This window comes from Pseudonocardia sp. 2-7, assembly GCF_056341085.1.
In genome coordinates this window covers 4,607,096-5,510,066 of record NZ_CP094507.1, presented here as the reverse complement: position 1 = coordinate 5,510,066, position 902,971 = coordinate 4,607,096, and the positions used below count along the sequence as shown (strand labels likewise).

At 74.3% G+C, this 902,971-nt stretch carries 887 protein-coding genes, 7 tRNA genes, 14 pseudogenes and 3 riboswitches (1 of these 911 only partly in view); of the genes and pseudogenes, 526 read left to right on the top strand and 382 right to left on the bottom strand.

Going from position 1 to position 902,971, the window contains the following annotated elements; all coding sequences use genetic code 11:
* Positions 1-95 precede the first annotated feature (95 nt).
* The 4 genes from MTO91_RS26660 (at position 96) to MTO91_RS26645 (ending at position 5,499) form a co-directional block, all read left to right on the top strand.
* Entirely contained in the window at positions 96-2,570 is a 2,475-nt protein-coding gene (locus MTO91_RS26660) for a transglycosylase domain-containing protein (protein ID WP_476653194.1), read from the top strand.
* A gap of 131 nt (positions 2,571-2,701) precedes the next feature.
* On the top strand, positions 2,702-4,303 hold the full coding sequence (locus MTO91_RS26655) for a glycosyltransferase family 87 protein (RefSeq protein ID WP_476653192.1): 1,602 nt from the start codon (positions 2,702-2,704) through the stop codon (positions 4,301-4,303).
* Positions 4,304-4,437: 134 nt separating this feature from the next.
* Positions 4,438-5,115, top strand: a complete 678-nt coding sequence (locus tag MTO91_RS26650) for an NUDIX hydrolase (protein WP_073576122.1) — start codon at positions 4,438-4,440, stop codon at positions 5,113-5,115.
* A 120-nt stretch (positions 5,116-5,235) separates the two neighbouring features.
* Positions 5,236-5,499: a hypothetical protein gene (locus tag MTO91_RS26645; protein ID WP_476653191.1), complete on the top strand. Its 264-nt coding sequence runs from the start codon at positions 5,236-5,238 to the stop codon at positions 5,497-5,499.
* A gap of 7 nt (positions 5,500-5,506) precedes the next feature.
* Here MTO91_RS26645 and MTO91_RS26640 read toward each other — a convergent pair whose 3' ends face one another.
* Positions 5,507-6,274 (bottom strand): deoxyribonuclease IV, encoded by a 768-nt coding sequence (locus MTO91_RS26640; RefSeq protein WP_179761498.1) that lies wholly within the window; start codon positions 6,272-6,274, stop codon positions 5,507-5,509.
* 332 nt (positions 6,275-6,606) lie between these two features.
* Here MTO91_RS26640 and rpsF point away from each other — a divergent pair, with 332 nt between their 5' ends.
* From rpsF to dnaB, 5 genes are all read left to right on the top strand, one after another.
* Positions 6,607-6,921 (top strand): 30S ribosomal protein S6, encoded by a 315-nt coding sequence (rpsF, locus tag MTO91_RS26635; RefSeq protein WP_062398960.1) that lies wholly within the window; start codon positions 6,607-6,609, stop codon positions 6,919-6,921.
* Between the two features lie 11 nt (positions 6,922-6,932).
* Positions 6,933-7,478 (top strand): single-stranded DNA-binding protein, encoded by a 546-nt coding sequence (locus MTO91_RS26630; protein WP_251783330.1) that lies wholly within the window; start codon positions 6,933-6,935, stop codon positions 7,476-7,478.
* 54 nt (positions 7,479-7,532) lie between these two features.
* Complete coding sequence (rpsR, locus tag MTO91_RS26625; RefSeq protein WP_020623471.1) at positions 7,533-7,769, top strand: 30S ribosomal protein S18; 237 nt, start codon at positions 7,533-7,535, stop codon at positions 7,767-7,769.
* Positions 7,770-7,783: 14 nt separating this feature from the next.
* Complete coding sequence (gene rplI / locus MTO91_RS26620) at positions 7,784-8,230, top strand: 50S ribosomal protein L9 (protein WP_208822723.1); 447 nt, start codon at positions 7,784-7,786, stop codon at positions 8,228-8,230.
* 638 nt (positions 8,231-8,868) lie between these two features.
* On the top strand, positions 8,869-10,278 hold the full coding sequence (gene dnaB / locus MTO91_RS26615; protein ID WP_062403954.1) for a replicative DNA helicase: 1,410 nt from the start codon (positions 8,869-8,871) through the stop codon (positions 10,276-10,278).
* A 101-nt stretch (positions 10,279-10,379) separates the two neighbouring features.
* On the opposite strand, the gene MTO91_RS26610 is transcribed toward dnaB, so the two are convergent.
* Entirely contained in the window at positions 10,380-10,718 is a 339-nt protein-coding gene (locus tag MTO91_RS26610) for a DUF3040 domain-containing protein (RefSeq protein ID WP_476653189.1), read from the bottom strand.
* A gap of 170 nt (positions 10,719-10,888) precedes the next feature.
* Positions 10,889-11,407, bottom strand: a complete 519-nt coding sequence (locus MTO91_RS26605) for a dTDP-4-dehydrorhamnose 3,5-epimerase family protein (protein WP_476653187.1) — start codon at positions 11,405-11,407, stop codon at positions 10,889-10,891.
* Between the two features lie 195 nt (positions 11,408-11,602).
* On the opposite strand from MTO91_RS26605, the gene MTO91_RS26600 reads away from it, so the two are divergent.
* Positions 11,603-12,763, top strand: coding sequence for a methyltransferase domain-containing protein (locus tag MTO91_RS26600; protein WP_476653185.1), 1,161 nt, complete (start codon positions 11,603-11,605; stop codon positions 12,761-12,763).
* A gap of 64 nt (positions 12,764-12,827) precedes the next feature.
* A complete protein-coding gene (locus tag MTO91_RS26595) occupies positions 12,828-13,190 on the top strand; it encodes a BlaI/MecI/CopY family transcriptional regulator (RefSeq protein ID WP_251783333.1) in 363 nt (120 codons plus the stop codon).
* Between the two features lie 49 nt (positions 13,191-13,239).
* Here MTO91_RS26595 and MTO91_RS26590 read toward each other — a convergent pair whose 3' ends face one another.
* The gene (locus MTO91_RS26590; protein ID WP_476653183.1) at positions 13,240-14,859 is read right to left on the bottom strand and encodes an SDR family oxidoreductase; all 1,620 of its coding nucleotides are present in this window, start codon (positions 14,857-14,859) and stop codon (positions 13,240-13,242) included.
* 44 nt (positions 14,860-14,903) lie between these two features.
* Positions 14,904-16,349, bottom strand: a complete 1,446-nt coding sequence (locus MTO91_RS26585) for an AI-2E family transporter (protein ID WP_476653181.1) — start codon at positions 16,347-16,349, stop codon at positions 14,904-14,906.
* Positions 16,350-16,863: 514 nt separating this feature from the next.
* Here MTO91_RS26585 and MTO91_RS26580 point away from each other — a divergent pair.
* Positions 16,864-17,367, top strand: coding sequence for a hypothetical protein (locus MTO91_RS26580; RefSeq protein WP_100879083.1), 504 nt, complete (start codon positions 16,864-16,866; stop codon positions 17,365-17,367).
* A 669-nt stretch (positions 17,368-18,036) separates the two neighbouring features.
* A complete protein-coding gene (locus tag MTO91_RS26575; protein ID WP_179761502.1) occupies positions 18,037-19,272 on the top strand; it encodes a D-arabinono-1,4-lactone oxidase in 1,236 nt (411 codons plus the stop codon).
* A 15-nt stretch (positions 19,273-19,287) separates the two neighbouring features.
* On the opposite strand, the gene MTO91_RS26570 is transcribed toward MTO91_RS26575, so the two are convergent.
* Entirely contained in the window at positions 19,288-20,613 is a 1,326-nt protein-coding gene (locus tag MTO91_RS26570) for an amidohydrolase family protein (protein ID WP_476653179.1), read from the bottom strand.
* A gap of 1 nt (position 20,614) precedes the next feature.
* Positions 20,615-21,259: an NYN domain-containing protein gene (locus tag MTO91_RS26565; RefSeq protein ID WP_073576110.1), complete on the bottom strand. Its 645-nt coding sequence runs from the start codon at positions 21,257-21,259 to the stop codon at positions 20,615-20,617.
* A 67-nt stretch (positions 21,260-21,326) separates the two neighbouring features.
* Between MTO91_RS26565 and paaI the strand changes: the two genes are divergently transcribed.
* On the top strand, positions 21,327-21,776 hold the full coding sequence (paaI, locus tag MTO91_RS26560) for a hydroxyphenylacetyl-CoA thioesterase PaaI (RefSeq protein WP_100879080.1): 450 nt from the start codon (positions 21,327-21,329) through the stop codon (positions 21,774-21,776).
* Positions 21,777-21,783: 7 nt separating this feature from the next.
* Here the strand turns inward: paaI and MTO91_RS26555 are convergent, their stop codons facing one another.
* From MTO91_RS26555 to MTO91_RS26540, 4 genes are all read right to left on the bottom strand, one after another.
* Positions 21,784-22,875, bottom strand: coding sequence for a nitric oxide synthase oxygenase (locus tag MTO91_RS26555; RefSeq protein WP_476654975.1), 1,092 nt, complete (start codon positions 22,873-22,875; stop codon positions 21,784-21,786).
* An 805-nt stretch (positions 22,876-23,680) separates the two neighbouring features.
* Positions 23,681-24,493, bottom strand: a complete 813-nt coding sequence (gene trmB / locus MTO91_RS26550) for a tRNA (guanosine(46)-N7)-methyltransferase TrmB (RefSeq protein WP_476653177.1) — start codon at positions 24,491-24,493, stop codon at positions 23,681-23,683.
* Positions 24,486-25,484: a glycosyltransferase family 2 protein gene (locus MTO91_RS26545; RefSeq protein ID WP_202417942.1), complete on the bottom strand. Its 999-nt coding sequence runs from the start codon at positions 25,482-25,484 to the stop codon at positions 24,486-24,488. The genes trmB and MTO91_RS26545 overlap by 8 nt, the downstream gene beginning before the upstream one ends.
* A gap of 56 nt (positions 25,485-25,540) precedes the next feature.
* Positions 25,541-26,506, bottom strand: a complete 966-nt coding sequence (locus tag MTO91_RS26540) for a glycosyltransferase family 2 protein (protein WP_226369584.1) — start codon at positions 26,504-26,506, stop codon at positions 25,541-25,543.
* Between the two features lie 252 nt (positions 26,507-26,758).
* On the opposite strand from MTO91_RS26540, the gene MTO91_RS26535 reads away from it, so the two are divergent.
* The gene (locus MTO91_RS26535) at positions 26,759-27,421 is read left to right on the top strand and encodes a hypothetical protein (protein ID WP_476653175.1); all 663 of its coding nucleotides are present in this window, start codon (positions 26,759-26,761) and stop codon (positions 27,419-27,421) included.
* Complete coding sequence (locus tag MTO91_RS26530; protein WP_476653173.1) at positions 27,411-27,689, top strand: DUF6802 family protein; 279 nt, start codon at positions 27,411-27,413, stop codon at positions 27,687-27,689. Before MTO91_RS26535 ends, MTO91_RS26530 begins: the two co-directional genes overlap by 11 nt.
* 8 nt (positions 27,690-27,697) lie before the next feature.
* On the opposite strand, the gene MTO91_RS26525 is transcribed toward MTO91_RS26530, so the two are convergent.
* Both MTO91_RS26525 and MTO91_RS26520 read right to left on the bottom strand, forming a co-directional pair.
* The gene (locus tag MTO91_RS26525) at positions 27,698-28,150 is read right to left on the bottom strand and encodes a hypothetical protein (RefSeq protein ID WP_345647716.1); all 453 of its coding nucleotides are present in this window, start codon (positions 28,148-28,150) and stop codon (positions 27,698-27,700) included.
* A gap of 88 nt (positions 28,151-28,238) precedes the next feature.
* Positions 28,239-28,823 carry a TetR/AcrR family transcriptional regulator gene (locus MTO91_RS26520; protein WP_476653171.1) on the bottom strand — a complete coding sequence of 195 codons (585 nt, stop codon included), beginning with the start codon at positions 28,821-28,823 and terminating at the stop codon, positions 28,239-28,241.
* Between the two features lie 148 nt (positions 28,824-28,971).
* On the opposite strand from MTO91_RS26520, the gene MTO91_RS26515 reads away from it, so the two are divergent.
* From MTO91_RS26515 to MTO91_RS26490, 6 genes are all read left to right on the top strand, one after another.
* A complete protein-coding gene (locus tag MTO91_RS26515; RefSeq protein ID WP_476653169.1) occupies positions 28,972-30,591 on the top strand; it encodes an MFS transporter in 1,620 nt (539 codons plus the stop codon).
* 204 nt (positions 30,592-30,795) lie between these two features.
* The gene (locus tag MTO91_RS26510; protein ID WP_073576155.1) at positions 30,796-31,146 is read left to right on the top strand and encodes a hypothetical protein; all 351 of its coding nucleotides are present in this window, start codon (positions 30,796-30,798) and stop codon (positions 31,144-31,146) included.
* A gap of 387 nt (positions 31,147-31,533) precedes the next feature.
* Positions 31,534-33,360 (top strand): phosphoenolpyruvate carboxykinase (GTP), encoded by a 1,827-nt coding sequence (locus tag MTO91_RS26505; protein ID WP_476653168.1) that lies wholly within the window; start codon positions 31,534-31,536, stop codon positions 33,358-33,360.
* A 250-nt stretch (positions 33,361-33,610) separates the two neighbouring features.
* Positions 33,611-35,794, top strand: a complete 2,184-nt coding sequence (locus MTO91_RS26500; RefSeq protein ID WP_476653166.1) for a carbon starvation CstA family protein — start codon at positions 33,611-33,613, stop codon at positions 35,792-35,794.
* Entirely contained in the window at positions 35,791-35,970 is a 180-nt protein-coding gene (locus MTO91_RS26495) for a YbdD/YjiX family protein (RefSeq protein WP_476653164.1), read from the top strand. The genes MTO91_RS26500 and MTO91_RS26495 overlap by 4 nt, the downstream gene beginning before the upstream one ends.
* 348 nt (positions 35,971-36,318) lie before the next feature.
* Positions 36,319-38,403, top strand: a complete 2,085-nt coding sequence (locus MTO91_RS26490) for a hypothetical protein (RefSeq protein WP_476653162.1) — start codon at positions 36,319-36,321, stop codon at positions 38,401-38,403.
* Positions 38,404-38,406: 3 nt separating this feature from the next.
* Here MTO91_RS26490 and MTO91_RS26485 read toward each other — a convergent pair whose 3' ends face one another.
* Positions 38,407-38,745 (bottom strand): DUF3024 domain-containing protein, encoded by a 339-nt coding sequence (locus tag MTO91_RS26485; protein WP_405420820.1) that lies wholly within the window; start codon positions 38,743-38,745, stop codon positions 38,407-38,409.
* A 122-nt stretch (positions 38,746-38,867) separates the two neighbouring features.
* Between MTO91_RS26485 and MTO91_RS26480 the strand changes: the two genes are divergently transcribed.
* From MTO91_RS26480 to MTO91_RS26465, 4 genes and pseudogenes are all read left to right on the top strand, one after another.
* Positions 38,868-40,847, top strand: coding sequence for a serine hydrolase domain-containing protein (locus MTO91_RS26480; protein ID WP_476653161.1), 1,980 nt, complete (start codon positions 38,868-38,870; stop codon positions 40,845-40,847).
* Between the two features lie 35 nt (positions 40,848-40,882).
* Entirely contained in the window at positions 40,883-42,196 is a 1,314-nt protein-coding gene (locus MTO91_RS26475) for a sensor histidine kinase (protein WP_476653159.1), read from the top strand.
* A complete protein-coding gene (locus MTO91_RS26470; protein ID WP_073576097.1) occupies positions 42,193-42,852 on the top strand; it encodes a response regulator transcription factor in 660 nt (219 codons plus the stop codon). The genes MTO91_RS26475 and MTO91_RS26470 overlap by 4 nt, the downstream gene beginning before the upstream one ends.
* Positions 42,853-42,878: 26 nt before the next feature.
* Positions 42,879-43,459, top strand: a pseudogene (locus MTO91_RS26465) (peroxidase-related enzyme).
* On the opposite strand, the gene MTO91_RS26460 reads toward MTO91_RS26465, so the two are convergent.
* The 3 genes from MTO91_RS26460 to MTO91_RS26450 are packed head-to-tail and all read right to left on the bottom strand — an operon-like array spanning position 43,456 to position 46,110.
* Positions 43,456-44,217, bottom strand: a complete 762-nt coding sequence (locus tag MTO91_RS26460; protein WP_405420828.1) for an amino acid ABC transporter ATP-binding protein — start codon at positions 44,215-44,217, stop codon at positions 43,456-43,458. The pseudogene MTO91_RS26465 and the gene MTO91_RS26460 overlap by 4 nt on opposite strands.
* Positions 44,214-45,134 carry an amino acid ABC transporter permease gene (locus MTO91_RS26455; RefSeq protein WP_405420829.1) on the bottom strand — a complete coding sequence of 307 codons (921 nt, stop codon included), beginning with the start codon at positions 45,132-45,134 and terminating at the stop codon, positions 44,214-44,216. The genes MTO91_RS26460 and MTO91_RS26455 overlap by 4 nt, the downstream gene beginning before the upstream one ends.
* Entirely contained in the window at positions 45,127-46,110 is a 984-nt protein-coding gene (locus MTO91_RS26450; RefSeq protein WP_476653157.1) for an ABC transporter substrate-binding protein, read from the bottom strand. Before MTO91_RS26450 ends, MTO91_RS26455 begins: the two co-directional genes overlap by 8 nt.
* 160 nt (positions 46,111-46,270) lie before the next feature.
* On the opposite strand from MTO91_RS26450, the gene MTO91_RS26445 reads away from it, so the two are divergent.
* The 5 genes from MTO91_RS26445 to MTO91_RS26425 all read left to right on the top strand — a co-directional run bounded on the left by MTO91_RS26445 (position 46,271) and on the right by MTO91_RS26425 (position 51,418).
* Positions 46,271-46,636, top strand: coding sequence for an antitoxin (locus MTO91_RS26445; protein WP_073576094.1), 366 nt, complete (start codon positions 46,271-46,273; stop codon positions 46,634-46,636).
* 227 nt (positions 46,637-46,863) lie between these two features.
* Positions 46,864-48,078 carry a pyruvate dehydrogenase (acetyl-transferring) E1 component subunit alpha gene (gene pdhA / locus MTO91_RS26440; RefSeq protein WP_476653156.1) on the top strand — a complete coding sequence of 405 codons (1,215 nt, stop codon included), beginning with the start codon at positions 46,864-46,866 and terminating at the stop codon, positions 48,076-48,078.
* Positions 48,079-48,093: 15 nt separating this feature from the next.
* Positions 48,094-49,059: an alpha-ketoacid dehydrogenase subunit beta gene (locus MTO91_RS26435; RefSeq protein ID WP_405421646.1), complete on the top strand. Its 966-nt coding sequence runs from the start codon at positions 48,094-48,096 to the stop codon at positions 49,057-49,059.
* A 10-nt stretch (positions 49,060-49,069) separates the two neighbouring features.
* Positions 49,070-50,818 (top strand): dihydrolipoamide acetyltransferase family protein, encoded by a 1,749-nt coding sequence (locus MTO91_RS26430; protein WP_476653154.1) that lies wholly within the window; start codon positions 49,070-49,072, stop codon positions 50,816-50,818.
* Between the two features lie 69 nt (positions 50,819-50,887).
* Positions 50,888-51,418: an FxsA family protein gene (locus tag MTO91_RS26425; RefSeq protein ID WP_476653152.1), complete on the top strand. Its 531-nt coding sequence runs from the start codon at positions 50,888-50,890 to the stop codon at positions 51,416-51,418.
* A 171-nt stretch (positions 51,419-51,589) separates the two neighbouring features.
* Here MTO91_RS26425 and MTO91_RS26420 read toward each other — a convergent pair whose 3' ends face one another.
* Positions 51,590-51,724, bottom strand: coding sequence for a hypothetical protein (locus MTO91_RS26420; RefSeq protein WP_255497807.1), 135 nt, complete (start codon positions 51,722-51,724; stop codon positions 51,590-51,592).
* A gap of 308 nt (positions 51,725-52,032) precedes the next feature.
* On the opposite strand from MTO91_RS26420, the gene MTO91_RS26415 reads away from it, so the two are divergent.
* The 4 genes from MTO91_RS26415 (at position 52,033) to MTO91_RS26400 (ending at position 56,879) form a co-directional block, all read left to right on the top strand.
* A complete protein-coding gene (locus MTO91_RS26415; protein WP_476653150.1) occupies positions 52,033-53,223 on the top strand; it encodes an ATP-binding protein in 1,191 nt (396 codons plus the stop codon).
* Between the two features lie 196 nt (positions 53,224-53,419).
* Positions 53,420-53,740 carry a GroES family chaperonin gene (locus tag MTO91_RS26410; RefSeq protein ID WP_043276256.1) on the top strand — a complete coding sequence of 107 codons (321 nt, stop codon included), beginning with the start codon at positions 53,420-53,422 and terminating at the stop codon, positions 53,738-53,740.
* A gap of 125 nt (positions 53,741-53,865) precedes the next feature.
* Positions 53,866-56,358: a VanW family protein gene (locus MTO91_RS26405; RefSeq protein WP_476653148.1), complete on the top strand. Its 2,493-nt coding sequence runs from the start codon at positions 53,866-53,868 to the stop codon at positions 56,356-56,358.
* A 95-nt stretch (positions 56,359-56,453) separates the two neighbouring features.
* Entirely contained in the window at positions 56,454-56,879 is a 426-nt protein-coding gene (locus MTO91_RS26400; protein ID WP_251783360.1) for a CBS domain-containing protein, read from the top strand.
* Positions 56,880-56,945: 66 nt separating this feature from the next.
* Here MTO91_RS26400 and MTO91_RS26395 read toward each other — a convergent pair whose 3' ends face one another.
* Positions 56,946-58,784, bottom strand: coding sequence for an acyl-CoA dehydrogenase (locus MTO91_RS26395; protein ID WP_476653147.1), 1,839 nt, complete (start codon positions 58,782-58,784; stop codon positions 56,946-56,948).
* 252 nt (positions 58,785-59,036) lie between these two features.
* Here MTO91_RS26395 and MTO91_RS26390 point away from each other — a divergent pair, with 252 nt between their 5' ends.
* Both MTO91_RS26390 and MTO91_RS26385 read left to right on the top strand, forming a co-directional pair.
* Positions 59,037-60,218 carry a peptidoglycan recognition protein family protein gene (locus tag MTO91_RS26390; protein WP_476653146.1) on the top strand — a complete coding sequence of 394 codons (1,182 nt, stop codon included), beginning with the start codon at positions 59,037-59,039 and terminating at the stop codon, positions 60,216-60,218.
* Between the two features lie 62 nt (positions 60,219-60,280).
* A complete protein-coding gene (locus tag MTO91_RS26385; RefSeq protein ID WP_476653145.1) occupies positions 60,281-61,468 on the top strand; it encodes a methyltransferase domain-containing protein in 1,188 nt (395 codons plus the stop codon).
* On the opposite strand, the gene MTO91_RS26380 is transcribed toward MTO91_RS26385, so the two are convergent.
* Positions 61,440-62,093 carry a 2-C-methyl-D-erythritol 4-phosphate cytidylyltransferase gene (locus MTO91_RS26380; RefSeq protein WP_476653144.1) on the bottom strand — a complete coding sequence of 218 codons (654 nt, stop codon included), beginning with the start codon at positions 62,091-62,093 and terminating at the stop codon, positions 61,440-61,442. The two genes, MTO91_RS26385 and MTO91_RS26380, sit on opposite strands and share 29 nt — an antisense overlap.
* Positions 62,094-62,199: 106 nt before the next feature.
* Between MTO91_RS26380 and MTO91_RS26375 the strand changes: the two genes are divergently transcribed.
* Positions 62,200-64,794: a helix-turn-helix transcriptional regulator gene (locus MTO91_RS26375; protein WP_476653143.1), complete on the top strand. Its 2,595-nt coding sequence runs from the start codon at positions 62,200-62,202 to the stop codon at positions 64,792-64,794.
* A 9-nt stretch (positions 64,795-64,803) separates the two neighbouring features.
* Here MTO91_RS26375 and MTO91_RS26370 read toward each other — a convergent pair.
* Positions 64,804-65,594, bottom strand: a pseudogene (locus MTO91_RS26370) (SDR family NAD(P)-dependent oxidoreductase).
* 148 nt (positions 65,595-65,742) lie between these two features.
* On the opposite strand from MTO91_RS26370, the gene MTO91_RS26365 reads away from it, so the two are divergent.
* Positions 65,743-66,192, top strand: coding sequence for a MarR family winged helix-turn-helix transcriptional regulator (locus MTO91_RS26365; protein ID WP_062398878.1), 450 nt, complete (start codon positions 65,743-65,745; stop codon positions 66,190-66,192).
* Positions 66,193-66,210: 18 nt separating this feature from the next.
* Here the strand turns inward: MTO91_RS26365 and MTO91_RS26360 are convergent, their stop codons facing one another.
* From MTO91_RS26360 to MTO91_RS26345, 4 genes are all read right to left on the bottom strand, one after another.
* Positions 66,211-67,689 carry a dynamin family protein gene (locus MTO91_RS26360; protein ID WP_476653141.1) on the bottom strand — a complete coding sequence of 493 codons (1,479 nt, stop codon included), beginning with the start codon at positions 67,687-67,689 and terminating at the stop codon, positions 66,211-66,213.
* Positions 67,686-69,515, bottom strand: coding sequence for a dynamin family protein (locus MTO91_RS26355; protein ID WP_083658704.1), 1,830 nt, complete (start codon positions 69,513-69,515; stop codon positions 67,686-67,688). The genes MTO91_RS26360 and MTO91_RS26355 overlap by 4 nt, the downstream gene beginning before the upstream one ends.
* Before the next feature lie 183 nt (positions 69,516-69,698).
* Complete coding sequence (locus MTO91_RS26350; RefSeq protein ID WP_073576079.1) at positions 69,699-70,508, bottom strand: IniB N-terminal domain-containing protein; 810 nt, start codon at positions 70,506-70,508, stop codon at positions 69,699-69,701.
* 114 nt (positions 70,509-70,622) lie between these two features.
* Positions 70,623-71,471, bottom strand: coding sequence for a hypothetical protein (locus tag MTO91_RS26345; protein WP_476653140.1), 849 nt, complete (start codon positions 71,469-71,471; stop codon positions 70,623-70,625).
* Positions 71,472-71,712: 241 nt separating this feature from the next.
* Here MTO91_RS26345 and MTO91_RS26340 point away from each other — a divergent pair, with 241 nt between their 5' ends.
* The 7 genes from MTO91_RS26340 (at position 71,713) to MTO91_RS26310 (ending at position 77,970) form a co-directional block, all read left to right on the top strand.
* A complete protein-coding gene (locus tag MTO91_RS26340) occupies positions 71,713-73,737 on the top strand; it encodes an Hsp70 family protein (protein WP_476653138.1) in 2,025 nt (674 codons plus the stop codon).
* Between the two features lie 284 nt (positions 73,738-74,021).
* Complete coding sequence (locus MTO91_RS26335; protein WP_139282844.1) at positions 74,022-74,354, top strand: hypothetical protein; 333 nt, start codon at positions 74,022-74,024, stop codon at positions 74,352-74,354.
* A gap of 79 nt (positions 74,355-74,433) precedes the next feature.
* Complete coding sequence (locus tag MTO91_RS26330) at positions 74,434-75,246, top strand: DMT family transporter (RefSeq protein ID WP_139282843.1); 813 nt, start codon at positions 74,434-74,436, stop codon at positions 75,244-75,246.
* 9 nt (positions 75,247-75,255) lie between these two features.
* A complete protein-coding gene (locus MTO91_RS26325; RefSeq protein WP_350589078.1) occupies positions 75,256-75,978 on the top strand; it encodes an alpha/beta fold hydrolase in 723 nt (240 codons plus the stop codon).
* 43 nt (positions 75,979-76,021) lie between these two features.
* The gene (locus MTO91_RS26320; protein ID WP_073576074.1) at positions 76,022-76,360 is read left to right on the top strand and encodes an MmcQ/YjbR family DNA-binding protein; all 339 of its coding nucleotides are present in this window, start codon (positions 76,022-76,024) and stop codon (positions 76,358-76,360) included.
* Between the two features lie 15 nt (positions 76,361-76,375).
* Complete coding sequence (locus MTO91_RS26315) at positions 76,376-77,329, top strand: ketopantoate reductase family protein (protein WP_476653137.1); 954 nt, start codon at positions 76,376-76,378, stop codon at positions 77,327-77,329.
* Complete coding sequence (locus MTO91_RS26310) at positions 77,326-77,970, top strand: maleylpyruvate isomerase N-terminal domain-containing protein (protein ID WP_073576072.1); 645 nt, start codon at positions 77,326-77,328, stop codon at positions 77,968-77,970. Before MTO91_RS26315 ends, MTO91_RS26310 begins: the two co-directional genes overlap by 4 nt.
* Here the strand turns inward: MTO91_RS26310 and MTO91_RS26305 are convergent.
* The gene (locus MTO91_RS26305; protein WP_476653135.1) at positions 77,967-78,533 is read right to left on the bottom strand and encodes a hypothetical protein; all 567 of its coding nucleotides are present in this window, start codon (positions 78,531-78,533) and stop codon (positions 77,967-77,969) included. The two genes, MTO91_RS26310 and MTO91_RS26305, sit on opposite strands and share 4 nt — an antisense overlap.
* A 205-nt stretch (positions 78,534-78,738) precedes the next feature.
* On the opposite strand from MTO91_RS26305, the gene MTO91_RS26300 reads away from it, so the two are divergent.
* The 4 genes from MTO91_RS26300 to MTO91_RS26285 are packed head-to-tail and all read left to right on the top strand — an operon-like array spanning position 78,739 to position 81,804.
* A complete protein-coding gene (locus MTO91_RS26300; RefSeq protein WP_476653134.1) occupies positions 78,739-79,629 on the top strand; it encodes a hypothetical protein in 891 nt (296 codons plus the stop codon).
* Positions 79,626-80,696: a PrsW family glutamic-type intramembrane protease gene (locus MTO91_RS26295; protein ID WP_476653133.1), complete on the top strand. Its 1,071-nt coding sequence runs from the start codon at positions 79,626-79,628 to the stop codon at positions 80,694-80,696. Before MTO91_RS26300 ends, MTO91_RS26295 begins: the two co-directional genes overlap by 4 nt.
* Positions 80,697-80,742: 46 nt before the next feature.
* Complete coding sequence (locus MTO91_RS26290; RefSeq protein ID WP_062398847.1) at positions 80,743-81,375, top strand: pyridoxamine 5'-phosphate oxidase family protein; 633 nt, start codon at positions 80,743-80,745, stop codon at positions 81,373-81,375.
* Positions 81,376-81,429: 54 nt separating this feature from the next.
* The gene (locus tag MTO91_RS26285) at positions 81,430-81,804 is read left to right on the top strand and encodes a hypothetical protein (protein ID WP_476653131.1); all 375 of its coding nucleotides are present in this window, start codon (positions 81,430-81,432) and stop codon (positions 81,802-81,804) included.
* 209 nt (positions 81,805-82,013) lie between these two features.
* On the opposite strand, the gene MTO91_RS26280 is transcribed toward MTO91_RS26285, so the two are convergent.
* Positions 82,014-82,084: transfer RNA gene (locus tag MTO91_RS26280), tRNA-Gly, on the bottom strand.
* Between the two features lie 163 nt (positions 82,085-82,247).
* On the opposite strand from MTO91_RS26280, the gene MTO91_RS26275 reads away from it, so the two are divergent.
* The gene (locus tag MTO91_RS26275) at positions 82,248-83,429 is read left to right on the top strand and encodes a UDP-N-acetylglucosamine 2-epimerase (RefSeq protein WP_476653130.1); all 1,182 of its coding nucleotides are present in this window, start codon (positions 82,248-82,250) and stop codon (positions 83,427-83,429) included.
* A gap of 26 nt (positions 83,430-83,455) precedes the next feature.
* Complete coding sequence (gene dcd / locus MTO91_RS26270; RefSeq protein ID WP_405420891.1) at positions 83,456-84,040, top strand: dCTP deaminase; 585 nt, start codon at positions 83,456-83,458, stop codon at positions 84,038-84,040.
* A gap of 2 nt (positions 84,041-84,042) precedes the next feature.
* On the opposite strand, the gene MTO91_RS26265 is transcribed toward dcd, so the two are convergent.
* Positions 84,043-84,348 carry an ArsR/SmtB family transcription factor gene (locus MTO91_RS26265; RefSeq protein ID WP_062398839.1) on the bottom strand — a complete coding sequence of 102 codons (306 nt, stop codon included), beginning with the start codon at positions 84,346-84,348 and terminating at the stop codon, positions 84,043-84,045.
* Positions 84,349-84,452: 104 nt separating this feature from the next.
* On the opposite strand from MTO91_RS26265, the gene MTO91_RS26260 reads away from it, so the two are divergent.
* Together MTO91_RS26260 and MTO91_RS26255 are read left to right on the top strand one after the other, a co-directional pair.
* Positions 84,453-84,833 (top strand): nuclear transport factor 2 family protein, encoded by a 381-nt coding sequence (locus MTO91_RS26260; RefSeq protein ID WP_405420894.1) that lies wholly within the window; start codon positions 84,453-84,455, stop codon positions 84,831-84,833.
* A gap of 42 nt (positions 84,834-84,875) precedes the next feature.
* On the top strand, positions 84,876-86,033 hold the full coding sequence (locus MTO91_RS26255; RefSeq protein WP_405420896.1) for a hypothetical protein: 1,158 nt from the start codon (positions 84,876-84,878) through the stop codon (positions 86,031-86,033).
* A 60-nt stretch (positions 86,034-86,093) separates the two neighbouring features.
* Here the strand turns inward: MTO91_RS26255 and MTO91_RS26250 are convergent, their stop codons facing one another.
* On the bottom strand, positions 86,094-88,568 hold the full coding sequence (locus tag MTO91_RS26250; protein WP_405420898.1) for a heterodisulfide reductase-related iron-sulfur binding cluster: 2,475 nt from the start codon (positions 88,566-88,568) through the stop codon (positions 86,094-86,096).
* Between the two features lie 512 nt (positions 88,569-89,080).
* Between MTO91_RS26250 and MTO91_RS26245 the strand changes: the two genes are divergently transcribed.
* The 7 genes from MTO91_RS26245 to MTO91_RS26215 are packed head-to-tail and all read left to right on the top strand — an operon-like array spanning position 89,081 to position 97,271.
* Positions 89,081-89,359 (top strand): hypothetical protein, encoded by a 279-nt coding sequence (locus tag MTO91_RS26245; RefSeq protein WP_020622502.1) that lies wholly within the window; start codon positions 89,081-89,083, stop codon positions 89,357-89,359.
* Positions 89,360-89,362: 3 nt separating this feature from the next.
* Positions 89,363-90,052 carry a hypothetical protein gene (locus MTO91_RS26240; protein ID WP_405420901.1) on the top strand — a complete coding sequence of 230 codons (690 nt, stop codon included), beginning with the start codon at positions 89,363-89,365 and terminating at the stop codon, positions 90,050-90,052.
* Positions 90,039-93,167 carry an ATP-binding protein gene (locus tag MTO91_RS26235; RefSeq protein WP_405420904.1) on the top strand — a complete coding sequence of 1,043 codons (3,129 nt, stop codon included), beginning with the start codon at positions 90,039-90,041 and terminating at the stop codon, positions 93,165-93,167. Before MTO91_RS26240 ends, MTO91_RS26235 begins: the two co-directional genes overlap by 14 nt.
* Positions 93,164-95,071 carry a hypothetical protein gene (locus MTO91_RS26230; protein ID WP_476653127.1) on the top strand — a complete coding sequence of 636 codons (1,908 nt, stop codon included), beginning with the start codon at positions 93,164-93,166 and terminating at the stop codon, positions 95,069-95,071. Before MTO91_RS26235 ends, MTO91_RS26230 begins: the two co-directional genes overlap by 4 nt.
* Positions 95,061-95,657: a hypothetical protein gene (locus MTO91_RS26225; RefSeq protein WP_062398831.1), complete on the top strand. Its 597-nt coding sequence runs from the start codon at positions 95,061-95,063 to the stop codon at positions 95,655-95,657. Before MTO91_RS26230 ends, MTO91_RS26225 begins: the two co-directional genes overlap by 11 nt.
* On the top strand, positions 95,654-96,679 hold the full coding sequence (locus tag MTO91_RS26220; RefSeq protein WP_062398829.1) for a C40 family peptidase: 1,026 nt from the start codon (positions 95,654-95,656) through the stop codon (positions 96,677-96,679). The genes MTO91_RS26225 and MTO91_RS26220 overlap by 4 nt, the downstream gene beginning before the upstream one ends.
* Before the next feature lie 28 nt (positions 96,680-96,707).
* Positions 96,708-97,271 carry a hypothetical protein gene (locus MTO91_RS26215; RefSeq protein ID WP_476653126.1) on the top strand — a complete coding sequence of 188 codons (564 nt, stop codon included), beginning with the start codon at positions 96,708-96,710 and terminating at the stop codon, positions 97,269-97,271.
* Positions 97,272-97,288: 17 nt separating this feature from the next.
* Here MTO91_RS26215 and MTO91_RS26210 read toward each other — a convergent pair whose 3' ends face one another.
* From MTO91_RS26210 to MTO91_RS26195, 4 genes are all read right to left on the bottom strand, one after another.
* Positions 97,289-98,110: an ESX secretion-associated protein EspG gene (locus MTO91_RS26210; protein ID WP_476653124.1), complete on the bottom strand. Its 822-nt coding sequence runs from the start codon at positions 98,108-98,110 to the stop codon at positions 97,289-97,291.
* Entirely contained in the window at positions 98,107-99,468 is a 1,362-nt protein-coding gene (locus tag MTO91_RS26205) for a PPE domain-containing protein (protein ID WP_476653123.1), read from the bottom strand. The genes MTO91_RS26210 and MTO91_RS26205 overlap by 4 nt, the downstream gene beginning before the upstream one ends.
* Positions 99,468-99,821: a PE domain-containing protein gene (locus tag MTO91_RS26200; protein WP_476653121.1), complete on the bottom strand. Its 354-nt coding sequence runs from the start codon at positions 99,819-99,821 to the stop codon at positions 99,468-99,470. The genes MTO91_RS26205 and MTO91_RS26200 overlap by 1 nt, the downstream gene beginning before the upstream one ends.
* 86 nt (positions 99,822-99,907) lie before the next feature.
* A complete protein-coding gene (locus MTO91_RS26195) occupies positions 99,908-100,438 on the bottom strand; it encodes a DUF3558 family protein (protein WP_476653120.1) in 531 nt (176 codons plus the stop codon).
* 292 nt (positions 100,439-100,730) lie between these two features.
* Between MTO91_RS26195 and dnaK the strand changes: the two genes are divergently transcribed.
* The 4 genes from dnaK to MTO91_RS26175 all read left to right on the top strand — a co-directional run bounded on the left by dnaK (position 100,731) and on the right by MTO91_RS26175 (position 105,079).
* A complete protein-coding gene (dnaK, locus tag MTO91_RS26190; protein WP_476653119.1) occupies positions 100,731-102,602 on the top strand; it encodes a molecular chaperone DnaK in 1,872 nt (623 codons plus the stop codon).
* Between the two features lie 38 nt (positions 102,603-102,640).
* The gene (gene grpE / locus MTO91_RS26185) at positions 102,641-103,303 is read left to right on the top strand and encodes a nucleotide exchange factor GrpE (RefSeq protein WP_476653117.1); all 663 of its coding nucleotides are present in this window, start codon (positions 102,641-102,643) and stop codon (positions 103,301-103,303) included.
* A gap of 88 nt (positions 103,304-103,391) precedes the next feature.
* The gene (gene dnaJ / locus MTO91_RS26180) at positions 103,392-104,618 is read left to right on the top strand and encodes a molecular chaperone DnaJ (RefSeq protein ID WP_476653116.1); all 1,227 of its coding nucleotides are present in this window, start codon (positions 103,392-103,394) and stop codon (positions 104,616-104,618) included.
* A 5-nt stretch (positions 104,619-104,623) separates the two neighbouring features.
* Positions 104,624-105,079, top strand: coding sequence for a heat shock protein transcriptional repressor HspR (locus tag MTO91_RS26175; protein WP_301549047.1), 456 nt, complete (start codon positions 104,624-104,626; stop codon positions 105,077-105,079).
* 29 nt (positions 105,080-105,108) lie between these two features.
* Here MTO91_RS26175 and MTO91_RS26170 read toward each other — a convergent pair whose 3' ends face one another.
* Positions 105,109-106,407 (bottom strand): MDR family MFS transporter, encoded by a 1,299-nt coding sequence (locus tag MTO91_RS26170; RefSeq protein WP_476653114.1) that lies wholly within the window; start codon positions 106,405-106,407, stop codon positions 105,109-105,111.
* A gap of 158 nt (positions 106,408-106,565) precedes the next feature.
* Here MTO91_RS26170 and MTO91_RS26165 point away from each other — a divergent pair, with 158 nt between their 5' ends.
* From MTO91_RS26165 to MTO91_RS26150, 4 genes are all read left to right on the top strand, one after another.
* Entirely contained in the window at positions 106,566-108,113 is a 1,548-nt protein-coding gene (locus MTO91_RS26165; RefSeq protein WP_476653113.1) for an ABC transporter substrate-binding protein, read from the top strand.
* Positions 108,110-109,051 carry an ABC transporter permease gene (locus MTO91_RS26160; protein ID WP_476653111.1) on the top strand — a complete coding sequence of 314 codons (942 nt, stop codon included), beginning with the start codon at positions 108,110-108,112 and terminating at the stop codon, positions 109,049-109,051. Before MTO91_RS26165 ends, MTO91_RS26160 begins: the two co-directional genes overlap by 4 nt.
* Positions 109,048-109,905, top strand: a complete 858-nt coding sequence (locus MTO91_RS26155; protein WP_346103223.1) for an ABC transporter permease — start codon at positions 109,048-109,050, stop codon at positions 109,903-109,905. The genes MTO91_RS26160 and MTO91_RS26155 overlap by 4 nt, the downstream gene beginning before the upstream one ends.
* A gap of 63 nt (positions 109,906-109,968) precedes the next feature.
* Positions 109,969-110,772 (top strand): TauD/TfdA family dioxygenase, encoded by an 804-nt coding sequence (locus MTO91_RS26150; protein WP_476653109.1) that lies wholly within the window; start codon positions 109,969-109,971, stop codon positions 110,770-110,772.
* Between the two features lie 69 nt (positions 110,773-110,841).
* Here the strand turns inward: MTO91_RS26150 and MTO91_RS26145 are convergent, their stop codons facing one another.
* On the bottom strand, positions 110,842-112,014 hold the full coding sequence (locus MTO91_RS26145) for a globin domain-containing protein (protein ID WP_208822279.1): 1,173 nt from the start codon (positions 112,012-112,014) through the stop codon (positions 110,842-110,844).
* Between the two features lie 315 nt (positions 112,015-112,329).
* Here MTO91_RS26145 and MTO91_RS26140 point away from each other — a divergent pair, with 315 nt between their 5' ends.
* From MTO91_RS26140 to MTO91_RS26100, 9 genes are all read left to right on the top strand, one after another.
* Positions 112,330-113,139, top strand: a complete 810-nt coding sequence (locus tag MTO91_RS26140) for a pyridoxamine 5'-phosphate oxidase family protein (RefSeq protein ID WP_476653108.1) — start codon at positions 112,330-112,332, stop codon at positions 113,137-113,139.
* A 211-nt stretch (positions 113,140-113,350) separates the two neighbouring features.
* Positions 113,351-113,695, top strand: coding sequence for a hypothetical protein (locus tag MTO91_RS26135; RefSeq protein WP_208822275.1), 345 nt, complete (start codon positions 113,351-113,353; stop codon positions 113,693-113,695).
* A gap of 217 nt (positions 113,696-113,912) precedes the next feature.
* Entirely contained in the window at positions 113,913-116,546 is a 2,634-nt protein-coding gene (gene clpB, locus MTO91_RS26130; protein WP_405420936.1) for an ATP-dependent chaperone ClpB, read from the top strand.
* A gap of 50 nt (positions 116,547-116,596) precedes the next feature.
* Positions 116,597-116,926 carry a YbaB/EbfC family nucleoid-associated protein gene (locus tag MTO91_RS26125; RefSeq protein ID WP_062398799.1) on the top strand — a complete coding sequence of 110 codons (330 nt, stop codon included), beginning with the start codon at positions 116,597-116,599 and terminating at the stop codon, positions 116,924-116,926.
* Positions 116,923-117,258, top strand: a complete 336-nt coding sequence (locus MTO91_RS26120) for a hypothetical protein (protein WP_405420939.1) — start codon at positions 116,923-116,925, stop codon at positions 117,256-117,258. Before MTO91_RS26125 ends, MTO91_RS26120 begins: the two co-directional genes overlap by 4 nt.
* Positions 117,255-118,163 (top strand): PPE domain-containing protein, encoded by a 909-nt coding sequence (locus MTO91_RS26115; RefSeq protein WP_405420942.1) that lies wholly within the window; start codon positions 117,255-117,257, stop codon positions 118,161-118,163. Before MTO91_RS26120 ends, MTO91_RS26115 begins: the two co-directional genes overlap by 4 nt.
* Positions 118,164-118,237: 74 nt before the next feature.
* Positions 118,238-118,885 (top strand): type III secretion system chaperone family protein, encoded by a 648-nt coding sequence (locus MTO91_RS26110; protein ID WP_062403935.1) that lies wholly within the window; start codon positions 118,238-118,240, stop codon positions 118,883-118,885.
* Between the two features lie 96 nt (positions 118,886-118,981).
* Positions 118,982-119,950 (top strand): SDR family NAD(P)-dependent oxidoreductase, encoded by a 969-nt coding sequence (locus MTO91_RS26105; protein WP_476653105.1) that lies wholly within the window; start codon positions 118,982-118,984, stop codon positions 119,948-119,950.
* A gap of 30 nt (positions 119,951-119,980) precedes the next feature.
* Positions 119,981-120,988, top strand: coding sequence for an adenosine deaminase (locus MTO91_RS26100; RefSeq protein ID WP_476653103.1), 1,008 nt, complete (start codon positions 119,981-119,983; stop codon positions 120,986-120,988).
* 1 nt (position 120,989) lies between these two features.
* Here the strand turns inward: MTO91_RS26100 and MTO91_RS26095 are convergent, their stop codons facing one another.
* Positions 120,990-122,588, bottom strand: a complete 1,599-nt coding sequence (locus MTO91_RS26095) for a flavin-containing monooxygenase (RefSeq protein WP_405420946.1) — start codon at positions 122,586-122,588, stop codon at positions 120,990-120,992.
* A gap of 152 nt (positions 122,589-122,740) precedes the next feature.
* Here MTO91_RS26095 and MTO91_RS26090 point away from each other — a divergent pair, with 152 nt between their 5' ends.
* Genes MTO91_RS26090 through MTO91_RS26080 form a run of 3 tightly spaced genes read left to right on the top strand, consistent with a single transcriptional unit; the run spans position 122,741 to position 124,715 of the window.
* The gene (locus MTO91_RS26090; protein WP_062398787.1) at positions 122,741-123,514 is read left to right on the top strand and encodes an SDR family NAD(P)-dependent oxidoreductase; all 774 of its coding nucleotides are present in this window, start codon (positions 122,741-122,743) and stop codon (positions 123,512-123,514) included.
* Positions 123,511-124,071, top strand: a complete 561-nt coding sequence (pyrE, locus tag MTO91_RS26085; protein ID WP_405420949.1) for an orotate phosphoribosyltransferase — start codon at positions 123,511-123,513, stop codon at positions 124,069-124,071. The genes MTO91_RS26090 and pyrE overlap by 4 nt, the downstream gene beginning before the upstream one ends.
* Positions 124,068-124,715: a TrmH family RNA methyltransferase gene (locus MTO91_RS26080; RefSeq protein WP_405420952.1), complete on the top strand. Its 648-nt coding sequence runs from the start codon at positions 124,068-124,070 to the stop codon at positions 124,713-124,715. Before pyrE ends, MTO91_RS26080 begins: the two co-directional genes overlap by 4 nt.
* 47 nt (positions 124,716-124,762) lie before the next feature.
* Here MTO91_RS26080 and MTO91_RS26075 read toward each other — a convergent pair whose 3' ends face one another.
* The 3 genes from MTO91_RS26075 to MTO91_RS26065 all read right to left on the bottom strand — a co-directional run bounded on the left by MTO91_RS26075 (position 124,763) and on the right by MTO91_RS26065 (position 126,897).
* Complete coding sequence (locus tag MTO91_RS26075; RefSeq protein WP_405420955.1) at positions 124,763-125,755, bottom strand: DedA family protein; 993 nt, start codon at positions 125,753-125,755, stop codon at positions 124,763-124,765.
* Between the two features lie 69 nt (positions 125,756-125,824).
* Complete coding sequence (locus tag MTO91_RS26070; protein ID WP_208822261.1) at positions 125,825-126,169, bottom strand: hypothetical protein; 345 nt, start codon at positions 126,167-126,169, stop codon at positions 125,825-125,827.
* Positions 126,166-126,897, bottom strand: a complete 732-nt coding sequence (locus MTO91_RS26065) for an RNA polymerase sigma factor (protein ID WP_083474417.1) — start codon at positions 126,895-126,897, stop codon at positions 126,166-126,168. The genes MTO91_RS26070 and MTO91_RS26065 overlap by 4 nt, the downstream gene beginning before the upstream one ends.
* Before the next feature lie 151 nt (positions 126,898-127,048).
* Between MTO91_RS26065 and fbaA the strand changes: the two genes are divergently transcribed.
* The 7 genes from fbaA to MTO91_RS26030 all read left to right on the top strand — a co-directional run bounded on the left by fbaA (position 127,049) and on the right by MTO91_RS26030 (position 133,027).
* Positions 127,049-128,077 carry a class II fructose-bisphosphate aldolase gene (gene fbaA / locus MTO91_RS26060; RefSeq protein WP_062398779.1) on the top strand — a complete coding sequence of 343 codons (1,029 nt, stop codon included), beginning with the start codon at positions 127,049-127,051 and terminating at the stop codon, positions 128,075-128,077.
* A 71-nt stretch (positions 128,078-128,148) separates the two neighbouring features.
* A complete protein-coding gene (locus MTO91_RS26055; protein ID WP_405420963.1) occupies positions 128,149-128,562 on the top strand; it encodes a DUF3151 domain-containing protein in 414 nt (137 codons plus the stop codon).
* Positions 128,563-128,567: 5 nt separating this feature from the next.
* The gene (locus MTO91_RS26050) at positions 128,568-129,713 is read left to right on the top strand and encodes an FUSC family protein (RefSeq protein ID WP_251783411.1); all 1,146 of its coding nucleotides are present in this window, start codon (positions 128,568-128,570) and stop codon (positions 129,711-129,713) included.
* A gap of 120 nt (positions 129,714-129,833) precedes the next feature.
* Positions 129,834-130,511, top strand: coding sequence for a lysophospholipid acyltransferase family protein (locus MTO91_RS26045; protein WP_405420965.1), 678 nt, complete (start codon positions 129,834-129,836; stop codon positions 130,509-130,511).
* A gap of 74 nt (positions 130,512-130,585) precedes the next feature.
* Positions 130,586-131,113, top strand: coding sequence for a DUF3558 family protein (locus MTO91_RS26040; protein ID WP_476653101.1), 528 nt, complete (start codon positions 130,586-130,588; stop codon positions 131,111-131,113).
* A gap of 83 nt (positions 131,114-131,196) precedes the next feature.
* The gene (locus MTO91_RS26035; RefSeq protein ID WP_346102022.1) at positions 131,197-131,574 is read left to right on the top strand and encodes a hypothetical protein; all 378 of its coding nucleotides are present in this window, start codon (positions 131,197-131,199) and stop codon (positions 131,572-131,574) included.
* Between the two features lie 10 nt (positions 131,575-131,584).
* Complete coding sequence (locus tag MTO91_RS26030; protein WP_476653099.1) at positions 131,585-133,027, top strand: WXG100 family type VII secretion target; 1,443 nt, start codon at positions 131,585-131,587, stop codon at positions 133,025-133,027.
* Here MTO91_RS26030 and MTO91_RS26025 read toward each other — a convergent pair whose 3' ends face one another.
* Positions 133,028-133,609 carry a hypothetical protein gene (locus MTO91_RS26025; RefSeq protein ID WP_476653098.1) on the bottom strand — a complete coding sequence of 194 codons (582 nt, stop codon included), beginning with the start codon at positions 133,607-133,609 and terminating at the stop codon, positions 133,028-133,030. It lies immediately after the preceding gene.
* Positions 133,610-133,813: 204 nt separating this feature from the next.
* On the opposite strand from MTO91_RS26025, the gene MTO91_RS26020 reads away from it, so the two are divergent.
* Positions 133,814-135,088: an adenylosuccinate synthase gene (locus MTO91_RS26020; protein WP_476653097.1), complete on the top strand. Its 1,275-nt coding sequence runs from the start codon at positions 133,814-133,816 to the stop codon at positions 135,086-135,088.
* 18 nt (positions 135,089-135,106) lie between these two features.
* Here MTO91_RS26020 and MTO91_RS26015 read toward each other — a convergent pair whose 3' ends face one another.
* The 5 genes from MTO91_RS26015 to nth all read right to left on the bottom strand — a co-directional run bounded on the left by MTO91_RS26015 (position 135,107) and on the right by nth (position 139,718).
* Entirely contained in the window at positions 135,107-136,303 is a 1,197-nt protein-coding gene (locus tag MTO91_RS26015) for an MFS transporter (protein ID WP_357438381.1), read from the bottom strand.
* Between the two features lie 70 nt (positions 136,304-136,373).
* Positions 136,374-137,573, bottom strand: a complete 1,200-nt coding sequence (locus tag MTO91_RS26010) for a MarP family serine protease (RefSeq protein WP_476654974.1) — start codon at positions 137,571-137,573, stop codon at positions 136,374-136,376.
* A gap of 2 nt (positions 137,574-137,575) precedes the next feature.
* Positions 137,576-138,322, bottom strand: coding sequence for an NUDIX hydrolase (locus tag MTO91_RS26005; RefSeq protein WP_476653095.1), 747 nt, complete (start codon positions 138,320-138,322; stop codon positions 137,576-137,578).
* Positions 138,319-138,990, bottom strand: a complete 672-nt coding sequence (locus MTO91_RS26000) for a TlpA family protein disulfide reductase (RefSeq protein ID WP_476653094.1) — start codon at positions 138,988-138,990, stop codon at positions 138,319-138,321. Before MTO91_RS26000 ends, MTO91_RS26005 begins: the two co-directional genes overlap by 4 nt.
* On the bottom strand, positions 138,987-139,718 hold the full coding sequence (nth, locus tag MTO91_RS25995; RefSeq protein ID WP_304580140.1) for an endonuclease III: 732 nt from the start codon (positions 139,716-139,718) through the stop codon (positions 138,987-138,989). Before nth ends, MTO91_RS26000 begins: the two co-directional genes overlap by 4 nt.
* A 352-nt stretch (positions 139,719-140,070) precedes the next feature.
* On the opposite strand from nth, the gene MTO91_RS25990 reads away from it, so the two are divergent.
* From MTO91_RS25990 to MTO91_RS25975, 4 genes are all read left to right on the top strand, one after another.
* Positions 140,071-140,319: a hypothetical protein gene (locus MTO91_RS25990; RefSeq protein ID WP_043282623.1), complete on the top strand. Its 249-nt coding sequence runs from the start codon at positions 140,071-140,073 to the stop codon at positions 140,317-140,319.
* Positions 140,320-140,481: 162 nt separating this feature from the next.
* Positions 140,482-141,156: a Crp/Fnr family transcriptional regulator gene (locus MTO91_RS25985; protein WP_020628211.1), complete on the top strand. Its 675-nt coding sequence runs from the start codon at positions 140,482-140,484 to the stop codon at positions 141,154-141,156.
* Between the two features lie 41 nt (positions 141,157-141,197).
* Positions 141,198-142,460 (top strand): MFS transporter, encoded by a 1,263-nt coding sequence (locus MTO91_RS25980; RefSeq protein ID WP_476653092.1) that lies wholly within the window; start codon positions 141,198-141,200, stop codon positions 142,458-142,460.
* Positions 142,457-143,149: an HD domain-containing protein gene (locus MTO91_RS25975; protein ID WP_251783423.1), complete on the top strand. Its 693-nt coding sequence runs from the start codon at positions 142,457-142,459 to the stop codon at positions 143,147-143,149. The genes MTO91_RS25980 and MTO91_RS25975 overlap by 4 nt, the downstream gene beginning before the upstream one ends.
* On the opposite strand, the gene MTO91_RS25970 is transcribed toward MTO91_RS25975, so the two are convergent.
* The 5 genes from MTO91_RS25970 to MTO91_RS25950 form a co-directional block, all read right to left on the bottom strand.
* A complete protein-coding gene (locus MTO91_RS25970; protein ID WP_476653091.1) occupies positions 143,146-143,898 on the bottom strand; it encodes an amino acid ABC transporter ATP-binding protein in 753 nt (250 codons plus the stop codon). The genes MTO91_RS25975 and MTO91_RS25970 overlap by 4 nt on opposite strands.
* Positions 143,895-144,563: an amino acid ABC transporter permease gene (locus MTO91_RS25965; RefSeq protein ID WP_357438386.1), complete on the bottom strand. Its 669-nt coding sequence runs from the start codon at positions 144,561-144,563 to the stop codon at positions 143,895-143,897. Before MTO91_RS25965 ends, MTO91_RS25970 begins: the two co-directional genes overlap by 4 nt.
* The gene (locus tag MTO91_RS25960) at positions 144,564-145,316 is read right to left on the bottom strand and encodes an amino acid ABC transporter substrate-binding protein (RefSeq protein WP_346102040.1); all 753 of its coding nucleotides are present in this window, start codon (positions 145,314-145,316) and stop codon (positions 144,564-144,566) included.
* Positions 145,317-145,423: 107 nt separating this feature from the next.
* Positions 145,424-146,212, bottom strand: a complete 789-nt coding sequence (locus MTO91_RS25955) for an MBL fold metallo-hydrolase (protein WP_405420994.1) — start codon at positions 146,210-146,212, stop codon at positions 145,424-145,426.
* Positions 146,209-147,015, bottom strand: coding sequence for an NUDIX hydrolase (locus MTO91_RS25950; protein WP_346102044.1), 807 nt, complete (start codon positions 147,013-147,015; stop codon positions 146,209-146,211). The genes MTO91_RS25955 and MTO91_RS25950 overlap by 4 nt, the downstream gene beginning before the upstream one ends.
* Positions 147,016-147,067: 52 nt before the next feature.
* Here MTO91_RS25950 and MTO91_RS25945 point away from each other — a divergent pair, with 52 nt between their 5' ends.
* Positions 147,068-147,961: a Gfo/Idh/MocA family protein gene (locus tag MTO91_RS25945; protein WP_476653090.1), complete on the top strand. Its 894-nt coding sequence runs from the start codon at positions 147,068-147,070 to the stop codon at positions 147,959-147,961.
* Positions 147,962-147,992: 31 nt separating this feature from the next.
* Here MTO91_RS25945 and MTO91_RS25940 read toward each other — a convergent pair whose 3' ends face one another.
* From MTO91_RS25940 to MTO91_RS25925, 4 genes are read right to left on the bottom strand one after another with little or no spacing between them, the layout of a single operon-like run.
* Positions 147,993-150,968: a hypothetical protein gene (locus MTO91_RS25940; protein WP_476653088.1), complete on the bottom strand. Its 2,976-nt coding sequence runs from the start codon at positions 150,966-150,968 to the stop codon at positions 147,993-147,995.
* Between the two features lie 23 nt (positions 150,969-150,991).
* Complete coding sequence (locus MTO91_RS25935) at positions 150,992-151,555, bottom strand: hypothetical protein (RefSeq protein ID WP_073576023.1); 564 nt, start codon at positions 151,553-151,555, stop codon at positions 150,992-150,994.
* Position 151,556: 1 nt separating this feature from the next.
* Positions 151,557-152,015 carry a RidA family protein gene (locus tag MTO91_RS25930; RefSeq protein WP_357438396.1) on the bottom strand — a complete coding sequence of 153 codons (459 nt, stop codon included), beginning with the start codon at positions 152,013-152,015 and terminating at the stop codon, positions 151,557-151,559.
* Positions 152,012-152,182, bottom strand: a complete 171-nt coding sequence (locus MTO91_RS25925) for a DUF4177 domain-containing protein (RefSeq protein WP_139282840.1) — start codon at positions 152,180-152,182, stop codon at positions 152,012-152,014. The genes MTO91_RS25930 and MTO91_RS25925 overlap by 4 nt, the downstream gene beginning before the upstream one ends.
* Positions 152,183-152,347: 165 nt before the next feature.
* On the opposite strand from MTO91_RS25925, the gene bagA reads away from it, so the two are divergent.
* The gene (gene bagA / locus MTO91_RS25920; RefSeq protein ID WP_208826818.1) at positions 152,348-153,400 is read left to right on the top strand and encodes an ATPase BagA; all 1,053 of its coding nucleotides are present in this window, start codon (positions 152,348-152,350) and stop codon (positions 153,398-153,400) included.
* Positions 153,397-154,536, top strand: a complete 1,140-nt coding sequence (gene bagB / locus MTO91_RS25915; RefSeq protein WP_476653087.1) for an ATPase BagB — start codon at positions 153,397-153,399, stop codon at positions 154,534-154,536. The genes bagA and bagB overlap by 4 nt, the downstream gene beginning before the upstream one ends.
* 3 nt (positions 154,537-154,539) lie before the next feature.
* On the opposite strand, the gene MTO91_RS25910 is transcribed toward bagB, so the two are convergent.
* The gene (locus MTO91_RS25910) at positions 154,540-154,803 is read right to left on the bottom strand and encodes a hypothetical protein (RefSeq protein ID WP_346102055.1); all 264 of its coding nucleotides are present in this window, start codon (positions 154,801-154,803) and stop codon (positions 154,540-154,542) included.
* Positions 154,804-154,894: 91 nt separating this feature from the next.
* Here MTO91_RS25910 and MTO91_RS25905 point away from each other — a divergent pair, with 91 nt between their 5' ends.
* Positions 154,895-155,338 carry a MarR family winged helix-turn-helix transcriptional regulator gene (locus MTO91_RS25905; RefSeq protein ID WP_476653086.1) on the top strand — a complete coding sequence of 148 codons (444 nt, stop codon included), beginning with the start codon at positions 154,895-154,897 and terminating at the stop codon, positions 155,336-155,338.
* Between the two features lie 2 nt (positions 155,339-155,340).
* Here MTO91_RS25905 and MTO91_RS25900 read toward each other — a convergent pair whose 3' ends face one another.
* Entirely contained in the window at positions 155,341-156,018 is a 678-nt protein-coding gene (locus tag MTO91_RS25900) for a class I SAM-dependent methyltransferase (protein WP_253069165.1), read from the bottom strand.
* 18 nt (positions 156,019-156,036) lie between these two features.
* Positions 156,037-156,399 carry a WhiB family transcriptional regulator gene (locus MTO91_RS25895; RefSeq protein ID WP_083658695.1) on the bottom strand — a complete coding sequence of 121 codons (363 nt, stop codon included), beginning with the start codon at positions 156,397-156,399 and terminating at the stop codon, positions 156,037-156,039.
* Between the two features lie 155 nt (positions 156,400-156,554).
* Here MTO91_RS25895 and MTO91_RS25890 point away from each other — a divergent pair, with 155 nt between their 5' ends.
* The 9 genes from MTO91_RS25890 (at position 156,555) to MTO91_RS25850 (ending at position 167,136) form a co-directional block, all read left to right on the top strand.
* Entirely contained in the window at positions 156,555-158,948 is a 2,394-nt protein-coding gene (locus tag MTO91_RS25890; protein ID WP_476653085.1) for a penicillin-binding protein, read from the top strand.
* 95 nt (positions 158,949-159,043) lie between these two features.
* Complete coding sequence (locus tag MTO91_RS25885) at positions 159,044-159,769, top strand: hypothetical protein (RefSeq protein WP_476653084.1); 726 nt, start codon at positions 159,044-159,046, stop codon at positions 159,767-159,769.
* A 79-nt stretch (positions 159,770-159,848) separates the two neighbouring features.
* Complete coding sequence (locus MTO91_RS25880) at positions 159,849-161,171, top strand: MFS transporter (RefSeq protein WP_476654972.1); 1,323 nt, start codon at positions 159,849-159,851, stop codon at positions 161,169-161,171.
* A complete protein-coding gene (locus MTO91_RS25875) occupies positions 161,168-162,319 on the top strand; it encodes a DNA polymerase III subunit delta' (RefSeq protein ID WP_208822794.1) in 1,152 nt (383 codons plus the stop codon). The genes MTO91_RS25880 and MTO91_RS25875 overlap by 4 nt, the downstream gene beginning before the upstream one ends.
* Positions 162,312-162,818, top strand: a complete 507-nt coding sequence (locus MTO91_RS25870) for a 2'-5' RNA ligase family protein (RefSeq protein ID WP_405421016.1) — start codon at positions 162,312-162,314, stop codon at positions 162,816-162,818. Before MTO91_RS25875 ends, MTO91_RS25870 begins: the two co-directional genes overlap by 8 nt.
* A gap of 56 nt (positions 162,819-162,874) precedes the next feature.
* Positions 162,875-162,951 (top strand) — tRNA-Thr (locus MTO91_RS25865).
* 309 nt (positions 162,952-163,260) lie between these two features.
* On the top strand, positions 163,261-163,581 hold the full coding sequence (locus MTO91_RS25860) for a hypothetical protein (RefSeq protein ID WP_331141193.1): 321 nt from the start codon (positions 163,261-163,263) through the stop codon (positions 163,579-163,581).
* A complete protein-coding gene (locus MTO91_RS25855) occupies positions 163,578-164,756 on the top strand; it encodes a hypothetical protein (protein WP_357438415.1) in 1,179 nt (392 codons plus the stop codon). Before MTO91_RS25860 ends, MTO91_RS25855 begins: the two co-directional genes overlap by 4 nt.
* Positions 164,757-164,793: 37 nt before the next feature.
* Complete coding sequence (locus tag MTO91_RS25850; protein WP_357438418.1) at positions 164,794-167,136, top strand: TOTE conflict system archaeo-eukaryotic primase domain-containing protein; 2,343 nt, start codon at positions 164,794-164,796, stop codon at positions 167,134-167,136.
* Positions 167,137-167,142: 6 nt separating this feature from the next.
* Here the strand turns inward: MTO91_RS25850 and MTO91_RS25845 are convergent, their stop codons facing one another.
* Both MTO91_RS25845 and MTO91_RS25840 read right to left on the bottom strand, forming a co-directional pair.
* The gene (locus tag MTO91_RS25845; protein ID WP_405421027.1) at positions 167,143-167,553 is read right to left on the bottom strand and encodes a PIN-like domain-containing protein; all 411 of its coding nucleotides are present in this window, start codon (positions 167,551-167,553) and stop codon (positions 167,143-167,145) included.
* Between the two features lie 3 nt (positions 167,554-167,556).
* The gene (locus tag MTO91_RS25840) at positions 167,557-168,261 is read right to left on the bottom strand and encodes a DUF433 domain-containing protein (RefSeq protein ID WP_331141189.1); all 705 of its coding nucleotides are present in this window, start codon (positions 168,259-168,261) and stop codon (positions 167,557-167,559) included.
* A 565-nt stretch (positions 168,262-168,826) separates the two neighbouring features.
* On the opposite strand from MTO91_RS25840, the gene MTO91_RS25835 reads away from it, so the two are divergent.
* Positions 168,827-170,140: an ISL3 family transposase gene (locus MTO91_RS25835; protein ID WP_476654971.1), complete on the top strand. Its 1,314-nt coding sequence runs from the start codon at positions 168,827-168,829 to the stop codon at positions 170,138-170,140.
* Positions 170,141-170,209: 69 nt separating this feature from the next.
* On the opposite strand, the gene MTO91_RS25830 is transcribed toward MTO91_RS25835, so the two are convergent.
* From MTO91_RS25830 to MTO91_RS25815, 4 genes are all read right to left on the bottom strand, one after another.
* Positions 170,210-171,283 (bottom strand): helix-turn-helix domain-containing protein, encoded by a 1,074-nt coding sequence (locus MTO91_RS25830; RefSeq protein ID WP_251783439.1) that lies wholly within the window; start codon positions 171,281-171,283, stop codon positions 170,210-170,212.
* A 51-nt stretch (positions 171,284-171,334) separates the two neighbouring features.
* Entirely contained in the window at positions 171,335-172,297 is a 963-nt protein-coding gene (locus MTO91_RS25825) for an alpha/beta hydrolase (protein WP_405421033.1), read from the bottom strand.
* Positions 172,298-172,382: 85 nt separating this feature from the next.
* Positions 172,383-173,558 (bottom strand): serine hydrolase domain-containing protein, encoded by a 1,176-nt coding sequence (locus MTO91_RS25820; RefSeq protein WP_476653080.1) that lies wholly within the window; start codon positions 173,556-173,558, stop codon positions 172,383-172,385.
* 597 nt (positions 173,559-174,155) lie between these two features.
* Complete coding sequence (locus MTO91_RS25815; protein ID WP_476654970.1) at positions 174,156-174,590, bottom strand: amidohydrolase family protein; 435 nt, start codon at positions 174,588-174,590, stop codon at positions 174,156-174,158.
* A 30-nt stretch (positions 174,591-174,620) separates the two neighbouring features.
* Between MTO91_RS25815 and MTO91_RS25810 the strand changes: the two genes are divergently transcribed.
* Positions 174,621-174,986, top strand: a complete 366-nt coding sequence (locus tag MTO91_RS25810; RefSeq protein ID WP_476654996.1) for a hypothetical protein — start codon at positions 174,621-174,623, stop codon at positions 174,984-174,986.
* A gap of 175 nt (positions 174,987-175,161) precedes the next feature.
* On the opposite strand, the gene MTO91_RS25805 is transcribed toward MTO91_RS25810, so the two are convergent.
* Positions 175,162-175,932: an SDR family NAD(P)-dependent oxidoreductase gene (locus MTO91_RS25805; RefSeq protein WP_476653079.1), complete on the bottom strand. Its 771-nt coding sequence runs from the start codon at positions 175,930-175,932 to the stop codon at positions 175,162-175,164.
* Between the two features lie 226 nt (positions 175,933-176,158).
* Between MTO91_RS25805 and MTO91_RS25800 the strand changes: the two genes are divergently transcribed.
* On the top strand, positions 176,159-177,247 hold the full coding sequence (locus MTO91_RS25800) for an AraC-like ligand-binding domain-containing protein (protein ID WP_476653078.1): 1,089 nt from the start codon (positions 176,159-176,161) through the stop codon (positions 177,245-177,247).
* On the opposite strand, the gene MTO91_RS25795 is transcribed toward MTO91_RS25800, so the two are convergent.
* The gene (locus MTO91_RS25795; RefSeq protein WP_357437193.1) at positions 177,187-177,612 is read right to left on the bottom strand and encodes a nuclear transport factor 2 family protein; all 426 of its coding nucleotides are present in this window, start codon (positions 177,610-177,612) and stop codon (positions 177,187-177,189) included. The two genes, MTO91_RS25800 and MTO91_RS25795, sit on opposite strands and share 61 nt — an antisense overlap.
* Positions 177,613-177,830: 218 nt before the next feature.
* Here MTO91_RS25795 and MTO91_RS25790 point away from each other — a divergent pair, with 218 nt between their 5' ends.
* The 10 genes from MTO91_RS25790 (at position 177,831) to MTO91_RS25745 (ending at position 186,288) form a co-directional block, all read left to right on the top strand.
* Complete coding sequence (locus MTO91_RS25790; protein WP_357437190.1) at positions 177,831-178,205, top strand: ArsR/SmtB family transcription factor; 375 nt, start codon at positions 177,831-177,833, stop codon at positions 178,203-178,205.
* A 31-nt stretch (positions 178,206-178,236) separates the two neighbouring features.
* A complete protein-coding gene (locus MTO91_RS25785) occupies positions 178,237-179,670 on the top strand; it encodes an ABC transporter substrate-binding protein (protein WP_476653077.1) in 1,434 nt (477 codons plus the stop codon).
* 125 nt (positions 179,671-179,795) lie between these two features.
* Positions 179,796-181,340: an amidase gene (locus MTO91_RS25780; protein ID WP_476653076.1), complete on the top strand. Its 1,545-nt coding sequence runs from the start codon at positions 179,796-179,798 to the stop codon at positions 181,338-181,340.
* A complete protein-coding gene (gene nthB, locus MTO91_RS25775) occupies positions 181,337-182,041 on the top strand; it encodes a nitrile hydratase subunit beta (RefSeq protein ID WP_405421042.1) in 705 nt (234 codons plus the stop codon). The genes MTO91_RS25780 and nthB overlap by 4 nt, the downstream gene beginning before the upstream one ends.
* A 3-nt stretch (positions 182,042-182,044) precedes the next feature.
* Complete coding sequence (nthA, locus tag MTO91_RS25770; RefSeq protein WP_208822819.1) at positions 182,045-182,677, top strand: nitrile hydratase subunit alpha; 633 nt, start codon at positions 182,045-182,047, stop codon at positions 182,675-182,677.
* Entirely contained in the window at positions 182,674-183,081 is a 408-nt protein-coding gene (locus MTO91_RS25765; protein ID WP_476653074.1) for a nitrile hydratase accessory protein, read from the top strand. The genes nthA and MTO91_RS25765 overlap by 4 nt, the downstream gene beginning before the upstream one ends.
* 81 nt (positions 183,082-183,162) lie before the next feature.
* Positions 183,163-183,927: a nitrile hydratase subunit alpha gene (locus MTO91_RS25760; protein WP_251783453.1), complete on the top strand. Its 765-nt coding sequence runs from the start codon at positions 183,163-183,165 to the stop codon at positions 183,925-183,927.
* A gap of 83 nt (positions 183,928-184,010) precedes the next feature.
* On the top strand, positions 184,011-184,958 hold the full coding sequence (locus tag MTO91_RS25755; protein WP_251783454.1) for a manganese catalase family protein: 948 nt from the start codon (positions 184,011-184,013) through the stop codon (positions 184,956-184,958).
* Between the two features lie 259 nt (positions 184,959-185,217).
* Positions 185,218-185,565 carry a hypothetical protein gene (locus MTO91_RS25750; protein ID WP_208822832.1) on the top strand — a complete coding sequence of 116 codons (348 nt, stop codon included), beginning with the start codon at positions 185,218-185,220 and terminating at the stop codon, positions 185,563-185,565.
* A 327-nt stretch (positions 185,566-185,892) separates the two neighbouring features.
* Complete coding sequence (locus MTO91_RS25745; RefSeq protein ID WP_476653071.1) at positions 185,893-186,288, top strand: hypothetical protein; 396 nt, start codon at positions 185,893-185,895, stop codon at positions 186,286-186,288.
* A gap of 61 nt (positions 186,289-186,349) precedes the next feature.
* On the opposite strand, the gene MTO91_RS25740 is transcribed toward MTO91_RS25745, so the two are convergent.
* Genes MTO91_RS25740 through MTO91_RS25725 form a run of 4 tightly spaced genes read right to left on the bottom strand, consistent with a single transcriptional unit; the run spans position 186,350 to position 190,652 of the window.
* Complete coding sequence (locus tag MTO91_RS25740) at positions 186,350-186,814, bottom strand: acyl-CoA thioesterase (protein ID WP_217266902.1); 465 nt, start codon at positions 186,812-186,814, stop codon at positions 186,350-186,352.
* On the bottom strand, positions 186,811-187,524 hold the full coding sequence (locus MTO91_RS25735) for an alpha/beta hydrolase family protein (RefSeq protein WP_405421049.1): 714 nt from the start codon (positions 187,522-187,524) through the stop codon (positions 186,811-186,813). The genes MTO91_RS25740 and MTO91_RS25735 overlap by 4 nt, the downstream gene beginning before the upstream one ends.
* 20 nt (positions 187,525-187,544) lie before the next feature.
* Positions 187,545-190,070, bottom strand: coding sequence for a cation-translocating P-type ATPase (locus MTO91_RS25730; RefSeq protein ID WP_476653069.1), 2,526 nt, complete (start codon positions 190,068-190,070; stop codon positions 187,545-187,547).
* A gap of 15 nt (positions 190,071-190,085) precedes the next feature.
* The gene (locus tag MTO91_RS25725) at positions 190,086-190,652 is read right to left on the bottom strand and encodes a Chromate resistance protein ChrB (RefSeq protein WP_476653067.1); all 567 of its coding nucleotides are present in this window, start codon (positions 190,650-190,652) and stop codon (positions 190,086-190,088) included.
* A gap of 85 nt (positions 190,653-190,737) precedes the next feature.
* Between MTO91_RS25725 and MTO91_RS25720 the strand changes: the two genes are divergently transcribed.
* Together MTO91_RS25720 and MTO91_RS25715 are read left to right on the top strand one after the other, a co-directional pair.
* Positions 190,738-191,712 (top strand): aldo/keto reductase, encoded by a 975-nt coding sequence (locus MTO91_RS25720; RefSeq protein ID WP_476653065.1) that lies wholly within the window; start codon positions 190,738-190,740, stop codon positions 191,710-191,712.
* Between the two features lie 107 nt (positions 191,713-191,819).
* A complete protein-coding gene (locus tag MTO91_RS25715) occupies positions 191,820-192,710 on the top strand; it encodes a hypothetical protein (RefSeq protein WP_476653063.1) in 891 nt (296 codons plus the stop codon).
* Positions 192,711-192,776: 66 nt separating this feature from the next.
* Here MTO91_RS25715 and MTO91_RS25710 read toward each other — a convergent pair whose 3' ends face one another.
* The 11 genes and pseudogenes from MTO91_RS25710 to MTO91_RS25660 form a co-directional block, all read right to left on the bottom strand.
* Positions 192,777-193,376, bottom strand: coding sequence for an Asp23/Gls24 family envelope stress response protein (locus MTO91_RS25710; protein WP_179761582.1), 600 nt, complete (start codon positions 193,374-193,376; stop codon positions 192,777-192,779).
* Positions 193,376-193,921 carry a DUF6286 domain-containing protein gene (locus MTO91_RS25705; protein WP_346102112.1) on the bottom strand — a complete coding sequence of 182 codons (546 nt, stop codon included), beginning with the start codon at positions 193,919-193,921 and terminating at the stop codon, positions 193,376-193,378. Before MTO91_RS25705 ends, MTO91_RS25710 begins: the two co-directional genes overlap by 1 nt.
* Positions 193,918-194,433, bottom strand: a complete 516-nt coding sequence (locus tag MTO91_RS25700) for an Asp23/Gls24 family envelope stress response protein (protein WP_476653062.1) — start codon at positions 194,431-194,433, stop codon at positions 193,918-193,920. Before MTO91_RS25700 ends, MTO91_RS25705 begins: the two co-directional genes overlap by 4 nt.
* A 5-nt stretch (positions 194,434-194,438) precedes the next feature.
* Positions 194,439-194,651: a hypothetical protein gene (locus MTO91_RS25695; protein ID WP_062398628.1), complete on the bottom strand. Its 213-nt coding sequence runs from the start codon at positions 194,649-194,651 to the stop codon at positions 194,439-194,441.
* 67 nt (positions 194,652-194,718) lie between these two features.
* Positions 194,719-195,120 carry a hypothetical protein gene (locus MTO91_RS25690; protein WP_073575989.1) on the bottom strand — a complete coding sequence of 134 codons (402 nt, stop codon included), beginning with the start codon at positions 195,118-195,120 and terminating at the stop codon, positions 194,719-194,721.
* Complete coding sequence (locus MTO91_RS25685; RefSeq protein WP_073575988.1) at positions 195,117-195,581, bottom strand: Asp23/Gls24 family envelope stress response protein; 465 nt, start codon at positions 195,579-195,581, stop codon at positions 195,117-195,119. Before MTO91_RS25685 ends, MTO91_RS25690 begins: the two co-directional genes overlap by 4 nt.
* Positions 195,582-195,861: 280 nt before the next feature.
* Positions 195,862-196,335: a hypothetical protein gene (locus MTO91_RS25680; RefSeq protein ID WP_405421068.1), complete on the bottom strand. Its 474-nt coding sequence runs from the start codon at positions 196,333-196,335 to the stop codon at positions 195,862-195,864.
* Between the two features lie 109 nt (positions 196,336-196,444).
* A complete protein-coding gene (locus MTO91_RS25675; protein ID WP_476653060.1) occupies positions 196,445-197,260 on the bottom strand; it encodes a class I SAM-dependent methyltransferase in 816 nt (271 codons plus the stop codon).
* Between the two features lie 106 nt (positions 197,261-197,366).
* Positions 197,367-197,912: a L,D-transpeptidase gene (locus MTO91_RS25670; RefSeq protein ID WP_062398619.1), complete on the bottom strand. Its 546-nt coding sequence runs from the start codon at positions 197,910-197,912 to the stop codon at positions 197,367-197,369.
* A gap of 317 nt (positions 197,913-198,229) precedes the next feature.
* Complete coding sequence (locus tag MTO91_RS25665; protein WP_346102120.1) at positions 198,230-198,556, bottom strand: putative quinol monooxygenase; 327 nt, start codon at positions 198,554-198,556, stop codon at positions 198,230-198,232.
* A gap of 105 nt (positions 198,557-198,661) precedes the next feature.
* A pseudogene (locus tag MTO91_RS25660) lies at positions 198,662-199,686 on the bottom strand (NAD(P)-dependent alcohol dehydrogenase).
* Between the two features lie 250 nt (positions 199,687-199,936).
* On the opposite strand from MTO91_RS25660, the gene MTO91_RS25655 reads away from it, so the two are divergent.
* The 7 genes from MTO91_RS25655 to MTO91_RS25625 all read left to right on the top strand — a co-directional run bounded on the left by MTO91_RS25655 (position 199,937) and on the right by MTO91_RS25625 (position 204,314).
* Entirely contained in the window at positions 199,937-201,025 is a 1,089-nt protein-coding gene (locus tag MTO91_RS25655) for a hypothetical protein (protein WP_476653059.1), read from the top strand.
* 17 nt (positions 201,026-201,042) lie between these two features.
* On the top strand, positions 201,043-201,570 hold the full coding sequence (locus tag MTO91_RS25650; RefSeq protein WP_073575981.1) for a PadR family transcriptional regulator: 528 nt from the start codon (positions 201,043-201,045) through the stop codon (positions 201,568-201,570).
* A 56-nt stretch (positions 201,571-201,626) separates the two neighbouring features.
* Positions 201,627-202,076, top strand: a complete 450-nt coding sequence (locus MTO91_RS25645; RefSeq protein ID WP_357437152.1) for a DUF1707 SHOCT-like domain-containing protein — start codon at positions 201,627-201,629, stop codon at positions 202,074-202,076.
* A complete protein-coding gene (locus MTO91_RS25640; protein WP_253068037.1) occupies positions 202,063-202,470 on the top strand; it encodes a hypothetical protein in 408 nt (135 codons plus the stop codon). The genes MTO91_RS25645 and MTO91_RS25640 overlap by 14 nt, the downstream gene beginning before the upstream one ends.
* 31 nt (positions 202,471-202,501) lie before the next feature.
* Positions 202,502-203,134: a class I SAM-dependent DNA methyltransferase gene (locus tag MTO91_RS25635; RefSeq protein WP_357437150.1), complete on the top strand. Its 633-nt coding sequence runs from the start codon at positions 202,502-202,504 to the stop codon at positions 203,132-203,134.
* Positions 203,135-203,148: 14 nt separating this feature from the next.
* The gene (locus MTO91_RS25630; RefSeq protein WP_476653056.1) at positions 203,149-203,532 is read left to right on the top strand and encodes a hypothetical protein; all 384 of its coding nucleotides are present in this window, start codon (positions 203,149-203,151) and stop codon (positions 203,530-203,532) included.
* Between the two features lie 377 nt (positions 203,533-203,909).
* Positions 203,910-204,314 (top strand): transglycosylase family protein, encoded by a 405-nt coding sequence (locus tag MTO91_RS25625; RefSeq protein WP_476653055.1) that lies wholly within the window; start codon positions 203,910-203,912, stop codon positions 204,312-204,314.
* Positions 204,315-204,370: 56 nt separating this feature from the next.
* Here the strand turns inward: MTO91_RS25625 and MTO91_RS25620 are convergent, their stop codons facing one another.
* The 4 genes from MTO91_RS25620 to MTO91_RS25605 form a co-directional block, all read right to left on the bottom strand.
* Positions 204,371-205,522: an acyl-CoA dehydrogenase family protein gene (locus MTO91_RS25620; RefSeq protein WP_405421078.1), complete on the bottom strand. Its 1,152-nt coding sequence runs from the start codon at positions 205,520-205,522 to the stop codon at positions 204,371-204,373.
* A complete protein-coding gene (locus MTO91_RS25615) occupies positions 205,519-206,529 on the bottom strand; it encodes a TIGR03617 family F420-dependent LLM class oxidoreductase (protein WP_476653054.1) in 1,011 nt (336 codons plus the stop codon). The genes MTO91_RS25620 and MTO91_RS25615 overlap by 4 nt, the downstream gene beginning before the upstream one ends.
* Position 206,530: 1 nt before the next feature.
* Positions 206,531-207,418 (bottom strand): alpha/beta hydrolase, encoded by an 888-nt coding sequence (locus MTO91_RS25610; RefSeq protein WP_357437141.1) that lies wholly within the window; start codon positions 207,416-207,418, stop codon positions 206,531-206,533.
* Positions 207,419-207,483: 65 nt separating this feature from the next.
* Positions 207,484-207,954 (bottom strand): MarR family winged helix-turn-helix transcriptional regulator, encoded by a 471-nt coding sequence (locus MTO91_RS25605; RefSeq protein WP_357437139.1) that lies wholly within the window; start codon positions 207,952-207,954, stop codon positions 207,484-207,486.
* Positions 207,955-208,011: 57 nt separating this feature from the next.
* On the opposite strand from MTO91_RS25605, the gene MTO91_RS25600 reads away from it, so the two are divergent.
* The gene (locus MTO91_RS25600) at positions 208,012-208,863 is read left to right on the top strand and encodes an alpha/beta fold hydrolase (protein WP_476653052.1); all 852 of its coding nucleotides are present in this window, start codon (positions 208,012-208,014) and stop codon (positions 208,861-208,863) included.
* Here MTO91_RS25600 and MTO91_RS25595 read toward each other — a convergent pair.
* Positions 208,853-209,461: a class I SAM-dependent methyltransferase gene (locus MTO91_RS25595; protein WP_357437135.1), complete on the bottom strand. Its 609-nt coding sequence runs from the start codon at positions 209,459-209,461 to the stop codon at positions 208,853-208,855. The genes MTO91_RS25600 and MTO91_RS25595 overlap by 11 nt on opposite strands.
* 20 nt (positions 209,462-209,481) lie before the next feature.
* On the opposite strand from MTO91_RS25595, the gene MTO91_RS25590 reads away from it, so the two are divergent.
* Positions 209,482-210,195 carry an alpha/beta fold hydrolase gene (locus MTO91_RS25590; RefSeq protein ID WP_357437133.1) on the top strand — a complete coding sequence of 238 codons (714 nt, stop codon included), beginning with the start codon at positions 209,482-209,484 and terminating at the stop codon, positions 210,193-210,195.
* On the opposite strand, the gene MTO91_RS25585 is transcribed toward MTO91_RS25590, so the two are convergent.
* The 3 genes from MTO91_RS25585 to MTO91_RS25575 form a co-directional block, all read right to left on the bottom strand.
* Positions 210,196-211,113, bottom strand: a complete 918-nt coding sequence (locus MTO91_RS25585) for an alpha/beta hydrolase (protein WP_405421083.1) — start codon at positions 211,111-211,113, stop codon at positions 210,196-210,198.
* A gap of 211 nt (positions 211,114-211,324) precedes the next feature.
* Positions 211,325-213,421, bottom strand: a complete 2,097-nt coding sequence (locus MTO91_RS25580) for a chorismate-binding protein (protein WP_405421086.1) — start codon at positions 213,419-213,421, stop codon at positions 211,325-211,327.
* Positions 213,422-213,479: 58 nt separating this feature from the next.
* Positions 213,480-214,136 (bottom strand): nuclease-related domain-containing protein, encoded by a 657-nt coding sequence (locus MTO91_RS25575; protein ID WP_476653050.1) that lies wholly within the window; start codon positions 214,134-214,136, stop codon positions 213,480-213,482.
* A gap of 73 nt (positions 214,137-214,209) precedes the next feature.
* Between MTO91_RS25575 and MTO91_RS25570 the strand changes: the two genes are divergently transcribed.
* Positions 214,210-214,710: a DnaJ family domain-containing protein gene (locus MTO91_RS25570; protein ID WP_251783481.1), complete on the top strand. Its 501-nt coding sequence runs from the start codon at positions 214,210-214,212 to the stop codon at positions 214,708-214,710.
* Positions 214,711-214,766: 56 nt separating this feature from the next.
* On the opposite strand, the gene MTO91_RS25565 is transcribed toward MTO91_RS25570, so the two are convergent.
* Genes MTO91_RS25565 through MTO91_RS25550 form a run of 4 tightly spaced genes read right to left on the bottom strand, consistent with a single transcriptional unit; the run spans position 214,767 to position 216,664 of the window.
* Complete coding sequence (locus MTO91_RS25565) at positions 214,767-215,255, bottom strand: SRPBCC family protein (protein WP_476653049.1); 489 nt, start codon at positions 215,253-215,255, stop codon at positions 214,767-214,769.
* Positions 215,245-215,571, bottom strand: coding sequence for an ArsR/SmtB family transcription factor (locus MTO91_RS25560; RefSeq protein WP_062398577.1), 327 nt, complete (start codon positions 215,569-215,571; stop codon positions 215,245-215,247). Before MTO91_RS25560 ends, MTO91_RS25565 begins: the two co-directional genes overlap by 11 nt.
* 8 nt (positions 215,572-215,579) lie before the next feature.
* The gene (locus tag MTO91_RS25555) at positions 215,580-216,101 is read right to left on the bottom strand and encodes a hypothetical protein (protein ID WP_476653048.1); all 522 of its coding nucleotides are present in this window, start codon (positions 216,099-216,101) and stop codon (positions 215,580-215,582) included.
* Positions 216,098-216,664 (bottom strand): DUF1707 SHOCT-like domain-containing protein, encoded by a 567-nt coding sequence (locus MTO91_RS25550; RefSeq protein ID WP_251783485.1) that lies wholly within the window; start codon positions 216,662-216,664, stop codon positions 216,098-216,100. The genes MTO91_RS25555 and MTO91_RS25550 overlap by 4 nt, the downstream gene beginning before the upstream one ends.
* 168 nt (positions 216,665-216,832) lie before the next feature.
* Between MTO91_RS25550 and MTO91_RS25545 the strand changes: the two genes are divergently transcribed.
* Genes MTO91_RS25545 through aroQ form a run of 3 tightly spaced genes read left to right on the top strand, consistent with a single transcriptional unit; the run spans position 216,833 to position 219,409 of the window.
* On the top strand, positions 216,833-218,266 hold the full coding sequence (locus MTO91_RS25545) for a sensor histidine kinase (protein ID WP_476653047.1): 1,434 nt from the start codon (positions 216,833-216,835) through the stop codon (positions 218,264-218,266).
* On the top strand, positions 218,263-218,931 hold the full coding sequence (locus tag MTO91_RS25540; protein WP_405421101.1) for a response regulator transcription factor: 669 nt from the start codon (positions 218,263-218,265) through the stop codon (positions 218,929-218,931). Before MTO91_RS25545 ends, MTO91_RS25540 begins: the two co-directional genes overlap by 4 nt.
* A 4-nt stretch (positions 218,932-218,935) precedes the next feature.
* On the top strand, positions 218,936-219,409 hold the full coding sequence (gene aroQ / locus MTO91_RS25535; protein ID WP_405421652.1) for a type II 3-dehydroquinate dehydratase: 474 nt from the start codon (positions 218,936-218,938) through the stop codon (positions 219,407-219,409).
* Positions 219,410-219,542: 133 nt separating this feature from the next.
* Here the strand turns inward: aroQ and MTO91_RS25530 are convergent, their stop codons facing one another.
* Positions 219,543-219,953 carry a VOC family protein gene (locus MTO91_RS25530; RefSeq protein ID WP_350590704.1) on the bottom strand — a complete coding sequence of 137 codons (411 nt, stop codon included), beginning with the start codon at positions 219,951-219,953 and terminating at the stop codon, positions 219,543-219,545.
* Positions 219,954-220,078: 125 nt separating this feature from the next.
* On the opposite strand from MTO91_RS25530, the gene MTO91_RS25525 reads away from it, so the two are divergent.
* From MTO91_RS25525 to MTO91_RS25510, 4 genes are all read left to right on the top strand, one after another.
* A complete protein-coding gene (locus MTO91_RS25525) occupies positions 220,079-221,071 on the top strand; it encodes a Gfo/Idh/MocA family protein (RefSeq protein ID WP_350590703.1) in 993 nt (330 codons plus the stop codon).
* Positions 221,072-221,247: 176 nt separating this feature from the next.
* Positions 221,248-222,180 carry a hypothetical protein gene (locus MTO91_RS25520; RefSeq protein WP_405421103.1) on the top strand — a complete coding sequence of 311 codons (933 nt, stop codon included), beginning with the start codon at positions 221,248-221,250 and terminating at the stop codon, positions 222,178-222,180.
* 227 nt (positions 222,181-222,407) lie between these two features.
* Complete coding sequence (locus tag MTO91_RS25515) at positions 222,408-222,632, top strand: hypothetical protein (RefSeq protein ID WP_455752476.1); 225 nt, start codon at positions 222,408-222,410, stop codon at positions 222,630-222,632.
* A 9-nt stretch (positions 222,633-222,641) separates the two neighbouring features.
* On the top strand, positions 222,642-223,877 hold the full coding sequence (locus MTO91_RS25510) for a peptide MFS transporter (protein ID WP_476654968.1): 1,236 nt from the start codon (positions 222,642-222,644) through the stop codon (positions 223,875-223,877).
* 66 nt (positions 223,878-223,943) lie between these two features.
* Here MTO91_RS25510 and MTO91_RS25505 read toward each other — a convergent pair whose 3' ends face one another.
* From MTO91_RS25505 to MTO91_RS25495, 3 genes are all read right to left on the bottom strand, one after another.
* Positions 223,944-224,222, bottom strand: coding sequence for a hypothetical protein (locus MTO91_RS25505; RefSeq protein ID WP_062398562.1), 279 nt, complete (start codon positions 224,220-224,222; stop codon positions 223,944-223,946).
* 138 nt (positions 224,223-224,360) lie between these two features.
* On the bottom strand, positions 224,361-224,780 hold the full coding sequence (locus tag MTO91_RS25500) for an anthrone oxygenase family protein (RefSeq protein WP_346104610.1): 420 nt from the start codon (positions 224,778-224,780) through the stop codon (positions 224,361-224,363).
* On the bottom strand, positions 224,777-225,712 hold the full coding sequence (locus MTO91_RS25495) for an NmrA family NAD(P)-binding protein (protein WP_476653044.1): 936 nt from the start codon (positions 225,710-225,712) through the stop codon (positions 224,777-224,779). Before MTO91_RS25495 ends, MTO91_RS25500 begins: the two co-directional genes overlap by 4 nt.
* Before the next feature lie 62 nt (positions 225,713-225,774).
* Here MTO91_RS25495 and MTO91_RS25490 point away from each other — a divergent pair, with 62 nt between their 5' ends.
* Positions 225,775-226,770, top strand: a complete 996-nt coding sequence (locus MTO91_RS25490) for an AraC family transcriptional regulator (protein ID WP_476653042.1) — start codon at positions 225,775-225,777, stop codon at positions 226,768-226,770.
* A 303-nt stretch (positions 226,771-227,073) separates the two neighbouring features.
* Here MTO91_RS25490 and sigJ read toward each other — a convergent pair whose 3' ends face one another.
* Together sigJ and MTO91_RS25480 are read right to left on the bottom strand one after the other, a co-directional pair.
* Complete coding sequence (gene sigJ / locus MTO91_RS25485) at positions 227,074-228,009, bottom strand: RNA polymerase sigma factor SigJ (protein WP_476653040.1); 936 nt, start codon at positions 228,007-228,009, stop codon at positions 227,074-227,076.
* Position 228,010: 1 nt separating this feature from the next.
* A complete protein-coding gene (locus tag MTO91_RS25480) occupies positions 228,011-229,057 on the bottom strand; it encodes an FAD-dependent oxidoreductase (RefSeq protein WP_476653039.1) in 1,047 nt (348 codons plus the stop codon).
* Positions 229,058-229,164: 107 nt separating this feature from the next.
* On the opposite strand from MTO91_RS25480, the gene MTO91_RS25475 reads away from it, so the two are divergent.
* Entirely contained in the window at positions 229,165-229,902 is a 738-nt protein-coding gene (locus tag MTO91_RS25475) for an SDR family oxidoreductase (protein ID WP_062403896.1), read from the top strand.
* Between the two features lie 68 nt (positions 229,903-229,970).
* Entirely contained in the window at positions 229,971-230,498 is a 528-nt protein-coding gene (locus MTO91_RS25470; RefSeq protein ID WP_224401208.1) for a bifunctional nuclease family protein, read from the top strand.
* On the opposite strand, the gene MTO91_RS25465 is transcribed toward MTO91_RS25470, so the two are convergent.
* The 5 genes from MTO91_RS25465 to MTO91_RS25445 form a co-directional block, all read right to left on the bottom strand.
* A complete protein-coding gene (locus MTO91_RS25465) occupies positions 230,495-232,351 on the bottom strand; it encodes an ABC transporter ATP-binding protein (protein ID WP_476653037.1) in 1,857 nt (618 codons plus the stop codon). The two genes, MTO91_RS25470 and MTO91_RS25465, sit on opposite strands and share 4 nt — an antisense overlap.
* A gap of 49 nt (positions 232,352-232,400) precedes the next feature.
* Positions 232,401-233,636: a multidrug effflux MFS transporter gene (locus MTO91_RS25460; RefSeq protein WP_405421128.1), complete on the bottom strand. Its 1,236-nt coding sequence runs from the start codon at positions 233,634-233,636 to the stop codon at positions 232,401-232,403.
* Positions 233,637-233,736: 100 nt separating this feature from the next.
* Positions 233,737-236,058: an FdhF/YdeP family oxidoreductase gene (locus tag MTO91_RS25455; RefSeq protein WP_405421131.1), complete on the bottom strand. Its 2,322-nt coding sequence runs from the start codon at positions 236,056-236,058 to the stop codon at positions 233,737-233,739.
* Between the two features lie 126 nt (positions 236,059-236,184).
* Positions 236,185-236,667: a carboxymuconolactone decarboxylase family protein gene (locus MTO91_RS25450; RefSeq protein WP_405421654.1), complete on the bottom strand. Its 483-nt coding sequence runs from the start codon at positions 236,665-236,667 to the stop codon at positions 236,185-236,187.
* 53 nt (positions 236,668-236,720) lie between these two features.
* Positions 236,721-237,191: an RrF2 family transcriptional regulator gene (locus MTO91_RS25445; RefSeq protein ID WP_073576818.1), complete on the bottom strand. Its 471-nt coding sequence runs from the start codon at positions 237,189-237,191 to the stop codon at positions 236,721-236,723.
* Positions 237,192-237,390: 199 nt separating this feature from the next.
* On the opposite strand from MTO91_RS25445, the gene MTO91_RS25440 reads away from it, so the two are divergent.
* Positions 237,391-237,576, top strand: a complete 186-nt coding sequence (locus MTO91_RS25440; RefSeq protein ID WP_073576817.1) for a hypothetical protein — start codon at positions 237,391-237,393, stop codon at positions 237,574-237,576.
* Between the two features lie 77 nt (positions 237,577-237,653).
* Here MTO91_RS25440 and MTO91_RS25435 read toward each other — a convergent pair whose 3' ends face one another.
* Both MTO91_RS25435 and MTO91_RS25430 read right to left on the bottom strand, forming a co-directional pair.
* Positions 237,654-239,639 (bottom strand): acyl-CoA dehydrogenase family protein, encoded by a 1,986-nt coding sequence (locus MTO91_RS25435; RefSeq protein ID WP_476653034.1) that lies wholly within the window; start codon positions 239,637-239,639, stop codon positions 237,654-237,656.
* The gene (locus tag MTO91_RS25430; RefSeq protein ID WP_224401212.1) at positions 239,636-240,355 is read right to left on the bottom strand and encodes a TetR family transcriptional regulator; all 720 of its coding nucleotides are present in this window, start codon (positions 240,353-240,355) and stop codon (positions 239,636-239,638) included. Before MTO91_RS25430 ends, MTO91_RS25435 begins: the two co-directional genes overlap by 4 nt.
* A gap of 136 nt (positions 240,356-240,491) precedes the next feature.
* On the opposite strand from MTO91_RS25430, the gene MTO91_RS25425 reads away from it, so the two are divergent.
* The 4 genes from MTO91_RS25425 (at position 240,492) to MTO91_RS25410 (ending at position 245,565) form a co-directional block, all read left to right on the top strand.
* Positions 240,492-241,796, top strand: a complete 1,305-nt coding sequence (locus MTO91_RS25425) for an acetyl-CoA C-acetyltransferase (RefSeq protein WP_476653032.1) — start codon at positions 240,492-240,494, stop codon at positions 241,794-241,796.
* Positions 241,793-243,145 carry a 3-oxoacyl-ACP reductase gene (locus tag MTO91_RS25420; RefSeq protein ID WP_476653031.1) on the top strand — a complete coding sequence of 451 codons (1,353 nt, stop codon included), beginning with the start codon at positions 241,793-241,795 and terminating at the stop codon, positions 243,143-243,145. The genes MTO91_RS25425 and MTO91_RS25420 overlap by 4 nt, the downstream gene beginning before the upstream one ends.
* The gene (locus MTO91_RS25415) at positions 243,145-244,041 is read left to right on the top strand and encodes a MaoC family dehydratase (RefSeq protein WP_476653030.1); all 897 of its coding nucleotides are present in this window, start codon (positions 243,145-243,147) and stop codon (positions 244,039-244,041) included. Before MTO91_RS25420 ends, MTO91_RS25415 begins: the two co-directional genes overlap by 1 nt.
* A 363-nt stretch (positions 244,042-244,404) precedes the next feature.
* Positions 244,405-245,565: a pyridoxal phosphate-dependent aminotransferase gene (locus tag MTO91_RS25410; protein WP_476653029.1), complete on the top strand. Its 1,161-nt coding sequence runs from the start codon at positions 244,405-244,407 to the stop codon at positions 245,563-245,565.
* A gap of 81 nt (positions 245,566-245,646) precedes the next feature.
* Here MTO91_RS25410 and MTO91_RS25405 read toward each other — a convergent pair whose 3' ends face one another.
* On the bottom strand, positions 245,647-246,321 hold the full coding sequence (locus tag MTO91_RS25405) for a VC0807 family protein (protein ID WP_476653027.1): 675 nt from the start codon (positions 246,319-246,321) through the stop codon (positions 245,647-245,649).
* 161 nt (positions 246,322-246,482) lie between these two features.
* Between MTO91_RS25405 and MTO91_RS25400 the strand changes: the two genes are divergently transcribed.
* Together MTO91_RS25400 and MTO91_RS25395 are read left to right on the top strand one after the other, a co-directional pair.
* Complete coding sequence (locus MTO91_RS25400; protein ID WP_476653026.1) at positions 246,483-248,045, top strand: adenylate/guanylate cyclase domain-containing protein; 1,563 nt, start codon at positions 246,483-246,485, stop codon at positions 248,043-248,045.
* A gap of 31 nt (positions 248,046-248,076) precedes the next feature.
* On the top strand, positions 248,077-249,693 hold the full coding sequence (locus tag MTO91_RS25395; RefSeq protein WP_476653025.1) for an acyl-CoA synthetase: 1,617 nt from the start codon (positions 248,077-248,079) through the stop codon (positions 249,691-249,693).
* A 14-nt stretch (positions 249,694-249,707) separates the two neighbouring features.
* Here MTO91_RS25395 and MTO91_RS25390 read toward each other — a convergent pair whose 3' ends face one another.
* The 6 genes from MTO91_RS25390 to ppc form a co-directional block, all read right to left on the bottom strand.
* Positions 249,708-250,388, bottom strand: a complete 681-nt coding sequence (locus MTO91_RS25390) for an SIMPL domain-containing protein (protein ID WP_476653024.1) — start codon at positions 250,386-250,388, stop codon at positions 249,708-249,710.
* Positions 250,385-252,388 (bottom strand): prolyl oligopeptidase family serine peptidase, encoded by a 2,004-nt coding sequence (locus MTO91_RS25385; protein WP_405421157.1) that lies wholly within the window; start codon positions 252,386-252,388, stop codon positions 250,385-250,387. Before MTO91_RS25385 ends, MTO91_RS25390 begins: the two co-directional genes overlap by 4 nt.
* Positions 252,389-252,402: 14 nt before the next feature.
* The gene (locus tag MTO91_RS25380; protein ID WP_208821575.1) at positions 252,403-253,161 is read right to left on the bottom strand and encodes a LamB/YcsF family protein; all 759 of its coding nucleotides are present in this window, start codon (positions 253,159-253,161) and stop codon (positions 252,403-252,405) included.
* A 398-nt stretch (positions 253,162-253,559) separates the two neighbouring features.
* A complete protein-coding gene (locus MTO91_RS25375) occupies positions 253,560-254,360 on the bottom strand; it encodes an rRNA methyltransferase (RefSeq protein WP_476653022.1) in 801 nt (266 codons plus the stop codon).
* A 49-nt stretch (positions 254,361-254,409) separates the two neighbouring features.
* Positions 254,410-254,610 (bottom strand): hypothetical protein, encoded by a 201-nt coding sequence (locus tag MTO91_RS25370; RefSeq protein ID WP_062398523.1) that lies wholly within the window; start codon positions 254,608-254,610, stop codon positions 254,410-254,412.
* 80 nt (positions 254,611-254,690) lie between these two features.
* Complete coding sequence (gene ppc / locus MTO91_RS25365) at positions 254,691-257,459, bottom strand: phosphoenolpyruvate carboxylase (RefSeq protein ID WP_476653021.1); 2,769 nt, start codon at positions 257,457-257,459, stop codon at positions 254,691-254,693.
* Between the two features lie 207 nt (positions 257,460-257,666).
* Between ppc and MTO91_RS25360 the strand changes: the two genes are divergently transcribed.
* Positions 257,667-259,685, top strand: a complete 2,019-nt coding sequence (locus tag MTO91_RS25360) for a beta-galactosidase (protein WP_476653020.1) — start codon at positions 257,667-257,669, stop codon at positions 259,683-259,685.
* Positions 259,686-259,833: 148 nt separating this feature from the next.
* Here MTO91_RS25360 and MTO91_RS25355 read toward each other — a convergent pair whose 3' ends face one another.
* From MTO91_RS25355 to MTO91_RS25335, 5 genes are read right to left on the bottom strand one after another with little or no spacing between them, the layout of a single operon-like run.
* Positions 259,834-260,112, bottom strand: coding sequence for an HPr family phosphocarrier protein (locus MTO91_RS25355; RefSeq protein WP_062398519.1), 279 nt, complete (start codon positions 260,110-260,112; stop codon positions 259,834-259,836).
* 26 nt (positions 260,113-260,138) lie between these two features.
* Complete coding sequence (locus tag MTO91_RS25350; protein WP_476653019.1) at positions 260,139-261,653, bottom strand: PTS fructose transporter subunit IIC; 1,515 nt, start codon at positions 261,651-261,653, stop codon at positions 260,139-260,141.
* Entirely contained in the window at positions 261,650-262,099 is a 450-nt protein-coding gene (locus MTO91_RS25345; protein WP_062398515.1) for a PTS sugar transporter subunit IIA, read from the bottom strand. Before MTO91_RS25345 ends, MTO91_RS25350 begins: the two co-directional genes overlap by 4 nt.
* Positions 262,096-263,043 carry a 1-phosphofructokinase gene (pfkB, locus tag MTO91_RS25340; RefSeq protein WP_476654967.1) on the bottom strand — a complete coding sequence of 316 codons (948 nt, stop codon included), beginning with the start codon at positions 263,041-263,043 and terminating at the stop codon, positions 262,096-262,098. Before pfkB ends, MTO91_RS25345 begins: the two co-directional genes overlap by 4 nt.
* Before the next feature lie 26 nt (positions 263,044-263,069).
* A complete protein-coding gene (locus tag MTO91_RS25335) occupies positions 263,070-263,831 on the bottom strand; it encodes a DeoR/GlpR family DNA-binding transcription regulator (protein WP_476653017.1) in 762 nt (253 codons plus the stop codon).
* A gap of 98 nt (positions 263,832-263,929) precedes the next feature.
* Between MTO91_RS25335 and ptsP the strand changes: the two genes are divergently transcribed.
* From ptsP to MTO91_RS25315, 4 genes are all read left to right on the top strand, one after another.
* A complete protein-coding gene (gene ptsP, locus MTO91_RS25330; protein WP_476653015.1) occupies positions 263,930-265,591 on the top strand; it encodes a phosphoenolpyruvate--protein phosphotransferase in 1,662 nt (553 codons plus the stop codon).
* A gap of 201 nt (positions 265,592-265,792) precedes the next feature.
* On the top strand, positions 265,793-267,427 hold the full coding sequence (locus tag MTO91_RS25325) for a DICT sensory domain-containing protein (RefSeq protein WP_379673960.1): 1,635 nt from the start codon (positions 265,793-265,795) through the stop codon (positions 267,425-267,427).
* 79 nt (positions 267,428-267,506) lie between these two features.
* Positions 267,507-268,124, top strand: a complete 618-nt coding sequence (locus MTO91_RS25320; RefSeq protein WP_476653014.1) for a ClpP family protease — start codon at positions 267,507-267,509, stop codon at positions 268,122-268,124.
* 5 nt (positions 268,125-268,129) lie between these two features.
* Entirely contained in the window at positions 268,130-268,741 is a 612-nt protein-coding gene (locus MTO91_RS25315; RefSeq protein WP_073576933.1) for a ClpP family protease, read from the top strand.
* A gap of 11 nt (positions 268,742-268,752) precedes the next feature.
* Here MTO91_RS25315 and MTO91_RS25310 read toward each other — a convergent pair whose 3' ends face one another.
* The 3 genes from MTO91_RS25310 to MTO91_RS25300 all read right to left on the bottom strand — a co-directional run bounded on the left by MTO91_RS25310 (position 268,753) and on the right by MTO91_RS25300 (position 270,337).
* A complete protein-coding gene (locus MTO91_RS25310; RefSeq protein WP_073576796.1) occupies positions 268,753-269,034 on the bottom strand; it encodes a helix-turn-helix domain-containing protein in 282 nt (93 codons plus the stop codon).
* Between the two features lie 71 nt (positions 269,035-269,105).
* Positions 269,106-269,951, bottom strand: a complete 846-nt coding sequence (locus tag MTO91_RS25305; protein ID WP_476653013.1) for an alpha/beta fold hydrolase — start codon at positions 269,949-269,951, stop codon at positions 269,106-269,108.
* 65 nt (positions 269,952-270,016) lie between these two features.
* Positions 270,017-270,337, bottom strand: a complete 321-nt coding sequence (locus tag MTO91_RS25300; RefSeq protein WP_062398503.1) for an ArsR/SmtB family transcription factor — start codon at positions 270,335-270,337, stop codon at positions 270,017-270,019.
* Positions 270,338-270,437: 100 nt separating this feature from the next.
* On the opposite strand from MTO91_RS25300, the gene MTO91_RS25295 reads away from it, so the two are divergent.
* A complete protein-coding gene (locus tag MTO91_RS25295) occupies positions 270,438-272,369 on the top strand; it encodes a heavy metal translocating P-type ATPase (protein ID WP_476653012.1) in 1,932 nt (643 codons plus the stop codon).
* Between the two features lie 24 nt (positions 272,370-272,393).
* Here the strand turns inward: MTO91_RS25295 and MTO91_RS25290 are convergent, their stop codons facing one another.
* Positions 272,394-273,017, bottom strand: coding sequence for an SACE_7040 family transcriptional regulator (locus MTO91_RS25290; RefSeq protein ID WP_073576794.1), 624 nt, complete (start codon positions 273,015-273,017; stop codon positions 272,394-272,396).
* Between the two features lie 96 nt (positions 273,018-273,113).
* Between MTO91_RS25290 and MTO91_RS25285 the strand changes: the two genes are divergently transcribed.
* Positions 273,114-275,402 (top strand): sensor histidine kinase, encoded by a 2,289-nt coding sequence (locus MTO91_RS25285; RefSeq protein ID WP_476654965.1) that lies wholly within the window; start codon positions 273,114-273,116, stop codon positions 275,400-275,402.
* A gap of 15 nt (positions 275,403-275,417) precedes the next feature.
* Here the strand turns inward: MTO91_RS25285 and MTO91_RS25280 are convergent, their stop codons facing one another.
* Positions 275,418-276,107: a response regulator transcription factor gene (locus MTO91_RS25280; protein ID WP_073576792.1), complete on the bottom strand. Its 690-nt coding sequence runs from the start codon at positions 276,105-276,107 to the stop codon at positions 275,418-275,420.
* Between the two features lie 101 nt (positions 276,108-276,208).
* On the opposite strand from MTO91_RS25280, the gene MTO91_RS25275 reads away from it, so the two are divergent.
* The 8 genes from MTO91_RS25275 (at position 276,209) to MTO91_RS25240 (ending at position 285,538) form a co-directional block, all read left to right on the top strand.
* Entirely contained in the window at positions 276,209-277,807 is a 1,599-nt protein-coding gene (locus tag MTO91_RS25275; protein WP_073576791.1) for a carboxyl transferase domain-containing protein, read from the top strand.
* 8 nt (positions 277,808-277,815) lie between these two features.
* A complete protein-coding gene (locus MTO91_RS25270) occupies positions 277,816-279,879 on the top strand; it encodes an ATP-binding protein (RefSeq protein WP_379673956.1) in 2,064 nt (687 codons plus the stop codon).
* Positions 279,876-281,036: an acyl-CoA dehydrogenase family protein gene (locus tag MTO91_RS25265; protein WP_179761627.1), complete on the top strand. Its 1,161-nt coding sequence runs from the start codon at positions 279,876-279,878 to the stop codon at positions 281,034-281,036. Before MTO91_RS25270 ends, MTO91_RS25265 begins: the two co-directional genes overlap by 4 nt.
* Positions 281,037-281,128: 92 nt before the next feature.
* The gene (locus MTO91_RS25260; RefSeq protein WP_100878928.1) at positions 281,129-282,148 is read left to right on the top strand and encodes an NADP-dependent oxidoreductase; all 1,020 of its coding nucleotides are present in this window, start codon (positions 281,129-281,131) and stop codon (positions 282,146-282,148) included.
* A gap of 22 nt (positions 282,149-282,170) precedes the next feature.
* Positions 282,171-283,634 carry a fused MFS/spermidine synthase gene (locus MTO91_RS25255; RefSeq protein WP_476653009.1) on the top strand — a complete coding sequence of 488 codons (1,464 nt, stop codon included), beginning with the start codon at positions 282,171-282,173 and terminating at the stop codon, positions 283,632-283,634.
* 260 nt (positions 283,635-283,894) lie between these two features.
* Positions 283,895-284,335, top strand: a complete 441-nt coding sequence (locus MTO91_RS25250; protein ID WP_020627019.1) for a hypothetical protein — start codon at positions 283,895-283,897, stop codon at positions 284,333-284,335.
* Between the two features lie 64 nt (positions 284,336-284,399).
* A complete protein-coding gene (locus MTO91_RS25245; RefSeq protein WP_476653007.1) occupies positions 284,400-284,999 on the top strand; it encodes a superoxide dismutase in 600 nt (199 codons plus the stop codon).
* A complete protein-coding gene (locus MTO91_RS25240; RefSeq protein ID WP_253067872.1) occupies positions 284,996-285,538 on the top strand; it encodes a flavin reductase family protein in 543 nt (180 codons plus the stop codon). The genes MTO91_RS25245 and MTO91_RS25240 overlap by 4 nt, the downstream gene beginning before the upstream one ends.
* Here the strand turns inward: MTO91_RS25240 and MTO91_RS25235 are convergent.
* Positions 285,498-285,674 (bottom strand): hypothetical protein, encoded by a 177-nt coding sequence (locus MTO91_RS25235; protein ID WP_157818365.1) that lies wholly within the window; start codon positions 285,672-285,674, stop codon positions 285,498-285,500. The two genes, MTO91_RS25240 and MTO91_RS25235, sit on opposite strands and share 41 nt — an antisense overlap.
* A gap of 301 nt (positions 285,675-285,975) precedes the next feature.
* On the opposite strand from MTO91_RS25235, the gene MTO91_RS25230 reads away from it, so the two are divergent.
* Complete coding sequence (locus MTO91_RS25230; protein WP_224401228.1) at positions 285,976-287,352, top strand: ATP-dependent 6-phosphofructokinase; 1,377 nt, start codon at positions 285,976-285,978, stop codon at positions 287,350-287,352.
* A gap of 8 nt (positions 287,353-287,360) precedes the next feature.
* On the opposite strand, the gene MTO91_RS25225 is transcribed toward MTO91_RS25230, so the two are convergent.
* A complete protein-coding gene (locus MTO91_RS25225; RefSeq protein WP_476653005.1) occupies positions 287,361-288,188 on the bottom strand; it encodes a SirB1 family protein in 828 nt (275 codons plus the stop codon).
* Positions 288,189-288,207: 19 nt separating this feature from the next.
* Entirely contained in the window at positions 288,208-289,173 is a 966-nt protein-coding gene (locus MTO91_RS25220; RefSeq protein ID WP_476653004.1) for an ATP-binding protein, read from the bottom strand.
* Between the two features lie 221 nt (positions 289,174-289,394).
* Between MTO91_RS25220 and MTO91_RS25215 the strand changes: the two genes are divergently transcribed.
* Together MTO91_RS25215 and MTO91_RS25210 are read left to right on the top strand one after the other, a co-directional pair.
* Complete coding sequence (locus MTO91_RS25215; RefSeq protein WP_346106331.1) at positions 289,395-289,847, top strand: MaoC family dehydratase; 453 nt, start codon at positions 289,395-289,397, stop codon at positions 289,845-289,847.
* Between the two features lie 13 nt (positions 289,848-289,860).
* A complete protein-coding gene (locus tag MTO91_RS25210; protein WP_179761631.1) occupies positions 289,861-291,069 on the top strand; it encodes an acetyl-CoA C-acetyltransferase in 1,209 nt (402 codons plus the stop codon).
* A 44-nt stretch (positions 291,070-291,113) separates the two neighbouring features.
* Here the strand turns inward: MTO91_RS25210 and MTO91_RS25205 are convergent, their stop codons facing one another.
* The gene (locus MTO91_RS25205) at positions 291,114-291,602 is read right to left on the bottom strand and encodes an inorganic diphosphatase (protein WP_073576771.1); all 489 of its coding nucleotides are present in this window, start codon (positions 291,600-291,602) and stop codon (positions 291,114-291,116) included.
* A gap of 226 nt (positions 291,603-291,828) precedes the next feature.
* Between MTO91_RS25205 and dacB the strand changes: the two genes are divergently transcribed.
* The 4 genes from dacB to hpt all read left to right on the top strand — a co-directional run bounded on the left by dacB (position 291,829) and on the right by hpt (position 296,094).
* Entirely contained in the window at positions 291,829-293,238 is a 1,410-nt protein-coding gene (dacB, locus tag MTO91_RS25200; protein ID WP_062398478.1) for a D-alanyl-D-alanine carboxypeptidase/D-alanyl-D-alanine endopeptidase, read from the top strand.
* 149 nt (positions 293,239-293,387) lie between these two features.
* Positions 293,388-294,365 (top strand): zinc-dependent metalloprotease, encoded by a 978-nt coding sequence (locus tag MTO91_RS25195; RefSeq protein WP_405421661.1) that lies wholly within the window; start codon positions 293,388-293,390, stop codon positions 294,363-294,365.
* Positions 294,362-295,474: a tRNA lysidine(34) synthetase TilS gene (gene tilS, locus MTO91_RS25190; protein ID WP_476654963.1), complete on the top strand. Its 1,113-nt coding sequence runs from the start codon at positions 294,362-294,364 to the stop codon at positions 295,472-295,474. The genes MTO91_RS25195 and tilS overlap by 4 nt, the downstream gene beginning before the upstream one ends.
* A 59-nt stretch (positions 295,475-295,533) precedes the next feature.
* Positions 295,534-296,094, top strand: a complete 561-nt coding sequence (gene hpt / locus MTO91_RS25185) for a hypoxanthine phosphoribosyltransferase (RefSeq protein WP_020623080.1) — start codon at positions 295,534-295,536, stop codon at positions 296,092-296,094.
* Between the two features lie 7 nt (positions 296,095-296,101).
* Here hpt and MTO91_RS25180 read toward each other — a convergent pair whose 3' ends face one another.
* Complete coding sequence (locus MTO91_RS25180) at positions 296,102-297,112, bottom strand: serine protease (RefSeq protein WP_476653001.1); 1,011 nt, start codon at positions 297,110-297,112, stop codon at positions 296,102-296,104.
* A 345-nt stretch (positions 297,113-297,457) separates the two neighbouring features.
* Between MTO91_RS25180 and ftsH the strand changes: the two genes are divergently transcribed.
* From ftsH to MTO91_RS25125, 11 genes are all read left to right on the top strand, one after another.
* Positions 297,458-299,956, top strand: coding sequence for an ATP-dependent zinc metalloprotease FtsH (gene ftsH / locus MTO91_RS25175; protein WP_476653000.1), 2,499 nt, complete (start codon positions 297,458-297,460; stop codon positions 299,954-299,956).
* A 32-nt stretch (positions 299,957-299,988) separates the two neighbouring features.
* Entirely contained in the window at positions 299,989-300,603 is a 615-nt protein-coding gene (gene folE / locus MTO91_RS25170; RefSeq protein WP_373324043.1) for a GTP cyclohydrolase I FolE, read from the top strand.
* A gap of 49 nt (positions 300,604-300,652) precedes the next feature.
* A complete protein-coding gene (folP, locus tag MTO91_RS25165) occupies positions 300,653-301,483 on the top strand; it encodes a dihydropteroate synthase (protein ID WP_208826391.1) in 831 nt (276 codons plus the stop codon).
* Positions 301,480-301,845, top strand: a complete 366-nt coding sequence (gene folB / locus MTO91_RS25160; RefSeq protein WP_405421195.1) for a dihydroneopterin aldolase — start codon at positions 301,480-301,482, stop codon at positions 301,843-301,845. Before folP ends, folB begins: the two co-directional genes overlap by 4 nt.
* Complete coding sequence (gene folK / locus MTO91_RS25155) at positions 301,842-302,357, top strand: 2-amino-4-hydroxy-6-hydroxymethyldihydropteridine diphosphokinase (protein WP_357437070.1); 516 nt, start codon at positions 301,842-301,844, stop codon at positions 302,355-302,357. Before folB ends, folK begins: the two co-directional genes overlap by 4 nt.
* Positions 302,354-302,890 carry a DUF3180 domain-containing protein gene (locus MTO91_RS25150; protein WP_357437068.1) on the top strand — a complete coding sequence of 179 codons (537 nt, stop codon included), beginning with the start codon at positions 302,354-302,356 and terminating at the stop codon, positions 302,888-302,890. Before folK ends, MTO91_RS25150 begins: the two co-directional genes overlap by 4 nt.
* Positions 302,891-302,938: 48 nt before the next feature.
* The gene (locus tag MTO91_RS25145; protein ID WP_476652999.1) at positions 302,939-304,801 is read left to right on the top strand and encodes a PrsW family intramembrane metalloprotease; all 1,863 of its coding nucleotides are present in this window, start codon (positions 302,939-302,941) and stop codon (positions 304,799-304,801) included.
* Positions 304,802-305,073: 272 nt separating this feature from the next.
* Entirely contained in the window at positions 305,074-305,997 is a 924-nt protein-coding gene (locus tag MTO91_RS25140) for a Rossmann-like and DUF2520 domain-containing protein (protein ID WP_476652997.1), read from the top strand.
* On the top strand, positions 305,994-306,881 hold the full coding sequence (panC, locus tag MTO91_RS25135) for a pantoate--beta-alanine ligase (RefSeq protein ID WP_208826237.1): 888 nt from the start codon (positions 305,994-305,996) through the stop codon (positions 306,879-306,881). Before MTO91_RS25140 ends, panC begins: the two co-directional genes overlap by 4 nt.
* A gap of 22 nt (positions 306,882-306,903) precedes the next feature.
* The gene (gene panD, locus MTO91_RS25130) at positions 306,904-307,314 is read left to right on the top strand and encodes an aspartate 1-decarboxylase (RefSeq protein ID WP_405421199.1); all 411 of its coding nucleotides are present in this window, start codon (positions 306,904-306,906) and stop codon (positions 307,312-307,314) included.
* Positions 307,315-307,324: 10 nt separating this feature from the next.
* Positions 307,325-308,128, top strand: a complete 804-nt coding sequence (locus MTO91_RS25125) for a type III pantothenate kinase (protein WP_062398459.1) — start codon at positions 307,325-307,327, stop codon at positions 308,126-308,128.
* A gap of 45 nt (positions 308,129-308,173) precedes the next feature.
* Here the strand turns inward: MTO91_RS25125 and MTO91_RS25120 are convergent, their stop codons facing one another.
* On the bottom strand, positions 308,174-308,932 hold the full coding sequence (locus tag MTO91_RS25120; protein WP_405421201.1) for a class I SAM-dependent methyltransferase: 759 nt from the start codon (positions 308,930-308,932) through the stop codon (positions 308,174-308,176).
* Positions 308,933-309,092: 160 nt separating this feature from the next.
* On the opposite strand from MTO91_RS25120, the gene lysS reads away from it, so the two are divergent.
* The 4 genes from lysS (at position 309,093) to MTO91_RS25100 (ending at position 314,856) form a co-directional block, all read left to right on the top strand.
* On the top strand, positions 309,093-310,550 hold the full coding sequence (gene lysS / locus MTO91_RS25115) for a lysine--tRNA ligase (RefSeq protein ID WP_208826244.1): 1,458 nt from the start codon (positions 309,093-309,095) through the stop codon (positions 310,548-310,550).
* Positions 310,551-310,827: 277 nt separating this feature from the next.
* Positions 310,828-311,175: a histone-like nucleoid-structuring protein Lsr2 gene (locus tag MTO91_RS25110; RefSeq protein ID WP_073576759.1), complete on the top strand. Its 348-nt coding sequence runs from the start codon at positions 310,828-310,830 to the stop codon at positions 311,173-311,175.
* A gap of 79 nt (positions 311,176-311,254) precedes the next feature.
* Positions 311,255-312,082 carry a siderophore-interacting protein gene (locus tag MTO91_RS25105; protein WP_405421203.1) on the top strand — a complete coding sequence of 276 codons (828 nt, stop codon included), beginning with the start codon at positions 311,255-311,257 and terminating at the stop codon, positions 312,080-312,082.
* A 230-nt stretch (positions 312,083-312,312) separates the two neighbouring features.
* The gene (locus MTO91_RS25100) at positions 312,313-314,856 is read left to right on the top strand and encodes an ATP-dependent Clp protease ATP-binding subunit (RefSeq protein ID WP_062398450.1); all 2,544 of its coding nucleotides are present in this window, start codon (positions 312,313-312,315) and stop codon (positions 314,854-314,856) included.
* Between the two features lie 127 nt (positions 314,857-314,983).
* Here the strand turns inward: MTO91_RS25100 and MTO91_RS25095 are convergent, their stop codons facing one another.
* Positions 314,984-315,700 carry a nucleoside/nucleotide kinase family protein gene (locus MTO91_RS25095; RefSeq protein ID WP_476652995.1) on the bottom strand — a complete coding sequence of 239 codons (717 nt, stop codon included), beginning with the start codon at positions 315,698-315,700 and terminating at the stop codon, positions 314,984-314,986.
* Positions 315,701-315,845: 145 nt separating this feature from the next.
* On the opposite strand from MTO91_RS25095, the gene MTO91_RS25090 reads away from it, so the two are divergent.
* Positions 315,846-316,817 carry an IS481 family transposase gene (locus tag MTO91_RS25090; RefSeq protein WP_476651756.1) on the top strand — a complete coding sequence of 324 codons (972 nt, stop codon included), beginning with the start codon at positions 315,846-315,848 and terminating at the stop codon, positions 316,815-316,817.
* A gap of 23 nt (positions 316,818-316,840) precedes the next feature.
* Complete coding sequence (locus MTO91_RS25085) at positions 316,841-317,875, top strand: YihY/virulence factor BrkB family protein (RefSeq protein ID WP_073576755.1); 1,035 nt, start codon at positions 316,841-316,843, stop codon at positions 317,873-317,875.
* Positions 317,876-317,879: 4 nt separating this feature from the next.
* Here MTO91_RS25085 and MTO91_RS25080 read toward each other — a convergent pair whose 3' ends face one another.
* Positions 317,880-319,352 carry a helix-turn-helix domain-containing protein gene (locus MTO91_RS25080; protein WP_405421207.1) on the bottom strand — a complete coding sequence of 491 codons (1,473 nt, stop codon included), beginning with the start codon at positions 319,350-319,352 and terminating at the stop codon, positions 317,880-317,882.
* Positions 319,353-319,543: 191 nt separating this feature from the next.
* On the opposite strand from MTO91_RS25080, the gene exaC reads away from it, so the two are divergent.
* The 3 genes from exaC to MTO91_RS25065 all read left to right on the top strand — a co-directional run bounded on the left by exaC (position 319,544) and on the right by MTO91_RS25065 (position 322,117).
* Positions 319,544-321,067 carry an acetaldehyde dehydrogenase ExaC gene (exaC, locus tag MTO91_RS25075; RefSeq protein WP_405421209.1) on the top strand — a complete coding sequence of 508 codons (1,524 nt, stop codon included), beginning with the start codon at positions 319,544-319,546 and terminating at the stop codon, positions 321,065-321,067.
* Positions 321,067-321,468, top strand: a complete 402-nt coding sequence (locus MTO91_RS25070) for a DUF779 domain-containing protein (protein ID WP_179761640.1) — start codon at positions 321,067-321,069, stop codon at positions 321,466-321,468. The genes exaC and MTO91_RS25070 overlap by 1 nt, the downstream gene beginning before the upstream one ends.
* Positions 321,469-321,532: 64 nt before the next feature.
* Positions 321,533-322,117, top strand: coding sequence for a cysteine hydrolase family protein (locus tag MTO91_RS25065; RefSeq protein ID WP_405421211.1), 585 nt, complete (start codon positions 321,533-321,535; stop codon positions 322,115-322,117).
* 45 nt (positions 322,118-322,162) lie between these two features.
* Here MTO91_RS25065 and MTO91_RS25060 read toward each other — a convergent pair whose 3' ends face one another.
* The 3 genes from MTO91_RS25060 to MTO91_RS25050 all read right to left on the bottom strand — a co-directional run bounded on the left by MTO91_RS25060 (position 322,163) and on the right by MTO91_RS25050 (position 323,686).
* Positions 322,163-322,903 carry an SIR2 family NAD-dependent protein deacylase gene (locus MTO91_RS25060; protein ID WP_179761642.1) on the bottom strand — a complete coding sequence of 247 codons (741 nt, stop codon included), beginning with the start codon at positions 322,901-322,903 and terminating at the stop codon, positions 322,163-322,165.
* Positions 322,904-323,004: 101 nt separating this feature from the next.
* Positions 323,005-323,322 (bottom strand): antibiotic biosynthesis monooxygenase family protein, encoded by a 318-nt coding sequence (locus tag MTO91_RS25055; protein WP_073576923.1) that lies wholly within the window; start codon positions 323,320-323,322, stop codon positions 323,005-323,007.
* A 10-nt stretch (positions 323,323-323,332) separates the two neighbouring features.
* Entirely contained in the window at positions 323,333-323,686 is a 354-nt protein-coding gene (locus tag MTO91_RS25050) for an MmcQ/YjbR family DNA-binding protein (protein ID WP_208826218.1), read from the bottom strand.
* Positions 323,687-323,875: 189 nt separating this feature from the next.
* Between MTO91_RS25050 and MTO91_RS25045 the strand changes: the two genes are divergently transcribed.
* On the top strand, positions 323,876-324,070 hold the full coding sequence (locus tag MTO91_RS25045; RefSeq protein WP_405421218.1) for a hypothetical protein: 195 nt from the start codon (positions 323,876-323,878) through the stop codon (positions 324,068-324,070).
* On the opposite strand, the gene MTO91_RS25040 is transcribed toward MTO91_RS25045, so the two are convergent.
* A complete protein-coding gene (locus MTO91_RS25040) occupies positions 324,057-324,557 on the bottom strand; it encodes a 2'-5' RNA ligase family protein (protein ID WP_251783608.1) in 501 nt (166 codons plus the stop codon). The genes MTO91_RS25045 and MTO91_RS25040 overlap by 14 nt on opposite strands.
* Positions 324,558-324,568: 11 nt before the next feature.
* A complete protein-coding gene (locus MTO91_RS25035) occupies positions 324,569-325,432 on the bottom strand; it encodes an HhH-GPD family protein (protein WP_476652990.1) in 864 nt (287 codons plus the stop codon).
* A gap of 425 nt (positions 325,433-325,857) precedes the next feature.
* Here MTO91_RS25035 and MTO91_RS25030 point away from each other — a divergent pair, with 425 nt between their 5' ends.
* Positions 325,858-326,694 (top strand): hypothetical protein, encoded by an 837-nt coding sequence (locus MTO91_RS25030; RefSeq protein ID WP_476652989.1) that lies wholly within the window; start codon positions 325,858-325,860, stop codon positions 326,692-326,694.
* A gap of 3 nt (positions 326,695-326,697) precedes the next feature.
* Here MTO91_RS25030 and radA read toward each other — a convergent pair whose 3' ends face one another.
* Positions 326,698-328,077 carry a DNA repair protein RadA gene (gene radA, locus MTO91_RS25025; protein ID WP_476654960.1) on the bottom strand — a complete coding sequence of 460 codons (1,380 nt, stop codon included), beginning with the start codon at positions 328,075-328,077 and terminating at the stop codon, positions 326,698-326,700.
* On the bottom strand, positions 328,074-328,811 hold the full coding sequence (locus tag MTO91_RS25020) for a copper chaperone PCu(A)C (protein WP_405421222.1): 738 nt from the start codon (positions 328,809-328,811) through the stop codon (positions 328,074-328,076). The genes radA and MTO91_RS25020 overlap by 4 nt, the downstream gene beginning before the upstream one ends.
* A gap of 343 nt (positions 328,812-329,154) precedes the next feature.
* Between MTO91_RS25020 and MTO91_RS25015 the strand changes: the two genes are divergently transcribed.
* The 3 genes from MTO91_RS25015 to ispF are packed head-to-tail and all read left to right on the top strand — an operon-like array spanning position 329,155 to position 330,832.
* Complete coding sequence (locus MTO91_RS25015) at positions 329,155-329,646, top strand: CarD family transcriptional regulator (RefSeq protein ID WP_020625956.1); 492 nt, start codon at positions 329,155-329,157, stop codon at positions 329,644-329,646.
* 5 nt (positions 329,647-329,651) lie between these two features.
* Positions 329,652-330,368, top strand: coding sequence for a 2-C-methyl-D-erythritol 4-phosphate cytidylyltransferase (gene ispD / locus MTO91_RS25010; protein ID WP_251783618.1), 717 nt, complete (start codon positions 329,652-329,654; stop codon positions 330,366-330,368).
* Positions 330,365-330,832, top strand: a complete 468-nt coding sequence (gene ispF / locus MTO91_RS25005) for a 2-C-methyl-D-erythritol 2,4-cyclodiphosphate synthase (protein ID WP_251783619.1) — start codon at positions 330,365-330,367, stop codon at positions 330,830-330,832. The genes ispD and ispF overlap by 4 nt, the downstream gene beginning before the upstream one ends.
* Here the strand turns inward: ispF and MTO91_RS25000 are convergent.
* On the bottom strand, positions 330,829-331,248 hold the full coding sequence (locus tag MTO91_RS25000) for a VOC family protein (protein ID WP_476652987.1): 420 nt from the start codon (positions 331,246-331,248) through the stop codon (positions 330,829-330,831). The genes ispF and MTO91_RS25000 overlap by 4 nt on opposite strands.
* A gap of 67 nt (positions 331,249-331,315) precedes the next feature.
* On the opposite strand from MTO91_RS25000, the gene cysS reads away from it, so the two are divergent.
* Both cysS and rlmB read left to right on the top strand, forming a co-directional pair.
* Complete coding sequence (gene cysS, locus MTO91_RS24995) at positions 331,316-332,707, top strand: cysteine--tRNA ligase (RefSeq protein WP_208826657.1); 1,392 nt, start codon at positions 331,316-331,318, stop codon at positions 332,705-332,707.
* A gap of 14 nt (positions 332,708-332,721) precedes the next feature.
* Complete coding sequence (gene rlmB, locus MTO91_RS24990) at positions 332,722-333,696, top strand: 23S rRNA (guanosine(2251)-2'-O)-methyltransferase RlmB (RefSeq protein ID WP_062398410.1); 975 nt, start codon at positions 332,722-332,724, stop codon at positions 333,694-333,696.
* Between the two features lie 81 nt (positions 333,697-333,777).
* Here rlmB and MTO91_RS24985 read toward each other — a convergent pair whose 3' ends face one another.
* The 3 genes from MTO91_RS24985 to MTO91_RS24975 are packed head-to-tail and all read right to left on the bottom strand — an operon-like array spanning position 333,778 to position 336,483.
* The gene (locus MTO91_RS24985) at positions 333,778-334,623 is read right to left on the bottom strand and encodes a metal ABC transporter permease (RefSeq protein WP_405421664.1); all 846 of its coding nucleotides are present in this window, start codon (positions 334,621-334,623) and stop codon (positions 333,778-333,780) included.
* A gap of 8 nt (positions 334,624-334,631) precedes the next feature.
* A complete protein-coding gene (locus tag MTO91_RS24980; protein ID WP_208826658.1) occupies positions 334,632-335,468 on the bottom strand; it encodes a metal ABC transporter ATP-binding protein in 837 nt (278 codons plus the stop codon).
* A 1-nt stretch (position 335,469) separates the two neighbouring features.
* A complete protein-coding gene (locus MTO91_RS24975) occupies positions 335,470-336,483 on the bottom strand; it encodes a metal ABC transporter solute-binding protein, Zn/Mn family (protein ID WP_405421232.1) in 1,014 nt (337 codons plus the stop codon).
* A 163-nt stretch (positions 336,484-336,646) separates the two neighbouring features.
* On the opposite strand from MTO91_RS24975, the gene MTO91_RS24970 reads away from it, so the two are divergent.
* The 3 genes from MTO91_RS24970 to MTO91_RS24960 all read left to right on the top strand — a co-directional run bounded on the left by MTO91_RS24970 (position 336,647) and on the right by MTO91_RS24960 (position 340,025).
* Positions 336,647-337,750 (top strand): LacI family DNA-binding transcriptional regulator, encoded by a 1,104-nt coding sequence (locus MTO91_RS24970; RefSeq protein WP_208826660.1) that lies wholly within the window; start codon positions 336,647-336,649, stop codon positions 337,748-337,750.
* Positions 337,744-338,586: an MOSC domain-containing protein gene (locus MTO91_RS24965; protein WP_405421235.1), complete on the top strand. Its 843-nt coding sequence runs from the start codon at positions 337,744-337,746 to the stop codon at positions 338,584-338,586. Before MTO91_RS24970 ends, MTO91_RS24965 begins: the two co-directional genes overlap by 7 nt.
* Positions 338,587-339,074: 488 nt before the next feature.
* A complete protein-coding gene (locus MTO91_RS24960) occupies positions 339,075-340,025 on the top strand; it encodes a transglycosylase domain-containing protein (RefSeq protein WP_476652985.1) in 951 nt (316 codons plus the stop codon).
* A 15-nt stretch (positions 340,026-340,040) separates the two neighbouring features.
* Here the strand turns inward: MTO91_RS24960 and otsB are convergent, their stop codons facing one another.
* Genes otsB through MTO91_RS24945 form a run of 3 tightly spaced genes read right to left on the bottom strand, consistent with a single transcriptional unit; the run spans position 340,041 to position 343,725 of the window.
* Positions 340,041-340,805 carry a trehalose-phosphatase gene (gene otsB / locus MTO91_RS24955; RefSeq protein WP_405421239.1) on the bottom strand — a complete coding sequence of 255 codons (765 nt, stop codon included), beginning with the start codon at positions 340,803-340,805 and terminating at the stop codon, positions 340,041-340,043.
* On the bottom strand, positions 340,802-342,220 hold the full coding sequence (locus MTO91_RS24950) for an alpha,alpha-trehalose-phosphate synthase (UDP-forming) (RefSeq protein ID WP_100878896.1): 1,419 nt from the start codon (positions 342,218-342,220) through the stop codon (positions 340,802-340,804). Before MTO91_RS24950 ends, otsB begins: the two co-directional genes overlap by 4 nt.
* Before the next feature lie 32 nt (positions 342,221-342,252).
* Positions 342,253-343,725 (bottom strand): threonine/serine exporter family protein, encoded by a 1,473-nt coding sequence (locus MTO91_RS24945; protein WP_476652983.1) that lies wholly within the window; start codon positions 343,723-343,725, stop codon positions 342,253-342,255.
* A gap of 154 nt (positions 343,726-343,879) precedes the next feature.
* Between MTO91_RS24945 and MTO91_RS24940 the strand changes: the two genes are divergently transcribed.
* From MTO91_RS24940 to MTO91_RS24880, 13 genes and pseudogenes are all read left to right on the top strand, one after another.
* Positions 343,880-343,954, top strand: a tRNA-Thr gene (locus MTO91_RS24940).
* Between the two features lie 355 nt (positions 343,955-344,309).
* Positions 344,310-344,489, top strand: a complete 180-nt coding sequence (locus MTO91_RS24935) for an Asp23/Gls24 family envelope stress response protein (RefSeq protein WP_405421346.1) — start codon at positions 344,310-344,312, stop codon at positions 344,487-344,489.
* A gap of 129 nt (positions 344,490-344,618) precedes the next feature.
* Positions 344,619-345,191: pseudogene (locus MTO91_RS24930) on the top strand (STAS domain-containing protein); the annotation flags it as partial.
* Between the two features lie 242 nt (positions 345,192-345,433).
* Positions 345,434-345,631, top strand: coding sequence for a hypothetical protein (locus tag MTO91_RS24925; protein WP_405421917.1), 198 nt, complete (start codon positions 345,434-345,436; stop codon positions 345,629-345,631).
* A 185-nt stretch (positions 345,632-345,816) separates the two neighbouring features.
* Positions 345,817-346,413 carry an RNA polymerase sigma factor gene (locus MTO91_RS24920; RefSeq protein ID WP_405421348.1) on the top strand — a complete coding sequence of 199 codons (597 nt, stop codon included), beginning with the start codon at positions 345,817-345,819 and terminating at the stop codon, positions 346,411-346,413.
* A complete protein-coding gene (locus tag MTO91_RS24915; RefSeq protein ID WP_476652981.1) occupies positions 346,410-347,021 on the top strand; it encodes an Asp23/Gls24 family envelope stress response protein in 612 nt (203 codons plus the stop codon). The genes MTO91_RS24920 and MTO91_RS24915 overlap by 4 nt, the downstream gene beginning before the upstream one ends.
* A 222-nt stretch (positions 347,022-347,243) precedes the next feature.
* Complete coding sequence (locus MTO91_RS24910; RefSeq protein ID WP_405421352.1) at positions 347,244-348,191, top strand: acyl-CoA desaturase; 948 nt, start codon at positions 347,244-347,246, stop codon at positions 348,189-348,191.
* 59 nt (positions 348,192-348,250) lie between these two features.
* The gene (locus tag MTO91_RS24905; protein ID WP_251787381.1) at positions 348,251-348,559 is read left to right on the top strand and encodes a YciI family protein; all 309 of its coding nucleotides are present in this window, start codon (positions 348,251-348,253) and stop codon (positions 348,557-348,559) included.
* Positions 348,560-348,718: 159 nt separating this feature from the next.
* Complete coding sequence (locus MTO91_RS24900; RefSeq protein WP_476652980.1) at positions 348,719-350,254, top strand: acyl-CoA synthetase; 1,536 nt, start codon at positions 348,719-348,721, stop codon at positions 350,252-350,254.
* Positions 350,255-350,287: 33 nt separating this feature from the next.
* Complete coding sequence (locus MTO91_RS24895; protein WP_476652979.1) at positions 350,288-351,028, top strand: LLM class flavin-dependent oxidoreductase; 741 nt, start codon at positions 350,288-350,290, stop codon at positions 351,026-351,028.
* Positions 350,926-351,435 (top strand): annotated as a pseudogene (locus MTO91_RS24890) (LLM class flavin-dependent oxidoreductase); the annotation flags it as partial. The gene MTO91_RS24895 and the pseudogene MTO91_RS24890, both read left to right, overlap by 103 nt.
* A gap of 134 nt (positions 351,436-351,569) precedes the next feature.
* Complete coding sequence (locus tag MTO91_RS24885) at positions 351,570-353,522, top strand: acetoacetate--CoA ligase (RefSeq protein ID WP_476652978.1); 1,953 nt, start codon at positions 351,570-351,572, stop codon at positions 353,520-353,522.
* Between the two features lie 2 nt (positions 353,523-353,524).
* Positions 353,525-354,277 carry an LLM class flavin-dependent oxidoreductase gene (locus MTO91_RS24880; RefSeq protein ID WP_405421358.1) on the top strand — a complete coding sequence of 251 codons (753 nt, stop codon included), beginning with the start codon at positions 353,525-353,527 and terminating at the stop codon, positions 354,275-354,277.
* 7 nt (positions 354,278-354,284) lie between these two features.
* Here the strand turns inward: MTO91_RS24880 and MTO91_RS24875 are convergent, their stop codons facing one another.
* The 6 genes from MTO91_RS24875 to MTO91_RS24850 form a co-directional block, all read right to left on the bottom strand.
* Positions 354,285-354,596: a hypothetical protein gene (locus MTO91_RS24875; RefSeq protein ID WP_476652976.1), complete on the bottom strand. Its 312-nt coding sequence runs from the start codon at positions 354,594-354,596 to the stop codon at positions 354,285-354,287.
* A gap of 58 nt (positions 354,597-354,654) precedes the next feature.
* A complete protein-coding gene (locus tag MTO91_RS24870; RefSeq protein ID WP_476652974.1) occupies positions 354,655-355,260 on the bottom strand; it encodes an NAD(P)H-dependent oxidoreductase in 606 nt (201 codons plus the stop codon).
* Between the two features lie 127 nt (positions 355,261-355,387).
* Positions 355,388-355,591 carry a CsbD family protein gene (locus MTO91_RS24865; RefSeq protein WP_476652973.1) on the bottom strand — a complete coding sequence of 68 codons (204 nt, stop codon included), beginning with the start codon at positions 355,589-355,591 and terminating at the stop codon, positions 355,388-355,390.
* Positions 355,592-355,665: 74 nt separating this feature from the next.
* Complete coding sequence (locus tag MTO91_RS24860) at positions 355,666-356,508, bottom strand: aldo/keto reductase (protein WP_405421364.1); 843 nt, start codon at positions 356,506-356,508, stop codon at positions 355,666-355,668.
* A 100-nt stretch (positions 356,509-356,608) separates the two neighbouring features.
* Positions 356,609-357,049, bottom strand: a complete 441-nt coding sequence (locus MTO91_RS24855; RefSeq protein ID WP_073576711.1) for a CBS domain-containing protein — start codon at positions 357,047-357,049, stop codon at positions 356,609-356,611.
* Between the two features lie 35 nt (positions 357,050-357,084).
* The gene (locus MTO91_RS24850) at positions 357,085-357,699 is read right to left on the bottom strand and encodes a carboxymuconolactone decarboxylase family protein (protein WP_476652972.1); all 615 of its coding nucleotides are present in this window, start codon (positions 357,697-357,699) and stop codon (positions 357,085-357,087) included.
* A 189-nt stretch (positions 357,700-357,888) separates the two neighbouring features.
* Between MTO91_RS24850 and MTO91_RS24845 the strand changes: the two genes are divergently transcribed.
* Positions 357,889-358,935 carry a Glu/Leu/Phe/Val dehydrogenase family protein gene (locus MTO91_RS24845; RefSeq protein WP_476652971.1) on the top strand — a complete coding sequence of 349 codons (1,047 nt, stop codon included), beginning with the start codon at positions 357,889-357,891 and terminating at the stop codon, positions 358,933-358,935.
* Positions 358,935-360,131, top strand: coding sequence for a 4-hydroxyphenylpyruvate dioxygenase (gene hppD / locus MTO91_RS24840; RefSeq protein ID WP_476652970.1), 1,197 nt, complete (start codon positions 358,935-358,937; stop codon positions 360,129-360,131). The genes MTO91_RS24845 and hppD overlap by 1 nt, the downstream gene beginning before the upstream one ends.
* Before the next feature lie 21 nt (positions 360,132-360,152).
* Here hppD and MTO91_RS24835 read toward each other — a convergent pair whose 3' ends face one another.
* A complete protein-coding gene (locus tag MTO91_RS24835; RefSeq protein WP_346105778.1) occupies positions 360,153-361,550 on the bottom strand; it encodes an amidase in 1,398 nt (465 codons plus the stop codon).
* 100 nt (positions 361,551-361,650) lie between these two features.
* Here MTO91_RS24835 and MTO91_RS24830 point away from each other — a divergent pair, with 100 nt between their 5' ends.
* The 4 genes from MTO91_RS24830 to MTO91_RS24815 all read left to right on the top strand — a co-directional run bounded on the left by MTO91_RS24830 (position 361,651) and on the right by MTO91_RS24815 (position 366,399).
* A complete protein-coding gene (locus MTO91_RS24830; protein ID WP_346105776.1) occupies positions 361,651-363,291 on the top strand; it encodes a sigma-54-dependent Fis family transcriptional regulator in 1,641 nt (546 codons plus the stop codon).
* Between the two features lie 113 nt (positions 363,292-363,404).
* Positions 363,405-364,517 carry an NDMA-dependent alcohol dehydrogenase gene (locus MTO91_RS24825; protein ID WP_346105774.1) on the top strand — a complete coding sequence of 371 codons (1,113 nt, stop codon included), beginning with the start codon at positions 363,405-363,407 and terminating at the stop codon, positions 364,515-364,517.
* Positions 364,517-365,449 carry an AAA family ATPase gene (locus MTO91_RS24820; protein WP_476652967.1) on the top strand — a complete coding sequence of 311 codons (933 nt, stop codon included), beginning with the start codon at positions 364,517-364,519 and terminating at the stop codon, positions 365,447-365,449. The genes MTO91_RS24825 and MTO91_RS24820 overlap by 1 nt, the downstream gene beginning before the upstream one ends.
* 83 nt (positions 365,450-365,532) lie before the next feature.
* On the top strand, positions 365,533-366,399 hold the full coding sequence (locus tag MTO91_RS24815) for a vWA domain-containing protein (RefSeq protein ID WP_251787395.1): 867 nt from the start codon (positions 365,533-365,535) through the stop codon (positions 366,397-366,399).
* Positions 366,400-366,413: 14 nt separating this feature from the next.
* Here MTO91_RS24815 and MTO91_RS24810 read toward each other — a convergent pair whose 3' ends face one another.
* The 3 genes from MTO91_RS24810 to MTO91_RS24800 all read right to left on the bottom strand — a co-directional run bounded on the left by MTO91_RS24810 (position 366,414) and on the right by MTO91_RS24800 (position 369,335).
* The gene (locus tag MTO91_RS24810) at positions 366,414-366,698 is read right to left on the bottom strand and encodes a hypothetical protein (RefSeq protein ID WP_476652965.1); all 285 of its coding nucleotides are present in this window, start codon (positions 366,696-366,698) and stop codon (positions 366,414-366,416) included.
* Between the two features lie 177 nt (positions 366,699-366,875).
* Entirely contained in the window at positions 366,876-367,499 is a 624-nt protein-coding gene (locus MTO91_RS24805) for a DedA family protein (protein WP_476652963.1), read from the bottom strand.
* Positions 367,500-367,913: 414 nt separating this feature from the next.
* Positions 367,914-369,335, bottom strand: coding sequence for an AAA-type ATPase lid domain-containing protein (locus tag MTO91_RS24800; protein WP_476652961.1), 1,422 nt, complete (start codon positions 369,333-369,335; stop codon positions 367,914-367,916).
* Between the two features lie 173 nt (positions 369,336-369,508).
* On the opposite strand from MTO91_RS24800, the gene MTO91_RS24795 reads away from it, so the two are divergent.
* Genes MTO91_RS24795 through MTO91_RS24785 form a run of 3 tightly spaced genes read left to right on the top strand, consistent with a single transcriptional unit; the run spans position 369,509 to position 372,263 of the window.
* Entirely contained in the window at positions 369,509-370,525 is a 1,017-nt protein-coding gene (locus tag MTO91_RS24795; protein ID WP_073576701.1) for an amidohydrolase family protein, read from the top strand.
* A complete protein-coding gene (locus MTO91_RS24790) occupies positions 370,522-371,241 on the top strand; it encodes an iron-sulfur cluster assembly protein (RefSeq protein ID WP_476652960.1) in 720 nt (239 codons plus the stop codon). The genes MTO91_RS24795 and MTO91_RS24790 overlap by 4 nt, the downstream gene beginning before the upstream one ends.
* Positions 371,238-372,263, top strand: a complete 1,026-nt coding sequence (locus tag MTO91_RS24785) for an NAD(P)-dependent alcohol dehydrogenase (protein ID WP_476652959.1) — start codon at positions 371,238-371,240, stop codon at positions 372,261-372,263. The genes MTO91_RS24790 and MTO91_RS24785 overlap by 4 nt, the downstream gene beginning before the upstream one ends.
* A gap of 85 nt (positions 372,264-372,348) precedes the next feature.
* On the opposite strand, the gene MTO91_RS24780 is transcribed toward MTO91_RS24785, so the two are convergent.
* Complete coding sequence (locus MTO91_RS24780) at positions 372,349-372,810, bottom strand: MarR family winged helix-turn-helix transcriptional regulator (protein ID WP_251787407.1); 462 nt, start codon at positions 372,808-372,810, stop codon at positions 372,349-372,351.
* A 99-nt stretch (positions 372,811-372,909) separates the two neighbouring features.
* Here MTO91_RS24780 and MTO91_RS24775 point away from each other — a divergent pair, with 99 nt between their 5' ends.
* The 3 genes from MTO91_RS24775 to MTO91_RS24765 are packed head-to-tail and all read left to right on the top strand — an operon-like array spanning position 372,910 to position 375,163.
* The gene (locus MTO91_RS24775; RefSeq protein ID WP_476652958.1) at positions 372,910-374,037 is read left to right on the top strand and encodes an LLM class flavin-dependent oxidoreductase; all 1,128 of its coding nucleotides are present in this window, start codon (positions 372,910-372,912) and stop codon (positions 374,035-374,037) included.
* Complete coding sequence (locus MTO91_RS24770) at positions 374,037-374,648, top strand: CE1759 family FMN reductase (protein ID WP_476652956.1); 612 nt, start codon at positions 374,037-374,039, stop codon at positions 374,646-374,648. Before MTO91_RS24775 ends, MTO91_RS24770 begins: the two co-directional genes overlap by 1 nt.
* Positions 374,649-374,653: 5 nt before the next feature.
* Positions 374,654-375,163 (top strand): VOC family protein, encoded by a 510-nt coding sequence (locus MTO91_RS24765; RefSeq protein ID WP_178372930.1) that lies wholly within the window; start codon positions 374,654-374,656, stop codon positions 375,161-375,163.
* Between the two features lie 9 nt (positions 375,164-375,172).
* On the opposite strand, the gene MTO91_RS24760 is transcribed toward MTO91_RS24765, so the two are convergent.
* Entirely contained in the window at positions 375,173-375,757 is a 585-nt protein-coding gene (locus MTO91_RS24760) for a VldE C-terminal domain-containing protein (RefSeq protein ID WP_251787411.1), read from the bottom strand.
* Positions 375,758-375,858: 101 nt separating this feature from the next.
* Here MTO91_RS24760 and MTO91_RS24755 point away from each other — a divergent pair, with 101 nt between their 5' ends.
* A complete protein-coding gene (locus MTO91_RS24755) occupies positions 375,859-376,143 on the top strand; it encodes an alpha/beta fold hydrolase (RefSeq protein ID WP_476652955.1) in 285 nt (94 codons plus the stop codon).
* 29 nt (positions 376,144-376,172) lie between these two features.
* Entirely contained in the window at positions 376,173-378,176 is a 2,004-nt protein-coding gene (locus tag MTO91_RS24750; protein WP_476652953.1) for an alpha-amylase family protein, read from the top strand.
* Between the two features lie 16 nt (positions 378,177-378,192).
* On the opposite strand, the gene MTO91_RS24745 is transcribed toward MTO91_RS24750, so the two are convergent.
* The 4 genes from MTO91_RS24745 to MTO91_RS24730 all read right to left on the bottom strand — a co-directional run bounded on the left by MTO91_RS24745 (position 378,193) and on the right by MTO91_RS24730 (position 383,071).
* Positions 378,193-379,299, bottom strand: a complete 1,107-nt coding sequence (locus tag MTO91_RS24745) for a hypothetical protein (protein WP_073576693.1) — start codon at positions 379,297-379,299, stop codon at positions 378,193-378,195.
* A gap of 120 nt (positions 379,300-379,419) precedes the next feature.
* The gene (locus MTO91_RS24740; RefSeq protein WP_073576692.1) at positions 379,420-380,394 is read right to left on the bottom strand and encodes an NAD-dependent epimerase/dehydratase family protein; all 975 of its coding nucleotides are present in this window, start codon (positions 380,392-380,394) and stop codon (positions 379,420-379,422) included.
* Positions 380,395-380,411: 17 nt separating this feature from the next.
* Positions 380,412-382,196, bottom strand: a complete 1,785-nt coding sequence (locus MTO91_RS24735) for a choline/carnitine O-acyltransferase (protein WP_073576691.1) — start codon at positions 382,194-382,196, stop codon at positions 380,412-380,414.
* Between the two features lie 5 nt (positions 382,197-382,201).
* Positions 382,202-383,071, bottom strand: a complete 870-nt coding sequence (locus tag MTO91_RS24730; RefSeq protein ID WP_073576690.1) for a HalD/BesD family halogenase — start codon at positions 383,069-383,071, stop codon at positions 382,202-382,204.
* 204 nt (positions 383,072-383,275) lie between these two features.
* On the opposite strand from MTO91_RS24730, the gene tatA reads away from it, so the two are divergent.
* Positions 383,276-383,542: a Sec-independent protein translocase subunit TatA gene (gene tatA / locus MTO91_RS24725; protein ID WP_253068826.1), complete on the top strand. Its 267-nt coding sequence runs from the start codon at positions 383,276-383,278 to the stop codon at positions 383,540-383,542.
* A 53-nt stretch (positions 383,543-383,595) separates the two neighbouring features.
* Positions 383,596-384,336, top strand: coding sequence for an SDR family oxidoreductase (locus tag MTO91_RS24720; protein ID WP_073576688.1), 741 nt, complete (start codon positions 383,596-383,598; stop codon positions 384,334-384,336).
* A 114-nt stretch (positions 384,337-384,450) separates the two neighbouring features.
* Here the strand turns inward: MTO91_RS24720 and MTO91_RS24715 are convergent, their stop codons facing one another.
* A complete protein-coding gene (locus MTO91_RS24715) occupies positions 384,451-384,759 on the bottom strand; it encodes a hypothetical protein (RefSeq protein ID WP_139282894.1) in 309 nt (102 codons plus the stop codon).
* A gap of 326 nt (positions 384,760-385,085) precedes the next feature.
* Between MTO91_RS24715 and ectA the strand changes: the two genes are divergently transcribed.
* The 4 genes from ectA to thpD all read left to right on the top strand — a co-directional run bounded on the left by ectA (position 385,086) and on the right by thpD (position 388,387).
* Complete coding sequence (gene ectA / locus MTO91_RS24710; protein WP_083658816.1) at positions 385,086-385,676, top strand: diaminobutyrate acetyltransferase; 591 nt, start codon at positions 385,086-385,088, stop codon at positions 385,674-385,676.
* On the top strand, positions 385,673-386,926 hold the full coding sequence (gene ectB, locus MTO91_RS24705; protein ID WP_073576686.1) for a diaminobutyrate--2-oxoglutarate transaminase: 1,254 nt from the start codon (positions 385,673-385,675) through the stop codon (positions 386,924-386,926). Before ectA ends, ectB begins: the two co-directional genes overlap by 4 nt.
* A 9-nt stretch (positions 386,927-386,935) precedes the next feature.
* Positions 386,936-387,331 carry an ectoine synthase gene (locus MTO91_RS24700; protein WP_062398314.1) on the top strand — a complete coding sequence of 132 codons (396 nt, stop codon included), beginning with the start codon at positions 386,936-386,938 and terminating at the stop codon, positions 387,329-387,331.
* A gap of 129 nt (positions 387,332-387,460) precedes the next feature.
* Positions 387,461-388,387 (top strand): ectoine hydroxylase, encoded by a 927-nt coding sequence (gene thpD, locus MTO91_RS24695; protein ID WP_073576685.1) that lies wholly within the window; start codon positions 387,461-387,463, stop codon positions 388,385-388,387.
* 10 nt (positions 388,388-388,397) lie between these two features.
* On the opposite strand, the gene MTO91_RS24690 is transcribed toward thpD, so the two are convergent.
* Complete coding sequence (locus tag MTO91_RS24690) at positions 388,398-389,186, bottom strand: SGNH/GDSL hydrolase family protein (RefSeq protein ID WP_179761687.1); 789 nt, start codon at positions 389,184-389,186, stop codon at positions 388,398-388,400.
* Between the two features lie 154 nt (positions 389,187-389,340).
* Here MTO91_RS24690 and MTO91_RS24685 point away from each other — a divergent pair, with 154 nt between their 5' ends.
* The gene (locus tag MTO91_RS24685) at positions 389,341-390,009 is read left to right on the top strand and encodes a DUF3159 domain-containing protein (RefSeq protein WP_073576684.1); all 669 of its coding nucleotides are present in this window, start codon (positions 389,341-389,343) and stop codon (positions 390,007-390,009) included.
* Between the two features lie 272 nt (positions 390,010-390,281).
* Positions 390,282-391,475 carry a hypothetical protein gene (locus MTO91_RS24680; RefSeq protein WP_179761688.1) on the top strand — a complete coding sequence of 398 codons (1,194 nt, stop codon included), beginning with the start codon at positions 390,282-390,284 and terminating at the stop codon, positions 391,473-391,475.
* An 89-nt stretch (positions 391,476-391,564) separates the two neighbouring features.
* Here MTO91_RS24680 and thiE read toward each other — a convergent pair whose 3' ends face one another.
* The gene (gene thiE, locus MTO91_RS24675; RefSeq protein WP_373324182.1) at positions 391,565-392,266 is read right to left on the bottom strand and encodes a thiamine phosphate synthase; all 702 of its coding nucleotides are present in this window, start codon (positions 392,264-392,266) and stop codon (positions 391,565-391,567) included.
* Between the two features lie 30 nt (positions 392,267-392,296).
* A riboswitch (TPP riboswitch) is annotated at positions 392,297-392,405 on the top strand.
* Here thiE and thiO point away from each other — a divergent pair.
* The 3 genes from thiO to thiG all read left to right on the top strand — a co-directional run bounded on the left by thiO (position 392,403) and on the right by thiG (position 394,548).
* On the top strand, positions 392,403-393,575 hold the full coding sequence (thiO, locus tag MTO91_RS24670) for a glycine oxidase ThiO (protein ID WP_476652950.1): 1,173 nt from the start codon (positions 392,403-392,405) through the stop codon (positions 393,573-393,575). Its footprint overlaps the riboswitch before it by 3 nt.
* Positions 393,575-393,775: a sulfur carrier protein ThiS gene (gene thiS, locus MTO91_RS24665; protein ID WP_062398305.1), complete on the top strand. Its 201-nt coding sequence runs from the start codon at positions 393,575-393,577 to the stop codon at positions 393,773-393,775. Before thiO ends, thiS begins: the two co-directional genes overlap by 1 nt.
* A gap of 2 nt (positions 393,776-393,777) precedes the next feature.
* The gene (gene thiG / locus MTO91_RS24660) at positions 393,778-394,548 is read left to right on the top strand and encodes a thiazole synthase (protein WP_476652948.1); all 771 of its coding nucleotides are present in this window, start codon (positions 393,778-393,780) and stop codon (positions 394,546-394,548) included.
* A gap of 53 nt (positions 394,549-394,601) precedes the next feature.
* Here the strand turns inward: thiG and MTO91_RS24655 are convergent.
* Together MTO91_RS24655 and MTO91_RS24650 are read right to left on the bottom strand one after the other, a co-directional pair.
* A pseudogene (locus MTO91_RS24655) lies at positions 394,602-395,121 on the bottom strand (gamma carbonic anhydrase family protein).
* 85 nt (positions 395,122-395,206) lie between these two features.
* Positions 395,207-395,812 (bottom strand): hypothetical protein, encoded by a 606-nt coding sequence (locus MTO91_RS24650; protein ID WP_476652947.1) that lies wholly within the window; start codon positions 395,810-395,812, stop codon positions 395,207-395,209.
* A gap of 192 nt (positions 395,813-396,004) precedes the next feature.
* On the opposite strand from MTO91_RS24650, the gene MTO91_RS24645 reads away from it, so the two are divergent.
* Positions 396,005-396,178: a hypothetical protein gene (locus MTO91_RS24645; protein WP_405421435.1), complete on the top strand. Its 174-nt coding sequence runs from the start codon at positions 396,005-396,007 to the stop codon at positions 396,176-396,178.
* 205 nt (positions 396,179-396,383) lie between these two features.
* On the opposite strand, the gene MTO91_RS24640 is transcribed toward MTO91_RS24645, so the two are convergent.
* The 7 genes from MTO91_RS24640 to MTO91_RS24610 all read right to left on the bottom strand — a co-directional run bounded on the left by MTO91_RS24640 (position 396,384) and on the right by MTO91_RS24610 (position 405,450).
* A complete protein-coding gene (locus MTO91_RS24640; protein WP_405421437.1) occupies positions 396,384-398,177 on the bottom strand; it encodes an HNH endonuclease signature motif containing protein in 1,794 nt (597 codons plus the stop codon).
* A gap of 243 nt (positions 398,178-398,420) precedes the next feature.
* Entirely contained in the window at positions 398,421-399,347 is a 927-nt protein-coding gene (locus MTO91_RS24635; RefSeq protein ID WP_476652946.1) for a MadR family response regulator transcription factor, read from the bottom strand.
* A complete protein-coding gene (locus MTO91_RS24630; protein ID WP_307799856.1) occupies positions 399,344-400,726 on the bottom strand; it encodes a MadS family sensor histidine kinase in 1,383 nt (460 codons plus the stop codon). The genes MTO91_RS24635 and MTO91_RS24630 overlap by 4 nt, the downstream gene beginning before the upstream one ends.
* Positions 400,727-400,748: 22 nt before the next feature.
* Positions 400,749-402,008: an iron-containing alcohol dehydrogenase gene (locus MTO91_RS24625; protein ID WP_224401297.1), complete on the bottom strand. Its 1,260-nt coding sequence runs from the start codon at positions 402,006-402,008 to the stop codon at positions 400,749-400,751.
* 248 nt (positions 402,009-402,256) lie between these two features.
* On the bottom strand, positions 402,257-403,372 hold the full coding sequence (locus MTO91_RS24620; RefSeq protein WP_178375819.1) for an XdhC family protein: 1,116 nt from the start codon (positions 403,370-403,372) through the stop codon (positions 402,257-402,259).
* Positions 403,365-404,546, bottom strand: a complete 1,182-nt coding sequence (locus MTO91_RS24615) for a vWA domain-containing protein (RefSeq protein WP_083658813.1) — start codon at positions 404,544-404,546, stop codon at positions 403,365-403,367. The genes MTO91_RS24620 and MTO91_RS24615 overlap by 8 nt, the downstream gene beginning before the upstream one ends.
* A 10-nt stretch (positions 404,547-404,556) precedes the next feature.
* The gene (locus MTO91_RS24610) at positions 404,557-405,450 is read right to left on the bottom strand and encodes an AAA family ATPase (protein ID WP_073576676.1); all 894 of its coding nucleotides are present in this window, start codon (positions 405,448-405,450) and stop codon (positions 404,557-404,559) included.
* 542 nt (positions 405,451-405,992) lie between these two features.
* On the opposite strand from MTO91_RS24610, the gene MTO91_RS24605 reads away from it, so the two are divergent.
* Complete coding sequence (locus tag MTO91_RS24605) at positions 405,993-406,559, top strand: transglycosylase family protein (protein WP_476652944.1); 567 nt, start codon at positions 405,993-405,995, stop codon at positions 406,557-406,559.
* 156 nt (positions 406,560-406,715) lie between these two features.
* On the opposite strand, the gene MTO91_RS24600 is transcribed toward MTO91_RS24605, so the two are convergent.
* From MTO91_RS24600 to moaC, 3 genes are read right to left on the bottom strand one after another with little or no spacing between them, the layout of a single operon-like run.
* Positions 406,716-407,165, bottom strand: coding sequence for a molybdenum cofactor biosynthesis protein MoaE (locus MTO91_RS24600; protein WP_224387119.1), 450 nt, complete (start codon positions 407,163-407,165; stop codon positions 406,716-406,718).
* Positions 407,162-407,644: a MogA/MoaB family molybdenum cofactor biosynthesis protein gene (locus tag MTO91_RS24595; RefSeq protein WP_073576673.1), complete on the bottom strand. Its 483-nt coding sequence runs from the start codon at positions 407,642-407,644 to the stop codon at positions 407,162-407,164. Before MTO91_RS24595 ends, MTO91_RS24600 begins: the two co-directional genes overlap by 4 nt.
* Positions 407,641-408,150, bottom strand: a complete 510-nt coding sequence (gene moaC / locus MTO91_RS24590; protein WP_073576672.1) for a cyclic pyranopterin monophosphate synthase MoaC — start codon at positions 408,148-408,150, stop codon at positions 407,641-407,643. The genes MTO91_RS24595 and moaC overlap by 4 nt, the downstream gene beginning before the upstream one ends.
* Before the next feature lie 458 nt (positions 408,151-408,608).
* On the opposite strand from moaC, the gene MTO91_RS24585 reads away from it, so the two are divergent.
* Complete coding sequence (locus MTO91_RS24585; protein WP_073576671.1) at positions 408,609-409,214, top strand: LysM peptidoglycan-binding domain-containing protein; 606 nt, start codon at positions 408,609-408,611, stop codon at positions 409,212-409,214.
* Between the two features lie 72 nt (positions 409,215-409,286).
* Here MTO91_RS24585 and MTO91_RS24580 read toward each other — a convergent pair whose 3' ends face one another.
* Complete coding sequence (locus tag MTO91_RS24580) at positions 409,287-409,889, bottom strand: nucleotidyltransferase family protein (protein ID WP_073576670.1); 603 nt, start codon at positions 409,887-409,889, stop codon at positions 409,287-409,289.
* 2 nt (positions 409,890-409,891) lie between these two features.
* Positions 409,892-410,074, bottom strand: coding sequence for a hypothetical protein (locus MTO91_RS24575; RefSeq protein WP_073576669.1), 183 nt, complete (start codon positions 410,072-410,074; stop codon positions 409,892-409,894).
* Between the two features lie 123 nt (positions 410,075-410,197).
* On the opposite strand from MTO91_RS24575, the gene MTO91_RS24570 reads away from it, so the two are divergent.
* The gene (locus tag MTO91_RS24570) at positions 410,198-412,519 is read left to right on the top strand and encodes a helicase-associated domain-containing protein (RefSeq protein ID WP_179761694.1); all 2,322 of its coding nucleotides are present in this window, start codon (positions 410,198-410,200) and stop codon (positions 412,517-412,519) included.
* 78 nt (positions 412,520-412,597) lie between these two features.
* Here MTO91_RS24570 and MTO91_RS24565 read toward each other — a convergent pair whose 3' ends face one another.
* The 4 genes from MTO91_RS24565 to MTO91_RS24550 all read right to left on the bottom strand — a co-directional run bounded on the left by MTO91_RS24565 (position 412,598) and on the right by MTO91_RS24550 (position 418,794).
* Complete coding sequence (locus MTO91_RS24565; RefSeq protein ID WP_100878854.1) at positions 412,598-413,167, bottom strand: GTP-binding protein; 570 nt, start codon at positions 413,165-413,167, stop codon at positions 412,598-412,600.
* 28 nt (positions 413,168-413,195) lie between these two features.
* On the bottom strand, positions 413,196-413,900 hold the full coding sequence (locus tag MTO91_RS24560) for a DUF742 domain-containing protein (RefSeq protein ID WP_246352700.1): 705 nt from the start codon (positions 413,898-413,900) through the stop codon (positions 413,196-413,198).
* Positions 413,901-413,977: 77 nt separating this feature from the next.
* Positions 413,978-414,406: a roadblock/LC7 domain-containing protein gene (locus tag MTO91_RS24555; RefSeq protein ID WP_020623626.1), complete on the bottom strand. Its 429-nt coding sequence runs from the start codon at positions 414,404-414,406 to the stop codon at positions 413,978-413,980.
* Complete coding sequence (locus MTO91_RS24550; protein ID WP_476652942.1) at positions 414,403-418,794, bottom strand: nitrate- and nitrite sensing domain-containing protein; 4,392 nt, start codon at positions 418,792-418,794, stop codon at positions 414,403-414,405. Before MTO91_RS24550 ends, MTO91_RS24555 begins: the two co-directional genes overlap by 4 nt.
* Before the next feature lie 363 nt (positions 418,795-419,157).
* Here MTO91_RS24550 and MTO91_RS24545 point away from each other — a divergent pair, with 363 nt between their 5' ends.
* The 3 genes from MTO91_RS24545 (at position 419,158) to MTO91_RS24535 (ending at position 421,835) form a co-directional block, all read left to right on the top strand.
* Positions 419,158-420,819, top strand: a complete 1,662-nt coding sequence (locus MTO91_RS24545) for a DNA repair helicase XPB (protein WP_253069366.1) — start codon at positions 419,158-419,160, stop codon at positions 420,817-420,819.
* Between the two features lie 81 nt (positions 420,820-420,900).
* Positions 420,901-421,119, top strand: a complete 219-nt coding sequence (locus MTO91_RS24540; protein WP_476652941.1) for a hypothetical protein — start codon at positions 420,901-420,903, stop codon at positions 421,117-421,119.
* Positions 421,120-421,238: 119 nt separating this feature from the next.
* On the top strand, positions 421,239-421,835 hold the full coding sequence (locus MTO91_RS24535; protein ID WP_476652940.1) for a PspC domain-containing protein: 597 nt from the start codon (positions 421,239-421,241) through the stop codon (positions 421,833-421,835).
* Between the two features lie 93 nt (positions 421,836-421,928).
* Here the strand turns inward: MTO91_RS24535 and MTO91_RS24530 are convergent, their stop codons facing one another.
* Positions 421,929-422,537 (bottom strand): TIGR03086 family metal-binding protein, encoded by a 609-nt coding sequence (locus tag MTO91_RS24530; protein ID WP_476652938.1) that lies wholly within the window; start codon positions 422,535-422,537, stop codon positions 421,929-421,931.
* 63 nt (positions 422,538-422,600) lie between these two features.
* Here MTO91_RS24530 and MTO91_RS24525 point away from each other — a divergent pair, with 63 nt between their 5' ends.
* Positions 422,601-423,566, top strand: coding sequence for a helix-turn-helix transcriptional regulator (locus MTO91_RS24525; RefSeq protein ID WP_405421459.1), 966 nt, complete (start codon positions 422,601-422,603; stop codon positions 423,564-423,566).
* A gap of 91 nt (positions 423,567-423,657) precedes the next feature.
* On the opposite strand, the gene groL (MTO91_RS24520) is transcribed toward MTO91_RS24525, so the two are convergent.
* Entirely contained in the window at positions 423,658-425,286 is a 1,629-nt protein-coding gene (gene groL, locus MTO91_RS24520; RefSeq protein ID WP_020622657.1) for a chaperonin GroEL, read from the bottom strand.
* 218 nt (positions 425,287-425,504) lie between these two features.
* On the opposite strand from groL (MTO91_RS24520), the gene moeA reads away from it, so the two are divergent.
* The 4 genes from moeA to MTO91_RS24500 all read left to right on the top strand — a co-directional run bounded on the left by moeA (position 425,505) and on the right by MTO91_RS24500 (position 431,474).
* Positions 425,505-426,758 carry a molybdopterin molybdotransferase MoeA gene (gene moeA / locus MTO91_RS24515; RefSeq protein ID WP_346109298.1) on the top strand — a complete coding sequence of 418 codons (1,254 nt, stop codon included), beginning with the start codon at positions 425,505-425,507 and terminating at the stop codon, positions 426,756-426,758.
* Between the two features lie 603 nt (positions 426,759-427,361).
* A complete protein-coding gene (locus MTO91_RS24510) occupies positions 427,362-428,072 on the top strand; it encodes a phosphatidylserine decarboxylase (protein WP_226354032.1) in 711 nt (236 codons plus the stop codon).
* Positions 428,073-428,082: 10 nt separating this feature from the next.
* Positions 428,083-429,090 carry a CDP-diacylglycerol--serine O-phosphatidyltransferase gene (gene pssA, locus MTO91_RS24505; RefSeq protein WP_476652936.1) on the top strand — a complete coding sequence of 336 codons (1,008 nt, stop codon included), beginning with the start codon at positions 428,083-428,085 and terminating at the stop codon, positions 429,088-429,090.
* A gap of 23 nt (positions 429,091-429,113) precedes the next feature.
* A complete protein-coding gene (locus MTO91_RS24500; protein ID WP_476652935.1) occupies positions 429,114-431,474 on the top strand; it encodes an AAA family ATPase in 2,361 nt (786 codons plus the stop codon).
* A gap of 77 nt (positions 431,475-431,551) precedes the next feature.
* Here the strand turns inward: MTO91_RS24500 and MTO91_RS24495 are convergent, their stop codons facing one another.
* Positions 431,552-432,241, bottom strand: a complete 690-nt coding sequence (locus MTO91_RS24495; protein ID WP_405421464.1) for a LytR C-terminal domain-containing protein — start codon at positions 432,239-432,241, stop codon at positions 431,552-431,554.
* A 16-nt stretch (positions 432,242-432,257) separates the two neighbouring features.
* Positions 432,258-432,575, bottom strand: a complete 318-nt coding sequence (locus tag MTO91_RS24490) for a DUF3263 domain-containing protein (RefSeq protein WP_100878847.1) — start codon at positions 432,573-432,575, stop codon at positions 432,258-432,260.
* A 204-nt stretch (positions 432,576-432,779) separates the two neighbouring features.
* Here MTO91_RS24490 and MTO91_RS24485 point away from each other — a divergent pair, with 204 nt between their 5' ends.
* Together MTO91_RS24485 and MTO91_RS24480 are read left to right on the top strand one after the other, a co-directional pair.
* Complete coding sequence (locus tag MTO91_RS24485) at positions 432,780-433,361, top strand: peptide deformylase (RefSeq protein ID WP_100878846.1); 582 nt, start codon at positions 432,780-432,782, stop codon at positions 433,359-433,361.
* Between the two features lie 106 nt (positions 433,362-433,467).
* Positions 433,468-433,734, top strand: a complete 267-nt coding sequence (locus MTO91_RS24480) for a hypothetical protein (protein WP_405421467.1) — start codon at positions 433,468-433,470, stop codon at positions 433,732-433,734.
* Between the two features lie 11 nt (positions 433,735-433,745).
* Here the strand turns inward: MTO91_RS24480 and MTO91_RS24475 are convergent, their stop codons facing one another.
* Together MTO91_RS24475 and MTO91_RS24470 are read right to left on the bottom strand one after the other, a co-directional pair.
* Entirely contained in the window at positions 433,746-434,390 is a 645-nt protein-coding gene (locus MTO91_RS24475; protein ID WP_476652933.1) for a response regulator, read from the bottom strand.
* Positions 434,387-435,541, bottom strand: a complete 1,155-nt coding sequence (locus tag MTO91_RS24470) for a sensor histidine kinase (protein ID WP_476652931.1) — start codon at positions 435,539-435,541, stop codon at positions 434,387-434,389. Before MTO91_RS24470 ends, MTO91_RS24475 begins: the two co-directional genes overlap by 4 nt.
* A gap of 122 nt (positions 435,542-435,663) precedes the next feature.
* Between MTO91_RS24470 and MTO91_RS24465 the strand changes: the two genes are divergently transcribed.
* Together MTO91_RS24465 and MTO91_RS24460 are read left to right on the top strand one after the other, a co-directional pair.
* On the top strand, positions 435,664-436,476 hold the full coding sequence (locus tag MTO91_RS24465; protein WP_226367756.1) for an ABC transporter ATP-binding protein: 813 nt from the start codon (positions 435,664-435,666) through the stop codon (positions 436,474-436,476).
* Entirely contained in the window at positions 436,473-438,506 is a 2,034-nt protein-coding gene (locus tag MTO91_RS24460; protein ID WP_476652929.1) for an FtsX-like permease family protein, read from the top strand. Before MTO91_RS24465 ends, MTO91_RS24460 begins: the two co-directional genes overlap by 4 nt.
* A gap of 47 nt (positions 438,507-438,553) precedes the next feature.
* Here the strand turns inward: MTO91_RS24460 and MTO91_RS24455 are convergent, their stop codons facing one another.
* Positions 438,554-438,985 carry a nitroreductase family deazaflavin-dependent oxidoreductase gene (locus MTO91_RS24455; RefSeq protein ID WP_405421475.1) on the bottom strand — a complete coding sequence of 144 codons (432 nt, stop codon included), beginning with the start codon at positions 438,983-438,985 and terminating at the stop codon, positions 438,554-438,556.
* Between the two features lie 199 nt (positions 438,986-439,184).
* Here MTO91_RS24455 and thiC point away from each other — a divergent pair, with 199 nt between their 5' ends.
* From thiC to MTO91_RS24430, 5 genes are all read left to right on the top strand, one after another.
* Positions 439,185-440,822, top strand: coding sequence for a phosphomethylpyrimidine synthase ThiC (gene thiC / locus MTO91_RS24450; RefSeq protein ID WP_251782920.1), 1,638 nt, complete (start codon positions 439,185-439,187; stop codon positions 440,820-440,822).
* Positions 440,823-441,017: 195 nt separating this feature from the next.
* Positions 441,018-441,869 (top strand): bifunctional hydroxymethylpyrimidine kinase/phosphomethylpyrimidine kinase, encoded by an 852-nt coding sequence (gene thiD / locus MTO91_RS24445; RefSeq protein ID WP_174525526.1) that lies wholly within the window; start codon positions 441,018-441,020, stop codon positions 441,867-441,869.
* Between the two features lie 190 nt (positions 441,870-442,059).
* On the top strand, positions 442,060-444,330 hold the full coding sequence (locus MTO91_RS24440; RefSeq protein WP_476652926.1) for a xanthine dehydrogenase family protein molybdopterin-binding subunit: 2,271 nt from the start codon (positions 442,060-442,062) through the stop codon (positions 444,328-444,330).
* Positions 444,327-444,875, top strand: coding sequence for a (2Fe-2S)-binding protein (locus MTO91_RS24435; RefSeq protein ID WP_073576649.1), 549 nt, complete (start codon positions 444,327-444,329; stop codon positions 444,873-444,875). Before MTO91_RS24440 ends, MTO91_RS24435 begins: the two co-directional genes overlap by 4 nt.
* Positions 444,872-445,690 carry an FAD binding domain-containing protein gene (locus MTO91_RS24430; protein ID WP_208818860.1) on the top strand — a complete coding sequence of 273 codons (819 nt, stop codon included), beginning with the start codon at positions 444,872-444,874 and terminating at the stop codon, positions 445,688-445,690. The genes MTO91_RS24435 and MTO91_RS24430 overlap by 4 nt, the downstream gene beginning before the upstream one ends.
* Before the next feature lie 51 nt (positions 445,691-445,741).
* Here MTO91_RS24430 and MTO91_RS24425 read toward each other — a convergent pair whose 3' ends face one another.
* Positions 445,742-446,425 carry a response regulator gene (locus MTO91_RS24425; protein ID WP_251782919.1) on the bottom strand — a complete coding sequence of 228 codons (684 nt, stop codon included), beginning with the start codon at positions 446,423-446,425 and terminating at the stop codon, positions 445,742-445,744.
* Complete coding sequence (locus tag MTO91_RS24420; protein ID WP_476652923.1) at positions 446,422-447,762, bottom strand: sensor histidine kinase; 1,341 nt, start codon at positions 447,760-447,762, stop codon at positions 446,422-446,424. The genes MTO91_RS24425 and MTO91_RS24420 overlap by 4 nt, the downstream gene beginning before the upstream one ends.
* A 110-nt stretch (positions 447,763-447,872) precedes the next feature.
* On the opposite strand from MTO91_RS24420, the gene MTO91_RS24415 reads away from it, so the two are divergent.
* Both MTO91_RS24415 and MTO91_RS24410 read left to right on the top strand, forming a co-directional pair.
* Positions 447,873-448,472, top strand: a complete 600-nt coding sequence (locus tag MTO91_RS24415) for a hypothetical protein (RefSeq protein ID WP_476652921.1) — start codon at positions 447,873-447,875, stop codon at positions 448,470-448,472.
* On the top strand, positions 448,462-449,598 hold the full coding sequence (locus MTO91_RS24410; protein ID WP_161152659.1) for a DUF418 domain-containing protein: 1,137 nt from the start codon (positions 448,462-448,464) through the stop codon (positions 449,596-449,598). Before MTO91_RS24415 ends, MTO91_RS24410 begins: the two co-directional genes overlap by 11 nt.
* Here MTO91_RS24410 and mftM read toward each other — a convergent pair.
* A complete protein-coding gene (gene mftM, locus MTO91_RS24405) occupies positions 449,552-450,262 on the bottom strand; it encodes a mycofactocin oligosaccharide methyltransferase MftM (RefSeq protein ID WP_073576643.1) in 711 nt (236 codons plus the stop codon). The two genes, MTO91_RS24410 and mftM, sit on opposite strands and share 47 nt — an antisense overlap.
* A gap of 128 nt (positions 450,263-450,390) precedes the next feature.
* The gene (locus MTO91_RS24400) at positions 450,391-450,993 is read right to left on the bottom strand and encodes a hypothetical protein (RefSeq protein WP_476652919.1); all 603 of its coding nucleotides are present in this window, start codon (positions 450,991-450,993) and stop codon (positions 450,391-450,393) included.
* A gap of 135 nt (positions 450,994-451,128) precedes the next feature.
* Here MTO91_RS24400 and MTO91_RS24395 point away from each other — a divergent pair, with 135 nt between their 5' ends.
* A complete protein-coding gene (locus tag MTO91_RS24395; protein ID WP_251782914.1) occupies positions 451,129-452,124 on the top strand; it encodes a zinc-binding alcohol dehydrogenase family protein in 996 nt (331 codons plus the stop codon).
* Between the two features lie 54 nt (positions 452,125-452,178).
* Here MTO91_RS24395 and MTO91_RS24390 read toward each other — a convergent pair whose 3' ends face one another.
* From MTO91_RS24390 to mdo (MTO91_RS24380), 3 genes are all read right to left on the bottom strand, one after another.
* On the bottom strand, positions 452,179-453,720 hold the full coding sequence (locus tag MTO91_RS24390) for a VWA domain-containing protein (RefSeq protein WP_476652917.1): 1,542 nt from the start codon (positions 453,718-453,720) through the stop codon (positions 452,179-452,181).
* A gap of 13 nt (positions 453,721-453,733) precedes the next feature.
* The gene (locus MTO91_RS24385; protein WP_350663360.1) at positions 453,734-455,005 is read right to left on the bottom strand and encodes an AAA family ATPase; all 1,272 of its coding nucleotides are present in this window, start codon (positions 455,003-455,005) and stop codon (positions 453,734-453,736) included.
* 136 nt (positions 455,006-455,141) lie between these two features.
* The gene (mdo, locus tag MTO91_RS24380) at positions 455,142-456,434 is read right to left on the bottom strand and encodes an NDMA-dependent methanol dehydrogenase (RefSeq protein ID WP_073576638.1); all 1,293 of its coding nucleotides are present in this window, start codon (positions 456,432-456,434) and stop codon (positions 455,142-455,144) included.
* Between the two features lie 233 nt (positions 456,435-456,667).
* A riboswitch (cobalamin riboswitch) is annotated at positions 456,668-456,876 on the top strand.
* Between the two features lie 127 nt (positions 456,877-457,003).
* Between mdo (MTO91_RS24380) and metE the strand changes: the two genes are divergently transcribed.
* The 4 genes from metE (at position 457,004) to MTO91_RS24360 (ending at position 462,690) form a co-directional block, all read left to right on the top strand.
* A complete protein-coding gene (gene metE / locus MTO91_RS24375; RefSeq protein WP_476652915.1) occupies positions 457,004-459,313 on the top strand; it encodes a 5-methyltetrahydropteroyltriglutamate--homocysteine S-methyltransferase in 2,310 nt (769 codons plus the stop codon).
* 91 nt (positions 459,314-459,404) lie between these two features.
* A complete protein-coding gene (locus MTO91_RS24370; protein WP_476652914.1) occupies positions 459,405-460,934 on the top strand; it encodes an ABC transporter substrate-binding protein in 1,530 nt (509 codons plus the stop codon).
* Positions 460,931-461,875, top strand: coding sequence for an ABC transporter permease (locus tag MTO91_RS24365; protein ID WP_476652913.1), 945 nt, complete (start codon positions 460,931-460,933; stop codon positions 461,873-461,875). The genes MTO91_RS24370 and MTO91_RS24365 overlap by 4 nt, the downstream gene beginning before the upstream one ends.
* Positions 461,876-461,883: 8 nt before the next feature.
* Positions 461,884-462,690 (top strand): ABC transporter permease, encoded by an 807-nt coding sequence (locus tag MTO91_RS24360; RefSeq protein ID WP_476652912.1) that lies wholly within the window; start codon positions 461,884-461,886, stop codon positions 462,688-462,690.
* A gap of 2 nt (positions 462,691-462,692) precedes the next feature.
* Here the strand turns inward: MTO91_RS24360 and MTO91_RS24355 are convergent, their stop codons facing one another.
* Positions 462,693-462,824, bottom strand: a complete 132-nt coding sequence (locus tag MTO91_RS24355; protein ID WP_476652911.1) for a hypothetical protein — start codon at positions 462,822-462,824, stop codon at positions 462,693-462,695.
* Positions 462,825-462,910: 86 nt separating this feature from the next.
* Here MTO91_RS24355 and MTO91_RS24350 point away from each other — a divergent pair, with 86 nt between their 5' ends.
* Positions 462,911-463,912, top strand: a complete 1,002-nt coding sequence (locus tag MTO91_RS24350) for a DUF6925 family protein (protein ID WP_476652909.1) — start codon at positions 462,911-462,913, stop codon at positions 463,910-463,912.
* A 118-nt stretch (positions 463,913-464,030) separates the two neighbouring features.
* Here the strand turns inward: MTO91_RS24350 and MTO91_RS24345 are convergent, their stop codons facing one another.
* A complete protein-coding gene (locus MTO91_RS24345; RefSeq protein WP_476654958.1) occupies positions 464,031-465,107 on the bottom strand; it encodes a ribonucleotide-diphosphate reductase subunit beta in 1,077 nt (358 codons plus the stop codon).
* A 5-nt stretch (positions 465,108-465,112) separates the two neighbouring features.
* Positions 465,113-468,001 carry a ribonucleoside-diphosphate reductase subunit alpha gene (locus MTO91_RS24340; protein ID WP_476652908.1) on the bottom strand — a complete coding sequence of 963 codons (2,889 nt, stop codon included), beginning with the start codon at positions 467,999-468,001 and terminating at the stop codon, positions 465,113-465,115.
* A gap of 131 nt (positions 468,002-468,132) precedes the next feature.
* A riboswitch (cobalamin riboswitch) is annotated at positions 468,133-468,335 on the bottom strand.
* A 169-nt stretch (positions 468,336-468,504) separates the two neighbouring features.
* Between MTO91_RS24340 and MTO91_RS24335 the strand changes: the two genes are divergently transcribed.
* The gene (locus MTO91_RS24335) at positions 468,505-469,254 is read left to right on the top strand and encodes a class I SAM-dependent methyltransferase (protein ID WP_476652907.1); all 750 of its coding nucleotides are present in this window, start codon (positions 468,505-468,507) and stop codon (positions 469,252-469,254) included.
* Here the strand turns inward: MTO91_RS24335 and MTO91_RS24330 are convergent.
* Together MTO91_RS24330 and MTO91_RS24325 are read right to left on the bottom strand one after the other, a co-directional pair.
* Positions 469,255-470,546 (bottom strand): annotated as a pseudogene (locus MTO91_RS24330) (ABC transporter substrate-binding protein).
* 224 nt (positions 470,547-470,770) lie between these two features.
* Positions 470,771-471,157 carry a hypothetical protein gene (locus tag MTO91_RS24325; protein ID WP_476652906.1) on the bottom strand — a complete coding sequence of 129 codons (387 nt, stop codon included), beginning with the start codon at positions 471,155-471,157 and terminating at the stop codon, positions 470,771-470,773.
* Between the two features lie 119 nt (positions 471,158-471,276).
* On the opposite strand from MTO91_RS24325, the gene MTO91_RS24320 reads away from it, so the two are divergent.
* The gene (locus MTO91_RS24320) at positions 471,277-471,639 is read left to right on the top strand and encodes a four-helix bundle copper-binding protein (protein ID WP_476652904.1); all 363 of its coding nucleotides are present in this window, start codon (positions 471,277-471,279) and stop codon (positions 471,637-471,639) included.
* Between the two features lie 10 nt (positions 471,640-471,649).
* Here MTO91_RS24320 and MTO91_RS24315 read toward each other — a convergent pair whose 3' ends face one another.
* The 6 genes from MTO91_RS24315 to MTO91_RS24290 all read right to left on the bottom strand — a co-directional run bounded on the left by MTO91_RS24315 (position 471,650) and on the right by MTO91_RS24290 (position 479,331).
* Positions 471,650-473,095, bottom strand: coding sequence for an ABC transporter ATP-binding protein (locus MTO91_RS24315; RefSeq protein WP_476652903.1), 1,446 nt, complete (start codon positions 473,093-473,095; stop codon positions 471,650-471,652).
* A complete protein-coding gene (locus tag MTO91_RS24310) occupies positions 473,092-473,898 on the bottom strand; it encodes an ABC transporter permease subunit (RefSeq protein ID WP_251782896.1) in 807 nt (268 codons plus the stop codon). Before MTO91_RS24310 ends, MTO91_RS24315 begins: the two co-directional genes overlap by 4 nt.
* Positions 473,895-474,869 carry an ABC transporter permease gene (locus MTO91_RS24305; RefSeq protein WP_476652902.1) on the bottom strand — a complete coding sequence of 325 codons (975 nt, stop codon included), beginning with the start codon at positions 474,867-474,869 and terminating at the stop codon, positions 473,895-473,897. The genes MTO91_RS24310 and MTO91_RS24305 overlap by 4 nt, the downstream gene beginning before the upstream one ends.
* Positions 474,866-476,389, bottom strand: coding sequence for an ABC transporter substrate-binding protein (locus MTO91_RS24300; protein ID WP_476652901.1), 1,524 nt, complete (start codon positions 476,387-476,389; stop codon positions 474,866-474,868). Before MTO91_RS24300 ends, MTO91_RS24305 begins: the two co-directional genes overlap by 4 nt.
* A gap of 9 nt (positions 476,390-476,398) precedes the next feature.
* Positions 476,399-477,664, bottom strand: coding sequence for an MFS transporter (locus tag MTO91_RS24295; RefSeq protein WP_251782893.1), 1,266 nt, complete (start codon positions 477,662-477,664; stop codon positions 476,399-476,401).
* A 98-nt stretch (positions 477,665-477,762) separates the two neighbouring features.
* The gene (locus tag MTO91_RS24290; RefSeq protein ID WP_476652899.1) at positions 477,763-479,331 is read right to left on the bottom strand and encodes an ABC transporter substrate-binding protein; all 1,569 of its coding nucleotides are present in this window, start codon (positions 479,329-479,331) and stop codon (positions 477,763-477,765) included.
* Positions 479,332-479,373: 42 nt separating this feature from the next.
* Between MTO91_RS24290 and MTO91_RS24285 the strand changes: the two genes are divergently transcribed.
* Positions 479,374-479,961, top strand: coding sequence for an NADPH-dependent FMN reductase (locus MTO91_RS24285; protein WP_476652897.1), 588 nt, complete (start codon positions 479,374-479,376; stop codon positions 479,959-479,961).
* A gap of 7 nt (positions 479,962-479,968) precedes the next feature.
* Here MTO91_RS24285 and madC read toward each other — a convergent pair whose 3' ends face one another.
* From madC to MTO91_RS24265, 4 genes are all read right to left on the bottom strand, one after another.
* A complete protein-coding gene (gene madC / locus MTO91_RS24280) occupies positions 479,969-481,501 on the bottom strand; it encodes a MadC family VWA domain-containing protein (RefSeq protein WP_476652896.1) in 1,533 nt (510 codons plus the stop codon).
* Positions 481,498-482,616: a MadB family AAA-type ATPase gene (locus MTO91_RS24275; RefSeq protein WP_476652895.1), complete on the bottom strand. Its 1,119-nt coding sequence runs from the start codon at positions 482,614-482,616 to the stop codon at positions 481,498-481,500. Before MTO91_RS24275 ends, madC begins: the two co-directional genes overlap by 4 nt.
* Positions 482,617-482,720: 104 nt before the next feature.
* On the bottom strand, positions 482,721-483,992 hold the full coding sequence (gene mdo, locus MTO91_RS24270) for an NDMA-dependent methanol dehydrogenase (protein WP_251786785.1): 1,272 nt from the start codon (positions 483,990-483,992) through the stop codon (positions 482,721-482,723).
* A gap of 134 nt (positions 483,993-484,126) precedes the next feature.
* Positions 484,127-485,263: a GNAT family N-acetyltransferase gene (locus MTO91_RS24265; protein WP_476652894.1), complete on the bottom strand. Its 1,137-nt coding sequence runs from the start codon at positions 485,261-485,263 to the stop codon at positions 484,127-484,129.
* A gap of 158 nt (positions 485,264-485,421) precedes the next feature.
* Here MTO91_RS24265 and mftA point away from each other — a divergent pair, with 158 nt between their 5' ends.
* From mftA to mftE, 5 genes are read left to right on the top strand one after another with little or no spacing between them, the layout of a single operon-like run.
* A complete protein-coding gene (gene mftA / locus MTO91_RS24260) occupies positions 485,422-485,508 on the top strand; it encodes a mycofactocin precursor MftA (RefSeq protein WP_060710386.1) in 87 nt (28 codons plus the stop codon).
* Entirely contained in the window at positions 485,498-485,809 is a 312-nt protein-coding gene (gene mftB / locus MTO91_RS24255) for a mycofactocin biosynthesis chaperone MftB (RefSeq protein ID WP_405414622.1), read from the top strand. Before mftA ends, mftB begins: the two co-directional genes overlap by 11 nt.
* Before the next feature lie 37 nt (positions 485,810-485,846).
* Entirely contained in the window at positions 485,847-487,082 is a 1,236-nt protein-coding gene (mftC, locus tag MTO91_RS24250) for a mycofactocin radical SAM maturase (RefSeq protein ID WP_100878817.1), read from the top strand.
* An 11-nt stretch (positions 487,083-487,093) separates the two neighbouring features.
* Complete coding sequence (locus MTO91_RS24245; protein WP_476652892.1) at positions 487,094-491,641, top strand: mycofactocin system FadH/OYE family oxidoreductase 2; 4,548 nt, start codon at positions 487,094-487,096, stop codon at positions 491,639-491,641.
* A complete protein-coding gene (gene mftE / locus MTO91_RS24240) occupies positions 491,623-492,345 on the top strand; it encodes a mycofactocin biosynthesis peptidyl-dipeptidase MftE (protein WP_476652890.1) in 723 nt (240 codons plus the stop codon). The genes MTO91_RS24245 and mftE overlap by 19 nt, the downstream gene beginning before the upstream one ends.
* 7 nt (positions 492,346-492,352) lie before the next feature.
* Here the strand turns inward: mftE and MTO91_RS24235 are convergent, their stop codons facing one another.
* The gene (locus MTO91_RS24235; RefSeq protein WP_350591611.1) at positions 492,353-493,486 is read right to left on the bottom strand and encodes an alkaline phosphatase family protein; all 1,134 of its coding nucleotides are present in this window, start codon (positions 493,484-493,486) and stop codon (positions 492,353-492,355) included.
* A gap of 96 nt (positions 493,487-493,582) precedes the next feature.
* On the opposite strand from MTO91_RS24235, the gene mftF reads away from it, so the two are divergent.
* The 7 genes from mftF to MTO91_RS24200 all read left to right on the top strand — a co-directional run bounded on the left by mftF (position 493,583) and on the right by MTO91_RS24200 (position 501,512).
* Positions 493,583-495,076, top strand: coding sequence for a mycofactocin biosynthesis glycosyltransferase MftF (gene mftF / locus MTO91_RS24230; protein WP_476652889.1), 1,494 nt, complete (start codon positions 493,583-493,585; stop codon positions 495,074-495,076).
* 383 nt (positions 495,077-495,459) lie between these two features.
* The gene (locus MTO91_RS24225; protein WP_100878813.1) at positions 495,460-495,975 is read left to right on the top strand and encodes a (2Fe-2S)-binding protein; all 516 of its coding nucleotides are present in this window, start codon (positions 495,460-495,462) and stop codon (positions 495,973-495,975) included.
* A 1-nt stretch (position 495,976) separates the two neighbouring features.
* Positions 495,977-498,460, top strand: a complete 2,484-nt coding sequence (locus MTO91_RS24220; RefSeq protein WP_350591019.1) for a xanthine dehydrogenase family protein molybdopterin-binding subunit — start codon at positions 495,977-495,979, stop codon at positions 498,458-498,460.
* Positions 498,457-499,308 (top strand): FAD binding domain-containing protein, encoded by an 852-nt coding sequence (locus tag MTO91_RS24215; protein WP_350591020.1) that lies wholly within the window; start codon positions 498,457-498,459, stop codon positions 499,306-499,308. Before MTO91_RS24220 ends, MTO91_RS24215 begins: the two co-directional genes overlap by 4 nt.
* Before the next feature lie 89 nt (positions 499,309-499,397).
* A complete protein-coding gene (locus MTO91_RS24210) occupies positions 499,398-500,114 on the top strand; it encodes an SRPBCC family protein (RefSeq protein ID WP_350591021.1) in 717 nt (238 codons plus the stop codon).
* Between the two features lie 76 nt (positions 500,115-500,190).
* On the top strand, positions 500,191-501,207 hold the full coding sequence (locus MTO91_RS24205; RefSeq protein WP_350591022.1) for a P1 family peptidase: 1,017 nt from the start codon (positions 500,191-500,193) through the stop codon (positions 501,205-501,207).
* The gene (locus MTO91_RS24200) at positions 501,204-501,512 is read left to right on the top strand and encodes a hypothetical protein (protein ID WP_062398168.1); all 309 of its coding nucleotides are present in this window, start codon (positions 501,204-501,206) and stop codon (positions 501,510-501,512) included. The genes MTO91_RS24205 and MTO91_RS24200 overlap by 4 nt, the downstream gene beginning before the upstream one ends.
* 59 nt (positions 501,513-501,571) lie before the next feature.
* Here the strand turns inward: MTO91_RS24200 and MTO91_RS24195 are convergent, their stop codons facing one another.
* Positions 501,572-502,093: a PepSY domain-containing protein gene (locus MTO91_RS24195; protein ID WP_476652887.1), complete on the bottom strand. Its 522-nt coding sequence runs from the start codon at positions 502,091-502,093 to the stop codon at positions 501,572-501,574.
* A 148-nt stretch (positions 502,094-502,241) separates the two neighbouring features.
* Between MTO91_RS24195 and MTO91_RS24190 the strand changes: the two genes are divergently transcribed.
* The 4 genes and pseudogenes from MTO91_RS24190 (at position 502,242) to MTO91_RS24175 (ending at position 510,424) form a co-directional block, all read left to right on the top strand.
* The gene (locus MTO91_RS24190; RefSeq protein ID WP_476652885.1) at positions 502,242-503,702 is read left to right on the top strand and encodes a hypothetical protein; all 1,461 of its coding nucleotides are present in this window, start codon (positions 502,242-502,244) and stop codon (positions 503,700-503,702) included.
* Positions 503,699-504,436, top strand: a pseudogene (locus tag MTO91_RS24185) (hypothetical protein); the annotation flags it as partial. The gene MTO91_RS24190 and the pseudogene MTO91_RS24185, both read left to right, overlap by 4 nt.
* Before the next feature lie 517 nt (positions 504,437-504,953).
* Positions 504,954-509,435: a hypothetical protein gene (locus MTO91_RS24180; RefSeq protein WP_476652884.1), complete on the top strand. Its 4,482-nt coding sequence runs from the start codon at positions 504,954-504,956 to the stop codon at positions 509,433-509,435.
* Positions 509,432-510,424, top strand: coding sequence for a hypothetical protein (locus MTO91_RS24175; RefSeq protein WP_405414641.1), 993 nt, complete (start codon positions 509,432-509,434; stop codon positions 510,422-510,424). The genes MTO91_RS24180 and MTO91_RS24175 overlap by 4 nt, the downstream gene beginning before the upstream one ends.
* 18 nt (positions 510,425-510,442) lie before the next feature.
* Here MTO91_RS24175 and MTO91_RS24170 read toward each other — a convergent pair whose 3' ends face one another.
* The 3 genes from MTO91_RS24170 to MTO91_RS24160 form a co-directional block, all read right to left on the bottom strand.
* On the bottom strand, positions 510,443-510,859 hold the full coding sequence (locus MTO91_RS24170) for a PepSY domain-containing protein (RefSeq protein WP_476652883.1): 417 nt from the start codon (positions 510,857-510,859) through the stop codon (positions 510,443-510,445).
* Positions 510,860-510,966: 107 nt separating this feature from the next.
* Positions 510,967-512,244: a HAMP domain-containing sensor histidine kinase gene (locus MTO91_RS24165; RefSeq protein ID WP_476652881.1), complete on the bottom strand. Its 1,278-nt coding sequence runs from the start codon at positions 512,242-512,244 to the stop codon at positions 510,967-510,969.
* Positions 512,244-512,954, bottom strand: coding sequence for a response regulator transcription factor (locus tag MTO91_RS24160; protein ID WP_476652879.1), 711 nt, complete (start codon positions 512,952-512,954; stop codon positions 512,244-512,246). The genes MTO91_RS24165 and MTO91_RS24160 overlap by 1 nt, the downstream gene beginning before the upstream one ends.
* A gap of 103 nt (positions 512,955-513,057) precedes the next feature.
* Between MTO91_RS24160 and MTO91_RS24155 the strand changes: the two genes are divergently transcribed.
* On the top strand, positions 513,058-513,519 hold the full coding sequence (locus MTO91_RS24155) for a hypothetical protein (RefSeq protein WP_476652878.1): 462 nt from the start codon (positions 513,058-513,060) through the stop codon (positions 513,517-513,519).
* Between the two features lie 84 nt (positions 513,520-513,603).
* Here the strand turns inward: MTO91_RS24155 and MTO91_RS24150 are convergent, their stop codons facing one another.
* On the bottom strand, positions 513,604-513,888 hold the full coding sequence (locus tag MTO91_RS24150; protein ID WP_251786767.1) for a MoaD/ThiS family protein: 285 nt from the start codon (positions 513,886-513,888) through the stop codon (positions 513,604-513,606).
* A gap of 2 nt (positions 513,889-513,890) precedes the next feature.
* On the bottom strand, positions 513,891-514,949 hold the full coding sequence (gene moaA / locus MTO91_RS24145; protein WP_251786766.1) for a GTP 3',8-cyclase MoaA: 1,059 nt from the start codon (positions 514,947-514,949) through the stop codon (positions 513,891-513,893).
* A gap of 270 nt (positions 514,950-515,219) precedes the next feature.
* Between moaA and MTO91_RS24140 the strand changes: the two genes are divergently transcribed.
* Positions 515,220-515,498, top strand: a complete 279-nt coding sequence (locus tag MTO91_RS24140; protein WP_251786765.1) for a hypothetical protein — start codon at positions 515,220-515,222, stop codon at positions 515,496-515,498.
* A 27-nt stretch (positions 515,499-515,525) separates the two neighbouring features.
* On the opposite strand, the gene MTO91_RS24135 is transcribed toward MTO91_RS24140, so the two are convergent.
* Positions 515,526-516,746 (bottom strand): acyl-CoA dehydrogenase family protein, encoded by a 1,221-nt coding sequence (locus tag MTO91_RS24135; protein WP_062398139.1) that lies wholly within the window; start codon positions 516,744-516,746, stop codon positions 515,526-515,528.
* A gap of 107 nt (positions 516,747-516,853) precedes the next feature.
* Here MTO91_RS24135 and MTO91_RS24130 point away from each other — a divergent pair, with 107 nt between their 5' ends.
* From MTO91_RS24130 to MTO91_RS24110, 5 genes and pseudogenes are all read left to right on the top strand, one after another.
* A complete protein-coding gene (locus tag MTO91_RS24130) occupies positions 516,854-517,258 on the top strand; it encodes a TOBE domain-containing protein (protein WP_062398137.1) in 405 nt (134 codons plus the stop codon).
* 95 nt (positions 517,259-517,353) lie between these two features.
* Positions 517,354-518,127 carry an ABC transporter permease gene (locus tag MTO91_RS24125; protein ID WP_476654956.1) on the top strand — a complete coding sequence of 258 codons (774 nt, stop codon included), beginning with the start codon at positions 517,354-517,356 and terminating at the stop codon, positions 518,125-518,127.
* Positions 518,124-518,630 (top strand): annotated as a pseudogene (locus MTO91_RS24120) (ATP-binding cassette domain-containing protein); the annotation flags it as partial. The gene MTO91_RS24125 and the pseudogene MTO91_RS24120, both read left to right, overlap by 4 nt.
* A 39-nt stretch (positions 518,631-518,669) precedes the next feature.
* Positions 518,670-519,239, top strand: coding sequence for a TOBE domain-containing protein (locus MTO91_RS24115; RefSeq protein ID WP_405414652.1), 570 nt, complete (start codon positions 518,670-518,672; stop codon positions 519,237-519,239).
* A 184-nt stretch (positions 519,240-519,423) separates the two neighbouring features.
* Positions 519,424-520,605, top strand: a complete 1,182-nt coding sequence (locus MTO91_RS24110; RefSeq protein WP_346103308.1) for a S8 family peptidase — start codon at positions 519,424-519,426, stop codon at positions 520,603-520,605.
* Here MTO91_RS24110 and MTO91_RS24105 read toward each other — a convergent pair.
* Positions 520,602-521,465: a hypothetical protein gene (locus MTO91_RS24105; protein WP_346103288.1), complete on the bottom strand. Its 864-nt coding sequence runs from the start codon at positions 521,463-521,465 to the stop codon at positions 520,602-520,604. The two genes, MTO91_RS24110 and MTO91_RS24105, sit on opposite strands and share 4 nt — an antisense overlap.
* Before the next feature lie 47 nt (positions 521,466-521,512).
* Here MTO91_RS24105 and MTO91_RS24100 point away from each other — a divergent pair, with 47 nt between their 5' ends.
* The 4 genes from MTO91_RS24100 (at position 521,513) to MTO91_RS24085 (ending at position 526,372) form a co-directional block, all read left to right on the top strand.
* Positions 521,513-523,144 carry a phospholipase D-like domain-containing protein gene (locus MTO91_RS24100; RefSeq protein ID WP_476652875.1) on the top strand — a complete coding sequence of 544 codons (1,632 nt, stop codon included), beginning with the start codon at positions 521,513-521,515 and terminating at the stop codon, positions 523,142-523,144.
* 78 nt (positions 523,145-523,222) lie between these two features.
* A complete protein-coding gene (locus MTO91_RS24095) occupies positions 523,223-524,887 on the top strand; it encodes an AMP-binding protein (RefSeq protein WP_476652874.1) in 1,665 nt (554 codons plus the stop codon).
* A gap of 104 nt (positions 524,888-524,991) precedes the next feature.
* Entirely contained in the window at positions 524,992-525,378 is a 387-nt protein-coding gene (locus MTO91_RS24090) for a cold-shock protein (RefSeq protein ID WP_062398128.1), read from the top strand.
* A gap of 70 nt (positions 525,379-525,448) precedes the next feature.
* On the top strand, positions 525,449-526,372 hold the full coding sequence (locus MTO91_RS24085) for an MsnO8 family LLM class oxidoreductase (protein ID WP_476652872.1): 924 nt from the start codon (positions 525,449-525,451) through the stop codon (positions 526,370-526,372).
* A gap of 18 nt (positions 526,373-526,390) precedes the next feature.
* On the opposite strand, the gene MTO91_RS24080 is transcribed toward MTO91_RS24085, so the two are convergent.
* From MTO91_RS24080 to MTO91_RS24070, 3 genes are all read right to left on the bottom strand, one after another.
* The gene (locus tag MTO91_RS24080) at positions 526,391-526,900 is read right to left on the bottom strand and encodes a DUF2771 family protein (protein ID WP_178375886.1); all 510 of its coding nucleotides are present in this window, start codon (positions 526,898-526,900) and stop codon (positions 526,391-526,393) included.
* 43 nt (positions 526,901-526,943) lie between these two features.
* On the bottom strand, positions 526,944-528,470 hold the full coding sequence (locus MTO91_RS24075) for an MFS transporter (RefSeq protein WP_251786760.1): 1,527 nt from the start codon (positions 528,468-528,470) through the stop codon (positions 526,944-526,946).
* Positions 528,471-528,569: 99 nt separating this feature from the next.
* Positions 528,570-529,382 (bottom strand): glutaminyl-peptide cyclotransferase, encoded by an 813-nt coding sequence (locus MTO91_RS24070; RefSeq protein ID WP_405414667.1) that lies wholly within the window; start codon positions 529,380-529,382, stop codon positions 528,570-528,572.
* 39 nt (positions 529,383-529,421) lie between these two features.
* On the opposite strand from MTO91_RS24070, the gene MTO91_RS24065 reads away from it, so the two are divergent.
* The 5 genes from MTO91_RS24065 to MTO91_RS24045 all read left to right on the top strand — a co-directional run bounded on the left by MTO91_RS24065 (position 529,422) and on the right by MTO91_RS24045 (position 536,513).
* Positions 529,422-530,255, top strand: coding sequence for a DUF3027 domain-containing protein (locus tag MTO91_RS24065; RefSeq protein ID WP_405414669.1), 834 nt, complete (start codon positions 529,422-529,424; stop codon positions 530,253-530,255).
* Positions 530,252-533,062 carry a sacsin N-terminal ATP-binding-like domain-containing protein gene (locus tag MTO91_RS24060; protein WP_476654954.1) on the top strand — a complete coding sequence of 937 codons (2,811 nt, stop codon included), beginning with the start codon at positions 530,252-530,254 and terminating at the stop codon, positions 533,060-533,062. The genes MTO91_RS24065 and MTO91_RS24060 overlap by 4 nt, the downstream gene beginning before the upstream one ends.
* Positions 533,059-534,336: a D-inositol-3-phosphate glycosyltransferase gene (gene mshA / locus MTO91_RS24055; RefSeq protein WP_476652871.1), complete on the top strand. Its 1,278-nt coding sequence runs from the start codon at positions 533,059-533,061 to the stop codon at positions 534,334-534,336. Before MTO91_RS24060 ends, mshA begins: the two co-directional genes overlap by 4 nt.
* Positions 534,333-534,812: a type III secretion system chaperone family protein gene (locus MTO91_RS24050; RefSeq protein WP_073576590.1), complete on the top strand. Its 480-nt coding sequence runs from the start codon at positions 534,333-534,335 to the stop codon at positions 534,810-534,812. The genes mshA and MTO91_RS24050 overlap by 4 nt, the downstream gene beginning before the upstream one ends.
* Positions 534,813-534,935: 123 nt before the next feature.
* Positions 534,936-536,513: an AMP-binding protein gene (locus MTO91_RS24045; protein WP_405414681.1), complete on the top strand. Its 1,578-nt coding sequence runs from the start codon at positions 534,936-534,938 to the stop codon at positions 536,511-536,513.
* Positions 536,514-536,604: 91 nt separating this feature from the next.
* Here the strand turns inward: MTO91_RS24045 and MTO91_RS24040 are convergent, their stop codons facing one another.
* Positions 536,605-537,171 (bottom strand): LEA/WHy family protein, encoded by a 567-nt coding sequence (locus MTO91_RS24040; protein ID WP_476652869.1) that lies wholly within the window; start codon positions 537,169-537,171, stop codon positions 536,605-536,607.
* A 189-nt stretch (positions 537,172-537,360) separates the two neighbouring features.
* Between MTO91_RS24040 and MTO91_RS24035 the strand changes: the two genes are divergently transcribed.
* The gene (locus tag MTO91_RS24035) at positions 537,361-538,680 is read left to right on the top strand and encodes a heparan-alpha-glucosaminide N-acetyltransferase domain-containing protein (protein ID WP_476652868.1); all 1,320 of its coding nucleotides are present in this window, start codon (positions 537,361-537,363) and stop codon (positions 538,678-538,680) included.
* A 119-nt stretch (positions 538,681-538,799) separates the two neighbouring features.
* On the opposite strand, the gene MTO91_RS24030 is transcribed toward MTO91_RS24035, so the two are convergent.
* The gene (locus MTO91_RS24030) at positions 538,800-539,738 is read right to left on the bottom strand and encodes a helix-turn-helix domain-containing protein (RefSeq protein WP_476652866.1); all 939 of its coding nucleotides are present in this window, start codon (positions 539,736-539,738) and stop codon (positions 538,800-538,802) included.
* 161 nt (positions 539,739-539,899) lie between these two features.
* Here MTO91_RS24030 and MTO91_RS24025 point away from each other — a divergent pair, with 161 nt between their 5' ends.
* Positions 539,900-540,343, top strand: a complete 444-nt coding sequence (locus tag MTO91_RS24025) for a VOC family protein (protein WP_208818912.1) — start codon at positions 539,900-539,902, stop codon at positions 540,341-540,343.
* A 24-nt stretch (positions 540,344-540,367) separates the two neighbouring features.
* The gene (gene budC / locus MTO91_RS24020; protein ID WP_226367706.1) at positions 540,368-541,141 is read left to right on the top strand and encodes a meso-2,3-butanediol dehydrogenase; all 774 of its coding nucleotides are present in this window, start codon (positions 540,368-540,370) and stop codon (positions 541,139-541,141) included.
* A 5-nt stretch (positions 541,142-541,146) separates the two neighbouring features.
* On the opposite strand, the gene MTO91_RS24015 is transcribed toward budC, so the two are convergent.
* Positions 541,147-542,106 carry an FAD-dependent oxidoreductase gene (locus tag MTO91_RS24015; RefSeq protein ID WP_062398091.1) on the bottom strand — a complete coding sequence of 320 codons (960 nt, stop codon included), beginning with the start codon at positions 542,104-542,106 and terminating at the stop codon, positions 541,147-541,149.
* An 83-nt stretch (positions 542,107-542,189) separates the two neighbouring features.
* On the opposite strand from MTO91_RS24015, the gene MTO91_RS24010 reads away from it, so the two are divergent.
* A complete protein-coding gene (locus tag MTO91_RS24010) occupies positions 542,190-542,624 on the top strand; it encodes a thioesterase, FlK family (RefSeq protein WP_208818914.1) in 435 nt (144 codons plus the stop codon).
* Here MTO91_RS24010 and MTO91_RS24005 read toward each other — a convergent pair.
* Positions 542,612-543,244, bottom strand: coding sequence for a TenA family protein (locus MTO91_RS24005; protein ID WP_476652864.1), 633 nt, complete (start codon positions 543,242-543,244; stop codon positions 542,612-542,614). The genes MTO91_RS24010 and MTO91_RS24005 overlap by 13 nt on opposite strands.
* 121 nt (positions 543,245-543,365) lie before the next feature.
* Between MTO91_RS24005 and gabP the strand changes: the two genes are divergently transcribed.
* Together gabP and MTO91_RS23995 are read left to right on the top strand one after the other, a co-directional pair.
* On the top strand, positions 543,366-544,769 hold the full coding sequence (gabP, locus tag MTO91_RS24000; protein WP_062398084.1) for a GABA permease: 1,404 nt from the start codon (positions 543,366-543,368) through the stop codon (positions 544,767-544,769).
* Positions 544,770-544,815: 46 nt separating this feature from the next.
* Positions 544,816-545,580, top strand: coding sequence for a GntR family transcriptional regulator (locus MTO91_RS23995; protein ID WP_218622827.1), 765 nt, complete (start codon positions 544,816-544,818; stop codon positions 545,578-545,580).
* 7 nt (positions 545,581-545,587) lie between these two features.
* Here the strand turns inward: MTO91_RS23995 and MTO91_RS23990 are convergent, their stop codons facing one another.
* Both MTO91_RS23990 and MTO91_RS23985 read right to left on the bottom strand, forming a co-directional pair.
* Entirely contained in the window at positions 545,588-546,097 is a 510-nt protein-coding gene (locus tag MTO91_RS23990; protein WP_100878790.1) for a VOC family protein, read from the bottom strand.
* 57 nt (positions 546,098-546,154) lie between these two features.
* Entirely contained in the window at positions 546,155-546,586 is a 432-nt protein-coding gene (locus MTO91_RS23985) for an Lrp/AsnC family transcriptional regulator (RefSeq protein ID WP_345640492.1), read from the bottom strand.
* Between the two features lie 17 nt (positions 546,587-546,603).
* Here MTO91_RS23985 and ddaH point away from each other — a divergent pair, with 17 nt between their 5' ends.
* The 7 genes from ddaH to MTO91_RS23950 all read left to right on the top strand — a co-directional run bounded on the left by ddaH (position 546,604) and on the right by MTO91_RS23950 (position 553,095).
* Positions 546,604-547,509 (top strand): dimethylargininase, encoded by a 906-nt coding sequence (ddaH, locus tag MTO91_RS23980; protein ID WP_476652863.1) that lies wholly within the window; start codon positions 546,604-546,606, stop codon positions 547,507-547,509.
* Positions 547,506-548,726, top strand: a complete 1,221-nt coding sequence (gene rocD, locus MTO91_RS23975) for an ornithine--oxo-acid transaminase (protein ID WP_476652861.1) — start codon at positions 547,506-547,508, stop codon at positions 548,724-548,726. Before ddaH ends, rocD begins: the two co-directional genes overlap by 4 nt.
* Positions 548,727-548,743: 17 nt before the next feature.
* Positions 548,744-549,478: a phosphoglyceromutase gene (locus tag MTO91_RS23970; RefSeq protein WP_167409998.1), complete on the top strand. Its 735-nt coding sequence runs from the start codon at positions 548,744-548,746 to the stop codon at positions 549,476-549,478.
* Positions 549,479-549,705: 227 nt separating this feature from the next.
* Positions 549,706-550,968 (top strand): sensor histidine kinase, encoded by a 1,263-nt coding sequence (locus tag MTO91_RS23965; protein WP_405414710.1) that lies wholly within the window; start codon positions 549,706-549,708, stop codon positions 550,966-550,968.
* A 1-nt stretch (position 550,969) separates the two neighbouring features.
* On the top strand, positions 550,970-551,659 hold the full coding sequence (locus tag MTO91_RS23960; protein ID WP_062398072.1) for a response regulator transcription factor: 690 nt from the start codon (positions 550,970-550,972) through the stop codon (positions 551,657-551,659).
* A 263-nt stretch (positions 551,660-551,922) separates the two neighbouring features.
* On the top strand, positions 551,923-552,816 hold the full coding sequence (locus MTO91_RS23955) for a tyrosine-type recombinase/integrase (protein WP_476652859.1): 894 nt from the start codon (positions 551,923-551,925) through the stop codon (positions 552,814-552,816).
* 66 nt (positions 552,817-552,882) lie between these two features.
* Positions 552,883-553,095, top strand: coding sequence for a hypothetical protein (locus tag MTO91_RS23950; protein WP_476652858.1), 213 nt, complete (start codon positions 552,883-552,885; stop codon positions 553,093-553,095).
* 1 nt (position 553,096) lies between these two features.
* Here MTO91_RS23950 and MTO91_RS23945 read toward each other — a convergent pair whose 3' ends face one another.
* On the bottom strand, positions 553,097-553,270 hold the full coding sequence (locus MTO91_RS23945; RefSeq protein WP_476652856.1) for a hypothetical protein: 174 nt from the start codon (positions 553,268-553,270) through the stop codon (positions 553,097-553,099).
* Between the two features lie 132 nt (positions 553,271-553,402).
* On the opposite strand from MTO91_RS23945, the gene MTO91_RS23940 reads away from it, so the two are divergent.
* From MTO91_RS23940 to MTO91_RS23925, 4 genes are all read left to right on the top strand, one after another.
* The gene (locus tag MTO91_RS23940) at positions 553,403-553,588 is read left to right on the top strand and encodes a DUF4236 domain-containing protein (protein ID WP_465880186.1); all 186 of its coding nucleotides are present in this window, start codon (positions 553,403-553,405) and stop codon (positions 553,586-553,588) included.
* A complete protein-coding gene (locus MTO91_RS23935) occupies positions 553,585-553,752 on the top strand; it encodes a hypothetical protein (protein WP_476652855.1) in 168 nt (55 codons plus the stop codon). Before MTO91_RS23940 ends, MTO91_RS23935 begins: the two co-directional genes overlap by 4 nt.
* Positions 553,749-554,375 (top strand): DUF2637 domain-containing protein, encoded by a 627-nt coding sequence (locus MTO91_RS23930; RefSeq protein WP_476652854.1) that lies wholly within the window; start codon positions 553,749-553,751, stop codon positions 554,373-554,375. The genes MTO91_RS23935 and MTO91_RS23930 overlap by 4 nt, the downstream gene beginning before the upstream one ends.
* Before the next feature lie 450 nt (positions 554,376-554,825).
* The gene (locus tag MTO91_RS23925; RefSeq protein ID WP_476652853.1) at positions 554,826-556,952 is read left to right on the top strand and encodes a hypothetical protein; all 2,127 of its coding nucleotides are present in this window, start codon (positions 554,826-554,828) and stop codon (positions 556,950-556,952) included.
* 149 nt (positions 556,953-557,101) lie between these two features.
* Here MTO91_RS23925 and MTO91_RS23920 read toward each other — a convergent pair whose 3' ends face one another.
* The 13 genes from MTO91_RS23920 to MTO91_RS23860 form a co-directional block, all read right to left on the bottom strand.
* The gene (locus MTO91_RS23920) at positions 557,102-557,467 is read right to left on the bottom strand and encodes a DUF732 domain-containing protein (RefSeq protein ID WP_476652851.1); all 366 of its coding nucleotides are present in this window, start codon (positions 557,465-557,467) and stop codon (positions 557,102-557,104) included.
* A gap of 158 nt (positions 557,468-557,625) precedes the next feature.
* Positions 557,626-557,985, bottom strand: coding sequence for a hypothetical protein (locus MTO91_RS23915; RefSeq protein WP_476652850.1), 360 nt, complete (start codon positions 557,983-557,985; stop codon positions 557,626-557,628).
* Between the two features lie 25 nt (positions 557,986-558,010).
* Complete coding sequence (locus tag MTO91_RS23910; RefSeq protein WP_476652849.1) at positions 558,011-558,202, bottom strand: hypothetical protein; 192 nt, start codon at positions 558,200-558,202, stop codon at positions 558,011-558,013.
* Complete coding sequence (locus MTO91_RS23905; protein ID WP_476652847.1) at positions 558,202-558,879, bottom strand: peptidoglycan-binding protein; 678 nt, start codon at positions 558,877-558,879, stop codon at positions 558,202-558,204. The genes MTO91_RS23910 and MTO91_RS23905 overlap by 1 nt, the downstream gene beginning before the upstream one ends.
* A complete protein-coding gene (locus MTO91_RS23900; RefSeq protein ID WP_476652846.1) occupies positions 558,879-559,166 on the bottom strand; it encodes a hypothetical protein in 288 nt (95 codons plus the stop codon). Before MTO91_RS23900 ends, MTO91_RS23905 begins: the two co-directional genes overlap by 1 nt.
* Positions 559,163-559,456, bottom strand: coding sequence for a hypothetical protein (locus MTO91_RS23895; RefSeq protein WP_476652844.1), 294 nt, complete (start codon positions 559,454-559,456; stop codon positions 559,163-559,165). Before MTO91_RS23895 ends, MTO91_RS23900 begins: the two co-directional genes overlap by 4 nt.
* Positions 559,453-559,701 carry a hypothetical protein gene (locus MTO91_RS23890; protein ID WP_476652843.1) on the bottom strand — a complete coding sequence of 83 codons (249 nt, stop codon included), beginning with the start codon at positions 559,699-559,701 and terminating at the stop codon, positions 559,453-559,455. Before MTO91_RS23890 ends, MTO91_RS23895 begins: the two co-directional genes overlap by 4 nt.
* Positions 559,698-560,330, bottom strand: coding sequence for a sortase domain-containing protein (locus MTO91_RS23885; RefSeq protein ID WP_476652841.1), 633 nt, complete (start codon positions 560,328-560,330; stop codon positions 559,698-559,700). The genes MTO91_RS23890 and MTO91_RS23885 overlap by 4 nt, the downstream gene beginning before the upstream one ends.
* On the bottom strand, positions 560,327-560,815 hold the full coding sequence (locus MTO91_RS23880) for a hypothetical protein (protein ID WP_476652840.1): 489 nt from the start codon (positions 560,813-560,815) through the stop codon (positions 560,327-560,329). The genes MTO91_RS23885 and MTO91_RS23880 overlap by 4 nt, the downstream gene beginning before the upstream one ends.
* 12 nt (positions 560,816-560,827) lie before the next feature.
* On the bottom strand, positions 560,828-561,283 hold the full coding sequence (locus MTO91_RS23875; RefSeq protein ID WP_476652839.1) for a hypothetical protein: 456 nt from the start codon (positions 561,281-561,283) through the stop codon (positions 560,828-560,830).
* A complete protein-coding gene (locus MTO91_RS23870) occupies positions 561,276-561,722 on the bottom strand; it encodes a hypothetical protein (protein ID WP_476652838.1) in 447 nt (148 codons plus the stop codon). The genes MTO91_RS23875 and MTO91_RS23870 overlap by 8 nt, the downstream gene beginning before the upstream one ends.
* Entirely contained in the window at positions 561,719-562,201 is a 483-nt protein-coding gene (locus MTO91_RS23865; RefSeq protein WP_476652837.1) for a hypothetical protein, read from the bottom strand. Before MTO91_RS23865 ends, MTO91_RS23870 begins: the two co-directional genes overlap by 4 nt.
* A complete protein-coding gene (locus MTO91_RS23860) occupies positions 562,198-562,629 on the bottom strand; it encodes a hypothetical protein (protein ID WP_476652836.1) in 432 nt (143 codons plus the stop codon). Before MTO91_RS23860 ends, MTO91_RS23865 begins: the two co-directional genes overlap by 4 nt.
* Before the next feature lie 153 nt (positions 562,630-562,782).
* Between MTO91_RS23860 and MTO91_RS23855 the strand changes: the two genes are divergently transcribed.
* A complete protein-coding gene (locus tag MTO91_RS23855; protein ID WP_476652834.1) occupies positions 562,783-564,024 on the top strand; it encodes a hypothetical protein in 1,242 nt (413 codons plus the stop codon).
* On the opposite strand, the gene MTO91_RS23850 is transcribed toward MTO91_RS23855, so the two are convergent.
* The 50 genes from MTO91_RS23850 to MTO91_RS23605 all read right to left on the bottom strand — a co-directional run bounded on the left by MTO91_RS23850 (position 563,969) and on the right by MTO91_RS23605 (position 602,452).
* Entirely contained in the window at positions 563,969-565,582 is a 1,614-nt protein-coding gene (locus MTO91_RS23850; RefSeq protein WP_476652833.1) for a cellulase family glycosylhydrolase, read from the bottom strand. The genes MTO91_RS23855 and MTO91_RS23850 overlap by 56 nt on opposite strands.
* A complete protein-coding gene (locus MTO91_RS23845) occupies positions 565,579-566,913 on the bottom strand; it encodes a hypothetical protein (protein WP_476652832.1) in 1,335 nt (444 codons plus the stop codon). Before MTO91_RS23845 ends, MTO91_RS23850 begins: the two co-directional genes overlap by 4 nt.
* A gap of 158 nt (positions 566,914-567,071) precedes the next feature.
* Positions 567,072-567,404, bottom strand: a complete 333-nt coding sequence (locus tag MTO91_RS23840) for a hypothetical protein (protein ID WP_476652831.1) — start codon at positions 567,402-567,404, stop codon at positions 567,072-567,074.
* On the bottom strand, positions 567,401-567,655 hold the full coding sequence (locus MTO91_RS23835) for a hypothetical protein (RefSeq protein ID WP_476652830.1): 255 nt from the start codon (positions 567,653-567,655) through the stop codon (positions 567,401-567,403). The genes MTO91_RS23840 and MTO91_RS23835 overlap by 4 nt, the downstream gene beginning before the upstream one ends.
* A complete protein-coding gene (locus MTO91_RS23830) occupies positions 567,652-568,251 on the bottom strand; it encodes a hypothetical protein (protein ID WP_476652828.1) in 600 nt (199 codons plus the stop codon). Before MTO91_RS23830 ends, MTO91_RS23835 begins: the two co-directional genes overlap by 4 nt.
* Positions 568,248-571,757, bottom strand: coding sequence for a phage tail protein (locus tag MTO91_RS23825; RefSeq protein ID WP_476652826.1), 3,510 nt, complete (start codon positions 571,755-571,757; stop codon positions 568,248-568,250). Before MTO91_RS23825 ends, MTO91_RS23830 begins: the two co-directional genes overlap by 4 nt.
* The gene (locus MTO91_RS23820; protein WP_476652825.1) at positions 571,754-572,599 is read right to left on the bottom strand and encodes a hypothetical protein; all 846 of its coding nucleotides are present in this window, start codon (positions 572,597-572,599) and stop codon (positions 571,754-571,756) included. Before MTO91_RS23820 ends, MTO91_RS23825 begins: the two co-directional genes overlap by 4 nt.
* Positions 572,596-578,550: a hypothetical protein gene (locus MTO91_RS23815; protein WP_476652823.1), complete on the bottom strand. Its 5,955-nt coding sequence runs from the start codon at positions 578,548-578,550 to the stop codon at positions 572,596-572,598. The genes MTO91_RS23820 and MTO91_RS23815 overlap by 4 nt, the downstream gene beginning before the upstream one ends.
* A 12-nt stretch (positions 578,551-578,562) precedes the next feature.
* A complete protein-coding gene (locus MTO91_RS23810) occupies positions 578,563-579,057 on the bottom strand; it encodes a hypothetical protein (RefSeq protein ID WP_476652822.1) in 495 nt (164 codons plus the stop codon).
* Positions 579,058-579,069: 12 nt separating this feature from the next.
* Complete coding sequence (locus tag MTO91_RS23805; RefSeq protein WP_476652820.1) at positions 579,070-579,507, bottom strand: hypothetical protein; 438 nt, start codon at positions 579,505-579,507, stop codon at positions 579,070-579,072.
* Positions 579,504-579,824: a hypothetical protein gene (locus MTO91_RS23800; protein WP_476652819.1), complete on the bottom strand. Its 321-nt coding sequence runs from the start codon at positions 579,822-579,824 to the stop codon at positions 579,504-579,506. The genes MTO91_RS23805 and MTO91_RS23800 overlap by 4 nt, the downstream gene beginning before the upstream one ends.
* An 8-nt stretch (positions 579,825-579,832) precedes the next feature.
* Positions 579,833-580,354, bottom strand: coding sequence for a NinB/YbcN family protein (locus MTO91_RS23795; RefSeq protein WP_476652818.1), 522 nt, complete (start codon positions 580,352-580,354; stop codon positions 579,833-579,835).
* Complete coding sequence (locus MTO91_RS23790; protein WP_476652817.1) at positions 580,351-580,842, bottom strand: phage tail tube protein; 492 nt, start codon at positions 580,840-580,842, stop codon at positions 580,351-580,353. Before MTO91_RS23790 ends, MTO91_RS23795 begins: the two co-directional genes overlap by 4 nt.
* A complete protein-coding gene (locus MTO91_RS23785; RefSeq protein ID WP_476652816.1) occupies positions 580,842-581,165 on the bottom strand; it encodes a hypothetical protein in 324 nt (107 codons plus the stop codon). The genes MTO91_RS23790 and MTO91_RS23785 overlap by 1 nt, the downstream gene beginning before the upstream one ends.
* Before the next feature lie 12 nt (positions 581,166-581,177).
* The gene (locus MTO91_RS23780; RefSeq protein ID WP_476652815.1) at positions 581,178-581,690 is read right to left on the bottom strand and encodes a hypothetical protein; all 513 of its coding nucleotides are present in this window, start codon (positions 581,688-581,690) and stop codon (positions 581,178-581,180) included.
* Complete coding sequence (locus tag MTO91_RS23775) at positions 581,690-582,106, bottom strand: head-tail connector protein (protein ID WP_476652814.1); 417 nt, start codon at positions 582,104-582,106, stop codon at positions 581,690-581,692. The genes MTO91_RS23780 and MTO91_RS23775 overlap by 1 nt, the downstream gene beginning before the upstream one ends.
* Positions 582,107-582,109: 3 nt before the next feature.
* Entirely contained in the window at positions 582,110-582,514 is a 405-nt protein-coding gene (locus MTO91_RS23770) for a hypothetical protein (RefSeq protein WP_476652812.1), read from the bottom strand.
* Positions 582,514-583,449, bottom strand: coding sequence for a phage major capsid protein (locus MTO91_RS23765; RefSeq protein ID WP_476652811.1), 936 nt, complete (start codon positions 583,447-583,449; stop codon positions 582,514-582,516). Before MTO91_RS23765 ends, MTO91_RS23770 begins: the two co-directional genes overlap by 1 nt.
* 12 nt (positions 583,450-583,461) lie before the next feature.
* Complete coding sequence (locus tag MTO91_RS23760) at positions 583,462-583,833, bottom strand: DUF2190 family protein (RefSeq protein ID WP_476652809.1); 372 nt, start codon at positions 583,831-583,833, stop codon at positions 583,462-583,464.
* Between the two features lies 1 nt (position 583,834).
* A complete protein-coding gene (locus MTO91_RS23755; protein WP_476652808.1) occupies positions 583,835-585,127 on the bottom strand; it encodes a head maturation protease, ClpP-related in 1,293 nt (430 codons plus the stop codon).
* A gap of 26 nt (positions 585,128-585,153) precedes the next feature.
* Entirely contained in the window at positions 585,154-586,530 is a 1,377-nt protein-coding gene (locus MTO91_RS23750) for a phage portal protein family protein (protein ID WP_476652807.1), read from the bottom strand.
* A 12-nt stretch (positions 586,531-586,542) separates the two neighbouring features.
* A complete protein-coding gene (locus tag MTO91_RS23745; RefSeq protein ID WP_476652805.1) occupies positions 586,543-588,060 on the bottom strand; it encodes a hypothetical protein in 1,518 nt (505 codons plus the stop codon).
* Positions 588,061-588,103: 43 nt separating this feature from the next.
* Positions 588,104-588,652, bottom strand: coding sequence for a hypothetical protein (locus MTO91_RS23740; RefSeq protein ID WP_476652804.1), 549 nt, complete (start codon positions 588,650-588,652; stop codon positions 588,104-588,106).
* Complete coding sequence (locus MTO91_RS23735) at positions 588,652-589,206, bottom strand: HNH endonuclease (RefSeq protein WP_476652802.1); 555 nt, start codon at positions 589,204-589,206, stop codon at positions 588,652-588,654. The genes MTO91_RS23740 and MTO91_RS23735 overlap by 1 nt, the downstream gene beginning before the upstream one ends.
* Before the next feature lie 262 nt (positions 589,207-589,468).
* Complete coding sequence (locus tag MTO91_RS23730) at positions 589,469-589,789, bottom strand: hypothetical protein (protein ID WP_476652801.1); 321 nt, start codon at positions 589,787-589,789, stop codon at positions 589,469-589,471.
* Complete coding sequence (locus tag MTO91_RS23725; protein WP_476652800.1) at positions 589,789-589,917, bottom strand: hypothetical protein; 129 nt, start codon at positions 589,915-589,917, stop codon at positions 589,789-589,791. The genes MTO91_RS23730 and MTO91_RS23725 overlap by 1 nt, the downstream gene beginning before the upstream one ends.
* Positions 589,914-590,369 carry an HNH endonuclease gene (locus MTO91_RS23720; protein ID WP_476652798.1) on the bottom strand — a complete coding sequence of 152 codons (456 nt, stop codon included), beginning with the start codon at positions 590,367-590,369 and terminating at the stop codon, positions 589,914-589,916. The genes MTO91_RS23725 and MTO91_RS23720 overlap by 4 nt, the downstream gene beginning before the upstream one ends.
* Positions 590,370-590,512: 143 nt before the next feature.
* Entirely contained in the window at positions 590,513-591,508 is a 996-nt protein-coding gene (locus MTO91_RS23715) for a DUF7341 domain-containing protein (RefSeq protein WP_476652797.1), read from the bottom strand.
* A 50-nt stretch (positions 591,509-591,558) separates the two neighbouring features.
* On the bottom strand, positions 591,559-591,780 hold the full coding sequence (locus MTO91_RS23710) for a hypothetical protein (protein WP_476652795.1): 222 nt from the start codon (positions 591,778-591,780) through the stop codon (positions 591,559-591,561).
* Entirely contained in the window at positions 591,777-592,085 is a 309-nt protein-coding gene (locus tag MTO91_RS23705) for a hypothetical protein (protein WP_476652793.1), read from the bottom strand. The genes MTO91_RS23710 and MTO91_RS23705 overlap by 4 nt, the downstream gene beginning before the upstream one ends.
* Complete coding sequence (locus tag MTO91_RS23700) at positions 592,082-592,483, bottom strand: hypothetical protein (protein WP_476652792.1); 402 nt, start codon at positions 592,481-592,483, stop codon at positions 592,082-592,084. The genes MTO91_RS23705 and MTO91_RS23700 overlap by 4 nt, the downstream gene beginning before the upstream one ends.
* Positions 592,480-592,839, bottom strand: coding sequence for a hypothetical protein (locus MTO91_RS23695; RefSeq protein WP_476652791.1), 360 nt, complete (start codon positions 592,837-592,839; stop codon positions 592,480-592,482). The genes MTO91_RS23700 and MTO91_RS23695 overlap by 4 nt, the downstream gene beginning before the upstream one ends.
* Before the next feature lie 121 nt (positions 592,840-592,960).
* Positions 592,961-593,617, bottom strand: coding sequence for a PolC-type DNA polymerase III domain-containing protein (locus tag MTO91_RS23690; protein WP_476652790.1), 657 nt, complete (start codon positions 593,615-593,617; stop codon positions 592,961-592,963).
* Complete coding sequence (locus tag MTO91_RS23685) at positions 593,614-593,940, bottom strand: hypothetical protein (RefSeq protein ID WP_476652789.1); 327 nt, start codon at positions 593,938-593,940, stop codon at positions 593,614-593,616. Before MTO91_RS23685 ends, MTO91_RS23690 begins: the two co-directional genes overlap by 4 nt.
* Complete coding sequence (locus MTO91_RS23680; RefSeq protein WP_476652788.1) at positions 593,924-594,400, bottom strand: hypothetical protein; 477 nt, start codon at positions 594,398-594,400, stop codon at positions 593,924-593,926. Before MTO91_RS23680 ends, MTO91_RS23685 begins: the two co-directional genes overlap by 17 nt.
* Positions 594,393-595,175: a hypothetical protein gene (locus MTO91_RS23675; RefSeq protein ID WP_476652787.1), complete on the bottom strand. Its 783-nt coding sequence runs from the start codon at positions 595,173-595,175 to the stop codon at positions 594,393-594,395. The genes MTO91_RS23680 and MTO91_RS23675 overlap by 8 nt, the downstream gene beginning before the upstream one ends.
* A complete protein-coding gene (locus MTO91_RS23670; RefSeq protein WP_476652785.1) occupies positions 595,172-595,480 on the bottom strand; it encodes a hypothetical protein in 309 nt (102 codons plus the stop codon). The genes MTO91_RS23675 and MTO91_RS23670 overlap by 4 nt, the downstream gene beginning before the upstream one ends.
* Entirely contained in the window at positions 595,477-595,923 is a 447-nt protein-coding gene (locus MTO91_RS23665; RefSeq protein ID WP_476652784.1) for a hypothetical protein, read from the bottom strand. The genes MTO91_RS23670 and MTO91_RS23665 overlap by 4 nt, the downstream gene beginning before the upstream one ends.
* On the bottom strand, positions 595,916-596,323 hold the full coding sequence (locus MTO91_RS23660) for a hypothetical protein (protein ID WP_476652783.1): 408 nt from the start codon (positions 596,321-596,323) through the stop codon (positions 595,916-595,918). Before MTO91_RS23660 ends, MTO91_RS23665 begins: the two co-directional genes overlap by 8 nt.
* A gap of 374 nt (positions 596,324-596,697) precedes the next feature.
* The gene (locus tag MTO91_RS23655) at positions 596,698-597,390 is read right to left on the bottom strand and encodes a zinc finger domain-containing protein (protein ID WP_476652782.1); all 693 of its coding nucleotides are present in this window, start codon (positions 597,388-597,390) and stop codon (positions 596,698-596,700) included.
* 2 nt (positions 597,391-597,392) lie between these two features.
* Positions 597,393-598,307, bottom strand: a complete 915-nt coding sequence (locus MTO91_RS23650; RefSeq protein ID WP_476652780.1) for a helix-turn-helix domain-containing protein — start codon at positions 598,305-598,307, stop codon at positions 597,393-597,395.
* Positions 598,304-598,600 carry a response regulator transcription factor gene (locus MTO91_RS23645; RefSeq protein ID WP_465880021.1) on the bottom strand — a complete coding sequence of 99 codons (297 nt, stop codon included), beginning with the start codon at positions 598,598-598,600 and terminating at the stop codon, positions 598,304-598,306. Before MTO91_RS23645 ends, MTO91_RS23650 begins: the two co-directional genes overlap by 4 nt.
* A complete protein-coding gene (locus MTO91_RS23640) occupies positions 598,600-599,106 on the bottom strand; it encodes a hypothetical protein (RefSeq protein WP_476652778.1) in 507 nt (168 codons plus the stop codon). The genes MTO91_RS23645 and MTO91_RS23640 overlap by 1 nt, the downstream gene beginning before the upstream one ends.
* Complete coding sequence (locus tag MTO91_RS23635) at positions 599,103-599,549, bottom strand: hypothetical protein (RefSeq protein ID WP_476652776.1); 447 nt, start codon at positions 599,547-599,549, stop codon at positions 599,103-599,105. Before MTO91_RS23635 ends, MTO91_RS23640 begins: the two co-directional genes overlap by 4 nt.
* Positions 599,546-600,097, bottom strand: a complete 552-nt coding sequence (locus tag MTO91_RS23630; protein WP_476652774.1) for an Lsr2 dimerization domain-containing protein — start codon at positions 600,095-600,097, stop codon at positions 599,546-599,548. Before MTO91_RS23630 ends, MTO91_RS23635 begins: the two co-directional genes overlap by 4 nt.
* On the bottom strand, positions 600,097-600,960 hold the full coding sequence (locus MTO91_RS23625) for a hypothetical protein (RefSeq protein WP_476652773.1): 864 nt from the start codon (positions 600,958-600,960) through the stop codon (positions 600,097-600,099). Before MTO91_RS23625 ends, MTO91_RS23630 begins: the two co-directional genes overlap by 1 nt.
* A complete protein-coding gene (locus tag MTO91_RS23620; RefSeq protein WP_476652771.1) occupies positions 600,957-601,247 on the bottom strand; it encodes a hypothetical protein in 291 nt (96 codons plus the stop codon). Before MTO91_RS23620 ends, MTO91_RS23625 begins: the two co-directional genes overlap by 4 nt.
* Entirely contained in the window at positions 601,244-601,648 is a 405-nt protein-coding gene (locus MTO91_RS23615; RefSeq protein ID WP_465880003.1) for a hypothetical protein, read from the bottom strand. Before MTO91_RS23615 ends, MTO91_RS23620 begins: the two co-directional genes overlap by 4 nt.
* Positions 601,649-601,700: 52 nt before the next feature.
* Complete coding sequence (locus tag MTO91_RS23610) at positions 601,701-602,114, bottom strand: hypothetical protein (protein ID WP_476652769.1); 414 nt, start codon at positions 602,112-602,114, stop codon at positions 601,701-601,703.
* A 152-nt stretch (positions 602,115-602,266) separates the two neighbouring features.
* Positions 602,267-602,452 (bottom strand): helix-turn-helix domain-containing protein, encoded by a 186-nt coding sequence (locus MTO91_RS23605; protein WP_476652768.1) that lies wholly within the window; start codon positions 602,450-602,452, stop codon positions 602,267-602,269.
* 185 nt (positions 602,453-602,637) lie between these two features.
* Between MTO91_RS23605 and MTO91_RS23600 the strand changes: the two genes are divergently transcribed.
* The 11 genes from MTO91_RS23600 (at position 602,638) to MTO91_RS23550 (ending at position 611,356) form a co-directional block, all read left to right on the top strand.
* Entirely contained in the window at positions 602,638-602,925 is a 288-nt protein-coding gene (locus MTO91_RS23600) for a helix-turn-helix domain-containing protein (RefSeq protein WP_476652767.1), read from the top strand.
* Positions 602,926-602,934: 9 nt separating this feature from the next.
* Complete coding sequence (locus MTO91_RS23595; protein ID WP_073576577.1) at positions 602,935-603,942, top strand: Ppx/GppA family phosphatase; 1,008 nt, start codon at positions 602,935-602,937, stop codon at positions 603,940-603,942.
* Positions 603,942-605,420, top strand: a complete 1,479-nt coding sequence (locus MTO91_RS23590) for a hypothetical protein (RefSeq protein ID WP_476652764.1) — start codon at positions 603,942-603,944, stop codon at positions 605,418-605,420. The genes MTO91_RS23595 and MTO91_RS23590 overlap by 1 nt, the downstream gene beginning before the upstream one ends.
* A gap of 62 nt (positions 605,421-605,482) precedes the next feature.
* Positions 605,483-606,307: a sugar phosphate isomerase/epimerase family protein gene (locus tag MTO91_RS23585; protein ID WP_350590870.1), complete on the top strand. Its 825-nt coding sequence runs from the start codon at positions 605,483-605,485 to the stop codon at positions 606,305-606,307.
* Positions 606,308-606,316: 9 nt separating this feature from the next.
* Entirely contained in the window at positions 606,317-607,162 is an 846-nt protein-coding gene (locus tag MTO91_RS23580) for a thioesterase family protein (protein WP_251786748.1), read from the top strand.
* Between the two features lie 20 nt (positions 607,163-607,182).
* Positions 607,183-607,983: a pyrroline-5-carboxylate reductase gene (gene proC / locus MTO91_RS23575; RefSeq protein WP_208818935.1), complete on the top strand. Its 801-nt coding sequence runs from the start codon at positions 607,183-607,185 to the stop codon at positions 607,981-607,983.
* Between the two features lie 186 nt (positions 607,984-608,169).
* Positions 608,170-608,382: a helix-turn-helix domain-containing protein gene (locus MTO91_RS23570; protein WP_062398062.1), complete on the top strand. Its 213-nt coding sequence runs from the start codon at positions 608,170-608,172 to the stop codon at positions 608,380-608,382.
* Positions 608,383-608,593: 211 nt separating this feature from the next.
* Entirely contained in the window at positions 608,594-608,695 is a 102-nt protein-coding gene (locus MTO91_RS23565) for a 30S ribosomal protein bS22 (RefSeq protein ID WP_010241351.1), read from the top strand.
* 176 nt (positions 608,696-608,871) lie between these two features.
* Positions 608,872-609,918: an NAD-dependent epimerase/dehydratase family protein gene (locus tag MTO91_RS23560; protein WP_062398059.1), complete on the top strand. Its 1,047-nt coding sequence runs from the start codon at positions 608,872-608,874 to the stop codon at positions 609,916-609,918.
* Positions 609,919-609,995: 77 nt separating this feature from the next.
* Positions 609,996-610,961 (top strand): lysophospholipid acyltransferase family protein, encoded by a 966-nt coding sequence (locus tag MTO91_RS23555; protein ID WP_062403815.1) that lies wholly within the window; start codon positions 609,996-609,998, stop codon positions 610,959-610,961.
* Positions 610,958-611,356, top strand: coding sequence for a DUF5313 family protein (locus tag MTO91_RS23550; RefSeq protein ID WP_476652761.1), 399 nt, complete (start codon positions 610,958-610,960; stop codon positions 611,354-611,356). Before MTO91_RS23555 ends, MTO91_RS23550 begins: the two co-directional genes overlap by 4 nt.
* 13 nt (positions 611,357-611,369) lie before the next feature.
* On the opposite strand, the gene MTO91_RS23545 is transcribed toward MTO91_RS23550, so the two are convergent.
* The 3 genes from MTO91_RS23545 to MTO91_RS23535 all read right to left on the bottom strand — a co-directional run bounded on the left by MTO91_RS23545 (position 611,370) and on the right by MTO91_RS23535 (position 614,765).
* Complete coding sequence (locus MTO91_RS23545; RefSeq protein ID WP_062398055.1) at positions 611,370-612,260, bottom strand: HAD family hydrolase; 891 nt, start codon at positions 612,258-612,260, stop codon at positions 611,370-611,372.
* 251 nt (positions 612,261-612,511) lie between these two features.
* A complete protein-coding gene (locus tag MTO91_RS23540) occupies positions 612,512-613,936 on the bottom strand; it encodes a DUF5667 domain-containing protein (RefSeq protein WP_476652760.1) in 1,425 nt (474 codons plus the stop codon).
* Between the two features lie 190 nt (positions 613,937-614,126).
* Positions 614,127-614,765, bottom strand: a complete 639-nt coding sequence (locus MTO91_RS23535; protein WP_062398051.1) for a sigma-70 family RNA polymerase sigma factor — start codon at positions 614,763-614,765, stop codon at positions 614,127-614,129.
* A gap of 727 nt (positions 614,766-615,492) precedes the next feature.
* Between MTO91_RS23535 and MTO91_RS23530 the strand changes: the two genes are divergently transcribed.
* The 16 genes from MTO91_RS23530 (at position 615,493) to MTO91_RS23455 (ending at position 635,117) form a co-directional block, all read left to right on the top strand.
* The gene (locus MTO91_RS23530) at positions 615,493-617,097 is read left to right on the top strand and encodes an AMP-binding protein (protein ID WP_350591221.1); all 1,605 of its coding nucleotides are present in this window, start codon (positions 615,493-615,495) and stop codon (positions 617,095-617,097) included.
* A 1-nt stretch (position 617,098) separates the two neighbouring features.
* Positions 617,099-617,335, top strand: a complete 237-nt coding sequence (locus MTO91_RS23525) for a glutaredoxin family protein (protein WP_073576570.1) — start codon at positions 617,099-617,101, stop codon at positions 617,333-617,335.
* Positions 617,332-619,017: a molybdopterin-dependent oxidoreductase gene (locus MTO91_RS23520; protein WP_405414815.1), complete on the top strand. Its 1,686-nt coding sequence runs from the start codon at positions 617,332-617,334 to the stop codon at positions 619,015-619,017. Before MTO91_RS23525 ends, MTO91_RS23520 begins: the two co-directional genes overlap by 4 nt.
* A gap of 481 nt (positions 619,018-619,498) precedes the next feature.
* A complete protein-coding gene (locus MTO91_RS23515; protein WP_405414817.1) occupies positions 619,499-620,227 on the top strand; it encodes a redox-sensing transcriptional repressor Rex in 729 nt (242 codons plus the stop codon).
* Positions 620,228-620,231: 4 nt separating this feature from the next.
* Positions 620,232-621,653, top strand: a complete 1,422-nt coding sequence (locus tag MTO91_RS23510; RefSeq protein WP_476652757.1) for a glutamyl-tRNA reductase — start codon at positions 620,232-620,234, stop codon at positions 621,651-621,653.
* Entirely contained in the window at positions 621,650-622,606 is a 957-nt protein-coding gene (gene hemC / locus MTO91_RS23505) for a hydroxymethylbilane synthase (protein ID WP_476652755.1), read from the top strand. Before MTO91_RS23510 ends, hemC begins: the two co-directional genes overlap by 4 nt.
* Before the next feature lie 16 nt (positions 622,607-622,622).
* Positions 622,623-624,164, top strand: coding sequence for a bifunctional uroporphyrinogen-III C-methyltransferase/uroporphyrinogen-III synthase (locus MTO91_RS23500; protein ID WP_062398038.1), 1,542 nt, complete (start codon positions 622,623-622,625; stop codon positions 624,162-624,164).
* 160 nt (positions 624,165-624,324) lie between these two features.
* A complete protein-coding gene (hemB, locus tag MTO91_RS23495; RefSeq protein WP_476652753.1) occupies positions 624,325-625,305 on the top strand; it encodes a porphobilinogen synthase in 981 nt (326 codons plus the stop codon).
* A gap of 457 nt (positions 625,306-625,762) precedes the next feature.
* Positions 625,763-626,569: a hypothetical protein gene (locus tag MTO91_RS23490; RefSeq protein WP_476652752.1), complete on the top strand. Its 807-nt coding sequence runs from the start codon at positions 625,763-625,765 to the stop codon at positions 626,567-626,569.
* A 22-nt stretch (positions 626,570-626,591) separates the two neighbouring features.
* Positions 626,592-627,932 carry a glutamate-1-semialdehyde 2,1-aminomutase gene (gene hemL / locus MTO91_RS23485; protein WP_405414829.1) on the top strand — a complete coding sequence of 447 codons (1,341 nt, stop codon included), beginning with the start codon at positions 626,592-626,594 and terminating at the stop codon, positions 627,930-627,932.
* A 2-nt stretch (positions 627,933-627,934) separates the two neighbouring features.
* Entirely contained in the window at positions 627,935-628,594 is a 660-nt protein-coding gene (locus tag MTO91_RS23480) for a histidine phosphatase family protein (protein ID WP_178375916.1), read from the top strand.
* Entirely contained in the window at positions 628,591-629,190 is a 600-nt protein-coding gene (locus MTO91_RS23475) for a TlpA family protein disulfide reductase (RefSeq protein ID WP_062398027.1), read from the top strand. The genes MTO91_RS23480 and MTO91_RS23475 overlap by 4 nt, the downstream gene beginning before the upstream one ends.
* A gap of 95 nt (positions 629,191-629,285) precedes the next feature.
* Positions 629,286-630,158, top strand: coding sequence for a cytochrome c biogenesis CcdA family protein (locus tag MTO91_RS23470; RefSeq protein ID WP_476652750.1), 873 nt, complete (start codon positions 629,286-629,288; stop codon positions 630,156-630,158).
* A complete protein-coding gene (gene resB / locus MTO91_RS23465; protein WP_405414834.1) occupies positions 630,158-631,804 on the top strand; it encodes a cytochrome c biogenesis protein ResB in 1,647 nt (548 codons plus the stop codon). The genes MTO91_RS23470 and resB overlap by 1 nt, the downstream gene beginning before the upstream one ends.
* A 6-nt stretch (positions 631,805-631,810) precedes the next feature.
* On the top strand, positions 631,811-632,767 hold the full coding sequence (ccsB, locus tag MTO91_RS23460) for a c-type cytochrome biogenesis protein CcsB (RefSeq protein WP_100878773.1): 957 nt from the start codon (positions 631,811-631,813) through the stop codon (positions 632,765-632,767).
* Positions 632,768-632,810: 43 nt separating this feature from the next.
* Positions 632,811-635,117 (top strand): nucleotide-binding protein, encoded by a 2,307-nt coding sequence (locus tag MTO91_RS23455; protein WP_476652748.1) that lies wholly within the window; start codon positions 632,811-632,813, stop codon positions 635,115-635,117.
* Positions 635,118-635,245: 128 nt separating this feature from the next.
* Here MTO91_RS23455 and MTO91_RS23450 read toward each other — a convergent pair whose 3' ends face one another.
* Positions 635,246-635,479 (bottom strand): hypothetical protein, encoded by a 234-nt coding sequence (locus tag MTO91_RS23450; RefSeq protein WP_062398018.1) that lies wholly within the window; start codon positions 635,477-635,479, stop codon positions 635,246-635,248.
* An 85-nt stretch (positions 635,480-635,564) separates the two neighbouring features.
* Positions 635,565-635,777 carry a BldC family transcriptional regulator gene (locus MTO91_RS23445; protein WP_073576557.1) on the bottom strand — a complete coding sequence of 71 codons (213 nt, stop codon included), beginning with the start codon at positions 635,775-635,777 and terminating at the stop codon, positions 635,565-635,567.
* A 300-nt stretch (positions 635,778-636,077) separates the two neighbouring features.
* Here MTO91_RS23445 and MTO91_RS23440 point away from each other — a divergent pair, with 300 nt between their 5' ends.
* Positions 636,078-636,554, top strand: a complete 477-nt coding sequence (locus MTO91_RS23440; protein WP_476652746.1) for a DUF4229 domain-containing protein — start codon at positions 636,078-636,080, stop codon at positions 636,552-636,554.
* A gap of 86 nt (positions 636,555-636,640) precedes the next feature.
* On the opposite strand, the gene MTO91_RS23435 is transcribed toward MTO91_RS23440, so the two are convergent.
* From MTO91_RS23435 to menE, 3 genes are all read right to left on the bottom strand, one after another.
* Positions 636,641-637,513, bottom strand: a complete 873-nt coding sequence (locus MTO91_RS23435) for a 1,4-dihydroxy-2-naphthoate polyprenyltransferase (protein WP_476652744.1) — start codon at positions 637,511-637,513, stop codon at positions 636,641-636,643.
* Between the two features lie 134 nt (positions 637,514-637,647).
* Positions 637,648-639,315 carry a hypothetical protein gene (locus MTO91_RS23430; RefSeq protein ID WP_476652742.1) on the bottom strand — a complete coding sequence of 556 codons (1,668 nt, stop codon included), beginning with the start codon at positions 639,313-639,315 and terminating at the stop codon, positions 637,648-637,650.
* 226 nt (positions 639,316-639,541) lie between these two features.
* Positions 639,542-640,780: an o-succinylbenzoate--CoA ligase gene (menE, locus tag MTO91_RS23425; RefSeq protein WP_476652740.1), complete on the bottom strand. Its 1,239-nt coding sequence runs from the start codon at positions 640,778-640,780 to the stop codon at positions 639,542-639,544.
* Positions 640,781-640,956: 176 nt separating this feature from the next.
* Here menE and MTO91_RS23420 point away from each other — a divergent pair, with 176 nt between their 5' ends.
* Entirely contained in the window at positions 640,957-641,214 is a 258-nt protein-coding gene (locus tag MTO91_RS23420) for a hypothetical protein (RefSeq protein ID WP_251786733.1), read from the top strand.
* Positions 641,215-641,218: 4 nt separating this feature from the next.
* On the opposite strand, the gene MTO91_RS23415 is transcribed toward MTO91_RS23420, so the two are convergent.
* Complete coding sequence (locus tag MTO91_RS23415) at positions 641,219-642,121, bottom strand: 1,4-dihydroxy-2-naphthoyl-CoA synthase (RefSeq protein ID WP_073576551.1); 903 nt, start codon at positions 642,119-642,121, stop codon at positions 641,219-641,221.
* 17 nt (positions 642,122-642,138) lie between these two features.
* Entirely contained in the window at positions 642,139-642,348 is a 210-nt protein-coding gene (locus tag MTO91_RS23410) for a hypothetical protein (RefSeq protein WP_476652738.1), read from the bottom strand.
* A 137-nt stretch (positions 642,349-642,485) separates the two neighbouring features.
* Between MTO91_RS23410 and MTO91_RS23405 the strand changes: the two genes are divergently transcribed.
* The 4 genes from MTO91_RS23405 (at position 642,486) to MTO91_RS23390 (ending at position 647,754) form a co-directional block, all read left to right on the top strand.
* Positions 642,486-645,416: an FAD-binding and (Fe-S)-binding domain-containing protein gene (locus MTO91_RS23405; RefSeq protein ID WP_476652736.1), complete on the top strand. Its 2,931-nt coding sequence runs from the start codon at positions 642,486-642,488 to the stop codon at positions 645,414-645,416.
* 86 nt (positions 645,417-645,502) lie between these two features.
* Entirely contained in the window at positions 645,503-646,348 is an 846-nt protein-coding gene (locus tag MTO91_RS23400) for a patatin-like phospholipase family protein (protein WP_476652734.1), read from the top strand.
* Positions 646,349-646,424: 76 nt separating this feature from the next.
* Positions 646,425-647,249, top strand: a complete 825-nt coding sequence (locus MTO91_RS23395) for an aldo/keto reductase (protein ID WP_208818954.1) — start codon at positions 646,425-646,427, stop codon at positions 647,247-647,249.
* Positions 647,250-647,436: 187 nt separating this feature from the next.
* Complete coding sequence (locus tag MTO91_RS23390) at positions 647,437-647,754, top strand: adhesin (RefSeq protein ID WP_073576881.1); 318 nt, start codon at positions 647,437-647,439, stop codon at positions 647,752-647,754.
* A 54-nt stretch (positions 647,755-647,808) separates the two neighbouring features.
* On the opposite strand, the gene MTO91_RS23385 is transcribed toward MTO91_RS23390, so the two are convergent.
* The 3 genes from MTO91_RS23385 to MTO91_RS23375 all read right to left on the bottom strand — a co-directional run bounded on the left by MTO91_RS23385 (position 647,809) and on the right by MTO91_RS23375 (position 651,588).
* A complete protein-coding gene (locus tag MTO91_RS23385) occupies positions 647,809-649,455 on the bottom strand; it encodes an ABC-F family ATP-binding cassette domain-containing protein (RefSeq protein ID WP_208818955.1) in 1,647 nt (548 codons plus the stop codon).
* A 20-nt stretch (positions 649,456-649,475) separates the two neighbouring features.
* A complete protein-coding gene (locus MTO91_RS23380) occupies positions 649,476-650,210 on the bottom strand; it encodes a dienelactone hydrolase family protein (RefSeq protein WP_208818956.1) in 735 nt (244 codons plus the stop codon).
* A gap of 100 nt (positions 650,211-650,310) precedes the next feature.
* Positions 650,311-651,588, bottom strand: a complete 1,278-nt coding sequence (locus tag MTO91_RS23375; RefSeq protein ID WP_251786793.1) for an MFS transporter — start codon at positions 651,586-651,588, stop codon at positions 650,311-650,313.
* A 243-nt stretch (positions 651,589-651,831) separates the two neighbouring features.
* On the opposite strand from MTO91_RS23375, the gene MTO91_RS23370 reads away from it, so the two are divergent.
* Together MTO91_RS23370 and menD are read left to right on the top strand one after the other, a co-directional pair.
* Positions 651,832-652,551, top strand: coding sequence for a PIG-L deacetylase family protein (locus MTO91_RS23370; RefSeq protein WP_251786729.1), 720 nt, complete (start codon positions 651,832-651,834; stop codon positions 652,549-652,551).
* 95 nt (positions 652,552-652,646) lie between these two features.
* Positions 652,647-654,335 (top strand): 2-succinyl-5-enolpyruvyl-6-hydroxy-3-cyclohexene-1-carboxylic-acid synthase, encoded by a 1,689-nt coding sequence (gene menD / locus MTO91_RS23365; RefSeq protein WP_476652732.1) that lies wholly within the window; start codon positions 652,647-652,649, stop codon positions 654,333-654,335.
* A gap of 80 nt (positions 654,336-654,415) precedes the next feature.
* Here menD and MTO91_RS23360 read toward each other — a convergent pair whose 3' ends face one another.
* Positions 654,416-655,672, bottom strand: a complete 1,257-nt coding sequence (locus tag MTO91_RS23360) for an isochorismate synthase (protein ID WP_405414871.1) — start codon at positions 655,670-655,672, stop codon at positions 654,416-654,418.
* Positions 655,673-655,768: 96 nt separating this feature from the next.
* Here MTO91_RS23360 and MTO91_RS23355 point away from each other — a divergent pair, with 96 nt between their 5' ends.
* Positions 655,769-656,263 (top strand): DUF3592 domain-containing protein, encoded by a 495-nt coding sequence (locus MTO91_RS23355; protein WP_139282884.1) that lies wholly within the window; start codon positions 655,769-655,771, stop codon positions 656,261-656,263.
* A 52-nt stretch (positions 656,264-656,315) separates the two neighbouring features.
* Here MTO91_RS23355 and MTO91_RS23350 read toward each other — a convergent pair whose 3' ends face one another.
* Positions 656,316-657,158, bottom strand: a complete 843-nt coding sequence (locus MTO91_RS23350) for an inositol monophosphatase family protein (RefSeq protein ID WP_476652730.1) — start codon at positions 657,156-657,158, stop codon at positions 656,316-656,318.
* Between the two features lie 167 nt (positions 657,159-657,325).
* Here MTO91_RS23350 and MTO91_RS23345 point away from each other — a divergent pair, with 167 nt between their 5' ends.
* The 18 genes from MTO91_RS23345 (at position 657,326) to MTO91_RS23260 (ending at position 677,925) form a co-directional block, all read left to right on the top strand.
* Complete coding sequence (locus MTO91_RS23345; RefSeq protein WP_476652728.1) at positions 657,326-658,486, top strand: glycosyltransferase family 4 protein; 1,161 nt, start codon at positions 657,326-657,328, stop codon at positions 658,484-658,486.
* Positions 658,487-658,630: 144 nt separating this feature from the next.
* Positions 658,631-659,230, top strand: a complete 600-nt coding sequence (locus MTO91_RS23340) for a hypothetical protein (protein ID WP_251786725.1) — start codon at positions 658,631-658,633, stop codon at positions 659,228-659,230.
* 30 nt (positions 659,231-659,260) lie between these two features.
* Complete coding sequence (locus MTO91_RS23335) at positions 659,261-659,953, top strand: demethylmenaquinone methyltransferase (protein WP_476652726.1); 693 nt, start codon at positions 659,261-659,263, stop codon at positions 659,951-659,953.
* A gap of 902 nt (positions 659,954-660,855) precedes the next feature.
* Complete coding sequence (locus MTO91_RS23330; RefSeq protein WP_062397987.1) at positions 660,856-661,221, top strand: NADH-quinone oxidoreductase subunit A; 366 nt, start codon at positions 660,856-660,858, stop codon at positions 661,219-661,221.
* A gap of 7 nt (positions 661,222-661,228) precedes the next feature.
* Positions 661,229-661,936 (top strand): NuoB/complex I 20 kDa subunit family protein, encoded by a 708-nt coding sequence (locus tag MTO91_RS23325; protein ID WP_062397985.1) that lies wholly within the window; start codon positions 661,229-661,231, stop codon positions 661,934-661,936.
* Between the two features lie 95 nt (positions 661,937-662,031).
* Positions 662,032-662,805: an NADH-quinone oxidoreductase subunit C gene (locus tag MTO91_RS23320; RefSeq protein WP_405421681.1), complete on the top strand. Its 774-nt coding sequence runs from the start codon at positions 662,032-662,034 to the stop codon at positions 662,803-662,805.
* Entirely contained in the window at positions 662,802-664,157 is a 1,356-nt protein-coding gene (locus tag MTO91_RS23315) for an NADH-quinone oxidoreductase subunit D (RefSeq protein WP_208818963.1), read from the top strand. Before MTO91_RS23320 ends, MTO91_RS23315 begins: the two co-directional genes overlap by 4 nt.
* On the top strand, positions 664,154-664,921 hold the full coding sequence (gene nuoE, locus MTO91_RS23310; RefSeq protein WP_208818964.1) for an NADH-quinone oxidoreductase subunit NuoE: 768 nt from the start codon (positions 664,154-664,156) through the stop codon (positions 664,919-664,921). Before MTO91_RS23315 ends, nuoE begins: the two co-directional genes overlap by 4 nt.
* A 4-nt stretch (positions 664,922-664,925) precedes the next feature.
* Entirely contained in the window at positions 664,926-666,275 is a 1,350-nt protein-coding gene (gene nuoF / locus MTO91_RS23305) for an NADH-quinone oxidoreductase subunit NuoF (RefSeq protein ID WP_208818965.1), read from the top strand.
* A complete protein-coding gene (locus MTO91_RS23300) occupies positions 666,272-668,713 on the top strand; it encodes an NADH-quinone oxidoreductase subunit G (RefSeq protein WP_208818966.1) in 2,442 nt (813 codons plus the stop codon). The genes nuoF and MTO91_RS23300 overlap by 4 nt, the downstream gene beginning before the upstream one ends.
* A gap of 35 nt (positions 668,714-668,748) precedes the next feature.
* Positions 668,749-669,993 carry an NADH-quinone oxidoreductase subunit NuoH gene (gene nuoH, locus MTO91_RS23295; protein ID WP_062403806.1) on the top strand — a complete coding sequence of 415 codons (1,245 nt, stop codon included), beginning with the start codon at positions 668,749-668,751 and terminating at the stop codon, positions 669,991-669,993.
* Positions 669,994-670,533, top strand: coding sequence for an NADH-quinone oxidoreductase subunit NuoI (gene nuoI / locus MTO91_RS23290; RefSeq protein ID WP_060710481.1), 540 nt, complete (start codon positions 669,994-669,996; stop codon positions 670,531-670,533). It begins immediately after the preceding gene.
* On the top strand, positions 670,530-671,381 hold the full coding sequence (locus tag MTO91_RS23285) for an NADH-quinone oxidoreductase subunit J (protein ID WP_405414884.1): 852 nt from the start codon (positions 670,530-670,532) through the stop codon (positions 671,379-671,381). The genes nuoI and MTO91_RS23285 overlap by 4 nt, the downstream gene beginning before the upstream one ends.
* Positions 671,378-671,677, top strand: coding sequence for an NADH-quinone oxidoreductase subunit NuoK (gene nuoK, locus MTO91_RS23280; protein ID WP_060710483.1), 300 nt, complete (start codon positions 671,378-671,380; stop codon positions 671,675-671,677). The genes MTO91_RS23285 and nuoK overlap by 4 nt, the downstream gene beginning before the upstream one ends.
* A 7-nt stretch (positions 671,678-671,684) precedes the next feature.
* The gene (gene nuoL / locus MTO91_RS23275; protein WP_476654951.1) at positions 671,685-673,637 is read left to right on the top strand and encodes an NADH-quinone oxidoreductase subunit L; all 1,953 of its coding nucleotides are present in this window, start codon (positions 671,685-671,687) and stop codon (positions 673,635-673,637) included.
* Positions 673,634-675,289, top strand: coding sequence for an NADH-quinone oxidoreductase subunit M (locus tag MTO91_RS23270; protein ID WP_476652723.1), 1,656 nt, complete (start codon positions 673,634-673,636; stop codon positions 675,287-675,289). The genes nuoL and MTO91_RS23270 overlap by 4 nt, the downstream gene beginning before the upstream one ends.
* Positions 675,286-676,899, top strand: coding sequence for an NADH-quinone oxidoreductase subunit NuoN (nuoN, locus tag MTO91_RS23265; RefSeq protein WP_476652721.1), 1,614 nt, complete (start codon positions 675,286-675,288; stop codon positions 676,897-676,899). The genes MTO91_RS23270 and nuoN overlap by 4 nt, the downstream gene beginning before the upstream one ends.
* A gap of 48 nt (positions 676,900-676,947) precedes the next feature.
* The gene (locus MTO91_RS23260) at positions 676,948-677,925 is read left to right on the top strand and encodes a polyprenyl synthetase family protein (protein ID WP_062403804.1); all 978 of its coding nucleotides are present in this window, start codon (positions 676,948-676,950) and stop codon (positions 677,923-677,925) included.
* On the opposite strand, the gene rarD is transcribed toward MTO91_RS23260, so the two are convergent.
* Positions 677,901-678,842, bottom strand: a complete 942-nt coding sequence (gene rarD, locus MTO91_RS23255) for an EamA family transporter RarD (protein WP_346106170.1) — start codon at positions 678,840-678,842, stop codon at positions 677,901-677,903. The two genes, MTO91_RS23260 and rarD, sit on opposite strands and share 25 nt — an antisense overlap.
* Positions 678,843-678,985: 143 nt before the next feature.
* Here rarD and MTO91_RS23250 point away from each other — a divergent pair, with 143 nt between their 5' ends.
* The gene (locus MTO91_RS23250; protein ID WP_476652719.1) at positions 678,986-680,290 is read left to right on the top strand and encodes a sunset domain-containing protein; all 1,305 of its coding nucleotides are present in this window, start codon (positions 678,986-678,988) and stop codon (positions 680,288-680,290) included.
* A 77-nt stretch (positions 680,291-680,367) separates the two neighbouring features.
* Here the strand turns inward: MTO91_RS23250 and MTO91_RS23245 are convergent, their stop codons facing one another.
* From MTO91_RS23245 to MTO91_RS23235, 3 genes are all read right to left on the bottom strand, one after another.
* Positions 680,368-681,423 (bottom strand): 2-oxoacid:ferredoxin oxidoreductase subunit beta, encoded by a 1,056-nt coding sequence (locus MTO91_RS23245; protein ID WP_476652717.1) that lies wholly within the window; start codon positions 681,421-681,423, stop codon positions 680,368-680,370.
* Positions 681,420-683,351 (bottom strand): 2-oxoacid:acceptor oxidoreductase subunit alpha, encoded by a 1,932-nt coding sequence (locus MTO91_RS23240; RefSeq protein ID WP_062397963.1) that lies wholly within the window; start codon positions 683,349-683,351, stop codon positions 681,420-681,422. Before MTO91_RS23240 ends, MTO91_RS23245 begins: the two co-directional genes overlap by 4 nt.
* A 125-nt stretch (positions 683,352-683,476) precedes the next feature.
* The gene (locus MTO91_RS23235; protein ID WP_476652715.1) at positions 683,477-684,250 is read right to left on the bottom strand and encodes an enoyl-CoA hydratase; all 774 of its coding nucleotides are present in this window, start codon (positions 684,248-684,250) and stop codon (positions 683,477-683,479) included.
* A gap of 37 nt (positions 684,251-684,287) precedes the next feature.
* On the opposite strand from MTO91_RS23235, the gene MTO91_RS23230 reads away from it, so the two are divergent.
* The 4 genes from MTO91_RS23230 to MTO91_RS23215 all read left to right on the top strand — a co-directional run bounded on the left by MTO91_RS23230 (position 684,288) and on the right by MTO91_RS23215 (position 688,193).
* A complete protein-coding gene (locus tag MTO91_RS23230; RefSeq protein ID WP_476652713.1) occupies positions 684,288-684,791 on the top strand; it encodes a PaaI family thioesterase in 504 nt (167 codons plus the stop codon).
* A 97-nt stretch (positions 684,792-684,888) separates the two neighbouring features.
* Positions 684,889-685,749 carry a zinc metalloprotease HtpX gene (gene htpX, locus MTO91_RS23225; protein WP_073576528.1) on the top strand — a complete coding sequence of 287 codons (861 nt, stop codon included), beginning with the start codon at positions 684,889-684,891 and terminating at the stop codon, positions 685,747-685,749.
* Between the two features lie 112 nt (positions 685,750-685,861).
* Positions 685,862-686,686 (top strand): hypothetical protein, encoded by an 825-nt coding sequence (locus tag MTO91_RS23220; RefSeq protein WP_476652711.1) that lies wholly within the window; start codon positions 685,862-685,864, stop codon positions 686,684-686,686.
* Between the two features lie 28 nt (positions 686,687-686,714).
* Complete coding sequence (locus MTO91_RS23215; RefSeq protein WP_251786791.1) at positions 686,715-688,193, top strand: amidase; 1,479 nt, start codon at positions 686,715-686,717, stop codon at positions 688,191-688,193.
* Positions 688,194-688,236: 43 nt separating this feature from the next.
* On the opposite strand, the pseudogene MTO91_RS23210 reads toward MTO91_RS23215, so the two are convergent.
* Together MTO91_RS23210 and MTO91_RS23205 are read right to left on the bottom strand one after the other, a co-directional pair.
* A pseudogene (locus MTO91_RS23210) lies at positions 688,237-688,692 on the bottom strand (TetR/AcrR family transcriptional regulator); the annotation flags it as partial.
* A gap of 133 nt (positions 688,693-688,825) precedes the next feature.
* Positions 688,826-689,317 (bottom strand): YajQ family cyclic di-GMP-binding protein, encoded by a 492-nt coding sequence (locus MTO91_RS23205; protein ID WP_062397949.1) that lies wholly within the window; start codon positions 689,315-689,317, stop codon positions 688,826-688,828.
* A 96-nt stretch (positions 689,318-689,413) separates the two neighbouring features.
* Between MTO91_RS23205 and MTO91_RS23200 the strand changes: the two genes are divergently transcribed.
* A tRNA-Tyr gene (locus MTO91_RS23200) sits at positions 689,414-689,498 on the top strand.
* Positions 689,499-689,617: 119 nt separating this feature from the next.
* Here MTO91_RS23200 and MTO91_RS23195 read toward each other — a convergent pair.
* The 10 genes and pseudogenes from MTO91_RS23195 to MTO91_RS23150 form a co-directional block, all read right to left on the bottom strand.
* A complete protein-coding gene (locus MTO91_RS23195) occupies positions 689,618-690,460 on the bottom strand; it encodes a tyrosine-type recombinase/integrase (protein ID WP_345650888.1) in 843 nt (280 codons plus the stop codon).
* A 60-nt stretch (positions 690,461-690,520) separates the two neighbouring features.
* Positions 690,521-691,777 carry an IS256 family transposase gene (locus tag MTO91_RS23190; protein WP_476652710.1) on the bottom strand — a complete coding sequence of 419 codons (1,257 nt, stop codon included), beginning with the start codon at positions 691,775-691,777 and terminating at the stop codon, positions 690,521-690,523.
* 231 nt (positions 691,778-692,008) lie between these two features.
* Entirely contained in the window at positions 692,009-692,422 is a 414-nt protein-coding gene (locus tag MTO91_RS23185) for a GlcG/HbpS family heme-binding protein (protein WP_345650883.1), read from the bottom strand.
* A gap of 51 nt (positions 692,423-692,473) precedes the next feature.
* Complete coding sequence (locus tag MTO91_RS23180; protein ID WP_345650880.1) at positions 692,474-693,622, bottom strand: glutathione-independent formaldehyde dehydrogenase; 1,149 nt, start codon at positions 693,620-693,622, stop codon at positions 692,474-692,476.
* 46 nt (positions 693,623-693,668) lie between these two features.
* Positions 693,669-694,226, bottom strand: a complete 558-nt coding sequence (locus MTO91_RS23175) for a type 1 glutamine amidotransferase domain-containing protein (protein WP_476652708.1) — start codon at positions 694,224-694,226, stop codon at positions 693,669-693,671.
* A 166-nt stretch (positions 694,227-694,392) separates the two neighbouring features.
* Positions 694,393-694,635 (bottom strand): annotated as a pseudogene (locus MTO91_RS23170) (STAS domain-containing protein); the annotation flags it as partial.
* Between the two features lie 121 nt (positions 694,636-694,756).
* Positions 694,757-695,089, bottom strand: coding sequence for a hypothetical protein (locus MTO91_RS23165; RefSeq protein WP_476652706.1), 333 nt, complete (start codon positions 695,087-695,089; stop codon positions 694,757-694,759).
* Positions 695,090-695,366: 277 nt separating this feature from the next.
* Positions 695,367-696,035: a cation efflux transmembrane domain-containing protein gene (locus tag MTO91_RS23160; RefSeq protein WP_345654656.1), complete on the bottom strand. Its 669-nt coding sequence runs from the start codon at positions 696,033-696,035 to the stop codon at positions 695,367-695,369.
* On the bottom strand, positions 696,032-696,388 hold the full coding sequence (locus MTO91_RS23155) for an ArsR/SmtB family transcription factor (RefSeq protein WP_405414912.1): 357 nt from the start codon (positions 696,386-696,388) through the stop codon (positions 696,032-696,034). The genes MTO91_RS23160 and MTO91_RS23155 overlap by 4 nt, the downstream gene beginning before the upstream one ends.
* A gap of 92 nt (positions 696,389-696,480) precedes the next feature.
* On the bottom strand, positions 696,481-696,654 hold the full coding sequence (locus tag MTO91_RS23150; RefSeq protein ID WP_476652704.1) for a hypothetical protein: 174 nt from the start codon (positions 696,652-696,654) through the stop codon (positions 696,481-696,483).
* Between the two features lie 598 nt (positions 696,655-697,252).
* On the opposite strand from MTO91_RS23150, the gene MTO91_RS23145 reads away from it, so the two are divergent.
* Positions 697,253-697,618, top strand: coding sequence for a hypothetical protein (locus MTO91_RS23145; protein ID WP_476652702.1), 366 nt, complete (start codon positions 697,253-697,255; stop codon positions 697,616-697,618).
* Between the two features lie 148 nt (positions 697,619-697,766).
* Here the strand turns inward: MTO91_RS23145 and MTO91_RS23140 are convergent, their stop codons facing one another.
* On the bottom strand, positions 697,767-699,404 hold the full coding sequence (locus MTO91_RS23140) for a CocE/NonD family hydrolase (RefSeq protein WP_476652701.1): 1,638 nt from the start codon (positions 699,402-699,404) through the stop codon (positions 697,767-697,769).
* Positions 699,405-699,495: 91 nt separating this feature from the next.
* On the opposite strand from MTO91_RS23140, the gene MTO91_RS23135 reads away from it, so the two are divergent.
* Both MTO91_RS23135 and MTO91_RS23130 read left to right on the top strand, forming a co-directional pair.
* A complete protein-coding gene (locus tag MTO91_RS23135; RefSeq protein WP_476652700.1) occupies positions 699,496-700,662 on the top strand; it encodes a GNAT family N-acetyltransferase in 1,167 nt (388 codons plus the stop codon).
* Positions 700,663-700,681: 19 nt separating this feature from the next.
* Positions 700,682-700,891 (top strand): FDXHR family putative zinc-binding protein, encoded by a 210-nt coding sequence (locus tag MTO91_RS23130; RefSeq protein WP_202417011.1) that lies wholly within the window; start codon positions 700,682-700,684, stop codon positions 700,889-700,891.
* 63 nt (positions 700,892-700,954) lie between these two features.
* On the opposite strand, the gene MTO91_RS23125 is transcribed toward MTO91_RS23130, so the two are convergent.
* Positions 700,955-701,218: a hypothetical protein gene (locus MTO91_RS23125; protein WP_179761782.1), complete on the bottom strand. Its 264-nt coding sequence runs from the start codon at positions 701,216-701,218 to the stop codon at positions 700,955-700,957.
* 95 nt (positions 701,219-701,313) lie between these two features.
* A complete protein-coding gene (locus MTO91_RS23120) occupies positions 701,314-702,300 on the bottom strand; it encodes a patatin-like phospholipase family protein (protein WP_405414922.1) in 987 nt (328 codons plus the stop codon).
* Positions 702,301-702,491: 191 nt separating this feature from the next.
* Here MTO91_RS23120 and MTO91_RS23115 point away from each other — a divergent pair, with 191 nt between their 5' ends.
* From MTO91_RS23115 to MTO91_RS23105, 3 genes are all read left to right on the top strand, one after another.
* Positions 702,492-703,292 carry a class I SAM-dependent methyltransferase gene (locus tag MTO91_RS23115; protein WP_405414924.1) on the top strand — a complete coding sequence of 267 codons (801 nt, stop codon included), beginning with the start codon at positions 702,492-702,494 and terminating at the stop codon, positions 703,290-703,292.
* Between the two features lie 217 nt (positions 703,293-703,509).
* Entirely contained in the window at positions 703,510-704,760 is a 1,251-nt protein-coding gene (locus MTO91_RS23110; RefSeq protein ID WP_073576872.1) for a serine hydrolase domain-containing protein, read from the top strand.
* A complete protein-coding gene (locus MTO91_RS23105) occupies positions 704,757-705,161 on the top strand; it encodes a phage holin family protein (RefSeq protein WP_073576508.1) in 405 nt (134 codons plus the stop codon). The genes MTO91_RS23110 and MTO91_RS23105 overlap by 4 nt, the downstream gene beginning before the upstream one ends.
* A 15-nt stretch (positions 705,162-705,176) precedes the next feature.
* Here MTO91_RS23105 and tenA read toward each other — a convergent pair whose 3' ends face one another.
* On the bottom strand, positions 705,177-705,845 hold the full coding sequence (gene tenA, locus MTO91_RS23100; RefSeq protein ID WP_179761785.1) for a thiaminase II: 669 nt from the start codon (positions 705,843-705,845) through the stop codon (positions 705,177-705,179).
* 211 nt (positions 705,846-706,056) lie between these two features.
* On the opposite strand from tenA, the gene MTO91_RS23095 reads away from it, so the two are divergent.
* The gene (locus MTO91_RS23095; protein WP_224401401.1) at positions 706,057-706,287 is read left to right on the top strand and encodes a hypothetical protein; all 231 of its coding nucleotides are present in this window, start codon (positions 706,057-706,059) and stop codon (positions 706,285-706,287) included.
* A gap of 6 nt (positions 706,288-706,293) precedes the next feature.
* On the opposite strand, the gene MTO91_RS23090 is transcribed toward MTO91_RS23095, so the two are convergent.
* From MTO91_RS23090 to mrf, 6 genes are all read right to left on the bottom strand, one after another.
* On the bottom strand, positions 706,294-706,863 hold the full coding sequence (locus MTO91_RS23090; protein ID WP_179761786.1) for a hypothetical protein: 570 nt from the start codon (positions 706,861-706,863) through the stop codon (positions 706,294-706,296).
* Between the two features lie 210 nt (positions 706,864-707,073).
* Entirely contained in the window at positions 707,074-708,774 is a 1,701-nt protein-coding gene (locus tag MTO91_RS23085) for a class I adenylate-forming enzyme family protein (RefSeq protein ID WP_405414928.1), read from the bottom strand.
* Between the two features lie 183 nt (positions 708,775-708,957).
* On the bottom strand, positions 708,958-712,002 hold the full coding sequence (locus MTO91_RS23080) for a helix-turn-helix transcriptional regulator (RefSeq protein WP_476652697.1): 3,045 nt from the start codon (positions 712,000-712,002) through the stop codon (positions 708,958-708,960).
* 70 nt (positions 712,003-712,072) lie between these two features.
* Positions 712,073-712,351 (bottom strand): hypothetical protein, encoded by a 279-nt coding sequence (locus tag MTO91_RS23075; protein WP_100878747.1) that lies wholly within the window; start codon positions 712,349-712,351, stop codon positions 712,073-712,075.
* Between the two features lie 91 nt (positions 712,352-712,442).
* Positions 712,443-712,622 carry a 50S ribosomal protein L32 gene (rpmF, locus tag MTO91_RS23070; protein ID WP_073576503.1) on the bottom strand — a complete coding sequence of 60 codons (180 nt, stop codon included), beginning with the start codon at positions 712,620-712,622 and terminating at the stop codon, positions 712,443-712,445.
* The gene (mrf, locus tag MTO91_RS23065) at positions 712,622-713,875 is read right to left on the bottom strand and encodes a ribosome hibernation factor-recruiting GTPase MRF (protein ID WP_179761790.1); all 1,254 of its coding nucleotides are present in this window, start codon (positions 713,873-713,875) and stop codon (positions 712,622-712,624) included. Before mrf ends, rpmF begins: the two co-directional genes overlap by 1 nt.
* An 81-nt stretch (positions 713,876-713,956) precedes the next feature.
* On the opposite strand from mrf, the gene rpmG (MTO91_RS23060) reads away from it, so the two are divergent.
* The 14 genes from rpmG (MTO91_RS23060) to rplA all read left to right on the top strand — a co-directional run bounded on the left by rpmG (MTO91_RS23060) (position 713,957) and on the right by rplA (position 719,352).
* Positions 713,957-714,124 (top strand): 50S ribosomal protein L33, encoded by a 168-nt coding sequence (gene rpmG, locus MTO91_RS23060; protein WP_020623297.1) that lies wholly within the window; start codon positions 713,957-713,959, stop codon positions 714,122-714,124.
* Entirely contained in the window at positions 714,124-714,366 is a 243-nt protein-coding gene (gene rpsR / locus MTO91_RS23055) for a 30S ribosomal protein S18 (protein ID WP_179761791.1), read from the top strand. The genes rpmG (MTO91_RS23060) and rpsR (MTO91_RS23055) overlap by 1 nt, the downstream gene beginning before the upstream one ends.
* Before the next feature lie 3 nt (positions 714,367-714,369).
* Positions 714,370-714,606, top strand: coding sequence for a 50S ribosomal protein L28 (gene rpmB / locus MTO91_RS23050; protein WP_476652694.1), 237 nt, complete (start codon positions 714,370-714,372; stop codon positions 714,604-714,606).
* Positions 714,606-714,911, top strand: a complete 306-nt coding sequence (gene rpsN / locus MTO91_RS23045; protein WP_073576499.1) for a 30S ribosomal protein S14 — start codon at positions 714,606-714,608, stop codon at positions 714,909-714,911. Before rpmB ends, rpsN begins: the two co-directional genes overlap by 1 nt.
* A 126-nt stretch (positions 714,912-715,037) precedes the next feature.
* Positions 715,038-715,110: transfer RNA gene (locus MTO91_RS23040), tRNA-Thr, on the top strand.
* A 40-nt stretch (positions 715,111-715,150) separates the two neighbouring features.
* A tRNA-Met gene (locus tag MTO91_RS23035) sits at positions 715,151-715,226 on the top strand.
* A 42-nt stretch (positions 715,227-715,268) separates the two neighbouring features.
* Positions 715,269-715,436, top strand: a complete 168-nt coding sequence (gene rpmG, locus MTO91_RS23030; RefSeq protein ID WP_020623293.1) for a 50S ribosomal protein L33 — start codon at positions 715,269-715,271, stop codon at positions 715,434-715,436.
* Positions 715,437-715,462: 26 nt separating this feature from the next.
* Positions 715,463-715,930 (top strand): FAS1-like dehydratase domain-containing protein, encoded by a 468-nt coding sequence (locus tag MTO91_RS23025; RefSeq protein WP_476652692.1) that lies wholly within the window; start codon positions 715,463-715,465, stop codon positions 715,928-715,930.
* Complete coding sequence (locus MTO91_RS23020; protein ID WP_139282878.1) at positions 715,927-716,376, top strand: MaoC family dehydratase; 450 nt, start codon at positions 715,927-715,929, stop codon at positions 716,374-716,376. Before MTO91_RS23025 ends, MTO91_RS23020 begins: the two co-directional genes overlap by 4 nt.
* Before the next feature lie 109 nt (positions 716,377-716,485).
* Positions 716,486-716,561 (top strand) — tRNA-Trp (locus MTO91_RS23015).
* A gap of 132 nt (positions 716,562-716,693) precedes the next feature.
* The gene (gene secE, locus MTO91_RS23010; protein WP_062397901.1) at positions 716,694-717,041 is read left to right on the top strand and encodes a preprotein translocase subunit SecE; all 348 of its coding nucleotides are present in this window, start codon (positions 716,694-716,696) and stop codon (positions 717,039-717,041) included.
* 58 nt (positions 717,042-717,099) lie between these two features.
* On the top strand, positions 717,100-718,038 hold the full coding sequence (gene nusG, locus MTO91_RS23005) for a transcription termination/antitermination protein NusG (RefSeq protein ID WP_476652690.1): 939 nt from the start codon (positions 717,100-717,102) through the stop codon (positions 718,036-718,038).
* A gap of 71 nt (positions 718,039-718,109) precedes the next feature.
* Entirely contained in the window at positions 718,110-718,544 is a 435-nt protein-coding gene (gene rplK, locus MTO91_RS23000; protein ID WP_073576496.1) for a 50S ribosomal protein L11, read from the top strand.
* 85 nt (positions 718,545-718,629) lie between these two features.
* Positions 718,630-719,352, top strand: a complete 723-nt coding sequence (gene rplA / locus MTO91_RS22995; protein WP_149665504.1) for a 50S ribosomal protein L1 — start codon at positions 718,630-718,632, stop codon at positions 719,350-719,352.
* 72 nt (positions 719,353-719,424) lie between these two features.
* Here rplA and MTO91_RS22990 read toward each other — a convergent pair whose 3' ends face one another.
* From MTO91_RS22990 to MTO91_RS22975, 4 genes are all read right to left on the bottom strand, one after another.
* Entirely contained in the window at positions 719,425-720,525 is a 1,101-nt protein-coding gene (locus tag MTO91_RS22990; RefSeq protein WP_208818994.1) for a CaiB/BaiF CoA transferase family protein, read from the bottom strand.
* 59 nt (positions 720,526-720,584) lie between these two features.
* Positions 720,585-720,869 carry a hypothetical protein gene (locus MTO91_RS22985; RefSeq protein ID WP_208818995.1) on the bottom strand — a complete coding sequence of 95 codons (285 nt, stop codon included), beginning with the start codon at positions 720,867-720,869 and terminating at the stop codon, positions 720,585-720,587.
* Between the two features lie 92 nt (positions 720,870-720,961).
* Positions 720,962-721,372 (bottom strand): sterol carrier protein, encoded by a 411-nt coding sequence (locus tag MTO91_RS22980; RefSeq protein WP_062397890.1) that lies wholly within the window; start codon positions 721,370-721,372, stop codon positions 720,962-720,964.
* Between the two features lie 141 nt (positions 721,373-721,513).
* Positions 721,514-722,179, bottom strand: a complete 666-nt coding sequence (locus tag MTO91_RS22975) for a response regulator (RefSeq protein ID WP_238590147.1) — start codon at positions 722,177-722,179, stop codon at positions 721,514-721,516.
* A 25-nt stretch (positions 722,180-722,204) separates the two neighbouring features.
* Here MTO91_RS22975 and MTO91_RS22970 point away from each other — a divergent pair, with 25 nt between their 5' ends.
* Positions 722,205-723,527: a sensor histidine kinase gene (locus MTO91_RS22970; protein ID WP_476652688.1), complete on the top strand. Its 1,323-nt coding sequence runs from the start codon at positions 722,205-722,207 to the stop codon at positions 723,525-723,527.
* Positions 723,528-723,610: 83 nt separating this feature from the next.
* Positions 723,611-724,717, top strand: a complete 1,107-nt coding sequence (locus MTO91_RS22965; protein WP_073576491.1) for an NDMA-dependent alcohol dehydrogenase — start codon at positions 723,611-723,613, stop codon at positions 724,715-724,717.
* Between the two features lie 70 nt (positions 724,718-724,787).
* Here the strand turns inward: MTO91_RS22965 and MTO91_RS22960 are convergent, their stop codons facing one another.
* The 4 genes and pseudogenes from MTO91_RS22960 to MTO91_RS22945 form a co-directional block, all read right to left on the bottom strand.
* Positions 724,788-725,807 carry an LLM class F420-dependent oxidoreductase gene (locus MTO91_RS22960; protein WP_346108288.1) on the bottom strand — a complete coding sequence of 340 codons (1,020 nt, stop codon included), beginning with the start codon at positions 725,805-725,807 and terminating at the stop codon, positions 724,788-724,790.
* A complete protein-coding gene (locus MTO91_RS22955) occupies positions 725,804-727,078 on the bottom strand; it encodes a cytochrome P450 (protein WP_405414948.1) in 1,275 nt (424 codons plus the stop codon). Before MTO91_RS22955 ends, MTO91_RS22960 begins: the two co-directional genes overlap by 4 nt.
* 37 nt (positions 727,079-727,115) lie before the next feature.
* Positions 727,116-727,690 (bottom strand): annotated as a pseudogene (locus tag MTO91_RS22950) (SDR family oxidoreductase).
* A 14-nt stretch (positions 727,691-727,704) separates the two neighbouring features.
* Positions 727,705-728,121 carry an SCP2 sterol-binding domain-containing protein gene (locus MTO91_RS22945; RefSeq protein ID WP_179761799.1) on the bottom strand — a complete coding sequence of 139 codons (417 nt, stop codon included), beginning with the start codon at positions 728,119-728,121 and terminating at the stop codon, positions 727,705-727,707.
* A gap of 103 nt (positions 728,122-728,224) precedes the next feature.
* On the opposite strand from MTO91_RS22945, the gene MTO91_RS22940 reads away from it, so the two are divergent.
* From MTO91_RS22940 to rplL, 15 genes and pseudogenes are all read left to right on the top strand, one after another.
* Entirely contained in the window at positions 728,225-729,646 is a 1,422-nt protein-coding gene (locus tag MTO91_RS22940; protein WP_476652686.1) for an aldehyde dehydrogenase family protein, read from the top strand.
* Positions 729,647-729,710: 64 nt separating this feature from the next.
* The gene (locus MTO91_RS22935) at positions 729,711-730,271 is read left to right on the top strand and encodes a TetR/AcrR family transcriptional regulator (RefSeq protein ID WP_476652684.1); all 561 of its coding nucleotides are present in this window, start codon (positions 729,711-729,713) and stop codon (positions 730,269-730,271) included.
* A 325-nt stretch (positions 730,272-730,596) separates the two neighbouring features.
* Positions 730,597-731,721, top strand: a complete 1,125-nt coding sequence (locus MTO91_RS22930) for an ABC transporter ATP-binding protein (RefSeq protein ID WP_476652683.1) — start codon at positions 730,597-730,599, stop codon at positions 731,719-731,721.
* The gene (locus MTO91_RS22925) at positions 731,718-732,497 is read left to right on the top strand and encodes an MlaE family ABC transporter permease (protein WP_208826765.1); all 780 of its coding nucleotides are present in this window, start codon (positions 731,718-731,720) and stop codon (positions 732,495-732,497) included. The genes MTO91_RS22930 and MTO91_RS22925 overlap by 4 nt, the downstream gene beginning before the upstream one ends.
* Positions 732,498-732,500: 3 nt before the next feature.
* Positions 732,501-733,343 carry an MlaE family ABC transporter permease gene (locus MTO91_RS22920; protein WP_208826768.1) on the top strand — a complete coding sequence of 281 codons (843 nt, stop codon included), beginning with the start codon at positions 732,501-732,503 and terminating at the stop codon, positions 733,341-733,343.
* Complete coding sequence (locus MTO91_RS22915; RefSeq protein WP_208826770.1) at positions 733,340-734,791, top strand: MCE family protein; 1,452 nt, start codon at positions 733,340-733,342, stop codon at positions 734,789-734,791. The genes MTO91_RS22920 and MTO91_RS22915 overlap by 4 nt, the downstream gene beginning before the upstream one ends.
* Before the next feature lie 11 nt (positions 734,792-734,802).
* A pseudogene (locus MTO91_RS22910) lies at positions 734,803-735,780 on the top strand (MCE family protein); the annotation flags it as partial.
* Between the two features lie 257 nt (positions 735,781-736,037).
* Positions 736,038-737,003 carry an MCE family protein gene (locus MTO91_RS22905; protein WP_465877598.1) on the top strand — a complete coding sequence of 322 codons (966 nt, stop codon included), beginning with the start codon at positions 736,038-736,040 and terminating at the stop codon, positions 737,001-737,003.
* Entirely contained in the window at positions 737,003-738,397 is a 1,395-nt protein-coding gene (locus tag MTO91_RS22900; RefSeq protein WP_476652681.1) for an MCE family protein, read from the top strand. The genes MTO91_RS22905 and MTO91_RS22900 overlap by 1 nt, the downstream gene beginning before the upstream one ends.
* Positions 738,394-739,707, top strand: coding sequence for an MCE family protein (locus MTO91_RS22895; RefSeq protein ID WP_179761806.1), 1,314 nt, complete (start codon positions 738,394-738,396; stop codon positions 739,705-739,707). Before MTO91_RS22900 ends, MTO91_RS22895 begins: the two co-directional genes overlap by 4 nt.
* Positions 739,704-740,996, top strand: coding sequence for an MCE family protein (locus MTO91_RS22890; protein ID WP_253066725.1), 1,293 nt, complete (start codon positions 739,704-739,706; stop codon positions 740,994-740,996). The genes MTO91_RS22895 and MTO91_RS22890 overlap by 4 nt, the downstream gene beginning before the upstream one ends.
* A gap of 190 nt (positions 740,997-741,186) precedes the next feature.
* Entirely contained in the window at positions 741,187-741,810 is a 624-nt protein-coding gene (locus tag MTO91_RS22885) for a hypothetical protein (RefSeq protein ID WP_476652680.1), read from the top strand.
* An 80-nt stretch (positions 741,811-741,890) separates the two neighbouring features.
* Positions 741,891-742,682 carry a nuclear transport factor 2 family protein gene (locus MTO91_RS22880; protein ID WP_179761809.1) on the top strand — a complete coding sequence of 264 codons (792 nt, stop codon included), beginning with the start codon at positions 741,891-741,893 and terminating at the stop codon, positions 742,680-742,682.
* 309 nt (positions 742,683-742,991) lie between these two features.
* Positions 742,992-743,558: a 50S ribosomal protein L10 gene (gene rplJ / locus MTO91_RS22875; RefSeq protein ID WP_020622230.1), complete on the top strand. Its 567-nt coding sequence runs from the start codon at positions 742,992-742,994 to the stop codon at positions 743,556-743,558.
* A gap of 42 nt (positions 743,559-743,600) precedes the next feature.
* Positions 743,601-743,990 (top strand): 50S ribosomal protein L7/L12, encoded by a 390-nt coding sequence (gene rplL / locus MTO91_RS22870; RefSeq protein WP_062397856.1) that lies wholly within the window; start codon positions 743,601-743,603, stop codon positions 743,988-743,990.
* A 67-nt stretch (positions 743,991-744,057) separates the two neighbouring features.
* Here rplL and MTO91_RS22865 read toward each other — a convergent pair whose 3' ends face one another.
* Complete coding sequence (locus MTO91_RS22865; protein WP_253066727.1) at positions 744,058-745,740, bottom strand: AMP-binding protein; 1,683 nt, start codon at positions 745,738-745,740, stop codon at positions 744,058-744,060.
* Complete coding sequence (locus MTO91_RS22860) at positions 745,740-746,711, bottom strand: cyclase family protein (protein WP_179761811.1); 972 nt, start codon at positions 746,709-746,711, stop codon at positions 745,740-745,742. Before MTO91_RS22860 ends, MTO91_RS22865 begins: the two co-directional genes overlap by 1 nt.
* Positions 746,712-747,226: 515 nt before the next feature.
* Here MTO91_RS22860 and rpoB point away from each other — a divergent pair.
* Both rpoB and MTO91_RS22850 read left to right on the top strand, forming a co-directional pair.
* Entirely contained in the window at positions 747,227-750,736 is a 3,510-nt protein-coding gene (gene rpoB, locus MTO91_RS22855; protein ID WP_208825139.1) for a DNA-directed RNA polymerase subunit beta, read from the top strand.
* 47 nt (positions 750,737-750,783) lie between these two features.
* Positions 750,784-754,695, top strand: coding sequence for a DNA-directed RNA polymerase subunit beta' (locus tag MTO91_RS22850; protein ID WP_179761813.1), 3,912 nt, complete (start codon positions 750,784-750,786; stop codon positions 754,693-754,695).
* Positions 754,696-754,834: 139 nt separating this feature from the next.
* Here MTO91_RS22850 and MTO91_RS22845 read toward each other — a convergent pair whose 3' ends face one another.
* On the bottom strand, positions 754,835-755,731 hold the full coding sequence (locus tag MTO91_RS22845; RefSeq protein WP_157818345.1) for an alpha/beta hydrolase: 897 nt from the start codon (positions 755,729-755,731) through the stop codon (positions 754,835-754,837).
* Between the two features lie 662 nt (positions 755,732-756,393).
* Here MTO91_RS22845 and rpsL point away from each other — a divergent pair.
* From rpsL to truA, 36 genes are all read left to right on the top strand, one after another.
* Positions 756,394-756,768: a 30S ribosomal protein S12 gene (gene rpsL, locus MTO91_RS22840; RefSeq protein ID WP_020622943.1), complete on the top strand. Its 375-nt coding sequence runs from the start codon at positions 756,394-756,396 to the stop codon at positions 756,766-756,768.
* A complete protein-coding gene (rpsG, locus tag MTO91_RS22835; RefSeq protein ID WP_020622942.1) occupies positions 756,768-757,238 on the top strand; it encodes a 30S ribosomal protein S7 in 471 nt (156 codons plus the stop codon). The genes rpsL and rpsG overlap by 1 nt, the downstream gene beginning before the upstream one ends.
* Positions 757,239-757,285: 47 nt before the next feature.
* Entirely contained in the window at positions 757,286-759,388 is a 2,103-nt protein-coding gene (gene fusA / locus MTO91_RS22830; protein WP_100878740.1) for an elongation factor G, read from the top strand.
* A gap of 146 nt (positions 759,389-759,534) precedes the next feature.
* On the top strand, positions 759,535-760,728 hold the full coding sequence (tuf, locus tag MTO91_RS22825; protein ID WP_073576471.1) for an elongation factor Tu: 1,194 nt from the start codon (positions 759,535-759,537) through the stop codon (positions 760,726-760,728).
* A 487-nt stretch (positions 760,729-761,215) separates the two neighbouring features.
* Positions 761,216-761,521: a 30S ribosomal protein S10 gene (rpsJ, locus tag MTO91_RS22820; protein ID WP_003938093.1), complete on the top strand. Its 306-nt coding sequence runs from the start codon at positions 761,216-761,218 to the stop codon at positions 761,519-761,521.
* Between the two features lie 16 nt (positions 761,522-761,537).
* Positions 761,538-762,224: a 50S ribosomal protein L3 gene (gene rplC / locus MTO91_RS22815; RefSeq protein WP_073576866.1), complete on the top strand. Its 687-nt coding sequence runs from the start codon at positions 761,538-761,540 to the stop codon at positions 762,222-762,224.
* Positions 762,221-762,895: a 50S ribosomal protein L4 gene (gene rplD / locus MTO91_RS22810; RefSeq protein ID WP_073576470.1), complete on the top strand. Its 675-nt coding sequence runs from the start codon at positions 762,221-762,223 to the stop codon at positions 762,893-762,895. Before rplC ends, rplD begins: the two co-directional genes overlap by 4 nt.
* The gene (rplW, locus tag MTO91_RS22805; protein WP_062397845.1) at positions 762,892-763,191 is read left to right on the top strand and encodes a 50S ribosomal protein L23; all 300 of its coding nucleotides are present in this window, start codon (positions 762,892-762,894) and stop codon (positions 763,189-763,191) included. Before rplD ends, rplW begins: the two co-directional genes overlap by 4 nt.
* 16 nt (positions 763,192-763,207) lie before the next feature.
* Entirely contained in the window at positions 763,208-764,041 is an 834-nt protein-coding gene (gene rplB, locus MTO91_RS22800; RefSeq protein WP_062397843.1) for a 50S ribosomal protein L2, read from the top strand.
* Between the two features lie 15 nt (positions 764,042-764,056).
* The gene (gene rpsS, locus MTO91_RS22795; protein WP_062397841.1) at positions 764,057-764,338 is read left to right on the top strand and encodes a 30S ribosomal protein S19; all 282 of its coding nucleotides are present in this window, start codon (positions 764,057-764,059) and stop codon (positions 764,336-764,338) included.
* A 37-nt stretch (positions 764,339-764,375) separates the two neighbouring features.
* Positions 764,376-764,795, top strand: coding sequence for a 50S ribosomal protein L22 (rplV, locus tag MTO91_RS22790; protein ID WP_062397838.1), 420 nt, complete (start codon positions 764,376-764,378; stop codon positions 764,793-764,795).
* Complete coding sequence (gene rpsC / locus MTO91_RS22785; protein WP_020622933.1) at positions 764,795-765,640, top strand: 30S ribosomal protein S3; 846 nt, start codon at positions 764,795-764,797, stop codon at positions 765,638-765,640. Before rplV ends, rpsC begins: the two co-directional genes overlap by 1 nt.
* A gap of 3 nt (positions 765,641-765,643) precedes the next feature.
* Positions 765,644-766,063, top strand: a complete 420-nt coding sequence (rplP, locus tag MTO91_RS22780; RefSeq protein ID WP_020622932.1) for a 50S ribosomal protein L16 — start codon at positions 765,644-765,646, stop codon at positions 766,061-766,063.
* Positions 766,063-766,308, top strand: coding sequence for a 50S ribosomal protein L29 (rpmC, locus tag MTO91_RS22775; protein ID WP_020622931.1), 246 nt, complete (start codon positions 766,063-766,065; stop codon positions 766,306-766,308). The genes rplP and rpmC overlap by 1 nt, the downstream gene beginning before the upstream one ends.
* Complete coding sequence (gene rpsQ, locus MTO91_RS22770; RefSeq protein WP_062397834.1) at positions 766,305-766,580, top strand: 30S ribosomal protein S17; 276 nt, start codon at positions 766,305-766,307, stop codon at positions 766,578-766,580. Before rpmC ends, rpsQ begins: the two co-directional genes overlap by 4 nt.
* Positions 766,581-766,588: 8 nt before the next feature.
* The gene (gene rplN / locus MTO91_RS22765) at positions 766,589-766,957 is read left to right on the top strand and encodes a 50S ribosomal protein L14 (protein ID WP_010228481.1); all 369 of its coding nucleotides are present in this window, start codon (positions 766,589-766,591) and stop codon (positions 766,955-766,957) included.
* A 13-nt stretch (positions 766,958-766,970) separates the two neighbouring features.
* The gene (gene rplX, locus MTO91_RS22760) at positions 766,971-767,297 is read left to right on the top strand and encodes a 50S ribosomal protein L24 (protein WP_062403788.1); all 327 of its coding nucleotides are present in this window, start codon (positions 766,971-766,973) and stop codon (positions 767,295-767,297) included.
* A gap of 1 nt (position 767,298) precedes the next feature.
* A complete protein-coding gene (gene rplE, locus MTO91_RS22755; protein ID WP_062397831.1) occupies positions 767,299-767,862 on the top strand; it encodes a 50S ribosomal protein L5 in 564 nt (187 codons plus the stop codon).
* A 4-nt stretch (positions 767,863-767,866) separates the two neighbouring features.
* The gene (locus MTO91_RS22750; protein WP_020622927.1) at positions 767,867-768,052 is read left to right on the top strand and encodes a type Z 30S ribosomal protein S14; all 186 of its coding nucleotides are present in this window, start codon (positions 767,867-767,869) and stop codon (positions 768,050-768,052) included.
* Between the two features lie 121 nt (positions 768,053-768,173).
* Positions 768,174-768,572 (top strand): 30S ribosomal protein S8, encoded by a 399-nt coding sequence (rpsH, locus tag MTO91_RS22745; protein WP_062397829.1) that lies wholly within the window; start codon positions 768,174-768,176, stop codon positions 768,570-768,572.
* Between the two features lie 17 nt (positions 768,573-768,589).
* On the top strand, positions 768,590-769,129 hold the full coding sequence (rplF, locus tag MTO91_RS22740; protein WP_062397827.1) for a 50S ribosomal protein L6: 540 nt from the start codon (positions 768,590-768,592) through the stop codon (positions 769,127-769,129).
* A complete protein-coding gene (gene rplR, locus MTO91_RS22735) occupies positions 769,129-769,542 on the top strand; it encodes a 50S ribosomal protein L18 (protein ID WP_476652672.1) in 414 nt (137 codons plus the stop codon). Before rplF ends, rplR begins: the two co-directional genes overlap by 1 nt.
* 34 nt (positions 769,543-769,576) lie before the next feature.
* Positions 769,577-770,212 carry a 30S ribosomal protein S5 gene (gene rpsE / locus MTO91_RS22730; RefSeq protein ID WP_062397823.1) on the top strand — a complete coding sequence of 212 codons (636 nt, stop codon included), beginning with the start codon at positions 769,577-769,579 and terminating at the stop codon, positions 770,210-770,212.
* Between the two features lie 5 nt (positions 770,213-770,217).
* On the top strand, positions 770,218-770,403 hold the full coding sequence (rpmD, locus tag MTO91_RS22725; protein WP_062403786.1) for a 50S ribosomal protein L30: 186 nt from the start codon (positions 770,218-770,220) through the stop codon (positions 770,401-770,403).
* The gene (rplO, locus tag MTO91_RS22720; protein ID WP_208622979.1) at positions 770,400-770,861 is read left to right on the top strand and encodes a 50S ribosomal protein L15; all 462 of its coding nucleotides are present in this window, start codon (positions 770,400-770,402) and stop codon (positions 770,859-770,861) included. Before rpmD ends, rplO begins: the two co-directional genes overlap by 4 nt.
* A 280-nt stretch (positions 770,862-771,141) precedes the next feature.
* A complete protein-coding gene (secY, locus tag MTO91_RS22715) occupies positions 771,142-772,452 on the top strand; it encodes a preprotein translocase subunit SecY (protein ID WP_073576464.1) in 1,311 nt (436 codons plus the stop codon).
* Positions 772,453-772,579: 127 nt separating this feature from the next.
* The gene (locus MTO91_RS22710; RefSeq protein WP_476652670.1) at positions 772,580-773,134 is read left to right on the top strand and encodes an adenylate kinase; all 555 of its coding nucleotides are present in this window, start codon (positions 772,580-772,582) and stop codon (positions 773,132-773,134) included.
* A 56-nt stretch (positions 773,135-773,190) separates the two neighbouring features.
* Positions 773,191-774,036: a type I methionyl aminopeptidase gene (map, locus tag MTO91_RS22705; RefSeq protein WP_062397816.1), complete on the top strand. Its 846-nt coding sequence runs from the start codon at positions 773,191-773,193 to the stop codon at positions 774,034-774,036.
* 286 nt (positions 774,037-774,322) lie between these two features.
* The gene (gene infA, locus MTO91_RS22700; RefSeq protein ID WP_010228514.1) at positions 774,323-774,544 is read left to right on the top strand and encodes a translation initiation factor IF-1; all 222 of its coding nucleotides are present in this window, start codon (positions 774,323-774,325) and stop codon (positions 774,542-774,544) included.
* Between the two features lie 61 nt (positions 774,545-774,605).
* Positions 774,606-774,719: a 50S ribosomal protein L36 gene (gene rpmJ, locus MTO91_RS22695; RefSeq protein WP_020622917.1), complete on the top strand. Its 114-nt coding sequence runs from the start codon at positions 774,606-774,608 to the stop codon at positions 774,717-774,719.
* Between the two features lie 174 nt (positions 774,720-774,893).
* Positions 774,894-775,274 (top strand): 30S ribosomal protein S13, encoded by a 381-nt coding sequence (gene rpsM, locus MTO91_RS22690; RefSeq protein ID WP_020622916.1) that lies wholly within the window; start codon positions 774,894-774,896, stop codon positions 775,272-775,274.
* Complete coding sequence (gene rpsK, locus MTO91_RS22685) at positions 775,274-775,681, top strand: 30S ribosomal protein S11 (protein WP_020622915.1); 408 nt, start codon at positions 775,274-775,276, stop codon at positions 775,679-775,681. Before rpsM ends, rpsK begins: the two co-directional genes overlap by 1 nt.
* 17 nt (positions 775,682-775,698) lie before the next feature.
* Positions 775,699-776,304 carry a 30S ribosomal protein S4 gene (rpsD, locus tag MTO91_RS22680; RefSeq protein WP_060710555.1) on the top strand — a complete coding sequence of 202 codons (606 nt, stop codon included), beginning with the start codon at positions 775,699-775,701 and terminating at the stop codon, positions 776,302-776,304.
* A gap of 91 nt (positions 776,305-776,395) precedes the next feature.
* Positions 776,396-777,448, top strand: coding sequence for a DNA-directed RNA polymerase subunit alpha (locus MTO91_RS22675; protein ID WP_062397812.1), 1,053 nt, complete (start codon positions 776,396-776,398; stop codon positions 777,446-777,448).
* A gap of 2 nt (positions 777,449-777,450) precedes the next feature.
* Positions 777,451-778,095, top strand: coding sequence for a 50S ribosomal protein L17 (gene rplQ, locus MTO91_RS22670; protein WP_476652667.1), 645 nt, complete (start codon positions 777,451-777,453; stop codon positions 778,093-778,095).
* A gap of 92 nt (positions 778,096-778,187) precedes the next feature.
* Positions 778,188-778,994 carry a tRNA pseudouridine(38-40) synthase TruA gene (gene truA, locus MTO91_RS22665; RefSeq protein WP_476654949.1) on the top strand — a complete coding sequence of 269 codons (807 nt, stop codon included), beginning with the start codon at positions 778,188-778,190 and terminating at the stop codon, positions 778,992-778,994.
* 113 nt (positions 778,995-779,107) lie between these two features.
* Here the strand turns inward: truA and MTO91_RS22660 are convergent, their stop codons facing one another.
* Positions 779,108-779,578 (bottom strand): hypothetical protein, encoded by a 471-nt coding sequence (locus MTO91_RS22660; protein ID WP_062397808.1) that lies wholly within the window; start codon positions 779,576-779,578, stop codon positions 779,108-779,110.
* A gap of 127 nt (positions 779,579-779,705) precedes the next feature.
* On the opposite strand from MTO91_RS22660, the gene MTO91_RS22655 reads away from it, so the two are divergent.
* The 3 genes from MTO91_RS22655 to MTO91_RS22645 are packed head-to-tail and all read left to right on the top strand — an operon-like array spanning position 779,706 to position 782,495.
* On the top strand, positions 779,706-781,115 hold the full coding sequence (locus MTO91_RS22655) for a purine-cytosine permease family protein (RefSeq protein ID WP_357546920.1): 1,410 nt from the start codon (positions 779,706-779,708) through the stop codon (positions 781,113-781,115).
* Positions 781,112-782,041: an isopenicillin N synthase family dioxygenase gene (locus tag MTO91_RS22650; RefSeq protein WP_062397804.1), complete on the top strand. Its 930-nt coding sequence runs from the start codon at positions 781,112-781,114 to the stop codon at positions 782,039-782,041. Before MTO91_RS22655 ends, MTO91_RS22650 begins: the two co-directional genes overlap by 4 nt.
* A gap of 10 nt (positions 782,042-782,051) precedes the next feature.
* On the top strand, positions 782,052-782,495 hold the full coding sequence (locus MTO91_RS22645; protein ID WP_060710562.1) for a nucleoside deaminase: 444 nt from the start codon (positions 782,052-782,054) through the stop codon (positions 782,493-782,495).
* 3 nt (positions 782,496-782,498) lie between these two features.
* On the opposite strand, the gene MTO91_RS22640 is transcribed toward MTO91_RS22645, so the two are convergent.
* Positions 782,499-783,152 (bottom strand): TetR/AcrR family transcriptional regulator, encoded by a 654-nt coding sequence (locus MTO91_RS22640; protein ID WP_476652665.1) that lies wholly within the window; start codon positions 783,150-783,152, stop codon positions 782,499-782,501.
* A 134-nt stretch (positions 783,153-783,286) separates the two neighbouring features.
* Between MTO91_RS22640 and MTO91_RS22635 the strand changes: the two genes are divergently transcribed.
* Complete coding sequence (locus MTO91_RS22635) at positions 783,287-784,189, top strand: metal-dependent hydrolase (RefSeq protein WP_405414998.1); 903 nt, start codon at positions 783,287-783,289, stop codon at positions 784,187-784,189.
* Position 784,190: 1 nt separating this feature from the next.
* Here the strand turns inward: MTO91_RS22635 and MTO91_RS22630 are convergent, their stop codons facing one another.
* The 5 genes from MTO91_RS22630 to MTO91_RS22610 are packed head-to-tail and all read right to left on the bottom strand — an operon-like array spanning position 784,191 to position 789,330.
* Complete coding sequence (locus MTO91_RS22630) at positions 784,191-784,838, bottom strand: ABC transporter ATP-binding protein (protein WP_251784403.1); 648 nt, start codon at positions 784,836-784,838, stop codon at positions 784,191-784,193.
* Positions 784,835-785,845 carry an oligopeptide/dipeptide ABC transporter ATP-binding protein gene (locus tag MTO91_RS22625; RefSeq protein ID WP_405415000.1) on the bottom strand — a complete coding sequence of 337 codons (1,011 nt, stop codon included), beginning with the start codon at positions 785,843-785,845 and terminating at the stop codon, positions 784,835-784,837. The genes MTO91_RS22630 and MTO91_RS22625 overlap by 4 nt, the downstream gene beginning before the upstream one ends.
* A complete protein-coding gene (locus MTO91_RS22620) occupies positions 785,842-786,744 on the bottom strand; it encodes an ABC transporter permease (RefSeq protein ID WP_251784401.1) in 903 nt (300 codons plus the stop codon). The genes MTO91_RS22625 and MTO91_RS22620 overlap by 4 nt, the downstream gene beginning before the upstream one ends.
* On the bottom strand, positions 786,737-787,738 hold the full coding sequence (locus tag MTO91_RS22615; protein WP_476652663.1) for an ABC transporter permease: 1,002 nt from the start codon (positions 787,736-787,738) through the stop codon (positions 786,737-786,739). Before MTO91_RS22615 ends, MTO91_RS22620 begins: the two co-directional genes overlap by 8 nt.
* Complete coding sequence (locus tag MTO91_RS22610) at positions 787,735-789,330, bottom strand: ABC transporter substrate-binding protein (protein ID WP_405415007.1); 1,596 nt, start codon at positions 789,328-789,330, stop codon at positions 787,735-787,737. The genes MTO91_RS22615 and MTO91_RS22610 overlap by 4 nt, the downstream gene beginning before the upstream one ends.
* A gap of 128 nt (positions 789,331-789,458) precedes the next feature.
* Between MTO91_RS22610 and eccB the strand changes: the two genes are divergently transcribed.
* The gene (gene eccB / locus MTO91_RS22605) at positions 789,459-790,880 is read left to right on the top strand and encodes a type VII secretion protein EccB (protein ID WP_476652661.1); all 1,422 of its coding nucleotides are present in this window, start codon (positions 789,459-789,461) and stop codon (positions 790,878-790,880) included.
* An 8-nt stretch (positions 790,881-790,888) separates the two neighbouring features.
* Here the strand turns inward: eccB and mycP are convergent, their stop codons facing one another.
* Positions 790,889-792,085, bottom strand: coding sequence for a type VII secretion-associated serine protease mycosin (mycP, locus tag MTO91_RS22600; protein ID WP_476652660.1), 1,197 nt, complete (start codon positions 792,083-792,085; stop codon positions 790,889-790,891).
* Between the two features lie 152 nt (positions 792,086-792,237).
* Positions 792,238-793,632 carry a type VII secretion integral membrane protein EccD gene (eccD, locus tag MTO91_RS22595; RefSeq protein ID WP_476652658.1) on the bottom strand — a complete coding sequence of 465 codons (1,395 nt, stop codon included), beginning with the start codon at positions 793,630-793,632 and terminating at the stop codon, positions 792,238-792,240.
* A 140-nt stretch (positions 793,633-793,772) separates the two neighbouring features.
* On the opposite strand from eccD, the gene eccCa reads away from it, so the two are divergent.
* The 9 genes from eccCa to MTO91_RS22550 all read left to right on the top strand — a co-directional run bounded on the left by eccCa (position 793,773) and on the right by MTO91_RS22550 (position 803,175).
* Positions 793,773-797,621 carry a type VII secretion protein EccCa gene (eccCa, locus tag MTO91_RS22590; RefSeq protein ID WP_405415020.1) on the top strand — a complete coding sequence of 1,283 codons (3,849 nt, stop codon included), beginning with the start codon at positions 793,773-793,775 and terminating at the stop codon, positions 797,619-797,621.
* Positions 797,618-798,883: a type VII secretion-associated protein gene (locus tag MTO91_RS22585; protein WP_476652657.1), complete on the top strand. Its 1,266-nt coding sequence runs from the start codon at positions 797,618-797,620 to the stop codon at positions 798,881-798,883. Before eccCa ends, MTO91_RS22585 begins: the two co-directional genes overlap by 4 nt.
* Positions 798,884-799,039: 156 nt before the next feature.
* Entirely contained in the window at positions 799,040-799,342 is a 303-nt protein-coding gene (locus MTO91_RS22580) for a WXG100 family type VII secretion target (RefSeq protein WP_073576448.1), read from the top strand.
* 14 nt (positions 799,343-799,356) lie between these two features.
* Positions 799,357-799,647, top strand: a complete 291-nt coding sequence (locus tag MTO91_RS22575; protein ID WP_062397784.1) for a WXG100 family type VII secretion target — start codon at positions 799,357-799,359, stop codon at positions 799,645-799,647.
* A gap of 234 nt (positions 799,648-799,881) precedes the next feature.
* Complete coding sequence (rplM, locus tag MTO91_RS22570; RefSeq protein WP_062397782.1) at positions 799,882-800,325, top strand: 50S ribosomal protein L13; 444 nt, start codon at positions 799,882-799,884, stop codon at positions 800,323-800,325.
* A gap of 29 nt (positions 800,326-800,354) precedes the next feature.
* Positions 800,355-800,921 (top strand): 30S ribosomal protein S9, encoded by a 567-nt coding sequence (gene rpsI / locus MTO91_RS22565; protein WP_083474823.1) that lies wholly within the window; start codon positions 800,355-800,357, stop codon positions 800,919-800,921.
* 11 nt (positions 800,922-800,932) lie between these two features.
* A complete protein-coding gene (gene glmM, locus MTO91_RS22560; protein WP_476652655.1) occupies positions 800,933-802,270 on the top strand; it encodes a phosphoglucosamine mutase in 1,338 nt (445 codons plus the stop codon).
* 180 nt (positions 802,271-802,450) lie between these two features.
* Positions 802,451-802,735 (top strand): hypothetical protein, encoded by a 285-nt coding sequence (locus tag MTO91_RS22555; protein WP_405415033.1) that lies wholly within the window; start codon positions 802,451-802,453, stop codon positions 802,733-802,735.
* The gene (locus MTO91_RS22550; RefSeq protein WP_253069462.1) at positions 802,729-803,175 is read left to right on the top strand and encodes a hypothetical protein; all 447 of its coding nucleotides are present in this window, start codon (positions 802,729-802,731) and stop codon (positions 803,173-803,175) included. Before MTO91_RS22555 ends, MTO91_RS22550 begins: the two co-directional genes overlap by 7 nt.
* A 269-nt stretch (positions 803,176-803,444) precedes the next feature.
* Here the strand turns inward: MTO91_RS22550 and MTO91_RS22545 are convergent, their stop codons facing one another.
* Positions 803,445-804,338: a dienelactone hydrolase family protein gene (locus MTO91_RS22545; protein WP_405415034.1), complete on the bottom strand. Its 894-nt coding sequence runs from the start codon at positions 804,336-804,338 to the stop codon at positions 803,445-803,447.
* Between the two features lie 118 nt (positions 804,339-804,456).
* On the opposite strand from MTO91_RS22545, the gene glmS reads away from it, so the two are divergent.
* The 8 genes from glmS to rimI all read left to right on the top strand — a co-directional run bounded on the left by glmS (position 804,457) and on the right by rimI (position 813,630).
* The gene (gene glmS, locus MTO91_RS22540; RefSeq protein ID WP_179761830.1) at positions 804,457-806,316 is read left to right on the top strand and encodes a glutamine--fructose-6-phosphate transaminase (isomerizing); all 1,860 of its coding nucleotides are present in this window, start codon (positions 804,457-804,459) and stop codon (positions 806,314-806,316) included.
* Between the two features lie 87 nt (positions 806,317-806,403).
* Positions 806,404-807,990, top strand: coding sequence for an NAD(P)H-hydrate dehydratase (locus tag MTO91_RS22535; protein ID WP_179761831.1), 1,587 nt, complete (start codon positions 806,404-806,406; stop codon positions 807,988-807,990).
* Between the two features lie 51 nt (positions 807,991-808,041).
* The gene (argG, locus tag MTO91_RS22530; protein ID WP_062397765.1) at positions 808,042-809,466 is read left to right on the top strand and encodes an argininosuccinate synthase; all 1,425 of its coding nucleotides are present in this window, start codon (positions 808,042-808,044) and stop codon (positions 809,464-809,466) included.
* Between the two features lie 50 nt (positions 809,467-809,516).
* Positions 809,517-810,713, top strand: a complete 1,197-nt coding sequence (gene alr, locus MTO91_RS22525) for an alanine racemase (RefSeq protein WP_346104640.1) — start codon at positions 809,517-809,519, stop codon at positions 810,711-810,713.
* Entirely contained in the window at positions 810,710-811,960 is a 1,251-nt protein-coding gene (locus MTO91_RS22520; protein WP_476652652.1) for an alpha/beta fold hydrolase, read from the top strand. Before alr ends, MTO91_RS22520 begins: the two co-directional genes overlap by 4 nt.
* Positions 811,957-812,442 carry a tRNA (adenosine(37)-N6)-threonylcarbamoyltransferase complex ATPase subunit type 1 TsaE gene (gene tsaE, locus MTO91_RS22515; RefSeq protein ID WP_346104637.1) on the top strand — a complete coding sequence of 162 codons (486 nt, stop codon included), beginning with the start codon at positions 811,957-811,959 and terminating at the stop codon, positions 812,440-812,442. The genes MTO91_RS22520 and tsaE overlap by 4 nt, the downstream gene beginning before the upstream one ends.
* A 10-nt stretch (positions 812,443-812,452) precedes the next feature.
* Positions 812,453-813,142, top strand: a complete 690-nt coding sequence (gene tsaB, locus MTO91_RS22510) for a tRNA (adenosine(37)-N6)-threonylcarbamoyltransferase complex dimerization subunit type 1 TsaB (protein WP_251784382.1) — start codon at positions 812,453-812,455, stop codon at positions 813,140-813,142.
* Positions 813,139-813,630 carry a ribosomal protein S18-alanine N-acetyltransferase gene (rimI, locus tag MTO91_RS22505; RefSeq protein WP_251784381.1) on the top strand — a complete coding sequence of 164 codons (492 nt, stop codon included), beginning with the start codon at positions 813,139-813,141 and terminating at the stop codon, positions 813,628-813,630. The genes tsaB and rimI overlap by 4 nt, the downstream gene beginning before the upstream one ends.
* Here the strand turns inward: rimI and MTO91_RS22500 are convergent.
* Both MTO91_RS22500 and MTO91_RS22495 read right to left on the bottom strand, forming a co-directional pair.
* A complete protein-coding gene (locus MTO91_RS22500) occupies positions 813,609-814,520 on the bottom strand; it encodes an aldo/keto reductase (protein WP_476652651.1) in 912 nt (303 codons plus the stop codon). The two genes, rimI and MTO91_RS22500, sit on opposite strands and share 22 nt — an antisense overlap.
* An 18-nt stretch (positions 814,521-814,538) precedes the next feature.
* Positions 814,539-816,131 (bottom strand): alkaline phosphatase D family protein, encoded by a 1,593-nt coding sequence (locus MTO91_RS22495; RefSeq protein ID WP_476652650.1) that lies wholly within the window; start codon positions 816,129-816,131, stop codon positions 814,539-814,541.
* A gap of 279 nt (positions 816,132-816,410) precedes the next feature.
* Here MTO91_RS22495 and groES point away from each other — a divergent pair, with 279 nt between their 5' ends.
* Together groES and groL (MTO91_RS22485) are read left to right on the top strand one after the other, a co-directional pair.
* Complete coding sequence (gene groES, locus MTO91_RS22490; protein WP_020623960.1) at positions 816,411-816,701, top strand: co-chaperone GroES; 291 nt, start codon at positions 816,411-816,413, stop codon at positions 816,699-816,701.
* A gap of 119 nt (positions 816,702-816,820) precedes the next feature.
* The gene (gene groL, locus MTO91_RS22485) at positions 816,821-818,443 is read left to right on the top strand and encodes a chaperonin GroEL (protein ID WP_178376004.1); all 1,623 of its coding nucleotides are present in this window, start codon (positions 816,821-816,823) and stop codon (positions 818,441-818,443) included.
* A 116-nt stretch (positions 818,444-818,559) separates the two neighbouring features.
* Here groL (MTO91_RS22485) and MTO91_RS22480 read toward each other — a convergent pair whose 3' ends face one another.
* The gene (locus MTO91_RS22480; RefSeq protein WP_062403765.1) at positions 818,560-818,895 is read right to left on the bottom strand and encodes a WhiB family transcriptional regulator; all 336 of its coding nucleotides are present in this window, start codon (positions 818,893-818,895) and stop codon (positions 818,560-818,562) included.
* Positions 818,896-818,979: 84 nt separating this feature from the next.
* Between MTO91_RS22480 and MTO91_RS22475 the strand changes: the two genes are divergently transcribed.
* From MTO91_RS22475 to MTO91_RS22460, 4 genes are all read left to right on the top strand, one after another.
* Entirely contained in the window at positions 818,980-820,035 is a 1,056-nt protein-coding gene (locus MTO91_RS22475) for a hypothetical protein (protein ID WP_476652647.1), read from the top strand.
* 202 nt (positions 820,036-820,237) lie between these two features.
* Entirely contained in the window at positions 820,238-820,834 is a 597-nt protein-coding gene (locus MTO91_RS22470) for a response regulator transcription factor (protein ID WP_010225624.1), read from the top strand.
* A gap of 799 nt (positions 820,835-821,633) precedes the next feature.
* The gene (locus MTO91_RS22465; protein WP_062397752.1) at positions 821,634-822,209 is read left to right on the top strand and encodes a sigma-70 family RNA polymerase sigma factor; all 576 of its coding nucleotides are present in this window, start codon (positions 821,634-821,636) and stop codon (positions 822,207-822,209) included.
* Positions 822,202-823,395 carry an anti-sigma-D factor RsdA gene (locus tag MTO91_RS22460; RefSeq protein ID WP_476652645.1) on the top strand — a complete coding sequence of 398 codons (1,194 nt, stop codon included), beginning with the start codon at positions 822,202-822,204 and terminating at the stop codon, positions 823,393-823,395. The genes MTO91_RS22465 and MTO91_RS22460 overlap by 8 nt, the downstream gene beginning before the upstream one ends.
* 79 nt (positions 823,396-823,474) lie before the next feature.
* On the opposite strand, the gene MTO91_RS22455 is transcribed toward MTO91_RS22460, so the two are convergent.
* Positions 823,475-823,867, bottom strand: a complete 393-nt coding sequence (locus MTO91_RS22455; protein WP_218622931.1) for a DUF5319 domain-containing protein — start codon at positions 823,865-823,867, stop codon at positions 823,475-823,477.
* A 164-nt stretch (positions 823,868-824,031) separates the two neighbouring features.
* Between MTO91_RS22455 and guaB the strand changes: the two genes are divergently transcribed.
* The gene (gene guaB, locus MTO91_RS22450) at positions 824,032-825,543 is read left to right on the top strand and encodes an IMP dehydrogenase (protein ID WP_073576430.1); all 1,512 of its coding nucleotides are present in this window, start codon (positions 824,032-824,034) and stop codon (positions 825,541-825,543) included.
* Positions 825,544-825,593: 50 nt separating this feature from the next.
* Complete coding sequence (locus MTO91_RS22445; RefSeq protein ID WP_405415057.1) at positions 825,594-826,718, top strand: GuaB3 family IMP dehydrogenase-related protein; 1,125 nt, start codon at positions 825,594-825,596, stop codon at positions 826,716-826,718.
* A gap of 1 nt (position 826,719) precedes the next feature.
* Here the strand turns inward: MTO91_RS22445 and MTO91_RS22440 are convergent, their stop codons facing one another.
* On the bottom strand, positions 826,720-827,214 hold the full coding sequence (locus MTO91_RS22440; protein WP_405415060.1) for an FBP domain-containing protein: 495 nt from the start codon (positions 827,212-827,214) through the stop codon (positions 826,720-826,722).
* A 97-nt stretch (positions 827,215-827,311) separates the two neighbouring features.
* Between MTO91_RS22440 and MTO91_RS22435 the strand changes: the two genes are divergently transcribed.
* Positions 827,312-827,746, top strand: a complete 435-nt coding sequence (locus MTO91_RS22435) for a TroA family protein (RefSeq protein WP_226353744.1) — start codon at positions 827,312-827,314, stop codon at positions 827,744-827,746.
* A gap of 3 nt (positions 827,747-827,749) precedes the next feature.
* Here the strand turns inward: MTO91_RS22435 and MTO91_RS22430 are convergent, their stop codons facing one another.
* Entirely contained in the window at positions 827,750-828,691 is a 942-nt protein-coding gene (locus MTO91_RS22430; RefSeq protein ID WP_476652643.1) for a hypothetical protein, read from the bottom strand.
* Positions 828,692-828,846: 155 nt separating this feature from the next.
* Here MTO91_RS22430 and guaA point away from each other — a divergent pair, with 155 nt between their 5' ends.
* Positions 828,847-830,397, top strand: a complete 1,551-nt coding sequence (gene guaA / locus MTO91_RS22425) for a glutamine-hydrolyzing GMP synthase (protein ID WP_062397738.1) — start codon at positions 828,847-828,849, stop codon at positions 830,395-830,397.
* A 155-nt stretch (positions 830,398-830,552) separates the two neighbouring features.
* Here guaA and MTO91_RS22420 read toward each other — a convergent pair whose 3' ends face one another.
* Both MTO91_RS22420 and MTO91_RS22415 read right to left on the bottom strand, forming a co-directional pair.
* A complete protein-coding gene (locus MTO91_RS22420) occupies positions 830,553-830,759 on the bottom strand; it encodes a hypothetical protein (RefSeq protein WP_073576424.1) in 207 nt (68 codons plus the stop codon).
* A complete protein-coding gene (locus tag MTO91_RS22415; RefSeq protein ID WP_476652641.1) occupies positions 830,752-831,993 on the bottom strand; it encodes a PspC domain-containing protein in 1,242 nt (413 codons plus the stop codon). The genes MTO91_RS22420 and MTO91_RS22415 overlap by 8 nt, the downstream gene beginning before the upstream one ends.
* Positions 831,994-832,318: 325 nt before the next feature.
* Here MTO91_RS22415 and MTO91_RS22410 point away from each other — a divergent pair, with 325 nt between their 5' ends.
* Complete coding sequence (locus MTO91_RS22410; RefSeq protein ID WP_476654947.1) at positions 832,319-833,632, top strand: ATP-binding protein; 1,314 nt, start codon at positions 832,319-832,321, stop codon at positions 833,630-833,632.
* Entirely contained in the window at positions 833,629-834,333 is a 705-nt protein-coding gene (locus MTO91_RS22405) for a LuxR C-terminal-related transcriptional regulator (RefSeq protein WP_073576423.1), read from the top strand. Before MTO91_RS22410 ends, MTO91_RS22405 begins: the two co-directional genes overlap by 4 nt.
* 23 nt (positions 834,334-834,356) lie before the next feature.
* Here the strand turns inward: MTO91_RS22405 and MTO91_RS22400 are convergent, their stop codons facing one another.
* On the bottom strand, positions 834,357-835,769 hold the full coding sequence (locus MTO91_RS22400) for a hypothetical protein (protein WP_476652639.1): 1,413 nt from the start codon (positions 835,767-835,769) through the stop codon (positions 834,357-834,359).
* 302 nt (positions 835,770-836,071) lie between these two features.
* Positions 836,072-836,332: a chorismate mutase gene (locus tag MTO91_RS22395; RefSeq protein ID WP_149663792.1), complete on the bottom strand. Its 261-nt coding sequence runs from the start codon at positions 836,330-836,332 to the stop codon at positions 836,072-836,074.
* A gap of 315 nt (positions 836,333-836,647) precedes the next feature.
* Between MTO91_RS22395 and MTO91_RS22390 the strand changes: the two genes are divergently transcribed.
* Complete coding sequence (locus MTO91_RS22390) at positions 836,648-839,098, top strand: UvrD-helicase domain-containing protein (protein WP_476652637.1); 2,451 nt, start codon at positions 836,648-836,650, stop codon at positions 839,096-839,098.
* A 3-nt stretch (positions 839,099-839,101) separates the two neighbouring features.
* Here MTO91_RS22390 and MTO91_RS22385 read toward each other — a convergent pair whose 3' ends face one another.
* The 3 genes from MTO91_RS22385 to MTO91_RS22375 form a co-directional block, all read right to left on the bottom strand.
* Complete coding sequence (locus MTO91_RS22385; protein WP_476652636.1) at positions 839,102-839,719, bottom strand: DUF1707 SHOCT-like domain-containing protein; 618 nt, start codon at positions 839,717-839,719, stop codon at positions 839,102-839,104.
* 48 nt (positions 839,720-839,767) lie between these two features.
* A complete protein-coding gene (locus MTO91_RS22380; protein WP_476652635.1) occupies positions 839,768-840,556 on the bottom strand; it encodes a M23 family metallopeptidase in 789 nt (262 codons plus the stop codon).
* 402 nt (positions 840,557-840,958) lie between these two features.
* A complete protein-coding gene (locus tag MTO91_RS22375; RefSeq protein ID WP_208823105.1) occupies positions 840,959-841,933 on the bottom strand; it encodes an esterase/lipase family protein in 975 nt (324 codons plus the stop codon).
* A 261-nt stretch (positions 841,934-842,194) separates the two neighbouring features.
* On the opposite strand from MTO91_RS22375, the gene sucC reads away from it, so the two are divergent.
* From sucC to MTO91_RS22335, 8 genes are all read left to right on the top strand, one after another.
* Positions 842,195-843,385, top strand: a complete 1,191-nt coding sequence (gene sucC, locus MTO91_RS22370; protein WP_301549002.1) for an ADP-forming succinate--CoA ligase subunit beta — start codon at positions 842,195-842,197, stop codon at positions 843,383-843,385.
* Between the two features lie 3 nt (positions 843,386-843,388).
* Complete coding sequence (gene sucD / locus MTO91_RS22365; RefSeq protein ID WP_346108463.1) at positions 843,389-844,273, top strand: succinate--CoA ligase subunit alpha; 885 nt, start codon at positions 843,389-843,391, stop codon at positions 844,271-844,273.
* 161 nt (positions 844,274-844,434) lie between these two features.
* On the top strand, positions 844,435-845,700 hold the full coding sequence (locus tag MTO91_RS22360; protein WP_476652633.1) for a DUF5336 domain-containing protein: 1,266 nt from the start codon (positions 844,435-844,437) through the stop codon (positions 845,698-845,700).
* Positions 845,701-845,777: 77 nt separating this feature from the next.
* Positions 845,778-847,532 (top strand): cell division protein PerM, encoded by a 1,755-nt coding sequence (locus tag MTO91_RS22355; RefSeq protein ID WP_476652632.1) that lies wholly within the window; start codon positions 845,778-845,780, stop codon positions 847,530-847,532.
* A gap of 117 nt (positions 847,533-847,649) precedes the next feature.
* Positions 847,650-848,258 carry a phosphoribosylglycinamide formyltransferase gene (gene purN / locus MTO91_RS22350; RefSeq protein ID WP_208827067.1) on the top strand — a complete coding sequence of 203 codons (609 nt, stop codon included), beginning with the start codon at positions 847,650-847,652 and terminating at the stop codon, positions 848,256-848,258.
* The gene (gene purH / locus MTO91_RS22345; RefSeq protein WP_308816965.1) at positions 848,251-849,810 is read left to right on the top strand and encodes a bifunctional phosphoribosylaminoimidazolecarboxamide formyltransferase/IMP cyclohydrolase; all 1,560 of its coding nucleotides are present in this window, start codon (positions 848,251-848,253) and stop codon (positions 849,808-849,810) included. Before purN ends, purH begins: the two co-directional genes overlap by 8 nt.
* Before the next feature lie 272 nt (positions 849,811-850,082).
* Complete coding sequence (locus MTO91_RS22340) at positions 850,083-851,147, top strand: hypothetical protein (RefSeq protein WP_476652630.1); 1,065 nt, start codon at positions 850,083-850,085, stop codon at positions 851,145-851,147.
* Positions 851,144-852,862, top strand: coding sequence for a DNA polymerase Y family protein (locus MTO91_RS22335; RefSeq protein ID WP_476652629.1), 1,719 nt, complete (start codon positions 851,144-851,146; stop codon positions 852,860-852,862). Before MTO91_RS22340 ends, MTO91_RS22335 begins: the two co-directional genes overlap by 4 nt.
* 22 nt (positions 852,863-852,884) lie before the next feature.
* Here MTO91_RS22335 and MTO91_RS22330 read toward each other — a convergent pair whose 3' ends face one another.
* Positions 852,885-854,396: a M28 family metallopeptidase gene (locus MTO91_RS22330; protein WP_476652628.1), complete on the bottom strand. Its 1,512-nt coding sequence runs from the start codon at positions 854,394-854,396 to the stop codon at positions 852,885-852,887.
* 486 nt (positions 854,397-854,882) lie between these two features.
* On the opposite strand from MTO91_RS22330, the gene MTO91_RS22325 reads away from it, so the two are divergent.
* Positions 854,883-858,224 carry an error-prone DNA polymerase gene (locus MTO91_RS22325; protein ID WP_476652627.1) on the top strand — a complete coding sequence of 1,114 codons (3,342 nt, stop codon included), beginning with the start codon at positions 854,883-854,885 and terminating at the stop codon, positions 858,222-858,224.
* A 205-nt stretch (positions 858,225-858,429) separates the two neighbouring features.
* Here MTO91_RS22325 and MTO91_RS22320 read toward each other — a convergent pair whose 3' ends face one another.
* A complete protein-coding gene (locus MTO91_RS22320; RefSeq protein WP_073576412.1) occupies positions 858,430-859,098 on the bottom strand; it encodes a GPR1/FUN34/YaaH family transporter in 669 nt (222 codons plus the stop codon).
* A gap of 229 nt (positions 859,099-859,327) precedes the next feature.
* Here MTO91_RS22320 and MTO91_RS22315 point away from each other — a divergent pair, with 229 nt between their 5' ends.
* The 3 genes from MTO91_RS22315 to MTO91_RS22305 all read left to right on the top strand — a co-directional run bounded on the left by MTO91_RS22315 (position 859,328) and on the right by MTO91_RS22305 (position 862,267).
* Positions 859,328-860,182 (top strand): bifunctional methylenetetrahydrofolate dehydrogenase/methenyltetrahydrofolate cyclohydrolase, encoded by an 855-nt coding sequence (locus MTO91_RS22315; protein WP_405415099.1) that lies wholly within the window; start codon positions 859,328-859,330, stop codon positions 860,180-860,182.
* Between the two features lie 83 nt (positions 860,183-860,265).
* The gene (locus tag MTO91_RS22310; protein ID WP_062397707.1) at positions 860,266-860,574 is read left to right on the top strand and encodes a DUF3017 domain-containing protein; all 309 of its coding nucleotides are present in this window, start codon (positions 860,266-860,268) and stop codon (positions 860,572-860,574) included.
* Positions 860,575-860,965: 391 nt separating this feature from the next.
* Entirely contained in the window at positions 860,966-862,267 is a 1,302-nt protein-coding gene (locus tag MTO91_RS22305) for a DUF2252 domain-containing protein (RefSeq protein ID WP_476652624.1), read from the top strand.
* Positions 862,268-862,320: 53 nt separating this feature from the next.
* Here the strand turns inward: MTO91_RS22305 and MTO91_RS22300 are convergent, their stop codons facing one another.
* On the bottom strand, positions 862,321-864,549 hold the full coding sequence (locus tag MTO91_RS22300) for an NADP-dependent isocitrate dehydrogenase (protein ID WP_405415103.1): 2,229 nt from the start codon (positions 864,547-864,549) through the stop codon (positions 862,321-862,323).
* Between the two features lie 257 nt (positions 864,550-864,806).
* On the opposite strand from MTO91_RS22300, the gene MTO91_RS22295 reads away from it, so the two are divergent.
* The 9 genes from MTO91_RS22295 (at position 864,807) to yhjD (ending at position 873,614) form a co-directional block, all read left to right on the top strand.
* On the top strand, positions 864,807-865,136 hold the full coding sequence (locus MTO91_RS22295) for a hypothetical protein (RefSeq protein ID WP_405415106.1): 330 nt from the start codon (positions 864,807-864,809) through the stop codon (positions 865,134-865,136).
* Positions 865,137-865,179: 43 nt separating this feature from the next.
* Complete coding sequence (locus MTO91_RS22290; protein ID WP_073576407.1) at positions 865,180-866,022, top strand: exodeoxyribonuclease III; 843 nt, start codon at positions 865,180-865,182, stop codon at positions 866,020-866,022.
* Positions 866,019-866,831 (top strand): protein kinase domain-containing protein, encoded by an 813-nt coding sequence (locus tag MTO91_RS22285; RefSeq protein ID WP_476652622.1) that lies wholly within the window; start codon positions 866,019-866,021, stop codon positions 866,829-866,831. The genes MTO91_RS22290 and MTO91_RS22285 overlap by 4 nt, the downstream gene beginning before the upstream one ends.
* Positions 866,832-866,892: 61 nt before the next feature.
* On the top strand, positions 866,893-867,396 hold the full coding sequence (locus tag MTO91_RS22280) for a YbaK/EbsC family protein (protein ID WP_373324028.1): 504 nt from the start codon (positions 866,893-866,895) through the stop codon (positions 867,394-867,396).
* An 82-nt stretch (positions 867,397-867,478) separates the two neighbouring features.
* On the top strand, positions 867,479-870,118 hold the full coding sequence (locus MTO91_RS22275; RefSeq protein WP_476652620.1) for a bifunctional FO biosynthesis protein CofGH: 2,640 nt from the start codon (positions 867,479-867,481) through the stop codon (positions 870,116-870,118).
* 72 nt (positions 870,119-870,190) lie between these two features.
* The gene (locus MTO91_RS22270) at positions 870,191-870,367 is read left to right on the top strand and encodes a hypothetical protein (RefSeq protein WP_251784346.1); all 177 of its coding nucleotides are present in this window, start codon (positions 870,191-870,193) and stop codon (positions 870,365-870,367) included.
* Between the two features lie 197 nt (positions 870,368-870,564).
* On the top strand, positions 870,565-871,467 hold the full coding sequence (locus tag MTO91_RS22265; RefSeq protein WP_476652619.1) for a winged helix-turn-helix transcriptional regulator: 903 nt from the start codon (positions 870,565-870,567) through the stop codon (positions 871,465-871,467).
* Between the two features lie 25 nt (positions 871,468-871,492).
* Positions 871,493-872,506, top strand: a complete 1,014-nt coding sequence (gene trpS, locus MTO91_RS22260) for a tryptophan--tRNA ligase (RefSeq protein ID WP_476652617.1) — start codon at positions 871,493-871,495, stop codon at positions 872,504-872,506.
* A 43-nt stretch (positions 872,507-872,549) separates the two neighbouring features.
* Positions 872,550-873,614: an inner membrane protein YhjD gene (gene yhjD, locus MTO91_RS22255; RefSeq protein ID WP_251784343.1), complete on the top strand. Its 1,065-nt coding sequence runs from the start codon at positions 872,550-872,552 to the stop codon at positions 873,612-873,614.
* A gap of 317 nt (positions 873,615-873,931) precedes the next feature.
* Here yhjD and MTO91_RS22250 read toward each other — a convergent pair whose 3' ends face one another.
* The gene (locus MTO91_RS22250; RefSeq protein WP_476652615.1) at positions 873,932-875,224 is read right to left on the bottom strand and encodes a D-alanyl-D-alanine carboxypeptidase family protein; all 1,293 of its coding nucleotides are present in this window, start codon (positions 875,222-875,224) and stop codon (positions 873,932-873,934) included.
* Positions 875,225-875,304: 80 nt separating this feature from the next.
* Positions 875,305-875,754 carry an SRPBCC family protein gene (locus tag MTO91_RS22245; RefSeq protein WP_476652614.1) on the bottom strand — a complete coding sequence of 150 codons (450 nt, stop codon included), beginning with the start codon at positions 875,752-875,754 and terminating at the stop codon, positions 875,305-875,307.
* A 193-nt stretch (positions 875,755-875,947) separates the two neighbouring features.
* On the opposite strand from MTO91_RS22245, the gene MTO91_RS22240 reads away from it, so the two are divergent.
* From MTO91_RS22240 to murJ, 9 genes and pseudogenes are all read left to right on the top strand, one after another.
* Positions 875,948-877,096 carry a BMP family lipoprotein gene (locus tag MTO91_RS22240; protein WP_476652613.1) on the top strand — a complete coding sequence of 383 codons (1,149 nt, stop codon included), beginning with the start codon at positions 875,948-875,950 and terminating at the stop codon, positions 877,094-877,096.
* A complete protein-coding gene (locus MTO91_RS22235; protein WP_476652611.1) occupies positions 877,093-878,604 on the top strand; it encodes an ABC transporter ATP-binding protein in 1,512 nt (503 codons plus the stop codon). The genes MTO91_RS22240 and MTO91_RS22235 overlap by 4 nt, the downstream gene beginning before the upstream one ends.
* Entirely contained in the window at positions 878,601-879,680 is a 1,080-nt protein-coding gene (locus MTO91_RS22230; protein ID WP_346108417.1) for an ABC transporter permease, read from the top strand. The genes MTO91_RS22235 and MTO91_RS22230 overlap by 4 nt, the downstream gene beginning before the upstream one ends.
* Positions 879,677-880,912, top strand: a complete 1,236-nt coding sequence (locus tag MTO91_RS22225) for an ABC transporter permease (RefSeq protein ID WP_062397667.1) — start codon at positions 879,677-879,679, stop codon at positions 880,910-880,912. Before MTO91_RS22230 ends, MTO91_RS22225 begins: the two co-directional genes overlap by 4 nt.
* Before the next feature lie 36 nt (positions 880,913-880,948).
* Positions 880,949-881,353: a cytidine deaminase gene (locus MTO91_RS22220; RefSeq protein WP_224401470.1), complete on the top strand. Its 405-nt coding sequence runs from the start codon at positions 880,949-880,951 to the stop codon at positions 881,351-881,353.
* Positions 881,350-882,636 carry a thymidine phosphorylase gene (locus tag MTO91_RS22215; protein WP_476652609.1) on the top strand — a complete coding sequence of 429 codons (1,287 nt, stop codon included), beginning with the start codon at positions 881,350-881,352 and terminating at the stop codon, positions 882,634-882,636. The genes MTO91_RS22220 and MTO91_RS22215 overlap by 4 nt, the downstream gene beginning before the upstream one ends.
* A 155-nt stretch (positions 882,637-882,791) precedes the next feature.
* Entirely contained in the window at positions 882,792-883,157 is a 366-nt protein-coding gene (locus tag MTO91_RS22210; RefSeq protein ID WP_083658832.1) for a DUF485 domain-containing protein, read from the top strand.
* A pseudogene (locus tag MTO91_RS22205) lies at positions 883,154-884,758 on the top strand (solute symporter family protein); the annotation flags it as partial. The gene MTO91_RS22210 and the pseudogene MTO91_RS22205, both read left to right, overlap by 4 nt.
* A gap of 608 nt (positions 884,759-885,366) precedes the next feature.
* Complete coding sequence (gene murJ / locus MTO91_RS22200) at positions 885,367-887,343, top strand: murein biosynthesis integral membrane protein MurJ (RefSeq protein ID WP_405415125.1); 1,977 nt, start codon at positions 885,367-885,369, stop codon at positions 887,341-887,343.
* A gap of 293 nt (positions 887,344-887,636) precedes the next feature.
* On the opposite strand, the gene MTO91_RS22195 is transcribed toward murJ, so the two are convergent.
* A complete protein-coding gene (locus MTO91_RS22195; RefSeq protein ID WP_405415128.1) occupies positions 887,637-888,962 on the bottom strand; it encodes a PA containing protein in 1,326 nt (441 codons plus the stop codon).
* A gap of 184 nt (positions 888,963-889,146) precedes the next feature.
* Between MTO91_RS22195 and MTO91_RS22190 the strand changes: the two genes are divergently transcribed.
* Positions 889,147-890,247, top strand: a complete 1,101-nt coding sequence (locus MTO91_RS22190) for an adenosine deaminase (protein WP_251784334.1) — start codon at positions 889,147-889,149, stop codon at positions 890,245-890,247.
* Here the strand turns inward: MTO91_RS22190 and MTO91_RS22185 are convergent.
* Complete coding sequence (locus tag MTO91_RS22185; RefSeq protein WP_350590562.1) at positions 890,244-891,506, bottom strand: primosomal protein; 1,263 nt, start codon at positions 891,504-891,506, stop codon at positions 890,244-890,246. The genes MTO91_RS22190 and MTO91_RS22185 overlap by 4 nt on opposite strands.
* Before the next feature lie 85 nt (positions 891,507-891,591).
* Positions 891,592-891,828, bottom strand: coding sequence for a hypothetical protein (locus MTO91_RS22180; RefSeq protein WP_073576391.1), 237 nt, complete (start codon positions 891,826-891,828; stop codon positions 891,592-891,594).
* 524 nt (positions 891,829-892,352) lie between these two features.
* Here MTO91_RS22180 and upp point away from each other — a divergent pair.
* The gene (gene upp, locus MTO91_RS22175) at positions 892,353-892,976 is read left to right on the top strand and encodes a uracil phosphoribosyltransferase (RefSeq protein ID WP_073576390.1); all 624 of its coding nucleotides are present in this window, start codon (positions 892,353-892,355) and stop codon (positions 892,974-892,976) included.
* Between the two features lie 7 nt (positions 892,977-892,983).
* Entirely contained in the window at positions 892,984-893,733 is a 750-nt protein-coding gene (locus MTO91_RS22170) for a GDSL-type esterase/lipase family protein (protein WP_476652608.1), read from the top strand.
* Position 893,734: 1 nt separating this feature from the next.
* Here MTO91_RS22170 and MTO91_RS22165 read toward each other — a convergent pair whose 3' ends face one another.
* Genes MTO91_RS22165 through MTO91_RS22150 form a run of 4 tightly spaced genes read right to left on the bottom strand, consistent with a single transcriptional unit; the run spans position 893,735 to position 898,341 of the window.
* Complete coding sequence (locus MTO91_RS22165) at positions 893,735-894,196, bottom strand: flavodoxin family protein (protein WP_062397648.1); 462 nt, start codon at positions 894,194-894,196, stop codon at positions 893,735-893,737.
* Positions 894,193-895,812, bottom strand: coding sequence for a phospho-sugar mutase (locus tag MTO91_RS22160; protein ID WP_476652606.1), 1,620 nt, complete (start codon positions 895,810-895,812; stop codon positions 894,193-894,195). The genes MTO91_RS22165 and MTO91_RS22160 overlap by 4 nt, the downstream gene beginning before the upstream one ends.
* A complete protein-coding gene (locus MTO91_RS22155; RefSeq protein WP_208826263.1) occupies positions 895,812-896,615 on the bottom strand; it encodes a purine-nucleoside phosphorylase in 804 nt (267 codons plus the stop codon). The genes MTO91_RS22160 and MTO91_RS22155 overlap by 1 nt, the downstream gene beginning before the upstream one ends.
* 37 nt (positions 896,616-896,652) lie before the next feature.
* Positions 896,653-898,341, bottom strand: coding sequence for a serine/threonine-protein kinase (locus MTO91_RS22150; protein ID WP_476652604.1), 1,689 nt, complete (start codon positions 898,339-898,341; stop codon positions 896,653-896,655).
* 440 nt (positions 898,342-898,781) lie between these two features.
* Here MTO91_RS22150 and MTO91_RS22145 point away from each other — a divergent pair, with 440 nt between their 5' ends.
* On the top strand, positions 898,782-900,071 hold the full coding sequence (locus tag MTO91_RS22145) for an amidohydrolase (RefSeq protein WP_251784442.1): 1,290 nt from the start codon (positions 898,782-898,784) through the stop codon (positions 900,069-900,071).
* Between the two features lie 80 nt (positions 900,072-900,151).
* On the opposite strand, the gene MTO91_RS22140 is transcribed toward MTO91_RS22145, so the two are convergent.
* The gene (locus MTO91_RS22140; RefSeq protein ID WP_208826265.1) at positions 900,152-900,616 is read right to left on the bottom strand and encodes a gamma-glutamylcyclotransferase family protein; all 465 of its coding nucleotides are present in this window, start codon (positions 900,614-900,616) and stop codon (positions 900,152-900,154) included.
* Between the two features lie 143 nt (positions 900,617-900,759).
* On the opposite strand from MTO91_RS22140, the gene MTO91_RS22135 reads away from it, so the two are divergent.
* Complete coding sequence (locus MTO91_RS22135) at positions 900,760-902,163, top strand: NAD(P)H-quinone dehydrogenase (protein ID WP_476652602.1); 1,404 nt, start codon at positions 900,760-900,762, stop codon at positions 902,161-902,163.
* Here MTO91_RS22135 and MTO91_RS22130 read toward each other — a convergent pair.
* Both MTO91_RS22130 and MTO91_RS22125 read right to left on the bottom strand, forming a co-directional pair.
* Positions 902,138-902,917: an ESX secretion-associated protein EspG gene (locus MTO91_RS22130; RefSeq protein ID WP_476652600.1), complete on the bottom strand. Its 780-nt coding sequence runs from the start codon at positions 902,915-902,917 to the stop codon at positions 902,138-902,140. The two genes, MTO91_RS22135 and MTO91_RS22130, sit on opposite strands and share 26 nt — an antisense overlap.
* Positions 902,910-902,971: the 3' portion of a hypothetical protein gene (locus MTO91_RS22125; RefSeq protein ID WP_476652599.1), read on the bottom strand. It continues 1,642 nt past the right edge of the window; the window shows 62 of its 1,704 coding nt (coding positions 1,643-1,704); the start codon falls outside the window, past its right edge; the stop codon is at positions 902,910-902,912. The genes MTO91_RS22130 and MTO91_RS22125 overlap by 8 nt, the downstream gene beginning before the upstream one ends.

Here is a 902,971-nt window from a genome sequence, read left to right as displayed (position 1 = left end):
GCACCCCGCCGCCGTCCCCGCCCCCCGGTCCTCCGCGGTCCCGTCCCCCGATGCCCCCGCCGGCACCCCGACCGGGCGTGGGCCCCCGTCCCCCGATGCCCCCGCCCCCCGGTCGTCCACCGGTGGGCGGCCGTCCCGCACCCGCGGGGCCGCCGCCGCGCCCGGTCCCCCAGTCCCCTCCGCCGCTGCTGACCCACGACGACTCCGGGGTCGGCCACTTCGACCCCGTCGTCCGGCCCGCCCAGGCCGGTCCGCGCACGGCCGCCCCGCAGCGCACCGGCCCTCCGCCGGCCCGCGGTGCCGCGGCGGCCGCGGCGGCACCGGCCACGGCCGCCCGTCGGGGCGGCGGTGGCGGCCGCCCGCCCGGCCCGCCCGGTCGTCCCGACGGTCGCGGTCCCGGGGACGGCGGTGACGGGCGGAAGAAGCCCGGCCGTCGTCGCCGGCTCCGGCGCTGGGTGATCGGGCTCGCCGCGTTCGCGGTGATCGGCCCGCTCGTCGCGTTCGCGATCGGCTGGCTGGTGTTCCCGGTCCCCAACGCCGACGACATCGCCGTCACCCAGGTAGCGACCTTCACCTACACCGACGGCGCCCCGCTGGCGACGGTCCGGCCGGACAACGTCAACCGGATCAGCGTCGACCTGTCCCAGGTGCCGGTGCCGGTCCAGCAGGCCGTGCTGTCCGCGGAGGACCGCACGTTCTTCTCCAACCCCGGCTTCGACATCACCGGCATCGCGCGGGCGGTGATCAACCAGCTCTCCGGCGGGATCGGCGGCGGCTCGACGATCACCCAGCAGTACATCAAGGTGACCACCGGCAACGACCAGTACTCGCTGTTCCGCAAGTTCCGCGAGGTCGTGCTGGCCGCGAAGATGTCCAAGGAGATGACCAAGGAGCAGATCCTCGGCAACTACCTGAACGCGATCTACCTGGGTCGCGGCGCCTACGGCGTCCAGGCCGCCAGCCAGGCGTACTTCGGGAAGAACGTCCAGGACCTGAACGCCTCCGAGGGCGCGATGATCGCCGGGCTGATCCAGTCGCCGTCGCGCTGGGACCCGGCGAAGAACCTCGAGATGTCCCAGCAGCGGTGGAACTTCGTGCTCGACGGCATGGTCGCCCAGGGCTGGATGACGCAGGCCGACCGGGCGCAGCAGAGGTTCCCGCAGTGGCGCGAGGCCTCCGCGGCCGAGGGCGGTGGCATCCCCGGCGACGACAAGGGCCACATCTACAACGCGGCCCGCGCCGAGCTGGAGAAGCTCGGGATCTCCGAGACCGAGATCAACACCCAGGGTCTGACGGTCACCACGACGATCGACCCGAAGGCCCAGGAGGACGCGGCGACGGCCGTCAAGAAGGTCATGGACGGCCAGCCCGGCAACCTGCGGTCCTCGCTGGTGTCGGTGAACCCGAAGACCGGGGCGGTCATCGCCTACTTCGGCGGGGAGAACGGTGTCGGCCTCGACTACGCCTCGGTGCTCAAGCAGCCCGGCTCGTCGTTCAAGCCGTTCGTGCTCGCGGCGGCGCTGCAGGCGAACCCGCCGGTCGGTCTCGGCACGATCTACGACGGTTCCTCCCCCCAGGAGCTCGCCGGCACCACGGTCACCAACTCCGAGGGCGTCAGCTGCGGCCGGTGCTCGGTGAAGGAGGCCATGACCAAGTCGATCAACACGGTCTTCTACCGGATGGGCCTCGACGTCGGCCCGCAGCGGGTCGCCGACGCCGCGCACCAGGCCGGCATCCCCGCCGACCTGCTGCCGAACCCCACCGGCGGCATCTCGCTGGGTGACCGAGAGGTCCACCCCGAGGACATGGCCGCCGCCTACGGCACGTTCGCGGCCGACGGCATGAAGCGCGACCCGTTCCTGATCGCGAAGGTCACCGCCAGCGACGGGCGGGTCATCTACGACCGCGGCAGCACCGACAACGGCCAGCAGGTCATGCCGGCCGAGGTCGCCCGCAACGTCACCGAGTCCATGACCGACGTCGCGAGCTCGTCGCGGATCGGGCTGGACGGGCGTCCGGTCGCCGCGAAGACCGGCACCGTGCAGAGCAGCGTCCAGGGCCAGAACAACGACGCCTGGACCGTCGGCTACACACCGTCGGTGTCCACCGCGGTGTGGGTCGGCACCGACGACAACACCCCGATCAAGAACTCCGCGGGCCGCCCGGTCTACGGGCGGATGCTGCCCGGCTCGATCTGGCAGTCGTTCATGAACGACGTGCTGCAGGGGACGCCGGTGGAGCAGTTCTCCGACTTCGAGCCGATCGGCCAGGCTCCGGCCCGGGCCGTCTCGAACGACTCCGGGCAGGGCGACGACCAGCAGACGACCACCACCCAGGAGCCCGGCGACAGCCGCGACAACGGCGACCGCGGCGACCGCGGGGACCGGGGTGACCGCGGGGACCGGGGTGACCGCGGGAACCGCAGCGACCGGGGTGACTCCTCGGGCGACGGCTCCGGGGACGGGGCCGGCGACGACAGCAGCGGCGACCCCGGCAGCGACGGCAACAGCGACGGTCCGCCCGGCTCCGACGCGGGCCGGGACCGTCCGGGCCGCGGGGGCGACAACTGACCGCAGGCGGCCGGCCCGGAGCCGCACCGCCCGCCCCCCACGACGCGCCGGGGGCGGGCGTCCGGGACCGGGAGGTCCCGACCTGGACCGAGCCGCTGGCGCGCGCCGCCAGCCGGGTCGTCGGAGGCCCGATGGGTCGGCACGCACTCGTCGGACGGTCGCGCTGGTGGACCCCGCTGCGGGTGGTGCTGCTGCTCGCCGTCGTCGTGCTGGCGCTGGGCTGGCTGGGCAAGGCGGCCTGTCTGCAGCAGTACCGCACCCCCGACGGTGCGCTCGCGCTGGACTGGCGCAACGACCGTCAGTACGTCGCGATGTGCTACTCCGACACCGTCCCGCTCTACGGGCTGGAAGGTCTCGCCGACGACGCAGTCCCCTACCGCGACGCCTGGTTCGAGACCGCCGCCGACGGCTCCCGCACCGCCCGGTACATGGAGTACCCGGTCGTCACCGGGATGTTCCAGTACCTCAATGCGCAGCTGACCGACGGCTGGCAGTGGCTGGCCGAGCGGCTGCCGTTGCCGACCGCGCTCGACGTCGTCGTCTACTTCGACGTCACCGCGATCTGGCTGGCCATGGCATGGCTGGTGGTGGTGTGGGCGGTGCTGATGCTCCGCCCGGAACGTCCGTGGGACGCCGCGTTGGTCGCGCTGTCCCCGCTGGTGGCGGTGCACGCGTTCACCAACTTCGACACGCTCACCGTCGCGCTCGCGACCGGGGCACTGCTCGCGCTGCGCCGGGACCGGCCGGTCTGGGCCGGGGTGCTGCTCGGGATCGGCGGCGCGGCCAAGCTCTACCCGCTGCTGCTCCTGCTACCGGTGCTGCTCGTCGGCTGGCGACGCCGCGCCGACGGAGGCCTCCCGCGTGCCGCGTGGACGATCGGTGCCGCGGCCCTCGCCTGGGTGGCGGTGAACCTCCCGGTCGCGCTGGCCTGGCCGCGCGGCTGGGTCGAGTTCTTCCTGCTCAACCGCACGCGACCGGCCGACCCGGACTCGGTCTGGTACTCGCTGTACTGGTTCACCGGCTGGTCCGGCTTCGACGGCCCGCTCGGCGACGGGCAGTCCCCCACCGTGCTCAACACCGTCACCGCGGTGCTCATGGTGCTGGCGTTCGCCGCGATCGCCTGGCTCGCGCTGCGCGCGCCGCGCCCGCCCGCGGTCGCCGAGCTGGCCTTCCTGACGGTCTCGGCGTTCCTGCTGGTCAACAAGGTGTGGAGCCCGCAGTACTCGCTGTGGCTGGTCCCGCTCGCGGTGCTCGCCCTGCCCCGCTGGCGGCTGCTGCTGGCGTGGATGGTCGTCGACGCGCTGGTCTGGGTGCCGCGGATGTTCCAGTACCTCGGCGTCGCGAACAAGGGGCTGCCGCCGGAGCCGTTCCTGGTGACCGTGCTGGTCCGCGACGCCGTGGTGGTCGCGCTGTGCGTGCTCGTCGTCCGGCAGATCCTGCGGCCCGGCACCGACCCCGGCCGGGACCCGGAGCCCGTGTGGCCGGTCGGCCCGCGGGTCTCCCGGTCCGGCGTGCCCGCCGTGACGGCCTCCGCGTCGGCCGTGCCCGCACGGGGCGGGCGACGGCGGAGGGACGGCGGCGGCCCCGGCCCCACCGGTTCCGTCGGCACGCCCCGGTCCGGCGACGCGGCCGGTTCCGCGGGCTCCGGCCGCGCCGGTCGCTCCGATCGCGCGGCCGCACCCGAACCGTGGCCGTCCCGGGCGGCCCGCCCCCGGCGCGACCCCGCGGACTGAACTGCGGCTGCCCCTCGCGCCGCCGCATGTGTCCCGCCGGTCGCCGCACAGGGTGTGGTGGCGCCGCAGCGGGTGTGACGAGTGCGGCGGCGACGGAACCTGTGCGGCACCCGGGCGGGTGCGACGATCGGGGCATGGCCGACGACGTGGTGGTCCCGGAACCGGTGCAGCGCCAGCTGCGGGAGCGTGTCGAGGCGGCGCTGGCGACGCTCCCCCCGGCCGAGCGCCGGGCCGCGTCGGAGGCGGACCGGGCGGGGAAGCGGGCCGCCGCCGTCACCCTGACGCTGCTGCCGGTCCCCGGTGCCACCGGCGACGGCCGTCTCGCCGACGAGGTCGCGTTCGTCCTGACCCGGCGCGCCCGGTCGCTGCGGGCGCACTCCGGCCAGTGGGCCCTTCCGGGCGGACGGCTCGACCCGGGTGAGACCGCCGAGCAGGCGGGGCGCCGCGAGGTGTCCGAGGAGATCGGGCTCGAGCTCGGCCCGGACCGCGTGCTCGGTCTGCTCGACGACTACCCGACCCGTTCCGGCTACGTCATCACCCCGGTCGTGCTGTGGGGCGGCGGCGCGGGCGAGCCGACGCCCAACCCGGACGAGGTCGCCGAGCTGCACCGCCCGCCGCTGGCCGAGATCGACCACGAGCCCCGGTTCCTCACGATCCCCGAGTCCGACGCCCCGGTGATCCAGGTGCCGCTGTTCGACCGCTACGTCCACGCCCCCACCGGGGCGGTGCTCCACCAGTTCCGCGAGGTCGTCCTGCACGGGCGCGCGACCCGGGTCGCGCACCTGGAGCAGCCGGTCTTCGCCTGGCGCTGAGGACTCCCGGAACCGGGGTCTCAGGTGCGGACGGGCCCGCCGAACACGCCCTCCGGGTCGACGCGGCGCTTCAGCGTGGCCGGCCGGCGCCGGGTGTCGTCGTCCCGGTACGGGCACCTGGTGCAGCTGCCGCGGACCCGGCTGCGGACGCGCTCCGGGCACTGGGTGGTGGCGCACGCGTCGCCGCTGGCCGGGCCGGACGGGGGCCTCGGGGAAGGTCGTCGTGACGATCGAGGAGGCCCGCCCGCCGGAGATCGTCCCGCTGGCCACCGCGTCCGCAGCAGGCGCGAGCTCACCGCCCGGGTCTACGTCGACCAGTACGCCCCGCGGCTGCAGATCGGGGCGGGGCTCACGCCGTCCGGCTGGCTCACCGGTACCGCCTGAGGCCTCCTCAGGTGTGCTCCCGCAGGAACGCGATGTCGCGGGCCTGTCCCTCGGCCGGGGTCTCCACCACGACCGGTGCCCCCGCCGCCGCGACGACGGCGGCCAGCTCGTCCGGCGGGATCGTCCCGTCGTCGATGTTGGCGTGCCGGTCGCGGGCGGAGTCGAACGCGTCGCGCGAGTTGTTCAGGTGGATCAGGTCGATCCGCCCGGTGATCCCCCGGACCCGCTCGACGATCCCGGCCAGCTCCTCGCCACCGGCGAAGGCGTGACAGGTGTCCAGGCAGAACCCGACGCCGAACTCGCCCACCGCGTCCCACAGCCGGCCCAGCGCGTCGAACCGGCGGGCCATGGCGTTGTCCCCGCCCGCGGTGTTCTCGATCAGGACGGGCACGTCGAAGCCGTGCTCCCCGGCCTGGCGCTCGACGAACTTGCGCCAGTTGTCGATCCCGGCGGCCGGGTCGTCGTCCTTCGTGACGTGGCCGCCGTGCACGACCAGGCCGAACGCGCCGACCTCGGCCGCCCCGGCCAGGTGCTGCTGCACGATCTTGCGGCTCGGGATGCGGATCCGGTTGTTCGTGGACGCGACGTTCGCGGTGTAAGGCGCGTGCACCACCACCGCGACGTCCGACGCGGCCAGCTCCGCCGCCCGTGGGTGCGGCGGCGGCTTCTTCCAGCCCTGCGGGTCGGACAGGAACAGCTGGATCACCTCGGCGCCGACCTCGGCGGCCGCGGCCAGGGGGTCCTCGGCGTCGCGGACGTGTGCTCCGATCTGCATACGGGCACGGTAGCGAGGACCCCCGACAGCCGTGGGCTGCCGGGCAGGCGTCGGTGACGGCACCGAGCGGCTCGTCGAGGACGGGGCCGGTGCCGGCGACGAAGGACAGCCGTCCGTCGGTCGGCGTCTCCGCGGGCACGGCCCGGACCCGTCCCGGCGATCCGGGGAACCGCGTACCCGCAGGTCGGGGCCGGAACGGCCGTTGCTAGCCTGTACCGGCATCCCCGCAGCTCCCGCGCATCCGCCGGAAACTGTCGGGGTGCACTGAGAACCTCCTGTCACGGCCGTCCGGGCCGTGACCGTTTCGAGTCCATAGGAGGTGAGTGGTTCTCATGCGTCATTACGAGGTCATGGTCATCCTCGACGGCGGCCTGGACGAGCGCACTGTGCAGCCGTCCCTGGAGCAGTTCCTCACCGTCGTGAAGAACGACGGCGGATCGGTCGAGAAGATCGAGGTCTGGGGCAAGCGCCGCCTGGCCTACGAGATCAAGAAGCAGGGCGAGGCCATCTACGCGGTTCTCGACATCACCGCCGAGCCGGCCACCGTCACCGAGCTGGACCGCCAGCTGGGTCTGAACGAGTCCGTGCTGCGCACCAAGGTCCTGCGCAAGGACGTCACCCGCACGCCGGCGCCCGCCGCCGGCTGATTGGAGCCGTCATGGCCGGCGAGACCGTCATCACCGTCGTGGGCAACCTGACGGCGGATCCCGAGCTGCGGTTCACCCCGTCCGGCGCCGCGGTCGCCAACTTCACCGTGGCGTCCACCCCGCGCACCTTCGACCGCCAGTCCGGCGAGTGGAAGGACGGCGAGGCGCTCTTCCTGCGCTGCAACATCTGGCGCCAGGCGGCGGAGAACGTCGCCGAGTCCCTGACCCGCGGCGCGCGCGTCGTGGTCCAGGGTCGCCTGCGCCAGCGGTCGTTCGAGACCAAGGAAGGCGAGAAGCGCACCGTCGTGGAGATGGAGGTCGACGAGGTCGGCCCGTCCCTGCGCTACGCGACCGCCAAGGTCAACAAGGTCAACCGGGGCGGAGGTTCCGGTGGCTTCGGTGGCGGCGGTGGCTACGACGGCGGCGGTGGCGGTGGCGCCCGACAGGGCGGCGGTTCCGGCGGTGGAGGCAACTCCGGCGGCGGCTATGACGACCCCTGGGGTTCGGCCCCGCCCGCGGGCAGTGGCGCCGCGTCCGACGACGAGCCCCCCTTCTGATCCACGTACCTCTCCGCCCGTGACGGGCGGAGGACGATCTCCAGGAGCACCACCATGGCCAAGGCCATCGTGCGCAAGCCGAAGAAGAAGGTCTGCGCTTTCTGCAAGGATAAGGCCCAGCTGATCGACTACAAGGACACCGGTCTGCTGCGGAAGTTCATCTCCGACCGCGGCAAGATCCGTGCCCGTCGGGTCTCCGGCAACTGCCGGCAGCACCAGCGGGACGTCGCCGTCGCGGTGAAGAACTCCCGTGAGGTCGCCCTGCTGCCGTACACCTCGACCGCTCGCTGAGGAAGGGGAGACACATGAAGCTCATCCTCAACGCCGACGTCCCGAACCTGGGTGCCCCGGGTGACATCGTCGAGGTCAAGGACGGCTACGGCCGCAACTACCTGCTGCCGCGCAAGCTCGCGGTCGTCGCCACCCGTGGCGCCGAGAAGCAGGTCGAGCAGATCCGCCGGGCCCAGAAGTCCCGCGAGATCCGCGACCTGGGCCACGCCCAGCAGGTCGACTCGCAGCTGCGCAACATCAACGTGACCGTCCCGGCCAAGGCCGGCGACACCGGCCGTCTGTTCGGCTCGATCACGCCGGCCCAGGTCGTCGACGCCGTCAAGGCGGCCGGCGGCCCGCTGCTGGACAAGCGCAGCATCGACGTCCCGGGTCACCTCAAGACCCTGGGCAAGCACCAGGTGCAGGTCCGCCTGCACCCGGAGGTCACCACCGAGCTGCCGATCGCGGTCGTCGCGAGCTGAGCGGTCCGGTGGTCGTTCGACCACCGAGCGTGAACAGGGCGGTGTCCGGAGCCATGTGCTCCGGGCACCGCCCTTTCGCGTGTCCGGGCCGGCCGGACGGGCGTCGTGCACACGGTGCGCAGTCCCGGATGGACGATCGACACCGATCGGACGACCCCACACCGGATGTCTTGTCACGCAGCCGACACGCCGTGCGGTGACGATCCACTCGTCGGGCGGGCCTGTGGACGCGCCGGGCGGCGAGCGGTCCGCCGGGCGCTCCGACACGCCCGTACGCGGCGTGCGGCGACACGCCAGAGCAAAGTTGTCCACAGCTGTGGGTATGCCTCTGACCTGCGCAGACGGCCCGTTCCGCTCCCCTGTCCCCAGGTTGTCCCCAGCACGGTCCCGGGACGGGCGGCATCCGTGCACAGTTCATCCCCAGTTCGATCACCAGGCCGGTTCGCCACGGGCCCGCGGCCGACCTAGTGTCGGCCGTACCGGTACGCGAGCGCCTTGCTCCCCGGACCGCGCCCGCCGCGGTCCGTCGGGCACCGCGCCGGCCGGCAGATCACCGACGACGGTCGCGGGTGGCAGCACGTACCACTCGCGCGTCGAACGTGCGTTCGGTACTGTGTCCACCGGGGGTGACGCTGCGTATGGCTCTGACGGACGATCGTCCCGGCAACAAGCCCCGTGCGGTCCGTGACGGCGAGAAGGCCTCCGGACCCGGCGAGGGCGCCACGTTCGACCGTCAGCCCCCGCAGGACCTCACGGCCGAGCAGTCGGTGCTCGGCGGCATGCTGCTGAGCAAGGACGCGATCGCCGACGTCGTGGAGGTCCTGCAGCCGGAGGACTTCTACCGGCCCGCCCACCAGACCGTCTACGAGACGATCCTGGACCTCTACAGCCGTGGCGAGCCCGCGGACGCGGTGACGGTCTCGGCGGAGCTGCAGCGGCGCGGTGAGCTCGTCCGCCTCGGCGGCGCGCCCTACCTGCACACCCTCATCGCGACCGTGCCCACCGCGGCGAACGCGGCGTACTACGCCGAGATCGTCGGCGAGAAGGCGGTCCTGCGGCGGCTGGTCGAGGCCGGCACCCGGATCGTGCAGCTCGGCTACCACGGTGCCGACGGCGGCGACGTCGACGACGCGGTGGACCGGGCCCAGGCCGCGGTCTACGAGGTCACCGAGCGCACCACCACCGAGGACTACACGGTGCTGGAGGAGCTCCTCCAGCCCACGATGGACGAGATCGACGCGATCGCCTCCCGGGGCGGCCAGTCCACGGGGGTGCCGACCGGCTTCGCCGACCTCGACCAGGTCACCAACGGTCTGCACCCGGGCCAGATGGTCGTCGTCGCGGCCCGGCCGGGTCTGGGCAAGTCGACCCTGGGTCTGGACTTCGCCCGCTCCTGCTCCATCAAGAACGGCATGACCAGCGCGTTCTTCTCGCTGGAGATGAGCAAGTCCGAGATCGTCATGCGTCTGCTGTCCGCGGAGGCCCGGATCCGGCTGGCCGACATGCGCGCCGGCCGGATGTCGGACGAGGACTGGACGCGGATGGCGCGGCGGATGTCGGAGATCTCCGAGGCGCCGCTCTACATCGACGACTCGCCGAACCTGACGCTGATGGAGATCCGGGCCAAGGCGCGCCGTATGAAGCAGCGCTACGACCTGAAGCTGATCATCCTGGACTACCTGCAGCTGATGACCTCGGGCCGCAAGGTCGAGTCCCGTCAGCAGGAGGTCTCGGAGTTCTCCCGGCAGATCAAGCTGCTGGCCAAGGAGCTCGAGGTCCCGGTGGTGGCGATGAGCCAGCTGAACCGTGGTCCCGAGCAGCGCACCGACAAGCGGCCGATGCTGTCCGACCTGCGTGAGTCCGGCTCGATCGAGCAGGACGCGGACATGGTGGTGCTGCTGCACCGCCCCGACGCGTTCGAGCAGGACGACCCGCGCGCCGGTGAGGCCGACCTGATCCTGGCCAAGCACCGTAACGGCCCGACCACGACGATCACCGTCGCCCACCAGCTGCACTACAGCCGGTTCTCCGACCTCGCCCACGGCTGAGGCCCCCGGTCGCGCGCCACGGCCACGCCGTCCCTCCGGGGCGGCATCGGTCGCTGTGCGGCGCCGGTCCGGGGCGGCACCGCGCGGTGCGGGGTGCCGGGTCAGGCGGTTCCGGGGTGCGCCTGCGGTCCGGTGGTGGCCGCGACGGCCAGGGCGAGGCCGGCGATGAGGATCCCCGCGACGACGACCGGCACGCTCACCAGTACGGCACCGAGCAGCAGCACGACCAGTGCGGCCCCCAGCAGTACCGTCGGGAACGGGCCGGAGCCGTGCACGGTGCGCCGGTCGCGGGCGAACCCGGCGAGCAGCCGTCCGCCGTGGCGGACCGGGGCGTGCAGTGCGGCGTTCAGTGCGGAGAACCGGCGGACCAGTCGCGGGTCGGTCAGCCGCAGCTGCACCTCGATCTCGTGCAGTCGACGGTTCTCGCGCTCGCTCAGCACCTCGGCACCCCCTCGTGTCCACGTCCCGGCGGACACGGTCGTGCCGCCGTCCGGCGCGGGGCGTCGTCGATCCGGCCTGGTACCGACGTTACGTGACCGATTCGTGATCTGGCCGACCGGGCCGACGGGCTCACATGCGCCCGTCCTCACACCGGGGACGGCGCCCGGGGTCACCAGAGGGAGACGCGGTCCCGGCGGGGGCCCGCGGGGGCCCCGAGGCGGGCGGTCAGCGCGGCCCAGGAGCGTGCGGTGCCCGGTGTCCGGGCCGGCCGGGGGCGGAGCCAGCGGACCGCGAGGTCCGGGTCGTCCGGGTGGACGTCGAAGCGTTCCCGGCGCGGGAGCCGGGTGGCGCTGCGCAGCTCGGCGACGGTCCCGCTCGCGACGGACTGGACGCCGTAGAGGCAGCCCGGCGGGACGAGCAGTCGCTGCGGGCCCTCGAGCAGCGCGACGGCGAGCCGGCCGAAGGTGTCGGCGTCCGGCCGGGCGTCGATGACGACGGCGTAGCCGCTGCCGCGGGGGACGCCGAGCAGCACCGCGTCGTCGGGATGGCCGAACAGGCCGAGCACGGCGTCGCGGGCCGGGCGGCGCCGTCGTCGCACGGTGAAGGCGGTGAGGTCCGGGCCGGACATGTCGGCCACGGTCGGGTCGAGCAGCAGCGCGCCGGGCACCACGGTCCGTACGACGTCCACTCGACCTCCCTCGGTCCGGTCACCGCGTGCGACGGGCGCGCGGTGGGCTGCGGTTGGGGTACCGGAGACGACAACGAGCGGCCCCGGTCCTGGTGACGCTGCGCAAGTCCACGTTGCTCCGATCGGGCTCACAGCGGGCTTTCAGCCCCCGTATCTACTATCGAACCTAGTACTGATGCGACGAAGGGGTGGCGCATGACCGACGACCCGAGGCCGGGTACCCGGTGCCGTGCCTGTGGCGGTGCCACGGGCACGGTCGTGCTCGACCTCGGTGAGCAGCCGCCGTGGGACCGGATGCCCGCCCGGGACGCCCCGCTGCCCGACCCGGCGGCCCCGCTGCGCATGTGGCTGTGCGCCGGCTGCGGTCTCGCCCAGCTGCAGACCGATGCCGTGGTGGCCGAGGAGCTGCACGGCGTCGAACCGCAGGCGATGGCCGACCAGAGCGACCGCTCGGTCGGCCGGCTCGCCCGCGCCGGGCTGGTCCGCCCGGGCGGCCGGGTCGCGGAGTTCGGCAGCCCGCACGGCGGCTCGTGGCTCCCGCGGCTGACCGGGCGCGGCATGATCGCGCTCGACACGGACGCGGTGTCCGCGACCGGGCGGGCCGACCTCGTCGTCGACTTCTACGGGCTGCTGCACGAGCCCGACCAGGCCGATGCGCTCGCCCGGCGGGTCGCGCTGCTCGCACCCGGCGGCACGCTCGCGCTCCAGCTGCTGTCGCTGGGCACCGTGCTGCGTGACGGCCAGTGGTTCGACCTGCGCCACGGCCACTACGGCTACTGGTCGCTGCCCGCCCTGGACACCGCACTGCGCCGGCACGGCCTGGGCGTGCACCGGGCGTGGTGGTACCCGCTGTCCGGCGGGACCGTGCTGGTCACCGCCCGGGCCGGCGCCGAGCCCGACGCCGGGACCCGCCGCCTCGTCGACGAGGAACGCGCCCTCGCCGTCACCGAGCCGTCCGGGTTCGCCCGGCTCCAGGCGGCCGCCGACGACACCCACCTGCTGCGCGACTGGCTGGTCGCCGAGCGGGCGGCGGGACGCACCGTCGCCGCCTACGGCGCGGCGTCCCGCGCGGTGCCCCTGGTGTGCCGCGCCGGGCTGGACGCGTCGCTGCTGGCCGCCGTCGGGGACGCCTCGCCGGCCAAGCAGGGCCACCGCATGCCGGGCAGCGACGTGCCCGTCGTGTCCCCCGACGAGCTCGCCGGCCTGCGCCCGGACCGTGTCCTGCTGTTCCTGCCCGAGCTCCTCGACGAGGTCCGCGCCGCGCTGCCCCGGGTGGAGGCCGCAGGTGGGCGCTGGGTGGTGCTCGGCCCGGGACCGCGTGCGGTGGAGCCCGTGCACGCACTGTCCGGCTGCTGATCCGACGGCCCACCGACCGGGGGAGCATGGGGGGTTGCGGTTACCCTCGGGTCCGGGAGGCAACATGCGTGGTCGACTCGGTGAGCTCGAGGCCGCCGTGATGGACGTGCTGTGGGGGGACGCGGGTCCGTGCCGGGTGCGCGACGTCCGCGCCCGCCTGGCCCCGGCCCGTCCGCTGGCGTACACGACCGTCATGACGGTGCTCGACAACCTGCACCGCAAGGGCTGGGTGCAGCGCGAGCTGGACGGTCGCGCCTACCTCTACACGCCGGCCGCGAGCCGCGAGGAGGAGACCGCGCGCGCCCTGCGCGACCTGCTCGACGGCCCCGGCGACACCGAGGCCGTGCTCCTGCACTTCGCGCGCTCGGTGTCCGAGCGCGAGTCCGCCGTGCTGATCGCCGCCCTCTCGGGCCCCGACCGCGGCTGACGCCGCCGCCCGGGCCACCGTGGTCGGGGGAGCGCCGACCCGGAGGCGGTCAGGCCGCCCGGTCGCGGTGCGACCGGGACCGCAGCCATGCCGGACGGCGGCTCGCCGGGGCGGGGACGTCACCGTCGCGCTCGGCGGTGCGGGTGATGTTGCGGACCATCCCGCCGAAGACGATCCCGTGGAACGGCGCGACCGACCACCAGTACAGGTAGCCGGGGAGGCCGTGCGGGATGAACACCGCCCGCTGGTGGTAGATCGACCCGCCCGGACGCGGGCGCACCGACATCTCCAGCCAGGCCCGGCCGGGCACCTTCATCTCCGCGCGCAGCCGCAGCAGCCCCTCCTCCGGGTCGCGGTCGCTGCCGGCCGGGCGGGCCCCGCCGGGCTCGACCATCCGCTCCACCCGCCACCAGTCCAGCGCGTCGCCGGTGCGCAGGTCGTGCGGGTCGCGACGGCCGCGGGACAGCCCGACGCCGCCGACCGCGCGGTCCATCCAGCCGCGCACCGACCAGGCCAGCGGGAACGAGTACCAGCCACGCTCCCCGCCGATGCCCTCGACGACCGTCCACAGCCGTTCCGGGGTGGCGGCGCAGTCCTGCTCGCGCTCGTCGAGGTAGACGTCGCCGCCGGCCCACTCCGGATCACTGGGCAGCGGGTCGGACGGCACGTTCGCCACGGTCGCGCCCGACCAGCGGGTCTCGACCTCGCCGTCGGTGATGCGGGACAGGGCCAGCTCGACGGCGCGGTCGTAGCCGATCAGCCCGCCCGGCGGGTCGGGGATGCGGTCCTTGATGTCGTCCTCGGAGCAGACGACCTCGTGCACCAGGGACTCGATCAGCGGCTTCGCGATCGACTTCGGGACGGGCGTGACGACGTTGATCCAGTGCGCGGACAGCGACGGCGACAGCACCGGCACCGGCAGCACCCGGCGCCGGGACAGGCCGGCGACGCGGGCGTAGCGCTGCATCATCTCGTAGTAGGTGAGGACCTCGGGGCCGCCGATGTCGAAGGTCCGGTTCAGCTCGGCGGCCGGCGCGTCGATCTCCGCGACCCGGATCAGGTAGCGCAGCACGTCGCGCACCGCGATCGGCTGGATCCGGTTGTGCACCCAGCGCGGGGTGACCATCAGCGGGAGCCGCTGGGTCAGGTAGCGCAGCATCTCGAAGCTGGCCGAGCCGGAGCCGAGGATCACCGCGGCCTGCAGCACGACCGTCGGCACCCCGGAGCGCAGCAGGGTCTCCCCCACCTCCACCCGCGACGCCAGGTGGGCCGAGAGCTTCCCCGCTCCGGTGTCCGGGTGCAGACCACCCAGGTAGACGATCCGCTTCACCCCGGCCGCGCGCGCCGCCTCCCCGAGGATCAGCGCGGCCCGCCGGTCGGTGGCGGCGAAGTCGGAGTCCGACAGCGAGTGCACGAGGAAGTAGACGACGTCGACGTCCTCGCAGGCCGCGCGGACGCTGTCCGGGTCCAGCAGGTCGCCCTGCACGATCTCGGCGTCGGCGGCCCACGGCACGTCGGCGAGCTTGTCCGGGTTGCGGACCAGGCAGCGCACGTGGACCGGGCCCGCGGACGGGTCCGGGACGAGGTCGGGCTCGGGACCCTGGCCCAGCAGCCGGGGCGCGAGCCGCCCACCGATGTAGCCGGTCGCACCCGTCACGAGATAACGCACGGCGCGATCGTCCCACCGCAGGCACTGCGCGGCAGGGCGTGCGCTCAGCCCGGCAGGGCGGGCGGCGGGTTCGCCTCGCGCGGGCGCAGCGGGTCCACCGCCCGCGGCGCGACCTCGCGCGACGCGACCAGGGACCGCACCGCGGCGGTCAGTACGGCCAGCAGCGGGACGGCGAGCAGCGCGCCGGCGATCCCGGCGACGACCACCCCGACCGCGACGCCGAGCGCGACCGCCAGCGGGTGCAGCCGGACGGCCCGGCCCATCAGCACCGGCTGGAGCACGTGGCTCTCCAGCTGCTGCACCGCCAGCACGACACCGAGCACGATCAGCGCGGTCACCGGTCCCTCGGTGGCCAGCGCGACCAGCACCGCGACGGCGCCGGTCAGCACCGCCCCGATGATCGGCACGAACGCACCGAGGAACACCAGCGCGGCCAGCGGCAGCACGAACGGCACACCCGTCGCCCACAGGCCCAGGCCGATCCCGATGGCGTCGACGATCGCGACCAGCACCGTCGCCCGTACGTAGCCGACGAGCGAGGCGAACGCCCGGCGGGCGGCGACGTCGACCCGCGAGCGCCGGGCCCGCGGGGCGAGCAGCCGGACGAACCCCCAGATGCGGCGGCCGTCGTGGAGCATGAAGATCAACGCGAAGAGGCAGAGCGCGAACCCGGCGAGGATCTCCCCGACGGTCGCGGCGGTCGTCACCGCGCCGGAGGTCAGCGTCTGCTGGTTGTCGCGCACCGCCTGCAGCACCTGGTCGCCGAGCACGCCGACGTCGATCCGGAACGGCGTCGCGTCGGCGAGCCCCTGCAGCGAGCCGACGTTGTCGGTGACCTCCGCGACCACCTGGGACGTGCCGTCGACCAGGGTGCTGACGACGGCGGTCAGCAGCCCCCCGAGCGCGGCCAGACCGCCGACCATCACCAGCGCCGTCGCGATGCCGCGGGGCACCCGCCGCTCGTGCAGCCACCGGACCAGCGGGGCGAGCAGCGCGGACAGCAGCACCGCGATCGCCACCGGGACGACCACGACCCGCAGCTCGATCACGAGGAAGACGAGCAGCGCGAACCCGGCGGCGAGGACGAGCATCCGGGCGCACGCCTCGGAGGCGATCCGCAGCGGGCGCGGGATCTCCGCCCGCGGCGACGGGCGGGGACGCGCCCCGGCGGCCCGCGCCACGGGGTCCGCGACGTGCGGCCCGGTCCGCCCGCCGGCGGCGCGATGGTGGTCGGTGGTGTCGTCGAGGAGGGGCTCGGTGTCGTCGTGCGGGGCGGGGGTGGCCCGGTGGGCGCCGGCCCCGGGATCGGCGGGCCGCGGGGCGACCACACGTGCGTGCCCGGCGCCGGAGTCCTCGTCCGCGGCGTGCGCCGGTTCCGCGTGGTGCCCGTCCGCGGACGCGCGCCCGCGAAGGGCAGGGTCGTCGTCGTGCCGTGGGCGCGGGATGCCGCTCCCGGCAGGAGCGGCGGGCCGCCCGGTCCGCTCCGTCATGGGACGACGGTACGGCGGATCGGCCGGGGTGGCGCGGTGCACGCAACGGTGACGGCCCGGCCCCCGAGCACTGCACCCCGGACGGACCAGCGCCGGAACGGACGGAGCAGTGCTGACAGCCATTCGTGACTTTCCGTCGAACTACACCCGTGTAGTCGACACTCCGTGGGCCGCGCCGGCACGAAGGAGTGGCGATGTGGTGACGCACCGCCGCATGGTGGTCGCGACGTGCCGGATCGTGGTCACCTGGGCCGAGGCGAGGACCTGTCGCCGAGGGCTTCCGACGGGCCGGACTCCGAACCGACGTCACCGACTGCTCCAGGAGGAGGCCGAGTGAACACGCTCCGTAGACAACACGGAGAGTCCTGGACCGGTCACGCCACTCGTACGAGGGGACCTCGCAACCAGAACTGTCACCCCCGTTTCCCCTCTCGTGTGTCACCCGTTGACCGGGTGAGTGGGCCGAACGGCGGTATCGGGTGTACGCGATACGGACCAGGCCGTGGGTCCCCACATGTCAGGCGAGCAGGAGGTACGGCGGGTGTACGAGTTCGACAGCGCTGCGGGTGGCCTCGAGTCGTCGATCCGGGCGCGACGCGCCGCGCAGGAGAGCTGGCCGTTCCCCGGCCGGCACGAGTCGCACGACGAGATCCAGGAGGAGACCCCGATCTTCCACGCCCTCACCGTCGGGGGCTGGCGGGACGGCCGGCGGAGCGGGAGCGCCGGCAACGCCGTGCGCCGCGTCCACCGCGGCACCGTCCGCACGACCCGCCGCGGTGGCGCGGTCCGGCCGACCGGGGACACGGTCGCCGCGTTCCACGCCGAGGTCGCACCGGTCCCGGCGCAGCCGCTCGGCCACGCGCCGCAGGAGCAGGACGACGGCGCCTGGAACACACCGGGCGACGCCGCCATGGTGATGCTGCGCCGTCGTCGCGACGCCGAGCGCGCCGCGGACCGGGCCGCGATCGCCGATCTGCTGGGCGGTGCCGGGCGGCACCGGCTGACCCGCACGGCCTGAGCGGCGTCCGAGCGACCGGACGGGTATCCGGCCCGGTCGCTCCGCCGGCACGGGCGGCGCGGTACGGCCGTTCGGCACCCTTTCGCGACCGGATCGGTACGCGAGGCAACCACGACACCCCCGGAGCGTCCCGGGGAGTGGCCGCACGCCACAGGCGTACGGCCGCACGGCAGGACCGGTGGGGACCGGGAGCGCCGAGGATGCACCAGAACATCCCGCGGACACACCTTGGGACCGCGGGATGAGGTGACGACCGGCTGGGGAGCTGGGTCGTCAGCACGCAAGGCGAGGGCCGGGGCGATGGTCGGAGGGAGCCGACCACCGCACCCGGCCCTCGCGCGTGCGGAGGCCACCGGCGTGGCGCGCGCGACACCGGTGACGCCGTCGGCGCCGACCGGAGCCGTGGGGAGCGCGGTTCCGGGCAGGGCGACGGGGCCGAGTGCGGGACATCCTCGTCCCGGACTCGCGTGGCGACATGATCGCCACGGAGTGTGACCGTATCGGGCGGCCGTCCGGGTCACAAGAGGGCATTCGCTGCATGTTTCGCCGTCCCGTCCGGCACACCCGCCACCACGTTCACCGCCGTCCCACCGGACGGCCGTACGACGCGCCGCGACGCGTGCTCGAATCGTTCCGCACGGTGACCCTCGGCGTTCTACCCTGCGAGGGATGAGCACCGATCCCGCCGCGACCGGCCCCCGGCGCACCGACCGCCCGCTCGACGAGGCCGGCGTCGTGACGGCCGTGCGACGGGCCGCGGAAAGGGGCGCCACCGTCCGCCCCACCGGTGCCGGCGGCCGCGCCCCGGGACCCCTCGTCCGGACCGATGACGTACTACTCGACGTGTCCGCGCTGACCGGCGTCGTCGAGATCGGCGAGGACACCGTGCGGGTGCGGGCCGGGGAGACCGTCGCGGACCTCTGCGTCGCCCTCGCCGCCGCCGGCCGGGCGCTGGCCACCGTGCCCGACGCGCCCCGCGCCACCATCGGCGGCGCCACCGGGCTGGGCATGTACGGCGGCGCCCCCGCGGAGGGCTCGCTGTCCGGCCAGGTCCGGGCCGTCCGGTTGGTCGACGGCCGCGGCACCGTCCGCGACGTCACCGGACCCGACCTCGACGCCGCCCGCTGCGGGCTCGGCGCACTGGGCATCGCGACCGCGCTGGAGCTCCGCACCGTCCCGCTCACGCGGCTGCAGGTGCACGAGCGCGCCGTCGGCATCGACGAGGTGCTCGGCGAGGACCTGCTCGGCGAGCACGCCTGGACCGAGTGCGACATCGCGGTCAGCCCGTCGGCGCACGCCGGGTCCGCGGTGCTGCGCTGGGCCGAGCCGGAGCCCGAGGCGACCGGTCCGGTCGAGCGCGCCGGCTGGGGGCAGGCGGTGTCGCGGCTGGCGTCGTCGTGGTGGTCCTCCGGGGTGGGGCTGCGGTCCGGGTGGCCGCCGCCGCAGCGCTGGGCGCCCGGCACGGCCGGGCCGCCGCACGAGGTCCTGCCGGACCCGCAGCCGTGGGACCCGGACCTGTCCGAGTGGGCCGTGCCGCGTGCCGCGCTCGGGACGGTCCTGCGCGAGCTGGGGGCCGCCGTCGCCGCGCGGGGGCGGGAGCTGCGTCCCGTGCGGGTGCGCACCGGACGGGCCGAGACCGGTCTGCTGCACCCGGCGTCCGGCCGCGACACCGCCTACCTGCGGCTGCGGACCCGCGGACCGGCGGAGGAGCCGGTCCGCCGGCTCGCGGGCGCGGTCTGCGAGGACGCCGACGGGCGGCCCTGCTGGACCACCCGGCACGCCTGGGGGCCGGACGAGCTCGCCGTCGCCTACCCGGGGTGGGAGGCGTTCCGCGCCGTCCGCGACCGGTTCGATCCCGACCGCCGCTTCACCGACCCGCACCTCGCGGCCGTACTCGGCCGCTGACGGGCGCGGGAGCGCTCAGACCTGCCCGCGCAGCCGCGCGGAGATCGACCGCACCGCGGCGAGCGACGCCCGGCGGTCGGCCCGGGTCGGCTCACCGGCGTCGATGACCTGCTCGCCGCCCACCCACACGTCGTGGACCAGGCGGGAGCCGCCCGCCCACACCAGGTTCGACACGAGCTGCGCGTCGTTCGACGGCGCGACGAACGCGGAGTCGTCGGTGTCGACGTGCACCACGTCCGCCCGCCGCCCGGCCTCCAGCGCGCCGAGGTCGTCGCGGCCGATCGCGTGCGCGGCGTCCGCGGTGCCCATGAGCAGCACGTCGGCGGCGGTGAGGGCGGCGGCGTCGTCGGCCCCGACCCGCGCCATCAGCCCGGCGAGCCGCGCCTGGTGCCAGAGGTCCAGGTCGTCGCAGGAGGCGGGACCGTCGGTGCCCAGCCCCACCCGGACCCCGGCCCGGCGCAGGTCCAGCAGCCGGGCGGTGCCCGCCGCGAGCTTCGCGTTCGAGCCGGGACAGTGCGCGACGGCGACGCCGTGCCGGGCGTAGACGGCGATGTCGTCGTCGGACAGGTGCACCGAGTGCGCGGCCAGCACCCGCCCGCCGAGCGCGCCGCCGGCGTCGAGCATCGCCGGGACGGAGCCGTGGGTCTCGCGCACGTGGGCGTCCTCGCCGCGGGACTCCGCGACGTGGGTGTGCACCAGTGCGCCGCGCTCGCGGGCGGCCGCGGCGACCGACTCCAGGGCGCCGGGCGGCAGCGTGTAGGCCGAGTGCGGGCCGTAGCCGAGCTCGATCCGGCCGTCGTCGTCGGGGATCACGCCGCGGGCGTCGATCCGGGCGGAGACGTCGTCGCGCATCTGCTCCCAGGTCCCGAGCCGGTCCCAGCCGGGCGCGGCGATGATCCCCGGGGTGAGCACGGCCCGCGAGCCCGCGGTGCGGACGGCGTCGGCCAGGGCGTCGGTGAAGAAGTACATCTCGACGCTGGTGGTGCAGCCGGTCCGCAGCAGGTCCAGGCAGCCCGCGAGCATCCCGGCGTGCACGTCCTGTTCGGTCAGCAGGCCCTCCGCGGGCCACATGACCTCGGTCAGCCACGGCATCAGCGGCAGGTCGCCACCCATCCCGCGCAGCAGCGACATGGGGGTGTGGCAGTGCGTGTTGACCATGCCGGGCATGAGCAGCCCGGGCAGCGGCCGCACCACGGCGTCCGTCGCCGGCGCGTCGGAGGCCGTGCCGAAGAACGCGATCCGGCCGGTGTCGTCGACGTCGAGGACCGCGTCGCGCACGACCGGGAAGCCGGGCGTGCAGGGCAGCGCGACCGGGGCGGTGAGCCGCTGGAGGACCGCCATGTCAGCGGCGGTCGAGCAGCGAGCGCAGCGACCGGAACGGCGGCAGCCAGGCGCCCTCGTCGGGCAGGGTCTCCAGCGAGACGCGCGGCAGCGGCTCGCGGAACACGCCGTCGATGTCCTCGAGGTCGAGGAACGACAGCGTCTCCGAGGCCAGCGCGAACCCGGCGTACTCGCGGAAGCCGATCACCGTGACGTCGGTGCCGACCTCGATGAGCTTCTCCAGCGGCTCCCGGAACGCCCGCCCGTCCCCCGAGGCGACGACGACGTGGCGCAGCCTGCCCTCGGCCGAGCGCATGCCGATGTGGGCGAGCATGTCGTCGTCGACGTCGGAGTCCTCGCTGGTCTTCGGCTTGGCGAAGACGGCGAAACCCACGTTGCGCAGGGCCTCGACCCAGGGCCGGACGATGTCGATGCTGCCCGGGGCGACGTTGGTGAACACACACGCCTCGGCCTCGGCCTCGGGGCCGGCGAGGTCGAGCAGCCAGCGGCCGACGGCGTCGAACCGCGGACGGTAGGCCGAGGTGGGGCGGGCGCCGAGCAGCGAACCGAGGCTCATGTCCATGTTGGGCGCGTCCCACACCAGCAGCACGCGCTCCTGCGGGCCCGTCGGAACGCCGCGTCCGTGTTGCCCCGTCCCGCTGCTCATGCCGGGGAGCCTAGCCGCCGTCGCCCCGCCCGCCCGGCCCGGCGCCCACGCGGGTGAGACTGTCCCCATGGAGAACCCACCGACCGGGCCGGAGCAGCTCGCCACCCGGACCGCCGAGATCATGCGCGACGGCGACCGGGCGAGCCGTGCGGCGGGGGTCGACGTCGTCGCGGTCACCCCCGGACGGGCGACGGCGACCATGACCGTCCGCCCCGAGCAGGTCAACGGGCACGGGGTCTGCCACGGCGGCTACCTGTTCCTGTTCGCCGACACCGCGATGGCCTACGCCAGCAACTCCCACGGCGTCTCCGCCCTGGCCAGCGGCGCGGACATCGCGTTCCTGCGCCCGGCGCACGAGGGCGACGTCCTCACCGCCGAGGCGGTCGAGCGGGCCGCGAGCGGCCGGTCCGGGCTCTACGACGTCACCGTCCGCGCCGACGACGGGACGGTCGTCGCCGAGTTCCGGGGCCGCACCCGGCAGGTGCCGGGCCTGAGCCCGGTCACCGCCCGGCCCTGACCGGCCCTCAGCCCTGGTCGTCGCGGGGCCGCAGCCCGTGCGGCTCCAGGAACGCCGGCCGCAGATCCGGGTCGGGCTCGTCGTAGTAGCGGTGGAAGACCGGGGTCTGCGAGCCCGACATCGGCGGCACGATCCAGCTCCAGTCGGCCGGGCAGCGCCGTCCCGCAGCCTCCTCCTTCGCCAGGAAGGTCATGAACCGCTCGGCCTCGCTGTGGTGGTCGGCCATGGTGACGCCGTCGGCGTCGAAGGAGTAGGTGACCGCGCGGACCAGCTCGACCATCGCCCGGTCCCGCCACATCGTGCGCACCGACCGGGTGTCGAGCCCGAGCCGTTTCGCGATCTCGGGCAGCAGGTCGTAGCGGTCGGTGTCGGCGAGGTTGCGGGCGCCGACCTCGGTGTCGAGGTACCAGCCGTTGAACGGGGCGGCCGGGTACACGACCCCGCCGATCTCCAGCGGCATGTTGCTGATGGCGGGCACCGAGTGCCAGCGCAGCCCGAGCCGGGCGAACCAGGGGTGCTCGGGGTGGCGCAGCGGGACCTCGTGCACGGCGTCCGGCGGGACGTCGAACAGCCGGGACCGCCCGTCCGGGCCGGTGATCAGCAGCGGCAGCACGTCGAACCGGCCCGCCGGCTGCGGTCGCGGCCACCCCATCCCGACGACGTGGTCGGTGAAGTCGGCCTGCCCCGGGTCCCCGGTGACGGTGCCGTCGGGGTTGCGGTGCCCGGCGTAGCGGACGAGCTGGTCGTTGCGGATCCGCGGGCCGGGCCGCCCCGGGGCGTCCGGCGCGAACACCGTCATCGTCGAACGGATCTTCCCGCCGCGGGTGGCGGCGCGCAGGTGCCCGACGCTCTCCTGCGCGACGTCGGCCGGGTCGTGCAGGTGGCGCAGGTCGCGGACCTGCAGCGACTGCCAGTACAGGCGCCCGATGCAGCGCGCGGAGTTCCGCCAGGCCACCCGGGTGCCGAAGACCAGCTCGTGCGTGGTGTGGGTGTAGGTGCCGACCCGGTCGATCTCGGCGCGGACCTGGCGCAGCCGCTCCGGCAGCGGGACGCCCGGCTCGGTCTCGGCGTACACCTGGCGCAGGAACTCCTCGGCCACGGCCGGGTCGACCGGGGCGGGGTCCCGCTCGTCGGCGACGCCGGGGGGCGGCGGGTGTCCGCCGGAACGCCCGTGCCCGGTGACCGGGCAGCCACCGGTGGCCTCGGCCGGGGGCGCGACACGGCTCCCGACCGACGGCGCGCCACGGCCCTCCACCGGCGGTGCGGTGCGGTTCTCCACCGGTGGTGCGGTGCGGTTCTCCGCCGGGGGTGCGACGCGGACGACCGCGGTCGCGGCGCCCGGGCCGTCGACCCGGTTGAGGACGTGCTCGCGGCTGCCCGCGGCCGGGCGCTGCGATCCCGGGGCCGGGGTGGTGCCGGAGCCGGGGGTGCTCCCGGGGGCCTGGGCCGTTCCCGGGACCGGGGTCGCGACGGTCGCGCGCTCCGGCAGCGGCGTCGCGACCGTGGCCCGCTCGGCCGGGGCCTGCTGGTCCCGCAGCGGCCCGGACCCGCCCGGTCCCTGCTCCCGTGGCGGAGCCTGCCGCACCCGCGACCGGTCGACGACGGTCGTGGTCTCCACCCCGGGCCGCGCCACGGCGGTGGTGGCCTGCACGGGGCCCTCGACCGGACCGACCAGCGGGACCATCGACACCGACCGGCCGGACCGCTCCGCGCCGGACTCGCCGGACACCGGGCCGGGCCCCTGACCCGGACCCGACGGGGCGCCCGGCGGCGGGCCCGTCATCGGGCGGGGCGTCGGGCTCGGCCGGAAGCCGGGCGGTCGGTCGACCGGCCGCTTCGGTGCCGCGGGAGCGGGGTGCGAGTTCTTGCCGTGCTCCACCGTCGTCACGGGCGTCCTTCGGGGGTCACTCGGGTGGGGATCCGGGTCGGGGGTACTCCCGACCGTAGTCGTTCACTCTCCGTGTGTCACCGGTGCCGGGTGCGTGGTCGGCGACGTACAGCAGGTCACGAACCGGTCGTCCCTCGAGCCGGGCCCGGTCCTCGAACTTGGTGACCGGACGCCACGACGGGCGGTCCTGCCAGCCGTCCGGACGGAGCGGGAAGCGGTCGTCCGGGCGCAGCGACGGCTCCGCGGAGACCACCCGGCGCATCTGCTCGGCGTAGTGCGGCCAGTCGGTGGCCAGGTGCAGCAGCCCGCCCGGGCGCAGCCGTGACGCCGCCAGCGCGGCGAACTCCGGCTGGATCAACCGGCGCTTGTGGTGGCGCCGCTTGGGCCACGGGTCGGGGAAGAAGATCCGCAGCCCGTCCAGCGACGCCGGCGGGACGACCCGGGTCAGGAGCTCCACGGCGTCGCCGCGCAGCAGCCGCTGGTTGGTCAGGCCGCCCTGCTCGATCCGCATGAGCAGCTGGGCCAGTCCGGGCTCGAAGACCTCCACGGCCACGTGGTCGATCCCCGGCTCGGCCGTCGCGAGCGCCGCCGTCGTCTCGCCCATGCCGGAGCCGATCTCCAGCACGAGCGGCGCGGTCCGGCCGAACGTCGCGGCCGGGTCCCACACCCCGGACGCCACGACGTCGTCGACCTCGGAACCCCACGTCGACCACAACCGGTCCCAGGCGGAGTGCTGGCCCTCGGAGAGCCGGACGCGCTGGTGGACGTAGGAGCGGATCCGGGTGTCGTGCGGGTGCGGGGCCTCCGGGGCGGTGGCCCGGTCAGGCACCGGTGTTCCGGCCCGCGGGCAGCCGCACGTGGGCGGTCGCGCCGGGCAGCCGGCCGCGGACGTAGCCGGCAGCGGTGACGCCGAAGCAGGCGACGATCGCGGCGGCGGAGGCGGCGTTGCGCTCCTTCGCCTCGCGGATCACGCCCGCGGGCAGCACCTTCATCGTGTAGCTGCTCTCGGTGGACAGCGAGTCCCCGGTCCCGACGACCTTGGACACGGCGGCCTTGGAGATGCCCTCGGCCCAGCCGCGGCGCAGCAGGTAGCGCCAGGAGACGCGGTCGTCGGACACCCGGTGGTCGACGGCGGCGCGCGGCTCGAACAGGATGCGCGGGTTCCGGCCGTCGGCGACGTAGGCCTGCCGGGCCCGGATGCAGAGCTCGGTCTCCTCGCAGCCCAGCGGGTTCTTGCCGATCCGGCCCATGTCCTCGGCGAACCCGCCGACGCGGGTGAACACCTCGGCGCGCAGGGACATGTTGCAGCCCATGAGGTTGCGCATCTCGGCGCGCTCGGTGGGCTGGCCGGTGTAGGTGCAGCCGACGACCCAGTCGAGCTCACCGGTGGCGTTCGGGTCCCCGGGGGCGGCACCGGGCAGCGTCCGCGGACGCCCGTCGGGCCACTTCGGGTGCGCGACCCCGCCGACGCCGATGACGTCCGGGTCCTCGTACGGGGCGAGGAGCGCGTGCAGCCAGCCGGGGCGGGCCGCGGCGTCGTCGTCGAGGAAGACGACGACCTCACCGGAGGCCAGCTCGACCGCGGTGTTGCGGGCGCCCGACAGGCCCTGCTTCTTGTCGTTCGCGACGACGACCACCCCGAGCGGCCCGAACTCGCGTTCGGCCCGCTCGCGCAGGCGCTCGTTGTGGTCGACGACGACGATCGTCTCCAGCGGGGTCACGTCCTGGTCGAGGACCGAGTCGACGGCGGCCTTGATGTCGAACCAGCGCTTCTCGGTGTAGACGCAGACGACCACGGTGGCGGTCGGCAGGGCGCTCACGTGCAATCGCTCCTCATGGGGCTGCGGACCGGCGGGGGCGGCCGGTGCGAGCAGCGTCAGCGGGCGTAGCCGGACGCCTTGCGGCGCTGCTCCATGCGACGGTGCTCGGCCATCAGGGTACGCAGCACGCGCGTGCCGTCGGCGAAGGTCCGCAGGTTGGTCTCGCCGAACATGCGCTCGCGCTCGACCGACGGCACCTCGGTGATCGTCAGGTCGGCGGCCGCGACGCGGCAGTTGAGCACGGTCTCGATCTCGAAACCGTCGCCCCAGAGCATCGAGCCGTCCTCGGGCTGCGGCGCGGCCGGGTCCGGGAGCTCGAGCTGCGGGAGCAGGTCGGCCCAGAAGGCGTTGTAGCCGTAGCAGAGGTCGGAGTACCGCGTGCCGAACAGCCGGTTCGCGACGGTGTTCAGGCCGGCGTTGCCGGACTTGCGCAGCAGCGTGATGTCGTCCGAGCCGCCGCCCTTGCAGAACCGGCTGCCCTTCGCGAAGTCGGCGCCCTTGACCAGCGCGTTCACGAAGGCCGGGATCTCGTTCGGGTCGGCCGAGCCGTCGGCGTCGAACATGACGATGACGTCGCCGGTCGCGGCGGTGAAGCCGCAGGCCATCGCGTTGCCCTTGCCCTTGCGGGTCTGGGTGATGACGCGCGCCCAGGGCAGCGTGCGCCGCGCGACGGCGACCGTGTTGTCGGTCGAGTTGCCGTCGACGACGATGACCTCGTGCACGGCCGGGCGCACCGCGGCGATGGCCGGCAGCACGATCTCCAGGTTCCGGGCCTCGTTGCGGGTCGGCACGATCACCGACACCGCCGGGTTCGCGCTGCGGCGCGGAGCCGGGCGGGGCCGCGGGCGACGGAAGCCCTCGGGTCCCTCCGGCTGCGGCGCCAGCGGAGCGCGCCCGCCGGGTCGGGCAGGGTTCGCCGGGAACGGCGACTGTCCGGCACCGGCACCGTTCTGACGCCCGGGGCGCGCGGGGGCGCTCGCATCGGGCGTGACGGTCGGGCGGGCGGGCGTAACGGCGCTCACACTTCCTCCATACAGGTCCGCTTACTCGTCCAACGACGCGATCACGGTCCGGTTGCGGTTCTGGTGTCGGGCGTCTTCGGTATTGCCCGATCAGTGGACGTCCCTGGAGCCCGTGGGGTTGCCCCGGTCGGCTGATTCGTCCGTGTCCACGCTGCGGTTCAGCCTTGCCCATGAGAGGGGACGACGATCACCCGGGGCCGCTGCGCAGTCCTACGGATCCACCCGGGAACGGTCCCTCCGACACTGTCCGGCATGGACCGGGAACCGCTGTCGGGCAGCATCGGACCGCCGCTGCGCACCGCGCTCGACCAGGCCCGCGCCGATCTTCTCGCGACGTTGTCGGTGCAGGTCGACGGCCTGGCGGCGGACGCGGCCCGGCGCGCGGGGCGGGCCGGCGACGTCCGGTGGTGGACGGCCGCGCTCGACGGTCCCGCCCGCACCCTCGACGACGCCTGGGGGCGCCGCAGCGGGCCGGTCCTGCGCCGCCGTGCGGCCGCAGCCGCACTGCGGCATCAGGGCGTCCACGTGACACATGTCACTCACGTTCCGTCACCGTCGTGTGGCGGGGCTCTCGTCGCCGCGGCGGGCCGGGTGCTCGCCGTCGCACCGGGCCGGGAACGCGGGGCGTGGTCCGGGGCGGTCCTGTCCGGATCGGCGGTGTGGGTGGCGTCGCTCCTCGCGGCCGGCGCGCGGGTGCTCCCGGCCGGGGGTCCCGGGGTGCTGCCCGCCCTCGCGGGGCTCGTCCTGCTGGTGGGTGCGCTCGTCGCGGCCCGGGTGCGGGCGGTCCGCTCCGCCCGGGACCGTGCGCTGGCCCGGCGGGTGCGCGACGCGGTGCTGCTCGCCGCGGACCACGAGCTGCTGCGCCGGATCTCCGACGCCGACCGCGGGCTGCCGGAGGCGTCCCGTGCGTGCTGAGCCGCCGGTACCGGCCGGGAGCACGGTCCTGGCGGGTGCGGTGGTCGCGGCGGCGCTGCCCGTCCCCTGGTGGGTGCGGGTGCCGCGGGCCCGCTCCGGCGTCGTGGGGTCGGTCCCGGTGTCCGGGCCCGCCGCCCGCGACGCCGACGGCGACGGCGTGGCGGAGACGCTCGTCGTCGACTCCGGACGGGGTCCGGAGTTCTGGACCGACCTCGACGGCGACGGTCTCGCCGACGCGGTGACCGGCCTGCCCGGAGACCCCGGCTGAGCCCGGGGTCAGTCCTCCGGCTGGTCGGCGGGGGTGCGGCCCTCGCTGTCGGTGTTCGCGCCGCGCCGGAACCGGCCGACGCCGCGGCGCTGCTCGGCGATGGAGCGGTCGATGTCCGCGGACACCTTCTGCTGGCGGCGCCGCTCGCGGATGCGCAGCAGCACGAGCATCGAGACGCCGTAGGCGATCCCGACGATCAGCAGCACGGCGCCGATCTTGAACACGATCTGCTGCACGCCGGTGATGCTGTCGATGTCGATCACCGAGATCATGCCGAGGACGCCGAGGGTCAGCAGGTGGAACAGCACCACCAGCAGTCGGTTGATGGAGTGCGACGTCTCCGTGTTCTGGAAGACGTCCTCCAGGAACGGCTGTCCGGTGCGCAGCAGGATCTGGCCCACGACGACCGTGATCGCCACTCCGACCACGACCAGTGCGAGATAGCCGCCGGTTCCCTCCACAGTGGGCCCCTCCCCGTGCGTGTGCAGGGTTGGAGACTACCCCGCGCGACCGGTTCGACGCGCTCTGCGCGCGAGGTGTTCATCCGTTTCAGGAACGGGCGGCGAGCAGCTCCCGCAGTGTGTCGAGCAGCTCGTCGGTCGACACCCCGCCGGTGAGCGGCGCGCCGGTCAGGGTGCGCAGGTAGAGGCCGTCCCCGACGAGCTGCACCAGCCAGGCCACGACCGGGTCGTGGATCTCCTCGCCGAGCGCGGCGAGCCCGTCGGCGTCGACGTCGGCCAGCGCGCTCCGTGCGGCCTCCCCGGAGGTGGTGCCGTCGGCGATGCGCAGGGTGGCGAGGTAGGTGCGGGTCAGCCCGACCGGTGAGGTGTTGCCCGGCATCGAGGTGCGCAGGTAGTAGGCCACGGTGCCCGCCGTGTCCGAGCGCATCAGCTCGACGTCCCGGGCGCTGCGTTCGCGCAGCCGCTCCAGCAGGCCGCCGACCAGCGACTCCTTGGAGTTGAAGTGGTAGAGCAGCCCGCCCTTGGACACCTCGGCGGCCGCCGCCACCGCGTCGAGGGTGGCGCCGCCGGGCCCCTGCTCGATCAGCAGCGTCTCGTACGCGTCGAGGACCCGGTCGCGGGCCGAGCCCGGTCCCCGTGTCCCCGCGTTCCGTCGTTCGGAGTGGGACGCCATGGGCGAAGCCTAGTGCCCGTGCCCCGCCTCACAGTCCCGGCCGGGAATGGACTGTACCGTCTGGACGGTATAAAGATGTACCGTCCGGACGGTAAAGCTGCGTCCGGATCCGGGCACCACGGGACGACGAGCACGAGGGAGAACGGCGATGTCACGGCCGGAGGTCGGCGTAGGGGGCGCGGCGATGGACAGGGGCGGGCCGGACGTGGCGCCGCGGCCCGGGCCGCGCGCCTGGCTCGCGCTCGCGGTGCTCGCCATCCCCACGCTGCTGGTGTCGATCGACAACACGGTGCTCGGCGTGGCGCTGCCGGAGCTCTCGGCCGCGCTCCGCCCGGACGCGGCGACGCTGCTGTGGGTCGTCGACATCTACCCGCTGGTGCTCGCCGGGCTGCTGGTCACCATGGGCACCCTCGGCGACCGGATCGGCCGCCGCAGGCTGCTGATGATCGGTGTCGCCGGCTTCGGTGCGGTCTCGCTGCTCGCCGCGTTCGCCACCTCGGCCGCCCAGCTCGTCGCGGCGCGCGCCCTGCTCGGTGTGTTCGGCGCGATGCTGATGCCCTCCACGCTGGCCCTGCTGCGGTCGGTGTTCCTCGACCGGACCCACCGCAGGCTCGCGCTGGCGATCTGGGCGACCGGGTTCGCCGCGGGTGCGGCGCTCGGCCCGATCGTCGGCGGGCTGCTGCTCGAGCACTTCTGGTGGGGCTCGATCTTCGTGATGAGCGTGCCGCCGATGGCGCTGCTGCTCGTCGTCGCGCCGCTGGTGGTGCCCGAGTCGCGGGAGACCGAGCCGGGCCGGCTCGACCTGGTCGGCGTGGTGCTGTCGCTGCTGACGATGGGACCGCTGGTCCTGGCCCTCAAGCTGGCCGGGTCCGCGGGCGGGGTGACCCCCGCCGTCGTCGCGTCGGTGCTGGTGGGTGTCGGCTCCGGGGCCGCGTTCGTCACCCACTACCGGCGACGCGTGCGGCGCGGCCTGGACCCGCTGATCGACCTGGAGCTGTTCGCCCGCCCCGTGCTCCGGCACAGCGCGCTGGCCAACGCCACCACCATGTTCGGGCTCACCGGGCTGCTGTTCTTCTCCGCCCAGTACCTCCAGCTGGTCGTCGGGTACTCGCCGCTGCAGGCGGGCCTGCTCCTGCTGCCGGGCTTCGTGGTGACGGTCGTGGCCGGGCTCGCCGCCGCGCGGCTGGCCCGCCGGTTCGCGCTGCACCAGCTCGTCGCGACCGGGCTCGCGCTCGTCCTGACCGGCTACGTGGTCTGCCTGTTCCTGCAGGTGGACTCGGCCGTCGTGCTGCTGATGACGACCGCGGTGCTGATCGGCGCGGGGATCGGGCTGTCCGAGACCGTCACCAACGACGCGATCCTCGCCGCCGCCCCGCCGGAGAAGGCCGGCGCCGCGGCCGCGGTCTCCGAGACCGCCTACGAGGTCGGTGCGGTGCTCGGCACCGCGCTGGTCGGCGGGGTGCTGTCCGCGGTGTACCGGGCGGGTGTCGTGCTCCCCTACGGGACGCCGTCCTCGGCCGGAGAGACCCTCGGCGGGGCTGCGGACGTCGCGACGACGATGCCCGCCGACACCGCGGCGGCCCTGCTGGCCTCCGCGCGGGAGGCGTTCGTGCACGGGGTGGACGTCGCGTCCGGGGTGGCGGCGGTCGCCGTCGCGGTGGTGCTGGTGACGGCCGGGCTCGGCCTGCGCCGCGCGCACCGGGACGTCCTGGCGGCCGGTGCCTCCGCGGTGGACGCCGACGCCGGACACGCGGTCGCCCGCCGCTGACCGCTTGTCGCGGGGTGTGAGCGCCGGGTGACCACCCGTGACGGTCACGGGTGACCGTCCGGCCGCCCGGACGGGTGGTTCCGGCGACGCGCGGCCCCGTCGGACGCTCGTTCGGCGGATCCGGTGTGCCCCGGCTGGTTCACTACGGCTCGTCCGCGGCGACCGGTGCCGGTCGCCGGTGCCGACTCCACACGGGAGACAGCCGTGCCGTACGAGGTGGTCAGCGCCTACACCCTGGTGCTCGGGGAGCACCCCGGTGATTCCGTGGACGGCGCCGGGAATCCCGGCGCCGAGGACCACGACGTCGTCCCGGGCCGCCCGGAGGTCTCGGTCCACACCACCGCCGAGGACGCCTGGCGCGCGCTCGACGCCGGCGTCCGTGAGCGCTGCGGGATGCGACCCCGGCCGCGCCGGCGGATCGACCCGGACGCCGTCGTCCGGCTCGCCGACGCCTGGCGGGCCGGTGACCCCGGCACGCGCTACTGGCAGGTGACCGCGCACCGGCTGCCGATCATGGTTCCGGAGCTGGCGCGCGCCGTCGCCGCCGTGCGCTGACCGCTTCCGTTCCTGAAAGCCCTAAGTGGGCTCCGAGAATGCGTTGAAACGGTCGCTTCCGGCCTACGGGTGAATTTCCGCGACGCTTCTCCCGGAATGTGCGTGCCGATGTCACGGATCGTCGCCGAATCGGTCACCGGGAACAGGTTGCGTTGGTGTGACATGCCTGTCACCTGGGCGGACATCGCCGTCGTCCGTCGGCTACTGGATCGATTTACATGATCGGTGCTGTGCCTGACCTCTCAACTCCACCCATGGGTGGCGCACTATTTCGCAGGTAGCCTCGGAAACCACCTTTTCCCGTCTGGGCCCGTCACCGACTCCGGTCGCGGGCCCGTCGTAGTTCCCCCGGTGACGGGCCGGGGCCGGCGAGGAGAACAGGACGACATGACTGCAGCGACCGTTCCGGGCACCGACAAGGCACCGACCACCAACCAGGGCGTCGCGGCCTGGGTCCAGGAGATCGCCGAGCTGACCGCCCCGGACCGCGTCGTGTGGTGCGACGGTTCGGACGAGGAGTGGACCCGGCTCACCGACCAGCTGGTCGAGCAGGGCACCATCGTGCGGCTCGACCCGGAGAAGAAGCCGAACTCCTTCTACGCCGCGTCCGACGCCGGCGACGTCGCCCGCGTCGAGGAGCGGACCTTCATCTGTACCGAGACCGAGCGCGGTGCCGGGCCGACCAACAACTGGGTCGCGCCCGCCGAGATGAAGCGGACGATGACCGAGCTGTACCGCGGCAGCATGAAGGGCCGGACCCTCTACGTGGTCCCGTTCTGCATGGGCCCGACCGACGCCGAGGACCCGAAGCTGGGCGTCGAGATCACCGACTCCGAGTACGTCGTGATCTCCATGAAGATCATGACCCGGATGGGCGCGCACATCCTGCCGCTGCTCGACGAGGCCGGTGACCGCTGGGTCAAGGCCCTGCACTCGATCGGCGCCCCCCTGGCCGAGGGGCAGGCGGACGTCCCGTGGCCGCACAACGAGGACAAGTACATCAGCCACTTCCCGGAGACCCGGGAGATCTGGAGCTACGGCTCCGGCTACGGCGGCAACGCCCTGCTGGGCAAGAAGTGCTACGCGCTGCGCATCGCCTCGGCCATGGCGCACGACGAGGGCTGGCTCGCCGAGCACATGCTGATCCTCAAGCTGATCAGCCCGGAGGAGAAGGCCTACTACGTCGCCGCCGCCTTCCCGAGCGCCTGCGGCAAGACCAACCTCGCGATGCTGCAGCCGACCGTGCCCGGCTGGCGCGCCGAGACCGTCGGCGACGACATCGCCTGGATGAAGTTCGGCGAGGACGGCCGGCTCTACGCCACCAACCCCGAGTTCGGGTTCTTCGGCGTCGCGCCGGGCACCAACTGGAAGACCAACCCGAACGCCATGCGCACCATCGAGGCCGGGAACGCGCTGTTCACCAACGTCGCGCTGACCGACGACGGCGACGTGTGGTGGGAGGACCTCGAGGGCGACCCCCAGCACCTGACGGACTGGAAGGGCAACGACTGGACGCCCGACTCGGGCGTCAAGGCCGCACACCCCAACTCCCGCTACACCGTGCCGATCGACCAGTGCCCGGTCGTCGCGCCGGAGTGGAACGACCCCCAGGGCGTGCCGATCTCGGCGATCCTGTTCGGTGGCCGTCGCAAGACCACCGTCCCGCTGGTCACCGAGGCCCGCAGCTGGCAGCACGGCACCTTCATGGGCGCGACCATGTCCTCGGAGAAGACCGCGGCCGCGGCCGGCACGGTCGGTGAGGTCCGCCGCGACCCGATGGCGATGCTGCCGTTCCTCGGTTACAACGTCGGCGACTACTTCGCCCACTGGGTCGACACCGGCAAGGGCGCGGACGCGGACAAGCTGCCGAAGATCTTCTACGTCAACTGGTTCCGCCGCGGCGAGGACGGCCGCTTCCTGTGGCCCGGTTTCGGTGAGAACAGCCGCGTCCTGAAGTGGTGCATCGAGCGCCTGGAGGGCAAGGCCGCCGCCGTCGACACCCCCATCGGGTTCGTGCCGACCGCCGACCAGCTCGACCTCGACGGCGTCGACGCCGAGCGCTCCGACGTCGAGGCCTCGCTGGCCGTCGACGTCGAGGAGTGGAAGGCCGAGATCCCGCTGATCGAGGAGTGGTTCGCCACGATCGGCGAGGACAACCTCCCGACCTCGATCCGCGACGAGTTCGAGGCCCTGAAGCAGCGCCTCGGCGCCTGACCCACCGCGGCCCCGGCCGCGCGGGACCCACGGAGCCCCCGCACACCGCCCGGTGTGCGGGGGCTCCGTGCTGCGTGCCGACCACACCGGAGTCGCCCCGTCCGCCGCCCCCGCGGACGGGACCCCGGGTCGAGACTCGGTAACGGCGGTCCCACGACCGGTGACAGCGAACGTTGCTCGACGTAACGTGCCCGACCGGGTCGACTCCACGACGGCGTCGGTCACGCACGGTGCACGAGCAGGGGGCGGCATGGTCACGACGGAGCGACCGGGAGAGCCAGGGGCCGGGGGGACGGGCACGGCCCGTCGTCGCGACCCGAGGCAGATCGCGATCTGGGTCGCGGTGGCGGTGGTGGGGGCGATCGCCTGGTCGATCGTCGCGTTCACCCGCGGCGAGGAGATCTCCGCGGCCTGGCTGGTGTTCGCCGCGGTCGCTTCCTACGCGATCGCCTACCGCTTCTACTCCCGCTTCATCGCCCACCGCGCGCTGCGCGTGGACGACACCCGTGCCACCCCGGCCGAGCGCCTCGACGACGGGCAGGACTTCCAGCCCACCGACCGCCGGGTGCTGTTCGGCCACCACTTCGCGGCCATCGCCGGTGCGGGCCCGCTGGTCGGTCCGGTGCTCGCGGCGCAGATGGGCTACCTGCCCGGCACGATCTGGATCATCGTCGGCGTCGTGTTCGCGGGCGCGGTCCAGGACATGGTCACGCTGTTCTTCTCCACCCGTCGCAGCGGGCGCAGCCTCGGCCAGATGGCCCGCGAGGAGATCGGGCCGGTCGGCGGTACGGCGGCCATCGTCGCCGTCCTCGCGATCATGGTGATCCTGCTGGCGGTGCTGGCGCTGGTCGTCGTGCAGGCCCTGGCCGACTCGCCGTGGGGCACGTTCTCGCTCGCGATGACGATCCCGATCGCCCTGTTCATGGGCTTCTACCTGCGCTACCTGCGACCGGGGAAGATCATCGAGGTCTCGGTGGTCGGCGTCGCGCTGATGCTGCTGGCCATCGTCGGCGGCGGCTGGGTGCAGAACTCGTCCTGGGGCGAGGTCTTCCACCTGACCGCGAACCAGCTGACCCTCGCGCTGGTGGTCTACGGCTTCGCCGCCTCGGTGCTGCCGGTCTGGATGCTGCTCGCGTCGCGCGACTACCTGTCGTCGTTCATGAAGGTCGGCGTGGTCGTGCTGCTCGCGGCCTCGATCCTGCTGGCCTGGCCGTCGCTGCAGATGGACGCGCTGACCCGGTTCGCCTCCGACGGGCAGGGCCCGGTCGCGGCGGGCTCGCTGTTCCCGTTCGTCTTCATCACCATCGCCTGCGGTGCGCTGTCCGGGTTCCACGCCCTGGTCGCCTCGGGCACGACGCCGAAGCTGATCCAGAAGGAGTCCCAGATCCGGGTCATCGGCTACGGCGCGATGCTCACCGAGTCCTTCGTCGCGATCATGGCGCTGGCCGCGGCCTGCATCCTCGACCCCGGCCTCTACTTCGCGATGAACATGCCCGCGACGGTGCTCGGGCCGACGGTCGAGTCCGCCTCCGCCGCGGTGCAGCAGATCGGGTTCACGATCTCCCCCGCCGACCTGACCGCGGCCGCGCAGGCCGTGGAGGAGCAGACCCTGGTCGGGCGCTCCGGCGGGGCGCCGACGCTGGCCGTCGGACTGTCGACGGTGTTCTCCCAGGTCTTCGGCGGCGACGCGATGCGGGCCTTCTGGTACCACTTCGCGATCATGTTCGAGGCGCTGTTCATCCTCACCACGGTGGACGCCGGCACCCGCGTCGGGCGCTTCATCCTGCAGGACACGGTCGGCAACGTCTGGCCGCGCTTCCGCGACACGGGCTGGCGCCCGGGTGCCTGGATCTGCAGCGCGGTCATCGTCGGGGCCTGGGGCTACCTGCTCTACGCCGGCGTCAACGACCCGCTGGGCGGGATCTACCAGCTCTTCCCGCTCTTCGGCATCGCGAACCAGCTGCTCGCGGCGGTCGCGCTGGCCGTCTGCACGACGCTGCTGATCCGCACCGGCCGGGCCCGCTACGCACCGATCACGCTCGTGCCGCTGGTGTTCGACGCCGTCGTCACGCTGACCGCGAGCTACCAGAAGATCTTCTCCGACAACCCCAAGCTCGGGTTCTGGGCCCAGCGCGACCAGTACCAGGCCGCGCTCGACGCCGGCAAGACCAGCCTGGGCACCGCCACGACCGTCGAGGCGATGGAGAAGGTCGTCGTGAACACGACCGTCGACACCGTGCTCACCGCGCTGTTCGCGGTGCTCATCGTCATCGTGCTGGCCGACTCGGTCCGGGTGTGGGTCGCCGCGCTGCGCGGACGCCCGCTGCCCGGCGGCTCCGAGGACCCGTACGTCGAGTCCCGGATCCAGGCGCCGGCCGGACTCGTCGCCACCCGCGAGGAGCGCGAGCTCGCGCGGGCCGGGGGCTCCGGATGAGCCGGGTCCGGGCGTTCTGGACGTTCCTGCGCGAGCTCGCCGGGGAGCGCGACTACGAGCGGTACCTCGCCCATCGGGCGGCCCACCATCCGGGTGCCCCGGTGCTGGGCGAGCGCGAGTTCTGGCGGAAGCGGACCGACCGTCAGGACCGCGTCCCGTCCGCCCGCTGCTGCTGACTCGGGCATTTCACTCCGATGGAGTAGTGCCCGGACGAACTCGGCAACCCACTGTGGACGGCGGAGGGTGCTGGAGGGGGCGTCGTGGCACGGTGTCGACGAGATCGGCCCAGCGTGGCGCCCCAGCAGGTAGCCTGTCGCGGGGAACCGGGGACGTCCGAGTGGATGAACCCGCACCCGCCGTGTGCCCCGAAAGGGACCCGGCTCCGTCGCTCCTCGTGACGGTGGCCGACCGGTCCCGGCCGGAAAGTCGCGGCGGAGGCGGAACACCGGGCCGTCCACGGCGATACACACCGTGAACGTCGTCCCCGGGGCGACGACACAGGTACGGCGGAGGTGTGAGGCGAGATGCTGGACGTCCGGGTGTCCGAGGACACGGACATCGACGCGCTCGTCGCGTTCGTCGAACGGCTGGCGTCGGCCGGCCGCGGCGGAGCGGCACCGCGGACGGCGGCGGCGCGGATCACGGGCGACGTACGCGCCGGCCGGGTGCCCGCCGGTCTGCGGACCCTGTCGACCGCGCTGGGGGCCGCGGCCCCGCCGCGCCCCGAGGAGGACCCCGCCCACCCGTCGACGTTGCTCGGCGTGGTGGCCGAGGAGCCGCTCGTCGTGCTCTCCGACACCAGCCCCGGCGAGCTCGCCAGGGCGCTGGCCGAGCTGACCGGCTACGGCATGCGCGTCCTGCTGACCGGTGCGCCCGCCGAGCGCGTCGCCGCGGTGCACGACGCGCTGCCGGCGAGCGTCGCGGGCCGCGTCGCCACGTCGTTCCCGGAGCTGCCGGTCCCCGAGCTGCAGCGGCTGCGCCGCCTGCTCGCCCGGGTCGGCGCCGACCGCACCGCCCGGCGCGGCCAGCAGCTCCCCGACGTCGACGGCATGCCCGACCCGGCCGACGTCGCGGGCTGCTGCGAGCGGGCCGGACGGGTCGTGGCCGGGGCCGAGACCGGTGAGGCCCGGATCGTCCCCGGCCTGCTGCGCGACCTCGACGCCGACCGGCGCGGCGCCGTCACCCAGGTCGCCCGCTGCGTGCTGCGCTCGCTGGAGACCATCACCGCGGCCCCGGACGCCGACCGGCTGCGCGAGGTCGTCGGCCGCCTGGTCCACCAGGGCCTGCGCGCCGAGTTCGAGGCGCTCCAGGGGCACTCCGCCCGCCAGCGCGACGACCGCGCCCGCTACGCCGCAGGCCCCGCGATCGAGATCGTGGAGCCGCTGCCCCAGGGCGGCGCCGACGTGATCCGCCGCTACCTGGACTTCCTCGACTCCGGCGGCCGGACCCGGTCCTACCTCCGCCCGCAGGAGCAGAAGGACGCCGAGCCGCACCTGCGCCGCTTCCGCGTCGCCGGTGAGACCCCGCAGAACCACGACCACGTGGTCGCGATCGTCCACCACCTCGACCTGACCCGCCGCGACGACGAGATCGCGCGGCTGTGCTCGATGCTGGGGCTGCCGATCCCGCGGGACCCCTCCGAGCTGCCCGCGCTCACCGACACCCTGGACCGGGTGGCGGCGACCGCACGGTCGGTCGGCGCGCTCCGCCACGACGTGCTGTTCCTGCAGCAGGACTCCCCGGTCTCGGTGCCGGACCTGGCCGCCGCGGAGCGGGTCGCCCGCGCGATCGTCGACTACGACGAGCACGGCGACCCCGCCGAGGCCGCCGACGAGCTGGAGCGCCTGGCCGCCACCTGCGCCGACCGGGTGCCCGACGGGGCACGGGCCCCGGAGCACGAGGCCGTCGTCGCGGCGCTGCGGGCGCACGACCCGCAGGCCTACACCGACGCGTGCGAGGAGCTCGACCGCGCCCGGCGCGAGGTCGCCGACCGGGACGAGCTGGACCGGCTGCTCGGCGAGCTCGCCGGGACCCACCCACAGCTCGCCGAGACCTGGGCGGCCGACGCCGGCCGCGGCGTCCCGGGCTTCGGCCTGGTCGTCTCCGAGCCCGTCGACTACGTCCTCGGCACGCTGCCCCCGGCGGACACCGCCGACCTGGTGGTCGTGCTGGGTGCGGGTGCGATGCAGGCCGACGGGCTGCTGCTGACCGCGGCGGCGCCGCGGATGCTCGCCGTCGTCGGGGACGAGCCGCGGGCCGCCTCGTCCGGGACGACCCTGCTCGAGGTGCTGAACCAGGCCTCGGCGCGGTTCCTGCGCGGCACCGGGGACCGCACCGCCGCCGTGCGGCCGGACCCCGCGGTCCCGGTCGTCCCGCCGCTGTCGTCGGTGCCCGCCGCCCGTACGGCCCCGGAGGTCCCGGTCGCCGTCCCGGCGCAGGCCGGACCGGTCACCGCCCACGAGGCGGTCGAGACGCCGGTGCCCGCACCGCGCCCGGCCCCGCGCGGGTCGGACCCGGCACCGCGCGACGACGAGCCGTCCCGCCCGTCGACGCCGTCGGCGATGGCCCCGGGCCCGCGCCCGGCCGTCACGGGCGGCCGGGAGGACTGAGCGTCAGCTGCTCGCGCGGATCCCGTCGGCGACCTGCGCGAGCAGCACGAACGGGTCGGTGTCCGGCGGCCCCGCCGGCTGCCAGCGCTGCCCCGAGGCGGGGTCGGCGACGCGGTACAGCGTCCAGCTGCCCGGCCCGGGGTCGTCGGCCCGCAGCTGCGCCAGCGCCGTCGACGACCACGCCGCACCCAGTTCCGGGAACGCGGGCGGCCGCCGGTCGAGGATCGTGACGGTGCTGCCGGCCGTGGTGTAGGCGATCCGGCGCCGGTCGCTCTCACCGTCGGGTACCTGCTCGGTGCACCAGGTCGCGAGCTGCGTGCGGACCTGCTCCGGGACTCCCATGGCGCGACATGGTCCCGGATCGGGCCTCGCGCGGGGAAGGGCGGTCTCCGTCGGAGGTCGTAGGCCGCGGTGCCGACCTGCGCCCGATGTGCCGGGGACCCGTTCCCGCGAGGCTCGACGGCATGATCACCGCACGCCGGACCGGCGGCCCGCCCCGCCGTCGCCCCGCCGCCGTCGCCCTGCTCGTCGTGCTGGTCGCGGCCCTGGTCGGCGGCTGCGCGGCCCCGTCCGCGCCGGCCCCCGACCCGGCTCCGCGGGCGGCCGTCCCGACCGCCCCGCTCGGCCCCGCCGACGTCGGCGCCTGGCTGGACGGCCTCGTCCCCGCCGCGCTCGACCGGACCGGCATCGCCGGGGCCGCGGTCACCGTCGTCCGCGACGGGCAGGTCCTCGCCACCCGCGGCTACGGCTCGGCCGGGCCGGGCAGGCCGGTCGACCCCGACCGGACGCTGTTCCGGGTCGGGTCGGTGTCGAAGGTGGCCACCGCGGTCGCCGTGCTGCAGCTCGCCGACCGCGGCCTGGTCGACCTCGACGCCGACGTCCGCCGCTACCTCGACATCGACGTGCCGATGCCCCGGGGCCCGGTGACCCTGCGGAACCTGCTGAGCCACACCGCGGGCTTCGAGGAGCAGATCCGCGGCCTCATCCGCACCGCGCCGGGCGGCCCGTCGCTGCGGGAGTTCCTCGCCACCGACCCGCCCGAGCAGGTCGGCACCCCCGGCACCGTGCCGTCGTACTCCAACTACGGCTACGGCCTGGCCGGGTACGTCGTCGAGCGGGTCACCGGGGAGCCCTTCGAGCGCTACGTGCAGCGCGAGGTGCTCGACCGTGCCGGCATGACGACCGCGACCTTCGACCAGCCGCTGCCCGCGGCCGCCGCCGGGGCGATGTCGGAGGGCTACACCAGCGTCGACGCCCCGCCGGCACCGTTCGAGTTCGTCAGCCCGGCCCCGGCCGGGTCGCTCAGCGCGTCGGCCACCGACATGGGCCGGTTCGCCTCGGCCCTGCTCGGCGCGCCCGGTTCGACCCCACTGCTCTCCCCCGCCGCGTGGGCGCTGATGCAGCGTCCGGCGCTGGGCCCGGACACCCTCGGCGCGCTCGCCGACGGGCCGCGGATGGCACCCGGCCTGTTCGACGAGAGCCGCAACGGCCACCTCGTCCTCGGCCACGGCGGCGACACCCAGTGGTTCCACTCGCACCTGCAGTTGTATCCGGCCGAGCGGATCGGCGTGTTCGTCACGACGAACAGCAGCGGGCGTGGCGGCGCGGACACGCTGGAGCTGCGGCGCGCGGTGACCGAGGGGTTCACCGACCGCTACCTGCCCGGCACGGCGGGCCCGGCGCCCGCCCCGGACGCCGGCACCCCGGCCCGGGCCGCCGCGATCGCGGGCACCTACGAGTCGGCGCGCCGGTCGGCGAGCACCTTCATGGGCGCGATGAACCTGATGGGGCAGATGCGGGTCGCGGCCCGTCCGGACGGCACGCTGCTGGTCTCCCCCGCCCCGAACGACGTCCGTCCGGCCGCCTACGCCGAGGTCCGGCCCGGGCTGTGGCGGGAGGTCGGCGGCCAGCGGCTGCTGACCGTGCGCACCGACGCCGACGGCCGGGTCACCGCGCTGGGCCACGACGCGGCGTTCACCGAGCTGCCGGTCGGCCCGCTGCGCGACGCGGGGCTCCTCGGCACGGTGCTGGCCGGTTCGGTCGTGGTGCTGCTCGGCGCACTGGTCGCCCGGCCCGCGGGGGCGCTGTGGCGGCGCCGGTACGGCGTCGTCGTCGCGGGCCGGCCGCGGACCGACCGGGTCCTGCACGGCCTCACCCGGGCGGCGGCGGTGGCCGCGCTCGTCGCGCTCGCGGGCTGGGTGGTCTCGGTGCTCGCGATCGCGTCGCTGGGCGACGTGCCGCTCCCGGTCCTGCGCGGGCTCCAGGTGCTCCAGTGGATCGGGCTGGCGGGCGTGCCCGTCGCGGCGGCCGGGGTGGTCACCGCGCTGCGCGCCCGGGCCGGCGGGTGGCCGGTGACCGGCCGGGTGCTGCTGCTGGTCGCGCTGACCGGCGTCGCGGTGGTGGCGGTCGTGGCGGGCCTGCTGCTGCCGAGCCTCACCTACTGAGCCCTACGATCACCCCACCCGAGGCCGGAGACCCCATGCACCCGCACCCCGAACCGCCGCCCCGCACGGGCGCGGACCGGCTCGACGCCCGGCTCACCGCGCTCGGCCTGGCCGGACCGCGACGCCGCGACGCCGCGCTGGCCGTGCTCGTCGCGGCCGGGACGCTCGCGGTGGTCACCCCGGTGGTACTGGCACCGGGCCCGGCCGCGGAGCTGGGCCTGGCGCCGGGCACGGCGGCGCTGGCCCTGGGGGTGGTGACCGCGGCGAACCTGCTGCTGGCGCTGCGCCGCACCGCCCCGGCGGTCTGCCTGGCGCTGACGGTCGGCCTGGAGCTGGTGAACGTCGTCCTGCTGCCGGTGGGTGCGGCCCTGCGGGGCCCGGCGACGGCGGTCGCGGCCGGCACCTGCGGGTCCCGGCTCCCGACGCGACGGGCCGGTGCCCTGGTCGGCGCGGCGGCGGTCGTCGAGACCACCGTGGTGCTCACCGGGATCGCGGTGCGACCGGCCGACGGTGCACTGCTCGGCGCGGCCGGGCTGGTCGTCGCCCAGGTGCTGTCGGCGGTCCTGGTCTACGGCGGCCCGCTGCTGCTGGGCGTGTACCTGCGGACCCGGCGTCGCTACGCCGAGCTCGACCGGGTGCACACGGCCGGTGTCGTCGCGGCGTACCGGGAGCGGGCGGACGCCGCCGTCGCCCGGGAGCGGGCGCGGATGGCCCGCGAGCTGCACGACGTCGCCGCGCACCACCTGTCGGCGATGGTCGTGCAGGCCGCGGTGGTCGAGCGGCTGGTGGACCGGGACCCGGACGAGGCGCGCCGGACGGCGTCCCGGCTGCGGGAACAGGGTCGCCGGACCCTGCACGACCTGCGTCTGGTCGTCGGGGCGCTGCGGGAGCCGGGCGCGGGCGGCGCCGAGGCCGACGCCCCGGTCCCCGGCCTCGCCGAGCTCGACGGGCTCGTGGAACAGGCCCGGGAGCTGGGCGGGCCGGTGGAGCTGGTCCGGCGCGGGGACCCGGGCGAGCCGTCCCCGGTCGCCGACGTCACCTGCTACCGGGTGGTGCAGGAGGCACTGGCCAACGCCCGTGAGCACGCCGCCGGCGCCCCGGTCCGGGTGACCGTGACCCACGCCGACGGCCGGGTCGCCGTCGAGGTGGTGAACGGGCCCGCGCGCGGCACCCCGCCGGAGTCCGGCAGCGCGCCGGGCACCCGTGGGTTCGGGCTGGCCGGGATGCGTGAGCGGGCGCAGCTGGTCGGGGGTGAGTTCGAGGCGGGCCGGACCGGCGACGACGGCTGGCGGGTCCGCCTGGTCGTCCCGCACGATCCCGGCCCGGAGACCGGAGGGGGACGCGCGTGATCAGGGTGGTGCTGGCCGACGACCAGGCGGTGGTCCGGGCCGGGTTCCGGATGTTCCTGGAGCTGGCCGGTGACGTCGAGGTCGTCGGCGAGGCGTCGAGCGGGCCGGAGGCCGTCGCGCTGGTGCGCGCACACCGGCCCGACGTCGTCTGCATGGACGTCCGGATGCCCGGCGGCAACGGGCTCGTCGCGACCCGGGAGATCACCGGCCTCGACGACCCGGTCCCGGCGGTCCTCGTCGTCACCACCTTCGACCTCGACGACTACGTGTTCGGCGCGCTGGAGGCGGGCGCGAGCGGGTTCGTCCTGAAGGACACCCACCCCGACGACCTCGTCGACGCCGTCCGCCGCCTCGCCCGCGGCGACGGGCTGATCGACCAGACCGTCACCCGCCGGGTGATCGCCGAGTTCGCGCGTCGCCGCCCGGCCCCGGACGCCGCGCCCGACGGCGGGGTCGCGCCGCTGACCCCGCGCGAGACCGAGATCGTGCGGATGCTGGCCCGCGGGCTGTCCAACGCCGAGATCGCCGACGAGCTGGTCGTCGAGACGTCCACGGTCAAGTCGCACCTGGGCCGGGCGATGGCGAAGATCGGGACCCGGGACCGGCTGCAGACCGTGGTGTGGGCCTACCGGACCGGCGTCGCCGCTCCCGGTTGACGGCCCGGACGGCTAGCGTCCGCGGCATGGCACAGCACGAGGTGAGCAGGTTCGGGCACGTCGACCCCGACGGGCTCCCGCCGGACCTGGCGGAGCGGATCGGCGCGATCGCGGAGCGGTCGGGGTCGTCCCGAACGTGTTCCGCGCACTGGGGCGGCGCCCACGGGAGCTGCGGGCGTTCCTGGACTACCACGACGCGCTGATGGACTCCGACGACGGACTGTCCAAGGCCGAGCGCGAGCTGGTCGTCGTCGCCACCTCGGGGGCGAACAACTGCACCTACTGCGTCGTCGCGCACGGCGCGATCCTCCGGGTCCGCTACAAGGACCCGGAGATCGCCGACCGCGTCGCGACCAACCCCTACGCCGTCGAGCTGTCGGAGCGCGAGCGCGCGATCGTCGACCTGGCCCTGCTGGTCGCCCGGAACTCCGAGGCGCTCACCGAGGCCGACCTCGACGACGCCCGCGCCGCGGGGCTGTCCGAGGACGAGATCTGGGACGTCGGCGCGATCACCGCGCTGTTCGCGATGTCGAACCGGCTCGCGCACCTGACCGCGCTGCGCCCCAACCCGGAGTTCTTCCTGATGGGGCGCATCCCCCGCGGTTAGAGCACCTTCGACAGGAACGCGCGGGTGCGCTCCTCCTGCGGGGCGGAGAGCACCGCGCGCGGGTCGCCCGACTCGACGATCCGGCCGTCGTCCATGAATACCAGCGCGTCGCCGACCTCGCGGGCGAAACCCATCTCGTGGGTCACGACGATCATCGTCATGCCCTCGCGGGCCAGCTCGCGCATCACGTCGAGCACCTCGCCGACCAGCTCCGGGTCGAGCGCCGAGGTCGGCTCGTCGAACAGCATCAGCTTCGGCTGCATGGCCAGCGCCCTGGCGATCGCCACGCGCTGCTGCTGCCCGCCGGACAGCTGCGCGGGGTAGGCGTCGGCCCGGTCGGCCAGCCCGACCCGGCCGAGCAGCTCCACGGCCCGCTTCCGTGCGGTCGCGCGGGACTCCCGGCGGACGACGACCGGTGCCTCCATCACGTTCTCCGCCGCGGTGCGGTGCGGGAACAGGTTGAAGCGCTGGAACACCATGCCGATCTCGCGGCGCTGCCTGCCGAGCGCGGAGTCGCGCAGCCGGTACAGCCTCCCGTTCTCCTCGCGCAGACCCATGAGCTCGCCGCCCACCCAGAGCCGCCCGGTGTCGATCGTCTCGAGGTGGTTGATGCAGCGCAGCAGCGTGGACTTGCCCGAGCCGGACGGCCCGATCACGCAGCAGACCTGCCCGGGCTCGACGACGAGGTCGACGCCGCGGAGCACCTCGACGTCGCCGAAGCTCTTGCCGACCGTCTCGGCGCGGACCATCGGGGTCACGAGGTCTTCCCTCCCGTCCGGAACGAGAACAGCCGCACCAGCGGGGTCGCCTCGGTGACGGCACCGGCGACTCCGCGGCCGTAGCGGCGTTCGATGACCCGCTGACCGGCGGTGAGCAGCGAGGTCAGCAGCAGGTACCAGGCCGCGGCCACGATCAGCAGCGGGATGGTCTGGAAGTTCGTCGAGTAGATCCGCTGCACCGAGGTGAGCAGCTCGGTGTAGCCGATGACGACGACCAGCGACGTCGTCTTCAGCATGCCGATGGTCTCGTTGCCGGTCGGCGGGATGATCACCCGCATCGCCTGCGGGAGCACCACCCGGCGCAGCGTCTGGGCGCGGGTCATGCCGAGCGCCCCGGCGGCCTCGCTCTGGCCCTGGTCGACCGACTGGATGCCGCCGCGCACGATCTCGGCCATGTAGGCGGCCTCGTTCAGCCCGAGGCCCAGCAGGCACGCCAGGAACGGCGTGATCAGTGAGTTCGTGTCGAACACGACGAACTCCGGGCCGAACGGGATGCCCAGCGACAGGTTCGGGTAGAGCGCCGACAGGAAGCTCCAGAACAGCAGCTGGGCGATCAGCGGGGTACCGCGGAACAGCCACAGGTACACCCCGGCCACCCCGGACAGCACCGGGTTCGGCGAGAGCCGCATGACGGCCAGCCCGACGCCGCCGACGATGCCGATCAGCATCGACATCACGGTGAGCACGAGGGTGTTCGCCAAGCCGTTCAGCACCGGCGCGGAGAACAGGTACTGGGCGACGATCGGCCACCCGAAGTTCTCATTGGTCAGCAGGGTGTTGACCAGCATCGCGCCCAGGACCGCGAGCACCGCGATCGCGACCCACCGTCCGGGGTGCCGGACGGCGACCGCGTCGCGGGGCTCGGGGCGGGCGCCGGTGGTCGCCGGCTCAGCCACCGTTGATCGAGGACGTGGCGATGGCGCCGTTGGCGACGTTCCACTTGTCGAGGATCTTCGTGTAGGTGCCGTCGTCGATCAGCGACTGGACGGCGCCCTGCACTGCCTGGGCGTACTGGCCGTCGTTCTTCTTCAGCGCGACGCCGTACGGGGCGGTGTCGTAGGGCTGCCCGACGACCTCGACGGCGCCGTTCGTGGTGGTCTGCGCGTAGGCCGCGACCGGGGAGTCGGCGAGCATCGCGACGATCCGGTTCGAGTTCAGCGCGAGCGTCACGTCGGTCTGGGCCTGCAGCTCGGTCACCTGGATGGCCGGCTTGCCCTCGTCGGTGCACTTCGTGGTGCGGGCCTGCACGTCCTCGACCTGCACGGTGCCCTGCTGGACGCCGACGGCCTTGCCGCAGAGGTCGTTCGGGTCGATCCCGTCCGGGTTGCCCTTGCGGGTGGCGAGGCTGGTGCCCGCGGAGAAGTAGCCGACCATGTCGAGCACCTTGGTGCGCTCGTCGTTGATGGTGAACGACGAGATGCCGGCCTCGTAGCGGCCGCCGGTGATGCCCGGGATGATCCCGGAGAACTGGCTCTGCTCGAACTTCGCGGTCAGCCCCAGCTTCTGGGCGATGGCGTTGCCGAGGTCGACCTCCATCCCGATGATCGTGGTGCCGTCGGGTGCGGTGAACTCGTTCGGCGGGTAGGTCGGGTCGGTGCCGACGACCCACGTGCCGTCCTGCCGCACCTCGGCCGGCACCATCGCGGCGAGCCGGTCGTCCTTGGCGACGGCCGGGATCGGAGCATCGGTGCCGGTGTCCTCGGCGGAGCCGCCTCCCCCGCTGCCGTCGCCGCCGGCGCCACAGCCGGTCAGGACCAGTGCGGTCAGTGCGGACAGTGCGATCCGGTCAGGGAGCGGACGCTGCGGGTCCTCGCGGTCGTCATGCGGTTGCCTTCCAGGTGAGGCGGGGTCGAACGGCGGGGATCCTGCCACTTGCCGACGGGTCACCGCCGCCCGCACGGTCGATCCGTTACGTGCTCGTCGCACGCCGGTGGAACGCCGCGCCGGTCCGTGCCCGTTCGCCTACTGTTGGTGCGACGACCCAGCGCCGCGGTCCGACGCGGTGCCGCATTCGTCACGGAGGTCCTCGACGATGTCGCTGTTCCGCAGACTCACCGTTCTGGCAGGAGCGGTCGAGGCCGCCCGCCGCTACGCCCGGTCCAACCCGGACAAGGCGGGCAAGGCCCTCGACTCCGCCGCCCAGTTCGTCGACAAGCAGACCAAGGGCAAGTACACGAACCAGATCGCCGGGGCCGCGCGCAAGGCGAAGGACGCGGCGGGCATCCCGCAGCCCGGCTACGGCTACGGCGCGCCGGGCACCACCCCGCCCGCCCCGGGCCGCCCGGCCGCCGGGAACCCGCCGTACCCGGCGGGCGGTGCGGACGCGCCGACGCAGCGCACCCCGCAGCAGCCCCCGGCGTTCCCGCCGCCGGACCCGGAGCGTCCGCACGGCGCCTGACAGGCTCCCGCGGCGGTCCCGGCCGGGTGCCGGGACCGTCGTCTGTGGACGTCCGACGGTCCGTCGTCCACCCGTCGACCTGCGGGGCACCGGTTCTCCTCGGGGCCGGTGACGTGCCAGGATCGGCGGCGACGCGCCTGCGCGTCCCGGGGCCCGCACCACCCGCACGGGCCCGGAGCCGACGCTCCCGGGCGTGACCCCGCCCGGTGCGACCGAGGAGGTCTGCCGTGGACGTACCCCAGGCGTGGATACCGACCGATCCGCGATCCCGGCCCAGCCACGACCAGGTCGTCGCCGGGCTGAAGGGCGTCGACGAGGGCGGGCCGGAGCTCGTCCAGCTGCTCACCCCCGAGGGCGAGCGGGTGCCCGACGAGCGCTTCGACCGCTACGCCGCCGACATCACCGCCGAGGACCTGCAGTCGCTCTACCGCGACCTCGTCCTGGTCCGGCGGGCCGACCGCGAGGGGAACTCCCTGCAGCGCCAGGGCGAGCTCGGCCTCTGGGTGCCGCTGCTCGGCCAGGAGGCCGCGCAGGTCGGCTCCGGCCGCGCGCTCGCACCCGAGGACATGTGTTTCCCCAGCTACCGCGAGCACGGCGTCGCCTGGTGCCGCGGGGTCGACCCGACCGAGCTGCTCGGCATCTTCCGCGGCACCGACCACGGCACCTGGGACCCGGTCGCGACCCGGTTCCACCCGTACACGATCGTCATCGGCAACCAGTGCCTCAACGCCGCCGGGTACGCGATGGGCCAGCGCTTCGAGTCGAAGGTCGGCGGCGGTGCCGCTGGGGTCGGCTCCGCCGACGGTGACACCGGAGAGGCCACCATCTGCTACTTCGGCGACGGCGCCACGAGCCAGGGCGACGTCCACGAGGGCTTCGTCTGGGCCGCCGCCTACGACGCGCCGCTGGTCTTCTTCTGCCAGAACAACCAGTGGGCGATCTCGGTGCCGGCCGAGCGCCAGACCCGGGTGCCGCTCTACCAGCGCGCCCGCGGTTACGGCTTCCCCGGCGTCCGGGTGGACGGCAACGACGTCCTCGCCAGCCTCGCCGTCACCCGCTGGGCGCTCGACGAGTGCCGCACCGGCAACGGCCCGGTGCTGATCGAGGCGTTCACCTACCGGATGGACTCCCACACCACCTCCGACGACGCGACCCGCTACCGGCTCGCCGACGAGGTCGAGCTGTGGAAGCTCAAGGACCCGATCGAGCGGGTCCGGGTGCACCTGGCCCGCCGGCACGGCGTCGGCGCCGACTTCTTCGACGCCGTCGAGGCCGAGGCCGACGAGCTCGGCGAGCGGATGCGGGCGTTCTGCCGGGCGATGCCCCAGCCCGGTCCGGAGCGGATGTTCTCCCAGGTCTACGCCGAGGCGTCGCCGACGGTGGAGCGCCAGCGCGAGGAGTTCCTGGCCTACCACGCGTCGTTCGCGGACCAGGAGGACTGAGCCGTGCCGACCACGATGGCGAAGGCGCTCAACGACGGCCTGCGTGCCGCGATGGAGCGCGACCCCAAGGTGCTGGTCATGGGTGAGGACGTCGGCCGGCTCGGCGGCGTCTTCCGTATCACCGACGGGCTGCAGAAGGACTTCGGCGAGCAGCGCGTGCTCGACACCCCGCTGTCGGAGTCCGGGATCATCGGCGCCGCGATCGGGCTCGCGGTGCGCGGCTTCCGGCCGGTCTGCGAGATCCAGTTCGACGGGTTCGTCTTCCCCGGCTACGACCAGATCGTGTCCCAGCTGGCGAAGCTGCGGTACCGGACCCAGGGCCGGGTGCCGGTGCCGGTTGTCGTCCGGATCCCCTACGGCGGCGGGATCGGTGCCGTCGAGCACCACTCCGAGTCGCCCGAGTCGCTGTTCGCGCACGTCGCGGGCCTGAAGGTGGTCACCTGCTCGACCCCGTCGGACGCGCACTGGATGATCCAGCAGGCCATCCTCTCCGACGACCCGGTGATCTTCTTCGAGCCGAAGCGCCGGTACTGGGAGAAGGGCGAGCTCGACGGCGCCGACCTGGCGTCGGCGTACCCGCTGCACGCGTCGCGGGTGGTGCGGCCGGGCTCGACGCTGACCGTCGCCACCTACGGGCCGATGGTGAAGACCTGCCTCGACGCGGCCGCCGCGGCCGCCGAGGAGGGCCGCGAGCTCGAGGTGGTCGACCTGCGGTCGCTGTCCCCGCTCGACCTCGGCCCGGTCGCGGACTCGGTGCGCCGCACCGGTCGGCTGGTCGTGGTGTCCGAGGCGCCCGCGGAGTCGTCGGTGACCTCCGAGGTCGCCGCCCGGATCCAGCAGGAGTGCTTCTTCTCGCTGGAGGCGCCGGTGCTCCGCGTGACCGGTTTCGACACGCCCTACCCGCCGTCGCGGCTGGAGGAGGAGTACCTGCCGGACCTGGACCGGGTGCTCGACGCCGTCGACCGTTCCCTGGCCTGGTGAGGACGAGCACATGCGTGAGCACTTCAAGTTGCCCGACGTCGGCGAGGGGCTGACCGAGGCCGAGATCGTCACCTGGCGGGTGGCGCCCGGGGACACGGTCGCGGTGAACGACGTGATCGTGGAGATCGAGACGGCGAAGGCGGCCGTGGAGCTGCCCTCACCGTGGGCCGGGACGGTCGGCGAGCTGCTGGCCGAGCCGGGTGCGACCGTCGCGGTGGGGACGCCGATCATCGCGATCGACACCGGTGGGTCCGCGCCCGACGCCGGCGCCGACACCGGAGCGAAGATCGGTGAGGCGGGCAGGGACGGACGGATCGCGACGCTCGTCGGGTACGGGCCGCGGCAGGGCTCCGCCCGGCGACGGCCCCGGCGCGAGCCCACCGCCTCCGCTGCGCCGGCCGGGTCCGTCGCCGCGGGGGACCCCGTCGCCGGGGGCCCGGACGCCCCGGGGCCGGGCGCGGCCCCCGTCCCGTCGCCCCAGCAGTCGCTCGGGTCGCCGGAGCAGGCCGCTACCGGGACGTCCACCGGAGCCGACCCGGGAGCCGGGGGCTCCGACGGGCAGACCGGGGGCTCCGACGGGCAGACCGGGGGCTCGGACGGCCGGGCCGGGGGCTCCGACGGCCGGGCCGGGGGCGACGCGGTCGGACCGCGTGCCGCCCAGGTCCCGCTCGCTCCGCCGCCGGTCCGGCTGCTCGCACGGGAGCTCGGCGTCGACCTGCGGGCGGTGACGGGGACCGGGCGGGACGGCCGGATCACCCGGGAGGACGTGCACGCCGCCGCGTCGGGGGCCGGGCTCACGGGTGCCGGGAACGGCGCTGCGGCCGACGGCCGGGGCGCCGGAGCGGGCACTGCCGGCACGTCCGCCGGGTCGCCGGTCGCCGGGGGTCCCGCCGCGGCGGGTGCCGCTGCCGGTGGTCTCGCCGCGGGGGGTGCCGCTGCCGGGGATCTCGCCGGCGCCGCGACCTCGGGTGCCGCGCCGGACGGCTCGGGCCCCGGCGACCCGGGGCTCGCCGCCGGGCCGGGTACCGCCGCCGGACCGGGCACGACCACCGCCCGGCCCACCGAGGACCGGCGTGAGCCCATCCGCGGTGTCCGCAAGGCCACCGCCGCGGCGATGGTCGCGAGTGCGTTCACCGCGCCGCACGTCACCGAGTTCCTCGACGTCGACGTCACCGAGATGATGGCCCTGCGCGACCGGCTGCGGGCCTCGCGCGAGTTCGCCGGGGTCAAGCTGACCCCGCTGGCGTTCGTCGCGAAGGCCGCCTGCCTCGCCGCCGCCCGGACCCCGGCGGTCAACGCCAGCTGGGACGAGCGCGCCGGCGAGATCGTCTACTACGCCCGCGTCCAGCTCGGCATCGCCGCCGCGACGCCGCGTGGTCTCGTCGTCCCCAAGATCCGCGACGCGGACACGCTCACCCTGCGCGGCATGGCCGACGCGCTCACGACGCTCACCGACACCGCCCGGGCGGGCCGGACCGCCCCGGCCGACCTGGTCGGGGGCACGTTCACGATCACCAACGTCGGCGTGCTCGGCGTCGACACCGGGACGCCGATCATCAACCCCGGCGAGGCCGCGATCCTCGCGGTGGGGTCGATCAAGCCCGCCCCCTGGGTCGTCGACGGCGAGCTGGCCGTGCGCACCGTGTGCCGGCTGGCGCTGTCGTTCGACCACCGCCTCGTCGACGGGGCCGAGGGCTCGCGGTTCCTCGCCGACGTCGGCGCGCTGCTGCACGACCCCGGGGTCGCCTTCACCTGGTGACCTGGGGAGATCATCCGAGGGCCCGGGGGGTCGATCCGGGGAATTCGGGCGATCCGGGAGCAGAACGGCATGCCCGTGCGTTGTACGGGCATGCCGTTCGTGCTGCTCTACGTCGTGCTCGAGATCGTCGCGCTCGCCGGGCTGATCGCGTGGATCGGACTGGGCTGGACCCTGCTGGTCCTGCTCGCCGGGTCCGTGGTCGGACTCCTGCTCGCCCGCCGGGAGGGCGTCCGCGCCGCCCGCGCGCTCGCCACCGCCGTGCAGCGCGGGAAGCTGGCGCACGAGGAGGCGACCGACGGGCTGCTCGTCGCCGCCGGTGGCATCCTCATCTTCCTGCCGGGCCTGATCACCGATGTGCTCGGTCTCGCCCTGGTGTTCCCCCCGACGCGGGCCCTGGTCCGGCGTCGCATGGTGAACGCCGCCGAGCGGGCCGCACCGAGCCTGCGCACCGCGCGGATCCGCTACGGCGCTACCGTGGTCGAGGGGGAGACCGTCACCGAGCCGCGCCCGGCGACCGCGTACCCGCGCATCACCGGTCCCGCCGCGGGCACCGGCCCGGTCGTCGACGGCGAGGTCGTGGACGGCCCCGACCGCACCTGACCCGTCACCGGGCCTCGCGGTGCGTGGTCTCCCGGCGCACCCCGCACGCGGTCTCCGCACCCCGTGCGGAGGGTGCGACGGCGGCACCGGGGGTGCGACGGCCGGGCGCGGCAGGTCCGGGTCGGGGTGGTGGACGGCGGGGGCGTTCGGGGGTCGCCCCCGCCGTCCTTCTCACCAGCCGGGGCGCGCTCCTGCGAGCAGGCTGCGCAGGCTCTCCAGCCGTCGGCGACGCAGCGTGATCGGCTTCATCCGCAGCGTCGAGTGATGCATCCGGTCGGCGCGGTGCCGTCCGCGGTGTCGGCCCACAGCGCTCTCCTCCCGGGCGTAGTCACGTGCGACAGGGTGGTGCACGCCTCGAAGTGTTGCTGGTCAACCGCGGTCGCGGAAGGTCGCCGGGCGCGGGCCACCGGATCGTGACGACAACGCAGGCGTTCACCGGCCCCGCTCGCACGGTGCGTTCGCGGCGGACCGCACGGGCGACGCCGGAGCCGGCCCGGACGGGCATCGCGACCACGCTGGGTGACCGACGTCGTCGCTGGGCCGCACGGGTGGCGGGGCCGCGACACGCCGCCGTCGTCTACGGAATTCCGAAGAGCGGCGGATACCGTCCTCGCATGGACCCGGTGCGCAACCCGTTCGCCCCCGGTGCCGGGCAGCGCCCGCCGGAGCTGGCCGGCCGGGACCGCGAGGTGGACGCCTTCGAGATCGTCCTGGAGCGGGTCGCCCGCGGTCGCCCGGAGCGGAGCCTGGTGCTCACCGGGCTGCGCGGCGTCGGCAAGACGGTGCTGCTCGGCGAGCTGCGCTCGATGGCGATGCACGCCGGCTGGGGCGCCGGGAAGATCGAGGCCCGCCCGGACGCCGACCTGCGCCGTCCGCTGTCCGCTGCGTTGCACCGCGCGATCCGCGACCTCGCCGTCCGGCACCGGGCCCCCGAGCGCATCGACGAGGTGCTGGGCGTGCTCAAGGCGTTCGCGCTGCGGTCGTCCCCCGAGGGCACGAAGCTGCGGGAGCGCTGGCAGCCCGGCATCGACGTCCCGGTGAAGAACGGGCGCGCGGACTCCGGCGACATCGAGATCGACCTCGTCGAGCTGTTCACCGAGGTCGCGGAGCTGGCCCAGGACGTCGGCTCCGGCATCGCGCTGCTGATCGACGAGATGCAGGACCTGCGGCCCGAGGACGTCTCCGCGCTCTGCGCCGCCTGCCACGAGCTGTCCCAGGCCCGGGTGCCGCTCGTCGTCGTCGGGGCGGGGCTGCCGCACCTGCCCGCCGTGCTGTCGGCGTCGAAGTCCTACTCGGAACGGTTGTTCAAGTACTCGCGGATCGACCGGCTGGACCGCAAGGACGCCGACTTCGCGCTGATCGCCCCGGCCGAGCGCGAGGAGGCGGCCTTCGACCAGGAGGCCCTCGACGACCTCTACGTCCGCTCGGGCGGCTACCCCTACTTCGTGCAGGCCTACGGCAAGGCCGCCTGGGACGCCGCACCGACCAGTCCGATCGGCGTGAAGGACGTCGAGATGGCCGCCCCCGAGGCCGAGGCAGAGCTCGCGGTCGGCTTCTTCGGCTCGCGCTTCGAGCGGGCGACGCCCGCGGAGCGCGAGTACCTGCGGGCGATGGCCGAGCTGACCGACGGGGAGGACCACCCCGTCGAGACGTCGCTGGTGGCCAAGCACCTGGACCGGCGCGCGTCGTCGCTGTCCCCGGCGCGCGACAGCCTGCTCAAGAAGGGCCTGGTGTTCTCCGCCCAGCGCGGCCAGATCGCCTTCACCGTGCCGCACTTCGGGCGGTACCTGCTCGCCAACACCTGAGTCCCGCTGCTCCGGACGAGTGAAAACTGTTTGCGGTGTAACAGGTCGTCGTACCGGTGCGAAACCCCTGCTGAGCCCCGCGGCGCCACCCGACCCCCGACTCGGTAGCGCCGCGGGGCGTTCCACGTTCGGGGCATGCTGTCGCCTGTGCCGGGCGCCGCCGGGGGCGTCAGGGCCCACCCGTAGCATCGGCCCGGTGGCCGAGCCCAAACTCGAGATCCAGATGCTCCACGACCGGGTCATGATCAAGAGGGTCGAGGGTTCCGGCGAGCGACGGAGCTCGGCCGGAATCGTGATCCCGGCAACCGCACAGGTCGCCAAGCGTCTGGTCTGGGGAGAGGTGGTCGGGGTGGGACAGCACGTGCGCACGGTGAAGGCCGGCGACCGCGTCCTGCTCGCCCCGGAGGACCAGTACGAGGTCGAGATCGCCGGCGTCGGGCACCTGGTCATGCGTGAGCGGGACCTGCACGCGGTGGCCTCCGAGGCCACCCAGCACGGGACCGGTCTCTACCTCTGACCCCCCGGGTCGCGCCGGTCCGCACGGACCCGCGGCCCACCCGGTTCGACAGCGGTGTCGACGCAGTCGACGACGCCGGTCGCGATCACAGAGTCGATGGCAGTGCGGAAAGGAAGTCCCACGTCATGCCCGAGCGTCCTCCCTCGTCCGACGACGCGGACGAGCAGCCGGTGACGTCCGCGCCGGAGCCGGGAGACCCGCAGAACGGCGACGCCGCCGGTGCCGGTCGCCCCGTGATGCCCGCCCGCCGTCCCTCGCCCGGCCCCGCCGCCCCCGCCGCGCCGCAGGGAACTCCCGCGCCGCAGGGCGCCACCGAGGTCTCCGCCGCCGAGTCCGGTCCCGCCGACCCGGCCGAGGCCGCCGAGCAGGCGCCGCCGGAGTCCCCCGCGGCCCGCACCGTCGTCGGGCAGGCGACCACCGCGGACGGTCCGGCCGCGCCTGCGCCCGCCCCGCACCAGCAGCCCCCCGCGCCGCAGCGGCCGGACGCCGGTGCCCCGCAGCAGCCCGGGACCCCGCCCCGCCCGGAGTCCGGCACGGCCGCCCCGCAGCCGTCCGGCGGCGCCCCGGCCCCCGCGGGCCCCGCCGCGCCGCAGCCCGGCCCCCGGCCGGCCGGTGCGCCGGACGCGACCCGCCCGGTCCCCGCCACCCCCGAGGGGCAGGACCAGGACACCGTCCGCGTCGCCCCGCTCAGCGAGCAGCGCACCCAGGTCCTGCCCCGGGTCACCCCGGCCGCGGCCGCGACGCCGCCCGCGGGCGGCGCCGCCGAGCAGACCGCCCGCATCCACACCGGCGGCCCGGGCGCGGGCACCGCGGTCCTCGGTGCCGGCGCGACCGGCCCCGCGGGCGCGACCGGTCCGGATGGGCCGGGAGGCCCCGGTGGGCCCGGCGGCCCCGGTGGTGGGGACGGCGACGGGCACGGCGACGGCGAGGGCGGTGACGGCCCGCAGCGCAAGCGCCCGGTCGGACTGATCGTCGCGGCCGCCGCGCTCGGTGTGCTCGTCCTCGGCTACGTCGGCGACCTCGCGCTGAGCTCCGGCAGCGTGCCGCGCGGCGTCGTCGTCGCCGGTCAGCAGATCGGCGGCATGTCGCGCGCCCAGGCCACCGAGACGCTGCAGGCCGCGATCGAGCCCCGCTCCTCCGCGCCGGTGCCGGTCCAGGCCGGTGAGGTCAGCTCCGAGATCGACCCGAAGGCCGCGGGCCTGCAGGTCGACTACGCGCGCACTCTCGACGAGGCGGGCGAGCAGCCGCTGAACCCGATCACCCGGATCTCCTCGTTCTTCACCACCCGCGAGGTCGGGGTGGTCAACTCCGCCGACGACCGCGCCGTGCGCACCGCGCTGGAGCAGATGGCCCCGCTGGTCATGAAGGAGCCCAAGGAGGGCTCGGTCGAGTGGCAGGGAGTCACCCCGACCCCGGTCGCGCCGGAGCCCGGCCAGCAGCTCGACGTCGACGCGGCCGTCGGCGTCGTCGAGGAGCAGTGGGCCTCCGGCGAGCCGGTGCAGCTCCCGCTGATCGTCGAGCAGGCCGTCACGACCCCGGCCGACGTGCAGAAGGCCATCGACGAGGTCGCCAAGCCCGCCGTCGCCGGCCCGCTGACGATCACCGGTGAGGGTGCGAACGCGACCATCACCCCGGAGGACATCACGACTGCGCTCAGCTTCACCGCGGACCCGGAGGGGCCCGTGAAGCTGAAGCCGGTGATCGCGAACAAGACCCTCGAGGACATCGCGCAGCCGCAGCTGGCGGGCACCGAGAAGCCCGGCGTCGACGCCCAGCTCGACTTCGCCGCGACGCCGCCGCGGGTCGTCCCGTCGCAGGACGGGCGCGGCATCGACTACGACGCCACCTTCGCGAACGTGCTGCCCATCCTCACCGGCCAGGGCGAGCGCACGGTCGCGGCGGTCTACGCGAACAAGCCGGCCGAGATCACCACGGCCGACCTGGAGTCGCTGGGCAACGCCACCGAGATCTCGACGTTCACCACCGGCGGGTTCGCCGCCGACTCGGGGCAGAACATCAAGCGCGCCGCCGAGGCCATCAACGGCCAGATCGTGCAGCCCGGCGAGACGTTCAGCCTCAACGGCGTCAGCAACCCCCGCAACGCCGCCAACGGCTACGTCGAGGCCGGCATCATCGAGGACGGCCACCCGGCGCGCGGCGTCGGCGGCGGTGTCTCCCAGCTCGCGACGACGCTGTACAACGCGTCGTACTTCGCCGGCATGACCGACATCGAGCACAAGGAGCACAGCTACTACATCAGCCGCTACCCGGTGGCCCGCGAGGCGACGGTCTTCAACGACCTCATCGACGTCAAGTTCCGCAACGACGGCCCGACCCCGGTGCTGATCCGCACGGCGTGGACGCCCAGCAACGTCACCGTCTCGTTCATCGGGCAGAAGATGTACGAGGTCACCTCGGCGACCGGGCCGCGGACGAACCCGACCCAGCCGCAGGTCGTCAACATCCCGGCCGGCCAGCCGTGCAGCGCCAGCAAGGGCTCTCCCGGCTTCACCGCGACCGACACCCGGACCATGCGCAACGTGCAGACCGGGGAGACGACCAGCAAGACGCGGACGGTCAAGTACAACCCTCAGCCGATCGTGCAGTGCGGCGGCTGATCCGGTGATCGTCCCCGTCAGGGGATGACGAGAGCCAGGTCACATTCGTACCCTGATCCCTCCAGCCGTCGGACAGCGAGGGATCGGGGTACCCCATGCGCATCGCGGACGTTCTGAGGAACAAGGGCAGCGCGGTCAGCACCGTGGCGCCGGAGGACTCGATGGGCGAGGTGCTGCGCGCGATCGCCGAGCGGAACCTCGGCGCACTGCCCGTCGTCGACGGGGACCGGCTGGTCGGCATCGTCTCCGAGCGGGACGTGGTGCGCCGGCTGCACAGCCACGGTGCCGCGCTGCTCGACGCGCGGGTGGCCGAGGTGATGACCACCGAGGTGGTCACCTGCTCGCCCGACGACGGCGTCGGCGACCTCGCCCGGGTCATGACCGACCGCCGGGTGCGGCACCTGCCGGTGATCGTCGACGGGGCGCTGGCCGGGATCGTGTCCATCGGCGACCTGGTCAAGGCCCGGATGGACATGCTGGAGCAGGAGCGCGAGCAGCTGGAGAGCTACATCGCGCAGTAGGGGCGCGACGAGGAAGGGCCCCGGGCGGGGAGTCCGCGCCCGGGGCCCTTCGTCATCGGGGCCGGATCAGAACGAGGCCTCGTCGAGCTCCATGAGCTCGTTGTCGGCGTTCGCGATGATCGCCTTGTCCGAGGTCAGGCGGGGCAGCACGGACTTCGCGAAGAAGGTCGCGACGCCGACCTTGCCCTCGTAGAAGGCCCGGTCCTTCGCGGAGACGCCGTCGGTGCCCAGCGCGGCGAGCGCGACGGTGGCCTGGCGCAGCAGCAGCCAGCCGACGAGCAGGTCGCCGACCGCCATCAGTAGCCGCACGGTGTGCTGGCCGACCTTGTACAGCTCGGTGACGTCCTTGGTGGAGCCGTAGAGGTAGCCGGTCAGCGTGCCGAGCATCCCCTGCACGTCGGTCAGCGCGGTGCGCAGGAGTTCGCGCTCCTCCTTGAGCCGGCCGTTGCCCGCGTCGGAGTCGATGAACGCCTGGACCTCGCCCGCGACGTGCGCGAGCGCCTGGCCGTTGTCCCGGACGATCTTGCGGAACAGGAAGTCCTGGGACTGGATCGCGGTGGTGCCCTCGTAGAGGGAGTCGATCTTGGCGTCCCGGATGTACTGCTCGATCGGGTAGTCCTGCAGGAAGCCCGACCCGCCCAGGGTCTGCAGCGACTGCACGAGCTGCTCGGTGGCGCGCTCGGAGCCGACGCCCTTCACGATCGGCAGCAGCAGGTCGTTGACCTTCTCCGCGAGCTCGGTGCTGATCCCGCTGCCCTCGTCGCCGAGGCGCACCCGGTCCTGGAAGGTCGCGGTGTAGATGTAGACGGCGCGCATGCCCTCGGCGTACGCCTTCTGCAGCATCAGGCTGCGGCGCACATCCGGGTGGTGGGTGATCGTGACGCGCGGCGCGGTCTTGTCGGTCATCTTCGTCAGGTCCGCGCCCTGGACGCGCTCCTTGGCGAACTCGAGCGCGTTCAGGTAGCCGGTCGACAGGGTGCCGATGGCCTTGGTGCCGACCATCATCCGGGCGTACTCGATGACCTGGAACATCTGGGCGATGCCGTCGTGCACGTCGCCGAGCAGCCAGCCGACGGCCGGGGTGCCGTGCGCCCCGAAGGTCAGCTCGCAGGTCGTGGAGGCCTTGAGGCCCATCTTGTGCTCGACGTTGGTCACGAAGGCGCCGTTGCGCTCGCCCGGCTCGCCGGTCCCGCTGTCGAAGTGGAACTTCGGCACCAGGAACAGCGACAGGCCCTTGGTGCCCGGCTTTCCGCCCTCGGGGCGGGCCAGCACCAGGTGCATGATGTTCTCGGTGAAGTCCTGCTCCGCCGAGGTGATGAAGCGCTTCACGCCCTCGATGTGCCAGGTGCCGTCGTCCTGCTGGATCGCCTTGGTGCGGCCGGCGCCGACGTCGGAGCCCGCGTCCGGCTCGGTCAGCACCATGGTGGCGCCCCAGCCGCGGTCGATCATCAGCTGGGCCCAGCGCTTCTGCTCCTCGTTGCCGTTCGCGTGGAGGATCGAGGCGAAGTTCGGGCCGGCCATGTACATGAAGATGGCCGGGTTGGAGCCGCACATCAGCTCGGCGGCGGCCCACTGCACGGACGGCGGGATGCCCATGCCGCCCAGCTCGTTCGGCAGGCCGAGGCGCCACCATTCGCCGTCCCAGAGGACCTTGTAGGCGTCCTTGAGCTCCTGCGGGGTGGTGACCGTGTGGTCCTCGGGGTGGAAGACCGGCGGGTTGCGGTCGATCGTGGCGTAGTGCTCGGCGAGCGGGCCGGTGCAGACGGTCGACAGCTCCGACAGCACGCCCTTGGCGGTGTCGACGTCGACGTCCTCGAAGGGTCCCGTTCCGAGGTGGTCCTGTACCTCGAACACCTCGAAGAGGTTGAACTCGAGGTCGCGCACGTTGCTCTTGTAGTGGCCCATCCGTCCTTCACCGCCGTTCGTGCCAGGGCCGATCGACTTACCGGCCGGTAACTGACTCCAGAGTATTACCGACCGGTAACAAGAGCAAGGTGCAGCTGCGTTGTCAGGGACCGCCCACCCGTGTGACGCGCTCGACCGGCGCGCCCGCACCGTCCTCTTCCCGTGAACCGAGAGAATGCGGAGTCGCACGGGACGGATGTGGCGTGTGTGACGGAGGCGGTGCCGGCGGTGCCGCCGAAGGGGGCAGCAGCGATGGGCGAGCCGGGACAGAGCTGGAGCCGCCGCGGGCTGCTGGTCGGGGGTGCGGTCGCCGGCGCGGGCCTGGTCCTGCCCGGCCGGGCGTTCGCCGGGCCGCCGCCGACCACCGACCCCGCTCCGCCCGCCACGGATCCGGTGCCCGGCCCGTCGGCCGTCCCGGGGCCGGACGGCATGCCCGGCCCGGCCGGTGCCGGTCCGCTGGCCGAGGGCGTGCCGGTCCCCTACATCGCGCGCTGCTTCGAGTGGGGCGCGCGCAAGCCGAAGTTCCCGCCGAAGATCTGGGACCGGCGCCCGATCCGGATCCTGGTGCACCACACGGCCGGGGCGAACACGAACGACTACAGCGTCGGCGCCGCGCACCGGATGGCCAGGGCGATCCAGAACTACCACATGGACCGCAACGGCTGGCTCGACTCGGGGCAGCACTTCACGATCTCGCGCGGCGGGCACGTCATGGAGGGCAGGCTCTGGAGCCTCGGCGAGCTCAACGGGGGCCGCCGCGTCGTCGAGGGGGCGCACTCGCCCGGCCAGAACGTCATCGCGATCGGCATCGAGAACGAGGGCACCTACACGGGGGTCGACCCGACCCCGGCGCTGTGGAACTCGCTGCGCGTCACCTGCGCCTACATCTGCCTGCGCTACGGCATCGCCCCGACCGAGCTCTACGGCCACCGCGACTACCGCAACACCCTCTGCCCGGGTGACCGTCTCTACGCCGCGCTGCCCCGGCTGCGCCGCGAGGTGGCGGGGCTGCTGGGCAGGCGGCTCTCGCGCACCGAGTCGACCAAGGCGAGCTGGCCGCTGCTGCGCACCGGCGATCGCGGCCCGATGGTCGAGGCGGCCCAGTACCTGCTGCGCGACGCCGGGTCGCTGACCGGGAAGCCCGACGGCCGGTTCGACGACCGCACCGCGGCCGCGGTGAGCGAGTTCCAGCGCGCGCACCGCGCCGACGACGTCAACGGCCTGCTCGGCGGGGAGACCTGGCCGGAGCTGGCCCGCACGGTGCGCGCGGGGACCGAGGACGACGCCGCCCGTGCCGTCGAGGTGCTCGCGGCGGCACGACGGGTGGAGAGCGTGCCCGACGTCGTCGACCACCCGCAGTGGCAGAAGCTGCTCGGGACCTCCGGCAGCGCCGTCCCGGACGCGCAGGACCCGCAGGGCGTGCTGAACCGCTGAGGGCCCGGTCCCGGGCGGAGCGCGCGCACGGACGGGTGACGGCCTGCCGCTAGTCTCGCCCGGTGCTGAACCGCTGCCCCGCGTGCGACGCGCCCGCGAGCGACCCGTTCTTCTCCGCGACCGGGCTGCCGGTGCACGGCACCGCGGTGCTCCCCGACCCGGTCTCGGCGCGTTCCGTGGCCACCGGTGACCAGGTGCTCGTGCTGTGCGAGCGCTGCGGGCTGGTGTTCAACCGCGACTTCGACCCGGGGCTGCTCGACTACACCGGCGACCACGAGGAGTCCCAGCACCACTCCCCCCGTTTCGCCGCCTACGCCGCGGAGGTCACCGCGGACTGGGTGGCGCGGTTCGGGCTGGCCGGGCGGCACGTCGTCGAGGTGGGGTGCGGGTCCGGTGACTTCGCCGCCGAGCTGCTCGGCGCCGGCGTCGGCCGGGTGACCGGGATCGACCCGCACTTCGTGCCGCAGCGGGTCCGCCCGGAGCTGGCGGGCCGGCTCACCGCCGTCCCCGCGGAGTTCGTCCGTGACCAGGTCGAGCCGGACACCGCCGCCCTGGTCTGCCGGCACACCCTGGAGCACATCCCCGACCTCGCCGTCTTCGGCGCGGAGCTGTACGCCGGGCTGCGTCGCGGCGGCGGCCGGGCGCTGCTCGCCGAGGTACCCGACCTGGGCCGGATCCTCGACGAGGGCGCCTTCTGGGACCTGCAGTACGAGCACTGCTCCTACTTCACCCCGGCGACCATGGGGACGTTCCTGACCGGGGTCGGCTTCTCCGACCCGCAGGTGCGGCTGACCTACGCCGACCAGTACGTCGTCGCCGAGGCGGGTCCGGACGGGACGCCGGGCGCGCCCGAGCTGGAGCCGCACCTGCGCGAGGCGCTGCGCAGCGCCTGCCGGGACTTCGCGACCCGGGTGTCGGACCAGGTCGGACGCTGGCGGGAGTGGCTCGGCGGCCGGGCCGCGACCGGCGACGAGGTGGTCGTCTGGGGCGGCGGGGCGAAGGGGCTGACCTTCCTCAACGTCGTCGAGGGCGGTGCGGAGGGGACCGGCGCGGTCGGCGCGGTCGTCGACATCAACCCCGGCCTGCAGAGGCGTTTCATGGGCGGGCTCGGGCTGCCGATCCGCGCCCCGAAGGACCTGCTGGACTCGCCCCCGCGGTCGGTGCTGCTGATGAACCCGGTCTACACCGGCGAGGTCCGCGCCACGCTCGACGAGCTGGGGCTCACCTCCACCGAGTTGCTGGCGGTGTAGCCAGGCGCCGGACGACGGCCAGGTCCTCCGGGCTCGCGACGTGCAGGTTCGCCGGGTCCCCCGGCACCGTCACCACGCGGTGGCCGAGCGCGGCGAGCATCCCGGAGTTCTCCACCGGCCGGGGCGCGTCGGCGTGCGCGGCACGCAGGACGTCCGCGCGGAACGCCTGCGGCGACTGCGTGAGGACCGCGTCCTGCTTGGGGAGGGTGTCGACGACGACGCCGTCGCGCACTCGCTGCACCACCTCCAGCAGCGGGACCACCGGCACCGCCCCGTCGGCGCCCGCCCGCACGGCCTCGACCACCTCGGTGAAGATCCGGTCGGCGGCGAGCGGGTGCGCCGGGTCGGCGAGAACCAGGACCCCCGCCTCGGCGGGCACGACGGCCAGCCCGGCCCGCAGGGACTCCGACTGGTGGTCCCCGCCGACGGCGAGCGCGTCGACCGGCTCGCCGTCCCAGTCCACCCCGGGCGGCAGCACCAGTGCGACCCGGTCACAGGTGCGCCGGGCGGCGGCGACGGTGTGGTCGACCAGCCGGGACCCGGCCAGCTCGTCGAGCTGCTTCAGCCGGCCGTAACGGAGCCCCCGGCCGCCCGCCAGCACGATCGCCCACACGTGGTCACGCACTCCGGTGATCCTGCCGGGTCCGGCGCGGGAACCGGACACCGCACCCGATAGCCTCGGCCGTCCCCGATCGGGCGACCCGATCGGGCGACGGGAGGGGCGGACGAGGATGGCGGCACCGACGACGTCCCCCACGCCCGCCGCGTCGACCGGCCCGCTCGCCGGGGCCCCCGCCGCGGTCGCGCTGGTCCGGGCCGTCGCCGAGGACCCGGACGCACCGCGCCTGGTGGCCGTCACCGGTCCCGCCGGTGCGGGCAAGTCGACCGTGCTGCGCGAGCTGGTCCGGGTGTGGACCGAGGCCGGCGCCGGGCAGGACGTCACGGTCGTCGACGACGCCCACGAGCTCGGCGACGACGAGCTCGCCGACCTGCGCGGGCGCGCGGGCCGTCCGGGCGCCCGGCTGGTCGTCGCGTTCCGTCCGTGGCCGCGCAGCCGCGCGCTGGCCCGGCTCGGCGCGACGCTGGCCGCCGCCGCGCCGCCGCTGGTCCTGGGCGCGCTCGACGCCGCCGGGATCGCCGCCCGGGCCGCCCGCGTCGCCGGGGTCCGGATCTCCGACGAGGCCGTCCGGGTCGTCGCCGAGCGCACCGCCGGGGCCCCGGTGCTGGTCGACCGGCTGCTCGCCCACGGACGGGTCGGCGGTCCGGTGCCGCCGCAGCTCGCCGAGCAGATCGGCTACGCCGTCGACGCCGAGGACCCGCGGGTGGTCGAGCTGGTCACCGCGCTCGCGCTCGGCGCCCCCGTCGACGGCGAGGTGCTCGTCCCGCTGCTCGGGATCTCCGACGCGGCCGGCATCGGCGTCGGCGCCGAGATCGCCGAGCTCGACGAGCTGTCCGGCCGGGCCGTCGCCGCCGGGCTCTGCACCCCCGACGGGCGGGTCGTGCCGCTGGTCGCCGAGGCCACCCGCACCCGGGTCGCGCCGGCCCGGCGGGCCGAGCTGCGCCGCCACCTCGCCGAGATCGAGCTCGACCGTGGCGGGAGCGTGCTCGCCGTCGCCCGCACCCTGCGCGGGTCCGGGGCCACCGGGGAGCGCGCCGCCGCGGTGTTCCGGGCCGCCGCGGCCGAGGCGGCCCGCGCGGAGAGCCCGGACGCGGTCCGGTTCTACGCCGAGGCCGTCGCCGCGGGGGCGCCCCCGCTGACCGTCGCCGCGCACCGCGCGCAGGCCCACCTGGTCGCCGGGGACCTCGACGGCGCGCTCGGGCACGCGGACTCGGTGCTGTCCGCGACCGACGCCGTCGAGGCCACCGACGCCGTCCGCGCCGGGTCGGTCGCGGCCGCCGTCCTCGCCCGGCGGGGGCTGCTGGCACGCAGCGCGGAGCTGTACCGGTGGACCGCGGCGGTGTCCGGGGAGCGCCCGCCCGCGGCGGCCGTGCCCGTGCTGATCGGGACCGGGGCGCTGGAGGAGGCCCGCGCCGTCGTCGGGGTCGACGGCTCCGGGTTCGTCGCCGGCCGCGCGCCCACCCTCGTCGACGGCGCCGACGACCTCACCGCCCGCGGCATGCTCGACTCGGTCGAGGGCTCCCCGACCGCCGCGCTGTCCGGCCTGGCCCGCGCCGCCGGTCTGCTGGAGACCGCGCACGGCGCCGCGCTGCTGCCCGACACCCCGGCCGCGCTGGCCGCGCTGGTGGCCGTGCACACCGGGGAGTTCGACGTCGCCGCGTCCGTGCTGGACCGCGCCCTGCGGACCGGGCTCGGCGGGGCGCCCGCCCGGGCCCGGCACCGGCTGCTGCTCGGCTGGATCGCGCTGCTGCGCGGCGCGACCGGCCCGGCGTCGGAGCGGCTCGCCGCCGTCGACGCGGGCGACGACCCCCTCGAACCGCGTGACGAGTTCCTCGCCGCCGCGCTGCAGGTCGCGATCGCCCGCCGCCAGTCCGACCTCGGTGCGCTGATGCGGTCCTGGACGCGGGCCCGGCAGGCGATCGTCCGGCACCCGGTCGACCTCTACGTGCTGCAGCCGCTCGGGGAGCTGGTGACCGCGGCGTCGCGGCTGCGGGAGGAGAGCTGGGTGGCCCCGCACCTCGCCGAGGCCGACGCGCTGCTCGACCGGCTCGGCCGCCCCGCGCTGTGGGTCGCCCCGCTGCACTGGGCGCGGCTGCAGGCCGCGGTGCTCACCGACGACGTCGAGGCCGCCCGCGCCCGCTCCGACGAGCTGCAGAGCGCCGCCTGCGGCAGCCGCTTCGCCCACGCCATGGCGACGGCGGCCCCGCACTGGGTGGGCGTGCTGGAGGACCGGGTCGACGCGGCCGAGGTCGAGGCCGCCGCCCGCGGGCTGCACGCCGTCGGCCTGTCCTTCGACGGCGGCCGCCTCGCCGGGCAGGCGGCACTGCGGACCGGGGACCGGCGCGCGGTGTCGGCCCTGCTGGCCTGCGCGCGGGCGCTGCAGGCGGCGGGGACGGACCTGCGCCAGGGGACCGTCCCGCCCCCCGCGGAGGAGCCCGGCCCGGTCGCGGAGGAGCCCGCCGTCGCGGCCCCGGCGCCCGTCGAGGCCGCCCCGGAACCGTCCGGGTCGGGTCTGCTGTCCGAGCGCGAGCTGGAGGTCGCCGAGCTCGTCGTGCAGGGGCGCACCCAGCGCGAGATCGGTGAGGCGCTGTTCATCTCGGCGAAGACCGTCGAGCACCACGTGGCCCGGATGCGCCAGCGTCTCGGCGTGGGCGGCCGCAGCGAGCTGCTCGACGAGCTCCGCCGGATCCTGGGCGACCGCGGCTGACCCGCCCGGTCAGGGCAGGATCGAGTCGACGTAGCCGCCGTCCACGCGGACCGCGGCCCCGGTCGTGGCCGAGACCAGCGGCGACGCCAGGTAGGTCACCATGTGGGCGATCTCCTCGGGCTCGATCAGCCGCTGGATCAGCGACTGGGGCCGGTGGGCGCGCATGAACTCGCGCTGCGCCTCGTCCCAGGGCAGGGCCGGGTCCACCAGCTGGTACACGAGGTCCTCGACGCCCGCGGTGTGCGTCGGCCCGGCGATCACCGAGTTGACGGTGACGCCGCTGTCGGCCGCCTCCTTGGCGAACCCGCGGGACAGCGCGAGCAGCGCCGTCTTGGACACGCCGTAGTGGATCATCTCGGCCGGGATGACGACCGCAGAGTCGCTGGCGATGTTCTGGATGCGGCCCCGGCCGCGGTCGCGCATGCCGGGCAGGTAGGTCCGGATCAGGCGGGCCGCGGTCAGGACGTTGACCTCGAAGTAGCGGCGCCAGTCCTCGTCGGTGATGGTGAGGGCTTCCTGGGCACCGAAGACGCCCAGATTGTTGACCAGGACGTCGACCTCGGGCAGCTCCGTCGCCAGGGTCGCGGTGCCGTCGTCGGTGGTGACGTCGGTGCCACGCCGACGACCTCTCCGCCGGACTCGTCGCGCACCCGGGCGACGGCCGCGTCGACCCGTTCCGCGGTCCGGCCGTTGACCGCGACCCGGGCGCCCGCGCGGGCGAGGTCGACGGCGATGGCGAGTCCGATGCCCTGGGTGGAGCCGGTGACGAGGGCGGTCCGGCCGGTGAGGTCGAGGTGCATGGCTGTCTCTTTCCAGGAGTCGGGGTGGCCGTCTCGTATCGTGGTGTCGGCACGTGCAACAGTCGGCGCACGCCGGTAGTTGCACACGCTGGTTATTGCCGACGCCGACTACGTAGCACCGTGACCCGGGCCGAAGGGGAGGCACACCATGTCGCTCGACGACGACGCGGTCGAGACGCGGGCGCGGGGGTGGCGCACCCTGGCCGCCCTGCACGCCCGGCTGGAGGACGACCTGGAGCGGGCGTTGCAGCGCTCCTACGGGCTGTCGGTGGTGGAGTACACCGTGCTCGACGCGCTGGCCCGCCAGGACGGCTTCCACCTGCGGATGGCCCAGCTCTCGTCGGTGGTCGTGCTCAGCCAGTCGGCGACGACCCGGCTGGTCGGCAGGCTGGAGGACCGGGGGCTGCTGCAGCGGTACCTGTGCCCCACCGACCGCCGCGGGATCTACACCGAGCTCACCGAGCAGGGACGCCGGCTCCTGGAGAGCGCCCGTCCGGGCCACGACCGGGCGTTGGAGCAGGCGCTGGCCGACGCGGCGACGCGCCCCGAGCTGGCCCCGCTGGTCGCGGCGCTGCACGCCCTCGACGCGACGCCCTGATCCCTCGGCCCTGATCCCTCAGTGGTGCGCGTGCGTGCGGGACGCCTCGGCGAGCAGCCCCTCGCAGGACCGCACCACGATCCGCGCGGCCTCCGCCGACGCCCGCCCGGTCAGCGGGCTCTCCGCCCGCCGCCTCCAGCGGCGCAGCGCCTCGGAGGCGGCGTCGTGGACCTCGCGCGGACCCGCGGCGCCGTCGAGCCCGAGCCGGGCCGCAGCCGAGCCGCCCTCGCCGCCGAGCAGCCGTTCGGCGTCGGCGAGCGCCTCGGGCGGGAACACGATCTTGCCGGCGCGCAGGTCGGCCAGCGCCCGCAGCTCGACGAACTCGTGCGCTCCGGCCAGGATCCGCTCCACCTCGGTACGCAGGGCGGCCGTCGCCGGCCGGGGCTCGCGGGTCAGCACGAGGTCGACCGCGAGCAGCGCGGAGCGGGCCTTGAGCAGGTCGCGGCGCTCGGAGAACTGGGTGTCGAGCACCGAGCGCAGCTCGTCGAGCCCGGAGCGGCGCACCAGGTCGTCGGCCAGCGCGGTCGGGTCCGTCACGCCCTGCCGGATCAGCGTCGTCCCCAGCCGGACCCCGAAGAGGCCGAACCGCTCCAGCAGCGCGATCCGGGTGGCGGCGTCGGGCCGGTCGAGCTCGGTGCGCCCGAACCGGTCGGCCGACAGCAGCAGCGCCTCGACATCGGCCCGCGGCAGCGCCGCCAGCTCGGTCAGCGCGACGTACTCGTCCTGGCGCATCGTGCGGGCGGTCTCGGCGAGCAGCCCGGCGACGGCGACGACGGTCTGGCACAGCCCGCGCAGCTTGTCGTCGCCGCGGTAGCGCCGCGCGATCCGGCGGGCCGACACGAGCGCGTCGAGCCGGCCGACGCCGATCTCGTCGGCGCGGGAGAGCACCGCGATGGTGTTCACCGGGGTCGCGCGGGCGACGCCGCGGTCGTGGAAGGCCTCCAGGAACCGCACGTCGCCGGCGTGCAGGTGACGCATCAGGTAGACGACGGCGTCGGCGGGCGACGGCGTGTCCTCCGGCGTCAGGAACTCCCCGGCCCGGCCGGCCGCATCGGCGGTCAGCGACCCGATGCCGGGGGTGTCGATGAGATTGGTGCGCCGCAGGTGCTGTGACGGCCAGTCGACGTGCAGCCGGTCGACGTCCTCCACCCGGGCGCCCTGCAGGTCGATCTGCAGCGCGCCGTCGCGCCGGGCCAGGGTGAGGGCGCGGTCCGCACCGGAGCGCAGGTGCATCCGCACGCCCGGGGCGGGCGCGTCGGCGTACCAGGTGACGATGCGGGTGCACTCGCCTGCGTCGGTGGGGGCGATCCGCTCGCCGACCAGGGCGTTGAGCAGCGTGGACTTGCCGGCCTTGACCTTGCCGGCGATCGCGACGCGCAGCGGCTCGTCGAACCGCTCCAGATGGTGGCGCAGCCACCCGGCGGCCTGCGGCGAGTCCCCGTAGGCGTCCAGGGTGCGGCGCAGCAGCGCACGGGTCTGGTCGGTCAGCGCGCTCACGCGGACGCCTCCGCCCCGGCCGCCGCGGCCAGCGCGCGGGCCCGCTCGGCGAGGCCGGACACCCGCTTCAGCTCGGCCTCCAGGTCCGCGACGCGCTTCTGCCGCGACGCGTCGTCCTTCAGCGCGGTCTGGGCGGCCGAGACCGACTCCTTCAACGCGTCGGACAGCTCGTCGGCGACGGTGGTGAAGTGGTCGCGCAGGTCGCGCTGGATCCGGCGCAGGTTGTCCCGCGAGTCCTTGCCGACCTGGAAGGTGACCTCGTCGATGTGGCGGCGCACCGCGTTCTTCGACTCGGCCTGGCGACGCTGCTTCATGCGCTTCTTCTCGTCGCGCACGGTCTTGGCACCGAACAGCAGTCCCGCGCCGACCGAGACCGGATTGAGCAGAGCGAACCCGGCGACGGTCGAGGCCAGGCCGAGCATCAGCATGCCGCCGTAGCCACCGCGGGCGCCGACGAAGAGCTTCTGGCCGACGCCGAACTTCTCGTCCGCGGGCATGTCCAGCGGGTCCACCAGGCCGGCCACCGACCCGCCGGCCACGCGGAGTTCGGGCAGCGTGACGTCGACGGCCTCCGCGAAGTGGTCGGCGACCTGCTCGGCCAGCCAGCGGGCCCGCTCGGTGGTCCACACGAAGTTCTGCGCGACGGCGTGGGCGACCTGCTTGTGGAACCACTCGGCGAACTGTTCCCAGATGTCGGCCGGGTCGGCGTCCTCGAGCAGCTGCTCGGCGTCGCGCGAGACCGCCCGCAGCCGGTCGCGCAGGTCGTAGTCGATGTCGGCGATGAGGTCGGCGACGCCGTCGTTCAGCGTGGTCTGCCAGCGTGCGGACCGCTGACGCAGCCCGTCGACGCGTGACCGGGCCGACTCCAGCTCACGGGCGAGCTGCCCGGCCTTCTCGGGGTCGTTCTGCGACATGAGCTCGGCACGCATCGTCGACTCCAGCGCCTGGCAGGTGACCAGTACGTCCTGGCTGGTCGAGCGGCGGTCCAGGTCGTCGGCGGCGGAGACGACCTTGCGCAGCAGGAAGCTGGTGAGCGCCTGGAAGCCGGACTCCGCGATGAGGTCGAGGTCCTGGGTACGGGCCGCGTGCAGCCGCAGTGCGGAGGAGACCGGCAGCAGCCGGGCGTCGATCCCGGCGGTCCGCAGGTGACCCTCGTCCAGCTCCACGATGCGGCGCCAGTGCGGGTAGAGGTCGGTCTTGGTGACGACGCAGGCGACATTGGGGCACAGCTTGCGCGCCGCCTGCAGGAACTCCAGCTCCGGAGCTGTGTACTCCTGGCTGGCGTCGGAGACCAGCAGCACGGCGTCCGCCGTGGGCAGGGCCGACATCGTGGCCGCACCGTGGGCCGACCCCAGGCCACCGACCCCGGGGGTGTCCACGAGTGCGAGCCCGCTCTGCAGGAGCTTGCGGGGCAGCGTCACCTCGGCGCGGGTCAGGCCGGCGCGGTTGCCCGGGTTGCCGCCCTCGGACACGTGGTCCGCGAGCTCGTCCAACCCGACGACCGTCCGCTCGGCCTTCTCGGCCACGGCCCCGTCGGTACCGGCGATCTCACGGACCAGCGTCACCGACGTCTCCTCGCCGAAGCGGACGAGGGTCGGCACGGCGGTGGCGATGTCGTCGTCGACGGGACAGACGGCGGCGTTCACCAGGGCGTTCACGAGCTGGCTCTTGCCCTGCTTGAACTCGCCCACCACGAGGACCCGGACCACCGGGTCCGACAGCCTGGTCCTGGTCTGGCGCAGCCGGGGAGCGAGGTCGGGACGGTCGTAGGCCGTGACCGCCTTGAGGGCGAGGTCGACCAGCGCGACCGCCTCCGGTACCGCCACGTGCGTTGCGCCCCCCATCGCTCCGGAGCGGTGCGGTCACCGCTCGTCGCGTCGCTGTCATGGATACACCAACGTCATCGGCCCCGGTCACCCACGTGAGGGTGGCCGGGGCCGATGGGCCGTGCAGCCGATCCTACTGCTCGCGGACGGAGCAGGGACGATTTCTCGTCAGGGTGTCGAGGATCAGAGCAGCGAGGCGTTGACGTCGAGGTCGGCGTCGTTGAGCACGTTGACGTTGCCGCTGTCCTCGGTGACGGTCGAGGTCGAGCTGTCGACGTCGGTGTTGAACGAGTCCTCGAACGACGTGGTGGTCTCGTCGGTGGTGGTGGTCTCCGACGAGTTGTAGGAGTCGTTCACCGAGTCGTCACCGTCGGCGTCGCCGCCGCCGATGGCGACGGCGCCACCGTCGTCGGCGGTGATGTCGCCGTAGGAGTCGGCCGAGGAGCCGTCGCCGAAGGCGACCTGGTTGTCGTCGCCGTTGACCACGGCGTTGCCGTCGCCCACCGCGTTGCCGTCACCGGTGGTGATGGTCGAGTCGCGGATGTCGTCGCCGGCGGCCACCGCACCGTCGCCGGACGCGACGACGGAGTTGGTGTCGATGTCCTGGCGGAAGTCGCCGCCGCCGGTGTCGATGTTCTGGTTGATCGAGTTGTCGACGATGGTGTCGCGGTCGTCGACGTTGTAGGTGTAGTGGTTGTTGGTCACGTACTTGTCGATGTACTTGACCGGGTCCTCGCCGTGGTGCACGGGCGGCGGCGGCGGGGTGTGGTGGTGGCCGCCGCCGTGGCCGCCGCCGGTGTTGTAGTCGCGGTCGAAGGAGACCTCGTCGTTGTCCTGGGCCAGGACGATCGCGTCGCGGACGTCCTCGGCGGAGACGTCGGACAGGCCGCACTGGGCGAGCAGGCCCTGGGGGTCGTCCTTGAACTCGGCCAGGAGCTTCGGGTCCTTCAGCAGGTCCAGGATGAACTGGATCAGGGTCTTCTCGGCGGACATGGCGTTCTCCTCAGGGGGTGCCGTCGCGCTCGGGCGGGCGACGGAAGACGGTGGTGGCGGGGTGAGCGGGCCGGAGCCGGTGTCCGGCCCGCTCGGTTGACGACGGGAGTCGGATCAGGCGATGTCGAGGTCGACGTTCGCCTCGAGGCCGTTGCCGATGTTCGTGTTGCCGCTGTCGGTGGTGGTGTTCTCCACCGAGTCGTCGATGGTGGTGTTGAACGAGTCCTCGAAGCTGGTCTCGTTCGTCGTCGTGGTCGTGGTGGTCTCCTCGTTGAAGGAGTCGTTCACCGAGTTGTCGCCGTTGGCGTTGCCGCCGCCGATGGCGACGGCGCCGCCGTCGTCGGCGGTGATGTCGCCGTAGGAGTCGGCCGAGGAGCCGTCGCCGAAGGCGACCTGGTTGTCGTCGCCGTTGACCACGGCGTTGCCGTTGCCGACCGCGTTGCCGTTGCCGGTGGTGATGGTCGAATCCTCGATGTCGCGGCCGGCGGCCACGGCGCCGTCGCCGGAGGCGGTCACCGAGTTGGTCTCGATCGTCTGGCGGAAGTCGCCGCCGTCGGTGTCGACGTTCTGGTTGATCGAGTTGTCGACGACGGTGTCCCGGTCGTTGACGTGGTACTCGTAGAAGTTGTCCTTGACGTGGACCTTCTCGTGCTCCGCGCCGTGCTTGTGGCCGCCCTCGTGGTGGCCCTCGGAGCCGGCCTTCCAGGCCCAGCCGGCGTTGCCGTGGTCCCAGTCGAAGCCGGTGTCGTAGCTGCGGTCGAACGACACGGTGTCGTTGTCCTGGAGCAGGACGGCGGCGTCGCGGACGTCCTCGGCGGTCAGGTGTCCGAGACCGTGGTACTCGAGCGCGGCGTCGGGGTCCTTCAGGAACCAGTCGCGCAGCTCGATGTTCTCGTCCTTGTCCGGGCCGAGCCCGAGGATGATCTTGACGAACTCGACGAGAGAGAGGTCGCGGCCGGCCATGGTTGCCTCCGGGGCAGTGAGGTGGGTACCGGTCGTGGTGTCGGCCGGTGATGACGAGAAAGCTAGGGGCGCCGCCGGGTCCGGCCATCGGGGATCGCTCCGGGTCCGTGGGGGGGCCGTTAGGGGATCGGTCCCCAACCTCGAACTGCTGCGCCGCACGGGCTAACACCGGGGCGGCCCCCGTCGATGGTCTGGCGAGAGGACCACGCCGGCGTGCCGGTTCGACGAGGGGGGAGCAGTGATGTCGTACCTGCTCGGGATCGATCTGGGGGCCACCTCGGTGACCGCTGCCGTGCTGCGCACGGGCGGGGCCGCGGAGCCCGTGCGGCTGGGGGGCCGCGACGGGAGCGACGTGCTCCCGGCCGTGCTCGTCGCGACGCCCGGGGGTGACCTGCTGTGCGGTGAGCCCGCCCGTCGCCGGGCCCCGGCCGAGCCGGACCGCGTCGCACGCGGCTTCCTCGACCGGGTCGGGGACCCGACCCCGCTGTCGCTGGGCGGCTACGCCTACGCGGCCGAGGACCTGTGCGCCCGGCTGGTGCGTGTCCTGGTCGACGAGGTGTCCACCCGGCACGGCGGCCCGCCGTCGCGGATCGGGGTCACCTGCCCGGTGGGCTGGGGCCGCCACAAGCGCGACCTGCTGGCCGCCGCCCTGCGCCGCCGCGGGCTGACCGTCTCCCTGGTGACCGCGCCGCAGGCCGTCGCGCTCGCCCACCGCGCCGTCGTGCCGGCCGGGGGGCCGCTCGCCGTCGTCGACCTGGGGGGCAACGGGACCACCGCGACCGTGCTGGCCGCGGCCGCACCCGGGGTGCTGCCCGACGCCGTCGGCCGCACGCTGGGCTGCCGGACCGGTGGCGCCGACGTCGACGACGCGGTGTTCGCCTTCGTCCGGTCCTCCTCCCCGGCCACGGCCGCCGCGTTCGACGCGCTCGACCCCGACGACCCGCGGACCGTCGCCGCCCTGACCGCCCTGCGCGACGAGTGCCGCGCCGCCAAGCAGCTGCTGTCCCGGGACACCGTCGCGACCGTCCGGGTGGAGATGCCCGGCCTGCGGACCGCGGTGCGGATCCACCGCTCCGACCTCGACGAGCTCACCCGCCCGCTGCTCGAGCCGGTCGCCGACCTGGTGCAGGACGTCGCCGCCGCCGCCCCCGACGCCGAGGTGCTGCTCGCCGGCGGTGCCGCGCGGATGCCGGTCGTGGTGCAGGCGGTCTCGGCGGCACTGGGCCGCCCGGTCGCCGTCGTCGCGGACCCGGTGGCCGACGCCGCCCGCGGTGCCGCACTGGCCGTCGCACCGGGGGCCGGGACCTCCTGGCCCGGTGTGCGGATGGCACCGCTGACCGGTGTCCCCGCGCCCCGCGAGCCCGTCGACCCGGCCGGGCGCAGCCCGTGGGGTCGGCCCGGGCCGGAGGCCACCGAGCGCACCGACCGCACCGGCACGACCGACCGCAACGCGCCGGCGTGGCCGACCCGCGGCGAGCGGGAGCGGACCCCGCGGACCGAGCAGCCGGCCGCCACGGCCGTCGCGCTGCTCGACCCTGAGCCGCAGACCGGCCCGCTGACCGCGGTCCCCCGCCCCCGTACGGCGCCGCCCCCCGCCCCCGCACGGACCTCGGTCCTCGGGGCCGGACAGCTGCCCGCGCCGTCCGCCGTCCGCCCGGAGCGGCCCGCCCTGGTCACCCGGGACGCCCCGGCCACCGCCCGTCGCGCCACGATCACCCGGCAGCGCCTGGTGGTCGGTGCCGGTGGTCTCGCCGGTGCCGCCGCCATCGCGGGTGCGCTGCTGTTCTGGCCCACGACGAGCCCCGGGATCGGTGAGCTGAGCGCGGCCCCCGTGCTGAGCTCACCGGCCGTCGCGCCGGCCCCGGTCGCCCCGGGCGCCGCCCCGGCCGCCGGCGTCGCCGCCGGTCCGGCCGCGGGCGCCCCCGTGGGCGGGAGGCACGCCGCCGCCGGTGGCGCCGGTGCCTCGGGTGGCGCGGCCACCGGGGGTACGGCGGCCCGCCCCGCCGCCGGTGCCGCCGCTCCGGTCGCGGCCGTCCCCCCGGCTCCCGCTCCGGTGGCTCCGGTTCCGGCGCCGACGACCCCGGTGAAGCCGACCACCCCGGCGCCGACGACCCCGGCGAAGGAGGGCTCGACCAGCACCCCGCCGGTCACGACGCCTCCGGTCACCACCCCGCCCGCCACCGACCCGACCACCCCGGTCCCGGATCCGACGACCACGGCCCCCGCGCCGACGTCGACCACCCCGGCCGCGGGTGCGGCTGCGTGATCATCCTGTCGGACAGGGAATCCACCGCCGATCACCCTCTGCGCTGCGACGACAGCGCCGAGTGACCCCCACCCCGTCCCGTCCGGACCCCGGGGCGGGATGATTCGGACCGCCGGGCCGGCGTGGACACGGGAGCCCCCACGCCGGCTCGGCCCCATGCACCTTGCGATACGGCCATGCCCGAAGGTGTGACCACCACCGCGTCGCGTCGCCCCTGTCCACCCCCTCCGACGTGGTAAAACACTGGTCGTCCCGGTTCGGGCACGGTGTGAGAGGGGCGCGTGGTGACGCGGTTGGCGGGGGCGGTCATCGGCATGGCGGCGGGTGCATTGGTGCTCGCCTATGTCGTGGTGGGCTGGCCCATCCTGGTGGTCGGAGGGCCGCTGCTGGTGGGGGTGGCCCTCACGGTCGGCATCCTTGCCCTCACCGAGCGCCCGCGGGCCCTGCTGGCGCAGCGCCGTGCGACCCAGGGCGGCACGTCCCCCTGGCAGGCCGCCGCCGGTACACGTGACGAGCAGCCCGGCAGCGGGCTGATGAGCGGCTTCTTCGAGATGCCTGCGGCGCTGCCCGAGCAGCGGCCCGCTCCGTCGGACGCCCGCCCGGCCGGCACCCGGTAGCGGTACGTCACAATCGGCCGGTGTCGATCACCCCGCATGCCGCCCGTGCCCTGACCCGGGCCCGCCTGTGCTGATCGGCATGCTCTTCGCGGTGTTCGCGATGCTCTGCAGCACCGTCGCCGCCATCCTCCAGGCCGACGCGGCCGACCAGGGCGGGCGCACCAGCGCCGTCCTGGCCCGCCCCCGGTTCCTCGGCGGGATCGCGATGGACATCGTCACCTGGCTCTGCATGGTCGTCGCGCTGCAGTTCATCCCCATCTTCGCGGTGCAGGCGACGCTCGCCGGGGCCATCGCGATGACCGCCCTGTACGCCCGCTACTTCCGCGGCGAGTGGCTGCGGCCGGTGCACCGGCTCGCCATCGGCGCCAGCATGCTCGGGCTCGCGTTCGTCGCCGGCAGCGCGGGGACCGAGCGCAAGCAGGCCCTGACCGGCCACGGCACGACCGTCGCCGTCCTGATCGCGGCGCTCGTCGCGATCATGGGGGTGACGCTGGCGATCGCGAACTCGACCAAGCCGTGGCCGTCGGCGGTGCTCGCCGGGCTCGGGCTGGGCGGCGGCTCGGTCTGCATCCGCGCGATGCACGTCTCCGACGGTGTGGACCTGGGGAGCCTGCTGCGCGAGCCGCTCGTTTACATCCTGGTCGGGATGGCCCTGACCGGCCTGTACAACTACGCCCGCGCGCTGCAGCTCGGCGACGTCTCCACGGTCACCGCGCTGTACATGGTCACCCAGGTCGTCGTGCCCGGTCTGGTCGGCATCACCCTGCTCGACGACACCGTCCGCCCCGGTCTGTGGTGGCTGCTGCTGCTCGGGCTGGCACTCGTCGTGTACGGCACCTCGATCCTGGCGCGGCGCCGTCCGGAGAAGCGGACTCCCCCGCGAGTGGCCTAGTTTCGGGCCATGCCCTCCTTCGAGCGCCCCGGTGTGACCCTGCACTACGAGGAGCACGGCACGGGGTTCCCGGTCCTGCTGCTGGCGCCGGGCGGCATGAACTCGACGATCGCGGCCTGGGGCAACGCCCCCTGGGACCCGGTCACCCACCTCGCGCAGCGGTACCGCGTCATCGCGATGGACCAGCGCAACGCCGGGTCCTCGGTCGCCGAGGTCCACGGCAGCGACGGCTGGGACACCTACACCGCCGACCAGCTCGCCCTGCTCGACCACCTCGGCGTCGACGAGTGCGCGGTGCTCGGCATGTGCATCGGCGGCGCCTTCATCGCGAACCTGCTGGCCACCGCGCCGCAACGCGTCCGGGCCGCGGTCGCGCTGCAGCCCATCGGCCGCGCCGACAACCAGCACCTGTTCGAGGGGAAGTTCGACGAGTGGCGCGCCGGGATCGAGGCCGACCACCCCGGGGTCCCCGACGACGACTGGGCCGCGTTCCGCACGAACATGTGGGGCGGCGGCGGGATGCTGTACTCCGTCCCCGACGAGGCGCTCGCCCACGTCGCGACGCCGTGGCTGGTGCTGATGGGGATCGACGACTTCCACCCGGAGCCCGTGTCGCGCCGTCTCGCCGGGCTCGCGCCGGGCGCGGAGCTGGTCGAGCAGTGGAAGGTCGAGCCGCACGTCGCCGACGGCCGGGCCGCCGTCGACCGGTTCCTCGCGGCCCACCTGGTCTGATTCCTCCACGACGGGCAGCGCCCGCCGCGGGCACCATGGCCCCGTGCCGAGCTGGGACGACGTGGTGCGGATCGGGTCCGGGCTGCCGGAGGTCGAGGAGTCGACCTGGTACCGGACGCCGTCGTTGAAGGTCCGTGGCACGGGCTTCGCCCGGCTGCGCACCGAGGCCGAGGGCGGGCTGGTGCTGATGTGCTCGCTCGAGGAGAAGGAGGCGCTGCTCGCGTCGGGCGACCCGGCGTACTTCACGACCCCGCACTACGACGGTCACGGCTCGATCCTCGTCGACCTCGACCGGGTCGACGCGGGGCAGCTCGCTGAGCTCGTCGAGGAGGCGTGGCGGCGGAAGGCCCCGCCGTCGGTCGTGCGCCGGCGTGACGGCTGAGCCACCATCGTCGTCGTGCGCTATGTGGTGATCGGGGCAGGGGCCGTCGGCGGGACGATCGCGGCGCGACTCCACGCGGCCGGGCGGGAGGTCGTGGTCGTCGCCCGGGGCGCGCACCTCGACGCGATCCGCGAGCGCGGGCTGCGCCTCGACACCCCGGACGGGTCGACCACCCATCCGGTGGAGGCCGTGGGCACGGTCGGCGAGGCCCGGCCCACCCCCGACGATGTCGCGATCCTCGCCGTGAAGTCGCAGGACACCCCGCCGCCGTTGGCCGCGCTGCTCGAAGCGGCCCCCGGCATCACCGTGGTGTGCGCGCAGAACGGCGTCGCCAACGAGCGGCTCGCCGCCCGCCGCACGGACCGGGTGCAGGCGATGCTGGTGATCCTGCCCGCCGAGCACTACGAGCCGGGGGTGGTCGTCGCGTCGTCGTCGCCGGTCCCCGGCGTGCTCGACGTCGGCCGGTTCCCCTCCGGTGTCGACGCCACCACGGAGGCGATCGTCGCCGACCTCACCGCGGCCGGGTTCTCCTCCCGCGCCGACCCGGACGTGATGGCCGCGAAGTACGGCAAGCTGCTCACCAACCTGGCCAACGCCGTCGACGCGGTCTGCGGGCTCGACGACCCCGACGCGCCCCGCCTCGTCGAGGCCGTGACCGCGGAGGGCCGCGCCGTCCTGGACGCGGCCGGGATCACCGCCCGGACCGGCGACGACGACCGCGTCCGCCGGGAGGGCACCATCAGCGAGCGGCCGGTCGCAGGGGCGACGCGACGGGGCTCGTCGTCGTGGCAGAGCCTGCAGCGCGGGACCGGCTCCATCGAGGCCCGCTACCTCAACGGCGAGATCGTGGCCCTGGGCGCGGCGCACCGGATCGCGACCCCGGTCAACACCGAGCTGATGCGGGTGGCCGAGGAGATGGCCGCGGCCGGGGAGCAGCCGGCGTCGCGGTCCGGTGCGGACCTGCTGTGACGGCCTACCCGCTCGACGTGGCGCGCCCGGCGTTCCTCGCCGCGCTCGACGGGCTGTCCGCGTTGCTCGACCACGTCGACGACACCGACCTGCACGCCCGCAGCCGCTGTCACGGCTGGCTCGCCGCGGACGTCCTCGCGCACCTGCACCTGGGCCTGGTCGAGATGCTCGCCGGGTTCCCCGCCCGCACCGACCGGCCCGCCGACGCCGACCTCGCGACCTACTGGACCGCGTTTCCCGGGCCCGAGCTGCCGGGCTGGGCGCACGAGCGCTTCGCCCGCGCCGTCGCCGCGGCCTACGCCCGCCCGACCGGGCAGATCGTCCACGTCGCGATGACGCTGCGCGGCCTGCGCCGGCTCGTCGCGGACCTGGACGGGCCGTACCGGCTGGAGTTCCAGGGGCACGTCCTCGACGTCGGGGACTTCGTCGGCACCTGGGTCGTCGAGGTCGTGGTGCACCACCTGGACATGACCGTCGCGTTGCCGGACGCACCGGCCCCGCCCGCGTCGGGGCTCGCGGTGGTGCGGGAGACGGTGACCCGGCTGGCCGGTCCCGACGTCGTCGCGGGGTGGGGGGACGACACCGCCCTCGCGCTCGCCGCCACCGGGCGGGAGCCGGGGATGACGCCCGTCCTGGGCTAGTAGGTGATGTGCGCGCCGGAGGCTTGGAGCTCGGACCGGCTGAACAGCGTCTCGCTGGTGTCCGACCCCACGGTGACCCTGTAGTACTCGCTGCCGGCGGGGACGCCGTCGCCGGAGAACGCGAACGTGCAGCTGTCCGACCAGCCGGACCAGCCGGCGGGCCCGGACACCCCCGGTCCGAGGGACCCGGTCCCGACGACCGCTCCCTCTCCGTCCCGGATGCTCACCGGGGTGCCGCTGTCGAGCCAGCCGAGGTAGCCGGCCCCACCGCAAGCGGAGAAGGGTGCGACGGTCCCGGCGGCCCCGGTGATCGACACGGTCCCCGTGACGTCCATCGTCCGCTGCGCCGCGACCGCCGACCCCAGCAGCGCGACCAGTAGGACTGCTCCGACGACGGCCAGGACGACCCATCCCCGTCGCGGTGCCGGACGCGGAGGCAGGGTCCAGGAGGTGACGGGCACCGGCCCGAACCCGGCCGGGACGGTCGCCCACGGCGGGGGCTGCGGCGGCGTCCACGGGCCGCGGCCCGACCACGGAACCGGTCGATCGACGGTGTTGGTCATGTCCCCACGTCCCCACGACGGCGGGCACCCGGTGCGCCCGCGACGCCCTCCTGTCGGGCCGGTGAGCTGCTCCGTTTCGCCCCGTCATCACAAGAGATGAAGTGCGCCGTCCGGAGCAGGGCCACCGATAACGACAGGGTGGTGCGTGCGATGGGCAGGCAACACGGCCGGACTGGTCCGGCCGCCGTCGTCGGGGAGGGTCGTCATGGTGGAGCGGTGCCGGTGCGGGGCGGAGCTGCTGGGCTCGCTGCACTTCTGCGTGGGGTGCGGACGGCCGCGGGCGCAGGCCGTCGTCCCCCGGCCGCGGACCGGGGCGGTGCCGGTCGGCGCCGGGACCCCGGCGCCGCAGGGACGGACCGCCGTGCAGCACCCGTCGACGGCGCAGTACCGCCCCGCCGACCGGTGCCGCCCCGCCGCGTCGGCGCCGGCCCCGTCGGCCTGGGCCGGCCCGCAGCCGACCGGCTACGCGCCGGGCTGGGACGCCCCGGCCGGGTGGGGTCCGGTGGTGCCCGCCCCGTCGCGGACGCCGTGGGTGGTCGCCTCGCTGGTGCTGGTGACGCTGCTGCTGGCGGGGGCGGCGCTGCTCGTCCTGCGCCCCGACCTGCTCCCCGGCACCGCGCCCACCGTGACCCCGGCGGCCGCGCCGGTACCGGTGGTGGTCGCCCCTGCCGCGGCGCCGGTCGTGATCCCGCCGACCACCTACGTGCCGGGCTACACCCCGTCGCCGACGACGTCGCTCACCGAGCAGGCCGCCGCCGACAGCCCGCGCGTCGCCGCGACGGCCGGCTACTGGGTCCCGCAGCTGTCCTCCAAGCGCGCCGGCACCAGCGACGGCGGCATCACCTACGACGAGCAGGGCATCCTCGACCACTACCGCGGCCTCGCCGCGCAGTACCCGGGCGCCGCGCTGGTCTGGTCCGGCGACTGGCCGGTCTTCCGCAACAGCGACTACTGGGTCGTGGTCGTCGCCCAGCCCTTCACCACAGCGGCCGGCGCGAACGCCTGGTGCGACGCCCAGGGCTTCGGCTCCGACGACTGCTTCGCCAAGAAGATCTCCTGGAGCGACGGCCCGCAGGGATCGACGGTGCACCGGTGAGCGCGCCGTACGGGCCGCGTCCGCGGACGCCGCTGCCGGACGTGTCCGTGCTGTTCCCGTGGCGGGCGTGGACCCGGCACCCGTGGTTCCGGTCGTGGACGACGTGGGTGTTCGTGGCGCTGATCGCGGTGCCGCCGCTGGCGACGACGCTGCCGACGTCCGGCTCCGACGACATCCTGCTGCCGTCGATCGTCTTCGCGTTCTACTTCGCCGCGGCCTGGTTCCTGGTGCTGTGGAAGGTCGTGGCGCCGGGCGGGGTGACAGGCCCGGTGCTCACGCTCGTCGCCGGGATCGCGCTGGTCGTCGAGGCACCTGTCGCGGTGACCCTCGAACGCGCCCTGGCAGCCGACACCGACACCCTGCTCGCCGGGATCGTGACCGTGGGCGTGCCGGAGGAGCTCGCGAAGCTGCTGCCGGTCGCGGCGCTCGCCCTCGTCCACCGACGGGCGTGGCACTCGCTCTCGCCGCGGGACTTCCTGTTCCTGGGCGCGACCTGCGGCCTGGTGTTCGGCGCCGTCGAGGCCGTCAAGTACGCGAACGACTACATGGTCATCGACGACGCGCGGTCGGGGCTGACGCTCGCGTGGCGCCTGCTGACCGGCCCGATCGTCCACGCCTGCTGGGCGGGGCTGTCCGCCTACTTCCTCGGGCTCGCGTCGCGCTACCGCGACGCCGGACCGTGGCTCGCCCTGGCGGGTCTCGGGATCGGGCTCCCCGCGCTGCTGCACGGGCTGAACAACCGGGTCGCCGGTGAGTACGGCGTCGCCTGGGCGGCGGTCGAGGGGTTCAGCGCGCTGCTGTTCCTCGGGTACGCCCGGATCGGGCTGGTCGCGGCCATACCGCCGCGGGTCACGACCGCGGTCCCGTGGGCCGTCGGGCACCCGCCGGCCCCGGTCGCGGCTCCGTGGCCCGCGGGGCACCCGTCGGCCCCGGTCGTCGATCCGGCCCGTCCGGCCCCCGCAGCGTGGCCGCCGCCGCTCCGACCCGGCACCCCGCCGCCGTCGACCACGTCCGGCCGGGTCCCCGACCTCCCGACGACCCGGCTGCCCGTCGTCGGGCGCCCGTGACCGGAATTCACTCGGCCCCGCCCGCGTCCGCGCCTACCGTCGGCGCATGACCTCCGACGCGCACGGCACCGAGATCCGTACCCTCGCCGAGCTGCAGGGGATCACCGGGCAGCCCATCGCGCCCGCGCTGGCGAAGGAGCGCGACCACCTCGTGGACGTGCACCGCGCCTGGCTGGCGGCGTCCCGGTTCCTGCTGCTGGCGACGTCGGGCCGCGACGGCACCTGCGACGTCTCGCCGAAGGGCGACCCGGCCGGTTTCGTGCACGTCGTCGACGACCGCACGGTCGCGATCCCCGAGCGTCCCGGCAACGGCCGCGTCGACGGCTGGCGCAACGTCCTGGAGAACCCGCACGTCGGCGTGATCCTGCTGGTGCCGGGCCGCAACGACACGCTGCGCATCAACGGCCGGGCCCGGCTCGTCCGGGACGCGCCGTACTTCGACGAGCTCGCCGTGAAGGGCCGCCGGCCGCTGCTCGCCTGCGAGGTCGCGATCGACCAGATCTACTTCCACTGCCCCAAGGCGTTCCTGCGCTCCGAGCTGTGGGCGACGACGAGCTGGCCCGCGCCGGACGCGCTGCCCTCCACCGCGCAGCTCGCCAAGCGGCTCGCCCGTCCCGACGAGCCACTGGAGAGGATCGAGGAGTACTACGGTGCCGGCTACGCGGCCCGGCTCTACTGAGGGTCGCGCAGGTTACATCGAAACCGCAGGTCAGACCCTGCACAATGGGGAGACGTGACACCCCCCGTCCCGCCGCTGCGGCGCTCCCTGCGTGCCCTGCTGTCCGCCGTCCTCACCGCGCTCGCGATCCCGGTCGTGCTCGCGGCGGGTGCCGCGCTGCCGCCGGCCGCGGTGGTCGTGGGGATCGTGCTGGCGGTGGTCGTCGCCGGGGTGGCCCGCACCCTGTCCTGGGTGGCCGGGGAACCGGTCGGCGAGCGGGCGACGGCGCTGGCCGTGGCCAGCGGCCTCGGCGCGGGGACCGCGGCGATCGCGCTGGGCGTGGTCGCAGTGTTCGCCGGCCCCGCGGTGCTGGTGCTCGTCCCGTTGCTCACCGGGGCCGGGGTCGCGACCTGGTGGGTCACCCTCCGGGACGTACCGCCCGCGCTCTGACTCCATGATCACCGGTTGTGGAGTCCGGAGTGCACTCCACGGCCGTCTGCGCTCCACAACCGGTAATCGTGAGGCCGCACGGCGAGCGCCACACGCCACTGGTCGCGGACCCTCGTCGCACGGGAATGGCGCGAGGGACCGTTCCCCGGAGACGACGAAGGCCCAGGCTCGGCGGGAGACCTGCCGCTGACCTGGGCCTTCGTGTTCTGAGCGGATGACGGGAATCGAACCCGCGTATTCAGCTTGGGAAGCTGATGTTCTACCATTGAACTACATCCGCATGGCGTGAGATCACCCTAGCACCACGATCCGCGTACCTGTCACGGACCTCCCCTGCCCGGTCGTCGCACGATCCGACCACCGGGCGCGCGTGTCTCGACCCGGCCGCCCGCTCCGCGCACACTCGTCACCGTCGGTCAGACCTCGGCCGGAAGGCGACTGCGATGACGGTGTTCGACCCGACGTCGGGCGACGTGTCCGGGTTCCCCCCCGACCACGAGCACGACGTCCTGCTCATCGCCGGCAGCCGTCCCGAGGTCGCCCGGCTCGCCCCGGTCGCCGGTGCCGTCGCGGCGGCGGACCGCATCCGTGGGATCACCGTCGCCACCGGGCCGGACCCGATGTCCGTCCACGAGGCGTTCGAGGCACTCGGTGTCCCCACCGACATCACGATCCTGCTGCCGCTGGAGACCGGGCCCGGCATGGCCGACGTCGCCGCGGCGCTGTTCACCCGGCTCGACCAGCTGCTCGTCGACCAGGACCCGTCCGCGGTGCTGGTGCACGGTGGTGGGCTGGCGGCCGAGGTCGCGGCGACGGTCGCGTTCTGGCGGCGGATCCCGATCGTGCACATGCAGGCCGGCATGGGTACCGACGACCTGTTGTGCCCGTTCCCGCAGGAGGCGCACCGGCGGGTCATCGGCCAGCTCGCGTCGCTGTTCCTCACCACCAGCGGCTCCGCGCTGGGCAGCCCGCTCGGCCCGAACGTGCTGACGATCGGCGACACGATCAACTCGCTGCCCGGCCCCCGGCACCAGGGCTGTGTCGACGCGCTGGAGCGGGTGCACGACCAGCACCGCAGGCTGATCGTCGTCGACCTGGCGAGGGCCTCGTCGTCGCCGGTGCTGCGCGGGATCGCGGACCTGCTGGAGCGGTACCCGCGGATCGAGATCGTGCTGTTCGGTGCGGTCGCCGCCGGGGAGACGGCGCAGTCGCTCGGGAGCCACCCGCGGGTGACGGTCGTGGCCGAGCCGGCGCTGCCCGACCAGCTGGCCGTGCTCACCGCGGCGACCGTCCTGGTCAGCGACGACCACGAGCTCGTCGTCGACGCACCCGGTCTCGGCACCCTCGCGGTCCTGGTCGACGGGCCGAACGTGCCGCAGCCCGGCGACTCGATCCGCAGCATCGCCGCGCACGACGCGGCCGCCGCCGTCGCGCAGGTGCTCGACGGCGACCACGGGCGCCGCGCCGCCGCGTCGGACGGCTTCGAGGCCGCCCGCGCCGAGCAGGCCGTCGCCTGGATGTTCGGGCTGACCCGCTCGCCGCAGCTGCCCGACGACCTCGGCGGCGGCGGCCGGCACAGCCCCGGCGGGGTGGAGTCGGACTCCGAGGAGTCCTCCGAGGCGTGACCGCGGGCCCTGGATAGGGTGTCGGAGTGCTGCTCTCCGACGGTGACCTGCGCAAGGACATCGAGTCCGGCCGGCTCGTGCTCGACCCGTGGGACGTCGAGATGCTCCAGCCGTCCAGCGTCGACGTCCGGCTGGACCGGTACTTCCGCGTCTTCCAGAACTCGCGCTACACCCACATCGACCCCTCCCGGCAGCAGGACGAGCTGACGACCCCGGTGGAGACGCCGGACGGCGAGTCGTTCGTGCTGCACCCCGGCGAGTTCGTGCTGGGCTCCACGTTCGAGAGGGTCGGGCTGCCCGACGACCTGGCCGGTCGCCTGGAGGGCAAGAGCTCGCTCGGCCGTCTGGGTCTGCTGACCCACTCCACGGCCGGGTTCATCGACCCGGGCTTCACCGGGCACATCACGCTCGAGCTGTCCAACGTGGCGAACCTGCCGATCACGCTGTGGCCGGGGATGAAGATCGGGCAGCTGTGCCTGTTCCGGCTGTCCAGCCCGGCCGAACGGCCCTACGGCACCGAGGGCGTCGGGTCGCGCTACCAGGGGCAGCGGGGCCCGACGCCGTCGCGCGCGTTCCGCAACTTCCACCGCACCGACACCCGGCGGGCCTGAACTCACCCGGCGACCACGGCCGCCACGAGCCCGGGGAACCTCGCGTCGAGGTCGACGCGCCGCAGCCGGGTGCGCAGCACCCTTCCGTCGCGGCGCTGCTCGATCACGCCCGATTCCCGCAGCGTCCGCCAGTGGTGACTCGCGCTGCTCTTGGTCATGTCCGGCAGGATCTCCTGGCAGGTGAGCGTCTCGTCCTCGCCGAGTGCGGCGAGTGTGCGGACGACGCGCATCCGCACGGGGTGGTCGAGTGCTGCGATCACGGTCTCGATGCGCAGCTCGTCGGCGGCCGGGGGCGGGTTCTCCTGCACGCCCCCATAGTACGACTACAGTCGAACTGATGTGGCGGCCGTCATCTGGTGGAGACCGATCGACCCTCTTATAGTTCGAATAGAGTCGAACTATTGGAGGAGTCATGGACATCCGTCGGCACATCGCGACCGAGTTCCACACCGCCCTCACCACCGGGGACCACGACCGGCTGCGGGCGATCCTCGATCCGGAGGTCTCCTGGACCCTGCCGGGCGACAACGCGGTCTCGGGTCGGGTCGACGGCGCCGACGCGGTGCTCGAACGTGCGGCGCTGATCGCGTCCTACGGGGTGGACTTCGCGCTCGAGCACATCCTGGTGAGCGCCGAACACGTCGCGCTCGGGCTGCACAACACGGCCCGCCGCGGGGACCGGGTGCTCGACGAGCACCTCGCCACCGTGTGCCGGATCGGGGGCGACCGGATCGTCGGGATCGAGACCTTCCTGTCCGACGAGCCGGGGATGAACGCGTTCTTCGCCGCCTGAGCGCGCCCGCGGGGGCGTGCACCGCCGCTACGCTGGGCGGTGATGGACGCCGACCGCAGCTCCCCGGACCCGTGGGCCACCGGCCGCCGTCGGAGTGGTCGCCCCGACCGCGGCGTCCGCCGCGCCACCCCACCCCGGTACGACGACGCCGCTCCCGACCCGACCGGGCGTGGCGTCCCCACCCCCGGCACACCCGCGCCCGGCGCCGCTGGCGAGACCGCGGCCGGTGAGGGCGCGGGCCGTTCCGAGCCCGCCACCCCGCCGGACCCCGGTACCGAGCTCGTCGTGTCCCCCGTGGCCCCCCCGGAACCCGACCCCGGCTCACGCGCCCTCACCCGCCGGACCGCACCCGCACCCGCGGACCCGCCACAGGCGGACCGCGGGACGGCGGACCGGGACCCCTGGGCCCCGTGGCGCCGCCTGCGCCCCCGCACCGTCCGCGGTGCCACCGCGCTCGGTCTCGCGGGTGCCGCGATCCTGCTCCTGCCCTTCCTCGACGACCCGGGCCGCTGGTGGGTCCCGGTCGGCCTCGGGTTCGGCACCCTGGTCCTGCTGGCCCTGCTGCGGCTGGACCGGCTGCTTCAGGGGTGGGCACCGCACGTCGCCGGGGTCGTGCTCGTCGCGGCCCTGGTGAACGGCACCCGGGAGAACCCGTGGGCGTGGGCGCTGGCCCTGTCGGTGGGGGTGATCGTCGCCGGGGCGCTGCTGCTGCCGCGCTGGACGGTGCTCGCCGCCGGCGTGGTGCTCCTGGTGGTGTCCGGGGTCGGGTACTCGTTCCGCTCGGCCGAGATCCGGCAGGACCAGGCCCGCGTCGACGCGCAGGCCGGCGCACAGTTCCGCAGCGACCTCGGCGTCGCCCGCCCGCAGCTCGCGCTCGTCTCGCTGGACACCGGGGTCGCCTCGCCGAACCCGGCCCGGGTCTGCCGGCTCGTCCAACCCGCCGCGCTCGACCAGCTCCGCGCCGCGACCGGTGCGGCGGCCTGCGAGGACGCCGTCGCCGTCCTGCACGGGCGGATGCCCGCCGGGGCACAGGTCACCGTCCCGGACCGGCGTCCGGACCCGGACGTGGCGGTCGGCGCCACCACCGCCGTCGACGCCTGCGGCTCGGCGTGGGGCGCGGCCGCACCGCAGCTCGGCCGCGTCGTCCTCACCCGCACCACCCCGGCGACGTTCCAGGTCAGCTCCTTCACCCCCTGCTGAGCCGCACACGACGACGGCCGGGCACCCCCTGCGGGGTACCCGGCCGTCGTCGGTGGTGGGTCAGTTCTCGTTCGAGCGCTCCGGTGTCGCCTCCTCCGGCGACGACCCGTTGCTCGACCCGATCGCCGTGCCGTTCCCCGACGACGCCGGGGTGCCGGTGCTCGACGCGCCGTCCGAGCCGGCCGGGGTCGGGTCCTGCTTCGCGGCCTCGTCGGCCACCTCGGCGGCCGGGGTGGCGGTCCCCGGGGCGTCGGTGGTCGGCGCGCTCTGGCCCTCGGTCTCGGGCTGCGGCTCCGGCGCGGTGTCGGCAGGGGCGTCGCCCCGCTTCACCGCGGTGAGCAGCATCTGCGAGACGTCCTGGACCTGCACGGCCTCACCGGCGGTCTGGTTCACGCCGTCGGTCATCATCGTGCGGCAGAACGGGCAGCCGACCGCCAGCGTGCCGGACGGCTCCGAGCCGCCACCGGCCTCGGTGAGGGTCTCGGCGGCCTCCTCGGCGCGGGTGAAGTTGATGCGCTTGCCGATGCGCTCCTCCATCCACATCCGGGCGCCACCGGCACCGCAGCACATCGACCGGTCGCCGTGCCGCGGCATCTCGGTGAGCGTGGTCGTCCCGGCCGCTCCGGTCGCGTTGATCAGCGCGCGGGGCTCCTCGTAGACCTCGTTGTGCCGCCCGAGGTAGCAGGGGTCGTGGTAGGTGACCGGGCCGGTCTCCTCGCCCGCCGGGGCCGACACCGGGACCAGCTTCTTGTCCCGCACCAGCTTGTTGAGCAGCTGGGTGTGGTGCACGACCTCGTAGTGCCCGTCGAGCTGGGGGTACTCCCGGCCCAGGGTGTTGAGGCAGTGCGGGCAGGTCGTGACGATCTTGCGGGTGCCGGCCTCGCGGCCCTCGAACACGGTGTTGAGGGTCTCGACGTTCTGCTGGGCGAGCATCTGGAACACGAACTCGTTGCCCGCGCGGCGCGCGGGGTCACCGGTGCAGGTCTCCCCCGAGCCGAGGACGGCGAAGTTCACCCCGGCGCGGTGCAGCAGCTCCGCGGTGGCCCGGACGGTCTTCTTCTGGCCGTCGTCGAACGCGCCGGCGCAGCCGATCCAGAACAGGTACTCGGTCTCGGCGTCCAGCTCGCTCTCGACGACCGGGACCTCGAAGTCGAGGCCCTTGGTCCACTCGAGGCGGTCCTTGGCGTTCTGGCCCCAGGGGTTGCCCTTGTTCTCCAGGTTCTTGAACAGCGAGTTGAGCTCGGTGGGGAACTCGGTCTCGATGAGGACCTGGTAGCGGCGCATGTCGATGATGTGGTCGACGTGCTCGATGTCGACCGGGCACTGCTCGACGCACGCGCCGCAGGTGGTGCAGGACCACAGGATGTCGGGGTCGATGACTCCGAGGACGTCCTCACCGCCGACCAGCGGCCGGCCCGCGGCCTCCAGGGCGTCGACCGGGATGGCCTTGAGCCGCTCCTCGGCGCCCTCGCCGGTGATGCCGACCTCGTCGCCCGCCATGTCGCGGCTGCCGCCGGCGAGCAGGTAGGGGGCCTTCTCGTAGGCGTGGTCGCGCAGGGCGTTGACCAGCAGCTTCGGCGACAGCGGCTTCTCGGTGTTCCACGCGGGGCACTGCGACTGGCAGCGGCCGCACTCGGTGCAGGTGGTGAAGTCGAGCAGGCCCTTCCAGGTGAAGTCCTCGACCTTGCCGACGCCGAAGGTGTCGGTGTCGGGGTCGGCCTCCTCCAGGTCCAGCGGCTTGCCGTTCGACATCATCGGCCGGGTCGCGCCGAGGGCCTTGTAGCCGTCGTCGTTGCGCTTGAAGTAGATGTTCGGGAACGCGGTGAACCGGTGCCAGGCCACACCCATCGTCGGGGTGAGCGCGATGACGATCAGCCAGACCGTCGCGGACAGCACCTTCACCGCGGCGAAGACGGTGACCAGCGTGGTCGAGGCGGGCAGGACCGCGGACAGCGCGTAGGAGACCGGGGCGGACCAGACCGGCACGTCGAACGCGCCCAGGGAGATCTTCGCGCCGCGCACCACCAGGATGCCCAGGCCCTCGAGGAACACGATCGCCTCGACGAAGTAGGCGCGGCCCATGTTCGAGCCGTAGAACCGCGACATCCGGCCCTGCCGGTTCGGGTTGTTCGCCTGGCGGATGACGATCAGCGCGGCGATGCCGACGACCGTGCCGACGCCGAGGATCTCGACGAACAGCGAGTACACCGACCACTGCCCGATCAGCGGCAGGTGGAAGGTCGGGTTCCAGACCTCGACGAAGGCCTCGACCAGCGCCAGGAACAGGCCGCCGAATCCGACCATGACCAGCCAGTGGACGATGCCCACCTTGGTCCACTTGAGCATCCTGGTGTGACCCAGGGTCTCCTTGAGCATCGTCGCGAACCGCGGCCCGAACGGGCCGGTGCGCGTCGGGTCGGACTCACCGAGCCGGATGATCTTCACCATCCGGGTCACGGTCATCGCGACGAGGGCCACGGCGACGATCGCCGACAGCACGGTGACGATGCCGAGCGTGTACTGCACCCAGGTCATCTGGAGGAACCTCCCTGTTGAACACCCAGCGGTCCCTGCCGGAGCGTGGTGCTGCCGTGACGGATCGGGACGGGAAACGATGAACCGGTCCGGTGGCGCGCGTCGGCGAGGGCGCGGTCGGGGGCGCACGGAGTACCGTGCCGCCGGGACCGGGCGGGCCTCTCCATCGCAGTGCCTCCTCGGACCTCGTCGCCGCACTGGTGTGGTGGGGTGCGACGACGGTCGGGCGAAGGGTAGTGCGCCCGGCCTGGGGTCGCCCGACCCCGTCATGGTCGGGTCGTGCTTGTTACCGAACAGTAGCCAAGGACGACCATGACATCTCGGACCGGGGCCGGTCCCGCGGGGAGACACGAGTCACGCCCGATCGGCGCTGGTCCGACCGTGTCGACCCGATCGCGCAGCGTGGCGCACCGGTGGGCCGGGTGGCTCAGCCCCTAGGATCCCGTACGGGTCTCGTGGTCTACTCGCCTGCGGGAGCGACCGGGACAAGCGGACTGCCGCAAGGAGGAGCTGTGAAGACCTCGTACGAGGCGATCCAGCTGGTACTCGCCCAGGGCGGACAGCTGACCACGGTCAACCTCCGTGACTGGATCACGAACAACATCGTGCCGCTGATCCTGCTCGCGATCGCCGTCATCCTGCTGTGGATCGGTGGTCGTGGTGACAACGCCGGCGTGGCCCGGCGCAGCATCGGACTGCTGGTGGGTCTGATCGCACTGGGCATCGCCGTGACCGGCAGCGGTCCGGCCATCGGACAGGCGCTGGCCAACCTGCTCGTGACCCCGGGCTGATCCGTGCTCGTTCGCACGGACGACGAGGTCTACCGCGTCGACGCCGTCTGGCTCGGGCCGCCACGGGCCACCTTCCCCTGGCGCGCCCGCTACGTCAGCTACGGCGTCGGACTCCTCGTCATGATGCTGATCATGTTCGTCCAGCGCCGGCTCGGTATCGGCCTGGACTTCTTCTCCGTGGCCTGGGCGCTCGTCGGCACCGTCGCGATCACCCGCCTGCTCGGCAAGAAGATCGACTACGAGCGGCCGCTGGGCCAGGTCCTCGGCCAGTTCTGGGCCGAGGTGACGGGGCCGCGGGCCGGCCGGAAGGCCGCGGGCGGCTCGGTCCGCGCGGGGCACGTCCGCGTCCACACCACCCGTGCCCACCCCGGCGTCCCGTCGGCCGGTGGCCGGACCCCCGCGCTGTCCACCGTGCAGCGCACCCGGATCGACGCCGCGGGGACGCAGCCGCCGGTCACCGTGGACGCCGTCGTGGACACGCCCGCCACCACCGCTCCGGTGGTCCCGGGGCTCGAGGCGCCGGTCGCCGCACCCGCGCGCGTGGTCCCGCCACTGCCGGAGCCGGGCAGCGCGCCGCGCCGGAGCCGTTTCCGCCGGGCCCGCGGCGGTGGCAGCGGTCGCGGCGCGAGCGTGCCCGCGCGCACCCCCCGTCCCGACCCGTGGCGCCGGAGTGGCCACCGTGGCCGCACCTGAGCGGACCCCCCGGCCGAAGGCCCGGCGCGGCCGGGCCCGTGCCGGCGAGGGCGGTTCGGACTACACCCCGTCGATCGCGCTGCGCTCGATCGACGGGCACATCACGCGTACCAACGGGCAGGTCATGGCCTGGTACCGGCTCGCGGCGCAGGCGTGGAGCTTCCGCAGCGACAACCAGCGCGAGGTCCTGATCCGCCAGATCGCCGCGCAGCTCGGCGAGCTGCAGGGGCGCTGGCTGCACCTGCGCGTCACGACCCGGCCCTACCCGGTGCACATGTGGGCGGAGTCGTTCGACCAGAACGCGATCGGCCGTATGCCCGACGTGCCCGGCGCCCTGGGCTGGGACGGGTTCCTGGAGGGCGAGCAGCGCCACCTGATGGGGCTGTCGATGGCGGACAAGGAGGTCTTCCTCGGCATCGAGGTCTCCGGCCGCGGGCTGATCGACCGCTGGGTGGAGCGCGCCGCGCCCGTCCTGGACCGCCTCGTGCCCTCCGCGGTCAAGGCCGAGCTCGCCGCGCTGGAGACCGAGATCAACCACCTGGACGTGCTCGTCGCCGGGTCCGGTCTCGACGCCGTCCCCGCGAGCGCGGAGGACATGGCCTGGCTGATGCACCGCTCGGTCGCCCTCGGGCTGCCCGCCCCGCGCGGGCTCTCCTCGGTGCCGCGCGGGGTGTCGACCTGGGAGCCGGAGGACCTCGCCGCGTTCACCGAGGGCGTCGACCTGCACCAGGAGCCCTACGCGCCGACGGTGCAGGTCGTCGGGCGGATGCGCAGCCAGACCGTCACCCGCAACGTCGCGGTGCTGAGCGTCGGGCTGATGGAGGGTCTGCGGATCCCCGAGATCGACGACCCGTGGATGCAGCACTCCGACCGGCTGCCGTTCCCGGTGGAGTGGTCCGCGCGGATCTACGTGCGCCGACCGGAGGACGTCACCGGCGAGCTGCAGCGCCAGATGGGCAAGGTGCGCAGCCAGATCCGGCACTACACCCACGACCACGACCTCGACCCGCCGATGTCGCTCGCGCGGCAGGCCGACCGGGTCCTGGAGGTCGAGGACGAGCTCACCACCGGGCTCACCCAGCTCAACACCCGTCTCTACGGCTGGTGGCGGATCGCCGTCTCGGGCCGCGACGAGGCCGAGGCCACCACCCGCGCCCAGCAGGTCGTCGACCTGTACCGGCCCAAGGTGCAGATCGAGCACCCCGAGGCGCAGTACCGCTACGCCCGCGAGTTCATCCCCGGCGAGCCGCTGGCCGCGACGGCCTACCGGCGACGCGGGTCGGTCACCTGGGCGGCCGCCGCGGTCCCGGCCGCGACGGCCAGCGTCGGCGACCGGCGCGGAATCATGCTCGGCGAGACCTGCACCGCGACCCGGCGTCCGGTGGCCTGGGACCCGTGGCTCGCCCAGGAGGTGCGACGCGCGTCCGGGCTCACCGCGATCGTCGGCGGGCTGGGCTCGGGCAAGTCGTTCCTGACCGGGCTGGTCGTCTACAAGACGTTGCGCGCCGGGGCCCGCTGGACGGTGCTCGACCCGTCCGGGCCGCTGGCCGAGCTGACCCGGCTGCCGGAGCTGGCGCCGTTCTCCCGGCACATCAACCTGCTCCGCGCCGACCCCGGCATCCTCAACCCGTACCGGGTGGTCGCCGAGCCGCGGCCGGACCACTTCCTCGACGACGAGGACCCCGAGCGCGCCTGGAAGCGGGAGCGCTCGCTGGCCGCGGCCACCCGCCGTCGGCTGGTGCTCGACGTGCTGTCCGGGCTGCTGCCCTACGAGATCGCCCGCCAGCCCCACACCCGGATCGTGCTGCTTCGCGCGGTCCGCGAGGTCGGCGGCTCGCCCGACCGGCACCCGGGCATGGTCATCGACGCGCTGCGCCGGCACGCCGGTGAGGGCGAGGACCACGCCGGTGTCGTCGCGGACTTCCTCGACGAGCGGCGCGAGCTGCCGCAGGCCGCGCTGCTGTTCCCCGACGAGACCCGGGCCGACCCCTGGCAGGCCGACCGGGACTACCGGCTCACCGTGCTGACGATGCAGGGACTGTCGCTGCCGCGCCCGGGCAGTCCGCGCGAGGAGTGGACCGACAACGAGTCGCTCGGCGTCGAGCTGCTGAACCTGGCGTCCTGGCTGACCCAGCGCACGATCTACGACGCCGACCGCAACCTGCGCAAGGGCGTCGCGCTCGACGAGACGCACTTCCTGTCCCAGGTGCCCACCGGCAAGGTGCTCATCGACCGCCTCGCCCGCGACTCCCGCAAGTTCAACGTCCGCGCCCTGTTCGCCTCCCAGCTGGCCGGTGACCTGCTGCGGGTCTCGGGCTTCGCGTCGCTGGTCAACGCCGTGTTCGTCGGCCGCACCGACGACGAGGAGGCCCAGTCCGAGGCGCTGCGGCTGCTGCGCGTGCCCACCGACGTCGGCTACGAGGAGATGCTCGGGACCCTGTCCCCGCGCCCCCGCCACGACGACCGGCCCGACGACGCGCCCCGCCAGTTCGTCTTCGCCGACGGCCACGGCGGCGTGGAGAAGGTCCGCATCGACCTGGAGGCACCGCACCTGGAGCACGTCCGCGAGGCGCTCGACACCAACCCCGACGCCGCCCGCGTCGTCGCCCCGCGCCCGCCGGGTGGCCCGGCGATCACCGCGCCCGGGCATCCCGAGATGACCGCACCCGACGAGCCGAGCCCGCTGCCCGCCCGGCGCGCCCCCGCCCCCGTGGTGCTGCCCGACCTCGACGGCGACGAGATCGACCTGCGTACCGACACCCGGATCGGCCCCGGCGACGACGACCCGGTCCTGGCCGGCGGGATCCGTGCCGGTGGGGTGCAGGTCGTGTCGGTCGCCGCGACCGACGCCGCCGTCGGCCGCGCGGAGCTCTACGACGACGAGCAGCTCGACCTGCTCGACGAGCTCGACGACGACTGGGTGGTCGACGAGCCCGCCCCCGTGGACGGCACCGCCTCCGCGAACGGCACCGCCTCCGGCAACGGCACCGCCTCCGCGAACGGCACCGCCTCCACGGACGGCGCCGCCCCCACGAACGGCACCGGCCCGTCGAAGGGGACGGCGGCCACGAACGGCCACCCCGCGGCCGCTCCCCCCGACGGGGACGGACGGTGACGGCGGGCCTCGACCCGTCCGGCGGCGCAGGCGTCTGGGTCGTCCTGGGCGTGCTGCTCGCGGCCGTCGTCGTGTCGGTGCGGAGGACCCGCCGCCGTACGCCGCAGACGCCCGGGGTGACCCGCCGCCGTCGTCGTCGGACGGCGGTCCTGGTGGTCACCGCGATCGCCGGCGGCACGCTGCTGCTCGGCTCGCCGGCCATGGCGCAGGCGCTGGACTGCAAGTCCCCGCCGGAACCGGACCGCCCCGGCACCGGGCTGGTCGGCTCGCTGGACCGGCCCTCGGCGCTGCACGGGGAGGCCGGCAGCGTCTACGAGGAGGTCGGCTACGCCGGGCTCGTCTGGCACAACTACGACCTGGGCTGCGCCACGTCGGGAGTGCTGAACCCGTCGGTCACCACCGACACCTGGTTGGGCAACCAGGTCTTCAACCTGGCGAAGCTGACCGTCGGTGGGGTGAACTGGGCGCACTACCTCATCGCCGACGGCGGGTCGTTGTTCGCGCCGCTCGACCAGGTCATCACCACCGCGACCCGGGCGATGTACGAGACCGTGTTCACCACCTGGGTGGGCCTCGGCCTGCTCGGCTTCGCGATCATCGTGCTGCTGCTGGCGATGCGCGGGGAGCTCGCGCGCCAGGCCCAGCGCACCGGCATCGCCGTACTCGCGCTGATGCTCGGCTCCGCCGCCTACCTCGCACCGGTCGACTGGTCCCGCGCCGCGGACAACCTGCTGCTCGACGGCGTCACGCAGATGCAGGAGGGCTTCCTCGGCCAGGTCGGGCTGGGCACCCGCGACACCCTCCCGACGGTGCTCGTCGACCAGGTCGCCTACCAGAACTGGCTGCGCGGCACGTTCGGCGCGCCGGACGTCCCGCAGGCCCAGGAGCTGGGCCGGGACCTGCTGCGGGCGCAGGCGTTCACCATCGACGAGATCGACCAGGGCCAGGACACGTCCGAGACGGCGGAGCGCAAGAAGGGCGAGTACGCCGCGCTCGCCGACCGCATGGGGGACCGCTACCTGTACTTCACCGGGGCCTCCGGCAGCCGGATCGGGGCCGGGACGCTCGCGCTGATCCAGGCCGCGTGCATCGCGCTGTTCCAGCTGCTGTCCAAGGTCCTGGTGCTGGTCGCACTGCTGATCATCCGGCTGATGGTGGTGACGGCGCCGGCGATCGCCGTCGTCGCGCTGCTGAAACCGGACGTCATCCCGGCGATCCTGCGCATCGGTGGCGCCGCGATCGTGAACACCCTCGTCGTCGGGGCGCTGGCCGGACTGCACGCGCTGCTGGTCGTGTCGCTGTTCGCCCCAGGGTCCGGGGTCGACCTGTGGCTCGCGCTGCTGGTGACCGGCGTGGTCACGCTCGTGCTGTGGGCGGTCGCGCGGCCGTTCCGGCGGCTGGTGTCGATGGTGACACTGACCCGTGAGCAGTTCGGCGGGATCGTCCCCGGCATCAACGGCGGCCCGGTGTCGCGGGTGTGGAACCGGATGCGCGGCCCGGACGACGCCGACGAGCGCCAGTCCCGCTGGTGGTCCGAGCGCGGCGGCCCCGGCGGGTCCGGCGACCCGGGCGCGGCGCGACCGGAGGCCGAGACCGCGGCCGGGCCGGGGGCCCGGGTCCGTCGTCGCGCGGCACCGGACGTGTCCTCGCCCCAGGCGGCCCGGATCGCCGAGCCGCGCCGCGGGGCGCTGCCGGTCGGGGCGTCCGGGCGGCCCGACACCGGGTTCGCCACGCGGGTCGACCCCGGCGAGGTCGACGACCGCTCCATCTACCGCCGCGACGACGCGGGGCCCCGCCGCCCCGGCGACCCGACCCCGGTGAGCCCGGAGCTCGTCGACGGCGTGCCCGTCTACAAGATCTACCGCCCGCGGGCGGCCCGCACCGGCGGCGACCGTGCCGATTAGGTCCTCCCGCGGCCGCGCCGGCGCCTACCGCGCGGTGTGGCAGTGGCCGCTGCGCTCCCCCGCCCGGCTCGCCGTGACGGTGGTGGTCCTGGGCGGGCTCGTGTTCGGGCTGGTCTCGCTCGGCGGTTCCGGCGGGGCGGCGTCCGGCGGCCTGATCGCCGGGGGCGGCTCCGGCGGCAACCGGTGGGACAGCGGGTCGTCCGGCGTCTCCGCGACGCCCACCCCGACGCTGCTGCCGCCGGTGCCCGAGCTGACCCCCGAGGCGCTGCCGGTGTCGCAGGCCCCGCGGCAGGCGCTGGAGACGGCGCGGGTGTGGGCGGCGGCCTGGGTGAACCATCCCGACGGGATGACCTCCCAGCAGTGGGTCGCCGGGCTGCGGCCGTACACGACCGACGAGTTCCTCGGCGTGCTCGCGGGCGTCGACCCGTCGAACGTGCCCGCCTCCCGGGTCACCGGGCCCGCGACCCCGACCCGGGTCGCGCCGAAGAGCATCGAGGTCACCGTGCCGACCGACACGCTGACCCTGCGGATCCTGGTCGTCGACACCGAGGCGGGCTGGAAGGTGTCCCGCTACGACCGGGCATGAGCACCCCGCTGACGCGTGCGCTGCGGCCGCTGCGGCTGCTGCTGCCGTTCCTCGCGATCGGGATGGCGCTGGTGCTGTTCCTGACCGTCGGCTTCCTCGCGTTCAGCCCCAACCTCGGCGGCGGCCGGTCGAACGCGGCCTGGTGCGACACCGGGATCTCGACCGCGACGGTCGGCCGTGGCGGCGGGGGAGCCACCTTCGAGACGCTGTCCGACGAGCAGAGGCAGAACGCCGCCGCGATCATCTCGGTCGCCAAGGACATGCAGCTCCCGCCGAAGGCGTGGCTGATCGCGCTGGCCACCGCGATGCAGGAGTCGACGCTCCGCAACATCGACTACGGCGACCGGGACTCGCTCGGGCTGTTCCAGCAGCGGCCGTCGCAGGGGTGGGGCACCCCCGCGCAGGTCACCGACCCCGCCTACAGCAGCCGCATCTTCTACGAACGGCTGATGGAGGTGCCGGGCTGGGACTCGATGCCGGTCACCAAGGCCGCGCAGACCGTGCAGCGCTCGGCCTTCCCCGACGCCTACGCCAAGTGGGAGGGCCTGGCCGCGTCGCTGGTCGAGAACATCGGCGACGTCGCCAACCCGACGGGCTGCGCCCCCGGTACGACCGGCGCGCTGCCCCCGGGCGTCGCCGGGGCCGCGATCGGCTTCGCGCTCGGCGAGCTCGGCAAGCCCTACGTGTGGGGCGCGACCGGACCGGACTCCTGGGACTGCTCCAGCCTGCTGCAGGCGTCGTACCGGGCGGCCGGCGTCACGATCCCGCGGGTGTCGCGCGACCAGTACAACTCCGGCGGCCACCTGCCGGTCCGGGACATGCAGCCGGGCGACTTCCTCTTCTACGCGCACGACACCTCGGACCCGACCACGATCTACCACGTGATGATGTACCTGGGCGACGGCAAGATGGTCGAGGCGCCGAACCGCAACTTCCCCGTCCGCGTGCAGCCGGTGTCGTGGGAGTTCTCCGATCTCGTCCCGCTCGCCACCCGGCCGGGGACCACGCCGAACCCCGCCTGAGCGGGGTCGAGGCGCCATCATGGGCGACATGCGCTCCCCGCTCTCGGACTATCTCGACTCCGCGGCGCCCGGTGCCTGCCCGGACCACCTCGTCGTGCCGCGGTCACTGGCCCAGTCGATGCCGCTGCGCTGGCAGCAGGTCTTCGTCGGTCTGCTCACCGACCTGCACGACGCCTACCCCGGCGTCGACTGGCCGGAGTACGCCGTGTCCGCGGTGCGGGCCGAACCGTTGACCGAGCTCGACGACGCCCAGCTCGCCACACACGGCTACGTCACCGAGCTGGGGCCCGACGGCGACCTCGAGTACCGCGACGCCGACGACCGCGTCGTCCCCGGGTCGCTGCCCGTCCGGGTGGGAGGTGCCCGACACCGTGCCGCCGGCGTCGGCGGGGCAGGTGCCGCGGGGGACCGTCGTCCTGCGCTGACCGCGCCCCGCGTCGCCGCTTGCTGCTCGCACCGGTCGGGTCCGGCCCGGTGCGCGGGGGTGTCGCCGAGATGCACCTCAGCGGGAATCGTCGATCTCCACAGGCCGCTGAGCTGCATCTCGGCGTGCGGCAGGGACACCTCCCCTGCGGATCCGCTCACCCGGTGAGCGAGTTCCCGGCCCCCTCACCAGGCCCGGTGCGTCCCGACCGGCGCGCGACGGCGCTGCGCCGCGTCGGCGAGCCGGTCCAGCTCACGGACCAGGTACGCGGCGTCGGCCGGACCGGCGTGCACGACGGCGTCGTCGGGGAGCGGGCCGCCGACGACGTCCGGGGTCGGGCGCCGCTGGACGTAACAGCCGTCCGTGGTGGCGTGCACCAGGAGGACGCCCGGCGCGCGGCACGGGTCGGGTCCCTTCCGGCCGGCGCCGAGCTGGGCGACGCCCTCGACCTGCCCCATCCGCCGCAGCATCTCGGCCTCGGTCCCGCTGCAGCCCCGCCGCAGGAGCTCGTGGACGAGCCGGTCGGGATCGCCGTCGGCGCGCTCGGCGGCCTCGCCCAGCACCGCGACGGGGATCCGCACCCCGGCCCCGGGGCCGGGTACGACCTCGCCGAGCAGCTCGACCAGGACGGCCGACGCGTCGTCGGGCGGGACGCGGACCAGCGCGACGTCGTCGCCGATCCGGGTGGCCAGCACCGCGCGCCCGGCCCGCCGCGCGACCAGCGCCCGCTGCCACGACGGCGGTGCGACCACGAGGTCGTGCTGGAACTCCGGTGCGACGACCGTGCGCAGGTCGCCGACCAGGCCCGGCTCGAACGCGGTGCCGGTGAACAGGCCGCGTGCGGCGAGGGTGTCGAGACACCCCCGCACGACACGGGCCCGCTCGACGTCGGTGAACCCGGGGCTGAGCAGCTCCAGGACCGCGGGGTTGCGACCGAGGTCGAGCAGGTCCCGGGCGACGTCGAACTCGGCGGCGGTGAGGACGGTGGCGCGGTTCCAGTCGATCATCGGTGGGGCTCCTCGGGGGCCAGGACGGCGTCGGTCGCGGCGATCTCGATGTCGAACACCTCGTCGGTGGGGACGACGTAGCGGTTGCGGTGGTCCCGGGTGTCGCGGCTGCCCGCGCCGCCGGCCACCGGGCCGTAGCCGCCGGGGGCGCCGCCGCGTCCGGTGCTCTCGCCGGGGCGGGCGGACCAGGCCGGCTCGGCGGTCCGGGCGCCGGGACCGAACTGCTCGTGCAGGCGCGCGCCACCGGATCCCGTGCCGCCGGGGAGCCGGTCGCCGTACCCGGGACCAGGGGCCGACGGCGGGACGAGCGGCTGGGCCCGGGTCCGTTCGCCGAACCGGCGTCCGAGGTCGACGCGGGCGGCGAGCGGGTCGGGGCCCGGTGTCGTCGTCGGGTACGGGCCCGGGGCCGCCGCCGGCCGGTACGGGTCCGGGGCGGGCGTGGTCGTCGGGTCGAGGTGCTGGGGTGCGACGACGTCGACCGGCCCGGGGAGCCCGGTGCCGCGGTCCCGGTCGGCCACGCCGTCGCCGGTGGTCCCGGGACCACCGGGCCCCGCGGTTCTCCCGACGTCCGGCGTGCCGGGGCCCGATCCGACGAACCCCGATCCCTCGGTCCCCGGCCCGCCGTGAGCACCGACGCCGTCCGGTCCGGGGCGGGGCCCGCCGCCCGGCTGGTCCGGGACGCCGGTTCCCGGACCGCCTCCGCCGAGAGGGGTGGCTCCGCCGCCGGCCCCGACACCCGCCGGGCCGTGACCGCCGGCCCCGGCCGAGCCCGGCGCCGGACCTCCCGCACCGGTGGGCGTCGCGGCCGACCCCGGGTCGACGGTGCGGAAGCGGTCGTCGATCGCCGACGCCGTGTCGAGATGCTCCTGGAGGACGCGGTCGGCCTCCTCGCTGTGCCGCTGGTCGCGTTCGAGCGAGGTGACGTAGTCGGCGACGGTGGCGCTCAGCCCGGTCAACGGGGTGCTCGCCAGCAGGTGGAGGTTGCGGACACCGCTGGTGAAGATGCCCGGCGGGGTGGGATCCAGGGCGGCGATGGCGGCCTGGGCGCGGTCGAAGGACTGCCCGTAGGCGTCCAGCTGGGTCGCGCCGTTCGCGGTGACGGGGGCGGTGCACATCATCGAGGTGGTGATGCCGTCGAGGGACTGCTGGGCGGCGGCCGCGGCGGGGCCCTGCCAGGAGATGCCCAGCTCGGCCATGCGTTTCCGGGCCTCGTCCGATGCGGAGCGCAGCTCGGCGTCCGCGGTGCGGAGTGCGGCTGCGGCGTCGGCGACCGCTGTCGAGCCGGGTTTCCCGACCACCCAGGCGTATTTCTCCTGGAGGGTCCTGGCAGCGAAGTTGAACTGCTGGTGGAAGGCCATCACGAATCGCCTGTGGCCTTCGGGCCGAACGACTTCTCGATGTCGGTCTCGTTCAGCTGGTAGGACTCCGCCACGAGACGAAGGCCCCGGACGGCTTGCTCGAGTTCGTCCTGGTGGGCTGCGTGAACTTCGAGGATGTGCTGGTACTTGTCGTCGAACGCCGGAGTGGCGAGTTCCGAGATGGGATCGGTTCCACATCGCTCGACCCGGCGGGTGCGTGCAGTGATCAGCGCCGATCGCATGTCGTCGATCTGACGATTGAGGGTCTCGCCGACCTGCAGCACGGTGGCGGGAGAGATCTGACTCAGCAGGATGGGATCAGCCGGAGAGGAAGCGGACGGCCCGGGAGACATGGGCGAACGTTAGAGACGTCGCCGATCCACGACGGCCCTTTCGACGAAGGCGTTCACGCACGCGAACTCCCCGGGTCGACGCGGCATCAGCGCGCTGTGAGCTCAGCGAGCACCGCGTCCGCCAGCTCCTGGGAGCGGTCACACAGGGAGCTGTCCGTCAGACCTGCGTCGCGGAGGTTCGTCGCCAGAGCCTGGGACTGCGTCCGCAGGGATGTGTCGTCGGCGATGTCCACGACGATGTCGCACCCCGGAAAGGTCTCGGATCGGTCGGACGACCGCACCATCCAGTACCCGGCCAGCGAATCGAACGTCACCCCCGGAGCCCGGGCCAGTTCGGCAGCGGGAACCGGCAGGAACTGGACGCTGGAGTCGATCTTCGGGGTGCGTCCCAGATAAGTGCATGTGGGCGATGGCTTGCCGTCGATCGTCACCTCGCCGGGCCGCCCTGCGTCCAGGTCGAGCTCGGCGCGCCGGGCGTCATCGACGAGGTCGCACGGTTGGCGTCCGCTGACGTCGACGGCTGCTGGTCGTGGAGGCAGGGGCGCCGCGGCCATCGGATCCCCGGAGTTCGGTGCCGACCGGCACCCGACGAGCGGAAGCGTGAGGCCGATGAGCACTGCGGCGACGGCTGCCCCACGCGGAGCGGGTCCGAGCACGGTGATCCTCCGAGGACGAACGAGCGGCCCACAGGCTAGCCCGCCCCACCCCCGTCGACGGCCGTTCGGAGCACCCGCGAACGTCGTGGATAAAAGTTGAGTCCCCCGGGAACAAGTCTTCCGGGTCGCCCGTTGACCCCCATGAGAGCAAGTTGAGCAGGACCCACTCAAGGGCGATGCACGAGGCGCTCCCCGGCCTGGTACAACTTGAGCCGGACGCACTCACACCCCACACATCTCGGAGGCAGTCACCATGGCTCGTACGGTCGGTATCGACCTCGGGACCACCAACTCCGTCGTCGCCGTCCTCGAGGGTGGCGAGCCGACGGTGATCGCGAACTCGGAGGGTGCCCGCACCACTCCGTCGATCGTCGCGTTCGCGCGCAACGGCGAGGTCCTCACCGGTCAGTCGGCGAAGAACCAGGCGGTCACCAACTCCGACCGCACGTTCCGCTCGGTCAAGCGTCACATCGGCACGGACTGGAAGACGTCGGAGATCGACGGCAAGACCTTCGCGGCGCAGGAGATCAGCGCCCGCGTCCTGCAGAAGCTGAAGCGGGACGCCGAGGCCTACCTGGGCGACGAGGTCACCGACGCCGTCATCACGGTGCCCGCGTACTTCGAGGACGCGCAGCGCCAGGCGACCAAGGAGGCCGGCCAGATCGCCGGTCTGAACGTGCTCCGGATCGTCAACGAGCCGACCGCGGCCGCGCTGGCCTACGGCCTCGACAAGGGCGACAAGGAGCAGACCATCCTGGTCTTCGACCTGGGTGGCGGCACGTTCGACGTGTCCCTGCTGGAGATCGCCGAGGGCGTGGTCGAGGTCAAGGCCACCAACGGCGACAACCACCTCGGTGGTGACGACTGGGACGAGCGGGTCGTCAGCTGGCTCGTCGACAAGTTCAAGTCCTCCCAGGGCATCGACCTGACCAAGGACAAGATGGCGATGCAGCGGCTCCGCGAGGCCGCCGAGAAGGCGAAGATCGAGCTGTCCAGCTCCTCGTCGACCAGCATCAACCTGCCCTACATCACGGTCGACTCGGACAAGAACCCGCTGTTCCTGGACGAGACGCTGTCCCGCGCGGAGTTCCAGCGGGTCACCCAGGACCTCCTGGACCGCACCCGCAACCCGTTCAACCAGGTCATCAAGGACGCCGGCATCTCGGTGAACCAGATCGACCACGTCGTGCTCGTCGGTGGCTCCACCCGGATGCCCGCCGTCACCGAGCTCGTCAAGGAGCTGACCGGCGGCAAGGAGCCCAACAAGGGCGTCAACCCGGACGAGGTCGTCGCCGCCGGTGCCGCGTTGCAGGCCGGTGTGCTCCGCGGTGAGGTCAAGGACGTCCTGCTGCTCGACGTCACCCCGCTGTCCCTGGGCATCGAGACCAAGGGCGGCGTCATGACCAAGCTGATCGAGAAGAACACCACGATCCCGACCAAGCGCTCGGAGATCTTCTCCACCGCGGACGACAACCAGCCGTCGGTGCAGATCCAGGTCTTCCAGGGCGAGCGCGAGATCGCCGCGTACAACAAGAAGCTCGGCATGTTCGAGCTGACCGGCATCGCGCCGGCGCCGCGCGGCGTCCCGCAGATCGAGGTCTCCTTCGACATCGACGCCAACGGCATCGTCAACGTGTCCGCCAAGGACATGGGCACCGGCAAGAGCCAGGAGATGACGATCACCGGCGGGTCGGCCCTGTCCAAGGACGACATCGACCGCATGGTCAAGGAGGCCGAGGCGCACGCCGAGGAGGACGCCAAGCGTCGCGAGGAGGCGGAGACCCGCAACCAGGCGGAGACCCTCGTCTACCAGACGGAGAAGTTCGTCAAGGAGAACGACGAGAAGCTCCCCTCCGACGTGAAGGACGCGGTGAACGCCGCCCTGGGTGAGACCCAGGAGGCGCTGAAGGGCACCGACCACGAGGCGATCAAGTCCTCGATGGAGAAGCTCGCCACCGAGTCCCAGAAGATGGGGTCCGCCCTGTACTCGCAGCCCGGTGCCGAGGGCGCCGCGGGTGCCGGTGCCGAGGGTGGTGCCGGCGCGGCCGGTGCCTCCGACGCGCAGGACGACGTCGTCGACGCCGAGATCGTGGACGACGACAAGGACGCCAAGGGCGACAAGTGACGGCCGGCGGCCATCCACGGGACGACAGGACGGTCGACATGGCTGACGAACAGAAGCAGGAGGAGCCGGTGACGTTCCGGGACCGCCGCAAGGTGGACCCGGAGACCGGCGAGGTCCGTCCCGACGCCGACGCGAACGGGGCCGTCGACACGGCGGCCCCGGCCGGGGACGGCGAGCAGGTCGCGGGCCCGGCCGACGGGGAGGACCCGGAGCTCGAGAAGCTGCGGGCCGAGGTCGCCGAGCGCACCGCGGACCTGCAGCGGGTCAGCGCCGAGTACGCCAACTACCGGCGTCGGGCCGACCGGGACCGTGAGCAGACCAAGGTGGACGCGAAGGTCTCCTTCGCGAACGACCTGCTGGTGGTGCTCGACGACTTCGAGCGCGCCGCCCAGCACGGCGACCTCACGGGACCGTTCAAGGCCGCGGCCGACAAGGTCACCACGGTGCTGACCAAGCTGGGTCTCGAGCCGTTCGGGACCGAGGGCGAGTCCTTCGACCCGCAGCTCCACGAGGCCGTGCAGCACGAGCCGGCCGAGGGCTCCGGCCCCACGGTCACCGTGCTGTCGACGGTGCTGCGCCGTGGCTATCGCATCTCCGACCGGGTCCTCCGGCCGGCGATGGTGACCGTGCAGGACCGCCCCGAGGCTCCGGCCGGGGGCGGCGCGGACGCCGGCGACGGCGAGCCGCAGAACCCGGCCTGACCAGGACGGGAAGGGACGTGACCGCGCGGTGCGGTGGGAGGCGACCGGCCTCCCGCCGCACCGCGGGTCTGATCGGGAAGGAGGCGGAGTGACCCAGCGCGACTGGATCGAGAAGGACTTCTACCGCGAGCTGGGCGTCTCCTCGACGGCGTCCCAGGACGAGATCAAGAAGGCGTACCGCAAGCTCGCCCGCGAGCTGCACCCGGACGCGAACCCCGGTGACGAGAAGGCCGAGACCCGCTTCAAGGCGGTCTCCGAGGCCTACGGCGTGCTGGGCGACGAGTCCAAGCGCAAGGAGTACGACGAGACCCGCGCGATGTTCGCGGGCGGCGGTGGCTTCGGCGGGTTCGGCACCGGCAGTGGCTTCCCCGGTGGTGCGCGTCCCGGTGGCGCCGGCCAGGGCGGCTTCGACATCAACGACCTGTTCGGCCAGGCCGGCCGTTCCGGCGGTGCCGGGGCCGGCGACTTCAGCGACATCCTCGGCGACATCTTCGGCCGCACCGCGCGGAACAACGCCGGCGGTGCGGGCGGGTACGGCACGGCCGGTGCCCGCCGCGGTCAGGACGTCGAGAGCAGCCTGACCATCTCCTTCGACGACGCGGTGCGCGGCGCGACGGTGCCGATCAAGCTGTCCTCGCCGGGGCGCTGCGAGCGCTGCGGCGGCACCGGGTCCCGGCCCGGCAGCACCCCGCGCACCTGCCCGACCTGCTCCGGTCAGGGTCTGGTGAACCGCAGCCAGGGCGCGTTCTCGTTCTCCGAGCCGTGCCGCGACTGCCGCGGGACCGGCCGCATCATCGACGACCCGTGCCCCGAGTGCCACGGCGACGGCGTGTCCACCCGGACCCGGTCGCTGACGGTGCGGGTCCCCGCCGGCGTCGACGACGGGCAGAAGGTCCGGCTCGCGGGCCAGGGCGAGCCCGGTCGCGGCGGCGCACCCGCCGGTGACCTCTACGTCACGGTCTCGGTCACCCCGCACCGGATCTTCGGGCGGTCGTCGAAGAACTCCGACGACCTGACCCTCACCGTGCCGGTGACCTTCCCCGAGCTGGCTCTGGGTGCGACCCTGACGGTGCCGACACTCGACAGCACCGTCTCGCTGCGGATACCGCCGGGGACCGCCAGCGGCCGGACGTTCCGGGTGTCGGGGCGTGGGGTCGAGCGCAGGAACGGGAAGAAGGGCAATCTGCTGGTCACCGTCGAGGTTGCGGTGCCGCAGAAGCTGGACGAGGCGGCCACCAGTGCGCTGGAGGCCTATGCCGAGGCGACGTCGTCGTTCGACCCGCGGGCCGATCTGCTCGGTAGCACCAGGAGGTGATGGCGGTGGCCGGACGACGCACCCCCCGGGACGGGGAGGAACCGCTGACCGTCGACGTGGCACACGACAGCCCGGTGTTCGTCATCTCGGTCGCCGCGCAGCTGTCCGGCCTGCACGCCCAGACCCTGCGCAGCTACGACCGGATCGGCCTGGTCAGCCCGGGCCGGTCCGCGGGCGGCGGGCGTCGCTACTCCCAGCGCGACATCGCGCTGCTGCGCGAGGTGCAGCGGCTCTCCCAGGAGGAGGGCGTGAACCTCGCGGGCGTCAAGCGGATCATCGAGCTGGAGCAGATGGTCGACGAGCTCTCGGCACGCCTCGAGGAGGCCACTGCCGAGCTCGACGCGGTCCGTGCCGCCGCCGCGCAGGCCACGGCGGCGGTGCACCGCTCCTACCGGCGCGACCTGGTGCCGGTGGACCGGCGCCAGGCCGTCGTGCGCTGGCGCCCCGCAGACGACGGCTGAGTCCCCCGGGCGGTGCGGGCCCGGACGGCTCAGGCCGCCGTCAGGACCCCGCGACGGGCCAGCAGCCCGAGTACCACGGCGCCCAGCAGCGGGACCGCGGCCAGCACCGCGAACGGCAGCGCCGGCGGGAACGCCGGGTCCAGCAGCGCGCCGACGCCCGTCGAGCCGACGAGCACCATCAGCCCGCCGAACGAGGCCAGCACCCCGAAGTGGGCGCCCAGCCTGCGCTCCCCGGCGAGCCGGGGCACCAGGTCCTGCGCGACCGGCACGGCGAACATCTCGCCGAAGGTCAGCAGCAGCACCATCAGCACCGCGGGGGCGAGCGCCCACCACCCCGGCAGGCCCGGCAGCAGCCGCGCCACCGCGACGACGATGAACGACGCGGCCATCAGGCAGAACCCGAGCACCACCGAGGGGCCGGCCCCGATCCGGTGTCCCCACGTCGTCACCCGCATCTGCAGGGTGATGACCAGCACCGACATCAGCACGAACAGGAATCCCAGCGCCGCGGTGCGGCCGATGCGCTCCAGCTCGTCGGGCAGCGCCAGGTACAGCTGGTTGTAGGACAGCAGCCAGCCCGAGTAGCCGGCGGCGAACAGCATGAAGCGCCGGTTGCCCAGTACCTCGCCCCAGCCCGCGAGCATGGGCCGTCCGGCCTGCTCGGCCTCCCGCCACGGCAGCCACCGCCAGTGCGCCAGCCCCACCAGCACGAAGCCGACGGCGGCGACCAGGCAGGCGAGCTGGAAGTCGACCAGCATGAGCGCGGTGCCGACCAGCGGCCCGGTGACCGTCCCGATCTGACCGGCCACGGCGAACATCGCGAACACCTCGGTCCGCGGCGGGCCCTCCCCGGCGCGCTCCCGCTCCCCGGCCTCCCGCGCCAGCGACGACTCGACGGCAGGCGAGAACAGGGCGGCCGCGAACCCGGTCAGCAGTGCCCCGCCGATGACCGCGGGCAGCGTCCCGGCGGCCCCGAGGAGGATGAATCCGGTCACGCGCAGCGCACACCCGGCGAGCACGACCGGCTTCGCACCGAACCGATCGGTCAGGGTCCCGCCGATCACGAAGAGCCCCTGCTGGCTGAACGTCCGCAGCCCCAGCACGAGCCCGACGGCCGCCGCGGCGAGCCCGAGGTCCTCGGCCAGGTGCGTGGCCAGGTAGGGCAGCACCATGTAGAAGCCCACGTTGAAGGCCAGTTGGGTGCTGATCAGCAGCTTCATGACCGGCGGGAGCCCGCTGAAGTGCGCCCGGCGACCCACGCGGAGCGGGGCCGCGGGACGCGGGTCCGACTCGGGATCGGCGGGGCGGCGGAGCAGACTGCGGAGCACCACGAAGTGGTACCAGGTCGCCCACTGCAGTCGCGACTCGATGGCAGTAACGACATATGCGCATGCATGAAGATACTTGACCGTGTGTACAGGCTTACCGAAGATCTTCCGGGCGCCGGGTGACACACGGTCGAGGGCGCCGGAGAGGACAGGTCGCCATGCCCGCCGTCGTAGCACCCCGTCGTTCCCGGTTGCGGGTCGCCGCCGCCCTGGCGGTGAGCGCCGCGGTCCTGACCGCGTGCGGTGGCACCGGCGGCGGGAGCGGCCGGGTCGTCCCGGACGGGCAGGCCACCATCGCGATGGCCTTCGGCCCGTCGGCCGGCTACGGGGTGGACACCGACGACGCGTTCGTCGTCTCCCAGCTGGGGGTGACCGAGTCCCTGGTGGCGTCCGGGCCGGACGGGCAGCCGCGGCCCGCACTGGCGACGGCGTGGGCCCAGCAGTCCGACCCGCGGACCTGGCGGTTCGAGCTGCGTCCCGGCGTGACCTTCCAGAACGGCGAGCCGCTCACCGGGCAGGCCGCCGCGACCGCCCTGAACTGGGTGGCCGGCGTCGCCGCGCCGCCGCGCGCGGTGCGCGGGATCGGTCTGCAGGCCGCCGCGGACGGCGCGGGCGCCGTGCGCGTCACGACGACGAAGCCCGACCCGATCCTGCCGCTGCGGCTGTCCAGCGCGAACACCGCGATCCTGGCGCCGTCGGCGTACCGGACCACCCCGCCGTCGGTCCAGCAGACCGGGACCGGCCCGATGACGATCACCCGGGCGAACGGCACCCAGTCGGTGACCCTCGCCCGCAACGACCGCTACTGGGGCGAGCGCCCGCAGCTGGCCGGTGTCACCGCGAACTTCGTGCCCGACCCGGCCGCCCGCGCCCTGGCCCTGCGGGCCGGTGACGCCGACATCGCCCAGGAGCTCCCCGAGTCCAGCGCGCTGGAGTTCAGCGGTGACGAGTACGTGAACCAGACCGTCGCCGCGCCCCGGACGGCGTCGCTGATCCTCAACCAGTCCCGCACGCCCTTCGCCGACATCCGGGTGCGTCAGGCCGTCGCCGCCGCGGTGGACCGCACCGCGCTCGGTGAGCAGGCCCTCGCCGGGTCGGCGGTCCCGGCCTCGGAGCTGTTCGGCCCGGCGGTGGCATGGGGCTCGCAGGACGCCCCGCCGCCCGCCGACCCCGCGCGCGCCCGGCAGCTGCTGACCGAGGCCGGCTACGGCCCGGACAACCCGCTGCGGATCGAGCTGGGTGCCTACGGCGCCCGCCCCGAGCTCCCGACCCTGGCCACCGCCGTCCAGGAGATGCTCCGCGGGGCCGGCATCGAGGCCACCGTCCGCATCGGCGACTACGACGCCCGCGAGCCGCAGCTGCTCGCCGGTGACTTCGACATGTACCTGCTCTCCCGCAGCTACCTGCTCGACGTGCCGGACGCCGGCGCCACGCTGACCACCGACTACACCTGCCAGGGCTCCTACAACCTCAACCACTACTGCTCGCCGGAGTTCGACGCCCTGCTCGCCCCGCTGGCCACCGAGACCGACCCGGCCGCGCGGCAGAAGGTCTTCACCGAGGCCGCGGCGAAGCTGAACGCCGACGTCGTCGGGGTCCCGCTGGTGCACACCAACGCGAACGGCGTCGGGCACCGGGTCACCGGCTACACCGTCGACCCGCTGGCCAGGTCGCTGGTCGTCCCCGGGCTGGCGACGACGGAGTGACCGCACTCGTCGCGCGCAGGCTGCTGGCGCTACCGCTGGTCGCCGTGGCCGCGGCGGTGCTGGTGTTCCTGCTCCCGCGGTTCTCCGGCCAGGACACCGCGCTCGCGATCCTGCGCAGCCGGACCGGGGAGTCCGACCCGGACCCGGCGGTGCTGGCCGCGCTGCGGGAGCAGTACGGCCTCGACGGCTCCTGGTGGGACCAGTTCACCGGCTGGGCCGGCGCGCTGCTGCGCGGCGACCTCGGGATCTCCTGGACCAGCCGTACTCCTGTCTCGGGCCTGCTCTGGCCCGCGCTCGGGGTGTCGCTGACCCTCGCCCTCGCCGCGCTGGTGCTCGCGGCCCTGGTGGGCATCCCGCTCGGGGTACGCGCCGCGCGCCGTCCCGGCGGCCGGCTCGACCGGGTCCTGACCACCGGCTCGGTGCTGGGTGTCGCGATCCCCGAGTTCGTGCTCGGGACGGCGCTGGTGCTCGCCTTCGCCGTCACCGTGCCGGTGCTGCCCGCGACCGGCTGGGGCGGGGTCGACCAGGCCGTGCTGCCGGTGGTCACGCTCGCCGCGTTCCCCGCCGCGCTCGCCGCCCAGCTCGTGCGCGCCGAGACCCTCGACGCGCTGGCCCGCCCGCACGTCGCCGTCGCGCGGTCCAAGGGCATCAGCGACGGACGGGTGCTGTGGCGCCACGGCGGCCGCCTGGCCCTGACCTCGGTGACCTCGCTGTCCGGGCTGTTCCTCGGCGGTCTGCTCGGCGGCTCGGTCGTGGTCGAGGTGCTGTTCGCGGTCCCCGGCCTGGGCCGCCTGCTCTACGACGCCGTGCTGGGCCAGGACCTGCCGGTCGTGCAGGCCGGGCTCCTCGCGATCGTGCTGGTCGCCGCCGTCGCCGGGATCCTCGCCGAGCTGCTCGCGCTCGCGCTGGACCCGGTCGCCCGGAGCGCCGTCCGGTGACCGCCCCGGCACTGGCCCGCCCGGCGGACGCACGCGCGCGCGTCGCCCGGCACGCGACGTGGTGGCAGGCGGGGGCGCTGGTCCTGCTCGGGGTGCTCGTCGTGGTCGCCCTGCTGCCGCTCGACCCGGTCGCCAACGACCTGTCCCACCGCTTCGCCGGGCCGTCGGCCGCGCACCCGCTCGGCACCGACCAGCTCGGCCGCGACGTGCTCGCCCGGCTCGCCGTCGGCGCCCGGCTCTCGGTCGGGTTCACCCTGGTCGCACTCGCGCTGTGCGCGGGGATCGGGACGGTGCTGGGCGTGCTCGCGGCCTGGTGCGGACGGGCGGTCGGGCAGCTGTTCCAGCGCACCATCGACGTGCTCGTCGCGATCCCGGCGGTGCTGATCGGTCTCGTGGTGGTCGCCGCGTCCGGCGGGGCGCCGGGCGTGTGGTCGCTGCTGGTGGCGATCGTCGTCGCCGGGTGGACGCCGTTCGCCCGGCTCACCTACCAGCTCGTGGTCCGCGAACGCGCCCGCGAGTACGTCGAGGGCGCCGTCGCCGTCGGCGCCGGGCCGCTGCGGATCGCGTTCCGGCACGTCCTGCCGAACCTCGCCCGGCCGCTGCTGTCGCACCTGTGCCTGCGGTTCGCGAACGTCCTGCTGACCGTGGCCGGGCTGTCGTTCCTCGGGCTCGGTCCGCAGCCGCCCACCCCGGAGTGGGGGGCGATGCTCGCCGACGGGCGGCAGTTCCTGTTCAACGCCCCGCAGCTCGTCCTGCTGCCCGCGCTGGCCGTCGTCGGGACGGCGCTGCTCGTCACCTCGCTGGGCCGCGGGCTGGAACGCCGGTGGACGACCGGTCCGACCGGACAGTTCTGACATCGCTTCGTTCCTGCCAGACTGCTGCGAGTACGGATGAACGGCAGGAGGTACGTCGTGGCGATGACCGGAACCGACGGACGGCGCAGGGGCGAGGCGCGACCGGAGCTCAAGAGCCTGGTGGACGAGACCGGGGTCGTGCCCCGCGCGGCGGCGTTCGGCGAGGCCCGGGAGGTGCTGGCCCGCGACGGCGTCGTCCGGATCCCCGGCGCGGGCCCGGACCCGGAGGCGATGGTCGTCGCCGCGGCCACCCTGCTCGGCGGGCGGCTGCGCGAGCTGTTCGGCATCCGGCCACAGGGCGGGACCGACTCGCCGGTCCTCGGCCTGCACAACGACGGCGCGTTCCTCGAGGCCGACGTGCACGGCCGCACCGTACGGCTGCGCGACCCCGACGAGGACTTCCTGTTCATGCACTGCACCTCCCCGGCGCCGTCCGGGGGCGACTCGGTGCTCGTCGACGGCTATGCGCTCGCCGAGCGGATCGCCGCGGAGCACCCGTCGCTGCACGGGTTCCTGACCGGCTGCGACGTGGACTTCTTCGGCAGCCGGACGAACCCGCCGCGCGGTGTGCCGCCGACCCCGCTGCTGCGCCGGATGATCGAGCACACCCGTGGTGGCCGGCGTGCGGTCCGAGCGAGCGACTACGCGCTGCCGGTGCCGCGCGAGCCGTACTGGGACACCCACCTCGCGCACATCGAGTCCTACGCCGACGTGCTCGCCACCGCGTTCGAGGCCGCACCACGGTTCCGGCTGGAGAGCGGGGACCTGCTGGTCCTCGACAACTACCGCTTCCTGCACGGGCGCGACGCGTTCACCGGCAGCCGGGAGCTGCACGTGCTGTCGGTGCGTACCACCGAGGCCTTCTGACCGGGCCCCGCGACGACGACGGCCGCCCTCCCGGCGCGGGAGGGCGGCCGTCGTGGCGTACGGGCCTGCTCAGTCCATCGTGAACGGGTCGTAGGTGATGCGGTCGAGCGGCGTGCCCGCGACCAGCATCCGCGACACCGTGGAGCGGATCATCGACGGCGACCCGCAGACCAGGACGTCGTGGTCGCTCCAGGCGCCGAACCGGGTCACGACGTCGGCCAGGGTGCCGGTCTCGGCCCCGGACGGCTCGTCCTCGTACTCGACGACCGGGATGACGTCGAGCCACGGGTAGTTGTAGGACAGCTTGCGCAGCGAGGTGAAGTCGTACAGGTCGTCCCATGTGCGGCCGCCGACGAACACCTGGGTGCGCGGCGGCTGGGGGCGCCGGCCGACCTCGTCGAGCAGCGCCTTCATCGGGGCGACGCCGGTGCCGCCGGCCACCATCAGCAGCTCGCGACGGGTGTTCTGCGGGACGGCCATCCGGCCCATCGGCGGGCCGATCCGCCAGGTCTCGCCGACCCGGCTGTGCGCGACGATCGCGCGGCTGACCCAGCCGCCCTCGACCGCGCGGACGTGGAACTGGATCGTCCCGTCGCGCCGCGGCGCGTTGGCCGGGGACAGGTAGCGCCACAGCCGCGGGCGGTGCGGTGTCTCCACCGAGACGTACTGACCGGCCTGGTAGGGCACCGGCTGGTCGGTCGCGACGGTGACCACGGCCAGGTCCCAGCCGATCCGGCGGTGCTCGACGACCCGGCCCAGCCACGACGCGGGCCCGCGCTCGGCCGCGGCGGCCTGCTGCATCGCGTCCGCGACGATCCCGTACGCGCCGGTCCAGGCCTTCTCGATCTCCGGGGTCCAGTTCTCGCCCGCGAACGTGGCGATCGCCGAGAGCAGGGCGGCGCCGACCGCGTCGTAGTGCTGGGACAGCACGCCGAACTTGCGGTGGTCGCGGCCGAGCTGCTGCAGGAACGGGACGAGGTCGTCGGGCTGGTCGACCATCTGCACCACGTGCACGAGGGCGCGCAGCAGCCGGCTGCGCTGCACCTCCATGTTCACGGGGAACAGGTCACGCGTCTCGGGCGCATGGCTGAACAGCGTGGCGTAGAAGTGCTTGCCGATGTCCTCGGCCTGCGGCTCGACGAGGGCGAAGCTGGTCCGGATGAGCTCGACGGTGCGCTCCGCCTCCGAGGCGGGGCGTCGCGGCGGGGCGACGTCGCCGGCGATCAGCTGGTCAGCAGTCATGCCTGGCGGACACTCTCCTCGGTCGTGCTCCGTGCCGCGGTGACACCGGGCGTTGCCGCCCGCGTTCCGCCGGTTAGGGTACGCGAGAGACTCCATCCGCCGGAACGGCGTACGCCGACCGACTCACCAGTGTGTGGTGAGCGGGTACGCATTGTCACTCATCATCCGTTCGGGGACGGCGGTCACTCGTCATGGCGTGGGTGGCGCCGTGGTCAGGATAGCGCCCATCGCGCGGAATGCCGACGTGGCGGTGTCCCGGGCCGGTCGGAGCCGTGATCGTTTGGTCCTGGCCGCGCCGGATGGCACGGTTGTCCTGTGCCGTTGCGAATCCCCGCCGTCGTCCTGCCCGGACGGGACCGTCCGGCCACGCCGCCGGAGGTCGTCCCCGCGACCCCGGAGCGCGGCGTGCCCGACGCCCCGGAGGCCACCGACGGACCGCACCGGCCCGGCTCCGCGGGTGAGCACGCGTTGCAGGCCGAGGTGGGCAGCTCCGCCCGCGCCGGCCGGTTCTACGACGACCAGCTCCGCGACCGGCTGCTGCCGCGGATGATCGAGTTCGTCGGGCGGATGGAGATGGCCTTCGTCGCGACGTCCGACGCGCACGGCGAGTGCGACAGCTCGCTGCGGGCCGGCCCGCCCGGATTCCTGCACGTGCTGGACCCGCACACGCTGGCCTACCCCGAGTACCGGGGCAACGGCGTGTACGCCAGCCTCGGCAACCTGGTGGAGAACCCGCACGTCGGGATGCTGATGGTCGACTTCACCGAGTCGCTGATCGGGCTGCACGTCAACGGCCGCGCCCGGATCATGGACGACGACGCCTTCCGCACCGTCTACCCCGGGCACGCGCGCGACCACGCCGCGGGCCGCCGCGCCGAGCGCTGGGTGGTGGTGGACGTGGAGGAGGCCTACATCCACTGCCGCAAGCACATCCCGCGGATGGAGCGGGTGACGCAGCGGCGCGCCTGGGGGACCGACGACCCGGCCCGTAAGGGCGGCGACTTCTTCGGTGCCAAGGGGACCGAGCCGCGGGTGCCACGGCCCTCCCGTCGCCGGTTCCCGAGCACGACGCACCTCGGCGCGGGGGCCTCACGGACGCTCCGGCGCCGCCCGCACGGCCGCTGACCTGGGGCGACGGTTGCGCACCAGAGGATACTCCGATCGAGTGAACCGAGCGCCGTGACCCGGGTCGACCCTGGTCGTTGACAGCAGCAGACCGTCACCGATCGAGCACGCTCGGTCGAACCCCCGGGCGGTCGGACGGCAGGCGACACCCACGGGCTGTGGGTGCCGTTCGCGTCGTCCTGTATCGGATACACCACAGGAGAAGTCAGACATGCTGTCGAAGAAGAAGCTCGGCCTCGTCGTCGCCGGTACCGCCGCCACGCTGGCCGCGGCCGCGCCGTTCGCCTTCGCGGGCGACTACGGCCACGACAAGGGCGAGCACCACGGCGCCCCGACGAAGGCCTGCGCCTTCGAGGGTGGCGACGCGGACGCCAAGGGCAAGATCGTCACCGAGGGCTCGCTCAACGCCCTGGCGCAGGCCCCGGTCGCCGGCTCGAACATCGGCCAGGCCGGCAACTGCAGCGACTTCCTGAACGACAACGTCCGGGACAACCTGAACGGCAACTTCAGCGACAACGACAACCGCGTCACGGTGATCGACAACAGCGAGCGCTGATCGTCGCACCCGTTCCACCCGCGGCCCGTCCGGAACCCTCCGGGCGGGCCGCGGTCGTTCCCGGAACTTCTCGGTGTTGAGCGGAATGGACTCAACTTTTCTGCGGTTGACCCTGTCGAGAGGTGCACCGGCCGGGCAGACTGTGGAGCAGCGGCCCGGGGTGCCGCTCCCCATCCACAGACCATCGACCTCAGAAGGACCGGGAGGAACGCGGAGCATGGACTCCTTCAACCCCACCACCCGTACCCAGCAGGCCATCTCCGCCGCCGTCCAGGCCGCGACGCTGGCCGGGAACCCCGACGTCGGGCCCACCCACCTGCTGGGCGCCCTGCTGGCCCAGGGCGACGGCATCGCCGCGCCGCTGCTGGCCGCCGTCGGGGCGGACGCGGCCGCCGTCCGATCCGAGCTGACCGCGCTGGGCAACCGGCTGCCGTCGGCGTCGGGGTCGTCGGTGAGCGCGCCGCAGCTGTCCCGGGACGCACTGGCCGCGATCACCGCGGCGCAGCAGCTCGCCACCGAGATGGGCGACGAGTACGTCTCCACCGAGCACCTGCTCGTCGGCCTCGCGCGCTCCGGGGGCCCGGTCGCCCAGCTGCTGGGGCGTCACGGCGCCACGCCGGACGCGCTGCGCGAGGCGTTCGGCAAGGTCCGCGGCTCGGCCCGGGTGACCAGCCCGGACCCCGAGGGCAGCTACCAGGCCCTGGAGAAGTACGGCCAGGACCTGACCGCCCGGGCGCGCGAGGGCGAGCTCGACCCGGTCATCGGCCGGGACACCGAGATCCGCCGCGTCGTCCAGGTGCTGTCGCGGCGCACCAAGAACAACCCGGTGCTGATCGGGGAGCCGGGCGTCGGCAAGACCGCGATCGTCGAGGGCCTGGCCCAGCGCATCGTGGCCGGTGACGTCCCCGAGTCGCTGCGCGGCAAGCGCGTCGTCTCCCTCGACCTGGGGTCGATGGTGGCCGGTGCGAAGTACCGCGGCGAGTTCGAGGAGCGTCTCAAGGCCGTCCTGAAGGAGATCACCGACTCCGCGGGCGAGGTCGTCACCTTCATCGACGAGCTGCACACGATCGTCGGTGCGGGCGCGTCCGGCGAGGGCGCGATGGACGCCGGCAACATGATCAAGCCGATGCTCGCCCGCGGTGAGCTGCGGATGGTCGGCGCGACCACGCTCGACGAGTACCGCCAGCACATCGAGAAGGACCCGGCGCTGGAGCGTCGCTTCCAGCAGGTGCTGGTCGGCGAGCCGTCCGTCGAGGACACCGTCGGCATCCTGCGCGGGCTCAAGGAGCGCTACGAGGTGCACCACGGCGTCCGCATCACCGACGCCGCCCTGGTCGCCGCGGCCGCCCTGTCGGACCGCTACATCACCGCCCGGTTCCTCCCGGACAAGGCCATCGACCTCGTCGACGAGGCCGCCTCCCGGCTCCGGATGGAGATCGACTCGCGCCCGGTGGAGATCGACACCGTGGAACGGGCCGTCCGCCGCCTGGAGATCGAGGAGATGGCGCTCGACAAGGAGGTCGACGCGGCGTCGAAGGACCGGCTGGTGGCCCTGCGCGCCGAGCTGGCCGAGAAGCGCGAGGAGCTGGCCGCGCTGACCGCGCGCTGGCAGAACGAGAAGAGCGCCATCGACGTCACCCGCGAGCTCAAGGAGCAGCTGGAGCAGCTGCGCGGCGAGTCCGAGCGGGCCGAGCGCGACGGCGACCTGGGCCGGGCCGCGGAGCTGCGCTACGGGCGCATCCCGCAGCTGGAGAAGGAGCTCGCCGCCGCCACCGAGACGGTCGAGCGCGCCGAGGACGTGATGCTCAAGGAGGAGGTCGGCCCGGACGACGTCGCCGACGTCGTCAGCTCCTGGACCGGCGTGCCCGCCGGCCGGATGCTGGAGGGTGAGACCGCCAAGCTCCTGCGCATGGAGGACGAGCTCGGCCACCGGGTCGTCGGCCAGTCCGAGGCCGTCCGCGTGGTGTCCGACGCGGTGCGCCGGGCGCGTGCCGGCGTCGCGGACGAGAACCGGCCGACCGGCTCGTTCCTGTTCCTCGGGCCCACCGGCGTCGGCAAGACCGAGCTGGCCAAGGCGCTCGCGGAGTTCCTGTTCGACGACGAGCGGGCGATGATCCGCATCGACATGAGCGAGTACTCCGAGAAGCACTCGGTGGCCCGCCTCGTCGGTGCCCCTCCCGGCTACGTCGGCTACGACCAGGGCGGTCAGCTCACCGAGGCGGTGCGGCGGCGGCCCTACAGCGTCGTGCTGCTCGACGAGGTCGAGAAGGCCCACCCGGACGTCTTCGACACACTCCTGCAGGTGCTCGACGACGGCCGTCTCACCGACGGCCAGGGCCGCACAGTGGACTTCCGCAGCACGATCCTGGTGCTGACGTCCAACCTGGGCAGCCAGGCCATCGCCGACCCGTCCCTGGACGAGAAGGGGCGTACGGACGCCGTCATGGCGGTCGTCCGGTCGCACTTCAAGCCGGAGTTCCTCAACCGGCTCGACGACGTCGTGGTGTTCCACGCGCTGTCGACCGAGGAGCTGACCCACATCGTCGACATCCAGGTCGGGGTGCTGGGGCGCCGGCTGGCCAAGCGGCGGCTGTCGCTGGAGGTCTCCGACGCGGCCCGCGAGTGGCTCGCCATGAACGGGTTCGACCCGGTCTACGGCGCGCGCCCGCTGCGCAGGCTGGTGCAGTCCGCGATCGGCGACCAGCTCGCCCGCGAGCTGCTGTCCGGCGGCGTCCGCGAGGGCGACACGGTCCGGGTCGACCTGGACCCGTCGGCCGACGGCGGGACCGGCGGCCTGGTCGTGGGCAAGGCGGCCGGGGCGGCCGACCCGGCGGTCGCGATCGCGAACTGATCCACCGGTTCGCCCGTGGGCCCCGGCGGTGCACGTCATCGTCGGGGCCCATGGAGCACTTCACCGCCGAGCAGCCGCACGCCGGACGGACCTGGCTGGACGAGTACCGCACCCGCATCGAGTCGATCCGGGTCCGGGCCGAGCAGGCCCGGGACCGGGTCGCGACGGTGACCGCGACCGCACGCACCCGCGACGGTGCGGTCGTGGTCACCGTCGACCCGTCGGGGAGCCTCACCGACCTGCAGCTCGGCGTGCGCGCCGAGGAGATGCCGCGGGCCCGGCTCGCCGAGACGGTGCTGCGGCTGAGCCGGGAGGCCGCGGCGGACGCGGCGGCGCAGGTGGAGGCGATCATGGCACCGCTGACGGGGGCCGGGCGGTGACGGACACCGGCGGTTTCTCCGTCGACCCGACGAGACTGTCCGACCACTCGCGCCGGGTGTCCGCGCTGGCCGAGGCGACGGCGGCCGCGGTGCCACGCTGGACGGACCTCTCCCCGGACGCCTACGGCGTGCTCGGCACGGTCCTGACGGGTGCGCTGCTGGCGCCGACCACGATCGGCGCACGGCAGGTGGCCCGAGGGGCCGAGGCGCTGGCGAGGGTGGCGGGCGACCTCGCCGAGTCCGCCGCGTCGTACCGGACCTTCGACGCCGACCTGACCGCCGAGGTCTGCGCAGTCGACGTCGGTCCGTCACCCGGCCGGAGCGGATCGTGAGCGCGCCGACCCCGCACCTGTTCGACGCGCCGCCGCCCACCGCCGAGGACCTCGTCGACGACCGGTTCGAGGGCGCGGGCATCGCCTCGTCCTTCCACGACATGGGCAAGGCCGTCGACGGGCAGGACGGCCTGGGCATCGTCTCGGCCGGAGCCGCGCTGGCGCTGGACCACGTCAGCGTCGTCCAGGACCCGGTGGCCACCCTGGGCTCGGCGGTCGCCGGCTGGGCGATGGAGCACATCGAGGTCCTGCGTGAGGTGCTCGACGTCCTGTGCGGCGACGGGAAGCAGATCGGGGAACGGGCCGACGGCTGGGCCCGGTTGTCCCGGCACCTGGAGGGCCGGGCCGAGGAGCTGGACCGGGCGATCACCGACGTCCCGGCCGTCTGGACCGGTGCCGCGGCCGGGGCCTACCTCGCCGCCGCCACCCGGCAGGTGACGAGCCTGCGGGAGCTGGCCGGTGACACCCGGGAGCTGGCCGGGCTGGTCCTGGACTCGGGGGTCCTCGTCGGGACCGAGCGGGCACTGATCCGCGACGTCATCGCGGACTTCCTGGGTTCCATCTTGTCCAGGATCGTCCTGGCCACCGCGGTCACCGTCGCCACGGCCGGCGCCGGGGCGGTGACGGTCCCCGCCGTCGTCCTCGAGATCGTGCAGTTCGCCCGCACGCTGGTCGCCCGGCTCGAGGAGATCCTCCGGATGCTGGAGGACGCCGCGGGCACCGCCACCCGGATCGGGCAGAGCCTGCAGACGCGTTCGCCGTCGAACGCGGTCCGTGCCTCGCGTGCGGAGTCCGCGGGCGCCGTCGCCCTCGACGCCGTCGTCGAGAGCCAGAAACAGCAGGCGTCCGCCCGCGAGACCGTTGCGGAGTGGGACGGGCCCGTCCCGACGGCGCCGGCCGGCTGATCCGCGACGAACGTGCACGTCCGGAGCCGTGGCGCTACCACTCCACGGGGCCCGTCGGGACTACGCTGCCCGGCATGTCGGTCTGGTTCGTCATCGCCCTCGTCGCGATCGTCGTCGGTGTCGGTCTGCTGCTGTTCGACCGGTTCCGCGGGGGCGCGACGCGGGACCGCCGTCGCTGGGCGTCCATGCGGGAGTGGGAGTACCTCGAGTCCGATCCCGTCCTGCCCAGCCGCTGGCGCTACGGGACGATCCACCAGGGCGGCCCCGGTGTGGCCCGCAACCTGGTCTCGGGCGACGTCCCCACCCCGGACGGCCCGCGCAAGGCCTACGCGTTCGACCACGAGCAGGCCGGCCGCATCAGCTCGGTGCTCTGCGCGGTGCAGGTGCACGAGTCGCTGCCCGCCGCCGTCGAGCTGCGGCTGCCGTCGGCCCCGCTGCCCGACGACGCCGGCCTCGACCTGCTCGAGCCGGTCGGTGAGCGCTACGCCTTTGTCAGCGACGCCGACGCCGTCCGCCCGCTGCTGACCCCGCGCGTCGCCGACGCCAGCGACGCGGTCGGCGAGGACGTCGAGCTCCTCTGGGCCGAGGACGCCTGGGTGCTGGCCGCCGCGCCCGTCGGCATCTCCGCCGATCGGATGCAGGACCTGCTCGCCGATCTGGCCGAGGTGGCCACCGCTCTGGAGGAGGGGCTGCACGCCCGTCGTCCCGCGATCGAGTCCTGATCTGCGGATATCTACGCAGCGTTGATCCAACGCAACGCGATGTGACCACCCGAACGCGTTAAGCCGAACGGCTACCGCTAGCCTGATCGTGTGGCTATGGCTCTCATCACCGGCGGCGGTACGGGTCTCGGCGCGGCTCTGGCCGACCGACTGGCCGCGCGCGGACACGACCTCCTGCTCGTCACCCGCGACCCCGAGCGGGTCGCCCCCACCGCCCGGGAGCTCGCCGCCCGGTACGGGATCCGCGCCGACGTCCTCCTCGCGGATCTCGGCACCCGGCACGGCCTGTTCCGGCTCGAGGCCTTCCTCGCCGGACCGGACGCCCCGGCCGTCGACGTCCTCGTGCACGACGCGCTCGCCGACGCGGCCGGCGCCGCACCGGACGGCGGGCGGGCGAGCGTCGACCTCGGCATGACGGCGACGATGCGCCTCACCCACGCCGCGCTGCCCGGCATGCTGCGTCGCGGCACCGGCGGGATCGTCGCGATCGGCGGGGACGAGCGGTCGGCCGCGTGGGCGGTCTCGTTCGTCACCTCGCTCGCCCCGACCCTGACCGGCGACGTGCACGTCGTCGCCGTTCGCGGCGACGACCGGCCGGAGTGGACCGCCGACGCCGCCGACGCGGTGCTCGACGACCTCGACGCCGGCCTCGTCGTGAGCGCCCCGCAGAGCGGCCCGGCCCGTCCGGGCCCGGCCCGGCGCGCCGTCGCCGCGGGCGTCCGTGCGGCCCGGCGCGGCGTCGAGCTGTTCGCCGACGCGACCTGGGAGCCCACCGGCGCGGCGGCCGTCGCCACCCCGGCCGCGGCGATCCCGGCCGCCCCGTCCGCCACGCCCGAGGAGCTGCTCGGCGGTGCCGGGCACCGGGAGCCGTCCCGGCTGCCGGACCTGCCCTCCCGCCCGGGCGCGGGGCGCGCCGTCGTCGCCGCCGGGGACTGCGGGCGGCACTGGGCGGCCGGTCCGGTGCGCACCGCGGCGCAGCGCGCCCGCGCGAGCGCCGCGGCCCGTGACCGCTCCCGTGGCCACCAGGTCTCGGCCTACATGACGTCGACGATCACCAGCTCCTGACCGCGCGGGACGGCACGGGATGATGTCCCGGTGACGACCACCGGGACCCCGCCGCTGCCGAAGGCCGAGCTGCACCTGCACATCGAGGGCACGCTCGAACCCGAGACCGTGTTCGAGCTGGCCCGGCGGCACGACGTCGCGCTGCCGTACGCCTCGGTGGAGGAGCTGCGGGCGGCCTACGAATTCACCGACCTGCAGTCCTTCCTGGACGTCTACTACGCGAACATGGCCGTCCTGCGGACCCGCGACGACTTCGCCGCGCTCGCGTCGGCGTACCTGCGGACCTGCCCGGAGCAGGGGGTCCGGCACGTCGAGATGTTCTTCGACCCTCAGGCGCACACCGCTCGCGGCGTCGCGATCGGCGACGTGATCGGCGGGCTCACCGACGCGATCGAGCACCACGCCGACGACGTCTCCGCCGGGCTGATCCTCTGTTTCCTGCGCGACCGGTCGGCCGCCGAGGCGGAGGAGACCCTGCGGGCGGCGGAGCCGTACCTGGACCGGATCGTCGGGGTCGGGCTCGACTCGGCCGAGTTCGGGCACCCGCCGTCGAAGTTCACCTCGGTGTTCGAGCGGGCCCGCGGGCTGGGTCTCAAGCCGGTCGCGCACGCGGGAGAGGAGGGCCCGGCGGGCTACGTGACCGAGGCCCTCGACGAGCTGGGCGTGCTGCGCGTCGACCACGGCATCCGTGCGATCGAGGACGACGCCCTCGTCGCCCGCCTGGTCCGTGACCGCACCCCGCTGACGGTCTGCCCGCTGTCCAACGTCCGGCTCGCCTGCGTGCCCGGCATCGGGCTGCACCCGCTGCCGGAGATGCTGGCGGCGGGGCTGAACGTGTCGGTGCACTCCGACGACCCCGCCTACTTCGGCGGCTACGCCGACGCGAACTACGCCGCGGTCCGCGAGGGCCTCGGCTTCACCGACGACCAGCTCCGCACGCTGGCCGCCAACTCGATCACCTCGTCGTTCCTCGACGACGAGGCCGTGCAGCGCCTGCTCGGCGAGGTCGCCGACTGGGGGGCCGCGGCCCGCGGGTGAGTCAGGCCGTCGCGGCGAGCCGGACCGGGCGCAACGGGTGCAGCGGGCGCCCGGCACCGGCCCGGCCCCGCTCGACGTCGAACGGCGACAGCCGGAACCGGCGGGTCCGCAGCTGGTACTCCGCGGTGTTGGCCGGCCACATGACGACGTTGACGCCCTCGTCGTTCTGGTAGTAGCTCGCGCAGCCGCCGGTCTCGTACACGGTGCGGGCCGAGCGGCGCCGGATCCGTCGCGTCCAGCGCTCCTCGACGGCGGGCTTCACGTCGAGCGCGCGGATGCCCTCGGCCGCCATCCGGCACACGGCGTCGGCGACGTAGCGGGCCTGGGCCTCGGAGAACAGCAGCGTCGAGCTGGCCCCGCTGGTCGCGTTCGGACCCTGCATGAGGAACAGGTTCGGGAAGCCGGGGTAGCTCATCCCCAGGTAGGCGCGCGGGTAGGCGCCCCAGTGGTCGTGCAGGGACCTGCCGTGGGCGTCGTGGATGCGGCGCGCGATCGGGGCGGTCGCGCCGACCTCGAACCCGGTGGTCAGCACGATCGCGTCGACCTCCGCGCGGCTTCCGTCGCCGGAGACGACGGTCCGCCCCTCGACCCGGGCGAGCCCACCGGTGTGCAGCGTCGTGTTCGGCGCGCTCATCGCGGGCAGGTAGTCGTTCGAGACCAGCGGCCGCTTGCAGGCGTAGTCGAAGTCGGGGGTCAGCCGCGCGCGCAGCCGCGGGTCGGGCGTCTGGGCGGCGAGATGCCTGCGACCGACCCGGGTGAGTGCCTCGCGCAGCAGCCGCGAGCGACGGGTCGCGGCGAGCAGCTCGGCGCCGACGTAGATGACGTCGAACTGCATCCGGCACAGCAACGGGTTCGCCGCCAGCGCGCGACGGGTGCGCTCGCCGACGGGCCGCTCGGGCTTGGGCAGGATCCAGGCCGGGGTGCGCTGCAGGACGTGCAGCTCGGTGACGCGCGGCTGCAGCTCGGGGACGAGCTGGATCGCCGTCGCCCCCGTCCCGACGACCGCGACGCGCGAGCCGGTGAGGTCGGTCCCGTGGTCCCAGCGGGCCGAGTGGAACACCGGGCCCGGGAAGTCGGCGAGGCCCTCGACGTCGGGCAGCTTCGGGTCCGCGACCAGACCGGCCGCGCTGACCAGAACGTTCGCGGTGAACTCCCCGGACGGCGTCGCGATCCGCCAGCGGGCGTCCGCGGGGTCCCAGCGGGCGGAGAGCACGTCGGCGTCGAAGCGGACGTGGTCGAGCAGGCCGGTCGAGCGGGCCAGGCGCCGGGCGTAGTCCTGCACCTCGTGGCCGGGCGCGTAGAGGTCGCTCCAGTCCGGGTTGGTCATGGCGCGCAGCTGGTACAGCGGCGACGGCGTGTCGACGCCCACCCCGGGGTAGGTGTTGTCGCGCCACACCCCGCCGACGTCGTCCGCCCGCTCCAGCAGGACGAAGTCGTGCACACCCCGCCGTAGCAGGGCCAGGCCCACGGCGAGTCCGGTGAACCCCGCCCCCACGACGGCGACCCTCGAATGACGGGGCGACGGGCCGCTCGGCACGTCGGCGGTGCCGGGGGAAGCGGGATCGACCGGCCGCTGGATCGGCAGCGCCTCGGACGTCATGGTCTCGACGGTAAAGGCTTCATGGTGCACCGGCACGCGAGAGCGGCCCGTCTCACGAGGTCGTCGCACACCTCTGTCGCACGGGTCACACCCGACCCGTCGGTAACCGTCGCGCCTGCGCCGGTCGGGTGCGGACGCACTACGCTCCCCGCGTGCCCTCCGTCATGATCACGGGCGCGTCGTCGGGGATCGGGGCCGCGTTCGCCGATCGGCTCGCCGCCGACGGCCGCGACCTCGTGCTCGTGGCGCGCGACGCCGACCGCCTCCGGACCGCCGCGCAGCGCTACCGCGACCTCGGTGTCGCCGTCGAGGTGCTGCCCGCCGACCTGTCGGACCCGGACCAGCGGGCCCGGGTCGTGCGCCGCCTCGCCGACCCCGACGTCGCGCCGGTCGACCTGCTCGTCAACAACGCCGGGCTCGCGCTGGGCGCCTCCTTCCTGGAGAACGACGCCGCCGACCTGGCCCGCCAGCTGCAGGTGAACGTGGCCGCGGTGCTGGAGCTGACCCGGGCCGCGCTGCCCGGGATGGTCGACCGCGGCACCGGCGCGGTGCTGAACGTCGCGAGCGTCGCGGGCTTCCTGGCCGGGCGCGGCTCCACCTACCCGGCCGACAAGGCGTGGGTCATCTCCTTCACCGAGGGTGTCGCGGCGTCGCTGCAGGGCACCGGGGTGCGCGCGATGGTGCTGTGCCCCGGCTACGTGCGCACCGAGTTCCACGAGCGGGCCGGCATCGACGTCGGCGCCCGCCGCGGCCCGCTGTGGCTGGAGGCCTCCCGGGTCGTCGACGAGGCCCTCACCGACCTCGACCGGGGCCGGGTCGTCTCCGTGCCCTCCAGGCAGTACAAGGCGATCGTGGGGGTGACCGGGGTGCTGCCCCGGGGCCTGCTGCGACGCATCACGGCGACGTTCGACAGGGACCGCACATGAGCTCCGCACACACCGACCGCTCCCGTCTCGCCGCGCTGGTCCGGGAGATCGCCGTCGTCCATGAGCGGGTCACGCTCTCCTCCGGCGCGGAGGCCGACTACTACATCGACCTGCGCCGCGTCACACTGCACCACGAGGCGTCCCCGCTGATCGGACGGCTGCTGCGCGAGCTCACCGCGGACTGGACCTACCGATCGGTCGGCGGGCTGACGCTCGGCGCGGACCCGGTCGCGACGGCGGTGCTGCACGCGGCGGCGGCCGAGCCGGACACCGACCCGGTCGACGCCTTCGTCGTCCGCAAGGAGACCAAGAAGCACGGCATGCAGCGGCTCATCGAGGGCCCGGACATCACCGGCCGCCCGGTGCTGGTCGTCGAGGACACCTCCACCACCGGCGGCTCGGTCCTGACCGCGGTCCGGTCGGTACTCCGGGCCGGCGCCGACGTGGTCGGGGTGTGCACCGTCGTCGACCGCGACACCGGCGCCCGGCAGGCCGTCGAGGCCGAGGGCGTGCCGTACCGCGCGCTGCTGGGGCTGGCGGACCTGCAGCTGGGATGAGCGAGCCCGGGCCCAGCGAGTGGTCGGTCCCCGGCCAGGTCGGGGTCGGCCCGTGGGCCGGGCCGTGGCCGCAGGGCGACCAGTGGGACCCGGAGCTGCTGGAGCACGGTGACCGGCGCAACGTCGTCGACCGCTACCGCTACTGGCGCCGCGAAGCCGTCGCGGCGGACCTGGCAGGCCGGGCGCACCCGTTCCACGTGGCGATCGAGAACCTCGGGCACGACCACAACATCGGCACGGTGGTGCGCACGGCGAACGCCTTCGGGGTCGCCGGCGTGCACGTCGTCGGGCGACGCCGGTGGAACCGCCGCGGCGCGATGGTCACCGACCGCTACCTGCGGCTGCACCACCACGCCGACTCGCACGGTCTCGTCGCGTTCGCCCGGGAGCACGGCCTGGCCGTGGTCGCGGTGGACAACGTCGCGGGCGCGGTCCGGCTGGAGGCCACGTCGCTGCCGCGGGACTGCGTACTCGTGTTCGGCGCCGAGGGCCCCGGGCTGTCACCGGAGCTGTGCGACGCCGCGGACCTGGTCGTGTCGATCGCCCAGTTCGGCTCGACGCGCTCGGTCAACGCCGGCGTCGCGTCCGGCATCGTGATGCACAGCTGGATCCGCGAGCACGCGGACCTGTCCGACGCCTGGTGATCAGCACGTTTCCGCCCCGGGCAGGGCGGAAACGTGCTGATCGATGCTCAGTTGCCGTGCCGGGGCGGCATGGTGGGGCGACCGGTGGTGTGGCGGTACGGCGGCTCCGTGCCGTCCTGCGGGCGGGGGCCGGGGCCGGGGCCGTGCGGCGGCACCGCGCCACCGTGCCGTGGTGCGGTCCCGCCGTGCTGCGGGGCACGACCGGGCTGGACGAACGTCGTCTGCCCGTCCCGGGGGCGTCCGGCCCGCGGCGCCGGGCCGCTCCCGACGGCCGGCATCTGCATGGTGACCGCGGCCGGGTCGTCGTCGGCGGAGCGGCCGGTGACGGTGGCGGCGGCCGCACCGGTCGCGGCGCCCGCGACGCCGTCGACCGGGCCGGCGGGGCCCCCGCGCCTGGACGCGGCCCGCGCCCGCAGCACCTCGAACACGATCGGCAGCACCGAGATCAACACGATCGCGATGAGGATCAGGTCGATGTGCTCACGGACGAACGCGAACTGGCCGAGGAAGTAGCCCAGCACCGTCACGCCCGCCGCCCACGCGACGCCGCCGATCAGCGAGTACGTCAGGTAGCGCTTCGGGTCCATCCGCGCGACGCCGGCGCTCACGGTGATGAAGGTCCGCACGATCGGCACGAAGCGGCCGAGGACGATGGCCCGGTTGCCGTACTTCTCGAAGAACTCGTGGGTCTTCTCGACGTGCTTGGGGTTGAACAGCTTCGACTTCGGCTTGTCGAAGATCGCCGGGCCGGCGCGGTAGCCGATGCCGTAGCCGACGGCGTTGCCGGCGAAGGCGGACACCACCAGCACCAGGCAGACCAGCCACAGCGGCACGCCGATCGCGCCCTGCGCGACGAACAGGCCCGCGGTGAACAGCAGCGAGTCGCCCGGGAGGAAGAACCCGAGCAGCAGCCCGCACTCCGCGAAGATGATCGCAGCGACGCCCACCAGGGCCCACGGACCCAGGGACTCGATGATCACCGCCGGGTCGAGCCAGTCGGGACCGAGGGCGAGCGTCTGCGTCGCGGCGAGAACCGTCACGTCGGGAAACGGTACCGGCCGGGTGATGTGGATCGACGTGGCCGTCGCTGTGGGGGTGCTGTGAGCGGCTCAGCCGAGGGCGGGCAGCGCACCCGGCAGGAGCACCGACACCAGCGCGAGACCCCCGCCGAGCAGGGCACCGAGGAGCAGCGCGATCACCGCGGCCCAGACGATCTGGCCGGTCGCCGAACGAGCGGGCTCCGGCGCCGGGGCCTGCTGCGGCCGGCGCTGCGGGGGCGGCCCGGGACGCGGGACCGGCGGCGGGAGCCGGCCGGGGACGCGCGGCGGCACGGGGGCCGGGCCCGCCGCGGGGCGCTGCGGCATCGGGCGCCCGCGGGCCTGCGCCTGCAGCGCCTCGCCGATCCGGCGGGCGGCGTCGTCGCGGCCGGGCTGCGGCGGCTGGGGGCCGGTCATCGCAGCTCTCCCGGACGCCGGACGGCCTCGGTCCCGGCCCGCTCGGCCATGATCCGGGCGACGGCGTCGAGCGCGCGGCTGGCGGTCGACTTCACCGTGCCCCGGCTCATCCCGGCGGCCTCGGAGATCTCGGACTCGGTGAGCCCGCCGTAGTAGCGCAGGACGAGGACCTCGCGCTGGCGCGGCGGGAGCTGGCCCAGCGCGTCGACGACCGACTGGTGCTCGGCCGACAGCATGGCCAGCGACTCCGCGGAGCGGGCGTTCGCCGCGTGCGGCGGCACGTACTCGCGTGCCGTGCGACGGCGCCGCAGCACCGACCGGGACCCGTTCACCACGGCCGCACGCAGGTAGGCGACGGCGGCCGTCTCGTCCCGCAGACCGGTCCAGTGCCGGTGCAGGCCGGTGAACGCCTCCTGCACCACGTCCTCCGCGGTGGCCGGGATGTCCACCAGCAGCATCGCGAGGCGCATGAGCCGCAGGCGGTGGTCGCGGTAGAGGTCGGCCAGCGTCAGGGGTGTCTCCGGGCCCTGCCGGGCCCCGGAACCACCCGGCCCGTCGACCGGGGCCGCCGCCGTGCCCGGGGCGAACGGGTGCGGCCCGGTGCCCGCGGGCGCCGGTCGGCTGTCGATGGCGCGCAACCGGCCCAGCGTCCGGTCGACGGCGTTCTCGGCGCGCTCCTCCTCCACGCCCACCACACTAGCGACCACCACCGACAGGCTCCGCAGCATTACCCGGTGCAGCGGTCGACGGCGTCGCCCGTGGTGAGACCAGGCCCATGGCAGACGATGGCTCCCCCTTCCCCGCGGGTACGTGATACTCACCCGGAGACAAGGAGCGCTGCGCGGAGCAGCGACCGCCGACGACGAGGAGGCAGGCCCCGTGCCCATCGCCACGCCCGAGATCTACAACCAGATGCTGGACAACGCCAAGAGCGGCGAGTTCGCCTACCCGGCGATCAACGTGACCAGCACCGAGACCCTCAACGCGGCGCTGCGCGGGTTCGCGGAGGCGGGCTCCGACGGCATCGTGCAGGTCTCGACCGGTGGCGCGGAGTTCCTGTCCGGCACCCGGGTGAAGGACATGGTCACCGGCTCGGTCGGCCTCGCCGAGTTCGCGCACGTCGTCGCGGACAAGTACCCGGTCAACATCGCGCTGCACACCGACCACTGCCCCAAGGACAAGCTGGACTCGTTCGTGCGTCCGCTGATCGCGATCAGCCAGGAGCGCGTGGACAAGGGGCAGAACCCGCTGTTCCAGTCGCACATGTGGGACGGCTCCGCGGTCGAGCTCGAGGAGAACCTGAAGATCGCGGCCGAGCTGCTGGAGCAGGCGGCCAAGGCGAAGATCATCCTCGAGGTCGAGATCGGCGTCGTCGGCGGCGAGGAGGACGGTGTCGCGAACGACATCAACGACAAGCTCTACACCGCCCCCGGCGACTACGAGCGCACCGTCGAGGTCCTCGGCTCCGGCGACAAGGGCCGTTACCTGCTGGCCGCGACCTTCGGCAACGTGCACGGCGTCTACAAGCCGGGCAACGTCAAGCTCCGCCCCGAGATCCTCAAGCAGGGCCAGGAGGTGGCCGTGCAGAAGCTGGGGCTCGACGCCGGCGCCAAGCCGTTCGACCTGGTCTTCCACGGCGGGTCCGGCTCGCTGCTCGAGGAGATCCACGAGGCTCTGGGCTACGGCGTCGTGAAGATGAACGTCGACACCGACACCCAGTACGCCTTCACCCGGCCGATCGTGTCGCACATGTTCGCCAACTACGACGGCGTGCTCAAGATCGACGGCGAGGTCGGCAACAAGAAGGTCTACGACCCGCGCTCGTACCTGAAGAAGGCCGAGGTCGGGATGAGCGAGCGCGTCATCGAGGCGTGCGAGTCGCTGAAGTCCGCCGGCAAGGCCCTCTGAGTCCTCCTCCGGATCCTCGTCGTGTGCCCACCGGTTGGCGACGACCGGTGGGCGCGCGCCAGGATGGCGGCATGAGTCTGCACGGCAACCTGCTCGAGCCCGACGACACGCGCCTCCCGGTCGACCCCGCCGCGGCGGACCTGACCGCGGGCAAGGACCCGTCGGAGGTGGCGGCGGGGTCGCCGTCGTCGTCGATCGCCTGGGCGGTGCTCGCCGAGCGCGCCCTCGACGCCGGGGAGACCGTCGCCGCCTACGCCTACGCCCGCACCGGCTACCACCGCGGTCTGGACCAGCTGCGCCGCAACGGCTGGAAGGGCTTCGGTCCGGTGCCGTGGTCGCACGAGCCGAACCAGGGCTTCCTGCGGTCGAGCGGCGCGCTGCTGCGCGCCGCCACGGCGATCGGGGAGGCCCCCGAGGTCGAGCGCCTGCGCACCCTGATCAACGACTCGGACCCGGAGGCGCTCGCCGCCCTCGGCGTGTCCTGACGCCGGTGGCCGCGTGGGACCGGGTCCGCTCACGCGGCCGGGCCGGAGCCCGGCGCGTCCGCGCGTCGTGGCTGCCGATCCTGCAGTGCTCCATGGCCGCCGGCCTCGCCCTCTGGGTGGCCGGTGACCTGGTCGGTCACACGCGGCCGTTCTTCGCGCCGATCGCGGCGGTGCTCAGCCTGGGCATGTCGCTGAACTCGCGGCTGCGCCGCACGGCCGAGCTCGTGGTCGGGGTGAGCATCGGCGTCCTCGTCGGCGACCTGCTGATCGCGCAGATCGGCAGCGGACTCTGGCAGCTGGTGCTCGTCGTCGCGCTCGCGCTGGTCATCGCGGTGTTCACCGACGGCGGGACCCTGTTCGTCAACCAGGCCGCGGTGTCCGCGGTGCTGGTGACGACGCTGCTCCCGCCCACCGAGACCGGGGGGATCGACCGCTGCATCGACGCCCTGATCGGCGGCCTCGCCGGGATCCTGGTCGCCGCCGTCATCCCCGCGCATCCGGTCCGGATCGTGCGCCGGGTCGCCCGCCGGGTGCTCGACGACCTCGTCACCGTGCTCACCGAGACCGCGACGGCGCTGCGCGAGGGCGACCGGGAGAGCGCGTCGCGGGCGCTGGCCCGGGCCCGCGACACCCAGGCCGTCATCGACGAGCTGCGCACGGCGGTCAGCTCCGCGGGCGAGGTCGTGACGGTCTCACCGATGCACCGGCCGCGCCGGGCCATGCTGCGCCGCTACCGGACGCTCGCCGAGCGGGCCGACTACGCCCACCGCAACGCCCGGGTGCTCGCCCGGCGCGCGATGACCGCGATCGAGGACGGCGAACCGGTCCCGCCCGGTCTGCCGGACGCGATCACCGAGCTCGCCGTCTCCGTCGAAGCGCTGATCGGGGAGCTCGGGCAGGACGGCGACCGCGAGAAGGCGCGCGGCCCGATCCTGGAGGCCGTGCAGCACGCACCGGTCCTCGCCGACCCCGGTGCGGTCGTCGCCCGGCCGGCGGAGGGGCAGCCGGCCGCGGCGCCCGCGGTCTCGGCGCCCGTGCTGGTCGCCCAGGTCCGCTCGATCGCCGTCGACCTGTTGCAGGCGACCGGGATGACCCGCAGCGAGGCGCTGCGTGCGTTGCGTGGGCAACTCACCGATCCGCACGGGGACTGAACGGGCGGAAGGGCTTCCGTCACGGGCCGGTCACGGAGCAGAATCGGGCCTCGTTCGGCGCCGGGACGTCGGTCCCCCCTGCACGGAGTTGTGGACGTCGCTCACTGATCGGGGTTCACGGTGCAGCTGTTCATCCGCTACGTCCTCGCGCCACTCGTCCGGCTCGTGTGGCGGCCCCGCGTGCGCGGCGCGGACCGCATCCCGGCCACCGGGCCGGTGATCCTCGCGGCGAACCACCGTGCGGCCGTCGACACGGCGTTCATCCCGCTCGTCGCCCCGCGCAGGGTCGCCTTCCTCGGCAAGGCCGAGTACTTCACCGGCCGTGGTCTGCGCGGACGCCTGATGGCCGCGTTCCTGGGGGCGCTCGGCTACATCCCGGTCGACCGGTCCAACGCCCGCGCCGGCCTCGCCGCGCTCGCCGCGGGACGCAAGGTCCTGGAGCGCGGCGGTGCGTTCGGCATCTACCCGGAGGGCACGCGCTCCCTCGACGGCAAGCTGCACCGCGGCCACACCGGCGTCGCGTCGCTGGCGCTGTCGACGGGGGCGGTCGTCGTGCCCGTCGGCCTGATCGGGACCGAGCGCGTGCAGCCGATCGGTCGGCTGTTCCCGCGCCTGGCCCGGGTCGAGATCCGCTTCGGGCGGCCGCTGGAGTTCAGCCGCTACGAGGGACTGGAGGGCGCTCCGGCGATCCGGCGCGCGGTCACCGACGAGATCATGGACGCCATCGCGGACCTGTCCGGGCAGACCTATGTGGACAGCTATCACCGGCGCCCGGACGACTCGGCCGCCGCGGCCTGACCGGAACGGGCCCGGTGGCGACGGTGGCGGGCTAGCCTGCTGCGGTCCTGTTCCTGTCCGGGGGAGCGTCGCCGGTGGTCCGACTCGTTGTCGTCCTGCTGTTCGTGTGCGGGGTGGTCGTGGGGTGTGGGGCTGCGGAGCCGGAGGGGCCGTTTCCGCCGCGGCCGGCGGAGATCGACGTGGCGAATGTCGACCCGTGTGTGGCGATGACCCCTGAGCTCCGGCAGCGCCTCGGGGTGGAGGGTGACGAGCCGGCAGTTGTCGAGCTGGCGGACGGTCCGAGCCGCGCATGCTCGTGGGGAAACTACGACACTGCCGAGAGCTATACCGTGCAGACAATCGACACCCCGGCGGCGCGACTGTCGAACGCACGCGGGGCGACTCTCACCGCAGTCGACGGATTCGGAGCGGTCCGGGTCGTCGATAGCGAGGACACCGCACCACTGTGCGAGCTGTACATCGACACTTCCGCCGCCAGCAGCGTTCGTGTGCAGGTCCGCGATTCGGGTTACGACGATCGGAGCCGCGGGTCCATCGACGAGGTGTGTCGCTCGGCCGAGACCCTGGCGACCAGTTACTTGACTGCTGCCCGTTCGCGCTGAGCCCAACGACGCGGATTCGCGCCTGCGAACGCCTTCGCTCGACTGGGGGTTCACCGCAGTGCGTTCGACCTATTCTCCGCCGTATGCAGACGTCCGCACCCCAACCACGCGGCTCGATCAGCGATGCGCTCATGCTTCAGGTCGATAAGGACAACGTCATGAGGGTGTACCGCCACATGGATGAGCATGCTCGCGCCTTGCAGAGGGGCCGATTCACAGCGGACCGTCTCCGGGAGATCCCGCCCTGTGGGGACGACCCTGCTTCTCTCGACGCTGTATCCGTCTTTCAGCCGAAGATCGATCTGATCACAGACCTGCACCGGCACTATATGAACGAGATTCTTGAAGCGCGCGACCGGCTGAAGAAGACCGCGCAGGAGTACGGGCTGATCGAGGACGAGAACGCGGCAACCCTGACGCCCACGACTCCGCCGTACAGCGGTCCGCTGCTCGAGCGTTAGGGATCCGAGCATGCCCCTCCCTCGCTGCTACAACTACGAAGCGTTCGACATCGCGACCAAGGCTGCTTGGATCCTCGGCAAACCCGGCGCCGAGGCCACCCGGCAGACCTCCGACGGTCTCCGCAAGCTCGTCGACGACATGGCGACCACCAAGCAGACCCTCGACCGCGGCATGGCCGATCTCGGCATCTCGTGGCAGGGCCCCGCCGCCCGGGCCGCCCAGGAGTCCCTGGACCGCACCGCCACCGGCGTCGACGGCACCGCGAACGTCGCCCGGAACGGCGCCGACCGCATGCTCGACCACGGCAGCGCGTTCGAGCGCATGCGCGGTCAGGTCCGCTTCATGGACCCGGCCGAGTTCTCCTGGATCCAGCGCGCGGGCGACAACATCAGCGAGGCCTGGCAGTCCCTCCGGGGCAGGGGCGCCGACCACGTCACCATCGCCGAGCACAACCAGATCAACGACGAGGTCGCGAACCGCGCGCTCCAGAGGTACGAGTCCGAGACCTCCGCGATCGACGACCGCTTCACCACCGAGGCGGCCGCCGCGCCCCCGCCCGCGACGTCTCCGGGCGTCACGCCGGGTCCCGGCGGTCCGCCGGGACCGCAGCCCGGCGTCTCCGTCGCTCCGGGTGGGGGCGGACTTCCCGGCCCTACACCGGGCCCGGCCGGCGTCGGGCTTCCCCCGGTCGGGTCGGCATCGCAGCCGGTGTCGGCGCCTCCCAGCCCGTCGGGCGGCGTCGGTGCGGGCGGCGGCCCCGGTGGTGGTGCCGGTGCCGGAGGCGGTGGCGGGCCCTCGCCCGTCGTCCCGCTGCCGAGCGGACCGGCGTCCTCGGGCGCCGGTGGAGGCGGTGCCGGGGTGCCGGGCTCCCGCATCCCGCCCGTTCCGGACCGCGTTCGGATCCCGACCCCGACCCCGACCCCGACCCCGACCCCGACCCCGGCGCCGGACGCCGCCCGTACCCGCGAGGACCTCGCACGCCGCTTCGGCGACCAGGCACGTCGGCAGCAGCTCGTCCGCCCCCTCGCGCAGACCGGCCCCGCCCCGCAGACCCGCTACGGCAGCGGGACCGGGCCGTACGGAGCCGGTTCCGCAGCGGGCCGCGGCGCCCTCGGCGCCCCGTTCGGCGAGCCCCGCGGCACCGCGCGGCTGCCGGGCGCGGCGACCGAACCGTACGGACCCGGCGGTCGCGGCGGGGCCGGGACGGCGTGGGGCACCGAGCCCCGCACACCCGGGCCACGGAGCGGCGGCGCGCCCGAGCCGTGGACCGGCGCCAAGGCGGCGGAGGCTCGCGGCGGGGCCGGCTACGGCCCGATGGCAGGCGGCGTCCCGGGCGGTCGCGGCGAGGGCCGGGACCACCGCAACCGCTATGTCGTCCCCACCGACGAGGTGTTCGACGTCGGGATCACCGCGACCGACGCCGTGCTCGCCCCCGAGGACCCCGGGCGCTGATCAGCCCGGCAGCACCGGCCGCCACGGCTCGGTGTGCCGGTACCAGGCCCACCGCTTGATCTCCCGCGGGTGCGCGATGCCGTCGCGGACGGGCGTCGCACCGGTCGTCCCGATCTGGATCGCCCGCCCGGTCGTGCCGGTCACCCCGCGGCCCGCCCGCACGTGCACGCCCTCGGGCCCCGCGTCGACGACGAGCATCTTCACGCGGCCGTGCAGCACGCGCGTCGCGTCGCAGTAGGCCTCGCCGTAGAGGTCGGGGATCTCCCCGCGGCCGGCGAGGACGCCGCCGTTGTCGTCGCGCACCAGCGGCATCTCGCGCGCGGTGCCGGACCGGGCGAGGGCGACGGCGTCGTCGAACCGGGTCGGGACTCCCCAGTTCGCGGCGGCCCGCGACCGTCGGGACACCGGCAGGTAGGCGATCTCGGTCGCCAGCGCGTCCCGCCGGAGCAGCCGGAGGAGCACGGCGGCGAGGTCGGCGTCGTCGCCGTGCACGATCAGGCGCGGGACGGGGAGCAGACCGTCGATCTCGGCCTTGCCGGGGCGCGGACCCACGGTGACCGAACGCACCGCGGGATCGGACACCAGCGACGACGGTGGGCGTTCCCGCCGCGCGCCGGGCCGGATACCGTGGAAGGGAAGCCGGTGACGCCGCTGCGGCAGGCAGTCGAGGAGAACCGCTTCGGGATCGGTCGGAACCACTGATCGAGTACCCTCCTCGCCGCGGAAACCGGAAATCACGCCCGGTCCCGCGACCGTGACGAGCGTGTGTGAACTGGAGTCTCTTACATGCCCGCAATCGTGTTGATCGGCGCCCAGTGGGGCGACGAGGGCAAGGGCAAGGCGACCGACCTGCTGGGCGGGCAGTTCGGCTGGGTCGTCCGCTACCAGGGCGGCAACAACGCCGGGCACACCGTCGTCACGCCGGACGGCCGCGACTTCGCGCTGAAGCTCATCCCGTCCGGGATCCTGTCCCCGGGCGTGAAGAACGTGATCGGCAACGGGGTCGTCGTGAACCCCGAGGCGCTGATCGAGGAGAAGGCCGGGCTGGAGCGGCGCGGCGTCGACACCTCCGGCCTGCTGATCTCGGCCGACTCGCACCTGATCATGCCGTACCACGTGGCGATCGACCGGGTCACCGAGCGCTACCTGGGCAAGGCCAAGATCGGCACGACCGGTCGCGGCATCGGCCCGGCCTACCAGGACAAGGTGGCCCGGGTCGGCGTCCGCGCCGCGGACCTGCTCGACGAGAAGATCCTGCACCAGAAGGTCGAGGCGGCCCTCGAGCTGAAGAACCAGATCCTGGTCAAGGTCTACAACCGGCGCGCGCTGGACTTCAACGAGGTCGTCGACACCGTCCTGGAGCAGTCGAAGGAGTTCGCCGACAAGATCGTCGACACCCGGCTGCTGCTGAACGAGGCCCTGGAGCGCGGTGAGACGCTGCTGCTCGAGGGCTCGCAGGGCACACTGCTCGACGTCGACCACGGCACCTACCCCTTCGTGACCAGCTCGAACCCGACCGCGGGCGGTGCGTCGGTCGGTTCCGGCATCGGCCCGAACAAGATCACCCGGGTGATCGGGATCCTGAAGGCCTACACGACCCGCGTCGGCTCCGGTCCGTTCCCGACCGAGCTGCACGACGAGATGGGCGAGTTCCTGCGCAAGACCGGCGGCGAGGTCGGTGTGAACACCGGCCGTGCGCGGCGCTGCGGCTGGTTCGACGCCGTCATCGGGCGCTACGCGGTGCGGGTCAACGGCATCACCGACCTCTTCCTGACCAAGCTGGACGTGCTGTCCGGGCTGGAGGCGGTGCCGATCTGCGTCGGCTACGAGGTCGACGGCCACCGCGTCGACGAGATGCCGATGACCCAGACCGGCTTCCACCACGCCGTCCCGGTCTACGAGGAGATGCCCGGCTGGGTCGAGGACCTCTCCGGTGCCCGCACCTGGGAGGACCTGCCCCCCGCCGCGCAGGCCTACGTGCAGCGGATCGAGGAGCTCACCGGCGCGCCGGTGTCCGCGATCGGCGTCGGCCCCGGGCGGGACCAGACGATCACCCGCTGACCGGCTGCGCCGGCGGCGTCACGACGACCGCCGGCGTTCGTCGCGGACCGGTGTCACCAGGATCGCGGCCAACGGTGCCGCGGCGGCGATCGCGAACGCCGCCGCGTAGCCGGTCGCGCCGACCAGGGCGCCGAGCGCGGCCGGGACCACCGACGCGACGGCGTTCTGGCCGGTGTTCTGCACCCCCAGCGCCCGCCCCGACCAGGCGGGTCCGGCGATCTCGGCGGTGCTGGTGAACGCCAGCCCGTTCGGGGCGACCGTCACCACCGCCCCGACGGCGAGCATCGTGACCGCCAGCCATCCGGCGACGGCGTCGCCGAGCGCGAACAGCAGCAGCACCGCGGCCGCGGCGGCCGCGACCTGGCGCATCGGGCGCAGCCGGGACCCGACCCGGTCCGACCAGACCCCGGTCGCGATCCGGCCGACCGCCCCGGCGATCTGCCCACCGGCGACGAACGCGCCCGCCGCCGCCACGTGCCACCCCTGCTCGCGGACCAGGTACTCGGTCGCGAACGACGCCACCGCGAACTGCGAGACCACCAGCAGCGCACTCGCGCCGTGCACCCGCCACAGCACCGACGTCCCGTAGGGGGAGCGCTCCGGCTCGGCCCCCGCGGGCCGCGGCGCCCGGGGCGGGTCCGGCGCCAGCGTCGCGACCAGCACCGACGCGACGACGCACAGCACCGCGGGCAGCAGCAGCGCCTGGAACGGCCCGACGGCTGCGGCCAGGGTCGGCAGCGTCAGCCCGGCCACGGCGACGCCCAGCGGCTGGGACGTCTGCCGGATCCCCATCGCGGTGCCGCGCTCGTGCGCGGCGAACCAGCCCATCACCATCCGGCCGCTGGCGGCGAACACCGACGCCGCGCCCGCGCCGCCCAGGCCGAGCAGCACCAGCAGCAGCGGTCCGGGCCCGATCGGCAGCAGCGCCGCACCCGCGACGGCCGCCGCGCACAGCGCGAGCCCGACCGTCATCACCCCGCGTTCGCCGGACCGGTCGGCGGCGGCGCCCCACAGCACCAGCGTGCACAGCAGACCGACCGTCGGTGCGCCGACGTAGGCGCCGACCTGGGCCAGCGACAGTCCCTCCGTGTCACGCAGCAGCGGCACCACGAACGGCAGCCCGTAGACGAACGAGCAGGCCGCGGTCTGGGCGAACACCCCGACGGCCAGCACCAGCCAGCGACGGCGGGTACGGGTCACGTCGACGGAGGTCATGTACCCACGCTAAGCATCTGTCCCACGATCCGGCCATTCGTTCCCGGATCGTGGGACGGAGTGCGGTGGGTCAGGAGGCGCAGTTCCCGGTGTCGGCGGGGGACGACGCGCCGCTCGCGGCCACGTTCAGCGCCTGCCCGACCTGCTCGGCCGTCAGCACGAAACCGGTCTCGGTGTCGTCCAGCGCGGCGCCGAACACGACGCCGACCACCCGCCCGTCGGGGGTGATCATCGGGCCGCCGGAGTTGCCGGAGCGCACCACCGCGCGGACGGTGTAGACGTCGCGCAGCACGCTGCCCTGCTCGTAGATGTCCGGGCCGCGCAGCCGGATCCGCTCGCGGATCTTGCCCGGGGTGACCGTGTACGGGCCGTCCAGCGGGTAGCCCAGGATGATCACGTCGTCGCCGACGCGGGCCGGGTCCGGGCTGAACTGCAGCGGCTGCTCCTCGAGGTCGGGCACGTCGAGCACGGCCACGTCGACCTCGGGGTCGTAGTGGACGACCTGGGCGTCGAGCTGGCGGGCCCGGCCGCTGGACGTCGTCACCTCGACGGTGGTGCTCGACGTCCCGGCGACGACGTGGGCGTTGGTCATCACCCGCTGCGGGGCGACGACGAACCCGGTCCCCTCCAGGGCGCGACGGCAGGACGGGGCGCGCCCGCGGACCTTCAGCACCCGGTCGCGGACCTCGGTGACCACCGGGGACTGCGCGAGCGCGGAGTCCGGCGGGCCGACCGCGGCGACCGGCGTCCGCGAGAACGGGCTGACGACGTCGGGGAAGCCGGAGTCGTCGAGGAGCTGGCGCAGCTCGGCCGGGAGCTTGCGCGCGGCGTCCGGCATCACGTCGTCCACGCCGGCGAGCACCCGCGAGTCGCGCAGGCCGCTGGTCAGGGTGGAGAAGCTCGTCGAGGACAGCGGCAGCGCGATCAGCCAGGCCGCCACCACCACCGCGACCGCCTGCACGCCGGCACCCAGCGTCGAGTCGACCTTGAGGGTGCCCTCGCCGCGGATCCGGTCGCGGATGAACCGTCCGAGGTAGACGCCCGTCGCCTCACCGAGCGCGACGAGCAGCACCACCACGCCGATCCCGAGCAGCACCTTCCCCTGCTGGGACTCCACCTGCCCGGCCAGCAACGGGGCGAGCCGCAGCCCGAGCACCGCGCCGGTCAGTACGCCGGCGAACGACAGCAGCGCCACCGCGACCCCGTGCCGCCAGCCGGACGCCGCGGCCAGCAGGGCGAGGATCACGACGACGACGTCGACCCAGCTGATGCTCACCGGTCCACCACGCCGTGGTCGTCCACCCGGACTCCTTCCGGTTCGTTCCGCCGGGCCCGGGCCCAGGCGTCGTCGAGATCGAGGACCCGGCCGGCGTCCCAGGGACGCTCCCAGCCGGACCGCTGCAGCAGTGCGGACAGCAGGCCCGCGGTGAAACCCCAGACCATCAGGCCCGCGGCGTCGAAGGCGGGGCCGGTGTGGCCGCTGGGGCCGCGCACGGTGAACCGGTTCGCCGGGTCGGTCAGGACCGCCACCGGGACCCGGACGACCCGGGCGACCTCGGCGGTGTCGACCACCCGTACCGGCGACGGCGACGCCCAGTGCGCCAGCACCGGGGTCACCAGGAACCCGGTGGGCGGGATGAACAGGTCCGGCAGGAGGGCCAGCGGTACCACCCCGGACGGGTCCAGCCCGGTCTCCTCCCGGGCCTCCCGCAGTGCGGCGTGCACCGGGCCGGTGTCGGTCGGGTCGAGCCGCCCACCGGGGAAGGCGACCTGCCCGGCGTGCGAGCGCAGCGTCGCCGCGCGCTCGGTGAGCAGCACGTCCGGCCCGCCGGACTCCCCGTCGGTGAACAGCATCAGCACCGAGGCCCGGCGCGGCTCGCCGGTGTCGGGCTGCAGGCGTCGCCAGCCGAACCAGGCCGGGTCCAGGCCCAGCGCCCCGTCGACGAGCGGGCGCAGCGACGCCGGCGCCGCCGCGGGGTCGGGGTCGGGCACCTGCGGCACGCCCGCCCGCGCGGTCACCGGAACCGCTCCACGGCGGCCGCGACGTCGTCGGCGGTGCGGAACGGGACGGGCGGGTCCACCATCGCGACGCCACCGTCCGCGCGGGTCACGTAGCTGACCGGGAGCAGCGGCGGGGTGTCCAGCGCGCGGCGCACGGCCCGCTGCGGGTCGGTCACGGCCGGCAGGGTGACCCCCAGCTGCGCGGACAGGGTCAGCGCGGCCACCGGGTCGTCCTGCACGTCGACGGTGAGCACCGGCAGTGCGCCGGGGCGCTGTGCGTACGCCTGCAGCGCGGGCAGTTCGTCGCGGCACGGCACGCACCACGACGCCCAGAAGTTGACCAGCGTCGGACGCCCGGTCAGGGCCGCGCCCAGGTCGGTACGGCCGTCGGCGCCCAGGCACGGCACGGTGATCCCGGCGAGCGGACCGGCCGGGGTGCTGCCGGACGGGGCGGGGCACGGTGCCAGCCGGGCCGAGGCCCGCGCGGCGGCCAGTGCCTGCGGGTCCGCGGCGGCGAGGTCGGTCTCGGGCCGGTCGGCCGGGGCGGCGCTCGCCGCGGGACCGGCACCGCCGCTCCCGCCGGAGGTGGGGCCCGAGGGCCACAGCGCCCAGACCGCGATCGCGACCAGGACGACGACGACCACGGTCGAGACGATCTCGGAGCGGGAGGCGCCTGTCCGGGTCACCGGCCGTCCCCGGGCGGCCCCGCGATCCCCGCGAGTGCGAGCAGGTGGTCCCGCTCCGGGCCCTTGACCAGCGCCGCGGCCTCGCCCGGGTCGGTGGGGCCGAGCCCGAAGGCGGGACAGTCCGCCGCGAGCGTGCAGGCGCCGCAGGCCGGCTTGCGCGCATGGCAGACCCGGCGGCCGTGGAAGATCACGTGGTGGGACACGATCGTCCAGTCCCGCCGCGGGACGAGCTCGCCGATCGCGTGCTCGACCTTGACCGGGTCCTCCTCGGTCGTCCAGCCCCAGCGGCGGACCAGGCGTCCGAAGTGGGTGTCGACGGTGATCCCGGGGACCCCGAACGCGTTGCCGAGGATGACGTTCGCGGTCTTGCGCCCGATGCCGGGCAGCTTCACCAGCTCGTCCAGTGTCGACGGCAGCTCCCCGCCGTGCCGCTCGACGACGGCGGCGCCCAGCCCGGTCAGCGACGTCGCCTTGTTCCGGTAGAAGCCGGTGGAGCGGATCAGTTCCTCGAGCTCCGTCCGGTCGGCGCCCGCGTAGTCCGCGGCGGTGGGGTACCGGGCGAACAGCGCGGGGGTGACCTGGTTGACCCGCTCGTCGGTGCACTGCGCGGACAGGATCGTCGCGACGGCGAGGTCCAGCGGGGTGGTGAAGTCCAGCTCGCAGTGCGCGTGCGGATAGGCCTCCGCCAGCGACCGGAGGATGCGGTTGACCCGGCGCGCTCGCCCGATCGGGCTCTCCCCGGCCGCGACGCGCGCGGCCAGACCGGCGGCGGCGCGGGGGGTGGGCCGCGACGCCCGCGACGGCCGTCCGGCGGAGGTGCTCACGTGACCGAGCGTACGGGTGGGCACCGACAGTCGTGTCACGGTGTCGCGCCGTGCACCGCTCGTCGCCGGGCGCGGTCCGGTCCGCGTCGGGGGGCGTTCGACCGGCCGGCGTGGCGACGCGTCCGACGAGCGGTGCGCGCACCCGGCCGGGTGTGCGCCGAACGGGCTACGAGGTCACGGTCGCGTCACGAAGACGTCGACGCGGCCACCCCCGACCGGCCGGGCTGCGAACCCGTACGGGAGGATCGGAGTTGCCATGACTGCCTGGTTGAGCGTTCTCGTCCCGCTGCTCGTGATGTTCTTCGCGCTCGGTATGGAGCGCGTGGAGTCCCGCATGCGGGAGTCCACCGTGCGCCAGGACGAGCTGGACGAGATGCTCGAACAGCCGCGTCCGGACGAGGTCCGTGCCCTGTTCCGGTCCGGCACGGGCCGCGCGCTGGAGCTGTTCCGGCTGCGTAACCGGCGCCGCCGGGGGGCTCGTCGGAGTCAGGTCCCGTCGGCCTGACAGGATCGCGTACGGGTGCGGGACAGCGCCCCGCGACGAATCGGACCCGATCGGATGTCAATCCGATCGGGCCAGTGGTGCGCACGTGTGTGGCGAATACCTCTACACTGACGCGCCGACGACCCGCCGTGACGACACGGCCGGTGAACGAGGAGCATTGCAGTGGACGAGGTTCTGATCCGGGCAGGGATCTTCCAAGGTGTGGAGCCCCAGGCCGCCGAGGCGCTGGCCGAAGCTCTGGAGACTGCCGAGTTCTCCCGCGGGCAGGTCATCTTCTCCGAAGGCGAGCCCGGTGACCGCCTCTACATCGTGTCGGGCGGGAAGGTGAAGCTCGGCCGGAAGTCCCCCGACGGCCGGGAGAACCTGCTCATGGTGGCCGGCCCGTCGGACATGTTCGGCGAGCTGTCGATCTTCGACCCGGGCCCGCGCACGTCGTCGGCGACCGCGGTCACCGAGGTGCGCTGCTACACCATGGACCGCAGCGCGCTGCGGGAGTGGATCGGCAAGCGTCCGGAGATCGCCGAGCAGCTGCTGCGCGTGCTGGCCCGTCGCCTGCGCCGCACCAACAACATGCTCGCCGACCTGATCTTCACCGACGTGCCGGGCCGTGTGGCGAAGTCGCTCCTGCAGCTCGCGCGCCAGTTCGGCTCCCAGGAGTCGGGGCTGCTGCGGGTCACCCACGACCTCACGCAGGAGGAGATCGCCCAGCTCGTCGGCGCCTCCCGCGAGACCGTGAACAAGGCGCTCGCCGACTTCGCGCACCGTGGCTGGCTGCGTCTCGAGGGCAAGAGCGTGCTGATCCTGGAGCCGGAGCGGCTCGCGCGGCGCGCGCGCTGAATTCTCTGGTACGGGCGTCCCAGATCATGTGATGCTGGGGCGTGCCCGCCGCTCTCTCCGACTACCGCGCCGCCCTGGGCACCCCCGGGGCGGCCGCGCCGGTCTGTGCCTCCGTCCTCGGTCGGTTCCCGATCGCGATGCACAGTCTCGCCACGCTGCTCTACGTCCGTGAGGTCCACGGCTCCTACGCCGTCGCCGGAGCGGTCTCGGCGGCGCTGCTGATCGGGACCGCGGTCGGCACGGTCGTGCAGGGGCGGGTGCTGGACCGGCTGGGCCCGACCCGGCCGATGCTGGTGCTCGTCGCGGTCTACCTGCTGTGCGTCACCGGGCTGGTGCTGGGCATCGAGTACCGGGCGGCGCTGCCGCTCACCGTCGCGGTCGCGGTCGTCACCGGGCTCGCGACGCCGGCGTTCGAGGGGTCGTCGCGGGCGCTGTGGTCGGACCTGACCCCGCCCGGGCCGCGCCGCGAGGCCGCCTACACCTACGAGGCGATCAGCCTCGAGATCTTCTTCATCATGGGTCCCGCGCTGGCCGCGGTGCTGGTGGTGGCGACGCCGTGGCCGGGCACCGCGCTCGTCGTCGCGGCGACCGCGGAGATCGTCGGCACCACCTGGTTCGCGCTGACCGCCGCCGTACGACGCCGCTCGGCCCGCATCCGAGCCGAGCGCGCCGACGGGTCGCTGGCGGTCGAGGCCGGGCTGCTCGGGGTGTTCCGGCGCCCGGGGCTGCGGACGGTGGCGCTGGCGTCGCTCGGGTTCGGGCTGGTGGCGGGGACCGCCGAGGTCGGCGTGATCGCCGCGACCGCGTTCGCCGGCTCGCCCGCCGCCGGCGGGGTCCTGCTCTCGCTCTGGTCGGTGGTCTCGGTGCTGACCGGGGTGCTCTACGGGATGCGGCCCTGGCCGCGGCCGTTGCATCTGCGGCTGCCGGTCCTGCTCGCCGGCTTCGCCGTCCTGGTGACGGCGATGGGGCTCGTCTCCCCGCTCGGCTCGCTGGTGCTGCTGGCCGTGGTGATGATGGTCGCCGGCGCGCTGATCACCCCGCAGGTCACCGCGCACTCCCTCGGCGTCGAGCAGACCGCTCCGGCGGGGTCGGCGACCGAGGCGTTCAACTGGATGGTGATGGCCGCGGTGCTCGGGGTCTCGGTCGGGCAGGCCCTGTCCGGCGTCATGATCGACCTCGTCGGGCCGGGCGGGTACGCGGCGGGCGGCGTACTGGGGCTGCTGGTCGCGGGGCTGCTGTGGCTGCGCCGCGGCTCGGTCGCCGACACCGAGCCCCGCGTCGTCGCGGCCGGGAGCCCGGCGTGAGCGGCGCCGGGGAGCTGCGGCGGCTGCGCGACGTCGTCGCCGGTGACATGGCCGGCGCGGACGTCGCGCACGACCTCGGGCACCTCGACCGGGTCGCCGGGCTGTCGGCCCGGCTCGCGGTGCGGGAGGGTCTGGACGGGTTCGTCGCCGCCGTCGCCGCCTATGTGCACGACCACCACCGGGCCGCCGAGGCCCGGCTCGGCCGCGTCGTCGCCCCCGCGGAGGTCCGCGACGACGCCCGGGACGCACTGCGTCGCGGCGGGGTCGCCGAGCAGCTGTGGGACCCGGTGCTCGACGCCGTCGAGGCCACCGGCCGCTACTCGTTCTCGGAGGCGGCGTCGGCGCCGACGGCGGACCGGATCGCGGCCTGCCTGCACGACGCCGACATGCTCGACGCGATGGGCGCCACCGGCATCGCCCGCGCGTTCGCCTACGGCGGCGCGATCGGCGAGCCCCTGTGGGACCCGGCCGCGGGCGTCGCGACCGGCGGCTACCGGTCCGGGCCGACCGGCTCGGTCGTCGCCCACTTCCACGAGAAGCTGCTGCGGCTGCGCGGCGAGCTGCGCACCGCCGCCGGCCGCGAGATGGGCGAGCGGCGGCACGCGGCCCTGGAGGAGTTCCTGCGCCGGTTCCGCGAGGAGTGGGTCGACGCCCACGGCGACTCCGACGGCGCCCCGCCCGGGGTCTAGATCGGGTCGAGGATCCGCTTCAGGAACTGCCGGGTGCGGGGCTGTTCCGGCTCGACCAGCACCCGCGACGGCGGACCGGACTCGGCCACCACCCCGCCGTCGACGAAGAGGATCTGGTCGGCGACCTGCTGGGCGAAGCGGATCTCGTGGGTGACGATGACCATGGTCCGGCCCGCCGTCGCCAGGTCCTTGATGACCCGCAGGACGTCGCCGACGAGCTCGGGGTCCAGCGCCGAGGTGGGCTCGTCGAACAGCATCAGCTGCGGGTCGAGGGCCAGCGCGCGGGCGATCCCGACGCGCTGCTGCTGGCCGCCGGAGAGCTGGTACGGGTACTGGTCGGCCTTCTCGGCCAGCCCCACCTGGTCCAGCAACCGCCGGGCGTCGGCGGTCGCGTCGGCCCGGGGGCGCCGCTGCACGATCACCGGGCCCTCGATGACGTTCTCCAGCACGGTGCGGTGCGGGAACAGGTTGTGCGACTGGAACACCATCGCGGTCCGGGACCGGAACCGGGCCAGCGTGGACCGGTCGACGGGGGCACCGAAGTCGACGGCCAGGTCGCCGATGGTGATCACCCCGGCGTCGGCCCGGTCCAGTGCGTTCAGGGCACGCAGCACCGTCGTCTTGCCCGAACCGGACGGCCCGATCACCGCGGTGACGGTCCCGGCCGGGACGTCGAACCCGATGTCGCGCAGGACCTCCAGCGTCCCGAAGGACTTCCGCAGGCCCCGGACGGTCAGCAGGTCGCTCATCGCGCCACGTACCTCTCCAGCCGCGTCTCCACCCGTACCTGCACGGACGAGAGGATCAGGCAGACGATCCAGTAGTACACCGCGGCCACGCCGTAGAGGGCGAAGAAGTCGAACGTCGGCGCCGCGGCCAGCTGGGCGACCCGCAGCAGCTCGGTCACCAGGATGGTCGAGGCCAGCGAGGTGTCCTTGACCAGCGAGATCAGCGTGTTCGACAGCGGGGGGACGGCGGTGCGCGCGGCCTGGGGGAGGATCACGCGTCGCAGCGTCGTCGGGTACCCCATGCCGATGGTCTGCGCGGCCTCCCACTGCCCCTTCGGGATGGACAGGATCGCCGCCCGGATGACCTCGGCCGCGTAGCCGCCGACGTTGAGGCTGAACGCGATCACCGCGGACGGGAACGGGTCGATCACCAGCCCGAGCTGCGGGAGCGCGTAGAACACGATGAACAGCTGGACCAGCAGCGGGGTGCCGCGCACCACCGAGATGTAGGCGCGGGCCAGCCAGGACAGCGGCCTGATCGAGGAGATCCGGGCCAGGGCCAGCAGCAGGGCCAGGACCAGCCCGATGACGAAGCTGATCGCCGTCAGCGGGATGGTCGTCGTGACCGTCGCCCGCAGCATCGGCCACAGGTTGCGGCCGATCAGCTCCCAGGTGGCGGGATCCATCTACTTCCCGCTGACGTCGCTGCCGAAGTACTTCTCGGACAGCTGCTTCAGCGTGCCGTCGGCCCGTAGCTCGGCCAGCGCCCGGTCCACGTCGGGCATCAGGCCGCTGTCCTTGCGGGCGGCGAAGGCCTGCTCGCTGGTGTCCCCGGTGGTGCCGGCGACCTTGACGCCCCTGTCCCCGGTCGACTTCTCGTACTCGCCGACGGCGAGGGTGTCGTTGACGGTCGCGTCGATCCGGCCGTCCTTGAGCAGCTGGACGGCCTGGACGAAGCCCTCGACGGCCTCGACGTTCGCGCCGGCGCCGCGGGCGACCTCGGCCCAGTTGCTGGTCGCGGACTGGGCGGTGGTGCGGCCCCGCAGGTCGGCCAGGCTCCGGATCGCGGTGTCGTCGGCGCGGGTGACGATCACGCCCTCGGACACGGTGTAGGGCGTGGAGAGGTCGTACCTGGCCTTCCGCTCGTCGTTGACCGTGACCTGGTTGGCGACCAGGTCGATCCGCTTCGACTCGAGCGCGGCGAAGATCGAGTCCCACGGGGTCTGGACGAACTCGACCTCCTTGCCCAGCTTGGCGCCGACCGCACGGGCGACCTCGACGTCGTAGCCGGTCAGCTGCCCGTCGGGACCCTGGAAGCTGAAGGGGCTGTAGGTCCCCTCGGTGCCGATGCGCAGCGTGTCGGACCCGCCGCTGCTGCAGCCGACGAGGGTGGTGAGGGCCAGCAGCGCGGCGGCCAGGGCCAGGATCGTGCGACGCACGGGGTCTCCTTCGAGCGGAACGGGGCCGACGGACGGCGATGCCCCGTCGAGATGCGGGGACCCTAGGCCGGTCGGTCGTGTCGGTTCAACGCTCCGTGCGGTCCCGTTCATCCACGCAGGTGATCCAGCTGTGCGCGCACGGACAGCTCGGCGGCGTCCCACAGCGAGGTGTCGACGTCGGCGTAGACGACCTCGACGACGTCGCGTGCCGAGGCGTCGGGCCCGAGCCGCTCCAGCGCGGCCCGCACCTGCTCCAGCCGCTGCTCGCGGTGGGCGAGGTAGTGCCGCGCGGTCTCGGCGGCGTCCGGGAGCTCCGGACCGTGCCCGGGGAGGACCGGGGTGCCCGCGGGCAGCTCCGCGATCCGGCGCAGCGAGTCCAGGTAGGGCCCGAGGGTGCCGTCGGGGTGGGCGATGACGGTGGTGCCGCGGCCGAGCACGGTGTCGCCGGAGAGCAGCGCGACGCCGTCGGAGCCGGGGCCGCGCAGCAGCAGCGACACCGAGTCCGAGGTGTGGCCGGGGGTGGTCAGCACCTCCAGCTCGACCCCGCCACCGGCGACGACGGCGCCGTCGACCAGCGGGGTGGTCCCCGACGCCAGCGACGGGTCCGCGGCGAACACGGGTGCCCCGGTCAGCTCGACGAACCGGCCGATCCCGCCGGCGTGGTCGTGGTGGCGGTGGGTCAGGACGACCGCGGTCACCGGCGGGCCGTCGGCCAGCGCCTCCAGGTGCGTGCCGTCGTCCTCACCCGGGTCGACGACGATCCGGTCGTGCGCGTCCGACGCCGCGAGGACCCAGGTGTTGGTGCCCTCCAGGGTCATCGGGCCGGGGTTGTCCTGCAGCAGCACCGACGCCAGCGGGTGCGCGGCGCGCAGGGTGCCGTAGAGCGGGTGGCTCACCGGGTCGTCTCCTCGTAGATCCAGTCGGGGTCGCCGGGCAGGGTGATCGTGACGACCCTGCCCTCGCGCCGCACCTCGGGGGTCATCGGCTCGATGTCGCGCGCCGCGGCGGCGGCCAGCACCTCGTCCGCGCTGTCGTGCCGGTGCAGCTCCTGCAGGGTCCGCAGGGTGGGCGGCATCAGCTGGAGGTCGCCGTCGTCGTGGCCGGACAGGGCCTCGGCCGGGCTCCACCAGCGCGCCTCGACGGCCTCGGTGGTGGCGTCGTCGGCGACCTGGCCGTCCGGCACGCGGGCGACGAGGAACGCGGTGTCGTAGCGCTTCGGGTTGCGCGGCGGGGTGATCCAGCGGGACCACGGGACCAGCAGGTCCGCGCGCAGCTCCAGGTCGTGCGCCGCGAGCAGCTCCGGCAGCGTGATCCGGCGGGCGACGAGGTCGTCCCGCCAGGCCGCGGCGGCGTCCAGCGGGCCGGGCTCGGTGCCGGCGGGGGCGGCCAGCAGCACGCCGCACTCCTCGAACGTCTCGCGGACGGCGGCCGTCACCAGCGCGGCGGCCAGGTCCGCGGGCTGGGCCAGCCGGGCGCCGAACCGCTCCGGCTCCGGTCCGCGCCATCGGGCGGGGTCCGGCTCGTCACCGGCGGAGACCCCGCCGCCGGGGAACACGGTCATGCCGCCGGCGAACGCCATCCCGGCCACCCGCCGCTGCAGGAAGACCTGCAGGTCACCGGTGCCCGGCTCGTCGCGGACCAGCAGGACGGTCGCGGCGGCCCTCGGCTCGACCGGCTGCGCTGCCGGATCATCGCTCATGGCCGCCGACCCTAGGTCATGATCGGGGCCGGTCGGCGGTGAGAATGCCCGCATGCGTATCGGACTGCTCGGCGCCGGACCGTGGGCGCGCCAGGTGCACGCCCCCGCCATCGCGGCGCATCCCCGCTGGTCGGCGGCCGGGGTGTGGGCGCGACGGCCGGAGGCGGCCGCCGGGATCGCCGCGGTCTCCGGGGGTCCGGTGCACGCCTCGGTCGAGGACCTGCTCGACGCGTGCGACGCCGTCGCGTTCGCCGTCCCGCCCGCCGTGCAGGCCGAGCTGCTGGAGCGGGTGGTGGCCGCCGGGAAGCACGTCGTGCTCGAGAAGCCGCTGGCCGCGGACCTGCCCGCCGCGGAACGGGCCGCCGCCGCGGTCGCGGCCTCGGGCGTCCGGTCGGCGACGATGCTGACCCTGCGGTTCGACCCGGCGATCCGGGCCTGGCTCGGCGCGGTCCCGGCCGGCGCCGGCGGTCCCGGGACGACCGCGACCGCCCGCTGGCTGTCCGGGGCGCTGCTCGGCGGGCCGTTCGCTGCGTCGTCGTGGCGGGCCGAGCACGGGGCGCTGCTCGACGTCGGCCCGCACGTCGTGGACCTGCTCGACGCGGCGCTGGGACCGGTCGTCGACGTCGACCACGCCCATCGCGACGAGCCCGACCTGTGGCGGATCGGCCTCGTCCACGACGGCGGCGCCCGCAGCTCGGTGGTGCTGTCGCTGCGTGTCCCGGTGGATCCGACCGAGTTCGAGGTGGCGCTGGTCGGCGGACTCGGGGAGGACGGCCGCGGCCGGTACGTGCTCGACCGTCGCCCGGCCGATGCGGTCGCCTGCTTCGGCGCGCTGCTCGACGACCTCGCCGCCGCGATCGGCTCCGGCGCCGACCTCCCGGTGGACGCCGCACGGGCGCTGCACCTGCAGCGGGTGATCGACCGGATCGTGCGCGCGGTCGGCTGATCCCCCGCACCGGCCGCCGGCCAGGCCGGGCTCAGCCCCGGTCGGTGCGGGCGGTGCCGTTGCGCGGGGTCGGCTCGCCGCCGTTCTCGCGGGCCGCGAGCTCCTCGTGGAGGCGCTGCAGCAGGTCCTGTTCGGTCGGGGTGAGCCGGTCGGCCAGGCCCCCGGCGGGACGGGGTCGCGGCCGCGGCCTCGGCGCGGGTTCGTCCGCGGGCCCCGTCGCGGGTTCCGCCGCGGGACCCGGTGCGGGGGGCTCCGTTGCGGGGGCGACGACGTCGGCCGGTTCCGTGGGGGCCTCCACGGTGCCGTCCCGCCCGGTGGTGTCCCGCTCCGTGGCGTCCCACTCGTCCGGCTCGTCGTCGGTGAGCAGGAGGTGCCGGGGGCGACGCTCCCCGTCGGCCGGGGCCGGGGGTGTCGGGGCGCGCAGGATGGGGACGCCCGGAGGTGGGGTGGGGGCCTCGTCGACGGGGTCGGCCTCGTCGGCCGGGGGCGGGGGGCCGGGCGTCCCGGTTCCGGCCGGTCCGGTGCCTGCGGGACGGTCGAGTCCGGCCCGGTCGTCCGGAGCCGGTCCGGCGTGGGCCGGGTCCGCCGGGGCGTCCTCCGTGGCCGGTGCCGCTCCGTTCGCCTCGGCCACGGCGGGGGACGTGCCGACGTGGGTCCGGTCGGATCCGGGCCCCGGGTGTGCCGGCCCGGGGGTGGGGCGGGCCGGGTCGTCGCCGGTGGTCACACGGTGGGCGGGATGCGCCGGGCCGTCGCGGCGGTCGTCGTCGACGGTCACGGTGGCGGTCGCGGCGGGGACGACGTGCGGCGTGCCCGGGACGGTCTCCTCGCTGCCGCTCCGGTCGGTCCGCGCCGCGGTCTCCGGAGGCGGGATCTCCCCGGCCCAGGCACCGGAGGCCCAGTCGGCGAGCCAGGACGCCTCGTCGGGTCCCGGTGCCGCGGGCGGCCCGACGGGCGGACGCCCGACGACCGGACCGGGCCCGCCGCCCGCGGGCGCGCGGCCCTCCCCGGCCCGCCTGCGGAGCGGCACGCCGAGGTCGCGCGCGGCCGCCCGGGGGCCGGTCGGAGCCGGGTCCGCGGGGACGACCGGCGGGACGGATGCGGCCGGGGCCACCGCGGCCGCGGGCGGTGACGAGACGGCCGGATGTGCCGGGATCCCGGGAGGTGCGGGGGCGACCGGTGGTGGGGGCGGCTCGTCGGAGGGGGCCGAGGGCCGCCCGGCCGGCGTCGCGGCGGGCCCGACCGGACGCCGCTCCGGCGGCCCCGCCACCGGCCCGCGGCCCGCGGTCGTGGGGTGCGCGCCGTTCGCGTCGGGGAGGTGGCCGTTGCCGCCGGGTCCGGTGCCGGCGACGAACCGGTGCCGGGGGACCTCGCCGACCCCGCTCGGCGGGGTCGGGTCCGGGCTGTCGCCCTCCGGGGGAGAGTCGAACCAGTCGCCCGCGGAGGCCTCCCGCAGCGCCCGGATCGGCGGCGACGGCCGCGGCGCCGGATGCGCCGCGTCGTCCCCCTCGGCGGGTGCCGCGACGCGTCGGGCCGCGGAGCCGCGTGGCCCGGCGGGGCCGGGACCGGCCCCGTCGGGCGTGCCGGTCCCCGGGACCGGAGCGGCCCTGTCGGACGTGTCGGTGCCCGGACCGGACGTGGCCGGGCCGGAGGCGGCCGTCCCCGGACCGCGAGTCGTCGGATCGGAGGTGCCGGTCCCCGGGCCGGGAGCGGCGTCGTCGGACATGCCGGTCTCGGGGTACGACCCGGTCGCGGCGGGCGCGCTCGCCGGGGAGCCGGACCCGGTGGCGTCCTCGCCCGGGGCGTGGCCGGTTCCGGTGGCGGAGGCCTCCGCGGCCGGAACCGGGCCCGGCCCGGCGCCGGACGTGGCTGCGCCCGGGGTCCGGTCCGGCCCGGCGTCGGGTCCGCCGGCTGCTCCCGGCGACGGGGCTGCCGCGGCGAACCCCTCCGTCGTCGGCTCCGGGGCGGCCCGGCCGGGCCGGCCCTCCGGGTCCGGGGTCTCGGTGGCGGGGCTCCCGGGGAGTGGCTTGGGACGGTCGATGCGCACCGGCGCGGGCGGTGGGTCGGAGGCGGGGATGTCCGTGTCGACGGAGGAGTCGACGGAGAAGTCGCCGGAGAAGTCGCCGGGGGAGCTGTCGGTGCGGTGTCCGCCCGGTGCGTCCTCGACGGCGTCGGGTCCGGGGGCGGCCGGGAACCCGTCCCGGTCGGGCCGCGGGGCCGGGGGCGTCGCCGAGGACAGGAGCCCGCCCCGGTCGGAGGGCCGGTCGTCGGGAACCCGGTGGGCCGGCGGGCCGGACGTGTCGCCGTCCGCAACCCCGCCCCTGTCCCCGGGCTCCACCAGGGGGGACCGGGACGTGTCGGGGGCGGGCCACGGTGCGTCGCCGGTGAGGGACGCCGACACGTCCTCCCGGGACGGAGCGGCGGCGTCGGGAACCGGAGTGGCGGGGAGCGGACGCGCGACCTCCCGGGCGGCGCGGTGGTAGCCGGGGTCCGGACCGTCGTCGCCGACCTCGACCGACACGACCAGTCCGGCCCGGGCCAGCGCCGACTGGGCCTGGTAGGTCAGGACCTCGGGTGCGCCGTGCGACCCGGTGCGGGCCAGCAGCACCGGCTGCGGCAGCGGGCCGGGGGCGGCACCGGCGGGCGTCGTGCGCCAGGCCAGCGTCCAGCCCGATTCCGGGACCGGGACGCCGGCGAGCGCGGCCGCGACCGCCTCCGCGGCACCGGGCGGGCCCTCGCCGTCGAACCGGTGCGGACCGGCGGCGACGTCCGCGGCGGGCGGCAGGCAGGCGTCGGCGTCGGGCTGCACCCGGCGGGCTGCGGCCTCGGCGACCAGCTCGGAGCGCACCGCGTGCGGCAGCACCGCCCGTCCCGCGACGAGCTCGGCGACCAGCAGCTCCAGCGCGTGCCCCTCCTCGCCGACGGCGACGAGCTCGCGTCCGGTGGCGAGCAGGTCGTCGTCCACCCGGCCGGCCAGTTCCCGCAGCAAGCGGTACGTGGGGTCGGACATGGGGCCTCCTTCGCGGTCCCGCGTCAGCCGGTGGGGACCGGCTCGCGGCTCCACAACGACGCCGCCGCGGTGCACGCGGCCTCGTGGTACTCGGTCGGGGCGTCGCCGGTGAGGGCCTCGACGCGCGGGACACGGTCACCGTGGACGCGCAGCAGCCGTGCGACCGCGGCGGCGAGCAGGTGCGGCCGCTGCGCGTCACGCACGAGCAGCACGCGGGCGCCGTCGTCGCGCACGGCCAGCAGCAGCGCGGACGCCTCGTCGCGCACGACCGACAGCGCCGACCACGCGGCCAGGTCCGGCTCGCCCGCCGTGAACGCGGGCGGGGCGGGCGGCGTGCCGGGCAGCACCGCCTCGACCAGGCGCCGCGACGGCGCGTCCGGCCCGACGACCTCCGCGAGCAGCGTGCGCTCGTGCCCGGTCAGCCCGATCCGGTGCCGCAGCAGCGTGCGCGGCAGGACCGCGCCCAGCGCAGCGGTGTCCCCGGCGGCCAGCCAGTCGCGCAGCCGCCAGAGCAGCTCGTCGGGGAACCGGCCGGCGAGCCGCAGCAGCAGCTCGTGACCGGCCGGGACCCCGGCGAGCCGATCCATGTCAGCCGCCGACCTCGACCGTCAGCTCCACCTCGACCGGCACGTCCAGCGGCAGCACCGCGACGCCGACGGCCGACCGGGCGTGTGCCCCGGCCTCGCCGAACACCTCGCCGAGCAGGTCCGACGCGCCGTTGACCACGCCGGGCTGGCCGGAGAACGACGGGTCCGACGCGACGAACCCGACGACCTTCACGACGCCGGTGACGCTGTCGAGGCCGACCAGCCCGTCGATCGCGGCGAGCGCGTTCAGCGTGCAGATCCGGGCCAGGTCGTACGCCTGCTCGGCGGTGACCGTGGCCCCGACCTTGCCGGTCGCGGCGACCTTCCCGTCCACGAACGGGACCTGCCCGGCCGTGAACACGAGGTTCCCGCTGCGCCGGGCCGGGATGTAGGCGCCGGCCGGTGCGGCCACCGCGGGCAGGGTCAGCCCCAGCTCCTTCAGCCGGGCGAGTGCGCTCACTGCTGCACCGGCCGCTTGAAGAACGCCACCAGCTGCTCGGCGTTCGCGCCGCTCGTCACCGTGACCAGTTCCCAGCCGTCCTGGCCGAAGTTGTCCAGGATCGCCTTGGTGTTGTGGATCAGCAGGGGGGCGGTCAGGTATTCCCACTTCACGACCGGGGAGCTCATGGGCGGGACTGTAACCCGGGCACCCGACACCGAACCGCCGTGGCGCGACGGATGGCCGTCCCCCTGCGACGGACGCCCACCGCCGGAGCACGGGACGGGCCCCGTCCGTTGTGGGACGCACCTCGCCGACGGGCCGCTGTCGGTGGGCGCTCGTACGCTGGATCCGTGACCACGACCGTCCGGCCCGAGCCCGGAACCCGCCCCGACCCGTGGCCCGACGCGCTCTCCCGCGCGCGGTTCCACGTGGTGTCCGGCAAGGGGGGCACCGGCAAGACCACCGTGGCCGCCGCCCTCGCGCTGGCCCTCGCCGGCGGCGGGAAGCGGGTGCTGCTCGTCGAGGTGGAGGGCCGCCAGGGCATCGCCCAGGTCTTCGACACCGCCCCGCTGCCGTACGAGGAGCGCCGGATCGCGGTCGCGCCCGGCGGGGGCGAGGTGCGGGCGCTGGCCGTCGACGCCGAGGCCGCCCTGCTGGAGTACTTCGAGATGTTCTACCGGCTGGGCGTGGCCGGGCGGACGCTGCGCCGGATGGGCGCGATCGAGTTCGCGACGACGCTCGCCCCCGGCCTGCGTGACGTGCTGCTCACCGGCAAGGCCAAGGAGTGCGTCACCCGCACGGAGTCCGACGGTCTCCCCGCCTACGACGCGGTGGTCCTCGACGCTCCGCCCACCGGCCGTCTCGTGTCGTTCCTCGACGTCACCAGGGCGATGGCCGACCTGGCCAAGGTCGGGCCCATCCACGGGCAGGCCAAGGGCGTCGAGGCGCTCATCCACTCCCCGCTCACCGCGGTGCACCTGGTCACGCTGCTGTCGGACCTGCCGGTCACCGAGACGCTCGACGCGGCCGCCGAGCTCGACGCCGCCGGGATCCCGCTGGGCTCGGTCGTGGTGAACCGGATGCGCGAGCAGTGGCTGCCCGACCGCTCGGTCACCGCCGCCGCGGGCGGGCGGGTCGACGCGACCCGGATCCGCAACGGCCTGCAGAGCGCCGGGATCGAGCTGGCCCCCACCGAGATCGACGGGCTGGTCGCCGAGACCGTGGAACACGCCGTCGCCGTCGAGGGGGAGACCGCCGCGCTGCGCCGCCTGGAGACCGAGCCGACCCCGCCGCTGCCGCGGCTCACGCTGCCCGCGCTGCTCGGCGGGGTGGACCTCGGCTCGCTGTACGAGCTGGCCGAGTCGATGACCGCGCAGGGTGTGCACCTGGAGGCCCGCCGATGACCGCCCCGCTGGACGTGGACGCCCTGATCGACGACCCGGGCACCCGGGTGATCGTGTGCTGCGGCTCGGGCGGCGTCGGCAAGACGACCACCTCCGCCGCGCTCGCGGTGCGCGCCGCCGAGCGCGGGCGTCAGGTCGTCGTACTCACCATCGACCCGGCGCGCCGGCTGGCCCAGGCCCTCGGGGTGGACGAGCTGTCCAACGACCCCGCCCCGGTGAAGGCCGTCGACGGCGAACTCGCCGCGATGATGCTGGACATGCGCCGCACCTTCGACGAGATGGTGGAGTCGCACGCCCCGCCCGAGCGGGCGCAGAAGATCATCGAGAACCCCTTCTACCAGACGATCTCCTCCTCGTTCTCCGGGACGCAGGAGTACATGGCTATGGAGAAGCTGGGCCAGCTGGCCGGTGCCGGGACGTGGGACCTCGTCGTCGTCGACACGCCGCCGTCGCGCTCGGCGCTGGACTTCCTCGACGCCCCGCAGCGCATGTCCCGCTTCCTCGACGGCCGCATGATCCGGCTGCTCGCCGCGCCCGCCCGGGCCGGTGGCCGCGGGCTGCGCCGGATCGTCGAGGCCGGGTTCGGGCTGTTCGCCAAGGCCGTCGGGTCGATCATCGGCGGGCAGATGCTGCAGGACGCGTCGGCGTTCGTACAGGCCTTCGACACCCTGTTCGGCGGGTTCGCCGAGCGGGCCGAGAAGACCTACGCGCTGCTGCGCTCGGAGGGGACGGCGTTCCTCGTCGTCGCCGCGCCGGAGCCGGACGCGCTGCGCGAGGCGGCGTACTTCACCGAGCGGCTGTCGTCGGAGCACATGCCGCTGGCCGGGCTCGTGCTGAACCGGACCCACCCGGTGCTCGCGCCGGTCTCCGCGGCGCGTGCGCGGGCCGCGGCCGAGCAGGTCGGCGGACCGGGGTCGCAGATCGCGGCCGCGGTGCTGCGGCTGCACGCCGACCGCGTCGACCTGCACGAACGGGAGGAGCACCTGCTCACCCGGTTCTCCGCCGCGCACCCCGGCGTGTCGGTGACGCGGGTCCCCGCGCTGGCCGGCGACATCGCCGACCTCGACGGGCTGCGCCGGGTCGGCGCGCTGCTGGCCGGCGAGACCGGGACCGGCGCCGCGGCGACGGCGGGCTGAGGCTCAGGACACGCCGAGCGCCGCCCGCAGGCGGGCCGAGCGGGGCGCGAACACATCCAGCACCCCGACCGCGCGCAGGCCGGGGAGCAGGTCCCGCAGGTGCGAGGCCAGACCGGCCTCGGCCGGGTCCCCCGCGGGCAGCGCCTCCAGGGACCGCGCCGTCGCGACGAACGCGGCGACCGTCCCCTTGCGCACCTGCTCCCCACCCAGCTCCGCGTACTCGGTCCCGTCCGGCAGGACGTCCTCGGGATCTACTGCTCCGTCCATGACCGCTCCCCCCCATCAGCGTGCACTGTGCACGTATTCGGACGGTACGCCCGACCGTAGGGAGCGTGCAAGATGCACGTATCGTGAGGGGGTGACCCCCGAACGCCGCTGCGCGGAGGCCCTCGGCCGGCTGTTGCTGCGCGACACCCGCACCGGGCTGCACACGGCGCTGACCAGCGACATCGACGGTCTCGACGCGACGACCTACCCGGTGCTGTCCGGTCTGGCCCGGCTCGGCGACGGGGTCAGCACCACCGAGCTGGCCGCGGCCGTCGGGCTGGAGCGCAGCGTCACCAGCCGGCACGTCAGTGCTCTGGAGGCGCACGGCCTGCTGCGCCGTCACCCGCACGCGGCCGACCGCCGCGCCGTCGCCGTCGCCCTCACCGACGCGGGACGGGCCGCGGTCGAGCGCGCCCGCGGCCGGCTCGACGCACGCCTGGCCGACCTCCTGTCCGCGCTGGACCGGGCGGAGGCCGACCGGTTCGCCACCGTCCTCGACGGTCTCGTCGAGGGCCTGCGCGATCCCAGTCGCTGACCTCAGGGCATCGAGAAGAAGATCATGGGGTTGCGCGAGGTCCCGCGGACGCCGGTGATCCCCAGCTCGGCCCGGACGGCGTCGAGCGCGCGCAGGTTCCGCGGCGCCGCCGCGCGCGAGGAGGTGAACCAGCCGGTGCCGCTGCGTTCCAGGTGCCGCAGCACCTCGGACCCCTCGGTGAACGGGCGCGCCCGGGGCAGGTGGAACACGTCGTGCACGCTGGTCGGGGTGCCCGTCGCGATCCGCCCGAACAGGTGCTCCAGGTACCAGCGGGCGAAGCGGCGCCCGTGGTCGGCGTCCACGAAGAGGTAGCCCGTGTCGGCCGGGACCTTCTCGACGGTCTCGCGCAGGTCCCCGCGGTGGAACGTCCAGCGCCCGGTCGACAGCTCCTCGGGCACGGTGCCGCACACGTGGTCGACCAGGTCGAACGACTGCAGGTGACCGGACCCGTTGTCGCGCAGCGCGGACAGGATCCAGGTGGTGGACCAGCCGTAGTAGGTGCCGACCTCCACCACCTGCGACGGCCGGTGGTGGCGCAGCAGCAGGTAGGTCAGCTCGGCCTCGACGTCGTCGAGCTGCGGGGTGATCGTGCCGTCGGCGAGGAGTTCCCGCTGCCGGTCGATCACCATGGCGAGGTCGTCGGCGTGCGTCCGGTAGAGGCCGGCCAGGAACTCGAGCACGCGCCTGACGCTATCGGGTCAGGCGCTCCTGCTGCGTCCGGCGTAGTGGTCGGAGCGCGCTCGCCCGAGCAGCGCGGCCCAGTCGCGCACGTCCGGGCGCCGGCGCAGGAGCGCGCGGCGCTCCCGCTCGGTCATCCCGCCCCACACGCCGAACTCGACCCGGTGGTCCAGGGCGTGTGCCAGGCACTCGGTGCGGACCGGGCAGGACAGGCAGAACTCGCGGGCCTCGCGCTGGTCGGCACCGGTGACGAACAGGTTCTCGGCGTCGGAGGTGCGGCAGCGTGCGGCCGAGCGCCAGTTCCAGACCGCGGTGCAGGCGCGGACGACGACGGCGGGGCGCAGGCGGGGCCTGCCGGTGACGGGACGCAGGGTGTCGAGCATCGGTTCGCCTCTCGGGCCGGGGCGGGCCCGGTGGCCCGCGACGTGATGCCTCGATCCTGGGACGCGGAGGGTGCCCGGGTCAGCGCGCAAAACTACGCAACCTGGGGACACGAGCCTGACCGTGTCCTGACCTCCCGGCCCGTAGGCTTGTCCCTGTGAGGTTCCCCCGGCGTCTGCTCCGCCCGCTCGGCGTCCTCGCCGGCCTGTGCGTCCTGCTCGGTGTGGTCACGGCGGGCATGGCCTTCCCGCTGGTCGGCGGCCTCGGCGTGTTGTCCAACGAGGCGGGTGACAGCGTCACGTCGAGCTCGGCGGACCTGGTCGGCACCCGCCCGCCGCTGACGACGACGCTCACCGACTCCGACGGCCGCCCGATCGCCTACCTGTTCGACCAGAACCGCACCGAGGTCACGAACGACCAGATCTCGACCGCGATGAAGGGCGCGATGCTGGCGATCGAGGACCGCCGGTTCTACGAGCACGACGGCGTCGACTGGCAGGGCACGCTGCGCGCGGTCGTCGCGAACTCGGCGTCCGGCGACGTCGTCCAGGGTGCCTCGACGATCACCCAGCAGTACGTCAAGAACTACATGCTCTACGTCGACGCGACGAGTGAGGCCGAGCGGCTCAAGGCCACCGAGCAGACCCCGGCCCGCAAGCTCAAGGAGGCGCGGATCGCCCTGCAGCTGGAGCGCCAGCTGTCCAAGGACGAGATCCTCAACCGCTACCTCAACATCGTCTTCCTGGGCAACGGGTCCTACGGCGTCGCCGCCGGGGCGCGCACCTACTTCAACACCACGCCGGACAAGCTGACCGTCCCGCAGGCCGCGATGCTCGCCGGGATGGTCCGCTCCACCACCCAGTTCGACCCGGTGCAGAACCCGCAGACCGCGCTGCAGCGGCGCAACGTCGTCATCGACCAGATGCGCCAGCAGCAGATGATCGACGACGCCCAGGCGAAGCAGGCGATGGCCGCTCCGCTCGGCGTCGCGAACCCGCTGGTCCGCGTGCCGAACGGCTGCAACGGCGCCGGCGACATGGGCTTCTTCTGCAAGTACGTGACGCAGTACCTCACCGAGGCCGGCTTCACCGAGGAGCAGATCCAGCGCGGCGGCTACACCATCCGCACCACCCTGGACCGCCGCGCGATGACCGAGGTCAAGCGCTCCCTGGACAAGGAGGTGCCGCCGGACACCCCCAACGTCGCGAACGTGATGTCGCTGGTCCAGCCCGGCCAGGACAAGCACCGTGTGCTCGCGATGGGGTCGAGCCGCACGTTCGGGCTGAACGCCGACGCCGAGGAGACCAGCTACGGCCTGCCGTACCAGCCGGTCAACCTCGGTGCCGGGTCCACGTACAAGATCTTCACCGCGGCCACCGCGCTGGAGAAGGGCCTCGGCATCAACTACTCGATGCAGGTGCCGCCCTCGGGCTACGCCTCCCCGATCTACGTCGACGGCAGCGGGCGACCGGTCCCGGTCGCGAACGCCGGCAACTACCCCGGCCGGATGAGCCTGACGGACGCGCTCGCGCAGTCGCCGAACACCGCGTTCATCAAGCTCGAGGAGTTCACCGGGGTGCCGGACGTGGTCGACATGGCCGTCCGCCTCGGCATGAAGTCCCTGGCCACGACGCCGTTCGTCGACCCGGGCACCGGCAAGCGCACCGACCGCTCGATCGCCGAGGTGATCAAGGACCAGCGGCTCGCGTCGTTCACGCTCGGCGTCACCCCGACGTCGGTGCTGGAGCTGGCCAACGTCGGCGCCACCCTGTTCTCCCAGGGCAGGTGGTGCCCGCCGACGCCGATCGACTCGATCACCGATGCCGAGGGCAAGCCCGTCCCGATCACCGAGGAGCCCTGCCAGCAGGCCGTCGAGCCCGCCCTGGCGAACACCCTCGTCACCGGCCTGAGCAAGGACGACATCGCCGGCACCTCCGCCGCCGCCGCGAAGGCCGCCGGCTGGACCCGGCCGATGGCGGGCAAGACCGGGACGACCCAGCAGCACAAGTCGGCCGCGTTCATGGGCGCGATCCCGGAGATGGCCGGAGCGGTCATCACCTTCGACAACTCCAACCGCCCGCGACCCCTCTGCGACGGCGGCGGCGCCCCCTTCGCCTGCGGGAACGGCAACATCTTCGGCGGCAAGACCCCGGCCCGGACGTGGTACGGCGCGGTGACCCCGCTGGTGGCGAACACCCCGCCGACGCCCCTGCCCGCGACCGACCCCCGCTACCTCGACGGCGGCGCCGAGTCCCGCATCCCGGACGTCGTCGGCCGGCCGGTCGGCGCCGCCCGCGGTGAGCTGGAGGGCGCCGGCTGGCAGGTCACCACCCGCACCGTCGACAACAACGCTCCGGAGGGGACGGTCGTCGGGCAGGAGCCCCGCGGCGCCGCGCTCCCGGGTGAGCAGGTGACCTTGCAGGTCAGCAGTGGGTCGGTGCCGGCCCCGCCGCCGCCCCCGGGCACCCCGACGCCCGGCCCGGCCCCGGGGCAGGACGGCGGCCCGCCGGCGGACCGTCCCGACGGGAACCGGCCGCCCGACGGCGGGTGACACTCCGTCCGGCCGGGTCACCCGGCCGGGCGGCACCGCGCGCCATACCCCGTCGGAACGAGGCATCACCGCTGGTCGCGGCCTAGCATGCCGTCATGGCCGTGCGGTGGAGGAGCAGGCGTCCCGCGCCGGCGCCCGCCGACGACGGGCGCTGGGGCGTGGCGCGGCTGGTCGCCGAGCGCGAGGCGGACCGGCTCGCCCGGGAGCGGGGTGACCGCCCCGCGGGTTCCGCCGTGTCACGGCCCGCGTCCGACGGGATCCGGCCCGCGTCCGGCGTGGAGCAGGGGCCCGGTGTTCCGGCTGCCCGACCGGCCGCTGTGGACGGCACCGCCGTCCCCGAGCGGGTCGCCCCCGTGGAGGCCCCCGACCCCGACCCGTCGGCGGAGGAGGAGCGGCCCGCTGCGCGCGAGCCCGACATCGACGGCCCCACCCAGCGGACCCTGACCGCGGTCCGGCGCCGCAGGCCCGGCCCCGCCGCCATCCCCACCCCGGACGACGACGCGGGCGACCCGGTACCCGGCCCCCGCCGCCCGGTGACGCCCACCCCGTCGTCGCCGGTCCCGCCCCCGCCCCGGCGGTCGCCGACCGGCCCGGTGCCCCGGCTGCCCGCCCCGCGTCGCCCCCGCGCGGACGGCGACGAACCCGTCGGCACGGTCTACCGGCCGCCCGCGGTGTCCGCCCGGCCCCCGGTCGACCTCGACAACGGCCTGCTCGGCTTCTCCCGGCTGACCCGCGGCCGGGTCGGGGCCCGGGTGTTCACGATCGTCTTCGTCCTGATCTACCTGGTGATCCTCGTCCAGACGCTGTCCACCATCGTCTGAGGCAGCGCGTCCGCTGTCGGTGGCCCGGTCTAGCCTGAAGATCCGCACGCCGTGCCGGGTGAGGAGGAGGTGAGCCGCGATCACGACCCCGTCGTCGACGTCGCACCGCCTGACGTCGGTCCTCGCGATCCCCGCCTTCCGCAGGCTCTGGTCGGTCACCGCGGTCACCGCGACCGGCGAGTGGCTGGCGCTGCTGGCGCTCACGTCGCTGGCCACCCACCTCACCGCGGGCGCCGGGTTCACCGCGCAGAGCTTCGCGCTCGGGGGCGTCGTCGCGACCAAGCTCGTGCCGTCGCTGCTGTTCGGGCCGCTCGCCGGGGTGCTCGCCGACCGCTTCGACCGGCGCAAGGTCATGGTGACCTGCGACCTCACGAAGTTCGTGCTGCTGCTGTCGATCCCGTTCGTCGGGCAGCTGTGGTGGCTGCTGGTCGTGACCCTGCTCCTCGAGCTGTGCACCATGTTCTGGATCCCGGCGAAGGACGCGGCGGTCCCGAACCTGCTGCGCAGCCCGGCCCAGATGGAGAGCGCGGCGCAGCTGAGCCTGCTGGTGACCTACGGCGTCGCCGTCGTCGGGGGTGCGGGGCTCTTCGCGCTGGTCAGCAAGGTCGGTCCGCTGTTCGGCGCGGACCAGGCGACCACCGTGTACGCGGCGCTGTGCGTCAACGCGTTCGCCTTCCTGGCCTCGGCGCTGGTCGTGTACCTCGCGATCCCGGAGATCTCCGGCCGGGCCACCGAGGCCGAGCGGCGGCACGACCCGCCGTCGATGCTGTTCCTGCTGCGCGACGGCTACACCTTCGTCGTCCGCACCCCGCTCGTGCGCGGGCTGGTCGTCGGGATCGTCGGCGCGTTCACCGCGGGCGGCGCCGTGATCGCGACGGCCAAGCTCTACGCGTCGAGCCTCGGCGGCGGGGACGCGGCGTACTCGATCCTGTTCGCGTCGGTGTTCGCCGGTCTCGCGGCGGGCATGGCCGCCGGTCCGGTGCTGGCCCGGCAGGTGCCGCACCGGCGCCTGTTCGGCAGCGCGATCATCGGGGCCGGGGTGTCGCTCGTCGTCGTGGCGGTGGCGGTGCACCTGTTCATGGCGATCGCCGCGGTGCTGTTCGTCGGCGCGTTCGCGGGGGTCGCGTTCCTGACCGGGCTCACGATCATCGGCACCGAGGTCGCCGACGGGATCCGCGGCCGGGTCAACGCGTTCGTCCAGTCCCTGGTGCGGCTGGTGCTGCTGGGGGCGATGTCGGTGGTGCCGATCGTCGTCGGCGTCGTGGCGACGCGGACGGTGACCGTGGGCGACACCGCGCTGCTGGTCGACGGCACGCGGTTCGTCCTCGCCGGCGGGGGCGTCCTGGCGGCGGTGGTCGGTGTCGTCGCGCGCCGGCAGATGACGGAGGAGGGGTCGTCGTGAGCGTGTGGGACGACGTGGTGGGCCAGCCCGCCGCCGTCGCCGAGCTGGACGGGGCGGCGTCGGACCCGACGGCGATGACCCACGCCTGGCTGTTCACCGGCCCGCCCGGATCCGGCCGGTCGAACGCCGCACGCGCCTTCGCGGCCGCCCTGCAGTGCCGCTACCACGGCTGCGGCGAGTGCGCGGCCTGCCGGACCGTCATGGCGGGCACCCACTCCGACGTCCGCGAGATCGTCCCGGAAGGACTGTCCATCTCGGTCGCCGAGATGCGCTCGCTCGTCCAGCTCGCCGCCCGGAAGCCCGCCACCGGGACCTGGCAGATCGTGATCATCGCCGACGCCGACCGGCTCACCGAGGGCGCGTCGAACGCGCTGCTCAAGGCGGTCGAGGAGCCGGCGCCGGAGACGGTGTTCCTGCTGTGCGCGCCGTCGGATCACCCGGACGACGTGCCCGTCACGATCCGGTCGCGCTGCCGGATGGTGCACCTGCGCAGCCCGGCGCCCGACGCCGTCGCCGGGGTGCTGCGCGACCGCGACGGGATCGACCCCGACCAGGCGCAGTGGGCCGCGTCGGTGTGCGGCGGCCACGTCGGTCGCGCGCGGCGCCTCGCCCGCGACCCGCAGGCCCGTGCCCGGCGCGAGGAGATCCTCGGCGTGCCGACGAAGCTCCGCCGCCTCGGCGACGCGTTCTTCCACGCCGACGTGCTGATCCGCGCGGCCGAGGCCGAGGCCGACGAGCTGCGGTCCTCCCGCGACGAGTCCGAGCGCGAGGAGCTGGCCGTCGCGATGGGTGCCGGCGGCACGGGCAAGGGTGCCGCGTCGGCGGCCCGCTCGGCGAAGGCGGCCGAGCGGGACCTGGAGAAGCGCCAGAAGAGCCGCGCCACCCGGACCCAGCGGGACGCGCTCGACCGCGCCCTGGTCGACCTCGCCGGCTTCTACCGCGACGCGATCGTCGCCGCGACCGGCGCCACGGTGCCGCTGACCAACCCGGACCGCGACCGCGAGATCCGGGTGGCCGCCGCCGAGTGGGGCCCGGAGTCGAGCCTGCGTCGCCTGGAGGCGGTGCTCGCCTGCCGCGACGCGCTGGAGCAGAACGTGAAGCCGCGGATCGCTGTCGAGGCCATGATGACGGCCCTGCACCGTGGATGACCGGCCGCTGATCCTCACGGCCCTGCTCGACGACGCCACGCAGGCCCGGTTCGACGATCTGCGCGAACGGCACTTCCCGGCCGGGCGCAACCACCTCGCCGCGCACCTGACCCTGTTCCACGCCCTGCCCGGCGACGCCGCCGCCGAGCTCGCCACCGACCTGACCGCCGCGACCGACCGGGCCCCGATGACCGCCCTCGTCACCGGCCTGCGGCTCCTCGGCCGCGGGGTCGCGTTCACCCTCGACTGCCCCGAGCTGACCGCGCTGCGCCGCGGCGTCGCCGAGCGGTGGCGGCCGCGCCTCACCCGGCAGGACGCGGGGAAGGCCGACCTGCACGTGACCGTCCAGAACAAGGTCACCCCGGCCGCGGCCCGGGCGCTGCACGATGACCTGGCCGCCGGGTTCGCCCCGTGGGACGCCGGCGTCCCCGGCCTCGCGCTCTGGCGCTACGACGGCGGGCCGTGGGAGCCGGGGCCGCGTTTCCCCTTCTCCGGATGACCGGTGGGGGCTTGTGAGGGGGCGGGAGCGCGGTGGCTATACTTGCCTCGCACCACGCCGCCTTAGCTCAGTCGGTTAGAGCGACGCACTCGTAATGCGTAGGTCTGGGGTTCGACTCCCCAAGGCGGCTCCACTGTTTTCGCAGGTCAGAGACCTGCGGATGTTCGATCAGTGCGTTCAGTCGTGTTGACCCGGCGCACTCACAGAAACACTGTTTCAGCAGGCTGTCGACCTGTTCCGGCCCTGCTCAACGGGGTCGTGGTGATCGTCTTCGACTGCGAGCCCGTGGCATGACGGGACTCATGCCACAGGTGAGTGCGTAGCTCGGCCGGACTGAGGTGTGCACGGGGCTGGTGTCCCTGGGCGGCTTGGTCTTGCGGGAGCGATCCTCAGCTCTCGGGTTGCACCTGTGGTGAGCGGGCCTGGCCGTAGGCTCGGCGGCGTGGGCGGAGGGGATGTCGAGTTGGCTGCGTTGATCGAAGAGGCGACGGCTGACGCCTACGGCGTGGACGAGCAGCTCGGTGGGTTCCACGCGAAGCTGGAGGAGCACGTCGCTGTGCCGTTCACGACGACGCTGCTGGGTGTCGAGGTGGCGGTGGTCGAGATCGACTGGCCCGTGAGTGGCGGTCTGGTGGCGGTCTGTCGACGGGGTCGTGAGTCGCAGTCGATCGACCTTCGTGAGCTGCCGTTGCCGACGCCGCCGCCGGAGGGCGTGGAGTGGATCTACGCCTACCTCCGGTGGGCGGCCGGTGGGCTGACGTGAGCGAGTACCAGTACTACGAGTTCCTCGCGATGGACCGGCCGCTCGACGAGCGGGAGCAGGCCGAGGTACGCGCGTTGTCGACGCGGGCGCAGATCAGCGCGACGAGCTTCACCAACGAGTACCACTGGGGCGACTTCCGTGGTGATCCGCTCCGGTTGATGGAGCGCTACTACGACGCCCATCTGTACTTCGCGAACTGGGGCAGTCGAACGCTGATGCTGCGCCTCCCGCTGGGGGTGCTCGACGTCGAGGCGGTCGAGCCGTTCCTGGTCGATTCTCTGGTGTCTGTGTGGGACACCGCTGAGCACCTGATCCTGGGCTTGCACAGCGATGACGAGAACGCCGACTTCTTCGGCCCGGACGACCTGTACACGTTGGCGGGACTCGTCGGGGTGCGGGCCGAGCTGGCGTCCGGCGACCTGCGCCCGCTGTATCTGGGCTGGCTGGCGGCACAGGGGACCTGGGACCGCGATGAGGGCGCGTTCGACGTCGACAACGAGGAGGTCCTGGAGCCGGCGGTGCCTGCGGGGTTGTCGACACTGACGGCGTCGCAGCGGGCACTGGCGGACTTCCTGCGGCTGGATCCGGACCTGCTGACGGTGGCGGCGAAGGCGAGCGCACCGTCGTCGGATGCGCGACTCACGGGGAGGCGGCTGGCCTCCTGGGTGGCACGGCTCCCGAGCAGCGAGAAGGACCGCCTGCTTGTCCTGGTCGCTCGTGGCGAGAGCCTTGTCGCACAGTCTGAGTTGCGTCGGCAGTTGAGTGCCTCGGACCCAGCGGTAGGCGACGAGCGTCCGCGTCGGACGGTCGCTGAGCTTCTGGATGCCACCCACCTCGTCCGGCAGGACAAGCACCGGCGGGCCGAGGCAGCCCATGCCGCTGAGGAAGCGGAGCGGCGACACAAGCGCGAGGCGGCTCGGGAGCGGCGTCTCGCGGCGCTGTCGGCGGACGTGGAGGGTGGCTGGGCGCGGGTCGAGGCGATGATCGCCACCAAGAAGCCTGCCGAGTACGACGCTGCGGTCGCGCTGCTGGAGGACCTGCGGGTCGTCGCAGAGCGGGCGGACCAGTCGAGCGGGTTCGGTGTTCGGCTCACTGAGCTGCGTGCTCGCCATCAGCGCAAGGTGAGTCTGGTCGAGCGGATCGACCAGGCCGGGCTCGTCGTCGCTCCCCGCTGATCGCCGGCTTTGGCTAGGCCGTGGCATCGTGAGGTTCGTGGCGACCGGGGACCTCGAGCGTGAACTCGCTCGGTTGCGAGCAGAGAACGACCGTCTGCTGCGCCTGTTGGGGATGACGGCGGAGCAGGCCCGCGCTCCGGATGCGTCCCAATCGGGGCTGTTCTTGGAGCGTCCCGGCATGGTGACCGCGTCGTCGACGCCGGAGGCGAAGGTGGCCTTCTTCCGGGCGTTGTTCGCGGCCCGCGAGGACGTCTACGCGATCCGCTGGGAGAACGAGGGATCGGGGAAGTCGGGCTGGGTGCCAGCGGTGGCCGGCGGGTGGCGGAAGGGCACGACCCGCCCGTACCTGCGGCTTCGTGACGACGTGGTCGCGGCGCACCTGTCGGGCCGCCACCACATCGGGCTCTACCCGTTGATGCCGGGCGACACGTGCCGGTGGCTCGCGGCGGACTTCGACGGACCTGCTGCGATGCTGGACGCATTGGCCTACCTGAAGGCGGCCAGGGCGGCCGGTGTTCCCGCGGCTCTGGAGGTGTCTCGCTCGGGAGTCGGCGCCCATGCGTGGATCTTCTTCGCCGGCGCGGTTCCTGCGGCGACGGCGAGAGCGCTGGGCATGGGCCTGCTCCGGGAGGCGATAGCCGTCCGCGGCCGGATGGATCTATGCAGCTACGACAGGCTCTTCCCGTCCCAAGACGTGCTGCCGTCCTCGGGTGGGATCGGGAACCTGATCGCTGCTCCGCTGCACGGCCGGACGCGCAAGGACGGTGCGACGGTGTTCCTGGACCTGGGGACCCTGGAGCCGCACGAGGATCAGTGGGCGCATCTCTCCGGGGTGCACCGTCTGTCCCCCGCCGAGGCCGCCCGCCTGGCCGGCCGTGTCGGGGCGGTCAAGGTGGGTGGCGCTGTCGAGCGCCTGGCTCCCGCGACGTCGACGCGGACGAGGCCGAGACCGGCGGCGGTGATCGGGCTTCGGCTGGAGGCCGGATGCGAGGTGTCGGTGTCGGACCTGACGCCGGCCGCATTGGCGACGCTCAAGCACGCGGCGTCGATGAGCAACCCGCTGTTCGGCGAGCGGCAGCGCCGTCGGCTATCGACGTGGAACGTGCCCAGGTTCCTGCTCAGCTACGACGAGACCGTGGACGGCCGTCTCGTCCTGCCCCGCGGCCTCGGCGAGCGCGTCGTGTCGGTGCTGGACGAGGCGGGAAGCCGCGTCGAGGTCAGCGACGATCGCACCGACGGCGACAGCCACAGCTTCGACCTGGCGGTGACGCTGCGCGAGGACCAGGCAGCCGCCGTCTCGGATCTCGCCGGCCACGACCTTGGAGTGCTCGTCGCGGAGCCGGGTGCCGGAAAGACCGTCATGGGATGCGCGCTGATCGCGGAGCACGGCGTGTCCACCCTGGTCCTGGTGGACCGTAAGACGTTGGCGGACCAGTGGCGAAGCCGGATCAAGGACCTGCTGGGTGTTCGGGCCGGTCAGCTGGGCGCCGGACGGTCCTCGTTGCGGGGTGTGGTCGACGTTGTCACTCTGCAGACGCTGGCGCGCCGTCAGGACGTCGCGGAGCTGACCGGGGGCTACGGGCTCGTTCTCGTCGACGAGTGCCATCACCTGCCCGCCGCCGCGTTCGAGAACGCCGCCCGGCAGATCCGGGCGCGGCGATGGGTCGGCCTGACGGCGACCCCGTATCGGCGCGACGGCCTGGACGAGCTCATCCACCACCAGCTCGGTCCGATCCGTCACACGGTGACGCCCCGGCCTGTGGGCACCCTGGGAGCCGCCGACGCCCCGGAGCGGCAGCTAATTGTGCATCCGACCTCGTACGAGTACCTCAAGGACGCGGATCCGTCGAAGCCGGGCGGGATGGCGGCGATCTACCGTGACCTGGCCGCTGACGAGGCGCGGAGGGACCAGATCGTCGGTGACGTGCTCGAGGCATTGGGGCGCGGGAGGAACTGCCTCGTCCTTACGCAGTGGAAGGGCCACGTGGAGTCGCTGGCGGCGAGGCTCCGGGAAGAGGGACGAGATCCTGTGGTGTTGCGAGGGGGCATGGGTGCCCGGGAACGCAAGACCGCTCTGGCTCGTCTCGAGCCGGGTGCGGCGCCGCTGCTCGTCGTGGCGACCGGGCCCTACGTGGGCGAGGGCTTCGACTGTCCTGCTCTCGACGCCCTGTTCCTCGCGGCGCCGATCGCCTTCAAGGGGCGCCTCGTGCAGTTCGTCGGCCGCGTGCTCAGGCCGCACCCCGGCAAGACGACGGCCGAGGTGCACGACTACCACGACGAACAGACCCCTGTGCTCGCCTCGTCGCTGGCCAAGCGCGCACCGGGATACACCTCCCTCGGCTTCCCCCATCCCCGAGACTCGACCCTCGCCTCACACTGAGTGAGGTTACGAGTCTCCGTCAAAGATCGCTGCGCCTGCCCGCGTCACGCTCGCCAGCCAGGGCCCGGGGTACTCGGCGACGAGCTTCTCGATCTCGTTCCACCAGCGCAGCCAGAGGCGGAGCTGCTCGAACAGGGTCAACTGACCGGCGGTGGTCTGGAAGCACGCTCGGACGCCGTGGTCCAGTAGCGCCTGGCGCTCGAGCGGGCGGCTGCGGATGCGCTTGTCCCGAGTGAGGACGACGAGACCGGCCTGGCCGACGAGGGGGAGCCACTCCTGGTCATTGGCGCCTGCCGGTACGAGGTCACCAGGTCCGCCGGGCCACGTGATATCGCCGCGGACGTAGTGGAGGGCCTGGGCGACGCCGATGCTGTTCTCGTCGAAGAACCAGCGCGGACTCTGGAGACGAGCGGGCACGTGTCAGGCGGCTCGGGTGAGCTCGCCGTGACGGCGCTCGAACTCGACGACCTGCTCGACGTCGGTGACGGAGATCGAGTAGATTTCCGCAACTCTGTCGGGCTCCTCTCCGGCGCTCACCAGCTCCGCGACGATCTCGGTGCGCACGCCGACGTTCGGGATGGTCGGCTCGCCGAAGCTGCGTGTGGGGTCGAGGACGATCGGCTTCCCCCGTCCGAGGGGGAACAGTCGCTCGGCGACGTCGCCTGCGTCGTTGAACTCGACCTTGTCGAGGAACGCCACGGCCGGGTCGGACGGCATCAGGGTCCCGTCGCGGCCGAGGATCACGATGCTCAACGCCGGGTCGAGGCCGACGAACTCCTGTGCTTCGAGGGCGAGTTCGCGGCCCGAGGTGTAAGGCTTCAGCGTGGCGAGCGGGTACTGCACCTGGAGGCGGTCGCGGAGGAACCCGATGACGGGGCGGAGGTACTGCAGGGTGACCCGTTTGGCCCGGTACTCCCGCAGGTAGCCGGCTTCGATGAACTCGCCCCAGGTGACGGTGTCCACTCCTGTGGAGCGCTCTCGGATCACGGGGGCGTAGGTCGTGTTCCCGCGTTCGTAGCCGTCGATCCAGCGGCGCAGGCCGTCGGTGCGCAGGCCGAGGAGCCGCGCGGCCTGGCTCATGCCGTAGACCGGGCGGTCGAGCAGCTCCGCGCTGTTCTCACCCACGAGCGTCAGTGTGCACCATTGCACCGACGACGTGGGCGAGGTTGCCGGGCACCGCGTGGCATGGCTCGTGGCATGAGGTCGGAGTCTGACCTGCGACGTCAGTGCCGTAGGTGCCGTGAGCCGCGCGATCGGTGCTGGTAGAGCGGTGAGCGACGCACATCGGTTGCCTCGTAATGCGTAGGTCTGGGGTTCGACTCCCCAAGGCGGCTCGTTTGCGCAGGTCAGATCGCGCTTATGGATCTTGCCTGTCCCTTTTTCGTGGCTCGTGGCCTCTCTCAGGCGGGTTCTTGCCGGTCAGCTGCCTGCGACGTGGCCTCCACGCGTGTGTGCGTCGGTCGGTCGCACCTCCTTGCTCATGGTTCTCTGTCCACAGCGGGTGCGGCTGTCCGACATTGATCGTTGCTTCCGATCGTCGGCGGTGATCACCGGCTCTTCCGGAAATGGAGTGCAGGTGAGGGCGTGATCGACCGCGCGGGTGGGGTCGTGTCGCTGCGGTGAGGCGGGCCCCGAGAAGTTGATGATGAAGGTTCCTACGCCGAACACCGTCAACAAGCCCGGGGACCCGATGTCGCAGCCTACGTGCCCGCCTGCCCAGATCGTGGCCGACACGATCATCCGTACCGTCGAGCTCGGGGTGCGGATCACCGACGCCGCCCTGGCCGGGGAGACCACGGTGCTGTGGTGCGACCTGCTCACCGACGGGCCCGGCGCCTGCCCGGGGTGCGGACTGACCGGGATCTACCGCGACAGCACCGAGCGCCGCGTCAGCGACGTCCCGGTGGTCGGCCATCCGCTGCAACTGCGGGTCCGGGTGCCGCGCTACCGGTGTGTCCACGATGACTGCGCCCGCGAGATCTTCGCCCACGACTCGACCCGCCTGGCCCGTCCCGGTGCGTCCACGACCCGGCGCTGCGCGGAGTACGTGTTGCGCCGCTTGGCGATCGACAAGGCGACGGTCGCCGCGGTCGCCCGTGAGCTGGGCCGCAGCTGGGACACCGTGAACAGCGTCGCGGTCGCCGCGACCGAGCAGCTGCTGCGCTCCGCCGGGCCGGCCCGCCTGGACGGGGTGCGGGTGATCGGGGTCGACGAGCACAAGTGGGCGCACGTGTTCGGCGCCGACGGAGACGGGTTCGTCACCGTGATCACCGACCTCACCGATGTCGTCGCAGGCCACGGCCGTGCGCGGCTGCTCGACCTGGTCCCGGGCCGCTCGGCGGCGGCCCTGAAGACCTGGCTCGACGCCCGCGACCCGGCCTTCCGCGACGGGGTCCGGGTCGTGGCGATGGACGGTTTCGGCGGCTACAAGAACGCCGCCACCGACGCGTTGCCCGATGCGGTCACGGTGATGGACCCGTTCCACGTCGTCGCCCTGGCCGGGCACAAGCTCGACCTGTGTCGCCAACGTGTCCAGCACGACACCCTCGGCCACCGAGGCCGCACCGGTGACCCGCTCTACCGGGCACGGCGGACCCTGCGGACCCGCCTCGGACTGCTCACCGACCGCCAACGCACCCGGCTTGAGGCGGTCTTCGCCGCCGACGAGCACGTCGCGGTCGAGGTCACCTGGTGGGCCTACCAGCAGATCATCGCCGCCTACGCCGACCAGGACCGCCGACGCGGCAAAGCATTACTCAGCGGCGTGATCTACCGGCTACGCACCGGGCTACCGCCCGGGCTCGACGAGCTCACCACACTCGGCCGAACCTTGCACCGGCGCCGCGTCGACATCCTGGCCTACTTCTCCCATCGCGCCTCGAACGGCCCCACCGAGGCCATCAACGGCCGACTCGAAGCCCTCCGCCGCAACGCCATGGGCTTCCGCAACCTGATCAATTATCGGATCCGGTCGCTACTGCACTGCGGAGCGCTCGCACTCTAAATCCGGAAGAGCCTGATCACCGACATCGGTGGGACGGCGGAGCCACCCGCACCGTCGTCGGGCGCTTCGTTATCGGAGTGGGGTGGGCGACGACGGTGTGGTCGGGGCGGGGAGGTCCAGAACGCGGGAGTTGCGGAGTCGCCAGACCAGTGAAGCGAGTCCGAATCTGGTTCGTCCGATGCCGTTGTCGAGGGGGTCGTAACCCAGTTCGGCGATGATCGTGTCGAGCCGGGTCTGCAACGTGCTGTGGTGGACTCCGGCATTCCGCGCCGCCTGGCGTACGGAGCTGGTTCGCACGAGTGCGTCGACGGTGGCCGAGCCCCACGGGTGGGACATGATCGCGTCCAGGGAGTCGACGTCGGGCAGGTCGCTGTCCAGGGGGAGGTCGGCGAGTAGGCCGACCAGGCCGCCGTAGTCGTCGGCGAGGACCGACGGTGCGACCTCGGGATCGCACAGACGCAGGGCGACCACCGCCGTGCGGAACGACCTGTGCAGGTGGTCGACGTCGGTGGCCGGCCCGGTTCCGATCGGCCGTGCCGGGACGGGCGCGTGGTCGTGGGGTACGACCAGGGCGTGGATCGATCCGTAGGGGGTCGCGACGACGTCCTCGGCGCCGGACGGGTGCTCGTCCCACACCGCGAACAACGGCGCCGCGATGACGCGGTATCGCGCGGTGGACACGAGATTGAGTCGGGCCGCGGCGAGACGGCGGGTCTCGGTCGGGACGGTCGGGTCGAGCAGCAGGCCGAGATCGCGGCGGCCGTCGATCTCTCGTCGGCCTCCTCCGAGGCGGATGCGGACGGCCAGCGCCAGGCGTTCGAGGACGATCGCGTCGTTCGCATGCGGCTCGCCGTCGCGCTCGATCCACACGGTCAACCCCTCGGCCGTGATGGCCGAGCAGCTCCCTGGCGTCGGCGGCCCGTCGTCGGGGGCCACAATCTCGCCGCGCGGGCTGACCCGGAGCGACCGCGGGGGGAGATCGCTCTGGTAGCCGGCGTTGCACCCGGAGAGGGAGGCGGCCGCACTCAGCAGTGCTCGGGTGTTGACGTTGCCGATGATCAGTTCGTCGAAGCAGGCGATGACCCGCAGACCGAGGCTCGCCTGCGGGTCGAGCGCCGAGATCCGACCGAGGAGTTCTTGCACGGGCGCCTCCCGACGACTGGTGGGTGCAGTCTAGTGGCGTGGGTCACCGGATCAGTCCGCGAGGATCTTCTCGACCCAGTTGTTCCGCGTCCGGACCATGCCTCGGGCGACGACGGTGTGCGGGGCGAAGATGTCGAACGCGTGGAACCCGCCGGACCAGACGTGCAGCTCGGCGTCGCCACCTGCGGCCCAGAGGCCGTCGGCGTAGGCGATCGCCTCGTCGCGGAAGATCTCGGCGGCGCCGACGTCGATGAAGGCAGGCGGGAGCCCGGACAGGTCCGTCGCCCGGGCCGGCGCCGCGTACGGGGAGACGTCCGGCCCACCGCGCGCCTCGCCGAGCAGCGCGGACCAGCCGGTCTCGTTGCTGACGCGGTCCCAGACCCCGACGCCGTCGAACTGGCCGGTGGAGGCGGTGACGCCGCGGTCGTCGAGCATCGGGTAGTCGAGGACCTGGCCGCACAGGGCTGGGCCGTCGCGATCCCGCGCCGCGAGCGCCATCCCGGCCGCGAGCCCACCACCGGAACTGGCCCCGGCCACCATGAGCCGGTCGTGGCGGATGCCCAACTGCCCGGCCGTCGCCGCCGCCCATTCCAGCGCGGCGTAGCAGTCCTCTCGGGGGAAGGGGTCCGGGAACTCCGGCGCGAGCCGGTACTCGACGGCGACCAGGACTGCGCCGAGGTTGTCGACCCAGTCGAGCACCAGGTCGGCTCCACTGAAGCGGTCGCCGAACATCAGCCCACCGGAGTGGACGAAGACGATGCCGGGCCGGGGGGAGCCGGCTCGGGTGGGGCGCAGCACCGACACCTGGATCGGCTCGCCTCGATGGCCGGCGATCGTGTGCTCGCTGTGTGTGATCGCGCGTCCCCGCAGCGTGTCGTCGATCGGCGGGGAGGCATAAGACCGCCGCATGAACGCGATCAGGTTCGGGGTGATGGTCGGCGGGAACACACCACCGACCACGGCGAGGCCGGCCTTCAGCTCCGGGTCGAACTCCGGCCGGGCTCTGGACGACACAGGCTCCTCCGACAGGGTGCGGCGGCAGGGAGACGACGACCGCCGCGACGCTGCCGGCGGGTGCAGCGTCGCGGCGGGTCGACGATCACAGCGAAGCGTAGAGGGCGGCCTCGAAGTCCCCGTAGAGCTTCCACGCCTCGTGCTCGGTGATGAACGGCAGCGAGTTCGTGTAGATCGACGCACAGATGCCGGTGGTGCGGTCGATGAAGAAGTGGGTGTTGAACAGCCCGGCCCACGCGCCCGTCCCGGCCCGCCGGGCGCCGGGGACGTCCTGGGTGTTGATCAGCAGCCCGTAGCCCCACGTCCACCCTTCACCGAGCTTCAGCGTGTCGGTGATCGGAGCGTCTGCCGTCCTGATCTCCGTCGGCATCGGAGCGCCGTCGAGCTGGTCGGTGAACGCCGCGTCCACGGTCTCCCGGCTCAGGATCCGTACACCGTCCAGCTCACCGCCGCGCAGCAACGCCCGCTCGAAGCGGATGTAGTCACGCGGGGTCGAGTGCAGACCGTGGCCACCCGCCCACCACTGCGGGTCGTCGGGCAGGACGTTGCCCGCCGAGATCCACTTGCCGTCCTCGCCCTTGACGTGCACGGGCGTCTTGTTCGCCTGGCGTGCCTCGTCGAGGGCGAACATCGTGTCGTCCATGCCGAGCGGACCGGTGATGTTCTCCTTGATCACCACGTCGAGGGTCGAGCCGGCGACGGCTTCGACGACGCGGCCGAGCCAGTCGGTGTTGATGCCGTACTCGAACTTCGTGCCGGGGTCGGCGACCAGTGGCGCCTTGAACGCGGCCATGTCTCCTGGCACCACGTTGGGGATGCCGGTGACTTGCTCGTACTTGACCAGGTCCTCGTTCCAGAACCAGTACGTCAGTCCCGAGGTGTGGGTGATCAGCTGCTTGACGGTGGCCTTCGACCTCGGTGCGCGTAGGCGCGGGGTGTCACCGTCGAAGCCGTCGAGGACCTGCAGCTCGGCGAAGTCGGGAACGTAGCGCTCGACCGGGGCCGAGAGATCGAGTTCACCGCGCTCCACCTGCTGCAGCGCGGCCACGGTGGCGACCATCTTGGTCATCGACATGATGCGGAAATGGGTCGACGTCGACACAGGCCTCGCACCGGCGTCGTCGAGCCGAACTCCGGCGGCCCCTTCGTAGAACACGCCGTCGGCGTCCGCGGCGATCGCGGCCACGTGCGGTACGGCACCGGCGTCCACTGCCCCCTGCAGCACCTGGTCGATGCGGGATCCTTCAATGTTCCTCGACACGGAACCTCCGTTGGCTCAGATCTGGTCGCGACGCCCACAGGCCTGCGGGACGTCTTCCGACGACGGTCTCGAGTGTGGTCGGCGCCACACCGGTTGGTAACCGACGGCGCGACGAGAATCTCGACCTGTCGCCCGCCATGTGGCGGTCCGGCGCCGGCCGGCAGGTCGACCACGGCCGACCACAGGGACGCGGTGTCCCGGTCGGCGAGAACTCGATTCCGTGTGGCCTCCTTCATGGCCTCCAACGCAGGCGCACGGAGGTGTGCGGTGCGCACGATGAACCGGGCGACGTGCACGAACGGACTCGGCGGGGACGGTGTGTCCGGTGACACGAGTTCTCGTAATGCGTAGGTCTGGGGTTCGACTCCCCAAGGCGGCTCCATCTCCTGCAGGTCACCGGACTGATCCGGAGCCGGGTCCGCGTCGCCATGATGACACGGACAGCCCATTCGCGGTGTGCGCAGTCGGAGCCATCGTCCGCGGCACGAGCCGGACGCGTAGGCTCGCTCCTCGGTCGACACGCCGGGCCGTATCAGCTGGTTCTCCGCACCTTCCGTAGCGATCGAGCAGGTGTCGTCCCACCGTGGGGGCGGACGATCACAGCCGCTGCGTCGTCAGACCGAGGAGCCGGTCGGCGTTGCCGTGGGTGACCTGTTCGCGCTCGCCGTGGGAGAGGTCGAGTTCACCGAGGAAGTCCTGTGTGCCGTCGAGGTGGAGGAACGGGTAGTCGGTCGACCAGATGATGCGGTCGATACCGACCACGTCGCGGACGTAGTCGAACTGGGACCGGTGGTACATCCCGCTGGGGGTGACCCAGACATGAGATCGATAGGTGTCGGTGATGGTCCGGGACAGGCCGGTGTCACCGGGGGAGAGCACGTCGTCGAGGCGTGGGAGGTAGAACGGGACCATCTCGCCCCAGTGCCCGCTGATGATCTGCAGATCGGGTAGCTCGTCGAAGATCCCGGCGAGGATGAGGCGCAGCGCGTGGATGCCTGCCTCGTGGTGCCAGCCCCACCCACCGAGTGACAGTTCTGTGGTGACCTTGTCGGCGAAGCCGGCGTGCTGCGCGGGAACGAGGCGGCGTACGCCGGGTGGTTCCTCGACCAGGGCACTCGCGGGCGCGGAATCCGTCCGGATCTGCGATCCGCGATGGCCGGGACGTTCGCGCGCCCGGACGCCCTCCGCTGTGCGTTCGCCCTCTACCGGTCGCTGCCCGAGACCGGACGCCAGATCTCCACGGCGGTGGCCGGTGCCCGGTTGACGGTGCCCACGACCGCGGTCGGAGCCGCGCCGGTCGGCCGCGCGCTGGAGAACCAGCTGCGCGGGGTCGCCGACGTCCTCGACGGGCATCTGTTCGACGACTGCGGGCACATCGTGCCCCTCGACCGGCCGGACGAGCTCGTGGCACTGCTGCGGCCCGGATGATGCCGGGTGCCGTCGGACGCCGGGCGCGGCCGGCGGACCCCGGGCGCGCCGGCCGGTCCCGGACGAGGCCCGAGGAGCGGGTCGGGGGAGCAGCGTCCGGTGCGGCCGCGGCTGGTGCTCGGTGCGCTCGTCGCCACCGGGCGGCCCGACGCCGACACCGGCCGGCGGCCCCGGATCAGATCCCGGTCATCCCGGCGTCGACGGTGTAGATGCTGCCGCTGACGTAGCTGGCCCGGTCCGAGGCCAGGAACAGCACGACCGAGGCGATCTCGGCCGGGTCCGCGTAGCGCTTGAGCGCGGTGAGCCCGGCGAACTGCTCCTGGACGCCCGGGATGTCGTCGGGGGACATCCCGTTCTCGATCGAGCGCATCATCCTGGTGTCGACCGGCCCGGGGCACACCGCGTTGACCCGGACGCCGGCCGGCGCCGCCTCGACGGCGGCGACGCGGGTGAGGCCCACGACGGCGTGCTTGGACGCCGTGTACATGCCCAGCCCGGCGAACGCGATGACCCCGGCCATCGAGGAGGTGTTCACTACCGACCCGTGGCCCTGTGCGGTCATCACCCGCAGCACGTGCTTGAGCCCGAGGAAGGAGCCGCGCACGTTGACCGACAGGATGGTGTCGACCGTCTCCAGGTCGGTGTCCACCAGCGGGCCGGTGGCGCCCTCGACGCCGGCGTTGTTGAAGAACACGTCGATCGCGCCGAAACGGTCGCGGGTGGCGGCGACGTAGCCCTCGACCTGCTGCTCGTCACGGACGTCCGCGACGTGCAGCAGCACCCGGGCGTCGTCGACGCCGAGCCCGGCCGCGACCTTCTCCAGCGCGGAGCGGTCGAGGTCGACGAGCGCGAGGGAGGCGCCCTCCGCCGCGAACGCCGCGGCGGCCGCCGCGCCGATGCCGCCCGCGGCTCCGGTGATGAGGACCGTCCTGCCGTCGAATTCCATGGTCGTCTCCGTTCTCGTCGGTCGTGCTGACGGGACCGAGCCTCGGCCGGAGCGGGGCCGCGGCGCCCGGACGGCCGTGCACCGGCGCAGGTACCGGCGCGCACCGCCGGGTCTCACGCGGGCGTCGCCGTCGCGGTGCGGGCCGCGTCACCCACTGGTCCGGCGGGCGAAACAGCCAGGCAACGAACCGGTGGTCACATCGGTCACCCGCACTCCTGGAGGCGTCGTGACATCCGGCTACTGGTCGACCCGGGACCGTCCCGTGCGCGAGCAGCACGCCTACTGGCGCGAGGTCGTCTGCGACGCGTTCACCCCGCTGGTCCCGCTGCCCCAGCCGCGGGCGGGTGACTGGGCGTCCCAGGGGGTGGCGGGCTGGGTCCGGTCGCGGCGGGTGGCCGACGTCAACTGCGCCGAGATCGCCACGGTCGGGCAGGTGAACCTGCACGGCACGCGGGAGGTCGCCCGGACCGCGGAGGCCACGGTCTTCGTCAACCTGCAGCTCGCCGGATCGTGCGTCGGGTCCCAGGGCGGGCGCACCTGCCACGTCCCGGCGGGCTCGTTCGCCCTGTTCGACGCGACACGGCCGTTCCGGCTGGACTACGCCGGGGACTGGCGGTCGCTGTCGTTCCGGGTGCCCCGCGACCGGCTGATGTCGCTGGTGGCGCGGCCCGACGACGTCACGGCGACCACCGTCGACGGCTCCCGCGCACTCGACGCCGTGGTCGCGGGCACCATGCGGTCGGTGTGGGACGCCGTCGAGGACCTGGGCGACGCCGAGGCCCGCGCGGTCAGCTCCGGTTTCACGACCCTGCTGGCCACGGCCTGCGGGGCGACCGACGAGGCCCGCGGCGCCGGCCGCCGCACGCTGGCCGCGTCGCTCTACACGTCGGTGTGCACCCACCTGCAGGACAACCTGCGGAACGGCGACCTCGCGGCCGCCCGGGTGGCGGCGCACTTCGGCGTGTCGGTGCGGACACTGCACAACGTCTTCCGGGACTCCGAGCACACCTACGCCCAGACGATCACGAAGCTACGGGTGGACGCCTGCGCCCGTGACCTCGCCGACCCGGCGTGCCGGGAGTCGCTGACCGCCCTCGCCGCCCGGTGGGGCTTCTCGACCTCTCCCACCTCAACCGGGCCTTCCGCACCCACCGCGGCCACCGGCCCGCCGACCTGCGCCCGGCCTGAGACGGCGACGGCCCGGACCCGGCGAGCGGTGGGCTCGCCGGACCCGGGCCGACCGGCCCGCCGCGCTCAGGCGGGCGGGGCGAAGCTGGTGAACGGCATGACCGGCGCGACCTTGCGGTCGCGGTAGCGCCAGGCGCCGTCCTCGCGGACCAGCTCGTCGGTGTACACGCAGACGGTGCCGCTCACCGTCCCCGCCGTGTTCGCGAAGAACAGCAGGTAGCAGGTCTGGGTGGCGGTGTCACCGGACACCGAGACCACCTCGTTCATGGTCAGGTGCCGCATCGGGCCGAAGGTGTCCCGGCACAGCGGGACGAAGGCCGCGAGCTCGGCGTGGCCCTTCGGGGTCTGGCCCTCGATGAGGGCGTGGAACACGCCGTCCGTCGAGAAGGTGGCGGCCCACTCCTCGGGGGTCCCCTGGTCGACCGCGAAGTTGTACCGGGCGTTGAGCGCCCGGATCTCCTCGAGATCGGCGAGCGTGTCCGTGCTGATCATGATGAATCCTCCGGTCCGGTCCCGTGACGGGGTCCTGGATCCCGACGCTAGGAGCGGACTCCACGGGCGGCCTTGGACACGACTGCACGCCTGCGTGCACCAGCGTGCACGGACCGGGGTGTCGCCGGCCACGCCCTGCACGGCGGGCCTCCCCGTCGTGTCGGCGCTTCGGCCCGGCCGGGCCACCGTGCGGGTCCGTCCGCGTTAGACTTGGCATCATGTCATCGGATCCTGACGCGTCGGCCGGGGCCGGCCGGGACGCCGGCCCCGCCTTCGACGCGCTCGCCGATCCCGTCCGCCGCCGCATCCTGGCCGTGCTCTCCGAGCACGACGAGGTCAGCGCGGGCGACCTGGCCGACCACATCACCTCGGTCGGCCGCACGGCCGTCTCCACCCATCTGCGGGTGCTCCGCGTCGCGGGGCTCATCACCGAGCGCCGTTCCGGCCGGTACCGCTACTACTCCATCGAGCCCGGTGGTGCGGCCGCCGACGTCATCGCGCTGCTGCGCACCCTGTTCCAGTCCTCGCTCGGCGAGGTGGGCTCCGCCGTGGAGAGCCGTCCCGCGACGGACCGGGAGGGCGCGACCGGATGACCGGACCCTCCGTGCCGGGAGACTGACCCCCATGGGGACGATCGCGCTCGCGGTGGAGGAGTTCGTCGCCGCCGACCCGGCGGTCGTCTTCGGACGTTTCGGGCGCGACTCCGGCGCAGGCTGGCTGTTCGGTGCGGCGTGCGACCGGGTCGCGGTGGGCGAGCCGGTCACCCTGCGGGCGCCCATCGCCGGCGGGCCGCCGGTCGACGTGCTCGGCCGGATCAGCGAGCTCCGCGGACCGCGCACCATCACGATCACCCACGACCAGCCCTGGCGGGGCCGCATCCGGCTGCGGTTCACCCCCGCACCCGGCGGCACCCGGATCCGGCTCGACGCCGGGATCGACGAGCGCGGTCTGGAGTGGCTGATGCGCCGGCGCGGTCACCCGGTCCGCGACCACGCCGTCACGGGGCCGCGCATCGGGGTCCTCACCAGCCGGTCCGGCTCGGGTGGGCTGTTCGCCTCGGCGGTGGCGAACGTGGCCACGCTCGCCGTCGAGGAGATCAACGCGGCGGGCGGGGTCGGCGGCAGGCCGGTGGACCTGCTGGAGGCCGACGACGCCACCGACCCCGGCACCGGGGCGCTGGAGGCGCTGCGGCTGGCCCGGGCCGGCTGCCGGACGATCTTCCTGACGACGACGTCGGCCACCTACCACGCCGTGTCGACCGCCCTGACCGGCCGCGACGTGCTCGTCGTGCACACCAACATGAACGAGGGCGGCGGCGAGTCCCGGCTGCGGATCCGGCTGGGCGAGCGGCCCGCGACCCAGATCGTGACGGCGGCGGGACCGGTCATGCGGGCAGCCGGTGGACGTCGCTGGTTCCTGGCGGGCAACGACTACGTGTGGCCCCGTGCGGTCAACGCCGCCGCGCGGGAGGTGCTCCCGGCGCACGGCGCGGTGCTGGTCGGCGAGGGCTACGCCACGCTCGGGGCCCGGGACTTCGCCCCGCTGGTCGAGCGGATCGCCGCCTCGGGCGCCGACATCGTGCTCAACACGTTCGTGGGCGCCGACGCCGCCGCGTTCGAGCGTCAGTGCCACGCAATGGGTCTGCGCGACCGGACCGTCAGCCTCGGCCCCGCGATGGACGAGGCCACCCTTGAGCGGATCGGACTGCACGCTTCCCAGGGGATCCACGGTGTCTCCGGCTACTTCCAGCACCTGCAGACCGAGCGCAACGGGTCGCTCCTGAAGCGCTACCGGGCCCGCTTCGGCCAGTGGGCGGCGCCGCTGTCGTCGTTGTCGGAGTCGATGTTCGAGGCGATCCACGTGTGGTCCGCCGCGGCCCGCGCCGTCCGCTCGACCGAGCCGGTGCCCGTCGCCGACGAGATCCGGTCCGGCCGCTACGACCTCCCGCGGGGCACCCTGGCGCTCGACGGCCACCACCACGTCGAGCAGCCGCTGCACCTCGCGGCCGCCCGCGGCGCGACCTTCGGCTCGATGAACGACAGCGAGGGACGGTCGTGAATACGCGCGTGTAACAGAGGTGGGACGGGTGTGTCAGACCTCGTGTCAATGCGTCTGTATTGATTGACATGTGCAGGCATGAACCCTAGCTTTCTCGCATCCCCCGATGTGAGGAGCACCACCTGATGGCGATTCCACCCCCTGATGCCGCCCGTCTGGCGGCGTTGAACAAGCACTATGCGTTCGGTCTGTCCGAGGCGGAGTTGGCCGAGTTCGGTCCGGCGGTGGCTGCGACGCTGGCGTCCTCGGAGCGGGTCGAGGAGCTCTATCGGGCGTCGGCGCCGCAGGCCCCGCAGCGGGAGTGGTCCGAGCCGGCGGACAACCCGCTGGGTGGCTGGTACGTGACCACGTCGGTGACCGGTGCGGCGGAGGGCCCGTTGGCCGGGCGGACCGTGGCGCTCAAGGACAACATCGCGTTGGCCGGGGTCCCGATGACCAACGGGTCGGCCACGGTGGAGGGGTTCGTGCCCTCCCGTGACGCGACGGTCGCGACCCGCCTGCTGGCCGCCGGGGCGACGATCACCGGTAAGGCGATGTGTGAGGACCTGTGTTTCTCCGGGGGCAGTTTCACCTCCCGGCCGTGGCCGGTGGGCAACCCCTGGGACCCGACCCGTATCTCGGGTGGGTCCTCGTCGGGTAGTGCGGCGCTGGTCGGGTCCGGGGCGGTCGACATGGCCGTGGGTGGTGACCAGGGCGGCTCGATCCGTATGCCGTCGGCGTTCTCGGGCACGGTCGGGCACAAGCCCACCCACGGCCTGGTGCCCTACACCGGTGCGTTCCCCATCGAGGCCACGATCGACCATCTGGGCCCGATCACCCGCACGGTGTCCGACGCCGCACTGATGCTGGGTGTGATCGCCGGGGTGGACGGGCTCGATGTGCGTCAGCCCACCGAGCTCGAGCCGGTCGACTACCTGGCTGCCTTGGAGCGGTCGGCAGGCGGGTTGCGGGTCGGGATCGTGACCGAGGGCTTCGCCCGCCCGGAGAGCGACCCGGCCGTGGACGAGGCCGTGCGTGCGGCGATCGGGACGCTGACCGATGCGGGTCTGGTCGCCGAGGAGGTCTCGATCCCCTGGCACCTGGACGCGATGGCGGTCTGGAACGTCATCGGGACCGAGGGAGCCGCGCACCAGATGATCGACGGCAACGCCTACGGCATGAACTACCCGGGTCTCTACGACCCGGAGCTGATCGCGCACTACCACCGCGGGCGTCACGCCCGCGGGTCGGAGCTGTCCAAGACCGTCAAGCTCGTCGGCCTCTCGGGTGGTTACACCTTCGCCCACGCGGGAGGTGCCTACTACGGGATGGCCCGCAACCTGGCCTTCGAGGTGCGAGCGGCCTACGACGCGGCCCTGACCGGCTACGACGTGCTGGTCATGCCGACCGTGCCCTACACCGCGCCCGAGCTGCTCGGGCTCGACGCCGATCTGGACAGCTACCTGCCGACCGCGCTGGGGATGATCGGCAACTGTGCCCCGTTCGACGTGTCCGGGCACCCGGCCGCGTCGGTCCCGGCCGGGCTCGTGAACGGGCTCCCGACCGGTCTGATGATCGTGGGCCGGCGTTTCGACGACGCGACCGTGTTGCGGGTCGCGCACACCTTCGAGCAGGCCGTCGGCGGCTTCCCCGCTCCGCCGGCCCTCACCACCGTGGGAGGACAGCAGTGAACGGAGTCTTCGATCTCGGCGGCACCGACGGGCTGGGCAAGGTCGAGAACGACCACATGTCCGAGCCCGTGTTCCGTGCCGACTGGGAGAAGCGTGCCTTCTCCATGTTCGCGCAGAGTGCCCGCGCCGGGCTGTTCAACGTGGACCAGTTCCGGCACGGCATCGAGAAGATGGACCCTGCCGAGTACCTGATCTCGAACTACTACGAGCACTGGGTCCACACGGTCGAGCACTACGCCGAGGCCGCGGGCGTGCTGGACCCGGCCGAGCTGGAGGCGCGGACCCGGCACTACCTGGAGAACCCCGACGCCCCGCTCCCCGAGCGGGAGACCGACACCGAGATCGTCGAGTTCGTCGACTGGGCGGTCACCAACGGGTTCCCGGCCCACCGCGAGTCGGACAAGGTCGCGCAGTTCTCCGTCGGCGACGAGGTCGTCGTCTCCTCCGAGAGCCCCTTCGGCCACACCCGCCGGGCCCGCTACATCCGCGGCCGCCGCGGCGTGATCAGCGCGGCCCACGGCACCTACCTCTACCCCGACACCGCCGGCAACGGGCTCGGCGACTGCCCCGAGCACCTCTACACCGTCCGCTTCGACGCCACCGAGCTGTGGGGCGCCGAGTACGCGGACCCGAACGGCGTCAACTACTTCGACGTGTGGGAGCCGTACCTCTCGCCCGTCCCTGCCACCCAGGGAGCCTGACCCATGACCGCGAAGCCCACCGACACCCCGCTCCGCACGCAGGAGGAGATCACCGCCCGGGTCAAGGCCCTGGAGTCGCTGCTGATCGAGAAGGGCGTGATGACCACCGCGGCGGTCGACCGCCTCGCCGAGGTCTACGAGAACGAGGTCGGCCCGCAGCTGGGGGCGAAGGTCGTCGCCAAGGCGTGGACCGACCCGGAGTTCAAGGCGCGCCTGCTGGAGGACGCCTCCGCCGCCTGCCGCGAGCTCGGGGTCGGCGGCCTGCAGGGCGAGGAGATGGTCGCCGTCGAGAACACCGACGACGTCCACCACGTCATCGTCTGCACGCTGTGCTCGTGCTACCCGTGGCCGGTGCTCGGGCTGCCCCCGAACTGGTACAAGGCGCCTCCGTTCCGTGCCCGCATCGTGCGTGAGCCCCGCAAGGTGCTGGCCGAGGACTTCGACCTGCCACTGCCGGACAGCGTCGAGATCCGGGTGTGGGACTCCAGCTCCGAGCTGCGCTACTGGGTGCTGCCGCAGCGCCCGGCCGGCAGCGAGCACCTCTCCGAGGACGAGCTGGCCGCGCTGGTCACCCGGGACTCGATGATCGGCGTCGGCACGGCGAAGCCGGTCGTCACCGAGGCGGCCCGCGGATGAGCGCCGGGGTCCGGACGGGCGCCACCGAGCTGGGCGACGCCCGCCGCCGGATCGAGAAGCTCGTCTGCGACATGCCCGGGGCGGACAAGCCGTTCACCGAGCCGTGGGAGCTGCGGGCCTTCGCCATGGCGGTCGCCGCGTACCACGAGGGCCACTACGAGTGGAGCGAGTTCCAGCTCTCCCTGGTCGAGGCGATCAAGGCCTGGGAGAACGGCGACGGCGGCGAGCCCTGGAGCTACTACCAGCACTGGCTGGACGCGCTCGAGCACACGCTCGCCGCGAGCGGGGCCCTGTCGGACTCGGTCGCGCTCGACGACCGCACCCGCCAGGTCCTGGCCACGCCGCGCAACGCGAACCACCACGAGGCACGACGCGAGCCGGTCGCGATCGACCCGGCCCGCTGAACGACGCGTGCGGGACCGGTCCGCGCTCCCCGCGGGCCGGTCCCGCACGTCCTTCCCGACACCCCGATCGGAGGCGGCACCGTGGACCTGCTGGTCAACCTGGCCGAACGCGCGGTGCTCCGGCACGGCCTCACCACCGCCGCCACGATCGACCGCTGGTACGACCACCACGCCGACGAGGTCGGCCCCCGCGCCGGTGCCCGTGCGGTCGCCCGGATCTGGACCGGCACGGGGCGGCCGGACACCGCGGACGCGGCCGGTGCCCGGCTCGGCCGCTGTGGGTGCGGCCGGGTCTGGCGCACCCACCGCGACACCCCCGGTGTCCGCAACGTGGTGCTCCCCGCCGCGACCGGGTGCAGCGGCTGGCCGGTGCTCGGGGTGCCCCCGAGCTGGTACCGGCCGCGCTCGGAGTACCTGCTCGACGTCGCGGGGGACACCGGCCCCGGGGTCCGCACCGCGATCTGGTCGGACTCGGCCCGCGTCCACCACCTGGTCGTCCCGGGGGCGCCGGCGCGGTGCACCGACGGCCCGGCCGACCTGGAGGGACGTGTCAGCCGGGCGGCGCTGCGGGGTCTCGACCCCGCCCCGTCCCCGGCGCCGCCGGACGCCCGGTGGGCCCGCGGCCTGCCCGGGTACGACCTCGACGAGCGGCTGCTCGACCGGCCGTGGCAGCTCCGCGCGGTCGCACTCGTCCTCGCCGTCGGGACCGACCGCCCGGACCTGCGCCCGCTGCTCGCCGCCGCGGTCGCCGCCGCGCCCTCGGCCGAGGTCTACGCCGCCTGGCCCGCCGCGGCGGCCGCGGCCGTGCGGACAGCGCGTGGGTGTGGACCCACGGGGTCCGGGTAGCCGGGGTCCGACGGCTTCAACCCCGCAGGCCGTGTCCACGACCCCGGAAGGGGTCGCGCCCCACAGCCCACGAGGTGTCACCCGTGTTCCTGCACGTCCAGCGACTGTTGAACGAGATCGTCCCCGACGAGCCCGACCCCGCCGCGGCGAATGCGCTGCAGGAGGGGCTGGGTGGCCAGTTCGGCGAGATGCGCACGATGATGCAGTACCTGTTCCAGAGCTTCAATTTCCGCGGTCCGGACGGGAAGCCCTTCCGTGACCTGCTCTACGGCGTCGGGACCGAGGAGATCGGGCACGTCGAGCTGATCGCCACCACGATCGCCCGGCTCACCGACGGCTCGCCCCGCTACCAGGGCAGCGCGACCGACGACATGGACACGCCCGGCGCAGGCGGGGCGACCCCGCTGAGCGCGGCCCTGACCGAGGGCAACATCCACCACTACCTGGTGGGGGCCCAGGGGGCGCTGCCGGTCGACGCGCAGGGTGACCCGTGGACGGGCAAGTACGTCTACGACAGCGGCAACCTGCCGCTCAACCTGCTCTACAACCTCATGCTCGAGTCGACCGGCCGGCTGCAGAAGTGCCGGCTCTACGAGATGACGGCGAACAGGACGGCGCGCTCGACGATCGCCTACCTGATCGTGCGCGACCAGGCCCACGAGAACGCCTACGCCAAGGCGCTCGAGGCGCTCGGGGTCAACTGGAACACGCTGCTGCCGATCCCGAAGACGAACGCCGAGAAGTTCCCCGAGGTGGCGACGCTGCTGGAGCAGGGTCTGCAGAGCAAGCAGTACACGTTCAGCCTCGACCAGCTCTCCGAGGCAGGGAAGCTCTACCGCGGTCCGTCGCCGTCGAACGACGGGACGACGCTGTCGACCGCGCAGGCGCCCGACGGCGTCCCGATGGACATCGCCGTCGAACGGCCCGAGGAGTTCGGACCGGGACTCGACCCGGAGCTGCTGGCGATGGTCCAGGCCGTCGCCGAGATGGAGGGTGACGAGCCCGCAGGTCAGTGGGGTCGCGTCGGCTGACGCACGTCCGGGCGGACGGGGCGGGACCGGACGCGGTTCCGCCCCGTCGTCGTGCAGAACCGCCGACTCGGCGACGACACCATATCGTGTGAATATCTGACGCTCGGTGATTGTTCCCCACGATGGTGTTCTGAGCTTGATGGGCACCTTTCCCGCCATTACGGTTCTTCTCAGCCGGTTCGGGCTCCCCCCCCCCCTTTGTCGTCGGGCCGGCACGTGCCCGGATCCGAATGGATCCGTGACTCACCAGGAGAAGACTGTGCAGAAGAAGAAGGCCGGTTTCGTCGCCGCCGTGTCCGCCGTCGCCCTGATCGGCCTGTCGCCGCTGGCGTTCGCCGGCTCGGACAGCGTCATCGACAAGGACGCCAAGGGCCTCGTCGCGGGTGCCAACGGCAACAACGCCCAGGTCCCGGTCCAGGCGTGCAACAACAACGTGCCGGTCAACGTCCTGGGTGTCCAGGTTCCGGTCGAGGACGCCGCTGCGGGCAACGGCCTGACCGGTGCCGCCGGCATCGCGGGCAAGGGCAAGGCCGTGTCGGGCGACTCCACCACCGACCAGTCCGACACCTGCGGCCAGGAGGCCGGCGCGGGCGACTCGGTCAACTGACCGACTCCTCGTCGCTGACGTGCCCCGGGACCCTCGTGGTCCCGGGGCACGTCCGTGTCCGGGGCAGGGTCGCGTGACCACCCGCCGTGGTCGTCGTCGCCGGTCCCGGCGCCGCTCCGGGCGGTTCGCCCCGATCGCATTCGACCCGATCGTGGGAGTATCCGAACGGAAAGTAATTCGGCCACCCGATGGTGGTAGAAGAATTGTTCGGGCTCTCCCGCACAGCTAGATTCGCAGCCAGTCGGCACGGACTCCCCCTTTTTGTCAGCGTGCCGTCATGGAACGGGGCCTTCACCACGGCCCTGAGACCTCATCAGGAGAAGAACTGTGCTGAAGAAGGCCGGAATCATCGTCGCGGCGTCCGCCGCGTCCCTGCTCGCCGTCTCCCCGCTGGCCTTCGCCGGCGACTACGCGGGCGACTCCGCCAAGGACGGCAAGCACCACGGCAAGCACGAGTCGGGCCACATCGACAAGGACGCCAAGGGCCTGCTCGCGGGTGGCCTGAACGGCAACAACGTCAACGTGCCGATCCAGGTCTGCAACAACAACGTCCCGGTCAACGTGCTGGGCGTGCAGGCCCCGATCGAGGACGCGAACCTGCTGAGCGGCATCACCGGCGCCCTCGGCCTGGGTGGCAAGGCCAAGGCGGTCTCCGGCGACTCGACCACCGACCAGTCCGACAACTGCGGCCAGACCTCCGGCGCGGGCGACTCGGTCAACTGACCTTCCCGTACCGCGACGTGCCCCGGGACCGTGTGGTCCCGGGGCACCGTCGTGTCCGGGGTCAGCCGCCGGCCCGGCGTGCCTCGCGACGCCGGCGCGCCTCGTCCCGGCGACGGCGCTCGGTGTCGGTCGACGGGACCAGCTCCGGGACCGGCACCGGACGCCGGTGCTCGTCCATCGCGACCATCGTGAAGTAGCAGCTGTTGGCGTGCCGCTGGGTCCGCTCGGTGATGTTCTCCGTGGTGACCCGGATGCCGATCTCCATCGAGCTGCGCCCGGTGTCGTTCACCGACGCCAGGAAGGTCACGAGCTCGCCGATGTAGATCGGTTCGCGGAAGCGGACCCGGTCCACCGAGAGCGTCACGACGTAGGTCCCGGCCCAGCGGCTCGCGCAGGAGAACGCGACCTGGTCGAGCAGCTTCAGGATCGCACCGCCGTGGACGTTGCCGGAGAAGTTCGCCATGTCCGGCGTCATCAGCACGGTCATCGTGAGCTGATGGCGGGGCAGGCCGCCGGGCGCGGTCACGTCGCCACCGCCAGGATCTCCCGGGTCACCGTCTCCCAGGCCGCCGACAGCGGGTCGACCACCGCGAAGTGGTCGCAGCCGCGCAGCTCGACCAGCCGCACCGACGGGCGCCGGCCGGCGTAGGAGCGGGAGATGCCCAGCGGGACGCGGTCGTCGGCGTCGCCGTGCACGATCGTCACCGGTCCGGGCGGGGGCGGGCCCGCCGCCGGGTCCAGGTCGGTGCGCCCGGCCGCCGGGCCGCCGAGGTAGGCGCGGACCGCGCCGTCGCCGAGGTTCTCCGCGTCGGCCAGCGCCAGGTCCGCGACCGGGGCGAGCGGCACCGTCGCCCGCACCAGCGACGGCTCGACGGCCGCGGCGTGCAGCACCAGGTGCCCGCCCGCGGAGTGCCCCACCGCGACGACCGGTCCGGCGACGGCGCGGGCGGCCCGCAGACCGGCGAGCACGTCGGCGACCGTCGCGTCCGGCTCGCCGGGCACCCGTCGGTACTCCAGCGAGGCCACCGGCAGCCCCAGTGCGTTCAGCGCGGCCGCCGTCGACCGCAGGTGCGTCCGGTCGATCGGGGGCCGCCAGAACCCGCCGTGCACGAGCACGACCAGCGGGCGTCCGGGCCCGCCGTCCGGCCACAGGTCCATGACCTGGTCGGGGTCGTCGCCGACGGCGACGGTGCGGGGCGGCTCGGGGGCCGGGCGGGACAGGACCGATCCGTTCACGACCGGTGGTCTAGCACGGATCACCCCGACGGGCGCCCCGTGGCGGCCCGCCGCCCGGCCTTGCGCAGCTCCAGCACCGCGACCGCGGCCACCGGCACCAGCGCCGCCGCCGTCCACTGCGGACCGGTCAGCGGGGTGAGCCGCAGCGTCTCCCGCAGCACCGGCACGGTCGTGACAACCCACACCGCCACGGCGGTCACCACCGTCCACCACGGCAGGAACCGGTTCGCGAACAGCCCCGCCCGCAGCACCGGCGTCCGCTCGGTGCGCATCACCCAGGCCAGCGCCAGGTGCCCGGACAGCCAGCCCACGAACGCGACCGTCTGCGAGGCGGTCACCAGGTACAGCCCGCCGACGGCGGCGAACAGCGCCGCCGCCCCCGCGGCGAGGTCGCCGAGCAGGGCCCGGTCCAGGAACCGTGCACCCGGGTCGCGCGGTGGGCGGGTCATGGCGTCGCGCTCGGCGGGTTCCGCGGCGAAGGTCGCGCTCCCCGCGATGTCCATGAACATCTCCAGCACCACGATCTGGATCGGGGTGAACGGTACGGCCATCCCGGTGAGCACCCCGGCGGCGACGGTCGCGACCAGCCCGGCCTTGCAGGCCAGGTAGTAGGCGACGCCCTTGCGCAGGTTCCCGTGCAGCGTGCGGCCCTCGTTCAGGGCCCGGGTGAGGGTGGAGACGTCGTCGTCGGCCAGGACCAGCCCGGCCGCCTCGCGCGCCACGTCAGTACCCGACGAGCCCATGGCCACGCCGACGTCGGCCCGGGCGAGCGCGGGGGCGTCGTTCACGCCGTCCCCGGTCACCGCCACCACCTCCCCGCCGGCCTGCAGCGCCGTGACCAGGCGCAGCTTGTGCGCGGGCGAGACCCGGGCGAACACCGGCGTCGACGCGACGGCGGCGGCCAGCGTCGCGTCGTCGAGACCGTCGAGGTCGCGGCCGGTCAGCACCGGGTCCGGGTCGATCCCGACCTCCGCGGCGACGGCCCGGGCGCAGGCGGGGTGGTCGCCGGTCACCATCACGACCCGCACCCCGGCCCGCCGCGCGGCGGCGACGGCCTCGGCGGCGCCCGGGCGCGGCGGGTCGGACAGCGCCACGACCCCCGCGAGGACTAGGTCGCGCTCGGCGGCGCCGACGGTCGCCGGGACCTGCGACGCCGGCCTGCTCGCCACCGCGATCACCCGCAGGCCGCGGGCGGCGAGCGCGGCGACCCGGCCCGCGGTCTCCGGCGACGGCGCCGCGCAGCGGGCCAGCACCGACTCCGGCGAGCCGGTGGTCACCACCGTGGCGGTGCCGGACGCGCCGGCGGGCAGGACGACCGTCATCGTCTCCCGGCCGGGGTCGAACGGGAACCGGGCGACCGGTTCGGCGGGCGTCGGCAGGCCCCGGTCGCGGGCCGCGACGAGGAACGCGACGTCGGTCGGGTCACCGGACCAGCCGCCGTCGGGCTCGGGGGCGGTCTCGGTGCAGGCCGCGCCGAGGCCGAGCAGGGTGTCCTCGTCGACGCCCGGGGCCGGTTCGACCCGCGCGACGGCCATCCGGTTGCGGGTGAGCGTGCCGGTCTTGTCGGTGGCGAGCACCGTCACCAGCCCGAGGGCCTCCGCCGCGCGCAGCCGCCGGACCAGCCCGCGCCGCCGCGACAGCCGGTACGCGCCGAGCCCGAGCACCAGGCTGACGATGATCGGCAGCTCCTCCGGGACCGTCGCGAAGGCCAGGGTGAGCCCGGTCAGCACCATCTCCCGCCACGGCCGCCCGGTCAGCACGCCGACCAGCGGGACGAGCACGCTGAACGCGATCGCCAGTGTCGCGAGGCTGCCGGCGAGCTCGCGCATGGCCTGCTGGAGCGCGGTCCGGGGCGGCCGCGCCGCGACGACGAGCCCGGTCAGTGTTCCCAGCTCGGTGGCCGTCCCCGTCGCGACGACGACGCCGCGGGCCCGCCCGGCGACGACCGTCGTCCCGGCGAACACCAGGTTCGCCCGCTCGGCCAGTGCGGTGTCGCCGGAGAGCACGCGGGCGGCGTCCTTGGGGGCGGCGACGGGTTCCCCGGTGAGGGTCGACTCGTCGACGCGCAGCCCCCAGGTCTCGACCAGACGCAGGTCGGCGGGCACCCGCGAGCCCGCGGCCAGCGGCACGAGGTCGCCGGGGACGATGTCGTCGACCCCGACCGAGAGGGTGCTGCCGTCACGCACCACCGGCGTCGTCGGGGCGGTGAGCTCGCCGAGCGAGGCGATGACCGACTTCGCGCGGAACTCGGCGAACACCTCGACCCCGACGACCGCCGCGATGATCACGACGACGGCGACGGTGTCGTCGAGCCGCCCCCAGACGCCGTAGAGCACCGCGATCGCCGCGAGCAGCAGCATCATCGGCTCGGTGACCTCGTCGGCGAGCACCCGCAGGAAGGTGACCCGACGCGGGACGACCCACCGGTTGGGACCGTGCCGCCCCCGCCGCGCCGCGGCCTCGGCGCCGGTGAGGCCCCGCAGTGCGTCCGTACCGAGGCCGTCGACCACGGCCGCGCCGGTCGTGGCGTGCGCCCTGCCGCTCACGGGCTGCCCACCGGGTCAGTCCGTACGCGGTGGCAGGTCGGGGGCCACGCCCTCGGCGCGGTAGACGGCGGCGGTGAACGCGTCGAGCGCGCGCCGGCAGCGGTCCAGGAGGGCCTCGGCGTCCTTGCCGCGCTCGTCGGGGAGGAAGTCCCGGGACGAGATCGTGGCCAGCCAGCGGGTGAGCCGCTCCAGGTCCTGCTCGTTCTCCTCCAGCTCGGCGAAGGAGTAGTTGTCCCGGGCGGACTCCTTCTCCAGCTCCGCCAGCAGCGCGTCGCCGCGCTCGGTGAACTCACCGAACTCCTTGCCGCGCTCGGCGCGGATCCGCGCGACGATGCCGTCGTCGCTGGTCCCGGCGGCGACGTCGAGCACGTACGCGGTCCCGCCGGACTCGCGGACGTAGGCCGCGAGCCCCTCCAGGAACGTGCGGTGCTCGTCGGCCGCCGGCAGCACCCACGCGCCGTTCTGCAGGCCGACCGCGCCCGCGGCGCGGGCCCGGCGCCACAGCGTGACCCGGGGGCTGGAGGGGGAGGCGGGCAGCTGCGCGAGCAGTAGGACCCAGCCACCGGACGGCGCGTCGGTCATGCTCAGGACGGTACCGGCCGGCACCGGCATGCAACAGGTGTTTCGTCGGGTGCGGCGCCGCCGTCGGGTGCGGCAGGCTGGGGCCGTGCCCGCCCCCGCCCACCGCCTCGGCCTCGGCCTGGCCGCGATCGCCCGTCCCGCCTACATCACCTCCGGCCGCGCCGGCGAGCTCGGCGCCGACCGCGACGTCGCCACCCTGCGCGACCGCTCCCGCGCACTGCTCGACGCCGCGTACGCCGCGGGCGTCCGCTACCTCGACGTCGCCCGCTCCTACGGCCGCGCCGAGGAGTTCCTCGCCGGCTGGCTCGCCGACCGGCCCGGGGTCACCGGCGGCGGGGACCCCGTCGAGATCGGCTCGAAGTGGGGCTACCGCTACGTGGGCGGGTGGCGGACCGACGCCGACACCCACGAGGTCAAGGACCACTCGCTCGACGCCTTCACCGAGCAGTACGCGCTGAGCCACGAGCTGCTCGGCGACCACCTCGGGACCTACCACGTGCACTCCGCGACGCTCGACACCGGCGTCCTCGACGACGGGCGCGTCCACCGCGCGATGGCCCACCTGCGCGACCGGGGGATCCGGGTCGGCATCTCCACCTCCGGCCCCGCCCAGGCCGACGCGGTGCGCCGGGCGCTGGACGTCCGGGTGGACGGCGAGCCGCTGTTCACCTCGTTCCAGAGCACCTGGAACCCGCTCGAACCCTCGGTGGGCCCGGCGCTGACCGAGGCCGCCGACGCCGGGGCCCGGGTGATCGTGAAGGAGGTCTTCGCGAACGGCAGGCTCGCCCCGGGCGGTGAGGACGGCACCGAGGGCGCCCGCGCGGCCGCGGCGCTGGCCGAACGGACCGGGATCGGGCTGGACCGGATCGCCGTCGCCGCGGCGCTGGCGAACCCGTGGGCGTGGCGGGTGCTGCTCGGCCCGGTCGGGACCGACCAGCTCGCGTCGAACCTCGCGGGCGCGGAGCTCACGCTCCCCGCGGACGCGGCCGAGGAGCTCACCGCGCTGGCCGAACCGGCCGAGCGCTACTGGGCCACCCGCTCCGCGCGCCCCTGGAGCTGACCCCGCGTTTCCCGGCGGACATACACTCGTTTACCTTCCAGCCACCTTGCGGTCCTGCCGACGTCGCCCGCCGATGCCGCCCGGCCGCGTGGTGAGGAGGAGGGGACATGACCGCCCAGGACCATCTCGCCCAGGGCCACGGCGCCCAGGGCCGCGGCGCGCACAGCGCCGACGACGACCCGGCCACGGTCGTCATCCCGCGCTACACCGAGGACGCCGGGGCCGGTCCGCGGCCCGCGGCGGCGCCCGGGGCCGCGAGCCCGGCCCGCGCGGAGCCGTCGCCCGATGCCCAGTCCGCCGCGCCCGGCGCACCGCACCTGGCGCTGCTGCGTCGCGGGCCGGTCGTCGGCACCGCCGCCGCGATCGTCGCCGTGCTGGCGCTGGCCCACTACGGCGCCGCCGTCTACGGCATCGGGCGGCCCGGCTTCGAGATCCCCGCCCCGATCCGGCTGGGCACCGAGCTGAACATCTCGACCTGGTTCAGCTCGGCGATGCACCTGACCAACGCGGCGCTGCTCGCGCTGATCGCGGCCAACTCGGTGCGCCGCGAGCGGTGGCGCTGGATCCTGCTGAGCCTGTCCTGCGCGGTCGTCGCGATGGACGAGACCGCGGCCAACCACGAGCAGGTCGGCTGGATCATCCACACCACGTTCGGCACGAGCGGCTTCCTGACCTACGCCTGGATCATCCCGGCCGCGGTGCTCGTCGTCGTCGTCGCGGCGCTGTGCCTGCCGATGGTGCTGCGCCGGCCGGGGGCCTGGCTCGTCGTCGCCGGGGCGGCGGTGTTCCTGCTCGGCGCGGTCGGGCTGGAGTCGGCCGGTGGGGCCCTGTTCGAGCAGACCGGTGACGTGCAGTCCTTCGCCTACAACGTCCTGGCCGGCACCGAGGAGACCTTCGAGATGGCCGGTCTGGTCATCGCGATGGCGGGGCTGCTCCGCATGGCGGGCGGCAGCGGCCTGCGGATCGCCGGCGCCGGGTTCGTCGACCGGTCCCGCTGACCCACCCGCACACGACGACGGGGCCCCGGTGATCCGGGGCCCCGTCGTCGTGAGTCCGTGCGGTGTTCAGCCCACCCGCGAGTGCTCCTTCTCCTCGGCCAGGCGCAGCACCAGATCGGCGCGCCCGGACTCGATGTCCAGTGCGGACCGCAGCCGCGGCAGCGCGTGGTCGGTGATCCGGGTGCGCAGCGCGGCGAGGTCGGCACCGTCGTCCGCGGTCACGTCCAGGTGGATCTCCGGACGGCGGCGGTCGCCGACGAGCGCGGCGGCGGCCCGCTGGACGCCGTCGTAGCTCTCGATGTCGGCGGCCAGTGCGTCCGCGGCGTGGTCGGAGTGGATCCGGGTCGTCCCGGCGTCCCGGCCCGCCACCTGTGCGGACGGCAGTGTCCACGCCGAGGTGCGCGGCCTGCGCCGGGCCTGGGCGAGCAGCCAGCGCAGCGCCAGCAGCCCGACCACGACGGCGACGGCGAGCGTCACCCACGGCGCCCACTCGGGCAGCGTGAGACCGGCGGGCAGCAGCGGGACCGACGGGTCGATCCCGGGGAGCACCTGGCGCAGGACGCCGGTGCCGAACAGCAGCCCGAACACGCCCGCGGCGAGCAGGACGAGGCCGATCAGGAACAGCAGGGTCCGGTTGAGCCGGGCCGGTGGGGTCGCGCTGGCCATCACGCCTCCTTCTGCTTCGTGCCGGTCACGGACACCGTGACCCTGGGGCTGCGTGCCGGTCCGACGGCGTCGAGCCGCTGCGCGACCGCACTGCGGACCCGGTCACGCAGGTCCGCACGCTCGCCGAACGCGGCGTGCGCGGTGACGGCGGCGCGGCGCCCGGTGCTCTTCACCGACGCCTTGGTGACGCCGTCGACGCCGGTGGCGGCGTCGGCCAGCGCCCGGTTGAGGCTGCGCCGGGTGATCCCGGAGTCGAGGTGCTCGGCTCCGCCCGCCGGGGTCAGCGGGAACACGGTCGGGGTGCCCGGCCGCAGTGCGACCACGACGAGCACCAGCCCGACCAGCGCCACCAGACCGGACACGACGAGCACGGGCACGTCGGCTCCGGTGAACCCGGCGACGGTGGACCCCAGCACGCCGAAGTCGACGATCGGCTGCTGCCCGAGGAGCAGCTGTACGACCGCGACGGCGACGACGACGCAGAGCGCGAGCAGGACCAGCGCCACGATGCCCGCGGCGAGGGACTTGCGGGGGCGGCGGATCATTCGAGCTCCCTCGCGGCCGGCCGGGCGGTGCCCGGGACGGTGAGCGCGGTGACGACGATGTCGACCCGCGCGACGGACAGCCCGGTCAGCGCCTCGACCTGCCGCACGACGTGCGCGCGGGCGCGGTCGCAGACCGCGGCCACCGGGGACGGGTAGGCGGCCGAGATCCGCGCGTCGATCCGGGTCGACTGCCCGGAGACGGTCGCCTCGACGCGGGGGTGGCCGCCGGAGTCGTCGCGGCCGAGCATCCGCCCGACCGTGCCGGTGGTGCCACCGACACCCTCGGTCTCCTCCAGGGCCCCGAGCGCGATCTTCTGCACGACCTGTTCGGCGACGTCGATCCGGCCGCGGTCCTCCGGGGCCGTGCCGCCGGAGCCGTCGGCACCCGCGGAGCCGGTACCGGTGTCGATCGTGCGGGTCGGGGTGTCGTCCGGCGGGGGAGGGGCGAGGCGGGTGGCCCGGATCGTGTCCGGGTCCCCGGTCGCCGTCCCCGCCGGCTCGACGGTGCTCACCGGGTTCACCGGACCTTGTCGCGGCCGCGCCCGGACAGCCCCGACCGCTCGGAGAGCTCGGACAGGTCGAGGTCGCCGTCGAGCCAGCGGCCGACGGCGAGGCCGATCGCGCCGAGGATCAGGGCGAGGACGAACCCGCCGAAGCCGCCGACGATGCCGGCGATGGCCAGGAGGAGACCGGCGATCAGGCCGATCTGGGTGTTGGTGGACAGGGACATCACAGTCACGTCCTTCGAGACGAGGAGGTACCGGACGTCCGGGGATGTGGGCGGGCGTCCGGGCGGGTCAGGGGGTGGCCGCGGGAGGGACCGGGAGCTCGCCGGTGGCGGGTGCCGAGTCCGACGGCCGGATCGGCGTCGACTCGGTGGGGCCGGCGTAGTCGCCGACCACCACGTCCACCCGCGCGCCCCCGACGACCGGGAGCAGCGCGGTGCGGACCTGGCGGTCGATCTCGGCCACGGAGGCCGGGTAGCGGCCGACCACGTGTACCTCGACGGCCGGGGCCGTGGGGTCCACGCGGATGCCGCTCACCCGGCGTCCGGGCAGGTAGGTGGCGATCTCACCGAACCGGCCGCCGTGCAGCTGTGCGACGCCGGGGCAACCCAGCACCGCGTCGGCGATCCGGTCGGTGTCGACCGCACCCGTGGCGACGATCCCGTCGCCGTCCGCGGCGACGCGGGCGCTCACGCCACCCGCGAGGTGGACTCGATCTTCTTCGGCTCCTCGTCCTTGCCGTCGTCCTCGGACGGCAGGTGGACGTCGTCGACCGAGATGTTGACCTCGACGACCTCGAGTCCGGTCATCCGCTCCAGGGCGGAGATGACGTTGCGGCGGACGGCCTTCGCCAGGTCGGCGATGGAGACGCCGTACTCGACGACGACGTTGATGTCGACGGCGGCCTGCTTCTCGCCGACCTCGACCGACACACCCTGCGAGGCGTTGGTGGTGCCACCCGGGATGCGCTCGCGCAGCGCGCCGAACGCGCGGGCCGCGCCGCCGCCGAGGGCGTAGATGCCGCTGACCTCGCGGGCCGCCAGACCGGCGATCTTCGAGACGACCGTCTCGGCGATGCGGGTGCTGCCGTGCTCGGACTGCAGGGCGGACGGGGTGCCGGTGACGGCCGGGGTCTTGGTCTCGGTGGTGCTCATGTGCGCCTCCAGGTCGTGGCCCGGTATCGGGCCTCACAGTGGTCCGGATCGGGGGGCCGGTTCGTTCCGGTGGTGCCCCGTCGATCCGCTCGACACACATAGGAGGTCCCGGGGCGGCACATCCTCACGGGCGACCTCACGTGGTCGTCGTCACACCGCGGTCGGGGCTGCGGGCCGCTGACCTGGGTTGGAACCCTGTGACCTGCGACGGGAGGTCCGGGCGGGAGATCGGGCCGACCGGTTTGCGATCACCCGATCAGATGATCATCGGACGTGGCGCTCAGCCGGGCGGGAGGCCGATCGTCCAGCCGGTGACATCGCGCAGTGCCACCTGCCAGCAGGCCGGCTCGACGTAGTTCGGCCCGCCGGCGGCGGTCGGGACCACGAGCGCGTCGGTGAAGTAGATCCAGTGGATGTCCTTCACCGGGATGTCCCGGCCGGGGTGCTCGTCGCCGCGGCCGTCGGCCATGTCGTCGAACATGTCGGCCATCGACGCCGCGGACTCGTTGCCCGGGTCGCCCGCGGTGAGCCGGCGCAGCTGGTCCCCGAGCCCGCGCAGCCAGGCCGAGGGGTGCACGGCGTTGCCGAACACGAGCCCGGCCGGTGTGGCGACGGTGAGCGGGACGCTGTTGCGCTCGTCGCGGTAGGCGATCGACAGCACCGCCTGCAGGTAGCTCGGTGCGCTCAGCTCGGGGATCGTGACCACGCGCTGCGCACCGGCCATTCCGGCGGGTCCGTCGGCGTCGACCGTCATGACTCCGGACGGTAACCAGGAACCACCCGGTCACGACAGGTCCACGTCGACCTGACGAGAACGACCGGACGGTCCAACGGTCGCACCGCCACCCGGCCCAGCCGACCCCTCAGGAACGGCGTGCGCGCGCTGCGACGCCCGGCTCCGGGCGGCGTGGGGACGGCACCGCAACCTCGGGGTGGACCACGACGTCGAACCGGGCCCCGGCGCGGTCGGGGCCGACGCCGTCGACGGTCTCGTGCGCCCGGCCCGTCAGTCCGCGGGCGGCCGCCGCGACGGCGAGCGCCTCGTGTACCCGGTCGGCCGTCCCGGCCTGTCCGAACGCCCCGCGGTAGTGGTAGGCGAGCAGCATCCCGCCCGGCCGGAGGCGGTCCAGCAGGGCGGCCAGGCCGACCTGCAGCGTGACCGTCTCCCAGTAGTAGAGGACGTCGGAGCAGACGATCAGGTCGAAGTCGCCCTCGGGCATCTCGTGCGGGAGCGTGCGGCGGACGAAGGTCCCCGACGGCACCCGGGCGGCGGCCCGCTGGACCGCGGCGGAGCAGATGTCGACCCCGAGCAGCGCCGCGGTGTGCCCGGCGAGGCGGACCGACAGGTCACCCTCGCCGCAGCCGACCTCCAGCACCCGGTCGAAGCGGCGGCCGGCGAGCGCATCCATGACGGTGCCGTACTTCTGCTGCTCGTAGGCCGACAGCCCGATCGAGTACGGGTCCGGGCTGCGGTAGAGCCGGTCGTGCGTGCGCCGGCCCCAGCCCGGCTGCCACAGCCAGGTCTGGCCGGTCCAGCGCGGGTCGCGCTCGTCGCGGCCGAGCCGGGCCAGGCCACGCACCGGGACCGCGGCGGCACGCGCGCCGCCGCTCAGGGAGAGCCGCGCGATCCGCCGGGCGTGGTCGATCGGCGTGCGACGGGCGGGTCGGCTCGCGGCCATCGGGCGCTCCCGGGGACGGACGGGTGATACGTCCGGTGTGTCGCCGGACGACCATCTCCGCGTTACGCCGGATGCCCGAGCACTCCCCGATGCGGTGACTCCGCGCTCACTGCCCCTGACGGGCCGCGGTCTCCTCGGAGGCCTTCACGACCTGCACCTGGTCGCCGATCTGCAGGTAGTCGAAGTACGCCTTGGCCTCGTCCGGCGGGACGTGGATGCAGCCGGCCGAGGAGCGGTTCGGGTCGCCGCTGTGGAAGGCGATGCCGCCGTCGTTGAAGAACACCGACCAGGGCATCGGGGCCGGGTCGCCGTTCGGCAGCCGCGACTCCTCGCTCTTGTGGGTCGCGTCCTTGCGGTAGACGCGCAGGGAGTGGCCGACCGGGGTCTCCTGGCCGTTGCCGCCGGAGGAGATGCCGATCGGGCCACGGATGACCTTGCCGTCCTGGATGAGCCAGGACTTCTGCGAGTCCAGGTCGACGCAGGCCTTGGCGGTGATCGAGCACGGGGTGCCCGGGACGAGCGGCTGTGCGCGGGCCTGCTCGGCGGCGGGGGATCCGGCCAGTGCTGTCCCGGCGACGGCGACACCCGCGATGGTGGCCAGTCCGAGGCCCAGTGCGACGAGGCGGCGGGGACGCTGCCGGACGGTGTCCATGGGGTGCTCCTGTTCGTCCGCGTCGCTCGGGGAGGCGACGCCACGTGATCGTTCCGTCACCGTGGGAGACGCGCGGGGAGCGCCCGGGGTTGCGTGACGAAAAGCTCTGCCGTGCGCGGCCAGTCTGCACCCCGGCGTCGACCGGCCGGGACGCGGTGCGCTCCCGTCCCGATCACCCGGAAGGACCGTCTCGGTTCCGATGTCCGGTCCGCCCGACTCCGTCGGTCCGGCGCAGCCGGGGCACCTGCTCGCGGCACCGGTGGACGCGACGATGCCGGCGCCCCGTGGGGTCGCCGGCATCGTCGGGAGGGAGGGGGTCAGTGCGGGGTGACCTCGCCCATCTCGACCCAGGCGTCCTTGCCATCCTCGCTCTGGAAGTTGACGAGCGGCTTCTCCGGCACGACCGAGCCCATGAAGTCGAAGAACTTCTGCGCGTGGTCGGTCTTGACGTGCGCGTCGCCGGCCGCGCTGTCCTTGAAGACCTCCACGATCACGAACTCGTTCTGCTTCTCGTAGTTCTCGTGGTAGTCGAAGGAGATGTTGCCCGGCTCGGAGTTCACGTCCTTCTTGTACTGCGAGATGCCGGACAGCCACTCCTCGCGCTTGTCCGGGCGGATCTGGGCCTTGAGCACGATGAGGATCACGTGAGCCTCCGGTTCACTTCTGGTCGGCAACGTCGCCGGGATCTTTCCACGGATCGCCGCATCGCGGGCGTCTCGAAGTGCGACGCCGCGGGCTTGACGACCCCCTCAGCCGAAGGTCGCGGTGTCGATCACGAAGCGGTAGCGCACGTCGCCCCGCACGACCCGCTCCCAGGCCCCGTCGACCTGGTCGCAGGAGATCGTCTCGATGTCGGCGCCGAGGCCGTGCTCGGCGCAGAAGTCCAGCATCTCCTGGGTCTCGCGGATGCCACCGATCTTCGAGCCGGACAGGCTCTTGCGGCCTGCGACCAGTGAGAACCCGTGGTAGGACAGCTTCTCCTCGGGCACGCCGACGTTGACCATCGAGCCGTCGAGCTTCAGCAGCCCGAGGTAGTCGTCGACCGGGATCACCGCGGCCACGGTGTTGACGATCAGGTCGAAGGATCCGGCCAGCTCGGTGAAGGTGGACTCGTCCGAGGTCGCGTAGTAGTGCGCTGCTCCGAGTCGCTTGCCGTCCTGCTCCTTGGACAGCGTGCGGGAGAGCACCGTGACCTCGGCGCCCATCGCCGCGGCGATCTTCACGCCCATGTGGCCGAGACCGCCCATGCCGACGATCGCCACCTTCTTCCCGGGGCCCGCGCCCCAGTGGTGGAGCGGGGAGTAGAGCGTGATGCCGGCACAGAGCAGCGGCGCGGCGACGTCGAGCTCGACGCCGTCCGGGATGCGCAGCACGTAGTTCTCGTCGACGACGATCTGCGTGGAGTAGCCGCCGTAGGTGGCTCGCCGTCGTACTCCTTCGCGTTGTAGGTCTGCACCTCGCCCTCGAGGCAGTACTGCTCCTCGCCGGCCCTGCAGTTCTCGCACTCGCGGCAGGAGTCGACGAAGCAGCCGACGCCGACGGTGTCGCCCACGGCGTAGCGGGTCACGTCGTCGCCGACCGCGGAGACGACGCCGGCGATCTCGTGGCCGGGGACCATCGGGTAGATGCCCTCGCCCCACTCGTCGCGGGCCTGGTGGATGTCGGAGTGGCAGATCCCGGCGTACCGGATGTCGATGACGACGTCGTGCGGCTTCGGGTCGCGACGGGTCACGGTCCCGCGCTCGAACGGCTTGTTCGGGCCGGCGGTGGTCATGGCGGGCACGGTCGTGGGCACGTTTCCTCCTGGTCGGCGTCGCGTGTGGACGTCGTGTCTGGGGTGGCCGGGCTCCGGCGCCGCGGCGGGGACGGGCGGCCGTCGTGCAGCCGCATCGCCATGTGGCTACCCGTTGATGGTTGTGCACAATGCATCGGCGGGCTGTGGTTCACGTCTCCCACCCGCGGAGGAGCGCAGGATCCGTCGGAGGAGGGATCCGCGACCGCGCCACCGTCCCTACCGTCGTGTCATGACCGGGACGAGGGGGGCCGCCGCGGTGCGGCGGGAGGACGGGGCCGTGGTCACGACGGCCGTGCGGCCGTGGTGGAACCGGGTGGGCTGGGTGCTGCACGCGCTGCTGCGGTTCGTCCTGATCATGGTCATGCAGGCCTACGTGTGGTCGAAGCTCAACCTGACCCAGATGGGCCGGGCCGACTACTCCGACGCGCTGGCCATGACCGGCGAGAAGAGCCCGATGGGCCTGCTGTGGGGGCTCATGGCCTACTCCCCGGTGATCCAGTTCCTCGCCGGGTTCGCCGAGCTCGTCGTCGTGCTGCTGCTGGTGTTCCGGCGCACGGCGTGGATCGGCGGCCTGCTCGGCACCGTCGCGCTCGGCACCGTCTTCCTGCTGAACATGACCTACGACGTGCCGGTCAAGCAGATCGCCCTCGCCCTGACGGTCGGGTTCGCGCTCGTCGCGGCCCCGGAGCTGCCGCGGGTGGTCCGGTTCCTGGCCGGGCGTCCGACGGCGGCGACCGAGGGGTCCCCGCGGCTGCTGCCGTGGCCGAGGGTCCGCCGGGTCACCCGGTGGCTCGTCCCGGTGCTCGGGCTGGCCCTGGTCGCCGCGCAGGGTGTGCTGTTCCAGCAGTTCCAGCCCGCCCTCCAGCGGGGTGACCTCGCGCTCGCCGGGGTGTACCGGGTGGTGGAGGACCCGACGGCCCCGGCCGCGCGGCTCGCCGACGACCGGCGCTGGCAGCACGTGGCCGTCGGGCAGTGGACCTACGTCGGGCCGTCGGTCCCGCTCCCCGGCTACCCGCAGTCCGGGTCCGCCGGGATCGCGATCCGGCTCGCCGACAGCACGTTCGTCCGCGGGACGTGGCGGCCCGTGGGGGACCGGACGATCCGGGTCGAGTGGAACCCGCCGCAGTCCGGGGCCGCCCCGATATTCGAGCCCGCCGTCCGGACGGTCGAACTCACCTGGGCGGTCCGGCCCGACGGCCGGGTGGAACTGGCCGGGGACGGGCAGCGGCTCGTGCTGGAGAGCGATCCGGAGCTGCGCTTCCTCTACGACCGCGGCTTCTCCTGGGCGGAGGGCAACGGGGCGGCCGTCAACCGGTGAGGCCCTACGCTGGCCCGATGCTTCCACGGCTGGGACTCGCCGAGTGGGTCGTCCTGGCCGTGGCCGGTGAGCGCCCGGTGCACGGCTTCGCCGTCGCCGCGCTCACCGCTGCCGACGGCGAGCTGGGCCGGGTCTGGCAGATCCCGCGCCCGGTCGTCTACCGGGCCATCGGCAGGTTGGTCGACGCCGGCCTGATCACCGCTGAGGCCGTCGAGACGAAGGGCGGCCCGCCCCGGACCCTCTACGCCGCCACCCCGACCGGTCGGGGCCACGTGGACGCCTGGCTGGGCACTCCGGTCCCGCACGTGCGGGACCTGCGGTCGGAGTTCCTGCTGAAGCTGGCGGTGCTGCACCGGCACGGCCGGGATGCGACCGCGCTGGTCGACGCCCAGCGTCGCGAGCTGGCCCCGATCGTCGCGGCGCTGCGGGCCGAGCAGGACCGGGCCGGACGGGCGGGGGACGGCGCCGACGAGTTCGACCGGATGCTGGCCGCCTGGCGGCGCACCTCGGCGGAGGCGGCGCTGGCCTTCCTCGACGAGCTCTGACTTGTGCCCCCGGCACGGATAGCGGATAGTATCAGTATCCGATCAGGAGGGTGGTCATGTTGGACGTACGCATCGGTGACGCCGAGCGGGAGCGCGCACTGGAGCGGCTCGGCAGGCACGTGGGGGACGGGCGGCTCGACCTCGCCGAGTTCTCGACCCGCAGCGAGCAGGTGACCGCGGCGCGCACGGCGTCGGAGCTCGCCGCGGTCGAGGCGGACCTGCCCCGGCTGCCGCGACCCGCCGACCCGGAGCGTGAGCGTCGGGTCCGCCGGACCGTCCTGGCTGCGACCTGGGGGCCGTGGGCGCTGACTGCGGTGGTCGTCCTGACGGTCTGGGCCGCCGTCGCGCTCGGCGGGGGCGGGGGCTACTTCTGGCCGATCTGGGTCATCGGGCCGTGGGGTGCGGTGCTCGCGCTCGGCACGCTCACCGGTCGCTCGGTCGCCGGTCCGTGCGGGCGGGCGAGAACCGGCGCGGAACGGGTACACCGGGTACATGCCCCGTCGTGACCTGACCTGGATCCCCCGCCTGCTGGGCGCCGCCACCGCCGCCTACGGTGCGGCCGTCGCCGCGAAGCCGGACGTGCTGCTGTCGCCGACGAAGCTGTCCGGCGGCGGCCGGACCCCGTCCGCGGGGACCACGCTGCTCGCGCGGGCGGTCGGCGGGCGGGACCTCGCGTCCGGCCTGGCCATGGCGCTGGCTCCGGCCGGCACCCCGCTCAAGGCCGCCGTCGCGGTGCGGGTCGGCGCCGACATCGTCGACCTCGTGGTGCTGGGCTCGCAGCTCCCCGACCGCGACGCCCGGGAGAAGGCGACCATGGTCGCCGCCGGCTGGGGCGCGCTGTGCGCGCTCTCGCTGCTCGCCGCCGACCCGCCGCGCCGGGGGTTGCTCGGGCGCGCATGACAGCCCGCGGGCCGTCCACCATGATCGGGCGATGGCCACGAGCACCGGGGGCGACCCCCACCTGGAACGCGCCTACTCGCTGAGCGGCCCGGCCGACGCCCGGGCCCTCTACGACGAGTGGGCCCCCACCTACGACGCCGACCTCACCGGCGAGGCCCAGGGCTACGTCGCGCCCGCGGTCACCGCAGACGCCGTCGTCGCGGCCGCGGGCCCCGGCGGGGAGATCCTCGACGCCGGTTGCGGCACGGGGCTGGTCGGCGTCGCGCTCCGCGAGCGCGGCGCGACCACCGTCGACGGGATCGACCTGTCGGCCGGGATGCTGGAGCGGGCCGGCGCCACCGGCGCCTACCGGGACCTGCGCGAGGCCGACCTCACCGCCGCGCTGGAGCTGCCCGACGACTCCTACGACGTCGTCGTCTGCGTCGGGACGCTCACCCACGCCCATGTCGGGCCCTCGGCGCTGGCGGAGTTCACGCGGGTCGTGCGGCCGGGCGGCTACCTGGTCGCGACCGTCCTCGACGACGTCTGGGAGTCCGGTGGCTACCGTGCCGAGGTCGACCGGCTCGCCGCCGCCGACGTGTTCGAGGCCGTCTCGATCGAGGTCGCGCCCTACCGGTCCGGACAGCAGGTCGACTGCCGCCTCCTGGTGCTGCGGGTGCGGTAGGTGAGGATGGACCCATGAACGACGACCGCGGCACGATGACCGGGCGCCGGATCCTGACCGTGCTGCTGGTGCTCTCGGCCGCCGTGCACGTCCGGCTCGCGTTCGGCGCCACGGGACCGGTCCCGGCCGGGCTGGACGGGCTCGTCGCCGCGGCCGCCGTCGTGTCGCTGCTCCTGCTGCTGCGCCGGGCCGACGGCCCGGCGCTGCTCGCCTGTGCCGTCGCCGGCGGGCTCGGTGTCGCGCTGTTCCTCGTGCCCGGGCTCCTCGCCGTCGCGCAGGGGAGGAACTGGACCGCCTGGCTCGACGCGTGGGCGTTCGGCGCTCTGCTGCTCGACGCGATGGTCGTGCGGATCGCGGTGTTCACCCTGCGCCGGGCCGAGGGCGCGCCGCGCCGCTGATGCCGGTGGAACATCTCCGGATCGAAAGCGTCGCCCTGTTCGCTGTCGGTTCCGTGATTGTGAAAATGCGCTTCTGAGCTGCGACGACGCACTCCGTCGTTATCTCCGTGTGATACGTCACCGGTTGTCCGCTTGACCTGATCTCGGCCGGTCGGCGACCTTCGTGGTCGCTCCGGTCCACACGGGCCGGGCATGCACCGAAGCGCCGGAACCGCCACGCCACCACGGCCCCGTCCCGCGGTCCCCGGCCAGTCGACCTGCACGGACCGAGACGGGGCCGCGGGCCGCGAGTCCCCTCGCGACGACACCGGCACAGCGCTCCCCGCGCGACCGGCCCGCCCGGAAAGCCGTGGGTCCGGACCTCAGGTGATCACACAATGAGCAACACGCGCATGTCCATCCGTGGGCGTTTCGTCGGAACTCTCGTCGCCGGTGTCCTGGCGTTCGGCGCTCCGCTCGCCCTCGCCGGGCCCGCGACGGCCGCCCCCGAGACCTCCGCCGCGGTCGCCCCCGCCGCCGTCGCGGTCCCCACGCAGTCCGTCGCGACCTCGACGTGGGACAAGCTCGCCCAGTGCGAGTCCAGCGGGAACTGGAACACCAACACCGGTAACGGCTTCTCCGGCGGCCTGCAGTTCACGCCGTCCACCTGGAAGGCCTTCGGCGGGTCGGGCAAGGCGCACAACGCCAGCAAGTCCGAGCAGATCCGCGTCGCCGAGAACGTCCTGGACGCCCAGGGCTGGAAGGCGTGGCCGGCCTGCTCCAAGAAGCTGGGCCTGCGGTAGTACGCGGCACGTACGGCGGCCGGTGACCCGGGCGGGTCACCGGCCGCCGTCGTGTGTCAGTAGCTGCGGGGCAGCCCGAGCACGTGCTCGGCGACGTGGTTGAGCACCATCTCCTGCGGCAGCGGTGCCAGGCGCATCAGGCGGGCCTCGGTGAAGTAGCGGCTCACGTCGTACTCGGTGGCGTAGCCGAATCCGCCGAGGGTCTGCACCGCCCGGTCCGCGGCGAAGAACGCGGCCTCGGCGGCCAGGAACTTCGCGGTGTTGGCCTGCTCGCCGCACGGTTCGCCCGCGTCGTAGCGGGCCGCGGCATCGGCGATCACCAGCGACGCCGCCCGGAGCCGCATGTGCGCCTCGGCCAGCGGGAACGCGATGCCCTGGTTCTGCCCGATCGGCCGCCCGAACACGGTGCGCTCCTTCGCGTAGGCGACGGCGGCGGCCAGCGCGGCCCGCCCGGTGCCCAGCGCCTCGGCGGCGATCAGGATCCGTTCCGGGTTGAGCCCGTCGAGGATCAGCCGGAAGCCGCGGCCCTCCTCGCCGACCAGGTCGGCGGCGTCGACGGGCAGGTCGTCGTAGACGACCTCGCAGGACACCACCGCGTTGCGGCCCAGCTTGTCGATCGGGGTGATCGTGACCTCGGGGCGCTGCAGGTCGGCGAGCAGCAGCGACAGCCCGCCGGTCCGCGTCGCCACCTCCGCGCGCGGGGTGGTGCGCACCAGCAGCAGGACCTTGTCGCAGAACGGCGCCTTCGACGTCCACACCTTGCGCCCGCGGACCAGGTACCGGTCGCCGTCGCGGCGGGCGGTCGTGGTGATCGCGGTGGTGTCGAGTCCCGCGTCGGGCTCGGTGACACCGAACGCGACCTGCAGCGACCCGTCGGCGACCCGGGGCAGGTAGCGCCGCCGCATCTCCTCCGAGCCGTGCCGGACGACCGGGTTCATCCCGAAGACCGACAGGTGGATCGCCGACGCCCCGTTCATCGCCGCCCCGGACGCGGCGACCTCCTCCATCACCGCGGCGGCCTCGGAGATCCCGGCACCCCCGCCGCCGTAGGCCTCGGGGATGGCTACGCCGATCCAGCCGCCGGCGGCCATCGCGTCGTGGAACTCCTGCGGGAACCGGTGCTCGCGGTCGCAGGTGCGCCAGTACTCCGACCCGAAGCGGGAGCAGACCGCGCGGACCCCCTCCCGGATCTCCGGATGCGTGCTCACGCCGCGCGCAGCCGGGTGACGACGTCGAGCACCAGGGTGGGGTCGGCGTCGTAGGGGGTGTTGAGCGAGACCCGGTCGACGAGGCCGCGGTAGCGGTCCGCGATCCCGGACGCCACCTCGGCCGGGTCGCCCGCGACGGCGAACAGCGCCAGCAGGTCGTCGTCGACCAGGCCGGTCATCTCGTCCCAGGCCTGCCGGCGCGACAGTCCGTTGAGCTCGTCGGCGAGCGCGCCGCGGCCGTGGTGCTCCAGCACCGGCCGGTACGGCGGGGTGGAGGCGTAGAAGGCGATCTGGCGTCGCACCCCGGCCTCGGCGACGGCCCGGGCCTCGGCGTCGGCGCCCAGGACCGCGAAGACCGGCAGGCACACGTCGAAGCCGGCGAGGTCGTCGCGGCCGCGTCCGCGGCGCAGCGCGGGCAGCGTCACCTCCGCCAGGTACGACGGTGAGGTCAGCGAGTGCGCCAGCAGGCCGTCGGTGACCCGGCCCGCGACCTCGGTCATCCGCTCGCCGACCGCGGCCAGCATCACCGGCGGGATCCCGTGCGGGTTCGGCCCCGGTGAGAAGAACTCGGTCATCAGGGTGTGGGAGTAGAACTCGCCGCGGTGATGCAGCCGGTCCCCGGTGGCCCAGGCGTCGAAGATCGCCCGCAGGGCGGAGACGAAGTCCTCCATCCGGGCCGCGGGGCGGCTCCACGGCATCCCGAACCGGCGCTCGATGTGCGGGCGGACCTGCGAGCCGAGCCCCAGGTCGAAGCGGCCGCCGGAGAGCAGCTGCACGTCGTTGGCCTGGTAGGCCAGCGTCATCGGGTTGCGGGCGAAGGCGACCGCGATCGCCGACTGCAGCCGGATCCGGCTGGTCGCCCGGGCGGCCAGCGCCAGCGACACGAACGCGTCGTGCGAGGTCTCGGGGACCGACAGGGCGTCGTAGCCCTCGGCCTCCGCGGCGACGGCCGCCGCCTCGGTCTCGAGCGGGGAGGCGGAGAAGCCGCCGGTGGTGTCGACGCGCAACTCAGGCCCCCCGCTGCTCGGGGACGACACGGTCGAGCCAGGACAGCAGGTCCGCGACGATCTCCTCGCGGTTGGTCTCGTTGAACACCTCGTGCCGGGCACCCGGCCAGATCTTCAGCGTGACGTCGTGCAGCCCGGCCTCGGCGTAGCGCTCGGTCAGCGGCCGCACCAGGGCCAGCCCGGCGTTGACCGGGTCCTCGTCCCCGACGACGACGTACACCGGCAGTCCGCCCGCGATCCGCTTCAGCGTGGCGGCCTCGCCGAGCGGCCGGGCGGCGGCGAACATCGCCTGCGTGCCGGGCAGGTCGAGGCCGAAGCCGCAGCGGGCGTCGGCGACGTAGGCGTCGACCTGAGCGGGGTCGCGGCTGAGCCACTCGAAACCGGTGCGCTGCTCGAACGGCGCATTGAACGACGACAGGTCCAGCGGCGCGGACAGGTCCAGGCCCTGCTCCATCAGGTCGAGCAACGCGGTGCCGGACAGCACGACCGCGTCCGGCGGCGGCGCGTCGGCGACGAGGAACTGCTGCACGGCGAACGAGCCCATGCTGTGACCGAGCAGCACCAGCGGGGCGCCCGGATGCTCGGCGCGGGCGTGCGCGGACAGCAGCCCGATGTCGCCGACCAGCTGCTCCCAGCCGTCGTCGCCGAGGACGCCGAACTTCTCGGGCCCGCCCGCGGTGGCGCCGTGACCGCGGTGGTCCTGGGCGTAGACGGCGAAGCCGCGGGCGGTCAGCGCGTCGGCGAGGGCGACGTAGCGCAGGGCGTGCTCGCCCATGCCGTGGGTGATCTGGACGATCCCGCGCACCGGGTCGCCCGCGGCGGCGGGGAGCCAGCGGTAGGCGGTGACGGCGGCGCCGTCGCGGCCGGAGAAGGTGAACGTGTCGGACATGCGTGGGCACCGCCAGTGGTGGGGGGTCGATCTCGGTCGGATCGTGCGCCACCGGGCCGAGGGGGTCAATGCCCGGGTTCGATCTCCGGTTCGATCTCGGTCAGGTCGGCGACCATCGCGGCGAGTACCCGCAGCGTCGCGTCGACGTCGGCGGGGTCGAGGTGTCCGGCGACCGCGCGCAGCCGCGCGTGCTCCCGTCCGACGACCTCGTCGATCACCGCGCGCCCGGCCGGCGTCGGCACGATCAGGGGGGACCGCCGGTGCCGCGGGTTGTCCGCCCGCTCGACGAGCCCGGCGGCCAGCGCGTCGTCGACCATCCGCTGCACGAACTGCCGGCTGAGCGACTGCGACCGCCCGATCCCGGGCACGGTCATCGGGCCGTGCCGCCGGAGCTGGTCGAGCACCGCGCGCACGCCCGCCGAGACCCGGTTGTCCGGCGCGGACTCCTCGACCTCGCGCAGCACCCGCCGGTAGAGGGGGCCCACGAGTACGTAGACCTCGGCCAGCTTCTCGGCGGTGTCGTCGATGCCGGGCACCCTCCGAGTATGACACCTGGGTTGTCACGATGCCCAAATAATGACACCTTGGTTGTCATGACGCTTGCCCTCGCCCAGGTCACCGTCCCGACGTTCCTGCCCGTGGAGGACGGCCGGATCGCCTACCGCGACACCGGCCCGCACCCGGACGGGCGCCCGCCGCTGGTGTTGCTGCACGGGGGCGCCGTCGACGGACGGATGTGGTCGCGTCAGATCGGGCCGCTGTCCGCCCGGCACCGGGTCGTGGTGCCGGACGCCCGCGGGCACGGCGCGTCGTCGACGCCCGGCCCGCAGGGCTACCGGCCGCACGCCGACCTCGCCGCGCTGCTGGAGCACCTCGACGCCGGGCCGGTCGCGCTCGTCGGACTGTCGATGGGGGCGCGGGTCGCGTTCGACACCGCGCTGGAACGCCCGGACCTCGTCGACCGGGTCGTGCTGTGCGGCGCCGGCGCGGGCGAGCCGGTGTGGACCGACCCGTGGACGGTCGACACCATGGCGCGCTGGGAGCAGGCGCGCCTGGACCTCGACGCCGAGCGCTGGGTCCGGGTGTTCCTGGAGTTCGTGCCCGGCCCGTTCCGCACGGAGGCCGACGTGGACCCGGCCGTCCTCGCCGAGATCCGGCTGATGGCGGTCGACCTGCTGTCCCACCACCTGCCCGCGGACCCGGCCGCGCCCCCGGGCCCGATCGGCTTCCTCGACGACGCCGTCGAGCGCGCCGGCGCGTTCCCGGTGCCGCTGCTCGGTCTCGTCGGCGCCCTCGATTCCGACGACCACCGGCGGATCGTCGCCGACGCGGTCGCCGCCGTCCCGGACGGCCGCTCCGGCGAGATCGGTGGGACCGCGCACTACCCGAACATGGAGCGTCCGCGGGAGTTCGAGCGGGCGGTGCTGGACTTCGTCAGCCGGTAGGGGTGCGGGCCCACACCGCGTACAGCGGATCCCCGGGTGCGCCGCAGTCACGGGCCACCGGGGTGTCGAACGCGCCGCTGCGCCGGAAGTACTCCCCGACGATCGCGACCCGCGTCCTGTCGTCGGAGGCGAGCCACCCGCGGACCGCCTTGGTCGGGAAGCAGCGGTTCGAGAACGTGGTGGCGAACACCCCGCCCGGCACCAGCACCCGTCCCACCTCGGCGAACACCGCGACCGGGTCGGTCAGGTAGTCGACCGAGACGGTGCAGACGCAGGCGTCGAACGCGGCGTCGGCGAAGGGGAGCACCGGGTCGGCGTTGAGGTCGTGGCGGACGGCCTCGTGGGCCATCTCGTTGGCGGCGAGCTCGGCCCGGTTCATGCCCAGCACGGTCAGGTGCTCCGGGCGGTGCGGCAGGTGCGACACCCACGACGACATCAGGTCCAGCACCCGGCCGGTGGTGCCGATCTCGTCGTAGAACGCCGACGCGGCGGCGATGGCGCCCTCGTCGATGTGCTGGACGAAGCGCGGGGGCAGGTAGAACTCGCGGTCGTCGGCCGGGTCGGCGCGGTCGAAGAAGCCGTCGGGGAAATCGTTCATCGTCGTGGGAGTCTGCCGTCATGACGACGTTCGTGCTGGTCCACGGCGCCTGGGGCGGCGCCCACTCCTTCCACCTGGTGCGCCCGCTGCTGCGCGCGGCCGGCCACGACGTGGTGACGCCCGCGCTCACCGGCATCGGGGAGCGCTCGCACCTGGCCGGGCCGTGGATCGACCTGTCCGTCCACGTGCGCGACGTGGTCGCCGCCGTGCTCTACGAGGACCTGCGCGACATCGTGCTGCTCGGGTTCTCCTACGGCGGCATGGTCGTCACCGGGGCGCTCGACGAGATCGGCGACCGGGTCCGTGAGCTGGTCTACCTCGACGCGTTCGTCCCCGACGACGGCGAGTCCGCCCTCGACCTGGCACCCGCCCTCGCCGGTGCGGTGCCCGCGCCGGGCTCGGCGGGGCTGGGGTCGTCGTGGCTGGTCCCGGGCCCGGAGCGGCACTACGACGACCCGGCCGAGGCCGCGTGGTCGGCGCCGCGGCGCTCCCCGCAGCCGGTCCGCACGCTCACCGAGCCGGTGCGGCTGTCCCGGCCGCTGGAGCAGTGGCCGTGCGGCCGGACGTTCGTGCGGGCCACCCGGGAGGACGTCGCGGGCGGGGCGTTCACCGCGGCCGCCGACCGCGCCCGGACCTCCGACGCCTGGCGCTACGCCGAGATCGACACCCACCACCTGGTGCCGCAGAACCGGCCCCGCGAGCTGGCCGCGCTGCTGCTGGACCTGGCCGGGTGATCAGCTGCCGAGCGCGCCGCGCAGCCAGGCGACCGAGCGCCCGGTGAAGTCGTCGGCGATCGCGACGCCCTTGCCCCAGCCGTCGAAGCCGTGCGGGGCGCCGGGGACGACGTCGAGCTCGACGGGCACCCCGGCCTCGCGCAGCCGCTGCGCGTAGGTGATGTCCTCGTCGTGGAACAGGTCGACGTCGCCGACGCCGATCCACGCGGGCGGCAGCCCGGACAGGTCGGCGCGACGGGCGGGCACCGCGTACGGGGCGGGCTCGCCGGTCCCGGGCGGGCGCCCCAGGTAGGCGCGCCAGCCGACCTCGTTGTTGCGGTTGTTCCACACCCGGTGCGGGGGCCGGTCGAGCTCGCGACGGGCGGCGGTGCGGTCGTCGAGCATCGGGTAGACCAGCCACTGCGCGACCGGCTGCGGTCCGCCCTCGTCGTGCAGGCGCTGGACCAGCGCGGCGGCCAGGCAGCCCCCGGCGCTCGCCCCGCCGACGGCGATCCGCGCCGGGTCGACCTCCAGCCGGCCGGCGGCGTCCCGCAGCCAGGTCCAGCCGGCGTGGCAGTCGTCGAGCGCGGCGGGGAACGGGTCACCGGGCGCGAGCCGGTAGTCCACCGAGACGACGACGATCCCCAGGTCCGCGGCGAGCTCGCCGCACCGCACGTCGTCGATCATGGGGGAGCCCAGGACGAGGCCGCCGCCGTGGAACCACAGCAGCGCCGCGGGGGTCGTGCGGTGGTCGGGGACGTGCACGCGCAGCAGCGGCGGGCCCGGGTGGGTGGTGGACCGGACCCCGTCGACGGTGGCGGGCCTGCCGCGCCGGGACAGCCGCTGCAGCAGGCGCAGCAGCCGGGGGCGGTGCAGCGGGATCGGTGGGACCCACCGCAGGGGGCGACGCAGCTCGGCGGCGATCCGGTCGGTGCTCACGACCCGATCCTGCCGGTGCGGGCCGGCCTCGCACACCTCGAGGACCTCGCACCGTCTGCAGGGGCTGCGAGGTGCGAGGTCCGTGCGGTCCGTACCGGACGGGGCGGTGCCGGTCGCGCCGCCGGTCGCGGTGCCGCTGGCCCGGTGCCGGGTGGGGACCGCGGGGCGGCACCGGCGGTCGTCAGGGGCGGTGTGGTGGCGCGACGCCCGGTCAGCGCGACAGCGCCGCGGCGAGGCGTCGGGTCAGCGGGTCCGGGGCGGCCCACGTGGCGACGGTCTGGTCGTCGTCCTCGACCCGGTGCACCCACTGCACCCCGCGCAGCGCGTTGACCAGCAGGAACCCGTCGGCCCCGGTGAGCGCGGCCAGGGGCAGCGGGGCGATCCGCACGGCGCCGGGGCCCAGCAGGTCGAGCAGCGCGCGGCGGCCGGTGCCGGGCAGGATGCGGCCGTCGAGCGGGGGGACCCACAGCCGCCCCCGGTGCACGGCGGCGACGGCGGAACGCGTCGTCTCCAGCACCAGGCCCGCCGGGTCGCACAGCAGCGGCGAACCGTCCCCGACCCCGGCCTCGTGGGCGTCGAGCCAGCGGCGGTCGACGAACTTGTGGGACTCGCCGTCGGTGCCGCGGCGGACGACGGCGACCACCCCGCCCTGTGCGTCGAGCGGGACCGGTCCGGGCCAGAGGACCGCGCGCACGGTGACCCGCGACGGGTCGTCCGGTGTCGCCTCGACCCGGACCCGGTGGTGCCCGGCCGCCCCCGCGACGGCCGTGGCGACCTCGGCCTCGACCCGCGCGTCGAGGGGGCGGCCGGTGACCGCGAGGTAGGAGCGGCGCAGCCGGGCGGCGTGCTCGCCGACCCGGCGGGCCCGGCCGTCGACGCAGGCCAGCGTCTCGAACAGGCCCGCGGCCCGGTCGGCGGGCCGGGCGACGGGCGGCCGGACCGGCCGGGGCGGGCCGTCCAGCGCGGCCAGGACCGGGGCGGCCTTGGTCAGGACCTCGCCGAACTCCTCCGCCGGGTCGGAGTCGACGGTGATGCCCCCGCCGACGCCGAGCCGGCCGCTGCGGCTGCCGTCGGGCCCGGCGGGGCCGAGGTCGAGGGTGCGGATCGCGACGTTCAGCTCCAGTCCGGCCAGCGGGCTCACCCCGCCGACGGCGCCGGTGAACAGCCCGCGGTCGCCGTCCTCGCAGTCGGCGATCACCTCGCAGGCCCGGATCTTCGGCGCGCCGGTGACCGAGCCCGGCGGGAACGTGGCGATGAGCAGGTCGGCGTCGGTGACGTCGTCGCGCAGCGTCGCGTGCACCCGCGACACCAGGTGCCACACCCCCGGATGCGGTTCGACGGCGAGCAGCCGCCCCGGCCGCACCCCGCCGGGCCGTGCCACCCGGGCCAGGTCGTTGCGCATCAGGTCGACGATCATCACGTTTTCGGCCGCGTCCTTCACCGAGGCGCCGAGCCGCGCGCGTTCGGCGTCGTCGGCGTCGCCACCGGTGCGCGGCCGGGTGCCCTTGATCGGCGCGGTGGTGACCCGGTCCCCGGCACGGTGCAGGAACAGCTCCGGGCTCGCGCCCACCGCGGCCCGCTCCGGCGTCACGACGAGCGCGGCGCGGGCCGGTGCGACCGGCTCGACCAGCCGGGCCCACGCCTCGTGCGGGTCGCCGTCGAGCCGCACCTCCAGCCGGGTCGCGATGTTGGCCTGGAAGATCTCGCCGCGGCGGATCTCGGTGACGCACCGCTCGACCGCGGCCAGGTGTGCGTCGCGGTCGGGCCACCGGGTGACCGCGATCCGGGCCGTCCGGCCCGGCGCCGGGCGGGCGAGGTCGGCGCACAGCTGCGTGTACCGGCGCTCGGCCGAGCCGGTGTCGGGGTGCACCGCACCGGGGTCGTCCGGCAGGCCCGGCAGCGGGGCTCCGCCGGCGACCAGCGCCTCGAACCACCAGCGCTCGCCGTCGTGCCGCAGCACGTCGCGGTACCAGGACAGCACCGCCGTCGGCCGCACACCGGGCGGGGCGTGGTCCAGGAGCCCGAACCAGCCGCCTCCGACGGCCCCGGCGGTCCCGGCGCCCGGGCTCGCCGCCGGGCCCGCGGACGGTGGCGGCGCGTCCAGCACGGCGAACGGGTCGGCCCCGTCCGGTGCGGTGAGCACCGGGTCGGTGGCGACCAGTGCCCCCCACGACCAGCTCCCGCCGAAGGCGACCAGCCGCGGCCGGTGGGCGAGCAGGCGCACCGCCGCCGCCACCCCGGACGGTGCGACACCGTCCGGGACCGGGACACGGTGCAGCCCGGTCCGGGCCGGGGCGGTCGAGGTCACCGGGAGAGCATGCTGATCCGGCCCCGCGCGGGGAAGGCGCCGTGACCCGGCGCACGCCTCACTCCCAGCTCTCCGGGCGCCGGGCGACGGCGTGGATCCGCTCCACCTCCCGCGGGCCGAGTACCGGGGTCAGCCCGCGCAGGGCGTACACCAGCGCGCCCCCGGTGGCGACCACGACGTCGTCGGGCCAGCGGCGCACCCGGAGCGGGGCCCCGACCAGCGCGATCACCGGGCGGACCGGCGTCGACGCGGCGGCGGCCCCGAGCCGGGGGAGCAGCAGCTCGCGGACCCGCTGCGCCTCGGCCCGGGCCCGCGGCACCGCGTCCGTGGCCGTCCCCGCGACGACCAGCCGATCGCCGTCGAGGAGCAGGGAGCGGCCGCGGTGGTGGCGGGTGTCGACGACGCAGATGCCGGGCGGCCCGATCAGGACGTGGTCGAGGTCGGCGGCGCCGCCGTCGAGCGGGACCGAGTGCAGGACCTGCCATGCCGGGGGCCTGCCGAGCAGCCGGTCCCGGCGGGTCCGCCCGGTGAGCGCGGTCAGCAGGTGCGCGGTGCGCTGCTCGCCGTCGGCGCCGAGGCGCCAGTTGCGGTCGGGGAACCCCGCCCTCCGCTGCTGCGCGGCGACGTGCCCCACCCGCCGGCCGGGGTAGTGGCGCGCCAGGTCCAGTGCGCGGGAACGGTCGGTGGTGGGGGTCGTCGCCGGTGTCGTCGTCATGGCGCGGAGTGTGCACCCGACCACCGACAGGAAACGGCGCTCGCCGGTAATCTCGCGACGGGGTGGTGCAGCCATGAACGGTGTGGACCCGCGGTTCGAGTCACCGGTCGACCGGACGATCCGGGAGGCCGTCGAGCGGGGCGACTTCGACGACCTGCCCGGCAAGGGCAAGCCGTTGCCCGGGGCGGGACGGATCGGCCCGGTCGACGAGAACTGGTGGATCCGCGGCTACCTGGAGCGGGAGGGCGTCCCGGGCGACGCGATGCTGCCGCCGTCGATCCAGCTGCGCAAGGAGCTGGACCGGATCGACGAGACCGTCACCCGCTTCGTCGACGAGCGCCGCGTGCGTGAGCACGTCGAGGAGGTCAACTCCCGGGTCGTCGACCACATGCGCCACCCGATGGGCCCGCGCGTGCCGATCCGCAGGCTCGACGCCGACGAGGTCGTCGCGCGCTGGCACGCGGCCCGGGAGCGGCGACGGGCCGCCGCCCGGCCCGCCGCGCCGCCGCCCGCCACCGCGGAGACCGCGCCGGGGTCCCGCCGTGGCTGGTGGGCACGCCTGTTCGGCCGCTGAGAGCCGTCGGGCCCCTCGCCCCGGAGACCACCGGGGCGACAGGTCCGCGCGCGGACTCACCGGGCGGGCGTCGCCGGTGTCCGTGGCGCGAAGTGACCGGGGGAGGCCAGCGGCCGGTCGGTCTCCAGCAGCGTCTTGAGCGCGGACAGGATCGCGGGCCAGCCCTCGCCCACGTCGCGGGCGTCCTGCGCGCCCTGCTCGTCGTCGGTGAAACCGGTGTGGACGACCTGCAGCTTCACCGCCTCCTCGCCGAACGGGGAGAGCGTGAACTCGACGACGGTCGGCGGCCGTCCCGCGGCCCGTTCCGCCTGCCCGGTGAAGGTGTAGGACAACCGGTGTGGCGGCTCGACGGCGAGGATCTCGCCGATGAAGTCGTCGCGGTCGGGGTGGACCGCCTCCAGCGGGCTGCCCACCCGCCAGTCCGAGGTCAGCTCCGCGCCGCCCCAGTACTGCATGGTGAACTCCGGCGTGGTCAGCGCCCGGAACACCTGCTCGGCGGTGCTGCGGATGTAGGTCGTGTAGACGAACCTGCGCTCACTGCTCATCGTGCTCCTCCAGCGCCGCGCGCAGGGCGGTGACCGCCTGCACCCGGCTGCGCTCGAACTTCCCGATCCACCGGTCGTGGATCTCCTGGATGGGGACCGGGTCGAGGTGGTGGAGCTTCTCCCGGCCGCGACGCAGCGTGGTCACCAGCCCGGCGGACTCCAGCTGCGCGAGGTGCTTGGAGACGGCCTGCCGGCTCATGTCCAGCCCCTCGCACAGTGCGCCGAGCGTCGACTCGCCCTGCTCGTGCAACCGGTCGAGGATGCGCCGCCGCGTCGGGTCCGCGAGTGCGCGGAAGACGGCGTCCACGTCGGTCACGCCGCCAATTATGCAACCATTCGGTTGCCTGTCAACCGCTGCCGGGACAGCCGTCCGCCGGGCTTCTCCACCGACAGCACCGTCGCGCCCAGCAGCATCACCTGATGCAGCACCGACGCCGCGACCAGCAGCGGCAGGACCGACCGGTCCCCGGCCGCGGCGACGTCGACCCACCCGGTGGTGAGCGCGACCGACGAGACGATCACCGCCGGCGCCAGCACGGTCTTCGCGACGACCCAGCGGTACCGGAACAGCCCCCACGCCGTTCCGAGGCCGAGGGCCGCCCCGCTGAGGACGGTGCCGACGGCGAGGAACGGGATCATCCCGTTCCCGACGGTGCCCATCACCGCGACGGCGAACCCGGCGTCGCCACCCCGCAGCAGCACCGCCACGGGCAGCACCAGCATCACCAGCGACGCGCCGGTCCAGGCCACCGCGAGCAGCACGTGCACCGTCCGCAACGCGGCCCGCGGGCGCCGGGCGAGCCGCCGCGGTGCGGTCCGTCCGGCCCGCTCGGCGACGGCGGTCACCGCAGCTCCTCGGGCATCTCCTCGTCCGGCGACGCCTCGCGCTCGGCCCGCCGGGAGTGCACGAACAGGATCAGGCCCAGCCAGAACGCCGGCCCGATCGGGACGAACAGCGGCGCCGGGCCGAGCACGGCGCCCAGGACCAGCAGGAGCAGCACGGCGACGGTCACCCCGGCGTGGATCCGCAGGTTGCGCTGCGCGCGGGGGGTGAGCGGACCGCGCCGGGGGCGACGCGGCCGCGGCGGGCGGGGCAGCCCGGCGAGCAGCGGGACGAGCTCGTCGCGGGTGCGGGCGGCGTAGGCGGCGGCCTGCCGCTCGTCGGACTCGGCGAGGGTCAGGCGCCCCTCGGCGGCGGCCGTCCGCAGCCGGGCGGTGACGTGCTCGCGCTCGGCGTCCGAGGCGAGCACGGCGTCGGACCGGGGCGGGAGACCGCCCGCGGTCGTCGCCGTGGGCGCGGTCGCGGCCGGTACCGCGTCGGCCGGGGGCGGGGTGACGGGGGACGGTGCGGCCGGTGCCGGGGCGGTGGCCGGTCCGGGTGCGGGACGGGTGTCCGGAGTCGCTGTCATGACGGCCAGCGTCGCGGTGCCGGGGGGTCGCGCGCGTCCGTCCGCGGTCGCCGATCCCGCTGTCGCCCCCGGGGAAGGAGCGGCCGCCCGTGTACTCCCGCGGGTGTACGGCACCGGTCACCGTCCGGACGACGACCGCTGTCGGTGCCCCGGTCTACGGTGTCCCGCGTGCCCGCCGACCGACGTCCGAGGTGGGGCGGGATCGCGCGGATCCTCGTCCCTGCGCTGGTCGTCGGCCTGTTCACCGTGGGCGGGACGGCGTTCTACGCCGTCCGCAGCGCGCAGTACCCGGACCCGGACGCGACGGCACTCCCGCTCGACGGGCTCGCCGTCGCACTGCTCGCGGTGGGGCCGGTCGCGCTGCTGTTCCGGCACCTGAACCGGGTCGTGGCGCTCGCGGTGTGCGCAGCCGCGGTCGTCGTCTACCTGGGCCTGGGGTACCCGCCGATCGGGCCGCTCGGGTTCGCGTTCGCCGTGGCGCTGGTGTCGGCGGTCGCCGCCGGGCGCCACCACCGCGCGCTCGCGGTGGTGGCCGTCGCGCTGGCCGTGCTGACCGGGTGGCTGCTCGTGACCGGGCGGCCGATCCCGTGGCCGGCGACCGCGCCGGTCCTGGCCTGGCTGGCGGCGCTCGTCGCGGGCGGCGCCCTCTGGCGGGTCCGGCGCGAGCGCACGGCGCAGGCCCGGCGGGCCGCCGAGGCCGAGCGTCGGCGCAGCGCCGACGCCGAGCGGCTGCGCATCGCCCAGGAGCTGCACGACGTGCTGGGCCACCACGTCTCCCTGATCAACGTGCAGGCCGGGGTCGCGCTCTACCTGATGGACGACGACCCGGAGCAGGCCCGCACCGCGCTCACCGAGATCAAGCGGGCCAGCCGCGACCTGCTGCGCGAGATGCGCTCCACCCTCGGCGTGCTGCGTGGGGTCGACGAGCAGGCCCCGCGGGCGCCCACCCCCGGCCTGGACCGGCTCGACGCGCTGCTCGACGAGGTGCGCGCCGCGGGGCTGCCGGTGCGCCGCGGCGCCGAGGGGACCCCGCGACCGCTGCCGACCGGGGTCGACCTGGCGGCGTACCGGATCGTGCAGGAGTCGCTGACCAACACGCGTCGGCACGCCGGGGCCGGTGGCGCGATGGTCACCCTGCGGTTCGGCGACGACGCGCTGGACCTGACCGTCGACGACGACGGTGCCGGCCCGGCGCCCGGCGCGGTGGACGGCACGGGGCTGACCGGCATGCGCGAGCGTGCGCGCTCGGTCGGCGGGACCCTGGAGGCGGGGCCGGGCCCGGAGCGGGGCTTCCGGGTGCGCGCCCACCTGCCCGCGCCGCCGGCCGACCCCGCCGCCGCGGACCCCGCTGCCCCGGACCCCGCTGCCCCGGACCCCGCTGCCCCGGACCCCGCTGCCCCGGACCCCGCTGCCCCGGACCCCGCTGCCCCGGACCCCGCTGCCCAGGGCTCCGCCGCCCCGGGCTCCGCCCCGGCCGGGCGTTCCCCCGCGGAACCCGCTCCGGCCGACCCGACCGGACGGGCCGGGGCCGCCGGGGCGACCGACCGCCCCGGGCGGGCCCACGTCCCCGACCGCCCCGCGACCCCGGGAGCCGACAGGTGATCCGCGTCCTGCTCGCCGACGACCAGGCGCTCGTCCGCTCCGGGTTCCGCGCCCTGCTCGGCTCCCAGCCCGACCTGGACGTGGTCGCCGAGGCCGCCGACGGCGCACGGGCCGTCACCGCGGCCCGCGAGCACCACCCGGACGTCGTCCTCATGGACATCCGCATGCCCGGCACCGACGGCATCACCGCGACCCGGGAGATCACCGACGACCCGGAGCTCGCCGGCACCCGGGTGGTCGTCCTGACCACCTTCACCGACGACTCCTACGTCTTCGACGCGATCCGTGGCGGCGCCAGCGGATTCCTGGTCAAGGACTCCGAACCGGCCGACCTCATCCACGCCATCCGGGTCGTCCACGGCGGGGAGGCCCTGCTCGCCCCGGCGGTCACCCGCACCCTGATCGCCGAGTTCGCGGCGCGCTCCCGGGGCGGCCCCGACGGCGCGGTCCGGCTCGGCGAGCTCACCGACCGCGAGCGGGAGGTCCTCGCGGAGGTCGCGGCCGGGCTGTCCAACGACGAGATCGCCGCCCGCCTGCACATGAGCCCGACGACGGCGAAGACCCACGTCAGCCGCACGATGACCAAGCTCGGCGCCCGGGACCGCGCGCAGCTGGTCGTGCTGGCCTACGAGTCGGGCCTGGTCCGCCCCGGCTGGAGCGGCTGAGAGGATCGCGGGCGTGACCACCGTCTTCGTGTTCAACGGCCCGAACCTCAACCTGCTCGGGACCCGCAAGCCGGAGGTGTACGGGACCACCGTGCTCACCGACGTCGAGGCGCTGTGCCGGGAGTCGGCCGCCGCGCACCACCTCGAGCTGGACTTCCGCCAGACCAACCACGAGGGCGTCCTCGTCGACTGGATCCACGAGGCCGGCACCGCGGTGAAGCGCGGCGACGCGGTCGGCCTGGTCCTCAACGCCGCCGCCTACACCCACACCTCGGTCGCGCTGCACGACGCGATCGAGGGCGCCGAGCTCCCCACGGTCGAGGTGCACATCTCCAACGTGCACGGCCGCGAGACCTTCCGGCACCACTCGTTCGTCTCGCCGGTGGCGGCCGGGATCGTCGTCGGGTTCGGCGTCGACGGCTACGCGCTCGCCATCGACGGGCTGGTCCGCAAGGTGCGCCCGCTGCGCGCCGTCTGAACCCGCGCCGCCCGCCGCCGCTGCGCTGCCCGGCCGGTGCGCCGCCGGATCGTGCGCCGTCCGACCGGGCCGGCGCCGGTCGGCCCGGTCCGTCGCCGTACCCCTCGGACGGCGGTGACGGACCGGGCGGGGATCACTCCCCGGCGACGGCCGACGGGTCCATCCACACGAACTCGAGGTGGTGGCCGTCCGGGTCGTCGATGCCGCGGCCGTACATGAAGCCGTGGTCCTCGGTCTTGCCGGACAGCGCCCCGCCCGCGGCCAGACCGGCGTCGATCAGCCGGTCGACGTCGTCGCGGCTCTCGACGCCGAAGGCGTTGATGACCTCGCGGGCGGTCCGCGGGTCGGCGACACCGGGCTGCTCGGTGAACTCCCGGAACCGGTCCTGCGCCATCACCATGACGACGATGGCGTCGCTGACGACGAACGAGGCGGTGCGCTCGTCGGAGAACTGCTCGTTCAGGGTGAAGCCGAGCGCGGAGTAGAACGCCTTCGCGGCGTCCAGGTCGCTGACCGGCAGGTTCACGAAGATCATGTTCGGCATCGGGGGCTCCTGTGGACGGTGGCGCCGGGGTCCCGGTGCCGTTCGAAGGGGTGGACCGGGGGCGGTGACCGGACTCATCGGTCGTGCGCCGGGAACTTCGGCCGGGCTCCGGGCAGGATCGGGGCATGACCGTGAAGTGGGGAATCATCGGGCCCGGCCGCATCGCCGACGCCGTCGCACCGGACTTCGCGCACGTGCCCGGCGCCGAGCTCGTCGCCGTCGCGTCGCGTTCCGCGGAACGCGGTGCCGACTTCGCCCGCCGGCACGGCGTCGACCGGGTGCACACCGGCTACCGCGCGATCCTCGACGACCCGGACGTCGACGTCCTCTACGTCGCCACCCCGCACCCGCAGCACCGCGCGATCGCGCTGGCCGCGATCGAGGCGGGCAAGGCCCTGATGATCGAGAAGGCGTTCACCGTCAGCTCCGTCGCGACCCGCGAGATCGCCGCGGCCGCCCGCAACCGCGGCGTGTTCGTGATGGAGGCGATGTGGACGCGGTTCTTCCCGGCCGTCGTCCGGCTGCGCGAGCTCGTCGCCGAGGGCGCGATCGGGGAGGTCCGCTCCGTGCAGGCCGACCTCGGCGTGCGCAACCGCACCGCGGACGACGACCGCTTCTTCTCCCCGGAGCTCGGCGGCGGCGCCCTGTTCGACCTCGGCGTCTACGTGGTCTCGTTCGCCCAGATGCTGCTCGGCAGCCCGGTCACGGTCGCCGCGAGCGGTGCGCTGACGCCGTCCGGTGTGGACCTGGAGGAGTCCATCCTGCTCGGTTGGCCCGACGGCCGCAGCGCCGCACTGCAGGTCAGCCTGCAGTGCGCGATGCCCGGCTCGGCCCGGGTGATCGGCACCGAGGGCTGGATCGAGGTGCCGCCGCGCTTCCACCACCCGGACCGGATCGTGGTGCACCGGCACGGCGCCGACCCCGAGGAGATCGTGCTGCCGGCCACCGGGCGCGGCTACGCGCACGAGATCGAGGAGGTGACCCGCCGGGTCGCGGCGGGAGAGACGGAGAGCCCGGTCATGCCGCTGGCCGACACCGTCGCCGTCCAGGACGTGATGGCCGCGGTCGCCGACCGGGTCGGGATGGTCCCGGAGGAGGGACCGGCGGAGCTCAGGTGATCCGCTGACCAGCATGCGGACGGGATCCTGTCGGTCCATTCACGGTGACATCGATGTCATTCAATAGAAAGACACAGATTCATTCTATGGTGTCCCAGCGGGTCTCGTGATTGCGGGTCGACATGGTGGGCCCCTAGCGTCGGGGGCGAGTCGTCGTCGAGGTGAAAGTGGTTGCCATGGCTCCCGTCCATTTCTTCCTTGCATTTGACTCGTCGTGCGGTCGCTGCGCCAGGATCAGTGAAGTAGTCTCGAACGAGATTGCGTCAGAGATCGAAGTCGTGCCGCTCGCGGATCCGATGGTCAAGGACCTGCGAAGCGCGTTCTACGGCAAGAATCCCCCATGGAGACCGACTCTCATCCAGGTCGATGAAGAAGGGGTTCGGTGTCATATCGGCGCCGGGATGGCGGCGACTCTGACTCGTCTTCTTGGATTTCGTCGTGCCGGGCGAGTTGTTCTTGCCCTCGGTGGGCGAACGAGTCGCCGCTCTGATCAGGCCAGCCTGTCCAGAGCAGGCTTCCTCAGGGCCGCCTGTGTAGGCGGAGCGGTAGCGGTGACGGCCGTGGCCTCGCCGAGAATGATCAACTCGACGGCGGGTGCTCCTGTTCGCCGACTTGCAGCCGGAACCACCGCACTGCACTCCGCCGGATACCACGATCTCCCGTCCGGCTACCTCTCCGGTGCAATGGACCGCCTCGCGGTCGATTCCGACTTCCGACTGCTGATGACGCGCGCTGGAATGGACTCGTTCACCTTTCAGCCCGTGGCGGTGCAGGGGGCACGTCATAGGCTCCGAGGCGGTGGAGAGATGACGGTGACTGCGCTCGCGGCGGACGACGCCCGTGTGCTAGTGGCGCGAGAATTCTCAGGAGTTCAGGGTGCGGGGCATCGAGATTATGCGATGTGGCAGAAGCAGGGCAATGATGTCCTCGTGATGAAAGCGATGGCGGTGAGCGGGGCTGGGCTCGTTGAACTGCATCCGGCAGAAGTGCAGGGAAAGTGTGGAACGTGTAGTACGACAACGATGTACGACGGGCCCGGGTGTGGTGCGATCGACCTCAAGGTGTGTGCGGGGTGCGCCAGCTGTGCCTCGTGCAAGAATGCAAAATGAAAAGCAGGCTATATCGCCTGTGCGGCGTGCATCGCGGGGTGCGCCGCAACAGTCGACGGCTGTTGCACGAAGCCGATCACGGTCTGCATGCCGTGCAAGGCTGTGCCATGACCGGGTAGCTCGCCGGCGGCGTACCCGCGGCGGTGGTAGGGGACCTCGGGTGGCTGTGAGGCATCAGTCGGGTGTTCGATCTTTACCTGATGAAACTCCGAGGGTAGACCGGGCGGGTGTCCGACACCACCACCAACCCTCAGCGCCGGGAGGGGACCTTTCTCGGTCACCCCGTTCAGCTCGCGACGCTCTTCGGCGTCGAGATGTTCGAGCGGTTCTCCTTCTACGGCATGCAGGCGATCCTGCTGTACTACATGTACTACGAGGTCACCGCCGGTGGCCTCGGCTACGACCAGGGAGTCGCGGCTGGAGTCGTCGGAGCCTACGGCGGAACCGTCTAGCTCTCGACGATCCTCGCCGCGTGGCTCGGCGATCGGCTGTTCGGTCCGGAGCATGTCCTCTTCGGCAGCGCGGTGGCGGTCATGGCCGGGCACATCGCTCTGGCGCTCCTGCCGGGCGGAGCAGGGCTGGCCTGTGGTCTCGTCCTCGTCGCGCTCGGCAGCGGCGGGATCAAGGCGAACGCGTCGACGATCGTCGCGATGCTCTACGGCGAGGGTGACGACCGCCGCGACGCCGGGTTCTCGATCTTCTATCTGGGCGTCAACATCGGCGCTCTGCTCGGACAGATCCTCACCCCGGTCGTGCAGACCCGGGCGGAGAGCTTCCATATCGGGTTCGGTCTCGCCGCGCTCGGCATGGCGATCGGTCTGGCCCAGTACGCGTTCTTCCGCCGGAGCCTTCCGGCGGAGGGCAAGCTCCCGCCCAACCCGCTCCCGGCCTCGCAGCGGACCCGCGCCGGGCTGATCGGCGCGGCCGTCGTCGTCGTGCTGCTGGTCCTCACGGTCACCGGGGTGATCACGGCGGGTCGCCTGGACTACATCGTCACCGGGGTCGTCGCGGTCGCCACGATCGCCTACTTCTCCGTGATGCTGACCAGCTCCAGGGTGAACCGGGTCGAGCGCCGCCGTGTGCTGGCCTTCCTGCCGATGTGGATCGCCAGCGCTGTCTTCTGGGCGATCTTCCAGCAGATCTTCACCGTACTGACGATCTACGCGGACGAACGACTGAACCGCTCGGTATTCGGTCTGTTCGAGATCCCGGCCGGCTCCGTCCAGGCGATCGAACCACTGTTCGTCGTGCTGCTGGCCGGAGTGTTCGCCGCGGTGTGGACCAAGCTCGGCCCGCGTCAGCCGGCGTCGCCGGCGAAGATGGCGCTCGGCACGATCATCATCGGTGTCGGCTTCCTGTTGTTCGTGCCACTGGCCGGTACCGGGGCCAACGGCACCCCGATGCTGGCCGTCGCCGGGATCCTGCTGGTGTTCTGCATCGGAGAGCTCTTCACCTCTCCAGTCGGTCAATCGCTGTCGACGAAGCTGGCTCCGGCCGCGTTCCGCACCCAGATGGTGGCCCTGTTCTTCCTGTCGGTCTCGATGGGATCGGTGCTCGCCGGAGTCCTGGCCGATTTCTACAGCGAGGAGAACGAAGCCGCGTACTTCGGCATCACCGGGGCCGCTGCGATCGTCGTCGGCATCGTGGTGCTCGTGCTCGTGCCGAAGCTGAAGGTCCTGATGGAGGGCGTCCGCTAGGCCCCGGTCGAACACCGGTTCGATCCGTCCCCAGCTGTGCACACACCTGTGGACAACTCCGGTGGATCACCGACGACGAGTACGCCGGATCGTCGGTGAGTCCATCGTGTCGCCGGCCATCTCCCGGGCGATCCGCACCACGTGCGCGCGGACGTCCGGGGGCTGGTCGGCGATCCGCATCGCCAGCATCTCCAGCACCGAGGCCAGCCCGAACGCGATCTCGGGGCGGCTGAGCCCGGCGTAGCGCGCCTGCACGGCCTCGTGCCGCAGCGCGGCCGCGGCGGCGAGCACCGTCTCGCGGTCGGTGCGCAGGGCGGCCAGCCGCCGTCGTTCGTGGGTGTTCATGCTCCCCCGGTCGTCGCTGCGGAGCCGTCGCGGGCGACGGCCGGTCCGCACCCGGGGGAGCGGGCGCGGCGACCAGCGTGCCCCGCCCGCCCCGGCAGGCGCCAGGCGGGTCCCCGAGATGTCGCACACACGTTCGACTCAGAGCAGCAGCAGGACCACGCCGAGTGCCGAGAACGCCCCCCGGAGGTGGTTCGCGACGCTCCACCGCGGAGCGAACGCGGCCCAGTCGCCGTCGCGCTCCAGGGCGTTGTTGAGCGGGATGTTCACCGCGGCGGTCACGGCGAAGCCGGCCAGCACCGCGACCCCGCCCGCGATCCGCAGCGGCTGCCCGCCGAGCGCCCCGGCCACCGTCACCGCGCCGGCGAGCAGTGCGGTGCCGGCGAACAGTGTCCCGAACACCGGGTTCACGATCACCCGGTTCACCCCGCGCATCACCGCGACCGCCTCCGCGGCGGGGCGACGACGCAGGGCGGGGAGCGCCGCGACCGAGAACGCCAGGTAGACCCCGCCGAGCAGGCCCGCCCCGGTGAGAGTGGCTCCGTCGAGGAGGCCGGTCATCCCGCCACCCCCGCCGCCCACTCCTCGACGGTCAGCACGCCGTCGGCGGCGCCCCGCGGGCCGTGCGCCCGGACCCGACCCTCGTTGAACGCCCGGTTCATCGCGACGTGCAGCCGCGCCCCGTCGGCGGACAGTCCGGCCTCGCGCAGCAGCCCCTCCATCTCCCCGTCCGGGACACGCACGTAGGCCAGGTCCGGCAGGCCCAGCGCGGGCCCGAGCGCGGCGACGACGTCGGGCACCGTCCGGTCCGCCGCGCCCTGCACCTCCACGACGTCCGGTGCGTCCGGGTCGAGCAGCGCCGCGGCGGCGGCCCGGCCGACGTCGCGGGTGGCGACCATCGGCAGCGCGACGTCCGGGTCGACCGAGTCGGCATGCACCCCGTGTGCCCGCATGGCGTCGGCCGACCACAGGAACGACTCCAGGAACAGGCCCGGCCGGACCCGGGTGACGTGCGCGTCGAGCGTCACCAGCCGGGCCTCCTGGTCGTGCAGGCTGCCCAGGTACCCGGTCGCGGCGAGACCGGGGCCGCCCGGGACCTCCGCCCCGAGCGAGCTCAGCGCGACGACCCGGGGCACGGCCGCGTCCCGCAGCGCGGCGACGACCGACTCCCCGAGCCGGGCCTGGTGGGCGGCGTGGTCGGGCCCGGTGACGTCGAACGGCAGCAGTACGAACGCGGCGGCCGCGCCGTCGAACGCCCGGCGCAGGAACGCCCGGTCGCCCAGGTCGCCGGGCCACGGCCGCACCCCCGGCGCGGCGACGGCCGGGCGGCGCGCGACGGCGCGGACGCCCACCCCGGCCGCGGTCAGCTCCCGGACGACCTGCGATCCCACGTTCCCGGTCGCACCCAGCACGGTGATCATGTCGAACGCCTCTCGTCGGTGTCCGTCCACGATCACCGCCATCGAGTGGACGCAGAAGGGCCGTACATCCACAACTGATGCTCATCCGTCCACAGATGGGGATGAGCTGTGGACGGACTGTCATGCTGTGCACCGTGTCCACCGCGCCGCCGTTCCCGGCCGCCGACCCGCTCGGGGAGGCGCTGCACGTGCTGCGGATGGACGGCCTCTTCTACTGCCGCTCCGAGCTCGGCGAGCCGTGGGGGATGACGCTGCCGCCGACGCCGGGCTGCCTCTGGTTCCACGTCGTCACCTCCGGCGGGTGCCGGCTCGCCGTCGACGGCGCCGGCGGCCGGGACGGGGCCGACCGCGAGCTGCGCCCCGGCGAGCTCGTCGTCGTGCCGCGGGGGACCGGGCACGTGCTGCGCAGTGCGCCCGGTGCGTCCGCCCCGGACATCCGGTCGATCCCGCACCCGATGCTCGACGGGCGCTACGCCCTGCTCCGGCACGGCGGCGACGGTCCGGTGACCCGGATGGTGTGCGGCGCGGTCCGGTTCTCCCACCCCGCCGCGGGCGACCTCGTCGCGAGCCTGCCCGACCTCGTCCGGGTCGAGCCGTCACCGATCGGGGACCGGGTGCAGGACACGCTGCGGCTGCTGGCCGCGGAGGTCGAGCACGGCGGCCCCGGCAGCGACGCGGTGATCACCCGGCTGGCCGACGTACTGGTCCTGCAGGCGGTGCGCGGCCGGCTGCAGGCCGACGCGGCCACCCGTACCGGCTGGCTCGGGGCGCTCGCCGACGACCGGATCGGCCGCGCGCTCGCCGCGGTGCACCGCGAGCCGGAGCGGGACTGGACCGTCGCCGCGCTCGCCGCGACGGCGGCCATGTCGCGGTCGGCGTTCTCCGCCCGGTTCACCGAGCTCGTCGGCGAGTCCGCGATGGGCTACGTGACCCGGTGGCGGATGCACGCCGCCGCCGAGTTCCTGTCAGGGGGGAGTGGGACGGTGGCGCAGGCGGCCCACCGGTTCGGTTACCGGTCCGAGGCGGCGTTCGCACGGGCCTTCTCGCGGGTCGTCGGGGAGCCCGCCGGACGGGTGCGCCGGCACGGGCTCGCGGGCACGGCCGATGCCCTCGCCGCCTTCCGGAGCTGATCCGGGCCCTCGCACACACGTTCGACACAGGGCTGCTACGCTGCGACGACGCCACCGGAAGAGGAGTAGCGCATCAGGTCGATCGTCCCGTATCCGGATCTCTCACGACCGTTCTAGACGGCGGTATGCGACGGCATGCCCGTGTGTCGATGCCGTCGTCTAACACTGTCTAGTGCTCGTGCGAGAAAGCGTTACAGAACCGGATCGACGATCGATGTACTCGTCTGCGCTTCTCTCGGGACGATCCGAGACAGGGCTAGAGGGTGCTACGCGCGCCTGCTCGCTCGGGTGGTCTGCGCTTCTCTAGCGTGCGCGCGAGACGGCCGGAGAGAGCCCGAGGCGCCGCCGGCCGGCGCCCCGGGCCCGGGTGTTCACAGGTGGGCGAGCTTCTCCGGGTTGCGCACCGCGTAGACCGCGGTGACCAGGTCGGCCCCGTCCACCTCGGACACCTCGATGAGCACGACGCTGTCGACGCCGTCCGGCCCGCGCACCACCACCGCCGGGGAGCCCGTTGAACTCCGCGGCGCCGGTCAGCGCGCCCGGCAGCGGCCGAGCCGCCAGCCCGACGAGGAACCGGGCGACCTTCCCCGCCCCGCGGATCGGGCGCCGGGCCGCCGACACCGCGCCGCCGCCGTCGGCGAGCGAGACGACCTCGGGGGCCAGCAGCGCGGTCAGCGCCGCGACGTCGCCGCCCAGCGCCGCCCCGACGAACGCCTCCGCCACCCGCCGGGCCCGGTCCGGGGGCACGGTGAAGCGCGGCCGGCGGGCCCGCACGTGCTCGCGCGCCCGGTGCGCGATCTGCCGGACCGTGGCGACCGGGCGCCCGGTCGCGGCGGCGATCTCGTCGTAGCCGGTGTCGAAGGCCTCCCGCAGCACGAACACCGCACGCTCCTCCGGGGCGAGGGTCTCCAGTACGAGCAGCATCGCGACGGTGACGTCGTCGGTGCGCAGGGCGCGGTCGGCGGCGCCGTCGTCGCCGGTCGGCAGCGGGTCGGGCAGCCACGGTCCGGGGTAGGTCTCCCGGGCCCGGGCGACGGTGCGCAGCCGGTTCAGCGCCTGCCGCGACACCACCCGCGCCAGGTACGCCCGCGGGTTCCCCACCTCGTCGTGCGCCGTGGCCGACCAGCGCAGCCAGCTGTCCTGCAGCACGTCCTCGGCATCGGCGACGCTCCCGAGGATCTCGTAGGCGACGGCGAACAGCAGGCCGCGGTGGCGGTCGAACTCGGCGAGCGGGTCCACCTCAGGCCACCCGCCCCCGGGCCCGGCGCAGCGCGTAGCGGCACACCTGCTCCTTCACCACGGCCGCCGCGCCGCCGCCGACCGCGACCGGCCGGGGCACGTCGTGGCGGTCCACGAGCTGGATCAGCGCGGCGTCCGGCCCGAGCGCCAGGCACTGCGCGGCGTAGGACACCGAGGCCGCCGGTGCGGGGCGTCCGCGCAGGCCCGCGAGCACGGTGCGCGCCGCGGCGACCCCGAGCGGGAGGGCGGCCTGGGAGCTCGCGCGGACCAGCCCGACCTCCGGCGGGGCGGCGACGGCGTCGCCCGCGCCGACGATCCTGGCGTCGCCGGTGCAGGTGAGCGTGGCGTCGGTGCGCAGGCGGCCGTCGTCGTCGACGGGCAGGCCGGAGTCCCGGGCCAGTCCCGGGACCGCGGGCGTCGTGGTCCACACGACCAGGCCGGCGCCGAGCGCGGCCGGGTCGGTCACCGTGACGCCCTCGCCGACCTCCACCCCCAGCGACGCCAGCCGGGCACGGACCCGGTCCCGGCTGCGGGCGGGCAGCTCCGCGGCGACCGGGCCCGCCGACAGCAGCCGCACGTGCAGGCCGGGCCGGGCGGCGGCGAGCTCGGTGGCCGTCTCCAGCCCGGTCAGCCCCGCCCCGACGACGGCGACGACCGCCCCGTCGGGCAGGGCCGCGGTGGCGTCGTGCACCCGGCGGGCGCTCTCCAGGGTGTCCACCCGCAGCGCGCCGTCCGGGGCCGTCCCCGCCCCGCTGCCGACCGCGTACACGAGCCGATCGAACCGCAGCACGTCGCCGTCGTCGAGGGTCGCCGTGCCGTCCCCGATCCGGGTGACCCGCGCCGCGCGGGTGCGGACCCGCCGGTGCAGGACCTCGCGCAGCGGCACCGTCGCCGCCCCGGTGCCCGCGGCGAGCCGGTGCAGCCGCACCCGCTCGACGAACTCCTCCCGCGGGTCGACGACCGTGACCGCCGCCCCGCCCGCCGCGATCCGGTTCGCCGCCGCGACCCCCGCGTACCCCGCTCCGACCACCAGCACCGTCGCGTCCATGTCGCTCTCCTCCCGTGTGTGCGCTGTCGGGATACCGACACCGAACGGGGCCAGCCGCGTGACGATCTGTGTCCGGGGTCATGGACGGCGCGTGGCAGGGTGGGCCCATGAGCGGTGTGGCGGTGGTGACCGGGGCCGGGTCGGGCATCGGCGAGGCGGTGACCCGCGGCCTGCTCGACGCCGGCTGGCGGGTCGCACTGGCCGGGCGCCGGCGCGAGCCCCTGACCGGGGCCGCGGCGGGACGCGACGGGACGCTCACCGTCCCCACCGACGTCACCGACCCCGGGTCGGTCGACGCCCTGTTCGCCGCGGTGCACGAGCGCTGGGGCCGGGTCGACCTGCTGGTCAACAACGCCGGCACGTTCGGCGCGGGCGGCACCGTCGACGAGATCTCCGTCGAGGACTGGAACGCGGCCGTCGCGGTCAACCTCACCGGCTCGTTCCTCTGCGCCCGCGCCGCGTTCGCGGCGATGCGCCACCAGGACCCGCAGGGCGGGCGGATCATCAACAACGGGTCGATCTCCGCGCACGTCCCCCGGCCGGGCAGCGCGCCCTACACCGCCACCAAGCACGCGATCACCGGGCTGACCAAGTCGCTCTCGCTCGACGGCCGCGGGTTCGGCATCGCCTGCGGCCAGATCGACATCGGCAACGCCGCCACCGAGATGACCGCGGGCATCGCGACCGGCGCGAGGCAGGCCGACGGGTCGGTGCGCCCGGAGGCCACCTTCGACGTCCGGCACGTCGCCGACGCCGTCGTCTACATGGCCGGGCTGCCGCCGGAGGCGAACGTGCAGTTCCTGACCGTCGCGGCGACGACGATGCCCTGGCTCGCCCGGGGCTGAGGGGGCGTCTCTTTCTGAGACTTCCGTCACCTGCCGTCGCGGGGGACACTGTGCGGATGACTCGGAGGATGCACGTCCTTCGCCTGATCGTGCATGCCCGGTCACGCCAGCCGGTGCTGCTGCTCGGCGAGGCCGACGGCGACCGCTGCGTGCCGGTGTTCCTGCGGCCGCCGCAGGCCGAGGTCATCGCCGTGGGCCCGCGCGACGACGAGGGCACCCCGCTCACCCAGGACGTGCTGCTCCCGGTGGTGGAGGCGCTGGGCCGGACCCTGGAGCAGGTCGAGATCTCCGACCTCGTCGACGGTGTCTACACCGCCGAGCTGGTCTTCGACGGCGGCACCCGGCTGGCCGTGCGCCCGTCGGACGCGTTGTCGCTGGCCGTCCGGGAGGGGCTGCCGATCGGGATGGCCGAGCACGTGCTCGACGAGGTCGGCCAGGCCGTCGACGACGTCCTGCCCCCCGACGGCGACGACACCACCGGCGCCGCCGCGCAGGCCCGCGCGGCCACCGCCGGCCCGGCGGACGTCCCGCCGGAGCAGCAGATGCAGGAGTTCCGCGAGTTCATCGACGAGGTGTCGCCGGAGGACTTCCGCTAGGCCGCGGCCGGGGCCCCGGCCCACAGCTCGGCGTAGCGCCCGCCCCGGGCCAGCAGCCCGGCGTGGTCCCCGCGCTCGACGATCCGGCCCTGTTCGAGCACGAGGATCTCGTCGGCGTGGCGGACGGTGGACAGCCGGTGTGCGATGACGAGTGCGGTCCGCCCGTCCAGCGCCTCGGCCAGCGCCGCCTGCACCGCGGCCTCCGAGGTGGTGTCCAGGCTGGCCGTGGCCTCGTCCAGCACCACGATCCGCGGCCGGGCCAGCAGCACCCGCGCGATCGTCATCCGCTGGCGCTCCCCGCCGGACAGCCGATACCCCCGCTCCCCGACGACGGTCGCGAGCCCGTCCGGCAGGGCCGCCACCAGGCCGTCGAGCCGGGCCCGGCGCAGCGCCGCCCACAGCTCGGCGTCCGTGGCCTCCGGTGCCCCGATCCGCAGATTCGCCGCCACCGTGTCGTGCAGCAGGTGCCCGTCCTGGGTCACGAACCCGACCGCGCGGTGCACCGAGGCGGTCGTCAGCTCGCGCACGTCCACCCCGCCGATCCGGACCGCGCCGTCGCCGACGTCGTAGAGCCGGGCGAGCAGCTGGGCGACCGTGGACTTCCCGGCCCCCGACGACCCGACGACCGCCACCACGGCGCCGGGCGGGGCGCTGAACGACACCTCGTGCAGCACCTGCTCCCCGCCGCGGGTGTCGAGCGTCGCCACCTCCTCCAGCGACGCCAGCGACACCTGCTCGGCGGTCGGGTAGGCGAACGACACCCGGTCGAACTCGACGCCGACCGGCCCGTCGGGCACCGGGCGCGCCCCCGGGGCGTCGGCGATCATCGGCTCCAGGTCGAGGACCTCGAGCACCCGCTCGAAGCTGACCAGCACCGTCATGATCTCCATCCGGGCGCCGGCCAGCGCGGTCAGCGGCTGGTAGAGCCGGGTCAGCAGCAGCGCGAGCGCCACGACGTTCCCCGCCGACAGCGCCCCGGCCAGCGCGAACCCGCCCCCGACCCCGTAGACGACGGCGACGGCCAGCGACGACGCGAGCGTCAGCGCCGTCACGAACGTCCACTGCAGCATCGCCGATCGCACCCCGATCGCGCGGACCCGGTCGGCCCGCTCGGCGAACTCCGCGGACTCGCGCTCCGGGCGGCCGAACAGCGTGATCAGGGTGGCGCCGGGCGCGGAGAACCGTTCGGTCATCCGGGTGCTCATCGCCGCGTTGTGGTCCGCGGCCGCCCGCTCCAGTGCGGCGAGCCGCCGCCCCATCAGCCGGGCCGGGACCAGGAACGCCGGCAGCAGCAGCGTCACCAGCAGGGTCACCGGCCAGGAGATCACCAGCATCGCGGCGAGGGTCAGCACCAGTACGACGACGTTGGACACCACTCCGGCGAGGGTGTCGGAGAACGCCCGCTGCGCCCCGAGCACGTCGGAGTTCAGCCGCGACACCAGGGCGCCGGTGCGGGTGCGGGTGAAGAACGCGACCGGCATCCGCTGCACGTGGTCGAACACGGTGGTCCGGAGCTGGTGGATCAGGCTCTCGCCGAGGTTCGCCGAGTACCAGCGGGTCAGCATCGACAGCGCCGCCTCGACCAGCGCGACGGCGGCCATCAGCCCGGCCAGCAGCGCGAGCACCGAGAGCCGCTCGCCGCGGGTCACCGCGTCGGTGGCCCGCCCGGCCAGCAGCGGCACCGCCACCGTCAGCACCGCGGCGACGGTGCTCACGGCGAGGAACGCCGCGATCCGCCGCCGGTGCGGCCGGGCGAAGTCCAGGATCCGGTGGGCCGTCTCCCCGGCCGGGCGGGTGCGCCTGCCGGGCTCGGTGCTCGCGTTGCGCAGTGCCGTCCAGGTGCTCGCGTCCATGGTGAGCGACGCTATGACGTGAAGCTGACTTCAGGTCAAACGCGAGCCCTCACGCGGCCGCGAGCTCGGGCTCCTCGTTCAGGTCCGGCAGCGTCCACGGCCGTGCGACGGCGACCAGCGCGATCCCGGCGAGCGCGATCGCGCCGAACATGGCGGTGCCCATCGCGGCCGCGTCGTTGCCGAGCAGTCCGACCACGGGCGAGGTCGCGGCGCCGATCCCGAACTGCAGCGACCCCAGCAGCGCCGACGCCGTCCCGGCGGACTCGCCGTGCCGGGCCAGGGCCAGCGCGGGCGCGTTCGGCAGGACGAAGCCACAGGCCAGCAGCAGTGCCCACACCCCGGCGAGCACGGCGGGCAGGCCGCCGGTGCCGGTTGCGGTGAGCACGGCCAGCACGAGCCCGACGAGCACCCCGGCGGCGACGGCGGTCGACATCACCTGGCGGGGCTCGAAGCGGCGCAGCACCACCGGGTTGAGCTGGGTGCCGACGACCAGCCAGATCGCGCCGGCGCCGAAGGCGATGCCGAACGTCTGCTGGTCCATCCCGAACTGCTGCTGGTAGACGTACGCGGCGCCGGAGACGTAGCTGAACAGCGCGCCCATCGCGAGCCCGGCGACGAGCACCAGCCCGACGAAGGTCCGGTCGCGCAGCAGCCCGCCATAGGTCCGCAGGGTGGGGCCGAACCGGGCCGACCGGCGTCGGGAGACGGGGAGGGTCTCGGGCAGCCCCGAGGTGACCACGGCCAGCATGACCAGGCCGTAGCCGGCCAGGAACAGGAAGACCCCGCGCCAGGAGACCCAGTTGAGCAGGGCGGCGCCGAGGGTCGGGGCGAGCACCGGGAAGGCGCCCATCACCAGGATCAGCCGCGAGAGCATGGTCGCCGCGGCCCGGCCGGTGAACAGGTCGCGCACCACGGCGAGGCCGATCACCGCGCCCGCCGAGGCGCCGACGCCCTGCAGCGCCCGCAGCACCGCCAGCACCTCGATGCTCGGGGCGACCGCGACCAGCGCGGAGGCCAGCACGTGCACGGCGGTGCCGGCGAGCAGGAGCCTGCGACGGCCGTAGGCGTCGGACAGCGGGCCGATCACCAGCTGGCCGAGCGCGAGACCGGCGAGTGTGCCGGTCAGCGTCAGCTGCACGACCGGCTCGGACGCGACGAGGTCGCGCCCGACGTCCGGCAGCGCGGGCAGGTAGGTGTCGATCGTCAGTGGACCGAGCGCGATCAGCGCGCCCAGGATCAGCGCGATCCGTAGCCGGCTCGGCGCGGTGACTGCAGTGGTGGTCACTCGGACGTCCCCCTCGTGTGGCCGAACGGTGCAACCTCACGAGGGGTGACGCCGATTCCGCCCGGACATCACCGGACGGGTGAGCACGCTCACACGTCGGTCACCGGGTGGCGGGCTCCAGCCGGACCTGCACCCACTTCGAGGTCGGGCAGCGCGAGCCGTCCGCGTACGACTCGAGCGGGATCAGCGGGTTCGTCTCCGGGTAGTACGCGGCGATGCAGCCCTTCGGCGTCGAGTACGACACCAGCCGGAAGTCGTCCGCGCGCCGCTCGCTGCCGTCGGTCCACTCGCTGACCAGATTCACCCGGTCGCCGTCGGCGAAGCCCAGCTCACGCAGGTCGGCGTCGGAGATGAACACGACCCGGCGGCCGGAGTGGATGCCGCGGTAGCGGTCGTCCAGGCCGTAGATCGTGGTGTTGAACTGGTCGTGGCTGCGCAGGCTCTGCAGGACCAGGCGCCCCTCGGGGAGCGTCAGCACCTCCAGCGGGCTGACGGTGAACTCCGCCTTGCCCGACGCCGTCGGGAAGGTGCGGCTGTCCCGCGGCGGGTGGGCGAGGGTGAACCCGCCGGAGCGGGCGACCTTCTCGGTGTAGGCCTCACAGCCCGGGACGACCCGGCCGATCCGGTCGCGGATGCGGTCGTAGTCGGCCGCGAACTCGGCCCACGGGACGAGGTGGTCCGCGCCGAGGGTGGCCCGCGCGATCCCGCACAGGATGTCGACCTCGGAACGCAGCAGCTCACCGGCCGGCTCGGAGCGGCCGTGCGAGGCGTGCACCGCCGACATCGAGTCCTCGACGGTGACCCGCTGCGCCCGGCCGCCGGTCAGGTCCTTCTCGGTGCGGCCCAGCGCGGGCAGGATCAGCGCGTCGGTCCCGGCGACGACGTGCGACCGGTTCAGCTTGGTCGAGATCTGCACGGTCAGCGCGCAGCGCTCCAGCGCCGGCTCGGTGACGCCGGTGTCCGACATCGCCTGGGAGAAGTTGCCGCCCAGGCCGACGAACACGCTCGCCCGCCCGTCGGCCATCGCCTGCACGGCCGCGACCGAGTCGTGGCCGTGCTCGCGGGGCGGCTCGAAGCCGAACTCGTCGCGGATCGCGTCGAGGAAGCTGTCCGCGACCCGCTCCCAGATGCCCATCGTGCGGTCGCCCTGCACGTTCGAGTGGCCACGGACCGGGCACAGGCCCGCGCCCGGCTTGCCGATCATGCCCTGGAGCAGGGCGACGTTCACCATCTCCTTGATGGTGGCGACGGCGTTGCGGTGCTGGGTGATGCCCATCGCCCAGCAGTTCACGATCCGCTTCGAGGTCGCGAGCATCTCCGCGGCCTTCTCGATCTCGCCCCAGGTGAGCCCGGTCGCGGCGACGACGGCGTCGCGGTCCAGGTCCTTCACGTGCGCGGCGTAGGCCTCGAAGCCGTTCGTGTGCCGCTCGATGAAGTCGCGGTCCAGCACGCTGCCCGGGTTGCGGTCCTCGGCGGCGAGCAGCAGGTGCCCGAACGCCTGCCACAGCGCGAGGTCGCCGCCCGAGCGGATCTGCAGGAACTCGTCGGCCAGGTGGGTGCCGATGCCGGACATGCCGCGCGGGGTCTGCGGGTTGTCGAACTTGAACAGCCCGGCCTCGGGCAGCGGGTTGACCGCGAGGATCCGCGCGCCGTTCTTCTTGGCCGTCTCCAGCGCCGACAGCATGCGCGGGTGGTTGGTGCCCGGGTTCTGTCCGGAGATGACGATCAGGTCGGCGTCGTGCAGGTCCTGCAGCGAGACCGACCCCTTGCCGACGCCGATCGCCTCGGCCAGGCCGACCGAGGTCGACTCGTGGCACATGTTGGAGCAGTCGGGCAGGTTGTTCGTGCCGTAGGCGCGGGCGAACAGCTGGTAGACGAACGCGGCCTCGTTCGAGGCCCGGCCGGAGGTGTAGAACAGCGCCTCGTCCGGGCTCGACAGGGCGCGCAGGTGGGTCCCGACCAGGTCGAACGCGTCGTCCCACGAGATGGGCTCGTAGTGCGTGCCGCCGGCCCGGCGAACCATCGGGTGGGTCAGCCTGCCCTGGCTCTCCAGCCAGTGCGCGCTGCGGTCACGCAGGTCGGCGATGGAGTGCTCGGCGAAGAACTCCGGGGTGACCCGGCGGCGGTCGCCCTCCCAGGACACGGCCTTCGCGCCGTTCTCGCAGAACTCGGCGGTGTGCCGCTCGCCCGGGGCCGGGTCCGGCCAGGCACAGCTCATGCAGTCGAAGCCGTCGACCTGGTTCATCGTGAGCAGGTTCTTGGCGGTCTTCACCACGCCCTGTTCGGCGAGGGAGCGCTTCATGGAGATCGCAACAGCCTTCGCCCCGGCGGCGGAGGTCTTCCGCTCCGAGACGCGCAGATCGGACTCCTCGGTGTCGACCGGGGGGTGGATCGGGGCGCTGTTGACCGGGGTGGGGGACACGGGCACCTCATCTGGAACACGACGACGGCGGAACGGGGCGGATTACCCACGCGGGCGGGGCACGGAAACGATGTTGCCCCAGCGTGGGACGCCGTGCCCAGCCGGTCCGCGGATGCGCGGGGAAGGTCACGGACGTCCCGCGGCCGCGGCGCGCCGGTGGCTCCCCGCGACCTGCCGGGTGGCGACGCTGACCCGGTTCCAGGCGTTGATGGTCGCGACGGTGAGGACGAGCTGCATCAGCGCCTTCTCGTCGAAGACGGCGGCGGCCTCGTCCCACACCGGGTCCGGCACCGCGTCGGTCCGGTCGGCGAGCCGAGTGAGCTCCTCGGTCAACGCGAGCGCGGCGCGCTCGGAGCGGGTGAACCACGGGGCCTCCCGCCAGGCGGACACGGCGAGCAGGCGCTCGATGCTCTCCCCGGCCTCCAGCGCGTCGTGGGAGTGCATGTCCACGCAGAACCCGCAGCCGTTGACCTGCGAGGCGCGCAGTCGTACGAGCTCCTGCACGGCGCGGGGGAGGACGGCGTCGTCGCGGGTGGAGGCCTCCAGCGCGAGCAGCGCGCGGTAGCCGTCCGGGACGTGGCGGTAGGGCCGGGAGATGCGCGGTTCCATGACGGTCCCCTTCGGGTCGGTGGCGTTCGTGGACGGTGTCGTGGGTGGTGCGATCACGGTGCGAGCGCGGCCCGGACGTGCTGCGGCGCGTCCGGGGCGGTGCGGACGACGTCCGCGGCGACCTCGGCGAGCGAGCGGCCGGCCAGTTCGCGGCGCCAGGCGAGCTCGGCCGAGCGCATGGACAGCGAGATCGCGCAGTGGCCGGAGTAGTCGAGCGACGGGTCCCCGCCCGGCGCCGCGCCGAGGATCGAGGTGCAGCGGAACGCGTCCTCCGGTCCCTCGACCGCGACGACGACGTCGAGCAGGGACACCTCGTCCGCGGGCCGGGCGAGCCGGAACCCGCCCCGTGGGCCGGGCACGGACTCGCACACCCCGGCCCGTACCAAGGCCTGGAGCTGCTTGTTGAGGTACGCGGGCGGGAGGTCGTAGAACCCGGCGAGCCGGGCGCCGGGGACGGCGTCGCCGACCCAGGCCAGGTTCAGGCAGCAGTGCAGCGCCCACTCGACGCCCTGTCCCATCCGCATGATCTGGACACTACATATCCAGGATATTTGTTGTCCAGGTTTTACTGGTGATCACCGTCTCCGTCGTTGTGTCCGACAGATGACGGCACACGTATCGATGTAAGCGGTCGGTTACAGGTACCGCCGGAACCTGGAAATCGGAGGCTCCGGTCTCCCACCCTCGGGGCGTACGGAAGCTCCCCCGAAGGAAGGAACCACCATGGACAAGCGTCGTATCGCCGGTCTGGCCACCGCGGCCGTGGCCGCCCCGCTGGTGATGCTGGGTCTCACCGGTACCGCCAACGCCGCCGAGATCACCCCGATCGCCGAGGTCGTCGACGGCACCGTCGCCGACCTGTCGTCGACCATCGGTGCGGTCGTCGACGCCCTGGGCTTCGAGGCCTGACCCACGCCCGACGACGGACGGCCGGCCCCGGATCTCCGGGGCCGGCCGTCCGTCGTGGCCGGGACGTGTGGTCCGGGTCAGCCCGTCTCGACCTGGTCGGTGAGCGGCTCGGCCGGACGGCCGGGGGCCGGGGCCCACGCCTCGTCGTCGAGCATCGGGCAGGCCAGCCACTCGTCCGGGACACCGAAGCCGTCGACCAGGGTCCGGGCGTGCGGACGCAGCTCGGCGCACAGCCCGTTGACCAGCGGCCGGATCGAGCGGGACTCGGCGGCGGTGAGCCGGCCGGTCTCCAGGTACCAGGCCCGCTCGCGGTCGATCACGGTGAGCACGTGCAGGTCGTAGACCCGCTCCAGCAGCGCGCGCACCGCGGGGTCGTCGACGGTCACGAGCTTGTCCGCGAACGACGCCTCCACCAGCGTGTCCACGTGCGCGCGGGCCGCGGTGAGCAGCAGGTCCTGGGCGGAGTTGAAGACGGCGAACTCGTCGTTGCCCGTGCGCATGGCCGGAGCCAGGTTGCGGATCGCCGCGGCCAGGGTGTCCTCGCGACGGACGGCCAGCAGCTCCCGGCGGCGCGTGCGGTCGGTCAGGTCGATCCCGCGGAACGGGAGCCGCCGGGTCAGCGACGCGGCCCCGGTCCGCTCGGCCAGCACCCCGGCGAGCTGACGGCCGAGCAGCGGCGCGATCTCGAGCGGGTTGCCCTTCTTGATCGTGCGGCCGTAGTCCGACAGCAGCTCCTTGGCCAGCAGCTGCAGCAGGACCGTGTTGTCGCCCTCGAACGTGGTGAACACGTCGGTGTCGGCCTTGAGCGCGGGCAGCAGGTTCTCCTCCAGGTAGCCCGCGCCGCCGCAGGCCTCCCGGCAGGTCTGGATGGTGTGCGTGGCGTGCCAGGTCGCGATCGCCTTGATCCCGGCGGCGGACTGCTCCAGCGTGCGCTGCTCGCGTGCGCCGACCGGTCCGGCGCCCGGGGCCTGGATGTCGTGCATCCGCTGGACCAGGTCGTCCTGGGTGAAGTGCAGGGCGAACGTCGTCGCCAGCGCGGGCAGCAGCTTCTGCTGGTGGGCGAGGTAGTCGAGGACCGCGATCTCCTCGCCGGTCGCCGGGTTGGCGAACTGGCGACGGCGCTCGCCGAAGCGCACGGCCAGGGTGAGCGCCTTCTCGGTCGCCGCGCCGGCACCGCCCGCCACCGAGATGCGGCCGCGGACCAGCGTGCCGAGCATGGAGAAGAACCGCGCCGTCTCGTTCTCGATCGACGACGAGTACGTCCCGTCCGGGGCGACGTCGGCGAAGCGGTTGAGGAGGTTCTCGCGCGGGATGCGGACGTGGTCGAAGGCCAGCCGTCCGTTGTCGACACCGTTGAGGCCGGCCTTGCGGCCGTCGTCGCCGATCTGCACGCCGGGCAGGGCCCTGCCGTCGCTGTCGCGCAGCGGCACGAGGAAGGCGTGCACGCCGGGCTTCTCGTCGCCGGTGATCAGCTGGGCGAACACGACCGCCATCCGGCCGTCCCGCGCGGCGTTGCCGATGTACTCCTTGCGGGCCTGCGGGTACGGGGTGTGGACGACGAACTCGCCCGCCTCCCGGTCGTAGGTCGCCGTGGTGTGCAGGTGCTGCACGTCGGAGCCGTGCCCGGTCTCGGTCATCGCGAAGCAGCCGAGCAGCTCGCCGTCGATGATCTTGCGGAGGTACTGCTCGTGGTGCCGCTCGGTGCCGAGTACCTGGACCGCGCCGCCGAACAGGCCCCACTGCACGCCGGCCTTGACCAGCAGCGACAGGTCTCCGTAGGCCAGCATCGCGAACGCGGCGACGACCCCGCCGACGTCGCCCTGGCCGCCGACCGACGGGTCGAACCCGGTGTGCGGGCGGCCCGAGGAGGTCAGGAACTTCAGCGAGTCGGTGATCCACTCGCGGTACTGCGCCGAGCTCAGGTCGGGGTCCGCGCGCATCTCGGCGTTGGCCGCCAGCTGTTCGCGGGTCTCCTGCCGGGCCCGGGCCCAGCGCCCGTCGACGACGGTGCGGAGCGCCTCGGCGGGGACGGCGTCGGGGCTCGGAAGGGTGCTGCGGGTCATGACTGAACCTCCTGCTGCACGTGCGATGCCAGGCCGGACAGTCCGGACCAGGCCAGGTCGGTGAGATGGGCGGCGATCCGCTCACGGGGGGTGCCGTCGGGGCGGGCGAGCCAGTCGTCGGCCGCCCCCCGGACGAGGCCGACGATCGCGTGGCCCCAGATGCGGGCGGCGGCCCGCGGGTCGGTGCCGGTCCCCGTCGCGGTGCCGAGGTTGCCGGCGATGACCACGGCCACCTCGTCGCCGATCACGGTCACGAGGTCGTTGACCGGGTCGCTCGTCTCGGTGCGGCCGGTGTCGGCGGTGGGGGCGCGCCGGGTGGTGCCCTGGGTGAGCAGCGGTCGCTGTACCACGAACCGGTACAGCTCCGGGTCGATCTCGATCAGCCTGAGGTAGGCGTCGATCCCGGCCGCGACGGCCGCCCGCGGCCCGCGGCCCGCGTCGGACAGGGCCTCGGCGGTGGCTCGCCGGACCTCGGCCAGCAGGACGCCGGCCACCGACTCGCAGATCGCGGTGTAGAGGCCGGCCCGGTCGCCGAAGTGCCGGTAGATCACGGTCTTGCTGGTTCCGGCGGACGCGGCGATCTCGTCCATCCCGATGCCGGCGCCGTGCCGGCGGATGGCCCCGATCGCGGACCCGACGAGCGCCGCCCGCCGCTGCTCGCGGTGGGCGTCCCATCGGCTGTCGCGTCTGTCCCGTCCGGCCTTCACGAAACCCATAGTACCGTGTACCTTGAGTACCGGCTACCCCGTGGTAACGACGAACCACGAGCTGATGCTCCGCCCGCCCGGAGCCGCGTGCAGCGCGGCGACCCGATCGGGTGGGGCGGGACCCGATCCAGGAGGGACGACCCCCATGCCAGCCAGCACCCGGCGCGCCGCCGTCATCGGCGGCAACCGCATCCCGTTCGCGCGGGCCAACGGTGCCTACGCCTCCGCCTCGAACCTCGACATGCTCACCACGACGCTCGACGGTCTGGTGGCCCGCTTCGGGCTGGCCGGCGAGCGCCTGGGTGAGGTCGTGGCCGGCGCCGTGCTCAAGCACTCCCGCGACTTCAACCTGACCCGCGAGGCGGTCCTCGGCTCCCGGCTGAACCCCGCCACCGCGGCCTACGACGTGCAGCAGGCCTGCGGCACCGGCCTGGAAGCGACGATCGCCGTCGCCAACAAGATCGCGCTCGGCCAGATCGAGTCCGGCGTGGCCGGTGGTGTCGACACCGCGTCGGACGCGCCGATCGCGCTGAACGACGACCTGCGCCGCGTGCTGGTGAAGCTCAACGCCGCGCGGACGACGGTGGACCGGCTGAAGCTCGTCGGGCAGCTGCGCCCCGGCCAGATCGTCCCGGACATCCCGGAGAACTCCGAGCCGCGCACCGGCCTGTCGATGGGCGAGCACGCGGCGCGCACCGCGCTGGAGTGGGGCATCGGCCGCACCGAGCAGGACGAGCTGACCGCGCGCAGCCACCACAACCTGGCCGCCGCCTACGACCGCGGCTTCTTCGACGACCTCGTCACGCCCTACCTGAAGCTGACCCGCGACAACAACCTGCGCGCGGACTCCTCGGTGGAGAAGCTCGCGAAGCTCAAGCCGGTCTTCGGGAAGGGCCCGGACGCCACGATGACGGCGGGCAACTCGACCCCGCTGACCGACGGCGCCGCGCTCGTCCTGCTCGGCTCCGACGAGTGGGCCGCCGAGCACAAGCTGCCGGTGCTGGCCCACGTCGTCGACGCCGAGACCTCGGCCGTGGACTACGTGCACGGCCCGGACGGGCTGCTCACCGCGCCGGTGTTCGCCGTCCCGCGGATGCTCGAGCGCAACGGTCTGTCCCTGCAGGACTTCGACCTGTACGAGATCCACGAGGCGTTCGCCTCGGTCGTGCTCGTGCAGCGCAAGGCCTGGGAGGACCCGCGCTTCTGCAAGGAGCGCCTGGGCCTCGACGCGCCGCTGGGCGCCGTCGACGACGCGAAGCTCAACGTCGCGGGCTCCTCGCTCGCCGCGGGGCACCCGTTCGCCGCGACCGGCGGGCGGATCGTCGCCACCCTGGCCAAGCTCCTGCGGGAGAAGGCCGACACGGAGAAGAAGGACCAGCGCGGCCTGATCTCGATCTGCGCCGCGGGCGGCCAGGGCGTCGTCGCGATCCTGGAGGCGAAGAAGGCATGAGCGACCTGCTCGCGACCCTGTCCAACACCGGCATCGCCAAGCAGCTGGGGCTGCCCACGGTGCCGACGCTGCGCCGGCACCGCCCCGGGGACCCGCTGCTGGCCGGCCCGGTGCTCGTCGCGTCGGTCGGCGGGTCGCGCTTCGCCGAGGCCGTCACCGCGTTCGTCGAGGAGCAGGGCGTCCCCGCGCTCACGGCGGTCGGCGAGGACCGGCTGCACGGCGTCGTCATCGACCTGTCGGGGGCGCGGACGCTGGCCGACCTCGCTGCCGCCCAGCAGATCCTCACCCCCGCGGTGAAGCGGCTCGGGCCCTCGGGCCGGGTGCTGCTGATCGGCGCCGAGCCCGCCGAGGCGTCCGGGGCCGAGGCGGCCGCCGTCGCCCAGTCGCTCGACGGCCTGGTCCGCTCGATCGGCAAGGAGCTGCGGTTCGGCGCGACGGCGAACCTGCTCGTGGTGACCTCCGACGTGACCCCCGCGGCGATCGACTCGTCGGTCCGGTTCTTCCTGTCGGCCCGCTCCGCCTACGTCGACGGCCAGGTCGCGCACGTCGCCGCCCCGGTCGGGACCCCGCGGGAGCCGGCCGAGGTCGACGACCCGCGCGCCGAGGAACAGCCGCTCGCCGGGCGCATCGCGGTGGTCACCGGGGCGGCACGGGGCATCGGCGCGGCCATCGCCGACACCCTGGCCCGCGACGGCGCGACGATCGTCGCCGTCGACATCCCGGCGGCCGGCGAGGGCCTGGCCCGCACCGCGAACCGCACCGGCGGCACCGCGCTGCAGCTGGACATCACCGCGTCGGACGCGGCGGACCGGCTGCTCTCGCACCTCGCCGACCGGCACGACGGCGTCGACATCGTGGTGCACAACGCGGGCATCACCCGCGACAAGCTGCTCGCGAACATGACCGAGGACCGGTGGAACTCGGTGCTCGGGGTCAACCTGGGCGCCCAGCTGACGATCAACGAGGCGCTGCTGGCGAAGGGCTCCCCGCTGCACGAGGCCGGCCGCGTGGTCTGCGTGTCGTCCCAGTCGGGCATCGCGGGCAACCGCGGCCAGACCAACTACGCCGCCTCGAAGGCCGGTGTGATCGGGATGGTCCGCGCGCTCGCCCCGCGGTTCGCCGAGCGTGGTGCGACGATCAACGCCGTCGCGCCCGGGTTCATCGAGACCGACATGACCGCGACGATGCCCGTCGCCACCCGCGAGGGCGGCCGCCGGATCAACTCGCTCAAGCAGGGCGGGCTGCCGGTCGACGTCGCCGAGGCCATCGGCTGGTTCGGCCGTGCCGAGTCCGGCGGGCTCAACGGGCAGGTCGTGCGGGTCTGCGGCCAGTCGATGCTGGGGGCCTGATGACCGTGGCCGAGGCCCGGAAGGTCACCGAGCTGCCCGGCCCGCCGTCGCTGGGGCAGTACTACGCCTCCGCGGCCGCCCGGGCGGCGCTGCCCGGCGGCTCCGGCCGGTCGCTCCCCGCGACCGAGCTGGTCCGCCGCGGCGTCACCGTCGAGCAGGGGCACCTCGCCGACTACGCCCGGGTCTGCGGGTTCCGGGTCGGCAACGCCCTGCCGGTGACCTACCCGCACATGCTCACCTTCGGGCTGCAGGTCGTGCTGATGGCCGGCCGGTCGTTCCCGCTGCCGCTGCCCGGACTGGTGCACATCGCCAACCGGATCACCGTGCACCGGGCGATCGCCCCGACCGAGACGCTCGACGTCCGGGTGTGGGCCGAGCGGTTCACCCGCCACCCCAAGGGCGCGCAGGTGGATCTGATCGGCGAGGTCTCCGCGGGCGGCGAGACCGTCTGGGAGGGCCGCAGCACCTACCTGGCCCGCGGGGCGACGGCCCCGGACGGCCCGGTGGGCGGCGACGGCACGGCCGACATCGCCGAGCCGCCGGTGCCCACCGGTCCGGCGAACGCGCTGTGGCGGGTCCCGGGCGACATCGGGCGCCGCTACGCGGCCGTCTCCGGCGACGTGAACCCGATCCACCTGCATCCGCTCACCGCGAAGGCGATGGGCTTCCCGCGGGCGATCGCGCACGGCATGTGGACCGCGGCGCACGCCGCCGCGGCGCTGGAGGGCCGGGTCCCCGACGCCTGCACCTACGAGGTCGTGTTCCGCAAGCCGGTGCTGCTCCCGGCGAAGGTCGAGCTCGTGACCGAGCAGACCGCAGGCGGGGCGTGGGGATTGGCCCTGCGCAGCGCCGAGGACGCGCACAAGCTCCACCTGGTCGGCCGCATCGGCGGGTAGACCGGGCGCATGGACGAGGAACGACCCCGACCGGGTGGGCAGGTCTGCTCACCCGGTCGGGTGATTCTGGATCGGTCCACAGGCCGGTACAGCAACGTTTTCCCGATGACGGACGTCTTCCTCTGTGTCCATCATTCGTCATCCGACATCCGTGAGGAGGCCATGCGATGAACGAGGACATCTCGATCGAGACCGACGAGCAGCACGACGACGAGTCCCACATCGTCCGCGGACTCGACTAGGTCGGGCGGAGGAGCTCGTCCCGGCGCGGTGGAACCCACCGGCGTCCGCGGACCGGCACGGGTTCGCGCAGACCCTCGATCAGGAGCTGCGCCACCCGCCCACCCGGATAGTGTCGGGCCCATGCTGGTCGAGCGCATGCGCCCGTTCACCTCGACGATCTTCACCGAGATCTCCCGCCTCGCGGTCGAGACCGGTGCGATCAACCTCGGCCAGGGCTTCCCGGACACCGACGGTCCGGCCTCCCTGCTCGCCGACGCCGCCGCCAACATCACCGAGCGCGGCCTGAACCAGTACCCGCCCGGCCCGGGTGTACCCGCGCTGCGCGAGGCCGTCGCCGCGCACCAGCAGCGCTGGTACGGCCTCGACGTCGACCCGGCCGACGTCGTCGTCACCACGGGGGCGACCGAGGCGATCGCCGCGACCCTGCTCGGGCTCTGCGGCCCCGGTGACGAGGTCGTCGCCTTCGAGCCCGCCTACGACTCCTACGCCGCCGCCGTCGCGCTGGCCGGCGCCACGCTGCGGACCGTGCCGCTGCTCCCGCCCGACTTCGGCTTCGACGACGACGCGCTGGCCGGCGCGTTCTCCGACCGCACCCGGGTGGTGCTGGTCAACACCCCGCACAACCCGACCGGCGCCGTGCTCACCCGCGACCAGCTGACCCGGGTCGGGGAGCTCGCCGTCGCGCACGACGCCGTCGTCGTCACCGACGAGGTGTACGAGCACATGGTCTTCGACGACGCCCGGCACGTGCCGATGGCGTCGCTGCCCGGACTCGCCGACCGCACCCTCACGATCTCCTCGGCGGGCAAGACGTTCTCGGTGACCGGCTGGAAGGTCGGCTGGGTGCACGGCCCGCCGGAGCTCGTCGCCGCGCCGCGGGCGGTCAAGCAGTTCCTCACCTTCCACGGCGGCGCCCCGCTGCAGCCCGCCGTCGCGCACGCGCTGGCCTTGGGCGACGACTTCTACACCGGCCTCACCGCGGACCTGGCCCGCAAGCGGGACCTGCTGTCAGCAGGGCTGCGGGCGGCCGGGTTCGACGTGCTCACCCCGCGCGGGACGTACTTCGTGGTCGCCGACCCGCGCCCCCTCGGGTTCGACGACGGCGTCGACCTGGCCTGGAAGCTGCCCGGGCTGTGCGGGGTCGCCGCCGTCCCGGTGTCGGTGTTCTGCCCGTCGCCCGAGGCGGCGCGGGCGTACCGGCCGTTCGTGCGGTTCGCGTTCTGCAAGCGCGACGACGTGCTGGAGAAGGCGGCCGCGCGGCTCGCGGGACTGTGGGCGTGACCGCGGTGCCGGGCCCGGGCGCGAGCCGGGTGCCGGTCGTCGTCGGCGCCGACCGGGAGCGGCTGCGAGACCCGCTGGAGGTCACCGGCCCGCCCGCGCCGCCCGCTTGACGCTGACGACCAGCAGCGCCGACATCGCCCCCCACACCACGATCGACTGCACCGACAGGATCGGCAGCGCCACCACCGGGGCCAGCGTGTAGGCCAGGGTGATCCGCAGCGCCGCCTCCAGCGCCATCACCAGCGCCGCGACGCCCGTCGCGCGGCGCAGCGTCCGCCGGAACACCGGGTTGGCCGCCCACTGGCGCTCCATCAGCTCCGGCAGGTCGGGGCGCCGGGCACTGCCGAAGAACCGGCACACGTGGAACACCAGCGGTCGGCGCCCGACCACCAACGACCCGGCGAGCAGCAGCCCGAACGCGACGCTCTGGATCGCGTCGCGGGCCACGGCGAAGCGGGCGTCGCCGCTGAGCAGCGACGTCGCCAGCCCGGCGGCGATGGTGACCAGCACGATCATCCCGACCGGGTTGAGCCTGCGGTGCCGCACCGCCTGCACCAGCACGTTCAGCGCGGGCGGCAGCGCGGACCAGGCCAGCGCCACGACGTCGGACATGCCCTGCCCGGTCAGCACGACGTAGACGAGGTAGGGCAGCGCCGCGTCCACCAGCAGCGAGCCCACGGTCTGCCGCAGCACGGCGCCGCGGCCCGCGGGGGCGGTGGCCGACGGGGTGGCCGTCGGTGTGGTGGTCGGGGTCATCGGTGCCTCCGGAGTACGGCGGATCGGTCCCGACGACGGTCCCGCGCGCGGACCCCCTCCCGGATCCACCCGGAGACCGACCCCGGGTGGAGATCGGCTCTCCACCCACCGGTCCCGATCTCCGGCGGCCCAGCTCACTCGATCGGCCTAGACTCCGGCCCATGGATGCGCAGCGACCCGCGACGCGGCCGGGCCGTCAGGTCGTCGGGCTGCCGGTACGGGCCCTGCTCGCCCTCGTCGTGGCGTCGGCGAACGTCATCGGCGCGGCCGTGGTGCTGGTCATCGCGGCCTTCGTGCTGCCGCGCGAGCAGCTGCTCGACGCCGTCGAGATCCGGCTGGTCAACCTCGTCGTGCTCGGGATCTACCTGCTCGTCGCCGTCCCGGTCGGGATCTGGTTCGGCCGCCGGAAGCTGACCCTGCGCCGCTCCTCGCGGGATCCGCAGGCCGACGAGCGAGCGCTGGTCCTGCGGGCGCCCGCCCGCATCTCGTCGATGGTCGCGCTGCTGTGGATGGTGGCCGCGGTCCTGTTCTGCTTCCTGAACCTGCGCTACTCCGGCCGGCTGGGCTTCTCGGTCACCGCCACCGTGCTGATCGGCGGCGTGACCACGTCGTCGCTGTCCTACCTGCTGGTCGAGCGGATGCTGCGCCGTGCCGCGGCCCGGGTGCTGTCCGGACGGCCGCCGAAGCGGCGTCGCCTGGTCACCGGGGTCATGCTGCGCTCGGTCGGGTTCTGGGCGCTCGGCACCGCGGTCCCGATCTCCGGGATCATGCTGGCCGGGCTCGTCGCGCTGGTGTTCGGCGACTCCTCACCCACCCAGCTCGCGGTCACCATGCTCGCGCTGGGCGGCACCGCGATCGGGGTCGGGCTGATCACGACGCTCGGGGCCGCCCGCGCCATCGCCGACCCCGTGCTGGCCGTGCGCCGCGCGCTGGCCCGGGTGCAGGACGGCGATCTCGACGTCCGCCTGCCCGTCTACGACAACACCGAGCTCGGCCAGCTCCAGGCCGGGACGAACAGCATGGTCGAGGGCCTGCGCGAGCGGGAGCGGATCCGCGACCTGTTCGGCCGCCACGTCGGTCGCGACGTCGCCGAGGCCGCCTCGGCGCGCGGCGACGGCATCCGGCTCGGTGGCGAGGTGCGCCCGGTCGCCGTCCTGTTCATCGACCTCGTCGGCTCGACGACGATGGCCGCCCGCCGCCCGCCCGAGGAGGTCGTGGCGGTGCTGAACCGCTTCTTCGGTGTGGTCGTCGAGTGCGTCGAGCAGGCCGGCGGGTGGATCAACAAGTTCGAGGGCGACGCCGCGCTCGCGGTCTTCGGTGCCCCGCTCGACCTCGACGACGCCCCCGGCGCCGCGCTGAGCGCCGCCCGCTGCCTGGGCGCCCGCCTGGCCGAGGAGATGCCCGAGGTCGAGGCCGGGATCGGCGTGTCCGCGGGTGACGCCGTGGCCGGCAACATCGGGGACCCGCGCCGCTACGAGTACACCGTGATCGGCGACCCGGTGAACGAGGCCGCCCGGCTCACCGAGCTGGCGAAGTCCGTGCCGGGAATGGTCGTCGCGTCCGCGCGGGCCGTCGACGCCGCCGGTGCGGAGGCCGCGCGGTGGCGGGCCGGGGAGTCGGTGACGCTGCGCGGACGGGACGAGCCGACCGGGGTCTGCGTGCCCGCCGAGCACGCCCAGGACACCGCCGCGCCCGTCGGATCCGGGGAGAACAGTCGTACGTGACTGTCGTGGTGTCCTCGGGCAGGATGCCGCCATGGGCAACGGCGCTACCGGGTTCAGTGAGCAGACCGCCGCGGCGATCCAGCGGGTGCGACGGCACTCGCTCGGGGACCTCCTGCACCGCACGGCCGTCCGGTACCCGGGCAAGACCGCGGTCGTCGACGGCGACACCCGCTGGACGTTCGCCGAGTTCGACGCGGCGGTGAACCGGTGCGCCGCCGCCCTGGCGGAGCAGGGGCTGGCCAAGGGCGACCGGCTCGCGCTGCTCTCGCACAACTGCCGCCAGTTCGCGGTGCTCGTCTACGCCACCGCGCGGCTCGGCGTCGTGCTCGTGCCGATCAACTTCATGCTGAACGCCGAGGAGATCGCGTTCATCCTCGACCACTCCGGGGCGACGGCGTTCGTCGTCGAGGACGCGCTGGCCGCCACCGGGGAGAAGGCGCTCGCGCAGTCGTCGGAGCCGGCGTCGGTCCGGGCCTGGATCGGGCTGTCCGGACAGGCACCGACCGGCGACTGGGCCGACCTGGACGCCTGGATCGACGGCGACGGCGACCCCGGTGAGCCCGACGTGCACATCGCCGACGACGACCCGCTGCGCCTCATGTACACCTCCGGCACCGAGTCGCGGCCCAAGGGCGTCATGCTGCCGAGCCGGTCGCTGATCACCCAGTACGTGTCGTGCGTCGTCGACGGCGGGATGGAGCACGACGACGTCGAGCTGCACTCGCTGCCGCTCTACCACTGCGCGCAGCTGGACTGCTTCCTGTCCGTCGACGTCTACCTGGGCGCGACCAGCATCATCCTCCCGGCGCCGGACCCGGCCCGGCTTCTGGAGACCATCGAGCGGGAGAAGGTCACCAAGCTCTTCTGCCCGCCGACGGTGTGGATCTCGCTGCTGCGCCACCCGGACTTCGACACCCGGGACCTGTCGAGCCTGCGCAAGGGCTACTACGGCGCCGCGGCCATGCCGGTCGAGGTGCTGCAGGAGCTGTCCCGGCGGCTGCCCGACGTGCGGCTGTGGAACTTCTACGGCCAGACCGAGACCTCGCCGCTGGCGACCCTGCTGGGTCCGGACGAGCAGCTCAGCCACGCCGGGTCGGCCGGGCGGGCGTCGCTGAACGTCGAGACGCGCGTCGTCGACGACGAGGGCGACGAGGTCCCGCCGGGTGAGGTCGGCGAGATCGTGCACCGCAGCCCGCACGTGACGCTGGGGTACTACCGGAACGAGGAGAAGACCGCCGAGGCGTTCGCCGGCGGCTGGTTCCACTCCGGCGACCTGGGCGTGATGACGGCCGACGGGTACCTGTCCGTCGTCGACCGCAAGAAGGACATGATCAAGACCGGTGGGGAGAACGTGGCCTCCCGCGAGGTGGAGGAGGCGCTCTACCTGCTCGACGGCGTCGCCGAGGTCGCCGTGTTCGGCGTCAGCCACCCCCATTGGATCGAGGCCGTCACCGCGGTCGTCGTCCCGAAGCAGGGGGTGACGCTGACCCGCGAGCAGGTCGACGCGCACGCGAGGGACAAGCTCGCCGGCTACAAGCGGCCCAAGTACGTCGTGTTCGCCGACGCCCTCCCCAAGAACCCCAGCGGCAAGATCCTCAAGCGGGAGCTGCGCACCGAGCACGGCGACATCGCCGCCCGGGAGGGCTGAGCCCGCCCCGGGCGTCAGCAGCCCGGCCGGACCACGAACTCGGCCTCCACCTCGGCCCGGACGGTGATGTCGTCCGGGGCGAGCAGCGTCCCGAGCCCGCCGTCGGCGGACTCGGCGCCCCAGCTGCCGGGCGCGCCGACGGCCCGCGCGCTCATCGCGACCGCCCGGCCGCCGAGCATCCCGGTGTCGGCGACCGAGCGCGGGGCGACGGTGCCCAGGTCCAGGGCGTCGGCGTAGTCCTGGGCGCGTTCGACGGCCTGGCGCAGCGCGTCCTGCCGGGACGCGCGCTCGATCTCGCGGCGGTGGTCGCGGGCCAGGTCCCAGGTGATCCCCTGGATCTGCGCACCGGTGAACCGGTCCACACCGGACAGCCACGCGCCGAGCCGGGCGACGTCGTCGAACTCCACCGACACCGACACCGACGCGTGGTGCACCGGCGGCTGCGGGCGCCCCTCGAAGGAGGGCTGTTCGACCCAGCTGCGGGCCTGGTCGACGACGTAGCGCCGGACCGGCCCGGCGTCGGGGTCGTGCAGGCCGCGCACGTCGGCGACGAGCGCCGCGGTGCCGCGCTCGACCTCCGCCCGCACCGGGGCGGCCTCGGGGCCCTGCGCCTGGACGACGACGAGCGCGGTGCCGCGCTCGGCGGGCACCTGCCGCTCGTGCTCGCCCCGCACCCTGATCACGACGTCGCTCATGCCAGCTTCTCCCACAGGAATCCGTAGGCCAGTGCGGCCATCCTGGCGGCCTGCGCGTTGTCCGCGGCGCCGCCGTGCCCGCCCTCGATGTTCTCGTAGTAGGTCACGTCGTGGCCGGCGGCCTCCAGCGCGGCGGTGAACTTGCGGGCGTGGCCGGGGTGCACCCGGTCGTCGCGGGTGGAGGTCAGCAGGATCGTCGGCGGGTAGTCGGCCGCGTCGTCGATCAGGTGGTACGGCGAGAACGTCCGGATGAACTCCCAGTCGTCGGTGTCCGGGTCGCCGTACTCGGCCATCCAGGAGGCACCGGCGAGCAGGTGGCTGTAGCGCTTCATGTCCAGCAGCGGCACCTGGATGACCACCGCGCCGAACAGCTCCGGGTAGCGGACCAGCATGTTCCCGGCCATCAGGCCGCCGTTGCTGCCGCCCTGCACGGCGAGGTGAGCCCGCGAGGTGACGCCGCGGTCGATCAGGTCCCGGGCGACGGCGGCCATGTCCTCGTAGGCCCGCGGCCGCTTCTCGCGCAGCGCCGCCCGGTGCCAGCGCGGCCCGTACTCGCCGCCGCCGCGCAGGTTCGCGACCGCGTACACCCCGCCGCGCTCCAGCCAGGACCGGCCCGTGCCACCGGAGTAGCCGGGGGTCATGGGGATCTCGAAGCCGCCGTAGCCGTAGAGCAGGGTGGGGGCGGAGCCGTCGAAGGGCAGGTCGTCGCGCCGGACCAGGAAGTACGGGACCCGGGTGCCGTCGTCGCTGGTCACGAAGTGCTGCTCGATGACGTGGCGGGACGCGTCGAAGAACGCGGGCGCGCTGCGCAGCGGACGGGGCTGTTCGCCGACCGTCGCGATCGACAGCGTCGACGGGGTCAGGTAGTCGGTGACGATCAGCCAGACGTCGTCGCTCTCGTCGACGTCGACCGCGGCGACGGTGACGCTGCCGAACTCCGGTGCCCCGGTGAACGGCGCGCGGGTCCAGCCCTGCTCGCCCGGGGTGAGCACGACGAGCCGGTCGACGACGTGTTCCAGCACGTCGAGCACGAGGTGGTGGCGGGTCCAGGCGTACCCGGCGAGCGAGGAGGAGTCGGTGGGCTCGAACAGCACCTCCCACGAGGGGGTGCCGGCCAGGACGTCGTCGAAACGGGCGGCGAGCAGGGAGCCCGCGGTGAACGAGCCCCAGTCCTCGCGCAGCTCGACGGTGCACCACTCGCGGTGCACGTCGGTCATCGCGGAGTCCGGGACGTCGATCTTGGTGAGGGTCCCGTCCCCGCCGATGAGGTACAGCTCGTCGGCGTAGAAGGCCAGCGCCCGGCGCAGGAAGTCCCGCTCGAAGCCGGGGGTGTGGTCACGGAACGCCGAGATGCTGAGGTCGGTCTCCTCGCCGGCGTAGACCAGCTCGGCGGACTCCAGGGCCTCGCCGCGGCGCAGCCGCCGCACCGTGCGCGGGTAGCCCGACGTGGTCATGGTGCCCGGGCCGAGGTCGGTGGACAGGTAGACGGTGTCCCGGTCGATCCAGCTCATCCCGCCCTTCGCCTCGGGCCGGGAGAACCCGCCGTCGACGAAGCTGCGGCTCGGGATGTCGAACTCGCGCGTGACGTCGGCGTCGGCGCCGCCGCGGGACAGGTCGACCAGCGCGCGGTCGAGGTCCGGGCGCAGGAACCGGGCACCGTGCCAGACCCAGTTCTCGCCCTCGGCGGCGTTGAGCGCGTCGACGTCGAGCAGCACCTCCCACTCGGTGTCGGCGCTCCGGTAGGACTCCGGCGTGGTGCGCCGCCACAGGCCGCGCGGGTGCTGCTCGTCGGTCCAGAAGTTGTAGTAGTGCCCGCCGCGGGCGGTGACGAACGGGATCCGGTCGCGGGAGTCGAGGACCTCGCGGATCCCCGACTCCAGCTCGGCGAACAGCGGGGTGCCGGTCAGCCGCGCCTCGGTGCGGGCGTTGCGCTGCGACACCCATTCCAGGGCCTCGGTGCCGGTGACGTCCTCGAGCCAGGCGTGCGGGTCGTTCGTCATGACCCGATCATCGCTCACACGAACGGAGCGACGGTGATCCCGGCCCGGGCGAGCTCGTCACGGACCCGTCGGGCGGTCGCGACGGCGCCGGGGGAGTCGCCGTGCAGGCAGGCGGACTCGGCACGGACCGCGACGTCGCTGCCGTCGACCGCGCGCACCGTCCCCGTCCCGACCACACGGACGAGCCGTTCGGCCGCCTCCGCGGGGTCGTCGAGCAGCGCACCCGGTTCGCCGCGCGGCACGAGCCCGCCCTCACCGGTGTAGCCGCGGTCGACGAAGAACTCGCCCACCGCGCGCAGCCCGGCCCGCTCGGCCTCCGCGAGCAGCTCGGACCCGGGCAGCCCGAGCACCGGCAGCGACGGGTCGTACGCCCGCACCGCCCGGACCACCGCACGCGCCTGCGCGGTGTGCGTCCGCGTGGCGTTGTAGAGCGCGCCGTGCGGCTTGACGTAGCGGACCCGGGTGCCCGCGGCCCGGCACAGGGCCTCGAGGCCGCCGATCTGGTAGAGCACGTCGTCGGTCAGCGCGTCGGGCTCGATGTCGAGGAACCGGCGCCCGAACCCGCGCAGGTCCGGGTACGACACCTGCGCCCCGACGACGACCTCCGCCCCGGCCGCCCCGGTGGTCGTGACCCGCAGCGTCGAGGGATCCCCGGCGTGGAACCCGCACGCGACGTTCGCCGAGGTGACGAGCCCGAGCATCGCCTCGTCGTCGCCGAGGGTCCACCGGCCCCAGGACTCACCGAGGTCGGCGTTCAGGTCGATCGTGCTCACGGGCGTGTCCTCGGTGTCTGCGTCGGTGTCTGCATCGGAGTCCGTGTCGGTCCGGGGCCCAGTGTGACCGGTATCGGCTCGCTCGGAGATCGGAGCTCCTGGGCCCGGCGGCCCGGGATCGGGCCATCTCGCCCGGGCCCGGGGGCACCGGAGGGTGCTGGTTCTCCGAACTCGCTTACCCGGTAAGCGGATTCGGAGAACAGGGGTGTCCGGGGGCCGGTTCCTGCCGGCGTGGAGGCGCGTCGCCTCATCGGCATCCTGTCCTGCGAGAAACAGTGCGTCCCGGGAACGGTTCTGCGGACGTCGGGCCTCCCCGGAACCGGGGGAGCCGGGGCGAGGCACGGACGAGGACCGACCGGCCCTGCCCCGGCGCGAGGGCGGCGGGCAGCCCTGCCCGGTCAGCCCTCCTGCAGCGCCCCCGCCCGCACCAGGACGGCGGCCCGGTGCCCCACGCGGACCCGTTCGAGGGGCCGGGCCCCGCCCGGCAGCGGCACCGTCCGCCCGCGCCCGACGGCCACGACCACGGCGTCCGGGCGGAGCGCGGTCGCGACCGCGCGCAGGAACTCGACCCCGGGGTCCCGGTCGTCGGCGGCGGCGCGGACGGGCCCGGCGTCGGGGGCCGGGGTGCCGGCCGCGCCGCCGGGCCGGGTGGGGGAGGCGGCCCAGGTCGTCCGGTGCCCGTGCGGCAGGTCGGCCAGGACCAGGTCCGGGCCGGTCCCGTACGGGCCCGCCCCGGCCAGTGCGTTGCGGACGGCGGCGGTGTCGCGGGCGTCGGCGAGGGTGACGGACCAGGCCGGGGTACTCGCCGGGACCAGGGTCCGGGCGGCGGTCGCGGCGTCGGCGTAGGACGGCTTGTCGTGCCGGGCCGCGAGGGCCTCGAGGTCCGCGGCGCGGGCGGTGAGGCCGCCCGGGTCGAGCAGGGCGAGGTTGCGCCGGGCCAGGTCGAGCGGCTCGGGGTCGGCGTCGGTGCCCACCAACCGCGCGAGGCCGGGGACGAGCAGGCCCAGCACGGCGAGTGTCACCCCGGCGCCGCAGCACGGGTCCCACACGGTGAGCGGGGCGTCGGCGGGCAGGTGGACGCGGGCGCGGGCGGCGAGCTCGACGGTCAGTCGTACCGGGAGGGTCGGGCGGCCCGGCGCCGACGCCAGCACCGCGTCGAGCGCCGCGTGGTTCGCGGCCGGGGCGTGGCGGTACTGCACCCGGGCAGTCCAGCAGCCCGCGGCCGCACCGGTTCCGGCGGGTGGCCGGTCAGCGGGTGCGGCGGTGCAGCCAGAACGCCACACCGCCGACCAGCAGCGCGACGACCACCAGCGCGCCGACGATCTGCGGGCCCGCGGTCCCGGCCAGGTAGCTGAGCGGGAGCCCGGCCAGCGCGATGATCAGCACCCAGGCGACCACCCGGCGGGTCGCGGGGCCCTCCGGGCCGGGTGTGTTCCGATCGTGCTCCATGTCCGGAACGTACCGGTCGGGCGTCGAGGCGGTGCCGCCCCGGGTCCGGTCCCGCGTCCGGCCCGGCCCGGTACCGGGGCTCAGCCGGTGTTCTTCATCCCGGCCGCGATCCCGTTGATCGTCAGCAGCAGGGCGCGCTCCAGGTCGGGATCCGGGTCGTCGCCCGCGGCCCGGCGCTGGGCGAGCAGCTCGACCTGCAGGTGGTGCAGCGGCTCGAGGTAGGTGTCGCGCACCGACAGCGTGCCCCGCAGCACCGGGTGCCGGGCGAGCAGCTGGTCCTCCCCGGTCACCGCGAGCAGCTCGCGGCGGGTGAGTTCGTGCTCGGCCCGGATCTGCGCGAACAGCCCCTGCTGCTCCGGCTCCACCAGGGTCGCGACGTAGTTCGACGCGATCCGCAGGTCGGTCTTCGCCAGCGTCATCTCGACGTTGCCGATCAGGTTCCGGAAGAACGCCCACTCCCGCATCTCGGCGAGCTCGTCGGCGTAGCCGGCCTCGCGGGCGGCCTTCAGCCCCGAGCCCAGGCCGTACCAGCCGGGCACGACCATCCGGGTCTGCGTCCAGCCGAACACCCACGGGATCGCCCGCAGGTCGTCGAGCGTCGGCTCGCCCTGCCCCGGTCGCTTCGACGGCCGCGACCCGACGTTGAGCCGCCCCAGCTCCTCCACCGGCGTCGCCGCGGTGAAGAACAGCGGCAGGCCCGGGTCGTCGACGAGCGTCCGGTAGGTCGCGGTGGCCGCCTCGGACACACAGTCCATGACCTCGTCCCACCGCTTCAGGGTCTCGGCCGGCCAGCGCGACGCCTGGTGCAGCAGCGACGCGTCCAGCATCGACGCCAGCAGGATCTCCAGGTTGTCGTGCGCCAGGCTGGGCAGCGAGTACTTGTCGGAGATGACCTCGCCCTGCTCGGTGAGCTTCATCGTGGCGTCGACCGACCCGAACGGGGCCGACGCGATGGCCTCACCGGCCGGGCCGCCACCGCGCCCGACCGACCCGCCGCGACCGTGGAACAGCCGCAGCCGCACCCCGTGCTCGGCGGCCACGTCGCGCAGCTGGCGCTGCGCCCGGTGGATCTGCCACTGCGACGCGGTGATCCCCGCGCCCTTGTTGGAGTCGGAGTACCCCAGCATGATCTCCTGCAGGTCACCGCGGTTGCGGACCTGCTGCCGGTACCCCGGGTCCGACAACAGCCCCTCCAGCAGCTCCCCGGCCCGGGACAGCTCCTCCACGGTCTCGAACAGCGGCACGAGGTCGATCGAGGAGCGCGGGTCGTCGCCGATCTCGACCATGTACGCCTCGCGGGCCAGCACGGCGACGGCGAGCAGGTCGTCGACGTCGCGGGCCATCGAGACGATGTAGGTCCGCACGACCTCGTCGCCGAACTCGTGCTGCAGCGCGTGCACCGTGTCGAACAGGTCCAGCACCGGCGCGGCGGCCTCGGGCACGCCGTAGTGGCGGCGGAACAGCGGCCGCTTGCTGCGCAGCTCCGCCGAGAGCAGCTCCCGGCGCTCGTCGCGGGTCAGCTCGGCGTAGGGCTTCTCCAGCTCGCCGAGCCCGTCGAACACCGCGCCGAGCGCGTCGTGGTGCTTCTGCGAGTGCTCGCGCACATCCATCTCGACCAGGTGCAGGCCCAGCGCGCGGGCCGAGCGGATCGCCCGGGCCAGGGTGCCGCCGGCGATCCGGGCTCCGTGGTGGCCGCGCAGCGACCGGTCGACGACCAGCAGGTCCTCCAGGTAGCCGGCCGACCCCAGGTAGTCGACGCCCGGCTCGTGCGCGGCGCCGGCCGCGATCCGCCGGCGGGTGTTCTCCAGCCGGGCCGCGACGTAGGACAGCTTGAGCCGGTACGGCTCGTGCGCGTTGAGCCGGATGTAGCGGTCGTGCACCGCGGGCAGTGCGCGGCGGTCCCGGGCCAGCGAGCCGCGCAGCTCCTCCGACACCCCCATCACCCGCGTCGACACCGACAGCTCGAAGACCAGCTTCTCGACCAGCGCGGTGTGGATCCGGATCGCCCGGTCGGCGTTCAGCTCCAGCACCTCGCGGGTCACCGCGGGGGTGACGTTGGGGTTGCCGTCGCGGTCGCCGCCGACCCACGACCCCAGTACGAGCGGACGCGCGTCGTCCGGGATCTCCAGCCCGGCCTCGGCGGCCTCCCGGGCGAACTCGCCCAGCAGGTCGGGGACGGTCCGCTCGCCGAGCCGGGCCGCGAACCAGGCGACGTTGCGGGCCTCGTCGATCACCATCGGCTTGCCGGGGCGGATGTCGTCGGTCTGCCAGAGCAGGTCGACCAGCGCGGCGAGCTCCTCGTCGGGCGCCCGCTCGTCGAGGGCGTCGACGATCCGGCGGAGGATGCCCAGCACCGACTGCCGGGTCGACTCGGTCGGGTGCGCGGTGAACACCGGGCGCAGCTCGGCCCGGGCCAGCACGTCGGCGACCTCGTCCGGGTCGGCCTCGGTGGCCAGGCGGCGCAGCACCGTCCGCAGCGGTCGTGCGTCGACCGGGCGGAGTTCCCGCAGCTCACGGGACCGGTGCAGCTGCTCGGCGACGTTGGCCAGCTGGAAGTACTGGGAGAACGCCCGCGCCAGCAGTACCGCGGTGCCGGTGTCGATCCCGTCGAGCAGGGCCGCGACGACGTCCGGCCCGGCCTCGCCGCGCGCCGAGTCCCGGGCCGCCCGGCGCACCTGCTCGACCAGCTCGAGGACCTCGGGACCGGACTCGTCGGACAGCGTCCGCCCGAGCATCGTCGACAACCGCCGGATGTCGGCGCGCAGCGCCTTCTGCTCGCTCTCGCTGACGACGCCCGAGTGCGCGGTCAGCGAGTCGGGGGCGAGTGCGGTGGTCTCCGAGGGGCTCACGCAGGCTCTCCGGTTCTCCGCGCGGTGGCGCGGGTCGGGACGGGCCGCTCGCGTCGTCGGGAACGGGGTTCGGGCAGCGGCATCGTCCCCCGCCGGCGCGGGGCGGGGCCATCGCTGGCGCCGCCCGTAACCCCGGGGAAACCTGATCCGCACGAACTCGGACACATCCGCACGACATCGCACATCATCGCGGGCCACACTGGGCGCATGACCCGCTGGCTGCGTCGCACCCCCGGTGCCTCCCGTCCCCGCATCGAGTTCGGGGCCGACTACAACCCCGAGCAGTGGCCGCGCGCGGTGTGGGAGTCCGACGTGGCGCTCATGCGCGAGGCAGGCGTGACGGTCGCGACCGTCGGCGTCTTCTCCTGGGCGCTGCTCCAGCCCGCGCCGGACCGCTGGGACCTCGGGTGGCTCGACGACGTGCTGGACCTGCTGCACGCGGGCGGGATCGCCGTCGACCTCGCGACGGGCACGGCGTCACCCCCGCCGTGGCTGCATCACCGGCACCCGGAGATCCTCGCCGTCGACGCCGACGGCCGGACCCTGGCGCCGGGCGGGCGCCAGCACCACCGCCCGACCTCCCCGGTGTTCCGCCGCCACGCCCTCGCCCTGGTCGAGCGGCTCGCCCGCCGCTACGGCGACCACCCCGCGCTCGCCGCCTGGCACGTGTCCAACGAGCTGGGCTGCCACGACGTCCACGACCACTCCGACGACGCACAGGTCGCGTTCCGCGCCTGGCTGCAGCGCCGCTACGGCGACCTCGACCGGCTCAACCACGCCTGGGGCACCGCGTTCTGGTCCCAGCACTACGGCGACTGGGACGAGATCGGCACCCCGCGCCGCACCGGCCCGGGCACCCACCCGAACCCGACCCAGCAGCTCGACTTCGCCCGCTTCTCCTCCGACGCCCTGCTCGACCACCTGCGCGCGGAGCGGGACCTGCTGCACGCGCTCACCCCGGACGTGCCCGTGACCACCAACTTCATGGTGATGGGCGAGACCAGCGGCATGGACTACGCGACCTGGGCGCCCGAGGTCGACGTCGTCGCCAACGACCACTACGTGTTCCCCGGCCCGGACGCCCGCGACGAGCTGTCGTTCTCGGCCAACCTCACCGGCAACCTCGCCGGCGGGCACCCGTGGTGGCTGATGGAGCACTCGACGTCGGCGGTGAACTGGCAGCCGGTCAACCGCGCCAAGCGCCCCGGGGAGCTCGCCCGCGACGCGCTCACCCACCTCGCGCACGGGGCCGACGCGCTCTGCTTCTTCCAGTGGCGCCAGTCCGCGGCGGGCGCGGAGAAGTTCCACTCGGCGATGGTGCCGCACGCCGGGCCGGCCTCGGCGCTGTTCCGCGACGTCACCGCGCTCGGGGCGACCCTGCGCGACCTGGCCCCGGTCGCCGGGGCGCGACGGGTCCCCGCGCCGGCCGCGGTGCTGTGGGACTGGCCGTCGTGGTGGGCGGCCGAGCAGCCGTTCACCCCGACCACCGAGCTGCGCTACAAGGCCGAGGCGCTCGGCTGGTACCGGGCGTTCCTCGACGCCGGGGTGCGGGCCGACGTCACGTCCGCCGACGCGGACCTGTCCGGCTACGGGCTGGTCGTCGCCCCGGTGCTGCACGTGGTCGGCCCGGACCGGGCGGCCGCGCTGACCGCCTACGTCGGGGCCGGTGGGCACCTGGTCACCACCTACTTCTCCGGCACCGTCGACGACGACGCGCACGCCGTCCTCGGCGGCTACCCGGGCGCGCTGCGCGACCTGCTGGGCATCCGGGTCGAGGAGTTCGCGCCGCTCGACCCGGGCGCCGTCGTCGAGCTCGACGACGGCTCCACCGGTGACCTGTGGAGCGAGGCCGTGCAGGTGGTGGACCCGGCCGTCGAGGTGCTCACCCGCTGGACCGGCGGCGGTACCGACCCGGCCGCGGGGGACCTCGCCGGGCTGCCCGCGGTGACCCGCCGCCCGGTCGGGGACGGATCGGCGACCTACGTCCCGACCCGCCTCGCCGATCGCGCCCCGCTGCTGCGACGCCTGCTGGCCGCCGCCGGGATCGTCCCCGAGCTGCCCGGCGAGCTGGTGGGCCGGGTGGAGCTGGTCCGCCGCGACAGCTTCCGGTTCGTCGTCAACCGGACCGACGCCCCCGTCGACCTGGGGCCGCTCGGCGCGGCGGAGGTGCTCGCCGGCCCGGCCGGCACGCTGCCCCCGCGCGGGGTGACCGTCCTGCGGGACTGATCCGCGGGATCGAATCGCACGTTCCTGCCCCTGGGAGGGCGGAAACGTGCATCTCGGTAGCGGCGGCAGGACCGGGGTGCGGACGGCCGGACGCCCCGCCGCGCGGGAGGCGCGGCGGGGCGTCGGGGTCGTACCGGGTGACGCGGGGTCAGCTCGCGTCGAGGTCCTGCTCCAGCAGCTCGGCCAGGGCCGCGACGGCGGCCTCGCCCTGCTCGTCGTCGGAGGAGGTCAGCACGACCTCCTCGCCGGACTTCACTCCCAGGCCCATCACCGACAGGATCGAGGCGGCGTCGACCGGACCACGCTCGCCGTCGGCGGTCCCGATCCTCACCTTGACCCCCTGCTCCTTGGCGGCGGTCACGAACAGGTTGGCGGGGCGGGCGTGCAGCCCGACCGACGAACCGACCTTCACACGGCGCTCGGCCATGGTGGGTGCTCCTTCTCTCGGGTGGGTCAGCCCGCGACCGGCGCGGCGGCCGGGGCGGTGGCGGTCTGCTCGGCGGCGGCCGGAGCCGGGGTGCGGCGGGCCGACTTCAGGCCGACGACCAGGGCGGCGGAGACCAGGGTGCCCGCGATGATCGCCAGCAGGTAGGCGAACGGGTTGCCGATCAGCGGGACCACGAAGATGCCGCCGTGCGGGGCCCGCAGGGTCGCGCCGAAGGCCATCGACAGCGAGCCGGCGACCGCGGACCCGGCCATCAGCGACGGGATGACCCGCAGCGGGTCGGCCGCGGCGAACGGGATCGCGCCCTCGGTGATGAACGAGGCGCCCAGCAGCCAGGCGGCGCGCCCGTTCTCCTGCTCGGCCTTGGTGAACAGGTTCTTGCGGACGGCGGTGGCCAGGGCCAGCGCCAGCGGCGGGGTCATGCCGGCGGCCATGACCGCGGCCATGATCATCAGCGCGGTCTCGGAGCCGGTGGACAGCCCGGCGACGGCGAAGGCGTAGGCGGCCTTGTTGACCGGGCCGCCCATGTCGAAGGCCATCATCAGGCCGAGCAGCGCGCCGAGCAGGATCGCGTTGGTGCCGGACAGGCCGTTGAGCCAGTTGGTCAGGCCGGTCGTGGCCGCCGCGAGCGGCGTGCCGACGACCAGGAACATGATCGCGCCGACGACCGCGGTGCCGATCAGCGGCAGCACCAGCACCGGCATGATCCCGGCCAGGGCGCGGGGCGGCTGCCACAGCTTGAGGCCGTAGACGACCGCACCGGCGAGCAGACCGGCGACCAGGCCGCCGAGGAACCCCGCCTGGGTCTGGACGGCGATCATGCCGCCGACGAAGCCGGGCACCAGTGCCGGGCGGTCGGCGATGGCGTAGGCGATGAAGCCGGCCAGGACCGGGACCAGGAAGCCGAACGCCAGGCCACCGACCTGGAAGAACAGCGCGGCCCAGGACTGCAGTGCACCCGGGTCGAACGCGACCGAGGCGACGCCGTCGTCACCGAAGGAGACGACGTCGGGCGCCTCGGTGATCTGGTAGCCGCCGAGCGCGAAGCCCAGCGCGATCAGCAGACCGCCGGCGGCGACGAACGGGATGACGTAGGAGACGCCGGTCATCAGCCAGCCGCGCAGGCGCGACCCGAAGCCGGAGCCGAAGTTCTTGGTGTCCATCTCCGCGCCGTCGCGCTGGGCCGGGGCCGTCGCGGCGGCCGTGCCCTTCGGCTGGGCGGTGGCCTTGGCGACGGCCTGCTCGATCAGGCCCGGCGCGCCGCCGATGGCCTTCTTGACCGGCGAGGTCACCGTGGGCAGGTGCGCGAAGCGCTCCTTGTCCCGGACCTCGACGTCGGCGGCGAGGATGATGGCCTCGGCCTCGTCGAGCTGGGCCTGGGTGAACGGCGTCGAGCCGGCCGAGCCCTGGGTCTCGACCACGATCTCGTGGCCCGCCTCCTCGGCGGCGACCTCAAGAGCCTCGGCGGCCATGTAGGTGTGGGCGATGCCCGTGGGGCACGCGGTGACGGCGAGGAGCTTCATGCTCCCACCTCCTGCTGGATGAAGGTCGCGACGGCGGCCGGGTCGGTGGCGTTGCGGAGCTCGTTCTTGAACGAGGCACGGACCAGGCGACGGGCCAGCGCGGCGAGCACCGTCATGTGGTCGGTGTTCCCGCCCTCGGGGGCGGCGATCATGAAGATGAGGTCGGCGGGGCCGTCCTCGGCGCCGAAGTCGACACCCGACGGCGCCCGGCCGAAGGCCAGGGTCGGCTCGGTGACGGCCGCGGAGCGGCAGTGCGGGATGCCGATGCCGCCCTCCAGGCCGGTCGGCATCTGGGCCTCGCGGGCCTCGATGTCGGCGAGGAACCGGTCGAGATCGGTGACCCGGCCGGCCTTCACCAGGCGCTCGGCGAGCGCGGTGACGGCGGTCTTCCGGTCGGCCGACGGCACGTCGAGGTCGACCAGATCAGCGGTGATCAGGGCAGTCATGCGGCATCTCCGGTGAGGGCGAGGGTGACGTCCGGCGTGGGGGCCAGTTCGACGTCGTCGATTCGGATGTCGGCCGGACCCGGCGTGGCGGAACCGGGCAGTCGGCAGGCGGCGGCGCCGTAGGCCACGGCCTGCCGCAGGGCGTCGGGTCCCTCCCCACCCGCGGCCAGGAACCCGGCCAGGGTGGAGTCACCGGCGCCCACCGTGCTGAGCACGGTGATCGGAGGGGTCCGGGCGTGGTACTCGCCGGACCGGTCGACCAGCAGGGCACCACCGGCACCCAGGCTGACCAGGACCGCGCCGATCCCGCGGGCACGCAGCTCGCGGGCGGCCAGCAGCACGTCGCCGAGGCTGCCCAGGGGGCGCCCGACGAGCTCGGCCAGCTCGGCGTGGTTGGGCTTCACGAGGTCGGGGGCCGCCGCGACGGCGTGGTGCAGCGGCGCGTCCGAGGTGTCGATCGCGACCTTCAGGCCGGGACGGCGGCAGCGCCGGGTCAGCTCGGCGTGGAAGTCGTCGCCGACCCCCGGGGGGAGTGACCCGCAGCTGACCAGCCAGGTGGCGCCGGCGCCGAGGGCGCAGGCGCGCTGGAACAGCGCCTCGACCTCGTCGGCGGACAGTCGCGGGCCCGGCTCGTTGATCTTGGTGGTGACGCCGTCCGGCTCGACCAGGGTGATGTTGACCCGGGTGGCATCGGCGACGGGGACGGCGACGGTCGTGACGTCGGTCGGCTCCAGCAGCGCCGCGAGGCGCTCACCGGGGGTGGCGCCCGACGGCATCAGGGCCACCGCCCGGTGCCCGGCCGACGCCAGCGCACGGGCGACGTTGACGCCCTTGCCGCCGGGGTCGACCCGGACCGACCCGGCGCGGTGGACCTCGCCGCGCACCAGGTGCGGCAGCGCGATGGTCCGGTCCAGGCTCGGGTTCGGGGTGACCGTCACGAACATGGGCGGGGTCGGGAGCGTGCGGGGGGTCATGCGCGTACCACCTTCGGGCCGGCGGCCTCCAACTCGGCGGCGTCCGCCGCGTCGAGGCCGGTGTCGGTGATCAGCGTGTCGACCTCGGCCAGCGTGCCGAAGCGGACGAACTGGTCGGAGCCGAACTTGCTGGCGTCGGCGAGGACGACGGTGCGGCGGGCGGCGCGCAGCATCGCCCGCTTCGTCGCGCCCTCGCCGCTGTCGGGTGTGGTGAGGCCGCGCGCCACGGAGAAGCCGTTGGTCCCGATGAAGGCGACGTCGATCGTGAGACCGGCCAGCACCTCGGTGCCCCAGTCGTCGACGGTGGCCAGGGTCGTCCCGCGGACCCGGCCGCCGAGCAGCCGCAGGTCCACGTTCGGGCGCCCGGCCAGCGAGGACGCGATCGGCAGCGAGTTGGTGACGACGGTGACGTCGCGCTCGCGGGGCAGGGTGCTCGCGAGCCGGGAGGTCGTGGTCCCGGCATCGAGCAGGACGGTCGCGGCGGTGCCCAGCTCGGCGAGGGCGGCCTTGGCGATCCGCTCCTTCTCCGCGCCGAACTGGCTGTCGCGCTGGCCGACCCCGGGCTCGAAGTTCAGCAGGTCCGACGGGATCGCCCCGCCGTGCACCCGCCGGACGAGGGCCTGGCGCTCCAGGGCCCCGAGGTCCCGGCGGATGGTCTCGGGGGTGACATCGAGCTCCTCGGCGACAGCGGCCACGTCGACCCGGCCCCGGTCCCGGGTCCGGTCGAGCAGCCACTGCTGACGCTCCGCTGCGTACATCTTTGTTCGCTCCCGCTTCGATGCTTGCTTGTGTCTGAGTATGTGGGTTTTACTGTGTTTGTCAACGGGTCACGTCGACGTAACCCCGGGAGCCACTCATGCCGAGCACCACCGCCCTCACCGGAATCCCCGCCAGCCCCGGCCGCGCCGGCGGCCGCGTCGTCCGCGTCGCCGAGCCGCCGGGCGAGCCGGCCGCCGGCCCCGCCCCGGCCGACGCCGCCGCCGAGGCCGCGCGGATCGCGCCGGCCGTCGAGCTGGTCTCGCAGCGCCTGACCGCGCGCGCCGCGACCGTCACCGGCGACGCGCGCGAGGTGCTGGAGGCGACCGTGACGATGGTCGGCGACCCGGCGCTGCTGGAGAGCGCGCAGGGGCTGGTCACCGAGCAGGGGCGGCCCGCCGCGCGCGCGGTGTGGGAGGCCGCGAACTCCTTCGCCGAGATGCTGTCGTCGATGGGCGGCTACATGGCCGAGCGCGCCCGCGACATCCACGACGTGCGTGACCGGATCGTCGCGGAGCTGCTGGGGCTGCCCGCGCCGGGCGTCGCCGACCTGGACGCGCCCGCCGTGCTCGTCGCGACCGACCTGGCCCCGGCCGACACCGCCGGGTTGAAGCCGGGCGTCGCGCTCGCCCTGGTCACCGAGCAGGGCGGCCCGACCAGCCACACCGCGATCCTCGCGCGTTCGCTGGGGATCCCCGCGGTCGTCGGCTGCGCGGGCGCGACCCGGATCGCCGAGGGCGCCGCGCTGACCGTCGACGGCGGCACCGGTGAGGTCGTCGAGGTCGCCACCCTCGACGAGGCCACCGCGTTCGCCGCCGCCGCCTCGGTCACCGCCGAGTGGGACGGCGTCGGCCGCACCGCCGACGGCCGTGTCGTGCCGGTCCTGGCCAATGTCGGCGACGGCCCCGGCGCGGCGAAGGCCGCGGAGACCCGGGCCGAGGGCGTCGGCCTGTTCCGCACCGAGCTCGCGTTCCTCTCCGCGGCCGAGGAGCCGACCGAGGCCGCCCAGCGCGAGGTCTACACCGCGGTGCTGTCCGCGTTCTCCGGCAAGCCGGTCACCGCCCGCACCCTCGACGCCGGCGCGGACAAGCCGCTGCCGTTCCTGTCGCTCGACGGCGAGCCCAACCCGGCGCTGGGCGTGCGCGGCCTGCGGATCGCCCGCGTCCCCGGCAACGGCGACGGCGTGCTGGAGCGCCAGCTCGCCGCGCTCGCCGCCGCGGCGAAGGAGACCGGCGTCGCGCTCAAGGTGATGGCGCCGATGGTCGCCACCGCCGAGGAGGCGCGCTGGTTCGTGCAGCGCTGCCGGGCGCACGGCATCTCCCAGGCCGGCGTGATGATCGAGATCCCGGCCGCGGTGCTCACCGCCGACGAGATCATGGCCGAGGTCGACTTCGTCTCGGTCGGCACCAACGACCTGGCCCAGTACCTGTTCGCCGCGGACCGCCAGTCCGGGCCGGTGGCCGCGCTCAACGACCCGTGGCAGCCGGCGCTGCTACGGCTGATCGGGCTGCTCGGCGAGGCGTCGGCGCGCACCGGCACCCCGGTCGGGGTGTGCGGTGAGGCCGCGGCCGACCCGGGACTGGCCGCGGTGCTGGTGGGGCTCGGCGTCGCGAGCCTGTCGATGGGCTCGGGTGCGCTCGCCGCGGTCGGGGCGACCCTGGCCGGGCTGACGGTGGAGCAGTGCCGGGAGCGGGCCCGTGCGGCCTGCGCCGCGGCCGACCCGATCGCAGCCCGCCGCGCCGTCGCCGCACTCGACGGCTGATCGCCGTTCGTCGCGTTCGTCCTCCCGCTCGGCTGCGCGGTGGGCGGACCGGCGGTCGTCACGCCGCTGGTCGCAGTGACCTGTGGTCCCACCGGACGTACCCGGCCACCGGTTGCCCTCGGCGACCCGCGGTTGTTGGGTCGACACACGGCGTGATCCTGTGTCGCGAACCGGGCGCCGTCCGACGACCGGAGGTCACCCATGTCCGAGGGACCGCTTGCCCACGCCGTACGGGTGGCCTCGGAGCAGGCCTACGTCGACGGGCTGTCCGAGGGCCGCCGCGAGGCCTGGGAGCGGGCCTCGGGCGCGCGCCCGGAGCCGGCGTCGAAGCGGCTGCTCGTGCACCTGTCGCACTCCATCGAGCGCGCGGTGATGTCCGGGCCGCGGGAGGACCCGACGGTCGTCGTCGCGCTGTTCCAGCAGCTGCGCTTCTTCGACCGTGAGCGCGAGGTCTACGCGCGGATGGCCCAGGCCGGGATGCACGTCGTCGTCGCGTTCGCCGACGGCGGGGTGCACGACGTGCCGGACGGCGTCCACCTCGTGGTGCTGGACCCGGACGAGCCGCTGGCGTCGGAGTGGAGTGTCGTCGCGCTCGGGCCCGGGGCGGGTGCGTTCCTGGTCGCGACCGACCAGTACGCCCGCGACCCGCGCGAACGGGGCGAGGCCGGGCGGGTGTTCCTCGGCCGCTGGGGCTACGCCCGTGCCCAGGCCGGGACCGAGCTCGCGCGGCTGCGGTTCGCGCTGGGGGACCGGCTGCCGGCCTCGGTGCGGCGCACGGTCGACGAGCTGCTCGGCTCCTCGATGCCGACCGGCGGCGACCCGGCGGCCTCGGCGGGCACCACCGGAGAGGCCTGGGCGACGACCTCGCTCAACCACATGATCGACCGGCTGCTGTCGGCCCGGGCCGGCACCCGTGAGCTGCGATCCCAGCTGGCCGACGCCCAGCGCGCCGCGGCCGCCCGTGCCGCCGCCGCGGTCGACCCGGCGAGCGGTCTGCCCACCGCCGAGGCCCTGGACCGCTTCGCCGGACCGGCGGGGCCGGAGACGCTGCCCGTCGGCGTCGCGCTGTTCGACCTGCCCGGCCTCGACGGCTCCGTCGTGCACGACGACGACCGCGCCGCCTGGTTCGCCGCCCACCAGGTCGCGGCGGCGATGACCCAGCCGCTCGGCCCGGTCGACGCGGCCCTGCGGCTGTCCGAGCGCGAGTTCGCGCTGGTCGTGCCCGGTGCCTCGGACCGGCACCTGGCCGGTCTCTGCGACCGGGTCGGCGAGCGCCTGGCGCTGGCCTCGCAGGGCTGGCCGGGCATCGCGCTGGCCGGGCGGGTCGCGTTCGCGGTCACGGCGACCCGGCCGCTGCCGCTGGCCGACCTGCGCGAGGCGCTGGCCCACCTTCCCGAGGAGCCGGGCGACGCCGGCCCGGTCGACGCCGGCCGGAACCCGGCCGGGGACCGCATCGTCGTCGCCGCGACCGGGCGGGAGGGCGCCCCGCCGCGTCCGTCCCCGGAGCCGTCGGCCGCGGCCCGGCACCGCGGTCCCGACGACGTCGCTCCGCGCCCGCGCCCGGCCGGGAACGGCGGCGGGTCCGGCGACCCGGTAGCGCCCCCGCCCGACGCGCACGCCCCGCCGCCCCGGCCCGCACCGGCCCCGCCGCCGTCGCGGCCCCGGCCCTACCTCGACGCGTCGTCGACCGGCCCGCAGCCGGTCACCGGTGACGCGGCCGCCGACCCGCGGGCTGCGGCGCAGGAGGCGCTGCGCCGCCTGGTCCAGGGCGACCGGGGTGCCGACTACGACGTGTTCGCCGACCGGCACCGCGACAACGGCGGTCACCCCGGCTGACCGGCGCGTTCGCCCTGGGCGGAGCTGCCCGGGGCAGAACCGGGCGCGGACCGGGCCGTCCCCCGGCCACGGTGGGGTCATGAGCGACTCACCGCGCACCCCGCGCTTCGACGACCGCGCCCGCCGCGACCTCTACGACCAGCGCGTCGTGGTGCTCGACGGCCCCCTCGACGACGACAACGGCACCCTGCTCGCCACCCAGGTCGTGGCACTGGCCGCCCGTGACCCGGACGCCGACATCGCCTTCTGGATCCACTCGCCCGGCGGGTCGGTTCCGGCGATGCTGGCGCTGCGCGACCTGTTCCGGCTGGTCCCCTGCGACGTCTCGACGCTCGTGCTCGGCATCGCCTACAGCGCCGGGCAGTTCCTGCTCTCGGCGGGCACCCCGGGCAAGCGCCGCGCGCTGCCGCACTCGCGGGTGCTGATGCACCAGGGCTCGTCGGGGATCGGCGGGACGGCCGTCGACATCGAGCTGCAGGCCGACGACCTGCGCCACACCCGCGACACCGTGCTCGGCCTGATCGCAGCCGACACCGGGCAGCCGGTGGACCGGATCTTCACCGACTCGCTGCACGACCGCTGGTACTCCGCCGCCGAGGCGCTCGGCTACGGCTTCGTCGACGCCGTCGTCGACCGGTTCGACCAGGTGGTGCCGCGCCGCGGTGCCGTCCCGACCGGCTTCGGCGTGGGGCGGTGACGGCGGTGAGCGCCTACCCGATCCCGAACGTCATCGCCCGCACCCCGGGCGGCGAGCGGGTCCTCGACGTCTACTCCCACCTGCTCACCGAGCGGGTCGTCTATCTGGGCACCGAGATCGACGCGGGCGTGGCGAACGCGCTGATCGCCCAGCTCCTGTTCCTGGAGGCCGACGACCCCGACCGCGAGGTGCAGCTCTACGTCAACTGCGGGGGCGGCGACCCCAGCGCCATGCTCGGCATCTACGACACGCTGCGCCACGTCCGCTGCCCGGTCGCGACGACGTGCGTCGGCCAGGCCGTCTCGGTGGGTGCGGTGCTGCTCGCCGCCGGGACCGAGGGCCGTCGTGGCGCGCTGCCGCACGCCCGGGTCGTGCTGCACCAGCCGGCGGCGCAGGGCCGCGGGTCCATTCCGGACCTGATCCTGCAGGCCGACGAGCTGGTCCGGATCCGCGCCGACATCGAGGAGATCCTGGCCCGGCACACCGGGCAGACGGTCGAGCGGTTGCGCGCCGACACCGACCACGACCGCGTGTTCACCGCGTCCGCGGCCCGGGACTACGGCCTGCTCGACACCGTGCTCGAACCGCAGCCGCCGCGCACCCGCGAGCGTCGCTGAGCGGCGCCGGGTCAGGCCGCCAGCGCGTAGGCGCACTGCGACCCGCGGGCCCGCGGCGCCGTCGCGAGACCGTCGGCGACGCCGCGGGTCAGCGCGGCCAGGTCGGTCCCGAGCGCCCCGGCGACGGCGGCGATCATCTCGCTGGAGGGCTCCTTGCGGCCCCGCTCCACCTCCGAGAGGTACTGCGGGGACACCCCGGCGCGCCCGGCCGTCGCGCGCAGGGTCTCACCGCGGGCGTGCCGCCGTCGTCGCAGCTCACGACCGAGTGCGTGCCGCCAGAGGGGTTCGCTCATGGGGGCACGGTAGGACCGGACGGCGGCCGCGGTCCCCGGGTTCCGCCCACAGCGGAACCCGGGGTGGGCGCTCAGGCCTTCAGGAACTCGAGCAGCGCGGCGTTGAACTCGTCGGGGTGGGTCGCGTTGAGACCGTGCGGGCCACCCTCGACGAGCGCGAGCTGTGCGCCCTCGATCGCCTCGTGCGAGCGCTTGCCGGACACCTCGAACGGGACGATCGCGTCGGCGTCGCCGTGGATGACCAGGGTCGGGATGCCGGCGTCGGAGACCTTCTGCACGTCGTCGCGGAAGTCGGTGCGTCCGAACGCGGTGATGCAGTCCAGGGTGCCCTTCGGTGACGCGAACTCGGCGATCGCGCGGTGGTAGGCCCGGTTCGGCTCGCTGATCAGGTCGGTCCGGTCGCCCGCGGCGAAGAAGTTCGACGTGAACTCCTCCAGGAAGGCGATCCGGTCACCGGTGACGCCGCCCTGGAACTGCTCGATCGTGGCGTCGTCGAGACCGCCGTCGGGGTTGTCGTCGGACTTGTAGAGGTACGGCGGGACGGCCGCGGCCAGCACGACACGGGCGACCCGGTCGGTGCCGTGCTTCGCGACGTAGCGGACGACCTCGCCGCCGCCCATCGAGAACCCGACGAGGGTGGCCTCGCGCAGGTCGAGGTGCACGAGCAGGGCGTGCAGGTCGTCCGCGAAGGTGTCGTAGTCGTAGCCGTCCCAGGGCTGGGAGGACTGGCCGAAGCCGCGACGGTCGTAGGTCACGACCCGGTGGCCGGCGTCGACCAGCGCGGGGACCTGCTTCTCCCAGGACCTCCCCGACAGCGGCCAGCCGTGGATCAGCACGACGGGTGCGCCGGAGCCCTGGTCGGTGTAGTGCAGCTCGACCGGGCTGCCGTTCTCGGTACCGATGCTGAGCTGGGGCATGGGGTGCACTCCTCCGGGAAGATCGGTTGCGTCCTCCCGATCCGCGTACCCGCCCCGCCGCGGACCTACCCGTCGACGACCGTGCCCTGCCCGAGCATCCGCTCCAGCACGGCGCGGACGGTCGCGTCCTCCACGGTGTAGTACACGTAGGTCCCCTCGCGCCGGTTCTCGACCAGGCCCGACAGCCGCAGCTTCGACAGGTGCTGGCTCACCGCGGTGGGGGCGGCGCCGACCAGGTCGGCGAGGCAGGCCACCGAGGACTCGCCCTGCAGCAGCGCCCAGAGGATCTTGACCCGGGTCGGGTCGGAGAGCATGCGCATCGCGTCCGCCACCCGGCGGACCTCGTCCTCGGGCGGCATCGCGAAGCCGTGGATGGACTCGTGCACGACGTCGAGGATACCTGCGTGACTGCGCGGATGGTCCACCGTCTCACCATGTGGATGGCTGACTGCGTATCTTCGTGCATACGCAGGTACGGTCTCACGCATGCGATCCGCTCTGACCCTGCCCGAGGTCCGCTGGGCCGGGGCCTCCCTGCTGGCCTTCCTGGCGGCGCTCGGGGTCGACCTGCTCGGCGCGCCGTCCGCGGTGGTCGTCGGCCTGTACCTGGCCTGCTACGTCCTCGGCGGCTGGGAGCCCGCGCTCGAGGGCCTGCGTGCGCTCGGTGAGAAGCGGCTCGACGTCGACCTGCTGATGATCGTCGCCGCGGTGGCCGCGGCCGCGATCGGGCAGTGGTTCGACGGCGGCCTGCTCATCGTCATCTTCGCGACCTCCGGGGCGCTGGAGTCGGTCATGACCGCCCGCACCCGGGCCAGCATCGACGCGCTGCTCGACCTCGCCCCCGAGACCGCGACCGTCGTCGCCGACGACGGCACCGAGCGCACCGTCCCGGCGGCGCAGCTGGCCGCGGGGCAGGTGGTCGTGGTGCGGCCGGGGGAGCGGGTCCCCGGGGACGGCGCCGTGCTCGACGGGGTGTCGGAGGTCGACACCTCCGCGCTGACCGGTGAGCCGGTCCCGGCCCGCACCGGGCCGGGCGACGCGGTGCTCGCGGGCACCGTGAACGGCACCGGCGTGCTGCGGGTCCGGGTCTCGCGCGACGCCGCGGACACCGTCGTCGCGGGGGTCGCCGCGCAGGTCGAGCGGGCCGCCGAGACCAAGGCGGGCCGCCAGCTGTTCATCGAGCGCGTCGAGCAGCGCTACTCGGTGCTGGTCGTCGCGGGGACGGTGCTGCTGCTCGCGGTTCCGCTGCTGCTCGGCGCCCCGTTCACCGAGACGCTGCTGCGCGCGATCGTCTTCATGATCGTGGCCTCGCCGTGCGCGATCGTGCTCGCGACGATGCCGCCGCTGCTCGCCGCGGTCGCGGTGTCCGGCCGGCGCGGGACGCTGGTCAAGGACGTCACCGTGCTGGAGGCGCTCGCCGAGGTCGACACCGTGGTGCTCGACAAGACCGGCACGCTGACCTCCGGCCGCCCGCAGGTGGTGTCGGTGACCCCGCTCGGGTCCCGTCGCGCCGACGAGCTGCTCGCCCTGGCCGGGGCCGCCGAGGCCGGCAGCGAGCACGTACTGGGCCGGGCGGTGCGCGCGCACGCCCTGGAGCGCGGCCTGCACCTGCCCCACGCCGAGGGGTTCACCGCGGTCCCGGGCGAGGGTGTGCGGGCGGTCGTCGGCGGGCGGACCGTCGCCGTCGGGCGCCCGGAGCTCGCCGGTGACGCGGAGGTCCCCGGGGTCGCCGCGCTGCAGGAGGCGGGGCGGACCGCCGTCGTCGTACTGGTGGACGGCGAGCCCGCCGGGGTGGTCGGGCTGTCCGACGAGCCGCGTCCGGGTGCCGCGGCCGCGCTGGCCGCGCTGCGCCGCGAGGTCGGCGGCGACCCGCAGGTCCTCACCGGCGACGCCGAGCGTCCCGCCCGGGTGCTCGCCGACCGGCTCGGCCTGACCCGGGTGCGGGCCGGGCTGCTGCCCGACGGCAAGGTCGAGGTCGTCCGCGCGGAGCAGGCCCGGGACCGCCGGGTGCTCGCCGCGGGCGACGGCATCAACGACGCGCCGCTGCTCGCGTCGGCCGACGTCGGCCTCGTGGTCTCCGAGGGGGCGGGGGCGCTGTCCCTGGAGGCCGCCGACGGCGTGCTCACCCGTGACCCGCTCGGCTCGCTGGCCCCGCTGGTCGTGCTGGCCCGGCGGGCTCGGCGGATCGCGCGGGCGAACCTGGCCTTCGCCGCCACGGTGATCGTGGTCCTGGTCGGGTGGGACCTGATCGGGACGTTGCCGCTGGTCGTCGGCGTCGCCGGGCACGAGCTGTCCACGGTGCTGGTGTGCCTGAACGGGCTGCGGCTGCTCGTCGTCGCGCGCCGGGAGGACCGGCGGGGCCGGGCCGCCGTCGCGCCGGTCCCCGTGGATCCCGAACGGGAGCGCGTCGGGGCCTGACGGGGGGGCTCCGGCCGGTGCTGCTCAGGCCGGGGCGACCGCCAGCGCGGCCAGCGCCATCCGGCGCAGCACCGCGGCCCGGGCGTCCGCCCCGCGCGGTGACGGCTGCTCGGCCCGCGGTGCGTACGGCGTGGAGTTGAGCAGACCGAACACCCCGTGGGCGACGGTGCGGGCCTCGGCCGGGGCGACGTCGGGGTGCGCCCGGCGCAGCGTGTCCACCCACAGTTCGACGTAGGTGCGCTGCAGCCGCCGCACGGTGCGGCGCGGCTCCTCGGGCAGGTTCGCCAGGTCCCGGTCCTGCACGACGATCAGCTCCGGCTCCCGGGTCGCGAACGCGACGTGGAAGTCGACGAGGTCGGCCAGCGCGGCACGGGGGTCGTCGTGGTGCACGCGGGCGCGGCCGCCGTCGAGCAGTCGCTCGGAGATGTCGATGAGCAGCTCGGCGAGCAGCGCCTCCTTGCCGGGGAAGTGCCGGTAGAGGGCGGGGCCGCTGACGCCGACCGCGGCGCCGAGGTCGGCGATGCTCACCCCGTGGAAGCCGTGCCGGGCGAACAGCCGGGCCGCCTCGGTCAGGATCTGCTCGCGCCGCGACGGGGCCTCTGTGCGCGCGCCCGCGCCATCCGCGGGGGAGGGTCCAGCTGCGGCCATCGGGCGATCGTAGCGTCGTCGGTTAACGATTGTTAACGCCCCGTGCGGTCCGTCTCAGGCTCCGCACAGGTCGGCGGCGATACCCTCGTGAGCGTGATGAGGACCCTGCGCCGGATGCGCGAGCGTCTCGGCGTCCGCGCCGCGTCCGCCCTCGCGGCGGCGACGGCGGTCGCGATGGTGCTCGTCGTCGCCGGTGTGTCGCTGGTGCTGGTCCTCGAGAGCCAGCTGAAGCGCAACACCGAGGAGGCGCTGCTGGCCAACGCCCAGCAGGTGGCCGAGCGGATCCAGGCCAACTTCGCCGACTACCGCCCCGGCGACCCGGCCAAGGAGAACGCGGTGGTGACCACCGCCCGCCGCACCGACCTGGTGCAGGTCGTCACGGCCTGGAGCGACCGGACCGGCGCGCCGGACGACCGGGTCGGGTCGAACGGCGAGGGCCGCAACATCGAGGTGTTCGCCTCGTCCGAGCCGCTGGACGGGCAGCCGAAGCTGGTGGACTGGGTTCTCGCCCCGCACGAGACGCGCTCCCAGATGGACGTGCCGGTCACTTTCCACGAGGCGGGCGGCCCGGAGCCCGACGCCGGCCCGCTGCAGACCGAGGACATGATGGTCGTCGGGCTCGGCGTGCGTGCCTTCGACCGGCCGATCACGATCTACTCCGCCCAGCCGACCGACCAGATGCACAGCGCCGTCGACCTCGTCACCTGGCTCGTCGCGGGCGGGGTCCCGCTGCTGGTGCTGGTCGCGGGCGGTTTCACCTACCTGTTCGCCGGCCGTGCACTGCGCCCGGTGGAGGACATGCGGTCCCGGGTCGCCGGGATGGGCGACAAGGACCTCTCCCAGCGCGTCGACGAGCCGGCCGCCCGCGACGAGGTCGGCCGTCTCGCCCGCACCATGAACCAGATGCTCGGGCGGATCGAGTCCTCCCAGGCGACCCAGCGCCGCTTCGTCGCCGACGCCAGCCACGAGCTGCGCAGCCCGCTCGCGACCGTGTCGACCGGCCTGGAGCTGCTCGGCTCGGGCATGCCGGAGGCGTCCGCGGACCGGGCCACCGTCGACGTCCTGCGCGGGGAGGCCTCCCGGCTGACCGGCCTGGTCGAGAACCTGCTGTTCCTCGCCCGTGCCGACGAGCGCGGCATCGCGCCGCGCCGCGAGGAGGTCGACCTCGACGAGATCGCCGACGCCGAGCGGGAGCGTCCGTCGGCCGAGACCGCCGTCGCGGTCCGGGTGACCAGTGAGCCCGTCCGGGTGGTCGGCGACCGCGGGCAGCTGGTCCGGGTACTGCGCAACCTTGTCGACAACGCCAAGCGGCACGCGTCGTCGACGGTCGCGGTGTCGGTCCGGGCCGAGGGCGACCTCGCGGTGATCGAGGTCGACGACGACGGCAACGGCGTCCCCGAGGCCGACCGCGCCCGGGTATTCGAGCGCTTCGTGCGGCTCGACGAGGCCCGTTCCCGCGGTGACGGCGGCTCCGGGCTCGGCCTGGCGATCGTCGCCGAGCTGGTCGCGGCGCACGGCGGGACCGTGGAGGCGACCTCGTCGCCCGAGCTGGGCGGGGCCCGGTTCCGGGTCACCGTGCCCGCCGTGACGGCGCCGCTGCCCGAGGAGGAGACCCCCGGACCGGTGGACGCCGACCACGCCGGGGCCGGGTTCGACGGCGAGCCGGCCGCGGAGCTGTGCGACGACCGGCCCTCCGGTCCGATCCCGCGGGTGACCACCCGGTCGCCGTGGGCGCGGGCCGAGGAGCCTGCCGACTTCGGCCCGGCCGCGTGGCTGGGGCAGGGCGGCGCCGACCACGGGACACCGGAGCACGGCACGGCGCAGAACGGCACGGCGCAGAACGGCACGGCGCAGAACGGCACGGCGCAGAACGGCACGGCCTCGGGCGGCACCGCTCCGGTCCGCCCGGTCATGGGCTCCGCGGTCGCTCCCGAGGCCCCGGCCCGCCCGGTGTCGGCGGGCCCCGTGGGGGCGGGCGCGTCGGCACGCGGGACCGCCGTTCCGGATGGCATGATGCGCACGCCCGGTGACCCGGCCGTCACCCACGGCTCGGGCACGGACGGTCGGACCCCGGACAGCGGTCCGCTGACGACCCCGCCCGACCCGGAGGACGACGTGTCCGCACCACCCGCCCACAGTCGCCTCGACCCGCCGACCGGGCCGCTGCCGATCCGGCCGAACACCGTCGGTAGCCCGTTCGACGAGAACGCCACCCGGCCGTTGCCGGTCGTCACGCCGCGTGGGCAGCGGGGACGTGGCGGCACCGCCGTCGCCAGCCGGGAGACGTCCCGTGACACCCGGGACACCGGGCGCGAGCCCGCCCGGGCCGAGCGGGAGCCGGTCGGGGCGCCGTCGCCGCGGCGGCCGTCCGACCGTCGTCGCTGAGCGGGTCCCCGCGGGTCAGCGGGGCGGCGCGGGCGCGGGCTCGGACATCCGGTAGCCGACGCCGCGCAGCGTCTCGATGCTGTGCGTCCCGAACGGTGCGTCGATCTTGCGGCGCAGGTAGCCGACGTAGACCTCGACGACGTTGACCTCGCCGTCGTAGTGGGCGTCCCAGACCGAGCGCAGGATGTCGGTCTTGGTCACGACCTGCCCGGTGTTCTGCATCAGGTGCTCGAGCACGCCGAACTCGCGCGGGGTCAGCGGGATCTCGGTCTCGCCGCGGTGCACCCGGTGCGTGCCCGGGTCCAGGCTGAGGTCCCCGACCCGCAGCACGGTCGGTGCGGCCTCGCCGGCCCGGCGCAGCAGCGCGCGCAGCCGCGCCTGCAGCACGACGAACGAGAACGGCTTGGTCAGGTAGTCGTCCGCGCCGAGGTCGAAGGCGTCGGCCTCGTCGTACTCGCCGTCCTTGGCGGTCAGCATGAGCACCGGCGTCCACACGCCGCGGTCGCGCAGGTGCTGCAGGATCCGGTAGCCCGACAGGCCCGGCAGCATGATGTCGAGGATGACCACGTCGTGCCGGCCGGTCAGCGCGAGCTGCAGTCCGGTGGGGCCGTCGTGCGCGACCTCGACCTCGTGCCCCTCCCCGGCGAGGCCCCGGCGGACCAGCTCGGCGAGCGGCTTCTCGTCCTCGACCAGTAGCAGGCGCACGGCCCCAGCCTAGTCCGCGGGACGCCCGCTCTGGACGCCACGTGTTAACAACCGCTAACCTGTTAACGGTCATTAACAGGCAGCGTTCCCCGGGAGGTCCGATGACGGCACCGCAGGCCCCACCCGCGCCGGCCCCGGAGGCCCCGCGGCTCGGCACGGCGGTGGATCCGGCCGACGCGCGCGCCGCGGAGAACGACGCCGCGCACCGCGCCCTGGTCGCCGATCTGCGTGATCGGCTGGAGCGGACCCGGCTCGGTGGGCCGGAGCGGTCGCGGGTCCGGCACGTCGAGCGCGGGAAGCTCCTGCCGCGCGACCGGGTGGACGCGCTGGTGGACCCGTCGTCGCCGTTCCTGGAGCTGTCCCCGCTGGCCGCGAACGGCATGTACGACGACCAGGCCCCCGGCGCCGGGATGATCACCGGGGTCGGGCGGGTCGCCGGCCGGGAGGTCGTGGTCGTGGCCAACGACGCGACGGTCAAGGGCGGCACCTACTACCCGATGACGGTCAAGAAGCACCTGCGCGCGCAGGAGGTGGCGCTGCACAACCGGCTGCCGTGTGTGTACCTGGTGGACTCCGGGGGCGCGTACCTGCCCGAGCAGGACGATGTGTTCCCCGACCGCGAGCACTTCGGCCGGATCTTCTACAACCAGGCGCAGATGTCCGGGCAGGGCATCCCGCAGATCGCCGCCGTCCTCGGCTCCTGCACCGCGGGCGGGGCGTACGTGCCGGCGATGAGCGACGAGGCCGTGATCGTCCGTAACCAGGGCACGATCTTCCTGGGCGGCCCGCCGCTGGTGAAGGCCGCGACGGGCGAGGTCGTCACCGCCGAGGAGCTGGGCGGCGGGGACCTGCACGCGAAGGTCTCCGGTGTGACCGACCACCTCGCCGTCGACGACGCCGATGCGCTCGCCCGGGTCCGCGCGATCGTCGCGACGCTCGGCCCGCGTGCTCCGCGGCCGTGGGAGGTGCGCCCCACCGAGGAGCCCGCCGTCGACCCCGCCGGGCTCTACGCCGCGGTGCCGACCGACACCCGCACCCCCTACGACGTGCGTGAGGTCATCGCCCGGGTCGTCGACGGCTCGCGGTTCGCGGAGTTCAAGTCCGAGTACGGCACCACCCTGGTCACCGGGTTCGCCCGGATCCACGGCCATCCGGTCGGGATCGTCGCCAACAACGGGATCCTGTTCTCCGAGTCCGCGACCAAGGGCGCGCACTTCGTGGAGCTGTGCGACCAGCGCGGTATCCCGCTGGTGTTCCTGCAGAACATCTCCGGGTTCATGGTCGGCCGCGAGTACGAGGCCGGTGGCATCGCCCGCAACGGCGCGAAGATGGTCACCGCCGTGGCCTCCACCCGAGTGCCGAAGCTGACCGTCGTCATCGGCGGGTCCTTCGGTGCCGGGAACTACGCGATGTGCGGGCGGGCGTACTCGCCGCGGTTCCTGTTCATGTGGCCCAACGCCCGCATCTCGGTCATGGGTGGCGAGCAGGCCGCCACCGTGCTCGGCACCGTCGGCAACGCCGACCCGGACGCGATCCGCGCCCAGTACGAGGAGCAGGGACACCCCCTCTACTCCACCGCCCGGCTGTGGGACGACGGCGTCATCGACCCCGCCGACACCCGCACCGTCCTCGGGCTGTCCCTGTCCGTCGCCGCCAACGCGCCCCTGGCCGACCCGGCCTTCGGCGTCTTCCGGATGTGAGGGCCCCCATGGGATCGGCACTGTTCGACACCGTCCTGGTCGCGAACCGCGGCGAGATCGCGGTCCGCGTCATCCGCACCCTGCGCTCGCTGGGCGTCCGGTCGGTCGCCGTGTACTCCGACGCCGACGCCGCGGCCCCGCACGTCCGCGCCGCCGACGAGGCCGTCCGGATCGGCCCGGCCGCCGCCGGCGAGTCCTACCTGTCGGTGGAGAACGTGATCGCCGCCGCCCGGGCGACCGGTGCGCAGGCGATCCACCCCGGCTACGGCTTCCTGTCCGAGAACACCGCGTTCGCCGCCGCCTGCGAGCAGGCGGGGATCGCCTTCGTCGGGCCGCCGTCGTCGGCGATCGAGGCGATGGGCGACAAGATCCGCGCCAAGCAGACCGTCGCCAAGGCCGGGGTCCCGGTCGTGCCCGGCTCCGACGGCTCCGGCCTCACCGACGACGACCTGGCCTCCGTCGTCGCCGACATCGGCTACCCGGTGCTGCTCAAGCCGTCTGCGGGCGGCGGGGGCAAGGGCATGCGCGAGGTGCACTCCCCGGAGCAGCTGGCCGACGCGATCGCCGGTGCGCGCCGCGAGGCCCGCGGCTCCTTCGGCGACGACACCCTGCTCGTCGAGCGGCTGGTCACCACGCCGCGGCACATCGAGATCCAGGTGATGGCCGACGCGCACGGCGCCGTCGTGCACCTCGGCGAGCGCGAGTGCTCGCTGCAGCGCCGCCACCAGAAGATCATCGAGGAGGCGCCGTCGGCTCTGCTCACCCCCGCGCAGCGCGACGAGATGGGCCGCGCCGCCTGCGAGGCCGCCCGCAGCGTCGGTTACACCGGCGCCGGGACCGTCGAGTTCATCGTGAGCTCCGACCGTCCCGACGAGTTCTTCTTCCTCGAGATGAACACCCGCCTGCAGGTCGAGCACCCGGTCACCGAGGAGGTCACCGGTCTGGACCTGGTCGAGCTGCAGCTGCGCGTCGCCGCGGGGGAGCCGCTGCCGATCACCCAGGACGACGTGGTGCTCACCGGGCACGCGATGGAGGCCCGGGTGTACGCCGAGGCCACCGCGGTGTCCGGCGACGCGCTCACCTTCCTCCCCTCCGGCGGGCCGGTGCTGGACTGGACGCCGCCGCCCGGGGTGCGGGTCGACGCCGGGATCGAGACCGGCACCGTCGTCGGGTCCGACTACGACCCGATGCTGGCCAAGGTCATCGCCCACGGCGCGACCCGCGACGAGGCGCTGCGCCGGCTCGACGCCGCGCTGCGCGACACGGTGCTGCTCGGGCTCGACTCCAACATCGGGTTCCTGCGGGCCCTGCTCGCCGACGACGACGTCCGCGCCGGTGACCTCGACACCGGGCTGATCGCCCGGCGCGGTGCCGCGCTCGTCGACGACACGGTGCCCGCCGACGTCCTCGGTGCGGTCGCGGGTCTCGGGCTGCTGCGCCGGGAGCCGGCCGGGCCCGTGGTGGACCCCTTCGACGTCCCCGGTGGCTGGCGGGTCGGGGAGCCCGCCTGGACGGTGAGCCGCCTGGTCACCGGTGGCGCCGACGGCGCCGTGGAGGTCCGGGCCCGCGGGCGGGCCGCCGGGTTCGACCTGGCGCTGCCCGGCAGTGGGGACCCGGGCAGCGTGCCCGCGTCCGTCGCACCCGAGGCGGCGGCCGTGCGGTGCCGCACCGTCGCCGTCGCACCGGGGGTCGTGGAGCACACCCAGGACGGCCGCACCCGCCGGTTCGCCGTCGCCGAGGGTGCCGACGGGGTCGTCTGGATCGGCCGTGACGGGCAGGCCTGGGGCGTGCGCGAGCAGGCGCCGACGGAGGCCGCCGCGGCCGCAGGCGGTGCGGGCGGGCCGATCGTCTCGCCGATGCCCGGGACGGTGACGGTCGTCGAGGTCGCCGACGGGGACACCGTCGTCGCAGGTCAGAAGCTGGTCGTCGTCGAGGCCATGAAGATGGAACACGTGCTCACCGCCCCCGTCGACGGGACGGTGCGCGAGCTGAGGGCCCGGGCCGGAGCCACCGTCGCGAAGGACGCGGTGCTGCTCGTGGTCGAGCCCGCCACGCAGGAGGAGCAGGCATGACCACCGCCCAGGACACCACCACCGCCGAGGAGTACGAGGCGCTGCGCGCCTCGGTCGAGGAGTTCGCGCGCAAGGAGGTCGCGCCCGTCATCGGCGACCTCTACATCCGCGAGGAGTTCCCCTACGACATCACCGCCAAGATGGGCGAGATGGGGTTGTTCGGCCTGCCCGTCCCCGAGTCCTACGGCGGCATGGGTGGCGACTACCACGCCCTCTGCCTGGCCCTGGAGGAGCTCGCCAGGGTCGACTCCTCGGTCGCGATCACCGTGGAGGCCGGCGTCGGGCTCGGTGCCATGCCGATCCTGCGCTTCGGCACCGACGAGCAGAAGGCGCGCTGGCTGCCCGACCTGGCCGCGGGCCGCACGCTCGGCGCGTTCGGCCTCACCGAGCCCGGCGGTGGCTCCGACGCCGGCGCCACCCGCACCACCGCCCGGCTCGACGGCGACGAGTGGGTGATCAACGGGTCGAAGTGCTTCATCACCAACTCCGGCACCGACATCACCTCGGTCGTCACCGTCACCGCCGTGACGGGCGAGAAGCCCGACGGTCGCAAGGAGATCTCGGCGATCCTCGTCCCGGCGGGCACGCCCGGGTTCACGGTGAGCGAGAAGTACTCCAAGGTCGGCTGGAACTGCTCCGACACCCGCGAGCTCTTCTTCGACGACGTCCGCGTCCCCGAGGCGAACCTGCTCGGCGAGCGCGGCCGCGGCTACGCCCAGTTCCTGTCCATCCTCGACGAGGGCCGGGTCGCGATCGCGGCGCTGGCGACCGGGCTGGCCCAGGGCTGCGTCGACGAGTCCGTCCGCTACGCCGGTGAGCGCGAGGCGTTCGGGAACACCATCGGCAGCTACCAGGCGATCCAGTTCAAGATCGCCGACATGGAGGCCCGCGCGCACACCGCGCGGCTGGCCTGGCAGCACGCCGCGCGGCTGCTCGTCGCGGGGGAGCCGTTCAAGAAGGAGGCGGCGATCGCCAAGCTCGTCTCGTCGAACGCCGCGATGGACAACGCGCGCGACGCCACCCAGATCTTCGGCGGCTACGGCTTCATGAACGAGTACCCGGTCGGGCGGTTCTACCGCGACGCCAAGATCCTCGAGGTCGGCGAGGGCACCTCCGAGGTGCAGAAGATGCTGATCGCGCGGCACCTGGGCCTGTAGCGACGATCCGTTCGGTCCCCGAACGACATTCCCGTCACGCGCGTGACGACCGTGATGCGGTGCCGCGCGCGTGACGGGGGTAGACCGGTGTCATGAGCAACGAGGTCAACCACCAGGTACGGCTCGCCGCACGCCCGCAGGGCACCCCCGGCCCGGAGGTGTGGGAGCACACCACCGAGCCGGTGCCCGAGCCCGGCGAGGGCCGCATCGTCGTCCGGGTCAGCCACATCTCGCTGGACCCGGCGATGCGCGGCTGGATGAACGAGGGGCGTTCGTACGCGCCCCCGGTCGGGATCGGCGAGGTGATGCGCGCGCTCGGCCTCGGTGAGGTCGTCGCCTCCAGGAACGCGGACTTCGCCGTCGGCGACACCGTCACCGGTGTGCTCGGCGTGCAGGAGTACGTGGAGAGCGACGGCCGCGGCCTGCAGAAGGTCTCCCCGACCGCGGACGTGCCGCCGGAGCGCTACCTCGCGCTGCTCGGCATGACCGGCATGACCGCCTACTTCGGGCTGTTCGACGTCGGTGCGCTGAAGGAGGGCGACACGGTCGTCGTCTCCGGTGCGGCCGGCGCCGTCGGGTCGGTGGTCGGGCAGCTCGCGAAGGTCAAGGGCGCCCGGGTCGTCGGCATCGCGGGCGGCCCCGAGAAGTGCGCGTGGATCACCGGCGAGCTCGGGTTCGACGCCGCGATCGACTACCGCTCCGAGAACGTGTCGCAGCGCCTGAAGGAGCTCGCCCCCGAGGGCGTCGACGTGTACTTCGACAACGTCGGCGGGGACATCCTCGACGCCGTGCTCGGCAGGCTCGCGATGCACGCCCGCGTCGTCATCTGCGGTGCGATCAGCCAGTACAACGCCGAGGGCGGCATGACCGGCCCGAAGAACTACATGAACCTGCTGGTCAACCGGGCCCGCATGGAGGGCTTCCTGGTCGGCGACTACCTCCCCCGCTGGGGTGAGGCGGGCACGGAGCTCGCCGGCTGGCTCGCCGAGGGCCGCCTGCGCAGCCGTGAGGACGTCGTCGACGGCACGGTCGCGGACTTCCCGGAGGTCTTCCTCAAGCTCTTCCGTGGCGAGAACACCGGCAAGCTCGTGCTCCGCCTGAAGCGGGCCTGACCCCGGCGGGCACCATGGCGGGGTGCGCCCCGCCATGGCCCGGACCGCCGTCGTCGTCTCGGGGGCGGCGATCCTCGTCGTCGAGACCCTCGCGACCCGGCTCGTCGCGCCCTACGTCGGACTGACGCTCGAGTCGACCACCGCCGTGATCGGGGTGGCCCTCGCCGGGATCGCGGCGGGCGCCTCGCTGGGTGGGCGGTGGGCCGACGAGCGCGACCCGGTGGCGGTCGCCGCGCTCATGATGGTCGTCGGCGGGCTCGGCACCCTCGCCGTACGGCCGGTGGTCCGGCTGCTCGGGCCGCTGCTCGGCGCGGGGCCGTACGCCGCCGTGGTGCTCGTCGCCGCGTCCACCCTGGTCTCGGTGACGGCGCTCGCCGCGGTCACCCCGGCCGTCACCAAGGCTCGGCTGACCGGGCTGGACCGTTCGGGCGAGGTCGTCGGCGGGCTGTCCGCGGCGGGCACCCTCGGGTCGCTCGCCGGGACCTTCCTCACCGGGTTCGTGCTGGTCGCGCTCCTGCCGGTGAGCGCGATCCTGCTGGTCACCGCGGCCGCCTGCCTCGTGCTCGGGCTCGTCCTGGCGCCCCGGCGGCGGCGTTCGGACATCGCGAAGGGTGGTGCCGCGGCACTGCTGCTGGCCGTCGCGCTCGTCGCGCTGCCGGGGCGCTGCGACGCCGACACCACCTACTACTGCGCCGCCGTCCGGACCGACCCCGCGGACCCGGCCGGTCGTTATCTGGTGCTCGACGACCTGCGCCACTCCTACGTCCGCCTCGGCGACCCCGCGCACCTGGAGTTCGCCTACACGAAGCGGTTCGCCGCGGCCGTCGACACCGCGTTCGGTCAGGGTCGCCCGGTCGACGCGGTGCACATCGGCGGCGGCGCGCTGACCATGCCGCGCTGGCTCGCCGCGACCCGCCCCGGCAGCACCTCGACCGTGCTGGAGCTGGACCAGGGCGTGATCGACCTCGGCGTCCGCTCCCTGGACGCGGGCGGGATCCCCGGCACCACCGTGCGCACCGGCGACGCCCGGGTGAACCTCGCCGCGCTGCCCGACGACTCCGCCGACCTCGTCGTCGGCGACGCCTTCGGCGCCCGCTCGGTGCCCTGGCACCTGTCCACCGCGGAGTTCCTCGACGAGGTGGCGCGGGTGCTGCGCCCGGGCGGGCTCTACGTCCTCAACGTGATCGACCGGTACCCGCTCGACCTGGTGAAGGCCGCCACCGCGACCGTCGAGTCCCGGTTCGGGACGACGATGCTCCTCGCCCTCCCCGACGAGTTCGCCCCCGGCGGGGGCGGGAACGTCGTGGTCGTCGCCTCGGACCGGCCGCTCGACCCGGCCGCCCTCGGTGCCGCCGTCGCCCGTTCCGAGCCGGCCGGCACGGTCCTCGACCCGGCCCGCACCGCCGCGTTCACCGCGGGGGCCCCGGTCCTGACCGACGACCGCGCCCCGGTGGACCAGCTGATCACCACCGGTCTGACGGGGTAGGGCGCCGCCCGCGCCCCGTCCTGACCCGTCCCGCCCGGCGGCCCGCTGCGCCGAGATGCAGCTCAGCGGGAATTGTGGATCTCCGGCGCCCGCTGAGCTGCATCTCGGCGACTCCGGTCCGGGCGCGGACGGCTCGGGACGTCGCCTTGCGAGAGGCGGGCGCACCGGGAGGCGAGGCCCGGCCGCGCGGGGTCCGGACCACGCTAGGGTCGGTGACGGGGTCCGGTGGGCCCCGTCGGACGATCGAGGGGGAGACGGGCGTGGCGACCTGGGAGGACCTGAAGGCCTACGTCGTGGTCCGGTACGAGATCGTCCGCCAGGGTGCGGACGAGCTGCGGTTCCGGCTGCCGACGACCGAGGACCGGGACCAGCTCGTCGTCGTGAAGCGGGTGCGGGAGGGTGCGGGCCGCCCCGGCGTCGAGGTCACCGACGCGGCGGCCGCGGTCGCCGACCCGGACCAGGAGTGGGTGCAGATCGAGTCCCCGGTCGCGCGGCTCGGCGAGGTCGACCTCGGCCGCGCCCTGGAGCTCGCGGGGCCGTCGGTGGTCGGTGGGCTGGCCGCGGAGGAGGGCGTCGTGGTGTTCCGGCACTCGATCCCGCTCGGCCCGGCCGCGCTGGACGGGTTCGAGTTCCCGTTCCGCCAGGTCGTCCACCTCGCCGACGAGCTGGAGCACGCGCTCACCGGGCGCGACGACCACTGAGGTCGGGCCGTGCGGCCGCCGTCACACTTGACCTGAAGTCCGGTTCAGCTATCAGGCTGCGGGCATGGCCGACTACGCGCTTCCGGACCTGCCCTACGACTACTCCGCTCTGGCCCCGCACATCGCGCCCGAGATCATGGAGCTGCACCACTCCAAGCACCACAACACCTACGTCCAGGGCCTCAACACCACCCTCGACAAGCTCGCCGAGGCCCGCGACAGGAACGACTTCGGCGCCGTCGTCGGACTCGAGAAGACCCTCGCGTTCAACCTCGGCGGCCACGTCAACCACTCCGCCTTCTGGAACAACCTCTCCCCCGACGGCGGCGACAAGCCCACCGGCGACCTCGCCGCCGCCATCGACGCCGACTTCGGCTCCTTCGACGGCTTCCAGGCCCACTTCACCGCCGCCGCCACCACCATCCAGGGCTCCGGCTGGGCCGTCCTCGGTCACGACCGGCTCGGCGACCGCCTGCTCATCCACCAGCTCTACGACCAGCAGTCCCAGCTCCCCGCCGGCCAGACCCCCATCGTCCTGCTCGACATGTGGGAGCACGCCTTCTACCTGCAGTACAAGAACGTCAAGCCCGACTACGTCAAGGCCTGGTGGAACGTCGTCAACTGGGCCGACGCCGCCGAGCGGTTCGCCCGGGCGCGGGCGTGACGGTCGCCGATCCGGCCGGGGGCCTGCGGGCGGCGTTCCGTGGGCACCCCGCCGGGGTCGCCGTGCTCACCACGACCGGGCCCGACGGGCCGGTCGGGATGACGGCGTCGTCGGTCGCCTCGGTCGGGGTGGACCCGCCCGCAGTGTCGTTCTCGACCGCCCGTGACTCGCGGCTGGCCGGTGCGCTCGCCGGGGGCGGGACGGTCGTCGTGCACCTGCTCGACGACACCGACACCGGTCTCGCGGCGGCGTTCGCCGTCCCGGGCGCGAAACGGTTCGGAGCGGGTGTCCGGTGGATGGCCCTGCCGACCGGGGAGCCGTGGCTGGTCGACGTGGGCACCGCGCTGCGCTGCCGGGTCCTGTCGGTCTCCGAGGTCGGCGCGTCGCTGCTGGTCGCGGCCGAGGTCGTCGAGCTGCTCGGGCTGCGCCGTCGCGGCCGACCCCTGGTGTGGGTGGGACGGGCCTACCGCGGCGTCCCCGTCGAGGACACGGACGCGGTCACAGCGGCTGCGGATGCACGTCCAGCGCCTGGTCGATGACCGTGCGCAGGCGGTTGAGCAGCTCGTCGGCCTCGCTCCAGGTGACCGCGCCGGTCGCGACGCCGTGGCGCAGCTCCTCGGCGATGGTGCGGGCGAATCCGGTGGACCAGGCGTGACGGGGGTCGATGCTCCGCATGGACGAATTTTGCCCTACGCGACGTGCTGCGTTCACCCCGGGTGCTCGATTCGTTCACAGTGCGTGTGCGACAGGGTGGGCGAAACCGGTGACGTCCGGCGATGCACACCGCAAGGACCCGGGGCGGTCCGCGAGCCGGCCGGTGACGCATCGGCGACGACGATGGTCCGATCGGCGGGACCCGGCGCACCCGCGGGTGGTCCCGCGGCGCCGTTCCCGGGGGTCGGATCGACGATTCGCCCGGTGTGCGTCACGATGATCGCCCGGCCCCCGGGCGAATCGATCCAGACGGAGTGTGCGCGTGACCACCTCGGAGTACAGCAGCATCACGCCCGGGGACCTGGCCATCGACACGCTCGGCCCGGCCCGCATCACCTCGCCGCTGGCGCCGCTGCTCGACGCCCGCCGCACCACCGAGCACTACGTGGACGCCGGTGACCGGGTCCTGCTCGACGACACCGCCGCCGGGATCCGCGCCCGCGGCGTCGAACCGGAGGAGCTGCCGGGCCTGGAACCGTGCGGGCCGCGCCGGCAGATCTACTTCGACCCGTCGAAGACCCGCGCCGGGATCGTCACCTGCGGCGGCCTGTGCCCGGGGCTCAACGACGTCATCTCCGGCCTGGTCCGCACCCTGACCTACCACTACGGCGTGCGCCGGGTCGTCGGGTTCCGCAACGGCTACCGCGGCTTCGTCTCCTCCTACGGTCACGACGTCGTCGAGCTGAGCCCGGAGTCGGTGCGCGACATCCCGGTCGACGGCGGCACCTTCCTCGGCACCTCACGCGGCCCGCAGGACCCCGAGGAGATCGTCGACTGCCTCGAGCAGATGCACCTCAACGTGCTGTTCGTGATCGGCGGCGACGGCACCATGCGTGGCGCGATGGAGATCGCCAGGGTGGTGGGGGAGCGGGGGCTGCGGATCGCCGTCGTCGGGATCCCGAAGACGATCGACAACGACATCCCGTTCATCGACCAGTCCTTCGGCTTCCAGACGGCGTTCTCCCAGGCCAGCGAGGCCATCCGGTCGGTCACGGTGGAGGCCAAGTCCACCCCCGGCGGCGTCGGCCTGGTCAAGCTGATGGGCCGGCACTCCGGCTTCATCGCCTGCTACGCCTCGCTCGTGCGGTCCGACGCCGACGCCGTTCTGATCCCCGAGGTGCCCTTCGAGCTGGACGGCGAGACCGGTCTGCTGAACCACCTGCGACGACGGGTGTCCCAGCGCGGGCACGCGGTCGTCGTCGTCGCGGAGGGGGCGGGGCAGGAGATGCTGCCGCCGGTCGGGCGCACCGACGCCTCCGGCAACGCGAAGCTCTCCGACGTCGGCCCCTGGCTCAAGGAGCGCATCGCCGACTCCTTCGCCGACGCCGGGATGGAGACCACCGTCCGCTACGTCGACCCGAGCTACATCATCCGCAGCGTCCCCGCGAACCCCTACGACAGCGTCTACACCGTCCGGCTGTCCCAGGCCGCGGTGCACGCCGCCATGTCCGGGCGCACCGCGATGGTGGTCGGACGGGTGCGGCGCCGGTTCGTGCACATCCCGATGAGCCTGGCCGTCAGCCGTCGCAACCAGGTCGACCCGCACGGCGACCTGTGGATGGCCGTGCTGGAGTCGACCGGGCAGCCGTGGCGCTTCGGCGAGGACTCCGGAGCACCGACCCGGGCCCCGCACACCTGACCGGCGTCCTAGTTGAGGTGGGCCCGGTGCTTCATCGCCTCGGTGCGCACCTGGTCCAGCACGTCGGCGCCCGAGCGCGATCCGCGCCCCGGACCGTCCACCCAGGACTCCATCAGCCGGGCCGCCTCGTCCCAGCGGGCCTGCGCGGCGAGCACCTCGCCGAGCTCGCGGATGAGCTCCGGGCCCTGGTGGCGCAGGCCCAGCCGCATCCGGAGTACCCACTCCAGGCCGTCGTGGTCGCGGGAGCGGCCGTAGGTCGCACGCAGGTTCTCCAGCATCCGGGCGAGGATCTGGCGGGTCGAGGTCCGCGGCAGCATGCCCGCGTCGAAGGGCACCTCCGGGCCGGCGCCCGTCGTCGCGCGGAAGAGCTCCTCGCAGCCCGCCGGGTCGAGCCGCCTGCCGCCGTCGAAGGCGTCGACGAGGCGCTGGGTGCCGGGCACCCGCACCAGGAAGTGCCCGGGCATGCCGACGCCCTCCAGCGGCACCCCGGCCCGGCGGCCCACCTCGATCGCGACGACCGACAGGGTGATCGGGATGCCGGTGCGGCGTTCGAGGACGTCGGTCAGGAAGGAGTTGCGCGGGTCGGCGTAGTCGGCGGAGTTGCCGCGGAACCCGGCCTCGGTGAACAACCGGTGCAGCAGCGACTCGAAGCCGGTGACACCGTCGGCGAGCTCGTCGAGCGTGGCGCGGGCCCGTGCGGTGGACACCGCCGCGACCTCCGGGTCCGGGGCGGCGCCGGCGGCGATCGCCAGTGCGGCCTCGTCGAGCGGCGGTTCGGGCCCGGTCACCATCCGCAGGAAGCGGGTCACCGGGTCGGCGCGGTCGTGCCGGGTCACCCCGGGACCGTACCGGGATTCACGGGGGCGACATCGTGACGCGCACGACCGTGCCCGTCACCTGACCGGGGTCGTCCTCCGCGGTCCACACCTGCAGCACGTCCGACAGCTCCGAGGCCAGCCACATCCCCCGGCCGCGGTTCCCGGCGACCGGTGGCGCGGCGAGCCCGGGGAACGCGAGCCGGCACGTCGCGGCGTCGCTCATCTCCGAGACCAGCCCCGCCTCGGTGCGCCACATCCGCAGGACCGGGTGACCCGACCCGTGCTCGACGCCGTTGCTGATCAGCTCGTTGACCGCCAGCACGAGGTCGGAGATCCGGCTGGGCCCCAGCCCGGACAGCTCGGCCTGCCGCTCGACGACGCGCCGCATCGACCCGAGGTCGTCCAGGGTCACCGGCAGCGTCACGATCGCCGGCCCCAGCTCGTCCGGTGGGCACTGCGGGTTCTCGGCCAGCAGCTCGTGGTCGTCGCGCCGGCAGCCGCTCGGGACCGGGGCGCCGTCCACGAGGAACTCGTCGTGCAGTGCCCCGGCGTGCGCGCGGTCGGCCTCGACGTCGGGGAAACAGCACAGCAGCTCGACGGGCAGCGCGCGCAGGGCGTGCGAGAGGGCGAGGTCGAGGCGGGTCCAGTAGGCGGCGTCCGCGCCGGGCAGCTCGACCGGCTGGCCGACCGTGCACACCCCGGACGCGCCGTCGGCCAGCGCTTCGCGCACCGCGCGGCTCCAGCGCCCCGCGACCGTGAACGGCGGGGCCGAGTGCATCCGGTCCGGCGTGCGGAACTCCACCCCGGCGTCGTGGCCGAGGGAGCGGCGCAGCACCGCGGCACACCGCGGGTCGACGACCACGAGCGCGCGACGGCCCGACTCCAGCGCCTCGGTCACCGGTGCGGTGAGGGCGGCGGCCTGGTGCTCGGGATCCCGGTACGGCACGGCCCGGTGGACGAGGCCGTCCGGGTCGGGACGCGGGGTGGTGGTGGTGGTGGTCATCGGCGGTCGGGGGCGGTCGGGGTCATGGGGCGTAGGCCTTCCACGTCGAAGCTGTGCCCATCTGCTCAAGGCGGCTCCTGACGGGGTGACCATAACCAAGCCGCACCGGTCGTGCGGTGCGGGGCGTGTGTGTTCGACGACGTCGCACCCCCCGGCGGCCCGCGGTGCGGTAGGGAAGGCTGGAAACGGATCACCATCACGCACCACGAACGGAGTGACAGATGCGCGTCTTCGACGGAGTGGACGAGCTGCGGGCGGCCAAGGGGACCGAGATCGGGACCTCGCCCTGGCTGACCGTCACGCAGGAGCGGATCGACGGTTTCGCCGACGCCACCGACGACCACCAGTGGATCCACGTCGACGCCGAGCGGGCCGCGTCCGGACCGTTCGGCGCCACGATCGCCCACGGCTTCCTGTCGCTGTCGCTGCTGCCCAAGCTGGTCCAGTCCGTCTACAAGGTGGACGGGGTCACGATGGGCGTGAACTACGGCCTCAACAAGGTCCGGTTCACCAGCCCGCTGCCGGTGGGCAGCCGGATCCGCGCCCGGGTCGAGCTGACCGACGTCAGCGACGTCTCCGGCGGCGTCCAGCTCACCATCGGCGTGACCGTCGAGGTCGAGGGATCCGAGAAGCCCGCCCTGGTCGCCGAATGGCTGACCCGGCAGTTCGTCTAGGAGGAGAGAACCCATGCGTGATGCGGTGATCTGCGAGCCGCTGCGGACCCCGGTCGGCGGGTTCGGGGGGTCGCTGCGCGACGTCCCGGCCCACACCCTCGCCGCGACCGTGATCCGCGCCCTGATGGAGCGGACCGGGCTGGACCCCGACGTCGTCGAGGACGTCGTGCTGGGCCACTGCTACCCGACGATGGACGCCCCGGCGATCGGACGGGTCGCCGCGCTCGACGCCGGCCTGCCGGTGACCGCGGGCGGCATCCAGATCGACCGCCGCTGCGGCTCGGGCCTGCAGGCCGTGCTCTACGCGGCCGGCCAGGTCCGGACGGGTGCGGCGGAGGTCGTGCTGGCCGGTGGTGCCGAGTCGATGTCGGGCGCGTCGTTCTACTCCACCGGGATGCGCTGGGGGGTCAAGGGCGGCGGGGTGATGCTGAACGATTCGTTGGCGCGCGGACGCGTCACCGCCGGCGGGAAGAACTTCCCGGTGCCGGGCGGGATGCTGGAGACCGCGGAGAACCTGCGCCGCGACTACGCGATCGGTCGCGCCGAGCAGGACGAGTACGCCGTCCGCTCGCACCACCGGGCGGCGGCCGCGCAGGAGTCCGGGGTGTTCGCCGAGGAGATCGTCCCGGTGACCGTGCCCGGCCGGAAGGGCGACACCGTCGTCGAGCGCGACGAGCACGTCCGCCCCGACTCGACGGTCGAGAAGCTGGCGACGCTGCGCCCGATCCTGGGCAAGGACGACCCGGACGCCACCGTGACCGCGGGCAACGCGTCGGGCCAGAACGACGGCGCCGCGATCTGCGTGGTGACCAGCCCGGAGAAGGCCGCCGAGCTGGGACTGCGCCCGCTGGCGAAGGTCGTGTCCTGGGGCCTGGGCGGGGTCCCGCCCAAGACGATGGGCATCGGCCCGGTCCCGGCGACGGCCAAGGCCCTGGACGTGGCCGGGCTGACCCTGGCCGACATCGACCTGATCGAGCTGAACGAGGCGTTCGCCGCGCAGGTGCTGGCCTGCACGCGGGAGTGGAAGTTCACCGACGCCGACTTCGAGCGCACCAACGTGCACGGCTCGGGGATCTCGATGGGGCACCCGGTCGGTGCCACCGGCGGCCGCATCCTGGCCACCCTCACCCGCGAGATGGCGCGTCGCGACGCCCGTTACGGGCTGGAGACGATGTGCATCGGCGGCGGCCAGGGCCTCGCCGCGGTGTTCGAGAAGGTGTGACCCGTAGCCGGGGCGGCCGTGCACGGCCGCCCCGGCGAGATCGGTCAGTGCCCGGCGTTCTTCGCGCGCTCGTAGGACGCCTTGATCTCGCGCTCGGCGTCGGCCCGGCCGACCCAGGACGCACCCTCGACGCTCTTGCCCGGCTCGAGGGTCTTGTAGATCTCGAAGAAGTGCTGGATCTCCGCCCGGTCGAACTCGGCCAGGTGGTGGATGTCGCGCAGGTGCTCCTGGCGGGGGTCGTCCGAGGGGACGCAGAGGACCTTGTCGTCGCCGCCCTTCTCGTCCTTCATCCGGAACATGCCGATCGCGCGGGAGCGGATGACGCACCCGGGGAAGGTCGGCTCCTGCACCAGGACCAGGGCGTCCAGCGGGTCCCCGTCCTCGCCCAGGGTGTCGTCGATGAACCCGTAGTCGGCGGGGTACTGGGTGGCGGTGAACAGGGTGCGGTCGAGCCGGATACGTCCGGTCTCGTGATCGACCTCGTACTTGTTCCGGCCGCCCTTGGGGATTTCGATGGTGACGTCGAAGTCCACGGTTCGTTGCTCCTTGAAGAAGGTCAGCGGTCTTGTGTCACGGCTCCACCGGATCCGGGGCGGGGCCGCTGGCCCGCCCGCTCCGGCGGTGTCGGTGCTGCCCCCTAGTGTGAGGGACCGGGTGGGCACGGGTGCACGCCGGTGAGGGCGGAGCGGGCCGATGTGGCCCGCGTCGCACCACCGTGCGGGCAGGTCGGCCGCCGGACGAGCAGGTACAGGAGGGTCCGTGGGACGCAGGCATCGCCGGCCGGAGCGCAGCTACCGGCGGTTCGCCGTGGTCGCGGTCGCGGTGATGGCACTGGCCTCGCTGTTCGGCGCCGTCGCCCTGGCCGGGCCGGACGCCCGCAGCTCGTTCGGACTCGGCACCACCGCCACCCAGTACCCGCCGGTCCCGATGCCCGCGCTGCGCCCCCTCACGCCGACGGCGCCGGTGCCGAGCGCCGCCGGGATCACCCAGGCCCTGTCCTCCCAGCTCGACGCGCCCGAGCTCGGCGAGGTCACCGGGGTCGTCATGGACTCCGCGGCCCCGCGCGGGGTGAAGCCGATCTGGGAGCGTGACGGCGACCGCGGCATGGTCCCCGGCTCCACGACGAAGCTGCTCACCGCCGCGGCCGCGCTGCTGTCGTTGAACCCGACCGACCGGCTCGCGACCCGGGTCGTGCCCGGTCCGTCCCCGGACTCGGTCGTCCTCGTCGGGTCCGGCGACCCGTCGCTGACCGCGCTGCCCGACGGGCAGGACGGGCTCTACCCGGAGCCCGCGCGGATCGCCGACCTCGCCGAGCAGGTGAAGAAGGCCGTCGGCCGCCCGATCACGACGGTCTACACCGACGCGAGCCTCTGGAAGGGCCCGGCCGAGTCCCCGGGCTGGGGGCCCACCGACGTCGCGGACGGCTACGTCGCCCCGATGTCGGCGCTGATGCTCGACGGCGGGCGCACCGACCCGCTGCAGCAGGACGGCCCGCGCAGCACCGACCCCGCCGCGGCCGCCGGGAAGGCGCTGGCCCGCGCGCTCGGCGCCTCCGACGTCCGGGAGGGCGTCGCCGCCGCGAACGCGCCGGTGCTGGGCAGCGTGTCCTCCCCGCCGATCGCGAGCCTCATCGAGTACATGCTCACCGCCTCGGACAACGTCACGGCCGAGGCGATGGCCCGCCAGGTCGCGGTGTCCAAGGACGGCGAGGCCTCGTTCGACGGGGCCTCCAAGGCCGTCACCGAGGCGCTGGTCCAGGCCGGCTACGACGTGTCCGGGCTGCAGCTCGCCGACGGCAGCGGCCTGTCCCGGGACAACCTGATCCCGGCCCGGCTGCTCGGCGCGGTGCTGTCCTCGGCCGCCGCCCAGTCCGACAGCCCGACCGACGTGCAGTTCCTGCGCCCGATCCTCACCGGGCTCCCGGTCGCCGGCGGTGGCGGGACGCTCGCCGACCGGTTCGGCGACCCGCGGTCGGTCGCCGGGCGCGGTGTCGTGCGCGCCAAGACCGGCACGCTGTCCGGCGCCTCCAGCCTCGCCGGGGTCGTCACCGACGTCGACGGCAGGCTGCTGGTGTTCGCGCTGCTGTCCAACGGCACCTCGCCCGCCGACGCCCGGCCCGCGCTGGACCGCATCGCGGCGACGCTGTCGCGCTGCGGCTGCCGCGGCTGACCCGGTCTCGCGCACCCGTCGTCGCGGGTAGCGTGGGACGCATGGAGACCGACACGACCGGCCCGGTCACCGGCCGCCCCCGGCCCGACATCACCGGCGCCGGGCTGCCGGTGAACTGGTCCCTGGCCGCGTCGACGGCGGCATCGCTGATGCCCGCCGGGCCCCGCACCACCCCCGCGGTGGCGGGCGCGCTGGTGGAGCGCCTGCGCACCGACTCCGCCCGCGCCGAGGGACACGTCCGCGAGGTCACCGGCCTCGGGGCGGACCTGCCGCTGCTGCCCGCTGACGTGCTGGACCGGCCCGCCTGGGCGCGTGCCGCCGTCGGGGGGATGGAGGCGCTGACCTCCGGCGCCCGGCTGCCCGACTCGCCGTGGCCGCTGCGCACGGTCACCGCGGCCGGCTCGGGGATGCAGCTCGGCGCGCTGCTCGCCTACATGGGTGCCCGCGTGCTCGGCCAGTACGACCCGTTCGGCGGGCCCGGCGGGGCGGGGCGGCTCATCGTCGTCGCCCCGAACGTCTACGCCGCCTCGCGCTCGCTCGACGTCGACGGCGACCAGTTCGGTCTCTGGGTCTGCCTGCACGAGGCCACCCACCGGCTCCAGTTCACCGCGGTGCCGTGGCTGCGCGACCACTTCTCCGGGCTGGTCACCGAGCTGCTGTCGCTGCAGGAACCGGACACCGCGCGGCTCGCCCGGCTGCCCGACGCGATCCGCGCGCTGCGCGGCGAGGACGGCCGCAAGGCCGACGTGCTCGCGCTCGTCGAGCTGCTGCAGGGCCCCGAGCAGCGGGCCGTGCTCGACCGGCTGCTCGCCCTGTCGACCCTGCTGGAGGGGCACGCCGACCACGTCATGGACGCCGTCGGGCCGGACGTGGTCCCCGACGTCGCGCTCATCCGGCGCCGGTTCACCGAGCGCCGCCGCGGCGGCGGGCTGATCGACCGGATCCTGCGCGCACTCCTCGGGGTCGAGGCGAAGATGCGCCAGTACGCCGTCGGCGCCGCGTTCTGCCGGGCCGTCGAGCGCGAGGCCGGGATGGCCGGGATCAACCGGGTCTGGGAGTCGCCGGAGACGCTGCCGACCCGCGCCGAGCTGGACGACCCCGCCGCGTGGCTGCGCCGCGTCGCCTGACGGGTCACGGGCCCGCCGCGGCGGGCCGGGTCCGGCGCGCCGTGCGGGCCGCACTGGACCGGTTGCCCGCCGGCGCGGCCGCCGCCCCGCCGCTGGTCGCCTGCTCCGGCGGGGCCGACTCCACCGCGCTGGTGCTCGCCGTCCGGGAGACGGTCGGGGGGCCGGTGCACGCCGCCGTCGTCGACCACGGGCTGCAGGACGGGTCCGCGGAGCGCTCGGCGGGGCTCGCCACGCTCCTGCGCGGGCTCGGGGTGACGGCGACGGTGCACCCGGTCGTCGTCGGCGCCGCGGGCGGCCCCGAGGCCGCGGCCCGGACCGCCCGGTACGCGGCGCTGCGGGCGGCGCGGCCGACGCCGTCGTCGCCGGTGCTGCTCGGGCACACCCTCGACGACCAGGCCGAGACGGTCCTGCTGGGCCTCGGCCGGGGCTCCGGGGCCCGGTCGCTGTCCGGGATGCGCGAGTGGACCGAGCCGTGGCTGCGCCCGCTGCTCGGGGTGCGCCGGGCCGACACCGTCGCCGCCTGCGCGGCCGCCGGCGTCGCGGCCTGGGCCGACCCGCAGAACGCCGACCCCCGCTTCGTCCGCTCCCGGCTGCGCCACGAGGTGCTGCCGCTGCTGGAGGACGTCCTGGGCGGCGGGGTCGCGGCCGCGCTCGCCCGCACCGCGGACCAGCTCCACGACGACGACGCCGCCCTCTCCGTCGCCGCGGCCCGGCTGCTGTCCGCGGCCCGCGTGGCCACGGACGGTGAGCGGAATGCACCGGCGGGGGGGCCCGGGCCGGGTGATTCCGGCGACAACGGCTCACCACCGGGTACCGCCGTGACCGACCCCACCGGGGCCGCGGCGGGGGTCGGGGAGGCCCTCGGCACCGCGCTCGACACCGGTGTACTGGCCGCTGCCGAGCCCGCCGTACGGCGCCGGGTCCTGCGGGAATGGCTCGCCGGAGCGGGCGCGCGGGCCCTCACCGACGCGCAGCTGCGGGCGGCCGACGACCTCGTCGGAGCCTGGCGCGGGCAGGGCGGACCGGCGGTGGGCGGCGGCTTGGTGCTGACCCGCGCCCGTGGCAGGCTCGTGCTGCGCCGCCGCAGCCGGCCGCGTGACCGGGCGTGACCGCGGGTCCGGTGCACAGGGTCGACCGGACCGCCACGCGGTCCGTGCGAGGGGGTCGGGTGTACGACGGGGACATCTCCTCGGTGTTGGTCACCGAGGAGCAGGTGCGCGAGAAGACCGCGGAGCTGGCGCAGCAGATCGCCGGTGACTACGCCGACCTCGTGCGCGACGGCCGCGAGTCCGACCTCGTGCTGATCGGCGTCCTCAAGGGCGCCGTCATGTTCATGACCGACTTCGCCCGCGCGCTGCCCATCCCGGCCCAGCTGGAGTTCATGGCGGTGAGCTCCTACGGCTCGTCGACCTCGTCGTCGGGCGTCGTGCGGATCCTCAAGGACCTCGACCGCGACATCGCGGGCCGACACGTGCTGATCGTCGAGGACATCATCGACTCCGGGCTGACGCTCAACTGGCTGCTGGGCAACCTGCAGACCCGCTCGCCCGCGTCGCTGGAGGTCGTGACGCTGCTGCGCAAGCCGGACGCGGTGAAGGTCGACGTCCCGGTCCGCTACGTCGGGTTCGACATCCCGAACGAGTTCGTCGTCGGCTACGGCCTCGACTACGCCGAGCGCTACCGCGACCTGCCCTACATCGGGACCCTGGACCCGTCGGTCTACGCCTGAGCGGGGCTCAGCCGACCCCGGGCCCGGCCGGCGTGGCCAGTGCCCGCGGGTCGACCCCGGCCGGGGCCGCGTCGAACGCGGGCCCACCGGCGAGCGTCAGACCGGCCGGACCGTCGGTGCGGGCTGCGTAGTCCAACGCCCTCGCCAGGTCGGTGTACTCGATGCTGGGCAGGTCCTCGGTGGTGGTGAGGCTGGACAGCACGCCGATCGCGCGGCCCTGCGCGTCGAGCAGCGGGCTGCCCGACTCCCCGGCGACGCCGTCCTGCACGGCGAACACCGCGTGCCCCCACCCGCCACCGACCTCGGCGGCGGCCGCACCGGCGCGCACCCCGACCGTGCGGACGCCGCCGGCGCCGGGTGGGTTGGTCAGGCCGTAGACCGGGGTGCCGGCGGGCAGCGGCGCGGTGCGGACCGCGCCGGGACCTCCGAAGAACGGCACCGCGGCACCCACCGACGGGCGGGCGCCCGCGGGCAGCTCGACGAGTGCGAGGTCGTTGTAGGCGCAGACGTCGGGGTCGCGCTCCCCGCGGGCCTGCATGGTGTTCCACGAGCTCCACGCCAGCGTCCCGGTGACCGTGCCGTCGCGGCCGTGCACCAGCACCGGGGTGCCCAGCGGCACCGCGTCGGAGGTGCAGCCGTCGGTCTCGGTCTCGTCGCCGGTGCCGCCGCAGTGCGCGGCCTGCCCGAGGAAGGTGCGCTCGCCCGCGGTGAACACGAACCCGGCCGTGCACAGGCCCGCGCCGGTGGTCTCGGTGACGGTCCCCGGACCGATCGACCCCGGCCCCGCGACGACGGCCGGGTGCGGCACGAGGTCGCTCGCCTCGGCCCGGGCGGTGGTCGCCGGCGGCGCGGTCACGACCGGCGGCGTCGGTGCGGCGGCCGCGGGCGGCGGGATCACGGGCACGGCGACGGCCGTCCCCACCGGCACGGTGAACACCGCCAGTGCCGCCGCGGCGGCGAGACCGGCGGCGAGCACCGACACCGTCCGCCGGGGTCCGGCCACCGCGTGCAGCGCCATCCGATCGTCCCTCCCGACCCGCAGACCATCGCCGCTGGACCGGACGGAGCAGGGCGCCGCTGCCCTCCGCCGCCGTCCCGGTACCGAGCGTGCTGCACAGTTGTCCCACACCACGGTGTCGACGTGTGCGTCGGGACACCCCTGTGGGGGAACCGGGCAGGTCGCCGGTTCGTTCACCGATCGGCCGCCCGCTCACCGGGCGGTCCGGCCAGGTCCGTCCGGAGCACGCCACCCACCGTGGGGCTATCCTGGCGGGTCAGGGCCCTCCGGCGGGGCGGTACACCGTCCGCCGCCGCTGCCGAGAACCACTCCCGGGAAGGTGAAGGCCACCCAGGCCGACGTTGCATGGACCGCAAGCGCCTGCTCCGCAACCCGCTGATCTGGATCCTCGTCGCACTCCTGATCTATCTCGGGTTCAGCCAGCTGTTCGACGACACCCGCGGATACACCGAGGTCACGACGTCGGTCGCGCTCTCCCAGGTGCAGTCGGGGAACGTCAAGGACGCCCTCGTCGAGGACCGTGAGCAGCAGCTCCGCCTCACGCTGGACCGCCCGATCGAGGTCAACGGCAACGAGACGACCCAGATCCTCACCCAGTACCCCGCGCAGATCTCCGGTCAGATCTTCGACCAGGTCCGCCAGGTCCCCGGGATCGCCGAGTACGACACCGTCGTCCGCCAGGACTCCTTCCTCTCCACGCTGCTGATCACGATGATCCCGCTGGCGCTGGTCCTGATCCTGCTGTTCTGGTTCCTGAACAACGCCCAGGGCGGCGGGAACCGGGTCATGAGCTTCGGCAAGTCCAAGGCCAAGCAGCTGAACAAGGACATGCCGAAGAACACGTTCGCGGACGTGGCGGGCGCCGACGAGGCGGTCGAGGAGCTCTACGAGATCAAGGACTTCCTGCAGAACCCGGGCCGCTACCAGGCCCTGGGCGCGAAGATCCCCAAGGGTGTACTGCTCTACGGCCCGCCCGGCACCGGCAAGACGCTGCTGGCCCGTGCGGTCGCCGGTGAGGCGGGCGTGCCGTTCTACACGATCTCCGGGTCCGACTTCGTCGAGATGTTCGTCGGTGTCGGTGCCTCCCGGGTGCGCGACCTGTTCGAGCAGGCCAAGCAGAACGCGCCCTGCATCATCTTCGTCGACGAGATCGACGCGGTCGGCCGCCAGCGCGGAGCCGGCCTCGGTGGCGGGCACGACGAGCGCGAGCAGACCCTGAACCAGCTGCTCGTCGAGATGGACGGCTTCGACGCCCGCGGCGGCATCATCCTGATCGCCGCGACGAACCGGCCGGACATCCTGGACCCGGCGCTGCTGCGCCCGGGCCGGTTCGACCGGCAGATCCCGGTCGGCGCCCCCGACCTGGCGGGCCGTCGCGCGATCCTGAAGGTGCACTCCAAGGGCAAGCCCTTCGCCGACGACGTCGACCTCGAGTCGCTGGCCAAGCGCACCGTGGGCATGTCCGGTGCCGACCTGGCCAACGTGATCAACGAGGCCGCGCTGCTGACCGCCCGCGAGCACGGGACTCTCATCAACGGCGCCGCGCTGGAGGAGTCGGTCGACCGGGTCGTCGGTGGTCCGAAGCGCAAGTCGAAGATCGTTTCCGAGCGCGAGAGGAAGATCACCGCCTACCACGAGGGCGGGCACGCGCTGGCCGCGTGGGCGATGCCGGACCTGGAGCCGGTCTACAAGCTCACGATCCTGCCGCGCGGGCGCACCGGCGGGCACGCGCTCGTCGTCCCGGAGGACGACAAGGGCCTCATGACCCGCGCCGAGATGATCGCGCGGCTGGTGTTCGCGATGGGTGGGCGCTCGGCCGAGGAGCTCGTCTTCCACGAGCCCACGACCGGCGCGTCCTCCGACATCGACCAGGCCACCAAGATCGCCCGCGCGATGGTCACCGAGTACGGCATGAGCGCCAAGCTCGGCGCCGTCCGCTACGGCCGCGAGCAGGGCGACCCGTTCCTCGGCCGCTCGATGGGCAACCAGGCGGACTACTCGCTCGAGGTCGCCCACGAGATCGACGAGGAGGTGCGCAAGCTCATCGAGGCCGCGCACACCGAGGCGTGGGAGATCCTCAACACCTACCGCGACGTGCTCGACGACCTCGTGCTGGAGCTCCTGGACAAGGAGACCCTGAACCGCAAGGACCTCGAGCGGATCTTCGGGTCGGTGGAGAAGCGGCCGCGGATCACCGCGTTCGACGACTTCGGCGTGCGCACGCCGTCGGAGAAGCCGCCGATCAAGACCCGGCGCGAGCTGGCGCACGAGCGCGGTGAGGTCCTGCCGCCCAAGGAGGACGAGCGCACCCCGGTCGAGGTCGGCTCGGGCTCCGCCAACGGCTACGGCGACGCGCCCGGCACCCCCGGCGCCTCCCCGTTCCCGGCGGGCGGCTCGGCCCCGAGCCGCCCGGACGCCCCGAACGACGGCGGCTACGGCCCCGGCGACGGCGGCCAGGGGCACGGCGGCGGCAACGGGAACGGGAACGGCTACGGCGCGCCCGGCAACGGGCACGGCGCCCCGGCCCACGGCTACGGCCGGGCCGGGTCCTACGGCGGACCGGGACAGCCCCCGCCGCCCGCCGTCGCCCCGAACTACGGCGCCCCGCCGGACTGGCGGCCCGCGACCACCCCGCAGGGGCAGAGCTGGCCGCCGCCGAACTGGGCGCAGCCGCCGCAGCAGGGCGGGCCGCAGGGCCCCGCCCAGGGCGGTCCCCGGTCCGGTCCCGGACCGGGCGACGGCGGCAACGGCAACGGCGCGCACGGCAACGGCGCGCCGGGTGGTGCGAACGATCCCGGCGCCGGCGAGCAGCGACGCGGACACGACCCGGAGGCAGGACACTGAGCACGTCGACGACGGACGGACGCTCCGGACCGGTGGAGTCCGCCGCGGTGGCGGCCGGGGTGACCCGGGCCGTACCCGGCGGGGTCGACCTGGACCGTGCGGAGCGCGCCGTCCGCGAGCTGCTGATCGCGGTCGGGGAGAACCCGGACCGCGAGGGCCTCAAGGAGACCCCGGCCCGGGTCGCGCGCGCCTACGGCGAGATCTTCGCCGGGCTGTTCGTCGACCCGGACACGGTGCTGGAGAAGACCTTCGACGAGGGCCACGGCGAGCTCGTGCTGGTCAAGGACATCCCGATGTTCTCCACCTGCGAGCACCACCTCGTGCCCTTCCACGGGGTGGCCCACGTCGGCTACATCCCGGCCGTCGACGGCCAGGTCACCGGCCTGTCCAAGCTGGCCCGGGTGGTCGACCTGTACGCCAAGCGCCCGCAGGTCCAGGAGCGGCTGACCGCGCAGATCGCCGACGCCCTGGTGCGCAAGCTGAACCCGCGCGCGGTGATCGTCGTGCTGGAGGCCGAGCACCTGTGCATGGCCATGCGTGGCATCCGCAAGCCGGGGTCGCGCACCACCACCTCGGCGGTGCGCGGGCTGTTCAAGAGCTCGGCGACCTCCCGCGCGGAGGCGCTCTCGCTGATCAGGGGGCGCTGACGTGGTCGCCCCCGGCGGGGCGTTGCCGGAGCTCGGCCGCTGTGCGGTCATGGGGATCCTGAACGTCACCCCCGACTCGTTCTCCGACGGCGGCCGCTACGTCGACCGGTCGCACGCCGTCGCGCACGGCGTCGCGATGCGCGACGCCGGGGCCGACCTCGTCGACGTCGGCGGGGAGTCGACCCGGCCCGGGGCGCAGCGGATCGACGCCGCGACCGAGCGGGACCGCGTCCTGCCGGTCGTGCGCGAGCTCGTCGCCGCGGGCGTGCGGGTCAGCGTCGACACGACCCGGTCCGAGGTCGCGCAGGCCTGCGTCGAGGCCGGTGCGGCGATGGTCAACGACGTCTCCGGCGGCCTGGCCGACCCGCGGATGGCCGCGGTCGTCGCCGAGTCGCGGACGCCCTGGGTGATCATGCACTGGCGCGGGCACAGCGCCGGCATGCAGCAGCTCGCGGGCTACGAGGACGTGATCGGCGAGGTCCGGTCCGAGCTCGTCGCCCGGGTCGACCACGCCGTGATGGCCGGGGTCGACCCCGGCCGCATCGTGCTCGACCCCGGTCTCGGGTTCGCCAAGAACGCCGCGCACAACTGGGCGCTGCTGCGCCGGCTCGACGTGTTCGTCGACCTGGGCTTCCCGGTGCTGGTCGGGGCCTCGCGCAAGCGGTTCCTCGGCGAGCTCCTGGCCTCGGCCGAGGGCGAGCCGCGCACCCCGCCGGGCCGCGACATCGCGACCGCCGCGGTCAGCGCGCTCGCCGCCAACGCGGGCGCGTGGGGCGTGCGGGTGCACGACGTCGAGTCCACGATGGACGCCATCGCGGTCGCCGCCGCCTGCCGGCTCGGCGCCTCGCGCGCCCGCACCCCGCGGGAGACCGGGCGGTGAGCGACCGGATCGAGCTCCGGGGTCTGCGGGTCCGCGGGAACCACGGCGTGTTCGACCACGAGCGTCGCGACGGCCAGGAGTTCGTCGTCGACCTGGTGGTGCACGCCGACCTCGCGCCCGCCGCCGCCTCGGACGACCTGGCCGACACGCTGCACTACGGCGAGCTCGCCGAGCTGGCCGCGGGCATCGTCGGCGGTCCGGCCCGGGACCTCGTCGAGGCCGTCGCCGGGGAGATCGCGCAGGCCGTACTGGACCACGACGCCCGGGTCGCCGCCGTCGAGGTGACGCTGCACAAGCCGTCGGCGCCGATCCCCCTGACCTTCGACGACATCGCGGTCGTCCTGACCCGGAGCCGGGCGTGACCCGCGCGGTCCTGTCCCTCGGCTCCAACCTGGGCGACCGGGCCGCGCACCTGCGCACGGTCGTCGCGGACCTGGGGGCGGCCGTCGTGGCGGTGTCGCCGGTGTTCGAGACGGCGCCGTGGGGCGTGACCGACCAGCCGGACTTCCTCAACGCGGTGCTGGTCGCGGACGACCCGGGGCTCGATGCGTGGGGCTGGCTGCGCCGTGGGCAGGCACTCGAGGACGCCTCGGGCCGGGTCCGCGAGCAGCGGTGGGGGCCGCGCACCCTCGACGTCGACGTCGTCCAGGTGACCGACGACGGCGCCCCGGTCACCTCCGACGACCCGGAGCTGCTCCTGCCGCACCCGGGCACCCCCGACCGGGCCACCGTGCTGCTGCCCTGGCTGCTCGCCGAGCCCGGCGCGGTCCTGCACGGGCACGGGCCGGTCGCCGACCTGCTGGACCGGCTCGGCCCGGACGGCCGTGCCGGTGTGCACCGCCGCGACGACGTCGTCCTGCGGGACCCGGCATGACCGCGCCCGGACCGGGCGGACGGCGCCCCGGCCGCGGCCCGGACGGCGACCCGCGCCCGACCGTGCGCCCGACCCGGGTCCGCGACGTCGCCGCGATCGCCGTGGTCGCGGCCCTGCTCGGCAACATTCTCGTCCAGCTGACCTACGGGTCGCTGCCGACGCTGCCGGTCGCCGCGGCGGTCGTCGTCACGGTCCTCGCCGCCGCCGAGGCCGCGGGCGGGGTCGTGCTGCGGCGCCGGATCGAGCGGCGGAACGGGGCCGTCCCGGTACCGCCGCTCGTCGCGGCCCGGGCGGTGCTGCTCGCCAAGGCCTCCGCGGTCGGCGGCGCGGTGGTCGCCGGGCTGTGGGTGGGCGTGCTGATGCACACGCTGCCGCGGGCCGCGGTCGTGGTGGCCGCGTTCCGGGACAGCGTCGTCGCCGCGATCGGCGTGGTCAGCGCGCTGCTGCTGATCGGCGCCGCGTTCTGGCTGGAGTACTGCTGCCGTGCCCCCGACGACCCGGACGACACCGACGGTGGGATCCGCTCGACCTGAGGCGCGTCCCCCCGCGCGGGCGGGGCCGGTTCTCTACGCTGGACGGTCATGACGTCCCCGACGCTCGGCCGCCCGTACACACCGGTGCCGGCGCCGTCCGCCAAGCGACGGGGCGTGCTGCTGCCGGTCGTCGGCCTGGTGGTGCTGGCCCTGCTCGCGGTGATCACGATCGGGGTGCTGCAACGCGCGATCGGGACGCCGGGTGTGATCGTCGGGACCCTGGCCGCGCTGCTGCCGGTCGTGCCGGTGGTGGCGGCGTTCCTCTGGGTGGACCGCTGGGAGCCCGAGCCGCCGCGGATGCTGATGGGCGCGTTCCTCTGGGGCGCCGGGTTCGCCGCGCTGGTCGCCCTGCTGATCAACACGAGCGCCTCGGCGGTGCTCGACGCGGCCGCCGGGCGCGGCGCGGGCGACCTGTTCGGCCCGGTCGTGGTCGCCCCGGTCGTCGAGGAGTTCACCAAGGGCCTGTTCCTGGTCGGGCTGCTGCTGTTCCGGCGCCGCGAGTTCGACGGGATCGTCGACGGCGTCGTCTACGCCGGGATCGTCGCCGCCGGGTTCGCGTTCAGCGAGAACATCCTCTACCTCGGGCGCGCGGTGTCCGAGCCGGAGTCGGCCGGCGTGCTCGCGACGCTGTTCGTCCGCGGCGTCGCCTCGCCGTTCGCGCACCCGCTGTTCACCTGCATGATCGGCATCGCCGCCGGGATCGCGGTGGCCAGCCGCAGCATCGGGGTGCGGGTGCTGGCGATGATCGCCGGCTACGTCGCCGCGGTGGTGCTGCACGCGCTGTGGAACGGCGCGTCGGTGCTGGCCGCGACGCCGGGCGGCTTCTTCCAGATCTACCTGTTCGTGATGGTCCCGATCTTCGTCGGGCTGATCCTGCTCGTGGTGTTCGCCCGTCGCCGCGAGGCGCGGATCGTCGCCGCGCAGCTGCCCGGCTTCGCCGCCGCGGGCTGGATCGCGCCGAGCGAGGTGACCCTGCTGGCCCGGCTGTCCCGGCGGAAGGGCTGGCGCACGCTGGTGCGGCGCCGCTCCGGCCCGGCGGCGGCGAAGGCCGTCGCCGAGTACCAGTCCGCGGTCACCGAGCTGGCGTTCATGCGGAACCGGATCGCGCGCGGCGCGGTGAAGGAGAGCGCCCACGCCCTGCACGACGAGAAGCTGGCCGCGGTGCTGCGGGCCCGCGCCGTCGCCGTCGGGGTGCCGGAGGCGCTGGTCGCGGCCTGGGCGCGGAAGCGTCCGTCGGACTGGGAGCCGCCGCCCCCGGCCGCGCCGGACGGCAGCTTCTCCGGCCAGTTCCGGATCCCGACCTTCCCCGACGGCGGCGGCGCGTCCGCCTCCGCGGGGCCCGCCGTGCCGCCGCTCCCGCCCGGCCCGGACACGCTCATGACCGCGGCGCCCTGGGGGCGCCCCGAGGGACCGCGGGTCGCTCCGTGGTCGGGTGCGCCGCGGACACCCGCCCCGTACACCCCGGGACCGCCCGGCGTCGCCCGTCCCGCCGGCCCGCGCGGTCCGGGGTCGGCCGATCCCGAGGCCCGCTCCGACGGCCCGGGCGTACCCGGCCGTCCGCAGGAGCCTGCCCGACGTCCCGGCGAGCCGGGTGCCGGGCCCGGTCCGGTCCCCGGTGGCCGGGGGGCGGGCTCGCCGTCACCCGGGCACCAGCAGCCCGGGCACCAGCCGCCCGGTTCCCCGGTGTCCGGTCCGGCACCGTCCGCCTCGCCGGCGCAGGGCCCCACGGCCCCCGGCGCCGCCGGATCCGCCCCGGGGGGAGGCGACGAGCACCTCACCCGGGCCGTCCGCCGTCCGGAACCACCCGCCGCCGAGCCCCGCGGCCGCCACCACGACAACCCGTCCGACCCCGGCCCCACCCGCCCGATGCTCCGCCCCGACGACGACCCGGACCGTCCCGCCGCCCGTTGACCCGGGCCGATCCGGGGCGCCGGGGACCGCCCGCCCCCACCCCGTTCCATGATCACCGGTTGTGGAGCGGAGCGTTCGCGAGGCGGGCGCTGATCTCCACAACCGTCGATCACCGGCGGGGCCGGGGGTGAGGCCGGTCTCAGGAGCACGCCCCGCCACCCGGCGCCCGTCTACCCTCGCGTCCGGCGCGCGGCCACCGGAGGTCGCGCCACCCGCGGATTGCCCGACCGGTACCCCACCAGGACCGGAACGGGAGGAAACGGATTCTCGTGATGGACTCTGCGATCGATGGCGGTCGCCCCGCGCGGCTCGCGGTCGGGGTGGTCTCGGCCGGTCGGGTCGGTGCGGTGCTGGGCGCCGCGCTCGCCCGCGCGGGCCACCACGTCGTCGCCGCCTCCGGGGTCTCGCAGGCCTCGGTGCGCCGGGCGGTGACCCTGCTGCCCGACGTCCCCCTGCTCCCGCCGGACGAGGTCTGCTCGCGCGCCGACCTGGTCCTGCTCGCCGTCCCCGACGACGTGCTGCCCGGCCTGGTCCGTGGCCTCGCCGCCGCCGGATGCTTCCGCCCGGGCCAGATCGCCGTCCACACGGCGGGGTCGCGCGGCGTCGCGGTGCTGGACCCGGCGACGGAGCGGGGTGTGCTGCCGCTGGCGCTGCACCCGGCGATGACGGTGACCGGCCGCCCCGAGGACGTCGACCGGCTTGCCGCCTGCTGCATCGGCGTCACCGCCCCCGGCGACCCGGAGCACGGCGACCCGCGCGACGCCGTCGGCTGGAGCGTCGCCGAGGCACTCGTGCTGGAGATGTCGGCCGAGCCCGTCCGCATCCCCGAGGCGATGCGCCCGCTCTACCACGCCGCGCTCGCCCACGGCGCCAACCACCTCACCACCCTGGTCGGGGACTGCGTGCAGCTGCTGGAGACCGCCGGCATCCGGCCCGCGGAGCGGCTCGTCGCGCCGCTGCTGTCGGCCGCGCTGGACAACGCGCTGCGCCACGGCGACCGCGCGCTGACCGGACCGGTCGCCCGCGGCGACGCCGGCACCGTCCGGACCCACCTGGAGCACATCGGCGACGCCGACGCCGACCTGGCCGCCGTCTACCGGGCGCTGGCCGGGCGCACCGCCCACCGCGCCGCCGCCGCCGGGCTCCTCGGCCCCGACGGCGTCCGCGACATCGAGACCGCACTGGAGGAGAAGTGAGCACCCCCGGCTCCACCCGGAACGGCTACGGCACCGGCCGGCTGACCGTGCACGCCGACCCGGCGAAGCTCGCCGCGGTCACCCGCGCGCTGCGCGGTGCGGGCCGCAAGGTCGTCCTCATCCCCACGATGGGCGCCCTGCACGAGGGCCACCGCGAGCTGATCCGGCACGCGAAGCGGATCCCCGGCGCCGTCGTCCCGGTCGTGTCGATCTTCGTGAACCCGCTGCAGTTCGGCGCGGGCGAGGACCTGGACCGCTACCCGCGCCCGATCGAGGCCGACCTGGACGCCTGCCGCGACGAGGGCGTCGAGCTGGTGTTCACCCCGCAGGTCGAGCACATGTACCCGCCGGGCTCGCAGACCCGCGTCACCGCCGGGCCGCTCGGCGACGAGCTGGAGGGTGCCTCCCGGAAAGGCCACTTCGACGGCGTCCTGACCGTCGTGTCCAAGCTGTTCCACATCGTCGGCCCGGACGTCGCGCTGTTCGGCGAGAAGGACTACCAGCAGCTGACGCTGATCCGCCGGATGGTGCGCGACCTGGACTTCCCGACCCGGGTCGTGGGCGTCCCGACCGTCCGCGAGGACGACGGCCTGGCCCTGTCCTCGCGCAACGTCTACCTCGACCCCGGGCAGCGCCGCGCCGCCGCCGTGCTGTCGCGCGCGCTCGCGGCCGGGGCCGCGGTGTCGGTCCGCGGGCACGACGCCGTGCTGGACGCCGCCCGCGCCGAGCTGGCGACCGAGCCGGAGGTCGACGTCGACTACCTCGAGCTGCGCGACACCGACCTCGGACCGGCCCCCGCCCCGGGCGCCGGGGACGGCCGCCTGCTCGTCGCCGCCCGGGTCGGCGCCACCCGCCTGATCGACAACGCCCCCATCGCGTTCTGACCGCGTCCCGAGGAGAACCGCCGTGAACCGCACGATGATGAAGTCCAAGATCCACCGCGCCACCGTGACGCAGGCCGACCTGCACTACGTCGGCTCGGTCACCGTCGACGCCGACCTCATGGCGGCCGCCGACCTGATCGAGGGCGAACAGGTCAGCATCGTCGACATCACCAACGGTGCCCGCCTGGAGACCTACGTGATCACCGGCGAGCCCGGCTCCGGGGTGATCGGCATCAACGGCGCCGCCGCGCACCTGGTGCACCCCGGTGACCTGGTCATCCTGATCTCCTACGGCTCCTACGACGAGGCCGAGCTGCGCGGCTACAGCCCGCGCGTCGTCTTCGTCGACGCCGACAACCGGATCGCCGACCTGGGCGCCGACCCGGGACACGCCCCGGAGGGCTCGGGCCTGCTGACCAGCGCGGCCCGCTGAGGACGACACGGTGCTGCTCTGCATCGACGTCGGGAACACCCACGTCTCGCTGGGGCTCTACCCCGACACCGGGACGGGTGCGGAGGCGCTCGACCCGGAGCCGGAGCGGCGCTGGCGGCTGCGCACCGACACCAGCGCCACCGCCGACGAGCTGGACCTGACCGTCACCGGGATGCTCGGCGCGCACTTCCCCGAGGTCACCGCGGTCGCCGCGCTGTCCACGGTGCCCGGGCCGTCGCGGGAGCTGCGCACGCTCCTCTCGCGCTGGTCGGACCGGATGCGCACGCTCGTCGTCGGGCCGGGGGTGCGGACGGGCGTGCCGCTGCTGGTGGACCACCCGCGCGAGGTGGGCGCGGACCGGGTCGTGAACTCGCTCGCCGCGCACCACCTGTTCGGCACCACCTGCATCTGCGTCGACCTCGGGACCTGCACGAACATCGACGTGGTCACCGCGAAGGGCGAGTTCCTCGGCGGGGCCCTGGCCCCGGGCATCGACATCGCGATGCAGGCGCTGGCCGAGCGGGCGTCGTCGCTGCGGCCGGTGGACCTGGTCGAGCCGCGCTCGGTGATCGGCCGGACGACGGTCGAGGCCGTCCAGGCCGGGGTGCTCTACGGCGCCGCCGGGCAGGTCGACGGGCTGGTCCGCCGCATCCTCGCCGAGCTGGGCCCGGACGCGCTGCCGGTCACCGTGATCGTCACCGGCGGGCTCGCGGAGCTCGTCCACGGCCGTGCCGACACCGTCACCCACCACGTCCCGGACCTGACGCTGCACGGGCTGCGGCTGACCCACCTGCGCCACCACCGGCCCCGCTGACCGGCCCCGCTGACCGGCCCCGTGGACCGCGCCCGCCGGCCGGGCTCAGAGCCTGCGGGACCGCCGCACGATCGTGCGCATCGGCATGGTGAAGCGGCCGTCGGGGCCGGCGACCCGCCCGGTCAGGAACTCCCGGGCGGCGGCGAACACCGCGTCCCGGTCCTGCGGGGTGCTCAGCAGCGCCCAGGAGTGCGTGGCGATGTCGGCGAGGTGCTCGTCGACGGTGGTCAGGCGGCCCCAGGTGACGCGCTCCTCCCCGTCGTCGACGAACCAGGGGGAGCCCGGGTGCGGCGTCGCGCCGCCGCCACCGGCCGGGTCGCCGGGCACACGCCGCCCGCGCACGGTGAGCTCGCCGAACTCGCGGATCCAGGCGACGTCGTCGTCCCCGCCGTTCCACAGCCCGGCCAGCACGCCGCCGGGCCGCAGCACCCGCGCCATCTCCGGGGCGGCCCGGTCGAGGTCGAACCAGTGCAGCGCCTGCCCGACCAGGACGGCATCGAGGTGGCCGTCGGGCAGCGGGATGCGTTCCGCGGACCCGGTCCGGGCCTCGACGCCGGGGGAGCGCTCGCGCAGCACCGCGAGCATCGCTGGGTCCGGCTCCACTGCGACGACGTCAAGCCCGCGGGCGGTCAGGACGCGCGTCAGCTTCCCGGTCCCCGCGCCCAGGTCGAGCACGCGGGGCCGCTCCGCGGTCCCGGCCAGCGCCGCGTCGACGGCGGCGTCGGGGTAGGCGGGGCGGTGGTCGTCGTAGGCGCGGGCGACGGCACCGAACGTGCGGCCGCGGTCCACCTCGTCGTCGGGCACCTCCGCACGGTAGGCCGGTGGCCGGCCACCGCGCGATGCCTCGCCGCGGAGGTGGGGGGGTGACGACGGGCGCTCCCGGGTACCGCCGATAGCCTGACCTGCCGTGAACACTCCCGGCACACCGTCCGACCCGGCGACCGAGGCCGACCTCCCCGAGCAGATGCGGGTGCGCCGGGCCAAGCGCGCGGAGCTGATCGCCGCGGGCACCGACCCGTACCCCGTCGAGGTCCCCCGCACGCACTCGCTGCGCCAGGTCCGCGACGCCCACCCGGACCTGCCCGCGGACACCGCGACGGGCGAGACCGTGGCCGTCGCCGGCCGGGTGATCTTCGTGCGGAACACCGGCAAGCTGTGCTTCGCGACGCTGCGCGAGGGCGACGGCACCGAGCTGCAGGCCATGCTCTCGCTCGACCGGGTCGGGGCCGAGGCGCTGGCCGGCTGGAAGGCCGTCGTCGACATGGGTGACTTCGTCGCGGTGCGCGGTGAGGTCATCACCTCGCGACGGGGCGAGCTCTCGGTGATGGTCGACGAGTGGTCGGTCGCCGCGAAGTCGGTCCGGCCGCTGCCGACCGCGCACAAGGAGCTCTCCGAGGAGAACCGGGTCCGGCAGCGCTACGTCGACCTCATCCTGCGCCCGCAGGCCCGCGAGACCGTGCGCGCGCGGTCCACCGTGCTGCGGACCGTCCGCGAGTCGCTCACCGGCCGCGACTTCATCGAGGTCGAGACGCCGATGCTGCAGAACCTGCACGGCGGTGCCACTGCGCGTCCGTTCGTGACGCACGCGAACGCACTCGACTCCGATCTGTATCTGCGGATCGCACCGGAGCTGTTCCTGAAGCGTTGCGTGGTCGGTGGTATCGAGCGCGTCTTCGAGCTGAACCGGGTGTTCCGGAACGAGGGCATCGACTCCACGCATTCCCCGGAGTTCGCGATGCTGGAGGCCTACCAGGCCTACGCGACCTACGACGACATGGCGGTTCTGACCCGGGAGCTGATCCAGTCCTCGGCGCAGGCGCTGTTCGGTTCCACCACGGTGCGCCACCACGACGGCACCGAGCACGATCTCGGTGGCGAGTGGCGATCGGTGACCATCTACGGATCGGTGTCCGAGGCCGTCGGGCGGGACGTGACGCCGGACACGGAACTGTCGGAACTGCAGCGGATCGCGCACGCCCACGACGTCGACATCACCGATTACCCGACGGCCGCACAGATCGTGCTGGAGTTGTTCGAGAAGCTGGTCGAGCACACCCTGCACGAGCCGACCTTCGTGCGCGACTTCCCGGTCGAGGTGCGGCCGCTGACCCGGGCGCACCGCGACGACCCGCGGCTGTCGGAGTCCTGGGACCTCATCGTCTTCGGCGTGGAGCTGGCCACGGCCTACTCCGAGCTGGTGGACCCGGTCGAGCAGCGGGAACGCCTGCACGCCCAGTCGCTCAAGGCCGCGGCGGGCGACCCGGAGGCCATGCAGCTCGACGAGGACTTCCTGCGCGCCATGGAGTACGGCATGCCGCCCACCGGTGGGATGGGAATGGGTATCGACCGTCTCCTGATGACGCTGACCGGCCTCGGAATCCGCGAGACGATCCTGTTCCCGCTGGTCCGCGGCGAGTCCTGAACCGGTTCCGAACGCACATCCGACGACGTCCCCGGCCGCGAAGAGCGACCGGGGGCGTCGTGTTTGGCGGACCCGTACGAGTGGTGTCGAACTCGGTTCGCCGTATTTCGCCGTACCCAGGTCGACGACACGAACATTTCTCGGATACTCTCGGATTCGAGTCGGAACCGGTACCCGGTGGCCTCATATTGCGTCCTGCTATTGCATCGCGCAGTCGCCGATGTCCGCCCCGGTCCCTCATCATGAACGTGTTCGGCCATTCAGGGAGGCTGCGGAGATGGCGCAGATCAAGGAAGTCCGGCTCGTCGACGATCTGACCGGTGACGCGGCGGACGAGACGATCGAGTTCGGTCTCGACGGACGCAACTACGAGATCGACCTGTCCGACGGGAATGCGAAGAAGCTGCGCGACGTGCTCGCCGACTACGTCGCGGCCGCCCGTCGCGCCGGTGGAGCGGCCCGCCGGCGCAGCAGCGGCTCGTCGGGCGGGGCGGCCCGCCGCCCGTCGGTCGACCGCGAGCAGAACCAGGCGATCCGCGAGTGGGCCCGCAACCGCGGGATGAAGGTCTCGGACCGCGGCCGCATCCCGGCCGAGGTGCTCGAGGCCTACCACCAGGAGAACTAAGGTCTGCCTTACCCGGCGGGGCGGGGGAGGGGTACCGTCGCGACGGCCCCTTCCCCTCTCGTCGTTGGGAGGCAGCCTGATGGCCCGCCCCGTCACCGATCTCCGGGTGCTCCGCACCGAACGCCTGAGCCCGCACATGGTGCGCGTCGTCGCCGGTGGCGACGGCCTGGCCGCGTTCCCCGTCACGGAGTACACCGACCGCTACGTCAAGATCCTCTTCCCGCTCCCCGGCGTCGAGTACCCCGAGCCGCTGGACATGGACCGGGTGCACGCCGAGCTGCCGCGCGACCGGTGGCCCGCCCAGCGGACCTACACCGTCCGCTCGCTCGACCACGCCGCAGGCGAGCTCGTCATCGACTTCGTCCACCACGGCGACACCGGCCTCGCCGGCCCGTGGGCGGCCGCCGCCCGCCCGGGCGACCGGCTGCGGATGCTCGGCCCGGGCGGCGCCTACGCACCGGACCCGGACGCCGACTGGCACCTGCTCGTCGGCGACGAGGCCGCGTTGCCCGCGATCTGCGCCGCGCTCGAGCGGATCCCGGCCGGGCGGCCGGTCGTCGCCGTCCTGCAGGTGGACGGTCCCGGCGACGAGATCGACGTGCCGACGGGCCCCGGGGTGGACGTGCGGTGGCTGTACCGCACCGACGCCGGGGGCGACCCGGACTCGGAGCAGCTGCCCGCCGTCGTCGCGGGTCTGGAGTTCCTCCCCGGGCGCGTGCACGCCTTCGTGCACGGTGAGGCGATCGCCGTGCGCGAACTCCGCAGGCATCTCACCCGCGAGCGCGGCGTCGCCAAGGACGACCTGTCGATCTCCGGGTACTGGCGCCGCGGGCGCGACGAGGAGGGGTTCCGGCAGTTCAAGGCGGCCGAGCGGGAGCGCGAGGAGGCCGCTGCCGCGACCGGCTGACGTCCGTCGGGAACACGGCAGGTGTCACCCGTGTTACTGCGGGCACGTACCCCGGTGCACGTCAGGTGGAGGCGCCGGGGCCCCTTCGACCGATACAGTGATATGTGGTCTCCCGCGAGGGTGGCCTGGCGCGGTGTCACGCGAGGGCGCAGTGTCGGTTCGGGCGAGCCCGGACCGTACGGAGATGCTGGTCGCGCCGTCAGTGAGGCGCAGCAGGCAAGGAGTGCGAATTGTTCGAGAGGTTCACCGACCGAGCGCGACGTGTTGTCGTCCTGGCCCAGGAAGAGGCCCGGATGCTCAACCACAACTACATCGGGACCGAGCACATCCTCCTTGGCCTGATCCACGAGGGAGAGGGCGTCGCCGCGAAGGCGCTCGAGTCCCTCGGTATCGCTCTGGAGGGCGTGCGACAGCAGGTCGAGGAGATCATCGGCCAGGGGCAGCAGGCCCCGTCCGGGCACATCCCCTTCACCCCCCGGGCGAAGAAGGTGCTGGAGCTGTCGCTGCGCGAGGCGCTGCAGCTCGGCCACAACTACATCGGGACCGAGCACATCCTGCTCGGCCTCATCCGCGAGGGCGAGGGCGTCGCGGCCCAGGTGCTGGTCAAGCTGGGCGCCGACCTCAACCGTGTCCGTCAGCAGGTGCTCCAGCTGCTGTCCGGCTACCAGGGCAAGGAGCCGCAGGAGAGCGGCACCGGTGGCCGTGGCGAGGGCACGCCGTCCTCGTCGCTGGTGCTGGACCAGTTCGGTCGCAACCTCACCCAGCAGGCCCGTGAGGGCAAGCTGGACCCGGTCATCGGCCGGGAGAAGGAGATCGAGCGGATCATGCAGGTCCTCTCGCGGAGGACCAAGAACAACCCGGTGCTGATCGGCGAGGCCGGCGTCGGCAAGACCGCCGCCGTCGAGGGCCTCGGCCAGGCGATCGTCAAGGGCGAGGTCCCGGAGACGCTGAAGGACAAGCAGCTCTACACCCTCGACCTGGGCTCGCTGGTCGCCGGTTCCCGCTACCGCGGTGACTTCGAGGAGCGCCTCAAGAAGGTGCTCAAGGAGATCCGCACCCGCGGCGACATCATCCTGTTCATCGACGAGATCCACACCCTGGTGGGTGCGGGTGCCGCCGAGGGCGCGATCGACGCCGCCTCGATCCTCAAGCCGATGCTGGCCCGCGGCGAGCTGCAGACCATCGGTGCGACGACGCTCGACGAGTACCGCAAGTACGTCGAGAAGGACCCCGCGCTGGAGCGCCGCTTCCAGCCGATCCAGGTGTCCGAGCCGTCGGTCGAGCACACGATCGAGATCCTTCGTGGTCTGCGTGACCGGTACGAGGCGCACCACCGCGTCACGATCACCGACGACGCACTGGCCTCGGCCGCGACGCTGGCCGACCGCTACATCAACGACCGCTTCCTGCCGGACAAGGCGATCGACCTGATCGACGAGGCCGGCGCCCGGATGCGCATCCGCCGGATGACGGCTCCGCCGGACCTGCGGGAGTTCGACGAGAAGATCGCGAACGTCCGCCGGGACAAGGAGTCGGCGATCGACGCGCAGGACTTCGAGCGGGCCGCGCACCTGCGCGACCAGGAGAAGACCCTGCTCGGCGAGAAGGCCGAGCGCGAGAAGCAGTGGAAGTCGGGCGACCTCGACGTCGTCGCGGAGGTCGACGGCGAGCAGATCGCCGAGGTGCTGGGGAACTGGACCGGCATCCCGGTGTTCAAGCTGACCGAGGAGGAGACGACCCGTCTGCTCAAGATGGAGGACGAGGTCCACAAGCGGATCATCGGCCAGGAGGACGCCGTCCGCTCCGTCTCGCAGGCGATCCGTCGTACCCGCGCCGGTCTGAAGGATCCGAAGCGCCCGTCCGGCTCGTTCATCTTCGCCGGCCCGTCCGGTGTCGGTAAGACCGAGCTGTCCAAGGCGCTCGCGAACTTCCTGTTCGGCGAGGACGACGCCCTCATCCAGATCGACATGGGTGAGTTCCACGACCGCTACACCGCCTCGCGGCTGTTCGGTGCCCCTCCCGGGTACGTCGGCTACGAGGAGGGCGGCCAGCTCACCGAGAAGGTGCGGCGCAAGCCGTTCTCGGTGGTGCTGTTCGACGAGATCGAGAAGGCGCACCAGGAGATCTACAACACGCTCCTGCAGGTGCTCGAGGACGGCCGTCTCACCGACGGTCAGGGCCGCACGGTCGACTTCAAGAACACCGTGCTGATCTTCACCTCGAACCTGGGCACCCAGGACATCTCGAAGGCCGTGGGACTGGGATTCTCCTCCGGTGGCGACGAGAAGTCGAACTACGAGCGGATGAAGACGAAGGTCAACGACGAGCTGAAGAAGCACTTCAGGCCGGAGTTCCTCAACCGCATCGACGACATCATCGTCTTCCACCAGCTCAACCAGGAACAGATCATCCAGATGGTCGACCTGATGATCGGGCGGGTGGAGAAGCAGCTGGCGAACAAGGACATGGGCATCGAGCTCACCGACAACGCCAAGAAGCTGCTGGCCCACCGCGGGTTCGACCCGGTCCTGGGCGCCCGGCCGCTGCGCCGGACGATCCAGCGGGAGATCGAGGACCAGCTGTCGGAGAAGATCCTGTTCGGCGAGATCGAGGCCGGGCAGATCGTCATCGTCGACGTCGAGGGCCTCGACACCTCCGCGGAGGAGGGCTCCAACGCCTGGTCGGACAAGGCCAAGTTCACCTTCCGTGGTGAGCGCAAGCCGTCCGAGCCGGTGCCGGACTCCCCGCCCACCGCGCTGGCCGGCGAGGAGTGAGACAGACCCACGCATGACGACGGCGGGCCGTCCCGGGAGTTCCCGGGGCGGCCCGCCGTCGTCGGTCCGGAGCCCGGTTCCGGCCCCGGCCCGGTGGCCCCCAGGGGAACCTTCGAGGCGTAGAGCGCTACGAAGGTTCCCCTGGGAGCGGGCCGGGGGCGTGGTCGGGCAGCGCGACGACCAGGTCGGCCCGGTCCCGCGAGGCCTCGACGAGCCGGGCGTTCGGCTCGTCGGTCCGTTCCACCCAGGCCCGGGCGGCCTCGGGCGTCTTGCCGAAATGCACGTGCCGCGCGACCAGGCGCTCCAGCCGGAGCGCCTCGTCGGTCTCGTGGAACCACACGGCGTCGAACCCGGCCCGCACCGCCCGCCAGCGGGGCGTGCCGAGGAGCAGGTAGTTGCCCTCGCTGACCACGAGCCGGCACTCCGGGTGCACCGGGACCGACCCGGCGACGGGCTGCTCGATCTCCCGGTCGAACGCCGGGGCGTACACCGGGCCCGCGCCGTCGTCGGGGGTGAGCCGCAGCCGGGCGAGCAGCGCGGCGTAGCCGTCGGCGTCGAAGGTGTCCGGGGCGCCCTTGCGATGACGGCGGCCCAGCCGGTCCAGCTCGACGTCGGCGAGATGGAAGCCGTCCATCGGGACGTGGGCGACCCAGCCGGGGCCGAGCCCGTCCGGGGGCGTGGCGGCGAGCGCCCGGACCAGGGCCAGCGCGACGGTCGTCTTCCCGGCCCCGGGGGCCCCCGCGATGCCGAGCACCGCCCGTCGTCGTCCGGCGGCGAGCGCCCGGGCGCGCTCCACCAGCTCGTCGAAGCGGTCGGTCCGTGCCGGGGTGTCCACGAGCGTCATTCTTTCCGCCTGCGGCTAGGTGTACCCGGCCAGGAGGTTGGTGACGGTGCGGATGTCGCGACACGCAGTCGCGAGTCGTTGATCGTGAGGAGAGCCCCCAGGTGGGGTGTGGCTTGTCTAGGACCCACACCACCTGGAGGCTCTCGTGGCCCACCGTAATGCCCGCCTGACGTTCCACGGCCGGGTCCTGCTGGTCGACCGGATCGTGCGTCAGGGACGTCCTCGTGCCCACGTCGCGGCGGAGATGGGGGTCTCGCGCCAGTGCGCCGGCCGCTGGGTCGCCCGCTACCGCGCCGAAGGCGAGAACGGCCTGCACGACCGGTCCTCGCGCCCGCATCGCTGCCCAACTCGCACCACGGCCGACACCGAGGCTCGCGTGCTGGCCGTGCGCGCCCGCGACCGTCGTGGGCCCGATGAGATCGGCCCCGAACTCGGCCTCACCCCACGCACGGTGTCGCGGATCCTGCGCCGCCACCACGTCCCCTACCTGCGTGAACTCGACCCGCTCACCGGTGAGCGCATCCGCGCCAGCAAGACCACCGCGGTGCGCTACGAACGCGCCCGCCCCGGCGAGCTGGTACACATGGACGTCAAGAAGATCGGACGCATCCCCGACGGCGGCGGCTGGCGCGCGCACGGCCGCGCCAGCCGCGACGCCACTCGCGACCGTTCGACCAGAGTCGGGTTCGACTACATCCACTCGCTGGTCGATGACCACTCCCGGCTGGCCTACTCCGAGGTCCTGACCGACGAGAAGGGCACCACCTGCGCCGGGTTCCTCGCCCGGGCCGCGGGCTACTTCGCCAGACACGGCATCACCAGGATCGAACGGGTCATGACCGACAACGCCTGGGCCTACAAGTGGTCCCTACGGTCAGTGGTCGCCGACCTCGGGGCCCGGCAGGTGTTCATCAAGCCGCACTGCCCCTGGCAGAACGGCAAGGTCGAACGTCTCAATCGGACCCTGGCCACCGAGTGGGCCTACCGGCAGGTCTTCACCAGCAACGCCGAACGCACCGCAGCGCTTGCCCCCTGGATCGAGCACTACAACACTCGACGACGCCACAGCGCGCTCGGCGGGCTCCCACCGACCAGCCGACTGGCACCAACGTCATGACCGGGTACAGCTAGGTTCTGCGCATGAGCTCGGTGCGCCCGGTCCCCGAGACCCGGCTGATGACCGGCGAGGAGCTCTCCGCCGACGACGCCGCCCACACGCTGCGCCGCTACGGCCTCGGGCACCTGCTGTCCGCGGGCTTCCTGCGCTTCCGCTACGGCGACGGCTTCTCCCACGCCCGCGCGTTCGGCCTGCAGCTGGCGCTCGCCGCCGTCCCGCTGATCATCGCCGGGGTCGGGCTGTCCGCCGCGGCGGGCGCCGAGGGCGCCTCGGAGGTCGTCGCCCGCACGGTGCTGGCGCTGTCCCCCGGGACCAGCGACGAGCTGGTCGCCGAGGCCGTCCGCGGTGCCGGAGCGGGGGAGGCCGACCCGGACGACCCCGGTGAGCAGGCCGAGCGGGACGACACCCCCACCGGGGAACGCGGTGAGCTGGTCCTCGCGCTCGGCCTGCTCACCGCGTTCGCCGCGGCGACCTCGGCGTTCGCGCAGCTGGAGCGGGGCGCGAACCGGATCTACGGCACCGAGCGGGACCGGCCCGCGCTCGCCAAGTACGCGCGTGCCGCGGCGCTGACCGCCACCGCGGGCGTGGCCATGGCGACCGGGCTGCTGCTGATCGTGGCGGGGGAGCCGTTCGGGGACGCGGTGCGCGAGGTGTACCGGTGGGGTGCGGTCGCCGAGACGGTGTGGGACGTCGTGCGCTGGCCGGTCGGGCTGGCGCTGCTCGTCGTCGCGGTGACGGTGCTGCTGCGGTTCGCGCCGCGTCGTCGCCAGCCGGGGCTGTCCTGGCTGGGGGCCGGCGCCGCGGTCACGGTGCTGCTGTGGCTGGTCGCGTCCGGGCTGCTGGGTCTCTACGTCGCCGTCGCGGACACCTTCGGTGAGACCTACGGTCCGCTGACGGCGGTGATGGCCCTGCTGATCTGGGCGAACATCAGCGGGGTCGCGTTGCTGGCCGGAGTGGCGCTGTCCGCGCAGCTGGAGGCGGTGCGTGCCGGTGAGGAGGATCCGCGGCTGCCCGACTCCGACGACGACGGCATCCCCGACCACACCGACCCGGACTGAGCGCTCAGCCGAGCTCGTCGCGCCGCGGGTCCGACGACGGCAGCAGCGCCCGCAGCCGGTGGCGTAGCTCCTCGTCGTCGGTGCCGTCGCCCCGGCCGGACCGGACCAGGGTCCACAGCGCGTCCGGGTCGTCGGCCCGCAGCAGCGCCGACCGGACGGCGACGGCGAGCTGTTCGCGGGCCCGGCGGATCTCCGGTGCGTCCGAGGTCGGCAGCAGCGGCCCGCGGGCGGCCTCGGCCGCGGCGTCGCGGATCCGGCCCTCCCGCAGCGCCGCGCGCAGCCGCAGGAAGTCGGCGTCGAGGTCGGCGACGAGCCGGTAGGGCTGGGTGCGCACGGTGTCCTCACCGACGGCGCGGCGCAGCCGGTGGACCTCGGCGCGCACGGTGATGGCGCGGCCGCCGTCGCCGTAGAGGGCGGCGGCGAGCTGGTCGGCGGTCAGCCCCTCCGGATGCAGCGCCAGCAGCGCGAGGACCTCGGCGTGCCGCAGGCCCAGGCGCACCGGGCGCCCGTCCCGGCGGGCGACGACGGGGGTACGCGCCCCGAGCAGCGGCAGCGTCAGGGCCGTCCGGACGGGTCCGCCCGCGGGCAGCCGCAGCAGCCAGCCCTCGCCCAGTGGCTCCAGCACGCCCGCGACGGGCCCGCCGCCCAGCGGCACGCCGCCGACCGCGACGCCGTCGACGACGACCCGGTCCCCGCCGTCGGGCAGGGCGATCCGCTCCGGGAACTCGCTGCCCGGCGACGCGGCCAGCACCCGCCCGTGCGCGGACAACAGCGCGCCCGGGGTGCCGCCGAGCCGGGTCAGGTGCGGCCAGTACTCCTCGCGCAGCCGCCGGTCGTGGGCCTCGGCGATGGCCAGCAATCGGTGCTCGGCCAGGCGCGCGGCCGCGGTGACCAGCGCCAGCGTCGTCGGGTGGAAGCTCTCCTCCGGCCCGGTGACGTCGACGGTGCCCACCACCCGTCCGGTCGCCGGGTCGTGCACCGGGGCGGCCGCGCAGGTCCACGGGTGGTAGGCGCTGACCAGGTGCTCGGCGGAGTGGATGCGGACCGGCGCGGCGCCGGCCAGCGCGGTGCCCATCGCGTTGGTCCCGACGGCGTCCTCGCTCCACCGGGTGCCCTCCACCAGGTCGACCCGCTCGGCCCGGGTCAGCACCGCGCGGGCGCCCTCGCGCCAGAGGATCCGCCCCTGCCCGTCGGTCACGATCATCATGTGCCGCGCCTGTTCGGCGGCGTCGGTGAGGGTGTCGCGCAGCACCGGCAGCACGGACGCGAGGGGGTGCGCCGCCCGCCGGTCGGTGAGCTCGGCGCGGTCGTAGTCGTGCGGGGGACGGGAGCGTTCCGGGTCGACCGCCGCGGCCAGCGAGCGGGCCCAGGAGGCGCGGACCTCGGGCCGGACCCCGGCGCCGCGCGCACAGGAGCCGCCGAGCACGGCGTCGCGCGCCCGCTCGTACACCCGGCGATCCGCGTGCTGCGCAGCCACGTCCTCACCTTACGGTCAGCTTTGCCTTACCTGAGTCGAATCCGCGTCGTCGGTACTCACCGGAGGGTCAGGTTCCGCATCTGCGTGCAACTTCCGTGCAACCCCCACCTTCCTAGTGTCGGCGGTCACGCGCAACGTGCGTTCCGCACCGCGCCCTCGGTTCGACGAAGCACCTCAGGGAAGGAACATTCATGGCCGTCTACGCCAACCCCGGTCAGCCGGGCAGCGTCGTCTCCTTCAAGCCGCGCTACGAGCACTTCATCGGCGGCGAGTACGTCGCTCCGGTGAAGGGCCAGTACTTCGAGAACCCGACCCCGATCACCGGTGAGAACTTCACCGAGGTCGCCCGGGGCACCGCGGAGGACGTCGAGAAGGCGCTCGACGCCGCGCACGCCGCCGCCCCGGCGTGGGGGAAGACCTCCGCCGGTGAGCGCGCGAACATCCTGAACAAGATCGCCGACCGGGTCGAGGCCAACCTCGAGCTGATCGCCATCGCCGAGTCCTGGGACAACGGCAAGGCCTGCCGCGAGACCCTCGCCGCCGACATCCCGCTCGCCGTCGACCACCTGCGCTACTTCGCCGGTGCGATCCGGGCGCAGGAGGGCACGTCGTCGGAGATCGACGCCGACACCATCGCCTACCACTTCCACGAGCCGCTGGGCGTCGTCGGCCAGATCATCCCGTGGAACTTCCCGATCCTGATGGCGATCTGGAAGCTCGCCCCCGCGCTCGCCGCCGGCAACGCGATCGTCCTGAAGCCGGCCGAGCAGACCCCGGTCTCGATCCACGTGCTGCTCGAGCTGGTCGCCGACCTGCTCCCGCCGGGCGTGCTGAACGTCGTCAACGGCTTCGGTGTCGAGGCCGGCAAGCCGCTGGCGTCGAACAAGCGCATCCGCAAGATCGCCTTCACCGGTGAGACCACCACCGGCCGGCTGATCATGCAGTACGCCTCGGAGAACCTGATCCCGGTCACCCTGGAGCTCGGCGGCAAGAGCCCCAACATCTTCTTCGACGACGTCGCCTCGCAGCAGGACGCGTTCTACGACAAGGCGCTCGAGGGCTTCGCGATGTTCGCCCTCAACCAGGGCGAGATCTGCACCTGCCCGTCGCGCGCCCTCGTCCAGGGCGGCATCTACGACGAGTTCATCGAGCAGGCCGTCAAGCGCGTCGAGCAGATCAAGCAGGGCAACCCGCTCGACACCGACGTCATGATGGGTGCGCAGGCCTCGAACGACCAGTTCGAGAAGATCCTCTCCTACATCGACATCGGCCGGCAGGAGGGAGCCAAGGTCCTCGCCGGTGGTGAGAAGGCCGAGCTGGGCGGCGACCTCGCGGGCGGCTACTACATCAAGCCGACCGTGTTCGAGGGCAACAACCAGATGCGGATCTTCCAGGAGGAGATCTTCGGCCCGGTCGTGTCGGTCGCGCGCTTCAGCGACTACGACGACGCCATGAAGATCGCCAACGACACGCTCTACGGTCTCGGCGCCGGAGTGTGGAGCCGCGACGCGAACACCACCTACCGCGCGGGCCGCGAGATCCAGGCCGGCCGGGTGTGGGTGAACAACTACCACGCCTACCCGGCGCACGCGGCCTTCGGTGGCTACAAGCAGTCCGGTATCGGGCGCGAGAACCACAAGATGATGCTGGACCACTACCAGCAGACGAAGAACATCCTGCAGAGCTACTCGCCGAACGCGCTGGGCTTCTTCTGATGGGTGAGCCGGACGTCGGCGTCACCCCGACCGAGCGGGTGACGCTGACGCCGGCCGCCGCCGATCTGCTCGTGAAACTCACCGACCTGCACGGCCCGCTGATGTTCCACCAGTCCGGTGGGTGCTGCGACGGCAGCGCCCCCATGTGCTACCCGGACGGGGACTTCCGGACGGGCGGGTCGGACGTCCACCTCGGCGACCTGGTCGTCGAGGGTGTGGACCGGCCGATCGGTTTCTGGATGTCGGCGTCGCAGTACGAGTACTGGAAGCACACGCATCTCACGGTCGATGTCGTCAAGGGGCGCGGCAGCGGGTTCTCGGTCGAGGCGCCGGAGGGCGTCCGGTTCCTGATCCGCTCGCGGCTGTTCACCGACGACGAGTACCGGGCGATGCAGGACTGACCACCCCCTCCACGGCCCGGGACGACCGTCCCGGGCCGTGGTCGTCCCCGCCCGAGGAGCACCGATGACGCACACCCTGCGCGGACTGATGGGCCTGCCGGCGGAACCGGCCCCGCTGTCCCGATCCGCACTCATCATGATCGACCTGCAGAACACCTACACCGAGGGCGTGATGCGGCTGGAGAACGTCGAGCCGGCCCTCGGGGAGGCGGCCGAGCTGCTCGACCGCGCCCGCTCCGCCGGGTCCCGGATCATCCACGTCCGGCACGACGCCGGCGAGGGCAGCCCGTACGACGTCACCGCGCCGATCGGCGCCATCCACGACTCGGTCGTCCCGCGTGACGGCGAGGCCGTGGTGACCAAGAACTTCCCCAGCGCGTTCGTCCACACCGGGCTGGCGGAACTGCTGGAGGGCTACCAGGACCTGGTGCTCGCCGGGTTCATGACGCACATGTGCGTGAACTCCACCGCGCGCAGCGCGTTCTCCGGCGGCTACGTGCCGACCGTCGTCGCGGCGGCCACGGCCACCCGGGCCCTGCCCGGCGTGCACGGCACCGTCCCGGCATCCGAGGTCCACGACGCGGCGCTGGCCGGCCTCGCCGACCTGCCCGCGATCGTTGTCCCGGACCAGAAGGCCGTTCCCTCCTGAGCCCTGCCCCGCCCCGCGGCACGCAGGTGCGCGGGGCGGGTCGGCTCAGAGGGCGGCGTCGATCGCGGCGAGGGTCGCGGCCGCGGGGGCCGCGATGCCGACCCCGCGACCGTGGCGCACCTGCGGCTCGCGGACATTGATCCGCACCAGCGCGCCGGTCGCGGCCGAGGCCAGCTCCGAGCGGCGACGCACCGTGGGCAGCGCACCGCCAGCCCCCAGCTCGACGACGACCACACCGGTCCGGTGCGCCGCCAGCCAGTCCACGTGCCGCTGCAGCGCCGTCGCGGCGTGCGCGTCGTCCCAGCCGCCGTCGCCGAACATCAGGATCGCCGGACGGGCGGTGCCGCCGCAGCCCGGGCAGCGGGGCAGTTCGCCGACGGCACGCATCGTGGCCTCGTCGACGTGCACCTCGACGCCGTCGGCGGGCCACACGCCGTGACCGCAGAGCCGCAGGCACTGGAGATGGTGGATGGAGCCGTGCACCTCGGCGACGTCGTCCGGGGCGAAGCCGGCCCGCTGGAACTGGCCGTCGACGTTCGAGGTGAACACGTTCGAGGGCACCCGGCCGGCCCAGCGGCGCAGTACCGCGAAACCGGGGTGCGGCACGGTGTCCCGGTAGAGGTGTAGGCGGTGGCCGTAGAAACCCCAGGCCAGTGCCGGGTCGTCGGCGAAGTGCTCCGGGTCGGCGAGTTCCTCGAAACGCAGGCCTAGCCGGGCGTAGGGCGGGTAGGCCCGCCAGAAGCCCTCGCCGCCGCGGAAGTCCGGCAGCCCGGAGTCGACACCCATCCCGGCGCCGGCGGTGATGAGCAGCGCGCCCGCGTCGCGGACCAGGCGGGCCGCCGCGGCGATCTCGTCGGAGAAGGCCGCGGCGACCTCGCGGGCGTCGATCAGGACCCCGCCGCGATCTGCTGCAGGTCGACGACCTCGAACTCCAGCAGCGACGCGCCCTTGGCGACCGGCTGCGGCGAGCGCTGGCCGGCGTGCGCCTCGGCGGCCGGGCCCTCGCGCCACGCCTGGAAGTCGGCCTCGGTCTCCCAGCGGGTGACGACGAAGTACCGGTCGTCGCCGGAGACGGGGCGCAGCAGCTCGAACCCGAGGAAGCCGGGCTGCCCGTCGACGGCGTGCAGGCGGTTCGCGAACCGCTTCTCCAGCTCGGGGCCCGCGTTCTCCGGGACCTCGATCGCGTTGATCTTCACAATGGCCATGTCCGCCACGTTATCCCCGCCCGGCCTCGTCGACGCGCATGTGCCACGCGTCACCGACCAGCTCGGCCAGCCGGTCGTCGTCCACCTGGTCCAGGCGGACGAGCACCAGGGGCCACGGCGCGTGCCCGGCGTCGGTGAAGAACAGGTCGGGCTCGCCGAGCAGCAGGGCCTGCTTCTCCGCCTCGTCGCCGACGTACAGCACGGCGACGTCGGTCCTGATCACCCGTCGTCTCCCGGGCACCCGCTCCGGCCAGGACCACACGAAGCCCTTGCCGCGCACCCGGAAGTCGAACCCCTCACTCGGGTTCTCGACGACGCCGTCGAGGGCGAGCGCGATCCGCCGCACGTCCTGTTCGTCCGCCACGGGGCGAGCCTAGGGTCGGGGCGCACCACAGGGGACGGGCCGCCGCCGTGCAGGTATACGACCAGCCGCGCGGGCTCCGACCCCGGCCGGTACAACCGACCCGGACGGGACCGGACAGATGATGCTCGGCTGGCTCGCCGCGCCCGGGCCGGTCCGGCACCGGACGACCGCGGCCCGGCGGCCGGCGGAGTGGATCGAGCGGGGCCGCGACGGCGGGGGACCGACCCGGCCACCGACCCGGACGTCGCCGCCGACCTCCTGTTCGACGGCTACCTCGGGGCCGTCCTGCGCTGGTGTGCGATCCCGGCCGACCGCCGCGGGCCGCTCACCCCCATGGTGGAGGCGCTGGTCGAGCAGGCCCTCGCGGGGCTCAGCCCGCGCTGAGGGCCACCGTCTCCCCGGTGCGCGAGTCGTGCAGCTCGACGGCGGTGATCCGCGCCCGCACCGGCTCGACCGGGTGCAGCCGCGCGAACGCCTCGGCGGGTCGCCCGGTCGCCAGCACCACGTGCGGCAGCCAGGAACCCGGCAGGTGCGCGGCGTGCGCGCCCCGCACCCGCCCGGCCAGCGCGTCGTGCACCGCCGTGTGCACGGCCAGCACCTCGGGGTCGGTGACGGCGGTCAGCGCCAGCGCGTCCGGCGCGTCCGGGCCGACCGAGCCGAGACCGGCCAGCCACAGCACCGGCAGCGCGACCAGGCGCAGCTGGGCGGTCAGCTCCCGCACGGCGGGCGGCGGGACCGTGCCCGCCGCGGCGACGGTGACGTGCGGCGTGCCGGCCGCGACCGGGATCCCGGCCGCGGCGAGCCGGTCGCGCAGCGCGGTGAGCGCGGCGGCGCCGTCGTCGTCGAGCCGGAAGCGGACGGTGCTGGGCATCGGTCCCCCGCTCAGACGGGGAGGGCGAAGCGGCCGTCGTCGGTCTGCTCGGCCAGGCCGTCGACCAGCAGCGAGTGCAGGCACCGGTCGCGCTGGCCCGCGTCGGACCAGACGGCGTCCAGCGCGGCCCGCTCGACCGGCCCGTGCGCGGTGCGCAGCACGTCCATGAGCCTGCCGCGCACCTGCCGGTCGGTGCCGGCGAAGCCCTGGACCGGCTTGCGCGGGCCGTCGTAGGCGGGCCTGCCGGCCGCCACCCAGGCGCAGCGGGCCGCGACCGGGCAGTCCGCGCAGCGCGGCGAGCGGGCGGTGCAGACGACCGCGCCCAGCTCCATCAGCCCGGCCGAGACGACGGCGGCCTCGGCGTCGTCGTCGGGCAGCAGTGCGTCCACGTCGGCCAGGTCGGCCCGGGTGCGGGCCGGTCCGGCGTCGCCCTGACCGTGCACCGCGCGGGCCACGACCCGGCGGACGTTGGTGTCGACGACGGCGGCGCGCAGCCCGAAGCCGAACGCCGCCACCGCCCGCGCCGTGTAGGAGCCGACACCGGGCAGGGCCTCGAGCGCCTCGACGTCGGAGGGGACGGCGTCGCCGTGCCGGGCGGCGATCGCCGCGGCCGCGTCGTGCAGCCGGATCGCGCGGCGCGGGTAGCCGAGCTTGCCCCAGGCCCGCAGCACGTCCGCGCGCGGCGCGGCGGCCAGCGACGACGGCGCCGGCCAACGCTCCATCCAGTCCCGCCAGACCGGTTCGACCCGGGCGACCGGGGTCTGCTGGAGCATGAACTCGCTGACCAGCACTCCCCACGGCGTGGTCTCGGGGCGCCGCCACGGCAGGTCGCGGGCGTGCGCCCGGAACCACGGGGAGATCAGATCGGCCACCACCGTCCCAGTGTCGCGCGCCCCCCGCCGGGCCCCGGCGACGGCCCCGCCGTGATCGCGGACCGGGCACCGGCGACGTCGCCCGGCGACCGTCCCGGGTGCCGGCGCGTGGATCACGGTCCCTACCGCGCCCGCCACCGGGGCGCGCGCCACGACAGGGGCGGTTCCCGTCCGCGGGTGCCGGGCGGGTCCCTGTCGTCGGACGGCGCCGGTCACCCCGGGTCGGTGCGCCACCCGCACGGGGGTCGGGCGATCCGGGGCGCGGACCCCGTCCGGGCCGGTCCGGGGGGCACGTGGGCGGCCGTTCCGCCGCTGCGCTCACCCGGTCGGGAGGCGAGGGTCGCCCCGCCGGGTGGACCTCGCCGGACATGTCCGGTCCCGGCGCGGCGGCGGCGACTTCGTGTAACCGGAGATCTACCGTCGGTGACATGCACCCGGTGGGTCCCCTGCCGGCGTCGGTCTACTGGCGCCGGCGCGCGTGCGCGGTCGGCGTCGCGCTGCTCGCGCTCTTCGCGCTGCTGTGGCTCACCACCTGGCTGCTGATCCCGCGGGGCTCCGACGAGCCCGCCGGGACGGCCGCACGGACGACCCCCCAGTCGTCGCAGACCACACCGGACACGGGGACGGCCGCACCCGCGCCGCCCCCGGGGTCCCCGTCCCCGGCATCCCCAGCCCCGGGGACGGGGGCACCCACGTCCGTGCCGCTCCCCGACCCCGCCGCGCCCGGACCCCCGCCGGCCGCCGCGGCGGGGACGTCCGCCGGGCCCGCGACCCCGAACGCGGGCCCGGCGGACGAGACGGTCCGCCCCGACGACACACCACGCCCGTCCGTGCAGGTGCCGCAGTCCGCACCCTCCCCGCCGACCGGTCCGGTGCCCTGCACCGACGCGATGATCGAGGTGCGTGCCGAGACCGGGCAGCCGACCTACCCCTCCGGCGCGCGGCCCGAGCTGCGGCTGGTCGTCACCAACGTCTCCGGCCAGCCCTGCGTGCGCGACCTCGACGGCGCCCAGCAGGAGATCGCCGTCTGGAGCGGCGACGGGGCGACCAAGCTCTGGTCGTCCAACGACTGCTCCAACCCGTCGTCGGACGACCTGCGCACCCTGGTGCCCGGCCAGCCGGTGGCCTTCGCCGTGACCTGGACCGGGCTCGCCTCCGAGCCCGGCTGTGCGGGCGAGCGCACCCGGGTGGGCCCGGGCGGCTACCGGGTGCTGGCCCGGCTCGACCGGGTCGTGAGCGAGCCCGCCCCGCTGCTCATGAGCTGAGGCTCAGCGGATGCGGGCCATGATCTCGCGCAGCGACGACGCCTCGGTGATCTGCATCCCGGTCCGCCCGACCTCGGCCCCGGTGGGGACGATCGCCCGGGTGAAGCCCAGCCGTGCGGCCTCCGCGAGGCGCCGGTCCACCCCGTGCACCCGGCGCAGCTCGCCGGCCAGCCCGAGCTCGCCCAGCACGACGAGGTCCGCGGGCAGCGCCGCGTCCCGCTTCGCCGAGACGACCGCCAGCGCGATCGCGAGGTCGGCCGCCGGCTCGGTGATCCGCATCCCGCCGACGGTGGCGGTGTAGACCTCGGCGTCGTGCAGCTTGAGCCCGCCCCGCCGTTCGACGACGGCGAGCAGCATCGGCACCCGCGACGAGTCCAGCCCGGTCACCGCCCGGCGCGGGCTCGGGATGTTCGCCCCCGCGACGAGCGCCTGCACCTCGGCCAGCAGCGGCCGTCGCCCGTCCATCACGACGGTCACCGCGGTCCCCGGCTGCACCGCGTCGGCGCCCTGGCCGAACCGGCCGAGGAACAGCCCCGAGGGGTCGGCGAGACCGACGATGCCGGAGTCGCGCAGCTCGAAGCAGCCGACCTCGTCGGCCGGACCGAACCGGTTCTTCACCCCGCGGACCATCCGCAGCGCCGAGTGCTTGTCGCCTTCGAAGTGCAGCACCACGTCGACCAGGTGCTCCAGCACCCGCGGACCCGCGATGCCGCCGTCCTTGGTGACGTGGCCGACGAGCAGCACGGCCAGGCCGCGTTCCTTCGCCAGCGCGGTCAGTCCCACGGTGACGGCACGGGTCTGGGTCACCCCGCCGGGGCTGCCGTCGACCGAGGCGGTGGACATGGTCTGGATGGAGTCCACCACCAGCAGCGACGGCCGCAGCGCGTCGACGTGGCCGAGCACCGACTCGAGGTCGGACTCGGCGGCGAGGTAGAGCTCGTCGTGGACGCCGCCGGTGCGCTCGGCGCGCAAGCGGACCTGGCCCGCGGACTCCTCACCGGAGACGTAGAGGACCCGGGACCGGGCGGCGGCCTGTGCGGCGACCTCCAGGAGCAGCGTGGACTTCCCGACGCCCGGCTCACCGGCCAGCAGCACCACCGCGCCCGGGACGAGCCCGCCACCGAGGACCCGGTCCAGCTCGTCGACCCCGGTCGGCCGGGCCCGGGCGGAGTCCAGCTCCACCTCGGCGATCCGCCGGGCCGGGGTGCTGGGCGCCCCCGCGACGACGGTCCGGCCGCCCCCGCCGGTGCGCACCGGCTCGACCTGCTCGAGCGACCCCCAGGCCTGGCAGCCCGGACAGCGCCCCACCCACTGCGCCGTGCGGTGGTCGCACTCCGTGCAGCGGTAGCCGCCCGAGCGGGCGGCGCGGGTCCGGGGGGTCAGTTGCCGGCGGCGCCGCCGGCGCCGCTGCCCTCGTTGCCGGGCGCGACGGGGGCGCCCTCACCGGCCGGGACCGGGTTCGGCCGGTCCACCGGCGGGGCCTCGGCCTGGCCACCGGTCTCGGAGTTGACGCCGGTCTCGGCGCCGTTGGCGCCCTCCTCGCCGTCGGCGAACGACGCGCGCTCCGGGGCGTGCCCGGGGGAACCCTCGACGGTCGGCACACCGGTCGGGACGGTGAGGGTCACCGAGCCGGCCTTCTCGAACACGAACGTCATCGGGAGCTGCGCGCCGGAGGGGACCGGACGGGTCAGACCCTCGGCGACGAGCTGCACGCGCTTGGCGTTGGTGGGGGCCAGCTGCAGGTTGCCCGGCGAGACCAGCGCGACGTCCTGCGGCATGGTCGCGTCGCCCTGGATCTGCACCGACGCGGCGGCGGGCGAGGTGACCGAGACCAGGCGGTCGGCGACCGAGCCGGTGTTGACCAGGGTGGCGACGAGCGGTGCGGCGCCGCCCTGGCGGTAGAGCGCGTCCGGGCCCGCGGGCGTGGTCGGGTAGGCGACCTGGACGTCACGCAGGTCGACCGAGCCGACCGTGGCGTTGGCGCCGTTGACGGCGGCGACCTGCTCTGCGGTCTGCGCGATCTGCCCGGCTCCACAGCCGCTGATCAGCAGGCCGGTCAGGGCGACGGCGCCGGCGACCCCGGCCAGGGTCCGGGCGGAACGGCGGGTGCGGCTCACGGTCGTCGTGTCCTTCCTTGCCGGTGCCCCGAAGTGCCCCCGGCGCACATGCTGGGTCTGTCGGGGGCAGCCTAGTCGCGCGCTCCGGCGCGTTGCGCGGTCGGGCACCCGGGTGTGACGACCGCGTCCCCGCCGGACGGCGGGGCGGCAGACCCGGTGGTCCGGGACGTGCCGCGGCGGCGACCGGCACGTGGCCGGGCCGGTCCGGATGGGCGCCACGCCCGCGGGGAACACGTTCCTCCGCCGTTGTCAACCCCCTGACCTGCGACGACGGTGAAAGCCGGTCACCGTCCCGCCCGGGCGACGTGTTAATCTGGACCCAGCGAAAGGGGCCAGAGGACACATGGTTTTCAAGGTCGGAGAGACCGTCGTCTACCCGCACCACGGTGCCGCGCTCATCGAGGCGATCGAGACCCGGACGATCAAGGGCGAGGAAGTGCAGTACCTCGTCCTGAAGGTCCAGCAGGGCGATCTGACGGTGCGCATCCCCGCCGACAACGTCGAGGTGGTCGGTGTTCGTGACGTCGTGGGCCAGGAGGGACTGGATCGGGTCTTCGAGGTGTTGCGCGCGCCGCACACCGAGGAGCCCACGAACTGGTCGCGCCGGTACAAGGCGAACTGGGAGAAGCTCACGTCCGGTGACGTGAACAAGGTCGCCGAGGTCGTCCGCGACCTCTGGCGGCGGGAGAAGGACCGGGGCCTGTCCGCCGGTGAGAAGCGGATGCTGGCCAAGGCGAGGCAGATACTGGTCAGTGAGCTCGCGCTGGCCGAGGGCACCGACGAGGAGCGGGCCGAGGTCCTGCTCGACGAGGTGCTCGCCACCGCGAACGCCTGACCGGCGTGCACGGACCGTCCTCCGGGGCGGGTGTCGTCGCGGTGCTTCCCGCGGCCGGTTCCGGGGTGCGTCTGGGTGCAGGTGTGCCCAAGGCGTTCGTCGGACTGGCCGGGGTTCCCATGCTGGTACGCGCGGTCGACGGCCTTCTCGCGTCCGACGTCGTCGGACACGTGGTGGTCGTCGTCCCCGCGGACCAGGTGGACGCCGCCGCCGCCATGCTGACCGGACGCCCGGCGACCGTCGTCGCCGGCGGTGCCGACCGCACCGCCTCCGTCGCGGCGGGTCTCGCTGCGACCGGGACGGACGCCGAGGTCGTGCTGGTGCACGACGCCGCGCGCCCGCTCACACCACCCGACGTCGTCCGCCGAGTGGTCGGCGCCGTGCGCGCGGGCGCGCCCGCGGTCATCCCGGTGCTCCCCGTGGCCGACACGGTCAAGCGGGTCGACGGCGCCGGGACCGTCGTGTCCACCGTGGACCGCTCCGAGCTGCGTGCGGTGCAGACACCGCAGGGGTTCCGCGCGGCCGACCTGCGTCGCGCCCACGCGGGCACACCCGACCCCCGCACCGACGACGCCGGGCTGGTCGAGGCGCTCGGCGACCCGGTCACCACCGTCGCCGGGGACCCGCTCGCGTTCAAGGTCACCACCGCGTGGGACCTGCGCATCGCCGAACTGCTGCTCGCCGGGGCGGGCCGCGTCACCGAGCACGAGGAACACGCATGAGGGTCGGGATCGGTACCGACGTGCACCCGGTCGAGCCGGGCCGCGACTGCTGGGTCGCGGGTCTGCTGTGGCCCGGGGCCGACGGCTGCGCCGGGCACTCCGACGGCGACGTCGCCGCACACGCCCTGTGCGACGCCCTGCTGTCCGCGGCGGGGCTGGGCGACCTGGGCGCGGTGTTCGGCACCGGCCGTCCGGAGTGGACGGGTGCGAGCGGGGCGACCCTGCTCGCCGAGGTCCGCCGCCTGCTCACTCGCGACGGCTGGACCGTCGGCAACGCCGCCGTCCAGGTGGTCGGGAACGACCCCAAGATCGGGAAGCGCCGGGCCGAGGCCGAACGGGTGCTGTCGGAGGTGGTCGGCGGCCCGGTGTCGGTGTCCGGCACGACGACCGACGGGCTGGGGCTGACCGGGCGCGGCGAGGGCCGCGCCGCCGTCGCGACGGCGCTGCTGCTGCCCGCGGGCTAGAGACGCCCGGTCCGCTCCTGGATCTGCTCCGGGGTGAGGTCGTCGGCGTGGGCCGCCACCATCCAGGCGTGGCCGAACGGGTCGGCGAGCCGGCCGCCGCGCTGCCCGTAGTCGTGGTCGGTCACCGGGAACAGCACCCGGCCGCCGTGGTCCACCATCGCCGCGGCGACCGCGTCCGGGTCGTCGGCCTCCAGGGCCAGGATCACCGCGCCGGGCCCCGACGGCGCGGGGTCGACGTCGTCGCCGTCCTTGACGGCCCACTCCGCGCCGCCGGCCCGCAGCAGGGCGTGCACCACGGCGCCGGAGCCGTCGGTGTAGCGCTCCACGAGCTGCGCGCCGAACGCGGCGCGGTAGAAGTCGATCGCGGCGTCGGCGTCGTGCACGACCAGCCGCGGGTACATCCGCTGAACACCCATGGCCGACACCTTGCCCCGTCCGCACCGCCCGTGTAGTGGACGAATCGGAGGCCCGTACCCTGGTGACGTGAGCCTCAGACTTCTCGACTCAGCGACCAGGGAGCAGCGCGCGTTCACGCCGCTGCGGACCGGAGCCGTGTCGATGTACGTCTGTGGGGCGACGGTGCAGGGCCTCCCACACATCGGTCACGTGCGCTCGGGCCTGAACTACGACGTGCTGCGCCGCTGGCTGGCCCGGTCCGGGTACGACGTCACGCTGGTGCGCAACGTCACCGACATCGACGACAAGATCCTCCGCAAGGCCCAGGCCGCGGGCCGCCCGTGGTGGGAGTGGGCGGCCACGCACGAGCGGGCCTTCACCGCCGCCTACGACGCGCTGGGCTGCCTGCCGCCGTCGGTGGAGCCCCGGGCGACCGGGCACATCACGCAGATGGTCGAGCTGATCGAGCGCCTGATCGAGCGCGGCCACGCCTACGCCGCCGGCGGCGACGTCTACTTCGCGGTGCGCACGATGCCCGACTACGGGTCGCTGTCCGGCCAGCGCGTCGACGACGTGCACCAGGGCGAGGGCGACAGCGGGCACAAGCGCGACGCGCTGGACTTCACGCTGTGGAAGGCCGCCAAGCCCGGCGAGCCGAGCTGGCCCACCCCCTGGGGGAACGGGCGGCCCGGCTGGCACCTGGAGTGCTCGGCGATGGCGACCGCCTACCTCGGCCCGGAGTTCGACATCCACGGCGGCGGCCTGGACCTGGTGTTCCCGCACCACGAGAACGAGCGCGCCCAGAGCCACGCGGCCGGGGACGGGTTCGCCCGGTTCTGGCTGCACAACGCCTGGGTGACCATGGGCGGGGAGAAGATGTCGAAGTCGCTGGGGAACACCCTGGCGATCGAGAACCTGCTCGAACGGGTCCGCCCGGCCGAGCTGCGCTACTACCTGGTCGGCCCGCACTACCGGTCGGCGATCGAGTACTCCGACGCCGCGCTGGACGAGGCCGTCGCCGCGTACCGGCGGATCGAGTCGTTCGTGCACCGCGTGCGCGAGCGGCACGGCCTGCCCGAGGTCGCCGCCGAGCTGCCCGGCGCGTTCACCGCCGCACTCGACGACGACCTGGGCACCCCGCTCGCGCTCGGCACCGTGCACACCCTGGTGCGCGAGGGCAACACCGCCCTCGACGCCGGGGACGTCACCGGCGCGCTGCGGGCCGCGTCCGCGGTCCGCGCGACGACCGAGGTGCTCGGCCTGGACCCGCTGGCAGCCGGCGGTGTGGCCGAGGAGTCGGGCGACGCCGCCCGTCAGGCACTGGGCACCCTGGTGGAGACGATGCTCGAGCGCCGCCGGGCCGCGCGCGCCGAGCGCGACTTCGCCACCGCGGACCGGCTCCGCGACGAGCTGCTCGCCGCCGGGATCGCCGTCGAGGACGGCGCCGACGGCTCCACCTGGACTCTCAAAGACAACTAGGACTCGTAGAACTCATGGCAGGCAATTCCAAGCGCCGCGGTGCGATCCGTAAGGAAGGCACCAAGAAGGGCATGGTCGTCGGATCCGGCGGCCAGCCCCGGCGCGCACTGAAGGGCAAGGGCCCGACCCCGCCCGGCGAGATGCGACCCGGCCACCCGAAGGCGAGGGCGGCCGCGCGCCGCGCAGCCCAGGACCAGCAGCAGCGCCGACGCCCGGTCGCGGGCCGTCGCGGTGACGGGGAGACCCCGGAGACCGTGCTCGGCCGCAACCCGGTCGTCGAGTGCCTGCGGGCCGGCGTCCCGGCGACGGCGCTGCAGGTGGCCACCGGCATGTCCGCCGACGACCGCGTCACCGAGGCCGTCGCGCTGGCTGCGGAGCGGGGCATCTCCATCCTGGAGGTGCCGCGCAACGACCTCGACCGGATCAGCGGGGGAGCGCTGCACCAGGGCCTCGCCCTGCAGGTGCCGCCGTACGCCTACGCCCACCCCGACGAGGTGCTCGAGGCCGCGTCGCACTCCGGGCGCCCGGCACTGGCCGTCGCCCTGGACGGGGTGACCGACCCGCGCAACCTGGGTGCGGTCGTCCGGTCGGTGGGTGCGTTCGGCGGCCACGGCGTCGTCGTGCCGCAGCGGCGCGCCGCGGGCATGACCGCGGTGGCCTGGCGGACCTCGGCGGGCACCGCGGCCCGGGTCCCGGTCGCGCGCGCGACGAACCTGACCCGCACGCTGCAGGAGTACGCCTCCGCCGGGCTGATGGTCGCCGGTCTGGCCGCCGACGGCGACGTCTCCCTCGACGACTTCGACCTGGCCTCCGGGCCGCTGGTGATCGTCACCGGGTCGGAGGGCAAGGGCCTGTCCCGGCTGGTCCGCGAGACCTGCGACGTGACCGTCTCGATCCCCCTGGCCGGCCGCGTGGAGTCCTTGAACGCCTCGGTCGCCACCGGCGTCGTTCTGGCCGAGGTGGCCCGCCGTCGTCGCGTCGGCCGCTGAGCGAACCCCCCTCCCTGCACGAACGGGCCCCTCGTACGAACCATTCGTACGAGGGGCCCGTTCGTGCGAGGCCGGGGGAGATCAGGCGCGGACCGGGCCCCGGCCGCGCAGCCGGCCCACCAGCCGGCAGAGCAGGTAGGCGACGAACCCGATGGTCGCCACGTAGGCCGAGATCGGCAGCCCCGGCGCCAGCGACAGGATCGTCCCGCCGACCAGCGCGACCTCCGCGATGACGATCGCGAGGACGGTCGCCAGCAACGGGTTCGCGGTGACCCGGTTCGCCGCGGCGCCGGGCACGATCAGCACCGACAGCACCAGGATCGCCCCGACGATCGGCACGGCCAGTGCCGTCACCAGGCCGATCAGCACGCCGAACACCAGGGTCAGCGCGCGGACGGGCACGCCGCGCGCCAGCGCGACGTCGGGGTCGGTGCTGGCGAACAGCAGCGGCCGGTAGAGCAGCGCCAGGGTCGCGAGAACGACGACGGCGACGGCCCCCAGCACCCACAGGTTCTGCTGGTCGACCGACACGATGGAGCCGGTCAGCAGGCCGAACCGGTTGGAGGAGCGGCCGTCGTAGAGGGCCAGGAACAGCACGCCCAGGCCGAGCCCGAACGCCATCACCACGCCGATCGCGGAGTCCCGCTCGCGTTGGCGCAGGCCCAGCACACCGAAGATCACCGCGGCGACGACGGCGCCCACCACCGCCCCCACCCCGACGGCGACGCCGAGCAGCAGCCCGGCCGCGGCCCCGGTGAAGGCCAGCTCGGCGGTGCCGTGCACGGCGAAGGCCATCCCGCGGCTGACGATCAGCGGGGCGAGCAGCCCGGCGACCAGCCCGAGCACCGCGCAGGCGATGAGCGCGTTGCGGACGAACGGGTAGCCCAGCAGCGTGCCGGTGCCGGACAGGTCGAGGATCCGGGCCAGGAACTCGGTCACGCGCCACCCCCGACCGCGACGCCGTGCTCGGCGTGCTCGTCCCGGGTGACCGGGGAGTCCTCGGCCCCGACGACGACCAGCCGGTCGCGGACCCGCAGCACGTCGACGTCGGTGCGGTAGAGCCGCGACAGCGTCTCCGAGGTCATGACCTCGTCGGTGGTGCCGATCGAGAACCGGCCGTCGACGAGGTAGAGGACCCGGTCCACCAGCGGCAGCACCGGGTTGATCTCGTGGGTCACGAACAGCACCGCGGTGCCCGCGGCGCGGCGGCGCTCGTCGATCAGCCGGGTCACGATCCGCTGGTGGGACAGGTCCAGGCTGAGCAGGGGCTCGTCGCACAGCAGCACCGCCGGGTCCCCGACGAGTGCCTGCGCGACCCGCAGCCGCTGCTGCTCACCCCCGGACAGCCGCCCGACGGGGGCGTCGGCGTGCCCGGTGCCGCCGACCTGGGCCAGCGCGCGGTCGACGCGCTCGCGCCGCTCGCGTCGCCGGCCCAGGCCGGGACCGAAGCGGTGCCCGTCGAGCCCGAGGCCGACGAGGTCGCGCCCGCGCAGCGGCAGGTCCGGGTCGAGCGGCTGCTGCTGCGGGACGTAGCCGATCTCGGGGCTGCCGCGCCGCGGGGTGTGTCCGCCGACGGTCACGGTGCCGTCGGAGAGCGGGAGCAGCCCCAGCAGGACGCGCATCAGCGTCGTCTTGCCGGAGCCGTTCGGGCCGAGGACGGCGACGAACTCGCCGGGTGCGACGTCCAGGTCGAGGCCGGACCACAGGGTCCGGTCCCCGAACCGGAGGCCCGCCCCGCGCAGCGACAGCGCGGACTGTTGCGAGGAACCCATGTCAGCGGTTCAGCGCCGCGGAGAGCTCGTCCAGGTTGGCGTTCATCCACTGCACCCAGTCGGTGGTGCCCGCGGGCAGCGTCTCCGACATCTGGACCACCGGGACGCCTGCCTTCTGGGCGGCGTCGCGGACCTGGTCGGTGGTCGGCGAGGTCGTCTGGCTGTTGAGGACCAGCGCGTCGACCGGCGGCTGCGCGGTGAACAGCCCCAGCATCTGCGCGACGACGGCGGCCGGCGGGTCGGTGCCCTCCTCGACGGCCGAGGAGAACTCCTGCGGGGTCGCGTTCGCGATCCCGGCGGCCTGCAGCAGGTAGGCGGGCACCGGCTCGGTGACGGCGACCCGGGCCCCCGGGTGCGCGCGGCCGATCTCGGTGGCCTTCGACGTCAGCTGGGCGACGCCGCCCTCGAGGGTCTGGGCGTTGGTGCGGAAGTACTCCGCGGCGCTCGGGTCGATGCGGCCGAGCTGGTCGGCGAGCTGCTCGGCGACGCGGCCGACCGCGGCCGGGTTGTACCAGACGTGCTCGTTGAACGAGCCGTGCTCGTGCTCGTGGTCCGCCTCGCCCGCGGGCTCGGGGGTGGCCCCGGCGGCGTGGTCGTGGCCGTGGTCGTCGGCGGCGGCCTCCTGGGCCCCCTCGATGCCGGAGACCTCGACGGCGTCGACCAGCGGGGCCTTGTTGCCGGACGCGGCGACGAGGTCGGTCATGAACGCGTCGTAGCCGCCGCCGTTCATGACCAGCAGCTGGGCCTCGCCGACGGTCGCCGCGTTCTGCGGGGTCGGCTCGTAGCCGTGCGGGTCGACGTCGGGGGAGCTGATGACCGACTCGACCCTGGCGTAGTTGCCGCCCACGGCGCGGGCGACCGCGCCCCAGGCGTCGGTGGAGGCGACGATCTTCACCTGCGGGGTGTCGGCGCTGGTGGGGGCGTCGACCTGGCCGGAGCCGCAGGCGGTCAGACCCAGGGCGAGTGCGGCCAGCCCGGCCACGAGCGCGGCCGGGCGGAGCGGGGATCGGGACACGGACGGAACTCCCATCAACATATCGGCATAGATTTATTGGAAATCGTTCTCAGATTCACTCTACCGCTGTACGGGGAGCCCGGAACGCGCGCGGCGTGTGATCCCGTCGTGGCCGGTCGGGGCGGACTTTCACGTGCGTGACCGCGCCGCTACCGTTCGGGGAATGACCGGCCCCCAGCACCCGCGGCGCCCGGCGACGCTCGCGTCGCTGGCCGCCGAGCTCGGGGTCTCCCGGACGACCGTGTCGAACGCCTACAACCGCCCCGACCAGCTGTCCGCGCCGCTGCGCGAGCGCGTCCTGGAGGCGGCCCGGCGGCTCGGCTACCCGGGCCCGGACCCGGTCGCCCGCTCGCTGCGCACCCGGCGTGCCGGAGCGGTGGGCTTGCTGCTGACCGAGGCGCTCAGCTACGCCTTCCGCGACCCGGGCGCCACCGGCTTCCTGGAGGGGCTCGCGCTGGCCTGCGAGAAGGCGGGCACCGGTCTGCTGCTGATCCCGGTCAGCCCCGAGCACTCCGACGTCGACTCCGTCTACCAGGCCGGGGTCGACGGCTTCGTCGTCTACTCGGTCAGCGAGGACGACCCGCACTTCCGGGCCGTCCTGCAGCGCCCGGTGCCGACGGTCGTCTGCGACCAGCCCACCGGGATCACCGGGGTGGACCGCGTCGGCGTCGACGACCGCGCCGGGACCCTCGCGCTCGGGCGGCACCTCGTCGAGCTCGGCCACCGCCGCGTCGGTGTGCTCTGCATGCGCCTGTCCTCGCACCGGCACGACGGCAGGGCCGACGTCGCCCGGCAGGAGGGCAGCTCCTACGCCGTGCAGCGCGAGCGCCTCGCCGGGCTGCGCGCGGCGCTCGCCGAGGCCGGTGTCGACTGGGCCGACGTCCCGGTCATCGAGCGGTTTGAGCACTCCCTCGACGCCGGCGCGGACGGCGCCGCCACCCTGCTGGACTCCCACCCCGGGATCACCGCGCTGGTGTGCACCTCCGACATCCTCGCCCTCGGCGCGCTGCGCGAGGCCCGCGACCGCGGCCTGCGGGTGCCCGAGGACCTCTCGGTCGCCGGGTTCGACGGCGTGCCCGAGGCCGAGCGCGTCGGCCTGACCACGGTCCGCCAGCCGTTCCGGGAGAAGGGCCTCGAGGCCGGACGGCTGCTGCTCGAACGCGGCGACCGCCACGTCCCCGAGCACGTCACGCTCCCGACCGAGCTGATCGTCGGTACGACCACCCGCGGGCTGCGCCAGTCCGGGGAGTTCTTCTCCGGATGGTGAGCCTGACGGGGCTGCGGCGCTACCCGGTCAAGTCCTGCCGGGGCGCGGACGTCGCCCGCGCCGTCGTCGAACGGGCCGGTCTCGCCGGGGACCGGCGCTGGATGCTGGTCCGCGACGACGGCGCCGTGGTCACCGCGCGCACCCACCCGCGGCTCGTGCTCGTCGCGCCCACCCCCGCCGCCGACGGGCTCCGCCTGACCGGACCGGGGCTGCCGCCGCTCACCGTCCCCGTGCCCGACGGCGAGCCGGTGCCGGCCCGCGTGCACCGCTGGGACACCGCGGGCGTCCCGGCCGGCCCGGCGGCCGACGCGTGGTTCTCCGAGCTGCTCGGCGACCCGGTGCGGCTGATCCACCTCGACGACCCGGCCCGGCGCCGTCCCGACCCCGGCTTCTCCCACGACGACGACCGCGTCTCCTACGCCGACGGCTATCCGCTGCTGCTCGCCTCCACCGCCTCGCTGCACGCGCTGGACGCGCTGGTCGCCGACGGCCCGAACGCGGCCGAGGCCCCGCTGCCGATGACCCGGTTCCGGCCGAACGCCGTCGTCGACGGCGCACCGGCCTGGGCCGAGGACGGCTGGCGGCGCATCCGGATCGGCGCCGCGGAGTTCCGGGTGGCCAAGGGCTGCGCCCGCTGCGTGCTCACCACCGTCGACCCGGACACGGCCGTCAAGGGCCGCGAGCCGATGGCGACCCTGGCCCGGCACCGGCGGTTCGACGGCAAGGTGTGGTTCGGGGTCAACCTGATCCCGGACGACCCGGGAGCCGAGATCGCCGTCGGCGACGAGGTCGAGGTGCTCGACGCCGTCGACCCGGCCTGCGGCCCTCCGCGCTGACCGGACCGGCCACGGTTCCTCCCGCCCCGTCGGTATCGTCGGGTTCGGGTCGCCCGTCCGGGTGGCCGGACCGGGGTGAGGGGGAGGTTGCGCTGAACGACGAGCGCGACCCACGTCGCCGTCCGCCACCACCGCCCCCGGGCCCCGCCGGGCGGCGCCCCCCGATGCCGCCTCCCGCGTCGCGTCCCGGGGCCGGGCCGCCACGTGTCGTGCCGCCCCCGCCTCCCGGACGTCCGCCGGCGAGCGGGCGGCCGGCCCGCGCCGTGCCACCCCCGCCGGCCCCGCGGCCCTCCGCGCCGCCCGACCGCCCCGACGGCCTGCGTCGGGCCCCGCGCCCCGCACCGTCCGACTCCCCGGACGCCCGGCGCCCGATCCCGCGCCCCGTGGCGTCCGACCGCCCAGACGTGCTCCACCCGGCCCAGCGGCCACTGCCCACGCGTCGCGGCGCCCGCCGGACCGGCCCGCCCCCGCGCCGAGGTGCGGGCGCGGTGCCCCGCTCGGAGTCCGGGCCCGCCCCGCGCCGCCCGATCGGGCCGCAGGTCGCGGCGCTGCGGGACCGGCTGCGCCGGCTGCGGCCGCAGCGGCCCCCGGGGACCCCGCCGCCGTCGACCCGGGCCCGGCTGCGCAGGCTGCTGCGCTGGGCCCTGGTCGCCCAGGCCGTCCCGCTGGTCCTGGTGCTGCTGTTCACCCTGGTCAACCCGCCGTACACGATGTTCCGGCTGTGGAACTTCGGGCCGACCGTCGCGCAGTGGACCGACGCCGAGCACGTGTCGCGCAACTTCCTGATCGTGGTGATGGGGCAGGAGGACCAGCAGTTCCCGGAGCGCACCCTCGCCGTCGACTACGGGATGCAGTGGGCGCGCGTGCAGGCGTACATGGACGGCACCGACGACCCGTCCGGGTCGACCATCACCCAGCAGACGTCGAAGAACCTGTTCCTGTGGGCCGGGCGCTACCCGCCGCTGGAACCGGTGCGCAAGGCGCTGGAGATCCCGCCGGCGGAGACGATGGAGCTCGTCATGCCCAAGCGCCGGATCCTGGAGATCTACGTCAACGTCGCGCAGTTCGCGCCGCGCGTCTACGGCGTCTGCGCCGCCTCCTGGTACTACTTCGGCAAGTCCAGCCGCTCGCTCAGCGTGGACGAGTCCGCCCAGCTCATCGGACTGCTGCCGTCCCCGCTGCACGTCGAACGCGCCCCCGGCGGCGGCATGCGCTTCCTCGGCGACGCCAACGGCAACGGCGTCGCCGACCCCGGCGAACGCGGCTGGATCAGCGCGAAGGGCTACTGGCACGCCCGCGAGCGCGCCCCGCGCTGGTACACCCAGATGGGCGGGCTCGCCGCCACCGAGGGCCTCGGGATCCCCGGCAACGCCTCCGACCTGCCCGCCGCCGACGACCCGTGCCGCGAGCCCCCGGCCGCGCTGGCCGACCTCGACTGAGCTGCCGCGACCCGGTCAGGACCCGCAGCGCAGCGCGGCCAGCCGCTCCAGGACCCCGGCCATCTCCTGCGGGTCGGCGACCCGGAAGCGGGCAGCGGTGGCGCCGTCGCCGACCTTGATGCCGACGTCGCCGTCGCCCAGCACCCGGAACGCGGTCTCGTCGGTGACGTCGTCCCCGGCGAACAGCACCGCGTCCGCGTGCAGGGCCGACCGCAGCGCCTCCACCGCGGAGCCCTTGGTGGTCTCGACGACGGCCAGGTCCAGCACGTCCTTGCCCGCGACGGCGTCGACGCCGTCACCGGCCCACTCGGCGTGGACCCGCTCCAGCAGTGCCGCCCCGGCGGCCGGGTCCATGCCGCGCACGTGCACCGCTCCGCCCGCGGGCTTGGTCTCCAGCCGCGCCCCGGGGGTCCCGTCGACCAGGGTGCGCAGGCCGTCGAGCAGCGCGGTCCGCCGGCGCTCCTGCTCGGGCGTCAGCAGGCCGCCGCGCCCGAGCAGGGCGGCGAGCCCGTCGTCGTACTCGGCGCCGTGGCTGCCCACCAGCCCGACCGGCGGGACGAACCCGGAGACGGTTGCGAGGTCGTCGCGGCCCCGGCCGGACAGCATCACGACGGTCGTCGCGTCGTGCGCCGCGAGGCGCCGGACGGCGTCGGCCGAGGCGGGCAGCGGCCGTGACGCCGACGGGTCGTCGACCAGCGGGGCCAGCACGCCGTCGAAGTCGAGGGCGACGAGCAGCCGCCCCACGCCGGCGAGCTGATCCAGGACGGCGTCGGGGCTCACTGCTCGACCCGGATGCCGAGCGCCTCCAGGAACCCGGTGGCCCAGCGGTCGACGTCGTGGTCGAGGACCTGGCGGCGCAGCGTGCGCATCCGCTTGCGCCCCTCCTCGGCGTTCATGGTCAGCGCCGCGTAGAGCGCCTCCTTGACGCCGTCGGTGTCGTGCGGGTTGACCAGCAGGGCGCTGGTCAGCTCGATCGCGGCACCGGCGAACTCGGACAGCACGAGACAGCCGCCGTCGTCGGGGCGGCAGGCGACGTACTCCTTGGCGACGAGGTTCATGCCGTCGCGCAGCGGGGTCACGAGCATGACGTCGGCGGCGAGGAAGAACGCGGCGAGCTCCTCGCGCGGCAGCGACCGGTGCAGGTAGTGCACCGCCGGGTGCCCGACGCGGGCGAACTCGCCGTTGATCCGGCCGACGGCCTGCTCGATGTCGGCGCGCATCTGCTGGTAGTGCTCGACCCGCTCCCGCGACGGCGTCGCCAGCTGGATCATCACCGCGTCGTCGACGGACACCCGCTCCTCCTCGAGGAGCTCGTGGAACGCGCGGAGCCGGACGTCGATGCCCTTGGTGTAGTCGAGCCGGTCGACACCCAGCACGATCTTCTCCGGGCTGCCGAGCTCCGTCCGGATCTCGGCGGCACGCTTCTCGACCTCGGGGGTCCGGGCCAGCTCGTCGAGCCGGTGCGAGTCGATCGAGATCGGGAACGCGCCGAGCCGGATCCGCCGTCCGCCGTGGTGGAGCACCTCCGGGTCGCGGTCGGTGGAGGCCCCGGCGAGCTCCTGGGCGAGCCAGTGGAAGTTGCGGACGCCGCCGTCGGTGTGGAAACCGACGAGGTCCGCGCCGAGCAGGCCCTCCATGATCCGGGTCCGCCACGGGAGCTGGCGGAACAGCTCGACCGGCGGGAACGGGATGTGCAGGAAGAAGCCGATCCGCAGGTCCGGGCGCAGCTCGCGCAGCTTCCCCGGGACGAGCTGGAGCTGGTAGTCCTGCACCCAGACCGTCGCGCCCTGGGCGGCGACCTTCGCGACCTCCTCGGCGAAGCGCTGGTTCACCGCGGTGTAGGCGCGCCACCAGTGCCGGTGGAACTGCGGTGGCGCGACGACGTCGTGGTAGAGCGGCCAGAGCGTGCCGTTGGAGAAGCCCTCGTAGTAGTCGGTGACCTCCTGCGCGGTCAGCATCACCGGGAAGAGCGACAGGCCGTCCTCGGCGAAGGGCTCGACCTCGGCGTCGGGGACGCCGGGCCAGCCGACCCAGGCACCCTCCCGGGCCCGCAGGGTCGGCTCCAACGCCGTGACCAGGCCACCCGGGCTGCGACGCCAGGTGGTGCTGCCGTCCGGATGCCGCTCCAGGTCCACGGGGAGCCTGTTGGCCACCACCACCAGATCCGCTGCGGTCACCGGTTCCCCTGTGGACACATGCCCTCCTCGACGCTCGCCCCGTGGCGACCCTACTTCGGATCGGCCCCGCCGGCCGTGGTGTCGGGCACCGGGGAGCCGACGGCCGCGGCGCCGGTGGGGGAGCTCTCGGCCCCGCCGGGCCGGTCCTCGGGACGGCGGCGCGGGCTGGCCACGAACTGCCCCAGGGCGACGCCCGCGGCCAGCGCCAGACCGACGGCCAGCGCGATCGTGATCGTCACCAATCCCTCGGACGGCCCCTCGATCGCCAGCTGGTAGAAGCCGCGGTAGGCGGCCAGACCGGGCAGCAGCGGGGTGACCCCGGCGAGGGTGACGACCATCGGCGGGGTCTGTGTGCCGCGCCGCAGCAGGCCCGCCGCGAGCCCGACGACCAGGGCCGCGGCACCGGTCGCGGGTACCTGGCCGAGCCCGGCGTTCTGCGTGAGCAGGCCGTAGACCAGCCAGCTCGACGCGCCGACCGCGCCGGCGATCGGCAACGACCGCAACGGTGCGTACCCGGCGAGCGCGTAGAACGCCGCCGCCAGCGCACCGGCGACCAGCGAGAGCCCGAACTGGCCCGGTCCCGACGGCAGGTCCCCGGACACCTCGATCTGGGTCCCCATTGCGAGCCCCAGCTGCAGGCCGAGCACGACGCCGGTCAGCAACCCCGCCGACAGCAGTGAGATCTCGACCATGCGGGCGGCCGCGGTCAGGTAGTAGCCGGTCAGGGCGTCCTGCACGGTGGAGACCACGCTCAGCCCGGACAGCAGCACCGTGATGCCCGCGGCGACGATGTAGGACGCCCGGGTGCCCGGCGGGAACACCTCCAGCTGCACCAGGGCGACCGTCGAGGCGGTGACGAGGAAGCCACCGACCACCTGCTGGAAGAACGCTGCGACCCCGCGCCGGGCCAGTACCCGGCCGATCCGGTCGATGATCGCGGTGGTGACGAACGCCGTCGTCGCGGTCAGCGGGCCGCCACCGAGCAGCAGGGCGATCGACGCGGCCAGCGCGGCCCAGCCGAACGTCGCCACCCAGCGGGGGTAGGGGTGCGGGTGCCGCACGACCTCCGACACCTTCGACGACGCCGCACGCACGTCGAGCCGGCCCGCCTCGACGTCGCGGATGATCTCCTCGGTCTCGGCGAGGCGGGACAGGTCGAGCGTGCGGTAGCGGACCAGCCGCATCGTTGTCACCGGCTGCGCGGCGTTGCCCCGGTGGCAGCACATGGTGATCGAGGTGAACGTGATGTCCACGTCGACGGCGGGCAGACCCGCCAGGTTGGCCAGCCGCAGCATCGTCGCCGTGACCTCGTCGACCGACTCGCCGGAGGACAGCTCGATCTCACCGATCCGCATGCAGAGGTCCAGGACCTCCTGCACACGGGCGTCGTCGGGGACCTGCGGGCCGAGCATGAGCATCGGCACCGTCGACGGACCCGGGGTGAGCAGCCGTTTCGCGTCACGCCGCAGCGCGCCGCGCAGTCGCCGTGCGAACCGGTCGGCCGGCGGCGTCTCCTCGGCCACGATCCCTCCATTCCGTCGTGCGGGTCTGGCGTCGCCCACCAGGCTAGGGGCGGGCCGCCGACCCGCGTCGGGGCGTCGGCCTACCTCACACCGTCCGACGGCCGGGCGGGGTGAGCGGTTGCGACGGAGGGGCGGGTTAGGCTGGGGCCTGCCCGCCGGTGTAGCTCAGTGGTAGAGCAACCGCCTTGTAAGCGGTAGGTCGTCGGTTCGATCCCGACCTCCGGCTCCACGTCCGATCAGCGGTCCGCTCCGGAACGTCTCCGGCGGGACCGCTCGCACGGCTCCCCGTGGTCGAGGCCGTGCCGGCCGGCCGACAGCGTGACGCAGGGCTACGGACGATTCGCGAGACGCCGGATGGCAGGACGACCCTCCACTCTCGCCGGCACCGGTCTCCCCCGGTCACGAGGACCGACCGCTCGGCGATGGCTCACATCACATCACAGCACCGCCGCGTGAGGATCCTGTCCCGATCGTGTCCCACGGCTGTGGAACGGAACGAGACCTTCCGGCAACGGCGGCCCCGTCCGCCGCAGAGACCCCGGCACACCAGGCGGCCGGGCCCGCAGCACGAAGGGAGACCGGACATGACCACCCCGAACACCCCCACGGCGACGACCCCGAGCCCGGCCGCGTCGGGCGCGCTGTCCTCCGGCCGGGGCAGTACCCGGATCGCCGAGGCAGTCGTCGCCGAGATCGCAGGTCCGGCCGCCCGCGAGGTCCGCGGCGTGTACACCCTCGGCGGCGGAGCGGCCCGCATCGCGTGAGGTCCACACCGGGCCGGCACTCGCTCCGGCCGCGCCCCGGGCGCTGAGCTGCGCGCTGCCGGAGGGAATCGGCACCCGGGCCCTGCGGCGAGGTCGACGGCCACCTTCCCCGGCCGTCGGACGGGCGGCATGCGCGCCCGACGGGATCGCCGCCCTGGTCCGTGCATCCGTTGCCTCCGCCGGACGGGCGGCCGAGATCGTCGTCGTGATCGAGGGCTGCAGGTGCTCGCCGCGGCGCCGCACCGACCGGCCACCGCTCGTCCGCGTCGAGCTCGTGGTGGATCTGCGGGCGATGCGCCCGGCCGCGGTCGGCCCACCCGGCGGACCGGGCACCACCCGATCACCGACGACGAGGTCGAGGAGGACCGGATGAGCGGGCATCATGCCGCCGACGTGCTCGTGGACAGGCCGGGCCCGGGCATCGTGGTGCTGCGGATCGTCGGCGAGGTCGACGCCGCACGCGTACCGGAGCTGCGGCGCACGGTCATCGCGCTCGTACCGGACCCGGCTCTGACCCGGTTGTGCGTGGACCTGACCGCGGTGGGCTACCTGGACTCCCATGGTGTGGACCTGCTGGTGCGCACCCACCGGCTCGCTCGTGCCCACGGGATCGACATGCGCGTGGTCGTGTCCGGGAACCGTGCACTCGAACGTCTCGTCGTGGTCAGCGGCGTCGAGCGCGTGCTGCATCTCGCCGACGACGTCACGCAGGCGATCGCACCCGGCACGGAGCCGGACGCGCCCGACCGGGCGCCCACCCCCCACACGACCTGGACGGCTCGCGACGACGAGAGAGGAGAGGGCACACGACCGACCCCTGACCAGAACATCCTGACCACCTCAGCGTCCCACTCGCCGACGCGGTACGGGGCTGTCCGGGCGTCGTCGATCTCCACGGCGGGCCCTTCGGTACCGTGGCCACCCATCTGCCGGGACGGCGAGTCGTGGGTGTCCGCCTCGGCGTCGACCCGGGGAACGCCGGGCGGACGGGCGGGGACGCCCGACGCTCCACGCATGTCGAGGTCCACGTCGTCGGTCGCCACCCCCATCCGATCGCCGAGATCGCCGACCAGGTCAGGGCCGCCGTCCGCGGGGTCATCCCCGACGCGGGGATCACCGTGACCGTCGAGGACTACCGGTGACCCGCCCGGTGCCCGCCTGAGCGCAGTGCTCCGCCGGGCGGGATGTCCGTGTGTAGGCAACGATCGTCCCCATGTCCGTCGCCCCTGTCGCCGGCTCGGGGGCGTCGGCGTTCTCGGCACCGCAACAACGAGTTCCCGAGCCCGACAGGTCGACGTCGACCGTCCAGCCGGAGGTGCGGACCCACGTGGCGCACGACGACAGCCGGCCCGGCCCGGTCCCGGCGCGGCGTGGGGCCCGTCCCGAGCGGCTCGACCACCAGGCCGACGACTGGCTCGTCGGCAAGGCCCAGGAGGGTTCGCTCGACGCCTACGAGGCGCTCGTGCGGCGCCACCGCGACCGCATCTACCGGATCGCCCTGCGCATGCTCGGCAAACCCGACGAGGCCGAGGACGTGGCCCAGGAGGTCGTCATCCAGCTGTGGACGGCGCTGGCCGGGTTCGCGGGCACGAGCCTGTTCACCACGTGGCTCTACCGCATCGTGGTGAACCGTTGTCTGGGCACGATCAGGCGTCGCCGTGACGACACACCCCTGACCGACCCCGACATCGTCAGTTCGCCGGGCGCCGACGTCCAGGTGATGGCCCGGAACAAGCTCTCGGCGATGCTGGCGGCGGTCACCGACCTGCCACCCGAGCAGCGGGCCCCCGTCGTACTGGTGGACATCGAGCAGCTGGGCTACGACGAGGCCGCCGCCATCCTCGGTGTCTCCGAACCGACCTTGCGCGGCCGTCTGTACCGAGCCCGCCGCCGGCTCGCCGACACCATGCGGGAGTGGGCATGACCGAGCACGACCAGCCCGACCACACCGACCGTCGGGACCGGGACACCCTCCCCTGCGGCACGTCGGTCGACGTGCTGCTCACCCAGGTCGCCGACGGCCGCGGTGCCGACCGTGACGTGCACCAGCAGGGATGCGTGCACTGCCAGGCGGCCCTCGCGGAGTACGACAGGCTCCTGTCACCCCTGCGCGACCTGGCCGCCGAGCAGGTGATCGCGCCCGAGGGGCCGATGGAGGAGGCGCTCGCGCGCATCCGCAGCGCGATCGTTGACAGCGACTACGCCACCGTCCGTACCGCCGACGGGGTCACCCGCGTCGCCGCGCGGGTGGTCGTCGCCGCCGCGCGGCACTCCGCAGAAGGTGTTCCCGGTGTCCGCGTCGCCCTGAGCCGTGACCTGTCCGGCCACCGCGACTCGGACTCGGAGATCACCGCAGGCGTCGCCGGGGCGAGCACGGCCCTGGAGATCACCCTCGCCGCGGACTTCGGGCGCCCGCTGCACCAGCTCGCCGACGACGTCCGCCGCGCCGTGGTCGCCACGGTCCGCCACCTCACGGACCTCGAACCCGTTCAGGTCACCGTGCTCATCGACGACGTCTTCACTGAACCCTGAGGATCGCGGTGACGTACGCCATCCGGCGAGAGGCACGCACCACCCGCCCGATCGCGAGATCCCCGGTGAGCTGTCGACCGGGAGCGGACGGTCATGTCGTCGTCGCAGGTTCTGCTCACGGGGTACGGGATCGAGCGAACGGCCCAGCCGAGGAGATACCCCCTCCCACACAGGGGGGTCAGCAGGGCTGTGCCGACATCCGTCACACGATGTAGTGGACCCATGACAACAGTCGACGCGGCCCCCGCCCCCACGAGGAGCGGGCCCCCACCCGTCCTGGACGGGAAGCGCCCGCCGGGAGAGATGTTCCTGGTGGGGCTGTTCGTCGTCCTGCCGACCCTGGCGCTGCTCGCGGCCGTCCCGCTCGCCTGGAGCGTGGGCTTCCTCGGCTGGACCGACGTCGTGCTGGCGTTCGTCCTCTACTACGTGAGCTGCCTCGGCGTCACGGTCGGGTTCCACCGGTACTTCACCCACGGCGCGTTCAAGGCGAAGCGCCCGCTGCGGATCGCGCTGGCGATCGCGGGCAGCCTGTCGCTGCAGGGCAGCGTGCTCGACTGGGTCGGTGACCACCGCCGGCACCACGCGTTCTCCGACAAGGAGGGCGACCCGCACTCGCCGTGGCTCTACGGCACCGGCCCGATGGCCCTGGTCAAGGGCTTCTGGCACGCCCACCTGGGCTGGCTGTTCCAGCGCGACCTGACCAACATGAAGCGGTTCGCCCCGGACCTTCTCACCGACCGCGACATCGCCCGCGTCGACAAGGCGTTCCCGCTGATCGTCGTCGCGAGCCTGCTCGGCCCGGCACTGCTCGGCGGTCTCATCACGATGTCCTGGTGGGGTGCGCTGACCGCGCTGTTCTGGGCGGGCTTCGTCCGCGTCGCGGTGCTGCACCACGTCACCTGGTCGATCAACTCGATCTGCCACATCTGGGGCGAGCGCCCGTTCGCGGCGCGTGACCGGTCCGCCAACGTCTGGTGGCTGGCCCTGCTGTCCTGCGGCGAGTCGTGGCACAACCTGCACCACGCCGACCCGACCTGCGCCCGGCACGGTGTGAAGAAGGGGCAGATCGACATCTCCGCGGTGGTCATCCGCGGTTTCGAGAAGGCGGGCTGGGCGACGAACGTCCGCTGGCCCACCACCCGTCGCCTGGAGCGCCTCGCGGCGAAGTGACGACCGCCGGCGACGCCGACGGTGGCCCCGTCGGCGTCGTCGCGTGAGAGGATCGCGGTGTGGCCACGACCTTCGCACTGATCTACACCTACACCGACGACACGGAGCTCCGGGACGCCACGCGTCCGGCCCACCGTGACTACCTGCGCCCCTTCGCCGAGGACGGGACGATGCTCGTCGCCGGCGCCTGGGCCCCGGGTGAGGACCCGGGCGGCCTGCTGATCTTCCGCGTCGAGGACCGGGCCGCCGTGCAGGCGATCGTCGACGCGGACCCGTTCTCCACGGCCGGCGTCGTGGCCCGCGCCGAGATCCGCGAGTGGGCGCCGCCGCTGGGCCCGCTGGCCGGGGCACTGACCGGGCAGGCGTAGGCACCACCCCCCGCACCACGACGGCGGACGGCCCGGGACCACTCCCGGGCCGTCCGCCGTCGGCGTTCCCCACCCCGGTCGGGCAGGAATTCTTGACAACTGTCCAGATTCCCGCCACGGTCGTCGCTGTCCGCAACGGTGCAGATCCGGGGAGCCGCGATGTCGCTGACCTTCTACCTCGACAAGGGCGCCTCCCTCGATCCCGCGGCCCCCTGTCTGACCCTCGACGGCACGACGCTGTCCTACGGCGACGTCGTCGAGCTCTCGCACGCCGTCGCGCGGGCGCTGCGCCGCTCCGGCGTCGCGCCGGGGGACAAGGTCGGCATCCTCTCGGCGAACGACCCGACCGCGTTCTCCTGCGTGTTCGGCATCGCCCGCGCCGGCGCGGTGTGGTGCCCGATCAACCCGCGGAACGCGGCGGGCGAGACCGCCGAGCTGCTCGACCTGTTCGACTGCACCACGCTGATCTACCAGCCCTCCTTCGACGGCCTGGTCGCCGAGATCGCCCCGGACCTCCCGCAGCTGACCACCCTGGTGCGCCTCGGCGACCCGGGCCCGGACGGGCGGGCCGAGGCCTTCGACGCCTGGCTCGACGCCGCCCGCGACGATCCGTCCGCCGAGGCGGCACCGCCCGACGAGATCGTGGCGCTGGTCGGCACCGGCGGCACCACCGGGCGTCCCAAGGGCGTGCTGCTGACCGACCGCAACGTCGAGACGATGTCGGCGATCACGCTGATGAGCTACCCGTTCGACGAGCGGCCGGTCTACCTCGCGCTGGCGCCGCTGACCCACGCCGCGGGCGTCCTGTGCTTCCCGGTGATGGCCCGCGGCGGCGAGGTCGTGATCATGGCGAAGCCCGACGTCGGCCGGTTCCTGGAGCTGATCGAGGCGCACCGGGTGACGCACACGTTCCTGCCGCCGACGCTGATCTACATGGTGCTCGGCCACGAGGCGCTCGACGCGACGGACCTGTCGTCGCTGCAGTGCTTCTGGTACGGCGCGGCCCCGATGTCGGTGGCCCGGCTGACCGAGGCGCTGGACCGGATCGGGCCGATGGCGCAGCTGTTCGGCCAGTCCGAGGCCCCCATGATGATCTCGACGATGTCGCCCGCCGAGCACCGTCGCGCCGACGGGAGCGTCGCCACCGAACGGCTGGCCTCGGCCGGGCGGCCGTCGCCGCTGGTCACCGTCGCGATCCTGGACCAGCAGGGGAACCCGGTCCCGCGGGGTGAGCGCGGCGAGATCTGCGTCCGCGGCTCGCTGGTGATGGCCGGCTACCACCGCAACCCCGAGGCCACCGCGGAGGTGTCCGCGCACGGCTGGCACCACACCGGCGACATCGGCCTGCTCGACGACGACGGCTTCCTGCACATCGTCGACCGCGCCAAGGACATGGTCATCTCCGGCGGCTTCAACGTGTACTCCGCCGAGGTGGAGCAGGCACTGATGGCGCACGACGCCGTCCGGGACTGCGCGGTGGTCGGCCTGCCCGACGAGAAGTGGGGCGAACGGGTGACCGCGGTGGTCCAGCCCCAGCCCGGTGCCGAGATCGACACCGGCGAACTGGCCGCGTTCGTCAAGGCGCGCATCGGTTCCGTGAAGACGCCCAAGCAGATCGAGATCTGGACCGATCTTCCGCGCTCGACTGTGGGTAAAGTTCTGAAGAACGAGATCAGGGTCACACTCTCCCGTTAGCGACACTGTCATGCCGCAAGGAGGCAGCATCACATGAAGCTCGCTCTGTACCTCCCCAACTTCCGCGACCTCGTCACGGTCAAGGAGCTGGATGACCTCACCGCGCTCGCCGAGGACCTGGACTTCGACTCGGTCTGGACGCTCGACCGCATCGTCGTCCCGGAGAAGTCCGACCGCCAGGAGCTGCAGTACTCCTTCGGCATGATGGACGGGCTGCCGAACGCCCTGCCGGTGTCCTCGCGCGGCAAGTGGTTCCAGGGCTACCCGCTGATCCCGTGGCTCGCCGCCAAGACCACCAAGGTCCGCATCGGGATGAGCATCATCGACACGCCGTTCCGCTCGCCCGGCGTCCTCGCCGCGGAGCTGGCGACCATCGACCACCTCTCCGGCGGCCGGCTGAACGTCGGCGTCGGCTCCGGCTGGCAGGCGGTGTCGCGGCTGGCGTCGTCGTGGTGGTCCTCCGGGGTGGGGCTGCGGTCCGGGTGGCCGCCGCCGCAGCGCTGGGCGCCCGGCACGGCCGGGCCGCCGCACGAGGTCCATGTACGGCGGCGCCCCCGCGGAGGGCTCGCTGGATGCCCGAGGAGTTCGCCGCGGCGAGCGCCGCGCACATCTTCCCGAAGCGCCACAAGCACGTGCGCGAGTCGATCGAGATCATGCAGGGCGTCTGGGACAAGAGCGCCGACCACTACGAGTTCCACGGCGAGTTCGCCGACTTCGAGGCGTGCGGCTTCGGGCACAAGCCGCTGCAGGACCCGCGCCCGCCGATCTTCATGAGCGGCCTCAAGGACCCGCTGCGCTCGGCGCGCCGGATCACCAAGTACGATCTCGACGGCTGGATCGGCATCCAGGACTCGCCCGAGGGCCTCGCCAAGTGGATCACCGCCATCGACGAGCAGTTCGAGGAGATCGGCAGCCCGAAGCGGGCCAAGGACCTCGAGATCTGCTCGATGATCTGGACGGTCATCACCGACGAGGAGGTCGACCAGACCGTCAACGGCGTCGCGTCGAACCTGCTGGTGGGCACCGAGAAGCAGCTCACCGACCGGCTCAAGGCGTACAAGGAGGCGGGCATGACCATGCCGCTGATCTGGCCGCCGTTCGCCGACGTCCCGGTGTCGAAGACGCTCGACGACCTCAAGCGGATCAAGAACGACATCATGCCGAAGGTGCTCGCCTCCTGAGCACCCCGAGCCGGGTGTCCCCCGGCGATTCCGCCGTGGGCTGACCGCGGCACCGCACCGCAGCACCGCGTCGGCGGGTCCACCTCCCGGGTGGGTCCGCCGACGCGCGGGACGCCCCCACGGAGGAGACACCGATGACCGACGTCCTCTGGAGCCCGTCGGCGGAGCGCATCGAGCGGTCCGCGTTGCGCGCCTACCTGGACTGGCTGGCCGAGCGGGAGGGCCGCCCGTTCGACGATCACGACGCCCTGCACGCGTGGTCGGTCGCCGACGTCGACCGGTTCTGGCGCTCGGTCGTCGACCACTACGACGTCGCGTTCTCGACGCCGTGGGAGCAGGTCCGCACCGCGGACGCCATGCCGCACACCCGGTGGTTCACCGGGGCCCGGCTGAACTGGGCCGAGCACGCGCTGCGCCGCGGCGCCGACGACGACACCGCCCTGGTGTGTGTGCAGGAGGGCGGGGCGCCCGCCCGGGAGATCACCCGCGGCGGGCTCCGCCGGTCGGTCGCGGCCGCCGCCGGCTGGCTGCGCCGGGCCGGGGTGCGCCCCGGGGACCGGGTCTGCGCCTACCTGCCCAACACCGAGCACGCCGTGATCGGGCTGCTGGCCGCGGCCGCGGTCGGCGCGGTCTGGTCGTGCTGCTCACCGGACTTCGGCGCCGAGGGCACCATCGGCCGGCTCGCCCAGCTCGAACCGACCGTGCTCGTCGTCGCCGACGGCTACCACTGGAACGGCCGGGAGGTCGACCGCGCCGACGTCGTCGTGCGGCTGCGGGCCGAGCTGCCGACCGTGCGCCACGTCGTGGCCGTCCCCTACGTGTTCGACCGGCCCGCCCCCGAGGGCACGACGCCGTGGGACGAGCTGCTCGCCGTCGACGCCGAGCCGGAGTTCACGCAGGTCGAGTTCTCGCACCCGCTGTGGGTGCTGTTCACCTCCGGCACCACCGGCCTGCCGAAGGGCCTCGTGCACGGCCACGGCGGCATCACCCTCGAGGGCCTGAAGTGGTCCGGGCTGTACTGCGGCCTGCGGCCCGGCGAGCGCATGTTCACCTACACCTCCACCGGCTGGGCACTGTGGAACATGCAGCTCGGGGCGCTCACCCAGGGCGCGAGCATCGTGCTCTACGAGGGTAGCCCCGGCCACCCGCCGGGCGCGGTCTGGGAGGTCGCCGCCCGGACCGGTGCCGACGTCGTCCTGATGGGGGCGGCGGTCGTCACCGCGACGGCGAACACCGGGGTGTCCCCGCGCGCCGAGCACGACCTGTCCCGGCTGCGGCACGTCATGGTCAGCGGCTCGGCGCTGCCGCCCGCCGGCTACGACTGGCTGTACTCCCACGTCAGCCCGGACATGCGGATCGACTCGACCAGCGGCGGCACCGACGTCTCCGGCTCGTTCGTCGGGGCGAACGAGTACTCCCCGGTCCGGGCCGGGCGGATCGGCGGCCGGCTCGCGGGCGTGGACTGCGCCGCCTGGGACTCCGACGGCGATCCGGTCGTCGACGAGGTCGGCGACCTGGTGGTCCTCCAGCCGATGCCGTCGATGCCGGTGCACCTGTGGAACGACCCGGAGGCCGAGCGCTACACCGACTCCTACTTCGACACCTGGCCCGGCGTGTGGCGGCACGGGGACTGGGTGACCCTGCACGCCGACGGCAGCGTCTCCATCCACGGCCGCTCGGACTCCACGCTCAACCGGCAGGGCGTCCGGCTGGGCAGCGGCGACTTCTACGACGTCCTCGACACGATGGAGGAGATCGACGAGGCGCTGGTCGTCGGCGTCGACCTCCCCGACGGCGAGTACTGGCTGGGCCTGTTCGTCGTCCCCGCGGAGGGGCACACCCTCGACGACGACCTGCGGGCCACGATCGTGTCCACCCTGCGGTCCCGGCTGACGCCGCGGCACGTCCCGGACGAGATCGTCGAGGCCCCCGCGGTGCCGCACACGCTGAGCGGGAAGCGGCTGGAGGTGCCGATCAAGAAGCTGATGGCGGGCCGTCCGCTGGAGAAGGCCGCGAACATCGCCTCGGTCGACGACCCGGACGCGCTGCGCTGGTACGCCCGGTTCGCCGCGGACCGGCGGGCGTAGCGGTGCGGCTGGGCGCGACGCTCGCGCACCTGTCCGACGCGCCGCCGTACCCGGTCGCCGGGTGGGCCCGGCGACTCGCCGGTGCCGGTTTCGCGCACCTGTGGGCGCCGGAGATCATCGGCCGTGGACGGCTGGTGCCCGACCCGTTCGTCGCGCTGGCCGTCGCGGCCGGGGCCACCGACGGCGTCGGCCTGTCGACGGGCACGGTGCAGGTCCCGCTGCACCACCCGGCCGAACTGGCCCACCGGATGCTGTCGCTGCAGGCGGTCTGCGGGGACCGGCTCGCGCTCGGGGTGAGTCCCGGCTCGACCCGCGACGACTACGCCGCTCTGGACCGGGACCACCGGACCCGTTTCCGGACCTTCGACGAGAACGTGGTCCGGCTGCGTGAGCTGCTGGAACGCGGCGGGGACGCCGACGCCCGGCTCGCGGACGCGCCCACCGCCCGGCCGCCGCTGCTGCTGGGGTCGTGGGGCGCGAACGTCGAGAAGGCCGCCCGGTCCTTCGACGGCTGGCTCGCCTCCGGCCACCGCACCACGCCGGACGAGATGGTGGACGCCCTCGGCCGCTACCGGGCGGCCGGGGGCGGCGGCGGTCGCGCGGTCGCCTACGCCCTCCCGGTGCCCGCGGGCGCCGACCTCGGCCGTCTGCGGGACGACCTGGCCCGCTACGCCGACGCGGGCTTCGACGACGCCGTCGTGGTCATCGGGCCGGGCGGCCCGGACCCCGACGGGGTCCGGGCGCTGCTGCCGTAGCCCGGTCTCAGCCGCGCTCGACGTGGGCGCGCACCGAGCCGCCGTCGTCGGAGAGCCAGCCCTTGCCGCGGGCGTGGCCGAGCATGCCCGCGAGGTCGTTCTCCCAGCCGGGGCCGACCCGGCCCGCCGCCAGCCTGCGGACCGCGTCGACGCGCACCAGGACGTGCCCGCCGCCGTCGGCGACCTCGCCGAGCCCGGTGCTGCGCACGGTGTCGGCGAGCGTGTCCTCGCTCAGGTCCGCGGGGGCGACGACATGGAAGGCCCGCACGTCATCCGGGTCGACGAGCTCGACGTCGCCGGGGGTGATCCGGAAGTACATGCACCGAGGCTAGCCCGCGGCGTGGCGCGGTGGACGGTGTCGCGTCGCCGGATCCGGCTCAGCCCGCGAGCTTCCCGGCGACGGTCACCACGCGGGTCGCGAGGTGGTCCAGCGCCGCGTTGTCGGCCTCACCGAGCGGGGCGTTGTTGTCCGCCCCGGTCACGTGCGAGGCGCCGTAGGGGTTGCCGTCGACGAACTTGGTCGGGTCGGTGTACCCGGGCGCGACGACGATCCCGCCGAAGTGGTGGATCGTGTTGTACAGCGCGAGCAGCGTGGACTCCTGGCCGCCGTGCAGGGTCTGGCTGGCGGTGAACCCGGCGTAGACCTTGTCGGCGAGCAGGCCCTGGCCCCACTGCGGGCCGAGCGAGTCGATGAAGGTCTTCAGCTGTCCGGCGATGTTGCCGTAGCGGGTGGGCGAGCCGAACAGGACCGCGTCGGCCCACACGATGTCGTCGGCGGTCGCGGCGGTGACCTCCGGGGCGGCCTCGGCGTGCGCGGCCTGCGCGTCGGTGGCCTCGCGCTCGCCGGTGGTCGCCTCGCGGGCGACGCGGCGCAGGCGCACCTCGGCGCCGGCCTTCTCGCCGGCCTGCGCGGCCCGGTGGGCCATCGCGTCGACGGTGCCGGTGGCGGAGTAGTAGACGATGGCGAGCTTGACGGTGCTCATGGTTCCTCCGGTGGACGTGCGGGGAGGAGCCCGGTACGGCGCTGGACCCGGCTCGGTACCTCCGTCGCGTTCCCGGTGGGGGCGACCGGCATGCGTCCCGGTCGCCCCCGTCACTCCGTCGCCGGACTCAGCCCTTCGAGCCGCCGAACGCGTCCTTCACGTTGCCCGCGGCGTCCTTCAGCTTCTCGCCGGCGTCCTTCAGCGACGCCTTCGACTGCTCGGCCTTGCCCTCGGCCTGGAGCTCCCGGTCGCCGGTGGCCGCGCCGGTCTTCTCCTTGGCGACGCCCACGGCGTTCTCGGCCTTGTTCTTGACTTTGTCGGTGAACGACACGGCTGCCTCCTCGATGGACTGGTCGTTGGAGGATGCGCGCCCCGCCGTCCTCACGCGGACGTGACACACGTCACTCAGGACGCGATGCGGTCCACCCGGCCGGGCACCGGGCCGATCCGGCCCCGTCCGTCGGTCCGGTGCAGCGCGGCGACGGCGGCGAGGTCGGCCCCGTCGAGGGTGAACCCGGCGAGATCGCGGTTGGCGGCGATGCGCCCCGCGTCGTCGGACTTCGGGACGGCGACGGTGCCCTGCTGCAGGTGCCAGCGCAGGACCACCTGGGCGGGGGTGACGCCGTGCCGGTCGGCGATCCGGGCCAGGACCGGCTCGCCGAGGACCGCGCCGCGGCCCAGCGGGCTCCAGGCGCCGGTGACGATGCCCAGCGCGGCGTGCACCGCGCGCTGCTCCGGCTGCTGGTGGTGCGGGTGCAGCTCGACCTGGTTGAGCGCCGGGAGCCGACCGCCGAGCGAGCGGAGCCTGCGCAGGTGCGACGGTCGGAAGTTCGACACCCCGACCGCGCGGGTGCGGCCCTCGGCCAGCAGCTGCTCCATCGCCTCCCAGGTCGACAGGCAGTGCCCGAGGTCGTCGTTGGGCCAGTGCACGAGCAGCAGGTCGACGTGGTCGAGCCCCAGCCGGTCCAGGCTGCGCCGTGCCGCGCCCAGCGCGTCGGGGCGGTCGCCGTCGACGTTCCAGACCTTGGTGGTCACGAACAGCTCGGAGCGGGGCAGGCCGGAACCGGCCAGCGCGGCGCCGACGCCGGTCTCGTTCTCGTAGACGGCGGCGGTGTCGATGCTGCGGTAGCCCTGCGCGAGCGCCTCGGCGACGGCGGCGTGGGCGTCGCGGGACTCGGACACACCGAACCCGAGACGGGGCATGGCGACGCCCCCGTTCAGGAGCACGGTGTCGTCGGTGTGGGTCACCGGGAGGGTCCTCTCGACTGCGGGTGGCGACGGCGGCGTCGGAGGTGGTCACCCCGTCCAGCGTCCGGCCCGGCGCCGGTGTTCCCCGCGGTGGGCCGCCTCACGGCCCGTCCGGGGCCGCCGCGCGCTCGTCGATCCGGGCCTGGATGCCCGCGTCGGAGCAGAACCCGCGACCGTGCCGCTTGAGGCAGAGCAGCCCGAGCAGCCGGCCGGCGTCGTCGACGACGGCGACCCGCCGCCGCCCGGCGTCGGCCATCGCCGCCCAGGTCGACGCCAGGTCGTCGCCGGCGTGGGCCACCCGCCCGCCGAGCGTCCCGAGGGGCGCGGCGGGCTCGTCCGGTCCGGCCCCGGTCAGGTCGGCCCGGTCGACCACCGCGAGCAGCCGTCCCGCGTCGAGGACCAGCAGCGAGTGCACCTTGGGTCGCTCGAACGCCGCCCACGCCTGCGCGACGGTCGTCGCCGGTCCACAGGTCTTGGGGAAGGTGTGCATGGCCGCGGCCACGCGCACCCCGTCCGGTGCGGTGCTCGGTGCGGTGCTCATCGCGTCCCTCCCCTCTCCACGCGGGTTACCCGGCCTCACTCCGGCCGGAACACGGCGAGTGCCGTGGCCAGCATCGAGTAGTACCCGGTCAGCCACACCAGCGCCGCGAGGGTGTCCCGGCCCAGCGCCCGCAGCGCGGTGGCGTAGGCGCCGTCCCCCAGGTCGTGCCGGGTGAGCAGGGCCCGCACGGTGGTCAGCGCGACCCGCTCGGCCTCGTCGAGGCCGTCGGGGACGCCGCCGTCGAGCAGGGCCTGCAGCTGCGCCCCGGACAGCCCGGTGTCGCGGGCGAGGCCCTCGTGCGCGGACCACTCGAAGGCCGACCCGTGGTGCACGGCGACGGCGAGAACGGCGAGCTCACGCAGCCGGGGCGGGAGGTCGTCGTCGGTGCGCAGGGCCGCGCCGACCTGCTGCACGGCGTCGCCGATGCGCGGGGAGAACAGCATCGTCGCGAACGGGCCGAGCAGGCGGCCGGCGTCGTCGACCAGCGGGACCCGGGCCTGCGCTCCGCGCGGGCCGGTCGCGATGCGGGCGTGCAGCGCGGCGCGCCCGGGGTCCAGCCCGGCCGGGTCCGACGGCGCGGTCCGCGGGTGGACCGGCGGTCGGGGCCTGCCGCGCAGGTCGACGGGCGTCGTGGCGTCGCTGGTCGTCACCGGTCCAGGTTACGGACGCCGGCGACGGGCCCCGGGAGTGACGCCGATCTCCTGGACGATCCGTCCAGGTGGACCGGCACCACGGCCGGGCGACCTGCCGCCGGTGCGCAGCTCGTGATGGGCCGGTTGCGCAGATAGCGGGAGCGACGGTGTCCTCGCTGCACACCAGCGAGGCGATGGAGGCGCGGGATGGCTCTGCCCGAGTGGGACGGCGAACTGACCTCGGTCCGGTACGACCGGGGGACGGGCGCGTGGTTCGTGATCGGGGTGCACTCGACCCGTCTCGGCCCGGCGTCGGGCGGGACCCGCGCGATGGTCTACCCCTCGCCCGGCGACGCCGTCGCCGACGCCTGCCGCCTCGCCGGGGCGATGACGCTGAAGATGGCCGTCGCGGGCCTGCCGATGGGCGGCGGCAAGTCGGTGATCGCGCTCCTGGCGCCGCGCGCCGAGCTCGGCGAGGCGACCTGGCGCCGCATCCTCGAGGTCCACGCGGCCAACCTGGAGCTGCTCGGCGGGAACTACACCACCGGCCCGGACGTCGGGACCTGCTCGGCCGACATGGACGTGCTCGCCGGCCTGACCCCGCACGTGTTCGGCCGCTCGGTCGCGGCGGGCGGGCCCGGCTCGTCCGGCCCGATGACCGCCCTCGGGGTGTTCGCCGCGATCCGCGCGGGAGTCGCGGAGGCCGGGTTCGACGGCGTCGACGGGCTGCGGGTGCTGGTCCAGGGGCTCGGCGCGGTCGGCGCCGACGTCGCCCGGCTCGCCGCCGACGCCGGGGCCAAGCTGATCGTCACCGACGTCGACCCGGCCCGCTGCGCCGCGGTCGCCGACGAGCTGGGCGCCGAGGTGGTCGACACCGGCGCGGTGACCACCCGCGAGTGCGACGTGCTGGTCCCGTGCGCCACCGGCGGTCTGATCACCGCCGAGGTCGCCGAGACCCTCCCCACCGCGGTCGTCGCGGGCGCGGCGAACAACCTGCTCGCCGACCCGTACGCGGCCGAGGTCCTGCGCCGGCGTGGCATCGTCCACGCCCCGGACTTCGTCGCCAACGCCGGCGGCGCCATCCACCTGGTCGGCCGCGGGGTCCTCGGCTGGAGCGCCGACGCCGTCGCCGACCGGACCCGCGCGATCGGCGACACCCTGATCGGCGTCTTCGCCGACGCCCGCACGCACGGCACCACCACGGTCACCGCGGCGCAGGACCTGGCCGCCCGCACACTGACGGGAGAGCACTGATGGACATCCTCACCGACTCCGAGAAGCTCGCCGACCTCGACGCCGCCGCCCTGCGACGCCTGGTCGGCCTCGTCTCCCACGACGACTCCGCCGACCCGTTCCCGGTCACCGGCTGGGACGCCGTGGTGTGGGCGGTCGGCAACGCCACCCAGGCCGCGCAGCTCTACCAGGTCGTCTACGGCATGGAGCTCGTCGCGTACTCCGGGCCGGAGACCGGCAACCGCGACCACCACTCCTACGTGCTGCGCTCGGGCGCGGTCCGGTTCGAGCTGCGTGGCGCCGTCGACCCGGACAGCCCGGTCGCCGACCACCACCGCCGGCACGGCGACGGCATCGTCGACATCGCCCTCGAGGTCCCCGACGTCGACCGCTGCATCGCCCACGCCCGCGCCCAGGGGGCCACCGTGCTGGTCGAGCCGCACGACACGACCGACGAGCACGGCACCGTGCGCTCCGCCGCGATCGCCACCTACGGCGACACCCGGCACACCCTGGTCGACCGGTCCCGCTACACCGGCCCGTACCTGCCCGGCCACGTCGCCCGCAGCTCCTCGGTGGACCGGCCCGCGGGCGCGCCGCGCCGGCTGTTCCAGGCGCTCGACCACGTCGTCGGGAACGTCGAGTACGGGCGCATGGACTCCTGGGTGGACTTCTACCACCGGATCATGGGCTTCACGAACATGGCCGAGTTCATCGGCGACGACATCGCCACCGACTACTCGGCGCTGATGAGCAAGGTCGTCGCGTCGGGCAACCACCGGGTGAAGTTCCCGCTCAACGAGCCCAGCCCCGGCCGTCGGAAGTCCCAGATCGACGAGTACCTGGACTTCCACCGCGGCCCCGGCGCCCAGCACCTCGCGCTGGCGACGAACGACATCCTCACCACCGTCGACGTGCTGCGTTCGCGCGGCGTGGAGTTCCTCGACACCCCGGACGCCTACTACTCCGACCCGGAGCTGCGGGCCCGGATCGGGTCGGTGCGGGTGCCGATCGCCGAGCTGGCGTCCCGCGGGATCCTCGTCGACCGCGACGAGGACGGCTACCTGCTGCAGATCTTCACCAAGCCGGTCGGGGACCGGCCCACGGTGTTCTTCGAATTCATCGAGCGGCACGGCTCGCTCGGCTTCGGCAAGGGCAACTTCAAGGCGCTGTTCGAGGCGATCGAGCGGGAGCAGGAGCGCCGCGGCAACGTCTGACCGGTGCGTGTCCGGGCCGGGTCAGTCCCGGATCCGACGCCAGGGGCGGTCGGCCTCGATGGCGTACGCCAGCTCCAGCAGCGTCCGTTCGTCGCCGACCGTGCCCTCCAGGTGCACCCCCACCGGCAGCCCGCCGGCCGTCGCCCCGGCGGGCAGCGCGACGGCGGGCGCCCCGGCGACGTTGGCCAGCGGGGTGAACGCCACGTAGTCGAGCAGCCGGGCGGTGAGCTGCTCCATCGGCACCGTCGGCGCGAGCCACCCGACCTCCGGCGGGGTGTGCGCGAGCACCGGGGAGAGCAGCACGTCGTGCCGGGTGAACAGCTCGGCGTGGGTGGCCGCGACCCGGCGCAGGCGGTGCAGGAACACCGGGGTGCGGGCCAACGCGCGACGGTAGTGGTCGGCCAGGCCGTGGGTCAGGCCGTCGAGACGGTGCGGGTCGAAGGTGCGCCCGTGCAGCAGCCGGCCGCCGGTGACCACGGAGAACGCGAGCAGCCCCCAGTAGTCGAGGAAGTCGTCGACGAACCGGGTCCCCACCCCGGTGACGGCTTCGGACACCTCGTGGCCCTGCTTGGCGAGCAGCTCCGCGACGGCGGTGACGGTCTCGCGGGTGTCGGCGTCGACGGCGGCGCCGGTGGGGGACTCCAGCAGCAGCCCGACCCGCAGGCGTCGCCGGGCGGGGCCCTCGACCAGGCCCAGCGGTGGCAGCGCCGGGTTGCGGCGCCCGCGGTCGGCGGCGCCGAGGAACACCGCGGTGTCGCGGACCGATCGGGACACCACGCCGTCGGCGACGAGGTCGATCGGCATCCGGGCGCCGGTCGCGTTCGGCGCGAGCCGCCCGCGCGACGGCTTGAGCCCGACCAGCCCGCAGGCCGCGGCCGGGATGCGGATCGAGCCGCCGCCGTCGTTGGCGTGGGCCAGCGGCACCACGCCGGCGGCCACGAGCGCGGCCGCCCCGCCCGACGACGCGCCGGCCGAGAAGCGCGGGTCCCACGGGTTGCGGGTCGGCTCGGCGTCGGCGAACTCGGTGGAGGCGTTCAGCCCGTACTCCGGCATCCGGGTCGTGCCCACCAGGTCCAGCCCGGCCGCGAGCAGCTGCCGGGTCACCTCGGCGTGCTCGCGCGACGGGGCGGGGACGAACGCCCGGGTGCCGTGGCCCGCGGGCCAGCCCCGCACCTCGACGTTGTCCTTGACCAGCGTCGGCACCCCGGCCAGCGGGCCGCCGGTGTCCCCGGTGACGGGGTCGGCGGTGCGGTCCAGGGCGAGGCCGTGCAGGTGCGGCTCGACCCGGGCGGCGCGCGCGGCGACGGCGGCGCGCAGCTCGGCGGGCGCGACCTCACGGCGGCGCAGCCGCTCGGCGAGGGCGACGGCGTCGTCGTCGCCCAGGGCGTCGTCGGTGAACGCGTGTACGCGTCGGTCCATGTCGGACGATCCTGCACCCCGCCCGCCCGCGCACGACCGGGGACCCGGCCGGGCGCGGGTAGTGTCGCCTCCGTCACCACGATCACGGAAGGTGTGCGCCATGGGTTTCGACGGAGCCGTCGGCCGATCCGCCCCGGGGGGCGTGCGCGAGCACATCGCCTCGTCCTGGCGGCGTGCGCGGCTGGCGGGCATCGACCCCGACCGCGTCGACCGGCCGGAGATCGCGGAGGTCGACCGGGTCGGCCGGCTCGCGGTCGCCGCGGAGCCGGTGCTGCAGGCGCTGGCGGCCGAGCTCGCCGGTGAGCCGTTCTCGGTGCAGCTGGCCGACCGGGACTGCCGGATCCTCGACATCTGGTGCGACGACCGCACCCTCGACTCGGCCTTCGACGACATCGGCCTGGTGGTCGGGGCGGCCGCCGACGAGCAGGTGCTGGGGACCAACGGGATCGGCACGGCCGCCGAGACCGGCCGCGGCATCGCCGTCCACGGCGAGGAGCACTTCCTGGCCGGGCTCAAGGGCTTCAGCTGCTTCGGCCACCCGATCCGGCACCCGCTGCGCGGCCGTACCGAGGGCGTCCTCGACATCACGGTCGCCGGCGGGCGCGCCCACCCGCTGTTCGCGCCGCTGCTGTCGCGTGCCGCCCGGGACATCGAGGAGCGGATCGTCGAGACCGCCCGCGACGGCGACCGCAGGCTGTTCCTCGCCTTCCAGGAGGCCACCCGGCGGCGCTCGTCGCCGATCGTGGTCCTCGGTTCGGACGTGGTGCTGACCAACCGCGGCGCCGTCACCGTGCTGGGCGAGGGCGGGATGGACCTGCTCGCGACGCTACGGACCGAGGTCGTCGAGAACGGCCCGCTGACCCGGGTGCTGGAGGCGCCCGACGGCGCCGGGATCCGGGTGCGGGCCGAGACCGTCGCGGACACGGCGGACGGGGTGCTGTTCCACCTCGTCCCGGTCCGTGCGGCGCCGCGCGAGCCGGTCCGCCGCACCGCGCGGCCGGTTCCCACCGGGCGCTCGGTGCTGGTCGCGGGTGAGCCCGGGACCGGGCGCAGCACCGAGGCGGCCCGGCTGCTCGGTACCGCCGACCCGGTCGTGCTGGCGGCCACCGACGCCCTCACCGGACCGTCCCGGGACTGGGCGGCCCGGCTGTCCGCGCTGGTCGGGGAGGGGGTGCCCGCGGTCGTCGTCGACGACGTGGACGTCCTGCCCGAGGAGCTCTGCACCGTGCTCCGCCCGCTGCTCGACGCCGGCCCGACCCGTCTCGTACTCACCTGCGGCCCGGTCGGGGAGCTGTCCGTCCCGGCGGCGCGGCTGGTCGCCCGGTGCGCGAGCCGCGTCGAGCTCGCGCCGCTGCGCGAACGCCGCGACGAGCTGCCCGGGCTGGTCGCCGACATCGCCGCACGGGTCCGGCCGGGCCGGGAGCTGATCCTGACCCGGTCCGCGGTCGCGGCGCTGTCCGCGTACGCCTGGCCGGGCAACCTCACCGAGCTGACCCGGGTCGTGACCGAACTGGCGCACCTGTCCGGGACCCGCCGGATCGACGTCGAGGACCTGCCGGAGCACCTGCGGCCCGGCCCGCGGATCACCCGGCTCGGCGGCCGGGAGCGCGCCGAACGGGTCGCGATCCAGCACGCCCTGACGGTCGCGGGCGGCAACAAGCGCGAGGCCGCGCGGGCGCTCGGGATCAGCCGCACCACCCTGTACCGCCGGATGCGCGCGCTCGACGTGGCGGAGACGTAGCCCGCCCGGTATGAGGCAGTGCGCACGTGTCCACATGTGGAACACGCCACACCCCCGGGGGTGGGACAGGATCCGGGGCGACACCGACGTCACCAGCGCAGAGGAGCGTGCCCGTGAAGACCAAGGCAGCAGTCGTCTACGAGGCCGGCAAGCCGATCGAGATCGAGGAGCTCGAGCTCGACGGGCCGCAGCAGGGTGAGGTCCTCATCCGCTACACCCACGCCGGGCTGTGCCACTCCGACGTCCACATCGCGCACGGCGACCTCGAGGCACGCCTGCCGATGGTCCTCGGGCACGAGGGCGCCGGGATCATCGAGGACGTCGGCCCGGGCGTCACCCGGGTGAAGCCGGGCGACCACGTCGTCTGCTCGTTCATCCCCAACTGCGGGGTCTGCCGCTGGTGCGCGACCGGGCAGCAGGCCATCTGCGACATGGGCGCGACCATCCTCGAGGGCTACCTGCCGGGCGAGCGCTTCCCCTTCACCGGGCCGAAGGGCCAGTACGGCGCGATGTGCATGCTGGGCACGTTCTCCCAGTACTCCACGATCCACCAGAACTCGGTGGTCAAGGTCGACGACGACCTCCCGCTGGACAAGGCCGTGCTCGTCGGCTGCGGCGTGCCCACCGGGTGGGGCTCCGCGGTCAACGCGGCGAAGGTCGAGCCGGGCGACACGGTGATCGTCGCCGGCGTCGGCGGCATCGGCATCAACGCCGTCCAGGGCGCCCGCTACGCCGGCGCGAAGAACCTCATCGCCGTCGACCCGCTGGCCAACAAGCGCGAGAAGGCGATGGAGCTCGGCGCCACGCACGCCGTCGCCACCGCCGCAGAGGCCGGTGACCTGGCCCGCGCCATGACCAACGGCAACGGCGCGGACAAGACGATCGTCACCGCGGGCATCGTGACCGAGGAGATCGTCACCGGCGCGTTCGAGAACACCGGCAAGGGCGGCACCGTCGTGCTGACCGGCCTGAACAAGCTCTCGACGACCAACGTCACGCTGCCGGGCTCGATCCTGACGCTGTTCAAGAAGACGGTGAAGGGCTCGGTGTTCGGCGACTGCAACCCGACCGTCGACATCCCCAAGATCCTCGGCCTCTACCAGAGCGGGGACCTGAAGCTCGACGAGATCATCACGCGGACCTACACCCTCGAGCAGGTCAACGAGGGCTACGACGACCTGCTCGCGGGCAAGAACGTCCGCGGCGTCCTCGTCCACGAGCACTGATGGGGTCTGTCACGAACCCCGCGGGACCGGCTGCGGCCGGTCCCGCGGGGACCCCCGTCGTCGGCCGCGGCCGGGAGGTCGAGCTCCTCGTCGCGGCGCTGGAGGCCGGCGCCCACGTCGTCCTGGAGGGCCCGCCGGGCACCGGGAAGACGACGCTGCTGCGGTCGGTGGCCGAGGAGGCCGAGCTCCCGTTCGTGTTCGTCGAGGGCAACGCCGAGCTCACCCCGGCCCGGCTGGTCGGGCACTTCGACCCGGCCCAGGTGCTGGAGCGCGGCTACAACCCCGAGACCTTCGTCGACGGTCCGCTGGCCGAGGCGCTGCGCTCCGGTGCCCTGCTCTACGTCGAGGAGATCAACCGGATCCCGGAGGAGACCCTCAACGTCCTCATCACCGTGATGAGCGAGGGCGAGCTGCACGTGCCCCGGCTGGGCCGGATCACCGCGCACGGGGGATTCCGGCTGGTCGCCGCGATGAACCCGTTCGACGCCGTCGGCACCGCCCGGATCTCCTCCGCCGTCTACGACCGGGTCTGCCGGATCGCGATGGGCTACCAGACCGCCGGGGACGAGACCGCGGTCGTCGCGCTGCGCGGCCCCGAGGTCGACGAGCAGTGGCGCGCCAAGGTCGTCTCCCTCGTCCGCCGCACCCGCGAGCACCCGGACGTGCACGTCGGCTCCTCGGTCCGCGGCGCGATCGACATCGTCCGCATCACCGCGGCGCTGGCGGCCCGGCGCGGCCGGGAGACCACCGACTGGCGGGCCGGGCTGGACGCGGCGCTGGTCGCGCTGTCCGGCCGCATCCGGCTCGCCGAGTCCGGCTCCCGCAGCGCCGAGGACATCGTCCGCGAGCTGTACACGGCCGAGTTCGGCCAGGAACCCGCCGACGACGCCGACGGGGCCCCGGACGGCGGTGATGCGTCGGGGGGAGCCTGAGCCCGCCACCGGCGGGCGGTCCCCGGCCCGCGGACGGCTCCACCCGTCCGTCCCGGCCGCGTGCGCGCCCGGAGGACCGCACGGTGGCCCGCAGCTCCCTGGCGGGCCACCCCGGGTTCACCGAGATCTCGCCCGAGGTCGGGGTGCTCGACCCCGACGCGTTCGACGCCGCGCTCGCCGAGCGTCCCGACGAGACGCTGACGCTGCTCGTCGACATGGGCAAGGCCACCGACGAGAAGCTGCGGGCGGCGGCCCGCAGGCTCGCCGGCCGGGTCGTGCTGGAGATCGGCCGGTCCGGCCGGGTCACCCGGCGCGGGATCGGCAGGCTGCGTGCGGTCCCGGCCGACCGCGGCGGCGACCTGGACCTGGACGCCTCGCTGGGCGCGGTCGCCGAGGCCCGCGCGGCGCGGCGCCCGGTCGGGCTCGACGAGCTGACCGCGCGCACCTGGGCGCGGCCCGCGCTCGCGTTGTGCCTGGTGGTGGACGCGTCCGGGTCGATGGGCGGGGACCGGCTCGCCGCGGCGGCGCTGACCGCCGCGGCCTGCGCGTTCCGGGCACCCGGTGACCACGCGGTGCTGTCGTTCGCCGCCGAGACCCGGGTCCTGCGCGACATCGGGTCCACCCGTCCGCCGTCGGCGGTCGTCGACCGGGTGCTGGGCCTGCGCGGGCACGGGGTGACCGCGCTGTCCGGTGCGTTGCGGGCGGCCACCGCGCAGCTGGAACGGACGCGCGCGGAGCGGCGGATCGTCGTGCTGCTCTCGGACTGCCGGGCCACCGACGACCACGACCCGGTCCCGGCGGCGCGGCAGGTCCCGGAGCTGCTGATCCTGGCCCCGGAGTCCGACCACGAGCAGGCGGCCGAGCTGGCCGCGCGCAGCAACGCGCGGTGGGCGCCGGTCGCCGGCCCGTCGGACGCACCGGGGGTGCTGCGGTCCCTCCTGGGTGGCTGAGCCCCGCCCGGGACTCAGCCGCCCAGCACGTTCACGGCCCGGGAGACGACGAGCGCGATCGTCACCAGCGACACCAGCGCCTGGACGAGCATCAGCATCGTCGCCCACCGGCTCAGCGGCATCACGTCGGTGGGGCTGAACGCGGTGGCGTTGGTGAACGACAGGTCCAGGTAGTCGGCGAAGCGGGGCTCCCGGTCGGCGTCGTGCGGGAGGCCCTCGAGCAGCCCGGCCGTCATCGAGGACCCGGACCGGCTGATGCCCGGGCCGGGCGCGGCGATCCGGGCCGCGCGGACCGTCACCACGTCACGCGCCCGCGGCGATCGCCTCGGCCCAGGTCGACGTGCTCACCGCGTGGTCCTCTCCCGTGGCCCGGCCGCCCGGGCCGGACGGTGCTCGCCGCGGGTGCCCCGGCGGGTGCGACACGCCGGAGGTGCCCCGGGACGTCGGGGACGTCCGGCGCGAGGGGATCGACGCGGTCAGGACCGGGCGTCGGCGCGACGTCGCGAGCCGGTCGTTCGCACGATCGCGGTCCGCCCGAGGACCAGGGTCAGCCCGACGGCGATCCCGCCGACGACGAGCAGCCAGGGCCGCGACTCCAGGTCGGTGGCGAGCCGGTCCCCGGCCGCGTAGCCGATCCCGACGAGCACCGCGGCGCGCACCGCGCTGGTCGGGATGATCCAGGCCAGGAAGCGGCGGTAGCCGACCTTGGACAGCCCGGCGGCCAGGTAGGCCGGGATCGCGCCGATGTCGACGAGCTTGGCGCCGATGACGATCCGCGGCAGGTGCGTGTGGACCTCGCGGGTCAGCACCTCGCGGCGCTCCTCGGTCAGGCCCAGCCGGTTCAGCACGCGGGCGACGGCCGGCCGGTCGCCGTTGCGGCCCAGCGCGTAGAGCGCGGTGTCCCCGACGACGTCGGCGACCAGCGCGGCCAGCCACACCCCCCACCAGGGGAGCTGCCCGGCCCCGGCGAGCGCGGCGGCGGCGACGGTGACGATCGGACCCTCGAGGAACGCCCCGACCCCGATCACGAGGAGCGACCGGACGGGCGCAGCAGGGATCGCGGCCAGCAGTGCGGCCACGGTGTCCGCGAGTCCGAACACGATCGCCTCCCATCAGGTCCTACACCGAATGGTGCCCTGTGTGCCGCACGAGGCGGCGGGCGGCCCGTCGTTGTCGCACGACGCGGGGTCCTCGTCACCGGGCGTGACGGCGTCGTCCGGTGGCGGTGTCGAGTCCCGTGGCCGGGCCGGCTGCCGGGTCTCCCGGGGCGTCGTTGCCCGGCACATCGATCGTCCCACCGTCGACCGGGATCGGCAGGCCCGGAGGACCCGCCACGGCCGTGAGCACGACCACCGGTAGTACCGGTCCGGTGAGCGCGTCCCCCGTCCAGGTGGTGCAGGTCGGGACGGACGGCGGGTGGGCATCCGTTCATCGGGCCGGGGACTCCCGGACCGCGCGGTCGTCGTCGGCGACCAGGACCGTCTGCGGCACGGCACCGATGATGCCGCAGCCGCTCAGCGCGGGGTGGTGATCCCGTAGCGCTGCACCCGCCGGTACGCCGTCGCGCGGCTGATGCCGAGCGTCTCCGCGGCCCGGGTGACGCTCATGCCGTGCTCGGTGAGGCAGCGGACCAGCTCGTCGCGCTCCAGCGACTCGATCCGGGTCAGCGATCCGGATCGGGTGGCGAGCAGCTCCGGGGGCAGGTGCCGCACGTCGACGAGGCTGCTGCGGGCGGCGGCGTCGCGCACGGTGCGGCGCAGCTGCTCGACGTTGCCCGGCCAGGAGTAGGTGCGCAGCGCGCGGGCGGCGGCGTCGGTGAAGGTGACGCCGTCGCGGGCGAAGTGCGCGGCGAGCACCGGCACGTCCTCGGGACGGTGGCGCAGCGCCGGCACCTCGACGACGACGTCGAGCAGCCGTGACAGCGCGTCCGGTATCCCGTCGACACCGCCCGCGGTGACGCTCAGCGACGCCCGCGGCAGCGACCGGACCAGCGCCGCCAGCCGGGTCGCGACGGGCGCGGGCAGCTCGTGCACCCGTCCCGCGATGACCGCGGTGTCGTCCTTGCCCAGCTCCGGGGACCACAGCGACAGCCAGGACACCGCGTCCTCGGCGGCCGGCGGGCGGGCGTGCAGCACCCGGTGCCGCGGGCGGACGGCGCGCAGGGCCGCGGCGAGCAGCGCGGACTTGCCGGCGCCGGGCTCGCCGACCACCCCGACCCGGGCGCCGTCGCGCAGCGCGTCGCGGACCTCGTCGAGCGCGGCGGCCCAGGCCGGGCCGAGCGCCGCGGTCCCGCCGACGGGCTGCGGGGCGACCCGGAAGACCTCGCCACGCGGCGCGCGCCGAGGACTCGCGCCGCGTGCGTGCGCGAGCATCAGCGCCGAGGTCTGCCCGGCGGCGGTACGCGCCAGCGCGAGCAGCAGACCGTCGGAGCGCTGCGACCAGGTGGTGAGGTTGATGCTGCCGAGCAGCGACCCGTCGACGGGGTCGAGCACGGGGGCCGCCGCACAGGTGTAGCCCCACAACCCGGTGCAGTAGTGCTCGTCGCCGCGGACCAGCGACGGGACCCGGTCGGCCAGGGCCAGGCCGAGCCCGGTGGTCCCCGCCTCCCGCTCGCCGAAGGCGAACCCGGGTGCGAGGTAGGTGCGGTCCAGCGCGTCGAGCAGGGCGCGCTCGTCGCAGAGCCGGGAGACGACGATGCCGTCGGCGTCGGTCAGCATCAGTGAGATCGGCTCGCCCGGCAGGCCCTCGTGCAGCCCGGCGAGCACCTCGCCGCCGCACCGGGCGAACAACGAGCCGTCGTCGACGGCGCCGGTGAACGCCGGGTCGACGGCCTCGGTGGGGGCGCCGTAGGTCTCGCTGCGCGCCCAGGACGCCGAGATCCGGGCCGGAGCCAGTGACTGCCCCATCGCGCGTACCTCCTCGTACCTGCTGCTCACGACCGTGTCACATCGGCGACGCCGTCGCGACGCCGTCTCGTCTCAGGTTGAGACGGTGATCACGACCGCCGGGGCGCCGCCGTTCCTACCTTCGGCCCTCGACGCGGGATCCCCCACCGGCCCGCGCAGTCGCGGGGTGCCCACCACCTCGCCGCGACCTGAGAGGGACGACGATGTACTCGAAGAACGGTGAGTCCTACTTCATCGTGGACGCCCACGTGGCGCTCTGGGACGCACGCCCGGAGAACCAGCGCAACATCCACGGCAAGCAGTTCATCGACTGCTTCTACGACTACCACCGCAACCTGAGCCCCGAGTCCGAGGTCTGGCCCTACGAGGACTACCTCTACCAGGGCGGCGAGCGGCTGATGAAGGACCTGTTCACCGACGGCCACGTCGACCACGCGGTGTTCCAGCCCGCCTACCTGGGCGAGTTCTACGACAACGGGTTCGGCCAGACCGAGGAGGCCTTCGCCCTCGCCCAGGCCCACCCGGACAAGCTGACCTACAACCACCACTGGGACCCGCGCAACGGCGAGCAGGGCCTGCGGCAGCTGCGCGAGGACGCGAAGCGCTTCGGCCTGAAGGGCGCGAAGCTCTACACCGCGGAGTGGCACGGCGAGTCCCGCGGCTGGAAGCTCGACGACCACTGGTCCTACAAGTACCTCGAGGCGGCCCAGGAGCTGGGCATCCGCAACATCCACATCCACAAGGGCCCCACCATCCGCCCGCTGGACCGCGACGCGTTCGACGTCGCCGACGTGGACAAGGTCGCCACCGACTTCACCGACCTGAACTTCGTCGTCGAGCACTGCGGCCTGCCGCGCCTCGAGGACTTCTGCTGGATCGCCACCCAGGAGCCGAACGTGCACGCCGGCCTGGCCGTCGCGATGCCGTTCATCCACACCCGGCCCAAGTACTTCGGCCAGATCATCGGCGAGCTCCTGTACTGGCTGGGCGAGGACCGCATCCAGTTCTCCAGCGACTACGCGATCTGGACCCCGCGCTGGCTGGTCGAGCGCTTCGTCGACTTCGAGATCCCGGACGAGCTGTCCGAGTACGCGCCGCTGACCACCGCCCAGAAGAAGAAGATCCTGGGTCTCAACGCCGCGGCGATGTACGACATCGAGGTCCCCGCCGAGCTGCAGCTGCGCGACGAGACCCCGACCGAGGTCCCGGTGGCGTCGTGAGCGCCCCCGCCCTCGCCCGCACCTCGCGCACCGACCAGGCGTTCCGGGCGCTCGACGCCGTCGTCGACCCCGAGCTGGACGAGCCGATCACCGACCTGGAGTTCGTCCGTTCCCTCGACGTCGACGGCGACCGGGTCACCCTGCACCTGCGCCTGCCCACCGCGTTCTGCGCGCCGAACTTCGCCTACCTGATGTGCTCGGACGCGAAGGACGTGCTCACCGCGCTGGACTGGACCGGCGAGGTCGTGGTCGAGCTCGACGACCACCACGACTCCGACCTCATCAACGCCGGGCTGGCCGCCGACGCCGGCTACAAGGGCACCTTCCGGCACGAGGCCGAGTCCGACCTCGACGAGCTGCGCGAGACCTTCCGGCGCAAGGCGCACACCGCCGCGATGGAGCGCTCGCTGACCGGGCTGCTGCGGGTCGACCCGAACCGGACGCCCGAGTCGCTGCACGGCGTCACGCTGGCCGACCTGCCCGCGGGCCCGGCCACCGACGCCCTGCTGCGCCGCCGCGCGGCGATCGGCCTGCCCACCGGCGGCGACCGGCCGGTCCTGGTCGGCCACGACGGCGTCCCGTACCCGGCCGAGCAGGTCCCGCTGAAGCTGCGGATGGCCCGCTCGGTGCGGATCTCCATCGAGGGCAACGCCCACTTCTGCCGCGGGCTCCTGAAGACCCGCTACCCCGAGTCCGTGAAGGGATCCGTGTCGTGAGAGCAGTACAGGTGGTCGGCTACCACCGGCCGATGGAGCTGACCGAGGTCCCGAAGCCGGAGGTCGTCGACCCGTTCGACGTCGTCGTCCGGATCGGCGGGGCCGGGGTCTGCCGCACCGACCTGCACGTCCTCGAGGGGCAGTGGGCGGAGAAGTCGCAGGTCGCGCTGCCCTACACGATCGGCCACGAGAACGCGGGCTGGGTCGAGTCCGTGGGGTCGGCCGTGACCCACGTCCGTGAGGGCGACGGCGTCATCCTGCATCCGCTCGCCACCTGCGGCCTGTGCCGCGCCTGCCGCTCCGGCGACGACGTGCACTGCACCGCCTCGGCGTTCCCGGGCATCGACACCCACGGCGGCTACGCCGAGTACCTGCGCACCTCGGCGCGCAGCGTCGTCAAGCTGGACCCGTCGCTGCAGCCCGCCGACGTCGCCGCCCTCGCCGACGCCGGCCTCACCGCCTACCACGCCGCGGCCAAGGCCGCACGCCGGCTGGGACCGCGCGACACCTGCGTCGTCATCGGGGCGGGCGGGCTCGGCCACATCGGCATCCAGGTGTTGAAGGCGCTGACCCCGGCCCGGCTGGTCGTGCTCGACCGCAACCCGGACGCGGTGAAGCTGGCGCTGGAGATCGGCGCCGACGACGGGATCGTCGCCGACGGCGGGCAGGTCGAGGAGGTCCTGTCGCTCACCGGCGGGAACGGCGCCGAGGCCGTGATCGACTTCGTCGGCGAGGGCGGCTCCACCGCGCAGGGCCTGGCGATGACCCGGCGCGCGGGGGACTACCACGTCGTCGGCTACGGGGAGAACGTCGACGTCCCGACGATCGACCTGATCTCGGCCGAGGTGAACGTGGTCGGCAACCTGGTCGGGTCCTACAACGACCTCTGCGACCTGATGGAGCTGGCCGCCCGCGGCCGGGTCACCCTGCACACCAGCACCTACGCCCTGGACGACTTCCAGTCCGCGCTCGACGACCTCGACGCCGGGAAGGTCAGGGGCCGCGCCATCCTGGTGCCCTGACCTGCTGTTCCGATCGCGGTCCCGCTCACGACGGCCCGTACCGGCGACGCCCGGTGCGGGCCGTCGCGCGTTCCGCGGAACGCGGTCAGCGGGGGCCGCGGCCGTCGAGCCGGGCCTGCACGGCGGCGGTGATCCGGGTCAGCGCGGCCACGTCGTCGTCGGAGAGGGCGTCGAAGACCAGCTCCCGCACGGTCTCCACGTGCCCCGGCGCCGCGGCCTCGATCGCCGCCCGGCCCGCCGCGGTGAGCACGACGTAGTTGCCGCGGCCGTCGTCGTCGCACTCCTCGCGGGCGATGAGGCCGCGTTTCTGCATCCGGGCCAGGTGGTGGGAGAGCCTGCTCTTCTCCCACTCCAGCAGCGTCGCCAGCTCCAGCACCCGGCACCGCTCGTCGGGCCGGTCGGTCAGCGCGACGAGCACGTCGAAGTCGGTGAGCGAGAGCCCCGACCCGGCCTGCAGCCGCCGGTGCAGCTCGCCCTGCAGGCGTGCCTGCATCCGGAGCAGCCCTCGCCAGGCCACCTGCTCGCGCTCGTCCAGCCACCGTGTCACGGCACCATCGTAGCGGAATAGTTGACGCATCACCTATGTTCTGCAGGATGTAGATGACGGATCAACCAATGGTCCGTCGACGAGCAGAGGGAGGAAGCCGTGCAGTTCGGAGTCTTCACGGTCAGCGACGTCACGCCGGACCCGACGACCGGCCGCACGCCGACCGAGGCCCAGCGGATCCAGGACGTCCTGACCATCGCGAAGCACGCGGAGCAGGTCGGGCTCGACGTCTTCGCGATCGGCGAGCACCACAACCCGCCGTTCTTCTCCTCGTCGCCGACCACCACGCTCGGCTACCTCGCCGGCGTCACCGAGACCCTGCAGCTGTCCACCTCGACCACGCTGATCACCACGAACGACCCGGTGAAGATCGCCGAGGACTTCGCGATGCTGCAGCACGTGGCGGGCGGCCGCGTCGACCTCATGCTCGGCCGCGGCAACACCGGCCCGGTCTACCCGTGGTTCGGCCAGGACATCCGCCAGGGCCTGAACCTGGCGGTCGAGAACTACGCGCTGCTGCGCACGCTGTGGGACACCGAGGTCGTCGACTGGGAGGGGCACTTCCGCACCCCGCTGCAGGGCTTCACCTCGACCCCGCGCCCGCTCGACGGCGTCGCGCCGTTCGTGTGGCACGGCTCGATCCGCAGCCCCGAGATCGCCGAGCAGGCCGCCTACTACGGCGACGGCTTCTTCCACAACCACATCTTCTGGCCGGCGTCGCATACGAAGCGGATGGTCGAGTTCTACCGCACGCGCTGGGAGCACCACGGTCACGGACCGGCCGACCGCGCGATCGTCGGCCTCGGTGGCCAGGTGTTCATGCGCCGCAACAGCCAGGACGCGGTGCGCGAGTTCCGGCCGTACTTCGACAACGCCCCGGTCTACGGGCACGGGCCCTCGCTGGAGGACTTCACCCGCGAGACCCCGCTGACCGTCGGCAGCCCGCAGCAGGTCATCGAGCGGACGCTCGGCTTCCGCGACTATGTCGGCGACTACCAGCGTCAGCTGTTCCTCATCGACCACGCGGGCCTGCCGCTGAAGACCGTGCTGGAGCAGCTCGACCTGCTGGGCGAGGAGGTCGTGCCGGTGCTGCGCCGCGAGTTCGCCGCGCTGCGCGCGCCGGGCGTCCCGGACGCGCCGACCCACGCCTCGCTGGTCGCCGCCCGCGACGCCGCGGGCACCGGCAGCACCGGCAGCACCGGGACGCAGGAGAAGGAGGTCGCGTGATGACCACCCGCAGGATCGTCGTGCTCAGCGCCGGGCTGTCGACGCCGTCGTCGACCCGGCTGCTGGCCGACCGCCTCGCCGCCGCGGTCACGGCCGCGCTGGCCGACCGGGGCGAGCGGGCCGAGGTGCAGGTCGTGGAGCTGCGCGAGCACGCCCGCGACCTGGCCGACCACCTGGTCGCCGGCTTCCCGAACACCGCGCTGGCGCCGGTGCTGGAGTCGGTGGCCGCCGCGGACGCCGTCGTCGCCGTGACGCCGATCTTCTCGGCGTCCTACAGCGGGCTGTTCAAGACCTTCGTCGACGTCCTGGACCGCGACGCGCTCACCGGCACCCCGGTGCTGCTCGCCGCGACCGGCGGCACGGCGCGGCACTCGCTGGCCCTGGAGCACGCGATGCGCCCGCTGTTCGCGTACCTGCGGGCGGCGACGGTCCCGACCGCGGTGTTCGCCGCGCCCGAGGACTGGGGCGCGACCGAGGTGGGCACCACACTGGAGGGCCGTGTCGGGCGCGCCGCGGGCGAGCTGGCCGACGCGGTCGCCGCCCGGCCGCCGGCCATCCGCACCGACCTGTTCGCCGACGTCCCCGACTTCACCGCACTGCTGAAGGGCTGACCACCATGACCGACACCGGCACCCCCACCGACACCGCCGCCCTCGACGCCGCCCGCGACCGGATCCGTTCCGCCCACCTGAAGCCGGCGGGGGAGCGGCCGGCCTCGACCGCCCGCGGCCTGCACCACACCGCCCTGGTGAGCTCGGACGTCGAGCGGACCGTGCGCTTCTACCAGGACGTGCTGGGCTTCCCGCTCACCGAGCTGATCGAGAACCGGGACTACCCGGGGTCCTCGCACTTCTTCTTCGACATCGGCAACGGGAACCTGCTCGCGTTCTTCGACTTCCCGGGCCTCGACGTCGGCCCCTACGCCGAGGTCCTCGGCGGGCTGCACCACATGGCGATCAGCGTCGAGCCGCAGCGGTGGGACGAGCTCGTCGCGCGGCTCACCGAGGCCGGGGTGGAGCACGAGGTGCACTCCGGTGTCTCGGTCTACTTCCGCGACCCCGACGGCGCCCGCATCGAGCTCATCGCCGACCCGCTGGGGGAGATGTACGGCCAGCACGTGCTGTGAGCGGGGTGTTCACCGGCGGACGCTGACGTGGACGTGGTCGAAGTGCCCGCCGGTGGCGTCCTCGGGGTCGTAGACGCCGCCGCCGTTGTAGGGCCGGCCCCAGTTCTCCCGGCCCTCCCCGGAGTCCCCGGTGCCGCGGTACCAGATCCGGCCCTGCCAGATCACGTAGCGGACCCGCAGCTCGGAGGCGTTGTCGCGCGCCCAGTTCGCGACCGCCCAGCCGTCCTCCAGGTCCTGCCCGGCGGGGAACTCGCCGTAGCGGGCGGGGAACGCGTCGCACGCCCGGCCCGCGGGGTGGTCGCTCGACGGGTTCCATGCGTGCTCCGACCAGCACGTGATCGCCCGCACCGGCGCCCCCGGGCCCGGCTCGCCGAACCGCCCGACGAGGGCGTCGTGCAGGCGCAGCGCGGACGGGGTGAGGCAGCCCGACGTCGTCGGGTCCGGCTGGTCGCACTGCTCCGGCGGGGGTGGGTCGACCAGGTCGCGCAGGTCGTCGGGGGTGAACCCGCGGCTTCCGGCGAACCAGGCCAGACCGCCGACGAGCAGGGCCAGCACGAGGAGCACGCCCAGCACCGGGGCGACGCGGGTCTTCACGGGGTCTTCGTCCGTTCTGTCGGAGTGCCTCCCACGGTACGGCGATGAGTCCGGTGCCCGCCGACGGTCGACACCGCGACACCGCCCGCGAGGAGGCACCCATGACCGTCGTGACCACGGATCTGCTCGACCGCCCGGACGCCCGCATCACCTTCGACGTCCGCGGCACCGGCCCGCTGCTCGTGCTCGTCGGCTCGCCGATGGGTGCCGAGGGCTTCGGCCCGCTCGCCGACGCGATGGCCGCCGACCACACCGTCGTCAGGTTCGACCCGCGCGGCACCGGCCGCAGCCCCACCGAGGACCCGGACGCCGACTCCACCGTCGCGCTGCGGGCGGCCCCGGCCGGTGTCGTCGCCCGGCTGCGGGAGGTGCTGGCGCGCACCTGACAGCGGCCGCGCGGTGGCAGGATGGCGCGGTGATCAGCACGACCGCTGCGGGCGACGCCGTCCGCGCCCGGCCCGACTCGGAGCGTCGCCGCCGGGCCCGGGCCGCCCTGCACGACCTGCTCCCGCAGCTGTCCCGGGAGGCGGTCGCCGCGCTCGGCGCGGTCGAGGCGGCGGGGTTCCTCGCCCGCACCGAACGTTGGTACGCCGATGCGCATCTGCCGCTGGAGGCCCTCTACGGCGCCGTCGCCGACCCGGGCGGGCTCACCGCCCGGCTGGTGCGCGCCGCGCTGGCCGCCGCGGCCGCCCGCCCGCAGGCGCTGCGCGAGCTCGACCGCCGCCGCGAGGTCGACGGCGACTGGTTCCAGGACCCCCGCACCGTCGGCTACGTCGCCTACACCGACCGCTTCGCGGGCACCCTGCGCGGCATCCGCACCCGCCTGGACCACCTGTCCGACCTGGGCGTGCGGTACCTGCACCTGATGCCGCTGCTCAGGCCGCGCGACGGCGAGAACGACGGCGGCTACGCCGTCGCCGACTACACCGCCGTCGACCCGCGGCTGGGCACGATGGACGACCTCGAGTCCCTCGCCGGGGCGCTGCGCGAGCGCGGGATGAGCCTGTGCGTGGACCTCGTCCTCAACCACACCGCCGCCGAGCACCCGTGGGCGCGCGGCTGGCTCGCCGGCGACCCGCGCTACGCCGGCTTCTACACCGCCTACCCGGACCGGGAGATGCCCGACGCCTGGGAGGCGACGATCCCCGACGTCTTCCCCGACCGCGCGCCCGGATCGTTCAGCTGGGTGCCCGGGGCGGGCGGCGGCGACGGCGGCTGGGTGTGGACGACGTTCTGGGACTACCAGTGGGACCTCGACTGGACCTGCCCCGAGGTGTTCGCCGCGATGCTCGGCACCGTGTTCACCCTGGCCGGGCGCGGGGTCGAGGTCCTGCGGATGGACGCGGCGCCGTTCCTCGGCAAGCGGCTCGGCACGAACTGCCAGAACCAGCCCGAGGCCCACGACGTGCTGCAGGCGCTGCACGCGCTCACCCGGATCGCGGCCCCGGCGGTGGTCTTCAAGGCGGAGGCGATCGTCGCGCCCGACGACCTCGTCGGCTACCTCGGCGCGCACGACCGCTACCGCCCCGAGTGCGAGCTGGCCTACCACAACCAGCTCATGGTGATGCTGTGGTCGAGCCTGGCCACCCGCGACGCCCGCCTCGCCGCGCACGCGCTGCGCCGCATGACCCCCGCCCCGCCGACGACGGCGTGGGCGACCTACGTCCGCTGCCACGACGACATCGGCTGGGCCGTCTCCGACGTCGACGCCGCCGCCGTCGGCTGGGACGGCCCGTCGCACCGGCGGTTCCTCAACGACTTCTTCGCCGGACGCTTCCCGGGCAGCTTCGCCCGCGGCGCCCTGTTCCAGGAGGACCCGGACACCGGGGACGCCCGCATCTCCGGTAGCGCCGCCGCGCTCTGCGGCATCGACGACGCCCGCGCCCGCCACGACCCCGCCGCCCTCGACGCGGGAGTGCGACGCCTGCTGCTCGCGCACGCCGTCGTCTACGGCTGGGGCGGCATCCCCCTGCTCTACATGGGCGACGAGCTGGCTTTGGCCAACGACACCGGCTACCGCGCCGACCCCGAGCGCGCCGCGGACAACCGCTGGATGCACCGGCCCCCGATGGACGAGGCCGCGTTCGCCCGCCGCTACGACCCGGACACCGTCGAGGGGCGGGTGTTCGGTGCGCTGACCGGGCTCGCCGCGGTGCGGGCCGAGCTGCCCGCGCTGCACGCGTCGGCGCCGGTGGAGGTGCCCGTGCTCGACGACCCGGCGGTGCTCGGGTGGACGCGGCGGCACCCGCGCGGCGGTCGTTTCGTCGGGCTGGTCAACGTGTCCGACCGGCCCGCCTCGGTCGACGCCGCCCTGGTCACCGGCCTGGACACGGTGCTGTCCTCGGACGGGCCGGTCCGCACCGAGGGCGGGCGGGCCCATCTCCCGCCGCTGTCCTGGGCGTGGCTCGCGGAGCCGTGAGCCACGCCCGGCGCCCTCACCAGCTCCCGAACGGCGTGCCGCCCCCGAACAGCGGTGACGTGCCCAGCGCCGAGCGGAACTCCAGGTACACCACGAGCCCGTAGACCACCCCGGCCAGGAAGACCAGGCAGGACAGCGACACCAGTACGTAGGTGAGGACCCGCAGCACGGTGAGCGCGGTCGGGTCCTTCGCGACCCGCACCGGCGCGGCGGCCGTGGCGGGGGCGGCCGCGCGTGGCGTCGTGGTCACCGGCCCGGTCGCCTCGACGGCCGGTGCGGCCGCCGCCGTGTCGGCGGACCGTCCGGTCGCGCCGAACCGGGCCGCGGCGGCCTCGGCCACCGTCGCCGGACGACGGCCGCCGGACTCCGACGGCGGACGCGGCGCGGGCACTGCCCCGGCGCCGGTCCCGACGGCGGAGCGCTCGACGACCGCGGTCCCGCCGCCCTCGCCGTACCCGGGCCGTTCGTGCCCGGCCCGGTCGTCGCCGGAGTCGTGGCCGGACGTGGCGGCGGCGAGCGGCCCGGCCCCGACGACCTCGTCCCGGGGCAGGTCCTCGTGGTCCGCGACGTGGTCCGGGTCGTCGTACGGGACGGCCGGGCGGACCGGCTCGTCCTCCTCCGGGGCCCGCGTGCGCCCGTACCCGGAGCCGGTGGGGCCGGGGTAGGGCGGGCCGCCGTCGATCGCGGTCCCGCCGCGGGACCCGGGGTCGCCGTACTCGCCGTAGGCGGCCCGGGTCGGGGTGACCGGCTCCTCGGACTGGCGGTGCGCGGCCCGGCCGTACGGGCCGTACCCGCCGTCGTCGGGGTCGTCGCCGCCCGGCTGCGACCCGCCGGCCGGCACGGGGGCGCCGTAGCCCTCGTAGCGCATCGGTGCGGCGTACCCGCCCCGCCCCACGGTCGGCTGCGGACCGGTCCCGCCGTACAGCTCGCCGAAGCCCTCCGGGTCGGTGGGCGTCGCCCGCTCCACCGGCCGCGACGGCCGCAGGTCCGGGTAGCCGCCCTGGTAGGAGTCCTCGGGGAACTCGTGGTCGTCGAACCCGTGCCGCGGTCGCGGCGACGGCCGGGCGCGGTCGGCGTCGGCACCGCGCGGGCCGGGGCTGGGTCGGTGCTGCGGGCCGGTCATGGCAGGACCTCCGGGGTACGGCGTCACGGTCGGCGACACGTGCTGTGTCACCTCTACCGCCGGTCGTACCCACGGCGTTAGCCCTGACGACCTACAGTCACCCGGTCCGGCGAGGTGAAATCACCGGGTGTACACCCCGGTCGGGGAATCGTGGTACCCCTTCGCCCCGACGGCGTCGGCCAGCGGGCTGCGCGGCGGCCCGCCGTCACGCACCCGCGCGACGACGGCGTCGACGTCCCAGACCGGGGTCCAGCCGAGCTCGGCGACCGCCCGGTCCGGGCAGTACACCCGGTCCACCGGCGGGACCGGCCCGCCGCGCCCGGCCAGCAGCGCGGCGAGGGCCGGGGCCCGCCGCTCCAGCACCGCGGCCGGGTCGCGGCCCAGCTCGGCGAGGTCTGACCGGTGGAACGGCGGCGGTGCGCTGACCACGTAGCGGGCGAACCCGAGCTCGGGCGCCCGCCGGGCCGCGGCCAGGTGCGCGGACACGACGTCGGCGACGTCGACCCGCCGGTGGCAGAACTCCACCAGTTTGAGCGTGGTGTCGTCGTGGACGGCGCGGACCTCGTCGCGGTCGTCGGCCTCGGGGAAGAACCGCGAGGTCCGCAGCACCACCACCGGCAGCCCCGGGTCCAGCGCGGCCAGCTCGCACAGGTCCTCGGCGGCGGTCTTCGTGGCGCCGTAGACGTTGCGCACCCGCGGCACCACGGTCTCGTCGATCCAGGTCGCGGGCCCGCCCGGCGCCGGGGTCAGCGCGCGGCCGAACGCGCTGGTCGAGGACGTGAACACCACGCCCCGCACCCCCGCGGCGGCGGACTCCTCCAGCACCGCCAGCGTGCCCGACACGTTCGTGCCGACGAAGTCCTGCCTGCTGTGGGAGCCGACGTGCGGCTTGTGCAGCGTCGCGGTGTGCAGCACGTGGCTGACCCCGCGCAGCGCCGACCGCAGGGCGTCGCGGTCGGTCAGCGACGCGACGACCGCAGTCCACGGCGAGGGCCGCCGGTCCAGACCGACGACGGGCACCCCGTCGCCGGCCAGCGTGCGGACCAGCGCCTCACCGAGGTGGCCGGAACTGCCGGTGACGAGGACGCGCTCCATCCCACCAGTGAACCCGCTCAGGCAAGCAGGTTCCGCAGCTCGGTCACCGCCGTCCGCAGCTCCCGGGCGAAGGCGTGCATCCCCTCGGCCTGGTCGGCCGGGGTGGACAGGTGCACGTGGAAGCGGTCGGGCAGCAGCACGTAGGCCACCCCGATGCAGCGCGAGCTGGTCGAGCCGAACCCGAAGTACCGGATGTTGTCCGACGGCGCGGAGCTGGTCGACAGCCAGTCGTCGCGCATGATCGTCCAGCCGGGGGAGTCGAACACCGCCAGCTGCTCGGTGACGCCCAGCTCCGCCCCGCGACGGCGCCGGATCCAGTCCAGCTCCCACAGGTGCTGCTCGGGCGCGTCGCCCTGCTGGCACTGCTTCGCGCGGGCGCCGTGCGCCGCGGCGGCGGCCCGGAAGGTGTCGACCTTGTCGGCGTCGGAGGCCTGCGGGTCCCCCATGGCGTCGACGAAGGTCACCATCTCCGGCGTGATCACCCGCATCGCCTCGGTGCGTCCGCGCCGGAACTGCCGGGTCGCGATCGACTCGTAGGTGGCCCCGGTGACACCCTTGGCCCGCCGGTGCGCGACCTGGTAGCAGGCCTGCACGAAGGCGTCCGGGGAGCACTTCAGGGCCTTCGCGTCGCGCGCGCCGAAGTCGTCGAAGGCGACGAGCTCGGTGGCGGTGGCGTCGAGGAACGCGGAGAACTCGTCGTGCGCGCGGGCCACGGTGGCGCGCAGGTCGTCGTCGAGGACGAACCGCAGCTCGGCGTGCGACGGGACGCCCTGCGGACGGGCCCCGATCCGCTCGGCGTGCACCTGCAGCGGGTCGGCGAACATCGCGTCGACCAGGGTGAGGACGGTGGTGCCGTCGAGCTCGCAGTGCTCGATGTTGACCCCGGCGGTGCCGTCGGCGAGCACGACGATCGACAGCGCCTTGTCGAACCAACGGTCGCCGGAGTCCCCCGCCAGCAGGGTCCGCGCGGCGGACTCCTCGTCGGCGGGGTCGGTCTCGTCCAGACAGACCGCGAGCAGTGCCCGCTCCACCAGGTCGACGGCCTCGGCGTTGGCCGGATCCAGCCCGGTCAGCCGGTCCCGCACCGCGGCCCACTCGGCCCGGGCCAGGGTCGTCAGCGCGCCGACCGCGTCGCCGGTGGCGGCCCGCTCGGGGTGGGTCTCGCGGATCTCCCGCAGCGCGTCCGCGATCTCCCCGGCGGTGTGCGCCGCCCCGTCCTCGCCGATCACGTCGAGGCGGTGGATCCGGCCGCGGTGCAGCACCACGACGTGCCGCTCGGTGGACGGACCCGGCCAGTCGTCGCTGTAGGGGGTGCGGACGGTGTCCTGGGGGTCGCCCGGGATGCGGGTGGTGGAGAAGATGTGGCGGCTCTGGTCCATCGACTGAGCCACGTCGCGGTTGACCAGCGGCGGGAACGTCCCGGCGTCGAGATCGGCCTTGTGCCCCAGGGCGGCGACGGTGAGCTGCGCGGCCCGCTCGCACGGGTCCGTGGTCGATCCCGGCCCGAACAGGAAGAAGAAGTTCGCGTTGAGCGCGATCCGGTCGCGCCGGCCCAGGTAGCGCGACGGCCAGAACGCGTCCAGCCAGCTGTGGGCGCCGGCGTCGAAGCGCTCGAGATCGGCCTGGAGCACCGACGCGGGGCCGCCCTCGGCGAGCAGCTCTCGGGCGGCGGTCTCGGTGCGGGCGTACTCGTCGGGGGTGAGCAGCGGGGCGCACCACTCCAGGAACCGGTCGACCGAGGCGGACAGGGTCGGGAGCGGCACCTTCGGCAGGTCGTCATCGGCCGCGAACGTGGTGGTCACGGGCGTCAGTCCAGCAGCCCGTCGACACGCACGGTACGCGACCCCCCGTGTTCGGACAGTGTCCTCCCGAACAGCTGGCGGGTGCGGACCGCGCTGCCGACCACCCCGGTGCGCGTGCTGTAGGAGAAGATCGCCGTGTGCCGGGCGGTGTCGCCGCGCACCTCGGTCACCCGGTGCAGCGAGTACCGGCCGCGGAACAGCTGCAGGTCACCGGGGCGCAGCACCAGCCGCCGGACCCGGTCACCGCCCCGCCCCTGCAGGACCTCCGCGACGTCGCCGGTGTTCTCCGACGTCGTGCTGCGGATGTCCGGGCAGTACTCGAATACCCCACCGACCTCCGGGGCGCGGGTGAGCAGGCTGATCGCGATCTCGTTGGTGTCGAAGTGCCACGGGTGCGATCGGCCGTCGCCGACGACGTTGAGGCACAGCCCGGCCAGTGGGTCGGCCAGCTCGTACAGCTCGGACACGCCGGTGCACGCGGCGAGGAACGCGCGGAACGCGGGCTGCGGGTACAGGCGGTGGATCAGCGCGGCGGCCGGGATCCGGTCGCGCGCGACGAAGGCGTTGCCCCGCTCCATCGGTACCCGCGCCGGGTGGTCGGCGGGCAGCGCGGGGTCGGGGTCGGTGTTGTAGACGTTCACCACGGCGGTCTCGTAGTGCGCCAGCGGGGCGACCGCCTCGCCCTCGGTCCGCAGCCGGTCCCGCCACGACGCCCGGACGAACCCGGGGAGCACCGCGCAGCCGTCGGCGGCGAGCTGGGCGCGGGCCCGCCGGACCGCGTCCTCCCACCCGGACGAGCCCGGTTCGTGCACCGGGTAGCGGGTCAGGTCGACCGGGTCGAGCTCCTGCGGGGCCGCGAGTGCGGTCGGCTGCACGGATCAGCTCCTTCGTCCCCGGGCAGCGCCGGTGCCGCCCACGGTGTCACCGTCATCCAAACCCGTTCGAGGCCGCCGGATCAACGGTGAGTGACCGAGCGATCAGTTTCCGTGCGCCGTGGGAGGCTGTTCTTGCGCGGGAGAACCCCGGCGGAGGATGGTTCGTTGATCCGGTCGACGAGCGAGGAGGCTGTCATGGGCGCTATGAGCCCCACCCACTGGTTGATCGTGCTGGTCGTTCTGGTCCTGCTGTTCGGCGCGAAGAAGCTGCCGGAGATGGCGCGGTCGGTCGGCCGGTCCAGCCGCATCCTGAAGAGCGAGATGCGCGGCCTGCGCGACGACGACGGACGCCCCGGGGAGATCGGTCCCGGCGGCGCGACCCGGGCCGACACCGAGGTCCGGGAGCCGGGCACCCGGCAGCCGGAGGGCGCCACCCGTCCGGAGCCCGGCCCCGAGACCCAGCGGGCCTGACGGCCGCCCACAGGACGGACCACGGATGACGGACCAGGCATGACGGACCACGCATGACGGTGCTCGTGACGGGGGCCAGCCGGGGGGTCGGCGCGGCCACCGCCCGGCTCCTGGCCGGCCGCGGCCAGGACGTCCTCGTCGGGCACCGGGCCTCGCCCGAGGACGCCGCGGCGGTGGTCGCGGAGTGCCGGGCCGCCGGGGTGCACGCCGACGCGGTCGCCGCGGACGTCACCCGCACCGAGGGCGTCGAGCAGCTGTTCGACGCGGCGGCCGCCATGCCGTCGCCGCTGACCGGAGTGGTCGCGAACGCCGGTGGCGCCCCCTCGCGGCAGCGCCTGGAGGACATGAGCGACGCACGGATCGACGAGGTCCTCGCGCTCAACCTGCGGGCGGCGCTGCTGTGCTCGCGCGAGGCGGTGCACCGCATGTCCACCCGCTACGGCGGAGCGGGCGGGGTGCTCGTGCACATCACCTCCCGCGCGGCGGTGCTCGGCTCGCCCGACGAGTGGAACGACTACGCGGCGGCGAAGGCCGGGGTCGAGGCCCTCGTCGTCGGGCTCGCGAAGGAGGTCGCCGCGGACGGGATCCGGGTGGCGGCCGTACGGCCGGGCCTGCTCGACACCGACTTCCACGCGCGGGCCGGTGAGCCGGGGCGGATCGAGCGGATGGCGCCGTCGATCCCGATGGGCCGTGCCGGCCACCCCGACGAGGTGGCGACGGCGATCGCCTGGCTCCTGTCGGACGAGGCCAGCTACGTCACCGGCGCCGTGCTGGACGTGTCCGGCGGGCGCTGATCCGTCGGCGGGACCGAACCGGTGGCGGGTGAGGGAGAGCCACCGGCGCGGGTCGGGGCCCGGCCGGCGGTGGGGGAACGGACCGGCTGTGTGGTCGGCGGTCGGCGGCGGCGCTCAGGAGGCGGCGCGGGCCGAACGCCCGAAACCGATCCGTCCGCGGCGGCGGGCGCGACGCCCGGCCCCGGAGGTCTCGGCACACAGCAGGCAGCCGTCCCCGGGTGGGGAGGCCAGCGACGCCGGCAGCACCACGTGCCCGCAGAGCGCGGTGCAGTGTCCGGTTCCGGCGGTGAGCGAGTCGGCCAGCACCGCCTGCGCCACGACGTGGCTGCGGCTGTCGCGGGCGCAGGTGACCGTGACGGTCTGCTCCTCAACCGGCGCGGTCGCCACGGCCACGGGGCGCGTACTGGCGGGTGTCACCGACACGGCAGCTCCTCCGGGCACGATTCGACGGAATAACCATCCTCACCCCGCAGCGGTGCAGATGCAAGTGCATCCGCACGATTGGCCGAACGTGCGGGCGGGTGGTCGCGGAGCGTGGCGAGGGCCACGTCCGTGCCCTCGACGGGTCCGGCCGGTTCGTTCCGGGGCCCGCCGGACGGGCCGGTGATCACGGTGTCTTCCTGGGCGGACACCCGGTCGCATGGTTCCGGATCATTCTGTGGCGCCGGTCACGTCGATCATGGCGTCGAGGTCGGCCGCCGGTCGTCAGCGGCTGCGACCTACGCCGGGCGGCACTAACCTAGTCAGTCATGACCGCTCCCGAACAGGCTCCTCCTCGGGCGTCCACGGCTCCGGACGGGGACGCCGCGACCGGCGCACCCGCCCCGGCGGCCGACGCCGACGGTGACCATTCGTACGAGATCGGCTCCCCGGTCCCGGCCGACGGGGTGGACATGTGGCGGCTGGCGGTGGAGGCGCGGACGCTGGACGCGAACTCCCGTTACGCCTACATCCTGTGGTGCCGCGACTTCGCGCGCACCTCGGTCATCGCCCGGCGCGACGACGGTCGCGCCGTCGGCTACGCGACCGGCTACCTGCGCCCCGAGAACGGCGCCCTGCTCATCTGGCAGGTGTGCGTCGATCCGGTGGCACGCGGTGCGGGGCTCGCCGGCCGGATGCTGGATGCCGTCTGGGACCAGGCGGGCGCCGAGCGGATGGAGACCACCATCACGCCGGACAACGCCTCCTCGATCCGCCTGTTCACGAAGTTCGCGGAGCGCCACGACATGACGATCGAGCGGGAGGACCTCTTCGGTCCGGACCTGCTCGGTGACGAGCACGAGCCGGAGAACCTCTATCTCATCGGCCCGATCGCAGCAGACAAGGGTGGGAACACATGACCGTTTTCGAGGATCTCGAGTCCCAGGTCCGGAGCTACTGCCGCAACTGGCCCGTCGTCTTCGACACGGCGAAGGGCAGCCGTCTGACCGACGTCGACGGCCACTCCTACCTCGACTTCTTCGGTGGCGCGGGCGCCCTGAACTACGGGCACAACCCCGAGGTGCTCAAGAAGCCGCTGATCGAGTACCTGACCCGTGACGGCATCACCCACGGGCTGGACATGTACACCTCGGCCAAGGGCGAGTTCCTGACCACGTTCGAGGACATCATCCTCAAGCCGCGTGGCCTGGAGTACAAGGTGCAGTTCCCCGGCCCGACCGGCGCCAACGCCGTCGAGTCGGCGCTGAAGCTCGCGCGCAAGATCAGCGGCCGGGAGGCGCTGATCAACTTCACGAACGCCTTCCACGGCATGACGCTGGGCGCCCTGTCGGTCACCGGCAACTCGATGAAGCGCGGCGGTGCCGGCATCCCGCTGGTCCACTCGACGCCGATGCCGTTCGACAACTACTTCGACGGCAAGATGCCCGACTTCCTGTGGTTCGAGAAGGTCCTCGACGACACCGGCTCCAGCCTCAACGAGCCGGGCGCGGTCATCGTCGAGACCGTGCAGGGCGAGGGCGGCCTCAACCCGGCGCGCATCGAGTGGCTGCAGGGTCTGCGGGACCTCTGCACCCGCAAGGGCATCCTGATGATCGTCGACGACGTGCAGATGGGCTGCGGCCGGACCGGCCCGTTCTTCTCCTTCGAGATCGCGGGCATCGAGCCCGACATCGTCACGATCTCGAAGTCCATCTCCGGCTACGGCCTCCCGATGGCGCTCGTGCTGATCAAGCCCGAGTACGACCAGTGGGGCCCGGGCGAGCACAACGGCACCTTCCGCGGCAACAACCCCGCGTTCGTCACCGCCACGCACACGCTGCGCAACTGGTGGACCGACGACACGCTGGAGAAGGAGACGCTGCGCAAGGGCGAGAAGGTCGAGGAGGCCTTCAACAAGATCATCGGTGACAACCAGGGCACCGAGATGTTCACCAAGGGTCGTGGGATGGCGCGGGGCATCCAGTTCGAGGGGGAGGGGCTCGCCGAGAAGGTGGCCTCGAAGGCCTTCGAGCAGCGGCTGCTGCTGGAGACCGCCGGTCCGAACGACGAGGTGCTCAAGCTCCTGGCGCCGCTCACGACCACCGACGACGAGCTCGACGAAGGTCTTGCGATCATCGGCGAGTCCGTCAAGACCGTCATCGGGAGCTGATCCACAAACATGATCGTCCGCACCATCGACGAGATCACCGACACCGAGCGTGACGTGGTCTCCGAGGACCAGCAGTGGCGCAGCAAGCGCATCGTCCTGGCCAACGACAAGGTGGGGTTCTCGGTCCACGAGACCACGCTGAAGGCCGGGACGATCAACGACTTCTGGTACGCGAACCACATCGAGGCCGTCTTCATCACCTCCGGTGAGGGCGAGCTGTACGACAAGGACAACGACGTCACGTACCAGCTCAAGCCGGGCTCGATCTACGTGCTGAACGGCAACGAGAAGCACCAGCTCCGCCCGAAGACCGAGATCACCTGCGTGTGTGTGTTCAACCCGCCGGTGACCGGTCGTGAGGTGCACGACGAGAACGGTGTGTACCCGCTGGTCACGGAGGACTGAGGGCTCCGTACCGGGATCGACACCGCGAGGGGTGTTTCCGCTGTGTGACAGCGGGAACGCCCCTCGCGGTCGTTCACACGACGTCCATCCGAAGGGACACCGAACCCACAGCGACTCACAGGAGGGTCCATGACCGCACTGGTCGGCAACGACGAACCGCGTCTCGTGCGTGGAGCCGGGGACCGCTACCCCACGCGCGTCTCGAACACCCCCGCCTTCATCGACCGCGCCGAGCCCACCGTGTGGGGCTCGAAGGCGAGCGCCGGCATGTTCGGCGCCCAGGAGCTGGAGGCGCACGAGCGCGACGGCTTCGTGCAGGTGCCGGGCCTGCTGACGGCCGACGAGATCGTGGAGTACCAGGCCGAGCTGGACCGGCTCGCCCACGATCCCGGGGTCCGCGCCGATGAGCGCTGCATCGTCGAGAAGTCCTCGGACGAGGTCCGCTCGATCTTCGAGGTCCACCGGATCTCCGAGGCGATCGGCCGGCTGGTGCGCGACGAGCGGGTGCTCTCCCGGGCCCGCCAGATCCTCGGCTCCGACGTGTACGTGCACCAGAGCCGGATCAACTACAAGCCCGGGCTCGGTGGCGGGGGGTTCTTCTGGCACTCCGACTTCGAGACCTGGCACGCCGAGGACGGGATGCCCAGCCCGCGTGCGGTCAGCTGCTCGATCTCGCTGACCGACAACCACCCGTTCAACGGCTGCCTGATGATCATGCCGGGGTCGCACCGGACCTTCGTGTCGTGCGTCGGGGAGACCCCGGAGGACTACCACCTGACGTCGCTGAAGGAGCAGGAGATCGGCACCCCGGACGCGGAGTCCATCTCCAAGCTGGCCCAGCGGCACGGCATCGCGATGATGACCGGCGAGGCGGGCGGCGCCACGTTCTTCGACTCCAACTGCATGCACGGGTCGGGCGACAACATCACCCCGTACCCGCGGTCGAACATCTTCCTGGTGTTCAACAGCGTCGAGAACGAGTGCGTGGCGCCGTTCTCGGCCCCGCGGCCACGTCCGTCCCACATCGCGGCCCGGGACCGGTCCCCGGTCCGCTGAGCGTCCGCGCTCAGGCGTCCTGGAGGGGTAAGAGCTCCGGACGCTTGGGCCGGTAGCCGTCCCACGTGTGCGTGCCGCGCAGCCGCTTGCGCAGGTACGGCATCACGTGGTGGGTGACCCACCGCAGGTCCTCGGCCTGGCGCGCGGTCCAGGGGGTCGGCCCGCCCTCGGGCTCCGGCCACGGCCCGCGCCAGTCCGGGGCCTGCTCGCCGAGGGTCTCCAGCACCCGCCAGGCGACCCGCTCGTGCGCGTGCGGGACCAGGTGCAGCCGGTCCGGCCCCCAGGCCCGCGGGTCGGCGAGGCACTCCATCGCCCACAGGTCGACGACGCGGCAGCCGTGCCGTTCGGCGGCGGCCCGCATGTCCTCGTTGTAGCAGGCGATCCGGCCGCGCAGCCTGCGGATGAACGGGTGCATCCGGCGCAGGTCGAAGCCGGTGAAGATGAGCACCTCGGCGCCGGTTGCGACCAGCCTGCCGAGCGCGGCGTCGAAGCGGGCGGCGAGGTCGTCGACGTCGCAGGACCAGCCGATGATGTCGTTGCCGCCCGCGCAGAAGGTGATCAGGTCGGGGCGCATCCGTTCGGCGACCGGGAGCTGCTCGGCGACGATCTCGTCGAGGACCTTCCCGCGCACGGCGAGGTTGGCGTAGCCGAAGCCCGGGCGGCGGTGGGCGAGGGTCTCGGCGACGCGGTCGGCCCAGCCGCGGGCCCGGCCGTCGGGGGTGAGGTCGTCGAGACCCTCGGTGAAACTGTCGCCGATCGCGACGTAGCTCCGGTGCTGTGCGTGCGTCTGCTGGTGCATCGGCACGGCCCCCTCTCGTCCCCGGTCCTCCGCGTGCCTTGTCTGTTGTTCACCGCAACGATGTCCGGCGTTACGCCGATGATCACCCTGTTCCGGGCTGTCCGCCAATCGGATCCCGTCGACCCGGCGTGCGGGATAGGGCACCCTCAGGGGGGTGACGTCCGATCGCGCTCCGCACACCGCATCCCGGGAGGACCCGAAGCTCGCCGAACTGCTCGGTGGCCGGGCCGGTGCCGTGGACGCCTCGATACCGGTGGTCGCGTTCGTGCTCGCCTGGGTGGTCGCGGGGGCGGCGGGGTCGGCGTTCCCGATCAACTGGGGGGCCGGCGCGGCGATCGTCGCGGGGGCCGCGGTGGCAGGGTGGCGGCTGTACCGCGGCCGCCGGCCGCGGGCGGTGCTGTTCGGGCTGGCCGGGGTCGTCGTCGCGGCCGGGATCGCGCTGGTGACCGGGCGGGCGTCGGACTTCTTCCTGGTCCAGATCGTGTCCAACGTCGGCAGCGCGCTGGCCTGGGCGATCTCGATCGTCGTGCGGTGGCCGCTGCTGGGGGTCGTCGTCGGCGGGCTGCTGGGACAGCGCACGAGGTGGCGGCGCGACCCGGACCTGCTCCGCGGGTACCAGCGGGCGTCCTGGGCGTGGGTGGCGCAGTACGTCCTACGGCTGTCGGTGTTCCTCCCGTTGTGGGCGGCCGACCAGGTCGTGCTCCTGGGTGTCGCGCGGACCGTGCTGAGCCCGGTGCTGGTCGGGCTGAGCGTGCTCGTGTCGTGGCCGTTGCTGCGTACGGCGCTGCCGGCCGATCACCCGGGCATCCGTCACCCCCGGTGACGGGCTCTGACACCTCGTAGCGCTAGAATCGTGATCTTCCCGTGACCTTTGCTCGGTCGTGTGAAGGTCACCACTTCGGGTGATCGTCCGGCGCAATCGTGGCCTCCCGGACGTTCCCCCGGGGCGAGCCGCCGCACCGACGATCACTGCAAGGAGCCATGCCGCACCAGCGCCCCCCGGAGCCCGGCTTCGGCGACGCCCCTCGTGGCGTCCCGAGCCCGGCCCGTCCTCCCGCCCAGCCGTCCGCTCCCCGACCCGGCACCGGTCGCCCGGTGGCCGCCCCCGACGCCCCGCGGCTGCCCCGTCAGCGCACCGCGAATCCGCCCCGCACGCACGGCGGCCGGGTCCCGCAGCCGCCGTCGGGCACCGTCCGCGGCCGGACCACGCAGACCCCACCCGGTGGCCGTCCGGTGAGCCCGGTCGTGCCCGGGCCGGGCGTGCCGGACGGGACCCCGCCCGGTGGGCGTCCGCGCACCCGGGTGCTGCCGCCCGCGTCGGACACGACCCGTGCGGTCGGCCCCGGCGGTCCGGTGGGCCCGGTCGGCGGCGGACCGAACGGACCCGGTGGGTCCGGGGGCTCGGGCGGGTCCGGTGACGGCTCCGGCGACGCCTCGTCGGACACCACGAAGGCGAGTGGCCTCAAGGCCGACCTCAGCCCGACGAAGATCGCAGCCGGCGCCGGCGCGGCGATCGTCACGGCGGTGCTCGGCTCGTTCCTCGGCGCGGTCGGCACGGTGATCGGCGCGGCGCTCGGCTCGATCATCTCGACGCTGGCCACCACGCTGTTCACCCGCTCGCTCGAGGTCAGCAAGGACAAGGCACTCGAGCTGAAGGACAAGGCGACCCGGCGCGGCAAGGGCGTCGCCGAGGGCACCGCGGTCGCCGCGCAGAACGGTTCCGGCCACGGTCTCGCCGGGCCCACCGGCGAGGAGACGGTGCTGCTGGACCCGTGGCAGGCACCCGGTGGCACCACCCGTGCCGCCGGAGCGGGCCACAGCCGGTTCCGCCGGGTCCGGGTCACCCGCAAGACGGTCATCGTGTCCGCGGTGCTCGGCGTCGTCACCTTCGCGGTGTCGATGTTTCTGATCTCGGGCATCGAGTTCGTGAAAGGCTCGTCGCTGTCCGGCTCGTCCGGGACCTCGGTGAGCAACGTCGTCCGTGGCGGTGCTCCCCCCACCCAGCAGGAGAACGACCGGGGCGACGGCTCCGGGGGCGACTCGTCGACCTCGTCGTCGAGCTCGACCTCCACCGAGGAGTCGGGCACCAGCACGTCGGAGTCGTCGACCGGCACCCGTGACCGGGACTCCGGTCAGGACGGCTCGGGCTCGTCGAACCCGCTGCAGGACGGGCTGAACCGGGTCCTGCCGACCCAGCAGCCGGGCTCCGGCCAGTCGGGCCAGGACTCGGGCGGGCAGGACTCCGGCGGCCAGGGCTCGGGCGACCAGGGTTCCGGCACGCAGAACTGACCTGTGTGCCGCGGCGCCGGATCCCGGCGCCGCGGGGCCGGTCCGAGCGCGGCCGGTTCGAGCGCGGGCGGGGCCCGGCGCGGGCGGGCTCAGCGCAGGCGGGCCCGCAGCGCCGCCGCGGCCGCACGCGGGTCCTCGGCCTCGGTGATCGCCCGGACGACGACGATCCGGTCCGCACCGGCGTCGAGGACCTCGTCCAGGCGGTCGCCGTCGATGCCCCCGATCGCGAACCACGGCCGCGCCGGGGTCCGTCCGGCGACCGTGCGCACCAGGTCCAGGCCGGGGGCCGGACGTCCCGGCTTGGTCGGGGTCGGCCAGCACGGGCCGACGCAGAAGTAGTCCACGCCGTCCTCGTCGGCGGCGGTCAGGGTCTCGGCGGGGCTGTGCGAGGACCGGCCGATGAGCACGTCGTCGCCGACGACCCGGCGCGCCCACGCCACCGGCAGGTCGTCCTGGCCGAGGTGCAGCACGTCGGCGCCCGCGGCGAGCGCGACGTCGGCGCGGTCGTTCACCGCGAGCAGCGCGCCGTGCCGGCGGCAGGCGTCGGCGAGCACCTCCAGTGCGGCGAGCTCCGCGCTCGCCTCCAGCGGCCCGCCGGGCCCGCCCTTGTCCCGCAGCTGGACGATGTCGACCCCGCCGGCGAGCGCGGCGTCGGCGAACTCCGCCAGGTCACCGCGCGCGGTGCGGGCGTCGGTGCACAGGTAGAGACGGGCGTCGGTGAGGCCGTCGAGCCGGGCGCGGCGGGTGTCGCCGGTGCCGGGACGGGTATCGGTGTCGGACACGGCTCGCAGGCTACGGCGTAGCCTGGGCCCCGGACGACGACGAACCACGGGAGCCCGGGCAGCGGGCTGAGAGGGGACCCGCGACGCGGTCCCGACCGTCGAACCTGATCCGGGTCATGCCGGCGCAGGGAGTGAGGTGGATCCCATGAGCGCGAGTGCCGGACGGCTGGTCGTCGCGGGTGCGGGGGCCGTCGGCCTGTCCGTCGCCCGCGCGGCGGCCTGCGACGGCTGGTCGGTGACGGTGTTCGACCCGGCCCCCGGTCGCGGTGCGTCCTGGGTGGCGGGCGGGATGCTCGCCCCGGTCACCGAGGCCTGGCCCGGCGAGGAGGATCTCCTCGCCCTCGGGCTGGACTCGGTCGCACGCTGGCCGGAGTTCGCCGCGGCCCTGTCCGCCGACGCCGGCACCGACGCCGGGCTGCACCCGGAGGGCACCGTCCTCGCCGCGACCGGGTCGGGGGACCGCGCCGAGCTGACCGCGCTCGCGGACTACCTGGAGACCCTCGGCCGCGACGTGCACCGGCTGACCGGTCGCGAGCTGCGCCGGCTCGAACCCGCGCTGGGCCCGGAGGTCCGTGGCGGCCTCTCGGTGCCCGACGACCCGTCGGTGGACAACCGGCGGCTGCTCGCCGCACTGGCGACCGCGGCCGGGCGGGCCGGGGTCGTCGTCTCCGACCGCGGGGTCGCGCGCGTGCTCGACGACGGCGCCCGTGTCACCGGCGTGCGGCTCGCGGACGGGACCGAGATCGCGGCGGACGCGGTCGTCGTCGCGGCGGGGGCGCACTCGTCGTCGCTGCACCCGGTGCTCGACGGGCTGGTCCGCCCGGTGAAGGGCGAGATCCTGCGGCTGACCCGCCGCGCCGGTGCCCTGCCGCCGCCGTCGCGGACGGTGCGGGCGCTCGTCGACGGGCGCCCGGTGTACGCCGTACCGCGGACGCTGCCCGGGTACGGCGACCTCGTGATCGGCGCGACGACCGCCGAGAACGGCTTCGACACCGACGTCACCGTCGGTGGGGTGCGCGACCTGCTGCGCGACGCGGAGCGGATCCTGCCCGGCATCGCCGAGTACGCCCTGACCGAGACCGCCGCCGGGCTGCGGCCTGGCAGCCGGGACAACCTGCCGCTGATCGGGCGCACCGGGCCCGACGGGCTGGTCGCGGCCACCGGGCACGGCCGCAACGGGATGCTGCTGGTACCGGTGACCGCGGCGGCCGTCGCGGCGCTGCTGCGCGGCGACGACGTACCGGGACCGGTCCGCGCGGCGGATCCGCGACGGTTCGCCCCGGCCGCCGCCGGGGCACGCGAGGAGGGGAACCACTGATGCGGATCGTGCTGAACGGCGAGCACCGCGACGTCGACGACGGCGCCGACCTCGCCCGGATCCTGGCCGAGGCCGGGCTGCCGGAGCGGGGGATCGCCGTCGCCGTGGACGGGGAGGTCGTGCCGCGCACGTCGTGGGCCGGGCACCGCCCCGCCGACGGCGCGCGGGTCGAGGTACTGACCGCGGTACAGGGAGGATGAGCATGGCAGTGCAGACCGACAAGCTCGCGTTCGGTGACCACCTGTTCGACTCGCGGCTGGTGATGGGCACCGGTGGTGCCGCGAACCTGGAGATCCTGGAGCGGGCGCTGGTCGCGTCCGGCACCGAGCTGACGACGGTGGCGCTGCGCCGTGTCGACGTCGCGGGCGGGACCGGGCTGCTGGACCTGCTGCGCCGCCTCGGGATCGCCGTGCTGCCCAACACTGCCGGCTGCCGGACCGCCGCCGAGGCGGTGCTCACGGCGCGGATGGCGCGCGAGGCGATGGCGACCGACCTGGTCAAGCTGGAGGTCGTCGCCGACGAGACGACGCTGCTGCCCGACCCGGTCGAGCTCCTCGACGCCGCCGAGCAGCTCGTCGACGACGGCTTCACCGTGCTGCCCTACACCAACGACGACCCGGTCCTCGCCCGTCGCCTGGAGCAGGTCGGGTGCGCCGCGGTCATGCCGCTCGGCTCGCCGATCGGGACCGGGCTGGGCATCCGCAACCCGCACAACATCGAGATGATCGTGGCCGCCGCGGGCGTGCCGGTCGTGCTCGACGCCGGGATCGGCACCGCCTCGGAGGCGGCGCTGGCGATGGAGCTGGGCTGCGACGCGGTCCTGCTCGCCACCGCCGTCACCCGTGCCGCCGACCCGGAGCGGATGGCCCGCGCGATGCGCCGCGGGGTGGAGGCGGGCTGGGACGCCCGGCACGCCGGTCGGATCCCGCGCCGCTACCGGGCACAGGCGAGCTCGCCCGACCGGGAGGACTGAGGACCGATGTCCGGGTGCGTTCCGCGGAACGCACCGGACCGGATCGGGAGGGCTCAGGCGGGGGCGACGCCGTCGGCGTGCCGCCGGGCCAGGGCGCGGTAGAAGTCCGGGTTGGTCCGCACCCACCAGCGGGCCTGCTCGGTCAGCTCGCCGTGCTCCTTCGCCGCGGAGCCGAGCATCAGCCGGTCGGCGGCCAGCTCGGAGTTCGGCGCGACCGTCGACCCGGCGGCGACCATCGCGCCCTCGCCGATCCGGGCACCGTCCTGCACGGTGCTGCCGTTCCCGACGACCGCGCGCCCCGATCGTGGCGCCGTGCACCACGCACAGGTGCCCGATCGTGGCGCCCTCGCCGATCTCGGTGACCGGGTCGTCGCCGCCGTGCAGCACCGACCCGTCCTGCACGTTGGCGCCGGCGCGCACGACGATCGGCCCCAGGTCGGCGCGGAGCACGGCGTTGTACCAGATCGAGGCGCCCTCCTCGACGCGCACGTCCCCGACGAGCGTCGCGGTCGGAGCGACGAAGGCGTCCGGGTGCACGGTGGGGGAGAGGCCCTCCAGGGCGAACAGCGGCATGGCCGACAGCTTCGCACCCGCCGCGGTGCCCGTCGGCGACGAGACCGCGTCGTCGCCCGCTCGCCCCGTGCCGCCCGGTCGTCGCTCAGTCGTGCGGGTGTGCGTGCAGCCCCAGGTCGGACAGCTCCAGCGCGGCCAGCGCCGCGACGACGGCGGGGTCCCCGGACCGCCACGCCGCCGCCGGGTCGGGCGCGACCCGGACCAGCCGCGACACCGGCACCCGGGACAGCGCCCGCACGGCCAGCAGGTCCGTCGCGGCGGTCCGCGCCGCGACGGCGGCACCGGCCCGCCGGGCGTAGCGCAGCCGCAGCGGCAGCCAGCCGAGCAGCACCGGCAGCAGCATCACCAGCGGGACGACGACCAGCGCCCCCGTCGCGAGGGTGCCGACGGCGTCGCCGAACTCCCGCCCCGCCGCGACGAGCTCGGTGCCCGCCCCCGCGGCCGGATCCAGCGCGCGGGCCAGGTCGGACCCGACGAACGGGATCGAACCGACCGCCCCGGCGACGCCGGTGAAGGTGTCGGAGACCCGTCCGCCCGCGGCGACCAGCGAGTCTCCGGGCCCACGCAGCGCGGACAGCCCGTCGTGCACGGCCACGCCGGCGGTGACGGCGAGGACCGTCCACAGCAGCGCGACGACGTCGGCGACGACCTGGCGGGCGATCCGGTCGGGGCGTTCGGCGTACCAGCGCATCGGACCTGTCTACCGGGGCCGGAATCCGGTCGTCCCCGCGGCCCGCCCGTGCTCCGCTGGGCGGGCGGACCGTTCGCTCTCCCTCGACCGCGCCTCCTGGGATGTCCGCGCCCCGCTGCACGCGCAGAGCCCCGACTACGGCGTGGACGCACTCGTCGCCGATCCCACGAGTGGAACCACGGCCTCGGTGAGGTGGTCACCGCGCTCCTCGACCAGGGACCGACGCTGTCCGGTCTCACCGAGCACCGGGTCGTCCCCTGGGAGGCCCTGCCCGGCCGGATGGCCGGGGACGACGACGGCGGGTGGCACGTGACCGACGGCCTCCCCGATGTGCCACTGGGTGTCACCGTCCAGGCGACGCGCTGACCGGGCCGGTCACGAAGGCGCAGGCCGGTCCGGGCGTGGATGCCGGGTGGGCGGGCTGACGTCGCGTTCCGCGGAACGCGGTCCGTCCTCCCGCCCACCGGTTCCGCGCCGGTCTCCCGCGGTCTCCCACCGGCCGGTGCGCTGCGGCCCGCGTCCTCTTCCGGCCGTGTGGGTGCTCGGTCGCCCGGCGGAGGACCTGCGGGGTTCAGGCCGCGGCGGCCGTCGTGCCGGGCGGGAGCAGGGCGTCGAGGATCGGCTCGGGGTCGAGCCGGTCGCCGTACCAGTCCGGGGTGAGGGTGCTGCGATCGATCCGCAGCCGGGCCCGCGTGTTCCGTTCGACGAGGGACTCGGCGCTGCCGTCCAGCGGTCTGCCCGTGGCCTCGACGGCAGTGCCGTCGGGCCGGTGGAACAGCCAGTCCTCGCCGGGTGGACGCAGGACCAGGTAGCCGTGATCGTGCACCAGCCGGTGGTGGAACGAGCAGAGCAGGACCAGGTTGTCGACGTCCGTCGGCCCGCCCCGCAGCCAGTGCCGGACGTGGTGGGTGTGCAGGTGGCGTGCGTGGTGGCACCCCGGGAACCGGCAGGAACCGCCGCCGTCGGCGGTCAGGGCGGCGATCTGCGCCGGGCTCGCCAGGCGCCTGCTCCGGCCGAGGTACATCCGGTTCGCGGCGCGGTCGGTGAGCAGCACCCGGGCCCGGGCGTCGCAGGCCAGGCGCTCGGCGGTGCTCGCGGCGATCTCGGGGCCGCCGGCGAGGCGCGCGGTGCCGGTCCCCGCGTCGACGACGACCGTCACCCGCGCCGCACCCCGCTCGACGACCGCGGCTCCGGCCGCTCCCGGCCCGCGGACGACCAGGCCCAGCAGGGCGTCGACCCGCCGGGCGGCCAGGGTGTCGACGACGGCGCCCGGTGTCTGTTCCTCCGTGCGGCGGGCCTGTTCGTGCGGATCGGGCCCGTCCCATCCCGACCGTCGCCCCTCACGTGCGGCCGGATCGTCGGTGTCCTCGTCGCCGGGCGGGGCGGTGTGGCCGGCGGGAGCCGGGCGTGCGGTGGCGACCCCGGCCTCGATCGCGGCGACCAGGAGGGCGCCGTCCTCGGGAGTGAGCCGGGCCCGTACGACCAGGGACCCGTCGACGTCGTGGTGCCAGCTCACCCCGCGCCGGGCGGCGACGTCGCGCGGCGGCGCGCAGCGGCGGCGGACCGCGCGGACGACGGTCTCGACATGGCTCGCGGTCCCGCCGAGCGCCAGGTCCAGGAGCACCTGCTCGGCGTCCGGCCCGGCTGCGGCCAGCGGAGGATCGTCCGGCTCGGTGTCCCGGAGCGGCTCCGGAGCGGCGACGGCGACCGGCCGGCTCCCCGTGCCGTCCCACGGACCGGTGTCCCCGCGTCCGGCGGGTGACGTGGTGGCTCTGTCCGTCCTCCCGGCGTCCGACAGGTCGGATCCGGCGCCCGTTCCGGGGCCGTCGACGTCTCCGGCGCTGCGGTCCGTGCCCGTGTCGGACGCGTCTCCCGCTCCCCGGACGGTGTCACCAGGCCCTCCCCGTGATGCGCAGTCGACCGATGCCCCGCCGGAGTCGTCGTCGGGGTCGCGACCTGGGCGCCGGAGCGGCTCCGTGGCGGTGGCCGGCGGAGCAGCGGCGGCCATGCGGTCGAGGACCGCGTCGTCCGCGCCGACGAGGCGGGTGACGGCCCGGACCTTGGAGTAGGAGATCCGGCCGGCCGCGAACGCCTCGGTGATCCGGGGCAGCCGGGTCAGTGCGTGCGCGACCCGCAGGTGCTCGGTCGCGGTGCGCAGGCTCATCCCCGCCCGCCAGGTCAGCCAGTGGGCGCAGGACCGGACGCCGACGCCGCACCAGCCGCCGCGGTCGTCGAACTCGGCGAGCAGGCGCAGGAACCGGCACTCGGCGGCGGCGATGTGGCCGGCGAGGCCGAGGAGTTCGGACTCGAGATCCGGCAGGCTCAGTTCACCGGCGGGCGTGGTCGTGGGGGTGGAGGTCGGCACGGCGCTTTCTCCTTCGTCGAACGTGTGTTCGACAGGAGTATGCCGGGTGGGCCCGACAGTTCCGGTCCAGACCGACGGTGGGATCGGCGCGGACCGGGGCGATCGCGTTCCGCGGAACGCGATCCGGAATCAGCGACGACGCCCCCTCGCCTCGCACACCCTCCCGCCGTGCCGCCGTGCCGCCGTGCCGCCGTGCCGCCCTCCGCCGTGCCGGGCGGAGAGGCGTGGCCGGGGACGTCGAGGTCAGAGGAGGCCGAGCTTGGTGGCCGCGTAGACCGCCTCGGCGCGACGCGACACCATCAGCTTGCGCATCAGGTTGCCGACGTGGAACTTGACCGTCGTCTCGGAGATGAACAGCTCGGCGCCGATCGCGCGGTTGGACAGCCCCCGGGCCAGAAGACGGAGCACGTCCAGCTCACGGTCGGTCAGCCGTTCCCGGTCGGGCATCCCGCCGGACAGCGACCGCACCATCGCCGACGCCGACCGGGCGTCGAACGCGCTCTCCCCGCGGGACACCGCGCGGATGGCACGGACGAGCTCGGTGGTGTCGACGTCCTTCACCACGTAGCCGCGGGCGCCGGCCTGCACCGACTCGACGACGAGGCGGTCCTCGGCGAAGGTCGTCAGGACCAGCACCCCGATGCCGGGGTGGTCGGCGCACAGCTTGCGGCAGACCTCGAGACCGTCGGTCTGCGGGCCGGACGCCAGCTTGAGGTCGAGCAGCACCACCTGCGGCCGGCCGGTCGCGACGGCGGCGAACGCCTCCGGCGCGCTGCCCGCCTCGCCCACGATGCGCAGGTCGTCCTCGCGCTCCAGTACCGCGCGCAGCCCCTGGCGCATGATCGAGTGGTCGTCGACCAGCACGATCCGGATCGGCCGCGCCGCGACGCCCGCGGGACCGGGACCGCTGCGGGTCGCGGCGGTCCCACCGGACCCGTGCATCCCGCCGCCCGGCGCGTTCCCGCCGCCCTGCCCGGGGCCCGCCTGACCGGGGATGCCGTGACCACCGCCGTGACCACCGCCGAGGCCGGGGCCGTGCGCACCGACACCGGCTCCGCCGCGGGCATCCGGTCCGCCGCCGCTGCGGGCGTCCGTGACGGCGCGGCCCCGGGCGGGGCCGCCGGAGACGTGCCCGGGACCGCCCGGGGCGGTCCGTGTGCCGCTGCTCATCCGAGCTCCTTCCCCGGCGTCCCGATCGGGACGTCCACCTGCACCTGCAGCCCACCGATCCGCGAGCGGCGGAACCGCAGGGCCCCGCCCATCTCGCGGGCGCGGGCGTCCATGTTCACGAGGCCGCGGTGCTCCCCGGAGGGGCCGCGCACCGACGCCGCACGCAGCGTGCGGCGGATCTGCTCGGGTGAGGCGCCGCCGTCGTCGGAGATCGACAGGCGGACGCGGCCGTCGGCGTAGGCCAGTCGCACCACCGCCCGCGAGGCCGACGCGTGCATCGCCGTGTTGAACAACGCCTCGCCGGCGATCCGGAACAGCGACTGCTCGTGCTCGTGCGGCAGCGGCACCGGGGCCCCGCCGATCGTCACCTCGACCCGCAGCTCGTCGGGCATGTGCACGGTGGACAGCTGCCGCAGCATCGAGGGCAGGTCCTTGTCGGCGTGGTCGTCGTCGTTGAGCGCGTAGATCGCCGACCGCAGCTGCTCGACGGCGCGCCGGGTCAGGTCCTTGGCCGTGTCGAGGTGCTGGAGCAGGACCGGCTCGGTGATCTCCGACCGGCACAGCTCGATGTGCATCCCGGCCGACAGGGCGTACTGGGTGACGCTGTCGTGCAGCTCGCGGGCGATGCGGTGCCGCTCGTTGTCGAGGACCTCCCGCTGGCGGGCCGCCCCGAGTGCCTGCTGGGTGAGCATCAGCTCGTCGTTGCGGACACGCAGGTCCTCGGCCTGGGCCGCGGTGCGTGCGTGCAGCCGCTCGGCGCGCTCCAGCAGCGCGCAGTTCTGCAGCGCCGACGCCGTCTGACCGGCCAGGATGCGCAGCACCGAGTGGTCGGTGTCGTCGATGTGCCGTTCCGGCGGCGTCCACGCGACGAACCCGCCGACGGTGCGTCCGTCGAGCCGGATCGGGACGTGCAGGTGCCGGGGGCGCGGGTCGTCCTCGTGGTGGTGGTGATGGCCGTCGCCGGCGTGCAGCCGTTCCACGTGCCGGCGCACGCGCTCGGGCACCGACCCCAGGTCGGCCCACTCGACGCCGTCGGGGCCGAGGACCACGTGCCGCGGCGCGGCGTCGGGCAGCTCGCCGTCGACGAGCCCGAGCACCACCCAGTCCGCCGACAGGTGGTCGGCGGCCGCGTCGGCGACGGCGCGGACCAGCGCCTCGGAGCCCTCCATCGTGCGGACCAGCGCGGCCGAGATCCGGTCCAGCGCGAGGATGACCCGGCGCAGTCGTTCGGCCCCCTCGCGGTACTCCGGGTAGAACGACGGCTTGCCCGTCCGCAGGCCGGTGAGCTGGTCGAGGTCGGGGCGGGCCCGGCCCCCGGCGGCCGGCGACGAGGGCGGTGCGGGAGTGCGGCGGCGCGGGAAGCGGGCGGCGGCGGTCACCGCGAGGGCCTCCGTGCGGGCGTCACAGCGCTTCCCGGAACAGGTTCTCGATCTGCTCCACGCTCGCCGTGCGCGGGTTGGTGGTCAGGCAGGCGTCGCCGAGGGTGAGCCGGGACAGCCGCGGGACGTCGGCCTCGCGCACCCCGATCGCGGCGAGCCCGGTCGGGACGCCGACCTCGTCGGCCAGCTTGCGGACCTCGGTCGCGACCATGTCCACGGCCTCGTCGCCGGGCATCCCCGGCCGGGCGGGCAGCCCCATGGCCTGGGCGATCGGGACGAAGCGCGCCGCGTCGGCGTCGGAGGCCGAACCGTTGAACCGGATCACGTGTGGCAGCAGCACCCCGTTGATCAGGCCGTGCGGCAGATCGAGCATGCCGCCGACCTGGTGGCTCATGGCGTGGGTGGCGCCGAGGATCGCGTTCGTGAACGCCAGGCCCGCCTCGAGCGCGGCCTGCGCCATCGCGGTGCGGGGGCCGTCGTCGTGGCGGCGGATCATCGTGGTCGGCAGGTTGGCGTGGACGAGCGCGACCGCGTGCAGCGCGTGGGTGTCGGTCAGCGGGCCGTGGGCCAGCGACACGAACGCCTCGATGCCGTGGGTGAGCGCGTCCAGGCCGGTCGCGGCGTTGAGCCAGTCCGGCATGGTGACGAGCAGCCGCGGGTCGATCACCGAGACGTCCGGGACCAGGGCCCGGCCCATGATGGTGATCTTGGTGAGGCGGGCCGTGTCGGTGATGATGCAGAACTGGGAGACGTCGGCGCCGGTGCCCGAGGTCGACGGCACCATCACCAGCGGCGGGATCGGGTTGGCGATGCGGTCGATGCCCTCGTAGTCGAGGATCGTGCCGCCGTTGGCCGCGAGCAGGGCGACGCCCTTCGCGGCGTCGATCACCGAGCCGCCGCCGACGCCGATCACCACGTCGCAGCCGGAGCTCTCGTAGCGCTCGAACCCGGCCTGGATCTCGTGGTCCTTCGGGTTCGGGGTGATCTCGTTCCACAGCTGCGGACGCAGGCCCGCGGCGCGCAGGTGGCGCAGCAGCTCGGCGGGCCACCCGGCCTCGGTCACCCCCGGGTCGGTGACGACGAACGGCCGGCGCGCACCGAGCCGCAGGGCGGCGTGCGCGGTCTCCGGCAGCGAGTCCGGCCCGAAGACGATCTCCGGGGCGTGGAACTTGGACAGCCGCGGCCGCTCCCGCGGGCGGTGCGCCGCGCGAACGGTGTAACCCTCGTCGGCGCCGGACGTGCCGGTCTCCCCGTCGAGCACGAGAACGGTCTCCCGTCGCACGGTTCCGCGATGCCCGTGGTCAGGGGCGACGGGACCGGCCGAACCGGTGAGGACCACGTTGCCCTCCTCCTGCTGCTGCGCGTTGTCGACTCACCACTCGACGACGGCGAGCGGATCTGTCACGAGCGTGTGGCCCACGGTACAGGGACACCCTGTCCCGCGACCCCCTCGATCGGCGGACGGCGCGCCGATCCGCAGGTCGGAGCCGGGTCGTCGACCGGCTCCGGCCTGGCCGAAAGCGGAGGAGGTCAGGACGCGTGGATGGGCCCCTCGCGTTCGGCCAACCGGACGCCCTCGCCGCCCCAGTGCTGGGCGATCATCTCCGCGGCGATCGACACCGCGGTCTCCTCCGGGGTGCGGGCGCCCAGGTCCAGCCCGATCGGCGACGACATCTTCGCGATCTCGGCCTCGGTCACGCCCCGCTCGCGCAGACGCTCGAGCCGGTCGTCGTGGGTGCGCCGCGAGCCCATCGCCCCGATGTAGCCGACCTCGGGCAGCCGCAGCGCGACCTCCAGCAGCGGCACGTCGAACTTCGGGTCGTGGGTGAGCACGCACAGCGCGGTGCGCTGGTCGATCCGGCCCGCGTCGGCCTCCGCCTGCAGGTACCGGTGGGGCCACTCGACCACGACCTCGTTGGCCCCCGGGAAGCGGCTCGCGGTCGCGAACACCGGACGGGCGTCGCAGACGGTCACCCGGAAGCCGAGGAAGGTGCCCATCCGGGCCACCGCGGCGGCGAAGTCGATCGCCCCGAACACGATCATGCGGGGCGGCGGCGCGAACGACTCGACGAAGATCTGCAGGCCCTCCCCGCGTCGCTCGCCGTGGACGCCGTAGGTCAGCGTCGCGTTGCGGCCGGAGTCGAGCAGACCGCGGACGTCGTCGCGCACGGCGTCGTCGATCCGGTCCGAACCGGTGCCGCCCTCGGTCCGGTCCGGCCAGACGATCAGGCGCCTGCCGAGCAGCTCCGAGGGGCCCGCGACGACCGTGGCCACCGCGACCGGGTCCTCGTCGCGGATCGCCTCGGCGATCCGGCCGAGCTGTGCGTAGGTCTCCGGGGTCACCTTCTCCACGAAGATGTCGAGGATGCCGCCGCAGGTCAGGCCGACGGCGAACGCGTCGTCGTCGGAGACGCCGTAGCGCTGCAGCACCGGCCGTTCCTCGGACAGCACCTGCTGCCCGAGCTCGTAGACCGCGCCCTCGACGCAGCCGCCCGAGACCGAGCCGACGGCCTCGCCCGCCGGGCCGACGAGCATCGATGCCCCCGGCTGGCGCGGTGCGGACCGGAAGGTCCCGACCACCGTCGCGAGCGCGGCCGGCTCACCGTTCTTCCACCAGCCTTCGAGCTGGTCGATCACGTCACGCATTGCGCACCACCTCAAGCAGTTTCTCCAGCGTGTCCAGGCTGTGCCCGGCCAGCAGGTCGTCCAAGTGCGGAAGGGCCGCGACTATTCCCCCCTGGACCGGGGCGTAGCCGTCCTTGCCCGCGTGCGGGTTGACCCAGACCAGCCGGTGGGCCAACCGGGACAGCTGCTCGGCCTGGGTGCCGAGCAGCTCGGTGCCGCCGCGCTCCCAGCCGTCGGAGAAGACGACCACGACCGCCCGCCGGGCCGCACCGCGGCGTCCCCAGCGGTCGACGAAGGCCTGCAGCACCTCGCCCAGCCGGGTGCCGCCCGACCAGTCCGGGATCGCCCTGCCCGCGGCGCGCAGCGCGTGCTCGGGGTCGCGCAGCCGCAGCTCACGGGTGATGCGGGTGAGCCGGGTGCCCAGGGTGAACGCCTCGACCGAGCGCGGCGAGCGACGGACGACGACGTGGGCGAAGCGCATCAGCGCGTCCGCGTAGGGCTCCATCGACCCCGAGACGTCGATCAGCAGCACGACCTTGCGCGGCCGGCGCGAGGTGTCGCGCCGGGCCAGCCGGAAGATCTCGCCCTGGTTGCGCAGCGCCGCGCGCAACGTGCGCTGCGGGTCGGCCTCGCCGTGCCGGTTGCGCCTGCGGCGCCGCGACGCCCGGGTCGGCGGCTCCGGCTTCAGCAGGGTCATCAGCCGGCGCAGGTGCTCGCGCTCGGCGGGGGAGAGCTCCCCGAGGTCGCGGTTGCGCAGGATCTCCGCGCCGGTCGCGGCGGCCTTGATCTGCGGGCCGTCGGTGTCGTCGGAGTCGTCCTCCCCGCCCTCGCTGCCGGGCAGCAGCGCGGCCAGCTTCGGTGGTGCGGGCGGGCGGTCGTCGCGGTTGCTCGACGGGCGGTTGCTGGTCGGCTCGAACCAGGACGGGAACGCCAGGTCGTACCGGACGATGTCGTCGGGGTCGGCGCACAGCGTCAGCCGGCCGGCCCAGTACGCCTGGTCCCGGTCGGTGACCTCCAGGGTGTCGAGCGCCTGCAGGTAGGCGGTCACCCGGTCCTGGGTGACCGGGACCCCCGCCGCGCGCAGGACCTCGGTGAACCCGACGAATCCGGTCAACAGCTCGTCGGTGGTGCCGGTGGGCTCCGCCGCGGGCGGCCGTGGCGGGGCCGCCGGGGACGGGCTCGGGGGGACGGTCATCGCGGCCGGGTCAGGATGCCAGCAGGGTGTCGAGCTGCTTGTGGACCCGGTCGGCGTCCTCCCGGTACTTGAGGACGGCGCCGAGGGTGCGCGCCGCCGACTCCGGATCCAGGTGCCGGGCACCGATCAGCTGCAACGCCCGGGCCCAGTCCAGGGTCTCCGCGACACCCGGCGGCTTGATCAGGTCGGCGTGGCGCAGCTTCTGCACGGCCCGCGCGACCGACGCGGCGAGGCGCTCGGGCACCTCGGGCAGCCTGCTGTGCAGGATCTCGATCTCGCGCTCGATGTTCGGGTGCTCCAGCCAGAGATAGAGGCAGCGCCGCTTGAGCGCGTCGTGCACCTCGCGCGTCCGGTTCGAGGTGAGGACGACGACCGGCGGCGTCGTGGCGCGCACCTCCCCGAGCTCGGGGATGGTCACCGCGTGCTCGGTGAGGACCTCCAGCAGGAAGGCCTCGAACTCGTCGTCGGCGCGGTCGATCTCGTCGATGAGCAGCACCGACGGGCTGGTGCGCAGCGCCTGCAGGATCGGGCGGGACAGCAGGAAGCGCTCGTCGTAGAGGCCGGCCTCGACGGTGTCCGGATCGAACCCGTCGCGCCCGCTCGCGGCCTCCAGGGTGCGCAGGTGCAGCAGCTGGCGGGGGAAGTCCCAGTCGTACAGGGCCTGACCGGCGTCGATTCCGTCGTGACACTGCAGGCGGATGAGCGGTGCGTCCAGCGTGGCGGCCAGTGCCTGGGCCAGCGCGGTCTTGCCGGTCCCCGGCTCGCCCTCGCAGAAGAGCGGACGGTTCATGCGCAGGGCGAGGAAGGCCGCCGTCGCGAGACCGTCGTCGGCGAGGTAGCCGGTCGCGCGCAGCGCGTCGGCGAGCTCGGCCGGGCTCCCGGGGCCGGGTGCAGGTTCGTTCACCGAACCAGCATGCAGGACGAGCGGTGAACGCGGCCACAGCAGGAGGGTCCCTCCTCCCCGCGCGGGCGGGTCCGGGACCTCCCCGTGACGACGAACGAGGCCCCCGGAAGGTTCGAGTTGCTTCCGGATCAGAAATGTTCACGATCACGTGATAGGTCCGTGATGTGACGTCGTTGACCAGTGCCTTTAGGGAGAATCTGATAATTACATCGTTGTCACAGTGATTCCGCTCACGGGTCCCTTCATTGACGAATTCTTCCCGCGCATTCACCTTTCTCGTCGGCCGGTCCACCGGAGCGGCCGCCTGAACGAGTCACACATCCGGACCCGCCGCGCCGAACCACCCCCGTCCCGCGGCTGTCCGGTCCGTCGAGGAAACGGAACGGGACGGGGACGAGAGAGACCACCTCCGCGGGCGTCATGGACGTCGCTCCCCGGTCCCGATCGACGCACCCGCGACGACACGGTGGGCACATCTGTGCCCTGGGGACCTCCTGCGCGGAGTGTGCGTGTCCTCGGGACGGCGCGGTGGGAGCGAAACGATGACCAAGGGACCCAAGGGCCGAAGTCTGCTGCGCATGGCTGCGGCGGGTGTCGTCGCGGTCGGCGCGACGGCTGCGATCGCCGGTACCGCCAACGCCGCCCCGGACGAGGTCTGGGACCAGCTCGCACAGTGCGAGAGCGGCGGCAACTGGTCGATCAACACGGGTAACGGGTACCACGGTGGGCTGCAGTTCACGCCGTCCACCTGGAAGGCCTTCGGTGGCACCGGCTCGGCGCAGAACGCGAGCCGCGCCGAGCAGATCGCCGTCGCCGAGAGGGTGCTGGCCGCCCAGGGCTGGGGCGCCTGGCCGTCCTGCTCGAAGAAGCTGGGCATCACCGGCCACTCGGCCGACACCGGCAAGCGTGTGAAGGCGTCCGCCCCGGCCGCCTCCGCGCCGAAGAAGAAGGCGGCCGCCCCGGCCGCCGGCGGCTACACGGTGAAGTCGGGCGACACCCTCGGGAAGATCGCCGCCGCGCACGGCACCTCCGTCGCCGCGCTGGCCGCCGCGAACGGCATCGGCAACGTGAACGTGATCAGCGTCGGCCAGGTCCTGAACCTCGGCTGATCCCGCCGACCGTTCCCGGGCCGCCATCCGGGACGGGCGGCACGGGGTGCGCGGTGTCCCCAGCACCCGCCCCGGCGGACGACGGCCCGGGTCCTCCTTCCCCTCGAGGGGAGGCGGACCCGGGCCGTTCCGTCGTTCCGGGGCGCCCGGCCGGGCTCAGGTCGAGTTGACCCACTCGTCGGAGCCGTCGGCGAACCGCTGGTGCTTCCAGACCGGCAGCAGCCGCTTCACCTCGTCGACGAGCTCGGCGCAGGCGGTGAACGCCTCCCGGCGGTGCTCGGCGGCGACGGCGCAGGCGAGGGCGACCTCGCCGATGTCGAGCGGGCCGACCCGGTGGCTGACCGCGAGCGCCCGGACGCCGGGGGAGCGAGCGGCCACCTGCTCGGCGACCTCGGCGACGATCCGGGCGGCCGTCGGGTGCGCGCTGTACTCCAGCCCGTGCACCGACTTCCCGCCGTCGTGGTCACGCACGACGCCGGCGAAGGTGACGACCGCGCCGGCCGCGGCGTGCTCGACCAGGCGGGCGTGCTCGTCGACGTCGAGCGGCTCCTCGCCGACGGCCGCACGCAGGACCGTCGCGGTCCGCGTGGTCGCGGGATCGGTCATCGGTGGTCTCCTCCGTGCAGCTGGTCGACCGCGTGGTCGAGGACCCCGGCGAGCACGCCGAGGCCGTCCTTCACCCCGCCCGGGGAGCCGGGCAGGTTGACGATCAGGGTGCGGCCCGCGACCCCGGCCAGGCCGCGGGAGAGCACCGCGGTGGGCACCTTCTCCTCCCCGGCGCGGCGGATCGCGTCGGCCAGGCCCGGGATCTCGTGGTCGAGCACCGCCCGGGTGACCTCGGGGGTGGCGTCGGTGGGGGAGATGCCGGTGCCCCCGGTGGTGACGACGACCGCGACCCCGTCGGCGACGGCCGTCCGCAGCGCCTGCCCGACCGGCTCGCCGTCCGGCACGACGACCGGGTCCGGGGTGTCGTAGCCGCGCTCGCGCAGCCAGGCGACGATCGGCGGCCCGCCGCGGTCGGTGTAGACGCCCGCCGCGGCCCGGTTGGACGCGGTGACGACCCGGGCGGTGCGCGCGGCGGTCATGCCCCGCGCTCCCACAGCCCGGTCTTGCCGCCCTCCTTGCGCTCGACGCGCACGGCGTCGAGCACGGCGGCCGGGTCCACGGCCTTGATCATGTCGTGCAGGGTGAGCCCGGCGACGGCGACCGCGGTCAGCGCCTCCATCTCCACCCCGGTGCGGTCGGTGGTGCGGACCTCGGCGCGGATGGCGACCCGGCCGGCGTCGCCGTCGGTGGCCGGGGTCAGGTCCAGCGTCACCCCGCTGATCGCGATCGGGTGGCAGAGCGGGACGAGGTCCGGGGTGCGCTTGGCGCCCATGATCCCGGCGATGCGGGCGGTGGCGAGCGCGTCGCCCTTGGGGAGGCCGTCGGTCTCCAGCAGGTGCACGACCTCGGCCGTGGTGTGCACGGTCCCGGTCGCGACGGCGGCGCGGCGGCCGGGCGGCTTGTCGGAGACGTCGACCATCCGGGCCGCCCCGGCGTCGTCGACGTGGCTGAGCGCGGGGCCGGGCCGGTTGTGCTCGGTGGTCACGACCCCGACAGTACGGGGGGCGCCGGTAGGGCGGCCCCCGCCACTCCGTGTATACGGGCCGGGGCCCCCGGATGGCCCAGTCGCTGTGATCTGTATCACGTTTGTGGAACCGATCGCACTGTTTGCACGAACGTTTCTCGTTCGTGATCGGGGCTCGTCACCTGCGCAAACGCATTGCCCGAACATCATGTGTCCGGTACGTCCGACGCCACGCCGTGTCGCCGTCGACTTTCGCGTCGTCCTGACGTGACCTACCTTCGATCCCGGCTCGGCCGACTCCCCCATGCGGCCGGGCTCCGGTGCCGCAACGCTCCCTGTCCGGCGGTCCACCGGCCCCCGAGGTATCGGTGTGGGACAGGGCCGATCGACAGACGGATCGGTGGCCGCTCCCCCGGCCGCCGGAACGGGCACCCACTCCCCGGGTGCGGTTCGGGACGCGTCACGCTGGAGAGCCAGCCATGCCTCGTTACCGTGGGAAACACCGCAAACCGAGCACCGCCGGCCGCACGATCGCCCGGACCGCCGTCGCCGGTGCCGTCCTCGGCGCCCCGATGCTGGCGGTCGTGGGCACCGCGAACGCCGCCACCGACTCCACCTGGGACTCCCTCGCACACTGCGAGAGCACCGGGAACTGGGCCGCGAACACCGGCAACGGGTACTACGGCGGCCTGCAGTTCAGCCCGAGCACCTGGAAGGCCTACGGCGGCGGCGAGTACGCCACGTCGGCGCACCAGGCCACCCGGGCCCAGCAGATCGCCGTCGCCGAGAAGGTCCTGGCCGCCCAGGGCTGGAACGCCTGGCCGTCGTGCTCGTCCAAGACCGGCGCGTCCGGGTCCGCCACGCCGCGGACCCTGGAGACCGACTCCGGCACCCGGGCCCCGGAGCGTGTGAAGGCCAGCGCCCCCGCGGCGTCGTCCGGCGGCACCTACACGGTGAAGTCCGGCGACACGCTGGGACAGATCGCGGCCGCGCACGGCATCGCGAACTGGAAGGACCTGCTGTCCAAGAACCCGGGCCTCGGCGCCGGGCACCTGATCACCCCCGGCCAGGTCATCAACACCTGATCCCGGCACGACGACGCCCCGGTCCCTCCGCGAGGGACCGGGGCGCACGTGTGTCGGGGCCGGTGCGGTGGTTCAGGTACCGGCGAGGCGGCGCAGCTGCCCGGGGGTGTCGACGTCGTCCGGGACGGCGACGTCGCCGCACTCGACCAGCTCCACGTCGGAGCGGCCCGCCAGGTAGTCACGGGCGCCGGAGTCCCCGGAGGACAGCGCGACGACCCCGGACCAGTGGTCCCGGCCGAGCAGGACCGGGTGCCCGGGGACGCCGTCGAACGCGGCGCGCCGCAGCGACGACGGCCCGGCGCCGTCGACGACCCGGCGGATCGCCTCCGGCCCGATGCCCGGCAGGTCGACCAGGTGCACCAGCGCCGCGCCGGTGCCGGGCAGGTGGGTCAGCGACCCGAGCCCGCGCCGCAGCGACGCGCCCATGCCCTCGTCCCAGTCCTCGGCGACCACGACACCGACGTCACTGCCGTCGGTGCCGAGGCCGGCGCCGCGCAGCACGTCGGTGACGTCGTCGGCGCGGGCGCCGAGCACGACGGTGACCGGGCCGCACCCACCCGCCTGCAGCGCCTTCACCGCCCGCACCGCGAGCGGCTCACCGTGCAGTCGGACCAGCGCCTTCGGGGTGCCCATGCGGCGCCCGGCGCCGCCCGCGAGCAACAGGCCAGCGACCACGGTCAGCGGTTGATCTCGGTGACCGGGTGCTCGTAGGGCACGCTGGCGACCGGGAACTCGATGTCGCCGAACGGCGACATGTTTCCCTGGACGCTGCCCAGGAGCTCGGTGACCGGGTGGTCGCCCTCGTCGGAGTGCGGCCACTCCGGGTGGATCCGGTCCTGCTTCGCGGGCTTGGCGGCCATCGCGTCCTCCAGCGTCGTCGTCCGGTCCCGGGCGGGACCGCGGCAGTCTCCTGTGCCCAGTATCGCGGACGCGGGCGCGGCTGTCCGCCCCGGTGCGCCCGCGATCGTCCGACTACCCTGGCGATGATGCAGACGTCCCTGGTCGAGTGGTTGCGCGGGCAGGACGACGGGTTCCTCGCCGCGCTGCTGCGCGCGCGTCCGGACCTCGCCGTCCCGCCCCCCGGCGACCTCACCGTGCTCGCGACCCGCGCCTCGATCCGGGCGTCGGTGCAGCGCGCCTGCGAGGACCTGGGCACCGTCGCGCTGACCGTGCTGGACGCGCTGGTGCTGGCGACGGCCTGGCGGACCCCGGCCGACGCGACGACGCCCGGCGCGGGCCTGCGCGGCTGGCTCGGCGCCGACGTCGACGCGGCCACCGTCGCCGAGGGACTCGCCGCGCTGCGCGACCGCGCGCTGGCCTGGGGCCCGGACGACGCGGTGTCGCTGGTCCCAGCGGCCGCTGACGTCGTCGGGCCGTGGCCCGCCGGGCTCGGCGCCCCCGCCACCGGTGCGGCGGCGGGACCCGAGCTCGACACGCTGCTCGCCGGGGTGGGCGACGACGAGCGCAAGGTCCTCGAGGTGCTCGCCCAGGGCCCGCCGGTCGGCCGCTCCCGCAACGCGAACGGCTCGACCGGGCCGGTCGGGTCACTCGTCGAGAAGGGACTGCTCACGCGCCGCGACGCCGACACCGTCGAGCTGCCCCGCCAGGTCGCGCTCGCCCTGCGCGGCGACCGTCCGATGGGGCCGCTGGACCTGTCCCGGCCGGACGTCCCGCTGCGCGTGCGGGAGACCCCGCTGGTCGACGGCACCGGCGCGGGGGCCGCGCTGGAGTTCCTGCGTCGCACCGACCTGCTGCTGGAGTGGCTGGCGCGGGAGTCGGTGCCGGTGCTGCGCTCGGGCGGGTTCGGCGTGCGCGAGCTCAAGCGTGCGGCGAAGGCGGCCGACACCGACGAGCCGACCGCCGCGCTGGTCCTGGAGATCCTGCACGCCGCGGACCTGGTCGGAGCGACCGAGTCGGTGGCACCCGAGTGGCTGCCGACCACCACGTGGGACGTCTGGGGGACCGGCCCGGAGGAGTCCCGCTGGGCGGTGCTGGCCCAGGCCTGGCTGGAGCTGCCGCGCCTGCCCGGGCTGGTGGGGCGCCGCGACGAGACCGGCAAGCCGATCACCGCCCTGTCCGACGGGCCGCGCCGTCCCCCGGCCGCCCGGGACCGCCGTCGGGTCCTGGACGCGCTCGCCGACCTCTCGCCCGGCACCTCGGTGGGGTCGCCGGAGGACCTGGCGCGGCTGCTGGCCTGGCACGCCCCGCGCCGCGGCGGACGGCTGCGCGACGAGACGGTCGGCTGGACCGTCGCCGAGGCCACCGCGATCGGCGTGGTCGCCCTCGACGCGCTCACCACGGCCGGGCGGGTGCTGCTCGACCCGGCCCTGCGCCCGGACCCGGCGCACCCCACCCGGCACCCCACCGAGCTGGCCGCGACGCTGCACGCGGCGCTGCCCACCCCGGTGGAGGAGATCCTGCTCCAGGCCGACCTGACCGCCGTCGCACCCGGGCGGCTGTCGGCGGACCTCGCGCACGAGCTCGCGATCCTGGCCGAGGTCGAGTCCGCGGGCGGCGCCACGGTGTACCGCTTCACCGAGCGCAGCCTGCGCCGGGCGCTGGACACCGGCCGCACCGCCGACGACGTCCGCGAGATCCTCGAGGCCCGTTCCCGCACCCCGGTCCCGCAGACCCTGACCTACCTCGTGGACGACGTCGCCCGCCGGCACGGCAGGCTGCGCGGCGGCGCGGTCAGCTGCTTCCTGCGCTCCGACGACGAGGTGCTCCTGTCCGAGGTGCTCGCGCACTCCGCGGCCGAGGAGCTGGGGCTGCGCCGGATCGCCCCGACCGTCGTGGTCAGTTCGCTGCCGCTGGCCGAGGTGCTCGACGGGCTGCGGGCGGCCGGCTTCAGCCCGGCCGCTGAGGACGCGGTCGGCGCCGTCGTCGACCTCGGGCCGAAGGGGCGGCGCACCGAGCCGCGGCTGCGTCGCGGCACCCGGGACGCCAGCCGGGTCGTCGACCGGTCCCCGACGGACCGGGCCGAGGAACTCGTCGAGCGGCTGCGGGCGGGGGACCGCCTGGCCGGGGTACGCGACAGTGTCGCCGGGCGGCGTGAACTCACCGGCGCGACCGGGAACCTGGCCTCGCTGCAGGAGGCGGTGCGCGAGGGCCGGACCGTGTGGATCGGCTACGTCGACGCGCACGGCGTAGCCGGGGACCGGGTGCTCGCGCCGGTCTCGGTCGGCGGCGGGTACGTGGAGGGCCGTGACGCGCTCGACGGCGAGCTGCGCCGCATCCAGCTGCACCGGATCACCTCGATCGCCCCGGTGGACGCCGGATCGGAGCAGCCGGCCGGACGCGACTAGCCCCGGACGCGGTACCGCGGCGGCGCCGGCACACGATGTGCCGGCGCCGCCGCGGTGTCCGGGTCGGTCGGGTACGGGTCAGCGCGCGCCGGCGGCCATCCGCTGGTGCATCGCGTGCTGCACCAGCGCGATCAGGGTCTCCTTGGTCGACTGCCGGTGCCGGGCGTCGCACACGACCATCGGGACGGCCGGGTCGATCGACATCGCCTCGCGCACGTCATCGAGGGTGTGCTGCAGCTGCCCGTCGAAGGCGTTGACCCCGACGACGTAGGGCAGGCCACGGTCCTCGAAGAAGTCGATCGCGGCGAAGGAGTCGGCCAGGCGCCGGGTGTCGACGAGGACGACGGCGCCGATCGCGCCGCGGACCAGGTCGTCCCACATGAACCAGAACCGCTGCTGGCCCGGCGTTCCGAACAGGTAGAGCACCAGGTCGGTGTCCAGCGAGACGCGACCGAAGTCCATCGCGACGGTCGTGGACCGCTTGTTGGGGGTGGCGGAGAGGTCGTCGTGCGACGCGCTCGCCTCGGTCATCACCGCCTCGGTGGTCAGCGGCATGATCTCCGAGACCGATCCGACGAAGGTGGTCTTCCCGACGCCGAACCCACCGGCCACCACGATCTTGGCCGACATCGTCGCGGCACGGGCCATCCCGGCCGCGGGCTGGGGCGGCTGTGGCCTAGAGCCGACGGAGTCCACTCAACACCCTTTCCATCAGCGCGAGGTCCGGCGCGTTGCCGGGGGTGCTCGCGGTCTGGTGAACGGTCACCGTGCCGTTCGAGGCCATGTCCCCGAGCAGCACCCGGGCCACGCCCAGGGGGAGCGACAGCAGCGCCGCGACCTCGGCCACCGAGCGGGTCTGCTCGAGCAGCAGGTCGGCGACGGAGCGGTGCTCCATCGGCAGCCGTTCCAGCTGGCTGCGGGCTCGGTTGCTGACCGAGACCAGGGTCTCGACGGCCAGCTCGTAGCCCGACTTGGTCCGTCCCCGCGTCCAGGCGTAGGGCCGGACGAAGGCGGCGCCACCCGCGGACGGGGGCACCGGCGGCGGCGCTGCCACTGGGTCGTGCGCGGGGCCGGGCCCCGTGTTCTGTGCCGGGTACGGCGACGGCCGGTCCGGCCGGTCACCGGTCCGCTGGGCCTCCAGCTCGTCCGGGGTGGGCGGCAGCCCGTAGGCCGCCGATCCGCCGATGGGGCCGGTCACCTCGGCCGGGTTCGGCGGTGGGACCGGGCGCCCGGGGGCGGCGACCTCCGGCTCGACGTCGTCCTCCGGACGGTTGCGCCCCCATCGGCGCTTCTTCGGCTTGCGCTTGGAGTCCAGGCTGAACCCGTTCATGACGTCGGCGAACGTCGGCTCGGGGCCGTGTCCGCCCGGGTCCTGGGTCATCGGATCTCACCCGCTCTGGTCGATCCTGGGATGGGGTGCATGACGGTAACGCGTCCTGAGGGTCCGGAGTCGCGGCCTCAGGGCCCGAACGAACCCTGCAGCTCGGCGCGCAGCTCCGGGGTGAGCAGCTGGCCGACCCGGTCGACCAGCAGCGTCATCTCGTAGCCGACGAGGCCGATGTCGCAGCTCGGCGAGGCGAGCACGGCCAGGCAGGAGCCGTCGCTGATCGACATGAGCAGCACGATCCCGCGGTCCATCTCGACGACGGTCTGCACGACGCCACCGGCGTCGAAGCAGCGCGCGGCGCCCTGGGTCAGGCTGACCAGACCGGATGCGACGGCGGCGAGCTGGTCGGCCCGGTCGCGCGGCAGCCGGTCGGATGCGGTCAGCAGCAGCCCGTCGGTCGACACCACGATGGCGTGCGCGACACCCGGGACGCGCTCCGCGAAGTTGGTGACCAGCCAGCCGAAACGGCTCTGGCTCGGCTGTGCCTGCGGTGCCCTCACTGGTTCTCCTCGGGGTCGGACGAGTTCGGTCGGTCCGCGGCGGGCTCGGGGGTGCCGGTCGCGGTGGTGTCCTGCGGGGCTCGGGTGCCCTGCCGGTCGTGCTGGTCCTGCGGGTCGTGCTGCTCGGAGTCGCCGTCGACCGTGTCCGTCGTGCCGGCCAGTGCGTTGCGGCGGACACCGGAGGCGCTCTCCCGGCCCTGACGCACGCCCTGCTGGTAGCTGGCGAGACGGCCACGGACGCTCTCGGCGTCCCTCGGCTCCGCCGGAGCGGGGCTGAGCACGGTCGATCCTGCCGCACTGCCCGGGAGCAGTCGCGCCCGCGGGCGTCGCTTGGGCAGTCCGGCGGTCGTCAGGTCGTCACCGGCGGTCTCCGACTCGTCGCCGTCGGTGGCCTCGCGGGCCTGACGCCAGACGTCGTCGGCGGGGGAGGCGAAGCCCGACGGGGGCGCCGGGGCGTCGGCCGCGGCGGGGGCCGCGGCACCCGCCGGGGCGCCGTCGTTCGGGCCGGCGCCGTCCTGCCAGCGGACCGGCACCGAGCGGTTCGAGCGGAACCAGGCCGAGGCGATGTCGTCGAAGATCGGGGTGGTCTGACCCATGTCGAACCCGGTCTGGGCCCGGGCCGACTCGACGGCCCCGGGGCGCCGGAGCTGACCCCGGTCGCCCTCGACGGGCACCTTCGGTGCGAACAGCGCGTCCTGCGAGGAACCGGCGGCGTTCGCGGCCAGGCCCGCCGGGCCCGCGGCCCGGCCACCCTCCCGCTTCGGCAGCGGTGCGGGCGCCTGCCGGCCCGGCGCCTGCTGCACCGGACGCTCCTGCGGAGCCTCCGGGTGCTGCGCCTGCTGGACCGGCTGCGCCTGCTGGGGGGCGGGCTGCTGCGGTCCGCGGGCCGGTGCCGGGGGCGGGCCCTGGCGGCCGGGCCCACGGGTGGGCAGCGTCGGTCCGGCGCCGCGGGCCGGCATGACCGGGCGTCGCGACGGGGAGGGACGGGACCCGTTGGTGCGGGCCGGGAGCGGCCCGCCCATCGGTGTACGGCCGGACGGGCGGATCGTCGGGAGTGCCGCGGTCTCGGGTTCGGTACCGGCGGAGCCGCCGTCCCCGGATCCGGTTTCCCCGGAGCCGTTGTCCGCGGCTGCGCCGTCCACGGACGCGGTGTCCGCGGGACGGTCGCCGTCGGCGCCGGTCCCGGGGGCGTCCGCGGACGCGGCCGTGCCGGTGGTGTCGTCCTCGGCGGGGTCGGTCGCGGTGCTGCCCGCCCCGGTGGCGCCGACCCCGGTGGCGTCGACCCCGGTGGCGTCGACGTCGGTGTCGTCGGACGGGGTGTGGCCGGACGGGGCGCTCACGTCGGTGCCTGCCGCGTCCGCGGCTCCGGTCCCGTCGTGGGCGTGACCGTCGGTCCTGCGGGCGTCGGTGCGGTCGCCCGGGGCCGGAGGGAACGGCGCGATGCCGTTCGTCCGGGCCGCGAGCGGTGTCTCCTCCGGGGCGGTCCCCTCGGTGTTCCGGTCGGTGTCCCCGTCGGTGGCGCGGGAGTCCACGGAGCCGTCGGTGTCCGGGTCGGTCCCGTCCGGACCGTCCTCGGTGACGGCGTCGGCGTCGGTCTCCCCGGAGCCCTCGTCGCCGGCCGGGGTCCGCCGGTGGTCCTCGGGGCCGTCACCGATCGCCCGGTCCAGGACGACGGTGTCGTCCATGTCGCGGTCGGCGCGGACCCGGGCCGCGGCGGCCGCCGCAGCGGCACCCGCCAGCCCGAGCGCGGCGGCGGCCGACGGGGCTGCGGTGCCGCCGGAGCGGTCCGCGTCACCGTCGGTGTCGGTGTGGTCGGTGCCGTCGGCGGGGACCGCGGCCTCGGTGTCCTCGGTGTCCGTGAGGGATCCGGCGCCGGTGCCCGTGTCGTCGGACGGGCCGTCACCGTCGCCGGACGGGGCCGGGCCGGTGCCCCGGAAGGCCTCGGCGCCGTGCGGGGCGTCGCCGTCGGCGGGACCGGAGCCGGCCTCGTCGGCCGGGGTGAAGACGTCGGCCGGGGTCCGCCCGTCGTGTGCGCCGTCCTGCGACGGCGCGAAGGCCGACAGACCCTGTGGGGCGGACCCGTTCAGGGTCGGGGCCGACCCGTCGGCGGTCTGCCCGCCGGCGTCGCCGGGGGCCGCGTTCTTCGTCAGCGACGACCCCGGACGGCGCGTCGGCAGGCTCGAGGCCGAACCGTTGCGCGCCGTCGTGGACGAGGGCGTGCCGGTCTCGAAGGTCGGGGTCATCGGGCCGTCGGAGCCCGCGACCATCGACGGCAGCGACCCTCCGCGACCGTTCCCGTTCACCGCGACCGGGGAGTCCGGCCGGGGCCCGTCGGGCGCTCCGCCGCCGGTCAGCGCCGGGGCCGGCTGCGGGGCCTGCTGCTCGCCAAGCTGGGGCGGCACGCCGCCCCAGCTGCCCGGGTCGCCGTCGCGGCGCTGCTCGGGCAGCTGCGCGGAGGGCACCAGCTGCGGCGGGACGGTCACCGAGGCGCTCAGCCCACCCGAGCCGCCGCCGACCGCGGCCGAGGCGAGCCGGACGCCGACGCGGTGCCGTGCGGCCAGCCGGCCGACCACGAACAGGCCCATCCGCCGGGAGGCCGACACGTCGACCTCGGCCGGGCCGGACAGACGCTGGTTGGCGTCGACCAGCTCGGAGTCGGTCATGCCGACACCGCGGTCGGAGATCTCGACCAGCAGCGACTCGTCGGCGGTGCGGGTCGTCGACATGACGACCTGCGAGTCCGGCGGCGAGAAGTTCGTCGCGTTGTCCAGCAGCTCGGCGAGCAGGTGGACGAGGTCGTTCGCGGCGCGACCGGCGATCGTCGCGTTCGGCGGGGTCTGCACGACGACCCGCTGGTACTGCTCGACCTCCGACACCGCGGCCCGCAGGACGTCGACGACCTGCACCGGCGCAACGTTCCGCTTCGCCAGGTCGGTGCCCGCGAGGACCAGCAGGTTCTCGCTGTTGCGGCGCATACGTGTCGCGAGGTGGTCCAGCTGGAACAGGTTCGACAGCTGGTCCGGGTCCTGCTCGTTGCTCTCCAGCTGTTCGATCAGCTGCAGCTGGCGCTCGACGAGCGCCTGCGAACGGCGGGAGAGGTTGACGAACATCGAGTTGACGTTCTGCTGCAGCGCGGCCTGGTCGGCGGCGAGGCGGATCGCCTGGCCGTGCACGGCGTCGAAGGCCCGCGCCACCTGGCCGATCTCGTCGCGGCTGTCCAGCGGGACCGGCTCGACGAGTGCGTTCGGTGCCTGCCCGGACCGCATGCTCTGCACCGCCGCGGGCAGCTTCTGCTCCGCGACCTCGAGCGCCGAGCTGCGCAGCAGGCGCAGCGAACGGACCATCTGACGGCCCAGCAGCAGGATGATGCCCGCGGTCAGCAGGATCGTGAGCATCAGCAGCACGGAGTTGAGGCCCGCGGTGTTGCCCGCCTGCTCGGCGGCCGCGGCCCGGCCGTCGACGAACGCCTGCTCGGCGGCGGCGGTGGACTGGTCCACCGCGGCGACGGACCGGTCGACGGCGGCGTTCCACGCGCTCGGGTCGACCGGCGGCGCGACCCCCGGCGGGACCGAGAGTGCCTGGTCACGCAGCGCGTTGCGCTCGCCGTTCGCCTGGCCCGCACCGAAGTTCCCGAAGGACTCGGCCTGCTCCGGCGTCAGCGACGACTGGAAGTCACCGGCCGCGGCCTGGAACGAGGCCTCGGCCCCGGTGGCCTGTGCGCGCTGCTGCTCCTCCAGCGTCCCCGCGGCGAGCGCGCCACCGATCACGGTGCGCTCGAGCTGCAGGGCCTCGCGGGCGCTCGACCCGGCGGCGATCGCCGTGGTCAGGCCGGCGGTGTCGGCGGTCTGCAGCCGCCCCACCAGCGCCCGGTCCAGCCCCAGCGTGCGCTGGACGACCGCGGTGTAGCGGCCGGTGAGGTCGGCGGCCGCGGTCGGCCCCTCGGCGACCTGCGACCGGATGACCGGCAGCTGGCCCAGCGTGGTGTCCGCCTGCCGGCGGGCCGTGGCCAGGTCGGGGGCCTGCTGCTCGGCGGTGTCGAGCCCCGCCGTGGTGGCCTGCAGCGCCTGGTCGGTCGTGGCCTGCGCCCGGTCGACGGCGGCCCGGTCACCGAGCCGGTTGCCCGCCACGAAGCGGACCGCGGCGTCGCGCTCGGTCTGCAGTGCGCCGGTCAGCGTCTCGATCTGGCGGTGCACGTCGACCAGGCCGCTGCCGCGGCCGAGCTCCTCGGCCACGTTGGCCTGGTCGACGACGCGGACGGCGCCGATGGACAGGGCGAGGACCGTGGGCACCAGACCGACGACCGCCAGCTTGGCGACCAGGCTCCAGTTCCGCGGGTCGAGTCGCTCCGACCACGTGCTCGGGCGTTCCGTGCTGGTCACGGTGGTCACGGCGAGATCTCCCTGTCGGTCTCCGGTCCGGGGACGGGCGGCGCGGCGGGCACGAGGTCGGGGAGCATCAGCTGGTCCGGTGCGCCTTTCGGGGTCACGACGGGAACCGCTCGACCACACCACGACCGACACGGGGCGGCGGTTGCCGCGTCCCGGGGGAGTCGGACGGATATGATCGTGCCGGGTCCCGTCTGTGCGTGACGGACGGCTGCCGAGTCTAGCCCCCGGAACCCTCGTCTCCCGAGTGGCGTAGGGCCGGTTGCCTCATGGTCACGTGACGTGACACACGCCGACCGCTCGTCTCCGCTCGGCGTCCGGCGGACCCGCACAGCTCCGTTCCCCGGCCTCGAGAGGATTCGTTCCGTGACCGACGGCCCCCTGATCGTCCAGTCCGACAAGACGCTGCTGCTCGAGGTGGACCACCCCGACTCCGCGGCGGCCCGTGCGGCCATCGCGCCCTTCGCCGAGCTGGAGCGGGCACCCGAGCACGTCCACACCTACCGGGTCACCCCGCTGGCCCTCTGGAACGCGCGCGCGGCCGGGCACGACGCCGAGCAGGTCGTCGACGCGCTGGTCCGCTGGGCCCGCTACCCGGTCCCGCAGCCGCTGCTGGTCGACGTCGTCGACACGATGGGGCGCTACGGCCGGCTGCAGCTGTCCCACCACCCCGCGCACGGCCTCGTCCTCACCGCGCTGGACCGCGCCGTCCTGGAGGAGATCCTCCGGCAGAAGAAGATCAGCCCGATGCTGGGCGCGCGGCTCGACGACGACACCGTCGTCGTGCACCCGTCCGAGCGCGGGCACCTCAAGCAGGCGCTGCTGAAGGTCGGCTGGCCCGCCGAGGACCTCGCCGGGTACGTCGACGGCGAGGCCCACCCCATCGAGCTGGAGCAGGACGGCTGGACGCTGCGGGACTACCAGCGCCACGCGGTCGACGGGTTCTGGGAGGGCGGCTCCGGGGTGGTCGTGCTGCCCTGCGGCGCGGGCAAGACCCTCGTCGGTGCGGCCGCGATGGCCAAGGCGGGCGCGACGACCCTGATCCTGGTGACCAACACCGTCTCCGGGCGGCAGTGGAAGCGCGAGCTGATCGCGCGGACGTCGCTGACCGAGGAGGAGATCGGCGAGTACTCGGGCGAGAAGAAGGAGATCCGCCCGGTCACCATCGCCACGTACCAGGTCGTCACCCGCAAGACCAAGGGCGAGTACAAGCACCTGGAGCTGTTCGACTCCCGAGACTGGGGCCTGGTCGTCTACGACGAGGTGCACCTCCTCCCGGCGCCGGTCTTCCGGATGACGGCGGACCTGCAGTCCCGCCGCAGGCTCGGCCTCACCGCGACCCTGGTCCGCGAGGACGGCCGCGAGGGCGACGTGTTCTCCCTGATCGGCCCGAAGCGCTACGACGCCCCGTGGCGCGACATCGAGGCGCAGGGCTGGATCGCGCCCGCCGAGTGCATCGAGGTGCGGGTGACGCTGACCGACGCCGAGCGCATGTCCTACGCGACGGCGGACTCCGAGGAGCGCTACCGGACGGCGTCGACGGCGAACACCAAGCTCAACGTCGTGCAGGCGATCCTGGACCGGCACAAGGGCGAGCAGACGCTGGTCATCGGGGCCTATCTCGAGCAGCTCGACGCGCTGGGGGAGAAGCTCGGTGCCCCGGTGATCCAGGGCTCGACCCGCAACAAGGAGCGGGAGAAGCTGTTCGACGCGTTCCGCCGCGGCGAGATCGACACCCTCGTGGTCTCCAAGGTCGCGAACTTCTCCATCGACCTGCCCGAGGCGACGATCGCGGTGCAGGTCAGCGGCACGTTCGGGTCCCGGCAGGAGGAGGCCCAGCGGCTCGGGCGCCTGCTGCGCCCGAAGAACGACGGCCGCCAGGCGCACTTCTACTCGGTGGTGTCCCGCGACACCGTGGACACCGACTACGCCGCGCACCGGCAGCGCTTCCTCGCCGAGCAGGGCTACGCCTACCGGATCGTCGACGCCGACGACCTCCTCGGCCCCGCCCTGCCCGACGCCGGCTGAGCCCGCCCCCCGGATCGGGGGCCTCCGTACGGCGCCGATCACGGGCACACTGGTGCGGTCCGCGACGGCCGGGGAGGGCACATGTCGACCGCCCTGTGGATCCTCGTCGGGATCGGGGCGTGGCTGGTCCTGTCGGTCGTCGTCGCGCTGGTGCTCGGCCGGGTGGTGCGCATGCGGGACCGGCAGGTGCCCGACCCGCCGCACCGGCCGGGCCCGCCGTCCGCGGCCCCGCCGGAGCAGCGCGGCCCGGTCGAGCCGCCGCCCGGCCACCCCCCGCCCGGGCCCCGTCCGCCGGGCTGAGCGGCGCCGCGACCCCGGGACGCGCGGGGCGTGCCCCTGAGACGGGGCGGTCCCGGTTCCGGGTCGGTCTCCGGGCTCGTCCCGAGTCCCGGCGCGCGCCGGGGCGACAGCCTGGAGCCATGGAGAACAACGCGAGCACGACCGGTACGGCACCCACCGGGACCGACGTCCACGACGCCTCGACCGGAGCCGACGACGCCGCGGTGACCGACCGGGTGCCGGTCGCCGCGGCGGCCACCGGCTCCGACGCGACCGACCCCGGACCGCTCGGCGCCGCCACCTCCGGCATGCCGGAAGGCGCCGGTACCGCGGGCGCCGGCACCGCGGGCGCCGGCACCGCGGGACCCGAGGTCCCGCCCACCGGCGCCGGTCCCTCCGACGCGGGCCCGGACGCCGCCGCGGACCCCGGGACCGCCCACCCCGGTCCGGGCGCCGGGGCGCCGTACACGACGGGGGCGCCGTACACCGCGGGCGCACCGTACGGCGGCGCCGGGACCCGGACGACGGCGCAGGGGATCGGCGACCGCGTCGCCGCGTTCCGGCTCCGGCGCAGCAGCACCGACCGGATGCTCGGCGGAGTCTGCGGCGGTCTCGCCGCCGACCTGGGTGCGGACGCCGCGCTGCTGCGCATCGCGGTCCTCGTCCTGACCCTGGTCACCGGTGGCGCGGCGGCACTGGTCTACCTCGCCGCCTGGCTGATCGCACCGGCTGCCTGAGCCGGTGGGGTGGGCGGGGGGCTCCGGCGTCGCGGCTCACGAGGGGGAGCCGCGACGCCGGAGCCCGTCGGTCCGCCCGGCCCGCCCGGCCCGTCAGCCCACCCAGCCCGTCGACACCCGGCCCGACCAGTTCGCCAGCCGCTCGGTCGGCCCCGCCTCCGGGCGGTGCTCCACGACCGGGCCGAACGGCACCGGACCGCCACGCCGCTCGGCGGGCAGGTACGCGTGGGCGGTGGCGAGCGCCGTCGTCGCCAGCTCCCGGTCGGCCTCCGGGTCCTGCCCGGTGGCGACGGCCAGGTCCCAGCCGTGCACCAGCGTCTCGTTCAGGTACACGGCCAGCGCGGCCCGCGCCGGGACCTCGCCGAACGGCAGCCGCGCGACCCGGTCGAGCAGCGCCTCGCCGCCCGGGCCGGACCAGACGGCCTGCAGCGCCGCCGCCTCGTCGACGTAGGCCGACACCGGGTCGTCGAGGACGTCGTCGCTGACCAGCGGGGCGGCCATCGGGTCGGTCCCGGCGGCGAGCGCCGCCGGTCTGCGCAGTGTCGTGACCAGGTGCGCGAGCAGGGTGCGGACGTCGAAGTCGTCGCAGGGCGTGGGGTCGGCCATCCGGTCGGCGGGCACGGCCCGGGCGAGGCCGGCGACCCAGTCGAGGGCGGCCAGGTAGGCGGGGCGGGGGTCGGTGGTGAGCGTCGGATTCGTCATGGGCGCCAGCGTGCCTGCGATACCCGACACCTTCTGTCGTGATTCCATGCCATTCTCCGGGACGTGCGCGCCGACCGGCTCCTGTCCCTCGTGCTCCTGCTGCGCCACCGCGGCCGGACCACCGCCGCCGTGCTCGCGCGCGAGCTGGAGGTCTCCGAGCGCACCGTGCTGCGCGACGTCGAGGCACTGTCGGCCGCGGGCATCCCGGTCTACGCCGAACGCGGCAGGCACGGCGGCTTCGCACTGCTGCCGGGCTTCACCACCGACCTCACCGGTCTGACCCCGGGGGAGGCGGTCGCGCTGCTCGGCTCCGGCGCGACGTCGACGCCCGGCGCGATCGGGCTGGGGCCGGAGTTCGCCTCGGCCATGCGCAAGATCGTCGCCGCGCTGCCGGACGCCGCCCGGGAACAGGCCACCGACGCCGCCGGACGGGTGCTGGTCCGGCGTGGTGGCTGGCTGCGCGACACCGACGACGGCGCGACCACCGACGTGCTCACCGCCGTCCAGCGCGCGGTGTTCGGCGGGGTCCGGCTCCGCATCCGCTACCGGACCGGGACCCGGCCGGGCGCGCAGCCCGGGCCCGCCGCCGAACGCGTCGTCGACCCGGTCGGGCTGGTCCAGGCGTCGGGGCGCTGGTATCTGCTGGCGCTGCGCGACGGGGACGACCGCACCTACCGGGTGTCGCGGATCGAGAAGGCCGAGCCGCTGGCCGAGCCCGCGCACCGGCCCGAGGGCGTCGACCTGGAGGAGCTGTGGTTGCGCCGCCGGGAGGACTTCCGGGCGCGGCGGCCCGGGATCCGGGTCCACCTCGTGCTGCCCGCCGACCGCCGCGACGCGCTGTCGGCCGTCACCGTGGACGAGGAGCGGACACGGGACGGGACGACCGAGGTCGTCGCCGCGTTCGGGGACCTCGTCCACGCCGGGCGGGCGTTGTGGCCGCTGCTGCCGGACGTGCGGGTGCTGGACCCGCCGGAGCTGGTGACGGCGCTAAGGGAGCGGGCCCGCGCGGCCGTCGTCGCCCTGGGGTGACGGCGGCCCCCGGACGCGCCGCGGGGGCGGCACCGGCGAACCGGTACCGCCCCCGCGGGGTGGTGCTGTGTGCCTGGTGAGGCAGGACCGATCAGAAGTCCATGCCGCCCATGCCACCGGTCGGGTCGGCGGGGGCGCCGCCGCCCTTCTCCGGCTTGTCGGCGATGACCGCCTCGGTGGTGAGGAACAGGGCCGCGATCGAGGCCGCGTTCTGCAGCGCCGAGCGGGTCACCTTGGCGGGGTCGATGATCCCGGCCTTGATGAGGTCCTTGTACTCGCCGGTGGCGGCGTCGAGGCCCTCACCGGTGGGCAGGTTGCGGACCTTCTCCGCGACGACGCCGCCCTCGAGGCCGGCGTTGACCGCGATCTGCTTGAGCGGGGCCTCCAGCGCGACCTTGACGATGTTCGCGCCGGTGGCCTCGTCACCGTCCAGGCCGAGGCCCTCGAACAGGCCGGCACCGGCCTGGATGAGCGCCACGCCGCCGCCGGCGACGATGCCCTCCTCGACGGCCGCCTTCGCGTTGCGGACGGCGTCCTCGATGCGGTGCTTGCGCTCCTTGAGCTCGACCTCGGTGGCCGCGCCGGCCTTGATGACGGCGACGCCGCCGGCCAGCTTGGCGAGGCGCTCCTGGAGCTTCTCGCGGTCGTAGTCGGAGTCGGTGCGGTCGATCTCGGCGCGGATCTGGTTGACCCGGCCGGCGATCTGGTCGGCGTCACCGGCGCCGTCGACGATGGTGGTCTCGTCCTTGGTCACGACGACCTTGCGGGCGGTGCCCAGCAGGGACAGGTCGGCGGTGTCGAGCTTGAGGCCGACCTTCTCCGAGATGACCTCGCCACCGGTCAGGATGGCCATGTCGGCCAGCATCGCCTCGCGGCGGTCACCGAAGCCCGGGGCCTTGACGGCGACGGACTTGAAGGTGCCGCGGATCTTGTTGACGACCAGGGTGGCCAGGGCCTCGCCCTCGACGTCCTCGGCGATGATGGCGAGCGGCTTGCCCGACTGCATGACCTTCTCCAGCAGCGGGAGCAGGTCCTTGACGGTCGAGATCTTGGAGGAGACGAGGAGGACGTACGGGTCCTCCAGCTCGACCTCCATGCGCTCGGCGTCGGTCACGAAGTAGGGCGAGATGTAGCCCTTGTCGAAGCGCATGCCCTCGGTGAGCTCGAGCTCGAGCCCGAAGGTCTGCGACTCCTCGACCGTGATGACGCCTTCCTTGCCGACCTTGTCCATCGCCTCGGCGATGAGCTCACCGATCTGCGGGTCGGCGGCGGAGATGGAGGCCGTGGCAGCGATCTGCTCCTTGGTCTCGATCTCCTTGGCCGACTTCAGCAGCGCCTGGGAGACGGCCTCGGTGGCCTTCTCGATGCCGCGCTTGAGCGACATCGGGTTGGCGCCGGCGGCCACGTTGCGCAGGCCCTCACGGACCAGCGCCTGGGCCAGCACGGTGGCGGTGGTGGTGCCGTCGCCCGCGATGTCGTCGGTCTTCTTGGCGACCTCCTTCACCAGCTCGGCGCCGATCTTCTCCCAGGAGTCCTCGAGCTCGATCTCCTTGGCGATCGACACACCGTCGTTGGTGATGGTCGGCGCGCCCCACTTCTTCTCGAGCACGACGTTGCGGCCCTTCGGGCCCAGCGTCACCTTGACGGCGTCGGCGAGGGTGTTCATGCCCCGCTCGAGGCCCCGACGGGCCTCCTCGTCGAACGCGATCTGCTTCGCCATGGGGGTGTTGCCCTCCGATAGAGGTGAGTCGAGTGATCGGATGCGGTGCCCGCGACGGACGCCCGGCAACCCTGCGCCGGACTCACCGACCCGACCTTGGCACTCCACGGACACGAGTGCCAGTGGATGCTGAGCCCGTTTCTAGCACTCGCCCGTGGTGAGTGCAAGCGGACCCCGCCGGGCTGCGGGCCGTCCGCGACGGCGGGCAGGATGGGGCCATGAGCACCTGGTCGCAGGCCGGTCCGCGCACCGTCTCCGAGCACGCCGCCGCGGTCGCGGCCCTGCTGCCGCCGACCGGGACCGAGCCGGTCGCGCTGGCCGCCGCGAGCGGCCGGGTGCTGGCCGAGGACCTGACGGCGGGCGTCGCGCTGCCGCCCTTCGACAACTCCGCGATGGACGGCTACGCGGTCCGTGCGGCCGACCTCGCCGGCGCCTCGGCTGCCTCGCCGGTGGAGCTCCCGGTCGCGGCCGACATCCCGGCCGGGCGCACCGACGTCCCCGCGCTGGCGCCGGGCACGGTGGCCAGGATCATGACGGGTGCCCCCGTGCCCGAGGGCGCGGACGCGATCGTGCCGGTCGAGCAGACCGACGCCGGTCCCGGTGGCGGGCTCGACCGCGTCCGGATCCACGAGGCCCCGCAGCCGGGCGCGTTCGTCCGCCGGGCCGGTGAGGACGCCGCGTCGGGTGCCGTCGTGCTGCGGGCCGGGACGGTGCTGGCCGCGCCCCAGATCGGGCTCGCCGCCGCCGTGGGCCGGGCGGAGCTGCCGGTCCGCCGTCGCCCGCACGTGCTCGTGCTGTCCACCGGCTCGGAGCTCGTCGCCCCGGGGGGCACGCTGGAGCCCGGGCAGATCTACGAGTCCAACGGCACGATGCTGGCCGTCGCGGTCCGGGAGGCCGGCGCGACGGCTGAGCAGCTGTCCTTCGTCCCCGACGACGTCGAGCGGTTCCGCGCGGTGCTCGCGGAGAAGGTCGGCGACGGCGTGGACCTCGTCCTCACCTCCGGCGGCGTGAGCGCCGGCGCCTACGAGGTCGTCAAGGACGCCATGACCGGCCACGGCGTGGAGTTCGGCAAGGTCGCGATGCAGCCCGGCGGTCCGCAGGGCTGCGGCCGGCTCGAGCTGGGCGGGACCGGGGTCGCCACCGTCACCCTGCCCGGGAACCCGGTGAGCTCCCAGGTCTCGTTCGAGGTGTTCGTCCGGCCCGCGCTCCGGGCGGCGGCCGGGCACCCCGCGCCGGCGCGGCCGGTGGTGACCGCCCGGCTGTCCGGTGCGCTGGCCTCGCCCGCGGGGCGCCGCCAGTTCCGGCGCGGCCTGCTCGACGCCGCCGCCGGGACCGTGTCCGAGGTGGGGTCCACCGGGTCGCACCTGATCGCGGCGCTCGCCCGGGCCGACTGCCTGATCGACCTGCCCGCCGACACCACCTCCGTCGCCGACGGCGAGCAGGTCGCGGTCTGGCTGCTCGACGCCCCGTGACCCGGTGTCCGGTGGCCGCGGCCCGGCGCGCCGGGCGGTGACCCGCGGAGCCGGGCGGACCGGAACGGGCGTCCGGGTGCTGCGAGCGGGATCGCGCTGTGCGACGGGCCCACCACTCGCGCGGACGTGCGGCTGCGCCGAAAGTGTGAGCTATGTCATCGGCCGTCGGGGCAACGATCTCACCGCGGGCGACGTCCTAGGGGGTGTCCGTTCGGCCGAAAGAGGTAGATCACGGCGGACATCCGTCGTGATCTGGACTGCCGGTCGTCGGAGAGGAATACTTTCTGGTGTGGAGGGGTAGACCCTTTACAGCACAAGACCCACCGCCCGTCGCTGGGGAGCGGACGAGCGGTTCCAAGGCCGGGGTCGTCGTCTCGGGGGACGACGGCCCCGGCCCTTTTTCTGCCCCCGACCGGCCCGCGGGGTCGCGCACCGCGTGCGGCCGGCTCCGGGCACGAACCGACGATCGTGCCACCGGTCCCGTCTCGGCGCGGGGACCCCCGGATCCTCGGCGTGTCCCGGTCGTCCCGCCGGACAGCCGTCCGCGGCGCCCGCGTAGCGTTGGTGATCCCCCACCGGAGCATCAGGAGCCGACGACCCACCATGGCCGAAGGAACCGGGACCTCCCCGACCCACATCGCCCGACTGGTCCGGGACGCGATCCCCCCGATGCACCCGGGCGGGCGTCCGATCGTCGCCGGTGTGGCGCTCGCCGCGGCGGGGGTGCGCGCCCTCACCGGCCGAGGCACCCTGCCGGGCCTGCTCGCCACCGCGGCCACCGCGCTGTTCTTCCGCGACCCCGTCCGGACCCCGCCGCTGCGCACCGACGCGGTGCTGGCCCCCGCCGACGGCGCGGTCGCCACCGTGACCGAGACGGTCCCGCCCGCCGAGCTCGACCTGCCGCGCGTCCCGCACACCCGGGTCTCGATCTTCCTGACCGTGCTGGACGTGCACGTCCAGTGGGTCCCGGTGCACGGCCGCGTCGCGCGGGTCCAGTACTCGCCCGGCACGTTCCTGTCCGCGGACCTGGACAAGGCGAGCGAGGACAACGAGCGCAACGCGATCACCGTGGTCCGCGCCGACGGCGTCGGGGTCGGGGTCGTGCAGATCGCCGGCCTGCTGGCCCGCCGGATCGTCTGCGCCCTGCGCGACGGCGACGAGGTCGCCGCGGGCGAGCGGTTCGGCCTCATCCGGTTCGGCTCGCGCGTGGACACCTACCTCCCGCCCGGGACGACCGCGCTGGTCCGCCCCGGCCAGCGGACCGTGGGCGGGGAGACCGTGCTCGGCCTGGTGGCCGGGCCGGCGGAGCGCTGAGGTCGTGGGGATGTCCCGCCCCGCCGGCGGTTATCCCGCCGGCGTGCGGCTGCTGCCGAACGCGGTCACCGTCCTCAACCTCTGTGCGGGCCTGACGGCGGTCTACTTCGCGCTCCAGTCGCGCTTCGACTTCGCGATCATCGCCGTCCTGGTGGCCGCGCTCTGCGACGCCCTCGACGGCGGCCTGGCCCGGCTGCTCGACGCCTCCAGCCGGATCGGCGCCGAGCTCGACTCGCTGGCCGACCTCGTGTCCTTCGGTGTCGCCCCCGCCCTGGTCATCTACATCTGGGCGTTCGAGGGCACCCGGGCCGGCTGGATGGTGGCCCTGGTGTTCGCGGTGTGCATGGCGCTGCGCCTGGCACGCTTCAACACCCTGATCGACGACGACAGCGCCCCGCCGTTCGCCCGGGAGTTCTTCGTCGGCGTCCCGGCTCCCGCGGCCGCGCTGACCGCGGGCATCCCGATCTACCTGTGGCTGCACTTCGGTCAGGGCTGGTGGTCGGAGCGTCCGCTGGTCGCGGTGTGGGCGCTGGTCACGGCCGGGCTCATGGTCAGCCGCATCCCGACGCTGTCGCTCAAGACGGTCCGGGTCTCCCCGCGCGCCACCCGGTGGCTGCTCGTCGGGGTGGCCGCGGTCGTCGCGATCCTGATCACGATCCCGTTCCTCGGGATCGCCGTCGCCGGGTTCGTCTACCTGCTGCTCCTGCCCTGGACGGCCTACCGCTACCGCTGGCTGTCGCACCACCCCGAGGCGTGGGACGTGCCGACCCGCCAGCGCCGCGCCGTCGCCCGCGCGGCCCGGTCCGCCCGTCGGCTCGGTCTGCGCCCGCCGCTGCGCCGCCGGGTCGCCGGCCGTGCCGGTGCGGTGGCCCGCGGTGTCCGGCGCCGGCTCGACCCGGAGGGCGAGGCCCGCCGGGACGGCATGCGCGAGACCGGCGCCGTCCGCGACCCGCGCGGTCCGGGCGTCGCCGCCGCGCCCCGCGGTTCCGGCCGCCGCCTCGGCCTGCGCCGTCGCTGACCCGATCCCCCGGAGGACCGCCCGTGCTGGAGCTCGTCGCCCGACTGGCCCCCGCGGCCGCCGACGCCCGCCGCGGTGTCGTCCGGCTGCACCCCGAGGTGCTCGCCGCGCTCGGCCTGCGCTCCTGGGACGCGGTGACGCTCACCGGGGCCCGGGTCACCGCGGCGCTCGCCGTCGCCGGTGAGCCGGGCGACCCGCACGGTCAGGCCCGCTTCGACGACGTCACCCTGTCCAACGCCGGGCTGACCGACGGCGCGACCGTCGTCGTCGCGCCGGCGTCGGTCACCGCGGCCCGCGAGGTGCGCCTGGTCGGGTCCGCGCTGACCACCGCGACGGTCGCCCCGGCGACACTGCGGCTCGCCTTGACGGGCAAGGTCCTGGTCCGCGGCGACGCCGTGTCCCTGCTCCCGCAGGACATCGCCCCGGCGGCCGGGGCCGACGTCCGTTCGGTGCGCCGCGCGCTGGCCGCGGCCGTCGGCGGGACGTGGACCTCGGAGCTGCTGACCGTCGCGGTCGCCGACCCGGCGGGGCCGGTCGTGGTGACGCCGTCGACGGTCGTGGGCTGGCAGGGCGGCCGCGATACCGGCGACCCCGCCCCGGCCACAGCCGGCGCGCTCCGCATCCCCGGTTCCGGCGTCCCCGGGAACGGCGGCCCGGCCCTCGCGGGACCGGCGGCGCCCGGGCCCGGTGTCCCCGGCCCGGGCGGGGCCGGGCGCGGCTCCACCGCCCCCTCCGCCGTGCGGGCCGCGGGAGCCGCGGCCGGGGCCGACGCGCCGGCCGGACCCGCCGAGCCCGTGCTGCCGCTGGAGGACCTCGCCGCGAACGAGGCCGTCGCCCGCCGCCTGCTGGACTGGTTCGAGCTGATGTTCCGCCGCCCGGAGCTGCTGACCCGGCTCGGCGGCGACGCCCGGCTCGGCGTGCTCGTCTCGGGGCCGGAGGGCGCGGGCAAGGCGACACTGGTCCGCAGCGCGGCCGCGGCGGCGGGCGCCCGGTGCGTCGAGCTCGTGGCCCCGGCGGTCGCCGCCGTCGAGCCGGCCGCCGCGGCCGAGCGGGTCCGGGCGGCGATCGCGCAGGCCCGCACCGGCGGGACCGGCACCGGCGCACCCGCGGTGCTGCTCGTACACGACGCGCACGCCCTGCTCCCCGCCACCGACCCGCCGCCGCTGGCCACCCTGGTGCTCGACGAGCTGCGCGCGGCGACCGCGCCGGGCGGGCCCGCGCTCGTCGTCACCAGTGCCGAGCCGGAGGCCCTGGACCCGCGGCTGCGGGCGCCGGACCTGGTCGACCGCGAGCTGTCGGTCGGTCTGCCCGACGCCGCGACCCGGCGTGCGCTGCTGGAGCGGCTGCTGGCCGACGTACCCCGGGCCGACGACGTCGACCTGGGCGCGGTCGCCGCCCGCACACCGGGGTTCGTCGTCGCCGACCTCGCGGCGGTCCGCCGGGAGGCCGCGGTGGGCGCGGCGCTGCGCGGCACCGGCTCCGACCCCACCGAGCAGGTCCGTCAGTCCGACCTGCTCGACGCCGTCGGCTCGGTCCGCCCGATCTCGCTGTCCGGTGGCGGCACGCTGGGCAGCGGCGGCCTCACCCTCGACGACGTCGGTGACATGACCGAGGTCAAGGCGGCCCTCACCGAGGCCGTGCTGTGGCCGCTGCGCCACCCGGACTCCTTCGCCCGGCTCGGGGTCGACGCCCCGCGCGGGGTGCTGCTCTACGGCCCGCCGGGTGGTGGCAAGACCTTCCTGCTGCGTGCGCTCGCCGGCTCCGGTGACCTCAACGTGTTCGCGGTGAAGGGCGCCGAGCTGCTCGACAAGTACGTCGGCGAGTCCGAGCGCGCGGTCCGCGAGCTGTTCCGCCGGGCGGCCGAGGCCGCCCCCGCACTGATCTTCCTCGACGAGGTCGACGCGCTCGCCCCGCGTCGCGGCGGCTCCACCGACGCCGGGGTGGCCGACCGCGTCGTCGCCGCGCTGCTGACCGAGCTGGACGGCGCGACACCGCTGCGCGAGGTCGTCGTGGTCGGGGCGACGAACCGGCCCGAGCTGATCGACCCCGCGATGCTGCGGCCGGGCCGGCTGGAGCGGCTGGTGTTCGTGCCGCCGCCGGACGCCGACGCGCGGGCGGACATCCTGCGCGCGGCGGGCCGCGACGTGCCGCTGGCCGACGACGTGGACCTCGACGCGCTCGCGTCCGAACTGGACGGTTACTCGGCCGCGGACTGCGCGGCGCTGCTGCGCGAGTCCGCGCTGACCGCGATGCGCGAGTCCCTCGACGCGGGCGAGGTGACCGCCGCGCACCTGGCGACGGCGCGCCGCACGGTGCGGGCGTCGCTGGACCCGGCGCAGGTCGCCGAGCTGGAGGCCTACGCCCGTCGCCGCAGCGACGGCTGAGTCCGGCACACGGACGGCCCCGGAACGCCGACGGCCCCGGACGCGGAGGCGTCCGGGGCCGTCGTGCGTGTGGAACGTCAGGCGGCGGAGAAGTCCCGCGTCACGATCACGATGACGCCGGGCGTCGCGTCCTGAATGCCGTCGAAGCGGGGCTCGGAACGGATACCGAACTTCTTCGCGATCTCCTCGGCGGCGGCCTTCTCGCCGGTGCCCTGCCGGTAGTAGACGGTCGTGGTCGGGATGACGCCCTGGGAGTAGTTCTGCACCTGGGACACGGTCCAGCCGTTGGTGCGGAACTCCCCGGCCGCCTTCTCGGCGAGACCGCGGATGGTCGAGTTGTTGTAGATCCGCACGACCGGGCGGGCCGCGACGGCGGACCCCTCACCGGCTGCGGAACCGGAGCCGCCCTGGCCCGCGGAGCCGGAGCCCGCGGCGGGCGGCGCGGCGACGGCCGGGCCCGCGCCGTCGTACCCGGGGGAGCCCGGCGTGCCGGGCGCTCCGGGGGTGAACGGCGAGGTCTCCCCGGGGGTGCCCGGGGCGGGGGTGCCACCGGTGCCGGGCGTGGCGCCGTCGCCGGTGCCGTCCCCCGGAGCGGGGGCCGGGGCCGGCTCGGCCGACGCCGACGGGGGCGCGGCCTGGTTGCCACCGTCCTCACCGCCGCCGGTGAGGCCGATCAGGCCGACGACAGCGGCGACCACACCGACGCCGATCAGCGCGATACCGGCGATCTTCAGCGGTGACTGCCCGCCGGACGCGGGTGCGGTCATCGTGACCTCCTGGCTGTCAGGGCTCGAGGCCGAGGCGACGGGCGGCGCGGGTGCGCTGCCTGCTGGAACGCAGCCGGCGCAGACGCTTGACCAACAGCGGGTCCACCGCCAGCGCCTCGGGCTTGTCGACCAGGGCGTTCAGCACCTGGTAGTAGCGGGTGGCCGACATGTCGAACAGCTCGCGGATCGCCTGTTCCTTGGCACCCGCGTACTTCCACCACTGGGCCTCGAACGCGAGGATCTCGCGTTCGCGACGGTCGAGCTCGCGGGGGGACGCGGCAGCGGTGCGCCGGTGCGCTCCGCGGCGTTCCGGCAGGGACCCGGCGGACTCCATCACGCTCCTCGAGCGGACGACGATCTCGTGCTGCGGCGGCCCCGCCCGGGCGCCGCGACGACGAACGACACGTCTGTCATTCGCGGTGCGGATTCAACCACAGGGGACCGACGGTCCCGGGCTGCGACGCGCCTGGAGGGCGGGTCGGACGACACCGAAACCGCCCGGCCGGGTCACGCCCGGCGGCGACCGTAGGCTGCTCCGGTGACGGTTCTGCGCATCCGCATGGTCGGCGACCCCGTGCTCCACACCCCCACCCGCCCCGTCGGCACGGTCGACGACACGGTCCGGACGCTGGTCGAGGACATGTTCGAGACGATGGCCGCGGCGAACGGCGTCGGGCTCGCGGCCAACCAGGTGGGAGTGGACCTGCGGCTGTTCGTCTTCGACTGCCCCGACGAGGAGACGCGCACGATGCGGCGCGGTGTCGTGGTCGACCCGGTGCTGGAGACCGACGGGATCCCGGAGGTCATGCCCGACCCGGACGACGACCAGGAGGGCTGCCTGTCGGTGCCCGGCGAGAACTTCGCGACCGGCCGGGCGGAGTGGGCCCGGGTCACCGGCACCGATCTCGACGGTGAGCCGGTCTCCTACGAGGGGCGCGGGTTCTTCGCCCGGTGCCTGCAGCACGAGACCGACCACCTCGACGGTCACCTCTACCTGGACCGGCTGATGGGCCGCCACCAGCGCGCGGCGAAGAAGATGCTCAAGCGCAACGGCTGGGGCTCGCCGTCGGACTCGTGGGACCCGTCGGCCGTCGAGGCCGAGGACGTCCCCCGGGGATGACCCCGGGTCCGACCCCGGGAGTCATACCCCGGTACTAGGGGTCGGCCCGGGAGACCGGCCCCGCGGCCGATGTGGCGGGGTGCCCCCGGCGGGCACCGTGGTCCCCATGCTGCTCTCGATCCTCGCCGTCGCCCCCGTCCTCGCGGTGCTGCTGGTCATGGCCGCGCAGCCGCTGTTCGAGCTGTGGGACGCCCGCGCCTCCGACCACGACCGCGCCCGCTCCGCCGGTGCCGTGCTCGACTCCGACGTCCCCGCGCTGCCGGTCGCGCCGGTCGCCTGCCCGGAGGCGCTCGGCGACGTCGCCGCATCGCTGCGGATCCCCGCGCCGCGTGGCCCGCTCGCCCCGGTCGGCCGGAGCGCGGCCCGGGCCTGAGGGGTCCGGCCCTACTCGACCAGCCGGTTCTCCCAGGCCCACGCCGCGATCTCCACCCGGTTGCGGGCGTCCAGCTTGGACCCGATGTTGGCGATGTGGGTCTTCACCGTGGACAGCGAGACGAACAGGTCCCCGGCGATCTCGGAGTTCGTCCGGCCCCGGGCGACCGCCTTCACCACCTCCAGCTCGCGCGGTGACAGCGCGGCGTGGACCTCGGCACGGGCCGGCTCCGGCTCGGTCAGCCGCTCCAGCAGCCGCACGGTGACCGACGGCGACACCAGGGCGTCGCCCGCCGCGGCGGCCCGGACCGCCTCGACGAGCAGCCGCGGGCCCGCCGTCTTCAGCAGGAACCCGCAGGCCCCCGAGCGCAGCGCGCCGTAGACGTACTCGTCGAGGTCGAAGGTCGTCACCACCACGATCCGCGGGGGGAGCGGGTCCGCGGTCAGCGCGCGGGTCGCGGCGATCCCGTCCATCCCCGGCATCCGGACGTCCATGAGCACGACGTCCGGGCGCAGCTCGCGGGCCATGGCGACGGCGTCGGTGCCGGTCGCGGCCTCGCCGACGACGTCGATGCCGTCCTCGGCGGAGAGGATCAGCCCGAAGCCGGTGCGCACCATCTCCTGGTCGTCGGCGAGCAGGACGCGGATCGCGGTCACCGGCCCGCCCCGGCGGGCACCTCGGCGACGACGATCCACCGGCCGGGCCCGTCCGGCCCGGCGTGCAGCGAGCCGTCGAGGGCCTCCACCCGCTCACGCATCCCGGCCAGCCCGAACCCGCCCGGGTCGCGCAGCGGGTTCTCGGTCCCGGTCCCGTCGTTGTGCACCACGGTCACCAGTCTCCCGGCCTGCAGGTGCACGCCGACCGACACCGTCGTCGCGCCGGGGGCGTGCCGGTGCACGTTGGTCAGGGCCTCGCGCACCACCCGGAACGCGGTCGCCGCGACCGCGGGCCCGAGCACGGCGGCCCGTACCTCGGGGGCGATCTCCAGCCGGGTGCGGGTCCGCTCGGGGTCGAACCGCCCGACGACGTCCTCGACGTCGGCGACGTCGTGGCCGGGGGCGCGGTCGGCGCCGCCGTCGGCACCGGCGCGCAGCACCCCGACCATGCGGCGCATCCCGTCGAGGGCCTCGGCGCCGGCCCGCTCGATGGACTCCAGCGCCCGGCCGGCCTCCTCCGGGCGGCTCCCCGCGACGACGACCCCGGCCTGCGCGGCCACCACGATCGCGGTCACGTGGTGGGCGACTGTGTCGTGCAGCTCGCGGGCCAGCTCCAGGCGCTCGTCGTTGCGGGCCTGGGCGAGCCGGGCCGAGCGGCGCTGCCACAGCTCGCGCGCCGCGGTCGCGACGACCATCGTCCCGGCCCAGCCGACCACGGTCAGGCTGGCGAACACCTCGCGGTCGATGTCCGGCACGCGCAGCAGCGGCATGCCCACGATGAGGCACAGCGACACCACCGCCGTCGCGAGCACGACCCGGACCGGTGCGGTCCGCACGACCGACACCGTGACCACGGCCAGCGCGAACAGCTCGGTCAGCGACACGAACGGGATCCCGCCGGTCACCAGCCCCGCGACCGAGCCGGCTGCGGACAGTCCGTAGGCGACCACCGCCACGGGGAGTGCCGTGCTGCCCGTCCGGTACCGGAGGAGCACCACGCCTGCCACGAGCAGGCCGTACACCGCCCCGCTCGGCACCCAGAAGCCCACGTAGTTCATCGCCAGGACGGCGTCGCACCCCGCCCAGAACAGGTAGGCGAGCAGCTCGAGCCCGGCCAGGAGCGGGCGGCCGCGGCGTGGTGCGGTGCTCATGGGACACACCGTAGGGCGGGCGGCGACCCTCCGACCTCGGTCGGAAGTACGACGACCCGGTCGGGCAACGCCCTACCACGGGCCGATGCCCCGGACCCCCGTCGAGCGGCAGCCTCGTCGTCATGATCGAGGGGTTGAGGAATCCGGCCGACGTGCCGTCGCAGGTCGCCGCGGCGACGGTGAACCTGGTGCGCACCTACGGGCGGGGGCGCGCCACGGTCCGCGCGCTCGACGGCGTCACCCTGTGGCTGCCCGCGGGGCGGTTCACCGCGGTGATGGGCCCGAGCGGATCGGGCAAGTCGACACTGCTGCACTGCCTGGCCGGGCTGGACCGGCCCACGTCCGGGCAGGTGCTGCTGGGCGGGACCGACCTCGGGAGCCTCGACGACACCGCGCTGACCCGCGTCCGGCGCGACCGGATGGGCTTCGTCTTCCAGGACGGCAACCTGCTGCCGCACCTCACCGCGGGCGAGAACATCGACCTGGCCGCCTCCCTGGCCGGGCGCAGGCCGAACCACGCCTGGCGGGCCGAGCTCGTCGAACGGCTCGGCATCGCCGACCGGCTCACCCACCTGCCCTCGGAGCTGTCCGGCGGGCAGCGTCAGCGCGTCGCGGTGGCCAGGGCGCTGCTCGGCCGCCCGGAGATCGTCGTCGCCGACGAGCCGACCGGTGCGCTCGACACGCGTTCCGGGCGCGAACTGCTGGGTCTGCTGCGGGCCTGCGTCGACGACTACGGCCAGACCGTCGTCATGGTCACCCACGACCCGATCGCCGCCTCCGCGTCGGACCAGGTCCTGCTGCTGCGCGACGGCCGTGCCGCCGGCCGGTTGGACCGGCCCACCCCGGACCGGGTGCTGTCCGCGATGGGCGCGCTGACCGGCGCCGACGACCCCGCCCTGTCCGACGTCACGGCCACCGGGCCGGTGACCCGGTGAACCCCGCCACCCGCGCCGCGGTCGCCGGTGCCCGGCGCAGTCCGCGGCGGCTGCTGCTGACCGGGCTGGCCGTGCTGGTGGCGACGGTGTTCGCCGCCGGTGCGGTGCTGCTGACCGCGAGCCTGCGGGCCGACCTCGTCGGGAGCACGTCCTCGGTGCCCGCGGGCGCGACGTTCGCCGTGGAGACCGACACCTCTGCCGGGGCCGCCACCACGGAGCTGGAGGACCGGCTGCGCGCGGTGCCCGGGGTGACCGGGGTGTCGACCGCCCGGTCGGGGCCGGCCGCCGTCGTCGCGGGTGGTGCGAGCGGCAGCTGGCTGCTGAGCACCGATCCGATGACCGGGCCGCTGCAGGGGCTGGAGCCGGTGACGGCCGGTCGCCTGCCGTCCGGGCCGGGGGAGGCGCTGATCGGGGCGGTCACCGCGGAGCGCACCGGGCTCGCCCCCGGCGCCACCGTCGGCCTCGGCGACCGCACGCTGACCGTCACCGGCGTGGTGCCGGTCCGTTCCGGGTACGGCGACGTGCTCGTCGTGCGCGACGACGACCCGGCCGCCGCCGGTCTGTCCGGCCACCGGACCGCCGTCGCGGGGGATCCGGACCCGGCCGCGCTCGCCGCCGTCCCGGGCGTCACCGGTGTCCGGACCGCCGACGACCAGCGCACCGAGGACCTGGCGTCGGCCTCGGCGTCGGCGGACGCGCTGCTCGCCGGGCTGTCGGTGTTCGTCGGGCTGGCGCTGGTCGCCGCGGCCGTGGTGGTCGCCTCGACGTTCCGGATCGTCCTGGCCCGCCGTACCCGTGAGCTGGCGCTGCTGCGCTGCGTCGGCGCGGGCCGCGGGCAGGTGACGCGGTCGGTTCTGGTCGAGGCGGCGCTCACCGGGCTGGTCGCGGGGGTCGCCGGGGCGCTCGTGGCCGTCGCGGGCGGGTGGGCCGTCCTCGCGGCGGCGGGCGCGGCCGGGCTGGACGCCCCGGCGCTCGCCGCCGGGCGGACCCCGCCGGTGGTGGCGCTCGGCGCGGCGGACGCGAGCGGGGCCCGTGCACCGCGGGCCCGGGTACGGCTGCCGCTCGCCGCGGTCGCGCTCGTCCTGGCCGTGGTCCTCGCCGTCGCCGGGGTGGGCATGGGGAGCCCGCTGGCGGGGACGGCGCTGGCCGCGCTGTCCGGGATGCTGGTGTTCGCGGCGCTCGTGGTGACCGGGCCGTTCGTGGTGTCCGGGGCGGCGGCGCTGGTGGCGCCGGTCGTCGCACGCTGGGCACCGGGCCGGATCGCGGTGGGCAACGCGCGGCGGATGTCGCGGCGCACCGCGGCGATGACGACGGTGCTGTCACTGGGCGTGGGCCTGACCGCGGCGCTGCTGGTGGCCGTGGCCGGCGCCTCGGCCGACGCGACGGCGTCGATCGAACGGAACTACCCGGCCGACGTCGTCGTGTTCGCCGGCGACGACGCCGAGGCCGCGACGCTCGTGGCCCGGCTCGACGCCGAGCCCGGGCTGACCGCAAGGGTGTCCGACGGCACGGTGCTCGTCGACCCGGCGCCGGGGGCCGACCCGGTCGCGGTGCGTACGGCGGTGGTGCGGGCCGCAGGCGAGGCGCCCGTCACGTTCACCGCGGAGCTGCGGGAGCAGACCGAGTCCGCGGTCGGGGCGGTCCGCGGGATCGGGCTGGGGCTGGTCGGGATCACGCTGCTCGTCGCCGTCGTGGGGGTCGGGGTGACCCTCGCGCTGTCGGTCAGCGAGCGGACCCGGGAGATCGCACTGCTGCGCACGCTCGGTCTGTCGCGGGCCGCGGCCCGGCGGGCGGTGGCGTTCGAGGCGGCACTCGCCGGTGCGGTCGCGGCGGTGCTCGGCGTCGTGCTGGGCGGTGTCTACGGCCTGCTGGCGCTGCGGGCGACCGGCATCGGGTCGGTCACGGCGCTGCCGCTGGGCCAGCTCGGCGGGCTGGCCGCCGTGGTGGTCGCCGTCGCCGTGGTCGCCTCGGTGGGGCCGATGCGCCGCGCCGGACGGGTCGAGCCCGCGCACGGCGTCGCCACGGCCTGAGGGGCCGCCCGCGCGCCCGGTGCGGACCGGGAGCGCGGGCGCCGGGCTCAGCTCGCGGGCTCCAGCACGAACACCGGGATGATCCGGGAGGTCTTCTCCTGGTACTCGGCGTAGGGCGGGTAGGCGTCGACGGAGCGGTCCCACCACTCCTGGCGCTCGTCCCCGGTGACCTCGCGGGCGACGAAGGTGCCGGTCTGCGTGCCGTCCTGCACCTGGACCTGCGGGTTCGCGACGACGTTGTGGTACCAGGCCGGGTGCTCCGGGGTGCCGCCCTTGGACGCGATCATCGCGTACGAGCCGCCGTGCTCGACGCGCATCACCGGCACGTAGCGCTGCTTGCCGGACTTCGCGCCGGTCGTCGTGACCAGGATGATCGGGCGGTCCATGACCGTGACGGCCTCGGTGGTGCCGTTCTCGAGGATCTTCTCGGTCTGCTCGCGGACCCAGTCGGTCGGGGAGAGCTCAGCGTTCTGCGTCATAACGGTGGAGAACCCGATACCTCCTGTGATCATTCCTCGCAGCCGGGTGAGGGGCTGGTGCGCGTCGCCGGACGGTGCCTACGGTGCGGGTGCACGACCAACTGAACACGCGGGAGCTCCGTCGCGCGGGGCTGAGAGGGCGACTCGCCGGTGGCCGACCGCAGAACCGGCCGGGTAATGCCGGCCAGGGAGGACTGTCATGACAACGGCACCAGTGCGCCCGCAGCAGGTCACCACCGGCCCGATCCAGGGGTCGGCCAAGGCCTGGATCCCCGGACCCGACGGCATCACCGTCCCGGTCCGGCGGATCCCGCTCTCCAACGGCGAGCACCACGACGTCTACGACACCTCCGGCCCGTACACCGACTCCGACGCGACCGTCGACCTGCACGCCGGGCTGCCCCGGCTGCGGGAGCCGTGGGTCGGGTCGCGGGAGCCGGGGACCCAGATGTCCTGGGCGCGGGCCGGGATCGTCACCCCCGAGATGGCCTACATCGCCGTCCGCGAGCGGTGCGACGCGGAGCTCGTCCGCGCCGAGGTCGCCCGCGGCCGGGCCGTGATCCCGGCCAACCGCAACCACCCCGAGTGCGAGCCGATGATCATCGGCAAGCGGTTCCTCACCAAGGTCAACGCCAACATCGGCAACTCCGCGGTGACCTCCTCGATCGCCGAGGAGGTGGAGAAGATGGTGTGGGCGACGCGGTGGGGTGCCGACACCGTGATGGACCTGTCGACGGGCCGGGACATCCACGAGACCCGCGAGTGGATCCTGCGCAACTCGCCGGTCCCCATCGGCACCGTCCCGATCTACCAGGCCCTGGAGAAGGTGAACGGTGACCCGGCCGCCCTGAGCTGGGAGGTCTACCGCGACACCGTGCTCGAGCAGTGCGAGCAGGGCGTGGACTACATGACCGTGCACGCCGGCGTGCTGCTGCGCCACGTGCCGCTCACCGCGAAGCGGGTCACCGGGATCGTCTCCCGCGGCGGGTCGATCATGGCCGCGTGGTGCCTGGCGCACCACGCCGAGTCGTTCCTCTACACCCACTTCGACGAGCTGTGCGAGATCCTGCGCCGCTACGACGTCACGTTCTCCCTCGGCGACGGCCTGCGCCCCGGCTCGATCGCCGACGCGAACGACGAGGCCCAGCTCGCCGAGCTCGCCACCCTCGGCGAGCTGACGAGGATCGCCCGCGGCCACGACGTGCAGGTCATGATCGAGGGTCCCGGCCACGTCCCGATGGACAAGATCGTCGAGAACGTGCGGCTGGAGGAGGAGTGGTGCGACGAGGCGCCGTTCTACACCCTCGGCCCGCTGGCCACCGACATCGCGCCCGGCTACGACCACATCACCTCCGCGATCGGCGCAGCCCGCATCGCCGAGGCCGGGACCGCGATGCTCTGCTACGTCACGCCCAAGGAGCACCTGGGACTGCCGAACCGCGACGACGTCAAGGTCGGGGTGATCAGCTACAAGATCGCCGCGCACGCCGCGGACCTGGCCAAGGGCCACCCGCACGCCCAGGCCCGCGACGACGCGCTCTCGCAGGCCCGGTTCGAGTTCCGCTGGCGTGACCAGTTCGCGCTCTCGCTCGACCCGGACACCGCGACCGCCTACCACGACGAGACGTTGCCGGCCGAGCCCGCGAAGACGGCGCACTTCTGCTCGATGTGCGGGCCGAAGTTCTGCTCGATGAAGATCACCCAGGACGTCCGGGACTACGCCGAGGCGCACGGGCTGACCAGTGTGGAGGCGATCGAGGCCGGGATGGCGGAGAAGTCCGGGGAGTTCCGGGACGAGGGCGGCCGGGTGTACCTGCCGATCTCCGCCACGGACTGAGGCCCGGACCGGGACGTGCACCGCCGGGGCCGCGGGGATCCCACCCGCGGCCCCGGCACCGTCTACCGTCGTCGGCGACCACGCACGACGCGGGAGCTCGCGGAGCAGGCGGGCTGAGAGGGCGGCCGGGTCCCACCGGACCGGCGTCGCCGACCGCGTACCGGCCGGGTAATGCCGGCCAGGGAGGACACGTCCATGGAACCCACCGTCGGCACCACACCCCCGCGGGTCATGACGATCGCCGGGACCGACTCCGGCGGCGGCGCGGGCATCGCCGCGGACCTGCGCACCTTCGCCGCCTGCGGGGTGCACGGCTGCCTCGCCGTCTGCGCGGTGACCGTGCAGAACTCGGTGGGCGTCACCGGCGTGCACACGATCCCGGTCGACACGATCGCCGGGCAGATCTCCACGGTCGCCTCCGACATCGGGCTGCAGGCCGCGAAGACCGGGATGCTCGCGAACGCCGAGATCATCGAGGCCGTCGCGCGGGCCTGCGACGGATGCGGCATCGGCGCCGGTCTGGCCACGCCGTTCGTCGTCGACCCGGTCGCGGCCTCGATGCACGGGGACCCGCTGCTGGCCGCCGAGGCGCTGGACGCCTACCGGCACACGCTGTTCCCGCGGGCCACGCTGGTCACCCCGAACCTCGACGAGATCCGGCTGCTCGTCGAGCACGACGTCCACGACCGCGCGGGCCAGTACGCCGCGGCGAAGGCGCTGCACGCGCTCGGCCCGCGCGCGGTCCTGGTGAAGGGCGGCCACCTCGCCGAGGACACCGACGGCTGCCTGGACCTGCTCTACGACGGCGAGACCGCCGTCGAGCTGCCCGGCCCGCGCTTCGACACCGGCCACACTCACGGCGGCGGGGACTCCCTGGCCGCCGCGATCGCGTCCGGGCTCGCCCGCGGGATGGAGCTGGAGGCGGCGGTCCGGTTCGGGAAGCGCTACATCGTCGAGGCGGTCCGCCACGCCTACCCGCTGGGCGCCGGGCACGGCCCGGTCTCGGCGCTGTGGGCCGTACGGCCGTGGTGGGACGAACGCGACTGACCCTCGCCGGTCCTTGGATACGAGATGGATGCGACCTCAACAGATCCGAGGTCGGGGCCGACCGGCCCCCGGCGTGCCGCAGATGCGGTGATCCGCCCGCGCGTCGCTCCGCGAAGGGTGCCCTGACCTGGGGATCGGGCGCTGTGGTCTGCATCGCACGGGCCGGTCGAGATGTATACGCTCGCGTCCGATGAGCATCTTGGGCACCCGCGTCGTCCGCACCGAGGATCCGGTCTTCCTCACGCGCGGCGCGACCTACACCGACGACCTGACCGAGGAGCGGCTGACCGGGGCGTTGCACCTGACGCTCGTCCGCTCCCCGCTCGCCCACGCGACGATCACCTCGATCGACACCTCGGCGGCGCTCACGTCGCCCGGCGTCGTCGCCGTCGTCACCGGGGCCGACCTCGACATCACACCGGCACTGCTGTTCCCGGGCGCGAACAAGGCCATGACCCGCCCGTTCCTCGCGACCGACCGCGTGCGGTTCGTCGGCGAGCCGGTCGCCGCGGTCCTCACCGAGGAGTTCTACCAGGGTGAGGACGCGGCCGAGCTGGTCGACGTCGAGTACGAGCCCCTGGACGTGGTGATCGACCCGCTGGCCGCCGCCCGCGACGAGACGCTGCTGTTCCCGGAGGCCGGGACCAACACCGCGGCCGCCTACGGGCACGACGAGGAGCAGGACGCCTCGTTCTTCGACGGCTGCGAGGTCGTCGTCACCCGGGACCTGGTGAACCAGCGCCTGGCCGCGGCCCCGCTGGAGACCCGCGCCGCGAGCGCCTTCTGGGAGGGCGACCGCGTCACCGTCTACATGTCCAACCAGAACGCCCAGGGCGGCCGCGACGAGATCGCCGGCTGGCTGGGTCTGGACAAGGAGAAGGTGCGGGTCGTCCTGCCGGACGTCGGCGGCGGCTTCGGCGCGAAGATCGGGTCCGACCCCGAGTTCGCCCTCGTCGCGTGGCTCGCCCGGCAGCAGGGACGTCCGGTCCGCTGGAACGAGTCCCGCTCCGAGAACATGACCGGCATGGTGCAGGGCCGGGCCCAGCGCCAGACCGTCACGATCGGCGGCACCCGCGCGGGCAAGGTCACCCACTACCGGCTCGACGTCGTGCAGGACCTCGGCGCCTACCCGCGCCTGGGCACCTTCCTGCCGATGTTCACGCGGATGATGGCGCCCGGCACCTACGACATCGAGCACGTCGACTCCCGCGCGAAGGCCGTGGTCACCAACACGACCTCGGTCGCCGCCTACCGCGGCGCCGGCCGCCCCGAGGCGACCGCCGCGATCGAGCGCGCGATGGACCTGTTCGCGGCCGAGATCGGCAAGGACCCGGCCGAGGTCCGCAAGCTCAACGTCGTCGCCCCGGACCGGTTCCCGTTCCAGACCAAGGGCGGGGTGGAGTACGACTCCGGCGAGTACGCCAAGGCGATCGACCTCGCCCTGGAGAACGCCGGCTACGACCGGCTGCGCGCCGAGCAGAAGGCCCGCCGCGAGTCCGGCGACGCCCGCCAGATCGGCATCGGCGTGTCCTCCTACGTCGAGATCACCGGTGGTGGCGCGTTCGCCGAGGACGCCTCGGTCGAGGTCCACCCCGACGGCTCGGTGACCGTGCTGACCGGCACCTCCCCGCACGGCCAGGGGCACGCGACGGCGTGGGCGATGCTCGCGTCCGACCAGCTCGGCGTCCCGATCGAGAAGATCACCGTCAAGCACGGCGACACCGACCTCGTCCCGCGCGGCGGCGGCACCATGGGGTCGCGGTCGCTGCAGACCGGCGGCGTCGCGGTGCACCAGGCCTCGGCCGAGCTGATCGACCTGGCCAAGCAGCGCGCGGCCGACCTGCTCGAGGCGAGCGTCGAGGACCTGGAGCTCGACCCGGCGAACGCCGCGATCACCGTCAAGGGCGTCCCCGGCGCGAAGTCGGTGACGCTGGCGGAGCTGGCCGCCGCCGAGCAGCTCAAGGTCGACACCACCTGGGACGGCAAGAAGCCGACCTTCCCGTTCGGCGCGCACGTCTGCGTCGTCGAGGTCGACACCGAGTCCGGCAAGGTGACGGTCGAGAAGATCATCGCCGTCGACGACGCGGGTCCCATCCTCAACCCGCTGCTCTGCGACGGGCAGCGGCACGGCGGGATCGCCCAGGGCATCGCGCAGGCGCTGCTCGAGGAGGTCATGTACGACGAGGAGGGCCAGCCGCTCACCGGGACCTTCGCCGACTACGGCATCCCGTCGGCGGCCGAGCTGCCCAGCTTCGACCTGGTCGAGATGACGACCCCGACTCCGGTCAACCCGATGGGCTACAAGGGCATCGGCGAGGCCGGGACGATCGGCTCCACCCCCGCCACCCAGAGCGCGGTCATCGACGCCCTGTCCCACCTCGGCGTCACGCACATCGACATGCCCCTGACCCCGATGCGGGTCTGGGAAGCCATCAACGCTGCCCAGGAGGCGTCCGAGTGAAGGTCGAGATCACCGTCAACGGTGAGCCCACCAGCGCCGACGTGGAGCCCCGCCAGCTGCTCGCGCACTACCTGCGGGAGACCGTCGGGCTGAAGGCCACCAACATCGGCTGCGACACCACGTCCTGCGGTGCGTGCACCGTGCTGCTCGACGGCGACGCGGTCAAGTCGTGCACCGTGCTGTCGGTGCAGGCCGACCAGCAGTCGGTCACCACCATGGAGGGGCTCGACGGCGCGTCCGAGGGCCGCCCCGAGCACCCGGTCACCGCGGCGTTCCGGTCCGAGCACGGGCTGCAGTGCGGCTTCTGCACCCCGGGCATGGTCATGTCCGCGGTGTCGTTGATCAGCCACGACGACGACCTGGACGAGCGGAAGGTCCGTGAGGGCCTGGAGGGCAACCTCTGCCGCTGCACCGGTTACCACAACATCGTGCGCGCCGTGCTCGTCGCCGCGGGCAAGGACCCGGACGCCGCGCAGAAGGCCGAGGCCGAGTCCGACGCGCTGCGCACCGCGCCCGCCTTCTCCCGTGGGGAGGCCGGCGCATGATCCCCCTCGCGTTCGACTACGCCCGCCCCGACACCCTCGACGACGCCATCGCGCTGCTCGCCGAGAAGGGCGAGGACGCCAGCGTCCTGGCCGGCGGCCACTCCCTGATCCCGGTCATGAAGGTGCGCCTCGGCGCGCCGGAGTTCCTGATCGACATCGGCCGGCTGCCGGAGCTGAGCTACATCCGCGTCGAGGGCGACGAGCTCGCCGTCGGTGCGGCGACCAAGCACCGCGACGTGGTCGACTCGGCCGAGGTCGCGAAGGAGGTCCCGCTGCTCGGGGCCGTCGCCCGCACCGTCGGCGACCCGCAGATCCGGGCCCGGGGCACGCTGGGCGGCACCGTCGCCCACGCCGACCCGGCCGCGGACCTGCCCGCCGCGCTGCTCGCGCTGGACGCCACCGTCGTCCTGCAGGGGCCGCGCGGGAAGCGGACCGTGCCGATCGGCGAGTTCTACACCGGCGTGTTCACCACGGTCCGCGAGCCCGACGAGCTGATCGTCGAGATCCGGATCCCGCGCTGCGGGGACAAGGGCTGGGCGTACGAGAAGTTCACCCGTCGCAGCAACGACTGGGCGATCGTCGCCGTCGCCGTGTCCGACGACCGCATCGGCCTGGTCAACATGGGCTCGACCGCGCTGCGGGCGTCCGCCACCGAGCGGGCGCTGGCGGAGGGGAAGAGCATCGCCGAGGCGGCCGCGCTGGCCGCCGAGGGTGCCGAGCCGCCCGCCGACACCCACGGGTCGGTCGCCTACCGCACCCACCTGGTGCAGGTGCTGACCCGCCGCGCCCTGGAGACCGCGCACGGCGCGCGCTGACCCGCGCACCCGCGGCCCGCGTCCCTCCCCGGGGCGCGGGCCGTGGTCGTGTCAGGGCCCGGGACGGACCAGCCCCGCCTCCTGGGCGGCGATCGCGGCCTGGGTGCGGGAGCGCAGGCCCAGCTTCGCGAGGACGCGCGAGACGTGCGTCTTCGTCGTCCCCTCCGAGATCATCAGCTCCGCGGACAGCTCCGCGTTCGAGAGCCCGCGGCCCAGCCCGGCGAGCACGTCGGTCTCGCGTGCGGTGAGCCTCTCCAGCCCCGGCACCGACGACGGCCGCGGCGCCCCCGCGTAGCGGCGGATCACCCGCCGGGTCACCTCCGGCGCCAGCACGCCCTCGCCGCGGGCGACGGCCCGGACCCCGTCGGTGAGCCGGGCCGCGTCGACCGACTTGAGCAGGAACCCGCCGGCACCCGCCGCGAGCGCGCCGTCGACGAGCTCGTCGAGGTCGAACGTGGTCAGGACCAGGACCTGCGTGGCCCCTGCCGCGGTGCCGGCGCCCGTTCCGGTGGGCCTGCTCCCGGTGATCCGCCGGGTGGCCTCGATGCCGTCGATGCCGGGCATCCGGATGTCCATCAGCACCACGTCGGGCCGGTGCTCGGCGGCGGCCCGCACCGCGGCGAGCCCGTCGGCGACCTCGGCGACGACGTCGATGTCCGGTGCCGAGCCGAGGATCAGCACCAGCCCGGTGCGGACGGCCTCCTGGTCGTCGGCGACGACCACCCGGATGGTCACCGCCCCACCTCCTCGCCGGTGCCGGTGCCGGTGCGGATGTCCAGGGTCGGGTCCGAGGCCGGTGCCGGGCCCAGGGGCAGGTCGGCCCGGACCAGCCAGCCGTCGTGGTCGGGGCCCGCGTGCAGGGTGCCGCCGACGGCCCGGGCGCGCTCGCGCAGCCCGTCGAGCCCGGTGCCGCCGTGCAGCCCCGGGCCCGCCGCGGGACGCCGGCCGGGGCCGTTGCGCACCTCGACGAGCAGCCGGCTCGTCGAGTGGCACACCACGGACCCGGACGGGGCCGGGCCGCGTGCCTGGTGTGCCACTCGGCGCGGGGTGCCGGGGGTGCCGGGGGTGACGGCGAGGCGCACCGTCACGTCCGAGCCGGACGCGTGCTTCGCCGCGTTGGTCAGCGACTCCTGCACGATCCGGTACCCGGCGAGGTCGACCGGGGCGGGCAGCGGGGCCGCGCCGCGACCGTCGTCGAGGGCGGGGGACAGGCCGGCGGCGCGGGCCTCGTCGAGCAGGGTGTCGACCTCGGACAGCCGGGCGGGCGCCCCGGGCGGGTCGGTGGTGTCGCCGTCGCGCAGCAGCCCGATCATCGTGCGCATCTCCCCGAGCGCGGCGACGCCGGAGGACCGCACCGTCCCCAGCACCCGCCGGACCAGCGCGGGGTCGGCGCCGGGCTGCAGTGCCGCCTCGGACTGCAGCGCGATCGCCGACAGCCGCCCGGCGACGACGTCGTGCAGGTCGCGGGCCATCCGGGCACGTTCCGCGGCGACGGCGGCGTCCCGCTCCCGGGCCGCCGTCCGCTCCGCCGCGACGGCCCGTTCCCCCTCGACGGCCGCCAGGTCCCGGAACCGGCGCACCTCCAGCCCCCAGACCAGCGGGAGCCCGACCACCAGCGTCAGGTTGAGCACGGCGTAGGTGCCGGTGCGGGTGCCCGCCACGAGCAGCGCGGCGACACCGAGGACGGAGGCGACCCCACCGGCGGCGACGGCCACCGCACGCGCGGTGCGCCGTGGTGGGAACACCACGGCGCAGTAGAGCAGGTCGGTGAACACGAGCACCGTCCCGATCTCGGTGCGGCCGCCCAGGACGGGGCCCGCGACCAGGGCCGCCGTGCCGACCAGCAGGCCGGCGGGCACCCCGATCCGGCGCACCGCCGACGCGGCGCAGCCCAGCCCCATGACCAGCAGCGACGCCGTCGTCGCCCCGGTGTCCGCGCCCCACCAGGCGATCCCCGCGTCGGGCAGTGCCCAGATCAGCAGCAGCCCGACCACGAACCACACCACGCCGGTACCGGCGTCCCGCAGCACCGAGGGTGCGCCGCCGTCGCGGTTCACCAGGTACGTGATCACACCCCATCCCAGCACGCCCGGCGCCCGCGCGGCGTCCGTCGAAGGTGGTACGCGCGGATCGGTCGCACGCCGGACGCGTCACCGCGGCCGGGTCGGCACGATCACCGGCCATGGGGGAGTCCTTGTTCGCCGAGCCGCTGCTGTGGCTGATCGTCGGTGCCGAGATCGGGTTCTGGGTGTTCCTGCCGGCCGGGCTGGGGGCGCGCTACGTGCTGCGCCGCAGGGGCCTGGGGGCGGTGCTGCTGCTGGGGGTGCCGCTGATGGACCTCGTGCTGGTCACCGCCTCGACGGTGGACCTCGCGACCGGCGGCGCACCGTCGCGGGTGCACGGGCTGGCCGCGCTCTACCTCGGGATCACCGTCGCGTTCGGGCACTCGCTGGTGCGGTGGGCCGACGTCCGGGGCGCCCACCGCTTCGCGGGCGGCCCGGCACCGGTGCGCCCGCCCCGGGGCGGGGTCGCCCGGACGCGGTACGAGTGGCGCGAGTACCGCAAGGTCGTCGCCGCCTGGGTGGTCACGGCGGCGGTGCTGGTCCTGCTGTCGGTGGCCGGCGGCCGCACGTTCCCGGCGCCGGGCGCCTGGCCGGAGGACCCGATGTGGTCCTGGCTCGCGACGGCGTCGCTGGCCGCCGGGATCTGGTTCGTCGTGGGGCCGCTGTGGGCGACCGTCTTCCCCGGCAGCGGGGACCGGGAGCGCACCGGTGTCCGGTGACCGCCTCGCCGCCCCGGACGTGCTCCGTGGCCTCGCGATCGCCGGGACCTTCGCGACGAACGTCTGGGTGTTCGCCGACCCGCGCGGGCCGGGCGCGGTGTTCGCCGGGTTCGCCGGGGGCTGGTGGCTCGACACCGCGCTCCGCGCCGTCGCGAACGGGAAGTTCCTCGCGCTGCTCACGCTGCTGTTCGGGATCGGGATGGAGCTGCAGTACCGCTCGGCGGTGCGCCGCGGCCTGCGGTGGCCGGGCCGCCACCTCGCCCGCGCCGCGATCCTGTTCACCGAGGGACTGCTGCACTACGTGCTGGTCTTCGAGTTCGACGTGCTGATGGGCTACGCGACCGCCTCGGTGCTCGTCGCGTGGCTGGTGGGGCGGTCGGCGCGGGTGCGGGTGGCGGCCGCCTGCGTCGCCGGGGCGGTCACGGTGCTGCTGGTGGGCGGTGCGACCGTCGCGACGGCCGGGAGCACCGGCGCAGACGTGCCGCTCCCGCCGTACCCGGCGACCTGGACCGGGCAGGTGGCCGCACGGCTGGCCGACCCGCTGCTGTACCGGGTCGAGCTGGCGCTGATCGTCCCGTCGGCGGTGGTGCTGTTCCTGGCCGGGTCCGCGCTGCTGCGCGCCGGGCTGTTCGACGCCGGTGCGACCACCCTGCGCCGACGGATGATCGGCACCGGGGTGGCCGGCGCGCTGCTCACGGTGCTCACCACGCTGGGCGGTGACCCGTGGTTCCTCGTCGAGCGCTACCTGGTCGCCCCGCTGGTCGCGCTGGGGCTGCTCGGCCTGGTCCCGGAGGTCCTGGCCCGGCTGCGCGGCCCGGCCGGTCCGGTGCGGTGCGGGCTCATCGCGCTCGGCCGGACCGCGATGAGCTGCTACGTCGGCCAGAACGTCGTGGCCGCGGTGCTGTTCGGCGCCTGGGGGCTCGGCGTGGCCGGGGCGCTCGCCGGTGTCGCGGCGCCGCTGCGGACCGGGGCGGTGGTCGGGATGTGGGTCCTCGTCGTCGCCGGGTCGGCCGCGGCGGCGGGGTGGTGGCTGCGCCGCCACGACCGCGGGCCGCTGGAGGCACTCACCCAGGCCCTGCTCAGAGGTCGATCACCAGCCAGCCGCCGTGGTGCTCGGACACCGTGAACGGATGGCCGGTGCGCTCCCCGATCCGGGTCAGGACGCGCTCGTCGAAGACCCGGACGTGACCCCAGGCGGGGTTCGGCTCGTTCTCGAACGGGACGGCGACGACCACCCGTCGCCGGGCCAGGCGCAGCATCTCGACGACGACCTCGTCGCCGTCGGACTCGGACAGGTGCTCGACGAGGTGCACGGCGAACACGGTGTCCGCGCAGCCGTCGGGCAGGGCGACGGCACGCGCGTCGGCGACGTGGGTCTCGACGTCGGCGCCGAGCTGCGGCGCCATCCGGGTCAGCAGCTCGACGGTGCCTCCGGTCAGGTCGGTGGCGGTGACGCGATGGCCGTCGCGGGCCAGCTGCAGCGACAGGAAGCCGAAGCAGCAGCCGAGCTCCAGCACCTCCTCGCCCAGCACGAGGGAGCGGGCGCGGGCGTGCACCGGCGCCATCTCGGCGTTGGTGCCGCCGGGCTCGGGCTCACCGGCCAGCGCGTCGAGGGTGTTGCGGTAGAAGGCGAGCCACGCGTCGTCCGGGAGGTCGGGGTCCTTCGCGGCGCTCGCGACGCAGGCGACGAACGCCTCCTCGAAACGCTCGGCCGGCAGGATCCCGGGCTGCACCAGGGTGCGGTCCAGCCAGCCGGCGAGGTCGTTGGAGAGCCGGTCGGTTCCGATCATGGATCGCTCCTGTGCGTGCGGGGGCCCGCTCCACGCTAGGCGGTCGCGGGCACGCCGCACCACGTCCGACGGCCGGGTCCCTCCCCGTCCGGACGGTGGGGGCGGGCTCCGGTGCCGGTCCGGGATGCTCAGGCGCCCTGGGCGGCGAGCAGCCGGGCCTTCAGTGCGGCGTCCTTGTTGACCGGGTCGTGGGCGCCGTCCGGGGTCGTCCCCGCGGCGACGGCGATCGCGTTCATGGTGCCGACCATCCGGCACAGGTGGGCGATGCGGCGCTCGTCGGCGTCGACGGGCGGGGCGCCGTCGAGCAGGGCCAGGGTGCGGTTCACCCAGATCACCTCGGCGTGCATCCCGGCCTCCTCGAGCACACCGCGCAGCCGCAGCCCGATCTCGCGGCGGGACAGCCCGTTCCAGCTCTCGAGGGTGCGGGCATCGAGCGGGAACAGCAGGTCCCGGTCGCGCAGGTGGATCAGCTCCAGGGCGTGCGCACGACCGTAGGCGCAGTACGTGCACCCGTTCACCAGGGAGATCGTGAGCCCGGCGAGGTGGGTGCGTACGGGGCCCAGCACGCGCAGGGTGACCAGGAAGCGCGGGAAGTTGGCCGCGAACCAGCGCAGCGCGGGCCCGCTGCCCATCATGGTGACCATCGCCGGGATCACCCCCGGCGTGTAGCCCCACAGCGCGGTGCACACGCGACCGACGATCCGGAGGACCGCTCCGCCACCGTCCGACATCCGGCCCTCCTTCCCGAAGGGGACGCCCGATCGTACTCCGGGCCGCCCCTGCGGCGGCACGAAATCGGCCGATCGGCCCAGCCGGGGGCATCGGTGCATCGGGCGGCGGCCCGGTGGGGCGGATAGTGTCCGGTCATGGCTTCCGTACCCGCCGTCGTGGCGCCCCGACCGCTGCCCGTCGACGACCCCGAGTGCCTCGTCGACGCCGAGATCGAGGTCGGTGCGCCCGGCCCGCACGACCTGCTCGTCGACGTCCGCGCCGTCTCGGTGAACCCGGTGGACGGCAAGGTCCGCTCGTCGTTCGACGCGGCCGACGGGCCGAAGGTCCTCGGCTTCGACGCCGCGGGCGTCGTCGTCGAGGTGGGCGACCGGGTGCAGGGGTACGCCCCCGGCGACGAGGTCTACTACGCCGGCGCGATCGACCGGCCCGGCAGCAACGCCCACCGCCAGCTCGTCGACTCCCGCATCGTCGGGCGCAAGCCGTCGACCCTGGACTTCGCCGCCGCGGCCGCGCTGCCGCTGACCTCGATCACCGCGTGGGAGTGCCTGCACGACCACCTGCGCGTCACCGCCGACACCACCGGGACGCTGCTCGTCGTGTCCGCCGCGGGCGGGGTCGGGTCGATGGTCCTGCAGCTCGGCCGGCGCACCGGGCTGACGCTGGTCGGCACCGCCTCCCGCACGGAGTCCGCGGACTGGGCGCGGCAGATGGGTGCGCACGCGGTCGCCGACCACCACGACCTCGTCGGCACGGTGCGCGAGGTCGCCCCGGACGGCGTGCAGTACGTGTTCTCGCCGGTGTCGGCGGGCAACGTCGAGGCCTACGCGGAGCTGATGACCCCGCGCGGGATCGTCGTCGCCATCGACGAGCCGGAGGGCCTGGACACGCTCCCGCTGAAGACGAAGTCGCAGGCCTGGCACTGGGAGCTGATGTTCACCCGGCCGCTGTCGGAACCGGGCTCGACGGTGCAGCGGGAGATCCTGGACGAGGTGTCCCGGCTCGTGGACGCCGGGGAGCTGCGGACCACCGAGACGCGGCGCCTGCAGGGGCTGACCGCGGCGTCGCTGCGGGAGGCGCACCGGCTCATCGAGTCCGGCGGCACCGTCGGGAAGATCGTCGTCGAGCGGTAGGTGGACCCCGGCGGGTGGCCCCGGCGCGGACACCGGCACCACCCACCGGCGGGGTCAGCGGCCGATCAGCTCGCCCGCCATCTCGTTGGTCGTCGCCTCGAAACCGGACAGGTCCCGCACGACACGGACCCGGTCGCAGTACTCGGCGTAGGCGGGCAGGTCGCAGCGACCCAGCCCCCACGAGTACCGCGGCTCCGGGGTCAGCCAGATCGTCTCCCGGGCCCGCCGGGTGATCTCGACGAACGCCTCCATGTTGGGGTCGTTGCCGTTCCCGCGGCCGTCGCCGAGCACCAGCACCGTCGTCCGGCGGGTGACCGCCGAGCCGTGGTCCTCCAGGAACTGGCCGAAGGCCAGGCCGTAGTTGGAGTTGGCGTCGACGTCGAGCTGGTCGCCCCCGAAGATCAGCCCGAGGGCGTGCTCGACGGGGTGGTCGGCGAACAGGTCGGTCACCTCGACCAGGTCGGCCACGAACGCGAACGAGCGCACCTGGCCGAACAGGTCCTGCAGACCGTGCACCAGGTGCAGGGTGAACCGCGCGGTGGCCCGGACCGACAGCGACACGTCGGCCAGCACCACCAGACGCGGCTTGTCCTCCTGGCGCTGCACGGTGACCGGGGAGAAGGGGACACCGTCGTAGCGCATGTTCTTGCGCATGGTGCGGGCCGAGTCGATCCGGCCCCGCGGCGAGACCCGTCTGCGGTGGGTCAGCGCGCCGTGCAGCGACTTCGCGAGCCGCCGCAACGAGTCCTCCAGCTGCATGCGCTCGGTCTCGCTGGCCCGGTCGACCTCGGCGACCCGTTCCGCGTCGTCGTGGCCCTCGACGATGCGCTGTTCGATCGCGAGCAGCTTCTCCAGGTGCGCCTTGAGCAACTCGGGGAGGTTGTCCAGCACCCCGGTGAGACGCCGGCGCAGCGCGGCGGCGTCGTCCTCGGTGCCCTGCTCCTCCTCCGACAGCCGGTCCTCCTCGGAGTTCAGCCAGCCCAGCAGCGCGTCCTGCTGGGCGACCGACAGGTCGGCGTCGACCTTGGTGCCCTGCTGCTGGGAGATGTCGCCGGGTTGACCGCCGCCGGAGAACCGGTCGGTCTCGATCTGCACGCGCTGGCCGTCGGTGACGTCGTTGGCCTGCTCCTTGGAGAGCACGATCTCGTCCGTCATCGAGGCCATGTCGATCTTGTTGGCCTCCTGGTGCAGGTTGTACTGCTCGGCCAGGTCCTCCGGGTCGAAGAACTCCTTGATGTCGACCGGTGAGCCGTGGTCGTGCCCCTCCTGCGGGGTCTCCGACGGCTCCTCGGACAGCGTGAAGTTCTCCAGTGGGGTGTCGTCGGACAGATCGCCGTGGCCGTGGCCGTGCCCGTGGCCGGTGTCCGCCTCGCCCACCCTGACCAGGGCGAAGAACAGGTCGAAGACCTCGTCGTAGGTCGCCTCGTCGCGGCGGTCCTTGACCAGCGCGATGCGCAGCGCCTCCTTGAGCACCGCCTTGTCGGACAGCACCCCGGGCTGGGCGGCGCAGGCCATCGCGTCGAGTGCCTCGGACACCGAGATGCGCACCGCCCGGATCCGCAGGAGCCGGACGAAACGGTGGATGCTCGCTTCCACGCCGACGCCCCGATCAGACCGGGCGCTTGCGGGAGCCGCCGAAGGACCGGGAGCCCTGGCCGGGCGAGACCTTCCGGACCGCCGACGGCGGCGGGGCGACGCCGCCCGGCAGGCCGCCGTAGATGCCGCCGTGCCGGCCGGCCTGGTCCTTCGCGGCCCGCTTGGCGCGGCCGTCGATGTCACCGTCGTCCGGGTCGTCGTCGCGGGCGCTCGGGGTGCGCGCGGCGCGCGGCGCGGGCTCGTCGTGGCTGTGGTCGCCGTCGTGCCCGTGTCCGTGGCCGTGCCCGTGTCCGTGGCCCTGCTCGGCGACGACCGCGTTCGGGTCGACCAGGTTCGGCAGCGCGTCCAGCGCCTTCTTGACGTCCTTGTCGTACTTGACGACGACCGAGACGGTGTCGGACAGGATCTGCGAGCTCAGCTCGTCGACCCCCAGGACGGCCAGCGTGCGCGCCCAGTCGATGGTCTCCGAGATCGAGGGCGACTTGCGCAGCTCCAGCTCGCGCAGCCCGCGCACGACGTTGACGAGCTCCTCGGCCAGCTGGTCCGACAGCCCGGTCTTCTTCGACTTCACGATCTCCAGCTCGCGCGAGGCCGACGGGTAGTCGAGGAACAGGTGCAGGCAGCGGCGCTTGAGCGCGGCAGCGAGGTCGCGGGTGTTGTTCGAGGTCAGCAGCACGTACGGGCGCTGCTCGGCGACGAAGGTGCCGATCTCGGGCACGGAGATCTGGAACTCGCCCAGGGTCTCCAGCAGGACGGCCTCCAGGGCCTCGTCGGCGCGGTCGACCTCGTCGATCAGCAGCACGACGGGCTGTTCGGAGCGGATGGCCTCCAGCAGCGGGCGCGGGGCGAGGAAGCGCTCGGAGAAGAACACGCTCTCCTGGGACCCGATGCGGTCGACCGCGGAGGCGAGGTCGGGTGCGTCCTCGACGAGCTGCCCGATCTTCTCGCGGAGGATCTGGGTGTACATGAGCTGCTTGCCGTAGTCCCACTCGTACAGGGCCTTGGTCTCGTCCTGGCCCTCGTAGCACTGCAGGCGCAGCAGCCGGCGCCCGGTGGCGACGGCGAGCATCTTCGCCAGCTCGGTCTTGCCGACCCCGGCGGGCCCCTCCAGCAGCAGCGGCTTGTCCAGCCGGGTCAGCAGGAACACCGTCGTGGCCAGGCGGGTGTCGGCGATGTAGCCCTGCTCCCGCAGGGTCTCGATCACCTGGTCGACGGACTCGAACGGACCGGTCGAGGCGACGGCGTCCGCCGCCTCGGTCACAGTGGGGACGACAGCCTCGGACACGCGGATATCTCCTTCGCGGGCCGCACCGGCTCTGGTGCGGTGAAGAGCGGGGCCGCAGCCAGCGGGCCCACCCACCCGAGTATCACCTCGGATGGCTGGGCCCGCTGGTGCGACGGTGGACGTACTGACCTGCGGATCAGGTCAGCAGGTCGTCCAGGTCACCGTTGATGGAGTGGTCGACGACCGGGCGGACGGTCTCGAACGTGCACTCCTTCGGGTTGCCCGGGGTGCAGGCGTCGCCGAGGACGTGGTTGGTGATCCGGTCGACGTCGGCCGCGTCACCGACGATGGTGGGCGCGTTCTCGTAGAACTTGGTCGGGCCGGTGCCCAGCCGGTTCTTCGAGTAGGTGTCCTGCTTGACGTCGGCGAACTTCTCCGGGATGCCCACGTCGCGCAGCAGCCGGATGGAGGCGGCGAGCGCGGCGTCGGCGGCCTGCGGCTTGGTCATGCCGCGGGTGTCGACCCCCATCGCCTCGGCGATGTCGGCGAAGCGCTCGTACACGACGGGCATGTTGAACGCCCACACGCGGGGCAGCGCGATGGCGTTGTTCAGGCCGTGGTGGGTGTCGTAGAACGCCGACACCGCGTGGCTGATCGAGTGGATGATGCCGAGGCCACCGGAGTTGAACGCCTGGGCGGCGATGTACTGCGCGTACATCATGCCCTCGCGGCCGGAGAGCTCCTGGCCGTTCCAGACGGCCTTGCGCAGGTTCTGCGAGGTCAGCTTGATCGCGTGCAGCGCGTTGCCCAGCGACGGCTGGAAGTCCAGCCGCGAGACGTAGGGCTCCGAGGCGTGCGCGAGCACGTCGAACCCGCACTGCGCGGTGTAGTCGATCGGGCAGTCGTAGTAGAGCACCGGGTCGTCGATCGCCAGGGTGGTGACCGAGGCGTCGTCGAACGCGACGTACTTGTGCGGGTTGTCGGGGTCGGTCGTGGTGTCGGTGATGACGTAGGCCCACGAGGTCTCCGAGCCGGTGCCGGCCGTGGTGGAGACCGCGATGTGCGGCGGGTTGGCCGGGTTCTCGGACTTGTTGAAGCCCTCGAACTCGTTGACGTTGCGGCCGTCGTGCGCGACCGAGATGCGCGCGCCCTTGCAGGCGTCGTGCGAGGAGCCGCCGCCGATGGAGACGAACGAGTCGCAGTTGTTCTGCTGGTAGAGGCCCACAGCGTCCATGACGTTGTAGTCCTTGGGGTTCGACTCGACCTTGTCGTACAGCACGACCTCGAGGCCGTGGTACTTCATCGACTCGACGATCTTGTGGACGATGTCGGTGCCCCGCAGGCCCGACGTCATGACCAGGGTCTTCTTGAAGCCCAGCTTCAGGGCCTCCGGGCCGATGAGCTCGTGCGACCCCGGACCCATGAGCGCACGGGGGAACGGGTGGAACTCCTTGATGGGGAACGGCTTGAGCAGCTCGTCTACCTGCATGTCAGCCCTTTCTGAGGCAGGTGGATGGGTCGAGACCGCACGCTATGACCCCTGTGGCCGCGGGCACAGGGGTGATCGCCATTACCCCTCGGGAGACCGGGCAGGTTCCCCCTCCGAACGGAGGGGCACAGGGTGAGGTCGCCCTCGACCCGGCCGCCGGGGAGGGTGTGACAGTACTGCCAATGTATGGCAACAGGGATCGCTCGGCAACAGTCTGTCCGGCCGGTCCGGGGTACTGTCGGCTCGCCGACGGTTCGTGCCGGCCCGACGACGGGGCGTCACGAGGCAAGAGGGAACCCGGTGGGAATCCGGGACTGCCCCGCAGCGGTGAACGGGAACGACCGCCGTCAACAGCACTGGGAGTGATCCCGGGAAGCGACGGCCAGTAGGTGTGCGCAGTGCGCCCGTGAGTCCGAAGACCTGCCGCCGGTGCGTGCGCCGTCCGGCGTGCGCGGATCCGTGGCCTCGCGGGAGGACCGGGCGGACGACCGGGCACCGTCGTGCCCGGCGGTCGCAGGCGCCCCGTGCCGGCGACGGGTCCTCCACCGCACTCGCGAGGAGAGAGGGCCGTGAGCATTCCTTCCAGCAGCACCATCGGCAGCACCGTCCTGGGGTACCCCCGGATCGGACCGGACCGGGAGCTCAAGCGGGCGACCGAGTCGTACTGGGCCGGGCGGACCGATGCGTCCGCACTGCACGACGTCGCCGCCGGGCTGCGCCGCGACACCTGGACCGGGCTGCGTGACGCCGGGCTCGGCTCGGTGCCGGGCAACACGTTCTCGTTCTACGACCACGTCGGAGACACCGCGCTGGCGGTCGGGGCTGTGCCGGAGCGCTTCGCCGGCGTCACCGACCCGCTGGAGCGGCTGTTCGCGATGGCCCGCGGCCGCACCGGCGCCCCGGCCTGCGAGATGACCAAGTGGTTCGACACGAACTACCACTACCTGGTCCCCGAGGTCGGCCCGGACACCCGGCTCGCGCCGGGCAGCCGCAAGGCCCTCGACGAGTTCCGCGAGGCCCTGCGCTGCGGGATCACCACCCGTCCGGTGCTGGTCGGGCCGGTGACCTTCCTGCTGCTGTCCAAGCCGGCCGACGGTGCACCGGAGGGCTTCCGCCCGCTGCACCTGCTCGGGCCGCTCGTCGAGGTCTACCGCGACCTGCTCGCCGAGCTCGCCGAGGCGGGCGCGGAGTGGGTGCAGCTCGACGAGCCCGCCTTCGCCGCCGACCGGACGCCGCAGGAGGTCGCGGCGCTGCGCCGGGCCTACGACCGGCTCGCCTCGGCGACCCGGCGGCCCAAGATCCTCGTCGCGTCGTACTTCGGGGAGCTGGGACCCGCCCTGCCCGCGCTCGCCGCCACGGCCGTCGAGGGGCTGGCGCTCGACCTCGTCGCGGGGGCCACCGACCTGGACGCCCTCGATGTGGGAGACCCGGCGGTCCCGGGGCTGGACCGGAAGGTGGTGCTGGCCGGCGTCGTCGACGGGCGCAACGTGTGGCGCACCGACCTGGACCGGGCACTGGCGACGGCGCAGCGGCTGGTCGGCGTCGCGGGGCGGGTCGAGGTCTCGACGTCGTGCTCGTTACTGCACGTCCCCTACGACCTGACCGCGGAGACGGCTCTGCCCGGCGACGTCGTCGACATGCTGGCGTTCGCCCGGCAGAAGGTCACCGAGGTCGTGCTGCTCGGGCGGGCCCTGCGCGAGGGACCCGACGCGGTCGCGGCGGAGCTCGACGCCGCACGGGCCGTCCGGGAGCGGGTCGCCGCCACCGCGCGCCGCGACGAGCGGGTGCGGTCCCGGCTCGACGCGCTCGGCCCCGACCACTACCGGCGCAGTCACGGCGACGTCCGGGCGACGGTCCAGCGCGCGGCGCTCGGCCTGCCCGTCGTTCCCACGACGACGATCGGTTCTTTCCCGCAGACCGCGCAGATCCGGCGCGACCGGGCCGCGCACCGCTCCGGTGTGATCGACACCGGCACCTACGCCGAGCGGATGCGCCAGGAGATCGTCCGCGTGGTGCGGCTGCAGGAGGACATCGGGCTCGACGTCCTGGTGCACGGTGAGCCCGAGCGCAACGACATGGTCCAGTACTTCGCCGAGCACCTCGACGGCTTCGCCACCACCGAGCACGGCTGGGTGCAGTCCTACGGCTCGCGGTGCGTACGCCCGCCGATCCTGCACTCGGACGTGTCCCGGCCCCGGCCGATCACGGTGGAGTGGGCGCGGTTCGCCCAGTCGCTGTCCGACGCGCCGGTCAAGGGGATGCTGACCGGCCCGGTGACGATCCTGGCCTGGTCGTTCGTGCGTGACGACCAGCCGCTGGGTGACACCGCCCGGCAGGTGGGGCTGGCCCTGCGCGACGAGGTAGGAGACCTGGAGGCCGCCGGGATCCGGATCGTCCAGGTCGACGAGCCCGCGCTGCGCGAGCTGCTGCCCCTGCACGAGCGGGACCGGCCCGGGTACCTGGACTGGGCGGTGGACGCGTTCCGGCTGGCCGTCGGGGCCGTCGCCGACGCCACCCAGATCCACACCCACCTCTGCTACTCCGAGTTCGGCGAGGTGGTGGGGGCGATCGACGGGCTCGACGCCGACGTCACCACCGTCGAGGCGGCCCGGTCGCGGATGGAGGTGCTGGCCGACCTCGGGCCGGGTGTCCCGCGCGGGCTCGGCCCGGGCGTCTACGACGTCCACTCGCCCGAGGTGCCCGGCACCGACGAGCTGGTCGACCAGCTCGGCGCGGCGCTGCGCCACATCGGACCGGACCGGCTGTGGGCCAACCCGGACTGCGGGCTGAAGACCCGCGGTGAGGCGGAGACGGTGGCGGCCCTGACCAACCTGGTCGCCGCGGCCCGCCGGGTCCGGGACTCGGCGACGACCGGCTGACCCCGTGTCGCGACGCCCCGCGGCTCCCCGGCCGCGGGGCGTTGCTCACGCCGCCATTGATTGAACAGATGGTCAGATGTAGTCATATGGGGTGATCGCACGAAAGATGGCCGCGCTGCTCGCGGCCGCCGCCCTGGTGCTGACCGGCTGTGGCACCGGCACCGGCACCGGCGGCACCGGGACCCCCGACCCGGCCGGTGAGCTGACCGTGGCCCTGCAGTTCCCGCCGCGCGCCGACTACGCCTTCGACGCCGACGACGGCGCCCGGCTGCAGTCCCTCGGCGTCGCCGAGACCCTGACCACGGTCGACGCCGACGCCCGCCCGGCGCCGATGCTCGCGACGGCCTGGGAGCAGCAGGGCAACGCCTGGCGGGTCACCCTGCGCCAGGACGTGCGGTTCCACGACGGCACCCCGCTCACCCCGGACGCCGTCGTCACGGCGCTGCGCTACGTCGCGGGCGTCGAGGCCCCGCCGCGGGCGATCCGGGGCATCGGCTTCGCCGTCACCCCCGACGGCGCCGACGCCGTGCGGATCACCACCACCGAGCCCGACCCGGTGATGCCGCTGCGCCTGTCCAGCGGCAACCTCGGCATCCTCGCGCCCGCCGCCTACGCCGGCGGCGGGGCGCCGGCCTACCTGCGCACCGCGACCGGCCCGTTCGTGCTGGACTCGGTCAGCGGCGCCGACTCCGCGCAGCTGGTCCGCAACGACGACTACTGGGGCGAGCCGGCGGGTGCCGCCCGGGTCACCGTCCGCTACGTCGAGGACCCGCAGGCCCGCGCGCTGGCGATCCAGGCCGGCGACGTCCAGTTCGCCGAGGGGCTGCCGCAGGCCCAGCTGGCGCAGGTCCGCGCCGCCGGCGCCGAGGTCGTCGAGTACCCCAACGCGCGCACCGTGCCGCTGCAGCTCAACCAGTCCGCGACGCCGTTCTCGGACCTGCGGGTCCGACAGGCCGTCACCGCGGCGCTCGACCGCCCGGTGCTGGCCCAGCAGGTCCTCGCCGGTGGGGCCGCACCCGCGGCCGACCTGTTCGGCGCGGCCGTGCCCTGGGGCGAGACCGCGCCGCCGCCCGGGGCCGACGTCGCCCGCGCCCGGCAGCTGCTCGCCGAGGCCGGCTACACCGAGCAGAACCCGCTGACGGTGCGGCTGTGGACCTTCCCGAACCGGCCCGAGCTGCCCGCGCTGGCGAACGCGATCCAGGCGATGCTCGGTGCTGCCGGGGTGAAGGTCGACATCACCGTCGGGAACTACGAGGCCCAGGAGCCGAAGGTCCTGGCCGGTGACTACGACATGTTCCTCAACTCGCGCAGCTACCTGTCCGACTTCCCGGACGCGGCGAGCACCCTGACCTCGGACTACACCTGCGACGGCAGCTACGCCATCGACCAGTACTGCAACCCCGCCTACGACGCGCTGGTCGACCGGCTCAACTCCACCGAGGACCCGGCGGCCCGCCAGCAGCTGTTCGGAGAGGCCGCCGCGATGCTGACCCGCGACGCCGTCGGCGTCATGGTCGTGCACCCGCGCAACACCGCCGTGCTGCGCGGCGCCACGGGCTTCGTCCCCGACCCGCTGCAGATCCGCCCGGTGCTGCCGCAGCTCTCCCCGACCACGGGGTGATCGGGCTCCTGCTGCGCCGGCTCGCCGTCGTCGGGCCGGTGCTGCTGGCCGCGTCGGTGCTGGTGTTCGCGCTGCCGCGGCTGGTCGGCGTCGACCCGGCGCGGGCGGTCCTGCGGGCCCGCAGCGCCGAGGCGGTGCCGGACCCGGCGACCGAGGCGCGGCTGCGGTCCTCGCTGGGGCTGGACGCGCCGGTCACCGAGCAGTACCTGCGCTGGCTGGGCGGGGTCCTGCGCGGCGACCTCGGCCACGGCTACGTCGCCCGGACCCCGGTCGCCGGGCAGATCGCCGACGCCGCGGCGGTCTCCGGGCTGCTCGCGGTGCTCGCGCTCGCCCTCGCGGCGGTCGTCGGCATCCCCGCCGGGGCCTACGCGGCACGCCGGCCCGGCGGACTGCTCGACCGGTTCCTCGGGCTGGGCACGGTCGCCGGGGTCGCGGTGCCGGAGTTCGTGCTCGCCCCCTGGCTGGTGCTGGTGTTCGCCGTGTGGGCCGGGGCGCTGCCCGCGCTCGGCTGGGGCGACCCCGCCCACCTGGTCCTTCCTGTGCTGACCCTCGCCGCCTACCCGGGGGCCCTGGCCGCGCAGCTCGTCCGCGCCGAGACCGCCGGGGTGCTGACCCGGCCGCACGTGCTCGTCGCCCGGGCCAAGGGCCTCGGTGCGCACCGGGTCCTGTGGCGGCACGGCGCCCGGCTCGCGACGACGTCGGTGACGGCGCTGGCCGGGATGTTCGTCGCCGGGCTGCTGGGTGGCTCGGTGGTGGTCGAGGTCGTGTTCGGCATCCCGGGGCTGGGGCGGCTGCTGCACCGGGCCGTCGTCGCGCAGGACCTGCCGGTGGTGCAGGCGGGCACGCTGCTCGTCGTCGCGGTCGCGGTGGTCGCGGGGGTGCTGGTGGAGGTGCTGGCGACGGCGCTGGACCCGGTGCTGCGCTCGGCGGGGTCACGGTGAGGCCCCGGGTGCGGACGGGGTGGTGGGTCGCGGCCGGGGTGGCCGCCCTGGCCGTGGCCGCGCCGGTGCCGATGCTCGTTCCGGCGGGCCTGCTCTCGGTACTCCTGCCCGACCCCGACGCCGTCGACTTCGCCGGGATGCTCGCCGGGCCGTCCGCGGCGCACCCGCTGGGCACCGACCAGCTCGGCCGGGACCTGCTCGCGCGCACCGTCCACGGCGGACGGCTGACCGTCGGGCTGGCGCTGTCCGCGGTGCTGGTCACCGGGGTGTCCGGGGTGGCCGTCGGGTCGCTCGCCGCGGTCGCGGGCCCGGTCGGGCGGGCGGCGATGCGGGTGGTCGACGTCCTGGCCGCGATCCCGGTGGTGCTGTTCGGGCTGCTCGCCGCGGTCGCGCTGGGTCCCGGCGTCGGGTCGCTGCTGGTGGCGGTCACGGTGATCGCCTGGACCCCGTTCGCCCGGCAGGCCTACCTGCTCGCGCTCGCTGAGCGGCAGCGGGAGTACGTGACGGCGGCGGTCGCCCTCGGCGCGGGGCCCGGGCGGGTCCTGACCCGCCACGTCGCGCGGAACCTCGTCCCGCCGCTGGCCGCGCACGCCTGCGTCCGGTTCGCGAGCACCCTGCTCACCGTCTCCGGGCTGTCCTTCCTCGGGCTCGGCGTCCAGCCGCCGACCGCGGAGTGGGGCGCGATGGTGGCCGAGGGCCGCGAGTACCTGTTCGGCGCGCCGCAGGTGGTGCTCGTGCCCTCGCTGGCGGTCGTGCTGACGGCCGGGACGGCCCTGTGGTGGGGACGCCGGTGGGAACGGGTGGGTGCCCGGTGAGCTCAGGCCGCGTGGACCTGCCCGCCCGCGGGGTCGAGGGGCCTGCCCATCTCGGGGAACCAGCGGAACGCCTCCGGCCTGCCCTCCCAGTCGCAGCCGGCGCACTCCGGGCCGTCGTGCGGGTGCTCGTCCACGATGCCTCCCGATCGTTGTTGCCATCACTGTGCAATAGGGCGTGTCGGGGTGTGAACCCTCCGGTCGGAGGGGCAGGGTGAGGGACGTGGGCGACGGGGACGACGTGGACGACGTGGCCGGGCTGCTGAGCGCGTACCTGGCCGACCCGTACGCGGGCTGGAGCATGGGTGCGCCCGGCGCGATCGCGGAGTTCGTGCGGACCCCCGACGAGCCGGTCGGGTCGTCCGGGCGGGGCACGGTCGTCACCGCGCGCGGCGGGATCCGGATCGAGCCGCACCCGTCGACCCGGCCGCTGGCCTACCGGACGCCCGTCGGCCCGCACGAGCACTGGAACCACGCGGTCGCGCTCTGTCTGCCCGCGCCCGCGGCCCGCGGGGCCGCGCGGACCGCCGTCACCGTGCTCGGGCCCGACCGCTCCGCGCTGCGGAGGGCCGACCGCGACGCCGTGCTCGTCGACCTCGGGTTGGGCACGACCACGGTGGACGCCTGCGTGCGCACGGCCGACCCCGAGCTGCTCGGGCTGCTGCACCGTGCCGCGGGCGGCCCGCTCGACGGCGCGCTGACCGCCGCGCTGGTCGAGGCGGGACCGCACCGCGTGTTCACCACCGCGCTCGGCCGGGTCGAGGTGTACGCCGCGATCCCGCCGCCGGAGGGCCGCTCCCCCGACGGGCCGCACACCCACCTGCTCCCGCACGTGCTGCGCGAGGGCCGCACGCACGCGGCGACCGTGCCCGTTGCCGCCGGTCACCTGCCCTGCGCGCACCTCTACCCGGCGCACCCGCTGACCGACCTCACCGGGCGTCCGATCCCGTTCGACCCGACCCGGGCGGCCGCCTTCGACGGCCTGCTGGAGCGGTTCGGGGATCCGGACCAGTGGGCGGTGACCGCCGGGGTGGTCCGGGCGGTCGCGGCGGGGGAGGCGCCCGGGCCGCGTCCGGCGACGGCGCCGGGCCGGGCCGCGCAGGCGGTCGCATTGCGGGTGCTCGCCGTCGCCGGTGGGGCGGACCCGGCCGTGCTCGACGCCTGGCGCGGCAGGACCGGCGCGGACGGGCTCCTCGACCCGAGCGGCGACCGCAACGCCGGCTGACGGCCCTCGGACCTCCGCGGCCAGTTCGGGCGCACCGGTGGCGGACCACCGCTGCTCGACCCGTCCCCGGAAGGTCAGGTCCGCGGGCCGGGCCGGTCACCCGGCCCGGCCCACCCTCTCAGTCCCAGTCCAGCGACCCACCCGTCCGGTACTCGGTCACCCGCGTCTCGAAGAAGTTCTTCTCCTTGCGCAGGTCCATGGCCTCGCTCATCCACGGGAACGGGTTCTCCGGCTCCCCGAACAACGGGGCGAGCCCGATCTGCTCGGCCCGCCGGTCGGCGATGAACCGCAGGTACCGCTCGCAGGACTCGGCGGTCAGCCCGAGCATCCCGCGGGGCATGGTGTCGCGGGCGTAGGCGACCTCCAGCTCACACGCCTCGTGCAGCATCGTCCGGATCTCTGCGGCGAAGTCGGCCGTCCAGAGGTGCGGGTTCTCGATCTTGATCTGGTTGATGCAGTCGATGCCGAAGTTCAGGTGGATCGACTCGTCCCGCAGGATGTACTGGTACTGCTCGGCGATGCCCACCATCTTGTTGCGCCGGCCGAGCGCGAGGATCTGCGCGAACCCGGTGTAGAACCACATGCCCTCGAACACCACGTAGAACGCGACGAGGTCACGCAGGAACGCGCGGTCGTTCGCCGGGGTGCCGGTCCGGAAGTCCGGGTCGGACAGGGCCCGGGTCCAGCGCAGCGCCCAGGCGTCCTTCTCGGTGATCGAGGGGACCTCGCGGTACGCGTTGAACAGCGCGCCCTCGTCGAGCCCGAGCGACTCGCACACGTACTGGAACGTGTGGGTGTGCACGGCCTCCTCGAACGACTGCCGCAGCAGGTACTGGCGGCACTCGGGGTTGGTGAGGTGGCGGTACACCGCGAGCACGATGTTGTTCGCGACCAGCGACTCCGCGGTGGCGAAGAACCCGAGGTTGCGGGTGAGCATGAGGCGCTCGTCGTCGGTGAGCCCGCCGGGGGAGCGCCACAGCGCGATGTCGGCCTGCATGGCGACCTCGGTCGGCATCCAGTGGTTGGCGCAGCCGGCCAGGTACTTCTCCCAGGCCCAGGTGTACTTCAGCGGCAGGAGCTGATTGACGTCGGCGCGGGCGTTGATCATGCGCTTGTCGTCGGCGGCGATCGGGGCGGCGCCGCGGGCGATCTCGCCCAGGCCGCTGGCGTTCTCGGTGCTTCCGGTGGGCTGCAGAGTGGTCACTGGCAGGCCTCGCAGTCGGGGTCGTCGACCGAGCAGGCACGGCCCGGATCGAGGTCGGGGGCGGTGGCGGGCACGGCGGTGGCCGGGACCGCGGGGGCCCCGGTCGTGGGCGACGCGGCGGGGGCGGCGGCCGGGGTGCTCGGCACGCCGGTCAGCCGGCCGTCGGTGCCGGCGAGGGTGGACTTCTCCACCGACGTCGCCGCGCGGGTGCGCAGGTAGTAGGTGGTCTTGAGCCCGGAGCGCCAGGCGAGGCGGTAGAGCTCGTCGAGCGCCCGGCCGCTGGGGGCGGCGAGGTAGAGGTTCAGCGACTGCGCCTGGTCCAGCCACTTCTGCCGGCGCGAGGCGGCGGCCACGAGCCAGCGCGGCTCGATCTCGAACGCGGTCGCGTAGAGCTCCTTCAGGTCGGCGGGGACCCGGTCGATCTCGGCCAGCGACCCGTCGAAGTACTTGAGGTCGGCGACCATCACCTCGTCCCACAGCCCGCGGTCCTTGAGGTCGCGGACCAGGTGCGGGTTGATCACCGTGAAGTCGCCGGACATGTTGGACTTCACGTACAGGTTGAGGTGGATCGGCTCGATCGACTGCCCGACCCCGCAGATGTTCGAGATCGTCGCCGTCGGGGCGATGGCGAGCACGTTGGAGTTGCGCATCCCCTGGGTGCGCACCTTCTCCCGCAGCGCGTCCCAGTCCAGCGTGGACGACCGGTCGACGTCGAGCTCGCCGTCGCCGCGGGCCGCGGCCAGCAGCTCGAGCGAGTCCAGCGGCAGGATCCCGCGGCTCCACAGCGACCCGTCGAAGCTGGCGTAGCGGCCGCGCTCGACCGCCAGGTCCGACGAGGCGGTGATCGCGTGGAACGACAGCGCCTCCGCGCTGCGGTCGGCGAACTGCACCGCCGCGTCGCTGCCGGGCGCGATGCGCTGGGTGAACAGCGCGTCGGAGAAGCCCATGAGGCCCAGGCCGACCGGGCGGTGACGCAGGTTGGACCGGCGGGCCTCGGGAATCGTGTAGAAGTTGATGTCCACGACGTTGTCGAGCATCCGCACCGCGGTGGTCACCGTGCGGCGCAGCTTGTCGGCGTCGAGCCCGTCCGCGGTGACGTGCGCGGCGAGGTTCACCGAGCCCAGGTTGCAGACCGCGATCTCGCCCTCGTCGCCGGCACGGGTGTTGAGGGTGATCTCGGTGCACAGGTTCGACGAGTGCACCACGCCCGCGTGCTGCTGCGGGCTGCGCAGGTTGCACGGGTCCTTGAACGTGATCCACGGGTGCCCGGTCTCGAACAGCATGGTCAGCATCCGCCGCCACAGCTCGACCGCGCGCACCGTGCGGTGCACCCGCACCTCACCGCGCGCCGCGGCCGCCTCGTAGGCGCGGTAGCGCTCGGCGAACGCGGTGCCGTAGAGGTCGTGCAGGTCGGGGACCTCGTCCGGGGAGAACAGGGTCCACTCGCCGTCGGCCTGCACGCGGCGCAGGAACTCGTCGGGCACCCAGTTCGCGGTGTTCATGTCGTGGGTGCGGCGACGGTCGTCGCCGGTGTTCTTGCGCAGGTCGAGGAACTCCTCGATGTCGACGTGCCACGTCTCCAGGTAGGCGCACGCGGCGCCCTTGCGCTTGCCGCCCTGGTTCACCGCGACGGCGGTGTCCCCGGCGATCTTGAGGAACGGCACCACGCCCTGAGAGACGCCGTTCGTGCCCCGGATGTGCGCGCCGAGCCCCCGGACCGGGGTCCAGTCGTTGCCCAGCCCGCCGGAGTACTTCGCCAGCAGCGCGTTGTTGCGGTAGCCGCCGAAGATCGACTCCAGGTCGTCGTCGACGGTGGTGAGGAAGCACGACGACAGCTGGGGGCGGGTGGTGCCCGAGTTGAACAGCGTCGGGGTCGAGGCCATGAAGTCGAAGCTCGACAGCAGCTCGTAGAACTCGACCGCCCGCGCCTCGCGGTCGACCTCGCGGACCGCCAGCCCCATCGCGACCCGCAGGAAGAACGCCTGCGGCAGCTCGAAGCGCACGCCGCGCTCGTGCAGGAAGTAGCGGTCGTAGAGGGTCTGCAGGCCGAGGAAGCCGATCTGCAGGTCGCGCCCGGGGCGGATCGCGGCGGTGACCCGGTCCAGGTCGAAGGTCGCGAGCTCGGGGTCGACCAGGCCGATCGCGATGGCGTGGCGCAGGTAGTCCTTCGTGTAGGCCGCGTACCGCCCGGCCATCGTCGCGTGGTCCGGGGTCTCCCGGGAGCCCGACAGGTGCGACACGGCCTCGGCGCGCAGCCGGTCCAGCAGCAGCCGCGAGGCCACCAGGGAGTACGCGGGCTCGCGCTCGACCAGCGTGCGCGCGGCCAGGACGAGGGCCTGGGCCAGCTCGTCGGCGGTGATGCCGTCGTAGACGGTGCGGTCCAGCTCGGCGAGCACCGGCTCCGGGGTCACGTCCTCGACGCCGGCGCAGGCCTCGTCGAGCACCGCGGCGACCCGGGCGCGGGCCAGCGGGGCCCGGCTGCCGTCGGGGTGGGTGACGTGCACGACCGGGGCGTCCGCGGCGGTGGTGTCCCCGCCGTCGTGCGCGCGGGCCCGGGCCTGCTGCTCGCGGTAGAGCACGTAGGAGCGGGCGACCTTGTGGTGGCCTCCGCGCATCAGGGCGAGCTCGACCTGGTCCTGGATCTGCTCGACGTGCACGGCGCGCGCCGGGTGCCGGGTCAGCGCCGCGACGACCTGGTCGGTCAGTCCGGCCACGAGGTGGTGCAGGCGCGACGACGCCGCGCCCGAGTCCCCCTCGACCGCCAGGAACGCCTTGGTCGTCGCCACCGAGATCTTCGTGGCGTCGAACCCGGTCTCGGACCCGTCGCGCCGGATGACGCGCAGGGCCGGTGGTGCTGCTGCCGGTGCAGCGGTGGAAGCCGTCACGGGCTCTCTCCTCGCGAGTCGCCGTCCCTCCGGGGGCGGGCGCGGTACGAGGAGGCGGTGGGTCGGCGTGTCGTCGGCGGCCCGCCGCACCCTGGCGCCGTCCCACGAGGCCCCGGAGCAGCGCGCGCCGGTCGGCACGCGCACCGGCGGCAGGTCTTCGGACTCACGGGCGCACTGCGCACACCTACTGGCCGTCGCTTCCCGGGATCACTCCCAGTGCTGTTGACGGCGGTCGTTCCCGTTCACCGCTGCGGGGCAGTCCCGGATTCCCACCGGGTTCCCTCTTGCCTCACCGGCCCGTGCGGACCGGTGAACCACCAGCGCCCCGGACACTACATCTGGGGGCCGGACACGATCGACCCCCCTATCGGTTCCGGTTTCGACGACCATCGAGTCACGCACGGTGAACGTCGCCGGTCACGGGCCCGGCGGTCCCTTCCGTGCGACGGGTCCGCGCGGATACCGTCGGGCGCACTGTTGCCACCGTTGTGCAGGAGAGTGCGATGACCACCGGAACGGACCTCGACGCCGAGCACTGGCTGCGCCGGTGGGACGCCCAGCAGGAGCGCTACATCCCCGACCGGGAGGAACTGTTCGCGCTGGCGCTCGACGTCGTCGACCGGCTCGCCGGCACCCCCGCCCGGCTGCTCGACCTCGCCTGTGGGCCCGGGTCGTTCGCGGCCCGCGCGGCGGCGCGCTGGACCGGGGCCGAGGTGGTCGGCGTCGACGTCGACCCGGTCATGCTGGAGCTGGCCCGGCGGACCACCGGCGAGCGCGTCCACTGGGTCGACGCCGACCTCTCGCGTCCCGGGTGGACCGACGCCGTCGGCGGCGGGCCGTTCGACGCGGCCGTCTCGGCCACCGCCCTGCACTGGCTGCCCGAGCACGCGCTGCCCGGGCTCGCGCAGCGCCTCGCGTCCGTGCTGCGCCCCGGCGGGGTGTTCGTGAACGTCGACACCCTGCTCGCCGACCCCGCCCGGCCGCGCCTGGCCGAGCTGACCCGGACCCTGCGGGTCGAGCGCACCGACCGGGGACTGGCGACCGGCGAGGACTTCCGGACCTGGTGGGACGCGCTCGCCGACGAGCCCGCCCTGGCCGACGGGTTCGCCGAGCGGGAGCGCCGCTTCGCCGACCGGGCCACCGGCGGGTCGTCGCTACCGGCCTGGGAGCAGGCGCTGTCCGGCGCCGGGTTCGCCGAGGTCGGGACGCTCACCCAGACCTTCGACCGGCGGACCCTGGTCGCGATCCGCTGATCACCCGAGCCGGGCGCGCGCGAAGTTCGCCCAGGCGAACGTGTTCGGCCGGGCCGCCTCCAGCCCGGTGAGCCCGGCCGCCACGCCGACGTTCCAGTCCCGCACACCCCACACCAGGGCGCCCGACTCGGCGCGCAGCAGACCGAGGATCCGGGCGAACGCGTCGGTGCGCGCGGCGTCGTCGGTGGTGGCGACGGCGGCGTAGTAGAGGCGGTCGATCTCCGGGCTGCGGTAGCCGGTGAAGTCGTAGGTCGGGGTGCTGGTCAGCATCCGGCGTCCGATGTAGTCCGGGATCGGCAGCGAGCCGGTGCTGTTCTGGGAGAACACGCCCTGCTGCCGGATGGCCCGGAAGTAGCCCGACGACGGCAGCGGCCGTGCCGTGACCCGCAGCCCGACCTCGCCGAGCTGGCGCGCGACGAGTGCGGTGGCGGCGTCGAAGGTCGGGTCGGCGCCGCTGGTCTGCAGCTCGATCGCCGCCCCCTGTGCCCCGGCCTCGGTGACGAGCGCGCGGGCCCGCGCGACGTCCCGCGCCACCGGGCCCACCCCCGCCGGGTGGTAGCGCAGTCCCTGGCCGAACATGTCGTCGCCGACCCGGCCGCGCCCGAGCAGCACGACCCGCACGAGCTCCTCGCGGTCGATGCCCAGCCGCACCGCCTCGCGCAACCGCGGGTCGGAGAACGGTGCCCGGTCCACCCGCATCACCAGGAACTGGCTCGCCGAGGCCGGCGCGGACAGCGCCGAGGCGCGCTGCTCGCCCCCCAGCCGGGCGGCGCCGGTGGGGTGAGGTCGTGGGCGTAGTGCACCTGGCCGGACAGCAGGGCGCCGATCCGGGCGGCCTCGTCGTCGACGGGAAGGAACTCCAGCTCACGTACGCCGGGCGCGCCGTCCCAGTGGTCCTCCGACGCGGTGTAGACGGTGGACCCGCCCGGGGTGAACGACGCGAGCCGGAACGGCCCGGTCCCGTTCGGACGGTCGAACGACGTCGTCCCGGCCTTGACGATCTCGGTGCCGGGCGCGCCCCAGGCCAGCGGGAACAGCGTGTTCGGCCGGGTCAGTACCAGCTCGACCTCGGTCGGCGACACCGCCCGCGAGGCGGCCGCGTCGAGGTCGCGGAACAGGGTCGCGGCGATCGCGGTGGTCGCCGGGTCGGTGATGCGGGCCAGGGTGGCGAGCACGTCGTCGGCGGTGAGCGGGGAGCCGTCGTGGAAGCGGGCCGCGCGCAGCCGGATCCGCCACCGCCGCCCGGTCGCGTCGCTCTCCCAGGACTCGGCCAGCCGCGGCTCGGGGGTCATGTCCTGCGACCACCCGGTGAGGGTGTCGAAGCACGCCTTGGCCCGGGCCTGGTCGACGTAGAGCGGCAGGACGTGCGGGTCCAGCGACTCGCGCGAGCCGCCGGTCGCGAAGGCGACCCGCAGCCGCTCCTCGCCCGTCCCGCCGCCGGAGCAGCCGGTGAGGGCGAGCGCGGCGACGCCGAGCGCGCCGGTCAGCACCCGGCGCCGGGACAGCTCGGGCGGGGTCATCCGGCGGCCCGCCCGGTGTCCGAGGCGCGCAGGCCGGGGGTGAACACGTGCCCGTCGAGGACGGCCGGGCGGGGCGCCGTACCCGGTCCGCCCGCGCGGACCCAGTCGGCGACGGCGTCGGTCGTCGCAGCGTCCAGGACCGCACGCAGCCACACGGGCCGCGCACCGGCCCGTCGCGCGACCGGGGTGGGTCCGACCACGACGACGTCGGAGTCGGCGCACGGGCCGAGGCACTCGCTGGTCCGCAGCCGCGCGTGGCCCTCGATGCCCCGGGTGAGCCGGTCGAGCAGCCCGTCGTGGTGGGGCCGGTCCAGGCCCGGGTACTTGCGACCGGAGCCGCAGCAGCATCCCCGGCAGACGGTGACGGCGGACAGCGAAGACATGATCCGACCCTACGCGACATATGACGGATTGTTCAGACGTCAAGGATGACAATCAGGTGAGTGCGGCTACCGCCATGCGGGAACCCTCCGGTCCCACACCCGGACACCAGGAGATCCCCATGAGCCACCACGTCCTCGAGGCCGCCGGCGTCGGCACCCCGGCCACCGTCGTCGAGAAGCTGCACGACGCCGCCCGTGCGAGCACCGCCTGCGCCTCGGCCATGGTCGCCTCCGGCGGCATGGAGACCGAGGTGCTCCTCGCCCTCGACGCCGCCGACCTCTGTACCGCGGCCGCGAGCGTGCTCGGCCGCCGGACCGGGGACAAGGCGGTCGGCGAGGCCGCCGCGTCGGCCGCCGCGCTCGCCTGCGAGGCCAGCTCGGCCGCCTGCGGCGCGCACGCCGACCACCACGAGCACTGCCGGCTGCACGCCGAGGTCACCCGGGAGACCGCGCAGCTGCTGCGCGAGCACGCGGGCGCCTGAGCGCTCCGGCTCAGCCGGCCGGGACCGGCTGCGGTGCCGCGGCCACCCGGCCGTCGACGAGGGTCACGACCCGGTCCGCCGACGCGACGGCGACCGGGTCGTGGCTGATCAGCAGCACCGCGGTGCCGTCCTCGCGGCAGACGCGCCGCAGCTCGGCCAGCAGCAGCGCGCGGTGCCCGCCGTCCAGCGCCGAGGTGGCCTCGTCGGCCACCAGTACCGCGGGCCCGGCGAGCAGGGCCCTCGCCACCGAGGCGCGCTGGAGCTGACCGCCGGACAGCCCGCCCGGGCGGCGCGCGGCCGTCGCGGCGGGGACCCCGAGCCGCTCCAGCAGCGCGACGGCGGCGGCGCGGGCGTCGGCCACGGACCGCCCGCGCAGCAGCACGGCCGGCCGGGCGACCTGGTCGAGGACCGGGCGGTGGTCGAGGAACGCGGACCGGCAGTCCTGGTGGACGTACTGCACGGCGCGCCGGTCGCCCGCGGGGTCCCGGCCGCCGACGCGGACGGTCCCCGAGCAGGGGGTCAGCCCGGCCAGGGCCCGGCCGAGCGTCGTCTTGCCCGCCCCCGAGGGCCCGGTCAGCGCGACGAACCCGCCCCGCCCGACGGCGAGGTCCACCCCGGACAGCAGCTGCGCCCCGCCCGCGGCCCGGACCCCCAGGCCCGTCACCTCGAGCATCGCCCCGACCGCCGCCGGTGGTGGCGGGGTCGCGGTCGGGGCGGGTGCACCGAGCAGCGCGGCGGCCGGGCCGGTGCGCACGACCCGGCCCGCGGCGAGCTCCAGCAGCGTCACCGGGACGGCGGCGGCGAGCCTGCGGACGGCGTCGAGGTCGTGGGTGAGCAGCACGAGCGCCGTGGAGCCGGCGGCCAGCACGGCGAGCCGGTCGAGCACCGCGTCGGTGGTGACCGGGTCCAGTCCGGTGGTCGGCTCGTCGAGGACGACGACGGCCGGCCCGGTCACCAGCGTCTGGGCCAGCGCGACCCGCTGCTGCTGCCCGCCGGAGAGCCGGTGCGGGTGGCGGCGGAGCAGGTGCGGCTCGGCTCCGAGGCCGGCCCGCTCGCAGGCCTCGGTGACCGCCCGGGCCCGGGCGGTCCGGTGCCGTCGACCGCGACCGTGCACGGTCGCGGCGAGCTCGTCGAGGACCGGCCCGACCCGACGCACCGGGTCCAGGACCTGGCCCGGGTGCTGCGGGAGGTGCCCGACCCGCCCGGCGCGGCGCGTCCGCAGCTCCCGCGGGGCGACGCCGAGCAGCTCGGCGGGCCCGATCCGTACCGACCCGTCGAGCGCCACCCCGGTGGCGGCCTCGCCGAGTACCGCCAGCCCGAGCGTCGACTTCCCCGCCCCGGACGGCCCGACGACGGCGAGCACCGCACCCGGCGCGAGGTCGAGGTCGACGCCGTCGAGGAGCACCGTCCCGTCGACGGTGCGTGCGGTCAGCCCGCGGACCGACAGCGCGCTCACACGACCGCCCCCGTGCGGTCCGCGAGCCGGTCCACCAGCACGTTCGTCCCCGCGGCGAGCGCCACGAGCAGACCCGCCGGCACCAGCAGCGCATACGGGGCGAGGAACAGCGACGCCGCGTTCTGCTCGATCACCACCGCCCAGTCGACGGTGTCCGGTGGCAGCCCGACCCCGAGGAAGCTCGCGCTGGTCAGCACGGTCAGCACGAGCACGCCGCGCGTCCCGGCGTCGACGAGCACCGGCCCGGCGACGAACCGCCCGGTCTCGGCGAGGTGGATCCGCCACCACCGCTCGCCGTTCTGCGTCATCGTCTCCAGCGCCACCCGCCGCGCGGGGGCCCCGGCGGCCCCCCGGACCACCCGGACGACCGCGGGCAGCTGCAGCAGCGCGGTGGCGACCAGCAGCCAGCCGACACCGCGCCGTCCGGTGCCGGCGAGCACCAGCAGCACCAGCAACGACGGCAGGACCAGCAGGACGTCCAGCGTCCGCTGGGTGAGCAGCACCGCCCACCGGCGCCCGGACGCGGCGAGCACCAGCCCCAGCGGGACCCCGGCCGCGTAGGCCAGCACCAGCGTGCCGACGACGAGCGTGACGACGGTGGTGCCACCGGTGAGCGCGAGCGTCAGCACGTCGCGGCCCAGTGCGTCGGTGCCCAGCGGGTGCCCCGGCCCGGGCGGGAGCAGCGCGCCGGACCCGCCCGGGACCGGGAGCAGCGGCGCGAGGACGGGCCCGGCGACGGCGCACAGCAGCGGCACCCCGGCGAGCAGCGCGGCGACCGCGGTCGTCACCGGCACCCGGCTCACGGCTCGTCCTCCCGTACCGGGCTCAGCCGTGCGGTCGCCGCGTCGGCCACCAGGTTGACGGTGATGGTGACGAGGGCGGCGAGCAGCGCGTAGCCCTGGATCAGCGGGATGTCGCGGTTCTGCACCGCGTCGACCACCCCGGCCCCCACCCCGGGCAACGCGAACAGCGCCTCGACGACGACGACCCCGCCGAGCGTGCCCTCGACGATCCGGGCGAGCTGCTGCACCGACGGCGCGAGCCCGCCGGGGAGCACGTGGCGCAGCAGCACGTCGCGCTCGGGCAGGCCGAGCCGGCGCAGGTGGGTGACGTGCGGTGCCCGATCGGTCTGCAGCACGCCCTGGCGGATCTGGCGTGACAGCCACCCCAGCTGCGCCGCGACCAGCACGACGACCGGCAGCACCAGCACCGCCGGGCCGAGCAGGGACCCGCCGCCCGCGGTCGCGGGGAGCCAGCCGAGCTGCAGCGAGAAGAGCCCGACCAGCAGCAGCCCGGTCGCGAACTGCGGGGCGGCCTGCAGCGCCGACACCGTCGCCGTGGAGACCCGGTCCACGACGCTGCCCGGCCTGCGTCCCGCCGCGGTGCCGACGGCGACCCCCAGCGGGACCATGACGGCGAGCCCCAGCGCGGCGAGCAGCACGGTGCTGCCGAGCCGGTCCGCCACCTCGTCGACGACGGGCCGCCCGGTCACCAGCGAGGTCCTCAGGTCGCCCGTGACGAGCCCGCCGAGCCAGTCGCCGAGCCGCTCCGCGGCCGGGAGGCCGGTACCCAGCTCGGTGCGCAGCCGTTCCACCTGCTCGTCGGTCGCGTCGGGCCCCAGGACGACCTCGGCCGCGTCGCCGGGCAGCAGCGTCGTCAGCGCGAAGATCGCCACGACGGCGGCGAGCAGCTGGGCGGCCGCGACCGCCACCCGTCCGGCGGTGGAACGTCCGCCCCGGGCGTCGACGACGGGCGGGGCCGCGCCGGTGCTCATCCGGCGGCGGCCTTGTCGAAGCGGCCCCACAGGTGGCTGTTGGGCTTGGCGGCCTCGATCCCGGTGACCCCCGCGGCGACACCGACGTTCCAGTCCGACAGCGCCCACACCAGTGCCCCCGACTCGTCGCGCAGCAGGGTCTGGATCCGGGTGAGGTCCGCCCCGCGGGCGCTCTCGTCGGGGTTCGCGACGGCCTGGGCGTAGAGCCGGTCGACCTCGGCGCTCCGGTAGCCGGTGTAGTTCGAGTTGTCGGCGGACGACAGCCGGCGACGCCCGATGAAGTCGGGGATCGGCAGCGCCCCGGTGCGGGTGAACGACGCGACCCCGGAGGTGCGGACGGTGGTGAAGTAGGTCGGGGCGTCGAGCACCCGCGGGGTCGGGGCCAGGCCGATCTCGCGCAGCTGCTCGGCGACGAGTGTGGCCGCGGGCTGGAAGTTCGGGTCGCTGCCCGAGGTCTGCAGCTCGAACGCCAGCCCCTCGGCCCCGGCCTCGCGCAGCAGTGCCCGGGCGCGCCCGACGTCGCGCGGGGCCGCCGTCGCACCGGCCGGGTAGTACTCCAGGTCCGGCCCGCCGAACAGGTCGGCGCCGACCTGCCCGGTGTCGAGCAGGACCACCCGGACCAGCGCCTCGCGGTCGATGCCGAGCCGCACGGCCTCCCGCACCCGTGGGTCGGCGAACGGTGGCCGGTCGACACGCAGGTTGAGGAACTGGGTGGTCGACTGCGGTGCGGTGAGCAGGGTGGCCCGCCCGCCCTGGGCCTCCACCTGGCGGGCACTCGCCGGACGCAGGTCGTGGGCGTAGGCGACCTGGCCGGACAGCAGCGCCCCGAGACGGGCCTGCTCCTCGTCGATGGGGGTGAGCTCCAGCCCCGGGGCGGGCGGGGCGCCGTCCCAGTAGGCGTCGTTGCGGGTGTAGACGGTGGGGCCGCCGGGGGTGAAGGACACGAACCGGAACGGCCCGGTCCCGACCGGTGTGGCGAACCCGGTGGTGCCCGCCGCGACGATCTCGCTGCCGGGCGCGCCCAGCCACAGGGGGAAGGTGAAGTCCGGCGCGGTCAGCACGACCTCGACCTCGCGCGGCCCGGCGGCCCGGCTCGCGGCGAGGTCGACGCGGGCGAACAGCGACGCGGCCGAGGCGGTCGTCGCGGGGTCGGCGATGCGCCGGAAGGTGAACAGGACGTCGTCGGCGGTCAGCGGGCGGCCGTCGTGCCAGCGGGTGTCGCGCAGCCGGATCCGCCAGCGGGTGCCGGTGGCGTCCGGCTCGACGGACTCGGCCAGCCGCGGCTCGGCGGTCATGTCCTGCGACCACCCGGTGAGCGTGTCGAAGGTGGCCTTGGCCCGCACCTGGTCGACGAACTGCGGGACCACGTGCGGATCGAGCGACTCGCGGGAGCCGCCGCCGGGGAACGCGGCGCGCAGCCGTTCCGAACCCCCGCCGGTGCCGCCGCCGCAGGCGGCGAGGGCGGGGACCGCGGCGAGCGCGGCGGCGGCGCCCAGGAAGGTGCGTCGGGTCAGCTCCACGGGTGCTCCTCAGGCGGTGGTGGCGGTGCTGGTCGTGACGGCGCGCGGTTCGAGCCTGCCGGTGCGCTGCATCCAGGCGATGACGGCGGCGCCGACGAGCCCGATCGCGAGCAGGACGGCGAACGGGATCCAGCGGCCGGCGCCGTCGGGATGGCGGTCGAGCAGGTTCCCGACGGCGGTGTTGCTCACCGCCACGACGGCGGCGGAGACGAGGTAGTACCAGCCGTAGTAGGTGCCGGCGAGCTGCTCGCTGCCGACCCGGGGCAGCAGCGCGAGCGAGAACGGGTTGGTCATCGCCATGCCGACGGTGAACACGACCGTGCCCGCGAGGACCGGCGTGACCGCGAGCAGCCCGGCCGCGGTCCACTCCCCGGCGGGCGCGGTCGGCACGAACGGCGCCGCGACACCCAGCGGGACGAACCCGGCGCCCATCAGCACGAGCCCGGCGGACATCGTGCGCCCGTCGGTCCAGCGGGCGCGGCACCACGCGGTGATGCGGACCTGGCCGAGGATGCCGACGAGGGTCGACACGACGAACACCGCGCTGACCGCACCGGCGACGCCGGACACGCGCTGCGCCTCGACCGGCAGCACCAGGTACAGCTGGTTGAACAGGGCGAAGTAGCCGGCCCCGCCGAGCGCGAACAGCAGGAACCGGCCGTTGCCGACGACCTCGCCCCAGCTGCCGAGCAGCCCACGGTCCTGCGGCGGCGCCGGACGGGCGGGCAGGACGAACAGCTGCGCGACGGTCAGGACCGTGAACACGGCGCACGCCACGGCTGCGACGAGGCGGAAGTCCACCGCGAGCAGCGCGGCGCCGAGCAGCGGCCCGAGCAGGGCCCCCGCATGGCCGAACACGTTGAACACGGAGAAGACCTCGGCGCGGCGATCGCCGGCCTCGGCCATCAGGTAGGCGCGCACCGCGGGGTTGAACAGCGCCCCGGCCAGCCCGGTCAGCACCGCGGCGGCGATCAGGCCGGGCAGGGAGTCGGCGACGACGAACAGCCCGAACGCCACGATCCGCAGCGCGCACCCGACGATGATCACCGGACGGCAGCCGATCCGGTCCGCCGCCGAGCCGCCGACCAGGAACATCCCCTGCTGCGACAGGTTGCGCAGGGCGAGGACGAGTCCGATCGTCGCCGCCGCGTAGCCCAGGCTCCCCATGTGGGTGGCCAGGAACGGCAGCACGAGGTAGAAGCCCAGGTTGATGCCGAACTGGTTCACCACGAGCATCCGGCTCGGCGCGGTCAGCTCGCCGAAGGAGCGCAGCACGACGTCCCCCCCGTCGGTTGATCACCTGAACGGGATCACATACGTCCCTGCGGACACAAGTGCCACTGATGCGCACCTGCCGATCGGATGCAGCGCGGTCAGCCGAGGCGGGCGCGGTGGAACCGGGCCCAGGTACCGGTGTCCGGGCGGGCCGGTCCGACGCCGGACAGGTCCGCGGTGACGCCGACGTGCTCGTCCCCGACCGACCAGGCGGTGGCGTCGGTGCGCAGCAGGAGCTGGGCGCGGCGCAGGGCGTCGGAACGGCGGGCCTCGTCCGGGACCCGGGCGGCGACGGCGAGCAGCGCCCGCACGTCGGGGCGGCCCCCCGCGGCGTCCCCGCTCCCGGTGGCCCCGCCGGTCCCGGGACCGGCCGCGCCGTCGGTCGCGGTGTCGTCGCCGGTGTCGCCCGCGGTGTCGTCCCCCGGCACCCGGGGTGCCGCGGCCACGGCCTGCAGGTAGAGCGGGATCGGCTGCGCCGCGGCACGGCGGAACCGGATGCCCGGGGTCGGCTCGACGTCCGGCGGCTCCGGCTCACGCAGCTCGCACCGCAGCCCGACCGCCGCCAGCTGCTCCACGACGAGGTCGGCGGTCGGCCGCGACATCGGGTCGAACGGGTCGAAGAACAGCGGCACCCGCGCCCCGTCCGCCCCCGCCGCGACGACCAGCTCCCGGGCCCGCGCGACGTCGCGCACCACCGGCGCGAGCCCGTCCGGGTGGTGGGCCAGCCCGGCCCCGAACAGGTCGTCGCCGGGTTGCGCGAGGTCCAGCAGGATCTGGCGCACCAGCTCCACCCGGTCGATCCCGAGCCGCACCGCCTCGCGCAGCCGCGGGTCGGCGAGCGGACCGGGCCCGGTGTCGAGGAAGCGGGTCACCGAGCCCGGTGCGGACAGCACGGTCGTCCCGGTCCGCCCGAGCAGGCGTCGTGCGCTGTGCGGGAACAGGTCGTGTGCCCAGTGCACGTAGCCGTCCACCAGGGACTGGTAGCGGTTCTCCTCGTCGTCGTCGACCAGGAACTCCACCGCGGGCGCGGGCGGGCGGCCCGCCCAGTGGCCGTCGTGCCGGTAGAGGGCGTCCGGCGAGCCGGGCAGGAAGCGGAACGCGCCGGTCCCGACGGGCACGTCCCCCCGCCCGCCGCGCACGATGCCGGTCCCCGGCGCGGCCAGGGCCAGGGCGAACAGGAAGTCGGGCCGGCCCAGCACGAGCTCCACCTCGGTCGCCGACACCGCGCGGCTGGCGGTCAGGTCCAGGTGCGCGAGCAGCGGCGCGGCCGTCGCCCCGGTCGCGGGGTCGAGCACCCGGCGCAGCGACGCGAGCACGTCGGCCGGGGCCAGCGGCCGCCCGTCGTGGGCGACGGCGTCGCGCAGCCGGATCCGCCAGCGCGTCCCCGTCCGGTCGGGTGCCGCGGAGGCCGCCAGGTGCGGACGCGGGGTCATGTCCTGGTCCCACACCAGCAGCGTGTCGGCGACGGCGGCGGCCCGCGCCCGGTCCACCGGCCGCCACACCCGGTGCGGGTCGGGTGCCCCGAGCGGGCCGGTCCCGGCGAACGAGGTGACCAGCCGCGGCGACGCCGCGTCGGCCGGCGCGCCGCACGCCGCGAGAGCCGGGATCCCCGCGAGCGCCGCGGACGCACCGGCGGCCCGCAGGAACGAACGACGGCTCAGCTGCACGACACCAGGGTGCCGGGTCGGGTGACGGTTAGAGTCGCCGGGATGGACCTCCTCGCGATCTCCGGCAGCCCGTCCGACCCGTCGAAGACCGCGCTGCTGCTGGAACGGGCGGTGGCCAGGGCGGCCGCGCACGACGATGTGTCGGCTGAGCTGCTCGCCCTGCGCGACCACGACGTCGTCTTCTCCGACGGCCGCGACCCCGCCGACTACACCGGCGACACCCGCGCGGTGATCGACCGGGTCGTCGCGGCGGACGCGCTCGTCGTCGGCACCCCGATGTACCGCGGCAGCTACACCGGCCGGCTGAAGAACCTGTTCGACGTGCTCCCCAACGACGCACTGGCGGGCAAGCCCGTCGGGCTCGTGGCGACCGGGGGCACCGACCACCACTTCCTCGCGGTCGAGCACGAGCTCAAGCCGCTCGTCGGGTTCTTCCGGGCCTGGGCGGTCCCCGGCGCGGTGTACGCGAACAACACCCACTTCGACGGCGGCGCGCTCGTCGACGACGGCGTCCGCGACCGGCTCGACGCGCTGACCGACGCCGTCGTCACGTTCGCACGGCGGATGCCCCGCGACGCCGCGGGCGCGGCCGCCCCGGACATCCCGCGCCGGTCGCTGCGCGAGGGCTGAGCACCGCTCAGGACAGGGCGTGCCCCAGCTCGCCCGCTCCGGCGAGCAGCTCGTCGGCGTCGCGGGCGACCAGCACGTGGTCGAGGACCTCCTCGTACTCGCCCATGGCGCAGGACGCCTGGTCCCAGTAGCGGCGCTGCTCCGGGGTGATCCACCCGACCCGGTACGCGCGGCGGGCGAGGCGGCGCAGCTCGTCGGTCCCGGGCGGAAGGCCGTTGGACCGGCCGTCCCCGACGAACAGGACGGCGGTCCGGGAGTCGACGGCGTCGGCGAAGTCCTCGTTCAGGGTCCGGAGCACCCGCCCGTAGTCGCTGGTGGCGTCCAGGTCGATGCCGGGCGCCGCGAGCACGGCGGCCAGTGCGTGGTCGTCGTGCGCGGCCATCAGCAGGTCGGTGACCTCGACCGGGGTGTCGACGTAGGCGAGCACCCGGCAGCGGAACGCCTGCCGGTGCAGGGTGCGGGCGAGCCGGAGCACGAACGCGGTGATCGACCGCACCGACAGCGACACGTCCGCGACGACCAGCAGCCGCACCCGGTCGGGGACCTTCGCGCGGTGGTGCAGGTGGAACGGGACGCCGTCGCTGCGCATGCTGCGCCGGACCGTGTGCCGCACGTCGAGCGGACCGTGCGCGTGCTCGCGGGGCACCCGGCGCGGCGCGCCGCGCATCCGGTGCAGCAGCTCGTGGCAGGCCCGCGCCATGTCCGCGGAGTCCAGCGTGTTCCCGCCGGCCCCGGTCCCCGGGCGCTCGGCCCCGGTGGTCGCGACCCGCTCGGCCAGCTGGGCGACGAAGTCGGTGATCGCGTCGACCAGCCGGTCGAGCTGGATCTGCGAGAGGTCCTCGCCGTCGGGACCGTCGGCGTAGACCGCGTGCGGGTCGTACTCCGCGAGCCAGGCCAGGATCGCCTCCGGGTCGTCGAAGGCGATCTCGCCCGACGCCTGCGTGGCGGCCCCCGAGGTGAGCTCGCGGCCGACCGCGGCCCCGGCGCGTTCGAGGTCGACGGTGTAGGTCGTGCCGCGCCGGCCCCGGTCCTCGCCGGAGGAGACCGACAGGTCCTTGTCCGAGCCGCCCAGCGAGGCGTCGTCGTCGTCGCGGTGGGGGTTGAACCCCTTCTCCTGCTCCGGCGCGTCGAGCAGGTCGCCCACCTCGGCGGCGCTGGGGTCGTAGCCGGCGTAGCGGCCCAGCGGGTCGTCGTCCTCGGTGAGGTCCAGGTCCCCGGGCAGGCCGTCGCCGCCGGGCTCGCGCAGGGCGGGCCCCGAGCCGCCGGCCGCGCCGGGACCGGCCGCGGCGACGAGGCCGAAGAACGCGTCGAAGGCACGCTCGAACCCGGGCCGCTCGTGGGCGTACTTCACCGTCACGGCGCGCAGCCCTGCGCGCAGCCGCCCGGTGTCCGCCGCGCCGAGCAGCGCCAGCACCCGGCGGACCTCGATCGCCTCCGCGGGGGACACCGCTACCCGCTGCGACCGCAGCACCCGGGTGAACGCGGCGGCCAGCACCGACAGCAGCCGCGTGCCGGGGTCTCCGGCCGCGGACGCGGTCATCGCCGCATCCGCCGGGCCCGGTCGGCCTCGGCGCGCGTCGCACCGGAGCTCGCCCGGCCCTTCCCGAAGGCGCCGGAGGTGGTGTCGGCGGGCCGGGAGGACCGGCGGACCCAGCCCTCGTCGGTCGCGACGTCCACCTCGGCCTCCGGCTCGCCCTCGTCGAGACGGCGCACGGCGAGCTCGCGGTCCGAGCCGTACTTGAGCAGCGCGGACAGCAGCGCCGAGCGCACCTTCTCGACCTCGCCGGTCGTGGCGAGCCCGAGCACGGCCGCGGCGCGGGCGGCGTCGATGACCTCCGAGATCGACGGGGACTTGCGCAGCGGGAACCCCCGCAGCCTGCGGGCCAGCTCCACGACGTCGGCGACGACGTCGGCGGCCACCTCGGGTGCCCGCCGGGACACGATCTCGGTCTCGCGCTCGGGGGTCGGGAAGTCGACCTGGTAGTGCAGGCATCGGCGCTTGAGGGCGGGGGAGAGCTCCCGGGTGTCGTTGGAGGTCAGCACCACCCACGGGGTGGAGCGCGCGGTGAAGGTGCCGATCTCGGGCACGGTGACCTGCCGCTCGGCCAGCACCTCGAGCAGCAGGGCCTCCATCGACTCCTCGGTGCGGTCGACCTCGTCGACGAGCAGTACCACCGGGTCGTCGGACAGGACCGCCTCGAGCAGCGGGCGGGCGGAGAGGAAGTACTCGGTGTAGAGCCCGGTGTCCTGCTCCTGGAGCCGGGAGGTGGCCTCGGCCATCGTCGTGGTCCCCGACAGCAGCTCCCCGATCCGGTCGCGGAGCATCTGGACGTGCATCAGCTGCTTGCCGTAGTCCCACTCGTAGAGGGCGCGGCCGTCGTCGAGGCCCTCGTAGCACTGGAGCCGGATCAGCCGGCGCCCGCTCGCCGCGGCCAGGGACTTCGCCAGCTCGGTCTTGCCGACGCCGGCGGGGCCCTCCAGCAGCAGCGGGCGTTCGAGTGCCGTGGCGAGGTGCACCACCACGGCGAACCCGGGGTCGATGACGTAGTCCTGATCGGACAGCGCCTCGGTGAGCGCCTCCGCGCTCTCGAAGGCCGGCGGGCCGGACGCCGCGCCGCCGGATGGTGCCTTGCCGAACTCCGTGCTGTCGGACACCGTTCTCCTCGACTGCTGAGCCGCACGCAGCCGTGCGGCGGACGGACGGCCGCCGCCGCGCCCGGGGGCTGATCCGGGCGCGACGGCGGGTGGGGCGGTACGTCCTAGTAGGACTTGCCGAACGCGTGGTCCACCATCGGGACCAGCGCCTCGACCGTGCACTCGCGGGGGTTGCCCGGGGTGCAGTAGTCGCCCATCATGTGCTCCGCGATCCGGTGGACGGTGTCGCCGTCGGTGGGGATCGTGTCGCCGACACCGGAGTACTTGCCGGTGTTCATCCGGTTCTTGTCGTAGCTGTCGGACCGCAGCGCGCCGAAGTTGTCGGGGATCCCGACGTCCTTGGACAGCCGGATGGCCTCCTCGACCGCGGCGTCCGCGGCCTGCACGGTCGTCATGTTGCGGGTGTCCACACCGAGCGCGGTGGCGATCTTCGCGTAGCGCTCGTAGCGCGACGGCAGGTTGTACTCCCACACGCGCGGCAGGGCGATGGCGTTGTTCAGGCCGTGGTGGGTGTCGAAGAACGCCGAGACCGCGTGCGACGCGGAGTGCACCAGGCCGAGGCCGCCGGAGTTGAACGCCTGGGCCGCGATGTACTGCGCGTGCATCATCTTCGACCGCGCCTCGAGGTTGCGCGGCTCGTACACCGCCTCGCGCAGGTAGCGCCCGACGAGCTCGATCGAGTAGATCGCGTTGCCCAGCGAGGGCTCGAAGTCCAGCCGCGAGACGTACGGCTCGGACCCGTGGGCGAGGACGTCGAACCCGCAGAAGGCGGTGAAGTGCTGCGGGCAGCTGTAGTAGAGCAGCGGGTCGTCCAGCGCCAGGGTGGCGACCACGGCGTCGTCGAACCCGACCCACTTCTTCGGGTTGTCCATGTCGCTGGTGTTGGTGATGACGTACGCCCACGAGGTCTCGGACCCGGTGCCTGCGGTGGTGGAGACCGCGATGTGCTTCGGGTTCTCCATGTTCGTGGACTTCGAGAAGCCCTCGAACTCGTTGATGTTGCGGCCGTCGTGGGCGATGACGACGCGGGCGCCCTTGGCGGCGTCGTGCGAGGAGCCGCCGCCGATCGAGATGATGCCGTCGCAGCGCTCGCTCGTGTAGAGCGCGGCGGCGTCCATGCAGTTGTAGTCCTTGGGGTTGGACTCGACCTGGTCGTAGACGACCACGTCGACGCCCTGGTACTCGACCTTGCCCTTGAGCTCCTCCACGATCCCGGAGCCGCGCAGGCCCGAGGTGACGAACAGGGCGCGGGTCATCCCCATGTTCTTCGCCTCGACGCCGAGGATGTCGTGGGCGCCGACGCCCAGCAGGGCTCGCGGGAACGGGTGGAACTCCTTGATCGGGAAGTCCCAGATCTGGTTGAGCTCGATGGCCATGACTCTCCTCGACGGCTTCGTCGGCTGGCGGACGAGCACAACCTTGGTTGTTGCGAACTACTGGCAACAGCTACAGATGGGTACCTGACCACCCGGTCGTTCGCCGGGGCAGGCCCACCCTCCGTCCGGAGGGGTCACCGGCGTGGGGCGGAGGCCTCGAGGTGGGTGCCGACCGGGGTGAACCCGCTGCGCCGGTACCAGTCCCGCGGCCAGTCGGCGGCGTCCGCGCCCAGCGCGAGCAGGTCGCAGCCGTGCTCGGCGGCGAGCTCGCGGGAGCGGGCCAGCAGTGCCCGGCCGTGCCCGCGGCCGCGGTGGGCCGGGTCGGTCTCCAGGGCGTCGAGCCAGGCCGTGGCCCCGTCGCGGCGCAGCGTCGCGGCCGCCACCACCCGGTCGTCGGCGACGACGGCGAGGCGGTGCAGGGCCAGCACCCGGTCGTCGCCGGTGTCGCGGTCGACCAGCTGGTCGAGGTCGCCGGGTCCGGCGCCGGGGAGGTCCCGGGCCCAGGAGGCGCGCCGGAACCCGCGGAGCTCGTCGTGGTCCAGCTCGGTGACCGTCGACGCGCCGGCACCCGTGGCCGCGCCGGTCGCGGTGGGGGCGGTCATGGCCTCGTTCGCCGAGACCGACCACCCGGCGGCGCGGAGGCCGTCGGCGAGCTCGTCCGCGCCCGGGCCCCACAGCAGCGCCCCCGGGTGCAGGCCGTGCGCGGTGAGCGCCCGGTCGGCCTCGGCGAGCACGGTGGCCGGGTCGGTGCGGTCCGGTCGGCCGAGCAGCAGCTGGTTGTGCATCCGCGACACCGGCCAGGCGTCGGTCCGGACGGCGACGCCGCCGGTCACCGGCTCCTCGGCGGTCGCGCCGCGCCGCAGCATCGACGGCTCGAACCCCATCGCTCGTGCCGCCGCGCCGGGCTCGGGGACCTCCGGTGCGGCGAAGCCGTCCGGGCCGGGGCGGTAGGGCAGCGCCATCAGCACCGCCGACGCCGGCACCGCCCCGTAGGCGTGCGGGAACCGCATCGACGCCGGGTCGGTCGGCACCCCCGGCTCCCACCGGACGTCGACCCCGGCGACGTCGATCCGGGCCGGGTCGAGGACGAGCAGGACCAGGTCGGTCCGGCCCGCGAACAGGCGTTGCGCAGGCAGGGCCACCTGGTCGGGCGTCGACAGGTGCACGAACCCGACCTCGTCGAGGGAGGGGGGTGCCACGGCTCCGGTGCCGAGCCACCTCCGCCACTCACCAGGGGTGCACAGGTGCAGCAGGACCGTCCCGACCGTCATGGGAGACAGCCTGCACGCCCGTCCGATCGGACGGGCGTGGACGTCGAGTATTGATTTCCGGCACCGGGTGCCAATAGCGTCCGATCCGCTGCCACCGCCGGCCGGCGGGGCGGTTCACCACCTCTCTCGCCGAGAGTCGGATCCAGCGGAGGTTGCGCATGAGCGAGCACCAGAACGAGGACGCCCTGACCGAGGAGACCCTCGTCGAGGAGGTCTCCATCGACGGCATGTGCGGTGTCTACTAAGCCCCTCGACACCACGGTTCCGGACGGCGCCGCGGGGGCCTTCGACCCCGCGGCGCCGTACCGGCTCAGCGAGAGCGTCTCGCTGCGTCCGGAGCCCTTCGGCGCCCTGGTGTACGACTTCGTGACCCGCAAGCTCTCCTTCCTCAAGACGCCCCAGCTGGTCTCGGTCGTGCGCGACCTGGAGAACCAGCCGGACGCCCACTCGGCGGTCCGTGCCGCCGGCGTCGAGGAGCCCCAGCACGACGCCTACCTGCGTGCTCTCGCCGGACTGCTGAAGTCCCGCACGATCGTCGCCCGTTAGTCCCGCCCGCCCCGCCGACCACCACAGTGAGGTGCCCGTGAAGCTGGTCGACCACTTCCAGTACGGCCTGAACTCGCCCATCTGCCTGACCTGGGAGCTCACCTACGCGTGCAACCTCGCGTGCGTGCACTGCCTGTCCAGCTCCGGGCGGCGTGACCCGCGCGAGCTGAGCACCGCCGAGGCCAAGGCCGTCATCGACGAGCTGCAGCGCATGCAGGTCTTCTACATCAACATCGGTGGTGGCGAGCCGACCGTGCGCCCGGACTTCTGGGAGCTGCTGGACTACGCCATCGCCCACGACGTCGGCGTCAAGTTCTCCACCAACGGCGTCAAGCTCGACAAGCAGCGGGCCGCGCAGCTCGCCGCGACCGACTACGTCGACATCCAGATCTCGATGGACGGCGCGACGGCCGAGGTCAACGACTACGTCCGTGGCCCGGGCTCGTTCGACACCGCGATCACCGCGCTGGAGAACCTCGCCGAGGCCGGGTTCAAGCACCCCAAGATCTCGGTCGTGATGACCCGGGAGAACGTCGACCAGCTCGACGAGTTCAAGGCCATCGCCGACAAGTACGGCGCCCAGCTGCGCATCACCCGGCTGCGCCCGTCCGGCCGCGGTGCCGACGTCTGGGACGAGCTGCACCCGACCCAGGCCCAGCAGAAGCAGCTCTACGACTGGCTGGTCGCGCACGGCGACCAGGTCCTGACCGGTGACTCGTTCTTCCACCTGTCCGCCTACGGCGAGGCCCTGCCCGGGCTGAACCTGTGCGGCGCGGGCCGCGTGGTCTGCCTGATCGACCCGGTGGGCGACGTCTACGCCTGCCCGTTCGCCATCCACGAGAACTTCCTGGCCGGCAACGTCCGCGACGAGGGCGGCTTCAAGGAGGTGTGGGAGCACTCCGAGCTGTTCACCGAGCTGCGCCAGCCGCAGACCGGCGGGGCGTGCGCGTCGTGCCCGCACTACGACACCTGCCAGGGCGGGTGCATGGCCGCGAAGTTCTTCACCGGCCTGCCGCTCGACGGCCCGGACCCGGAGTGCGTGCAGGGCTACGGCGAGGCGATGCTGGCCGCGCGCGACGGCGGGACGGTCATCCCGAAGTCCGACGTCGACCACTCGCGCTCCGCGCCGCGCAACACCCGTGCGCCGAAGCAGCCGACGATGCTCTCGCTCACCCCGCCGCCGCGCCGGCCGGACCGGGCCTGCGACGAGAACCCGCTCGCCGGGTTCGCACCGGACGCCGTGCCCGTGGCACAGCCGGTCGCCGGGAGCTGACCACGGACCTGTTGCTGACGGGGCCCGTCGACCTGCGTGGTCGGCGGGCCCCGTCGCGTGTGCTGTTCGGGCCGCACGAGACCAACCTCGGCGACGCCGCACGCGGGATCACGGCCGACCACGTCGCCTACTACGCGGCACGGGCCGCCGGGGGCGCGGGGATCGTCGTGGTCGAGCCGGCGTCGGTGCACGCCTCGGACCACCCCTACGCCTACGCCCCCGCCGCGTTCCCCACCGCGTCGCCCGGTCCTGCCGCGTCGCCCGGCTCGGCCGCGGCGTCGGGGCGCGTCGAGATGCAGCTCAGCGGGAGTTGTGGATCTTTCGCGCCCGCTGAGCTGCATCTCGGCGACCGGGACGGCGCGCGGGTGCCCGCCGCGGCCGGGTGGGCGGCGGTCGTCGCGGCGAGCCGGCCGCACGGGACGCTCGTGCTGGCCGGGCTCGCGCACGCCGGTGGGCAGGGCAGCTCCGCGCACTCCGGGCACCCGCTGTGGGCGCCGTCGCCGGTCCCGGACGTCGTGTCCCGCGAGGTCCCGGTCGCGATGGGGGCCGCGGAGATCGGCGCCGTGGTCCGCGGCTTCGCCGACGCCGCCCGCGCGGCTGTGGACAGCGGTGTGGACGGTGTGGAGATCTCCGCCGGGCAGCACTCGGTGCTGCGCCAGTTCTGCTCCGGCCTGACCAACCACCGCGACGACGCGTACGGCCGCGACCGCACCCTGCTGCTGCGCGAGGTCCTCGACGCCGTGCGGGCGGCGATCGGGCCGGACCCCCTGCTGGCGCTGCGCCTGTGCGTCGACGAGCTCGCCCCCTGGGCCGGCATCACCCCCGACGACGGCCTCGCCCTCGCCCGGGCCGTCGCCGACCGGGTGGACCTGCTCGTCCCCGTCGTCGGGAGCGCGCTGTCGATCGCCGCGACCCGGCCGGACCTGCACACGCCCGAGGCGTTCCTGCGGGCCCGGTGCGGCGGGCTGCGGCGTGCCCTCGGCGGTGCGACGACGGTCGTCCTGGCCGGCAGCGTCGTCACCCCGGCCCTCGCCGAGGAGGCCCTGAGCAGCGGCGACGCGGATATCGTCGAGATGACGAGAGCGCAGGTCGCGGACCCGCGGCTCGTCGCGCTGACCCGGGCCGGGACGCCGGAGCGCATCCGGCCGTGCCTGCTGACGAACGCCCTCGCCGCGGCCCGGGACCCGCGCAACCCCGTGGTCGGGGACGAGCTGGAACCGCGGTCGGGACACGAACGGACCGACCCGGACCCGGACCCGTCGCGTTCCGCGGAACGCGGTCCGGACGCCGCGGCGGGCCCCGGACACCGCGATGCGGAACGCGGGGTGGGAGCGCGACGGCCGGTGCTCGTCGTCGGCGGCGGGCCCGCGGGGCTCGAGGCGGCCCGGACACTGGCGCTGCGCGGGCACCCGGTGACGCTGCACGAGCGCACCGACCGGCTCGGCGGCCTGCTCCCCGCGGCCGCGGTACTGCCCGGGCGGGACCGGCTCGCGCTGCCGGTGCCCTGGTGGGCCGCGGAGCTCGACCGGCTCGGCGTCCGGGTCGTGCTGGGATCCGAGGTGGACACCGCCGCGCTCGGCGCCGCCCGGGCACGGAGGGAGACGGTGGTGCTCGCGACCGGGTCCCGGCCGTCGCCGCCGGTGGTCGACGCGGACGTCCCGGTGCTCACCGCGGCGGAACTCTGCGCGGGGGTGGCGCGGTCAGCCCGTGTCGTCGTCCCGGCCGCTGCCGGGCGCGGTGTCGGTGCGGCTGAGGGCGTCGGCGATCCCGGCGCGGACCGCGCGACGCACCACGTGGTGGAGGACGTAGAAGAACGCGAACGCCATGACCAGCCAGAACAGGACGACGACAACCTCCATGGCGGGCACCGTAACGCAGTCGTCGCGGTGCTCGCCGCCGCGCGCGTTCCGCGGAACGCGCCGGTGCTCGTCGTCGACCCGCTCGGGGACTGGACCGGATCGGGGGTCGCGGAGCTGCTCGCCGCTGCCGGGCATCCCGTGGTCCTGGCCACGCCGGACGCCGTCGCCGGGCACCAGCTCGGCCGTTGCGGCGACATGGCCGCGGCGAACGCGCGGCTGGAACGGGCCGGTGTCCGCCGGGCGCTGTTCACCCGGCCGGGGGTCGTCCGTGGCGGCGTCGCCGAGCTGGTGGACGTCCACACCGGGGCGGTGACGACCGTGCCGTGCGCGGTCGTCGTCGACTGTGGACCGCGGCTGCCGCAGGACGCGCTGCCGGCGCTCCCCGGCTGCGCGGTCGCGGGTGACCGGGTGGCGCCGCGGACGCTCGCCGAAGCGGTGCGGGAGGGGCGGCGGGCCGGCGTCGCGCTGGCCGACGCCGACAGCACGGCTGGTGCCGCGGCCGACGACGCGACCGCCGCGCTGCCGGCCGCCGCCCTGCCGGAGCCCGTGTCCCCGGATGCCGCGCTCCCGTCGCGCGTGTCCCCCGGGACCCGCAGAGGTGTGGCGCCGCATCCGGGGCCCGTCGCGGTCGCGACGCGGGAGGTGGCGGACCGGGCGCATCCGCGGCCCCGGCTCGGCGACCCCCTGCGCCTCGGCCGCGCCACGTTGCGCAACCGGATCGTCTTCACCGCCCACCTCACCGGTTTCGCCGAGGGCGGTATGCCGACCGACCGGCACACCGCCTACTACGCGGCCCGCGCCGCGGGCGGCGCCGCACTGGTGATCACCGAGGAGCACGCGGTCCACCCCGGCGACCGGCCCTACGAGCGGCTGATCCGTGGCCACGACCCGGCCGTGCTGCCCGGCTACCGCGCCCTCACCGACGCGGTGCACGCCCACGGCGCCCTCGTCCTCGCCCAGCTCAACCACAACGGCGCGCAGGGGTCGGGGATGTACTCGCGCACGGCCGTCGTCGGGCCCTCACCGGTGCCCGACCCGATGTTCCGCGAGGTCCCCGCCGAGCTCGACGCGGCCGGGATCGGCGCGGTCGTCGACGCCTTCGCCGACGTCGCCGCGCGCTGCGTCGAGGGCGGGTTCGACGGCGTCGAGCTGCAGTGCTCGCACGCCTCGCTGCTGCGGCTGTTCCTGTCCCCGGCCACCAACCGTCGCACCGACGCCTGGGGGCGCGACCGGGCGAAGCTGGTGCTCGACGTCGTCGCCGCCGTCCGCGCGGCCATCGGCCCGGACCCGGTGCTGGGCCTGCGGATCGGCGTCGACGAGCGCATCGAGGGCGGCATCACCCCCGCCGACGGCGCCGACCTCGCCCGCCGTCTCGCCGCGACCGGGCAGGTGGACCACCTCAACACCTCGATCGGCGTCGCCACCTCGACGCTGCACCTGATCGAGCCGTCCATGCACACCCCGCCGGGCTACGCCGGGCACCTCGCCGCGACCCTGCGCCGCGCCGTCCGTGCCGCCGGGGCGGACCTCCCGGTGATCGGGGTCGGCCGGTTCACCACGCCCGCCCAGGCCGCCGCGGCGCTGGACCGTGGGGAGTGCGACCTCGTCGGCGTCGCCCGCGGGCAGATCGCCGACCCCGGCTTCGCGAACAAGGCCCTCACCGGACGCCCGGTACGCCGGTGCGTCGGGTGCAACCAGGACTGCATCGGCCGGGTCGGGCTGAACCTGCCGCTGGGTTGCGCGGTCGACCCGGCCGCCGGGCGCGAACGGCTCGTCCCGCCCGCCCGGGCCGCCGATCCCGGCGCGCGGCGGGTGCTCGTCGTCGGGGCCGGGCCGGCCGGGCTCGCCGCGGCCGCCGCGCTCGCCGGGCGCGGGCACCGGGTGCTGCTCGCCGAACGGGCCGGCACCCCCGGTGGACGGCTCGCCCTCGCGGCGACCGCGCCCGGGCGGGCCGAGCTCGGCCACGTCGTCGCCGACCTGCTGCGCGAGGCGCACGCGGCCGGGGTCGAGATCCGGTACGGCACGACCGTCGACCGCGGGTTCGTCGAGGAGCTGGAGCCCGCGGCGGTCGTCGTCGCCACCGGGTCGGTGCCCGCCGTCCCGTCGTGGGACCCGGAGCGGCTGACCGTCCCCGTCGACGACGTGCTGGCCGGGGTGCGCCTGCCCGCGGGCCCGGTGCTCGTCGTCGACGAGCTCGGGTTCCACCAGGCCACCTCGGTCGCCGAGCTGCTCGCCGCCCGCGGGCACGCCGTCGAGGTCGTCACCCCGGCGCTGGTCGTCGGGCAGGACCTCGGGCTCACCCTGGACCGCGAGGGGTTCCGCCGCCGCGCGCACGCCGCCGGGATCCGCTGCCGCACCGACCTCGCCGTGCTGGGGGTGCTGCGCAGGGGTGAGCAGAGCAGCGAGCAGAGCGGCGCCGAGCCCGACTGCACCGTGGAGCTGCTGCACCACCCGACCGGCCGCACCGAGCGGCGCGACGTCGGCGCCGTCGTCGCTGCGACGGCCACCGTCCCCGCCACCCGCCTGTGGGCCGCGCTGGCCGGCGGGCCGTGGCCGGTGCACCGGATCGGCGACGCGCTGACCCCGCGCCGGTTCGACGCCGCGATCCGTGAGGGCCGCCTCGTCGACCTCGCGCCGACCGCGCCGCGCCGGACCGGGGCCCGAGCGGGCAGGCTGGGACCGTGCTCCTCGCGGATCTGACCTGGCCCGACCTCGACCCGGCCGCGGCGTACACGCTGCTCGTGCCGGTCGGCTCCACCGAGCAGCACGGCCCGCACCTGCCGCTGGGCACCGACACCGCCGTGGCGTCGGCGGTCGCGTCGGCGCTGCACGACGCCGAACCGGGGCTCGTCCTCGCCCCCGCCCTGCCCTACGGCGCCGCCGGAGAGCACGAGGGCTTCCCCGGCACCGTGTCGATCGGGGAGGACGCACTGCGCACCGTCCTCGTCGAGTACGGCCGCTCGGCGTGCCGGTGGGCGTCGCGGCTGGTGCTGCTCAACGGGCACGGCGGCAACGTCGCCGCGCTCCGCTCGGCCGTGACCCTGCTGCGCCACGAGGGCCGCGACGCCGGCTGGCTGTCCTGCGTCGCCGACGTCCCCGGGGTGCCGCTGGACGCCCACGCCGGGCGCTACGAGACCTCGCTGCTCGCCCACCTGCATCCCGGCCTGGTCCGCACCGACCGCGCCGAGGCGGGCGACACCCGGCCGCTGCGCGAGGTCATCGGGGAGCTGCGGGCCGGGGGGATCGCCGCGGTCAGCCCGAATGGCGTGCTCGGTGACCCGGCCGGCGCGTCGGCCGGGGAGGGGCTGCGACTGCTCGCGGCGATCACGGCGACGGCGTCCGCGGCGGTCACCGCGTGGGACCCCGACCCCGGCACCGGACGCCTCCGCCCGCCGCCGGCGTAGCGCGGGGTCACGCCGCGGGGTGCACCAGCAGGGGCACGAGCTGCTCGGCCGTGGTGAACGAGCCGTGCTGGCCGGGCAGCGTGGACAGGAACGGCTCCGCCTCGCTCCGGACCACCGCCGCCGTCCCGTGCAGCGCGGCGACGACGTCGCCGACCCGGTCGAGCACCCGGTCGGTGACCGGCCCGAACCAGCCCCGGGCCACCGCCTCCTCCCGGCTGACGACGGCGGCGTCGTCGCCGAGCACCGCCTGCCAGGCGGCCAGCGCGTCGGACGCCGCCCCGGGCTCGGTGTAGACGTGCCGGGCGCGCGGGTCCCCGCCGAGCAGCGCCACGCCGTCGGACAGCGCCGGGGTGGTGTCGGCGTCGACGGTCCGGTCGACGGTGACCATGCCGTGGTCGCCGGTGACCGCCAGCAGGGTCCCCGCGGGCAGTGCCTCCAGCAGCATCGCGAGCAGCGCGTCGACCTGGCGCAGCTGCCAGCGCCACGCCGGGCTCCCGGGGCCGTACAGGTGGCCGACCTTGTCCAGGTCGGCGTGGTAGCCGTAGACCAGCCGCGGGCCGGGGCCCTCCACCCCGGCGAGGATCTCCACGGCCAGGTCGCCCAGCGCGGCGACCCCGCGGTACTCGCCGCCGCGCAGCCCCGACCGGGTCAGCCCGGACGTCCGGAACTCCAGCGGCGACACCGACCGGACCGCGACGCCCGCCGCCGCGGCCCGCTCCAGCACGGTCGGCTCCGGCTGCACCCGCTCCGGGACGAGCCGCTCCCGCAGATCCCGGCGGCCCGAGGACCAGCCCAGCGCGTCGAGCAGCTCGCCGTCGACGCGGAACCGCAGCCCGAGCGTGCCGTGCGCGCCCGGCGGCAGCCCGGTGCCGAGCGAGGTCAGGCTGATCGGGGTGGTCGAGGGGAACCCGACGGTGAGCGGTCCGGCGTCGGCGAGCCCGGCCAGCACCGGCGCGTCGGCGGCGTGGGCGTGCAGCAGCTCGTGGCCCAGCCCGTCGACGAGCAGCAGCACCGCCGCCCCTGCCCGCGGGAGCCCGAACGCAGGCGGCCGGTCGTCGAGCGGGGCGCCGATCGCGTGCAGCAGGGCGGGGAGGACGTCGGCCAGCGTCGCCGAGCCGTAGCGGGGGAGGACCTCGGGCATGCCCCGGAGTCTGCCCGGCGGGACCCGTGCGGACCACGCCGATCGGGCAGGTGCGGGTGTCGACCCGCGACGGCCGGGGATGGAAGGCTCCCGCAGGTGACCGCCGCCCGGACCGACCCCGACCGTCCCTCCGCCACGACCCCCTCGGGCCCGGCGGACCGGCGGCTCCCGGACGGCTTCCGGGTGCTCCTCGACCGTCGCACCCGGCGGCTCGACGGCGGCGCGGCGCTGCTCGGCGGCGCCCCGCCCCGGCTGGTGCACCTGTCCGCGCGGGCCCGCGCGCTGCTGCCAGCCCCCGGGCGGCCGCTGGTCGTCACCGGTCCCACCGAGCGGTCCCTGGCCCGCACCCTGCTCGACGCCGGGCTCGCCCACCCCGTCCCCGACGCCCCGGCCGGGATCACCGCGGCCGAGGTCACCGTCGTCGTCCCGGTGAAGGACCGGCCGCTGGACCGGCTCCTCGCCGCGCTGGCCGGGACCGGGGTGGCCGGCCCGGTCGTCGTCGACGACGGGTCCACCGACCCGGCACCGCTGCGCCGCGCCGTCGAACGGGCCGGGGGGACGGTCCTGCGGCACGCCACCCCGCGCGGCCCGGCGGCCGCCCGCAACGCCGGCCTCGCCGCCGCGACCACCCCGTTCGTGGTGTTCCTCGACTCCGACGTCGTCCCCGAACCCGGCTGGCTCCCCCCGCTGCTCGCCCACCTCGCCGACCCCGCGGTCGGTCTCGTCGCACCGCGGATCGTGGCGCCGGACCCGGAACGGGGCGGCGGGCTGCGCGGGGCGGTCGGGCGCTACGAGGCGGTGCGGTCGTCGCTGGACCTGGGCCCCGACCCGGCACTGATCGTGCCGCGGTCCCGTGTCGCCTACGTGCCGAGCGCGGCGATGCTCGTCCGGGTGTCGGCGGTCGGGCCGGTCGCGTTCGACCCGCGGATGCACGTCGCCGAGGACGTCGACCTCGTCCTGCGCCTGCACGCGGCCGGCTGGGCGATGCGCTTCGAACCCGTCGCGCGGGTCGCTCACGACCACCGCACCCACCCGGGGGAGTGGCTGCGGCGCAAGGCGTTCTACGGCACCGGGGCGGCGCCGTTGGCGCGCAGGCACCCCGGGGCGGTGCCGCCGGTGATCCTCTCCCCCTGGACGGCGGCGGTCTGTCTGCTCCTGCTCGCCCAGCGGCGGGGGGCGACGGCGCTCGCCGCCGTCGTCACCGGGGTCGCGACCGAACGGCTGTCCCGGAAGCTGCCTCGGCTCGACCACCCGCGGCGCGGGGCGGCCCTGCTCACCGCGCTCGGCCTGTCCGGGGCGCTGTGGCAGACGGCGTCGGCGCTGACCCGGCACTTCTGGCCGGTCGCCGCGCTCGCCTGCCTGGTGTCGCGCCGGGCCCGCCGCGCGGTCGTCGCGGCGGCGCTGGCGGAGGGGCTGACCGACTGGTGGCGCCACCGCGACCGTGACCCGCGGGTCCGGACCGGGCCGCTGCTGCACCTGCTCGCGCACCGGCTCGACGACCTCGCCTACGGTGCCGGTCTGTGGTGGGGGGCCGTCGAGCACCGGACCTCCGCCCCGCTGCGGCCGACCGGTCCTGGCGCACGACCCTGACGCAGGTTAGGCTTCCCTGACCTCCGGCGTCGCACCACTCCGTCAGGACTGGTCTGAACGGGTGATTCGTGTTGCGTCACGGATCCGATTCTGAGGGCGCCTCTCGCCCACCTTCTCCGCGCCTGCGGTTGCGCACGACAGGCTGTCGCCGTGACGTCGGCACCACGCCAGTCGACCTCCGGTCGCCCCGGTCCCGGCTCCTTGCACCCCAGGAAGATCGGGAGTGTGATGTGGGCGCTGCCACACGAGACGTGCGGCAACTTTTCCGGGCGCGCCGGCGTGGTCGCGAGACAGGCGACGGCGATCGGCGTTCCTCGGACGAAGTCCCCGGTCAGACCCCGCGCTTCGGAGCGTGCGTGGTCGCGTACGAGGAGTGAGAGTTCATGACAGAGGTCCGGGTCACCGTCGACGGCGTGAACTACGCCGACGACGTCGAGCCCCGCATGTTGCTCGCGCAGTATCTGAGGGAGACGCTGGGCAAGACGGGGACGCTGATCGGCTGCGACACCAGCAACTGTGGTGCCTGCACGGTTCATCTCAACGGGCAGAGCGTGAAGTCCTGCTCGGTGCTCGCGGTCCAGGCGGACGGCGCCGAGGTCACCACCATCGAGGGTCTCGCCCGCGACGGTCAGCTGCACCCGGTGCAGGAGGCCTTCCGCGAGTGCCACGGCCTGCAGTGCGGGTACTGCACGCCGGGAATGATCATGGCTGCGGTGGACCTGCTCGGGGACAACCCCGACCCGTCCGAGCAGGAGGTCCGTGAGGGCATCGAGGGCAACCTCTGCCGCTGCACGGGCTACCAGAACATCGTGCGCGCCGTGCAGACCGCGGCGAAGAACATGAAGCCGGGAGCCGCTCAGCCCTCCGGCCAGGCCGCCCCGGTTGCGGGAGGTAACTGACGTGACGACGACCGCCGAACCCACCACGACCGGCGAGATCGGCAAGGCCCGGGTCCGCAAGGAGGACCAGCGCCTCATCACCGGCCGGTCCCGCTACACCGACTCCATCACCCCTCCGGGAACCGTCCACATCGCCGTCGTCCGGTCGACGATCGCGCGGGCGACCATCACCTCGATCGACAAGTCCGAGGCCGAGAAGGCCCCGGGTGTGTTCGGCGTCTACACCGCGGCCGACCTCGGTGCGGAGGAGGTCGGCATGCCCTGCGCGTGGCCGATCACCCCGGACCAGAAGGCCCCGCAGCGCCCGGTGCTCGCCGTCGGCCGCGTCAACTTCTCCGGTGAGGGCGTCGCCGTCGTCGTCGCCCGGTCGGCCGCCGCCGCGCGCGACGCCGCCGAGCTCGTCGAGGTCGACTACGAGCCGCTCGACCCGGTCCTCGACATGGAGGCCGCCGCGCAGGACGGCGCCGAGCTGGTCCACCCGGACCTCGGCACCAACGTCTCCGCGACCTGGGTGTTCGACTCCGCCGCCGCCGGCACCGGTGCCGACGTGGCCGAGGCCATCAAGGCCGCCGAGGCCGACAGCGACTCCGTCGTCGTCCGCCGCCGCTTCCGCCAGCAGCGCCTGATCCCCGCGTTCATGGAGCCCCGCTCCTGCGTGGTGGACCCGACCGGTGAGCAGCTGACCATCTGGGCCGCGACCCAGGTGCCGCACATCCTGCGCACCATGACCACGGTGACCCTCGGGGTGCCGGAGTCCAAGCTGCGTGTCATCGCCCCCGACGTGGGCGGCGGCTTCGGCGGCAAGATCGGCGTCCTGCCCGAGGAGATGCTCTGCGTGCTGCTCGCGCAGAAGCTGGGCAAGCCGGTCAAGTGGACCGAGACCCGCAGCGAGTGCATGCTCACCGCGCACCACGCCCGGGACCAGATCCAGGACCTCGTGATGACCGCCAAGAAGGACGGCACCATCACCGGGTTCGACGTCCACCTCTACGCCGACATGGGCGCCTACCTGGGCCTCGTCGGGCCGGGTGTGCCGATTCTCGGCGCGTTCATGTTCAACGCGATCTACAAGATCCCCGCGCTGAAGTTCACCTGCTCCAACGTCTTCACCAACAAGACGCTGACCGACGCCTACCGCGGCGCCGGCCGTCCCGAGGCGACGTTCGCCATCGAGCGGATGATGGACGAGCTCGCCGTCGAGCTCGGCCGCGACCCGATGGAGCTGCGCGAGCAGAACTGGATCAAGCACGAGGAGTTCCCCTTCACGACCGTCGTGGGCCTGACCTACGACACCGGCAACTACGAGCAGGCCACGCAGCGCGCGATGGACCTGTTCGACTACGCCGGTCTGCGCCGTGAGCAGGAGGAGCGCCGCCGCTCCGGCGACCCGGTCCAGCTGGGCATCGGCATCTCGACCTTCACCGAGATGTGCGGCCTCGCGCCGTCCCGCGTGCTCGGCTCGCTGGACTACGGCGCAGGCGGCTGGGAGGCCGCCAGCATCCGGATGCTGGCCACCGGCAAGGTCGAGGTCACCACCGGTGCCTCCGCCCACGGCCAGGGCCACGAGACGGCGTTCTCGCAGATCGTCGCGGACAAGCTGGGCGTCGCGTTCGAGGACGTCGAGATCCTGCACGGCGACACCCAGGTGGCGCCGAAGGGCCTCGACACCTACGGCTCGCGCTCGCTGGTCGTCGGCGGTGTCGCCATCGTCAACGCCGCGGACAAGGTGATCGAGAAGGCGACGAAGATCGCCGCGCACCTGCTCGAGGCGTCCGAGGACGACATCGAGTTCGCGAACGGGCAGTTCACCGTCCGCGGCACCGACAAGGGCAAGGCCATCCAGGAGATCGCGTTCGCCGCGTTCATGGCGCACGACTACCCGGAGGGCATGGAGCCGTCGCTGGACTCCGACGCCGTCTTCGACCCGGAGAACTTCTCCTACCCGCACGGCACGCACCTCGCCGCGATGGAGGTCGACACCGACACCGGCCGGGTCACGCTGCGCAAGTACGTCTGCGTCGACGACATCGGCAACGTCATCAACCCGCTGATCGTCGAGGGCCAGGTGCACGGCGGTCTCGCCCAGGGCATCGCGCAGGCCCTGTTCGAGGAGGCGAACTACGACGACCAGGGCACCCTGGTCAACGCCACGTTCGTCGACTACACGATCCCGTCCGCGGCGGACCTGCCGAGCTTCACCACCGAGACCGTCTCCACCCCGGCGACGTCCAACCCGCTCGGTGTGAAGGGCGTCGGCGAGGCGGGCACCATCGCCTCGACCCCGGCCATCCTCAACGGTGTGCTCGACGCGGTCCGTCACCTCGGCGTCGACGAGATCGACATGCCGACCACCTCGCAGCGCGTGTGGCGTGCCCTGCAGGTCGCCAAGGGCAAGAGCCCGCAGGAGACCCCGAGCGACACCCACGCGCCCGGCGCCGGCCTCGGTTCCATCGACCCGAACAACCCCAAGGGAGAGGTCCAGTGATCCCGGCGAAGTTCGACTACGTCCGGCCCTCCTCGGTCGAGGAGGCCGTGTCGGCCCTGCAGTCGGCCGGTGAGGACGCGAAGATCCTGGCGGGCGGGCAGAGCCTGCTGCCGGTGCTGCGCCTGCGGATGGCCGCGCCGAGCACCGTCATCGACCTCGGGGGCATCCCCGAGCTCAAGCGGATCGGCGAGGACGACCAGTACGTCATGGTCGGCGCGATGGCCACCCACCACGAGGTCATGCGCAACGACCTGGTGAACACCCACGTGGAGCTCATCGCGCGGGCCACCGAGACCGTCGCGGACCCGCAGGTCCGGCACCGCGGCACCCTGGGCGGCGCGCTCGCGCACGCCGACCCGGCCGGTGACCTGGGCGCGGCCGCCCTGGCGATGGACGCCGAGTTCGTCATCCTGGGTGCCGGTGGCACCCGCCTGGTGACCGCGGCGGACTTCTTCCAGGACTACTTCACGACCGCGATCGGCGAGGGCGAGATCCTCACCATGGTCCGGTTCCCGAAGCGGACCGGCTGGAAGAGCCACTACGAGAAGTTCAACCGGGTCGCCCAGGCGTGGTCGATGGTGGCCGTCGCCGTGGCGCTGAAGGTGGACGGCGGGACCATCACCGAGGCCCGCGTCGGCCTGACCAACATGGGCAACGTGCCGATCCGGGCGACCGGCGTCGAGGCGGCCCTGGTGGGCAAGGCGGCGGGTCCGGACGTCGCGAAGGCGGCCGCCGAGCACGCGCTCGAGGGCACGTCCGCTCCGAGTGACGCGGACGCCGCCGCCGACTACCGTGAGCACCTGGCGAAGGTTCTCACCGGTCGTGCGGTGCTGGCCGCGGCCGGCTGACGTACCCGAGGAACACACCGACGCCGGCGCCGGCCCCGGAACCCCCGGGACCGGCGCCGGCGTTCGTTCGAGGAGGCTGGGCAGAGAAGATGCAACTGGAGAACAAGTTCACGATCGCGGCGCCGATCGAGGACGCGTGGAAGGCCCTCAACGACCCGGAGCTCATCGCCCCGTGTTTCCCCGGGGCCACCCTGACCGAGTACGAGGGCGACTCGTTCCAGGGCACCGTCAAGGTCAAGCTCGGCCCGATCTCGCTCACGTACAAGGGCAAGGGCACCTACATCGAGCGTGACGACGCGAACCACAAGGTCGTCATCGACGCGTCCGGCCGCGACGCCCGCGGCAACGGCACCGCGAAGGCCATCGTCACCGGCACCATGGTCGCCGACGGCCCGGACAAGACCTCGGTCACGATGGTCACCGACATGACCGTCACCGGTCGTCCGGCGCAGTTCGGCCGCGGCGTCATCTCCGACGTCGCCGACAAGATCATCGGGCAGTTCTCGAGCTGCGTCGCGGACAAGCTGACCGGCCCCGGTGCGGCGACCTCCAACGGCGCGGGCCCGAAGCACGCGGCCGACCAGACCAGCCCGATCCCGGCCGTCCCGCCGGGCCCGGGTGAGCAGGCCGCGCCCGCCCCGGTGAAGCGGACCTACCAGCCGCAGAGCAGCCCGGTCGAGGCCATCGACCTGCTCGACTCGGCGGGTGCCCCGGTGCTCAAGCGCCTCGGGCCGGTGCTGGGCGGCGTGGGCGCGCTCGTGCTGCTGGTCGTGCTGATCCGGCGTCTGCGCGGCGCGAAGGGCTGAGTCCCCCGCACGTCCCTCCGGGCCGGTACCGCGTTCCGCGGTGCCGGCCCGTGGCGTTGCGGGGCAGGATGGAGCGGTGCGAGCGGGCGAGCGGAACGGGCTGACCGACGTCGAGGGCCTGCGGGTCGGGCACGCGGCGGTGAACGGGCCGGGTGCCCGCAGCGGGACGACGGTCGTGCTGACCCCGCCGGGCGGCGCGGTCGCCGGCGTGGACGTGCGCGGCGCCGCGCCCGGCACCCGGGAGACCGACCTGCTCGACCCGGTCGCGACGGTCCAGCGCGTGCACGCCGTCACCCTGTCCGGGGGCAGCGCCTTCGGTCTCGACGCCGCGTCCGGCGTGATGGCCCGGCTGGAGCGCGACGGCGAGGGGTTCCCGGTGCCGGGCGCCGTCGTGCCGATCGTGCCGGCCGCCGTGGTGTTCGACCTCGGTCGCGGCGGTGACCCCCGGGTCCGCCCGACCGCGGCGACCGGCACGGCCGCCTACGACGACGCACACGCCGGCCCGGTCGTCCAGGGTTCGGTCGGGGCGGGCACCGGCGCGGTGTCCGGCGGGCTGCGCGGCGGGATCGGGTCGGCGTCCGCGGTGCTCACCGAGGGCTCTGCCGCCGGGACGACGATCGCGGCCCTGGTCGTCCTCAACTCCGCCGGTGCGGCCGCGGACCCGGCCACCGGTGAGGTGTACGGCGCCCGGCACGGTCTGCCGGGCGAGTTCGCCGCCGGGGTGGCCCCGGCCCTCGCCCCGCCGGAGCGGCTCGCCGAGCTGTACGCGGGGCACGTGAACCCGCTGGGGACGGCGACGACGCTGGTGGTCGTCGGCACCGACGCGGCCCTGGACAAGGTCGGCTGCACCCGGCTGGCGACGATGGCGCACGACGGCCTGGCCCGGTCCATCTCGCCGGTGCACACGATCCGCGACGGCGACTGCGCGTTCGCGCTGGCCACGGGCACCCGGGCCGCACCGGACGTCGCCGGGGTGTTCGCGCTGCAGGCGGCCGCGGCGGAGGTGACGGCGCGGGCGGTGGCGCACGCGCTGCTCGCGGCGGAACCGGCGCCGGACCGGCCGTCGTACTCGTCGCTCCTGGTGGGCCCGTGAGCGCGCCCAACCCGTGGCTGGGGCGACCGCGCGCCCCGCGCCCGCCGTCGGCGCCGGACCCGGACGCGGTGCGTCTGGTGGGGCTGCCCCGGCGGCGGGCCGCGGCCCGGGCGGTGAACGACGTGGTGCGGGGCGTGGACGTGCGCGCGTTCGACGACGGGTGGACCGTGTCGTTCCTCAGCGGCTACTACACGCTCTGCCACACCCTCGACCAGCTGCTCGACGCCGTGGCCCCGCCCGGGGAGCGGGAGCTGCTGCGGGCGACGGTGCTGGCCGCGGCCGACGGGACCGCGGGCCGGGGCTGACCGCCCGATCGGCGGGCCCCGTGACCCGGGTCCCGCCGGCCCCCGGTCCCGGCGCCGGTTCAGTCGTCGTCGCGGTCGTGCCGGTCGTCGTGCCGGTCGTCGCCGTCGTGCCGGTCGACGTCGTGGTCGAGGACCTGGCCGGTGGCGGCGTCGATGTCGAGATCGTGCTCGGTGGTGCCGTTCACGACCTCGACCTCCCAGTGGTCCCGGCCGTGGCTGCGGTCGTCGTCGCGGTCGTCGTCGTGCCGGTCGTCGTCGCTGTCGGCCCGGTCGAACTCGACCTCGGTGACCCGCCCGCCGCCCGCGGCGGCGAGGGCGGCGCGCTCGGCGGCGGCGCGGTCGACCGCCGGCGGGGCGGGGGTGGGGGCCGCGGGCGCGGTGGCGGCCGCGGGTGCCGTGGGCGCGGCGGTGCGGGGCAGCTCCGGGGGCAGCAGGTCGGCGGTGCGTGCGATCGCGGCGCCGGTCGGGACGACGGTGAGCTCGTCCGGGGCGCCGCCCGCGCCGAGTGCGAGGGCGGTGCCCCCGCCGACGAGCAGGAGACCGGTGGCGGCGACGGCGGCGACGGTGAGCGGGGTACGCACGGTGATCTTCCTCCGAGAGGTTCCGGCTGGTCCGGGTCGGTGCGACCCGGATGCTGGTGGGAACTGTGCCGCCGCCCTCCCCAAGGTCGCGCTGCGTGAGCCCTAAGGCGGCGTTAGGGCCCGGAGCGGCCGAACTACAGTCGTCGGGGTGTCGACCATCAGCCCGGACGAGGGAGTGGCGCGCCGGCTGAAGGCCCTGGCCTGCACGGCGCCGCTGCACGACCTCGACGCCCGCAAGGGGCGGCTGGACTGGGACGCGACCGGCTACCAGATGGCCGAGATCGGCCTGCAGGCGATCGACCAGGTCACCCTGGCCATGGACTTCGACCACGGTGCCGACCACGCGGAGGTCGTCCGGCGGCTGCTGCCGTTCGTGGGCGCGCAGGTGCCGGGGGCGCCGCGGTCGGAGTACGTCCGCGTCGCGCAGTGGGTGATCGACAACCTGATCAACGTGGGGTCGATCGACCGCGGGTTCGCCGTGGAGTACGGCACGACCGACGACGAGGGGCGCTACGTGCGTCGCCGGTTCGACTTCAAGCTGCTCCTCGAGGTGGCCGCCCCGAACGGCGGGATCTACCTGCGCGCCTCGGACGAGGCGATCAACGTGCTGGTCGGGGCGCTGGACACCGACGTCGAGTCGGCCCAGGAGGCCGCCGAGACGAAGCTGGAGACGCTGATCGTCCGCGGTCGTCTCGGCGACGCCCGGCTGGCGGCCGAGCAGGCCCGCTACCGGACCGTGCAGTACGCCGAGTCGTTGCGGCGCAAGCTGGAGGCGACCCGGCGCGACGTCCGCTCGGTGGACTGGCTCGACGCCGTCCCGCAGCTGCTCGACGAGGCGCTCACCCACATCGAGTCCCGCTACCGCGCCGAGACGGTGATCAAGGCGAACATCGCCGACGCCCGTGACGAGGCCACCGAGCCCGGGCGCCGCAGGCAGGCCGCGGAGCTGGTGACCGTCGTCGACGACTGCATCCAGCGACACACCCAGCTGCAGGCACGGTTGCAGGAGGCGGGCGCGTCGTTCCGCGCCGAGCAGGACCGCCAGCAGTTCTCCGGGAGGCCGAAGCGGGCCGCCGTCGACGTGTTCGGGCAGCTGCTGCGGCCGTCGCTGGCGCTGACCGTCGAGGCGGCGCACGACCCGGTGACCGGCTACTTCGGTGCCGGGGCCGGCGTGCGGAACCCGTCGGTGCCGAGCCTGGGCGGGCTGGTCGAGACGTTGCTGACACCGCCGAGCGACCGTGACCCGTTCGGCGCCGAGGTGCCCGAGCCGGAGCTGGCGCCGCAGCCGCGCGAGCGGTTCGGGGTGGAGACGTGGGCGGCCGCCGACGCGGTGCTGCCCGCCGATGTCGAGCACCCGGTGCGGCTGTCCGCGGCGCTCGCGGCGGCCCGCGCGGCCGGGGCGGAGCTGCCGCAGCTGGTCGCGCTGCGGGCGATGCACGCCGTCGGGACGGCGGTGGCCACGGCACGGACCCAGGGCGACCCGTCGGTGCTGGTCGCCGTCGACGACGGGACGGTCCTCGACGACCCCGAGTTCGGCGGCGCGGACCTGCTGCTGGCGCGGGCCGGGGTGCAGGGCGGACAGACGAACCGACGGACGGCGCAGACATGAGTGACACCGAGACCGCGGCCCGCCTGGTCGGCTACGGCATGCGCCCCAAGGCGCTGCCCGGCCGCGACCCCGACTACGCCGACCTGGTCCGGCGCTACCGCGAGGACGACGAGTTCCGCACGACCGTGCAGCGCGTCGCGTCCGGTCTGGGCCTGGTGGTGCTGGCCGTCGACACCGGCCCGGGCATCGTGCTCGCCGCGACCGAGGGCTCGGTGTTCGAGATCCGGATGGACGAGTACGCCCGCCGCACCGCCCTGGCCAACCGGGGCGCCGACAAGGTCCTGCACGGGATCGCGCACCTCGCCGTCGCCGCGCTGGCCTTCCCGCGCCCCGACGACCTCGGCGACGACTCCTACGTCGGCCGGGTCTCGGTGGAGCTCGTCGACGGCGCCGTCCGCGAGGCCTGCCGGGTGCTGGCCGAGCGTGCCGCGGGTCCCGCCGATCCCGAGTCCGACGCCCCGCAGCTCGAGGAGGTCTGGCGGGTCTGGCAGCGTCGCCCGGAGGCCACCGCGACCAAGGACGGCCGCGTCGGGGAGTCCACCACCCGCGGGATCGTCGGCAAGGCGCTGCGGTTCCTCGCCGACCAGGGCTTCCTCGTCCCGGTCGGCGCGGAGGGCGCCTACCGGACGACGCCGCGCTACCAGGTGCAGGTGCGCGAGCTCGCGGCCCAGCGGGCCTTCGACGAGCTGCTGGCCCTGAACGTCCTGCCCGCCGCGACCGCCGCCGGGACCCTGGTGACCGAGCACGACGGCGTGTTCGACGCGCCCGGGTCCGGTGCTCAGAGCGCGGCCGGGACGGGAAGCGCGCCCGACCTCGACGATCCGCCGGGGTCGGGGGAGACGGCCGGGCCGTCGTCGGCACTCGATCCGGCACCCGCGGCGAGGCAGCCTGTGGGGGAGACCTCCTCGGACATCGTTCATCCGGTGAACGGGGCGAACGGTGCCGGGATCGACGGCTCGGTCGGCTCGGTCGAGGGCCCCGTGTCCGTGGAACTCGCTTACCCGGTAAGCGAGTTCGTGCAGAGCGGTGTCGGGGGTGACGGCGTGGCCGGTGACCCGATGGGCGTTGTCGATCCCGTCGGCGGGGCTGTGTCGGGGGAACCCGCTGACCCGGTAAGCGAGTTCGCACAGGACGGTGCCGGGGGTGGCGACACGGCCGGGGACCGACACCCTGCCGATACGGGTACGGAGCGTGCGGATCCGGCCGGCCCGTCGGACACCCCGCCGACCGACCACCCCACGGAGGACCGCGATGTATGAGCTGACCCGCGTCCGCCTGTTCTCCGTCGGTCCGACCGCCGCCCGCTACCAGGACGTCGCGCTCGACCTGCGGGGCGTCGGGGCCCCGGTGAAGGTCGCCGTGCAGGAGGACCTGTTCGCCCCGGACGCGCTCGACCGCACGACGCCGCGTCGGCCGTCGCCGGCCTCGGTGCTGTTCCTGGAGAACGGCGGCGGCAAGTCCGTCCTGCTCAAGCTGATCTTCTCGGTCCTGCTGCCCGGGCGGCGCCAGGTGGTCGGGACCACCAGCACCACGGTGCTGGAGAACTTCGTGCTGGCCGAGGACGTGGCGCACGTCGTCTGCGAGTGGATGCACGTCGGCACCGGACGGCTGCTGGTCACCGGGAAGGTGTCGGAGTGGCGCGGGCACGTCGCCTCCAGCGACCCGGAGAAGCTGGCCGACGCCTGGTTCTCCTTCCGGCCGGCCCCCGGGATGGGCCTCGACGACCTGCCGTTCACCCACGACGGGCGCCGGGTCACCCTGGCCGCCTTCCGGGAACGCCTGCAGACCGCGCACCGCGAGCACCCCGACTCCGAGCTCGCCTGGGAGACCGGGCACCGGGACTGGACCCGCCACCTCGTCGAGGTCGGCCTGGACCCGGAGCTGTTCCGCTACCAGCGCGCGATGAACGCCGGCGAGGGCGAGGCCGCCGAGGCGTTCTCGTTCTCCTCCGACGAGGCGTTCGTCGACTTCCTGCTGCGCGCGGTGCTCGACCCGGCGGAGCCGCAGAACGTCGCCGAGCTCGTCGCCGGCTACGCCGACCGGCTCGCCCAGCGCGAGGAGCTGGAGACCGAGCGGGAGTTCGTCGACGGCACGCTGTCCCGGCTCGAGCCGATGGTCGACGCCGAGGCCACCGCGACCGCCGCCCGCGACACCGAGACGGCCGCGCGCACCGAGCTGGCGGCAACCGCGTCGCGGATCGCGGCCCGCCGGATCGCCGAGGAGGCCCGCTCGGTGACCGCCGCCGAGGAGGCCACCGGCGCGGTCGAGGCCGAGCAGTCCGCGGCCCGGGCGGCGGAGCGGCTGCAGGACACCGTCGGTGAGCTGCGCAGACTCACCGCGGGGCTCGCCGTCGAGGCCGCCGAGCGGACCGCGGCCGAGGCGACCCGCGAGCGCGACGCCGCGTCGGCCGTCTCGATGGCCCGCGACGCCGTCGAACCGGTCCTGGCGCACCGCGTCGCCGCCGCCGAGGCCGCGCGGCTGCGCGCCCGCGTCGAGGAGGAGGAGCAGAAGGCCCGGCCCGCGCTCGCCGCCCGGCAGGACGCCGCCCGCGCGCTCGCGGTCGCGCTGGCCCGGGTCGCCGCGGAGGCCGACGCCGCCGCCGACGCGGCGGAGGAACACCGCGCCGACGCCGAGGAGCGCGCGGCGGCCGCCCGTCGCGAGCAGGTCACCCGCACCGCCGACGCCGCTCGCGCCGAGAGCGCCGCCGCCACCGCCCGCGAGGCCCTCGACGACCTCGAGACCCGGGTCGCCGCCGCCGTCTCCGCCGGGCACCTGAAGGCGGGCTCGACCGCCGCCGACGTCGAGGACTCCGCGGCCGCCGCCCGGACCGAGGCGGAGCGGTGCGCCACCGCGCTCGCCGACGCCGACACCGCGGCTGCCACGATCCGCGAGGAGCGACGGGCCGCCGAGGCCCGCCGCACCGCCGCCCAGGACGCGGCGGCCGCCGCCCGCGCCGACGCCGCGACCGCCGAGGCCGCGCGCTCCGCCGCGGAGGCCGACGCCGTCGCGCTCGCCGGGGAGGTCCGGCCCGCGGAGCTGCTCGGACTCGACGAGATCCGCCCGGACACCGATGCGGGCCTCGTCGTCGACACCCTGACCACCGCGATCCGCGGCGCCGAGCGGGAGCGGACGACCCTGCACGGCGACCAGCGCCGCGACGAACGCGCGCTCGCCGCGCTCGGCGACGGCGGCCTGCTGCCCGACCCGACGGAGATCGAGGACGTCCTCGCGGTGCTGGAGGCCGCCGGGATCACCGCCTGGTCCGGCCGTCGCTACCTGGCGAAGCTGCCCGCCCCCGACCGGGAGACCGTGCTGGCGCGGCTACCGCACCTGGCGGGCGGGGTGCTGCTCAACGACGCGGGCGACGCCGAGCGGGCCCGCGCCGAGCTGGACGCGGCGCGGCTGCTGCCGGCCTGCCTGGTAGCGGTCGGTACCACCGCCGCGCTGCGCGCCGACGCCGATGCGGCGCCCGGGATCGACTTCGTCGTGCCGCCCAACCCGGCCCTGCACGACGAGGAGGCCGCCGAACAGGTCCGGGTCCGGCTCGTCGACGAGACCACCGAGCGCGCCGCCCGGCTCGCCGAGCTGGAGACCGTCCTCGACGACGACCGCAGGCTGCGGGACCGGTTCGCCGCGCTGCGCGACCGACGTCCCACCCTCGCCGACCTCACCGAGGCCGCCGAGGCCGCGGAGACCACGCGGGCCGCCGCCGTCGCCGAGCACGAGGCGACCCGCGCGGAGGTCGAGGACCTCGACGAGCGCGCTGACCGGCTCACCGTCGACCGGCCCGGCCTGGAGCGCACCGCCGGGGACACCCGTCGCCGGGCGGACGCGCTCGCCGCGCTGCGCACCGAGCTCGCCCGCCGGGCGACGCACGAGGAGCGGATGCGCACCGGGGAGGCCGACGCCGCGCGGGCCCGCGAGGAGGCCGACGCCGCCGGGACCACCGCCGACCGCGCCGGTCGCGAGGCCGCCGACGCCCAGCAGACGCGCGACCGGCAGCGCGGCATCGGCACGACCCTGCGCGACGAGGCCGCGGCGCTCCCGGTCTCCGCCGACGAGGTCGGCGGGCGGGACGGGGAGCCGGAGGGGACCCCCGGGACGTCGCTGGCCGAGCTGCGCGAGGAGTTCCAGCGGGCCCGCGACGCCTACGCCTCGGCCTCCGTCGACACCGACCTGCACGGTGCGCTGGAGCGGGCCGAGGCCGACGCGCGGGAGCGGCGGGTCGCCGTCGACGGGCTGCCGCGCACCGTCGTCGAGGCCGCGACGGCGTTCCTGCACACCCCCGACGGCGCCGACGCCGCCAGCCGCCGCGCCGCCGCCGAGCAGGCCCGAACCGCCTACGACGAGGCCGAGAGCCGCCGCGCCGACGCCGCGACCGAGCTGGCCGTCGCCCGCCGAGAACTGGAGCGGTTCACCGGCGGCGAGCGGCCGATCGACCCCTACGACCCGCCCCGCGACGCCGAGCACGGCCGCGAGCTGGTCGCCCGCGCCACGGCCGACCTGGACGCGGCGGGCAAGGACCTGGAACGCCGTCGTCGGGCCCGGACCGACGCCGAGGGCGCCCACCGCACCGCCACCGACCTCGCCCGCGGGTTCGGGCTGGTCGTGTCCTCGCTGGACGAGACGCCCGAGCCGTCCGGGGTGCCGTTCGACGGTGACGTCGAGGCCGCCCAGGCCGCGCTCAAGCGCCACCAGAACGCGGTCCGCGACGCGGCGGGGGAGCGGACGCGGGCCGAGAAGAAGGTCCGCGAGGGGGTCGACGCCGTCGCCCGCTTCGCGCAGGACCCGCGGTTCGCGACCCTGAGCTCCCCGGTGCACCGCCACATCGGCGGCGTCGACCGGTCGGAGATGCCCGGCCTCGCCGCCGAGTGGATCGCCGCGCTGCGCCCGCGGCTGCGCTCCCTCGACGACGACCTCGGCAACATCGAGCGGCACCGCTCCGGGATCGTCACCCGGCTGTCCGGGATGGTCGGCGAGGCGCTGCGCACGGTGCGTCTCGCGCAGCGGCTGTCCCAGCTGCCCGAGGGCCTCGGCGACTGGTCGGGCCAGCAGTTCCTGCGGATCCGGTTCGAGGAGCTGCCCGACGCGGCGCTGCGCCACGAGCTCGGCGCCGTCGTCGACCGCACCGCCACCGTCATGGCGGGCGGGAAGGCGAAGGACCGGCGCGACGGCATGTCCATGCTGCTGCGCGGGGTCCGGGCGGCGATGCCGAAGGGCGTCCGGGTCGAGATGCTCAAGCCCGACGCCGTGCTGCGCACCGAGCGGCTGCGGGTCTCCGCGATCAAGGACGTGTTCTCCGGCGGCCAGCAGCTGACCGCGGCGATCGTCCTGTACTGCACGATGGCGGCGCTGCGGGCGCACCAGCGCGGGCAGGGCAGGCGGGCGCACGCGGGCGTGCTGTTCCTCGACAACCCGATCGGGCGGGCGTCGGCGGGGTACCTGCTGGAGCTGCAGTTCGGCGTCGCGCAGGCCCTCGGGGTGCAGCTGGTCTACACGACCGGGCTGTTCGACGCGGGCGCGCTGTCGTCGTTCCCGCTGCTCGTGCGGCTGCGCAACGACGCCGACCTGCGCGCCGGACGCAAGTACCTGTCCGTCGACGAGCGGGTCACCCGGTCGGTGCCCGACGCCGACGCCCCCGGCGGCCGGATCACCGCCGCCCGCGTCTACCGGCGCCCCGAGGCCGCGGTGGCCGCCGGCACCGGCGACGACGGCGCGGGGTCGGCCGGATGACCCCGCCCGGGCCGGTCGCGGAGCGGCTCGCGGAGCTGCTGGCGGCCTCCGGGCGGACCCGGATCCCGCGCTCGGCGGTGCGCGCGGCGTTCCTGCAGGCGGACCCCACGATGGTCGGCAGCGTCGACGCCCGGCGGAACCTCGCCGGGGTCCTGGCCGAGCTGGCCGCCGCGGGCGTGCTGGAGCCGACCGGCCGGACCGACGACGGGGTGCCGCCGCTGCCGAACTCGGTCCGGCTGGTCCGGCCGCGCACCGACGCCGCACCGGCCGTGGACCGGGGCCCGTGGCATCCCGCGCTGGCGGGGGCCGCGGATCTGCGGCGGCCGTCGCGGGTGCTGCTGCAGGTCAACGACTGGCTGTTCGCCCACGCGTCCCGGGCGCTGGAGGTCCCGCTGCGCGAGCGCGCGCTGGAGATCACCGGCGACGAGAAGGCCTTCGACGGCCCGCTGCCCGGCGGGCTGACCCCGGAGGTCCTGCGGGCCCGCCGGGTCGTCCCGCCGCTGCACCGCGAGCGCCTGCCCGGCGGCGGGCCGGTGCTGCTCGTCGTCGGGAACGCCGACACCCTGGACTCGCTGCGCCGCGCCCTGGAGCCCGACCCCGGCCCGGTCGGTGGCCTCGCCTGGGGCGCGGGGAACGCGTTCACCGCGTCGGTGCTCGCCCTGCGTGACGACCCGCCCGCGGCGGTCCGCTACTTCGGCGACGTCGACGCCGCCGGGCTGCGGATCCCGCGGGCCGCCTCCGACCTCGCCGAGGCGCACGGCCTGCCGCCGGTGCGGCCCGCGACCGGGCTGTACCGGGCGCTGCTGCGGCACGGGCGCCCGGCCTCGGCGCGGACGGTGGACCACAGCGACGTCGAGTGGCTCGACGCCGGACTGCGTGGCCCCGTCCGCGACCTCTTCGCGGCCGGGGCGCGCCTGGCGCAGGAGGCCGTCGGGGTCACGGTCCTGGCCGGCGACCCGGACTGGCGCGACGGGCTCGCCCCGGCCTGAGGGCTCACCCGGTCCGGATCAGCTGTCGTCGCGGTCGTCGTCGGTGCGGTCGTTCCGGTCGACGTCGTGGTCGAGGACCTCGCCGGTCGCGGCGTCGACGTCGACGTCGTGCTCGGCGTCGGCGGTGCGGACCTCCACCTCCCAGTGGTCGCGGCCGTCGGAGCGGGAGTCGTCGTCGCGGTCGTCGTCGCGGCCGTCGTCGGCGCGGTCGAACTCGACCGTCACGACCTGCCCACCCCCGGCCCGCTCGACGGCGATCCGCTCGGCCGCGGCACGGTCCACGGCGGCACCGGCGCCCGGTGCGGGGGCGGTGTCGGCGGCGCTCTGCGCGGCGGGGGTCACGGCGACCTCGGCCGGCGAGGCGCACGCGGCGCCGCCGCCGACGAGCAGGAGGCCGGTGGCGGCGAGGGCGGCGATGGAGAGCGTCGAGGGCATCGGGATGTCCTTCCGGGAGGGGTCGTGCTGACACCGGTGACGATGCCGCGCAGTCGATCAACGGCGCGTTGCGCGACTCCTAACGGCACCCCAAGATCGGTGCCCGCTCAGCCCGCGGGCGGCCCCAGCTCCAGCTCCACCCGCAGCCCGCCTCCGGCCGGGGAGAGCACCGTCAGCGCCCCGCCGCCCTGGTCGGCGGTGCGCCGGGCGATGTCGAGGCCCAGCCCCGTCGAGCCGCCGCCGCTGACCCCGCGGGAGGTCGGGTCGGTCCCGGGCGGCAGCCCCGGACCGTCGTCGTGCACGACGATCCGGGCGCCGCCGCCGGTCCGGGCCGACAGCTCGACGTCGAAGGCCGTGCCGTCCGGGGTGTGCGCGAAGACGTTGCCCAGCAGCGCGTCCACACAGGCCTCCAGGTCGCCGGGTGCGCAGGCCACGGGCAGCGGGCCGTCGGCCAGGTGCAGGGTCACCGAGCGGTCGGTGTCCTCGGCCAGCACCCGCCAGAACTCCACCCGCTCCCGGACGACGGCCGCCGCGTCCGCGCTGCGGGTCGTGCCGCCGCGTCGCCGGGCCTGCTCGATCGCGCCCGTGACCGCGCGCCGGACGCCGTCGACCCCGGCCGACAGCCGTGCGGACTCGTCCGGGTCGCGCAGGGCCTCGGCGTCGAGCTGCAGGGCGGTCAGCGGGGTGCGGACCCGGTGTGCCAGGTCCGCGACGTTCTCCCGCTCCTCGCGCAGCAGCTCCGAGATCCGCCCGGCCAGCCCGTTCAGCGCGCTCGCGACGACACCGAGCTCGGCCGGGGCGCCGGGGTCGGCGCGCGCGGACAGGTCCCCGGCCGCGAGCCGCTCGGACACCCCGGACAGGTCGGTGGTGGCGTCGACGAGGCTGCGGGCCAGCCGGTCCGCGAGCAGCAGCCCGCCGGCGAGCAGCACCAGCGACAGCCCGCCCAGCAGCAGCCAGGAGCGGGTCACCCCGCGGGTGAGCTCGGCGTCGGGGACGAACACGCGGATCGCGGCGTTGCCGCCCGCGGCGCCGGTCACCGCGAACACCAGCTCGCGTCCGCCGGCCGCCTCGGTCGACGCGCTCGTCCCGAGCAGACCCAGCCGGACGACCGGGCTCCGCGGTGCGGGCGCGCCGAGCACGGTGCCGTCGGGCAGGAACACCGAGACGTCGGAGGCGTCGCGGCCGTCGGCGTTCTGGACGGCGGGGACCAGCACCGACCGGTCCCCGCCCGCGACGGCCGGGGTCAGCACCTGGGCCTGGACGGTCGCCGCGGACACCGCCGAGCTCTCCGCGACCGTGCGGATCAGCGTCGCGAGCGGGACCGCGAACGCGACCAGCACCAGCAGCACGGTCGCCCCGACGAGGACGAGGATGCGCCGTCGCATCAGGCGGTGCCCTCCCCGGTCCCCGGCGGCGCCGGCGGCGCGGACAGCCGGACCCCGACGCCGCGCACCGAGTGCAGGTAGCGCGGGGCCTGCGCGGTCTCGCCGAGCTTGCGGCGCAGCCACGACAGGTGCACGTCGACGGTCTTGTCGGCGCCGCCGTAGGGCTGCTGCCAGACCTCGGTCACCAGCTCCCGCTTGCTGACGACCTGGTCGGGGCGGGCGGCGAGGTGGTGCAGCAGGTCGAACTCGCGCGGGGTCAGCTCCAGCTCGGTGCCGTCGAGCACCGCGCGCCGCGAACGGGGGTCCACCGACAGCCCGCCGACGACGACGGAGGGGTCGCCCGCCCCGTCGCCGAGCCGGCGCAGCACCGCCCGGATCCGGGCGTCGAGCTGGGCGGCGGCGAACGGTTTGACCAGGTAGTCGTCGGCGCCCGCGTCGAGCACGGAGACGATCTCGGTCTCGTCGTCGCGGGCGGTCGCGACGATCACCGGCACCGTGCTGGCGCCCCGCAGCATCCGCAGCATGGTGGTGCCGTCCATGTCGGGCAGGCCGAGGTCGAGCACCACGAGGTCGGGCCGCTTCCCGACGGCGTGCTCCAGCCCGGCCATCGCGGTCGGTGCGGAGTCGACGGCGTGCCCCCGCTCGGTCAGCCCGCGGATGAGCGCTCCGCGGATGCCGGGGTCGTCCTCGACGATCAGGATCTGGGCCACGGAGGGAGAACCTATCCGCCGCGACCCCGCCCGCGGCGGGCACAGCCGTCGCTTGTGTCCCGTTTAGGGATCCGTTAACCGGGGTCCGGGGCATGCTGTGCGCGTGGAACGACCGACGCGCCCCGTCCTGCAGATCGCGCTCTGGACCGCCGCGGCCGCGGGTGCCCTGCTCCTGGGCCTGACGGCCGTCGGGAGCATCGGCAGCGACCTCGCGGGCACACAGACGCAGCCGCTCAGTGCCGAGCAGGTGGACGCCCGCCTGGCCCAGCAGGCCGCCACCGCCGCGCCACCGGCACCCGCGCCCGTCCCGACGACGGCACCCGCCTCCGCCCCGCCCGCGGTGGTGCAGGCCGGGACGGCGGGCAACGTCCTGGTCCGGTGCGACGGCGCGACCCCGCGGATCGTGTCGGTCAACCCCGCGCAGGGCTGGGAGCGCGAGGACGACAAGGACATCGGCCCGGCCGAGGTCGTCTTCGACGGCGACGACGTCCCGGACGTCCGGGTCACGCTGAGCTGCGCCGGTGGGGTGCCGACCGGCCGGGTCGCGACCGTCCCCGAGGACTGACCGACCGTCCCCGAGGACCGAGCGACCGTCCCCGAGGACCGAGCAGCCCGGACGGACCGGGCTCCCCGCCGGAGGCGCCGGGTCTCAGCCGCCGGCGAACGGCGGGAGCACGTCGAGCGTGGCCGCCCCGCCGACCGCGGTGGAGCGGTCGCGCACCGCCACCTCGTCGAGCAGGAAGCTGCAGCGCAGCAGCACCTGCTCCAGCTCCGGGCCGTGCGCGGTGCCGAGTGCGGCGACGGCGTCGGCCACCGTCGCGTCGCCGGGGAGCGCGACGGTCTCCTCACCGGTGCCGGCGGCCGCCTTGGCGGCGGCGAAGTAGCGGACGGTCAGCGTGCGGGTCACCAGGGGCGTGGTGAGCGAGGGGGTCATGCTCATCCTCCGATCGCGCTCATGGGGCGCGCGGGCTGCAGGAATCCGGGGTCGTCGATGCCGTGGCCCGCCTTCTTGCCCCACATCGCGTCGCGCCAGACGTCGGCGATCTCGGCGTCGGTCGCGCCGCCGCGGAGCATGGCGCGCAGGTCGGTCTCGCCGGTGGCGAACAGGCAGGTGCGGACCTGGCCGTCGGCGGTGAGGCGGGTCCGGTCGCAGGCCCCGCAGAACGGACGGGTCACCGAGGCGATCACCCCGACGGTGGCGGGGCCCCCGTTCACCACGAACCGCTCGGCGGGCGCACCGCCGCGGTCCTCGTCGGACGGAGTGAGCACGAAGCGCTCCTCGAGCCTCGCGAGGATCTCCTCGGCGGTGATCATCTCGGTGCGGCGCCAGCCGTGCTGGGCGTCGAGCGGCATCTGCTCGATGAAACGCAGCTGGTAGCCGTGGGTCAGCGCGAACTCCAGCAGGTCCGCGGCCTCGTCGTCGTTCACGCCGCGCAGCAGCACCGCGTTGATCTTCACCGGGGACAGGCCCGCGGCGTGCGCGGCGGCCATCCCGTCGATGACGTCCGACAGCCGGTCGCGCCGGGTGATCTGCGCGAACCGCTCCGGACGCAGGGTGTCCATCGAGACGTTGAGCCGGTTCACCCCGGAGGCCGCGAGGGCCTCGGCGCGGCGGGCGAGCCCGATGCCGTTGGTGGTCAGCGAGATGTCCGGGCGGGGCTCCAGCGCCGACGCCGCGGAGAAGATCTCCTCCAGGCCCTTGCGCAGCAGCGGCTCCCCGCCGGTGAAGCGCAGCTCCTCGATCCCGAGGTCGCGCACCGCCAGCGCGATCAGCCGGTTGAGCTCCGCGTCGGTCAGCTGCTCCTCGCGGGGCATCCAGTCCAGGCCCTCGGCGGGCATGCAGTAGGTGCAGCGCAGGTTGCAGCGGTCGGTGAGCGAGATCCGCAGGTCGGTCGCGACCCGTCCGAACCCGTCGACGAGGCGGGGGTCGGCCGGCCGGGCCGGGTCCCGGGACGTGCCGCCCCGCAGCGACGGCAGGCCGAGCTCGGTGGTCATGGGCCCGAGGCTAACCCCCGCCGTGCGGGCCCGCCCAGGGCGGGTTTCCGCAGCTCAGAACCGTGATCCGCACCCGCGGACGTGGCCGGGGCCACGCCGTCGCAGGTGCGGAACTAGTCATCGTGTACCTAGTCGACAGGACAGGGACATCGAGACGTCCCGCCCGCCGTCCCGGGAGGGCTCCCGGGCGGCCCCGCCTAGCGTCCCGGGCTCCAGGACGACACGGACCGGCCGCCCCGGTGGCCGGTCGCCCCACAGGAGGGAACCGCCATGTTGTCGAAGCTCGTCCCCGCCGCCCTGGCCGCAGCCGCGGCCGCCGTCGTCGTGGCCCCGGCCGCGTCGGCGGCACCCGCGCCGGTGTTCACGTCCTACGACGCCTGCCAGGCCGAGGGCTCGCGCCAGCAGATCGCCGCCGGGGGGCCGTTCAGCGGTTTCACCTTCACCTGCGAGAAGACCTACTCGGTGGGAGCGGGAACCGCCGGGTGCCCGCCCACCGCGGCCGACGGCTGCATCGGCGAGTACTGGATCCTGCGCTCCCGCAACGTCTGAGCCCGCCGCGTCGCCGTCGGACCGGGATCAGGACCGGTGGGCCTTCAGCTCCTGCCGGGCCACCGAGCGGATGTGCACCTCGTCCGGCCCGTCGGCGAAGCGCAGGGCGCGCGCCCAGGCGTAGAAGTAGGCCAGCGGGGTGTCGTCGCTCATCGCGGCCCCGCCGTGCACCTGCATCGCCCGGTCGATCACGGTGCACGCCATCCGCGGCACGACGACCTTGATCGCGGCGATCTCGGTGGCCGCGCCCTTCGCGCCGTGGTTGTCGATCAGCCACGCCGTCTTGAGCGTCAGCAGCCGGGCCTGCTCGATCTCCATCCGGCACAGTGCGATCTGCTCGCGCACCACGCCCTGCTCGGCCAGCGGCTTGCCGAACGCGACCCGCGCCTGGGCGCGCTCGGTCATCAGGTGCAGCGCGCGCTCGGCCATGCCGATCAGCCGCATGCAGTGGTGGATGCGGCCGGGGCCGAGCCGGGCCTGGGCGATGGCGAATCCGCCGCCCTCCTCGCCGAGCAGGTTCGACGCCGGCACCCGCACGCCCTCGAGGCGCAGCTCGGAGTGCCCGTGCTGGTCCTGGAAGCCGAACGTCGGCAGGTGCCGCTCGATCGTCAGTCCGGGGGTGTCGCGCGGGACGAGGATCATCGACTGCCGGCGGTGCGTCGACACGGTGTCGTCGCTGTCGTCGGCGGTCTTGCCCATGACGATGAAGATCCGGCAGCGCTCGTCCGCGGCACCGGAGATCCACCACTTGCGGCCGTCGATGACGTAGTCGTCGCCGTCGCGCCGGATCCGGGTCTCGATGTTCGTGGCGTCCGACGACGCGACGTCCGGCTCGGTCATCGCGAACGCCGAGCGGATCTCGCCGTCGAGCAGCGGCTCCAGCCACTGCTGCTTCTGCTCGTCGGTGCCGAACAGGTGGAGCGTCTCCATGTTCCCGGTGTCCGGGGCCTGGCAGTTGATCGCCTCCGGCGCGATGACCGGGGACCAGCCGGAGACCTCCGCGACCGGCGCGTACTCCAGGTTCGACAGCCCCGAGAGGTCCGGCAGGAACAGGTTCCACAGACCGCGCCCGCGGGCCTTCGCCTTCAGCTCCTCGACCACCGGGGGCAGGGCCCACTCCTCCGGGGTGCCGCGCCGCTCGGCCCGGAACGCGTCGTAGGAGGCCTCGGCCGGGAGGACCTCCTCGTCGAGGAAGGCGCGCATGCGCGCGGTGTAGTCGGCCGCCACGGCGCTGGGTGCGAAGTCCACGGCACCGATCAGACCACAGGTCCGCAGACCCCGGCAGTGCGCGATCCCGACATCGTGCGGGGTATCCACCGTGGCACCCCCGCAGGCGCGACCATAGTATCCGGGTCGTGCCGCACTTCAGGATCTCCGAGGCCGCCCGACTGCTCGGCGTCAGCGACGACACCGTCCGCCGCTGGGTGGACGCGGGGACGCTGCCGGTGCAGGCCGACGCCTCGAACCGCAAGGTCATCGACGGAGCCGCGCTCGCCGCGTTCGCCCGCGATCACGCGTCCGCCCCGCCGGACCCCTCGGTGGTGCAGCGCTCGGCCCGCAACCGCATGGTCGGCCTGGTCACCTCGGTGCTGGCCGACACGGTGATGGCTCAGGTCGAGATGCAGTGCGGCCCGCACCGCGTGGTGTCGCTGATGAGCAGCGAGGCCGTGCGCGACCTCGGTCTCGAGCCCGGGGCGCTCGCGGTGGCGGTGATCAAGTCGACGAACGTGGTGGTGGAGACCCCGGGCGGGCACCTGTGACCCCCGGGGCCGGCACCGCCCCCGCGCCGGCCCCGACCCGGCGCCGCGAGGGCGCCGCCGACCGCCACGGCACGGGCGTCGGACTGCCCGTCTGGATGTGGGTCCCGGCCGGCATCGGCTTCCTGGTGATCGCGCTGCCCGTGCTCGGGCTGCTGTGGGAGGCCGACTGGGCGGAGACCCCCCGCCTGCTCACCAGCGATGCCGCGCTGTCGGCGCTGCGCCTTTCGCTGCTCACCGCGGCGATCTCCACGACGCTGTGCCTGCTGCTCGGCGGGCCGCTCGCGGTGGTCCTGGCCCGCGGCCGGATCAACCGGCTGCCCCGCCTGATGCGCGCGGTCCGCTCGGTCGTCCTGCTCCCGCTGGTGCTGCCGCCGGTCGTCGGCGGGCTCTCGCTGCTGTTCCTGCTCGGTGCGAACGGCCTGGTCGGGCGGGGCCTGGACACCGCGTTCGGGATCTTCATCCCGTTCTCGACGGCCGCGGTGGTCCTGGCGCAGACCTTCGTCGCCATGCCGTTCCTCATCGTGTCGCTGGAGGGCGCCCTGCGGACCGCGGGAGAGCGCTACGAGGCGACCGCGGCCACCCTCGGCGCGTCGCCGGGGCTGGCCTTCCGCCGGGTCACCGTGCCGCTGGTGCTGCCCGGACTGGCGTCCGGGCTGGTGCTGGCCTTCGCCCGCTGCATGGGCGAGTTCGGGGCGACGATCGCGTTCGCCGGCAGCCTGGAGGGCACCACCCGGACCCTGCCGCTGCTGGTCTACCTGCAGGGCGAGACCGACGTCGCGGGAGCGGTCGCGCTGTCGCTGCTGCTGGTCGTCGTGTCGCTGGTCGTGATCGTCGTCGGGCGTCCGCGCGGGCTGGACGGCCGCGGATGAGCAGCGGCGGCGACACGGTCGAGCCCGGTGTGGACATGAGGGCGCGGCTGGACCGGGACGGGTTCGCCCTGGACATGGAGCTGTCGGTCGCCGCGGGCGAGGTGCTCGCGGTGCTCGGCCCGAACGGGGCGGGCAAGTCCACGATGCTCGGCATCCTGTCCGGGCTGCTGCGCCCGGACTCCGGGCACCTGCGCGTCGGCGGCCGGACCCTGCTCGACACCGCCGACGGGACCTTCGTGCCGCCGCACCGGCGCGGTGTCGGGCTGCTCGCCCAGGAGCCGCTGCTGTTCCCGCACCTGTCGGCGCTGGCGAACGTCGCGTTCGGGCCGCGTGCGCAGGGCACGCCCCGCGCCGCGGCCGACTCCCGGGCCCGCGAGCTGCTCGACGCCGTCGGTGTCGGCGGGCTCGCCGCCCGCCGCCCCGCGCAGCTGTCCGGCGGGCAGCAGCAGCGGGTCGCGCTGGCCCGCGCGCTGGCGCCCGGGCCGGGGCTGCTGCTGCTCGACGAGCCGCTCGCCGCCCTCGACGTCGACGCCACCCCCGCGATGCGCACCCTGCTGCGCCGGGTCATCGCCGACGGCAAGCAGACCGCCCTGCTGGTCACCCACGACGCGCTCGACGCGCTCGTGCTCGCCGACCGCGTCGTCGTGCTGGACCGGGGCCGGATCGTCGAGTCCGGCCCCGCCCGGGACGTCCTGGCCCGGCCGCGGAGCGCGTTCTCCGCCCGCATCGCCGGCCTGGACCTGGTGCCGGGCGTGGCCGAGGGCTCCGGGGTGCGTACCGCGGACGGGACCGAGATCCGGGGCCGGGTCGTCGAGGTGGCCGAGGGGGAGCCCGCCGTCGCGGTGTTCCCGCCGTCCGCGGTCGCGGTGCACGCGAGCAGGCCCGAGGGCAGCCCGCGCAACGTCGTCCCGGTCCGGATCGCCGCGCTGGAGCCGCGCGGGGACACCGTGCGGCTGCGGGCCGCACCCGTCGCCGGGGGGCCGGACTGGGTGTCCGGGCTGGCCGCCGACGTCACCCCGGCCGCCGTCGCCGAACTGGGTGTCGAACCCGGTCACGAGGTGTGGTTCGCGGTGAAGGCGACCGAGGTCGCCGTGCACGGCCGGCACGCCTGAGGGCCGCGGCCGATCCGCTGATCGTGCAGCTCGGAGCCCTGCCGGGCCCCGGTCGGCAGGCCTCCCCGGCACGGCCGGTACCGAAACGCTCCGTCACCCGGGTGGTCCCAGGTGTCACCCGGGCCACCATCGTGTCTCTCGCACCAGGCGTCACAGGCGCATAGCGTCGCTGTCCGTGAGCCCCATGCGTCCCCGTGCCGCCCGTCTGGTCACTGCCGGTGTCCTGGCGGTCGCGCTCGGTGTTCCTCTCGCACCGACGGCGTCCGCCGCCGGGACGGCGCCGTCGGCACCCGCCGGGTACCTGGTGCAGACGGCGACCGACGGGCAGACGCGGGCCGCCGCGGAGTCCGTCGGCGTCGAGCCGAAGGTCACCTTCGACAGCGTGGTGCACGGCTTCGCCGCGGACCTCACCCCCGCCCAGGCGACCGAGCTGCGCGACCGGCCCGGCGTCGTCGGGGTGGAGGAGGACCGCACGATCTCCCCGCTCGACCCGCAGGCCGTCCACCAGGACGCGCCGGTCGGCCCGCCCGCGGGTGCCGAGCAGGCGCCGGGCAACTGGGGGCTCGACCGCATCGACCAGCCGAACCTGCCGCTGGACGGGCAGTACCGGCACACCGCGACCGGCGCCGGCGTGGACGTGTTCGTCCTCGACACCGGCGTCGACGCGAGCCACCCGCAGTTCGGCGGCCGGGCGAGGTTCGAGCTCAACACGATCGACCGGACCGACACCGACTGCGACGGGCACGGCACCGTCGTCGCCGGGATCGCCGCGTCGACGGACTACGGCGTGGCCCCGGGCGCGACCGTGCGCGCCGTGAAGGTGCTCGACTGCAACGGCACCGGGACGCTGTCGTCGCTGATCTCCGGTCTGGACTGGGTGTCGAAGAACAAGCGCGGCCCCGCGGTCGCGGTGATGTCGTGGAGCTACGGCGGCTCGCCGATGCTCCAGCAGGCCGTGCAGCGCATGATCGACTCCGGGGTGTTCGCGGCCTCGTCGGCCGGCAACACCGGCGGCGACGACTGCACCGCGCTGCCCCGTGCGATCGGTGACGTGCTGGTCGTCGCGAACTCGACGATCGACGACAAGCGCTCGTCGAACTCCTCGACCGGCCGTTGCGTCTCGCTCTACGCGCCGGGCACCCGGATCGTCGCGCCGGTCCCCGGGGGCGGCACCGCCTCCTACAGCGGGACCTCGATGGCCGCGCCCTTCGCGGCCGGGGTGGCGGCGCTGTACAAGCAGGCCCGCGGCGACGCGCCGGCCACCACCGTCAAGAAGTGGATCGTCGACAACGCGGTGCCGGGGAAGATCGACGGCGGCGGCACCGGCGGTACCCCGAACCGGCTGCTGCAGACCGGCGGGCTCTAGGCCCGGGCCTCGTCGGCCCACTCCCACAGCTCGTACACGGGCTGGTCGAGCAGGTCGTTCAGCTCGGCGGGCGACACCGACGGCGTCGCGAGCCACAGCAGCTGGTCGGTCCACAGCCAGGCGATCCGAGGCGCGCCGCGGTCGCGCAGGGCACGGGCGGCGGCGACGAGCGGGCCGGGGTCGAGGGCCTTCGGGTGGCCGGCGGTCACGACCGCGACGGCCGTGCCGTCCACCTCGACCGACGCTCCGGCGACGGCGACCCGGTGGTCCGGACCGGCGAGCCGGTCGAGCGCGGCGGCGTGCTCGGCGGGGTCCTGCTCGGCCCAGGTCGGGAGGAGGGCCAGCAACGCGTCCCAGCCGTCCGGTCCGGCCTCGCCCAGCGCGCCCAGCACGGCCCCGGTCGTGACCGGCTCGCCGTGGTCGGCGACCCCGCCGGCCAGCGCATCGGGCTCGACGACGCCGGACGGCAGCACCCCCGCGCGCTCGAGTACCGCGACCGTGTGCGCCAGCCGGTCCCGGCCCTCGGCCGACAGGTCCGGGACGACCCGCACCGCGACGGGCGGCGCCGGGGTCGTCGGCGCCCCGGGCAGCGGCGCCGGCAGCACCACCGGCGCCGGGACCGGGGGTGCGGCCGCGTCCGCGCGGTCCGCCGCCCGCCACGAGCGCCACGCCATCAGCCCGAACACCGCGACCGCGGCCGCGGCCAGCAGGAACGGGAACGCACGGTCGAGCGGTCCCCGGCCCGGCGCCCCCACCATCTCGATCTGCACCCCGGTCACGACGAACCAGCCGCCGACCACCACCGCGCCCGTCGCCGCGACGGCCGCGGAGACCCGGTCCACCGTTCCCGGACGTGCCATGCCCGCAGAGTAGGCGCGACCCCCGGCGCGCCGGATAGCGTCCGGGCATGCCCGGCTCCCCGCCCGCCGACCTGGCGTCGCTGACCCGTCGCTACCTGGCCCCCGCCACCCCGGACTGCCCCACCTTCGTCGAGGACACCGGGTGGGAGCCGATCGTCGACGGCGTCGACTACTTCGCCCGGCTGCGGGCGCTGTTCGACCGGGCCGGACCGGGGGACACGGTGCTGGTCACCGGTCTGAACCTGGAACCGGATATGGACCTGAACGGTCTCGACCCGGACGAGGACGGCTACGAGGCCCTCGCCGACCGCTTCGCCCGTCTGGTCGACGCCGGCGTGGACGTTCGGGTGCTGCTCACCGCGGCGCTGTTCTCCGGGTCGGTGCCCGGCGTGGCGATCGGCCCGTTCCGGGCGAACGCGTTCGCCGCGCTGGAGCTGCGCCGCCGTCCGCAGCTCGCCGGGCGGGTGCTGCTGGACTGGTCCGGCTCCGGGATCGGCTGTCACCACCAGAAGGTGGTGCTCGCCCACGTCGGCGGGGAGCTGACCGCGTTCGTCGGCGGGCTGGACCTGTCGGCCAACCGGTTCGACGCCGAGCCGCACGACCGGCTCTCGATCGGCGAGGAACGCTGGGGCTGGCACGACGGCGCCGCCGCGCTGCACGGGCCCGGCGCGGCCCGGGTGTGGGAGGTGTACCGGGGCCGGTGGACCGAGGCGGCGACGCTGCCGCCGCGCCGGTTCATGGTCACCCCCACCGGCTGGGAGCCGATGAACCCCGAGCCGTTCCGGCACGACCTGCCGCCGTCGCCGCCCGCCCCGCCGCGCTCCGCGCCCGGCACCGCGGTGCAGGTGCTGCGCTCGCTGCGGCCGTGGAAGATCGACCACTTCGGGATGCTCTACCGGCGGCACTGGACGGTGCTGCCCCGCAACGGCGCCCAGGAGGTCTTCCACACCCTGTCCACCGCGATCCGCGGTGCGCGCCGATACGTCTACCTGGAGGACCAGTACTTCTTCGAGGTCCCGGGCGGGCGCCGGGCGTTCCGGCTCTACGGGCTGCTGCGCGACGCCGCCGCCCGTGGGGTGAAGGTCGTGCTCGTGTGCTCCGGGCGGAAGGATCCGGTCGACGCCGGGGTGAACAAGTTCCGCCGCCGCGTCACCGGCGACGTCCAGCGGGGCGTGATCGACCAGCTCGACCCGGGCGACCGCGGCAACGTGATCATGCACCGGATCGAGGACCTCACCGTCCACACCAAGCTGGCGCTGGTCGACGACGTCTTCGCCTCCGTCGGGTCGGCCAACTTCTTCTCCCGCTCGATGCGCGGCACCGACACCGAGCTCTCGACGGCGTTCGTCACCACCGGCGACCAGGTGCGCGACCTGCGGGTACGGCTGTGGGCCGAGCACCTGCGCACCGAGCTGACCGACGAGCTCGCGCCCCGGCTGGCCGACCTGGACCTCGCGCTGGGCATGTGGCGCCCGGAGTGGCTGCCGCCGGACGCGCCGGCCGGGACCTGGCGGGTGCCCGGCTATCCCGCCGGGTTCGCCCCGGCCGAACGGGTACTGGTGCCGGTCGGTCCGTGGCCGGAGCCGTCGCCGCGGCCGCTGCGCCGCGCGGCCCACGGGGCGCGGCGCGGGGCGGCGAAGGTCGCCGAGTCGGGGAGGCGGCGCCTGTCCTCGTCCTGACCGACGGGTGTTGGCAACCGCGTCGTCCGGGGCGAGGATGTGACGACCCGCACCGAACCGCCCGAGGAGTACGACGTCGTGACCTCAGCCGCCGCAACCCCCGCCGTCCCGTCCTACGCGTCCGGGACCTCGGACACGCCGTTGCTCGGCGACACCATCGGTGACGACCTCGACCGCACCGTCGCCCGCGTCCCCGACAACGACGCGCTCGTCGAGGTGCAGACCGGGCGCCGCTGGACCTACCGCGAGCTGCGGACCGCCGTCGACGACCTGGCCACCGGGCTGCTCGCCGCCGGTCTCACCGTGGGGGACCGGGTCGGGATCTGGTCGCCGAACACCGCGGAGTGGACGCTGACCCAGTTCGCGACGGCCAAGATCGGCGTCGTCCTGGTCAACATCAACCCGTCCTACCGGACCCACGAGCTGGAGTTCGTGCTCAAGCAGGCCGGGATCTCGACGCTGGTGTCGGCGTCGTCGTTCAAGACCTCCGACTACGAGAAGATGATCGCCGAGGTCCGGGCGGACTGTCCCGACCTGCAGCGCGTCGTGATCACCGGCTCCCCCGAGTGGGACGCGCTGGCCGCGGGCGACGCCTCCCGCCGCGACGAGCTGGCGCAGGTGCAGGCGTCGCTGACGGCCGACGACCCGATCAACATCCAGTACACGTCCGGGACGACCGGGTTCCCGAAGGGCGCGACGCTGTCGCACCACAACATCCTGAACAACGGCTACTACGTCGGCCGGACCTGCGGGTACACCGAGGCCGACCGGGTCTGCATCCCGGTGCCCTTCTACCACTGCTTCGGCATGGTCATGGGCAACCTCGCCTGCTCCAGCAGCGGCGCGACGATGGTCATCCCGGCGCCGGGCTTCGACCCGAAGGCGACCCTGCACGCCGTGCAGCAGGAGCGCTGCACCTCGCTCTACGGGGTGCCGACGATGTTCATCGCCGAGCTCAACGACCCCGGCTTCGGCGACTACGACCTGTCCAGCCTGCGTACCGGGATCATGGCCGGCTCGCCGTGCCCGGTCGAGGTGATGAAGCAGGTCGTCGACCGGATGGGCATGACCGAGGTGACCATCGCCTACGGCATGACCGAGACCAGCCCGGTGTCCACCCAGACCCGCGCCGACGACTCCCTCGAGCGCCGGGTGTCCACGGTCGGGCGGGTGCACCCGCACCTGGAGGTCAAGGTCGTCGACCCGGAGACCGGCCGGACGCTGCCGCGCGGCGAGCCGGGCGAGCTGTGCACCCGTGGCTACTCGGTGATGCTGGGCTACTGGGAGCAGCCGGAGAAGACCGCCGAGGTCATCGACCGCGCCCGCTGGATGCACACCGGCGACCTCGCCGTGATGGACGACGAGGGCTACCTCAACATCACCGGCCGGATCAAGGACATGGTCATCCGCGGCGGCGAGAACGTGTACCCGCGCGAGATCGAGGAGTTCCTCTACACCCACCCCGACGTCGTCGACGCCCAGGTCATCGGGGTCCCCGACGAGCGCTACGGCGAGGAGCTCTGCGCCTGGGTGGTGCTGCGCGAGGGCGCCGCGCCCATGACCGCCGACACGCTGCGCGAGTTCGCCACCGGGAAGCTGGCGCACTACAAGATCCCGCGCTACGTGCTCGTCGTCGACGAGTTCCCGATGACGGTCACCGGCAAGGTCCGCAAGGTCGAGATGCGGGAGAAGTCGGTCGGGCTGCTGGACCTGGAGAGTGCGGCGAGGGTCCGAAACGCCTGACCCCGGACGGGTCCCAGGCGTACCATCGGTGACGGCGCGTCCGGCGAGCCCGGGCGCGTTTGTCGTGCACGCAGCAACACAGCAAGCAGGAATCGAGGACGACGGTGCCCACCGGCAGGGTGAAGTGGTACGACGCGGAGAAGGGCTTCGGCTTCCTCTCCCAGGACGGCGGTGAGGACGTCTACGTGCGCAAGGCGGCGCTGCCGTCCGGCGTGGAGGCGCTCAAGTCCGGCCAGCGGGTCGAGTTCGGGATGGCCGAGGGCCGCCGCGGGCCGCAGGCGCTCTCCGTGCGCATCGTCGAGAAGCAGGCGTCCGCGGTGGAGAACGCGCGCCGCCCCGCCGAGGAGCTGCACGGTCTGATCGAGGACATGATGGGTCTGCTGGAGAACAAGATCCAGCCGGCGTTGCGGCACGGGCGCTACCCGGACCGCAAGACCTGCAAGCTGGCCGCCGAGGTCGTGCGGGCCGTCGCCCGCGACCTGGACGGCTGACCGGGGCGCTGCCGGGCGCGGCGGAATGGCGGCGGGTGCGGGCGGCGTTGGGGCGACTGTGCGCCTGTCGATGTTGGACCGCTCGCGGACGCGGGCCGGGGAGCCCGACGCCGCCGCGGTCCGCGGCACGGTGGCGCGGGCCGTCCGCGCCGAGCAGCTCGGCTACCACCGGTTCTGGGTGGCCGAGCACCACGCCGTGCCCGGGATCGCGTCGGGCAGCCCGCCGGTCCTGATGGCCGCGGTGGGCGCGGCGACCGCGCGGATCCGGGTCGGCTCGGGCGGGATCATGCTGCCCAACCACCAGCCGCTCGTCGTCGCGGAGCAGGTGGCGTTGCTGGAGGCGCTGCATCCCGGGCGGATCGACCTGGGCATCGGCCGCTCGCCCGGGTTCACCGAGCCGGTCCGCCGCGCCCTGCGCGCCGGCGGGGCCGACGACGCGGAGTTCCGCGCCGCCCTCGACGAGCTCCGCTCCTTCCTCGACGGCAGCGGCCCGGTGACGGCCCGGCCGCGGCTGGAGCACGCCGTACCGCTGTTCCTGCTCGCCACCGGCGCGGGACTGCCGCTGGCCGGGGACCTGAGGCTGCCTGCCGTCGTCGGCGGACCGGTGCTCGACGATCCGGCGGCGCTGGCGGACTACCGCGAGCGGGCCGGGGACGCGGCGCACCTGGTGGTGTCCGCCGACGTGCTCGTCGGGGACCCGCAGCTGGCGCTGTCCGAGGCGTGGGCGCACGCCGCGGCCCGCACCACCGGGGAGTTCCCGCCGCTGGAGCCGCCGGACCCGCACCGCGCGACGACCCGGCGCCAGCGCGAGACCGTGGACCGGGCGCTGGCGAACGCGATCGTCGGCGACCCCGACACCGTCGCCGAGCGGCTCGACGACCTCGTGGCCCGCACCGGCGCCGACGAGCTGCTGGTGTTCTCCTCGACCCACGACCGCGACGCGCAGGCCGACTCCGACGCCGCGCTGGCCCGGCTGCTCGGCGCGGGCCGCTGAGCCCCGGGTCGCGCCCGCTCAGCCCTGCTCGCCGACCAGCACCCAGGTCGCCCGGACCGGGAACTGGATGTCGGTGCTCTCCGGGTCGATCGACGGCGGCGCCCCGAACACCTGCACCTGTGCGGTGACGAGCCGGTCGCCCGGCTCGGGCAGGGACAGCGTGAAGTCGGTGCGGGTGTCCGGCGCGGCGATCGCGCTGCGCTGCTGGACCGGGGTCGGGTCGGTGCCGCGGGTGAACGCGTAGGCGACCTGCCAGGGCGCGGAGGAGACCTCCTCGGGCACCGTGATGCGGACCTCCGTCCCGGGCGGGACCTGTGCGGTCACCCGGGCGTTCGGGGCGTCCTGGCAGTTCTGCAGGCTGGTGTCGCAGAACTGGGTGGGCGCGGCGGTCAGCGAGGTGCCACCGACGTCGAACGTCACCGTCGGGGCCTCGCCGCCGCACCCGGCGAGGACGAGGGCGGCCGCGGCCAGGGTCCCGGCCAGCACGCCGGCGGACCGGCGGGGGCGCGGTCGGGGGCGGGTGATCACGCCGACCAGCGTACGGATCCGGGCCCGGCGCGCGGGTGGGCCCTCAGCGGGCGACGGCCGGGCGCGGCCCCAGACCGGGCACCAGCGAGGTGCCGCGGCGCACCAGCGCGGCCTGCAGCGCGAACACCGCCACCACCCCGGTCACGATCACGAACCCGGTCCGGAACGTGTCGTGCGGGGCGAGCACCCCGATCGCCCCGCCCAGCACCCAGGCCAGCTGCAGGACCGTCTCCGACCGCCCGAACGCCGACGCCCGCGCGTCCTCGGGCAGGTCGCGCTGCACCACCGCGTCGAGGCAGACCTTCGCCAGCGCGCTCGCCGTCGACGCGACCAGGGCCGCGACCACCGCCGTCGGGACCCCCGGCAGCAGCGCCACCGCCGCCGCGGCCAGCACCGCCGCCGCGGCCGCCGCGAGCACCACCGGCTCGACCCGGGAGAAGCGGCTGCGCGCCCCCACCGCGTTGCCGGCGAACAGCCCGACGCCGGCGGCCGCGCCGACCATCCCGATCACCACCAGCTGGCCCGCGGGATCGCCGTCGGGGGACTGCTCGGCCCCGGCCTTCACCACGAACGCGACGAACAGCGTGAGGAACCCGGTCAGCACCCGCACCGTGCTCGTGCCCCACAGCGCGACGAGCACCGCCCGCGTCGCCGGGGCGCGGGACCGGCGCTTGCCCGGCCGGGTGGCGGGCACCGCCGCGGTCACCTCGCCCGCGGTGGACTCGACCCGGCGGGGGATCCGCAGGCAGAGCACGGCACCGGCGACGCCGAGCACCGCCGTCCACCACAGCGGCCCGGCCCCGCCGACGGCCAGCGCCGCCCCGCCCGCGACGGCCCCGGCGATCCCGCCCGCGGCCATCCCGAACGTGGTGAGCCGGGAGTTCGTCGTCGCCAGGGTGATCGTCGACGGCAGCACCCGCGGGGTCACGGCCGCCTTGAGCACCAGGAACGACTTGGACAGCACCATGATCCCCAGCGCGGCCGGGTAGAGCAGCCAGTCGTCGAGGTGGAACACGAGCACCACGGCGAGCACCGCGCGGCCGGCACAGGACACCGCCATCGCGATCCGCCTGCCCCGCTGCAACCGGTCCAGCGCGGGACCGATCACCGGCGCCACCAGCGCGAACGGCGCGACGGTGATCGCCAGGTAGAGCGCCACGTTCGCGGTGGACTCCGCCGTCGCCGCCGCGAAGAACAGCGTGTTCGCCAGCGCGACGGCGACCGCCGCGTCGAGCGCGTAGGTCAGCATCGTGGCGTAGGTGAGCGCCGTCAGCCCGGACCGGTCGGCACCGTCGGCGGTCGCGGCGCGTCGGAACAGCGCGACCGCGCGCCCGCCCAGCTCGCGGGTGCGGTGCACGGCGACCCGGGTGACCGTCACCGTGCGGGGGACCGTGGCCGGGCCGGGGCGGGGCAGCTCGTCGGTGGCGGCACCGGCGGAGCGCGCACGGCGCAGCGCCGGGTCCGAGGCGATCGGGGTGGTGGTCGGGCCGGTGGTCGGGGAGGTGCGCGGGGCCGGGCCACGTCTCGACCCGGCCGCCCGGCGGCGGCTGCGGAACGGGTTCGGTGCCACGCGGTCATTGTGCAGGCGGGCACCGACGGTTCCGGCGATCCCGCCGGGTGGTGTCACCCGCCCGGCGCAGCGCGGGTCAGGCCGGGGGCGCAGCGCGGGTCAGGCCGGGGGCACCGGGAGCCGCACCCGGAACGTCGTCGGCCACAGCTTCCCGGTGAGCAGGTACTCGTCGCCGTCGACGTGGGCGATGCCGTTGAGCACGTCGGTCCCGGCCCGCTGCCCGGCCGGCAGCAGCCCGGTCGCGTCGACGACGGCGTCGACCACCCCGGTCGACGGGTCGATCCGCACCAGGTCGTCGGTCTGCCAGACGTTGGCCCACACCCGGTCGCCGACGCACTCCAGCTCGTTGAGCCGGGTCACCGGGGCGCCGTCCAGGGTGACGGCCACCGAGCCGGTCCCCGCCAGGTCGGCCGGGTCGTGGAAGAACAGCCGGTCGGTGCCGTCCGAGCGCACCACGCGGTCGCCCAGCAGGCACAGCCCCCAGCCCTCGCCGTCGACGGGTACCTCGCGCAGCGGGCGCAGCGTCGCCCGGTCCCACTCGACCGCCACCCCGTCCTGCCAGGTCAGCTGCCAGATCCGGTCCCCGACGACGGTGATGCCCTCCCCGAAGTACGCCGGCGGCATCGGGCTCGCCGCCCGCACCGCGCCCGTCGCCGGGTCCAGCGTGCGCAGCTGCGAGCGCCCCACCCGGCCGGTCCCCTCGTAGAGGGTCCCGTCGCGCAGCTCCAGGCCCTGGGTGAACGCCTGCGGGTCGTGCGGGATCTCGGCGAGGACCTGCGGACGGACCACCGGAACGGTGCCCGGGGCGGGCAGCCCCGGCGCCGGGGCCGCGGCCCCGCAGGCCGCCAGGGCCAGCAGGAGGGGGAGCAGCCCCGTCACGGAGGGGCGGCGGAGCAGCGCTCGGGCGGGCACCCGCCCAGGATGCCCGGGCACGGGTGGCACACTGGTGAGGTGAGCACTGGTGAGGTGGGTGTCGAGGTCGGCGACTCCGGTGACGAGCGGGCGGAGACGCCGCAGCCCCGGGTGACACCCGCGCCGTCGCACCTGTTCGACGCGGTGGACGAGGCGCGGGCCGCGGCCGTCGAGGAGGCGGCCGACGAGCTGGGCGACGAGGCGGCCGTGGCCGCCGTCGGCGCGCACCTGGGCACGACCGCCGAGGACGACGGCTCGGTCACCCATTCCTTCGCCGCGCACCTGCCCGGCTACCGCGGCTGGCGGTGGGCGGTCACCGTCGCCGCCGCGGCCGGTGACGGGCCGGTGACGGTCTCGGAGTCGGTGCTGCTGCCCGGCTCGACCGCGCTCGTCGCGCCCGACTGGGTGCCGTGGGACCAGCGCGTGCGCCCCGGTGACCTCAGGCCCGGCGACCTGCTGCCCACCCCGGCCGACGACCCCCGCCTGGTACCGGGCTACGTCGACTCCGGGGATCCGGCTGTCGACGCGCTGGCCCGCGAGGCCGGCCTCGGCCGCGAGCGGGTGCTGTCGTTCGAGGGCCGCATCGCCGCCGCCGAGCGCTGGCAGGACGGGGAGCGCGGCCCGGCCGCCGACCTCGCCCGGTCCGCCCCCGCGTCCTGCGGGACCTGCGGGTTCCTGGTGCCGCTCGCCGGGTCGCTGCAGGGCGTGTTCGGGGTCTGCGCGAACGGCTCCTCCCCGGCCGACGCCCAGGTCGTCGCCGTCGGCTTCGGCTGCGGCGCGCACTCCTCGGTCGCCGAGCCGTCCGGCTCCCCGGTCCACGTCTCGGCCCTGGTCTACGACGACGGCGTCGACCTCGAGCCGGTCGGGTCCTGAGCCCTCCCGGCGTCGCGGACGGCACCGACCCGTTCGGCACGGCGGCGCTGCGGGACGGGGTCCTGGCGGCCTGGTCGTCGTCGCCGACCCGGTTCCGTGAGGACGTCAACGCCGAGGACGACCTGCGCCGCGGCGGGTACGCCGACACCTGGGTCGCCGAGCTGCTCCAGAACGCCGCCGACGCCGCGCTCGCCGCGGCCCTGCCCGGCCGGGTCCGGGCCGTCGTGGTGGACGGTGAGCTGCGCGTCGCCAACACCGGTGCCCCGCTCGACGCCGCCGGGGTCGCCGCGCTAGGGGCGCTGCGGGCCTCGGCCAAGCGGGACGCGGCCGGCGCGACCGGCCGGTTCGGCGTCGGGTTCGCCGCGGTGCTCGCCGTCTGTACCGACCCCCGGCTGGTGACGGCGGCCGGAGCCGTCGCGTTCTCGGCCGCGCGGACCGCGGTCGAGGTGGCCGGGCTGGGCGGTGCCGCGGCCGCCGAGCTGTCCCGCGACGCCCGGGTGCCGGTGCTGCGGCTGGCCTGGCCCGCGCCGGAGGAGGAACCGCCGCCGCCCGGGTTCGCCACCGAGGTCCGGCTGCGCCCGGCGCCCGGCACCGACCCGCACGACCTGCTCGACGAGCTCGCCCGCACCGCCGGGGACCTGCTGCTGGCCCTGCCGGGGCTGGAGTCGGTCACGGCGGGCCCGGTGACCGTCGCCCGCACCGACCTCGGCGACGGCCGGGTGCGCGTCGTCGACGCCGGGTACCTGCTGGTCACCGGGGACGCGGGCGTCCGCTGGGCGCTGCCGCGCCGCGGCGACCGGCCCGCCCCGTACGGACCCGACGCCGGCGAGGTCCTGCACGCCCCCACCCGCAGCGCCGAGCAGCTGTCGCTGCCCGCCCGGCTGGTCGCACCGTTCCCGCTCGACCCGGACCGCCGCCGGATCCGTGCCGACGACCCGGGCGTCGACGCGCTGGTCGACGCCGCGGCGGCCGCCTACGCCGACCTCGTCCGGCGCGTCGGCCCCGCCGACCGCACCGCCCTGGTTCCGGAGCCGGGGTTCCCGCGCTCACCGCTCGACGGCCGGCTGCGCGAGGCGGTCACCGCCGCGCTGACCCGCACCCCGTGGCTCCCCGCCGCCACGGGCGACGCGGACGTGCTCGCACCGGAGCGGGCCGAGTGGCTCGACGTGCCCGCCGACGGGCTGCCCGAGCTGCTCGCCGCGACCGGTCCGGCGTTCGCCCGCCTCGTCGCGTCCGGGGTCGTCCCGCCCGCCGGGCTCGGCGTGGACCGGGTCGGCCCCGCCGCGCTGGCGGAGCGGCTCACCGGCCTCGAGGCGGATCCGGGCCGGTGGCGGGAGCTGTACGCGGCGCTCGCCCCGGCCGCCGACACCGTCCCGGGGCTGGCCGCCGAGCTGGGCGCGCTGCCCGTCCCGCTCGCCGACGGCCGCCTGGTGCCCGGGCCCGCCTCGGTGCTGCTCCCCGTCGGGGGCGACCCGGCCGGGGTGGCGGCGCTCCCCGAGCTGCGGATCGCCCACCCCGACGCCGTCCACCCGCTGCTGCGCCGCCTCGGGGCCGCCGACGCCGACCGCGACACCCTGCTCGACGCGCCCGCGCTGCACGCCGCCGTGGAGCGGTCCGTCGACGACGCCGAGGCGGGCCTGGACACCACCGCGGCGGCCCGCGCCGTCCTCGCCCTGCTGGACACCCCCGGCGCCGCGCCGGACCCGCGGTTCGGGGCCCTCGCCCTCACCGACGAGGACGGCCGCCCCGCCCGCGCCGACGAGCTCGTCCTGCCCGACGCCGCCGTCCGGGACCTGCTCGACCCGGACGCCCCGGTCGGCGTGCTGGGGCCGGAGTGGGCCGACGTGCCCCGCGACGCCCTGGTCGCCGCCGGCGTGCTGGACCGGTTCACGGTCGTCGCGTTCGACCCCGACGTGCTGCACGACGCCGAGCACTACCCCGGCGACGGCGACCCCCCGCCCGCCGTCCGCGACCTCGACCTCGTCGCCGACGACCGCTGGCCCGCGGCGCTGGCCCTGCTCGCCGGCGACCGCGACACCCGGGCCGCGCTGCTCACCGGCTACACCGCCTGGTGGCTGTCGCGCCACGTCCGCCTCGGCGGCCGGCTGGCCGGCACGTGGCGGCTGCGCTCGGCGACCGGGCTGGCCGGGCTCTACGACGAGGTCGGGGCCCTGCCCGGTGTCGACGACGCGGTGCTCGCCGCCGTCGGCGTCCGGGACCGGGTCGTCGTCGACGGGCCGGACGAGGTCACCGAGCTGCTCGACCGGCTGGCCGACCCGGCGCGCACGGTGACCGGGGAGGTGGCCGCGGCCGCCTACTCCGCGCTCGCCGCGGCCGTCGCGGACGGCCGGGTGGACCTCGACGACGTCGACCCGCCGGACCGGGTCCGCACGGTGACCGGGTCGGTCGCGCCGACCGACCGCGCCGTCGTCCTCGACGCGCCGTGGGTGCTGCCCGCGCTGGACGCGCTGCCCGCCGTCCCCGGCGGGTCCGACCCCGCCGCCCTCGCGGAGCTGCTCGACGTGCCGCTGGCCTCGGACCGGGTCGCCGGGACCGCCCGCGGCACCGGTACCCCCGGCCCGTGGACGGCCGACCCCGAGGTCGTCCTGGCACTGGCCGCGCTGGGGGAGACCGCGCCCCCGGGGCGGCTGCACCGGCACGACGAGCTGGTCGTCGACCTCGACGACGGTGCGACGGTGACCGTCCCGGCCTGGCCCGGCCGCGGCGACGACTGGCACGCCGCGGACCCGCTGCGGGCGCTGGTGGCTGCGCTGGCGCTCCGGCGCCGTGTCAGGATGCTCGGGTGAGTGAGCGACTGCCCCGACGGGTCGCGGTGCTGTCGGTGCACACCTCCCCGACCGAGCAGCCCGGCACCGGCGACGCCGGTGGGATGAACGTCTACGTCGCGCAGACGGCGATCCGGATGGCCCGCCGCGGCGTCGAGGCGGAGATCTTCACCCGCGCCACGTCGTCGGAGCAGCCACCGACGGTCGAGCTGGAGCCCGGCGCGACGGTCCGGTTCGTCGCCGCGGGCCCCTTCGAGGGTCTCGGCAAGGACGACCTGCCGAGCCAGCTGTGCGCCTTCACCGCCGGGGTGCTGCGGGCCGAGGCCCGCCACGACCCGGGCTGGTACGACGTCGTGCACTCCCACTACTGGCTGTCCGGCCAGGTCGGCTGGCTGGCCCGGGACCGCTGGGGGGTGCCGCTGGTGCACTCCGCGCACACCCTGGCCAAGGTCAAGAACGCCGCGCTCGCCGCCGGGGACACCCCCGAGCCGCGGGTGCGGGTGATCGGCGAGGACCAGGTCGTCGCCGAGGCCGACCGGCTCGTGGCGAACACCGAGATCGAGTCCAAGCAGCTGCTGGACCTCTACGACGACGCCGACCCGCGCCGCACCGTCACCATCCCGCCCGGGGTGGACACCGACCGCTTCCGGCCCGGGGACCGCGCCGCGGCCCGCGCCGAGCTGGGCCTGCCCGCCGGGGCGGTGGTGCTGGCGTTCGTCGGACGCATCCAGCGGCTCAAGGCCCCCGACGTGCTGCTGCGCGCCGCGGCCGAGCTGGCCGCGCGCGCTCCGGGTCTGCGGGAGCGCCTCGTCGTGCTCGTCGCGGGCGGGCCGTCCGGGTCGGGGCTGGCCGAGCCGACGTCGCTGCACGAGCTGGCGGCCGAGCTGGGGATCACCGACCTCGTCCGGTTCCTGCCGCCCCGGGCCGGCGACGAGCTGGTGACGGTCTACCGGGCGGCCGACGTCGTCGCCGTCCCGAGCCACAACGAGTCCTTCGGGCTGGTCGCGCTGGAGGCCCAGGCGTGCGGGACGCCGGTGGTGGCGACCCGGGTGGGCGGGCTGCCGGTCGCCGTCGCCGAGGGCCGGTCCGGGCTGCTCGTCACCGGGCACGACATCTCCGACTGGGCCGACGCGCTGGGCGAGCTCGCGCTCGACCCGGGCCGTCGAGAGCAGATGGGGCGGACCGCGGCGACGCACGCGCACCGCTTCTCCTGGGACCGCACGACCGACGCCCTGCTGGGCGCCTACGACGAGGCCCGCACCGAGTTCGCGGCGCGGCGACGGGGGGACGTATGAGCGACCTGGAGCAGCGGATCGGGGCCGCGCTGGCCGACTCCGGCGCCGAGCACGTCCACCGCGGGCCCGGGCAGTGGCTGGTCACCCTCCCCGGCGAGGCCCGGCTCCAGACCCAGACCTGGCTGATCCTGCGCGAGCAGACCCTCGCGGTGCAGGCGTTCGTGTGCCGCAGGCCCGATGAGAACCACGAGGGCGTCTACCGGTTCATGCTGCTGCGCAACGCCAAGCTCTACGGCGTGCACTACTGCCTGGACCGTGTCGGGGACATCCACCTCGTCGGGCGGCTGGCGCGCCACGCCGTCACCGCGGACGAGCTCGACCGTGTCCTCGGCTCGGTGCTGGAGGCCGCCGACGGCGACTTCAACACCTTCCTGGAGCTCGGCTTCGCCTCCTCGATCCGCCGCGAGTACGCCTGGCGCAGCGAGAACGGCGAGTCGACCGCGAACCTGACCGCGTTCGAGCACCTCTTCCGGTGACCCGCGGGTAACTTTTCACCGCGCCACGACGACGGTACGGGCGCGGTGCCTCTAGCATGACGCCGAACCCGGCCGGATCTCCGCGCCGTCCGTCCCCCGCAGGACCTCGCGAAGGAGCGAACCTTGTCGTTGCGCAGCCCGTACCCGGACGTCGAGATCCCTGACGTCTCTCTCACCGAGTTCCTGTTCGCCGACGGGTTCGGCGACCGGGCGGACGCGCCGGCGATCGTCGACGGCACCACCGGTGACCAGCTGACCTACACCGAGTTCCACGGCCTGGTCGAGAAGATCGCCGGCGGGCTCGCCGCCCGCGGCATCGGCACCGGCGACGTCGTCGCGCTGTTCGCGCCGAACCTGCCGCAGTGGGCGGCGCTGTTCCACGGCATCCTGCGCGCCAACGGCATCGTGACCAGCGCGAACTCGATGTACACCGGCGGCGAGCTGGCCCACCAGCTGAAGGACTCCGGCGCGAAGATGGTCATCACCGTCTCGCCGTTCCTCGACCGGGCCGTGGCCGGGGCGAAGGAGGCGGGACTGTCCGAGGACGTCGTGCTCACCATCGACGCCACCGAGGGCCACGACTCGCTCCGCGATCTCGTCGGCTCCGGCGCCCCGGCCCCCGAGCTGACGACCACCGCGACCGACACCGCGGTGCTGCCGTACTCGTCGGGCACCACCGGCCTGGCCAAGGGCGTGGTGCTGACCCACCGCAACCTGGTGGCGAACCTGCTCCAGATCCAGGCCATGGGCGACGTGACCAGCGAGACCAAGATCATGGCGTTCCTGCCGTTCTTCCACATCTACGGCATGACCGTGATGATGAACCAGGGTCTGCACGCGCGCGCCACCGTCGTCACCATGCCGAAGTTCGACCTCGAGCAGTTCCTGACCATCACCCAGGACCTGCAGGTCGACCGGCTCTACATCGCCCCGCCGGTCGCCGTCGCGCTGGCCAAGCACCCGATCATCGACAAGTTCGACCTGTCCTGCGTGAAGACGATCTTCTCCGGTGCCGCCCCGCTGGACGGCGAGCTCGGCCGCGCCGTCGCCAAGCGGCTGGACTGCACCGTGCTGCAGGGCTACGGCATGACCGAGCTGTCCCCGGTCAGCCACTGCATGCCCGACGACCGCGGCGACCTCGACCTGAACTCGTCGGGCTTCGCGCTGCCGAACATCGAGTGCAAGCTGGTCGACCCGGAGTCCGGCGAGGAGGTCGGCGTCGGCGAGCGCGGCGAGCTGTGGGTGAAGGGCCCGAACGTGATGGTCGGGTACCTCAACAACTCCGAGGCGACCGACGCCACCAAGGACGCCGACGGCTTCCTGCACACCGGTGACATCGCCGTCGTCGACGACGAGGGCGTCTACTCGATCGTCGACCGGGTCAAGGAGCTCATCAAGTACAAGGGCTACCAGGTGCCGCCCGCCGAGCTGGAGGCGCTGCTGCTGACCCACGACAAGATCGCCGACACCGCGGTCATCGGGGTCAAGGACGCCGACGGCGAGGAGGTCCCGAAGGCGTTCGTGGTGAAGCAGGCCTCGGATGAGGACCTGACCGAGGACGACGTCATGGGCTTCGTCGCCGAGAAGGTCGCGCCGCACAAGAAGGTGCGCGTGGTCGAGTTCATCGACCAGATCCCGAAGTCGGCCTCGGGCAAGATCCTGCGCAAGGACCTGCGGGCCCGGGAGAACGAGAGGGCCTGACCCTTCTGAACGGCCGGGACGGCGCCGTGACCTGCAGCGATGCGGGGGCGGCGCCGTTCCGTCGTCTGTGGGTGCGGGCCGGGCCCGCCGGTCAGACCGCCGCCTCGAAGGTCACGCTCGCGCCCGCCGCGTGGTCCGACCCCTCGACGTCCTCGCCCTCGGCGTCGACGGCGGTGAGTGTGACGGTCACGACGAACTCCCGCACGGGCGCGGGGGTCAGGGGGAAGACCAGGTCGAAGCGGGCGGTGCCGCCCGGCGGCAGCCGCACCTCCGGTGTGCTCTCCTCGGCGTGCGCGGTCAGCTCGGCGCCGTCGGCGGTGGCGCCGACGTCCAGCCCGGTGAGGTCGGCGGGCGACCCGGTCGGGTTGGTCAGGGTCACGGTGACCGTCGCCGTGCGCGCGCCCGCGCCCCCGGGGCCCCCGCCGCGCGGCGGGGACACGTCGACGACGCTGCCGCCGGGGAAGGTGTGCGGCCGTCCGAAGCCGCCGGCGACCGGGGCGTGCCCCGCAGGCCCCGCGGGGCCGTCGGCGTCCGCGGCGTCGGCCTCCGCGGCGGCGCGGGCGGCGACCTCGGAGCGGTCGACGGTGGTGGAGCACCCGGCGGCGGCGGCGAGCAGGGCCAGGGCGAGGGCGAGCAGGGCACGCAGCGGTCGGGGCATCGTGTGCCTTCCGGGAGGGGACCGGTGCCCGGGACGCCGGGCGTCGCACGGGGCGGGATCACCATCGCGCGCCACCGGCCGGTGGCCCCGGGACTTCCGGCCCGGTCCCGGCGGGACCTTCGTCCCGCCGTGTCCGGGAGCGGCCCCGGCGCGGCTAACGCCGTCGCGGTGACGCGCGAGCCCCGGCCCATGGGGACGACGACCACCTCCCGGCGGCGTGGCCCGGACCCGGCGCCGCCGCCGGGGCGGGTCGTGGCGGTGGACGCCGCCCGCGGCCTCGCGCTGATCGGGATGATCGCGGTGCACCTGTTCTCCGAGTCCGGCCCGGACGGCGCCGCCTCACCGGTCCAGAGCGTGCTCGCCGGGCGGGCCGCGCCGCTGTTCGCCGTCCTCGCCGGGGCCGCCGTCGCCTTCACGACCGGCCGCGCCCGCGTCACCGGGGCCCGCGCCGCCCGGGTCGCGGCGGCCCGGCTCGGCACCCGCGCCGTGCTGGTCTGCCTGATCGGCCTGGCACTGGGCTCGTTCGACACCGACCGCAGCCCCGGCGTCATCCTGGTGTTCTACGGCGTGCTGTTCGTCCTGGCCGTGCCGCTCGTACTGCTGCCGACCCGTGTGGTGCTCGCCGTCGGGGTCGCCTCCGCCTGCGTGATGCCGGTGGTGAGCCACCTGGCCCGCGCGCACCTGCCCGCCCCGCTGGGGACCGATCCGTCGTTCGTGTCGGTCGCCACCGAGCCGCTCACAGCGCTGCGCGAGGTGTTCCTGACCGGCAACTACCCGGTCGCGACGTGGTTCGCCTACGTCTGCGTCGGACTCGTCGTCGGGCGGCTGGACCTGTCGTCGCGACGGGTGGCGTTGCGACTCGTCGCCGCAGGCACCGCCGTCGCGGCCGCCGCCTGGTGGGCGTCGTGGCTGCTGCTGCACCCGCTCGGGGGTCTGTCCCGGCTGCTCGCACTGCCGCTGGGCACCGAGGACCCGGTGTCGGAGCTGCTGTCCGTGGGCGCGGGAGGGGTCGTGCCCACCGACAGCTGGTGGTGGCTGGCCGTGCTCGGCCCGCACACCGGCACCACCCCGCAGGTCGTGCAGTCGTCCGGGATCGCCGTCGCCGTCGTCGGTGCGCTGTGCCTCGCGGCGGGGCTGCCGGGCCGGGCCGGGCACGTGGTGGCGGTGGTGACGGCGCCGCCGGCCGCCTTGGGGTCGATGACGCTGACCCTGTACTGCACCCACGTGCTGTACCTGATCTCGCCGTACGCGCGGACGGACTCGGTGCCGGCCTTCGTCGCCGAGATCGCCTGCTACGCCGTGTTCGCCACGATGTGGCGGACTCGGTTCCGGCGCGGCCCACTGGAGGGGCTGGTCGGCGGACTCGTCGGGCGCGCCGGGGTGTGGGCCGGTGGCCGGGGGGCCGGCGTCCGACGTGCGCCGGACCCCTCGGCCCCGTCCGTGGCACGGGATCCCGCTACCGCGGACGGGTCACCGGAGCCCGCGTCCGAGGGGGCGGCGGAGCCGTAGGCCCCGAGGGCGCTGCCGCCGGCGTGCGTGGTGCGCCGCCGGGCGACGACGGGTCGTCGCGTCCGCCTCCACGGACCACCACCGCGGTGGACCTCGGTGCCGGTCGGTGCCTCGGGCCCTCAGCCGGCCGCGGTGTCCTCCGGGGCCTCGCCGAAGGCGCGCGTGTAGGCCACGCGGAACCCGCCCGGACGCAGGAACCCCCACCGGCCCGCGATGCGGCCGACCGACGTCGCGTCGCCGGAGGCGCGGAGGTCGGCGCGCACACCGTCGAGCCGGGCCCGCCACAGCACGGCGGCCGGGTCCGTCCCGGCCCGCCGCAGCCCGGCGACGGCGGCCCGGGCCGGGCCCCCGGTCAGCGGGGCCAGCTCCGCCGGGTCGAACGGCCGGTGCGCGTGGGTGCGCAGGTGCTCGGTCACGCTGCGGACCAGACGGGAGGGCAGGGCCGGGGTGCGTGCGCCCCCGCGCCGGCCCGCCTCGTCGAGCACGGTGTTCGGGAACGTCTCCAGGAACCGCGAGGCCAGCAGCCCGAACGCCTCGTCGACGGCGACGGACCCGTCCAGCAGCATCGGGTTGCCGAGCACCCGGTCGCGCACGTGCACCACGGTCGCGGCCCAGCGCTGCGCGTGCGCGTCGCTGCGCGGGGTGATCGCGGACAGCCGCACGCGGTCGACCGCGACACCGTGCACCTGTCCGGCCCAGCGGGTCAGGGCCGCCGTGTCGAGGGCGACGACGTCGAGGTCGATGTCCTCGGCGAGGTCCCGGAAGCGGCCCTCGGGCGGGAGCACGCCGACGTCGCCGGACTGCAGCAGCACGGTGCCGTACGCCTCGGTGTCCAGGCGCATGCGTCCGCCCTGCACGAGGTCGATCATGAAGTCGTTCTCGACCGGGTCGACCGTGGCGTCCATCTCGGCGGTGACCCACAGGTCGCTCAGCGAGAACCCCGGGGCGGCGACGGTCTCGTTCCCCACCTCGAAGTCGCGGCCGTCGCCCATCGGCCGTATGACCGCGCCCGCGTAGAACTCCGCGGCGAACCGTTCGACGTCGGCCGCCGACCTCATGCGGAGGCTCAGCCGTCGCACTCCGTTGCCGGGCGGTTGTCCGTTCACTCGCCCTCCACCGGTGCGCCGGGTGATCGGATGCGGAAAGTTACCCCGTGACCGGGCGTCGGCGCGACCCGCGCCACCGCGGAACGGTCGGGGCCCGGCCGTAGCCTCCACCCATGGCGACCCCCTGGACGATCACCGTCGACTGTGCCGACGCACGCCTGCTCGCGGAGTTCTGGAGTGCCGCGCTCGGCTACGCCCCCGCCCCTCCGCCGACCGGGTTCGAGACCTGGGAGGCGTGGATGGTCCACCACGAGGTGCCCGCCGACGAGTGGGGCGACGTCGCCGCGATCAGCGACCCGGACGGCGCGGGCCCGCGGATCTCGTTCCTGCGGGTCGACGAGCCGCGCACGGTGAAGAACCGGTTGCACCTGGACCTGCAGGTCTCCGGCGGCCGGCACCTGCCCGCCGAGCTGCGCGGCGAGCGCCTGGCGGCGGAGGCACGACGGCTGTGCGCGCTCGGCGCCCGGGTCGTCGAGGAGCACCTGTCCCCGGGTTCTCCACATGTGGACCACCTGTGGATGGCCGACCCGGAGGGCAACGACTTCTGCATCGTGTGAGCCCACCGCGGGTACCCGCCGATCATGGGAACGAAGGACGGCACGGTCGCGATCGTCACCGGAGCGGGCTCGGGCATCGGCGCCGCCACCGCGCGGCGGTTCGCGGCGGACGGGGCCACGGTCGTGCTGACCGGGCGGACGAAGGAGAAGCTCGACGACGTGGTGGCCGGCGCCGACCCGGCGGTCGCCGACCGGATGCACGTGCTGGTCGCCGACTCGTCCGACGAGGAGGCGATCACCCACCTCGTCGACGAGGTCGCGTCCGGCTTCGGGCGGCTGGACACGCTGGTCAACAACGCGGCGGTGGCCCGGCCGGGCACCGCGGAGCAGACCTCGACCGAGCAGTGGCGGTTCGTGCACGCCGTCGACGTCGACGGGGTCTTCTTCGCCTCCCGCGCCGCGGTGCCGCACCTGCGCGCGACCCGGGGCTCGATCGTGAACGTGACCTCGGTGTCCGGGCTGGGCGGGGACTGGGCGAACGTCGCCTACAACTCGGCGAAGGGCGCCGTCGTCAACCTCACCCGGGCGATGGCGCTCGACCACGGCGGCGAGGGGATCCGGGTCAACGCGGTCAGCCCGTCGCTGACCCACACGGAGATGACCGAGGGCATGACCGGCGACGAGGACCTGATGGCCCGCTTCGCCGACCGCATCCCGATGGGCCGCGGCGGCGACCCCGCCGAGGTCGCCGACGTGATCGCCTTCCTCGCCGGGCCCGACGCGCGGTTCGTCACCGGGGTCAACCTGCCCGTCGACGGCGGGCTGTCCGCGTCGAACGGGCAGCCGCGGATGTCCTGACCGGGTCAGGGGGCGTCGGCGAGGTCCGCGACGTCGTCGGCGCAGCCCCAGGACAGGGTGATGCCGGAACCGCCGTGCCCGTAGTCGTGGATCACCCGCGGCCGGGTCGCGGTGGCGGGCTCGGCCTCCAGCCGCACCTCCGGGCGGGCCGGGCGCAGGCCCGCGAGGTGCTCCAGGACCTCGGCGTCGCGCAGGGCGGGGACGATGTCGCGGCAGCGTCGCAGGATCGCCTCGCCGGCGGCCGGGTCCGGCGTCGCGTCCCAGACGCCGTCGTCGAGGGTGCCGCCGAGGACGCAGTCGTGCGCGCGGGGGTGCACGTACGCGCGTCCGCCGGGGTGCGCCTCGTCGCGGACCGACATCGTCAGGCCGGGGTTGGTGACACGCACGATCCGTCCCCGCACCGGGGTCACCGTGGTGTCACCGACCAGGGTCCGCGCGCCCATCCCGGAGCAGTGCACGACGAGGTCGGCGTCCCGCCCGGCCTCGTCGAGCGAGGTGACGCGGCGGCGTTCCAGGACGATCCCGAGGCGCCCGGCCTCGGCGGCCAGCCAGGGCAGGTGCACCGGCATCTCGACCAGCGGCACCGCGAAACGCAGGCCGTGGGCGTAGCCGGGCGGCAGCTCGCCGGGCCGGGCCGGGCGGACCTCGCCGACGGCGTCGGCCCACCACTGCGGCTCCGGCTCGGTCCGGTAGAGGGTCAGCGACTCCCGCATCACGACGCCGGGGACGCCGTCGGCGGCCTGTCGGGCCAGCTCGGTGAAGGTGCGCCGGCCCCAGTCGAGGACCTTGTCCCGCGGCCCGGCGCGGGTCGGGAACCACACGGCCGCGGCCAGGTGCGACGTCGACGCCTCCACCGGTGCGTCGGCCAGCACCCGCACCGACCAGCCCCGCTCCCGCAGCCGGACCGCGCAGCTCAGGCCCGCGATCCCGGCGCCGACCACCACCGCCCGCCGGTTGCCTCCCATGCCGGCGATCCTCGCAGCCACCGGTCCCGGATCGTCATCCGGACGTCGACGCCCGGCCACCCGCGGGGCGCACACTCGGCCCGGTGACCGCACCGCTGCTGACCGGCCCGGCGCTGGCCCGCCGGGCCGCGCTCGTCCTCGCCGTCCCGCTGCAGGCCGCGCTGGGCGCCCGGCTGCTCGACGACGCCGACCCGGCCGCCGGGGTCGCGTTCACCGTCGACGAGCTCGCCGACGGCGGCGCGGGCGGTGCGCACGCCGGTGCGCTGGCCGTCGGGCTGGAGGTGGCTGCGCTGCTCGCGGTCCTGCCGCACCTCACCGAGGCCGAGCACGCGGTGTCGGTGTCCACCGCGGTCACGCTGCCCGCGCAGGCCCCGCGGGGCCGGGAGGTCGCGTTCCGCGGAACGCTCGACCGGCGCACCGGCCGCTCCGCGTTCACCGCGGTGACGGCCGTCTGCGACGGCGTCGTGGTCGCCCGGGCCCAGGTCGTGAAGGCCGTCGTCGGCCTTCAGCCGGGGTAGGCGGCGTCGAAGAACGCCAGCTCCAGGTCCACCGCGCGCACGAACAGCGCCGCGACCCGCTCCCGGTGGGTGGGGTCGAGCCGGTCGGCGGCGCGGTCGAGCTCGTCGCGCAGGAACGCGACCCACTCCTCGAACTCGACGCCGCGGTGCAGCTCGATCCACTCACGGGAGATCCGGTCGTCGGGGGTGGTGGCGCCCGGCCGGGTCGCCCAGTCCAGGTACAGCCACTCGGCGACGACCAGCACGGCCAGCGTCTCGGCGTACCCGGCGTCGCGGGCGGAGTCCATCAGGTCGATGAACCCGACGGTCGGGGCGGTCCGCTCCGGCTCGGTGTTCCCGTCCAGCTCACCGAGCGAGCGCTCGAAGTAGTCGTTCTCCGGGCCCGCGACCAGCCCCAGCTGACGGGCCAGCCGGACCCGCGGGCCGGGCCGGTCGGCCGTCGCGACGGCGGCGCCGAGCAGCGCGAGGAACGAGTCGACGAACTGCAGGTCCTGCTCCAGGTAGTGCCGCAGCACGCCGCGGTCCAGGGTGCCGGACCACAGCTCGTCGACGAACCGGTGTCCGACCGCCGCGTCCCAGGTCGCGGCCGTCGACTCGCGCAGCTGCACGCTGAATCCCATGCCGCCCAGGCTAGGCGTAGCCCCCGGACGGGACCCGGGGTGTGACAACGGGCGACACCCGGGTGACCATTGCGCAACGCACCGGCCACCGCCGGCTGTGGCACCGAGGAGGGGAGGCGCCATGACGGAGACCGTGAACCGGCCGGAGGCCGGTGGCGAGCTGAAGGCGGGGCTGCGCGACCGGCACGTCACGATGATCAGCATCGCCGGGGTGATCGGCGCCGGGCTGTTCATCGGCTCCGGCAGCGCGATCGCCACCGCGGGCCCCGCGGTGCTGCTGGCCTACCTCTTCGCCGGGACGCTGGTCGTGCTGGTGATGCGGATGCTCGGCGAGATGGCGGCCGCGCAGCCGGACTCCGGCTCGTTCTCCACCTACGCCGACCGGGCGATCGGGCCGTGGGCCGGGTTCACCGTCGGCTGGCTGTACTGGTGGTTCTGGGTCCTCGTGATCCCGGTGGAGGCGACGGCGGCCGCGGTCATCCTCAACTCGTGGCTGCCGGGGGTGCCGCAGTGGGGCTGGGCGCTGGCCGTCACCGTGCTGCTGACGGTGACCAACCTGTTCTCCGTCGCCAACTACGGCGAGTTCGAGTTCTGGTTCGCCCTCCTCAAGGTGGTCGCGATCATCGCGTTCATCGTCGTCGGGGTGCTCGCGGTGCTGGGCCTGCTGCCCGGCTTCGTCGGCGACGACTCGTCGGTGTCGGGGCTGTCCCGGCTGGTGTCCGAGGGCGGGTTCCTGCCGAACGGGCCGGGCGCGGTGGTCGCCGCGGTGCTGGTGACGATGTTCAGCTTCATGGGCACCGAGATCGTCACGATCGCGGCCGCGGAGTCCGGCGACCCGGCCCGCGGGATCGGCCGGGCCACCCGCTCGGTGATCTGGCGGATCGCGGTGTTCTACCTGGCCTCGATCCTGCTCGTCGTCGCGATCGTGCCGTGGAACGACCCGCGGCTGCCCGAGGTCGGCTCCTACCAGGCGGCCCTGGAGGCGCTGGGCGTCCCGTCGGCCAAGCTGATCGTCGACGTCGTGGTGCTCGTCGCCGTCGCCAGCTGCCTGAACTCGGCGCTGTACACGGCGTCGCGGATGCTGTTCTCCCTCGGTCGCCGCGGGCAGGCCCCGGACCTGGTCAACCGGACCACCGGGCAGGGCGTGCCGCGGTTCGCGGTGCTCGGGTCGACGCTGGTCGGGTTCGTCGCGGTGATCGCGAACTACGCCTTCCCGGAGGAGGTCTTCGCCGCGCTGCTCGCGACCTCCGGCGCGATCGCACTGCTGGTCTACCTGGTCATCGCGGTGTCCCAGCTGCGGATGCGCCGGGTGCTGGAGCGCGACGGCGTCGCGATGCCGGTGCGGATGTGGGGCTACCCGGTGCTCACCTGGGCGGTGATCGTCGTGATCCCGGTGGTGCTCGTCTACATGGCCACCCGCGAGGGGTCGCGCTTCGAGCTGGGCATGACCGCGCTCATCGCGGCCGGCGTCGTGGGTGTCGGCGTGCTGCTCACCCGGCGGCGTGCGCGGGCCGCCGTGCGGTGACCCCACGGCGCTCGCCTACGGTGATCACGCGCGAGGGGGTGGGGCGATGACGGCGCGAGCACTGGTCCGCAACGGAACCATGCCGCTGTGGCAGCAGCTGCTGGCGGACCTGCGCCGCCGGCTGTCCGACGGCGAGTTCGACGAGGCCCTGCCCGGCGAGTTCGCGCTGGCCGCCGACTACGGGGTCAGCAGGCACACCGTGCGCGAGGCGCTGCGCCGGCTGCGGGAGGACGGCGCCGTCGTCGCCGGGCGGGGGCGGGTCGCCCGCCCGACCGTGCGCTCGGAGATCGAGCAGCCGCTCGACGAGCCGTACTCGCTCTACGTGGCGGTCGAGTCCGCCGGGCGCACCCAGCGCAGCGTGGTGCGGACCTTCGAGGTCCGCGCCGACGGCGTGGTCGCGGCCCGGATGGGGCTGGAGGAGTCCACGCCGCTGGTGCACCTGGAGCGGCTGCGTCTCGCCGACGCCGAGCCGCTCGCCGTCGACCGGGTGTGGCTGCCCGAGGAGCTGGCGGCGCCGCTGCTCGACGTCGACTTCACCCACACCGGCATCTACCCCGAGTACCGGCGCCGCTGCGGGATCCGCGTCGACGGCGGCATGGAGAACATCCGGGCCGTGCTGCCCGGGCGCGGCGAGCGGGAGCTGCTCGGTATCGACGAGGGCGTCGCCGCCCTGTCGATCGAGCGGCTCGGCCTGTCCGCCGGGCGCCCCGTGGAGTGGCGGCACACCCTGGTCCGCGGCGACCGGTTCTCGGTCACCGCCCAGTTCTCGTCCCGCTCGGGTTACCGGGTGGACCTCAACGAGCCCGGCTGAGACGGGCTCAGGCCGGGACCGAGACGCCGATCCCGCCGCGGGTGTCCGCGCCGTAGCGGGCGATCTCGGCCGCGATGTCGAGCGGCTCGATGCGCATGTCGTGGTCGTCGCCGTCGATCAGGGCCGCCGGGACCAGCCAGCACACCTCGAACTCCAGACCGTCGGGGTCCTTCGCGTAGAGCGCCTTGGTCGTGCCGTGGTCGGAGGCGCCGACCAGCGCCCCGGCCGCCTGCAGCCGCTCGCCGATCCGGGCGAGCTCGCCGAGCGTGTCGACCTCCCACGCCAGGTGGTAGAGCCCGACGGTCCCGCGGCCCGCCTGCGAGGCCCCGGCCTGCGCGCCGATCCCGAACAGGGCGAGGTCGTGGTCGTTGGTCGAGCCCTCGGCCTGCAGGAACGCGCCGCGCCCGCCCGGGAGCTCGACGACCGGGCGGAAGCCGAGGGTGTCGCGGTAGAAGCCGACGCTGCGCGGGACGTCGCGGACGTAGAGGACGGCGTGGTTGAGTCGCTGGACGGGCACGGCTGCTCCTTTGGTTGAACTCTCAATCGACTACGGTACGCGGTGTCCCGTGAGAGTTCAACGAGTCACCAGCCAGGTCAGGACCACGGCCGAGCGGGTGTGGTCGACGTTGGCCGCGAGCCGCAGCCGCTCCAGAGCGTCCTCCAGGGACCGCACGTCGCGCGAGCGCAGCAGGACCAGTGCGTCGGCCTCCCCGGTGACCGTCCCCGCCGTGACGACCTCGGGCACCGCCGACAGCATCCGCTGCAGCTCGGCCGGGGCCACCGTGCCGCGGCAGAACAGCTCGACGTAGGCCTCCACGCCCGGGCCCTGCTCGACGTCGGGGTCCACCTGCACGGTGAAGCCCCGCACCACGCCGCGGGTGGTCAGCCGGTCCACCCGGCGTCGCACCGCCGACGCCGACAGGCCCACCCGCTCGCCCAGCTCGGCCCAGCCGGCCCGCCCGTCGACCCGGAGGAGGTCCAGCAGTCTGCGGTCGATCGCGTCGATCCCGTCCACGACGCCGGATGCTAGACCGGAGCGCGCGGAACCAGCGCCGAACCGGGACGGCACGCGCAGATCGTGCGCCCGAAGCCGGGAAACGCACGGGGTGGGCGCGCCATGCTGTGCCCATGACCTCTGTGCTGATGTGCCGCCCCGAGCACTTCACGGTGAGCTACCGGATCAACCCCTGGATGCGTCCGGAGCAGGCGACCGACACCCGGCTCGCGCTGGCGCAGTGGGAGACCCTGCACGCGGTCTACCGCGACCTCGGGTTCGACGTCCGGCTCGTCGACCCGCTGCCCGGGTACCCGGACATGGTCTACGCCGCCAACGGCGGCACCGTGATCGACGGGACCGCGCTCACCGCCCGGTTCCGGCACACCGAGCGCGCCGCCGAGGGGCCTGCGTACGGCGCGTGGTTCCGGGCCGCCGGGTTCGCCGTGCACGAGGCCCGCCACGTCAACGAGGGCGAGGGCGACCTGCTGCTCGTCGGCGACACCGTCTACGCCGGCACCGGGTTCCGCACCGACCCGCGCGGGCACGCCGAGGCCGCGGAGGTGTTCGGCCGCGAGGTCGTGTCCCTGCAGCTGGTCGACCCGCGTTACTACCACCTCGACACCGCGTTCGCGGTGCTCGACCCGGCCGGCGGGCCGGGCGCGGTCGCCTACCTGCCCGGCGCGTTCGACGACGCCTCCCAGGAGGTGCTGCGGTTCCGCTTCCCCGACGCGGTGGTCGTCTCCGACGACGACGCGGCGGTGCTGGGCCTGAACTGCTTCTCCGACGGGCGCACCGTCGTCCACGCGCCCCAGGCCGAGAAGTTCGCCGCCGACCTGGCCGAGCGCGGGTTCGGCACCGTCGGCGTCGACACCTCGGAGCTGCGCCGGGGCGGCGGCGGGATCAAGTGCGCCACGCTGGAGCTGCGGTCGTGACCGCCGTGGTCCCGGGCACCGACCCGCAGATCGCCCTCGCCGAGGAGTTCGGCGTACGGAACTACGCGCCGTTGCCGGTCGTGCTGTCCCACGGCGACGGCGCCTGGGTCACCGACGTCGACGGCGTCCGCTACCTCGACGCGCTGGCGGGCTACTCCGCGCTCAACTTCGGGCACCGCCACCCCGCGCTCACCGCGGCCGCGCACGCCCAGCTCGACACGCTCACCCTGACCGCGCGGGCGTTCCACAACGACCGGCTGCCGGCGTTCCAGCGCGACCTCGCCGCGCTGACCGGCACCGAGGCCGTCCTGCCGATGAACACCGGCGCGGAGGCCGTCGAGTCCGCGGTGAAGGTCGCCCGCGCCTGGGGGTACCGGGTGAAGGGCGTGCGGCCGGGGACGGCGCGGATCGTCGTCGCCGGGGGGAACTTCCACGGCCGCACGACGACGGTGGTCTCCTTCTCCGACGACCCGGTCGCCCGCGACGACTTCGGCCCGTTCACCCCCGGCTTCGACCGCGTCCCCTACGGCGACGCCGACGCGCTGGCCGCCGCGCTCACCGACGACACCGTCGCGGTGCTGCTCGAACCGGTCCAGGGCGAGGCCGGGGTGCTCGTGCCGCCACCCGGTTACCTGCGCGCGGTCCGCGAGCTCACCCAGCGGCGGGGCGTGCTGCTGGTCTGCGACGAGATCCAGTCCGGGCTCGGCCGGGCCGGGGCCACGCTGTGCACCGACCTGTCGGGGGTGCGCGCCGACCTCTACACCCTCGGCAAGGCGCTCGGCGGTGGGATCGTGCCGGTCAGCGCCGTCGTCGGGCGGCGCGACGTGCTCGGCGTGCTGCGCCCCGGCGAGCACGGCTCCACCTTCGGCGGCAACCCGCTCGCCGCCGCCGTCGGGTCCGCGGTGTGCGCGCTGCTGGCGACGGGGGAGTACCAGGCGCGGGCCCGTGAGCTCGGCGCGCACCTGGACGCGCGGCTGCGCGCGCTGCCCGGGCTCACCGCCGTGCGCGGGGTGGGGCTGTGGTCCGGCGTCGACGTCGACCCGCGGATCGGCACCGGCCGCGACGTGTGCGTCGCACTCGCCCGGCGGGGGGTGCTGGCCAAGGAGACCCACGGCGTCACCGTGCGGCTGTCCCCGCCGCTGGTCGTCACCCACGACGAGGTGGACGTGCTGGTGGACACGTTCGGGGCCGTGCTCGCCGACCTCTCCCGCGGGTAGGTGGCAGGCTGTCCGCCATGCCGACCCTCGTACTGCTGCGTCACGGTCAGAGCGACTGGAACGCGAAGAACCTGTTCACCGGCTGGGTGGACGTGCCGCTCTCCTCCCAGGGCGAGGCGGAGGCCCGCCGGGGCGGCGAGCTGCTGGCCGAGGCGGGCGTCGCGCCCGACGTCGTGCACACCTCGCTGCTGCGCCGGGCCATCTCCACCGCGAACATCGCCCTCGACGCCGCCGACCGGCACTGGATCCCGGTCAAGCGCGACTGGCGCCTCAACGAGCGCCACTACGGCGCGCTGCAGGGCAAGGACAAGAAGCAGACCCTGGAGCAGTACGGCGAGGAGCAGTTCATGCTCTGGCGCCGCTCCTACGACACCCCGCCGCCCGCGATCGAGAAGGGCTCGGAGTTCTCCCAGGACGCCGACCCGCGCTACGCCGGCGTCGACGCCCCGCTGACCGAGTGCCTGGCCGACGTCGTCGACCGGTTCCTGCCCTACTGGACCGAGGCCGTGGTGCCGGACCTGCGCGAAGGGAAGGTCGTGCTGCTCGCCGCGCACGGCAACTCGCTGCGCGCGCTGGTGAAGTACCTCGACGGCATCTCCGACGCCGACATCGCCGGCCTGAACATCCCCACCGGCATCCCGCTGGTCTACGACCTCGACGACGACCTGACGCCGACGAACCCGGGCGGGCGCTACCTCGACCCGGCCGCGGCGCAGGAGGCCATCGCCGGGGTGGCGAACCAGGGTCGCTGACCCCACCGCCCCCGCCAGCTGCACCCCCGGGGATGTCCCCAGAGTCACTTTCGTGGCTTAGAGCGCTACGAGAGTGACCCTGGGAGCACCCCGGGTCGGGTGGGGTAGGGGTTCGCTGAACCCACGGTGAACGGGGACCGAACAGTGTCGCGCGGAGGGGTCGCGGGCGTCACCATCCGGTGTCCGGCGCTGGTCAGGGGGTACCCCCGGCTGCCTACCATGCACCCGTGACCACGCTCGCGTGGCTGATCACGGCCCTCGCCCTGCTCCTCGGTCTCACCGCCGGGGCCGCACTGGCGCGACGGCCGTCGCACGGCCGACCCAGCCCCGGCACCGGCCGCCCCCCGGCGGACCCCGTGGCCGCCGATGGACCCACCCTCGGCGAGCTGCTGCACCGCACGTTCCGCCAGTCGAGCTCCGGGCTCGCCGTGGTCGGGGCCGGCGGTGAGGTGCTCCTGCACAACCCGCGGGCCGCCGCGCTCGGCGCCGTCACCGACGAGCGGCTCGACCCGCGCGCGCTCGCCGCCTGCCGGCGGGTGCAGGGCAGGGACCGGCTGCTCGTCTCCGGTGACTACACCGTCGACCTCTCGCCGCTGGACCGGACGCCCCGCGGCCCGGTCGCGGTGCAGGCCAGGGTCCGCTCCCTCGGCGACGGCTTCGCGCTGGTCGAGGCCGTCGACACCTCCGAGGTGGCCCGGCTGGAGGCGACCCGGCGCGACTTCGTCGCCAACGTCTCGCACGAGCTCAAGACCCCGGTCGGCGCGGTCGCACTGCTGGCCGAGGCCCTGCTCGACAGCCTCGACGGCCTGGAGCCCGCCGACGGCGGCGAGCCCGACCCCGACGCCGTCCGTGAGGTCCGCCGGTTCGGCGACAAGCTGCTGCGCGAGGCGACCCGGATGGGGAACCTGGTGTCGGAGCTGATCGCGCTGTCCCGGCTGACCGGCGCCGAACGGCTGCCCGCGCTGGCCGCCGTCGACGTCGACGAGATCGTCTCCGAGGCGCTGGCCCGCAGCCGCACCTCGGCCGAGTCGCACGCCGTCGAGATCACCGCCGACGAGACCTCGGGGCTGGTCGTCGACGGCGACCGCACGCTGCTCGTCACCGCGCTGACGAACCTGCTGGAGAACGCGATCGCCTACTCCGCGGCGGACTCGTCGGTGTCGGTGAGCCGGCGCTCGGTCGACGGCTCGATCGAGATCGCGGTGACCGACCGCGGCATCGGCATCGCCCCCGAGCACCAGCAGCGGGTCTTCGAGCGCTTCTTCCGGGTCGACCCGGCCCGCTCGCGGGCCACCGGCGGCACCGGTCTCGGCCTGGCGATCGTCAAGCACGTCTGCGCCAACCACGGTGGCGAGGTGCGGCTGTGGAGCCGCCCCGGCACCGGATCGACCTTCACCATGCGCCTGCCCGCCCGGATGGGCATCGGCGGCGCCCCCCATGGTGAGGCTGCCGCCGGCAGCTCCCCCCAGACCGCCGGAACCGGAGGATGAGATGACCAGGGTGCTGATCGTCGAGGACGAGGAGTCCTTCGCCGACCCGCTCGCGTTCATGCTGCGCAAGGAGGGGTTCACCACCGCCGTCGCGGCCAACGGCAACGACGCGCTGAGCGAGTTCGACCGCAACGGCGCCGACATCGTGCTGCTGGACCTGATGCTGCCCGGCATGAGCGGTACCGACGTCTGCAAGGCGCTGCGTTCCCGCTCCGCCGTGCCGGTGATCATGGTGACCGCCCGCGACAGCGAGATCGACAAGGTCGTCGGGCTGGAGCTCGGCGCCGACGACTACGTCACCAAGCCCTACTCGGCGCGCGAGCTCATCGCCCGCGTCCGCGCGGTGCTGCGCCGCGGGGGCGAGACCGGCGGCGAGACCGAGGGCGGCACCGGTGTGCTGGAGGCCGGGCCGGTGCGGATGGACGTCGAGCGGCACGTCGTGTCGGTCAACGGCGACGAGGTCGCGCTCCCGCTCAAGGAGTTCGACCTGCTGGAGTACCTGCTGCGCAACGTCGGGCGGGTGCTCACCCGCGCCCAGCTGATCGACCGGGTGTGGGGCGCGGACTACGTCGGCGACACCAAGACCCTCGACGTGCACGTCAAGCGGCTGCGGTCCAAGGTCGAGGGCGACCCCTCGACGCCCAAGCACCTGGTCACGGTGCGCGGGCTCGGCTACAAGTTCGACGTGTGAGCCAGGGGTTGCCCGACCGTCGATAACGGCTCGGTGTCGGACATCAACGCCGACACCGGGCCGCGGCGAAGCGCAGGTCATCGCGTTGCCGACTGCCGGTCGCGAGGTTGACTGGCCGTGGCCGCCAGGTCCGCCCGACGGGCACAGCACCGCGCCGGAAACCCGTTCGGCCTCCGGATGGGTGGAACATCATGCAACCGCTGCGTGACGAGGGCAATCCGGACGGCTACCGCTTGACTGCTCTCCGCACGCAGGGTGTGGAGATGACGCCGATGTCCGCCAGCAACTCCGATCTGATCGAGCACTACATCCGCGCGCACTCCGACCGGTGGCGACCCGGAACCCAGCGGCTCCGCCGGGTGCAGCTCCGGGCCGTCGCGCACGATCTCGCACCGACCGCGCTCGACCAGGTCACCGAGGACGACCTCTACGCGTGGGCAACCCGTCTCCGCGGGGCCCCCGAGACGCGCGCCTCGTACATCGCGGCGGTCCGGGGCCTGTACCGGTGGATGTCGACCAAGGCCCGGCCGAGGCTCCGGAGCGACGACCCGGCCGCGATCCTCGACCGGCCCCGTGTGCCGGTCCGGCCGCCGCGGCCGATGCTCGACGGGAACTACGACCTGGCCATCCGCGCCGCCGACGGGAACCAGGAGATGCTGGCATGGCTGGCCCTGGCCGGCTGCTCCGGCCTGCGGTGCTGCGAGATCGCGTGGCTGCAGGTCACCGACATCAGCCCGCTCCCGAACGGGCAGGGGCTGCTGCGCTTCGAGGGTAAGGGCGGGAAGGTCAGGACCGTCCCGGTCGGGACCGCGGTGATGGCGCTCCTGCGGCCGGCCATGGCCCGGAGACGTGGCCCGGTGTTCCGGCGGCCCACCGACGGACGCGCGCACTCCCCCGACCGCGTGTCCCAGCTGATCAACCGGCACCTGCGTGACCTCGGCATCGACGAGACCGCGCACCAGATCCGGCATCGGTTCGGATCGGACTACCACCGCGCGGACGGCGACATCTTCCGCCAGGCCCGCCTCATGGGGCACCGGTCCGTGGACACCACCCTCGGCTACACAGCGACCGAGCCGATCGACGCGGTCCAGTTCATCGAGCTGCTGACCACACGCCGCCTCCGGCCGTCACGCGGTGGATCCGCGGCAGCGTGATGACCACCGGATTGTGGGACCCGATTGGGCTCGCGCTGCGCCGCAACACGATCACACAGTGGGGGTGTGGATGATCGTCACCGGTGGGTGCTCCGATGTGTCGACCTGCTGTCCCGAGACTCGACCGTCGTCACCCAGCTCGACCGCGCGACCGGCCATGTGCTGCTGCACGTGACCGGATGCAAGCCCGTCGTCCTGCCGATCGAGACCGCCGCCCGGCTCCGCCGCCACCTCGGCGAGGCCATCCGGTCTGCAGGAGTCCGCATCCCGGACGAGTGAGCTACGCCCCGTCGCGGATGCGGCGCACGTGCTCGCGGTCGTAGCCGGACTCTGTAGCGACCTTCCCGATCGGTAGGCCGGCGGCCAGCGCGGCGAGGATGGCGGAGTGCAGCTCCTGACGGGCCTGCTCGGTCGCGGTCTTGGCGTCGGCATAGCGACCGGCGGCAGTGCGCACGCGGCTCATCTCGTCCCCGTTCTCCACAGCTCGGAATCTTGACAGGTCAGGTTGCCACCTGATGTTGCATGGCGCTCCGCCGCTGTGCAACATTGGGTGGCAACTTCGTGTTGCAGACCTGAGGAGACGCCGATGCGCTACCGAGCGCGCAAGACGATCAGGATCGGCCCGCTACGCCTGAACTTCACCCACCGCGGGTTCTCCAGCTGGGGCCTGAAGGTGGGCCCGTGGTCGTGGAACGCGACCCGCGGCACGCACAGCCTCGACACCCCCGGCCCGGGCGGCGTCACCTGGGGCGGGAAGCGGGCCGGGCGATGACCCAGACCGTCGGCGGCGCGGTCCTTGCTGGGCTGGTGCTACTCGCCGCAGGCCGGACGTTTGCCGGGGTAGTGGCCCTGGGCCTGGCCGTTGTCGTGCTGGTGCTGGTGTCGCAGGCCAAGGCGGCTGTCGCACGGGCCCACGGGGAGCGGGGGCGGTTGTGAGGGCCGCGCTCTACGCGTTGATCACGGTGGTCGCGATCGCGGCGATCGTGCTGTCGTTCACCACGCTGCAGCAGCTGGCGGTGCTGTGCCAGTTCCCGGCCGGGACGGCCTGGCTGATCCCGGTCGTGGTCGACGCCGGCGCCGCGGCGGGGACGGTGGCGTGGGTGGTCCGGACCGGGCCGGCCCGCCGGTTCGGGCGGTGGCTCGCGCTGGTGCTGCTGGCGCTGTCGGTCGGGGGTAACGCGCTCGGGCACGGGCTGGCCGCGGCGGGGGAGGTGCCGCACTGGGGAGTGGCGGTCGCTGTGGGTGCGGTCGCTCCGGCGGTGCTGTTCGCGATGGTGCACCTGGCGGTGCTCGCGGGCCGGACCGACCCGGAGCCCCAGCTCGCCGAGGACCCGGTCGACGCCGAGGTCGAGACCCCGTCGCCGGCAGCCGAGCTGACGGCGCCCACCGACCCGCCGCCCGATGTCGCCCCGGCGGCGCTCGTCGAGCCGGACCAGGAGCGGGTCCGGGCGCTCATCGCCCAGGGGGCCGGGCGGCGGCGGCTCGCCCGCGAGCTCAGCGTCACCGAGCACCAGGCGCGGGAGCTGCTCGCCGAGCACCGGGAGCGGGTGCCGGCATGAGCGCGTGGACGACGGTGATCCGCGCGTTCCGGCGCGAGCTCGGCGGGCGGCACCGGTCCGGGCGCGGTCGGTCGCGGGACCTGAGCGGCCGTCGTGGGCGGCGGGTGAACCCGTGGCCGCGGTGCCCGGAGTGCCGGCACCGGCGGGAGCCGCCGCTGTGCCCGGGGTGCGGGTGCTGCGAGCAGTGCGTCGAGCGGTGCCTGCGGTGCCAGGTGTGCGTGCGGCTGTGCCCCGGCCACCCGGCGGAGACCGGCGGTGCCTGGTGAGCGTGGCCCCGGAGGTGGTGTGGCTAAGCCTCGCCCTGGCCGCGGTGATCTTGGCCGCCCGGTCGAAGACCAGCAAGCAGATCGTGGGCGGGCTGCTGCAGCGCGACCGTAAGGGTCGCCTCACGCTCGTCCTGACCCCCGTGAAGAGGAAGCGTCGCGGTGGGCGACGCGGGAGGCGACGTCGATGACGAGCACCGAGCAGGGCCCGGGACCGGGCGGCGGGCGGGCGGGAGACCGGGAGCCGATCCTCCCGCCCTGGGCGACCGACCGGGAGACGCTGCGGGCGACCGTCCAGGTGCTCACCCGCCAGTGGGTGTGGCGTGGCGGGCGGGCGCTGGTGGCGCTCCCGCGGGTGCTGGTGATGCTGGTCGCCTACAGCCCGCGGGGGCTCGCCCGGGTGACCGCGGCGGTCGCCCGCTACCTGTACGACCAGGACACCGCCGACCTGCGCCACCACCACGCCCGCAACATCCAGACCGCCGAGTACCAGCGGGCACACGCCGCCCGCCGGACGAACCTGCACGCCCGGTGGGTGGTCGCCGGGACGCTGGCGCTGGCGGTGGCCGGCCCGGTGCTGGCGTTCCTCGCGCCCGCCGCGCTGTGCATCGCGGTCGGGGTGCTCACCGGGGCGTGGGTGGTGAAGCTGATCCCCGGGCGGGGACTCGGCGAGCTCGCCGTCGGGGCGGGCGTCGCCGCGGGCATCGCGTGGTTCGGGCCGGGCGTGCTGGCGCTGATCCCGCGCCCGCCGCTGTGGCCGCTCCTCACCGTCGGGGCGGTTGTCGTGCTCGCGCTGGGATGGCACGGGCGGAACCGGGAGCGGCACCTGGTGCCCGACACCCGGGTGTCGCCCGGGGTGGTGCTCCCGCTGCGGGCGGACGTCGTCGCGGGCGCGTTGTGCGAGCTCGGGAACTCGAAGATGAAGGAGCCCGACGGCATCAGGCTGCTGATGGACGTCGCCCGCCACGGGCCGGGCTACCAGATCGACGTCGAGCTGCCGCCCGGTGTCGCCGCGTCGTGGGTGATGGAGCGGCGCGAGCAGTTCGCCGCCGCGCTGCGCCGCGAGCTGGGCTGCGTGTGGCCGTCGATCGGCGTCCGCCACCCGGGGCACCTGTCGCTGTTCGTGTCCGACCAGCCGATGAACACCGCCCGGCAGGCTCCGTGGCCGCTGCTCAAGGCCGGGCAGGTGAACCTCTTCAAGCCCGTCGCGATGTTCACCAACCAGCGCAACCAGTGGGTCGAGACCACCATCGCCTACACCGCGTGGATCGTTGGCGCGGTACCGCGCATGGGCAAGACGTTCTTCGTGCGGCAGTTCGGGCTGGTCGCAGGCCTCGACACCCGGTCGCGGGTGCTGGTGTTCGACCTCAAGGGCACCGGGGACCTGTCGCCGCTGGCGAAGTTCGCGCACGTGTACTCCGTCGGAGACGAGCCCGAGGACGTCGCCTACCAGCTGGGTCGGATGAAGTGGGTGCGCGACGAGATGCGCCGCCGGTCGGCGCTGGTCAGGGACCTGACGCTGGAGCAGAACCCCGACAAGGGGAAGGTCACCGACGCGCTGGCCACCGCCGATCCGGGGAAGTACGGGCCGATCGTCGTGTGCATCGACGAGTGCCAGGTGTGGTTCGAGGAGTTCCCGGACAAGGCGGTCCGCGACGAGTTCATCGGGATCTGCCGTGACCTGGTCAAACGCGGCCCGGCGCTGGGGATCATCGTGGTGTGGGCGACGCAGAAACCCGACGCGAACGCCATCCCGACCGCGATCAAGGACAACGCCTCGGCCCGGGTGTGTTTCAAGGTCAACGGGTGGAAGTCGAACGACCAGGTCCTGGGCGACTCGTCCCACAAGGAGGGGCTCAAGGCGACACAGTTCGCGTTCGAGGACAAGGGGATCGCGTACTTCCGCGGGGAGGGCGCCGACGCGCAGATCGTGCGCACCGTGTTCGGGCTCGACGCCCTCACCTCGGACAAGGTGGCCGACCGGGCCCGGCAGCTGCGGCTGGCGGCAGGCAGCCTCACCGGCGCGGCGGCGGACCTGCCCACCGAGGCCGACGCCCCCAGCCTGCTCGACGACGTGCACAAGGTCCTGACCGCAGCCGGGGTGGACCGGATGCACCTGAGCGACCTGCGAGCCCGGCTCGCGCTGCTGCGCTCGACGACCTGGTCGACCCTGACCGTCGACGCGCTCGGCCAGCAGCTGCGCGAGGCCGGCGTCCCGACGCCCGGGGTGAAGATCGAGGGCCGCAACACCAGCGGTGTGCGCGCCGCCGACGTCGCCGCAGCACGCGACGACGGCGAGGCCGCGGCTGGGTAGGCGAGCCTGCCCGCGGGGCCCCGGACAGGTGTGACCTGCTGATTCGCGCACAGCGCCATGACGCACCCGATCACCTACCCGGCGGTGTTCCCGCAGGTCAGGCCGGTAGGCGGCCGGGTAGGTGATCACCTACCCGGCCGAGCTGCAACCTACCCGATGCGAGGGCAGAAGAACGAGTTGGCCATGTAGGTCACGGTCGACGCTTCGTCCGCCGTCAGCCCGCTCTGCTGCATGACCCGCTCGGCCTCAGCGAACGAGCCGCCGGTTCGGACCACCTCGCAGCTCTGCTGACCGAGGGAGACCAGACGAGCTTCGCTGCCGCCGACCGTCTCGATGACGGTGGGCTGGGCGGCCTCCATCGCCTGGAGATACTGCCGCTCAGGATCGGCTGGTGCTCCAGAGCCGGGGGCCCCGTCGACGACACGGACGGTGATCAGGACGACGGTGACGATGAGCGCCACGACGGCAATGCAGATCAGCGGGATGAGGTAGCGCGGGCGGATCGAAGCGGTCATATCCGTCTGATCGGCCGATCGGCGCAGCCCGCTACACCGGATCCCTAGAATTGACGAAGGCGCCCCGCACCGCCCCGGGGGAAGCCGGGCGGTGCGGGGCGCTTCGTGGTGTGGGCGGCTGGTGTCGCGTGGCGGCGCGGGAGACCAGCTGGCCCGGGTCAGGCGACGACGTGCGGCGGCTTCGCCGCCGGCGGGCTGGGTGCGGTGACCCGGTCGCGGACCACGAAGCCCGCCAGGATGGCGATCGGGGCTAGGACCGCGGCCTGCTGCTCGGGGCTGAGGTCGACACCGAGACCAACGATCAGGGCGAGCACGGCCTGGGCCAGACCGGTCAGGGCGGGCAGCAGCTTCTCGTCGGCGACCTGCCACGCGGTGATCGCGCCCGCGGCGGCGACGGCGAGGGCGTTGATCGTGGTGGCCAGGGCGCGGTCGCCGGGGATGAGCAGGGCTACGGCGGCCTGGACGACCGGGACGAGCAGGGCCAGCCACAGGACCGCGGGTTCACGGCGGAGGTTCATGGTCGGGGGTCCTTCCGGGTGGGGATCAGTACTTCTCGCCGTCGTGCTGGCGCAGGACGGTGTCGTGCTCGCGGATGCGGTCGTGCCAGGTGAGGGCGTCGATGGCGGCGCCGATGACGAGCCCGGCGCACAGCAGCCCGGCGCCGAGCACCGCGGCCCAGCGGCGCCACCCGAAGGCCCGGATCGCGGGCCAGGCCGGGTAGGGCGGGCCGGGCATCAGGACAGGCCGAGGGCCCGGTAGGTGGCCGGGCCGACGATGCCGTCGGCGGCCAGCCCCTTCGACCGCTGGAACGCCACGACCGCCGCGCGGGTGTTCGGCCCGAACTTCCCGTCGACGGCGATGCGCAGCTGCTTCTGCACCGCGGACACCGCGACGCCCTGGGAGCCCTGCCGGATCGTGGGGAACCGCTGCCCGGCCGGGGCGGCGGCTGGTGCGCCGGACTGGCGGCGCAGCTTGTCCGCGACCCGGGCGACGGCGGCGGCGCCGGCGTTGATCTCGAAGTGCATGCCGTCCGGGCGGCCGCTGTAGTTCTCGCCCCAGCGGATCGCGCCCTCGTAGACGGCGAGGCGCTGGTCGATGCGGGCCTTCGCCGCGCCCCAGGTGCCGCGCTTGCCGAGGGGGTGCAGCAGCGCGTCGAGGTCGATCGCGGTGCCCGACGCGTGGTTGGACAGGGTGACCGACTGGCCGCGGATGGGGCGCTCGGCGTAGCCCCAGTCGTCGAGCTGCCCGGTGTCGATCGGGCGGATGTTCGCGTCGATCCACGCGGCGATGTCGAGCAGCAGCACCGAGCAGTCACCCTTGCGCAGGGCGAGCTTACGGGTGGTGCCGGGCACGGTGAACGAGCCGATCAGGGAGCGGTCGTTGGCGCTGTAGCCGTTCTGGCTCGTCGGCATCAGTGCTCACCACCCGGGGTGGCGACGGCGGGTGCGCCGTCGTCGGTGACGGTGGTCGAGTCGACGTCGTCGCAGTCGTCGAACTCGGCCGGGTCGACGCGCTGGTAGGTGTCGCCGTCCTCGGTGGTGAACGTGGGCTGGTCGCTGGTGGGCTCGGGCATGGCGTGTGCGGGCCTCCTCGGATACGGGTCGGCCCGGAGCGCGTGTCGCGGTCCGGGCCGGGGGTTGAACAGCAGGTGGTCGGCGGTCTGCTGGTAGATCAGCAGCGGCGGGTCGTCGTCGGTCATCGGGTGCGGGACGCGACGGCGACGGCGCCGGCCAGGACGAGGACGGTCAGGGCGACGTACCCGGCCCACGCCGCGCCGGGCAGGGTCGCCGCGACGAGCCCGAACACCAGCAGCGGGATCCCGGCGGTGACGGCCAGGGCCCGGCCGAGGCCGGGGCGCAGGACGGGCTGGTGCCCGGCCGCGCGGAACTGAGGGCACGCCGCGGCGCCGCAGGTCCCGCAGTCGGTACCGGGCCGCAGGTGGCTGTGCCAGTCGACGGGGTGCCCGCACTCGCACCAGCCGCTGGTCACGGCTGCCGCCAGGGCGGGAGCCACTGGGCGCGGATGAGGACCCAGCCGCGCATCTTGGGCAGCGGCGCGTCGGGCAGCAGCGCGACGTCGTCGACGTCGACGCGGAGCCGGTGGGCGACCTCGCGGCGGCACTGCTCGGCGAGCAGGGTTGCCCGGCCGTCGCCGTCGCTGATGCGGTGCGGGCGCTGGCCGACGGGGACCGACGGCGCGCACTCCCGCGGTGGGGCCGCCGGCGGCGCGGTCACCGGGTGTCCCCGGCGAGCTGGGCGAAGACCACGACCTGGTCGAGGTAGGAGTGCGCGGTGTGGTCGAAGTCCCCGCCGCAGGTGATCAGCCGCAGCTCCGGCCCGGTGGTGTCGCCGTAGACCTCGCGGCGGGCGGCGCCGTCGCGGTCGAAGTCGGCCTTGGCCCAGGTCTTCACCCGGGTCACGGCGAACACGGCGGTGGTGCCGTCCTCGCGGGCGACGAGGATCTCCTGTCCGGGCTGCATCTGGTCGATGTGGGCGAACACCCCGGGCACCCCGCGTGCGCCGTTCACGGTGCCGTTGACGTGGCCGTAGAGCACCGCCGGGCCGACCGTGCCCGGCTCCGGAGACCAGGTCGCCCATGACGCCTGGCCTGGGTCGTCGACGGGCGGGACCTCCGGGCTGCCGTCGGCGAGCATCCCGGTCCGGGTCAGGTCGCTGGTGACCTCGAGCGCGGGGATCCGCAGTCCGGTCGGTGCCGCAGCCGCGGGCGCCGCGGCGGTGGGTCCGGGCTGGGCGGCCATGGCGGGCCAGCCGCTCGGCGCGCACGCGGGCAGGACCGCGAGCGCGGCCACGATGAGCAGCGCGCGCAGCGCGTCGCGGGCGATGCCGCCCAGGCCCGGGGTCACGCCGGGCCGCCGCCGGTCTCGGCGGCGCCGACCGGGACGTCGTCGAGCTGGGAGTACCCGCCGCTGCTGGTGTCGCCGTTCAGGTCGTCGGTGGTGGTCGGGGCCGTGTCCGTCGTCGTCGGCGCCGGTGGCTCGGTGGTCGGCACGGCCGGGGTCGTCGGCTCCGGTGTCGGGGTGGGTGCGGGGGTGGTCGGCTCCGGGTCGGTGGGGTCGGTGCAGCCGAGCTCGACGCGGACCGCGGCCAGCGCGGTGGTGTCGGTGAGGTCGTCGGTGGCGTCGAGCGCGGCGGCGATCCGGGCCCGCAGGTCGGTGTCGACGTCGACCAGGCGGCTGTCGCCGGCGTCGATCGCGGCGTCCACGTCGACGCACAGGTCGACGTCGACGAGCGGGTCGGGCTCGGCTGCGGCGGACGCGACGCCGGTGGTGATCAGGCCTAGTGCTGCGGCGGTGGCCGCGAGGATGGCGGCGGTGCGGGTGTGGGACATGAGGTCCTCCGGTCAGAGAGTGGGGCCGTAGAGGCGGTAGTGGTCGGTCAGGCGACGAGCCGTGCTCGAATCGATGTGCAGCTCCTTGGCCAGGCGCTTGTAGCCGAGCCCGTTCTCGATGTGCGGGGTGGCCGCGCGCAGCAGCGTCTTGGTGATCGGCACCGGCTGGCGGCGGGTCTCGGCCAGCGGCGGCGGACGCTGCGCGGGGATCCGCACCCGGGGCGCCGGTCGGGCCGGTCGGGCCGGCCAGTTCGCCGGGTCGAACGGTCGGCCTCGCTCTCCCATCGGGAGGGCGAAGGGGCAGAACTCGCGCAGGGCCAACACCATCACGGTCTGGCGGAACGTCTCGCGCTGCGCGGCGATCGACTCGCCTCGGGTGACGACCCGCTGGGCCTCGGCCAGGATGTGCTCGCGGCGGCGGAGCTCGGCCAGCTCGGCGTCGAACGATCGGTGCAGGTCGTCATCCATCGGTGCTGTCACCTCCGGGTGGGTCGGGCAGCGGGGAGCGGACGACGGCGGCGAGTTGCGGCCGGATCGGGCAGCCGGTGCAGCCGCAGGACTGGACGAGGTCGACGAGGTCCTGCACGCGGTCGCGGAGATCGGCGTTGTCGCGGCGGGCTTCGGCGGCGACGTCCTGCGCGCGCCATGCGACCTGTCGTGCGGAGTCGGCGTCGGTCTGGGCGGCGCGGGCTGCTTCGCGGGCGACGCGGACGTCCTCGCGGGCTTCCTTGACCCATTCGCGCTGGTCGGCGGACTCGGCGACGTCGCCCTCGACGAGGGTCTTCTGGGCTTGGGCCTTGCTGAGTTTGCGGTCGAACAGGACCTTGAGGAATCCGCCGATGCCGCCGGCGAACACCGCCGACACGACCACGGGGCCCCAGGTCTGGAGCGCCTCGCCGAAGTTCACGAGGCAGTTCCCTCCGTCTCGTCGGCCACGCCGAGCGGGGCCGGGTCGGCAGGTAGGGATCGTGCGAGGTCGCGGTGGCGGGCGCGGCGTTCGCGGCTGATCTGGACGATGCGGGCGGTCGCGACCGGTGAGTAGGCGCCGACGAGGATCGCGGCCTGTCCGGCGGCGGCGCCGGCGAAGGTGAACGCGGCGGCGGCGTAGAGCAGGCTGAACCAGCCGATGACGTACCAGCAGGCGCGTTCGGCGCGGATCCGGTCGTCCTGGTCTCGGATGGACAACGCGACGAGACCGCACAGGCCACCAACCCCGAGGGCGGCGTAGTACAGCGTCGACCAGCGGTCGGGGAGGGCCAGGTCGACGACGTTGGACTGTCCGTCCGGGATGAACAGGCCCCAGACGGCGGCGGCGAGGGCGGCGGAGAACGCGCCCCAGGTCGCGGGGTGGCGGCTGGTGGTGAGGGTCGACGGTGGTCGGGTCACGTCTGCCACCTCCGGTCGGGCAGCCCTTGCCGGTAGGCCTCGGCCTGGGTGAGCTGCCAGGCGGCGAACCCGAGACCGAACACGATGGGCCCCCACGGGCTGGCGCGGGGGTCGTCGAGGCCGAGCGCGAAGAACAGGGCGATGGACAGGTAGGCGATCGCGCCGAGACCGAACACAGCGATCGTGGCTCGGGCCGGGGCCCAGGGAGCGGCGGCGAGCAGGCCGGCGTAGAGGAGGAACACGATGCCCCAGCCGGTGATACCGAGGCTGTCGCGGAGCCCGTCGTAGGTGGGTGCGCCGAACCGGGCGGGGTCGCAGAGCACCGCGGTGCCGCCCAGGGCCGAGGCGACCATCATGTTGACCGTCCACGCCATGGCGTAGCCGGGGTGGCGCGACCAGACGCCGCGGGTGCTGGACGGCCCGGTCACGCGGCGACCGTCGGGGCGACGGGGATCCGGGGCATGCGCACTCCTGTCTCGATCGGGTACGACGCTGAGTTGCGTCGGGGCTGGTGGTCATCACTTCTGTCGAGGGCGCGGGGGCAGCGCTAACGGCTGGCGCTCCGGAGCGACACGTCTGGCGTGACCTTCACGCTGAACCGCGACGCTGGCCGTGCCACCGACGTCCGCTGGGCTCTCGCCCTCGCGGCGACGATGACCGTCCTGTCGATGCAGGTCGTGCACCGCTTGGCTGGGTGGGCGGGCGTCGCGGTGTTCGCCGTTGCGGCCACCGGCTGGGCCGTGGTGCTCGCGCCACGGCTTGCTCATTGGCTCGACGCTCGAGGCAGACAGATCCGGCTCGTCGCGGCGAGCGTTGGCCTGGCCGTCGTCGCTTCCCTGCTCGCGGTGGGCTATCCGCTGTCGCAGAGCGGCCGGTTCGGACAGGGCAGCGACCGGGCTGACGCGCTGAACATCGCCGCGACCCGCCTGCTGGAAGGCCTCTATCCCTACGACGCGGTCACCTACTTGGGCGGGAAGATCACGCCGTTGCCGGGCGCTGTGCTACTCGCGGTGCCGTTCGTGTGGGCGTTCGGGACGGTGGTCGTGCAGAACCTGGCCCTCGCCGGCGCCTTGCTGTGGGCGCTGCGCGAGACGGCTCCCAGCTCGGGCAGCGCGCTGACCGCCTGGGTCACGGTCATGGTGCTGATCCCCGAGACGTTGCGGGAGTTCGTGACCGGAGGGGACCTGTTCGTCAGCGCCATCCTTCCGCTCGTCGCGCTCGCGCTGGTCTGCCGAGCAGCGGCTCGCGGCGCCACGGTGACGCTGGTCGCGGCGGCGGCGCTCCTTGGGTTCTCGGTGTGCACCCGCCCGCACATGGTGTTGCTGCCCGTGCTGGCCGTCGGCTGGCTGTGGGGGCGCCGCGGCGGCGGCGCCGCGGCGATCGTGGCCGGTACCTCCGCGGCGACGTTCCTGGCCGTGGCTCTGCCGTTCTACCTGGCTGACCCGGCCGGGTTCTCGCCGTTGCACGTGGCGGGGAAGACGACCGGCGAGACCACGGTGACGACGGCACTCGTGCTGCAGGCTGCCGTTGCCGCAGCGGCCGTTGCAGGTGCAGCGTGGTGGCTGTCGCGGCGCTCGTTCCAGGCGCTGCTGGCATCGTGCGCGGTAGTTCTCGCTGCTCCCGCCGTGCTGTCGATCGTCAACGTCGCCGCGGGCGGTGGAGGGATCGACGTCGGGCTGGTCGGGTTCGCCGCGCCCGCCGCGGTGTTCGTCGTCGCGGCGTGGCAGATGGCCTTGCATCCGAGCGGGGCCACCCGCCGCCGCGAGATCAACGAGGTCGGAGCTTCGACGGGTGTGCCTCGACCGTCGCCGCCTGCGGGTTGACCGTGATCGGACCCGCGCCCTGGCCCTCGTAGAGGTTCAGGGGCTGCCCGATCGACCACGCTTCTCCAGCGGTCCACTGGGTGTGGCCGACGTTCGCGGCGTCGAGAAGGGACAGCATGTGGTCGCCGATGACGTTCCACTGTGCGGCGTCGGTCTTCGGCCAGCCGATCTCGCCCATGAACCCCTTCGCGTTGTTCGCGGCCAGCCATGAGGTGAAGTCCCCGATCTCGGCGGTCACCCGCGCTCTGAGGTCGGCGTAGCCCTTGCTGCTCACCGCGTCGGCCTCGGCGGCCGCGTAGGTCGTGAACGACACCGCGTTGTTGCCCTGCGAGCAGTAGTAGTGCGCCTCGTAGTAGATCGGCCCGTACGGGTCAGTGATCCACGCCGTAGGCCCGTTCTTCGACGCCCACCGCTCGGCGCCGCCGAACGAGTCACCGGCCACGAAGATCGGCCGGACGTCTCCGGTCCAGCGGATCGCGTCCACCGCGGATTGCGACCAGGCGTGCCACGTCGACGGGTCACCGGCGACGGTGCCAATCCGGATGCCCCCGACCTGGACGACCGTCGGGGTGGTGCCGTCGGACCCGAGGACTTCCCACTGGAGAACGACGTGTCGGTGGTTCGTGCCGAGCAGCTCGGTGGGGACCACGCAGAAGATTCGCGCCATCTCACCCTTCGTCAGGGTGGTGTAGCCGCCGACCTGCAGCGCAGCGCCAGTGCTGTCCACGATCTCGGTTCGGACTCGCACGATGCCGGGGGTGCTTGCGGGCACGAATACCTCGTACTCGAGCACGGCACCTGGACCGAAGCTGGTGTTACGGATCGCGCCGTTGGTGGGCTCGTTCGTGCGCATGATGGCGTTGAAGCTCGACGAGCTCGCGGAGAGCACCCGGGAGAACGTCGCCGCGCCGGCACCGGTCATGCCGGGGAATGTGCCGACCGTGACGGTCGGGTTGCCGGTGCTCCCGGAGATGTTCCAGCCGTCAGTGCTGCTGTCGAAGCTGTACGGCGTCGCTCCCGCGGTGAAGTAGTCGGGGTTCGGTAGCAGCGCGTAGGGCTCGTTCATCAAGCCCCACGCGGCGACGGCCGGCTGGTTCGCGAACTCGGCGACCAGCCGCTGCCAGACGTCGGCGAAGTCGGCCTTGGTGATTCCGCGGGCGAACGCGACCTCGACGTCGTCGAGCCGGATGTAGCGGGCGTAGTTGTGCATGTCGAGCAGCACCATCAGCCCGGCCTTGCGGGCGGACTCGACGGCGGCCTTCAGGTGTCCGAGCCCGGTCGGATCGAGCGGGCCGGACAGTGTCTGCTGGACGCGTTCCCAGCGGAACGGGATCCGCACGATGCGGTGCCCTCGGTTGCGGATGTACTGGCTGTAGGCGTCGCCGGTGAACCGGTAGTTCGAGCCGTGGGTGCCGGGGAGTCCGGCGGCGTCGTGGTTGAAGTCGCCGCCGGCGAGGTTCACGCCGCGGGCGTAGTCGAAGTCGGACAGGCGGGGGAAGGTGCGTCGCTCGATGACACGGGTGGTGCCGTCTGAGCGCGTCAGGCGGATGAGGCTCACGACGGCAGCATCTCCATGAACGGCATGCTCGCCCCGACGGACACCGACGCCGCGGCGAGGGTCGTGGGCAGGTCAGTCTGCCCGTTCACCGTCCCAGAAATCTTGGGCGGTACGTCGTTGAGGGCACCGTTGGACCCGCCAACTGCCGCGCCGATGAACGTCGGAGCGGTGGTCGCCGTAACGCAGATGCCCCCAGCGGCGTAGCGGCGGCCACGCCGCTTCGTCCACGGGTCGGTCGTGGCCTGCTTGTAGCTGTTCGCGCCAGAGCCGGTCGAGGCGAACACTCCAGGCGTGTTCGCAATGGCTGCGACGAGGGTGAGGTCGCCGTTAGAAGCGACCTCGTAGACACCCCAGCGGAGCAGCGACGGCGTCGCTCCCGCGGCAGTGTTTCCGGGCCACATCCGCAGGAAGTTGATCGTCTCTGTGCGGCGGGCGGTGAAGTAGCCCAGGCGAAGGGTGCCTGACGCCATGGTGAATGCGCCGCCGGAGTTGGTGTTCGCCTCCTTGCGGGCGATCGTGGCCTCCCCGACGAGCACCGCATCCGGGTCCCCTGAGCCGCCTTCAACGAATGCGTAGAAGCTGGTGCCGTCGGAGGTGATTGCGACCTGCACAGACGCGCCCGCCTGTTGCGGAACGATCAACCGCTCGGTGGTTGTGCCGTCGGTCAGGGTCAAGGACCGGCCGCCGGTGGCGTCCTGGGCGAGCAGCAGCCGAAGGCTCGCGCCGGCACCGAGGGCGAGGGTCATGACGTGGTCGGCGTTCAGGGTCCCGACCAGCCACGTCCGCGCACCGGCCGCGACCGTCTGCGTGCTGGTGGCGCCGAGGTTGCCGCCGCTGACGATGGTCGGCGCGCCGCCCGCGGCGAGCGCGGCAGCCAGGCCGTCGACCTTCGGGATGCCGAACGAGCCATCCGGGACGACCGGCGCCGCCTGGAACGTCTTCGTCCCGGCGATGGGCTCGTTCCCGCTCCGGTGCACCGTCTGCGCGTCGACCGCGGCGCCGATCATGCCTGGCGTCACGGGGGTCTCGTCGAACTGCTCCAGCGCGAACGCCCCGTCGCTGCCCCGGCGCAGTGCAGAAACTGTGCCTACTGCAGCCCCGGTGGTGTTCACCTGCAGCCCGGTCGCGGCGATCGTGATCGTGTCGCCCGCGTCGTCGTTGGTGATCGTCACTCCGGGGCCGCCGCGCAGCGCGGCCGCGACGACGTCCCGGACCTGCTCGTCGGTGTAGGAGCTCCCGCCGCCGCCGGTCGCGGAGATGGTGATGGTGTCCCCGGCGTCGTTCACGACGATGCTGACGTTGGTGCCCGCGCGCAGCGCCGCACCGATCACGTCGCGTACGTCCTCCGGTGTGGAGACCGTGCTGATCGGCGGGACGTACCCGTCTGGCGGCGCGGTCGTCTCAGTCCACCCTGCCGCGATCAGCAGCGCCGCCTTCGCGTCGGTGAACAGCTTCTTCGCCCCGTTCGACGGGTGCTGCATCCACTTGCTCATGACCGCTGGGCCTCCTGGTCTGCGGGCTCGCCGGTGTCGTCGTGGTGGTCGAGGTCGGGGACGTAGCGCTGGGACAGTCCGTCGGCGTACTCGACGCGGGTCCGGCCGGCGGGGTAGCGCAGCGCGAAGTCACCGAGCCCGACGTGGTCGCCGTTCGGGAGGCGGACCGCGGGCCCGCCGTTGACCATCACCGCGGTGCCGTCGGCCCAGGCGGCGAGGTCGTCGGTGCGGCCGGGCTGGTGCTGGAACAGGTCGACGGGCACCCGGTCGGGGTCGGGCTGGCCGGTGGTCTGGTCGAGGCGCCGGTAGGGGCGCGGCCAGTCGCTCACGACCCGGCCGCCGGGCCCTCGCCGTGGTCGCCGCCGCGGGCCTTCTCCAGCTCGTTGGACAGGCGCGCGAGCTCGCGCTGCATCTCCCGCTGGGTGTCGGCGGCCTGGCGCTGCACGGTGCGGCGGGCGACCCGTTCCTGCGCCAGCGCCAGGTGCACCTGTACGTCGGTCATCTGCCCGAGCTCGGCGAGGACCTCGCCAGGGTCGATGGTGATCGTCTCGGGCTGCGGGTCGGGCGAGGGTGTGGTCACGGGGTTCCTCCCTGGTACGGGGGCAGGTACTGGTAGAGGCCGTCGGCGTGGACGGTGAGCGGCAGCGTCGCGGTGATGACGACCTGTGACGTGCCGACGACGCTGACGATCACGGTGCAGCCGGTCTCGGTCAGCGAGCCGTCCTTGATCCGGGCGGAGAGGCGGCCCTGCCACGCGACGCCGACGTCCATCCGCGGGAACGCGGCCTCGACCGGTGCGAGCGCCGGGGTCGACCAGGTGATCGGAATGTCGCGTTCGCTGTTCCCGGCCCAGACCAGGGTCGTGTTGAAGGTGGCCTGGCCGTGGACGGAGCGGAGCCGCATCTGGCTGCGCATCCGGCGGACGGCCTCGTGCAGGAGCGCGACCTGCGCGCCCAGGTCGACGCCGCCGCCCGGCTGCGCCACCACCTCGGGGAGCGAGGCCGGGTCGACGTCGAGGACGTCGTGCGCCGGCATCACGACGGGCGCCGGGTTCGGGTTGTCCGACGTCGCGGGCGGCGTGTAGGAGCGCTCCGGGATGCGCCGGTACCGGGCCGCGGCCTGGAGCACCGTGGCGAGCGCGTCGAACGGCGGCGGGGCCGGGGTCGGGGTGGTCACGCGACTGCCTCCAGCGTCGGCCGGGCGAGCCGGGCACGGAGGTCGGCGACCTCCCGTTCGAGCGCGGCGACCCGGGCATCGGTCTGCTGGTGCGCGCCCCAGGCGACGGCGACGGCGCCGTAGACGTCGACGCCCCACCAGTCCTCGTCGACGTTGTGCACGAGCAGCTCCGGGGGCAGCTCGTCGACCATGAGCCCGAGCTGCTGCGGGTTGTCCAGGCCGGGGTGCAGGTCACCGACCTTGCGGTAGCGGTACCAGTCGGCGTCGCGGATGACCTGCATCGCGTCCCAGGGGCGTGCCTCGACGTCGGTCTTCGTGCGGCGCTCGGAGCCGGCGACGAAGGCGTTGGCCTGGATGTTGATCAGCACGGTGTCGTTGACGACCGACACGATCGCGGTGTCGAACTGCACGTAGCTGTGGCGGTCGAGGTTCCCGACCGAGGTGTTCCCGTTGGTCGCGCCGTCCTTGGGTCCGAGGCGGACCACGGTGCGGCCCTGGAAGACGTTGTTCACCGACCGGCCGATGAGGCAGTACTCGTCGAGGCCGTAGGAGATGTCGACCTTCGGTCCGCCGACGAACGCGTTCCCGCTGGTGGCGGCGATGCGGGAGGTGATGTCCCCGGCGCCGCGCTCGTTGCCCCACGCGATCGAGGCGTAGGACGGGAACACGGCGACCTCACCGGACTGCTGATCGCTCCGGCCCGAGTAGGCCTTGAGGTTCGCACCGCCCTGCCCCTCGAACCCGGCCGCGACCGATGTCGTGGGGACCATCGAGGCGAACCGCACCCCGTCGGAGGGGTAGAGCCGGATCTCCGCGGGGCTGGTGCCGCCCGGGTTGATCCGGACGTGCCGGCCAGAGCTGGCCGAGCGGTACTCGCCGATGAGCAGCAGACTGCCGTCGCTGTTCTGGTAGCGGAACCGCAGGCTGCCGTCCGAGGCGTAGCCGCGGATGCCTGCGTTGTCGAGCTCGGTGCGCGCCCCCGACAGCGCGGTCCGGAAGATGCCGGCGACGATCACGTCCGCGGACATCGTCCCGGCGGTGAGCTTCCCGACCGACAGCGAGCCGATCTTCGCGTCGACCACGGCGAGGTCCTGGATCTTCGCGGTGGTGATGACCGCGTCCCCGAGCTTCGCGGTGAGGATCTGCGCGTCGCCGATCTTGGCGGAGACGATCGCCGCGTCGGCGATCTTCGCCGTGCCGATGGCGGCGTTCGCGATCTTCGCCCCGCCGACGGCGAGGTCGGCGATCTTCGCGGTGACGATCGCCGCGTCCTGGATCTTCGCCGAGCCGACCGCCAGCGCGGCGATCTCATCGGCGCCGACCGCGGAGGCGGCGATCTTCTCCCGGATCACGGCGTCGTCGTCGAGCTGCGCGGTCGCGACCGCGGCGTCGGCGATCTTGTCCCGGACGACCGCGTCGTCGAGGAGGTCGTCGGTGAAGATCTTCCGGGGGGTCTCGGACGCGGACGCTGAGGGGGTGGCGGCGTTCCCGCGGGTGTCCTCGGCGACGAGCCACGCGTAGTACGTCGTGCCAGGAGTCAGGTCGGCGACGGTCCAGGTGCCGGCGCCGGACAGCTGCGTGACCTCGGCCGCGTCCGCGAACGCAGCGCTGGTCCCCATGTACAGGCGACAGAACTTGAAGTCGGGGTAGGCGGCGGCCATGTCGGCGCCGTCGGCGGTCTTCCCGTCCCACGTCCAGCGGATCGTGCCGATGAACTCCTGCGCGGTCAGGGCGCTCGCCACGCCGGGCGGGTCGGCGTCGTCCTCGGTGAGGTGGTCCACGATCGTCGACCACGACCCCCGGTGCCCCGACCGGTCCCGCGCCCGGACCCGCACGCGGATCAGCAGCTTCGGGCCGAGCGTCCAGGACGCCTGCGTGCGCTGCCCGTCGACCGTCGCGCCAGGCTGCCACCGCACCTCGTCCGGGTTCTCCGGGTCAGAGGCGAGCGCCCACTCGACCTCGTAGGCGTCGATGTCGGTGGCGGCGGTGCCGTCGGTGTTGATCTGCACCGCGTTCCAGCCGGCGGTGACCGCGGCGTAGGTGTCGCCACCGTCGCCGAACGCGGCCGACCCGACGACCAGCCCGGTGGGGGCGGCGGGCACCCCGGTGTCGGCCTCACCGTTCTCCTGCCCGGGCACCGAGGTGCCGAGCACCGTCTCACCGGAGGACATCGCGTCGAGGCGCTGCCGCTGTCGGACGATCTCGTCGACCAGGGCGTCGTTCAGGGTGACCGTCGCCGACAGCAGCTCGGCGTCGGAGCCGACGGTGGCCGACCACTCGACGACGCGGTGCCGCTCGTACTGCCCGGACCCGGCGGAGGCGTCGAGCAGCCAGTCGCAGACGTCGAAGTCAACGGCCGGCATCGGCTCGCCGTCGACGAGGACCAGGCCGTGGGTGATCTCCAGGGCGCCGTCCTTGTCGGTGGACAGGCGCCGCTGGGCGTAGGCGAGGACCGCGTCGGTGGTGGTCAGGTTCTGCGAGCTGGTGGACGCTTCGATGCGGCGGCCGCGGCGGGTCTGGGCGTTCAGGTCGGAGGTGTCGGCGTAGAAGCCCTCGGCGCCGATGCCGAGCATCGCGGTCGGGGAGTCCGCGACCGACCACTTGCGGGGGGCGTCGGCGATGTTCCCGCCCGGCCGCAGCCGCACCGGGTTCGCCCCGACGGAGCGGTCGACGCCGCGGCCCTGCGGCACGTACAGGTTCAGCACGTGCTGGGTGCCGCTCCACGACACCGACCACTCGGCGCGGCCGAGGCTGGCCATCAGGTTGAGGAAGCTCTGGTAGGTGGTGCCGGGCGACACCTTCGCCGAGAACCGGCCGGGCCACACGGTGCCGTTCGAGTCGCGTTCCCCGGTGAAGCTGGTGGTGAAGTCGGTGAGCGCGCCGCGGGAGCGGGCCTGCGCGAGCAGCAGGTGCATGACCTCGCCGGGGGTGGCGGCGGACACCTGCAGTTCCCGCTTGGGGTCGGCGAGCACCGGGATACTGGTGGCGTTCGCTTTGACCGCGTCGAGCACCTTCTGCGGCACCGACACCGTCGGGTCGGCGTCGGTGGAGGGCACGTAGCCGAGGGGGCCGGTGAGCCGGTTCCACTGCGGGGTGGTCAGCGTCGACCGCTTCACGGTGACGTTGTCGCCGAGCGAGGTCTCCCCGACCAGCTGCTGCGGGTAGACCTCCGCCTCCTTCATGCGGAGCTCGGCGAAGCTGCCGTCGACGGTCCAGTAGTCCTCGTCGGACTCGGCGACGTCGTTGCGGCCGGCGGTCTGCAGGTAGCCGCGCCACGCCCCGTCGGGGCCGCCGGTGCGCCAGATCTCGACCTCGAGGTCGCGGTCGGCGGCGACCATCGCGTGGATGAGGTCGAGGCCGGACTGGTCGTCGCGCGGGTACTTGAGGCTGATCGATCCGGGCCCGTTGCGCTCGGGCGCGATGGTGAGCTCGGTGAACCGCGGCAGCGAGGTCAGCGCCCCGGTGGTGGGGTCGACGGCGTAGATCGTGAACACCGGCAGGCTCATGGCGCGAGGTACTTCCGTCGTCCGGTCAGGGTCGCGGTCGCGCTACCACCGCCGGTGTGGATCAGGGTGACGGTGAAGGGCCGCTGGTTCGGGTCGATCTCGAACCAGCCGTAGCCGCCGCCCCACCGAACGTTGGTGACCAGCGGCGTCCAGGAGTCGCCGGGTCCGGCGGTGACGCGCTCGGTACCGAAGTCCACGGCCAGGCTGCGCCCGGACGGGATGACGCCGAGGTAGCGCCAGTAGCGGCCAGCGTGGCGGAGCTCCGGGTTGGAGATCGGGCCGGGGAACACGGCCACGGCGTCGGTGATCGGGGCGTCCGCAGCGGCGAACGCGGTCATCGTGACCGGGGTGTTCGTCGGCCCGGTGAGGGGCTGCGACACCGTCGCGATGTCCGACCAGAACGCCGCCGGCAGCCGCAGCGGGATGGTGACCTGCGCGTAGGGCGGGTGGGAGCGCTCGCGGCGCGCGGTGACCGCGGTCCCGGCCGGGTCGACCGAGGCGACGCGCTCGTCCTGGCCGCCGAAGGAGTGCACGAGCTGCACCCCGGTGCGGGCGAACGCTCTGCGCAGCACGGCGATGTTCTGGTGGAGCTGCCGGTGCCCGTCGTCGACGGGGTCGCCGGTGGTGCGGTCGATGCCGAGGACCCCGAACGGGAGGTCGAACTCGACGGCGCCGTACCGCTTGAGCGCGGTCCGCTGCTCGCCGTGCAGCCGCGGGACGAGCAGGTTCCCGCCGCGCGGCGCGGGCCCGGCGAGCATCGACGACAGGTCCTCGGCCCAGCACCACCCGGAGGTGGGCAGCAGGTCGATGCCGTCGGCGGTGAGGACGTCGCTGGTGGTCATCCGCGTACCGCCCTTCCGCCGAGCGCGACGCCTGCCGCGCGGTTCCTGTTCGCCCGCACCTGCGCTTCCGCGCTGGCGCGCAGCGCCGTGCTCCCGCCGGTGCGGGCGGCGTCGATGAGCCGGTTGATCGCGGCGACGACGTCGGGGCTCTTCGCCGCGAACCGCGTGTCGCCGGACAGCTGCTGCAGCAGCCCGGTGTGGGCGCGGGCCTCGACGAGCAGGGACCGCAGCTCCGCGATCCCGCCGGCGACCGCGGTGGACTGACCGGCCGCTGCCACCTGCGCGGCCTTCGCCGCGGCCGCCTGCACCGTCGCCGCCTTCGCCGGGACGGCGGCACCGGCTCGGGGCGCGGTGGCGGTGGCCCGTGGCGCTGCTGCCGCGGTGGAGCGGCGGATGTAGTCCTCGAGGAACCGCTTGCCGTTGGCGTAGCTGTACCCGGCGCGCTCGCGAGCGTTGTGCAGCGCGTCGTTGTACTGGCCGACGACCGCGGGGGCGCCCTTCCACGTCCAGTCCTCGTAGAGCGGCTGGCGGGCGTTCATCCTGCCGAGGATGTGGCGGGCGGCGGCGAGCATCCCGCCGTCGGCCATCGCCTTGGTCCCCGCCTGCCCGCGGGGCACGAGGTCGTAGCCCATGCTGTTCGCGGTCTGCGCGAGGATCGACTTCGACCGGCGCGACCGGTTGACGGGGATGAACGCCTCGGGCCCGAACATGCGGTCCCCGATGACGCGTGGCTGGTTCGCCGGGACGACCTCCGCGCGGGCCGCTGACATGGTGCGGGTGACCTGCCGAACGGCGCCGTTGGCCATGTACGCGGGCTCGGTGTAGGCGCCCTTCGCGCGCGGCACCGCGTAGGCGCCGGCCGCGCGGGTGGTGAGCCCGGCGCCCGGGCGGAACGGACGGTCGTTGTAGCGGACGTTGACCGTGATCGTCGCCGTCCGGGCCCGGGCGGCCGCGTCGATGGCGGCGCTCGCCGCGGCGGAGTTGGCCGCGACCCGGATGGTGCCGGTGGACCTGTCCGCGTACGTGACCGTGGCTGCGATGGTCCCGTTGGCCGGGGCCTGGTTGCCGTCGATGGTGATCGTGCCGGTCGAGTTGTCGGCAAACTGGATCGACCCGCTGATCTTGCCGTTGGCCGGGGTCTGGTTGGCGTCGACCGTGATCGTGCCGGTCGAGTTGTTCGCCGTGGCGACGGTCTGCTGGATGATGCCGTTGGCGGCGCTAGAGTTTGCGCCGAGCTGCATGTCGGCTCGGGTGCCGAGGATGCCTCCCACCAGCATCTGAAGTACAGCATCGGCCGGCAGCCGGTTGCCGTGGATGTCGACGGTGCCCGAGCCGGACTCGACCGCGGCGAGATAGGCGGACAGCACCTGGTCGGCGGGCACCTTGTTCGCGCCGATCTGGATCTCGCCCTTCATCCCGCCGACCGACCCGATCAGGTAGGACAGGGCCTCACGGGCGGGGACGTCGTTGCCGTCGATGTTGACGGTCGCCTTGCCCGCGGCGATCTGGGACAGGACGCTGGCCAGCGCGTTCTGCGCAGGCTGGGGCTGGCCGTCGATGGGGATCTCGGCGCGCTTCTCGTTGGCGCCGCGGACGAACGCGTCCAGGTTGGCCTTCGCCGCCTCGGTCTCGGCGGTGACCTTCACCTTCCCGTCGGGCATCCGCTCGACCTTGACGCCGATGGCGGTGAGCGACTGCTCGGCCGGGGCGGTGAGCGCGTCGACGGTGACCGACTTGCCGGGCGGGACCGCACGGATCTGATCGTTCAGCGCGAGCATCTGCTGCGCCGTCGTCGCCGCGTTGGTCTCGAAGTTCACCTTGGCGTCGGCGGGGATCAGCCCGAGCTGGTCGGCCAGCTTCGCCGCGGCGTCCTGGGTCATCCCGGCGCCGGTGGCGGCGGCGATGAAGTCGTCGCGGGACTTCTGCATGGCCTGCGCGGCGGCCTGCCCGGCGGTGGCGACGTTGCCGAACTGCAGCGCGTTCTCCGCGACGGACTGGGCGTTCTTCTTCGCCGCGTCGGCGAGGCTGTTGAAGTGGCCCTGCAGGGTCGGGGTGATCGAGGCGCCCTGCGCGAGCGCCTGGAACCCCGGGGTCACGGTCTGCAGCTCGGCGGAGAAGTCACCGGCCGCGACCGCGGCGGCCTGCAGGGCGGTGCGCTGGCGCTCGATGGCGCCGGCGGTCTCGTTGAGACGGCCCTGCAGCTCGGCGGAGGCGCCACCGGCGTCGAGCATGCCGCGGGCCAGCCCCTGGAACCGCCCCATCTGCTCCGTGGTGGCGGCGCCAGCGTTGGTGACCGCGTCCTTGATCTTGTTCTGGGCGTCGACGTTGCCCTCGGCCGCCAGGGCCACTGTGTCCAGACTGATGCCGGCCCGCTCAAGGATCGGGGCGAGCTCCTTGTACTGGTTCGAGGCGCCGATGCTGGCGACGGTCTGGGCGTGCAGCTGCCCGGTGACGGTGTCGATGGCCTGGCTGTTGCCGGTCATCGCCTTCGTGTAGTCGGCCGTGGACACCCCGAGGGCGTTGAGCTTGTCGAGGCTGCCGTCGGCGGCGAGCTGCTTGGCGACCTCCGCGCTGGTGGCCTGGGTCGCGGCCCCGGTCTGCTGGTCCAGGGTCGAGGTGACCGCCTGCAGCGCGGCCTGGTGCTCGGCGGCCTTCTGCGCGGCCTCAGCCTGCTTCTGCCCCAGGATGGACAGGGCGGCCCCGGCGACGGTGAGGGCGACGCCCCACGGGCCGCCGAGGAACCCGACGAGCCCGCCCATGCGGGTCTGAATCCCGTCGATCTCGACCTTCGCGCCGAGCAGCCCGCGGGTCAGCCCGGACCCGATGGCGGACCCGGCGCCGGCGACGGCGCCGCCGATCCGGCCGAGGGTCGACACGAAGTTCGACACGTGCTGCCCGGCGGTGGAGAACGCACCCTGGATGTGGCCGGGGATGGCGCGCATCCCGTCGGCGACGGAGGTGGCCGCGGTCCGGGCGCCGGTGGCGATGTTGCTGCCCATGGTGCGCACGGCGTCCGCCGCGGTGGCGGCGCCGGTGCGGAGTCCGTCGGCCAGGGCCCGGCCGGCGTTGGCGGCCTGGGCGGGGAGCTGGCGCAGCGACTCCTGGGCGTAGATGACGCCGCGCTGGAGCCCGGTGTGGAGGGCCTGCCCGGCTGTCGCGGCGGCGGCGGGCAGCTCCCGCAGGGCTCCGACCGCGTTCGAGACACCGGTGCGGAGCCCGGTGCCCAGGGCACGCCCGGCGTCGGCGGCCCGTGCGGGCAGCTCCCGCAGCGCCGCGGCGGCGTTCGAGACACCGGTGCGGACCTGGCGGCCGAGGTCGGTGGCGGCGTCCGCGGCGAGCGCGACCGAGCGGCGCATGTCGTAGACGGCGGTGCGGAACCCGGCGGCGGCGTTGACCGCGCCTGCGTAGAGCGAGGTCCGCAGGCGCTCCATCGCCTGGTCAGCGATCTTCGGCAGGTCCCGCAGGGTCTCGCGGGCGTAGATCACGCCGGTCTGCAGCCCGGTGGAGATCGACCGGCCCAGGTCGCGGGCGGAGCTCGCCGCGGAGCGGGCGGCGTCGGCGACTGCGCGCGGCACCCGCAGCACGCCCTCGACCCCGCGGGACGCCGACGCGGCGAGGCGGGCGCCGAGGGCGTCACCGGCCTGCTGCGCGGCGGCACCGGCGCGGTCGGCGAACGCTTGCACCGCACCGGCGGTGGAGCGGTAGCTGTCGGCCATGGACCGGCCGGTGGCGGCCATCGCGGACTGCGCGGTCGCGAGCCGGCCGACGACTCCGGTCAGCCCTGCCTGCGCGGTCCCGGCCTGGCGGGCGGCGGTGGCCTGGCCACGCAGCTGCGCGGACATCTGCGCGGCCGGGGACAGCGCGGCGACCGTCGCGGCACGGGCCCCGGTCAGGGAGCCGGTGAACTCGCGCAGCTTCCCCGCTCCGGCGGCGGCGGCGCGGATCGCGAGCAGACCGGCGGCCAGGGGCACCAGCACCGGGGCGAGCGCGGACACCATCGCCAGCAGCGGCGGCAGCACCGCGGTGGCCAGCGCCCCGAGGATCTGTACCAGCGGAGCCGCCGCGGTCATGATCGCCGACAGGGCGGTGGCGAACCTGGTGAACACCCCGGCCTGGGCCAGCATCCCGACCACGGTCAGCAGGGCGCCGCCGAGGTCGCGGATCCCTGGCCACAGCGCGGCGACGACGTCGTTGATCCCGCGGAAGGTCGCGGTGACCGTGGCCATGCCCTCGGCCGACCCGAGCCAGGTCGCCATGGCCTGCGCGCCGCGGTCGAGGTTGGACAGGAACGTCCCGCCGAAGGCGCGTTCGCCGGCGTCGAACACCGACAGCAGCGACGACCCGACGTTCTTGGTGATCGAGACGAGCTGGCCGAGCGCGGTGACTCCGCCGCGGATCCAGTCCTGCAGCCGCCCGGACTCGCGGGCTTCGCGCACCATCCCGGCGAACCCGATCGCCGCCTCACCGGCGCCGCGGGACAGCTCGTGCAGCACCTCGGTGCCGCCCGCGGCCAGGTCCAGTACGGCGCTGGTGAGCGGGGCGAAGGTGTCGGCGAGCTGCTCGACGGTGTTCTCGACGTCGGAGAACAGCGACTTGACCGTCTCGACGGTGCGGGCCTGCTGCAGGAACGCCGACAGCTCGTGCGCGCCCCGGTTGAAGTGCTTGGCCATCCGCTCGGTGGCGTCACCGAGGATCGGGATGTAGAGCTGCCCGAGGTCGGTGATGACCTTCCCGAGCCCGGTGAACATGGTGTTCTGGGTGGCGAGCTGGAGGTCCCCCCAGGACTCGCCCAGCCCGCGGATCGCGCGGGCGGCTTCCTGTGCCTGCGGGGCGAGCTTCCCGATGGCCTCGGCGGCCTTAGCCGGGTCCTCCTCGGTGACGGCGTCACCGAAGTTGCGGAACCCGAGCGCGAGGGTGCCGATCCCGCCCGCGGCGGCGGCAGCCACGCCGGGGATCAGCCCGACCGCTCCGGCCGCGGACACCGCGGCAGCACCCAGGGCGGCGACGTGGGGGACGGCGGCGACGATCCCGGCGGGCAGCGCGAGCGCACCCAGGGCCCGGCCGAGCGCGGCGACCTGGATCAGCGTCTCCGACAGCGACCGATCCACATCGATCTTGATGCGGGCGGTGCGGCCGTCGAGCCCGTCGACCTCCTCGTCGACGATCTTCAGGGCGGCGATCGCGGCGGCGGTGTCGGCGTGGACCCGCACATCGGCCGAGGACGCGCCCAGCTCCTCGAGCTGCAGCTTCAGCTCGCGCAGCCGGGCGTCGGCCTCGGCGGCGTCGATGTCCACGCCGATCTCGGCGTCGCCCAGGGCGCGCAGCTCGTCGCGGATCCGGGCCAGCTCCCGGTCGACGTCACTGGAGTCGGCGTCGATCTCCAGCTCGGGCAGCGTCTTGACCGCGGCGTCGATCCGGCGCCGCATGTCGGTGACGAACGACCCGACCTGGCGCCCGGCGGCGTCGGTGTCGACGTCGAGCTTGATCGCGTCGAGCTTCACCTTCGACAGGGCCTGGACCGCGGCGAGGGTGTCGGCCTTGACCTTGACGTCGACGGACTCGGCGTTCATCCGCCGCAGCCGGGCGGTGAGCTCACGCAGCTTCGCCTCGGCCGCGGCGGCGTCGATGTCGACGCCGATCTCCTTGTTGCCCAGCTCGGCCAGCTCGCGGCGGACCTGCGCGATCTCCCGGTCGGCGTCGGAGGAGTCGGCGGTGATCTCGACGTCGGGCAGCGCCTTGACCGCGGCCTCGACCCGGCGGCGCAGGTTCTTCGCGAACCGCTGGATCTTCTCCTCGGCGCGCTTGGTGTCGACGTCGATCTTCGGCTCGGCCTTCTGGCGGTCGAGCTTGCGCATCTCGTCGGTGACGTCCCCGACGGAGTCCGCGACCTTGCCGAAGACCTGCGACGCGCGGTCGGCGGCGAGGATGTCGAACTTCAGGGCCTCGGTCACGGGCGCTCCTGCTCAGCCGCGGATCATCGCGGCGATCTTGGCCATGGCCCGTTCGCAGCCACGCCGGAACTCGTCGGCGTGCGGACGGATCGAGGTCGCGAAGTAGTCGCGGCCCTTCTGCCAGTGCTGGTGCTCGGCGTTGCCGAACAGGGGGTGAACCCACTTCCGGCCGCCGGTGTCGTTCATCAGGCGAGCCAGGGTTCGGCCGTAGCGGGGGTCGACCTTGGCTCCGGAGATGAAGATCCGGACCCCGGACGCGAGTTGCTTCACCGACACCGCCGCCGCGATCCGGGCGCGCAAGCCGGTGGAGCCGCCGCCACCGGACGCTGAGGTGACCTCGACGGCCTGGACGGAGGCGCGGACGTCAGCGACGGCGTAGCGGGACTCCAGCTCGATCTCCCGCTTGAGCTCGCGGCGCAGCTCCCGGCCGTTCGACGCGGCCTTGAGCCTGCGCTGCAGGTCGCGCCATTCGTTGGTGCCGGCCATCCGGACCCGGATCGACGCCACCGAGGGCCTGCGCTACTTCTTGGCGGCGGTGCGCCGCTGTGCCCGGTTCGTGGCCGGACGGTCGTTGTCCTCGACGGCGGCAGGTGGCCTGCCCTTGAGCATCGACAGGGGCCGGCAGACGCGGGCGAACTCGTCCCAGCTCAGCTCGGAGCTGCCGTACTCCGCGACCTGCTTCTGGTTCGCCCCGATGAACGCCACCAGCAGCATGTCGGTGCCGGTCCACGTGGCGAGGTTCCCGATCCGGACGAACCAGTCCCGCACTCGCAGACCCGACTCGCGCTCGATCAGCATCACCTCGACACCGGAGAGCAGGTTGATGTCGGTGACGATGTCCAGGTACTCGCGGCGGCCGTCGATGATGACGTTGAAGTCGTAGAGGCCGGCCGTCTCCTCGGCGTCGGCCGGCGCGGTCTCGTCGGCCGTGCTGGTGTCGTTCGGCTGGTCGGTCATTCTGGGTTGTCTCCGTCCGCCGGCGCCGGCGGCGCGGGCTTGAGTCGCAGGGTGGTCCCGGCTGGGTAGTTCTTCTTGTCCCGCTCCCACCGCTCCAGGCTGCGGTCACGGATCTCGCAGACCCGGCAGTGCACGGGCGCCATGACCACGGCGTCGGGGTGGCCGCCGCGGCGGGGATCGGTGAGCTCGGGGTGGGTGCCGCAGTCCGGGCAGCACTCGCCCTTGCGGATCTGGTGCATGACCGCCTTCTGGCGGTCGGACGTCGGCCACTGCAGGAACTCGCTGTGCCGGATCCGGTACAGCTCGCAGACGTCCATCTCGAGGCTCAGGGCCGGGTCGGCCCCGAGTCTTTTCCCACGTGCTCGGACACCAGTGGGGCGCCGACGTTCAGCGTCAGCGCGGTGTTGATCAGCGTGTTGCGTTCGCCGAGGGTGAGCCCGACACCGGACGTGAACAGGTCTTGCCACTGCTCGGGGGTGAAGCGTTCCCCGCCGCCGGTGACGCACTCGGCGAGCAGCAGCGGGTAGAACCCGGCCGGGTCGAAGTCCTCACCGTGCTTGGCGTCGGGCTTCGGCGGGTGCTCCGAGCGCAGCGCCTCGAACTGGTCCGGCGGGAGCGCCCGCACCACCCACACGTCGACGACGAGCGCGTCGACCGCGGCCTGAGCCGCGTCCCGCTCGGCGACCTGCTCGGCCGACGGCCCGCCGCGGCGCAGGGAGTCCTGCACCGCGACGGCCGCACGCCCGAGGCGTTCGTGCGCGGCGTCCCAGGCGCTGCGGTCCGCGGGGAACCGCAGCGTCTCGGTCGGAAGCGACCGCTGCTGCAGCCGCTCCCAGAACCCGCTCACGAGGACGGGACGACCAGACCCACGGTCGAGTCCTCGATCGAGTACTGGAACCGGTTCCGGTCGACCTCGCCGCCGTCGACCTGCATGAGCCGGGTCGCGACCGCGACCCTGACCTTGAAGATGTCGATCGGCTTCCCCGCCCCGAACCCCTTCGGGTAGCGGACGATGTAGCCGTACTCGTCCTGCGGCATCAGGTCGAACGCCGCCTCGTCGTTCAGCGACGCGTACAGCTCCAGCGAGCTGTCGGAGTAGGAGATCGGACCGGCGATCTGCTTGTCCTTGCGGTCGTTGAGCGGGGTCGCGGTGAGGGTCTCGGACTCCTGGTCCCAGCCGTCCGACGCCCCGACGGCGGGGGACAGGTCGACCGCGGCGTCGAGCTCGAGGAGCGTGGGGGCCTTGAAGTTGCTGAACGTCTCCGCCCACGTGATCTTCGCGATCCCGCGGGAGGTGTAGTACGCCGGCGCGGCGAGAGCGGTCGTGGGCGGCATCAGGCCGTCTCCTTCTTCTGCTTGGCGGCCGTCGGGGCCGTCTGGGACTGGTCGAGGGTCGGCGACTGCTCACCGTGCGGATCGGCGTCGCCGCTGGACGAGTGCTGCAGGCCGCCGGACGGCTCCTGGATCTCCTGGCCGTCCTCGTCGTGGCTCACGATGACGATGCCGGCGTGCGGGCTGGTCTCGGGCGCGTCGCACTCCTCCCACCCCGAGTTCGGAGCGCTGGAGAGCATGTCGAACTTCTTGCGGGTCATCTCCTTGGCCACACCGTTCGCGCTGTTGCGCGCCCAGATCAGCTCGTTCTTCTCCTGCTCGGCCACGCTGGCCTCCTTCTATCCGGTGATGGCGGAGCCGTGTGCGGCGACCGCGAGGGTGAACAGGATCTGCGCGCCCGTCGTCTTCGACTTCGAGTCGCGGATCCACTGGGTCTGGTAGCGGCTGACGCCGAACCAGGTGATGCGGTGCTCGGCAAGCACCGCCTGGGCGACCGGCACGAGACCGCCGGTCGGTGCCGGGTTCTGCTCGGCGAGGACCTGCTGCGCGAGCCGCGTCATGAGGTCGAAGCAGCGGGCCAGCCGGGCCGGTCCGTCGTCGTCGTCGCCGGTGAGCGACGACGCCAGGCAGCTGACCTCGATCTGGTCGCGCTGGGACTGGATGCCCTGGTAGTCGACGGTGCCGCTGATGACGCCCTGGTCCTCGGGGGAGTAGGCGACGGCGACGGCGTCGAAGGCCTCGACCGGGCCGGGGCGCGGCCCGAACCCGACGTTGACCGGCTCACCGTCGAACAGGTCGACCGCGATGCGGTGCACGCGGATGGCGGCCTCGACCGCGGCGTGGCCGCTCATCACGGCCACGCCCGGTCAACGGGGTCCGGCCAGGCCCGTGGCGGCGGGGACAGCCCCTGCGGACTGCTGCCGTCCTCGGCGGCCGGCGGGCCGAGCAGCTCGATCAGCTTGACCCGGATCGACTTCTGCGAGGTGGGCCCGTCATCGGAGTCCGGGCCCCCCGCGCCGGGGTACCCAGTGGACCGGCCCGGGTCGGGCCGCTGGGTCTCCCAGTACTCGGCGAGCACCACCTTGCAGGCCAGCTGCTCCAGGATCTTCCCGGGCTGCGGGTACCGGCCGAGGTGGCGCTCGACCCGCTCGACGGCGGCGTCGATCATGTCGATCAGCTCGCCCTCCTCACCGGGCTGGCGGACCTCGGTGCGGTTCAGGTGCTCCTTGGCCTTGGCCAGGGGGAGCACCTCGAGCGCGGTGGGCACGGGCTACGCCGGCGGCGGCGTGGTGGCGGGTGCCCCTCCGGCGGCCGGGTAGCGCTCGATGAGCTGGCCGCGGTTGAGCTTCTTGGCCTCGTCCTCGGTCATCCCCTGCGACACCGCGTAGGCCTGCCACACCTTCGTGCTGTCGGTGTCGGTCGGGCGCTCGACGGGCGCCGACGGGGCGGCCCCGCCGATCACCGGGCCCTGCACGACGCCGCCGTTGAGGTCGAGGGGTGCCTCGGTCACGGTCGCCTTGGTGACCTCGCGGACCAGGCCGACGGCGACCAGGCGGTCGACCTCGCTCTGCGGGAGCTCGGGCGGCAGGATCGCGCCCTGGTAGTAGTAGTGGACCTTGTTGTCGCTGTGGGCGGCGACGACCAGGGGGCCGCTCACCTCGTACGTCGAAGCCATCAGGCAGCCACTCCCGTGATCGTGCGAGCGGCCCCGGGCTCGGTGACCACCGGGACGGTGATGCGCCGGGCGCGGAGCAGGTAGCCGTCGATCTTGTCCTCGCGGATCGACTTGGTCTCGATGCCGGCGCCGACGCCGACGTAGCCGGGTCCGCCGAGCTGCTCGTCGGCCATGCCGCCGAGCGCGGCGGTGTCGACGACGAGTGCAGAGGTGGGGACCGGCGAGTAGGGCGTGGTCACCCAGCGCATGCCGTCGATGACGGGGAACTCGCCGGTGATGACGGGGGCCCGGTTGTCCTCGCGGGGCAGGTAGCCGGCGTCGGCGAAGGTGGCCATGACGTTGACCCAGGCCAGGGTCGGGACCACGACGACGTCGGGGTCGTAGCCCAGGCCGAGGTCGATGATCCGCTGCTTGGCCTCGGCGACGTCGAGGAAGATCTTCTTGGCCGAGGCGGACGCCTCGTCGTTCCACGCGCCGCGTGCGGCCTTGGTGTTGGTGACCCGCGAGAGGATCGCGGCCATCGAGACACCGTCGACGGTCTTCACCATCGTGTTGATCAGCTTGCTGAACGCCACGTCGACCGGACGGACCTTGAGGCGGGAGATCGCCTCGTCCTTCACCGGGACGTCCTGGCCCCACTTCTGGGTGGCGGCGTTCTGCTGCGTGCCCATGCCCACCGCGGCCTGCGGGTACTCACCGCCCGGGCGGATGGTCTCCGGGGTCCGCGAGGTGTAGAAGCTCTCGTCGTCCTCGTCCCACGCGACCGAGCCGCTGTCGGTGGTGAAGCGGCCGGTGAGCAGCAGGTCGGCGAGGAACCGCTCGGAGGCCAGGGTCCGCAGCCGCTTCGCGATCTGCTGCTCGTCCTTGAGCAGGCGGTGGATGGTGACGGTGTCGCCGGTCCGCGCGGGCGCGTTCGGCGGGTAGGTGTACGGCATCGAGGGTCTCCCTTAGCGGGCGAATCGGGCGCGGACCGTCTGGCCGGCCGTGGGCTGGGCGGTCAGGGCGACGCCCACGACCTGCGAGTAGTCGGTGACCGAGCCGATGGCGGCGACCCGACCGTTCGCGGCGGCGACGAGCACGTCGCCGGCGACGACGGCGCCGTTGACGATGGGCTCCTGCACACCACCGGAGGTGACCAGGACGCGCTCCCCGGCCTTGGCGTCCTGCGCGGCGATGCCGAGCCAGCCACCGGTCGAGGCGGAGGTCTCCTGGACGCTGTTGTTGCCGACGACTCGCACCAGGCGCCCGCCGACGATGTCGGCGGCCGCGGTCTGGGTGATGTCCTCGCCGGGCTTGAACACGGGCACGTAGTCGGCCATGTCAGGCCCCCTTGCTCTCGTCGCCCCACAGCTGGTCGACCAGGTCGCCGTCGGGGGTCTCGTCGTTGTGGTCGTGTCCGACGGCGTTGCCGACCGGCAGCACCTTCGGAAGCTGGGCGAGCGTGTCGGCGTCGCCCGGGTCCGCCTCGAGGCGGGCGAGCCAGTCGTCGCGGCGGGCCGGGGCGATCCGGCCGTCGGCGACCGCGGCGTCGACCGCACGGACGCGGTCGTCGCGCTGCTGGCGGTCGTGGGCCTGGCGGCCGAGCGCGGCGTCGGCCTGCAGGCTCTGGATGATCGCGTCGCGGTCGGCGAGGTCGGCGCGCAGGCGGCTCGTGAGGGCGGTGTCGGTGGTCTGCTCGGCGAGGGCCTCGTCGAGGGCGGCCAGGGTGGTGGCCTCGTCGGCGTTCGCAGCGACACCGAGCCGCGTACGGACGTCGTCCAGGAACGGCATGTCGTCCTCCTGGTTGGGGGCACCCGTCGCGGTCGCGGCGGGTGTGGTGCGGCCCGGCATCGCGGGCTCGGGCGCCTGGGAGCGCCCGGAGTAGGTGAAGGCGGCCAGGTCGAAGCGGTCCGCATCGGACAGCGAGTCCCAGAACGAGAACGACCAGTCGTCGAGGCCACCGGGGGTAATCTGCTGGCCTTCGGCGGTGCCGGTCTCGTCGGCGGTTGCGACCCGGTCGGCGAGACCGGCGGCGACGGCTTCCTCGGCCGTGTACCAGGTCTCGGCCCGCATGACGGCCCGCCACTCGGCGGTGCTGCCACCGGCCTTCGCCGCGAGGGTCGAGGCGAGGCTGTCGCCGGTCTTGTCCAGGCGCCGCACGAACGCTTCGAGCTCGGCGGCGTTGCCGATCACCACTCCCCAGGGGTCGTGCACCATCATCTGGCTGCCGATGCCCATGACGACCTCGTCGCCGGCCATCGCGATGACCGACGCCGCGGATGCGGCCAGGCCATCAACGCGGACGACGACGCGAGCCCGGTGGGCGCGCAGGACGTTCGCGATCGTCACGCCCTCCAGGGCGTCGCCGCCGGGGCTGTTGAGGTGCAGCACGATCTGGTCGACGTCGAGGCTGGCGACGTCGCGGACGAAGTCGTCGGCGGTGAGGCCGAACCACCCGCCGATCACGTCGTAGAGGTAGACGTCGGCCGTGGTCGAGGAGGCGCCCTGGGCGGGACCGGTGTCGTCGTCGGCGGCGGCGGGGGCCAGGTTGTGCACCGGGCCGACCCGGTACCACTCACCCGGGTCGCCTCGGGTCCCGGCTGCCGCTCGGAAGCGGGGCAGCTTGCTCGGCATCGCGAGCGCTCCTCTCGGGTGGGGGTTCACGCAGCGGCGGGCGGCCGCTGGCCGCGGTAGGGGTCCGGGACCGGGGACGGGGCCTCCAGCTCGGCGATGACGCCGCGCAGGATCGACGCGGCGGTCTGCTGCGGTTCCTGGCCGGGGTCGGCGGCCGGCCCGGCGGGCTTGCTGTAGCTGCCCTTGCGCGGCAGGCCGTAGAGGGTGCGCACGGCCTGCTCGAGGTCGCGGTCGGGCAGCACGATCCCGGAGCGGGCCAGCAGGCTCAGCGACTCCGCGGTGGCCGGGTGGCGGGACCCGATCTCGGTGCAGATCAGGCGGGGCGCGCGCTCGTCGATCCCGTAGTTCCAGTCGACCAGGTCCTCGATGACGTGCTGGTTGAACACGTCCATCACGTCGTCGGCGATGGTCTGCAGCGACATCGTGAAGAACTCGGCGAAGGTGCTGCCCAGCGCCCACGAGCCGGTCTGCGTGCCGAGGTTGAGGAAGTGCAGCAGCGCTGAGCGGGCGATCTGCTCGTCGTAGTAGCGGATGACCTTGTCGGCGTCGGGGAGGTCTCCCTCGACGCCGCGCAGCAGCAGGTCCGCGCCGTAGGGCACCGCGGCGCCGGCGGCCTCGCCGGAGCGCCAGTTGGTGGCCATCTGCAGTCCGGGGCCGAGGTCCTCGCTCTTGGCGGCGCCCTTGTACACCGGCAGTCCCATGCCGTTGCGGTCGACCGACATGGCCTGGATCCGCAGCATCCGGTCTTTGAGCAGCCAGAACTTGTAGGCCGCGCGCAGCATGGATTGGCCCTGCCAGTTCCCAGCCTCGCGCTCGTTGGTGTACATCACCAGCCGGTCGACCGGGATGTACACCGGGCGGGGCAGCTGGGTGCCGCGGATCAGGTCGCGGGGCGAGGTCGCGGCGGGGGCGTCCTGGACGATGCCGAGCAGGCCGCCGTCGCGGGCGATGTCGAACTCGCTGATCGTGGCCGGCATCCGGGGCGCGAGCTTGCGCAGGCGGTAGCGGCCGCCCTCCAGACGGCAGACCTGCTCGAACGGCATGTGCCCGAACACCTGGTCAAGGAGCGCGTGCCGCAGGTGCTCGGTCCAGGAGAAGCGGTCCCGGGTGCGGCCGGGTGTCTTCGTGTCGGCCCCGTCGATCGGGATGCCGGTGTCCTCGCTGATCTGGGCGACGCACTCGTCGCTGGCACCGTTGGGGTCCAGGCGCCACTCGGTCCGGCGGATCGGCATCGTCACCGCGCGCAGGACGGACTGCACCTGGGTGTCGGTGCGGCGCATCCGGTCGAACACCTTGACGTTGTTCGGCCAGCGCAGTTCGGGCGTGGGCTCGTCGATCGAGCCCCACCACTGGCCGCTGTCGACCTTCCCGACGCCGAGCTCGGTCACGGGTGGGCTGCTCATGCTGTCCTCCGGTCAGAATCCGAGGTGGGCGAGGTCGCCACCGAGCGCGCCCAGGCCGTCGCCGTAGTCGGTGCCGGCGTTGGCCGGGACGGGCAGCGGCGCGGAGACCGGACCGGTGCCGTCCTCGACCGCCCACACCGCCAGAGCGGCGCCCTCGACGGGGCTGACGTCGGTGTCGCCGCGCCGCAGCCAGGTCCAGCCGTCGCCCATCGGGCGCTTCACCGCGGCCTTCACAGCGATGTCGAGTGGTTCCTGGTCGAAGTGCCGGATCACCGGCTCGTCGACGACACCCCGGACGAACCGCTGGTTGGCGTGTGCGGCCTCCAGCTCGGCGGGCACGACCAGTTCGACCCCGGCGCGCTCCAGCGGGGCGAGCAGGTAACCGGCCGGGCCGCGCTTGTTGATCGCGACCACGGTGTGCGGGTGCCGCTCGGCGAGGTCGAGCACCTCGGGCAGCACCCAGGCTGTGCCCCGGGCGTAGCGGACGACCTGCACCAGGAGCTCGTCGTCGACCGACCGGCCGGCGACCATGACCGCGGCCCAGTCCTGTTCGGGCGGCATGGCGATCGCGAACGCGACGTCGGAGGTCCACAGCTCGTCGGCGTCGCGGCCGTCGGCCGTTCGAGACGCCCAGCCGCGGGCGATCCACGCGGTCTTCGAGATGACCTGCCAGCGGCCGTCGGTGGTGACCTGGACAGGCCAGCAGCCGAGGACCTCGCGGGCGAAGTCGCGTTCGTCCATCTCGGCGCGCAACTGCGCGATGGACTCCTCGCTGACGCGACCTCGTCCCAGCGCCGGGAGGGCAGCCGCCCAGTTCCGGCGGTCGTCGAGGAACGCGGCCCGGTCGCGGGTCGCCATGCCCATGACCTCGTCGAGGCTGGTGCCCAGCCCCCAGTCGCGGAATCCGAGCCGACCGTCGCTGTCGCCCTTCGCCGCGCGGTCGGCCAGGGCGTAGAGGACCTTGCCCTCCTCGACGTCACCGCGCAGCGGCGGCGAGGACAGGTAGAGCGTCTGCGGGTTCGGGCGGGCCAGCTGGGTCGGGGCGACGGCGGACTGCTGCTGACGGGTGTAGGCGAACGCCTCGTCGATGACGATCAGGTCGCCGGAGAAGCCGCGGCCGGCGCCCTTGGACCGGGCCATGAACCGCATGCGCTGACCGGTGGACAGCTCGAAGCCCTCGTAGCCGTTGTTGTTGATCACCTTGACGAGCACGGCGCCGTCGTCGAGGGCGATCAGGTTCGGCCCGGCGTCCTCGCCGAGGCGCTCCAAGGCCAGCCGCAGAGCGAGATGAGCCTCCAAGGCCGTCTTCACCTCGTGTGCCGACCACATGATCAGCTGCTCGCCCAGCAGCAGCATCCCGGCCAGCGCTCGCGGGAGCCCTACGCCGGCGGACTTGCCCTGCTGGCGGCCGACGAGCTCGGCGTACTCGCGCGCCGCCCACTTCTCGTCGCTGCGGAACGCGAGCATGTGCTCCAGCGCGTCGGCCTGCCACGGCTCCAGCGGCAGCCCGGCCATCTCGGCCAGCTCCACAGCCTCGGCTCCGTACGATCCGACCGCCGCGGCGGGCTGCAGCTCAACCCGCGGCGCCGGTGCGCCTACGAGCACGGGCTCGGGCCTGGAGGTCAAGTACCCCACCACCCTTCCTGGCCGGGGTCAGCCCGCCGGCGCCGGTGCTGCCCGTCTTCGCAGGGATCGAGGCCTTCGTGAGGTCGGCGAGCAGCGCGCGCAGCGCCAGGGCCTGCTGCCGGGCCTCGGACAGCACGCTGTCGATCGTGATGACGACGTCGCCGCCGTCGGTGGTCTCGTAGCGCAGCCAGGTGCCCTTGTTCTCCAGGGCGTGGTCCAGTCGGTCGAGCCGGTCGGCGAGCCGACACGCCTCATCGAGAACCTGGCGCTGCAGCGGGCCGACCCACGGTTCGTCGGCGACCGAGTCCCACAGGTCCTGACCGCGGGGTCCGTAGCGAGAGCCAATCCGCTCGGTGCGCTCGACGCTGGCCGCGACCGCCTCATTCGCTGCCGCCTGCTCGACGAGCTCGCAGCGGCGCTGCGGATCGCACAGCGAGTGGTCGCCCTTCTTGTGCCGACGGGCACGGCGCGCGCGTTCGGCTGCGGAATCAGGCATCAGGACAACCCCAGCTCGGCTCGGCGCGCCGCGCGCTGGTCTCGGCGCCACTCCGTGTGGCGCTTCTGGTTGCACTCGCGGTGCGCAGCTCGGACGTTGGCTCGGTCGAGCAGGGCACCACCGCCTTCCAGCGGCAGGACATGATCAGCGGTGGGCGATAGTCGATGCGGCCACGCGTGTCGAGGGGAGAACCCTTGGCCGCAGTACCAGCAGGACTTCTCCTCGCGCAGTACCTGCGCGCGCAGCCGGGCCCATCCCGCGCTTGTGTGTCCGGAGTCCGAGCGACGTCGCCTGTTCTTCCGGTGGTTCCGCGGCCGGGCGTGTGGCCCACGGTCGCAGCAGGTCTTCGAGCACCAGCGTTGTCTGGAGGTCGGGCTCTCGATGATGACGTCGCAGGCTGGGTGCTCGCACTCGATCGGAGGCCGCTTCTGAGGGGTCCGGGGGCTGGCGCGTCGACAGCCGTGGCAGCGCCGGAGCTCGGCTGGCAGCGAGCCCGAACCGCTGTAGAGGAGCTTGCCGCAGCCGCTGCACGGGGTATCGGGACGTCTGACCATCGGGCCTCACTCCCGAGACCACGGTGACTCAGCGTGACCGTCACGCCGGGCTGTCACGCGTCACGCCGTGACGTCTGGCAGGTCAGAGAGGCTTTCGAAGCTTCAGAGCGGGGTCGGCGCCCCGGTTTCTGTATTTTTCCTGGTCAGAGGCATGATCGCCGATCTGGCGTCGCGTTTCCGCAGGTCAGAGCGTTGATCGATGATCACGTTGTGCGCGTCCGCAATGTCCGATTCGCGGACGCGTTGTGATCATCGGTGTGGATCACCACTGCCTGAGGCGAGGCCGTGCACGCCTGCCCGTGGCGCCGCGCAGCTGGTTGCCGAGCACCGCGCCGGCCCTGCGGTTGCACCGTCGATGGGCCAGGGCGTCGGGCAGCGCGCCACCGAGGGCGCGTGCTCGCTCGAAGTGGTCGGCGTCGATGCCGTCGATGTCGTTGCGGTCGACGTCGAGCTGGGCTCGGTACATCGGGCCGCCGCATCGGCAGCACGGGTCGCCATCGACCAGCTCGGCCTTGAGCCGGCGGGCCGCGCGCTGGTGCTCACCGTCGTAGCCACGCTCGGTGGTGGTGCCACGCCGAGGCATCAGCTGTGCAGGTAGATGTTGATCGAGCGACGCTGGTCGGCCGCAGGCCAGGTCAGCCACACCGGGTGAGGGATGCGGTAGCGCTGGCATACGGCCAGTTCGATCCGCAGTCGTTCGGCCGCGCTCACGGGTACGCGGCCAGCCACTCGTCGCCGGGCCAGGCCCAGCCGTACTGCCAGGTGCGCACCATCCGTGCGGCCGGGTCGACGGCGCGGGGTACCAGCCAGCCGTCCTCGCGGGCCTGCTCGCGCTGGCTCTCGACGTGGCCGTGGCAGCGTCGGGTGTCGCCGCCCATGCCGCACAGGGTGACCAGGTTGACGGTGGTGTGCTCGCCGCCCTGGGATCGGGGCTTGCGGTGGTGCAGCGAGTACGGGATGCCGATGATCGAGAACCCGCAGCGGGCGCAGGCCTTCCCGTCGCGGGCGAGGACCTGGCGGCGGATGGACTCGGGGATGTCGACCGGCCGGCCGCGGCGGGTGCGGGTCGCGACGCGCGGCAGCTCGGTGCGCTTCAGCTCGCCCGTGCCCCGGGGCAGCGGGGTCTTCCGGGCGAGGGGGGTGCGGCGCTCCAGACTGGACACGGCGACCACCTCGTCCTCGGTGTGGCGCGGTCACAGCTGGGTCCGGAAACGGGCCAGGCCCAGCCGATCCGTAGTCGGCTGGGCCTGGGCACACGTGTACTGAGCGGCGTCACTCTAGCGTTCTCACCTGGGCCTCGCGCAAGTCACTCGGCCGTAGCGACGGGCTTGCAGGCGTTCGGGCATGACCAGCCGCCGGCCTCGAGCAGCGCCACGACGACCTCGGCCTTGCACACCGGACACGACGGCGGGCGGTCGTCTCCCGGGGCGCGCTCGACCAGGAGCAGCGTGGCCGGGTCCACGCGGTAGCCGAGCGCGGTGTAGTCACGGGCCGGGCGCCTCGCCGCTCGCGCCTCGGTCAGGACGCGGTTGAGCTGCTGCAGCTGGGTCTCGCCGACCCAGCGGGCCGGGCAGCGCAGGCAGCGGGCCCGCTGCGGCGTGGCTGAGGTGTCCAGGTTCAGGGTCGGGCGGCGGACGGTGTCGCCGTCCTGGACGACGTAGGCCGTTGTGTGGCCGCAGTCCGGGCACGCGCCGGGGATCGTCCAGTGGTTCTCCGGGTCGAGGACCGCGCGGGCCCGGTCCGGCCAGCCGGCGGCCAGCTCGGCGGCGCCGAGGACCTGGGTCTCGTCGTCGCAGGCCTTCGAGCACCATGACGTCAGGTGCGCGGCCAGGGTGGGGGAGCTGGCCGGGCCGCGGAACGCGGTCGCCTCAGCCACCGTGGTGACGAAGTCCAGGGCCGACAGGGCCAGCGGGGAGCGGGCCGCGCCGGTGCCGGCGCTGGAGTGCCCGGAGTCCGAGCCGTTCGGGATTGCGTCCTGCAGCTGCGCCAGCAGCGAGGGGACCTCGACCGTCGGGACCGTGCGGGCGCGGCGGCGGCGCTCGATCAGGCCGATGGTCTCCAGCGCGGCGTAGGCGATCGAGGTGTCCCGCAGCCGGTAGGCCTCCGACAGCCGGTTCCACGACGCCTGCTCCAGGTCCCGGTCGTCGACGATCTGCTGGTGCTCGTCCGAGCCCGGGACCGGCTCGGCGCGGTTCAGGCGGTGCAGCGACGGCTTCGTCAGCTGGTCCACGGCGACCTGCAGCTCCACAGCGGCCATGGCGGGGGTGACGGTCTGCTCGGTGTCGGTGTGGGGGGCGGACATGCGGGGAGCCTCCAGCGGGCCGGGGAGCGGGCGGGGGAGCAGCACAGCGGTCACGAGTCCTCCGAGGTGCGAGCGCGGGGCGAGTGGGGGCGTGCCATGCGGAGCGAGAGCGACACCCAGACGACGAAGATCAACGAGCCGAGAGCCCGAGTGCTGCCCGTCCATGCCACGTAGGCGGCCAAGGAGATGATGAGCAGCTCCAGCAGCAGCGGGATCCGGGCGGCCCACAGGGCGGCGGGGTCGGGAGCCAGGTCGTGGCCGTGCCCGGTCACCGGTTGTGCCCCAGGTCCTCGCCGACGATGACCCCGGCGATCTCCAGCGAGTAGCTCACCGGCTGGCCCAGCGACCAGCCCGCGAACTCGATCCGGTCCGCCGCCGCCCGCATCAGCGCCGACAGCGGACGCCGCATCGCGACGGGCAGGACCAGCCTCACCGGCATCAGCAACGCCCCCGTCCCATCGCCCGCCGGCGGGGTCACCTCGACCTCGTACGGCACCGTCGGCGCGTCGCAGTCCGGATCGAGCCGGGACGCCGCCTCACGCAGCTTGTGGACGCGGTTCCGGTCCTCCAGGTTCACCGTGCTCCCTCCTCACGTAGCCGGGTCTCCTCGGCCGTCTCAGGGCGGAACTCGACACCGGGGCCGACACCCGGGGCCCGGTCGTCCCGGGTCCACACCACGGCGCGGCCCTGGGTGTCCTCCGCGGCGTCCGGGTGGCGCTCCGCGGTGCCGAAGGTGCGCCACCAGCCGACCCGGCACGCGGCGGCCAGGGGTCGGTCGTCCGGGACGGTCTGCCACCGGCGCTCCGCCATCGCCCGGGCCAGGTCCACGTCGTGCGTCCGGCGCACCAGGACCGACGGGAAGTCGACCCGCGGGTAGTACAGGACGTCAGCCCGGGGCGGCTTCGACTGCACCGCCACCGAGCCGTCCGCCCGCGTCACCCGCTGGCGGCGGTACCGGGGCCGGGACGCGGTCACCCGGGCACCCGCACGGTGACGTGGCCTCCCGGCGCCGGATAGACCGGCGGCCCCGGCGCGGGAGGCACGGACGGGTCGACCTCGACGGCCCGGACATCCGTGATCGCCACACACGCCCCGAGAGCGACGTGCCGGACCGGGTCGTCCAGCTCCAGCACCGCCTCCGGCATCTGCACCGAGTCGCTGCGCTGGACCAGCTCCCGCTGCTCGACGATCTCGGCCGCCCGCACCCGGGACACCGTCGCCGTCAGCTCGACCTGGCCGAGCATGTGGAACGTCAGCCGGCGCTTCACGACCGCCGCCCCGGGGACCGGCGCGGCACCCGCCGCGGCGCGACCGCGATCGGGCCCGCGCACCGGCACACCCGCGCCTCACGCGAGGCGCCGCACCGCGTGCACAGCAGGTCGTCGATCATCGCCTCCACCGACGGGTACCGCTTCCACACCGAACGGGGAGCCGGGCGCTCCGGGGCCGCCGTCACGGCGCGACCATCGGCGCCGGGACCCGGCCGGTGACGATGTCGTAGATCCGCTGATCCCGACGTGCGTCACCCTGAGCCGTGTGGCGCTCCAGCGGCGGGACCTCCACGCCGAGCAGCTTCGCGATGTCGTCCGAGCGCCGCTTCACGGGCGGACGGCCCGGACCCTCCCCAGCGGCAGCGCGCCCGTGGAGCCAGCCGCACGCCAGGACGATCACGTCGCACAGGTCGTAACGCCACGTCGGAAGCAGCCGCTGCTGCCGCAGGATCGCGGCAATCGGCTCGGCGTCGAAGGAAGGGTTGGTGCCCACCCAGACGGCGTCGTGGGTGAGCGCCAGGACATCGGGGGCGAACCGTTCGTGAGGTGTCACCGCATCGAAGTACGAGCCCAGCAGCTCCCGGTCCCAGGCGCCCGTCGCTTCGAGGCCGAGCGGATGCCGGTCCCAGAACCCTCCGACGCGCAGCGCGAACCCGTCAGCGGCGTCCAGGGGGCCCGGAGGCAGCCACCAGTGATGCACGGACTCCGTGCCGTCCGGGGCTCGCCGGATCAGGCCGACCTCCCACGGGACGCGCCGGTGATCGGCCCTGGTGGTCTCGGTGTCCACCCAGACGATCGGCGGCGGGGGAACGGTCTCGGTCTGCTGCTGCTCGGTCATCGTGCTCGCCTCTCGTCCAGGTTGATCAACTTGCCGCGCAGTTCCCGCACCGCTCGCTCCGCCTCCCGCGTGTCCGCCACCAGCAGCCCCTCGGTCAGGCCGGCAACCAGCCGGGCCCGCTCCCGATCCCACGCCGCCCGATGAGCCACGAACAGCGCCGCATCCCGCGCGTACGCAGCCCGCACCGCCACCAGCTCCGCCCCCTGAGCGGCCAGCTCGGCGCGCAGCTGCTCCACATCCCGCGACTCCGCCACCGCGTGCGCTACCCGACGGCGCAGCGATCGCAGGCGGCCGAACCGCGCGCCCTCAGCCACGGTGCTCACCGCCCCGACGACGCGCGGAACGGCGACGCTCAGCCCGGTTCGGGCCAGCTGCGCGGCGCTCCGGGTGCGTGTCGACGCAGCCGCGCACCCACCGGGAGCCCTGCCTCCGCCACCGGCACTGCGACATCGACCTGGCGCGCCGCTCGGTCATCTCGGACCCGTCTGCCAGGCTCCCGGCGTACGCGACCGCGCCGTCGTCCCGCAGTGCGATCAGGCCGCGGCAATGGGTGCACATGCCGCCCGTCAGGAGCTTCACGGCCAGGGCTTCAGCGGCCTCGTCCGGGCCGCGGTGGTTCTCGACCATGATCCGGGCGCCCCGCAGCTGGGCGTGGGCCCACCAGCCGGCCTCCGCCACCGGCACGTCGTCGTGCAGGTAGCCGATCTGCATCTCGCGGGCACCGGTGCGCCCGACCAGCTCGACGGCGGCGTCGAGGACCTCGGTGTTGCGGCGGTCAGCCACGGTCGCCCCCGCCCCGACCGGACGCCGGGCACCCCGCGAAGTGCCCACCCGACGTCGTGGCCTCCAGGTTGCACACCCGGCACACGACGCCCTCGCTCGTCATCACCAGGCCCGACAGCTCGTCGACACGCAGGTCCCGCCACACATAGTCGACCTGGTCGTCACACGCCGAGACGTGTAGCCAGCCCTCCGGGTGCGGGTCCCGCAGGCACTCCATCCGGCCGGCTCGGTTGCCGGTGTAGGCGGTCGCCCCGCAGATCGCGGCCGGTTCGTACGGGCCGATCGGGTCGTCGTCGCCGATCTCGACGCCGGCGAGCGGGTCCGGTGCGGCGGTGTCGTCGGCCGGGGCCGCGGATCGGCCGGTCCGGCGATCGTGGTCCGCTTCGCCCGCCCGGATCTCGGCCCGCAGCGGCTCGTACAGCTCGTCGTCGGCCGGGGGCTGCCCGTCCGTGCGTGCGACAGCCGGGCGGGCGACCCGGTTCAGGTGCTCGGCGACCTGGTCACCGACCCATCGCGGCGGCACGAGCGCGCCGTGAGAGGCGAGCGCATCGCGCACGTCCTGCGCGGTCAGGTCACGCCCGGCGGCCGGGCGGGCGAGCACGGCACGCAGCCGATCCCGGATGCTCGCGACGTCGTCCCGCACCTCCTCGGCGGCAGCCGTCACGCTGCCCTCCGAGCGCATCGCGACACTGGCAGCCTCGGTGTGCAGGTCGTCCAGGTCGGCCACGATCGCGGCCAGCTCGGTGTCCGGCCCGTCGGGCACAGACGAGGTCATCGGGACTCCTCAGTGAAGTAGTTGCGCGCTTCGAGCAGCGCGTCGTAGTCGCTGTTCCCGTAGCAATCCGGGGCCGGAGACCGCCCGTTCCGGACGAGATCGGCGAGGTGCGCATCGACCATCTCGACCCGGGACAGCCCAAGGTCGTGGCGTGCCGGTTCGATGACGTAGTCGCTGATCGGGCCCTCGATCGTCAGCACGGCGTCGTCCTGGCGCAGCCACTGCGGGCGCGCGAGGGCGTCCAGGATGCGTTGGACGAGGTCGCCGCTGTCCGGCCCGTCGGTGGGCCGCTCGACGGCGCTCACCGGGACCCACCGGCCTCGTCTGCCAGCACGGGCGGCTCGACAGCCGGTGCCTCGCCCTCCACGACCTTGCCCATGTCCAGCAGCTCCCCGAATCCGAACAGCCGCCGCCTGTGGAGCCTGAACAGGTCCCTGCCGGACCCATCGCGCCATCGGTGACCCTCTCGGACGCAGCGGAACACCTCGCCGCTCGCTGCCTGCACGTGCACGACGGTCACGTCGTCCGGCGGCGGGTCAGGCAGCGACCAGGTGCGCGGGCAGCGCGTCGCATTCTCCTGCGGGAAGTACCGGATGAGGTTCTCGTCAGCGACGGCGTCCCGGCCGGGGATGGCGTCCAGTGCGTACCAGGTCCCGTCCGACATGCGGCGGTGCACGATCCCGGTATCCGGGTTGACCGCGAGGGCGACGGGCTCGGCGGCCCGCTGGTCGTCGGGCTGCTCAGCCACGGCGGGCCCCCTTCGAGGTGGTGTGTGGGGTGGCGGGTGCCTGCTCCGCGCGGGCCCTGACGGCAGCCGCGCGGAGCAGACGGACCGTGCGCCGGCGCAGCCACCACCGGCCCAGCCAGGTCTCGGCGAGCAGCAGCTCCAGCAGGCCGTGGCCGCCGCCGTACCCGGCGACCCCCGCGACCAGGTGCCGGTCTGGCAGGCACTCGGTGAGGGTGCGGCGCATCGCCGGCGGGACCGCCTGCTCGGCGCGGGCGGCGATCACGACACCGCGGGCGACCGCGATCGCGCCCAGCACACCGAGCGGGCCGTCCGCGGGACACGGGTCCGGGTACTCCGGCCACCACGGGCCCCGGTGGTGGCCGTGCGCGTCGATCAGCTGCGCCGCCGCGGCGAACACCACCGCGGCCTCACGGCGGGTCAGGCCGAAGTGGGTTCCCCCGACGGGCGGGGAGACGGCACGACCTCGGACGGCGGGCAGGACCGCCGTGCCTCGCGGGCCCGACGGAGCCGGTCGACGTGCGCCCCCAGCCCCTCCAGCGGAAGCCCGGTGGCGAGACTCGTGCACCGCTGCCCGCGGAGCGCCCCGCAGCCCCGGAACCGGCCAAGAGGACCCGGCGGGTCGCAGTCCACCAGTAGGGACTCCGCGATCCGCTCGCGCTGCACGATCGACAGGTCGCGGTGGCTGCGCATCGCGGCCACCCCCTCCGGTCGGTGCATACTCGGCCGCCGGTCCAGTATGCACCTGGGTGTGGTGTCGTCCACTCGGTTGCGCGCTCATGCGGTCGCGTCCTCTCGCAGGTCAGCGGGGGTGGAGTCGGCGCGGGCCGGGTGGACGGTCCGCATGGGGACCCGGCCGGTGCGGCCGGGGCGGGTGCAGGGCTCGCCGCGGCGGGACCCGCAGAACGAGCACGGCCGGGTCAGGGCGGTGCGGCGTTCGACGGCGACGGCGGCGCTGGTCGGGTCGTCGGCCGGGCTGATCGCGACGAACGCGTTGTCGATCAGTTCCCGCAGCCGGGCCTGCCCAGCCGGGAGGGCGGCCGGGGTGTCGTCGCTGCCCGACGGCAGCAGCGGCACGTCGGCCAGGGGGCGGCCGGCGGCGAGGGCCAGCATCGCCCGGTCGGCGAAGTCCACCGCGGCGCGGCGGCGCCACACCGACTCCGCGGCCGGGTCGTCGCGCAGCTCCCGCGGCGGCGGTGGGCACGACCAGCGGGACCGGACCTGGGCGCGCAGCGCGGTGATCCGCTCGGCGAGGTGGCCGGGCTGGATCCGGAACCCCGTCCACGCCGAGGTGAGCGCGATCGTGCCGGCGGCGAGCTGGGCGCGGGTCCAGCGCCCGGAGGTGGCGGCGAGCATCCAGCCCTCGACGTCGTCGGCGCCCCGTGGGTGGCCGTCGACGACGGACAGGACGCGGAACACCGGGCGGAAGTCGGCGGCGGTGACGGGCTGATGGTCGATCGGGATGTCCACGGTCACGCTCCTCGGCTGGGCAGCTGCGGGATGGAGCCGGGGTGGCGGCGCTCGTACTCGGCGAACGCCTCGTCGACCGAGGCCAGGGCGCGTTCGGTGACGCTCGGCTTGCGCGCCGGGCGGCGGTTCGCGACCTCGTTCGCGACGGACTGGAACGCGGTCGGGCCCAGGCCCTTGTCGCCCCACGCGGCGAGGGCGTCGAGCAGGAGCGCGTCGGGCCAGTCCCGGCGCAGGAGCACGTCGACCTCGACGCCGAGCTGGGTCAGGACCCGGGGGCCGGGGCGCATGCGGCACGTGCCGGCCCAGGTCTCGACGATCGCGACGGCGGCGCCGGAGCGGGCGGTCCTGGCGAGCTCGCGGTGCCCGGCGGCGCGGCGGCGCTGGCGGCTGCCGAGGGACGCGACGGCGCCGGGGCCCTCGGCGGCGGCTCGCGCGTGCTCGCGCGCGGCGCCGTCAGGCGCTGACGGTTCAACTGACGGTTCACTGACGGTTAGGTGCTCAGATTGGAGGGGGGTCGTGCTCAGATTGGGAGGGGGTCCGCTCAGATCGGGACCGGTGTCAATCTGGGAGGGGGTGCCAGATTGGGAGGGGGCAGAGGTGGCGGCGGGGGCCGGGATCGGGGACTCCGAACGGGTCCGGATCTCCGGCGCCGGACGGGCCTTCAACGCGGCCACGTCGATCCGGTAGACCGCCGAGGCGTTGAACCGCTGCTGCGACGACAGCAGCCCGTCCTCCTCGAGCGCCTGCAGGTGCCGGCGGACCGTCGACTCCCCGGCCTGCGTCTTCGACGCCAGGTGCCGGATCGAGGGCCAGCACACGCCGTCGTCGTTCGCGGCGTCCGCGAGGGCCAGCAGCGTCATCCGCTGCGGCGACGGCACGTCCGACGCCCACACCAGCGTCATCACCGCGATGCTCATGCGCCCACCGCCGGGACCTCAACCGGGCGCACCAGCGCCTCGATCACAGGGACCGACCCCGCCGGGAGCGGGATGTGGCCCATCGCGACACCGACGACGACGGCCTGCGTGCGGTTGCGGGCGCCCAGCTTGGCCAGGACGCGCCGCAGGTAGATCCTCACCGTGTTCTCGGACAGGAACAGCTGGCGGCCCAGCTCGGCGTTCGTCAGGCCGGCCGCGATCAGGCGCAGCACCTGCTCCTCCCGCCGCGACAGCGGGTCGCCCTTCTTCGCGTTCGTCGCCCTCGTGGGCATCAGGTCTCCGTCGTTCCGGCCGCCCGGGCGGCGACCTTGCTGGTGGTGGTCGGGGCGGGCCACGACACGTCGTGCAGCTCCTGCCCCCACAGGTCGACCACGGCCACGACACGGCCGAGGTCATGGGCGCGCGCGGCGAGACGCCACACCGGGGCGCGCTCCCAGAACGCCGGCCCGCCGACCGCGACGAGCACGCGCCCGCACACCGCGGCCAGGTGCTCGTCGCGGCCATCGGCGGGGAGCGGGATCGCGATCTCGTCGTTCACCCCGGCCCGCTCCACCGGCCGGGTCTGGCCGGCGGCGGGGTGCGCGACGACGAACAGGTCGAGGCAGAGCGCGGCCGCGTGATCGACCAGCTGGACGCCGGTGTGGTCGCCCTGGTGGTGCAACTCGGTGGCGCCCTCGTCGTACCAGCGGGTCAGGACCCGGCCCACGCCGCGCGTCTGGGTGTCGGACATGCCCGCCCGGGGCCCGGCGAACGCGACCGCGTCCAGGTCGGCGTTCACGACAGGGCCGCCGTCCGGGCCTCGGCGCGGTCCAGGACCGTCGCAGTGAGAGCGCGCAGGTCCGCGACGATGATCGCGCCCGGGCGGTGCCCACGAGAGCCGCGGCCGTGGAGGACCTCGGTGTACTCGGCGAGCAGCCCCTCGAACCGGCCGCGGTCCGCGTCGGTCAGGGCCCGGTCGACGTGGCGGGCCACCGCGCGCAGCCGGTGCGGAGTCACCTCCATCCGGCCGTCGGGGAACCGGCGCGTGTACTCGACTGTGCTGGCGCGCAACGCAGCCCGGTGCGTGCCGCCGTCTGGGTGCGGGGCACCCCACGACCGGTCCCCGGCGCAGAACGCGCGAGCGGCGTCCATGCCGGCGGCCAGTCCGTTGCAGGCGAGCGCGGACGTGGCCTGCCACTCGAACAGGTGCCGGGCGATCCACGCCGTCGGGTCGGCGCTCATCGTCCGGCGCCGATCTCGCTGCGGATCGCCCGGACCTGGTCGATGCTGAGCCCGCTCTCGGCTGCGATCAGGGTCAGAGCGGCGCCGTCGTCGAGCATCCGCTCGACGACATCGACCTGCTCGGGTCGCGGACGATCGGGGATCGCGTCGACTGTGGCTGGGTCAGGCTTCGGGGCCGGTGCGTGAGGCGACGCGGCGCCGCCGACGTCAGCCAGGTACGCCTTGCGGACGTCGGCCGGGACACGGCCGACGCGCGGCACCGCGACGCCGGCGTTGCGCGCCCACTCGCGGATCTCGGCGTTGCTTGGACCATCCGGGACCGGGCTCTCGGCCGGGCGGCCCGCGGAGCCACGGGCACGCGTGGCCTTCAGCGAATCCGCCGGCCGCCCGACGGCGATGTAGGGCTCCAGCAGCCCGCGCAGAACCTCCCGCTGGCGGTCGCTGAGGTCCACGACGAATCGCTCGTCGCCCAGCGTGATCGTGACCGGGCCGCCCTCGCCGTCGGCGATCGGCTCGCCGGTGATGTCGTCGTGCAGCTTCCACACCATCAGTGCTCACCGCGCTTTCCAGAGTCGACAGCGGCCACGAGCTCGGCGCCTTGCGCGGCCTCCCGGGACCGGGCGCGACGGCGGGCGGTCTGGAGGCCGTCGAGGGACACACCCATCCGCGCCGCGATCTGCTCGTCCGGGACACCGGACAGCCGCAGGTGCTCGTCGTCGCCGAGGTCCACCACGGACTGCGGTGCGGCGCCGAGGTCGGGTACCGCGGCGGGGTCGTCGATCGAGTCGTCGTCCCATGCCAGCGGTGGCGCCCAGCCCCGGGCGCGTGCCAGCGCCTTCGAGCGCGTCACGGCGGACCGCTCCCAGCGGGTGCTCGCCGGTGGCGTCGACCAGCACAGGGCGTCGTACAGGTCCCGGATCGCGCGGGCGGTGCGCGCCGACACCTGATCGCCGACGAGCAGGACATCCTGCAGCTGGCGGCGGGCGATCCCGAGACGGTCCGCGCACTGCTGCATCGACCACCCCAGCGCGACGAGGGCGTGCACCCGCCGTCGCGGGCCGACCGCGTTGACCCGCGCGAGGTCCGACAGCGTGTCCAGGTCCGGAGCCGGCAGGGCAGCGTCCTGGACTGTGACCGCCAGCACCCGCTGCGCGACACCGTGGGTGACCCGGCGGGTCGGGGGCAGCCCCTTCGATGGCTGCCCCACCATCAGCGCGTACAGCGTCGGGCGGGTCACGCCGGACACCGCGGCGATACGGCGGAGCGTGACTCCCTGCTCCCGCAGCGCCTCGACGTGGGAGCGGACCACAGCGGCGTCGACCGTCGCGGTCTGCCCGGCCGCGCGGCGACGCCGGTAGGAACGGGTGCGCGCGGCGTCGTAGCGGCGCTCGATCGCGGTGCGGGCGGTCACGACCGGCCCCCGTCCACCAGCACCAGCAGCCCGCGGCCGCCCGTCTGGTCGAGCTCCTCAGCCGCGGCACGGCCGGCGTCGGTCAGCTCGTAGCAGCGAGCTTCGGGCCGGACCGTCGGGTCGAGCAGGTCCGCGGCCGACCGAAGCTGGGCCGCGATCCGGACCAGGTCGTCGCGGGTCAGGTCCGACCGCGGCGCCTGGGCCTCCCACGTCATCAGCGCGTCCACCGCGCGGACGGCCAGCTCGGCGGCCTGGCCGACCGCGGCGGCAGACACCGGGGCGGTCACGTCGACACCCCGCTGATCAGAGCGCGGACCTGCTCGGCCTGCACCGGGTCCATCCCGTGCTTCGCGTCCGGGCGCTGGTGCACGCCCTCCTGCAGGTCGACGAACGACAGCAGCCGGATCCGCAGCGCGGCCACATCCACCCCGGCCGCCGCGGCGACGTCGTCGAGCGGGACGCCGGCCACAGCCGCGGTCAGCCCCCACTCCACGACGAACGCGTCGACCAGACGGGCGAGATGAGCCCCCTGCGCGAGCAGCGTGACCGCGTGCTCGGCGACCTCCTCGTCTGTCAGGTCCACACCGCCGTGCCGGTAGCCGGTCAGCAGCGACTGGCGGCGGCTGATGTCGGTGCCCAGCGCGTCCCAGGTGCCCCGCACGTCGGCCGGGGTCTTCGGGGCGCTCACCGCGCACCACCCGAGGCCGGGTCGGTCTGCTCGGTCTTCCACCACACGCGCTTCACCGGGACCGCCTGACCAACTCGATGCGGTGCTCGTCGAGCAGCCGCAGCGCGGCGTCGACCCGCGGGGTCGGGACGTCCTTCGCCAGCTCAGTCAGACGCTGCGTGGTCGTCGCCCACCCGCCGGCCTCCGACGTGACGAACGCCGTGGACACCCCGCACGCGACGAGCAGCGACAGCACGTCGTCAAGGTCGTCGCCGTGCAGCAGCTGCAGGCCGTGCGTCGCGGGCAGCGTCATCGCCTGCTGTGCCGCGGTCGTGTGCGCCGCGTCCGCGTACCGGCGGGCGGTCTCGACCTCGGCGGTCGGGTACGGCGAGCACACCCGCGGGGTGCCCGCGCGCTTCTGCGCGAGCTGGTACGCCATCCCGCCGATCAGCAGTGCGGCACGACGGCCCCGGATCAGAAAGGTCATCGTCTTCACCAGCCACTCGACCGAGCGCGGAAGCTCAGGTTTCGGCTGGTCGGGGGCTACACTCTCGGTGCGCCCTTCGGATTCGATCATCAGCGTTCTCCGTGGGGTTGGGACCGGCAGCCGGTGACGCGGCGGCCGGTCCTTCTTCTTGTTCAGGCGGGTTGCTGGGCGGGGGCCGGCGTCCCTGGTGGCGGGGCGACGAACACCTCCGCCGAGATCCCGAGCTCCCGGGCGATCGCCATCAGCTGATCGCCGGTGAACGGGGCGTCCTCTCGAAGCCGTCGGGCGAGGACGTCGGTCGGCCAGCCCAGCCGTTCTGCGAGACGCCGACCACTCACCCGCTGGGCGGCAAGCTCTGCCCGAACGCGTGATGCGACGTACGCTCTGTCGCTGTGCATGCAGCCATGATGATGCGCTGAGTAGATCAGCGTCAAGCCGGGTTGATCGATCCCCAGCTCAGCCCCGGTGTGTCGCGATCACCGACGCGTTGACGCGCTCAGCGCAACGGCCTTACTGTGAGCGCATGACCAATGCAGTGGTACCCACAGGCAGTGACCAGGCTTCGATCGGCGACGAGCTGACCGGCGAGATCCGCGCCTTCATCGGCAGGCGGCGAATGTCCGGCCGAGACCTGGCGCGAGCGCTCGGCCGCGAGCAGTCGTGGGTGAGTCGTCGGCTGTCCGGCGCGACGCCGATGACCACCAACGACCTCGACGAGATCGCAGCCGCGCTGGGCACCTCAGCGTTCGAACTCGTGCTGTCGACCCCCAGCGGGAGGAGGGTTGCTCAGCAGTCGATAACGGCTCGGTAACCTGATCGGGTGCGCCTGGCCGTTCTCGACGTGGGGTCCAACACCGTTCACCTCCTGGTGGTGGACGCCCACCGCGGTGCTCACCCGAAGCCCATGTCGTCGGAGAAGGACCAGCTGCGCCTGGCCGAGCACCTCGACCGCAGGGGAGCGCTGGGCCGCGACGGCGTGAAGGCGCTGCTGGAGAGCGTGCACCGGGCCCGGGACACCGCCCGGGCCGCCGGCTGCGACGACCTCCTGGCGTTCGCCACGTCCGCGCTGCGCGACGCGACGAACTCCGCCGAGGTCCTCGCCCGGGTGCAGCGCGAGACCGGGGTGGCGCTGGAGGTCCTGCCCGGCGAGGACGAGGCCCGCTGGACCTTCCTCGCCGTCCGCCGCTGGTGCGGCTGGTCGGCCGGGCGCCTGCTCGTGCTCGACATCGGCGGCGGCTCGCTGGAGCTGGCCGTCGGGCGCGACGAGACCCCCGACGTCGCCGCGTCGGTGCCGCTGGGTGCGGGCCGGCTGACCCGCGACGCGTTCACCTCCGACCCGCCGTCGCGGGCGGAGGTCGCCGCGCTGACCGAGCGCGTCCGCGACGAGATCGCCCCCGTCGCCGGACGGCTGCGTGCTGCGGGGCGCCCGGACCGGGCCGTCGGCACCTCCAAGACCTTCCGGACGCTGGCCCGGCTCGCCGGTGCCGCGCCGTCCAGCGCCGGGCCGGGCGCCCGCCGCACGCTGACCGCGCAGGGCCTGCGCCAGCTGTCGGCGTTCATCACCCGGATGTCGGGTCCCGACCTCGCCCAGCTCGACGGCGTGAGCGCCAGCCGGGCGCACCAGCTCGTCGCCGGGGCGGTCGTCGCGCAGGCCGCGATGGACGCCCTCGGCGTGACCGAACTCGAGATCTGTCCGTGGGCGTTGCGCGAGGGAGTGATCCTCCGGCGCTTCGACATGCTCGATGGGACGAACGGGGACGACCGCTCGGCGCAGACATCCCCGGGCGGGCTTGGACCCTTGACAACACACAGGGCACGGTGGTCGTGATGAGTGTGGACAGCGGAGAGCCTCGCCAGCGGACGGTCGCGGAGCTCCTGGCCGCCAACGGCGGCCAGCAGCCCGGACGACGCCGCCGTCGTCGCGCCGCGGAGGACGACGAAGGGCCCGGCGCCCCGTCGCCCGCGGCACCCGCGCGGACGGACGTGGCGGCCCCGCCGCGACGCCCCGCGGCCGCCGACCGTGTCCGCCCGCCCGAGGGCGCGGGCGGGTTCGCCCCGCGCGGCGGCGACGGCCCGCCGCCCATCGAGCACCCCTCGTTCCCGCCCGCGCGCCGCCCCGACCCCTCCGAGGGGCAGGCCGGGCGCGCACCGGAGCCGTTCGTACCGAACGGCAACGCCCCGAACGGTGGTGCCCCCCACGGCGGCGCTCCGAACGGCGGCAGCCCGAACGGCGGCAGCCCGAACGGTGCTGCGCCCCACGGGGCCACGGCCTTCGGAGGCGCCCCGAACGGTGCCCCGCCCCGCAGGCCGCAGGGCCCGCCCCCCGGTCAGTGGTCCGCGGGTCCCGGCCCGGCCCCGCAGGCCCGTCCGCTCCCGCCCGAGCCACAGGGCCCGCCGAACGGCCGCCCCTACGGTCACGACGACGGCCCCGCCACCCAGGCCTGGGGCCCCCGCGACGCCCCGCGCCCGGCCGGTCCGTACGGCCCCCCGCCCGGCGCGGCCGACGACGGCCCCGACGAGATCCCCACCAGCCGGCTCGGCGCCCGCCGCCCGGCCCCCACGGCCGACGACGACGGCGGCCCGCCCACCCAGTTCGGCGCCCCGCCGCTGGACGACGAGCACGACGGCCCCCGTCCGCATCCGGCCGACGCGGGCCCGCCGACCGGCGCCTACGACCCGTACACCGACGACTACGACGACCAGCAGGGTTACGACGACCGGGGCTACGAGGACCGGGGTCACGAGGACCGGGGTTACGAGGACCGGGGCTACGACGCCGACCCCCGCTACGACGACCGCCACGGCCCCGCCGGGTACGACGACGGACCCGGCTCCGCCGACGGCGGCCGCACCGGCGTGCTCGCCCCCGAGCGCCCGCAGGACGACGACTACGACGACTACGAGGACCACGGCGAGCTCGCCGCCGGCGCCGTCGAGGAGGACGAGCACCCGCGTCGCCGCTTCGGACGCCGCGGCGCCGTCACCGACAGCGGTGCGCAGCCGCCCGCGGGCCTCGACGGCGACACCCCGTCCGGTGCGGCCGGGACCGGCCAGGCCTGGGCGGTCGTCATCGCCCAGTGGATCGGCGGCGCCGTCGCCGGTGCGGCGATCTGGGTGCTGTTCCGCTACCTGTGGACCTCGCTGCCGATCGTGGCGCTGTCGCTCGCGGTCGTGCTGACCGTCGGGCTCGTGCTCGGCGTGCGGGCCCTGCTGCGCAACGACGACCTGAGGACCACGCTGTTCGCGGTGCTCGTCGGACTGCTGCTGACCGTGTCCCCGGCGATCCTGGTGTTGGTGGACCGGTAACGATGAGCGACGGTGTGACGACTCGACGATTCGTGACACCGTCGCGCCCGCCCACCGCCGACCTGCCCGGGGCGGCGCCCGTCGCGCTGTCCACGGCCTCGGTCTACCCGGAGGGCGTCGCCGCCGGGTTCGAGATCGCCGGTGAGCTGGGCTACGACGGCGTCGAGCTCATGATCTGGACCGACCCGGTCAGCCAGGACCCGCGCGCGGTCGAGCGCCTCGCGCACCGCCACGGGGTGCCGATCCTCGCCGTACACGCCCCCTGCCTGGCCGTCACCCAGCGCGTCTGGGGGGCCGACCCGGTGCACCGGCTGCGCCGCACCGTCGAGGTCGCGGCCCGGCTCGGCGCACGCACCGTGGTGGTGCACCCGCCGTTCCGCTGGCAGCGCCGCTACGCCGGGGTCTTCGCCGACGAGGTCGCCCGCGCCCGCGAGTTCCACGACGTCACGCTCCCGGTCGAGAACATGTTCCCGGTGACCCGCGGCGCGATCAGAACCGTGCCCTACGCGCTCGGCCACGACCCGACCGAGGTCGGGTTCGGCGCCTACACCCTGGACCTGTCGCACACCGCCGCGGCCGGCGTCGACGCCCTCGACCTCGCCGGGCGGATGGGGGACCGGCTCACCCACCTGCACCTCACCGACGGCTCCGGTGCCCCGCGCGACGAGCACCTGGTCCCCGGCCGCGGGGCGCAGCCGTGCGCCGAGGTGTGCCAGCGCCTGGCCGACTCCCGGTTCGCCGCGGACGGCGGCACCGTCGTCCTGGAGGTGTCGACCCGGCGCTGCCGGACCCGGCAGGAGCGCACGGCACTGCTCGCCGAGTCGCTGCTGTTCGCCCGGCTGCACCTCACCCCGACGATGTCCGCCGCCGCCCCTACCCGTGGGTAACATGCCCGCATGAGCAGTACGACGGTCCGGCCCTTCGCCGACTCGCACGTGATCGAGCACCTCGGGGACGGCCGGTTCCGCGCCCGGCTCGACGGGACCTGGGCGATCGGGGACAAGGCCTTCGGCGGCCTGCTGATGGTCCTCATGGCCAAGTCCGGGCTGGCCCGCCTCGCGGCCGACGACGCCCCCGCGCCCGACCCGCTGGCCGTCGCCGTGGACTTCCTGCGCGCGCCCGACCTGGGCCCGGTCGAGATCACGACCGACCCGCTCAAGGTCGGGCGGACGGTGTCCACGGTCGCCGTGCGGCTGCACCAGGAGGGCAGGCTCATGCTGCACTCCACCGTCACCGCCGGCGTGCTGCCGACCGAGGCCCCACGCCTGGACGACGGCTCCGCGCTCGCCGTCGAACCGGACCCGGACGCGCTCGACCCGGCGTCGGCCGAGGGCGGCGCGCGCGGCCTGGCCGCCGCCTGCGAGCTGCGCTACCCGCGCGGCGCGCTGCCGTTCCTGCGCGGCGAGACCGGGCCGCCGGAGATGACCGGCTGGGTCCGCCCGCGCGGCGAGGAGCCGGACGTGTTGTTCGCGCTGATGGCCGGCGACATCCTGCCCCCGACCGTGTTCAACCTCGGCGGGACGTTCGGCTGGGCGCCGACGGTGCAGCTCACCGCGCTGCTGCGGGCCCGACCCGCCCCGGGCTGGCTGCGGGTCGGGTCCCGCTCGCGTGCGGTGTCGAGCCCGCCCGCCGGCGGCGGGGTGTCGAGCGCGCAGTTCGACGAGGACGTCACCGTCGTCGACGCGCGCGGCCGCACCGTCTGCCAGGCCCGCCAGCTCGCCCTGGCCCCGCTGGCCCGCTGAGGGGTTCCTACGCTGCCCCCATGACGAGGATCGCGGTACTGGGCGGGGGACGGATCGGCGAGGCGCTGCTCGGCGGGCTGCTGGCGGCCGGACGGGACGCCGGTGACCTGGTGGTCGCCGAGCGGTACCCGGCGCGGGCGCAGGAGCTGACCGCGTCGCTGGGGGTCACCGCGGCCCCGGTCGACGAGGCGGTGCGCGGGGCCGGGACGGTCGTCGTCGCCGTCAAGCCGCAGGACGTCGTCACGCTGCTCGGCGAGGTCGCCGGGGCGCTGGAGCCGGGCGCGCTCGTCGTGTCGCTGTGCGCGGGCCTGCCGACCTCGCTGTTCGAGGGCGCCCTGCCCGACGGCACGCCGGTCGTGCGGGTCATGCCGAACACCCCGATGCTGCTCGGCGCGGCGATGTGCGCGATCTCCCCGGGTGCGCACGCGACCCCCGCGCACCTCGACGAGACCGAGGCACTGCTGTCCACCGTCGGCGCGGTGCTGCGCCTGGACGAGGCGAAGCAGGACGCCGCGACCGCGCTGTCCGGCTCCGGGCCCGCGTACTTCTTCCTCGTCGCCGAGGCGATGATCGAGGCGGGCGTCGGGCTGGGCCTGACCCGCCCCGACGCGACCGAGCTGACCGTGCAGACCGCGCTCGGTGCCGCGCGGATGCTGCGCGAGACCGGCGAGCACCCCGCGGTGCTGCGGGAGAACGTCACCTCGCCGGCCGGGACGACGGCGGCCGCCCTGCGCGAGCTGGAGCGGCACGGGCTGCGTGCGGCCCTGGCCGACGCGGTCGCCGCGGCGCACGACCGCTCGGTGGCGCTCGGTCGCGGCTGACCCGGGCCGCCGGTACCTCGTTCAGCTCATCGTATGACGCAAAGTCACACGGACGCGCCGTGCTGTAGCACGATCGGGCCCCCCTCTGGCGGACCGATCGTCACATCCGCCCCGGTAGACTGCACCTGCATCCCCCACCACCGGGCGAACCGGGGAACCCGTCTCGGGGGAGGAAGGCGGTGCCCCATGGCGGCGGAACGTCCCGAGCCCCTACGGCCGTCCCAGGTCCAGTTCCTGACGGTGGCCGAGGTCGCGTCGATGATGCGCGTCTCGAAGATGACCGTGTACCGGCTCGTCCACTCCGGCGAGCTGCCCGCCGCGCGGGTCGGTCGTTCGTTCCGCGTGCCGCAGCGCGCGGTCGAGGACTACCTGCGCAACGCCTACTTCGACGCGGGCTGATCCCCGGTGGGGTGAAGGCCGGTACGCCCGGGTAGACTGGTGAACCGGCTGCCGACCCCCACCGGTCGCATCGCGTCGTCGCCCCGCTCCGGCGGGCGTCGCCCGGCCCGCGCCTCGTGTCCACGTGCACGGATCGTGCGGGCGGCCCACTCCGAGGTCACCCGGTGGAGCGGTCGCTGACGATCTGCGTCGACACAGGAGGAGCACCCACATGGGCTCGGTCATCAAGAAGCGCCGCAAGCGGATGTCGAAGAAGAAGCACCGCAAGCTGCTGCGCAAGACCCGGGTGCAGCGCCGCAAGCTCGGCAAGTGACTCGCGCACCGGCCGCGCCCCCGCCTCCCCGCGGGTGCGCGGCCGGTGTCGTTGTGGCGGTCCGTCCCCCGGACGGACGCGTCGCGCACCTCACGTGTCCGCGTACCTGCCCGGTGTGACGGGGCGGGACTACGATCGGCACGATCTCGCGTCAGCACCCGGTGAACGGAGCTCCCATGGACCGGCCGACCCCGAACGTCGTGCTGGTCACCGGGGTCAGCGGCTTCCTCGGCGGGCACCTCGCGGCCCGGCTGGCGGCCGACCCGGCCATCGACCGGGTGCTGGGCGTGGACACCGTCCCCCCGCCCCGGGACCTGCTGAAGCGGATGGGCCGCGCCGAGTTCGTGCGCGCCGACATCCGCAACCCCCTCATCGCGAAGGTCATCTCCTCGGCGAACGTCGACACCGTCGTGCACGCGTCGCTCTCGGCCAGCCCCGCCTCGGCGGGCGGCCGCGCGACGATGAAGGAGATGAACGTCATCGGCACGATGCAGCTGCTCGCCGCGTGCCAGAAGGCGACCAGCGTGCGCCGGGTCGTGCTCAAGTCGACGACCGCGGTCTACGGCTCCAGCTCCCGCGACCCCGCCGTGTTCGACGAGGCCATCGGGGCCAAGGACCTGCCCTCGGGCGGGTACGCCAAGGACGCCGCGGAGATCGAGGGCTACCTGCGCGGGTTCAGCCGTCGCCGCCCGGACGTCACCACCACGGTCCTGCGGTTCGCCAACTTCATCGGCCCGCGGATGGACACCGTGCTGTCGCGCTACTTCGCGCTTCCGGTCGTCCCCACCGTGCTGGGCTACGACGCCCGCATCCAGCTGCTGCACGAGGAGGACGGCCTCGCCGTGCTCGAGCGTGCCGCCACCCACGAGCTGCCGGGCGTGTTCAACGTCGCCGCGCACGGGGTGCTGATGCTGTCCCAGGCCATCCGGCGCGCTGGCAAGATCGCCGTCCCGGTGCCGAGCGGCGCGGTCGGCCCGGTCAGCCGGGTGCTGCGCGGCGCGCGCGTCGTCGACTTCTCCCCGGAGCAGATGCGCTTCCTCAACTTCGGCCGGGTCGTGGACCTCACCCGGCTGATCGACGACTTCGGCTTCGAGCCGCGGTGGACGACCACCCAGGCGTTCGACGACTTCGTACGCGGCAAGGCGCTGGCGCCGGTGCTCGGCCCGGAGCGGATCGCCTCGCTCGAACGGGGCGTGCTCGGCCTGGCCCGGTCGCTGCGGTGACGGGTCGGGACGGCGGCATGCGGGCACGCGAGCAGGGACGGCCGGACGGCCGCGGTGGTACGACGAAGGGCGACGGCATGGCCGAGGCGCGGGTGATCCCGATCCGGGGCAACCGGGGGCCTGCCCGGCCCGCGCGGGCGGAGGAGCCGTCGCGGCCCGCGCCGGTCGCCTCCGCACCCGAGCCCGAGGACGACGAGGGCCCGGCCTGGGAGGCCGCGCTGGAGCAGGTCCTGGAGTTCCTGCGCCGCCGGCTCGCGGGCGACTACCCGATCGACGAGTTCGGGTTCGACCGCGAGCTCACCGACGCGATGGTGCTGCCCGCCCTGCGCCCGCTCTACAAGCGCTGGTTCCGCGTCGAGACCATCGGCACCCACCACATCCCCGAGACCGGTGGCGCGCTGATCGTCGCCAACCACTCCGGGACGCTGCCGCTCGACGCGGTGATGACGACCGTCGCGGTGCACGACGACCACCCGTCGCACCGGCACCTGCGGCTGCTCGGCGCCGACCTCATGTTCACCATGCCGGTCTCCGGCTCGCTGGCCCGCAAGGCCGGCGCGACGCTGGCCTGCAACCCCGACGCCGAGCGGCTCATGACCTCCGGCGAGCTCGTCGGGGTGTTCCCCGAGGGGTTCAAGGGCATCGGCAAGCCGTTCCGGGACCGCTACAAGCTGCAGCGGTTCGGCCGCGGCGGGTTCGTCTCCGCCGCGCTGCGCACCGGTGTCCCGATCATCCCGTGCTCGATCGTCGGCGCCGAGGAGATCTACCCCAAGATCGGCGACCTCGCGCCGCTGGCCCGGCTGTTCGGAGCGCCGTACTTCCCGGTCACGCCGACCTTCCCGCTGCTCGGTCCGGCGGGGCTGATCCCGCTGCCGTCGAAGTGGTACATCGAGTTCGGCGAGCCGATCCGCACCGACGACCACACCCCGGCCGACGCCGACGACCCGATGCTCGTGTTCAACCTGACCGACCAGGTCCGGGAGACCATCCAGCACACGCTGTACCGGCTGCTGTCCCAGCGGCGCAACGTGTTCCTGGGATGATCCGGCGGCCGGACCCGCTGCGGTGGCTCTGGTACGCCGCCGGCGGACGGCTGCCCGCGCGGTACCGCGGGTGGGTGCTGCACGACACGACCTGCCGCACCTGGCACCTGCGCCACTTCGCGCGCACGGCGGCGGTGCTGACGCTGCTGTCGGTGCCGCTGGCGCTCGCCGTCCCCGGTCCGCTGTGGCTGCGGCTCACCGCCCTGCTGCTGGGCTGGCTGGTGTCGCTGCAGTACGCGCTGTTCGTGATGGAGGAGTCCGTCGAGCACCGCGTGACGAAGGCCGGCTACCCCGCGGGCACCGCCCGCGCGACGCGACGGGAGGCCACCGCCGACGAGCGGGCCGAGGCCGCCCGCCGCTACGCCGAGCGCTACCGCGGGGCCCCGCCGCCCTGAGCGGCCGGGCGGGTCAGCGCTTGCGGTAGGCCATGCCGGCCGCCACCGCCCCGGCGACGGCGCCCGCGCCGAGCACTGAGGGCACCCCGATCCGGGCGGCCTTGCGCCCGGTCCGGAAGTCGCGGATCTGCCAGTTGCGGGCCTTCGCGACGTCACGCAGCTCGGAGTCCGGGTTCACCGCGACCGCGGTACCGACCGCCGAGAGCATCGGGACGTCGTTCACCGAGTCCGAGTACGCGGTGCAGCGACGCAGGTCCAACCCCTCCGACGCGGCCAGTGCGCGGACAGCGTGCGCCTTGGCCGGGCCGTGCAGGATCTCGCCGACCAGCCGTCCGGTGTAGAGCCCGTCGACGGACTCCGCGACGGTGCCCAGCGCCCCGGTCAGCCCGAGCCGCCGCGCGATGATGCGGGCCAGCTCGATCGGCGTCGCGGTGACCAGCCAGACCCGCTGACCGGCGTCGAGGTGCATCTGGGCCAGCGCCCGGGTCCCGGCCCAGATCCGGTCCGACATCAGCTCGTCGTAGATCTCCTCGCCGAGCGCGACGACCTCGTCGACCGGACGGCCCGCGACGAACGACAGCGCGGTGTCGCGGTGTCCCGCGATGCCGCCCTTGTCCTCCCGGCCGCCGACCCGGAACTTGATCTGCTGCCAGGCGAAGCCGGCCATGTCGGAGGTGGTGAAGAACTTGCGCGCGGCCAGGCCGCGGGCGAAGTGGAAGATCGACGCGCCGACCATCATCGTGTTGTCGCAGTCGAAGAACGCGGCGGCGGTGAGGTCGGGCGGCGCGCCGTCCCCGCCCTCCGGGCCGTCGGGGTGGTCGTCGGCCTCGGCGGCGACGGCCGCGGCGGCGGAGGCCTGACCGGCCCGCTGCGCGGAGTCGAGGGCGGTCGCCCGCTCCAGCACCCCCGGCTCCTCGGAGAGCCCGGTGTGGGTGGGCGGGTGAGACTCGCGGGTCCCGCTCTGGTCGAGAGGGGGGACGGACCCGGGATCACTCACCACGGCGGCCTTCCTGGTGCGACGGCGTCTCGCGTCCCGAGGGGATCGGGGCGCGGCCCCAGCCTACTGCCGGAACGCGGGAGCGGGCCCGGCCTCCGGTACGTGACACATGCCGACGCACCGGGGACCGGGCCCGTACCCGTGGTGTCCGGAGCGGATCAGCCGAGGGTGACCGGGCCGAGGCCCGGCAGCAGCGGCGGGATCGTGATCGGCGGCAGCAGGCGGTCCTGCTCCGACGACGACTCCGACGAGCTGCCGGACCCGCTGTCGGAGGTGGTCGACCCACCACCGTTCAGCAGCGGCAGCCCGCCGCCCTGCTGCGCGGACCCCGAGGTGGTCGGGGCCTGCGAGGTCGAGGTCGCCGGACCGGAGGTCGGCGACGGCGACGGCGTGCCGGTCGCGGTCTCCGACGGCGTCACCGGCGCGGACTGCTCGACGGCCTGCGCCGAGGACGGCCCGCCCGCGGTGCGGCACTCGCCGGGCACCGGGCCGAGGTCGTCGACGGTGCCGCCGCTGTCCGCGGCGCAGCCGGTGCCGGCCCGCAGCGCCTCGGCCCGGGACAGCACCCGGTCCAGCAGGCGGATCGCCTCCGAGGTCTCCCCGCGGCTCTCGGCGGGCAGGTCGGACTGCAGACGGGTGATGCGCCCGGACTGGGCGGCCGCCCAGGTCCGCAGCTCGGCCAGGCGGGAGGTGTCCGCGCCGTCGGTCCCGGCGCCGGTCAGCATCAGCCTGCTGCCGGTGCTGGTGGCCCGGTCGAAGTCGCCCATCGCGGACGCGACCGCGTCCGGCGACGGCGGTGTGGACCGCGCGACCAGGCTCTCCAGCTCGTCGACCCGGGAGCGGGCCAGGTCGAGCTGGCGGGCGGCCTCGGCCTGCTGGCCGACGGTGAACACCCCGCCGACGCTCTCGCTGGCGCGCTTCATGCCGTACATCGCGTCGCCGGGCAGGGCGTCGCGGCTGGCGGTCGAGGTCACGCCGGCGATCACCGCGAGCGCGGCGAACCCGCCGACGACGACGCCGAAGCGCTTGCGGACGCTCGGACGGCGGCGGTCCAGCATCCGGGCGCCGGACTGCGCCGGGCGGGCGGAGTCGTCGCGGCCGGGGCCGGCCTCGGCGTCGCGGGCCGGTCCGGCCGGGGCGCCCACCTGCTCCGGGTGGTCCGGGTGGTCCGACGGCAGCACGTGGCGGCCGCGGCGCGGACGGCTGCTGCGACCGGTCGGGTCGTCCGCGGCCGGGGCGTGCTCGCCGGCGGCGCGGCGGTTGGACACCGCGTCCCAGTCGAGGTCGTCGGCGATCGGAGGGCCGATCGGCGCGGTGAGGTCGGCCTGGTCGACGCGGTCGAACCGGTCGCCGAACGGGGACCCGCCGGACTGCTGTCCGACGCCCTCCTGGGCCAGCACCTCGAACAGCCGCGCCCGCATCCGGGCCGAGGCGTGCGGATCGGGCGAGAGATCACGCCGCGAACGGTCCAGCGCGGCGGCCAGCGCGATCTCGTGCGCCAGCTCCTCCGATGCAGGGGCACCCGCCGGCGCACGGTCGAAACCGTCGTCGCCGGGGTACCCGTCGTCCCATGCCCTGGGCATGCCGTCCGTCCTCACTGCAGTCTCGCGCTGCTCGTCGGCGCGTGTGGCGCCGTCAGTGCGCGCCGGTCTGTACAACGACCGACCGCGGACGAGGTTACGGCCTTCCAACCGTTCACCGCATCGAGTAGTGCGTTCGGCGCAGTGATCGACACACCCTCTCGCGTTCCGGCTGATCCGGCGGCAGACCCGCTCACCGCAGACCGTCCGGGAGGAGCTGCGCGAGACGACGCACCGCGCGGTGCTGCAGCGCCTTGACCGCACCCTCGTTGCGGTCCATCAGCTCGGCGGTCTCGGCGACCGACAGGCCCTTGAGGAACCGGTACTGGATGCATTCGCGCTGGTCGGAGTTGAGCTTGGCGATCGAGGCCAGCAGCTCGTCGTTGGTCGCCATGTCGAGCACCTGCTGCTCGGGACCGCCGGTGCTGGGCGACAGCTCGACGATCTCCGAGGTCGTCTGCTCCAGCCGGAACCGGCTGGACTTGACGTAGTCGAAGATCAGGTTCCGGGCGATGGTGACGAACCAGGCCCCGATGTCGCGGCCCTGGTAGCTGACCGAGGAGATCCGGCGCAGTGCCCGGACGAAGGTCTCCTGCGTCACGTCCTCGGCGAAGGACCGGTCACCCATCCGGAACAGCACGTACCGGTAGACCACGTCGTGGTAGCGCTCGTAGAGCTCGCCGAACGCGGCCGCGTCGCCGGCCTGGCAGGCCTCGACGAGGGCCCAGGAGCTGTTCGCGTCCTCGACGGCGCGGGCGGCCTCGTCGGCCGGGTCGGCCTCCGGGCGCTGCAGCTCCTGCGAGATCTGCGGTGCCTGTCGTGGCATCGGCATGTCCTGCTCGGTACGGCCGGGTGGACCCGACCGGGTGGTCCGGCCGTCCGGGCGGTGTAGGGCGGGGCCTGCGGGGTACGTGGGGGGAGCGTCGACCAGGGGAGCGGACGCGATCGGCCCCGTCGGCTGGGACGGTGCAGAGGTCGCTGAAGTCACGGACACCTCCCCGTCCGGCTGGGGGCGGACGGTGTCGGGTCTGTCCTGGCCGGGTTCGGGGGCCCGGGTCGGACGGACGGTCTCGGGGATGGTCTCGGAGCGCTGCTGTCGGAGCAGGCGGTGCGGTCGCATCGGCCGGGTCATGGATCCCGGGGGGTCGGACGGGGTACGGCTCGGCGGGCGACCCGGCCGGCGGGGACCGCCGGCGCGTCCCGCGCGGCGCGGCGCGGTGTGCGCCGTGGCGCGCTGGCGTCGAGCTGCATGCCACTCCCTCGGGTGAGTCGCGCGACGAACCGGCGGTTCACGCGTTGAACTTCATGTAGCGGCGGAGCATAGACGTCTGTCGAGTGGCGCAACGCACTCGCCGCCTCTCGTCGCGTGCCGTTCCGGCGAGCGGCCCGATACGCGCGGTGGACGAACCGTGCGCGAAGCGTGTCCGAATCGACACGTGGCGTACACAGCGGTGAGCGGTCCCTCGGGACACGACGGTCGTGGCCGGGTTTGGAACACTGGCGGCGACGCGTGCCGACGAGCCGACCCCGCCCCGGCGGGTCCGAGGATGGAGACCGCCGTGCCGAGTTCCGACCCCGTGCCGGGCCACCGTCCCGACCGTCCCGCCCACCTCGCCGACCTGGTGGCGCGCAACGCCTCCGAGCGTCCGGGCCACGACGCCGTCCGTGACCTGTCCGGCCCGGCGCCGCTCACGCTGACCTGGTCGGCGTTCGACGCCGCGGTCTCCGCCGAGGCCGCCCGGCTGCGTGCGGCGGGCGTCCGCCACGGCGACCGGGTCGCGATCGGCCTGCCCGACGGCGCCGACTACTGCGTGGCGCTGTTCGGCGCGCTGCGGGCCGACGCGGTCGTCGTACCGTTCGGCGCGGGCTCGGTGACCCGCGAGCTCGAGGTCGTGCTCGACCAGGCCCGGCCGGTCGCGGTCGTCGCCCGGCCCGACGACGCCGTCGCGGCCGGCTGCGCCGAGGGCGTCGGCGCGACGCTGCTGGGCCCGCCGGACCTGGCCGCCCCGGTCCCGGACGCCCCGGTCGACCGGGCTCCCGCCGACCCCGAGCGCATCGCGCTGGTCGTGTTCACCTCCGGCACCACCGGGCGCCCGCGCGGGGTGCAGCTGTCGCACCGGGCGCTGCTGGCCAACCGCGAGCAGGCGGGTGCGCTCCGCCCGGCACCGGTCAACGGGGTCGACCGGGTCCTGCTGGCGCTGCCCCTGTTCCACGTCTACGGCCTCGCCGCCGGGCTGCTGCAGGTCTGCTGGACCGGAGCGACCGTCGTGCTGCCCGGCCGGTTCTCCCCGGACCGGCTGGTCGAGACGGTCGTCGAGGAGCGGGTCAGCGTCGTCGCCGGGGTGCCGTCGATGTTCCGGATGCTGCTCGACCTCGGGCCCGAGCGGCTGCGCGCCGCGATGGCCGGGGTGCGGCTGTGCACCTCCGGCGGGGCGCCGCTGCCCGCGGGCTGGCTCGCGGACTTCCGTGCGGCGAGCGGGCTGGACCTGCACGAGGGCTACGGCCTCACCGAGGGCGGGCCCGTCGTCACCAGCAACGACCTGGGCCGACCGGCCAAGCCCGGCTCGGTCGGACAGGTGCTGCCCGGCGTCGAGCTGCGCCTGGTCGATGCCGACGGGCAGCCGATGGAGCGCAGAACCGCGCCGGAGCCCGAGCCGCGCGGTGAGGACCCGCTGGACGACCTGGACTACGACGACGGCTCCGACCCGTCCGACGACACCGGGCTGATCGCGGTGCGCGGGCCGAACCTGTTCTCCGGCTACTGGCCCGACGGCTCCGGCGGCCCGGGCGAGGACGGCTGGTTCGTCACCGCCGACGTCGGCTACCTCGACACCGACGGCGACCTGCACCTCGTCGACCGGTCCTCGGACCTGGTCATCGTCAACGGCTTCAACGTCTACCCGCGCGAGGTGGAGCAGGTCGTCGCCGAGCTGGACGCGGTGGCCGAGGTCGCCGTCGTCGGGGTGCCCGACGACCGGACCGGCGCCGCGGTCAAGGCGGTGATCGTGCCGGTCGCGGGCGCCGAGCTCACCGAGGAGACGGTCGCCGCGCACTGCGCGGCCCGGCTCGCCCGGTTCAAGCGGCCCGCGGTCGTCGCCTTCGCCGACGAGCTGCCCCGCACCCCGACGGGCAAGATCGCCCGAAGGACACTGGCGAGGATGTGAGATGCGGGTACGACTGCTGACCCGGGTGGGCTGCCACCTGTGCGACGACGCCGCCGAGGTGCTGGCCCGGGTGTGCGCCGAGACCGGCACCGGCTGGGACACCGTCGACGTCGACTCCGACGACGAGCTGCGCGCCGAGTACGGCGACCAGGTGCCGGTGGTGCTGCTCGACGGTCGTGAGCACGACTCGTTCCGGGTGGACGAGGAGCGCCTGCGCGCGGACCTGGCCCGGCCGTGAGCCCGGCCCCCGACGGTCCGGTCGCGACCTCGGACGGCCCGGCCGGCGGCGCCCCGGGTGCGGACCGCCCGCCGGTCCGCACCGCACCGGCGGTCCGCACCGCCCTGGCCGGGCTCGCCGCGGCCGCCCTGGGCGTCGGCGCGGGGCAGGCGCTCGCGCTGCTGGTCGCCCCGGCCGCCGGGCCGGTGAACGCCGTCGCCGAGCAGGTCGTGGCGCTCACCCCGCCCGCGCTGGCCGGCGCGGCGACCGTCGGGGCCGGGATCGGCAGCCGCCACACCGTCGTCGCCGGGGTGCTGGTGGTCCTGGCCCTGGCCGCGGCCGGGCTCGGCGCGCTGTCGCGCCGCTCGCCGTGGCCGGGGGCGTGGGGGCTCGCGGCGCTCGGGCTGCTGGGTGTCGTCGCCGCGGCGACGGCGTCGGGCGCCGGTCAGCTCGACATGGTGCCGGCGGGTGCCGCGGCCGTCGTCGCGGTGACGGTCTTCCGGAGGCTGCACGCGCTGGCGGCCCGGATCCCCGCCCCGACCGCGGACGGGACGCTGCCCGACGGGCGGCCCGTCCGGTCGTCGCTGACCCGGCGGCGGTTCCTGCGCACCACCGCGCTGGCGGGGGCGGGCGGGGTCGTGCTGGGCACCGGGGCCGCGGTCGCCGCGCCCCTGCTGCCCTCGGGCCGGATCGGGCCCGAACGCGACGCGCTCACCGCCCGGATCCGGACGCTCGCCGCGCAGGGCCGCATCGCGCCCGCCCCGGCGCTGCCCGCCGGGGCGCAGGTGCCGGGCGCGGCCGCCTTCACCACCGCCGTCGACGACTTCTACCGGATCGACACCGCGCTGCGGGTCCCGTCGGTCGACCCGGCGTCGTGGAGCCTGCGGGTGCACGGACGGGTCGGGCGCGAGCTCACCCTCACCCTCGACGACCTGCTGGCCCGCCCGCTCGTCGAACGCTGGGTGACGATGGCGTGCGTCTCCAACGACGTCGGCGGCGACCTCGTGTCCACCACCCGGTTCACCGGGGTGGAGCTCGCGCCGCTGCTCGCGGCCGCCGCGCCCGACCCGGCGGCGGACCAGGCGCTGTCCACCTCCACCGACGGCTGGACGGCGGGCAGCCCGTCGTCGCTGCTGCTCGACCCCGGCCGCGGTGCGCTGCTCGCGGTCGCGATGGCCGGACCGGACGGCCCGGTCGCGCTGCCGCCCGAGCACGGCTTCCCGGTGCGGATCGTCGTCCCCGGCCTCTACGGCTACGTCTCGGCCACCAAGTGGGTCACCGACATCGAGTTCACCACGTTCGCCGCCCGCGCCGACTACTGGCGCGACCGCGGATGGGCGCCGCCCGGGCCGATGGAGACCGCCGCGCGGATCGAGTCGCCCGCCTCGTACGCGAACGTGCCCGCCGGCCGGGTCGTGGTCACCGGCTCCGCCTGGGCGGTGCCCCGGGGGATCCGCCGGGTCGAGGTCGGGGTGCAGGACGGCGGCGCGGCCGGGTCCTGGGTCACCGCGGAGCTCGCGCCGGTGCCGTCCGGCGGGGCCACCTGGCGGCAGTGGCGCGCCGAGCTGGACCTGCCGCCGGGCGGGTACACCCTGGTGTGCCGCGCCACCGACGGCGACGGCGTCGTCCAGACCGCCGAGCGCCGCTCCCCGCTGCCGGGCGCGGCGACCGGCCGGCCGACCCGCACCGTCACGGTGACCTGAGCGACGGTGACCTGGGCCTCGTCGCGCCGTCCCGGGCGGAGAGGTGTGTCACGGGCGGTCGCACGGTATGCGTGACGGTGGTGTCGTGGAGACCGACGTGGCGCTCGTCGCACGATGAGCGGTTCCTGCCCGTCGATCACCGGTAGCTCCAGGTCAGGGGCCCGGGCCGAGCACGGAGAGGACCAAGATCGCAACTTTGTGCGTGCCTTCACAAGCGGCTACCGTGGGTTCCCGTCGCCGGACCCGGTGGCACGGTGCCTCCGCGGCGCCGGGAACGCCGGGCCTCGTCCGTCCGCAGCCCGACCGGCCCGTCCGGCCGGTTCGCGGGCGTGCCACGAGCGCGCCGGCGACCGATATTTGCACACCCCCGACCGGAGCACGCCCAGTCTCGATGACCGACCGCCCGCGGATCAAGCCCCCGCGGGCCGGAGCGGGCACCGGGACCCGGCCGCCCGCGACCGACGCCCGAGGAGGACGGCCCGTGACCCTGCCGCCCGAGTCCGGTGCCACCGCGCCCGACGGCAACGGCGAGCGTCCCGCGCGCCCGGTGCCGGAGGCCACCGTGTCCCGGCTCGCTGTGTACCTGCGGGTGCTCGGCGAGCTGCGCGAGGCCGGGGTCGAGACGGTGTCGTCCGAGGAGCTCGCCGGTGCCTCCGGGGTCAACTCGGCCAAGCTCCGCAAGGACCTGTCCTACCTGGGTTCCTACGGCGTGCGCGGCGTCGGCTACGACGTCACCTCGCTGCAGGGACGGCTGCAGGGCGAGCTGGGCATGGACCACCGGCAGTCGGTCGCGCTGGTCGGCGTCGGCAACCTGGGTCACGCCCTGGCCGGCTACACCGGCTTCGCCGGCCGCGGCTTCCCGGTCAGCACCCTGTTCGACGTCGACGACGACCTCGTCGGCAGCGAGATCAACGGCATCCGGGTGCGGCACGTGCGCGAGATCCCCGAGGTGTGCGCCGGTGGCGGCGTCACCATCGGGATGATCGCGACGCCGGGCCCGGCGGCCCAGAAGGTCTGCGACCTGCTCGTGGCGGCCGGTGTGCAGTCCATCCTCAACTTCGCTCCGGTGCTGCTGACGGTCCCGGACGACGTCGAGGTCCGCAAGGTGGACCTGTCGGTCGAGCTGCAGGTCCTCGCGTTCCACGTGGCGCGACGGCACACCGGTGCCGCCGCGGTGACGGACAAGACGAACGAATCGGTGGTGTCGTAGAGCCATGAGCGTCCTCGTGGTCGGCCTGTCGCACCGCAGCGCGCCGGTCGAGGTGCTGGAGCGCCTCGCGGTCGCTCCGGGTGAGGTGCCCAAGCTTCTCGAGGAGATGCTCGACCGCACGCACGTCGAGGAGGCGGTCGTCCTCTCCACGTGCAACCGGATCGAGATCTGCGCGGTCGTGGACGCGTTCCACGGCGGCCTCGGCGACGTCACCGACGTCCTCGGCACCCACGCCGGGTTCCCCATCGGCGAGCTGTCCGAGCACCTGTTCGTGCACTACGCGGGCTCCGCGGTCCAGCACCTGTTCGCGCTGGCGGCGGGCCTGGACTCGATGGTGGTCGGCGAGTCGCAGATCCTCGGCCAGCTGCGCGGCGCCTACGCGGCCGCCGACGCCGCGGGCGCCGTCGGCAAGGTCCTGCACGAGCTGGTGCAGCAGGCACTGCGCGTCGGCAAGCGGGTGCACGCCGGGACCGGCATCGACGAGGCGGGCGCCTCGGTGGTGTCCGAGGCCCTGCGCGACGCCGACCGTGAGCTCGGCGGCGTCGGCCTGGGCGGCACCCGCGCCGTGATCGTCGGCGCCGGGGCGATGGGCGCGCTGGCCGCCGCGCACCTGCGTCGTGCCGGGGCGGGCGAGATCGTCGTGCTGAACCGCTCGGCCGAGCGCGGCGAGCGGCTCGTGGAGAAGGTCCTCGAGCACGCCGAGCAGGGCACCACCGCGCGCTACGCGCCGATGGACTCCCTGGCCGACGAGCTGCGCGACGCCGACCTGATGCTGGCCTGTACCGGCGCCATCGGGCACGTCGTCGACGTGGCCCCGGTCGCCGAGGCGCTGACCGGCCGCACCTCACCTCTGGTCGTGTGCGACCTGGGCCTGCCGCGTGACGTCGACCCGGCCGTCGGCGAGCTGGCCGGCGTGCGCATGGTCGACCTCATCACCCTGCAGCGTCGGCTGCTCGACACCGCCGACGGCGGCTCCGTCGCCGCGGCCCAGACGATGGTCGACGCCGAGGCCCAGCAGTACCTGGCCGGGCAGCGCTCGGCCGAGGTCACGCCGACGGTCACCGCCCTGCGCCGGCGCGCCTCGGAGGTCGTCGACGCCGAGCTGCTGCGCCTGGACTCCCGGCTGCCCGATCTGGACGGCCACGTCCGCGAGGAGCTCTCGCGGACCGTCCGCCGCGTCGTCGACAAGCTGCTGCACACGCCCACGGTCCAGGTGAAGCGCCTGGCCGAGGGGCCGGACGGGGACAGCTACGCCGCGGCGCTGCGCACCCTGTTCGAGCTCGACCCGCAGGCCGCCGCCGCGGTCGCCGCCCCGGTCCGGGGCACCGACGCCAGCGTCGACGGCGGCGATGTGACCGCAGCCCTGAACGCCCCGCTCGGCCCCACGCCGTCGATCGGGTCCCGTCCCCCGGAGCAGATCCCGTGAGCGTCCTGAAGATCGGCACCCGGCCGTCGAAGCTGGCGGTCGCCCAGTCCTCCACCGTCGCCGACCGGCTGATCGCCGCCGGGCACCCGTGCGAGCTGGTCACCATCTCGACCAGCGGTGACCGCTCGTCGGCGCCGATTCCGCAGCTCGGGGTGGGGGTGTTCGTCTCGCAGCTGCGCGACGCGCTCTACGCCGGCGAGATCGACGTCGCGGTGCACTCGTACAAGGACCTGCCGAGCGCACAGCCCGACGGGCTCACGATCGCGGCGGTCCCCGAACGCGAGGACGTCCGCGACGCGCTGGTCACCGGCGGTCGCGTGCTCGGCGAGCTGGGTCGTGGTGCCCGGGTCGGGACGGGGTCCCCGCGCCGGACCGTGCAGCTGCACGCGCTCGGCCAGGGCCTGGAGGTGCTGCCGATCCGCGGCAACGTGGACACCCGGATCGGGAAGGTGCGGTCGGGCGAGCTGGACGCGGTGGTCGTGGCCGCCGCCGGGCTGCGCAGGCTGGGCCGCGTCGACGAGGCGGACGAGCTGATCGACCCTCTGCAGATGCTGCCCGCGCCCGCCCAGGGTGCGCTGGCGATCGAGTGCCGCTCCGCCGACACCGACCTCGTCTCGGCGCTGCACGCGGTGCTCGACGACGCGGGCGTCCACCTCGCCGTCACCGCCGAGCGCGCGGTGCTGGCCGGGCTGGACGCCCGGTGCGACACCCCCGTCGGGGCGCTCGCCGAGGTCGTCTCCGACCTCGACGACGACGGCCGGGCGGTCGACCGCCTGTCGCTGCGCGGCGCGCTGGGGATCGGGGACATCGCGGGGGGCGACGTGGTGCGCGCCTCCGCCACCGGAGACATGGACGACGCAGAGAAGATCGGGGCCGCGGTCGCCCTCGAGCTTCTCGACCTGGGAGCCGAGGACCTGCCCCCCGCAGGTCCCGGTGGTCCCGCCAACCGCTGATTCGGGAGTTTCTTCAATGACAGGACCTGCCAACCCCTCAGGGCGGATCGCCTTCGTGGGCAGCGGACCGGGGGACCCGGCGCTGCTCACCGTGCGCGCCCGGGACGTGCTCGCCGGCTCGCCGCTGGTCATCACCGACCCGGACGTGCCGGAGGGCATCCTCGCCCTGGCCGCCGACGGCGCCGAGGTGCGCCCGGCCGTCGGCCAGCCCGCCGACATCGCGAGCGACCTGCTCACCGAGGCGGGCCAGGGCCGCTCGGTGGCCCGCCTGGTCTCCGGCGACCCGCTGACCAACGACGCCGTCGTCGCCGAGGCGATGGCCGTGTCCGCGTCGGGCACGCCGTTCGACGTCGTCCCCGGCGTCCCGTCCTCGACCGCGGTCCCGGCCTACGCCGGTGTCGCGCTCGGGTCGGCGCACGTCGAGGCCGACGTCCGCGCGGGCGTCGACTGGGCCGCACTGGCCGCGAGCCCGGGCCCGGTCGTGCTGCACGCGACGAGCGCGCTGCTCGGCGACGTCGCCGCCGGGCTGACCGCCCAGGGCGTCCCGGACGAGACGCCGGTCGCGATCACCGCGGGCGGCACCACCTCCACCCAGCGGACCATCTCGTCGTCGGTCGGGCGGATCGCCGCCGACGGCGGTGACCTCGAGGGCGCGCTCGTCCTGACCGTCGGCGAGGCCGCCGGTCGTCGCGGCGAGCTGTCCTGGTGGGAGTCGCGCGCGCTCTACGGCTGGCGGGTCCTGGTGCCGCGCACCAAGGACCAGGCCGGCGTGATGAGCGAGCGGCTGCGGATGCACGGCGCCATCCCGGAGGAGGTGCCGACGATCGCCGTCGAGCCGCCCCGGTCGCCCGCGCAGATGGAGCGCTCGGTCAAGGGTCTCGTCGACGGCCGCTACCAGTGGGTCGTGTTCACCTCGACCAACGCGGTCAAGGCCGTCTGGGAGAAGTTCGGCGAGTTCGGCCTCGACGCCCGCGCCTTCTCCGGTGTGAAGATCGCCTGCGTCGGCCGCTCGACCGCGGAGAAGGTCCGCGAGTTCGGTATCGAGCCCGAGCTCGTCCCGGACATCGACGAGGCCCAGTCCTCGACGTCCGAGGGTCTGCTGGACATCTTCCCGCCGCACGACGACGTGCTCGACCCGGTCGACCGGGTGCTGCTCCCGCGCGCCGACATCGCCACCGAGACGCTGTCGGCCGGGCTGCAGGAGCGCGGCTGGGAGGTCGACGACGTGACGGCGTACCGGACCGTCCGGGCCGCCCCGCCGCCCGCGCCGATCCGCGAGGCGATCAAGACCGGCGGCTTCGACGCGGTGTGCTTCACCTCGTCGTCGACCGTGCGGAACCTGGTCGGCATCGCCGGCAAGCCGCACGCCCGCACCCTGGTCGCCTGCATCGGCCCGGCCACCGCGGAGACGGCGCGCGAGTTCGGCCTGCGGGTCGACGTGCAGCCGGAGGAGGCCCGCGTCCCGACCCTGGTCGACGCGCTGGCCAGCCACACCGCGAAGCTGCGCGCCGAGGGCAACCTGCCGCCGCCGAAGAAGGTGAAGGCGCGCCGCCGCTGAGCGGAGCGAAGGGCGCATCGGCACCGCCGCTGAGCGGAGCGAAGGGCGCATCGGCACCGCCGCTGAGCGGAGCCGTCGAGCTGCTCCCGTCGGGCCCCGTACCGCCTCCCGAGGTGGTGCGGGGCCGACGTGTGTCCGGGGCGGTCGTAGCCTGGTCCGCATGGGTTTCCCGGCGCAGCGTCCCCGACGGTTGCGGACCACCCCCGCGATGCGGCGGCTGGTCTCCGAGACCGAGGTCCGTCCGCGGCAGCTGGTGCTGCCGATGTTCGTCCGTGAGGGCGCGACGGAGCCGGTCCCGATCGGGTCGATGCCGGGGGTCGTCCAGCACACCCGCGACTCGCTGCGCAAGGCGGTCGCGGAGGCGGCAGCCGCGGGCGTCGGCGGCGTGATGCTGTTCGGGGTCCCCGAGCACCACGACGCGACCGGCTCCGGCGCCGTCGACCCGGACGGGATCCTCAACGTCGGCCTGCGCGACGTGCGCTCCGAGGTCGGCGACGACCTGGTCGTCATGTCCGACCTGTGCCTCGACGAGTTCACCGACCACGGGCACTGCGGCGTGCTGGACGCCGACGGCGGCGTCGACAACGACGCGACCCTGGAGATCTACGCCCGGATGGGCGTGGAGCAGGCCCGCGCGGGCGCCCACCTGGTCGGCCCCAGCGGGATGATGGACGGCCAGGTCGGCGTCATCCGCACCGCGCTCGACGAGGCCGGGTTCACCGACACCGGCATCCTCGCCTACACCGTCAAGTACGCCTCGGCGTTCTACGGCCCGTTCCGCGAGGCGGTGAACTCGCAGCTCAGGGGCGACCGCAAGACCTACCAGCAGGACGGCGGCAACGCCCGCGAGGCGCTGCGCGAGCTGGCGCTCGACCTCGACGAGGGCGCCGACATGGTGATGGTCAAGCCCGCCCTGGCCTACCTGGACGTCCTGGCCCGGGTGGCCGACGTCGCCGACGTGCCCGTCGCGGCGTACCAGATCTCCGGTGAGTACGCGATGGTCGAGGCCGCCGTCGCCCGGGGCTGGCTCGAGCGCGAGCGGACCATCATGGAGACGCTGACCTCGATCCGCCGCGCCGGTGCGGACGTGATCCTGACCTACTGGGCCACCGAGGCCGCGACCTGGCTCGACCGGGGCTGACACCGCTCACCCGGGCGCGTCGCCGGCCGGACTCACCCGGCGCTGCTCGGCTGCCCGGCGCTGCTCGGCCGGTCGGCCCTCCACCCCGACGGGACGCAGCGCGGACGCTGGGCGGGTCGGCGGCACACCCATCGGAGGCGGCGTCCACGGAGACCGTTCGCACGGTGACGGGTTTCCGCGGGGAAGAGGGGCGCCGGGTGCCGACCCCCGGGGTCACCTGTCCGCGAATTCGCTTACCGGGTAAGCGAATTCGCCGCACTCCCTGTGCCTCGACGAGACCGGGGCGCGACGCCGCGTCCCGGTTCCGGAAGAACGGCAACGCAGGGCCCGGCGGGGGCCGGCCGGGTGCCGGATCCCGCCGGGCGGTGCCGGGCGATCGCTCCGTGAGGGGTGAATCGCGGCGCCGGGTACCGCCGAACGTGGCAAACCGGACACCGGCCCGGCTACCGTGGAGCTCGTGAGCAGCAACCCGGGACAGCACGACGCCCCGCAGTACTACCGGCCCGGGCCGTCGACGGGGCACTACCCGCAGTACCCGCAGAACCCGTACCCCCACGGCTGGCACGGCGGCGCCACACCGCCGCCTGCCCCGCAGCAGGCACCCGCCGCGCCCGCGCCACAGCCGGGCACCACCGCACAGCCGGGCACCACCGCACAGCCGGGCACCACCGCACAGCCGGGCGTCGCGCCGCAGCCGGGGCCCGGGCAGCAGGCCGGGCAGGGTCCGCAGTGGAACGCCGTGTCGGGCTGGGGGCCGCCCCCGGCGGGGCTCGGCAGCGGGCCGCAGGGACGTCCGGCCCGGCCGCGTCAGGTGGTCACCGCGCTGGTCGCACTGATCGCGGCGGCGCTGCCGTTCGTCGTCACGGGCATCGGGTCGCTGTTCGTGACGTTCAACGAGTCCCTGCTCAACGACGCCGGGATCCCCCGTGGAGAGTTCGATGCCGCGCTCGCCCAGTCCGGGCTGACGATGGCGCAGTTCGGGGACGCTGTGCGGATCCTGGGCGTGGTCTTCGTCGCGATGGCCGTGATCTGGATCGTGCTGGCGGTAGCGGCGTTCCTCGGCGCGTCCTGGGCGCGGGTCGTGCTGATCGTGCTGCTGGCGCTCTACGGTCTCCCGCTGCTCGCGATCATGGCGACCAGCGGACAGCCGGTGTTCGCGGTACTCGTGATCGGCATCGCGGCGGTGGGCGTCACGCTGCTGTTCGGGCGCCCGGCGAAGGAGTGGTACGCCACCCGCAAGCTCGGGGCCGCGAGCCGGTCCTGACACCGGCTGCGAGACTGGGGACGTGAGCACCGGAAGCGCAGGGACCGCCGTGAGCAACCCGGAACCCGAGGAGTCCGCCCGCCTGTTCGAGCGGGCGACCGAGCTGATCCCGGGCGGGGTGAACTCCCCGGTGCGGGCGTTCAACTCGGTCGGCGGCACCCCGCGGTTCATGGTCTCGGGTGAGGGCTGCCGCCTCACCGACGCCGACGGCGCCACCTACGTCGACCTCGTCTCCTCCTGGGGGCCGATGATCCTGGGGCACGCGCACCCGGCCGTCGTCGAGGCGGTGCGGTCGGCGGCGTCGCAGGGGCTGTCGTTCGGCACCCCCACCCCGGGCGAGATCGACCTCGCCGCCGAGATCGTCGACCGGACCCCGGTCGAGCAGGTCCGCCTGGTCAACTCGGGCACCGAGGCGACGATGAGCGCCATCCGGCTCGCCCGCGGGATCACCGGCCGCACGGTGATCGTGAAGTTCTCCGGCTGCTACCACGGCCACGTCGACGCGCTGCTCGCCGACGCCGGCTCCGGGATCGCCACCCTCGGCCTGCCGACCAGCCCGGGTGTCACCGGCGCCCAGGCCGCCGACACCGTGGTGCTGCCCTACAACGACCTCGACGCCGTCCGCCAGGTCTTCGAGCAGCGCGGCGCCGACATCGCCTGCGTGATCACCGAGGCCGCCGCGGGCAACATGGGCGTGGTGCCGCCGGTCGAGGGCTTCAACGCCGGGCTGCGCGACCTGTGCCACGCGCACGGCGCGCTGCTGGTGATCGACGAGGTGATGACCGGGTTCCGCGCGTCGCGGCAGGGCTGGTTCGGCTGCGACGGCGTCGCGGGCGACCTCTACACCTTCGGCAAGGTCATGTCCGGCGGGCTGCCCGCAGCCGCGTTCGGCGGGTCGGCGCAGCACATGTCGTACCTGGCCCCGGCCGGGCCGGTGTACCAGGCGGGCACGCTGGCCGGGAACCCCGTCGCCGTCGCCGCCGGGCTCACCACGCTGCGCCACGCCGACGACGCCGCCTACGCCACCCTGCAGTCCCACGCCGACCGGGTCGGCGCGCTGGTCACCTCGGCGCTGGAGCGGGAGGGCGTCGCGCACACCCTGCAGTACGCGGGCACGATGTTCTCGCCGTTCTTCACCGACACCCCGGTCACCGGCTACGCCGGGGCCAAGGCCGCCGAGACCTGGCGCTACCCGGCGTTCTTCCACGCGATGCTCGACCACGGCGTCTACCTGCCCCCGAGCGCCTTCGAGGGCTGGTTCGTCTCCACCGCGCTGGACGACGAGGCGTTCGAACGGATCGAGACCGGCCTGGCCGCCGCCGCGCGGGCCGCGGCCGCCGCCACCCGTCCGGACGGAGCCTGAGCATGGGTGACCGGACCAGCCCGCCCGCGTCGGGGCCGGTGACCGTGGTGCACGTGCTGCGCCACGGCGAGGTGCACAACCCCGAGGGCGTCCTCTACGGCCGCATCCCCGGCTACCACCTGTCCGACCACGGCCGGGCGCAGGCCAAGACCGTCGCCGCGTACCTCGACGGCAACGACGTCGCCGCCGTCGTCGCGTCGCCGCTGCAGCGCGCCCAGGAGACCGCCCGCCCGATCGCGGACGCCCACGGCGTCGACATCCACACCGAGGAGGGCCTGATCGAGTCCGGCAACCTCTTCGAGGGCAAGCGGTTCGGGGTCGGCGACGGCGCGCTCAAGCGCCCGCAGGTGTGGCGGCTGCTGCGCGACCCGTTCACCCCGTCCTGGGGCGAGCCGTACCTCGCGATCGCGCACCGGATGCTCGGCGCCGTGCACGCCGCGCGGGCGCTCGCACCCGGCCGCGAGGTCGTGTGCGTGTCCCACCAGCTGCCGATCTGGACGCTGCGCCGCTACCTCATGGGGCAGCGGCTCTGGCACGACCCGCGCCGCCGCCAGTGCGCGCTCGCCTCGCTGACCAGCATCGAGTTCACCGGCACCCGGATGACCGGGCTGCGCTACGCCGAGCCGGCCGGCCCGAGCGGCGCGATGGTGACCGGGGCATGAGACGCCTGCTGCCCGCCCTGCTCGGGCTGCTGCTGCTCGTCGCCGGCTGCGGCGTCGGCCGCGACGCCGCGGGCGGAGGACCCGGCCAGGACTTCCAGTTCGTCGCCCCGGGCGGCCAGGTGCGCATCACCTACGACCCGCCGGAGAGCCGTCAGCCGATCACCGACCTGCGCGGCGAGAGCCTGCTGCGCGAGGGCACCCAGGTCGGCATCGGCGACTTCCCCGACACGGTGCGGGTCATCAACATCTGGGGCTCCTGGTGCGGCCCGTGCCGGACCGAGGCCCCCGAGCTGCAGGCCGTGGCCGAGGCGGCCCGGGGCAAGGCCGTCGTCCTCGGGATCGACGTCCGCGACGACCGGCAGGCCGCCCTGGACTTCGTGACCGACCGCGGCATCACCTACGACTCGATCTACGACGCGCCCGGCCGCACCCTGGCCCGGCTCGACGGCTACCCGCGCAACGTCGTGCCCTCGACGATCGTGCTCGACCGCGACGCCCGGGTGGCCGCGGTGTTCCTGGTCCCGGTCGGGAGCTCGGACCTGCTGCCGCTCATCACCCGGCTCGCCGCCGAGCCGAGGTCCGGTTCGTCCCGCTGACCCCGGTGATCGCGCGGTCGCGCCCCGCCCGGTGAACTACACGCTGTAGAACCCGCCGCGCGGCACCCCGAGCAGGGCTTCTACCCTGGGGTGCGATGGACGCGACGACGACGCTGGCGATCTCGGGGCCGCTGCTGCTCGCAGTGCTGGTCTCGGTCGCCGCGGGGCTGGTGAGCTTCGCGTCGCCGTGTGTCGTCCCGCTGGTCCCCGGCTACCTCGCCTACCTCGCCGGGCTCGTCGGCGCGCAGTCCCCGCCGGTCACCCCTTCCGAGGCCACCGAGCGCGCCGCCGCCCGCCGGGGCGGGACCGCGGCCGCCCCCGAGGACGGCGTGCAGGACGGTGTCGCGGGTGCCGCCGCCGTGACCGCCGCGCCGGTCCGGGACGACGGCCGCTGGCGCGTCGCCGGGGCCGCGCTGCTGTTCGTCGGCGGGTTCACCGTCGTGTTCGGCGCGATCATGGTCGGCGTCGTGTGGCTGTCCGACGTCCTCATCGACAACGAGGCGCTGCTCCAGCGCATCGGCGGCGTCGTGATGATCGTGATGGGGCTGGCGTTCGCCGGGGCCGTCCCGGCGCTGCAGCGGGAGTACCGCTCGCACTGGACGCCGCGGCTCGGCCTCGCCGGCGCCCCGCTGCTGGGCGCGGTCTTCGGCCTGGGCTGGGTGCCCTGCATCGGGCCGACGCTGGCCGGGGTCGTCGCCGTCGCCGCCGGTACCGGGGGCGGCTCGGTGCGCGGGATCGTGCTGATCCTGGCCTACTGCGCCGGGCTCGGGATCCCGTTCGTGCTCATCGCGCTGGGCGCGACCCGGGCGGTGCGCGCACTGGGCTGGCTGCGCCGCCACACCCGGGCGGTGCAGATCGCCGGGGGAGTGCTGCTGGTCGGGGTCGGAGCGCTGCTGGTCTCCGGCCTGTGGTCCCAGTGGCTGGTCAGGCTGCAGGTGTCGATCGCCGGATTCACCCCGCCGATCTGATGAGCTCCCCGCCCGACGCCCCGCCGCAGCCGTCCGTGTCGACACCGGACGGCGTGCCCCCGTCGTCGCCGGGGCCCGGGCCGCTCTCCCGCGCGCTGGCGTTCCTGCGCAACACCTGGCGCGGGCTGACCAGCATGCGCACCGCGCTGGTCCTGCTGTTCCTCCTCGCGCTGGCCGCGATGCCTGGGGCCCTGCTGCCGCAGCGGTCGCTGAACGCGTTCCTCGTCGAGGACTTCTACCGCGACAACCCCGCCGTCGCGCCGGTGATCGACGCGGTCGGCGGGTTCGAGGTGTTCGCGAGCCCGTGGTTCGCCGCCATCTACCTGCTGCTGATGATCTCGCTGGTCGGCTGCGTGTTCCCGCGCACCGGCGAGTACCTGCGCTCGATCCGCCAGCCCCCGGTCATGACCCCGCGCAACCTGGCACGGCTGCCGCACCACGCCGAGGGCGACACGACCGCGGGCGTCGACGACGAGCTGGCCAGGGTGCGGCGGCTGCTGCGCGGCTGGCGCACCGTGGAGCGCACCGAGGACGACGGCTCCCGCACGATCTCGGCGGAGAAGGGGTTCCTGCGCGAGACCGGCAACCTCGTCTTCCACCTCAGCCTGATCGGCATCCTGCTCGGCCTGGCCGGCGGCAAGATGTACGGCTACGAGGGCGACGTCATCGTCCGCGCCGACGGCAGCGAGTTCTGCAACAGCTCCATCCTCGGCTACGACAGCTTCCGCGCCGGGCTGCGCGTCGACGGCACCGACCTCAACAACTTCTGCGTGAAGGTCGACCGGTTCGACGGCACCTGGCTGCCGAACGGCCAGCCGTCGACCTTCGGCGCCTCGGTCGGGTTCCAGACCGGGCAGGACGTCCGCGACGGCGTCAGCACCTGGCGCCCCGACGAGATCGCGGTCAACCACCCGCTGCGCACCGACGGCGACCGGGTCTACCTGACCGGCTACGGCTACGCACCGGAGTTCACGGTGACCTGGCCGGACGGGCAGAGCCGCACCGGTGAGGTGCAGTGGCGCCCGGTCGACCAGTCCGGCACCCAGCTGTCGGAGGGGGCGACGAAGTTCGAGCGCCCCGGCATCACCGACCCGGAGCAGCGGCGCACCACGCAGCTCGCCGTCACCGGGACGTTCGCACCGACCGGCGCGGTCGACCCCGAGGGCACGCTGGTGTCGGTGCACCCGGACCTGCGCTCGCCGACCGCCGACGTCGACGTGCTCCTCGGTGACCTCGGCATCGACGACGGCCGCGGCCAGTCGATCTTCAGCGTCGACCAGAGCAAGATCGACGACGGCGAGCTGCGCTCCGTCGCGACGGCGCGGCTCGGGATCGGCGACACCACACGGCTGCCGGACGGCACGGTCGTCCGGTTCGACGGTGTGACCCCGTGGGTGAACCTGCAGGTGGGCCACGACCCCGGCCAGTCCTGGGTGCTGGCCGCGGCGGTGCTGATGGTCGGCGGCCTCGCGCTGTCGCTGTCGGTCACGCGTCGCCGGTTCTGGGTGCGGGTGTCCCCGCGCGACGGCGGGGGCGGTCACATCGCCCTCGGTGGTCTGGCCCGGACCGACCGGGCAGGCTACGGCGAGGAGTTCGACCGGCTCGCGACCGAGCTGCTCGACCCGACGGACAAGAAGGACGGTTAACCCGAGATGCTCGTCGACCCGACCACCGCGATGTGGAGCGACCGCCTGTTCCAGGCGACGCTCGTCGTGCTGCTGCTGGCGCTGGTGTTCGCGTCGCTGGAGTACGCGGCCCGGCGCGTCGCGCGGGCCGCCGCCCGGCACGAGGAGCCCGCCCCGGTGGGGGCCGGGTCCACGGCGGTCGCGGCGCCCGAGGAGCCCCCGTCCGACGACGGCCGCCGCTCCCGTGCCGACCGCTACGGCCGGATCGGCATCTCGCTGATGGTGCTGGCGGCCCTGACCCACCTCGGGTCGATCGTGCTGCGCGGCTTCGCCGCCTACCGGTGGCCGCTGGGCAACATGTACGAGTTCACGTCGGCGCTGTGCCTGATGGCCGTCGGGGCGTGGCTGGTGCTCGTGCGCCGGCACCCGGGTCTGCGCCCGGCCGGGGTGTTCGTGCTGACGCCGGTCGTGCTGCTCATGTTCGTCACCGGCACCGTGCTCTACCTCGACGCGGCGCCGGTCGTCCCGGCCCTGCAGTCGTACTGGATCATCATCCACGTCACGACGATCACGCTGGCGTCGGGCCTGCTGCTCGTGCCCGGTGTGGCGAGCCTGCTGTTCCTGGTCAAGCGGAACGGGAAGCCGGCGTCGTGGGCCGCGAAGCTGCCGTCGGCGGAGTCGCTCGACCGGCTGGCGTACCGCGTGACGGTGCTCGCGTTCCCGCTCTACACCTTCGGCATCATCACCGGCGCGGTGTGGGCCGAGGCGGCCTGGGGCCGGTTCTGGGGCTGGGACCCGAAGGAGACCGTGGCCTTCGTCGCGTGGGTGCTCTACGCCGCCTACCTGCACGCCCGGGCCACCGCGGGGTGGAAGAACTCCGGCGCCGCGGCCTGGATCAACACGGCCGGCTTCGCCACGATCGTGTTCAACCTGTTCTTCATCAACATGGTGGTGGCCGGACTGCACTCGTACGCGGGGGTGTGAGGCGCCTCGACCACCGGGTTCCGCGCGGCTACCGTCGTTTCCCGTGAGTGAGAACGGTTCCGGCGAGCAGCCCGACGGTTCGGTGGGCCGCTACGTGCGGGAGCGCTGGGCCACGACGGAGTCCCCCGGCCGGTCCTTCGGACGGCGCAGGCGGACCGGCGGTGACGACGCTGCGGAGCCGGTCCCCGACGCCGGTGCCACGCCGCCGCGGACCCCGTCGGCCGCCGAACGCGCCGCGTCGGCGCCCGCCCCGGGCCGCGCGGCCGTCGGGACGCAGACCCCGCCGGCGGGCTCGGCGTGGGGCAGCGAGCTGCCCGAGATCGACGACGACCTGGTCGACGAGATCGACCCGTCCACCCCGCCGCACGGGATGGACCTGTCCGCCCTGCGCGAGACCCCGCGCCCGGCCTCCTCCGGCGCCGCGACCGTCGCCGACCCCGACGACGAGCCCGCCCCGGCCTCTGCGGGCGACCCCCGGCACCGCCGCGACGACGCCGCCCCGGACCCGGCCGTGCAGGACCACGGCCCCGACGACACCGGTCTCTACCGTGCCGCGGGCGCCGACCCCGAGCCGTGGTGGGCCGTGCCCGCCTCCGCGGTGCCCGACGACGACCCCGACGCGGACCTCATCTGGCGCGCCGACCGGTCCGCGGGCCGCGCGGCGGACGACACCGGCGACCGCGACACGACTCACGGGTACCCCCCGGACCGCGACACGCCCGCCGGGTACCCCCCGGACGGCGATGCGGCCCCGGGGCACTCCGCGGACGGTGACACCACGGCCCCCGGGCACCCGCCGGACGGCGGCGCCGCGGGCCCGGACCTCCCGGACCGCGCCACGGCCTCCCGGGACGAGTCCCCGGGCCGCACCGCGGCCGCCGGGTACGACTCCCCGGGCCGCACCGCGGCCGCCGGGTACGACGACGCGCCCGTGTCCGCCGATCCGCCGCACTCCGACCCCGCCGCTCCGGCGCCCACGGATCCTGCGGGTCCGGCGCACGCGGGGCACGGCGGCCGCGCGGTGCGGGACGGGTACCCGTCCTCCGCCGGTCCGGCCCCGGAACCGGCGCCGGGCGAGGGCTCCGGGAACACGGGGCCGGCACGGCCCGCCGAGACCGCCCGGCGCCCGGCGACCGCGCGGGAGGACGGGACCGCCGTCGCCGGGCCCTCCGCAACCGGCAGTGGCCCCGGCCGGGGGGCCCGGACCGGCACCCCCCGGACGGAGCGCTCCCGCGACGACCGGCGCCCCCGCCAGGGGGAACGTCCCTGGCGCGCCGCCTGGGACGACGAGTCCGCGGAGACCGGGCCCCAGCGCACCCTCACCCCGCCGCGCGGCCGCCCGCAGACGGGGGTGAAGCGGCCCCGCTGGACGGCCCCCGAGGCGATCGAGGCCCGGGCCGCGCAGCACCGCCGCGGCGACGAGCCGCACGGCGGGCTGGACCTCGCGCCCTCGCGCACGGGGCACGGCAGCGCGGGCCGTCCGCCGGCGAGCGGGTGGCGTCGCTGGGTCTACGTGCTCACCGGTGGCCTGGTGAACCCGGGGGAGAGCCCCGCGGAGCTGCACCGGCGCGACCTCGTGGCCCGCGCGAACCGGCCGCTGATCAGCTCGCACAAGATCGCGATGCTGAGCCTCAAGGGCGGGGTCGGGAAGACGACGGTCACCGCGACCCTCGGGGCCACGTTCGCGTCGCACCGTGGCGACCGGGTCGTGGCCGTCGACGCCAACCCCGACCGCGGCACGCTGAGCCAGAAGATCCCGCTGGAGACCACCGCGACCGTCCGCCACCTGCTGCGCGACGCCGACCGGGTCCGCCGCTACAGCGACGTCCGCGCCTACACCTCGCAGGGCGTGTCCCGGCTCGAGGTGCTCGCCAGCGAGCAGGACCCGGCGGTGTCGGAGGCGTTCAGCGAGGACGACTACCGGCGCGCGGTCGACCTGCTGGAGCACTTCTACAACCTGGTCCTGACCGACTGCGGCACCGGTCTGATGCACTCTGCGATGTACGGCGTGCTGGGGATGGCCGACCAGATCGTCGTCGTGTCGTCGGGCTCGATCGACGGCGCCCGCAGCGCCTCGGCGACCCTGGACTGGCTCGACGCCCACGGCTACGGGGCGCTGGTCCGCAACGCCGTCGTCGTCATCAACACCGTCTACCGGCGTGCCGGTGGCGGGGTGGACCTGGACCGCGTCGCCGAGCACTTCTCGGGACGGTGCCGGGCCGTGGTGAAGGTGCCATTCGACCCGCACCTGGAGGAGGGCGCGGAGATCGACCTGGAGCGCCTGGAGGAGACGACCCGGACGGCGTTGCTGGAGCTGGCGGCGGCCGTCGCCGACGGCTTCCCGGTCTGATCCCGGGCCGCGACGGCCCCCGTCGCCGACCCGGACGTGACCGGAGACACCGAAGGGCGGTCCGCCCGGTGGGTGGACCGCCCTTCGGTAAAGGCGTGTTGGGGGAGGTGCCGGCCGGCGCGACCCGCTCAGGGGCGCTCGGGCGGGTCCTCCTGGTTGCGCACCTTCTCGTCGAGCTCGCGCAGGAAGTCGGGGTCGTCGTCGGGGCCGGTCGCGCGCGGCTTCTCGGCCCGCTGGCCCGACGACCAGGGGAACTCCGCGCGTGGGATGCGGTCGGAGACCACCTGTTCGGACCGCAGGGTCCGCACGAGCAGCACCGCGACCACGGCCGCGCCGACGAGAAGGATCAGGAAGAACAACATCAGGCCACCTCCGCTGTCCAGCGTAGCGAAGGTGGCCTGACGTACGGGTGAAGTCGAGACCCTCACCCCATGTGTGCCCTCCGGATCAGCGGAGACCGGTGTTCGCCTCGCTGGTCAGGTCGGCCAGCAGGCCACGGACCTCGGACTCGCGGAACCGACGGTGGCCGCCCGGCGTACGGATCGAGCCGATCCGCCCGGCCGAGGCCCAGCGGGTCACGGTCTTGGGGTCGACGCGGAAGAGCGTGGCCACCTCGCCCGGGGTGAGGAGACGCTCGGGTGCCTGAGTCGGAGCTGCCATGGGGATCCTCCCGAAGTGCACGTGGAGTATGTGTCACGGTGCTCGCCGGAGGCATCCGGCCGGGTACCGCTCTCGGTTTCCGGGCCATCGTGACACCTCAGACCCCGGGTACTCGAACGGTGTTGTGTGAGTAAAGGGTTCTTAAAGGGCAAAGCCGGTGAACGCCTCGAACCGGACAGTCGGGGACGCCCGGGGAGGGACCGCCGCCCGGGCGGGTGGTCGCGATCCGGACGTCCGGGACGGGGGCGGGTGGAACCGGGCAGCCGTGATCCGGCCGGTCCGGCCCGTACCCTGGAGGCCATGACGTCTCCGACCCCGCCGCAGGCCGCGGCGCGGGAGCGCGCCGGTGAGCCCGGGCTGGCCACCACGGTGGCGCTCTACACGCTCGCGCGGCTCGGTCTGCTCGCCGTGCTGACGGTCGTCCTCGCGCTGATCGGCGTGCCGTGGCTCGTCGCGCTGCTCGTGGCGCTCGTCGTCGCACTGCCGCTGTCGATGGTGCTGTTCCGCGGGCTGCGGGAGCGGCTGGACCGGGCGATCGCCGCGTCGACGGCCCGCCGGTCGTCCGAGCGGGCGTCGCTGCGGGCCCAGCTGCGCGGCGACGTCGGCCCGCCGCCGTCGCCGGACACGCCCGCCGCGCCCGCGTCCCCGGGCGCCCCCGCCGCGCCGTCCGCGTCGTCGACCGTCGCGGCCCCGCCTCCCACGGCCGGTGCGGACGGCGCCGAGGTGCCGGCCGGGTCCGACCCGGTCCCGTCGGAGGGCGACGGCCCGACCCGCTGACGGTCCGGGCCCGGTCCGACGTGGGGCGGGGCGGATCGACCCGGGGCGCGTCGGCCGGGGGTGTGCGGCGGTGGCGCCGGGATCGGTCAGCCGAACGCGAACCCGACCGCCGCCGCGACGCCCCAGGCCAGCAGGAGCAGGCCGGTGTCCTTGAGGACCGGGATGAGCGCGGGGCCCTGTGCCCCGCCGAGCACGATCCGCACCGGCCGCACGGCGGCGGGCAGCGCGAGCAGCGCCACCAGCAGGCCCGGCCGGTCGAACGCGGCACCGACCGCGACGACGAACGGCACCAGCACCAGCGCGAGGTAGAGCATCCGGGTGCCGTGGTCCCCGAGCCGCACCGCGAGGGTCCGCTTGCCGACGACCCGGTCGCCCGGGATGTCCCGCAGGTTGTTCGCGACCAGCACCGCGCACGTCAGCAGCCCGACACCGGCCGCGGCCCCGACGGCGGCGGCGTCGACGCGCCCGGCCTGGGTCAGCATGGTGCCCAGGACCGCGACCGGGCCGAAGAACACGAACACCGCGACCTCGCCGAGCCCGGCGTAGCCGTAGGGCCGCGAGCCGCCGGTGTAGTACCAGGCGCCGACGATGCACAGTGCCCCGACGAGCAGCAGCCACCACTGGCCGGAGACCGCCGTGAGCACCAGCCCGGCGACGGCGGCGACCCCGAAGCAGGCGAACGCCGCGGCCTTCACCGTGGCCGGTTCGGCGGCCCGGGAGCCGACCAGACGCTGGGGGCCGACACGGTCGTCGTCGGTGCCGCGGATGCCGTCGGAGTAGTCGTTGGCGAAGTTCACCCCGATCACCAGCGCGACCGCCACCAGGAGGGCGAGCAGCGCGGAACCGGGGGCGAGGGCGCCCACGCCGAGCGCGGCGCCGGTCCCGACGAGGACGGGGGAGATCGCGGTGGGGAGGGTGCGCGGCCGCGCACCCTCGACCCACTCTGCCGTGGTGGCCACCCCGGCAACCTATCCCGCCGCGCCGCCGTCCGACGGAGCCGTCCCACGGCACGGCCACACCCCTGCGCCGGTCGCCACACCCGCGGCAACGGGTGTGCGGACCGGCGCAGGGGTGTGGCTGCCGGGCAGGACGGTCAGGAGGTGCCGGAGGGCGCCCGCTGGGCCGAGCCGGGGGTCACGCGGGCGGCCTGGTTGTCGCCGCTGGGGACGCCGGTCGCGGGTGTGGTCGCGGTGGTGGACCCGGGTGAGGGGGTGCCCGCCGTGGCCCCGCCGGCGGCCGGTGCCCCGGCTCCCGGCCCCGTCGCCGCGGACGGTGCGGACGGCGTCGAGGAGGACGGTGCCGGCGCGGACGGGGTGGCACCGGACGGTGCGGCGGGGACGGCCGGTACCGGAGCCGGCGAGCCGCCGGCCGCGGCGGAGGCGTCGGGCACCGCGGGAGCCGCGGAGGTGTCGGGCGCCGGGGGAGTTGCGGGAGTGCCGGGTGCCGGGGGAGCCGCGGGAGTGCCGGGGGCCGACGGAGCGGGGGCGGCGTCGGGCGCGGTGGGTGCAGCGGGCGAGGGTGCGGCGGGTGCGGACGGTGCCGCCGCGTCGCAGGCCGGGACGTCGCCCGGCAGCCCGGTGAACGCCGTCGCCGGGAGGTACTGGCCGTCGCCGATCCGGACGAACGCGCCGGAGGTGCACTGCACCGGCACCTCGGTGGCGTCGACGGCGATCCCGACCGACTCCGCGCCCGCCTCGGGCCGGGCGAGGATCTGGATGTCCGGGGTGCCCTCGGTGCGGATCGCGGACAGCCGCTGCGACCCGGTCCACAGGTAGTCGACCTGGACCTGGGAGTTGTCCTTCAGGCCGAGGACGTCCCAGAAGATGCCGTCGCCCAGGTCGATGCCCGCCGGGTTGGCGACCCGGCGCCCGAACTGGTCCTTGCCGCCGTTGTGCCCGTTGCGCGCGGCCGCGGCCTGCGGCACGCCCTGGGGCAGGTCCTTCCACATCTCCCGCTGGTTCGACGGGTTCCAGTAGTCGTCCTTGGTGTTCCACGGGCCGATGTCCCAGACCGGGGCGATCGCGCAGCGTCCGTTGGGGGCGCAGACCTTGACCGAGTAGTCGGTCTTGCCGTTGGCCGAGAGTGCCCGGCGTGAGGGCAGCGCGACGAAGCGGTCCCGGTCGACGATCTTGTGGCCGTTCGCGGTGGTGCCGCCGACGAGCCCCTCGCGGGTGGCGAACACCGAGTAGCTGCGCGGAGCGGCCTCGGTGACCGGCTCGCTCTCGGCGCCGGAGCCGGGCGTCGCGGTGAGGGTGAGCTCCCGGACGGTCGGGTCGGCCGCCCCGGTGGCGGTGAGGACCAGGCGTCCCTGCACCTCGGTGACGGCCTCCGGCAGCTCGGTGCGGGAGTCCTGGGCGGGGATCCACTCGGTCCACCCACCGCCCGCCCGCTTCCCGCGGACGTCGACCGACGCCGTCGAGCCGGGCGGGGTGTCCGCGACGAGCCGGGAGTCGACCTCCCGGGTCGGGGTGTCCAGGGTGCGCGGCGCGAGGGTCAGCAGCCCGGTCGGGACCACCTCGGCCGGGTCCGCGGAGGACTCCGTGTCCCCCTCGTCGGCCGGGGCACCGAAGGCCGTCGACCGGTCGAACCGGGCCCCGTCGGGCGAGACGACGACACCGTTGCCGGTGCCCTCGCTCAGCTCCGGCTGCCACGTCGTGCCCGGCTCGTCGGCCATCGCCGGGACCGTGGCGGCGGCACAGAGCGCGCCGGTCGCGGCGAGCAGACCGATGGCCCGCAGCCCGGCCCGCGTGATGCTGCGCATGGACAACCCCCGCTGATCGCTGTGACTCGTGTGACGACGGGGAGCCCTGTGATGGGTGAGGGCTCTGTGTCGCCAGTGGTCGAAGCACACTCGATCTCAGGGGTGCGCGCAACGCACGCTGCGTGAACCAACTCCAAGGTGTGTACACGGATCGGGTGGTGGAGACCGTGACGCAACGCCGTGATCCGACTGCCCACCGTGACCGACAACTCCGCTGGGTGAGCGGTCAGGTGCGGCGCGCCCCCGCCAGGATCTCCGCGACGGCGGTGCGGTCGGGCTTGCCGATCCCGCGCTCGGGCACGGTGTCGGCCCGCAGCAGCAGCCGCGGCACGGCGGCCCGGCCGCACGCCGCGCGGACCGCGGCACACAGAGCGTGATCGTCCGGTGCGGCCCCGGAGGGCACCACGAGCGCGGCCACGATCTGGCCCCACTCGTCGTCGGGGAGGCCGACGACGCACGCCGCGCGGACGCCGTCGACCGCCAGGAGCGCCCGCTCCACCGCGGCCGGTGCGACCTTCTCGCCCCCGGTGTTGACGACGTCGTCGACCCGGCCCAGGACGGTCAGCGTCCCGTCCGGGGCGAGCGCGCCGAGGTCCCCGGTCCGGAACCGGCGGACGCCCCCGTCGGACACGAAGGCCTCCGCGGTCGCCTCCGGCGCCCCCAGGTACCCGCCGGCGACGACCGGCCCGCCGAGCACCACCCGTCCGTCGGCCGGGTCGAGGGTGACCTCGACGCCGTCGAGCGGGACGCCGTCGTAGACGCAGCCGCCGCAGGTCTCGCTCATCCCGTAGGTGGTGACCACCCGGATCCCCCCGGCGAGCGCGCGCCCGCGCAGCCGCGGGTCCAGTGCGGCCCCGCCGACGAGCACGGCGTCGTACCCGGCCAGGGCGTACAGCGGGGCACCGCCGTGGTCCAGGATCCGCGCCAGCTGGGTCGGGACGAGGCTGGTGTAGCGACGGGTGCCGTGCGCCATCCGCCCGGTGGCGCGGGCCAGGCCGTCGGGCCGGAAGCCGTCGCGGACGTCCTGGACCACGCAGGCCGTGTCTGCGAGCAGGGCGCGCAGCACCACCTGGACCCCGGCGACGTGCTCGGCGGGCAGCGTGAGCAGCCACGACCCCGGGCCGCCGAGCCGGGCGTGCGTCGCCGCGGCCGAGGCCCGCAGCGCGTCCGCGGTGAGCGCGACGTACTTGGGCTCCCCGGTCGACCCCGAGGTGGCGACGACGGCGGCGAGCCCGTCGGGCAGCTCCCCGGCCGCGGCGGCCCGCGCCACCGGCCCGGGCAGCGCACCCGGTCCGGCGGTGTCCGGCCCGGCGTCGCCCGGCGCCGCGGCACCCGGACCCGGGCCCGGCTCGGCCCGGACGGGCAGCACCGCGGGACCCGTGCCGTCCACGGCGGCCCGCAGCGCGGCCGCCAGCCGGGTCACCGACTCCGCGGAGCCGTCCACCGGAAGTGCACGCACAGTCATGCTGTCAACCCTGTCTGTCGTGACGCACGCAACCGGGAGCGGCGTCCGAACGGCGTCTTTCATCAGATTCGGGGAACGGTGTAAGGCAGGTGCAACGCGGGGGGCCTTCCACCCGACTCAGGGGGTGAGAGCGGCGGCGCACCCGCCCGCCGGTCACGGGTTCGAAGGAGCTCACCATGCCGTACACCGCCACCGCCGACGCGTCCCCGACCGGCAGCCCGCGCTCGCTGCGCTGCCGCCGGCCCGCCGGCTCCGGGCACCGTGCGGTCGCCGGCGAGCTCGCGGCCCTGGCCTTCGACGTGCCGTCCGGCCCGGTGACCCCGGCCCCGGCGCCGCAGCGCCCGGCGGTCGCCGTCCCGCAGCAGAGCGGCCCGCGGGCCGTCGTCGCGGCGCGGCCGGTCCCCGTGCCCCGGCCGCGCCCCGCCGCGGAGTGACGACCTAGTAGTGCCAGGGGAACGGCGACCAGTCCGGGTCCCGCTTCTCCAGGAACGAGTCCCGGCCCTCCACCGCCTCGTCGGTCATGTAGGCCAGCCGGGTCGCCTCACCGGCGAAGAGCTGCTGGCCGACCAGGCCGTCGTCGGCGAGGTTGAAGGCGTACTTCAGCATCCGCTGGGCCTGCGGTGACTTGCCGTTGATCTCCGTCGCCCACTGCAGGGCCTCGGTCTCCAGGTCCGCGTGGTCGACCACCGCGTTGACCGCGCCCATGTGGTGCATCTGCTCGGCGCTGTAGGTCCGGCCGAGGAAGAAGATCTCCCGGGCGAACTTCTGGCCCACCTGGCGGGCCAGGTAGGCCGAGCCGTAGCCGCCGTCGAACGAGCCGACGTCGGCGTCGGTCTGCTTGAAGCGGGCGTGCTCGCGGGAGGCGATCGTGAGGTCGGCGACGGCGTGCAGCGAGTGCCCGCCACCGGCGGCCCAGCCGTTCACCACGGCGATGACGACCTTCGGCATGAACCGGATCAGCCGCTGGCACTCCAGGATGTGCAGCCGCCCGGCCCGGCCCTGCTCGACGGTCTCCGCGGTGTCCCCGGAGGCGTACTGGTAGCCGGTGCGGCCACGGATGCGCTGGTCGCCGCCGGAGCAGAAGGCGCGCTTGCCGTCCTTCGGGGAGGGGCCGTTCCCGGTCAGCAGCACCGCGCCCACGTCGGCGCTGGTCCGGGCGTGCTCCAGGGCGCGGTAGAGCTCGTCGACGGTGCCCGGCCGGAACGCGTTGAGGACCTCGGGACGGTCGAACGCGATCCGCACGGCCCCGGTGGCGCGGGCGCGGTGGTAGGTGATGTCGCGGAAGTCGAACCCGTCGACCGGCGTCCAGGCGTCCGGGTCGAAGGTCTCGGAGACGGTCATGGCCGAACCCTAAGGACTCACTCCGCGACGAGCGGCGCCAGCCGCCGGGCCACGGCCAGTGCGGGGCCCGGGCCGGGCCACCCGGTGCCGCCGTCGGCGTCCCACACCTCGGACAGCACGCACACCGCGAACCCCCACGCGACGGCGCGGTCCGACGCGGCCGGCCGGCCGGCCCCGGCCGCGCCCCAGGTGCGCGCCACGGTGTCGGCGAGCTCGTCACGGGGCATCCACGCAGCGTGCCGAGGCGATCCGGATCACCGCAACCGCGCTCCCGTCGACGGGAGGGGCCCGGGGACCGCGGGGTAGCGTCATCTCCCAGCCCGGGGCCGTCGCAGGTGCCGGAGTCTGCGCCGAGAGGAGCCCCGTGACCACCGACAGCGCCGCGCGTCCCACCACCGCGAGGAGCGAAGGCGGATCGCGTTCGACCACCGCGTACCGCGCCCTGGAGAACGATCTGCGTGCCGCCATCGGCGGTGAGGTCCGGTTCGACGCGGGCAGCCGCGCGATGTGGTCGGCGGACGCCTCGAACTACCGGGGCGTCCCGATCGGCGTGATCTGCCCGCGCGACGCCGCCGACGTCGAGGCCGCCGTCGCCGTGTGCCGCACCCACGACGTGCCGGTGCTGCCGGTCGGGTCGCGCACCTCCATCGCGGGCCAGGCCGTCAACACCGCGGTCGCGATGGACTTCCGCACGCACATGGACGCGATCCTGTCCGTGGACCCCGACGCCCGGACCGCGACCGTGCAGCCCGGCGCCGTCTGCGACGCCGTGCGCGACGCCGGCAAGCCGCACGGCCTGACGTTCGGCCCGGACCCGTCGACGCACAACCGCTGCTCGATCGGCGGGATGATCGGCAACAACGCCTGCGGCTCGCACTCGGTGGCCTGGGGCAAGACCGTCGACAACGTCGCATCGCTGGAGGTCCTCACCTACCGCGGCGAGCGGCTCGTGCTGGGCGGCGACGGCACCGAGACCGGCGCGATCCCGGACGCGCTGCGTGCGCTGGGCGCGCGGGTCGCCGACGACGTCGAGAAGCACGTGCCCGAGCTGACCCGGCGGGTGTCGGGCTACAACCTCGACCAGCTCGTCCCGGGCAACGTGAACCTCGCGAAGGCGCTGGTCGGCACCGAGGGCACCTGCGCGACGATCCTGTCCGCGACCGTCGACCTCGTCGAGTCCCCGCCCGCACGGGCGCTGGCCGTGCTCGGCTTCCCCGACGCCTACCACGCCGCGGACAACGTGATGATCGTCCGCGAGCACTCGCCGCTGACGATCGAGGGCATGGACGCCGGGCTGATCGCCTCGCTGCGCGCCCTGCGCCCGAACGAGACGACGAGCCGGATGCTCCCCGAGGGCAAGGGCTGGCTCTACGTCGAGACCGGCGGGGCCACCCGCGCCGAGGCCGAGGCGGCCGCGCAGGCCGTCGCCGACGCCATGAAGGCCTACACGACCGGTGCGGTCGTCGTCGGCGAGCCGGCCCGGATGGCCGCGCTGTGGAAGATCCGCGAGGAGGGCGCGGGCCTGCTGACCCGCTCGCCCGAGGGCGGCGAGGCCTGGCCCGGCTGGGAGGACGCCGCCGTCCCGCCCGAGCGCTTCGGCGCCTACCTGCGCGAGTTCGACAAGGTGCTGGAGGACCACGGCCGCAAGGGCATCTACTACGGCCACTTCGGCGACGGCTGCCTGCACGTCCGGATCGACTTCGACCTGCTCACCAAGCCCGGCGTGCAGAACTTCCGGGACTTCATGACCGCGGCCGCGGACCTCGTCGTCGCGCACGGCGGATCGCTGTCCGGTGAGCACGGCGACGGCCAGGCCCGCGCCGAGCTGCTCCCGCGGATGTACCCGCCGCAGATCATCTCCGCGTTCGAGGACTTCAAGGGGATCTGGGACCCGGACGACCGGATGAACCCCGGCCGCGTCGTGCGCCCGGCGACGATGGACGAGAACCTGCGCGTCCAGCTCGGCATGCCGACCATGCCCGACGAGCCGAAGCTGGCCTTCGGCCACGACCGCGGCTCCTTCCACCGGGCCACCCGCCGCTGCCTGGGCGTCGGCAAGTGCGCCGTCGACACCGGATCGGGCGTCATGTGCCCCAGCTGGAACGTGACCAAGGAGGAGAAGCACTCCACCCGCGGACGCGCCCGGCTGCTGTTCGAGATGGCGAACGGCGAGATCATCACCGACGGCTGGCAGTCCGACGAGGTCGCCGAGTCCCTCGACCTGTGCCTGTCCTGCAAGGGCTGCAAGTCCGACTGCCCGGTCGGGGTGGACATGGCCTCGTACAAGACCGAGTTCCTCGCGAACCGCTACCACCGGAAGCTGCGCCCCCGCGCGCACTACTCGATGGGCGCGCTCCCGCGCTGGCTGCGCGCGGTCGGGGTGCTGCCCGCCGCCGCCGTCGACGGGCTGAACCGGCTCGCGCAGGTGCCGCTGCTGGCGAAGGTCGCGAAGAAGGCGGGCGGTATCGACGCCCGTCGCGCCATCCCGCCGATCGCCCGGGAGACCTACACCGCCCGTGCCGCCCGCGGGCTGCCGATGTCGACGGTGCCGGACCTCGGCGTCGCACCCGGCAGCCGCGGCCCGCTGCTGCTGTGGACCGACACCTTCACCGACCACTTCGACCCGGAGATCGCGGCCGACGCCGTCGCGGTCCTCACCGGGCTCGGGTACCGGGTCGAGCTGCCCCCGAAGAACGTGTGCTGCGGCCTGACCTGGACCTCCACCGGCCAGGTCACCGCGGCCCGCCGGGTGCTGGCGCGCAGCCTGCGCGCGATCGGCCCGGCGCTCGACGCCGGCATCCCGGTCGTCGGGCTGGAGCCGTCCTGCACCGCTGCGCTGCGCAGCGACGCCGCGGAGCTGCTGCCCGACGACCCGCGGGTGCCGCTGCTGGCGCGGCAGGTGTCGACCTTCGCCGAGCTCCTGGCCCGGCACGCCGACGAGCTGTCGGCCGTCGCGGGGACCGGGAACGGTGCCGCGCTGGTGCAGATCCACTGCCACCAGCACGCCGAACTGGGCTCCGAGCCCGACCGCGCGGTGCTCGCCGCGCTCGGCGTCGACGCCACCGTGCTCGACTCCGGCTGCTGCGGCCTGGCCGGCAACTTCGGGTTCGAGGACGGCCACTACGACGTGTCGATGGCGTGCGCCGAGCGGGCCCTGCTGCCCGCGCTGCGCGCCGCCGACGAGTCCGTGGACCTGCTCGCCGACGGCTACTCCTGCCGCACCCAGGTCCGCCAGGCCGGGGAACGGGAACCGGTGCACCTGGCCCAGATCGCCTACCGCGCCCTGCGAGGGTGATCGCCGGCGGCGAGGGGTCCGGTGCCGGATCCGGCACCGGACCCCTCGCCCGTGGTGATCGTGCAGGGCGCCGACGAGGAGGACCCATGGCCGACGACCGACGGGCGCTGGTGCTGGGCGGCGGCGGGCTGACCGGAATCGCCTGGATGTACGGACTGCTGGCCGGGCTCCTCGCCGACGGCGTCGACCTGCGCGACGCCGACCTCGTCGTCGGGACCTCGGCGGGGTCGGTGGTGGGCACCAACCTGGCCGTCGGGCGTGACCCGGCCGCCCTCGCCGCGACCCAGCTCACCCCGCCGTCCGGGGAGATCGCCGCGACCCTCGGGCTGCGGCTCGCGGTCCGCTACGGCGTCGCCGCGCTCTCCGGACCGCGCGACGCGACCCGGGTCCGGGCCCGGATCGGCCGCCTCGCCCTCGACACCGACACGGTCGACGAGGCCGAGCGGATCGCGGTGATCCGCTCGCGGCTCGACGGCGCGGACTGGCCCGCCGACCGCGACCTGCGGGTCACCGCCGTCGACGCGCACACCGGCGGGTTCCGGGTCTTCGGCCGCGACGACGGCGTCGAGCTCGCCACCGCGGTCGCCGCCAGCTGCGCGGTGCCCGGTGTGTGGCCGCCGGTCACGGCCGCGGGCACCCGGTGGATCGACGGCGGGGTCCGCTCGATGGCCAACGCCGACCTCGCCGCCGGCTACGGCCGTGTCGTCGTCCTCGCGCCGCTGTCCGGCGGGCTCGGCGGTGCCGCGGCGCCGCGGGTGCAGGCCGAGGCGCTCGGTGCGCTGGCCCGGGTCGCGGTCGTCGAACCGGACCGGCGGTCGCGCCGGGCGTTCGGGCGCAACATGCTCGACCCGGCGCGGCGCTCCGCGTCGGCGCGGGCCGGCCGGGCGCAGGCGGCGGACGTCGCCGCCGAGATCGCGCGGGTCTGGGGCTGAGCCCGCGGGGTATTCCCGCCGGAGACCGATCCCACGGGGTCGCATGAGCGCGCAACGGCCCGGGTAGCCGAGGGCCATGACTGTTCCCACGATCAAGCTGAACGACGGCCGCGAGATCCCCCAGCTCGGCTTCGGCGTCTTCCAGATCGAGCCCGGTGACACCGCGGAGAAGGTCAGGGCGGCCCTCGACGTCGGCTACCGCCACATCGACACCGCGCAGATGTACGGCAACGAGGAGGGCGTCGGCAAGGCCATCGCCGACTCCGGCATCCCGCGCGACGAACTGTGGATCACCACCAAGCTGAACAACGACGGGCACGGCCGGGAGTCGGCGGTGAGCAGGCTCGACGAGAGCCTCACCAAGCTCGGCCTCGACCACGTGGACCTGTACCTCATCCACTGGCCGCGTCCGAAGGAGAACCGCTACGTCGAGACCTGGCAGGGACTCGAGGACGCGCAGAAGGCGGGCAAGGCGCTGTCGATCGGCGTCTCGAACTTCCAGCCCGGCCACCTCGACCGGCTCGCGGCGGAGACCTCCACGGTCCCCGCGATCAACCAGATCGAGTTCCACCCGCACCTGGTGCAGCGCGAGCTCCGCGAGTACCTCCAGCAGCACGACATCGCGCTGGAGGCGTGGAGCCCGATCGGCCAGGGCAAGGGCCTGCTCGACGCGCCCGAGCTGAAGGAGATCGCCGAGCGGGTCGGCAAGTCCGCCGCGCAGGTCGTGCTCCGCTGGCACATCCAGCTCGGGAACATCGTGTTCCCCAAGTCGAACAACCCGGAGCGGATCAAGGAGAACTCCGAGATCTTCGACTTCGCCCTGAGCGAGGACGACATCGCCGCCGTCGAGAAGCTCCACACCGGCGAGCGCATCGGCCCGGACCCCGACGACTTCGGCTGATCCGCACCCCGCGCGCCACGGCCCGGCGCCCCTCTCCGTGAGGGGCACCGGGCCGTCGTCGTCGGTGGGGGTGACGGGTGTCACAGTGCGGCATGTGCGGAGGGCACGGCGCCACGGACCACCCGACAGGGGACGCGGACGGGCCGGCGCGGTGGACGTGTGCGCGTGCGCCCGTACGGTGGGGACGATGTTGGCGATCACCGAGAACGCCGCCGAGGCGATCAAGACCCTGAGCACCGACGCGGAACTGCCCGACGACGGCGGCCTGCGCATCTCCGCGACCGACCCGGCGCAGGGCCTCGAACTGGCCCTCGCGCAGGAGGCCGACGCGCAGGACACCGTGCTGCGCGGGGAGGGCATCACCGTGTTCCTCGAGCCGGCCGCGGCGGAGCTCCTGGACGACAAGGTGCTCGACGTCCAGCCCGTGGCGACCGAGCAGGGCGAGCAGGAGCTGCGCTTCGCGATCGTCGAGCAGCCCGAGGCCCCGGACACCGTCCAGGCCTGACCCACCCGACGCACTGCGTGGCCCCGCCGGACATCCGGTGGGGCCACGCCCGTCTCACAGCTCGGTGACGGTCCCGTCGCGGACGTCCCAGCGGCGGGTGGCGCGCACCGTGTCGAGCATCCGCCGGTCGTGGGTCACCAGCAGGACGGTCCCGTCGAAGTCCTCGACCGCCTGCTCCAGCTGCTCGATGGCGGGCAGGTCGAGGTGGTTGGTCGGCTCGTCGAGCACCAGCAGGTTCACCCCGCGCGCCTGCAGCAGCGCCAGCGCGGCGCGGGTCCGCTCGCCCGGCGAGAGCGACGACGCCGTCCGCAGCACCTGGTCCGCGCCGAGGGAGAACTTCGCGAGCAGCGTCCGCACCTCGGACTCGGGCCAGTCGGGCACCTGCTCGCCGAACGCGCGCAGCAGCGTCGCGTCCCCGAGGAAGGCGCCGCGGGCCTGGTCGATCTCGCCGACCAGCACCCCCGACCCGAGCCCCGCCGAGCCCGAGTCCGGGGTGATCCGGCCGAGCAGCAGCCCGAGCAGCGTCGACTTGCCCGCCCCGTTCGCGCCGGTGACGACGACCCGGTCCGCCCAGCCCACCTGCACCGTCGCGGGACCGAACGCGAAGTCCCCGCGCCGCACGGCGGCGGCGTCGGCCCGCGCGACGACCGACCCGGACCGGGGTGCGGAGGCGATCTCCATCCGCAGCTCCCACTCCTTGCGGGGCTCCTCCACGACCTCCAGCCGCTCGATCGCCCGCTCGGTCTGCCGGGCCTTCGCGGCCTGCTTCTCGCTGGACTCCTGGCGCTGCGCGCGGACGTTCTTGTCCGGGTCCTTCGTCTTGCGCCGGGCGTTGCGCACGCCCTGGGCCATCCAGTTGCGCTGCATGACCGCGCGCTGCTTGAGGCCACCCAGCTTGTCGGCGTACTCCTCGTAGTCCTCGCGGGCGTGCCGGCGGGCGACCTCGCGCTCGGCGAGGTAGGACTCGTAGCCGCCGTCGTAGACGTCGATCCGCTGCTGGACCAGGTCCAGCTCGACGATCCGGTTCACCGTGCGCGCCAGGAACTCCCGGTCGTGGCTGACCAGCACCGTCGGCGTGCCCTGCCGGGCGAGGCCGCCCACGAACCGCTCCAGCCGCTCCAGGCCGTCGAGGTCGAGGTCGTTGGTGGGCTCGTCGAGCAGCAGCAGGTCGTAGCGGGACAGCAGCAGCGCTGCGAGGTTCGCCCGCGCCGCCTGCCCGCCGGACAGCCCGGTCATCGGGGCGTCCGGGCCGACCGCGAGCCCGACCTCGCGCAGCACCTCGCCGGAGCGCTCGTCGAGGTCCGCGCCGCCGAGGGCCAGCCAGCGGTCCAGCGCGGCGGCGTAGCGGTCGTCGGCGCCGGGGGTGCCCGACGCCAGCCCCTCCGCCTCGGCGTCCATCGTCGCCTGTGCGTCGGCGACGCCGGTCCGGCGCGCCAGGAACCCGGCGACCGTCTCCCCGGGACGCCGGTCGGGCTCCTGCGGCAGGTGCCCGACGGTCGCGTCGGGCGGGGCGAGGGTCAGCGACCCGTCGTCCGGGGGCCGCGAGCCGGCCAGCACCGTCAGCAGGGTGGACTTGCCGGCGCCGTTGGCACCGACCAGCCCGATGACGTCGCCGGGCGCGACGACGAGGTCCAGCCCGGAGAACAGGGGTCGGTCGCCGTGGCCGGCGGCCAGGCCCGTCACGTGAAGGGTCGCGCTCATCTCGAGCGCAGACGCTACCCCTACAGGTTCGCCCCGAAGAGCCGGTGCAGGGCGTCCCAGTGCCGCTGTTCGGCGTCGTCGTCGTGGGTGGGGGCGTCCGGCACCGCGAAACCGTGCGCCGCCGGGTAGGTCTCCAGGGTCGCCGACACCCCGGCCGCGGACAGCGCGTCGCCGAGGCGCTGCTTCTGCTCGTCGGGGAAGGAGTCGTCGTCGGTGGCGCCGGCCACGTACACCTCGGCCCGGATGCGGTCGGCGAGCCGGTGCACGCTGGCCGGGTCGTCGGTGGCGAGGTTGCCCCCGTGGAACGACGCCGCGGCCGCGACCCGCTCCGGCTGCGTCGCGGCGGTGCGCAGGCTCATCACCCCGCCCATGCAGTAGCCGGTGGTGCCGACCGCCCTGCCGCCGACCTCGGGCCGCTCCAGCAGCGCGGTCACCCACGCCTCGGCGTCGACGGCGACGAACTCGGGCGTCAGCGACCTCACCATCCCCATCAGCCGGGCCCGCTCGGGCTGGTCGGAGAACACGGTGGCGAAGTCGAACGGGGCCCAGTCGCCGTGCCGGTGGTAGACGTCGGGCAGCAGCACCGCGTAGCCGAGCGACGCCAGGTGCGCGGCCATGTCGTGGATGGCCGTCCGGACACCGCCGGCGTCGGGGTAGAGGAGCACGCCCGGCCACGGGCCGTCGCCGTCGGGGGTGTGCAGGGTGGCGGCGGCGTCGCCGTCGGGGGTGCTGATCGTGAAGTCGGTGCGCGGCACGGGTCCGGCCTCCCGGGGGTGATCGACGGGTCGCACCCGTTCTACGCCCCCGGGAGGCGTTCCGCCGGACCGCGGCGCGGTTCGGGTGGTACGTACCGGATCAGGTCCTGGTCAGTGCGTCGTCCTCGTCGAGGCGCCGGGTACGGGTCTCCGAGTAGCTCGCCACGGCGATGATCGTGACCACCGACGCGACCGCGATGTACACCGCGATCGAGTAGCCGGTACCCGTCGCGACCAGCAGCGACGCCGCGATCAGCGGGGCCAGGCCGCCCGCGAACACCGACGCCAGCTGGTAGCCGATCGAGATGCCCGAGTAGCGCACCTTGGTGCCGAACAGCTCGGACAGGAACGCCGCCTGCGGGCCGTACATCGCGCCGTGCAGCACCAGCCCGACCGTCACCGCGACGGCGGTGAGGGCGAAGCTCTGCGTGTCCACCAGGAAGAAGAACACGAACGCCCAGACGCCGACGCCGGCGGCGCCGAACAGGTAGACCGGCTTGCGGCCGACCCGGTCGGAGACCGCACCCCACATGGGGGTGGTCACCAGGTGCACCGCGGCACCGATCAGCACCGCGCCCAGCACGAACGACGACGGCAGCCCGAACTGCTCCTTCACGTACGTCGAGATGACGATCGTGAAGATGTAGTACGAGACGTTCTCGGCGAACCGGGCGCCCATCGCGGTGAGGACCTCGCGCGGGTAGAGCCGCAGGACGTCCAGGATCGGCATGGTGTCCTTCTCGCCGGCCGCGGCCCGTGCGGCGGCCCTGGCCTGCGCCTCCCGGAAGACCGGGGACTCCTCGACGGCGAGGCGGACGTAGAGGCCGATCAGGACCAGCACCGCGGACAGCAGGAACGGGATCCGCCAGCCCCAGGCCAGGAACGCCTCCTCGGACTGCACCAGCGCCATGATCGCGAGCAGGCCGTTGGCCAGCAGCTGACCGGCCGGGGCACCGGCCTGCGGCCAGCTCGCCCAGAACCCACGGTGCTCGGGCTTCCCGTGCTCGGAGACGATGAGGACCGCGCCGCCCCACTCACCGCCCAGCGCGAAGCCCTGGATCAGCCGCAGCACGACGAGTAGCAGCGGCGCGGCGATCCCGATCGTGGCGTAGGCCGGCAGCAGGCCGATCGCGAACGTCGAGGCGCCCATCATCATCAGCGACAGGACCAGCAGCTTCTTGCGGCCGATCTTGTCGCCGTAGTGGCCGAAGACCAGGCCGCCCACCGGGCGCGCGATGAACCCGACCGCGAACGTGCCGAGCGAGAGCAGGGTCCCGGTCGCGCCGTCGGACTCGGGGAAGAACACCGCCGGGAACACCAGGGCGGCGGCGACGCCGTAGAGGAAGTAGTCGTACCACTCGACGGTCGTGCCCAGCATGCTCCCCGCGACGACCTTCGCGATCGGCGTGTGCGGCTGGTCGGACGCCGGTGGCGTCGGTGATCCCGGCGCGGTGGCGCCGGCGTGCGTGTCGGACACGGTCCCTCCCCATCGACGGACATCTGCGGTGGCGTCACGGTAGGGCCGCGGTGCGCCGTTTTCACCGGTTCCGGCCACATCGGTACCCCGACCGTGACGTGGCCCGGCCACACCCGGTCGCGGCCGCGCGGCAGACTGGGCCACATGGCCGACCTGTTGCCCCTGCCGGAGGACTTCGAGCGGGCGCTGGTGGTCGTCGCCCATCCCGACGACATGGAGTACGGCGGTTCCGGCGCCGTCGCGCGGTGGACGGCGCAGGGCCGGGAGGTCGTCTACCTGCTGGTCACCCGTGGTGAGGCGGGCATCGACACGATGGACCCCGCCGAGTGCGGACGCGTGCGCGAGGCCGAGCAGCGCGCGGCCTGCGCCGCCGTCGGCGTCACCACGTGCGAGTTCCTCGACCACCCCGACGGGCTCGTCGAGTACTCGGTGGCGCTGCGCCGCGACATCGCCGCCGCGATCCGCAGGCACCGCCCGCAGCTGGTGGTGACCGGCAACTTCCGCGAGTTCTGGGACGCCGGTGGGACGCTCAACCAGGCCGACCACGTCGCGGTCGGTCGGGCGACGGTCGACGCCGTCCGGGACGCGGCGAACCGCTGGCTGTTCCCCGAGGCCGGGGAGCGCTGGGACGGGGTCACCGGCCTCGCCGCGGCCTCCTCGCCCGCCGCGCGGCACGCCGTCGACATCTCCGAGCACCTCGACGCCGCCGTGGCGTCGCTGTCCGCGCACCGCGCCTACCTCGACGGGCTGGGCGGCGGCCCGATGACCGATCCCGGCACGTTCCTGCGCGCGGCCGCCGAGCGGACGGCGGAGCAGCTGCCCGGGGCCACCGCGGCCACCCCGTTCGAGTACCTGCGGCCCTGAACCGGCCGGAACGACGATGATCCGTGCCTCAGCCGACCGGCCTCGGTGGGGATCGCGGGCAGTACGCCGGTACCGTCGTCGTGAGGGGTGATGGGGTGAACGGCTCGACCGCGCAGGCGCGCGTACTCGTCGACGAGCTGGCGCGGGCCGGTGTCACCGACGCGGTCCTGTGCCCCGGCTCCCGCAACGCGCCACCCGCGTTCGCGCTGGCCCGGGCCGACGAGCGGGGCACGGTCCGCCTGCACGTGCGCATCGACGAACGTGCCGCGGGCTTCCTCGCGCTCGGCCTGTCGCTGGCGTCGGGCCGCCCGGTCCCGGTCGTCGTCACGTCCGGGACGGCCGCGGCGAATCTGCACCCCGCGGTGCTGGAGGCGTCGCACTCGGGGGTCCCGCTGCTGGTCCTGACCGCGGACCGGCCGCCGGAGCTCGTCGGCACCGGCGCCAGCCAGACGGTCGACCAGGCCGGTCTGTACGGCGGAGCCGTGCGCTGGGCGGGCGCGCTGCCGGTGCCGGTGGGCACCACCGAGCCGGAGGCGCGGCGCTGGCGGGCGGTCGTCGCGCGGATGCTCGCCGCGGCCGTCGGTGCCGGCGCGGGCGCGCCCGGTCCGGTGCACCTGGACCTGCCCTACACCGACCCGCTCGTGCCCGACGACGACCCGGCCGGACCGGACACCGGGCACCGCGACGCCGGTCTGCCCGGAGCGGACCTCCCCGCCGGACGGCCCGGCGGTGCGCCGTGGACCGCGGTGTCCCGCCCGGTCCGCGCGCTGCCCCCGCTGGAGCTCGACCCGGGGGCGCGCACGCTCGTCGTCGCCGGGGCGGGCGGGCCCGCCGCGGACCCCGGCCTGCTCGGCGGGGCCCCTCTGGTCGCGGAGCCGTCGTCGTGCTGGTGGGCGCACGCGCTGCGCACCGGGCCGTGGCTGCTCGACCGGCCGGAGCTGCGCCCCACCCAGGTCGTCGTGCTCGGCAGGCCCACCCTGCACCGGGGCGTCGCCGCGCTGCTCGCCGACCCGTCGGTGGCGGTGTTCGCCGACCCCGGTCCGGACGGCGCCCCGTGGACCGACGTCGCCGGCACGGTCCGGGCCGTCGGGGCGCTGCCCGCGCTGTCCCCGCCCGAGGACTGGGTGCGGTCCTGGCGCGACGCGGACCGGGCCGCGGCCACGTCCCTCGACACCGCGCTCGACGACGGCACCGCCGCCGGCGCACCCGGTCTGCGGCTGGCCCGCGACCTCGTCGCCGCCCAGCCCGACGGCGGCCAGCTCGTCCTCGGTTCGTCGAACCCGGTCCGCGACGTCGCGCTGGCCGCCGTGCCCCGCTCCGGGCTCACCGTGCGGTCGAACCGCGGGGTCGCGGGCATCGACGGGACGGTGTCGACCGCCCTCGGCGCCGCGCTCGCCCACCCGGGCCCGACGGCGCTGCTGCTCGGCGACCTCACGCTGCTGCACGACTCCACCGGACTGGTCGTGGGCCCGGGGGAGCCGTCCCCGGACCTGACCGTCACCGTCCTCGACGACGACGGCGGAGGCATCTTCCACCTGCTCGAACAGGGCGGCCCGTCGCACGCCCACGCCTTCGAGCGCGTCTTCGGCACGCCGACCGGCGTCGACCTCGTGGCCCTGGCCCGGGCGGCGGGCTGGCGGGCGGCCGACTGGAGCGGCGACGCGGGCGAGCTGGCGGCCCGCCCCGGCTCGGGACGGCGGCTGGTCCGGGTCGCGGCGCACCGCGCCGGGCTACGCGACGCGCACGCCGAGCTCCGCCGGGTGGTCGCCGCGGCGCTGGACTGAGCCGGTCCCGCCCGCGTCCGCGCCGCGGCACGTGCTGCCACGCCCCGGCGGACACGGCGTCCGCCCGGCCCGGGCCGGGCTCAGCCCTCCAGGGACTCGCGGACCGCGCGCATCTTGGCGGCGGCCTCGCGCACCTCGCCGTCGGGCTCGGAGTCGGCGACGATCCCGCACCCGGCGAACAGCCGCGCCGTGCGTCCCTGCAGCTCGGCACAGCGCAGCGCGATGCCCATCTCGCCCGCGCCCTCGGCGTCGACCCAGCCGACCGGGCCCGCGTAGCGGCCGCGGTCGAGACCCTCGATCTCGGAGATCAGCGCCGTCGCGTCCGGGGTCGGGGTGCCGCCGACGGCGGCCGTCGGGTGCACCGCTCCGATCAGCGTCAGCAGCGATGCAGGCCGGGCCGGGTCGAGGCGGGCGTGCACGTCGCTGGACAGGTGCGACACGTTCGGCAGGGTCAGCACCGACGGCGCGTCCGGCACGTGCAGCTCGGCTACCAGCGGGCGCAGCGACGCAGCGAGGGAGTCCACGGCGTAGGCGTGCTCGCGGCGGTCCTTCGACGAGCCGATCAGCGCGCCCGCGGTGTCGCCGTCCGGTCCGGAGCCGGGCCACATCGTGCCCGCCAGCACCCGCGACTCCACGGTCCGCCCGCGCAGCCGCAACAGCAGCTCGGGGGTGGCGCCGACCAGGCCGTCGACGGCGTAGCTCCAGCACGTCGGGTAGCGCCGGGCGAGGCCGCGGAGCAGGAACCGGGGGTCCAGCGGGCGGTCGGCGACGGCGAGCAGGTCGTGCGCGAGCACCACCTTCTCCAGCTCCCCGTCGCGCATCCGCCCGACCGCCGCGGCGACGGCGGCCCGGTACCGGTGCGCGGACACCTGGCCGTCGGCGTAGCGCAGGCGTCCGCTGGGGCGCACCGGCGACGGGACCGGCAGCCTGCCCGGGGTCTCCGGGGCGTCGGCGGGGGTGATCTCGGTGATCCAGGCGCGGTGCCCGCGCCGCCCGACGATCACCTGCGGCACGACGAGCACCGAGCCCGGGCAGCCGTCGGCGAAGGTGAACGAGGCGAACGCGAGGGCGCCGGTGCCGGGGAGGCGGACGTCGTCGTAGCCGGCGCCGGCGTCGAGCCGGTCGACCACGCGGCGCCACCAGCGGTCGGCCTCGGCGAAGCGCTCGGGTCCCGACGCGGTGAACCGCGCGACCTCGCCCCAGCCGACCACGCCCTCGCCCTGGCGCACCCAGGACAGCGCCCCGGCGTCGGCGGGCAGCACGTCCAGCAGCCGCCCGTCGAGCCGCAGCGGGCGTGTCCGGACGCGCAACGCGGTGCTGGCCGGTGCGACGGTCACCCTTCGAGAGTAGGCAACTTCCTCGGCCGGGGCGGGCGCCAGGGTGGGAGGCACCGGACACACCCGGGTGCCGGAGCGCTCCTAGAATCGGGTCCCGTGACCAGTCCGAGCGGCCGTCCCACCGGCGATGTGCTGACCGAGACCTCGGCCGTGGCGGCCCGTCTCATCGGCCGGACGCGGTACCACCTGCCCGAGATCGTCCTGGCCGTCGCACTGGCGTGGACGCTGGTCGCGCTGGTGGCCCTGGGTGGTGCGTTCCTGGAGGACGCGGCGATCGACGGCAACCGCGGCACCACCGCCGCGACCGTCCTCGACGGCTCGGACTACTGGCGCACCCTGGTCAGGTTCGTCGACGACGAGGGCCGGCTGCAGACCCCGGCCGCGGGCATCTCCTACCCGGTCGGGCTCACCCCGGGCGAGAACATCTACGTCGAGTACGACACCGCCGACCCGACGCACGTGCGCGTCGCGGGCCGCACCGCCGTCGACGGGATCCTCCCGGTCGCCGGGCTGATCGCGGGCGGCTGGGTGCTCCTCGGGCCGCTGTACGTGTGGCTGCGCCGCCGCCGGGCCCGCACCGGCACCGTCTGACGGCGCCCGGACCGGACCGGACCGCACCGGGCCGCGCCGCCCCGCACCGGGCTCAGCCCCGCCAGAGCGCCCCGACCTCGGCGGCGACCTGCGGTGCGGCGACGAGCAGCCCGCCCTCGGGCAGCGGCGTCGACCGGCCGTCGCGGCCCTGCACCAGCGCGCCGGCCTCGGTGGCCAGGCAGAGCGCCCCGGCGACGTCCCACTCGTGGTAGCGGGTCAGCACCGCGGCGACGGCGTTGCCCAGCGCGACCTGGGTGATCGCCAGCGCGGCCGAGCCGAGCACCCGCACGCCGACGTGCGCGGCGCGGGCGCGTTCGACGAACCCGGGGTCGGGGTCCTCGGCGCAGATCAGCGACCCGGCGACCCGGGCGGTGCGCCGCGGCGGCACCGGCACGCCGTTGGCCCGGAAGCCGCGCCCGCGGGCGGCGGCGTAGATCTGCCCGCGGCCCGGGTCGGCGACGACGCCCACGGCCGGGCCGTCGCCGTCGACCAGGGCCAGGCTGTAGGCGCACCAGGGCAGGCCCGCGACGTAGTTCGCGGTGCCGTCGACCGGGTCGACGACCCACCGCAGCGGTGCGGTGTCGGCACCGGCGTCGGCGCCGAACTCCTCGCCGACGACCGGGCAGCCGGGGAACTCCGCGGCCAGCACCCGGCGGGTGTGCCGCTCCAGGGTGCGGTCGGTGTCGGTGACCCAGTCGAACGGGTTGGCCTTGGCCGACGCGTCGAGCGATCCGGTGTGCTCGCGACCCAGCGTCGCGGTGATCACCTCGGCGGCGTCGTTGGCCAGCCGGCCCGCGGTCTCGAGCGCGCGGGAGAGCAGTGCCGGGTCCACCGGCCGGGGGGACGGCACCGGGGGTGGCGCCGTGTCTGGCGGGGTGTGGGGCACGGCCGTCATGCGACCCGAGTGTCCGGGCGGGTGATGTCCCGGCGACGACGTGCGGGTGTCCACCTTGTGCCGGACGTGCCAACTCGTGACCCGCCCACCCGATGTTCGCCCAGGGTTGGGTGGTTGATCACGCCAGGGACCCGGCCCGCTGTCCCGCCCCCGTCACCGTTCCGGCCGTGCGCGTCGCAATCGTCTCGGAATGCTTCCTGCCGGTGGTCAACGGCGTCACCAACTCGGTGCTGCGGGTGTGCGAGCACCTGCGGGCAGGGGGTCACGACGTCGTGGTGATCGCGCCGGGCACCGGGGAGCCGGACTCCCACGAGGGGATCCCGGTCGTGCGGATCCCGGCCGTCGAGCTGCCGGTGGTGAACTCGATGCCGGTCGGGGTGCCCAGCAGGCGGATCCTGACCGCGCTGCGCCGGTTCCGGCCGGACGTGGTGCACCTGGCGGCGCCGTTCGTCGTCGGGGCGCGGGGGCTGGCGGCGGCACGGCGCCTCGGCGTGCCGACGGTCGCGATCTACCAGACCGACGTCGCCGGGTTCGCCTCCGCGTACGGGCTCGGGCTGACCGCACGGGCCGCGTGGCGCTGGACCTGCCGGCTGCACGGCATGGCCGACCGGACCCTCGCGCCGTCGAGCTGGGCGACCGGGGCCCTGCGCGAGCGCGGCGTCCCGCGGGTACACCAGTGGGCGCGCGGCGTCGACACCCGCCGGTTCACCCCGTCGCGGCGCAGCGACGCGCTGCGCGGCCGGCTCGCCCCGAACGGCGAGCGGCTCGTCGGCTTCGTTGGCCGCCTCGCCCCGGAGAAGCAGGTCGAGCGGCTCGCCGTGCTGGGGGAGCTGCCCGGGACGCGCCTGGTCGTCGTCGGCGACGGCCCCAGCGCCGACGGGCTGCGCGATCGACTGCCCTCGGCGGCGTTCCTCGGGCACCGCGGCGGTGACGAGCTCGCGCAGATCTACGCCAGCCTCGACGTGTTCGTCCACACCGGCCAGGCCGAGACGTTCTGCCAGGCCGTGCAGGAGGCACTCGCCTCGGGCGTCCCGGTGGTCGCGCCCGACGCGGGCGGCCCGCGCGACCTCGTGCTGCCCGACCGCACCGGTTACCTCGTGGCACCCCGCCCCGACGGCGGGGAGCCCGGCGACCCGGCCACCGACGCCGCCGACCGCGAGCTGGTCGGGGCAGTCGCCGCGCTGTGCGAGCCGCAGCGCAACCGGGAGTTCGGCCTGGCCGCCCGCCAGTCGGTGCTGCGCCGCACCTGGACCGCGGTCGGCGACGAGCTGCTCGCCCACTACGGCGACGTGCTCCGCGCCGCGGCCCCGGAGCGCCTCGCGGCCTGACCGGCACGCCCCCGCCCGACCGGACCCCCGCCCGACCGGACCCCCGCCTGGTCGGGCCTCCGCCGGCCGGGCCGACGCGGCCGGGGAGGGTGCCTGCGTAGTCGTGCGGATCCGTGGCCGCGGCCCGGCGGCGACGGTGGTCCCATGAGCCGCACCGTCGTCGTCGCGCCCCGTGGTGAGCTCGCCACGGTCGACACCTCCGCCACCGTCCGCCTGATGTCCCGGCTGCTCGACCCCGCGCCCGCGGTCCGTGCCGCCGCCCGTGCCGAGGTCCTCGACGCCCCGCACCGGCAGATGCCGCCGGTGCTGTTCGCGCTGTCGGAGAACCTCGTCGCCGACGGCGCGATGCCCGAGGCCGCCCGCTGGTTCTACGCGGGCCAGCTGCGGGCCCGCTACGACGCCTGCCGCTGCACCGACACCACCGCCGCCCAGGCGCTGGCCGTGCTGCGCGACCGCTTCGGCGAACCGGTGAACCGCTGGGCCTTCGCCGACCCGGCCCGGGTCCGCCGGGCCGCGGTCCGCGCCGTCGCCTGGGACCGGGCGGCGCCGCACGACTACGACCACCGCTGGATCGCGCTGCACGGCATGGGCGCCTTCACCGGCGACGGCAACGGTGTCAGCACGCCGTCGGCCGAGTGGGCGGGCGTCGCCGCCCGGGTCCGTGCCGACTACCTGAGCGGCCTGCGTGAGGTGCTGCGCGAGCAGTTCGGACAGCAGTTCGGGCAGCGGTTCGGACGGCGGTGAGCCGGCGGCCGGGTCGCCTAAGCTGTGTTCGTGTCCCGCGCCGAGCTCGACAAGAACCCGACCGACGTCGCCCGCATGTTCGACGGCGTCGCCCGGCGCTACGACCTGACCAACACCGCGCTGTCGGGGGGCCAGGACCGCTACTGGCGGATCCAGACCCGCCGGGCCCTCGGCCTGAGCCCGGGCGAGAAGGTCCTCGACCTCGCCGCGGGGACCGCGGTCTCGACCGTCGAGCTGGCGAAGGACGGCGCCTGGTGCGTCGCTGCGGACTTCTCCCTCGGCATGCTGCGTGCGGGCGCCCGCCGTGACGTCCCGAAGGCCGCCGCCGACGCGCTGCACCTGCCCTTCGCCGACGGCAGCTTCGACGCCGTCACCATCTCCTTCGGCCTGCGCAACGTGAACGACACCGTCGCCGGCCTGCGTGAGATGGCCCGCGTGACCCGCCCCGGCGGCCGCCTGGTCGTCTGCGAGTTCTCGACGCCGACCTGGGCCCCCTTCCGCGTGCTCTACCAGAACGCGGTGCTCGGCCACGCCCTCCCGGCGATCGCCCGCACGGTCTCCTCGAACCCCGAGGCCTACCTGTACCTGGCCGAGTCGATCCGGGACTGGCCCGACCAGCCCGCACTCGCCGGGAAGATCGCCGACGCCGGCTGGGAGCGCCCCGCCTGGCGGAACCTGACCTTCGGCGCCGTCGCGCTGCACCGGGCGTACAAGCCGGCCTGAGCCCCCGCCGCCCCGTCCCGCCACGGTCCCCGTGGACGGGTCTGCAGAGCCGGCCTGCGACACAGGGGCCGACGTCGTGGCGGAGCCGGGCGCGCTGCACGCGTGCGGTCGCAGCGGCGGCCGGGCGGTCGTCCCTCCACCGGCTCGCGCCCCTGCAGCGAGCCCGCTCCGCCGCGGACCAGTGCACACGGTGACGGGTTCCCGCGCGGCCAGCGCCCGGGGCCGGGCGAATCCGCTCACCGGGTAAGCGAGTTGGCACGGGAATGCACGGCCCCGGGGATCGCGCTCGATCTGCTGCGCCGGGCCCGGCAGCACCACGCGACGACGTGCTCCCTTCTCGGAATTCGCTCACCGGGTAAGCGAATTCGGAGAAGGGAGGGTCCGGAGTCGCGTCTCTCATGGCACGCGGCGGTCCGCGGTGCAGCGGTGGGCGCTGTGGCGGTCGGTCACCCTGCGCCCGGTGGTCGGCGGTCGGCGGTCGGCCGCGTGGGTGGTCGGCTGCGTGGGTGGTCGGCTGCGTGGGAGGTCGACCGCGGGAGGGCCGACTGTGCGAGGGGACGCCGCGTGCGCGGCCCGGCACCGGCCGTCACCGCCCACTGACCCTGCGTCGAAGCGCGTTGCGCCGCAAGGAGTCCCGCGTCGTCGCCCGATCCGCCCACGCGATCACGTCGACGTCGTCCTACACTGCTCGCGCAGTTCGTGAACTTTTTCACAAGGGTGGTGGGAGACACGCGACCCGGAGCGCGCCGACCTGCACGGATGCGGATCACATGTGACCCGCGCCCCGTCACAGGTAAGGCTCGCCTGGGTTCTTGGTCACAGGGGACCGGACATAGGGTCGCCGCGACCGGCTCGTCGATCACCACCAACGACGGTGGCGCCGCGACAACGAAGGTGTAGGAATGCTCGATCCCTATCTCCCGCTCGTCCTGCTGTTCGTGTTGGCGGCGGGCTTCGCGGTGTTCTCGGTCGCCTCCGCGCCGTTGATCGGTCCGCGCCGGTTCAACCGGGCCAAGCTGGACTCCTACGAGTGCGGTATCGAGCCCTCGCCGCAGCCGGTCGTCGGCGGCGGTCGCGTGCCGGTCGCCTACTACCTCACGGCGATGCTGTTCATCCTGTTCGACATCGAGCTGGTGTTCATGTACCCGTACGCCGTCGTCGCCGATGCGGTCGGCGTCTTCGGGTTCGTGGCCATCACGCTCTACATCGCCACGATCGCCTTCGCGTACGCCTACGAATGGCGTCGCGGCGGGCTCGAGTGGAGCTGAGGCCGTCATGGGACTCGAGGAGAACCTGCCCAGCGGCGTCCTGCTGACCAACGTCGAGAAGCTGGTCAACTGGACCCGGAAGTCGTCGCTCTGGCCTGCCACGTTCGGCCTGGCCTGCTGCGCCATCGAGATGATGACCACCGGCGCCCCGCGCTACGACCTCGCCCGGTTCGGCATGGAGGTTTTCCGGGCCTCGCCGCGCCAGGCGGACCTGATGATCGTCGCGGGCCGCGTGAGCAACAAGATGGCGCCGGTCCTGCGCCAGATCTACGACCAGATGCCCGAGCCGCGCTGGGTGCTCGCCATGGGCGTGTGCGCCAGCTCCGGCGGCATGTTCAACAACTACGCGATCGTCCAGGGCGTGGACCACGTCGTCCCGGTCGACATGTACCTGCCCGGCTGCCCGCCGCGGCCGGAGATGCTGATCGACGCGATCCTCAAGATCCACGCCAAGATCATGGACGAGCCGCTCGGCCCGAAGCGGGCCGCCGAGCTCGCCGAGTCCGGGTACCGCACGCCGATGGTGCCGTCGTCGGTCAAGTACGCGCCGAAGCACAAGCAGCTCGGTGCGCTGAAGACCACGCACACCCCCGACGTCCCGAACTACCTGGAGCCGGGCTCGCAGCCCAAACCGGCCCCGAACGCGCTCGCGCCGGGGGAGACCCTGGAGCTGCCGTCGCTGGCCGACGCGGCCCGCGGAGGTGACGCGACGTGACCGAGCCGACCGGCACCTCCAAGGACGGGGCCGAGCCCACCGGCGGCGCGCACTCGTCGTCGCAGGAGAGCGGCGCCGCGGCCGAGGAGCAGCGGATGGCGGGCGGCGAGGCCCCCGGCGACCTGGCCGCTCCCGGGGACGCGGCCACCCCCTCCGACGCGCTGGGCGGCGCCCGCCCCGCGCAGAGGATGACCGAGACCCGTACCCGCTCGGGCATGTTCGGCGTCCGCGGCTCCGGCGACACCTCCGGCTACGGCGGCCTGCGTCTGCAGGGCTGGGCCCCGGCCCCGGCCGAGCGGCCCTTCGGCGGCTGGTTCGACGAGTTCGCCGACGAGCTCGGCGCGGCCCTCGACGAGCGCGGCATCCCGCGCGGCGCGATCGAGCAGGTCACGATCGACCGCGACGAGATGACCCTCTACGTCGAGCCCGCCCGGCTGCACGAGGTCGCCCGCACCCTGCGCGACGACCCGGGCCTGCGCTTCGAGTTCTGCTCCGGCGTGTCCGGTGTGGACTACTCGGCGCCGGACGGCGCTCCGGTCGACCGGCCGCTGCACGTCGTCTACCACCTGCTGTCGATGACCTACCGGCGCCGGGTGCGCCTGGAGGTCGCGCTCGACATGGGCGACGCCGCGAACCCGCCCACCGTGCCGAGCGTCGTCGACGTCTACCCGACGGCCGACTGGCACGAGCGCGAGACCTGGGACATGTACGGCGTCGTCTTCGACGGCCACCCGGCGCTGACCCGGATCCTCATGCCGGACGACTGGGACGGCCACCCCCAGCGCAAGAGCTACCCGCTGGGCGGCATCCCCGTGGAGTACAAGGGCGCGGAGATCCCCCCGCCCGATGAGCGGAGGGCCTACTCGTGACGACTGACGCCGACCCCACCACCGCCGACGCCACCACCGACCCGTACGCCGCGCCCGGCCGCGAGACCACCGAGGGCACGGTCTACACCGTCACCGGCGGCGACTGGGACGACCTGCTCGAGGCCGAGCACGACGACCGCATCGTCATCAACATGGGCCCGCAGCACCCGTCGACGCACGGGGTGCTGCGCCTGGTCCTGGAGCTGGAGGGCGAGACCGTCACCCAGGGCCGCGCGGTCATCGGCTACCTGCACACCGGTATCGAGAAGAACTGCGAGTACCGGACCTGGACCCAGGGCGTCACCTTCGTGACCCGGGCGGACTACCTGGCCCCGCTGTTCAACGAGGGCGCCTACTGCATGGCCGTCGAGAAGCTGCTGGGCGTCGAGGTCCCGCAGCGGGCCGAGCACCTGCGGGTGCTGCTCTGGGAGCTGAACCGGATCGGCTCGCACCTGGTCGCGCTGGCCACCGGCGGCATGGAGCTGGGCGCGCTGACCGGCATGACCTCCGGCTTCCGCGAGCGCGAGGAGGTGCTCCACCTGCTGGAGTTCCTCACCGGCCTGCGGATGAACCACGCGTTCATCCGCCCCGGCGGCCTCGCCCAGGACATGCCCGAGGGCTGGCAGGAGAAGGTCCGTGACTTCCTGAAGGTCATGAACTCCCGGCTGCCCGACTACGACCGGCTGCTCACCGGGCAGCCGATCTGGCGCCAGCGCCTGGAGGGCGTCGGCTACCTGCCCGTCGACGGCTGCCTGGCCCTCGGCGCGTCCGGCCCGATCCTCCGCTCGGCGGGTCTGGCGTGGGACCTGCGCAAGCACATGCCGTACTCGGTCTACGACCAGTACGACTTCGAGGTCCCGACGGCCACCGAGGCCGACTGCTTCGCCCGCTACCGGATGCGCGTCGCCGAGATCCACGAGTCGCTCAAGATCATGGAGCAGGCGGTGACGAAGCTCGACGAGCTCGGCCCGGGCCGCGTCATGGTCGACGACCCGAAGGTCGCCTGGCCGGCGCAGCTGTCGGTCGGCAGCGACGGCATGGGCAACACCCTCGAGCACGTCCGCAAGATCATGGGTCAGTCGATGGAGTCGCTGATCCACCACTTCAAGCTGGTCACCGAGGGCTTCGGAGTCCCGCCGGGGCAGGCCTACGCGGCCGTCGAGTCCCCGCGCGGCGAGCTCGCGGTGCACGCCGTGTCCGACGGCGGCACCCGCCCGGTCCGCATCCACGTCCGGGACCCCAGCTTCGTGAACCTGCAGACGATGCCCGCGATGAGCGAGGGCGGCCAGGTCGCCGACGTCATCGCGGCCGTCGCCTCGATCGATCCCGTGATGGGAGGTTGCGACCGATGACGGTCCCCCCGCAGGAGAAGAGCCCCGTCTCGCCGGTGTTCGACGAGCTGACCCGGCAGCGCACCACGGAGATCATCTCCCTCTACCCGGAGTCCCGGTCGGCGCTGCTGCCGCTGCTGCACCTGGTCCAGTCGGTCGAGGGGTACGTCAGCCCCGACGGCATCCGTTACTGCGCGGAGGCGCTGGAGCTGACTACCGCCGAGGTGTCGGCGGTCGCGACGTTCTACACGATGTACAAGCGCACTCCGTGCGGCGAGCACCTGGTCAGCGTGTGCACCAACACGCTGTGCGCGGCGCTGGGCGGCGACGACATCTACGCCCGCCTGCGCACGCAGCTGGGTACCGAGGACCGTCCGCTGGGCCACGAGGAGACGGCGGGGGAGCCCGGCAGCACCGGCTCGGTCACCCTGGAGCACGCCGAGTGCCTCGCGGCCTGCGACCTCGCCCCGGTGCTGCAGGTCAACTACGAGTACTTCGACAACCAGACCGTCGAGTCCGCGGTGGAGCTCGTCGACGCCCTGCGTCGCGGCGAGCGCCCGCAGCCGACCCGCGGGGCGCCGCTGACCGATCTGCGGACCGTCGAGCTGGAGCTGGCCGGGTTCACCGACGACGCCGGAGGCGTCGACACGACGGCCCGCGTCGAGGGCCCGTCCGGTGCGATCGAGTCGGTGCGCGGGGCCCGGATGGCCGAGGAGAACGGCTGGACCGCCCCGGCGCTGCCCGACGAGCCGCCGGCGATGCCCGCGCTACCGGAGAAGAAGTGATCGCATGAGCACCACTGAGCCTGTGCGCAAGCCGGACCCGATCACGCCCGTCCTGACCAGGCGCTGGCTGTCGCCGCGGTCCTGGTCGATCGACACCTACGAGCAGCTCGAGGGCTACACCTCCCTGCGTACCGCGTTCGCCGCCCACCCCGACCAGCTCATCCAGCTGGTGAAGGACTCCGGGCTGCGCGGCCGCGGTGGTGCCGGGTTCCCCACCGGCATGAAGTGGGGGTTCATCCCGCAGGACGACGGCAGCGGCACGGGCCCCGGCGCGAAGCCGAAGTACCTGGTCATCAACGCCGACGAGGGCGAGCCGGGTACCTGCAAGGACATCCCGACGATGATGGCCGACCCGCACGCGCTCATCGAGGGCTGCATCGTCACCAGCTACGCGATCCGCGCCAACTTCTGCGCGATCTACGTCCGCGGCGAGGCGCTGCACTGCATCCGCAGGCTGCGCGCCGCCGTCCGCGAGGCGAAGGCGAAGGGCTACCTCGGCCGCGACATCCTCGGCTCCGGGTTCGACCTGGAGATCGTGGTGCACGCCGGTGCGGGTGCCTACATCTGCGGCGAGGAGACGGCGCTGCTCGACTCGCTCGAGGGCCGTCGCGGTCAGCCCCGGCTCAAGCCGCCGTTCCCGGCGACCGCCGGGCTCTACGCCTGCCCGACCGTCGTCAACAACGTCGAGACCATCGCCAGCGTCCCCGCCATCGTCAACGGCGGGGCGGCCTGGTTCCGCTCGATGGGGCGCGAGAAGTCGCCCGGCCCGAAGATCTACTCGGTCTCCGGGCACGTCGAGCGTCCCGGCCAGTACGAGGCGCCGCTGGGCATCACGCTGCGGGAGCTCCTGGAGCTCGCCGGCGGGATGAAGGACGGGATCCCGCTGAAGTTCTGGACCCCGGGCGGCTCGTCGACACCGCTGTTCACCGCCGAACACCTCGACGTCCCCCTGGACTTCGAGGGTGCGGCCGAAGCCGGCTCCATGCTGGGGACGACCGCGGTGCAGGTCTTCAACGAGACCGTCTCGGTGCCGTGGGCGGTCATGAAGTGGACCGAGTTCTACAAGCACGAGAGCTGCGGCAAGTGCACCCCGTGCCGCGAGGGCACGTACTGGCTGGTCCAGGTGCTGCAGCGGATGGTGCGCGGCGAGGGCACCTCGACCGACATCGACACCCTGCTCGACGTCTGCGACAACATCCTCGGCCGCTCCTTCTGCGCCCTCGGCGACGGTGCGACGAGCCCCATCACCAGCGCCATCAAGTACTTCCGCCAGGAGTTCCTGGACCTCATCGCGGAGCAGCCCGATGTGGACCGCCCGGAGCAGCTGGCCGCACTGACCGGAGCGAGCGCATGACCCTCACACCGGAGCGGAACGCCACCGAGGAGACACCCGTCCCCGAGGGCCACGTCCGTCTCACCATCGACGGCCAGGTCGTCGACGCCCCCAAGGGCGAGCTGCTGATCCGCACCTGCGAGCGCCTCGGCATCGTGATCCCGCGGTTCTGCGACCACCCGCTCCTCGACCCGGCCGGCGCCTGCCGCCAGTGCCTGGTCGAGGTGGAGATGGGCGGCCGGCCGATGCCGAAGCCGCAGGCCAGCTGCACCATGACCGTCGCCGACGGGATGGTGGTGAAGACCCAGCACACCTCCGAGCGGGCCGACAAGGCGCAGCAGGGTGTGATGGAGCTGCTGCTCATCAACCACCCGCTGGACTGCCCGATCTGCGACAAAGGCGGCGAGTGCCCGCTGCAGAACCAGGCGATGGCGCACGGCCGGTCGGACTCCCGCTTCGTCGAGACCAAGCGGACCTTCCCGAAGCCGCTGCCGATCTCCAGCCAGGTGCTGCTCGACCGCGAGCGCTGCGTGCTCTGCCAGCGCTGCACCCGGTTCTCCGAGGAGATCGCCGGCGACCCGTTCATCGACCTGCTCGAGCGCGGGGCGAAGCAGCAGATCGGCATCGCCGAGGACCAGCCGTTCCAGTCCTACTTCTCCGGCAACACGATCCAGATCTGCCCGGTCGGGGCGCTCACCAGCGCCGCGTACCGGTTCCGGTCGCGCCCGTTCGACCTGCGCTCGACCCCGGGCGTGTGCGAGCACTGCAGCTCCGGCTGCGCCTCGCGCACCGACTCCCGTCGCGGGACCGTGCTGCGCCGGCTGGCGGGCAACGACCCGGAGGTCAACGAGGAGTGGCTCTGCGACAAGGGCCGGTTCGCCTTCCGCTACACCGGTAGCCAGGGCCGCATCACCCGGCCGCTGGTCCGGCGCGCGGACGGCACGCTGGAGGAGGCCTCCTGGACCGAGGCGCTCGCCGTCGCCGCGGAGGGGCTGCTCGCGGCCCGCGCGGCCGGCGGCATCGGCGTCCTGCCCGGGGGACGGCTGACCGTCGAGGACGCCTACGCCTACGCCAAGTTCGCCCGCGTCGTCGCCGGCACCAACGACATCGACTTCCGCGCCCGCCCGCACTCGGGCGAGGAGCTGGAGTTCCTCGCCGCGCACGTCGCCGGGGGGACTCCTCAGGACTCGGTGACCTTCACGGCGGTCGAGAACGCCCCCGCGGTGCTCACCGTCGGCACCGACCCCGAGGAGGAGTCGGGCATCGTCTTCCTGCGCCTGCGCAAGGCGTACCGGAAGCGCGGGCTACGCCACTTCCAGGTCGGCCCGTTCACCAGCTACGGCGCCGAGAAGACCGGCGCCACCGTGCTGCACGCGGTGCCCGGCGCGGAGGCCGCGGTCGTCGCCGACCCGGGCGCCGACGTCGTCGCCGCGCTGGAGCAGCCGGGCGCGGTGATCCTCGTCGGGGACCGGGCCGCGGAGTCGCCGGGCCTGTACTCGGCGGTGTCCGCGCTCGCCGCCCGCACCGGCGCGGCGATCGGCTGGCTGCCGCGCCGGGCCGGGGACCGCGGTGCGGTCGAGGCGGGCGCGCTGCCCACCCTGCTGCCCGGCGGCCGGCTCGTCACCGACGCCGCCGCCCGCGCCGAGCTGGAGCAGGTCTGGGGCGCCCCCGTCCCGTCCGCCCCGGGCCGCGACGGCGACGCGATCCTCGCCGCCGCCGCGTCCGGTGAGCTGGCCGCGCTCGTCGTCGGCGGCGTCGACCCGCAGGACATGGCCGACCCGACGGCCGCGATCACCGCGCTGCGCGAGGTCGGGTTCCTGGTCAGCCTGGAGATCCACACCTCGGCGGTCACCGAGCTCGCCGACGTCGTCCTCCCGGTCGCCCCGGACGCCCAGCGCTCCGGCGCCTACGTGAACTGGGAGGGGCGCCGCCGCGAGTTCGGCGTCGCGCTCGACGCGACCGGCGTGCTCCCGGACTGCCGGGTGCTCGACACCCTCGGCGTCGAGATGGACGCGGACCTGTTCACCCAGACCCCGGCCGCCGCGGCCGGGGAGCTGGAGCGGCTCGGCTCGCGCCGCGCCGGCGGCGTCGCACCGGACCACACGGCGGGCCAGGCCCGGCGTCCCGGCTACGGCCAGGCGGTCCTCGCCACCTCGCGCCAGATGATCGACGACGGCAGCCTCCAGATCGACGAGCCCGCGCTCGCCGGCACGGCGCGGCGGCCCTACGTCAAGGTCAACGCGGCCACCGCGGAGCGGCTCGCGCTGGTCGAGGGCGCCGAGGCGACGGTCCGCACCGACCGCGGGGCGATCACCCTGCCGGTCGCACTGACCGACCTGCCCGACGGCGTCGTCTGGCTGCCGACCTGCTCGCCCGGCTCGCACGTCCGCCCCACGCTCGGGGTGGGCCACGGTGACCTCGTGACGGTCGGTCCGGCCGGGAACGGAAGCGCGTCGTGAACCTGTCCCAGGTCCCGCCCGCCCCGGTGGACCAGCTGACGCACACCCAGGCGCTGCTCGCCGACGACCCGATCTGGCTGATCCTGATCAAGGTCGTCGGGCTGTTCGCGCTCGGCGTCGTGCTGACCCTGTTCATGATCAACTGGGAGCGCAAGGTCGTCGGCCGGATGCAGCACCGTCCGGGCCCGAACCGGACCGGCCCCGGCGGCTGGCTGCAGAGCCTCGCCGACGGTCTGAAGCTGGCGTTCAAGGAAGACATCATGCCGGCGATGGCCGACAAGAAGGTCTACTTCATCGCCCCGGTCATCTCGACGATCCCGGCGTTCGTCGCCTTCTCCGTCATCCCGTTCGGCGGCGAGGTCACGATCTTCGGCGAGCAGACGGTGCTCCAGCTCGTCGACGTCCCGGTCGGCGTGCTCGTCGTGCTGGCCTGCTCCTCGATCGGCGTCTACGGCATCGTGCTCGGCGGCTGGGCCTCGGGCTCGCCGTACTCGCTGCTCGGGGCGCTGCGCTCGGCCGCCCAGGTCATCTCCTACGAGATCGCGCTGGGCCTGGCCGTCGTCGGCGTCGTCCTCTACTCCGGCTCGCTGTCCACCGCGACGATCGTCGGGGCGCAGGCGTCGGGCTGGTACTTCTGGCTCCTGCTGCCGAGCTTCGTGGTCTTCGTGATCGCGATGGTCGGCGAGACCAACCGGGCGCCGTTCGACCTCCCCGAGGCCGAGTCGGAGCTGGTCGGCGGGTTCCACACCGAGTACTCGTCGCTGAAGTTCGCGCTGTTCTTCCTCGCCGAGTACGTGAACATGGTGACCGTCTCGGCGATGGCGGTGACGCTGTTCCTCGGCGGCGGCATGTGGCCGTGGCCGCTGAGCTTCCTCAACGAGTACGGCTGGATGCAGTTCGTCGCCTTCATCATCAAGGTGCTGCTGTTCCTGTTCGTGTTCATCTGGCTGCGCGGGACGCTGCCGCGGTTCCGCTACGACCAGTTCATGAAGCTGGGCTGGAAGGTCCTGGTCCCGGTCATGCTGGTCTGGATCGTCGCGATCTTCGGCATCCGGGCGTTCGTCAACACCGGCTCGGACAACTACGTGCTGCTGCTGTCGCTGATCGGCTTCGCGCTCGCCGTCGTGCTCGCGGTGGCGTTCCTGCTGCCCGACCGGCAGACCGAGGCGCCACCGGTCGAACCGGCGTCGGACTATCCGGTGCCGCCGCTGGACCTGGTGGTCCCCGACTCACCCCCGAAGCGTCGGAAGGCCGTCACGGCCGGAAAGGACGCGCGCTAGATGTTCGACTTCTTCAAGGGATTCGGCGTCACCTTCTCGACGATGTTCAAGAAGGTCGTCACCGAGGAGTACCCCGAGGACTTCCCGCCCGCCGCGCCGCGCTACCACGGGCGCCACCAGCTCAACCGGCACCCGGACGGGCTGGAGAAGTGCGTCGGCTGCGAGCTGTGCGCCTGGGCCTGCCCGGCCGACGCCATCTACGTCGAGGGCGGGGACAACACCGAGGAGGCGCGGTACTCGCCCGGTGAGCGCTACGGCGCGATCTACCAGATCAACTACCTGCGGTGCATCGGCTGCGGCCTGTGCATCGAGGCCTGCCCGACGCGCTCGCTCACGATGACGAACTTCTACGAGCTGGCCGACGACAACCGGCAGGACCTCATCTACACCAAGGAGCAGCTGATGGCCCCGCTGCTGCCGGGCATGGAGCAGCCGCCGCACCCGATGCGCCTGGGCGACGACGAGCAGGACTACTACGTCTCCGGCCCGACGCTCGCGAAGGTGTCCGCCCAGGACCAGACCAAGGAGCAGGCCCGATGACCACGGCCGCGGACCTGGCCCAGGCGGCCGGGGAGGTGAGCACCGGCGAGGCGGTCGCGTTCTGGATCCTCGGACCGGTGGCGCTGGCCGGTGCGCTCGGCCTGGTCTTCGCCCGGCACGCGGTGCACGCCGCGCTGCTGCTGGTCCTGACGATGTTCTCGATCGCGGTGCTGTACCTGGTGCAGTCCGCCCCGTTCCTCGGGTTCGTGCAGATCATCGTCTACACCGGCGCCGTGATGATGCTGTTCCTGTTCGTCCTCATGCTGGTCGGACGGGACTCCAAGGACTCGGTGATCGAGGTCCTGCGCGGGCAGCGGGCCGCGGCGCTGGTGTTCGGCGTGGCGCTGGCCGCGCTCCTGGTCGGCGGGCTGGCCCGCGGCCTGACCAGCGTCACCCCCGCGGGGCTGGCGCAGGGCGGGCTCGGGTGGAACGGCAACGTCCCCGGCCTCGGCCGGCTGATCTTCACCGACTACCTGCTGGCGTTCGAGCTGACCGCGGCCCTGCTGATGGTCGCCGCGCTCGGCGCGATGGTGCTGTCCGGCTCGCAGAGCAGCCAGCACACCAAGATCGGCCAGCGCGCGACGGTGCTGAAGCGGCTGCGCGGCGAGCACGCCCGCCTCTCCCCGCTGCCCGGCCCCGGCGTCTACGCGACGGCGAACTCCGTCGCGGTCCCGGCGATCCTGCCCGACGGCTCGATCGCCCCGGAGTCGCTGTCGGAGATCATCGAGTCGGTCGCGGTCGACGTGCCGGACACGACGACCCCGGACGCGCACGCGCTGACCGGCCGCCCCGCACCCGACCGGACCGCCGCCTCCGGTGAGGCCGCCGACACCGGGGAGCACCGATGAGGCCCGAGTACTACCTGCTGCTCTCGGCGCTGCTGTTCACCATCGGCGCCGTCGGCGTCCTGGTGCGGCGCAACGCCGTGGTCGTGTTCATGTGCATCGAGCTCATGCTGAACGCGGTGAACCTGACCCTGGTCACGTTCTCGCGCATCAACGGCAACCTCGACGGCCAGGTGATGGCCCTGTTCGTGATGGTCGTCGCGGCCTGTGAGGTCGTCGTCGGGCTCGCGATCATCACGGCCATCTTCCGCACCCGCCAGTCGTCGTCGGTGGACGACGCGAACCTCTTGAAGTACTAGGAGCGCGCTGGTGACCGTCCTTCTCGCACAGGCCGCCCCGCAGGCGACCGGCGCCGCCTCGCTGGCCTGGTTGCTGATCGCGCTCCCCGCGGCCGGTGCACTCGTGCTCTTCCTCGCCGGACGGCGGGCCGACGCCTGGGGCCACTGGCTCGGCGTCGCGACCGTCGTCGGCGCGTTCGTCGTCGGTGTGACGATATTCCTGCAGACCCTCGGTCTCCCCGCCGACGAGCGGCTGCGCGAGCAGTCGCTGTGGTCCTGGATGTCCTCCGGCGCGCTGGAGGTCGACTTCGGGCTCCGGATCGACACGCTGTCGCTGACGTTCGTACTGCTGATCACCGGGGTCGGGGCGCTCATCCACCTCTACTCGGTGGGCTACATGAGCCACGACCCGAACCGGCGGCGGTTCTTCGCGCAGCTGAACCTGTTCGTCGCCGCGATGCTGGTGCTGGTCCTCGGCAACAACTTCGTGATGCTCTACCTCGGCTGGGAGGGCGTCGGTCTGGCGTCGTACCTGCTGATCGGCTTCTACCAGGACCGGCCCTCCGCGGCGACGGCGGCGAAGAAGGCGTTCCTGATGAACCGGGTCGGCGACGTCGGCCTGGCGATCGCGATCTTCCTGCTCTGGCTGGAGCTCGGGACCCTGCAGTACACCGAGGTCTTCGCCCGCATCGGCGAGGTCGGCGGCGGCACGGTCCTCGCGATCACGCTGCTGCTCCTGCTCGGCGCCTGCGGCAAGTCCGGCCAGTTCCCCCTGCAGTCCTGGCTCCCGGACGCGATGGAGGGCCCGACCCCGGTCTCGGCCCTGATCCACGCGGCCACGATGGTCACCGCGGGCGTCTACCTCATCGCCCGGGCGTCGCCGATCTACAACCTGTCCGAGACCGGACGGCTGGTCGTCGCGCTCATCGGTGTCGTCACGCTGATGATCGGCGCGATCATCGGCTGCGCCTACGACGACATCAAGAAGGTCCTGGCCTACTCCACGGTCAGCCAGATCGGCTACATGATCCTCGCCGTCGGGCTCGGGCCGGCCGGCTACGCGCTGGGCATCCTGCACCTGCTGACGCACGGCTTCTTCAAGGCCGGGCTCTTCCTCGGCGCCGGTTCGGTCATGCACGCCATGAACGACGACGTCGACATGCGCCGCTTCGGCGGCCTGTGGCGGAAGATGCCGGTCACCTTCGTGACCTTCGGCCTCGGCTACCTCGCGCTGATCGGCTTCCCGTTCCTGTCCGGCTACTTCTCCAAGGACGCGATCATCGAGGCCGCGTTCGCGCAGGAGGGCTGGCAGGGCTGGGTGTTCGGCGGGCTCGCGACGCTCGCGGCCGGTCTGACCGCCTTCTACATGACCCGCCTGATGATCATGACGTTCTTCGGTGCGGAGCGGTGGCGCACGGTGCAGTCCACCGACGGCCGCGACTACCACCCGCACGAGTCCCCGGCGACGATGACCGTGCCGATGATCGTGCTGGCGGTCGGCTCGGTCTTCGGCGGCGGCGTGCTCTACGGGATGATCCCGGAGTGGCTCGCCCCGGTCGTGGGGGAGCGCCTCGAGCTCGAGGGCGGCGCCCTGCCGCACGCGGTGATCCCGTGGCTGGTCGTCGGCGTCTCGCTGCTCGGCGTGCTGGCGGGCTACCTGTTCGTCGGCCGCTCCCCGGTGCCGGTGGAGCGCCCGCAGCGGGTGTCGCCGGTCGTCGCCGCGGCCCGTGCCGACCTCGGCGCGAACGCCTTCAACGAGGCGTTCATCGAGCGGCCCGGCATCGTCCTCACACGGGCGCTCGCCTGGTTCGACGACCGCGGGATCGACGGGGCCGTCAACGGCGCCGCGTCGGCGTTCGGCGGCGGTTCCAGCCGCCTGCGCCGGCTCCAGACCGGCTTCGTCCGGTCCTACGCACTCTCGATGCTCGGCGGGGCGGTCATCGTCGTCGCCGCGATGCTGGCGGTGAGGTTCGTCTCATGACCCCCCTGGACACGGCTCCCATCGTCCCCGGCTCCGGGGGCAACCCGTTCCTGATCGTCCTGCTGCTGGTGCCGGTCGTCGGCGCGCTGGTCATGTACCCGCTGCGCGCCAACACCGGGCTCGCGAAGGCGGTCGCGATGGCGACGGCGCTGCTGGAGCTGGTGCTCGTCGTCGTCGCGTGGGCGCTCTACTCCATCCCCGCGGCGCAGGCCGGCGCCCGGTTCCAGCTCGAGTTCTCGATGTCCTGGATCCCCGCGTTCGGTACCCACATCGCGTTCGGCGTCGACGGCATCGCCCTGGCGCTGATCGGGCTCACCGCGTTCCTGGTGCCCGGCCTGATGCTGTTCGCGTGGGCGGAGAAGCTGCCGGAGGGCCGCTCTGCCGCCGAGTACTTCGCGCTGCTGCTGGCGACCCAGGCGACGCTGGTCGGCGTCTTCGCCGCCACCGACGTCTTCCTGTTCTACGTGTTCTTCGAGGCCATGCTGGTCCCGATGTACTTCCTGATCGGCCGCTTCGGCGGGCCGCGCCGGCAGTACGCGGCGGTCAAGTTCTTCCTGTACTCGCTGCTCGGCGGCCTCATCATGCTGGCGTCGCTGATCGGGCTGTTCGTGGTCAGCGAGCAGCAGCTGGGCCAGGGCACGTTCACCTGGGCCGACCTGCAGGCGATGGCGTCGAGCGTGCCGGAGTCGACCCAGATCTGGCTGTTCCTCGGCTTCTTCGTCGCCTTCGCGATCAAGGCGCCGCTCGTGCCGTTCCACACCTGGCTGCCCGACGCCGGTGCCGAGGCCCCGATCGTCGGCGCGGTGCTGCTGGTCGGCGTGCTGGACAAGGTCGGTACCTACGGCTTCCTGCGCTACCTGCTGCCGCTGTTCCCGCAGGCGTCGCAGACCCTGGCGCCACTGGTGCTGGTGCTCGCCGTCGCCGGGATCGTCTACGCCGCACTGCTCGCGGTCGCCCAGACCGACATGGGCCGGTTCGTCGCCTACACCTCGGTGGCGCACTTCGGCTTCATCGCGCTCGGGGTGTTCGCGTTCTCCTCGCAGGCCTTCGCCGGCGCGACGCTCTACATGGTCAACCACGGTCTCTCGACCGGCATGCTGTTCGTCATGGTCGGCGTGCTGATCAGCCGCGGCGGCTCGCGCCTGATCGCCGACTACGGCGGCGTCGCGAAGCTCGCCCCGGTGATGGCGGGCTGCCTGCTGCTGGCAGGGATGAGCTCGCTGGCGCTGCCCGGCACGAACTCGTTCGTCTCGGAGTTCCTGGTGCTGGTCGGCTCGTTCCCGAACCGCCCGGTGTTCACCGTGATCGCGACGATCGGCATCATCTTCGCCGCGCTCTACGTGCTGTGGTTCTACCAGCGCACGATGCAGGGCCCGGTGCGCGGCACCGCGGTCATGGCGGCGCTGGAGCGCGGCGGCGCGGGCGGCCCGGGGTCGATGATCGACCCGGCGGTCGCCGCGCAGCGCAAGGGCACCGGCTTCCCCGACCTCACGGGTCGCGAGATCGGCGTGCTCGTGCCGCTGATCGTCGCGATCGTGGTGCTCGGCTTCTACCCGGGCCCGGTGCTCGACCTGATCAACCCGTCGGTGACGGCGACGATGACCGAGCTCGGCCTGCCCGACCCGGTCGTCGCTGGAGGGATCGCTCGATGAGCTCGTTGGTTCTCCCCGCCCAGGTGGCTCCGATCGAGATGCCCGCGGTCGACTGGGCGGCCACCGCGCCGCTGTGGATCGTGTTCGCGGGTGCCTGCGTGTCGGTGCTGCTGGAGGCGTTCCTCCCGCGGCACCAGCGCTGGCCCGTCCAGGTCGTGCTGACCGGGCTGACCCTGGTCGCGGCGCTCGTCGCGCTGGCCGGGTACGCCCTCGGGTCCCCGGCGGCCGTGCTGACCTTCGGCACCGCGCTGTCGGTGGACGCGCCGTCGCTGTTCCTGTGGGGCACCCTGATCGTCCTCGCGATCCCCAGCCTGCTGCTGATCGCGGACCGGTCGGTGGAGCCGGGCGGGGTGTTCGTCGCCTCGGCCGCCGAGCGGGCCGCGGTCCGAGCCGGCGGCGGCCCGGCCACCCCGGCCGGCGGCGAGCACGTCGACCGCTCCTACGGGGCGCCCGACGAGACACCGACGATGCAGACCGAGCCGTTCCCGTTCGTGCTGTTCGCGCTCGGCGGCATGATGGCGTTCGTCGCGGCGAACGACCTGCTGACGATGTTCATCGCGCTCGAGGTCCTGTCGCTGCCGCTGTACCTGATGTGCGGGCTGGCGCGGCGCCGCCGGCTGCTGTCGCAGGAGTCCGCGGTCAAGTACTTCCTGCTCGGCGCGTTCGGCTCGGCGTTCTTCCTCTACGGCATCGCGCTGCTCTACGGCTACGCGGGCTCGGTGCGGCTCCCGGCCATCTCCCAGGCCGCCGCGGGCACCCTGGCGTCGGACACGCTGCTGTTCGCGGGCCTGGCGCTGCTGCTGGTGGGGCTGCTGTTCAAGGGCTCGGTCGCCCCGTTCCACACCTGGACCCCGGACGTCTACCAGGGCGCCCCGACGCCGGTCACGGCGTTCATGGCGGCCTGCACGAAGGTCGCCGCGTTCGGCGCGATCGCCCGGGTGCTCTACGTCGGCTTCGGCAGCACCGTCTGGGAGTGGCGCGGCGTGCTGTGGGTGGTCGCGGTCGTCTCGATGGTCGTCGGCGCGGTGCTGGGGCTCACCCAGACCGACGTGAAGCGCATGATCGCCTACTCCTCGATCGCGCACGCCGGGTTCATCCTGCTCGGCGCGATGGCGCTGACCCCGCAGGGCACGTCCGGGCTCATGTTCTACCTGCTGGCCTACGGCTTCACGACGATCGCGGTCTTCGGGATCATTTCGCTGGTCCGCACCGGTGACGGCGAGGCCTCGGACCTGGCGGCCTGGGCGGGCCTGGCGAAGCGGTCGCCGCTCGTCGCCGGGATCATGACGTTCCTGCTGCTCGCGCTCGCCGGCATCCCGCTGACCAGCGGGTTCACCGCCAAGTTCGCGGTGTTCTCGGCGGCGTCGGCGGACGGGATGGTGCCGCTGGTGGTGATCGCGCTGGTCGCGTCCGCGGTGGCCGCGTTCTTCTACCTGCGCATCGTGGTGCTCATGTACTTCCGGGAGCCCGCCGAGGACGGTCCGGCCGTCGTCGTGCCCGGGGCGTTCACCACCGTGGCCATCACCCTGGGCACGCTGGCGACCCTCGTTCTCGGGATTCTTCCCACACCCGTCCTCGAATGGGCCGCCAGCGGCGCGTTCTCGGGCTGACGTTCGTAGGCTGTGGGGGTGGAGACACAGAGTGTGGCCGGGATCCGGATGGCCGATCCGGTCCTGGCCGAGGCCACCGCTGACGGGCTCAAGCGGGTCGAGGACCTGCTGCACCGCGAGGTGCACAGCGACTACGAGTTCGTCACCGAGACCTCGTTGCACCTGATCGACGCGGGGGGCAAGCGGTTCCGCCCGCTGTTCACGCTGCTCGCGGCGCAGGTGGGACCGCATCCCGAACGCGACGAGGTGATCACGGCGGCCGCCGTGGTGGAGCTGATCCACCTGGCGACGCTGTACCACGACGACGTGATGGACGAGGCGTCCATGCGGCGGGGCGCGGAGTCCGCGAACTCGCGCTGGGACAACTCGATCGCGATCCTGACCGGGGACTTCCTGTTCGCGCACGCGTCGCGGCTGGTCGCCGACCTGGGGCCGGACGCGGTGCGGATCATCGCCGAGACGTTCGCGCTGCTCGTGACCGGTCAGATGCGCGAGACCCGCGGCCCCAAGGCGTCCGACGACCCGGTGCAGCACTACCTGCGGGTGGTCGCGGAGAAGACCGGGTCGCTCATCGCGACCTCGGGCCGCTACGGCGGCATGTTCTCCGGCGCACCCGCCGAGCACGTGGAGGCGCTGCGGACCTTCGGCGAGGTCATCGGGGCGGCGTTCCAGATCTCCGACGACATCATCGACATCGCGTCGCCGTCGGACGACTCGGGCAAGACGCCCGGCACCGACCTGCGCGAGGGCGTGCACACCCTGCCGATGCTCTACGCCCTGCGCGACGGCGACGACTCCGCCGACGCGCGCAGGCTGCGTCAGCTGCTGGCCGCCCCGATCAGCGACGACGACGAGGTGGCCGAGGCGCTGGAGCTGCTCCGCTCCGGTGACGCGCTGGTCAAGGCCCGCGAGACCGTCGCCGGGTACGCCGACCGGGCGCGCGCCGAGCTGGCGGTGCTGCCGCCGTGCCCGGCGATCGAGGCGCTGCGGACGCTGACCGACTACACGGTGGAGCGGGTGGGCTGAGGCGCCGGTGGGCGTCGCCGTCGCAGCAGGTCGACGGTGAAGACCACCAGCGCCACCCAGACGAGGGCGAACCCGGCCCAGCGGGCCGGGGCCATCGTCTCCCCGACGACCAGCACGCCCCACAGGAACTGCAGCGTGGGGTTGATGTAGAGCAGCACGCCCAGGGTCGTCAGCGGCAGCCGGCGCGCCGCGGAGCCGTAGAGCAGCAGCGGCAGCGCGGTCACCGGGCCCGCGGACAGCAGGAGCAGCAGGTGCCACGGGCCGTGGCCGGTCATCGTGCCGCCGCCGGTGGTCTGCAGGACGACCAGGAACACCAGGGCGGGCACCACGAGCACGAGGCCCTCCGCGGTCAGCCCGGCCGCGGCCGGTAACGGCGCGGTCGCCTTGAACAGCCCGTAGATCCCGAACGAGCAGGCCAGCGCCATCGACAGCCACGGCACCGTGCCGTTCCCGACGGCGATGACGACGACGGCCGTCGCCGCCAGCCCCAGCGCCACCCACTGCGCGGGCCGCAGCCGCTCCCGCAGGACGAGGACGCCGAACAGCACCCCGACCAGCGGGGTCATGTAGTAGCCGAGCGCGGACTCGACGACCAGGCCCGCCGACACGCCCCAGATGAACAGGCCCCAGTTCACCGCGATGAACACCGCGGCGGCGGCCGTCGCGAGCCATCCGCGGACACCGAGCCCGCGCACGTCGCCCCAGCCGCGCAGCACGGTCAGCACCAGCGACATCAGCACCGCGGTCCACAGCACGCGGTGGGCGAGCACCTCCGGCGGCGCCGCGGGGTCCAGCAGCGGCCAGAACGCCGGGAACAGGCCCCACAGGACGTACGCGCCGATCCCCGCGGTGAGCCCGGCGGGGTGCCGCTCACTCCGTTCGGGTGTGGTTCGTTCGGGGGAACGGGCGGTGGTCATGGTCGCTTCGGGTGGTCGGTCACGGGCACGATGATCCGGTACGGGTGTGCTCCCGCGCGAGACGACGGCGGGGCGGGCACGATCCGTGATACCAAGCACGGCGACAGCGGTCCGGGACGGTCCCGGGCGGACGGAGGTCCGGCATGGGCTGGATGTGGGTACTGCTGGCGGTGCTCGTGGTCCTGGTGGTGGCAGGGGTACTGGTGTCCCGTCGCAGCGGAGGGACCGTCGAGGGCGGTCCGGAGGCCACGGGGACGCCCGACACGGCGGAGGTGCCCGACGGGCCGGGCCCGGGGCGCGACCCCGGGACCGTGGCGCTGTTCGACACCGCGGGGGTGGTCGACCCGTCCGCCGCGGCGGCCGGGTCGCACGCGCCGTCGCCGGACGTCGCACCGCAGCCCTCCTCGGCGGACGGTGCGGAGGAGTGGTCCGGCCCCGGGGCGACCGCGGGCGGGCCCACCGGGACCAGCGATGCGCCGGCCGGGCACGGGCTGTCCGACGGGACGGAGGACGACCCGGCGCCCGGGACGCGGCCACCGGACGTCGCGCCCGGAGCCACGGCGACGGCCCCGGACCCGTCCGATCCGGAGGTGTCGGATCGCGGTGCCGCCGGAGACGGAGCCGACGGGGACGTCGTCACGGCGGGCGGGACCGGCCCGGGTGGCGGCGACAGGCCCACGTCCGACGGTGCCGTTGCCCTGTCCCAGGACGGTGCGGCCCACGACGGTGCGGCCCACGACGGCACAGCCCCGGACGGCACAGCCCTGGACGGCACAGCCCTGGACGGCACAGCCCCGGACGGCACAGCCCCGGACGGCACAGCCCACGAGGGCGTGGCCCAGGTCGGTGTGGCCCAGGTCGGTGCGGTGCAGAACGGTGCGGCCCACGACGGTCCGGTGGACGACGGCGCGGCCGGCCCCGTCCCGATCCCGGGCGAGCCGGGCAGCGCCGCCACGGCCCCCGAGGTCCCCCTCCCGCGCCCCGAGAGCGACCCTGCGTCGCCGGAGGGATCGGCCGAGGACGACGAGCCGGCCGGCCGCCACGCCCTGCGCGACGACGTCGAACCGGCCCCGCTGCCCGAGCCGGGCCCCGCGCCGGCCGACGACGGCCCGCCCGCACCGCTGCCGATCCCGTCGCGGCCGCGACAGGGCGCCGACGGCTCGGCGCTGGCGGCGCTCGACTCCATGATCATCGGCCCGTCCGCGGCGTCCGCGCCGCTGCCCCCGGGTGTGCGGCCCGGCCCGTACCCGGACTCGGTGCTCGCCCCCACCGACGGCGGCGACCCGCCCGAGACGCACCGGGTGAAGGTGCACAGCGGTTCGCGGCGGTTCCACCCGCCCGAGTCGCCGTACTACGTCCGCACCCGCGCGGACCTGTACTTCACCGCGGAGGGCGCCGCACGGGCGGCCGGGTTCATCGCCTGGCACGAACGCCCCGGGGCCCGCTGAGACCCACCGCCTCCGGACACACGACGGCCCCGGTACTCCGAGGAGTACCGGGGCCGCGGTGTGTCACGGGCCGGGACCTAGACGATGGTCCAGGTGTCGCGGCCGTTCAGCAGGGCCTGCAGGTCCGCGTCGGGCTTGGCGTCCTTGGCCGCTTGGACCTGGGCGCGGGCGGCGTCGTCGTAGGTGGTGCGGTCGGTGTTGCGGAAGATCCCGGTGACGGTGTGGGTGAGGTCCTGGTCCGAGAGCCGGGACAGGGCGAAGGCCAGCTCGTGGTCGGCGGCGTCGTGCACGACGATCTGCGAGGCGTCCACCGAGGCGGTCTCGACGACCTTGAGCTTGAACCCGTCCTGCACGACGGCGTGCGAGCCCTCGGCGCCGAAGACGATCGGCTTACCGTGGACGACGGGGATGAGCCGGTTGTCGGTGTCGCCCTTGCGGAGCACGTCGAAGCTGCCGTCGTTGAAGATGGGGCAGTCCTGGAAGATCTCGACCAGGGCGGAGCCGCGGTGCTCGGCGGCGGCCTGGAGCACGGCGGTGAGGCTTTTGCGGTCGGAGTCCAGGGCCCGTCCGACGAAGCTCGCCTCGGCCCCGAGGGCCAGCGAGATCGGGTTGAACGGGTGGTCCAGCGATCCCATCGGGGTGGACTTGGTGACCTTCCCGACCTCGCTGGTCGGGGAGTACTGGCCCTTGGTCAGCCCGTAGATCCGGTTGTTGAACAGCAGGATCTTGATGTTGACGTTCCGGCGCAGCGCGTGGATCAGGTGGTTGCCGCCGATGGAGAGCGCGTCGCCGTCGCCGGTCACGACCCAGACGCTGAGGTCCTCGCGGCTGGTCGCGAGACCGGTCGCGATGGTCGGGGCGCGACCGTGGATGGAGTGCATCCCGTAGGTGTTGAGGTAGTACGGGAACCGCGAGCTGCAGCCGATGCCGGAGACGAAGACGGTGTTCTCGCGCTTGATGCCCAGGGTGGGGAGGAACTGGCGGACGGCGGCGAGGACGGCGTAGTCGCCGCAGCCGGGGCACCAGCGGACCTCCTGGTCGGAGGTGTAGTCCTTCGCGGTCTGCTTCGCGTCCGTGGTCGGGACGCCGTCGAGGCCGCCGATGGACGGCAGGCCCAGGTCGGTGGCGGTCATGCCTGCGCTCCAGTGGTCTCGTTGGCGATGTCGGACGCCGACTCCGGGTGCTTGCCGGTGAGGTAGTCCAGGAACACGTCCTGGAGCTCCTCGGCCCCGAACGGGAGCCCGGCGACCTTGGTGTAGCTCTTGACGTCGACCAGGTGCTCGGCGCGCAGCAGCATGGCGAGCTGACCGAGGTTCATCTCGGGGCAGAGCACCGTGCGGTAGCCGCCCAGGATCTCGCCGAGGTTGGCCGGCATCGGGTTGAGGTTGCGCAGGTGCACCGTGGCGACCGAGTGGCCCAGCTTGCGCACGCGCCGCGCCGCGGCGTTGATCGGGCCGTAGGTCGAGCCCCAGCCGATGACGAGGAAGTCCGCGTCGCCGTCGGGGTCGTCGACCACGAGGTCGGGGACGTCGATGCCGTCGATCTTGGCCTGGCGCAGCCGGACCATGCGGTCGTGGTTGTCGGGGTCGTAGGAGATCGAGCCGCGCCCGTCGGCCTTCTCCAGCCCACCGACCCGGTGCTCCAGCCCGGCGGTGCCCGGGATCGCCCACGGCCGGGCCAGGGTCTCGGGATCACGCAGGTACGGCCAGAACTCCCCGGACCCGTCGGGGGCGTTGGGCTCGGTCGCGAACCCCGGGTCCACCGTCGGCAGCGACTCGACGTCGGGGATCTTCCACGGCTCGGAACCGTTGGCCAGCGCCCCGTCCGACAGCAGCATGACCGGGGTGCGGTACTTCACCGCGATCGCGGCGGCCTCGACCGCGGCGATGAAGCAGTCCCCCGGCGTGCAGGGGGCGATCACCGGCAGCGGCGCCTCCCCGTTGCGCCCGTGCAGGGCCTGGAGCAGGTCGGCCTGCTCGGTCTTGGTCGGCAACCCCGTCGAGGGCCCACCCCGCTGCACGTCGATGACCAGCAGCGGCAGTTCCAGGGCGACGGCCAGGCCGACGGTCTCGGCCTTGAGCGCGATCCCCGGCCCCGACGTGGTGGTCACGCCGAGTGCCCCGCCGAAGGCTGCGCCGAGGGCGGCACCGACACCGGAGATCTCGTCCTCGGCCTGGAACGTGGTCACGCCGAAGGCCTTGTGCTTGGACAGCTCGTGGAGGATGTCCGAGGCCGGGGTGATCGGGTAGGTCCCCAGGAACACCGGCAGGCTCGTCGTCCGCCCCGCGGCGATGAGCCCGTAGGCCAGGGCGACGTTCCCGGTGATCTGCCGGTAGGTCCCCGGTGCCAGGCGGGCCGGCGCGACCTCGTAGGTCACCGCGAACGCCTCGGTCGTCTCCCCGTAGGCGTGCCCCGCGCGGAACGCCAGGATGTTGGCCTCGGCGATGTCGGGCTTCTTCGCGAACTTCTCCCGCAGGAACCGCTCGGTCGACTCCGAGGGGCGGTGGTACATCCAGGACAGCAGACCCAGGGCGAACATGTTCTTCGCCCGCTCGGCGTCCTTCTTCGACAGCCCCGTCTCCTCCAGCGCCCCGCGGGTCAGGGTCGCCATCGCGACCCCGTGCACCGCGTAGGGCTCGAGCGAGCCGTCCTCCAGCGGGTTCGCCGCGTAGCCGACCTTGGTCAGATTCCGCTTCGTGAACTCGTCGGTGTTGACGATCAGCACCCCGCCCTGGGGCAGGTCGCCGATGTTGGCCTTCAGCGCCGCCGGGTTCATCGCGACCAGCACGTCGGGGCGGTCACCGGGGGTCAGGATGTCGTAGTTCGCGAAGTGCAGCTGGAACGACGACACCCCCGGCAGGGTCCCGGCAGGCGCCCGGATCTCCGCGGGGAAGTTCGGCAGCGTCGACAGGTCGTTGCCGAAGTTCGCGGTCTCGGAGGTGAAACGGTCACCCGTCAGCTGCATGCCGTCGCCGGAGTCGCCGGCGAACCGGATGACCACCCGGTCGCGCTGCACGACCTCGGAGTCGCGTGCCTCGACGGGAGTGTCGCTGGTCGTCATGGGCTGATGGTCCCCAGTTCGGCGTCGAATTGTCCCTCGATACATCGAGGTTAACTCCCGGTTCGGCCCCCTGTCCGGAGACCCGGGATCACGTCACATAACCCGGATTACGTTCGTGACGACAGTCACTTCTTGCTGATCTTCTTCTGCAGCGCCGCGACGCGCTCCGCGAACGCCTCGGAGTGCACCGTCTCGGCCTGCGCGCGGACCTCGACGTCGGTGGCGTCGGCGTGCGCGGTGAGCCGGGAGGTGATCCGCATCGTCGCCTTGGTGGTGACGATCAGGTCCCGCGGTGCGGCGGCCGCCCGGCCCGCGAGCTCGTGGGCGCCTGCCATCAGGTCCTCGTCGCTGTCGTAGGCGCGCCAGGCCAGGCCGACGCGCTCGGCCTCGCGGGCGTCGAGGACGTCGCCGAACAGGGTCATCGCCGCGGTGCCCTGGGCGCCGAGGGCGCGCTGGGCCATCCACGTGTAGCCGCCGCCGGGGTGCAGGCCCAGCTGCATGAAGCGGACGTCGAACCTCGCGGTCGGGCCGGCCAGCCGGACGTCGCAGGCCAGGGCCAGGTTGATCCCGGCGCCGACCGCGGCGCCGTTGACCGCGGCCAGGGTCGGCAGCGGGGACGAGGCGATGGCGAGGAATCCGGAGTAGACGCGCTTGAGCGTGGCCGGATCGGCCTCCTGCAGCTCCGCGAGGTCACCGCCCGCGCAGAAGGCGGGTGCCTGCCCGGTGACGACGATCGCACCGACCGAGTCGTCGGCGTTCGCGGCCTCGACGGCGGCGACGAGCTCTTGCGAGAGGTCCAGGTTCAGCGCGTTCCGTCGTGCCGGGTTGGACACGGTGAGCACCGCGACACCGTCGGTGACCTCGGTGCGGACCTCTGTCGTGACATCGCCGTCGCTCATGGGCCCGACTCTTCCACGCCGGGTTAGCCTCCCGCACGTGACGGGTGCACAGGTGACCGGGCGGGCCGAGCTGCCCCGCCACCACGCCGGCTGCTTCGCCTGCGGTGACGGCCCCGGCGGGCTGCGGATGCGCTTCGCCGATCCCGGCCCCGACTCCGACGGGCGGGCCCGGGTGACGGGGGCATTCGTCGTCGCCGACGCGCACGAGGGCGCGCCCGGGCTGGTGCACGGCGGGGTGCTGGCCGCGGCGATGGACGAGCTGTTCGGCGCGCTCCAGCACCACCTCGACGGCCACTACGTGACCGCGGAGCTGACCACCCGCTACCGGGCGCCGGTGCCGCTCGGCACGACGCTGCACCTCGACGCGGTGATCGAGTCGGTCGACGGGCGCAAGCTGTGGGTCCGCGGCACGGGCAGGCTCGACGCCCCGGACGGCACCGTCGCGGTGTCGGCGACGGCGCTCTTCCTCGGCGTCACGCTCGACCACTTCCGCCGCTACGCCCCCGAGAGCACCCGCTTCCGGGAGCGGCACGCGCGCTGAGCCGCGGCCGGGGCGGGTCACACCCGGGAACGCGGCGCCCGGTTCGTCCGTTGACCCGGGTGACCCCCGCAGGACCGCACGGAAAGGCGACCCCGGCGTGCACAGCCACATGAACGGTCTGAAGACGGCCGTCCTCCTCGGCGCGATGAGCGCCCTGATCCTCGCGATCGGCGGGGTCCTGGGCGGGCGCGGCGGACTGGTCATCGCGCTCGTCATCGCGTTCGCGGTGAACGGGTGGGCCTACTTCAACTCGGCGAAGACGGCGCTGCGGTCCATGCACGCCCAGCCGATCACCGAGGCCGAGTACCCGCAGCTGTTCCGGATCGTCCGCGAGCTGAGCCAGCGGGCCCGCCAGCCCATGCCGTCGCTGCACATCAGCCCGACCGACGCGCCGAACGCGTTCGCCACGGGCCGCAACCCGCGGCACGCCGCGGTCTGCGTGACCACCGGTCTGCTGCACCTGCTCGACGAGCGCGAGCTGCGCGCCGTCATCGGCCACGAGCTCAGCCACGTCTACAACCGCGACATCCTGATCTCCTCGATCGCCGGTGCGCTCGCCTCGGCGGTGTCGTTCCTCGCGAACTTCGCGATGTTCGCCTCGATCTTCGGCGGCGGCGACGAGGACCGCCCGAACCCGATCGCGATCATCCTGGTCGCGATGCTGGGGCCGATCGCGGCCGGCGTCGTGCAGATGGCCGTCAGCCGGTCCCGGGAGTACCAGGCCGACGCGTCGGGCGCCGAGCTCACCGGTGACCCGCTGGGCCTGGCCTCGGCGCTGCACAAGCTCAAGTACGGCACCGCGGCCGCTCCGCTGCCCCCGGACCCGCGGCTCACCGCGCAGTCGCACCTGATGATCGCCAACCCGTTCCGGCCCGGGGAGAAGATGGCGAGGTGGTTCTCCACCCACCCGCCGATCGAGGACCGGATCGCACGGCTCCAGCAGATGGCCCGCCGCTGACCGGACCGTTCCGGGGGTGGTTGCGTGTCCCCGGGTCGCTGTTCCGTAACGGTTCGGGGTACCGCGAGCGATGGAACTCCCAGAGCAGAGCTCCCCCTGCGGAAGAGGACCCATGAGCGAGACCCCGTCCCAGAAGCCCCGCCACGCGCTCACCGACACCGGTGGGACGCCGTCGGTGCCGCTCCGGGGCGGCCCGGTCGAGGTGCCGTCACCGGCGCGCCCGGGGGACGACGTGGTCACCGGGACCGGCCCGGGGGAGCAGGTCGCGCTGCCGGCGGCCCGGTCGTCCTCGGACGCCGACGCACCGGTCGCCGCCGACGTCCCGGCCTCCTCCGCCCCGGACTCCAACACGGACACCGCGGCCGCGCCCACCCCGGACGCGGAGCCGGAGACGCCGGAGCCCCGTGCCCCCCGTGCGGCCGCGCCGGACACGGCGCCCGGCGGCGGGACCTCCGACGACGCGCCCACCACCGCGCTGCCCGTCGTCCCGCGTCCCCGCGACGCGGCCGGTCCCGGTCGGGAGCGGCCGGTCGACGTCCCGTCCCGGCAGGCCCCGGACGTCTACGTCCCCGGGCAGTACGCCGCGTCGGCCCCGCGACACCCGTCCCGACCGACGGCGCCCCGGCAGCCCGTGGCGGGCCGGCCCCCGGCGGTGCAGCGCCCGCCCGCGCGATTCCCGTCGAGACCCGCAGCACAGGCCCCGGCCGTCCAGCGGCTCCCCGAGCCGTTCCGCGCGGCGCCGCTGCCCGAGGGCGGCGGTGCCCGGACCTCCGGTGGCTTCCGGCTGCCCGACTTCCCGGCCCGCACCCGACCGGTACTGCCCGCCGTCCTGGGCGCGGCGGCCGCGGTCGTCCTGGCCCTCGGTGTCGTCGCCGGGGTCACCGGCACGTCGGACGCGTCGCCGGCGCCCGCGCCCGCCCCGGTGTCCACTCCCTGACCGATCTGCTTGTATCCCCGCCGTGGGGATCTCCTGGGACGACTACCGCAGCCACGACGCCGTCGGGCTGGCCGCACTCGTCGCCGCGGGTGAGGTGAGCGCGGCCGACCTGCTGGAGGCCGCCGTCGCCCGCGCCGACGCCGTCGAGCCGGGCCTCAACGCCATCCGGCTGCGCCTCGACGACGCCGCCCGCTCCCGCGCACGTGGCCCGCTGACCGGGCCGTTCGCGGGCGTCCCGTTCCTGGTGAAGGATCTCGCCCAGCACATCGCCGGGGTCCCGACGGCGTCCGGCTCCCGTCCGCTCGCCGACCACCCGCGCCCCGAGACCTCGACGGTGGTCCGGCGCTGGACCGAGGCCGGTCTCGTCGTGTTCGGACGGACCGCCACGCCCGAGTTCGGTGCCCGCGCCGTCACCGAACCCGCGCTCGGCGGCCCGACCCGCAATCCGTGGGACCCCGGCCGCACCCCCGGCGGCAGCTCCGGCGGGTCCGCCGCGGCCGTCGCCGCCGGGATCGTCCCCGCGGCCGGCGCGAGCGACGGCGGCGGCTCCATTCGCATCCCGGCCGCCGCCTGCGGGCTGTTCGGGCTCAAGCCCGGCCGCGGCGTGACGCCGTCCGGGCCGGACGTCGCCGAGGGCTTCCACGGCGCGGCGGTGCAGGGTGTGCTGTCGCGGACCGTGCGGGACTCCGCGGCCCTGCTCGACGTGACGGCCGGTCCGGAACCGGAGGGCCCCTACGTCGTGCGTCCGCCGGAGCGCCCGTACGTCGACGCCGTCCGGGACGACCCGGCGCCGCTGCGGATCGGGCTGGCCACCGCCTCGCCGCTGGGCACCGACGTGGACCCCGAAGCGGTCGCCGCGGCCACCGACGCCGCCGAGCTGCTGACCTCGCTCGGTCACGTCGTGGAGGAGTCCGCCCCCGCCCTCGACGGCCGGGCGCTGGCCACCGACTTCCTCACCACCTGGTTCTCCACGATCTCGGCGCAGGTGGCGTCGGCGCGGGCGCTGACCGGCTGCGGCGACGACGCCTTCGAGACCGAGACCCGGGTGATGGCCGCGATCGGCCGCGCCACCCCCGCGCCGGACTACCTCGCCGCGCTCGCCCGCCGCCAGGACCACACCCGCGCGCTGGCCGCGTTCCACGAGCGCTACGACCTGCTCCTCACCCCGACCCTGGCCCGGCCGCCGTGGCCGATCGGGGAGCTGGCACTGCCCGCCCCGGCCCGGATCGGCGCGCAGGCGCTGCTGCGGGCCGGCGCATCCGGCCTGTTCGGACGGCTCGGCCTGGTCGAGAGCCTGGTCGACGCCAACTTCGCCCCGGTGCCCTACACCCAGCTGGCGAACCTGACCGGGCGGCCCGCGTCGTCGGTGCCGCTGTACCGGACGGCGTCCGGGCTGCCGCTGGGCGTGCAGTTCGTCGGGCGGCCGGGGTCCGAGCCGCTGCTGCTCGCCCTGGCGGCGCAGCTGGAGCGGGCGCGGCCGTGGGCGCACCTGCGGCCCGCGGTCTAGGGGTCGACGAGCCGCGCGAGTTCCCGCACACCCGCTCCCGCTGCACTCCGGCCACGGCCGGGGCGTGGTGCAGCAGACCGTCGACGGCGTGCACCAGGGTGCGCGCGAGCCCGTCCGGGTCCGCCGTGCCGGGCCGCCGTGACAGGTGGAACGCGACCTCCCGGACGCAGTCCTCCCGCAGCGCCTCGACGGCCGCGACGCCGTGCGGGGTGCGGGTCGCGAACGCGGCGAACAGCGCGTGCAGACGCGGGTGGTCGGCGTGCAGGGCCACCGCGGTGTCGGCGATGCGCAGCAGCGCGGTGCGCGGCTCCGGCGGGTCCGCCCGCAGCTCGGCGCAGATCGCGTCCAGAGTGGACCGGGCCTCCCGGACGTGCCGGGCGACCAGCTCGTCGAGCAGGGCCTGCTTGTCCGGGAAGTACTGGTACAGCGACCCGACGGCGACGCCGGCCCGCGTCACCGTCCGGGGCCGGTGTGCCCGGGAGGCTGCGGCGGGACGCATCGAGGGGTGTGCGTCCGGCCGGGAGCCGGCCCGCCCGCCCGCGACCCGACCGCCACGATCGGCGACAGCCTGTCGATCGTGGGCGTGTGGCGTGGCGGGCGGGAGGTGTCCGGCCGTGCCGGGGCCGGCCCGGCTACCGGTAGTTGGTGAACTGCAGCGCGATGCCGAAGTCCTTGGACTTGAGCAGCGCGATGACGGCCTGCAGGTCGTCCTTCTTCTTGCCCGAGACGCGCAGCTGGTCGCCCTGGATCTGGGCCTGGACGCCCTTGAGCTTCTCGTCGCGGATGGCCTTGCTGATCTCCTTGGCCTTGTCCTGCGCGATGCCCTGCAGGATCTTGCCGCCGGCCTTGTAGGCCTTGCCCGACAGCTGGGGCTCGTCCACCTCGAGAGCCTTCAGGCTGATCGAGCGCTTGATCAGCTTCTCCTTGAACACCTCGATCCCGGCGAGCAGCCGCTCCTCGGTGTCGGACTCGAAGGTCACGGCCTCCTCACCGGCCCATGCGACCGTCGTGTTGGTGCCGCGGAAGTCGAAGCGCTGCGACAGCTCCTTGGCGGCCTGGTTCAGGGCGTTGTCCACCTCCTGGCGCTCCACCTTGCTCACGACGTCGAACGACGGGTCGGCCATCGGTCACTCCCTCGGGGTCGGTCGGGGCCCCCTCGTCGGGGGCCGTCGGTCGTGTCGTATCCTCGTTCACGCACTCAGCGAGAGCGACGTGCACCCGGCTGGTTGCCCGAGCGGCCAAAGGGAGCGGACTGTAAATCCGTCGGCGTAGCCTTCCCAGGTTCGAATCCTGGACCAGCCACCAGGGTAGAGAAGGGTCCCCGACCAGCGGAAACGCTGGGACCGGGGGCCTTTCTCGTTGTCCAGCTGTGTTCGGCTCCGCGCCGGTCTCTACGGGTGTTCACGGACGCATCACGGACGCGATCATGAACGACCGTCGCGGAGTGCCCGCTCGACCCGGCGGCGGAGCGCGTCGTCCTGGCCGGCGATGCACTTGGCGTAGACCCGAAGTAGGACGTTGACGCTGTGGCCGGCCCATTGGGCGACCTGCGTGGCGGGGACGCCGCCATTGAGCCAGGTCGACACGGCGGCGTGCCGGAGGTCGTAGGGCCGGCGCGCGAGCGGCGACGCGGCCTCGTCGAAAGTGAGCGCGGCGAATCGAGCAGCGGCCCACAGGCGGCCGTAATGGCTCTCGGAGAGCGCTCCACCGCGGGCACCGCGAAACAGTCGACCATCCGATGTGGTCCCATGTTCGACGAGGTGATCACGCAGGATGGTCGTCAACTCCGGGGGGCTGGGGACGACGCGCACCTCGTCCACGCTGCGATGCTTGAGCTGGCGCGGTTCGCGGCGGTTCCCGGACTCACTCCACGACCGGCCGGCAGCCGGAGCCGAGGTGCTCAGGTATAGCTCGCCCCATCCCGACTCGGGCAGCGCGAGGGCATCCTTCCGGAGATCCACGGCCTCCCCGGGGCGCAATGCGGCGTAGTACATTACAGCGAAGAACGCGACGAGCGGCGGGCCGGAGCCCAGTTGCCGAACGGCTGAGAACAGCGCACGGGCTTGGCCGTGGTTGATCACAACGCGTGGGTCCACCGCCTCAGCCAGCTTTGGTGCCCGCCACTTCATCGAGGTCAGAGGGTTCCCCGCGAGGTGTCCGCGTTCCACCGCGTACTCGACAGCGTTGAAGAGGATCGCGCGCTTCCGGCTGACCGTGGACGGCGCGGCCGGCCTCCCGTCGAGGCGCAGGGCCAGGGTGTCGAGCACCGGCCGCGGTCAAGTCCGCTGGTGTGGTGTGTGACGACTGCCGCGTGATCTTCTGTTCTGTCAGGCGCTGAGCGCCGGGATCGTGTGGGTGGGGGTCACCTCCTCGGTGCCGGTCGGGGTGTCGGGGACGGGTGTGACGCGGGCGCGGGCCAGGACGTCGAGGCCGAGGTAGCGGCGTCCTTCGGCCCATTCGTCGTGCTGTTCGGCCAGAACGGCGCCGACCAGGCGGATCAAGGAGTCGCGGTCGGGGAAGATCCCGACCACGTCGGTGCGGCGACGGATCTCGCGGTTGAGTCGCTCGCTGAGGTTGTTCGACCAGATCTGGCGCCAGACCCCCTTCGGGAAGCTGGTGAAGGCCAGGACGTCGGCACGCGCGGTGTCGAGGTGCTCGGAGACCTTCGGCAGCTTCTCGCAGAGTGCGTCGAGGACCCGGTCGAACTGTGCGTGGACGCTCGCGGCGTCGGGCTGGTCGTAGACCGAGTGCAGCAGCGCCCGCACCCACGGCCAGGAGGACTTCGGGGTCGCGGCCATCAGGTTCGCCGCGTAGTGGGTCCTGCAGCGCTGCCAGGCCGCGCCGGGCAACGTCGCCCCGATCGCGGCGACAAGGCCCTGGTGGGCGTCGCTGGTGACGAGCTTGACCCCGGACATACCGCGGGCGGTCAGGTCGCGGAAGAACCCCAGCCAGCCGGCGCCGTCCTCGGCGGAGGTGACCTGCAGGCCGAGGATCTCCCGGTGCCCGTCACCGTTGACCCCGGTGGCGAGCAGGGCGTGGAGGTTGACCACCCGCCCGTCCTCGCGCACCTTCACGACCAGGGCGTCAGCGGCGACGAAGGTGTAGGGGCCCTGGTCGAGCGGGCGGGTCCGGAACTGCTCGACCTGGTCGTCGAGGTCGGCGGCCATGATCGAGACCTGGGACTTCGACAGCCGGGTGATGCCCAGGGACTCGACGAGCTTCTCCATGCGCCGGGTCGAGACCCCGAGCAGGTAGCAGGTCGCGACCACCGTCGTGAGCGCTCGCTCGGCGCGGCGGCGGCGTTCCAGTAACCAGTCGGGGAAGTAGGAGCCGTTGCGCAGCTTCGGGATTGCCACGTCGATGGTGCCGGCGCGGGTGTCGAAGTCGCGGTGGCGGTAGCCGTTGCGGGTGTTCGTCCGCTGCTCGGAGCGCTGGCCCCAGGCGGCTCCGCACACCGAGTCGGCATCGGCGGACATGAGGGTGTTGATGAACGTGGTCACCATCTGGCGCAGCAGGTCGGGACTCGCCTGGGACAGCTGCTCGTGCAGGAACTCGGTGGGGTCGATACTGGAGGGCGCGGTCATCGCGTGATCCATCTCCTGTTGGCTGTGAGAGGCGTTCAGAAGATCACGCGGTGGCCGCCCTACACGATGCCTCGCCCGTCACCGAGCCGGTCGCACACCACCTTGGTGGACGCCACTCCGCGCGACGCTCCACAGGTGGTGGTGGGCATCCAACCGCCTGCCGCGCAGAACCTCGGGGGATGAGTCATCGGCACTCCTGACGCGCGTTCGGGACGGTCGGCGGGCTCCGGGTTAGAACGCGGCCATGGCCGCCTCGACGACGACCTGGTCCTGCTCGCCGGTGCCTCCGGAGACTCCGACACCGCCGACGACATTGCCGTTGCTCCCGCGCAGTGGCAGACCTCCGGCGAAGATCATCACGCGGCCGTGGTTGGAGTCGCTGATGCCGTAGAACTGCTCGCCGGGCTGGGAGTTCTTCGCGAGGTCACCGGTCGAGGTGTCGAAGGCCCGCGCGGTGAAGGCCTTGTTGATCGAGATGTCGATGCTGCCCATCCAGGCGTCGTCCATCCGGATGTGTGCGACCAGGTTCCCGCCCGCGTCGACCACGGCCACGTTGCTCGGAGACCCGATCTCGCGGGCCTTCTGCTCGCCCGCGGCGATGACCCTGCGGGCATCGTCGAGGGTCACTGTCTCGATCTGTCTCATCGTCGCCTTTCGTGGTCTTGTCGCCGGGTTCGGCGGTCAGATCGGGTTGATTCAGCTGGGCTGGGTGGGGTTGAGGACGACCTTGGTCCAGCCCTCGTCACGGGCGTCGAAGTGCTGGTAGGCCTCCGGTGCCTGGTCGAGGGTCAGGTTGTGGGACACGATCCAGGACGGGGTGATCTTGTCTTCGGCGATGAGGTTGCGCAGGTGCCGGTTGTAGCGCTTGACCGGTGCCTGTCCGCAGCCCATCTGCTGGCCCTTGAACCAGAAGGTGCCGAAGTCGAAGCGGGCCTTGCCCTGTTGGGCGAGCTCGTCGGGGGCACCGGGGTCTTGGGGGATGAACACGCCGACGGTGCCGATGCCGCCGGTGAACTTCACCGAGGCGACCAGGTTGTTGAGGGTCAGCGCGTTGTCCTCGTTGCCCTGGGGGTCGTGGGCCTGGTAGCCGACGCACTCGGCGCCGCGGTCGGCGCCGCGGCCGCCTGTCTGCTCCATGACCTGGTCGACCGGGGAGCCCTTCGAGTCGTCGATCGGGATCGCGCCGATCTGTTCGGCCAGCTTGAGCCGGTCGGGGTGGCGGTCGACGACCATCACCTTCGCCGCGCCCTTCACCGTCGCTGACAGGGCGGCCATCAGACCGACCGGACCGCCGCCGTAGATCACGATGGTCTCGCCCGGTGTCAGCCCGGACATCTCCACTGCGTGCCAGCCGGTGGGCAGGATGTCGGAGAGCATCGTGTAGTCGTTCTGCTTGCCCTTGGCGTCCTCGGGCAGGCGCAGGCACTGGAAATCGCCCCACGGGACGCGCAGGTACTCGGCCTGCCCGCCGGCCCAACCGCCCATGTCGGCGAACCCGTAGGCGCCACCTGCTACACCGGGTTCGTTGGCGGTCAGGCAGTAGTTGGTCAGTCCATGTTCGCAGTTGTTGCAGTGCCCGCAGCTGACGTTGAACGGGACGGACACCATGTCCCCGACCCGGATCTTGTCGACGCCGCCGCCGACCTCGATGACCTCGCCGAGGTTCTCGTGGCCGAAGATGCGGCCCTGCTCGAAGTCGGTGCGTCCTTCGTACATGTGCAGGTCCGACCCGCAGATGTTGGTCGAGGTGATCTTCACCAGGACGTCGGTGGGCTTCTCGATCCGGGCGTCGGGGACCTCGTCGACGCTGACCTGGCGCGGACCGTGATAGACGAGTGCCTTCATGAGCGAGCTCCTTCGCTAGTTCGGGTGCCGTGGCGTCGGTGGTGGGTCAGGTCGCAGCTGGGACGGCGGCGAACTGTTCGACGATCGCCGCGCAGAACGCGGGCAAGTCGGCCGGGGAGCGGCTGGTGATGAACTGGCCGTCGATGCAGACCTCTTCGTCGACGACCTCGGCACCGGCGTTGCGCAGGTCGGTGCGGATGCTCTGCCACGAGGTGAGTCGTCGTCCCCGGATGACATCGGCCTCGGCGAGGGTCCAGGGGCCGTGGCAGATCGAGGCGACCGGCTTGCCGGTGCCCACGAAGGCGCGCACGAACTCCACCGCGGTGGGGTCGGTGCGTAGCTGGTCGGGGTTGACCGTGCCGCCGGGCAGCAGCAGCGCGTCGTAGTCGCTCACCGACGCGTCGCCGACCTGCTTGTCGACGGTGATCGTACCGGCCGGGTCCTTGTCCCACTCCCGTGCCCAGAGAGACCCGGTGTGCAGTGAGAGCACCTCGACGGTGGCGCCGGCTCCGTAGAGGGCGCCGCGGGGCAGATCAAGTTCGACACGCTCGACCCCGTCCGCGGCCAGGATCGCGACCGTGCGGCCGCGCAGTTCGTGGGCCATGACTGTTCCTCCTTGATCATCGGGCGGACCCGGGCTCAACGGGATCGCATTGCGTCTACCCCGTCCGCCGGATGCCAAATCATGTGGTGTTCATCAAGAGTCGGATGGTCCGATTCACCGGCGATCGGTGTCCGTGTCGGGGTGGTCGCGGTAGGGCGGTGAAGGGTCAGGGCGGAGTCGAGCCCGGTGAGCTGCAGCAGCCGCCGGGGGTGGCGGCCGAGTGGGTGAGCACCAGCCAGCACGGGTAGGCGCGGAACTGGCGGTTGGCGCCCACAAGGACCCGGAGGCTCCCGGCCGCGCCCAGGAACTCCAGCTCGCGCAGGTCCAGGACCAGGTAGTAGACCCCTGTCTCACACAGCCCGTCGAGCAGCGTGACCAGAGTGGGCGCGGTGGCCAGGTCCAGCTCACCGCGCGCCGGGACCCGGCAGCGGGGCGGACGGCCCCCGTGGGCTCAGCGACCCGTCCACATGGGCAAGATCTTGAACACGACGGCACCGCAGTATGAGACGTCCGAGAAGTCCTCGACCCGGTTAACAGACGCCGTGATCGAGTACGCCGGTCCAATCGCGCATCGCCTCAACACGCCCAGTCGGTCTGGGCTGGGGTGGCTCAGATCGGATGGCGAACTCGTCAGCGTGCGGGTGATGGTGGAGCAGGTGCACCTCGCCGGGGCTCAGCCAGGCCAGTCCGACCATCAGGCGCTCGGACCCGACGAGCTGCTCCGACACGAGTTCGATCAGCCGTCCCCGATCGCGCGGGTCACCGCCGGCGCTCATCCACGACTCGTTCCCGGCGTCGCCCTGGTCGACGACGGGTTGGTCCTGCGCCCTGACGTGGAACCTGCTCGACGTGCCGTCGCTCATCGACATCCCTCACGACTCGACCCGGCCGCCGAACGCCGGCCGCATCCCCGTTCGATCGGGGCTCTGCGGGCGGGCGGCGCAGACCCTGGCCGGCGCGGTGACCCGGAGCGGCCACCCCGGGCAGTCTCCGAGACGAGAAGCCCTGACGTCCATCTCGGGATATCGGCCCTGATCGTGTTCGTGAGGTACACGATCCATCGCCAGGACGACGTCCAGGCGCGGGATCCGGCCGCACCCCTCGCCCGAGGGGTGTCCACATCGTGGTGGCTCCGGACCGTCAGCGGCAGCAGCCGTCGGCGCGCGCGTCGGACGTCGCGACGGCGCCGGGCAGCGCGGCGCAGCAGCCCTCTCCCCGCCACGCGTTCCCACCCTCGCGCACGGCCAGGCCCGCCAGCACCAGCGCGGCGACGGGGTCGGCCCACCACCAGCCGAGGGTGGTGTGGAGAACGAGCCCGACGAGCACCGCGGCCGACAGGTAGGTGCACAGCAGCGTCTGCCGGGAGTCGGCCACGGCGCTGGCCGAGCCGAGCTCCCGCCCCGCGCGCCGCTGCGCCCACGACAGGAACGGCATGACCACAACACTGGCCGCGACCAGCACGATGCCCACCGTCGAACGGTCCGCCTCCGCCGCCCCGGACAGGCCCCGCAGCGCCTCGACGGTCACGTAGAGGGCGAGGGCGAAGAACGAGCACGCGATGACCCGCAGGGCGATGTGCTCGCGGCGGGCCGGGTCGCGGCCGGCGAACTGCCACGCCACGGCAGCGGCCGAGCTGACCTCGATGACCGAATCCAGTCCGAACCCGATCAGGGCGATCGAGGACGCGGCACGACCTGCGGCGATGGCGACCACGGCCTCGACCACGTTGTAGCCGATGGTGATCGCGACGAGCAGGCGGATGCGGCGGACGAGGACGGCGCGACGGTCGTCGGAGAGGGACAGGGTCACGACGCCCGTTCCCCGGTCTGTCCCGGTGCGCCGTAGGTAGGGCACAGCGCGACCGCGTCGCCGGTCTCGGCGAGCACCGTCTCGGCGCTGCGCAGGAGGTCGAGCAGCTCCGGGCGCACGAGGCGGTAGTAGGACTGGCGTCCCTCGGCCCGGGAGTCGATCAGGCGGCAGTCCCGCAGGCAGGCCAGGTGCTTCGACACCGTCGACTGGGCGAGACCCAGCTGGCGGGTCAGATCGACCACGCGGGCCTCACCCCGGCCGAGCCGCAGCACGATGGCCAGCCGTGCCGGGTCGGCCAGCGATCGGAACAGCGCCACCGCCGGGCCGACATCAGGGCAACAATTCATCGCCATGGGGCAATGTTAGTCAGAGAGAACGATGAAGAAACACCGTGAGCCGGTCTCAGCGGGCGGGCCCCGGTGTCCGGTCCGTTCCCGGGCCGTTCTCAGGGGCCACTCGTCGTGGCCGGGCGCAGCATCGACCAGGTGCGGGGCCCGCCGCGCGGCCGGTCGACCTCGGCGGTGACCCGGGAGCCGGGGCGGGTGCGGAGCCGCACGTCCGACGCGAGCGAGGGCCGGGAGTCCGTCGCGGTCCACCCGGCCCGGCCCGTGCGGGACACCGACCTCGCGCACCAGCAGCTCCTGGCCGGCGCCCGGGCGTCGCGGGTGCTCGACCGCATCGATCGTGTGACGGGTGAACGGGTGGTCGAGGAGCGCCGCGCAGAGCAGTTCCGCGGCGGCGGGGACGTCGGAGGTCGTGGCGATCCCGGCGGTGCGTGTCGTCGGCGGCGGACGTCGACGGCGGCACGCCGCGCACGAGCCGGTTCCGGCCCACTCTTCCGGGGCGGATCCGTCCGTCGGGGGGTGCGATCCGGTGCCGGGAGTTCCCCCGGGTCAATACGACAGGGTGACGCGGTGACACGGCCGTGCGGAGGGTGCATCACGGAGCGTGTTCCGGGAAAAAGGTACGCGTCCGTTCGGGTCCACCGTGGTGACGATCCGTCGCGGACAGCGTCCGGAAGCGACGTCCACGCGGATTCCCGGCTGCCGGAAGAGAGCAATAACCTCGCGGGCAGTAATGCCCATCGTCCGATAGTGGTAGAAAGTTCGTTGGATCGGGGATGGACCGGATAGCGTTCTGTGCATCGGCGGGGCTCCCGAACCCACGCCGAACACGCCGGTCCGACATCGGACCCCGTACACGACGGAGAAATAACTGTGCTGAAGAAGGCTGGAATCCTGACCGCCGGCGTCACCGCTGGTCTGCTCGCCATCTCCCCGCTCGCCTTCGCGGGTGACGGCGGCTGGGACAAGGGCCACGGGCACGGCCACGGCGGCGACCGCATCAACGCCGACCAGATCAACAACCTGGAGAAGGACCGCAACAGCGTCCAGTCCGGCCTGGTCAACGTCGGCGACGTCAACGCCCTCAACAACGCCAACGTGCTCAGCTGCTCGCTGAACAGCGCCGACGTCGCCGCCAGCGTCCTCGGCATCCTGGGTGGCCAGGCCACCAACGGTGAGGACGCCCCGAGCTTCAGCGACTGCTCGCAGGGTGACAACCAGACCAACATCCAGGACTGAGTGCACCTGCACCACCGGGCACGATGACGGGATCGTCTTCCCGTCATCCGTGACCCTGCACTTCCGGAGATCCCCCGCTCTTCCGACCGGAGCGGGGGATATCCGCATTTCCGGGGACGACCGGAAAGACGAATGGTGGACCCGGAATTCAGGGGTGGTGCGGCAGGACCACGTGCGAGGGGTGCTCGGAATCGTGCAGGATCTCGTAGGAGATCCGTTCCCCGCCGACCGCGGTCGCCGTCCGTTCACCGGTTCCCGGGTTGCGGGCGAAGCGCGGGAACGCCGCGCCGGCGACCTGCACCCGGAGCCGGTGCCCGGCCCGCACGCGGTACCCGGTCGGGCTCAGCGTCATCCGGACGACCGTCGTGCCGTCCGGGGCGGTGGCCTCGCGGTCGGGCACCAGCCGGTGCATCGCGTCGGTGATGTTCATCGAGGTCCCGTCGGGGCCGGAGTCGCACAGGCGTACGAACACGTCGCCGATCCCCGTCCCGGTCCGCACGTAGACCACGGCCGACACCGGACCGAGCAGGTCCAGGTCGGACTCCAGCGGCGGGCCGGTCCAGACGCACACGTCGTCGCGGGCCTCGACGGCGCGGTTGTCCAGCTGCTTGGACGGCGGCTGGAGCATCGGGCCCCCGACCGTCGGTGTCGGGTCGGCGGGGTCGTAGACGAACCGCGACGGCGGGGGTGTCCCGGCCGGCCGGTCCGGGCCCAGCCCGCCGTCGGCGTCGAGGTACCACTCGGTCGGGCGGGCCTCCGGCGGCGGCCAGCACGGCAGGTCGGTCCAGCGGTCGGCGTGCTGCACGTACACCCGGACCGGCGCGCGCTCGTCGTGCTCGCCGCCGTGCAGGTGCACGCCCAGCCAGTGGACCATCTCGTGGGCGATGGTCGACAGTGAGCCGCGGTCGCCGTGGGTCCACGGGCCGATCGTGATCCGCGCCGTCGCCCCGCCCCGCTGCAGCGCGGTGAAGTCCACCAGCTGACGGTCCAGGAACAGGTCCCACCAGCCGGTCACCATGCAGACCGGCGGCATCGCGGCGGCGTCGAAACCGTCGTGCTCGGCGGGCGCCCAGAACTCGCGCGGCTGCTCGGCGTGCTCGACGAAGTCCCGCCAGAACACCACCGGCGCCCCGGTCAGCGCGACGTCCGCGGCCTGCAGCGGCTGGGAGGTCACCGCGCGGCGCTTGCGACGGCTGAACACCGGCGTCGCGAGGAAGCCGGTGACCGCGCCGATGCGCTCCTGGCGGCCGATCTGGTTCACCCAGGTCGCGAGGTTGAGCAGGCCGGGCGCGCCGCCCGGGTAGAAGGTGCTGGTGAACTCCGACGCGGTGATGTCGGCGTTCATCGAGCACAGACCCGGGTCGGCGTAGGGGGCGACCGCCCACTGGGTGTGCCCGACGTAGCTGGGGCCGACCATCGAGACGCGGCCGTCGCACCAGGTCTGCCCGCGCACCCAGGCGAGCGTGTCCAGACCGTCGGAGCTCTCGTGCAGGAACGGGCGGAACTGCCCGCCCGAGCCGAAGGTGCCCCGGGTGGACTGCACCAGCACCTGGAACCCGCGGCGCGCCAGCAGCGAACCGATGATCGACCCGAGGCCGTCGCGGCCGTAGGGGGTGCGCATCAGCACCGTCGGACGCGGCCGGAGCGGGCCGGGGGCCCGGTAGAGGTCGGCGAGCAGGACGACACCGTCGGAGAGCGGGACCCGCAGGTCACGCTCGCGCACGTACGGCTCGTCGGCGCCGAAGCCCAGCCTGCGGTCGACCAGTCGCTCCGTGAGCGCGGCCATGACACCTCCCCCTCGTCCGCCCCCTGCGGACAGGTCCGATCGTAGGAGAACCCGGTTGCCCCGACCGGGCGTGGCCGGTGACGGTGTCGACGTGACCGTCCCTCCCGTACTCACCGACGGGGTCGTGACCCTGCGCGCGCACACCGGATCCGACGTCCCCGGGATGCTCGAGGTGTACCGCGACCCCGACGTGCACCGCTGGACGTCGCTCGACCCGACCTCCGGGGAGGACCGGGCCCGGGAGTGGATCGACCTCGCCCGTCGCCGGTGGGCCGACGGCCGTCAGTACGTGTGGGCGGTGGAGGCCGAGTGCGACGGCCGCCCGCGCTACGCGGGCTCGATCGACCTGCGTCGCGACCCGCTGCCGTCGGTCGGCTACCTGCTCGCGCCGTGGGCGCGCGGACGGGGGCTCGCGAGCCGTGCGCTGCGGCTGGCCGCCGACTGGGGCTTCGACGTCGCCGGGTTCGCCGCGCTGCACTGGGACTGCCGTGCCGGGCACGTCGCGTCCTGGCGCGTGGCACACGCCTGCGGGTTCCGCTTCGAGGGTGTCCGCACCCGGGCGCTGCCGGCCGGCGACGACCTCGTCGACGCCTGGACCGCCGTGCTGCTGCCCGGCACACCCGTCGCCGACCGGCCCCCGGCGACGACGTGGTGGCCGCACCCGGTGCTCGACGGCGACGGCGTCCGGCTCCGCCCGCCCACCGGGGCCGACCTCATCCGGCACGTCGAGGCGTGCAACGACCCCCTCGCCCGCTGGTGGAGCGCGACCCTCCCGGTGCCCTACACCGACGACGACGCCCGACGCTGGCTGCGCGACCACCCGCTGGAACGCTCCCTGGGCTCCGGTGTCGGCTGGGTGATCGCCGACCCGGACGACGACCGCTACCTCGGCACCGTCTCGGTGTTCGGCACCGACCGGGCCTACACCCCGACCGGTGGCGAGGTCGGCTACCGCGCCCACCCCGACGCCCGCGGCCGCGGCGCGGTGTCCGCCGCGGTCCGACGGGTCGTGCGGCACGCGTTCACCCCGGTCGCCGACGGCGGGATGGGCCGGCACCGGCTGCAGCTCGGCGCCGCGGCGGACAACACCGCCAGCCGCCGCGTCGCCGAGCGCGCCGGGTTCCGGCTGTGGGGCCGCCCGCGGGCCGACGGCGTGCACGGCACGGAGAACGAGATCGTCGACGACGGCGTCTGGTACGACCTCCTCGCCACCGACCCGATCCCGGCGCCCACCGGAACTGTCGGGGGTGCCCCGTAGCCTGCCCGCCGTGCGGATCATGCGGATGTCCTGTTGCGGTACCGAGTGGGTGGGGCCGGACCGGGCGCACTGCTGCCGCCGGTTCGGCGGCTGCGGAGCCGTCTTCGACGACGCGCAGCTGTGGGACACCCACCGTCCCCGCGGGGTGTGCGTGACCGACCCGCGCGAGCTCGGCCTCGTCGCCACGCGCAACGGGATCTGGCAGCGGGCGCTCGACGCGGCGGGCTGACCCGACGCAGCGGACGCTCGACGCGGCGGGCCGGCTCGACACGGCGGGCCGAGGGGGACCGGGTCAGGGCGGCCCGCGGGTGATGCCGCGGAACACCGCCTCGTCCCGCCCGGGGTTGCGGACCCGGACCAGGTTCAGCCCGGTGAACCACAGCACCGACCCGGTACCGAAGGTCCGGCTCCCGCCCGCGGCGCAGCAGAGCTCGATCCGGCCGGCGTCGACCACGACGACGGCGCCCCGCCACTCGTCCTCGACGTGCGGGTGGACCTCGCCGGGGGCGAGCACGACGGTGCGGGTCCGCACCCGCGACGGCGCGTCGTCGTGCATGGGCCACCCCCCGGGTCCGGTGCGGGGCACGGTGCTCACACCAGCTCCGACCGCCCGGCCGCGCCGAAGTCATCGGCGCACGGGCAGGAGGGGGCTCAGGCCGCGGCGGCCGGGGCCGTCGCGGACAGCACCGTCTCGTAGCCGATCCGGGCCGCGGCGGCGACCCGCCCGGGGTCGGTGGACAGGCCGTGGACGCCGGCGGGGGAGTGCGGACTCAGCGTCAGCAGGTGCGCCCCGGCCCGGTCCGGGTGCGCGGCGTCGGCGAGCAGGGGCAGGCACTCGCCGTGCCGGGCGGCGTCCTGCGCCATCCGGCCCAGGCCCGGCGCGAGCCGGTCCAGTGAGCGGGCCCACAGCGGGGTGCGGGCGTCCGGCGGGATGCCGGTGAGGTCGTCGGCGGTGCGCGTGAGCAGGGCCAGGACGTGCGTGGCGCCGTCGCGCAGGGCCCGTGCGACCGGGAGCGGGTCGCCGACCGAGCCGTCGATGAAGTCCTCGGCGTCCTCGCCCGAGCCGACACGTACCGGGGGGCCCGCCAGCAGCGGGATCGCCGCCGTCGCCCGCATCGCGGCCCTCCACGTGGCCCCGTCGGGCAGCGCGGTCAGCACCCGCGGACGCAGGTCGACCGCACCGGTGACCACGACGTTCAGCGGGACCGGCGGGTCCACCAGCCGCGACCAGTCGGTGGGGAGGGAGTCGACCAGGATCCGGTCGAACAGGTGGTCCAGCGACACCATCGGGCGACGGGTGCCGAACCGGCGCGGGTCGATGAACTCGCGGCAGGCCATGTCCCGTTCGAACACCCGGGACACCTCGGCTCCGTGCCCCATGACCAGCGCCGTCCCGACGAACGCCCCGGCCGAGCTGCCCCACACCTCGTCGACGCCGGCGGCGAGCCCGAGGTCGGACAGCGCGTGCACCATCCCGGCCGCGTAGGAGCCGCGCATCCCGCCCCCGCCGACGACCAGCGCGATCCGTGCCCCGTCGGCGTGCCGGCCGGGGCGGCGCCCGGTGTCGCGGCGGCGCTCGAGCAGGCGCAGGACCTCGGCGTCGCCGTGCGCGGCGGAGGTGAGGAGGGCGGGGGGCACGCCCCCATCATGGAGGTCCGCGGCCCGGCGGCGGCGGCGACCCGGTGTCCGGGGACCGCTCACGAGCCACCGACCGCGGGCCGTCCACCGCCCGGCGCCTCCCGGGTCGGGTGCCTCGCCTGCCAACTAGTACGTTCGCGCGGCCAGCGCCGACGCCCTCGCGGAGGCCCGCTGGAGGGGGGAAGGACACCGTGACGCAACGACGCCGCCCGCGGTTGCAGGCGCTCGAGGCGACGTCACTGCCCGCGGCACACGCCAGGGCCCGCGACGCCCGTCGCCGCCATCCGGTGGTCGGGGACCACGCCGCCGCCGTCGTCGCGGACGACCTCGACCTGGGCTCGGCGCCCGGGCGGGCCGACACGCTCTCCACGCTGCTGCGGGTCGCCGTCCTCGACGAGTGGGTGCGCGGGTTCGCACGACGGCACCCGGGCGGGACCGTCGTCGAGCTGGGACCGGGGCTGGGTGACCGCGCGGGACGGCTCGGCGACGACGGCCCGGCGCACTGGGTCGACGTCGAGCTGCCCGGGGTGGCCGAGCTGCGCCGCGAGCTGCTGGCGGGCCCGGCGCACCTGGTGGCCGGGTCCGCGCTCGACGAGGACTGGCTGGAGCTGGCCCGCGACCTGCCGGGCCCGCACCTGGTCGTCTCCGACCGGGTGCTGACGCTGCTGCCCGAGCAGGGCGTGCAGCGGATCGTGTTCACCGCCGCGCGGATGCTCCCGGGCGCCGAGCTCGTCACCGACCTGCTGTCCCGGGGCGCGGCCGGGCGGCTCGCCGCGGGCCCGCTGCGCGAGCTGGAGGTCGACTGGACCTGCGAGGACCCGCGCGAGCTGGAGCCGTGGGGGCTGCGCCTGGCCGCCTCCTGCGACGCCGCGTCCCCACCCGCCCAGGTCGCGGCCCGGCTGCCGCGGGCGTCGCGGGCACTGGCGGCGGCGCTGCGGGCGACCGCGCTGCGCGGCGAGCGCCTGGCCCGCTACGAGATCGTGCCGGTCTGAGCCGCTCGGGTCCGCGTCGCTCCGGCCCGGCCGCGCCGTGGCCCGCCCGGGCTCCCCGTTCGGACCGGCCACGACGCGCGGGCGGGCACCGGCCCCCGCCGGCGTCCGCGTGCCCCGCAGGGCACTCCCGGTAGTACGAGCGGGCGTCCGCGGGGTGACGCGCGGGGCCGCAGGATCGTCAGAACTGTGGACGCGGCCCGCGGGTAGGGTCGTGATCGTGACCTCCCCGACCTTCGGCACGCTCGAGGCGGACCCGGCGGAGGTCGGCCTCGACCCCGCCCGGCTGGCCCGGATCGACAGCCACTTCCGCCGCTACGTCGACGACGGCCGCCTCGCCGGCGCGACGATCGCCGTCGCCCGGCACGACCGGCTCGCGCACCTGACCCACCTCGGCGTCCGCGACCTCGACTCCGCCGCCCCGGTGACCGACGACACGCTCTGGCGCATCTACTCGATGACCAAGCCGATCACCTCGGTCGCGGTCCTGATGCTCGCCGAGCGGGGCGCCCTGGAGCTCACCGACCCGGTGTCGCGCTACATCCCGGCGTTCGCCGAGCAGCGCGTCTACCGCGGTGGCTCGGCGCTCAACCCGGGGACCGACGCGGCCGTCGAGCCGATGCGGGTGCACCACCTGCTGACCCACACCGCGGGCCTGACCTACGGCTTCCACCACGCCCACCCCGTCGACGAGATGTACCGCTCCAAGGGCTTCGAGTTCGGCGCCCCGTCCGGGATGGACCTCGCGGCCGCGAGCGAGCACTTCGCGTCGTTCCCGCTGCTGTTCCAGCCGGGTCGCGAGTGGAACTACTCGGTGGCCACCGACGTGCTCGGCCGGGTCGTCGAGGTCGCGTCCGGGCGCCGGCTCGACGAGTTCCTCCGCGAGGAGATCACCGGCCCGCTCGGGATGACCGACACCGCGTTCTGGGTGCCGGAGGGGTCCGCGCAGGCCGGCAGGCTCGCGACGCTCTACAACGCCCGCCCCGGCGGCGGTCTGGTCGAGAACAAGGTGCTCGCCCGGTCCGCGACCCGCGAGCCCACCTTCCTCTCCGGCGGCGGCGGACTGCTGTCCACCACCGGCGACTACCTGCGGTTCGCCCGGATGCTCGCCCGCGGCGGCGAGCTCGACGGCGCTCGCATCCTCGGCCCGCGCACCCTGGCCCGGGCCACCCGCAACCACCTGCCCGGCGGCGCCGACCTCGACACCGTCGGGCGGCCCATCTTCTCCGAGTCGGCGTTCGCCGGTGTCGGTTTCGGGCTCGGCTTCTCCGTCGTCGTCGACGGGGCGGCGACGAAGGGCTTCGCCAACGAGGGCACCTTCGCCTGGGGCGGGCTGGCCTCCACCGCGTTCTGGGTGGACCCCGTCGACGACCTGGTGGTCGTCTTCATGACCCAGCTCGTCCCCTCCAGCACCTATCCGATCCGATCCCAGCTCCAGACGCTGGTCCAGCAGGCGGTGACCGACCGATGACCCCACCGAGCCCCGTGCTCACCTTCACCATCCGCACGCTCGTCGTCGCCGCCTCGTTGTGGGTGGCGACGGTGCTGGTCGGCGGCATCCGGCTGGACAGCGCCGGCACCTCCACCTCGATCCTCACGTTGATCGGCGTGGCCCTGGTGTTCGGCCTGGTCAACGCCGTGGTCAAACCGATCGTGGCGACGCTGGGCTGCCCGCTCTACATCCTCACGCTGGGTCTGTTCGCGCTCGTGGTGAACGCGCTCATGTTCCTGCTGACGGGCTGGCTGTCGTCGGTGCTGAACCTGCCGTTCACCGTCGACGGGTTCTGGGCGGCGTTCTGGGGCGCGATCGTCGTCGGGATCGTGTCGTTCTTCCTGCACCTGGTGATCCCGGACCGGCTCGACAACCGCTGAGGCGACCGGCCGGGCTCAGACCGGCCAGGTCTCCCGGCGGTACGCGCCGTCCCAGAACATCCACTCGTAGCGCGAGGTCGTCGTGAAGTGCTCGCGCATGCGGGCGAGCTCCGACGTCGACGCGGCGGCGCCGACCCGGTCGGTCGCGTCCAGCACGGCCTCGACGACGGCGTGGTACTCCTCGCCCGCGTACATGTCGATCCAGCGCTGGTAGACCGGGTCGGGGGAGCCTGCGCCGACCAGGTGCTCGCCGACCCGGCCGTAGATCCAGTAGCAGGGCAGCACCGCGGCGACGCCCTCGGCGTAGGACCCGCCGTAGGCGGCCGCCAGCAGGTAGCTGACGTAGGCGCGGGTGGCCGGGGCGACCGGCAGCTCGCGGGCCTGCTCCGAGGTGAGGCCGAGCGCGCCGAGCAGGTCGGCGTGCAGCTCCCGCTCGGCGGCGATCGCGCCGGCGGCGTGCTCGGCGAACATGAGGGTGTCGTCGTCGGTCGGGGCCTTCGCCGCGCACACGGCGAGCGCGGTGGCGTAGCCGCGCAGGTAGTGCGCGTCCTGGACGATGTAGTGCCGGAACGTCTCGTGCGGCAACGAGCCGTCGGTCAGCCCGGTGACGAACGGGTGGGCGAGGATCGCCCCGTACAGGGTGTCGACGTCGGACCAGAGCAGGTCGCGGGTGCGGTCGGCCATGCGGCCACGGTATCCACCGGGGCCCGGGCGGTCGTGTGATCGACCCCGCAACGCCGGCGTGACCGGCGGGGAACACCCCGGTGACACGGCGCCTGAGATCCTGCGCACGTCGCCTGGTCCTGCGGCGTGGGGGTGTCACGATGGAACGCAGGCGAGCCACTCAGTGTGGAGGACGCGCCACGTCCAGTCCCCCTGACGTGGAGGTGAGGGTATGAGCGACCCGCAACCCATGGATCACCACGAGAAGATGCGGATCCGCGCGGCCGCGTTCCGTGCGACCCGGATCTACCCCGGGCCGGTCGGCGAGCTGATCTCGCGCGAGCTGCTCGGCTGGGAGGACTTCGGGTACCGCCTCGGCGGGAACCGCATGGTCCTGGACCTGGTCGACCACGTCATGAAGGCGGTGCCGCCGGACCGGGCGGCGCGCTCCGACGCGGCCTGACCCCGCTCAGCGCAGGGTCGTCACGGCCACCTCGGCGGCCGCACCGCTCGGCGGGGTGCCGTCGGCGAGCCCGGCCAGCGCGGCGGACAGGACCAGCATCGCCGCGATCGTGGTGATGCTTCCGACCCGGCCCAGGACGTCCAGGGTGCGTGCGACGGCCGACGGCCCGCCGGTGCGTCCGGCGCCGTCCCGGTCCGGGGCGACCGGGCCCCGCGCCGGGGTGCCGCCGAGCGGCCGGGCCGGGGTGCCGGTGCGGCGGGGCTCCGGGACGGAGCCGCCGGCCGGACGCGGTGCGGGGACGGTGCGGTGCTGCGCCGCCGGGCCCGGACGCGACGCCGACGACCCGGGCGACGCCGGTCGCGGTGCGGGGATGCCCGGCGCCAGCGGCGAGGTCGACCGCGGACGCTCCCGGCGCGGCGCCGGCAGGTCGACGTGGTCCTCGCGACGGCGGTGCCGCCCCTCGACCCGGTCCGCACGCCCGGTCCCACCGGCCCGCGGTGCGGGGACCGACGGGGTGGCGGGGGCGGCGCCCAGGGGACGGCGCGGGCTGGGGATGTGGACGGCGGGCGCGGACATGACGATCACCACGATCTCGGGGGAGTCGATACGGGGTTCTTCGGGATCCGGTGCGCGCCGCCGGCTCCTGCTTCCACCCGTCTGTCGTGTCGTACGACCAGCCTGTTATCCGGTCATCCCCTACGCTAACCGTAGGAGTGACTACTCCACCCATCGGACGTACTCGTCCACCCGTGCAGCGCCCGTTCCCTCACACAGAGTGGTTGATCGTCACTCCTTCGCCACGTCCGGGGACAGGGCCGGCAGCCGCTCGCGGAGGTCCCGCTTGAGCACCTTCCCCGCCGCCGAGACCGGGATCGCCCCGACCAGGTGCACCTCCCGCAGCCGCTGGTAGGGCAGCAGGCGCTCGTTCAGCCCGTCGACGGCGGCGCGGACCGCGGTCCCGTCGGCGCCGGGCGCGGTGGTCAGGAACGCGACCGGGTGCTCGCCGTCGACCCCCACCGGGCGCCCGACGACGGCGGCACCGGTCACGCCCGGCAGCGCCAGCAGCCGCTCCTCCAGGTCGCGCGGGTACACGTTGTAGCCCTTGTGGAGCAGCATGTCCTTGAGCCGGTCCACGATGCGCAGGTAGCCGTCGTCGTCGAGGACGCCGACGTCGCCGGTGTGCAGCCACCCGTCGCCGTCGAAGGCGGCCGCGGTCTCGGCCGGGCGCCGGTGGTAGCCGCCGGTGACCTGCGGCCCGCGGATCCACACCTCGCCCTCGGCGCCGGCGTCGAGCTCCTCGCCGTCCGGTCCGGAGATGCGGATCTCGGTGCCCGCGATCGGCAGCCCGACGGTGCCCGGGCGCCGGTCCGCGGACCGGGCGGCGGGACCGAGGGTGGCGGCCATCGTGACCTCGGTCAGGCCGTAGCCCTCGGAGATGACCAGGTCCTCGCCGAACCAGTCGCGCAGCGCCCGGATGATCTCGACCGGCAGCGGTGCCGCGCCCGAGGTCAGCGACCGCACCGAGGACAGGTCCCCGGCGGCCTCGCGGAGGGCGAGCAGCGCCGCGTACACCGGTGGCGCGCCGGACAGCGAGGTGACGGCGAACCGGGTGGCGTCGGCCAGGTAGGCGCGCGGGTCGAAGCGGGCGTGCACGATCGTCGTCGTCCCGGTGAGCAGCGGGACGTTGAGCCCGCCGATCGTGCCCATGGCGTGGAACCAGGGGGCGATGCCGATCGCCCGCCCGGTGCCGATCGGGGTCGGGAACTCCGACGCCGGACCGGGGTCGGCCAGGACGACGCCGGGCCCGTGCACGGTGGCGGTCACGTCCGGCCGGGCGCCGGTGCCCCAGCAGGCGGCCTGCAGCGCGTTGGTGAGCACGTGCCGGTGGGTGACCCGCACACCCTTGGACCGGCCGGTGGTACCGCCGGTGTAGGCCAGGTGGGCGAGGTCGCGGTCCGGGTCCACCTCCAGGTCGGTGCCCGGCGGGGTGGCCGGCCTGCCGTCGAGGTGCGCGGAGAACCCGGTCACCTCCGGGGGCAGCTGCTCCGGGTCGCCGTGGGCACCGGTGACGAGCACGCGCTTCAGCGACGTCGCCGGCCGCGCGGCGAGCACCGCGGGCAGCGCCGCCTCCCAGCTGACGACGACGGCCGCCCCCGCGTCCGCGAGCTGTGCGCCCAGGTCGTCCGGGGCGAGCAGCGGGTTCGCCGGGGTGACGGTCGCCCCGGCCAGCAGCGTCCCCCAGTAGCCGATCGCGTACTGCGGGCAGTTCGGCAGGTGCAGCGCGACGACGTCGCCGCGGCCGACCCCGTCGGCGTGCAGCGCATGCGCGAACGCCGAGGCGCGGGCCAGCAGTCCGTGGAAGGTGACCTCGTGCCCGGCCTGGTGCAGGACCGTCGCGTCGCCGAACCGGTCGGCCGCGCCGCGGAGCGTCGCGGACGCGGGCAGGGCGGGCACGTCCAGGTCCGGGGCGGGCGAACGGGCGATCATGCGGTCACCCCCGCCCCGCTACCGGTCCGGGACGACGGGACGACCCCGTGGACGACCATGCGACCTCCATCGGTCTGCCGGTGACGTGCGGCACGACCGACCCTAGGCACGGCGGGTGGCGCACGTCACGGCCCGCACGGGCCCGGTCCGGTCCGGAGGGGACAGACCGGCGGGCCCCGGCCCTCAGTCGCGGGGGCCGAGCAGACCCCGGGAGTGCGCGAGGGCGACCGCCTCGGCACGGCCGGAGGCGCCGAGTTTCGCCATCACCCGGGACAGGTGCACGCTCACGGTCTTCTCGGAGATGAACAGCCGCTCGCCGACGGCCCGGTTGGTCAGCCCGTGCGCGACCAGCTCCAGCACCGCGTGCTCGCGCGGGGTGAGCGGGGAACCACCGGCGCCCGACGGCGGTGCGGGCCGGGGACCGCCGTCGCCGGCCCGCAGCCGCAGCGCGGCGACGGCCTCGGCGAGCGGGCGCGCCCCGAGCCGGTCGGCCCCGGTGGCGGCGACGGCCAGGTCCTCGGCGGCGGCGCGGCGGTCGGCCTCGCCGTCGGTGCCGGGGCCACCGCGGTGCGCCCGTCCGAGCAGGGCCTCGGCCCGCCGCCACCGGGCCTCCGCGGCGCGGTAGCCGTCGCCGTACCCGGCGAAGGTCTCCACGACGGCGTCCCAGACCTGTGGTGCCGCCTCGCCGTGGGCCCGGGCGGCCTCGGCGCGGGCCCGGGCCAGCCACGCCCGGCCCTCCGGCCCGACCGCGGTCCCGCGGGGCAGGCCGCGCTCGGCGGTGAGCGCGGCCTCGTCGGCGAGGCCGGCCGCCGCCCCGGCGTGCGCCTCGGCCCCCGCCGGGTCGCCCGCGGTACGGGCGGCCTCTGCGAGGTCGGCACGGGCCGCTGCACCCAGTGCGCACAGCGCCAGCTCGCCGAGGTGGTGCGGGTACTCCGCCCGCAGCACCCCGAGGGCGGTGGCGACGCGGTCCACGGCCAGGGCCGCGTCGCCCCGCCAGCGCGCCGCCTCGGCCCCGACGACGCCCTGCAGCAGCGCGGCCTGGTCGTGCACCGGTGGCTCGGTGGCCAGCACGGAGAGCAGCTCCTCGGCGCCGTCGAGGTCGCCGCGGGCCACGCCGACCAGCGCCCCCGCCACCGCCAGCTGCCCGGTGACGCGCAGCGGGAGCGTGGGGTCGACGTCCGCGGCGGTCCGGACGGCGGCGTCCCACTCCCCGCGCTGGACGTCGACGCGGACCTGCGCGATCCGGAACTCCAGGCCGTACCCGCCCCAGAGCAGGCCGTACGCGGCGGCCCGGCGGGCCCCCTCGGCGAGCTCGTCCGCGGCGGCGTCGAGCAGGCCGTCCTCGATGAACGACACCCCGCGGTTCCACACCGTCCGCAGCTCGACGACCCGGTTCCCGGACGCGGCGGCCAGCGAGGACGCCCCGGCGAGCCGGTCCCGGGCCGCCTGCGGGTCCCCCTCCATCCGGGCGCAGAAGGCCAGGGTGATCAGCGCGTCCGCGCAGACCGCGCTGAGGTCGCGGTACGCGGCCGACCCCTCCGCGGGCGGTGCGGTGTCGTGGACGGCACGGGCCACCGCCAGCGACGCGCGGGCGTGCGACCAGGCGGGCTCGGCGTGGTCGGCGTTGAGGTGCGCCCGCGCGAGCACGGCGTGCGCCCAGGCCGGCTCCGTGCCGGGTGGGCCCCCGGCCAGCAGCTCGACGGCCTCGGTGGCCGCGGCCACCGCCGCGTCCACCCGGGCCCCGCTGTCGAGCAGCCGCATCGCGTAGTGCCGGCGCGCCCCGGCCCTGGCGTGCGGATCCTCGCCGAGGTCGGCGACCCGGACCGCGCGGGCCCCGAGGGCGATGCCCCGTTCCGGGTCGCCCGAGGCGCTCGCCGCCCAGGCGGCCTCCCGGGTCAGCGCGCTCTCGGAGACCCCGGTGAGCCGCTCGGGGTCCTCGACGGCGGACCACAGCTCCAGTGCCCGCTCGGCGTGGGCCAGCATCTCGGCCGGTCCGTGCCGCCGGTGGGCCTCCTCGGCAGCACGCACCGACGCCGCGAGCGCCCGCGGCAGGTCGTGCGCGGCCAGCGCGTGCCGGGCGAGCGCGGCGGCCACCCCGGGGTCGTCGTCCCGGCCGGCGAGCAGCGCGGTGAGCCGGGCGTGCAGCCGGACCCGTTCGGCCGGGAGCAGGTCGTCGTGGACGGCCTCGCGGAGCAGGGCGTGCCGGAAGGCGTAGGACTCCGCGCCCGGCGCCGGGTCCGGGACGAGCAGGTGGTGCGAGACCGCCTCCCGCAGCCCCGCCTCCAGCTCGGCCGCGGACAGCTCGGACGCGTCGCGCAGCAGGTCGTGGGGGATGCTCCGCTCGGCCAGCGAGGCCACCCGCAGCACCTCCCGCGCCGGTCCGCCGAGCCGGTCCAGCCGGGTGAGCAGCACGTCGGCCAGGCCGCCCGGCAGGCCGTCGGACCCCGCCGCGACCAGCTCCTCGGCGTAGAAGGCGTTGCCCTCGCTGCGGGCGGCGATCCGGCGCAGGGTGGCCTCGTCGACACCCCCGGTGGCCGCCCGGGCCCGGACCAGGGCCAGCACGGCGTCGGGTGTGAGCGGGCCCAGCTCGACCCGGCGGACGGCGGGCAGCCGGATGAGCTCGGCCAGCGACGCGCGCAGCGGGTGCCTGCGGTGCAGGTCGTCGGAGCGGTAGGTGCCCAGCACCAGCAGCCGCTGCGAGCCCAGCCGGGCGAGCAGGAACGCGAGCAGCTCGCGGGTGGAGCGGTCCGCCCAGTGCAGGTCCTCCAGCACGACCAGCAGCGGCGCCGTCGCGGCCGCGTCGCGCACGGCACCGGCCACCGCGTCGAACACCTGCAGGCGCCCGGAGTCCCCGTCACCCGTCGCGGGACGGGGTGCCTCCGCCGCGCCGGGCAGCAGCCCGTGCAGCACCGGCCGCAGCGCGGTGCCCGCCCGGGCCAGCGCGTCGAGCACCTCGGAGAAGGGCAGGTAGGGGAGTGCGGCGCCGCCCGCGTCGAGACACCGCCCGACGACGACCTGCGCGCCCGCCCCCGCGGCGGCCCGGCCGAGTGCGGTGGCGAGCCGGGACTTGCCGATCCCCGCCTCTCCGGCGAGCAGCACGGCGCGGGCCCGCCCTGCCCGGGCGGCGTCGAGGTCGCGGAGCAGACCGGCGAGCTCGTCCGCGCGGCCCACCAGTTCGTCCGGGTCCGGGCCGGGCGCGCCGTCCCCGTGGGTCGCTCCCGCGGTCATGGAGCGCATCGTGGCACGGGCCACCGACACTCCCGGGGGCGCGACGGCGGCACCCGCCCGTCCGCGCGGCTCAGGCACGCGGCCCGGCCGGGACCTGCCCGTCCGGTGCCGCCGGGTGGGGTGTCCGGTCCGGTGCCGGTCCGGCGACGGTGGTCCCGCGGGGGACCGGCCGCCGGGCGGCGGTGAGCCGGGCCCGCAGCCGCAGCCACAGCCGCCCCATCGCCGACGGGCCGGCCGCGCCGCGCGCCAGCCGCTCCGTGCGGTACCGGTCCGCCTCCTCCCGCAGCCGGGCCTGCCGCTGCTCGGCGAGGGCGACGAGATGGTCCATCGGGATGTGCGTCATCAGCATGACGACGACACTGCGGCTGAGGGGCCGCCCGGGGCATCGGGCGATCACGCCGTCCCGCGGGCCGCCCGGGGCCCGCGGGTAAGGGGTGCCCTCAGCCCCGTCCGGCGGGCGGGGGCAGCAGGCCCCGGCGGTAGGCCGGGACGAGGGCGCGCGGCACCAGGTGACGGCGTCCCTCCAGGGTGAGCGGCACCAGGTCGGGTGTGGTCGCCTTCCACTGCGACCGGCGGTGCCGGGTGTTCGATCGCGACGTCCGTCGCTTGGGAACGGCCATCAGAGGTCTCCTTCTCGGTCGGAACGGACGGTGGGGTCGTCCAGGGCGGCGGGCCCCACGGGCTCGGACTCGGCGCAGGGCTCGTCGTGGGCCCAGCCGAACGGGTCGGGCAGGGCGGCCCAGGCGTCCTCGCCCGCGGCGATCTCGGCGTCGGTGAGCAGCGCGGAGCGCAGGGCGGCGTCGATCTCGTCGGGGTCGGCGTCGTGGCAGATCGCGACGATGTCCTGGGCGCGGTCACCCCAGCGCGGGTGCCAGGCCAGGGCGGCCAGCGCCCGGCGCTGGTCGCCGGCCTCGGTCCACGCCTGCTCGTCGGCGCCGGCCAGCCAGTCGCCGGCGTGGCCGATCCGCATGCCGCCGCCCGCGCTCTCCACCCACAGCACCGCGTCGGGACGGGTGGCGAGCCAGACCCGGCCGCGGGCCCGCACGACGCCGTCGAGCAGGCTGTCGATCGCGTCGTGCAGCCGGTCCGGGTGGAACGGGCGTCGGGCGGAGAACAGCAGGGTGCGGACGCCGCTGTCGGCCTCCAGCGGGGGTGTCCCGCGCAGCAGCGGGTCGTGCACCCCGCCCGGGACACCGCGGCGGGACGCGGGGTCGAGCCCGTCGCAGAAGACCCGGTGGTCGGCCCGCCCGGCGAGCAGCCGGGGTGCGGTCGGGCACAGCCGGTCCAGGACGGCGGCGGTCCGGTCCGCGCCCCCGGGACCGACCGCGCGGGTCAGCACCAGGACGTCGGCGAACTCGGCCTGCCCGACGGCGAGCTGGGCGACGGTCCGCTCGTCGTCGGGCAGCGTGGACAGCCCGCGCTCGGGCAGGGTCGCGTCCCCGGTGGCGTCGTCCAGCCAGTGGTCCGGGTCGAGCACGGCCACCACCCCGCGCAGGTCGACGAGGTCGGTCGCGGTGCAGGCCTCGCCGCCACCCGGCGGCTCGAACACCACCGCCCCCAGCGCCCAGCACACCGGCTCCGGCTCCAGGCGCGGGTCCAGGTGCAGCACCACCCGGTCCACCGTCCCGGCCAGCGCGGCCAGGGTCGGCAGCACGTCCTCGCGGATGGTGCAGCTCACACAGCCGTGGGCGAGCTCCAGCACGGTGCGCTCGTCGCGGCCCGCGTCCCGCAGCCGCCGGTGCACCACACCGCGGCCGAGGTCACGCAGGTCGTGGTGGAGCACGACGACACCCGGGTCCAGCTCGCGCATCCGCGTGATCGTCCGCTCCACCCCGTCGGGCTCGGTCCCGCACAGGACCACCAGCTCGGTCATGTCTTCCTCCCGGAGTCGGACGTGGTCACGGTCCGGTGTAGCGTAAACGAAAACGATTCCCATGTTGAGAGGAGGGGCGCGATGGCCAAGTCGACCGACGTCCGGCCGATCGTGAAGCTGCGCTCGACGGCGGGGACGGGCACGACCTACGTGACCCGCAAGAACCGCCGCAACGACCCGGACCGCCTGGTCCTGCGCAAGTACGACCCGAAGGTGCGCAGGCACGTCGAGTTCAAGGAGGAGCGCTGATGCCCGCACGTCCCAAGCCGGTGCGCGCGCCGCGACGCAAGGCCAACCCGCTGAAGCAGCGGGGGATCGAGCACGTGGACTGGAAGGACGCGGCGCTGCTGCGCACGTTCATCTCCGACCGCGGCAAGATCCGCGCCCGCCGGGTGACCGGACTCACCGGCCAGCAGCAGCGGCAGGTGGCCACCGCGATCCGCAACGCGCGGGAGATGGCCCTGCTGCCCTACCCGCACGCGGGACGGTGAGCGATGGCGAAGCGCTGTGACCTGACCGGCCGCGAGCCGGGCTTCGGCAAGTCGGTCTCGCATTCCCACCGGCGCACCAGCCGGCGCTGGGACCCCAACGTGCAGACCCGCCGCTACTGGCTGGCCGAGGAGAACCGCTGGGTGCGGCTCACGCTCTCGGTGAAGGGGATCAGGACGGTGGACCGGATCGGCGTCTGCGCCGCGGTGGCGAAGATCCGGGCGAACGGGGTGAAGGTCTGATGGCCACGACCGGACAGATCGCGAAGAACGAGCGGCGCAAGGAGATCGTCGCCCGCTACGCCGAGCGGCGGGCCGAGCTCAAGGCGCTCATCGCCCGCCCGTCGACGCCGGAGCCGGAGCGGGCCGCCGCGGTCGCCGAGCTGCGCCGCCAGCCACGCGACGCCAGCGCGACCCGGGTCCGCAACCGCGACTCGGTCGACGGACGCCCCCGCGGGCACCTCCGCAAGTTCGGGGTGTCCCGGGTCCGGCTGCGCGAGCTCGCACACGACGGCGCACTGCCGGGTGTCCGCAAGTCGAGCTGGTGACGAACAGCGGTTGACCTGCAGGAACCGGGTTCCGGGACCCCCCGTTCGGGGGCCCGGGACCCCGGTGTAAAGTTCTTCCCGTCGGTGAGAGCGAGGCCCTCGGGCCCGCGTGACGCCGGTGCTGCCGCCCCCTTAGCTCAGTCGGCAGAGCGTCTCCATGGTAAGGAGAAGGTCTACGGTTCGATTCCGTAAGGGGGCTCTACAAGGGGCCTCGCCGCATGCGGCGGGGCTTCTTGCATGACGGTGTAGCTCAGTTGGTAGAGCAAGCGGCTCATAATCGCTGTGTCGCCGGTTCAAGTCCGGCCATCGTCACCACGTTGGCGCATCATTCACGAGACATGCTGGGAGGCACCCGCGATGGCCAAGGCCACGGACGTGCGGCCGAAGATCACTCTGGCCTGCGAGGAGTGCAAGCACCGCAACTACATCACCAAGAAGAACCGGCGGAACGACCCCGACCGGCTCGAGATCAAGAAGTTCTGCCCGAACTGCGGCACCCACCGGGCGCACCGCGAGACCCGCTGAGTGCGTAGCGACTCCCGGAGCTGACAGTGGTCGACCAGTCCTGGGTCGGGCACAGCTCGGACCCGGTCGGGCCGTACCAGGTCGGTCGCGAGAAGATCCGCGAGTTCGCCGTCGCCATCGGTGACGGCGATCCGCTCTTCCGTGACGTGGACGCGGCACGTGCCGCGGGCCACGCGGACCTGGTGGCCCCGCCGACGTTCCCGACCTGCTTCACGATGCCGGTCATCGAGGGCTTCCTCCGGGAGCCCGCCTTCGGGTGGGAGTACACCCGCATGGTCCACGGGGACCAGCGGATCACGTTCCGCAGGCCGGTCGTCGCCGGCGACGAGCTCACCACGGTGCTGCACGTCGACGAGCTGCGCACCCGGGCCGGCAACCACATGCTGACGCTGCGCTGCGAGGTCACCGACGCGGCGGGCGAGCCGGTGGCGACCACGCACTCGATGCTGGTCAGTCCCGCCGGTGAGGACGCGGGCGGCGAGGGGGACGCGTGAGTGCACCGCTGACCCCGCAGACCGCCGCCGCCTGCGCCAAGGGCGACGCGCTGCCGTCGCTGACCGTGCAGGTCACCCGCGCCGACCTGGTGCGCTACGCCGGTGCCTCCGGCGACCTCAACCCGATCCACTGGAGCGACCGCGTCGCGGCGGTCGCCGGGCTGCCCGGTGTGATCGCGCACGGGATGCTCTCGATGGCCCTCGCCGGCCGCGTGCTGACCGCGTGGACCGGGGACCCGGCCGCGATCCGCAGCTACGGCACCCGCTTCACGCGGCCCGTCGTCGTCCCGGACGACGACGCCGGCGCCACCGTCGAGCTCTCCGGCACCGTCGCCGAGGTGCGCGAGGAGGGCGGGGAGCGGATCGCCGTCGTCGATCTCAAGGCGGCCTTCGAGGGGAAGACGGTGCTCGGCCGCGCCCGCGCCGAGGTCGTCCTCCCGGGGTGAGGCGACCCGGGGTACGGGCCCGCGGAAGCGGGTGCGTACACTCGTTCCAGCCGGACGCACCGGACGATCCGTTGCGTCCGCCCCGCCGCCACGTGGCGGATCGGGGCAAAGGGGTGTAGCTCAATTGGCAGAGCAGCGGTCTCCAAAACCGCAGGTTGCAGGTTCAAGTCCTGTCACCCCTGCCACGACGCCGCAGGCCGCCGGAGATCACGGCGGCGCGGCCGACGGCACGGACGGCGAAGCGACGAGGGTTCTCCCGAAGCGGAGGACGTGACCGAGGGCGGGCGGACGCCCGCCACGTGCGGAGGGCGACACGCGTGAGCGACGAGCACGAGTCGGAGCGGCCCGGGCGGGAGCGCCCGAGCAACGCCGCCGACCGTCGTGGGCGGCGGGCCTCCGGCTCCGCGAGCACCCCCGGCAAGGGCCGTGCCACCCCGACCCGCGCCACCGCGGCGACGAAGGAGAAGAAGCCGTCGCTCTTCGCCCGGCTCGCCCGGTTCCTGCGGGAGGTCGTCGCCGAGCTCCGCAAGGTCATCTGGCCCGACCGCGGCCAGATGGTGAAGTACACCATCGCGGTCCTGATCTTCGTGTCGATCATGGTGGCGCTGGTGTTCGTGCTGGACTCGGCGTTCGCCGAGGGCGTCGCCCTGCTGTTCGGCAACTGACGCGAGTACGAACGCCGACCGGCTCCGACCGACACCGAACAATGGAAGCGAGTAGGACGTGACCTCCGACAGCAAGGCGTACGACGAGGCGGCCGACGAGGCCGCGATCGACGCCGTCGCCGAGAACGCGGCCGACGAGACGCTGCCCGAGCAGTCCGTCCAGGACGCCGACGTCGAGGCGGCGCACGGTGAGGACGCCGTCTCCGGCGACTACACCGAGGCCGACGACGACAGCACCCCCGGCGCCGAGGCGGAGACGCTGGACGGCGAGGGCGAGACGGTCCCGACCGCCGAGGACGCGGACGACGCCGACTCCGGGGACGCCGACGCCGACGGTGCCGACGCCGTCGCGGAGGAGCCGGCCGAGGACGTGGACCCGGAGGAGGAGCTGCGCGCCGCACTGCGTCGCGCGCCCGGCGACTGGTACGTCGTCCACTCCTACGCGGGCTACGAGAACAAGGTGAAGTCGAACCTCGAGACCCGGGCGCAGACCCTGGACGTCGAGGACTACATCTTCCAGGTCGAGGTGCCCACCGAGGAGGTCACCGAGATCAAGAACGGGCAGCGCAAGAAGGTCCAGCGCAAGGTGCTGCCCGGCTACATCCTGGTGCGGATGGAGCTCAACGACCAGTCCTGGGGCGCGGTGCGGAACACGCCGGGCGTCACCGGTTTCGTCGGCGCGACGTCCAAGCCGTCGCCGCTGACGATCAACGAGGTCGTGAAGTTCCTGCTGCCGAAGGTCGAGGCCCCCAAGAAGGAGGCCGAGGCCGGCAGGACCGCGTCCGGCGGCGGCTCCGGCTCGTCGGGCGGCGCCCCCACCATCGAGGTCGACTTCGAGGTCGGCGAGTCGGTCACCGTCATGGACGGCCCGTTCGCCACGCTCCCCGCGAGCATCTCCGAGGTCAACGTCGACGCCCAGAAGCTCAAGGTGCTGGTCTCGATCTTCGGCCGGGAGACCCCGGTCGAGCTCGGGTTCAACCAGGTCTCCAAGATCTGATCGCACCCGTGAGGAACGTCCGCGGCATGGCAGGGCCGCGCGGCGTGCACATCGATCACTGAGGAACGGACATGCCCCCCAAGAAGCGGAAGCTCTCCGCGATCATCAAGCTCCAGATCCAGGCAGGCGCAGCGACGCCGGCCCCGCCGGTCGGCCCCGCACTGGGCCAGCACGGCGTCAACATCATGGAGTTCTGCAAGGCCTACAACGCGGCGACCGAGGCCCAGCGCGGCAACATCGTGCCGGTCGAGATCTCGGTCTTCGAGGACCGGTCGTTCTCCTTCGAGCTGAAGACCCCGCCCGCGGCGCGGCTCCTGCTCAAGGCGGCCGGTGTCGAGAAGGGCTCCGGCGAGCCGCACAAGACCAAGGTCGCCAGCGTGACCATGGCCCAGGTCCGGGAGATCGCCCAGGTCAAGATGAACGACCTGAACGCGAACGACCTCGACCAGGCCGCCAAGATCATCGCCGGCACCGCCCGGTCGATGGGCATCACGGTCGACGGCTGAGCGAGCCCCCCACACCACCCGTACGCGTGGGAGAGCCGGGCGCGGCTCCGACCACGACCTGACCTCTCTAAGGAGACGAGGACAGATGGCACAGCGCAGCAAGGCCTACCGAGAGGCCGCCGCGAAGATCGACGCGGACCGCCTCTACTCGCCGCTCTCGGCGGCGAAGCTGGCCCAGGAGACGTCCAGCAAGAACACCGACGCGACCGTCGAGGTCGCGATGCGGCTGGGCGTCGACCCCCGCAAGGCGGACCAGATGGTCCGCGGCACCGTGAACCTGCCGCACGGTACCGGCAAGACCGCCCGGGTGATCGTGTTCGCCACCGGTGACAAGGCCGCCGAGGCCGAGGCCGCCGGCGCCGACGCCGTGGGCGCCGAGGACCTCATCGAGCGGATCCAGGGCGGGTGGCTCGACTTCGACGCCGCCATCGCGACCCCGGACCAGATGGCCAAGGTCGGCCGCATCGCCCGCATCCTCGGCCCGCGTGGCCTGATGCCGAACCCGAAGACGGGCACCGTGACGCCGGACGTCACGAAGGCCATCAACGAGATCAAGGGCGGCAAGGTCAACTTCCGGGTCGACAAGCAGGCCAACCTGCACCTCGTCATCGGCAAGGCCTCGTTCGACACCGAGAAGCTGGTGGAGAACTACGGCGCCGCCTACGACGAGATCCTGCGGCTCAAGCCGTCGGCCGCCAAGGGCCGCTACGTCAAGAAGATCACCGTCTCCACCACCACCGGGCCGGGCATCCCGGTGGACCCGAACCGCACCCGCAACCTGCTGGTCGCGGACGAGGAGACCGACTGATCGACTGATCAGCGCCTGACCCGACGACGCCCCCGGTTCCCTGCGGAACCGGGGGCGTCGTCGTGTGCGGGGTCAGGCCCAGTCGCGCAGGACGTCCTCGACGCTCTCCGGGCCGGTGCCGCGACCGGCGGTCTCGGTGAGCGTGCGGGAGAAGCGCGGTGCCGGGGCGGCCTGGGGCACGCCGTCGGAGGTGACGATGGTGCCGCGCGCGGTCAGGTGCGCGTTCTCGCGGGCCTCGGCGAACGACAGCACCGGGGTGGTGCAGGCGTCGGTGCCCTCGAAGACCGCGGCCCACTCGTCGCGGGGCTTGGAGGCGAACACCTCGGTGAACCGGGCCCGCATGGCCGGCCAGCCGCCGCGGTCGTACTGCGGGCCGAGCTCGTCCTCGGTGAGCCCCAGGCCGGCGACGAGCTGGGCGTAGAACTGCGGCTCCAGCGCCCCGACGGCCATGTGCCCGCCGTCGGCGCAGGTGTAGGTGTCGTAGAACGGGGCGTGCCCGTCGAGCAGGTTCGAGTCGCGCTCGTCGACCCAGGCGTCCTGGGCCAGGAAGCCCCAGAACATCTGGTTCAGCACGCTGACGCCGTCGACCATGGCGGCGTCGACGACCTGGCCCTGCCCGGAGGCCTTCGCCTCCCAGATCGCGGCCAGCACGCCGACGACGAGCAGCATCGACCCGCCGCCGAAGTCCCCGACCAGGTTCAGCGGCGGGACCGGGCGCTCCCCGGCGCGGCCGATCGCGTGCAGCGCACCGGTCAGCGAGATGTAGTTCAGGTCGTGCCCGGCGCGCGGCGCCATCGGGCCGTCCTGGCCCCAGCCGGTCATCCGCCCGTAGACCAGGCGCGGGTTGCGGGCGTGGCAGTCCTCGGGGCCGACGCCGAGGCGCTCGGTCACGCCCGGCCGGTAGCCCTCCAGGAGGACGTCGGCGGACTCGGCCAGCCGCAGCACGGTCTCCCGGCCCGCCGGGTCCTTCAGGTCCGCGGTGACCGAGCGCCGGCCGCGCGCCGTCGGGTCGGGCACCGCGTCGGACCCGAGCTTCAGCCCGCCCGAAGGCCGGTCGATGCGGACGACGTCCGCCCCGAGATCGCCCAGGATCATCGCCGCGTGCGGCCCCGGCCCGATCCCGGCCAGCTCGATCACCTTCAGTCCGGCCAGCGGACCCTTGCCCCGTGTCACCGTGGACCTCCCCGTCGCGCGAATGGTTCCCGGCGACGGTAGCGACCCGGCGCCGGTGCTCAGCCGGTCGACTCGCGAGCCGGCTCCTCGTAGTCCCAGATGTCCTTGCCGATCTCACGGACGGGATGGTCGGTCGTGTCCCGTTCCTGGATCGTGTAGGCGTAGCGGCCGTGCTGCCAGCCGTCGCGCGTCGCGACCTCCAGCAGGCAGGCCTCGGCCCAGCCGTGCCACTCGTCGAAGTCGCGGGGCAGCGGGTCGGGTGCGTCGCACTCGATCTCGGTCATCCGGTGCAGCACGCCCCGCAGGGGCTGCCAGGCGTGCACGTCCAGCCAGATGTTGTCCATCGCCGGCGCCTCCGTCGGGTGGGGTCGACCCCCAGTCTCGCCGGGCGCCGTCGTGGCGGGCCCGACGGCCGGGGGTCTTCACCCGATCGTGGTCAGGCCTTCAGCAGGTCCTCGCGGCCCTCGGCCTCGAGCTTCGCCTTGTACGGGCCGAAGAGCTGCTTGGCGATCGGCAGCAGCTTGAGGACCTTCGAGACCGGGCCCTTGGCGCGGACGTCGCCCTTGGCCATCGCGACCGGGAGGATGACCTTGCCCAGCCAGAACCGGTTGCCGGTGTCGGCGGACATGAACAGCTCGATGTTCGGGTCGGGGCCCTGACCGGCGCCGGTGTGGATCTCGGAGTTCGGCATGTCCACGGTCAGGACGGCGTCCGGGTTCGTGTACGTGATCCGCAGGACGACCCCGGACGGCTGCAGCTTCGCCACCAGGTCCGGGTCGGCCATCCCGATCCGGAACACCCCGCCCAGGTACTCGTAGACCTCGGCCTCGTCGGCGAACACGGCCATCAGCGCCTCCTTGCGAGATGTGGCCGGGCAGGATGCCGCCCGGCACGTCGCGGCGAGTCTGTCCCGCGCCGTCCGGGGCGCGCAGCCGATCACCGGGCCAGGCTTGGCCCGTCCGGGCCGTGCGGCGTGCCGGCGCGGACCTCAGCGACCGGCCGGGTGCTCGTCGAGCAGGCCGCAGCGCCCCGCCAGCGCGGCCGCCTCGATCCGGTTCGCCGCGCCCAGCTTGTGCAGCAGCGAGGCGATCATGCGCTTGGCGGTGCGCTCGCTGACCAGCATCGGGCGGGCGATGTCGGCGGTCTCCAGGCCCCGTGCCAGCAGCGTCCACAGCTCGATGTCGCGCTCACCGAGCCGGTCGAGCAGGCCGTCGGCGGTGCGGTCGGCCGCGACGAGCAGCGCGTCGAGCAGCTCCGCACGCAGTACCCGCACCCCGGCCGCGATCGACAGCAGCGGCGCGACCAGCACCTCCGGGTCGGCGGACTTGCCCAGGTAGCCGTCGGCGCCGGCGCGCATCGCGGCGGCGGCGAGGTCGAGGTCCTCGGTGCCCGACAGGGCCAGCACCCGGGTGGCGGGGTAGGCGGCCTTGACCCGGCGGATCGTCTCCACCCCACCCAGCGGGGGGAGCGCGAGGTCGACGATCGCGATCCCGGCCCGGTGCCTCCCGACCAGCGCGACGGCGTCCTCCCCGGCGGTGGTCGAGCCCGCGACCCGGAAGGTGTCCCCGGCGCGGGACTCCAGCAGCAGGGCGAGGCCCTGTGCGAACAGGGCGTGGTCGTCGACGATGACGACCACGTGCGGTGCTGTCGGCACGGGCGGCATGGTCGGCGAGCCTAGTGTGGCCGCCGACCCCGTCCGCTCCCGAGAGGCCCCGACCGTGACCGCGCACGCCGGTGAACTGCCCGAACGCACCCGGGAGGAGCGCCAGGCCGTCGTCCTGAGGATCTGCGTCGTGCTCGGCGCTGTCGGCCTGCTGGTGGCCCGGCCGGACCTCACCGGAGCCCGGCCGGTCGTCGCCGCCGTCCTGATCGGGCTGAGCGCGGTCTACGCGGCCGCGCTCGGCGTCGTCTCGGTGCTCCGCGGGCGGCTGCCCGTCCCGCCGGCCGTGCTGACCGGGATCGACGGTCTGCTCGCCCTGCTCGCCTGCGGACTCACCGGCGGGGTGGCGAGCCCGATGGTGGCCGCGCTGCCGCTGGTCGTCATCGCGATCGCGCTCCGCGGCGGGCACCGGCTCGGGCAGCTCGTCGCGCTCGGTCTCGGCGTCGGCTACACCGTGGCGGCGCTGCTCGGCTCCGACCCGGGGGTCACGGTCGGCGCCGCGGTCGTCGCGGGACTGTGGTGGACCGGTTTCCTGTTCGCGACGGCGGTGCTCACCGGGGTGCTCGTGCGCCTGCTGGAACGCCAGCTCGCCGACATCGCCACCACCCGGGCCCGGGCCGAGAGCGAGCACGAGCGTTACCTGTCCGAGCGCGCGCTGCGGGACCGGATCGTGTCCCAGAGCCGGGCCCGGCTGGACGGGGCCCGCGTCGTGCTGCACGAGTTCCGGACCCCGGTCGCCTCGCTGACCGCGCTGTCGGCCGACCTCGCCGCGGGCAGGCTGGGCGGGGACGCCGCCCGGCGGGCGTCGCGGCTGCTCGCCGACCACGCCGCCCACCTCCAGGACATGCTCGACGGGCTGGCCGACCTGGCCGTCGCCGACGGCAGCCCGCTCGGGCGCGACCGGCCCCGCCGCGTCGCGCTCGCCGAGCTGGCCGACGCCGTGCTCGACGCCGCCGGGATCGCCGCGCACCGGCGGCACCCGGTCGTCGAACCGGCCGGGGCCGCGGTCCACTGCGACCCGCAGCGGCTGCGCCGGATGCTCACCAACCTGGCCGAGAACGCCGCCCGGCACTCCGGTGACGAGGTCGTGGAGCTGCACCTGGCCCACGACGGCGCCGTGCTCACCGCCGAGGTCCGCGACCGCGGGCCCGGGCTGCCCGCGGGTCAGGAGGGCGTCGTGACGGCCAAGGGAGTCGCGCTGGGAGAGCGCCGCGGTACCGCCGGGCTGGGCCTGTGGATCGCCGAGGCGCTCGCGTCCGCGATGGACGGTGAGCTGAGCCTGCTCCCGCGTGAGGGCGGCGGGCTGGTCGCCCGGCTCACCCTGCCGCTCGCCGGCGCCTGAGGACCTCCCCTGGCACCCGGGGGCCAGCGCTGGCGCGGGCGACGGCTGTGCCGGAGGTCTCCGCACGGCCAGGATCGACCGCCATGCGTACGACGGCAGCGGTGCTGTGGGAACCCGGTGGCAAGTGGGAGATCGAGGAGGTCGAGCTCGACTCCCCGAACGCCGGGGAGGTCATGGTCGAGCTGACCGCATCGGGGCTGTGCCACTCCGACGAGCACCTCGTGACCGGTGACCTACCCGCGGTCCTGCCGATGGTCGGCGGCCACGAGGGCGCGGGCCGGGTCATCGAGGTCGGCCCGGGCGTCACCGAGCTCGAGGTCGGCGACCCGGTCGTCATGACCTTCCTGCCCTCCTGCGGGCGCTGCCCGTACTGTTCCAAGGGCCAGCCGAACCTCTGCAACGACGGCGCCGGCGCCACCCTCGGCCCGCAGCTCGACGGCACCTACCGGTTCCACGCCCGTGGCGAGGACCTGGGCCAGATGTGCCTGCTCGGCACGTTCGCCCGGCACACCGTGGTCCCGGTGAAGTCCGCCGTGAAGATCGACGAGGGCTTCCCGCTGGACCTGGCCGCGCTGGTCGGCTGCGGCGTCACCACCGGCTTCGGCTCCTCGGTGCGCACCGCGGACCTGCGGGCCGGGGACACCGCCGTGGTCATCGGGATCGGCGGCATCGGCGCGAACGCGGTGCAGGGCGCCCGAGCGGCGGGCTGCCGGTACGTCGTGGCCGTCGACCCGGTCGAGCACAAGCGTGAGCGCTCCCGCGAGCTGGGCGCCACGCACGTCGCCGCGAGCATCGACGAGGCCTGGGAGATCGTCAGCGAGCTGACCCGCGGGCAGATGGCCGAGGCGGCGGTCCTGTGCACGGGCGTCGCGATGGGCGAGGACCTGCAGCCCGCGCTGCAGCTGGTCGGCAAGCGCGGCCGGGTCGTCGTCACGGCGCTGGCCCGGGCCGAGGAGGAGACGGCGTCGCTGTCGCTGCTCGACCTCACGCTCTACGAGAAGCAGATCCGCGGCGCGCTGTTCGGCAGCTCCGCGGCCCAGTTCGACATCCCGCGGCTGCTGGAGATGCACAACCTCGGCCACCTCAAGCTCCGTGAGCTGATCACCAAGGAGTACACCCTCGACCAGGTCAACGAGGGTTACGAGGACATGCGTTCCGGACGCAACATCCGCGGCCTGATCCGCTACTGACCGCCCCCGGCGCGCACCGACGGCCCCGGCCCGCACGAGCGGGACCGGGGCCGTCGGTGTGGGGAGCGGGTCAGCCGTCGACGAGCTCGCGCACGGTGCGCAGGTGCTCCGGGCTGCCGTCGACGACCATCGTCGTGACCAGCGAGTCGCGGAACACCGGTAGCTCCTCGGCGATCTTCGCCTTCGGGCCGATCAGGGCCACCTGCTCGACCATCGAGGTCGGGACGGCCTTCGCGGCCGCGTCCTTGTCCCCGCCCAGGTAGAGCTCCTGGATGCGGGCGCACTCGTCGTCGTAGCCCATGCGGGCGAAGACCTCGTAGTGGAAGTTCGCGCCCTTGGCGCCCATCCCGCCGATGTAGAGCGCGAGGAACGGGCGGATCCGGTCCGCGGCGGCCTCGACGACGTCGTCGACGACGACCTGCACCATGCAGACGACCTCGAAGCCGTCCGGGCGCCCGCCGCGGGCGGCGAACCCGGCGTCGAGGGACTCACGGTAGTGCGCGTCGTGCCGGGGCGCGTAGAACAGCGGCTGCCAGCCGTCGGCGATCTCGGCGGCCAGCGCGACGTTCCTCGGGCCCTCGGCCGCGAGCAGGATCGGCAGGTCGGTCCGGTACGGGTGCAGCGTCGAGCGCAGCGGCTTGCCCAGCCCGGTGCCGCCCGGGTACGGGATCGGGTAGTGCGGCCCGTCGGAGCCGACCTTCTCCCGGGCGATCGTGTCCCGCAGGACCCGCACGTACTCCCGGGTGCGGGCCAGCGGCCTCGGGTACGGCTGCCCGTACCACCCCTCGACGACCTGCGGCCCGGACGCGCCGATGCCCAGCACCATCCGGCCGCCGGACAGGTGGTCCAGGGTCATGGCGGCCATCGCCGTCGCGGTCGGGGTGCGCGCGGACATCTGCACGACCGAGGTGCCCAGGCGCATCCGCGTGGTCCGGGAACCGAACCAGGACAGCGGGGTGAACGCGTCCGAGCCGTAGGCCTCGGCCGTCCACATCGAGTCGAAGCCGAGGTCCTCGGCGGCGTCGACCTTCTCCACGGTCCCCGGCGGCGGCCCGGCACCCCAGTAGCCGAGTGCCAGACCGAGCTTCACGTGCCCGTCCCGAAGGTCACCGGCAGCCGCTTGATGCCGTTGATGAAGTTGCCGGTCAGCCACTCCGGCTCGCCGACCGACAGGTCCGGGACGCGGGTGAGCAGCTGGTGGAACAGCGCCCGCAGCTGGGTCTTGGCCAGGTGGTGGCCCAGGCAGAAGTGCGGGCCACCGCCGCCGAAGCCGACGTGCGGGTTCTCGGCGCGGGTGATGTCGAAGACGTGCGGGTCGGCGAACACGGCGTCGTCGCGGTTGCCGGAGTGGTAGAACATCACGACCCGCTCGCCCTCGGCGATCCTCTGCCCGCGGATCTCGGTGTCCCGGGTCGCGGTGCGCCGGAAGGTCAGCACGGGGCTGGCCCAGCGGACGAACTCCTCGACGGCCGGTGTGATCCGGTCGTCGAACTCCTCGGTCAGCAGCCGCTTCTGCCCGGGGTTGCGGTCCAGCGCGAGGATCGCGTGGCTGGAGGTCTGCCGGGTGGTGTCGTTGCCCGCGACGCAGAGCAGGACGAAGAACGCCGCGATCTCCTCGTCGGTCAGCGCGTCGCCGTCGACCTCGGCCTGCACCAGGGCGGTCATCAGGTCGTCGGCGGGGGACTCGCGGCGCAGCGCGGACAGCTCGAACGACGCCGTGTGCAGCGTCATCAGCCCGTTGAGCAGCACCGCCATCGGGTCGCCCTCGCCGATGTAGTCCGGGTCGTTCCAGCCGACCATGGCGTTGGCGGCGTCGGCGACCTCCTGCCGCTTCTCCGGCGGGATGCCGATCATCTGCGAGATCGTCCACATCGGCAGCCGCGCCGCGACCGCGGTCACGAAGTCCGCCGAGCCGTCGCCGGCGAGCAGGTCGTCGACGATGAGCCGGGCCTGCTCGGCGATCTGCTCCTCGATCTGCCGGACCCGGCGCGGGGTGAACACCGAGCTGATGACCTTGCGCTGGCGGTGGTGGCGCGGTGCGTCCATCGCGAGGATGGAGTGCGCGGCCTCCAGCATGTCCTCGGGCACGTCCTCCAGCATCACGCCGCCGTACTGCTGGCCGGACGCGAAGGTCTCGGCGTCGCGGCTGACGGCCTGGATGTCGGCGTGGGTGACCAGCGCCCAGAACCCGGGGGCGTCCGGGTCGGGCAGCAGATCGGTCTCGGCCGGCGGGTGCCACGACAGCGGGCGCTCGCGGCGCAGCTCGGCGAACCGCTCCTCGCGGGCGTCCGGGGTCTGAGCCCAGAACGCCTGGGTGGAGATGTCGAGCGGGTCGTACGGGCGCTTCTCCGTGGTGGTCACGGGGTTGCCTCCTCGCGGTTGCGTCGTCGGAACCGGATCAGATCTCGGGTGGGGGGATCATGCCCGTCAGCACGGCACCGCTGATGCCGCCGTCGGCGACGAGCGCGTGCCCGTTGATCCAGGCGGACTCCGGGCCGGCCAGGAACAGCACCGGTCCGGCGATGTCGGCGGGGGCCGCGTGCCTGCCGAGGAACGCGGCGAGCGCGTCGAGGTTCTCCTTGCCCATGGACTCCTCGAAGTCGCCGAGGACGGGTGTCTCGACCGGTCCGGGGCAGACGGCGTTCATCCGCACCCGACGTTCACGATCGCGCCACCGGGGCGGATCCGTTCGACGACCGACTCGGTGAGATGACGGAGCCCGAGCAGGTTCACCCGCAGCACGAGCTCCGCGGGCGCGGTGCCGGGGACCCCGGCCACGTTGCAGAGGGCGTCGAACTCCCCGTCCAGGGCGGCGACGGCGGCGTCGATCGACGCGACGTCGGACAGGTCGCAGTGCACGTGCCGGGCGACGCCGACGGAGGTGTCCTTCAGGTCCAGCGAGACGACCTCGTCGCCGGCGTCGACGAACCGGCGTGCGACCTCGGCGCCGATCCCGGACGCGGCACCGGTCACCAGTACCCGGCGGCTCACGTGGTGATCAGGAGGTCCTCGCGGCCGTCGGCCTCGAGGCGCTCGACGTAGGTCGGGAACAGGCGCTTGGACAGCGGCGCGAGCTGCAGGAGCTTGGTGACGGTGCCGTCGACCTTCACCTTGCCCTTGGCCATGGCGAAGGTCAGGTTGACGGTGCCCTGCCAGTAGGCGTTCGCGGTCTCGGTGGACATGGTCATCGTGGCCTGCGGCTCGGGGGCGCCGGCGTCGGAGCCCTTCCAGACCTTCGCACCGGGCAGGTCGATGATCAGCGCGGAGTCGGGGTCGGTGCACTGCTGGCGCAGGACCAGTCCGGTGCCGCGGAGCTTGGGCTCCAGTTCGGGGTCGGCCAGTGCGGCCTCGAAGATGCCACCGATGTAGCGGTACAGCTCGTCCTCGTCGGCGAATCCGGGCACGGTTCCTCCACGTCGTCGTGAGTGTGTGACCTTGTACTCGGAACGTAACGTAGATTATGTTACTGGGGAAGTACCCGACCCCGACGACGTGGGAGAGCCGCCGATGAGCGTGACCGAGACCGGTGGGCCCACCGGTGCCGTGGGAGCGGACGCCGGCGGGCCGTCCGTCGCCGAGCAGGTGGCCCGGCTGCGCGCCACGTTCCGTGGTGGCCGGACCCGTGACCGGAGCTGGCGGCTGCGCCAGCTGGGCGGTCTGGAGCGGATGCTCACCGAGGCCGAGGACGAGTTCGTCGCGGCCCTGGCCGCGGACCTCGGCCGTCCCCGCGTCGAGGCATGGATGGCCGACCTGGCCCCGACCGTCGCGGAGTCCCGCCACGCCCGGAGGCACCTGCGCCGCTGGATGCGCCCGCACCGGGTCGGTCTGCCGCTGTCGGTGCAACCGGGGTCGGCGCGCTGGGTGCACGAGCCGCTCGGGGTCGTGCTGGTCATCGGGCCGTGGAACTACCCGGCATACCTCACGCTCGCGCCGCTGGTCGCCGCGTTCGCGGCCGGGAACTGCGCCGTGGTGAAGCCGTCGGAGTACGCGCCCGCGACCGCCGAGGTGCTCGCCCGGCTGCTGCCGCGCTACACCGATCCGGACGCCGTCGCCGTCGTCACCGGGGGGTCGGGGGAGACCCAGGAGCTGCTCGCGCAGGGCCTGGACCACGCGTTCTTCACCGGTAGCCCGGAGGTCGGGGCGAAGGTGATGGCCGCCGCGGCGCCGCACCTGACCCCGGTCACGCTCGAGCTGGGCGGGAAGAGCCCGGTGATCGTCGCCGCGGACGCCGACGTCGAGGTCGCCGCGCGCCGGATCGCCTGGACCAAGCTCATGAACTCCGGCCAGACCTGCGTCGCCCCGGACTACCTGCTCGTCGACTCCGCCGTCCGCGACGAGCTGGTCGAGCGGCTCGTCGCCGAGACCGCGCGGATGCGCGGCGGCGCGGGCGGGGGCGTGCGGATCGTCGACGCCCGGCAGGCGGCGCGGCTCGCGGGCCTGCTCGCCGACGACCACGGGGGCACCGTGGTGGCCGGCGGCACGATCGACCCGGAGGCCCGCACCGGGGAGCCGACGGTCGTGCTCGACCCGCGGCCGGGGTCCCGGCTGCTGACCGAGGAGATCTTCGGCCCGATCCTGCCGGTGCTGACCGTCGACGGTGTCGACGCCGCGATCGCGCACGTCAACGCCGGCCCGAAGCCCCTGGCCGCCTACGTGTTCACCGGCTCGTCGCGCACCGCGGAGCGGATCACCCGCGAGGTCCCCGCCGGGGCGACCGTCGTCAACCACCTGATGTTCCACGTGCTGGTGCCCCGGCTGCCCTTCGGGGGAGTGGGGCGCAGCGGCTCCGGCGCCTACCACGGGCGGTTCGGGTTCGAGACCTTCTCGCACCGGCGGGCGGTGCTGCGCAAGCCGGCCCGGCCCGATCCCGGCATCGTCTACCCGCCCTACGACGGGCGGACCGAACGCCTGCTGCGCAGGATCTTCTGATCGGACACGCGTCCGGCGTGGCACCCTGGTGGGTCGGCACGGGTCGTGGAGAGGGGGCGGGCGGGTGGCCAGGAGAGCGGGTCGGCAGATCGCTGCCGAGCAGTACTACGACGCCGCGATGTCGATCCTCGCGCGCGAGGGCGCGGCCGGGCTCAAGATCGGTCCGTTGTGCCGGTCGCTCGGCGTGACCAGCGGGTCGTTCTACCACCACTTCGGCGGCTGGGCGGGCTTCGTCCGTGGCCTGCTGCGCTACTGGGAGGCCGAGCAGACCGACCGGATCGTCGAGCTGGCCCGGGCGACCGCGGACCCGGTCGAGCGGATCGACGTGGTCAAGCAGCTCACGGTGGCCCTGCGGCACGACGCCGAGGCCGCGATCCGGGCGTGGGCACAGATCGACCCCGAGGTCGGCCGCGCCCAGGCGCGGGTGGACGTGCAGCGCCGGATCGCGCTGGAGCAGGTGGTGGCCGACGTCGTGCCCGACCCGGACGACGCCCGCAGGCTCGCCGTCTTCGGCATCTCGCTGATGGCCGGCTACCAGCAGACCTGCGACCCCCGAGACCGGGATCTCCTGCGTGCCCTGTTCGACGACTACCAGCGCCTCATCCTGTCGCACGCCCGCACGTGACGCCGCCGATCGGGTGATCCTCCGTGCGGGTGGGGGCGTGGTCGCCGACTCGGTCGTACCGCGGCAATCGGGCCGTTCGGACCAGCCCTGCTACCCGGCCGGGAGCACTGTTACCCACGGTCCGCAACATTGCACGGTAATCTGTAACCCACGGTAACCATAACGTAGATTACGGCATGGTCACCGATCGGCGACCCCGCCGACCCGCCAGTAACCCCCGACGCGCAGACTCGTTGTGCCGTTCAGCACCGACGACTGGCCCCCGCTCCCCAGCGTTCCCGGGCCCCGGTGCGGTTCGTCGGTCTATTGCGCGAGGAGGCGACACGTGACCGGTGTCGAGGTGAAGGTCGAGGGACTGACGAAGTCCTTCGGTCGGGCCAACATCTGGTCGGACGTGACCCTGACGCTGCCCGCGGGCGAGGTGTCGGTGCTGCTCGGACCGTCGGGTACCGGTAAGTCGGTGTTCCTGAAGTCCCTGATCGGGCTGCTCAAGCCGGAGCGGGGGTCGATCGTGATCGAGGGCGTCGACCTGTGCAAGTGCTCGGAGTCGGAGCTGTACGAGATCCGGAAGCTGTTCGGGGTGTTGTTCCAGGACGGTGCGTTGTTCGGGTCGATGAACCTGTTCGACAACATCGCGTTCCCGTTGCGGGAGCACACGCGCAAGTCGGAGTCGGCGATCCGTGACATCGTCATGGAGAAGATCGACATGGTCGGTCTGGTCGGTGCCGAGGGCAAGCTGCCGGGTGAGATCTCGGGTGGTATGCGTAAGCGGGCGGGGCTGGCGCGGGCGTTGGTGCTGGATCCGAAGATCATTCTGTTCGACGAGCCGGACTCGGGTCTGGACCCGGTGCGTACGGCGTATCTGAACCAGCTGATCATCGATCTGAACGCGATGACGGACTCGACGTTCCTGATCGTCACCCATGACATCAACTCGGCGCAGACGGTGCCGGACAACATCGGCCTGCTCTACCGCAAGCACCTGGCCATGTTCGGCCCCCGCGAGGTCCTGCTGACCTCCGACGAGCCCGTCGTCGCCCAGTTCCTCAACGGGCGTCGCGAGGGGCCGATCGGCATGTCCGAGGAGAAGGACGCCGCCCAGGCCGCACGCGAGATGGAGGAGGCCGGCGAGCTCGAGGGCCGCCCGCCGATGAAGCCCCAGCTCGTCGCCTCGACCGGGATGCCCGACCGGCAGGCCGTGCACCGCCGCCGCGAGCGGGTCCAGGCCATGCTGCACGAGCTGCCGGAGTCCGCCCAGGAGGCGATCCGGGAGCAGTACGCCGACAGCGACGCGCAGGCGGACGGCCCGTCGCAGGACGGCACCACCCGTCAGATGGCCCGTAGCGGCGCGACGGTGAGCGACGACCGTCCCACCGACATCCACCCGCGCATCACCGACGACACCCCGGACCCGGGCGGTCGTCACCAGCTCTCCGGCGGTGAGCGGTGAGCACCCCCAGCCCCGTCACGCGGGCACTCACCCCGGTCGGCAGGTTCTTCGGCCTGTTCGCCGAGATCGGCCGCCAGGGACTGCGCCGGCCGTTCCAGTGGCGCGAGCTCGTCGAGCAGACCTGGTTCGTCACCAAGGTCTCGGCGCTGCCGACCGCCCTGTTCACCATCCCCTTCGGCGCGACGATCGCGCTGCTGCTCGGTGAGCTGACCCGCCAGTTCGGCGCCCAGTCCCAGACCGGCGCCGGCGCGGTCCTCGCGATCGTGCAGCAGGCCGCCCCCATCGTCACCGCGCTGCTGATCTCCGGCGCCGGTGGCTCCGCGGTCTGCGCGGACCTCGGAGCCCGGACCATCCGCGAGGAGATCGCGGCGATGGAGGTGCTCGGCATCTCGCCGATCCAGCGCCTGGTCGTGCCGCGGGTGCTCGCCATGGGCATCACCGCGCTGGTCCTGAACGGGCTCGCGACCTGCGTCGGCGTCGCGGGCGGCTACTTCTTCAACGTGATCATCCAGGGCGGGTCGCCCGGTGCGTACATCAACAGCTTCTCGGCGATCGCGCAGGTCAGCGACATCGTCGTGTCGGAGCTGAAGGCGTTCCTGTTCGGCATCGTCGCCGGTGTCGTCGCCGCCTTCCGCGGCCTCAACCCGCCGCCCGGCGCGAAGGGCGTCGGTGACGCGGTGAACCAGGCCGTCGTCATCTCCTTCGTGCTCGTCTTCCTGATCAACCTCGTGCTCACCGCCCTGTACCTCGAGCTCGTCCCGCCGAAGGGCTTCTGATCCATGGCCACCCCACTCGGAACGCGGGCCCGACGGGCCGCCCAGGCGCCGCTGAACCAGCTCGAGGAGCTCGGCGACCAGCTGTCGCTCTACGTCCGGTCGATCCTCTGGATCCCGAAGACGCTGACCCGGTACAAGAAGGAGGTCGCCCGGCTGCTCGCCGAGGTCTCCTTCGGCTCCGGCGCGCTGATCGTCATCCTCGGCACCGTCGGCGTGATGGCGTCGCTGTCGCTGTTCGTCGGCTCGCTGGTCGGCCTGCAGGGCTTCCGGGCCCTGGACGCCCTGGGCGTCGAGGCGCTGACCGGCTTCATCACCGCCTACTTCAACACCCGCTCGATCGCCCCCCTGGTCGCCGCCTCGGCGCTGACCGCGACCCTCGGCGCGGGGTTCACCGCCCAGCTCGGCGCGATGCGGATCTCCGAGGAGATCGACGCCCTCGAGGTCATGGCGGTGCCGTCGGTGCCCTACCTGGTCACCACCCGGGTGGTCGCCGGCATCGTCGCGATCATCCCGATCTACACACTCGGCCTGCTCGCCAGCTACGCCGCCTCGCGGATCAACGTCACGCTGATCAACGGCCTGCCGGGCGGCACCTACGACCACTACTTCGACCTGTTCCTGCCGGTCAGTGACGTACTGCTGTCCTATCTCAAAGTGATCGTGTTCGCGACGGTGATCATCCTGATCCACTGCCACTACGGCTACTCCGCCAAGGGCGGACCGGCCGGCGTCGGCGTCGCGGTCGGGCGGGCGGTGCGGCTGTCGATCGTCAGCACCGCGGTCCTCGACTTCTTCCTCACCCTCGTCATGTTCGGCACCTCGACCTCGGTGCGGGTGGCCGGATGAGGTCCACCAAGCGTGTGCTGCAGGGCCTGGCCTTCGTCACGGTGATCGTCGTCCTGCTCGGCCTGGCCGTCGCCCAGTACTCGGGCGTGTTCTCCTCCGGTGTCCCGGTGACCCTGAACGTCGCCCGGGTCGGCACCCAGATGCAGGAGCGCTCCGACGTCAAGGTCAACGGCCTGATCGTCGGGCAGGTCGACCAGGTCGTCTCGAACGGCACGAACACCAGCATCGAGATGTCGATGGACCCGCAGTTCCTCGACCAGATCCCGGAGAACGTCACCGCCCAGCTGCTGCCCAAGACGCTGTTCGGCGAGAAGTTCGTGTCGCTGGTCCCGCCGGCCGCGCCGTCGACGGCCCGGCTCGCCGCGGGCGACGTCATCCCCGAGGACCGCAGCCAGGCCGCGCTGGAGGTCGAGCGGGTGCTCGACGAGCTCCTGCCGCTGCTGCAGACCGTCCGCCCGCAGGACCTCGCGACCACCCTCGGCTCGCTCTCCCAGGCCCTGCAGGGCCGCGGCAACCAGCTCGGCGAGACCCTCACCCAGCTCAACACGCTGGTCGAGGGCCTCAACCCGGCCGTGCCCGACCTGCAGGAGGACATCCGCCAGCTGGCGACGTTCTCCGACAACCTGAACCAGGCGGCGCCGGACCTGCTCGACGCGCTCGACAACCTGACGGTCACCAGCCGCACGATCGTCGAGAAGCGCGAGGGGCTGCGGAACCTCTACCGCTCCATCACCGGCGCGTCGGACGACCTGCGGGCCTTCCTCGACGCGAACGGCGAGAACATCATCGGGCTGTCGGCGGCCAGCCGGCCGACGCTGGAGACGCTCGCGCGCTACTCGCCCGAGTTCCCCTGCCTGACCCGCCAGCTCGTCGAGCTGATCCCGAAGATCAACGACGCGATCCGGCCGGGCACCGACCGGGTGGGCGTCAACATCACCCTCGAGATCGTGGCGAGCAAGGGCAAGTACCTGCCCAACCAGGACGAGCCCGAGTACGGCGACGACCGCGGTCCGCGCTGCTACCCGATCCCGGTGCCGACCGGCACCCAGTACCCGCCGGACGGCCCGTTCCGGGACGGTTCCGTCCCCGGCCCGGCCCCGGCCGGGCAGCCGATGGGCAACCCCGAGGACTTCGGGGTCGACACCTTCGGCACCTACGACGGCACGAACAGCTTCGGTCTGATCCAGGACCAGAGCGCGCAGAACGGTGCGGGCGTGCTGCCCCCGCTGACCACCGCGCTCGGTCAGGCGGGCATCCAGCCGTCGTCCTACGACGGGGCGCACCAGAGCGGCTCGGTCGACATGGGAGTCGCGAACTCCGCCGGTGAGCAGGAGGTCGTCGCGCAGCTGCTGGCCGCCCACCAGGGCGGCTCCCCGCAGGCCGTTCCGGCCTGGAGCAGCACGATGGTCGGCCCGCTCCTGCGCGGCACGGAGGTGACGCTGACGTGAGCAGGCTCCCGATCTCGGCGCTGGTCAAGTTCCTGGTCTTCGCGCTGGTCACAGCGCTGGGCACCACGCTGCTCGGCCTGACCATCGCGAACGCCCGGGGCGGCCAGGTCACCGAGTACACCGCCCGGTTCAGCGACGCGACCGGCCTGCTGGCCGGCGACGACGTCCGCATCGCCGGCGTCGTCGTCGGATCGATCAAGGACGTCCGCATCGTCGACCAGCGGGTCGCCGAGGTGGCGTTCGACGTCGACTCGTCCACCCCGCTGCCGTCGACGGTCGGCGCGACCCTGAAGTACAAGAACCTCATCGGCCAGCGGTACATGGCGCTGGACCAGGGCGCGGGCCCGACCGGGGAGGACCTCCCCGCCGGCGGCCAGATCCCGATCGACCGGACCCGCCCCGCGGTCAACCTGACCGTGCTGTTCAACGGCTTCCAGCCGCTGTTCCAGGGCCTGGACCCGGACCAGATCAACAAGCTGTCGATGGAGATCGTCCAGGTCCTGCAGGGCGAGGGCGGCACGGTGCAGAGCCTGCTGGCCTCGACGTCGTCGCTGACCAACTCGATCGCCGACCGCGACCAGGTCATCGGCCAGGTCATCGACAACCTGAACCTGACCCTCGACACCGTCAACCGCAACGACGAGGGCCTCAACGAGCTGATCAGCTCGCTGCAGGCGCTGGTGTCCGGGCTGGCCCAGGACCGCGAGCCCATCGGCAACGCGATCCAGTCCATCGGCGAGCTGACCCAGGTCACGGGGTCGTTCCTGGAGGACGCCCGACCGCCGCTGCGCGACGACATCCGCAACCTCGGCGACCTCGCGACCCAGCTCGACCAGGGCCGCCCCGCGATCGAGCGGTTCCTGCAGTACACGCCGTTCAAGCTGAACCGGATCGCCCGCGTCGGCTCGTACGGCAGCTGGTTCAACTTCTACGTCTGCGGCCTCGACGGCCAGATCGGCATCTCGCCGATCCTGCAGCCGACCTCGCTGGAGGACCTGGGCATCGGCCCGATCCGCAACCCCGAGCGGCGCTGCGGCCCGGACCCGTCCGGGATCGGGGCCGGCAACACCGTCCCGACCGACGGCTCGCAGCCCGGCGACCCCGCGGACAACCGCGCCGAGGACAACCCGTTGATGCGTGAGCCGACCACCGAGTCGGTCGGCGGCCTGCTGGACCAGGCGGCCGGCCGTGGCCCGGTCGACTCCAGCAGCGACCCGACCGCAGCGCTGCAGCCGGGAGGCAACTGATGGCACAGGCAGGGCAGAAGCGCCCCGTCCTGACGGCGGTGATCGGACTCGTGCTGATCGCGGCGCTGACACTGGCCGCGTTCAACTACGAGGCGATCTTCTCCGGGGCCACCCGCTACACCGCGGAGTTCCCCGAGGCGGCGGGCCTGCAGGCCAACGACCGCGTCACCGTGGCCGGGGTCGAGGCGGGCCGGGTGCAGGACGTCTCCCTCGACGGCGACCACGTGAAGGTCGAGTTCACCGTCGAGGACGCCTGGGTCGGCAACCGGACCACGGCCTCGATCGAGATCGCCACGCTGCTCGGCTCCAAGTTCCTCGCCCTCGACCCGCGCGGCGACGCCGAGCAGGACCCCGACCAGCCGATCGGCCGGGACCGGACCAAGTCCCCGTTCGACGTCGTCGACGCCTTCAACGGCCTCTCCGGCACGATCGACCAGCTCGACACCACGCAGCTCGCGTCGAGCCTGACCACGCTCTCGGACACCTTCCGCGACACCCCGCCGGAGATCCGCGGGGCCCTCGATGGGCTGTCCCGCCTGTCGAACACGATCTCCAGCCGGGACGCCGAGCTGAAGAAGCTGCTCGCCAACACCCGGCAGCTGTCGACCACGCTGGCCGACCGCCGCGGCGACGTCGTGAAGCTGGTGAACGACGGCAACCTGCTGCTCGGTGAGCTGCAGCGGCGCAAGGACGCGATCGCGAACCTGCTCGACGGCGTGCAGCGCCTGTCGATCCAGCTGCGCGGACTCGTCGCCGACAACCAGGCGCAGCTGCGCCCGGCCCTGGAGACCCTCGACCGCGTGCTGGCGGTACTCGAGGAGAACCGCGACAACCTCGGCGAGATCCTCGACAAGGAAGCGGTGTTCATCCGCGTGTTCGGCAACGCCCTCGGCAACGGCCGTTGGCTCGACAACTACCTGTGCGGCCTGCTGCCGCCGGTCGTGCCGCTCGGGGGTGACTGCTGATGGGTTCCTGGGCCAACGACCGGCGCCAGATCCAGTTCGGTGCCCTGATCGCCGTCGTCGCCGTCCTGGTGGCGAGCGCGATCTGGCTGATCACCTCCGGCGGCGGCCGTCCGGTCACCGCCTACTTCACCAGCTCCGCCGCTCTGTTCCAGGACAACGACGTGCGGGTGCTCGGCGTCCCGGTGGGCAAGATCGACCGGATCACGCCGGAGGGCGACCGGGTGCGGGTCGACATGACCATCACCGACGACGAGGTGCGCCTGCCCGCCGACGTCAAGGCCGCCGTCGTCTCGCCGAGCCTGGTCACCGGCCGCTACGTGCAGCTGACCCCGGTGTGGACCGGCGGCCCGGAGTGGAACGGCGAGCCCATCCCGCTGGAGCGCACCGCGTTCCCGCTCGGTGTCGACGACCTCACCCGGACCGCGACCGAGCTCTCCCGGGCGCTGGGCCCGCAGGGAGCCAACAAGGACGGCGCGCTCAACGACGTCCTGGACGTCACCGCACAGAACCTCGACGGCAACGGGCGCGCACTCAACGACACCATCCGCAACCTCGGTGGGCTCTCGGCGACGCTGAACGGGTCCAGCGGCGACCTGTTCGGCACCATCACCGAGCTGCAGAAGTTCGTCGGGACGCTGCGCGAGAACGACCCCGGCATCCGCGAGCTCAACGGGAAGCTGGCCGACGTGACCGGCTTCCTCGCGAGCCAGCGTGGCGAGCTCGGTGGCGCGCTGAACCAGCTGTCCTACGCCCTCGGCGAGGTCGCCGACTTCGTGCAGGACAACCGGGCCACCCTGCGCTCGAACGTGGACAAGCTCGCGAGCGTCTCGCAGGAGGTCGTCGACCACCAGCGGGCGCTGTCCGAGATCGCCGACCTCGCCCCGGCGGCACTGAACAACCTCACCAACAGCTACAACGGCTCGTCGGAGACCCTCGACACCCGGGCCAACATCAACGAGCTGGCCTACCCGCTGCCGGTCGCGATCTGCGAGATCCTCCGCCGCGGCGCGGGTGCGATCCCGGGTGGCCTGGACCAGCCCACCGCCGCGCTCTGCGACGGCCTGGCCCCGATCCTCGACGGCGCTGTGCCGCTACCGACCCCGCAGCAGGTGCTCGAGCAGCTCCAGGCCGGCGGCTCCGGGGTCAACCCGGCGGTGCCCCAGCTGATGCCGGGCTCGCCGCTGTCGCTGACCGACCCGGGCTCGCAGCTGCGCGCCCCGGCCGACCCGCAGGCTCCCGCCCCCGGTGGGCAGCCCGCACCGGGTGCCACCGGCGCCCCGGCCACCCCGGCGCCGTCGACGACGACGGCCCCGCAGGCCACTCCCACCCCGGTCCCCGAGACCGAGGAGCGCGGGGGCGGCGGACTGTTCGGCCTGTTCGGAGGTGGATCGTGATCGGCTCCAGCGGCCGTGTCGGCCGGGTGTCGGCGCTGCTGACCGCCGTGGCCCTGTTCGCGGGCGGCTGCGGCGCGGTGGACGGCGGCCTCCGGGGCATCCCGCTGCCCGGTGGCGCGAACCTGGGCGACGACCCGTACTCGGTGCAGATCGAGTTCGCCGACGTCGTCGACCTCGTCCCGCAGTCGATCGTGCGCGTCGGTGACGTGCCGGTCGGCGCGGTCGAGACCGTCGCCGTCGAGCCGGGGTCGTGGAACGCGCTGGTCACCGTCGCGGTGAACCGCGACGTCACGCTCCCGGCCAACGCCACCGCGCGGGTCCGCACGACCTCGCTGCTCGGTGAGAAGTTCGTCGAGCTGTCCCAGCCGACCGTCCCCGCCGAGGGCGACCTCGCCCGGAGCGGGAGGATCGGACTGCAGGCCAGCGGGCGCGCGGCCGAGGTCGAGGAGGTCCTCGGGGCCCTGTCGCTGCTGCTCAACGGCGGCGGCGTGGCCCAGATCCGGACCATCTCCACCGAGCTGAACAACGCACTGTCCGGTCGCGAGCCGCAGATCCGCGGTCTGCTGGACAACCTGGACCGGCTCGTCGGCTCGCTCGACAGCTCCAAGGACGACATCAACCGCGCCCTCGACGGCCTCAACCGGCTCTCGGCCACCCTCGCCGAGCGTCGCCCGCAGATCGAGAACGCCCTGCAGAACATCAGCCCCGGCCTGCGTGAGCTCGAGTCCCAGCGCACCCAGCTCGTCGGCATGCTGCAGGCCCTCGACCGGCTGTCCGGCGTCGCCACCAACGTGGTCAACCGGTCCCGCGACGACCTGCTGGCCGACCTGGAGGCGCTGCGCCCGGTGCTGCGGAACCTGGCCGACTCCGGCCAGAACCTGCCGGACTCGCTGCAGCTGCTGCTGTCGATCCCGTTCACCGATGCGGCCACCGACGCCGTCGCCGGTGACTACGCCAACCTGTACGTGGACCTGGACCTGGACCTCGGTTCGGTCCTGCGCAACATCCTGAACTCCAACCAGCTCGGGCTGCCGCTCGACCCGACGCAGCTGGCCCAGCTGCCGCCCACCGCGCAGCTGCTGACGCCGCTGCTCGGCGCCACCCCGCGGCAGCCGGACCCGGCGGTCCCCGGTGCGCCCGCGCTGCCGCTGCTCGGGACCGAGCAGCCCACCACCGCGCCGGCGCCGCCCGCCTCGGGCACCGCGCCGGCCACCCCGGCACCGTCGGCGACCCCGGCACCGAGCCCGACGCCGGAGCAGGGCTCCGGTGGCGGCGGCCTGCTCGGCGGACTCTTCGGAGGCGGATCGTGATCACCAAGACCGTCCGCTGGCAGCTGACCGCGCTGGTGCTCGTCACCATCGTGGCGGTCGGCTACGCGGGCTTCCGCTACGCCGGTCTCGACCGCGTCTTCGGGGCGACGACGTACCCGGTCACGGTGGAGCTCGCCGACTCCGGCGGGATCTTCAGCGGCGCCGACGTCACCTACCGCGGCGTGAGTGTCGGCCGGGTCGGGCCGCTGTCGCTGACCGCCCGCGGCGTCGACGTCCAGCTCGACATCGAGAACTCCGCGCCGGCCATCCCGGCCGACGCCCGGGCCGTCGTCGGGAACCTCTCGCCGATCGGTGAGCAGTACGTCGACCTCCAGCCGGTGGCCGACGGCGGCGAGGCGCTCGCCTCCGGCTCGGTCATCCCGCAGGACCGCACCCGGACCCCGGTCCAGATCAACACCTTCCTGACCGAGCTGGACCAGCTCGTGTCGACGGTGCCGAAGGACTCGCTGCAGACGGTCGTCCGTGAGCTCGGCCAGGGCTTCGAGGGCACCGCGCAGCCGCTGCAGCAGCTGCTCGACACCACCGGGGAGTTCACCCGGGCCGCCACCGACGCGCTGCCGCAGACGACCGCGCTGATCCGCGACGCCCGCCCGGTGCTCACCACGCAGAACGAGGTGGCCCCGCAGTTCCAGGAGTTCAGCCGCGGCCTGCGCGAGGTCACCGAGCAGCTCAAGCAGTCCGACCCGGACCTGCGCCGGATCATCGACGACGGCCCCCGCCTGGGCGACCAGGTCAGCGGCCTGCTGCGGGAGAGCGGCCCCGGGCTCGGCGAGTCGATCGCGAACCTGCGGACGGTGACCGAGCTGCTGGCCCCGCGCCAGGCGGGTCTGCGCCAGCTGCTCGTGACCTACCCCGGCCTGGTGGCCGTCGCGCCGAAGGTCGTGCCCGGCGACGGGACCGCGCACCTCGGCCTGGTCGTCAACATCGCCGACCCGCCGGTCTGCACCCGGGGCTACGAGGGCACGCCCAACCGCGGTGGCCTCGACGTCTCCGAGCGACCGGTGAACGAGGACGCCCGCTGCACCGAGCCCCCCGGAAGCCCCACCAACGTGCGCGGAATGCAGAATGTGCCGAGGCCCCAGCCGCTCGAGGTGCCGGACTACTCCGGCAACTCGGGGTTCGGCGGCCACGGTGACGGTCACCACGGCGGCGACACCGCCGACGGACCGGCCCCGCGGCCGAACGCCGGGTCGCTCGGCGACGACCGTGTCGAGCGGGTCGCGACGCCGGGCCTGGTGACGAGCTTCGCCCAGATCCTGGGCGGTTGAGCACGACGGTCGCGCCCCGTCCGGGGCGTGACCGGCACGACGGCCGGGCCACACCCGGGCCCGGCCGGCACGACGACCGCGGGGGACCGCCGTCCGCCGGACGGCGCGGACCCCCACGGCCGGCCCACGGCCGCCCGGTGCGGTCGCCGAGCGGCTGTGCCCCCGCAGCCGGGAGGAGGAACGCTCCCCGATGAACACCGACGTTGCCGGCTCCGACGCCGACACGAAGGCCGACCCGACGGCCGACACCCCCGACGGTTCCGCGCCCGTGGAGCCTGCCACCGGTCCGGACGGCGGCCAGGCCCCGCCCGGACCGCTCGCCAGGGCCCTGCCCGTGGCCGCCGTCGTCGCGGCGGTGCTCGCGCTCGTGCTGGGCGGCCTGTGGCTGTTCGCGCTGAACAGCGACGCCACCCAGGTCGCCCAGGCCCGCGACGAGGCGCTCCGTGACGCCCGCCAGGCCGTGATCAACCTGAACACCCTGGATCACAAGGACGCCCAGAAGGGCCTGGACCTGTGGATCCAGTCCTCGGCCGGGTCGGTCCGCGACGAGTTCGTGTCCAACCGCGACGCCTACGCCAAGCTGGTCACCGACCAGAAGCGCACCACCGCCGCGACCGTCACCGACGCCGCGGTGACCGAGGTCGACCCGCGCGCCGGGACCGCCCGGGTGCTCGCCGGCGTCGACGTGACCGTCACGCCCGAGGGCGGTCAGCCCGCCGTGACCCGCCAGCGCATCGAGCTCGGCATGGTCCGCACCGACGACGGCTGGAAGGTCGACGCACTGGAGCCGCTGGTCACCCCGGGCACGGGCTGACCCTCCGGCCCGACCCCCGGCCCCCCGGCGGTGCCCCGCACCGCCCCGCTCCCAGGTCGACCACCCCAGGAGGTCACCGCATGTCCACCCCCCGCCGCCGCCCTGCGGGCGGCATCCGCAGGCCCCAGGTCGCGGGCCGCCCGCGCACCCGCGCCGACGAGCCCGACGAGGAGGAGACCGGCACCGGCGGTGTCGCCCTCGACGAGCGCTCCGGTGACGCGGTCCCGTCCGCCGCACCGGTCCGCTCCGGCGACGCCGGGCGCACCGACGCCCCCGGGACCGACGCCCCCGGCACCGACGCCGACGCCGACCCGGCCGACGCCGACGGCGCCCCGCGTCGGTCGTTGCTGGCCGCCCCGACGACCCGGCGCGCGACCGGCCTGCTGCTCGCCGTCACGGTGCTGCTCGTCGCGGCCGCCGCGTTCTTCGGCGCCGAGTGGTACCGCACGACCTTCACCGGGTCGGCGTCCAACACCGCGCTCACCGACGTCGGCACCACCGCGCAGGTCAGCGAGCAGGTCGGTGAGGCGATCACGAAGGTCTACTCCTTCGACTACGCCCGCCTCCAGCAGGCCGAGGACGACGCCCGCGGCGTCATCACCCCGGGCTTCCAGCCGGAGTTCGACAAGATCTTCGGCAGCGTGAAGGACCTCGCCCCGCAGCAGAAGGCCGTGGTCACCGCGACGATCCCGAAGCTCGCCGTGGCGAGCATCGACGGCGACCGCGCGACCGTCTACGCCTTCGTCAACCAGGTCATCCGCCGTCAGGCCGACGGCGGCGCCCCGCAGGAGGGTGCCGCGGCGGCCCGGCTGCGGGTCGACGCCCAGTTCGTCGACGGCCGCTGGAAGATCTCCGCGATGACGCCGGCCTGAGCAGGCCCACCCCGCCGTACCCCCGGGTGAACCGGGGGTACGGCGAGGAGCTACAGTTACTCCCGATCCACCGAAGACCGCAGGTCCGCGTCCTTCCCGAAGGGCGTACGAAGGTTCCGGGAACGTCCGGACGGCCCGCGCAGGAGGACGAGGCGACACCGGGCGCGCGAGCGCCCCACGAACTTCCGACGCCCCGTGCTGCTGCGCACGGGGCGTTCGTCGTCTCCGGGGTCGGAGTGGGAACTGCGTCGGTGGCACCCCCAAGCACGTCCCACGTGCACGAGACCGACCCCCGAGAGGAGGGCAGCGATGGCAGCACCTGAGAAGGTCGCAGCGGTCGAGGAGATCACCAACCGCTTCCGCGAGTCGGACGCCTCGGTCGTGACCGAGTACCGCGGGCTCAGCGTCGCCAAGCTGACCCAGCTGCGCCGGGACCTGGGTTCGGACGCGAACTTCCGCGTCGCGAAGAACACCCTGGTCAAGCGCGCGGCGGCGGAGGCCGGGGTCCAGGGCCTGGACGACCTGCTCGCCGGCCCGACGGCCATCACCTTCATCAAGGGTGAGCCCGTCGAGGCCGCGAAGGCGATCAAGCAGTTCGCGAAGGACAACCCCGGTCTGACGATCAAGGGCGGGTACATGGACGGGCGCGCCCTGTCCACCGCCGAGGTCGAGCAGCTGGCGGACCTCGAGACCCGCGAGGTCCTGCTGGCCAAGCTGGCCGGCGCGATGAAGGCCAACCTGTCCAAGGCCGCCGGGCTGTTCAACGCCCCGGCCTCGCAGGTCGCCCGCCTCGCGCAGGCGCTGGCCGACAAGAAGGCCGAGTCCGGCGAGTCCGCCGCTCCGGCCGAGGCCGACGGCGACTCCGCCGAGAGCTGACCACCACCCCCATCTGTCTTTCGTAGAGAAAGGACCGCCACCATGGCGAAGCTGTCCACCGACGAGCTGCTCGACGCCTTCAAGGAGCTCACCCTGCTCGAGCTCTCGGACTTCGTGAAGAAGTTCGAGGAGACCTTCGAGGTCACCGCGGCCGCCCCGGTCGCCGTCGCCGCCGCGGGTGCCCCCGCCGCCGGTGCCGCCCCCGCCGAGGAGGAGAAGGACGAGTTCGACGTCGTCCTCGAGGCCGCCGGTGACAAGAAGATCCAGGTCATCAAGGTCGTCCGTGAGGTCGTCTCGGGCCTGGGCCTGAAGGAGGCGAAGGACCTCGTCGAGTCCGCGCCGAAGCCGCTGCTCGAGGGTGTCGCCAAGGAGGCCGCCGAGGCCGCCAAGACGAAGCTCGAGGAGGCCGGCGCCAAGGTCTCGCTCAAGTGACCTGAGCACCGCTCGCACGACGGGGCGCCGACCCACCGGGTCGGCGCCCCGTCGTCGTCTCCACCGGTCAGGTCTGCTCGCGGGCCCGCAGCTCGCGGCGCAGCACCTTGCCCGTGACGGTCTTGGGCACCTCGTCGAGCAGCTCCACCTGCCGCGGGTACTTGTAGGCCGCCATCCGCTCCCTGGTGAACGCGATCAGCTCCTCCGGGGTGGCCGAGGCACCGGCCCGCAGTGACACGAACGCCTTGACCGTCTCGCCCCGGTACTCGTCGGCGACGCCGACCACCGCGGCCTCCCGCACCGCGGGGTGCTCGTAGAGCACGTCCTCCACCTCGCGCGGCCACACCTTGTAGCCACCCGCGTTGATCTGGTCCTTCTTGCGGTCGACGATGTAGAACCAGCCGTCGGCGTCCATGTAGCCGACGTCCCCCGTTCTGAGTTCGGGCTGCGCGAGTTCCCCGGTGGGGAACGCGTGGGCCGTCTCCTCGGGCTTGCCCCAGTAGCCCGCGACGACCTGCGGCCCGGACGTGCAGATCTCCCCGATCTCGCCGGGCGGGAGCTCCCCGCCGTCGTCGTCGAGGATGCGCACGACGGTGCCGTAGATCGGGACGCCCACCGACAGCGCCCCGGACGCGGAGTCCACCGGCCCCTGGGTGCCGATCGGCGTCGCGTGCGACGGCGAGGTGGTCTCGGTCAGCCCGTAGATGTTGTGGATCCACAGCCCGAACGCCTCGTGGAACGCGGTGACCGTCGACGGCGGGATCGGCGCCCCGCCCGAGCAGATCGTGCGCAGCGACGCGAGCGCCTCCCGGTCGGCGTTCGGGGCGTTCATCAGCGCGATGAACACGGTGATCGCCCCGACGGTCAGGGTCGGCCGGTGCTCCCGGATGACGTCGACGCCCAGCGACGGCTCGAACCGGTGGAACAGCACCAGCGGCGCGGCCAGGTACTGGGCGAGGGTCACGTGCGCGATCAGCCCGGTGATGTGGAACAGCGGGGCGATGCCGAGGACGACCTCGTCGTCGCCGAGGCCGCACCAGGTGGCGTAGGCCTGGCTGGTGAAGACGACGTTGCCGTGGGTGTTCATCGCGCCCTTGGGCGGCCCGGTGGTCCCCGAGGTGTAGGTGAGGAACGCCGTGTCGCCGGCGGCGAACGACACCGGCGGGGGAGTGCTGCCCCGGTGCGTCCCCAGGAACGCGCCGAGGTCGGTGACGTCGTCGCCGGACAGGTCCGGCCGCGCGGTCCCGGGGAGGGCACGCGGGTCGTCACGGGTCTGGAACTCGCGTTCCGAGGTGGTGAGCACGGTGCGCACACCCGGCTGCCCGGCCAGCACGGTCCGCGCGACGCCGTCGTAGAGCGACTCCAGACACACCAGCACCGACGACCCGGAGTCGCGCAGCAGCAGCTCCAGCTCCCGCTCCCGGTTCATCGGGTTGACCGACACCGCGACGCCGCCGGCCTTCCAGGTGCCGACCAGGCCGAGGACGAACTGCGGCACGTTCTGCAGATACATCGCGACGCGCTCGCCCGCGGTGAACCCGCCGGCGAGCAGCCCGGCGGCGAAGGCGTCGGTGAGCTCGTCGAGCTCGCGGTAGGTGAGCGCGCCGTCGAAGTAGCGGATCGCGTCGCCGTCGGGGTTCCGCGCCACCGCGGCGCGGAACATCGACAGCGCGTCCGGGAAGTCCGGGGTGATGTCGTGCGGCTGGCCCTCGGCGTAGCGGGCCAGCCAGGGGCGGTCGGCGTAGGACATCAGCGGATCACGATCGGGTTCACCGGTGCCCCCGTGCCGTTGACGACCTTGAGCGGGGCCGCGGCGTAGAGGAAGCTCCACCGTCCGTCGGCGGCGCAGGCCTCGGCGAGGTCGTCGAGCCAGGCGATCTCGGTGAGGGCGACGCCGAGGTTGCGCATCAGCGCGCAGTGCAGCGGGAGCGCGACGCCGGTGTGCGGCTCGCTGGTCACCTCGTTGGCGATCGTGTCGGTGACGAGGTTCGGGATCTCCTTGCGCTGGAACCACTCCACGAGCTCGCGTGAGTAGGTGAGCCCGGGCTCGGTGAAGTCGGTGTAGAAGGTGGCCGGGTCGTTGAGCTCGTACCAGTACTTCATCCATCCGGTGCGGATGACGAGCACGTCGTGCGGCTCGAGCGTGACGCCCTGTGCCTGCGCGGCGGCCTCGAGGTCGGTGTGGTCGAAGGTCTCGCCCTTGTCCAGCCACTCCTTGCCGCGGTGCCGGGCCATGTCGACGAGCACGCCCCGCCCGACGACGCCCTTCTCGGCGATCGGCAGCACCGAGGCCCGGTCCATCGCGTCGACGGTGGAGCGCGCGTCGTAGCCGTTCCAGAGCTTGCCGTCGTACCAGACGTGGCCGAGCGCGTCGTACTGCGTGGAGCCCTGCAGGAAGATGAGGGCGGTGTCGTCGGCGTAGTGCAGACCGCCGGGGAACTGCGGTGCGTCGGCCGAGTCCCAGGTGCCCTCGTCCATGACGTTCTGGCGCTTGATGCCCTCGCGGCCCGGCCACAGCGGGTCGCCCGGCGCCTCGGTGCGTCCCATGTGGATCTGCAGGGTGAACACCTCGCCGGAACGGACGTGCTGCACGCCCCGCAGGACCTCGCCCGCGTCCAGGTAGTTCAGGCAGCCCAGCTCGTCGTCGGGACCCCACTTGCCCCAGTTGCTGGGGGCGTCGTCACCGAGGAGCTCGCGCATGGGAGGAGTGCTGTCGGACATCGTCGTCCTTTCGTCGCCGCCGGCCGTCACCGACCTGTGACCGATCGTTGGCGCCCCGACGACACCGTGTCAACCGTCACGCGGAGCGACCTGGACGGGCGTCGGTGGACCGGTCGTCCCGGCAGGATGACCGCTCGTCGACGAAGTGGGACTTGACTCGGTGCGGCGTGCAGGTCACTCTTGGGCAACGGTGGTTGCCTGGATGCTGGAATCGGCGACCTGTCTCGACAGCTGCGCTCGCAGCGTCTATAGTCATTCTTTGCGCTGTCTGCGTCCAGGCTCACGCGCTCATGACCGGGGAAGACTTCCGGACCGATCCGTCGGCCGCCGGAGAGGGTTCGGCGGATATGGGTGCGGGGGTTCGTTCGTCCGTCAGCGCCCGACAACAGACGGCGTGCGACGTGGCCGGCTACCGGCTTCTCGATCCGGGGGGACCCCGATCGGATCGAGGGAGACGGTAGCGCCCGCCACCGGCGCACGCCAGACGAGAAGCGCAGTTCTCGGAAGGACGCATCTTGGCTGTCTCCCGCGCCGCCGCGACCACCTCGACCCTCTCCGCTTCGGCGAACCCGAACTACCCCGGCGCACCCACCCGGGTCACCTTCGCGAAGATCGCCCAGCCGTTGGAGGTCCCCGACCTTCTCGACCTGCAGATCCAGTCGTACGAGTGGCTGGTCGGCAGCGAGGCCTGGTTCCAGCGCCGGATCGAGGCCGGTGACGATCTCCCGGTGAGCGGTCTGGAGGAGATCCTCACCGAGATCTCGCCGATCGAGGACTTCTCGGGCTCGATGTCGCTGTCCTTCTCCGACCCCCGCTTCGACGAGGTCAAGGCCTCCGTCGAGGAGTGCCGGGACAAGGACATGACCTACGGTGCCCCGCTGTTCGTGACGGCGGAGTTCACGAACAACACCACCGGTGAGATCAAGTCCCAGACGGTCTTCATGGGCGAGTTCCCCGTGATGACCGACAAGGGCACTTTCATCATCAACGGCACCGAGCGCGTCGTCGTGTCGCAGCTCGTCCGTTCGCCGGGTGTCTACTTCGACCACGCGATCGACAAGACGACCGAGAAGGACGTCTACTCGGTCAAGATCATCCCGAGCCGGGGTGCGTGGCTGGAGTTCGACGTCGACAAGCGCGACACCGTCGGTGTCCGCATCGACCGCAAGCGCCGTCAGCCGGTCACCGTGCTGCTGAAGGCCCTGGGGTGGACCGCCGAGCAGATCGGTGAGCGTTTCGGGTTCTCCGAGACGATCATGACGACGCTCGAGAAGGACAACACCGCAGGCCAGGACGAGGCGCTGCTCGACATCTACCGCAAGCTGCGCCCCGGCGAGCCGCCGACGCGCGAGTCGGCCCAGGCACTCCTGGAGAACCTGTTCTTCAAGGACAAGCGCTACGACATGGCCAAGGTCGGTCGCTACAAGGCCAACAAGAAGCTCGGCCTCGACATCGACAACTCGGTCGGCACGCTGACCGAGGAGGACGTCGCCACCACCATCGAGTACCTCGTCCGGCTGCACGCCGGCGAGACCACGATGGCCGTGGGCTCCGGTGACTCCGCGCGGGAGATCCCGGTCGAGACCGACGACATCGACCACTTCGGCAACCGGCGCCTGCGCACCGTCGGCGAGCTGATCCAGAACCAGGTCCGGGTCGGTCTGTCCCGCACCGAGCGGGTCGTCCGCGAGCGGATGACCACCCAGGACGTCGAGGCCATCACGCCGCAGACCCTGATCAACACCCGGCCGATCACGGCCGCGATCCGGGAGTTCTTCGGCACCTCGCAGCTGTCGCAGTTCATGGACCAGCACAACCCGCTGGCCGGACTGACCCACAAGCGCCGCCTGTCGGCGCTCGGCCCGGGTGGTCTGTCCCGTGAGCGTGCCGGCATGGAGGTCCGCGACGTCCACCCGTCGCACTACGGCCGCATGTGCCCGATCGAGACCCCCGAGGGTCCGAACATCGGTCTGATCGGCTCGCTGGCGTCCTTCGCGCGGGTCAACCCGTTCGGCTTCATCGAGACGCCGTACCGCAAGGTCGTCGACGGTGTGGTCACCTCCCAGATCGACTACCTGACCGCCGACGAGGAGGACCGCTTCGTCGTCGCGCAGGCCAACGCGCGCCTCAACGAGGACGGCTCGTTCGCCGAGGACCGGATCCTGGTCCGCCGCAAGGGCGGCGAGGTCGACCTGATCTCGCCCTCGGGCGTGGAGTACATCGACGTCTCGCCGCGCCAGATGGTGTCGGTCGCGACCGCGATGATCCCGTTCCTCGAGCACGACGACGCGAACCGCGCGCTGATGGGCGCGAACATGCAGCGCCAGTCCGTGCCGCTGCTGCGCTCGGAGTCGCCGCTGGTCGGTACCGGTATGGAGCTGCGTGCCGCCGTCGACGCCGGTGACGTCGTCACCGCCGAGTCCGCCGGTGTCGTCGAGGAGCTGTGCGCCGACTACATCACCGTCATGGACGACGAGGGGCAGCGTCAGACCTACCGTCTGAACAAGTTCCGCCGCTCGAACCAGGGCACCTGTAACAACCAGAAGCCCATCGTCGACGAGGGGCAGCGGGTCGAGGTGGGCCAGGTGCTCGCCGACGGTCCCTGCACCGAGAACGGCGAGATGGCGCTGGGCAAGAACCTGCTCGTGGCGATCATGCCGTGGGAGGGCCACAACTATGAGGACGCGATCATCCTGTCGCAGCGCCTCGTGCAGGACGACGTGCTCACCTCGATCCACATCGAGGAGCACGAGATCGACGCGCGCGACACGAAGCTGGGCGCCGAGGAGATCACCCGGGACATCCCGAACGTCTCCGAGGACGTGCTGGCCGATCTCGACGAGCGCGGCATCATCCGGATCGGCGCCGAGGTCCAGCCCGGCGACATCCTGGTCGGCAAGGTCACGCCCAAGGGCGAGACCGAGCTGACCCCGGAGGAGCGCCTGCTCCGCGCGATCTTCGGCGAGAAGGCGCGCGAGGTCCGCGACACCTCGCTGAAGGTCCCGCACGGCGAGAACGGCAAGGTCATCGGCATCCGGGTCTTCTCCCGCGACGACGACGACGAGCTGGCCCCGGGCGTCAACGAGCTGGTCCGCGTCTACGTGGCCCAGAAGCGCAAGATCTCCGACGGCGACAAGCTCGCCGGCCGGCACGGCAACAAGGGCGTCATCGGCAAGATCCTCCCGCAGGAGGACATGCCGTTCCTCCCGGACGGCACGCCGGTCGACATCATCCTGAACACCCACGGTGTGCCGCGTCGTATGAACATCGGCCAGATCCTGGAGACCCACCTCGGGTGGATCGCCAAGTCCGGCTGGGAGATCGAGGGCACGCCCGAGTGGGCGGCGCAGATGCCCGAGGAGCTCTACTCGGTGCCCGCCGACACGAACACCGCGACGCCGGTGTTCGACGGTGCGCGCGAGCACGAGATCACGGGTCTGCTGGGCTCGACCCGTCCCAACCGGGACGGCGAGCGGATGGTCGGTCCGGACGGCAAGGCGCAGCTGCTCGACGGCCGCTCCGGTGAGCCGTACCCGTTCCCGGTCGCGGTCGGCTACATGTACATCCTGAAGCTGGCCCACCTGGTGGACGACAAGATCCACGCCCGGTCGACCGGCCCCTACTCGATGATCACCCAGCAGCCGCTGGGCGGTAAGGCGCAGTTCGGTGGCCAGCGCTTCGGTGAGATGGAGTGCTGGGCGATGCAGGCGTACGGCGCCGCCTACACCCTGCAGGAGCTGCTGACGATCAAGTCCGACGACGTCGTGGGCCGCGTGAAGGTCTACGAGGCGATCGTCAAGGGCGAGAACATCCCGGAGCCGGGGATCCCCGAGTCGTTCAAGGTGCTCCTCAAGGAGCTGCAGTCGCTCTGCCTGAACGTCGAGGTGCTCTCCAGCGACGGTGCGGCGATCGAGATGCGGGACGCCGACGACGAGGACCTCGAGCGCGCCGCGGCGAACCTGGGCATCAACCTGTCCAGCCGCCCGGGCTCGGAGTCGATGACCGTCGACGACGTCGTCAACTGACCCCCGTCCGACCAGCCGCCCTTTAAACGAAGAAACAGAGGACATACGTGCTCGACGTCAACTTCTTCGACGAACTGCGCATCGGCCTGGCCACCGCCGAGGGCATCCGCCAGTGGTCGCACGGTGAGGTCAAGAAGCCCGAGACCATCAACTACCGCACCCTGAAGCCGGAGAAGGACGGGCTCTTCTGCGAGAAGATCTTCGGTCCGACCCGGGACTGGGAGTGCTACTGCGGCAAGTACAAGCGTGTCCGGTTCAAGGGCATCATCTGCGAGCGCTGCGGCGTGGAGGTCACGCGCGCCAAGGTGCGTCGTGAGCGGATGGGCCACATCGAGCTGGCCGCCCCGGTCACGCACATCTGGTACTTCAAGGGCGTCCCGAGCCGGCTGGGCTACCTGCTCGACCTGGCCCCCAAGGACCTCGAGAAGATCATCTACTTCGCGGCGTACGTGATCACCTCGGTGAACACCGAGCTGCGGCACAACGACATGTCCACGCTCGAGAACGAGATGAGCGTGGAGCGCCGCCGGGTCGAGCAGACCCGCGACGCCGACCTCGAGGCCCGCGCCCAGAAGCTCGAGGCCGACATCGCCGAGCTCGAGGCCGAGGGTGCCAAGGGCGACGTCCGCCGCAAGGTCAAGGACGGCGGCGAGCGCGAGATGCGTCAGCTGCGCGACCGTGCCCAGCGCGAGCTGGACCGGCTCGACGAGATCTGGACGACGTTCACCAAGCTCGACGTCCAGCAGCTCATCGCGGACGAGTCCATCTACCGCGAGCTCTACGACCGCTACGGCGACTACTTCACCGGTGCCATGGGTGCCGAGGCGATCCAGAAGCTGCTGGAGAACTTCGACATCCCGGCCGAGGCCGAGAAGCTGCGCGAGATCATCCGGTCCGGCAAGGGCCAGAAGAAGCTGCGTGCGCTCAAGCGCCTGAAGGTCGTCGCGGCGTTCCAGACCACCGGCAACTCGCCGATGGGCATGGTGCTCGACTGCGTGCCGGTCATCCCGCCGGACCTGCGCCCGATGGTGCAGCTCGACGGTGGCCGCTTCGCGACCTCGGACCTGAACGACCTGTACCGCCGGGTCATCAACCGGAACAACCGCCTCAAGCGACTGATCGACCTCGGCGCGCCCGAGATCATCGTCAACAACGAGAAGCGGATGCTCCAGGAGTCCGTCGACGCGCTGTTCGACAACGGCCGTCGTGGCCGGCCGGTGACCGGTCCGGGCAACCGCCCGCTCAAGTCGCTGTCCGACCTGCTGAAGGGCAAGCAGGGCCGGTTCCGCCAGAACCTGCTCGGCAAGCGCGTCGACTACTCGGGCCGTTCGGTCATCGTCGTCGGCCCGCAGCTGAAGCTGCACCAGTGCGGTCTGCCCAAGCAGATGGCGCTGGAGCTGTTCAAGCCGTTCGTGATGAAGCGCCTGGTGGACCTCAACCACGCGCAGAACATCAAGTCCGCCAAGCGGATGGTCGAGCGCGGCCGCTCGCAGGTGTGGGACGTGCTCGAGGAGGTCATCTCCGAGCACCCCGTGCTGCTGAACCGTGCGCCCACGCTGCACCGTCTCGGCATCCAGGCCTTCGAGCCGCAGCTGGTGGAGGGCAAGGCCATCCAGCTGCACCCGCTGGTCTGCGAGGCGTTCAACGCGGACTTCGACGGTGACCAGATGGCGGTGCACCTGCCGCTGTCGGCCGAGGCGCAGTCCGAGGCCCGCGTGCTGATGCTGTCGTCGAACAACATCCTGTCCCCGGCGTCGGGTCGCCCGCTGGCGATGCCGCGTCTGGACATGGTCACGGGTCTGTACCACCTGACCCGTCTCCGCGAGGATGCCCACGGCGCCGGGAACCACTACGGCTCCGCGGCCGAGGCGATCATGGCCTACGACCGCAAGGTCCTCCACCTGCAGGCGCCGATCAAGATCCGGCTCCCGCAGGTCACCCCGACCCCGGGCACGGACGCCGAGACCGTGACCGAGGACGGCGTCTGGACCGCGGAGACCACGCTCGGGCGGGTGCTGTTCAACGAGCTCCTGCCGGCGGACTACCCGTTCGTCAACGAGCCGCTGCCGAAGAAGCGCCAGGCCACGATCGTCAACGAGCTGGCCGAGCGCTACTCGATGACCGAGGTCGCGCAGGTCCTGGACCGGCTGAAGGACGCGGGCTTCTACTGGGCCACGCGCTCCGGCGTCACGATCTCGATCGCGGACGTGCTGGTCCCGCCGGCCAAGGCGGGCATCCTCGAGGAGTACGAGGCGAAGGCCGACCAGATCAACAAGCGCTACCAGCGTGGTGCCCTGTCGCACCAGGAGCGCAACGACGAGATGGTCAAGATCTGGAGCCGGGCGACCGAGGAGGTCGCCAAGGCGATGGAGCAGAACTTCCCCGAGGACAACCCGATCCCGACGATCGTGCAGTCCGGGGCCGCGGGCAACATGACCCAGATCCGCCAGCTGGCGGGTATGAAGGGTCTGGTCGCGAACCCCAAGGGCGAGTTCATCCCGCGTCCGATCAAGGCCTCGTACCGTGAGGGCCTGTCGGTGCTGGAGTACTTCATCTCCACGCACGGCACCCGTAAGGGTCTGGCGGACACCGCGCTGCGGACCGCGGACTCCGGGTACCTGACCCGTCGTCTGGTCGACGTGTCGCAGGACGTCATCGTCCGCGAGGTCGACTGCGGCACCGAGCGCGCCATCCCGATGGCGGTCACCGAGGAGACGAGCGACGGTCGGTTCATCCCGCACCGTTACCTGCGCACCTCGGTGTACGCCCGGACCTCCGGCGAGGAGATCACCGCGGCGGACGGCACCGTGCTGGTCCGCAAGGGCGACGACCTCGGCGACGCCGTGCTCGACGCACTCGTCGCGGCCGGCGTCAAGACGGTCCGGGTCCGCTCCGCGCTGACCTGCGCCTCGGCCACCGGTATCTGCGGCATGTGCTACGGCCGCTCGATGGCCACCGGCAAGCTGGTGGACGTCGGCGAGGCCGTCGGCATCGTCGCCGCACAGTCCATCGGTGAGCCCGGCACCCAGCTGACGATGCGTACGTTCAAGCAGGGTGGCGTCGCGGGTGACGACATCACGACCGGTCTGCCGCGTGTCACCGAGCTGTTCGAGGCCCGGGTCCCGCGCGGCAAGGCGCCGATCGCCGACGTCGACGGCCGCATCCGCATCGAGGACGGCGACCGGTTCTGGAAGATCACACTGATCCCGGACGACGGCGGCGAGGAGATCGTCTACGAGAAGCTGTCCAAGCGGCAGTGGCTCGGGATGACCACCGTCGACGGCACCGAGCGTCCGCTCGCGGACGGCGACCACGTGACGGTCGGCCAGCTGCTCCTCGAGGGCATGGCGGACCCGCACGAGGTGTTGCGTGTCATGGGCCCGCGTGAGGTGCAGTTGCACCTCGTGCGTGAGGTGCAGAAGGTGTACCGCACGCAGAGCGTGGACATCCACGACAAGCACATCGAGGTCATCGTCCGGCAGATGCTGCGCCGGGTCACGATCATCGACTCGGGGGCGACCGAGTTCCTGCCCGGCGCACTGGCCGAGCGGGGCGAGTTCGAGTCCGAGAACCGCCGGGTCGTCGCCGAGGGGCTGGAGCCGGCCTCCGGCCGTCCGGTCCTGATGGGGATCACCAAGGCCTCGCTGGCGACGGAGTCGTGGCTGTCCGCGGCCTCGTTCCAGGAGACCACCCGCATCCTCACCGATGCCGCGATCAACGGAAAGCGCGACAAGCTCGTCGGGCTCAAGGAGAACGTGATCATCGGTAAGCTGATCCCGGCCGGTACCGGCATCAACCGGTACCGCAACATCCAGGTCCAGCCGACCGAGGAGGCCCGCGCGGCCGCCTACGCGCTGCCGAGCTACGACGACGGCTACTACAGCCCGGACGTCTTCGGCACGGGCACCGGTGCCGCGGTGCCGCTGGACGACTACGACTTCGGTCGCGACTACCGCTGAGGTAGCCGTCCGGTCCGGACCCACGACGGTGGGTCCGGACCGTGACCGGACAGGTCCCGGACGGGGCCGGACACCACGCTCCCGTGGCGGTGCCCGGCCCCGTTCGTGCGTTCCGGGTCCGCCCCGCGGGGAGCCGGCCTCAGCGCAGGCAGTCCGCCCGCAGGGCCAGGCCCAGGGTGCGCAGCGAGGCGTCGGCCTCCGCCAGCAGCCCGGCCAGCGTCGGGAAGGCGTGCCACATGCCGGGCGCGCGCTCGTAGGTGACCGGTGTCCCGGCCGCGCGGGCGCGCTCGACGAGGGTGTCGGCGTCGTCGACGAGGATCTCGTCGGCACCGGCGACGACGTGGAGCGGCGGCAGCCCGGCCAGGTCCGCGTCGAGAGGCAGGAGCTCGGGGGCGCCGGTGTGCGGGCCCGCGTAGTCGGTGACGGCGTCGGGCAGCCACGACGGATCCAGCATCGCGTCGGAGGCGACGTTGCGGGTGAGCGCGTCCGCGGTGCAGGACAGGTCCAGCCAGGGCGAGATCAGTCCGATGGAGCCCGGGAGATCCTCGCCGGTCGCACGCAGTCGCAGCAGCAGCGACATGGTCAGCCCGCCGCCCGCGGAGTCGCCGGCCACCGCGATGTGCCGGGCCGGGATCCCCGCGGCCCGCAGGGCGGCCCAGGCGGCGTACGCGTCGTCGAGGGCGGCCGGGAACGGGTGCTCCGGGGCGAGCCGGTAGTGCGGAGCGAGGACCGCGCTGCCGGTGGCGTGCGCGAGCCCGGCGAGCAGCGGCCGGTGCGACGCCGAGGACCCCACGAGGTACCCGCCGCCGTGCAGGTAGAGCACCCGGTGCGGGGCCAGCGGCCCGGGCGGTGCGACGACCGCGGTGGGCACGCCGCCCAGCGTCCCGAGGTCGCGGCGGGTGCCGCGGGGGAGCGGGAGCGAGGCGCCGACGAGGTCGAGTCCACGCCGTCTCAGGGCGACGGGTAGTGTCGGGGCGAGCAAGGGCGCGATGAGTGCGCGCGTGGCGAGGCGGTTGACGGCCGTCGGCAGGTGCATACCGGACCGTAACCGTCCCTCCGTCGCCACCGTCCACAGGGTGATCCACACCGTGATCGACACGGCGGGATCGTGCTGTGGCGCAGTCGTCGCCCACACCGATCCGACCGCGACGAGCGGCCGTCGATCTGCGACGAGCGGCCGTCGATCTGCGACGAGCGGGTGAGTCCGCTTGCCAGTGACGGCGTCGTACGGCATCGTCGGGTCATCACAGGTCTCCTCCGGGGCGTCGTCCCGGGGGATCCGAGGACCATCGAAGCCCCCGATGGTCCCGAAGGCAGGTCCGAGGCGAACGCCCGGAACGGACCCGCTTTGACCGTGTCGAAGAGGGCCGGGTATTCTCATGTCTTGTGCTCGGCTCCGGTCGGGCAGGTCCGCGTGTCCCGTGGTGTGCACCGATCCGTTGGTTCCGACCCTCAGATCTGTGGTTGCGCCCCGGAGCAGGGCACGCCGGACGTCCCGACAGCCTCCGCGGGGCCCTTCCGGCCCCGAGCGTGCCCGGGACGACACGCCCGACCTCGGGGTCCGGCGCGACGGTGGCGGAGTCCGGCGAGAGCCGGCAGCCACGCCGGCGCCCGGAGCCCGGGACACCGAACGAAGATCACCAGTGTCACGGCGAGCGAGACAGTCGAGCCACGTCGACGGGAAGAAGTAGACGGTTCATGCCCACGATCCAGCAGCTGGTCCGCAAGGGCCGCGAGGACAAGGTCTCCAAGACCAAGACCGCCGCGCTGAAGGGAAGCCCCCAGCGCCGCGGGGTCTGCACCCGCGTGTACACCACCACGCCCAAGAAGCCGAACTCGGCGCTGCGCAAGGTCGCCCGTGTGCGCCTGTCCAGCGGCATCGAGGTCACCGCGTACATCCCCGGTGAGGGCCACAACCTGCAGGAGCACAGCATCGTGCTCGTGCGCGGTGGTCGTGTGAAGGACCTACCCGGCGTGCGCTACAAGGTCATCCGTGGGTCGCTGGACACCCAGGGCGTGAAGAACCGCAAGCAGTCCCGCAGCCGCTACGGCGCGAAGAAGGAGAAGAGCTGATGCCCCGCAAGGGCCCCGCCCCGAAGCGTCCGCTGGTCTCGGACCCGGTCTACGGCTCGCCGCTGGTCACCCAGCTGGTGAACAAGGTCCTCAAGGACGGGAAGCGGTCGCTCGCCGAGCGCATCGTCTACGCCGCCCTCGAGGGCACCCGTGACAAGACCGGCACCGACCCGGTCGTCACGCTGAAGCGCGCTCTCGACAACGTGAAGCCGGCCCTCGAGGTCCGCAGCCGCCGCGTCGGTGGCGCGACCTACCAGGTCCCCGTCGAGGTCCGTGCCGTCCGGCAGACCACCCTGGGGCTGCGTTGGCTGGTCACCTACTCCGGCCAGCGCCGTGAGAAGACCATGGTCGAGCGCCTCATGAACGAGCTGCTCGACGCCAGCAACGGCCTCGGCGCCAGCGTCAAGCGGCGCGAGGACATGCACAAGATGGCGGAGTCGAACCGCGCCTTCGCCCACTACCGCTGGTGACCGGCCGACCGTCGGGCGCCAACTCGCGATCCAGGGAGAGCTGAGCAGTGGCAGCACAGGACGTGCTGACGGACCTCACCAAGGTCCGCAACATCGGCATCATGGCCCACATCGACGCCGGTAAGACGACCACGACCGAGCGGATCCTGTACTACACGGGGATCAACTACAAGCTCGGCGAGGTGCACGACGGCGCCGCCACCATGGACTGGATGGAGGAGGAGCAGAAGCGCGGCATCACGATCACGTCGGCCGCGACGACCTGCTTCTGGAAGAACCACCAGATCAACATCATCGACACCCCCGGGCACGTCGACTTCACCGTCGAGGTGGAGCGTTCGCTGCGGGTGCTCGACGGCGCGGTCGCGGTCTTCGACGGCAAGGAGGGGGTCGAGCCGCAGTCCGAGCAGGTCTGGCGGCAGGCCACCAAGTACGACGTCCCCCGCATCTGCTTCGTCAACAAGATGGACAAGCTGGGCGCGGACTTCTACTTCACCGTTCAGACGATCAAGGACCGCCTGAACGCGACCCCGCTGCCGCTGCAGATCCCGATCGGCTCCGAGAACGACTTCATCGGTGTCATCGACCTGGTCGAGATGCGCGCGCTCACGTGGCGTGGCGAGGTCGCCAAGGGCGAGGACTACACCGTCGAGGAGATCCCGGCGGACCTCCAGGCCAAGGCCGAGGAGTACCGCACGGCGCTCGTCGAGGCCGTCGCCGAGACCGACGACGAGCTCATGGAGCTCTACCTCGGTGGCGAGGACCTGACGACCGAGCAGATCAAGACCGGTGTCCGCGCGCTAGTGACCAACCGCGCCGCCTACCCGGTCCTCTGTGGCTCGGCCTTCAAGAACAAGGGCGTGCAGCCGATGCTGGACGCGGTGATCGACTACCTGCCGTCGCCGTACGACGTGCCGCCGGTCGAGGGTTTCCTCACCGACGGCGAGACGCCGGCGAGCCGCAAGCCTGCGAAGGACGAGCCGTTCTCGGCCCTCGCCTTCAAGATCGCCGCGCACCCGTTCTTCGGCAAGCTGACCTACATCCGGGTGTACTCGGGTCAGGTCGCCGCCGGCGCCCAGGTCATCAACTCGACCAAGGACCGGAAGGAGCGCATCGGGAAGCTCTTCCAGATGCACTCCAACAAGGAGAACCCGGTCGACGAGGCCGTGGCCGGTCACATCTACGCGGTCATCGGTCTGAAGGACACGACCACCGGCGACACGCTCTGCGACCCGCAGAACCCGATCGTCCTCGAGTCGATGACCTTCCCGGACCCGGTCATCCAGGTCGCCGTCGAGCCCAAGTCGAAGGCGGACCAGGAGAAGCTCTCGCTGGCGATCCAGAAGCTGGCGGAGGAGGACCCGACGTTCCAGGTCTCCCTGGACGACGAGACCGGCCAGACCATCATCGCCGGCATGGGCGAGCTGCACCTCGAGGTGCTGGTCAACCGGATGAAGTCCGACTACAAGGTCGAGGCCAACATCGGTAAGCCGCAGGTGGCCTACCGGGAGACCATCAAGAAGGCCGTCGAGAAGTTCGAGTACACGCACAAGAAGCAGACCGGTGGCTCGGGCCAGTTCGCCCGCGTCATCATCAAGCTCGAGCCGCTCACCAGCGGTGACGGTGCGCTGTACGAGTTCGAGAACAAGGTCACCGGTGGCCGTGTCCCGCGGGAGTACATCCCGTCGGTCGACGCCGGTGCCCAGGACGCCATGCAGTACGGCATCCAGGCCGGCTACCCCGTCGTCGGTGTGAAGCTCACGCTGCTGGACGGTCAGTACCACGAGGTCGACTCCTCGGAGATGGCCTTCAAGGTCGCCGGTTCGATGGCGTTCAAGGAGGCGGCCCGCAAGGCGAGCCCCGCCATCCTCGAGCCGATGATGGCCGTCGAGGTGATGACGCCCGAGGACTACATGGGTGATGTCATCGGCGACCTGAACTCCCGCCGCGGCCAGATCCAGGCCATGGAGGAGCGGGCCGGTGCCCGTGTCGTGAAGGCGACCGTGCCGCTGTCCGAGATGTTCGGCTACGTCGGCGACCTGCGGTCGCGGACCCAGGGCCGGGCGAACTACACGATGGTCTTCGACTCCTACGCCGAGGTTCCGGCGAACGTGGCGAAGGAGATCATCGCGAAGGCCACGGGCGAGTAAGAGCTCCCCGGGGCGGGCCCCAGTGCCCGACCTGCTCGGAGGGTGCGGTCCGCGGATCGGTAAGGTCCGCGGCCCGCACCACCCGACACCCACAGACCTGCCGTCAGCACGGCGGAGTACAGACACGAGTCCAGGAGGACCCAGCAGTGGCGAAGGCGAAGTTCGAGCGGACCAAGCCGCACGTCAACATCGGCACCATCGGTCACATCGACCACGGCAAGACCACGCTGACGGCGGCCATCACCAAGGTTCTGCACGACAAGTACCCGAACCTCAACGAGGCTTCGGCGTTCGACATGATCGACAAGGCGCCGGAAGAGCGCCAGCGCGGTATCACGATCTCCATCGCGCACGTCGAGTACCAGACCGAGAAGCGGCACTACGCGCACGTCGACTGCCCCGGGCACGCCGACTACGTGAAGAACATGATCACCGGTGCCGCCCAGATGGACGGCGCGATCCTGGTGGTCGCCGCGACCGACGGCCCGATGCCCCAGACCCGTGAGCACGTGCTGCTCGCGCGTCAGGTCGGCGTGCCGTACATCGTCGTCGCCCTGAACAAGGCGGACATGGTCGACGACGAGGAGATCATGGAGCTCGTCGAGATGGAGGTCCGCGAGCTCTTGTCGGATCAGGACTACCCGGGCGACGACCTCCCGATCGTGCGCGTCTCGGCGCTGAAGGCGCTCGAGGGCGACGACAAGTGGGCCGAGGCCATCGTCGAGCTCATGGACGCGGTCGACGAGGCCATCCCGGAGCCCGAGCGCGACATCGAGAAGCCGTTCCTCATGCCCGTCGAGGACGTCTTCACGATCACCGGTCGCGGCACGGTCGTCACCGGCCGTATCGAGCGCGGCATCGTCAAGGTCAACGAGACCGTCGACATCGTCGGCATCCGGCCGAACAAGACCTCGACCACCGTCACCGGTGTCGAGATGTTCCGCAAGATCCTCGACGAGGGTCGCGCCGGCGAGAACGTGGGTCTGCTCCTGCGCGGTATCAAGCGTGAGGACGTGGAGCGCGGCCAGGTCGTCGTGAAGCCGGGTTCGATCACCCCGCACACCGAGTTCGAGGGCCAGGTGTACATCCTGGGCAAGGACGAGGGCGGCCGTCACACCCCGTTCTTCAACAACTACCGTCCGCAGTTCTACTTCCGGACGACCGACGTGACCGGCGTCGTGACCCTCCCGCAGGGCACCGAGATGGTCATGCCGGGTGACAACACCACCATGAGCGTTCAGCTGATCCAGCCGATCGCCATGGAGGAGGGCCTGCAGTTCGCCATCCGTGAGGGTGGCCGCACCGTGGGCGCCGGCCAGGTCACCAAGATCAACGCGTGATGTGACGAGGCCGTCCCCCGGGGCGGCCTCGTTACCCACCCCCCGGTCGAGGGTGCCGCACAGCGGTGTGTCATCCTTGACGGGTTGCACGATGAGCATGGCGCGTGGAAGCGCCGCCTCTGTTCCCGGTCTCCGGTAGTCCAGGGGTCGCGCACCACGCGCCATGCTCGTTGTCAGCCCCGGTTTTGCGGTCCGCCGTGTTACCGGGGAGATTCCGAGCGACATGCCCGCCCCAGATGGGGGTGGGACGCGGTGACCCGGGCACAACCATGCGGGCAGGGCGCGACACGCCCGACCTCGTGGACCGGAGAGCCCCGGCAGGACGAGTGCTCCAGGGAACTGGACGCGCGACTCCGGGCCGACAGAGACCTGAACAGAGCACGGGCCGCAGCCGGCCCGCCGGACATCCGGTGGCAGCACGGCGCGAGTTCTTACGGGGCCGAACCGCGACACCCCCGCGGCAGGAAGAAGAGGACGACCGACGACCATGGCGGGACAGAAGATCCGCATCAGGCTCAAGGCCTATGACCACGAGGCAATCGACGCGTCTGCTCGCAAGATCGTGGAGACCGTGACGCGTACCGGTGCCCGGGTCGTCGGCCCCGTGCCGCTGCCTACCGAGAAGAACGTGTACTGCGTCATCCGCTCGCCGCACAAGTACAAGGACTCGCGCGAGCACTTCGAGATGCGCACGCACAAGCGACTCATCGACATCCTCGACCCGACGCCCAAGACGGTCGACGCGCTCATGCGCATCGACCTGCCGGCGAGCGTCGACGTCAACATTCAGTGACGGCGGGGTGGAGACGATGACTGCTGCATTCAAGAAGACGACTGCCACCAAGCAGACGAAGAAGGTCACCGGCCTCCTGGGCACCAAGCTCGGGATGACCCAGTTGTTCGACGAGAACAACCGCATCGTGCCGGTCACCGTGGTCCAGCTCGGGCCGAACGTCGTGACGCAGGTGCGCTCGCAGGAATCCGACGGCTACACCGCCGTCCAGCTGGCCTACGGGGCCATCGACCCGCGCAAGGTGAACAAGCCGGAGTCCGGCCACTTCGCCAAGGCCGGCGTCACCCCCCGTCGTCACGTCCTGGAGCTCCGCACCTCCGACGCCGCCGAGTACACCACCGGCCAGGAGGTCACCGTCGAGGCGTTCGCCGAGGTGGCCGAGGTCGACGTGGTGGGCGTGACCAAGGGTAAGGGCTTCGCCGGTGTCATGAAGCGCCACGGGTTCAAGGGCCTGGGCGCCTCGCACGGCACGCAGCGCAAGCACCGTTCGCCGGGCTCCATCGGCGGCTGCGCCACCCCGGGCCGCGTGTTCAAGGGTGTGCGGATGGCCGGCCGGATGGGTTCCGACCGCCAGACCACGCAGAACCTGAAGGTCCACCGGGTGGACGCCGAGCGCGGGCTGCTGCTCGTCAAGGGCGCCGTCCCCGGGCCGCGCGGTGGCCTCGTCGTGGTGAAGACCCCCGCGAAGGGTGATGGCAAGTGAGCACCGTGCAGATCAAGACTCCCGAGGGTTCCGCCTCCGGCAGCGTCGAGCTGCCGGACCACGTCTTCGACGTGACGGCGAACATCGCCCTCATGCACCAGGTGGTGACCGCGCAGCTCAACGCCGCGCGTCAGGGCACGCACGACGTGAAGGGTCGCGGCGAGGTCCGCGGCGGTGGCAAGAAGCCGTACCGGCAGAAGGGCACCGGTCGCGCCCGTCAGGGCTCGATCCGCGCGCCGCAGTTCGCCGGTGGTGGCATCGTCCACGGCCCGACGCCCCGCGACTACTCGCAGCGGACCCCGAAGAAGATGAAGGCCGCCGCCCTGCGTGGCGCCCTCTCCGACCGGGCCCGCGCCGGCGCCGTGCACGTCGTGTCCGCCTTCTCCGAGGGCGACGCGCCGTCGACCAAGGCCGCCCGCAAGGCGATCGAGGCCGTCGTGCCCGACGCCCGCCGGGTGCTCGCGGTCGTCGAGCGTTCCGCGGAGAACGCCCTGCTGAGCCTGCGCAACCTGCCGCAGGTCCACCTGATCGCGCCCGACCAGCTGAACACCCACGACGTGCTCGTCAACGACGTCGTGCTGTTCACGCAGGCGGCGCTGGACGAGTTCCTGGCCGGCCCGATCGCGAAGCCGAAGGCTGCCGGCCGCCGCGCTGAGGAGGCCGACAAGTGATCACGGACCCGCGGGACGTGCTGCTCGCGCCGGTCGTCTCGGAGAAGAGCTACGGGCTGCTCGACGAGCGCCAGTACACCTTCGTCGTGGCACCGGACGCGAACAAGACCCAGATCAAGATCGCCGTGGAGAAGGTGTTCGGGGTCAAGGTGACCAGCGTGAACACGCTGAACCGCCCGGGCAAGCGCAAGCGCTCCCGCACCGGCTACGGCAAGCGCAAGGACACCAAGCGCGCGATCGTCACGCTCTCCGAGGAGAGCAAGTCGATCGACGTCTTCGGTGGCCCGGCGAGCTGAGGGAGCGAGCTGACCCATGGCCATTCGTAAGTACAAGCCGACCACCCCGGGCCGTCGTGGCTCGAGCGTGTCGGACTTCGCCGAGATCACCCGGGACACCCCCGAGAAGTCGCTGCTGCGCCCGCTGCACAACAAGGGCGGCCGCAACGCGCACGGGCGGATCACCACCCGTCACCAGGGTGGCGGGCACAAGCGCGCCTACCGTCTGATCGACTTCCGTCGTAACGACAAGGACGGCGTGCCGGCGAAGGTCGCGCACATCGAGTACGACCCGAACCGCACCTCGCGGATCGCACTGCTGCACTACGCCGACGGCGAGAAGCGCTACATCATCGCGCCGGCGAAGCTCAAGCAGGGCGACAAGATCGAGAACGGTCCCCGGGCCGACATCAAGGTGGGTAACAACCTGCCGCTGCGCAACATCCCGACGGGCACCGTGGTGCACGCGATCGAGCTCCGCCCCGGTGGCGGCGCCAAGATCGCGCGCTCGGCCGGTGTCGGCGTCCAGCTGGTCGCCAAGGACGGGCCCTACGCGCAGCTGCGGATGCCCTCCGGCGAGATCCGCTACGTCGACGTGCGCTGCCGCGCCACCGTCGGCGAGGTGGGCAACTCGGAGCACGCCAACATCAACTGGGGTAAGGCCGGCCGTATGCGGTGGAAGGGCAAGCGCCCGACCGTCCGTGGTGTCGTCATGAACCCGGTGGACCACCCGCACGGTGGTGGTGAGGGCAAGACCTCTGGTGGCCGCCACCCGGTGAACCCGGCGGGCAAGCCCGAGGGCCGCACCCGCAAGAGCAAGCCGTCCGACAAGTTGATCGTCCGCCGGCGTCGTACCGGCAAGAAGCGCTGAGCAGGGAGGTAAGACATGCCGCGCAGCCTGAAGAAGGGCCCCTTCGTGGACGACCACCTGCTCAAGAAGGTGGACGTCCTCAACGAGTCCGGCAAGAAGACCGTCATCCGCACGTGGTCCCGTCGGTCCACGATCATCCCGGACATGATCGGTCACACCATCGCCGTGCACGACGGCCGCAAGCACGTCCCGGTGTTCGTGTCCGACTCGATGGTCGGTCACAAGCTGGGCGAGTTCGCCCCCACCCGGACCTTCCGGGGCCACATCAAGGACGACCGCAAGGCGCGTCGGCGCTAGCAGCCGGCCCGAGTAGCGACTAGGAGAGGTGGAGAAAATGGCAGAGACCACTGCCGAGACCACCGGCGCTGCGCTCGAGCCGACTCGTGCGCGCGCCGTGGCGCGGTTCGTCCGCAGCTCGCCGACGAAGACCCGTCGTGTCGTGGACCTGGTCCGCGGCCTGCCGGTCGACGAGGCGCTGGCGATCCTGCGGTTCTCGCCGCAGGCCGCGGCGGAGCCCGTCGCGAAGGTCGTGGCGAGCGCCGCGGCCAACGCCGAGAACAACCTGGACCTGGACCCGGAGACCCTCGTGGTCGCCGTGGCGATGGTCGACGAGGGCCCGACGTTGAAGCGGATCCGGCCGCGCGCCCAGGGGCGTGCGTACCGCATCCGCAAGCGGACGAGCCACATCACCATCGAGGTCGAGTCGGTTCCGCAGAAGGCCGGCCGTCGTGGTGCGAAGGGGAGGGCCCGCTGATGGGGCAGAAGATCAACCCGCACGGCTTCCGCCTGGGCATCACCACGGACTGGAAGTCGCGCTGGTACGCCGACAAGCAGTACTCCGAGTACGTCAAGGAGGACGTCGAGATCCGCCGCATGCTCTCCAAGGGCATGGAGCGGGCCGGCATCTCCAAGGTCGAGATCGAGCGCACCCGGGACCGCGTGCGGGTGGACATCCACACCGCGCGTCCGGGCATCGTGATCGGCCGTCGTGGCGCGGAGGCCGACCGGATCCGGGGCAACCTCGAGAAGCTGACCAAGAAGCAGGTCCAGCTGAACATCCTCGAGGTCAAGAACTCCGAGTCCGACGCGCAGCTCGTCGCCCAGGGCGTCGCCGAGCAGCTGTCGAACCGGGTCGCCTTCCGGCGTGCGATGCGCAAGGCCATCCAGTCGGCCATGCGCAGCCCGCAGGTCAAGGGCATCCGGGTCCAGTGCTCGGGCCGCCTCGGCGGTGCCGAGATGTCGCGGTCGGAGTTCTACCGCGAGGGTCGGGTCCCGCTGCACACGCTGCGTGCCGACATCGACTACGGCCTGTTCGAGGCCCGGACCTCCTTCGGCCGCATCGGCGTGAAGGTCTGGATCTACAAGGGCGACGTCGTCGGTGGCCGTCGCGAGGGCGTCCCGGCCGCCGCCGAGGCCCCGGGCCGCGGCCCGCGCCGCGAGCGTCCGGCCCGGCGCCGTTCCGGTGCCTCGGGCACCACTGCGACCAGCACCGAGGCCGGGCGTGCCGCGCAGAGCGCGGGCCAGGCCGGCGGCGCCGCGACGGCGACCGCCGAGGCCCCGGCCTCCGGTGAGAACCAGAGCAACGGTGGGGAGAGCTGACCGATGCTGATCCCACGCAAGGTCAAGCACCGCAAGCAGCACCGTCCCAAGCGCAAGGGCATGGCCAGCGGTGGTACCGCGGTCACCTTCGGCGACTGGGGCATCCAGGCGCTGGAGCCGGCCTACGTGTCGAACCGGCAGATCGAGTCGGCGCGTATCGCGATCAACCGGCACATCCGTCGTGGCGGGAAGATCTGGATCAACGTCTTCCCGGACATCCCGATGACCAAGAAGCCGGCCGAGGTCCGCATGGGCTCCGGTAAGGGTTCGCCCGAGAAGTGGGTCACGAACGTCAAGCCGGGCCGGGTGCTCTTCGAGATGAGCTTCCCGAACCGCGAGGTGGCGCACGAGGCCCTGACCCGTGCGATCCACAAGCTGCCCATGAAGTGCCGGATCGTGTCCCGTGAGGGTGGTGACATCTGATGGCGAGCAGTGGCAACACCAAGGCCGCCGAGCTGCGCGAGCTCTCCGACGAGGAGCTGGTCGTGCGTGTCCGGGAGGCCAAGGAGGAGCTGTTCAACCTCCGCTTCCAGATGGCCACCGGGCAGCTGGACAACAACCGGCGGCTGCGGGCCGTCCGTCACGACATCGCGCGGTGCTACACCGTGATGCGCGAGCGTGAGCTCGGCCTTTCCGCCGCACCGACCGAGAGCGAGGGCGCGGCGTGAGCGACGAGCAGAAGAACGACGAGCGCGGGGAGCGCAAGGTCCGCGAGGGCCTGGTCGTGTCCGACAAGATGGAGAAGACGATCGTCGTCTCCCTCGAGGACCGGGTGAAGCACCCCCTGTACGGCAAGGTCATCCGCCGGACCAGCAAGGTCAAGGCGCACGACGAGGGGAACACCGCCGGTATCGGCGACCGTGTCCGCCTCATGGAGACCCGTCCGCTGTCGGCGACCAAGCGCTGGCGGCTGGTGGAGATCCTCGAGAAGGCCAAGTAGGAGTCGAAGTGATCCAGCAGGAGTCGCGGCTGCGCGTCGCCGACAACACCGGTGCCAAGGAGATCCTGTGCATCCGGGTGCTGGGCGGCTCCGCGCGGCGCTACGCCGGGATCGGCGACGTCATCGTCGCCACGGTCAAGGAGGCCATCCCCGGCGCCGGCGTGAAGCGTGGTGACGTCGTCAAGGCGGTCATCGTGCGCACCAAGAAGGAGAAGCGCCGTCCCGACGGCAGCTACATCCGTTTCGACGAGAACGCCGCCGTGCTGATCAAGGCGGACAACGGACCTCGGGGGACCCGTATCTTCGGCCCGGTCGGGCGCGAGCTGCGCGACCGCAAGTTCATGAGGATCATCTCCCTGGCCCCGGAGGTGCTCTGACATGAAGGCGAAGATGAAGGTCAAGAAGGGCGACACCGTTCTGGTGATCGCCGGCAAGGATAAGGGTGCACGGGGCAAGGTCATCGCGGCCTACCCGGAGCGCCAGCGCGTGCTGGTCGAGGGCGTGAACCGGATCAAGAAGCACACCCGGATCAGCCAGAACCAGCGCGGGGCCGAGAGCGGCGGGATCGTCACCCAGGAGGCCGCCATCCACGTCTCGAACGTGATGGTGTGCGACTCCGACGGCAAGCCGACCCGTATCGGCAAGAAGGCCGTCGAGGGCGAGGACGGCACCACCCGCCGCGTCCGGATCTCCAGGCGCAACGGGAAGGAGATCTGAGATGACCACGGCTGAGAAGACCGTGCCGAGGCTCAAGCAGCGGTACCGCGACGAGATGCTCGACAAGCTCCGCGAGGAGTTCGGCTACACCAACGTCATGCAGATCCCCGGCCTGACCAAGGTCGTGGTGAACATGGGTGTCGGTGACGCCGCCCGCGACTCGAAGCTGATCGACGGTGCGCTGCGGGACCTGGCCACCATCACCGGCCAGAAGCCGCAGCTGCGTCGCGCCACCAAGTCCATCGCGCAGTTCAAGCTGCGCGAGGGCATGCCGATCGGTGCGAAGGTGACCCTCCGCAACGACCGGATGTGGGAGTTCCTCGACCGTCTCCTGACCATCGCGCTGCCCCGTATCCGCGACTTCCGTGGCCTCGAGGGCAACCAGTTCGACGGGCGTGGCAACTACACGTTCGGCCTGAACGAGCAGTCGATGTTCCACGAGATCGACCCGGACTCCATCGACCGGCCGCGGGGCATGGACATCACGGTCGTGACCACCGCGACCACGAACGCCGAGGGCCGGGCGCTGCTGCGCCACCTGGGCTTCCCGTTCAAGGAGAGCTGAGCGAATGGCGAAGAAGGCGCTCATCAACAAGGCGAACGCGAAGCCGAAGTTCGCCGTGCGGGGTTACACCCGCTGCAACAAGTGCGGCCGGCCGCGTGCTGTGTTCCGCAAGTTCGGCCTCTGCCGCGTGTGCCTGCGAGACATGGCGCACGCCGGCGAGCTGCCGGGTGTGAGCAAGTCCAGCTGGTGATCCGACCGCCCCGCGTCCGCGGGGCAGCGGATCCGATCGCCGCAGGCCCGCACCGGTGCGGTGCCCCGCACAGGGGCACCGCGCCGGTACGAGGAACCACGGCGGGAAAGAGACAGACACCATGACGATGACCGATCCGATCGCAGACATGTTGACCCGTCTGCGGAACGCGAACTCGGCCTACCACGACCGCGTCGTGATGCCCCACTCGAAGCTGAAGGTCGCCATTGCGGAGATCCTTCAGAAGGAGGGCTACATCGCGGCACACCACACCGAGGACGCCGAGGTCGGCAAGTCCCTGGTCGTCGAGCTGAAGTACGGCCGCAACCGTGAGCGCAGCGTCGCCGGTCTGCGCCGGGTGTCCAAGCCCGGTCTGCGTGTGTACGCGAAATCGACGAACCTGCCGCGGGTCCTGGGTGGCCTCGGCATCGCGATCATCTCGACCTCTCAGGGTCTGATGACCGACCAGCAGGCCTACCGGAGCGGCGTGGGCGGGGAAGTCCTCGCCTACGTCTGGTGAGAGAGGGGTAACGAACGATGTCACGCATCGGAAAGCTGCCCATCACCGTCCCGTCCGGCGTGGAGATCACCATCGACGGCCGCACGGTCACCGCGAAGGGCCCCAAGGGCACCCTGTCGCACACCGCCGTCGAGCCGATCACGATCGAGCGCGATGACGACGGCACGGTGCTGGTGAAGCGGCCGAACGAGGAGCGCGAGACCCGGGCCTACCACGGCCTGACCCGCTCCCTCGTCAACAACATCGTGGTCGGCGTCAGCGCCGGCTACGAGAAGAAGCTGGAGATCCACGGCGTGGGTTACCGCGTGCAGCTGAAGGGGCAGAACCTCGAGTTCGCCCTGGGCTACTCGCACCCGGTCGTCATCGAGCCGGCGGAGGGCATCACCTTCGCGGTCGAGTCGCCGACCCGGTTCTCGGTCTCCGGCATCGACAAGCAGCTGGTCGGCGAGACCGCTGCCAACATCCGGAAGCTGCGCCGCCCCGACCCGTACAAGGGCAAGGGTGTGCGGTACGCCGGCGAGCAGGTCCGCCGCAAGGTCGGAAAGACGGGTAAGTGATGGCCGAGACGAACGAGACGGTGTCGGGTTCCGCCCGCCGCCGGATGGCGTCCCAGGTGGCGCGCAAGCGCCGCGACTCGCGCATCCGCCGGCACGCCCGGCTCCGGAAGAAGATCTCCGGGACGCCGGTGCGTCCGCGGCTGGCGGTCAACCGCTCCTCGCGGCACATCACCGTCCAGCTGATCGACGACCTGGCGGGCCACACGCTGGCCTTCGCGTCCTCGCTGGACGCCGAGGTGCGTGGCGTCGGGGGCGACAAGAAGGCCAAGGCGGCCAAGGTCGGCGAGCTCATCGCCGCCCGGGCCAAGGAGGCGGGCATCTCCACGGTCGTGTTCGACCGCGGCGGGCTGGCCTACCACGGGCGCATCGCGGCCCTGGCCGACGCCGCCCGCGAGGGAGGCCTGGAGTTCTGATGAACCAGACCGAGAAGATCGAAGGGACTGTCTGATGCCGGGACGTACGCGGCGTGACGGCGGAGCCCCGGGCGGCAGCGGTGGGAACGACAACCGCAACAACCGGGACCGCCGGGACGGTGGCCGTGGCGGGGCGGCCCAGGACAAGACCCCGTACATCGAGCGGCTGGTCACGATCAACCGCGTGGCCAAGGTCGTCAAGGGCGGCCGCCGGTTCAGCTTCACCGCGCTGATGATCGTCGGCGACGGTGACGGCCTGGTGGGCGTCGGCTACGGCAAGGCCAAGGAGGTGCCGGCCGCGATCGCCAAGGGCGTGGAGGAGGCGAAGAAGAACTTCTTCCGCGTCCCCCGCATCGGCGGCACGATCGTGCACCGCGTGCAGGGTGAGGCCGCCGCCGGCGTCGTCATGCTGCGCCCGGCCTCCCCGGGTACCGGTGTCATCGCCGGCGGCCCGGTCCGCGCGGTGCTGGAGTGCGCGGGGATCTCGGACATCCTGTCCAAGTCCCTCGGCTCCGACAACGCCATCAATATCGTGCACGCCACGGTGGCGGCGCTGAAGTCGGTGCAGCGTCCGGAGGAGGTCGCGGCCCGCCGCGGCCTGCCGCTGGAGGACGTCGCCCCGGCGAGCATGATGCGCCAGCGCGCCGAGGCCGACGCGGCGAAGGTGTGAGCGACATGGCCACGTGGAAGATCACCCAGGTGAAGAGCCGGATCGGCTGCAAGCAGAACCAGCGCGACACGCTGCGCTCGCTCGGCCTGCGCAAGATCCGGCAGTCGGTGGTGCGTGAGGCGGACCCGCAGACCCGCGGTTACGTCCACACCGTGCGCCACCTCGTGACCGTGGAGGAGGTGCAGTCGTGAGCGAGAACGAGAACTCCGTCATCAAGCTCCACGACCTGCGGCCGGCCCCGGGCTCGAAGAAGGCGCGGACCCGTGTGGGTCGCGGTGAGGGCTCCAAGGGCAAGACCGCCGGTCGCGGTACCAAGGGCACCAAGGCCCGCAAGACGGTGTCCCCGCGCTTCGAGGGCGGGCAGATGCCGCTGCACATGCGGCTCCCGAAGCTCAAGGGCTTCAAGAACCGCTTCAAGGTCGAGTACCAGGTCGTGAACGTCGGCGAGCTGGCCACCCTGTTCCCGAAGGGTGGCGAGATCGGTCCGGCCGAGCTGGTCGAGGCGGGCGCGGTTCGCAAGAACCAGCTCGTGAAGGTCCTCGGCGAGGGCGAGCTCTCGGGCGTCGCCCTGACCGTGAAGGCCCACAAGTTCTCCGCGTCCGCGCGCGAGAAGATCTCGGCGGCCGGCGGCTCGGTCTCCGAGCTGTAGGCCCCACTGCACGTCCCCCGGCGCCGTCCGTGGCGCCCGCTCCGCCCCAGGTGGACCGGGCCCGTGGGCGGCGCCGAGGCGTTTCCGGGCCGCTGTTACAGTCACTTCCGGACCGAGTGTCCACCGATTACCTGGCGCGCCTCGAGGCGCGCAGCCCCCGCCGGTACACACCGGCCCGGGTGTCCCGCGAGGCGCGGAACGCGCGTCGACCAACCCGGCCGACCCCTCAGGGGCCGGCGCAGGCGGTGTCGGGCCGCCGACGTCGTAGGAGGATCACCGAGTGCTCAGCGCAGTCCGGGCGGCCCTGACCACGCCGGATCTCCGCAAGAAGATCCTCTTCACGCTGGCGATCGTGGCGGTGTACCGGCTCGGGGCGAACATCCCCTCGCCGGGGGTGTCGTACCCCAACATCCAGGAATGTGTCCGTCAGGTCGAGGGCGGCGACAACGCCAGCGTCTACTCCCTGATCAACCTGTTCTCCGGCGGGGCACTGCTCCAGCTGTCGATCTTCGCGCTGGGCATCATGCCCTACATCACCGCGAGCATCATCGTGCAGCTGCTGCAGGTCGTCATCCCGCGGTTCGAGCAGCTGAAGAAGGAAGGCCAGTCCGGCCAGGCCAAGCTCACGCAGTACACGCGGTACCTGACGATCGGCATCGCGGTGCTGCAGGCCACCGGCTTCGTGGCGCTGGCCGAGCGCGGTCAGCTGTTCCAGGGCTGCGCGCTTCCGATCATCCCGGACTCGTCGGTCTTCACGCTGATCGTCATCGTGATCGTCATGGTCGCCGGGACCACGCTGGTGATGTGGCTGGGCGAGCAGGTCACCGAGCGCGGCATCGGCAACGGCATGTCGCTGCTGATCTTCGCCTCCATCGCGCACCGCATCCCCGCCGAGGGCCGGCTGATCCTGGAGAACTCCGGCGGCCTGGTCTTCGCCGGCGTCTGCGTCTTCGGTCTCGCGATCATCGCCAGCGTCGTGTTCGTGGAGAACGGCCAGCGCCGGATCCCGGTGCAGTACGCCAAGCGCATGGTCGGCCGCCGGATGTACGGCGGCACCTCGACCTACCTGCCGCTCAAGGTCAACCAGGCCGGTGTCGTGCCGGTGATCTTCGGTAGCTCGCTGCTCTACCTGCCCGACCTGGTCGCCCGGCTCGCCGGGAACGACGGCGGCTGGTTCCAGCAGTTCGTGCAGACCTATCTCGTCGATCAGTCCAATCCCGTGCACATCGTGTTGTACGTAGCACTGATCATCTTCTTCACGTACTTCTACGTCGGCATCACGTTCAACCCCGACGAGCGCGCCGAGGACATGAAGAAGTACGGCGGATTCATCCCGGGCATCCGCCCGGGCCGGCCCACCGCGGAGTACCTGAACTTCGTGCTCAGCCGCATCACGCTGCCGGGATCGCTGTACCTGGGCCTCATCGCGGTGCTCCCGAACTTCTTCCTCGGGATCACCGGCAGCGGCCAGAACCAGAACTTCCCGTTCGGCGGCACGGCCGTGCTGATCATGGTCACCGTGGGCCTCGACACCCTGAAGCAGATCGAGAGCCAGCTCATGCAGCGGAACTACGAGGGTTTCCTGCGTTAGGCTCGCCGGAACGTGGCCGAGCGGGAACCCGGTGCGGGGCCCCGGCCCCGATCGTGGTGCCTCGGGCATCGTGTGCCGGCGAGGACGCCGGTGCCATGGACGACAAGACTTCAGGAGGTCGGGTCTCGTGCGACTCGTTCTGGTGGGACCGCCCGGTGCCGGCAAGGGGACCCAGGCTGAGCAGATGGCCAAGCGGCTCGACGTCCCGCACATCTCGACCGGGGATCTGTTCCGGGCGAACCTGCGTGACGAGACCGAGCTCGGTCGCGAGGCGAAGCGCTACATGGACGCCGGGGACCTCGTCCCCGACGAGGTGACCGTCGCGATGGTGCGCGACCGGCTCGGCGACGCCGACACGGCGAGCGGTTTCATCCTCGACGGCTTCCCGCGCAACGTGGCCCAGGCGGGCTCCCTCTCCGAGATCCTGTCCGACAAGGGCCTGGAACTCGACGCCGTCGTCCAGTTCGACGTCGACGACGAGGTCGTCGTGCAGCGGCTGCTCGGCCGCGGCCGCAGCGACGACAACGAGGACACCATCCGCAACCGGCAGCGGGTCTACCGCGAGGAGACCGCTCCGCTGCTGGACCACTACCGTGACCGGCTGGTCACGATCGACGCCGTCGGCGAGATCGGCGAGATCACCGACCGGGTCTTCTCGGCGTTGCACACCCGCAACGGCTGAGACCCGGTCGGCGCCGGCACCACCGGCGCCACGGCGGGGAACCGAGGGACGGACACATGAACGGTCGCGGCGGTATCCGCGGGGCCATCGCCCGCTACCGGGGTCGGGACATCGAGCTCAAGACCCACGGTCAGCTCGAGGCGATGCGGGTGGCGGGTGCGTTGGTCGCGGCCACGCTGGCCGCGGTCACCGAGCACGCGAAGCCCGGTGTCAGCACGGCCGAGCTCGATGCGCTCGCCGAGCAGACGATCCGCGACGGCGACGGTGTCCCCTCGTTCCTCGGTTACCACGGTTTCCCGGCGAGCATCTGCGCCTCGGTGAACGAGCAGATCGTGCACGGCATCCCGTCGCCGAAGCAGGTGCTCGCCGAGGGAGACCTGATCTCGGTGGACTGCGGCGCGATCGTCGACGGCTGGCACGGCGACTCCGCGGTGACCATCGCCGTCGGGGACGTGTCGCCGGAGGACCTCGCCCTGTCCGCGGCCTGTCGGGGCGCGATGGAGGCGGGGATCCTCGCCGTCCGCGACGGGGCCCGGCTGACCGACGTCTCGTACGCCATCCAGGAGGCGTGCCGGTCCGCGGCGCTGGCCGACCGCGCCGACTACGGGATCGTCGCCGAGTACGGCGGCCACGGCATCGGCACCTCGATGCACATGGACCCGTTCCTGCCCAACCACGGCGAGCCGGGCAAGGGGCCGCGGCTGCGCCCGGGCATGGCCCTGGCCGTCGAGCCGATGCTCGTCGCGGGGGACCCGGACACCCTGGAGCTCGAGGACGGCTGGACGGTCGTCACCGCGGCGGGCGGCCGGGCCGTGCACTGGGAGCACACCGTCGCCGTCACCGAGGACGGGCCGTGGCTGCTGACCGCGCCCGCCGGCGCACCGGACCGCCCCGGAGCCTGAGCCCCGCGCCACCGGTACCCGACGCGCTCCGCGCGGGTACTGGTCCGTGACCGGGTCGGTCCGTTACCGTCGGTCTGCCGGGCGTCTACCACGCCCGTCACCCCCGCCTGCACCGGCCTCGCACGGCCTCCGTACACTGGACCATCGGCGCGTCCTGTGACGTCCGCTCCGTGTGCTCCGTGTATCCCACAGTGTTCCCGGTCCGGCTCCGTCCGCGCGCGCCGAACCGGTCGTCGGCACCGCTGTCGACCGGGGCAACCGACACCTGTCACGGATAGCGGAGGACATGGCCAAGAAGGACGGGGCGATCGAGGTCGAGGGCCGGGTCGTCGAACCCCTGCCGAACGCGATGTTCCGGGTGGAGCTGGAGAACGGCCACCGGGTACTCGCGCACATCAGCGGGAAGATGCGCCAGCACTACATCCGGATCCTTCCGGAGGACCGGGTGGTCGTCGAGCTGTCGCCCTACGACCTCAGCCGCGGCCGCATCGTCTACCGCTACAAGTGACGACCAGCTCCACCACGGTCGGTCGCGAGACCCACAAGAACGACACACAGAGGCAGACGACGTGAAGGTCAAGCCGAGCGTCAAGAAGATCTGCGACAAGTGCCAGGTGATCCGCCGTCACGGCCGGATCATCGTGATCTGCTCGAACCTGCGCCACAAGCAGCGCCAGGGCTGAGCAGAGCGGTACCGGTCGCGATCCTCTGATCGCGCAGCAGAAGCCCCCGATGCACCTGCCGGGCCACACGGGCCCGGTAGTACCCCCGGAACCAGGCCGGGGCCCGTTCAGCTCAGCGGCGGAACGGGACGGGCATCGGGAAGACCTGGGACGACAACAAGGAGACCACGCCGCATGGCACGTGTTGCCGGCGTCGACCTCCCCCGCGAAAAGCGGTTGGAGATCGCGCTCACCTACATCTTCGGGGTCGGACGTACCCGGTCCAAGGAGATCCTCGAGGCCACCGCGCTGAGCCCCGACCTCCGGTCGAAGGACCTGACCGACGAGGACGTCAGCAAGCTCCGCGAGTACATCGAGGCGAACCTGCAGGTCGAGGGTGACCTGCGCCGTGAGATCCAGGCGGACATCCGCCGGAAGATCGAGATCGGTTCGTACCAGGGCATCCGTCACCGTCGCGGCCTTCCGGTCCGCGGCCAGCGCACGAAGACCAACGCGCGCGGCCGCAAGGGTCCGAAGAAGACCGTCGCCGGTAAGAAGAAGGCAGGTAAGAAGTAATGCCGCCCCGCGCACGTCAGGGTGCCGGACCCAAGAAGGTCCGCCGTCGCGAGAAGAAGAACGTCGCGCACGGTCACGCCCACATCAAGTCCACGTTCAACAACACGATCGTGTCGATCACCGACCCGACCGGTGCCGTCATCGCCTGGGCCTCGTCCGGGCACGTCGGCCTGAAGGGCTCCCGGAAGTCGACGCCGTTCGCCGCGCAGCTCGCCGCCGAGAACGCCGCCCGCAAGGCGATGGACCACGGCATGAAGAAGTGCGACGTCTTCGTCAAGGGCCCCGGCTCCGGACGTGAGACGGCGATCCGTTCGCTGCAGGCGGCCGGCCTCGAGGTCGGCACGATCTCCGACGTGACCCCGCAGCCGCACAACGGCTGCCGTCCGCCCAAGCGGCGCCGGGTCTAGGGGAAGGGAGAACCACCATGGCTCGCTACACCGGCCCCATGACCCGCAAGTCCCGCCGACTGAAGACCGACCTCGTCGGCGGCGACCAGGCGTTCGAGCGTCGTCCCTACCCGCCCGGCCAGCACGGCCGGATCCGGATCAAGGAGACCGAGTACCTCCTGCAGCTGCAGGAGAAGCAGAAGGCCCGCTTCGGCTACGGCCTGCAGGAGAAGCAGCTCCGCGCCTACTACGAGGAGGCGCACCGTCGCGAGGGCAAGACCGGCGACGAGCTGCTGCAGATCCTCGAGTCGCGCCTCGACAACGTCGTGTACCGCGCGGGCCTCGCCCGCACCCGGCGCATGGCCCGTCAGCTGGTGAACCACGGCCACTTCCTGGTCAACGGGAAGAAGGTCGACATCCCCAGCTACCGGGTGTCGCGCTACGACATCATCGACGTCAAGGACAAGTCGCGGAACACCGACCCGTTCGTCATCGCCAAGGAGACCCAGGGCGACCGCCCGGTCCCGGCGTGGCTGCAGGTCGTCCCGTCGACCCTGCGGATCCTGGTCCACCAGCTGCCCGAGCGCGCTCAGATCGACACCCAGGTCACCGAGCAGCTCATCGTCGAGTTCTACTCGAAGTAGCTCGACACGCCGTCGCTCCGCAGGGAGGGGCGACGGTTCCCACTGCGACATCAAATAGCGGTTGTCGCAGGTGCGAAGGAGGCACACACCCATGCTGATCTCTCAGCGACCCTCACTGGCCGAGGACGTCGTCACCGAGACCCGGTCGCGGTTCGTCATCGAGCCGCTGGAGCCGGGCTTCGGCTACACCCTCGGTAACTCCCTGCGCCGGACGCTGCTGTCGTCGATCCCCGGTGCCGCCGTCACGTCCATCCGGATCGACGGCGTCCTGCACGAGTTCACCACCGTGCCGGGGGTCAAGGAGGACGTCACCGACATCATCCTCAACCTCAAGGAGCTCGTCGTGAGCTCCGAGGAGGACGAGCCGGTGACGATGTACCTGCGCAAGCAGGGCCCGGGTGCGGTCACCGCGGGGGACATCGTCCCGCCCGCCGGTGTCACCGTGCACAACCCGGACCTGCACATCGCCTCGCTCAACGACAAGGGCCGGCTCGAGGTCGAGCTCGTCGTCGAGCGCGGTCGCGGGTACGTCCCGGCGATGCAGAACAAGGCCACCGGTGCCGAGATCGGCCGTATCCCGGTCGACTCGATCTACTCGCCGGTGCTGAAGGTGACCTACAAGGTCGAGGCCACGCGAGTCGAGCAGCGCACCGACTTCGACAAGCTCATCCTCGACGTCGAGTCGAAGCCGTCCATCACCCCGCGGGACGCGCTGGCCTCGGCCGGCAAGACCCTGGTCGAGCTGTTCGGCCTGGCCCGCGAGCTGAACGTGGACGCCGAGGGCATCGAGATCGGCCCCTCCCCGCAGGAGGCGGACACCATCGCGGCCTTCGCGATGCCGATCGAGGAGCTGGACCTCACGGTCCGGTCCTACAACTGCCTCAAGCGCGAGGGCATCCACACGGTCGGCGAGCTCGTCGGCCGCAGCGAGGCGGACCTGCTCGACATCCGCAACTTCGGCGCCAAGTCGATCGACGAGGTCAAGATGAAGCTCGTCGGTCTCGGCCTGGCCCTCAAGGACAGCCCGCCCGGGTTCGACCCGTCGGCGGCGGCGAGCGACTACGGCGTCGACGGTGGGAGCGGGTTCGACCCGGACACCTTCGGTGACGACGGTCAGGACTACGCAGAAACGGAGCAGTTGTAGCCATGCCCCAGCCCACCAAGGGTGCCCGCCTCGGCGGGTCGCCCGCGCACCAGCGGCTGATCCTGGCCAACCTGGCGACCTCGCTGTTCGAACACGGCCGGATCACCACCACCGAGGCCAAGGCCCGGCGGCTGCGTCCGTACGCGGAGCGGCTGATCACCAAGGCCAAGGCCGGCGACCTGCACAACCGGCGCGAGATCATGAAGGTGATCCGCGACAAGTCGGTCGTGCACCGCCTCGTCACCGAGATCGGCCCGTTCTTCGCGGACCGCAACGGTGGCTACACCCGGATCACCAAGACGATGCCGCGCAAGGGCGACAACGCCCCGATGGCGGTCATCGAGCTGGTCCAGCAGAAGACGGTGACCGACGAGGCCAACCGTGCCCGTCGTTCGGCCGCGTCGCAGGCCGCGGCCTCCGCCCCGGCCGCCGCGTCCTCGGACGAGGAGACCACGGTCGAGTCGACCGAGGCCACCGAGGCCCAGGAGGCCGCCGAGAAGGCGGTCGACGGCGCGGTCGAGGCCGAGGAGGTGGCCCCGGGTTCCGAGGCCGCCGACAAGGCCGTCGACGCCGCCGCCGCCGCGGAGGAGGCCGCCGAGGAGGCTGCCGACGCCGCCGAGGACTCGAAGAAGGAGTCCGGCTCCTGAGCCGAGCGCACCACACCGACGAGCCCGCCGTCACCGACGGCGGGCTCGTCGGCGTTTCCGGTGCCCCCGATCCGGGGGCCGGGACCGTCCGGCTGCGGCTCGACGTCGCCTACGACGGCACCGACTTCTCCGGATGGGCCCAGCAGCCGACCCGGCGCACCGTGCAGGGCGTGCTCAGCGAGGCCCTGTCGACCGTGCTGCGCACCCCGCTGCGGCTCACCGTCGCCGGGCGCACCGACGCCGGGGTGCACGCGTCCGGCCAGGTCTGCCACGTCGACCTCCCGGAGACGCTCGCACCGCAGATCGACGGCCTGCTGCGGCGGTTGAACCGGCTGCTCCCACCCGACGTGCGGGTGCACGGTCTCGGGCGGGTCCCCGACGCCTTCGACGCCCGCTTCTCCGCGCTGCGCAGGCACTACCGCTACCGGGTCACCACGGCCCCGTTCGGGGCCGAGCCGCTGCGGGCGCGGGAGACCGTCGCCTGGCCGTACCCGCTGGACCCGGAGCCGATGAACGCCGCCTCGGCACTGCTGCTGGGCGAGCACGACTTCGCCGCGTTCTGCAAGCGCCGCGAGGGCGCGACGACCGTACGCGCGCTGCAGCGCTTCGACTGGTCGCCCGCGCCGGGCGAGCCGGACGTGCTGGTCGCGGCGGTCTCCGCGGACGCGTTCTGCCACTCGATGGTCCGCAGCCTGGTCGGCGCGGTGTTCGAGGTCGGCCGTGGGCGCAGGCCCGCCGACTGGCCCGCGGGACTGCTGCGCCGCGAGCTGCGCGCCTCCGAGGTGACCGTCGCGCCGCCGCACGGCCTGTCGCTGACCGGTGTCGACTACCCCGCCGACGACGAGCTCGCCGCCCGCGCCGAGCGGACCCGGCGGATCCGGGTACCGGGCGAGGGCTGAGCAGACCCCGCCGGGGCCGGCCGGACGCGGCCGGCCGGGTGGGGCCGGGACCGGCCCCGGTGTGACCGGTCCGGACGGCGCGGACGGGGACCTCGCGGACGGCGCGAGCGGCCTCAGGAGACCGGCCGCACCCAGGCCGGGTGCGGCGGCCCGGGGACCCGGTGCGTCCGGCGGGCGTCGAGCGCCAGGGCCACGCCCAGCCAGACCAGTGACACCGACCAGCCGGCGAGGGCCAGCGAGCCGAGGACGTACAGCGGCTCGGTCGGCCCGGCGGGCAGCCCGGCCGACTCCAGCAGCACCGTCAGCGGGGCGCGCACCGAGTCCGCGGTGTCGCCGAAGTCGGGCATCAGCAGCCCGCCGGCGAGCAGGAACCCGGCGCAGGCGACGAACGGGGCGGTCACCGCCGGGCCGAGCACCCGGCGTCGCAGCACGGTCAGCGACAGCACCGTCGGGACCGTCAGGAGGGCCGGGCCGACCAGGGTCATGATCAGGATGATCAGGAACCACCCCGGCGCGGTGAACCGCAGGGCCGCGAAGGCCAGGAGGGCGCCGGCCTGCAGGGCCACGTTCAGGTTCGTCCGCATGCCGACGATCGTGGCGGACCGGGTCCGGCCGCGGAATCCGCAGGACTACGGGCCGGACGGAGCAACCCGTGTCAACAGTCGGTTACCGAGGTTCCGTCCCGCCCGGTCCGCGGGTCACAGTGGCGCGGTGACCACCGAGAACACCGTCGGCGCGGCCGCGGACCGCGGGTACGGCGACCGCATCGTCGCCGTCGAGCCCGGCTCCACCGAGCCCGTGCCGGACTCCGAGCGGCACGGCAGACCCCGCCAGCTGTTCTGGACGTGGACCTCGCCGAACCTGGAGTTCGCGACGATCTTCGTCGGCGTGCTGTCGGTGACGGCGTTCGGGCAGTCGGTGCCCGCGGCGGTCGCGGCGATCGTCGTCGGGAACCTGCTCGCCGCGCTCGCCCACGGGATCCTGTCCGCCCGCGGACCGGCCGCCGGAGTGCCGCAGATGGTGCTCGGGCGGCTCGCGTTCGGCCACCGCGGCAACGCACTGCCCGCCGCGTTGATGACGATCACCTCGGGTTTCGGCTGGTTCGCGGTGAACAGCGTCAGCGCCGCCTTCGCCCTGTCGGCGATCACCGGCGGCGGGACGGTCGCGTGGCTGGTGGCGGTGGTCGTCGTCCAGGTCGCCGTCGCGTTCTTCGGGCACAACCTGGTGCAGGCGTTCGAGCGGCTCGCCTTCCCGCTGCTCGCGGTCGTGCTCGGGGCCGGGGCGGTGCTGGTGCTCGCCGCGTCCGACCCGGGGGCGGCCGCGTCGCCGGACGGGGTGGGCGGGGTCGGCGGGTTCCTGCTGACCGTCGGTGCCGTCGTCGGGTACTCGGCGGGCTGGAGCCCCTACGCCGCGGACTACTCCCGCTACCTGCCCCGCTCGGTGTCGGCGCGGGCCACCGGCCTCGCCGCGGGCGGCGGCCTGTTCCTGTCCACCACGGTGCTCATGACGGTCGGTGCGGCGTCGGTCGGTGCGGCGACGGCGGCCGGGCTCGACTCGGACAACCCGGTGGCGAACTACACCGGCCTGCTGCCCGGGTGGCTGGCCGTGCTGACCCTGGTCGCCATCGCGGTGGGGGCGGTCGCGGCGAACGTCCTCAACGTGTACTCCGGGGCGATGGCGTTCCTCGCGCTCGGCATCGACGTGCCGCTGGCGCGGGCGCGGGCCGTCGTCGCGGTGGCCTTCGGCGCGGTCGGGTTCGTGATCGCGCTGGTCGCCCTCGGCGACGCCGCGGCCGGGTACGAGGCGTTCCTGCTCGTCGTCGTGTACTGGGTCGGGCCGTGGCTCGGGGTGGTGCTCACCGACCAGTGGCTGCGCCCGACCGACCCCGGTCTGCTCTACGACCGCACCCACCGCAACCACGCGGGCCCGGTCGCCCTCGTCGCCGGCATCGTCGTGTCGGTGCTGCTGTTCGCCAACCAGGAGCTGTTCACCGGGCTGGTGCCGCGCCTGCTGCCCGGGATCGGTGACGTGACCTTCCTGGTCGGGCTGCTGCTCTCGGCCGGGCTCTACGCGCTGCTGGTGCGCCGCACCGCCGTCGGGACGCCCGGGGGTACCCGGTGAACGCGCTCATCCCGACCGTGGACCTGGCCGCACCGGACCCGGCCGCGGTGGACACCGCGTTGCAGCGGGCCGGGTTCCTGCAGGTCGTCGGGCACGGGGTGCCGGACGACGCGGCGTGGGCGGTACGGGCCGCCGCACGGGACTTCTTCGCGCTGCCCGAGGCGGTCAAGCGCGGCTACGCGGTCGGAGTCGGCGGGCGGGGGTGGCTGCCGCCCGGCGTCGAGGCCAACGACCGTGTGGAGGGCGGTGACTCCCCGCCGGACCTCAAGGAGTCCTTCGCGGCGGGGCCGTTCGCGCCGACCGGTGACGCGGAGACCGACGCGGTGTGGTTCCCGCCGAACGTCTGGCCGGCGCAGGTCCCGGCGCTGCGGGAGGCGGTGACCGCCTACTGCACGGCGATGACCCGTGTCGCGGGCGCGCTGCTGGAGCTGTGCGCGGGGGCGCTCGGGCAGGAGCCGTCGACGCTGCGCGACCTCGCGACGCACCCGACGTGGACGTTCAACATCAACCGCTACCCGCCGATGACCGAGACCGGGGCCCCGCTGCCCGGGCAGTTCCGGATCGGCCCGCACACCGACTTCGGCACCGTCACCCTGCTCGACCGCGAGCCGGGGGCGGGCGGGCTGCAGGTCGACGTCGAGGGGCACGGCTGGACCGACGCGCCGTACACCCCGGGTGCGCTGACGGTGAACGTCGGCGACCTGCTCGCGCACTGGACCGGGCACCGCTGGCGGGCCGGGCGGCACCGGGTGCTGCCGCCGCAGGCCCACGCCCCGGCCGAGGACCTGGTGTCGCTGGTGTTCTTCTTCGAGCTGGACCACGACGCCGTCGTCACGCCGCTGGCCCCGCCGCTCGGCCGGACGGCGCTGGAGCCGGTGGTGTCCGCGCCGTTCCTGCGCGAACGCCTGGACGCGATCTCGGTATAGGTTCGCGCGCATGGATCCGAGCTGGCTGGACGTCGCGGTGGAGCAGGCCCGGGCCGGGCTGGCCTCGGGCGGCATCCCGATCGGCGCCGCACTCGTCGGACCCGACGGGGAGGTCCTCGGGCGCGGCCACAACCGTCGGGTGCAGGACGGCGACCCGACGGTGCACGGCGAGACCGCGGCGTTCCGCGACGCGGGCCGCCGCCGCGACTACCGGTCCACGACGATGGTCACCACGCTCTCGCCCTGCTGGTACTGCTCGGGGCTGATCCGTCAGTTCGGGATCGGCGCGGTGCTCGTGGGGGAGGCCCGGACCTTCCACGGCGGGCACGACTGGCTGGCCGAGCACGGGGTGCGCGTGCAGGTGCTCGACGACGCGCGCTGCGTGGACATGATGACCGCGTTCGTCGCCGAGCGCCCCGACCTGTGGAACGAGGACATCGGCGTCGCGGAGTAGCGCTCAGCCCGCCGTGAGCGGGACGTCCGGGTCGAGCTCGATCGCGACCTCGCGCAGCGCCACGTCGAGCACCGACCAGACCCACCGGGCCAGGTGCTCGGCGAGCTCGTCGAGCGGGATCGGGTCCGCCGAGGAGAGCCAGCGCTCGGTCGCGCCGTCGACCAGCCCGACCGCGCCGGCGGCCAGCGGCGCCGCGACGGTCGCGGGCAGCCCGGGGTAGCCACCGGTCAGCAGGCCGGTCATCCGGTCGGCGATGCGGTGCCGGATGTCGGTGACGGCCGTCGTGACCCCGGCGGCGCGCAGCACGTACCGGTAGAGCTCGGTGTGCGCGGCGAGCCACCGCACGTGCGCGGCGATGGCGGCGACGAGCATCTCCCGCGGCGTCCCGCGCGGGCTCCACACCGGCGCGAGCGCCTCGGAGTAGAGCCCCAGCGCGGCCTCGGCGATCGCGCCCTGCAGGTCCTCCAGGCCGTCGAAGTGCCGGTACAGCGCGGGCCGGGGCACACCGGCGCGACCGGCGATCTGCTCGGTCGTGGCCTCCGGTCCGTGCTCGGCGATCGCGGCCATCGCGGCCTCGACGACCTCGGCCCGCCGGGCCGCCCGCTGCCCGGCCCAGCGACGGGCGCGGCCGTCGCCGGGGGTCACGGATCCGTTCACCCGGCCATCATCCCGCGCCCGGTTGACACCGCGCCCGGTGCCACCGATGATTCGGCGATAAGGGGTACGCATTGTACGGGATACTTTCTGTCACGGATGCGGCCCGACCGTAGACGACGACCGGAGGACCGACCGTGACCGAGACGGCGACCGACACCGGGTCCGGCCCACGCCCCCGCAGGCTGACCGGCGGCGACGTCGGCATCCCGCCGCGGCACCTGGACTTCCGGCTGCCCGAGCAGATGGTCCGCTGGGCCTACGCCGACAACGCGACCGCGACGCTGTTCCTCGCGATGCTCTCGGCGATCTTCCCGCCGGGGGAGGACTTCTTCGTCCGCTCGGTGATCCACTTCCGGGACCGGGTGACCGACCCGGAGCTGCGCGCCCGGGTCGCCGGGTTCACGGCGCAGGAGGTCATCCACAGCCGCGAGCACGACCGGCTCAACGAGGCGTTCCGTTCCCGCGGTTTCCCGGTGCACGTACCGGAGTCCGCGGTCGCGCTCGCGCTGAAGGTCCTCGACCGCACCTCGCCGCGGCAGCAGCTCGCCTGCACCGCGCTGATGGAGCACTTCACCGCGGTGATGGCCGAGGACATCCTCGGCAGCGACGAGTTCGCCGAGCGCGTGCACGCCGACATCCGCGAGCTGTGGCACTGGCACGCGCTCGAGGAGCTCGAGCACAAGTCCGTGACCTGGGACGTCTACGAGCTCATCGGCACCGACGGCCCCGAGCGCGGCCGCGCCGCACCGCTGGTGGTCGCCACCGTGCTGCCCGCGGTCGTGTTCGGGTGGGCGTACCTGCTCGTGCAGCAGGGCGTCTGGCGGCGGCCGCGGGACCTGCGCGAGGGCTACCGGCTGCTGTTCGGGCGCGGCCAGTTCCTGCGCCGCGTGCTGGGCCGGATGCCCGTCTTCGGGCACCCGCGCTTCCACCCCGACCGGCACGACACCCGGGCACTGGAGCAGCGCTGGCGCGACACCCTCTTCGGCGACGACGGCGCCCTGGCCGAGCAGCTGCGCCGTCCGGTCCGCGAGGCCTGACTCAGCTCCACGGCCGCAGCACCCGCCCGGCCCACGCCGCGAGCAGCGCCTCGTCGTGGCTGACGGCGAGGACGCCGAGCCCGCGGCCGTCGACCTCGGCGGCGACGACCGAGACCAGGGCCGCGGTGCTCGACGCGTCGAGCATCGCGGTCATCTCGTCGCACAGCAGGTAGTCCGGCCGGGGCGCGAGCGCACGGGCCAGGCAGGCGCGCTGGAGCTGGCCGTCGGACACCTCGTGCGGCCGGCGTCCGCGCAGCTCGGCGGTCAGCCCGACCTGCGCGCACACCTCGTCGACGCGGGCGGTGACCCCGGACGCCCGGGCGGCGCGCAGCGGCTCGGCCACGATCTCCTCGCAGGTCAGCCGCGGGTCGGTCGAGGCCCGCGGGGACTGGAACACCACCCCGATCCGGCGGCGCAGTGGCGCGGGCGCGTCGAAGCGGAACCGGCGGACCGGCTCGTCGTCGACGGTCACCCGGCCCGACCACGGTGCGTGCAGCAGCGCCAGCACCCGGGTCAGCGTCGACTTCCCGCACCCCGACGGCCCGGCCAGCCCGAGCACCGACCCCCGTTCCACGGCCAGGTCCACGCCGTCGACGACGGCGTGCCCGGCCCGCCACCCGGCCCGCACCCCCTCCGCGCGCAGGCTCACCGCGACCCCGCCCCGGACCGGGCCGCCGCGGGGAGCGCGGGGGCGGTCGGCGGATGGCAGGACACGCTCCGCCCATCCCGGCGGACCGGGACGGGGTCGCCGGAGCAGTCGCCGGCGACCGGGCAGCGTGGGGCGAACGCGCAGCCGTCGGGCAGCGCGGACAGCTCGGGCGGGTGCCCGGGCACCGGGGTGAACCCGGCGTCGGGCAGCGCACCGAGCAGGCCGGCGGTGTAGGGGTGCCAGGGGGTCGCGAACACGTCGTCGGCGGGGCCGGTCTCGATCAGCCGCGAGGCGTACATGACGGCGACGTCGTCGGCGACGGCGCGGGCGGCGCGCAGGTCGTGGGTGATCAGCAGGACGGCGCGGCCCTCCGCGGCCAGCCCGGCCAGCAGCGTCGTGACGTGGTCGACCAGCGGCCGGTCGAGCCCGGCGGTCGGCTCGTCGGCGAGCAGCACCGGTGGGTCCCCGGCGAGCGCGGCGGCGAGCCCGGCGCGCTGGGCCTGCCCGCCGGACAGCTCGTGCGGGTGCAGCGCGGCGACGTGGCGGGGCAGCGCGGCGCGGTCGAGCAGGTCGGCGACGGTGGCCGTCGCGCCGAGCCGGGCCAGGGTCTCGCGCAGCTGGGCGCCGACGGTGCGGGTGGGGGTGAAGTGGGTGGCGGCGGACTGGGGGACCAGCCCGACCAGCCGTCCGCGGACCCGGTCGCGCAGCACGGACTCGGGTGCGGTGAGGAGCTCCACCGGATCGGACCGCTCCGGCGGGGTCAGGAGTGCCGACCCGCGGATCGACGCGGTGCCCGGCAGCAGTCCGGTCAGGGCCTCGGTGAGCACCGACTTGCCACAGCCGGACTCCCCGACGAGCGCGGTCAACCGCCCGGCACGCAGGTCCAGGTCGGCGTCGGTGACCGCGCGGACCGTGCGTGCGCGACGCCCGCGCCCGACCCGGAAGGCGACGTCGAGGCCGCGCACCGCGAGCACCGTGCCGGGTGCGGCGCCACCGGGCCCGGTCACAGCGCCTGCTCCGACCGCCGGCGCGGGAGTGTGCGGTCCCGCCACCAGGCCGCGATGCCGGCGACGCACAGCGTCGTCGCGGCCAGCAGCACGCTCGGGAACACCACGATCCACCAGGAGCCGAGCAGCACGGCCTGTCTCCCCTCGCCGAGGATGGTGCCCAGGCTCGCCAGGTGTGGTGGCAGGCCGAGGCCGAGGAAGCTCAATGCGGTCTCGTGCCACACCGCGTGCGGCAGGATCAGCACCGCCGAGAGCACCGCCTGCGGCGCGACCGCGGGCAGCAGGTGCCGGCGCAGGACCCGGCGCCGGGACGCGCCGCCGGAGATCGCGGCGTCGACGAACGGGCGGGTGCGCAGGGTCAGGATCTCCGCGCGCACGACGCGGGCCACCGTCGTCCAGTGGGTCAGCCCGATCGAGGCGATCACCGCGAGCACGCTGCCCCGGTAGAGCGCGACGATCACGATGCCGAGCAGCAGGTGCGGGACGGCGTTGACGGCGTCGACCAGGCGCATCGCGATCCGGTCCCACCAGCCGCCGAGCAGCCCGGACAGCGCCCCGAACAGGGTGCCGATCACCGTCGAGAGCACGGCGCAGGCCGCGGCGACCTGCAGCGACACCCCCAGCCCGGCGAAGCTGCGCAGCAGCACGTCACGGCCCACGGAGTCGGTGCCGAACGGGTGCGCGGGCGAGGGCGGCAGCCGGATCGCGGTGTAGTCCACGGCGCCCTCGTCGAGCCCGCCGAGCCACGGCACGAGTACTGCGGCCGCGACGAGCAGGACCAGCCCGCCGGCGCCGGCGACCAGCCGGGCCCGCCCGGACCGGCGACGGCCGCGGGGCGAGCCGGGGCGCGGCCGGCCGGCCGGGAGCCACGGGCGGGGGGCGACGGCGGTCTCAGACATCGGCGTCCACCCGCGGGTCCAGCAGCAGCACGGTCAGGTCGGCGACGAGCGACCCGGCCAGCACCGCCGCCGCCGAGAGGAGGGTCAGCGCGGCGAGCAGCGGGAAGTCCACGGCCAGCGCCGCGGTGACCACGGCCGCCGCGATCCCCGGCCAGGAGAACACCGTCTCCACCAGCACGGCGCCGGTCACGAGCTCCGGCAGCCGGTTGCCCAGCACCGTCACGAACGGCAGCAGCGCGGTCGGCAGGGCGTGGCGCAGCACGACGAGACGCTCGGGCAGCCCGCGGGCCCGGGCGCCGGCGACGTGGTCGTCGTCGAGGGAGGCCAGCAGCGAGGCCCGCACGTGCAGCACCAGCCACGGCGTCTGGGAGACCCCCAGCACCAGCGCAGGCAGCACCAGGTGCCTGCTCACCTGGCCGAACGTGGGTGCGGCCCCGGCATCGGTGAGCCCGGCGACCGGCAGCACCGGCCAGGCCACGGCGAACACCGCGATCGCACCCAGGGCCAGCACGAACGGCGGCAGCCCCTCCAGGGTGTGCCCGACCGCGGTGACGGCCCGGTCGAACCAGCCGCCCTGCCGCCACGCCGCGACGGTCCCGGCGGCCAGGGCCAGCACCAGCGACACGAGCAGAGCCAGGGTGACCAGCAGCAACGTCCACGGGAGCCGCTCGGCGACCACCTGGGCCACCGGCTGCCGCATCGACAGGCTCTGCCCGAGGTCGCCGGTCAGCAGCCCGCCCAGCCACCGGAGCAGCTGTTCGCCCACGCTCGCGTCCAGCCCGAGCGAACGTTCGGCGGCGGCGATGTCGGCGTCGCTCGCGGAGAAGATCCCGACCCCGAAGTACTGGTACACCGGCCGGAACGGCGACGCCGCCGCCAGCAGGAACACCCCGACCGCGACCAGCAGCACCGTCGGGACGCCGAGCAGCAGCCGCAGCCCGGCCAGCCGGGCCACCGCGCGGCCGCGGTGCCGGCCCGGGAGCACGGCCGTCACGAGCGGGGCGTCCAGTCCTGCAGGTTCCACCACGGGCCCCAGGTGGTGCCGTGGGTGTGCGGCTCGACGACGGGGGTGTAGCCGTGCCAGGCGTCGCGGGTGACGTAGCTGTGGCCGAGGAAGGCCAGGAAGACCATGCCGGGGTCGGCGACGTAGGCCCGCTGGAACTCCTTCACCGCCGCGGTGCGGGCGGCCTCGTCGGGCGCCCGCAGCGCGGTGTCCAGTGCCGCGTCGACGGCGGCGTTGCGGTAGGAGCCGGGGTTGTTGAACCCGTCGGCGGCGTTCGACGAGTGCAGCAGCTGCCACGCCTTGAACCCCGGGTCGAACGGGTCGCCGCCGCCGAGCACGAGCGCGTCGGCGCCCATCCGCGGCTCGATCGCCTCCCAGCCGAGTCCCTCCAGCCGGACGTCGATCCCGGCTGCGCGCACGTCGGAGGCGAACGCCTGGGCCAGGTCGCGGCGCACGGTGTCGGTGGCCGGGTACATCAGCGTGAAGCGCGCGGCCTGCCCGCCGCGGACGCGCACCCCGTCGGGCCCGGCGACCCAGCCGGCCCGCTCCAGGATCCGGCCCGCCTCCGCGGGGTCGAAGGTGAACGTCGCCGAGGGCTCGACCTGCTCGGGCAGCACGCCCGGGATCGGGTGGTGGGCCGGTTCGCCCTGGCCCGCGAGGAACGCGTCGATCATGCCCTGGCGGTTCACCGAGCGGTTGAGCGCCGCGCGGATCGCCGGGTCCGCGGTGACCGGGTTCGCGAACGGCAGCGCGACGGTGCGGTAGTCGGCGCTGGCGTGCTCGCGCAGCGCCAGCCCGCTCTGCTGCGCGACCGCGCGGGCCAGCGCCGGCGGCAGCACGGTCCCGTCGAACTCACCGGCGGCGGTGCGCTGGGCACGGGTGTTGTCGTCGGTGGCGAACACGACGGTCACCCGGGTCACCGAGGGTGCACCGCCCCAGTAGCCGGGGTTCGACTCCATGACCATCGTGTCGCCGCGCCGCCACTCGGCGAGCCGGTACGGGCCGGTGCCGACGGCCCGGGTGTTCACCGGCAGGTCGGAGACGGGGCCGCCGCCCTCGAGGACCTCCGACGGCAGGATCCCGGAGGTGAGCCGGGCCGGGAACGCGCCGTAGGGGTAGGACAGCCGGAACCGCACGGCGTCGTCGCCGACGGCCTCGACCCCGGCGAGCATCGGCACGCTCGACCGGATCGTCGCGGCGCGGGCCGGGTCGAGGATCGCCGCGTAGGTGGCGACGACGTCCTCGGGCCCGAAGGCCGACCCGTCGTGGAAGGTGACGCCGGGGCGCAGCGGCACCGTCCAGGACAGGCGGTCCGGTGACGACGTCGCCGGGCCGGAGGCGAGCGCGGGCTGCAGGGTGCGCTGCGCGTCGCGGGCGTAGAGACCGTCGTAGAACTTGCTCGCGCCCTCCGCCCCGTAGCCGAGCAGCGGGTTGAGGTCGTCGGGCTCGTAGCCGTCGGCAAGGGTCATGGTGGTGGCGTCCCCGGCCGGGCCCGCCTCACCCGGGGCGGCGGTGGGCGCGGAGCAGCCGGCCACGAGGGCGGCGGCCACCAACGGGACGACGATGTTCCGGAGGGTGATCACGCAACGGCACATTATGGGCAACAGAGTGAGGGTGGCAACGAACTGGACCGATCGGTCAGGTGGCGTACTTCTACGCAGTGACCGCGGACCGGCTCCGCCGGGGCCGCGGCCGTCCTACCGTCCGGGCGGTGCGCACCGATCCCGCCCCCGCGCGCGTGCAGCGCGCCCCGGCGACCCGCGACCAGGTCGACGCCCACCGGTTCGGTGTGCGCCGGATGGAGGCCGCGCTGGTGCGGGGGGACCCGGTGCCGCTGCACGAGCAGATCCGCTCCCAGCGGCGCGCCGTGTTCGCCGGAGTGCTGGTCGGGCTGCTCGCGCTCGGGGTGGCGGCGCTGCTGGCCCGGGTCGACCCTGCCACCGACTGGCGCTCCCGGGCGCTGGTGCAGGGGCAGCGCAGCGGCGTGCTCTACGCCGTGGTCCGCGACCCCGACCGGTCCGCGCTGCTCGTGCCGGTGCCCGACCCGGTCGCGGGACGGCTGGTCCTCGCCGCGCACGGTCGCGACGACGGTGCCACCGCCGTGCCCGTCCCGGTGCCCGACGACGCACTGGCCGCCGCGCCGCGCACCGCGCCGGCGGCCGTCCCCGGCACCGTCGGCGTCCCGCTCGACGGGGTCCCGGTCCCACCCGCGTGGGCGGTCTGCGACACCCGCGGCGAGGGCTCCGGCACCGGGACCACGATGGTGCTCGCGGGGTCGCTCGGACCCGTCCCGGCCGGACCGGAACCGGTGGCCCTGCTGACCGCCGAGGGCGGCGCGACCTACCTGGTCCACGACGGCGCCCGGCACCGGATCGACCCGTCCGACCGGAACGCCCTCGACGGGCTCGGCCTGCTCGGCGCGCCCGTCCGCCGGGTCGGCGACGGTCTGCTCTCCGCGATCCCGGAGGGCGCGCCGCTGCGGGTCCCCGCCCCCGGACCGACACCCGTCGCGGGGCTGGGGCGGAACGGGGACGTCGTGCGCAGCCAGTCGCTCGGGGCAGGGTCGACGTACTTCCTGGTGGTCGACGACGGGCTCGCCCGGATCCCGGTCACCCTCGCCGACGCCGTCCGCTCCCGGACCGGGCAGGCCGAACCGGCGACGCTTCCGCCCGGACTGGTCGACGACGTCGGGCAGACGCGGGTACCCGGGGCCGAGGCCTGGCCCGCCGCCCGTGCCGAGGTCACCGAGGTGCCCCCGGTGCTGTGCGGGACCTGGCGCGAGGGACGGCGCGCACTCGTCGCCGGCACCGGGGAGCCGGTCGCGCCCGGCGCGGTGCGGGTGCGCCTCGCCGGTGCCGACGACGCCGGGCCGGGTCTCGACACCGTGGTGCTGCCGGGGAGCGGCCCGGGGCCGCTGCGGACCGGGCCGGCCGACACCGGCGGCGGTGACGGCGGGACGCGGCTGCTGCTCGCCGCGTCCGGTGCGGTGCACGGCGTCGCGGACGCCGGGACCGGGCGGGCGCTCGGGATCGGGGAGGCGGGGGACGCACCGGCGGAGATGGTGCGCCTGCTGCCGCGGGCGGGGGTGCTGAGCGTCGCGGCGGCGCGGGAGGTGGCGGACCTGCCGGGCTGAGCCGCGGTTCAGGGCCGGCGCCGCAGCCCCGCCAGCGCCGCGACGAGCGCCCCGCCGACCGCCGCGACCGCGCCGACCCCGGCCACCACGGGCAGGTCCGGTGGCGGGGCCGACGCGAGCGGCAGCGGGGCCCGGCCCGCCCCGGGCGGGCCGGCGCGGCCGCCGGGACCGTCGGGGTCGTCCGGGGTCAGGAGCAGCGGTTCCGCGGTCAGCGCGGCCCCCGGGTCGAGCACACCGTGGCCGGTGCGGCCGTCGCCCGCGGTGGGGCGGGCCGTGGCGCGCAGCCGGTCTCCGACCTGGCGCGGGGTGAGCATCGGGAACCGTTCGCGCAGCAGCGCCGCGGTCCCCGCGACCAGCGGCGCCGAGTACGACGTGCCGCGGACCACCGCACCGGCCGGTCCGGACGGACGGGGCAGGTCCGCCCCCGGAGCGGCGAGGTCCACCCAGGGGCCCGGCACGGAGAAGTCGCCGGGGACGTCGTCGCCGTCGACCGCGCCGACGGCGAGGACCGTGTCGTAGGACGCGGGTAGCGGTCGCAGGTCCGGGTCGCCGGTGCAGGTGCCGCTCCCGTCGATGTTCCCGGCCGCGGCGACGACCAGCACCCCGGCCCGCTCGGCGCCCTCGACGGCCTCGCGCAGCGCGGCCCCCGCGGAGTCGACCTGCGCGGACGGCACGCACACCACCTCGGACACGTTGACGACGCTCGCGCCGAGTGCGACGGCCCGGTCGATCGCCGCGGCCAGGGTGCGGATCTCCCCGGCGGGTCGCTCGGTGCCGTCGGTGCCGCGGACGGCGAAGCGCCCCGAGGACTGGCGCAGGGACAGGATCCGCGCGCCCGGCGCCATGCCCGCGCCGAGCCCGGTGACGGGGTCGGCGGCTCCGGCGAGGAGCAGCGCGACATCGGAGCCGTGGCCGTCGCAGTCGGTGAGACCGTCGCCGCCGGTCAGGTAGTCCCCGCCGCCGCTGAGCCGTCCGGCCAGCCGGGGCAGCGGCGCCACCCCGGTGTCGACGACGGCGACGAGCTGCCCCGCACCGGTCGCGAGATCCGGGGGCGGCTGCGGGACCGCACCGCGGGCGGCGCCCGGGCCGTCGTCGCCGGGCGGGGTGCAGGCGCGCGTCTGCCGCAACCCGTCGGCCGGTCCCGGCGGTCCGGGCTCGGCCGCCGCGGCGACCGGCCGCGTCCACACCCCGTCGCCTGCCCCCACACCCGCTGCGGGGGGTGTGGCGACCTCACAAGGGGTGTGGACGGCGCACGACGCGGCGGGGGTGACGGAGGGGGCGACAGCGGGCGGGGTGGGCAGGGGGAGAGCGAGCAGGGATGCCGCCAGCAGCGGCACGGCCCGCCGGGCCGGGCCGGTCACAGGGTGCGGACCAGGGCGAACAGGCCCATCGCGGCCAGTGCGGCGGGCACGGCGGCGGCGGTGAGGACGAGCTCGCACACGTCGAGCGCCCGGCGGGCCGGCGGCGACGGGTTCGTCCGCGCGGCCGCGGCACCCGCGCCGACGGCGAGCAGCAGCCCGGCCGCGACGGCGAGCCGCGGCGCGGGGTCCAGCGTGAGCGCGGCCGGGACGGCGGCGGTGGCGACCGCGACCACCGCGGCCCCGGTCAGGACGCGGGCCGCCGCGGGCTCGACGAGCGCACGGGCCCGCAGGAGCAGCACCGCCGCCGTCACCACCAGCAGCAGGCCACCGGTCCAGCCCCCGGTCGCGGCGACGGCGGCGGCCCCGGCGGCCGCGACCGCGGTGCCGGCCAGCGTCCCGGTGTGCAGGCCGCGGGCCAGCCCGGCCCGGGCGGTCAGCTCCGCACCGGGCAGCACCCGCTCGGCGCCCGCGACGGACTCGGCGTCGGTCGGGACGGCCGGGGCCGGGATCCCGGCCAGGCGCAGCGCCAGCCGGGGCAGCAGGGGCCCTGCGGCCAGGGCGGGCGCCGCGAGCCCGGCCGCGACGGCCGTCACCGGGGCCTCCAGCAGCAGCCGGGCCAGCGCCGCGGCGGCGGTCCCGGAGGCGGCCAGGGCGACCGCGAGCAGGACCGGGGACACCGCCCGCGCGATCGCCTGACCCGCGGCGGCGGCCAGACCGGTCCCGGCGGCGGCGAGCAGCAGCGCCCCCGCCCCGGCAGGTGCGGGCAGCGCGGTGAGCCCGGCCGTCGCCGCTGCGGGGACGGCACAGAGTGCGGCGGCGGTCGTGAGCCGGTCGTCGTCGCGGGCGCGGTGGGCGACCAGCAGCGCCACGACGGCGCCGGCGGCGGCGAGCGCGCACGCCCACGGCCGCCACGAACCGTCCACGGTGGACAGCACGGCGCCCGCGGCGGTCGTCGCCAGCACGGCCGCCGCCGTCCCGGACCAGCGCGCCGTCCCGGCGGCGTCGGCCGCACCGCGCACCGCGGCGGCGACGGTCTCGGCGGCGTCGTCGAGCACCGGCGGCGCGGGCGCCGGGCGCGGCGGGCCCAGGTGCAGCAGCTCGCCCTCGTGGACACCGAGCTCGTCGAGGGTGGCGCCGGCGGGCAACGGGCCGCCCGCCGGGCCGGTGAACCGCCAGGCCTGCGGGGTGTCGGTGGCTGCGCGGCCCAGCAGCTCGCGCACCATCGGGACCAGCTCGGCGACGGCGACGTCGGCCGGCAGGGCCACGTCGAGGCGCCCGCGCGGGGTGTGCACCCCGACCCGGGTCCAGCGGCCGGGCACCGGCCCGTACGTGGTGGCGGGCACCGCGTCGCCGGGGCCGGTCGCGGCCGGTGCGGGCAGGACGGAGGTCACGGGCGGCTCCTGAGGCAGATCTCCCCGAACGGCCCCGGCGGGCCCGGGGCGGCTGCGAGTATCCGACGGCCCCGGTGCCGCCGTGGGCGTTCGGGAGAACCGTGAACGGGAGGCGCGTGGCGATGGCGGGGACCGTCGGGATGCGACGTCCGCGGCGCTCGGTGCCCGAGCTGCCCGGCGGCGAGCTGGTGCTCGAACCGCCGCCCGAGCCGGAACGCCCGGTCCCCGGCGGCCTCGCGGCGCGGCTGCTCCCGCTGGCGATGGTCGGCGGGGCGCTGCTGTTCGTCGTGCTGGGCCGCGGGGACACGAGCACCTGGCTGTTCGGCGGGATGTTCGCGCTGTCCGCGCTGGGCATGCTCGCCGGCGGCGGCCGCGGCGCCGGCGCGCGCACCGCGACGATGGACGAGGACCGCCGCGACTACCTGCGCTACCTCGACGTCCTGGGCGAGCGGGCCCGCGCGATCGCCGCCGAGCAGCGGCACGCGCTGGAGAGCGTGCACCCCGACCCGGCCGCCTGGCCGGACGTGCTCGCCGCGGACCGGCTGTGGGAGCGCCGTCCCGGTGACGACGACTTCGGCCGACTGCGCGCCGGGCGCGGCACCCAGCGCCTCGCCACCCGGCTCACCGCCCCGCACACCGGTCCGATGGAGACACTCGAACCGTTGTCCGCGCTGGCGCTGCGCCGTCTCCTGCGCCAATGGTCCACCGTGGACGATCTGCCGGTCGCCGTCGACACCCGCGCCTCGGCGACGATCTGGCTCGAACCGGACCCGGACGCCGCCCCGGTACTCGACCTCGCCCGGGCACTGGTCGCCCAGTACGTCACCTGGCACGGTCCCGACGACGCGCGGCTCGCCGTCGTCGCGCCGGGGGGTGCGGTCGCGCGCTGGGAGTGGGCGAAGTGGCTGCCGCACGTCGCCCACCCGCGGCTCGCCGACGCCGTCGGGCCGGTCCGGATGATCACCGACGACCCGGACCGGGTGCGGCGCTGGTGGGTCGACGAGCCGTCCGCGGCCCAGCAGCACCTGCTCGTCGTGCTCGACGGGGCCGCCGACACCCCGGGCGCGTGGGCCGGGCTGCCCGGCGTCACCGTGCTGCGGCTGGGGCCCGCGGGCGGGCGCAGGCCCGCGGCGTCGGTGCTGCGCCTGGCCGCCGGGACCGGGCCCGACGGCGTGCGCACGCTGCGCCGCGGCGGGCCCGGCGGCCGGGAGGTCGGCGTCCCCGACGGGCTCGTCGTCGCCGAGGCGCTGGCACTCGCGCGCCGGCTCGCGCGCTACCGTCCGGACGGCGACGCCGACGTCGTCGCGTCCGGTGTGGACAGTGGGGCGACGGGGTTGCCGTCGCTGCTCGGACTGTCCACGACGGACCCGGCCGGGGTCGCCGCGCTGCGCGGCCGGCGGGGGCCGGGGGAGCGGCTGCGGGTCCCGCTGGGCACCGACGACGGCGGCCGGCCGGTGCTGCTCGACCTCAAGGAGTCCGCGCAGGGCGGTGCGGGTCCGCACGGGCTGTGCATCGGCGCGACCGGCTCCGGCAAGAGCGAGCTGCTGCGCACCCTCGTCCTCGGGCTGGTGGCGACGCAGACCGCCGAGGAGCTCAACCTGGTGCTCGTCGACTTCAAGGGCGGCGCGACGTTCCTCGGGCTCGCCGGGCTGCCGCACACCTCCGCGGTGATCACCAACCTGGCCGAGGAGCTGACCCTGGTCGACCGGATGGCCGACGCGCTCGCCGGGGAGATCACCCGCCGCCAGGAGGTGCTGCGCGCCGCGGGGAACCTGTCGTCGCTGGCCGAGCACGACGCGCTGCGCCGGGACGGGGCACCGCTGGCGGCGCTGCCGTCGCTGCTGGTCGTCGTCGACGAGTTCTCCGAGCTGCTCGCCCAGCGGCCGGAGATGATCGACCTGATGGTGACCGTCGGGCGGCTCGGCCGCTCGCTCGGCATCCACCTGCTGCTGGCCTCGCAGCGACTGGAGGAGGGACGGCTGCGCGGCCTCGAGTCGCACCTGTCCTACCGGATCGCGCTGCGCACCTTCTCCGCCGCGGAGTCCCGCGCGGTGCTGGGCGTGCCCGACGCGCACCTGCTCCCGCCGACGCCCGGCGCCGCGTACCTGTCCGCGGGCACCGACGAGCTGGTGCGCTTCCGGGCCGCCTACGTCTCCGGCCCGGACACCCCGCGGGCCGAGCGCCGCCGCGCACCCGGGGCACCGCGGCTCGCGCTGCCGTTCCGCGCGGGCCCGGTCGCGCTGCCCGCCTCGGCGCAGCTCCCGGCGCCGGACCACGGGCCCGCGCCCACCGGCACCGTTCTCGACCGCATCGCCGGCGCGGTGTCCGGGCCCGGTCCGCGCGCGCACCGGGTGTGGCTGCCGCCGCTGGCGGAGCCGCCGCCGCTGCCGGTGGTGCTCGGCGACCCGCTGGTCCGGGCCGGGCGCGGGTTGTGCGCACCGGGACCGGTCGGACGGCTCGCCGCGCCGGTCGGGCTCGTCGACCGGCCCTACGCCCAGCGGCGCGACCCGCTGGTGCTGGACCTGTCCGGCGCGGCCGGGCACCTCGCCGTCGTCGGGGGGCCGCGGTCGGGGAAGTCGACCGCGCTGCGCACCGTCGTCACCGCGCTCGCGCTCACCCACACCCCGGTCGAACTGGGCGTGCACGTGCTCGACCTCGGCGGCGGCACGCTCGCCCCGCTGGCCGGGCTGCCGCACGTCGGGACCGTCGCCGACCGCCGCGCCGGCGACCTGGTGCGACGGGTGGTGGCCGAGACCGTCGCCGCCGTCGACGAGCGCGAGCAGCTGTTCGCCGCGCACGGCGTCGCCGGGATCGAGGAGTTCCGGGCCCGGCGCGCCGCGGGCGGGTTCGCCGGGGTGACCGCCACCGACCTGCTGCTCGTCGTCGACGGCTACGCGGCGCTGCGCGCCGGATTCGAGGACCTGGACGAGAAGCTGACCGCCCTCGCCGCCCGCGGGCTCGCCTACGGCGTGCACCTCGCGCTGTCCGCCGCCCGCTGGGCCGAGATCCGCCCCGCGCTCAAGGATCAGCTCGGCAGCCGGGTCGAGCTGCGGCTGGGCGACCCGTCGGACTCCGAGGTGGACCGGCGTCGTGCCGCCGCGGTACCCGCACTGCCCGGGCACGGCCTGTCCGCCGACGGCGAGGCCACCGTCGTCGCCGCGCCCTGCCTGGTCCCCGGCACCGACCCGGCCCGGGAGATCGACGACGCCTGGGACGGCCCGTCGGTCGGCCCGGTGCGGCTGCTGCCCACCCGGATCGAGGTCACCGAGCTCCCGAGCGGCCCGGGCCGTGGGCCAGCGCTCGGCGTCGACGAGGACCGGCTCGCCACCGTCGAGCTCGACCCGGACGAGCCGCACCTGCTCTGCTTCGCCGACTCCGGCGGCGGCAAGACGACCCTGCTGCGGACCCTCGCCCACGGCATCGCCGCGCGATGGACGCCCGAGCAGGCGCGGATCGTCGTCGTCGACCACCGGCGGACGCTGCTCGGCGGGGTCCCGCAGAGCCACCTGCTCGCCCACACCTCGACCGCGCAGGCCACCACCGACGCCTGCGCCGAGATCGCGGGCTCGCTCGGACGGCGGCTGCCCGGCCCGGACGTCACCCCGGCCCAGCTGCGGGAACGGTCCTGGTGGAGCGGGCCGGACGTGTGGCTGCTCGTCGACGACTACGACCTCGTCGTCCCCGCGGCGGGGTCGGCCGGCACGCACCCGCTGCTCGCGCTCGCCGAGTACCTGCCGCAGGCCCGCGACGTCGGGCTGCACGTCGTCCTCGCGCGACGCACCGGCGGGGCCGGGCGGGCGCTGTTCGACCCGGTCCTCGGGCGGCTGCGCGAGCTGGGCGCCCCCGGCCTGGTCGGCTCCGGCAGCCCCGACGAGGGCGCGCTGCTGGAGAAGGTCCGCCCCGGGCCGATGCCACCCGGCCGCGGCGTGCTCGTCGACCGGCGGGCCGGGGCGCGACGGGTGCAGCTGGCGTGGACCGAGCCGGGGTGAGCGGCGTCGCGGTCGCCGTGCACGACCGCCGCGACGCGGTGCTGCTCGCCGCCGCGGACGCCGCCGGGCTGCGCCTGGTCGCCGCGGCCCCGCCCGGCACACCCCCGGCGACGGCCGTCGCGGACTTCTTCGGCGACGAGCCGCCCGGGGTCGTCGTCCGGGTCGGGACGACGGCGGGCGGCGCCTTCCCCGGAGGCCCGCGGGTGCTGGTGGTCCCGGCCGCGGTCGCGGTGCTCGCGGCGGAACCGGAGCTGCCGGACGGGCCGGTCCTGGTCGTCGACGACGACGTGGTGCTGGTCCGCGACGGGGTGCCGGAGCGCGTGGGGGAGCGGGGCTCCGACCTCGCGTCGCTCGTGCGGGCGACCGGTGCGGAGCTGGTCGTGGTCGCCGGGACGGTCGGCCCGCTCCCCGGGGAGCACAGTGCGGCGGACACCCGGGCCGCCGACACCCGGACCGCCGACACCCGGACCGCGGGCACTCGGGCCACGGGCACTCGGGCCGCGGGGCGGCCCGGCGGCCCGGCCGGGTACCGGCTCCCGTGCCCGGTGCGCGTCGCCGGGCGGCGGCCCGACGGCGGCGACCCCTGGGGTCCGGAGGCCGCGGCGGTGGTCGGGGCTGCGGTGCTGGGCGCCTCCGTGCTCGCCGACCCCGGCCCCGACACGGTCGTCCCGCCGCCCGGCGCGGGCGAGGTGCCGGAGGAACCGGGCCGGCCCGGTGTGCCCGGCCCCGCCACCCCGCCTGCCGAGGGCCCGGACCGCGCCCGGGCGGCGATCGTCGTCGCGGGGGTGCTGGGCGCGGTCCTCCTCGGTACCGGGCTGCTGCTCGGTGGCCCGCGCCCGGTGAGCCCGGCCGGGGCCACGGTCGCCCAGTACGGCTACGCCGCCGCGCTGCCCACCGGGTGGGAGCACACCGGCGGCGACCCGCAGCGCCGACGCGTGCTGCTCACCCCCGCCGGCGGCCCGGACGGGGCCGACCTCCTCGTGCTGGAGCGCAGCCCGCTCGGCTACGACGCCGGACGCGAGCCCGACCGGGCCCGCCGCGAGCTCGCCGCGCTGGTCGGTGACCCCGGGCCGGTGCCCGCGACGGTCGGCGGCCGCGCGGTCCTGCGCTGGACCGAGACACCGGGCGACGGGACCGTCGTCGACTGGCACGTCGTGTTCTCCGGCACCGACGAGCTCGTCGCCGGGTGCCGGCGGCCGGTGGGCGCCCCGGTCGCCGCGGCCTGCGCCGAGGTCGTCGCGACGCTGCACCGGGTGCCCTGAGGCCCCGGCGTTCCCGGTCGCGAACGGTCCGCCCGGAACGGCCACGGCCACCGGCGCGCCCTGCCACTGTGCGCGGGCCGGGGGCACCGCGCCCCCGGGCCCGGGAGCCGTCGACACGGCCGCGCCGGGGTCCGATCAGGGGACGAGGTGGGACGTATGGCCGACGGGTTCGGCACGACGACCGAGGAGATGGTCCGCGCGGCGGGCCAGGTGCGGGCGGTGAGCGACGCCGTCAACGGCGAGCTCGGCCGCCTGCGCAGCCGGCTGGGACCGCTGCAGGGCCAGTGGTCCGGCACCGCGGCGACGGCGTTCGCCCAGCTGATGGCCAAGTGGGACACCGAGGCGCGGCGGCTGAACGAGGCGCTGGGCGCGATCGGTGAGCAGCTCGGCGGCACGGCGACGACGTACCAGCAGCAGGAGGACCAGAACCGCACCGCCATCACGTCGGTGCTCGGGTGAGGGGGAGCCACACCATGGGATCCGAGATCAAGGTCACCTTCAGCGCGCTCGAGACGGCGTCGGCCGACACCGTCGCGACGACCGCACGCATCAACTCCCAGCTCGAGGACCTCCGGCGGCAACTGGCGCCGATGGTCGCGACCTGGACCGGCGACGCGGCGGCCACCTACCGGGCGTCGCAGCAGAAGTGGGACACCTCGGCGGCCGAGCTGACCACCACCCTGGGCACCATCGGGAAGCTCGTCGGCCAGGCCGGTCAGAACTACCGGGCCACCGAGCAGGCGAACCGGGCCCGGTTCGCCTGACACCCGGTCCGGGGGCCCGGACGACCCCCTTGCGTCCGCCCCCGGAACCGGCGGGTACGCTTGGCTCTCGTTGTGCAGCGGTGGAGACCCGCGGGCGCCGTCCTCCGGCGACAGCGGCGGGATCGAGCGTCCCTCCGGCGTCCACCAGCAGCACGCTGAGGAACCAGAGACTAGAGAGTGGGCCGGAACCCGTGCGGACGGCCCACCAGCCGAGAACGACGACGAGGTAGATCCGTGCCCACGTACAGCCCCAAGCCCGGCGACATCCAGCACGCCTGGCACGTGATCGACGCCGAGGACGTGCGCCTCGGTCGGCTCGCCACCCACGCTGCCACGCTGCTGCGCGGGAAGCACAAGCCGACCTACGCCCCGCACGTCGACAACGGCGACTTCGTGGTCATCGTGAACGCGGAGAAGATCTCGGTGTCCGGCAACAAGCGTGCCGACAAGTTCATCTACCGCCACTCCGGCTTCCCGGGTGGCCTCCGCCAGCGCTCCGTCGGCGAGATGATCGACAGCCAGCCCGACCGCCTCGTCGAGAAGGCGATCAAGGGCATGCTGCCGAAGAACCGTCTCGGCCGCGCCATGGCCAAGAAGCTGAAGGTCTACGCCGGCCCGGCGCACCCGCACGAGGCCCAGAAGCCGCAGCCGTTCGAGATCAAGCAGGTCAGCCAGTGACCACCCCGAGCAACGAAGAGGGACAGCCCGTGACCAGCCCCGAGAACGGACCCGACGAGGTCGTCGACGCGGTCGAGACCGAGGGTGCGGCCGCCGAGGCGACCGAGACCGAGGCCACCGAGACCGAGGTCGCCGACGTCGACTACACCATCGGTGACGCCGCCGACTTCGACGCCGACGAGTTCGCCGCCGAGGCACCCGTGCTGGGTGACCGCCCGGTCCAGACCGTCGGCCGCCGCAAGGAGGCCGTCGTCCGCGTCCGGCTGCTGCCGGGCACCGGTGGGTTCACCCTCAACGGCAAGCCGCTCGAGGTGTACTTCCCGAACAAGCTGCACCAGCAGATCGTGAAGGAGCCGCTGGTCCTCCTCGAGAAGACCGAGCGCTTCGACATCTTCGCCAACCTCAAGGGTGGCGGCACCGCGGGTCAGGCCGGCGCGCTGCGCCTGGCCATCGCCCGTGCGCTGGTCGAGCTGGACTCCGAGGACCGCCCGCCGCTGAAGAAGGCCGGCTGGCTGACCCGTGACGCCCGCGCCGTCGAGCGCAAGAAGTACGGCCTCAAGAAGGCCCGCAAGGCGCCCCAGTACTCCAAGCGCTGATCGCACACCGGATGCCTCGTCTCTTCGGAACCGACGGCGTCCGGGGCCTGGCCAACGGCGAACTCCTCACTCCGGAGTTCGCCGTTGGCGTCTGTGCCTCGGCCGCCCGCACGCTCTCGAACGGCTCCGGCCGCCGGCCCCTCGCGGTCGTCGGACGCGACCCCCGCGCGAGCGGCGAGATGCTCGAGGCCGCGGTCGTCGCCGGGCTCACCTCGGCCGGTGCCGATGCGATCCGGGTCGGTGTGCTGCCGACCCCGGGCGTCGCGCACCTGGTCGCCGAGGCCGGCGCCGACCTCGGCGTGATGATCTCCGCGTCGCACAACCCGATGCCCGACAACGGCATCAAGCTCTTCGCCGCGGGCGGCCACAAGCTGCCCGACGACGTCGAGGACGCGATCGAGCGGCAGCTGGCCGCCGGGCTCGGCGCCCGCCCCACCGGGGAGGGCATCGGCCGCGTCTGGGACGCCCCGGACGCCACCGACGTCTACGTCGCGCACCTGCTCTCCGCCGCGCCCGGCTCGCTGTCCGGGCTGCGCGTGGTCGTGGACTGCGCGCACGGCGCCGCGGCGCTGGCCGCGCCGGAGGCCTACCGCCAGGCGGGCGCGGACGTGATCGCGCTGCACGCCGAGCCGGACGGGCTCAACATCAACGACGGCGTCGGGTCCACCCACCTGGAGCCGCTGCGGTCCGCGGTGCTCGAGCACGGCGCCGACCTCGGCATCGCCCACGACGGCGACGCCGACCGCTGCCTAGCCGTGGACGGGACGGGCGCCGTCGTCGACGGTGACCGGATCATGGCCGTGCTGGCGCTCGCCATGCGCGACGCCGGCGAGCTCGCCCACGACACGCTCGTCGCCACGGTGATGAGCAACCTGGGCCTGCACATCGCCATGCGCGAGGCCGGGATCACGCTGGACACCACCAGGGTCGGCGACCGCTACGTGCTGGAGCGGCTGCGCGAGGGCGGGTTCACCCTCGGCGGCGAGCAGTCCGGGCACGTGGTGCTGCCGGGCCACGCCACCACGGGCGACGGTCTGCTCACCGCCCTGCGGCTCATGTCGCGGGTCGCGCAGACCGGCACGTCGCTGGCCGAGCTCGCCTCGGTGGTCACCGTGCTGCCGCAGGTGCTGCGCAACGTGGCCGTCGCGGACAAGGACGCAGTCGCCGGGTCGGCGGACGTGGCCGAGGCCGTCGCCAAGGCCGAGGCCGAGCTGGGGGACACCGGCCGGGTGCTGCTGCGCCCGTCGGGCACCGAGCAGCTCGTCCGCGTGATGGTCGAGGCGCCCAGCGCGGGCGAGGCCGACGCCGTCGCGGGCCGGCTGGCCGAGGTCGTCGCCGCCGCGCGCTGACCCGCACACGCCGATCGGGGCCGTCACCCACACCGGGGGCGGCCCCGACGTCGTTGTCCGGGGCCCCGGAGCCCTGCCGGGCGTCCCCCCGTCGGTCGCAGCGGGGGCACGCGTTCGCGGTCGCGAACGGGATCGGCGGTTCGGGGGCGGTGCGGGTGCGACCGGGCGCAGGCTGGTCCGATGCGACCGGACGTGCGGCGGGACCCCGAGGCGCTGGACCGTGCCGCGCGCGGGATGGAGGAGCTGGCCGCCGGGCTGACCGCGGCCCCCGCGACCGGGCCCGGTGACGGGGACCGCGTGGTGCGGCTGCGGCGGGTCACGGACGAGCTGACGGCGCTGGCCGACGCGACGCGGCGCGCCGCGGCCTCGGCCCGGGCGGTGGACGCCGGCGCGGCCACGGTGTTCCGGGCCGTCCCGGGTGTCGATCAGCACCTCTCCGCCCTCGGCGGGGCGGAGACGTGCTGATCGACGGAACGGACGCCGGCGTCGCGGACCAGGGCAGGGCCCTGCGGGCGCTGGTGGGCCGGCTCGACGACACCGCCGGGCTGCTGGCCGGGATCCGTGACGCCGTCGCCGACGCGTGGGACGACCCGGCCGGGCACGCGGTGACGGCCCGGCTCGACCTCGTCGGGCGCGAGCTGCGCCGGCTGGCCGACGAGGGCGCGCGGGACGCGGCCCGGGCGGAGGACACAGCCCCCGCCGATACGGCGCGGCACGGTCCTCCGGCACACCACGACCCGGCGATGCCCGGACGCCCGTCGCGGTCGGGTGCGACGGAGCCCGAGGCCGCGGGCCCGGTACCCGCGGACGTTCCCGGCATGCGCCTTCCCGGCCTCACCGGTACGCGCGTCACCGGCCGGCGCGGACCCGTGGCCCCGTCGTTCGCGGACCCGCCCGAGCGCTGAGCCGGGCCACCGCGGCCCGGCTCCCCGGACACCGGGACCGCCTCGCTCCCGGTTGCGGCCGCCATCGGCCCTCGGGTCCGCGCGCTGATCCGCGGCCCGCGCGCGTCCGGACGCACGCGAGGAGCGGATCACCGCGCGGGCAGCGGATCACGGCGCGGGCGGATCACCGTGCGGGCGGCGGATCACCGTGCGGGCGGCGGATCACGGTGCGGGCGGCGGATCACGGCGCGGGCGACGGATCGCCGCGGCGCGGTGGTCGCGCCGCGGGGTCAGCCGCCGATGCCCAGCAGCCCCGACGACGGCTGCTGGTCCTGCTCGCCGTCGGGCTCCGGCGTGAGGTCCACCACCGGCGCCCCGGGGACGTTCCCCGAGGTCAGCGAGGACACCCGCTTCTCGTTCTGCAGCTCCTGCATGAGGAACGCCGTCACCAGCGCCCGGGTGATCTTCCGGGTCCGGTGCTGCGGGCGGTTCTGCAGCAGGAAGCTCGTCCAGTGCCTGCCCTCGCAGAACCCGAGGTGCCCGGCCTTCTCGATCTCGCGGAGCGTCACGTCGGTGCCGGCCTCGTGCTGGGCGGCAGCGATCCGCTGCGCGTGTCCCTCCATGGGGGCCAGCGAGTCGACGGCGGCGGCGAGGTGCAGCGTCGGGACGGTCACCGCGGCGGCCGCCTCGATCGCGGACGGCTTCACCTCCGACGCGGCGAGGGTCACCAGCGCGCCGAGGCGCTCACGCCGGGCCGCGGCGAGGACGGCGGCGCCGCCCCCGGTGCCGTGCCCGACCAGCGCGGTCTTGCGGGCGTCGACGCTGACGTGGCCGTCGCCGAGCCGGACGCCGACGCACACGTCGAGGACGGTGTTCAGGTCCGTGGCGAACCGGGCGACGCTCGGGACCGGGCCGCGCTGGGTGTTCGGCGCGGCGGCGACGAAACCCCAGGTCGCGAGGTGGCGCAGCAGCTCGTGGTAGCGGTGCGCGGGCTGCAGCCACGCGTGCCCGATCACCACGGCGGGCAGCTGGTAGCCCTCCGCGGGGGTGTAGACGATGCCGGGCAGACCGATCAGGCCCAGGTCGCCGTGCTTCACCGGGTTCGGCCCCGGACGCGACAGCACACCGAGGGCGTCCTTGGCCCCCTTCATCGACGGGGGTCGGGTCACGCTGGTCCGGGCCACGGTCGGCACCGTACCGGTGCAGGTCACCGCGTGCCCGACTCGCACGGACGTCCGGCGTGGCGCCGGACCGACCCCGTCGCCGGAAGATCGGCAACCGGGCGTCGATACGCTCATCCGTATGTGTGGCATCGTCGGTTACGTCGGTCATCGGTCCGCACTCGACGTCGTCCTCGGCGGCCTGCGACGACTGGAGTACCGCGGTTACGACTCCGCCGGCGTCGCGCTGCCGGACGGCGGTGAGCTGCTGGTCGAGCGCAAGGCCGGAGCCCTGGCCAACCTGGAGGCACGCCTCGAGGAGATCGGTCGCGACCGGTTCACCGGGACCTCGGGCATCGGGCACACGCGGTGGGCCACGCACGGCCCGCCCACCGACCGCAACGCCCACCCGCACCGCAGCAGCGACGGCAGGGTCGCGGTCGTCCACAACGGCATCATCGAGAACTTCCTGGAGCTGCGCGCCGAGCTGGAGGCCCGTGGCATCTGGGCGGAGTCCGACACCGACACCGAGACCGCCGCGCACCTGGTGGCGCTGGCCCACGCCGACGGCCCGACGAAGGGCGATCTGCCCGCGTCGGTCCGCGCCGTCGCCCGCCGGCTGGAGGGCGCGTTCACCCTGGTCGTGACGCACGCCGACGAGCCGGAGCGGATCGTCGCCGCCCGCCGCAACTCGCCGCTGGTGCTCGGCATCGGCGAGGGGGAGACGTTCCTGGCCTCCGACGTCGCGGCGTTCATCGAGTTCACCCGCGACGCCGTCGAGCTCGGCCAGGACCAGGTCGTGACGATCACCCGCGACGGCTACGACGTCACCGACTTCCACGGTGAGCCGGTCGGGGTCAACCCGTTCGAGGTGACCTGGGACCTCGCCGCCGCCGAGAAGGGCGGCCACGACTACTTCATGCTCAAGGAGATCGAGGAACAGCCGACCGCGATCGCCGACACCCTGCGCGGGCACCTCGTCGAGGGCCGGATCGTCCTCGACGAGCAGCGTCTGACCGACCAGGACCTGCGCGACGTCGACAAGGTCTTCGTCGTCGCCTGCGGCACCGCCTACCACTCCGGGCTGCTCGCGAAGTACGCGATCGAGCACTGGACCCGGATCCCGGTCGAGATCGAGCTGGCCAGCGAGTTCCGCTACCGCGACCCGGTGCTGGACCGCTCGACGCTGGTCGTCGCGATCTCCCAGTCCGGCGAGACCGCCGACACCCTGGAGGCGCTGCGCCACGCGAAGGAGCAGAAGGCGCGGGTGCTGGCCATCTGCAACACCAACGGGGCGCAGATCCCGCGCGAGTCCGACGCGGTGATCTACACCCACGCGGGTCCGGAGATCGGCGTCGCCGCGACCAAGACGTTCACCGCCCAGGTCGCGGCGAACTACCTTATCGGCCTGGCCCTGGCCCAGGCCCGCGGGACCAAGTACCCCGACGAGGTCGTCCGCGAGTACGAGGCGTTGGAGGCGATCCCGGCGGCCGTCGCCGAGGTGCTGGAGTCCCTCGGCGAGGCCCGTGCGCTCGGGCAGGAGCTGGCGCCGTCGAAGGCGGTGCTGTTCCTCGGCCGCCACGTCGGCTACCCGGTGGCGCTGGAGGGCGCGCTCAAGCTCAAGGAGCTCGCCTACATGCACGCCGAGGCCTTCGCGGCGGGCGAGCTCAAGCACGGCCCGATCGCGCTGATCGAGGACGGGCTGCCGGTCGTGGTGGTGATGCCGTCGCCGAAGGGGCGCGCGGTCCTGCACTCCAAGCTGCTGTCCAACATCCAGGAGATCAAGGCGCGCGGGGCGCGGACCGTGGTCCTCGCCGAGACCGGCGACGAGACCGTGCGCCCGTTCGCCGACCACCTCTTCGAGCTGCCCGCGGTGCCGACGCTGCTGCAGCCGCTGGTCGCGACGATCCCGCTGCAGGTCATCGCGGCCGAGATCGCCCGGGCCCGCGGCTACGACGTCGACAAGCCCCGCAACCTGGCGAAGTCGGTCACCGTCGAGTGATCACCGGTCGTGGAGCGGAGCGTGCGCGACGCGGGCGTCCCGCTCCACAACCGTCGATCATGGTCGCCCGGCGCTAGCCTCGCGGCCATGCACGGGCTCCACACCGCGGACCAGGTACGGGCGGCCGAGGCGGCCATGATGCGCACCGTCGGCGACGGGGTGCTGATGCGCCGGGCCGCGGCGGGGCTCGCGCACCACGTGCGGGAGTTCCTCGGCGCGACCTACGGCCGCCGGGTGGTGCTGCTCGTCGGGGCGGGCGACAACGGCGGCGACGCCCTGTGGGCCGGTGCCGAGCTGCGCCGCCGGGGCGCGCACGTCACCGCGGTGCTGCTGGCGCCGGCCCGTGCGCACCCGGCGGGCCTCGCCGCGCTGCGCGCCGCCCGCGGGCGGGTGCTGGCCCTGCACCCGCCCGGCCCGGCCGCAGGCTCCGGCCCCGCCGCGGGCGGCGACACCGGCACCGGCAGCGACCCCGGGACCGGCCCCGGCGACAGGACCGGCACCGGCACCCCGGCCGCCGGCGCGCTCGACCCGGCGCGGGCGCTGGTGGCGGGGGCGGACGTCGTCGTCGACGGGATCGTCGGCATCTCCGGGCGCGGTGCGCTGCGCGACCCGGCCCCGGAGCTGGTCGCCGCCGCCGACGGGGCGGGTGTGCCGATCGTGGCCTGCGACCTGCCCTCGGGTGTCGACTGCGACACCGGGGCGACCGACGGGCCGCACGTCCGCGCCGCGCTGACGGTCACCTTCGGCTGCCGCAAGCCGGTGCACGCCCTCGCCGCCCCGCTCTGCGGCCCGGTGCGGCTGGTGGACTTCGGGCTCGGGCCGTTCCTCGAGGGGATCGAGCCGCACGCGCGGGTGCTGTCCGACGGCGACGTCGGTGCCCGCTGGCCGGTCCCGGGACCCGACGACGACAAGTACAGCCAGGGCGTCGTCGGGATCGCCGCCGGGTCGGCCACCTACCCCGGCGCCGCCGTCCTCGCCGCGGGGGCCGCGGCCCTGGCCACCTCCGGGATGGTCCGCTTCGCCGGGTCCGCCGCCGACGAGGTCCGCAGGCACTGGCCGGAGATCGTCGCCACCGGCGACATCACCGACGCGGGCCGCACCCAGGCCTGGGCGGTCGGGCCGGGGCTGGGCACCGGCGGGCAGGGCCGGGCGGTGCTGGAGGAGGCGCTGGACCGCGGGGTGCCGCTCTGCCTCGACGCCGACGCGATCACCCTGCTCGCACAGGACGCCCACCTGCGGGTGCGCATCCACGGCGAGCCCGTCGTGCTCACCCCGCACGCGGGGGAGTTCGCCCGGATCGCGGGCGAGGTCGGGCCCGACCGGATCGGCGCCGCCCGCCGCGCCGCCGCCGACCTCGGGGTGACGGTGCTGCTGAAGGGGAACGCGACCGTCGTCGCCGCACCGGACGGACGGGTGCTGGTCGACCCGGCCGCGGACTCCTGGGCCGCCACCGCGGGCTCCGGCGACGTGCTCACCGGCATGATCGGCGCGCTGCTGGCCGCCGGGCTGGACCCGTGGTGGGCGGCGGGCTGCGCGACGCTGGTGCACGCCCGCGCCGCGACGGCGGCCGCCCGGGAGCACGGGCTGCCGCCGGTCCCGGCACCGGCGTCGGCGATGCAGGCGGCGATCCCGGTCGCGCTGCGGTCGGTCCGGTCGGCGGCGTCGGGGCACTGAAGCGGCACACCGGCGGACCTGCGCCGGGAGCGGGTTGTTAGCGTTCCGCGCGTGCCGAAGATCCTGACCAGCCTCCCCGTCGGCGAGCGCGTCGGCATCGCCTTCTCCGGTGGCCTCGACACCTCCGTCGCCGTCGCCTGGATGCGCGAGAACGGCGCGGTCCCCTACGCCTACACCGCCGACCTCGGACAGCCCGACGAGCCCGACCTCGTCGCGGTCCGCGAGCGTGCGCTGGAGTACGGCGCCGAGGCCGCCCGCGTCGTCGACTGCCGTCGTGCACTGGTCGACGAGGGCATCGCCGCGATCGCCTGCGGCGCCTTCCACATCCGCGCCGGCGGGATGCCCTACTTCAACACCACCCCGATCGGCCGCGCCGTCACCGGCACCCTGCTGGTCCGCGCCATGGCCGACGACGGCGTCTCCATCTGGGGCGACGGCTCGACCTTCAAGGGCAACGACATCGAGCGGTTCTACCGCTACGGCCTGCTCGCCAACCCCGCCCTGCGGATCTACAAGCCGTGGCTGGACGAGGCGTTCGTCGACCAGCTCGGCGGCCGCGCGGAGATGAGCGCCTGGCTGGGCGAGCGGGAGCTGCCCTACCGGGACTCCGCGGAGAAGGCGTACTCGACCGACGCCAACATCTGGGGCGCCACCCACGAGGCCAAGAGGCTCGAGCACCTCGACACCTCGATCGAGATCGTCGAGCCGATCATGGGCGTGCGGTTCTGGGACCCGGCGGTCGCGGTCGAGACCGAGGACGTCACCGTCGAGTGGGAGTCCGGTCGCCCCGTCGCGATCAACGGCACCCGCTACGACGACCCGGTCGCGCTGGTCACCGAGGCCAACCGGATCGGTGGCCGGCACGGCCTGGGCATGACCGACCAGATCGAGAACCGGATCATCGAGGCCAAGAGCCGCGGCATCTACGAGGCCCCGGCGATGGCGCTGCTGTTCGTCACCTACGAGCGGCTCGTGTCGGCGATCCACAACCACGACTCGCTGTCGGCCTACGAGGAGCAGGGCCGCCGGCTCGGCAGGCTCCTCTACGAGGGTCGCTGGCTGGAGCCGCAGTCGCTGATGCTGCGCGAGTCCCTGACCCGCTGGGTCGGCAACGCGGTCACCGGGTCGGTCACGCTGCGGCTGCGCCGCGGCAACGACTGGTCGGTGCTCGACACCCGCGGCCCCGCCCTGGCCTACGCCGAGGACCGGCTCTCGATGGAGCGCGTCGAGGACGCCCCGTTCACCCCGGGCGACCGCATCGGCCAGCTCACCCTGCGCAACCTGGACCTGGCCGACTCCCGCGCCAAGCTGGAGCAGTACTCGGCCACCGGGATGCTCGGCGGCGAGTTCGGCACCTTCGTCGGCGAGATCGAGGCCGGGCGTGCGGCGGAGATCACCGCGACGCCGTCGGACCCCGACGCCGAGCAGGCCGAGGAGTCCCTCGACCGCGCCGCGATGGAGGCCGGGACCGACTGAGCCGGGCTCAGGACCGGGCCGTCACGGACCGGGATGCGATGATCGGGGCCGTGCTACCCACGACCGACCCCGCACCCGGTCCGCGGCCCCGGCCCGGACCGGGCGCACCGGCGGCCGAGGCGGTGGTCGACCTCGACGCCGTCCGGCACAACACCCGGTACCTGTCGGGTCTCGCGTCCGGGGCCGAGACCATGGTCGTGGTCAAGGCCGACGGCTACGGCCACGGCGCCGCCGCCGTCGCACGGGCGGCGCTGTCGGCCGGGGCGACCCGGCTCGGCGTCGCCACCCTGGAGGAGGCGCTCGCGCTGCGGGCCGACGGCGTCGACGCGCCGCTGCTGTCCTGGCTGCACCTGCCCGACGCCGACTTCGCCGCCGCCGTCGCCGCGGGGGTGGAGCTGTCGGTGTCCGGCCGCGTGCACCTCGCCGCGGTGCTGGCCGGTGCCCGCGCCGCGGGCCGCCGGGTCCGGCTGCACCTCAAGGCCGACACCGGGCTGTCGCGCAACGGCTGCCCGCCCGGCGAGTGGCCCGCCCTGCTCGACGACGTCTCCCAGGGCGTCGCCGACGGCACCTGCGAGGTCGTGGCCGTGTGGTCGCACCTGGCCGCCGCCGACGAGCCGGGCCAGCCCGCCGTCGACAGCCAGGCCGCGCGGCTGCACGCCGCCGCCGCGCTCGCCCGGGACCGCGGGTTCGCCCCGCAGCTGCACCTGTGCAACTCGGCGGGCCTGATGACCCGCCCCGACCTGCACCTCGACGTCGTCCGGCCGGGGATCGCCGTCTACGGGCTCGACCCGATCGCCCGCCCCGCCGACAGCCCGCTGCGCCCGGCGATGACGCTCCGCGGCCGGGTCGCGCTCACCAAGACCGTCGAGGCGGGCGAGGGCGTGTCCTACGGCCACGAGTGGGTCGCCCGCGAACCGCGCACGCTGGCACTGGTGCCGCTGGGCTACGCCGACGGCGTCCCGCGCCGGCTCAACGACGGTGGCCGGATGCGCGTGCGGATCGGCGGCACCGTCCGGCCGGTCGCCGGACGGGTCTGCATGGACCAGTTCGTCGTCGACTGCGGGCGGCCGGGGATACTGCCGGTCGCGATCGGCGACCCGGTCGAGCTGTTCGGCACCGGCGCCGACGGCGGACCGACGGCCCGCGAGTGGGCCGACGAGCTGGGCACCATCCACTACGAGATCGTCACGGGCGTCCGGGGGCGGGTGCGCCGCACGGTGACCGACGGGCGCGGGGGAGTCGCATGAGCCGCAGGGGATGGACCGTCGCCGGGATCGCGGGCGGTGTGGTCGGCGCGGCAGGCGCCGCGGCCGGGGTCGGCGTCGCCGCGCAGCGACGCAAGATCGCCGCCACCCGCCGCAGCCTGGCCACCGAGATGTCCGCGCACGCCGGGACGCCGCCGGGCACCGTCGGCGAGGAGATGTCGGTGATGGCCGACGACGGCGTCCGCATCGCCTGCGAGGTGGTCGCCCCGGCCGACGGCTCGGAGCACGCGCTGACGGTGGTGCTGGTGCACGGATTCGCCCTGGACCGGCGCACCTGGTCCGAGCAGCGGCCGCACCTGGCCGGGCTGACCGGCCCGTCGGTGCGGATGGTGCTCTACGACCAGCGCAGCCACGGCCGCTCCGAGCGGGCGCCCGCGGACTACTGCACGATCGACCAGCTCGGCCGCGACCTCGACGCCGTCATCCGCGCGCTGGCCCCCGAGGAGCCGCTGGTGCTGGTGTCGCACTCGATGGGCGGCATGACCGTGATGGCGCTGGCCGAGCAGCACCCGGAGCTGTTCCACGAGCGCGTCGCCGGCGTGGCGCTCGTGTCGACCTCGGCGGGGGAGATGGCGTCCTCCGGGCTGCCGGGCACGTTCCTGTCCCGGCGCAACCCGGTCATCCGGGCCCTCGGCGGGCTCGCCGCGTGGCAGCCCGGCCTGGTCGAGACGGGCCGGCGCGCACTGGGCGACATCATCTGGGCGTTCACCAAGCGCTTCGCCTACGGCGACCGCCAGGTCGACCCGCGGATGGTCGACCTCGTCGACACGATGATCGACTCGAACGCCGTCGGCGCGCTCACCGACTTCGTCGGCACCCTCGGCACCCACGACCGGCTCGCGGCGCTGCCCGGCCTGTCCGGCTGCGAGGTGCTCGTCCTGGCCGGCGACGGCGACCGCATCATCCCGTGGCGGCACAGCGAGGTCATCGCCGAGGCGATCCCGACCGCCCGGCTGGTGCGCCTGCCCGGGGTCGGGCACATGCCGATGCTGGAGCAGCCCGAGGTCGTCGACGCCGAGCTCGACGCGCTGATCGCCCGCACCACCGAGCGCACCGCGGGCGGCGGGCTGCGGGCCAAGCGCCCGCCGCAGCTCACCGACACGACCGACGACGAGCAGGCCGAGGCGGGCGGCGCGCTGCAGGGCCTGCTGCGCAGCGCGGGCCGGGTCCGCCGGGGCAGCCGTACCCCGGCCCGGGCCGGCCGGTCCCGGAAGAAGGACCGGCCGTGATCCCCGCCCCCGGCGCGGACGCCGTCGTCACCGAGCTGCCGACCGTCGCCGACACCGAGGCCTTCGGTGAGACGGTCGGGCGCGAGCTGGTCGCCGGTGACGTCGTGCTCCTGGCGGGCCCGCTCGGCGCGGGCAAGACCGCCCTGGTCCGCGGCCTGGCCCGCGGGCTCGGGGTGACCGGCACGGTGGCCTCGCCGACCTTCGTGATCGCCCGCGAGCACCCCTCCGCGGGCGACGGCCCGGCCCTGGTGCACGTCGACGCCTACCGGCTGATCGGAGACGGCACAGCGGCCCGGCCGCCCGACGTCGCGGCCGAGCTGGACGACCTCGACCTCGACACCGAGCTGGACCGGGCGGTCGTCGCCGTCGAGTGGGGGGTCGGGGTCGCGGAGCGGCTCGCCGGGTCCGCGGTGACGATCACGCTGGAGCGCCGCGACGACGACACCCGGGTCGCGACGCTGCGCCGCACCGCGCGTCCGTAGGCTCGCGGGCGTGCTGGTACTGGCCCTCGACACCGCGACGACCGTCGTCACCGCCGGTCTCGTCGACCTCGGCCCCGACGGCGGGCCGCGGACCCTCGCCGCCCGCGCGCACGACGGCCGCCGCCACGGCGAGCTGCTGATGCCCGCGGTCCGTGCGCTGTGCGCCGAGGCGGGCCACGCGCTCGCCGAGGTCGGGGCGGTGGTCGTCGGTGCCGGTCCGGGCCCGTTCACCGGGCTGCGGGTCGGGATCGCCTCGGCCACAGCACTCGGCCACGCCCTCGACGTGCCGGTGCACGGCGTCGTCACCCACGACGCCCTCGCCTGGGGGCTGCACACCGGCGGGAACCTGCTGGTCGTCACCGACGCCCGGCGCACGGAGGTCTACTGGGCCGCCTACGACGCGTCCGACCCCGCCGACGCCCGCTCGGTCCGCAGGCTGACCGGCCCGGCCGTCGAGGCCCCGGAGGCGCTGGCCGCGCGCCTGGACGAGCTGGCGATCGGCACCGTGGTCGGCGATCCGGCGTTCGCCCGGCGGCTCGGCCGCGAGATCGGCGGCCCCGGCGCCCCGACCGTCGACGGGCTGGTCGGCGTCGCCGCGGCGGACCTGCTCGCCGGCCGGGCCCCCGCCCCGGTCGAGCCGCTCTACCTGCGCCGCCCCGACGCCGCCCCGCCGACCGGCCGCAAGCGCGTCACCGCGTGAACGCCACCGTCTCGCTGGGCCCGCTGTACCGGGCCGACGCGGCGCGCTGCGCGGAGCTGGAGGAGATCCTGTTCCCCGGGGACGACCCGTGGAGCGCGCAGGCCTTCCGCGACGCCGTCTCCTCCGGCCAGCTCTACCTCGCCGCCCGCGCCGGTGACGAGCTGGTCGGCTACGCCGGGCTCGCCGTCGTCGCCGGGCCGCCGATGGCCGAGGCGGAGGTGCACACGATCGGCGTCGACCCGGCGTGGCAGGGCCACGGCATCGGCCGCGCGCTGCTGCGGGGTCTGCTCGCCGTCGCCGACGAGCTGGCGGCCACGGTGTTCCTGGAGGTGCGCACCGACAACGTCCCGGCCCGCACGCTGTACGAGAGCCACGGGTTCACCGTGGTCGGGCTGCGCAGGCGCTACTACCGGCCGTCGATGGCCGACGCGCACACGATGCGCCGCGACCGCGTGCGGAAGGCCGCTCAGGACGTCGCGGACAGGTAGGACAGCAGGCGCAACTCGTCGTCGGTCAGTTCCAGGGTGAGCATCGGCAGCAGCTGTTCCAGCTGATCGACGGTGCGTGCGCTCGCGATCGGCGCGGTCACCGCGGGCTGCGCGGCCAGCCAGGTCAGGGCGACCGCCGGGACCGGGACGCCGTAGCCGGCGGAGATCTCGTCGAGCCCGGCCAGCACGGCGCGGCCGCGGGAGTCCAGGTACGCCGCCGCGCCCTCGGCGCGCGGGCCCTCCGGGGCGGGGGAGTCGGGCCGGTACTTGCCGGTCAGGAAGCCCTTGGCCAGCCCGTAGTACGGGTGGACGGCCAGCTTCTCCGACTCGGCGAGCGGGGCCAGACCCGCCTCGAAGGCGTCGCGCTCCATGAGGTTGTAGTGCGGCTGGACGGCGCTGAACGCGGTCAGCCCGTCGCGTGCGGAGATCTCCAGTGCCGACCGCAGCCGCTCCGGGGAGAAGTTCGACGCGCCGACCTCGCGGACCAGCCCCTCGCGGACCAGGGCGTCGAACGCGTCGAGGGTCTCCTCCTGCGCGGTCGCCTCGTCGTCGCGGTGGGCGTAGTAGAGGTCGATCCGGTCGGTGCCCAGGCGGCGCAGCGAGTCCCGCGCCGCGGCCGCCACGTTCTCCGCCGACAGGCCCTCGCGGCCGGGCAGGGCGCCGACCTTCGTCGCGAGGTGCAGCGCGTCGCGGTTGCCGCGGGCGGCCATCCACTCGCCGAGGATCGTCTCGGACTCGCCGCCGGAGTTCCCCGGTGCGCGCCACATGTAGGAGTCCGCGGTGTCGATCATCCGTCCGCCGGCGGCGACGAACGCGTCGAGGACGGCGAACGAGGTCTCCCTGTCCGCCGTCCACCCGAAGACGTTCGCGCCGAGAACCAGGTCAGCCACGCGTCCCAACCTACTCCGCTACAGCGGTCGCAGGCCCGGCCGACGGTCCTCGGTCACGAACCGTCCGCGGGTCTGCACCGGGGCGCCCGGCCGGCTCACGAACGGCACCACCTTGAACTCGGCCTCCATCCGGTCCGCGGTGAACCGGGTGCTGACGTAGCCGCGGCGGTTGTTGTGGAACCGGATGTGCGGATTGTCGGCGAGGACGGCGTCGGAGCCGTTCTGCTTCTCCGAGCCGTCGCCGCCCGAGGTGATCGAGCTGGACACCAGCTCGGTCCCGACCACCGGCGAGGCGGGGTCGTCGAAGCGGCGCTTCACGTCGGCGCCCCAGTGCGCGTGCACATCGCCGGTGAGCACGACGAGGTTGCGTGCGCCGCCGCGCCGTGTGGCCGCGGTCCAGGAGTCGACGACGCGGTCCCGGGAGCCGGGGTAGCCGGCCCACGCGTCGGGGTTGAAGCCGCGCCCGGCGCCCGGGGTGAAGTCGACCTGGGAGAAGAACACCTGCTGGCCCAGCACGTCCCAGCGGGCGCGGGAGCGGGCGAAGCCGTCGGCGATCCAGCGTTCCTGCGCCGACCCGGGCAGCGAGCGGGCCGGGTCGGTGCGTTCCGCGCAGTCGCTGCGGAAGGTGTCCCCGCAGGGCTGGTCGCCGCGGTACTGGCGGGTGTCGAGCATGTGGAAGCTGACCAGCCCGCCCCAGCCGACGCGGCGGTACAGCCGCATGGCGGCGCCGCGGGGGCGCTGGGCGGCGCGCAGCGGCATGTTCTCCCAGTAGGCGCGGAACGCGGCGGCCTTGCGGGCGGTGAAGTCCCCGGGCGGGTCGAGCGGGAGCTCCCGCACGTCGCCGGCCCAGTTGTTCTCGACCTCGTGGTCGTCGAACACGACGAGCCAGGGCGCGGCCGCGTGCGCGGCCTGCAGGTCGGGGTCGGCGTGGTACTGGGCCAGGCGCTGCCGGTAGCCGGCCGGCGTCGTCGTCTCCGGGCCGGCGTGGTCGCGCACGTTCCCGCCGGGCGCGACGTAGTCCTCCGCCGGGTACTCGTAGATGTAGTCGCCCAGGTGCAGCAGCACGTCCGGGCGCTCCTCGGCCATCCGCCGGTACGCGGTGAACCACCCGTGCTCGAACTGGGAGCAGGAGGTGAAGGCCATGTGCACCGGCGTCATCGACGCCGGCGGGGGCGCGGTCCGGGTGCGGCCGGCGTCGGAGACGGTGCGGCCCACGCGGAAGCGGTAGTGGTAGTCCCGGCCGGGGCGCAGGCCCGGCACCTCGACGTGCACGCTGTGACCCGCGTCCGGCCCGGTGCGGACCCGGCCGCGACGCACGACCCGGGTGAAGTGCTCGTCGTCGGCGATCTCCCACTCGACGTCGGTGGCGCGGTTCCCGAGCCCGCCCAGGCCGTCCTCGGCGACGGGGTCGGTGGCGAGCCGGGTCCACAGCACGACCGAGGTCGGATCGGGTTCCCCGGAGGCCACGCCGAGCCCGAACGGGTCGCCCGGCGGCCGGGCCGGTGCGGGTCCGGGCGCCGCGGCGGCGGCGCCGGGCAGCAGGGGTGCGGCGGCGGTGACGGCGGCGGCGCTGAGTCCGGCGCGCAGCAGCGAACGGCGGGAGGTGACCACGATGTGCAGTGCAACGCTCCCGATCGAGTGACACCGGGCCGCCGGGCGACGAGCACGTGAACAACGGGCGACGACCGGGAACTCCCGACACGCCCGAACGGCGCGGTTGAGCCCCCGCTCGGCTTCTGGCACTCTCATGGATAGAGTGCCAACGCGCGCGGCGGACGACCTCCGCCCCGGCACCCGCGACGGCGGGGCGGGAGTCGCCACGTGCGCGCTGCTGACACCGCTAGAGAACCCGTGACACCGGATTCACCCCAGGAAGGGGAGGTCATCGTCGTGGCGAACATCAAGCCGCTCGAGGACAAGCTCGTCGTCCAGGCCAGCGAGGCGGAGACCACCACCGCCTCCGGCATCGTCATCCCGGACACCGCCAAGGAGAAGCCCCAGGAGGGCAAGGTCCTGGCCGTCGGCCCGGGCCGGGTGGACGACAACGGCAACCGCGTCCCGCTCGACGTGGCCGTCGGCGACGTCGTCATCTACTCGAAGTACGGCGGCACCGAGGTCAAGTACAACGGCGAGGAGTACCTGATCCTCTCCGCGCGCGACGTGCTGGCCGTCGTCAACTGACGCGAGGCACCGCCTGACGTACCGCCCCGGGTGGTCCACCCTCACGGGTGGCCCGCACCGGGGCGGTCGCGTCTCTCCCCCGAGAACCCGAGTATCCCGAGAGGCAGCGAGAACAAGACATGGCGAAGCAGATCAGCTTCGACGAGGAGACCCGTCGCGCGCTCGAGCGCGGCGTGAACCAGCTCGCCGACGCGGTGAAGGTGACGCTCGGCCCGCGCGGCCGGCACGTCGTCATCGACAAGAAGTTCGGCGGCCCGACCGTCACCAACGACGGCGTCACCATCGCCCGTGAGGTCGACCTCGAGGACCCGTACGAGAACCTCGGCGCGCAGCTGGCGAAGACCGTCGCGACCAAGACCAACGACGTCGCGGGTGACGGCACCACCACCGCCACCGTGCTGGCCCAGGCGCTGGTCAAGGAGGGTCTGCGCAACGTGGCCGCCGGTGCGGCGCCGTTCGCGCTGGGCCAGGGCATCGCCGCGGCCTCGGCCAAGGTCTCCGAGGTGCTGCTGGCGAAGGCCACCCCGGTCGACGCCAAGAGCCACATCGCGCAGGTCGGCGCCATCGCCTCGCGCGAGCAGGAGATCGGCGACCTGATCGCCCAGGCGATCAACACCGTCGGCAAGGACGGCGTGATCACCGTCGAGGAGGGCTCCACCCTCTCGACCGAGCTGGAGATCACCGAGGGTCTGCAGTTCGACAAGGGCTACCTGTCGCCGTACTTCGTCACCGACTCCGAGTCCATGGAGGCGGCGCTCGACGACCCGTACATCCTGCTGCACCGCGACAAGATCGGGTCCATCCAGGACCTGCTGCCGCTGCTGGAGAAGGTGCTCGGCGAGGGCAAGCCGCTCCTGATCATCGCCGAGGACGTCGAGGGCGAGGCGCTGTCCACCCTGGTCGTCAACTCGATCCGCAAGACCGTCAAGGTCGCCGCGGTCAAGTCGCCGTTCTTCGGTGACCGCCGCAAGGCGTTCATGGACGATCTCGCGGTCGCCACCGGCGGTCAGGTCATCAACCCCGAGGTCGGCCTGAAGCTGAACGAGGCCGGGCTCGAGCTGCTGGGCCGCGCGCGTCGCGTCGTCGTCACCAAGGACGCCACCACGATCGTCGAGGGCGCCGGCTCCAAGGCCGACGTCGAGGGTCGTGTCGCGCAGCTCAAGCGCGAGATCGAGGAGTCCGACTCCGACTGGGACAAGGAGAAGCTCCAGGAGCGCCTGGCCAAGCTCTCCGGCGGCGTCGCGGTCATCAAGGCCGGTGCCGCCACCGAGACCGCGCTCAAGGAGCGCAAGCACCGCATCGAGGACGCCGTCGCGGCGACCCGTGCGGCGGTCGAGGAGGGCATCGTCCCCGGCGGCGGTTCCGCGCTGGTGCACGCCGCGGCCGAGCTCGAGGGCGGGCTGGGCCTGACCGGTGACGCCGCGACCGGTGTCGCGATCGTCCGCAGGGCACTGTCGGCGCCGCTGTTCTGGATCGCCGAGAACGGTGGCGACGAGGGCGCGATCGTCGTGTCCCGCGTCGCCGAGGGCGGCTGGGGGACCGGGTACAACTCGGCCACCCGCTCCTACGGCGACCTGCTGGCCGACGGCGTCATCGACCCGGTCAAGGTGACCCGGTCGGCGGTGGAGAACGCCGCGTCCATCGCGCGCATGGTGCTGACCACCGAGAGCGCCGTGGTGGACAAGCCGGAGAAGGCCGACCCGGCCCCGGCCGGTGGCCACGGGCACGGTCACGGTCACTGATCCGGTCCGAGCACGACGACGGCGGGCGACCCTCGGGTCGCCCGCCGTTGTGCGTTGCGGGGCAGGAAGTGTGTGCCGTCCGGCGGGAGATGGGAGCCCCCGCCGGTCGGGGCTCTCTAGGCGGTGTGAATCTCCACCGGCTGGACGGTCGCCTCGGCGGCGACCTTGAGCGTGCGGCGCGGACCGCGGATGATCGCGTCCCGCTCGGACTCGGACAGGCCGCCCCAGATGCCGTAGGGCTCGTGCACCTTCAGCGCGTGCTCGCGGCACTGCTGCACCACGGGGCACTCGGAACAGACCTGCTTCGCTCGGGTCTCACGACGGGCCCGGGCGGGACCGCGCTCACCCTCGGGATGGAAGAAGAACGCGCTGTCCATCCCCCGGCAGGCTCCCTCCATCTGCCAGTCGTAGATGTCGGCGACCGGGCCGGGAAGCCTCCGGATGTCCGCCATGTTCGTCACCTGCCTTCGCTATCGAACCTGATGACGCTCAGATTCCCTGGCCATGGCGGCCGCAAACCTGATTCGAGGTGAACGATGGTGCACGTCCGACAGGGTGGTGCACGGCGGGCGCCGTCGGCGGAGGTCCGGGCCCTGCTCGCCGGGGCGGTGACGGACCGGGAGGTGGCCGCGTCGGCGCGCCCGGACGGGCCGGCGGAGCTCCGGTGGGCGGCCGCCGTCGCCCGGGGCGGCTCCGGGCACTACGCGGCCGCGGCCGCGCTCCTCGACGGGGTGCGCCGCGACCCGGCGACCGGGGTCGTGCCGCGGGCGCACGCGACCGTCACCCGGGCCTCGCACCTGCGCCAGCTCGGCGGGCACCGCGCCGCGGCCGCACTCGACGGCGCCGCGCTCCGGCTGGTGCTGCCGGGCGCGGTGACCCCGGGCGACCCCGGGCCGTGGGGCCTCGGCCGCGCCGCGGCCGTCGCCGACGCGCTGACCGGGCTCGCCGCCGACGCGCTGGGCCGCCTCGACGCCGCGACCGCCGCCGTGCTGCTGCGCCGGGCCGGGCCGTGGTGCGGTCCGCACGGCCACCGCACCCGGGTCCGCCACGGCTGGGTGACCGCGGAGACCGCACTGGTCGCGGGTGACCCCGCGGCGGCGCTCGCCGCCGCCGACGAGGCGCTGGCCGGGGCGCGGGCGCTCGGGTCCGCGCGGCACGTGCTGAAGAGCCGCCTGGTCCGGGCGGTCGCCGCCGGGGTGGCGGGGCACGACCGGGCGGACGTCGTCGCCGAGCTGGACGCGGTGGCCGCGGACGCGCTCGTGCACGGACTGCTACCGCTGCACCGCCCTGCGCTGCTCGCCCGGGCCGACCTCACCGGGCCGGCACCGGGGCCGGACGGGGCACCGGACCCGGCCGGAGGTGGTCCGGATGTCGTACCCGCTCGGCCGCACCGCGGGCGCCGCGGGGCCGATCGGGCGATGCCGGAGGCCGGTTCCGGACCGGTCGCCGGAGCGCGACACGCCGGAGCGTCACCATTCGATACGCGCAGTCGCCGAGCGGGTGCGGAGGGTCGCCGACATGCGGTGTTGCACACGGTGAGCGTCATCTATACGCGAAGTGACCGTAGCGGGCGAGAACTGCTGCGGGAGTAGTGCCCGGAGCCGGGCCCGGACGATGTACCGTATGGATTACTCCATTCGGCGACGCTTCACCCACATGACGCTGATGCACGTGGGTCAGAGCGCCGAACGGAGGGCACAAAATCGCCCCGACCGTGTCAAGGTGAGAGTGTCACCCGCCGATTCGGAGGGTGAAGAATCACCCGGCTGCAGGAAGCTGCAGGAAGGAATCGTCGTGACGACGGTACTCATCTGCGACGATCGTCGCAGCGTCCGCGAGGGACTGACTCGCGTCATGTCCGCGGTCCCGGGGGTCCAGCGCATCGACTGCGTCGCCCACGGGGACGAGCTCCTCGCCCGCTACGCCCGCCAGTCCGTCGACGTCGTCCTGGTCGGGACGCAGCGTGCTGTGCCCACCGGGGTGGAGGCCACCCGGCGACTGGTGGCCGCCCACCCGCAGGCCAACGTCATCGTCTTCGGAGCCCCGGACGACGCCGGCAGCATCGCCGCCGCCATCGCCGGCGGGGCACGCGGTTACCTGCGCTGGGACGCCTCGCGTCCCGAACTGGTCGCCGCGCTGGCACACACCCTGGCCAGCACCTCGGTGCCGACCCCGCGCGTCCCCACCGACCCGGGGGTCCAGCTCACCGAGCGCGAGCTCCAGGTGCTGCGCGGGATGAGCCAGGGCAAGAGCAACGGCCAGATCGGCCGCGAGCTCTACCTCTCCGAGGACACCGTGAAGACCCACGCCCGCCGGCTGTTCCGCAAGCTCGGCGTCCGTGACCGCGCACAGGCCGTGGCCCACGGCTTCCGGCGCGGCCTGGTGTCCTGACCGGGGCCCCACCCGGAACGGCACGAGAACGCACCACCGAGCGACCGACCCCGAACCGGCCGCTCCACCCACTCGCCCGCGGGTGGGCATCGTGAGCCGGACCGACCCCCGCGGTCCGGCTCCACGCCCGGACATCCCCGTGTCCGGCCCACGCACCCGGGCCGCTGCAGACCCCGCGGCCCGCACCCGGGACACCACGCCCGGGACCCCCGCCCCGACCGGCTCCGGCCGGTCCGGCGCCCCGGTGACGGGACGCCGGTCGTGCTCCCCGCGACCGGACCCTGCCGGGGCGCACGGCCGCCCCGGGCGAGGCCGACGACGGATCCGCCGGACGCCGTAACCGTCCGCCTCCGATCGGTCCTCGTCCGACGAGCGGTCGGGGGGACGCCGGGAATCGTCCTCCGGCGTCCCCCTCGTCCCTGGTGTCACATGCGTCGCCGCAGCCCCGCGGCCCCGGCGGCGACCCGTCCGGACTCCGCGCCGAACCGGATGCGACCCGCGCCGGGCGGTCCACGGCCGGTGATCGGGCGCGGACGATCTTCACTGCGTCCGGTGACCGCAAATCTGCGGTGGGTGACGAACCGCTCGCCGACCGTGGCCGCCCCGTGGCCGTGTTCCGGCGTGGTCCCGCGCAACCCGGAACAGTGCACGATCGTCTGATCTGACATGGAGCGACTCCCGTCGGCGAGCCCCGCTCGGATACGGTGGATCCGAGCCGATCCCACCTGCGCGGACGCGGGTTGCCTCCACGATCGGATGACACTGCTGGAAGCTCGTAACGCCTGGGCGGTTCCCCACGATGAGTGAATCAAGAGACGTTCCCGACGAGTGGATCGAAGCGGCCATGGCCGGCGATCGGTCCGCGGTCGAGCGCGTTCTCGCCATGATTCGGCCCCTCGTCGTGCGCTACTGCCGCGCCCGTCTGGGGACCGACCGAGGGTCCGTCTCGGCGGACGATGTCGCCCAGGAGGTCTGCGTGGCCGTGCTCACGGCGTTGCCGGGGTATCGGGTGCAGGGTCGCCCGTTCCTCGCCTTCGTCTACGGCATCGCGTCCCACAAGGTCATCGACGCGCACCGGGCTGCGTCCCGGAACCGCTCGGAACCGATGGCCGACGTGCCGGACCGCATGGAGTCGTCCGACGGTCCGGAGTCCCGGGCCCTGCAGGTGGAACTGTCGGAGGAGATGTCCAAGCTCCTGGAGATCCTTCCGGACAAGCATCGGGAGATCATCGTGTTGCGCGTGGTCGTGGGTCTGTCCGCGGAGGAGACCGCGGCAGCCGTCGGCTCCACCCCGGGCGCCGTCCGCGTCGCCCAGCACCGGGCGCTGGCCCGGCTGAGGAAGATGATGAGCGAGGAGGTGGTCCGGGATGCGTGACCAGGGTCCGCACGGTCCGGGCTTCCCCCCGCCGCCCGGTGAGGGCTGGGAGCGCCCGCCCGCACCGGTGACGCGTGGCCGCTTCGGCGAGCCCCGCCCTCCCCGTACCAACGGCCACTCGCATCCGCTCGGGCACCGGGGTCACCCGGTGCCGTTCGACGGGCGCACCGTCCCGCAGCCGGCCGTGCAGCGGCACGCCGCCCGCGCCGACGAGTGGGACGACCTCGACGGCGTCGAGGACGACGGCCCGATCGACCTCGTCGAGCTCCAGGCCGACGACGAGCTGATCAACGCCCTGTCCTCCGGGCTCGGCGTGTCCGGCCCCGGCCGGCGCGGCTACGACGTCGACGACCACCTGACCGCGATGCTCTCGTCCTGGAAGGACGAGGTCGAGCGCGACCCGATCCCGCAGCTCCTCGACACCGACGAGGCCGTGCAGATCCTGCAGCCGGCGAAGCCGTCGCGGAAGGTCTCCTTCCTGCGTCCGCTCGTCGCCGCCGCGGCGGTCGCGGCGTGTGCGCTGGCCGTCGTCTCGATCAGCGCGCACGAGGCCGAGCCGGGCGACGCCCTGTGGGGTGTCTCCCGGGTGCTCTACAGCGAGCGCGCCGAACAGGTGCAGGCCGCGACCACGCTGCGCGAGGGCATCGAGCGGGTCAACGCCAAACTCGCCGCCGGGGACACCGTCGGTGCGCAGCAGGAACTCGCCGCGCTCGGCCCGCTGGTGGACCGCACCGCGCCCGACCTGCGCAACGACTTCGAGCAGCAGAACCGCTTCCTGAGCCAGAAGGTCGCCGAGACCCCGCCGGGCACGCCGACCGACCCACGGTCGCCGCTGCGCGACGGGACCCCGGCCCCGCCGCCCCCGGTCTCCGAGGGCGACGAGGACACCCCGGCGCCGGACCCGCGTCCGACGCAGGGAGCGACCACCCCGGGCGGCCCGACCTCCCCGGAGGGCACCACCGACCCGTCCGTGCTGAACGGGCCGGGTGAGACGTCGCCCACGACGTCGCCGTCGCCGTCGGAGACCTCGCCGACGACGGAGGGCCAGGCGGACCCGACGACGCCGACGACGGCGCCCACGACCCGGCCCACCGCGGCCGGGGAGGGACAGGCCGACCCCTCGGACGACACCACGCCCCCGCCGTCGTCGACGACGACCGGTGCGGTGAGCAGCACACCGAACTGACGCGGTCCGGCACGCAGCACGGCGACGGGCCCCGGAGGATCTCCTCCGGGGCCCGTCGTGTGTCTCCGGGGTGCCGCGCTCAGTCGGCGAGGGTCGCGTCGGCGTACCCGCGGCAGTACTCCCACGTGACGTAGTGCGCCGGGTCCGGGTCGTAGGCCGGCTCGTGCGGCCGCATCCGGCCCTCGTCCAGCAGCTGCTGCAGGCTCGCGCGCAGCAGGTTCCACTCGTGGAAGTGCTGTTCGCCGCAGTCCGCGCAGTCGACGACGATCCCGCGGACGCCACGGCCCGCCAGCAGCGCCTGGTACACGGCCAGGTCCGCCAGGTCGGCCAGGATCTCGCCGCGGTCGGTCTCGTTCAACGGGGGGACATCGGAGTCACCGGAACCCGGCCACGGGCCGTCACCACGGTCGTCATAGGCCTGCATCGAGAGCGCAGGGTCATCCGGGTCTCCGGCGAACGGGTCCGGTGGCAGCGCCTCTGGTGACACGGCGTACACGGTACCGGTGCAGGGGGTCGGGCCCCGGCCCACCCCGGGGTGGTGGACGTACGATGGCGGCCTGCGGCGGGAGCCCGCCGTCAGCGTCGACCGCACCGCCTCGACAACACTGCTTCGACCGCAAGAGGAGCCCCGGAGAGATGACGAGCGAGATGGGCGGCCTGCCGGACAAGTTCGCGATGCTCGGACTGACCTTCGACGACGTGCTGCTGCTGCCCGCCGAGTCGGACGTGATCCCCAGCTCGGCCGACACGTCGAGCCAGGTGACCCGCCGGGTGCGGGTCCAGGTGCCGCTGGTCTCGTCCCCGATGGACACCGTCACCGAGTCCCGGATGGCCATCGCGATGGCCCGCGCCGGCGGTCTCGGCGTGCTGCACCGCAACCTCTCCCCGGACGCACAGGCGGCCCAGGCCGAGGTCGTGAAGCGGTCCGAGGCCGGCATGGTGACCGACCCGGTGACCTGCAGCCCCGACGCGACGCTGGCCGACGTCGACGCCCTGTGCGCCAAGTTCCGGATCTCCGGTGTGCCGGTGACCGACGAGACCGGCCGGCTGGTGGGGATCATCACCAACCGCGACATGCGCTACGAGGTCGACACCGACCGGCCCGTGTCGGAGGTCATGACCCGCGCGCCCCTGGTGACGGCCAAGGTCGGCGTCACCGCGGAGGCCGCGCTGGGCCTGCTGCGCCGGCACAAGCTGGAGAAGCTGCCCATCGTCGACGGCGACGACATGCTGCGCGGCCTCATCACGATCAAGGACTTCAACAAGACCGAGCAGTACCCGCTGGCGACCAAGGACCCGGACGGGCGGCTCGTCGTCGCCGCCGCGGTCGGGGTCGGCGACGACGCCTACGCCCGCTCGATGCAGCTCGTCGAGGCCGGTGTGGACGTCCTGATGGTCGACACCGCGCACGGCCACTCCCGCCGGGTGCTGGAGACCGTCGCGAAGCTGCGCGCCGAGGTCGGCGACCACGTCGACGTCGTCGGCGGCAACGTCGCCACCTACGAGGGCGCCAGGGCGCTCGTCGAGGCGGGCGCGGACGCGGTGAAGGTCGGCGTCGGGCCGGGCTCGATCTGCACCACCCGCGTCGTCGCCGGGGTCGGCGCCCCGCAGATCACCGCGATCTACGAGGCCACCCGGGCGTGCGCCCCGGCCGGCGTCCCGGTCATCGGCGACGGCGGCATCCAGTACTCCGGTGACGTCGCCAAGGCCATCGCGGCCGGCGCGTCGACGGTCATGCTGGGCTCGCTGCTGGCCGGCACCGCGGAGTCGCCGGGTGAGGTGGTCCTCGTCGGGGGCAAGCAGTTCAAGACCTACCGCGGGATGGGCTCGCTCGGCGCGATGCAGGGCCGTGCCGGTGCCGCGGGCCGGTCCTACTCCAAGGACCGCTACGCCCAGGACGACGTGCTCAGCGAGGACAAGCTCGTCCCCGAGGGCATCGAGGGCCGGATCCCGTTCCGCGGGCCGCTGTCCTCGGTGGTGCACCAGCTCGGCGGCGGGCTGCGCTCGGGCATGGGCTACGTCGGCGCGCAGACCATTCCGGACCTGCAGCAGGCGCGCCTGGTGCGGATCACCGCGGCCGGTCTCAAGGAGAGCCACCCGCACGACATCACGATGACCGTCGAGGCCCCGAACTACGCCGCCCGGTAGTCACGGGGGCCCCAGCACCATCCTGAGCAGCGCCGCTTAGGGTGGTGCCCGTGCGTGACCTCGTGGAGATCGGGATGGGCCGGGAGGCCCGTCGTGCCTACGACCTCGACCAGATCGAGATCGTCCCGTCGCGGCGGACCCGCAGCTCGAAGGCCGTCTCGACGGCCTGGCAGCTCGACGCCTACCGCTTCGACATCCCGCTGATGACCCACCCCACCGACGCGGTGGTGTCGCCGGACTCGGCGGTGCGGATCAGCGAGCTCGGCGGGCTGGGGGTGCTGAACGCCGAAGGCCTGTGGGCCCGGCACGCCGACCCGAAGGGCGCGCTGGAGCGTGTCGTCGCGGCGGCGACCGGCGACGAGCCGGACTCCGCGGTGGCGCTGCTGCAGGAGCTGCACCAGGCCCCCATCCAGCAGGACCTGATCACCGAGGCGCTGCGCCCGCTGCGCGACGGCTCGCACACGGTGGCGGCACGGGTCAGCCCGCAGCGCGCCCGTGAGCTCACCCCGGCGCTGCTCGCCGCGGGCGTCGAGATCCTCATCGTGCAGGGCACGATCATCTCCGCCGAGCACGTCTCGGACGGCGAGCCGCTCAACCTCAAGGACTTCATCGCCGAGCTGGACGTCCCGGTCGTCGCCGGCGGGGTGGGGGACTACCGCACCGCGCTGCACCTGATGCGCACCGGCGCCGCCGGCGTCATCGTCGGGTACGGGCAGTCCACCTCCACCACCACCGACGAGGTGCTGGGGGTCGGGGTGCCGATGGCGACCGCGATCGTCGACGCCGCGGCGGCCCGCCGCGACTACCTCGACGAGACCGGCGGCCGGTACGTGCACGTGATCGCCGACGGCGGCATCGGCACCTCCGGTGACATCGCCCGTGCCGTGGCCTGCGGCGCCGACGCGGTCATGCTCGGCGAGCAGCTGGCCGAGGCCGCGGAGGCCCCCGCGGGCGGGCTGTACTGGACCTCGTCGGCGGCGCACCCGTCGCTGCCGCGCTCGGAGGTCACCGGCCTCGCGCGGTCCGGGCGGACCCTGGAGCAGGTGCTGTTCGGGCCGACCGACAGCCCGTACGGCACGACGAACCTGTTCGGCGCGCTGCGGCGGGCGATGGCGAAGACCGGCTACTCCGACCTCAAGGAGTTCCAGCGGGTCGGGCTGAACCTGCGTACCTGAGTCACCCCTCGGCGGTCACGGCCGCCACGAACTCCGCGGCCCGCTCCCGCAGCCCGGCCCGTCGCTCGTCGACGGTCGTGCCGGGGGCGGGCTTGAGCGCGGCCGTCGCCGACTCGACGCGGACGTGCTCGGCGCAGGCCAGGTCGGCGCAGATGTAGGTGCCGACGGTGTCGCCCTGGCGCCCCTTCGCACCGCGGCGCGGGGCGGCGAACAGCGCGACCCCGCCGACGGTGTGGGTGGTCCGGCACAGCGCGCACATCGCCGCCGCGCGGGTGGCGCCGGTGGCGGCGCGCAGCACGACGCCGGCCGGGCCGTCGTCGGTGGGGACCAGCAGCACCCCGCGGTCGGGGGCCTTCGGGTCACGCCAGCCGCGGACGTCGTCGAGCCGGTCGGGGTCCAGGTCGCGGACCCACGCGGGCAGGACCATCCGCGTCGCCTCCCCCTTGGAGCAGTTGGTGAGGGCGCGGCGGATCCGGGTCTCGGTCGGGCTGGTCACGGCGGGCCACGCTAGGCGCCCGTCGCCGCGGGGGTCGAGCGGGTTTCGCGCGGTAGGTTCGACGGCGACGCCGTCGTCAGCCAGGAGGAGCCCGCCGATGAGCCGCCCCACCGCCGGAGCCGCCATGGGCGGTGGACGAGCCTTCGTCGACGCGACCGGGACCCCGGTGCCGCTGCGCGGACCGGTCGTGCGGGTGGTGGCGACCGACCCCCGGGTGGGGGAGCTGCTGCTGGAGCTGGGCGCCCAGCTGGTCGGCTGCGCGGGGACGCTCGACGGCGTCGACCCGGTCGGTGACGACCGCAGCCCGGACCCGCAGGCGGTGCGGGCACTGCGCCCGGACGCGATCGTCACCGGCACCGCCGACGGCCGGTACGACCTGGCCGACCCGGCGCTGCTCGGGCGGCTGCGCGACATCGCGCCGACGGTCGCCGTCGACCTGGGGCGCCGCGCCGCGAGCGCCGCGGACCTGCGGGCGCTGCTCGGGTCGGTGCAGCCGCCGCCGCTGCGCTCGCGCGGGCGGCACGAGGACTGAGGCTCAGCCCGCCAGGACGGCGCGGACGCGGTCGGTGACGGCCGCCAGGTCGTCGCGCACCAGGTTCGCCTGCGCGGTGAAGACCGACAGCTGCGACGGGTCCAGCGCGAGCGCCCCGGAGGTCCCCGCGGTGGCGGCGGCGGTGCCGTGGTCGAGCAGCGCGGTCCAGGACGTCTGTGCGACGGCGTCGGGCACGGCGTCGTGGGCCCGTGCGGCGTCGATGGCGGCCTGCAGCCGCCCGCAGGCGACGGCGAGCGCCACCGCGTCCTGACGGCCCGCGGCGTCGGCGACGCGGGTGAAGCCGTCGCCGATCGCGGTGAGGTGGGTGAGCCCGCCGTTGTCGCGCCAGGCGGTCATCGCGACGACCGGGTCCCCGGCCCACAGCCCGGTCCCGGCGGCGGACCCGACCAGCGACGCCGCGACGGCCTGCGGCAGCGGCGGGCCCTGCGGCACCGTCGCGCCGGAGGCGGTCACGGCCTGCGGGGTGGGCAGCGGCGAGGTCGCCGACGGGGTCATGATCAGGCCCGCGGCGGCGATCGCCGCGGTACCGGTGGCGGCGGCGCACAGGAACACCGGCAGGATCCGGGTCCGGAACGCGCGGGCCCGGGGGACGACCGCGGCCACGAAAGCCGGCTCCGCGGACTCCCGGACCGGCTCCGCGACCGCGGGCTCGTCGACGGGGGGCGCGGCGGGTGCCCGCGCCGGGGCGACCGGGGCCGGGCTCCCGCCGAGCAGCCCGGTGGTGCCGAGCGCCCCGAGGCCCAGCGCGTCCACCCCGAGCGCGCCGGTGCCGAGCGTGCCGGCGGCCGGGCGGGTCTCCTGCTCCGGCGCGGAGCGCTGGGCGGGGACGAGCGGCGCGGCGGTCGTGGTGGTGGCGCCGTCGACGGCCGGGTCGGCGGGGGTGTCGCCGGTGCCGGTGGTGTGGCCGGTCGGGGTGGTGGCCATCGGGGTGCCTCCAGGTCGTACGGTGCCGTCCTCCCCCCATCGGAGCAACCGGGCCTCGCCGTTACGCCGTACCGCCCGCGGCCGGCGGGGATCATCAGGATCGAGGAGACGGTACGGACGACGGGTGACCTGGATCGCCCGTTTACCCTGGTCGTGTGCAGACCCCGACCGTCCTCGTCGTGGACTACGGCGCCCAGTACGCGCAGCTCATCGCCCGTCGCGTGCGCGAGGCGGACGTCTACTCCGAGATCGTGCCCGCGTCCCTGCCCGTCGCCGAGATCGTGGCCCGCGAGCCCGCCGCGGTGATCCTCTCCGGCGGCCCCGCGAGCGTGTACGCCGACGGGGCCCCCGCGGTCGACCCGGCGCTGTTCGAGGCCGGTATCCCGGTGTTCGGCATGTGCTACGGCTTCCAGGCGATGGCCCGGGCCCTGGGCGGCGAGGTCGCCCACGACGGCACCCGCGAGTACGGCCGCACCGAGGTCGCGCTGACCGGTACCCCCGGCACGCTGCACGAGGGACTGCCCCGCACGCACCCGGTGTGGATGAGCCACGGCGACTCGGTGACCGCCGCCCCGGCGGGATTCACCGTCACCGCGTCGACCGACCGGGTCGCGGTCGCCGCGTTCGAGGACACCGACCGGCGTCTGGCCGGCGTGCAGTACCACCCCGAGGTCGGGCACTCGCCGCACGGCCAGGAGGTGCTGCGCCGGTTCCTGCACGACATCGCGGGCATCCGCCCGTCCTGGACCACGGCGTCGATCATCGACGAGACCGTCGAGGCGATCCGTGCCCAGGTCGGCGACGGCCGCGCGATCTGCGGGCTGTCCGGCGGGGTCGACTCCGCCGTCGCCGCCGCGCTCGTCCAGCGCGCCATCGGTGACCGGCTGACCTGCGTGTTCGTCGACCACGGGCTGATGCGGTCCGGGGAGCGCGAGCAGGTCGAGAAGGACTTCGTCGCCGCCACCGGCGCGACCCTGCACGTCGCCGAGGCCGCCGACCGGTTCCTCGACGCGCTCGCCGGGGTCACCGAGCCCGAGCAGAAGCGCAAGATCATCGGCCGGGAGTTCATCCGGGTCTTCGAGACGGCCACGGCGGAGGTGGTCGCCGACCACCACGTCGGGTTCCTCGTCCAGGGGACGCTCTACCCCGACGTCGTCGAGTCCGGCGGCGGCGACGGCACCGCGGTGATCAAGAGCCACCACAACGTCGGCGGTCTGCCCGACGACATCGAGTTCGACCTGGTCGAGCCGCTGCGTGCGCTGTTCAAGGACGAGGTCCGGATGGTCGGTGCCGAGCTGGGGCTGCCCGAGGTCATCGTCGCCCGCCAGCCGTTCCCCGGCCCCGGCCTGGGCATCCGGATCATCGGTGAGGTCACCCGGGACCGGCTGGAGACGCTGCGGGCCGCGGACGCGATCGCCCGCGAGGAGCTGACCGCGGCCGGGCTGGACCGGGAGATCTGGCAGTGCCCGGTGGTGCTGCTGGCCGACGTCCGCAGCGTCGGTGTGCAGGGCGACGGCCGCACCTACGGCCACCCGATCGTCCTGCGCCCGGTGTCCAGCGAGGACGCGATGACCGCGGACTGGACCCGGCTGCCCTACGACGTCGTCGAGCGGATCTCCACCCGGATCACCAACGAGGTGTCCGAGGTCAACCGGGTCGTCATCGACGTGACGAGCAAGCCCCCGGGCACCATCGAGTGGGAGTGACCGGGGCCTGACGTAACAGGGGCGGGGCCGATGTCTCGGCCCCGCCCCGGCCAGCCCGGGCCTCGCGGTGTCCGACCCCCGTCGGACACCGCTGCCACGCGGGCGGCGGCGGGTCCGGCGGCGCTCCCCAGCCCGCCGGCTCCCGTGATGCCCCTTTAGTCGTCCGATGTGGCCCGGGAGTTACGCACGCTCGCCATCAGGAATGCGATCCCGGCCACAACGGCGGTCCCGGCGAGCACCCAGCGCAGGTCGACGACCTCCCACGGGGCGATCCCGAGGACCCCGCACACCGCGACCAGCAGCGACAGGACCCCGGCGACGAGGGCGAACGGGTCGGCGCGACGGGCGAGCGAGCTATCCACGGGTGACCTCCACGGTTCCCAGCTCGGCCCGCAGGTCGAGCTCCAGCACCCGGCCACCGGGTCCGTCCGGGCCGGGGTCGTTCACGGTCAGGTCCACGTCCTGCCCGGTGCGGGTCTGCCCGTCGACGGTCAGGTCGCCGGTGCCCACCGAGCTGCGGACGAGCAGGTCGGCGTCGCGCGGGACGCGGATCTCCACCGCGCCCGCGCCGACCTCGGCCCGGGTGCGGACCGGTCCGGTCGCGCCGGGCGTCGCGGTGAGGTCGAGGCGGGTCAGGTCGAGCTGGACCGAACCGGTGCCGCGCCGGTACTCCGGGGCGAGCTGCGCCACGGTCGCGGGGGCCTCGACGGTCTCCCCGACGCCGCCGCGCACGGCCCAGCCGTCGGGTCCGACGGCGTCGTTGAGCGGGATGGTGGCCGCCGTGACGAGTGCGAGCAGCACCGCGAACGGCACCAGCCAGCGTCCGGCGCGCCGCAGCCCGCCGACGACCAGCCCGACCCCGACGACGGCGAGCGCGGCCCCCGGGACGGCCGAGGCCGGCACCGCACCCGGTGCGGCCAGGGCGAGCACCCCCACCATCCCCGCGACGACGAGCGACACGGCCAGCGTGATCGGTGTGAGCATCGAGCGGGGCGCCGGGGGCGGACCCGGCTCCGGGCCCGGTTCGGGCAGGTCCCAGGCGAACGGTGCGGCGCCGAGCGGGTCCCAGGCCGGTGGCGTCACCTGCGCCACGGTGGGGGCGTGCGGGTCCGCGACCCACGGCACCACGGGTGTCGGCGACGCGGCGGCCTCCCGGGCCCCGGGCCGGTTCCCCCGGGTCACGTGCAGCGCGACGAGCAGCGCGACGGTGACGACGGCGGGGATGACGCGGTCGGCGGCCAGCACCAGCGGGACGGCCAGCAGCGCGGCCAGGACCAGCAGCGTCACCGACAGCGCGGAGGACGGTCCGCTGCGCGGCGGGACGGGGCTGCCGGGCGGGCCGGCGTCCGGCAGGACCGCGCAGCCCGCCAGGTAGAGCGGGATGCCGGGGCCCACGATCGCGGCGACGACGAACCCGACCCGGACCAGCGTCGGGTCGATCTCGTAGCGGCGCGCGATCGCGGCGGAGACGCCGGCGAGCTTGCGGTCGTCGCGCGGACGCAGGGGCCGGGAGTCCCACATGTCGCGCATGGTGTTCCGGGCCGTCGACGACGCCGACGGTGGTCGGCCGCTCCCGGGCAGCTGCGTCTGGTTCATGGCGTCGAGCCTGCCGTCCGGGCGGGCCCCGGCGTCTCGGGGACAACCCCGAGAGGACCCCGGTCCCGATCCGGAGGGGATCCGGCGCGGGTCGTGTGACGATGGGGTCGTGAACAGCTCGGACCCCTCGACCGGTACCGCACCGGGGTCGGCGGACGCGCCGACGCGGCCCACCGCCGCTCCGTGGGCGGCCCCGTCGCCCGGTGTCGCGCTGCCCGGCACCGCGGCACCCGGCGTCACCGAGCCCGGGGCCGCCGTGTCCGGAGCCGCCGTGTCCGGAGCGGCCGCGCCCGGGGCCGACGGGGGACCGGGGCCGACGCCGCTCGTGCCCGCCGGCCCGGTGCCCCCGCCGCCCGGAGACGCCGTCCCCCCGCGGCCGGGCGGCCCGGTACCGCCGCGCCCCGGTGCACGCGTCCCGCTGACCCGGCGCCGCTCCGGCCGGATGGTCGGCGGCGTCGCGGGCGGGGTGGCCGACCACCTCGGCGTCGACGTCCGCTGGATCCGGGCGGCCTTCGTCGCGCTGACCCTGCTCGGCTGGGCGGGGGTCCTGGCCTACGGCCTGCTGTGGGTGTTCCTGCGGCAGGAGGCCGCCGTCGTCGAGCGGACCGTCACCCGGTCCGAACGCCTCCAGGCCGCCGGGCTGCTGACGCTGGGGCTGGGGTTGTCGCTGGTCGCGGCGACCTCGGGTTCGGCCGTGCTCGGCTGGATCGCCGGCCCGCTGGGGCTGGCGACGGTCGGTGCGGCCGTCGTGTGGCGGGAGGCCGACGAGGCGCAGCGACGGCGGTGGGCACGCGACGCCCGCAGCCGCGTCACGGGCGGTCGTGCGGCGCTGGCCCGCACCGTGCTCGGCGCCGCGCTCGTCCTGACCGGGCTGGCGGTGTTCCTGCTCGGCAACCTGGACCTGAGCCAGGTGAGGTTCGGGATCCTCGCGGCGCTGGCGACGCTGCTGGGCGTCGCGGTCCTCACCGTCCCCTGGTGGGTACGGCTGGTGCGCGACCTCGGCGAGGAGCGCCGGGCCCGCGCGGTCGCCGCCGAGCGCGCCGAGATCGCCGCGCACCTGCACGACTCGGTGCTGCAGACCCTCGCGCTGATCCAGCGCCAGTCCGGCGACCCGCGCGAGGTGCAGCGGCTGGCCCGCGGCCAGGAGCGGGAGCTGCGTGCCTGGCTCTACGGGCCGGGCGGACGCGCCCGGGGCGGCGGCGGCAGCCCGGACGCCGTGGAGACGCTGCTGTCGGCGGCGATCACGCGCGTCGCGGGCGAGGTGGAGGACACCTACGCGGTGGCCGTCGGCCCGGTGCTGGTCGGTGACGCCGAGCTCGACGACGACCTGCGCGCCCTGGTGCTGGCGGCACGCGAGGCGATGGTGAACGCGGCGAAGCACTCGGGGACGTCCGAGGTCGATGTCTACGTCGAGGTCGAGCCCGCCTCGGACGAGGGGCCGGGCGCGGCCGAGGTGTTCGTGCGGGACCGCGGCACCGGTTTCGACCCGGATGCGGTGTCCGACGACCGGCACGGCCTCGCGGACTCGGTGCACGCCCGGATGCGCCGCCACGGCGGCACGGTCCGGATCCGCACCGGGGCCGGGGAGGGTACGGAGGTGCGGCTGTCGATGCCGCTGACGGAGAAGGAGACGACATGACCACCGCCGACGTGCCGGGGACACCGGCCGGTCCGGGCGACACCGGTATCCGGGTCTACCTGGTCGACGACCACGCGTTGTTCCGGTCCGGCGTGCGCGCCGAGCTGGACCGTGGCGACGGGCGCAGCCCCGTGCTGGAGGTCGTCGGTGAGGCGGGCTCCGTCGACGAGGCGGTGGCCGGCGTCGGGCACCTCGCGCCGGACGTGGTGCTGCTCGACGTGCACATGCCCGGCGGCGGGGGCGCGGAGATCCTGCGCCGGGCGCGCGCGGCGGGCACCGAGTCGGTGTTCCTGGCCCTGTCGGTGTCCGACGCCGCGGAGGACGTCATCTCGGTGATCCGGTCCGGCGCCCGCGGCTACGTCACGAAGACGATCTCGGGCCGGGACCTCGCCGACGCCGTGCGACGCGTACGGGCCGGTGACGCGGTCTTCTCACCACGCCTGGCCGGGTTCGTGCTGGACGCGTTCTCCGACCGGCCGGGTGCGGCACCGCCGGTGGACCCGGAGATCGACCAGCTGACCAAGCGGGAGCGGGACGTGCTGCGGCTGCTGGCCCGCGGCTACGCCTACAAGGAGATCGCGAAGGAGCTGTTCATCTCGGTGAAGACGGTGGAGACCCACGTGTCGAGCGTGCTGCGCAAGACGCAGACGTCGAACCGGCACGAGCTGTCCCGCTGGGCTTCCGACAGGAGGCTCGTGTAAGCGGCGTCGTCGTGGGTGGGGCGTCAGCCGCCCAGCAGCCCGCCCGCGCCCTTCGTGACGCCGCCGAGCACCCCGCCGACCGGCTCGGTCACGCCGGACAGGGCGCCCCCGACCGGCTCGGTCACCGTGCCGGCCACCTGCCCCACGGGCTTCGTGACGGCCTGCAGCGGCTGGGTGGCGTCCGAGGACGAGGAGCCGGTGTCCTCCGCGGTGGCCTTCTTCGCGGAGGTGTCGAGGAGCCCCGTGACCGGCTCGGCCGCCTTCAGGACCGGGCCGGTGAGCGGCTCGGTGCTCCTGAGGACGGGCTCGGTGACCGGCGACAGCGCGCCGAGCACCGGCGTCGTCACCGGCTCGAGGGTGTCGGTGAGGGGCCGGGTGACGGGCTTGACCGCGTTCGTCACCGGGCGGACGGCCTCGGTCACGGGGGACACGGCACCGCCGAGGGTCTTCCCGACCGGTGCCGCGGCCTGCGCGACCGGGGCGACGACGCCACCGACGGCGTCCCCGACCGGGCGGACGTTCTCGGTGACGTCCTGGATCGGACCGGTGCTGGTCCCGCCGCGCGACGGCGACGTGCCGGTCACGGGCTCGAGGATGTTGCCCGCGGACGGCCGGTCCGGGTTGTTGATCGGGGCGACGATCGGGGCGAGCGGCGAGCCCGTCCCACCGGAGCCGCGCGGAGCCGGGACCGCCGGCGACGACGGGGCCCCGGTGCCCGGGTTCCCGGTCGAGGGCGAGGTGGGCGTGCGGGGCGCGGGGACCGCGACGGCGGGCCCGGCGGCGGTGCCCGGGGCGCGGCCCGCCGCGACGGCCTGCGCCGGCTGCTGCGGACCGAAGGCGACGGCCATCCAGTCGGTGGCGCCGGGGGCGGTCGCGGGCGCGTCCGGCAGCGGCGAGCTCAGTGCCACGTTCGCCGGGAGGTACTGGGCGGGCAGCGTGTCCGGGGTGTCGCCCGCGGTGGGCAGGCCGAAGCCGGGGAACAGGCCGTCGGCGGCGGCGCGCGCGTCGGAGTTCTCGGTGCCGACGCCGTTGTAGAGCGCCGCGCCGAGCACGGAGCCCGCGGCGAGCAGCGCGCCGGCGACCACACCGGCACGACGACGACCCGACACCTGACGGCCGGTCCAGCCGTCGGCGCCGGCCGCGGCGCGGGGCTGCGGGAGGTCGATGTCCCCCCAGCCGCCCGGGGCACCCGCGGCGGCGATGTCACCGGCCGACGCGGCGTCGGCGGCCGCGCCGTCGGCCACCGGGGGACGCCCCTCTCGGCGCAGCAGGTCACCGACGGACAGGACGGGCCCGGTGAGCGGACCCGCGCCGTCGGAGGACGCGTGGGATGCACGCGAGTGACGCGCCAGCAGTTCGGCGACGCTCACCACGTCGCGGGGCCCGGTGGCGCCGGGGGCGCCGGGGAGCGGGGCTCCGGCAGGTGTGTCGGTCACGGCCGCACGTCCTCCTTCGGGTCATTTCGACCTGGGAAGATGTACCGGAAAGAGTCCTTGATCCCCAAGTGATCACACTCCGCTCGTCGCAGATCACCCGATCGGGTGGTTCCCGTTCATCGGCCGTATCCGACCGCTCGACCTGCTCGTTGCCTCGCAAGGCAACCACTGCGCAAGCCTGCCCCGACCTGAACCCCAGGTGGGGCCCGTGTGGGCGTGTCGCCCTGTGTACTGCGCGTGAATCGCCGAGCGGTCGCCGCTCCGGCCCCCGTCGCCGGGCGCGACAGGGTGTCACACGGTCGTCAACGGCCGCCGAGACGTCCGCGGCCCAGCCGCAGCAGCATCATCGCCAGCTCGCGGCCCTCGGGGCCGAGGTCGGCGAAGCGGTCCAGCACTGCCATCTCGCGGCTGTAGACGATGCGCGGTCCGCCCGCGGCCATGCGGGCGGCACCGATGCGCTTCGAGACCTCGGTGCGGCGGAGGATCGCGTCGAGGATCTCGGCGTCGAGCCGGTCGATCTCCCGGCGCAGCTGCTCGATCTCGGGGTCGGCTCCGGTGCGCACCTCGGTGCTCGTGCCGGAGCTCGGCTGCGGGGCTGCGGGGTCGGTCACGGTCATGGTCTCCTCGTCTCGGTCACGGGCCGTCGGGACCGAGGACATGCGAACGCCCCGGGTCCGTCGGACTCCGGGGCGTGCGGGTGGCGTCTGGGCTCAGACGGGCGGCGCAGCGGGAACCGGGGTCCGGTACCCGTAGCGAAATCGCCCGTCGTGAGCCACGCGGCGAGTGTAGACCACCCGGCGCACCGGGCCGCCGTGGTTTCCGGGACCGGCGACGCCGGAGCGGGGTCGTCGGACCCCCGGCGTACCGTGTTCGACACGATGAGTGCGCTGTTCGAACTCCCCGGGACGGGCCCCGCCGCCGCTGCCGAGCCGACGACGGCCCAGGGCCGCCGCCTGCTGGACGGCCTGAACGACCGCCAGCGGGAGGCCGTGACGCATGCGGGTTCACCGCTGCTGATCGTCGCCGGAGCGGGGTCGGGGAAGACCCGCGTGCTCACCCACCGGATCGGCTGGCTGCTCGCCGAGCGCGGGGTGCACCCCGGCGAGGTCATGGCGATCACCTTCACCAACAAGGCCGCGGCCGAGATGAAGGAGCGCGTCGACGCCCTCGTCGGGCGACGCTCCGGGCCGATGTGGGTGTCCACCTTCCACTCCATGTGCGTGCGGATCCTCCGGCGCGAGGCCAAGCACCTCGGCGTGCGCAGCGCCTTCTCCGTCTACGACGCCGACGACACCCGCCGCCTCGTCGGCATCGTCGGGCGCGACCTGGAGCTGGACCCGAAGAAGTTCGCCCCGCGCGCACTGGCCGCCCAGATCTCCAACCTGAAGAACGAGCTCGTCTCGCCGGACGAGGCCGCCGAGCGCGCCGCCACCGACCACGAGCGGCGCATCGCCGAGGTCTACGGCGTCTACCAGTCGCGGCTGCGCCAGGCGAACGCCTTCGACTTCGACGACCTGATCATGGAGACGGTCTCGCTGCTGGACCGGCTGCCGGCCGTCGCCGAGTACTACCGGCGCCGCTTCCGGCACGTCATGGTCGACGAGTACCAGGACACCAACCACGCCCAGTACGAGCTGGTCCGCCAGCTCGTCGCGCCGGCCACGGCGAACGGGCGTCCCGGCGAGCTGTGCGTCGTCGGCGACTCGGACCAGTCGATCTACGCCTTCCGCGGCGCGAACATCCGCAACATCATCGAGTTCGAGCAGGACTTCCCGGACGCGCGGACCATCCTGCTGGAGCAGAACTACCGCTCGACCCAGACGATCCTGTCCGCGGCGAACGCGGTGATCGCCCGCAACCCGGAGCGGCGGGACAAGCGGCTGTGGTCCGACTCGGGCGGCGGCGAGCGCGTCGTCGGCTACGTCGCGGACAACGAGCACGACGAGGCGTCGTTCGTCGCCCGTGAGATCGACCGGCTCGTCGACACCGGCGAGTACCGCAACTCCGACATCGCGGTGTTCTACCGGACCAACAACCAGTCCCGCGTCTTCGAGGACGTGTTCCTGCGGGTCGGGCTGCCCTACAAGGTCGTCGGCGGGGTGCGGTTCTACGAGCGCCGCGAGATCCGCGACGCGCTGGCCTACCTGCGGGTGCTGTCCAACCCGGAGGACACGGTCAGCCTGCGCCGGATCCTCAACGTGCCCAAGCGCGGCATCGGGGACCGGGCCGAGGCCGTCGTCGCCGAGTACGCCGAGCGCGAGCGCACCTCGTTCGCCCGCGCGCTGCGCACCGCCGCCGAGGAGCCGCAGCGGCTCCCCGCCCTGGCGACCCGCTCGCAGAAGAACATCGCCGGGTTCGTGCGGATGCTCGACGAGCTGCGCGAGCTCGTCGAGCGCGGCGACGACACCGCCGAGGTCCTCGAGGCCGTCTACGCGCGCACCGGCTACCTGGAGGAGCTGCAGGCGTCGGAGGACCCGCAGGACGGCACCCGGATGGACAACCTCGCCGAGCTCGTCACGGTGGCGCGGGAGTTCGCGGGGGACGCCGCCGTCGCGGACCTGGTGCCGGACGGCGGGGCCGCGATCGGGTCCGGTGCCAGGTCCGCCGACGGGGCATCCGACGGCGCGGCCCCCGAGGGCGAGGCCGACACCTACGACGACACCCCCGACGGTGTCCCGGAGCCCGGCTCGCTGGCCGCGTTCCTGGAGCGCGTCGCGCTCGTCGCGGACGCGGACTCCATCCCCGACGACGACTCCGGCGTGGTCACGATGATGACCCTGCACACGGCGAAGGGCCTGGAGTTCCCGGTGGTCTTCCTGACGGGCTGGGAGGACGGGATCTTCCCCCACCTGCGCACCCTCGGGGACCCGAAGGAGCTCGCCGAGGAGCGCCGCCTGGCCTACGTCGGGATCACCCGCGCGGAGAAGCGGCTCTACCTGTCCCGGGCGATCGTCCGGTCCGCGTTCGGGCAGCCCAGCACCAACCCGGCGTCGCGCTTCCTCGACGAGGTGCCCCCGTCACTGCTCGACTGGCGGCGCACCGAGGAGCAGCTCGCCGCACAGCGGCCGTCGGCGCCGGTGGGGCGGTTCGGGTTCGGGAAGCGGCCGCAGGCGACCGACCGCGGGAGCTGGAAGGTCCCGGAGAGGTCGCTGAACAACCAGTCGCTGCACCTCGACGTCGGGGACCGGGTCAACCACGACAAGTACGGCCTGGGCACCGTCGTCGCGGCCGACGGCATCGGCCCGCGCGCGACGGTGACGATCGACTTCGGCTCGGGCGGGACGGTCCGGCTGATGCTGATCGGCGGCGTCCCGATGCAGAAGCTGTAGACCTCAGTCGTCGTCGCGGTCCTGCGTCGCGGCCTCGGCCGGGGTCAGCACCTTCACCGACCCGAACGCCCCGACGACGTGCACGTCCACCGTCCGGTCGCCCGGCGCGGCGCACGCCGTCGGGCAGTCGGTCGAGCCGAACACGGTGAACCCGGAGACGTCCGCCCGGGTGCCCTCGGGCACCACGACCTCGACCGAGCCGAACAGCAGCACCCCGCCCACCCGCGGGGCCTCGGCCTGGACCCCGATCGTGCGGGACCCGAACACCGTCACGCCGTCGGTCAGCGGCAGCACCTGCGACCCGCCCCAGACGGCGGCGACGACCAGCGCGGCCGTGGCGAGGATCCCGCCGGCGCGCCGCCCGGCGGCCGCGGCGAAGTCGCCGGTCGGTGCCGGAGCCGGGAGGGCCGTGGTCGGCGCCTGCTCGACGGCGGCGGTGTCGGCCGGGAGGTCGCGGGTCAACGGCTCGAGGTCGGCGCGGGTGCGGGCCGCCCAGGCCTTCGCCGAGCGTTCCTCGTACTCGGGCAGGGACAGTCGTCCCTCGCCGTGCGCGCGCTGCAGCCGGGCGTCGACCGCCCGTCGCTCGCCGTCCCCCACCCGGTACGCCGACTCGTCCGCCACCCGGCCATTCTGGACCGTCCGGGCGCGCCGGGGAGCGGCGACCGCCGGTCAGGCGTCGCGCGAGCCCGTCGCGGCGGTGACGTCGAGGCCGCGCGCTGCCAGCCACGGCAGCGGGTCGATCTTGGTGCCGTCCGGCTCCCACACCTCGAGGTGCAGGTGCGGGCCGGTGGACTGGCCGCGGTTGCCGACCTCGGCGATCTCGTCGCCGGCCTTGACCTGCTGGCCCTCCTGCACGAACGACCGGTTGATGTGGCCGTAGACGGTGCTGGTGCCGTCGGGGTGCTTGAGCACCACCCACATCCCGAAGCCGCTGGCCGGGCCGGACTTCTCCACGACGCCGTCGGTCAGGGCGAAGATCGGGGTGCCGATCGGGGCGGCGAGGTCGATGCCCTTGTGCTGCACGCCCCAGCGGGCGCCGAAGCCGGAGGTGAACCGGCCGGCCGTCGGCATGACCAGGGCCTCGCCGTTGTACATGACAGCCTTCGGGGCGCCGTGCGACATCGCGGTCGTCACGGCCCGCTCCAGCTTGGCGGCCTCGCGGCCCATCCGGGCGGCCTTCGTCAGGTTGGCGACGTCGACCTTCGAGGTGGAGTCCAGGTCGGGCAGCGACGCGGCCTGCGCGGAGAGCTGCTCGCCGCCGATCGCGGAGGCGTCCATCGGGGCGGTCGTGTCGGCCGGGCGGGTGTCGCTGGACACCGGCAACATCGCCGAGGCGGCGAGCCGGGCGTAGGCCTCCTCGACCGCGGCCTCACCGCCCCAGCCGGGCACCCCGAGGGCGCCGGCGACCGTCTGACCGGCCGCGACCAGGGCGCCACCGGCCGCCGCGGCGACGGTCACACGGGTACGCGAGACCACCGGCGGGGGAGCCGGGAGCGCCGGGAGCCGGTGACCGGCCGGCGGCACAGGGGGGAGCGTGCCGGGCCGGGCCTCCGGTCGCGTGGCGCCGCTGGGGAAGCGGTGGCGCGACAAGACTGCCCTTCTGGTGTTCAGGGCGCCGCGGGCCGTTCGGCGGTGATCGTCGGAGTGGGGGCTCCGTCGGGGGATGGCGTCGTTCGGGGCGACACCGATCACCGTGATCGGTCCGTGACGTGGACAACGCGACGGTAACCCGGGCCCCGCCGAGCGGCAACGGCGGCCCGCCGCGCGGTTGCGGACGGTCGTGGATCATCGACGACCGGTCGGGCGGTCGGCGACGCGACGGCGAACGGAGGATCCCGTTCCCCCGCCCGGACCGGACGCTCAGGCGCCTTCGGCGGCGTGCCGGCCGACCAGCCGCAGCGACCCGCGCAGCCGCCGGTCGCGCACCCGGTCGTGCTCGCGCCGCTCCGCCTCCCCGCGGGCCAGCGTGCTCGCCACGAAGTGCACGGTGCGCCGGTCCACCGGCAGCGCGAGATGGCCCACGTCGTCGAGCTCCAGTTCGGTGACGTCGAGGTCCGGGTGACGCAGCCGGGAGTTCCGCTGCGGGACGATGATCTCGTCCATCCGCGACCAGACCACCAGGAACCGGGTCCGGCAGCCGGGGGCCGGTTCGTCCAGCTCGCGCAGGATCGCCGAGCCGGGGCGGAGCTGGCGGCACAGCGGCAGCGGTGCGATCCTGGCCAGGTTGCTGCCCGAGTGCGGGCTGCCGAGCGTCGCCAGGGTGTCGACGACGGCGTCGCCCCCCATCCGCTGCACGTAGTAGCGGGCGATCACCCCGCCGAGGGAGTGCCCGACGATGTGCACCCGGTCCGACCCGGTGGCCTCGCGCAGCCGTTCGACGTGGCCGCGCAGCTCGTGCGCCGCGGTGCGGACGTCGTCGGTGAACAGGCTGTAGTTGATGGCGTGCACCACCCCGAAGCCGCGCCGGCGCAGCTCGTGGGCGAACACGGTGAACACCGAGCGGTTGTCCATGATGCCGTGGACCAGCAGGATCGGCGTCCCGGCGGCGGTGGGGTCGGCGACGACCAGGCTGCGCTTGACCGGCGGCAGGCTGTCGGTGCGCCAGTGGCCGTGCGGCCGGACGGTCTCCTCGGCCAGCCCGATCGGGTACAGCGCGAGGTGCGCGGCCAGCCAGGCGCCCTCCAGCGCCAGTCCGCGCAGTCCCGCACGCGAGGTGAAGGTCCGCGCGGCGTATCCCGCCGCCTGCCCGAGATCGGACGTCGCGGCCGTCACTGTCGACAGCGCCCCGTCGGCGATCGCGCGCAGGCGAGCGCCTCCGGGTAGCGACGTCGCCATGTCCGAAAGGTAAGGCAGGTCACAGGATTCCGCTGTGTCGCGGGACGATCGGTGGCCCCGATCACTCGGTCGGCCGATCTGAATCGAGCACTGCGCCGACGGGGTGACAGCGGTCACCGGCCCAGGTCAGGACCGGTGCGCGCGGCGTGGCTAGGCTCCCCGACGCAGCATCACCGACGTCCGCGACCGCTGCCGCCCGCCACCTGTGCGGGGCGCGCCCGGAGAACGAGCCGGGGTCGCGCCGGTCGCGGCGAGAGCGAAGTGGAGCGGGAGAGCCGAGTGGACCTCTACGAGTACCAGGCGAAGGATCTCTTCGCCGCGCACGGAGTCCCGGTGCTGCCGGGCCGGACCGTGGACAACGCCGCCGACGCGGCGGCCGCGGCGGCCGAGCTGGGCACCGCCGTCGTGGTCAAGGCACAGGTCAAGACCGGTGGTCGGGGCAAGGCCGGCGGCGTGAAGCTGGCCGAGAACGCCGACGAGGCCAAGGAGAAGGCCGAGGCCATCCTGGGCCTCGACATCAAGGGCCACACCGTGCACCAGGTCCTGGTCACCGAGGCCAGCGACATCGCCGAGGAGTACTACTTCTCCTTCCTGCTGGACCGGTCCAACCGCACCTTCCTGGCCATGTGCTCGGCCGAGGGCGGCATGGAGATCGAGCAGCTGGCCGTCGAGCGCCCGGACGCGCTGGCCCGGATCGCCATCGACCCGATCGCCGGTGTCGACAAGGCCAAGGCCGACGAGATCGTCGCCGCGGGCAAGATCCCGGCCGCCGTCGCTGACGAGGCCGCGAACGTGATCGTGAAGCTCTGGGAGACCTTCGTCTCCGAGGACGCGACGCTGGTCGAGGTCAACCCGCTGGTCCGTGACCCGCAGGACAAGGTGATCGCCCTCGACGGCAAGGTCACCCTGGACACCAACGCCGACTTCCGGCACCCGCAGCACGCGGACCTGGTCGACGAGCGCACCGAGAACCCGCTCGAGGCGAAGGCCAAGGCCAAGGGCCTCAACTACGTCAAGCTCGACGGCGGCCAGGTCGGCATCATCGGCAACGGCGCGGGGCTCGTCATGAGCACCCTCGACGTCGTCGCCTACGCCGGCGAGGCGCACGGCGGGGTCAAGCCCGCCAACTTCCTCGACATCGGCGGCGGCGCCTCGGCGCAGGTCATGGCCGACGGGCTGGACGTCATCCTGGGTGACGACGAGGTCAAGAGCGTCTTCGTCAACGTCTTCGGCGGCATCACCGCCTGCGACGCGGTCGCCAACGGCATCGTCGAGGCCCTCAAGATCCTGGGCGACGACGCGACCAAGCCGCTGGTCGTCCGCCTGGACGGCAACAACGTCGAGGAGGGTCGTCAGATCCTCGCCGACGCGAACCACCCGCTCGTCACCGTGGTGGGCACGATGGACGACGCGGCCGCCAAGGCCGCCGAGCTCGCGAACGCTGGAGCCTGAGACATGTCGATCTTCCTCAACGAGAACAGCAAGGTCATCGTCCAGGGCATCACGGGCGGCGAGGGCACCAAGCACGCCACCAAGATGCTCGCCGCCGGGACGAACATCGTGGGTGGTGTGAACGCCCGCAAGGCCGGGACCACGCACACCATCGGCGAGAAGGACGTCACCGTCTACGGCACGGTCGAGGAGGCGATCAAGGAGACCGGCGCCGACGTGTCGGTCATCTTCGTCCCGCCGAAGTTCGCCAAGGACGCCGTGATCGAGGCCATCGACGCCGAGATCCCGCTGGCCGTGGTCATCACCGAGGGCATCCCGGTGCACGACTCGGCGTACTTCTGGGCGCACGCGGTCGCCACCGGCAACAAGACCCGGATCATCGGCCCGAACTGCCCCGGCATCATCTCGCCCGGCAAGTCCAACGCGGGCATCATCCCGGCGAACATCGCCGGCGCGGGCAGGATCGGCCTGGTGTCGAAGTCCGGCACGCTGACCTACCAGATGATGTACGAGCTGCGTGAGTTCGGCTTCTCCACCGCCATCGGCATCGGCGGCGACCCGGTCATCGGCACCACCCACATCGACGCCCTCGAGGCGTTCGAGGCGGACCCCGAGACCGAGGCCATCGTGATGATCGGTGAGATCGGTGGCGACGCCGAGGAGCGCGCCGCGGACTTCATCAAGGCCAACGTCACCAAGCCGGTCGTCGGCTACGTCGCGGGCTTCACCGCCCCCGAGGGCAAGACGATGGGCCACGCCGGCGCGATCGTGTCCGGCTCGGCCGGCACCGCGCAGGCCAAGAAGGAGGCCCTCGAGGCCGCCGGTGTCAAGGTCGGCAAGACGCCGTCCGAGACCGCCGCGCTGATGAAGGAGATCCTCTCCGCCTGATCGGAGTTCGGGTCGCACGTCCGACGCGCGGGCCCCGGGAACTTCTCCCGGGTGCCCGCGCGTCGTGCTGTGTGCACCCCCGAGCGCCTCACCCGGCCGTGTCGGGGGCATCGGCTAGCGTGCGGTGCAGCGAGTCCGTCCGTCACACGGGAGTGGTCGTCATGTCGAGCAACGAGCCCGGGGCCGTCCCGGCTCCGGAGCAGGCCGCGCCCGCTCCGACGGTGCGGGTCGCCGTCCTGGCGGGGGCCGTGCTGGCCCTGCTGGCGCTGGTCCTGACCTTCTTCGACGTCACGACCGGGCTGTTCCCGGTCGCGATGGTCGTCGCCGGTGGCGTCGCGGGAGGCCTCACCCTGCTGCCCGGCACCGGGCGCACCCTGGTCGCGGGCGTGGTCCTGTCGACGACGGGGGCGCTGACGATGCTGCTGCTCCTGGCCGGCAGCGGCACCGGGGCGGTCGGCGGCACGCTCGGGTGGGTCGTGTTCGTGGTCGCGCTGCTCGCCGCCGCCGCACTGCTCTACGCCCAGCTCCTCCTGTCCGGTGTCGTCTCCGCCCCCGCGCCGCGGGCGCAGCGCCCGTCGCACGTCGGGCAGCCCGGCTGGGGCCCCGGCCCCGGCCAGGTCCCGCCGGGCCGGCAGCCGCCCTGGATGCCGCAGCAGCCCTACGGTGCGGGCCAGCCGGGTGCCGCGGCCCCGTACGGTGCGGCCTCCGGTGCGACGCCCTACGGAGCGGACCCCTACGCCTCGGGCCAGTACGGCGCGAGCCCCTACGCCGCCCAGCCCGGCGCGGCCCCGTACGCCCCCGGCCAGCCCGGTGCGGGCCAGTACGCCGCCGGACAGCACGTCGCGGGGCAGCCCGGTGCGGGACAGCACGGTGTCGCCCAGCCGGGCGCCGGCCAGTACGGAGCGGGCCAGTACGGCGCCGCCCACGGTGCGGCGCAGTCCGGCGCGGATCACGCCGGTGCCGCCGCGTACGGCGCCCCCGGTGCGGTGCCCGCCGCGTCGCAGCCCGCCGCCGGGCAGTACCCCGGGCAGTCCGGGGCCCACGGCGCGCCCGAGGTGCCCGGGGCGCAGGACCGGACCGGCGACGACGCGGGCCGTCACGCGGTCGGCGGCCGCACCCCGCAGGCGGACGCGGCACCGCACACGCCGTCCGGCGCGGGCGGCGCCTTCTCCGGGGTGTCCTACGGCGACCGCGCCGCCGCGGTGACCGGCGCGCCGGGAGGCGAGCAGGCCCCGCCCCCGACCACCCCCCACCCGGCGGGCGCGGGCGGTACCGGGGACGACGTGGGTGTCACCCGCCCCTCCGCGATCCCCGGCTCCGGCTCCGCCCTGGCGCCCGGCGAGCAGACCGAGCGCCCCGCGGCCCCGGCGTCCGGTGACGACGAGGCCACCCGCACCTTCCGGCCCGGCGGTGACGGCTCCGCCTGAGCGGAGGGAACCGTGGGTCCCGGCACGTCGCGGCGTGCCTGCCCCTCCCGGGCCGCGTTCGCTGCGACGCTGACCGGGTGAGCACCACCCCGCCCCGTCCCGCCCGCGGCCGCCCGGCCTCCCGGGCCCGGTCCACCGGGCCCGCACCGGAGCGGTCCCGCGGTGGGCGCGCGACCGCCGTCGCGGACCGGGAGCGGGGGCGCCGCCGCCCCGCCCGGACCCCGACGCGCGGTACCGGGACCGGCACCGGGCTGGACCGGCTGCGGATCCTGCTCGTGGCCACGATGGGCGCCGTCCTCGCCGGGTACACGATGCTCGTCCCGGTGGCGGCGCTGCTGACCGGGACCGGCGGCGTCGCGGTCACCGCGGACGGGGCACTCGCCACAGCCGTCCCGCTGTGGCTGGCCGCGCACCTCATCCCGGTCGCGGTGGACGGGCGCCCGTTCGGGGTGCTGCCGCTGCTGCCGACGCTGGTGGTCGTCGCGCTGGTCGCCTTCTGCTCGCGCTGGGCGGTGCTCCGCCTGGGCGGGCGGGTCCGGCACGACGCGGGCGCCGTCGTCGCGTCTCAGGCCGGGGCCGCCGCCGCGCTCGCCGTGCTCGCCGGCGCACTGCTGCCGCGGGACATGGCCGTCACCGCCCCCTGGGCGTCGATGATCGGGGCCGGGCTGGTGGCCGGGGCGGCCGCCGGGATCGGCGTCGTCCACGCCTGCGGGGCGCCGGCGGCCTGGAAGCGGGTGCTGGCGGGTTGGCCCGGCGCGGCGCTCGCCGGGGCCCGGGTCGCGGCCGCCGCGCTGCTGCTGGTCGCCGCCCTCGTCCTGACCGTGGCGCTGGTCGCGAGCGCCTCGGACGTCGCCGACACCGCCGAGCGCATCGCCCCCGGCGCCTGGGCGGGCGTCGGGGTGCTGGTGCTGAGCATCGGGTACCTGCCGAACGCCCTGGTCGGGGCGCTGTCCTGGGCGCTGGGCGCGGGGGTGTCGGTCGGTATCGCCCGCTCCGGTCCGTTCGGCGTCGAGCCGGGTCCGCTGCCGCCGTTCCCGCCCGCGGTGGTCCTGCCCGTCACCACCGTCCCGACGGCCGCGGTGCTGGTCGTGCTGCTGCCCGTCGTCGCGGGGGTGCTCGGCGGGATCGCCTGCCGGCGGGCGCTGGCCGACGACGCGCCGGTCGTGGACCGGGTCGTGGCACCGGCGCTGGCGGCCGTGGTCGTCGCGGTCGGGGCGGCCGTCCCGGCGGCGCTCGCCGGGGGTGCGCTCGCGGGCGGGCCCTACGACCCGGTGTCGTTCCACCCGTGGGCGGTCCTCGGCTGCGCGCTGCTGCTGGTCGGGACCCCGGCCGTGCTGACCTGCGCCGGGACCGAGCTCGCCCGGCACGTCCCGATGGGCGGCACCGACCGGTCGCGGACCGCGGTCGACCGGGCCCGGGCGGCCCGGGACCGCCGTCGCGCGTCGACGGTGGGGGAGCTGGTCGAACGCCGTCGCACCGCCGGGGCGCCCGCCCGCCGTGCCGACGCCGCGTGGGACGACGACGGGGGCCACGACGACCTCCACCCCTACTCCGACGCCGCCCCCGACGAGGAGTCCGACGGAGCCGGTCGCACGGCCACCCGTCGCGTCGACGGTTCCGCCGGCCGTGACCCCGCCGGCGACGACGAGGACCCCGGCCACGACCCCGACCACGGCGACGGCGACGACACGGGGGACCACGGCCCCGACGGTCGCCGCGCAGCCGGGCGCCGCGCCGACCGGGACCCCGACGGCGGGGACCCGTCCGACCGGCGCACCGACGGCCGGACCGACCGGATCACCCGCCCCCGCGACCGCTCCCGGGACGACTGACCCGCCCGGCCGGGCCGGGTGACCCGGGCCACCACACCGGGCGCCCTCGTCGTCGGAGGGCGCGTCTACCCTGGCCAGGGGCCGTGGAGCGGCCCGGACCGGCGAGGAAGGGACACGGTGGGCGCGCAGGAGCGGCACGGGGCGCTGCGGGTCGTCGTCCTCGTCTCCGGGAGCGGCACCCTGCTGCAGGCACTGCTCGACACCGCGGGCGCCGGGTTCGCCGTCGTCGCCGTCGGGGCCGACCGGGCGGGTGCCACCGGGCTCGACCGGGCCCGCACCGCGGGTGTCCCCACCTTCGTCGAGCGGGTCGCCGACCACCCCGACCGCGACGCCTGGAACACCGCGCTCGCCGCGGCCGTCCTCGCGCACCGGCCGGGCCTCGTCGTCGGGGCGGGGTTCATGAAGCTCGTCTCCCCGGCCTTCCTGGACGCGCTCGGATGCCCGATGCTGAACACGCACCCGGCGCTGCTGCCGGCGTTCCCCGGCGCGCACGCCGTCCGGGACGCGCTGGCCGCCCGGGTGCCCGTCACCGGCGCGACCGTGCACGAGGTCGACGCCGGGCTCGACACCGGACCGGTGCTCGCGCAGGCGGAGGTCCCCGTGCTCCCGGGCGACGACGAGACCTCCCTGCACGAGCGCATCAAGACCGAGGAACGACGGCTGCTGGTCGCGACCGTGCGACGGTTCGCCGCCGCCGCCCAACCCCATGAGGTGAACAGTGAGTGAGCGCAGGCCGGTACGCCGGGCCCTGATCAGCGTCTACGACAAGGCCGGTCTCCTCGACCTGGCCACCGGGCTGCACGCCGCCGGGGTGGAGATCGTCTCGACCGGCTCCACCGCACAGCGGATCGCCGACGCCGGCGTCCCGGTCACCCCCGTCGAGGAGGTCACCGGGTTCCCCGAGTGCTTCGACGGCCGGGTCAAGACCCTGCACCCGCGGGTGCACGCCGGGCTGCTCGCCGACACCCGCAAGCCCGAGCACCTCGCGCAGCTCGAGCAGCTGAACATCGCGCCGTTCGACCTGCTGGTGTCCAACCTCTACCCGTTCCGCGAGACCGTCGCGTCCGGCGCGGGCCGCGACGAGGCCGTCGAGCAGATCGACATCGGCGGCCCGGCGATGGTGCGGGCCTCGGCGAAGAACCACGAGAGCGTCGCGGTCGTCGTCGACCCGTCGCGCTACGCCTGGGTGCTCGAGCAGGTCGGCGCGGGCGGGTTCGTCGTGGAGGACCGCCGCAGGCTGGCCGCCGACGCCTACCGGCACACCGCCGCCTACGACGTCTCGGTCGCGACCTGGATGGGCGAGCAGTTCCCCGCGGGCGACGACGACGCCTCCGCCGAGTGGGTGGGCGCCACCTGGACCCGCGAGCGCCCGCTGCGCTACGGCGAGAACCCGCACCAGTCCGCCGCGCTCTACACCGACGGCACCGGTTCGGGCCTGGCCGGCGCCGAGCAGCTGCACGGCAAGGAGATGTCCTACAACAACTACGTCGACGCCGACGCCGCCTGGCGCGCCGCGCACGACCACGGCGACCGCCCCACGGTCGCGGTGATCAAGCACGCCAACCCGTGCGGGATCGCGGTCGGCGCCGACGTCGCCGAGGCCCACCGCAAGGCGCACGCCACCGACCCGGTGTCGGCGTTCGGCGGGGTCATCGCGGTCAACGGCGAGGTCTCGGTCGCGATGGCCGAGCAGGTCGCCGAGATCTTCACCGAGGTCGTCGTGGCCCCCGGCTACGCCGACGGCGCCCTCGAGGTGCTCCAGCGCAAGAAGAACGTCCGTGTCCTCCGCATCCCCGACGGCGCCGCCCGCACCGGCACCGAGCTCCGCCCGATCTCCGGCGGGCTGCTGGTGCAGCAGCGCGACCTCGTCGACGCCGACGGCGACGACCCGGCCGCCTGGAAGCTCGTCACCGGCGACGCCGTCGCCCCCGAGGTGCTCGACGACCTCGCGTTCGCCTGGCGTGCCTGCCGCGCGGTGAAGTCCAACGCGATCCTGCTCGCCCACGACGGCGCCGCGGTCGGCGTCGGCATGGGCCAGGTCAACCGGGTCGACGCGGCGAAGCTCGCCGTGACCCGGGCCGGGGACCGGGCCCGCGGCTCGGTCGCCGCCTCCGACGCGTTCTTCCCCTTCCCCGACGGGCTGGAGGTGCTGCTCGACGCCGGGGTCGCCGCCGTCGTGCAGCCCGGCGGCTCGGTCCGCGACGACGAGGTCGTCGCGGCCTGCGCGAAGGCGGGCGTGCCGATGTACCTGACCGGGACGCGGCACTTCGCCCACTGACCCACCGCCCACCCCGACGGCCCGGGGCCGCCTCGCGCGGCCCGGGCCGTCGGCGTTCGGAGCAGTTCGGAGGGTGTCCCGGCCGAGAATGTCGGGGGTGCGTGCGACGGTCCTCCCGTCGTCGTCGCCACCCCCACCCGGGGGATGCGAAGAGACGGCACAGGCCCTATGCTTCGAACGTCAGTTCGAGCACGCGTCGCCTTCCCCGCGGCGCGCCGGGCGAGGTCGCGACCGTTCGGTCGTGGCGCGGTGTGTGGCGGGGAGGTACTGCGGTGCGCGTCGGTGCGGGCGAGGGGCCGGTCGTCGTCGGAGGAGCGGCGGCGGTCGGCCGGGTGGTCGGCGGTGCCGGTGGGGGAGCCGGCGTCGACGCCGGGGACGACACCGGTCCGGAGGGGTCCGGGCCGGTGGTCGGGGCCGGGTCACGTGTCCCCGGGGGCGGGCGGGAGCCGCTGCCCGGGGCACGGGGCCCGGCCGGGGGGCCGGGGGCCGCGGCCGGCTCGGCCGCCGAGCGGCTCGCCCGGGCCCGGCACGTCCTGCGCCGCACGGAGACCCGGGCGGGCCTGGAGCGGTCCCGGCCGGGGCCCGTGGGGCCCTGCCCGGAGCCGGAGCCCCCGGCCCGCAGCGCCGGGACGGTCGAGGCGCGTCCGGTGACCGAGGCCGACCTGCTGCCGGTGCCGGGGCCGCTGGCCGGTCTGCTGCCCGGCGGGGGCCTGCGGCGGGGGTCCACCGTGGCGGTGGGTGTGGGGTCCGGCGCGGGGTCGCTGCTGTTCGCGCTGCTGGCCGCCGCGTCCGCGGAGGGCGCGTGGGCGGGCGTGGTCGGCCGTCCCGGCCTCGGCGCGACGGCCGCGGCCGAGGCGGGCGTGCGGCTGGACCGGCTGGCGCTGGTCCCCGACCCCGGCGCGGACCTGGTCGGGGTGACCGCGGCACTGCTGGACGGGCTGGACCTCGTGGTGGTGGCCGGGCCGGAGCGGGCCGGGCTGCGGGCCGGGGACCGGCAGCGGCTCGCCGCACGGGCCCGGCAGCGGGGTGCGGTGCTGCTCGCGCTCGGCGGGTGGCCGGGCGCGGACCTGCGGCTGCACTGCACCCGTCCGCGCTGGGAGGGCGTCGGCCGCGGGACGGGGCGGCTGCGGTCCCGGCGGGTCGAGGTCCGGGCGGAGGGGCGCGGGATCGGCCCGGCCGGGTGGGGGGTGGAGGTGCTCCTCCCGGGCCCCGGCGGGACGGTCGTCCCCGCCCCGGCGACACCCCCGGTCCCCGCGGTGCCGTCGGTGCCCGCGGTCTCCGCGGCCGGGGTGGGCGAGGTCGCGGTCGCGCGGCCCGTGGCCCGGGCGGCGGGATGAGCACGCCCGGTACGGCGGAGGCGGGCGGCGCGACGGGCACGGGCGGCGGTGGACGGGCGGAGCCCGACCCGCGGGTGCTGGCGGTCTGGTCCCCGGACTGGCCGGTCACCGCGGCCGCCCGCGCCGCGCACGTCCCGGCGGACCGGCCGGCCGCGGTCCTGCACGCCAACCGGGTCCTGGCCTGCTCGGCGACGGCCCGCCGGCACGGGGTCCGCCGGGGGCTGCGGCGCCGGGAGGCGCAGGCCCGGTGCCCGGAGCTCGTGGTGCTCGCCCCCGACCCGGGGCGCGACGCCCGGCTGTTCGAGCCGGTCGCCGCCGCGGTGGAGGCGCTCGCCCCCGGCGTCGAGGTGGTGCGGCCGGGGCTGCTGGTGCTGCCCGCGCGCGGTCCGGTCGGCTGGTTCGGTGGGGAGCGCGCCGCGGTGGAGCGGCTGATCGACCAGGTCGCCCTGCACGCGGGGACCGAGTGCCAGATCGGCGTCGCGGACGGGATGTTCGCCGCCGCGCTCGCCGCCCGCCGGGGGCGCGGGGTGCCGCCGGGACGGTCGGCGGAGTTCCTCGCACCGCTGGAGGTCGCCGAGCTGGACCGGGACCCCGACGTCGACCGGGCCGCGCTGGTGGACCTGCTGCGCCGGCTGGGGCTGCGGTCGCTGGGGGCGTTCGCGTCGCTGTCGGAGTCCGACGTGGCCTCGCGCTTCGGCGCCGACGCGGTGGCCGCGCACCGGCTCGCCCGTGGGCTCGACCCCCGCCCGCCCGCGCGCCGGGTCCCGCCGGAGGAGCTGTCCGCGGCGGTCGAGCTGGACCCGCCGGTGGACCGGGTCGACGCGGCCGCCTTCGCCGCGCGGGCACTCGCGACCCGGCTGCACACCGCGCTCGCCGGGCACGGCCTGGCCTGCACCCGGCTGGGGGTGCACGCACGCACGGAGAGCGGGGAGGAGCTGCTGCGGGTCTGGCGGTGCGCCGAGCCGCTGACGCCGTCCGGGACGGTGGACCGGGTGCGCTGGCAGCTCGACTCGTGGCTCGGGCGCGGCGGCTCCGGGACGCTGGTCGCGCTGCGGCTCACCGCGGAGGACACCGTGGTCGCCGGGGCGCTGCAGCGCGGGCTGTGGGGCGACGTCGGCGAGGGCGACGAGCGGGCCGGGCGGGCCCTGGTCCGGGTGCAGGCGCTGCTCGGGCCGGAGGCGGTGCTCACCGCGGTCCCGGCGGGCGGCCGGGACCCGGGCGAGCGGGTGCGGCTGGTGCCGTGGGGCGACGAGCGGGTCGTCGAGGACACGGCGGTCCCCGCCCGGCCGGGACCCGTGGCCCCCGCGCGGGACGGCGCCACCGGTGCCCCCGGGCATGCGGAGCAGGTGACCCCGGAGCCTCCCGGTCGTCGTCCACCCGCCGACCCCCCGGCGACCTGGCCCGGCCGGCTCCCGGCACCGTCCCCGGCGACGGTGCCCCCGGACCCGGTCCCGGTCCGGTTGCTCGCCGCGGACGGCGCCGAGGTGTGCCCGGCCGCGCCGGACCTGCTCGACGGCGTCCCGCGCCGGGTCGCGGGCGGCGGCCCGGACCGGGAGGTCACCGGCTGGGCCGGACCCTGGCCGGTGCACACCCGCTGGTGGGCCCCCGACGGCCCCGGGCCCGCGGTCCGGCTGCAGGTCGTGCTCGCCGACGGCACGGCCCTGCTGCTCGTGCACCGCGGCGGCCGCTGGGAGGTGACGGGTGTCTACGACTGAGCCACCGGCCGCCGCGGGCGGGTCAGCGCTGCGGGACCCCGGTGAGGTCGACGGCGAACCGGCCGATCGCCGAGGCCATCGCCGTCACGTTCCGGTCCAGTGCGGTCCGGTCGATGTTGGTCAGCCGGTCGCAGGCCGTGTGGTAGCAGGGGTCGTAGGACTGTCCCGGCGTGCCGCCCCACTTCTGCGCCTGCTCCGGGGTCTTCCGCTCCTCGGCGCCGGTGAACAGGCCACCGGCCGGGATGCCGGCCTGGATGAACGGGCCGTAGTCCGAGCGCCCGTCGAACGCGGTGCCCTCGGGGCCGTTCACGCCGGCCCCGACCAGCGCCTCGGTCAGGACGCGCTCCGCGGTGTCGGAGCCGGGCGGGCCCGCCTCGCCGCCGAGGCCGTCGGAGTTGTCGCCGTCGTAGACGAGGTAGCCGGGGTTCGGCGAGCCGACCATGTCGAAGTTGAGGTACAGCGCGATCCGCGCGCGGTCGGCCTCGGACAGCCCCTCGACGTACTTCGTCGAGCCGACCAGGCCGATCTCCTCGGCGCCCCACCACGCGAAGCGCACCTTCTGGCCGACCGGCGGGGAGCCGCCGAGCTTCTGCGCGATCTCGAGCAGGGCGGCGCTGCCGCTGCCGTTGTCGTTGATGCCGGCGCCCTCGGGCACGCTGTCGAGGTGGGCCCCGGCGACCACGACCCGGCCCGGGTCGCCGGTGGTGGTCTCGGCGATCACGTTCCGCGAGGTCTGCTGCCGGATCGTGGTGTCGAGCACCAGCGACGCCTGCTGGCCGTCGCGCAGGGCGGCTCCGGCGGTCTTCGTCACGGCCGCCGTCGGGACGACCCCCGGGGTGTCGCCGAGGGTGGCGGGCAGGGCCGCGTCCTCGGTGTTGACCACGATCACCGCCGCCGCGCCCGCCGCCCCCGCGAGCCGGGACTTCTGGCCGAACTCGCAGGTCCCGCGCTCGACGACGGCGATGGCCCCGGCCGGCATCCCGGCGTAGTCGGCGGCGTCGCAGCCCGGTGTCGGGTCCTGCGGGGTGCGCGGGCGCAGCGACAGCGGCGCGGTCAGCCCGCCGGGCGGGGTGGCGGGGGAGAAGCCGAGCACCTCGGTCGTCACCGGTGCGCCGGCCACGGTCAGCCGTGCGTCGCCCGCGGAGAAGGTGCGCACCTCGAACGACGGGGTCGACACCTCGAACCCGCTCGCACGCAGCGTCCCGACGACGTGGTCGACGGCCGCGTCGTACCCGGGGGTGCCCACCGCGCGGTTGCCGTCGTTCGCGTCGGCGAGCCTCTCGAACTGCTGCAGGTGGGCGTAGGCGCCGTCGCCGCCCACCGCGGCCGCGAGCCGCTGCGGCAGGCCGGGGTCGCCCTGCGCGGTCCCCTGGCTCCCGCCGCCGGTGGTGCCGATCGTCGCGGTACCCGGCGCCGCGGGGACGTCCGCGCAGGCCGCGAGCGCGACGACGGCCACCCCGGCCGCCGCGACCCTGACCAGCCGGTTCCCGAGGCGTGGCCGGTGCAGGCCACCCGTCGTGCTCGCCCGTCCCATGGAGCCACCTCTGCCGTCCGGCCCGGTACCGGGCCTCGTCCGCGCCGGGTGTCCGGCGCTCCTCGTGCGTGCGCGGTACCGGTCGGGCGCCGCGGCGTCGGACCAGCATCCGCCATCGGGCGTGGCCGTGCGGTGAACCGACGATCACGACACGGCGTCACGAACACGACGGTACGACCCGGCGCGACCCGGGGCCGCGGTGATCCTCGGTCGATCCACACCGGGGTCTCAGTCGTTCCACAGGTTCGGCTGGTGAACTCGGAGATGTCGGCGGGGAGGTCCACGAACCACCTGCCGGCACCGGATGGGTACGTCCGGGTGGCCCGCGGGCCGGCGCTGGGGAGCGGCCGGTGTGCCGCGCCGGAGCCCGGACCCGCCGTGCGGGGCCGACCGGCGCTGGGGAGCAGCCGGCCGGCCCGCACGGCGACGCCCGTCCGCGGAACCCGGCACTCGACGTTCGAACTTGTGTTCGAGTACGCTGCACGGGTGGGCTGGCAGAATCCGGACGTCCCCTGGGCGGAGCTGGAGAGTGCGCTGTCGGGTCGTTCCGTGCGCGACGGCGCGAGCCTGCGCGGCGGCCCGGAGGCCGACGGCGGGGACGCACCGGCCTGGTCCGTCCATCGCGGCCCCTACGAGCCGCCCGAGGGCCTGCACCCGGCGGGGCCCGGCGTCGTGCCGTACGCGGAGCTGCACTGCCACTCGCACTTCAGCTTCCTCGACGGCGCGAGCGCCCCGGAGGAGCTGGTCGAGCGCGCTGCCGAGCTGGGGCTGGAGGCCGTCGCGCTCACCGACCACGACGGCATGTACGGGGTCGTGCGGTTCGCCGAGGCGGCCCACGCGCTCGGGGTGCGCACGGTGTTCGGCGCCGAGCTGAGCACCGGGCTGACCGCCCCGCAGAACGGCGTCGCCGACCCCGAGGGCGAGCACCTGCTGCTGCTGGCCCGCGGCCCCGACGGGTACCGCGCGCTGTGCCGCACCATCTCCACCGCGCAGATGCGGGGCGGGGAGAAGGGGCGGCCGGTCTACGACCCGGACGAGGTCGTCGCCGACACGGCGGGGAAGGTCGTCGTGCTCACCGGCTGCCGCAAGGGCGCGGTGCGCCGCGCCCTGGACCGCTCGGGCCCGGCGGCCGCCGCGGCGGAGCTGGACCGGCTGGTCGCGCGCTTCGGCGCGGAGAACGTGCGGGTCGAGCTGACCGTGTACGGCGAGCCCGGCGACACCGAGCGCAACGACGCACTGGCCGCGCTGGCCGAGCGGGCCGGCGTCGCGACGGTGGCGACGACCGGAGCGCACTACGCCACCCCCGACCGGGCCCCGCTGGCCGCGACCGTCGCCGCGGTCCGGGCCCGGCGCAGCCTCGACGAGATCGACCCCTGGCTGCCCGCGGCGGGCACCGCGCACCTGCGGTCCGGGCGGGAGATGGCCCTGCGGTTCGACGAGCGCCACCCCGGTGCGGTGGAGCGCGCGGCGGAGCTGGGCCGGGAGCTGGCGTTCGAGCTGCACCTGGTGGCGCCGGACCTGCCGCCGTTCGACGTCCCGCCCGGGCACACCGAGACGACCTGGCTGCGGGTGCTGACCGAACGCGGCCGGATGGAGCGTTATGGCAGCTGTGACGAGAACCCGTTCGCGGCGCACACCGTGCAGCGCGAGCTGGAGATCATCGAGGCGAAGAACTTCCCCGGCTACTTCCTGATCGTCCAGGACATCGTCGACTTCTGCCGCCGGTCGAACATCTTCTGTCAGGGCCGGGGATCGGCTGCGAACTCGGCGGTCTGCTACGCGCTGGGCATCACCAACGTCGACGCCGTCCGGCACGGGCTGCTGTTCGAACGGTTCCTGTCCCCGGACCGCGACGGCTACCCCGACATCGACCTCGACATCGAGTCCGGCCGCCGCGAGGAGGCGATCCAGTACGTCTACCGCCGCTACGGCAGGCTGTTCGCCGCGCAGGTCGCGAACGTCATCACCTACCGGCCGCGGTCGGCGATCCGCGACACCGCCCGCGCGCTCGGGTTCTCACCCGGCCAGCAGGACGCCTGGAGCAGGCGCGTCGAACGCTGGCACGCCCTGGAGGCGAGCGAGCTCCCGCAGGAGATGCCGCCGCTGCTGCTGGACCTCGCGGGGCAGCTGATGGGTGCGCCCCGGCATCTGGGCATCCACTCCGGCGGAATGGTCATCTGCGATCGGCCGGTGTCCGAGGTCGTGCCGGTCGAGTGGGCGCGGATGGCCGACCGGACCGTCGTGCAGTGGGACAAGGAGGACTGCGCCGCGGCCGGGCTGGTGAAGTTCGACCTGCTCGGGCTGGGCATGCTCACCGCACTGCACCTGATGGTGGACCTGGTCACGGCCGCCACCGGTGAGCGGATCGAGCTGCACGCGATCGGCGAGTCCGACCCGGAGGTCTACGCGATGCTGTCGCGCGCGGACTCGGTCGGGGTGTTCCAGGTGGAGTCCCGCGCCCAGATGGCCACCCTGCCGCGGCTGCGCCCGCGCGAGTTCTACGACCTCGTCGTCGAGGTCGCACTGATCCGGCCCGGCCCGATCCAGGGCGGCTCGGTGCACCCCTACATCCGGCGGCGCAACGAGCTCGAGACCTGGGACCACGACCATCCGCTGCTCAAGCCCGCGTTGCACAAGACGCTGGGCATCCCGCTGTTCCAGGAACAGATGATGCAGATCGCCGTCGACGTCGCGGGGTTCACCGCGGCCGAGGCCGACGAGCTGCGCCGGGCGATGGGCTCCAAGCGGTCCACCGAGCGGATGGAACGGCTGCGCGGGCGGTTCTACGACGGGATGGCCGCGAACGGGATCACCGGCGAGCTCGCCGAACGGATCTTCGCCAAGATGCTGGCCTTCGCGAACTTCGGGTTCCCGGAGAGCCACTCGATCAGCTTCGCCGCGCTCGTCTACTACTCGGCGTGGTTCAAGCTCTACCACCCGGCGGCGTTCTGCGCGGGCCTGCTCAACGCCCAGCCGATGGGCTTCTACTCGCCGCAGTCGCTGGTGGCCGACGCCCGCAGGCACGGTGTGCGGGTGCACCGGCCGGACGTCAACGCAGGGCGCGCCGACGCCATCCTCGAACCCGACGACGACAGCACCGGCGGCCAGGCGGTCCGGCTCGGCCTGGCGGGTGTCCGCACCGTCGGCGCGGACCTCGCCGCGGTCATCGACGCCGAGCGCGACGCGGGCGGCCCGTTCGCGGACCTGCCCGACCTGGCACGCCGGGTCCGGCTGACCGGCCCGCAGGCCGAGGCGCTGGCGACGGCCGGGGCGTTCGGCTGCTTCGGGGTGGAGCGGCGGGAGGCGCTGTGGGCGGCGGGCGTCGTCGCGGGGGTGCGCCCCGAACACCTGCCGGGCACCGCCGTCGGGTTCGACGCGCCGGCCCTGCCGGGGATGACCGAGGCGGAGCTGACCGTCTCCGACGTCTGGGCCGCCGGTGTCTCCCCGGACAGCCACCCGGTGCAGCACCTGCGCGCGGACCTCGACGCGCTCGGCGCGGTCCGGATCGACCGGCTCGACGAGGTGGGCCGCCGCGCCGGCCCGGACACCCCGGCCCGGGTGCTGGTCGGAGGACTGGTCACCCACCGCCAGCGTCCGGCGACCGCGCGCGGGGTGACGTTCGTGAACCTCGAGGACGAGTCCGGGATGCTGAACGTGACCTGCTCGGAGGGGTTGTGGGCGCGCTACCGGTCGGTGGCGCTGGGGAGCGCGGGGCTGCTGGTCCGGGGCCGGCTCGAACGCAGCCCGGAGGGTGTGCTGAACCTGCTGGCCGACCGGCTGCAGCGGATGCCGCTGGCGGTGACGGTGGCGTCCCGGGACTTCCGCTGACCGTCTCGCCCGCGCCCGGCGCCGGGCCCTCGCGACCTCCGGGCCCCGCGGTCCCCGACCACGGGGACCACCGGGACACGCGGACCACCGGGACACGCGGACCACCGGGACACGCGGACCACCGGGACACGCGGACCACCGGGGCCGGGCAGACCACAGGCCCCGCCGGAGGAACCGGCGGGGCCCGTGGGCGGTCGGAACGGGGTCAGGACTTGACGAGCGGCCCGCCCATCGACATCGCGCGTCCGCCCAGCGTCTGGCCGAACGCGTCGAACAGGATGTAGGCGAACACGATGCAGAACGCGAACGTCGTGATCCCGGCGATCGGGAACAGGCCCGCGTTGCCCGCGGTCACCCCGATGTAGGCCAGCACGAAGGTGATGTCGACGAGCACGAAGCCGATCGTGAACATCAGCGGCAGGCGCAGCGTCGCCAGCGTCAGCAGGACGAACACCAGGGTGAACGAGAGCAGATAGGTCGACTGGATCGACCCGACCTGCTCGGTGGACAGGGCCTCTCCGGTGCCGGCGTCGATGATCCAGCCGTTGTTCAGCGCCATGAGCAGCACGCCGAAGCTGGTCCAGAATGCGGAGAAGACCCCGAAGATCGCGGCGGTGACGCTGTCCCCGACGCGCAGCGCAACCATGGCCGACAGCAGCAGGAACAGACCCGCCGAGAAGGTCACGATCGGGATCATGCCGCCGGGCAGTGCGGTGGTGTCCAGGTAACCCACGAACCACAGGCCCAGCGTGATGCCGGACGGCAGGAAGCAGATGAGGCCCATCAGGGCCGGATTGGCAGCCGGGGCGGCTGCTGCCGGGGCGGGCGGGGCGGCAGCGGCGTGCGCCCCCGCGGTGTCGCTCTCCACGCTCATGGAAAACTCCTCGTCGAGTTCGTGACCGGTCGAGCACCGGCGGTGTGATTCTGCTCTCGCGGAGATCGTTTTTCGCCCCTCCGTACGACCAGACCCCGACCTGTACCCCGGTCGCACGGAACCGGGCCGTCGTCGCAGCTCGCGGGGGCGGCGCCCCCTACCTGCGCGGCACGTACGCGTCCTTCGGTCAGGTTCGACCGGCCCGGGCGTCACCTGAGAGGATGCCCGGGTGAGCGCACGCGTGATGGACGGCAAGGCGACGTTGGCGGAGCTGCTCGACGACCTGCGGGGCCGTGTCGAGAAGCTGACCGCCGCCGGGGTGACTCCCGGGCTGGGCACGGTGCTGGTCGGTGACGACCCCGGATCGCACGCCTACGTGCGCGGCAAGCACCGCGACTGCGCCGAGGTCGGCATGACCTCGCTGCAGCGCGAGCTGCCCGCCGACGCGAGCCAGGCCCAGGTCGAGGACACGATCGACGAGCTGAACGCCGACCCGACCTGCACGGGCTTCATCGTGCAGCTCCCGCTGCCGGACGGTCTCGACGCCGGCGCCGCGCTGGAGCGGGTCGACCCGGGCAAGGACGCCGACGGCCTGCACCCGACCAACCTGGGCCGCCTGGTCCTCGGCGAGCCGGGGCCGCTGCCGTGCACCCCGCGCGGCATCGTCGAGCTGTGCCGCCGGTTCGGTGTCGAGCTGAACGGGGCGCGGGTCGTCGTCGTGGGTCGTGGCGTGACGGTCGGCCGCCCGCTGGGGCTGCTGCTGACCCGCCGCTCGGAGAACGCCACCGTCACCCTGTGCCACACCGGCACCCGGGACCTGACGGCGCACCTGCGGGAGGCGGACGTCGTCGTCGCCGCGGCGGGCCGGGCGGGGCTCATCACCGCCGACCAGATCAAGCCGGGCGCCGCGGTGCTCGACGTCGGCGTCACCCGTACCGACCTGGGCCTGGTCGGCGACGTGGCGCCCGAGGTCGCCGAGGTCGCCGGGCTGCTGGCGCCGATGCCGGGCGGTGTGGGGCCGATGACCCGCGGGATGCTGCTGACGAACGTCGTCGAGGCAGCCGAACGCAGCCTGTCGGAGTGAGAATCGATACCGAACGCAGCCTGTCGGAGTGAGAATCGATACCGAACGCAGCCTGTCGTCGTGACGGGCGGCGGGGGGCGGTGATGGTGGCGACCCGGTCCGGTCACGGCCTGCGGGCCCGGCTGCGGGCGCACTGGCCGCTGCTCGTCGTCCTCGGTGTGTCGCTGGTCGGGCTGCAGCGGGTGGTCACCGAGCACTGGCGCGAGGGGTCCGCGGCGCTGGCGGTGGCGATGCTGGTCGCCGCGGGCCTGCGCGTCGCGCTGCCGCCGGACCGGGTCGGGCTGCTCGCGATCCGCGGCCGCTACGCCGACGCGCTGGTGTACGGCGGGTTCGGCGTCGTCGTCCTGCTGCTGGCTCTGACGATCACCCAGGGCTCGCTGACCATCAGCTGAGTGCTCGGCTGCGGGAGCCGCCGGTCGTCTCCGGGCCCGCCGGGCGCCGGGTCGGGGGTCTGCGGGGGCCCGCGGGACGCTTGCTCCCGGGACGCCCGGGGCCGGTGCTGGTCGCGCGCACGACCCGGCCCGGCCGGGCGGGGAGATCCCCGGTCGGTGCGCTGCGGGACGGCCTGATAATGATCATCGCTAACGAGATTCTACCGGTGGGTACACCCGCTCCGGGACGGGGGTTGCTCCGGACGGGTTGCGTGACGTCGCCCACGGTGGCCCGCTGATCACCCGTTGATCGCAACGAAGATCCATCCGCCACCCGGTCGGCGGCGCTCGGTCCGGCGGGACCCCACGGACGGAGGTGGTCCCTGCCACCGTCCGCGAGCATGATCGCGCCATGACCGACCGCAGCGGCCACATCGTCGACACCCTCGTGACCGCCTTCGACGACCTGATGGCCGCCGACCCCGCGGCGTTCCGGACCAAGTTCCGGAAGATGGCCGCCGACCCGTTCGCGTTCTACCGGGGCAGCGCCTGCCTGTTCTACGACGACGTCGCCCGCCGCGAGGACCCCTGGGTCGACGAGCGGACCGCCCGGGTCTGGATCCAGGGCGACCTGCACGCGGAGAACTTCGGCACCTACATGGACGGCGACGGCGTGCTCGTCTTCGACGTCAACGACTTCGACGAGGCCTATCTCGGCCACTGGACCTGGGACGTCACCCGGTTCGCGGCCAGCCTGTGCCTGCTCGGCTGGCGCAAGGCGCTGTCGGACCGGTCGCTGTCCGAGCTCGTCGAGCGCTACTGCCGCAGCTACCTGGCCCAGGTGCGGCACTTCGCCGACCGCGACGACGACGCGTTCTCGCTGCGCCTGGACACCACCGAGGGACCGGTGCACCAGGTCCTGCAGACCGCGCGCACCCGGACCCGGGTCGGACTGCTCGACGCGGTCACCGAGACCGAGGGCTTCGACCGGATCCTGCGCGCCGGCCCCGGCGTCCGCACCCTCGACGACGACGAGAAGGCCGCGGTCACCGCGGCGTTCGAGGCGTACGTGGCCACGATCCCGGAGTCCCGGCGCCACCGCGGCGTCGCCTACACCGTCAAGGACGTCGCCGGGCGCTCCGGCGTGGGCATCGGCAGCGCCGGGCTGCCGACCTACACGGTGCTGGTCGAGGGGCTGAACCAGGCGCTGGACAACGACATCGTCGTGTCGATGAAGCAGGGCAACGTGGCCGCGCCCTCGCGGGTGGTCACCGACGAGCGGGTGGCGTCGGCGTTCCGCCACCACGGGCACCGGACGGCGGCCTCGCAGCGCGCGCTGCAGGCGCACGCCGACCCGATGCTGGGTTGGACCGAGCTCGACGGCGTCGGGTTCGTCGTCGCCGAGGTCTCGCCCTACGAGGCGGACCTGGACTGGTCGGAGCTCACCGAGCCCGATGAGATCGCGCCGGTCGTCGCTGACCTGGGCCGGGCCACCGCGAAGATCCACTGCGTGGCCGACGCCGACGCCGACCACGCGCTCGTCGACTTCCGGGTCGAGGAGGCGGTCGCGGCGCGCACCGCCGGTGCGGAGGACGCGTTCGTGGAGTGGGTCGTGGAGTTCGCCCACGACTACGCCCGGACCGTGCGCGCCGACCACGCGCTGTTCGTGGAGGCGTTCCGCTCCGGGCGCATCCCCGGCGTCAGCTCGGCCTGACACTCCGACGGCCCGCCCTCCCGGCAGCGGGGGGACGGGCCGTCGCGGTGGGGCTACTTGCCGGCGAAGGCGTCGATCGCCGCGTTGAACGTGGCGCTCGGCCGCATGACCGCGTCGGTCTTCGCGCGGTCGACGTAGTAGTAGCCGCCCAGGTCGACCGGGTCGCCCTGGACCGCGTTCAGCTCACCGACGACCGTGTCCTCGGCGGCGGCGAGCTTCTCGGCGAGCGGGGCGAAGATCGCGGCCAGCTCGGTGTCCTCGGTCTGCGCGGCGAGGGCCTGCGCCCAGTACAGCGCGATGTAGAAGTGGCTGCCGCGGTTGTCGAGCTCCCCGACCTTGCGCGACGGCGACTTCCCGTTCTCCAGCAGCGTGCCGGTGGCCTCGTCGAGGGTCTGGCCGAGCAGCTTGGCCCGCAGCGGCTCCTCGGTCTTCGACGCCAGCATCTCCAGCGAGACGGCCAGCGCGAGGAACTCGCCGAGGGAGTCCCACCGCAGGTGGTTCTCCTTCTGCAGCTGCTGCACGTGCTTCGGCGCGGACCCGCCGGCGCCGGTCTCGAACAGGCCGCCGCCGTTCATCAGCGGGACGATCGACAGCATCTTCGCCGACGTGCCCAGCTCCATGATCGGGAACAGGTCCGTGAGGTAGTCGCGCAGCACGTTGCCGGTCACCGAGATGGTGTCCTCGCCCTTGCGGGCCCGCTCCAGGGTGTAGCGGGTGGCCTCGGCGACCGGGAGGATCTCGATGGTCAGGCCGTCGGTGTCGTGCTCGCCCAGGTACGTCTCGACCTTCGCGATCAGCTGCGCGTCGTGGGCGCGCGCCGAGTCCAGCCAGAAGACGGCGGGGGAGCCGGTGGCCCGGGCCCGCTCGACGGCCAGACCGACCCAGTTGCGGATCGGGGCGTCCTTGGTCTGGCAGCCGCGCCAGATGTCGCCCTCGCCGACCTCGTGCGAGAGCTTCTCCTCGCCCGACGCCGCGTCGACGACGCGCACGGTGCCCGCGGAGGCGATCTCGAAGGTCTTGTCGTGGCTGCCGTACTCCTCGGCCTTCTGGGCCATCAGCCCGACGTTCGGGACGGTGCCCATCGTCGTCGGGTCGAAGGCGCCGTTGGCCTGGCAGTGCTTGACGGTCTCGTCGTAGAGCGGGGCGTAGGACGAGTCCGGGATGACGAACTTGGTGTCCTGCAGCGCGTCGTCGGCGTTCCACATCCGGCCGGACGTGCGGATCGCGGCCGGCATCGAGGCGTCGATGATGACGTCGCTCGGGACGTGCAGGTTGGTGATCCCGCGCGCGGAGTCGACCTGGGCCAGCGCCGGGCCGGTCTCGTAGGCGGCGGTGATGGCCTTCTCGACGGCGTCGCGCTTGTCGGCGGGCAGCTTCTCCAGCGCGGTCAGGATCGAGGCGAGACCGTCGTCGGGGTCGGCGCCCACGGAGGCGAGGTCGTCGGCGAAGGAGGCGAACACGTCGGCGAAGTAGGCGCGGACGGCGTGGCCGAAGATGATCGGGTCGGAGACCTTCATCATCGTGGCCTTGAGGTGCACCGAGAACAGCACGCCCTTGGCCTTGGCGTCCGCGACCTGCTCGGCGAGGAAGGCCTGCAGCGGCTCGCGACGCATGACGGCGCCGTCGAACACCTCGCCGTCCAGCAGCGCCACCTTCTCCTTCAGCACCGTGACGGTGCCGTCGGCGGCGACGTGCTCGATGCGGACCGCGCCGTCACCGGCGGCGGTGAACGAGGTCTCGGAGTGGCGGAAGTCGCCGTCGTCCATGGTGGCGACGTGGCTGGTGGAGTCGGAGCTCCAGGCGCCCATCGAGTGCGGGTGCTTGCGGGCGAAGTTCTTCACCGACAGCGGGGCGCGGCGGTCGGAGTTGCCCTCGCGCAGCACCGGGTTGACCGCGGAGCCCTTGACCGAGTCGTAGGCGGCGCGGGCGGCCTTCTCCTGCTCGGTCTGCGGGTTGTCCGGGTAGTCCGGTACCTCGTAACCGGCGCCCTGGAGCTCGGTGATCGCCGCCTTGAGCTGCGGGATCGACGCCGAGATGTTCGGCAGCTTGATGATGTTGGCGTCCGGTGTCTTCGCCAGCTCGCCCAGCTCGGACAGCGAGTCCGGGACGCGCTGGGCGTCGGTGAGCCGGTCCGGGAACTTCGCCAGGATGCGGGCGGCCAGGGAGATGTCGCGGGTCTCCACGTCGACCCCGGCCTGGCCGGCAAAGGCCTCGATGACCGGCAGGAAGGAGTGGGTCGCCAGTGCCGGCGCCTCGTCGGTGTACGTGTAGATGAGCTTCATCGCGTCCTCAGGCCTGCCTCGGCTCGTCGTGTGTGCTGCCGTGTCCAGCGAGCGGGCCGCGACGGCGCCGGCGGACGGGCCCGGGACGACCGGGCGGGTCCCCGGCGCGGCGACCCGCTGACTGGGCCACACGCTATCTGTTCACCGGCCCTGCACGCCCGCAGGAGTAACCGGCCCGACACCCCCGTGATGGTCGAGCCCACGGCCGCGGACCGGCTACCGTGGTCGCGGCAGCGCTCGGCGGGAGGGGAACCACGGTGGCGAAGGTCTTCGGGCTCACCCGGAAGTCGCTCCTGAGGGGCTGGCCGCTGGTCGGGCTCATCGGAGTCGGCCTCACGGTCGTCGCACTCGCCTACGGCGGTGTCACCGGGAACCTGGAGACCACCGGGTGCCGTGTCGTCGTGCAGGGCGAGCAGGTGACGGTGCGCGCGTCGCCCGGCAACTCGGCGGCGCCGGTCCGCACGCTCCCGGTCGGGACCGAGGTCGCGGCCGAGACGATCGTCGACGGCGGCTTCCGCAAGCTCACCGAGCAGAACCAGTGGGTCCCGGTGGACTCCGTCGCCGCGACCTCGGGCAGCCGGTGCTGAACCCGTCGCGCAGCGTGATCAGGGGTGCGGCACAGTAGACGGTGTGAACGCGCTCGCCACGGTCAACGTCAACGGGGTCCGTGCCGCCGCCACCAAGGGCTTGCTGGAGTGGCTGGCCGCGACCGACGCGCGGGCGGTCTGCCTGCAGGAGGTCCGGGCACGGCCCGACGAGCTGCCGGCCGCCTTCCTGGCCGCGCTCGACGAGGGCGGCTGGCACCTGCGCCTGGCTCCGTCGCTGACGGCGAAGGGCCGCAACGGCGTCGCGGTGCTGAGCCGGGACGAGCCCGAGGCGGTGCGGATCGGTTTCCCGAGCGGAGCCCGCGGAGCGAGCAACGGCACCGACCCCACCACCGACCTGGACGGCCGCTACGTGGAGGTGGACCTGCCCGGCGGGCTCACCGTGGCCTCGTTGTACCTGCCCAAGGGCATGGCGGGCACCGAGAAGCAGGACCACAAGGACGCGTTCTGCGCGGCCTTCGGTGACCACCTGCGCACCGCGTTCGACCGGTGCGCCGCGACCGGGCGGCAGATGGTCGTCGGCGGGGACTGGAACATCGCCCCCACCGAGCTGGACCTGCGCAACTGGCGCGGGAACCGGCGCAACTCCGGGTTCCTGCCGCACGAGCGGGAGTGGTTCGCGAAGCTGCTCGAACACGGCTGGCGCGACGTGGTCCGCGAGCGGCACCCGGGCGTCGACGGGCCGTACTCGTGGTGGAGCTACCGCGGGCGGGCCTTCGACAACGACACCGGGTGGCGGATCGACCACCTGCTCACCACCCCCGGGCTCGCGGACGCCGCGCACGAGGCCGTCGTGGACCGGGCGCCCGCGCACGACCGGCGCTTCTCCGACCACGCCCCCGTCGTCGTCCGGCTGGGGGCCGTGTGATCGCCGGCCGGATGGTCGGCGGCCGCTACCTGCTGCTCGACGAGCTGGGCCGGCGCGGTTTCGGGCCCACCCACCGTGCCGAGGACCGCATCACCGGCCGCACCGTCGCCGTCACCGAGATCGCGCTGCCCGCGGTCGCGGGGGTCCGGGAGCGGCTGCTCACGGAGGTCCGGGCGGCCGGACGGCTGCGCCACCCGTCGGTCGTCGGGGTGCTGGACCTGGTCACCGACCGGTCCTCGGCCGGGGACATGCGCGAGTACCTGGTCACCGAGCACCCGGAGGCGCGACCGCTGGGTGCGGTCGTCGGGACGGCGCCGCCCTCTCCCCGGCAGGTCGCGCTGGTGGGCCGGGACGTGCTGGCCGCACTGCGTGCGGTGCACGCCGACGGCGGCACCCACGGCGGCCTCGACGCCGACGCGGTGCTGGTCACCGCCGACGGCCGCGCCCTGCTCACCGACGTCGGCCTCGCCCGCGCGGTCGGTCCGCGCCCCGGCGGGAACGGTGCGCCCGCCGCCCCCGAGGGCGCCGACACCCCGGCCGCGGACCTGTGGTGCCTGGGTGTCGTCCTGCGCGAGGCGGCGGGCCCGCGCCCGTCGGCGGGCAGCGCGCTCGCGACGGTCATGGACGGCCTCACCGCCGACGACCCGGCCGAGCGCCCGACCCACGACCGGGCCGCCGAGCTGTTCGAACGCGGCGCCCGGCCCCGGTCCCCGGGCGGGGACCTCGGCCGCAACCGCTGGATCCTGCTGGGCGTGGCCGGGGTGCTGGCCGTGATCGTCGTCGTGCTGCTCGTCCTCGCCGTCCTCTGAGCACACCCGGGGGCGGAAACCCGGCGGCGCCCGCGACGCGGCGGGGGGCAGGATGGGCCGGGTGAGCCGGAGCGTCGAACACCCCGCCGACCACCCCCGCGTCGCCGCCGTGAAGGAGGCGTTGCGCCGGGCCGGTGCCGATCCCGCGTCGATCGCGGGCCTGGTGCTGCTGCCCGACGCGGTGACCACCGCGGCCGCGGCGGCCGCCGCGCTGGAGGTGGAGGTCGGCCAGATCGCGAACTCGCTGGTCTTCGACGCCGACGGCGCCCCGCTGCTCGTGCTCACCTCCGGCGCGCACCGGGTCGACACCGACAGGGTCGCCGCCCTGGTCGGCGCGCAGCGGGTCGGCCGGGCGTCCAAGGAGCTCGTGCTGGAGGCGACCGGGCAGGTCATCGGCGGGGTCGCCCCGGTCGGGCACCCGGCGCCGGTGCGCACCCTGGTCGACGTCGCGCTGGGGGAGTTCGACCGGGTCTGGGCGGCCGGCGGGGTGGCCCGCTCGGTGTTCCCGACGACCTTCGACGAGCTCGTCGCGGTCACCGGCGGGACGCCCGCCGAGGTCGCCTGAGCCGTATTCCCGCATCGGCGGTGATCCATCGCCGGGAAACGGACGGTCGCTGTGGTGATCGGTGAAACCTAGTGTGGGTGGCATGGCCGATACTCCTGCCGCACCCGTCCCGGCCGAGGCCGAACCGCCGGTCGGACTCCCGACCCCCGCACCCGCCGAACCGGTGCCCTCGGACTCGGCGTTCCGCCGGGCCCTGCGCCGCGTCCGGGACGGGTCCACCCTCGACGTCACCGAGGCCGCCGTCCTGCTCGCCGCCCGCGGTGAGCACCTCGACGAGCTGCTCGGGCACGCCGGCCGGGTCCGCGACGCCGGACTGGTCGAGGAGGGCCGCCCGGGCGTGGTCACCTACTCCCGCAACGTCTTCATCCCGCTGACCCGGCTCTGCCGCGACCGCTGCCACTACTGCACGTTCGCCACCGTCCCGCACAAGCTCGACGACATGTACCTGGAGCGCGACGAGGTCGTCGAGATCGCCCGCCAGGGCGCCGCGCAGGGCTGCAAGGAGGCCCTGTTCACCCTCGGCGACCGCCCCGAGGACCGCTGGCCGCAGGCCCGCGAGTGGCTCGAGGCGCGCGGCTACGACTCCACCCTCGACTACGTCCGGGCCTGCGCGATCGCCGTGCTGGAGGAGACCGGGCTGCTGCCGCACCTCAACCCGGGCGTCATGAGCTGGGAGGAGCTGACCCGGCTCAAGCCGGTCGCGGCCAGCATGGGGATGATGCTGGAGACGACGTCGCAGCGGCTGTTCGAGAAGGGCGGCCCGCACTTCGGCAGCCCCGACAAGGAGCCCGCGGTCCGGCTGCGCGCCCTCACCGACGCCGGCCGCGTCGGCGTCCCGTTCACCACCGGCATCCTGATCGGCATCGGCGAGAACCGCACCGAGCGGGCCGAGTCGCTGTTCGCGATCCGCTCCGCCGCCCGCGCGCACGGGCACGTGCAGGAGGTGATCGTCCAGAACTTCCGCGCCAAGCCGGACACCGCGATGGCGAACGACCCGGACGCCGACCTGGAGGACCTGGCCGCCACCATCGCGGTCGCCCGGCTGGTGCTGGGCCCGAAGGTCCGGCTGCAGGCGCCGCCGAACCTCGTCGGCGACGAGCAGGCGCTGATGCTGCATGCCGGCATCGACGACTGGGGTGGTGTCTCCCCGGTGACGGTGGACCACGTGTCCCCGGAGATGCCGTGGCCCGCCGTCGACGAGCTGGCCGCGATCACCGAGGCCGAGGGCTTCACGTTGCAGGAGCGGCTCACCGCCTACCCGAAGTACGTGCGGGCCGGGTCGCCGTGGATCGACGCGCGGCTGCACGGCCATGTCGCCGCGCTGTCCGGGCCGGACGGGCTCGCCCGGCCCGACGCCGTCGTGGAGGGGCGGGCGTGGCAGGAGCCCGACGGCGGGTTCGCCTCGACCGGGCGCACCGATCTGAACTCCACGATCGACACGACCGGGCGCACCGAGGACCGGCGCAGCGACTTCGGCGACGTCTACGGCGACTGGGACGAGGTGGCCGCCGAGCTGGAGCACCAGCGCGCCGGCCACGGGGCGGCCCCCGAGCGGCTCGACTCCGACGTCCGGGCCGGGCTGGACCTGGCCGCGTCCGACCCGGCGGCGCTGCTCGACCCGGCGCACGCCGACGCCGCGATGGCCGTGCTGACCGCCGACGGGCCCGCGCTGCGCACGCTGCTCGACCTCGCCGACGACGTGCGCAGGCAGGTCACCGGGGACGACGTCACCTACGTGGTCAACCGGAACATCAACTTCTCGAACGTCTGCTACGTCGGCTGCCGGTTCTGCGCGTTCGCCCAGCGCGAGCGCGACGCCGACGCCTTCCGGCTCTCGCTCGACGAGGTCGCCCAGCGCGCCGCGGAGGCCGCCCGTGACGGCGCCACCGAGGTCTGCGTGCAGGGCGGCATCGACCCGCAGCTGCCGGTGTCGTTCTACGCCGACCTGGTCCGCGCGGTCACCGCGGCCGTGCCGGGGATGCACGTGCACGCGTTCTCCCCGATGGAGATCGTCTCCGCGGCGGCCAAGGCCGGGGTGTCGATCCGGGAGTGGCTGACCGAGCTGAAGGCCGCCGGGCTCGGCTCGATCCCGGGCACCGCCGCCGAGATCCTCGACGACGAGGTCCGCTGGGTGCTCACCAAGGGCAAGCTGCCGGCGTCACAGTGGATCGAGGTCGTCTCGACCGCGCACGAGCTGGGGATCCCCAGCAGCTCGACGATGATGTACGGCCACGTCGACGAGCCCCGGCACTGGCTCGGGCACCTGCGCACCCTGGCCTCGATCCAGGACCGGACCGGGGGGTTCACCGAGTTCGTGCCGCTGCCGTTCGTGCACCACAACGCGCCGATCTACCTGGCCGGGATCGCCCGGCCGGGGCCGACGGAGCGCGACAACCGGGCGGTGCACGCGTTCGCCCGGCTCGCGCTGCACGGGCGGATCGACCACGTCCAGTGCTCCTGGGTGAAGCTCGGCGACGACCTCGCCGCGGACATCCTGGCCGGGGGTGCCGACGACATGGGCGGCACCCTGATGGAGGAGACGATCTCCCGGATGGCCGGCTCGGAGAACGGCTCCGAGCGCTCCGTCGCCGAGCTCACCGCGATCGCGGCGGCCGCCGGTCGCCCGGTCCGGCAGCGGACGACGACCTACCGCGGCGAGCCCCGCGTGCTCACCCCGGCGTCGGGTACCGGGCCGCGGATGCTGCCGCTGACCCCGGCCTGATCCCGGCCGGTCCCGCGTCGCCCCCGGGCCGCGCGGGACCGGCTCGGCCGCCGATCGGCCTACGGTGGCGGTATGGGTGTACTCGGAGAGATGTTCCCGCGGAAGCGGATGCACGAGGACTCGGACGCCGCGCAGGGCGGACAGCAGTGGCGGCTGGGCCCGATCGACCTCGACAAGGGCGTGGTGACGGTCGAGCCGGCCCCACGGCCCGAGGACCCGGAGCAGGAGAAGGACCGGGAGAACGGATGACGTGCTGACCGGGACGACGCCCCGCGGCTGCCGCAGCCCCCTCACCGCGCTGTCGCAGGACGTCCGCCCCGGCCGGTGGGCCGACCCCCCGATCCGGCCCACCCCGCCGCCGGCCGGGCCCGGAGGCGCGGCTTCGATCGGCAGAGTGAGGCCAACGGTACGATCTTGAGCAGTCCGGGGTCAAGGGAGGCGAGCGGGTGCGGCCGCAGGAGCTGGGCGCCGTGGGGCGCGGTCTCGGCCTGCTCGCCGACACCTGGACGCTGCTGATCCTGCAGCGCGCCTTCCTCGGCGTCAGCCGGTACGCGGAGTGGCGGGAGACCCTCAACATCTCCGACGCGACGTTGTCGGCGCGACTGCGCGGTCTCGTCGACGCGGGTCTGCTCGAGCCCCGCAGCTACGCCGACGGTGCCCGCGAGCGCCGCGGCTACGCCCTCACCGAGCGCGGCGGCGACATCTGGAAGCTGCTGATCTGCACCTGGGACTGGGAGAAGACCTGGGTCCCGCGGGAGGTCCCGCTCCCCGAGATCGTGCACCGCGACTGCGGCCGCCCCACCCGGGTGCGGGTGTGCTGTGCGACCTGCGGCGGCGCGGTCGGGCCGCGGGACACCGAGGTCGAGCGCGAGCCGTGGGCGCCGGGGCTGGACCTGCTGGCCCGCAGACACCCGCGGCGCACCCGCGGCACGCTGCCCGTCGACCCGCTCTCGTTCCTGCCCGGTGCGATGGAGATCATCGGCGACCGGTGGGGTGCCGCCGTCCTCGGCGCCGCGCTCACCGGGATCCGGGCGTTCAACTGCTTCGCCCACGAGCTGGCGATCTCCCCGGAGGTGCTGTCGGACCGGCTGCGCCGCTTCGTCGCGCTCGGGGTGCTCAGCCGCAGCGGCGACGGCGAGTACCGCCTCACCGACAAGGGCCGGGCCAGCTTCCCGATCCACGCCTGCCTGGTCGAGTGGTCGCACCGCTGGTGCGGCGGGGACGGCGCCCCGATCGACCTCACGATCCGCCACCGGGCCTGCGGGCAGCCGCTCTGCGTGCGGCTGGACTGCGAGCAGTGCGGGCGGGCGTTCGCCCGGGACTCGGTGTCCCCGGTGCGCCCGAGATGACGGACGGTAGGGAACGATGGCGGGCATGAACGACGCCCACCGTCCCCGCGTGCTGTCCGGGATCCAGCCCACGGCCGACTCGTTCCACCTCGGCAACTACCTGGGTGCGCTGCGGCAGTGGGTGGCCCTGCAGGACGACCACGAGGCGTTCTACTGCGTCGTGGACCTGCACGCGATCACGGTGGAGCACGACCCGGCCGAGCTGGCCCGGCGTACCCGGGTCGCGGCCGCGCAGCTGCTCGGGCTGGGGCTCGACCCGGACCGCTGCACGCTGTTCGTGCAGTCGCACGTCCCGGAGCACGCGCGGTTGGCCTGGATCCTGGAGTGCATCACCGGCTTCGGCGAAGCCGGCCGGATGACCCAGTTCAAGGACAAGTCCGCCAAGCAGGGCACCGACCGGGCGACGGTCGGGCTGTTCACGTACCCGATCCTGCAGGCCGCGGACATCCTGCTCTACCAGGCCGACCGCGTCCCGGTCGGCGAGGACCAGCGCCAGCACCTGGAGCTGACCCGCAATCTCGCGCAGCGGTTCAACCACCGCTTCGGCGAGACGTTCCGGGTGCCCGAGCCGCACATCCCGCAGGCCACGGCGAAGATCTACGACCTGCAGGACCCGACGGCGAAGATGAGCAAGTCGGCGTCGTCGCCCAGCGGGATCGTGGAGCTCCTCGACCCGCCGCGGACCTCGGCCAAGAAGATCCGCTCCGCGGTGACCGACAACGAGCGCGAGATCCGCTTCGACCCGGAGAACAAGCCGGGCATCGCGAACCTGCTCACCATCAACGCGGCGATGACCGACCGGAAGGTGGCCGAGGTCGAGGCCGAGTACGTCGGCCGCGGCTACGGCGACCTGAAGAAGGACCTGGGCGAGATCGTCGCCGCGTTCGCGGAGCCGTTCGCGGAGAAGGTGAACGGCTACCTGGCCGATCCGGCCGAGCTCGACCGGGTGCTCGCGCGCGGTGCCACCCGTGCGCGTGAGGTCTCCGGCGCGACACTGGCCGCGGTTCACGAGAGGATCGGGTTCCTCCCGCCCGCCTGAGCGACGCTCCCGGGGCGGGGAGAACCACCGAACCGGGGGAATGATGGCCGAGAACCGCGCTGCCACGATCGCGCACCGGCTGGAGACCGACGAGGAGGAGACCGAGACCTTCCTCGACCGCCAGCGGGAGAAGCATCCGTGGCTCGACCACCTGGTCCGGGCGGGGGAGCGCTACACCGAGAACCACGGCGACCACTACGCCGCGGCGATCACCTACTTCTCCATCCTGGCGCTGGTACCGCTGCTGATGGTCGGGTTCGCGGCGGCCGGGTTCGTGCTGCGCGGGAACCCTGAGCTCCTCGACTCCCTGCGCCAGGCGATCCAGTCGGCCGCGCCGGGCCAGATCGGCGAACTGCTCGGCGGGATCGTGCAGACCGCGATCGACCGGGCCGGGGCGATCGGTCTGATCGGTCTGGTCGGCGCGCTGTACTCGGGCATCGGCTGGATGAGCAACCTGCGCGAGGCGCTGACCGAGCAGTGGGGCCAGCGGGACGATGCCCCGCCGATGATCAAGCGGCTGGCGTTCGACCTGCTCGCCCTGGTCGGGCTCGGGCTGGCCCTGGTGCTGTCGTTCGCGATCTCCTCGATCGGTGGCGCGGCGGGGAGGTTCCTGCTCGACCTGGTCGGCCTCGGCGAGGCGACGTGGGCACGCGTGCTGCTGAGCATCGCCTCGTTCCTGCTCGTGCTCGCCGGGAACTGGCTGGTGTTCCTCTGGGTGATCGCCCGGCTGCCGCGCGAGCCCGTGTCCCTGCGCAGCGCGGCCAGGGCCGCGCTGATCGGCGCGATCGGGTTCGCGATCCTGCAGCGGGTGATGGTGATCTACCTCGGCTCGGTCACGAACTCCGCGGCCGGTGCGGCTTTCGGATCGATCCTCGGTCTGCTGGTCTTCATCTTCTTCACCTCGCGGTTCCTGCTGTTCGTGACGGCCTGGGCCGCCAGCGCCGAGGAGAACGACCTGGGCTACCGCGACCTGCCCGCCCCGGCGATCATCCGGCCGCAGTACGTCGTCCGGGACGGCCCGGGCGCGCTCGCGTCGGCGGGCCTGGTCACCGCGGGTCTGATCGGCGGGGCACTCGGCCTGCGGGCCCTGGGGCGCCGGCGGCGCTGACCCGGATCGCCGTCCCGCCCCGATCTCGAAGGACGTGATCCCGACGAATTCGCTTACCCGGTAAGCGAGTTCGCAGGAGGGTGTGGCCCGGCCCTCGGGCGCAGGGGTGAGCCTGTGCCGTCTCGGCCGGTTCTCCCGGTACAGGCCCCGACGAACTCCTTCGCCCCGTGAACGGTCCCGCGGACCCGAGATCCGGGGACGTCGTCCGACGAATCCGCTTACCCGGTAAGCGGATTCCCAGAAGGGTGCACCCCTGCCCTCGGGCACCGGGCGAGCCGACGCCGACCCGGTCGGGTTTCCCGGGCGTCTGCCGCAGGTCAACGGCGCCGGCGCAGCCGCGCGGCCACCAGCGCCCCGACGCCGGCGAGCGCGGCGACCCCGCCGACCAGCACCGCGGCGGGGACCGGCGCAGCACCCGCGGGATCCGGGGCGCCGGTCGACGTCGCCCCGTCGGCGCTCCGCGTCGCCCCGTCCGCGCCCCCGGATCCCGTTGCGCCGTCCGCGCCGCCTGCCCCGCCCGCGGGGGCCGCGGCGCCCGGGGGCGTGTCCGAGCCGTCGGCGGAGCCCGTGGTGCCCGGCTCGACCAGCGTCCCGATCCCGGTGGCCGGGGCGCCGAAGCCCCAGTCCAGCAGGGCGCGGGCCTGGTCGACCATCAGCACCGGCCGGGGCTCGCCGCGCACGACGGCGACGACCAGCCGTCGCCCGTCGCGCTCCATCGCGCCGACGAAGGTGTGCCGGGCGGCGTCGGTGAACCCGTTCTTGCCGCCGAGGAAGCCGGGGGCACCGAGGAGCCGGTCGTCGTTGCCGAGCAGGAAGCCGGGCTTGTCGGCGAACCCGGGGAACGGGATGCTCCGGGTGGTCAGCGCGGCCGCGATCCGCGGGCGCTCCAGTGCGGCGCGCAGCAGCAGGCCCAGGTCGTAGGCCGAGGCGGACATCCCCGGGCCGTCGAGGCCGGAGGGCGTCGCGGGACGGGTGTCCAGGGCACCGAGGCGGCGGGCCTCGTCGCGCATGGCGGCCAGCGTCGCGGGGACCCCGCCGAGTTCGCGGGCCAGGGCGTTCGCGGCGTCGTTGCCCGAGGACAGCAGCAGCCCGTGCAGCAGCTGGTCGACCGTGTAGCGCCCGCCGGGACCGATCCCGGCCCGGCTGCCGTCGACATCTCCGTCCTCGGCGGTGCCCACGACCACCCGGTCCATCGGCAGCCGCTCGTCGACGACCAGCGCGAGCAACAGCTTGATCGTCGACGCCGGACGCTGCCGCGCGTGCGGGGCCCGGGCGGCGAGCACCGCACCCGAGTCGAGGTCGGCGACGACGTACGACGCGACCCCGACCGGCGGGGGCGGCACCGGCCCGGCGTGGGTGTCACCGCAGCCGCCGAGCCCGCCGACCGGTGGCGACGGCACCGGCAGCGGGGGGACGGGCACCGTCTCCTCCCGCGCGGGCGGGCCGGGCGGGACCTCCTGCCCCGGGCAGCCCGCGGCGACCGCGACCGGAGCGGCGGAGGCGACCGGCGCGGTGCCCGCCGCCCCGGCCAGCGCGAGCGCCACGACGACGGGAACGAGCAGCCGGGCGGCGGGTCGGCGCGGGGAGCCCGGGCCGGCGGGGGTCGTCACCGTTGCAGCATGACCCACGGCCCGGCGGAACGGGCCGCCCGCTGCGGGCCCGGCACCACGGACCGCGCCCCGCGGCACGGTCAGCGCTCGACGATCTCCTTGACCCGGTCCAGGCTGCGCTCCAGCCCGTCGCGCATCAGGGCCTCGCGGTCCCGGCCCAGGATCCCGCTGCGCTGCAGCAGCCGTACCGGCAGCGCCGCCTCGCCGGTCTTCTCCCGCCAGGCGACGACGGTCGTCGCCCCGTCCCCGGCCGGTTCCAGGACCCAGCCCCAGGCCGTCTTCGACTCGCCGACCACGAAGGTGAACCGGCGGGCCGGCTCGCACTCGGTGACGCGGCAGTGCGTGGACCAGCGGATCCGTCCGTGCCGGTTGCCCCCGGTGAACCTCGCGCCCACGGCGGGCCCCGTCGCGTCGCCGCGCCACCGTCCCCCGGTGGCCTCCGGGCTCCACTCACCGGCCCGGGTGATGTCCGAGACCAGCTCCCACACCCGCTCCGGCGGGGCCTGCACCGTACGTTCCGCGCGATCCATCGATCCTCCTCCGAGACTGCGTCACCTCCCGGGTACAAGATCGTCCGGGTGCGCGGACGGTACCGTCCGTCAACCGCTCGACGATTCCGCGTCACGGCCGTGTTTCGAGTTCTGCCGAAACCGTTGTCCAGCGGTTACCGTCCCGTCCGGACATGCGCCGCCGAGCGGTGGCGCCGGAGGGGGAGGTCACCTCGTGCGGATCAACCAGCGCATCGGAGGCAGGAGCCGGTACGCGACCGCGATCGCGCTCGTGGCCGCGGCGGCACTCACGCTCACGGGCTGTGCCCGCGACACCGGCGGGGGCGGCGGCGCCCAGGCCGGGGAGTGCGAGCGCGTCGCGCCGCCGTCGGTCCCGGCCGCGTCGGCCCAGCCGGCGCCGGAGGCCCCGAAGGCGGACGCGAGCAGGCTCAAGGTCGGGCTGGCCTACGACATCGGTGGCCGTGGCGACGCCTCGTTCAACGACGCGGCGGCCGCCGGCCTCGACCGCGCCGTCGCCGAGCTGGGGCTTCAGAAGGCCAACACGCGTGAGGCGACCGCCCAGGCGGGGGAGAGCGAGGACGCGGGCACCAACCGCCTCCGACAGCTCGCCCAGGGCGGGTTCAACCCGATCGTCGCGGTCGGCTTCAACTACGCCACCGGCGTGAAGACCGTCGCGACCGAGTTCCCGAACATCCAGTTCGCCATCGTCGACGACGACACGGTCGACCTGCCCAACGTCAAGCCGCTGGTCTTCGCCGAGGAGCAGGGCTCGTTCCTGGTCGGCGCCGCGGCCGCGCTGAAGACCTCGGCCTGCAAGGTCGGGTTCATCGGCGGCGTCGACAACCCGCTGATCCAGAAGTTCGACGCCGGCTACGAGCAGGGCGCCAAGGCCGTCGCGCCGCAGATCGACGTCGAGTCGGCCTACATCTCCCCGGCCGGCGACTTCACCGGCTTCAACGACGCCACCCGCGCCACCGAGATCGCGTCCGGCCAGTACGACGGCGGCGCCGACATCGCCTTCGCCGCGGCGGGCCAGTCGAACCAGGGTGTCTTCGCGGCCGCGCAGACCGCGCAGAAGAAGGCCATCGGCGTCGACTCCGACCAGTACAACTCGCCGCAGCTGACGCAGGTCCGCGACACGATCATGACGTCGATGATCAAGCGGGTCGACGTGGCGGTCTACGACTACATCAACGCGGTCGCGGGCAACACCGTCGCGCAGCTCCCGGCGCGGTTCGACCTCGCCAACAACGGTGTCGGCTACTCCACCTCCGGTGGCCAGGTCGACGACATCGTCCCGCAGCTCGAGGCGTACAAGGCCGCGATCATCGCCGGACAGATCCAGGTCAAGTCCACCAAGTGACCGACCAGCCCGACGCGGTCGCACTCCGCGGGATCACGAAGCGGTTCCCCGGCGTCATCGCGAACGACGGCGTGGACCTCACCGTCACCCACGGTGAGGTCCACGCCCTCTGCGGCGAGAACGGCGCCGGCAAGTCGACCCTGATGAAGATCCTCTACGGGATGCAGACGCCCGACGAGGGCACGATCGTCGTCGACGGGGCGGAGACGCACTTCCGCAGCCCCGCCGACGCCATCGCCGCGGGGATCGGGATGGTCCACCAGCACTTCATGCTGGCCGACAACCTGACCGTCGCCGAGAACGTGCTGCTCGGCGCCGAGCGCCTGCACGGCATCGGGAAGGCGGCCCGGGCGCGGATCACCGAGCTGTCCGCGACCGTCGGGCTCGCCGCCCGGCAGGACGCGCTCGTCGAGCACCTCGGCGTCGCCGACCGGCAGCGCATCGAGATCCTCAAGGTGCTCTACCGCGGCGCCCGCACGGTGATCCTCGACGAGCCGACCGCGGTGCTGGTCCCGCAGGAGGTCGACGAGCTGTTCGCGACCGTGCGCACGATGCAGGGCGACGGCTATACGTTCCTGTTCATCTCGCACAAGCTCGACGAGGTCCGCGCCGTCGCCGACCGGATCACCGTGATCCGCCGCGGCCGCACGGTCGGCACCGCGGACCCGCGGACCGTCACCAACCGCGAGCTGGCGGAGATGATGGTCGGCTCGGAGCTGCCCTCGCCGGAGACCCGCGAGTCGACCGTGACCGACCGCGAGGTGCTGCGCGTCGAGGGCCTCGGGCTGGCGAGCCCGGACGGCGGCCGCGACCTGCTCGACGGGGTCGACCTCGTCGTGCACGCCGGTGAGGTGCTGGGCATCGCCGGTGTCGAGGGCAACGGCCAGACCGAGCTCGTCGAGACGGTCATGGGGATGCGCCGGCACGCCCGTGGCCGGGTGTTGCTGAACGGCACCGACATCTCGGCGACGTCGACGATGGCCCGCCGCGAGGCCGGCATCGGCTACGTCCCCGAGGACCGGTCCCGCCACGCCCTGCTCGGCGAGCAGCCGCTGTGGGCGAACCGGATCCTCGGGTTCCAGTCCCGGCCGCCGATCGCCCGGCGCGGGCTGCTGGACACCGCCGCCGCGCGCACCGACACCGAGCGGATCGTGCGCGACTTCGACGTCCGCACCCCCGGGATCGACGTCATGGCGGCCGCGCTGTCCGGCGGCAACCAGCAGAAGCTCGTCGTCGGACGGGAGCTGTCCGGTGACCCGGTGCTGCTCATCGCGGCCCACCCGACCCGCGGCGTCGACGTCGGCGCGCAGGCAGGCATCTGGGCTGAGCTGCGCCGCGCCCGCGCGGCCGGGCTCGCGGTGCTGCTGGTGTCGGCGGACCTCGACGAGCTGATCGGCCTGTCCGACACCCTCGCCGTCATCTCCGGCGGGCGGCTGGTCGGCACCGCCGATCCCGCGACCGTGACCCCCGAGGAGCTGGGTACCAAGATGACCGGAGCCGCCACGTGAGCCGGCTGCGGGGCGCCGTCGTCGCGCCCGTCCTGGCGATCGCGGTCGCCGCCCTGCTCTGCGGGGTCGCCCTGGTGATCAGCGGGGCGTCGCCGTGGACGGCGGTCACCACCATCCTCGCGCAGGTCGGGTCGGGCACGGTCGTCGTGGACACCGTGAACTCCGCCGCCGTCTACTACCTCGCCGCCCTGGCCGTCGCGATCGGCTTCCAGATGCGGCTGTTCAACATCGGCGTCGAGGGCCAGTTCCGGGTCGCCGCCTGCGTCGCCGCGATCGTCGGCGGGACGGTGGCGCTCCCGCCGGTCCTGCACACCGTGCTGATCATGGTGGTGGCGCTGCTGACCGGCGCCGCCTGGGTCGCGATCCCGGCGCTGCTCAAGGCCTACCGCGGCGTCTCCGAGGTCATCTCGACGATCATGCTGAACGCGATCGCCACCGGGCTGATCGCCTACCTGATCCGCGCCGAGACCTTCGGCGAGCTGCGCGGCAACAACATCACCACCCCGCCGATCCCCGAGTCGGGCTGGTTCCCCGGGATCCCGGTCGGCAACGGCGCGATCTTCGGGATGGTGTTCGTCGCGGCCGCGCTGGGCATCGGCTACTGGTTCCTGCTCGGACGCACCCGGTTCGGCTTCGAGCTGCGCGCCTCCGGCGAGTCGGCGACGGCCGCCGCGACCGGCGGGGTGAACGCGCGCCGCACGATCGTCGTCGCGCTGCTGCTCTCCGGCGCGGTCGCCGGGCTGGTCGGGTTGCCCGAGCTGCTCGGGCGCGACCACGCCTACACGCTGTCCTCGCCGCAGGGCTACGGCTTCACCGGCATCGCGATCGCGCTGCTGGGCCGCAACCACCCCGTCGGCATCGCGCTGGGCGCGCTGCTGTGGGCGTTCCTGGACAAGTCCGCGGTGGCGCTCGACGTCGTCGGCATCCCGCGGGAGATCGTGCTGATCATGCAGGGCCTGATCGTGCTGTCGGTGGTCGTCGCCTACGAGGTCGTCCGCCGGGTCGAGCGCCGGGCCGAGCAACGGCGGGTCGCCGCGGCGGCCCCCACACCGCAACCCGCGGAGGTGTCGTCGTGACCGCGGTGCTGGATCGTGCGCGGTCCCTGCCCGGCTGGGCCCGGTCGGCGCTGATCGCGGCCGCGCTGGTCGCGGTCCTGTCGGTCACGGTGACGCTGACCGGCCAGACCCAGCTGACCTCCGGCGGCACCGCGTCCGCCGCGGTGCGGCTGGGGCTGCCGATCCTGCTCGCCGGCCTGGGCGGCCTCTGGGCCGAACGCGCCGGGATCATCAACATCGGCCTCGAGGGCATGATGGTGCTCGGCACCTGGGGTGCGGCCTGGGCCGGCTACCAGTGGGGGCCGTGGGCGGCGATGCTCGGCGGGCTGGTGTTCGGCGCGCTCGGCGGGCTGCTGCATGCCGTCGCGACGGTCACGTTCAACGTCAACCACATCGTCTCCGGCGTCGCGATCACCCTGCTCGGGACGGGGCTGACGAAGTACCTGGCGACGCTGGTGTTCACCCCGGTCTCGCAGAACCCGCGCCAGTCCCCGCGGCTGGAGGGCTTCACCGAGTTCTCGATCCCCGGGGTCTCCGAGGGCCTCGCGGCGCTGGAGGCCCAGCAACGGGTGTTCGTCTCCGACCTCGCCGGGTTGCTGTCCGGGCTGGTCACCGGCCTGACGCCGATCCTGGTCATCGGGGTCGCGCTGGTCCCGGTGAGCTACCTCGTGCTGTGGCGGACGGCGTTCGGGCTGCGGCTGCGCAGCGCGGGCGAGTCGCCGGTCGCGGCGGAGTCGCTCGGCGTGAACGTGGTGCTGCACAAGTACGTCGCGGTCACGATCTCCGGCGCGCTCGCCGGGCTCGGCGGTGCGGCCCTGGTGCTCAACCCCGGCCAGCTCGGCTACCTGGAGAACCAGGTCGGCGGGCGCGGGTACATCGGCCTCGCCGCGATGATCTTCGGCAACTGGCGGCCCGCCGGGCTGCTCGTCGGCTCGGCGCTGTTCGGTTACGTCGACGGCCTGCAGCTGCGTGCCGGCGGTGAGGCGGTGCACGCGCTGCTCTACGGCGCGACGCTGGTCGCGGTCGTCGTCGCGGTGCTGTGGGCGATCCGCCGGATGTGGACCGCCGCCGCCGTCGCGCTCGTCGCGGGGCTGCTGGTCTACGCGGTCTACTGGTCGGTCGACACCGTGCCCAGCGAGTTCGCCTCCTACGCCCCGCAGCTGGTCACGCTGATCGTGCTCGCGGCGGCCTCGCAACGACTACGACCACCGGCCCGGCTCGGCGAGCCGTACCGGCGCGGGGAGGGCCGCTAGATGGCAGGCGGGGGACCGTCCGGAGCGGGCGCGGACATGGTGCGGCCCGACGCACCCGTCCCGGACTGGGACGCCCTGCGGGCCGCCGCGGTGCAGGCCGCGGCCTGGGCGTACGCGCCGTACTCCCGGCTGCACGTCGGCGCGGCCGCACTCGTCGACGACGGGCGGGTGGTCACCGGCTGCAACGTCGAGAACGCCTCCTACGGCCTCGGCGTCTGCGCCGAGGTGACCCTCGCCGGGCAGCTGCGTCTCTCCGGCGGCGGACGGCTGCTCGCGGTCGCCTGCCGCTCCGGCGACGGCGACCTGCTCATGCCGTGCGGACGCTGCCGCCAGGTGCTCCACGAGTTCGGCGGCGCCGCCCTGCTCTGCGACACCCCGCGCGGGGTGCTGCCGTTCACCGAGGTGCTGCCCGACGCGTTCGGCCCGGAGGATCTCCCGTGAGCTTCTCCGCGGTCGAGGTCATCGCGGCCAAGCGCGACTGCCGCACCCTGTCGAGGGCCCAGATCGACTGGGTGGTCGACGCCTACACCCGCGGCGAGGTGGCCGACGAGCAGATGGCCGCGCTGGCCATGGCGATCCTGCTCAACGGCATGGAGCCCGGCGAGATCGCGCACTGGACCCAGGCGATGATCGACTCCGGCGAGGTCCTCGACTTCGGCGACGTCGGACGCCCGCTGGTCGACAAGCACTCCACCGGCGGCGTCGGGGACAAGATCACGCTGCCGCTGGCGCCGCTCGTCGCGGCCTGCGGGGCGGCGGTGCCGCAGCTGTCCGGACGCGGGCTCGGCCACACCGGCGGCACCCTGGACAAGCTGGAGGCCGTCCCCGGCTGGCGCGCCTCGCTGACCACCGACGAGATCACCGCGCAGCTGCGCGAGGTCGGCGCGGTCGTCTGCGCGGCGACGCCCACGCTCGCCCCCGCCGACAAGCGGCTCTACGCGCTGCGCGACGTCACCGGCACCGTCGAGTCCGTCCCGCTGATCGCCAGCTCGATCATGAGCAAGAAGCTCGCCGAGGGCACCGGCGGGCTGGTCCTCGACGTGAAGGTGGGGTCCGGCGCGTTCATGAAGACCCTGCCGCGCGCCGGGGAGCTCGCCGACGCGATGACCGCGATCGGGGCCGCCCACGGCCTCCCGACCACCGCGCTGCTTACCGACATGTCCCGCCCGCTGGGCCGCTGCGTCGGCAACGCCCTGGAGGTCGCCGAGTCGGTCGAGGTGCTGCGTGGTGGGGGACCGGCCGACCTGGTGTCGCTCACCGTCGCGCTGGCCACGGAGATGCTCGCCCTCGCCGGTCTGCCCGACGCCGACCCGGCCGCCGTGCTCGCCTCCGGTGCCGCGTACGACGTGTGGGAGCGGATGATCGCCGCGCAGGGCGGGGACCCGTCCGCACCGCTGCCGGTGGCCACGCACGTCGAGACGGTCGTCGCCGAGCGGTCCGGGATCTTCGCCGGGGCCGACGCGCTCGCCGTCGGCACGGCGGCCTGGAAGCTCGGAGCCGGGCGCGCCCGCAAGGAGGACCCGGTACAGGCCGGGGCCGGGGTCCGGCTGCTGGTCGACCCGGGCGACGAGGTCCGTCCCGGCACCCCGCTCGCCGAGCTGCACACCGACGACGACGCCCGGCTCCCCACCGCCCGCCGGCTGCTCGCGGGAGCGGCACTGATGATCACCACGGACCCGCCGCCCGAGCGGGACCTCGTCCTCGACGTCCGCCGGGGCGGCTGACCCGGCCCGGCCGGGGTCGCATGCGACCCCGAACGGCGTCAGGTGGCTGACGGGACGTGACAGATCTTCCTGCGTCCGCGTGCCGCATTCGTGCCGAAACGTAACTCTCGGTGTCTCCGTTCGTTACGCACAGTGTGAACCGTTCGCCGGCGACGATGCCGTCCCCCAGCCACGTCCCCGTGTCACCGGACCGCGCGGGGGTGACGGCGGGCCCCGACGTCTGGACCACGGCCGAGGCGAGCGAGGACTTCCGCGAGCTCCGCGCGCGCCTGCTGCGTTTCGTGCTGCCGGCGACCGCGGGCTTCCTGGGCTGGCTGTTCCTGTTCGTGGGGCTCAGCGCCTGGGCGCCCGGGCTGCTCGGCACCCGGGTGCTCGGCGACCTCACGCTGGCGCTGGTGCTGGCCATCGGGCAGTTCGTCACGACGTTCGCGATCACCGCGCTGTACGTCCGGTACGCCGGCCGCCGGCTCGACCCGCTCGCCGACGAGATCCGTGAGCGTCTCGAGCGGGGCCACCGGTGACCGCAGCCGTCGCGGCCGTGTCCCCGGCCCCCGGGGACCCGCTGCTCAACATCCTGGTCTTCTCGTCGTTCATCCTCCTGGCCTTCGTCCTGGTGCTGCGGGTGCGGCGGCGCTCGTCGGCGGCCCGGGACTACTACACCGCGGGCAGCGGCTTCACCGGTCCGGAGAACGGCCTGGCCCTGTCCGGGGACTTCCTGTCGGCCGCGACGTTCCTCGGCATCGTCGGCGCGGTCGCCGTCGCCGGTCCCGACGGGTTCCTCTACGCCGTCGTCGCCTTCGTCGCCTGGCTGGTGGCGCTGTTCTTCGTCGCCGAGATGCTGCGCAACACCGGTCGCTACACGATGGCCGACGTCCTCAGCTACCGGTTGCGGCAGCGCCCGGTGCGCGCGGCCGCCGCGACCTCGGCGGTGGTGATCTCCACGCTGTACCTGCTCGGCCAGCTCGCGGGCGCGGGCGGCCTGCTCGCGCTGCTGCTGAACATCACCGACCGCGCCGGGCAGTCCGCGACGATCGCCGGGGTCGGGGCCGTGGTCATCGGGTACGTGCTGATCGGCGGGATGAGCGGCGCGACCTGGATCCAGATCGTGAAGGCGGTCCTGCTGCTGGCGACCGGGATGATCATGGCCGCGTTCGTGCTCGGCACGACCGGTCTGAGCCTGCCCGCGCTGCTGACCGCGGCGGTCGCGAACCACCCGCGCGGCGAGGCCGTGCTGTCCCCGGGGCTGCTGTACGGCGGTGGCCTGACGGCCAACCTGGACCTGCTGTCACTGGCCGTCGGCGGTGTCCTCGGTGTGGCCGGGCTCCCGCACATCCTCATGCGCTTCTACACCGTCCCCGACGCCCGGCAGGCCCGGAAGTCGGTCGTGTGGGCGATCTGGCTGATCGGCGCGTTCTTCCTGCTGGTACTGGCGCTCGGGTACGGCGCCACGGCGCTGGTCGGGCCGGAGGCGATCCTCGCCGCGCCAGGCGGGGTGAACTCGGCGGCGCCGCTGCTGGCACTGCAGATCGGCGGGCCGGTGATGCTGGCGCTGGTCTCGGCGGTCGCCTTCGCGACGATCCTCGCGGTCGTCGCCGGTCTGATGATCACCGCCGCGGCCGCGTTCGCCCACGACGTGTACGCCCAGCTGCTGCGCCGCGGGCAGGCCACCGCGGCCGAGGAGGTCCGCGTCGCCCGGCTGACCACCGTCGTCATCGGGCTCGTCGGCATCGCCGGGGGCATCCTGGCCAACGGCCAGAACATCGCGTTCCTGGCCGCCCTGACCTTCGCGATGGCCGCCTCGGCGAACCTGCCGACGCTGCTGTACTCGCTGTTCTGGAAGGGGTTCACCACGACCGGTGCCCTGTGGAGCATGTACGGCGGCCTCACCGTCACGCTGACACTCATCGTGTTCTCGCCCGCGGTGTCCGGGGCGCCGACGGCGATGCTGCCCGACCTCGACTTCGCGTGGTTCCCGCTGGCGAACCCGGGCCTGGTGTCGGTCCCGGCGGGCTTCCTGCTCGGCTACCTCGGCTCCGTCCTGGGCCGCGAACGCCCCGACGCCGCCGGGCATGCGCAGATGTCGGTCCGGGCGCTGACCGGGGCCGGACTGCAACGTGCGGTGCCCGAGGGCCTGCCGGCGCCGCTCCCCACCGGCCACGGTGCCCACCCGGCCCCCGCCGGTCACGGCGTCACCCCGGTCCCCGCCGGTCACGGAGTCCACCCGGCCCCCGCCGGTCACGGTGCCCACCCGCGCCCCGACGGTCCTGCGGCCCACCCGGGCCCGGCCGGTCCCGCGGTGCACCGGGGCCCGGCCGGGCCCGCGCCGCACCGGAGTCCGGACGGTGGGGCGGCCCGTACCGCCCGGCCGGACGGTGCCGCCGCACCTCTCCGCACGGGACGCCCCCACGGCGGGCCGTCGCGCGACGCCCGGCCCGGTGGCGGCCAGCCGGCGGGTCCGTACCGGCCGCCGGCCGCCCCGGGGCGGGACCCGCAGTTGCCCCCGGGGCGGGAGCGGCCCGGGCCCGGTACGCCGTCCCGCTGAGCCGCGTCCCCGGCCGACGCCCGCCGGCCGAAGCCGGGCCGTCGCCGGCGGGCGCCGCCGGGACGGGCGGATCCGTGACACGCCCGCCGCTGCGCCGTGACGCCGGGCCGGTGCGCCCACCGGTGGGTGACGGCGCGGTGCCGGGCGGGCGTCGGCACGACGATTCCGATCCGGCACGATGGACCACGATGCGTGAGGACCGACGAGCGGCGGAGCGGGCGCCCCACCCCGCGGTGGTGCGGCACCAGCCGCTGCCCCGACCGGTGATGGGCACCGACCCCCGGCGGACCCCGCGGACGCCCCCGGAGGGGGCCGCCGAGGTGACCCGTCCACTCGGTTCCGGCCGGATCCCCGATCCGGGGGAGCCGACCACCCCGCTGGGACCGGTGGCCGACCCGTCACCCGGCCGTCCCGCACCCCCGGCGTGCCCGGACGGCGCCGCCGCGGGCTCGGGGACGCCGTCGCACGGCACCGCTCCGGCGGGCGAGGCGCCCGGGGACGGCGGAGCACCGGCCCCGGGGACGTCCGGGGACGACCCCGCCGGGACCACACCGTCCGGCGGCACGCAGCGCACCGGCTCGCTCGTCCGCTCCTCCGGCATGATCGCGATCGCCAGCCTGGTCAGCAGGCTCACCGGCTTCGTCCGGAACCTCGCGCTGGTCGCGGTGCTGGGGTTCGCGGTCGTCAACGACTCCTACACCGTCTCCAACACGCTGCCGAACATCGTCTACGAGCTGCTGCTCGGCGGCGTGCTGACCAGCGTGATGATCCCGGTGCTGGTCCGGGCCCAGGCCGAGGACGCCGACGGGGGCGAACGCTTCACCCGGCGGCTGCTGACCGTCGTCGGGGCCGGGCTGCTGGTCGCGACGCTGCTCGCGATGGCCGCCGCGCCGTTGCTGACCCGGCTCTACCTCGGTTCCGGCGACACCGGGCAGGCGAACCCCGCGCTGGCGACGGCGTTCGCCTGGCTGCTGCTGCCGCAGATCTTCTTCTACGGGATCGGCGCGCTGCTCGGCGCGATCCTCAACTCGAAGCAGGTGTTCGGGCCGTTCGCCTGGGCGCCGGTGCTGAACAACGTCGTGCTGCTCGGCGTGCTGGTCGTCTACGTGCTGGTGCCGGGGGAGATCTCGGTCGACCCGGTGCGGATGGGCGACCCGAAGCTGCTCGTGCTCGGGGTCGGCACGACGCTGGGCATCGTCGTGCAGGCGCTCGTGCTGATCCCGTTCATGCGCCGGATCGGGTTCCGCTACCGCCCGGTGTGGGGCTGGGACCCGAGGCTGTCGCTGGCCGGCGGCATGGCGCTGTGGATCGTCGCCTACGTGCTGGTCGGGCAGGCCGGGTACATCGTCACCACCCGGGTCGCGGCGTCGGCCGCCGAGGGGTCGGTCGCCACCTACACCTACGCCTGGCTGCTGCTCCAGGTGCCGTACGGCGTGCTCGGGGTGTCGCTGCTGACCGCGCTCATGCCGCGGATGAGCCGGGCCGCGGCGAACGGCGACACCGACCAGGTCGTCACGGACCTCTCGCTCGGGGCGCGCCTGTCGACCGTCGGCCTGATCCCCATCGCCGCCGTCATGACCGCGTTCGGCCCCTCCCTGGGCACCGCGCTGTTCTCCGTCGGCGCCGGCAGCGGTACCGGCGCCGAGCGGCTCGGCCAGGCCGTGGCCTGGTCGGCGTTCGGGCTGCTGCCCTACGCGGTGACGATGCTGCAGATGCGCGTGTTCTACGCGATGACCGACTCCCGCACCCCGACGCTCATCCAGGTCGGCATGGTCGGGGTCAAGATCCCGCTGCTGCTCGCCTGCCCGCTGCTGCTCCCGCCGGAGCAGGTCGTCCTCGGCCTGGCCGCGGCCAACGGGCTCTCGTTCGTCGGGGGCGCGGTGCTCGGGCAGTGGCTGCTGCGCCGCCGCCTCGGGCGGGCCCGCTCCGGCGAGGTCCTGGTGTGCCTGGCCAAGGTCGCGTCCGCCTCCGCGGTCGCCGCCGCCGTCGCCTGGGGTCTCACCCGGCTGCTGGGCCCGGTGCTGGCGGACTGGCCGGACGTGGCCCGCGCCTGGACCCTGCTGGTCGGGGGCGCGCTGATCGCGCTGCCGCTGGCCGTCGCCGGGATGCGGGTGCTGAGGGTGTCCGAGCTCGACGCCGTCTTCCGCCGCCTCGCCCGCCGCTGACCCTCCTGCGTCGCCCCCCGCGGGGTGCCCCCAGGGGAACTTTCGTGGCTTAGAGCGCTACGAGAGTTCCCCTGGGGGCACCCCCGCCGGGGTGGGCGGGGCGCGGTGGGGGCGGAGCTGGGGCAGGATCCACGACGGCCTCCGCCCACCGGCGGCGGTGCGGAGATGGTGGGGCCGTCGGGGCCGGTTGTCCCCGCCCGATCGGCCCACCCGGTGTGCCGGGCCCGGACGCACGCACGCCGCGCCCCGGGGTGCGGGACGCGGCGTGCGCGGTGTCGTGCCGGGCCGGCGGCTCAGTCGTCCGGGTCGTCGCCGACCAGGTCGGCGGCGGAGGCACCGTTCTGGCTCTTCACCGCGACCTTGGCCCGGCCGCGGCGCTGGGCCGGGCGGGGCGGGGGCGGCGGGGCCTGCTGGGCGTACTGCCCACCCCGGCCCATGATCAGCTCCGCGAACGTCGCCATGGCCTCGTCGAGCTGGCTGGCGTTGCGGCGCTCGGACTCGGCGTTGGCCTTGGTGACCAGGTCGGTGACCGAGCCGGTGTCCGGACGGTCGCGCAGCACGGAGTCGAGGCCGGCCAGCCGGTCGTCGACGCCCGCGGAGAGCGTCGAGACGTCGCCGGACAGCTTCTCCAGGCGGGTGTCGACCTCCCCGGTCAGCTTGTCGAGGCGGCCGTCGACGTCGCCGGTCAGCTTGTCGAGCTTCCCGTCGACGCTCTCGCCGAGCGCGTCGAACCGGCCGTCCACGGCCTCCGACAGCGACGACAGCCGCTCGGTGACCGAGCCGTCGAGCTCGCCCAGGCGGTCCTTCAGGGACCCGCCGAGCTTGCCGACCCGCTCCTTGACCGACCCGTCCAGGTCGGTCAGCCTGCCGTCGAGACCGGACTCGACCGAGTCGAGCCGGGTGCCGACCTCCTCCAGACGGGCGGAGAGGGCCTCCAGCCGCTCGGTGAGGGCGTCGAACGCCGGGGCCGGGTCGACGGCCGGGCGCTGGGCCAGGTCCTCCAGGCGGCGGTGCAGGCCCACCGAGGTGTCGCCCAGCAGGTTGCGCAGCCCCTCGCCGGTCTCCTCGAAGGAGTGCACGGCCGCGTCGAGCTGCTCGCGCACCTGACGCTCGACGCCGTCGACCCGCTCCTTGATCGGGGAGGCGACGGCGTTCGGCATCGCGTCGAGCCGCATCTCGTGCCGGTCGAGGCGGTTGTCGAGGTCGTCGAGGCGCTTGTGCAGGCCGCCCAGGCGGTCGTCCAGGCCGTCCATCCGGCCCGAGACGCCCTCGAGGCGCCCGCCCATGCCGTCGAGCCGCCCGTCGAGCTGGGCGATCGGCTTGGCCAGCTTGTCCGGCAGGGACTCGATGGCCCGGGTGATCGCGCCGAGCACGATCTCGGTGTTGTCCAGCTTGGACACGGTCTCGTCGAGGCGCTCGGCCAGGACGTTCAGCTCGGTCCGGTCGGGGAGTTCGGTGAGCTTCTTGCGCACGGTGCCGATGGCGTCCAGGGCCGCCAGCCGGGCGTGGATCTCGTCGAGGGAGTCGAAGATCTGCTGCTGTTCGCTGTCACGGATCTCGGCCGCTCGCATGAGCATGCCGCGCATCCGGTCGAACGAGAGGTTCGAAGTGTCGCTCATGGCACCTGCTGCGCTTCCTCTGAGCCAAGTGGGGAGTGCCCAGAGGGTAGCGACCGCCGTACGAGGGTCGACGGACGGTGTTGTGCTGAGCCGTCCGGGGCATGTCTCCGCACCCGGATCGGGTCGATCATGGCAGGTCCGGGCGCCGGTCGTCGCGCGCCACGCCGCTCGGTACCGTGCCCGAGTGGCAGATCCCACCGCTCCCGTCCCGGTCACCCGCGACGCCGTCCGCCGTGCCCCCAAGGTGCTCCTGCACGACCACCTCGACGGCGGCCTGCGGGTCGGGACCGTCGTCGACCTGGCCCGCGAGTACGGCTACGACAAGCTCCCCACCACCGACCCCGGCGAGCTCGCGGCCTGGTTCCTCGGTGCCGCCCACTCCGGCTCGCTGGTCCGCTACCTCGAGACCTTCGGGCACACCGTCGCCGTGCTGCAGACCCGCGAGGCGCTGACCCGGGTCGCGGCCGAGGCCGCCGAGGACCTGGCCGCCGACGGTGTCGTCTACGCCGAGGTGCGCTTCGCCCCCGAGCTGCACGTCGAGGGCGGTCTGGACCTCGACGCCGTCATCGCGGCCGTCCTCGACGGGTTCCGGATCGGCACCGCCCGCGCCGCGGCGGCCGGGAACACCATCCGGGTCGGCACCCTGCTCACCGCGATGCGGCACGCCGCCCGGTCCCGGGAGATCGCCGAGCTGGCCGTGCGCCACCGCGACTCCGGCGTGGTCGGGTTCGACATCGCCGGCGCCGAGAAGGGGTTCCCGCCCACCCGCCACCTCGACGCGTTCGAGTACGTCCGTCAGCAGAACGCCCACGTCACCATCCACGCCGGTGAGGCGTTCGGGCTGCCGTCGATCTGGGAGGCCGTGCAGTGGTGCGGCGCCGACCGGCTCGGACACGGCGTCCGGATCGTCGACGACATCACCGTCACCGACGACGGCCCGCACCTGGGCCGTCTCGCCGCCTGGGTCCGCGACAGCCGCATCCCGCTGGAGATGTGCCCGACCTCGAACGTGCACACCGGCGCCGCGTCGTCGCTGGCCGAGCATCCCATCGGGCTGCTCACCGACCTGCGGTTCCGGGTCACGGTCAACACCGACAACCGGCTGATGTCCGGCTGCACGATGACCAGCGAGATGTACGACCTGGCCGAGACCTTCGGCTACGGCTGGGACACCCTGCGCTGGTTCACCGTCAACGCGATGAAGTCCGCGTTCATCGGGTTCGACGAGCGTCTGGCCCTGATCGAGGACGTCATCAAGCCCGGGTACGAGGCCCTGTCGCGCTAGTGCTCCCGCAGCCGGGCCTCGAGCCCGGCGACGAGCTCGCCCCAGGACTGCGCCTCCTGGGTGAACGGCGGGCTGGGCGCCATCCGCGTCGGGTCCGGCCGCACGACGAACGACACGAGCCAGCCGAGGCTGTTGGACTCGGCGAGGACCTCGGCGGGCTCGGGGTCCCCGGCCCACTCGCCGACGTCGGTCAGCAGCTCCGAGGCCAGGTCGAGCTGGACCGGGTCCAGGTCGAGCACGCCCTCGGCGAGGTCGGGGCCGATCCCGGTCAGCACGTAGGTGTTCATGTCCTCGACGCCGCCGTCGAGCTCGCCGACGGCGGCCGCGTCGAGCACCTCGGCGAAGGTGACGGCCGCGGTCAGGTCGGTCCCGGCGACGGCGGGGTGCTCCCGGTCGGCCAGCGCCCGGAACAGCGCACGCTCGGAGCCGAACACGTCGATCCGGCCGTCGGAGCCGAGGAAGACCGGCTTGTCGTCGAGGTAGCAGCGCAGGCTGACCACGGAGCGGTCGCCGACCTCGATGCGGATCGGGTCGATGCCGACCTCGGCCCAGAAGCCGTTCGGCTCCTCCGCGGCGGTGTCGGCGTCCTCGGTGCCCGCGGCGAGCGCGGCGGCCTCGAGGGCCTCGTCGTCGTCGAGGGGCTGTTCGGCGAGACGGTCGCGCAGCTCCTGTTCCTCGGCGCGCGCCTTGTCCAGCGCCCCGGCGTCGAGGTCCGGTGTGGCGACGAGGTCGTCGACGGTGTCGACGATCCCGTCCCAGTGCGTCGCGATCGCCTCGGACAGCGCGGTCCAGCGCTTGGCGCCGTCACGTCCGGCGAAGGCCTGCTCGCCCTCGCGCAGCAGCGCGAACGTGGGCTCGCCGTCGAGCGCGGCGATCACGGCGGAGAGGTCGCAGACGTCGGCCAGCGACCGGACGATCGAGACGGTCTCGTGCAGCTCCTGCACGGTCAGCGCGTCCGGGTCGGCGGCGGCCAGCTCCGGCAGACCGACCAGGTCGTACCGGTGGACGGCGTCGGGGGTCAGCTCGGCGACCGCGAGCCCGGGGACCGCGGACCACGCGGGGTGGTCGGCCAGGTCGTGCTCGGGTGCGGTCCGCACGAACGCGGCGAGACCGGCCACCTCGTCGAAGACGAACACGTGCTCGTCGTCGCCGAGGAAGGCTTCCCACTCCTCGCCGTCCTCGCGCCAGGGGGGAGCCCACAGGGTGACCACGTCGCCCCGGGTGAGAGCGAGCCGGATCGGGACGATGTCGCTTGCCACGGGGCGAGCCTATCGTCGCGTCCTGCCGCCGGCCGGTCCCACCACCTCGGGTGTCGCCGGCCCGGCGGATCACGGTCGTGCGGGGTCAGGCCTGGGAGTGCAGTCGGACCACTCCGATGGACACGTCCTCGAGTCCACCCCGGTCGAAGTCGCGTCGCAGCTGGTCGGCCTTGACGGTCGCCGTCATCCCGTCGAACGGGCCGTGCGCGTCCACCTCCCCGGTCTGTGGGTCCACCGCCAGAACAACGTATCCGTCGCACTGCGTGAGCTTTTCCGCAGCAGCGATCAACGTCTGCTCCTCGGAAGTCGTGTTCTCCGGCATCGGATCACCTCCTTGTCGTCTAGTACAGCGTCGGCGGTGCCCTCGATGTGACACCGTTTCGGCCATACCACCCGTTCGGGTCAGGTGAATCGCGAGATCGGCGACCGCGCGTGCTGATCGTGGCACTCCACGCGGTCGATCACGCGATCCGGGGAACCGACCGTGTCCGACCGGCAACCGTTGGTGATCACGGTTCCGCTCCGGGATCGGCTGTCACGCAAGGTCTGCGAGGGTGTCCGCGGCCTCACCCGGGAGGACGAGGAGATGCATCCGGCCGGTCCCGGCGTCACTCGTCGGTGAGCGCGTGCTTCTCACGCTTCGTGAACCGTGACACGCGTCCGTGTCAACGTCCGGGGATGGCGTCCCGGTGTCCGTCCGGTCACGGGACGGCATCGTCGCAGGACACGGAGCGCGTCCGGCCGTCGGGTCCCACGGCCCGGCGGGGCGACGGCACCGGATCGGTGGGCCGGGCGCCTCCTCACGGGGGATCTCCGCGCGGCCCGGCCGCCGTAGGCTGTGCGGCCGTGGACACGATCGTCGTCGACCACCCGCTCGCGCGGGCCCGGCTCAGCACCATGCGGGACGCCCGCACCGACAACGCGACCTTCCGGGCGGCGTTGCGCGAGCTCACCCTGATGCTGGTCTACGAGGCCACCCGCTCGGCGCCGCTGGCCGAGGAGCGGATCCACACCCCGGTCTCGCGGACGGTCGGCCACCGGCTCGCCGTCCCGCCGGTGCTCGTCCCCGTGCTGCGGGCCGGGCTGGGGATGGCCGAGGCCGCGCTGAACCTGATCCCGGACTCGCAGATGGGCTTCGTCGGCATGGCCCGCGACGAGACGACCCACCGGCCGGTGCCCTACATGGAGTCGCTGCCCGACAGCCTCGTCGGGCGGCCGGTGTTCGTGCTCGACCCGATGCTGGCCACCGGCGGCTCGATGGTGCACACCGTGGAGCTGCTGACCCGCCGCGGCGCCGACGACGTGACGGTCCTCTGCGCGCTGTCCGCGCCGGAGGGCGTGGAGCGGCTGCGCGCGTCCGGGCTGCCGGTCCGGATGGTGACCGCCAGCATCGACGAGCGGCTCAACGACTCCGCGTTCATCGTCCCCGGCCTCGGCGACGCCGGGGACCGCCAGTTCGGCGCGGTCTGAGTCCGCCGTGAGGCCCTCCCGCCGCATCCTCACCGGGGTCGTGGCGACGGTGGCCGCGGTCGCGCTGTCGGCGCTGCCCGCGGCGGACCGGCCGGAGGACGCCGAGGTGCCCGCCGCCGTCGACGAGCCCGGGGTGGTGCGGGTGATGCCGCTGGGCGCGTCGTCGACGGTCGGGGTGGGGAGCCCGGCGACGGCCGGCTACCGCCTCCCGCTGTGGCAGCGCCTGGCCGCCGACGGCGTCCGCATCGACTACGTCGGCTCCCGCAGCTCCGGGCCGAACGCGCTGCCCGACACCGACCACGAGGGCCGCTCCGGCTGGACGGCGGCCCGGATGGTGCCGATGACGGGCGGCTGGGTGCTGGCCGCGCAGCCGGACGTCGTGCTGCTGCATGCCGGGACCAACGACCTGCTGCAGGGCGCGAGCGCGCGGGCGACGGCGGCGAGCCTGGACCGGCTGCTGGACCGCGTGTTCGCGGCCGCACCGCACACCCACGTGATCATGGCCGGGGTGTGGGCGCCGCTGCCGAAACAGCGGGCCGAGCGGGCGCGGCTGGCCGAGTACCTGCCCCGGGTCGCCGCCGCGCACCGGGCGGCCGGGCACTCGGTGGAGTTCGTCGACACCGCCACCCTGTTCCCCGCCGGGCGGACCGCGGACGGCCTGCACGCCGGACCGGGCGCCTACCGCACGATCGCGTCGGTGTGGGCCGACCGGATCGAGGCGCACCTCGGGATCGGGCCCGCCACCGGACGCCGATAGCTCAGCCCTCCGGCATGACGGTCGCGGCCACGACCGCGCCCAGCTCGCGGCACGCGGCCCGGGCGGCGGCGTCCGGGGGACCCGCGACCTCGACCGGCGCGGCCGCCGCGGTCCAACCCATCGCCCCGGCCACGGTCGTCACCGAGCGGGTCGCGCCGGAGGTGTCCGAGCCGCCGTGCACCCACAGCCCGTAGGGCAGGCCGCGGGTGTCGTCGGCGCAGACGTAGAAGACCTGGTCGAGGAAGTGCTTGAGTGCGCCGGACATGTAGCCGATGTTCGCCGGCGTCCCGAGGACGACGGCGTCCGCGGCGAGCAGGTCGCTCGCCGTCGCGGCCAGGGCGGCGCGGGCGACGACCTCCACCCCGGTGATGTCCGGGTCGGCCGCGCCCGCGCGGACCTCGGCGAGCAGCTCCGCGGTGGCGGGGGACGGCGTGTGGTGGACCAGGAGCAGGCGCGCGCTCATCCGGCGAGCATCCCGTCGACCTCCGTGCGCAGCGCGTCGAGACGCTCCGCGGCGACGGCCCGCGACGCCGGCACCGCGGCCACGTCGCCGGTGGGGTCCTCCACGACCTCCAGGTAGGCCTTGAGCTTCGGCTCGGTCCCCGACGGGCGGATCACCACGCGGGTCCCGGGGCGCCGCAGCCGCAGCACGTCGGGGGCCGGGCGGTCGGCCTCCCAGCCGGCCGGGGGCGCGGCGCGCAGCCGGGCGACGGCGGCGTCGCGCTCGACGGGGGCCATCCGGATCGAGACACCCCGGGTGGCGTGCACGCCGAACTCCGCGGCCAGCTCGTCGAGCCGCCGCGGCACCGACGACCCGGCCGCGGCGAGCCCGCGCACCAGGTCCGCGGCGACGACGGCGGCGGAGACGCCGTCCTTGTCCCGGACGCCGTCGGGGTCGACGCAGAGCCCGATCGCCTCCTCGTAGCCGAAGACGAGCCCGTCACCGGCCCGCACGATCCACTTGAACCCGGTGAGGGTCTCGGCGGAGCGGGCCCCGCGGGCGGCCGCGACCCGGGCGAGCATCGACGACGACACGACGGTCGTCGCGACCAGCGGGTCCGCCGCGGTCCCGATCCGCAGGAGGTGGTCGCCGAGCAGCACGCCGGTCTCGTCGCCGGACAGCATCCGCCAGCCGTCACCGAAGGCGACGCCGAGCGCGCACCGGTCGGCGTCCGGGTCCAGCGCGACGGCGAGGTCCGCGCCGCTCCGGGCGGCCAGCGCGAGCAGCGCGTCGGTCGCGCCGGGCTCCTCCGGGTTCGGGAAGGCGACCGTCGGGAAGTCGGGGTCGGGCACGGCCTGGCTCGCGACGACGGCGACGTCGAGCACCCCGGCCCGGGCGAGCGCGGCGACCGCGGTCGCGCCGCCGACGCCGTGCATCGGGGTGAGCGCGATCCGCGGCGCGGGCGCCCCGGTGTTCCGCGACAGCGTCGCGACCCGGTCCAGGTAGGCGCCGGTGACCTCCGCCGGGTCCGGCAGCGGCCCGAGCGGCACCGACACCGCGGGTGGGGCGGCGGTGATCGCGTCCTCGATGGCGGCGTCGTCGGGGCCCACGAGCTGCGCGCCGTCGGCGAGGTAGACCTTGTAGCCGTTGTCCGCGGGCGGGTTGTGCGAGGCGGTCACGGCGATCCCGGCGACCGCGCCGAGGTGCCGGACCGCGAAGGCGACCAACGGCGTGGGGACGGGGCCGTCGAGCAGGGTCACGGTGAACCCGGCGCCGGTCAGCACCCGGGCGGTGGCCTCGGCGAACGCCGCCGACCCGTGCCGGGCGTCCCGGCCGACGACGACCCGCCCGGTGCCCGTGGTCCGGGCCAGGTGGGCGGCCAGCCCGGCGGTCGCCCGGGTCACGACGGCGACGTTCATCCCCGACGGCCCGGCCCGCACCGGCCCCCGCAGCCCGGCGGTGCCGAAGCGCAGCGGCCCGGACAGCCGGTCGGCCAGCTCGTCGCCGGCCGCCGCGGCGCCGTCGCCGCCGGCCATCGCGGTGGCCAGCACGCGCTGCAGCTCGGCCCGGGTGGCCGGGTCGGGGTCGTCGGCGATCCAGCGCAGCGCCGCGTCGCGCAGCGGCCCCGGGAGCACCATCAGATGCGGCCGACGAGGTCGCGCAGCAGCGAGCCCATCCGGGTCGCCGCCGCGGCGCCGGCGTCGAGGACCTCCTGGTGGTTCAGCGGCTGCCCGGACAGGCCCGCGGCCAGGTTGGTGACCAACGAGATGCCGGCGACCTCCAGCCCGGCGGCGCGGGCGGCGATCGTCTCGGCGACGGTGGACATCCCGACCAGGTCCGCACCCAGCGTGCGCAGCATCCGGATCTCGGCCGGGGTCTCGAAGTGCGGACCGGGCAGCCCGGCGTAGACGCCGTCGACCAGCGACGGGTCCAGCTCGCGGGCGGCGGCGCGCAGCCGCGGGGAGTAGGCGTCGGTGAGGTCGACGAAGTGCGCGCCGTGCAGCGGCGAGCGTGCCAGCAGGTTGAGGTGGTCGGAGATCAGCACCGGCTGCCCGACCGACAGGCCCTCGGTGATGCCGCCCGCCGCGTTGGTCAGCACGACCGTGCGGACACCGGCCGCCGCGGCGGTGCGGACGCCGTGCACGACCGGGTCCATCCCGTGGCCCTCGTAGAGGTGGGTGCGCCCGAGCAGGACCAGCACCCGGGTGTCGCCGATGCGCAGCGAGCGGGCGGTGCCGCCGTGGCCGACCGCGGACGGCGCGACGAACCCGGGCAGCTCGGCCATCGGGACCTCGGTGTCCGGGGTGCCGAGGACGTCAGCGGCCGGACGCCAGCCGGAGCCCAGGACCACCGCCACGTCGTGGGCGTCGGTGCCGGTGCGGCGGGCGAGCTCGGCGGCGGCGGCGTGGGCGCGAGCGGTGGGGTCGGCGGTGTCGGCCATGCGCGCCAGCCTAGGGGGCGCCGGCGCCGTGGCCGGTTCAGCCCGGGGTGGCGCGGAAGCCCGATGCGACGGCGTCGAACAGGCCCGCGACGGCGTCCTCGGCGCGACCGGCGGGGGAGGTCAGCTGCAGTACCCAGACCCCGCCGAGCTGGTCGCGGCCGGGAATGATGCGCATCAGCGTGCTGCGCTGCGCGCTGCCGCTGCCGGTGGTGAGCGCGACCTGGCTGGAGCCGTCGGGCAGCTGCTCGACCGGCCCGGCCTCGACCGGGTCGACGCCCAGCGCCTCGGGGGTGAGGGCGTCGGTGACGGCCCGGACCGAGGTCGCCGCCCGGACCGAGAGCTCCTGACGGCCGTCCGGGCTGACGAAGCGGACGACGACCGAGCCGTCGGGGGCGGGCGAGCGGAACTGCGTCCAGCCGTCGGGCACCGGCACGGTGAAGCCGAGCGGGTCCGGGTAGGTGGTGCGCAGCGACCGGTCGGTGGCGACGGTGACCGTCGACAGCGGTTCCTGCCCGGCCAGCGCGCGGACCCCGGCGAACCCGGCGAGCGCGCCGAGCAGCACGATCAGGGCGCCGCTGAGCACCAGCGGGACTGCGCCGAGCACGGTGGTCGGGCCGGCCGCCGCGGTACGGGCGGGCGCCGCCCCCCGCGACGACGGGCGGGCCTGCCGCGGGCGCGGCGGCTCGGCGGGCGGCGGTGCCGGGGCGGGCACGGGGTCGGCGGCCGGGACGCGGCCGTAGGTGCCGGTGCCGGTGGGGCCGACCGGGCCGGGCGGGGGCGGTGCGGCGACCCGCGGCGGTGCCGGTGCCGGGGCCGCGCCGCTCGGTGCGGGCACCCGCGCCATCACGGTCGGCACGTCCGGGGAGCCGGGGAAGATCGGGTCGTCCGGGTCGGCGAGCAGCGGGCGCAGCCGGGCCCGGACCTCGTCGAGCGGCATCCGGCCCGACGGCTCCTTGACCATCAGCCCGGCGATGACCTCGGCGAGCGGGCCGGTGACCGTCGGCGCGGGGACGGGACCATCGACGACCTCGGTGATGGTGCGGACCGGGTCACCGTCGACGTCGTAGGGCGGGCGGCCCTCGACGGCGGCCCAGAGCGTCGCGCCGAGGCCCCACAGGTCCGCGGCCGGCGTGACCGGCTGGCCCGCGGCGACCTCGGGCGCGATGTAGGCGGGCGAGCCGAGCACGAGGCCCGCGGAGGTCATCGGCGCGTCGGACTCGTTGCGGGCGATGCCGAAGTCGGTGAGCTTGATCCGGCCGTCGTCGGAGATCAGGACGTTGCCGGGCTTCACGTCGCGGTGGGTGATCCCGGCCCGGTGCGCGGCCCGCAGCGCCGCCGCGGTGCCGTGCCCGACGACGCCGGCCTGCGCGGCGTCGAGCCTGCCCAGCTCGGTGATCGCCGCGGCCAGGTTCTTCGACGGCACCAGCTCCATGACCACCAGCGGCTCGTCGCCGCCGGAGTCGAGCACGTCGAAGACGGTCACGACGTTGGGGTGCGACAGCCCGGCGAGTGCCCGGGCCTCCCGCATGATGCGTTCCCGCAGCTCCAGCTTCTCCCCGGCCGGGATGCCGTCGGGGATCTTCAGCTCCTTGAGCGCGACGCGGCGGTGCAGGACCTCGTCGAAACCCGACCAGACGGTCCCCATCGCGCCGCTCCCGAGCGGACCGTCGACGCGGTACCGCCCGGCGAACTGTCGGCGCTGGACCTCGCCCTCGGGAACGGACACGGCGCCGATTGTTCCATCGTGCCCGCGCGGCCCGTCCCGGCACACCGTTCCCGGCCGGGATCGTCACCGCCGGTGCACAGTGGTGACGGTATGTGACGACACTGGTCGTTTCGGGACGCCGGACGGCCGCCGCGGCGGGCCGGGCGTGCGGACGGTCACGGTCCGGTGGCGTTCCGGCCGCGGGCCGGTGTCGTCGTCCGGGGAGTTCCCCGTGACGGGCGTCCGAACCGCCGGTGAACGGCGAGGACGGCCGTTCGCCGACGGGAGGAACGGTCGCACGCGGCCGTTCACCTGGAGCGGTGAACCCGCTGGCAGCAGCTCGCCGACCCCTTGCCGCCCCGTGGCGTGAACGGACGATTTCGACTGGAACACCGCCGGACGGGTGAGCACCATCATGGGTGGTGGGAGACGACCGAACGCCGTCCGCGTCGACCGCGGGCATGCGGGCCGTTCCCGCCGAGGGCCAGTACGAGGAGGACAAGGTGACTGCGCTGCAGACCCGCACCGAGCTCCCGGAGATCACCGATCCCGCGGTCGACGATCTCGGCTCCGGCACGGGTCCGGCCTGGCTGGAGTCGTGGATGCGGGCGCACAAGGGCGAGATCGTCGGCTGGCGCCGTGCGATCCACGCCCAGCCCGAGCTGGCCCGTCGCGAGCACCTCACGACCGCGCGGGTCGCGGAGACCCTGCTGCGGGCCGGTCTGGAGCCGCGCACGCTGCGCGGCGGCACCGGTGTCGTCTGCGAGGTGGGGCACGGCGAGCCGCTGGTCGCCCTGCGCGCGGACATGGACGCGCTGCCCCTGCAGGAGCAGACCGGTCTGCCGTTCGCCTCCGAGGTGCCCGGCGTCATGCACGCCTGCGGGCACGACGCGCACACCGCGATGCTGCTCGGCGCGGCACTGGCGCTGCAGTCCGCGCCGTCGCTGCCCGGCCGGGTCCGGCTGGTGTTCCAGCCGGCCGAGGAGGTGCAGCCGGGCGGCGCGCTCGACGCCGTCGAGCAGGGCGTGATGGAGGGCGTGCAGCGGATCTTCGCGCTGCACTGCGACCCCCGCCTGGAGGTCGGACGGCTCGGCACCCGGGTCGGGCCGATCACCTCGGCCTGCGACCTCATCGAGGTCCGGCTGACCTCCCCGGGCGGGCACACCTCGCGCCCGCACCTGACCGCCGACCTCGTACAGGCGCTCGGGCTGCTGGCCACGCAGGTGCCGCTGCTGCTGACCCGCCACGTCGACCCGCGCTCGGGCACCGTCCTGACCTGGGGTGCGGTGCACGCCGGGGACGCGGCGAACGCGATCCCGCAGTCCGGCCTGCTGCGCGGCACCCTGCGCACCGCCGACCACGCCACCTGGACCGAGCTCGAGGAGAAGCTGCGGGCGCTCGTCGCGTCCGTGCTGGCCCCGACCGGTGTCGGCTACGTGCTCGACCACGTCCGCGGTGTCCCGCCGGTCGTCAACGACGCGGTGTCCACCGGGATGCTGCGCGACGCCGCGGTGACCGTCGGTGGCGAGGTCGCCGACGCGTCCACGGAGCAGTCCTCCGGCGGCGAGGACTTCGCCTGGTACCTGGAGCACTCCGCGGGCGCCATGGCGCGGCTCGGGGTGTGGTCGGGCACCGGCAAGCAGCGGGACATCCACCAGCCGACCTTCGACCTCGACGAGCGGGCCCTGCCGTTCGGGTCGCGGGTGCTGGTGCAGGCCGCGCTGTCCGCGCTGGCGCAGGCGGCCTCCTGAACCACCGTCTCCCGCGGTGAACGACGACGGCCCGGTCCCCTCGCGGGGGCCGGGCCGTCCTCGTCAGCCGGTGCGGCCGGTCAGGACCGGTTGCCGGGGGAGGACTTGCGGCTGGGCCTGCTGCGCAGCTCGTTGACGTAGTCGTCCGGGGCGCCCGCGGTCTCCGCGGCGTCGGCGATCACGCCCAGGTAGCGGGCCGACGGGTCCCCGCCCTCGTAGGCGTTCAGCACGTAGATGAACGCGAGGACGCTGCCGTCGAGGGTGGCGACGCGCAGCCGCAGCTTCTTGTGCATGCCCAGCTCGCCGCCCTCCCAGCGGTCGAGCTGGCGTTCGTCGTGCTCGGGGACGTCGTAGAGCACGACGAACACCTGCGAGCCCGGCTCCTCCACCACGGTGGAGAGCGCGCCCTCCCAGGTGTAGTCCTCGCCGCCGAACGTCAGCCGCCAGCCCTGGAGCCACCCGGTCCCGGCCATCGGCGAGTGCGGGGCGCGCTCCTTCATCTGCTCGGGGTCCATGTTCGACCCGTACGCGGCATACAGCGGCACGCGTGCAGGGTAATGGGGAGCCCGGCGGGGCCTCGACCCGCCCGGTCGTAATGATGGGACACGCGTACTGTGAGCCCCGTCGACGCCGGCGGGCGGGACCGCCTGCCGGTCCACCACCACCGACTTCTCCAGGGGGATCTCCCGTGACCCGCATCGTCATCATGGGCGGCGGACCGGCCGGGTACGAGGCCGCACTCGTCGCGGCACAGCACGGCAGCGAGGTGACCGTCGTCGAGCGGGACGGGATGGGCGGCGCCTGCGTCGTCTACGACTGCGTCCCCTCGAAGACCTTCATCTCCTCCGCGGCCGTCCGGGTCGACCTGCACCGTGCCGAGGACCTCGGCGTGCTGGTGGACCGCGGCAACTCCGCGGTCGACCTGCCCGCGGTCAACGAGCGGGTCAAGTCCCTCGCTCTCGCCCAGGCCGCCGACGTGCGGGCCCGGCTGGAGAACGAGGGCGTCCGGATCATCGCCGGCACCGCGCAGTTCGCCGGGCCCGCCGCGGCCCGCGCCGCGCACGAGGTGACCGCCACCCACGCCGACGGAACGGTCGAGGAGCTCGTCGCCGACGTCGTCCTCATCGCGACCGGGGCCACCCCGCGGGTGCTGGACTCCGCCCGCCCCGACGGCGACCGGATCCTGGACTGGCGCCAGCTCTACGACCTCGACGAGCTGCCCGAGCACCTGATCGTGATCGGGTCGGGCGTGACCGGCGCGGAGTTCTGCTCCGCCTACGTCGAGCTCGGCTGCCGGGTCAGCCTGGTCTCCAGCCGGGACCGGGTCCTCCCGCACGAGGACGCCGACGCCGCCGCCGTGCTCGAGGAGGTCTTCGCCGAGCGCGGCGTCGAGATCCTCGCCCACGCCCGCGCGGACTCGGTCGAGAACACCGGCGACGGCGTCCGCGTCACGCTGTCCGACGGCCGGGTCGTCGAGGGATCGCACGCCCTGATGACCGTCGGGTCGATCCCGAACACCGCCGACCTCGGCCTGGAGAAGATCGGCATCGAGACCGACCGCGGCGGGTTCGTCCCCGTCGACAAGGTCTCGCGCACCTCCGAGCCGGGCGTCTACGCGGCCGGCGACTGCACCGGCGTGCTCATGCTCGCCTCGGTCGCGGCCATGCAGGGCCGGATCGCGATGTGGCACGCGCTGGGCGAGGGCGTGTCCCCGATCCGGCTGCGGACCGTCGCGGCGAACGTGTTCACCCGCCCCGAGATCGCGACCGTCGGGATCAGCCAGAACGCGATCGACTCCGGTGAGGTCCCGGCCCGCACGGTGATGCTGCCGCTGTCGACGAACCCGCGCGCCAAGATGCGCGGGTTGCGCCGCGGCTTCGTGAAGCTGTTCTGCCGCCCGGCGTCGGGCGTGGTCATCGGTGGTGTCGTGGTCGCCCCGGTCGCGAGCGAGCTGATCCTGCCGATCGCGATGGCGGTCCAGAACGGGCTCGGTGTGGACGACCTGGCCCACACCTTCTCGGTGTACCCGTCGCTGTCCGGGTCGATCACCGAGGCGGGCCGTCAGCTCATGCAGCACTCCGACCTTGACTGAACAGCTCCGCGAACCGGTCGCGCAGCTCGCCGTCGCCCGCGGGGGCGAGGGTGGACCACTCGGGTCCGCCGTGCGCGCCGGTCCCGCGGGTCAGCCGGTAGCGCCCTCGCGGCGTGTCGACGACGGCGACGTGCCCCGGCAGCCGCGACGGGCTGCCCCAGCGGTCGTGCCGGACGGCACAGATCTGTGCCCGGTGCGCGGGCCCGGCGAGCAGCGGCGCGAGCCGGGCGCGCTGCTCGCCGTCCCCGTCCGTGCCGGGGTCGGTGTGCGCGTCCGCGTCGAGGAGGCGGGCCAGCTCGGCGGTGGGCAGGGCCACGGCGGGCCCGGGCCCCGGCGCGCGCCGGGGCAGGGCCGACACCGCGGCGTGCGCCGGTGAGCCCGCCGCGGTGACGGTGACGGCTCCGCCGGTGTGGACGGCGAGGACGCCGTCGCCGTCGCGCTCGGCGGCGACCGCGCGCAGCGGCCCGTCGTCGAAACGGCCGCGCACCTCCAGGTGACGGTCGGGACGGGCGAGCAGGGCCAGCAGCCGTACCAGCGCGGGGTCGGGTCCGGCCGGACCGGCGAGGCCGCGGGCGCGCAGCCCGCCGACGCCGGCCGCCACGACCCGGCGTCGTTCCTCGCGGGTGCGCCCGGGGGAGGGCAGCCGCAGCGCCACCGGGGTGGGGCCGAGCCCCAGGTGCTCCCAGACGACGTCGAACTCGGCGCCGGTGAGCACGAACGGCACCGACGGGGTCCAGGGCGCGGGCTCAGCCACGGCCCCTCCAGCGGGCGTCGGGGCGCAGGACGCCGGGGTCCGGTCGGGCATCGG

What these genes read in the sequence shown, in the direction of transcription:
- MTO91_RS23475 (WP_062398027.1), top strand. Translation starts at nt 628,591, where the DNA reads ATGAGACGCCTGCTGCCCGCCCTGCTCGGGCTGCTGCTGCTCGTCGCC.
- dnaK (WP_476653119.1), top strand. Translation starts at nt 100,731, where the DNA reads ATGGCTCGTACGGTCGGTATCGACCTCGGGACCACCAACTCCGTCGTC.
- MTO91_RS25305 (WP_476653013.1), bottom strand. Translation starts at nt 269,951, where the DNA reads ATGCCCCAGCTCAGCATCGGTACCGAGAACGGCAGCCCGGTCGAGCTG.
- tenA (WP_179761785.1), bottom strand. Translation starts at nt 705,845, where the DNA reads ATGGCCGACCGCACCCGCGACCTGCTCTGGTCCGACGTCGACACCCTG.
- MTO91_RS24210 (WP_350591021.1), top strand. Translation starts at nt 499,398, where the DNA reads ATGCAACTGGAGAACAAGTTCACGATCGCGGCGCCGATCGAGGACGCG.
- MTO91_RS23450 (WP_062398018.1), bottom strand. Translation starts at nt 635,479, where the DNA reads ATGTTGTTCTTCCTGATCCTTCTCGTCGGCGCGGCCGTGGTCGCGGTG.
- rpsH (WP_062397829.1), top strand. Translation starts at nt 768,174, where the DNA reads ATGACGATGACCGATCCGATCGCAGACATGTTGACCCGTCTGCGGAAC.
- MTO91_RS22220 (WP_224401470.1), top strand. Translation starts at nt 880,949, where the DNA reads ATGGTGCGGCCCGACGCACCCGTCCCGGACTGGGACGCCCTGCGGGCC.
- murJ (WP_405415125.1), top strand. Translation starts at nt 885,367, where the DNA reads ATGCGTGAGGACCGACGAGCGGCGGAGCGGGCGCCCCACCCCGCGGTG.
- rpsL (WP_020622943.1), top strand. Translation starts at nt 756,394, where the DNA reads ATGCCCACGATCCAGCAGCTGGTCCGCAAGGGCCGCGAGGACAAGGTC.
- MTO91_RS23510 (WP_476652757.1), top strand. Translation starts at nt 620,232, where the DNA reads ATGAGCGTCCTCGTGGTCGGCCTGTCGCACCGCAGCGCGCCGGTCGAG.
- MTO91_RS24015 (WP_062398091.1), bottom strand. Translation starts at nt 542,106, where the DNA reads ATGGGAGGCAACCGGCGGGCGGTGGTGGTCGGCGCCGGGATCGCGGGC.
- MTO91_RS24335 (WP_476652907.1), top strand. Translation starts at nt 468,505, where the DNA reads ATGACCACCGGAACGGACCTCGACGCCGAGCACTGGCTGCGCCGGTGG.
- thiG (WP_476652948.1), top strand. Translation starts at nt 393,778, where the DNA reads ATGGCAGTGCAGACCGACAAGCTCGCGTTCGGTGACCACCTGTTCGAC.
- mdo (WP_073576638.1), bottom strand. Translation starts at nt 456,434, where the DNA reads ATGCAGGTAGACGAGCTGCTCAAGCCGTTCCCCATCAAGGAGTTCCAC.
- rpmB (WP_476652694.1), top strand. Translation starts at nt 714,370, where the DNA reads ATGGCGAAGCGCTGTGACCTGACCGGCCGCGAGCCGGGCTTCGGCAAG.
- MTO91_RS25990 (WP_043282623.1), top strand. Translation starts at nt 140,071, where the DNA reads ATGACTGCCTGGTTGAGCGTTCTCGTCCCGCTGCTCGTGATGTTCTTC.
- MTO91_RS22940 (WP_476652686.1), top strand. Translation starts at nt 728,225, where the DNA reads ATGAGCGTGACCGAGACCGGTGGGCCCACCGGTGCCGTGGGAGCGGAC.
- MTO91_RS23535 (WP_062398051.1), bottom strand. Translation starts at nt 614,765, where the DNA reads ATGCCGATGCCACGACAGGCACCGCAGATCTCGCAGGAGCTGCAGCGC.
- MTO91_RS24565 (WP_100878854.1), bottom strand. Translation starts at nt 413,167, where the DNA reads ATGGCCCGTGCCGCGACGATGTCGGCCAAGATCGTGGTGGCCGGTGGG.
- ftsH (WP_476653000.1), top strand. Translation starts at nt 297,458, where the DNA reads ATGGACCGCAAGCGCCTGCTCCGCAACCCGCTGATCTGGATCCTCGTC.
- MTO91_RS24845 (WP_476652971.1), top strand. Translation starts at nt 357,889, where the DNA reads ATGGCTCTGCCCGAGTGGGACGGCGAACTGACCTCGGTCCGGTACGAC.
- MTO91_RS25070 (WP_179761640.1), top strand. Translation starts at nt 321,067, where the DNA reads ATGGGTGAGCCGGACGTCGGCGTCACCCCGACCGAGCGGGTGACGCTG.
- MTO91_RS24455 (WP_405421475.1), bottom strand. Translation starts at nt 438,985, where the DNA reads ATGACGCAGAACGCTGAGCTCTCCCCGACCGACTGGGTCCGCGAGCAG.
- MTO91_RS25345 (WP_062398515.1), bottom strand. Translation starts at nt 262,099, where the DNA reads ATGACTGCCCTGATCACCGCTGATCTGGTCGACCTCGACGTGCCGTCG.
- MTO91_RS24690 (WP_179761687.1), bottom strand. Translation starts at nt 389,186, where the DNA reads ATGCACCAGCAGACGCACGCACAGCACCGGAGCTACGTCGCGATCGGC.
- MTO91_RS24175 (WP_405414641.1), top strand. Translation starts at nt 509,432, where the DNA reads ATGACCCCGCCCGGGCCGGTCGCGGAGCGGCTCGCGGAGCTGCTGGCG.
- MTO91_RS24540 (WP_476652941.1), top strand. Translation starts at nt 420,901, where the DNA reads ATGTCGACCGCCCTGTGGATCCTCGTCGGGATCGGGGCGTGGCTGGTC.
- MTO91_RS24115 (WP_405414652.1), top strand. Translation starts at nt 518,670, where the DNA reads ATGCGCACCCTGCTGCGCCGGGTCATCGCCGACGGCAAGCAGACCGCC.
- MTO91_RS25195 (WP_405421661.1), top strand. Translation starts at nt 293,388, where the DNA reads ATGCCCGCCGGGCCCCGCACCACCCCCGCGGTGGCGGGCGCGCTGGTG.
- MTO91_RS23875 (WP_476652839.1), bottom strand. Translation starts at nt 561,283, where the DNA reads ATGGATGACGACCTGCACCGATCGTTCGACGCCGAGCTGGCCGAGCTC.
- MTO91_RS25180 (WP_476653001.1), bottom strand. Translation starts at nt 297,112, where the DNA reads ATGGCGCTGCACGCGGTGGCCGGACCCCGGCGGACGGTGTCGGTGCTC.
- rpsG (WP_020622942.1), top strand. Translation starts at nt 756,768, where the DNA reads ATGCCCCGCAAGGGCCCCGCCCCGAAGCGTCCGCTGGTCTCGGACCCG.
- MTO91_RS25710 (WP_179761582.1), bottom strand. Translation starts at nt 193,376, where the DNA reads ATGGCCAGCGCGACCCCACCGGCCCGGCTCAACCGGACCCTGCTGTTC.
- exaC (WP_405421209.1), top strand. Translation starts at nt 319,544, where the DNA reads ATGGCCGTCTACGCCAACCCCGGTCAGCCGGGCAGCGTCGTCTCCTTC.
- MTO91_RS26365 (WP_062398878.1), top strand. Translation starts at nt 65,743, where the DNA reads ATGTCGCTCGACGACGACGCGGTCGAGACGCGGGCGCGGGGGTGGCGC.
- MTO91_RS23385 (WP_208818955.1), bottom strand. Translation starts at nt 649,455, where the DNA reads ATGAGCGCGACCCTTCACGTGACGGGCCTGGCCGCCGGCCACGGCGAC.
- MTO91_RS22390 (WP_476652637.1), top strand. Translation starts at nt 836,648, where the DNA reads ATGAGTGCGCTGTTCGAACTCCCCGGGACGGGCCCCGCCGCCGCTGCC.
- ptsP (WP_476653015.1), top strand. Translation starts at nt 263,930, where the DNA reads ATGCCGAGCACCACCGCCCTCACCGGAATCCCCGCCAGCCCCGGCCGC.
- MTO91_RS26215 (WP_476653126.1), top strand. Translation starts at nt 96,708, where the DNA reads ATGCGCTCCCCGCTCTCGGACTATCTCGACTCCGCGGCGCCCGGTGCC.
- thiS (WP_062398305.1), top strand. Translation starts at nt 393,575, where the DNA reads ATGCGGATCGTGCTGAACGGCGAGCACCGCGACGTCGACGACGGCGCC.
- MTO91_RS23915 (WP_476652850.1), bottom strand. Translation starts at nt 557,985, where the DNA reads ATGAACCTCCGCCGTGAACCCGCGGTCCTGTGGCTGGCCCTGCTCGTC.
- MTO91_RS24585 (WP_073576671.1), top strand. Translation starts at nt 408,609, where the DNA reads ATGCCTCGTTACCGTGGGAAACACCGCAAACCGAGCACCGCCGGCCGC.
- MTO91_RS26445 (WP_073576094.1), top strand. Translation starts at nt 46,271, where the DNA reads ATGTCGCTGTTCCGCAGACTCACCGTTCTGGCAGGAGCGGTCGAGGCC.
- MTO91_RS23580 (WP_251786748.1), top strand. Translation starts at nt 606,317, where the DNA reads ATGAGCAGTACGACGGTCCGGCCCTTCGCCGACTCGCACGTGATCGAG.
- MTO91_RS23185 (WP_345650883.1), bottom strand. Translation starts at nt 692,422, where the DNA reads ATGAGACAGATCGAGACAGTGACCCTCGACGATGCCCGCAGGGTCATC.
- infA (WP_010228514.1), top strand. Translation starts at nt 774,323, where the DNA reads ATGGCCAAGAAGGACGGGGCGATCGAGGTCGAGGGCCGGGTCGTCGAA.
- MTO91_RS24745 (WP_073576693.1), bottom strand. Translation starts at nt 379,299, where the DNA reads ATGACCGGCCCGCAGCACCGACCCAGCCCCGGCCCGCGCGGTGCCGAC.
- MTO91_RS24635 (WP_476652946.1), bottom strand. Translation starts at nt 399,347, where the DNA reads ATGAGCAGCGGCACACGGACCGCCCCGGGCGGTCCCGGGCACGTCTCC.
- MTO91_RS25465 (WP_476653037.1), bottom strand. Translation starts at nt 232,351, where the DNA reads ATGGACGCGAGCACCTGGACGGCACTGCGCAACGCGAGCACCGAGCCC.
- paaI (WP_100879080.1), top strand. Translation starts at nt 21,327, where the DNA reads ATGGAGAACCCACCGACCGGGCCGGAGCAGCTCGCCACCCGGACCGCC.
- MTO91_RS25785 (WP_476653077.1), top strand. Translation starts at nt 178,237, where the DNA reads ATGGGGACGATCGCGCTCGCGGTGGAGGAGTTCGTCGCCGCCGACCCG.
- MTO91_RS24870 (WP_476652974.1), bottom strand. Translation starts at nt 355,260, where the DNA reads ATGAGCACCGTCAAGCTCGCCATCGTCTACTACTCCGCCACCGGCACC.
- MTO91_RS23900 (WP_476652846.1), bottom strand. Translation starts at nt 559,166, where the DNA reads ATGACCGACGACGACCCGCCGCTGCTGATCTACCAGCAGACCGCCGAC.
- MTO91_RS25570 (WP_251783481.1), top strand. Translation starts at nt 214,210, where the DNA reads ATGAACGGTGTGGACCCGCGGTTCGAGTCACCGGTCGACCGGACGATC.
- MTO91_RS25055 (WP_073576923.1), bottom strand. Translation starts at nt 323,322, where the DNA reads ATGGCCATTGTGAAGATCAACGCGATCGAGGTCCCGGAGAACGCGGGC.
- ispF (WP_251783619.1), top strand. Translation starts at nt 330,365, where the DNA reads ATGAGGGTCGGGATCGGTACCGACGTGCACCCGGTCGAGCCGGGCCGC.
- MTO91_RS22245 (WP_476652614.1), bottom strand. Translation starts at nt 875,754, where the DNA reads ATGGATCGCGCGGAACGTACGGTGCAGGCCCCGCCGGAGCGGGTGTGG.
- rplB (WP_062397843.1), top strand. Translation starts at nt 763,208, where the DNA reads ATGGCCATTCGTAAGTACAAGCCGACCACCCCGGGCCGTCGTGGCTCG.
- MTO91_RS26035 (WP_346102022.1), top strand. Translation starts at nt 131,197, where the DNA reads ATGCAGACGTCCGCACCCCAACCACGCGGCTCGATCAGCGATGCGCTC.
- MTO91_RS22415 (WP_476652641.1), bottom strand. Translation starts at nt 831,993, where the DNA reads ATGAACCAGACGCAGCTGCCCGGGAGCGGCCGACCACCGTCGGCGTCG.
- folP (WP_208826391.1), top strand. Translation starts at nt 300,653, where the DNA reads ATGGGGATCCTGAACGTCACCCCCGACTCGTTCTCCGACGGCGGCCGC.
- MTO91_RS25595 (WP_357437135.1), bottom strand. Translation starts at nt 209,461, where the DNA reads ATGAACGATTTCCCCGACGGCTTCTTCGACCGCGCCGACCCGGCCGAC.
- MTO91_RS26305 (WP_476653135.1), bottom strand. Translation starts at nt 78,533, where the DNA reads ATGACCAACACCGTCGATCGACCGGTTCCGTGGTCGGGCCGCGGCCCG.
- glmS (WP_179761830.1), top strand. Translation starts at nt 804,457, where the DNA reads ATGTGTGGCATCGTCGGTTACGTCGGTCATCGGTCCGCACTCGACGTC.
- MTO91_RS22555 (WP_405415033.1), top strand. Translation starts at nt 802,451, where the DNA reads ATGCGACCGGACGTGCGGCGGGACCCCGAGGCGCTGGACCGTGCCGCG.
- MTO91_RS25590 (WP_357437133.1), top strand. Translation starts at nt 209,482, where the DNA reads ATGACGACGTTCGTGCTGGTCCACGGCGCCTGGGGCGGCGCCCACTCC.
- MTO91_RS23220 (WP_476652711.1), top strand. Translation starts at nt 685,862, where the DNA reads ATGAGCGAGACCCCGTCCCAGAAGCCCCGCCACGCGCTCACCGACACC.
- bagB (WP_476653087.1), top strand. Translation starts at nt 153,397, where the DNA reads ATGACCGCCCCGCTGGACGTGGACGCCCTGATCGACGACCCGGGCACC.
- rpsR (WP_179761791.1), top strand. Translation starts at nt 714,124, where the DNA reads ATGCCCGCACGTCCCAAGCCGGTGCGCGCGCCGCGACGCAAGGCCAAC.
- MTO91_RS23910 (WP_476652849.1), bottom strand. Translation starts at nt 558,202, where the DNA reads ATGCCCGGCCCGCCCTACCCGGCCTGGCCCGCGATCCGGGCCTTCGGG.
- MTO91_RS26260 (WP_405420894.1), top strand. Translation starts at nt 84,453, where the DNA reads ATGGACATCCGTCGGCACATCGCGACCGAGTTCCACACCGCCCTCACC.
- rplL (WP_062397856.1), top strand. Translation starts at nt 743,601, where the DNA reads ATGGCGAAGCTGTCCACCGACGAGCTGCTCGACGCCTTCAAGGAGCTC.
- pssA (WP_476652936.1), top strand. Translation starts at nt 428,083, where the DNA reads ATGTCCCGCCCCGCCGGCGGTTATCCCGCCGGCGTGCGGCTGCTGCCG.
- yhjD (WP_251784343.1), top strand. Translation starts at nt 872,550, where the DNA reads ATGGCCGAGAACCGCGCTGCCACGATCGCGCACCGGCTGGAGACCGAC.
- thiD (WP_174525526.1), top strand. Translation starts at nt 441,018, where the DNA reads ATGGAACCCACCGTCGGCACCACACCCCCGCGGGTCATGACGATCGCC.
- MTO91_RS23350 (WP_476652730.1), bottom strand. Translation starts at nt 657,158, where the DNA reads ATGACGGCCGTGCCCCACACCCCGCCAGACACGGCGCCACCCCCGGTG.
- MTO91_RS26125 (WP_062398799.1), top strand. Translation starts at nt 116,597, where the DNA reads ATGGAGCACTTCACCGCCGAGCAGCCGCACGCCGGACGGACCTGGCTG.
- dnaB (WP_062403954.1), top strand. Translation starts at nt 8,869, where the DNA reads ATGGCTCTGACGGACGATCGTCCCGGCAACAAGCCCCGTGCGGTCCGT.
- MTO91_RS24830 (WP_346105776.1), top strand. Translation starts at nt 361,651, where the DNA reads ATGGGTTTCGACGGAGCCGTCGGCCGATCCGCCCCGGGGGGCGTGCGC.
- MTO91_RS25295 (WP_476653012.1), top strand. Translation starts at nt 270,438, where the DNA reads ATGCGATCCGCTCTGACCCTGCCCGAGGTCCGCTGGGCCGGGGCCTCC.
- MTO91_RS23260 (WP_062403804.1), top strand. Translation starts at nt 676,948, where the DNA reads ATGGCCGATCCGGTCCTGGCCGAGGCCACCGCTGACGGGCTCAAGCGG.
- nuoN (WP_476652721.1), top strand. Translation starts at nt 675,286, where the DNA reads ATGAGCTCGTTGGTTCTCCCCGCCCAGGTGGCTCCGATCGAGATGCCC.
- MTO91_RS24035 (WP_476652868.1), top strand. Translation starts at nt 537,361, where the DNA reads ATGGGGACGACGACCACCTCCCGGCGGCGTGGCCCGGACCCGGCGCCG.
- rpmD (WP_062403786.1), top strand. Translation starts at nt 770,218, where the DNA reads ATGGCCACGTGGAAGATCACCCAGGTGAAGAGCCGGATCGGCTGCAAG.
- MTO91_RS22305 (WP_476652624.1), top strand. Translation starts at nt 860,966, where the DNA reads ATGACCGACCGCAGCGGCCACATCGTCGACACCCTCGTGACCGCCTTC.
- nuoK (WP_060710483.1), top strand. Translation starts at nt 671,378, where the DNA reads ATGAGGCCCGAGTACTACCTGCTGCTCTCGGCGCTGCTGTTCACCATC.
- MTO91_RS24855 (WP_073576711.1), bottom strand. Translation starts at nt 357,049, where the DNA reads ATGAGCACCGCACCGAGCACCGCACCGGACGGGGTGCGCGTGGCCGCG.
- MTO91_RS25355 (WP_062398519.1), bottom strand. Translation starts at nt 260,112, where the DNA reads ATGGCCGAGCGCCGTGTGAAGGTCGGTTCGTCGGTCGGGCTGCACGCC.
- MTO91_RS23955 (WP_476652859.1), top strand. Translation starts at nt 551,923, where the DNA reads ATGACGCCGATGTCCGCCAGCAACTCCGATCTGATCGAGCACTACATC.
- tatA (WP_253068826.1), top strand. Translation starts at nt 383,276, where the DNA reads ATGAGCCCCACCCACTGGTTGATCGTGCTGGTCGTTCTGGTCCTGCTG.
- rpmF (WP_073576503.1), bottom strand. Translation starts at nt 712,622, where the DNA reads ATGGCCGTTCCCAAGCGACGGACGTCGCGATCGAACACCCGGCACCGC.
- MTO91_RS24875 (WP_476652976.1), bottom strand. Translation starts at nt 354,596, where the DNA reads ATGTACTTCCGGATCACCCCCGGCGACGTCGAGCTCGTCGACCCGGAT.
- MTO91_RS23800 (WP_476652819.1), bottom strand. Translation starts at nt 579,824, where the DNA reads ATGGACGTCTGCGAGCTGTACCGGATCCGGCACAGCGAGTTCCTGCAG.
- MTO91_RS25450 (WP_405421654.1), bottom strand. Translation starts at nt 236,667, where the DNA reads ATGGAACCGCGCATCTCCCGGCCCTACCGCCACGTCCCGGACGGCTAC.
- MTO91_RS24265 (WP_476652894.1), bottom strand. Translation starts at nt 485,263, where the DNA reads ATGACGGTCGGGACGGTCCTGCTGCACCTGTGCACCCCTGGTGAGTGG.
- MTO91_RS26520 (WP_476653171.1), bottom strand. Translation starts at nt 28,823, where the DNA reads ATGGCGTCCCACTCCGAACGACGGAACGCGGGGACACGGGGACCGGGC.
- MTO91_RS25715 (WP_476653063.1), top strand. Translation starts at nt 191,820, where the DNA reads ATGACCGCCCAGGACCATCTCGCCCAGGGCCACGGCGCCCAGGGCCGC.
- MTO91_RS23205 (WP_062397949.1), bottom strand. Translation starts at nt 689,317, where the DNA reads ATGGCCGACCCGTCGTTCGACGTCGTGAGCAAGGTGGAGCGCCAGGAG.
- MTO91_RS23780 (WP_476652815.1), bottom strand. Translation starts at nt 581,690, where the DNA reads ATGAGCGGCCACGCCGCGGTCGAGGCCGCCATCCGCGTGCACCGCATC.
- nthA (WP_208822819.1), top strand. Translation starts at nt 182,045, where the DNA reads ATGACCGCGAAGCCCACCGACACCCCGCTCCGCACGCAGGAGGAGATC.
- MTO91_RS26395 (WP_476653147.1), bottom strand. Translation starts at nt 58,784, where the DNA reads ATGGGCCACTACAAGAGCAACGTGCGCGACCTCGAGTTCAACCTCTTC.
- MTO91_RS22430 (WP_476652643.1), bottom strand. Translation starts at nt 828,691, where the DNA reads ATGGCCACCACCCCGACCGGCCACACCACCGGCACCGGCGACACCCCC.
- MTO91_RS26220 (WP_062398829.1), top strand. Translation starts at nt 95,654, where the DNA reads ATGAGCACCCCGCTGACGCGTGCGCTGCGGCCGCTGCGGCTGCTGCTG.
- MTO91_RS22980 (WP_062397890.1), bottom strand. Translation starts at nt 721,372, where the DNA reads ATGGCCGTGTTCGCCGACGAGGCCGAGGTCTACGAGTACCTGGGCGGG.
- MTO91_RS23500 (WP_062398038.1), top strand. Translation starts at nt 622,623, where the DNA reads ATGACAGGACCTGCCAACCCCTCAGGGCGGATCGCCTTCGTGGGCAGC.
- MTO91_RS26535 (WP_476653175.1), top strand. Translation starts at nt 26,759, where the DNA reads ATGGACCGGGAACCGCTGTCGGGCAGCATCGGACCGCCGCTGCGCACC.
- MTO91_RS24170 (WP_476652883.1), bottom strand. Translation starts at nt 510,859, where the DNA reads ATGCCCTCGACGCTCTCCATCGCCGCCCTCGCCGCCACCGGCCTCCTG.
- MTO91_RS22275 (WP_476652620.1), top strand. Translation starts at nt 867,479, where the DNA reads ATGGCCGATACTCCTGCCGCACCCGTCCCGGCCGAGGCCGAACCGCCG.
- MTO91_RS22300 (WP_405415103.1), bottom strand. Translation starts at nt 864,549, where the DNA reads ATGAAGCTCATCTACACGTACACCGACGAGGCGCCGGCACTGGCGACC.
- MTO91_RS24795 (WP_073576701.1), top strand. Translation starts at nt 369,509, where the DNA reads ATGTACTCGAAGAACGGTGAGTCCTACTTCATCGTGGACGCCCACGTG.
- MTO91_RS25210 (WP_179761631.1), top strand. Translation starts at nt 289,861, where the DNA reads ATGCGTGATGCGGTGATCTGCGAGCCGCTGCGGACCCCGGTCGGCGGG.
- MTO91_RS25795 (WP_357437193.1), bottom strand. Translation starts at nt 177,612, where the DNA reads ATGATCAGCACGGACACGCTCGCCGATCTCGAGGAGATCCGGGCGCTC.
- MTO91_RS22320 (WP_073576412.1), bottom strand. Translation starts at nt 859,098, where the DNA reads ATGAGCGTGGAGAGCGACACCGCGGGGGCGCACGCCGCTGCCGCCCCG.
- MTO91_RS23165 (WP_476652706.1), bottom strand. Translation starts at nt 695,089, where the DNA reads ATGAGCGACGGCACGTCGAGCAGGTTCCACGTCAGGGCGCAGGACCAA.
- MTO91_RS26375 (WP_476653143.1), top strand. Translation starts at nt 62,200, where the DNA reads ATGGCGGCACCGACGACGTCCCCCACGCCCGCCGCGTCGACCGGCCCG.
- MTO91_RS25565 (WP_476653049.1), bottom strand. Translation starts at nt 215,255, where the DNA reads ATGAGCAGTGAGCGCAGGTTCGTCTACACGACCTACATCCGCAGCACC.
- MTO91_RS25410 (WP_476653029.1), top strand. Translation starts at nt 244,405, where the DNA reads ATGCTGGTCGAGCGCATGCGCCCGTTCACCTCGACGATCTTCACCGAG.
- MTO91_RS25215 (WP_346106331.1), top strand. Translation starts at nt 289,395, where the DNA reads ATGCGCGTCTTCGACGGAGTGGACGAGCTGCGGGCGGCCAAGGGGACC.
- menE (WP_476652740.1), bottom strand. Translation starts at nt 640,780, where the DNA reads ATGACTGTGCGTGCACTTCCGGTGGACGGCTCCGCGGAGTCGGTGACC.
- MTO91_RS25085 (WP_073576755.1), top strand. Translation starts at nt 316,841, where the DNA reads ATGAGCTCGGTGCGCCCGGTCCCCGAGACCCGGCTGATGACCGGCGAG.
- MTO91_RS22310 (WP_062397707.1), top strand. Translation starts at nt 860,266, where the DNA reads ATGGTGGCGACCCGGTCCGGTCACGGCCTGCGGGCCCGGCTGCGGGCG.
- MTO91_RS23140 (WP_476652701.1), bottom strand. Translation starts at nt 699,404, where the DNA reads ATGGCCGCGCTCACGGAGCGACTGGTCGACCGCAGGCTGGGCTTCGGC.
- MTO91_RS26390 (WP_476653146.1), top strand. Translation starts at nt 59,037, where the DNA reads ATGGGCGAGCCGGGACAGAGCTGGAGCCGCCGCGGGCTGCTGGTCGGG.
- MTO91_RS22865 (WP_253066727.1), bottom strand. Translation starts at nt 745,740, where the DNA reads ATGTCCTACGCCGACCGCCCCTGGCTGGCCCGCTACGCCGAGGGCCAG.
- MTO91_RS26630 (WP_251783330.1), top strand. Translation starts at nt 6,933, where the DNA reads ATGGCCGGCGAGACCGTCATCACCGTCGTGGGCAACCTGACGGCGGAT.
- MTO91_RS24570 (WP_179761694.1), top strand. Translation starts at nt 410,198, where the DNA reads ATGATGCAGACGTCCCTGGTCGAGTGGTTGCGCGGGCAGGACGACGGG.
- groL (WP_178376004.1), top strand. Translation starts at nt 816,821, where the DNA reads ATGGCGAAGCAGATCAGCTTCGACGAGGAGACCCGTCGCGCGCTCGAG.
- MTO91_RS25000 (WP_476652987.1), bottom strand. Translation starts at nt 331,248, where the DNA reads ATGGGTGTTCAGCGGATGTACCCGCGGCTGGTCGTGCACGACGCCGAC.
- MTO91_RS26255 (WP_405420896.1), top strand. Translation starts at nt 84,876, where the DNA reads ATGGACGCCGACCGCAGCTCCCCGGACCCGTGGGCCACCGGCCGCCGT.
- MTO91_RS26495 (WP_476653164.1), top strand. Translation starts at nt 35,791, where the DNA reads ATGAGCCGGGTCCGGGCGTTCTGGACGTTCCTGCGCGAGCTCGCCGGG.
- MTO91_RS23760 (WP_476652809.1), bottom strand. Translation starts at nt 583,833, where the DNA reads ATGGCCGACTACGTGCCCGTGTTCAAGCCCGGCGAGGACATCACCCAG.
- MTO91_RS22405 (WP_073576423.1), top strand. Translation starts at nt 833,629, where the DNA reads ATGACCACCGCCGACGTGCCGGGGACACCGGCCGGTCCGGGCGACACC.
- MTO91_RS23730 (WP_476652801.1), bottom strand. Translation starts at nt 589,789, where the DNA reads ATGCCTCGGCGTGGCACCACCACCGAGCGTGGCTACGACGGTGAGCAC.
- MTO91_RS23675 (WP_476652787.1), bottom strand. Translation starts at nt 595,175, where the DNA reads ATGACCTCGTCTGTGCCCGACGGGCCGGACACCGAGCTGGCCGCGATC.
- MTO91_RS23085 (WP_405414928.1), bottom strand. Translation starts at nt 708,774, where the DNA reads ATGATCGCCCGTTCGCCCGCCCCGGACCTGGACGTGCCCGCCCTGCCC.
- nuoF (WP_208818965.1), top strand. Translation starts at nt 664,926, where the DNA reads ATGAGCACCACTGAGCCTGTGCGCAAGCCGGACCCGATCACGCCCGTC.
- MTO91_RS24140 (WP_251786765.1), top strand. Translation starts at nt 515,220, where the DNA reads ATGTTGTCGAAGCTCGTCCCCGCCGCCCTGGCCGCAGCCGCGGCCGCC.
- MTO91_RS22145 (WP_251784442.1), top strand. Translation starts at nt 898,782, where the DNA reads ATGCGGGCCGTTCCCGCCGAGGGCCAGTACGAGGAGGACAAGGTGACT.
- MTO91_RS23790 (WP_476652817.1), bottom strand. Translation starts at nt 580,842, where the DNA reads ATGCCGCCCACGACCGCTCTCGCCGCGCCGGCGTACTACACCTCCCGC.
- MTO91_RS26575 (WP_179761502.1), top strand. Translation starts at nt 18,037, where the DNA reads ATGAGCACCGATCCCGCCGCGACCGGCCCCCGGCGCACCGACCGCCCG.
- MTO91_RS24395 (WP_251782914.1), top strand. Translation starts at nt 451,129, where the DNA reads ATGGCTTCCGTACCCGCCGTCGTGGCGCCCCGACCGCTGCCCGTCGAC.
- MTO91_RS22905 (WP_465877598.1), top strand. Translation starts at nt 736,038, where the DNA reads ATGGCACAGGCAGGGCAGAAGCGCCCCGTCCTGACGGCGGTGATCGGA.
- MTO91_RS24510 (WP_226354032.1), top strand. Translation starts at nt 427,362, where the DNA reads ATGGCCGAAGGAACCGGGACCTCCCCGACCCACATCGCCCGACTGGTC.
- MTO91_RS22580 (WP_073576448.1), top strand. Translation starts at nt 799,040, where the DNA reads ATGGCCGACGGGTTCGGCACGACGACCGAGGAGATGGTCCGCGCGGCG.
- MTO91_RS26600 (WP_476653185.1), top strand. Translation starts at nt 11,603, where the DNA reads ATGACCGACGACCCGAGGCCGGGTACCCGGTGCCGTGCCTGTGGCGGT.
- MTO91_RS24650 (WP_476652947.1), bottom strand. Translation starts at nt 395,812, where the DNA reads ATGCGCTGGTACGCCGAACGCCCCGACCGGATCGCCCGCCAGGTCGTC.
- MTO91_RS26430 (WP_476653154.1), top strand. Translation starts at nt 49,070, where the DNA reads ATGCGTGAGCACTTCAAGTTGCCCGACGTCGGCGAGGGGCTGACCGAG.
- MTO91_RS26585 (WP_476653181.1), bottom strand. Translation starts at nt 16,349, where the DNA reads ATGACGGAGCGGACCGGGCGGCCCGCCGCTCCTGCCGGGAGCGGCATC.
- MTO91_RS24495 (WP_405421464.1), bottom strand. Translation starts at nt 432,241, where the DNA reads ATGACCGCACCCGCGTCCGGCGGGCAGTCACCGCTGAAGATCGCCGGT.
- MTO91_RS25370 (WP_062398523.1), bottom strand. Translation starts at nt 254,610, where the DNA reads ATGGAGCACGATCGGAACACACCCGGCCCGGAGGGCCCCGCGACCCGC.
- MTO91_RS24560 (WP_246352700.1), bottom strand. Translation starts at nt 413,900, where the DNA reads ATGACCCAGGACCCGGGCGGACACGGCCCCGAGCCGACGTTCGCCGAC.
- MTO91_RS23570 (WP_062398062.1), top strand. Translation starts at nt 608,170, where the DNA reads ATGGCGGCGGAACGTCCCGAGCCCCTACGGCCGTCCCAGGTCCAGTTC.
- rplQ (WP_476652667.1), top strand. Translation starts at nt 777,451, where the DNA reads ATGCCCCAGCCCACCAAGGGTGCCCGCCTCGGCGGGTCGCCCGCGCAC.
- MTO91_RS25245 (WP_476653007.1), top strand. Translation starts at nt 284,400, where the DNA reads ATGGCCGACTACGCGCTTCCGGACCTGCCCTACGACTACTCCGCTCTG.
- MTO91_RS25550 (WP_251783485.1), bottom strand. Translation starts at nt 216,664, where the DNA reads ATGACAGCGACTCCGGACACCCGTCCCGCACCCGGACCGGCCACCGCC.
- MTO91_RS25630 (WP_476653056.1), top strand. Translation starts at nt 203,149, where the DNA reads ATGAACGACGACCGCGGCACGATGACCGGGCGCCGGATCCTGACCGTG.
- MTO91_RS25940 (WP_476653088.1), bottom strand. Translation starts at nt 150,968, where the DNA reads ATGTCCGACCCCACGTACCGCTTGCTGCGGGAACTGGCCGGCCGGGTG.
- moaA (WP_251786766.1), bottom strand. Translation starts at nt 514,949, where the DNA reads ATGACCACCGAGCTCGGCCTGCCGTCGCTGCGGGGCGGCACGTCCCGG.
- MTO91_RS24480 (WP_405421467.1), top strand. Translation starts at nt 433,468, where the DNA reads ATGCTGCTCTCGATCCTCGCCGTCGCCCCCGTCCTCGCGGTGCTGCTG.
- MTO91_RS26095 (WP_405420946.1), bottom strand. Translation starts at nt 122,588, where the DNA reads ATGACGTCCGAGGCGCTGCCGATCCAGCGGCCGGTCGATCCCGCTTCC.
- thiC (WP_251782920.1), top strand. Translation starts at nt 439,185, where the DNA reads ATGACAACGGCACCAGTGCGCCCGCAGCAGGTCACCACCGGCCCGATC.
- MTO91_RS26065 (WP_083474417.1), bottom strand. Translation starts at nt 126,897, where the DNA reads ATGCTGCGGAGCCTGTCGGTGGTGGTCGCTAGTGTGGTGGGCGTGGAG.
- MTO91_RS25435 (WP_476653034.1), bottom strand. Translation starts at nt 239,639, where the DNA reads ATGACCCGCAGCACCCTTCCGAGCCCCGACGCCGTCCCCGCCGAGGCG.
- MTO91_RS23375 (WP_251786793.1), bottom strand. Translation starts at nt 651,588, where the DNA reads ATGCTGGGCACGACCGTCGAGTGGTACGACTACTTCCTCTACGGCGTC.
- MTO91_RS24430 (WP_208818860.1), top strand. Translation starts at nt 444,872, where the DNA reads ATGATCCCCCTCGCGTTCGACTACGCCCGCCCCGACACCCTCGACGAC.
- rplX (WP_062403788.1), top strand. Translation starts at nt 766,971, where the DNA reads ATGAAGGTCAAGAAGGGCGACACCGTTCTGGTGATCGCCGGCAAGGAT.
- MTO91_RS23735 (WP_476652802.1), bottom strand. Translation starts at nt 589,206, where the DNA reads ATGGTCAGACGTCCCGATACCCCGTGCAGCGGCTGCGGCAAGCTCCTC.
- MTO91_RS22155 (WP_208826263.1), bottom strand. Translation starts at nt 896,615, where the DNA reads ATGGCCGACACCGCCGACCCCACCGCTCGCGCCCACGCCGCCGCCGCC.
- MTO91_RS25290 (WP_073576794.1), bottom strand. Translation starts at nt 273,017, where the DNA reads ATGGCCGCAGCTGGACCCTCCCCCGCGGATGGCGCGGGCGCGCGCACA.
- MTO91_RS25790 (WP_357437190.1), top strand. Translation starts at nt 177,831, where the DNA reads ATGTCATCGGATCCTGACGCGTCGGCCGGGGCCGGCCGGGACGCCGGC.
- MTO91_RS23525 (WP_073576570.1), top strand. Translation starts at nt 617,099, where the DNA reads ATGCGGGTACGACTGCTGACCCGGGTGGGCTGCCACCTGTGCGACGAC.
- MTO91_RS25895 (WP_083658695.1), bottom strand. Translation starts at nt 156,399, where the DNA reads ATGCTCGACACCCTGCGTCCCGTCACCGGCAGGCCCCGCCTGCGCCCC.
- nuoE (WP_208818964.1), top strand. Translation starts at nt 664,154, where the DNA reads ATGACGGTCCCCCCGCAGGAGAAGAGCCCCGTCTCGCCGGTGTTCGAC.
- ccsB (WP_100878773.1), top strand. Translation starts at nt 631,811, where the DNA reads ATGCTCGTCGACCCGACCACCGCGATGTGGAGCGACCGCCTGTTCCAG.
- MTO91_RS25935 (WP_073576023.1), bottom strand. Translation starts at nt 151,555, where the DNA reads ATGGATCGGCTCGCCGGGGTCCCGGCCGGTCACGAGCTGCTGCTGCGG.
- MTO91_RS25140 (WP_476652997.1), top strand. Translation starts at nt 305,074, where the DNA reads ATGGACTCTGCGATCGATGGCGGTCGCCCCGCGCGGCTCGCGGTCGGG.
- MTO91_RS23755 (WP_476652808.1), bottom strand. Translation starts at nt 585,127, where the DNA reads ATGCCGAGCAAGCTGCCCCGCTTCCGAGCGGCAGCCGGGACCCGAGGC.
- MTO91_RS23635 (WP_476652776.1), bottom strand. Translation starts at nt 599,549, where the DNA reads ATGAGCGCCGACCCGACGGCGTGGATCGCCCGGCACCTGTTCGAGTGG.
- MTO91_RS22210 (WP_083658832.1), top strand. Translation starts at nt 882,792, where the DNA reads ATGCCGTCCCCCAGCCACGTCCCCGTGTCACCGGACCGCGCGGGGGTG.
- thiO (WP_476652950.1), top strand. Translation starts at nt 392,403, where the DNA reads ATGAGCGCGAGTGCCGGACGGCTGGTCGTCGCGGGTGCGGGGGCCGTC.
- MTO91_RS23645 (WP_465880021.1), bottom strand. Translation starts at nt 598,600, where the DNA reads ATGCCCACGAGGGCGACGAACGCGAAGAAGGGCGACCCGCTGTCGCGG.
- MTO91_RS23590 (WP_476652764.1), top strand. Translation starts at nt 603,942, where the DNA reads ATGAGTGTGGACAGCGGAGAGCCTCGCCAGCGGACGGTCGCGGAGCTC.
- MTO91_RS25150 (WP_357437068.1), top strand. Translation starts at nt 302,354, where the DNA reads ATGACCGCGCCCGGACCGGGCGGACGGCGCCCCGGCCGCGGCCCGGAC.
- MTO91_RS25635 (WP_357437150.1), top strand. Translation starts at nt 202,502, where the DNA reads ATGGCCACGAGCACCGGGGGCGACCCCCACCTGGAACGCGCCTACTCG.
- rpsS (WP_062397841.1), top strand. Translation starts at nt 764,057, where the DNA reads ATGCCGCGCAGCCTGAAGAAGGGCCCCTTCGTGGACGACCACCTGCTC.
- MTO91_RS24620 (WP_178375819.1), bottom strand. Translation starts at nt 403,372, where the DNA reads ATGCGTGACGTGATCGACCAGCTCGAAGGCTGGTGGAAGAACGGTGAG.
- MTO91_RS25600 (WP_476653052.1), top strand. Translation starts at nt 208,012, where the DNA reads ATGACGCTTGCCCTCGCCCAGGTCACCGTCCCGACGTTCCTGCCCGTG.
- MTO91_RS25040 (WP_251783608.1), bottom strand. Translation starts at nt 324,557, where the DNA reads ATGCCCAGCACCGTCCGCTTCCGGCTCGACGACGACGGCGCCGCCGCG.
- pfkB (WP_476654967.1), bottom strand. Translation starts at nt 263,043, where the DNA reads ATGTTCGTGACGGTCACCCCGAACCCGAGCCTGGACCGGACCATCGCG.
- MTO91_RS25220 (WP_476653004.1), bottom strand. Translation starts at nt 289,173, where the DNA reads ATGACCACCACCACCACCACCCCGCGTCCCGACCCGGACGGCCTCGTC.
- MTO91_RS25925 (WP_139282840.1), bottom strand. Translation starts at nt 152,182, where the DNA reads ATGAGCTCCCCGGTCGTGAAGTGGGAATACCTGACCGCCCCCCTGCTG.
- MTO91_RS24605 (WP_476652944.1), top strand. Translation starts at nt 405,993, where the DNA reads ATGACCAAGGGACCCAAGGGCCGAAGTCTGCTGCGCATGGCTGCGGCG.
- MTO91_RS24235 (WP_350591611.1), bottom strand. Translation starts at nt 493,486, where the DNA reads ATGCCCGAGGTCCTCCCCCGCTACGGCTCGGCGACGCTGGCCGACGTC.
- MTO91_RS26490 (WP_476653162.1), top strand. Translation starts at nt 36,319, where the DNA reads ATGCTGGACGTCCGGGTGTCCGAGGACACGGACATCGACGCGCTCGTC.
- MTO91_RS26300 (WP_476653134.1), top strand. Translation starts at nt 78,739, where the DNA reads ATGGTGGAGCGGTGCCGGTGCGGGGCGGAGCTGCTGGGCTCGCTGCAC.
- guaB (WP_073576430.1), top strand. Translation starts at nt 824,032, where the DNA reads ATGACGAGCGAGATGGGCGGCCTGCCGGACAAGTTCGCGATGCTCGGA.
- MTO91_RS23445 (WP_073576557.1), bottom strand. Translation starts at nt 635,777, where the DNA reads ATGGCAGCTCCGACTCAGGCACCCGAGCGTCTCCTCACCCCGGGCGAG.
- MTO91_RS24740 (WP_073576692.1), bottom strand. Translation starts at nt 380,394, where the DNA reads ATGGAGCGCGTCCTCGTCACCGGCAGTTCCGGCCACCTCGGTGAGGCG.
- MTO91_RS24895 (WP_476652979.1), top strand. Translation starts at nt 350,288, where the DNA reads ATGAAGCTCGCTCTGTACCTCCCCAACTTCCGCGACCTCGTCACGGTC.
- rplK (WP_073576496.1), top strand. Translation starts at nt 718,110, where the DNA reads ATGCCCCCCAAGAAGCGGAAGCTCTCCGCGATCATCAAGCTCCAGATC.
- MTO91_RS24965 (WP_405421235.1), top strand. Translation starts at nt 337,744, where the DNA reads ATGGTGAGCCTGACGGGGCTGCGGCGCTACCCGGTCAAGTCCTGCCGG.
- MTO91_RS23650 (WP_476652780.1), bottom strand. Translation starts at nt 598,307, where the DNA reads ATGAGCATCGCGGTGATGACGCTGGTGTGGGCGTCGGACGTGCCGTCG.
- MTO91_RS25780 (WP_476653076.1), top strand. Translation starts at nt 179,796, where the DNA reads ATGGCGATTCCACCCCCTGATGCCGCCCGTCTGGCGGCGTTGAACAAG.
- MTO91_RS23270 (WP_476652723.1), top strand. Translation starts at nt 673,634, where the DNA reads ATGACCCCCCTGGACACGGCTCCCATCGTCCCCGGCTCCGGGGGCAAC.
- MTO91_RS23825 (WP_476652826.1), bottom strand. Translation starts at nt 571,757, where the DNA reads ATGAGCCTGCCGGTGTTCACGATCTACGCCGTCGACCCCACCACCGGG.
- MTO91_RS25400 (WP_476653026.1), top strand. Translation starts at nt 246,483, where the DNA reads ATGGATGCGCAGCGACCCGCGACGCGGCCGGGCCGTCAGGTCGTCGGG.
- MTO91_RS25285 (WP_476654965.1), top strand. Translation starts at nt 273,114, where the DNA reads ATGAGGACCCTGCGCCGGATGCGCGAGCGTCTCGGCGTCCGCGCCGCG.
- MTO91_RS25260 (WP_100878928.1), top strand. Translation starts at nt 281,129, where the DNA reads ATGAGCAACGAGGTCAACCACCAGGTACGGCTCGCCGCACGCCCGCAG.
- MTO91_RS26425 (WP_476653152.1), top strand. Translation starts at nt 50,888, where the DNA reads ATGCCCGTGCGTTGTACGGGCATGCCGTTCGTGCTGCTCTACGTCGTG.
- nuoI (WP_060710481.1), top strand. Translation starts at nt 669,994, where the DNA reads ATGTTCGACTTCTTCAAGGGATTCGGCGTCACCTTCTCGACGATGTTC.
- MTO91_RS23420 (WP_251786733.1), top strand. Translation starts at nt 640,957, where the DNA reads ATGCCGTACACCGCCACCGCCGACGCGTCCCCGACCGGCAGCCCGCGC.
- MTO91_RS23935 (WP_476652855.1), top strand. Translation starts at nt 553,585, where the DNA reads ATGACCCAGACCGTCGGCGGCGCGGTCCTTGCTGGGCTGGTGCTACTC.
- MTO91_RS23540 (WP_476652760.1), bottom strand. Translation starts at nt 613,936, where the DNA reads ATGCCCAGGGCATGGGACGACGGGTACCCCGGCGACGACGGTTTCGAC.
- MTO91_RS23415 (WP_073576551.1), bottom strand. Translation starts at nt 642,121, where the DNA reads ATGACCGTCTCCGAGACCTTCGACCCGGACGCCTGGACGCCGGTCGAC.
- MTO91_RS22335 (WP_476652629.1), top strand. Translation starts at nt 851,144, where the DNA reads ATGAGCACGCCCGGTACGGCGGAGGCGGGCGGCGCGACGGGCACGGGC.
- MTO91_RS25015 (WP_020625956.1), top strand. Translation starts at nt 329,155, where the DNA reads ATGGTTTTCAAGGTCGGAGAGACCGTCGTCTACCCGCACCACGGTGCC.
- MTO91_RS25655 (WP_476653059.1), top strand. Translation starts at nt 199,937, where the DNA reads ATGACCGGGACGAGGGGGGCCGCCGCGGTGCGGCGGGAGGACGGGGCC.
- MTO91_RS24050 (WP_073576590.1), top strand. Translation starts at nt 534,333, where the DNA reads ATGAGCGACCTGGAGCAGCGGATCGGGGCCGCGCTGGCCGACTCCGGC.
- MTO91_RS23075 (WP_100878747.1), bottom strand. Translation starts at nt 712,351, where the DNA reads ATGCTGATGACGCACATCCCGATGGACCATCTCGTCGCCCTCGCCGAG.
- rpsD (WP_060710555.1), top strand. Translation starts at nt 775,699, where the DNA reads ATGGCTCGCTACACCGGCCCCATGACCCGCAAGTCCCGCCGACTGAAG.
- MTO91_RS26070 (WP_208822261.1), bottom strand. Translation starts at nt 126,169, where the DNA reads ATGACCGGCCCCCAGCCGCCGCAGCCCGGCCGCGACGACGCCGCCCGC.
- MTO91_RS23320 (WP_405421681.1), top strand. Translation starts at nt 662,032, where the DNA reads ATGGCGGGCGGCGAGGCCCCCGGCGACCTGGCCGCTCCCGGGGACGCG.
- MTO91_RS24040 (WP_476652869.1), bottom strand. Translation starts at nt 537,171, where the DNA reads ATGCCCCGACCGCTGCGTGCCCTGCTCGCCCTCGCCCTGGCCCTGCTC.
- MTO91_RS24575 (WP_073576669.1), bottom strand. Translation starts at nt 410,074, where the DNA reads ATGGCCGCCAAGCCCGCGAAGCAGGACCGGATCCACCCGGAGTGGCCG.
- MTO91_RS25445 (WP_073576818.1), bottom strand. Translation starts at nt 237,191, where the DNA reads ATGCGGATGGGACAGGGCGTCGAGTGGGCGCTGCACTGCTGCCTGAAC.
- MTO91_RS25390 (WP_476653024.1), bottom strand. Translation starts at nt 250,388, where the DNA reads ATGAGCGACGTCGTGATCAGGGTGCGGGGCGAGCACGAGCGGCAGGTG.
- MTO91_RS26475 (WP_476653159.1), top strand. Translation starts at nt 40,883, where the DNA reads ATGCACCCGCACCCCGAACCGCCGCCCCGCACGGGCGCGGACCGGCTC.
- MTO91_RS25525 (WP_350590703.1), top strand. Translation starts at nt 220,079, where the DNA reads ATGACCGTGAAGTGGGGAATCATCGGGCCCGGCCGCATCGCCGACGCC.
- pyrE (WP_405420949.1), top strand. Translation starts at nt 123,511, where the DNA reads ATGAGCTCCGCACACACCGACCGCTCCCGTCTCGCCGCGCTGGTCCGG.
- MTO91_RS23125 (WP_179761782.1), bottom strand. Translation starts at nt 701,218, where the DNA reads ATGCACGACGACGCGCCGTCGCGGGTGCGGACCCGCACCGTCGTGCTC.
- MTO91_RS23715 (WP_476652797.1), bottom strand. Translation starts at nt 591,508, where the DNA reads ATGTCCGCCCCCCACACCGACACCGAGCAGACCGTCACCCCCGCCATG.
- MTO91_RS24005 (WP_476652864.1), bottom strand. Translation starts at nt 543,244, where the DNA reads ATGGGATTCAGCGTGCAGCTGCGCGAGTCGACGGCCGCGACCTGGGAC.
- MTO91_RS25470 (WP_224401208.1), top strand. Translation starts at nt 229,971, where the DNA reads ATGCACGTCCTTCGCCTGATCGTGCATGCCCGGTCACGCCAGCCGGTG.
- MTO91_RS25350 (WP_476653019.1), bottom strand. Translation starts at nt 261,653, where the DNA reads ATGAAGCTCCTCGCCGTCACCGCGTGCCCCACGGGCATCGCCCACACC.
- MTO91_RS25675 (WP_476653060.1), bottom strand. Translation starts at nt 197,260, where the DNA reads ATGGCCGCGAGCCGACCCGCCCGTCGCACGCCGATCGACCACGCCCGG.
- MTO91_RS22520 (WP_476652652.1), top strand. Translation starts at nt 810,710, where the DNA reads ATGAGCCGCAGGGGATGGACCGTCGCCGGGATCGCGGGCGGTGTGGTC.
- MTO91_RS26570 (WP_476653179.1), bottom strand. Translation starts at nt 20,613, where the DNA reads ATGGCGGTCCTCCAGCGGCTCACCGCCCCGGTCGCGCTGCCCTGCACG.
- MTO91_RS24105 (WP_346103288.1), bottom strand. Translation starts at nt 521,465, where the DNA reads ATGGCACGTCCGGGAACGGTGGACCGGGTCTCCGCGGCCGTCGCGGCG.
- MTO91_RS24820 (WP_476652967.1), top strand. Translation starts at nt 364,517, where the DNA reads ATGGGGTCTGTCACGAACCCCGCGGGACCGGCTGCGGCCGGTCCCGCG.
- MTO91_RS26505 (WP_476653168.1), top strand. Translation starts at nt 31,534, where the DNA reads ATGACTGCAGCGACCGTTCCGGGCACCGACAAGGCACCGACCACCAAC.
- MTO91_RS23095 (WP_224401401.1), top strand. Translation starts at nt 706,057, where the DNA reads ATGAGCGACCCGCAACCCATGGATCACCACGAGAAGATGCGGATCCGC.
- MTO91_RS26290 (WP_062398847.1), top strand. Translation starts at nt 80,743, where the DNA reads ATGACCTCCGACGCGCACGGCACCGAGATCCGTACCCTCGCCGAGCTG.
- hppD (WP_476652970.1), top strand. Translation starts at nt 358,935, where the DNA reads ATGGACATCCTCACCGACTCCGAGAAGCTCGCCGACCTCGACGCCGCC.
- MTO91_RS25945 (WP_476653090.1), top strand. Translation starts at nt 147,068, where the DNA reads ATGCGTATCGGACTGCTCGGCGCCGGACCGTGGGCGCGCCAGGTGCAC.
- MTO91_RS26030 (WP_476653099.1), top strand. Translation starts at nt 131,585, where the DNA reads ATGCCCCTCCCTCGCTGCTACAACTACGAAGCGTTCGACATCGCGACC.
- MTO91_RS24600 (WP_224387119.1), bottom strand. Translation starts at nt 407,165, where the DNA reads ATGACCGATCCCGCGACCACGCGGACCGCGACGGTCCTGCGTGCGGCC.
- MTO91_RS22750 (WP_020622927.1), top strand. Translation starts at nt 767,867, where the DNA reads ATGGCGAAGAAGGCGCTCATCAACAAGGCGAACGCGAAGCCGAAGTTC.
- MTO91_RS22860 (WP_179761811.1), bottom strand. Translation starts at nt 746,711, where the DNA reads ATGTCCGACAGCACTCCTCCCATGCGCGAGCTCCTCGGTGACGACGCC.
- ectB (WP_073576686.1), top strand. Translation starts at nt 385,673, where the DNA reads ATGACCGTTTTCGAGGATCTCGAGTCCCAGGTCCGGAGCTACTGCCGC.
- MTO91_RS25680 (WP_405421068.1), bottom strand. Translation starts at nt 196,335, where the DNA reads ATGACGGTCGACGCCGACGGACCCGCCGGAATGGCCGGTGCGCAGCGC.
- mrf (WP_179761790.1), bottom strand. Translation starts at nt 713,875, where the DNA reads ATGACCGAGCTGGTGGTCCTGTGCGGGACCGAGCCCGACGGGGTGGAG.
- moeA (WP_346109298.1), top strand. Translation starts at nt 425,505, where the DNA reads ATGAGCACCTGGTCGCAGGCCGGTCCGCGCACCGTCTCCGAGCACGCC.
- MTO91_RS25415 (WP_476653030.1), top strand. Translation starts at nt 243,145, where the DNA reads ATGACCGTGGCCGAGGCCCGGAAGGTCACCGAGCTGCCCGGCCCGCCG.
- MTO91_RS24150 (WP_251786767.1), bottom strand. Translation starts at nt 513,888, where the DNA reads ATGACCCCCTCGCTCACCACGCCCCTGGTGACCCGCACGCTGACCGTC.
- MTO91_RS24535 (WP_476652940.1), top strand. Translation starts at nt 421,239, where the DNA reads ATGGAGAACAACGCGAGCACGACCGGTACGGCACCCACCGGGACCGAC.
- map (WP_062397816.1), top strand. Translation starts at nt 773,191, where the DNA reads ATGAACGGTCGCGGCGGTATCCGCGGGGCCATCGCCCGCTACCGGGGT.
- MTO91_RS25425 (WP_476653032.1), top strand. Translation starts at nt 240,492, where the DNA reads ATGCCAGCCAGCACCCGGCGCGCCGCCGTCATCGGCGGCAACCGCATC.
- MTO91_RS22915 (WP_208826770.1), top strand. Translation starts at nt 733,340, where the DNA reads ATGAGGTCCACCAAGCGTGTGCTGCAGGGCCTGGCCTTCGTCACGGTG.
- MTO91_RS26595 (WP_251783333.1), top strand. Translation starts at nt 12,828, where the DNA reads ATGCGTGGTCGACTCGGTGAGCTCGAGGCCGCCGTGATGGACGTGCTG.
- rplP (WP_020622932.1), top strand. Translation starts at nt 765,644, where the DNA reads ATGCTGATCCCACGCAAGGTCAAGCACCGCAAGCAGCACCGTCCCAAG.
- MTO91_RS25965 (WP_357438386.1), bottom strand. Translation starts at nt 144,563, where the DNA reads ATGGATCCCGCCACCTGGGAGCTGATCGGCCGCAACCTGTGGCCGATG.
- MTO91_RS24180 (WP_476652884.1), top strand. Translation starts at nt 504,954, where the DNA reads ATGTATGAGCTGACCCGCGTCCGCCTGTTCTCCGTCGGTCCGACCGCC.
- MTO91_RS26055 (WP_405420963.1), top strand. Translation starts at nt 128,149, where the DNA reads ATGAGTCTGCACGGCAACCTGCTCGAGCCCGACGACACGCGCCTCCCG.
- MTO91_RS23130 (WP_202417011.1), top strand. Translation starts at nt 700,682, where the DNA reads ATGCGGATGTCCTGTTGCGGTACCGAGTGGGTGGGGCCGGACCGGGCG.
- MTO91_RS24900 (WP_476652980.1), top strand. Translation starts at nt 348,719, where the DNA reads ATGTCGCTGACCTTCTACCTCGACAAGGGCGCCTCCCTCGATCCCGCG.
- MTO91_RS26650 (WP_073576122.1), top strand. Translation starts at nt 4,438, where the DNA reads ATGGCCGACGACGTGGTGGTCCCGGAACCGGTGCAGCGCCAGCTGCGG.
- MTO91_RS23770 (WP_476652812.1), bottom strand. Translation starts at nt 582,514, where the DNA reads ATGGCTTCGACGTACGAGGTGAGCGGCCCCCTGGTCGTCGCCGCCCAC.
- MTO91_RS25970 (WP_476653091.1), bottom strand. Translation starts at nt 143,898, where the DNA reads ATGAGCGACCTGCTGACCGTCCGGGGCCTGCGGAAGTCCTTCGGGACG.
- MTO91_RS22845 (WP_157818345.1), bottom strand. Translation starts at nt 755,731, where the DNA reads ATGCACCTGCCGACGGCCGTCAACCGCCTCGCCACGCGCGCACTCATC.
- MTO91_RS25110 (WP_073576759.1), top strand. Translation starts at nt 310,828, where the DNA reads ATGGCGCAGATCAAGGAAGTCCGGCTCGTCGACGATCTGACCGGTGAC.
- MTO91_RS24700 (WP_062398314.1), top strand. Translation starts at nt 386,936, where the DNA reads ATGATCGTCCGCACCATCGACGAGATCACCGACACCGAGCGTGACGTG.
- resB (WP_405414834.1), top strand. Translation starts at nt 630,158, where the DNA reads ATGAGCTCCCCGCCCGACGCCCCGCCGCAGCCGTCCGTGTCGACACCG.
- MTO91_RS24530 (WP_476652938.1), bottom strand. Translation starts at nt 422,537, where the DNA reads ATGACGAATCCGACGCTCACCACCGACCCCCGCCCCGCCTACCTGGCC.
- MTO91_RS24595 (WP_073576673.1), bottom strand. Translation starts at nt 407,644, where the DNA reads ATGACCGCCGCGCGCACCGCCCGGGTCGTCACCGCGTCCAACCGGGCC.
- budC (WP_226367706.1), top strand. Translation starts at nt 540,368, where the DNA reads ATGGGAACGAAGGACGGCACGGTCGCGATCGTCACCGGAGCGGGCTCG.
- MTO91_RS23240 (WP_062397963.1), bottom strand. Translation starts at nt 683,351, where the DNA reads ATGACGACCAGCGACACTCCCGTCGAGGCACGCGACTCCGAGGTCGTG.
- trpS (WP_476652617.1), top strand. Translation starts at nt 871,493, where the DNA reads ATGAACGACGCCCACCGTCCCCGCGTGCTGTCCGGGATCCAGCCCACG.
- MTO91_RS24305 (WP_476652902.1), bottom strand. Translation starts at nt 474,869, where the DNA reads ATGAGCACCGGCGCGGCCCCGCCCGTCGTCGACGCCCGGGGCGGACGT.
- rpsC (WP_020622933.1), top strand. Translation starts at nt 764,795, where the DNA reads ATGGGGCAGAAGATCAACCCGCACGGCTTCCGCCTGGGCATCACCACG.
- MTO91_RS26165 (WP_476653113.1), top strand. Translation starts at nt 106,566, where the DNA reads ATGCCCGCCGTCGTAGCACCCCGTCGTTCCCGGTTGCGGGTCGCCGCC.
- MTO91_RS23235 (WP_476652715.1), bottom strand. Translation starts at nt 684,250, where the DNA reads ATGAGCGACGGCGATGTCACGACAGAGGTCCGCACCGAGGTCACCGAC.
- MTO91_RS26020 (WP_476653097.1), top strand. Translation starts at nt 133,814, where the DNA reads ATGCCCGCAATCGTGTTGATCGGCGCCCAGTGGGGCGACGAGGGCAAG.
- MTO91_RS23325 (WP_062397985.1), top strand. Translation starts at nt 661,229, where the DNA reads ATGGGACTCGAGGAGAACCTGCCCAGCGGCGTCCTGCTGACCAACGTC.
- MTO91_RS23285 (WP_405414884.1), top strand. Translation starts at nt 670,530, where the DNA reads ATGACCACGGCCGCGGACCTGGCCCAGGCGGCCGGGGAGGTGAGCACC.
- MTO91_RS25520 (WP_405421103.1), top strand. Translation starts at nt 221,248, where the DNA reads ATGGCTCCCGTCCATTTCTTCCTTGCATTTGACTCGTCGTGCGGTCGC.
- MTO91_RS22330 (WP_476652628.1), bottom strand. Translation starts at nt 854,396, where the DNA reads ATGGGACGGGCGAGCACGACGGGTGGCCTGCACCGGCCACGCCTCGGG.
- MTO91_RS23400 (WP_476652734.1), top strand. Translation starts at nt 645,503, where the DNA reads ATGGCCGACGACCGACGGGCGCTGGTGCTGGGCGGCGGCGGGCTGACC.
- rplF (WP_062397827.1), top strand. Translation starts at nt 768,590, where the DNA reads ATGTCACGCATCGGAAAGCTGCCCATCACCGTCCCGTCCGGCGTGGAG.
- MTO91_RS25640 (WP_253068037.1), top strand. Translation starts at nt 202,063, where the DNA reads ATGCCCCGTCGTGACCTGACCTGGATCCCCCGCCTGCTGGGCGCCGCC.
- MTO91_RS25475 (WP_062403896.1), top strand. Translation starts at nt 229,165, where the DNA reads ATGAGCGGTGTGGCGGTGGTGACCGGGGCCGGGTCGGGCATCGGCGAG.
- MTO91_RS25610 (WP_357437141.1), bottom strand. Translation starts at nt 207,418, where the DNA reads ATGTCCGACACGTTCACCTTCTCCGGCCGCGACGGCGCCGCCGTCACC.
- MTO91_RS24615 (WP_083658813.1), bottom strand. Translation starts at nt 404,546, where the DNA reads ATGACCGTCCCCCCGAGCCCGTCCCCGGCGGCCCCGCCACGGCCGCCC.
- MTO91_RS26015 (WP_357438381.1), bottom strand. Translation starts at nt 136,303, where the DNA reads ATGACCTCCGTCGACGTGACCCGTACCCGCCGTCGCTGGCTGGTGCTG.
- MTO91_RS24165 (WP_476652881.1), bottom strand. Translation starts at nt 512,244, where the DNA reads ATGCGACGGCGCATCCTCGTCCTCGTCGGGGCGACCGTGCTGCTGGTG.
- MTO91_RS24770 (WP_476652956.1), top strand. Translation starts at nt 374,037, where the DNA reads ATGACCACCCGCAGGATCGTCGTGCTCAGCGCCGGGCTGTCGACGCCG.
- MTO91_RS24490 (WP_100878847.1), bottom strand. Translation starts at nt 432,575, where the DNA reads ATGGAGTCCGCCGGGTCCCTGCCGGAACGCCGCGGAGCGCACCGGCGC.
- MTO91_RS23250 (WP_476652719.1), top strand. Translation starts at nt 678,986, where the DNA reads ATGGGCTGGATGTGGGTACTGCTGGCGGTGCTCGTGGTCCTGGTGGTG.
- MTO91_RS26325 (WP_350589078.1), top strand. Translation starts at nt 75,256, where the DNA reads ATGCCCTCCTTCGAGCGCCCCGGTGTGACCCTGCACTACGAGGAGCAC.
- rplR (WP_476652672.1), top strand. Translation starts at nt 769,129, where the DNA reads ATGGCCGAGACGAACGAGACGGTGTCGGGTTCCGCCCGCCGCCGGATG.
- rpsK (WP_020622915.1), top strand. Translation starts at nt 775,274, where the DNA reads ATGCCGCCCCGCGCACGTCAGGGTGCCGGACCCAAGAAGGTCCGCCGT.
- MTO91_RS24125 (WP_476654956.1), top strand. Translation starts at nt 517,354, where the DNA reads ATGTGGGTCCCGGCCGGCATCGGCTTCCTGGTGATCGCGCTGCCCGTG.
- MTO91_RS22160 (WP_476652606.1), bottom strand. Translation starts at nt 895,812, where the DNA reads ATGGTGCTCCCGGGGCCGCTGCGCGACGCGGCGCTGCGCTGGATCGCC.
- MTO91_RS26580 (WP_100879083.1), top strand. Translation starts at nt 16,864, where the DNA reads ATGTCAGGCGAGCAGGAGGTACGGCGGGTGTACGAGTTCGACAGCGCT.
- rpmG (WP_020623293.1), top strand. Translation starts at nt 715,269, where the DNA reads ATGGCCAAGGCCACGGACGTGCGGCCGAAGATCACTCTGGCCTGCGAG.
- MTO91_RS23550 (WP_476652761.1), top strand. Translation starts at nt 610,958, where the DNA reads ATGATCCGGCGGCCGGACCCGCTGCGGTGGCTCTGGTACGCCGCCGGC.
- MTO91_RS23630 (WP_476652774.1), bottom strand. Translation starts at nt 600,097, where the DNA reads ATGGTGTGGAAGCTGCACGACGACATCACCGGCGAGCCGATCGCCGAC.
- MTO91_RS25670 (WP_062398619.1), bottom strand. Translation starts at nt 197,912, where the DNA reads ATGGACACCGTCCGGCAGCGTCCCCGCCGCCTCGTCGCACTGGGCCTC.
- MTO91_RS23180 (WP_345650880.1), bottom strand. Translation starts at nt 693,622, where the DNA reads ATGAAGGCACTCGTCTATCACGGTCCGCGCCAGGTCAGCGTCGACGAG.
- MTO91_RS25095 (WP_476652995.1), bottom strand. Translation starts at nt 315,700, where the DNA reads ATGACGCTCGTGGACACCCCGGCACGGACCGACCGCTTCGACGAGCTG.
- MTO91_RS22660 (WP_062397808.1), bottom strand. Translation starts at nt 779,578, where the DNA reads ATGCGGACGAACCTGAACGTGGCCCTGCAGGCCGGCGCCCTCCTGGCC.
- rplJ (WP_020622230.1), top strand. Translation starts at nt 742,992, where the DNA reads ATGGCAGCACCTGAGAAGGTCGCAGCGGTCGAGGAGATCACCAACCGC.
- MTO91_RS24885 (WP_476652978.1), top strand. Translation starts at nt 351,570, where the DNA reads ATGACCGACGTCCTCTGGAGCCCGTCGGCGGAGCGCATCGAGCGGTCC.
- MTO91_RS25145 (WP_476652999.1), top strand. Translation starts at nt 302,939, where the DNA reads ATGACGTCCCCGACGCTCGGCCGCCCGTACACACCGGTGCCGGCGCCG.
- MTO91_RS26200 (WP_476653121.1), bottom strand. Translation starts at nt 99,821, where the DNA reads ATGTCTCCCGGGCCGTCCGCTTCCTCTCCGGCTGATCCCATCCTGCTG.
- MTO91_RS25705 (WP_346102112.1), bottom strand. Translation starts at nt 193,921, where the DNA reads ATGATCCGCCGCCCCCGCAAGTCCCTCGCCGCGGGCATCGTGGCGCTG.
- MTO91_RS23410 (WP_476652738.1), bottom strand. Translation starts at nt 642,348, where the DNA reads ATGCCCCGTGACGAGCTCGCCGACACCGTGGCGCGCACCTGGGGCGCG.
- MTO91_RS23820 (WP_476652825.1), bottom strand. Translation starts at nt 572,599, where the DNA reads ATGACCACCAGCGACGTCCTCACCGCCGACGGCATCGACCTGCTGCCC.
- MTO91_RS25695 (WP_062398628.1), bottom strand. Translation starts at nt 194,651, where the DNA reads ATGTCCCTGTCCACCAACACCCAGATCGGCCTGATCGCCGGTCTCCTC.
- MTO91_RS22920 (WP_208826768.1), top strand. Translation starts at nt 732,501, where the DNA reads ATGGCCACCCCACTCGGAACGCGGGCCCGACGGGCCGCCCAGGCGCCG.
- MTO91_RS26400 (WP_251783360.1), top strand. Translation starts at nt 56,454, where the DNA reads ATGCGCATCGCGGACGTTCTGAGGAACAAGGGCAGCGCGGTCAGCACC.
- MTO91_RS23555 (WP_062403815.1), top strand. Translation starts at nt 609,996, where the DNA reads ATGGCCGAGGCGCGGGTGATCCCGATCCGGGGCAACCGGGGGCCTGCC.
- MTO91_RS26330 (WP_139282843.1), top strand. Translation starts at nt 74,434, where the DNA reads ATGCTCTTCGCGGTGTTCGCGATGCTCTGCAGCACCGTCGCCGCCATC.
- MTO91_RS22645 (WP_060710562.1), top strand. Translation starts at nt 782,052, where the DNA reads ATGGATCCGAGCTGGCTGGACGTCGCGGTGGAGCAGGCCCGGGCCGGG.
- MTO91_RS22675 (WP_062397812.1), top strand. Translation starts at nt 776,396, where the DNA reads ATGCTGATCTCTCAGCGACCCTCACTGGCCGAGGACGTCGTCACCGAG.
- MTO91_RS25950 (WP_346102044.1), bottom strand. Translation starts at nt 147,015, where the DNA reads ATGAGCGATGATCCGGCAGCGCAGCCGGTCGAGCCGAGGGCCGCCGCG.
- MTO91_RS23245 (WP_476652717.1), bottom strand. Translation starts at nt 681,423, where the DNA reads ATGACCGCCACCGACCTGGGCCTGCCGTCCATCGGCGGCCTCGACGGC.
- mdo (WP_251786785.1), bottom strand. Translation starts at nt 483,992, where the DNA reads ATGGCCATCGAGCTCAACCAGATCTGGGACTTCCCGATCAAGGAGTTC.
- MTO91_RS26275 (WP_476653130.1), top strand. Translation starts at nt 82,248, where the DNA reads ATGACGGTGTTCGACCCGACGTCGGGCGACGTGTCCGGGTTCCCCCCC.
- rplV (WP_062397838.1), top strand. Translation starts at nt 764,376, where the DNA reads ATGGCAGAGACCACTGCCGAGACCACCGGCGCTGCGCTCGAGCCGACT.
- MTO91_RS25325 (WP_379673960.1), top strand. Translation starts at nt 265,793, where the DNA reads ATGTCCGAGGGACCGCTTGCCCACGCCGTACGGGTGGCCTCGGAGCAG.
- MTO91_RS23565 (WP_010241351.1), top strand. Translation starts at nt 608,594, where the DNA reads ATGGGCTCGGTCATCAAGAAGCGCCGCAAGCGGATGTCGAAGAAGAAG.
- MTO91_RS23765 (WP_476652811.1), bottom strand. Translation starts at nt 583,449, where the DNA reads ATGCCGTACACCTACCCGCCGAACGCGCCCGCGCGGACCGGCGACACC.
- MTO91_RS22465 (WP_062397752.1), top strand. Translation starts at nt 821,634, where the DNA reads ATGAGTGAATCAAGAGACGTTCCCGACGAGTGGATCGAAGCGGCCATG.
- MTO91_RS26500 (WP_476653166.1), top strand. Translation starts at nt 33,611, where the DNA reads ATGGTCACGACGGAGCGACCGGGAGAGCCAGGGGCCGGGGGGACGGGC.
- MTO91_RS24935 (WP_405421346.1), top strand. Translation starts at nt 344,310, where the DNA reads ATGACCACCCCGAACACCCCCACGGCGACGACCCCGAGCCCGGCCGCG.
- MTO91_RS26205 (WP_476653123.1), bottom strand. Translation starts at nt 99,468, where the DNA reads ATGGCCTTCCACCAGCAGTTCAACTTCGCTGCCAGGACCCTCCAGGAG.
- MTO91_RS26345 (WP_476653140.1), bottom strand. Translation starts at nt 71,471, where the DNA reads ATGGCCGGCCGCGACCTCTCTCTCGTCGAGTTCGTCAAGATCATCCTC.
- MTO91_RS25360 (WP_476653020.1), top strand. Translation starts at nt 257,667, where the DNA reads ATGACCCGCTGGCTGCGTCGCACCCCCGGTGCCTCCCGTCCCCGCATC.
- MTO91_RS25065 (WP_405421211.1), top strand. Translation starts at nt 321,533, where the DNA reads ATGACGCACACCCTGCGCGGACTGATGGGCCTGCCGGCGGAACCGGCC.
- MTO91_RS23430 (WP_476652742.1), bottom strand. Translation starts at nt 639,315, where the DNA reads ATGCGCAGCATCACGCGGGCCGGGCTGCGGGCCATCGGTCTGCTCGCC.
- rpmG (WP_020623297.1), top strand. Translation starts at nt 713,957, where the DNA reads ATGGCCAAGTCGACCGACGTCCGGCCGATCGTGAAGCTGCGCTCGACG.
- MTO91_RS22435 (WP_226353744.1), top strand. Translation starts at nt 827,312, where the DNA reads ATGAGCCGCCCCACCGCCGGAGCCGCCATGGGCGGTGGACGAGCCTTC.
- MTO91_RS23805 (WP_476652820.1), bottom strand. Translation starts at nt 579,507, where the DNA reads ATGACCGACCAGCCGAACGACACCAGCACGGCCGACGAGACCGCGCCG.
- MTO91_RS24100 (WP_476652875.1), top strand. Translation starts at nt 521,513, where the DNA reads ATGCCCGGCTCCCCGCCCGCCGACCTGGCGTCGCTGACCCGTCGCTAC.
- MTO91_RS23610 (WP_476652769.1), bottom strand. Translation starts at nt 602,114, where the DNA reads ATGACCTTTCTGATCCGGGGCCGTCGTGCCGCACTGCTGATCGGCGGG.
- MTO91_RS24470 (WP_476652931.1), bottom strand. Translation starts at nt 435,541, where the DNA reads ATGAGCACCGCACCACGCCGCGGCCGCCCGCTCCTGGCCGGGCTCGAG.
- MTO91_RS23740 (WP_476652804.1), bottom strand. Translation starts at nt 588,652, where the DNA reads ATGCCTGATTCCGCAGCCGAACGCGCGCGCCGTGCCCGTCGGCACAAG.
- MTO91_RS24030 (WP_476652866.1), bottom strand. Translation starts at nt 539,738, where the DNA reads ATGAGGTCGGCGGCCGACGTCGAACGGTTCGCCGCGGAGTTCTACGCG.
- MTO91_RS22880 (WP_179761809.1), top strand. Translation starts at nt 741,891, where the DNA reads ATGTCCACCCCCCGCCGCCGCCCTGCGGGCGGCATCCGCAGGCCCCAG.
- MTO91_RS22885 (WP_476652680.1), top strand. Translation starts at nt 741,187, where the DNA reads ATGAACACCGACGTTGCCGGCTCCGACGCCGACACGAAGGCCGACCCG.
- MTO91_RS25835 (WP_476654971.1), top strand. Translation starts at nt 168,827, where the DNA reads ATGTCGCAGCCTACGTGCCCGCCTGCCCAGATCGTGGCCGACACGATC.
- MTO91_RS23330 (WP_062397987.1), top strand. Translation starts at nt 660,856, where the DNA reads ATGCTCGATCCCTATCTCCCGCTCGTCCTGCTGTTCGTGTTGGCGGCG.
- MTO91_RS24835 (WP_346105778.1), bottom strand. Translation starts at nt 361,550, where the DNA reads ATGGACCGACGCGTACACGCGTTCACCGACGACGCCCTGGGCGACGAC.
- MTO91_RS26515 (WP_476653169.1), top strand. Translation starts at nt 28,972, where the DNA reads ATGTCACGGCCGGAGGTCGGCGTAGGGGGCGCGGCGATGGACAGGGGC.
- MTO91_RS24970 (WP_208826660.1), top strand. Translation starts at nt 336,647, where the DNA reads ATGACCGGCCCCCAGCACCCGCGGCGCCCGGCGACGCTCGCGTCGCTG.
- MTO91_RS25385 (WP_405421157.1), bottom strand. Translation starts at nt 252,388, where the DNA reads ATGACGAACGACCCGCACGCCTGGCTCGAGGACGTCACCGGCACCGAG.
- MTO91_RS26135 (WP_208822275.1), top strand. Translation starts at nt 113,351, where the DNA reads ATGCTGTCGAAGAAGAAGCTCGGCCTCGTCGTCGCCGGTACCGCCGCC.
- grpE (WP_476653117.1), top strand. Translation starts at nt 102,641, where the DNA reads ATGGCTGACGAACAGAAGCAGGAGGAGCCGGTGACGTTCCGGGACCGC.
- MTO91_RS26340 (WP_476653138.1), top strand. Translation starts at nt 71,713, where the DNA reads ATGTCGTACCTGCTCGGGATCGATCTGGGGGCCACCTCGGTGACCGCT.
- MTO91_RS22270 (WP_251784346.1), top strand. Translation starts at nt 870,191, where the DNA reads ATGGGTGTACTCGGAGAGATGTTCCCGCGGAAGCGGATGCACGAGGAC.
- MTO91_RS23440 (WP_476652746.1), top strand. Translation starts at nt 636,078, where the DNA reads ATGACGTCTCCGACCCCGCCGCAGGCCGCGGCGCGGGAGCGCGCCGGT.
- rlmB (WP_062398410.1), top strand. Translation starts at nt 332,722, where the DNA reads ATGGCAGGCAATTCCAAGCGCCGCGGTGCGATCCGTAAGGAAGGCACC.
- MTO91_RS23995 (WP_218622827.1), top strand. Translation starts at nt 544,816, where the DNA reads ATGACGGCGCGAGCACTGGTCCGCAACGGAACCATGCCGCTGTGGCAG.
- MTO91_RS22535 (WP_179761831.1), top strand. Translation starts at nt 806,404, where the DNA reads ATGCACGGGCTCCACACCGCGGACCAGGTACGGGCGGCCGAGGCGGCC.
- MTO91_RS22965 (WP_073576491.1), top strand. Translation starts at nt 723,611, where the DNA reads ATGCGTACGACGGCAGCGGTGCTGTGGGAACCCGGTGGCAAGTGGGAG.
- MTO91_RS25530 (WP_350590704.1), bottom strand. Translation starts at nt 219,953, where the DNA reads ATGCCGAACATGATCTTCGTGAACCTGCCGGTCAGCGACCTGGACGCC.
- MTO91_RS26655 (WP_476653192.1), top strand. Translation starts at nt 2,702, where the DNA reads ATGGGTCGGCACGCACTCGTCGGACGGTCGCGCTGGTGGACCCCGCTG.
- madC (WP_476652896.1), bottom strand. Translation starts at nt 481,501, where the DNA reads ATGACCGCGTCCGCGGCCGGAGACCCCGGCACGCGGCTGCTGTCGGTG.
- eccCa (WP_405415020.1), top strand. Translation starts at nt 793,773, where the DNA reads ATGCGACGTCCGCGGCGCTCGGTGCCCGAGCTGCCCGGCGGCGAGCTG.
- proC (WP_208818935.1), top strand. Translation starts at nt 607,183, where the DNA reads ATGACGAGGATCGCGGTACTGGGCGGGGGACGGATCGGCGAGGCGCTG.
- thpD (WP_073576685.1), top strand. Translation starts at nt 387,461, where the DNA reads ATGACCGCACTGGTCGGCAACGACGAACCGCGTCTCGTGCGTGGAGCC.
- MTO91_RS26640 (WP_179761498.1), bottom strand. Translation starts at nt 6,274, where the DNA reads ATGCAGATCGGAGCACACGTCCGCGACGCCGAGGACCCCCTGGCCGCG.
- MTO91_RS23905 (WP_476652847.1), bottom strand. Translation starts at nt 558,879, where the DNA reads ATGCCGACGAGCCAGAACGGCTACAGCGCCAACGACCGCTCCCTGATC.
- MTO91_RS23090 (WP_179761786.1), bottom strand. Translation starts at nt 706,863, where the DNA reads ATGTCCGCGCCCGCCGTCCACATCCCCAGCCCGCGCCGTCCCCTGGGC.
- MTO91_RS23970 (WP_167409998.1), top strand. Translation starts at nt 548,744, where the DNA reads ATGCCGACCCTCGTACTGCTGCGTCACGGTCAGAGCGACTGGAACGCG.
- MTO91_RS25645 (WP_357437152.1), top strand. Translation starts at nt 201,627, where the DNA reads ATGTTGGACGTACGCATCGGTGACGCCGAGCGGGAGCGCGCACTGGAG.
- rpsM (WP_020622916.1), top strand. Translation starts at nt 774,894, where the DNA reads ATGGCACGTGTTGCCGGCGTCGACCTCCCCCGCGAAAAGCGGTTGGAG.
- MTO91_RS26405 (WP_476653148.1), top strand. Translation starts at nt 53,866, where the DNA reads ATGCCCGAGCGTCCTCCCTCGTCCGACGACGCGGACGAGCAGCCGGTG.
- MTO91_RS25805 (WP_476653079.1), bottom strand. Translation starts at nt 175,932, where the DNA reads ATGGAATTCGACGGCAGGACGGTCCTCATCACCGGAGCCGCGGGCGGC.
- MTO91_RS23340 (WP_251786725.1), top strand. Translation starts at nt 658,631, where the DNA reads ATGAGCCGCACCGTCGTCGTCGCGCCCCGTGGTGAGCTCGCCACGGTC.
- MTO91_RS22195 (WP_405415128.1), bottom strand. Translation starts at nt 888,962, where the DNA reads ATGAGCGACACTTCGAACCTCTCGTTCGACCGGATGCGCGGCATGCTC.
- rarD (WP_346106170.1), bottom strand. Translation starts at nt 678,842, where the DNA reads ATGACCACCGCCCGTTCCCCCGAACGAACCACACCCGAACGGAGTGAG.
- MTO91_RS23940 (WP_465880186.1), top strand. Translation starts at nt 553,403, where the DNA reads ATGCGCTACCGAGCGCGCAAGACGATCAGGATCGGCCCGCTACGCCTG.
- rpmC (WP_020622931.1), top strand. Translation starts at nt 766,063, where the DNA reads ATGGCGAGCAGTGGCAACACCAAGGCCGCCGAGCTGCGCGAGCTCTCC.
- rpsR (WP_020623471.1), top strand. Translation starts at nt 7,533, where the DNA reads ATGGCCAAGGCCATCGTGCGCAAGCCGAAGAAGAAGGTCTGCGCTTTC.
- MTO91_RS26145 (WP_208822279.1), bottom strand. Translation starts at nt 112,014, where the DNA reads ATGACTGCTGACCAGCTGATCGCCGGCGACGTCGCCCCGCCGCGACGC.
- MTO91_RS23690 (WP_476652790.1), bottom strand. Translation starts at nt 593,617, where the DNA reads ATGACCGAGCAGCAGCAGACCGAGACCGTTCCCCCGCCGCCGATCGTC.
- MTO91_RS24915 (WP_476652981.1), top strand. Translation starts at nt 346,410, where the DNA reads ATGACCGAGCACGACCAGCCCGACCACACCGACCGTCGGGACCGGGAC.
- MTO91_RS24465 (WP_226367756.1), top strand. Translation starts at nt 435,664, where the DNA reads ATGATCGAGGGGTTGAGGAATCCGGCCGACGTGCCGTCGCAGGTCGCC.
- MTO91_RS23960 (WP_062398072.1), top strand. Translation starts at nt 550,970, where the DNA reads ATGACCAGGGTGCTGATCGTCGAGGACGAGGAGTCCTTCGCCGACCCG.
- MTO91_RS23175 (WP_476652708.1), bottom strand. Translation starts at nt 694,226, where the DNA reads ATGGCCCACGAACTGCGCGGCCGCACGGTCGCGATCCTGGCCGCGGAC.
- MTO91_RS25910 (WP_346102055.1), bottom strand. Translation starts at nt 154,803, where the DNA reads ATGGACGGAGCAGTAGATCCCGAGGACGTCCTGCCGGACGGGACCGAG.
- lysS (WP_208826244.1), top strand. Translation starts at nt 309,093, where the DNA reads ATGCGGGTGCGCCGGGCCAAGCGCGCGGAGCTGATCGCCGCGGGCACC.
- MTO91_RS25030 (WP_476652989.1), top strand. Translation starts at nt 325,858, where the DNA reads ATGCACCCGGTGGGTCCCCTGCCGGCGTCGGTCTACTGGCGCCGGCGC.
- ectA (WP_083658816.1), top strand. Translation starts at nt 385,086, where the DNA reads ATGACCGCTCCCGAACAGGCTCCTCCTCGGGCGTCCACGGCTCCGGAC.
- rpsN (WP_073576499.1), top strand. Translation starts at nt 714,606, where the DNA reads ATGGCCACGACCGGACAGATCGCGAAGAACGAGCGGCGCAAGGAGATC.
- mftA (WP_060710386.1), top strand. Translation starts at nt 485,422, where the DNA reads ATGAGCGAGCACCAGAACGAGGACGCCCTGACCGAGGAGACCCTCGTC.
- groL (WP_020622657.1), bottom strand. Translation starts at nt 425,286, where the DNA reads ATGGCGAAGCAGATCGCGTTCGACGAGGAGGCCCGTCGGGGCCTCGAG.
- MTO91_RS23395 (WP_208818954.1), top strand. Translation starts at nt 646,425, where the DNA reads ATGACTGTTCCCACGATCAAGCTGAACGACGGCCGCGAGATCCCCCAG.
- MTO91_RS24910 (WP_405421352.1), top strand. Translation starts at nt 347,244, where the DNA reads ATGACAACAGTCGACGCGGCCCCCGCCCCCACGAGGAGCGGGCCCCCA.
- glmM (WP_476652655.1), top strand. Translation starts at nt 800,933, where the DNA reads ATGCCTCGTCTCTTCGGAACCGACGGCGTCCGGGGCCTGGCCAACGGC.
- MTO91_RS26110 (WP_062403935.1), top strand. Translation starts at nt 118,238, where the DNA reads ATGTCGGTCTGGTTCGTCATCGCCCTCGTCGCGATCGTCGTCGGTGTC.
- MTO91_RS22460 (WP_476652645.1), top strand. Translation starts at nt 822,202, where the DNA reads ATGCGTGACCAGGGTCCGCACGGTCCGGGCTTCCCCCCGCCGCCCGGT.
- MTO91_RS26105 (WP_476653105.1), top strand. Translation starts at nt 118,982, where the DNA reads ATGGCTCTCATCACCGGCGGCGGTACGGGTCTCGGCGCGGCTCTGGCC.
- gabP (WP_062398084.1), top strand. Translation starts at nt 543,366, where the DNA reads ATGACGGAGACCGTGAACCGGCCGGAGGCCGGTGGCGAGCTGAAGGCG.
- MTO91_RS23155 (WP_405414912.1), bottom strand. Translation starts at nt 696,388, where the DNA reads ATGGCGATGAATTGTTGCCCTGATGTCGGCCCGGCGGTGGCGCTGTTC.
- MTO91_RS22985 (WP_208818995.1), bottom strand. Translation starts at nt 720,869, where the DNA reads ATGGACAACATCTGGCTGGACGTGCACGCCTGGCAGCCCCTGCGGGGC.
- MTO91_RS23560 (WP_062398059.1), top strand. Translation starts at nt 608,872, where the DNA reads ATGGACCGGCCGACCCCGAACGTCGTGCTGGTCACCGGGGTCAGCGGC.
- MTO91_RS26485 (WP_405420820.1), bottom strand. Translation starts at nt 38,745, where the DNA reads ATGGGAGTCCCGGAGCAGGTCCGCACGCAGCTCGCGACCTGGTGCACC.
- MTO91_RS26415 (WP_476653150.1), top strand. Translation starts at nt 52,033, where the DNA reads ATGGACCCGGTGCGCAACCCGTTCGCCCCCGGTGCCGGGCAGCGCCCG.
- MTO91_RS24025 (WP_208818912.1), top strand. Translation starts at nt 539,900, where the DNA reads ATGGCGACCCCCTGGACGATCACCGTCGACTGTGCCGACGCACGCCTG.
- MTO91_RS22180 (WP_073576391.1), bottom strand. Translation starts at nt 891,828, where the DNA reads ATGCCGGAGAACACGACTTCCGAGGAGCAGACGTTGATCGCTGCTGCG.
- MTO91_RS26250 (WP_405420898.1), bottom strand. Translation starts at nt 88,568, where the DNA reads ATGACCTGGGTGCAGTACACGCTCGGCATCGTCACCGTGCTGTCGGCG.
- MTO91_RS25440 (WP_073576817.1), top strand. Translation starts at nt 237,391, where the DNA reads ATGGACAAGCGTCGTATCGCCGGTCTGGCCACCGCGGCCGTGGCCGCC.
- MTO91_RS24720 (WP_073576688.1), top strand. Translation starts at nt 383,596, where the DNA reads ATGACGGTGCTCGTGACGGGGGCCAGCCGGGGGGTCGGCGCGGCCACC.
- MTO91_RS25310 (WP_073576796.1), bottom strand. Translation starts at nt 269,034, where the DNA reads ATGAGCGAACCCCTCTGGCGGCACGCACTCGGTCGTGAGCTGCGACGA.
- MTO91_RS24225 (WP_100878813.1), top strand. Translation starts at nt 495,460, where the DNA reads ATGACAGAGGTCCGGGTCACCGTCGACGGCGTGAACTACGCCGACGAC.
- MTO91_RS26210 (WP_476653124.1), bottom strand. Translation starts at nt 98,110, where the DNA reads ATGATCGACTGGAACCGCGCCACCGTCCTCACCGCCGCCGAGTTCGAC.
- MTO91_RS24765 (WP_178372930.1), top strand. Translation starts at nt 374,654, where the DNA reads ATGACCGACACCGGCACCCCCACCGACACCGCCGCCCTCGACGCCGCC.
- rpsF (WP_062398960.1), top strand. Translation starts at nt 6,607, where the DNA reads ATGCGTCATTACGAGGTCATGGTCATCCTCGACGGCGGCCTGGACGAG.
- MTO91_RS25105 (WP_405421203.1), top strand. Translation starts at nt 311,255, where the DNA reads ATGGCCCGCCCCGTCACCGATCTCCGGGTGCTCCGCACCGAACGCCTG.
- MTO91_RS23600 (WP_476652767.1), top strand. Translation starts at nt 602,638, where the DNA reads ATGACCAATGCAGTGGTACCCACAGGCAGTGACCAGGCTTCGATCGGC.
- MTO91_RS22375 (WP_208823105.1), bottom strand. Translation starts at nt 841,933, where the DNA reads ATGGCGACGTCGCTACCCGGAGGCGCTCGCCTGCGCGCGATCGCCGAC.
- rplC (WP_073576866.1), top strand. Translation starts at nt 761,538, where the DNA reads ATGACTGCTGCATTCAAGAAGACGACTGCCACCAAGCAGACGAAGAAG.
- MTO91_RS25235 (WP_157818365.1), bottom strand. Translation starts at nt 285,674, where the DNA reads ATGCGGAGCATCGACCCCCGTCACGCCTGGTCCACCGGATTCGCCCGC.
- MTO91_RS24325 (WP_476652906.1), bottom strand. Translation starts at nt 471,157, where the DNA reads ATGTCTTCGCTGTCCGCCGTCACCGTCTGCCGGGGATGCTGCTGCGGC.
- MTO91_RS24400 (WP_476652919.1), bottom strand. Translation starts at nt 450,993, where the DNA reads ATGTCGGACGGTGGCGGAGCGGTCCTCCGGATCGTCGGTCGCGTGTGC.
- rplI (WP_208822723.1), top strand. Translation starts at nt 7,784, where the DNA reads ATGAAGCTCATCCTCAACGCCGACGTCCCGAACCTGGGTGCCCCGGGT.
- MTO91_RS24320 (WP_476652904.1), top strand. Translation starts at nt 471,277, where the DNA reads ATGAGCCACCACGTCCTCGAGGCCGCCGGCGTCGGCACCCCGGCCACC.
- MTO91_RS22165 (WP_062397648.1), bottom strand. Translation starts at nt 894,196, where the DNA reads ATGAGCGCGCGCCTGCTCCTGGTCCACCACACGCCGTCCCCCGCCACC.
- MTO91_RS25275 (WP_073576791.1), top strand. Translation starts at nt 276,209, where the DNA reads ATGACGGCACCGCAGGCCCCACCCGCGCCGGCCCCGGAGGCCCCGCGG.
- MTO91_RS25575 (WP_476653050.1), bottom strand. Translation starts at nt 214,136, where the DNA reads ATGACGACGACACCGGCGACGACCCCCACCACCGACCGTTCCCGCGCA.
- MTO91_RS25765 (WP_476653074.1), top strand. Translation starts at nt 182,674, where the DNA reads ATGAGCGCCGGGGTCCGGACGGGCGCCACCGAGCTGGGCGACGCCCGC.
- MTO91_RS23470 (WP_476652750.1), top strand. Translation starts at nt 629,286, where the DNA reads ATGGACGCGACGACGACGCTGGCGATCTCGGGGCCGCTGCTGCTCGCA.
- MTO91_RS26350 (WP_073576079.1), bottom strand. Translation starts at nt 70,508, where the DNA reads ATGTCCGCCGAGAAGACCCTGATCCAGTTCATCCTGGACCTGCTGAAG.
- MTO91_RS23300 (WP_208818966.1), top strand. Translation starts at nt 666,272, where the DNA reads ATGACCCTCACACCGGAGCGGAACGCCACCGAGGAGACACCCGTCCCC.
- MTO91_RS23480 (WP_178375916.1), top strand. Translation starts at nt 627,935, where the DNA reads ATGGGTGACCGGACCAGCCCGCCCGCGTCGGGGCCGGTGACCGTGGTG.
- MTO91_RS23925 (WP_476652853.1), top strand. Translation starts at nt 554,826, where the DNA reads ATGACGAGCACCGAGCAGGGCCCGGGACCGGGCGGCGGGCGGGCGGGA.
- MTO91_RS25685 (WP_073575988.1), bottom strand. Translation starts at nt 195,581, where the DNA reads ATGAGCACCACCGAGACCAAGACCCCGGCCGTCACCGGCACCCCGTCC.
- MTO91_RS23105 (WP_073576508.1), top strand. Translation starts at nt 704,757, where the DNA reads ATGACCCCACCGAGCCCCGTGCTCACCTTCACCATCCGCACGCTCGTC.
- MTO91_RS23880 (WP_476652840.1), bottom strand. Translation starts at nt 560,815, where the DNA reads ATGTCCCACACCCGCACCGCCGCCATCCTCGCGGCCACCGCCGCAGCA.
- MTO91_RS24440 (WP_476652926.1), top strand. Translation starts at nt 442,060, where the DNA reads ATGAGCATCTTGGGCACCCGCGTCGTCCGCACCGAGGATCCGGTCTTC.
- MTO91_RS24085 (WP_476652872.1), top strand. Translation starts at nt 525,449, where the DNA reads ATGTTGGACCGCTCGCGGACGCGGGCCGGGGAGCCCGACGCCGCCGCG.
- MTO91_RS22480 (WP_062403765.1), bottom strand. Translation starts at nt 818,895, where the DNA reads ATGGCGGACATCCGGAGGCTTCCCGGCCCGGTCGCCGACATCTACGAC.
- MTO91_RS22575 (WP_062397784.1), top strand. Translation starts at nt 799,357, where the DNA reads ATGGGATCCGAGATCAAGGTCACCTTCAGCGCGCTCGAGACGGCGTCG.
- MTO91_RS23370 (WP_251786729.1), top strand. Translation starts at nt 651,832, where the DNA reads ATGGCCGACCTGTTGCCCCTGCCGGAGGACTTCGAGCGGGCGCTGGTG.
- MTO91_RS23750 (WP_476652807.1), bottom strand. Translation starts at nt 586,530, where the DNA reads ATGAGCAGCCCACCCGTGACCGAGCTCGGCGTCGGGAAGGTCGACAGC.
- MTO91_RS25320 (WP_476653014.1), top strand. Translation starts at nt 267,507, where the DNA reads ATGAGCGACTCACCGCGCACCCCGCGCTTCGACGACCGCGCCCGCCGC.
- MTO91_RS25480 (WP_476653039.1), bottom strand. Translation starts at nt 229,057, where the DNA reads ATGGACGCGACGGTGCTGGTGGTCGGAGCGGGGTACGCGGGGGTCGCG.
- MTO91_RS22620 (WP_251784401.1), bottom strand. Translation starts at nt 786,744, where the DNA reads ATGTCTGAGACCGCCGTCGCCCCCCGCCCGTGGCTCCCGGCCGGCCGG.
- MTO91_RS25395 (WP_476653025.1), top strand. Translation starts at nt 248,077, where the DNA reads ATGGGCAACGGCGCTACCGGGTTCAGTGAGCAGACCGCCGCGGCGATC.
- MTO91_RS25335 (WP_476653017.1), bottom strand. Translation starts at nt 263,831, where the DNA reads ATGTACGCAGCGGAGCGTCAGCAGTGGCTGCTCGACCGGACCCGGGAC.
- MTO91_RS25885 (WP_476653084.1), top strand. Translation starts at nt 159,044, where the DNA reads ATGGCCGTGCGGTGGAGGAGCAGGCGTCCCGCGCCGGCGCCCGCCGAC.
- MTO91_RS23190 (WP_476652710.1), bottom strand. Translation starts at nt 691,777, where the DNA reads ATGACCGCGCCCTCCAGTATCGACCCCACCGAGTTCCTGCACGAGCAG.
- MTO91_RS26565 (WP_073576110.1), bottom strand. Translation starts at nt 21,259, where the DNA reads ATGAGCAGCGGGACGGGGCAACACGGACGCGGCGTTCCGACGGGCCCG.
- MTO91_RS22900 (WP_476652681.1), top strand. Translation starts at nt 737,003, where the DNA reads ATGGGTTCCTGGGCCAACGACCGGCGCCAGATCCAGTTCGGTGCCCTG.
- MTO91_RS23920 (WP_476652851.1), bottom strand. Translation starts at nt 557,467, where the DNA reads ATGACCGCTTCGATCCGCCCGCGCTACCTCATCCCGCTGATCTGCATT.
- MTO91_RS26480 (WP_476653161.1), top strand. Translation starts at nt 38,868, where the DNA reads ATGATCACCGCACGCCGGACCGGCGGCCCGCCCCGCCGTCGCCCCGCC.
- MTO91_RS24415 (WP_476652921.1), top strand. Translation starts at nt 447,873, where the DNA reads ATGGGGGAGTCCTTGTTCGCCGAGCCGCTGCTGTGGCTGATCGTCGGT.
- sucD (WP_346108463.1), top strand. Translation starts at nt 843,389, where the DNA reads ATGTCGATCTTCCTCAACGAGAACAGCAAGGTCATCGTCCAGGGCATC.
- rpsE (WP_062397823.1), top strand. Translation starts at nt 769,577, where the DNA reads ATGCCGGGACGTACGCGGCGTGACGGCGGAGCCCCGGGCGGCAGCGGT.
- MTO91_RS25500 (WP_346104610.1), bottom strand. Translation starts at nt 224,780, where the DNA reads ATGACCGGCCTCCTCGACGGAGCCACTCTCACCGGGGCGGGCCTGCTC.
- MTO91_RS25060 (WP_179761642.1), bottom strand. Translation starts at nt 322,903, where the DNA reads ATGGGTGTCGACTCCGGGCTGCCGGACTTCCGCGGCGGCGAGGGCTTC.
- MTO91_RS26660 (WP_476653194.1), top strand. Translation starts at nt 96, where the DNA reads ATGCCCCCGCCCCCCGGTCGTCCACCGGTGGGCGGCCGTCCCGCACCC.
- ddaH (WP_476652863.1), top strand. Translation starts at nt 546,604, where the DNA reads ATGCTAGACCGGAGCGCGCGGAACCAGCGCCGAACCGGGACGGCACGC.
- MTO91_RS25505 (WP_062398562.1), bottom strand. Translation starts at nt 224,222, where the DNA reads ATGAACACCCACGAACGACGGCGGCTGGCCGCCCTGCGCACCGACCGC.
- MTO91_RS25420 (WP_476653031.1), top strand. Translation starts at nt 241,793, where the DNA reads ATGAGCGACCTGCTCGCGACCCTGTCCAACACCGGCATCGCCAAGCAG.
- MTO91_RS24980 (WP_208826658.1), bottom strand. Translation starts at nt 335,468, where the DNA reads ATGGGTTCCTCGCAACAGTCCGCGCTGTCGCTGCGCGGGGCGGGCCTC.
- MTO91_RS26435 (WP_405421646.1), top strand. Translation starts at nt 48,094, where the DNA reads ATGGCGAAGGCGCTCAACGACGGCCTGCGTGCCGCGATGGAGCGCGAC.
- MTO91_RS25650 (WP_073575981.1), top strand. Translation starts at nt 201,043, where the DNA reads ATGCTTCCACGGCTGGGACTCGCCGAGTGGGTCGTCCTGGCCGTGGCC.
- mftM (WP_073576643.1), bottom strand. Translation starts at nt 450,262, where the DNA reads ATGATCGGAACCGACCGGCTCTCCAACGACCTCGCCGGCTGGCTGGAC.
- MTO91_RS25270 (WP_379673956.1), top strand. Translation starts at nt 277,816, where the DNA reads ATGGGATCGGCACTGTTCGACACCGTCCTGGTCGCGAACCGCGGCGAG.
- hemB (WP_476652753.1), top strand. Translation starts at nt 624,325, where the DNA reads ATGGGTTTCCCGGCGCAGCGTCCCCGACGGTTGCGGACCACCCCCGCG.
- MTO91_RS25625 (WP_476653055.1), top strand. Translation starts at nt 203,910, where the DNA reads ATGAGCAACACGCGCATGTCCATCCGTGGGCGTTTCGTCGGAACTCTC.
- rplE (WP_062397831.1), top strand. Translation starts at nt 767,299, where the DNA reads ATGACCACGGCTGAGAAGACCGTGCCGAGGCTCAAGCAGCGGTACCGC.
- MTO91_RS22360 (WP_476652633.1), top strand. Translation starts at nt 844,435, where the DNA reads ATGTCGAGCAACGAGCCCGGGGCCGTCCCGGCTCCGGAGCAGGCCGCG.
- MTO91_RS24110 (WP_346103308.1), top strand. Translation starts at nt 519,424, where the DNA reads ATGCGTCCCCGTGCCGCCCGTCTGGTCACTGCCGGTGTCCTGGCGGTC.
- rplA (WP_149665504.1), top strand. Translation starts at nt 718,630, where the DNA reads ATGGCACAGCGCAGCAAGGCCTACCGAGAGGCCGCCGCGAAGATCGAC.
- MTO91_RS25265 (WP_179761627.1), top strand. Translation starts at nt 279,876, where the DNA reads ATGACCACCGCCCAGGACACCACCACCGCCGAGGAGTACGAGGCGCTG.
- MTO91_RS23080 (WP_476652697.1), bottom strand. Translation starts at nt 712,002, where the DNA reads ATGACCGCGGGAGCGACCCACGGGGACGGCGCGCCCGGCCCGGACCCG.
- MTO91_RS26080 (WP_405420952.1), top strand. Translation starts at nt 124,068, where the DNA reads ATGAGCGAGCCCGGGCCCAGCGAGTGGTCGGTCCCCGGCCAGGTCGGG.
- clpB (WP_405420936.1), top strand. Translation starts at nt 113,913, where the DNA reads ATGGACTCCTTCAACCCCACCACCCGTACCCAGCAGGCCATCTCCGCC.
- MTO91_RS25430 (WP_224401212.1), bottom strand. Translation starts at nt 240,355, where the DNA reads ATGGGTTTCGTGAAGGCCGGACGGGACAGACGCGACAGCCGATGGGAC.
- MTO91_RS26150 (WP_476653109.1), top strand. Translation starts at nt 109,969, where the DNA reads ATGACCGGAACCGACGGACGGCGCAGGGGCGAGGCGCGACCGGAGCTC.
- MTO91_RS24285 (WP_476652897.1), top strand. Translation starts at nt 479,374, where the DNA reads ATGGACCTCCTCGCGATCTCCGGCAGCCCGTCCGACCCGTCGAAGACC.
- MTO91_RS23390 (WP_073576881.1), top strand. Translation starts at nt 647,437, where the DNA reads ATGTTGGCGATCACCGAGAACGCCGCCGAGGCGATCAAGACCCTGAGC.
- MTO91_RS25725 (WP_476653067.1), bottom strand. Translation starts at nt 190,652, where the DNA reads ATGACCGACGCGCCGTCCGGTGGCTGGGTCCTACTGCTCGCGCAGCTG.
- MTO91_RS24755 (WP_476652955.1), top strand. Translation starts at nt 375,859, where the DNA reads ATGACCGTCGTGACCACGGATCTGCTCGACCGCCCGGACGCCCGCATC.
- MTO91_RS25405 (WP_476653027.1), bottom strand. Translation starts at nt 246,321, where the DNA reads ATGACCCCGACCACCACACCGACGGCCACCCCGTCGGCCACCGCCCCC.
- rpsJ (WP_003938093.1), top strand. Translation starts at nt 761,216, where the DNA reads ATGGCGGGACAGAAGATCCGCATCAGGCTCAAGGCCTATGACCACGAG.
- MTO91_RS22475 (WP_476652647.1), top strand. Translation starts at nt 818,980, where the DNA reads ATGGTGCACGTCCGACAGGGTGGTGCACGGCGGGCGCCGTCGGCGGAG.